This is a genomic window from Comamonas sp. C11, from assembly GCF_024496285.1.
In the GTDB taxonomy this organism is placed as follows: domain Bacteria; phylum Pseudomonadota; class Gammaproteobacteria; order Burkholderiales; family Burkholderiaceae_C; genus Comamonas; species Comamonas testosteroni_F.
Window position 1 is genome coordinate 2855250 of record NZ_CP101743.1, and the last position, 922746, is coordinate 3777995.

The 922746-nt window shown below is 59.4% G+C and carries 810 protein-coding genes, 6 tRNA genes, 25 pseudogenes and 1 riboswitch (2 of these 842 running past the window's edge); of the genes and pseudogenes, 401 read left to right on the top strand and 440 right to left on the bottom strand.

Annotated features, from left to right (window positions below; translation table 11 throughout):
* The 9 genes from NOX35_RS13065 to NOX35_RS13105 all read right to left on the bottom strand — a co-directional run.
* Positions 1–1100, bottom strand: the 5' portion of a protein-coding gene (locus NOX35_RS13065; protein ID WP_256496856.1) for an NAD-dependent succinate-semialdehyde dehydrogenase. 346 nt of this gene lie to the left of the window's left edge; only the first 1100 of its 1446 coding nucleotides appear in the window; its start codon is at positions 1098–1100; its stop codon lies beyond the left edge, outside the window.
* Between the two features lie 53 nt (positions 1101–1153).
* On the bottom strand, positions 1154–2398 hold the full coding sequence (locus NOX35_RS13070; RefSeq protein ID WP_256496857.1) for a CaiB/BaiF CoA-transferase family protein: 1245 nt from the start codon (positions 2396–2398) through the stop codon (positions 1154–1156).
* Positions 2399–2430: 32 nt separating this feature from the next.
* Positions 2431–3039 carry a glutathione S-transferase family protein gene (locus tag NOX35_RS13075; RefSeq protein ID WP_256496858.1) on the bottom strand — a complete coding sequence of 203 codons (609 nt, stop codon included), beginning with the start codon at positions 3037–3039 and terminating at the stop codon, positions 2431–2433.
* Positions 3036–4049 carry a flavin reductase gene (locus NOX35_RS13080; RefSeq protein WP_256496859.1) on the bottom strand — a complete coding sequence of 338 codons (1014 nt, stop codon included), beginning with the start codon at positions 4047–4049 and terminating at the stop codon, positions 3036–3038. The genes NOX35_RS13075 and NOX35_RS13080 overlap by 4 nt, the downstream gene beginning before the upstream one ends.
* A 34-nt stretch (positions 4050–4083) precedes the next feature.
* Positions 4084–5061, bottom strand: coding sequence for a tripartite tricarboxylate transporter substrate binding protein (locus NOX35_RS13085; RefSeq protein ID WP_256496860.1), 978 nt, complete (start codon positions 5059–5061; stop codon positions 4084–4086).
* A 32-nt stretch (positions 5062–5093) separates the two neighbouring features.
* Complete coding sequence (locus NOX35_RS13090; RefSeq protein ID WP_256496861.1) at positions 5094–6158, bottom strand: LLM class flavin-dependent oxidoreductase; 1065 nt, start codon at positions 6156–6158, stop codon at positions 5094–5096.
* Between the two features lie 282 nt (positions 6159–6440).
* Positions 6441–7376: a LysR family transcriptional regulator gene (locus NOX35_RS13095; RefSeq protein WP_256496862.1), complete on the bottom strand. Its 936-nt coding sequence runs from the start codon at positions 7374–7376 to the stop codon at positions 6441–6443.
* A 445-nt stretch (positions 7377–7821) separates the two neighbouring features.
* On the bottom strand, positions 7822–8799 hold the full coding sequence (locus NOX35_RS13100) for a tripartite tricarboxylate transporter substrate binding protein (RefSeq protein ID WP_256496863.1): 978 nt from the start codon (positions 8797–8799) through the stop codon (positions 7822–7824).
* A gap of 41 nt (positions 8800–8840) precedes the next feature.
* On the bottom strand, positions 8841–9917 hold the full coding sequence (locus NOX35_RS13105; RefSeq protein WP_256496864.1) for a TauD/TfdA family dioxygenase: 1077 nt from the start codon (positions 9915–9917) through the stop codon (positions 8841–8843).
* Positions 9918–10020: 103 nt separating this feature from the next.
* Here NOX35_RS13105 and NOX35_RS13110 point away from each other — a divergent pair, with 103 nt between their 5' ends.
* Entirely contained in the window at positions 10021–10953 is a 933-nt protein-coding gene (locus tag NOX35_RS13110; protein ID WP_256496865.1) for a LysR family transcriptional regulator, read from the top strand.
* 721 nt (positions 10954–11674) lie between these two features.
* A pseudogene (locus NOX35_RS13115) lies at positions 11675–13078 on the top strand (MATE family efflux transporter).
* A gap of 489 nt (positions 13079–13567) precedes the next feature.
* Here NOX35_RS13115 and NOX35_RS13120 read toward each other — a convergent pair.
* From NOX35_RS13120 to NOX35_RS13150, 7 genes are all read right to left on the bottom strand, one after another.
* Positions 13568–13777 (bottom strand): hypothetical protein, encoded by a 210-nt coding sequence (locus NOX35_RS13120; protein WP_256496866.1) that lies wholly within the window; start codon positions 13775–13777, stop codon positions 13568–13570.
* A 23-nt stretch (positions 13778–13800) separates the two neighbouring features.
* Entirely contained in the window at positions 13801–16914 is a 3114-nt protein-coding gene (locus NOX35_RS13125; RefSeq protein WP_256496867.1) for an error-prone DNA polymerase, read from the bottom strand.
* A 15-nt stretch (positions 16915–16929) separates the two neighbouring features.
* The gene (locus tag NOX35_RS13130) at positions 16930–18240 is read right to left on the bottom strand and encodes a DNA polymerase Y family protein (protein WP_256496868.1); all 1311 of its coding nucleotides are present in this window, start codon (positions 18238–18240) and stop codon (positions 16930–16932) included.
* Positions 18185–18985, bottom strand: coding sequence for a translesion DNA synthesis-associated protein ImuA (gene imuA, locus NOX35_RS13135; RefSeq protein WP_256496869.1), 801 nt, complete (start codon positions 18983–18985; stop codon positions 18185–18187). The genes NOX35_RS13130 and imuA overlap by 56 nt, the downstream gene beginning before the upstream one ends.
* A gap of 179 nt (positions 18986–19164) precedes the next feature.
* Complete coding sequence (locus NOX35_RS13140; RefSeq protein WP_034356767.1) at positions 19165–19374, bottom strand: hypothetical protein; 210 nt, start codon at positions 19372–19374, stop codon at positions 19165–19167.
* Positions 19375–19462: 88 nt separating this feature from the next.
* Positions 19463–19849, bottom strand: a complete 387-nt coding sequence (locus NOX35_RS13145; protein WP_019042333.1) for a type II toxin-antitoxin system VapC family toxin — start codon at positions 19847–19849, stop codon at positions 19463–19465.
* Positions 19849–20064, bottom strand: a complete 216-nt coding sequence (locus NOX35_RS13150; protein ID WP_034356765.1) for a DUF2191 domain-containing protein — start codon at positions 20062–20064, stop codon at positions 19849–19851. The genes NOX35_RS13145 and NOX35_RS13150 overlap by 1 nt, the downstream gene beginning before the upstream one ends.
* An 84-nt stretch (positions 20065–20148) precedes the next feature.
* Between NOX35_RS13150 and NOX35_RS13155 the strand changes: the two are divergent.
* Both NOX35_RS13155 and NOX35_RS28795 read left to right on the top strand, forming a co-directional pair.
* Positions 20149–20966, top strand: a pseudogene (locus tag NOX35_RS13155) (SprT-like domain-containing protein).
* A gap of 147 nt (positions 20967–21113) precedes the next feature.
* Positions 21114–21714, top strand: a pseudogene (locus NOX35_RS28795) (IS5 family transposase); the annotation flags it as partial.
* A 68-nt stretch (positions 21715–21782) separates the two neighbouring features.
* On the opposite strand, the gene NOX35_RS13165 reads toward NOX35_RS28795, so the two are convergent.
* Entirely contained in the window at positions 21783–23456 is a 1674-nt protein-coding gene (locus tag NOX35_RS13165) for a phosphoethanolamine transferase (protein ID WP_230629841.1), read from the bottom strand.
* A gap of 251 nt (positions 23457–23707) precedes the next feature.
* Here NOX35_RS13165 and NOX35_RS13170 point away from each other — a divergent pair, with 251 nt between their 5' ends.
* On the top strand, positions 23708–24097 hold the full coding sequence (locus NOX35_RS13170) for a CzcE family metal-binding protein (RefSeq protein ID WP_080571250.1): 390 nt from the start codon (positions 23708–23710) through the stop codon (positions 24095–24097).
* Positions 24098–24176: 79 nt separating this feature from the next.
* On the opposite strand, the gene cadR (NOX35_RS13175) is transcribed toward NOX35_RS13170, so the two are convergent.
* On the bottom strand, positions 24177–24623 hold the full coding sequence (gene cadR / locus NOX35_RS13175) for a Cd(II)/Pb(II)-responsive transcriptional regulator (RefSeq protein ID WP_019042328.1): 447 nt from the start codon (positions 24621–24623) through the stop codon (positions 24177–24179).
* A gap of 76 nt (positions 24624–24699) precedes the next feature.
* On the opposite strand from cadR (NOX35_RS13175), the gene NOX35_RS13180 reads away from it, so the two are divergent.
* The 5 genes from NOX35_RS13180 (at position 24700) to NOX35_RS13195 (ending at position 29071) form a co-directional block, all read left to right on the top strand.
* Positions 24700–26931 carry a cation-translocating P-type ATPase gene (locus NOX35_RS13180; RefSeq protein ID WP_029158351.1) on the top strand — a complete coding sequence of 744 codons (2232 nt, stop codon included), beginning with the start codon at positions 24700–24702 and terminating at the stop codon, positions 26929–26931.
* Between the two features lie 49 nt (positions 26932–26980).
* Complete coding sequence (locus NOX35_RS28800) at positions 26981–27253, top strand: zinc ribbon domain-containing protein (protein ID WP_080571249.1); 273 nt, start codon at positions 26981–26983, stop codon at positions 27251–27253.
* A 181-nt stretch (positions 27254–27434) separates the two neighbouring features.
* Positions 27435–27818, top strand: a complete 384-nt coding sequence (flgB, locus tag NOX35_RS13185) for a flagellar basal body rod protein FlgB (protein WP_019042325.1) — start codon at positions 27435–27437, stop codon at positions 27816–27818.
* Between the two features lie 148 nt (positions 27819–27966).
* Entirely contained in the window at positions 27967–28701 is a 735-nt protein-coding gene (locus tag NOX35_RS13190) for a phosphatase PAP2 family protein (protein WP_034356759.1), read from the top strand.
* The gene (locus tag NOX35_RS13195) at positions 28670–29071 is read left to right on the top strand and encodes a diacylglycerol kinase (RefSeq protein WP_019042324.1); all 402 of its coding nucleotides are present in this window, start codon (positions 28670–28672) and stop codon (positions 29069–29071) included. Before NOX35_RS13190 ends, NOX35_RS13195 begins: the two co-directional genes overlap by 32 nt.
* A 1355-nt stretch (positions 29072–30426) precedes the next feature.
* Here the strand turns inward: NOX35_RS13195 and NOX35_RS13205 are convergent.
* Positions 30427–31821, bottom strand: a complete 1395-nt coding sequence (locus tag NOX35_RS13205; protein WP_019042322.1) for a heavy metal sensor histidine kinase — start codon at positions 31819–31821, stop codon at positions 30427–30429.
* Positions 31818–32510 carry a heavy metal response regulator transcription factor gene (locus tag NOX35_RS13210; protein WP_019042321.1) on the bottom strand — a complete coding sequence of 231 codons (693 nt, stop codon included), beginning with the start codon at positions 32508–32510 and terminating at the stop codon, positions 31818–31820. The genes NOX35_RS13205 and NOX35_RS13210 overlap by 4 nt, the downstream gene beginning before the upstream one ends.
* Positions 32511–32685: 175 nt before the next feature.
* Between NOX35_RS13210 and NOX35_RS13215 the strand changes: the two genes are divergently transcribed.
* The 5 genes from NOX35_RS13215 to NOX35_RS13235 all read left to right on the top strand — a co-directional run bounded on the left by NOX35_RS13215 (position 32686) and on the right by NOX35_RS13235 (position 40900).
* On the top strand, positions 32686–33963 hold the full coding sequence (locus NOX35_RS13215) for a TolC family protein (RefSeq protein WP_034356756.1): 1278 nt from the start codon (positions 32686–32688) through the stop codon (positions 33961–33963).
* 22 nt (positions 33964–33985) lie between these two features.
* On the top strand, positions 33986–35335 hold the full coding sequence (locus NOX35_RS13220) for an efflux RND transporter periplasmic adaptor subunit (RefSeq protein ID WP_029158349.1): 1350 nt from the start codon (positions 33986–33988) through the stop codon (positions 35333–35335).
* 13 nt (positions 35336–35348) lie between these two features.
* Positions 35349–38522, top strand: a complete 3174-nt coding sequence (locus NOX35_RS13225; RefSeq protein ID WP_019042317.1) for an efflux RND transporter permease subunit — start codon at positions 35349–35351, stop codon at positions 38520–38522.
* 200 nt (positions 38523–38722) lie between these two features.
* Positions 38723–39067, top strand: a complete 345-nt coding sequence (locus NOX35_RS13230; RefSeq protein ID WP_019042316.1) for a DUF4148 domain-containing protein — start codon at positions 38723–38725, stop codon at positions 39065–39067.
* A gap of 252 nt (positions 39068–39319) precedes the next feature.
* The gene (locus NOX35_RS13235) at positions 39320–40900 is read left to right on the top strand and encodes a phosphoethanolamine transferase (RefSeq protein WP_242607054.1); all 1581 of its coding nucleotides are present in this window, start codon (positions 39320–39322) and stop codon (positions 40898–40900) included.
* A 623-nt stretch (positions 40901–41523) separates the two neighbouring features.
* Here NOX35_RS13235 and NOX35_RS13240 read toward each other — a convergent pair.
* Complete coding sequence (locus NOX35_RS13240; RefSeq protein ID WP_231879659.1) at positions 41524–42492, bottom strand: tyrosine-type recombinase/integrase; 969 nt, start codon at positions 42490–42492, stop codon at positions 41524–41526.
* Positions 42493–42707: 215 nt separating this feature from the next.
* Between NOX35_RS13240 and NOX35_RS13245 the strand changes: the two genes are divergently transcribed.
* On the top strand, positions 42708–43469 hold the full coding sequence (locus NOX35_RS13245) for a DsbC family protein (RefSeq protein WP_019042139.1): 762 nt from the start codon (positions 42708–42710) through the stop codon (positions 43467–43469).
* A complete protein-coding gene (locus NOX35_RS13250; RefSeq protein WP_256493542.1) occupies positions 43466–44032 on the top strand; it encodes a hypothetical protein in 567 nt (188 codons plus the stop codon). The genes NOX35_RS13245 and NOX35_RS13250 overlap by 4 nt, the downstream gene beginning before the upstream one ends.
* Positions 44033–44054: 22 nt before the next feature.
* Here NOX35_RS13250 and istB (NOX35_RS13255) read toward each other — a convergent pair whose 3' ends face one another.
* The 4 genes from istB (NOX35_RS13255) to NOX35_RS13270 form a co-directional block, all read right to left on the bottom strand.
* Entirely contained in the window at positions 44055–44840 is a 786-nt protein-coding gene (gene istB, locus NOX35_RS13255) for an IS21-like element helper ATPase IstB (protein WP_256493544.1), read from the bottom strand.
* Positions 44830–46356, bottom strand: coding sequence for an IS21 family transposase (istA, locus tag NOX35_RS13260; RefSeq protein ID WP_256493546.1), 1527 nt, complete (start codon positions 46354–46356; stop codon positions 44830–44832). The genes istB (NOX35_RS13255) and istA (NOX35_RS13260) overlap by 11 nt, the downstream gene beginning before the upstream one ends.
* A gap of 77 nt (positions 46357–46433) precedes the next feature.
* The gene (locus NOX35_RS13265; RefSeq protein WP_256493547.1) at positions 46434–47072 is read right to left on the bottom strand and encodes a DUF3275 family protein; all 639 of its coding nucleotides are present in this window, start codon (positions 47070–47072) and stop codon (positions 46434–46436) included.
* Positions 47073–47455: 383 nt separating this feature from the next.
* Positions 47456–48187, bottom strand: a complete 732-nt coding sequence (locus tag NOX35_RS13270; RefSeq protein WP_080731525.1) for a DUF3577 domain-containing protein — start codon at positions 48185–48187, stop codon at positions 47456–47458.
* Between the two features lie 369 nt (positions 48188–48556).
* Between NOX35_RS13270 and NOX35_RS13275 the strand changes: the two genes are divergently transcribed.
* The 3 genes from NOX35_RS13275 (at position 48557) to NOX35_RS13285 (ending at position 59373) form a co-directional block, all read left to right on the top strand.
* Positions 48557–49183: a LysE family translocator gene (locus NOX35_RS13275; protein ID WP_182282963.1), complete on the top strand. Its 627-nt coding sequence runs from the start codon at positions 48557–48559 to the stop codon at positions 49181–49183.
* Positions 49184–49554: 371 nt separating this feature from the next.
* Complete coding sequence (locus NOX35_RS13280; protein WP_080731526.1) at positions 49555–57846, top strand: autotransporter-associated beta strand repeat-containing protein; 8292 nt, start codon at positions 49555–49557, stop codon at positions 57844–57846.
* 363 nt (positions 57847–58209) lie between these two features.
* Complete coding sequence (locus NOX35_RS13285) at positions 58210–59373, top strand: HEPN/Toprim-associated domain-containing protein (protein WP_371878546.1); 1164 nt, start codon at positions 58210–58212, stop codon at positions 59371–59373.
* A 536-nt stretch (positions 59374–59909) separates the two neighbouring features.
* Here NOX35_RS13285 and NOX35_RS13290 read toward each other — a convergent pair.
* The 5 genes from NOX35_RS13290 to NOX35_RS13310 form a co-directional block, all read right to left on the bottom strand.
* Positions 59910–60344, bottom strand: a complete 435-nt coding sequence (locus NOX35_RS13290; RefSeq protein ID WP_019042258.1) for a hypothetical protein — start codon at positions 60342–60344, stop codon at positions 59910–59912.
* 107 nt (positions 60345–60451) lie between these two features.
* Entirely contained in the window at positions 60452–61438 is a 987-nt protein-coding gene (locus tag NOX35_RS13295) for a hypothetical protein (protein WP_019042257.1), read from the bottom strand.
* Positions 61439–61549: 111 nt separating this feature from the next.
* Complete coding sequence (locus NOX35_RS13300; protein WP_029158329.1) at positions 61550–61795, bottom strand: hypothetical protein; 246 nt, start codon at positions 61793–61795, stop codon at positions 61550–61552.
* 64 nt (positions 61796–61859) lie between these two features.
* The gene (locus NOX35_RS13305; RefSeq protein ID WP_029158328.1) at positions 61860–62603 is read right to left on the bottom strand and encodes a hypothetical protein; all 744 of its coding nucleotides are present in this window, start codon (positions 62601–62603) and stop codon (positions 61860–61862) included.
* A 77-nt stretch (positions 62604–62680) separates the two neighbouring features.
* A complete protein-coding gene (locus NOX35_RS13310) occupies positions 62681–63118 on the bottom strand; it encodes a hypothetical protein (protein ID WP_003054965.1) in 438 nt (145 codons plus the stop codon).
* A 252-nt stretch (positions 63119–63370) separates the two neighbouring features.
* Between NOX35_RS13310 and NOX35_RS13315 the strand changes: the two genes are divergently transcribed.
* The gene (locus NOX35_RS13315; protein WP_003065080.1) at positions 63371–63667 is read left to right on the top strand and encodes an H-NS family nucleoid-associated regulatory protein; all 297 of its coding nucleotides are present in this window, start codon (positions 63371–63373) and stop codon (positions 63665–63667) included.
* Between the two features lie 105 nt (positions 63668–63772).
* On the opposite strand, the gene NOX35_RS13320 is transcribed toward NOX35_RS13315, so the two are convergent.
* The 14 genes from NOX35_RS13320 to NOX35_RS13385 form a co-directional block, all read right to left on the bottom strand.
* On the bottom strand, positions 63773–64999 hold the full coding sequence (locus NOX35_RS13320) for an IS256 family transposase (protein ID WP_256493548.1): 1227 nt from the start codon (positions 64997–64999) through the stop codon (positions 63773–63775).
* Between the two features lie 71 nt (positions 65000–65070).
* Positions 65071–66921 carry a DEAD/DEAH box helicase gene (locus NOX35_RS13325; protein ID WP_019042253.1) on the bottom strand — a complete coding sequence of 617 codons (1851 nt, stop codon included), beginning with the start codon at positions 66919–66921 and terminating at the stop codon, positions 65071–65073.
* Between the two features lie 149 nt (positions 66922–67070).
* Complete coding sequence (locus tag NOX35_RS13330; protein ID WP_003065071.1) at positions 67071–67355, bottom strand: hypothetical protein; 285 nt, start codon at positions 67353–67355, stop codon at positions 67071–67073.
* Between the two features lie 54 nt (positions 67356–67409).
* Positions 67410–67736 (bottom strand): hypothetical protein, encoded by a 327-nt coding sequence (locus NOX35_RS13335; RefSeq protein WP_003054957.1) that lies wholly within the window; start codon positions 67734–67736, stop codon positions 67410–67412.
* Between the two features lie 27 nt (positions 67737–67763).
* Positions 67764–68210 (bottom strand): single-stranded DNA-binding protein, encoded by a 447-nt coding sequence (locus tag NOX35_RS13340; protein ID WP_003054955.1) that lies wholly within the window; start codon positions 68208–68210, stop codon positions 67764–67766.
* Between the two features lie 66 nt (positions 68211–68276).
* Positions 68277–68897: a hypothetical protein gene (locus NOX35_RS13345; RefSeq protein ID WP_230630078.1), complete on the bottom strand. Its 621-nt coding sequence runs from the start codon at positions 68895–68897 to the stop codon at positions 68277–68279.
* Positions 68842–69966, bottom strand: coding sequence for a PFL_4669 family integrating conjugative element protein (locus NOX35_RS13350; RefSeq protein WP_043005126.1), 1125 nt, complete (start codon positions 69964–69966; stop codon positions 68842–68844). The genes NOX35_RS13345 and NOX35_RS13350 overlap by 56 nt, the downstream gene beginning before the upstream one ends.
* A gap of 28 nt (positions 69967–69994) precedes the next feature.
* Positions 69995–70447 (bottom strand): hypothetical protein, encoded by a 453-nt coding sequence (locus tag NOX35_RS13355; RefSeq protein ID WP_003054949.1) that lies wholly within the window; start codon positions 70445–70447, stop codon positions 69995–69997.
* Between the two features lie 161 nt (positions 70448–70608).
* Complete coding sequence (locus tag NOX35_RS13360; RefSeq protein ID WP_003054947.1) at positions 70609–72366, bottom strand: hypothetical protein; 1758 nt, start codon at positions 72364–72366, stop codon at positions 70609–70611.
* Positions 72367–72378: 12 nt separating this feature from the next.
* Entirely contained in the window at positions 72379–72825 is a 447-nt protein-coding gene (locus tag NOX35_RS13365) for a hypothetical protein (protein WP_043005125.1), read from the bottom strand.
* A 49-nt stretch (positions 72826–72874) separates the two neighbouring features.
* On the bottom strand, positions 72875–73498 hold the full coding sequence (locus tag NOX35_RS13370; RefSeq protein ID WP_003054944.1) for an STY4526/YPO1902 family pathogenicity island replication protein: 624 nt from the start codon (positions 73496–73498) through the stop codon (positions 72875–72877).
* 16 nt (positions 73499–73514) lie between these two features.
* Positions 73515–75203, bottom strand: coding sequence for a hypothetical protein (locus NOX35_RS13375; RefSeq protein ID WP_230630075.1), 1689 nt, complete (start codon positions 75201–75203; stop codon positions 73515–73517).
* Positions 75204–75218: 15 nt separating this feature from the next.
* Complete coding sequence (locus NOX35_RS13380) at positions 75219–76112, bottom strand: ParA family protein (RefSeq protein ID WP_003054942.1); 894 nt, start codon at positions 76110–76112, stop codon at positions 75219–75221.
* A 210-nt stretch (positions 76113–76322) separates the two neighbouring features.
* Positions 76323–76445 (bottom strand): hypothetical protein, encoded by a 123-nt coding sequence (locus tag NOX35_RS13385; RefSeq protein WP_256493549.1) that lies wholly within the window; start codon positions 76443–76445, stop codon positions 76323–76325.
* Between the two features lie 29 nt (positions 76446–76474).
* Here NOX35_RS13385 and NOX35_RS28805 point away from each other — a divergent pair, with 29 nt between their 5' ends.
* Entirely contained in the window at positions 76475–76978 is a 504-nt protein-coding gene (locus NOX35_RS28805; protein WP_371878547.1) for a DUF3653 domain-containing protein, read from the top strand.
* A gap of 30 nt (positions 76979–77008) precedes the next feature.
* Here NOX35_RS28805 and NOX35_RS13390 read toward each other — a convergent pair.
* A pseudogene (locus NOX35_RS13390) lies at positions 77009–77382 on the bottom strand (IS5/IS1182 family transposase); the annotation flags it as partial.
* A 235-nt stretch (positions 77383–77617) separates the two neighbouring features.
* On the bottom strand, positions 77618–78601 hold the full coding sequence (locus tag NOX35_RS13395; protein WP_182282815.1) for a DNA-binding protein: 984 nt from the start codon (positions 78599–78601) through the stop codon (positions 77618–77620).
* A 391-nt stretch (positions 78602–78992) separates the two neighbouring features.
* Between NOX35_RS13395 and NOX35_RS13400 the strand changes: the two genes are divergently transcribed.
* Positions 78993–80099, top strand: a complete 1107-nt coding sequence (locus tag NOX35_RS13400; RefSeq protein WP_256493552.1) for a site-specific integrase — start codon at positions 78993–78995, stop codon at positions 80097–80099.
* Here the strand turns inward: NOX35_RS13400 and NOX35_RS13405 are convergent.
* Complete coding sequence (locus NOX35_RS13405) at positions 80069–80989, bottom strand: alpha/beta hydrolase (RefSeq protein ID WP_182282817.1); 921 nt, start codon at positions 80987–80989, stop codon at positions 80069–80071. The genes NOX35_RS13400 and NOX35_RS13405 overlap by 31 nt on opposite strands.
* 352 nt (positions 80990–81341) lie before the next feature.
* Between NOX35_RS13405 and NOX35_RS13410 the strand changes: the two genes are divergently transcribed.
* Positions 81342–82277 carry an OmpP1/FadL family transporter gene (locus NOX35_RS13410; RefSeq protein ID WP_256493554.1) on the top strand — a complete coding sequence of 312 codons (936 nt, stop codon included), beginning with the start codon at positions 81342–81344 and terminating at the stop codon, positions 82275–82277.
* A gap of 53 nt (positions 82278–82330) precedes the next feature.
* Here the strand turns inward: NOX35_RS13410 and NOX35_RS13415 are convergent, their stop codons facing one another.
* The 6 genes from NOX35_RS13415 to scpA all read right to left on the bottom strand — a co-directional run bounded on the left by NOX35_RS13415 (position 82331) and on the right by scpA (position 90731).
* The gene (locus NOX35_RS13415) at positions 82331–82795 is read right to left on the bottom strand and encodes a VOC family protein (protein ID WP_182282818.1); all 465 of its coding nucleotides are present in this window, start codon (positions 82793–82795) and stop codon (positions 82331–82333) included.
* 69 nt (positions 82796–82864) lie between these two features.
* Positions 82865–83677: a YdcF family protein gene (locus NOX35_RS13420; RefSeq protein WP_182282819.1), complete on the bottom strand. Its 813-nt coding sequence runs from the start codon at positions 83675–83677 to the stop codon at positions 82865–82867.
* Positions 83678–83822: 145 nt separating this feature from the next.
* Entirely contained in the window at positions 83823–85871 is a 2049-nt protein-coding gene (locus NOX35_RS13425) for an acetyl/propionyl/methylcrotonyl-CoA carboxylase subunit alpha (RefSeq protein WP_182282820.1), read from the bottom strand.
* Positions 85872–85898: 27 nt separating this feature from the next.
* Entirely contained in the window at positions 85899–87434 is a 1536-nt protein-coding gene (locus tag NOX35_RS13430) for an acyl-CoA carboxylase subunit beta (RefSeq protein WP_003065036.1), read from the bottom strand.
* Between the two features lie 80 nt (positions 87435–87514).
* On the bottom strand, positions 87515–88504 hold the full coding sequence (gene meaB / locus NOX35_RS13435; protein ID WP_232537922.1) for a methylmalonyl Co-A mutase-associated GTPase MeaB: 990 nt from the start codon (positions 88502–88504) through the stop codon (positions 87515–87517).
* 52 nt (positions 88505–88556) lie between these two features.
* Entirely contained in the window at positions 88557–90731 is a 2175-nt protein-coding gene (scpA, locus tag NOX35_RS13440) for a methylmalonyl-CoA mutase (protein WP_256493562.1), read from the bottom strand.
* Between the two features lie 122 nt (positions 90732–90853).
* Between scpA and NOX35_RS13445 the strand changes: the two genes are divergently transcribed.
* The 5 genes from NOX35_RS13445 (at position 90854) to NOX35_RS13465 (ending at position 97605) form a co-directional block, all read left to right on the top strand.
* On the top strand, positions 90854–91489 hold the full coding sequence (locus tag NOX35_RS13445; protein ID WP_182282823.1) for a GntR family transcriptional regulator: 636 nt from the start codon (positions 90854–90856) through the stop codon (positions 91487–91489).
* Between the two features lie 120 nt (positions 91490–91609).
* Positions 91610–93154 (top strand): MHYT domain-containing protein, encoded by a 1545-nt coding sequence (locus NOX35_RS13450; protein WP_182282824.1) that lies wholly within the window; start codon positions 91610–91612, stop codon positions 93152–93154.
* A gap of 76 nt (positions 93155–93230) precedes the next feature.
* Positions 93231–95180, top strand: coding sequence for a long-chain fatty acid--CoA ligase (locus NOX35_RS13455; RefSeq protein ID WP_256493563.1), 1950 nt, complete (start codon positions 93231–93233; stop codon positions 95178–95180).
* Positions 95181–95505: 325 nt separating this feature from the next.
* Entirely contained in the window at positions 95506–95736 is a 231-nt protein-coding gene (locus NOX35_RS13460) for a hypothetical protein (protein WP_182282826.1), read from the top strand.
* A gap of 246 nt (positions 95737–95982) precedes the next feature.
* The gene (locus NOX35_RS13465) at positions 95983–97605 is read left to right on the top strand and encodes a sensor domain-containing diguanylate cyclase (RefSeq protein WP_256493564.1); all 1623 of its coding nucleotides are present in this window, start codon (positions 95983–95985) and stop codon (positions 97603–97605) included.
* 143 nt (positions 97606–97748) lie between these two features.
* Here the strand turns inward: NOX35_RS13465 and NOX35_RS13470 are convergent, their stop codons facing one another.
* On the bottom strand, positions 97749–98192 hold the full coding sequence (locus NOX35_RS13470; protein WP_256493565.1) for a hypothetical protein: 444 nt from the start codon (positions 98190–98192) through the stop codon (positions 97749–97751).
* A gap of 392 nt (positions 98193–98584) precedes the next feature.
* On the opposite strand from NOX35_RS13470, the gene dusA reads away from it, so the two are divergent.
* From dusA to rsxB, 3 genes are all read left to right on the top strand, one after another.
* Positions 98585–99619, top strand: a complete 1035-nt coding sequence (dusA, locus tag NOX35_RS13475) for a tRNA dihydrouridine(20/20a) synthase DusA (protein ID WP_256493566.1) — start codon at positions 98585–98587, stop codon at positions 99617–99619.
* A gap of 170 nt (positions 99620–99789) precedes the next feature.
* Positions 99790–101223 (top strand): polyhydroxyalkanoate depolymerase, encoded by a 1434-nt coding sequence (locus NOX35_RS13480; RefSeq protein WP_256493567.1) that lies wholly within the window; start codon positions 99790–99792, stop codon positions 101221–101223.
* 29 nt (positions 101224–101252) lie between these two features.
* Positions 101253–101915 (top strand): electron transport complex subunit RsxB, encoded by a 663-nt coding sequence (gene rsxB, locus NOX35_RS13485; RefSeq protein ID WP_256493568.1) that lies wholly within the window; start codon positions 101253–101255, stop codon positions 101913–101915.
* 89 nt (positions 101916–102004) lie between these two features.
* On the opposite strand, the gene NOX35_RS13490 is transcribed toward rsxB, so the two are convergent.
* Positions 102005–103498, bottom strand: coding sequence for a methyl-accepting chemotaxis protein (locus tag NOX35_RS13490; RefSeq protein WP_256493569.1), 1494 nt, complete (start codon positions 103496–103498; stop codon positions 102005–102007).
* Between the two features lie 189 nt (positions 103499–103687).
* On the opposite strand from NOX35_RS13490, the gene dapC reads away from it, so the two are divergent.
* The 5 genes from dapC to prmB all read left to right on the top strand — a co-directional run bounded on the left by dapC (position 103688) and on the right by prmB (position 109370).
* Complete coding sequence (gene dapC, locus NOX35_RS13495; RefSeq protein ID WP_256493570.1) at positions 103688–104893, top strand: succinyldiaminopimelate transaminase; 1206 nt, start codon at positions 103688–103690, stop codon at positions 104891–104893.
* 81 nt (positions 104894–104974) lie between these two features.
* Positions 104975–105808: a 2,3,4,5-tetrahydropyridine-2,6-dicarboxylate N-succinyltransferase gene (dapD, locus tag NOX35_RS13500; RefSeq protein WP_256493572.1), complete on the top strand. Its 834-nt coding sequence runs from the start codon at positions 104975–104977 to the stop codon at positions 105806–105808.
* Between the two features lie 199 nt (positions 105809–106007).
* Positions 106008–107177 carry a PilT/PilU family type 4a pilus ATPase gene (locus NOX35_RS13505; protein ID WP_256493574.1) on the top strand — a complete coding sequence of 390 codons (1170 nt, stop codon included), beginning with the start codon at positions 106008–106010 and terminating at the stop codon, positions 107175–107177.
* A 49-nt stretch (positions 107178–107226) separates the two neighbouring features.
* Positions 107227–108426, top strand: coding sequence for a succinyl-diaminopimelate desuccinylase (gene dapE / locus NOX35_RS13510; protein WP_256493576.1), 1200 nt, complete (start codon positions 107227–107229; stop codon positions 108424–108426).
* Positions 108423–109370, top strand: a complete 948-nt coding sequence (gene prmB, locus NOX35_RS13515) for a 50S ribosomal protein L3 N(5)-glutamine methyltransferase (RefSeq protein ID WP_256493578.1) — start codon at positions 108423–108425, stop codon at positions 109368–109370. Before dapE ends, prmB begins: the two co-directional genes overlap by 4 nt.
* Positions 109371–109448: 78 nt before the next feature.
* Here prmB and NOX35_RS13520 read toward each other — a convergent pair whose 3' ends face one another.
* Genes NOX35_RS13520 through NOX35_RS13530 form a run of 3 tightly spaced genes read right to left on the bottom strand, consistent with a single transcriptional unit; the run spans position 109449 to position 112287 of the window.
* Positions 109449–110312 (bottom strand): SAM-dependent methyltransferase, encoded by an 864-nt coding sequence (locus tag NOX35_RS13520; protein WP_256493579.1) that lies wholly within the window; start codon positions 110310–110312, stop codon positions 109449–109451.
* A gap of 59 nt (positions 110313–110371) precedes the next feature.
* Complete coding sequence (locus tag NOX35_RS13525) at positions 110372–111370, bottom strand: MerR family transcriptional regulator (RefSeq protein WP_256493580.1); 999 nt, start codon at positions 111368–111370, stop codon at positions 110372–110374.
* Between the two features lie 56 nt (positions 111371–111426).
* Entirely contained in the window at positions 111427–112287 is an 861-nt protein-coding gene (locus NOX35_RS13530; RefSeq protein ID WP_182287203.1) for a ferritin-like domain-containing protein, read from the bottom strand.
* Between the two features lie 185 nt (positions 112288–112472).
* Between NOX35_RS13530 and NOX35_RS13535 the strand changes: the two are divergent.
* The 5 genes and pseudogenes from NOX35_RS13535 to NOX35_RS13555 form a co-directional block, all read left to right on the top strand.
* Positions 112473–112733: pseudogene (locus NOX35_RS13535) on the top strand (LysR family transcriptional regulator); the annotation flags it as partial.
* Between the two features lie 22 nt (positions 112734–112755).
* Positions 112756–113142, top strand: a pseudogene (locus tag NOX35_RS13540) (AMP-binding protein); the annotation flags it as partial.
* Positions 113124–113618 (top strand): annotated as a pseudogene (locus tag NOX35_RS13545) (hypothetical protein); the annotation flags it as partial. The pseudogenes NOX35_RS13540 and NOX35_RS13545, both read left to right, overlap by 19 nt.
* A gap of 99 nt (positions 113619–113717) precedes the next feature.
* On the top strand, positions 113718–115766 hold the full coding sequence (locus NOX35_RS13550; RefSeq protein WP_182282838.1) for an ABC-F family ATP-binding cassette domain-containing protein: 2049 nt from the start codon (positions 113718–113720) through the stop codon (positions 115764–115766).
* A 179-nt stretch (positions 115767–115945) separates the two neighbouring features.
* Positions 115946–116068 (top strand): hypothetical protein, encoded by a 123-nt coding sequence (locus NOX35_RS13555; protein ID WP_256493583.1) that lies wholly within the window; start codon positions 115946–115948, stop codon positions 116066–116068.
* 432 nt (positions 116069–116500) lie between these two features.
* On the opposite strand, the gene phbB is transcribed toward NOX35_RS13555, so the two are convergent.
* The 3 genes from phbB to NOX35_RS13570 all read right to left on the bottom strand — a co-directional run bounded on the left by phbB (position 116501) and on the right by NOX35_RS13570 (position 120718).
* On the bottom strand, positions 116501–117238 hold the full coding sequence (phbB, locus tag NOX35_RS13560) for an acetoacetyl-CoA reductase (RefSeq protein WP_003064980.1): 738 nt from the start codon (positions 117236–117238) through the stop codon (positions 116501–116503).
* A gap of 260 nt (positions 117239–117498) precedes the next feature.
* Positions 117499–118680 (bottom strand): acetyl-CoA C-acetyltransferase, encoded by a 1182-nt coding sequence (locus NOX35_RS13565; protein WP_003064978.1) that lies wholly within the window; start codon positions 118678–118680, stop codon positions 117499–117501.
* 145 nt (positions 118681–118825) lie between these two features.
* On the bottom strand, positions 118826–120718 hold the full coding sequence (locus NOX35_RS13570; RefSeq protein WP_256493587.1) for an alpha/beta hydrolase: 1893 nt from the start codon (positions 120716–120718) through the stop codon (positions 118826–118828).
* A gap of 204 nt (positions 120719–120922) precedes the next feature.
* Here NOX35_RS13570 and NOX35_RS13575 point away from each other — a divergent pair, with 204 nt between their 5' ends.
* Entirely contained in the window at positions 120923–121237 is a 315-nt protein-coding gene (locus NOX35_RS13575) for a hypothetical protein (RefSeq protein WP_256493588.1), read from the top strand.
* Here NOX35_RS13575 and NOX35_RS13580 read toward each other — a convergent pair.
* Positions 121154–122071, bottom strand: a complete 918-nt coding sequence (locus NOX35_RS13580) for a polyphenol oxidase family protein (protein WP_256493589.1) — start codon at positions 122069–122071, stop codon at positions 121154–121156. The genes NOX35_RS13575 and NOX35_RS13580 overlap by 84 nt on opposite strands.
* 10 nt (positions 122072–122081) lie before the next feature.
* Positions 122082–122747 (bottom strand): maleylacetoacetate isomerase, encoded by a 666-nt coding sequence (gene maiA / locus NOX35_RS13585; protein WP_182287204.1) that lies wholly within the window; start codon positions 122745–122747, stop codon positions 122082–122084.
* A 162-nt stretch (positions 122748–122909) separates the two neighbouring features.
* Here maiA (NOX35_RS13585) and NOX35_RS13590 point away from each other — a divergent pair, with 162 nt between their 5' ends.
* From NOX35_RS13590 to NOX35_RS13600, 3 genes are all read left to right on the top strand, one after another.
* Positions 122910–123605, top strand: a complete 696-nt coding sequence (locus tag NOX35_RS13590; RefSeq protein ID WP_256493590.1) for a fumarylacetoacetate hydrolase family protein — start codon at positions 122910–122912, stop codon at positions 123603–123605.
* Positions 123606–123743: 138 nt separating this feature from the next.
* Positions 123744–124304 (top strand): NUDIX hydrolase, encoded by a 561-nt coding sequence (locus NOX35_RS13595; RefSeq protein WP_182282843.1) that lies wholly within the window; start codon positions 123744–123746, stop codon positions 124302–124304.
* Between the two features lie 297 nt (positions 124305–124601).
* Positions 124602–127076: a bifunctional diguanylate cyclase/phosphodiesterase gene (locus NOX35_RS13600; RefSeq protein ID WP_256493591.1), complete on the top strand. Its 2475-nt coding sequence runs from the start codon at positions 124602–124604 to the stop codon at positions 127074–127076.
* 76 nt (positions 127077–127152) lie between these two features.
* Here NOX35_RS13600 and NOX35_RS13605 read toward each other — a convergent pair whose 3' ends face one another.
* The 6 genes from NOX35_RS13605 to NOX35_RS13630 form a co-directional block, all read right to left on the bottom strand.
* On the bottom strand, positions 127153–129666 hold the full coding sequence (locus NOX35_RS13605; protein WP_182282845.1) for a YgiQ family radical SAM protein: 2514 nt from the start codon (positions 129664–129666) through the stop codon (positions 127153–127155).
* A gap of 236 nt (positions 129667–129902) precedes the next feature.
* Positions 129903–130442, bottom strand: coding sequence for a PepSY domain-containing protein (locus tag NOX35_RS13610; RefSeq protein ID WP_182282846.1), 540 nt, complete (start codon positions 130440–130442; stop codon positions 129903–129905).
* A gap of 215 nt (positions 130443–130657) precedes the next feature.
* On the bottom strand, positions 130658–130846 hold the full coding sequence (locus tag NOX35_RS13615; protein ID WP_182282847.1) for a DUF2783 domain-containing protein: 189 nt from the start codon (positions 130844–130846) through the stop codon (positions 130658–130660).
* 12 nt (positions 130847–130858) lie between these two features.
* The gene (locus tag NOX35_RS13620; protein WP_256493592.1) at positions 130859–132556 is read right to left on the bottom strand and encodes an FAD-dependent monooxygenase; all 1698 of its coding nucleotides are present in this window, start codon (positions 132554–132556) and stop codon (positions 130859–130861) included.
* A gap of 188 nt (positions 132557–132744) precedes the next feature.
* Positions 132745–133629 carry a helix-turn-helix transcriptional regulator gene (locus NOX35_RS13625; protein ID WP_182282849.1) on the bottom strand — a complete coding sequence of 295 codons (885 nt, stop codon included), beginning with the start codon at positions 133627–133629 and terminating at the stop codon, positions 132745–132747.
* A gap of 103 nt (positions 133630–133732) precedes the next feature.
* A complete protein-coding gene (locus NOX35_RS13630; RefSeq protein WP_182282850.1) occupies positions 133733–133900 on the bottom strand; it encodes a hypothetical protein in 168 nt (55 codons plus the stop codon).
* 176 nt (positions 133901–134076) lie between these two features.
* Here NOX35_RS13630 and NOX35_RS13635 point away from each other — a divergent pair, with 176 nt between their 5' ends.
* Positions 134077–134673 (top strand): YigZ family protein, encoded by a 597-nt coding sequence (locus NOX35_RS13635; RefSeq protein WP_256493594.1) that lies wholly within the window; start codon positions 134077–134079, stop codon positions 134671–134673.
* A gap of 46 nt (positions 134674–134719) precedes the next feature.
* On the opposite strand, the gene NOX35_RS13640 is transcribed toward NOX35_RS13635, so the two are convergent.
* From NOX35_RS13640 to NOX35_RS13650, 3 genes are all read right to left on the bottom strand, one after another.
* Complete coding sequence (locus NOX35_RS13640) at positions 134720–134869, bottom strand: hypothetical protein (RefSeq protein ID WP_256493595.1); 150 nt, start codon at positions 134867–134869, stop codon at positions 134720–134722.
* 81 nt (positions 134870–134950) lie between these two features.
* On the bottom strand, positions 134951–135439 hold the full coding sequence (locus tag NOX35_RS13645; protein WP_256493596.1) for a DUF6882 domain-containing protein: 489 nt from the start codon (positions 135437–135439) through the stop codon (positions 134951–134953).
* Positions 135440–135528: 89 nt separating this feature from the next.
* On the bottom strand, positions 135529–136428 hold the full coding sequence (locus NOX35_RS13650) for a LysR substrate-binding domain-containing protein (protein WP_182282853.1): 900 nt from the start codon (positions 136426–136428) through the stop codon (positions 135529–135531).
* Positions 136429–136603: 175 nt separating this feature from the next.
* Here NOX35_RS13650 and NOX35_RS13655 point away from each other — a divergent pair, with 175 nt between their 5' ends.
* From NOX35_RS13655 to NOX35_RS13675, 5 genes are all read left to right on the top strand, one after another.
* Positions 136604–137287, top strand: a complete 684-nt coding sequence (locus NOX35_RS13655; RefSeq protein WP_256493598.1) for a LysE family translocator — start codon at positions 136604–136606, stop codon at positions 137285–137287.
* A 132-nt stretch (positions 137288–137419) separates the two neighbouring features.
* Entirely contained in the window at positions 137420–138001 is a 582-nt protein-coding gene (locus NOX35_RS13660; protein WP_182282855.1) for a peroxidase-related enzyme, read from the top strand.
* Between the two features lie 116 nt (positions 138002–138117).
* Positions 138118–138681 carry a YceI family protein gene (locus NOX35_RS13665; protein WP_256493599.1) on the top strand — a complete coding sequence of 188 codons (564 nt, stop codon included), beginning with the start codon at positions 138118–138120 and terminating at the stop codon, positions 138679–138681.
* On the top strand, positions 138678–139400 hold the full coding sequence (locus NOX35_RS13670; RefSeq protein ID WP_256493600.1) for a YceI family protein: 723 nt from the start codon (positions 138678–138680) through the stop codon (positions 139398–139400). The genes NOX35_RS13665 and NOX35_RS13670 overlap by 4 nt, the downstream gene beginning before the upstream one ends.
* A complete protein-coding gene (locus NOX35_RS13675) occupies positions 139397–139984 on the top strand; it encodes an SRPBCC family protein (RefSeq protein ID WP_256493601.1) in 588 nt (195 codons plus the stop codon). Before NOX35_RS13670 ends, NOX35_RS13675 begins: the two co-directional genes overlap by 4 nt.
* Positions 139985–140087: 103 nt before the next feature.
* On the opposite strand, the gene NOX35_RS13680 is transcribed toward NOX35_RS13675, so the two are convergent.
* Positions 140088–140624, bottom strand: a complete 537-nt coding sequence (locus tag NOX35_RS13680; RefSeq protein ID WP_182282859.1) for a YcxB family protein — start codon at positions 140622–140624, stop codon at positions 140088–140090.
* Positions 140625–140993: 369 nt separating this feature from the next.
* The gene (locus NOX35_RS13685) at positions 140994–142472 is read right to left on the bottom strand and encodes an RtcB family protein (RefSeq protein ID WP_371878484.1); all 1479 of its coding nucleotides are present in this window, start codon (positions 142470–142472) and stop codon (positions 140994–140996) included.
* 75 nt (positions 142473–142547) lie between these two features.
* On the opposite strand from NOX35_RS13685, the gene NOX35_RS13690 reads away from it, so the two are divergent.
* Positions 142548–143120 carry a hypothetical protein gene (locus NOX35_RS13690; protein ID WP_256493604.1) on the top strand — a complete coding sequence of 191 codons (573 nt, stop codon included), beginning with the start codon at positions 142548–142550 and terminating at the stop codon, positions 143118–143120.
* Between the two features lie 63 nt (positions 143121–143183).
* On the opposite strand, the gene NOX35_RS13695 is transcribed toward NOX35_RS13690, so the two are convergent.
* From NOX35_RS13695 to NOX35_RS13725, 7 genes are all read right to left on the bottom strand, one after another.
* Positions 143184–143573 (bottom strand): thiol-disulfide oxidoreductase DCC family protein, encoded by a 390-nt coding sequence (locus NOX35_RS13695; protein WP_182282862.1) that lies wholly within the window; start codon positions 143571–143573, stop codon positions 143184–143186.
* On the bottom strand, positions 143570–144115 hold the full coding sequence (locus tag NOX35_RS13700) for a DUF4166 domain-containing protein (protein WP_256493606.1): 546 nt from the start codon (positions 144113–144115) through the stop codon (positions 143570–143572). The genes NOX35_RS13695 and NOX35_RS13700 overlap by 4 nt, the downstream gene beginning before the upstream one ends.
* The gene (locus NOX35_RS13705) at positions 144115–145227 is read right to left on the bottom strand and encodes a saccharopine dehydrogenase family protein (RefSeq protein ID WP_256493607.1); all 1113 of its coding nucleotides are present in this window, start codon (positions 145225–145227) and stop codon (positions 144115–144117) included. The genes NOX35_RS13700 and NOX35_RS13705 overlap by 1 nt, the downstream gene beginning before the upstream one ends.
* Before the next feature lie 94 nt (positions 145228–145321).
* Complete coding sequence (locus tag NOX35_RS13710; RefSeq protein ID WP_256493608.1) at positions 145322–146644, bottom strand: sigma-54 dependent transcriptional regulator; 1323 nt, start codon at positions 146642–146644, stop codon at positions 145322–145324.
* A 13-nt stretch (positions 146645–146657) separates the two neighbouring features.
* Positions 146658–148520 (bottom strand): ATP-binding protein, encoded by a 1863-nt coding sequence (locus NOX35_RS13715; protein ID WP_232537927.1) that lies wholly within the window; start codon positions 148518–148520, stop codon positions 146658–146660.
* A 62-nt stretch (positions 148521–148582) separates the two neighbouring features.
* Positions 148583–149878: a dicarboxylate/amino acid:cation symporter gene (locus NOX35_RS13720; protein WP_256493610.1), complete on the bottom strand. Its 1296-nt coding sequence runs from the start codon at positions 149876–149878 to the stop codon at positions 148583–148585.
* A gap of 309 nt (positions 149879–150187) precedes the next feature.
* Positions 150188–150610, bottom strand: a complete 423-nt coding sequence (locus NOX35_RS13725) for a thioesterase family protein (protein WP_182282868.1) — start codon at positions 150608–150610, stop codon at positions 150188–150190.
* 257 nt (positions 150611–150867) lie between these two features.
* On the opposite strand from NOX35_RS13725, the gene NOX35_RS13730 reads away from it, so the two are divergent.
* From NOX35_RS13730 to NOX35_RS13745, 4 genes are all read left to right on the top strand, one after another.
* On the top strand, positions 150868–152571 hold the full coding sequence (locus NOX35_RS13730; RefSeq protein WP_182282869.1) for an electron transfer flavoprotein-ubiquinone oxidoreductase: 1704 nt from the start codon (positions 150868–150870) through the stop codon (positions 152569–152571).
* A gap of 541 nt (positions 152572–153112) precedes the next feature.
* Positions 153113–154081, top strand: coding sequence for an ABC transporter substrate-binding protein (locus NOX35_RS13735; protein WP_039050780.1), 969 nt, complete (start codon positions 153113–153115; stop codon positions 154079–154081).
* Positions 154082–154197: 116 nt separating this feature from the next.
* Complete coding sequence (locus NOX35_RS13740) at positions 154198–155079, top strand: ABC transporter permease (protein WP_003074956.1); 882 nt, start codon at positions 154198–154200, stop codon at positions 155077–155079.
* Positions 155080–155213: 134 nt separating this feature from the next.
* The gene (locus tag NOX35_RS13745) at positions 155214–156008 is read left to right on the top strand and encodes an ABC transporter ATP-binding protein (RefSeq protein WP_003064901.1); all 795 of its coding nucleotides are present in this window, start codon (positions 155214–155216) and stop codon (positions 156006–156008) included.
* A 148-nt stretch (positions 156009–156156) separates the two neighbouring features.
* On the opposite strand, the gene NOX35_RS13750 is transcribed toward NOX35_RS13745, so the two are convergent.
* The 4 genes from NOX35_RS13750 to NOX35_RS13765 all read right to left on the bottom strand — a co-directional run bounded on the left by NOX35_RS13750 (position 156157) and on the right by NOX35_RS13765 (position 158182).
* A complete protein-coding gene (locus NOX35_RS13750; protein WP_256493615.1) occupies positions 156157–157095 on the bottom strand; it encodes a tyrosine-protein phosphatase in 939 nt (312 codons plus the stop codon).
* 232 nt (positions 157096–157327) lie between these two features.
* Positions 157328–157609 (bottom strand): hypothetical protein, encoded by a 282-nt coding sequence (locus tag NOX35_RS13755; protein WP_256493616.1) that lies wholly within the window; start codon positions 157607–157609, stop codon positions 157328–157330.
* The gene (locus NOX35_RS13760; protein WP_256493617.1) at positions 157576–157851 is read right to left on the bottom strand and encodes a sigma 54-interacting transcriptional regulator; all 276 of its coding nucleotides are present in this window, start codon (positions 157849–157851) and stop codon (positions 157576–157578) included. Before NOX35_RS13760 ends, NOX35_RS13755 begins: the two co-directional genes overlap by 34 nt.
* Entirely contained in the window at positions 157838–158182 is a 345-nt protein-coding gene (locus tag NOX35_RS13765) for a sigma 54-interacting transcriptional regulator (RefSeq protein WP_256493619.1), read from the bottom strand. The genes NOX35_RS13760 and NOX35_RS13765 overlap by 14 nt, the downstream gene beginning before the upstream one ends.
* A 14-nt stretch (positions 158183–158196) precedes the next feature.
* Here NOX35_RS13765 and NOX35_RS13770 point away from each other — a divergent pair.
* The 7 genes and pseudogenes from NOX35_RS13770 to NOX35_RS13800 form a co-directional block, all read left to right on the top strand.
* Positions 158197–158340 (top strand): annotated as a pseudogene (locus NOX35_RS13770) (ABC transporter ATP-binding protein); the annotation flags it as partial.
* Positions 158341–158877: 537 nt separating this feature from the next.
* A complete protein-coding gene (locus NOX35_RS13775; protein WP_256493621.1) occupies positions 158878–160353 on the top strand; it encodes an amino acid permease in 1476 nt (491 codons plus the stop codon).
* 185 nt (positions 160354–160538) lie between these two features.
* Complete coding sequence (locus NOX35_RS13780) at positions 160539–161915, top strand: DUF1329 domain-containing protein (RefSeq protein ID WP_182282883.1); 1377 nt, start codon at positions 160539–160541, stop codon at positions 161913–161915.
* A gap of 480 nt (positions 161916–162395) precedes the next feature.
* A complete protein-coding gene (locus NOX35_RS13785; RefSeq protein ID WP_256496925.1) occupies positions 162396–164111 on the top strand; it encodes a SulP family inorganic anion transporter in 1716 nt (571 codons plus the stop codon).
* A 40-nt stretch (positions 164112–164151) separates the two neighbouring features.
* Positions 164152–164946, top strand: a complete 795-nt coding sequence (locus NOX35_RS13790) for a GGDEF domain-containing protein (protein WP_003074940.1) — start codon at positions 164152–164154, stop codon at positions 164944–164946.
* A gap of 4 nt (positions 164947–164950) precedes the next feature.
* Complete coding sequence (locus NOX35_RS13795) at positions 164951–165802, top strand: MinD/ParA family protein (RefSeq protein WP_042438298.1); 852 nt, start codon at positions 164951–164953, stop codon at positions 165800–165802.
* Between the two features lie 53 nt (positions 165803–165855).
* Complete coding sequence (locus NOX35_RS13800; protein WP_256493626.1) at positions 165856–166629, top strand: sulfurtransferase; 774 nt, start codon at positions 165856–165858, stop codon at positions 166627–166629.
* A 134-nt stretch (positions 166630–166763) separates the two neighbouring features.
* Here the strand turns inward: NOX35_RS13800 and NOX35_RS13805 are convergent, their stop codons facing one another.
* From NOX35_RS13805 to NOX35_RS13815, 3 genes are all read right to left on the bottom strand, one after another.
* Entirely contained in the window at positions 166764–167318 is a 555-nt protein-coding gene (locus tag NOX35_RS13805; RefSeq protein WP_256493628.1) for a flavodoxin family protein, read from the bottom strand.
* Positions 167319–167497: 179 nt separating this feature from the next.
* Positions 167498–167905 (bottom strand): DoxX family protein, encoded by a 408-nt coding sequence (locus tag NOX35_RS13810; protein ID WP_182282886.1) that lies wholly within the window; start codon positions 167903–167905, stop codon positions 167498–167500.
* Between the two features lie 69 nt (positions 167906–167974).
* The gene (locus NOX35_RS13815; protein WP_182282887.1) at positions 167975–168676 is read right to left on the bottom strand and encodes a pirin family protein; all 702 of its coding nucleotides are present in this window, start codon (positions 168674–168676) and stop codon (positions 167975–167977) included.
* A gap of 121 nt (positions 168677–168797) precedes the next feature.
* On the opposite strand from NOX35_RS13815, the gene NOX35_RS13820 reads away from it, so the two are divergent.
* The 4 genes from NOX35_RS13820 to trmB all read left to right on the top strand — a co-directional run bounded on the left by NOX35_RS13820 (position 168798) and on the right by trmB (position 172849).
* On the top strand, positions 168798–169736 hold the full coding sequence (locus NOX35_RS13820) for a LysR family transcriptional regulator (RefSeq protein WP_182282888.1): 939 nt from the start codon (positions 168798–168800) through the stop codon (positions 169734–169736).
* A 133-nt stretch (positions 169737–169869) separates the two neighbouring features.
* Positions 169870–170985: an NAD(P)/FAD-dependent oxidoreductase gene (locus tag NOX35_RS13825; RefSeq protein ID WP_256493629.1), complete on the top strand. Its 1116-nt coding sequence runs from the start codon at positions 169870–169872 to the stop codon at positions 170983–170985.
* Between the two features lie 41 nt (positions 170986–171026).
* A complete protein-coding gene (gluQRS, locus tag NOX35_RS13830) occupies positions 171027–172085 on the top strand; it encodes a tRNA glutamyl-Q(34) synthetase GluQRS (protein ID WP_256493630.1) in 1059 nt (352 codons plus the stop codon).
* Between the two features lie 29 nt (positions 172086–172114).
* Positions 172115–172849 carry a tRNA (guanosine(46)-N7)-methyltransferase TrmB gene (gene trmB, locus NOX35_RS13835; RefSeq protein WP_003074922.1) on the top strand — a complete coding sequence of 245 codons (735 nt, stop codon included), beginning with the start codon at positions 172115–172117 and terminating at the stop codon, positions 172847–172849.
* Positions 172850–173091: 242 nt separating this feature from the next.
* Here trmB and alaS read toward each other — a convergent pair whose 3' ends face one another.
* Positions 173092–175716, bottom strand: a complete 2625-nt coding sequence (gene alaS / locus NOX35_RS13840; protein ID WP_256493631.1) for an alanine--tRNA ligase — start codon at positions 175714–175716, stop codon at positions 173092–173094.
* Between the two features lie 238 nt (positions 175717–175954).
* On the bottom strand, positions 175955–177649 hold the full coding sequence (gene ltrA / locus NOX35_RS13845; protein ID WP_256493632.1) for a group II intron reverse transcriptase/maturase: 1695 nt from the start codon (positions 177647–177649) through the stop codon (positions 175955–175957).
* Between the two features lie 1141 nt (positions 177650–178790).
* On the opposite strand from ltrA, the gene NOX35_RS13850 reads away from it, so the two are divergent.
* Entirely contained in the window at positions 178791–179084 is a 294-nt protein-coding gene (locus NOX35_RS13850; protein WP_182282892.1) for a hypothetical protein, read from the top strand.
* A 52-nt stretch (positions 179085–179136) separates the two neighbouring features.
* Here the strand turns inward: NOX35_RS13850 and NOX35_RS13855 are convergent, their stop codons facing one another.
* Entirely contained in the window at positions 179137–179535 is a 399-nt protein-coding gene (locus NOX35_RS13855; RefSeq protein WP_256493633.1) for a DUF4259 domain-containing protein, read from the bottom strand.
* 103 nt (positions 179536–179638) lie between these two features.
* Positions 179639–180112: an SsrA-binding protein SmpB gene (smpB, locus tag NOX35_RS13860; protein ID WP_003054725.1), complete on the bottom strand. Its 474-nt coding sequence runs from the start codon at positions 180110–180112 to the stop codon at positions 179639–179641.
* Between the two features lie 159 nt (positions 180113–180271).
* Here smpB and NOX35_RS13865 point away from each other — a divergent pair, with 159 nt between their 5' ends.
* Positions 180272–180724: a type II toxin-antitoxin system RatA family toxin gene (locus NOX35_RS13865; protein ID WP_256493634.1), complete on the top strand. Its 453-nt coding sequence runs from the start codon at positions 180272–180274 to the stop codon at positions 180722–180724.
* On the top strand, positions 180717–181082 hold the full coding sequence (locus NOX35_RS13870; RefSeq protein ID WP_256493635.1) for an RnfH family protein: 366 nt from the start codon (positions 180717–180719) through the stop codon (positions 181080–181082). Before NOX35_RS13865 ends, NOX35_RS13870 begins: the two co-directional genes overlap by 8 nt.
* Positions 181083–181159: 77 nt before the next feature.
* Here the strand turns inward: NOX35_RS13870 and NOX35_RS13875 are convergent, their stop codons facing one another.
* The gene (locus NOX35_RS13875; RefSeq protein WP_256493636.1) at positions 181160–181663 is read right to left on the bottom strand and encodes a DUF4124 domain-containing protein; all 504 of its coding nucleotides are present in this window, start codon (positions 181661–181663) and stop codon (positions 181160–181162) included.
* Positions 181664–181760: 97 nt separating this feature from the next.
* Between NOX35_RS13875 and guaB the strand changes: the two genes are divergently transcribed.
* From guaB to istB (NOX35_RS13945), 14 genes are all read left to right on the top strand, one after another.
* A complete protein-coding gene (gene guaB / locus NOX35_RS13880) occupies positions 181761–183236 on the top strand; it encodes an IMP dehydrogenase (protein ID WP_003074909.1) in 1476 nt (491 codons plus the stop codon).
* Positions 183237–183334: 98 nt separating this feature from the next.
* A complete protein-coding gene (locus tag NOX35_RS13885) occupies positions 183335–183607 on the top strand; it encodes a type II toxin-antitoxin system Phd/YefM family antitoxin (RefSeq protein ID WP_182282897.1) in 273 nt (90 codons plus the stop codon).
* Positions 183604–184044, top strand: coding sequence for a type II toxin-antitoxin system VapC family toxin (locus tag NOX35_RS13890; protein WP_182282898.1), 441 nt, complete (start codon positions 183604–183606; stop codon positions 184042–184044). The genes NOX35_RS13885 and NOX35_RS13890 overlap by 4 nt, the downstream gene beginning before the upstream one ends.
* A 32-nt stretch (positions 184045–184076) precedes the next feature.
* On the top strand, positions 184077–185693 hold the full coding sequence (gene guaA, locus NOX35_RS13895) for a glutamine-hydrolyzing GMP synthase (RefSeq protein ID WP_182282899.1): 1617 nt from the start codon (positions 184077–184079) through the stop codon (positions 185691–185693).
* A 211-nt stretch (positions 185694–185904) separates the two neighbouring features.
* Positions 185905–187236 (top strand): site-specific integrase, encoded by a 1332-nt coding sequence (locus tag NOX35_RS13900; RefSeq protein ID WP_256493637.1) that lies wholly within the window; start codon positions 185905–185907, stop codon positions 187234–187236.
* Between the two features lie 7 nt (positions 187237–187243).
* A complete protein-coding gene (locus NOX35_RS13905) occupies positions 187244–188416 on the top strand; it encodes a transcriptional regulator domain-containing protein (RefSeq protein WP_256493638.1) in 1173 nt (390 codons plus the stop codon).
* Positions 188417–188677: 261 nt separating this feature from the next.
* Positions 188678–189810 (top strand): IS3 family transposase gene (locus NOX35_RS13910; RefSeq protein ID WP_122975108.1). Its coding sequence is split into 2 segments (ribosomal slippage): positions 188678–188933 and positions 188933–189810, totalling 1134 coding nucleotides; the frame shifts between segments, so codons are not numbered across the junction.
* 149 nt (positions 189811–189959) lie between these two features.
* Positions 189960–190202: an AlpA family transcriptional regulator gene (locus tag NOX35_RS13915; RefSeq protein ID WP_256493639.1), complete on the top strand. Its 243-nt coding sequence runs from the start codon at positions 189960–189962 to the stop codon at positions 190200–190202.
* Positions 190199–191227, top strand: a complete 1029-nt coding sequence (locus NOX35_RS13920; RefSeq protein WP_256493641.1) for a hypothetical protein — start codon at positions 190199–190201, stop codon at positions 191225–191227. The genes NOX35_RS13915 and NOX35_RS13920 overlap by 4 nt, the downstream gene beginning before the upstream one ends.
* Before the next feature lie 460 nt (positions 191228–191687).
* Positions 191688–192725 carry a hypothetical protein gene (locus NOX35_RS13925; RefSeq protein WP_256493642.1) on the top strand — a complete coding sequence of 346 codons (1038 nt, stop codon included), beginning with the start codon at positions 191688–191690 and terminating at the stop codon, positions 192723–192725.
* Between the two features lie 675 nt (positions 192726–193400).
* On the top strand, positions 193401–193994 hold the full coding sequence (locus NOX35_RS13930; RefSeq protein ID WP_256493643.1) for a phospholipase D family protein: 594 nt from the start codon (positions 193401–193403) through the stop codon (positions 193992–193994).
* Between the two features lie 336 nt (positions 193995–194330).
* Positions 194331–194474 (top strand): hypothetical protein, encoded by a 144-nt coding sequence (locus NOX35_RS13935; RefSeq protein WP_256493644.1) that lies wholly within the window; start codon positions 194331–194333, stop codon positions 194472–194474.
* A gap of 211 nt (positions 194475–194685) precedes the next feature.
* A complete protein-coding gene (gene istA / locus NOX35_RS13940; RefSeq protein ID WP_256493546.1) occupies positions 194686–196212 on the top strand; it encodes an IS21 family transposase in 1527 nt (508 codons plus the stop codon).
* Positions 196202–196987 (top strand): IS21-like element helper ATPase IstB, encoded by a 786-nt coding sequence (gene istB / locus NOX35_RS13945; protein ID WP_256493544.1) that lies wholly within the window; start codon positions 196202–196204, stop codon positions 196985–196987. Before istA (NOX35_RS13940) ends, istB (NOX35_RS13945) begins: the two co-directional genes overlap by 11 nt.
* Positions 196988–197076: 89 nt before the next feature.
* Here istB (NOX35_RS13945) and NOX35_RS13950 read toward each other — a convergent pair whose 3' ends face one another.
* Positions 197077–198615: an IS3 family transposase gene (locus NOX35_RS13950; RefSeq protein ID WP_256493646.1), complete on the bottom strand. Its 1539-nt coding sequence runs from the start codon at positions 198613–198615 to the stop codon at positions 197077–197079.
* A gap of 82 nt (positions 198616–198697) precedes the next feature.
* Between NOX35_RS13950 and NOX35_RS13955 the strand changes: the two genes are divergently transcribed.
* Complete coding sequence (locus NOX35_RS13955) at positions 198698–200530, top strand: SNF2-related protein (RefSeq protein ID WP_256493648.1); 1833 nt, start codon at positions 198698–198700, stop codon at positions 200528–200530.
* A 483-nt stretch (positions 200531–201013) separates the two neighbouring features.
* Positions 201014–201380 (top strand): annotated as a pseudogene (locus tag NOX35_RS28810) (transposase); the annotation flags it as partial.
* 556 nt (positions 201381–201936) lie between these two features.
* Here NOX35_RS28810 and NOX35_RS13965 read toward each other — a convergent pair.
* Complete coding sequence (locus NOX35_RS13965; protein WP_003064031.1) at positions 201937–202155, bottom strand: hypothetical protein; 219 nt, start codon at positions 202153–202155, stop codon at positions 201937–201939.
* Positions 202156–202439: 284 nt separating this feature from the next.
* On the opposite strand from NOX35_RS13965, the gene NOX35_RS13970 reads away from it, so the two are divergent.
* Together NOX35_RS13970 and NOX35_RS13975 are read left to right on the top strand one after the other, a co-directional pair.
* Entirely contained in the window at positions 202440–202622 is a 183-nt protein-coding gene (locus tag NOX35_RS13970; protein WP_182282952.1) for a hypothetical protein, read from the top strand.
* A 202-nt stretch (positions 202623–202824) separates the two neighbouring features.
* On the top strand, positions 202825–203577 hold the full coding sequence (locus NOX35_RS13975; RefSeq protein ID WP_182282953.1) for an SDR family oxidoreductase: 753 nt from the start codon (positions 202825–202827) through the stop codon (positions 203575–203577).
* Positions 203578–203736: 159 nt separating this feature from the next.
* Here the strand turns inward: NOX35_RS13975 and NOX35_RS13980 are convergent, their stop codons facing one another.
* The 3 genes from NOX35_RS13980 to NOX35_RS13990 all read right to left on the bottom strand — a co-directional run bounded on the left by NOX35_RS13980 (position 203737) and on the right by NOX35_RS13990 (position 205796).
* Positions 203737–203916 carry a hypothetical protein gene (locus tag NOX35_RS13980; protein WP_256493651.1) on the bottom strand — a complete coding sequence of 60 codons (180 nt, stop codon included), beginning with the start codon at positions 203914–203916 and terminating at the stop codon, positions 203737–203739.
* 472 nt (positions 203917–204388) lie between these two features.
* Positions 204389–204703: a hypothetical protein gene (locus NOX35_RS13985; RefSeq protein ID WP_182282955.1), complete on the bottom strand. Its 315-nt coding sequence runs from the start codon at positions 204701–204703 to the stop codon at positions 204389–204391.
* Between the two features lie 229 nt (positions 204704–204932).
* Entirely contained in the window at positions 204933–205796 is an 864-nt protein-coding gene (locus NOX35_RS13990; protein ID WP_256493652.1) for a DMT family transporter, read from the bottom strand.
* Positions 205797–206120: 324 nt separating this feature from the next.
* On the opposite strand from NOX35_RS13990, the gene NOX35_RS13995 reads away from it, so the two are divergent.
* The 3 genes from NOX35_RS13995 to NOX35_RS14005 all read left to right on the top strand — a co-directional run bounded on the left by NOX35_RS13995 (position 206121) and on the right by NOX35_RS14005 (position 207486).
* Positions 206121–206372, top strand: coding sequence for a hypothetical protein (locus NOX35_RS13995; RefSeq protein ID WP_256493653.1), 252 nt, complete (start codon positions 206121–206123; stop codon positions 206370–206372).
* A 472-nt stretch (positions 206373–206844) separates the two neighbouring features.
* Positions 206845–206970, top strand: a complete 126-nt coding sequence (locus NOX35_RS14000; protein WP_256493655.1) for a hypothetical protein — start codon at positions 206845–206847, stop codon at positions 206968–206970.
* A 90-nt stretch (positions 206971–207060) separates the two neighbouring features.
* Positions 207061–207486 carry an NUDIX domain-containing protein gene (locus NOX35_RS14005; protein ID WP_182282958.1) on the top strand — a complete coding sequence of 142 codons (426 nt, stop codon included), beginning with the start codon at positions 207061–207063 and terminating at the stop codon, positions 207484–207486.
* Positions 207487–207676: 190 nt separating this feature from the next.
* Here NOX35_RS14005 and NOX35_RS14010 read toward each other — a convergent pair whose 3' ends face one another.
* The 3 genes from NOX35_RS14010 to NOX35_RS14020 all read right to left on the bottom strand — a co-directional run bounded on the left by NOX35_RS14010 (position 207677) and on the right by NOX35_RS14020 (position 211842).
* The gene (locus NOX35_RS14010; protein WP_256493657.1) at positions 207677–209194 is read right to left on the bottom strand and encodes a PepSY domain-containing protein; all 1518 of its coding nucleotides are present in this window, start codon (positions 209192–209194) and stop codon (positions 207677–207679) included.
* Between the two features lie 11 nt (positions 209195–209205).
* Entirely contained in the window at positions 209206–211392 is a 2187-nt protein-coding gene (locus NOX35_RS14015; protein ID WP_256493658.1) for a TonB-dependent siderophore receptor, read from the bottom strand.
* Positions 211393–211482: 90 nt separating this feature from the next.
* Positions 211483–211842, bottom strand: a complete 360-nt coding sequence (locus NOX35_RS14020) for a DUF2946 family protein (protein ID WP_182282960.1) — start codon at positions 211840–211842, stop codon at positions 211483–211485.
* A 133-nt stretch (positions 211843–211975) separates the two neighbouring features.
* Between NOX35_RS14020 and NOX35_RS14025 the strand changes: the two genes are divergently transcribed.
* The 8 genes from NOX35_RS14025 to NOX35_RS14060 all read left to right on the top strand — a co-directional run bounded on the left by NOX35_RS14025 (position 211976) and on the right by NOX35_RS14060 (position 221475).
* Positions 211976–212254, top strand: coding sequence for a hypothetical protein (locus NOX35_RS14025; protein ID WP_182282961.1), 279 nt, complete (start codon positions 211976–211978; stop codon positions 212252–212254).
* A complete protein-coding gene (locus NOX35_RS14030; RefSeq protein WP_256493659.1) occupies positions 212251–212862 on the top strand; it encodes a nucleotidyltransferase domain-containing protein in 612 nt (203 codons plus the stop codon). The genes NOX35_RS14025 and NOX35_RS14030 overlap by 4 nt, the downstream gene beginning before the upstream one ends.
* A 38-nt stretch (positions 212863–212900) precedes the next feature.
* Positions 212901–214121 carry an ISL3 family transposase gene (locus tag NOX35_RS14035; protein ID WP_256493660.1) on the top strand — a complete coding sequence of 407 codons (1221 nt, stop codon included), beginning with the start codon at positions 212901–212903 and terminating at the stop codon, positions 214119–214121.
* A complete protein-coding gene (locus NOX35_RS14040) occupies positions 214118–214384 on the top strand; it encodes a hypothetical protein (protein ID WP_256493661.1) in 267 nt (88 codons plus the stop codon). The genes NOX35_RS14035 and NOX35_RS14040 overlap by 4 nt, the downstream gene beginning before the upstream one ends.
* 344 nt (positions 214385–214728) lie before the next feature.
* Positions 214729–219696 carry a hypothetical protein gene (locus tag NOX35_RS14045; RefSeq protein ID WP_256493662.1) on the top strand — a complete coding sequence of 1656 codons (4968 nt, stop codon included), beginning with the start codon at positions 214729–214731 and terminating at the stop codon, positions 219694–219696.
* 370 nt (positions 219697–220066) lie between these two features.
* Positions 220067–220330, top strand: a complete 264-nt coding sequence (locus NOX35_RS14050) for a GNAT family N-acetyltransferase (protein ID WP_232537942.1) — start codon at positions 220067–220069, stop codon at positions 220328–220330.
* 232 nt (positions 220331–220562) lie between these two features.
* Positions 220563–221153 (top strand): polysaccharide deacetylase family protein, encoded by a 591-nt coding sequence (locus NOX35_RS14055; protein ID WP_232537943.1) that lies wholly within the window; start codon positions 220563–220565, stop codon positions 221151–221153.
* A 61-nt stretch (positions 221154–221214) separates the two neighbouring features.
* A complete protein-coding gene (locus tag NOX35_RS14060; protein ID WP_256493663.1) occupies positions 221215–221475 on the top strand; it encodes a hypothetical protein in 261 nt (86 codons plus the stop codon).
* 78 nt (positions 221476–221553) lie between these two features.
* On the opposite strand, the gene NOX35_RS14065 is transcribed toward NOX35_RS14060, so the two are convergent.
* Complete coding sequence (locus NOX35_RS14065; RefSeq protein ID WP_256493664.1) at positions 221554–223098, bottom strand: PAS domain-containing methyl-accepting chemotaxis protein; 1545 nt, start codon at positions 223096–223098, stop codon at positions 221554–221556.
* A gap of 263 nt (positions 223099–223361) precedes the next feature.
* Between NOX35_RS14065 and NOX35_RS14070 the strand changes: the two genes are divergently transcribed.
* The gene (locus NOX35_RS14070) at positions 223362–224159 is read left to right on the top strand and encodes an MHYT domain-containing protein (RefSeq protein ID WP_256493665.1); all 798 of its coding nucleotides are present in this window, start codon (positions 223362–223364) and stop codon (positions 224157–224159) included.
* Between the two features lie 225 nt (positions 224160–224384).
* A complete protein-coding gene (locus NOX35_RS14075) occupies positions 224385–224783 on the top strand; it encodes a BLUF domain-containing protein (protein WP_182282966.1) in 399 nt (132 codons plus the stop codon).
* A 110-nt stretch (positions 224784–224893) separates the two neighbouring features.
* Here the strand turns inward: NOX35_RS14075 and NOX35_RS14080 are convergent, their stop codons facing one another.
* The 3 genes from NOX35_RS14080 to NOX35_RS14090 all read right to left on the bottom strand — a co-directional run bounded on the left by NOX35_RS14080 (position 224894) and on the right by NOX35_RS14090 (position 227808).
* Positions 224894–225295, bottom strand: coding sequence for a DUF2750 domain-containing protein (locus NOX35_RS14080; RefSeq protein WP_256493666.1), 402 nt, complete (start codon positions 225293–225295; stop codon positions 224894–224896).
* Between the two features lie 365 nt (positions 225296–225660).
* Positions 225661–226083 (bottom strand): Imm10 family immunity protein, encoded by a 423-nt coding sequence (locus tag NOX35_RS14085; RefSeq protein ID WP_256493667.1) that lies wholly within the window; start codon positions 226081–226083, stop codon positions 225661–225663.
* An 831-nt stretch (positions 226084–226914) separates the two neighbouring features.
* A complete protein-coding gene (locus tag NOX35_RS14090) occupies positions 226915–227808 on the bottom strand; it encodes a LysR family transcriptional regulator (protein ID WP_256493668.1) in 894 nt (297 codons plus the stop codon).
* A 90-nt stretch (positions 227809–227898) separates the two neighbouring features.
* Between NOX35_RS14090 and NOX35_RS14095 the strand changes: the two genes are divergently transcribed.
* Complete coding sequence (locus tag NOX35_RS14095; protein ID WP_256493669.1) at positions 227899–229191, top strand: Zn-dependent hydrolase; 1293 nt, start codon at positions 227899–227901, stop codon at positions 229189–229191.
* Positions 229192–229356: 165 nt separating this feature from the next.
* Here NOX35_RS14095 and NOX35_RS14100 read toward each other — a convergent pair whose 3' ends face one another.
* Positions 229357–229887 carry an O-acetyl-ADP-ribose deacetylase gene (locus tag NOX35_RS14100; RefSeq protein WP_182282970.1) on the bottom strand — a complete coding sequence of 177 codons (531 nt, stop codon included), beginning with the start codon at positions 229885–229887 and terminating at the stop codon, positions 229357–229359.
* Positions 229888–230925: 1038 nt separating this feature from the next.
* On the opposite strand from NOX35_RS14100, the gene NOX35_RS14105 reads away from it, so the two are divergent.
* The 3 genes from NOX35_RS14105 (at position 230926) to NOX35_RS14115 (ending at position 234618) form a co-directional block, all read left to right on the top strand.
* Positions 230926–232191, top strand: coding sequence for an alpha/beta fold hydrolase (locus NOX35_RS14105; protein ID WP_256493670.1), 1266 nt, complete (start codon positions 230926–230928; stop codon positions 232189–232191).
* Between the two features lie 158 nt (positions 232192–232349).
* The gene (locus NOX35_RS14110; protein ID WP_182282972.1) at positions 232350–233444 is read left to right on the top strand and encodes a porin; all 1095 of its coding nucleotides are present in this window, start codon (positions 232350–232352) and stop codon (positions 233442–233444) included.
* A 394-nt stretch (positions 233445–233838) separates the two neighbouring features.
* On the top strand, positions 233839–234618 hold the full coding sequence (locus tag NOX35_RS14115; protein WP_182282973.1) for an alpha/beta fold hydrolase: 780 nt from the start codon (positions 233839–233841) through the stop codon (positions 234616–234618).
* Between the two features lie 125 nt (positions 234619–234743).
* Here the strand turns inward: NOX35_RS14115 and NOX35_RS14120 are convergent, their stop codons facing one another.
* Positions 234744–235319: a DinB family protein gene (locus NOX35_RS14120; RefSeq protein ID WP_256493671.1), complete on the bottom strand. Its 576-nt coding sequence runs from the start codon at positions 235317–235319 to the stop codon at positions 234744–234746.
* A 216-nt stretch (positions 235320–235535) separates the two neighbouring features.
* Positions 235536–235940 carry a VOC family protein gene (locus NOX35_RS14125; protein ID WP_256493672.1) on the bottom strand — a complete coding sequence of 135 codons (405 nt, stop codon included), beginning with the start codon at positions 235938–235940 and terminating at the stop codon, positions 235536–235538.
* A 138-nt stretch (positions 235941–236078) separates the two neighbouring features.
* On the opposite strand from NOX35_RS14125, the gene NOX35_RS14130 reads away from it, so the two are divergent.
* Complete coding sequence (locus NOX35_RS14130) at positions 236079–237425, top strand: PLP-dependent aminotransferase family protein (RefSeq protein ID WP_182282975.1); 1347 nt, start codon at positions 236079–236081, stop codon at positions 237423–237425.
* A 143-nt stretch (positions 237426–237568) separates the two neighbouring features.
* Here NOX35_RS14130 and NOX35_RS14135 read toward each other — a convergent pair whose 3' ends face one another.
* Together NOX35_RS14135 and NOX35_RS14140 are read right to left on the bottom strand one after the other, a co-directional pair.
* On the bottom strand, positions 237569–238741 hold the full coding sequence (locus NOX35_RS14135) for an MFS transporter (protein WP_182282976.1): 1173 nt from the start codon (positions 238739–238741) through the stop codon (positions 237569–237571).
* Positions 238738–239931, bottom strand: coding sequence for a serine hydrolase (locus NOX35_RS14140; protein WP_256493673.1), 1194 nt, complete (start codon positions 239929–239931; stop codon positions 238738–238740). Before NOX35_RS14140 ends, NOX35_RS14135 begins: the two co-directional genes overlap by 4 nt.
* Positions 239932–240047: 116 nt before the next feature.
* On the opposite strand from NOX35_RS14140, the gene NOX35_RS14145 reads away from it, so the two are divergent.
* Positions 240048–240938 carry a LysR family transcriptional regulator gene (locus tag NOX35_RS14145; RefSeq protein WP_182282978.1) on the top strand — a complete coding sequence of 297 codons (891 nt, stop codon included), beginning with the start codon at positions 240048–240050 and terminating at the stop codon, positions 240936–240938.
* A gap of 99 nt (positions 240939–241037) precedes the next feature.
* Here NOX35_RS14145 and NOX35_RS14150 read toward each other — a convergent pair whose 3' ends face one another.
* Entirely contained in the window at positions 241038–241940 is a 903-nt protein-coding gene (locus tag NOX35_RS14150) for a LysR family transcriptional regulator (RefSeq protein ID WP_198424697.1), read from the bottom strand.
* A 97-nt stretch (positions 241941–242037) separates the two neighbouring features.
* On the opposite strand from NOX35_RS14150, the gene NOX35_RS14155 reads away from it, so the two are divergent.
* Positions 242038–243141 (top strand): NAD-dependent epimerase/dehydratase family protein, encoded by a 1104-nt coding sequence (locus tag NOX35_RS14155; RefSeq protein WP_256493674.1) that lies wholly within the window; start codon positions 242038–242040, stop codon positions 243139–243141.
* 702 nt (positions 243142–243843) lie between these two features.
* Positions 243844–244239: a YkvA family protein gene (locus tag NOX35_RS14160; protein ID WP_256496926.1), complete on the top strand. Its 396-nt coding sequence runs from the start codon at positions 243844–243846 to the stop codon at positions 244237–244239.
* Positions 244240–244870: 631 nt separating this feature from the next.
* Here NOX35_RS14160 and speG read toward each other — a convergent pair.
* On the bottom strand, positions 244871–245386 hold the full coding sequence (gene speG, locus NOX35_RS14165; RefSeq protein ID WP_256493675.1) for a spermidine N1-acetyltransferase: 516 nt from the start codon (positions 245384–245386) through the stop codon (positions 244871–244873).
* A gap of 108 nt (positions 245387–245494) precedes the next feature.
* Here speG and NOX35_RS14170 point away from each other — a divergent pair, with 108 nt between their 5' ends.
* The gene (locus tag NOX35_RS14170) at positions 245495–246367 is read left to right on the top strand and encodes a LysR family transcriptional regulator (protein ID WP_182282981.1); all 873 of its coding nucleotides are present in this window, start codon (positions 245495–245497) and stop codon (positions 246365–246367) included.
* Positions 246368–246510: 143 nt separating this feature from the next.
* Here the strand turns inward: NOX35_RS14170 and NOX35_RS14175 are convergent, their stop codons facing one another.
* Positions 246511–247017 (bottom strand): GNAT family N-acetyltransferase, encoded by a 507-nt coding sequence (locus NOX35_RS14175; protein ID WP_256493676.1) that lies wholly within the window; start codon positions 247015–247017, stop codon positions 246511–246513.
* Positions 247018–247043: 26 nt separating this feature from the next.
* Here NOX35_RS14175 and NOX35_RS14180 point away from each other — a divergent pair, with 26 nt between their 5' ends.
* The 5 genes and pseudogenes from NOX35_RS14180 to NOX35_RS14200 all read left to right on the top strand — a co-directional run bounded on the left by NOX35_RS14180 (position 247044) and on the right by NOX35_RS14200 (position 251623).
* Positions 247044–247664: a LysR substrate-binding domain-containing protein gene (locus NOX35_RS14180; RefSeq protein ID WP_256493677.1), complete on the top strand. Its 621-nt coding sequence runs from the start codon at positions 247044–247046 to the stop codon at positions 247662–247664.
* A gap of 351 nt (positions 247665–248015) precedes the next feature.
* The gene (locus NOX35_RS14185) at positions 248016–248456 is read left to right on the top strand and encodes a hypothetical protein (protein ID WP_182282983.1); all 441 of its coding nucleotides are present in this window, start codon (positions 248016–248018) and stop codon (positions 248454–248456) included.
* Positions 248457–248885: 429 nt separating this feature from the next.
* Positions 248886–249158: pseudogene (locus NOX35_RS14190) on the top strand (LysR substrate-binding domain-containing protein); the annotation flags it as partial.
* 867 nt (positions 249159–250025) lie between these two features.
* Positions 250026–250697, top strand: a complete 672-nt coding sequence (locus NOX35_RS14195; protein WP_371878548.1) for a response regulator — start codon at positions 250026–250028, stop codon at positions 250695–250697.
* Positions 250698–250741: 44 nt separating this feature from the next.
* On the top strand, positions 250742–251623 hold the full coding sequence (locus tag NOX35_RS14200; RefSeq protein WP_256493679.1) for a sensor histidine kinase: 882 nt from the start codon (positions 250742–250744) through the stop codon (positions 251621–251623).
* A 210-nt stretch (positions 251624–251833) separates the two neighbouring features.
* Here the strand turns inward: NOX35_RS14200 and NOX35_RS14205 are convergent, their stop codons facing one another.
* Positions 251834–252481: a response regulator transcription factor gene (locus tag NOX35_RS14205; protein WP_256493680.1), complete on the bottom strand. Its 648-nt coding sequence runs from the start codon at positions 252479–252481 to the stop codon at positions 251834–251836.
* A gap of 429 nt (positions 252482–252910) precedes the next feature.
* Between NOX35_RS14205 and NOX35_RS14210 the strand changes: the two genes are divergently transcribed.
* The 6 genes from NOX35_RS14210 (at position 252911) to NOX35_RS14235 (ending at position 259356) form a co-directional block, all read left to right on the top strand.
* On the top strand, positions 252911–253480 hold the full coding sequence (locus NOX35_RS14210) for a fimbrial protein (RefSeq protein WP_256493682.1): 570 nt from the start codon (positions 252911–252913) through the stop codon (positions 253478–253480).
* A 63-nt stretch (positions 253481–253543) separates the two neighbouring features.
* A complete protein-coding gene (locus NOX35_RS14215; protein WP_256493684.1) occupies positions 253544–254302 on the top strand; it encodes a molecular chaperone in 759 nt (252 codons plus the stop codon).
* Positions 254303–254562: 260 nt separating this feature from the next.
* Entirely contained in the window at positions 254563–256626 is a 2064-nt protein-coding gene (locus tag NOX35_RS14220) for a fimbria/pilus outer membrane usher protein (RefSeq protein ID WP_256493685.1), read from the top strand.
* Positions 256627–256711: 85 nt separating this feature from the next.
* Entirely contained in the window at positions 256712–258238 is a 1527-nt protein-coding gene (gene istA, locus NOX35_RS14225) for an IS21 family transposase (protein WP_256493546.1), read from the top strand.
* Positions 258228–259013 carry an IS21-like element helper ATPase IstB gene (istB, locus tag NOX35_RS14230; protein WP_256493544.1) on the top strand — a complete coding sequence of 262 codons (786 nt, stop codon included), beginning with the start codon at positions 258228–258230 and terminating at the stop codon, positions 259011–259013. Before istA (NOX35_RS14225) ends, istB (NOX35_RS14230) begins: the two co-directional genes overlap by 11 nt.
* Positions 259014–259068: 55 nt before the next feature.
* Positions 259069–259356 carry a hypothetical protein gene (locus tag NOX35_RS14235; RefSeq protein WP_256493686.1) on the top strand — a complete coding sequence of 96 codons (288 nt, stop codon included), beginning with the start codon at positions 259069–259071 and terminating at the stop codon, positions 259354–259356.
* A gap of 556 nt (positions 259357–259912) precedes the next feature.
* Here NOX35_RS14235 and NOX35_RS14245 read toward each other — a convergent pair.
* Both NOX35_RS14245 and NOX35_RS28815 read right to left on the bottom strand, forming a co-directional pair.
* Positions 259913–260369, bottom strand: a pseudogene (locus NOX35_RS14245) (recombinase family protein).
* Positions 260370–260568: 199 nt separating this feature from the next.
* Entirely contained in the window at positions 260569–261105 is a 537-nt protein-coding gene (locus NOX35_RS28815) for a winged helix-turn-helix transcriptional regulator (RefSeq protein ID WP_371878485.1), read from the bottom strand.
* A gap of 48 nt (positions 261106–261153) precedes the next feature.
* Here NOX35_RS28815 and NOX35_RS14250 point away from each other — a divergent pair, with 48 nt between their 5' ends.
* On the top strand, positions 261154–261531 hold the full coding sequence (locus tag NOX35_RS14250; protein ID WP_256493687.1) for a VOC family protein: 378 nt from the start codon (positions 261154–261156) through the stop codon (positions 261529–261531).
* Positions 261532–262397: 866 nt separating this feature from the next.
* Here NOX35_RS14250 and NOX35_RS14255 read toward each other — a convergent pair.
* The 7 genes from NOX35_RS14255 to NOX35_RS14285 all read right to left on the bottom strand — a co-directional run bounded on the left by NOX35_RS14255 (position 262398) and on the right by NOX35_RS14285 (position 272013).
* Entirely contained in the window at positions 262398–264503 is a 2106-nt protein-coding gene (locus tag NOX35_RS14255; RefSeq protein WP_256493688.1) for a 3-hydroxyacyl-CoA dehydrogenase NAD-binding domain-containing protein, read from the bottom strand.
* 34 nt (positions 264504–264537) lie between these two features.
* Entirely contained in the window at positions 264538–265725 is a 1188-nt protein-coding gene (locus tag NOX35_RS14260; RefSeq protein WP_256493690.1) for an acetyl-CoA C-acyltransferase, read from the bottom strand.
* Positions 265726–265770: 45 nt separating this feature from the next.
* Positions 265771–267567, bottom strand: coding sequence for an acyl-CoA dehydrogenase (locus NOX35_RS14265; protein ID WP_256493692.1), 1797 nt, complete (start codon positions 267565–267567; stop codon positions 265771–265773).
* Between the two features lie 173 nt (positions 267568–267740).
* The gene (locus tag NOX35_RS14270) at positions 267741–268418 is read right to left on the bottom strand and encodes an enoyl-CoA hydratase/isomerase family protein (RefSeq protein WP_256493694.1); all 678 of its coding nucleotides are present in this window, start codon (positions 268416–268418) and stop codon (positions 267741–267743) included.
* Between the two features lie 53 nt (positions 268419–268471).
* The gene (locus tag NOX35_RS14275) at positions 268472–269449 is read right to left on the bottom strand and encodes a tripartite tricarboxylate transporter substrate binding protein (protein WP_256493697.1); all 978 of its coding nucleotides are present in this window, start codon (positions 269447–269449) and stop codon (positions 268472–268474) included.
* Between the two features lie 54 nt (positions 269450–269503).
* Complete coding sequence (locus NOX35_RS14280; protein WP_256493698.1) at positions 269504–271105, bottom strand: class I adenylate-forming enzyme family protein; 1602 nt, start codon at positions 271103–271105, stop codon at positions 269504–269506.
* A 77-nt stretch (positions 271106–271182) separates the two neighbouring features.
* Positions 271183–272013 carry a FadR/GntR family transcriptional regulator gene (locus NOX35_RS14285; RefSeq protein ID WP_256493700.1) on the bottom strand — a complete coding sequence of 277 codons (831 nt, stop codon included), beginning with the start codon at positions 272011–272013 and terminating at the stop codon, positions 271183–271185.
* A 257-nt stretch (positions 272014–272270) separates the two neighbouring features.
* Between NOX35_RS14285 and NOX35_RS14290 the strand changes: the two genes are divergently transcribed.
* Positions 272271–272945: a phosphoribosyltransferase gene (locus NOX35_RS14290; RefSeq protein ID WP_256493701.1), complete on the top strand. Its 675-nt coding sequence runs from the start codon at positions 272271–272273 to the stop codon at positions 272943–272945.
* A 123-nt stretch (positions 272946–273068) separates the two neighbouring features.
* On the opposite strand, the gene NOX35_RS14295 is transcribed toward NOX35_RS14290, so the two are convergent.
* The 15 genes from NOX35_RS14295 to NOX35_RS14365 form a co-directional block, all read right to left on the bottom strand.
* Positions 273069–273590: an ATP-binding protein gene (locus tag NOX35_RS14295; RefSeq protein WP_256493702.1), complete on the bottom strand. Its 522-nt coding sequence runs from the start codon at positions 273588–273590 to the stop codon at positions 273069–273071.
* Between the two features lie 438 nt (positions 273591–274028).
* Positions 274029–275093: an NAD(P)-binding domain-containing protein gene (locus tag NOX35_RS14300; RefSeq protein ID WP_197565159.1), complete on the bottom strand. Its 1065-nt coding sequence runs from the start codon at positions 275091–275093 to the stop codon at positions 274029–274031.
* Positions 275094–275126: 33 nt separating this feature from the next.
* The gene (locus tag NOX35_RS14305) at positions 275127–275477 is read right to left on the bottom strand and encodes a helix-turn-helix transcriptional regulator (RefSeq protein WP_034359702.1); all 351 of its coding nucleotides are present in this window, start codon (positions 275475–275477) and stop codon (positions 275127–275129) included.
* 86 nt (positions 275478–275563) lie between these two features.
* Positions 275564–276613 (bottom strand): ArsO family NAD(P)H-dependent flavin-containing monooxygenase, encoded by a 1050-nt coding sequence (locus NOX35_RS14310; protein WP_019042281.1) that lies wholly within the window; start codon positions 276611–276613, stop codon positions 275564–275566.
* Positions 276614–276632: 19 nt separating this feature from the next.
* On the bottom strand, positions 276633–277817 hold the full coding sequence (locus NOX35_RS14315) for an MFS transporter (protein WP_019042280.1): 1185 nt from the start codon (positions 277815–277817) through the stop codon (positions 276633–276635).
* 9 nt (positions 277818–277826) lie between these two features.
* Positions 277827–278543, bottom strand: coding sequence for an arsenical resistance protein ArsH (gene arsH, locus NOX35_RS14320; RefSeq protein WP_019042279.1), 717 nt, complete (start codon positions 278541–278543; stop codon positions 277827–277829).
* Positions 278530–278961 carry an arsenate reductase (glutaredoxin) gene (gene arsC / locus NOX35_RS14325; RefSeq protein ID WP_019042278.1) on the bottom strand — a complete coding sequence of 144 codons (432 nt, stop codon included), beginning with the start codon at positions 278959–278961 and terminating at the stop codon, positions 278530–278532. The genes arsH and arsC overlap by 14 nt, the downstream gene beginning before the upstream one ends.
* A gap of 25 nt (positions 278962–278986) precedes the next feature.
* Positions 278987–280276 (bottom strand): arsenic transporter, encoded by a 1290-nt coding sequence (locus NOX35_RS14330; RefSeq protein WP_019042277.1) that lies wholly within the window; start codon positions 280274–280276, stop codon positions 278987–278989.
* 121 nt (positions 280277–280397) lie between these two features.
* Positions 280398–280904: an arsenate reductase ArsC gene (locus NOX35_RS14335; RefSeq protein ID WP_019042276.1), complete on the bottom strand. Its 507-nt coding sequence runs from the start codon at positions 280902–280904 to the stop codon at positions 280398–280400.
* 46 nt (positions 280905–280950) lie between these two features.
* The gene (locus NOX35_RS14340; RefSeq protein WP_029158336.1) at positions 280951–281274 is read right to left on the bottom strand and encodes a helix-turn-helix transcriptional regulator; all 324 of its coding nucleotides are present in this window, start codon (positions 281272–281274) and stop codon (positions 280951–280953) included.
* Positions 281275–281397: 123 nt separating this feature from the next.
* Complete coding sequence (locus tag NOX35_RS14345) at positions 281398–283863, bottom strand: heavy metal translocating P-type ATPase (protein ID WP_019042274.1); 2466 nt, start codon at positions 283861–283863, stop codon at positions 281398–281400.
* A 351-nt stretch (positions 283864–284214) separates the two neighbouring features.
* Complete coding sequence (copD, locus tag NOX35_RS14350; protein ID WP_019042273.1) at positions 284215–285141, bottom strand: copper homeostasis membrane protein CopD; 927 nt, start codon at positions 285139–285141, stop codon at positions 284215–284217.
* A gap of 4 nt (positions 285142–285145) precedes the next feature.
* Entirely contained in the window at positions 285146–285532 is a 387-nt protein-coding gene (gene copC / locus NOX35_RS14355) for a copper homeostasis periplasmic binding protein CopC (protein WP_019042272.1), read from the bottom strand.
* A 111-nt stretch (positions 285533–285643) separates the two neighbouring features.
* The gene (locus NOX35_RS14360) at positions 285644–286615 is read right to left on the bottom strand and encodes a copper resistance protein B (RefSeq protein WP_003055078.1); all 972 of its coding nucleotides are present in this window, start codon (positions 286613–286615) and stop codon (positions 285644–285646) included.
* Between the two features lie 25 nt (positions 286616–286640).
* The gene (locus tag NOX35_RS14365) at positions 286641–288548 is read right to left on the bottom strand and encodes a copper resistance system multicopper oxidase (protein ID WP_019042270.1); all 1908 of its coding nucleotides are present in this window, start codon (positions 288546–288548) and stop codon (positions 286641–286643) included.
* 366 nt (positions 288549–288914) lie between these two features.
* Between NOX35_RS14365 and NOX35_RS14370 the strand changes: the two genes are divergently transcribed.
* Together NOX35_RS14370 and NOX35_RS14375 are read left to right on the top strand one after the other, a co-directional pair.
* A complete protein-coding gene (locus NOX35_RS14370; protein ID WP_019042269.1) occupies positions 288915–289598 on the top strand; it encodes a heavy metal response regulator transcription factor in 684 nt (227 codons plus the stop codon).
* Positions 289599–291002, top strand: a complete 1404-nt coding sequence (locus tag NOX35_RS14375) for a heavy metal sensor histidine kinase (protein WP_019042268.1) — start codon at positions 289599–289601, stop codon at positions 291000–291002.
* 40 nt (positions 291003–291042) lie between these two features.
* Here the strand turns inward: NOX35_RS14375 and NOX35_RS14380 are convergent, their stop codons facing one another.
* Positions 291043–291327: a heavy-metal-associated domain-containing protein gene (locus tag NOX35_RS14380; protein ID WP_003055071.1), complete on the bottom strand. Its 285-nt coding sequence runs from the start codon at positions 291325–291327 to the stop codon at positions 291043–291045.
* Positions 291328–291624: 297 nt separating this feature from the next.
* Between NOX35_RS14380 and NOX35_RS14385 the strand changes: the two genes are divergently transcribed.
* From NOX35_RS14385 to NOX35_RS14405, 5 genes are all read left to right on the top strand, one after another.
* Positions 291625–291969, top strand: a complete 345-nt coding sequence (locus tag NOX35_RS14385) for a DUF4148 domain-containing protein (RefSeq protein ID WP_019042267.1) — start codon at positions 291625–291627, stop codon at positions 291967–291969.
* Between the two features lie 863 nt (positions 291970–292832).
* Positions 292833–294122: a TolC family protein gene (locus NOX35_RS14390; protein WP_256493705.1), complete on the top strand. Its 1290-nt coding sequence runs from the start codon at positions 292833–292835 to the stop codon at positions 294120–294122.
* A complete protein-coding gene (locus NOX35_RS14395; RefSeq protein WP_043003149.1) occupies positions 294119–295639 on the top strand; it encodes an efflux RND transporter periplasmic adaptor subunit in 1521 nt (506 codons plus the stop codon). Before NOX35_RS14390 ends, NOX35_RS14395 begins: the two co-directional genes overlap by 4 nt.
* Positions 295636–298782 carry an efflux RND transporter permease subunit gene (locus NOX35_RS14400; RefSeq protein ID WP_043003150.1) on the top strand — a complete coding sequence of 1049 codons (3147 nt, stop codon included), beginning with the start codon at positions 295636–295638 and terminating at the stop codon, positions 298780–298782. Before NOX35_RS14395 ends, NOX35_RS14400 begins: the two co-directional genes overlap by 4 nt.
* Before the next feature lie 50 nt (positions 298783–298832).
* Positions 298833–299171, top strand: a complete 339-nt coding sequence (locus NOX35_RS14405; protein ID WP_019042264.1) for a copper-binding protein — start codon at positions 298833–298835, stop codon at positions 299169–299171.
* Positions 299172–299267: 96 nt separating this feature from the next.
* Here NOX35_RS14405 and NOX35_RS14410 read toward each other — a convergent pair whose 3' ends face one another.
* Together NOX35_RS14410 and NOX35_RS14415 are read right to left on the bottom strand one after the other, a co-directional pair.
* A complete protein-coding gene (locus tag NOX35_RS14410; RefSeq protein WP_080571243.1) occupies positions 299268–301229 on the bottom strand; it encodes a cytochrome c/FTR1 family iron permease in 1962 nt (653 codons plus the stop codon).
* Between the two features lie 64 nt (positions 301230–301293).
* Positions 301294–303984 carry a heavy metal translocating P-type ATPase gene (locus NOX35_RS14415; RefSeq protein WP_326998620.1) on the bottom strand — a complete coding sequence of 897 codons (2691 nt, stop codon included), beginning with the start codon at positions 303982–303984 and terminating at the stop codon, positions 301294–301296.
* Positions 303985–304298: 314 nt separating this feature from the next.
* On the opposite strand from NOX35_RS14415, the gene cadR (NOX35_RS14420) reads away from it, so the two are divergent.
* Entirely contained in the window at positions 304299–304709 is a 411-nt protein-coding gene (gene cadR / locus NOX35_RS14420) for a Cd(II)/Pb(II)-responsive transcriptional regulator (protein WP_019042261.1), read from the top strand.
* A 469-nt stretch (positions 304710–305178) separates the two neighbouring features.
* On the top strand, positions 305179–306153 hold the full coding sequence (locus NOX35_RS14425) for a magnesium and cobalt transport protein CorA (protein WP_256496928.1): 975 nt from the start codon (positions 305179–305181) through the stop codon (positions 306151–306153).
* 455 nt (positions 306154–306608) lie between these two features.
* On the opposite strand, the gene NOX35_RS14430 is transcribed toward NOX35_RS14425, so the two are convergent.
* Positions 306609–307655, bottom strand: coding sequence for a LysR family transcriptional regulator (locus NOX35_RS14430; RefSeq protein ID WP_256493710.1), 1047 nt, complete (start codon positions 307653–307655; stop codon positions 306609–306611).
* 14 nt (positions 307656–307669) lie between these two features.
* Between NOX35_RS14430 and NOX35_RS14435 the strand changes: the two genes are divergently transcribed.
* The 4 genes from NOX35_RS14435 to NOX35_RS14450 all read left to right on the top strand — a co-directional run bounded on the left by NOX35_RS14435 (position 307670) and on the right by NOX35_RS14450 (position 312575).
* The gene (locus NOX35_RS14435) at positions 307670–308677 is read left to right on the top strand and encodes a tripartite tricarboxylate transporter substrate binding protein (RefSeq protein WP_256493712.1); all 1008 of its coding nucleotides are present in this window, start codon (positions 307670–307672) and stop codon (positions 308675–308677) included.
* 7 nt (positions 308678–308684) lie between these two features.
* Positions 308685–309797, top strand: coding sequence for a CoA transferase (locus NOX35_RS14440; RefSeq protein WP_256493713.1), 1113 nt, complete (start codon positions 308685–308687; stop codon positions 309795–309797).
* 73 nt (positions 309798–309870) lie between these two features.
* Complete coding sequence (locus NOX35_RS14445) at positions 309871–311208, top strand: PhoPQ-activated protein PqaA family protein (protein ID WP_256493714.1); 1338 nt, start codon at positions 309871–309873, stop codon at positions 311206–311208.
* A 293-nt stretch (positions 311209–311501) separates the two neighbouring features.
* Positions 311502–312575 carry a porin gene (locus NOX35_RS14450; RefSeq protein ID WP_256493715.1) on the top strand — a complete coding sequence of 358 codons (1074 nt, stop codon included), beginning with the start codon at positions 311502–311504 and terminating at the stop codon, positions 312573–312575.
* A 492-nt stretch (positions 312576–313067) separates the two neighbouring features.
* Here the strand turns inward: NOX35_RS14450 and NOX35_RS14455 are convergent, their stop codons facing one another.
* Complete coding sequence (locus NOX35_RS14455; protein ID WP_256493716.1) at positions 313068–315920, bottom strand: ATP-binding protein; 2853 nt, start codon at positions 315918–315920, stop codon at positions 313068–313070.
* A gap of 737 nt (positions 315921–316657) precedes the next feature.
* On the opposite strand from NOX35_RS14455, the gene NOX35_RS14460 reads away from it, so the two are divergent.
* The 13 genes and pseudogenes from NOX35_RS14460 to NOX35_RS14520 form a co-directional block, all read left to right on the top strand.
* Entirely contained in the window at positions 316658–319489 is a 2832-nt protein-coding gene (locus NOX35_RS14460; protein ID WP_256493717.1) for an ATP-binding protein, read from the top strand.
* Positions 319490–319491: 2 nt separating this feature from the next.
* Positions 319492–320709 carry an EAL domain-containing protein gene (locus NOX35_RS14465; RefSeq protein ID WP_256493719.1) on the top strand — a complete coding sequence of 406 codons (1218 nt, stop codon included), beginning with the start codon at positions 319492–319494 and terminating at the stop codon, positions 320707–320709.
* Positions 320710–320764: 55 nt separating this feature from the next.
* A complete protein-coding gene (locus NOX35_RS14470; RefSeq protein WP_256493720.1) occupies positions 320765–324004 on the top strand; it encodes a hybrid sensor histidine kinase/response regulator in 3240 nt (1079 codons plus the stop codon).
* A gap of 422 nt (positions 324005–324426) precedes the next feature.
* Positions 324427–325374, top strand: coding sequence for a helix-turn-helix domain-containing GNAT family N-acetyltransferase (locus NOX35_RS14475; RefSeq protein WP_256493721.1), 948 nt, complete (start codon positions 324427–324429; stop codon positions 325372–325374).
* 397 nt (positions 325375–325771) lie between these two features.
* Positions 325772–326137 carry a hypothetical protein gene (locus NOX35_RS28820; RefSeq protein ID WP_371878486.1) on the top strand — a complete coding sequence of 122 codons (366 nt, stop codon included), beginning with the start codon at positions 325772–325774 and terminating at the stop codon, positions 326135–326137.
* Between the two features lie 734 nt (positions 326138–326871).
* Positions 326872–327651: a Phenylacetic acid catabolic protein gene (locus NOX35_RS14485; protein ID WP_256493722.1), complete on the top strand. Its 780-nt coding sequence runs from the start codon at positions 326872–326874 to the stop codon at positions 327649–327651.
* 4 nt (positions 327652–327655) lie between these two features.
* Positions 327656–328792: a radical SAM protein gene (locus NOX35_RS14490; RefSeq protein ID WP_256493723.1), complete on the top strand. Its 1137-nt coding sequence runs from the start codon at positions 327656–327658 to the stop codon at positions 328790–328792.
* Complete coding sequence (locus NOX35_RS14495; RefSeq protein WP_256493724.1) at positions 328792–329376, top strand: PaaI family thioesterase; 585 nt, start codon at positions 328792–328794, stop codon at positions 329374–329376. Before NOX35_RS14490 ends, NOX35_RS14495 begins: the two co-directional genes overlap by 1 nt.
* A complete protein-coding gene (locus NOX35_RS14500) occupies positions 329354–330565 on the top strand; it encodes a PLP-dependent aminotransferase family protein (protein ID WP_256493725.1) in 1212 nt (403 codons plus the stop codon). Before NOX35_RS14495 ends, NOX35_RS14500 begins: the two co-directional genes overlap by 23 nt.
* On the top strand, positions 330555–331178 hold the full coding sequence (locus NOX35_RS14505) for a LysE family translocator (RefSeq protein WP_256493726.1): 624 nt from the start codon (positions 330555–330557) through the stop codon (positions 331176–331178). The genes NOX35_RS14500 and NOX35_RS14505 overlap by 11 nt, the downstream gene beginning before the upstream one ends.
* The gene (locus NOX35_RS14510) at positions 331175–332341 is read left to right on the top strand and encodes a hypothetical protein (RefSeq protein WP_256493727.1); all 1167 of its coding nucleotides are present in this window, start codon (positions 331175–331177) and stop codon (positions 332339–332341) included. The genes NOX35_RS14505 and NOX35_RS14510 overlap by 4 nt, the downstream gene beginning before the upstream one ends.
* A gap of 272 nt (positions 332342–332613) precedes the next feature.
* Positions 332614–333516: an AraC family transcriptional regulator gene (locus NOX35_RS14515; RefSeq protein WP_256493728.1), complete on the top strand. Its 903-nt coding sequence runs from the start codon at positions 332614–332616 to the stop codon at positions 333514–333516.
* Between the two features lie 20 nt (positions 333517–333536).
* Positions 333537–334211 (top strand): annotated as a pseudogene (locus tag NOX35_RS14520) (IS3 family transposase); the annotation flags it as partial.
* Positions 334212–334218: 7 nt separating this feature from the next.
* On the opposite strand, the gene NOX35_RS14525 reads toward NOX35_RS14520, so the two are convergent.
* Together NOX35_RS14525 and NOX35_RS14535 are read right to left on the bottom strand one after the other, a co-directional pair.
* A complete protein-coding gene (locus NOX35_RS14525; protein WP_232537945.1) occupies positions 334219–335625 on the bottom strand; it encodes an IS30 family transposase in 1407 nt (468 codons plus the stop codon).
* A 211-nt stretch (positions 335626–335836) separates the two neighbouring features.
* The gene (locus NOX35_RS14535; RefSeq protein ID WP_256493729.1) at positions 335837–336775 is read right to left on the bottom strand and encodes a DMT family transporter; all 939 of its coding nucleotides are present in this window, start codon (positions 336773–336775) and stop codon (positions 335837–335839) included.
* A gap of 51 nt (positions 336776–336826) precedes the next feature.
* Here NOX35_RS14535 and NOX35_RS14540 point away from each other — a divergent pair, with 51 nt between their 5' ends.
* Entirely contained in the window at positions 336827–337711 is an 885-nt protein-coding gene (locus NOX35_RS14540; protein WP_256493730.1) for a LysR family transcriptional regulator, read from the top strand.
* A gap of 168 nt (positions 337712–337879) precedes the next feature.
* Here NOX35_RS14540 and NOX35_RS14545 read toward each other — a convergent pair whose 3' ends face one another.
* A complete protein-coding gene (locus tag NOX35_RS14545) occupies positions 337880–338113 on the bottom strand; it encodes a hypothetical protein (RefSeq protein ID WP_182282987.1) in 234 nt (77 codons plus the stop codon).
* Between the two features lie 168 nt (positions 338114–338281).
* Between NOX35_RS14545 and NOX35_RS14550 the strand changes: the two genes are divergently transcribed.
* From NOX35_RS14550 to NOX35_RS14565, 4 genes are all read left to right on the top strand, one after another.
* Positions 338282–339673: a PLP-dependent aminotransferase family protein gene (locus NOX35_RS14550; protein ID WP_256493731.1), complete on the top strand. Its 1392-nt coding sequence runs from the start codon at positions 338282–338284 to the stop codon at positions 339671–339673.
* A gap of 240 nt (positions 339674–339913) precedes the next feature.
* The gene (locus NOX35_RS14555; protein WP_256496929.1) at positions 339914–341572 is read left to right on the top strand and encodes a diguanylate cyclase; all 1659 of its coding nucleotides are present in this window, start codon (positions 339914–339916) and stop codon (positions 341570–341572) included.
* A gap of 119 nt (positions 341573–341691) precedes the next feature.
* On the top strand, positions 341692–342540 hold the full coding sequence (gene hchA, locus NOX35_RS14560; protein WP_182282989.1) for a glyoxalase III HchA: 849 nt from the start codon (positions 341692–341694) through the stop codon (positions 342538–342540).
* Position 342541: 1 nt separating this feature from the next.
* A complete protein-coding gene (locus tag NOX35_RS14565; protein WP_256493732.1) occupies positions 342542–343261 on the top strand; it encodes a PA1136 family autoinducer-binding transcriptional regulator in 720 nt (239 codons plus the stop codon).
* 116 nt (positions 343262–343377) lie between these two features.
* Here the strand turns inward: NOX35_RS14565 and blaOXA are convergent, their stop codons facing one another.
* From blaOXA to NOX35_RS14580, 3 genes are all read right to left on the bottom strand, one after another.
* Positions 343378–344178: a class D beta-lactamase gene (blaOXA, locus tag NOX35_RS14570; RefSeq protein ID WP_256493733.1), complete on the bottom strand. Its 801-nt coding sequence runs from the start codon at positions 344176–344178 to the stop codon at positions 343378–343380.
* A gap of 200 nt (positions 344179–344378) precedes the next feature.
* On the bottom strand, positions 344379–344795 hold the full coding sequence (locus tag NOX35_RS14575) for a VOC family protein (protein WP_182282991.1): 417 nt from the start codon (positions 344793–344795) through the stop codon (positions 344379–344381).
* A 268-nt stretch (positions 344796–345063) separates the two neighbouring features.
* On the bottom strand, positions 345064–345585 hold the full coding sequence (locus NOX35_RS14580) for a DMT family transporter (RefSeq protein ID WP_256493734.1): 522 nt from the start codon (positions 345583–345585) through the stop codon (positions 345064–345066).
* A 98-nt stretch (positions 345586–345683) separates the two neighbouring features.
* Between NOX35_RS14580 and NOX35_RS14585 the strand changes: the two genes are divergently transcribed.
* From NOX35_RS14585 to NOX35_RS14605, 5 genes and pseudogenes are all read left to right on the top strand, one after another.
* Positions 345684–346607, top strand: a complete 924-nt coding sequence (locus NOX35_RS14585) for a LysR family transcriptional regulator (RefSeq protein WP_256493735.1) — start codon at positions 345684–345686, stop codon at positions 346605–346607.
* A gap of 128 nt (positions 346608–346735) precedes the next feature.
* Positions 346736–347077 carry a hypothetical protein gene (locus NOX35_RS14590; protein WP_182282993.1) on the top strand — a complete coding sequence of 114 codons (342 nt, stop codon included), beginning with the start codon at positions 346736–346738 and terminating at the stop codon, positions 347075–347077.
* A 148-nt stretch (positions 347078–347225) separates the two neighbouring features.
* Entirely contained in the window at positions 347226–347558 is a 333-nt protein-coding gene (locus NOX35_RS14595; RefSeq protein WP_182282994.1) for a hypothetical protein, read from the top strand.
* A gap of 119 nt (positions 347559–347677) precedes the next feature.
* Positions 347678–348719: pseudogene (locus NOX35_RS14600) on the top strand (IS481 family transposase).
* Between the two features lie 654 nt (positions 348720–349373).
* Entirely contained in the window at positions 349374–350966 is a 1593-nt protein-coding gene (locus NOX35_RS14605) for a glycosyltransferase family 39 protein (RefSeq protein ID WP_256493737.1), read from the top strand.
* A 76-nt stretch (positions 350967–351042) separates the two neighbouring features.
* On the opposite strand, the gene NOX35_RS14610 is transcribed toward NOX35_RS14605, so the two are convergent.
* Complete coding sequence (locus NOX35_RS14610; RefSeq protein WP_256493738.1) at positions 351043–351519, bottom strand: GNAT family N-acetyltransferase; 477 nt, start codon at positions 351517–351519, stop codon at positions 351043–351045.
* A gap of 972 nt (positions 351520–352491) precedes the next feature.
* Here NOX35_RS14610 and NOX35_RS14615 point away from each other — a divergent pair.
* The 9 genes and pseudogenes from NOX35_RS14615 (at position 352492) to NOX35_RS14655 (ending at position 358325) form a co-directional block, all read left to right on the top strand.
* On the top strand, positions 352492–353172 hold the full coding sequence (locus tag NOX35_RS14615; RefSeq protein ID WP_256493739.1) for a hypothetical protein: 681 nt from the start codon (positions 352492–352494) through the stop codon (positions 353170–353172).
* A gap of 230 nt (positions 353173–353402) precedes the next feature.
* On the top strand, positions 353403–353897 hold the full coding sequence (locus NOX35_RS14620; protein WP_256493740.1) for a MarR family winged helix-turn-helix transcriptional regulator: 495 nt from the start codon (positions 353403–353405) through the stop codon (positions 353895–353897).
* Entirely contained in the window at positions 353894–354667 is a 774-nt protein-coding gene (locus NOX35_RS14625; protein ID WP_256493741.1) for a DNA alkylation repair protein, read from the top strand. The genes NOX35_RS14620 and NOX35_RS14625 overlap by 4 nt, the downstream gene beginning before the upstream one ends.
* Before the next feature lie 10 nt (positions 354668–354677).
* Positions 354678–355016, top strand: a complete 339-nt coding sequence (locus tag NOX35_RS14630) for a DUF6616 family protein (protein WP_182283000.1) — start codon at positions 354678–354680, stop codon at positions 355014–355016.
* A 274-nt stretch (positions 355017–355290) separates the two neighbouring features.
* Positions 355291–355710, top strand: a complete 420-nt coding sequence (locus NOX35_RS14635; RefSeq protein ID WP_371878487.1) for a LexA family protein — start codon at positions 355291–355293, stop codon at positions 355708–355710.
* A 327-nt stretch (positions 355711–356037) separates the two neighbouring features.
* Positions 356038–356448: a hypothetical protein gene (locus NOX35_RS14640; protein WP_256493743.1), complete on the top strand. Its 411-nt coding sequence runs from the start codon at positions 356038–356040 to the stop codon at positions 356446–356448.
* Positions 356449–356540: 92 nt separating this feature from the next.
* Entirely contained in the window at positions 356541–357650 is a 1110-nt protein-coding gene (locus tag NOX35_RS14645) for a type I restriction endonuclease (protein WP_256493745.1), read from the top strand.
* A 14-nt stretch (positions 357651–357664) separates the two neighbouring features.
* A pseudogene (locus NOX35_RS14650) lies at positions 357665–357823 on the top strand (Rha family transcriptional regulator); the annotation flags it as partial.
* Positions 357824–357962: 139 nt separating this feature from the next.
* Positions 357963–358325 carry a hypothetical protein gene (locus tag NOX35_RS14655; protein WP_232538289.1) on the top strand — a complete coding sequence of 121 codons (363 nt, stop codon included), beginning with the start codon at positions 357963–357965 and terminating at the stop codon, positions 358323–358325.
* Between the two features lie 58 nt (positions 358326–358383).
* Here NOX35_RS14655 and NOX35_RS14660 read toward each other — a convergent pair whose 3' ends face one another.
* Both NOX35_RS14660 and NOX35_RS14665 read right to left on the bottom strand, forming a co-directional pair.
* Positions 358384–358818 (bottom strand): hypothetical protein, encoded by a 435-nt coding sequence (locus NOX35_RS14660; RefSeq protein WP_182283004.1) that lies wholly within the window; start codon positions 358816–358818, stop codon positions 358384–358386.
* A 134-nt stretch (positions 358819–358952) separates the two neighbouring features.
* Positions 358953–359510 carry a DUF1003 domain-containing protein gene (locus NOX35_RS14665; protein WP_182283005.1) on the bottom strand — a complete coding sequence of 186 codons (558 nt, stop codon included), beginning with the start codon at positions 359508–359510 and terminating at the stop codon, positions 358953–358955.
* A 228-nt stretch (positions 359511–359738) separates the two neighbouring features.
* Between NOX35_RS14665 and NOX35_RS14670 the strand changes: the two genes are divergently transcribed.
* Positions 359739–360191: a universal stress protein gene (locus NOX35_RS14670; protein WP_182283006.1), complete on the top strand. Its 453-nt coding sequence runs from the start codon at positions 359739–359741 to the stop codon at positions 360189–360191.
* Positions 360192–360361: 170 nt separating this feature from the next.
* Positions 360362–360817 (top strand): universal stress protein, encoded by a 456-nt coding sequence (locus tag NOX35_RS14675; protein ID WP_256493748.1) that lies wholly within the window; start codon positions 360362–360364, stop codon positions 360815–360817.
* A 6-nt stretch (positions 360818–360823) separates the two neighbouring features.
* Here NOX35_RS14675 and NOX35_RS14680 read toward each other — a convergent pair whose 3' ends face one another.
* Entirely contained in the window at positions 360824–360973 is a 150-nt protein-coding gene (locus NOX35_RS14680; protein ID WP_182283008.1) for a hypothetical protein, read from the bottom strand.
* 82 nt (positions 360974–361055) lie between these two features.
* Here NOX35_RS14680 and NOX35_RS14685 point away from each other — a divergent pair, with 82 nt between their 5' ends.
* Positions 361056–361190 (top strand): hypothetical protein, encoded by a 135-nt coding sequence (locus NOX35_RS14685; protein WP_256493750.1) that lies wholly within the window; start codon positions 361056–361058, stop codon positions 361188–361190.
* A 400-nt stretch (positions 361191–361590) separates the two neighbouring features.
* On the opposite strand, the gene NOX35_RS14695 is transcribed toward NOX35_RS14685, so the two are convergent.
* From NOX35_RS14695 to NOX35_RS14710, 4 genes are all read right to left on the bottom strand, one after another.
* Complete coding sequence (locus NOX35_RS14695) at positions 361591–362199, bottom strand: DUF4337 domain-containing protein (protein ID WP_256493752.1); 609 nt, start codon at positions 362197–362199, stop codon at positions 361591–361593.
* Positions 362200–362551: 352 nt separating this feature from the next.
* Positions 362552–362803 (bottom strand): RNA-binding protein, encoded by a 252-nt coding sequence (locus tag NOX35_RS14700; RefSeq protein ID WP_256493753.1) that lies wholly within the window; start codon positions 362801–362803, stop codon positions 362552–362554.
* A 60-nt stretch (positions 362804–362863) separates the two neighbouring features.
* On the bottom strand, positions 362864–363136 hold the full coding sequence (infA, locus tag NOX35_RS14705) for a translation initiation factor IF-1 (protein WP_003077320.1): 273 nt from the start codon (positions 363134–363136) through the stop codon (positions 362864–362866).
* A gap of 31 nt (positions 363137–363167) precedes the next feature.
* A complete protein-coding gene (locus NOX35_RS14710) occupies positions 363168–363386 on the bottom strand; it encodes a hypothetical protein (protein WP_003077316.1) in 219 nt (72 codons plus the stop codon).
* 403 nt (positions 363387–363789) lie between these two features.
* Between NOX35_RS14710 and NOX35_RS14715 the strand changes: the two genes are divergently transcribed.
* Positions 363790–363972: a hypothetical protein gene (locus tag NOX35_RS14715; RefSeq protein ID WP_256493756.1), complete on the top strand. Its 183-nt coding sequence runs from the start codon at positions 363790–363792 to the stop codon at positions 363970–363972.
* A gap of 53 nt (positions 363973–364025) precedes the next feature.
* On the opposite strand, the gene NOX35_RS14720 is transcribed toward NOX35_RS14715, so the two are convergent.
* Entirely contained in the window at positions 364026–365246 is a 1221-nt protein-coding gene (locus tag NOX35_RS14720) for an ISL3 family transposase (RefSeq protein WP_256493660.1), read from the bottom strand.
* Positions 365247–365357: 111 nt separating this feature from the next.
* On the opposite strand from NOX35_RS14720, the gene NOX35_RS14725 reads away from it, so the two are divergent.
* The 6 genes from NOX35_RS14725 (at position 365358) to NOX35_RS14750 (ending at position 367755) form a co-directional block, all read left to right on the top strand.
* Positions 365358–365723 (top strand): hypothetical protein, encoded by a 366-nt coding sequence (locus NOX35_RS14725; protein WP_256493757.1) that lies wholly within the window; start codon positions 365358–365360, stop codon positions 365721–365723.
* Positions 365724–365793: 70 nt separating this feature from the next.
* On the top strand, positions 365794–366021 hold the full coding sequence (locus NOX35_RS14730; protein WP_182283014.1) for an excisionase: 228 nt from the start codon (positions 365794–365796) through the stop codon (positions 366019–366021).
* Positions 366000–366332, top strand: coding sequence for an Arm DNA-binding domain-containing protein (locus NOX35_RS14735; protein ID WP_256493758.1), 333 nt, complete (start codon positions 366000–366002; stop codon positions 366330–366332). The genes NOX35_RS14730 and NOX35_RS14735 overlap by 22 nt, the downstream gene beginning before the upstream one ends.
* Before the next feature lie 147 nt (positions 366333–366479).
* A complete protein-coding gene (locus NOX35_RS14740) occupies positions 366480–366641 on the top strand; it encodes a hypothetical protein (protein ID WP_232537949.1) in 162 nt (53 codons plus the stop codon).
* A gap of 38 nt (positions 366642–366679) precedes the next feature.
* Entirely contained in the window at positions 366680–367174 is a 495-nt protein-coding gene (locus tag NOX35_RS14745) for a tyrosine-type recombinase/integrase (protein ID WP_256493759.1), read from the top strand.
* Between the two features lie 284 nt (positions 367175–367458).
* Positions 367459–367755: a nucleotidyltransferase family protein gene (locus NOX35_RS14750; RefSeq protein WP_256493760.1), complete on the top strand. Its 297-nt coding sequence runs from the start codon at positions 367459–367461 to the stop codon at positions 367753–367755.
* Here the strand turns inward: NOX35_RS14750 and NOX35_RS14755 are convergent.
* Positions 367752–368012 (bottom strand): hypothetical protein, encoded by a 261-nt coding sequence (locus NOX35_RS14755; protein WP_152668627.1) that lies wholly within the window; start codon positions 368010–368012, stop codon positions 367752–367754. The genes NOX35_RS14750 and NOX35_RS14755 overlap by 4 nt on opposite strands.
* 284 nt (positions 368013–368296) lie before the next feature.
* The gene (locus NOX35_RS14760; RefSeq protein WP_256493761.1) at positions 368297–371230 is read right to left on the bottom strand and encodes a DEAD/DEAH box helicase; all 2934 of its coding nucleotides are present in this window, start codon (positions 371228–371230) and stop codon (positions 368297–368299) included.
* Positions 371231–371698: 468 nt separating this feature from the next.
* Between NOX35_RS14760 and NOX35_RS14765 the strand changes: the two genes are divergently transcribed.
* The 3 genes from NOX35_RS14765 (at position 371699) to NOX35_RS14775 (ending at position 374563) form a co-directional block, all read left to right on the top strand.
* Complete coding sequence (locus NOX35_RS14765) at positions 371699–372121, top strand: helix-turn-helix transcriptional regulator (RefSeq protein WP_059441539.1); 423 nt, start codon at positions 371699–371701, stop codon at positions 372119–372121.
* A gap of 104 nt (positions 372122–372225) precedes the next feature.
* Positions 372226–373305 (top strand): hypothetical protein, encoded by a 1080-nt coding sequence (locus tag NOX35_RS14770; RefSeq protein ID WP_059441540.1) that lies wholly within the window; start codon positions 372226–372228, stop codon positions 373303–373305.
* A 679-nt stretch (positions 373306–373984) separates the two neighbouring features.
* Positions 373985–374563 (top strand): DNA-binding protein, encoded by a 579-nt coding sequence (locus tag NOX35_RS14775; protein WP_256493762.1) that lies wholly within the window; start codon positions 373985–373987, stop codon positions 374561–374563.
* Between the two features lie 104 nt (positions 374564–374667).
* On the opposite strand, the gene NOX35_RS14780 is transcribed toward NOX35_RS14775, so the two are convergent.
* From NOX35_RS14780 to NOX35_RS14815, 8 genes are all read right to left on the bottom strand, one after another.
* Positions 374668–375636: an Abi family protein gene (locus NOX35_RS14780; protein ID WP_256493763.1), complete on the bottom strand. Its 969-nt coding sequence runs from the start codon at positions 375634–375636 to the stop codon at positions 374668–374670.
* A 55-nt stretch (positions 375637–375691) separates the two neighbouring features.
* Positions 375692–377767, bottom strand: a complete 2076-nt coding sequence (locus NOX35_RS14785) for a DUF262 domain-containing protein (protein ID WP_256493764.1) — start codon at positions 377765–377767, stop codon at positions 375692–375694.
* Positions 377751–379277, bottom strand: coding sequence for a DUF262 domain-containing protein (locus NOX35_RS14790; RefSeq protein WP_256493765.1), 1527 nt, complete (start codon positions 379275–379277; stop codon positions 377751–377753). The genes NOX35_RS14785 and NOX35_RS14790 overlap by 17 nt, the downstream gene beginning before the upstream one ends.
* A gap of 113 nt (positions 379278–379390) precedes the next feature.
* Positions 379391–380377 carry an HNH endonuclease gene (locus tag NOX35_RS14795; protein WP_256493766.1) on the bottom strand — a complete coding sequence of 329 codons (987 nt, stop codon included), beginning with the start codon at positions 380375–380377 and terminating at the stop codon, positions 379391–379393.
* Positions 380319–382031 carry a restriction endonuclease subunit S gene (locus tag NOX35_RS14800; RefSeq protein ID WP_256493767.1) on the bottom strand — a complete coding sequence of 571 codons (1713 nt, stop codon included), beginning with the start codon at positions 382029–382031 and terminating at the stop codon, positions 380319–380321. Before NOX35_RS14800 ends, NOX35_RS14795 begins: the two co-directional genes overlap by 59 nt.
* Positions 382032–382073: 42 nt before the next feature.
* Positions 382074–383564: a class I SAM-dependent DNA methyltransferase gene (locus NOX35_RS14805; protein WP_256493768.1), complete on the bottom strand. Its 1491-nt coding sequence runs from the start codon at positions 383562–383564 to the stop codon at positions 382074–382076.
* Between the two features lie 80 nt (positions 383565–383644).
* Entirely contained in the window at positions 383645–386221 is a 2577-nt protein-coding gene (gene hsdR, locus NOX35_RS14810; RefSeq protein ID WP_256493769.1) for an EcoAI/FtnUII family type I restriction enzme subunit R, read from the bottom strand.
* Positions 386222–386248: 27 nt separating this feature from the next.
* Entirely contained in the window at positions 386249–386971 is a 723-nt protein-coding gene (locus NOX35_RS14815; protein WP_256493770.1) for a recombinase family protein, read from the bottom strand.
* A gap of 215 nt (positions 386972–387186) precedes the next feature.
* Between NOX35_RS14815 and NOX35_RS14820 the strand changes: the two genes are divergently transcribed.
* The gene (locus tag NOX35_RS14820; RefSeq protein ID WP_059441813.1) at positions 387187–387681 is read left to right on the top strand and encodes a hypothetical protein; all 495 of its coding nucleotides are present in this window, start codon (positions 387187–387189) and stop codon (positions 387679–387681) included.
* 24 nt (positions 387682–387705) lie between these two features.
* Here the strand turns inward: NOX35_RS14820 and NOX35_RS14825 are convergent, their stop codons facing one another.
* From NOX35_RS14825 to NOX35_RS14835, 3 genes are all read right to left on the bottom strand, one after another.
* The gene (locus tag NOX35_RS14825) at positions 387706–389625 is read right to left on the bottom strand and encodes a site-specific integrase (RefSeq protein WP_256493771.1); all 1920 of its coding nucleotides are present in this window, start codon (positions 389623–389625) and stop codon (positions 387706–387708) included.
* 87 nt (positions 389626–389712) lie between these two features.
* Positions 389713–389786: transfer RNA gene (locus tag NOX35_RS14830), tRNA-Gly, on the bottom strand.
* A 256-nt stretch (positions 389787–390042) separates the two neighbouring features.
* Positions 390043–390285, bottom strand: coding sequence for a hypothetical protein (locus NOX35_RS14835; RefSeq protein WP_182283025.1), 243 nt, complete (start codon positions 390283–390285; stop codon positions 390043–390045).
* 11 nt (positions 390286–390296) lie between these two features.
* Between NOX35_RS14835 and NOX35_RS14840 the strand changes: the two genes are divergently transcribed.
* Entirely contained in the window at positions 390297–391475 is a 1179-nt protein-coding gene (locus NOX35_RS14840) for a heme A synthase (protein ID WP_256493773.1), read from the top strand.
* 24 nt (positions 391476–391499) lie between these two features.
* On the top strand, positions 391500–392405 hold the full coding sequence (gene cyoE / locus NOX35_RS14845) for a heme o synthase (RefSeq protein ID WP_256493775.1): 906 nt from the start codon (positions 391500–391502) through the stop codon (positions 392403–392405).
* A 287-nt stretch (positions 392406–392692) separates the two neighbouring features.
* On the opposite strand, the gene NOX35_RS14850 is transcribed toward cyoE, so the two are convergent.
* The 4 genes from NOX35_RS14850 to NOX35_RS14865 all read right to left on the bottom strand — a co-directional run bounded on the left by NOX35_RS14850 (position 392693) and on the right by NOX35_RS14865 (position 397087).
* Positions 392693–393670 (bottom strand): c-type cytochrome, encoded by a 978-nt coding sequence (locus NOX35_RS14850; protein ID WP_182283028.1) that lies wholly within the window; start codon positions 393668–393670, stop codon positions 392693–392695.
* Positions 393671–393687: 17 nt separating this feature from the next.
* A complete protein-coding gene (locus tag NOX35_RS14855; RefSeq protein WP_256493778.1) occupies positions 393688–394407 on the bottom strand; it encodes a c-type cytochrome in 720 nt (239 codons plus the stop codon).
* 182 nt (positions 394408–394589) lie between these two features.
* Positions 394590–396413 carry an ATP-binding protein gene (locus tag NOX35_RS14860; protein WP_182283030.1) on the bottom strand — a complete coding sequence of 608 codons (1824 nt, stop codon included), beginning with the start codon at positions 396411–396413 and terminating at the stop codon, positions 394590–394592.
* Positions 396413–397087, bottom strand: coding sequence for a response regulator (locus tag NOX35_RS14865; protein ID WP_182283031.1), 675 nt, complete (start codon positions 397085–397087; stop codon positions 396413–396415). Before NOX35_RS14865 ends, NOX35_RS14860 begins: the two co-directional genes overlap by 1 nt.
* A 238-nt stretch (positions 397088–397325) precedes the next feature.
* On the opposite strand from NOX35_RS14865, the gene NOX35_RS14870 reads away from it, so the two are divergent.
* From NOX35_RS14870 to NOX35_RS14880, 3 genes are all read left to right on the top strand, one after another.
* Complete coding sequence (locus tag NOX35_RS14870; RefSeq protein ID WP_256493779.1) at positions 397326–398693, top strand: prolipoprotein diacylglyceryl transferase family protein; 1368 nt, start codon at positions 397326–397328, stop codon at positions 398691–398693.
* Positions 398694–398716: 23 nt separating this feature from the next.
* Entirely contained in the window at positions 398717–399595 is an 879-nt protein-coding gene (gene dsbG, locus NOX35_RS14875; protein ID WP_256493781.1) for a thiol:disulfide interchange protein DsbG, read from the top strand.
* Between the two features lie 76 nt (positions 399596–399671).
* Positions 399672–400022, top strand: a complete 351-nt coding sequence (locus NOX35_RS14880; RefSeq protein WP_182283034.1) for a hypothetical protein — start codon at positions 399672–399674, stop codon at positions 400020–400022.
* A 49-nt stretch (positions 400023–400071) separates the two neighbouring features.
* On the opposite strand, the gene NOX35_RS14885 is transcribed toward NOX35_RS14880, so the two are convergent.
* The 6 genes from NOX35_RS14885 to NOX35_RS14910 all read right to left on the bottom strand — a co-directional run bounded on the left by NOX35_RS14885 (position 400072) and on the right by NOX35_RS14910 (position 412159).
* The gene (locus NOX35_RS14885) at positions 400072–401118 is read right to left on the bottom strand and encodes a patatin-like phospholipase family protein (RefSeq protein WP_182283035.1); all 1047 of its coding nucleotides are present in this window, start codon (positions 401116–401118) and stop codon (positions 400072–400074) included.
* Between the two features lie 30 nt (positions 401119–401148).
* A complete protein-coding gene (gene ligA / locus NOX35_RS14890; RefSeq protein ID WP_256493783.1) occupies positions 401149–403275 on the bottom strand; it encodes an NAD-dependent DNA ligase LigA in 2127 nt (708 codons plus the stop codon).
* 64 nt (positions 403276–403339) lie between these two features.
* Entirely contained in the window at positions 403340–404689 is a 1350-nt protein-coding gene (locus NOX35_RS14895; protein ID WP_087865065.1) for a cell division protein FtsZ, read from the bottom strand.
* A gap of 37 nt (positions 404690–404726) precedes the next feature.
* Positions 404727–408254 (bottom strand): chromosome segregation protein SMC, encoded by a 3528-nt coding sequence (gene smc, locus NOX35_RS14900; RefSeq protein WP_256493785.1) that lies wholly within the window; start codon positions 408252–408254, stop codon positions 404727–404729.
* 252 nt (positions 408255–408506) lie between these two features.
* Positions 408507–408836 (bottom strand): YnfA family protein, encoded by a 330-nt coding sequence (locus NOX35_RS14905; RefSeq protein ID WP_087864405.1) that lies wholly within the window; start codon positions 408834–408836, stop codon positions 408507–408509.
* A gap of 50 nt (positions 408837–408886) precedes the next feature.
* Positions 408887–412159 (bottom strand): EAL domain-containing protein, encoded by a 3273-nt coding sequence (locus tag NOX35_RS14910; RefSeq protein WP_256493786.1) that lies wholly within the window; start codon positions 412157–412159, stop codon positions 408887–408889.
* Positions 412160–412582: 423 nt separating this feature from the next.
* Between NOX35_RS14910 and NOX35_RS14915 the strand changes: the two genes are divergently transcribed.
* Positions 412583–413083 (top strand): flavodoxin family protein, encoded by a 501-nt coding sequence (locus NOX35_RS14915; RefSeq protein WP_087864409.1) that lies wholly within the window; start codon positions 412583–412585, stop codon positions 413081–413083.
* A 171-nt stretch (positions 413084–413254) separates the two neighbouring features.
* Positions 413255–413893 carry a TetR/AcrR family transcriptional regulator gene (locus NOX35_RS14920; RefSeq protein WP_179626275.1) on the top strand — a complete coding sequence of 213 codons (639 nt, stop codon included), beginning with the start codon at positions 413255–413257 and terminating at the stop codon, positions 413891–413893.
* A 129-nt stretch (positions 413894–414022) separates the two neighbouring features.
* Here NOX35_RS14920 and NOX35_RS14925 read toward each other — a convergent pair whose 3' ends face one another.
* The 5 genes from NOX35_RS14925 to NOX35_RS14945 form a co-directional block, all read right to left on the bottom strand.
* Positions 414023–415462, bottom strand: a complete 1440-nt coding sequence (locus NOX35_RS14925) for an efflux transporter outer membrane subunit (protein WP_256493787.1) — start codon at positions 415460–415462, stop codon at positions 414023–414025.
* Positions 415459–418626: an efflux RND transporter permease subunit gene (locus tag NOX35_RS14930; RefSeq protein ID WP_256493788.1), complete on the bottom strand. Its 3168-nt coding sequence runs from the start codon at positions 418624–418626 to the stop codon at positions 415459–415461. The genes NOX35_RS14925 and NOX35_RS14930 overlap by 4 nt, the downstream gene beginning before the upstream one ends.
* 18 nt (positions 418627–418644) lie before the next feature.
* Positions 418645–419943, bottom strand: coding sequence for an efflux RND transporter periplasmic adaptor subunit (locus NOX35_RS14935; RefSeq protein WP_256493789.1), 1299 nt, complete (start codon positions 419941–419943; stop codon positions 418645–418647).
* Between the two features lie 288 nt (positions 419944–420231).
* Positions 420232–421665: an MFS transporter gene (locus tag NOX35_RS14940; RefSeq protein ID WP_182283041.1), complete on the bottom strand. Its 1434-nt coding sequence runs from the start codon at positions 421663–421665 to the stop codon at positions 420232–420234.
* Positions 421658–422857, bottom strand: a complete 1200-nt coding sequence (locus NOX35_RS14945; RefSeq protein ID WP_256493790.1) for a multidrug effflux MFS transporter — start codon at positions 422855–422857, stop codon at positions 421658–421660. The genes NOX35_RS14940 and NOX35_RS14945 overlap by 8 nt, the downstream gene beginning before the upstream one ends.
* Positions 422858–423123: 266 nt before the next feature.
* On the opposite strand from NOX35_RS14945, the gene NOX35_RS14950 reads away from it, so the two are divergent.
* Positions 423124–423684 (top strand): DUF1566 domain-containing protein, encoded by a 561-nt coding sequence (locus tag NOX35_RS14950; RefSeq protein WP_371878549.1) that lies wholly within the window; start codon positions 423124–423126, stop codon positions 423682–423684.
* A gap of 46 nt (positions 423685–423730) precedes the next feature.
* On the opposite strand, the gene NOX35_RS14955 is transcribed toward NOX35_RS14950, so the two are convergent.
* The 5 genes from NOX35_RS14955 to NOX35_RS14975 all read right to left on the bottom strand — a co-directional run bounded on the left by NOX35_RS14955 (position 423731) and on the right by NOX35_RS14975 (position 428257).
* Positions 423731–424636, bottom strand: a complete 906-nt coding sequence (locus NOX35_RS14955) for an SDR family oxidoreductase (protein WP_034380838.1) — start codon at positions 424634–424636, stop codon at positions 423731–423733.
* A gap of 205 nt (positions 424637–424841) precedes the next feature.
* A complete protein-coding gene (locus NOX35_RS14960) occupies positions 424842–425858 on the bottom strand; it encodes an NADP-dependent oxidoreductase (protein WP_182283043.1) in 1017 nt (338 codons plus the stop codon).
* A 132-nt stretch (positions 425859–425990) separates the two neighbouring features.
* Entirely contained in the window at positions 425991–426413 is a 423-nt protein-coding gene (locus NOX35_RS14965; protein ID WP_256493792.1) for a PaaI family thioesterase, read from the bottom strand.
* 126 nt (positions 426414–426539) lie between these two features.
* Positions 426540–427331 carry an SDR family oxidoreductase gene (locus NOX35_RS14970; protein WP_003062433.1) on the bottom strand — a complete coding sequence of 264 codons (792 nt, stop codon included), beginning with the start codon at positions 427329–427331 and terminating at the stop codon, positions 426540–426542.
* Positions 427332–427540: 209 nt separating this feature from the next.
* Positions 427541–428257, bottom strand: a complete 717-nt coding sequence (locus tag NOX35_RS14975; protein WP_182283045.1) for a methylated-DNA--[protein]-cysteine S-methyltransferase — start codon at positions 428255–428257, stop codon at positions 427541–427543.
* Between the two features lie 116 nt (positions 428258–428373).
* Here NOX35_RS14975 and NOX35_RS14980 point away from each other — a divergent pair, with 116 nt between their 5' ends.
* The 5 genes from NOX35_RS14980 to NOX35_RS15000 all read left to right on the top strand — a co-directional run bounded on the left by NOX35_RS14980 (position 428374) and on the right by NOX35_RS15000 (position 432710).
* Positions 428374–428679, top strand: coding sequence for a hypothetical protein (locus tag NOX35_RS14980; RefSeq protein ID WP_012838710.1), 306 nt, complete (start codon positions 428374–428376; stop codon positions 428677–428679).
* A gap of 131 nt (positions 428680–428810) precedes the next feature.
* Positions 428811–429767 (top strand): class I SAM-dependent methyltransferase, encoded by a 957-nt coding sequence (locus tag NOX35_RS14985; RefSeq protein WP_256493796.1) that lies wholly within the window; start codon positions 428811–428813, stop codon positions 429765–429767.
* Positions 429764–430765: an alpha/beta hydrolase fold domain-containing protein gene (locus NOX35_RS14990; protein ID WP_182283047.1), complete on the top strand. Its 1002-nt coding sequence runs from the start codon at positions 429764–429766 to the stop codon at positions 430763–430765. Before NOX35_RS14985 ends, NOX35_RS14990 begins: the two co-directional genes overlap by 4 nt.
* 175 nt (positions 430766–430940) lie before the next feature.
* Complete coding sequence (locus NOX35_RS14995) at positions 430941–431381, top strand: nucleoside deaminase (protein ID WP_256496930.1); 441 nt, start codon at positions 430941–430943, stop codon at positions 431379–431381.
* A gap of 96 nt (positions 431382–431477) precedes the next feature.
* Entirely contained in the window at positions 431478–432710 is a 1233-nt protein-coding gene (locus NOX35_RS15000; protein WP_256493799.1) for a cyanate transporter, read from the top strand.
* A 64-nt stretch (positions 432711–432774) separates the two neighbouring features.
* Here NOX35_RS15000 and NOX35_RS15005 read toward each other — a convergent pair whose 3' ends face one another.
* Both NOX35_RS15005 and NOX35_RS15010 read right to left on the bottom strand, forming a co-directional pair.
* A complete protein-coding gene (locus NOX35_RS15005; protein WP_256493801.1) occupies positions 432775–433920 on the bottom strand; it encodes an AAA family ATPase in 1146 nt (381 codons plus the stop codon).
* A gap of 72 nt (positions 433921–433992) precedes the next feature.
* Positions 433993–434829 carry an RNA ligase family protein gene (locus NOX35_RS15010; protein ID WP_256493803.1) on the bottom strand — a complete coding sequence of 279 codons (837 nt, stop codon included), beginning with the start codon at positions 434827–434829 and terminating at the stop codon, positions 433993–433995.
* 570 nt (positions 434830–435399) lie between these two features.
* Between NOX35_RS15010 and NOX35_RS15015 the strand changes: the two genes are divergently transcribed.
* The 4 genes from NOX35_RS15015 (at position 435400) to phnE (ending at position 440946) form a co-directional block, all read left to right on the top strand.
* A complete protein-coding gene (locus NOX35_RS15015; RefSeq protein WP_256493806.1) occupies positions 435400–437358 on the top strand; it encodes a choice-of-anchor I family protein in 1959 nt (652 codons plus the stop codon).
* Positions 437359–437583: 225 nt separating this feature from the next.
* Entirely contained in the window at positions 437584–438462 is an 879-nt protein-coding gene (locus NOX35_RS15020; protein WP_182283052.1) for a putative selenate ABC transporter substrate-binding protein, read from the top strand.
* Positions 438463–438538: 76 nt separating this feature from the next.
* On the top strand, positions 438539–439381 hold the full coding sequence (locus tag NOX35_RS15025) for a phosphonate ABC transporter ATP-binding protein (RefSeq protein ID WP_256493807.1): 843 nt from the start codon (positions 438539–438541) through the stop codon (positions 439379–439381).
* Positions 439372–440946: a phosphonate ABC transporter, permease protein PhnE gene (gene phnE, locus NOX35_RS15030; protein WP_256493808.1), complete on the top strand. Its 1575-nt coding sequence runs from the start codon at positions 439372–439374 to the stop codon at positions 440944–440946. Before NOX35_RS15025 ends, phnE begins: the two co-directional genes overlap by 10 nt.
* A 63-nt stretch (positions 440947–441009) precedes the next feature.
* Here the strand turns inward: phnE and NOX35_RS15035 are convergent, their stop codons facing one another.
* The 6 genes from NOX35_RS15035 to NOX35_RS15060 all read right to left on the bottom strand — a co-directional run bounded on the left by NOX35_RS15035 (position 441010) and on the right by NOX35_RS15060 (position 448328).
* Positions 441010–441465: an Lrp/AsnC family transcriptional regulator gene (locus tag NOX35_RS15035; RefSeq protein WP_256493809.1), complete on the bottom strand. Its 456-nt coding sequence runs from the start codon at positions 441463–441465 to the stop codon at positions 441010–441012.
* Positions 441466–441836: 371 nt separating this feature from the next.
* A complete protein-coding gene (locus NOX35_RS15040) occupies positions 441837–443216 on the bottom strand; it encodes a cytochrome c (protein ID WP_256493810.1) in 1380 nt (459 codons plus the stop codon).
* Between the two features lie 12 nt (positions 443217–443228).
* Positions 443229–444998 carry a GMC family oxidoreductase gene (locus tag NOX35_RS15045; RefSeq protein WP_182283057.1) on the bottom strand — a complete coding sequence of 590 codons (1770 nt, stop codon included), beginning with the start codon at positions 444996–444998 and terminating at the stop codon, positions 443229–443231.
* Between the two features lie 3 nt (positions 444999–445001).
* Positions 445002–445700, bottom strand: coding sequence for a gluconate 2-dehydrogenase subunit 3 family protein (locus NOX35_RS15050; RefSeq protein ID WP_182283058.1), 699 nt, complete (start codon positions 445698–445700; stop codon positions 445002–445004).
* Between the two features lie 448 nt (positions 445701–446148).
* Positions 446149–447615: a HAMP domain-containing sensor histidine kinase gene (locus NOX35_RS15055; RefSeq protein ID WP_182283059.1), complete on the bottom strand. Its 1467-nt coding sequence runs from the start codon at positions 447613–447615 to the stop codon at positions 446149–446151.
* Positions 447612–448328, bottom strand: a complete 717-nt coding sequence (locus tag NOX35_RS15060; protein WP_256493811.1) for a response regulator transcription factor — start codon at positions 448326–448328, stop codon at positions 447612–447614. Before NOX35_RS15060 ends, NOX35_RS15055 begins: the two co-directional genes overlap by 4 nt.
* Before the next feature lie 177 nt (positions 448329–448505).
* Here NOX35_RS15060 and msrB (NOX35_RS15065) point away from each other — a divergent pair, with 177 nt between their 5' ends.
* From msrB (NOX35_RS15065) to NOX35_RS15085, 5 genes are all read left to right on the top strand, one after another.
* A complete protein-coding gene (gene msrB / locus NOX35_RS15065; RefSeq protein ID WP_182283061.1) occupies positions 448506–448997 on the top strand; it encodes a peptide-methionine (R)-S-oxide reductase MsrB in 492 nt (163 codons plus the stop codon).
* Between the two features lie 13 nt (positions 448998–449010).
* Positions 449011–450843: a cytochrome c biogenesis protein DipZ gene (locus NOX35_RS15070; RefSeq protein WP_256493812.1), complete on the top strand. Its 1833-nt coding sequence runs from the start codon at positions 449011–449013 to the stop codon at positions 450841–450843.
* 4 nt (positions 450844–450847) lie between these two features.
* Positions 450848–451588 carry a peptide-methionine (S)-S-oxide reductase MsrA gene (gene msrA, locus NOX35_RS15075; protein WP_182283063.1) on the top strand — a complete coding sequence of 247 codons (741 nt, stop codon included), beginning with the start codon at positions 450848–450850 and terminating at the stop codon, positions 451586–451588.
* Positions 451589–451845: 257 nt separating this feature from the next.
* Positions 451846–452340, top strand: coding sequence for a nuclear transport factor 2 family protein (locus NOX35_RS15080; protein WP_256493813.1), 495 nt, complete (start codon positions 451846–451848; stop codon positions 452338–452340).
* Complete coding sequence (locus NOX35_RS15085; protein WP_256493814.1) at positions 452318–452659, top strand: glutathione S-transferase; 342 nt, start codon at positions 452318–452320, stop codon at positions 452657–452659. The genes NOX35_RS15080 and NOX35_RS15085 overlap by 23 nt, the downstream gene beginning before the upstream one ends.
* Positions 452660–452741: 82 nt before the next feature.
* Here NOX35_RS15085 and NOX35_RS15090 read toward each other — a convergent pair whose 3' ends face one another.
* Positions 452742–453380 carry a TetR/AcrR family transcriptional regulator gene (locus NOX35_RS15090; protein WP_256493815.1) on the bottom strand — a complete coding sequence of 213 codons (639 nt, stop codon included), beginning with the start codon at positions 453378–453380 and terminating at the stop codon, positions 452742–452744.
* 140 nt (positions 453381–453520) lie between these two features.
* On the opposite strand from NOX35_RS15090, the gene NOX35_RS15095 reads away from it, so the two are divergent.
* From NOX35_RS15095 to NOX35_RS15125, 7 genes are read left to right on the top strand one after another with little or no spacing between them, the layout of a single operon-like run.
* Positions 453521–454858, top strand: a complete 1338-nt coding sequence (locus tag NOX35_RS15095; RefSeq protein ID WP_256493816.1) for an NAD(P)/FAD-dependent oxidoreductase — start codon at positions 453521–453523, stop codon at positions 454856–454858.
* A complete protein-coding gene (locus NOX35_RS15100; RefSeq protein WP_256493817.1) occupies positions 454855–455607 on the top strand; it encodes a DUF1365 domain-containing protein in 753 nt (250 codons plus the stop codon). The genes NOX35_RS15095 and NOX35_RS15100 overlap by 4 nt, the downstream gene beginning before the upstream one ends.
* A complete protein-coding gene (locus NOX35_RS15105) occupies positions 455604–456872 on the top strand; it encodes a cyclopropane-fatty-acyl-phospholipid synthase family protein (protein WP_256493818.1) in 1269 nt (422 codons plus the stop codon). Before NOX35_RS15100 ends, NOX35_RS15105 begins: the two co-directional genes overlap by 4 nt.
* Entirely contained in the window at positions 456869–457459 is a 591-nt protein-coding gene (locus NOX35_RS15110) for a chalcone isomerase family protein (protein ID WP_256493819.1), read from the top strand. The genes NOX35_RS15105 and NOX35_RS15110 overlap by 4 nt, the downstream gene beginning before the upstream one ends.
* Positions 457460–457477: 18 nt before the next feature.
* Positions 457478–458767 (top strand): MFS transporter, encoded by a 1290-nt coding sequence (locus NOX35_RS15115; RefSeq protein WP_182283071.1) that lies wholly within the window; start codon positions 457478–457480, stop codon positions 458765–458767.
* Positions 458764–459324, top strand: coding sequence for a DUF3833 domain-containing protein (locus NOX35_RS15120; RefSeq protein ID WP_256493820.1), 561 nt, complete (start codon positions 458764–458766; stop codon positions 459322–459324). Before NOX35_RS15115 ends, NOX35_RS15120 begins: the two co-directional genes overlap by 4 nt.
* Before the next feature lie 5 nt (positions 459325–459329).
* On the top strand, positions 459330–460121 hold the full coding sequence (locus NOX35_RS15125) for an SDR family oxidoreductase (RefSeq protein WP_256493821.1): 792 nt from the start codon (positions 459330–459332) through the stop codon (positions 460119–460121).
* Positions 460122–461253: 1132 nt separating this feature from the next.
* On the opposite strand, the gene NOX35_RS15130 is transcribed toward NOX35_RS15125, so the two are convergent.
* Both NOX35_RS15130 and NOX35_RS15135 read right to left on the bottom strand, forming a co-directional pair.
* A complete protein-coding gene (locus NOX35_RS15130; protein ID WP_182283430.1) occupies positions 461254–461664 on the bottom strand; it encodes a VOC family protein in 411 nt (136 codons plus the stop codon).
* A gap of 379 nt (positions 461665–462043) precedes the next feature.
* Positions 462044–463093, bottom strand: coding sequence for a DMT family transporter (locus NOX35_RS15135; protein WP_256493822.1), 1050 nt, complete (start codon positions 463091–463093; stop codon positions 462044–462046).
* Positions 463094–463475: 382 nt separating this feature from the next.
* On the opposite strand from NOX35_RS15135, the gene NOX35_RS15140 reads away from it, so the two are divergent.
* From NOX35_RS15140 to NOX35_RS15165, 6 genes and pseudogenes are all read left to right on the top strand, one after another.
* Positions 463476–463790 carry a hypothetical protein gene (locus tag NOX35_RS15140; protein WP_256493823.1) on the top strand — a complete coding sequence of 105 codons (315 nt, stop codon included), beginning with the start codon at positions 463476–463478 and terminating at the stop codon, positions 463788–463790.
* Between the two features lie 68 nt (positions 463791–463858).
* Positions 463859–464047 (top strand): annotated as a pseudogene (locus NOX35_RS15145) (IS5/IS1182 family transposase); the annotation flags it as partial.
* 155 nt (positions 464048–464202) lie between these two features.
* Positions 464203–464469: pseudogene (locus tag NOX35_RS15150) on the top strand (universal stress protein); the annotation flags it as partial.
* A gap of 120 nt (positions 464470–464589) precedes the next feature.
* A pseudogene (locus NOX35_RS15155) lies at positions 464590–465631 on the top strand (IS481 family transposase).
* A 66-nt stretch (positions 465632–465697) separates the two neighbouring features.
* Positions 465698–465880 (top strand): annotated as a pseudogene (locus NOX35_RS15160) (universal stress protein); the annotation flags it as partial.
* 478 nt (positions 465881–466358) lie between these two features.
* Complete coding sequence (locus NOX35_RS15165) at positions 466359–467693, top strand: chloride channel protein (protein WP_256493825.1); 1335 nt, start codon at positions 466359–466361, stop codon at positions 467691–467693.
* A gap of 670 nt (positions 467694–468363) precedes the next feature.
* Here NOX35_RS15165 and NOX35_RS15170 read toward each other — a convergent pair.
* From NOX35_RS15170 to NOX35_RS15185, 4 genes are read right to left on the bottom strand one after another with little or no spacing between them, the layout of a single operon-like run.
* Positions 468364–469071: a cytochrome c gene (locus NOX35_RS15170; RefSeq protein WP_256493826.1), complete on the bottom strand. Its 708-nt coding sequence runs from the start codon at positions 469069–469071 to the stop codon at positions 468364–468366.
* 34 nt (positions 469072–469105) lie between these two features.
* Positions 469106–469702 (bottom strand): bifunctional 2-polyprenyl-6-hydroxyphenol methylase/3-demethylubiquinol 3-O-methyltransferase UbiG, encoded by a 597-nt coding sequence (locus NOX35_RS15175; RefSeq protein ID WP_256493827.1) that lies wholly within the window; start codon positions 469700–469702, stop codon positions 469106–469108.
* Between the two features lie 8 nt (positions 469703–469710).
* Positions 469711–470169 (bottom strand): OsmC family protein, encoded by a 459-nt coding sequence (locus tag NOX35_RS15180; protein WP_256493829.1) that lies wholly within the window; start codon positions 470167–470169, stop codon positions 469711–469713.
* A gap of 40 nt (positions 470170–470209) precedes the next feature.
* Positions 470210–471088: an MBL fold metallo-hydrolase gene (locus NOX35_RS15185; protein ID WP_256493830.1), complete on the bottom strand. Its 879-nt coding sequence runs from the start codon at positions 471086–471088 to the stop codon at positions 470210–470212.
* 110 nt (positions 471089–471198) lie between these two features.
* Between NOX35_RS15185 and NOX35_RS15190 the strand changes: the two genes are divergently transcribed.
* The 8 genes and pseudogenes from NOX35_RS15190 to NOX35_RS15225 all read left to right on the top strand — a co-directional run bounded on the left by NOX35_RS15190 (position 471199) and on the right by NOX35_RS15225 (position 477019).
* The gene (locus tag NOX35_RS15190; RefSeq protein WP_256493831.1) at positions 471199–471540 is read left to right on the top strand and encodes a helix-turn-helix transcriptional regulator; all 342 of its coding nucleotides are present in this window, start codon (positions 471199–471201) and stop codon (positions 471538–471540) included.
* Positions 471530–471961 (top strand): YeeE/YedE family protein, encoded by a 432-nt coding sequence (locus tag NOX35_RS15195; RefSeq protein ID WP_256493833.1) that lies wholly within the window; start codon positions 471530–471532, stop codon positions 471959–471961. Before NOX35_RS15190 ends, NOX35_RS15195 begins: the two co-directional genes overlap by 11 nt.
* A gap of 30 nt (positions 471962–471991) precedes the next feature.
* On the top strand, positions 471992–472435 hold the full coding sequence (locus NOX35_RS15200) for a YeeE/YedE family protein (RefSeq protein ID WP_256493834.1): 444 nt from the start codon (positions 471992–471994) through the stop codon (positions 472433–472435).
* 15 nt (positions 472436–472450) lie between these two features.
* Positions 472451–473089, top strand: a complete 639-nt coding sequence (locus tag NOX35_RS15205; protein WP_256493835.1) for a DUF599 domain-containing protein — start codon at positions 472451–472453, stop codon at positions 473087–473089.
* 26 nt (positions 473090–473115) lie between these two features.
* Positions 473116–473412: pseudogene (locus NOX35_RS15210) on the top strand (transposase); the annotation flags it as partial.
* Between the two features lie 74 nt (positions 473413–473486).
* Entirely contained in the window at positions 473487–474050 is a 564-nt protein-coding gene (locus NOX35_RS15215; protein ID WP_256493837.1) for an aspartate carbamoyltransferase, read from the top strand.
* A gap of 102 nt (positions 474051–474152) precedes the next feature.
* Positions 474153–475928, top strand: a complete 1776-nt coding sequence (gene arsA / locus NOX35_RS15220) for an arsenical pump-driving ATPase (RefSeq protein WP_256493838.1) — start codon at positions 474153–474155, stop codon at positions 475926–475928.
* A gap of 743 nt (positions 475929–476671) precedes the next feature.
* A complete protein-coding gene (locus NOX35_RS15225) occupies positions 476672–477019 on the top strand; it encodes an HAD domain-containing protein (protein ID WP_256493840.1) in 348 nt (115 codons plus the stop codon).
* Positions 477020–477073: 54 nt separating this feature from the next.
* Here NOX35_RS15225 and NOX35_RS15230 read toward each other — a convergent pair.
* Both NOX35_RS15230 and NOX35_RS15235 read right to left on the bottom strand, forming a co-directional pair.
* Positions 477074–478115, bottom strand: a pseudogene (locus NOX35_RS15230) (IS481 family transposase).
* 188 nt (positions 478116–478303) lie between these two features.
* Positions 478304–479221, bottom strand: a complete 918-nt coding sequence (locus NOX35_RS15235; protein ID WP_256493842.1) for an MBL fold metallo-hydrolase — start codon at positions 479219–479221, stop codon at positions 478304–478306.
* 92 nt (positions 479222–479313) lie between these two features.
* Here NOX35_RS15235 and NOX35_RS15240 point away from each other — a divergent pair, with 92 nt between their 5' ends.
* Positions 479314–479844 (top strand): heavy metal-responsive transcriptional regulator, encoded by a 531-nt coding sequence (locus NOX35_RS15240; protein WP_238707812.1) that lies wholly within the window; start codon positions 479314–479316, stop codon positions 479842–479844.
* On the opposite strand, the pseudogene NOX35_RS15245 reads toward NOX35_RS15240, so the two are convergent.
* A pseudogene (locus NOX35_RS15245) lies at positions 479789–480283 on the bottom strand (IS5 family transposase); the annotation flags it as partial. The gene NOX35_RS15240 and the pseudogene NOX35_RS15245 overlap by 56 nt on opposite strands.
* Before the next feature lie 152 nt (positions 480284–480435).
* Between NOX35_RS15245 and NOX35_RS15250 the strand changes: the two are divergent.
* Positions 480436–480642: pseudogene (locus NOX35_RS15250) on the top strand (hypothetical protein); the annotation flags it as partial.
* Positions 480643–480903: 261 nt separating this feature from the next.
* On the opposite strand, the gene NOX35_RS15255 reads toward NOX35_RS15250, so the two are convergent.
* The 12 genes from NOX35_RS15255 to uvrB form a co-directional block, all read right to left on the bottom strand.
* Complete coding sequence (locus tag NOX35_RS15255; RefSeq protein ID WP_256493844.1) at positions 480904–481251, bottom strand: AlpA family transcriptional regulator; 348 nt, start codon at positions 481249–481251, stop codon at positions 480904–480906.
* Between the two features lie 194 nt (positions 481252–481445).
* On the bottom strand, positions 481446–482879 hold the full coding sequence (locus NOX35_RS15260; RefSeq protein WP_256493845.1) for a site-specific integrase: 1434 nt from the start codon (positions 482877–482879) through the stop codon (positions 481446–481448).
* A gap of 161 nt (positions 482880–483040) precedes the next feature.
* Positions 483041–483115, bottom strand: a tRNA-Val gene (locus tag NOX35_RS15265).
* Between the two features lie 16 nt (positions 483116–483131).
* Positions 483132–483863, bottom strand: a complete 732-nt coding sequence (gene dnaQ, locus NOX35_RS15270; RefSeq protein WP_182283074.1) for a DNA polymerase III subunit epsilon — start codon at positions 483861–483863, stop codon at positions 483132–483134.
* A 159-nt stretch (positions 483864–484022) separates the two neighbouring features.
* Positions 484023–484361 carry an ISC system 2Fe-2S type ferredoxin gene (fdx, locus tag NOX35_RS15275; RefSeq protein WP_003054218.1) on the bottom strand — a complete coding sequence of 113 codons (339 nt, stop codon included), beginning with the start codon at positions 484359–484361 and terminating at the stop codon, positions 484023–484025.
* A 15-nt stretch (positions 484362–484376) separates the two neighbouring features.
* Positions 484377–486236, bottom strand: coding sequence for a Fe-S protein assembly chaperone HscA (gene hscA / locus NOX35_RS15280; RefSeq protein WP_182283075.1), 1860 nt, complete (start codon positions 486234–486236; stop codon positions 484377–484379).
* Between the two features lie 94 nt (positions 486237–486330).
* On the bottom strand, positions 486331–486849 hold the full coding sequence (gene hscB / locus NOX35_RS15285) for a Fe-S protein assembly co-chaperone HscB (RefSeq protein WP_182283076.1): 519 nt from the start codon (positions 486847–486849) through the stop codon (positions 486331–486333).
* Between the two features lie 147 nt (positions 486850–486996).
* The gene (iscA, locus tag NOX35_RS15290) at positions 486997–487320 is read right to left on the bottom strand and encodes an iron-sulfur cluster assembly protein IscA (protein WP_003054214.1); all 324 of its coding nucleotides are present in this window, start codon (positions 487318–487320) and stop codon (positions 486997–486999) included.
* 4 nt (positions 487321–487324) lie between these two features.
* Entirely contained in the window at positions 487325–487720 is a 396-nt protein-coding gene (iscU, locus tag NOX35_RS15295; protein WP_003054213.1) for a Fe-S cluster assembly scaffold IscU, read from the bottom strand.
* A gap of 34 nt (positions 487721–487754) precedes the next feature.
* Entirely contained in the window at positions 487755–488975 is a 1221-nt protein-coding gene (locus tag NOX35_RS15300) for an IscS subfamily cysteine desulfurase (protein WP_256493851.1), read from the bottom strand.
* Between the two features lie 173 nt (positions 488976–489148).
* Positions 489149–489685, bottom strand: a complete 537-nt coding sequence (gene iscR / locus NOX35_RS15305) for a Fe-S cluster assembly transcriptional regulator IscR (RefSeq protein WP_003054211.1) — start codon at positions 489683–489685, stop codon at positions 489149–489151.
* Positions 489686–489913: 228 nt separating this feature from the next.
* Positions 489914–491980, bottom strand: coding sequence for an excinuclease ABC subunit UvrB (gene uvrB / locus NOX35_RS15310; RefSeq protein ID WP_269780046.1), 2067 nt, complete (start codon positions 491978–491980; stop codon positions 489914–489916).
* Between the two features lie 175 nt (positions 491981–492155).
* Between uvrB and NOX35_RS15315 the strand changes: the two genes are divergently transcribed.
* A complete protein-coding gene (locus NOX35_RS15315) occupies positions 492156–493352 on the top strand; it encodes an amino acid aminotransferase (protein ID WP_003067573.1) in 1197 nt (398 codons plus the stop codon).
* A 189-nt stretch (positions 493353–493541) separates the two neighbouring features.
* Here the strand turns inward: NOX35_RS15315 and ygiD are convergent, their stop codons facing one another.
* On the bottom strand, positions 493542–494468 hold the full coding sequence (gene ygiD, locus NOX35_RS15320) for a 4,5-DOPA dioxygenase extradiol (RefSeq protein ID WP_182287220.1): 927 nt from the start codon (positions 494466–494468) through the stop codon (positions 493542–493544).
* A gap of 275 nt (positions 494469–494743) precedes the next feature.
* Between ygiD and NOX35_RS15325 the strand changes: the two genes are divergently transcribed.
* On the top strand, positions 494744–495637 hold the full coding sequence (locus tag NOX35_RS15325) for a CaiB/BaiF CoA-transferase family protein (RefSeq protein WP_256493852.1): 894 nt from the start codon (positions 494744–494746) through the stop codon (positions 495635–495637).
* Between the two features lie 59 nt (positions 495638–495696).
* Here NOX35_RS15325 and NOX35_RS15330 read toward each other — a convergent pair whose 3' ends face one another.
* From NOX35_RS15330 to NOX35_RS15345, 4 genes are all read right to left on the bottom strand, one after another.
* Complete coding sequence (locus tag NOX35_RS15330) at positions 495697–496719, bottom strand: aldo/keto reductase (RefSeq protein ID WP_256493853.1); 1023 nt, start codon at positions 496717–496719, stop codon at positions 495697–495699.
* Between the two features lie 259 nt (positions 496720–496978).
* The gene (locus tag NOX35_RS15335; protein ID WP_256493855.1) at positions 496979–497935 is read right to left on the bottom strand and encodes a 3-hydroxyacyl-CoA dehydrogenase; all 957 of its coding nucleotides are present in this window, start codon (positions 497933–497935) and stop codon (positions 496979–496981) included.
* Between the two features lie 10 nt (positions 497936–497945).
* Entirely contained in the window at positions 497946–498893 is a 948-nt protein-coding gene (locus NOX35_RS15340) for an alpha/beta hydrolase (RefSeq protein ID WP_256493857.1), read from the bottom strand.
* 53 nt (positions 498894–498946) lie between these two features.
* Positions 498947–500407: an NAD(P)/FAD-dependent oxidoreductase gene (locus NOX35_RS15345; protein ID WP_256493858.1), complete on the bottom strand. Its 1461-nt coding sequence runs from the start codon at positions 500405–500407 to the stop codon at positions 498947–498949.
* Positions 500408–500637: 230 nt separating this feature from the next.
* Between NOX35_RS15345 and NOX35_RS15350 the strand changes: the two genes are divergently transcribed.
* Positions 500638–501645, top strand: coding sequence for an AraC family transcriptional regulator (locus NOX35_RS15350; RefSeq protein WP_256493860.1), 1008 nt, complete (start codon positions 500638–500640; stop codon positions 501643–501645).
* 152 nt (positions 501646–501797) lie between these two features.
* Here the strand turns inward: NOX35_RS15350 and NOX35_RS15355 are convergent, their stop codons facing one another.
* From NOX35_RS15355 to NOX35_RS15505, 31 genes are all read right to left on the bottom strand, one after another.
* On the bottom strand, positions 501798–502757 hold the full coding sequence (locus NOX35_RS15355; protein ID WP_182283084.1) for a Gfo/Idh/MocA family oxidoreductase: 960 nt from the start codon (positions 502755–502757) through the stop codon (positions 501798–501800).
* Between the two features lie 89 nt (positions 502758–502846).
* Positions 502847–503716 carry a class III extradiol dioxygenase subunit beta gene (locus NOX35_RS15360; RefSeq protein ID WP_012838736.1) on the bottom strand — a complete coding sequence of 290 codons (870 nt, stop codon included), beginning with the start codon at positions 503714–503716 and terminating at the stop codon, positions 502847–502849.
* Between the two features lie 3 nt (positions 503717–503719).
* Positions 503720–504169, bottom strand: a complete 450-nt coding sequence (gene ligA / locus NOX35_RS15365; RefSeq protein ID WP_046460217.1) for a protocatechuate 4,5-dioxygenase subunit alpha — start codon at positions 504167–504169, stop codon at positions 503720–503722.
* Between the two features lie 82 nt (positions 504170–504251).
* The gene (locus NOX35_RS15370) at positions 504252–505169 is read right to left on the bottom strand and encodes an amidohydrolase family protein (protein ID WP_182283085.1); all 918 of its coding nucleotides are present in this window, start codon (positions 505167–505169) and stop codon (positions 504252–504254) included.
* A 178-nt stretch (positions 505170–505347) separates the two neighbouring features.
* Positions 505348–506031 carry a 4-carboxy-4-hydroxy-2-oxoadipate aldolase/oxaloacetate decarboxylase gene (gene ligK / locus NOX35_RS15375; RefSeq protein ID WP_003075867.1) on the bottom strand — a complete coding sequence of 228 codons (684 nt, stop codon included), beginning with the start codon at positions 506029–506031 and terminating at the stop codon, positions 505348–505350.
* Between the two features lie 132 nt (positions 506032–506163).
* Complete coding sequence (locus NOX35_RS15380) at positions 506164–507192, bottom strand: amidohydrolase family protein (protein WP_003067554.1); 1029 nt, start codon at positions 507190–507192, stop codon at positions 506164–506166.
* Between the two features lie 39 nt (positions 507193–507231).
* Entirely contained in the window at positions 507232–508629 is a 1398-nt protein-coding gene (locus tag NOX35_RS15385) for an MFS transporter (protein WP_256493863.1), read from the bottom strand.
* A 161-nt stretch (positions 508630–508790) separates the two neighbouring features.
* The gene (locus tag NOX35_RS15390; RefSeq protein WP_256493865.1) at positions 508791–509483 is read right to left on the bottom strand and encodes a substrate-binding domain-containing protein; all 693 of its coding nucleotides are present in this window, start codon (positions 509481–509483) and stop codon (positions 508791–508793) included.
* A 388-nt stretch (positions 509484–509871) separates the two neighbouring features.
* Complete coding sequence (locus NOX35_RS15395) at positions 509872–510375, bottom strand: hypothetical protein (RefSeq protein ID WP_256493866.1); 504 nt, start codon at positions 510373–510375, stop codon at positions 509872–509874.
* Between the two features lie 173 nt (positions 510376–510548).
* Complete coding sequence (locus NOX35_RS15400; protein ID WP_034379442.1) at positions 510549–510896, bottom strand: hypothetical protein; 348 nt, start codon at positions 510894–510896, stop codon at positions 510549–510551.
* A complete protein-coding gene (locus NOX35_RS15405; RefSeq protein WP_256493867.1) occupies positions 510893–512278 on the bottom strand; it encodes a cytochrome P450 in 1386 nt (461 codons plus the stop codon). Before NOX35_RS15405 ends, NOX35_RS15400 begins: the two co-directional genes overlap by 4 nt.
* A complete protein-coding gene (locus NOX35_RS15410; RefSeq protein ID WP_256493868.1) occupies positions 512275–513585 on the bottom strand; it encodes a hypothetical protein in 1311 nt (436 codons plus the stop codon). Before NOX35_RS15410 ends, NOX35_RS15405 begins: the two co-directional genes overlap by 4 nt.
* 37 nt (positions 513586–513622) lie before the next feature.
* The gene (locus NOX35_RS15415; RefSeq protein WP_256493869.1) at positions 513623–515059 is read right to left on the bottom strand and encodes a capsule biosynthesis protein; all 1437 of its coding nucleotides are present in this window, start codon (positions 515057–515059) and stop codon (positions 513623–513625) included.
* 158 nt (positions 515060–515217) lie between these two features.
* Positions 515218–517311, bottom strand: a complete 2094-nt coding sequence (locus NOX35_RS15420; protein WP_256493871.1) for a capsular polysaccharide biosynthesis protein — start codon at positions 517309–517311, stop codon at positions 515218–515220.
* 21 nt (positions 517312–517332) lie between these two features.
* Positions 517333–518331 (bottom strand): glycosyltransferase, encoded by a 999-nt coding sequence (locus NOX35_RS15425; RefSeq protein WP_256493872.1) that lies wholly within the window; start codon positions 518329–518331, stop codon positions 517333–517335.
* Positions 518332–518367: 36 nt separating this feature from the next.
* Positions 518368–519909: a glucose-6-phosphate isomerase gene (gene pgi / locus NOX35_RS15430; RefSeq protein ID WP_256493873.1), complete on the bottom strand. Its 1542-nt coding sequence runs from the start codon at positions 519907–519909 to the stop codon at positions 518368–518370.
* A gap of 261 nt (positions 519910–520170) precedes the next feature.
* The gene (galU, locus tag NOX35_RS15435) at positions 520171–521037 is read right to left on the bottom strand and encodes a UTP--glucose-1-phosphate uridylyltransferase GalU (RefSeq protein WP_256493875.1); all 867 of its coding nucleotides are present in this window, start codon (positions 521035–521037) and stop codon (positions 520171–520173) included.
* 27 nt (positions 521038–521064) lie between these two features.
* On the bottom strand, positions 521065–522009 hold the full coding sequence (locus NOX35_RS15440; protein WP_256493877.1) for a hypothetical protein: 945 nt from the start codon (positions 522007–522009) through the stop codon (positions 521065–521067).
* 289 nt (positions 522010–522298) lie between these two features.
* Complete coding sequence (locus NOX35_RS15445) at positions 522299–523867, bottom strand: heparinase II/III family protein (protein ID WP_256493878.1); 1569 nt, start codon at positions 523865–523867, stop codon at positions 522299–522301.
* Between the two features lie 11 nt (positions 523868–523878).
* The gene (locus tag NOX35_RS15450) at positions 523879–525849 is read right to left on the bottom strand and encodes a glycosyltransferase (RefSeq protein ID WP_256493879.1); all 1971 of its coding nucleotides are present in this window, start codon (positions 525847–525849) and stop codon (positions 523879–523881) included.
* Positions 525850–525857: 8 nt separating this feature from the next.
* Positions 525858–527561: a glycosyltransferase gene (locus NOX35_RS15455; protein WP_256493880.1), complete on the bottom strand. Its 1704-nt coding sequence runs from the start codon at positions 527559–527561 to the stop codon at positions 525858–525860.
* A 91-nt stretch (positions 527562–527652) separates the two neighbouring features.
* Complete coding sequence (wecC, locus tag NOX35_RS15460; protein ID WP_256493881.1) at positions 527653–528918, bottom strand: UDP-N-acetyl-D-mannosamine dehydrogenase; 1266 nt, start codon at positions 528916–528918, stop codon at positions 527653–527655.
* A gap of 44 nt (positions 528919–528962) precedes the next feature.
* Positions 528963–530081, bottom strand: a complete 1119-nt coding sequence (gene wecB / locus NOX35_RS15465; protein ID WP_256493882.1) for a non-hydrolyzing UDP-N-acetylglucosamine 2-epimerase — start codon at positions 530079–530081, stop codon at positions 528963–528965.
* A gap of 29 nt (positions 530082–530110) precedes the next feature.
* Positions 530111–532444 (bottom strand): class I SAM-dependent methyltransferase, encoded by a 2334-nt coding sequence (locus NOX35_RS15470; protein ID WP_256493883.1) that lies wholly within the window; start codon positions 532442–532444, stop codon positions 530111–530113.
* A gap of 67 nt (positions 532445–532511) precedes the next feature.
* Entirely contained in the window at positions 532512–533267 is a 756-nt protein-coding gene (locus NOX35_RS15475) for a hypothetical protein (protein WP_256493884.1), read from the bottom strand.
* Positions 533268–533283: 16 nt separating this feature from the next.
* Positions 533284–534249 carry an IS481 family transposase gene (locus tag NOX35_RS15480; protein ID WP_256493885.1) on the bottom strand — a complete coding sequence of 322 codons (966 nt, stop codon included), beginning with the start codon at positions 534247–534249 and terminating at the stop codon, positions 533284–533286.
* The gene (locus tag NOX35_RS15485; protein WP_256493886.1) at positions 534243–535505 is read right to left on the bottom strand and encodes a hypothetical protein; all 1263 of its coding nucleotides are present in this window, start codon (positions 535503–535505) and stop codon (positions 534243–534245) included. Before NOX35_RS15485 ends, NOX35_RS15480 begins: the two co-directional genes overlap by 7 nt.
* 23 nt (positions 535506–535528) lie before the next feature.
* Positions 535529–537304: an SLBB domain-containing protein gene (locus NOX35_RS15490; RefSeq protein WP_256493887.1), complete on the bottom strand. Its 1776-nt coding sequence runs from the start codon at positions 537302–537304 to the stop codon at positions 535529–535531.
* 26 nt (positions 537305–537330) lie between these two features.
* A complete protein-coding gene (locus tag NOX35_RS15495; protein WP_256493888.1) occupies positions 537331–538461 on the bottom strand; it encodes a chain-length determining protein in 1131 nt (376 codons plus the stop codon).
* Positions 538458–539129: an ABC transporter ATP-binding protein gene (locus tag NOX35_RS15500; protein WP_256493889.1), complete on the bottom strand. Its 672-nt coding sequence runs from the start codon at positions 539127–539129 to the stop codon at positions 538458–538460. Before NOX35_RS15500 ends, NOX35_RS15495 begins: the two co-directional genes overlap by 4 nt.
* Entirely contained in the window at positions 539126–539965 is an 840-nt protein-coding gene (locus NOX35_RS15505; RefSeq protein WP_256493890.1) for an ABC transporter permease, read from the bottom strand. Before NOX35_RS15505 ends, NOX35_RS15500 begins: the two co-directional genes overlap by 4 nt.
* Before the next feature lie 524 nt (positions 539966–540489).
* Here NOX35_RS15505 and selD point away from each other — a divergent pair.
* Positions 540490–541560: a selenide, water dikinase SelD gene (gene selD, locus NOX35_RS15510; protein ID WP_256493891.1), complete on the top strand. Its 1071-nt coding sequence runs from the start codon at positions 540490–540492 to the stop codon at positions 541558–541560.
* A 116-nt stretch (positions 541561–541676) separates the two neighbouring features.
* Here the strand turns inward: selD and NOX35_RS15515 are convergent, their stop codons facing one another.
* From NOX35_RS15515 to NOX35_RS15535, 5 genes are all read right to left on the bottom strand, one after another.
* A complete protein-coding gene (locus NOX35_RS15515) occupies positions 541677–542144 on the bottom strand; it encodes an Lrp/AsnC family transcriptional regulator (RefSeq protein WP_003067511.1) in 468 nt (155 codons plus the stop codon).
* A 774-nt stretch (positions 542145–542918) separates the two neighbouring features.
* Positions 542919–542995: transfer RNA gene (locus NOX35_RS15520), tRNA-Gln, on the bottom strand.
* A 123-nt stretch (positions 542996–543118) separates the two neighbouring features.
* On the bottom strand, positions 543119–543439 hold the full coding sequence (locus tag NOX35_RS15525; protein ID WP_003067510.1) for a heavy metal-binding domain-containing protein: 321 nt from the start codon (positions 543437–543439) through the stop codon (positions 543119–543121).
* A gap of 308 nt (positions 543440–543747) precedes the next feature.
* Positions 543748–544650: a LysR family transcriptional regulator gene (locus NOX35_RS15530; RefSeq protein WP_003067507.1), complete on the bottom strand. Its 903-nt coding sequence runs from the start codon at positions 544648–544650 to the stop codon at positions 543748–543750.
* A 23-nt stretch (positions 544651–544673) separates the two neighbouring features.
* Positions 544674–545222, bottom strand: a complete 549-nt coding sequence (locus NOX35_RS15535) for a MarR family winged helix-turn-helix transcriptional regulator (protein ID WP_034409945.1) — start codon at positions 545220–545222, stop codon at positions 544674–544676.
* Positions 545223–545495: 273 nt separating this feature from the next.
* Between NOX35_RS15535 and NOX35_RS15540 the strand changes: the two genes are divergently transcribed.
* The 15 genes from NOX35_RS15540 to NOX35_RS15610 all read left to right on the top strand — a co-directional run bounded on the left by NOX35_RS15540 (position 545496) and on the right by NOX35_RS15610 (position 559509).
* On the top strand, positions 545496–546623 hold the full coding sequence (locus tag NOX35_RS15540; protein WP_256493892.1) for a cupin domain-containing protein: 1128 nt from the start codon (positions 545496–545498) through the stop codon (positions 546621–546623).
* A 142-nt stretch (positions 546624–546765) separates the two neighbouring features.
* The gene (locus tag NOX35_RS15545; protein ID WP_256493893.1) at positions 546766–547485 is read left to right on the top strand and encodes a fumarylacetoacetate hydrolase family protein; all 720 of its coding nucleotides are present in this window, start codon (positions 546766–546768) and stop codon (positions 547483–547485) included.
* A 12-nt stretch (positions 547486–547497) separates the two neighbouring features.
* A complete protein-coding gene (gene maiA, locus NOX35_RS15550; protein ID WP_256493895.1) occupies positions 547498–548142 on the top strand; it encodes a maleylacetoacetate isomerase in 645 nt (214 codons plus the stop codon).
* 163 nt (positions 548143–548305) lie between these two features.
* The gene (locus NOX35_RS15555; RefSeq protein ID WP_256493896.1) at positions 548306–549253 is read left to right on the top strand and encodes a tripartite tricarboxylate transporter substrate binding protein; all 948 of its coding nucleotides are present in this window, start codon (positions 548306–548308) and stop codon (positions 549251–549253) included.
* Between the two features lie 392 nt (positions 549254–549645).
* Positions 549646–550314, top strand: a complete 669-nt coding sequence (locus NOX35_RS15560; protein WP_256493897.1) for a hypothetical protein — start codon at positions 549646–549648, stop codon at positions 550312–550314.
* A gap of 212 nt (positions 550315–550526) precedes the next feature.
* Complete coding sequence (locus tag NOX35_RS15565) at positions 550527–552050, top strand: CoA-acylating methylmalonate-semialdehyde dehydrogenase (protein ID WP_256493898.1); 1524 nt, start codon at positions 550527–550529, stop codon at positions 552048–552050.
* A gap of 82 nt (positions 552051–552132) precedes the next feature.
* Positions 552133–552606: a lysozyme inhibitor LprI family protein gene (locus NOX35_RS15570; protein WP_256493899.1), complete on the top strand. Its 474-nt coding sequence runs from the start codon at positions 552133–552135 to the stop codon at positions 552604–552606.
* Complete coding sequence (locus NOX35_RS15575) at positions 552603–553094, top strand: lysozyme inhibitor LprI family protein (protein WP_256493900.1); 492 nt, start codon at positions 552603–552605, stop codon at positions 553092–553094. Before NOX35_RS15570 ends, NOX35_RS15575 begins: the two co-directional genes overlap by 4 nt.
* Positions 553095–553148: 54 nt before the next feature.
* Positions 553149–554315 (top strand): acyl-CoA dehydrogenase family protein, encoded by a 1167-nt coding sequence (locus NOX35_RS15580; RefSeq protein ID WP_256493901.1) that lies wholly within the window; start codon positions 553149–553151, stop codon positions 554313–554315.
* A gap of 31 nt (positions 554316–554346) precedes the next feature.
* Complete coding sequence (locus NOX35_RS15585) at positions 554347–554850, top strand: TfoX/Sxy family protein (protein WP_256493902.1); 504 nt, start codon at positions 554347–554349, stop codon at positions 554848–554850.
* Positions 554851–554868: 18 nt separating this feature from the next.
* On the top strand, positions 554869–555288 hold the full coding sequence (locus NOX35_RS15590; protein ID WP_012838776.1) for a DUF488 domain-containing protein: 420 nt from the start codon (positions 554869–554871) through the stop codon (positions 555286–555288).
* Positions 555289–555359: 71 nt separating this feature from the next.
* Positions 555360–556256, top strand: a complete 897-nt coding sequence (gene mmsB / locus NOX35_RS15595; RefSeq protein WP_256493903.1) for a 3-hydroxyisobutyrate dehydrogenase — start codon at positions 555360–555362, stop codon at positions 556254–556256.
* A gap of 4 nt (positions 556257–556260) precedes the next feature.
* On the top strand, positions 556261–556593 hold the full coding sequence (locus NOX35_RS15600) for a cupin (protein WP_256493904.1): 333 nt from the start codon (positions 556261–556263) through the stop codon (positions 556591–556593).
* A gap of 272 nt (positions 556594–556865) precedes the next feature.
* Positions 556866–557954 (top strand): saccharopine dehydrogenase family protein, encoded by a 1089-nt coding sequence (locus tag NOX35_RS15605; protein WP_256493906.1) that lies wholly within the window; start codon positions 556866–556868, stop codon positions 557952–557954.
* Positions 557955–557988: 34 nt separating this feature from the next.
* Complete coding sequence (locus NOX35_RS15610; protein WP_256493907.1) at positions 557989–559509, top strand: aldehyde dehydrogenase family protein; 1521 nt, start codon at positions 557989–557991, stop codon at positions 559507–559509.
* A gap of 87 nt (positions 559510–559596) precedes the next feature.
* On the opposite strand, the gene NOX35_RS15615 is transcribed toward NOX35_RS15610, so the two are convergent.
* The 5 genes from NOX35_RS15615 to NOX35_RS15635 all read right to left on the bottom strand — a co-directional run bounded on the left by NOX35_RS15615 (position 559597) and on the right by NOX35_RS15635 (position 565295).
* The gene (locus NOX35_RS15615) at positions 559597–560514 is read right to left on the bottom strand and encodes a LysR family transcriptional regulator (protein WP_256493908.1); all 918 of its coding nucleotides are present in this window, start codon (positions 560512–560514) and stop codon (positions 559597–559599) included.
* A gap of 859 nt (positions 560515–561373) precedes the next feature.
* Positions 561374–562537 carry an acyl-CoA dehydrogenase family protein gene (locus NOX35_RS15620; protein ID WP_256493909.1) on the bottom strand — a complete coding sequence of 388 codons (1164 nt, stop codon included), beginning with the start codon at positions 562535–562537 and terminating at the stop codon, positions 561374–561376.
* A gap of 82 nt (positions 562538–562619) precedes the next feature.
* Complete coding sequence (locus NOX35_RS15625) at positions 562620–563012, bottom strand: cupin domain-containing protein (RefSeq protein ID WP_034358217.1); 393 nt, start codon at positions 563010–563012, stop codon at positions 562620–562622.
* Positions 562997–564307 carry a CaiB/BaiF CoA-transferase family protein gene (locus NOX35_RS15630; protein ID WP_256493910.1) on the bottom strand — a complete coding sequence of 437 codons (1311 nt, stop codon included), beginning with the start codon at positions 564305–564307 and terminating at the stop codon, positions 562997–562999. The genes NOX35_RS15625 and NOX35_RS15630 overlap by 16 nt, the downstream gene beginning before the upstream one ends.
* A 1-nt stretch (position 564308) precedes the next feature.
* Positions 564309–565295, bottom strand: a complete 987-nt coding sequence (locus tag NOX35_RS15635) for a tripartite tricarboxylate transporter substrate binding protein (protein ID WP_256493911.1) — start codon at positions 565293–565295, stop codon at positions 564309–564311.
* A gap of 429 nt (positions 565296–565724) precedes the next feature.
* Here NOX35_RS15635 and NOX35_RS15640 point away from each other — a divergent pair, with 429 nt between their 5' ends.
* On the top strand, positions 565725–566171 hold the full coding sequence (locus NOX35_RS15640; RefSeq protein ID WP_256493912.1) for a hypothetical protein: 447 nt from the start codon (positions 565725–565727) through the stop codon (positions 566169–566171).
* Positions 566172–566340: 169 nt separating this feature from the next.
* A complete protein-coding gene (locus tag NOX35_RS15645) occupies positions 566341–566676 on the top strand; it encodes a cupin domain-containing protein (protein ID WP_003075803.1) in 336 nt (111 codons plus the stop codon).
* Positions 566677–566683: 7 nt separating this feature from the next.
* Here the strand turns inward: NOX35_RS15645 and NOX35_RS15650 are convergent, their stop codons facing one another.
* Positions 566684–567475 (bottom strand): hypothetical protein, encoded by a 792-nt coding sequence (locus tag NOX35_RS15650; protein WP_256493913.1) that lies wholly within the window; start codon positions 567473–567475, stop codon positions 566684–566686.
* Positions 567476–567576: 101 nt separating this feature from the next.
* Positions 567577–569064: a PLP-dependent aminotransferase family protein gene (locus tag NOX35_RS15655; RefSeq protein ID WP_256493914.1), complete on the bottom strand. Its 1488-nt coding sequence runs from the start codon at positions 569062–569064 to the stop codon at positions 567577–567579.
* 134 nt (positions 569065–569198) lie between these two features.
* On the opposite strand from NOX35_RS15655, the gene NOX35_RS15660 reads away from it, so the two are divergent.
* The gene (locus NOX35_RS15660; protein ID WP_256493915.1) at positions 569199–569816 is read left to right on the top strand and encodes a LysE family translocator; all 618 of its coding nucleotides are present in this window, start codon (positions 569199–569201) and stop codon (positions 569814–569816) included.
* 9 nt (positions 569817–569825) lie between these two features.
* Positions 569826–570335 carry a GNAT family N-acetyltransferase gene (locus tag NOX35_RS15665; RefSeq protein WP_182283122.1) on the top strand — a complete coding sequence of 170 codons (510 nt, stop codon included), beginning with the start codon at positions 569826–569828 and terminating at the stop codon, positions 570333–570335.
* A gap of 52 nt (positions 570336–570387) precedes the next feature.
* Here NOX35_RS15665 and mnmH read toward each other — a convergent pair whose 3' ends face one another.
* The 3 genes from mnmH to NOX35_RS15680 form a co-directional block, all read right to left on the bottom strand.
* Positions 570388–571443, bottom strand: coding sequence for a tRNA 2-selenouridine(34) synthase MnmH (gene mnmH, locus NOX35_RS15670; protein ID WP_182283123.1), 1056 nt, complete (start codon positions 571441–571443; stop codon positions 570388–570390).
* A gap of 382 nt (positions 571444–571825) precedes the next feature.
* Positions 571826–573181, bottom strand: a complete 1356-nt coding sequence (locus NOX35_RS15675; protein WP_182283124.1) for a sodium:alanine symporter family protein — start codon at positions 573179–573181, stop codon at positions 571826–571828.
* A gap of 253 nt (positions 573182–573434) precedes the next feature.
* Positions 573435–573977 (bottom strand): TIGR02281 family clan AA aspartic protease, encoded by a 543-nt coding sequence (locus NOX35_RS15680; RefSeq protein WP_256493916.1) that lies wholly within the window; start codon positions 573975–573977, stop codon positions 573435–573437.
* A 144-nt stretch (positions 573978–574121) separates the two neighbouring features.
* Here NOX35_RS15680 and NOX35_RS15685 point away from each other — a divergent pair, with 144 nt between their 5' ends.
* Positions 574122–574892: a DsbA family protein gene (locus NOX35_RS15685; RefSeq protein ID WP_256493917.1), complete on the top strand. Its 771-nt coding sequence runs from the start codon at positions 574122–574124 to the stop codon at positions 574890–574892.
* A 154-nt stretch (positions 574893–575046) separates the two neighbouring features.
* Here NOX35_RS15685 and NOX35_RS15690 read toward each other — a convergent pair whose 3' ends face one another.
* The gene (locus NOX35_RS15690) at positions 575047–577434 is read right to left on the bottom strand and encodes a membrane-bound PQQ-dependent dehydrogenase, glucose/quinate/shikimate family (protein WP_256493918.1); all 2388 of its coding nucleotides are present in this window, start codon (positions 577432–577434) and stop codon (positions 575047–575049) included.
* Between the two features lie 204 nt (positions 577435–577638).
* Entirely contained in the window at positions 577639–578901 is a 1263-nt protein-coding gene (icd, locus tag NOX35_RS15695) for an NADP-dependent isocitrate dehydrogenase (RefSeq protein WP_182283128.1), read from the bottom strand.
* 229 nt (positions 578902–579130) lie between these two features.
* Between icd and NOX35_RS15700 the strand changes: the two genes are divergently transcribed.
* The 7 genes from NOX35_RS15700 to NOX35_RS15730 all read left to right on the top strand — a co-directional run bounded on the left by NOX35_RS15700 (position 579131) and on the right by NOX35_RS15730 (position 585672).
* Entirely contained in the window at positions 579131–579400 is a 270-nt protein-coding gene (locus NOX35_RS15700) for a hypothetical protein (protein ID WP_256493919.1), read from the top strand.
* Between the two features lie 185 nt (positions 579401–579585).
* Positions 579586–580119: a DUF192 domain-containing protein gene (locus NOX35_RS15705; RefSeq protein WP_182283129.1), complete on the top strand. Its 534-nt coding sequence runs from the start codon at positions 579586–579588 to the stop codon at positions 580117–580119.
* Positions 580120–580128: 9 nt separating this feature from the next.
* Positions 580129–580500, top strand: coding sequence for a hypothetical protein (locus NOX35_RS15710; RefSeq protein ID WP_182283130.1), 372 nt, complete (start codon positions 580129–580131; stop codon positions 580498–580500).
* Between the two features lie 118 nt (positions 580501–580618).
* Positions 580619–582826, top strand: coding sequence for a TonB-dependent siderophore receptor (locus NOX35_RS15715; RefSeq protein ID WP_256496931.1), 2208 nt, complete (start codon positions 580619–580621; stop codon positions 582824–582826).
* A 13-nt stretch (positions 582827–582839) separates the two neighbouring features.
* Positions 582840–584372 carry a PepSY domain-containing protein gene (locus NOX35_RS15720; protein WP_256493920.1) on the top strand — a complete coding sequence of 511 codons (1533 nt, stop codon included), beginning with the start codon at positions 582840–582842 and terminating at the stop codon, positions 584370–584372.
* A 23-nt stretch (positions 584373–584395) separates the two neighbouring features.
* Entirely contained in the window at positions 584396–584887 is a 492-nt protein-coding gene (locus NOX35_RS15725) for a MarR family winged helix-turn-helix transcriptional regulator (protein WP_256493921.1), read from the top strand.
* Positions 584884–585672, top strand: coding sequence for a DNA alkylation repair protein (locus tag NOX35_RS15730; RefSeq protein WP_256493923.1), 789 nt, complete (start codon positions 584884–584886; stop codon positions 585670–585672). The genes NOX35_RS15725 and NOX35_RS15730 overlap by 4 nt, the downstream gene beginning before the upstream one ends.
* Here the strand turns inward: NOX35_RS15730 and fur are convergent.
* The 6 genes from fur to NOX35_RS15760 are packed head-to-tail and all read right to left on the bottom strand — an operon-like array spanning position 585656 to position 589450.
* Positions 585656–586114 (bottom strand): ferric iron uptake transcriptional regulator, encoded by a 459-nt coding sequence (gene fur, locus NOX35_RS15735; protein WP_256493924.1) that lies wholly within the window; start codon positions 586112–586114, stop codon positions 585656–585658. The genes NOX35_RS15730 and fur overlap by 17 nt on opposite strands.
* A gap of 17 nt (positions 586115–586131) precedes the next feature.
* On the bottom strand, positions 586132–586692 hold the full coding sequence (locus tag NOX35_RS15740; RefSeq protein ID WP_182283135.1) for a carbonate dehydratase: 561 nt from the start codon (positions 586690–586692) through the stop codon (positions 586132–586134).
* Positions 586689–586838, bottom strand: a complete 150-nt coding sequence (gene ykgO / locus NOX35_RS15745; protein WP_182283136.1) for a type B 50S ribosomal protein L36 — start codon at positions 586836–586838, stop codon at positions 586689–586691. Before ykgO ends, NOX35_RS15740 begins: the two co-directional genes overlap by 4 nt.
* 30 nt (positions 586839–586868) lie before the next feature.
* Positions 586869–587774 carry a GTP cyclohydrolase FolE2 gene (gene folE2 / locus NOX35_RS15750; RefSeq protein ID WP_256493925.1) on the bottom strand — a complete coding sequence of 302 codons (906 nt, stop codon included), beginning with the start codon at positions 587772–587774 and terminating at the stop codon, positions 586869–586871.
* Positions 587775–587790: 16 nt separating this feature from the next.
* Positions 587791–589011, bottom strand: a complete 1221-nt coding sequence (gene zigA, locus NOX35_RS15755; protein WP_256493926.1) for a zinc metallochaperone GTPase ZigA — start codon at positions 589009–589011, stop codon at positions 587791–587793.
* A 46-nt stretch (positions 589012–589057) separates the two neighbouring features.
* Complete coding sequence (locus NOX35_RS15760; protein ID WP_182283139.1) at positions 589058–589450, bottom strand: Fur family transcriptional regulator; 393 nt, start codon at positions 589448–589450, stop codon at positions 589058–589060.
* Between the two features lie 195 nt (positions 589451–589645).
* Between NOX35_RS15760 and NOX35_RS15765 the strand changes: the two genes are divergently transcribed.
* Both NOX35_RS15765 and NOX35_RS15770 read left to right on the top strand, forming a co-directional pair.
* On the top strand, positions 589646–590110 hold the full coding sequence (locus NOX35_RS15765) for a MarR family winged helix-turn-helix transcriptional regulator (protein ID WP_256493928.1): 465 nt from the start codon (positions 589646–589648) through the stop codon (positions 590108–590110).
* The gene (locus tag NOX35_RS15770) at positions 590100–590552 is read left to right on the top strand and encodes a hypothetical protein (RefSeq protein ID WP_232537960.1); all 453 of its coding nucleotides are present in this window, start codon (positions 590100–590102) and stop codon (positions 590550–590552) included. The genes NOX35_RS15765 and NOX35_RS15770 overlap by 11 nt, the downstream gene beginning before the upstream one ends.
* Positions 590553–590560: 8 nt before the next feature.
* Here NOX35_RS15770 and NOX35_RS15775 read toward each other — a convergent pair.
* The 3 genes and pseudogenes from NOX35_RS15775 to NOX35_RS15785 all read right to left on the bottom strand — a co-directional run.
* A pseudogene (locus tag NOX35_RS15775) lies at positions 590561–590674 on the bottom strand (LysR family transcriptional regulator); the annotation flags it as partial.
* 160 nt (positions 590675–590834) lie between these two features.
* Positions 590835–593069: an NADP-dependent isocitrate dehydrogenase gene (locus NOX35_RS15780; RefSeq protein WP_182283141.1), complete on the bottom strand. Its 2235-nt coding sequence runs from the start codon at positions 593067–593069 to the stop codon at positions 590835–590837.
* 526 nt (positions 593070–593595) lie between these two features.
* Positions 593596–593883, bottom strand: a complete 288-nt coding sequence (locus NOX35_RS15785) for a hypothetical protein (protein ID WP_256493929.1) — start codon at positions 593881–593883, stop codon at positions 593596–593598.
* Between the two features lie 1227 nt (positions 593884–595110).
* Here NOX35_RS15785 and NOX35_RS15790 point away from each other — a divergent pair.
* The gene (locus NOX35_RS15790) at positions 595111–595290 is read left to right on the top strand and encodes a hypothetical protein (protein ID WP_256493931.1); all 180 of its coding nucleotides are present in this window, start codon (positions 595111–595113) and stop codon (positions 595288–595290) included.
* A gap of 483 nt (positions 595291–595773) precedes the next feature.
* Positions 595774–595941, top strand: coding sequence for a hypothetical protein (locus NOX35_RS15795; protein WP_256493932.1), 168 nt, complete (start codon positions 595774–595776; stop codon positions 595939–595941).
* Between the two features lie 180 nt (positions 595942–596121).
* Here the strand turns inward: NOX35_RS15795 and NOX35_RS15800 are convergent, their stop codons facing one another.
* Positions 596122–596604 carry a GNAT family N-acetyltransferase gene (locus NOX35_RS15800; protein WP_182283187.1) on the bottom strand — a complete coding sequence of 161 codons (483 nt, stop codon included), beginning with the start codon at positions 596602–596604 and terminating at the stop codon, positions 596122–596124.
* Positions 596605–596977: 373 nt separating this feature from the next.
* Here NOX35_RS15800 and NOX35_RS15805 point away from each other — a divergent pair, with 373 nt between their 5' ends.
* Positions 596978–597271, top strand: coding sequence for an H-NS family nucleoid-associated regulatory protein (locus NOX35_RS15805; protein WP_256493933.1), 294 nt, complete (start codon positions 596978–596980; stop codon positions 597269–597271).
* Between the two features lie 51 nt (positions 597272–597322).
* Here NOX35_RS15805 and NOX35_RS15810 read toward each other — a convergent pair.
* Positions 597323–597927, bottom strand: a pseudogene (locus NOX35_RS15810) (DNA adenine methylase); the annotation flags it as partial.
* Between NOX35_RS15810 and NOX35_RS15815 the strand changes: the two are divergent.
* From NOX35_RS15815 to NOX35_RS15825, 3 genes and pseudogenes are all read left to right on the top strand, one after another.
* Positions 597927–598566 (top strand): annotated as a pseudogene (locus NOX35_RS15815) (IS5 family transposase); the annotation flags it as partial. The pseudogenes NOX35_RS15810 and NOX35_RS15815 sit on opposite strands and share 1 nt — an antisense overlap.
* Before the next feature lie 947 nt (positions 598567–599513).
* The gene (locus NOX35_RS15820; protein ID WP_256493934.1) at positions 599514–602873 is read left to right on the top strand and encodes an EAL domain-containing protein; all 3360 of its coding nucleotides are present in this window, start codon (positions 599514–599516) and stop codon (positions 602871–602873) included.
* A 615-nt stretch (positions 602874–603488) separates the two neighbouring features.
* The gene (locus NOX35_RS15825) at positions 603489–604058 is read left to right on the top strand and encodes an SMI1/KNR4 family protein (protein ID WP_256493935.1); all 570 of its coding nucleotides are present in this window, start codon (positions 603489–603491) and stop codon (positions 604056–604058) included.
* Positions 604059–604299: 241 nt separating this feature from the next.
* Here NOX35_RS15825 and NOX35_RS28825 read toward each other — a convergent pair whose 3' ends face one another.
* From NOX35_RS28825 to xseA, 3 genes are all read right to left on the bottom strand, one after another.
* A complete protein-coding gene (locus tag NOX35_RS28825; RefSeq protein WP_371878488.1) occupies positions 604300–604527 on the bottom strand; it encodes a hypothetical protein in 228 nt (75 codons plus the stop codon).
* 387 nt (positions 604528–604914) lie between these two features.
* Complete coding sequence (locus NOX35_RS15835) at positions 604915–605502, bottom strand: superoxide dismutase (RefSeq protein ID WP_003054032.1); 588 nt, start codon at positions 605500–605502, stop codon at positions 604915–604917.
* Positions 605503–605818: 316 nt separating this feature from the next.
* A complete protein-coding gene (xseA, locus tag NOX35_RS15840; protein ID WP_256493938.1) occupies positions 605819–607165 on the bottom strand; it encodes an exodeoxyribonuclease VII large subunit in 1347 nt (448 codons plus the stop codon).
* 441 nt (positions 607166–607606) lie between these two features.
* Between xseA and NOX35_RS15845 the strand changes: the two genes are divergently transcribed.
* Positions 607607–608239: a MotA/TolQ/ExbB proton channel family protein gene (locus NOX35_RS15845; protein WP_087082458.1), complete on the top strand. Its 633-nt coding sequence runs from the start codon at positions 607607–607609 to the stop codon at positions 608237–608239.
* A gap of 19 nt (positions 608240–608258) precedes the next feature.
* Positions 608259–608690 (top strand): biopolymer transporter ExbD, encoded by a 432-nt coding sequence (locus NOX35_RS15850; RefSeq protein ID WP_087082456.1) that lies wholly within the window; start codon positions 608259–608261, stop codon positions 608688–608690.
* Positions 608691–608761: 71 nt separating this feature from the next.
* Here the strand turns inward: NOX35_RS15850 and NOX35_RS15855 are convergent, their stop codons facing one another.
* Positions 608762–609682 (bottom strand): Dyp-type peroxidase, encoded by a 921-nt coding sequence (locus NOX35_RS15855; protein ID WP_256493940.1) that lies wholly within the window; start codon positions 609680–609682, stop codon positions 608762–608764.
* Positions 609683–609856: 174 nt separating this feature from the next.
* Between NOX35_RS15855 and NOX35_RS15860 the strand changes: the two genes are divergently transcribed.
* Positions 609857–609933 (top strand) — tRNA-Val (locus NOX35_RS15860).
* A gap of 145 nt (positions 609934–610078) precedes the next feature.
* Here NOX35_RS15860 and NOX35_RS15865 read toward each other — a convergent pair.
* Positions 610079–610528: an SRPBCC family protein gene (locus NOX35_RS15865; RefSeq protein ID WP_256493941.1), complete on the bottom strand. Its 450-nt coding sequence runs from the start codon at positions 610526–610528 to the stop codon at positions 610079–610081.
* Positions 610529–610714: 186 nt separating this feature from the next.
* Between NOX35_RS15865 and NOX35_RS15870 the strand changes: the two genes are divergently transcribed.
* Together NOX35_RS15870 and NOX35_RS15875 are read left to right on the top strand one after the other, a co-directional pair.
* The gene (locus NOX35_RS15870; RefSeq protein ID WP_256493942.1) at positions 610715–611131 is read left to right on the top strand and encodes a hypothetical protein; all 417 of its coding nucleotides are present in this window, start codon (positions 610715–610717) and stop codon (positions 611129–611131) included.
* Positions 611132–611313: 182 nt separating this feature from the next.
* A complete protein-coding gene (locus tag NOX35_RS15875) occupies positions 611314–612177 on the top strand; it encodes a CHAD domain-containing protein (RefSeq protein ID WP_256493943.1) in 864 nt (287 codons plus the stop codon).
* 21 nt (positions 612178–612198) lie between these two features.
* On the opposite strand, the gene dkgB is transcribed toward NOX35_RS15875, so the two are convergent.
* Positions 612199–613005 carry a 2,5-didehydrogluconate reductase DkgB gene (gene dkgB / locus NOX35_RS15880; protein WP_256493944.1) on the bottom strand — a complete coding sequence of 269 codons (807 nt, stop codon included), beginning with the start codon at positions 613003–613005 and terminating at the stop codon, positions 612199–612201.
* Between the two features lie 406 nt (positions 613006–613411).
* On the opposite strand from dkgB, the gene NOX35_RS15885 reads away from it, so the two are divergent.
* The 6 genes from NOX35_RS15885 (at position 613412) to adk (ending at position 618169) form a co-directional block, all read left to right on the top strand.
* The gene (locus tag NOX35_RS15885; protein ID WP_256493945.1) at positions 613412–614314 is read left to right on the top strand and encodes a LysR family transcriptional regulator; all 903 of its coding nucleotides are present in this window, start codon (positions 613412–613414) and stop codon (positions 614312–614314) included.
* Positions 614274–614999, top strand: coding sequence for a GntP family permease (locus NOX35_RS15890; RefSeq protein WP_371878489.1), 726 nt, complete (start codon positions 614274–614276; stop codon positions 614997–614999). The genes NOX35_RS15885 and NOX35_RS15890 overlap by 41 nt, the downstream gene beginning before the upstream one ends.
* 11 nt (positions 615000–615010) lie before the next feature.
* Positions 615011–616054: a tetraacyldisaccharide 4'-kinase gene (gene lpxK / locus NOX35_RS15895; RefSeq protein ID WP_256493946.1), complete on the top strand. Its 1044-nt coding sequence runs from the start codon at positions 615011–615013 to the stop codon at positions 616052–616054.
* Positions 616055–616150: 96 nt separating this feature from the next.
* Positions 616151–616342, top strand: a complete 192-nt coding sequence (locus NOX35_RS15900; protein WP_003054006.1) for a Trm112 family protein — start codon at positions 616151–616153, stop codon at positions 616340–616342.
* Positions 616343–616345: 3 nt separating this feature from the next.
* On the top strand, positions 616346–617122 hold the full coding sequence (kdsB, locus tag NOX35_RS15905; protein ID WP_256493950.1) for a 3-deoxy-manno-octulosonate cytidylyltransferase: 777 nt from the start codon (positions 616346–616348) through the stop codon (positions 617120–617122).
* 390 nt (positions 617123–617512) lie between these two features.
* Positions 617513–618169 carry an adenylate kinase gene (gene adk, locus NOX35_RS15910; RefSeq protein ID WP_003062884.1) on the top strand — a complete coding sequence of 219 codons (657 nt, stop codon included), beginning with the start codon at positions 617513–617515 and terminating at the stop codon, positions 618167–618169.
* Between the two features lie 276 nt (positions 618170–618445).
* On the opposite strand, the gene NOX35_RS15915 is transcribed toward adk, so the two are convergent.
* Positions 618446–619429, bottom strand: a complete 984-nt coding sequence (locus NOX35_RS15915) for an asparaginase (protein ID WP_256493953.1) — start codon at positions 619427–619429, stop codon at positions 618446–618448.
* Positions 619430–619511: 82 nt separating this feature from the next.
* Here NOX35_RS15915 and lexA point away from each other — a divergent pair, with 82 nt between their 5' ends.
* From lexA to NOX35_RS15935, 4 genes are all read left to right on the top strand, one after another.
* Positions 619512–620183 carry a transcriptional repressor LexA gene (gene lexA / locus NOX35_RS15920; protein ID WP_003053998.1) on the top strand — a complete coding sequence of 224 codons (672 nt, stop codon included), beginning with the start codon at positions 619512–619514 and terminating at the stop codon, positions 620181–620183.
* Between the two features lie 169 nt (positions 620184–620352).
* Complete coding sequence (locus tag NOX35_RS15925; RefSeq protein ID WP_256493956.1) at positions 620353–620775, top strand: hypothetical protein; 423 nt, start codon at positions 620353–620355, stop codon at positions 620773–620775.
* Positions 620776–621194: 419 nt separating this feature from the next.
* Positions 621195–621440, top strand: coding sequence for a hypothetical protein (locus NOX35_RS15930; RefSeq protein ID WP_182283202.1), 246 nt, complete (start codon positions 621195–621197; stop codon positions 621438–621440).
* A gap of 145 nt (positions 621441–621585) precedes the next feature.
* Entirely contained in the window at positions 621586–622047 is a 462-nt protein-coding gene (locus tag NOX35_RS15935) for a universal stress protein (protein ID WP_045839521.1), read from the top strand.
* 306 nt (positions 622048–622353) lie between these two features.
* Here NOX35_RS15935 and NOX35_RS15940 read toward each other — a convergent pair whose 3' ends face one another.
* Entirely contained in the window at positions 622354–622737 is a 384-nt protein-coding gene (locus tag NOX35_RS15940; RefSeq protein WP_182283203.1) for a hypothetical protein, read from the bottom strand.
* A 713-nt stretch (positions 622738–623450) separates the two neighbouring features.
* Here NOX35_RS15940 and NOX35_RS15945 point away from each other — a divergent pair.
* The 12 genes from NOX35_RS15945 to NOX35_RS16000 all read left to right on the top strand — a co-directional run bounded on the left by NOX35_RS15945 (position 623451) and on the right by NOX35_RS16000 (position 631965).
* On the top strand, positions 623451–623759 hold the full coding sequence (locus tag NOX35_RS15945; RefSeq protein WP_003053988.1) for a hypothetical protein: 309 nt from the start codon (positions 623451–623453) through the stop codon (positions 623757–623759).
* Positions 623760–623854: 95 nt separating this feature from the next.
* Positions 623855–624259, top strand: a complete 405-nt coding sequence (locus tag NOX35_RS15950) for a DNA breaking-rejoining protein (protein WP_182283205.1) — start codon at positions 623855–623857, stop codon at positions 624257–624259.
* Positions 624260–624343: 84 nt separating this feature from the next.
* Positions 624344–624985, top strand: coding sequence for an FABP family protein (locus tag NOX35_RS15955; protein WP_182283206.1), 642 nt, complete (start codon positions 624344–624346; stop codon positions 624983–624985).
* Positions 624986–625569: 584 nt separating this feature from the next.
* Positions 625570–626022, top strand: a complete 453-nt coding sequence (locus NOX35_RS15960; RefSeq protein ID WP_182283207.1) for a universal stress protein — start codon at positions 625570–625572, stop codon at positions 626020–626022.
* Positions 626023–626211: 189 nt separating this feature from the next.
* Positions 626212–627690 carry an amidohydrolase family protein gene (locus tag NOX35_RS15965; RefSeq protein ID WP_182283208.1) on the top strand — a complete coding sequence of 493 codons (1479 nt, stop codon included), beginning with the start codon at positions 626212–626214 and terminating at the stop codon, positions 627688–627690.
* A gap of 9 nt (positions 627691–627699) precedes the next feature.
* A complete protein-coding gene (locus NOX35_RS15970; RefSeq protein ID WP_182283209.1) occupies positions 627700–628461 on the top strand; it encodes a hypothetical protein in 762 nt (253 codons plus the stop codon).
* Between the two features lie 298 nt (positions 628462–628759).
* Entirely contained in the window at positions 628760–629620 is an 861-nt protein-coding gene (locus tag NOX35_RS15975; RefSeq protein ID WP_182283210.1) for a hypothetical protein, read from the top strand.
* Between the two features lie 150 nt (positions 629621–629770).
* Complete coding sequence (locus tag NOX35_RS15980; RefSeq protein WP_256493957.1) at positions 629771–630334, top strand: hypothetical protein; 564 nt, start codon at positions 629771–629773, stop codon at positions 630332–630334.
* A gap of 68 nt (positions 630335–630402) precedes the next feature.
* Positions 630403–630750 (top strand): PRC-barrel domain-containing protein, encoded by a 348-nt coding sequence (locus NOX35_RS15985; protein ID WP_182283211.1) that lies wholly within the window; start codon positions 630403–630405, stop codon positions 630748–630750.
* A gap of 522 nt (positions 630751–631272) precedes the next feature.
* Positions 631273–631521, top strand: coding sequence for a hypothetical protein (locus tag NOX35_RS15990; RefSeq protein ID WP_182287332.1), 249 nt, complete (start codon positions 631273–631275; stop codon positions 631519–631521).
* 1 nt (position 631522) lies between these two features.
* A complete protein-coding gene (locus NOX35_RS15995; RefSeq protein ID WP_182287333.1) occupies positions 631523–631702 on the top strand; it encodes a hypothetical protein in 180 nt (59 codons plus the stop codon).
* 68 nt (positions 631703–631770) lie between these two features.
* Positions 631771–631965: a hypothetical protein gene (locus tag NOX35_RS16000; protein WP_003053971.1), complete on the top strand. Its 195-nt coding sequence runs from the start codon at positions 631771–631773 to the stop codon at positions 631963–631965.
* A gap of 331 nt (positions 631966–632296) precedes the next feature.
* Here the strand turns inward: NOX35_RS16000 and NOX35_RS16005 are convergent, their stop codons facing one another.
* Positions 632297–632881, bottom strand: coding sequence for a cupin domain-containing protein (locus NOX35_RS16005; RefSeq protein WP_256493958.1), 585 nt, complete (start codon positions 632879–632881; stop codon positions 632297–632299).
* A gap of 254 nt (positions 632882–633135) precedes the next feature.
* The gene (locus NOX35_RS16010) at positions 633136–633381 is read right to left on the bottom strand and encodes a DUF333 domain-containing protein (protein ID WP_256493959.1); all 246 of its coding nucleotides are present in this window, start codon (positions 633379–633381) and stop codon (positions 633136–633138) included.
* 321 nt (positions 633382–633702) lie between these two features.
* Between NOX35_RS16010 and NOX35_RS16015 the strand changes: the two genes are divergently transcribed.
* Together NOX35_RS16015 and NOX35_RS16020 are read left to right on the top strand one after the other, a co-directional pair.
* Positions 633703–634920, top strand: coding sequence for a GGDEF domain-containing protein (locus NOX35_RS16015; RefSeq protein WP_256493960.1), 1218 nt, complete (start codon positions 633703–633705; stop codon positions 634918–634920).
* 150 nt (positions 634921–635070) lie between these two features.
* Complete coding sequence (locus tag NOX35_RS16020) at positions 635071–635850, top strand: YoaK family protein (protein WP_182283214.1); 780 nt, start codon at positions 635071–635073, stop codon at positions 635848–635850.
* Positions 635851–635921: 71 nt separating this feature from the next.
* Here the strand turns inward: NOX35_RS16020 and NOX35_RS16025 are convergent, their stop codons facing one another.
* Together NOX35_RS16025 and NOX35_RS16030 are read right to left on the bottom strand one after the other, a co-directional pair.
* A complete protein-coding gene (locus NOX35_RS16025) occupies positions 635922–637031 on the bottom strand; it encodes a GGDEF domain-containing protein (RefSeq protein WP_256493961.1) in 1110 nt (369 codons plus the stop codon).
* Between the two features lie 158 nt (positions 637032–637189).
* Positions 637190–638605 carry a diguanylate cyclase gene (locus NOX35_RS16030; RefSeq protein WP_256493963.1) on the bottom strand — a complete coding sequence of 472 codons (1416 nt, stop codon included), beginning with the start codon at positions 638603–638605 and terminating at the stop codon, positions 637190–637192.
* A 691-nt stretch (positions 638606–639296) separates the two neighbouring features.
* On the opposite strand from NOX35_RS16030, the gene NOX35_RS16035 reads away from it, so the two are divergent.
* Entirely contained in the window at positions 639297–640316 is a 1020-nt protein-coding gene (locus NOX35_RS16035) for a D-2-hydroxyacid dehydrogenase family protein (protein ID WP_182283217.1), read from the top strand.
* 29 nt (positions 640317–640345) lie between these two features.
* On the opposite strand, the gene NOX35_RS16040 is transcribed toward NOX35_RS16035, so the two are convergent.
* The 3 genes from NOX35_RS16040 to NOX35_RS16050 are packed head-to-tail and all read right to left on the bottom strand — an operon-like array spanning position 640346 to position 643199.
* On the bottom strand, positions 640346–641152 hold the full coding sequence (locus NOX35_RS16040) for a hypothetical protein (RefSeq protein WP_182283218.1): 807 nt from the start codon (positions 641150–641152) through the stop codon (positions 640346–640348).
* A gap of 3 nt (positions 641153–641155) precedes the next feature.
* Positions 641156–641587, bottom strand: a complete 432-nt coding sequence (locus tag NOX35_RS16045; protein WP_182283219.1) for a DNA polymerase III subunit chi — start codon at positions 641585–641587, stop codon at positions 641156–641158.
* 52 nt (positions 641588–641639) lie between these two features.
* Positions 641640–643199: a leucyl aminopeptidase gene (locus NOX35_RS16050; protein WP_182283220.1), complete on the bottom strand. Its 1560-nt coding sequence runs from the start codon at positions 643197–643199 to the stop codon at positions 641640–641642.
* Positions 643200–643222: 23 nt separating this feature from the next.
* Between NOX35_RS16050 and lptF the strand changes: the two genes are divergently transcribed.
* The 5 genes from lptF to NOX35_RS16075 are packed head-to-tail and all read left to right on the top strand — an operon-like array spanning position 643223 to position 648072.
* Positions 643223–644332 carry an LPS export ABC transporter permease LptF gene (lptF, locus tag NOX35_RS16055; RefSeq protein WP_256493964.1) on the top strand — a complete coding sequence of 370 codons (1110 nt, stop codon included), beginning with the start codon at positions 643223–643225 and terminating at the stop codon, positions 644330–644332.
* Positions 644329–645432, top strand: a complete 1104-nt coding sequence (lptG, locus tag NOX35_RS16060) for an LPS export ABC transporter permease LptG (protein ID WP_256493965.1) — start codon at positions 644329–644331, stop codon at positions 645430–645432. Before lptF ends, lptG begins: the two co-directional genes overlap by 4 nt.
* A 3-nt stretch (positions 645433–645435) precedes the next feature.
* Positions 645436–645864 (top strand): sirohydrochlorin chelatase, encoded by a 429-nt coding sequence (locus tag NOX35_RS16065; protein WP_182283223.1) that lies wholly within the window; start codon positions 645436–645438, stop codon positions 645862–645864.
* A 58-nt stretch (positions 645865–645922) separates the two neighbouring features.
* Positions 645923–646864, top strand: coding sequence for a CysB family HTH-type transcriptional regulator (locus tag NOX35_RS16070; RefSeq protein ID WP_003075706.1), 942 nt, complete (start codon positions 645923–645925; stop codon positions 646862–646864).
* A 41-nt stretch (positions 646865–646905) separates the two neighbouring features.
* A complete protein-coding gene (locus NOX35_RS16075) occupies positions 646906–648072 on the top strand; it encodes a pyridoxal phosphate-dependent aminotransferase (RefSeq protein ID WP_256493970.1) in 1167 nt (388 codons plus the stop codon).
* Positions 648073–648188: 116 nt separating this feature from the next.
* On the opposite strand, the gene NOX35_RS16080 is transcribed toward NOX35_RS16075, so the two are convergent.
* From NOX35_RS16080 to NOX35_RS16130, 11 genes are all read right to left on the bottom strand, one after another.
* On the bottom strand, positions 648189–649298 hold the full coding sequence (locus NOX35_RS16080; protein ID WP_256493971.1) for a YeeE/YedE family protein: 1110 nt from the start codon (positions 649296–649298) through the stop codon (positions 648189–648191).
* Between the two features lie 96 nt (positions 649299–649394).
* Positions 649395–651128 (bottom strand): thiosulfohydrolase SoxB, encoded by a 1734-nt coding sequence (gene soxB, locus NOX35_RS16085; protein ID WP_256493972.1) that lies wholly within the window; start codon positions 651126–651128, stop codon positions 649395–649397.
* A 182-nt stretch (positions 651129–651310) separates the two neighbouring features.
* Positions 651311–651964 (bottom strand): sulfur oxidation c-type cytochrome SoxX, encoded by a 654-nt coding sequence (soxX, locus tag NOX35_RS16090; protein ID WP_182283227.1) that lies wholly within the window; start codon positions 651962–651964, stop codon positions 651311–651313.
* Positions 651965–651973: 9 nt separating this feature from the next.
* A complete protein-coding gene (gene soxA, locus NOX35_RS16095; RefSeq protein WP_256493973.1) occupies positions 651974–652783 on the bottom strand; it encodes a sulfur oxidation c-type cytochrome SoxA in 810 nt (269 codons plus the stop codon).
* 78 nt (positions 652784–652861) lie between these two features.
* Positions 652862–653173 carry a thiosulfate oxidation carrier complex protein SoxZ gene (gene soxZ, locus NOX35_RS16100; RefSeq protein ID WP_003053938.1) on the bottom strand — a complete coding sequence of 104 codons (312 nt, stop codon included), beginning with the start codon at positions 653171–653173 and terminating at the stop codon, positions 652862–652864.
* Positions 653174–653205: 32 nt separating this feature from the next.
* Positions 653206–653661 (bottom strand): thiosulfate oxidation carrier protein SoxY, encoded by a 456-nt coding sequence (gene soxY / locus NOX35_RS16105; protein WP_182283229.1) that lies wholly within the window; start codon positions 653659–653661, stop codon positions 653206–653208.
* Positions 653662–653697: 36 nt separating this feature from the next.
* Positions 653698–654768, bottom strand: coding sequence for a c-type cytochrome (locus NOX35_RS16110; protein WP_256493974.1), 1071 nt, complete (start codon positions 654766–654768; stop codon positions 653698–653700).
* Positions 654752–656104 (bottom strand): sulfite dehydrogenase, encoded by a 1353-nt coding sequence (gene soxC / locus NOX35_RS16115; RefSeq protein WP_182283231.1) that lies wholly within the window; start codon positions 656102–656104, stop codon positions 654752–654754. Before soxC ends, NOX35_RS16110 begins: the two co-directional genes overlap by 17 nt.
* A gap of 55 nt (positions 656105–656159) precedes the next feature.
* Positions 656160–656480 carry a c-type cytochrome gene (locus NOX35_RS16120; protein ID WP_182283232.1) on the bottom strand — a complete coding sequence of 107 codons (321 nt, stop codon included), beginning with the start codon at positions 656478–656480 and terminating at the stop codon, positions 656160–656162.
* A gap of 125 nt (positions 656481–656605) precedes the next feature.
* On the bottom strand, positions 656606–657097 hold the full coding sequence (locus tag NOX35_RS16125) for a hypothetical protein (protein ID WP_182283233.1): 492 nt from the start codon (positions 657095–657097) through the stop codon (positions 656606–656608).
* Positions 657097–658101: an MBL fold metallo-hydrolase gene (locus NOX35_RS16130; protein ID WP_182283234.1), complete on the bottom strand. Its 1005-nt coding sequence runs from the start codon at positions 658099–658101 to the stop codon at positions 657097–657099. The genes NOX35_RS16125 and NOX35_RS16130 overlap by 1 nt, the downstream gene beginning before the upstream one ends.
* A gap of 171 nt (positions 658102–658272) precedes the next feature.
* On the opposite strand from NOX35_RS16130, the gene NOX35_RS16135 reads away from it, so the two are divergent.
* Positions 658273–658686, top strand: coding sequence for a DsrE family protein (locus NOX35_RS16135; protein WP_256493975.1), 414 nt, complete (start codon positions 658273–658275; stop codon positions 658684–658686).
* Positions 658687–658747: 61 nt separating this feature from the next.
* Here NOX35_RS16135 and NOX35_RS16140 read toward each other — a convergent pair whose 3' ends face one another.
* Together NOX35_RS16140 and NOX35_RS16145 are read right to left on the bottom strand one after the other, a co-directional pair.
* Positions 658748–659056 (bottom strand): metalloregulator ArsR/SmtB family transcription factor, encoded by a 309-nt coding sequence (locus NOX35_RS16140; protein ID WP_003053925.1) that lies wholly within the window; start codon positions 659054–659056, stop codon positions 658748–658750.
* Between the two features lie 233 nt (positions 659057–659289).
* A complete protein-coding gene (locus NOX35_RS16145; protein WP_182283236.1) occupies positions 659290–659883 on the bottom strand; it encodes an NUDIX domain-containing protein in 594 nt (197 codons plus the stop codon).
* Between the two features lie 96 nt (positions 659884–659979).
* Here NOX35_RS16145 and NOX35_RS16150 point away from each other — a divergent pair, with 96 nt between their 5' ends.
* Positions 659980–660918, top strand: coding sequence for an MBL fold metallo-hydrolase (locus NOX35_RS16150; RefSeq protein WP_256493976.1), 939 nt, complete (start codon positions 659980–659982; stop codon positions 660916–660918).
* A 143-nt stretch (positions 660919–661061) separates the two neighbouring features.
* On the opposite strand, the gene NOX35_RS16155 is transcribed toward NOX35_RS16150, so the two are convergent.
* The gene (locus NOX35_RS16155; RefSeq protein ID WP_256493977.1) at positions 661062–662132 is read right to left on the bottom strand and encodes a 3-keto-5-aminohexanoate cleavage protein; all 1071 of its coding nucleotides are present in this window, start codon (positions 662130–662132) and stop codon (positions 661062–661064) included.
* 583 nt (positions 662133–662715) lie between these two features.
* Here NOX35_RS16155 and NOX35_RS16160 point away from each other — a divergent pair.
* Positions 662716–663768 carry a tripartite tricarboxylate transporter substrate binding protein gene (locus NOX35_RS16160; RefSeq protein WP_232537970.1) on the top strand — a complete coding sequence of 351 codons (1053 nt, stop codon included), beginning with the start codon at positions 662716–662718 and terminating at the stop codon, positions 663766–663768.
* Between the two features lie 78 nt (positions 663769–663846).
* Here the strand turns inward: NOX35_RS16160 and NOX35_RS16165 are convergent, their stop codons facing one another.
* On the bottom strand, positions 663847–664869 hold the full coding sequence (locus tag NOX35_RS16165; protein ID WP_256493979.1) for an AraC family transcriptional regulator: 1023 nt from the start codon (positions 664867–664869) through the stop codon (positions 663847–663849).
* 110 nt (positions 664870–664979) lie between these two features.
* Here NOX35_RS16165 and NOX35_RS16170 point away from each other — a divergent pair, with 110 nt between their 5' ends.
* The 4 genes from NOX35_RS16170 to NOX35_RS16185 all read left to right on the top strand — a co-directional run bounded on the left by NOX35_RS16170 (position 664980) and on the right by NOX35_RS16185 (position 668995).
* Positions 664980–665891: a TauD/TfdA family dioxygenase gene (locus NOX35_RS16170; RefSeq protein ID WP_182283239.1), complete on the top strand. Its 912-nt coding sequence runs from the start codon at positions 664980–664982 to the stop codon at positions 665889–665891.
* Positions 665892–665906: 15 nt separating this feature from the next.
* Complete coding sequence (locus NOX35_RS16175; protein ID WP_256493983.1) at positions 665907–666509, top strand: alpha/beta hydrolase; 603 nt, start codon at positions 665907–665909, stop codon at positions 666507–666509.
* 99 nt (positions 666510–666608) lie between these two features.
* A complete protein-coding gene (locus tag NOX35_RS16180) occupies positions 666609–667646 on the top strand; it encodes a tripartite tricarboxylate transporter substrate binding protein (RefSeq protein WP_256493986.1) in 1038 nt (345 codons plus the stop codon).
* 236 nt (positions 667647–667882) lie between these two features.
* Positions 667883–668995, top strand: a complete 1113-nt coding sequence (locus tag NOX35_RS16185; protein WP_256493987.1) for a porin — start codon at positions 667883–667885, stop codon at positions 668993–668995.
* A 123-nt stretch (positions 668996–669118) separates the two neighbouring features.
* Here NOX35_RS16185 and NOX35_RS16190 read toward each other — a convergent pair whose 3' ends face one another.
* From NOX35_RS16190 to NOX35_RS16200, 3 genes are all read right to left on the bottom strand, one after another.
* The gene (locus NOX35_RS16190; protein WP_256493989.1) at positions 669119–669472 is read right to left on the bottom strand and encodes a Rieske (2Fe-2S) protein; all 354 of its coding nucleotides are present in this window, start codon (positions 669470–669472) and stop codon (positions 669119–669121) included.
* Positions 669441–670097 (bottom strand): DsbA family protein, encoded by a 657-nt coding sequence (locus NOX35_RS16195; protein ID WP_182283243.1) that lies wholly within the window; start codon positions 670095–670097, stop codon positions 669441–669443. Before NOX35_RS16195 ends, NOX35_RS16190 begins: the two co-directional genes overlap by 32 nt.
* Positions 670098–670188: 91 nt before the next feature.
* Positions 670189–671169 (bottom strand): quinone oxidoreductase, encoded by a 981-nt coding sequence (locus NOX35_RS16200; RefSeq protein ID WP_182283244.1) that lies wholly within the window; start codon positions 671167–671169, stop codon positions 670189–670191.
* 484 nt (positions 671170–671653) lie between these two features.
* On the opposite strand from NOX35_RS16200, the gene NOX35_RS16205 reads away from it, so the two are divergent.
* Positions 671654–673444: an acyl-CoA dehydrogenase gene (locus NOX35_RS16205; RefSeq protein WP_256493991.1), complete on the top strand. Its 1791-nt coding sequence runs from the start codon at positions 671654–671656 to the stop codon at positions 673442–673444.
* Positions 673445–673650: 206 nt separating this feature from the next.
* On the opposite strand, the gene NOX35_RS16210 is transcribed toward NOX35_RS16205, so the two are convergent.
* From NOX35_RS16210 to NOX35_RS16255, 10 genes are all read right to left on the bottom strand, one after another.
* The gene (locus NOX35_RS16210; RefSeq protein WP_256493993.1) at positions 673651–675348 is read right to left on the bottom strand and encodes a restriction endonuclease subunit S; all 1698 of its coding nucleotides are present in this window, start codon (positions 675346–675348) and stop codon (positions 673651–673653) included.
* Between the two features lie 42 nt (positions 675349–675390).
* Positions 675391–676881 (bottom strand): class I SAM-dependent DNA methyltransferase, encoded by a 1491-nt coding sequence (locus tag NOX35_RS16215; protein WP_256493994.1) that lies wholly within the window; start codon positions 676879–676881, stop codon positions 675391–675393.
* Positions 676882–676961: 80 nt separating this feature from the next.
* A complete protein-coding gene (gene hsdR, locus NOX35_RS16220) occupies positions 676962–679559 on the bottom strand; it encodes an EcoAI/FtnUII family type I restriction enzme subunit R (RefSeq protein WP_256493995.1) in 2598 nt (865 codons plus the stop codon).
* Positions 679560–679810: 251 nt separating this feature from the next.
* Positions 679811–681298, bottom strand: coding sequence for a ribonuclease G (gene rng, locus NOX35_RS16225; protein ID WP_182283249.1), 1488 nt, complete (start codon positions 681296–681298; stop codon positions 679811–679813).
* Between the two features lie 140 nt (positions 681299–681438).
* Positions 681439–682053: a nucleoside triphosphate pyrophosphatase gene (locus tag NOX35_RS16230; RefSeq protein ID WP_182283250.1), complete on the bottom strand. Its 615-nt coding sequence runs from the start codon at positions 682051–682053 to the stop codon at positions 681439–681441.
* Between the two features lie 110 nt (positions 682054–682163).
* Positions 682164–682631 carry a 23S rRNA (pseudouridine(1915)-N(3))-methyltransferase RlmH gene (rlmH, locus tag NOX35_RS16235; RefSeq protein ID WP_003075623.1) on the bottom strand — a complete coding sequence of 156 codons (468 nt, stop codon included), beginning with the start codon at positions 682629–682631 and terminating at the stop codon, positions 682164–682166.
* A complete protein-coding gene (gene rsfS, locus NOX35_RS16240; RefSeq protein WP_256493997.1) occupies positions 682632–683309 on the bottom strand; it encodes a ribosome silencing factor in 678 nt (225 codons plus the stop codon).
* Positions 683310–683538: 229 nt separating this feature from the next.
* Positions 683539–684492 carry an oxygen-dependent coproporphyrinogen oxidase gene (gene hemF, locus NOX35_RS16245; protein ID WP_256493999.1) on the bottom strand — a complete coding sequence of 318 codons (954 nt, stop codon included), beginning with the start codon at positions 684490–684492 and terminating at the stop codon, positions 683539–683541.
* On the bottom strand, positions 684492–685784 hold the full coding sequence (gene purD, locus NOX35_RS16250; RefSeq protein WP_256494000.1) for a phosphoribosylamine--glycine ligase: 1293 nt from the start codon (positions 685782–685784) through the stop codon (positions 684492–684494). The genes hemF and purD overlap by 1 nt, the downstream gene beginning before the upstream one ends.
* On the bottom strand, positions 685781–686500 hold the full coding sequence (locus NOX35_RS16255) for a YebC/PmpR family DNA-binding transcriptional regulator (RefSeq protein WP_256494001.1): 720 nt from the start codon (positions 686498–686500) through the stop codon (positions 685781–685783). The genes purD and NOX35_RS16255 overlap by 4 nt, the downstream gene beginning before the upstream one ends.
* 80 nt (positions 686501–686580) lie before the next feature.
* Between NOX35_RS16255 and NOX35_RS16260 the strand changes: the two genes are divergently transcribed.
* The 5 genes from NOX35_RS16260 to upp all read left to right on the top strand — a co-directional run bounded on the left by NOX35_RS16260 (position 686581) and on the right by upp (position 692838).
* Positions 686581–688116 (top strand): helicase HerA-like C-terminal domain-containing protein, encoded by a 1536-nt coding sequence (locus NOX35_RS16260; RefSeq protein ID WP_256494002.1) that lies wholly within the window; start codon positions 686581–686583, stop codon positions 688114–688116.
* A gap of 259 nt (positions 688117–688375) precedes the next feature.
* The gene (locus NOX35_RS16265; protein WP_256494003.1) at positions 688376–689950 is read left to right on the top strand and encodes a methyl-accepting chemotaxis protein; all 1575 of its coding nucleotides are present in this window, start codon (positions 688376–688378) and stop codon (positions 689948–689950) included.
* Between the two features lie 89 nt (positions 689951–690039).
* The gene (locus NOX35_RS16270) at positions 690040–690936 is read left to right on the top strand and encodes an enoyl-CoA hydratase-related protein (RefSeq protein WP_182283256.1); all 897 of its coding nucleotides are present in this window, start codon (positions 690040–690042) and stop codon (positions 690934–690936) included.
* A 182-nt stretch (positions 690937–691118) separates the two neighbouring features.
* The gene (locus NOX35_RS16275) at positions 691119–692093 is read left to right on the top strand and encodes a threo-3-hydroxy-L-aspartate ammonia-lyase (protein WP_182283257.1); all 975 of its coding nucleotides are present in this window, start codon (positions 691119–691121) and stop codon (positions 692091–692093) included.
* 112 nt (positions 692094–692205) lie between these two features.
* Complete coding sequence (gene upp / locus NOX35_RS16280; protein WP_003062768.1) at positions 692206–692838, top strand: uracil phosphoribosyltransferase; 633 nt, start codon at positions 692206–692208, stop codon at positions 692836–692838.
* 136 nt (positions 692839–692974) lie between these two features.
* On the opposite strand, the gene NOX35_RS16285 is transcribed toward upp, so the two are convergent.
* Positions 692975–694078 (bottom strand): DUF6817 domain-containing protein, encoded by a 1104-nt coding sequence (locus NOX35_RS16285; protein ID WP_256494009.1) that lies wholly within the window; start codon positions 694076–694078, stop codon positions 692975–692977.
* 4 nt (positions 694079–694082) lie between these two features.
* The gene (locus NOX35_RS16290; protein WP_003075612.1) at positions 694083–694883 is read right to left on the bottom strand and encodes a MetQ/NlpA family ABC transporter substrate-binding protein; all 801 of its coding nucleotides are present in this window, start codon (positions 694881–694883) and stop codon (positions 694083–694085) included.
* Positions 694884–695175: 292 nt separating this feature from the next.
* Between NOX35_RS16290 and NOX35_RS16295 the strand changes: the two genes are divergently transcribed.
* Positions 695176–695862, top strand: a complete 687-nt coding sequence (locus tag NOX35_RS16295; RefSeq protein WP_256494010.1) for a type 1 glutamine amidotransferase domain-containing protein — start codon at positions 695176–695178, stop codon at positions 695860–695862.
* Here the strand turns inward: NOX35_RS16295 and NOX35_RS16300 are convergent.
* Positions 695847–696302, bottom strand: a complete 456-nt coding sequence (locus NOX35_RS16300) for a MerR family transcriptional regulator (protein ID WP_256494011.1) — start codon at positions 696300–696302, stop codon at positions 695847–695849. The two genes, NOX35_RS16295 and NOX35_RS16300, sit on opposite strands and share 16 nt — an antisense overlap.
* 266 nt (positions 696303–696568) lie before the next feature.
* Here NOX35_RS16300 and NOX35_RS16305 point away from each other — a divergent pair, with 266 nt between their 5' ends.
* Together NOX35_RS16305 and NOX35_RS16310 are read left to right on the top strand one after the other, a co-directional pair.
* Complete coding sequence (locus NOX35_RS16305) at positions 696569–696958, top strand: hypothetical protein (RefSeq protein WP_256494012.1); 390 nt, start codon at positions 696569–696571, stop codon at positions 696956–696958.
* Positions 696891–697991, top strand: coding sequence for a catalase family peroxidase (locus NOX35_RS16310; protein ID WP_256494013.1), 1101 nt, complete (start codon positions 696891–696893; stop codon positions 697989–697991). Before NOX35_RS16305 ends, NOX35_RS16310 begins: the two co-directional genes overlap by 68 nt.
* A gap of 423 nt (positions 697992–698414) precedes the next feature.
* Here the strand turns inward: NOX35_RS16310 and NOX35_RS16315 are convergent, their stop codons facing one another.
* From NOX35_RS16315 to NOX35_RS16335, 5 genes are all read right to left on the bottom strand, one after another.
* Complete coding sequence (locus NOX35_RS16315) at positions 698415–699299, bottom strand: amino acid ABC transporter substrate-binding protein (protein WP_371878550.1); 885 nt, start codon at positions 699297–699299, stop codon at positions 698415–698417.
* Positions 699300–699802: 503 nt separating this feature from the next.
* On the bottom strand, positions 699803–700258 hold the full coding sequence (locus NOX35_RS16320; protein ID WP_256494014.1) for an HIT family protein: 456 nt from the start codon (positions 700256–700258) through the stop codon (positions 699803–699805).
* Positions 700259–700711: 453 nt separating this feature from the next.
* On the bottom strand, positions 700712–701023 hold the full coding sequence (locus NOX35_RS16325) for a ThiF family adenylyltransferase (protein ID WP_256494015.1): 312 nt from the start codon (positions 701021–701023) through the stop codon (positions 700712–700714).
* A 27-nt stretch (positions 701024–701050) separates the two neighbouring features.
* Positions 701051–701206, bottom strand: coding sequence for a hypothetical protein (locus tag NOX35_RS16330; protein ID WP_256494017.1), 156 nt, complete (start codon positions 701204–701206; stop codon positions 701051–701053).
* A gap of 79 nt (positions 701207–701285) precedes the next feature.
* Positions 701286–701582, bottom strand: coding sequence for a hypothetical protein (locus NOX35_RS16335; protein ID WP_256494019.1), 297 nt, complete (start codon positions 701580–701582; stop codon positions 701286–701288).
* 304 nt (positions 701583–701886) lie between these two features.
* Here NOX35_RS16335 and NOX35_RS16340 point away from each other — a divergent pair, with 304 nt between their 5' ends.
* A complete protein-coding gene (locus tag NOX35_RS16340; RefSeq protein ID WP_256494021.1) occupies positions 701887–702870 on the top strand; it encodes an NAD-dependent epimerase/dehydratase family protein in 984 nt (327 codons plus the stop codon).
* A gap of 18 nt (positions 702871–702888) precedes the next feature.
* On the opposite strand, the gene NOX35_RS16345 is transcribed toward NOX35_RS16340, so the two are convergent.
* A complete protein-coding gene (locus NOX35_RS16345; protein WP_182283264.1) occupies positions 702889–704763 on the bottom strand; it encodes a hypothetical protein in 1875 nt (624 codons plus the stop codon).
* Positions 704764–704889: 126 nt separating this feature from the next.
* Entirely contained in the window at positions 704890–705594 is a 705-nt protein-coding gene (locus NOX35_RS16350) for a YebC/PmpR family DNA-binding transcriptional regulator (RefSeq protein WP_003062751.1), read from the bottom strand.
* Between the two features lie 188 nt (positions 705595–705782).
* Between NOX35_RS16350 and NOX35_RS16355 the strand changes: the two genes are divergently transcribed.
* The gene (locus NOX35_RS16355) at positions 705783–706925 is read left to right on the top strand and encodes a PQQ-dependent sugar dehydrogenase (protein ID WP_256494024.1); all 1143 of its coding nucleotides are present in this window, start codon (positions 705783–705785) and stop codon (positions 706923–706925) included.
* 7 nt (positions 706926–706932) lie between these two features.
* Here NOX35_RS16355 and NOX35_RS16360 read toward each other — a convergent pair whose 3' ends face one another.
* On the bottom strand, positions 706933–707358 hold the full coding sequence (locus NOX35_RS16360) for a virulence factor MviN (RefSeq protein WP_256494025.1): 426 nt from the start codon (positions 707356–707358) through the stop codon (positions 706933–706935).
* Positions 707359–707492: 134 nt separating this feature from the next.
* Between NOX35_RS16360 and NOX35_RS16365 the strand changes: the two genes are divergently transcribed.
* On the top strand, positions 707493–708722 hold the full coding sequence (locus NOX35_RS16365; RefSeq protein WP_182283267.1) for a nucleoside recognition domain-containing protein: 1230 nt from the start codon (positions 707493–707495) through the stop codon (positions 708720–708722).
* A gap of 62 nt (positions 708723–708784) precedes the next feature.
* Positions 708785–709402 carry an N-methyl-D-aspartate receptor NMDAR2C subunit gene (locus tag NOX35_RS16370; RefSeq protein WP_182283268.1) on the top strand — a complete coding sequence of 206 codons (618 nt, stop codon included), beginning with the start codon at positions 708785–708787 and terminating at the stop codon, positions 709400–709402.
* A gap of 6 nt (positions 709403–709408) precedes the next feature.
* Here NOX35_RS16370 and NOX35_RS16375 read toward each other — a convergent pair whose 3' ends face one another.
* Positions 709409–710062: a flavin reductase family protein gene (locus NOX35_RS16375; protein WP_182283269.1), complete on the bottom strand. Its 654-nt coding sequence runs from the start codon at positions 710060–710062 to the stop codon at positions 709409–709411.
* Positions 710063–710383: 321 nt separating this feature from the next.
* Here NOX35_RS16375 and NOX35_RS16380 point away from each other — a divergent pair, with 321 nt between their 5' ends.
* Positions 710384–711406: an ABC transporter substrate-binding protein gene (locus tag NOX35_RS16380; protein ID WP_182283270.1), complete on the top strand. Its 1023-nt coding sequence runs from the start codon at positions 710384–710386 to the stop codon at positions 711404–711406.
* Between the two features lie 438 nt (positions 711407–711844).
* Here NOX35_RS16380 and metC read toward each other — a convergent pair whose 3' ends face one another.
* The 4 genes from metC to NOX35_RS16400 form a co-directional block, all read right to left on the bottom strand.
* Positions 711845–713077, bottom strand: coding sequence for a cystathionine beta-lyase (gene metC / locus NOX35_RS16385; protein WP_256494026.1), 1233 nt, complete (start codon positions 713075–713077; stop codon positions 711845–711847).
* A gap of 21 nt (positions 713078–713098) precedes the next feature.
* Entirely contained in the window at positions 713099–714085 is a 987-nt protein-coding gene (locus tag NOX35_RS16390; RefSeq protein WP_371878490.1) for a Bug family tripartite tricarboxylate transporter substrate binding protein, read from the bottom strand.
* A 35-nt stretch (positions 714086–714120) separates the two neighbouring features.
* Positions 714121–715710, bottom strand: coding sequence for a rhodanese-like domain-containing protein (locus tag NOX35_RS16395; protein ID WP_256494027.1), 1590 nt, complete (start codon positions 715708–715710; stop codon positions 714121–714123).
* Positions 715711–715808: 98 nt separating this feature from the next.
* Positions 715809–716399: a cysteine dioxygenase family protein gene (locus NOX35_RS16400; protein WP_182283273.1), complete on the bottom strand. Its 591-nt coding sequence runs from the start codon at positions 716397–716399 to the stop codon at positions 715809–715811.
* A 95-nt stretch (positions 716400–716494) separates the two neighbouring features.
* Here NOX35_RS16400 and NOX35_RS16405 point away from each other — a divergent pair, with 95 nt between their 5' ends.
* Positions 716495–717355, top strand: coding sequence for a LysR substrate-binding domain-containing protein (locus NOX35_RS16405; protein WP_182283274.1), 861 nt, complete (start codon positions 716495–716497; stop codon positions 717353–717355).
* 324 nt (positions 717356–717679) lie between these two features.
* Here NOX35_RS16405 and sbcB read toward each other — a convergent pair whose 3' ends face one another.
* Together sbcB and rtcR are read right to left on the bottom strand one after the other, a co-directional pair.
* Positions 717680–719119 carry an exodeoxyribonuclease I gene (gene sbcB / locus NOX35_RS16410; protein WP_256494028.1) on the bottom strand — a complete coding sequence of 480 codons (1440 nt, stop codon included), beginning with the start codon at positions 719117–719119 and terminating at the stop codon, positions 717680–717682.
* Positions 719120–719221: 102 nt separating this feature from the next.
* The gene (gene rtcR, locus NOX35_RS16415) at positions 719222–720832 is read right to left on the bottom strand and encodes an RNA repair transcriptional activator RtcR (protein ID WP_256494029.1); all 1611 of its coding nucleotides are present in this window, start codon (positions 720830–720832) and stop codon (positions 719222–719224) included.
* 202 nt (positions 720833–721034) lie between these two features.
* Here rtcR and NOX35_RS16420 point away from each other — a divergent pair, with 202 nt between their 5' ends.
* The 4 genes from NOX35_RS16420 to rtcA all read left to right on the top strand — a co-directional run bounded on the left by NOX35_RS16420 (position 721035) and on the right by rtcA (position 726637).
* Entirely contained in the window at positions 721035–722612 is a 1578-nt protein-coding gene (locus tag NOX35_RS16420; protein WP_256494030.1) for an RNA-binding protein, read from the top strand.
* An 823-nt stretch (positions 722613–723435) separates the two neighbouring features.
* Positions 723436–724662: an RtcB family protein gene (locus NOX35_RS16425; RefSeq protein ID WP_256494031.1), complete on the top strand. Its 1227-nt coding sequence runs from the start codon at positions 723436–723438 to the stop codon at positions 724660–724662.
* Between the two features lie 53 nt (positions 724663–724715).
* The gene (locus NOX35_RS16430) at positions 724716–725564 is read left to right on the top strand and encodes a nucleotidyltransferase domain-containing protein (RefSeq protein ID WP_256494032.1); all 849 of its coding nucleotides are present in this window, start codon (positions 724716–724718) and stop codon (positions 725562–725564) included.
* 35 nt (positions 725565–725599) lie between these two features.
* Positions 725600–726637: an RNA 3'-terminal phosphate cyclase gene (gene rtcA / locus NOX35_RS16435; protein WP_256494033.1), complete on the top strand. Its 1038-nt coding sequence runs from the start codon at positions 725600–725602 to the stop codon at positions 726635–726637.
* A gap of 17 nt (positions 726638–726654) precedes the next feature.
* Here rtcA and NOX35_RS16440 read toward each other — a convergent pair whose 3' ends face one another.
* A complete protein-coding gene (locus NOX35_RS16440) occupies positions 726655–727500 on the bottom strand; it encodes an NAD-dependent protein deacetylase (protein WP_256494034.1) in 846 nt (281 codons plus the stop codon).
* Positions 727500–728939, bottom strand: coding sequence for a cardiolipin synthase (gene cls / locus NOX35_RS16445; RefSeq protein WP_371878551.1), 1440 nt, complete (start codon positions 728937–728939; stop codon positions 727500–727502). Before cls ends, NOX35_RS16440 begins: the two co-directional genes overlap by 1 nt.
* Positions 728940–729106: 167 nt before the next feature.
* Here cls and NOX35_RS16450 point away from each other — a divergent pair, with 167 nt between their 5' ends.
* Complete coding sequence (locus NOX35_RS16450) at positions 729107–729403, top strand: helix-turn-helix transcriptional regulator (protein ID WP_256494035.1); 297 nt, start codon at positions 729107–729109, stop codon at positions 729401–729403.
* 84 nt (positions 729404–729487) lie between these two features.
* Entirely contained in the window at positions 729488–730075 is a 588-nt protein-coding gene (locus tag NOX35_RS16455) for a GAF domain-containing protein (RefSeq protein ID WP_256494036.1), read from the top strand.
* A gap of 28 nt (positions 730076–730103) precedes the next feature.
* On the opposite strand, the gene NOX35_RS16460 is transcribed toward NOX35_RS16455, so the two are convergent.
* Together NOX35_RS16460 and NOX35_RS16465 are read right to left on the bottom strand one after the other, a co-directional pair.
* Positions 730104–730952: a fumarylacetoacetate hydrolase family protein gene (locus NOX35_RS16460; protein WP_182283284.1), complete on the bottom strand. Its 849-nt coding sequence runs from the start codon at positions 730950–730952 to the stop codon at positions 730104–730106.
* A gap of 49 nt (positions 730953–731001) precedes the next feature.
* Positions 731002–731733 (bottom strand): aspartate/glutamate racemase family protein, encoded by a 732-nt coding sequence (locus tag NOX35_RS16465; RefSeq protein WP_182283285.1) that lies wholly within the window; start codon positions 731731–731733, stop codon positions 731002–731004.
* Positions 731734–731997: 264 nt separating this feature from the next.
* On the opposite strand from NOX35_RS16465, the gene NOX35_RS16470 reads away from it, so the two are divergent.
* From NOX35_RS16470 to NOX35_RS16500, 7 genes are all read left to right on the top strand, one after another.
* Positions 731998–733305 carry an MFS transporter gene (locus tag NOX35_RS16470; RefSeq protein WP_182283286.1) on the top strand — a complete coding sequence of 436 codons (1308 nt, stop codon included), beginning with the start codon at positions 731998–732000 and terminating at the stop codon, positions 733303–733305.
* Between the two features lie 31 nt (positions 733306–733336).
* Positions 733337–734563, top strand: a complete 1227-nt coding sequence (locus tag NOX35_RS16475) for a serine hydrolase domain-containing protein (RefSeq protein WP_371878491.1) — start codon at positions 733337–733339, stop codon at positions 734561–734563.
* Between the two features lie 7 nt (positions 734564–734570).
* Positions 734571–736004, top strand: coding sequence for a dihydropyrimidinase (gene hydA / locus NOX35_RS16480; RefSeq protein ID WP_256494040.1), 1434 nt, complete (start codon positions 734571–734573; stop codon positions 736002–736004).
* A 15-nt stretch (positions 736005–736019) separates the two neighbouring features.
* Positions 736020–736766 carry an aspartate/glutamate racemase family protein gene (locus NOX35_RS16485; protein ID WP_256494041.1) on the top strand — a complete coding sequence of 249 codons (747 nt, stop codon included), beginning with the start codon at positions 736020–736022 and terminating at the stop codon, positions 736764–736766.
* Positions 736767–736908: 142 nt separating this feature from the next.
* Positions 736909–737556 (top strand): GntR family transcriptional regulator, encoded by a 648-nt coding sequence (locus NOX35_RS16490; RefSeq protein WP_034358464.1) that lies wholly within the window; start codon positions 736909–736911, stop codon positions 737554–737556.
* Between the two features lie 151 nt (positions 737557–737707).
* Entirely contained in the window at positions 737708–738295 is a 588-nt protein-coding gene (locus NOX35_RS16495) for a chromate transporter (protein ID WP_182283290.1), read from the top strand.
* Entirely contained in the window at positions 738292–738891 is a 600-nt protein-coding gene (locus NOX35_RS16500) for a chromate transporter (RefSeq protein ID WP_256494043.1), read from the top strand. The genes NOX35_RS16495 and NOX35_RS16500 overlap by 4 nt, the downstream gene beginning before the upstream one ends.
* Before the next feature lie 92 nt (positions 738892–738983).
* Here the strand turns inward: NOX35_RS16500 and NOX35_RS16505 are convergent, their stop codons facing one another.
* On the bottom strand, positions 738984–739757 hold the full coding sequence (locus tag NOX35_RS16505; protein WP_182283292.1) for an NAD-dependent deacylase: 774 nt from the start codon (positions 739755–739757) through the stop codon (positions 738984–738986).
* Between the two features lie 91 nt (positions 739758–739848).
* On the opposite strand from NOX35_RS16505, the gene NOX35_RS16510 reads away from it, so the two are divergent.
* Positions 739849–741789, top strand: coding sequence for a hybrid sensor histidine kinase/response regulator (locus tag NOX35_RS16510; RefSeq protein WP_256494044.1), 1941 nt, complete (start codon positions 739849–739851; stop codon positions 741787–741789).
* A gap of 79 nt (positions 741790–741868) precedes the next feature.
* Here NOX35_RS16510 and rlmB read toward each other — a convergent pair whose 3' ends face one another.
* Positions 741869–742639 carry a 23S rRNA (guanosine(2251)-2'-O)-methyltransferase RlmB gene (gene rlmB / locus NOX35_RS16515; protein WP_182283294.1) on the bottom strand — a complete coding sequence of 257 codons (771 nt, stop codon included), beginning with the start codon at positions 742637–742639 and terminating at the stop codon, positions 741869–741871.
* Between the two features lie 304 nt (positions 742640–742943).
* Here rlmB and sstT point away from each other — a divergent pair, with 304 nt between their 5' ends.
* Complete coding sequence (gene sstT / locus NOX35_RS16520) at positions 742944–744176, top strand: serine/threonine transporter SstT (protein WP_182283295.1); 1233 nt, start codon at positions 742944–742946, stop codon at positions 744174–744176.
* A 100-nt stretch (positions 744177–744276) separates the two neighbouring features.
* Here sstT and NOX35_RS16525 read toward each other — a convergent pair whose 3' ends face one another.
* Positions 744277–744957: an ABC transporter ATP-binding protein gene (locus tag NOX35_RS16525; protein ID WP_182283296.1), complete on the bottom strand. Its 681-nt coding sequence runs from the start codon at positions 744955–744957 to the stop codon at positions 744277–744279.
* Here NOX35_RS16525 and NOX35_RS16530 point away from each other — a divergent pair.
* Entirely contained in the window at positions 744956–745687 is a 732-nt protein-coding gene (locus NOX35_RS16530; RefSeq protein WP_256494045.1) for an arylesterase, read from the top strand. The genes NOX35_RS16525 and NOX35_RS16530 overlap by 2 nt on opposite strands.
* Before the next feature lie 17 nt (positions 745688–745704).
* Here NOX35_RS16530 and NOX35_RS16535 read toward each other — a convergent pair whose 3' ends face one another.
* The 5 genes from NOX35_RS16535 to NOX35_RS16555 form a co-directional block, all read right to left on the bottom strand.
* On the bottom strand, positions 745705–745923 hold the full coding sequence (locus tag NOX35_RS16535; protein WP_182283298.1) for a hypothetical protein: 219 nt from the start codon (positions 745921–745923) through the stop codon (positions 745705–745707).
* 20 nt (positions 745924–745943) lie between these two features.
* Entirely contained in the window at positions 745944–746741 is a 798-nt protein-coding gene (locus NOX35_RS16540; RefSeq protein WP_182283299.1) for a DUF2189 domain-containing protein, read from the bottom strand.
* Positions 746742–746963: 222 nt separating this feature from the next.
* The gene (locus NOX35_RS16545; protein WP_256494046.1) at positions 746964–748187 is read right to left on the bottom strand and encodes a PLP-dependent transferase; all 1224 of its coding nucleotides are present in this window, start codon (positions 748185–748187) and stop codon (positions 746964–746966) included.
* 84 nt (positions 748188–748271) lie between these two features.
* On the bottom strand, positions 748272–748781 hold the full coding sequence (locus tag NOX35_RS16550; RefSeq protein WP_003069479.1) for a BON domain-containing protein: 510 nt from the start codon (positions 748779–748781) through the stop codon (positions 748272–748274).
* A gap of 176 nt (positions 748782–748957) precedes the next feature.
* Positions 748958–750223 carry an MFS transporter gene (locus tag NOX35_RS16555; RefSeq protein ID WP_256494047.1) on the bottom strand — a complete coding sequence of 422 codons (1266 nt, stop codon included), beginning with the start codon at positions 750221–750223 and terminating at the stop codon, positions 748958–748960.
* A 275-nt stretch (positions 750224–750498) separates the two neighbouring features.
* Between NOX35_RS16555 and NOX35_RS16560 the strand changes: the two genes are divergently transcribed.
* Positions 750499–751530, top strand: a complete 1032-nt coding sequence (locus NOX35_RS16560) for a patatin-like phospholipase family protein (protein ID WP_182283302.1) — start codon at positions 750499–750501, stop codon at positions 751528–751530.
* A gap of 60 nt (positions 751531–751590) precedes the next feature.
* Here NOX35_RS16560 and NOX35_RS16565 read toward each other — a convergent pair whose 3' ends face one another.
* The 9 genes from NOX35_RS16565 to NOX35_RS16605 all read right to left on the bottom strand — a co-directional run bounded on the left by NOX35_RS16565 (position 751591) and on the right by NOX35_RS16605 (position 762996).
* Positions 751591–753450: an acyl-CoA dehydrogenase gene (locus tag NOX35_RS16565; RefSeq protein ID WP_256494048.1), complete on the bottom strand. Its 1860-nt coding sequence runs from the start codon at positions 753448–753450 to the stop codon at positions 751591–751593.
* 72 nt (positions 753451–753522) lie between these two features.
* Positions 753523–753996, bottom strand: a complete 474-nt coding sequence (locus tag NOX35_RS16570) for a PaaI family thioesterase (protein ID WP_182283304.1) — start codon at positions 753994–753996, stop codon at positions 753523–753525.
* Between the two features lies 1 nt (position 753997).
* Positions 753998–755173, bottom strand: coding sequence for an acetyl-CoA C-acyltransferase (locus NOX35_RS16575; RefSeq protein ID WP_256494049.1), 1176 nt, complete (start codon positions 755171–755173; stop codon positions 753998–754000).
* Positions 755174–755330: 157 nt separating this feature from the next.
* Entirely contained in the window at positions 755331–757430 is a 2100-nt protein-coding gene (locus tag NOX35_RS16580; protein ID WP_256494050.1) for a 3-hydroxyacyl-CoA dehydrogenase NAD-binding domain-containing protein, read from the bottom strand.
* Positions 757431–757671: 241 nt separating this feature from the next.
* Positions 757672–758367, bottom strand: coding sequence for an ABC transporter ATP-binding protein (locus NOX35_RS16585; protein WP_003069489.1), 696 nt, complete (start codon positions 758365–758367; stop codon positions 757672–757674).
* A 160-nt stretch (positions 758368–758527) separates the two neighbouring features.
* Positions 758528–759346, bottom strand: coding sequence for an ABC transporter ATP-binding protein (locus NOX35_RS16590; RefSeq protein WP_256494051.1), 819 nt, complete (start codon positions 759344–759346; stop codon positions 758528–758530).
* A 3-nt stretch (positions 759347–759349) separates the two neighbouring features.
* Positions 759350–760690, bottom strand: a complete 1341-nt coding sequence (locus tag NOX35_RS16595) for a branched-chain amino acid ABC transporter permease (RefSeq protein ID WP_256494052.1) — start codon at positions 760688–760690, stop codon at positions 759350–759352.
* A gap of 3 nt (positions 760691–760693) precedes the next feature.
* Positions 760694–761647: a branched-chain amino acid ABC transporter permease gene (locus NOX35_RS16600; RefSeq protein ID WP_182283310.1), complete on the bottom strand. Its 954-nt coding sequence runs from the start codon at positions 761645–761647 to the stop codon at positions 760694–760696.
* Positions 761648–761760: 113 nt separating this feature from the next.
* Entirely contained in the window at positions 761761–762996 is a 1236-nt protein-coding gene (locus NOX35_RS16605) for a branched-chain amino acid ABC transporter substrate-binding protein (RefSeq protein ID WP_182283311.1), read from the bottom strand.
* A gap of 269 nt (positions 762997–763265) precedes the next feature.
* Between NOX35_RS16605 and NOX35_RS16610 the strand changes: the two genes are divergently transcribed.
* On the top strand, positions 763266–764486 hold the full coding sequence (locus NOX35_RS16610) for an ISL3 family transposase (RefSeq protein ID WP_256494054.1): 1221 nt from the start codon (positions 763266–763268) through the stop codon (positions 764484–764486).
* Between the two features lie 55 nt (positions 764487–764541).
* Here NOX35_RS16610 and NOX35_RS16615 read toward each other — a convergent pair whose 3' ends face one another.
* The 4 genes from NOX35_RS16615 to NOX35_RS16630 all read right to left on the bottom strand — a co-directional run bounded on the left by NOX35_RS16615 (position 764542) and on the right by NOX35_RS16630 (position 768965).
* Positions 764542–765777, bottom strand: coding sequence for a branched-chain amino acid ABC transporter substrate-binding protein (locus NOX35_RS16615; protein WP_256494056.1), 1236 nt, complete (start codon positions 765775–765777; stop codon positions 764542–764544).
* Positions 765778–765964: 187 nt separating this feature from the next.
* Complete coding sequence (locus NOX35_RS16620) at positions 765965–766987, bottom strand: DUF4123 domain-containing protein (RefSeq protein WP_256494058.1); 1023 nt, start codon at positions 766985–766987, stop codon at positions 765965–765967.
* Complete coding sequence (locus NOX35_RS16625; protein WP_256494059.1) at positions 766984–767232, bottom strand: hypothetical protein; 249 nt, start codon at positions 767230–767232, stop codon at positions 766984–766986. Before NOX35_RS16625 ends, NOX35_RS16620 begins: the two co-directional genes overlap by 4 nt.
* Positions 767233–767321: 89 nt before the next feature.
* Positions 767322–768965 (bottom strand): 3-(methylthio)propionyl-CoA ligase, encoded by a 1644-nt coding sequence (locus NOX35_RS16630; RefSeq protein WP_256494060.1) that lies wholly within the window; start codon positions 768963–768965, stop codon positions 767322–767324.
* A gap of 204 nt (positions 768966–769169) precedes the next feature.
* Between NOX35_RS16630 and NOX35_RS16635 the strand changes: the two genes are divergently transcribed.
* The 5 genes from NOX35_RS16635 (at position 769170) to NOX35_RS16655 (ending at position 773044) form a co-directional block, all read left to right on the top strand.
* The gene (locus NOX35_RS16635) at positions 769170–770705 is read left to right on the top strand and encodes a YdiU family protein (RefSeq protein WP_371878492.1); all 1536 of its coding nucleotides are present in this window, start codon (positions 769170–769172) and stop codon (positions 770703–770705) included.
* Positions 770702–771118, top strand: coding sequence for a peptide-methionine (R)-S-oxide reductase MsrB (msrB, locus tag NOX35_RS16640; RefSeq protein WP_182283315.1), 417 nt, complete (start codon positions 770702–770704; stop codon positions 771116–771118). Before NOX35_RS16635 ends, msrB (NOX35_RS16640) begins: the two co-directional genes overlap by 4 nt.
* 214 nt (positions 771119–771332) lie before the next feature.
* Positions 771333–771902, top strand: a complete 570-nt coding sequence (locus NOX35_RS16645) for a septation protein A (protein WP_182283316.1) — start codon at positions 771333–771335, stop codon at positions 771900–771902.
* On the top strand, positions 771899–772165 hold the full coding sequence (locus NOX35_RS16650; protein ID WP_182283317.1) for a BolA family transcriptional regulator: 267 nt from the start codon (positions 771899–771901) through the stop codon (positions 772163–772165). Before NOX35_RS16645 ends, NOX35_RS16650 begins: the two co-directional genes overlap by 4 nt.
* A 93-nt stretch (positions 772166–772258) precedes the next feature.
* Positions 772259–773044, top strand: a complete 786-nt coding sequence (locus tag NOX35_RS16655; protein ID WP_182283318.1) for a peptidylprolyl isomerase — start codon at positions 772259–772261, stop codon at positions 773042–773044.
* A gap of 75 nt (positions 773045–773119) precedes the next feature.
* On the opposite strand, the gene NOX35_RS16660 is transcribed toward NOX35_RS16655, so the two are convergent.
* Genes NOX35_RS16660 through NOX35_RS16670 form a run of 3 tightly spaced genes read right to left on the bottom strand, consistent with a single transcriptional unit; the run spans position 773120 to position 775506 of the window.
* On the bottom strand, positions 773120–773986 hold the full coding sequence (locus tag NOX35_RS16660; protein ID WP_256494062.1) for a hypothetical protein: 867 nt from the start codon (positions 773984–773986) through the stop codon (positions 773120–773122).
* Entirely contained in the window at positions 773983–774570 is a 588-nt protein-coding gene (locus NOX35_RS16665) for a sigma-70 family RNA polymerase sigma factor (RefSeq protein WP_182283320.1), read from the bottom strand. Before NOX35_RS16665 ends, NOX35_RS16660 begins: the two co-directional genes overlap by 4 nt.
* Before the next feature lie 39 nt (positions 774571–774609).
* Positions 774610–775506 (bottom strand): hypothetical protein, encoded by an 897-nt coding sequence (locus tag NOX35_RS16670; RefSeq protein ID WP_182283321.1) that lies wholly within the window; start codon positions 775504–775506, stop codon positions 774610–774612.
* A gap of 416 nt (positions 775507–775922) precedes the next feature.
* Between NOX35_RS16670 and NOX35_RS16675 the strand changes: the two genes are divergently transcribed.
* The gene (locus NOX35_RS16675; RefSeq protein WP_256494063.1) at positions 775923–777215 is read left to right on the top strand and encodes a cytosine permease; all 1293 of its coding nucleotides are present in this window, start codon (positions 775923–775925) and stop codon (positions 777213–777215) included.
* Positions 777216–777281: 66 nt separating this feature from the next.
* Here the strand turns inward: NOX35_RS16675 and NOX35_RS16680 are convergent, their stop codons facing one another.
* On the bottom strand, positions 777282–778046 hold the full coding sequence (locus NOX35_RS16680) for an ankyrin repeat domain-containing protein (protein ID WP_256494064.1): 765 nt from the start codon (positions 778044–778046) through the stop codon (positions 777282–777284).
* 122 nt (positions 778047–778168) lie between these two features.
* On the opposite strand from NOX35_RS16680, the gene NOX35_RS16685 reads away from it, so the two are divergent.
* Positions 778169–778642, top strand: coding sequence for an SH3 domain-containing protein (locus NOX35_RS16685; protein WP_256494066.1), 474 nt, complete (start codon positions 778169–778171; stop codon positions 778640–778642).
* A gap of 67 nt (positions 778643–778709) precedes the next feature.
* Here NOX35_RS16685 and thiD read toward each other — a convergent pair whose 3' ends face one another.
* Positions 778710–779582, bottom strand: a complete 873-nt coding sequence (thiD, locus tag NOX35_RS16690; RefSeq protein WP_182283324.1) for a bifunctional hydroxymethylpyrimidine kinase/phosphomethylpyrimidine kinase — start codon at positions 779580–779582, stop codon at positions 778710–778712.
* Positions 779583–779647: 65 nt separating this feature from the next.
* Positions 779648–779809: riboswitch (TPP riboswitch) on the top strand.
* Positions 779810–779872: 63 nt separating this feature from the next.
* On the opposite strand from thiD, the gene NOX35_RS16695 reads away from it, so the two are divergent.
* The 7 genes from NOX35_RS16695 to NOX35_RS16725 all read left to right on the top strand — a co-directional run bounded on the left by NOX35_RS16695 (position 779873) and on the right by NOX35_RS16725 (position 786920).
* Positions 779873–780967, top strand: coding sequence for an FAD-dependent oxidoreductase (locus NOX35_RS16695; RefSeq protein ID WP_256494067.1), 1095 nt, complete (start codon positions 779873–779875; stop codon positions 780965–780967).
* A gap of 106 nt (positions 780968–781073) precedes the next feature.
* Positions 781074–781271, top strand: coding sequence for a sulfur carrier protein ThiS (gene thiS / locus NOX35_RS16700; RefSeq protein ID WP_182283326.1), 198 nt, complete (start codon positions 781074–781076; stop codon positions 781269–781271).
* A gap of 159 nt (positions 781272–781430) precedes the next feature.
* Positions 781431–782234, top strand: coding sequence for a thiazole synthase (locus NOX35_RS16705; protein ID WP_053281721.1), 804 nt, complete (start codon positions 781431–781433; stop codon positions 782232–782234).
* A 10-nt stretch (positions 782235–782244) separates the two neighbouring features.
* Positions 782245–783186, top strand: a complete 942-nt coding sequence (thiE, locus tag NOX35_RS16710) for a thiamine phosphate synthase (RefSeq protein ID WP_256494068.1) — start codon at positions 782245–782247, stop codon at positions 783184–783186.
* A 338-nt stretch (positions 783187–783524) separates the two neighbouring features.
* On the top strand, positions 783525–784244 hold the full coding sequence (locus NOX35_RS16715) for a Crp/Fnr family transcriptional regulator (RefSeq protein ID WP_182283328.1): 720 nt from the start codon (positions 783525–783527) through the stop codon (positions 784242–784244).
* Positions 784245–784512: 268 nt separating this feature from the next.
* Entirely contained in the window at positions 784513–785598 is a 1086-nt protein-coding gene (locus NOX35_RS16720) for a phosphotransferase (protein ID WP_256494069.1), read from the top strand.
* Positions 785599–785645: 47 nt separating this feature from the next.
* Entirely contained in the window at positions 785646–786920 is a 1275-nt protein-coding gene (locus NOX35_RS16725) for an acyl-CoA dehydrogenase family protein (RefSeq protein ID WP_182283330.1), read from the top strand.
* A gap of 255 nt (positions 786921–787175) precedes the next feature.
* Here NOX35_RS16725 and NOX35_RS16730 read toward each other — a convergent pair whose 3' ends face one another.
* A complete protein-coding gene (locus NOX35_RS16730; RefSeq protein WP_182283331.1) occupies positions 787176–788954 on the bottom strand; it encodes a methyl-accepting chemotaxis protein in 1779 nt (592 codons plus the stop codon).
* Positions 788955–789250: 296 nt separating this feature from the next.
* Here NOX35_RS16730 and prfB point away from each other — a divergent pair.
* The 7 genes from prfB to infA (NOX35_RS16765) all read left to right on the top strand — a co-directional run bounded on the left by prfB (position 789251) and on the right by infA (NOX35_RS16765) (position 796067).
* Positions 789251–790355, top strand: a protein-coding gene (prfB, locus tag NOX35_RS16735; protein ID WP_182283332.1) for a peptide chain release factor 2 whose coding sequence is annotated in 2 segments (ribosomal slippage) — positions 789251–789331 and positions 789333–790355 — 1104 coding nt in all. Because the reading frame shifts where the segments join, the coding sequence is not laid out codon by codon here.
* Between the two features lie 18 nt (positions 790356–790373).
* Positions 790374–793076, top strand: a complete 2703-nt coding sequence (gene pepN / locus NOX35_RS16740) for an aminopeptidase N (RefSeq protein WP_256494070.1) — start codon at positions 790374–790376, stop codon at positions 793074–793076.
* 11 nt (positions 793077–793087) lie between these two features.
* The gene (locus tag NOX35_RS16745) at positions 793088–794068 is read left to right on the top strand and encodes a hypothetical protein (RefSeq protein ID WP_256494071.1); all 981 of its coding nucleotides are present in this window, start codon (positions 793088–793090) and stop codon (positions 794066–794068) included.
* Between the two features lie 65 nt (positions 794069–794133).
* Positions 794134–795156 (top strand): class 1 fructose-bisphosphatase, encoded by a 1023-nt coding sequence (locus NOX35_RS16750; protein ID WP_003061245.1) that lies wholly within the window; start codon positions 794134–794136, stop codon positions 795154–795156.
* A 13-nt stretch (positions 795157–795169) separates the two neighbouring features.
* Positions 795170–795245, top strand: a tRNA-Thr gene (locus NOX35_RS16755).
* 316 nt (positions 795246–795561) lie between these two features.
* Positions 795562–795780, top strand: a complete 219-nt coding sequence (locus tag NOX35_RS16760) for a hypothetical protein (protein ID WP_003053604.1) — start codon at positions 795562–795564, stop codon at positions 795778–795780.
* 23 nt (positions 795781–795803) lie between these two features.
* Positions 795804–796067 carry a translation initiation factor IF-1 gene (infA, locus tag NOX35_RS16765; protein WP_003061434.1) on the top strand — a complete coding sequence of 88 codons (264 nt, stop codon included), beginning with the start codon at positions 795804–795806 and terminating at the stop codon, positions 796065–796067.
* Positions 796068–796764: 697 nt separating this feature from the next.
* Here infA (NOX35_RS16765) and NOX35_RS16770 read toward each other — a convergent pair.
* On the bottom strand, positions 796765–798333 hold the full coding sequence (locus NOX35_RS16770) for a sensor domain-containing diguanylate cyclase (RefSeq protein WP_256494074.1): 1569 nt from the start codon (positions 798331–798333) through the stop codon (positions 796765–796767).
* Between the two features lie 677 nt (positions 798334–799010).
* Between NOX35_RS16770 and NOX35_RS16775 the strand changes: the two genes are divergently transcribed.
* A complete protein-coding gene (locus NOX35_RS16775) occupies positions 799011–799322 on the top strand; it encodes a hypothetical protein (protein ID WP_182283363.1) in 312 nt (103 codons plus the stop codon).
* Positions 799323–799326: 4 nt separating this feature from the next.
* On the opposite strand, the gene NOX35_RS16780 is transcribed toward NOX35_RS16775, so the two are convergent.
* Positions 799327–800259, bottom strand: a complete 933-nt coding sequence (locus tag NOX35_RS16780; protein WP_256494077.1) for a LysR family transcriptional regulator — start codon at positions 800257–800259, stop codon at positions 799327–799329.
* Positions 800260–800378: 119 nt separating this feature from the next.
* Here NOX35_RS16780 and NOX35_RS16785 point away from each other — a divergent pair, with 119 nt between their 5' ends.
* Positions 800379–801368: a bile acid:sodium symporter family protein gene (locus NOX35_RS16785; RefSeq protein WP_256494078.1), complete on the top strand. Its 990-nt coding sequence runs from the start codon at positions 800379–800381 to the stop codon at positions 801366–801368.
* A gap of 68 nt (positions 801369–801436) precedes the next feature.
* Here the strand turns inward: NOX35_RS16785 and NOX35_RS16790 are convergent, their stop codons facing one another.
* From NOX35_RS16790 to aceA, 18 genes are all read right to left on the bottom strand, one after another.
* The gene (locus tag NOX35_RS16790; protein WP_256494079.1) at positions 801437–803422 is read right to left on the bottom strand and encodes a LapD/MoxY N-terminal periplasmic domain-containing protein; all 1986 of its coding nucleotides are present in this window, start codon (positions 803420–803422) and stop codon (positions 801437–801439) included.
* Positions 803423–803487: 65 nt separating this feature from the next.
* Positions 803488–804171 (bottom strand): transglutaminase-like cysteine peptidase, encoded by a 684-nt coding sequence (locus NOX35_RS16795; RefSeq protein ID WP_182287239.1) that lies wholly within the window; start codon positions 804169–804171, stop codon positions 803488–803490.
* 277 nt (positions 804172–804448) lie between these two features.
* Entirely contained in the window at positions 804449–823360 is an 18912-nt protein-coding gene (locus tag NOX35_RS16800; RefSeq protein ID WP_256494080.1) for a VCBS domain-containing protein, read from the bottom strand.
* 266 nt (positions 823361–823626) lie between these two features.
* The gene (locus NOX35_RS16805) at positions 823627–824265 is read right to left on the bottom strand and encodes a response regulator transcription factor (RefSeq protein WP_046461485.1); all 639 of its coding nucleotides are present in this window, start codon (positions 824263–824265) and stop codon (positions 823627–823629) included.
* A gap of 33 nt (positions 824266–824298) precedes the next feature.
* The gene (locus tag NOX35_RS16810; RefSeq protein WP_256494082.1) at positions 824299–825711 is read right to left on the bottom strand and encodes an HlyD family type I secretion periplasmic adaptor subunit; all 1413 of its coding nucleotides are present in this window, start codon (positions 825709–825711) and stop codon (positions 824299–824301) included.
* Positions 825708–827846 (bottom strand): type I secretion system permease/ATPase, encoded by a 2139-nt coding sequence (locus tag NOX35_RS16815; RefSeq protein WP_256496934.1) that lies wholly within the window; start codon positions 827844–827846, stop codon positions 825708–825710. The genes NOX35_RS16810 and NOX35_RS16815 overlap by 4 nt, the downstream gene beginning before the upstream one ends.
* A 182-nt stretch (positions 827847–828028) precedes the next feature.
* Positions 828029–828274: a hypothetical protein gene (locus NOX35_RS16820; RefSeq protein WP_182283369.1), complete on the bottom strand. Its 246-nt coding sequence runs from the start codon at positions 828272–828274 to the stop codon at positions 828029–828031.
* 38 nt (positions 828275–828312) lie between these two features.
* On the bottom strand, positions 828313–829824 hold the full coding sequence (locus tag NOX35_RS16825) for a TolC family outer membrane protein (RefSeq protein ID WP_182283370.1): 1512 nt from the start codon (positions 829822–829824) through the stop codon (positions 828313–828315).
* An 807-nt stretch (positions 829825–830631) separates the two neighbouring features.
* Positions 830632–830708, bottom strand: a tRNA-Pro gene (locus NOX35_RS16830).
* 30 nt (positions 830709–830738) lie between these two features.
* Positions 830739–831188 carry a MerR family transcriptional regulator gene (locus NOX35_RS16835; RefSeq protein ID WP_182283371.1) on the bottom strand — a complete coding sequence of 150 codons (450 nt, stop codon included), beginning with the start codon at positions 831186–831188 and terminating at the stop codon, positions 830739–830741.
* A gap of 247 nt (positions 831189–831435) precedes the next feature.
* The gene (locus NOX35_RS16840; RefSeq protein ID WP_003069978.1) at positions 831436–831762 is read right to left on the bottom strand and encodes an integration host factor subunit alpha; all 327 of its coding nucleotides are present in this window, start codon (positions 831760–831762) and stop codon (positions 831436–831438) included.
* Positions 831763–831790: 28 nt separating this feature from the next.
* A complete protein-coding gene (pheT, locus tag NOX35_RS16845) occupies positions 831791–834262 on the bottom strand; it encodes a phenylalanine--tRNA ligase subunit beta (protein ID WP_256494083.1) in 2472 nt (823 codons plus the stop codon).
* A gap of 165 nt (positions 834263–834427) precedes the next feature.
* Positions 834428–835480 (bottom strand): phenylalanine--tRNA ligase subunit alpha, encoded by a 1053-nt coding sequence (pheS, locus tag NOX35_RS16850; protein ID WP_003069975.1) that lies wholly within the window; start codon positions 835478–835480, stop codon positions 834428–834430.
* Between the two features lie 200 nt (positions 835481–835680).
* Positions 835681–836040 carry a 50S ribosomal protein L20 gene (rplT, locus tag NOX35_RS16855; RefSeq protein ID WP_003053572.1) on the bottom strand — a complete coding sequence of 120 codons (360 nt, stop codon included), beginning with the start codon at positions 836038–836040 and terminating at the stop codon, positions 835681–835683.
* Between the two features lie 26 nt (positions 836041–836066).
* A complete protein-coding gene (gene rpmI, locus NOX35_RS16860; RefSeq protein ID WP_003053571.1) occupies positions 836067–836270 on the bottom strand; it encodes a 50S ribosomal protein L35 in 204 nt (67 codons plus the stop codon).
* Positions 836271–836463: 193 nt separating this feature from the next.
* Positions 836464–837096, bottom strand: a complete 633-nt coding sequence (gene infC / locus NOX35_RS16865) for a translation initiation factor IF-3 (RefSeq protein ID WP_182283373.1) — start codon at positions 837094–837096, stop codon at positions 836464–836466.
* An 82-nt stretch (positions 837097–837178) separates the two neighbouring features.
* Positions 837179–839098 carry a threonine--tRNA ligase gene (gene thrS / locus NOX35_RS16870; protein ID WP_256494089.1) on the bottom strand — a complete coding sequence of 640 codons (1920 nt, stop codon included), beginning with the start codon at positions 839096–839098 and terminating at the stop codon, positions 837179–837181.
* A gap of 321 nt (positions 839099–839419) precedes the next feature.
* Positions 839420–840751 carry an isocitrate lyase gene (gene aceA, locus NOX35_RS16875; RefSeq protein WP_003053566.1) on the bottom strand — a complete coding sequence of 444 codons (1332 nt, stop codon included), beginning with the start codon at positions 840749–840751 and terminating at the stop codon, positions 839420–839422.
* A 505-nt stretch (positions 840752–841256) separates the two neighbouring features.
* On the opposite strand from aceA, the gene NOX35_RS16880 reads away from it, so the two are divergent.
* Complete coding sequence (locus NOX35_RS16880) at positions 841257–842168, top strand: DMT family transporter (RefSeq protein WP_182283375.1); 912 nt, start codon at positions 841257–841259, stop codon at positions 842166–842168.
* Positions 842169–842184: 16 nt separating this feature from the next.
* On the opposite strand, the gene rraA is transcribed toward NOX35_RS16880, so the two are convergent.
* On the bottom strand, positions 842185–842700 hold the full coding sequence (gene rraA / locus NOX35_RS16885) for a ribonuclease E activity regulator RraA (protein ID WP_182283376.1): 516 nt from the start codon (positions 842698–842700) through the stop codon (positions 842185–842187).
* A 278-nt stretch (positions 842701–842978) separates the two neighbouring features.
* Between rraA and NOX35_RS16890 the strand changes: the two genes are divergently transcribed.
* Complete coding sequence (locus NOX35_RS16890) at positions 842979–843287, top strand: SWIB/MDM2 domain-containing protein (RefSeq protein WP_003053560.1); 309 nt, start codon at positions 842979–842981, stop codon at positions 843285–843287.
* Between the two features lie 587 nt (positions 843288–843874).
* On the opposite strand, the gene NOX35_RS16895 is transcribed toward NOX35_RS16890, so the two are convergent.
* Entirely contained in the window at positions 843875–844135 is a 261-nt protein-coding gene (locus tag NOX35_RS16895; protein ID WP_182283377.1) for a helix-turn-helix domain-containing protein, read from the bottom strand.
* 105 nt (positions 844136–844240) lie between these two features.
* Here NOX35_RS16895 and NOX35_RS16900 point away from each other — a divergent pair, with 105 nt between their 5' ends.
* Positions 844241–844624 carry a helix-turn-helix domain-containing protein gene (locus tag NOX35_RS16900; protein WP_182287241.1) on the top strand — a complete coding sequence of 128 codons (384 nt, stop codon included), beginning with the start codon at positions 844241–844243 and terminating at the stop codon, positions 844622–844624.
* Between the two features lie 103 nt (positions 844625–844727).
* Here NOX35_RS16900 and NOX35_RS16905 read toward each other — a convergent pair whose 3' ends face one another.
* The 5 genes from NOX35_RS16905 to NOX35_RS16925 form a co-directional block, all read right to left on the bottom strand.
* Entirely contained in the window at positions 844728–846131 is a 1404-nt protein-coding gene (locus NOX35_RS16905; protein WP_256494092.1) for a sulfite reductase subunit alpha, read from the bottom strand.
* Positions 846128–847246, bottom strand: coding sequence for an FAD:protein FMN transferase (locus NOX35_RS16910; protein ID WP_256494093.1), 1119 nt, complete (start codon positions 847244–847246; stop codon positions 846128–846130). The genes NOX35_RS16905 and NOX35_RS16910 overlap by 4 nt, the downstream gene beginning before the upstream one ends.
* A gap of 86 nt (positions 847247–847332) precedes the next feature.
* Positions 847333–848133: a DUF4198 domain-containing protein gene (locus NOX35_RS16915; RefSeq protein ID WP_182283379.1), complete on the bottom strand. Its 801-nt coding sequence runs from the start codon at positions 848131–848133 to the stop codon at positions 847333–847335.
* A gap of 207 nt (positions 848134–848340) precedes the next feature.
* Positions 848341–848862 (bottom strand): DUF2271 domain-containing protein, encoded by a 522-nt coding sequence (locus tag NOX35_RS16920; RefSeq protein ID WP_256494094.1) that lies wholly within the window; start codon positions 848860–848862, stop codon positions 848341–848343.
* Positions 848863–848889: 27 nt separating this feature from the next.
* Positions 848890–849540, bottom strand: coding sequence for a PepSY-associated TM helix domain-containing protein (locus NOX35_RS16925; RefSeq protein ID WP_182283381.1), 651 nt, complete (start codon positions 849538–849540; stop codon positions 848890–848892).
* A 374-nt stretch (positions 849541–849914) separates the two neighbouring features.
* Here NOX35_RS16925 and NOX35_RS16930 point away from each other — a divergent pair, with 374 nt between their 5' ends.
* The 8 genes from NOX35_RS16930 (at position 849915) to hemP (ending at position 857346) form a co-directional block, all read left to right on the top strand.
* Positions 849915–852191 (top strand): TonB-dependent siderophore receptor, encoded by a 2277-nt coding sequence (locus tag NOX35_RS16930; RefSeq protein WP_182283382.1) that lies wholly within the window; start codon positions 849915–849917, stop codon positions 852189–852191.
* A gap of 312 nt (positions 852192–852503) precedes the next feature.
* The gene (locus NOX35_RS16935; RefSeq protein WP_182283383.1) at positions 852504–853184 is read left to right on the top strand and encodes a Fe2+-dependent dioxygenase; all 681 of its coding nucleotides are present in this window, start codon (positions 852504–852506) and stop codon (positions 853182–853184) included.
* A gap of 145 nt (positions 853185–853329) precedes the next feature.
* Complete coding sequence (locus tag NOX35_RS16940) at positions 853330–854457, top strand: alpha-hydroxy acid oxidase (RefSeq protein WP_182287243.1); 1128 nt, start codon at positions 853330–853332, stop codon at positions 854455–854457.
* 95 nt (positions 854458–854552) lie between these two features.
* Positions 854553–854846 (top strand): bacterioferritin-associated ferredoxin, encoded by a 294-nt coding sequence (locus tag NOX35_RS16945; RefSeq protein ID WP_034358951.1) that lies wholly within the window; start codon positions 854553–854555, stop codon positions 854844–854846.
* A 144-nt stretch (positions 854847–854990) separates the two neighbouring features.
* Positions 854991–855719 (top strand): energy transducer TonB, encoded by a 729-nt coding sequence (locus NOX35_RS16950; protein ID WP_182283384.1) that lies wholly within the window; start codon positions 854991–854993, stop codon positions 855717–855719.
* Between the two features lie 23 nt (positions 855720–855742).
* Positions 855743–856465: a MotA/TolQ/ExbB proton channel family protein gene (locus NOX35_RS16955; protein ID WP_003069935.1), complete on the top strand. Its 723-nt coding sequence runs from the start codon at positions 855743–855745 to the stop codon at positions 856463–856465.
* A gap of 3 nt (positions 856466–856468) precedes the next feature.
* Positions 856469–856885: a biopolymer transporter ExbD gene (locus NOX35_RS16960; RefSeq protein ID WP_182283385.1), complete on the top strand. Its 417-nt coding sequence runs from the start codon at positions 856469–856471 to the stop codon at positions 856883–856885.
* A 251-nt stretch (positions 856886–857136) separates the two neighbouring features.
* Positions 857137–857346, top strand: coding sequence for a hemin uptake protein HemP (hemP, locus tag NOX35_RS16965; RefSeq protein ID WP_182283386.1), 210 nt, complete (start codon positions 857137–857139; stop codon positions 857344–857346).
* A gap of 201 nt (positions 857347–857547) precedes the next feature.
* Here hemP and NOX35_RS16970 read toward each other — a convergent pair whose 3' ends face one another.
* Positions 857548–857955: a heme-binding protein gene (locus NOX35_RS16970; RefSeq protein ID WP_003053536.1), complete on the bottom strand. Its 408-nt coding sequence runs from the start codon at positions 857953–857955 to the stop codon at positions 857548–857550.
* 192 nt (positions 857956–858147) lie between these two features.
* On the opposite strand from NOX35_RS16970, the gene NOX35_RS16975 reads away from it, so the two are divergent.
* From NOX35_RS16975 to NOX35_RS17005, 7 genes are all read left to right on the top strand, one after another.
* Positions 858148–858840, top strand: coding sequence for a Bax inhibitor-1/YccA family protein (locus NOX35_RS16975; protein ID WP_182283387.1), 693 nt, complete (start codon positions 858148–858150; stop codon positions 858838–858840).
* Positions 858841–858984: 144 nt separating this feature from the next.
* Positions 858985–859338, top strand: a complete 354-nt coding sequence (locus NOX35_RS16980) for a hypothetical protein (RefSeq protein WP_043004078.1) — start codon at positions 858985–858987, stop codon at positions 859336–859338.
* Between the two features lie 215 nt (positions 859339–859553).
* On the top strand, positions 859554–860795 hold the full coding sequence (locus NOX35_RS16985) for an MFS transporter (RefSeq protein ID WP_256494098.1): 1242 nt from the start codon (positions 859554–859556) through the stop codon (positions 860793–860795).
* A 453-nt stretch (positions 860796–861248) separates the two neighbouring features.
* Positions 861249–861749: a DUF2325 domain-containing protein gene (locus tag NOX35_RS16990; RefSeq protein ID WP_182283389.1), complete on the top strand. Its 501-nt coding sequence runs from the start codon at positions 861249–861251 to the stop codon at positions 861747–861749.
* Positions 861746–862249 (top strand): hypothetical protein, encoded by a 504-nt coding sequence (locus NOX35_RS16995; protein WP_182283390.1) that lies wholly within the window; start codon positions 861746–861748, stop codon positions 862247–862249. Before NOX35_RS16990 ends, NOX35_RS16995 begins: the two co-directional genes overlap by 4 nt.
* A 32-nt stretch (positions 862250–862281) precedes the next feature.
* Positions 862282–862917 carry a superoxide dismutase gene (locus NOX35_RS17000; RefSeq protein ID WP_256494099.1) on the top strand — a complete coding sequence of 212 codons (636 nt, stop codon included), beginning with the start codon at positions 862282–862284 and terminating at the stop codon, positions 862915–862917.
* A 3-nt stretch (positions 862918–862920) separates the two neighbouring features.
* A complete protein-coding gene (locus NOX35_RS17005; protein WP_182283392.1) occupies positions 862921–863838 on the top strand; it encodes a ZIP family metal transporter in 918 nt (305 codons plus the stop codon).
* A 46-nt stretch (positions 863839–863884) separates the two neighbouring features.
* On the opposite strand, the gene rlmD is transcribed toward NOX35_RS17005, so the two are convergent.
* Both rlmD and NOX35_RS17015 read right to left on the bottom strand, forming a co-directional pair.
* Positions 863885–865384, bottom strand: a complete 1500-nt coding sequence (rlmD, locus tag NOX35_RS17010) for a 23S rRNA (uracil(1939)-C(5))-methyltransferase RlmD (RefSeq protein WP_256494100.1) — start codon at positions 865382–865384, stop codon at positions 863885–863887.
* A gap of 152 nt (positions 865385–865536) precedes the next feature.
* Positions 865537–865848: a hypothetical protein gene (locus tag NOX35_RS17015; RefSeq protein ID WP_182283393.1), complete on the bottom strand. Its 312-nt coding sequence runs from the start codon at positions 865846–865848 to the stop codon at positions 865537–865539.
* Between the two features lie 230 nt (positions 865849–866078).
* Between NOX35_RS17015 and NOX35_RS17020 the strand changes: the two genes are divergently transcribed.
* From NOX35_RS17020 to NOX35_RS17035, 4 genes are read left to right on the top strand one after another with little or no spacing between them, the layout of a single operon-like run.
* Complete coding sequence (locus tag NOX35_RS17020; RefSeq protein ID WP_182283394.1) at positions 866079–866630, top strand: GbsR/MarR family transcriptional regulator; 552 nt, start codon at positions 866079–866081, stop codon at positions 866628–866630.
* A gap of 47 nt (positions 866631–866677) precedes the next feature.
* Positions 866678–867562 carry an NAD-dependent epimerase/dehydratase family protein gene (locus NOX35_RS17025; protein ID WP_182283395.1) on the top strand — a complete coding sequence of 295 codons (885 nt, stop codon included), beginning with the start codon at positions 866678–866680 and terminating at the stop codon, positions 867560–867562.
* On the top strand, positions 867555–867992 hold the full coding sequence (locus NOX35_RS17030; RefSeq protein ID WP_256494104.1) for a DoxX-like family protein: 438 nt from the start codon (positions 867555–867557) through the stop codon (positions 867990–867992). Before NOX35_RS17025 ends, NOX35_RS17030 begins: the two co-directional genes overlap by 8 nt.
* Entirely contained in the window at positions 867989–868465 is a 477-nt protein-coding gene (locus NOX35_RS17035; protein ID WP_256494105.1) for a DUF2269 domain-containing protein, read from the top strand. The genes NOX35_RS17030 and NOX35_RS17035 overlap by 4 nt, the downstream gene beginning before the upstream one ends.
* Before the next feature lie 111 nt (positions 868466–868576).
* On the opposite strand, the gene NOX35_RS17040 is transcribed toward NOX35_RS17035, so the two are convergent.
* Together NOX35_RS17040 and NOX35_RS17045 are read right to left on the bottom strand one after the other, a co-directional pair.
* Positions 868577–870121, bottom strand: a complete 1545-nt coding sequence (locus NOX35_RS17040; protein WP_182282964.1) for a PAS domain-containing methyl-accepting chemotaxis protein — start codon at positions 870119–870121, stop codon at positions 868577–868579.
* A 196-nt stretch (positions 870122–870317) separates the two neighbouring features.
* Positions 870318–870794, bottom strand: coding sequence for an Lrp/AsnC ligand binding domain-containing protein (locus tag NOX35_RS17045; protein WP_034356242.1), 477 nt, complete (start codon positions 870792–870794; stop codon positions 870318–870320).
* A gap of 115 nt (positions 870795–870909) precedes the next feature.
* Between NOX35_RS17045 and putA the strand changes: the two genes are divergently transcribed.
* Positions 870910–874758, top strand: a complete 3849-nt coding sequence (gene putA / locus NOX35_RS17050) for a trifunctional transcriptional regulator/proline dehydrogenase/L-glutamate gamma-semialdehyde dehydrogenase (protein WP_256494109.1) — start codon at positions 870910–870912, stop codon at positions 874756–874758.
* A gap of 347 nt (positions 874759–875105) precedes the next feature.
* On the opposite strand, the gene NOX35_RS17055 is transcribed toward putA, so the two are convergent.
* The 9 genes from NOX35_RS17055 to NOX35_RS17095 form a co-directional block, all read right to left on the bottom strand.
* Positions 875106–875321, bottom strand: a complete 216-nt coding sequence (locus NOX35_RS17055) for a molybdopterin-binding protein (RefSeq protein WP_003053517.1) — start codon at positions 875319–875321, stop codon at positions 875106–875108.
* 321 nt (positions 875322–875642) lie between these two features.
* Positions 875643–876575 (bottom strand): CysB family HTH-type transcriptional regulator, encoded by a 933-nt coding sequence (locus NOX35_RS17060; protein ID WP_182283399.1) that lies wholly within the window; start codon positions 876573–876575, stop codon positions 875643–875645.
* A gap of 69 nt (positions 876576–876644) precedes the next feature.
* Complete coding sequence (locus NOX35_RS17065) at positions 876645–877643, bottom strand: ATP-binding cassette domain-containing protein (protein WP_256494113.1); 999 nt, start codon at positions 877641–877643, stop codon at positions 876645–876647.
* Positions 877644–877758: 115 nt separating this feature from the next.
* A complete protein-coding gene (gene ssuC, locus NOX35_RS17070; RefSeq protein WP_182283401.1) occupies positions 877759–878604 on the bottom strand; it encodes an aliphatic sulfonate ABC transporter permease SsuC in 846 nt (281 codons plus the stop codon).
* Between the two features lie 10 nt (positions 878605–878614).
* A complete protein-coding gene (ssuD, locus tag NOX35_RS17075) occupies positions 878615–879823 on the bottom strand; it encodes an FMNH2-dependent alkanesulfonate monooxygenase (RefSeq protein WP_256494114.1) in 1209 nt (402 codons plus the stop codon).
* A 23-nt stretch (positions 879824–879846) separates the two neighbouring features.
* Positions 879847–880929: a sulfonate ABC transporter substrate-binding protein gene (locus NOX35_RS17080; protein ID WP_182283403.1), complete on the bottom strand. Its 1083-nt coding sequence runs from the start codon at positions 880927–880929 to the stop codon at positions 879847–879849.
* A gap of 20 nt (positions 880930–880949) precedes the next feature.
* Complete coding sequence (locus NOX35_RS17085; RefSeq protein WP_256494115.1) at positions 880950–881972, bottom strand: sulfonate ABC transporter substrate-binding protein; 1023 nt, start codon at positions 881970–881972, stop codon at positions 880950–880952.
* Between the two features lie 226 nt (positions 881973–882198).
* Entirely contained in the window at positions 882199–882795 is a 597-nt protein-coding gene (gene ssuE / locus NOX35_RS17090; protein ID WP_256494116.1) for an NADPH-dependent FMN reductase, read from the bottom strand.
* A gap of 68 nt (positions 882796–882863) precedes the next feature.
* Entirely contained in the window at positions 882864–883895 is a 1032-nt protein-coding gene (locus NOX35_RS17095; protein ID WP_182283406.1) for a sulfate ABC transporter substrate-binding protein, read from the bottom strand.
* Positions 883896–884038: 143 nt separating this feature from the next.
* On the opposite strand from NOX35_RS17095, the gene NOX35_RS17100 reads away from it, so the two are divergent.
* A complete protein-coding gene (locus NOX35_RS17100; protein ID WP_003053502.1) occupies positions 884039–884314 on the top strand; it encodes an oxidative damage protection protein in 276 nt (91 codons plus the stop codon).
* Between the two features lie 335 nt (positions 884315–884649).
* Positions 884650–885813: a GGDEF domain-containing protein gene (locus tag NOX35_RS17105; RefSeq protein ID WP_256494117.1), complete on the top strand. Its 1164-nt coding sequence runs from the start codon at positions 884650–884652 to the stop codon at positions 885811–885813.
* Positions 885814–886199: 386 nt separating this feature from the next.
* Here NOX35_RS17105 and NOX35_RS17110 read toward each other — a convergent pair whose 3' ends face one another.
* A complete protein-coding gene (locus tag NOX35_RS17110) occupies positions 886200–886589 on the bottom strand; it encodes a MerR family transcriptional regulator (RefSeq protein WP_003081449.1) in 390 nt (129 codons plus the stop codon).
* Between the two features lie 73 nt (positions 886590–886662).
* On the opposite strand from NOX35_RS17110, the gene NOX35_RS17115 reads away from it, so the two are divergent.
* The gene (locus NOX35_RS17115; protein ID WP_256494118.1) at positions 886663–887742 is read left to right on the top strand and encodes an SDR family oxidoreductase; all 1080 of its coding nucleotides are present in this window, start codon (positions 886663–886665) and stop codon (positions 887740–887742) included.
* A gap of 8 nt (positions 887743–887750) precedes the next feature.
* The gene (locus tag NOX35_RS17120) at positions 887751–887981 is read left to right on the top strand and encodes a hypothetical protein (RefSeq protein ID WP_182283409.1); all 231 of its coding nucleotides are present in this window, start codon (positions 887751–887753) and stop codon (positions 887979–887981) included.
* Positions 887982–888129: 148 nt separating this feature from the next.
* Here NOX35_RS17120 and NOX35_RS17125 read toward each other — a convergent pair whose 3' ends face one another.
* The 9 genes from NOX35_RS17125 to NOX35_RS17165 form a co-directional block, all read right to left on the bottom strand.
* The gene (locus NOX35_RS17125) at positions 888130–889155 is read right to left on the bottom strand and encodes a fimbrial protein (protein WP_182283410.1); all 1026 of its coding nucleotides are present in this window, start codon (positions 889153–889155) and stop codon (positions 888130–888132) included.
* Positions 889156–889482: 327 nt separating this feature from the next.
* A complete protein-coding gene (locus NOX35_RS17130) occupies positions 889483–890532 on the bottom strand; it encodes a DMT family transporter (protein ID WP_256494121.1) in 1050 nt (349 codons plus the stop codon).
* Between the two features lie 25 nt (positions 890533–890557).
* Positions 890558–890929, bottom strand: a complete 372-nt coding sequence (locus NOX35_RS17135) for a hypothetical protein (RefSeq protein ID WP_256494123.1) — start codon at positions 890927–890929, stop codon at positions 890558–890560.
* A 59-nt stretch (positions 890930–890988) separates the two neighbouring features.
* Complete coding sequence (locus tag NOX35_RS17140; protein ID WP_182283413.1) at positions 890989–894132, bottom strand: efflux RND transporter permease subunit; 3144 nt, start codon at positions 894130–894132, stop codon at positions 890989–890991.
* 15 nt (positions 894133–894147) lie between these two features.
* Complete coding sequence (locus NOX35_RS17145) at positions 894148–895266, bottom strand: efflux RND transporter periplasmic adaptor subunit (protein ID WP_256494124.1); 1119 nt, start codon at positions 895264–895266, stop codon at positions 894148–894150.
* Positions 895263–895649 carry a hypothetical protein gene (locus NOX35_RS17150; RefSeq protein ID WP_232537985.1) on the bottom strand — a complete coding sequence of 129 codons (387 nt, stop codon included), beginning with the start codon at positions 895647–895649 and terminating at the stop codon, positions 895263–895265. The genes NOX35_RS17145 and NOX35_RS17150 overlap by 4 nt, the downstream gene beginning before the upstream one ends.
* 221 nt (positions 895650–895870) lie before the next feature.
* The gene (locus NOX35_RS17155; RefSeq protein ID WP_232537986.1) at positions 895871–897130 is read right to left on the bottom strand and encodes a TolC family protein; all 1260 of its coding nucleotides are present in this window, start codon (positions 897128–897130) and stop codon (positions 895871–895873) included.
* A gap of 113 nt (positions 897131–897243) precedes the next feature.
* On the bottom strand, positions 897244–897597 hold the full coding sequence (locus tag NOX35_RS17160; RefSeq protein WP_182283415.1) for a hypothetical protein: 354 nt from the start codon (positions 897595–897597) through the stop codon (positions 897244–897246).
* Between the two features lie 339 nt (positions 897598–897936).
* The gene (locus NOX35_RS17165) at positions 897937–898419 is read right to left on the bottom strand and encodes a GreA/GreB family elongation factor (protein ID WP_256494126.1); all 483 of its coding nucleotides are present in this window, start codon (positions 898417–898419) and stop codon (positions 897937–897939) included.
* A gap of 286 nt (positions 898420–898705) precedes the next feature.
* On the opposite strand from NOX35_RS17165, the gene NOX35_RS17170 reads away from it, so the two are divergent.
* Complete coding sequence (locus tag NOX35_RS17170) at positions 898706–899680, top strand: tripartite tricarboxylate transporter substrate binding protein (RefSeq protein WP_182283417.1); 975 nt, start codon at positions 898706–898708, stop codon at positions 899678–899680.
* Here the strand turns inward: NOX35_RS17170 and NOX35_RS17175 are convergent.
* Entirely contained in the window at positions 899673–899909 is a 237-nt protein-coding gene (locus tag NOX35_RS17175; protein ID WP_371878552.1) for a TonB-dependent receptor plug domain-containing protein, read from the bottom strand. The two genes, NOX35_RS17170 and NOX35_RS17175, sit on opposite strands and share 8 nt — an antisense overlap.
* 204 nt (positions 899910–900113) lie before the next feature.
* Positions 900114–901514 carry a PLP-dependent aminotransferase family protein gene (locus tag NOX35_RS17180; protein ID WP_256494128.1) on the bottom strand — a complete coding sequence of 467 codons (1401 nt, stop codon included), beginning with the start codon at positions 901512–901514 and terminating at the stop codon, positions 900114–900116.
* Between the two features lie 171 nt (positions 901515–901685).
* Here NOX35_RS17180 and NOX35_RS17185 point away from each other — a divergent pair, with 171 nt between their 5' ends.
* The 4 genes from NOX35_RS17185 to NOX35_RS17200 all read left to right on the top strand — a co-directional run bounded on the left by NOX35_RS17185 (position 901686) and on the right by NOX35_RS17200 (position 905808).
* A complete protein-coding gene (locus NOX35_RS17185; RefSeq protein ID WP_256494129.1) occupies positions 901686–902975 on the top strand; it encodes a hydroxymethylglutaryl-CoA reductase, degradative in 1290 nt (429 codons plus the stop codon).
* Positions 902976–903056: 81 nt separating this feature from the next.
* Positions 903057–903500 carry a hypothetical protein gene (locus NOX35_RS17190; protein WP_256494130.1) on the top strand — a complete coding sequence of 148 codons (444 nt, stop codon included), beginning with the start codon at positions 903057–903059 and terminating at the stop codon, positions 903498–903500.
* Between the two features lie 17 nt (positions 903501–903517).
* Positions 903518–904900, top strand: coding sequence for a tripartite tricarboxylate transporter permease (locus tag NOX35_RS17195; RefSeq protein ID WP_256494131.1), 1383 nt, complete (start codon positions 903518–903520; stop codon positions 904898–904900).
* A gap of 14 nt (positions 904901–904914) precedes the next feature.
* On the top strand, positions 904915–905808 hold the full coding sequence (locus tag NOX35_RS17200; protein ID WP_256494132.1) for a hydroxymethylglutaryl-CoA lyase: 894 nt from the start codon (positions 904915–904917) through the stop codon (positions 905806–905808).
* Between the two features lie 299 nt (positions 905809–906107).
* On the opposite strand, the gene NOX35_RS17205 is transcribed toward NOX35_RS17200, so the two are convergent.
* The 5 genes from NOX35_RS17205 to NOX35_RS17225 all read right to left on the bottom strand — a co-directional run bounded on the left by NOX35_RS17205 (position 906108) and on the right by NOX35_RS17225 (position 912682).
* Positions 906108–906563, bottom strand: coding sequence for a DUF4198 domain-containing protein (locus tag NOX35_RS17205; protein WP_256494134.1), 456 nt, complete (start codon positions 906561–906563; stop codon positions 906108–906110).
* A 425-nt stretch (positions 906564–906988) separates the two neighbouring features.
* Positions 906989–909403, bottom strand: coding sequence for a TonB-dependent receptor (locus NOX35_RS17210; protein ID WP_256494135.1), 2415 nt, complete (start codon positions 909401–909403; stop codon positions 906989–906991).
* Between the two features lie 128 nt (positions 909404–909531).
* The gene (locus NOX35_RS17215) at positions 909532–910692 is read right to left on the bottom strand and encodes a FecR family protein (RefSeq protein ID WP_256494137.1); all 1161 of its coding nucleotides are present in this window, start codon (positions 910690–910692) and stop codon (positions 909532–909534) included.
* 80 nt (positions 910693–910772) lie between these two features.
* Positions 910773–911270: an RNA polymerase sigma factor gene (locus tag NOX35_RS17220; protein WP_034362310.1), complete on the bottom strand. Its 498-nt coding sequence runs from the start codon at positions 911268–911270 to the stop codon at positions 910773–910775.
* Positions 911271–911911: 641 nt separating this feature from the next.
* Positions 911912–912682: a helix-turn-helix domain-containing protein gene (locus NOX35_RS17225; RefSeq protein WP_182283426.1), complete on the bottom strand. Its 771-nt coding sequence runs from the start codon at positions 912680–912682 to the stop codon at positions 911912–911914.
* 20 nt (positions 912683–912702) lie between these two features.
* On the opposite strand from NOX35_RS17225, the gene NOX35_RS17230 reads away from it, so the two are divergent.
* Positions 912703–913611: a sulfite exporter TauE/SafE family protein gene (locus tag NOX35_RS17230; protein ID WP_182283427.1), complete on the top strand. Its 909-nt coding sequence runs from the start codon at positions 912703–912705 to the stop codon at positions 913609–913611.
* A gap of 237 nt (positions 913612–913848) precedes the next feature.
* Here the strand turns inward: NOX35_RS17230 and fabF are convergent, their stop codons facing one another.
* Positions 913849–915120 carry a beta-ketoacyl-ACP synthase II gene (fabF, locus tag NOX35_RS17235; protein ID WP_182283428.1) on the bottom strand — a complete coding sequence of 424 codons (1272 nt, stop codon included), beginning with the start codon at positions 915118–915120 and terminating at the stop codon, positions 913849–913851.
* Between the two features lie 97 nt (positions 915121–915217).
* Between fabF and NOX35_RS17240 the strand changes: the two genes are divergently transcribed.
* Positions 915218–915799, top strand: coding sequence for a TetR/AcrR family transcriptional regulator (locus tag NOX35_RS17240; protein ID WP_256494140.1), 582 nt, complete (start codon positions 915218–915220; stop codon positions 915797–915799).
* A gap of 222 nt (positions 915800–916021) precedes the next feature.
* Here NOX35_RS17240 and NOX35_RS17245 read toward each other — a convergent pair whose 3' ends face one another.
* From NOX35_RS17245 to NOX35_RS17255, 3 genes are all read right to left on the bottom strand, one after another.
* Positions 916022–917602, bottom strand: coding sequence for an esterase-like activity of phytase family protein (locus NOX35_RS17245; RefSeq protein ID WP_256494142.1), 1581 nt, complete (start codon positions 917600–917602; stop codon positions 916022–916024).
* A gap of 105 nt (positions 917603–917707) precedes the next feature.
* Positions 917708–918850: a porin gene (locus NOX35_RS17250; RefSeq protein WP_342760594.1), complete on the bottom strand. Its 1143-nt coding sequence runs from the start codon at positions 918848–918850 to the stop codon at positions 917708–917710.
* A gap of 397 nt (positions 918851–919247) precedes the next feature.
* Complete coding sequence (locus NOX35_RS17255) at positions 919248–920474, bottom strand: FAD-dependent monooxygenase (RefSeq protein ID WP_256494144.1); 1227 nt, start codon at positions 920472–920474, stop codon at positions 919248–919250.
* 139 nt (positions 920475–920613) lie between these two features.
* Here NOX35_RS17255 and NOX35_RS17260 point away from each other — a divergent pair, with 139 nt between their 5' ends.
* Entirely contained in the window at positions 920614–921555 is a 942-nt protein-coding gene (locus tag NOX35_RS17260) for a LysR family transcriptional regulator (protein ID WP_256494145.1), read from the top strand.
* A gap of 146 nt (positions 921556–921701) precedes the next feature.
* On the opposite strand, the gene NOX35_RS17265 is transcribed toward NOX35_RS17260, so the two are convergent.
* The gene (locus NOX35_RS17265) at positions 921702–922064 is read right to left on the bottom strand and encodes a hypothetical protein (RefSeq protein WP_256494146.1); all 363 of its coding nucleotides are present in this window, start codon (positions 922062–922064) and stop codon (positions 921702–921704) included.
* Positions 922065–922418: 354 nt separating this feature from the next.
* On the opposite strand from NOX35_RS17265, the gene NOX35_RS17270 reads away from it, so the two are divergent.
* Positions 922419–922746 carry the 5' end (the start) of an IS256 family transposase gene (locus tag NOX35_RS17270; protein ID WP_256493548.1) on the top strand. The gene runs 899 nt beyond the window's last position, so 328 of the gene's 1227 nt are visible here — the first part of the coding sequence; its start codon is at positions 922419–922421; its stop codon lies off the right edge, out of view.

Genomic DNA, 922746 nt, shown 5'->3' on the forward strand with positions numbered 1-922746 from the left:
GCGAAAAAGCAGCCGTCAGTGCCCAGGCGCACGCCGCCAGTGGCAATTTTTGCGCCCGACATCTGCGCATTCGCCAGCAACTTGTCCATTGCCGCCAGCCGACGCCCATTCGCCAGTGGGCCCATGGTCGTGCTTTCGTCCAAGCCGTCGCCCAGCTTGAGACTCTCGGCGTGCTTGACCATCTGTGCCACGAACGCGTCCTTCAAGCTGTTGTGCACCAGAAAACGGGTTGGCGCAATGCAGATCTGTCCTGCATTGCGGAACTTGGCAGCGCCCGAAGCTTTCACAGCCAGGGCCACATCGGCGTCTTCTGCAATGATGACGGGCGCGTGGCCACCAAGCTCCATAGTCGCGCGCTTCATGTGCATGCCGGCCAGGGCCGCTAGCTGCTTTCCCACAGGTGTGGAACCGGTGAACGTCACCTTACGGATGACGGGGTGGGCAATCAGGTAGGACGAGATTTCGGCGGGGTTTCCGAACACCAGGCCCAGCACACCAGCGGGCACACCAGCATCAATGAAAGTCTGCAGCAAGGCGGCAGGCGAGGCCGGAGTTTCCTCCGGCGCCTTGACCAGAAATGAGCAGCCACAGGCCAGGGCCGCGCTGAGCTTGCGAACCACTTGGTTAATGGGGAAGTTCCATGGCGTGAAGGCCGCCACGGGTCCCAGTGGCTCCTTGATCACCTGCTGTTGGTTGTCCAGATTACGTGACGGCACGATGCGGCCATAGGTGCGGCGCCCTTCATCGGCGAACCACTCGATGATGTCAGCTGCGGCCAGTACTTCACTGCGCGCTTCGAACAAGGGCTTGCCCTGCTCTTGTGTTAGCAAAGCAGCCACCTGATCGACGCGCTCGCGCAGCAGGCCCGCAGCCCGGCGCATGATGTGCGCGCGCTCATGGGCTGGAACCAGGCGCCAGGTTTGAAAGCCTTGCTGCGCGGCCACTAGCGCGCGGTCCAGGTCGGGAATGCCCGCGTGTGCCACGCGGCCAATCGTCCGGCCGGTCGCTGGGTTGATCACGTCCAGGGTCTTACCGCTGGCCGCGTCTACCCATTCGTTGTTGATTAGCAGGCGGGTGTCGGTGTAGTGGTGGGATGGCATGGGAGTCATTCGGTATCAGAAATGCGGAAAATGGTGCGCCGTCGTGCCGCGCGTCAGATGGCCTGTGCGCTGCGCAGATTGATAATCTGCGCCGTAGTCAGGCCCAGCTCGGCGAGCACTTCCTCGGTGTGCTGGCCCAGCGCTGGAGGCGCATAGCGCAGCACGGGCGGCGTTGCCGACAGGCGCAGCGGGCTCGCCACACCCACGATGCGCTCCACGCCATCGCCTGCATTTCTCGGTAAGGACACAACCAGACCCCGGGCTTGGGCCTGGGCGTCATCAAAGGCCTGAGCAATGTTGTTAATCGGACCACAGGGCACAGCCTTGTCCTCAAGCAGCGTGATCCACTCAGCCGTGGTGCGCGTTTGGGTGATGGCTTCCATCAGCACGACCAGGGTGTCGCGGTGTTGCACGCGCAGCGTGTTGGTGGCAAAGCGCGCATCACGTGCCAGCTCGATCTGGCCGGTCGCCTCGCAAAAACGCTGAAACTGCCCGTTGTTTCCAATGGCCAGCATCATCGCGCCATCCTGGGTGCGAAAGTCCTGGTATGGAGAGAGGCTCGGGTTGATATTTCCCTGACGCTGCGGCGCCACTCCGGTGTTTAGGAAAGCGCTGGCCTGGTTGGCCAGGATGGACATACCCACATCCAGCAGCGCCATGTCAATGTGCTGGCCGAAACCAGTACGGTCGCGTACCTGCAGCGCCGCCAGGATGGCCGTGCTAGCGTAGACGCCCGTGAACAGGTCGGTAAGCGCCACGCCCACACGCAGCGGACCACCTCCTGCCACCTCATCTGGCCGGCCAGTGATGCTCATCATGCCGCTGCTTGCCTGGACCAGCAGATCGTAGCCAGCGCGTGAAGCGTAAGGCCCAGTGTGACCAAAGCCGGTCACACTGCAGTAGACCAAGCGGGGGTTGGCGGCGCGCAGGCTTTCATGATCCAGGCCATATTGCTGAAGCCCTCCTGTCTTGAAATTCTCTACTACCACGTCGCTTTGTAGCGCCATCTGCCGCAGTAACGTCTGGCCTTCAGCCGTCGCCATGTCGATGGTGACCGAGCGCTTGTTGCGATTGCAGGAAGTGAAGTAGGTAGCTTGGTCCGTGTCCCGACCGTCTGCGTCTTTCAGAAATGGAGGGCCCCAGGCGCGCGTGTCATCACCCACGCCAGGGCGTTCGATCTTGATCACATCGGCGCCCAGATCGGCCAGGATTTGCGTGCACCACGGTCCAGCGAGCACACGCGTCAGGTCCAGCACCTTTAGTCCAGCTAGCGCAGCTTCTTGCAATGGAGTGTTCATGTCAGGTCTTGAGAAATTCGTAGAACTGGTCATCACAGCGACCAGGCCATGCGCAGCGACGGACGCTGGCAAGCATCGGCATACCAGCGGGCCACGGCCGGGAAGCGCTCTCGCCAGCCAAAATCGGTAAAACGCAGGTCCAGGTACCAGAGCGCGCAGGCGATAGCTATCTGACCGATGTCAAACACCTCACCATCCAGCAACTGCGGCTGGGCGTCGAGAAAGGCCAGGGAGGTCTCGACCTTGTCAAGCTGGCCGGCTCGCCAGGCATCCCAACGTAAGGCCTTGGGGCGTGCTGCCTCCTCGTAGCGTGCCAGTACAGCGCCATCCAACATGCCGTCGCCCAGCGACTGCAGTGTGAGCGCAGCCCAGCGTGCACCGCCGCAGGCAGGGATCAACGAGCCGCCCACCATGTCGTTGAGGTATTCGCAAATCACTCGACTGTCGTAAAGCACCTGCCCATCGTCAATGAGCAAGGTGGGGACCTTGCCCAGTGGATTAAGCGCAATCACGCTCTGGTCCCGCTGTACCGGGTGTACGTTTGCGGGCAGTAACGTAATCTCTGTGCCTAGGCCCAATTCCTGCGCGGCGATCAGGCATTTGCGCACGAAAGGTGAGAATGGAGAGAAGTAGATCTTCATGATTGAATCGTCCCAGGTGCACCCCAGACATTGTTTTCTCGCCAGAATTTGTCTTTACCCAGGAAATCTGGCAGGCCACTGCGTGTGTTGCGTATCACTCGGCCCAGCAGGACTTTCAGCAACCGGGCTTCGTTTGCATCCAACCCCTGCATAGCATCTTCCTCGGCTGCCTTGCTCATTGCCATGTTTTCCAACGCCGACTGGCGCCCTGCGGCCGTGAAGTACACCTGCGTCCCCTCCACACCCGCCTGCAATGTGATCAACCCTTGCGCGACTAGGTCCTGGAAGTGTTCATTGGCCGCTCTGTGGCCGGTGAGCTCCAGCAGCCGTTCCAGCTCTGCCCTGCCTCGCCCGTCGCCCATGCTTAAAATTGACAGGATGCTGCGGTGAATTTCACTGAGGCCGCGGCGCTGGATATCGACGCGCAGCGGCGCCATCAGTTGGAAATAGGCCCGGCGCAGTTGGAAGCCCAAAAAGTCGTCACCAAAATCCCAGCCAGAGTCGATCACCTCGTTGTCGGCTTTCTTCAGCAGCAGCCCGTATTTCCCACTATGGAAAACCAGCGGTGCGCGATCGAAGCTTTCAAACGACACCACTTCTCCGACAAAAATGACGTGGTCTCCGCCTTCATAGCGATAGGTCGTGCGGCATTCGAAGCGCGCCGAACACCCACCGAGCAGCGGCACATTTTCCACACCGCGTTCGACTTCGATTCCGGCAAATCGGTCGCTCTCGCTTTTGGCAAATTGATTGGACACTTTCTCCTGCTCCAGAGAAAGAATATGCACAGCGAAATGATCGGAGTGCGTGAAGGCGTCGAGATTCGAGGACTTCTTGTCCAGGCTCCACAGCACCATGGGCGGATCCAGCGACACCGAATTAAAACTATTGGCCGTGAGCCCAACGTCCTCGCCGTCTGCGCCCCGTGTCGTGACCACGGTCACGCCGGTAGCAAATGCACCCAGGGCTTTGCGGAATTTTTTGCCGTCAATGGAAGATGTGTTGACCATAAAGATACTCAAAGCGAAGAGGAGGCGCCGCAGTTCATTGCAGCGGGGGCGAGCCGGCGTCTTTGTAAGCTTTGGCCCAGTGCACTAGCTCTGTCTCGACCGTCTTGGCATGACGCTGTGGCGAACCGCCATCGATGAAATAGCCCAGATCCGCGAGGCGCTCGATGACCTGCGGCTTGGCCAGTGCTTGATTCAAGGCCGCGTTGACTGTTTTCACTGCCACGTCCGGCACCCCTTTGGGAAAGGCCAAGCCAATCCAGGTCGTAGCATCCACCTGTCCCATGCCTGATTCCTTCATGGTGGCGACGTCCGGCAATTGGGGGATACGCCTTTCGCCGGTCACCGCGATAGCTTTGGCCCGGCCATTCTTGATTTCAGGAATCGCCGCACCCGCGATCATGAACGTCAGGTGCGTGCGCCCGGGAATCAGGTCCAGCAGCAGCGGAGGGCTGCCGTTGTAGTTAATTGTTTGCACGTCAGCCTGGATGGCTTTCTTGTACAACTCCGCAGCAAGAAAGGCCGTTGGCGTGCCGGAGCCGATGGTATAGCTGGCCGGCTTGGCCTTGAGCACCTGGTTCAGCTCCTTGAGGTTGTTCGCCGGAAGACTGGGTGTTGCCAGAAGAACACCAGGTGTCGATGCAATCAGTCCGGCATGAGTGAAATCATGTACGGGGTCGTAGCCCAACTTGGCGTCGATGGCCGGATAGATCGCCATCGTCGATGTGCTACTGACCACCATGGTGTAGCCATCCGGCTTTTCCTTCTTGGCGGCCAGAATGCCGATTTTCCCCCCGGCCCCTGGACGGTTTAGGACGATGATGGTCTGTCCCAAGGATTTGCTCATTTCCTGCGCTACTAGCCGTGTCAACACATCGGTACCACCGCCGGCCGGGTAAGGAAGTATGATTTTTATTGGCTGATTGGGGTACGTTTCGGCCATTGCCCCCTTGAGAAAAGACAGCCCCATTAATGACAATAGGCAGCAATATTTAGTGATAGCGCGACGCGACATAGTTATCTCCGTATTTATTTTTAAAACCTAGCTCACTTCATCAAAAGCGGCATAACGTGCTTGCCGAAAATTTCCGCCTCCTGGTCGTGTGGGTAGCCTGAAAGGCAAAAACCACTGCAACCAGCGTCCACGAATTCATACAACTGCTCAGCCACCTGCTTGTAATTACCCACGACAGCCACACCAGCTCCGGCGCGAACATCGTTGATGCCCGTCCATAAATGCGGCGTCATTTTCCCGTTCTCCACACTGGCTAGTGCTATCTGACGACTGTTAGCCACGGAGTTGATTCCCTGATCGCGCTGCTGCTTCAGTGCCTTCTGGCTTTCAGCTCCCTCCACCAACTGGTGTGCGAAATCCCAAGCCTCTTGCTCGCTTTCACGGCAAATCACCTGCAGACGCATGGAATATTCCAGCTCATTTTCTCGACCGTATTTAGCCGCGACTTCTTTAATTTTTTTGATATTCTCTGCAATAGCCGATGGGTAATCTCCCCAGAACAAATGCACGGAAGAATGCTTGGCGGAAATTTCAGTGGCCTGATCAGAGCCACCGCCTAGGAAGAAATTCGGATGGCCATTTTTCATTTCCGGAATAATGACTGGCTCGTTGACATTGTAGAACTCGCCTTCGAACTTCACGTCCTTCTCGGTCAGCAGCTTCTTCAGAAGAACCACTTCCTCTTCCATTTTTCGATAACGCGCTTCCTTGGAAGCCAATTGACCTTCCGCCAACGCTTCGTTTTCGCTCAGGCCGGCGATCAGATTCAAATACAAGCGATCACCGGTAAACTGACAGAATGAGGAAATCATTTTCGCTTGCATCACGGGATGAACGAATCCGGGCTTCATGGCTACCAGTGGCTTTATTTTCTTGAGATTAGCTGAAATAAATGAAGCTGTTGTCCATGCTTCCCAGCAACCTGGACCGACTGGAATTAAAATGTACTCAAAACCCGCATTTTCCGCATTGGATGCCACTTTCATGAAGTGATCCATTGTGCGAGGAATCGCTTTAGATGGATTGCCAAAAGCGGTCAAATCACCATTCGTTGGGCAGAACCAGCCCATTTTCAGCTTCTTCATTTCATATTGCATTTGGCATCCTTACTTTGGATATATTCTCTTCAATCGGTTAATCCATTGATTAACTGAAAGTAAATGAGAGCATATCTGCGCACTTGCCAAATGAAAAATGATCTTATTTAATTTTCAACATTAATCCCATTCATACCCCGCTTTCCATGCCCGCCCTGGGCTGCGGTCAACCGGCCATGCAGGCAACGTCTTGGCGTGCCTCGGCCCGGGGTGAACGCCCCCATGCGCTCGCCCTGCGTATGTCGAAGCACAGTTGTCGAGCGGCGGCACCCACACTGAACACTAACGCTGCGGGCTCAGCAGCCGCCCCTTGGGAATCTCGCGCACTTTTTGCAACAACCACATCACGCCCGGATCCGACTGGAAGCGCGCATGCGTGGTAGCAATCAGCGGCGAGGCGGGGATCTCGACAGGCAGATCGTAGACCGCCAGGCCCAGCAGGTCGCCAAATTGGTCTGCCAGCAAATGGGGCAGATGGCAGATATAGCCACATTGCGCAGCAACCATAGCCATGGCCATGTAGTTCTGCACCACTGTTGCGATAGGCCTTTTCAAACCATTTTTCGCAAGTGCAATGTCCACCACCGAGCCGCGATGGTCCAGCGGATGAATCACCACATGCGGAATGGAAAGATAAGCCTCCAGCGTCATGGCCCTTCCAGGAAGAGAGACTTCCTTGGAAAGCATGGCCACCATCGACAGCTGGTTGACCTCCTCATTCACAATCGCTGCGCCATGGATATCCCGCGTGCTGAGCATCAGTTGCAACTCGCCTTTCTCCAGCATGTCGCAAGCAGTGCGCGTATCAGGCATAGCGCGGAATTTCAAACGAATGCCTGGAGCTTCCTGCGCGATTTGCTTGACCAGCAAAGGGGTCATGGACAGCTCAACAATTTCACCCAGGGCAATATGGAATTCTCGCTTCACCGTCGCCGGGTCAAAGCTGCTTTCCAGGGAAATCGTGTTGCCAATCTCGTCCAATGCTTTTTTGATGGGCTCTACCAGTCGCTGCGCGCGCAGCGTGGGTTGCAAGCCTGAACGGCTGTGCAGAAAAAGCTCGTCGTCCAGGGCAGCGCGCAAACGTTTGAGCGCATGGCTCACGGCCGACTGGGTCAATGACAGTCTTTCACTGGTTCGGGTAACACTGCGCGTTTCCCACAGCTCCAGGAAAACAACAAGGAGATTCAAGTCAAATCGGCTTACATTGAATTTTGACATTTTTATATATTGAAGGCTTTATGCTGCGCGTATTGAAGGTCTGCATTAATACCTACAGCTCGCAGCAAGTAGCAAGCAAGGTCAACCTCAGCATTGAAGATTCGCTGACCACTACCCGAGCGGATCTTTCGCGCAAGCCCCCCGGGAGCTGCTTGGAAGCAAGACGTTGCCTTTGGCAGCGCCTGTAATGTGACCGAAGGTAGAGGAAAATTAGCATAGACCGCCCCAACATGCATCGCTGCGGGGCATGCAGTGTGATGCAACTGCCGCTAAAGGGTTGGGTAAGTGGGCGCCCGTCCGCACCGGCAGAAGGAAGCATGAGCTAGCCCTGTAGCCAAACCCGGTGGGCGGCCCCAGGCTGTCCCCAGATCAGACCTGAATGCGCTGTAGCAGGCCCTTACGTCTCCGCGGCGAGACAGAGCCTGTCCACCACATCCATCGGCAATCACATATCGAGCTTGATGTTCCCCGCCACGATAATGCTGCGCCACTTCTCGGAATCGGCCGCAATGAGCTTGGAAAATGCCGAAGGCCCCTGCGCCACGTTGTCAGAACCGAACGTAGCGATCAGTTTCTGGAGATTGGTAGAACGAGCGATTTTCAAAGTCTCCATGGTCAAACGCTCGGTCACGTCCACAGGAATACCTGCAGGCGCCAGAAGCCCGTACCAGCCTCGGGCTTCGAAACCCGGCGCACCGCTTTCTGCGACGGTTGGAACGCCAGGCAGCAGGTCTACACGCTTGAGGCTCGTGACGGCCAAGGCCACTAAAGAGCCCGATGCGATATGCGGCATCACAAGCGCCAGATTTTCAAAGGCGTAGAGAACCTCCGACGCCAGCACGGCCAACACGGCCGGTGCGCCGCCCTTGTAGCCCACATGCGTTGAAGTTAGTTTCGTTTTCTGCAGGAAGAGTTCGGCGGCTAGGTGTTGGGGCGTCCCAGCGCCCGCAGAGCCGTAGAAGTTTTTGGTGCTTGCATCCTTTAAGCGGGCCGTGAGATCGCTCAAGCTTGCGAGACCCGATTTTTTGGAAACAACTAGGACCAGTGGGGTCGCCGCTAGGAGACTGATTGGCGTAAAGTCTTTGAGTGGATCAAAATTGACGTTCTTGTACAAAGAGGCATTGATGGCCAGAGGCCCACTTGCCCCCATCAGCAGCATGTGAGCATCCCCTGTGGCCTTGGCCACAAAGGCAGTGCCGATATTGCCGCCCGCACCGGCCTTGTTATCTACCACGACAGGCTGCCCCACGGACTTGGCCAGATCGATGGCAACCGCACGGGCCAGGATATCGACAATACCCCCCGGAGGATAGGGATTCACCAGCCTGAGTGCTTGTTGGGGCCAGGTCGACGCTGCAGCATGGCCTGAAGCCCAGGTTGCACCGAGCGCCGGAGCAGCCATAAGAAATTTACGTCGATCCATCGATTTCTTTCAGAAACACGAGAGTGCTCTACACATCCGCTTCAGTTCACATTTAGAGTAAAGGTCAACTTGGTCTTCTGGGTGATGATGCCACCGCGATCGCCAGGAGCCGTCGATCCGTACCGCGCCGCGAAGCATTCGGGGAGTTCGCGCGCATCTTTTGGCGCCAGCCAAAGGCGCATGAGATGGCGCTTGCGTTCGGGCTCTGGCCAATCCTCGAAGTCCGTGCGCGAATGCAGGATCTGATGATTGTGCAGAAACTGCATGTCGCCAGGCTTGAATTCCATCTGCAGGTTTAACTGCGGATCATTGGTCAGCGCATCCAGCAGGTCCAGCGCCTCCAACTCCTTCTCTGTGAGGCGGCGCGCAAGGGGAAAGTTCTTCTGCGCGCTACGGATGTACTGCCCCACATAGATGGTGGTGAGTTGCCCGGCATGCCAGTTGAAGACAGGGATGTCAAACCACGGCAGCGTTCCCTCCGGGACCTCGCCGCGACGATCCGTTGGAAATGCATGGAACAGCTGCTCGACTAGATCCGGCCGAGTACGCATCATCTTGTTGTAGATAGAGACCGAGCTCACGATGCGGCTCTCGCCGCCGGTGCGAGATGTTTTGAGGCAAATAAGGCCAACAATGTCGCAGGAATCGGTGTGGTACTCCAGCGCGCGGTTAGTCTGGTAGAAGCGCACGGTGGGCTTTCTGATATCTACCCCGGTGTCCTTCACATGCCCAAGCAAATGGCCTGCTGCATTCTGTGACCTGAAGCTTCCAAGATATGCGCCTATGCCGAGGTAGGCAATCGCCGTTTCCTCGGTACTGTAGCGATCGACATCAAATCCACGCAGCATCACGAAGCCTCGGCCATTGATCACATCATTCAAGATTCTCTTGAGGCGCGGCGCCAACAAAGGCAGAACAAAAGTGTTCGTTGAGATGTCGCACAGCGGAGCACCGGAAGACTTGAATCGATGAATTGCCTGCTCGATCTCATCGAGTTCAGCCGATGTCAGAACCTCGATCCAGTCGCCTCGCTCGGCCATTTCCGAGCCCATCCATGCAGCTTGGCCATCAATGTGTTCAGGTGCCACAACAGAGCTGCGCTCAATCACTTCGGTCATTGTGTTCCTTCCGGTGGAGTTTGAATGATGCTGGCCAGTCTAGATATCTCCGTACAATCAATCCAACGAATAATTTCTATATATTTATCGATCTGAGCGATTAATGAACATCACCATCAAACAACTGCGAGCATTTGCAGCGGTCGCTAGAGAAGGGAGCTTCACTAGGGCTGCGGCCAAGCTACATGTGACGCAATCCACGCTAACTGCATCGATCAAGATTCTCGAGTCAGAGATCGGATGCCGTCTTTTCGATCGGTCAACGCGTGAGGTGGCACTCACGGCACAAGGAGAGAAGTTCCTGCCCACTACAGATCGCCTTTTGCGCGAACTCTCAGAGGCACTGGAAGACCTTCAGGACACCGCCAAAGGACAACGCGGTTTTGTGGTAGTTGCTGCGGCTGCCTCTTTCATTAACTATGTCTTGTCTCCAGCCGTTGTTCAGTTGGCCAAGATCCACCCTAATATCCGGGTGCGTCTGTGCGATGAGACCACGGCAGGCTCCTGCAGGCGCGTTTTGTCGAGTGAAGCAGACTTTGCAGTGACCACACTTTTTCAGGATGTTGAAGGGCTGGATGCCACCCTTGTACTCACGGACGCCTACGGGGCAGTCTTCAGCACGAATCACCCATTGAATGAATCAACTGGCCCCATCAAATGGAGCGCGCTGAATCCGCATACAGTGGTCAAACTTGATCGCTCAAACGGAATACAAGCGTTGATTGACATGAATCCGAAACTGATGCGAAAAAGCCAGGAACTGGTGTACGAAGTGGGCTCAATGTCTTCCCTGTTTCCATTACTTGTACGCGATCTAGGCTATGCGACGTTGCCAGCCATGGCCGCACAGCCCCTGATCAACGCCGGTCTGAATTTCCGTCCGCTTCAGCAACCCGTGCTAAGGCGCAACCTGTATTTCGTCAAAAAACACGGCAGGGACTTGTCTCCCGCAGCGCAAGCACTGCGACAGTCTATGAATGACGCTTTGCGACAGCTGGAGCACAATGAACATATCCGGCTTGTCCATGCCAAATAGGCCGCTCATTCATTCCGACTAACCGCACTGTCGGGCTATGAGAGCAAAGACGGTAGCGAGGGGCGCTAGCTCTCGAACAGGCTACCGATGTTCAAAGGAACGTAAGCAATTTCAGGCCGCTGCTCCAAACTGCTCTTGATTTCCACCGGGATAGTCTGGCGCGCATTTCGGCATAGGCCGGGCTGCTCATGCACCATGATCCTGATTCCACAGAGGCTGCGTACTACATTCGGTTCAAATCACCGAAACATGCCCACCTGTAGACGTCAATCTGTCCTTAAGCCCGAAGACTACGGCGCGTTGCTAATTTGGCGTCTAACGGCCCCAAAGAGCTGGCGCAAGCCATCGGCACATCCGCCCCAATACTGCTATTGAATTCATAGGTTCAAACGGGAGATCGACCCAATGCCAATTCGTCGCCCGTCCGTGTGGTGTTGCGTGCTCTAAAGCGTGAGAAAAATTGCCCACAAGTTGTCGAGCATATCGACATGTTTTTTGTGCATACACACTATCAAAACATTTCATTTTGTTTATGGAGGCGCCAGCGATTCAATTGAGTCTTGGAATACGCAAATTCACTCAACTTGGGCTAATACATGACAAACACGCCACCACTCTTCATGGACTGGCTCTCACTTCCCCTTGGTAGCGCCTTCGGCGTGCAGCCCCCAGCCTGCGAGGCTAGGCCGATGGGTGTGAGCACGTTAGCGGAGATTGCCCGATGACTGCCATTGATCCGCGCACGCGCCGCCTTCTTGAGGCACCCATCGTGCCGACGGTCCTGCGTCTGGCGGCACCCAACGTGTTGGTGATGATCACCCAGGCCTCCATTGGTCTCATCGAAACCTATTTCGTCGGCAAGCTCGGCAACGACGCGCTGACCGCAATGGCGTTGGTGTTTCCGATTGTGATGCTTATGCAGATGAGTTCCTCAGGAGCGATAGGAGGCGGCATAGCATCGTCGATTGCGCGGGCAATCGGCGCATAGCGCCGGTGCGATGCTGATGCGCTGGTGCTCCACGCGATGGTGGTTGCGCTCGGCTTCGGCCTTGCGTTCACCTCGGCGATGCTGTTGGGCGGGCCGTGGTTGTATACACAGATGGGCGGCACCGGCGCGTCGCTAGACGCCGCGCTCGTCTACTCGAACATTGTATTTTCCGGTGCTGTGTTAGTGTGGCTCTTTAACGCGCTGGCGGCCGTGATTCGCGGCACTGGCAACATGGCCGTTCAGGCGAAAGTAACGGTTGTGGGCGCACTGGTACTCATTCCGCTGTCGCCCTTGCTCATCTTCGGCTGGGGGCCTATTCCCGGCATGGGCATTGCCGGTGGCGCGGTGGCGCTGCTCCTTTACTACCTCGGTGGAACGCTCGCGCTCTGGATGTACCTGCGTTCGTCGGGCAGCCTCCTCAAGCCGAAGTTCGCGGACACAAGACTTCGCTGGCCACTATTCCACGATATTTTGCGCGTGGGTCTCGTGGGCGTGATTGCAACTGTGGCCACGAACCTGTCGATCGGCATCGCGACTGCGCTGTCGGGGAATTTCGGCCCAGGCGCAATTGCGGGTTACGGCACTGCCGTTCGCCTCGAATACCTGCTGGTGCCACTGTCATTTGGTTTTGGCGCACCGCTGCTGGCCATGGTGGGCACTTGTATTGCTGCCGGCGATAGAGAGCGAGCGCTTAGGGCTGCGTGGGTTGGCTCCGTGATGACCTTTGCGATCACCGAAGCGATCGGACTAACCGCGGCGATCTTCCCACTTTCATGGCTGATGTTGTTCGGCAGCGAGCCGGCGATGCTGGAGGCAGGCACCGAATACCTGCGCACCGTCGGACCGCTCTACGGCTTCTTCGGCCTCGGACAAGTGCTGCATTTCGCATCCCAAGGCGCAGGACGCCTGCGGTGGCCCGTGACCGGCAACCTTGTACGCCTGGCTGTGGCCAGCCTCGGAGGATGGCTTGCCTTACGCTGGGGCGGCGACCTGGTACACGTGTTCGTTGTGCAAGGTGCTGCGCTCGTGGTGTACGGCCTCTTCATCGCAGGTACGATCGCCGGCGGCGCATGGTTCGGCCGCGTGGGCTGGCCGAGTAGCACGGCCGCGTTGATGCGTCGCATCGGCCCAATTTGACCACCCCAAGGAAAACCAGAAGGACCTGAAGAAGCTAAAAGGCTGGCAAGACCATATAAAGGTCTTGGACTTCTACCGCGCGCCGGCGCGAGAGGTGGCTGAAAACAACTAAATCACGCCAGGTTCCGTCAAGGTTCAACTCCTGAGAACGTGTTCAGGGCTTTCGGAGCAAGAGCTCTAATAAAGCCCGATTTCTGCGGCGACGGTGCCACTTGGCACCGCGCCCAACTGGTGGTTGACGCCCCCCGCTGTCGCGCTCGATTGCCCGGTGTCGGATACGGAGAAATCATACGAGCTGCTATCCGGCGAACGTCCGGTGACGATCGTAGCGGCCATTCCGCTCTTCAACTGCGAATGTCTCGGATCAGCTTATAGCTGTCGTCCGGAGGTACACAGCGGCTGACCGCTACTGGCCGAACTCAGTCGGTCACGACCAGCAGCCTAGTCAGCAGCAATCGGCACAGGTGGTCAGTTCAACCAGAATTGCGTCTAGGCCGCCACCAGCTCCACAGGCCCAATACCGAGGTAGACCTGCTTGCCAGCTAGATCGGTGACGCTCCAACGGTCATCTGCTACTTGGGTAATTTTGTAGTTTTCCGGTGTAAAGGGCAGATCCATATTTTCTAAGTAACCCAACCAGGTCCCGTAGCGAAGTACAGCTGATGGCGCGATTTCGCTTGCATTTGCTTTGAATTTCATAGGTCGCCAATCATGCCCGATCCTCATTTAAATTCTCGGCTCTCGGTCGAAAGCCGGCCCAAGAGGTGGGATAGATCAGCCAGTCGCTCAGCGATCAGGTTGCACACTTGACCTTGGCGCTGCCAACGCCCTTCGACTGCCAGAAGGCGTGACCCTAGCAGCACCTGGCGCTGCTCATCCCGCACGTCGCGCCAGACAATGACCTGTGTGCTGCCCTCCTCGTCTTCCAGCGAGACAAAAACTGTCCCGTTGGCTGTGCCTGGTTGCTGCCGCAGTGTCACGATGCCGGCAGTCCGCACCCGCTCGCCGCTGACGACAGTGCGCAGCTGCCTGGAAGTCTTGAGCTTGTATCTATTCAGCCGCGGCCGCAGAAGGCGCATGGGGTGACTGCGCAGCGTCAGGCCTGTCGATGCGAAGTCCCATAGCACCTCCTCTCCTTCGGGCGCTGCCGGCAGTTCCAGGAAAGCTTCGTCAACGGTGGCCACCTCCAGTAGCTCGGGTGCGGCGTGCATGGCTGCGGCATCCCACACCTGTTGACGGCGGTGCCCAGATAGCGTGGCCAGGGCACCTGCAGCGGCTAGAACCTTCATCTCGTGCTGCTGTAGACGCACACGCATGGCAAGTTGCTCAGCGGAGTCGAACGGTGCTCGATGACGCTCCTCTACAATGCGCTGCGCACTGCTGCTGCGCAGGCTGGAGATAAGGCGCAGGCCCAGCCGTACAGCTGGTTTGGTGTCGATGTCTTCGAGCGTACAGTCCACCTCGCTGTGCATCACGTCGACGGGCCGTACTTCGACGCCGTGGCGGCGCGCGTCCTGGACCAGTTGGCTGACGGAATAGAACCCCAGCGGCTGACTGTTGAGCATCGCCGCAAGGAAGGCGGCAGGCTCATGGCGCTTGATCCAGCAGCTGGCATAGACCAGCAGAGCAAAGCTGGCCGCGTGGCTTTCAGGGAAGCCATACTCGCTAAAACCTTTGATCTGCTCAAAAATCTGCTCGGCAAACTCTCGCTCATAGCCCCGTGAGGTCATGCCCTGAACTATTTTGTCGTAATACCTCTCTAGCCCGCCCTTGCGCTTCCAGGCCGCCATGGCTCGGCGCAGGCCATCGGCCTCGCCCGCAGTGAAGCCGGCCGCGAGCATGGCCACCTGCATGACCTGTTCCTGGAACACGGGCACGCCGAGCGTTCGGCCCAAAGCCTCTTTCAGCGCCTCGCTCGGGTAGCTCACGGGATCGATGCCCTGACGCCGGCGCAAGTATGGGTGCACCATGCCGCCCTGAATAGGACCAGGCCGCACGATGGCCACCTCGATCACCAAGTCGTAGAAGCGCCTGGGCTTTAAGCGTGGCAGCATCGTCATCTGCGCACGGCTCTCGATCTGGAACACACCGACCGTGTCGGCCCTGCAAATCATGTCGTAGGTGGCCTTGTCTTCTGCAGGAATGTCCTGCATCGAAAAATTGAACCCACGGCGCCGACTGATGAACTCCAATGCTCGGCGGATGGCCGACAGCATACCCAGGGCCAACACATCAACCTTGAGCAGGCCTGCTGCATCCAAATCATCCTTGTCCCATTCGATCACTGTGCGATCCGGCATCGAGGCGTTTTCTACCGGCACCATCCTGCACAGCAGATCTCGCGTGAGCACGAAGCCGCCCGTGTGCTGGGAAAGATGCCGTGGGAAGCCGATCAGCTGCTCCGTCAACGTGATGAGCTGCTGCACGGCCAGCGAGCTCGTGTCCATGCCGAGCTCATCGAAACGCTCCTGACGAATGCTGCGGCCGTCAAACCACTGTTGCCCCTTGGCAATGGCGTCGACCACTTCGAGCTCGAAGCCCAAGGCCTTGCCCACATCGCGGATGGCGGATCGAGGCCGATAGGAAATGACGGCAGCCGTCAATGCAGCGCGGTCGCGGCCGTACTTCTGGTACAGGTACTGAATGACCTCTTCCCGGCGCTGGTGCTCAAAGTCGATATCGATATCGGGTGGCTCATTGCGCTCCCGGCTGATAAAACGCTCGAAGAGCACAGACATGCGCGCGGGATCTACCTCCGTAACGCCCAGGCAGTAGCAGACCACGCTGTTGGCTGCAGAGCCCCGGCCTTGACAGAGGATGTTGCGCGACCGGGCAAAGGCCACGATGTCATAGACCGTGAGGAAGTACGGTTCATACTTCAACTCGCAGATCAACTCCAGCTCGTGCTCGATCTGGTGCTGTACCTTCTCTGGGATACCGCCTGGCCAGCGCCGCCCTGCCCCTTCGTAGGTCGCCTGGCGCAAATAGCTGGCTGCCGAGTGCCCTGCAGGGACGACTTCATCAGGATATTGGTAGCGCAGCTCGTCCAGACTGAATTTGCAGCGTTCAGCGACCCTCAGCGTTTGAGCCAGCAGCTCGGCGGGGAATGTCTGAGCCAGCCGCAACCGGCTGCGCAAGTGCCGCTCCGCGCTGCGCTGGAGCGCATAGCCGCATTCAGTGAGCGGCTTGCCGACGCGTGTGGCCGTCAGCACGTCCTGCAGGGGCTTGCGCGAGCGCACATGCATGTGCACGTCGCCCACGGCCACGAGCGGCAATGCGGTTAGATCGGACAGCTCCCGCATGCGATGGAGCCACAGCTCATCATCCAGCCGGCGCACCAGATCCACGCCGATCCAGCAGCGGCCCGTGAAATGTGTCAAAGCCCAGCCGCCCATGGCTGCTAGCTGTGGGTCGGTCGCGCAGCGCTCTGGACACAGCAGCACCAGGTTGTCTCGAAGCTCCTTCCCGTCGATCTCATCGAGATCGAGCCGATAGGTCCCTTTTTCGGAAGAGCGGCGTAGCTTGGTGATGAACTGGCACAGGTTGCCGTAGCCGTTGAGATTCTGGGCCAGGACCACCAGGGTGAATCGTGCCTCGCTGCTATCACGCGGCTGGATGCTGAACTGTGCGCCCAGCAGCAGCTTTAAGCCCGCTTGTTTGGCTGCAACGTGTGCGCGCACCACGCCCGCCATCGAACACTCGTCTGTAATGGCCAGGGCGCTGTAGCCGAGCTCCTGAGCACGCTCTACGAGCTCCTCCGGTCGGCTGGCCCCACGCAGGAAGGTGAAATTGGAGATGCACCGCAGCTCCGTATAGGCAGGCAGGACGTTTTCCATGACGGCCGCTCTTTCTCAGGCGTAGTGCCCGTGCAGGAACCAGGCGGTTTGGTCGCCGGCGAGGCGTGCCTGGAAGATCCAGAGCAGACCTGCATGATCGCTGCGGGCAACCCAGTAGTCCCGCTGCACGTTCAGTGGGATTTCTTCGCCATTTCCCTCTTCATGGCCACGATGCCACCAGCCGCCCTCCACTCGATCAGGACCAAGCAGCAGCTGCAGGGTCCCTTGATAGATCGGGCGATTGGCGCGCTCTATCAGGCGTATGGGCTTGTCCAGCACCCAGCTGGGAAGCGGCAGCTCGTGCACAAGGTCGGACTTGGAAGCTCGGCGAGCTTCGGTCGAGCCCCACTCCTGCGTCCATTCGAGACGGTGATCGGCCGTCAGCTGTGGCCGACGCACCGCGCCATCACCCAGCCGTGCCTGGATTCGCTCTAGGGCCAACTTGGTGGATTGAGCTCTATTTGCAACCTCCGGGATCAGCGAGCGGCTTTCCTCAACAATGGGCTGCACCTCGGTAGCCAGGATCTCCAGCTCACCAGCTGGTGCGAGCAGCTCGACCTTGGCCAGATGCTCGCCGAGCAGCCGAGCGAAGTGCTCGACGTTCTGTGTTGGCTCCGCTGTACGGATGGTCAGTTCACCTCCGGTACCGGCATCGCGAGCACGCATGTCGTCATGACACCACCGCAATGTGAACGCAGTAGCTCCCAGCTGACGAGCTTTGAGCCAGCCCGCCATCTGCAGAAGCAGCCGCCGCGCTCCGAAAAGCATGGCAGGTGCCAGATCCACGCGACACATGAGCTCCAGTCGCGCTCGAAAGGTCTCAGGCACTGTCGCCCAGGCGTAAGCCTCTGGCCGCAGGCCATATGCGCGGTCCATTGCTTCAAGAAGCTCTTTGTCGAAGCGACGCACGATGCCGCCGCGCGGCAGCGCACGCACTTGGCCAAGGGTTCTGCAACCAACCCTCGCCAAGGTCGGCTGATGCTTGGCCACTGCGGTAATTCGCTCCAGCAACAACCTGTCAAGCAGGCGCACCAACGGCTCGTGGAAGCCATCGCTCGCACCTTGTCGTGCCAACGCAAGCGCTGCCAGGCCTGTCGGTGCCCATGCAACGCTGGCTCCGAGTTCTTGCGCCCCAGTTTCCACCAGCGAGTGCAACGCCGCTGTGCCGCCGAATAGCCGCATGCTTGCTTCGACCTCCAGCAGTACCCCCTCTTCGACCATGGCCACGCGCGGCGTGAACTGCAAAGCCCAGACCGCCAACGACTGCAGATCAATGGGCGATGCGGAGCTTGGAAGCGATATGGGTATGAGAGCTGCCCAATGCATGGTGCACCTCCTGTGGAGTGCTTGGCGCTGGAATGCCAAGGTTGCGCATACGAGGCGGAATGATGGAATTCAGATTGCCTGGAACAGCATTCAGGTGCATTACTTCGACGGCAGCACCACCCCGGCGTTTGCGGATCTGCACGTCAATGTCCCAGCCCTGGCCGAGAGATACAGAGAGCCGCAGCGGTGCCGGCGAGGCGTCTCGTAGGGCTGACTCGGGGCGAATCAAGAACACTGGTGCATCGCATGCATGCGCGTGAACCTGCAGGCGACGGATCTGGTCCTGCCTTGCTTGAGGAAGCCAGGCAATCACAGCACCGTCTGGCTCAGATTTAATGAGTTGCTCTGCGGCCCACAGCCGTTCAGCCGGCCCCTTGGCATCAATCCAGACAAGTTGCTCTGGGGCAAGGCCAAGCTGAGCAAGGCCCATTGCGAGTGGAGTCTTCGGAGGAGCAACCAGATAGACCCGACTACCCTTGTCCGCCAGCAGCTCAGGCAAGGCCGGCCCGAGCAACCGCCATTCACACAGTGCGGCCTGGGGCAACAGCAACTCGCTCAAGCCATGAGTCGGCCAGCCTCCACCGGGCAACGCGGCATTGAGCTCCGTAAAGCCAGTAGGGAAAGCTCTGCCGGTCGACCTTGCTACCTCTGTGCCGCGCCAAACCGCCTGCGCAAGATGCGACGGCAGATGCCAGCGGTCATAGTCACCGGGATCGTGTGTGATGGAGTGGGTTGCGGCATTCATGGCTTTTACCTGTATGGGCATACAGTATAAAAGCCTTGATGCAGATTTGCACCTGGATGTTGGCGTCGCTTAACCAGTGCTGCGGATTGAGGAGCAGCACTGCAGGTCTAGGTGCTGCCCGTGCGAGTTCAGGAGGCAGTGCATGGTGGCCTCTGCTTATCCGATGGGCAGGCAGGGCTTTACCTGCCGCTGATCAACTTATGGATGAGATCGCGCCTGTCTCCAATAGCCAGTGTATTAATCTGATCTTTGTTGGCTTGGTAGTGGGCAACAGCACGAGTAATTTCACCTTCGCTGACATCGCGGTGCAGTCGGTCCAGTCCACACCCAACAACGCAACCTATTTCGGTGTCGTAGCGTTCTATAAGCAAATCACGGTATTTAGTCATAAGGCAAACTCTCATCATCGAAGCGCTGCCGAAGCTTCGTGCTGCAGCGATTTACGCTGGCTTCATGGGCTGGCAGCGCCAAGGGCGATCAATGCAAAGGCGGTAGATAGGCCACGTTCAACTGTGTGGCCATGTCGGCGAGGCGTCGATCTGCAGTCCAAAGTAAGGCGCCAGGAGTGATAAGCGTAGAGGCAAGCAGCGATAGATCTACTAAGCCGCAGCCCTTGCCGAAAAGCTTGTTCTGCTCCAGAAATTCCAAAGTCTCTGGAATTGATGCCTCCTGGCTCGGCCGCAGCATCGCCAGAGCCGCCAGCGTGTCGGCACGCGGTGCTGGCGGCGTACCACAGGCCAGCTCTGCATGCACCATGGAATGCATCAGCACGCTGTCTTGCATAAGCAATTCCTGCAGGTGAGTGTCTGCCTCACGAAAATGTCTCACCCACACTGATGTATCGACTAGGACGGACACGGGCATTAGCGTGAGTCCTCAGCATCCGCCTCACTGCCACGGCGCGGCACATCGGGCATATTTGGCGCGGCACCGCCGAGCGCAGCCAAACGCTTACCTGCCTCGACACGTGTGAAGGTTTCCAGTGCGAGTCGTACCAGTTCCGGCACAGCAATACCGGGTGCCGCGACGGCGCGTGCGCGGTTTACGACATCGTCATCGATCGTGAAAGTCGATCTCATCGCTACTCCTTAAGCATCAGAACTGATGCAGTTTCGCATCAAACTGGATGTTTGTAAATCGCATTTGTACTGCACAATACAAATATGCAACCTAAGTCTACCGAGCTCGACCTTGCGCATACACGCCGCCTGGCGCCAACCCAGGAAACCTACAACGAGCTGCAGATGGCTTACGACCATTTCAATGCACGCCTGTTTGAGGGGCAACTGCCTAGCTGCTTGATTACGCTACAGCGGGAAAAACGTACTTTCGGATATTTCTCGGCAGCCCGCTTTGCCTCGGCCGACGGCTCCACGACCGACGAGATTGCACTGAATCCGACCTACTTTGCAGTGGTGCCAATCATTGAGACGCTCCAGACCCAGGTCCATGAAATGACGCACTTGTGGCAGCACCATTTTGGCAAACCAGGCCGAGGCCGGTATCACAACGAGGAATGGGCGCGAAAGATGGAGAGCATTGGACTCATGCCCTCCTCTACCGGGCAACCTGGTGGCGCGCGAACGGGTGATTGCATGGCGGACTATGCCATCGAGGGTGGCCGCTTCCTAGCTGCATGCCAGGAGCTGCTGACCGCAAATTTCACGCTCAGTTGGTACGACCGATTTCCCTCTGCCGATCATGTGATCGCTGGCCAAACCAGTATGGCCAACCACATTCAAGGCATCGAAGGACCAAGCCCCCCATGGCCAGCATCCCTGCCCTCGCCGAGGCAGTTAAGCCCACGGGCTTAGCTGTTGCCGCCACTGCAGGGGAAGACGGAGTTCTTACTACGCCCGCCAACAGATCCAATCGGGTGAAATATAGCTGCAGCGGATGCAAGAATCCGATCTCGGTATGGGGACGGCCAGGGCTAAAGCTGATCTGTGGCGCGTGCAGGGGCAACTTCACAGCTGTTTAGAGCAAAGCTGCGAGCGCTGGCCTTAATTGACCATCATTACGATACGCGATGACCGACCTGCTTGTTTTGACGACCGTCAGGAAACGACCAGAAGCGGAAATCCGAGTAAAAAATTAGGTCGCCAACTAGCCGTCGTTCAAATCTGACCTGAATTTGCTGCTCGACTCCACTGGCATCAAGTTCCTGGGCGAAGGAGAATGGAAATGTAAAAAGCATGGGGCGGAACGTCGACGTCAATGGCGCAAGGGGTACATCGGCATTGATTCCCAAAGTGCGAGCCGTCTGCGTGACCTTCAACAACGCAGCGATGCGGTGGCGGTGCCGCACTTGTTGGCACAACTGCCGGCAGATGAGTCATTGCTGACCATTACCGGTGATGGCGCCTATGACACACAGCCTGTCTATGCCGCCGTGATGGAGCGCAATGCCATGCCCATCATCCCTCCGAGAAAAATGCCTGAATGCCCGAATGCGCTATGAACGCAAGTTATGAAAGAGTTGGAGTGGCTATCACCACAGCAGCCTGTTGTAGACCAAGATGCATTGCATTAAACACCTGGGCGAGCGGGTCATGTCTAGAACTTTCGAGCACCAGGTCAACGAACTGCACATTCGAGCCTCCATTCTCAATCAGTTCACTGAACTGGTCTGTCCGCAAAAAGTGGCGGTGGCATCGTCACGTCTTGGGTCAGGGGAAGTTTGGCCCGGAACTGATTTATGCAACAGTGCCGTTTATATCCAGAAGTAAATTATCTAGCTTTGGCGGCTGGCTTGATCGGTTCTAGGCATTTCCTCAAGCCAGTCTTCTTTCATGTATTAATTGCCTGTTATTGTGTCATTTATAGGTAAGCGTGGACTAATCCAGCTATAGCTCGAGTTGATAATACTTCGGGATGGATCGTAACTATTCCAACGTAATGCCATTAGATCCGACATGGTCCAAGCGAGCCAGTCAGCTCTAAATGGTCTATCGGAAATATTTTTAGAAGCCACATCAGTTCCTGTTGATGTCCATATTATTGTGGGTATTTTATAACCGGATGCAGTACTGGGGCTGTGACCAACTTTATTTGTTTGATGACCAACCTCCTGCCCGTGATCAGATACGTAAATAACGGACTTGTAGTCCTCTGCGCTGGATGGGGAACTTTTTATTTTTTCAAAGACAGATGCAACTACAGTGTCTTGATAAAGAATAGCCGAGTCGTAGTCGTTTCTAAATTGCTGAACCCACATTGAGCGCTCAGCGACCGACATTACTTTTGATACTTCATCATCGGGAAATTGAGGCTGCTTTTCTGGGTACCGGAGACGATAATGAGGATGAGCCCCCAGCATATGTAGAACAATCAACTTTTGGGGATGTGGATCTTTAAGAGCTTCTTCATATGAAGGCAATAAAATCTCATCAAGTGAATTGCTAGATCTTCCTGGTTTATTATTTTCCATGGAAGTCACGTCGGCCATAGCTGCGTGCTTCTGCGTAATTGCAATATCGTCATGATTGCTTATCCACCAAGTCTTATATCCTGCTTCTTTCGCGAGAGCAATAATATTTAACTTCTTATCTGTTTCACCGGTTGTGAAGTTCATCATGCTATCGATGGCCGGAATAGTAGTTGCTTCCGTGGACCATGAATTACGAATAACGAGAAATCTATCGCCTATATCTTTCTGAAGCTTTTCAAGCATCGGTGTCGTATTCCTTTCATAGCCATAAATTCCCATGTTATCTCGATTTATGCTCTCGGAAATAACAAGAACCACGGTGGATTTATCTTTCCTAGCAATTGAAGGAATCTCATTTTTCGCCAACCTTTGTGCTAAGGCGCGCTCTTTTCCATATGACGTCCAGCTTTCTTTCGTAACCTTTACGGATTCAGCCAAATTAGACCAAAAGATAAGAGGATTTATTTTTCTCCATGGTTTACTTATGTAAGAAACGGCCGATATTAAGATGATGATGGATAAAGCGATCAACTCAATTTTAGAGACCTTTGTTTTATTTCTGGCCCCTTTTAAAGACAACCAAAGAGCAATTGCCGCTGAAATTATTAAAATAATACTGGATCCACTGAAATCACGGATGTGTGTGGATATATAGCCTCCAATTTCCGATGTATTTGTGTTAGCAAGTGCACTTACCACCATCGTGCTATCCGGCGCAGCAGCGTACATTGAGATGAGATGCGCTCGAACTGCTGAGTCCAATAAAAACACAAGAACAAAGCTCCATACAAGCAATGCTCTAATTAAGTTCAACCTTGAGTTATTAATTGGAATTAGTAATAGCAATAGTGTCGGTATAAGTAGAATACTTATCTGTAATATTTTTCTACCTTCATATCCTAGAGATGCAAAAACAATTTGCATCGCAAGCAGAGAAACAATAGTTAACCATAGCTTATGGCGATTGGTAGATTTTTGTAAAAACAAAGCTATTCTTGATCGGTGAAGTTTAAGATTATCTTCGGATGCTGGTGCGCTCATAGAAATCCTATTAACCCTAATAGAAATATCGAGATTCGATTTGGAATAGGGGCACAGAACTCTATGTGTGCAATACCGACAGAAATCTGACATCCAGATTACATTTTAGTAATCAGGTTAATTCACGCTGTAGATTACAAAAATATCATGTTGCAGACTATATTGCGTAAAGTGCCTGTCTATATATTTGATGTGTCTGGGTAGAAAGGCGCTCAGACACTCTTCAAGTAATTGATAAAGGACTCTTCATCATGAAAACTAATCTCGCAATTCTGGCTTCGATCCTGCTGTCCTCAGCCACCGTCGGGATGACAGCATCGGCAAATGAAAGCAGTTTCGTTGGTCAGTCTGGAAGCACGACTGCAAAGACCAACTCGACTACACGCGGTGCAGACAAAACATTTGGACGAGCAGGTGCTGCGTCTCAGGTCACACGCGTTGTTGACACAACACGAAGCACTCAATATCTCAATCTTGTGTGTGGAGAGACGGTTGCGTTCACCAATGGCGGGGAACAGTTCATCTGGAAATTTGATGTGATGGGTCACAGGCCCATCGAGTTGTCGAAGATCGCACCCGCAGCGTTTGCAGGCAGCACGCTAAAGATCTACGTTGCAAACAATGAGCTCGAACGCCATTGATTGCTGCTCTTGTCTACCACAATAGAAAGCCATGAGAGCCTGCCGCATCCACTCGGTCAATTGGTCGGCGCATGGCTCCCTAGTGCGCGCCGTCGATATGGCGCTGGGGGCGAGTAGACGCGCTGCTTGTCGTGGAGCTTGTCTCCAGTCTTGCAAGAACGCCGCATTCAGAAAGCGCCTTTGGAGCGCTGCAGCTTGCACGAATGGTCTGAAGTTCAGTGACGAGAGCATTCAGTTCTTGAATGCGATGAGTGACATGTTCTATGTGTGTGTCCAAGAGTGCATTGACTTCTGCACAGTCCTTCGCAGATGACTCGCGTAGCAAGAGCAAAGCACGTACTTCATCAAGTGTCATATCCAGTGACCGGCAGCGTCGAATGAAGGCAAGTTGGCCTATGTGCTCCGCCGAGTACATCCGGTAGTTGTTTTCAGCTCTAGCAGCCGAAGGCAACAACTTCTCGCGTTCATAAAAGCGAATGGTCTCAACCGCCGTACCAGTGACCTCAGCCAGTTCACCAATCTTCATGGACCACCTCGAAATGAGTTGACTCTATACCAACTACAGGGTTTTAAATTGCCACATTGTCAACAGGAGATCGAGTATGAAGCACCCAAACATTGATGACAACACGCTTAGTACCGCCACAACGGATTGCTGCAGCTCACACACTACCCCGAGCCCGGTGGCAGCTCCGTTGGATAGAGGGCTAACTTACCGCATTCCGACAATGGACTGCGCTGGCGAGGAAGCTGAGATACGTCGTGCACTTGAACCAATTGCAGGTATCCGGGGACTCCGATTCCAGCTCTCGCAGAGGACTCTCAAAATTGACGCGGACACTGATGCCCTTGCTGCCGCATTGTTGGCGATCACTGAAGCGGGCTTTGAGCCAAAGCTGATCTCATCAAACACGGCGGACTCAAGCCATGCAGCTGGAGATGGCCACGACCATGAGCTTGTGCGTGGCACAACTCCAAAGTTGGTCGCGGCGCTTGCTCTTGCTATCGCTGCTGAAGGTGTCGGCTACTTCGCGCCAGAAACCATGGCTTGGAAAGTCGCCGGCTTTGCGGTCGCCGCGATTGCGATTTGGCTTGCGGGCTTTGACGTCTATAAAAAAGGGTTTGGAGCACTTCGTCGTGGCAAGCTGAACATCAATGCATTGATGACTGTTGCTGTGACTGGTGCGTTCGTCATCGGTCAATGGCCTGAAGCGGCGATGGTGATGGCGTTGTATGCCATCGCCGAGGCAATCGAGGCGAGAGCAGTCGATCGGGCCCGCAATGCCATTCAGGGGTTGCTTGCGATGGCTCCGGACCAAGCATCGGTTCTCCAAAGTGACGGTAGTTGGCTAACCGTCGCAGTTGCACAAATCGCAGTGGGCTCGACGCTGCGAGTCAAGCCAGGTGAGCGCGTTCCTATGGATGGAGTCGTTCAGACAGGGCAAACGAGCATCAACCAGGCCCCCGTAACTGGTGAAAGTATCCCCGTTGACAAGGCGGCGGGTGACCCAGTGTTTGCAGGCACCATCAACGAGTCTGGAACCTTTGAGTTTGAAGTTACTGCATTGGCCTCCAACTCGACGTTGGCGAGGATTATTCATGCCGTTGAGCAAGCACAAGCGACTCGAGCGCCTACTCAGGGGTTCGTTGATCGATTTGCTGCAATTTACACACCTGCAATTTTCGTTATCGCCGTAGTCGTAGCATTGGTAGGCCCCTGGCTACTCGGCTGGACGTGGATGCAGGCCGTCTATAAGGCACTGGTTCTGCTAGTTATTGCTTGCCCCTGCGCACTCGTAATCTCCACACCAGTGACGATTGTGAGCGGCTTAGCGGCGGCAGCCCGCCGTGGTATTTTGATCAAAGGCGGTATCTATCTGGAAGAGGCGCGCAAGCTTAAGGCAATCGCGCTGGACAAGACCGGAACAATTACTGAGGGCAAGCCGCGCCTTGTGGACTGGTCGTTGGTTGATGCCGCGAGCAGCCTTGATACCGCGGAGTCGGTGGCAGCAGCTCTCGCTGGCCACTCAGATCATCCTGTGTCGCGCGCCATCGCAGCGGGCCTGAAGCCTAACAGCGCAGACATTCAGAACTTCACGGCACTTGCTGGACGAGGTGTGCAGGCCGAACTGAGTGGAACAGTCTATGTACTAGGGAATCATCGCTTGATTGAAGAACGTGGCCAATGCTCCTCAGAGCTTGAAGCCACGCTCAAGCGGCATGAAGAATCCGGCCGTACTGTCACATTGCTTGCCGACCCGGAACGAGTCATCGCACTGTTTGCAGTTGCCGACACGATTAAGGGCTCCTCTCGTGAAGCTATATCTGAATTGAAAGCGCTTGGTATCACCCCAGTCATGCTGACTGGAGACAACCAAGCCACCGCCTCTTCAGTAGCCAGTGAGGCTGGTATCGAGCAAGCACGAGGAAACTTGTTGCCGGAGGACAAGCTAGCTGCCATCAAAACCCTCCAGAGCCAGTATGGACTCACCGCAATGACGGGCGACGGTATCAATGATGCCCCAGCGCTGGCCCAAGCAGACGTCGGGGTTGCCATGGGTGCCGCCGGTACAGATACCGCGATGGAAGCAGCCGACGTCGTCGTGATGAATGATGACTTGCGAAGGATTGCTGAGACAGTGAAGCTGTCTCGATCCACCCATGCGATCCTTTGGCAAAACATCACTCTTGCTCTTGGCATCAAGGCGGTATTTCTAGTCTTGGCAGTGTTCGGGAATGCATCCATGTGGATGGCTGTATTCGCTGATATGGGGGCAAGTCTCCTAGTTGTCGTCAATGGGCTAAGGCTGCTTGGAAAAGTGTCCAAGTCCTGAATTCGACAGAGGTTTTTCGTGTGCACCAACTTGAATTGTGAGGATAGTTATGAGCTTTTTTGAACGCCTACTCGGAGGCCATCACCGATCTGGTGGCGATCAGCATGGGAATGGTCATCATCAAAAACGGACACCCGCCTCCTACAACGATCCAAGAGTGTCCGGTGGGATCATTTGTCCTAACTGCCGAACTCAAAGCTCTCCCCAAGCACGGTTCTGTCAACAGTGCGGAAGCGGCCTAGCCCCCCAGGCCTGCAATGCATGCGGCGTCCAGATGGCGCTTGGATCGCGTTTTTGCGCAAACTGCGGAAAGTCTGCTTAGAACTTTGGAGAACAGCTGATCGGTGGGTTGATCTCTGTTCTCCTGAAGGTTCAGATTACAGAAAGGTGTCAAAAATGTAATCTTCAGACCATGTAAATGGCTGAATAGTGTCAAAAATGTAATCTTGCGGGGAAGGCAATTTAGCTACCATTGAGGCTTCGAAATTTACTAGAAAAATCCTATGGATTCTCTTAGATTCGAGGATGCCGCTCTATATCTTAGAGTTAAGAGGATGGAAGTATTAGCAAGCAATATTGCGAATGCTGACACTCCTGGATATCAGGCGAAAGATATAGACTTCAAGGCTGCGCTTGAAGAGACGCAAAGGCAAATGCTGACAGTGCAGTCTACGAATAAGTCTCACCTCGGTAACATAGCTCCAACATCAATTGATCCTCAGATTGCATTTCGCCCTGTTTCTCAGAATGCCATGGATAGAAATACGGTTGATCTCGATCAAGAGAGAGCTTCATTTACAGCTAATGCCATCCGTACGCAATTCGCTATGAGTCAAGCTGTCGATGAATATGTAGAGATGGGGCAAATGCTATCGAAATTAGTATAATTTTATTAAGTTGGTCATTCACAGAGCGCATTTACTTGCGCTCTTTTTTTAATTCAAGTAGTAGTGAAAATAAAATTCGCGACAAGATTATTTTCAAAAATTTCATTGTTGGAAATAATGAATATGTTCAAAAGCGATAAGATGGAAGATGTCAAATAATATAAATAAAAAATTCTTTGTAAATCATTTGCTGATTCCGATTACTTTCCTGGCGCTAACTTTTTATTATTTCATGTATCTAGGAGGAGATAGTCTCGTTGCCGCGAAGATATACGCACTCCAGGGTTATGAATGGTCATTGAATGATCATTGGGTTACAAACAAATTGCTTCATAAGGGTGGAAAGCATCTGAGCACCCTAGCAATCGTTGTGATCATTGCACTATATATATTTGTACTTGCCTCCAAATCTGAGCAGCGAAAAAAATGGCGGTCTCCGCTGCTTTACCTGATTTTATCTTGTTTGGTCAGTGTAATTTTGGTGAGCCTTCTTAAGGCATTAACAAATATGGATTGTCCATGGAATTTAAATCAATTTGGTGGCGATCGCCCTTTTATTGGTCTTTTCGAGCACAGGCCTCAAGAAATGGGGAGCGGAAAATGCTTTCCGGCTGGTCATGCGAGCGCTGGCTATGCCTGGGTTAGTTTATATTTCTTCTTTAAGATGATCATCCCTAAGTATCGATGGTTAGGATTGCTGTGCGGCATTATGGTTGGGTTGACATTTGGTATCTCTCAACAATTGAGAGGAGCCCATTTCATTTCTCATGACATTGCCACGATTTTCATTTGTTGGTTGATTGCCACACTTTTGTTTATATTCTTTAGCATCAAGAAATATACTGTTAAAAATGGAAAACAACTCGAAAGCCAACATCTTTAATAATATTCAAAAGAATAGAAAAGGATTTTCTAGAGTCTGGCATGCATCAAAGTACTCATGGTCGGGTATAAAGGATGCGTGGTTAGAGCCTGCATTCCGCCTTGAGGTGATATTGTTTATGATTTCGCTTCCATTGGCTCAATTGATTGGGCGATCCATGATGGAGAAATTGCTTCTGATCTCTTGTATTTGGTTTTTGATGATCGTTGAAGTAATTAATTCTGCGATAGAGTCTGCAATAGATAGAGTAGGATTCCAATATCACGAGCTTTCCAGGAAAGCCAAAGACTTGGGGAGTGCTTCTGTATTAATGACAATTATTTTTTGCCTGGTAGTTTGGGGTTCTTTGATTTATAAAAATACTATTTAATTTTCGCCGTAGGTGCTGGAACGCTTCACCGTGATGCGCATCATGCATCGCATAAAACGAGTCTTCACGCTTACAGCGGAGGGAGCGAGCTCCAGCTCTTGGTCTGCATCCTGCATGTTAGCTCTAGCCTCGCGAAGATTTCTCGGACTACTGCGCGCGACGACGCCTGGATTTTTTAGCCTACGAACCTTGTTGTGCGGAGTGGAAAGACTGATGAAGGTGAATCCTGCATCGACAGTAGAGCGTTAACTCGATCCTAAGTCACTGCAACTACAACTCCTGACCAGCCTGTGGGGCACAGGCTCTCCCGCAAGTCCCTCTCCCTCCCAAGCTCGCCAGACCAGGATCTCTCTGTCGTAGCAGTCCTTTGCGAAGGAGGCTGTGACTGCCCCCCGAATCGCACTTGATCTCAAAGCCGTCAGAGCACCTGCGCATGTTGCTCATCGGCACACTGACGTGACCAGCGTGAATGCGGCTCGAATGCCGCCGCTTGGGCTCTTTGGCCAACACCAGTCGATGCTGCGCCATGGCCCAGTGGATGCGCGCTTTTGGTTCGGCGCCTGTTGCCCTTGCGATCGCCTCTCTCGATCGAGCAGCGCACCGCCGCGGCGATAGCCTCGGCAATGTGGCGCCGCAGGTCGGCCAGCAAGAGCTCATCCGGGGTTGGAGTTCGGCTTCTGCGGCTGTCCTGCCAGTGGCCAGAGCGGTGATGCCGCACATGCAGAATCGAGCGCGACACGCCCTGCACCGAGCAGACCGACGTCATTGGTCGTTCACAGGCAACAAGGGCGAGCGCGCAATCCACTTTTTTCTGCGGCGAGCTCCACGGCTTCCTTGAGGATCTCGTTCTCCTAGGTCCCCCTACACACGTTGCAGCTTGGCGATGTCGGCGCGAGCTGCCGGTAGCTTCGAAGCCGCCACAACCACTTCGCCGGCACTCACGGCCACCAGCGAGCCTTCGCGATCCAGCCGCCGCCAACTGAATAGAAAGCTCGCCGACGCGCCCTCCTAGCGGGGCAGAAGCGAGGCGCTCATGCTCGGCTCATACGTTTTGCGAACAAAGGCAGCCTTCTCGGCAGCGGACCAACGCTGGTCCCGGGGAATCTCCTCAATCGTCTCTGTATGCCTAGTCATACGCACAGTCCTATGCCTACTCGAAGATAAGCGATGGACTCATTCCGGAGATTCAGGAGGCTATCGAAACCTATTTATACCTTCAGCCACCGAGAGCCCCTTCTCCGTGACTTGCATGACCGCCTCCCTCTTAAATTCCGGCGTAAACCGCTGTGCACTCATGGAATGCCTCCTATGCTCAAAAGGGCTGACCAGGTATGTCTACCTGCCTAGGGGCACTCTCATGAAGGAGATTTAAAGGTATCGGGCGATGCAATAGGTGATTCAGGTAAGGAAATCCCAATTTTGGTGATCCCGCTTGAAGAGATTGCAAAAGTGGTACCGCCGTGCATCCGTGCGATAGCTGCAACGATGGCCAATCCCAAGCCGTGATTGAGATTTGCATGTGCGCGGGACGCATCAGCACGATAGAACCGATCAAACAGGCGTGGCAGATGGATGGGATCGATCTCCGCTCCTCGGTTGATCACCGCAATGCTAACGTTGTCACGTTTGCCATCTGGTGTCTCCACTACGCTTTGGGAGATCTCGATAGTGATCGTTGATCCGGGTTCTGCATAGCGTGAAGCGTTGCCTAAAAGATTGGATAGTGCACGGCGAACCAAACGCGCATCCACAGCAACACTTGCATCTCCATCGATTAGAACTTGAAGGTGCGCTTCTTGAAGTACTGCCTCATGGAACTCGGCCACTTCTGAGGCAAGCTCTGCAAGACTCACTTTGGCGGATCGCCGCGCTTCAGTACCGCGGTCTGCGTGTGACAGAAACAGCATGTCTGCCACGATTCCAGCCATGCGCTGTAGATCCTCTAGGTTGGAGGCCAAGATGTCCTGTAGTTCAACAGCACTACGCGGTTTACGAAGCGCCAACTCGCAACTACTGATCAAGGTGGTCAACGGTGTGTTTAGTTCGTGTGCCACGTCAGCATTGAACGCCTCCATTTGTTGATAGGCGATGGCCAGTCGGTCAAGCAATGCATTGAACTGTGCGATCAATGGTCTTAATTCTTGAGGTTGATGGCTATCATCTAAACGGCGATGCAAGTCTTGCGCAGAAAGGCTTCGCGTTTGATCCACCAGTAGGCGTAAAGGCTTGAGTCCTATGCGAACAAGCCATGTGCTCGCAAATGAGACCAGCAATGCACCCGCCACGGCGGCAATGCCCAGGGTCCAGGCCAGACGATTAAGCAGTCGGTCATCTGGTCTACGGTCTAGCAACAGGACCGCTTGCATTGGCTGCAGGCCGTCGTTAACTGTCGGAACTTCCACTGAAAATTTGCGAACTGCAACCCGGTCGTCATCTTCAGGTTGGCGCAAAAGTTCAAATGCGCTTTTACCGGAGGTTGGCACCAGGCGTAAAGACAGTTCGTCATGCCCCGTGACGAAGTCGTTAAGCATGTGGTTCAAGGCCTCTGGGGAGTGAACCCCTCGGCTCTCGCTTAACAGGTGCTCGATTGCTGTTTTCTTGTGATCTAAGGTGTCTTGCTGACGTTCCGACAGCGTGACGGAGATCACAAAATAGACAGCAATGCATACAAAACCGAGGCCGACAATGGTTTGCAGTGCTAAGGCGCGGGCTAAACGTCGAGCTAAATGTGGTGCAGCGGTCTTGCTCATGTTGTGCGAGATTCGAGCACATAGCCCATGCCACGGACGGTGTGGAGGAGATGATGCTCAAAAGGCTGATCAAGCTTTAGTCGCAGCCGCCGGACAGCGACCTCTACCACGTTGGTTTCACTGTCGAAATTCATATCCCAAACCTGAGATGCCAACTCTGTTCTTGATAGAACCTCCCCTTGACGGCGCAATAGAAGGCTTAGCAAATTGAACTCTTTGGCCGTAAGCTCGATTCTTTGGCCCGCCCGTGTAGCCCTACGACGAATCAGGTCTAACTCTAGGTCAGACAAGCGCAGAGTTGTCGCTTCCGGGGCGGCTTGGGCCACACTGGGGCCACTGCGCCGCAATAGCACATGCAGGCGTGCGACCAGTTCAGAAAACGCAAATGGCTTCACGAGATAGTCATCGGCGCCACACTGCAGTCCCTTGACACGATCCTCCACTTGGCCACGAGCAGTCAACATCAGTACAGGTGTTTGCTTCGTTTGCCTCAGCGCAGCTAGCACGGCTAGGCCATCGATGCCCGGAAGCATGCCGTCAAGCACGATCAGGTCGTAGTCCATTTCACTGGCCAGGTGCAGACCGTCAATACCGTTATGGGCTACATCCACAGTGAAGCCCTCCTCCGCCAGACCCTTGTTTAGGTAATCGGCGAGCTTGATCTCATCTTCTACAACCAGGATTTTCATGCTGACTATTCTGAGATAGGTGCACGCATTTTGAAAATGACAAATTTGTCATCCGGCTGTCAGGATGGTGAGGGGAGCACTTTATTAGAGTGGCAGCGCCCACCCGCTTTCTATTCCTCACTTGGGCAAAGTAACGCCCGGCAGACTTTCGATTGCACGGGTAGGAGTTTTAACAATGATTTCTTCGTCGTCTCATCGCGCTGGCCGAGCAGCTTGTGCGTTGCGTCATGCGTTGTTGTTCACCAGTTTGGCTTTAACTGGCGTGGCAGGCATAGCGCAGGACAATCCTGCCAATAAGGCGTCTCTGGCACCGCTGACTCTTGACACGGCAGTCGCACGCGCTATCGACCAACACCCCCGTTTACGAGCTGCCCAGCGCGGTCTTGAGGCCAGCGATGGAGCTGTTCTGCAAAGTAAGGCGAGGCCTAACCCAGCGCTATCGTATTCACAAGAAGATACCAGCAGGGATAAGCGCACCTCTACAGTGCAATGGACCCAAATGCTGGAAATCGGCGGCAAGCGCGATGCTCGCATGCGTGCTGCAGCACGTGGCCGAGATGTGGCTGAAGCGGAACTGGATGCCGCCAAAGCTAACCTTGTCGCAGATGTCCGACTCGCATTCTTCGGGTTGTTAGTGGCACAGCAGCGTGAGGTCCTCGCAGGACAGACTCTTGACATCGCACGAAGCGCGCGTGAGGCCGCATCAAAGCGTGTAGCAGCGGGCAAGGCAGCGCCCCTAGAGGCCAACCGGGCCAGCGTAGCTGAGTCCAGTGCTGAACTGGAGCAAGCTCAAGCTCAGGCCGCAAAACGAGTGGCTCGTCAACAATTACAGGCCCTTATCGGAGAAGGAGGCCCTGTATTTGGTGATGCGCAAGGCAAACTTGACGCGTTACCTCCTGTTCCGGAAATTGGGTCTCTTCAAAGCCGCTTGGAACAGTCGCCTTCCATTCAGCAAGCTCGCTTCACTGTTGAACAGAGCCGGGCGACCGCAGATCTGGAGCGCGCAAAGCGAATTCCTGACCCAACGGTGAGTCTAGGTATGAAGCGCGCTCAAGAGACCGGCAATCAACTCGTAGTCGGCGTCTCCATTCCCTTGCCTGTGCTCGATACCAATCGAGGAAATCAGTTGCAAGCCCTCCGCCTGGCTGACCAAGCTGAAGAGCGCTTGCTAGCTACCCGGTTGGAACTTCAGTCTCAACTTTATGCGGCGCGAGAGACGCTAGAGGCAAGTCGTAAACAAGCTATCCAACTGTCTGAACGCGTGCTGCCGACTGCACAAGTCGCCTATGAGGCGGCAAGCAAAGGCTTTGCGCTAGGGAAATTCGGCTATCTGGACGTACTTGACGCGCAACGCTCTTTGTTTGATGTACGTAGTCAATACCTGGACCAGTTAATGGCCACACATCGTGCTTCGGCCGATATCGAACGCTTGTTGGGCACAACAGACGAGTAAGTTTTTTGCACAGATCATCAACATGAACGATACAAAATCATCTCCATTTGGGACTCGGCGCACTCAGATTGCAATTGCTGCAATCCTAGTAGTTGGCGCTCTTTCTGCTGCACTAATTCTTCGCAGTGGTCCGGACAGCAGCAGTGCTAAAGGTGCCGGAGGTCAGGGGCACTCAGAAGCCGCTAGCCACGCAGACACAGAACATCACGGCGAGAAGCAAAGCGGTGATCACAAAGATGAAAAAGGGCACGCAGATGGTGAGCACCATGATGAAAAAGAGCAAAACGACGGAGCCAAGTCTGCAGAGAAGAAAAGCGCCGAAGGTGCTCATGATGACGATGAAGGTCTTATCCAAATGGATTCGCAGCGTATGCAGGCTGCAGGCATTCGAACCGCAGAGGTCGGCTCTGCAACTGTTCGCTCAGTACTGCAACTTCCGGGGGAAATACGCTTCAACGAAGACAAAACGGCTCACGTTGTCCCTCGAGTCCCTGGCGTCGTCGACTCGGTACCCGCCAATCTCGGCCAGGTTGTAAAGAAGGGGCAGTTGCTGGCTGTGTTGAGCAGTGCGGCTGTTTCTGAGCAACGAAGTGAACTTCAAGCCGCTAGCCAACGCTTAGCACTGGCGCGTACAAGCTATGCCAGAGAGCAAAAGCTGTGGGAGGAGAAGGTATCGGCTGAACAGGATTACTTGCAGGCTCGGCAGACACTGCGCGAGGCAGAAATTGCCGTTTCAAATGCTCAACAAAAATTGGCGGCTAACGGCGCCGGAGGCGGAGGCGGTGCACTAAACCGATTTGAACTAAGGGCTCCTTTTGACGGAGTGATCGTCGAGAAGCATCTCGCCGTCGGTGAAGCTGTTCAGGACACTACCCAAGTTTTCACAATCTCAGACTTGCGTTCCGTTTGGGCTGAAATGAGGGTTGCAGCATCTGACTTGCCCGCCGTGAAGGTTGGGGAAAAAGCAACTGTCAAGGCGACAGCATTCTCGTCGTCTGCGACTGGGGTGGTTGCTTACGTGGGTGCTCTGATTGGTCAGGAAACACGTACTGCTCCTGCTCGAATCACTCTAGAGAATCCTGAAGGCGCGTGGCGCCCAGGTCTATTCGTCAATGTGGAGTTGACTGCCTCTTCGCAACAAGTGCCAGTAGCGGTAGCTTCCAGTGCTATCCAGCGTCTGGACGGCCAAAACAGTGTTGTGTTTGTGCCCGTCAAGGGGGGCTTCCGAGCTCAGCCCGTGCGCGTTGGTCGCTCGGACCCCCAGACAACAGAAATTCTTGAAGGGCTGAAGTCCGGCCAGTCCTATGTGACTGAAGGCAGCTTCATGCTTAAGGCCGAACTGGGCAAGGCTACAGCCGAGCACGCACACTAAGCAAGGGCTGCAAATGTTCGAACGAATTATCCGATTTGCCATTGAGCAGCGCTGGCTGGTCATGGTTGCCGTTCTGGCCCTAGCGGCTATTGGCGTATACAACTATCAACGCCTCGCTATTGATGCTGTACCTGACATTACCAATGTTCAGGTACAGATCAATACGCAGGCCAGCGGCTACTCGCCGCTTGAGACCGAGCAGCGAGTCACTTACCCAATTGAAACGGTGATGGCCGGCTTGCCCAATCTGGAACAGACTCGCTCGCTGTCGCGCTACGGCCTGTCGCAAGTGACAGTAGTGTTTAAAGATGGCACTGACATCTACTTTGCTCGCCAGTTAGTCAACGAACGTATCCAACAGGCCCGTGATAATCTTCCCGCTGGTGTCACTCCCACGCTGGGACCTATCTCTACAGGTTTGGGTGAGATCTATCTTTGGACCGTTGAGGCCGAGGATGGTGCAAAGAAGGCAGATGGAACGCCTTACACACCTATGGATCTGCGCGAGATACAGGACTGGGTGATCAAACCGCAACTGCGTAATGTGCCAGGTGTCACTGAAATCAACTCTATTGGCGGCTTCGCGAAAGAGTATCTGGTTTCGCCTCGCCCAGAACAGCTGGCGTCCTATGGTTTCACTCTTGCTGACCTGGTTGCTGCGTTGGAACGCAACAATACCAATGTGGGAGCTGGATACATTGAGCGTCAAGGTGAACAGTATTTGATCCGTGCCCCAGGTCAAGTCTCTGGCATTGCTGACATTCGAGAAGTGATCGTGGGTTCGGCTCAAGGCCAGCCCATACGTATTCGTGATTTGGCAGAGGTTGGCTTGGGTCGTGAGCTTCGCACTGGAGCTGCCACGGATAACGGCCGAGAGGTCGTGCTTGGCACGGTCTTCATGCTGATCGGGGAGAACAGCCGTGTGGTCTCGCAGGCTGTGGCTGCACGCATGGAGCAGATTAACCGCAGTCTTCCTGAAGGCGTGAAAGCGATCACGGTCTACGATCGCACAAACCTCGTCGATAAAGCTATCGCAACGGTCAAGAAGAATTTGGTGGAAGGTGCGGCTTTAGTTGTTGTCATCCTCTTCCTTTTCCTAGGCAACCTCCGCGCGGCCCTGATTACAGCGCTGATCATTCCATTGTCCATGCTGTTCACCTTTACTGGCATGGTGCAATACAAAGTCAGTGCCAACTTGATGAGTCTGGGCGCTCTTGACTTCGGCATCATCATTGATGGCGCGGTGGTCATTGTGGAGAACTGCGTGCGTCGTCTTGCCCACGCGCAAGAAGCACGCGGACGCTCTTTGACGCGCAGTGAACGCTTCCACGAAGTATTTGCTGCAGCCAAGGAAGCGCGTCGGCCATTGTTGTTTGGACAATTGATCATCATGGTGGTCTATTTGCCAATCTTTGCGCTCACAGGTGTAGAGGGCAAGATGTTCCATCCCATGGCGCTGACTGTGGTGATCGCGCTTGCTGGCGCAATGCTGCTGTCCATTACCTTCATTCCTGCGGCGATTGCTCTTTTCATGGGCAACAAGGTTGCGGAGAAGGAAAATCGCCTCATGGTTTGGGCGCGTCGCGTTTATGCACCAGCCCTTCATCGCGTCATGAGAGCTCCTGCAGTTGTTCTGACTGCCGCTGGTGTGGCGGTGGTGTTAAGCCTGCTGCTGGCAACGCGTCTTGGTAGTGAATTTGCACCAAACCTCAACGAGGGCGACTTCGCCATTCAGGCTCTGCGGATTCCAGGAACCAGCCTGACCCAGTCCCTTGAGATGCAAATGCAGATCGAGAAAACCTTGAAGAAAGAGTTTCCTGAGATCGACAGGGTATTTGCTCGTACAGGTACCGCGGAGATTGCCTCTGACCCGATGCCACCGAACATCTCGGACGGCTACATCATGCTTAAGCCGCAGTCCGAATGGCCGGATCCGGCACGTACACGAGACGATTTGTTGGCAGCAATTCAGGCAGCCGCAGATCGAGTTCCAGGCAACAATTTCGAGTTCTCTCAACCTATTCAACTGCGCTTCAATGAGTTGATATCGGGTGTGCGTAGTGATGTCGCTGTAAAGATTTTTGGCGACGACATGACTGTGCTGGAGAAGAACGCACAAGCCGTCGCAGGCATGTTGCAGCAAATTTCTGGAGCCTCTGAAGTCAAGGTCGAACAGACCACAGGCTTGCCAATGCTCACCGTGAAAATCGACCGTGAGAAGGCCTCGCGCTATGGTTTGAACATGGGTGACGTGCAAGACACCATCAGTACGGCACTGGGCGGTCGTGAAGCCGGCACAGTTTTTGAAGGAGACAAGCGGTTCGACATTCAGGTTCGTTTGCCGGACGAAGTGCGCAATGACATGGAAGCGATAGGACGCCTACCTATCGCGCTTCCACGCGGTACGGATGGCCGACTTGGTTTTGTTCCGCTTTCGGCCGTGGCTAGTTTTGATATCGCACCAGGCCCTAACCAGGTGAGCCGAGAGGATGGTAAGCGCCGCATCGTGGTGAGTGCCAACGTGCGCGGACGTGATATTGGATCTTTCGTCACAGAAGCACAACAACGCCTCGAATCGCTGCAACTGCCTGCCGGCTACTGGACCCGATGGGGCGGAACCTTCGAGAACCTCGAGTCGGCTAGAAAACGCTTGACGATTGTTGTGCCGGCAGCATTGCTGATGGTCTTTGTCTTGCTGTTTGCAATGTTCGGCAATGTTCGTGATGGTCTCATCGTGTTCACGGGCATTCCGTTTGCGCTGACAGGTGGCATCTTGGCGCTCTGGATGCGCGGTATTCCTTTATCCATTTCGGCTGCGATCGGGTTTATCGCACTGTCAGGCGTGGCTGTGCTCAATGGCTTGGTGATGATTGCCTACATCCGATCGCTGCGCGAAGAAGGCAAACGCCTGTATGAAGCAGTCACTGAAGGCGCTTTGACCCGACTGCGGCCTGTTCTGATGACCGCGTTGGTTGCATCGCTAGGCTTTGTTCCGATGGCCATCGCCACGGGCACAGGCGCAGAAGTTCAGCGCCCCTTGGCCACAGTGGTGATCGGCGGGATCTTGTCGTCGACTTTGCTGACCCTTCTCGTGTTGCCATTGCTCTATAGCTTGATACACCGCAAGGATCTCTCCGAGACGGAGGATGAGCAGGTGTTAGCTTCTACTGAGGAAAAGCCAGCCTGATACAAGTAGTTCTACTCGCCTCGTAAAAGCCATGGCCTCTAAGGCCATGGCTTTTTTCTTGTAACAATACTTAATATGACAACATTGTCACATTCCTGTTGGCAATCTGTCGGTGGGTATTTTCTACACTTGACCCATCTTCTCTGAATAGACCACTTTCTTAGATGGAGAAGAAAATCAATTCACTTAAGGAGTATTAAATGGCTCACCGTAAAATTTTTGCATCTCTCACCGCCGCAGCCGCAATGGCAACCGTTCTGGCAATGCCTGGCGTCGCAGTCGCAGATACGTACTGGCACCCCACAAATAACGAGGCCGGTGTAAAAGCATACCCTGGACACTTCAAGAGCTCTCAAACCCGTGACCAAGTCCGTGCAGAAGCAGCGAATGCAGTGCGCGATGGTGGGGATACTCGGATGCGCGCAGGAAATTACCCTGCGGTTAAGAGCACAGGCCCCGAGAAGACTCGTCAACAAGTTATTGATGAGCTGACAAAAGAAACCCCTTCGCAGCGAGATGCTCGTAACCAAGCTATGGCTGGGTAATCAGTAATATTTTCTTGGCGTGGATTCGTGGTGACACGATCCACGCTTTTTTTTTGCTCAAAAAATGACAAAAATGTAATCTAAATGTCATCGTTTAGATCAGATTTTATCTCTACTATTGTGGGTTTTTGTAAATTCAAAAATAGTTTCATTGAGAAGCTGAATAGTTCTTGATTAAATTCTTTCCGTAAAATGAAGACTTTCAATAAAATAAGTGAATTCCTGCTATCTAGTGGCATGCAATCAACACGCATGATCATTGGAGTTAGTATATGGATTGCTATTTTTTCTAATTATTATCTTTGGCTGAAAATATCTAAATTAGGTGAAGAATCGGATATAAGTCTAATAATATCCTTTGTTTTTATATTAATTGGTTTGAATATTCTTTCGATTTCTGTTTTGGGATGGGGGAGGCTTTTAAGGCCAATTGCCAGCATCTTTGTCGTAAGTGCGGCTTCAGTTGCCTATTTCATGCAAGCATACGGGATTGTTATTGATTCCAATATGATAACTAATGTGCTGCAAACAGACTTCAAAGAAGCCTCTGATTTGATTAATTTGCAGATGATTTTTGTGATTTTGCTGCTGTCGCTACCTCCATTGTGGTTTATATGGCGCAGAAATTTCTCAAAATCTACTTTTGGCAAACTGATATTGCAGCGTTTGATGCTTGCTCTCCTGGGGATTTCAATAGCAGTGGTAAGCCTAATCGTTTCTTTTCAGGCGTTCTCCTCAACCATGAGGAACCATAAGGAGATTCGCTATTTGATTAACCCATACAATGGACTATATGCGGTCTTCAAGAAAATTGACGATTCCCAGAAGAGGAAATCAAAAGATTTGGTAAAAATAGGAGAAGGAGCATACATTGAAGGGGCTGTAGACCCTATAGTATTTCTTGTAGTCGGAGAAACCGCTCGTTCAGATCATTTGGGGTTGAATGGCTATTCAAGAGATACCACACCTTTGCTATCAAGTCGAAAAGACATCTTGTCATTTAAAAATGCCTGGGCTTGTGGAACGAGCACCGCAGAGTCACTGCCGTGCATGTTTTCACACTTATCGAGGGAGAAGTTCTTTGATCGACGAGAAAATTACGAAAATTTATTAGATGTTCTAAAAAAGGCAGGTCTGGATGTGCTTTGGGTTGACAATCAATCAGGGTGCAAGGGGGTATGTGCGAGAATACCTGCTGAAAATCAAGAGATAATCAAAGGTGACATCAATTGCAGAGATGATGGTTGCTTTGATGCAGCAGTGTTGAACAATCTCCAAAAGAAAATTGAAAACTTACCAAAGCTTGGTAAAGCTAAAGGAACCGTTGTTTTAGTTCACCAAATGGGCAGCCATGGCCCAGCCTATTACAAGCGTTCTTCACCAGATAGAAAAACCTACTTCCCAGAATGTGAATCTTCAGCTCTGCAAACCTGCAGTCGAGAACAAGTAGTCAATGCATATGACAACAGCATAAGAGAAACTGATTATTTCATTTCGAAAGCAATTGATTGGATTAAGGAGACCTATCCAGATAGGCCAACTGCAATGATGTATGTCTCAGATCATGGCGAGTCTTTGGGAGAAAATAACATATACCTCCATGGTCTTCCTTATAGTTTGGCGCCCGATGCTCAGAAACGCATTCCTTGGATCGTTTGGTTCTCTGAATCATTTAAGCGCGAAAAATTCGAAGATAAGGGATGTGCTGCTCTATTAGACGTTGATGCCAGGATAAGCCATGATAATTATTTCCATTCAGTTCTGGGATTAATGAGCGTAAAGTCTGAAATTTATAATCCTGGTCTTGATATTTTTGAAGAATGCAGGCGATGACGGATTGTTGAATAAATAATTTCTGATTATCTATGTGGCTAGTGCCTAAATTGTTGACACGAATGCCAGCGGCTTAACCACTGCTGACTACCGCAGGTGGAGGTACTAATGCCCAACGCAGTGCATACCAGCGTACCCCTCCGCCCTGAAATAAGGAGCCGATAGTGAGCGTCTCGCCCGACTGAAGCGGTGCCTTCATGCGAGCCAGGCGTTCTTGCGTGGTTAGCTCTGCATGGAGGGCTAGGATCACGATGCATACCTGCTGCGCAGTCAGCCCAGCAAACAGCTGAAGCATCCCGGTCACTTTGATATCGAAGACTGGGATCTCTTGGTCAGACGTGTTCTTGTGTGAGAAAACACGCACTCCCTTTGCGCAAAGATCTAGCTCATGGATTTCCTCGGAAATGGACGAGGAACCGTGTCGTTACTGCGCGCAAACAACACCGGACAAGGAGACATAGCTCCCTGTCCGGGTTGGATTAGGAGTCTTTGCACCGATCTAATGGAGCAATGCAGAATGGCACTAGGCCGGCTGATGCGCAGACAAAGCGGCAGTTACTCTCAAAAGCTCAATCGCGTAGAAAATGCAGCAATGCTACCGATTCAGCCTCAACGGTACAAGATTACCAACGCACATAGCGCTCGAAATTCGCGCTGCGTGGATGATGCTGATCCGCCATGGCCCGGATATCCTCATGCAAGATAGAGACATAGTGCGCAGTCGTCTCTTGATGCTCATGGCCCAGCAGTAGCTGGATAGTGTGCAGAGACGCCTTTCCCTGGTACAGATGCGACGCAAAGGCGTGTCGCAATGCGTGGGGTGTCAACCGAAGGCCGCATTCGCGACCGTACCGGCTGACCATTCTGCGCAACTGGTAGTAGCGATAGTCTGGATAGCGTCCGCTACTAACGAACAGTTTGGATGTGGATCTTTTGCCATGGCCTCCGGCTGCAAGGATCACTTGTCGTGCCGTTTTGTACTGCGCAATCCAATACCTGGCATGTTCTCCAACGACAACCAAGCGCTCTTTGCTCCCCTTCCCCCATATCTGCAAGGGCTTGCCGCTGGCGGGGACCTGATCGAGCGTAATGTTCAGCAGCTCTCCTGCACGTAGCCCGGATCCATAAAGGAGCTCCAAAGCTGCACGATCTCGCATGCCTTTGGCCGTTTTCGTGTCCGGTAGCTCCATCAGCTTAGCGATCGCGTTACTGGATGGTGGGCGACGCGGGCGACGCAAGCCCCCGCGAAGTGGTAGCAGTGCGCGGTGAACGCCAAGGTCCACGATGCCGGACTCTTTCGCCCAGCGGTACAACCGCTGCAGCATCCATTGTTTGAGGCGTAGTGCCGAAACAGATCTGGTGTCTTTCCAGCTAAGTAGGAATACCTGCAGGTCGTCGACCGAAGCATGTTCCCACGAGCGACCGGTCGCTTCCAACAGCCATGCGTTGAAAGCTCGCAACTGGATCTGGAGGACCTGAAGAGTGCTTTCTGCAAGGCCCTCTTGAAAAAATAGATCGGTTAGAAAATCTCCAAAACGGAAATCCCAGCCGGCGGGAACATCCATCGTGCCGGCAACTAGCAAATTATTCATTCATCTACCCGTGTGAATGCCCGCACGAAGAAGCCGCCTCATCGGCGCCTTCTTTGGCTGGCGAGACACACACCTCGACAGTTCAAATATAGATCAATTCGGAATTGATATGTCAAGCGGAAACCGTGATGTATGTAACGCACGGTTTCCGCTGGAGGCAACGCCGACCGCTCCCTAAAGTGCGGTCCATGCAAAAGCAATCACATATCAAAGCAATGCCTCGCATAGTGATAGGCAGGCTTGCCGCAGCCGCGGCTTTGTTCGTTGGCCTGACGGCTGGAGCAATAGCTGCAGACGTATCAGAGAAGGTTGCGGCGCAGATCAAGGCCGGCGTCAACGCAAACACGAACGGAGCGGTGCGTGTAGAGCAAATCAATACAACTCCGCTCACCAACATTTATGAGGTGATTTCCGAAGGGGAGATATTCTATGTGAATGAAACGGGTCGTTACAGTTTTGTGGGCGGCTCGTTGATGGATTTGAAGAGCAAAACAGACCTGACCGCCTTGCAACAAGACAAGAGGATGGTCATTCCATTCAACAAGCTTCCCCTGCAGCACGCGATTAAGGAAGTGCACGGAGATGGAAGCCGTGTGATGGCGCTCTTCGAAGACCCGTTCTGCCCCATCTGCCGAGTCTTCACAAAGTTCGTCGACCAGATCGACAACGTGACGATCTATCGCTTCATCTTCCCTATCACTGATCGGCGAAGCCAATCTCTTGCACGGATGGCCTGGTGCTCACGCGACCGTGCCGGCGTGTGGAAAGCCATCATGGACGGCGCACGGCCGCAATTGCCCGAGTCGTGCAACACCGATGGTTTGGTCGAGATCCTCAAGCTCGGTGAGCGCTATGGCATGAACAACACGCCCACCGTGGTGCTGGCAAGCGGCAAGCGCTTGGTTGGCGCCACACCGCCCGAGCAATTCATGGAGGAGTTGGAGCGTGGCGGTCGTTTGAAGGCGGACCAACGATGATCGCGCCCGCCTCCGTTCGCCCCCTCATTTCTGCCCTATTCCCTGCGCTTGCCATTGCCATGGCGACAAGCTCTCACGCGCAGTCCTGGGAGACCATGCGAGAAGTCGTCTTCGACAGCTCGGTGTTTTCGTCCACGGGTACAGCGGTGGACCGGGAGATCCTCAAGACAGTTTGGGCAACAGAGCTTTCCGCTCCACGACTGGGCAGCGCAGGAAAGCGCATGCCTGCGTTCGCGCTGCTGGGTGACACCGCAACCGCTGAGGGCAAAGTCATCTTCAGCATGTTCGCCGCTGCGGGCAACACACTTTGCCTGGATGCACCAAATGGCGCGGCAGCCATGGACATCTACAGCGTCTGCACCATGCGTGTCATCGCTTGGCCGCCTCGGCCTGGACTGCGCGCCATTGAACTCCCCGGCTACTGCATGTTGTACGCCAATACCGACCGATCACAGAACCGTGTCGAGTACCGCATAGAGCAGACCCAGCCAGCCCTGACTGTTAATTTCCACGCAAAACTGACCCGCCATTTCCATCTCAAACTGACCCACTCCTTGACTTGAGCCGTAAGGCTCAAGATGTGGATTAGGTTTTGTTTCTCTCCTTCTTCATGGGCGGTTGTTGGACTGCACTGCTGTGCTTGAAGCGGTAGCTATCGTTGCCTGTTTCCAGAATATGGCAGTGGTGGGTCAGGCGGTCCAGCAGGGCCGTGGTCATCTTGGCATCACCAAACACGCTGGCCCATTCGCTGAAGCTCAGGTTGGTGGTGATGACTACGCTGGTGCGTTCGTAAAGCGTCGAGAGTAGATGAAACAGTAGCGCACCACCAGATGAGCTGAAGGGCAGATAGCCCAGCTCATCGAGTATCACCAGATCCGTATGCACCAGCCTGTGGGCGAGCTGTCCGGCTTTGCCTTGCACTTTCTCTTGCTCCAGGGCATTAACTAACTCAACAGTAGAGAAGAAGCGCACCCTTTGACGGTGGTGCTCAATGGCCTGAATACCCAGTGCTGTAGCAATGTGCGTCTTGCCCGTGCCAGGTCCACCGACAAGCACCACGTTGTTAGCCTTCTCGATGAACTCACAGCGATGAAGGCTGCGTACCAAGGCTTCATTGACTTCACTGTGTGCGAAGTCAAAGCCTGCCAGATCTCTGTAGACCGGGAACCTGGCGACCTTGAGTTGATAGGCAATGGAGCGCACTTCTCGCTCAGCACTCTCGGCCTTGAGCAGTTGCGACAGTATGGGGTGTGCTGCTTCAAATGCTGGTGAGCCTTGCTCTGCAAGTTCTGTCACGGCATGGGCCATGCCAAACATCTTGAGTTGGCGCAGCATGATGATGATCGCAGCAATGGCGGGGTCATGACGCATGGCGCACCTGTCGGAGTTGGTCATAGCGCACGACGTTGGCTTGTGGCTCAACGATCAAGGCCAAGGCTTGGGGTGAATGGATGGGGTCAGGCTCCGGTGTTCCATCAATGAGGCGGTGCAAGATATTGATGATGTGGGTCTTGCGGGGTGCGCCATCCTCCAGTGCCAACTCGACAGCGGCCAGGACGGCTTGCTCATCGTGCTGCAACACCAAGGCAAGAACTTCCACCATCTCGCGATCGCCGCCAGGTTGCTTCAGGAGCAAAGCTTGCAGTCGTTTGAATGCGTCTGGCAACTCGACAAACGGCGCACCGTTGCGCAATGCGCCAGGCTTGCGCTGCAATACGGCCAGGTAATGGCGCCAGTCATAAACCGTACGCCCAGAGCCTTGGTGATTGCGCTCAATGATGCGCGGGTGTTCGCAGACGAACTGACCTTCGGCCACGACAACCAGGCGGTCGGCATAAACCTGCAAGCTCACGGGCCTGTTGGCATAAGAGGCCGGCACGCTGTAGCGATTGCGCTCGAAGTGAACTAGGCAGGTGGGAGAGACTCGTTTGGCATGCTCGACAAAGCCGTCAAACGGCCGAGGCATGGGCATCAAAGTTGAGCGTTCTTGCTCCCACACATCAGCAAGTGAGCCAGGCAATTGGCCATGCGCAATCTCTTGCCATAACTGCTGACACCGTTGCTCTAGCCAATCGTTGAGGGCACTGAGTGTCGGAAACGCTGGTACAGATTGCCAGATACGATGGCGAGCGTCCCGAACATTCTTCTCGACCTGTCCCTTCTCCCATCCCGAGGCCGGATTGCAAAACTGTGCCTCGAACAGGAAATGGCTGGCCATAGCACTGAAGCGGGCGTTGACCTCTCTGAGCTTGCCACGGCCGACACGATCGACGGCTGTGCGCATGTTGTCGTAGATCCCCCGCCTAGGGACGCCTCCAAACACCGCAAAGGCACGGTTGTGGGCATCGAACAGCATCTCATGGGTTTGCAGGGGATAGGCCCGCAGATAGAAGGCTCGGCTGTGGCTGAGCTTGAAGTGAGCCACTTGCAGCTTGGTGCGTACACCCGCGATGACAGCCCAATCCTCGCTCCAATCAAACTGGAAGGCTTCTCCAGCGCCGAAGACCAGGGGCACAAAAACGCCTCGCCCTGATGTTTGCTCAGCCACATGACACTGAGCCTTCCACACTCTGGCAAAGGCAGCGACTCGGTTGTAGGAGCCGGTATAGCCCAACCCCTGCAAGTCCACAAACATCTGCTTGATCGTGCGCCGCTGCTTGCGAGAGCGGTTGACTTCTGTACGCAGCCAGCCTGACAGCTTGCTGGCGTAGGGGTCGAGCTTGGTGGCAATGGTGCGCTGTGCAAGTTGAGGTTGCACAACGTCGGAGCGCAAATACTTGCGGATGGTATTGCGAGAAAGCCCAGTTCTGCGGGCGATCTCTCGGATGGACAGGTGCTCACGCAGAGCCCAGCGCCGGATGACACTCAAAGTGGCCACGTCAATCACTCCTGGTCTCCTGCTGCACAAGAAAGCAGCAGGCTAGGGTTAATGCGTGGGTCAGATTGAGATGGAAAAACCGGGGGCTAGTGGGTCACTTCTGGGTGGAAATCAACAGTCTGCTCTCGCAACATCGAGCGATCGACAGTGGGATCGAGCTTCACTGGTTGAAGACCGCGGATCTGATCCCAGTATTCTCGGAGCACTTCAGGAAGATCGGGCGTATCGACCTGACCTACATCTTCGACTGAGGACGCTTGTGCAATTGCTTGGGTTGGTTGCCCAGGGTTACGCTTTATTCTCTCAATGCGCTCTCGCATCTGTTCGCCCAACCGCGTGGACCCCTCGGTCTTCGACTCGGTACTCGGCGCGGGCAGCGGAGCGGACCACACAGGCGTTTGAGACGTCAGGGATGGCGATTCAAGCAGTGGGTCGGGCTCGGCCAATTCGGTCTCGACAGGAGCGTCAGAGGCGCTATCGAGCTGCATGTCATGCAGCGTTGCTCTCATCTCAGTGACGGCTTTTCCAAACGCAATGTACTGATGCAGGAAGATTCGGCTGATCCACACAGTACCGTGATACTCGCCTTCTTCAAACTGATCCAGGAGTGAATCCTTGACCTTGAGTTCGCAGCACTCGTGGAATAGCTCCCCGACGCAGAAATCGCCGTAGCGGCCCCCTCGAATTTGTTTGACACGCAACGTCACGTTTTCGAGCTTTATCAAGCTTTTGCTCCATCAGATTGCGGAGCACCAGTCCAACGCGGGGCCAGGCCCGCGTGGGTGAAAGAAAAACACTCCACACGCATATGCCTGTGGAGTGCTGTTTGGAATTGCCAAAGGACTTCCGATCCTTTGGGAATGAGACAGAACACACCGGTTCGAGGTGTGCGTCAACGAGTGAAGTGTGTACGGTCTATAAGTGCCTCGGCCCGTAGGGCGCGCAAGTTTCAGAGGCTCACCTGCTTCGCTAGTTGCCTAGCATCCGGTTTGAGTGATACCGGCAAACACTTGGAAAGGCTGAGAGCATAGCGCAATTCCAGGGTATTCGGGCCACAAATCACGCCCTGAATTGCTTTCGCAATTCAGGGGTGGGTGGCTACTGCTGATTACGCGTAATCATGTTCGCGTCGATCAGCATATCCGCCTTGCCTTTGATGGCCAGGCGTAATGCCGTACCCGCCTGAGCGAGCTGGCTGGCGCGCAGGCGCCGAAGGTGTACGGCCCTGCGGAACAGGAGCACGATACTGAGGTTGCTGACGTGGAGCTTGAGCCGGTGCACGTTCCTGCGCTGCAGGTCCATGCGCTTGCTCATTTTGGCCACCCTGTTCAGAGTTGCCAGCACGTTCATCGTGAAACGCCTCATCGCCATGCGGTTGACTGCCCGACTGAGCAGCATCCGCATTCGACTCGGCACGTTGATACACGAGCTGACCGTCGACCTTAACGGAGTTAACCAGAATAAGACGGCCCTTGATGAGACCGGCCAGTTCCTTCTGCCCGGTGGGGCGTCCGCCTTGATCTCGCGCATCTCGCTCGTAAGAGTGAGCGTAGAGGTCAGCAATACGGAAAGAGATCAGCACCTTGCGGCGCTCATCAACTTCCTTTTGCAGACTATCGATCAGGTCAATGGCCTCGGCAGAGGACACGCGCAGATCGAAGTATGTGTAGTCGGGAGAATCCGTTGCCCCACGCAGCGCACTGATGGCGCAAGCGAGAAACGGTTCAGCCTTACGACCACGACCAGCGGGCGTTACCCAACGAACACGGTGCAAATACCCAATGCCGTTAGCGTGCAGGTTGAAAAACTCACGTTGAGCAGGTGCTTGTTGTTGCTGCATGATGACTCCAAATTTCCAATGTTTGGACGGAGCACAGCCACACCTGACCGCAAGGTCTGGATGGGGCGATGATCCCCATCCGGGTTGCGAGGTAATGCTTTGACCGATCCTTGGGGGATCGGTTGACGACTCTCAAAAGCTCAGTCGTCTATGTGTGCCCAAGGGCGTTCACGTGCAGGAGAATAAACGGTAGATTTCTGCCCGTCAAACAGTGTTGACAGTTGGCGCGGCGAGTTTGCGGGCGCTGGCCTTAATTGACCATCATTCCGAGACGTGATGACCGGCCTGCTTGTACTGACCACCGGCAGCAATCGACCCATAGCGGGCACTAGGCAGCTATGCTCACGGCATATTCACACCCTAAAAGCTATGCCTGACTTCTCTACCCTCGCTGGATTTGTTGCCGTTGTACTTGGCCTGTTCTTGATACCAGGCCCAGCAGTTCTTCTTGTCTTTAGCCGCACCGTTGAAGGTGGTCGCAACGTGGGGATTGCAAGCGGTCTAGGCATTGCGACGGGAGATTTCATTCATACGCTGTTGGCAGCAGTCGGTCTGTCCGCACTGTTGATGACTTCCGCACTGGCGTTTAGCGTTGTGAAGTACGTTGGCGCTGCGTACCTCATCTATTTAGGGGTACGTGCCATCATGGCAAAGCCCTATGACCCAACACTGCCTAAAGTTGCGCCTATTGGAGCATGGCGGGCTTTCTTTGAGGCAATACCTGCTGAAGTATTGAACCCCAAGACTGCACTCTTTTTCTTGGCCTTTCTGCCCCAGTTCGTTCGGCCAGAAGCAGGTTCTGGCTTCACTCAACTCATTGTTCTTGGCCTCATCTTCGTGACCCTGAGCGCTATTTACACAACACTGATAGCACTCACAGTGAAGCCCATGGGTAAGGCTCTAAAGAGCTTGAGCAGATTTACCCGCTGGCAAGGCAAAGCGATTGGTGCAATTTATCTCGCCCTCGGTCTGAAGGTTGCGCTGCAAGAGCGTTAACGAGCGGCTGCTTCTGGCCGATTGCTGCCCGACATGAACGGCCGCTAACGGGTACTTCAGGTTTGTTTCGCTGCCCCATCAAGTCTGCTTTTCGGCGACAGATCGCTCCCAGGCTCGGATGAGGCCAAGTCATCGAGCCCCGTATTGACGTGGTTGCAATCATCTTCCACATCTAGGAAGGCTTCAGCGACTTGTGGGCTCTGGCAATGAAGGCCCTTCAATGGCAATAAGAATCTTGAATTCAATGATTGTCAAAGCAACTAAAAATCGTTACCTTTCGTGTCTTCTGTGAGTGATTGCGATCTTTTTCATGGATATGGATCACTCCTATGTAAGTGCATTTACGCAAGCATTTGGGAGGTATCTTCGTCATGAATCGGATTTACAGAAGCATCTGGAACGCAGCGTTAGGTACCTGGATTGCTGCTCCAGAAACCTCTCGTGCCGCAGGTAAGCGCGGAACCACCGTGGTCGTTGGCGCGGTAATCGGTGTAGTGCTTGCACTCAGCGCAACTCATGCTGATGCAGCCTGCACTGCGGCAGGCTTCAACGTCAGCTGTTCGGGCGCTGCCAATCCTCTGGCTCCCAGCTATTTCAATGCGGCCAGTAACCTCAGCGTCACGGTCAATCCTGGCGGTAGCCTGGGAGTGTTGCTCGGTGTCGGCGGCAATGCCATGACACTGAGTGGAAGCAATGGCACGCTGACCAACAACGGCCGCATCGACCCAACCCTGCTCGGCACCGGCTTGGGCGTGCTGTCCTCGGGCGTGGTGATGGGCAATGCCTCGGCCAGCACCCAGACGGTCACCAACAACGGCACCATGGCCGGTACCACCGGCCTGTCGATCGGCCTGACCGGCATGGCGCTGGCGGTGCAGAACGGTGCGGGCGGCACCACCAACATCATCAATACCGGCACCATGTCGACCAGCGGCATCATCGGTGCCACCCTGCTCGGCCCGGATGCTGGTGTGATCGCTGCCTATGGCGGCGGGCAGGTTAACGTCAGCAATTCCGGCACTATCACCGGGCGGGTGGCGCTTGGCAGCTCGGCCGGCGGCAACACCTTCACCAACTCCGGCACGGTGAACGGCAGCGTCTCGATGGGCGCCAACAGCACCAACCAGTTCATCGCCACCACCGATTCCTCGGTGAACAGTTCGGGCGGGACCGGCCTGGCGGTCAATCTCGGCATCGGCTCGGTCACCATCAGTTTCGCGGCCACCGGCACCGTCGACGGCGGCGCGGGCGGCAACAACAGGCTGATCCTGCAGCAGGGCACCTCCGCCACCGGCACCATCAACAACGGCAACTACGTCAATTTCAACCACCTCGACTTACAGAGCGGCACCTGGACGCTGTCGGGCGCATCGGGCGCGGTCGACGCGACACTGGGCAACGGTGCCACCGCGGTGGTCAACAATGCCGCCTCGCTCGGCACCGGCGCCATCAGCGCCAACGGCGGCGCGATCCAGTCGACCACGCCGGGCCTCACGCTGTCCAACAACATAGCCACCAGCGGCGCCGGGCTGGGCGTGTCGGGGAGTTCAAGCCTCAACCTGTCGGGCACCGTCTCGGGCACCGGGCCGGTCACCCAGTCGGGCAGCGGCACGCTGACCCTGTCGGGCAACAACACCTACACGGGCGGCACCAATCTCAACGCCGGCATGATCGTGATCGGCAACAACCAGGCGCTCGGCACCGGCACCCTGACGGCCGGCGGCAACGCCACGCTCGACAGCAGCCAGGCCGTCACCGTCGCCAACCAAGTGGCCGTCAACGCCGGCGCCTCGCTGGCGTTGGGCGGTAGCAACGCCATGACGGTCGGTGGCGTAATCTCAGGCGCGGGCGGCTTGCTCAAAAACGGCGCGGCCACCACCACGCTGACGGGCGCCAATACCTACACGGGCGGCACCACCATCAACAGCAGCACGCTGGCCCTGGGCGCGGGCGGCTCGCTAGCGGCCACCGGCGCGGTCAACCTGGCTGGTGCGGGCGCGGGCTTCGACATCAGCGCCTCGGGCGCCAACCAGACCATCGGTGCGCTAGCCGGCGCGTCAGGCACCACTATCTCGCTCGGCGCGAACACGCTGACCATGGGCGATGGCACCAACCAGAGCTTCGGCGGCTCCATTGGCGGCACCGGCGGCATCGTCAAGCAGGGCTCGGGCACCGAGGCGCTGACAGGTACCCACACCTACACAGGCGGCACCACCATCAACGGCGGCACCCTCGCCCTGGGCGCGGGCGGCTCGCTGGCTGCGAGCGGCAGCGTCAATCTCGGCACCGCCGGCGCGGGTTTCGACATCAGCGCAGCGGGCGCCAACCAGACCATCGGCGCGCTGTCGGGCGTGGCCGGTACCACCGTCTCGCTGGGCGGCAACACGCTGAGCTTCGGCGACGCGACCAACCAGACCTTTGGCGGCGCGATCGGCGGCACGGGCGGCATCGTCAAGCAGGGCTCGGGCACCGAGACGCTGACGGGCGCCAACACCTACACGGGCGGCACCACCATCAACGCGGGGACCATCGCGATCGGCGCGGGCGGCAGCCTGTCGAACCAGGGCACGGTGAACCTGGCGAACGCGGGCACCTCGCTCGACCTGAGCGGGGCGACCACGCCGCAGGCGATCGGCGGCCTGGCGGGGGCCGCAGGCTCCAGCGTGAGTCTGGGTGCCAACGGGCTGACATTCGGCGATGCGGGAAATCACACCTTCGGCGGCACGATCGGCGGAACTGGTGGCGTCACCAAGACGGGCACCGGCACGGAAACGCTGACGGACACGCAGACCTATACGGGCGGCACCACCATCAACGGCGGCACCTTGGCGCTTGGCGCTGGCGGCTCGCTGTCGGCCGGCGGCGCGGTACACCTGGGTGGCACGGGTGCGAGCTTCGACATCAGCGGCGCGGGCGCGGCACAGACCATCGGCGCCTTGTCCGGCGTGGCGGGCACCACGGTGGCGCTGGGCGGCAACGGCCTGACTTTCGGCGACGGCAGCAACCAGACCTTTGGCGGAGCAATCACCGGAACGGCCGGCATTGTCAAGCAAGGCTCGGGCACCGAGACGCTGACGGGCACCAGCACCTTTACCGGCGGCACCACCATTAATGCGGGTACGCTGGCGATCGGTGCCGGCGGATCGCTGGCGGTCGGCGGCGCGGTCAACCTGGCCAACGCAGGCACGAGCTTTGACATCAGTGGCGCGACCTCACCTCAGGTGGTTGGTGCATTGTTGGGCGTCGGCGGTTCGAACATCAATCTCGGCTCCAATACGTTGAGCTTCGGCGACGCAACCAACCAGACCTTTGGCGGCGCGATCGGCGGCACGGGCGGCATCGTCAAGCAGGGCTCGGGCACCGAGACGCTGACGGGCACCAACACCTACACGGGTGGCACTACCGTCAACGCCGGGACTATCGCGATCGGCGCGGGCGGCAGCCTGTCGAACCAGGGCACGGTGAACCTGGCGAACGCGGGCACCTCGCTCGACCTGAGCGGGGCGACGACGTCGCAGGCGATCGGAGGCCTGGCGGGGGCCGCAGGCTCCAGCGTGAGTCTGGGCGCCAACGGGCTTACATTTGGCGATGCGGGCAATCACACCTTCGGCGGCACGATCGGCGGAACTGGTGGCGTCACCAAGACCGGTACCGGCACGGAAACGTTGACAGGTACGCAGACCTACACGGGCGGTACCACCATCAACGGCGGCACCCTGGCGCTTGGCGCGGGCGGCTCGCTGGCGGCGGGCGGCAGCGTCAATCTCGGCACTGCGGGAGCGAGCTTCGACATCACCGGCGCAGGCGCGGCACAGACCATCGGCGCGCTATCGGGCGTGGCGGGCACCACGGTAGCGTTGGGCGGCAACGGCTTGACCTTTGGCGACGGCAGCAACCAGACCTTTGGCGGCTCGATCACCGGCACGGCCGGCATTGTCAAGCAAGGCAGCGGTACGCAGACCTTGACCGGCACAAGCACTTTCTCGGGCGGAACCGCCCTCTATGCCGGTGGTCTGATGATTGGAAACAACGCGGCGCTGGGCAGCGGCACTGTCACCGTCAACGGTGCAGCGACGCTGGATTCCGTGAGTGCGGCGACACTGGCCAACAATGTCGCGTTGAATGCGGACCTCACTGTTCTCGGCAGCAATGCACTGACCCTAAACGGCGATATTACTGGCACGGGCTCTCTGACCAAGGACGGAAGCGCGACGCTGACCTTGAATGGGACCAACGCTTACAGTGGCGGTACCTTCATCCGCGCAGGCACTTTGGCGCTCGGTGCAGGAGCAAGTCTTTACGCCAATGGCGTAGTCAATCTTGCAACCGGAGCCACCTTCGATCTATCGGCCGGCAATGGCACGCAGACATTTGGCACCCTCATTGGCAATGGCACCGTCAACCTGGGCGGGAACTCGCTGACTGTTGGAGGCCCAATTAACAGTGTATTTAGTGGCTCCATCGGCGGCACTGGAGGCCTGATCAAACAGGGAACCGGTACCGAGACTTTGACCGGTGCCAATACCTACACCGGCGGTACTAGCATCAATGCAGGCATCTTGGCGATTGGCGCAGGTGGCAGCCTGGCTTCTACCGGAGCCGTTAACCTGGCGGCTGCGGGAACGGGCTTCGACATAGCCGCAGCCGGCAATCAGACCGTGGGCTCTTTGGCAGGCGTTGCAGGTTCGAACCTGTTTCTGGGCGGTAACTCGCTCACACTCGGAGGAGTAGGCAACACGAATTTCGGAGGCTCCATCGACGGAACCGGAGGGCTGATCAAGAGCGGTCTTGGAGTGCAAACGCTGGCAGGAGCCAACACTTTCAGCGGCGGGACGACACTCAATGCGGGCGGCCTGGTCGTGGGAAGCAATAGCGCTCTTGGCACCGGTCTGCTGAGTGTTGCTGGCAGCAGTACTTTGGATAGCACTTTTCCTGTGCACCTGAGCAACGCCATTGACCTGGGGTCTGGTGTCAATCTCCAGTTGCTCGGCAGCAATGATCTGACGTTGAGCGGAGACATCTCCGGAGCAGGTGGATTGACCAAGGGCGGCGCAGCCACGGTGACTTTGGCGGGTTCCAGCAGCTATACCGGCGACACCACGATCAACAGCGGCGCAATCTTGGTGGGAGCTGGGGGCACACTCTCGGATCGCAGCACGGTCAATCTGGCTGGAGCCGGATCGCTCAACATCGGTGCCAGCGGCAATCAAAACATCGGAGGATTGGCTGGAGTGGCCGGCAGCACTCTGCTTCTCGGTGGCTCCAACCTGACGACTGGTGGCAACAACGCCAGCACCACGTTCTCGGGAACCATCAGTGGAACAGGTGGTCTGCTGCAAACAGGCTCTGGAACCCTGACACTGACGGGCAATAACCTCTATTCCGGCAGCACCACAATCAATGCCGGCGGCACGATACAACTCGGCAATGGCGGCTCAAGCGGAGCGGTGAACGGCAGCATCGTCAATAACGGCTCGCTGATTTTCAACCGCAGCGATGCGGTAACTGTTGCGGGCTCTATTAGTGGCAACGGCAACATCACACAGGCTGGCCAGGGCACCACGATACTGACTGGCGACAACACTTACCAAGGCAGTACCACGGTGGGTGCAGGCACCTTGCAGGTAGGCAATGGCGGCACTGGCGGTAGTCTGGGAAGCGGCGCGATCAACAACAACGGCACATTGGTCTTCAATCGCAGCAATGACCTCACGTTGAACAACTCCATCAACGGCTCAGGAGGCTTGACTCAGGCTGGCGGCGGCACGTTGACACTGAGCGGCAGCTCCAGCTACGGAGGTTCTACACAAGTCAACGCAGGAACCCTCAACTTCACAAATAGCAGCCATTCACTGGGCGGTGACTTGAACGTAGCGGGTAACGCCTCGCTAGGCGTCACGACAGGAGCCGCGGTCGCCGTATCAGGCACTGTTCGACTGGCCAACACATCCACCCTGTCGCTGGACTCAACGAGCTTGGCCCCGGGCTTGACAGCGTCCAGCCTGCAGATTGGCAGCGGTGTTGGCTTGAACCTCTCGGGCATCACCTCCTCCAGCCAACTCGACCGCGTGCTGATTTCGACCACAAACGGCATCAGCGGCGACTTTGCTCTCACCAGTGTGGGGGGCTTCACTGGCGAGGTCGACTACCTCACACTGAACACGCGCAAATCAGTGGACGGGAAACAGTATCTGGCCAGTTATAGCCAGAGCTGGACCGCCAACAATAATTTGGCACACGGCACCTTCACCCTGAGCAATTTGCAAGACCAGTTTGAGGTCGGCGTGGCTCTCGAAAACCAGGCATCCAACAGTGCTTTGGGATGGGATGGAACTTCGTTGACTAAAAACGGCGCCGGCAGCCTGACCTTGTCTGCCGCCAACAGCTATACAGGCACCACCCGCATCAATGGCGGCACCCTGCAAGTGGGCAACGGCGGCAGCGTCGGCAATCTCGGCTTGGGCGCGGTGACCAACAACGGATCTCTGGCCTTCAATCGCAACGACGCCTTAACTGTCTCCAACGATATCAGCGGCAGTGGTTCTCTTCAGCAAAACGGCTCCGGAACGACAACGCTAACAGGTACCAATACCTACTCGGGCGGCACCACAGTCACCGCAGGCACTTTGCGAGCGGGCTCCGCTGGCGCTTTGGTTCAGAACGCCAGTTATTCCATCAGCCAGGGGGCAACTCTGGACCTGAACGGTCATACATTGACCAGCTCTCAAATCGTTAGCAACGGCAATATCCAGCTGGGCTCTGCCAACCTGGTCATCAATAGTGCTTCCGGCCAGGTTGACAGCCTTGGCGGCAAGGTCTCCGGGACGGGACACGTGGTCAAGCAAGGCGCAGGCGTACTAGCCCTGAACAGTGCCAGTGACTTCAGCGGCGGCGTCGATCTCAAGCAGGGTACGCTGAACTTGGGCAATGAAAAGGGCCTTGGAAGTGGCACGCTGTCCATGGACGACGGCACCAAGATTAACTTGACCGCCAACGGCATGACCATTGCCAACAACCTGTACATGACTGGTGACAATGATCCCGTCGTAGACACCGGTGCCAACAACGCGACCTGGGCAGGTGCGATTACCGGTGCAGGCTTCCTGACCAAGCAGGGCACCGGTGTGCTGACGCTGACCAACACCGCCAACACCTACACCGGTGCCACCGACGTGGCTCAAGGCACCTTGCAGGCCGGAGCGGCCAATACCTTCAGCAGCACCTCGGCCCACACCGTGGCCAGCGGCGCCGTGCTGGACCTAGCCGGCTTCAACCAGACCCTGGCCAGCCTGAACAACAGCGGTACCGTCAAGCTCAGTAGCAACTCTGGAGCAGTACCAGGAGCCGTGCTCAAGGTCACCGGCCCCTATGTGGGCAACAACGGTAATCTGGGCCTGTCTACCGTGCTGGCTGCTGACGGCAGTGCCACCGACAAGCTGCTGTTGTCCGGTGCCACCGCCGTGGCCAGCGGCAACACCACGGTGCATATCACCAATGCTGGCGGTCTGGGTGCCCAGACGACAGGCAACGGCATCGAGGTCATCGGTACCGAGAACGGTGCCAGCCTGCAGCCAGGCTCTTTCACTCTGGTAGGCGGCCATGTGGATGCCGGTGCCTACGAGTACCGCCTGACACAGACCGCCCAAGGTGCGGCGCTGCAATCGACGAATACGACACCAACGACACCGACCACGGCCTACCGTGCCGAAGTGCCGCTGCTGTCGGCCCTGCCGGCACAGCTGCGCCAGGCCGACATGGCCATGCTGGGCGATCTGCGCAAGCGCATGGGAGATGAAGGCACGCAAGCGACCACCAGCTCCGACTCTGGTGCCAGCCGCCGTGTCTGGGGCCGCATTCTGCGCACCGATCCCAAGATCCGCCAGCAAGGCACGGTCAGCCCGGAAAGCAGCGGTCACCTGACCGGATTCCAGGCGGGTCTGGACCTGTATGCCGACCAGAGCATCAAGGCCGGCATCTATGTAGGCCAGCTCGAAGGCGACATGAGCGTCAAGGGCTTTGCCAGCGGCGAGGATCGCAAATACGTGGGCTTCAACAACCTGCGCACCCGCTACCTGGGTGTCTACGGCAGCTGGCAAGATGCCTCAGGCCTGTATGCCGATGCCGTGCTCCAGGGCGCGGACTACCGCAGCGATCTGCGCACGGCTGGCGATACGGCCCAGGCCCGCACTAAGGGCAGTGGCTGGCTGGCTTCTGTGGAAATGGGCAAACCCTTTGCAGTGAGCTCCAACTGGCAGATCGAGCCTCAGGCGCAGATCATCTACCGCAAGCTCAGCATTGATGACACGGCGCTGAGCCTGGCCACGGTCAAAAACAAGGCCGACGACGACTGGACCGTGCGCCTGGGCGCGCGCATCAAGGGCAACTTTGCAACCGGTGCCGGTGTGCTGCAGCCTTACGGTCGCATCAATGTCTACAGGGCCAGCAACACCACCGATATCGCCAGCTTTGTGGCGCCTGGCGGAACCACCGACATCAAGGCTAGGGGCGGCTACACTGCAACCGAGATGGCCGCCGGTGCCAGCCTGCAGATCAACCCGCGCACCAGCGTCTATGGTGAGTTGGGCAAGCTGTGGGCCAATGGCGGTGACAGCCGGGTCAAGAGCGGGGTACAGGCCTCCATTGGCGTGAAGGTGCAGTGGTAACCTCGAGGGAATAGCCAATAAGGCATGAGCCTAAGCTAACATCACAAAGGCTCGCAGTCATAGCAACTGCGGGCCTTTTCGTTTTTCGAAAGATGCTCTCTTCGGATGTGAGGCCCTGACATGCTTGTGGCCGAAAGCTGAGACAGCAAACGACCCATTTCGATCGTCCGGAACGCCTCGCTCAACGACTGCTGCGGAGCGACAATGGTCAATACAATTGTGGCGCTGACACCGCTGTCTGCATATCGCACGAAGCTTTCACTTGAGCCGCGACCCGGACTTGGGCGCTCACTTACGCTGGCAGTGAAACTGTCCCGTACCAAGACCCTCTACTAGGAGTTAACCGTGTCAACTTGGGCATCAGTGGATCTGGGCTGCATGACAGTCACAGAAATGCAGAATCACATCAACCAGTGGTACTTCAAAAGAAAAGAACGGACGGTCGAAAAGTCCGAAGATGAAGACTACCCCGTGAGATACCTCTACAAGGCACCAGTAGAAGTCATCGCACGCCGCCTAGCTCTGGACGGCTACGACAAGGATTCGCTGCGCACGGACTTCACCAAGGAGCTGGCACGAAAAGCTCAGTTATGCAGATACATGATTGCAGAGGATTTGGACACTGACGGCGCGAATGCTGCACTTTTGCCCGCTCTGGAGAACAGCACCCTTGAGGACTGGCTTGCCCGCCTCAAGAAGATCGCTACCGAAAACCTCAAGGCGAACATTTATGGAGAGAAGCGCACTAACTACAGCGATCAGCTTCTGAATTACATGCTGAGTGGCGCCGATGGATTTATCTTTTCAGACGAGCTTGGGATGGGCGGGTTTGGCTTTCCATGCTCAACAGAAAATATGTATGCAGTGGCGCTGATAGAAGTGATGCCGAATGAAAAATTCTTTGTCCTTGATGCAACCTATATGGTCGACTCAGGATGGACAGAGGATTTTGACGACTTGATCGAATACCACTCTGACAATACGCATTTCTTCAAGGACTTCACAGACTCGCTCGATTCAACCAAGGACTTGGCAAATCTGGCACCAGATAACCCAGCTCTCATGCGCTTGCTCTATGCCAACGTCATTACAGTGATGGAAGCCTACCTGAGTGACACCCTCAAGAAGCAAGTCATGAAGCGCAGCGCAGTGTTAAGGCGATTTGTCCAAAGCCACGATGCATTCAAAAACAGCAAAAGAGAGCCAATAAGCGAAATCTTCAATACATACGACAAAATATTGAAGCTGGCGAATGATGCTATTGACGAGATCAGCTTTCACAACGTTGTGACCGCGAAGACTCTCTATGAGAATGTACTGTCAGTCAATTTTCCAAAGGATGTTGCCTGGCTGATTAAAGCCACCACCAATCGACATGACATCGTTCACCGCAACGGCAGAACCTTAAAGAATGAGGTCCTGAATATTGTCAGTGCAGACATCGACGAACTCGTCACAAAGGTGGTAGCTTTAGTCAAGGAGATTGACGCACAGGTGAAGGATGGGTTGCTGGACAATATTGATTGACTATGGAATATTTAATGTTTTCCTGTCCAGGTCATTCATTAAGCGTGTACAACGACGTACCAGAGTAAGCTTCGCGTGTGTTGCCTTGGCTGGACTTTTGTTCCTGAGGCGCGCGAAGCCGACGTCTACGGCAATAAGATAAAGATGATCGGTTGCTCTTCTGGGTGAATTTAATATGTCAAAAGGCACGGACGTGCCCAATCGAGCTGAGCATTGCCCGCCCACGCTCGAGCAATCGACCCCAAGAACGAAGCAGCCGACCGTTACAAGTTGACGAGGAAGCCGTCATTCGGTGGAGCACTGCGACTGTCCGCTACTGGCCGAACTCAGTCGGTCACGACCAGCAGACTGGCCAGCAGCAACCGGCACAGGCGGTCAGTTCGACCGGAATACGCAGCATATCAAGGTAACGTACCTTCTGCGCATCTTTCCGTGATCGACGGACGGCCAAGGAAACTAGGACAGCAGGCCCGGCACCACCAATGAAAAAAGCCCAGTCACAAGAACTTGTGAGCTGGGCTTTTTGGGTGTGGCAATTACATGCCAGGACTCAGAGAGTCGTTAGTGACTTGCTTAAGCAATTGCTCGTGACGCAGGGTCACAAAGTCTGGGCATGTCAATGTAGCGATGTTGGCTTCAGCCTCGACGCCATCCCAACTATCGTTACACCAGGCACTGATGTCGAAGTCCGACGCAAGATCTGGGGAGTAGATGACATTGGTTTCGTTGTAGAAGAAAACGACCTCTGGTTTTCCGTTGAACTCCGCTTTCAGGATCACATAGGGGCTATGTTTCTCCTGAATGCCGGTCATCAAAGGCGCATCAGCGAGTAATGATGACGCGGCTGCTATCCACCCCTTAAAGGTGCGGAGATCGTGGCCAGCGATGGCAATGGCGACCTGTTCAGCAGTCAGTGCGTAGCTCTGACGATCCGCAGTTGTGCAAAGCGGCTGATTGTTAGTTGCGGTCATTTCCAACTCTCTAAACTGGAAAGGCGCGGCCCGACTGGGCGACAACGCCCGTCCGGGTTAAAAAATCGCTGGCCCTTGGCCAGCGCGAGGTTCAAATAGCTTGCGCTTTAGATGGCGATAACGGACGCAAAGCACACCTTCAGATACCCATCGGAATCCTGGTATCCAGGCCAGTCTTTACTGCAACTGCTCATATCACCTGGACGATAGTTGCAGTGGCCGCAAGATGCGCATAAGTCATCGTCAGCGATGCTTTTGACGCCAAATGACTGGACCTTGAGCAATGCACCGCTCGCCAAGGCATATGCCTCGTGAATAGGGATGCAGTTCTCGCCCTCCTCTGCTGTCACTTCACACGGCCCGAACACCTTTGCCCCGGAAAAGCCAGCCCAACTATCTCCAGCCCAAAAGCCCGTTTTATCTTGTACGAATTCGTGATCCGAGAAGACAACGAACAACTTGGATTCGAGCTGCAGAATTGGCGGCACAAAGCCCAGAATGCGGTTCAGAACCGATCCTATGCCTTCGCCAGGATGCTTTTGGAAAGCGCCCTTCAAGAGCCGCGCATGCATCGTGTCAAGACGCTTGAGCACATCCTGTTCATCGAGTACCGGCCATTCACCTTCTTGTGGCAAGACATCACAGAGCAGAGATGGCACATAGGCTTGATAGTCCTTGGATTGCAGCAAAGCATATGTGCCAAGATCTTCCTCGCTGTCAGTGAACCAAGCCCACACAGGGTTATCGGTTGGCAGCACGGACGGCATCTGTTGGCGAAAGCCCAGCTGTAGCAGTCGTCTGTCAGATTCCGTTTGCGTGTAAGGCTCGTGCTCGATGAAATCATTACTCCCATCGAACATTGCTTCGATAGCCAGGCGATCCATCATTTGGCGAGGGACTACTAAGCCATGCTCTGCAGTCACGGTGAGCAACCAGCCAGAGTCCTTCGACCCGAGCTCCACCAGTGAGGTGTAGTAAATGTCGCCTTCGGAATGAATATTGGCAAAGAATGAGCCTGTTGGGCGGTCGTAGCCGCATTCCAGAACCATTTCAATACCGTTCACGTTCGTTTGATTAATTAAGTGCTTGGACATGGGATTCCTTTCGTTGAAAGCAGAAAGGGGACCGTCCCCCCCAGGGGCATGACGGCGCCCCAAGGGTAAAAAGAGAGTTAGAAGAAGATTACCCAGTGAATACGGGACAAGTTACAGAACCCTGTCTTTCGCTGTGAGCGCTTTCTGGAGCATCGTGCGAAGATGATCCTGTTCCAGTACAACACGAGCCTTATATTTCTCTTTAGCAGATGGTTCCAAGGCATCGTTTGAAGCTAATGTCCAAATTAATGCAATCACCATTACCTGGTCCATCAACAATTCAATGCTCGGGTTTTTCTCTGTATGCACCATGGATTTGTAATTCCTTGGACGTTCAAAGGTGTTTTCGAGGCTCATATTCATCTCCAGTAGATAAGGAAGATGGACACTTGCCCCAGGGCATCTAGTGCCCATCAGGGATTTATAGGTTGACACCCAACTTGCTCATTGCCGCAGACGCCGAAGCCTGCACATTTGCTTTTCGGTATGCCAGGTACGCATCAATGTCTTTGGTACCCACGTACACGGACTTTTGATTGCTCATCAACTCAGAATGGACCCTGCGACAAGCGGAGGCGTAAACAAATGAATAGGCTACTGCCCGCATCCGTTCCTTCACGCTTTGTTTCTCATGAAAGGTCAGATATAGCGACAGGATAAATTCATTGGCTGGTACGTTGAGATACCGCTTATTCAAATGAAACCAATCACCAACGCAACTGCGCGTTTTGAAGTTGTCAGCCTCAAGCAATAACTCAAGCTCTAGCTGAAACTCCACTTCATCGCCATGCCAGCGTGCTTGCGCAAACGCATCGCATTCTTCATTCTGATCGGCAAGAACCGTCTTATCGTAGAACTCCTTATAGCTCTTAGCCCAATTTTCTAGCGGAACCAGCGACTCGGCGAGATCGCGCATCATTGTTGAGGCATCCTTCAATTGCTTCAATTGAGTTGGATTGAGGTTCTCGAAATTACTTTGAGCTTTCACCAATGAGGTGGCGGTTCGCTTCGCATGGGCAATCTGATGTTTGATCTTCGCAACGCCTCGGAGCTGAATTTCAAAGTACCAACGTTCAATGAGCTCCATATCCAATGACGCGCCACGCCTTGAAGCCTTCAATGGATGCAATTCGAGATAGCGTTCAAGGACTGATTTCTTATTCATATGGCCTCCAAATATTCGAACAAAGAAAAACCCACTACCCGACGAATTTCGGGTAATGGGTTGGTTAGAGCCTCTGCTTAGTTATCTGTGCCAGTTGCCTTGCGAGACAACGGGAGCATGATGACATTGGCAGAAGGAGCCGGTGGCTTAGGCGATTTATGGGACTTTTGCAGCTTGTACTCATTGAGAGCCACACGGGTCCAACGAGCAAAGCAAACGCTAAGCGACCAAAGGGCACGAAGCAACTCCAAACACTTTCGCTTGATTCGCGCAGTAGCCTGACCCACGTCATGAGCCTTTGCATATCGAATCTGCGAGCGCTTGACCGTCTCTTCCGCCATCAGATAGGCACCTAGGAACTGAAGTTTCAGATCCGGGTACATATCCAACGTGTTGAGAAATATGCGTGCTACGACAGGGTCGTTGACGCGAGAGATCATCTTCACCAGCAGCTGGCGATCCACGTCAAAAGGCGAGGATGCCGGCTTCTTGGCAGAACGTTGAGATTGATGCATGTGTTGCTCCTAGATGTTGGGCAACACGGTCCCCGACGGGATTGTGTTATCCCGTGGGGTTGAAGAATGTCCTCGCCAGCGTGAGCTGATGCGCATCTCTCAAGGACTCAGATGCTACAAAGCTCCGAAGAGCCAATGTGCGTCGATTTTAGCGCCGAAACTGAGTGCAACGCAATCCTTGCTTCCAGCAAAGCAACCATCATCTCTTAAAATGCCTCATAATATGTTCTGTCATTTTAATGGAGCATATTGATGTCTAACTCTGCGGTGTCGTACAAGGATCTGCTGGCCCAACGCGCAACACTCGAAGCCCAGATTGAAGCAGCACGTAAAAGCGAAATCGGCACAGCCGTGCAACAGATTAAGGGTTTGATCGCGACATATGGATTGACCCAAGACGATATATTCCCCCAAGCGAAAGCAAAAGCAACTCGCGGCTCTGTTGACCCCAAGTATCGTGACCCTGAGACTGGTCAAACTTGGACAGGCCGTGGCAAGCCTCCTGTCTGGATCAAAGATAAGGATCGCTCGCAATTCGAAATCAAATGATTGCAGCAGGTTTGATATTAGATGGCCACTAAGTGGCCATTTTTTATGAGCACTTAAAATAGATCAGGCGGGCGTGTCCGAATTTTTGTGTAAACGGTTCGGACTTCAATTGACGGAGATGCGGTCTCCGAACTCAATGGTAAAGCGGGTCAGCGCAGCCTTCCAATCCCGGATGGGCATGGTCCACTTCTGGCTGATGTTGCGCAGGGCCAGGTAGAACAGCTTGGTCAGCGCCTCGTCGCTGGGGAACGAGCCCCGGTTCTTGGTCAGCTTCCTCAGGCCCATGTTCACCGACTCGATGGCATTGGTTGTGTAGATGACCTTGCGGATTTCCGGCGGGTAGTCAAAGAACGGGGTCAAGCGGCTCCAGTTCCTGCGCCAGGACTGGCCGATGGGCAGGTACTCGGTATCCCAGCGCTGCTCGAATTCACCGAGCATCAGCTCGGCCTCCTCGGCGGTGGCGGCCGTGTAGATACGGCGCAGGTCGGCAGCTACTTCTTTGCGGCGCTTCCATGAGACGTAGTTCAGGCTGTGGCGCACCATGTGAACGATGCACAGCTGCACCACCGCCTTGGGGAAGACGGCCTCGATGGCTTCCGGAAAACCTTTGAGCCCATCGACGCAGGCAATGAAGATGTCATGCACGCCCCGGTTGCGCAATTCGGTCACCACCTGCAGCCAGAACTTGGCACCCTCGGTCTGCGCCAGCCACAGGCCCAGCACCTCCTTCTCGCCCGTCATGGTGATGCCGATGGCCAGGTACACCGCCTTGACCCGCACAGCGCCCTCGCGCACCTTCACATGGATGCAGTCCAGATAGACGATAGGGTAGATTGCATCGAGCGGGCGGGCTTGCCAGGTCTTGACCTCATCGGCCACGGCGTCGGTCACCGAGGAAATCAGGCTGGGCGAGACCTCGGTGCCGTACATCTCCTCTAGGTGGCTCTGGATCTCGCGCACCGTCATGCCGCGGGCGTACAGGGAGATGATCTTGTCGTCGAAGCCGGCCCAGCGGGTCTGGTGCTTGGGGATCAGTTGGGGTTCGAAGGTGCCCTTGCGGTCGCGCGGCACCTCGATGGGCAGTTCGCCGAACTCGCACTTGAGCGTCTTCCTGCTCTTGCCGTTGCGAGTGTTGCCGCCGGTGTTGACCACCGGTTCGTGTCGGTCGTGGCCGAGGTGCTCGGTCAGTTCGGCGTCCAGCGCCTTTTCTACCAGCAGCTTGGTCAGCTGCTTGAGCAGGCCGTTCTCGCCGATCAGGTCTTCAGGTTTCTTGTAATCAGCCAGCAGTTTCGCCAGCAGTTCTTCAGGGACTTCGTGTTTCTTGGTTGTCATTGTGCTTACGGACATGCAGACTTGCGCCTGCGGTGGATTGTCCGTTTACACAAAATTCTGCACACCCTCGATCAGGCATATTCAAGTGCCCGCACTTCCTCGCGAGCTTCATCTGGCACAGTTTCTACAGCCGCTCGTTGTTGGACAGGCAATGCTTTCTTGGCTGCCTCCACCACTTCTATTTCTGTGGTGTGCTTGTTCTCCTGCAGCTGCAGCACGCCCTCATCGATAGTGCCCTGGATGATGGGCACCAGGACCAGCACATCGCGGATCTGACCCAAGCGGTAGGCCCGGTCCTCTGCCTGGCGCATCAAGGCTGGCGTCCACGGCATGGAGGCAAATGCCACGATGTTGGCAGCCGTCAGCGTGATGCCCACGCCCGCAGCCATGGTGGTGCCAATGAATACCTTGATGCTTGCGTCCCTCTGGAACGCATCTACCGCAGCCTGCCGACGCTTCAAGCTATCCGAGCCGACCAGCGAGACACAGCCTACGCCAAGGCTGGCCAGGGCCTGTTTAAGGGCCTCCACGGTGCTCATGTACTCGCAGAAGATGATGAGCTTGCCGTCCTCTCCCATTGCCTGCACGGTTTCGACCAGGTACGGAACCTTCAGACCTTCAAGGCATTTACGCAGGCGAACGATCTTGGGCATGGCCTGCAGGGTCATGTCGCCATAGATCTCCTTGTAGACATCGAGCCCCTCTGGCGACAGAGGCACAAACTGCCTCGCCTTGTCACCCAGATCCTTGAGCACGTCCTTGCTGCGACGGATCATCCAGCCCTGGATCGCTGCAGCCAGTGCTGCTCGCTTCTCAGGGCTACCCGCGTAGCTCTTGCGGAACTCAGCCAGCGTGAGACTACCGAGGCGATGGCCCGTGATGCGCAGCAGTGTATGCATCTCAATCTCGCGATTGAGCAACGGCGTGCCGGTGACGACAAAGCATCGCTCTATCCGTGCTGCCAGCAGGAACACATTGCGCGTGCGGCCGCTCTTGTATTCCTTCAGGTAGTGGGCTTCATCCACGGCCATCACCGCGAACTCCAGCTCACTCTCGCGCACTAGGCCGCCCATGCGTTCGTAGTTGCCGATCACCCAGTCACAGCCAGCCAGCGTCGAAATCCGGTCCTCACCGATCATCCCGACGCGAGCGTCTGGGTAGACCATCTTGATCTCTCGCTCCCAGTTCAAACGTAGGGATGCAGGGCATACGATCAGGACCCGGCCGCTGCCAGCAGCCATCCGGGATGCCACGACCGTCTGGCGGCTTTTGCCCAGGCCCATGTCATCGCCCATGCAGGCGCCCGATTGGCGCAGCATATGTGCGACGCCTTCGGCCTGGTAGTCGCGCAGCACGCCACAGGCGACCAGGCTGGCCAGGGCCACCCGGTCATACGGCATGTCATCGACGTGGCCATGCTCAGTCGATAGGAAACCGGTGCCCTCTTCTTCACCAGGCCCGCCGCCCCCGCCCAGCGGTGGCGATGCAGCGGGCACGCTGATAGGCGAGCCTTCGTTGCCACTTGTGGTCAACTCTTCGATGACCACCGGCTGCTCATGGACGAATACGAACTCCGACGACACGCCGGCAATGCTGGCCAGCCGCTCCATGATGAGCTCAGGATCGGCTCTGACTTGCCACGCTGACGCATGCTTGTGGAAGTAGCCGCCCAACGAGCGCATCGCCTTCACGCATAGCGGGTCGTAGGTAAAGCTAACCGCCCATGAACCGCGTGCTAGGTCTCCCTTCACCAGCGGGAAGATCTGAACATCGAGCAACTGCGAGAAGTAGTCAGGATCAGGAGCTGCGACAGCGGCGCGCAGTTGCACATCGAGCTGCTCCATATCCACGAAGTGCCCAGCAAACGCATGCTTAATCACATCGTCGGCATAACTGGAGTCGGTAGTTTGAAGCAGCCACATGCGCCGAGCTCCACTCCACCAAGCATCGTAGTTTGCAAGTGGACGGCTCACACCTGGAACTGCCAGGAGCTGCAGGCCGAGCCTGCGTCCATCCGAGACGGCTTTGATAAGGAGATCCGGCGGGCGGATCGTGACGGGCCTAGGCAACATCAAAGCCCCTCGCGAACAACTCTTGTTGCTGGTGACTCATAACCCCAACCTTCGGCCATCCATAGCGCCCATGTGAGCGTTGAATCAGAAACCTGCAGCCCCGATATAAGCGGATCAAAATCGCTGGAACACTTCAAGATAAAAGTGTCGTAGGACTTCCCGATCAGAGCGATATTTTTATTGAACACATCCTGGCAAGTATTGGCCCATGCCACAGGATCGAAATTCGTATCGACTGGATCGGGAACAACGAGCCCCAAAAATTGATATTTTTCTTGCACCATATTCTCCTGTGGACTCAATTGGCGACTGAGCATGCGCCACAGGAAAACCGATATTTATTCTGTCATCTGGTAGCTGAAGTTATGACGGACAAGCCATAACCGCACCACCGCATCAACGCGACTATCAAAGTCGCCAATCAACATAGAGTCCGACTGCGACGATTCATCGTATGTGACCGTGAGACGCGTGTGCCAGGTACCATCAAACTGGAGCTTGCAATATCCCACGCATACATCCTTGCCATTGGAATCTCGCACGACTAAGAATGCGGGTGCATTTTCTTCATTCACCTTTTGCGATGGCGCAACCACCATGGTGAATCGACCATCGACAAGCAATGTGATGTCGTCCGAGGCCTGTTGATCGGGATGTAAAGTCAAGATGTGCTCCTTGGTTAAAAACGGTCTTTAAGCAGGCTGGCCTGCGTGGTAGGGTTCCTGCACTTCGCCTGAGGAGCCATCCGACTGCTCCGTGGACGAGCGGCGTGAAGCCTCGAACTCAATGGTCTTCACACGCGACAGCAGAAGTGCGACATCCTGGGCCTCGATCTTGAACACCATCACTTGACCGCCAGTAGCCTCATCGCGCGCCATGTACTCAAGCTCTTCCCCCATCACTAGCACTCTGGCTCCCTTGCGCAGGAGCCGCGCGGCATCGCGAGCCTTCGCTCCGTAGATTTCCACCTCGCGCCAAAAACCGCCAACCTCTTCGATTCCGCCCTCCTCGGTGCGGCCGTATCGGCTGAACCGAACACGCATACTGGCGACATCAAACTCGCCGTTAGGCCCACCCTTGAGCGTCCTGAGACTAGGAGAACTACCCAGGTTTCCCTTGCCGATAAACAATTGCGACATATCCAATTTCCTTGCAGTGCTGATTGAATGCCCGAGCTGCTGCACCAGGTCAGCCCAGGCACGGACTTAGAGGGTCGAAATCGGGGAGCGTGGATAAAGAAAGACAGGAGCCTTGTCCACGCTCACGCGAATACGCTTGATATCGCCACGCGTCTGCTGGTGCTCCTCATTCAAGGCCACAGCGCGTTGGGACGCTGCCATGCACCATTGACGGAGTTCACTGGGCAGGCCTGACGCAAGCTCCTCCACCTCTTCAAAGCTCAAATGGCGGTTAGAGCCCATGCGTTGGCGCCAGCGCAGAAAGACATAGCCCGTTGTGCTTTTCTGGTGCACGACCAGATAGAAGCTCAGTCCTGGAACAGATTTCGACTTCTCGGACAAATCGCGCATCTGTTTCAGGATTGCGTCGATGCCGTCAAGTTTCTGGCGCAATCTGGACAGGGTGCCCCTACCCGTAAGGGCCTTTACGTCAGCTCGATCTTGACAGTCCTGATCCGCCAGGGCTTGACGACCCCACAGCACGTTGTTGACGACTCGGCCACGACCGGTGTGCTGCGAAGCCCCTTTTATTTCCAGATCCCTTTTCACACCAATCCCTTTCAATATCAGTTCCAAACGACTGCGCGCGGTCTTAATCAGCGGTGGCTGTAGCTTCTGGGCCAGTAGAAGCGGATGCATCGGAGCCATGCTCTTGCGCCTGCTGCAATTGGTCGCCAACTTGCTGCAGCAACGCACGTTCGGCTTCGCTGATGTTGATGAGCCGGCGCGAATGCGAAGGCTTCACTTCGGCCTTGTAAATCTGGGCTGGCACTGCACCAAACGTGCTCACCACAAACTGAATGCGCTTCGCAGCTTCCGGGTCTGCACTGAACCAGTCAGAACGGCTCAGCTCACGAATCTCTGGACGGCCAAGCCATTTGTCGAATCGGGCAGTGCCGTAGAACACGCCAAGGATGGCGCGGCTCATTGCGCTCAGCACAGCACGCGCCTGCTCATCACTCAGCAAGTTCTTGCGCTGCAGCGTTTTCTGGATACGAACAAAGTAGTCGTAGTCCACGATCAACATGGAGATCGCATAGCCGTAAGGGCTGCGGAATCCGAGGTTCAGGGTCATAGGGCGAGCGGACTGAACGATGCTCAGGCTCAGGCCGCGCTTGCGCTGGCTCTCCAGCAGCTCCTCGGCTTTAGCGATTTGGGTGCGCAACGACTCTTGAACTTGCGAGATGCCGTACTCATGGCGTACCAGTGCCCAATCTGCATATGGGTTGTCACGGCTCGTCAGTACCCAAAGGTTCCGCAGAGAGGAAGCAACGCGCTTGCCGCCAATGATCGCGTTCAAGCGCTTTTCAGGCTCCCCAGATCGCCCCTGAAAAAGTCGGTGGGCCTCGATGGTGTGAATCGTCATCTGGTCCACGCCTTCGTTCGTCAGCGGCCCGAGATCATCAATGCCTTGTGCTTCGGAGTTCGTCACCACCGCGTCCGCACCACGACGATCCCGTCGCTCCGCTTGCATCTTCTGGAATTGCTCTTTGCGATCTTCCAGCTCTACATAGCGATCAAACAAAGGATCGTCTTCAGACGCGCCAGCCTGGATGAATGCCGCCAAAGCAGCTTCTTCACCAGCAATTGAGTAGCCGTCACGAAATGGCGAATTCGGGTCGGTGACGAATTTAATGCCTGGTGCACCTGCACCCAATACACCGGCCAGCATTACTGGCTGAAAGCCGGGGTCTGTTTTGATTCGATCAGTAGCCAAGGTCTTCTCCTTAAATTAAATACTTCGTCTATCCAGCGTCCGGGACTTCTCCCGACTTCCCGCCCTCGTCGGCACTGGCGTTCTCTATTGCCACTTGCGCAGCTTCTTTAGCGATGTCTTCATTCCAACCGTCGATAAATGGAAAGTGCTTCTTACTAACTGATGGCAGCCGCTCGGCAATGGGCTGTCTTAGCAAATCGAGTACCGCATCGCGATTCACGGTCACCAGCGTTTTCGTGTTCTTCTGCACGCGGACATTAATAAATCCGGTCTCTTGCAACCGCTGGAGAGTTCGTTTTACGGTGGGTAATGGAATGGTTCGGCACAGTTCGACTTCAGTGATCGACCCAGACGTAATGGCGATCTCTCCAATATCCCCCCGCTCTTTGAGTAAGACCCAAAGAACCGCAGCATCCGTGTAGCTTCTGAATTGCTGAACGAGCTGAATAAATAGATCGTTCCCTGATTTCTGATAGCTCATATTGCTTCTCTTGAAAATTGCTGTGGCTCATTTCGAGCTACATGGCACTAAGTGCCGCGTGGTTCATTTCGAGCCACATGGCACTAAGTGCCGTGTGGTTCATTTCGAGCTACTTGGCACTGAGTGCCATATGGCCCATCTCGGGTTATTCGGAAGTCAGCTCATTTCTTCGCCATTCCGACCTTCGCTGCCCGCTCATTGCGAAGAGCAAGCAACTTGGCACGCGCCGCTTCTTTGCCCAAAGGCCCATTGCCTTCGACCGCCACTCGCACTGGATTGGCGACGGCGTTGGCCGATCCTTCGTGAAAAGCTTTCAGCGATGCTTCTTTCTGGGCCTGTTGAGCATCGGCCTGTTTGGCTAACTCAATGCGCTCTGCAGCGATGACGGGGGCATACGCCCAGATGCATTCGCCGTCTCTATATTTCTTCACCACACTGTTTAGCCAGGCCACTGGCGACTTCACTTTATGAAATCGCCGGTTCGCACCTTCCATCTCGTCCAACGCTTGCTGTTGTTGCTCAAGGGGAAACTTGGCCAGCACCTTGGATAGGGACGCGTGCAGTGACTTCTCAATCCAGGTGGGGAAGATGAGGCCAGAGGCAAGTCCGGCGTTCAGCTTGTCCGAACTCGAAGACTTACCACCCTCACCTGCCTGAACGTCAGCCGTGCTGCTGGTGTTCACCGGCGAAGTAGTAGTGGATTGAATAGAAGTCCTTTGAATATTGATTGCGGGAAACGGCAGATCAAGCCTGCAGGTTTCGTCCAAAGAGTCAGGCTCTTGTTTGCAGGAAACGGCAAACGATTCCTTCGCTCCACCCTCGCTACCCTTATCGCTAAAGCTCTTCGCTAACTCCTTGCTGGCATTGGAGATTTGCTCCGACTTGGCGGGCTGCTCACTGATCGAAGAAGTAGCTCCAGCTTGTCGGATTTCGACAGGTTTGTGAGGCACCAGATCGTCGTTCAAAAAAGACAGCAAGAGATCGCGCGGGCGGGGAGCAGGAGGGGTCGCGGACAGTCCAAGCGTCGCTTGCGAGAACGCGAATGAAAGGCCGGACAGGTCCAGCGTCTGGTTCGTGGCTGGAGCGCTATTTGACGGTGCAGCCTTCGTTGACGCCGCAGGAGTAGCCTTGTCCGCGTCAGCCTTGCGAGGCAAAGGCTTGATGCTTTGCCCACGCAGGCACAGCAGAATGGCGTCGAAGTTAATGCGGACCAACGCTCCGCCGATGCCGACCTCGTTAATGAATCCAGCCTTCTTCAGCCGCTCCCGAGCATTGCGCTGGACCTTCGGACCGAGCACAAGCGCTGTTGAGATTTCATCCTGGCTGACCGGGATAGCGCCATCGGTGAGCTGGCCTAGCTTCAGACACTCCCGGTGCCGCTGCAGCAGATAGGCCAAGTACAGCCCGCCTGCGATGCTTCCAGCCACATCAGCCAGGGGCTTGTAGTAGACCTTGCAGCCCTTGAACCAGCTACTTGCCAAGTCCCACGTAAGTTTCTGCCCCTTGCCGCGCATGGCCAGTGCCTTGGCGAGTGCAGGTACGTTCAGGCGGTAGTTCAGCACCGCAGGACGCCCAACGAGCATCTCTTCGAGAACGCCCTCGCCCATCAGCAGCTCGCGCACACTGGCTTGCTCGGTGCGGGTCAGCCCAATGGCCGACTTCCACTGCTGCAAGGACATAAAGAACCAGCCACCGCGCTCGGGATGGTTGCGGAGACTGTGGCGCGTCCAGTAGAGCGCCATGCCCACGAAGATGGCGGCTTTGTGGCCGAATTTTTCAGCCAGCACCGGATGAAATGGAACGAAACCTCGATCGTCCAGGTGCAGAAAAATTTGCTCGGCACCCTGGTGGATCGGCGCATCCTCCGGCAGTTCATAACGAACTGTTGGAATAGCTGCGAGTGAAAGAGAGCCGCGCACTGACAAGCTCCATCAGTGCGCAGCTGCGGCTACGGAGGTTGTCGCTGCACTTCGCATTGCGCTGGCCAAGGGCATGGCTTGTTGCTGCAAAAGCTCAAGCAAGCGTCGCTTCGAGATCCGATAGGTAATGATGCGGCCCTGACCAGCATGCTCATGCAGGATGCCCAAGTCCACGAGTGTCTTGCGGCAGGTTTGCTGCTGTGCCCTCGTTATGCCGGTGTCCTTCGTGCAGCATGACGATGACATAAGGATTTCGAAAAAGTCCTCCGACTCACTGCGACGTTCCCGCTCCATCGCATAGGTAAGCCAGAGTGCGCTCAAGACGTTACCGGTGAGATCCACGAAAGCGCGGTTGATGGTGATGGGCTCTTGGCCGATGAGTTCCAGAAACAGTGCGGACTTCAGAAATTCACTATCACTATTCGACAGCTGGGCGGGTAAGTTCTTGGTGTTCTTCATGTTCAAGCTTTATCGATAATGGTTGTAAATAGAACGTCCTACGGCTGATTTATTTGCCCACCGGGAAGGCATTTCTCCTGGGAAGAGCCAGGCTATCCTCGTCTTCAAACTCTTTGAGCGTTGAATAAAGCGAGTCGATGGTGTACTCCGCAAAACGAGAATGGAGCTCGAAAATCCAATCACGTAGAGATTTCCCAGGCGCCGATTGGCTGGTAATTTCGGCCCAAGCTTGATGAATCTGATCCCGAACATCAAACTTCTTGGGTAATTTGGCCCTACCGCCGGTGACGCTTCCACCAACCAATTCACGCATCCTACGAATATCGTCTGCGGAGCGCTTAAAAAGCCGGGTAATCAGTGCACGCGATGCGCCATTACGCACAAAATATTCGCAAAGTGCATCGTCTTGCCGTTGTCGGTCCAGGCCTTCCAGTTGCTGCCGGAGTTCGCCAGGAGAAAATACGAGTTTAACCCTCGTTAACTTAGTAGAAATATCCAGAATATCGCGAGTCTTGCGATGCCGAAGTTGGTCAATCAGTTCGGCATCGCAACCCATCTGCAATAACTGATCTATTCCAACCTCGGTTTCGATAGCACGAATTACCTCCGTCAGCAGCAGAAAATTTAACTGCGGATTCGTGTGAATATCGACGGGAACAATATGATCTGTCATTGCTTAACTAACGTGTTTATTCCGTAAATAACGGTTTATAGGCTTCGCGGCTATCCTCTTGCACGGCGATATTAAATTCAGCGAGTGTTTGCATCAGTGCAGACAAGCATCTAGCAACCGCCGCATTGCCGAAGAGATACCCATAATGGTCAGAAGTGACATAAAGCTGCCCATTCTTCCCGCACAGAATTGCTCTATCTGTGCACTCCTGACGGAACGTATCAACGCCAGCCTGAATAGCCTTTACCCAGCGGCTTTCTGGGTCGCATTTCGAGAGTAGGTTTGCGTTGCACTGCCCGGTTTGCGTTGCAAGAAATGGCCAGAGATACACACGCAGAGTTTCGAGTTCTTCGGAGAGCTTTTGATCGCCCAAATACGACATACGTTCTGGAATATCCACCAAGAACCCGTATGGCAATGCCGGCATTGGCTTCACGAAGTCCGACAACGGTACGACAGCATTCAGATCCACAAGATTCTGCGATAGCCGTGCGGAAAACGCTGCCAGCTTGTCTGCTGGGCCAGCACCCGCCCCTTGCCGATCGGCCTTTGTGGTGGCTCTTTTACTGCTAGGCGATGCAGCCGCCGACACGCCGCCAAGCATTCCCGACAGTGGCGCCTGCTTGGCTTGCTGTTGCACCTTCTTGTTCTCGCTCTCTATCGAGCGCATGTCCTCAACAGAAAGCTTCGGGTCCTGGAGATAGGACTGGACGACTGACTCGATATGGTCGGCGGCAATACCAAAGTGCTTCGAGGATACAGACTGGATCTGGGTGAGCAGCGATTGAACATCCAACTTGACCTCTGTCCGGCTTGCAGGATCGGCCTCGGAGTTCGCTTGCTCCATGGCCTCAAGATCGGTCGCGTGCATCAAGAAGATTTCCTCGATGGAGTTTTTGACCTCATCACGCTTATCAAACTTAGATGCCATTTCGTGAAGTGCTGAAACGGTAGGACGAATATTTATATTCACGTCAGACGTTTGAAGCCAATTACCAATCAACGCGAGATTTTCGACAGCGAAGATGAAGTTTTGAACCATCCTCACGCCATAGCTCAATCCAACCTCTTTAAGTGCTTTATTAAGTTCGGTGGCGGAGAATGATTTAGCAGTCTCCTTCTCAATTTCACGCTTGTAATTCATTACGCCCTGAGCTCGCTCCCAGAACGAAATATCACTTCGATTGTCGTTTTCGCTCAAGTGCGCGGCAATGACAGCAGCCTCGCCAGGCCACTTTCGAGTAACGACATGGATGCGCCGCAGTTTCTCGACGCCTTCATTCACCAGCTCTTTTGCGATCTCCACACGAGTATTTCCGCCACCATATGGAAAATACTTCTCCGTGGGGTTTCGACGCGTAACCGAGAACATGTTGGTGATGCCATCGACCTTCATACTCGCTTTGATTTCCGCCCGCTGGGAATTAGCTTTCTTGCGAGGATTCAGCGAATATTCATCAATATCAAAAACATCCAAGACGATGATGGAGCCATCAATCTCATCCATCGGATCAAAACTGGTAGTTGATCTTTCAGAGTCTCGATGAAGAGCTGCTTTAGCCGCCTCAAGACGTGCTTGATTTGGAGTGAGCTTTGGTTTATCTGGTGCAGTCATAGCTGACGTCCCTTGCTTATTTCCAGGGGACGTAGTTAGGTTTAGCGAGGCTGCCCGTTCGCGAGCAGTCATGGTTTCAGGTGTACGCATGCTTTCCTCCTAAAATTAATTGGAGGGTGCGTTCAGATCGAGATATTGGGGGTGGTTAGATGCGTACATCTCCGACACGCTGGGCACAATTTCCCAAAGAAGGGAATGAAGCGTGTTGGACGCTTTCACTGGATCAACCCAATGCACTGGAACTCCGGCACTGGCCGCTTTTTTCCAAGCCGTTGCATCGGGAACATCGGTATCCAGCATCGTGATTTTTCCGCTCAGCTCAATAAAGCTTTCGCGAATCATTGCGGACATTTCCTTGCTATCGCTAGTCTTCTGGCTTTTATTGAGAAATGCCTTCATCTGAGGCATCTTCAAGCCCATGCTAGACACGCTATCGTGGCGTTCAATGAGTGCCTTCACATTTGCGATGAACTCGCGAGCAGAGATCATGTCTGGCGTTGCAGGCACAAGAAGCAGATCAGCAGCAACCACTGCAGCATCTTGCAGATGACCCACAGCACCTTGGGTATCAATAATCACCACGTCATATGCGCTAGCGATTGCAGGGTGCTTCAAGGGATTCTTGAAGCTGAACTGCATGCTCACTGGATTGCGATTGGCCATCCAGACCTGCAAAGACGAGTCCTTGGCGTCAGAGCGAACGATATGCAGGCAACCGCCCTCGCTCTTAGGTGCCTTCTCAAGCTTGCCTTGATAGGAAGTCGGTGGCAGTTGGCAATGCGAGATGCAGTCCGGGGTCAGTGCACCAGACTGCACCAACTGCGTGAGCCCAAAAGGTGCCGCATAGCGCAGCTGGTAATAGCGTGAGAGCGACGGCTGAATATCGCCGTCGATCAGCAGCGTCCTAAAGCCGATGTCGTGCAGCAGGCCGCCCAGATTCGCAGCTGTAGTTGTCTTGCCGACTCCGCCCTTAGAAGCCAGCACAGTGATGATGAACATTGAAAGTCCTCGTTGAATGGTTGTTGATCCATTCAACGGGAGCTGAAGTTCGCTCGCGCATTGGTAGGCCATTGCGACCAGAACTCGGGTCGCAATGGCCCTAAGAAGCCACCCTTGATCGATGGTTATTTCGTAACCTTTTGTTGAATATCAGGCAAAAAGCCTTGACTTTCAGCTTAAAAAAGTGTCAGAAAATATACATCGTATCTACTAAAGAAGAAGTTCGGACTGCGGCGTCACGACCGTGATACCCGCCTCCAGCTTGCTCAGAACTTCCGTGCCATGTATCGAAGCCTGGGCATGGATTTGCATGGCTGCGCGCAGTTTCTTCATGTGTCGGCCAGGACTGTACATAACTGGGAATCCGGCAAGCACGACATCCCGTATGCAACGTACAGGCTGATGCGCCTGCTCAACTTCATGGGGCTTCCAGGCAAGGCTGGTGCTTCGCTGGCGGCAAGCTCATTTCGCCTGAAGGTCGTTCGTTCGAAGGCAAGGACAGTAGCTGGTGGGGGCTGTTGCTCTTGAGGGCACGCGTGAACGCCCGTCGTGGCGAGACGCTAGTTGATGGTGAGCACTTGGCCTGGATTCGTCCAACGGCCTTAACATTGGGGGGGGGCATGAGCGCCACCATCGCCTGTCTGGTCGCCCGCCTATGGAAGGGGCCAGAGTTGCCAGCGCCCGCCAGGCCTGCGCTGACTATCATGGTCGCGATTCCCTCGGTGGCTCTGTTGGCCGTACTACAACAGCCTGATCCATCCGGCTGGCTTACTACCACGGCCTTTGGCCTTAAGCACTGCTGCCTTAGCATGCATGGGCCTGCAGCACATTTTAGCGGAAAGTCCTTCGTATTCAAATCCGTCTGAGGTTGAGTTACCCCCTGACCCCAGACGCAGCTATGCCACGGCCACTGTCTGCGGACGCCCTAGTTCAGTGAACCGATTGAGGATGGCTGCGCGGATGTGCAGTTCATTGACTGGCCGTTCAAAGGTTCTGGACATCACCCGCTCGCCCAGTCGTTTGATGCAGTTCATTTGGTCTCTACCAAGCTTTTCCGGTGGTAATGGCTCCACACTTTCCACATCCTTCGACCCAAACGCCGGCATGCGGCGACAGCCGCATTGAGCACAGCTTCGTTGCGTGGGACTTGCTTGAGCAGATCGGCGATGACTGCAGCATCACTTACTTCATTGCTGGTCACGCAAATTGCCCTCGTCAGGGGGGCACGAGCCTTTAGGGAGGAGTTGTACTGCTTCCAGTTGGTAGTGCGATAACGTTTCTTGGGTGTGTGCTGGCTCATGCACCGAGCCTACAGAGAGCAGGCTCTGTGTTTATGCAACAACGCCGGCGGCATCAAGACTCGCACCACAAACGCCGATTTGAAGAGCCCTGGCCCCGATATCCTGCTGGCAGGCGCGGATGCGGGCTATGTCGTGGACTACGGAAGTACAAGCGTCAGCAGAGTCATGCACAGTGGCCCACACAGCCCAGGCGCCGGCTACCGGTTAGCGCAAGGTTCGCCGGTTTATGGAGCGCCGGGTTGCCGCCAGATTGCTTCGACGCGCCAGGGGTTGGGTCACATTTGGATCCCCTGCATTGGCTGCAGCCGCCAGTCTTTGCTGTGCCTCCAGCAGGCTCTTGAGATCGGCTGCACGCTCTTGCGCCAATGCTGCCGTGTTCTGGGCGGTCTGCAACTGGGCATGCAGATTCAGGATCTCCTGCTCGGATTGTTCAAAACGAGTCAGCAGCTCCTGATAGCGAGACTCCGCCTTGCGCTCCTGGTCCTGCAGACTTTTTCGCGCTGCCGTGAGTTCCTGGCGCGCACGATCGACCTCGTTGAGCATATGGCGCTCGTTGCCCGCGTACTGCTCGGCCATGCGCTGGCGCTCGGCGGCGGCCGACTGAATTTCCTCGCTGTGCTTTTGCTGCTGCAACTCACGCTGGCGTACGGCATTGCTCAGCTCATCACGTAGTTCTTCCAGGCGCTGATCGCGTTCCTGTAGCGTCTGCTGCATTTCGTCAAGGCGCCGGGCCAAGTCTTGGGCGTGATTTTGAGCGGCCTGCAGGGCTTGATTGAGCGCATCTTTTTGCGCTTCCATGGTGGCTTGGCGCTGCGCGAGTTGCTCCTGTTGAGCCACAAAGGCCTGCTCTGCAGCTTTCAAAGCCTGTTCGCGAAGATCCAAAGCCTTGCTGGCTGCGGCTTTCGCCTCTTCCTGCGCCGTATTCCAAAGCTCTTCCGCAAGACGCTGTACAGGGTCCGGCACCGATTGCAACACAGACGGGTCCTGTTCTCCCGCCACGCCCAGACGACGGCCCAGTGTTGCAAACCAGGTCTCCAGCATGGGGCTGACCGTATTGGGGGAGCCGCGCCCTATCTGCTGACGCACCCGCTCTATGGTCGGGCGTAGCCCTTGTGCAATCAAAGCATCCGCTGCAGCCCAGACATCGGACTCCTGAACACCTCTGGGCGTAGTTTTGCTTGTATTCATATCTATTCTTCAAATAACTAACGATAAGTGATTGTTATCGTGATCTATATTTTCTATACGTAATACACAATACATCTAATGTATTAAATATTACGTATTAAATTTTCATACAGATGACAACATACATTACCGTGTTTTCAGCATCTGAATTTGTGGATAGAGGGCGTTTTCCATAGAGCGAGAGAAATTTCTTTGATTTGCCTACATGCTCGGCGCCGTGTCGCTGGTGCAACTGCTTGCGTCGCTCATGCGCCTCAGCTTCGGCATGTCATGCCAGGTCTTGTTAGTCGCTCCTGGAACTTGCCGCTTGGAGCCGCTCGGCTTCTGCAGACTTCCTGACTGAGGCCAATCGACAGCGGCTGGCAGATGAAGTCAGGGCGAAAATAGCGCCATGGATTCAAGCAAGCCCTCGCCCTTCCCTACTCCCGTGACTTTTGATGCCGGCTGCCTGCAGATACAGGATGTGCCGGAGTCCGCTCTTGCCCCCAAGGCGCATGAAGCCATCAAGGAGCTCATGCATGAAGGCGAATCCAGCAATACGCGCAGCAGCTATCAGAGCGCCATGCGTTACTGGGCAGCCTGGCATTTGCTGCGCCTTGGCCGGCCCATTCAACTGCCGCTGCAGGTTTCCACGGTGCTGCAATTCATCATCGACCATGCCCAGAGGCAGACCGGTGCGGGCTTGATCCATGAAATGCCGCCTGAAATCGATGAAGCCCTGGTTGCAGCCGGCTACAAGGGCAAAAAAGGGGCACCTTCACACAGCACGCTGGTGCATCGCATGGCAGTGATGTCCAAGGCACATCAGGTGCATGCCATGCCCAATCCCTGTCAGGACGGGGCAGTTAAGGAGCTGATGTCGCGCACGCGCAAGGCTTATGCAAGGCGCGGCGAGTTGCCGCAGAAAAAAGAGGCGCTGACGCGCGATGTGCTAGAGGAGTTGCTGGCAAGCTGCGACGACAGTTTGCGTGGCCTGCGCGACCGGGCGCTGCTGCTGTTTGCCTGGGCCAGTGGCGGTCGTCGCCGCTCCGAAGTGGCTGGCGCCGATATGCGTTTCCTGCGCACCATGGCTAATGGGGAATTCATCTACACCCTCAGCCATAGCAAGACCAACCAGAGCGGCACCGATGCCCCCGAGAATCACAAGCCCGTTACCGGCCGTGCAGCCATTGCCTTGAGAGCATGGCTGGACGCAGCCGGGATCATCGAAGGTCCTATCTTCAGGCGCATCCGCAAAGGAGGCCATGTGGCAGAGCCACTGACTCCCGCTGCTGTACGCAACATCGTCAAAGAACGCTGTGCACTGGCCGGTGTGGAAGGAGACTTTTCGGCACACTCCCTGCGCTCGGGATTTGTGACCGAGGCCGGCAGACGCAATCTGCCGCTGGCTGACACCATGGCATTGACCGGACACCATAGCGTGAACACAGTACTCGGTTACTTCCGTGCCGACTCGGCACTCAACAATCAGGCCGCGCGCATGCTGGACGAGGACTGATCAAGCCTCATCAGCTGCAGCGCAGTCCGATGAATGGCGGATTGCGGGTCGGCCAGTTGCAGCGGCAAATCAAAGTGGTTGGTGGCCGGCGCCTCCACCCATTGCCCCGGCAGACAACGCGCCTGCCACGCAGCCAGGTATTCTCGCGACTGGCGCTTGAATTCATGGCTTTCAAACTCGCCACAACTCACGCGAAGCTGGCACTGAGCATGCGTACTCGCATCGGGAAGTAGAAAGCGCGGGCTGTTGCGTATGGCTGCAGCATCATCCAGCTGCATCCAGCCGTTGATATGGGTTGCCAGCAGCGGCTGCAGGTCGAACAGACCGCTCAAGGTCAATACCGATCGAGGCACGGCCTGCGCTGGCAGGTCATAGTCCTGCAGCCACCCCTTGGCCAGCAACATGGCTGCCAGGTGTCCTCCGGCCGAGCTTCCGCAGACACAGATATTGCGGGCATCACCGCCGTAGATGGCGATATTGCGCACCACCCAGGCATAGGCCTGGCGCATCTGATCGACGATATGCTCCAGTGTGACGGAAGGGGCCAGATCGTAGTCAGGCACTACGACGATAGCGCCCTCCCGCGTCAGCGCGGGGGCCATGAATGCCGAATCATCCTTGCTCAAGGCCTTCCAGTAGCCGCCGTGGATGAAGATGAAAACAGGCGCAGCTTGTACTTTCGCAGCCTGAGTTGGGGGCAGATAGATATCCAGAACATCCGCAGCCCTGGGGCTGTAGCGCTGATTGCGAACTGCGCCAGGCAATGCAAACGCAGCCTGGCTTTCCTGCGTGTAGCACGCCAGATACGCAAGCGGATCCTGCACGCTGGCGCGGGCGTTGTATTGGCGGTCGTAGTAAGCAGTCGTGAGGACGGTCGAGATGGAAGTCATTTTTCTGCGCGGCTTTGGGCTTCGGACGGCGATCACTCGCAGCGCACAGCATAAGCCACGCAAGTAGCTATCTGGAGCCTCGTAAGCGCCCGTTCTGCGAGTCTGCATCCTCCAATTAGACCTATGCGCCTGTCACTTAGACACATTAAATTACATTCATGCAACTGGAATCAGAGCGTTGGAGCAGGTGTTGAGAAAAGCAAAAATGGGGACTGGCTGCGCAGCCATGATGTGGGGCCTCTGCGCCCAGGCCGGCGGCCTTGATAGAACGGGCCAGGACCTTGGACCTTTGTTTGAAAACGGTCGCTATCTTTCTGTCGAAACTTATAGGGTCCAGCCTCGAATCGGGGGCATGGATGCCCTGGGAAAGTCCACCGGTCAGGTCGCTGATGATTACACCCAATGGGGCTTTGCATACAAGCAGGATGTGAATCCACGCATCTCGATGCTGCTCATGCTGAGCAAGCCTTTTGGCCTTGACATTGCTTACAGCCCTCTGCAATCGCCTCTTTTTGGCGGCACTCAGGCCCGCGTGAGCAGCCATGAGCTCATGGGGTCCATACGCTACCGCTTGGATGAGCACTGGGCTGTCCATGGTGGGCTACGCCTGCAGCGCACCGAAGGACATGTCGCTCTGGGGGGAATGGTGTTTGGAGCGCTCGATGGATACCGGGTGGATTTCAGACCCAGTACCGAGCCTGGCTACTTGTTGGGCATGAGCTATGAGCGCCAGGATATGGCCCTGCGCGTTGCTGCGACCTATCACTCAGCCATCAAGCACAAGATCGCTACCCGTGAAAACCGACGGCCTGGCGAAACAAGGACGGCATCGACTGCCCCGCAAAGTTTCAACCTGGATATCCAGACAGGCATCGCGCCAGGCACCCTGCTCTTTGGGCAGATTCGCTGGACCGACTGGTCGCAATTCAGGCTGTATCCGCAGACCCTGGCGGCGGAACTCCCGGGCCACAGCCTGGCAGATATGGAGGACACCACCACCTACACGCTGGCGCTTGGGCAGAAGCTGGCGGAGAACTGGTCCGGCTTTGTCGCCGTAGCTTATGACAAGCGCAGCGACAAGGCCGCGCTGTCGCCATTGCGCCCCACCAATGGCCGTCTTGGCTACACGGTGGGGGTGAGCTATCTGCAAGGCCGGTTCAAGCTCACGCCCTGGCTGAGCTACCAGCGTCTGGGCTCGATAGATATCTCCAGCGGCGGCACGACACTGGCGAATTTTGATGCCGAGTCCGCCACAGCGTTCGGGATCAGGCTCGGCTATCAGTTCTGAGAACAATCGCAGCAATCACGCTGCTGCAATCTGGCAGCAGGCGCCCGGAACACTCAACCCAGCGCCGCAATCACGTCGGCCGGAGCCTGCACCAGTTCGATCAGCACGCCTTCGCCAGCAATCGGAAACTCGTCATTGCTCTTGGGGTGCAGGAAAGTGATGTCATAGCCTGCCGCTCCCTTGCGGATACCGCCAGGAGCAAATCGCACGCCATTGGCGGTCAGCCATTCCACAGCCTTGGGCAGGTCGTCGATCCACAGGCCGATGTGGTTCAGCGGTGTGGCGTGCACAGCGGGCTTTTTCTCGATGTCCATGGGCTGCATGATGTCCACTTCCACCTTCATCGCGCCCCGCCCCATGGCCAGTATGTCCTCGTCCACGTTTTCGCGCTCGCTCTGGAAGCTGCCGGTCTGCTCCAGACCCAGCATGTCCACCCACAGCTTTTTCATGCGCTGCTTGTCGGTGCCACCGATGGCGACTTGCTGAATGCCCAGAACCCTGAAAGGACGATTGCTCATGAATGACTCCTTGATTGATAGCTTAAAGCGTAATATTGGTAAGCGCTAGAGCCGATTTTTATTGAAATATCAGACCTCACCCAGCAACCAGCTGCTGACCATGGCAAAGTATTCCCGCAGCCAGGCATTGAAACGCGTGGCCAAAGGGGTCGGAGCCGCCACGGGATAGACCTGGGGCAGATCCTGGCGCTTTGCAATGTCCATGGCACGCATCAGGTGAAAGTCGCTGCTGACCATGGCCATGGGTGCATCCGCGGCCACGCCGCGATCGGCCAGCAAGGGCCGGCTGAGTTTGAGGTTCAGCTCGGTACTGGTGCTGAGCTTTTCCAGCACCAGCCGCTGCGCAGCAATACCGTGACGCTGCTGCAGATAGCGTGCCATGACCTCGGCCTCCGACTCTTTTTCACCCCAATCCACGCCGCCGCAAACGGCAACCAGAGCCTGGGGCTGCAACTTGGCCAGTTCTGCTGCCGTATCCAGTCGCGCAGCCAGAACCGGCCTGGGCTGACCATCGAGCGTGCCACTACCCAGCACCACGATGGATTGCACGGGCGGCACTTGCTGCGGCTCCAGACCCAGGCCGGACAGACGGCTCCAGAACCAGAAAAGGCTGATCAGCCACAGCACCAGGCCGGCCCAAGCCAGCGACCAGAGCCTTGCATGCAAGGGCCTGGCTGCCCGCCAGTGCTGTATGGCCCGCCATTTCCAGCTCAGCCACAAGGCCGCAGCGCCCAAGCCGGCGGGCAGCACCACCCCCACATTGAAGTGCCCCATGCCCATCAGTACCAGAGCATCGACAAGCAGCAGCGTCCCCCACAGAGCCAGCAGCGCACGCGCCAATCTGGCAGGGCGGGAAGTCGTTGTATCTGCTTTCAATGTCATAGCTACTAGCTGAGTCTGGATAAAGGATAGAGCCGATCTTATTGAAAATCAGAAAGCCCGCAGAGCCAAAGCCGTGCGGGCTTTTGCTTCGGGGCCTTGTGCTCAGACCATATCGGCTCTGAACAGAGGCCCCGAAAAGCTCTCATCACTCGAATTCCAGAATGATGTCGTCCACCGCCAGCGAGTCGCCCTTGGCGGCGCTGATCTTGCTGACCACACCATCCTGCGCTGCGAACAGGATGTTCTCCATCTTCATGGCTTCGATGACGGCCAGCTTCTCCCCGGCCTGCACCTTCTGGCCGGGCTGCACTGCCACATCGACCAACAGGCCAGGCATGGGCGAGAGCAGGAACTTGGACAGGTCGGGCGGGGCCTTGTAAGGCATGAGCTTGTGCATCTCGGCGCCCTTTGGCGAGAGCACCAGCACATCGGCTTGCGTGCCGTTGTGGATGACACGCAGAGCCAGCGGGTTCTTGCCATTGCCGCGCTCGATCTGGCAGGTGAACTCCTTGCCGTTGCACACGCCGCGCACCACCAGATCGCGAATATCGGCATTGCTGCGGAATTCGTAGGTCTTGTCGTCGATCACGACCTTGCAGACGCGAGCCTGGGCATCGAAGTCGGTCACCTCGCCGGTCACATACTGGTTCTTGCCTTCAGTCCCCAAAACCACGGCGGTGTACTTCTCGCCCACCTGCACCTGGTGGCCCTGCATTTGGCCGGTGATGGTCGATGCACGCGCGCGGTATCGGCGATTGCGGAACAGCGCCAGAGCCACCAGGAAGTCGGGATCATCGTGGGGCACGTCCTCGGCATGGAAGCCGTCGGCATAGTGCTGGGCGATAAAGCCGGTGTTGAACTTGCCCGAGACAAAGTCCGGGTGTGCCAGCAAGGCCGCCTGGAATGGAATGTTGGAGCTGATACCGCGGATGGCAAAGCCGTTGAGCGCTTCGCGGGCCTTGGCGATGGCGTCGTTGCGATCCTTGCCGTGCACGATGAGCTTGGCAATCATCGAGTCGTAGTACATGGGGATCTCGCCGCCGTCGTAGACGCCGGTATCCACACGCACGCCGTTCAGATGCTGGGTATCGGACTGCCACATGGTCTGCTCGGGCGGCGCAAAGCGCACCAGGCGGCCGGTCGAAGGCAGGAAATTGCGGAACGGGTCTTCGGCGTTGATACGGCACTCAATGGCCCAGCCGTCGCGCTTCACATCCGCTTGGGTGAAAGCCAGCTTTTCACCAGCGGCCACACGAATCATCTGCTCGACCAGATCGAGGCCGGTGATGCATTCGGTCACAGGGTGCTCCACCTGCAGACGGGTATTCATCTCCAGGAAGTAGAAGTCCTGGTCTTTGCCGACCACGAACTCCACGGTGCCGGCGCTCTGATACCTGACGGCCTTGGCCAGGGCCACGGCCTGCTCGCCCATGGCCTTGCGGGTGGCATCGCTGATGAAGGGCGAAGGCGCTTCCTCGATCACCTTCTGGTGACGGCGCTGTATCGAGCACTCACGCTCGTTCAGGTAAACCACATTGCCGTGGCTGTCGCCCAGAATCTGGATTTCGATATGGCGGGGCTCCTGCACGAACTTCTCGATGAAGATGCGGTCGTCGCCAAAGCTGTTGCGCGCTTCGTTCTGGCACGAGGCAAAGCCTTCAAAGGCTTCCTTGTCGTTGAAGGCTACGCGCAAACCCTTGCCGCCACCACCGGCCGAGGCCTTGATCATCACCGGGTAGCCAATGCCCTTGGCGATTTCCACGGCCTGCTCGGGGCCCGCGATGGCGTCGTTGTAGCCGGGAATGGTATTGACCTGGGCTTCGCCGGCCAGCTTCTTGGAAGCGATCTTGTCGCCCATGGCCGCAATGGAATGCGACTTGGGGCCGATGAAGGCAATGCCCTCTTCTTCGCAGCGCCTTGCAAAGCCCTCGTTTTCCGACAGGAAGCCATAGCCGGGGTGCACGGCCTGTGCACCGGTCTGCTTGCAGGCTTCAATGATTTTTTCGCCCAGCAGATAGGACTCTCGGCTGGGAGCAGGACCGAGGCGCACGGCCTCGTCGGCCAGCTTGACGTGGCGTGCGTCCTTGTCGGCGTCGGAATAGACCGCCACGGTCTGGATGCCCATCTTGCGCGCGGTGGCGATGACTCGGCAGGCGATCTCGCCACGGTTTGCGATCAGAATCTTGGTAAACATGGATATATCTCCTGGTTTTTCTTGTTCTTACAGGGGGATGTTCCCGTGCTTGCGCCAGGGGTTGTCCAGCTGCTTGTTCTTGAGCATCTCCAGCGAGCGGCAGATGCGCTTGCGCGTTTCGTGCGGCTGGATCACATCGTCGATAAAGCCACGGGCGCCGGCCACAAAGGGGTTGGCAAAGCGTTCCTTGTACTCCGCTTCGCGCGCAGCCAGCTTGACGGGATCGTTCTTGTCCTCACGGAAGATGATCTCCACCGCGCCCTTGGCGCCCATCACGGCAATTTCGGCATGGGGCCAGGCCAGGTTCACGTCACCGCGCAAATGCTTGGAAGCCATCACGTCGTAGGCGCCGCCATAGGCCTTGCGCGTGATGACGGTGATCTTCGGCACCGTGGCTTCGGCATACGCATACAGCAGCTTGGCGCCGTGCTTGATGATGCCGCCGTATTCCTGGGAAGTGCCAGGCATGAAACCGGGCACGTCCACGAAGGTGACCACGGGGATGTTGAAGGCATCGCAAAAGCGCACGAAGCGCGCCGCCTTGATGGAGGACTTGATGTCCAGGCAGCCGGCCAGCACCAGAGGCTGATTGGCCACGACGCCCACGGTCTGACCAGCCATGCGGGCAAAACCGATGATGATGTTCTTGGCGTACTCTGGCTGCAGCTCGAAGAAATCGCCATCGTCCACGGTCTTGAGAATCAGCTCCTTCATGTCGTAGGGCTTGTTGGCGTTTTCAGGCACCAGCGTATCCAGCGACATATCGGCGCGGCCCACGGGATCGGTGGTCTCGCGCACGGGAGCCTTTTCCTTGTTGTTCAAGGGCAGGTAGTTATAGAGGCGACGCAGCATCATCAGTGCTTCCACGTCGTTGTCGAAAGCCATGTCGGCCACGCCGCTCTTGGTGGTGTGGGTGATGGCCCCGCCCAGCTCTTCGGCCGTGACTTCCTCGTGCGTCACCGTCTTCACGACTTCGGGCCCGGTCACGAACATATAGGAGCTGTCCTTGACCATGAAGATGAAGTCGGTCATGGCCGGCGAGTACACGGCACCGCCGGCACTGGGGCCCATGATCATGGAGATCTGGGGCACCACGCCCGAGGCCAACACATTCTTCTGGAACACATCAGCGTAGCCGCCCAAAGAGGCAACGCCCTCCTGGATACGCGCGCCGCCCGAATCGTTGAGGCCGATGACGGGAGCGCCGACCTTCATGGCCTGGTCCATCACCTTACAGATCTTCTCGGCATGGGTTTCGGACAGCGCACCGCCGAACACCGTGAAGTCCTGGCTGAACACAAAGACCAGACGGCCGTTGATCATGCCGTAGCCGGTGACCACGCCGTCTCCGGGGATCTTGGTGTTTTCCATGCCGAAGTCCGTGCAGCGGTGCTCCACGAACATGTCCCATTCTTCAAAAGTGCCGTCGTCCAGCAGCAGCTCGATACGCTCGCGCGCCGTCAGTTTGCCTTTCTTGTGCTGCGCATCGATGCGCTTTTGTCCCCCACCCAACCGAGCGAGTTCTCGCTTGGCTTCCAGCTGCTTCAGGATATCGTCTTGCATGCTTGTCCTCTAACGTGATTTGGGTTGCTTGTCTCGCAATGGTGATGCTGCGATGCTATGGTAATAAGAGCTTCTAGTGCCTACTGCATTTGGGCTAGAAGCAGATTTCTTGCTGCAGTACTGGCGGCGATGCGACCCGAGGCCACATCGTCCTGAAGGACGGGGAGCATGGCCTTGACCTGCGGATGCTGGCGAAACGCCTGCTTGAGGCCGAAGTCGATGCGCTCCCACATCCAGGCCAGGGCCTGCTTCTCGCGGCGCAGGGCCAGGCGGCCATTGGCGGTCTGCAGCTCCCTGAAGCTGCTGACGGCAGCCCAGAAGCCGTCGACCCCTTGGCCCAGCAAGGCACTGATCTGGAGCACACGCGGCTGCCACAGCGCTCCGGTGTTGGCGTGATCGGGGTTGCCGTGCATGCCCAGCAGGCGCAGGCTCGACGTGATCTGGGCCTGGGCGCGCGTGGCGGCATGGGGGTCGATGTCGGCCTTGTTGATGACCACCAGGTCGGCCAGCTCCATCACGCCCTTTTTGATAGCCTGCAGATCGTCGCCCGCGTTGGGCAGCTGTAGCACGCAGAACATGTCCGTCATGCCGTGCACGGCGATCTCGCTCTGGCCGACGCCCACGGTTTCGACGATGACCACGTCATAACCGGCGGCTTCGCAGACCAGCATGGCCTCGCGCGTCTTTTCGGCCACGCCGCCCAGCGTGCCGCTGCTGGGGCTGGGGCGGATATAGGCCTCCAGCCGCATGGACAGCTGCTCCATGCGGGTCTTGTCGCCGAGGATGGAGCCGCCCGAGACGGTACTGGACGGATCGATCGCCAGCACGGCCACACGCAGCCCCTTCTCTATCAGGTACAGGCCCAGGGCCTCGATGAAGGTGGATTTGCCGACGCCCGGCACGCCGCTGATGCCAAGGCGAAACGCCTTGCCCGTATGCGGCAGCAGAGCGGTGAGCAGGCCGTCAGCCTGTTCACGGTGGTCGGCCCGGGAGGATTCAAGCAAGGTAATGGCCTTGGCCATGGCCCGGCGCTGCACGGCAGGGTTGCCATGCAAAATACCGTTTTGCATTTGCTCAGGTGTCACTTCGCGATCGCCTTTGCTATCGATGCTTGCCGGCCGATCAGAGACCGTTGGCCTTCTTGATCTGCTCCAGCACATCCTTGGCGCTGGCAGGAATGGGAGTGCCGGGGCCATATACGCCCTTGACGCCTGCGTTGTAGAGGAAATCATAGTCCTGAGCGGGGATCACGCCGCCCACGAAGACGATGATGTCGTCCGCGCCCTGCTTCTTGAGCTCTTCAATGATGGCCGGCACCAGGGTCTTGTGACCGGCTGCCAGAGTGGAGACACCCACAGCGTGCACATCGTTCTCGATGGCCTGGCGAGCGCATTCTTCGGGGGTCTGGAACAGCGGCCCCATGTCCACGTCGAAACCCAGGTCCGCAAAGGCGGTGGCTACCACCTTGGCTCCACGATCATGGCCGTCCTGACCCAGCTTGGCGATCATCACGCGGGGGCGGCGCCCCATGACCTGCGAAGCGGAGTTGATTTCTTCCTTGAGCTTGTCCCAGCCTTCGGCCGAGTCATAAGCGGCAGCATACACACCGGTCACCTTCTGGGTATCGGCGCGGTGGCGGCCAAACGCCTTTTCCATCGCATCGGAAACCTCACCTACCGTGGCACGCAGGCGCACGGCCTTGATGGACAGATCCAGCAAATTGCCCTCGCCTGATTCTGCAGCAGCAGTGATGGCCGCAAGCGCAGCCTCCACCTGCGCTGCATCGCGCTTCGCCTTGATATTCTTGAGTCGCGCAATCTGGCTGTCACGCACCTTGACATTGTCCACTTCCAGAATGTCGACCGGGTCTTCCTTGGCCAGCTTGTACTTGTTGACGCCGACGATGACTTCCTTGCCCGAATCGATACGCGCCTGCTTCTCGGCGGCGGCGGCTTCGATCTTGAGCTTGGCCCAGCCGCTGTCCACGGCCGCAGTCATGCCACCCATGGCATCGACTTCCTCGATGATGGCCCAGGCCTTGTCGGCCATTTCCTGGGTCAGCTTTTCCATCATGTAAGAGCCAGCCCAGGGGTCGATCACATTGGTGATATGGGTCTCTTCCTGAATGATCAGCTGTGTGTTGCGGGCAATGCGGGCAGAGAACTCCGTGGGCAGGGCAATGGCCTCGTCCAGCGCATTGGTGTGCAGGGACTGGGTGCCGCCGAACACGGCCGCCATGGCTTCGATGGTGGTGCGAACCACGTTGTTGTAGGGGTCCTGCTCGGTCAGCGACCAGCCCGACGTCTGACTGTGCGTGCGCAGCATCAGGCTCTTGGGGTTCTTGGCGTCAAAGCCCTTCATGATGCGGCACCACAGCAGGCGCGCGGCACGCATCTTGGCCACTTCCAGGTAGAAATTCATGCCCACGGCCCAGAAGAAGGACAGACGGCCCGCGAAAGCATCCACGTCCATGCCCTTGGCAATGGCTGTCTTCACATATTCCTTGCCGTCGGCCAGCGTGAAAGCCATCTCCAGCGCCTGGTTGGCGCCGGCTTCCTGCATGTGGTAGCCCGAGATCGAGATCGAGTTGAACTTTGGCATGTTCTGGCTCGTGTACTCGATGATGTCGCCAATGATCTTCATCGACGGCTTGGGCGGATAGATATAGGTGTTGCGCACCATGAACTCTTTCAGAATGTCGTTCTGAATCGTTCCGGCGAGCTGGTCCTGCGACACGCCCTGCTCTTCGGCGGCTACCACATAGCCAGCCAACACGGGCAGCACGGCGCCGTTCATGGTCATGGAAACAGACACCTTGTCCAGGGGGATCTCGTTGAAGAGGATCTTCATGTCCTCGACGGAGTCAATCGCCACACCGGCCTTGCCCACATCCCCCGTCACACGCGGATGGTCGGAGTCGTAGCCACGGTGCGTAGCCAGGTCAAAAGCAACGGAAACGCCTTGACCGCCGGCAGCCAGCGCCTTGCGATAGAAGGCGTTGGACTCTTCGGCGGTGGAGAAACCTGCGTACTGGCGAATGGTCCAGGGCCGGCCTGCATACATGGTGGCCTGGGGGCCGCGGATATAAGGGGCGAATCCCGGCAGCGTGTTGGTGAATGGCAGATCTTCCGTGTCTTCGGCCGTGTACAGCGGCTTGACGGTGATGCCGTCCGGCGTGACCCAGTTCAGGTTGTTGATGTCGCCACCGGGGGCCGCCTTGTTGGCGGCCTTGTTCCAGGCTTGCAGATCAGCGGGTGCAAATTCTTGTGGGTCCTGTGCCGGATTCTCTTGGCTCATGTTGTCTCTCGTATGCGGTGCGCGCAGTGAAGTTTGGAATTGCGGTGAACTACCTAGATGCGCCTAGTGTACATGATTCATAATTATGAATTCAAAATACTTGCAGCATATAATCTCGCGTAATGACAAGCAAAACACTTACTCCTCTTGCGCTATATGAGCAGGTCGCCGAGCAGTTGCGTCAACGCATCTTCCGGCGAGAGCTTGAGCCCGGAGCCTGGATCGACGAACTCAAGATTGCCGAGGAATACGGCATCAGCCGCACCCCCCTGCGCGAGGCGCTGAAGGTATTGGCCGCCGAAGGTCTGGTGACCATGAAGCTGCGTCGAGGCGCTTACGTGACCGAGGTATCGCCCAAGGACATCTCCGACGTCTATCGATTGCTGAGTCTGCTGGAGGCAGATGCTGCGGCCGAGGTTGCCGGCAAGGCCACGGATGAACAATTGCAGCGTCTGCAGCAGACCCACGAGGAGTTAAAGCAGAACACAGCCGACGCCGAGCGTTTTTTTGCGCTCAACGAGAGCTTTCACATGCAGATTCTCGATATTGCCGATAACCGCTGGCGTAACCAGCTGGTAGCCGATTTGCGCAAGGTCATGAAGCTGAACCGTCACAAATCGCTGTTCAAGCAAGGCCGTATTGAAGACTCCCTGGCAGAGCACGAAGCCATCATGCAGGCACTGCTGAAGCGCGATCCGAAAATTGCCATGAGCGCAGTGCAGCAGCATTTCTCAAATGGACTCGACGCTGCGATCTAAAAGATCCACGTTCGATCCGTTCTAGTATTTATCCTAGATATTTGAAATATTGGATTACCCACTTCATGCGATGCTTGCCAGGTAACTGAATGTGCTTTCAGTGTTACAGGATCATGATTCATGCTGGCGCAATTTTTCTGGAGCCCGTCTGCCGACGCTCACGTGCTCAAGGGTGAATATGACCCCTTCCTTGTGACCTTATCGCTGGCAGTTTGCTGGATTGCCTCTGGCCAAGCTTTGCGCCATGCTGCTTTCGCCAGACTGGCCACATCAAGGCAGTTGCGCAACTGGTCCATTGTGAGCGGGTCGCTGGCACTGGGCATAGGAATCTGGGCCATGCATTTCATCGGCATGCTCGCTTATTCGATGCATGCTGCAGTTCAGTATGATTTGCCAGTCACCGTCTTCTCCATCATTCCAGGTATCGCAGCATCAGCAGTGGCCCTTGCCTTGCTGGCTCACAATGAACTCAATCTCAGGCAATTGGCATTAGGTGGCTTGACGGTTGGTATCGGCATTGCTGCCATGCATTACAGCGGCATGGCAGCAATGCGCATGCCTGCCACGCACCAGTATTCACCACTCTGGTTTGCCATTTCTCTTATTGTTGGCGTAGCACTGGCCACCTTGGCGCTCTGGATTCGTTTCGGGCTGGCACGCTTCAACCTCAAACAAGACCACTGGCGCAAAACACTGGCGGCCATCATCATGGGCGCCGCGATCTCGGGCATGCATTACACAGCCATGCTGGCGCTGCGAGTCACGGCCGAACATGAAACACATGACGCGGCATCATCGAACGATCGTTTGATTCTGGCGCTGACCATTGCCGTGATAACTCTGCTATTTGGCGGATTGATTGCACAGGCCAATGCCTTGATTCAGTACCGCAGTCGCTGGCTGAAAGTGGATATGAATGAAGCCCGACTGCAAGCTTTGGTGAATATGGCAGCAGATGGAATTATCTGCATCGATAATCGGGGATGTGTAACTGATTACAACCCGGCAGCTGAGGTCATATTCGGCTGGAGCCCAGATGAAGTACTGGGCCAGAACGTGAAAATGCTCATGCCCGCTGCACTGTTCAACCAGCATGATCACTATCTGGAACAGCATGAAGCCGGCCAGCGAAACAACGCGCCACCTCTGGAGAACAAGATTTCAGAGGTGCTGGGTCAGCACAAGGACGGTACGCTGATTCCCATGCGCCTGGCGTTGAGCCAAGCCGAGGCACGGGGTCAGCGCATGTATGTAGGCCTTCTGACCGATCTCTCAGACCGTAAGCGAACCGAGCGGCAACTGCATATAGCTGCCACGGTATTCAATCATTCCTTCGAAGGCATGGTGGTTCTTGATGCGAACCGGAAAATTGTAGACATCAACCCGGCCTTTGCACGTATCAGCGGCTTGAACCGCCAAGCGGCGAAGAACAAGGAGTTTTCCAGTCTTTTCATCCATGGCGATGACAACACGTCTGTCCAGTGGCCGCAGATCTGGACGGAAATCGGTAAAAAAGGACACTGGCAAGGCATGCGCGTCATGCACCATGACAGGAACCGCCATCAGATTTCCCTGACGGCTGTGCGCGACGAGCAGCAGCGCTTGCACCATTACATCGCCGTCTGCTATCAAAGCATCGATATCCCGCTCGGAGCCACAATCTGAGTCCTATACCGGTCTGAATGTCTCTAGCGCTATCATTCACGTAGCGGGAAATTGCCCGCTTCCTGAAGGCAAGCGCATGAACCAAGCAAGTGAAACCGATGTACTGGGCCTCCAAGCAGAGAAACAGTATTTGACTATCGAGCAAGTGCAAACCTTGCCAGAGCTCCTGGCCATGCGCGTTCGCTGCACGCCATCGGCCGAGGCTTACCGGGAGTTCGATGAGAGCACAAATGCCTGGAAAAGCCTGAGCTGGGTAGAAACAGCGGAACGCGTCGCTCTGTGGAGCCACGCCTTATGCGCCTCGAATCTTCCTGTCGGTGCAAGGATTGCAATCTTGCTGCCCAATGGCTTTGATGCAATGACCATCGACCAGGCCTGTCTGCGCTGTGGTTACGTGCCAGTTCCTCTGCATGCCATCGACAATGCCGGAAGCATTGCATACATTTTGGCCGACTCGGGGGCTTCCTTGCTGGTCGTGGCCGACGCCAAGGCCTGGCAGAAAATTTGTGCAACAGGTCAGAACCTGCCCGAACTCCAGGCCGTGATTCACGCACAGCAAGGCCGACCGAACGACTCGTCGAACGCTTGCATCGTGCCTATCGAACAAGCAGAGCAGGACTCAGTCAAGGCCTTGCAGCGTAAGCCGGTCATTGTGTTGTCCGCCTGGCTTCAGGCCGGTCAGCGGCATACCTCTGCCCTCCCCCTGCCACCAAAGAAAACGGAGTTGGCAGGCATTGTCTATACCTCCGGAACGACGGGAAAGCCCAAGGGCGTCATGCTCACTCACGAGAACGTAGTCAGTGATTTACACGCGGTGATGCAGCGTGTGAAGGCCTTCCCTGAGGACGTCTTTCTCTCGTTTCTGCCGCTCTCACACACTTTCGAGCGAACTGCGGGCTACTACCTGGCCGTTGCTACCGGTTCCTGCGTCGCCTACGCACGCTCTGTTGCACAACTCGCACAGGATATGAAGCAGGTCAAGCCGACCGTACTGATCTCGGTGCCTCGCATCTATGAACGTGTTTATGCCAAGGTTCAAGAGTCGCTTGCTTCCAGCCCTCTCAAGCACAAGCTGTTTGACGCTGCAGTCAGCAAAGGCTGGAAGAGCTTCTGCGCTCATCAAGGCATGCCCTTGGAGGAGCAACTGGAAGTCAAGGCCAACTGGGCTTGCGCCTTGCCCGGCTGGCTTCTGCGCAAACTTGTCGCCCAACCCCTACTTGCACAGTTTGGAGGCCGGCTTCGCGTGGCTGTGAGTGGCGGAGCACCACTGTCTCCAGCAATTGCGCGCACTTTTCTGGGCCTGGGCCTGCCCATGGTGCAAGGCTATGGCATGACCGAAACCGCTCCAGTTGTCAGCGCCAACGGACTCGACGATAACTGGCCCGATACCGTTGGTCGTGTACTGCCGGGCATTGAGGTCCGAATTGGCGAGGATCAGGAGTTGCAGGTGTCTGGCCCGGTAGTGATGCGCGGTTATTGGAATCGTCCGGAAGACACCGCCAAAGCCTTTACTGCCGATGGCTGGCTGAGAACTGGTGACCAGGCTTCAATCGAAAATGGCCGTATCCGAATCAAAGGTCGCATCAAGGAAATCATTGTGACATCGACGGGAGAGAAAGTGCCCCCCAATGATGTGGAACAGGCCATCCTCGTCGATCCCCTGTTTGAGCAAGTGTTCGTGATTGGCGAGGATCGTCCATTCATTGCCTGCATTGCGGTTGTTAGTCAAATGGAATGGGAAATGCTCGCCACGAGTGTTGGGCTGAACCCGAATGATGGATCCAGTCTGCACCATGCAGCAGCAGAGAGAGAAGTGCTTACCCGAATCGAAAAGCAGACACGCAACTTCGCTCGTTATGCAGTGCCCAGAGCCATCCACCTGGTCAGGGATAGCTGGAACATTGACAACGGCCTGATGACCCCTACTCTCAAGCTCAAGCGAAAAAACCTGATGGCTCACTACGAAGACGCTATCGAGCAGATGTATGTCAAGCCTATTGACAGCTGGAAGACGAAGGCTCAGTAATTGACTGACACAGGGTTTAAGGGGCCCTGTGAAATAACATGTAAGTTACATAAAAAGCTTTCAATTCGGTGGGCGAATTTGATCTAGCCACTCGTCTTTCCCTTCTTACTCCCCTGTACAGCCTTCTCGGCACTAGCCCCTGCCTAAAAATCCACCTCCACCACAGATCAGTACCTAACTGTCATCAAGCAAAAGACGGACGGCCGCGCATTCCTGATCAAGCTGCCGGCAGACCCCCACGCCCAGTCCACCGAATGACGGAGCGCTGGGTCATCAGCGCCGACTACACGGAACTGCAGGTCGTTGAAGCACAGGAGGCACTGGCATGATCCCCGCCTATTCCGACCAGATCGTGCAAGAGCTGGTCGGCAAGGGCCTGCTGTCCGCAGACCTGCCCGCTTACGATGAGCTGCAGCACGGCGGCTTTGTAGGCTGGACGCATGTGACCGTCTGCGTGCAGAAGCATCAGGCGTTGCCCGTGCCTGCTTACCGCCTGGGATGCAACAAGAGCCAGTGGTTTATGGATACAAGCAAGCTGGCTACGTACATCGATTAAAAGAAGGCTCAGGCCGAGCAGGAGTGGAGAGCTGTGAGGTGCTGACTTGGGGGTCTCGCATTCTTGAGCAGCTACAGACAGCTGCGAGTAGATCCATGCAATCAAGCACACGGCTGCGAAGCCGTATAGCAACTTGCCAACGTTGCCCGCCACCGACAGGAAACGGACCTGTCAACAGTGACTGCACTTTTTACACAGGTACTAACCCTAGCAACCTCTCACACAGCAGTAAAATAAACAAATAAATTGACCGATGCCGATAGTTTTTGTCAACGCTTGTTTTCTGGGTGCTCTGTGAAATTCAGCATACGCAAGATTTTTTGCAAAATGGATCTTAGGCGTTTGATCCTATTTCTCACGGTTACCAGCGCATTTATCTCCTTAGTTAATACATTTTACGCAGCCTATACTGTTCAACGCCAACAACTCATAGATGAAAATTTGAATGGAAATTTCGTCTATGCAACTAAACTGGCAAAGAGCACTGATGACTTCCTTAGAGCAGCTCAACAACAGCTAGCGGCAAGCTCAGTCTATTTATCAAAAAACTTCAATAACATCGAAGTACTAAAATCAGAGTCAGAAAGGCTCAAAACTCAGACTGAAAGCTTCAATTCCATCCTTATAGTTGATGCTCGCTCTAGTGTTTTAGCTTCTTCACCTGAAACTTTGAAACTCACGGGAAGAACTCTTACAACACCAGGCATTGTAGAGTCGATAAAAACGCAGAAGCCGCTGATTAGTGACTCATATATTTCCACCATTGGAAATTTGCTGGTATTCATCTCTCACCCTATTCACGACCCATCCGGCAACTATTTAGGCATGGTTGGGGGAACGATCTACCTCAACCAACAGAGCATCCTCAACCATCTGCTTGGCACACACTACTACAAAGATGGCTCATACTTGTATGTTGTCGATCAGAACAAAAAGCTTGTCTATCATCCTGATCAAAATCGAGTAGGAACACTCGTGAGCGGCAATGAAGTCATCGGGAAAATTCAAAATTCCGAATCTGGCAGCCAGATCGTTAAGAATACTCGTGGGGTTGAGATGATTTCAGGCTACGCAATTATTCCCACTACGAACTGGGGAGTAGTTGCACAGAGACCTCTGTCGGCAACCCTTGCTCCATTGGACTCGCTGATGAAGCAAGTAATTCTTAAGACGCTACCTATAGCGGTAATTTCTGTATTTCTGATCTGTTGGTGCGCAAACAGAATTGCCAAGCCGCTGCAATTGCTGTCTGAAGGTGCAAAAAACATTGGCGATCCAGAAACAGAAAAGAAAATACAGAAAATAAAATCGTGGTATGTAGAGTCCTATGAGTTGAAAAAGGCCATGTTAGTTGGCATTTCCTTGCTGAATAGAAATATTCAAAAACTTCAGGATGATATTAAAACTGATCCTTTGACCAAGCTTGGCAATCGTCGAAGCCTGGAAGCTGCATTGAAAACGCTCGAAGCGTCCAGCCAGATTTTCTCAGTGGTATCTATCGACATCGACCATTTCAAGAAGGTCAACGACACCTTTGGACATGATGCAGGTGACCTCGTCTTGCGTGACCTGGCCAAGCAAATGAAATCTGTCTCACGCGCAGATGACTTGCCTTGTCGCGTTGGTGGTGAGGAATTTTTGATTGTCTTGCCTCGAACCAGTGAAACGACCGCAGTTCAAGTCGCAGAGCGCTTGCGCAAGCAAGTGGAAGCAGCAGTGTTTGAAGGCGTTGGCCACGTCACCATTTCCCTGGGGGTGGCAAGCTGGCCGAACAGCTCTTCCGACATCCCAACGGTTATCAAATACGCCGACGAGATGCTCTACAAAGCCAAGCGTGACGGCAGAAACCGTGTGGCTGTCTATCGCTAATCAGCGATTGAAGAAATGCTGCCGACTTAATGGGAGTACTGGTCTTCCTAGATCACCATTCCCTATGAGGTGATGACCAAGCGGGCTTTAGCGTATGCGCTGCTCCAGGGGGTATTCTGAATTTCGATGGAAGCCAATCAATCTCAAGTAATTATCATTGAGTAACCATGTGCTTCACACCTGCTGAATTCCTTGCTTTCGCCAAGGTCGTGGAGCGTGGTCAGCAACGCAAACTCGAAGATCTGCAGCATGGGAATCGAGGGGCGAGTCTCCTGCCTGGCAAAGTACTCCCGCAATGCGGCCTCTTCCTCAGCCTTCAGGCGGCGTATGCGCCGGCGTGGCTTGGAGATGATCTTGAGCCGCAGCAGCTCCTGCTTGGCCGCATCCAGCCCCTGCACCAGTTTGTTCATGCCGTAGCGCGTCACTGCGCCAAGGCAGGCTTGCCTCAGCCAGACGATGTCATTGAGCACCGTGGCCGGACCTGCATCCTCTTCGGTGCGCCGCCACCTGGCGTACTCGATGAAGTCAATGGCACGCAGATGCCGGGCATCCCGGTGCGCCAGCTTGGCCTTCTGCAAGCAGGTCATGTCGGCCGTCTTGGACCGCCCCCATGCCACGATGCCTTTTGCATCGCTGACATAATCCTGCAGTATCTGCTTGAGGGTGACGAAACCTTGAACAGGCCGGCCAGTTGCTTGGGCCTCCTCGATTTCTGCTTCACGTCTTCGCAGCCATTTCTGGGCAAGAGCGCGCCGGGTGAACGTCTTGGACTCGAAAAGAGTCAGTTCTCCGCCTTCCTTCAGACGGATCTAAGCCTGGAACGATCCGACACCCTTGGCACTCTTTCGTTGGGTGATGGTTCCCATCAGTGCTCCATGAAATTCGTGGTGCACCAATGCAGCATTCAGCGTTAAAAACCCCGGCAAAACGGGGTAAAACAGGGTCAATTTTCAGTGCACTACAAGGCACTTTTCATAGTATGAGCACCGAACAAATCGTTAAAAAACAACTAGATAACAGCATGTGGCGTATGTCGGTGGCCCCTATGATGGACTGGACGGACAAGCATTGCCGCTACTTCCACCGCCTGCTCAGTCAGCACACCCTGCTCTATACCGAAATGGTGACAACCGGAGCTCTGGTGCATGGCGACGTGGGCCGCCATCTGCGGCTTGAAGCCGAAGAACATCCTGTGGCATTGCAATTGGGTGGCTCGGAGCCGGCCGATCTGGCGCATAGCGCACGCCTGGGTGAGCAATGGGGCTATGACGAGATCAACCTCAACTGCGGCTGCCCTAGCGAGCGTGTGCAGCGCGGCGCTTTCGGTGCCTGTCTGATGCACGAGGCTGCACTGGTGGCCGATTGCGTCAGGGCCATGTCAGATGCAGTGTCCGTGCCGGTCACCGTCAAGCATCGAATCGGCATCGACAAAATTGAAAGCTACGACTTTGTGCGTGACTTCGTCGGAATCGTTGCCGACGCAGGTTGCCAGGTGTTTGTGGTTCACGCTCGCAACGCCTGGCTCAAAGGCCTCTCTCCCAAGGAAAACCGTGAAATCCCACCGCTGCGCTACGAAGTCGTGGCACAGCTCAAGCGTGACTTTCCGGGCCTGACAATCGCCGTCAACGGCGGCATCAAGACCGACGAAGTAGTGCGGCAGCAGCTGCAGCAGGTCGATGGAGTCATGGTGGGCCGCGAGGCCTATCACAACCCCTGGTGGATGTCGTCGTGGGACGCCCTTTACTATCAGGACGAGAGCAGGGAACGCACACGAGAGGATATTGAAGAACAGATGGTGCTGTATATGGAGCGCGAAGCGCTCGAGCATGGCACGCACTGGTATTCGATTGCCCGGCATATGCTGGGGCTTCGCAATGGCCTCGCCGGTGCACGCCGCTGGCGCCAGGTCTGGAGCGATCACCGCCTCAAGACCCTGCCGCCGCATGAGGTCATGAAACTGGCCCGCACCAAGCCGAACGAGATTCAGCGGGAACCCGCAGAGCAAATGCTTTGAGCACTCATGAAAGAGCTGACTTCGGTCAGCTTTTTTACTTTCAAACTCAGTGAGGTCCGGCCTGCGTTGCGCAATCCCAGCAGATCCGTCATTTGAAGGGAATTCACTACTTTGCATGTCAAACTCTGCTGTTATATTGCACTGCAACATAACCCGCAAAAGTGCGTACCATGCTCTATCAGATCTACGAAATGCAACGCGCAATGGTCGAGCCATTTGCAGACTTTGCCCAGGCCGCCTCCAAGTTCTACAACAACCCTCATTCGGTCTTCAGCCAGGTGCCCATGGCCCAGCGCATGGCTGCGGGCTTCAACCTCATGTATCGCCTGGGCAAGGACTACGAAAAGCCCGAGTTCGATCTGCATAACGTCGAAGTCAACGGCGTGGATGTCACCATTCGCGAGCGCGTGGAGGTCGACAAGCCGTTTTGTGAGCTGCGCCGCTTCAAGCGCTTCTCCGATGATCCAGAAACACTGGATCTCATGCTCAGCCAGCCCGTGGTGTTGATCGTCGCCCCGCTCTCGGGCCACTATGCCACCTTGCTGCGCGACACCGTGCAAAGCATGCTCGGAGGTCATAAGGTCTATATCACAGACTGGAAGAATGCCCGCACCGTGCCGCTGTCCGAGGGCGAGTTCCATCTGGACGACTATGTGAACTATGTGCAGGAATTCATTCGCTATCTGCAAGGGCGCTATGGTCAGTGTCATGTGGTCAGCGTCTGCCAGCCGACGGTGCCGGTGCTGGCAGCGGTCTCTCTGATGGCCAGCCGTGGCGAAGTCACACCGCTGTCCATGACCATGATGGGCGGTCCCATCGATGCGCGCCGCTCGCCGACGGCCGTGAACAACCTGGCCGAAACCCGCAGCTACGAGTGGTTCGAGAACAACGTCATTTACGAAGTACCGAACAATTACCCCGGTGCCGGCCGTCGCGTCTACCCCGGCTTTCTGCAGTACTCGGGCTTTGTGGCCATGAATCCCGACCGCCACGCCAACAGCCATTACGACTATTTCAAGGACCTGATCAAGGGTGATGAAGCCAGCGCCGAGCATCACCGCAAGTTCTATGACGAGTACAACGCCGTGCTGGACATGGACGCAGACTACTACCTGGAAACCATCGCCACAGTGTTTCAGGAGTACAAGCTGGTCAAGGGCACCTGGGAAGTCAGGAACGAGCAAGGCAAGACCGAACTGGTGCGTCCGCAGGACATCAAGAACACCGCCTTGCTGACGGTGGAAGGCGAGTTGGACGATATTTCGGGCGCCGGCCAAACCCGCGCCGCCCATGATCTATGCACTGGCATCGCTGCCGAGGCGCGCCACCATATCGAAGTGCAAGGCGCAGGGCATTACGGCATCTTCAGTGGCAGCCGCTGGCGCAAGACCGTCTACCCGCAAGTACGCGACTTCATCCTGGCACATCAGCCCCCAAGTGCCACCGCCGCCAGCGCCGCAGGCCATCTGAGCAGCGTCAGCGACGACGGCGCAGAGCTGGAAAGCAGCGAGGCTCATGCAGACAAGTCTGCCAAGGCGGTAAAAACAGGTCAAAATAGCGCCCCTGCCCAGAAAGGACGCGAGGCCCATCGCGCCAGGGCGTAAAGGCTCGCCTGACCAGAATGAAATCATCAATGTCCGCAGCCTCTTCGCTTCAAGCATTGGCTGCGAACATTGATGCAGCCCTGCCCCAGACACAGTGCACTCGCTGCGGCTACCCCGACTGCGCGTCCTATGCCGAGGCCATTGCCAGCGGAGAAGCCGCCATCAATCAATGCCCGCCAGGCGGCCAGGAAGGCGTTCGCCGTCTGGCTACCATCACTGGCAGGCTGGAGTTGCCGCTCAACGCCGAAAACGGCCTGGAAGCACCTCGCACCCTGGCCGTGATAGACGAGGCCTGGTGCATAGGCTGCACACTGTGCATCAAGGCCTGCCCTACCGATGCGATTCTGGGCGCCAACAAGCGCATGCATACCGTGATTGCCGAACATTGCACGGGCTGCGAGCTGTGCATTCCTGCCTGCCCCGTTGATTGCATAGAGCTGGTCAACGCCAGCGCTGAAGCCACAGGCTGGTCCGCCTGGAGTACTGCGCAGGCCGACCATGCCCGCAGCCGCTATGGCGCGCATTTGCTGCGTACGGGTCGCAAGGCCAACGCGCCGGTACGCACCACGGCACAAACCCCAGCTGAAGAAGCTGGCGCTCAAGCCGACACACCGTCAGCGCCCGCCACAGACAAAAAGGCCACGCTTGCCGCCATTCTGGCCAAGGCCAAAGCCAAGCGCGCAGGAGCCTGATACCCAATCAGCCTCTGGTGCTTGAGAAAAGCGCATTCGCTCCCGATGCAGCAAAAAATCAGTGGCGACAAGTGCCCATCAGGACCCCATTAGGCACTGATCAGGCTCTTGTAGACACCGCAGCCCCAGTACAGGCCTGCATGCTTGCAGACATAGGACATCTTGGTCTGCACCTGCTGGTTGCTGGGGTTGATGTAATCGTATTCCACCCAGCCCGGACGAAGCTCGGCCTGGGCCATGATGTCGGCCATCAGGCTATTGCCATCAATGCCGGGCACATCCTGAACGCGCAGCCCCACTTTGGCCGGATTACCGCCGAAGGCCCGGTACTCGCCCTCAGAAGACAAGGCAAACACATACATGTCGCGGTCGTGGAATGGCTGCGAAGGATCGGTGACGGTCTGCAGCAGGCTGGCAACACTGGGCGAGCTTCTGGCTTGTCTCATGGTCGCATTCACCAGAGCCACCGCCTCCTCGGCCGTGCCCTGCTGCAACCTGAAGCGCGACACCGCATCCGACAGATGCCGGGCGCGCAGCTGTAACTCCTGCGCCTGCTGAAGCGCCTGACCTACCATCTGCGCGTTGTGCTGGGTGATTTCATCGATCTGACGCACGGCATTGCTGATTTCCTGAAGACCCGAGCTCTGGCTGCTGGCCGTGTCCGCAAGCGTCCCCATATGGGCGACCACATCGTGAATGGCCCGCGTCACCCCCTGGATCTCCTCGCCTGCACTACGTAGCTGCTGCGTGCTTTGAGTGACCTGCTGCACGGTCTCGCCGATCAGCAGCCGAATCTCCTTGGCTGCTTCGGCGCTGCGCTGGGCCAGCGTCCGCACCTCACTGGCCACCACGGCAAAGCCACGCCCCTGTTCACCGGCCCTGGCAGCCTCCACCGCTGCATTCAAGGCAAGAATATTGGTCTGGAATGCGATGCCGTCAATCACGCCAATGATTTCCCGCATACGCCCGGCATTGCGCTCGATCAGCTCCACCGACTGCACCGCATGCTGCATGGCTTGGGCGCCCTGATCGGCAGCGGCACAAACGCCATCAGCGCGGGAATGTGCTGCCTTGCTCACTTGCGCATTGTGCTCAACCGCTGCGGTGAGTTGCTCGACACTGACCACCGTCTGCGCCAGATTGCTCGCCTGCATCTCGGTTCGTTCAGACAAGGCCTGATGGTCCCTGACCATGCTTTGTCCGGCCTGGGCCACCAGGGCAGCGTTGCTGCGAACATCGGCCACCATGGCCGACAGCGCATGCACCATGGACTTGGTGAGGCTTGATGCGGAAAGCCCTTGTTGCGGCTCTCCGGCAACGCCAAGACTCAGGTCTCCATGAGCGACTCTTTCAAGCGCAAGCTGCATGTCCAACCACTGCTGCTGCCAGCTCCTGTGAAGAGCGGCGACCCACAACAGCACTCCCAGGCCCCACAGCAGCAACCAGCCCAGCTGCCATGTTCCGCTCAGGCCCAGCGCAGGCAAAACTGGCCCGGCCAGCAGCCATGGCAGCCCCAACCACGGCAGTCCGGAATTCCTCACTCGTACGCGGTTTTTTTTGTCGGGCAAGATGCGCTTTTGCATTGCCTGTCTCCATTCGTTTTTTGTTGTTGACTTCGTTTGCTGACCTCGCAGCTCGCTCACGGTAGCCACTTGCTCTGTCGCCCAGCTTACGTAACAAATTGCAATTCCTGGAGCCTGCAAACCCGCAAACTCAAAACTATGAGCGCTGTTTTCTCATGCGAAAATGGCATCAGCCCATAATGTGCAACTATGAACCCCCTGCTCTCTCGCTTACAGCCTTATCCGTTTGAACGTCTTCGCCAACTGTTTGCCTCGGCTCGGCCACCTGAGGGCCTGCGCCCTATAAGTCTGGGCATCGGAGAGCCACGCCATGCCACGCCAGCGTTCATTGAAAAAGCATTGAGCAGCGAACTGCAGGGCTTGTCCGTTTACCCTGCCACCGCCGGTCTGCCGGCCTTACGCCAGGCCTGTGCGCAATGGGCCAAGCAGCGCTATGGCATCGAGTTGGATGCCGCGACTCAGGTTCTGCCTGTCAATGGCTCGCGTGAAGCACTGTTTGCTTTCACCCAGGTCGTGGTGGACAACACCAAGGCCGGTGCGCGTGTCATCTGCCCCAACCCCTTCTATCAAATCTACGAAGGTGCGACGCTGCTGGCCGGAGCCACCCCCTATTACGCCGCCAGCGATGCCGCGCGCAACTTTGCCGTGAACTGGGATGCCGTGCCCGAAGAGGTATGGCAGCACACACAGCTGATTTTTGTGTGCTCGCCCGGCAATCCCACGGGCGCCGTGATGCCGCTCGGCGAATGGGAGAAGCTGTTCGCCTTGTCCGACAAGCATGGCTTCGTGATTGCCAGCGACGAGTGCTACAGCGAGATCTACTTTCAGGAAGAAGCCCCACTGGGCGGCCTGGAAGCCGCCCAAAAGCTGGGCCGCCATGATTTCAAGAATCTGGTGATGTTCACCAGCCTGTCCAAGCGCAGCAATGTGCCCGGACTGCGCAGCGGCTTTGTAGCGGGTGATGCGACTCTGCTCAAGTCCTTCTTGCTCTATCGTACCTATCACGGCGGCGCCATGAGCCCTGTGGTGCAGACGGCATCGATTGCCGCCTGGGGCGACGAAGCCCATGTGCAGGAAAACCGCCGCCTTTATCGCGAGAAGTTTGCGCAGGTCACCCCCGTGCTGTCCAGAGTCATGGATGTGAAGCTGCCCGATGCCAGCTTCTATCTCTGGGCCGGCATTCCACCGGAGTTGGGCATGGATGATGCACAATTCGCAAAAGAGCTGTATATTCATACAGGCGTGACGGTCTTGCCGGGCAGCTACCTTGCGCGTGAGGCTCAGGGGTTCAACCCCGGCGCCAACCGCATTCGCATGGCTCTGGTGGCCGAAACGGCGGAATGCCTTGAAGCCGCGCAGCGTATTGCACAATTCATCGAATCCCGTACCCGCTGATCCGCATCCAAGGCCTGCCATGTGCGGGCCTTTCATGACCCAACGATTCACCTCAACTTTCGATCTTTGACCGAAAACATCATGACGCAACAACTGCAATCCATCATCGACAACGCCTGGGACAACCGTGCCAATATCTCGCCTTCCGCCGCCCCCAAGGAAGTGGTGGATGCCGTGGAGCACGTGATTGCCGAGCTCAACAACGGCAAGCTGCGCGTAGCCACCCGCGAAGGCGTGGGCCAGTGGACCGTGCACCAGTGGATCAAGAAAGCGGTGCTGCTGTCCTTCCGCCTCAAGGACAATGCCCTGATCAACGGCGGTGCCCTGAACTTCTTCGACAAGGTTCCCACCAAGTTCGAAGGCATGAGCGAGGCTGAAATCGCCGCCACGGGCGTGCGCGTGGTGCCTCCGGCCGTTGCCCGTCGCGGCTCCTTCATCGCCAAGGGCGCCATCCTGATGCCTTCCTATGTGAACATCGGCGCCTATGTGGACGAAGGCACCATGGTCGACACCTGGGCCACCGTGGGCTCCTGCGCCCAAGTGGGCAAGAACGTGCACCTGTCCGGCGGCGTGGGCCTGGGCGGCGTGCTTGAGCCCCTGCAAGCCAACCCCACCATCATCGAAGACAACTGCTTCATCGGCGCTCGCTCCGAAGTGGTCGAAGGCGTGATCGTGGAAGAGAATTCCGTTCTGGGCATGGGCGTTTACATCGGCCAGTCCACCCCTCTTTTCAACCGTGAAACCGGCGAAATCACCTATGGCCGCGTGCCCAGCGGCTCGGTGGTGGTCAGCGGCAATATTCCCAAGCAGACCAAGGATGGCAAGGACTACTCCATGTATGCCGCCATCATCGTCAAGCGCGTGGATGCACAGACCCGCTCCAAGACCAGCATCAACGACCTGCTGCGCGACTGATGGGCTCCTGGCCATGCTTGCTCTGCCTTGATGCAGGCACCGCCGTGGCCGCCCCTGCTCACAAGCCTGCCCGCTCCCGAGCGTGCAGGCTTTTTTTCATGCCGGAGATCAGCTTTGCGCATCAAGCGCGACCTGCACCGAGTTGACACACGCTAACATGCGTGCATAGAGAGGCTGAGCGAAAAAGGATGAAGAAAAAATGAGCACCATGGAAAAAATTCTGCGTCTGATGTCCGAAAAAAAGGCCTCGGACGTCTATCTCTCGGCCCGTGCGCCAGCGCTGATCAAGATCAACGGCATCTGCATCCCCATCAACAATCAGGAGCTGCCGATCGAAGCTCCGCTGGCCTTGCTCTCCGAAGTCGTCAAGCCGGAAGCCATAGAAGAGCTCAAGCAGACGGGCGAGCTGAACATTGCCATTCCCATGAGCGGCATAGGACGTTTTCGTATCAGCGCCATGCGCCAGCGCGGCTCTTACGCAGTTGTCGTGCGCTTCATCTCGCAGCAGGTGCCCTCGCGCGACAGCCTGAACCTGCCGTCCATTGTCAGTGAGCTGGTCATGGAAAAGCGCGGCCTGGTGCTGATCGTTGGCGCCACGGGCTCGGGCAAGAGCACGACACTGGCGACGATGATCGACGAGCGCAACGAAACGCTCACCGGCCATATCCTCACGGTGGAAGACCCCATCGAATACCAGTTTCGCAACAAAAAATCCATCGTCAACCAGCGTGAGGTCGGCACCGATACCAGTACCCTAGCAATCGCACTCAAGAATGCGCTGCGCCAGGCACCCGATGTGATTCTGATCGGCGAAATCCGCGACCGCGAGACCATGTCGGCCGCACTGGCCTATGCCCAGTCCGGCCATCTATGCCTGGCGACCCTGCATGCCAACAACAGCTATCACACGCTCAATCGCATCCTGTCCTTCTTCCCCGAGGAGGTTCGCCCCAGCATGTTGGGCGAGCTGGCCGCCTCGCTCAAGGCCGTGATCTCTCAGCGCCTGGTCCGTACCGTCAACGGCACGCGCGTGCCGGCCGTGGAAGTCATGCTCAACACCAAGCTCATCAGCGACATGATCGTCAAGGGTGACTTCGGTGGCGTGAAGGAAGCCATGGAAAAATCCATGGCCGAAGGCTCGCAGACCTTCGAGGACGCACTGGCAGCCCTGGTGCGCAGTGGCACAATTGAGCGCAGTGAAGCGCTGGCCTATGCCGACTCGCCCACCAATCTGATGTGGCGCATGGATAATGACGTCAGCCACGCGGCCACTGCTGCCAACGCCCCGGCCGTCACCGATGTGATTCTGTCCGGCGATGACGATATGCCGTCCTTCACGGAAATCACCCTGGATGTCAGAACCGCCTGAAGCCGCCAGCCAAGGCGGCCTAGGCATTGTTTTAGTTTGAAGCCCCTCCATGTCCCGGACACTGCAACTGACCGAGCAGCTCATCAGCCTGCCCTCCGTCACCCCCGAAGATGCTGGCTGCCTTGAGCTGCTCGCCGATGCCCTGACACCCATGGGATTTACCTGCGAGCGCCTGAATAGTGGCCCCGCGGACTTCCGCGTACAAAACCTGTGGGCAAAACACTCTCCAGCTCAGAATCAACCTACACAAGACGCCATCGGTTCAGATAGGCCTGTGCTGGTCTTTGCCGGCCATACCGATGTGGTGCCGCCCGGCCCGCTCAAGGAATGGACCAGTCCGCCTTTCGTGCCCATGCACCGCGACGGCAAGCTCTACGGACGTGGTGCCAGCGATATGAAGACCTCGATCGCCGCCTTTGTCGTGGCGCTGGAAGAGTTTCTGCAGGCCACGCCCGAACCCGCCTTCGACATCGCCCTGCTGCTGACCAGCGACGAGGAAGGCCCCTCGATTGACGGCACCAAGGTCGTGGTCGAAGAGCTGCGCCAACGCGGCGAGCGCCTGGACTGGTGCATTGTTGGCGAGCCTACCTCGGTCAAACAGACCGGCGACATGATCAAGAACGGCCGCCGCGGCACCATGAGCGGCAAGCTCACCGTCAACGGCGTGCAAGGCCATATCGCCTACCCGCAGCTGGCACGCAACCCCATTCACGAGGCCTTGCCCGCACTCGCCGAACTCGCGGCCACTGTCTGGGACCGCGGCAATGCGTTCTTCCCGCCCACCAGCTGGCAGATCAGCAATATCCATGGCGGTACGGGCGCCAGCAACGTCATTCCCGGCCATGTGGTGATCGACTTCAATTTCCGTTTCTGCACCGAGTCCAGTTCCGACTCCCTGCAAAAGCGCGTGCATGAAATCCTGGACCGTCATGGCGTCGAATACTCGCTGGTCTGGACCGTGGGCGGACAGCCCTTTCTGACCACGCCGGGTACCCTGGTACAGGCCGTGCAGGCCGCCATCAAGGATGAGACCGGACTGGATACCGAGCTGTCCACCACCGGCGGCACCAGCGATGGCCGCTTCATCGCCCAGATATGCCCCCAGGTCATCGAGATGGGCCCGCCCAACGCCAGCATCCACAAGATCGACGAACACATCGCCGTGGCCGATATCGAGCCGCTGAAAAACATCTACCGCAAGACTCTGGAACAACTCCAGCGCCAGCAGACCGCAGCCCAGACCGCATGAGCAATACCAGCACACCCCCGATCTCGGGCAACACCGTTGCCGAACTGATTGCCAGCGGCGCTCAGGCTCTCAAAGCTGCCGGCGTGGCTTTTGGCCACGGCACGGCCACGGCCGAAGACGAAGCGGCCTGGCTGGTGCTCTGGAAGCTGGGCCTGCCCCTGGACAGTGAGCTCACTCCAGGTGCTCCGGAATCCGTAGAGAATCAGCCTGTATCCCTTGATATACAAGCGCAGACAGCTACTCTTTTTGAAGAACGTATCCGCAGCCGCAAGCCCGCCGCCTATCTGACGAACGAGGCCTGGCTGGTCGGTGTGCCCTTCTACATCGACGAACGCTCCATCGTGCCGCGCAGCTTCATCGCCGAACTGCTGGCCGATGGCAGCATTGATGGCTGGCTGTCCGACAAGACCGTACAGGTGCTCGACCTATGCACCGGCAATGGCTCTCTGGCCTGCCTGGCCGCCATGGCCTATCCCGAAGTCCGGGTGACCGGTGCCGATATCTCGACCGATGCCCTGGCCGTCGCCCGTATCAATGTAGACAAGCACGGGCTGCAGGATCGCGTGACGCTGCTGGAAAGCAACGGCATGAGCCAGGTGCCCGGCCCCTGGGATCTGGTACTGTGCAACCCGCCCTATGTGAACTCGGACAGCATGGGCAAGCTGCCTGCCGAGTACCAGGCCGAGCCCGAGCTGGCCCTGGCCGGCGGCGCCGACGGCATGGACTTCATCCGCCAGCTGCTTCAGGACTTGCCTGCGCGCCTGAACAAGGACGCCGTGGTGGTGCTGGAAATCGGCAATGAAAAGCCGTACTTCGAGGCAGCCTTCCCCGATCTGCCCGTGTTCTGGCTCGACACCAGCTCGGGGGATGAGCAGGTGCTGCTGATTACCGAGGAGGCGCTGCGCCACTGGCCCGAGGGCAATACCGCAGCCCTGCAACTGTAAGTTCTTTGTCCCGCATGCAAGGCACAGGCTGCTCAAAGCCCTGTGCCTTTTTGTTTATGCAGGTCTTTGAACAAGCGCTCAATCCCTCTTGACTGCACTCAGATAGCGAAAGCCGCCGCCCGCAATCTGCAGACCATCGCGCCTCCCCGCAAAGAAGCGGGCATTGAGCTGCGCTGGCCCCAGATCTTCTTCCACCTCGAAGCCCGCCGCGCCCAGCAGCCCCGCCATGCGCTGCGGCGTGCTGGATGCATGCCAGGGTTCGCCACCTGCGGCCATCATCTGCGCCGTAAACTGCATCATCAGCTGTTCCATGGGGCTGAGCTGCTGCTCATCCACTCTGTAGTCCAGCATGATGGTCGACCCTGTTGCCAGACGGCTCAGTGCAGATATTTCACGCTCGACGGCCTCATCGCTCAAATACACCAGCAGGCCCAGTATCGACAGACTGACTGATGAATCGAGATCCATGCCGGCAGCCGTCAAGCCCTGCACCGTCCCCGTTTCACGCAGATCAATGCCAAACTGACGCAGGCTTGAGGGCAACTCCCAGCCATTGCGCTCATACAGCCGGGTCTTCCAGGTCAGCATTGCCGGCTGATCCAGCTCAAAGATGCGTACAGCAGGCAACTGAGCCGCCATGCGCAAGGCCCAGGTATCCAGGCCTGCACCCACGATGGCGTACTGAATGCATCCCGCAGCCACGGCCTCCAGCAGACAGTCTTCGGCCCATCGGGCCCGGGCCACGATGCCGGCACGCAGCGACCGTGAAGCCACATCGTTATGCACCAGAGGCTGACGCAGCAGCTTTGCGGCCTCCGCGCTGCCGAGGGAGGCTACGGCAAAACGGTCAGCGAAAACCGGCTCGTCCTCCAAAATCTGATGAACGGCGCGTGCCATGGCAACACGCAGGGCCGAAGGGCTGGGACAATCAATCGCAGTCATCGCAAAACTCCTTGCTTTTCAACAAAGAGCACAGCTTCAGGCCTGACGTAGCGTGAGGGTCAAGCCTCGATGCTGTTCAGATAGTCCCTCAGCTTCGGCGATACAAAATGTCCGAGTGCCAGCACAGGCTCGGTAGCATAGGCCTGGGCCAGTTTGGCCGCCAGCAATGGATTGTTTCCGGCCGTCCGCAGTGACAGCTCCCGATAACGCACGCACAGTTGCCGTGCGACGGCAGTCTGGGATGCAACGCCCCGTGCCAGCAGCTTTTCGCCACTGGCGGCGAATACCTCCCAATCCGGCCCGGTAGAGCCGTCAAGCCCCTGCAGTTCCGCAGTCGTCAGATGACGCTGCAAGGCCGCCATCCTGAGGCCGATTGCCTGCTCCAGATAATTCAGCAGTTCAGGCTCAAGCCCTGCATGTCGAGCCGTCTGAGGCTCGTGTTCATGCATGCGGGCCCAGTTCTGGATCAGGCCCAAGCGTCCGCGAAAAACCGTCATCGCCACATTCATCCAGCGCTGTGCCAGCAGTTGCACCTGGGCGGTACCGACCCCCAGCCCCTCGGCACGGCACCTTAGCAGGGCATCGGCCACAGGCTGCCAGCGTGGCCTGGCCCTGCGCCAGCGTCCCAGCATCTGTCGTATGCCAGCAGCAGGCAGATACAGCTGATGAGCGTCCAGCAGCCGAATGCCAGCCAGCAAATCATCGAACGAGCCCTGCTGGCCAGAGACCGCATCCTCCAGAAACTGCAGCTTGTCCTTCAGCGCCCTGGCCTGGGTCAACATGCGCTGAGCCTCCTCTACCTGACGTTGCAACAAGTCCTTAGGCTCAATGCCCTGCCCCGCCAGCGCGGCAGCGATGGCCTCCAGACTCAAACCCAGCGATTTGAGCGATTGCACGGCATGCAGGCGCGCAATGTCTTGCGCACCATAGAGTCGATAGCCTGCTTCACTGCGCGCGTCTGGACGCAGCAGTCCAATGCTGTCGTAGTGATGCAAGGTGCGTACGCTCACGCCTGCACGCCTTGCCACTTCTCCGGTCGTGAGATAGGTTCCTGCCATGGAAGTCGAATGCCCGGACAACTGGAGCTGGCCGGGCTTGTTTGCAGCTACAAGACTCAGTACGACATCATGCGTGTCGCCAGCTTGGAGATGGGTGTGCGCACCATGCCCTCCACGCGTGCTGGCAGCAGCATGGGCTTGAGCAGCATGCGCACGGCCAGGTCGGCAGGCAGGCGACGACTGACCAGCTCGTAAATGCGCTGGGCCATGTCTTCAAAACGAGTGCTGCTATCGGCGAAATAAGGGCCCTTGTGCGCCCAGACATGCCGCAGCGCGATATCCGAATCGCTCTCTCGCAACTCCTTGAGGCGGCCGTACAGGGCCTTGGCAATGCGCATGCGGCCCACGGGCGACTGCTGCTGCAGCTCCTTGAAGTACTTGAGGAAATGCTTGAAGTGGTTGACCTCGTCGTTGCGGATATTGCCCAGCAACTCGCTCAGAACCGGCTCGTCGCTGAGTTCGCGCAAGGTGTGGTAGTAGGCTGTAGTGCCGGTCTCCACCACGCAGCGCGCCACCATTTCCAGGCGCGGGTCGGGGTAGAGCTCTTCCATGGTGCATAGCTGCGAATATTCGGCGAAAAAACTGTCATACGCTTTTTGCCAGGGAAACTCCGGCCACACGGCTTCCACATAGGCCCGCAGCGCGCGCCCGTGCTGCAGTTCTTCGGACTCCCATTGATCTTTGAGCCAGATCGCGATCTCGGGCCAGGCCGCGTAATGCTCGGCCAGGTTGGCCGCGTAAGTATCCGAGCCGGTCTCGATGAACGAGGCGCTCATCAGCAAAAAGAACAGGTCTTGATTGTTCTTTATGGCGCTGCGATCAATGGCAGAGAAGTCAATGTCTTCAATGCGCCAGTGGGCAGAGCCGTTTCTGCTCGGAGTGGTTGAAGGTGAAGAGAGGGACACGTTTTGCTGCATCAGTTGTAGGACCGACATACTGAATCTGTCGGACTTCAGACTTAGAGATATGCCATCTTGTCGACATCTGGCCCTTACGCCATGTCAGATTACACCGACATTACAGGAGACTAACAATTCTTCAAATAGCCTTCTACAGGCTTTCTTACCGGCTATCAAGCTGATTTTTCGAGTGGCAACCATGGATCTGCGTGCTGGAGGCCGGTTCGATCTCGCGGGCGGCCCATTCGCTCTATGTGGCCCAGCCGGCACTGACGGCGCAGATCAAGAAGCTGGAGTCAGAGCTCGGCGTCCAGTTGCTGGAGCGCAGCCATGCAGGAGTCACGGCCACGCCCGCAGGTACCCAGCTGTATGAGGATGCGCGCCGCCTGCTCTCCGATGCTGACGCCATGTGCGAACGCCTGCAGCGCCTACCCATGGGGCCGGAAGGATCGGTCAGTGCGGCGCAGCTTCATCAAGGATTTGCCCATGACCACTGCTTTACCCACGGCCCCTACGCCGGGCGCCCCTATGCCGGGCGCCCCTATATCCCATGTCGGTGCACTCGTTGCGCGCTGCTGCCGTATGTACGCCGGCCACCTTGCGGTAACCAGCGCCAGCAAGTACCTCAGCTATGCCGCGCTGGAGCAGCGCAGCAACCGCCTTGCCAATGCCTTGCTGGCTCAGGGTCTGCATCGTGGCGACCGCGTGGGCATCTACCTTCCCAACTGCGCCGAAATCGTCGAAATCGAGCTGGCCTGCTACAAGGCCGGCCTGGTCAAGGCGCCGTTCAACGCCCGCCTTTCATCCCGTGAGGTGATCGAGATAGCCGACAACAGCGATGCAGCCCTCATCGTCACCACGGCGGAACATGCCTAGAGCTTTCGCGCACAAAGCGTTCGCGCGAGCTGGGCTTCTACGGCATGAGGCTGCCCAGTGCCATGGGCGGCGAAGAGCTCTCGGTGCTGGACCAGGCGCTGATCAAGGAAGCCATCTATGCCAGCGGTTCGCCGTTCGCGCCGCATGTGCTGGGCGAGCTCAGCGGCCCGCCGCGTATCGGCTCTCTGGTGCGCAAGGCCACGCCTGTTCAGATGGAGCAGTCCATCGCGCCCATGGCGTGCGCCGAACGGGAGATCAGCGCCTTCTTCGTGGATCTGGCCGTACCCGGCGTGGAAGTGGTCAGCAGCTACAAGACCATGGCCGGGCAGTCGCACACCGGCGATATTCATCTGAACGCGGTGCGCGTGCCCGTGGCGCAGCTGATTGGCGAGCTAGGCCGCGGCCTGGCGTTCGAGCTTGAGCTGAAATTCACCGAAACCATGATGAAGCGCATAGGCCTCCAAGCGGTGTGAGGACTCCGACCGAGCCGCCGTGACCAGTGCGCCACTGCCGCCTGATCAATCCCGCAAGCTCATGGGTCTGCGGGCATTCGCGGATAATCGGCCCCAGTCATGATCAGTCTCAAGAACATCACGCTGCGCCGCGGCACCAAAGTCCTGCTCGACCAAGTCAGCACCACCATCAACCCGGGAGAGTCCGTCGGCCTTGTCGGCCGCAACGGTGCCGGCAAGTCCAGCCTGTTTGCCCTGCTCAATGGCAGCATCAGCGAAGACGGCGGTGATTTTTTCATCCCTCCTCAGTGGCGCATGGCACAGGTGGCCCAGCACATGCCGGAAACCGACGAATCTGCCACCCGGTTCGTACTGGATGGCGACACGCGCCTGGCCGAGCTGAACGCCCAGCTGGCTGCCGCCGAAGCCTCCGGCGACGGCATGGAGATCGCTCAGGCCTATGTGGATCTGGCCGATGCCGGTGCACATGATGCCGAATCGCGCGCGCAAGCCCTGATTCTGGGCCTGGGCTTCAAGGTGTCCGAGCTGGATCACCCCGTCAACAGCTTCTCGGGCGGCTGGCGCATGCGTCTGCAACTGGCTCGTGCACTGATGGCTCCCAGCGATCTGCTGCTGCTGGACGAACCCACCAACCACTTGGACCTGGATGCCCTGGTCTGGCTGGAGGCCTGGCTCAAGCGCTATAGCGGCACGATGATCGTCATCAGCCATGACCGCGAATTTCTGGACGCCATCACCAACGTCACACTGCAGATTCAGGGCGGGCAGATCAACCGCTACGGCGGCAACTACTCGCGCTTTGAAGAGCTGCGCGCCCAGCAGCTGGAATTGCAAGCAGCCAGCTTTGCCAAGCAGCAGGAAAAAATGGCTCACCTGCAGAAGTTCATCGACCGCTTCAAAGCCAAGGCCAGCAAGGCCAAGCAGGCACAAAGCCGGGTCAAGCAGCTGGAGCGCATGGAAAAGATCGGACCGGTGCTGGCCGAAGCCGAGTTCACCTTTGAATTCAAGGAACCCGCCAATCTGCCCAACCCGATGCTGGCGATTACCGATGCCAGCTTCGGCTATGAAGACGAAGACGGCAAGCAGACCACCATCTTGCGGGGCGTCAACCGTTCCGTGCTGGCAGGCCAGCGCATCGGCATTCTGGGAGCCAACGGCCAGGGTAAATCGACCCTGGTCAAGACCATTGCGCGCGAAATGAAGGCACTGGCCGGTACCGTGACCGAAGGCAAGGGCCTCAATATCGGCTACTTTGCCCAGCAGGAGCTGGACGTGCTGCGCCCCGGCGAAAACCCGCTGGAGCATATGATCCGTCTGGCCAAGGAACTCGGCGCTGCCGCACCTGCCGCCAGCCGCGAACAGGACTTGCGCAACTGGCTCGGCACTTTCAACTTCAGCGGCGACATGGTCAAACAGTCTGTAGGCAGCATGAGCGGCGGCGAAAAAGCCCGCCTGGTGCTGGCCATGATCGTCTGGCAACGCCCCAATCTGCTGCTGCTGGACGAGCCTACCAACCACCTGGACCTGGCCACCCGCGAAGCGCTGGCCATGGCGCTCAACGACTTTGACGGTACCGTGATGCTGGTCTCCCACGACCGCCACCTGCTGCGCGCCGTGTGTGAAGACTTCTGGATGGTGGGCCGCGGCGTTGTCGGCCCGTTCGATGGCGACCTGGACGATTACCAGCGCTATCTGCTGGAAGAGTCCAAGCGCCTGCGTGAAGAAGCACGCAATGCCGAACAGCAGGCCGCTAGCACGCCAAGGGTGCAAACTCTGGAAGAAATCAAGCCAAATCTGCCTGAAGCCTTTGCGCAAAAAGCGCCGGATGCTCCTAAAGCGGAAGCATTCAGCGACAGCGTGGCCGACCCCAAGGAGGCCCGCCGCCTCGCAGCAGCGGCTCGTCAGCAACTGGCCGAGAAGACCAAGCCCTTCAAGAAGGAGCTGGAGCAGATCGACAAGACGCTGCCCAAGCTCAATGCCCAGCGCAGCGCGCTGGAAGAAAAGCTGGCCACGCCCGGTCTGTCCGGTGGCGATATCGTGGAAGCCGGCAAGCAGTTGAGTACCGTCAACGCTGAAATCGATCAATTGGAGGAGCGCTGGCTGGAGCTTTCGGAGCAGATCGAAGCCCTGTCCATCGAAACCTGCTGAGACCGTAAAGCAAGCCCTGCCATCGCCCCGCCTTGGCAGGGCGCTATTCATTTTGAACAGGTGCAGCAGTTGCTGACAACATCAGCAAACGTGAGTTGCATTTTCTTGCGCTGTTGATTCAGCTTCTTGTCAACCTGCAGTTCAGGCCAGGCGTTGAACACGCAAAGGAGTGAACTGCGATGACCACCACTGTTACCGACACCGCCAAAGCCCAGCCCGCACAAGCCGCAGCAGCTATGTCTCTGATGGCTTGGCCCTGGGACGAACGCGATCGCAAGCGTGTCCCCGCATTTGCAGCCTGACTGTCACTGGATAAAAGAACAGGTAAAAAATTTCCAAAAAGCTGTCAACGAGCTGAATCCGTCAGACGTTAAACAGACATACAGGAGAGATTCCCATGCAAACCACGAACATCATGTCCATCTGGCCCGAAGACGAACGCGATCGCAAGCGCTAAGCGCTCGCCGCGCAGCACTGTGCAGACCAAAGCACAGTGCGTTGCAGCCAGGTGCCCGGGCAGTCGGCACTGATAGGCCAAAGAACCCACAAGCCTCACTGCCCCGCGCTCAATCAGCCGCTTGCGAAGCGGCACAAAAACTCAAGACCCGCATGAATGATCTCTGCGGGTCTTGTCATTTGAGGGCCTGCCGTTTCTTGCCCATAGGCTCGCAGAGTGAAGCGCCACAGGCATGAAAAAAGGAGCCGAAGCTCCTTTTGCCGAAGCCTGAAAAGGCTTAATGCATGTGCAGGCCGCCGTTGACGGCAAAGTCCGCACCTGTGGAATAGCTGCCCTCTTCCGAAGCCAGCCAGGAGATGATGGAGGCAATCTCCGCAGGCTCACCCAGACGCTTGACGGGCACGCCCGCCACGATCTTCTCGAGCACATCGGGGCGAATGGCCTTGACCATATCGGTGCCGATGTAGCCAGGGCTGACTGTATTCACGGTCACACCCTTGGCGGCCAGCTCTTGCGCCAACGCCATGGTGAAGCCATGCATGCCTGCCTTGGCAGCCGAGTAGTTGGTCTGACCGGCCTGGCCCTTGGCGCCGTTGACCGAGCTGATGTTGATGATTCGGCCCCAGCCCTTTTCCACCATGTCTGCCACCACCTGCTTGGTGACGTTGAACATGGAGTTGAGGTTGGTTTCGATGACCGACTTCCAGTCGTCCGGCGTCATCTTGACGAACATGCGGTCGCGGGTGATACCCGCGTTGTTCACCAGCACATCGATGTTGCCGTGCTCTGCCTTGGTCTGGTTGAAGGCTTCGACGGTGGATTCCCAATCCCCCACATTGCCAACCGAGGCATAAAACGTGTAACCCAATTGCGCCTGCTCGTCCAGCCACTTGCGGTAGTCGCGCGATGGTCCGCAACCCGCGATCACCTTGAAGCCATCCTTATGCAAACGCTGGCAGATTGCGGTACCAATACCGCCCATGCCCCCCGTGACGTACGCTACTTTCTGACCCATTCATCTCTCCTGTCAATCAATGGTTATTTCACGATCACACTATCAACGATAAGAATTCTTAGAAATTGCTTATCGTTTTGAACGCCACACACCTTGCACGCTGGCCATGCCAGTATGCAATCGAGTAGGTCCCAATGAACCCGCTTTCGCCGTGGTTTACCTCGTGATCTTCCCTAGGGTCGACGGGAGGCTGGCATCAGCGGGCTTCCCAGACTGCACCGATCTTCAGGAGCACCGGAGCAGTCTGCAATCCTGAAGCCTCAGCAGGCTTCCACAGCCATAGCAACACCCATGCCACCGCCGATGCACAAGCCGGCCAGGCCCTTCTTGGCACCGCTGCGCTGCATTTCATGCAGCAGCGTCACCAGAATGCGGCAGCCCGATGCACCAATGGGGTGACCGATGGCAATGGCACCGCCGTTGACGTTGACCTTGGCAGTGTCAATGCCCAGATCCTGATTCACCGCGCAGGCCTGTGCGGCAAAGGCTTCGTTGAGTTCGAACAGGTCCACATCGGCCGCCTTCCAGCCGGCGCGATCCAGCGCCTTGCGCGTGGCATAGACAGGACCCAGACCCATGACCTCGGGGGCCAGGCCGCTGGTGGCATAAGACACGATCTTGGCCAGAGGCTTGAGGCCCAGAGCCTTGGCCTTGGCCGCCGTCATCACCACCACGGCCGCTGCGCCGTCGTTCAGACCCGAGGCATTGCCAGCCGTCACCGAGCCTGCCTTGTCGAAAGCGGGCTTGAGGGTGGCCAGCACATCGGCATTGGTCTTGCGGTTGACGTATTCGTCGCTGTCGAACACGATGGGGTCACCCTTGCGCTGGGGAATGCTCACTGGAACGATTTCGTCCTTGAACTTGCCCGCATCCTGCGCGGCCGCAGCCTTTTGCTGGCTGGCCAGCGCCAGCGCATCCTGCTGCGCGCGGCTGACGTTCTTTTCCTTGGCCACGTTCTCGGCAGTGATGCCCATGTGGTACTGGTTGTAGACATCCCACAGACCGTCCACGATCATGGTGTCCACCATCTTCCAGTCACCCATGCGCTGACCGTCGCGCGAATTGGGCACGGCATGGGGCGACAGGCTCATGTTTTCCTGGCCCCCGGCGACCACGATTTCACTGTCGCCGGTTGCCACGGCCTGAGCCGCCAGCATCACGGCCTTCAGGCCGGAGCCGCAGACGGCATTGATCGTCAGCGCAGGTGTCTCCTTGGCAATGCCGGCTGCCATCATGGCCTGACGCGCAGGATTCTGTCCGGCCGCCGCCGTCAGCACCTGACCCATGATGACTTCACCGACCTGATCCTTGCCCACCTTGGCACGGGCCAGAGCCTCGGAAATCACGGTCGCACCCAGCTGGGTTGCAGGAATCTTGGCCAGAGAGCCGCCGAACTTGCCGACCGCCGTACGTACGGCGGAAACGATAACGATGTCTTCCATTGCTGACGAACCTTTCTAGGTTTCTTACAAGTGATGCATGCGTGCGGGTCGCATCCTGTTCATCGTGCCACCCGCCGCTTCCTATCACGGTGCAAGCCTTGCTTGCTGCACCGCAATATGGAACTGATTGTGCCTCAGGCCTCGCTCAGGCTTTTGACAGAACGTAGCGACCCGGTGCATCTTCGATGGCCTCATAGGCACGTGCACGGCCATAGCTCTTGGGAGCCGCAAGCTGCTTGCCTGCATGGCTGCCCAGCCAGGCACTCCAGTCCGTCCACCAACTGCCCGGATACTCCGTGGCCTCGGCCAGCCAATCGTTGAACGCACCCGGAAATTCGCCATCCTCACGCAGCCAATGGCTACGCTTGTTCTTTGCCGGCGGGTTGATGACGCCGGCGATATGGCCGGAGGCACCCATCACGAAACGACGCTCACCGCCCAGTACCTGCGACGAGGCATAGGCCGCCGCGACAGGAACGATGTGGTCCTCACGCGAGCCGTAGATATAGACCGGCATCTTGAGCTGGCTCATGTCGATCTTCTCGCCGCACACGGTCAGCACGCCGGGCTTGATCAGATTGTTCTCGAGGTAGAGATTGCGCAGATACCAGGCGTAGAACGGGCCGGGCAGATTGGTGGAGTCGCTGTTCCAGTAAAGCAGATCGAATGGCGGCGGCGTCTCGCCCATGAGGTAGTTGCCCACCACATAGTTCCAGACCAGATCGTTCGGGCGCAGAAAGCTGAAGGTGGATGCCATGTCCTGGCCCTTCATCAGCCCGCCTTTGCCCATTTGCATCTCGCGCAGACGCACCATGTTTTCATCGATGAAGATGTCCAGAATGCCTGTGTCGCGGAAGTCGATCAATGTGGTCAGCAGCGTCATGCTGGCGACGGGAAAAACATGGGCCTCCACCTTGGCCGCAGCAGTTTTGCTGCCTGTCTTTGCAGCCGCAGCGCGGCTGCGGGGCTTGGCAGCTTGCGCCTGTCCATGCTCGCGGGCATGGCGTGCTGCCAGCACTGCCATGGCAGTGGATAGCATGGTGCCGCCCACGCAGAAACCCAGCACATTGATCTGCGGCGCCTCGCAGATATCCTGAACCGTGCTCACTGCCTTGAGTACGCCATCTTCGATGTAGTCATCCCAGCTCTTGTGAGCCTGGCTTTCGTCGGGATTGCGCCAACTGACCACAAAGGTGCGATGCCCCTGGCTGACGGCATAGCGAATGACGGAGTTGTCCGGCTGCAAGTCCAGAATGTAGAACTTGTTGATGCACGGCGGCACCATCAGAAAAGGCTTCTCGAATACCTTGGCAGTCAGCGGCTTGTATTCGATGAGCTGGAACAGTTCGTTCTCGAAAACCACCGCGCCCTCGGTGGTCGCCACGTTCTTTCCAACGGTGAACAGGCTTTCGTCGGTCATGGAGACATGACCCTGGCGCATGTCGGCCAGCAGATTGGCAATGCCCTGAGCCAGGCTCTCGCCCTTGGTTTCAACAACCTTGCTGAGCGCATCGGCGTTCAGCGCCAGAAAATTGCTGGGCGCCATGGCTGCCACCCATTGCTCGACCGCAAAGCGCACGCGATTGCGTGTTTTCTCATCGCCCTGCACCGCTTCGGCCATGCCGGTCAGCATGCGACTGCCCAGCAGGTAGTTGGCTGCGGCCATCGATGCAACGGGATTGGCGCTCCACTCGGGCTTGGCAAAGCGCTTGTCCCTGGACAGCAGGGCCTGAATCTGCTTGCCATCTGCCAACGACTGCACTGACTGCAGGTATTCCTGCTGCAACCCCTGCAGTTTGGCAGCATCGAACTGAACCGCTTGAGCCGGACCCGTTGCCATCTGGGGCATGGCCGATTGCATGGCGTCCATGATTCCGGCCCAAGGGTTGGGTGCTGCTCCCAGACCCGGCATGGCGCTGAGCCCCATGGGTGCACCGGACTGCATCTGCTGAAGCGTCTGGAGGCTCTTGCTCCACTGCTCCTGCCAGAATTGTTGAATGGATTGGCCAGCCTGGCCCCAGCTCGGGTCAAAATTCATGCTTACATCCTAGTCAAGGCAAGCGACCGGCGATCTCAGGGTCTAGGGACGCTTGCGGAATCTGCAATACGGCTCACACGGCGGCATTGTCACCTATGCGCCAGGCAGTTCCGACAAGAAGCAGCTTCATTTCGCCGTTATGAAGCTGTTTTGACACAAAACAACCCGGAGCCAGCATGCTTTCTGGCCCATTACAGAAACACCATGTACCTTATCGCCATCGCCTGGATGTACGTTGTCGTGATGATGACGATCGCCGAGGCTGCCAGCCCCGGCGGCACCCTGCTGGGTGCATTTTTCACCTTTGTGCTCTACGGTCTGCTGCCGCTTTCCATCGTGCTCTACATACTGGGCACGCCGGCCAGAAAGCGCCGCCTCAAAGCCCGACAGGAACAGGAAGCACTAGCTGCAGGACACGCGCCCCCCAGCCCCGGCTCAGGCGTCGCGCCAGATGCTGGCAGCCAGCCGCCCGCTGCCGCCCAGACGGGCGGCGTCACGCCGGTGCGAGAAGAAACGTGACGCATTGCTGACTGTGCACCAGGGGAGGCTGCCATCGTTACCGAAGACTGCAGCAATGCCCAATGCAGCAAGCCGCTGGCGTGCCAGTTGCGCCAGATCGGCCAGATATTTGGTGCTGCTGCCCGGTACAGGCACAAAGTGCCGTGCCGCATCTGCGTCATGCGCCATGAAGATATCGCGCACCTCGGCCCCCACTTCGAAGGACTCTGAGCCTATGCACGGGCCCAGCCAGGCCTGGGTGCGAGCGGCAATGCGGGACGGCTCCGTGTCGGTCGCTGAAAGCGATTGCTGCGCCTGAACTTTCCGGGAAAAGGACTCGAAGAGCATCTCCAGCACACCGCCGGGCAACGGCCCCTCGGACTGCTGCCTGCCGGGCGGCATGCCGGCCAGACCGCGCCAGCCAGCATGGGCCGCCCCCACGACCAGCCCCGAATCATGGGCCAGCAACACGGGCAGACAGTCCGCCACCATGATGGTGCAGACCACGCCTGCATCGCCGGTCACGCAGGCGTCGAAGGCTGCACCATTGGACTCCATCACATTGCCTGCATCCAGCGTCAGCACGTCCACGCCATGCACCTGCTGCAGGAACGCCGTGCAGGCACCGGGGGTGCGGGCCTGCAGCAACGCGTTGAACAGCTCGCGGTTGCGGCGCACGTGAGCGGGGTTGTCGCTCACGTGGTCGCCCAGGTTCATGCTGCCCCAGGGTGCCTGACTGACGCCGCCCTCGCGCGAGGTGCAGATGGCATGCACGCCGGGCAGAGCCGGCCAGTCGGGGACCAGCCAGGAGTCGGGCCACAGCTCCGGTGGACCCGGCCGACAGGTCTCGCTCATGGCGCCCTCTTCACTCTGCATCCGGACAGGCCGAGGGATGGGCCTGCTGGAAAGCCGGCAAGGCGTTGCAGCGCTCGACCACGCCCATCAGGCGCGGCAGCGCATCGAGATTCACATTGAAGCGCTGGGCGTTGTAGATCTGCGGCACGAGGCAGCATTCGGCCAGCGTGGGGGTGTCGCCCCAGCAAAACGTCGAAGGCGACAGACCTGAGGCCTTGCGTTCGGCATCCAGCAGCGCCAGCTGACGCTCGAAGGCTTCGAGGCCCGAACGCACCCAGTGCGCGTACCAGCCATTCTTGGCTTCGTCGCTGACCCCCATTTGGTGCACCAGGTACTTGAGCACGCGCAGATTGTTGAGCGGATGGATCTCGCAAGCCACCATCTGTGCCAACGCACGCACATGGGCACGGCCCAGAGCATCTCTGGGCAGCAATGGTGTTTGAGCATGGGTCTCATCGAGATATTCGATGATGGCCATGGACTGTGTGAGCCAGTGCCCCTCATCCGTCACCACTGCGGGCACCAGAGCGTCGCCCACATGGGAGGCATAGGCCGCAGCCTTTTGCTCGCCGCGCACCAAATGCACAGGCACGGAGTCATAGGAAAGCCCCTTTAGTTGCAGCGCAATGCGCACACGGTAAGAGGCGGAAGAACGGAAATAGGTATGCAGCTTCATGATGCGAGCAGCATAGCGCGAGCCGCGCGTGCTGGCATTTTCCCTAGGTCCGGAATACGTAAAAGCCGTCGTGCGGCGTGCCGTCGGCGCTGCCGCATCGTGGCACACTGCCTGCCACATCAACCATTGCTGATTTCAGCGCCTGTTCCTGCCGAGGACCTCATGAGTTACGTGTTCAATCCCCCTGCCGTTGCCAGCCTGCCTGTTGTGGGCCGCGGCGAGCGCTTTCCCATTCACCGCATCTACTGCGTGGGCCGCAACTATGAGGATCACGCCAAGGAAATGGGCTTTACCGGCCGCGAACCGCCGTTCTTCTTCATGAAGCCTGCGGACGCGACCGTGGCAGTGGAAGCCGGCAGCACCACCACTGTGGCCTATCCCACGCTGACCCAGAATCTGCATCATGAGATCGAGCTGGTCGTTGCCATCGGCAAGGTCGGCAAGAACATCAAGGCAGCCGATGCACAGCAGTACATCTACGGCTATGCCGTGGGTCTGGACATGACACGTCGCGACCTGCAAAACGACATGAAGAAGCAAGGCCGCCCCTGGTGTATCGGCAAGGCTTTCGAGCAATCTGCCCCCATAGGGCCCATCACGCCGGCCGATCAGGCGGCAGACATCGTCAACGCCGAGATTTCACTGCAGGTCAATGGCGACTATCGCCAGCGCAGCCACATCCACAAGTTGATCTGGAATATCGCCGAAACCATTGAACATCTCTCCAGCGCCTGGGAGCTTCAGCCCGGCGATCTGATCATGACCGGCACCCCCGAGGGAGTGGCCGCCGTGGTCAAGGGCGATGTGCTGGAGGGCGCAGTCAGCGGACTTGAATCCATCAAGATCCAGCTCGCCTGAAAATCCTTGGCGTACAGGCAGTTAGCGCCGGCCAGGTACTCGGGGAGTCATGCCGCAATCAAGGTGTGACTCCCTTTTTCATAGCTGTTTGCACATGTTGTACCTGCGCTAGCGGCCTGATTTGCTTATAGTTGCGGAATGATTTTTCGCAGCCCCATCAAGTTCTGCCGCAATTGCGGCACCGCAGTCACCTACCGCGTTCCTGACGATGGGGATACTCGCGAACGTGCCGTTTGCCCAGCCTGCCACACCATTCACTATGAAAACCCGCTCAATGTGGTCGGCACCCTGCCCGTAACGGACGACGGCCGCGTGCTGCTGTGCAAGCGCAATATCGAGCCGCGCCGCGGCAAATGGACGCTGCCTGCAGGCTTTATGGAACTGGCCGAAACCACCAGCCGCGGGGCCCAGCGCGAAACCGACGAGGAAGCCGGAGCCGACATTGAACTGGGCAGGCTGTTCAGTCTCATCAACGTGCCCCAGGTTGGGCAGGTCCATCTCTTCTATCTGGCCCGCCTCAGAAGCACGCAGTTCTACCCCGGCCCCGAGACCATGGAGGCCCAGTTGTTTGCCGAGGCAGACATTCCCTGGGAAGAAATCGCGTTTCGCACCGTCAAGGTCACCCTGGAGCGCTTCTTTGCCGACCGCAGGGCCGGCTTGCTGGAGCAGCCGCAGGTGCACTGCGTAGACCTGCACTGAATCTGCCAGACTGGTTACCCACTTTCTCACAGAAAACACCGCTCTGTCTTGGGAGGACAGAGGAAGTTGTCCGACGCCAGACTCACTTCTACAGGCCAAAAATTACCAATAAATACAAATTGCGTGTGATCTGACATACCTCCTACGCAATGCCGTGAAAGGTCAGGCCATGAGAGCGGGCATCGCGACGGTGTTCTGATTGTCAGCAGGCACATTGCCTCCTGGCTGTTTCATACCAGTCTGCCTTGTCGATGCCCGGACTCATGCATTTACAGTCAATTTACTGGATGAGGCGTCATGAAGGCATCTTTGAGCCCCGCACTGAAGTCTCAACAATTGCTGCAGCGCGTCTGGGCTTTTGCGCTCCTGGCACTGGTCCTGATGCTCAGCGCCAGTTGCAGCCTCTATCTGCTCTCCGCCGTGCGAGCTTTTGTCAACGGAGAAAGTCTGTGGTCCAAGGCCCAGAAAGATGCGATTTACTCGCTTTCCCGCTACGCGGATGAAGGCAACCCGATCGATTTCGCCCACTATCAGCGGGCCTTGCAGGTGCCGCGTGGCGATGCCGAAGCACGTGTTGCCCTCTACGACAAGCCTCTGCGCCTGGACCTGGCCCGCAAAGGTATAGAGCAAGGCCAGAACCACCCCGACGATGTCAGCTCCCTCATCTGGCTGCTGCGCACATTCCGCTACTTCAGCTGGGTGCAGGAGCCCGTGGCGTACTGGAAGATGGGTGACGAATATCTGAATCAGCTCGATACATTGGCCCAGGAAATCCGACAAGGATACGAAGTCGGCAACATCAGCCGCGAAAACATTGCCACCTGGAAGCGCGAAATCGACCTGATCAACCAGGGCGTGACGGCATTAACCAAGGCATTCAGCGACTCCCTGGGAAAAAGCTCACGCAACATTGTCTGGCTGCTGCTCGCACTCAACGGTGCACTGGCTATCGGGCTGGTCGGTCTATGGATCTGGAATACCTGGCGCCTGATCCAGCTGCGAGAGCAGGTTCAAGACGGCCTCAACAGCGAAAAAGAGCGCGCGGAGACCACGCTGGCGGCGCTCAGCGATGCGGTCATCACCACCAATGCCAAGGGCATGGTCAACTATGTCAACCCCGCCGCCATAGGTCTGCTGGGTCTGCAAAAGCAAAGCTATCTGGACAAGCCCATCAAGCAGGTGCTGCAGTTCTACACCATGGACTCCTCCATCACCAGCGACGGCATGCTCGCTCAGCTTGTCAATGACGCCAAGGAGACCACCGTCGTGCGCGACGAACAGACGCACTGGGTTCGCCGCACCGACCACAGCATCGTGCCGGTCAAGGTACTGGGCTCCGCCATGCAGCGCGATGGCCAGGCATCGGGGGCCGTCTTCGTGCTGCGCGATGTGTCGCGCGAGCAGCAGTACATGGACCAGATCTCCTGGAATGCACGCCATGACACGCTGACGGGGCTGGAAAATCGCGGGGAATTCGAGCGAAGGCTGCAAAAGATGCTGACCCAGGGTCTGCACCAGGTCAAGCCCTACGCCCTGCTCTACATCGACCTGGACCAGTTCAAGCTCATCAACGAAACCAGTGGCCATGCCGCCGGTGATGAAGTGCTGTGTGAAGTCTCTCGGATGTTGCAGGCCAATCTGCGCGAAACCGATTGTCTGGCGCGCATGGGTGGTGACGAGTTTGCCGTGCTGCTGGAGAACTGCCCTCCTTCCAACGTCGCGAGCATTGCCGAGAAGCTGCGTCTGGCAGCCCAGCAACTGCAGACTACCTGGGGAGAGAAGATATTGCGCACCGGTTTTTCCATCGGTGCCGTGCATGTTCCGGGCGATGCGGTCAATGCCTCCGATCTGCTGCGCATGGTCGATATGGCCTGCTATCAGGCCAAGGAGCGCGGGCGCAACAAGGTCTTCTTCTACAAGGCCGAGGATGGAATCTACAGCCGCTATGTCAGCGAGATGGAATGGGCCACGCGCATTCGTACCGCAATGGACGAAGACCGCTTCTGCCTGTATGCCCAGAGCATTGCACCGCTGCAGGCCCGCAAGAACAGCCGGCACAGCGGCATGCACTTCGAAGTCCTGCTGCGTCTGCGGGACGAAAGCGGCCAGATCCTGGCCCCCGGACATTTCATACCCGCCGCCGAGCGCTACGGCCTGATGCCATCGCTTGACCGCTGGGTGATCACCAGGGCCCTGCAGACACTGGCGCAGCGACCCGGACACGCCAAGCTGGTGGAAACCTGCGCCATCAATCTCTCCGGTCCCAGCCTGGACGACGATGGCCTGCTGGAATTTGTGAAGGAGCAGTTGCAGCAGCACGGAATTGCGCCGCAAAAGCTATGTTTCGAAATCACCGAAACCAGCGCCATTGGCAACCTCAGCAATGCCACACGGCTGATTCAGTCGCTGCGCGCCCTGGGTTGCCGTTTTGCCCTGGACGACTTCGGCGTCGGCATGTCGTCACTGACCTATCTGAAGCAGTTGCCCGTCGACTACCTCAAGATCGACGGCGGCTTTGTGCGCGACATGCTCAAGGACAAGGGAGACCACGCCATGGTGGAGATGATCAATCGCATCGGCCAGACCCTGGGCAAAAAGACCATCGCCGAGTTCGTCGAGAGCCGCGAGATCGCTGAGGAACTCATGACCATGGGCGTGGATTACGTGCAGGGCTACGCCATCGCCCGCCCCAAGCCCATGACGACCGAGTACTTTGCCTCCACCCAGGAAAACCAGCTGCCGCAGTGGTGCGGGGCACTGGCAATCAGCTGAAAGCGGCGCACGCCAGCAACAAAAAACGACGCCTGAGGCGTCGTTTCCTTTTGAGGCTGCACTCAGGCTGCTGCCATCAGCGCGGCTTGCGCGAAGCCTGGCCCGCAGACTTGGCCGGTCTGGCTCCAGGCCTGACCTTGCCCGTCACACCGGCACGCGGCGGCAGACCCGTGTGCTGGGTCAGCATCTTGCCGGGCTGGGGCTGGCTGCTGCGAAAGCGCACATCGCCCTTGGGCTCCAGACTCGCCTCTTCGCTGCGGCGTCGCACGGCCACGGCCTTGCCGTCCTTGTTGGTGGTGTAGCCGATGCCGCCACCACTCTTGGACGAGGTACTGTTCTTCTTGCGGGCACTCTGATAGCTGCCGTCGACCAGAGGCTGGAAGGTCGGAATCAGATGCTGCTTGCCGTTGCCGATCAGATCGGCACGCCCCATGGTCTTGAGCGCCTCGCGCAGCAGTGGCCAGTTGTTCGGGTCGTGATAGCGCAGGAAAGCCTTGTGCAGACGACGGCGCTTTTCACCGCGCACGATGTCCACGCGCTCCTCGCCCTCGTCGCGCATCTGACGGCGCACCTTGGTCAGCGTGTTGCGACCGCTGTGGTACATGGCGGTAGCCGTGGCCATGGGGCTCGGGTAGAAGGTCTGCACCTGGTCGGCACGGAAGCCGTTCTTCTTGAGCCAGATGGCCAGATTCATCATGTCTTCATCACTGGTGCCAGGGTGGGCGGCAATGAAGTAGGGAATCAGGAACTGCTTCTTGCCGGCTTCCTCGCTGAACTTCTCGAACAGCTGCTTGAACTTGTCATAGCTGCCGATGCCCGGCTTCATCATCTTGGTCAGCGGGCCTTGCTCGGTATGCTCCGGGGCGATCTTGAGATAGCCGCCCACATGGTGCTGGACCAGCTCCTTGACATACTCGGGCGACTTGACGGCCAGGTCGTAGCGCAGGCCGGAGCCGATCAGAATCTTCTTGATGCCTGGCAGCTTGCGCGCGCGGCGGTAGATCTTGATCAGCGGCCCATGGTCGGTGTGCAGGTTCTGGCAGATGCCGGGGAAGACACAGCTGGGCTTGCGGCAGGCCGCTTCGATCTGCGGACTCTTGCAGCCCAGGCGGTACATATTGGCCGTGGGTCCGCCCAGGTCGGAGATGGTGCCGGTAAAGCCCTTGACCTTGTCGCGGATCTCTTCGAGCTCCTGGATGATGGAATCTTCGGAACGACTCTGGATGATGCGGCCTTCGTGCTCGGTGATGGAGCAGAAGGTGCAGCCGCCGAAACAGCCGCGCATGATGTTCACCGAGGTGCGAATCATCTCCCAGGCAGGAATCTTGGTGGCGCCCTCATGGCTGCCGCTTTCGTCGGCATAGGCAGGGTGCGGGCTGCGCGCGTACGGCAGGCCGAAGACCCAGTCCATCTCGGCCGTTGTGAGAGGAATGGGCGGCGGATTCATCCACACATCGCGGGCTGTGGTCCCCTCGCCGTGAGCCTGCACCAGAGCACGGGCATTGCCGGGGTTGGTTTCCAGGTGCAGCACGCGATTGGCGTGGGCATAGAGAATCGGATCGCTCTTGACTTCTTCGTAGCTGGGCAGGCGCAGCACGGTGCGCTCGCGCGCAGGCAACCTGGACTTGCTGCGCAGCGAGAGGTTGGGCACGAACTGGATAGGCTGGGCCGCAATCGGCTGCACCGATGCCATGGATTTGGCATCATTTGCACCGCCGCCACAGGCCGCCGCTGTGCTGTCGGCGCCTGATTTCGCAGCATCTTCCTTGGAGCAGCTCTGGCCCTGGGCCTCGGCCTGCTCGCTGGTCGTCATATAGGGGTTGATGTGGGGCTCGACCTCGCCGGGCTCGTCCACCGTGGTGGAATCGACCTCGAACCAGCCCTCCTCCGAAGCACGGCGAAAGAACGAAGTGCCGCGCACATCGGTGATCTTCTCCACCGGCTCGCGCGCCGCGATGCGGTGGGCCACTTCGACCAGGGCACGTTCGGCATTGCCGTAGAGCAGGATGTCGCACTTGCTGTCCACCACGATGGAGCGACGCACCTTGTCGCTCCAGTAGTCGTAGTGGGCAATGCGACGCAGCGAGCCTTCGATGCCGCCCAGCACGATCGGCACATCCTTGTAGGCCTCGCGGCAGCGCTGGCAGTAGACGATGGCCGCACGATCGGGGCGCTTGCCGGCCACATCGCCGGGGGTATAGGCATCGTCGCTGCGGATCTTGCGATCAGCCGTGTAACGGTTGATCATCGAGTCCATGTTGCCGGCCGTCACGCCCCAGAACAGATTGGGCTTGCCCAGGGCCTTGAAGGCCTCGGCACTGGTCCAGTCGGGCTGGGCGATGATGCCCACGCGAAAGCCTTGTGCTTCCAGTACCCGGCCGATGACTGCCATGCCGAAGCTGGGGTGATCCACATAGGCGTCGCCCGTGACCAGAATGATGTCGCAGCTGTCCCAGCCGAGCTGATCCATCTCCGCACGGCTCATGGGCAGAAACGGCGCCGGGCCGAAGCGCTTGGCCCAGTACGGCTTGTAGCTGGTCAGCGGCTTGGCATCGCGGTGGAAAAAGGAAACATCAACCGGGGCGTTCATGTGGATGGGCTTTATATGGCCTCATGGCCTATTCGGAGAAACAACCCGTCAGTGTACTTTTCCGCCCTCAGCCTTGCACGAGCAAGGTCTTGCAGAAACAGGGTTGAACTCTGAACTTCATAGCGTCCAGCGCTTGCCTTCATTGAAACTTGATGCATAAAGCACCGTAGATCATTGACATGCAAGCGCTAGATACTCACTTCTTCATAGCACCAGAATCCAGACAACGCGCCGACTCAGTCCTTTTCCTGCCTCGTCACAGCGCCGGTGGCAGGATCAAGCCTGAGCTTCATGACCGTCTGATCGGCGCGCAGCATCTTGACCTTGTAGCTGGTCTTGCCCCAGTCCGAATCCAGCTGTGCCTCCAGCGGCTTGCCGGGCAAGGCGGCAATAGCGGCATCGACGGCCTGCACCAGCGTGATCCGGGCGTCGGCCAGACGCTTGGCATGCTTTCCCTCGGCCCGGCCCTTGTTCTCTTCCACCGCTGCATCGCCCGTGCTGGCATTAACGCGCAGCTTGATCTCCTCATTCACGGGGGAGATCAGGGTGACGGAGTAATAAGGCGCAGCGCCTTTCTTGCCCTCTTCCAGCTCGACATCGATCGCTTTTCCGGGAGCAACGGCCTGGGCTTTTTCGACGGCCTGACTCAAGCCGATCTGCACGGCACCTGTCAAGGCCAGCCATTCGGCAGCCGACTTGGCCAGTGCCGGAGCCGCACTCAATCCACTCAGGCTCAGGGCTGCAGATAGCAGCAAGGTGCTGGGATGCAATCTCATGGGCCAATCCTCCTACAGTGGCAATGGCTCCAGTCTGCCTCGATTCGGTGGCGCGGCCTTGTCGGATATCAAGCCATATCGACTTATGGAAAAGCCATCTCAAACTATTGGCAGGCATAGATTATCCGCTATGAAATCCGGAAATCGGCACGCAGAAAACCCGCCAGAACCAGGTCCGGGCGGGCCGGGGTGACGGCCACGGACAGGCCTGCTGATTACAGATCTTGCCGGGCCGCCGCAATCATTTCGCCGAACTGGCGGGCATCGCCGAGCTGGTTGGCGGCCAGCAGCGCCAGCTTGACCAGCAGCAGCTCGGACTTTTCAGCGCCCACGGCGTCAATGGCGCCAGCCAGCTGGTCGTACACGGTCTCCAGACCGGCGATATCAAGAGGGGTTTGCGTCATTTGAATCTCTCCTCAGGCAGGCAAGGCTGCTTTGAATGCGGCTTGCAGACGATTGGCGTCCAGTGCCATCCATCGCGCACAGACATGCTGATCGGGGCGCAGCAGATAGGCAGCGCCATCGGCCATCACGCCATAGCGGGCGCGGCAGCGGCCTTCGCTGTCATCAAGTACCAGATCGGCACCTTCGATAGCGCTTGCAGCGTGGCCGCTGACGGCGATCAGGCGCACAGCAATGCTGCGAGCTCTGACCCCGGCCACGACCGCCTGCAGTTCGGCGGCAATCGCCTTGCCGCTCGTGAAATACAGCAGATCGAAGCCGCCCCCCAGATGGTCGAGCAGATAGCTGTCCGGCGCAAAGCGCACGTTCAGAGGCGGCGCGCCATGGGCAGGGCCGGCCTTGAACAGCAGATTGTCGTCGCCCATGCTGTTGAGCGGCGAGTTGCCGTACTCATGCGGGCGCGAGGTGCGCCAGTGGTAGAGCGGGCCGACAAAGGGCTGGCTCAGCGACAGGGACAGCACGGCATCGCGCAGCAGCCTGAAGCCTCTGCTGGGCGGTGCCATGAAACGCGTGCTCTTGCCGGCCTCCTCCACGATCTCGCGGGCCGCACCCACGCGCTCGCTGCTGTAGCTTTGCAGCAGCGCGGCGCTGGCCGCCCCCTTGGCGACGAGCGCCAGACGCCAGCCCAGGCCCTGGGCATCCTGAAAACCGGTGTTGGCACCGCGCACGCCGAAGATGGGCAGCATATGGGCGGCGTCGCCCGCAAAGATCACGCGGCCATGCACATAGTCGGGCAGGGTCAGCGCGCGGGCCGAGTAGACGGAGCTCCAGTCCATCTCCCAGGGCGTGCCGCCAAAGCCGATCATCTCCAACTGCGCATCGATGCGCGCCTTCAGCGATTCGGGCCTGAGCGCATCCTCGGGATCTTCGCCAGCAGGCAGCTGGTAGTCCACGCGCCAGATGCCATGCGGCTCGCGGTGCATGAGGATGGTGTTGCCCGGGTTCCATGAGGGATCGAAGAATGCGAGGCGCTCGGTGGGCAAAGGCAGGTCGATGCGGATGTCCGCAATTACGAAGCGGCCTTCGTAGGAAGCGCCTTCCATCAATAGATTCATGGCCGTGCGAATCCCCGAACGCGCGCCGTCGCAGGCCACCAGCCAGTCCGCCCGCAGCTCGTAGCTGCCTTCAGGGGTGTCCACCTCCACCAAAACCTGCTCGCCCTTTTGCTCGACCTTGTTCACGCGATTGCCCCAGCGCAGCTCGATCAGCGGGTTGGCCTGCACTGCATCGACCAGGTATTCCTCCAGGTACTGCTGCTGCAGATTGATCATGGGAAAGAAGCGGTCGTCGTCGGCACGCGCGTTTTCCATGCGAAACACACGCTGGCCGCGGTAGATGCTGTTGCCGTAGCACCAGGGCAGTCCGGTCTCCGTCACACGCTGGGCCACGCCCACCTGCTGCAGGATTTCCATGGAGCGGCGCGTGAACACGATGGCCCGGCTGCCTTCGGACACCTGCAGCTCGGACTCGAGCACCACACAGCGCTGGCCGTGGCGGGCAATCTCCAGCGCCGTGGTCAGGCCCACGGGGCCGGTGCCGACGATGACGACGGGGTGGTTTTGCTCGCCCGGATTCCGGGAGGCAAGCCAGGGCTGGTGCACCTGGTACTGGTAGTAGATGGAGCTGCGTGGCTCGGCAAATGGCTGGTGCATGTTCTTGTCTCCTGGGGGCGCTGTCGTGATCAAACCGTTGCGCTTTCGTCCCCTTTGCGGTCTGGCTTGCAATGCAGTGTAGAAAAGCAGCTCGTGGCCGATGTCACCAGATGGAGACAATACCGACCAGCAACCGATATTCAAGTCGAATCAGCCTCCAGGCTTTACAGGGAAACCGCAACCAGCTATCAAAGTTGACCATCGACGGCTTCAGCAGGCTCCATCAGCAGCGCAAACAGCTCGCGCTGCCCCTGCACGCCCAGCTTGGCGCAGACGCGTTTGACATAGGTACGTGCGCTGCTGACGGTAATGCCCAGGCGCTGCGCCAGCGCATCGGCATCCAGGCCCTGGGCCAGTGCGCGCACCACATCGAGATCGCGCGGCGTCAGTTGCTCGAAGCGCCGCGCCAGACGCGCCAGCACCAGCCCGACCAGGTCGTCCTGCAGCGTCTGCCCCGCGTAATGCAGACGCATGGCCTGCATGACCAGGGGCGCAAAGGACTCGATCCGGGCAATGGCTGCGGCGTCGAAGCAGCCATGCTCCTCGCCTCGATACAGGTTCACGGAAAGCCAGCGCGCGTTTTCCTGCAGCATCAGCAGCGACAGCCGCTCGGCAATGCGCGGCAGCTCATAGCAGACATGGCGGTACTCGGGGTGCTGCACATCGTGCGGCCCCTGGCGATGAAGCCAGACGCGCGGCCTGGCATGCGGGTCCCTGGCAAGGCGCGCCAGCTCGGCCCGCATCACGCGCTGTGAACCATCGAGCGGATAGAAGCGCTCGCTGTAATCCTGGGAGATCATGGGCAGCGCCCCCGTGCGCGCCCGGTCGCCCATGCCAACCACACGAGGCCTGGCCATGCCCTGGAAGGAGAAGATCGTGCATTGGGCCAGCGGCACATGGCGCCCCAGCAGTTGCAGGATCTGCTCGGCCACGGCGTCGCTGCTGCTGCGCCCCACTCTTTCCATCATGGCCGTCACATCGGCCAGGGCCACGGGTAGCTGCGCGGCCTGGGCGGCAGCCGGCAGCAGCATCCAGTGCGAGGAATCGGGAAACGGCGCAGAGCAAGCAGTCATGGGCTGCAATTTTCGCCGCTGCAGCGCGGCCGCGGACAGGAAAAACCGGCTCTCCCTTTCAGGAGCAACCGGTCTGGCTTTAGACAGAAAATGCAGCCAGGGCCTACCATTCGCCCACATTGCGTATGCGCTGCAGCAACTCCCATTCATCTTCGGGCGCCGCAGCCTGCAAACCCTGGGGCTCTGCCAGCTCCTGCGCCAGCGGAGGCGGCGTGAAGTGTTCGCGGCCAAAAGTATGTTCGCTCAGGGACTGTGGATGCGGATTGTTCATGACGGCCTCCTTTGCCCAAAGCTTAAGGCTCGAGGCTCCCCGAAATTGTAGGAATTGGCTTAAGCATACTGTCGAGCAATCCCCACAAGCCACGTCGTCATGTCATGGATATGTCACAACTGCTGTCCTCGGCCCAGGCTGCCCTGCCCTGACTTTGCGGTTATGCTGCCGCAGCTATGCCTCAGACTCTTCGTGCTCCCGTCTCCAGTGAACTGATCATCAAGAAAAGCCGCTTCATTGGCTGCGTGCAGCCTATGACGGACAGGGCCAGCGCTCAGGCCGTGGTGGACGCACTCTGGCGCAAGCACCCGGGGGCCGCCCATGTCTGCTGGGCCTTGCTGGCCGGCGGTCAATCGGCGGCCGTGGATGACGGCGAGCCCAGCGGCACGGCCGGTCGCCCCATGCTGGACGTGCTGCGCCACCAGGATCTGGAAGGCGTTCTGGCCACCGTGGTGCGCTATTTTGGTGGCGTCAAGCTCGGTGCAGGCGGACTGGTGCGCGCCTATACCGATGCCGTGGCTCAAGCCTTGCTGCAGGCTGAAAAAGTCGCCATCCAGCGCATGCAGACCCTGCAATGCACCGCCCCCTATCCGCTGGAGGGCCTGGTGCGGCGCATGGCCGATGCGGCGGGTGCCGAGCTGCTGGAGGTCGAACACGGCAGTCTGGTGAGCTTCAAGCTGCAGATGCCTGAGCCCGACGCCGCCGAATTTGTCAGCGCGCTCAATGAAAACGGTCAGGGCCGCATTGGCTGGCTCAAGCCGGACGAGCTGTAGATCGCAAAGAAAAACCCGCCTTTGGCGGGTTTCCGAGCTGGCAATTTCAGCAATTGCCTTTCTTGGCCTGGCCCGGCGGGCAGCCGTGCGGGTGAAGCTTTTTGTAGCCATCGTCGTAATATCCGCCGCGGCTGTCATAGACAGCGCAGCCGCTCAGCACAAACATGGCTGCTGCCAAGGCAAACATCGTTTTCATGGGGTGACCTTTTCAGATTTTTGAGGGTGCCAGTCTATAGGCGGCCCCGCCCGCATTCTGTCAACAATCCTGTAGCGGCTTTCAATTGGCCGGCTGCTGCTCGACCGCCACCTGCAGGTGCAGCAAGGTGAAGTACAGGGTTACATCGCCCTGCTGGTCGATGAAGGTACCTACGGCACGCTGCAGGCGGGCGGCAATGCACAGGCACTCCATGGCCTCAGGGCGGCCGCCGGGAATCCGGGCCGTGGTCAGCAATGCCAGCTGGTTCTGTCGGCCGAACTCATGCACGACTTCCAGCGCTTCGCCATGCTGCCTGGGAATGGCATCGTTGGCCCAGCTCCAGACGAAGCTGCCGTCCTGCTCGTTGCTGGTTCCCACCAGGCAGACCGTGGCAATCACCTCATGCAGCGGAGCTTCCAGCGCCAGCAGGGCGCGGTCGAGATCCCAGCGGTACCTGGGGCTGCCCTGCAAGCCAAATTCCTTGGGCCACTGTGCATTGCGGGCCTGCACCATTTCAACGGCCTCACGGCTCCAGGCGGCCCAGTCGGTGGTTTGTGCGTCGTTGCTCATTGCGTATCCATTGCCTTTCAACAGACCGCATTGTCAGGCAAGAAGCGGGCATGCCCAGGCCCGGAACCCTATGCCCCGTCGGTCTGCGCTCAACTCTTCATCTGCTGCGCTATCCAGTCGGCCAGACGCTGCTGCACCGAGCCCGCTCCCCAACTCTGTACGGCCAGCAGGCAGTATTGCGAGCCATCGGGCACAAAGCCCAGTGGAGCCACCAGCCGACCGGCGGCGATATCGTCCTCCACCAGCAGTTGCGGGCCCATGGCTACACCCAGGCCCGCTGCTGCTGCCTGCAAGCTCAGGTAGAAATGCTCAAGCACCAGATCACCGCCTGCTTGCGCCTGCCGGATCTGGGTGGGAGACCGATTTGGCCGGGTTTTCCACCAATCCTCCCAGGCCTTGGGACGCGTCTTGCTGTGCAACAGCGTTGCGTCGCCATGAAGCGCCAGACCGCCATCGGGCTGCAACGCAAAGAACTGCGCCAGGCTGTCAGGACGGCAGACCGGCCCCATGCGCTCTGCACATAGGGGCTGCATTTGGACATTGCGACCCCAGTCAAAGTCGTTGCGCCGAATGGCCAGATCGATGCCGCGCCCCCATTCCACGGCACCGCCGCCCGCTACCAGATGCACGGTGTGCTGCGGGTAGCGCGCCTGGAAGTCGCCCCAGCGCGGAATCAGCCAGCGCATCAGCAGCGTGGGCTCGCAGGACAGCAGCAGCGGCCTGCCTGCCACCTGCTGCCGCACCGCCTCGGCCGCACGTGCCATCTGGCCCAGGCCGGCATGTACCCCTTCGAACAAAAGCCTCCCCGCAGCATTGAGAAAGACACGGCGATTGCGGCGCTCAAACAACTGCGCCCCCAACTCTTCCTCCACCGAGCGCACCGCGCGGCTGATGGCTCCATGGGTCAGGTGCAGCTCATCGGCAGCGCGGCTGAAGCTCTCCAGCCGCGCTGCCGCTTCAAAACAGCGCAAAGCGACCAGCGAAGGCATCCGTGGTGGACTGCCAGCAGAAATATGTGAGTTTGAATCACTATTTTCTTGAGAAATCATCGTTATTCAAAAAACTCTGACCGCCCTAGAGTTCAAAGCTGTAGAGCACAGCTTGCCATTCTCGCGCAACAGAACCATCTCACAAACAGATATTTGAACTCAACCAACATACAGTATGAACGCCTGGCCCACCGTGATTCTCGTTACCTCTCTCGCCGTCATCAGCCCTGGCGCCGACTTCGCCATGGTCACCCGCACCAGCCTGATGGAATCGCGCCGTGCGGGTCTCTGGGTGGCGCTTGGCATTGGCTGTGGCGTTCTGATCCATGTGGCCTACACCCTGCTGGGACTGGGCATGGTCCTGCAACGCCTGCCCTGGCTTTTCAATCTGCTCAAATATGCGGGAGCAGCCTATCTGGTATGGCTCGGAATTTGTCTCTGGCGCGGCGCCAGCCGTGCAAATGGCGATCGGCCAGAGTCCCGATCCAGTGCCGAACCAGGCCAGCGCAATGCACGAAAAGGCCATGCGCCAGGCCGCTCGCTTTTTATCCTGGGCTTTCTGACCAATGCACTCAACCCCAAGACAGCGCTCTTCATCCTCAGCCTGTTCATGCAAATCGTCGGCCCTGCCGTGCCCATGCCCACCCAGTTGGCCTACGGCCTTTTCATCGCCATGGCCCACGTGCTGTGGTTTGCGCTGGTAGCCTGTTTTTTCTCGGCCCCGGTGCTCCAGCCCAAAGTACAAGCCATACGCCCCTGGGTAGATCGCAGTCTGGGCTGCGTGCTGCTTGTCCTGGGCCTGCTGCTGATCGCCACCGGCACACCGGCCACGTCGAATCTGATGGATGCCAGCATCTGACAGGAAAAGCCTGACAGGCCCAATGCAGCAATAGCAGCATCTGCAACGCAAACGACAGCTTTGGAGCGCCCACCCGTGCCATGCTTGTCATGGTTGGTACATATCAGCAAAACTCCAAAGGAGACAAGCACCATGAAAAGCCGCTACCCCTTTCCCGATCTGAACAGCCTGCCTGAAGACATCAGGCAACGCATCACCGAGGTACAGCAAAAGTCGGGCTTTATTCCCAATGTTTTTCTGGCCTTTGCTCGCCGGCCGGCCGAGTGGCGCGCCTTCTTTGCCTACCACGATGCGCTGATGCTCAAGGAGGACGGCAGTCTCAGCAAGGGCGAGCGCGAAATGATCGTCACCGCCACCAGCGCTGCCAATCAGTGCCTGTATTGCGTGGTGGCTCATGGCGCCATCTTGCGCATCTATGAGAAAAAGCCGCTGATTGCCGACCAGGTAGCGGTCAATTACCGCAAGGCCGACATCAGCCCGCGCGAGCGGGCCATGTTGGACTTTGCCATGAAGGTCTGTCTGCACAGCGCCGAAATCGACGATGCCGACTACGAAGCCTTGTACCCTCACGGTTTTGACGACGAGGATATCTGGGACATTGCGGCCATTACCGCCTTCTTCGGACTATCCAACCGGATGGCCAGCTTCGCGGGCATGCAGCCCAATCCCGAGTTCTATCTGATGGGCCGGGTGCCGCGCGAGAAAAAAGCCTGAAGCAACAAGCCGTAACTCGCTGCCTGCAATCGATGCAACTTGCATCGCAATGACGCATCATCCCTCGCAGAGCAGCGGCCAACCCGGCAAAACGCTGTTTGCCGGAGGTCATCCAGATGCGAAAACCCGTTTGCTGCCTCGCCGCCCTTCTCACCACGCTGTGCTCCACTGCAGCTCATGCCACCTCGTGGGAGCTCAAGCCCGGTGGCGACAACAGACTGGAATTCACCGCCACTTTTGAGCAAACGCCGCTCACCGGCATGTTCAAAGACTTCCGGGTTCGCTTTGATTTCGACCCTCTAAAGCCAGGCAGCAACAGGCTGAATGTCAGTATTCGCATCAGCAGCGCCGACATGGCCAATCCAGACATCAACCAGGCCATTGCCGGCAAGGACTGGTTTGACTTTGTGCGTTATCCCGAGGCAGTCTTTGATGCCAAGGAGATTCTCGACGCCCCCGGTGCAGCCGGTTACCTGGCACGCGGCACCCTGCTGCTGAAAGGCCGCAGGCAGCCGCTTGTGCTGCCATTCAGCTGGAAGCCCGAGGAGCGCCGCATGGAAGGCGAATTTGTCACCCATCGCTCGATATTTGATATCGGTACAGGAGAGTGGAAGAGCAGCAATGCCGTGGGAGACTCCGTGACCGTCAAATTTCGCGTTCAGCTGCGCGAGTTGCCATGACATTGCGCAGACAGCTGATTGCAGTCCTGTTGACTCTGATCACGGGCTGCTCGCAGCCGGGCATCGAGCCAGAGCAGCCTCCCGGCCCGACGGCAAGGCCTGCGGACTTTCCTGCGGCCTTCTATGCCGATGCTGCTGCACGGGGCCAGTCGGTGCTTCAAATCGATTCCTCGCATTCCCTGATCTCAATCACCGTTCGACGCGCTGGCGCTCTGGCCAGACTGGGGCACGACCATGTGATTGCCAGCCATGAGCTGCAAGGCTATGTGGCCCCTCAGCTTGGCCGCGCCGATCTCTATGTGGCGCTGGACAGGCTATCGGTTGACGAACCCGCCCTGCGCGCCAAGGCCGCTCTGGACACCCAGCCCAGCGCTGCCGATATTGAAGCAACCCGTGCCAATATGCTCAACAAGCTGCTGCAAACCTCGGTCCATCCGTTTGCACTGGTCCGGGCACATGCGCCTCCCGAAGCAGACGGCGATGTATTGCTGGCCCTGGAACTCACTCTTCACGGTGTCACACGCAGCCTGAGCGTACCGGCCCGGATCAGGAGGACGCCAGGCGAATTCCATATCAGCGGCTCGCTGAGCATCAATCAATCGAGCTTTGGCATCACGCCTTTGTCTATCCTGGGCGGTGCAATCCAGGTCCGCGACAGGCTCGAGTTGAACTTCGAAGTGCGCGCCGCTCCACCGCTGAAGCAGGAATCCCGGTCATGAAAACAGGACTTGTTGCTGCCTGCGGCGCAGCTCTGACCCTGCTCTGCGGCGGTTTGCAGGTTTCGGCACAAGAGCTGCGCATAGAGACTGCCGAGCACAATGAGGCATTGACGGTGAGCGCCTTGGCCGTCATGCAAGTCAGGCTCGCTACGGCCTGGAGCGTGATTTCCGACTACGACCATCTGGCCGACTTTGTACCGGATATGCAAAGTTCGCGTGTGCTGCAGCGCGACGGCAACCAGGTGCTGCTGGAGCAAAAAGGCAGTCTGGGGTTTCTGTTTTTTCGCCAGGCAATCGAGGTCAGACTGGCTGTGACCGAATGGCCACAGCAGCGCATCGCCGCACATGCAATAGGCGGCAATCTCAAGCAGATGGACGGCAGCTATACCCTGGAAACCCAAGCCGACGGCCGGGTACGCTTGGCTTACAGCGCTCGCCTGGTCCCGGCTTTCGCCATCCCGCCGCTGGTTGGGAAGCCAGTGCTGCGCCAGTTGCTGAAACGCCAGTTCAGGGCACTGGTGGATGAAATCCAGCGACGCGAGGCCTTGACGCTTCAAGAGCAGAAACAGACACCCGGAAATTAGCGGCAGGCCACTACAAGGGCAAGATGGTATTGGACGCATGCAAGCCTGGCCCTTCGCCTCGGGTTGCCGTCATGACTGCGCCAGCATCTGCAAGAACAAAGACTTAAATCGCAGAGGCCCTGAGATGGCGCGTGAACTGCTCGAACTCTGCAGCCATGGGGGCAATGGCTGCCCTGGGCAGTATCAGAGCCTGCATAGCGTCGATGAACAGATAGTAGTTCACCTCATCTTCGGCAAGCGCCAGCACTCCTGACCACGGCAGCATCATGTCACCTCGAACCGAGGCTACCCTGATGGCGTCCGACGAGAGCGTGACCGTTTGCGGCGACAGAAACGCTCCATCCGGCAGGAGCATGAGCTTGCGCATAGATGCCTGCGACAGGTATGGCATCGTCACGACGGCGATCAAAGCGACGAGCAGAAGGCAGGCAACCACTCCCAGTGGGCGGGAGATCTCGGGAAACTCACGCATCAGTCGCGCGTAGGCTGCACCGGCCAGGCCAATGGAAAGCCACACCACAATCCGCAGGAGGAACGGCCAGGAAAGCATCCCTGCCTTCTGATGCCAGCGCCGCGAAACCACTTTCTGCAGGCGAACGAAGTCGGCGGGAGCGAGGGTAAAGCTGGCGGTCATGTTCATGGCTTGCTCAAGTGGCCACAGGTATGTGAGACCTGCAGCAGCGAGTATTGATCGAAAAGTGACTGTTGCATCTCACACGGTCGCTGGCTCCGACTCATGAATGAATACATTACCGGCACCATAAGCCAGCGCACCGGGCATTACAGGGTGCGACCAGATCTGTGCATGCGATGCATGCCCGCACCATGCAGCCCGCAAGATGTGATATTGCAGCAAATCGAGACAGCCGTGGCTATGGTGTGGCGGGTTCGATGCATTGATCTGATTGTCTCCCACCTATCAATTTCACCCATCTTCCTCGAACTCCCGAATAGTCAAACAGCCTTGCCACCAACACCTGGACGTCAGGCGCTGGCAGCGACTTCAACCTCAAGCCTTGAAAGTCAGCCAAGGCTTCAACCGCACACTCGCACGGATCAGCCCCGCCTCTTCCTGCGCCTGCAACACCGGCCCTACGGGTTTGTAGGCGCTGGGCGCTTCTTCGATCAGTCGCTCTTCACGCAAGGTGATGCATTGCCATACGGATTCGACCAGCGGCTGCTTCATGCGCCGCGTTTCCTGTCTGCGCACCTGGCGGCCCGCGCCGTGGCTGCAGGACCGCAGCCAGTCTTCATGGCCCAGACCTTTGACGAGGAAGGAGTAGTCGCCCATCGAGCCCGGAATCAGCGCCCACTGGCCGTCATGCGCGGGAGTGGAGCCCTTGCGGTGTACGTTGAACTCGCCCTCGGTCATCACCACGTTGTGGGGCACATCCACAATCAGGCGCGATGCATCGGGCGCGGCAATGCCCGCCAGCTCTTTGCGCACCAGCTCCGCCAGCGCCATGCGGTTGAACCACGCATAGCGCGCAGCCACACCCATCGCTTGCAGATAGTCCTGCGCCAGCGCGCCGCTCAGTCCATACAGACCATGCTGGGGGTGTTTGATGCCTTGCGGCCATTGCTGCCTGGCCAGTTCCATCCAGCGACGACCGACATAAAAACCGACATCGCGCGAGCCGGTGTGGATCATCACCGTGACATCGCCCTTCTTGAGTCCCGCGGCGTAGGCGGCATGACGATCGTAGACTTCCTCAACCACGCAGAACTCCAGAAAGTGGTTGCCGCTTCCCAGGTCCGCGGCAGACGGCGGGCGCAGCAGCTCGCGCGCCTGCAACAGGGCTTCAGGCGCGTAGCGACTCTGGCCCGCAAAGCCTTGCAGACCCACGCACTCGGCCAGTTCGGCTTGCAGGCGATCGCGGTTCACGCCTTGCCATAGACCCACGCCAGGCAACTGTTCAATAAAGGCCTGGGGCCCCTCATCAAACAGCGCCTTGAAGCCTGCGCTGCGCACGGGCACATCGCGCCCGTTCTGCAAGATGACGCGGGTCAGTCGCTGCACGATGGTGCTTTTGTGCAGCTCGGCCTGCGCCTGCGTCAGGCCCGTGCTCAGCAGGCGTATGCCGCAGTTGATATCCGTGCCGATGGCCGCAGGAATCACGAAATCTGGCGACGTGGCCACCACCGCCCCCACGGGCGCAATGCTGCCGGGGTGAAAGTCCGGAGTGGCACAGGCTTTGCAGACCACTCCATGGCCTTGCGGGTCCGCAACCGAAGCGAAGTCCAGCAGTTGACTAACGGCTTTGTGCTCCAGCGGCAGGCTGTCGGGCAGCAAAATGGTGGCTGCTGCCTGCTCGTTATGGATTTGATAGATATTGTCTCGGTAGGAGACCTGGATGCCCTGACGTGACAGAGCTTTTTGCAGTCGGGAAAGCTTCCCGGAAGAATGCGGCATGATGCTGATAAAAACAGGTACGCAACAGCGCATCTCCGAATCTGGGAGATGCAACGCACCTTCGAGCAGCAGCATCAAGAAGGACTGATAGACTGCAGATTCTAACGAGTAACTGCCGGGCCGCCTAACCGGCGTTGCTAATATGCTGCAATGCGCAATGCAATTCGGTCCTTTCAGATTCCCGCACCACTGCAGACTTTGTATGACACAGCTGCAGCCATGGGCCCGCTGTTCGGCCTGTCGCCCGAAGCCGTTTTTGGGGACTGTGGCCTGCGACTGGAGATCCCCCCTGTACCCAGTTACATCGATTGGTGCACGCCGCGCAATGTGATGACGTTTGCGACAACGGGCTGCGACAGCGTTCATTACAGCTATCTGGTCGATGAGCGCCTACCCGATAGCGTCTGCCCCATCGTCATGACACTGCCCTGCGTGAACGAATTGAGCTGGGTGATTGCCGAGAACTTTCAGGAGTTCTTTGACTACGGCTACTACGCGGGCTGGCTCGAACTGGAACAGCTGTACTACGAAGATGAAAAAGGCGAAGCCTGCTTTCACGAGGCAAGTCAGTCGTTGAAAAAGCTCGGCATGCAGCAACTGCCGCTGCTGCACAAAGCGCTGAATATGCAGGCTGTGCTGCCGACGCTGAAACGCTTTTGCGACCTGCAGAAAAAATACCAAGCCCTGTTGAATATTCCACCCATGCCGCCAGAGCATGCCTGATTGCGGATCCATCAATGGCATCGCCCCCATGTCCGCTGAGCGATGCAGCTCTTCATTCGGAATTCAGTCCAGAAAGCGGGCAGCCACAGCAGGGTCCGGCATCATGCACTGCTCGCTTTTGCCGAACCAGTGATAGCGGTTTCTGGCGATCATTCGGTAGAGCGCATCGCGCAATGCAGAGGGTATCAACCTGATCACCGCTGTCAGTCGCCAGGGCCAGCCCAGGGCGTGCAGCACGCGCAGGATGGCATCCGTGTGCTGCCAGGAGCGCTGGCCGTCCACCAGCAGCAAGGTCTGCAGACCCTCTATGCGCAAGCCTGCATCGGCCAACAGCCTGCCGCCGACCTCGCCCTGTATGGCAGCGAACTGAAAAATGCCCTGCTTGTCGTGCTTGAGCAAGAACTGCACCCAGCCATTGCACAACAGACATTGCCCATCAAAGACCACAATCATGTTTTTTCCTCGGGCAGCAACAGATAGCCACGATAACTGGCCACCACGCCAATCAGGGGGACGGCCGCTTCGACATGAAATTGCATGTGCTTCCCGGCTCCGGCTTCTTCGGCCACGATGCGCGGCGCCAGCCAGCCCGGGCATGGGAAACCCAGAAAATACAGACGCTGCAGTCGCATGAGGAGCCGTCCATCTACCGCCTGCAAGGCAAAGCACAATCGCGCCAGGCCAAGGCGCTCGATCAGGTGGCCATTGTGCAACTGCATGGTTGAGCGCATGAGCTGCAAGGGGAAGATGCGAATCCAGGTTTCCGCCTCGGGACTGGCCTGCAGTTCGAAATGAATCGTCCCCTCGCTGGCGGCGCGTGGCGTGCCCAGAGCCAGCGCCAGCAGCTTGGCTGCCAGAGTCCGGGGGGCGCCGGTCTGCACCCTGCCCTGGAGCTGATGCTCACCCTGAAGGACGTGAAAGCGCTGCAGGGCGGCATCGAGCTTGCAGAACTCATCGCCCATGGCCTGCTGAAACAAAGAAGCGCTCTGCATCATCAATCCAGTCTCCGCATCTGAATATCCAGCCCCTGCGCTTCGTCCACAAAGTCCTGCAGCGTCAGCAGCCCCATGCAAGGCCTGGCGCCTGGCTCCAGCGGCGCACCCAAAGCCAGCTTGCGTACCAGCGCACTGGCAGCCAGCGTGGGAACATAGGGCCCGTCGCCCGAGCCTGCCATAAGCACCCAGCAGCGCTGGCAGGCTTGCCCCGTTGCATCCAGGCCACTGACCGTGACATGCATGGCCCCTGCATCGCTGCCCCAGCTCTTGAACCAGTCCGCCATGCGCTTGAGCCTGCGCGCATGTGCAGACCAGTCCCGCACCAGCCCTCTGTGAGCCAGCCAGGCCATGGCATTCATCCCACGCTGCAAGAACGACAGCTCAAGCCCGGCACCGAATCTGATGGAAGGACTTCCTTCATAGCGAAGCGGTAACAGCGCGAGATCCGGTATATCGCAGGCCGACAGCAGCCGCCGCCCAACAGGAGCCGGATAGTCATACCCATAGCTGCGTAGCCAGCCAATCAAGGCTTGCTGCCCGGAACCAGGCAGCGGTTTGCCACAATAGCTGAGGATGGCAGCGACTGTAGACAGACCTCTATCCGTACGATTGCCCGGGCTGATGCCTATGTCGAGATCGCTGACGCGAGCCATGCCCGAAGCCAGCGCATCCACAACCGCCGAGGACAGCGCAGGTACCGAGCTGGCACCACTGAGCAGCAGCACGCCCGCAGCTCTGGCCTGCGGATCGAGCACATCGATGCCGCAGACAAAGTCACGCCCATCGGCCAGGTCCACATAGTGGACGCCGGCGTCGGCGCAGGCTCGGGCCACGCGGTAGTCCTGCCCCTGAAACGGGCCCGAGGTGTGAATGAGCGCATCCACCTCCAGCGCCTTGAGCCTCTCCTCCAGGCCCCGCGCCATCACGTCCAGCACTGCGTGGCTCAGGCTTGAGCAAGCATTCGGGGCCAGACTTTCAACCAGCGCCTGCGCCGCAGAGACCGAGCGCCCTGCCACCACGATGTGCAAACCGGTTTGCCTGGCCAGCCTGGCAACCAGCCGGCTGCCGAAGAAGCCGTAAGCACCGATGACCATGACCTTGTATTCACGCATGCCTCAGTGTAGCGGGATGCGGGTTTCGCTCCGGAGCGCAAGCCCGGCAACGGCGAGCCGGCTCTGCCGCGCTCATGGCTCGGCCACAGCCTGGTCAAAGCCCGTACTTGCGAATCTTGTCGTGCAGCGTTGTCTTGGGAGTGTGAAGCGCCTGGGCCGTGCGCGTCAGGCTGCCTTCGTTGTTGCGCAAGGCCTCCGAAATCAGGGAACGCTCTATGGACTCCATGGTTGCCGCCAACGAAGCCGCTGCCTCGGACGTCATACCGGACGGGGACAGGCCGGCATCCAGCCCCAGCGTGATGCGCTCGGCCGTGTTGCGCAGCTCGCGCACATTGCCTGGCCAGTCGTGGGCAAGCAGTGCCTGCAGACGCTGCGGCGTCAGCTCTGCCACAGGGCGCTGGTGGCGGGCAGCGGCCTGCAACGCGAAATGCTCGAACAGCAGCGCAACATCCTCGCGGCGCTCGCGCAGCGGGGGCAGGTTCACGGTTACCACATTGAGACGGTAATAAAGATCGGAGCGAAACAGGCCCTGACGGCTGAGTTCCAGCAAATCGACCTTGGTTGCAGCAATCACACGGCAGTCGACGGGAATGAGCGTGTTCGAGCCCAGGCGCTCCAGCACTCTTTCCTGCAGCACGCGCAGCAGCTTGGCCTGCATGGCCAGGGGCATGCTTTCGATCTCGTCGAGAAACAAGGTGCCGCCGCTGGCATGTTCGATCTTGCCGATGCGCTTTTTGCCCGCGCCGGTAAAGGCCCCGGCCTCGCTGCCGAACATTTCGCTATCAAACAGCGTCTCCGGCAGGCCGCCGCAGTTGATCGCGACAAAATTGCCTCTCTTGCGCCGGCTGGATTCATGCAGGCTGCGCGCGACTCTTTCCTTGCCGGTGCCCGTTTCCCCCCAGATCAGCACATCGGCCTCGCTGGCCGCAAGGCTTTGCAATGTGCTGCGCAGCTGCTGCATGGGAAGCGAGCGCCCCAGCAACTGGTGCTGCAACACATCCCGACTTTGTAGCTGCTGACGCAGGCTGCGCACCTCCAGCACCAGGCGACGGCGCTCCAGCGCACGGCGCACGGCGTCCACAAGGCGCTCGGGCGCAAACGGTTTCTCCAGAAAATCGGCAGCGCCATCCTTCATGGCTTGCACGGCCATGGAGATATCGCCATGACCTGTGATGAGAATCACGGGCAGCTCGGCATCCAGCACGCGGACGGCGGCCAGCAGCCCAAGGCCGCTCATCTGCGGCAAGCGGATGTCGCTGACCACGATGCCGGCAAAATCCGGGGACAGGTGCTTTTGCGCCTGCTCGGCACTGCTCACGCAGACGCAGTCCAGACCCTCGAGACGCATGGTCTGCTCGCAGGCCATGGCGACATCGGCATCGTCTTCAACGATCAGGACTTTGAGGGAAGGGTTCATGGGCTGCAGGCAATCAGGACAGCGGCCGAGTATCCACCAAGGGCAGGCTCAGCGTGAAGATGGCCCCGCCTTCCGGATGGTTGCCCCCCGTCAGGCTGCCGCCTGCGGCCTGGGCGATCTCGGCCGACAAAGGCAGGCCCAGACCCAAGCCCAGTCCCTCTGGCTTGGTCGTGAAAAAAGGCTCGAACAGTCTCGCTTGCGCCTGATCGCTGAGTCCGGGGCCATGGTCGCGCACCGTGATCTGCGCCCAGGCACCGGAACGCTTGCAGGCAATTTCCACGCACCGCGTATTGCCGCCCTGCACGGCGTCCAGCGCATTGCTCAACAGATTGATCAACACCTGCTGTACGCGATTGGCATCGCACCAGGCGCTCAGCGCGAGATCCGAGGGCTGTCGCACGATCATGGCGCCGCTTTGGGCAATGCGCGGCTCCATGAGGGACAGAGCGCCATCGACCACCTTGGCCAGTTCAACCGGCTCGGGCTGGCCTGCGGACTTGCGGGCAAAGTTGCGCAACTGCCCGGTAATACGTCCCATGCGCTCGGTCAGCTCCGCCATGCGCTGCAGATTGCTTTGCACCATCTCGCTCTGACCGCGTTCCAGAAAGCGCTGACTGTTACCGGCCAGCGCCCGCAAGGCCGCCAGGGGCTGATTAAGCTCATGGGCCACTTCCGTAGAGAGCTGACCGATGACGGCCAGTTTGCCTGCCTGTACCAACTCGTCCTGCGCAGCGCGCAGCGTGGTCTCGGCCTGCACGCGCTCCATCACCTCCTGCTGCAACGCCACATTGGCACTCTGCAGATCGGCTGTGCGCTGCTGCACCTTGTTTTCCAGCACCTCGTTGGCCTGTTTCAGAGCTTGCTGGGCCGCCAGTTGCTCACGCACATGTCTGCGCCGCTGGTACAGCAAAGCTCCCAGCAAAAGCATCAATGCAATCAACGCCCCCGTCACCCAGGCGCGACTGGCCGCCAACTGCAGTGCAACGCTCAGGGGGGAGAGCACGGTAATCTGCCAGGGCGTGCCGGCCATAGGTCTGGACTGGGCCAGAAAGCGGCCTGCGCTCTGGTCTGCCGCAGCGTCCTTGACATCGGGAATGCTCACCTGCCTGACGCCCGTGACACTGCTCATGCCGCGCCAGCCCAGAGGCCGCAGGTTCAGGCGGTTGTATTTCTGCGAAGCTTCCAGCTCGGCACGCCTTGCCTCATCCAGCGGCAGCAAGGTGGCAAAGCGCCAGGCGGGCATGTTGCTGAGAATGACCACGGTATTTTCATCGCTGACCAGCACCGGAGACTCTGCGCTGGCCCAGGATTGTTCGAGCTGCGCCAGCCCGACCTTGACCACCACCACGCCATGCATCTCGCCCTGCCCCAAGGTAGTGGTCAGGTAATAGCCGGGCTCGCCGCGCGTGGTGCCCACGCCGAAGTAGCGCCCGCGCCCTTCTCGCAATGCCTGCTGGACATAGGGCCTGAAACCGAGGTTCTCGCCCACAAAACTGTCGGCGCGGCGCCAATTGCTGGCAGCCAGCACGTGACCGTCGTGATCGAGCATGTAGACGCTGAGGGTGCCCGCACGACGGCTCAGCTCCTCCAGATAGAGATTGGCGCGAGACTGCAGTCTTTCGTCGAGGGGCGATTGCAGCAGCGACAGGATCTCGGGCTGCAGGGCCACGACATCGGGCAGAAAGGCAAATTTGTCGATCTCGCGCCGCAGGCTGGCAGCATAGAGATCAAGGCGGTTGTTGCCGGCAGCCACCACGGTCTCGAGACCGATCTTGACAAAGCCCTGATAGCCCAGCCAGCCGCCCAGGCTGCTTGCAGCCAGCCAGAGCAGGATCAGCAAAACAGCACGCAGGCGCGGAGGCAGGAAAGCTAACATGGTGCGAACCATGGTAGCAGCGCCCGGCACCGCAGGGGACAGGAATCCGGGCAATGGGACGATCAGGCTCGGGCGCGAATGGGCTCGGGCACCAGGTGTGGCTCGACCGCCAGATCTGCGCAGGACTCCTGCTCTTCGCTGCCTTCCCATTTGGCAACCACGGCCGTGGCAATGGCATTGCCCAGCACATTGGTCAATGTACGGCCCATGTCCAGGAAATGGTCGATGCCCAGAATCAGCAGGATGCCCGCTTCCGGCAAACCGAACATGGGCAGCACGGCGGCAACCACCACCAGCGAGGCTCGAGGCACGCCGGCAATGCCCTTGCTGGAGATCATCAGCACCAGCAGCATGGTCAGCTGCGCGGTCAGTGTCATCTCGATGCCATAGGCCTGAGAGATGAAGATGGCCAGGAAGGTGGTGTAGATCATGGAGCCATCGAGGTTGAACGAGTAACCCAGAGGCAGCACAAAGCCGGTGATACGCGGCTTGATGCCGAATTTTTCCAGCTGCTCCATGAGCTTGGGCAGCGTGGATTCGCTGCTGGCCGTGAAAAAGCCCACCAGCACCGGGCCGCGAATCAGCGAGAGCAGACGGAAGACATCCTTGCCCAGCACGAGATAGCCGGCACCGATGAGCAGCACCCACAGTGCGGCCAGCGCAATATAGAAGCCCAGCAGGAATTTGCCAAACACCAGCAGCATGCCCAGTCCGTGGGTGGCAATGGTGCCTGCGACAGAGCCGAACACTCCAACGGGCGCAAAGCGCATCACGTACTCGGTCACGCGCAGCATGACATGCGAGGTCTCTTCCATCAGATCGACCAGCATGTGCTTTTTCTGGTGGTTCAGGTAGCCCAGAGCAATACCGAAGAACAGCGCAAACACAAGGATCTGCAACACCTCATTGGTGGCCATGGCCTCGAAGATGTTCTTGGGGAAGACATGGGTGATGAAATCCTTGAAATTCAGCGCACCGGTCTTCAGACCCAGGCTCTCGGCATTCGTGGGAAGCTCCACCGTCAGGCCATGGCCGGGCTGCAGCACATTGGCAAAAACCAGACCCAGAAACAGCGAGCAGAACGATGCCGCGATAAACCAGCCCAGCGCACGACCACCCACTCGGCCCACAGAGCCGGCATCGCCCATATTGGCCAGCCCTGCCACCAGCGTGGCAAACACCAAGGGCGCGATGATCATCTTGATCATGCGCAGAAATACGTCGGTGAGAATGCCGAAATAGCCGGCAATGTCTTTGGCTGTCTCCGGTGTCGCGGCGTTGGCGTGGACTAGATAGCCCACAACCACACCCAGAACCATGGCCAGCAGAACCATGATGGTCAGGCGGTTGGATTTCATTTCTTGGAATCTTGGTATGCGTTGTTTGAGCCACTACCTGAATCCAGGCCATGCAGGCACCGGGTTCTGGCAGCGACAACAAACCGAGACGGACCGCAGACGGAACCGAGGTTTCGTCAGCCAGGTCCAGTCCCAGTCTCACTTGGTCAGCCGCAATGAAGCGGCGTGCCGTCCTTTAAGCACATACCGTGCCAGCCAAGAAATCACGTCCAAGTCTTTGATTTGCTTATATTCAAAATACTTTTTTGCATAACCGTAATCGGATTTCCGGACGGTATCCGAATTGATGTACGGAATTCCGAACTGGACTCATGCCGTTACTGCCGAACGTATCCAGTCCGGAAGCGCAGCGGCTTTCTGCCGGGGGAGATCCACCCAGATCACCGTGCCTCCGCCAGCGGCGCAGATAACTCCCGGCTGTGCAACACGCTCCATGGTGGCCCAGGTCTCAAAGGTAGTGCGTGCGGGATCGCTGACAAACATCTTGAGCAGCACCTCGTCGGGATACGCAAGCTGCTGATAGAAGTTGCAAAAGGCGTTGACGATGACCGGCCCCTGCCCTGCGGGGTCCGGATTCAGGCCCATGCCACGCATCCAGTCGATACGGGCAGTTTCCAGATAGCGAAAGTACTGGGCGTTGTTGACATGCCCCATGGCGTCCATATCGCCCCAGCGTACGGGAAAGCGCGTTTCATAGACCTGCTTCTTCAGCTCGGGCAGTTCGATTTTCATTCCGGTATGTCTCCTGATTGAACGAGATTTGCAACGGCATCATCGCCTTGTTCTAGTTGCTTTGAGGGATGGCACCCCCTGGGACGATCACTAGCCTATGGACTTTGTCGCAACACCGATTGATGCGCTGTCGCCAAATCTGCACGGTCGTGCCGGGCTGTCAGCATAGAATCGCCCGCATCGCGGTTTTTGCAGACGCACCTGCCAAGGCCGCGCACGCCAGTTTTCCCAATCCAATATCAAGCGAGACTTTCCCGATGACAAACGAAGAGATCCTGGCCCAGTACGGCCCGCGAGAGGCCATGGAATATGACGTGGTGGTGGTGGGCGGTGGCCCCGGTGGCCTGGCCACTGCCATTCGCCTCAAGCAGCTGGCGGCCGAAAAAGGTCAGGATGTCTCCGTAGTCGTGCTGGAAAAAGGCTCCGAGCCCGGCGCACACACGCTGTCTGGCGCCATCATGGATCCTCGCGCGCTGACCGAGCTGATACCCGACTGGAAGGCAAAGGGTGCTCCCCTGAACCAGCCGGTGACCGAAGACGCCATGGTCTTCCTCGGCGAGAAGAGCTCCTTGCGCACCCCCAACTGGCTGCTGCCCAAGTGCTTCCATAACGAAGGCAACTACATCGTTCGCCTGGGCTTTGTCACCAAGTGGCTGGCAGAGCAGGCCGAAGCCCTGGGCGTGGAAATCTTCCCCGGCTTCACTGCAGCCGAAGTGCTCTACAACGAAGACGGCTCCGTCAAGGGCGTGGCCACCGGCAATATGGGCATCAGCAAGGAAGGCGAGCCCACGGGCGACTTCCAGTTGGGCATGGAACTGCACGGCAAATACACCATCTTTGCCGAAGGTGCGCGCGGCCACCTCGGCAAGCAGATCATCTCCAAGTACTCCCTGGACGCCAACCGCGACCCTCAGACTTACGGTCTGGGCATCAAGGAGCTCTGGGAAATCGACCCCAAGCGCCACAAGCCCGGCATGGTGCTGCACACCGCAGGCTGGCCCATGAAGAGCGACACCTACGGCGGTGCCTTCCTCTATCACCTGGAAGACAATCTGGTCACACTGGGCTTCATCACCGGCCTGGATTACTCCAACCCCTATCTGTCTCCATTTGAGGAGATGCAGCGCTGGAAGACCCACCCCAATATCCGATACTACCTGGAAGGCGACGAAGCCAATGGCATCAAGCCCGGCAAGCGTATCTCCTACGGTGCCCGCGCCATCACGGCCGGCGGCATCTCCAGCCTGCCCCGCTTTGTCTTCCCCGGCGGCGCACTGGTCGGCTGCGAGGCTGGCTTCCTCAACGTCAGCCGCATCAAGGGCAGCCATGCCGCGATCAAGACCGGCATGCTGGCCGCAGAAGCCGCTTACGCCGCCATCGCCGCAGGTCGCCAGAGTGACGAACTGACCGCCTACACCTATGCGTTCGAGAACAGCTGGCTGTATGAGGAACTGTGGAAGGCACGCAACTTCAAGGCCTGGTTCAAGAAGGGCCTGACCACCGCCTCGATCATGAACGGCCTGGAGCAGTTTGTGCTGCGCGGCAACATCCCCTGGACGCTGCATCGCAACAAACCCGACCATGCCTATCTGAAGCCTGCAGCCGATTGCACGCCCATCGAGTATCCCAGGCCCGATGGCAAGCTGACATTTGACCGCCTCTCCAGCGTCTTCATCAGCAGCACCAATCATGCAGAGAACCAACCAGCTCACCTGACGCTCAAGGATGCCAGCGTTCCCGTCGACGTGAACCTGACCAAGTTCGCCGGCCCCGAGCAGCGCTACTGCCCCGCAGGCGTCTACGAATTCGTGGAGGACGAAGCCAATGCCGGCAAGCAGCGCCTGCAGATCAATGCACAGAATTGCGTGCACTGCAAGACCTGCGACATCAAGGACCCGACACAGAACATCGTCTGGGTGACACCCGAAGGCGGCGGCGGGCCGAACTACTCAGGTATGTAATCCGCCCTCGATTGCATTCGGCGGCAGCAGTTGCTCCGGATGCTGCGCCACATAGCCTGCGCCAGCCATTGCTGCGCAGGCTTTTTTATGGGCTGAATGTTTTTAGCAACGCAGGCAGCCAAATGCCCACAAATTTGCAGCATCACGGAAAAAACGCATGCCACCGCAATCGCCGCGAATCACTCAATGAAGATCGCTTGCCAGTTCGGAAAGAGCAATGCTCAAAAAACAGGCAATTGCATCAATATGCCTGCCCATATCGCATCAGGCGCAGGAAAAATGCGATACAAAACCGAAATCAGGCCACGCTCAACGCAATATTGCGCGCCATTACCCTACATCCACACACACCAACTTCAGTCAAATAGCGCTTTGCGCAGCTTTCATGCCATTTTTTCGCGATCATCGTATAGGGATAAACAAGGTTATCTCAATCACGAAGACAGCTGGATCGGTGCAGTAGACTTTGCCGCGAGGCGACGCGCATCACGCACTGCCGTCTTAATTCACCTGCAACACACAACAAACGCTGGAGATACACATGAAGCAGCTGTCCTTGGCCCGCATGGGCGCACTGGCCCTGGCAATTTCCGCCATGTCGGGTGCCTATGCCGCCGATACCAAGTCCGTGGCCGTGACCGCCATTGTTGAACACCCCGCCCTGGATGCGGTGCGCGACGGCGTCAAGGATGCCCTGAAGGCAGCCGGCTACGAAGAAGGCAAGTCCCTGAAGTGGCAATACCAGAGCGCACAGGGCAATACCGGTACGGCTGCCCAGATCGCGCGCAAGTTCGTGGGTGACAAGCCCGATGCCATCGTCGCCATTGCCACCCCTTCCGCGCAGGCCGTGATCGCGTCGACCAAGACCGTGCCCGTCGTGTTCTCTGCCGTGACTGACCCCGTTGCTGCCAAGCTGGTCGCCAGCTGGGAACCCTCCAAGAACAATGTGACCGGCGTTTCCGACCTGCTGGCCCTGGACAAGCAGATGGATCTGGTCAAGCAGGTCGTGCCCAATGCCAAGCGCATCGGCATGGTCTACAACCCCGGTGAAGCCAACTCCGCCGTGGTCGTGAAGGAACTGCAGGCCCTGCTGCCCAAGATGGGCTGGACTCTGGTGACGGCTGCGGCGCCCCGTTCAGTGGACGTCTCCAGCGCCGCACGCTCGCTGGTAGGCAAGGTGGACGTGATCTACACCAACACCGACAACAACGTGGTGTCGGCCTACGAATCGCTGGTCAAGGTGGGCCAGGACGCCAAGATTCCTCTGGTGGCGTCTGACACCGACTCCGTCAAGCGCGGCGCCGTGGCCGCCTACGGCATCAACTACCGCGATCTGGGCGAACAGACAGGCCGCATGGTGGTGCGCATTCTCAAGGGCGAAAAGCCCGGTGACATCAAGCCCGAAGTCTCTACCAAGATGGAGCTGTTCGTGAATCCCGGTGCGGCTGAAAAGCAAGGTGTGAAGCTGTCCGACGCGCTGATCAAGTCCGCCGCTACCGTGGTCAAGTAATCCACTCCCTGTCGCCAGCACTGTCGCTCTCAGGCGGTGCCAGCGCAGCGGCAGGTGCCGTGGCAACATGGCCCTGCCGATTTTTTTAGACGTTTGCCGCGCCTGTCGCTCTCTCTATGTCCCTATTTTCCATTCTCGGTGCCATTGAAATTGGCCTGATCTTCAGCCTGGTGGCGCTGGGCGTCTTCATCTCCTTTCGCTTGCTGCGTTTTCCCGATCTGACGGTCGACGGCAGCTTCCCCCTCGGTGGTGCGGTCTGCGCCATTCTGATTTCCACGGGCACCAATCCCTGGCTGGCCACGCTGGCCGGCACGGCAGCCGGAGCCGTGGCCGGCTTCATCACAGGCTGGCTCAACGTCAAGCTCAAGATCATGGACCTGCTGGCCTCCATCCTGATGATGATCGGCCTGTACTCGGTCAATCTGCGCATCATGGGCGGCCCCAATGTGCCGCTGATCAACGAGCCAACACTGTTCACCATGCTGCAGCCGGCGAACATTGAAGACTATGTGATGCGTCCGCTGATCATGCTGGGCTTTGTCATCGTGGCCAAGCTGGCTCTGGACTGGTTCTTTGCCACCGAACGCGGTCTGGCTATCCGCTCCACGGGCTCCAATGCCCGCATGGCCCGCGCTCAGGGCGTCAATACCGGCGCCATGATTTTGCTGGGCATGGCAATTTCCAACGGCCTGGTCGGTCTGGCCGGAGCGCTGTTCGTGCAGACGCAGGGCGGCTCCGACATCTCCATGGGCATCGGCACCATCGTCATCGGCCTGGCGGCCGTGATCGTGGGCGAGACCATCCTGCCCTCGCGCAAGATCATCTGGGCCACGCTGGCCGTGGTGCTCGGCGCCGTGGTCTACCGCTTCTTCATCGCAGCGGCCCTCAATATCGATGCCATCGGCCTGAAGGCACAGGACTTGAATCTGGTGACGGCAGTGCTGGTGACCATCGCACTGGTGATTCCGCAAATCAAGAAGAAGCTGAAGAGAAAGTAACCCCCTGAGCGGCTTTGCCGCGTCCCCCAAGGGGGACGATGGCCTTTGCTGCGGGGCGGCCCTTGCTGGCCCTCTCGCCAAGGAACTGCAGCACTAACAAATGCTGCGCCCTCAGTGACTGATCGGAATACATCATGCTGAACGCACAAAACCTCGAACTCACCTTCAATCCCGGCACGCCGATCGAAACCCGCGCCCTGCGCGGCCTGTCGCTGTCCATCCCCGACGGGCAGTTTGTGACCGTCATCGGCTCCAACGGCGCAGGCAAGTCCACATTTCTGAACTGCGTCTCGGGCGACCAGAGCGTGGACAAGGGCAAGATCGAAATTGCCGGCATCGACATGACGCGGATGCCGGTATGGTCCCGCTCCAAGCAGGTGGCCCGGGTGTTTCAGGACCCCATGGCCGGCACCTGTGAAGACCTCTCCATCGAAGAGAACATGGCTCTGGCACACGAGCGCGGCAACCTCCGCGGCCTGTCCAAGGCAGTCAAGGCCAGCAATCGCGAGCTGTACCGCGACCGCCTGGCCACACTGGGCCTGGGTCTGGAAAATCGCCTGACCGACCGTATCGGCCTGCTCTCGGGCGGACAGCGCCAGGCCGTGAGCCTGCTGATGGCGGCGCTGCAGCCCTCGCGCATTCTGCTGCTGGACGAACACACGGCCGCTCTTGACCCGCGCACCGCAGACTTTGTGCTGCAGCTGACGGCACGTATCGTGCAGGAAGCCAATCTCACCACCATGATGGTCACGCACAGCATGCGCCAGGCGCTGGATGTGGGCACGCGTACCGTCATGCTTCACCAGGGCAATGTGGTGCTGGACGTCAGCGGCGAAGAGCGCTCCAAAATGGATGTGCCCGACCTGCTGCACATGTTCGAGAAGGTACGTGGCGAGAAGCTGGCCGACGATGCACTGCTGCTGAGCTGAAACCCGGCCCCATCCCTGCAAAAAGTCCGCCCTTGGCGGACTTTTTTTGATAGCTGTCAGCGCTTGATAGCTCTATATATCAGATATATTCATATCTGAAATCCATATATATCAATCGCTTGAAGCTCCTTTAAATATAGCATTCACCTCAACCCAGCAGCTTGGTGCGTAGCTGCGCGAGCTCGTCCGTGCCCAGACCCAACCCTTCGCTCAGGTAGCGACCCATCGAGCCGAAGCCGCGCTCCGCCTCGTCGAACTCCGCCTCCAGGTAGCTGCGCTGCACGCCTAGCAGGGGCCAGTAGAGATCGGCTGCATCCTTGCCGTTGTGCGCCAGCATCTGCTGATAGGTGGCTTTCATCCAGGCCTCGGTGTAAGTATTGGTGAGCAGGTAGTCCTTCAAGATGGTGTCGCGCGGTACGCCGGCAATGGTGTGCAGCAGTGCCGCCACCCAACCCGTACGGTCCTTGCCGGCGGTGCAGTGAAACAGTTGCGCATCGGCGGTAGACGCCATGGTCTTGAGCAGTTGCCCCATGCGAGCGCGCATGCCGGCGTCGCGCACCATCACACGGCCCATCTCCTCCATCGCGGCCTCGGCCTCCTTGGGCGTATGAAAGGGCGAGAACACCGGGTCGGCCGTGCCGAAGATGTTCATATACACATAGCGGATCCCCGGCGGCAGCCGGTCCGCGTCCTTGGCCGCCTCGTTCGTGGTGCGCAAATCGTAGGCCGTACCAATGCCCAGGTTGCCCAGCGTCACTGCATCGGCCGCGTTGGGCAATACCGCATTGGAGCGGTAGAACACGCAGCGCTTCAATGGCTGCCCTGCAGCGTTGCGGTAGACCGATGCGTCGTCCGCCCCGGCCAGGTCTCGGAAGTTGAGCATGGACGACAACCTTGGCGTGGCCGCTTTCGGCTCCATGCCATCACCGCCGCCGCAGGCGGCCAACAGTCCGCCAGCACCCGCAGAGACCAGTCCCAGCAGCCCCAGGTGCAAGACCAGGCGCCTGTCCAGGCTGCGATCGATCTCCGCGAATGAAACCACTCCTGTCACCCCCTTCATGCCTGCTCCTTTATGAGTAAAGGTCATGTATCCACCCTCCGTGAATCATTGACAGGCGCAGGCTATCAGCGATGGTTGACTTTACTTACCGGCGCTAAACCTTAGTCCGATTTGTCTAAGTACAAGCCTGGGAGCCAGAGCAGGCACCGATGGAAGAGCTTGCACAATCCCCCGGACGGTCGGGGCTCACGACCTCCCATTTGCGGCATGTGCCGGTACACCGAGGCCCGGCTCAGCCCCAGGCTGCGCGCGGCCTCGGTCACACATTGCAGTGATGCGTCTTCAGCGCCTGTCGCAAAGCCGGGCGCTCGTCTTGCACCTGCGCCACCATGACTTCTTGCCTGCCGTCCAGCGACAGCGTGCGCTCTGGCGGCAGCACAGGCGGCTGGCCGGCGTCGACTTGGGCCGGCAGATGTTCGGGAGCAATGGCCCCGTCGCCGCTCAGCACCATGGCTGTGCGCAGCACGTTCTTGAGCGCACGGATATTGCCCTGCCAGTCGTGGCGCATCAGCACCCGGCACGCGGCTTCGGTGATGGCCACGGCACGGCCCTAGAGCAGCAGACCGCTCCCCTCAACAGGCACTCGATCAGTGCGCACTTGTCTGCGCGGTCGCGCAGCGCCGGCAGCTCCAGCGTCACGCTGTGGAGACGGTAGTACAGATCGAGCCGGAACTCTACCTGGGCCACCATCTCCCGCAGGTCGCGTTGCGTGGCGCAGATCAGTTGCACATCGACGGAGATGGGCTGCTCCGAGCCCAGCGGGGTGACTTCACGCTCGGCCAACACGCGCGGCAGCCGCGTCTGCAAGGTCTGCATGCATGCCGTAGATCTCGCCGAGGAACAAGTCTCCGCCATGGGTCTGAGCGATCTTGCCGCCCGCGCCCTTGGCACAGGCGCCGGTGAAGGCGCCTTCGCGATAGCCGAAGAGCTCGCTCTCGATCAGAGTCTCGGGAATCGCCGCGCAGTTCACCGCCACGACGGGCTGGGCCCGACGTACGCAGGCCTCGTGGGTGGCCTTGGCAAAGGCCTCCTTGCCCGACCCCGATTCGCCGTGCAGCAGAATGGCCGAGCCCTTGTCAGGCACACGCAGCGCCTGCCGGGCATTGGTCTGCATCTGTGGGTCCGGCCCGGCCCGTGATGCGTCACCAGGGCCAGGTGGTGCTGGACTTCAGCGGCGAAGAGCATGCGAACATGGACATGCCCACCCTGCTGCATATGTTCGAGAAGGTACGTGGCGAGAAGCTCGCAGACGACGCCTTGCTGCTCAGCTGATTCAAGGCAGACGGCCTGACCTCACGCCGTTCACTATCAAAAAAGAAGCTGCCTGTCCTTGATAACTATTGGCTGGCGGCTCTTTTCATCTCAAGACAGAAACTATCGACATCCAACATTGACATTTCGACATTTATTTTTGACGAAATGAAAAATAAAACAATCAAATCGACAAAGCCCAACCGAATGCAGACTGAGGATGAAGCCACTCCCGCCGACGATTTGACGAAGATATAAGGATATTTTTCAGAATTTCCGATCCAGTCATTAATTCTGAAATATCAAACACTTAGATATCGATTCAACCCATGGCACCCCTAATCTGCAGCTCACACTGTACGGCTCCTGCGCAAATCGCTCACAATCTGCACCCTATCGGAAGCCACTGAGCACGATGCATGTCATCGCCGTTCACGCCGACCGCGTTGATATCCGGGGACTCCCGACATCAGGGCGCAACAAAAGGGCATGAGGCCAAGGCTTTCACCAGCAGGACCACCAAGGCTTCATGATCCGCAAAAAAAACCAATATCTCTCATGAGCGATAGCCAAGCAAAAACTGACAACGGTGGCTTGCACCGTTCCCTCAAGGCCCGACATATGTCGATGATCGCCATCGGCGGCTCCATCGGCACCGGTCTTTTTGTCGCCTCTGGCGCAACCATCTCGCAAGCAGGCCCCGGCGGCGCATTGCTGGCCTACATGATCGTGGGCCTGATGGTTTATTTCCTGATGACCAGTCTGGGCGAGATGGCCGCGCACATGCCCGTCTCCGGCTCTTTTGCCACCTATGGCGCCAAGTACGTGGATGAAGGCTTTGGCTTCGCCCTGGGCTGGAACTACTGGTACAACTGGGCCGTGACCATTGCCGTGGACCTGGTTGCGGCGCAACTGGTGATGGCCTACTGGTTCCCCGGCACCAACGGCGTGCTGTGGAGTGCATTGTTTCTGGCCCTGATGTTCGGCCTGAACGCACTGTCTGCCAAGGGCTTTGGCGAATCCGAATTCTGGTTTGCCGCCATCAAGGTCACCACAGTGCTGGTCTTCATCGCCATCGGCGTGCTGATGATCTTCGGTATTTTGCAAGGCGGCGCACCTGACGGAATCTGGGGCAATATTGCGAACCTGAGCACGGGCGATGCACCGTTTGCAGGCGGCTTTGCGGCCTTGATCGGCGTGGCCATGGTGGTGGGCTTTTCCTTCCAGGGCACGGAGCTGATCGGTATCGCCGCCGGCGAATCCGAAGATCCTGCCAAGAACGTGCCCAAGGCCGTGCGCAAGGTGTTCTGGCGCATTTTGCTGTTCTACGTCTTCGCCATTCTCATCATCGGCCTGCTGATTCCCTATACCGACCCCAAGCTGCTGCGCAACGATCTGGGCGATATCGCCGTCAGCCCCTTCACGCTGGTGTTCGAGCGTGCCGGCCTGCTGGGCGCTGCCGCCGTGATGAATGCCGTGGTGCTGACCTCGGTGCTGTCGGCCGGCAACTCCGGCATGTATGCCTCCACCCGCATGCTGTATGCGCTGGCCAAGCAAGGCATGGCGCCCAAGCTGTTTGCCCAGGTCAATACGCGTGGCGTGCCCGTGCTGGCATTGATCGCCACCACCGTGATCGCCGCCCTGTGCTTTCTGACCAATATTTTCAGCCCTGAAGTCGTCTATATCTGGCTGCTGAATCTGTCCGGCATGTGCGGCTTTGTCGCCTGGCTGGGCATCGCCATCAGCCACTACCGTTTCCGCAAGGGCTGCGAAGTGCAGAACTACGATATGAACCAGCTGCCCTACAAGGCAGCAGCCTTCCCCTTCGGCCCCATCTTCGCCTTTGTGCTGTGCCTGATCATCACCCTGGGCCAGAACTACGAGAATCTGATCAAGGACCAGATTGACTGGGTCGGCGCCATCGCCACCTATATCGGCCTGCCTCTCTTCCTGATCATCTGGTTTGGCTACAAATGGGTCAAGGGCTCCAAGATCGTCAAATACTCGGAGATGGATCTGAACGGCTCGCGTTAATACCTAGTCATTTTTGATCCCACCCAAGGCAGCTCCGGCAACGGCGCTGCCTTTTTTGCGTCCTGGGCTTGCCTCGGATGCTGTCGATTAGTCCCAACAGACGATTCATGTCATGACAAATATCTGAAGAATAAATGCTCACAGGCCATGGCCTGCACCGTTTTTTCACCAGGAAAACAAGAGCAATGCAACAAAAGACGATGAGCACAGCGCTGATGCTGTGCATAGGTTTGCTGAGCGCAGGAGCCGCCTGTGCCAAGGTTCCCGCCGCAGAAGCCGACAAGCTGGGCAAGGAGCTGACCTGCACCGGCGCCATCAAGGCCGGCAATGCCGACGGCAGCATCCCGCCATTCACGGGCAAGATCCTGGGCGTTCCGCCCGGCGTGAAGTTCACCAGGTCCGTGGGACAGTTCCAGCCCGATATCTACGCCAATGAAAAGCCGCTGTTCGAGATCACGGCCGCCAACATGGCGCAATATGGCGACAAGCTCAGCGCCGGCCAGAAGGCGCTGCTCAGCAAGTTCCCCGCCACCATGCGCATTCCCGTCTATCCGGGCCACCGCGACTTCCGTTATGACGACGATATCTGCGCCGTCATCAAGCGCAATGCGCTGGAAGCCGAGGTAGTCAACGACGGCAATGGCGTCAAGGGCTTCATGGGCGCTCTGCCCTTCCCCATTCCCAAGACCGGCCTGGAACTGCTCTGGAACAACCTCATGCCCAGCCGCGCCAGCACCGAAGAGGTGGAGCGCGACATGGCTCTGGTGGGCGCAAGCGGCGATATTGCCTGGGGCCGCACCAGCTATATCCAGCTCAGTCGTTATGACTCCAAGGAAAATCTGGGCAAGCCCAACGAAGGCAAATACGCCTATGTGACCAATTTCTCCATCCTGCCCGAGCGCGAAAAAGGTGGTGTGATTCTGTCCATCGAGCCCATGAACTTTGGCACGGACAAGCGCCTGGCCTGGAATTACGATCCCGGCACTCGCCGCGTGCGACAACTGCCCGAGTTCGGCTATGACCAGCCCTCCCCCGGCACCAGCGGCAAGGCGACCATCGACTCAGAACGCCTGTTCAACGGCGGCTCCGAGCGCTACGAGTGGACCATGCACGGCAAGCGCGAGATGTTCATTCCTGCGAACACCTTCCGCATCAACCAGCAGATGAAATACGCCGATCTGCTCAAGCCAGGTCACCCCAACCCTGCCTACACCCGCTATGAGCTGCGCCGTGTCTGGGTGCTGGAGGGCAAGCTCAAGCCCGGCTTCCGTCACCTGTACTCCAAGCGCGTGATGTTCATCGACGAAGACACCGGCCACGCCGTCTCGGGCGACTTCTACGACGCACGCGGCCAGTTGTGGCAGCACGGTGAAATCAACTACTACTATGCCTACGACATCAAGAAATGGCATGCGGGCACTTCGTTCTACTATGACCTGAATGCCGGCTCCTATGTGAGCATGAATCTGGTCCAGGAGCGCCCCAAGGCACCGATTCTGGGCAAGGACGACCTCAAACCCAGCCAGTACACTCCCGAGGCGATTCGCAACCTGGGCAACTGACAAACAGCAGGTGGCTCAGCTACCGCGCGCACCACACCACAAGGTGTACAGAGAGGCCATGAGCCTCTCTTTTTTATGGCCGCTCCCGCCCCGAAACGGGAGCGCTGCCCAGCATATGCGCGGGCAGCGTGCTAGGATGAAACAAGGCATCAACATTGAAAATGCATAGCAGTTGGCGCCGTTTTCTCTGTCTTCGAGTCGATTTCAACGTGGGCATCATTCACAAGCAGCCAGCGACCCACCCGGTCGCATGGCAGGGCGCGGATCTGGCGGGCACCCCCTCCCGTACTCATCGGCCATCCGCCGACCCCTTGCCGCCATCGATGCCATGCCGGCCCGGTTTGGGCAACGCGCCTCGAGTCACTTTGGAACAAGGCGTCCCCTCGGCCAATATCGTAGCCTCGTCCTGTTTTTAATCCCTGCACAACAAAGCCCGACTAAGCTTGCAGAGGATTTAGTTCTGCCGCAATCATGACTTCCATGCAATCCCTGGCCCGATGGCTGCCCTTTCTCAATTGGCCCAAACCGACTTTCGGCCTGCTGCGCGGCGAGTTCTGGGCCGGCCTGACCGTGGGCCTGATGCTGCTGCCCCAGGGCGTGGCTTACGCCGCGCTGGCGGGCATGCCGCTGATTACCGGCATCTATGCCTCCATCATTCCGGCCGCAGTGGCCATTCTCTTCAGCCCCTCACCCCGGCTGGGCGTGGGGCCTACGGCGCTGAGCGCCTTGCTGATCGGCGCCTCTCTGACCGGCATGGCCGAACCGGGCTCGGCCCAGTGGGTGGTGCTCGCTGCGTGGATGGCCATTCTGTCGGGCCTGGTTCAATGGAGTCTGGGCGTGGTACGCGCGGGCTGGCTGCTCAACCTGGTCACCTCCCCCGTACTGGCAGGCTTCACCCAGGCAGCAGCCCTGCTGATTCTGGCCTCGCAGCTGCCCACTCTTCTGGGCATGCGCGCTGACTGGTCCACCGTCTGGCACTCGCCGTCCATCTATCTGTTCAGCATCCAATCCATCGCCTACGGCCTGGTCAGCATGGCTCTTTTGATGCTGGCCAAGAAATGGCGTCCTGCTTTTCCCTCGGCCATTTTCATCATCGGCCTGAGCGGCTTCATCAGCTGGATCACGGGTTTTGCCGATGCGGGCGGAGCCGTGATTGGCCACCTGCCAGCGGGACTGCCCAGCTTCCAGTGGCCCGGCATGCTGGACTGGGAGCAGTTCGGCGCCCTGATCATGCCAGTGCTGGTCATCTCCCTGGTCAGCTTTCTGGAAACCGCGTCCAGTGCCCAGGTCGAGCATCAGCAGGCCGGCACGCGCTGGAACGAGAATCAGGATCTGATTGCCCAGGGACTGTCCAAGATCAGCGCCGGCCTGTTCGGCAGCTTTGCCACCAGCGCTTCATTCTCGCGCTCTGCCGTCAACCTGCTCGCAGGTGCCAGGACCGGCTACGCCAACGTCTTTTCCATTTTGCTGGTGGTTGTGGTCGTGCTCTGGTTCATACCCTGGCTCTACCATGTGCCTCAGGCAACGCTGGCTGCCATCGTGATCACCGCCGTGCTCAACCTGGTCAAGCCCAGCGCCATTCTCAAGCTTTTCAGGATTTCCAAGGTCGAAGCCAGCATCAGCGTCGCCACGCTGGTGCTGACCATCGTCACCGCCCCGCGCATGTACTGGGGTGTGTTCGCGGGCATCATGCTCAGCCAGGCTTACTACCTCTATCACCACCTGCACCCGCGCATCATCGAGGTCGGCGAGCATCCCGACGGCAGCCTGCGCAGCCGCCAGCTTTGGCAATTGCCCCCCCTGGCACCTGAAGTCGTGGCTCTGCGCATGGATGCAGACCTGGACTTTGCCACGGCCACGGCACTTGAGCGCTACGCGGCCGATGCCCTGCAGCAAGCGCCCCAGGCCAAAGACCTGGCGCTGCTGATGCAGTCCATCAACAGCATAGACATCACCGGAGTCGAAACCTTTGCCCGACTGGAACGCCTGGTCGCATTGCGCGGCGGTCTGCTGCACGTGGTGGGGTTGAAGCTGCCGGCCGAGCAAAGGCTGGAGCGCGCCGGCCTGCTGCATAAGGAAGGCAGCCCCATCAGGCTCTACCGCACGGATGCCGACTTTCTGCGAACGCTTGGCAATTTCCCCACAGAACTCACTCAGATCAACGCTGACGAAAAGCCTACATCCACAAAAAGATAGGGGGCGCTGCTACACTGACGGTCATCATTGATAGTTTGTCGTGACCTCATCCGCCCCTCACCAATCCGTGTTTTTGCGCGATCTGCGCCTTGCCACCGCACACAATCTGGTGACTCGCGCGGGCGGTAGTGATAACCGTCTGCCCACTGACACTCCCACCCATTACCTGCAAGCACTGATTGATGGCTTGTGCGCACTGTCTTTGCGCGACCCCCTCACGGGGCTGGCCAACCGACGCCATTTCCGCTCCGTGATCGAGCGCGAGATCGACCGCGTGGCCCGCTCCGGAGAAACCGCACTGCTGCTGATGCTGGACATCGACCATTTCAAGCAGATCAACGACGAGCACGGTCATATTGCTGGCGATATGGTGTTGCAGTCCGTGGCACAGACCCTGTCCGAAATCATTCGCCCCATGGACACCCTGGCGCGCTTCGGTGGCGAGGAATTCGCCATAGTGCTGCCGGTCTGTCCTGCGCATCAAGGCCGTGCGGTCGCCGAACGCCTGCGCCAGGCCATCGAAAGCAACTCCATCGCCGTGTCCTCCGGCCAGTCGCTGAAGGTCACGGTGAGTATTGGCGGGGTCTACGCCCAGCAATGGATTCGCAGCACGGCGCAACTGTGGACCGAGCGTGCCGATCGCCAGCTCTATCTGGCCAAATCGGCGGGACGCAACTGCGTCTGCGTGGAGGATCCGCCCGACAGTACGGTGAGTGCCGAGGAAAAAAGCCTGCTTTTCAGCCCTTTGCCTGCCGCTTCGTTAGAGGAAAATGTCTCTGACAATACAGCACCAGACGTAAACACCGACGCCGCAAGCCAGGTCATAACGCCTTGAGACGATGGACACCTTGGCCCCTCACCCTACTTTGCCCGCTCATATATCCATGGAAGATGCCCTGCGGGCGCCTGGCCGCAACAAGCAGGCCCACATCATTGCCGTCACCAGCGGCAAAGGCGGTGTCGGCAAGACTTTCGTCTCTGCCAATCTGGCTGCGGCTCTGACGCGTCATGGCTTCAACGTGCTGGTATTGGACGCGGACCTGGGCCTGGCCAATCTGGATGTAGTGCTCAACCTCTACCCCAAGGTCACGCTGCACGATGTGTTCACAGGTCGATCCACGCTGGAAGATGCCATCCTGACCACGCCGGGCGGCTATTCGGTGCTGCTGGCAGGCTCGGGCATGATCGAGTACTCGCGCCTCACCCCCGAGATTCGCTCCCAGTTCATGCGCACGGTGGAGTTGCTGCGCCCGCGCTACGACATCATCCTGCTCGACACCGGTGCCGGCATCTCGGATGTAGTGCTGTTCTCCGTCTCTCTGGCAACCGAGGTGCTGGTCGTGGCCACGCCCGAGCCCACCTCGTTGACCGATGCCTACGCCGCCATCAAGGTGCTGGCGCTGCAGCAAAAGCGCCAGCAGATCCGTCTGGTCATCAACCAGGCGCAACGCCCCGGCGATGGCCGCGCCATCACGGGCCAGCTGCAGCAGGTGCTCAACCGCTTCGTGACCACCGAGTCCGGCCAGCCGCTGCAGCTGACCCACTGGGGCGATATTCCGGTCGACTCCGCCGTGCGCGAGGCCGTGATGCGCCGCCAGCTGCTGCTGCAGGCCATGCCCGGAGCACCCGCATCCCTCGCAGTGGCACAGCTGTCCAATAAAATCAAGGCAGAGCTGACGGCCCCGGTCTGAGCTGCATCACCGTCGATGCAGCAGCCGCGCGGCCGCCCCCCCCGGATATCGACGTGGCCGACATACTCAACATCTCCTGCTACAAATTCACGCCCCTGCCCGACGCCGACCAGCTGCGCCAGACGCTGCTGGAGCGTGCGCATGACCTGAGCCTCAAGGGCACGGTGCTGCTGGCCGAAGAAGGCATCAACTTTTTCCTGGCCGGCCCTGCCGAAGCCGTACGCGACTTTGTGGAGCAGCTGAAGCAAGACCCGCGTTTTGCCGACCTGGCTCCCAAGGAAAGCTGGTCCGAGACCGTGCCCTTTCGCAAAATGCTGGTCAAGGTCAAGAACGAGATCATCCGCATGGATCATCCCGCCATACGACCCGCCCATGGCCGTGCGCCATCGGTCAGCCCGGCCACGCTGCGCCGCTGGCTGGAGCAAGGCCATGACGACGAGGGCCGCGAGGTGGTGACGCTGGACACGCGCAACGACTACGAAGTGGACGAAGGCGCGTTTGCCGGAACGATTGACTGGCGCCTGAGCAAGTTCACCGAATTCCCTGCGGCACTGCGCCAGCACAAGGACGAATTCGCCGGCAAGACCGTGGTCAGCTACTGCACTGGCGGCATCCGCTGCGAAAAGGCCGCGATCCTCATGCAGGACGAAGGCATCGAAAACATCTACCAGCTCGAAGGCGGCATCCTCAAGTACTTCGAGGAAACCGACGGCAAGTTCTACGACGGCGGCTGCTTCGTCTTTGACGGCCGTGACTCGCTGGGCACCGATCTGTCGCGCACCGAGCTGGTTCACCCCCGCCCCATCAAAAAGCATTTGATGGAATAGGCCGGCATTCTTCACCCACTATCAAAAACAAAGCGGCTGGCGCTTGCTCATTGCCGATCTCAGAAGACTTGATCTCTGAGATCGTTTGATGATCAACGCCAGCCGCTTTTGATTTGATAGCAGCTCGACGGTGCTTACTTTGCCCAGCGTGCTGCTGCCTTGGCCACGCGCTCGCCAAACTGGCGTGCGGTTTCCAGATCGCCTGCGGCCATCTCGCCGGCCGAAGAGTCAGAGGGGGACTGCGCCATGGCACCGCAGAAACTGCCCATCCAGTTCACATCGTTGCGCTGGGCGGCCTTGGTGTTCGAAGGCAGCAGGCCCAGCCCCACCCACACGCCGCCATGCTGCATGGCCAGGTGGTAGAAATAATCGAGCGTGACCTGCTTGTCGCCCTGCACGCTCGCGCTGTTGGTGAAGCCGGCAAACAGCTTGTCCTTCCAGGCCTGGGCAAACCAGGCCTTGGACGAGGCATCGGCAAATTTCTTGAATTGCCAGCTCGGAGCGGCCATATAGGTGGGCGCGCCGAAGACGATGGCATCGGCCGCAGCCAGTTGCTCCCAGCCACCTTCGGGCAAATTGCCATCGGCGTCGATGGCCAGCAGTTGCGCGCCCGCGCCCTGGGCCACGGATTGCGCCATGCGCTGGGTATGGCCGTAGCCGGAGTGGTAGACCACAACGATATTGCTCATGATTTCTTCTTTCCTGCTTTTCCTGCTTGTATCGGCGCAGCCATCCGCCGCGCCATCGTGAATCTGTGCCAAATAAAGGCCCGCCGGATTGACACCCGGCGGGCCTTGTCTTGCGAGAGCGCGCTAGCTTATCAAAGCCATGACCGCTTGCGCACTTTCAGCCTGCGCGGCCTCATGCTTCAGCCTTTGCGGCCGTCCATGCTCCAGGCGCCTGCCCCATGGGCGGCGTAGCCAAGCAGGCCCCCGACCACGGCGATGTTCTTCCAGAACAGCAGCTGCTGCATCATGGCGGCTTCTGCAGGCACGCCCCAGAAGTTATGGAAGAAGAAGCTGGCGATCAGCGTGAAAAATCCCAGGATCAAGGCCGCGCAGCGCGTGTGCCAGCCAAGCAGGATGGCCAGACCGCCCACGATCTCGATCACCAGGCCCACCGCCACCGCGACCTGGGGCATGGGCATGCCCACCGACGCGGCATAACCCACGGTGCCCGCAAAGCCGCTGATTTTCTGAATGCCCGCAGGCAGGAACAGCAGGGCAATCAGCACACGGCCCGCCAGGTCCAGAGGATTTCGCAATTGATTCAACATCTCAACTCCAGTCATTGCGACCCAGGGCCGCGTTGGTTCATATCAGTACAAGCCTTGAAATCGTCAGACTCAAGGTTCCAGGTCAAACACCAGAACTTCCGCAGCCCGGCCATTGGCAAGGCGCAGGCGCTCCTCATTTTCAATAAGTGCGGCGTCGCCGCTTGTCAGCTTTTGTCCATTCACGTCCAGCTCGCCACGCACCAGGTGCACATAGGTCTTGCGACCGGCCGGCAGGGCCACATCGGCAGCCTCTGCGCCGTCGAACAGACCGGCATACAAGCGTGCATCCGCGTTCATGGGAACCGAGCCCTCGGCACCATCGGGTGAAGCCACCAGACACAGACGCCCGCGCTTTTGCACCTCGCTGAATGTCTTCTGGGCATAGCCTGGCTCGATACCTGTCCGAGCGGGCAGCAGCCAGATCTGCAGAAAGTGCGTGGTCTGCTCCTTGGCATAGTTCTGCTCGCTGTGCACCACCCCCGAGCCAGCGCTCATGCGCTGTACCTCTCCAGGCAGGATGGGGGTTTCATTGCCCATGCTGTCCTTGTGCGAGAGCGCACCTTCGAGCACATAGCTGATGATTTCCATGTCGCGGTGGCCGTGCGAGCCAAAGCCCGTGCCGGGTGCAATCCGGTCTTCGTTGATCACGCGCAGATTGCCGAAACCCATATGGCGAGGATCGTAGTAACCGGCAAACGAAAAGCTGTGATAGGACTTGAGCCAGCCGTGGTCGGCGTAGCCGCGTTCCTGGGATTTGCGCAGAGTCATCATGGTGTGCTTCCTTTCGTTCAAGTGACTGTCTCTATGGGCTCTACTGTAGAAGTCGCCTGTCAGGCCGTGGCTGAACGGCGTTGATGGCATCATTCAAACTGTTTGAATCATCAATCTCACCATGCCCAGCTCCCGCGATGTGCTCACCCCCGACAGCCTGGCCATGCTGCAGGCCATTGCCGAAACCGGCAGCTTTGCCGCCGCTGCGCGCTCCCTGGGCCTGGTGCCCAGCGCGCTGACCTACCGCGTGCGCCAGATCGAAGACGCGCTCGATGTGCTGCTGTTTGACCGCAGCTCGCGCCATGCCCAGGCCACGGAGGCCGGCCAGGCCTTGCTGCGCGAAGGCGCCCGCCTGCTGCAGGAGATCGACGCCGTGGCGCACCGCGTCAAGCGCGTGGCCACGGGCTGGGAGCCGCAGCTGACCATCGTCATCGACGGGGCCGTGGCCCGCACGCCCATCTTCGAGCTGGTCGAAGCCTTTTATGCGCTGAACCCGCCCACCACGCTCAAGCTGCGCGACGGCATTCTCAACGGCACGCTGGAAGTACTGACCAGCGGCCATGCCGATCTGGCCATTGGCGTGGCGGTCAACACCAGCAATGTCTCCGAACTGCAGAAGCGCGAAATCGGGGAGATTGATTTCGTCTTCGCCGTCGCGCCGCACCACCCGCTGGCCGGACTCGATGAGCCGCTGTCTGACGAGTTGCTGCTGCAGCACCGCATGGTGGCCGTGGCCGACTCGGGCGTGCGCAGCAACTCCAGCTTTGGCCTGGTCAACGGCCAGGACGTGCTCACCGTGGACAGCATGCAGGCCAAGCTGGAGGCTCAGATACGCGGCATTGGCGCCGGCTTTCTGCCACGCGGCATGGTTCAGGCCTATCTGGATGCCGGCCTGCTGGTCACAAGACAGGTGCAGCGCGCCAGTCGCAATCTGCGCCTGCACTATGCATGGCCCGGCCCCGCCCACCGCACTCCCGGACGCGCCCTTCAGTGGTGGCTGACGCAACTCGAAAGCCCCGCCACACGCAAGGCGCTTATGGAAAACCATCACCGTCAATAAGCTGCTGCGCGTCGCAGCCATCACGCGGGAGGTGTAGAGTGAGTTGCGCTGCAACAATTCAGCACAAGCAGCACTTGCTATCCTTTGGATAGCTGCTACGCTAGAACTCAAACGGTGTCGAAAAGGCTTTTTCATGAATGCTTCCCGCACTCGCGCGTCCGCAACTGCCTCCGCTTCTTCCCCCTCCCTGCATACCGGTGCCAAGCGCATTGCCGTCATCGGCGCGGGCATTGCCGGTCTGGCCTGTGCCCGCACGCTGATGCAGGCCGGGCACGACGTCCATGTCTACGAGCGCCTGACCCAGGCCGGCGGACGTATGCGCTCGGTCAGCGGCCCCTACGGCAGCTTTGACATCGGCGCACAGTTCTTCACCGTGCGCGACCCGCGCTTTCAGCAAGTGCTGGACATCACGCCCGGCAATCTGCGCGCCTGGAGCCTGAACAGCGTTCAGACCCGCAACGCCCAGGGCCGCAGAGTCGACAAGCACACGCCGGTGCGCGAGACCCACTGGGTCGGCATGCCCGATATGCAATCGCTGCCACTGGCCTGGGCAGCGCCGCTATGGGATGCCGGGCGCCTGCACCTGGGACAGTCCCTGCGCGCCATGAGCCACCACATTGCCAGCGGCAGCCACCACAGCCGCCATCAGTGGTCCCTGATGCTGGATACCGAAGACCACGGCCCGCAGATTGCAGCCGACTTCGATGCCGTGGTGCTGGCCGTGCCGGCGCCCGTGGCCGCGCAACTGCTGCAGACAGCGCCGCAGGGTGCTGCCCTGGCCAGGACCCTGGCCCCCGTGGAAATGGCCCCCTGCTGGGCCATGACGCTGTCCTACCCCATGGCCGCACAGGCCGGGCTGACCACGCTGGGCCCGCAGTGGAATGCCGCACGCAGCACGCATGAGCGCGTTGCCTGGGTGGCCCGCGAGTCCTCCAAACCCGGCCGCGCCCAGACCGAGCGCTGGACGATTCATGCCAATCCGCTGTGGTCCAACGAGCACCGCCATGACGACGCCACGCGTGTGCTTGCCAAGCTGCAAAAGGCCTTTGGCGAAATCACCGGCATCCGCGTTGCGCCGCGCCATGCCAGCGTCTACCTCTGGCAGCATGCCCAGACGCTGGCGCCCCTGGGCAGACCGTTCAGCCACGACCCCTCGGCAGGCCTGGGCCTGTGCGGGGACTGGTGCATAGGCATGCGGGTGGAAGACGCTTTTGTCTCGGGTCTGGAAATGGGGCTGGCCCTGGCCTGAGCCAACTGCGCGCAGTCAAGGGGCGTAAGATGGCGTCCCTCATGACTGCGGCCCTCTCCCGTCCCTCCTCCAGCGCTCCCAGCACGGGGCCATATATCGGGCGCTTTGCGCCCTCTCCTACCGGACCGCTGCATGCCGGCTCTCTGGTCGCGGCGCTGGCCAGCTGGCTGGATGCACGCGCCCACGGCGGACGCTGGCTGATTCGCATCGAAGACATCGATCCGCCACGCTGCCAGCCTGGTGCCGACCAGGAAATCCTGCGCCAGCTGGCCGCCTGTGGCCTGCACTCCGATGCCCCCGTGGTCTGGCAGTCGCAGCGTCATGCACTCTATGAAAAAGCGCTGCAACAGCTGCAGGCGCAAAAAATGGCCTACCCCTGCGGCTGCACGCGCAAAGACATCGAAGCCGCCTGGCAGGCACAGGGACTGACTCACGAGCGACATGTGGAACGGCCCTACCCCGGAACCTGCCGTCATGGCCTGCAAGGCAAGCCCGCCCGGGCCTGGCGCTTTGCACTGGAGCAGCAGGTGCATGAATTACAAGAGAACCAGTTCAAAACAACCATTCCAAAAGCGCAAACAGCTACACAAAGCATAGCACCCAGACAACACTGCCTGGAAAGCAGACGCCCCGTGCTGCACTGGCAGGACCGGCGTCTGGGCGCGCAGCAGCAGAACCTGATCAACAGCGTGGGCGACTTTGTGCTGCGCCGCGCGGACGGGCTCTGGGCCTACCAGCTGGCCGTGGTCGTTGACGACGCCGAGCAAGGCATCACTGATGTGGTGCGCGGTGAAGACCTGGCAGACAACACTCCGCGCCAGCTGCTGCTGCAGCGCGCCCTGGGCCTGACCCAGCCGCGCTATCTGCACACACCGCTGGTCTGCATGGACAACGGAGAAAAGCTCTCCAAACAGCATGGCGCACCCGCCGTGGATGTCAGCCAGCCGCTGACCGTGCTGTCTGCCGCGGCACAGCGGCTCGGCCTGCCACAAGCGCCCGCAGACGCATCCTGCAGCAGCGAAAGCCCCGCAAGCGCCTTGCCTTTGGCGCTGGACTTCTGGGTCCGGTGCTGGCGCCAAACCTACAATATCGCCCCGTGACTTCTTCTAATCCAACACCTACCACCGATATGGCCGAAAACGTGCCAGCCGCTGACGCATCCGCAGCATCCCAAGGCCAGGCACCCGAAGGCGTGGCCTATCCCAAGACCATCAAAAGCTATGTGCGCCGCGCAGGCCGCACCACTACGGGCCAGGCCAAGGCTTTTGAAGAACTGGGTCCGCGCTTCCTGCTGCAATACCAGAAGGCTCCTCTGGACGCCGCAGCCGCCTATGGCCGCGACGGCAAGCTGATTCTGGAAATCGGCTTCGGCATGGGTGAAGCCACCGCCCATATCGCCCGCGTGCGCCCCGACGATAATTTCCTGTGCTGCGAAGTGCACGAACCCGGCGTGGGCGCGCTGCTCAAGCGCATTGGCGAGCAGGAGATCGAGAACATCCGCATCCTGCAACACGATGCCGTGGAAGTCATCGACAACATGCTGCCCGAAGCCTCGATCGACGGCGTGCACATCTTCTTCCCCGATCCCTGGCACAAGAAAAAGCACAACAAGCGTCGCCTGATCCAGAGCCCGCTGATCGCCAAGCTGGCCGCTCGCATCAAGCCCGGTGGCTACATCCACTGCGCCACCGACTGGGAGCCCTACGCGGTGCAGATCCTGGAAGTGCTGAACGCAGAACCCATGCTGCAGAACACGGCCGAGAACTACGCCGAAAAGCCCGACTACCGGCCGCTAACCAAATTCGAAAACCGCGGCATCCGCCTCGGTCATGGCGTCTGGGACCTGGTGTTCAGGAAGAAGTAGCCCCCTGAGGCACTTTGCGCCTTCCCCTAGCCGGGCGCCCCCTTTTCTCTACGCGCTTCGCGCTAAGGAAAGGGGGGCGACACCCTCGGTGCGGGGCGGCCCTTCCTCGGTGTCTCCGACTTGGGTTATGCCAGTTTCCAAGGGTTCGCTCCAACAATAAAAAACGCTCCTCATTGAGGAGCGTTTTGTTTTGGGACAAGGCAGCCTTGGCCGCCCCTGTCTTGCGCTTACAGGCGCTCGGCTCAGAGGCGCTCGGCCGCCCAGGCCTGCACGCTGGCCAGCGCTGCGGGCACGGCTGCGGCATCGGTGCCGCCGGCCATGGCCATATCGGGCTTGCCACCGCCCTTGCCGCCCACTTGCTGGGCCACAAAGTTCACCAGTTCGCCGGCCTTGACCTTGGCGGTTTCAGCCTTGGTCACGCCGGCAGCCAGTTGCACCTTGTCGCCATCCACGGCGGCCAGCACGATCACGGCCGCGCCCAGCTTGTCCTTGAGCTTGTCCATGGTGTCGCGCAAGGTCTTGGCATCGGCGCCTTCGAGCTTGGCGGCCAGCACCTTGACGCCCTTGACGTCGGCAGCCTGCGTGACCAGCTCGTCGCCCTGGCTGGAAGCCAGCTTGCCCTTGAGCGCAGCGATTTCCTTTTCCAGTGCCTTGATCTGATCCAGTGCACCGCCGATGCGGTTGGTCAGCTCGGCTGCAGGAGCCTTGAAAGCGGCCGCAGCCTGGTCCACGGTGGACTCCAGCGACTGCAGATAGGCCAGCGCGTTCTCGCCCGTAATGCCTTCGATACGACGCACGCCAGCGGCCACGCCGGATTCGCCCACCACCTTGAACAGGCCGATGTCGCCGGTACGGCTGACATGGGTGCCACCGCAGAGCTCGCGGCTGGAGCCGATGTCCAGCACGCGCACGGTTTCGCCGTACTTCTCGCCGAACAGCATCATCGCGCCGGTCTTCTGGGCCGACTCGATATCCATCACGCGTGCATCGGTGGCGGTGTTGGCCAGTACCTCGGCATTGACGCGGGCTTCGATCTCGCGGATCTGCTCGGCAGTCACCGGGGCGTTGTGCGCAAAGTCGAAGCGGGTACGCTCGGCATTGACCAGCGAGCCCTTTTGCTGCACATGGGCGCCCAGCACTTCGCGCAAGGCCTTGTGCATGATGTGTGTGACCGAGTGGTTGCGCATGGTTGCAGCGCGCACGGCGGTGTCCACCTGTGCTTCAACGGCATCGCCCACCTTCAGGCTGCCGGTTTCCAGCACGCCGTGGTGACCGAATACATCGGCCTTGATCTTGAGCGTGTCTTCCACGGCAAAGCGGTTGCCACCCGCAACAATCACGCCCCGATCGCCGACCTGGCCACCGGATTCTGCATAAAAAGGAGTGGCATCCAGAACAACCACGACGTTTTGACCTACTTTCAGCTCGGAAACAGATACACCGTCAGCGTAAAGCGCTACGATTTTTGCAGATTCCGCCAGCTTGTCGTAGCCCACGAAGGTGTTGCCCTGTCCGGTGTACTCCAGCGCGCGATCCATCTTGAACTTGCCGGCTGCGCGGGCAGTTTCCTTCTGGTGCTGCATGGCGGCGTTGAAGCCGGCCTCGTCCACCGTCACGCCACGCTCGCGCGCCACGTCGTTGGACAGGTCCAGCGGGAAGCCGTAGGTGTCATGCAACTTGAAGGCCACATCGCCGGGCAGCACCTTGACGTCGCCGGCCAGTGCGCTGTCCAGGATTTCCATGCCGTTGGCCAGGGTCTCGAAGAAACGCTCTTCCTCGGCCTTGAGCACGCTGGTGATATGCGCTTCCTGCTCCTTGAGCTTGGGATAGGCATCGCCCATCTGTACGACCAGGTCGGCCACCAGCTTGTGGAAGAAGGGAGTCTTCTGGCCCAGCTTGTAACCGTGACGGATGGCGCGGCGGATGATGCGGCGCTGCACATAGCCACGACCTTCGTTGGAAGGAATCACGCCGTCGGACACCAGGAAGGAGGTCGCGCGGATATGGTCGGCAATCACCTTCAGCGAAGGAGTGCTCAGATCTTCGGTATGGGTTTCGCGGCCGGCTGCCTTGATCAATGCCTGGAACAGGTCGATCTCGTAGTTGCTGTGCACATGCTGCAGGATGGCAGCCAGGCGCTCCAGGCCCATGCCGGTGTCCACGCAAGGTGCAGGCAGCTTGACCACGGAGCCGTCTTCCTTCATGTCGAACTGCATGAACACGTGGTTCCAGATCTCGATGAAACGGTCGCCGTCTTCTTCCGGGCTGCCGGGAGGGCCGCCGGCAATGTGCTCGCCGTGGTCGTAGAAGATTTCCGAGCAGGGGCCGCAGGGGCCTGTGTCGGCCATCATCCAGAAGTTGTCGCTCTTGTACTTGCCGCCCTTGTTGTCGCCGATGCGGATGATGCGCTCGGCAGGCAGGCCGATGACGTTCTTCCAGATGTCATAGGCTTCGTCGTCTTCGTGATAGACCGTGGCCAGCAGCTTCTCGGCGGGCAGGCCGAAAACCTTGGTCAGCAGCTCCCAGCCCCACTCGATGGACTCCTTCTTGAAGTAGTCGCCGAAGGACCAGTTGCCCAGCATTTCGAAGAACGTGTGGTGGCGCGCGGTGTAGCCCACGTTTTCCAGGTCGTTGTGCTTGCCGCCGGCGCGCAGGCAGGCCTGCACCGAAGTTGCGCGATTGTAGGGACGCTTGTCCGTGCCCAGGAACACATCCTTGAACTGCACCATGCCGGAGTTGGTGAACATCAGCGTCGGATCGTTGCCGGGAACCAGCGAACTGGACGCGACAACCGTGTGGCCCTTGGAAGCGTAGAAATCCAGGAACGTCTTGCGGATGTCCGCAACGGAAAAAGTGGGTGTACTCATGGTGTTTGGTATGAAGACGCCTGCATGACGCCTGCGATCAGTACGGCCCGGCGCTGCTTTTTCAGGAGCTGCGCAGACAGGCAAAGGCGGGTAGGAACAGTTCATTGCTGAACCATTCCCCCCTAAGAACCGGACTTGCGACTTTCACCGCATCCGGCTCAAGCACAACAAGATTCAGTCCCGTCTAAAGCACCCCATTCTACTTCGGAGAGGCTTTTTCGAGATGAACCCGAAGCCTTTAAGAGGCCGGTTTCGCTACCTGCAAACCCAAGGCATGCAGTCGTCTATGACAGACCGGATGCAGCAGCACCCGATTGGAGAGGTTGTCCGACCCGCCCATCACCTTGTAAACAATGTGGTGGTCGTGCCAGCGTTCCCCTTCCTCCAGCGGCTCCGCACAAAGTGCGCAACGCCCGTTTTGGCTGATGTACAGCATCGAAGTTTCGTACTGGTACGCCATGTTTTTCAACATGCGTTTCGTTCTCAACTCCTCTCCGTACACCTCCCATACCGGGTCAAAGGGGTTGTATTCCCCCTTGATCTTTTCGTGCCTCACGATCTCTGTATCTGCAAGCTTCAACAGTTTGGTCGTAAGCGGGCCGTCCGCCGTTTTCACGGTTGCAGCAAACTCATCCCTGTCCTTGATGCGCTGCCAGTAACGGCTTTTGCACCAGGGGTGGGACTTATTCGGATGTCGCCGTCTCGTCCAGCGCACCAGGCGCCAGTAGATCAGGCTGTCCATCCGACTGAAGGTTTCCTTCGCCACCACCGGTTGGTGATACCTCGCCCAGCCTCGAAGGATTGGGTTCAGTTTGGCAATGAGATCCTCCTGCTTCGTCGATAGGTGTGTTTTCACGATTTCACTGACCTTGCGATAGAACGCTTGCGCGTTCTTCTTGCTCGGTTTGATCAAGAGCTTCCCTTTGTATTTGCGGAAGTTCCATCCCAGGAAATCGAAACCCTCGTCTATGTGAACGACCTTGGTCTTCTCCGGCGACAGTTGCAGACCTCGTTGTGCGAGGAAGGCTTCTATCCACGGCTTGATTTGTGTTTCCAGCACCTCTCGCGAGATGCCAGTCACCACAAAATCGTCGGCGTACCGGATCACATGGACTTTGAGTCCCTTGGCTTTTGTCTTCCCGTATTTCGCAACCAAGTGCGCTTTCAGGTCGGTTTCCAGCCCGTTCAAACACATATTCGCCAAAGTTGGCGAGATGATGCCGCCTTGCGGCGTCCCTTCTACAGTCGGCGATAGGTGCCCCCTATGGACTACCCCGGCTTTCAGCCATTTCAGCAAGATTGCCTTGTTCATAGGAACGTGGCGCACCAGCCATTCGTGGTTGATATGGTCAAAGCAACCTCGGATATCCGCTTCTAACACCCAGGAAGACGCCGTCTTCTGGGAAGTCGTGACGAATATCTGGCCCATGGCGTCTGCCGTCGAACGATTTCTCCTGAAGCCGTAGCTATTCGGATCGCTCGTGGTTTCCGCCACCGGTTCCAGTCCAAGCAGGTGTAGCGCCTGCATGGCCCGATCCAACATGGTTGGAATGCCCAGAGGACGCTCCTTCCCGTTGGCTTTGGGGATGTAGACCCGCCGCAATGGCTTGGGTTTGTATCCCCGCTGCTGCTTCAACCTTCCAATCGCCGCCCGTTTCACGGCAGGAGAATCCCAAAGCTGGCGATCGACTCCCGCCGTTCGCTTACCTTGGTTTTCAGTTACACGTCTTACCGCCAGAGCCCTGGCGGAAAACGAGTGGTTTAAAGACCGTTGCAGAGCTTTCACCCTGCGCCAGTCCTTGTCCAGCGTTGCCTTCGCTATGCGTTGCTGCGTCGTTCTCACAAACTGCTCGACACGATGCCAATCGATGGCATGCCAGTCTTGCGGTTCGCGTGAGGACGCAGATTCGCCGTCGCCGGTGAGTTTTCTCATGCTTTCCTCCTACCGAGTTGAACCCTCAGAGGACGCACGTCTCCCCGAAGGGATACGCACAATCCCTTCGGGCTAGGTTTAAACAAATGCAGTCGCGAGCGACGGTTGCACCAAGTGGAAGTGGGCACGCTTTCGCGTCAGGGCACGAGCCCCTATGCCACCCATTACAGGCAGCCATTCGCTTTTTCCACCATCCCATACCCCCTCATCCAACAGGTTGCCTTACGGCTTCCCTGCCGACACGCTTGCGCGTGCTGGCGGATAGTGGGGCTTACCACGTTCCCTGACTTGCCGACACGGGCGATTCGCATCGCTGCATGTCTATCCGGTTAGGACTCATCTTTCCTGGAGCTGATGTTGACGACGTGTGTCTAGGCTGAACAAACACATCCTTCAGCGTACCTTTTGGTTATGGCCTATCAGCAGATTTGGCCATTCAATGTTTACCCAGGTTCAAGCGATGATTCACTTTACGTTGCCCATGCGGAACTAGCCTGGCCCCTTCACCGCTTTTCTGCTGGCAGTGTCCACCTCTACCCTCGCGGGTAAGAGATGCCGCTTGCGCAGGGGTACTTTGTCGGGTGAGCTTCGCACAAGCCCATTGCTGGTCTTGCACGTCACCGTAGGCTACTTGTGGTCGCACACAAGGTCATGGCACTCCATTGCTAGAGAGCATGACAAGGCAGGTCAGAGTTGCACTCTGTACTTCTTCCATCAGTCAAAGCGTATGCACGTAAAAAGTCCTCCAATGAAGGATTTCTGTTTCTTAGAAATGTCCGCTTGTGGCGGTCAGTGTGATACGGCCGGGGCGCACATTGCACGCGAGCACGGCTACGCCGGACTATTGCAGGAATAGCCAAGCTGATGAGGCTGCCGAAGTTCGGAGCCAGAGACTGGACTGTCCCCTGTGGGGTACAGCCTGATGGGAAGAATGTGCCTCGCACCAGACCCTTGGGAGGTCGGTTGTACGGTTTTCAGAGGCTCAACCGTCTAACAGAGCGACAAACGTGTCGCACTCAGCCGAACATTATAGGTTTGCGGCTACATACCCACGCGGCCTTGTGCCGATAACAGCGATCATGAATTTTCATGCGTTGCATTAATGTCTTCATCATCGGCTTGCGGATAATCGGCAACCACTATGAGCGACACACCCCAAACCGAGACCTCCAAGCCCGCAGCCCCTGCCAAAAACCGCCTGGTGGTCTGGCTCATCGCCCTGCCCGTGATCATCTTTGGCGCGCTCATGCTCATCGGCCAGTTCATGGACGATCCGCTAAGCAAGCAGCGCTGGACGGAAGCAGAAACCATCAAGATCTGCTGGAAACAGACGGCCAAGCCCGAGGCCGAACGCAAGACCCAGGAGTTCAAAACCACTCAGGACTGCGAACGCCTGGAGTTCGATTTCAAGACCCGCTACGGCGAAAACCCGTAAGACAGCTGCCGCGGCGCAAGCCGGAAGCCTGCGCCGTGCATGACTGCCGCACTTATTCTTCGCCCCAGTCTTCGTCAGCGCCTTCTTCCTCTGCTGCTGCAGCCAGCGCGATCATGCGATCGAAGGTCTCGATGATCGCGATGCGACGGTCCTGCTTGTAGCCCTCCTCGGGCTCCAGCTCGTCGATGCTCTGGTCCCAGGCCTGCAGATAAGTGGCTTTCCAATGCTCCAGCGTCTGCAGATCCGGCCACAGCGGATGCATGCCGCCCTCGGCCATGGCGCACAGCAGCTCGATGCGGCAGGGAACCAGATCCGACTCCGGCTCGCCCGCCTGCAAGGCCTCGGGCGAGTCCAGGGCCTCGGCAATTTCATCGATGAGCTGGCCCGTGATATCGGCCAGCCAGTCCAATGCGGTGTCGTTATCGAAATTGCCGTGCGACCAAGTGCCCATGACCAAACTCCTTGCTGCGATATGTCAGTAAAGCAAGGCCCAACATAGCGGGCCTTGATGTCAGAACTGTGTCAGTGCGGAAGATAGATCCAGGCGCGGCAGGTCAACGGTTGCGGTTTTTCATGGCGCGCTCCACCTCGCGCTTGCCTTCGCGGTCCTTGATCACATCGCGCTTGTCATGCTCGGCCTTGCCCTTGGCCAGGGCAATCTCGCATTTCACGTAACCGTTCTTCCAGTGCAGATTGATGGGCACCAGGGTATAGCCCTTTTGCTCGACCTTGCCGACAAGGCGCTTGATCTCATCCTTTTTCAGGAGCAGCTTCTTGATGCGTGCCGAGTCGGGATTGACGTGGGTAGAAGCGGTCTTGAGCGGGTTGATCTGGCAGCCCAGCAGGAACAGCTCGCCGTCCTTGATCAGCACATAGCCATCGGTGAGCTGCACCTTGCCGCTGCGCAGGGCCTTGACCTCCCAGCCGTGCAGCACCATGCCGGCTTCGTGGCGCTCCTCGAAGAAATAGTTGAAAGCTGCTTTTTTATTGTCGGCAATGCGCGACGAAGTTTCTGGTTTCTTGGCCATGGAATATTAGTTGCAGGCGGACCGGAGATGAAAGCTCTCCCTACAATACCGGATTGCCGTCTCGCCTCTGAGCGATGATTTTAGTTTCGCATCGCGCCTCTGGGTGTATTGGCCTAGGCCAATTCCCTGCTCTTGCGCCCTGCTGATTGCTCTTTGTTCATGAAAAACGTCAACAAGTCCGTCCTCATCTGGTACAGCCCCGAAGAAATGTTTGCTCTCGTGACGGACGTGGCCCACTATGCCGACTTTCTGCCCTGGTGCGATCATGCCAAGATTCTGGAGCAGGACGACACAGGCATGACAGCCGAGGTAGGTATTGCGTTCAGCGGACTGCGCAAGTCTTTCGTGACGCGCAACACGAACAGTAGCATGGATGACGGCGGCAAGCAGGTCAGCATGCGTCTGGTCAAGGGACCTTTCTCGCGTCTTGAAGGCCACTGGCGCTTTCATCCTGTAGGCGACGGCACGCAACGCGCCTGCAAGGTCGAGCTGCAGCTGGATTACGGCTTCGAGAACGCAGCCGTAGCCGCCATCATCGGCCCGGTCTTTGACCGCATCGCAGGCTCCATGGTCGACGCCTTCATCAAGCGAGCCGAACAAATCTATGGCTGATGCTCTGCCCGAGGTGATCGACATCACGGTCTGCATCTCGCCCTGCTCCGGCACCGTGCAGGAAGCCTTGTTGCAGCTTGCCGCGGGCAGCACTGTCCAGCAAGCTCTGGATGCAGTGACCGCCTCAGCAGCCTTGCCTGACCTGCAACTGCCCGAACCCTTGGCCGCCGACATGCTCGGTATCTGGGGCAAAGTCGCGAATCCTGGCCAGGTTCTCAAACATGGCGATCGCCTGGAAGTCTATCGCCCGTTGACAGTAGACCCCAAGGTTGCCCGACGCGAACGCTTTGCCCGCCAGGGCGCGCGCGGCGCCGGACTTTTCAAACGCCAGAGAGACGGAGCCAAGGCGGGCTATTAGCCAGCAGCCAGCAGGACTCAAAAAAAAGCGCCTTCTGACGGCGCTTTTTATCGAGATTTCGGCGAAGATCCCGGCGACTATTGCGCCGGCTCTGCCATGGGCCCGCAATCGGAAGCAATCACGGCATCGGCACGCTTGATCTCGGCATCGCGCGCGGCCTCATCCATGAAGCCACGCTCACCCTTGGCATTCACATGGGAGAGCAAGCGGCCCGATGCCAGGGTTGCCTTGGCCTGCCTGGCACGGTTGCAGTTGTCCTGGCGCTGCTTTTCCTTCTGCAGTTTTTCGGCCTGGGTCTTGGCTGCTTCCTGCTCCTGCATCTTGCGCTTTTGCTCTTCCAGCCCTTTGTCCACGCCGGCTTCCGCAACGGGCTTGGCCGCGCCGACCTCCGGTATTGCAGAAGGTGCTACAGGCCTGGCACCGCCAGGGCTGCGCAAAATATTCTTGACAGGGATATCGGCCGGCGGAGCCCTGTCGCTGAACACCTTGCGCCCCTGACCATCTATCCATTGCCACTGGGCAATTGCGGGGACCGTGCAGCAGGCAATGGCTGCAAACAAAGCGAACTTGATGGCGTGCATGGAGTCAATAAGTCTTGGACTGGCGTTGGGGATTCTGGGTCACGAGCCCACATTGTGCGGCAAGTCACAGGTACAATCTTTCTTTTGGAGCCATCACATGCGCCTTCTCGGAAAAGCACTGACCTTTGACGACGTCCTGCTCGTTCCCGCCTACTCCGAAGTCCTGCCCAAGGACGTTTCCCTCGCCACCCAATTCACTCGCAATATCCGCCTGAACCTGCCCCTGGTGTCTGCCGCCATGGACACAGTGACAGAAGCGCGTCTGGCCATCGCCATTGCGCAAGAAGGCGGTATCGGCGTGATCCACAAGAACATGACAGCCGAGCAGCAAGCCGCTGAAGTGTCCAAGGTCAAGCGCCACGAATCCGGTGTGGTGCACGACCCTGTGGTCATCACCCCCGAACACACCGTGCTGCAAGTGCTGCAGCTGTCGGAAGAACGCGGCATTTCGGGCTTCCCCGTGTGCGACGGCGGCAAGGTGGTCGGCATCGTGACCAGCCGCGATCTGCGCTTCGAGACCCGCTACGACGTCAAGGTCAGCCAGATCATGACGCCCCGCGAAAAGCTGATCACCGTCAATGAAAAAGACGGCACCAGCCCTGCAGAAGCCAAGGCTTTGCTGAACAAGCACAAGCTCGAACGAATCCTGGTGGTCAACGACGCCTTTGAGCTCAAGGGCCTGATCACTGTCAAGGACATCACCAAGCAAACCACCTTCCCCAATGCCGCACGTGACGCATCGGGCCGCCTTCGCGTGGCTGCCGCTGTCGGCGTGGGCGCTGGCACCGAAGAGCGCGTGGAGCTGCTGGTCAAAGCCGGCGTGGACGCGATCGTGGTGGACACGGCTCACGGCCACTCCAAGGGCGTGATCGACCGCGTGCGCTGGGTCAAGCAGAACTACCCCCAGGTGGACGTCATCGGCGGCAATATTGCCACCGGCGCTGCCGCCCTGGCTCTGGTGGAAGCCGGTGCCGATGCGGTCAAGGTCGGTATCGGCCCCGGCTCCATCTGCACCACCCGTATCGTGGCTGGTGTGGGCGTGCCCCAGATCATGGCCATCTCCAATGTGGCCGACGCCCTGAAGGGCACCGGCGTGCCCCTGATCGGTGACGGCGGCATCCGCTTCTCCGGCGACATCTCCAAGGCTCTGGCCGCAGGTGCCTCCACCATCATGATGGGCGGCATGTTTGCCGGCACCGAAGAAGCTCCTGGCGAAGTGATTCTGTACCAGGGCCGCTCGTACAAGAGCTACCGTGGCATGGGCTCCATCGGTGCCATGCAGCAAGGCTCGGCCGACCGCTACTTCCAGGAATCGTCCACCGGCAACCCCAATGCCGACAAGCTGGTTCCCGAAGGCATCGAAGGCCGCGTCCCCTACAAGGGCTCCATGGTCTCCATCGTCTACCAGATGGCCGGCGGCGTGCGCGCCTCCATGGGCTACTGCGGTTGCGCCACGATCTCCGAGATGAACCAGAAGGCCGAGTTTGTGGAAATCACCGCAGCCGGCATCCGTGAATCTCACGTGCATGACGTGCAGATCACCAAGGAAGCGCCCAACTACCGCGCTGACTGAGCAAGCACCTTGAAATCTGACCAGATTGAAAAATCTGGTCAGAATGCTAAAATCTGGCCTGAACTGCTGGTTCTAGCCAGATTTTTTTGTTTTCCGCCATGCAATCTATCGGTATCTACGAAGCCAAAAGCCGCTTTTCCGCCCTGGTCGAAATGGTCGAGCAAGGCGAGGAAGTGCGCATCACGCGCCACGGCAAGGAAGTCGTGCGCATGCTGCCCATGCGCCGCAAGCCAGTGATCACCGATGAGCAGATTGCACGCGAGCTGGAGCAGATCTCGGCTCTGCAGCAGACGGTGAAAGCGCCAGCAACTGCAACGAACGCCGCTGACAGCATCACCGGCCTGCGCCACACAGGACGGAACCAGGCATGAGCGCCACCGCTTTTGTGCTCGATGCATCCGTCACCGCCGCCTGGTTGCTGCCTGACGACGCCAGCGAGCACACCAGACGCCTCTACACCCGTATCCGCCGCGATGAAGTGGACCCGCAAGCCCCCAACCTCTGGCAGTGGGAATGCGGCAACCTGATTGCATCAGGCGTGAATAATGGCCGTATCCCGCAGACATCGGTCGAAGGTCTGTGGGGCGTACTGGAAGCCATTCGCCATCGCGTGGAGCTGCACGACCTGGCTCCTGCACAGCACAAGGCCGTGCTGGATGTGGCGCTGGATACCGGCCTGCCCACCTACGATGCCGCATACCTGTGGCTGGCGCAGTCGCTGCGCCTGCCACTGGCCACATTCGATACAGCCCAGATCGCGGCCGCCCGCAAAAGCGGCGTCACCGTCTGGGCTCCCGAAGATTTCTAATCCCTTTTGCCACCCTCTTGCCCTTGATCACCATGCAACACGACAAGATTCTTATTCTGGACTTCGGCTCCCAGGTCACGCAGCTGATTGCTCGCCGCGTGCGCGAAGCCAATGTCTACTGCGAAGTCCACCCCTGCGATGTGAGCAGCGACTGGGTGCGCGAGTTTGCCGCCGACGGCAAGCTCAAGGGCATCATCCTGTCGGGCAGCCATGCCTCCGTCTACGAAGTGGACGACCGCGCTCCCGACGCCGTGTTCGAGCTGAACCTGCCCGTGCTGGGTATTTGCTACGGCATGCAGACCATGGCCACCCAGCTGGGCGGCAAGGTCGAAGGCTCCAACACCCGCGAATTCGGTTACGCCGAAGTGCGCGCCCATGGCCACACCAAGCTGCTGGAAGGCATCGAAGACTTCGCCACAGCCGAAGGCCACGGCATGCTCAAGGTCTGGATGAGCCACGGCGACAAGGTCACCGAGCTGCCTCCGGGCTTCAAGGTCATGGCCTCCACGCCGTCCTGCCCCATTGCCGGCATGGCCGACGAAGCGCGTCGCTACTACGCCGTGCAGTTCCACCCCGAAGTCACGCACACCGTGCAGGGCCAGGCGCTGCTCAACCGCTTTGTGCTCGACATCTGCGGCACGCAGGCAGACTGGATCATGGGCGACTACATCGAAGAAGCCGTGGCCAGGATCCGCGAACAGGTGGGCGATGAAGAAGTGATCCTGGGCCTGTCCGGCGGCGTGGATTCGTCCGTAGCTGCTGCCCTGATCCACCGCGCCATCGGCGACCAGCTGACCTGCGTGTTCGTCGATCACGGTCTGTTGCGCCTGAACGAAGGCGATATGGTCATGGACATGTTCGAAGGCAAGCTTCACGCCAAGGTCGTGCGCGTCGATGCCTCCGCTCTGTTCCTGGGCGAGCTGGCCGGCGTGTCCGAGCCCGAGCAAAAGCGCAAGATCATCGGCCGCCTGTTCGTGGACGTATTCAAGGCCGAGGCCGAAAAGCTCAAGGCCGCCAACGCTGGCTCCAAGGGCGCCACCTTCCTGGCCCAGGGCACCATCTATCCTGACGTGATCGAGTCCGGCGGCGCCAAGAGCAAGAAGGCCGTCACGATCAAGAGCCACCACAACGTCGGCGGCCTGCCCGAGCAGCTGGGCCTGAAGCTGCTGGAGCCCCTGCGCGACCTGTTCAAGGACGAAGTGCGCGAACTGGGCGTGGCCCTGGGCCTGCCCCGCGGCATGGTCTACCGCCACCCCTTCCCCGGCCCCGGCCTGGGCGTGCGCATTCTGGGCGAAGTGAAGAAGGAATATGCCGACCTGCTGCGCCGCGCAGATGCCATCTTCATCGAAGAGCTGAACAACTGGATCGACGAAAAGACCGGCAAGAGCTGGTACGACCTGACCAGCCAGGCCTTTACCGTGTTCCTGCCCGTCAAGAGCGTGGGCGTGATGGGTGACGGCCGCACCTACGACTACGTCGTGGCCCTGCGCGCCGTGGTCACCAGCGACTTCATGACTGCCGACTGGGCCGAGCTGCCCTACGGCCTGCTCAAGAAGGTCTCCGGCCGCATCATCAACGAAGTGCGCGGCATCAACCGCGTCACCTATGACGTGAGCACCAAGCCACCAGCAACCATCGAGTGGGAATAATTTACAGTGATTCCGAGACGTCCAGCAGCGTCTTGGATTCCGCATACCTCTTTGAAATTCAACGAGTTAAGTGTTTTTCGCAATCCTATACGGTGCAACGAGAACCACATTTTTTTACGGCAAATTTGACGGTAAATCCGTGATTTCCTGAGGCGCTGCTTTTCTTTACCGACACGTGTTGTGACGGTAAAGTTTTTAAAGAAAGGCAGCTATGCTCACAGACACGGAACTGCGCAAACTGCGCCCTAAAGACAAGGCATTCAAAATTGCCGACCGAGACGGCATGTACGTCTCGGTCTCCCCTGCTGGAACCAAGTCGTTCCGATACGACTACCGTCTCAATGGCAGACGTGAAACGCTGACCATTGGCCGCTATGACGAGTCTCTCGGATCAAAGTCCTCCCGTGAGTCAAGCGAGCTTGAGTTCGGTCTATCCGTTTCCCTGGCAGAAGCACGGGCGCTACTTGCAATAGCTAGACGCAGCGTCGAAGCGGGTGAATCACCATCCAGAAGCAAGGTTGAAAAGCGACAAGAAGCAGCAGACGCGCTGACTTTCTCAAGCTGGGCTGAGCGCTATTTCGCTGACAAAGCGGACCCCAACAACAGTGCACGCTTGGCCGACTCGACCATCGCCATGCGGCGCTCTGTCTACAAGCGCTATCTGGAGGGCCCTTTTGGCAAGCTGAAGCTTGACGAAATCAAGCCAGCGCAGTTGATGAAGCACTGCGAAAGCATTCGTGAAAAAGGTGCTTCTGCACCAGCTGTTCAAGTGCGCGAGATAGTCTTGCTGGTTTACCGCTTTGCGGCGGCAAAAGATAAGTCATTTTCGGCGCCAAACCCCGCGGAAGCCATTCGCCCCAGCGATATAGCGACATTCAAAGCGCGAGACCGAGCACTTAGTCCAAACGAAATACGAAAATTTCTTGACGCTTTAGATACAACAGCCACTGCCGCAACACTCCGCCTAGCCTTACGCTTCGTCATGTTGACAATGGTTCGCAAGGGCGAATTCATAAATTCCACATGGGATGAGGTTGATTTTGATAATGCGACCTGGACAATTCCCAAAGAGCGCATGAAGACCGGAAAAGCGCATGTGGTTTATTTAAGCAATCAAGCACAAGATATTCTTATTACATTCAAAACTTGCTTTTCCACATCTAGCCACCTTCATCCAGGTCGTTATGACATGAACACAACAATAAGCAATGCGACTCTTAATCGTGTTATCGAAGTGGCAGTTAAATCAATAAATGCTAGTGGTGATAATTTTGAGAATTTTACCGTCCATGATCTTCGACGCACTGCCTCGTCATTGCTGAATGAGGCGGGCTTCAACCGCGACTGGATCGAAAAGTGCCTCGCCCATGAAGAGGGCAGCATCCGGGGTGTCTACAACAAAGCTGAGTACGGTGAACAACGTCGAGTCATGCTCCAAGCCTGGGCCGACATGATCGACGCTTGGAGTCGCGGCGAAAATGTACGTGAAATCGTTCGCGCTGCGAAAGTGGCTGCGGCGGATGTTGATATGAATATTGGCTGATATTTTTATGACAACAAAGAAAGTTACTCCTGCTGACGAAAAAACAAACCGTCAATGGGCTTGGCAGTTTTTGCGACGCAATCGTGATTATCGGGAAGCTTACGCGTTTTTGCATTCACTTAGTGAAGACCAGCGAAATGTTTTTGAAAAGCTAACCCAAGGTCAACTGGAGTCGTATGCTGAAAATTGGTCGCAACTTGGCTCGCTGCCAGTAAAGCTCTTCGATCGCACCTATTTTTGGAACACGAAAGACAAAAATAGTACTTTGGATGAATATATTAAAGATTTGAGCAAACCGTTGTCAAAATCAAAGAAGCATACCTCGATGTTTTTAAATGAAATCGACAACCTAATTTTGCGAATTTCTCCTGAGTATCGTGCGGACCAATATGGATTGATTCAATGGGTCGATCCCAGCATTGAAGAAATGACCGCAGATGCGGCAGATGCGATTTGGTTCTATTCAGTCCCCCTAGAGGCTTCGCTTGTAAGGGCGCCTTGGCTTGATGAAAAAGGAATTAGCTTTGAAAAGTCTGAGTGGCAAGGTGTAGGTTCGGAAATTCTGAAGGGTAACCAAAAAGAGATAGAGGTTGATTCATTCAGTGCGACTGAAAAAACCAATCGACCAGTTCAGGCTGAAACGCTTCCATTAAAAAAAGGAATTAATGGTGCTATTTTTATTATAGATAACTTCTCCTCGCCCCCGTCTTATCATCAACTTGATGGTCGCCGAATACCGATTGGACGTGATCCTGAACCACTTTCACTGGACGGCGACACATTGGTCCGTGCTACTTTTGATGTTCGCTTGCCTATCGAATATCAGATAGAGGATGTTAAAAATTACTTAGCTGAACATCAGAAAGAGTTGCAGGAAGCAGGATTTTTTGAGCCACTTCCGGAAAGGAAAGGCCGTAAAGGTGTTTTTTCTTCATATATTGCAATACTCGATCTTCACGAGCAAGGGGTATCCGGTTTGGATATTGCGATAAAGCTCAGAAAACTCGAAAGAGAAATTTACACAGACGCTCAAGGAAAAAAGCGCAAGAGCTACGTTGATCCTGTCAGGCCAGACTTGGCAACAGCACAGGAGCATACAAGCGCGATTCGGAAACAACTTGAGCGTGCAAGACGCCTTCGAGATCATGGCTACAGATCACTTGCTCTACAGATGGATTGAGGATGCCGTGCGGATGCTGCGCCGCTCTATCAGACCGGGTGCATCACACGTCAAGAAGAGGCAAGTCGTTCGACACAAAATTTTCCCAGTTGTCGGATAGCGCCCAGCTCTGAGAGCAAGAAAGCAGCGCCATCACGTACATGTGACGCTAACTTAGTTGAGTTAGCGTCACTTTTTTTTATTCGCTCGAATTGACCTGCTCCCCCCAGGCCGTACCAATGTGAAGTAGCAAGGGGTCCGCCATTCAGGAGAATCGCAGACATGAGGAAGAGCAAGTTCACAGAGGAACAGATCATCGGGTTCCTCCAACAGGCCGAGGTCGGCATGGCGGTGGCGGAGATTTGCCGCAAGGGCGGCTTCTCCGACGCCACGTTCTACAAGTGGCGCGCCAAGTTCGGCGGCATGCAGGTGTCAGAGGCCAGACGGCTGCGCGAGCTGGAGGCGGAGAACGCCAAGCTCAAGCACCTGCTGGCCGAGGCGCACCTGGATCTGCATGCGCTCAAGAGCGTGCTCGGGGTAAAAAGGTAGCCCCACAAGCCCGGCGCGAGCTGATCACGCAGCTGGTGCAGGAGCACCAACTGTCCGAGCGTCGCGCGTGCGGGCTTGTGGGGCTAAGCCGAGACAGCTACCGGCACCCACCGGTGCCCAGCGCACAGACCCAGGCCCTGAAGGACAAGATCGTCGAGATCGCGCATGTGCGTCGGCGCTTCGGCTACCGGCGCGTGCACGACCTGCTGCGCAACGACTTCCCTGGCGTCAATCACAAGCGGGTGTACCGGCTCTACAGAGCGGCCAATCTGGCGGTTCGCAAGCGCAAGAAGGCCAAGCGCCCCGTGATGGAGCGCACGCCCCTAAACATCGCCCAACGCATCAACGAGGTGTGGAGCATGGACTTCGTCAGCGACAGCCTGGCCAGTGGCCGGCGCATCAAGTGCCTGACCGTGGCCGATGACTTCAGCCACGAATGCGTGGAGATCGCTGTGGACTACGGCATCAGCGGCCTGTACGTCACCCGGCTGCTGGATCAGGCGGCGCGCTTCAGGGGCTACCCGGCCGCCGTCAGAACCGACAACGGCCCGGAGTTCACCAGCCGGGCCTTCATCGCCTGGACGCAGGAACACCACATCCGGCACATCCTGATCGAGCCAGGTCGGCCCATGCAGAACGGCTACATCGAGAGCTTCAACGGCAAGTTCCGCGACGAGTGCCTCAATGAGCACTGGTTCCAGAGCATGCGCCAGGCACGCACCGAGATTGCCGCATGGCGTCGGGACTACAACGAGGTTCGGCCTCACAGCAGCATTGGCCGCATACCGCCAGCCAGGTATGCCCAGCAACTGCGTCAGCACGCAGGCGACGCAGCTCGTCATGAGATCCCTGCCCAAATCCATTAACCTTCAACCCCAGGACCCCAACCTAATCACTGGTACGGCTGAAGGGGGCAGGTCAGAATCCTAAAGTTCAACCATTGCAATGCAGATGGATTCAAGCAGGGACGCCTCGCTCCATCACTGTTTTCCCTCAACAAACGACGGAGTTCGACATGGAAAAATTGATTAAAGAGGCGCTTGTCGTAAAGCGCGAAGCCCTTCTCCGCAAGCACGAGGTCTTGCGGTTGACGGGGCTTAGCAACAGCACTTTTTATAACCGCATCAAAGAGGGGGTACTCAAACCGGGGGTTCCGATTGGTCCGCGCATGAAAGGCTGGCCCGCAAGCGAAATCGATGCCTACATCCAGTCTTGCATCGCAAAGCGCGACAGCCAACAGGAAGGCGGTGCAGCATGAAGCGCGCCCTGCGTAGCGAGTGCGCCAGCACTGAAAAACTGCCTTCGCTGACTGCCGAAGTTTCTGCGATTTCCCCCGGAGTGACTTTGGTGGTCGGGCCCTTCGGAGCATTGAGACTCTATGTTGAGCATGTGTTGCTCTTGGCGCTGGCCACTGCATCGGCGGAACTTCCTGTTCCCATGCCGAGTTGTGATCTGATCACATCCATTCATAGTGGAACACGTCGCCAACTGGAGATGATCAAGTGCAGTCATGCATGGACAGGTATCGCTGCATATGCCAATAACGCATTCACATTTGAGTATTTGCAAGCATCCACTGCGCTGAATCTAACAAGCCTGGAAATGGTTTCGTGGTTTGCTCGCAAGCGCAAAAGTGCATTGGAGAAGGCCTGTTTTGTGCTCGTGCTGCAGGATGGTGTGTTGCCTCATGATGAAGGCCTGCTGCAGCCGCGCCGCTTGGGGGAGGCAAACCATACCTATTTCATTGTGATTTGCCCTGGCATGACTCTCCATGCCAAGTACCAAGCCATTGCTAACGAGTTGCTCGTTGTGAGTCCGGGTGAGCCTGACCCAGGGTATGAAGAAGCTTTCACCATTGCCTGCCCTGAACTCTTCAGCTCTTTTCAGCCTTCGCTCGGTAAGGTGGTCTGCAATACTCGTCTTAGCGATGCTGGTCTTGAAACTGAAATCACCCCCTATGTTTCTGATGACCTCAAGACCCGTTTGATGGCGATTCTGAAATTGAATGGATGGAGCATGCAAAGGATTGGTGACTTGTTTGAGGTGGATAAGTCCAACGTCAGCCGCAAGCTCCGCAATGTAGTTACTACCATTCCCGATGGTTGGGACGATGACATGTTTGTGCAGTGGCTGAATTCCTGTGGAATTGATCCCGCAAAACGGCATGGCGGCAAAGATGCTCGTGACCGTGAGACCTTGAAACCTTCTCAAACCGTTGCGCAGGATGATCGCAGCGAGCGCAACGCACGCAACAAGAGCAACGTCAAGAAGAAGCAGCGCTAGCCTTTTCGTGTTGGGGCTCCGCGTGAAATTGGGGCTTCAACCCATTCAGACTGGCCATGCTTCTGGTAGCTCTAATAAGTATGCAATCAATGGCTGTAGCTATGTAGATATGCACCAGTACTGGTCTATAGCAGTACCACTACCGACATAGAGCTACACACCACCACCGTCACAGCAGCTCAGCAAAACGGCGCTTGCGCCATCCACGCTAGGCAAGCTGTGGCCGGTCTCTAACTCCGCTCAGTGCTCACCTGCACTCAGAGCGAATCAAAACTGTAAATAACTTAAGCATCGACAGCATGGTGCTCTGTGCCTCGGCTCGCCCGTAAACCACGACGGCGGGCACGCCTGCGACATAGCGCTCGAACTGGCGGAGATCAGGCCACTGCTCCATGCACCAGATGCAACCGATGTGCGCGACAGCCATCGAGTTCGTCCACCAAGTTCAAAAAGCAATGGTATGAAATTACGTCCTAAACCCCTGATGCCTGTTGTAGATCGTTTGGCATGGAAGCTGAAGTGGAGTTGCCGCAATGAGCGCAACCATCCCGACTACCAAAGCGTGCTCAGCATCGTAAAAAACGAAATTGCAACTGGAAATTGCAAGTGGGCCTATCTCAACGGCCCCAAGTACTGCATCAACTTCCACATCCTGCTCAACGGAGAAAGCAATGCTCTTGTTCAGCTCGTGGCCGTTGACCCTGTTCGCCAAAAATGCGGCCTGCGCATTGATTGCAATCCCGCAAAATTGCAGCCCGGAGATGTTGCGACGATCCACAACGTCATGCGCCGCATCATCGGTCATCGCGAGTACAACCGCTTGATGCGCGAGCCACTGCTCCAAGTCTTTCACGTTGCGGTCGACATTCTGTACCTAGCCCTGAGCAAAGTTCTGGTGCAGTACAAAAACGGCCAACTTATGACCGTGTTCGGCAAGCGCGTGAGCATCAAGGAGGGTATCGTTGAAGGCTACAACTTTGGCAGCACCGAGAGTAATTACTCAACTGCGGCTTACGACAAATGCCAGGAGCGTGTGCATGCGGCGGTGTTGGAGATCGCAAAGAAGGGCAACGCAGGCACAAATGCTGACCCACTGACCGCCAACAAGATCAGTCAACTCAAGAAAGCCGCCAACGGTTGTGACACCACACGTGTTGAAGTGCGCGGCAAGAAGATGCTCAGCCTGCCCTTGTGGAAATTGCCGCAGCAAACAAATTACTTTGAGCGCTTTCGCTTTGCCGATTTATCTGCCGCCGGCACAGAGTTGCCACCGCTCATCGAGAAAGCGTTCCTAGCCATATGCCGCCAGGATGGCGTTAAAGCCGCTCTGGCTACGTTTAAGCGCACAGACTATGCCCGCAGCGTCCCTAAATACTGGCGTAGTCGTCAAGCCACGTGGTGGCAACCGGAGCGACTGTGGGAGCAGGCTTGTGCTGCGTTGCGTGAGTCCAGAATCTTTCCGGATTCTGCGTTTGAGCCACCCCACAAGCGCATCTAGAACTTCCGCGTTGCGCAACAGGATGGTTGCGGCTCGGAATTCAATGGCCGGATGGCATGAGCTGTCTGGCCTTTTTTTATGGCCACGCGAGCGCGTTTTTAATGTGCATGGCTGGCGCACTCTTGCCAAGAGTAGAAAACCGCGCCACGACTGTTCTGGCAGCTTCTGGCGCCATTGATCTATGCAACGAGGGCTGGTATGAGCGTCGGTCCGTCCTATCGGTCCATGGTTGCCATCTTGCCTGCCATTAGTGACTGTTGACCGAAACCAAAAGAACTATTTGTTTTTTACAACCGTGCCGAAGGCGCAAATACAGATGTGGTTGACCTGAACATCTGCGCTCGCTATGGCTTGTGACCGGCTGCGTTAGGTTGTCTGCTGACGCTGATTTTTTGCCGGCCCAGCGACCGCCGCCGGCAGCAGCGCCCATTGGACCGTTTCCAGGCTGAGTGACTGCTGCCTCTACAGGAGCCGACTGGCTTGTGTGGCTCGGCAAGGCTTGGAATCAGCCAGTCCGTAACCGGCTAGCGTGCGACGCGCGTCAGTCGGGCGCACATTCGGACACGTGAGAAAATCGATGACGCATTCAGACCGCAGAAATCTGGGAGAGATGTCATTCCGATCGCAATCGCACTACGCAAACACTTCTCAGGCAGCTACTACCGTGACACTTTTGTGCGTACATTGAAGTCATGGAATATCGACAGCGCATACATCGCCTCGGGCTTCTTTACTGATTTCACGGTGCGCCTAGAAGTTTTGGCGCCTGATTTCGGTATCAACGAGGACATGGAGGATAAGCAAGTTTTCCTGCTGGGTGGCTACGAGGACGACCCGTCGCAACTCCGTGCATTGAGAGACGCTCTCGTCGCGCGCGGCGTCGAGGCTCACGCGAGGAAGCTTCCCACACCCCAGAAAGGCGAGGTTCCGTTGCGATGGCATGCCAAGGTTGCGGTATTTCTTAGCGATGGGAAGCCTGTTCTTGCCATCGTAGGAAGCAGCAATTTTACGGGGCCAACCATGTACGGTGGAAGTGAACATAACTTAATTGCTTCTCCTGAGCGTGTTCAGGTCGAAGCAGACAGCTTCTATTGGCTGAACAGCCATTTGGATGCCGCCCAAGCGGTACACGACGCCTTTCACTACTGGGGGGGAGGAAGCCACGCTCCGCACATCGCTTTCAACGACGAGAAGTTCGACCACGAGATTGAGAAGCTTCTCGATTCAATCTACTCGAACCTACTGTCTTTTCCATGGCAGCCTCTTTAGCTTGAGGCGGCCGGGTTCATGCCCGTCGATCGAACGCATAGCACATGCGGCGCCGATGGGCACTGACACCGGCGCGGCGCGAGAAGTTTTGGGAAAGTTCTTTGGCTGCTGTGCCTCGTAGAGCCGCCATTCGGGCCAGCGCCTGCCGCTCCTACCAACGACAGCTTGGGGCCAGGTAGCGTGAATACGACCGGCGGCGGCCACCGACTGCACCCGCTGCGGAGCCGTCATCACCAATCGAAAGGCGGCTCCTGGGTGGTTGCCGTCGTTCACCTCAGAAATTCCAATGACTGCTGTTGCCCAGAGCAGTCATTGCACTAAGACTTTAGAGAAGTCTTGTCTCTCAACCCAATCCAACAGCAGAACGTCGAGCGCTGCTGCGTGGTCGCCGTGGATGCCCTCGACCAGAAGCTGCCCTACCTTGGTGGCACCTTTCTCACTCGAGCTGACCGGCCCGTATCGGCCACCATCTTCTTTTAGCCGCGTTCGCCACCTCGGACTGGCGTCTACAGCGCAAGCTGACGGTTGTTGGCGGCCAGGACGTTCTCCTGCAGGTACTTGATGACGCCCGCAGCCAGGGGGCTGTTGATTTCCACCCAGAAGTGACCCACTAGCCCCCGGTTTTTCCATCTCAATCTGACCCACGCATTAACCCTAGCCTGCTGCTTTCTTGTGCAGCAGGAGACCAGGAGTGATTGACGTGGCCACTTTGAGTGTCATCCGGCGCTGGGCTCTGCGTGAGCACCTGTCCATCCGAGAGATCGCCCGCAGAACTGGGCTTTCTCGCAATACCATCCGCAAGTATTTGCGCTCCGACGTTGTGCAACCTCAACTTGCACAGCGCACCATTGCCACCAAGCTCGACCCCTACGCCAGCAAGCTGTCAGGCTGGCTGCGTACAGAAGTCAACCGCTCTCGCAAGCAGCGGCGCACGATCAAGCAGATGTTTGTGGACTTGCAGGGGTTGGGCTATACCGGCTCCTACAACCGAGTCGCTGCCTTTGCCAGAGTGTGGAAGGCTCAGTGTCATGTGGCTGAGCAAACATCAGGGCGAGGCGTTTTTGTGCCCCTGGTCTTCGGCGCTGGAGAAGCCTTCCAGTTTGATTGGAGCGAGGATTGGGCTGTCATCGCGGGTGTACGCACCAAGCTGCAAGTGGCTCACTTCAAGCTCAGCCACAGCCGAGCCTTCTATCTGCGGGCCTATCCCCTGCAAACCCATGAGATGCTGTTCGATGCCCACAACCGTGCCTTTGCGGTGTTTGGAGGCGTCCCTAGGCGGGGGATCTACGACAACATGCGCACAGCCGTCGATCGTGTCGGCCGTGGCAAGCTCAGAGAGGTCAACGCCCGCTTCAGTGCTATGGCCAGCCATTTCCTGTTCGAGGCACAGTTTTGCAATCCGGCCTCGGGATGGGAGAAGGGACAGGTCGAGAAGAATGTTCGGGACGCTCGCCATCGTATCTGGCAATCTGTACCAGCGTTTCCGACACTCAGTGCCCTCAACGATTGGCTAGAGCAACGGTGTCAGCAGTTATGGCAAGAGATTGCGCATGGCCAATTGCCTGGCTCACTTGCTGATGTGTGGGAGCAAGAACGCTCAACTTTGATGCCCATGCCTCGGCCGTTTGACGGCTTTGTCGAGCATGCCAAACGAGTCTCTCCCACCTGCCTAGTTCACTTCGAGCGCAATCGCTACAGCGTGCCGGCCTCTTATGCCAACAGGCCCGTGAGCTTGCAGGTTTATGCCGACCGCCTGGTTGTCGTGGCCGAAGGTCAGTTCGTCTGCGAACACCCGCGCATCATTGAGCGCAATCACCAAGGCTCTGGGCGTACGGTTTATGACTGGCGCCATTACCTGGCCGTATTGCAGCGCAAGCCTGGCGCATTGCGCAACGGTGCGCCGTTTGTCGAGTTGCCAGACGCATTCAAACGACTGCAAGCTTTGCTCCTGAAGCAACCTGGCGGCGATCGCGAGATGGTGGAAGTTCTTGCCTTGGTGTTGCAGCACGATGAGCAAGCCGTCCTGGCCGCTGTCGAGTTGGCACTGGAGGATGGCGCACCCCGCAAGACCCACATCATCAATATCTTGCACCGCCTCATTGATGGAACACCGGAGCCTGACCCCATCCATTCACCCCAAGCCTTGGCCTTGATCGTTGAGCCACAAGCCAACGTCGTGCGCTATGACCAACTCCGACAGGTGCGCCATGCGTCATGACCCCGCCATTGCTGCGATCATCATCATGCTGCGCCAACTCAAGATGTTTGGCATGGCCCATGCCGTGACAGAACTTGCAGAGCAAGGCTCACCAGCATTTGAAGCAGCACACCCCATACTGTCGCAACTGCTCAAGGCCGAGAGTGCTGAGCGAGAAGTGCGCTCCATTGCCTATCAACTCAAGGTCGCCAGGTTCCCGGTCTACAGAGATCTGGCAGGCTTTGACTTCGCACACAGTGAAGTCAATGAAGCCTTGGTACGCAGCCTTCATCGCTGTGAGTTCATCGAGAAGGCTAACAACGTGGTGCTTGTCGGTGGACCTGGCACGGGCAAGACGCACATTGCTACAGCACTGGGTATTCAGGCCATTGAGCACCACCGTCAAAGGGTGCGCTTCTTCTCTACTGTTGAGTTAGTTAATGCCCTGGAGCAAGAGAAAGTGCAAGGCAAAGCCGGACAGCTCGCCCACAGGCTGGTGCATACGGATCTGGTGATACTCGATGAGCTGGGCTATCTGCCCTTCAGCTCATCTGGTGGTGCGCTACTGTTTCATCTACTCTCGACGCTTTACGAACGCACCAGCGTAGTCATCACCACCAACCTGAGCTTCAGCGAATGGGCCAGCGTGTTTGGTGATGCCAAGATGACCACGGCCCTGCTGGACCGCCTGACCCACCACTGCCATATTCTGGAAACAGGCAACGATAGCTACCGCTTCAAGCACAGCAGTGCAGTCCAACAACCGCCCATGAAGAAGGAGAGAAACAAAACCTAATCCACATCTTGAGCCTTACGGCTCAAGTCAAGGAGTGGGTCAGTTTGAGATGGAAATGGCGGAGGTGCGGATAAAAACTTGGACTGGTTTTATGCGGCTAGGCCAAGTTTGTTCCGGTATTCCACAGGACTTAGACGTCCCAGAGATACCTTGATGCGTTTTTCGTTGTACCAACGAATGTAAGTATCGACAGCTTCAATGAACTGCTCAATCGTTGTTGATTGCCAGTTGCTAGGATAGAACAGCTCCATCTTTAGCCTTCCAAAGAAGCCTTCGCACGCAGCGTTGTCTGGTGAGCACCCTTTACGAGACATCGAGCGAACCAACTTTGCATCATGGACCCTCGAGAGCCAGCCAGGCCATCGGTAGTGAGCTCCACGATCAGAATGAATCACAGGACGGCTCTCGCTGCCTTGAACAGCATCAATGGCCGCATCCAGCATTGTGTTGACGAGGTTTGCGTTGGGATGAGTCCCAATCGACCAGCTCACCACCAGCCCGTCAAAGCAATCAATGACTGGCGACAGGTAAACCTTGCCAGCAGGAATCTGGAATTCAGTAATGTCGGTGAGCCACTTCTCATTGGGAGCAGCAGCATGGAAGTCTCGATTGATGAGGTTTTGCGGGGCAGCGCCTATCTCTCCAAGGTATGAGTTATATCTGCGGCGTTTGGGCTTGGCCACGATCAAGCCCTCCTGCTTCATCAGCCGGCGAACCACCTTCTCTGAGATGCCCGTGCACTCCTTGAGCAGGGATGCCTGCACCCTGCGATATCCATAGCAACGGTAGTTGTTGTCGAAGATCTCTGTGATGCTTCGGCGTAAATCAACGTATTTGTCAGCCAGCTTCAGCCGAGCACGATGGTAAAAATACGAGCTTCTAGCAAGGCCAACAAGAGAAAGCAGTTCTGGCAATTCATACTGCCCGTGCAACGCTTCAACCAGCACAGCCTTATCTTTGTTTGCCAGCCTATGCAGATCAATGTCAGCTCCATTTTTTAAGATTTCATGGGCCTGCTTGAGAAGCTCACGTTCTATCTTCAGCCGCCGAACATCCTGGCGCAATGATTCAACTTGGCGCCTGAGTGCTGCTTCATCCAACACTGGCGATCGCTTTGGACTGTGTTTCATTGAGGCTGGGGCACAAGGGCCAAGCAACTGATTTTTCCAGTTGTACAAGGTTCCCCGGCATACCCCTAACTTGTCCGCAATCTCCTGTGCACTTGATTGGCGGGCACACAGTTGCACCACGCCCTCACACATCAAAGCATCAGGCTTTGTAGTCGGCCAAGACCTGCCTACTCTCGATTTGCAGGTGTCAGGGCAGTCTTGCCGAACCCACGCAGTCAACGTTCCTCGACCCGGGTAACCCAAAACCCTCATCGTGGCGGCAATACAGCGATCGTGGGCGAGGTAATGAGCAACCGCCACCTGTCTTTGCTGTAGCGAATATTTCGGTGCTCTTGGTGCTTGGCTTACTGGCAAATCCTGATGCTTCAGGTAGTGCTGATACCAGCCTTTCAATGCGTTCTTGGTTGGGTATCCCAACTGGCGAATGGTGGCTCTGACACGCAAGCCAAGCTTAATGTAAAGCTCAACTGCACGAATCCTGTCTGCGTATGAGTACATGAACTACCTCCTGGTAGTCCAAGTTTTTGTCCGCATCCCCACCGGGTCAGTTTTGCGTGGAAATTAACATTCTATTGAGCCCATGCTCGTGGTCGCGCCTGTGTCTCTGCTGGAGAACTGGGCAGAGGAAGCTCGCAAGTTCTTCCGGGAAGGCTCACTTCCGCTGCTGACCGCCTACGGTGATGCACTGGCGCCTTTGCGGGTGCCGCGCGCCCAGGTAGAGCAGCGCCTGCAGACCGACGACGGGCTCGTGAAGTTTCTGCGACCAAACTGGGTTGGTGACGCCAAGGTGGTGCTGACCACCTACGAAACCCTGCGCGACCTGGAGTTTTCGTTCGCTGCGCAGAAGTGGTCACTGATGGTCTGCGATGAAGCTCAGCGCATCAAAAACCCTGCGGCGATGGTGACCCGAGCCGCGAAGAAGCAGAACGTGGCCTTCAAGATTGCCTGTACGGGTACTCCCGTGGAAAACACGCTTGCCGACATGTGGTGCCTGTTCGACTTCGTTCAGCCCGGCCTACTCGGTGCTCTCAACGACTTCGGGCAACGCTACCGCAAGCCAATTGAGGCCAAGACGGATGAAGAGAAGGCCCGCGTTGAGGAACTACGGACTCGCATTGCTCCGCAGATTCTGCGGCGGATGAAAGCGGACGTGGCAACTGAACTGCCCAAGAAGATTGTTGTCGAGGACTGCCGCAAGCTGTCGCTATCCAGCACGCAGCGCAACCTGTACGCCAAAGCCATCGACAGTTTCAAGAAACGTGGCGACCCAGACCACCCCACGCCGTTCAAAAATCATCTGGGGTTGCTGCACTACCTGCGCCTTGTTTGTACCGACCCGCGGCCGCACGGCTTGAATGTCTTCAAGCCAGAGCCGACCAAGCAGTATCGAGAAAAGGCTCCCAAGCTGGATTGGCTGTTGGCGCAGCTACGCCAAGTACAGAAGAAGCAAGAAAAGGCTATCGTATTCTGTGAGTTCCGGGAGATTCAGAGACTCCTGCAGCACTACATTGAGGCTGAGTTCGGTCTCAAACCAGACATCATCAATGGCGACACAAGCGCCTCGGCCAGTCATACCGCCAGCCGACAAAAACGCATCAAGGCCTTCCAAGAGGCTCCCGGATTCGGTGTCCTCGTCCTTTCTCCAGTGGCAGTTGGCTTCGGAGTGAACATCCAGGCAGCGAATCACGTGGTCCACTACACCCGAACCTGGAACCCTGCCAAAGAGGACCAAGCCACCGACCGGGCATACCGCATCGGACAAAAGAAGGACGTTTATGTCTACTACCCTGTAGTCTGGGCTGAAGACTTCACAACTTTCGATGTGAAACTGGACCGGCTACTCACCTACAAACGCGGTCTGGCCGAAGACATGCTCAATGGTTCCGGCGACGTGAGCCCTGGCGACTTCATTATTACGGACGTCGTGCCACCAGCTGATGGATTTGATATTGATGAGCGCATCACCCTAGACATGGCTCTGCGCATGAGCTGGCAGCACTTCGAGTGTCTCGTTGCCGTGCTATGGACTAAGCAAGGATACGACTGTTACCGCACTCCCAGCGCAGCGGACAACGGAGTGGACGTCGTGGCATTGGCGTCGTCAAAAGGACAGCTGTTGCAGGCTAAAACCAGTGGAAATCAAGGCACAGCGCTGAGCTGGGATGCCGTAAAGGAAGTTGTCGCCGGGGAGGCCTTCTACCAACGGCGGCATCCAATGGTGGACTTTGACAAGGTTTGCATCACCAATCAGTTCTTTAACCGACACGCCCATGAAAATGCCGAGTTGAACTCCGTAGAGTTGCTGGACCAAACGCATCTGGCTGAACTCCTTGCCCGTCACTCAGTGACGATGCTGGAGATAGAACGGATGCTGTATTCAGACTGGCAAGATTCCTCTACTTCTGTTGGTTAACGTGGACCGTTCCGGAGTTTTCATAGATTCATGGATTTAAGTCAGGTGTGAAATTTCAGACTTAATTTGGCAGCTGTAACGACCAAAACAGGAACTACCGCCAGACCCTATACCACTATGCACAAGCGGTGCTAACCAATCGAAGCCATAGTTATGATCAGAAACTAGGTGTTTTTATTCAAGGGCTAAGGCAGGCACAGCAAGTCCGAAAGGCCGAGCCTCATAGATAAAAGCTGATGACGGTACTTTTGACGGTAAGACCATTTCTCATAGTTGTCCTTGTTAGTCCAGTACAACGTAATAAAGCTCAAAGATGCCCAACGTATTGCTTCAATTGACAATTGAGTGGGAATAAAGCGCTGTCGTGAACTGACTGACACGCAAGCTTTAGACTTTTTTCTCATGTAAGCCCGTGTTTTCACGGGCTTTTTTCATTTCCATGCAACTCTATCTGGAACGACACTGGCAATGGTCACCACTGTGGGCAACTTCAAGCAATTCAAGAACGGTGCACAGTTTGCTGCCTGGCTTGGTTTGAGGCCCAGACAGAATTCCAGCGCAGGCAAATCCAATCTAGGTGCCATCACCAAACGAGGCGATAGCTACCTGCGCACTTTGCTGGTGCAAGGGGCCAAGGCCGCTGTGCCGACCGGCAAACACAACCTACAACCTCGACCCTATCTCCCAATGGGCGATGGCCTTGATGCAGCGCAGTGGCTGGCAAAAAACCGCCGTGGCTTTAGCCAACAAAAATGCACGCATCCTTTGGGCGCTCATGACACAGGAGCGTACCTACGAAGCAGCCCATATCACCGAACGCCCCAGGCCACCCGTCTTTGCCGTTGCCTGAGACAGGCACTTCAACATGCAAGACGTGAAATCAAAGATGCAATGAACAGGTCAGACCAGCAGCAGCCAAGCTCGGTTGTTGCATTGTGAGTCGCAAGACGTCACGAGATTTGAATGGAGCCCTGCTGCGCGGTTTGTTTCTAGGGGTGCACACCTCGTGCCTAACCCCGTCCGTAGATGTGCAGCCTGTTCCTCGTTTCAAGCACCTGAGTCGTCCTGGCAGCCAGGTCAGTCACAAGTTACTGAGCAGCGCTTGCGTTGATGGGAAGTCCCTGTAATGCAACAACGCCATTCGCGGGCTTAAGCAGCTACACATTGGGCTGCTCTATCGGATCGCCCGGCAGTTCTGCAGGCGGCTGATCATTTGGCGGATCAATCGGATCCGGCTTGGGCTCCGGTTCTTTGAGCGGGTTCTTCTGAAGAGTCATGGCGGCAATCTCCTTGCAATGATGAAGTAGGTGCCGAAAAGATTGGCGAAGGAGTCACAGACACAATGGGTAGCAGCGCCATAGATATCTGACATCTCTGACGAGCTGTGGGCAGCATTCGGATGAGACTCAGGATATCTCGAAAATGTCGCCATCCGACAATGCCGCGCTCTCATGGTAGATGTCGTAGAGGTACTGAGGCAGCTCCTCATGAGTGATCTCGGGGGGAACGACCAGATCCACCGGGCCAAGCTTTCCATCGAGTCCAACCGCAAAGCAGCGCCATCCCGAGTTGCTGCGCTCTATGGCCAGGATGTCGCCAAACACATTGAATCGGTACTTTTCCATAGCTGCTCCACTGTTGAGCCTTGCATGCTAGCCGCATCTGCTCGCCAGTCTCGGACAGCCTGTGGCACCTGAATTGCAGAACCTGTGCATCAAGAGCCATCAGCCCGAAGCCTTGTCAGCGTCGATGGAAAGGAAGCATCGCGTTTTTCTTGGCAGTCGCATCCATCCTGCTTATGCACCAAAGCTGACGTTTTACTTATTGGATAGGGCTTCAAGGTTATTAAAAAGAGTACTGTGGCTCTTGGCGATCGATCTTGATTCGTCATCCAGGACTGGAGGTCTATATGCCAGATAGCCGTATTCCCCCGCCAATCCAGAAGTTCTGGGAAACCACCAAGGAGATGTTCTCCATGGACAAGGATTTCCCTGCGCCGCCCCAACTAGACCCGCAAGAGCCCACAGACATGGAAAAAAAGCAGGAGGAAGAGAGACTGCTGCGCATGCGCCACAACTACCGACACTGGTAGCCCTGTCTCCTGAATCCAGCCTTGCGATTGGTTTTCAACCACCTCTAAAGGTGGTTTTTTGTTGCCTTGAGATACAAAAGCATGAGCACTTGGACCGGATCATGCCTAGGCCGCAGAGGAAATGCAGCGATAAGATGAATCGAGAACCGTGAAGCTGGAGACGAAACTCACAGCAGTATCAAGTGGAACACCAAGGAGCCCCATGAAAAACAAAGTCGTGCTCATCACCGGAGGCAGCCGAGGCATTGGTGCAGCCACCGCCCTGCAAGCAGCAGCGGCAGGCTGGGATGTACTGCTCAGCTTCAATACAGACCAGACGGCAGCCGATGCGGTTGTCTCGCAAATCACGGAAATGGGCAGGCACGCCATGGCCATTCAGGCGGATATGGGCTGCGAAGAGCAGATTCGCCGTCTCTTTGCCGTGGCAGATGTACAGTTCGGGCGCCTGGACGCCCTGGTCAACAACGCAGGTATTGTGGACACGGCACAGACGCTGGCCGAGTTCAGTTTGCAGCGCCTTGAGCGAATGTTTCGAATCAACACCATAGGCGCTTTTCTTTGCGCTCGCGAAGCGGTGCATCGTATGAGCACTGCCAATGGCGGCCATGGTGGAGCCATCGTGAATGTGTCCAGCATTGCAGCAAGACTTGGCGCGCCACGCCAGTACGTCGACTACGCGGCATCCAAGGGTGCTGTGGATGTGATGACTCTGGGGCTGGCCAAGGAAGTGGCGGCGGAAGGCATCCGTGTCAACGCTGTCCGTCCCGGTCTCATTGAAACGGATATTCATGCCAGCGGGGGACAGCCGGACAGGGTTCAGCGCCTGGCCGCCGGCATTCCCATGAAGCGCGGAGGAACGGCTCTGGAGGTTGCCAATGCAATTGTATGGCTCATCTCGGACGAGTCGCCGTACACCACAGGTAGCCTGATCGAAATTTCGGGCGGCAACCTCTAACCGGGCAGCCGCCCAACCACGGCCTGCCCCCTGGTAGTCACACCAGGTGACACGGCGTTTTGCGTCAGCCCGGACGTGTTGGCTCGCTGTCCCATGAACTGGCAAATCGCGGCCTTATCTGTTTCTCAGCCTTCGCTCGACCGCGCCAGTCGAGGCCTGTCAATCAGCGATGGCCATGACCATGACCGCCACCTGGGCGATGGCCTCCATGCTGTGGACGGTGATTTCCATGCCCTCCGTGGCCTGGATGAGGCCTGTGGTGCGGTGGACGGTGCGCGTGATGATGGTGGTAGTACCCAGGCCTATATGCAGGCCGCCCATAGTAGTACGAGCCGCCATAAGGCTGATAGATGTAGGTATCGCTATACCCGTAGCTGTATCCAGGGCCTGCCGCGTAGCAGCCCGACAAAAGCAAGACGAGCGCACAGACTCCAAACAGTTTCTTCATGTGCGAAGTTTAGACGGACCGAAATCGCGCAGGTTTTCAATGTGTAAGCCCGGCTTTGTGCACACAATTGCCGGCATCTCAAGGAGCTTTCTTTTGCCATGCTCCACGACGTCCGCCCGCTGGCGAAGGCGCGCCGGTTGCATCCGGGAAATGCCTGCAAATGGCCGAATGGCCGCTTGACGGCAAGCCGGCCTGCTTTTGCAGGCTTCCGCCTGGTCGCCGCAGCTGTTGGGAATGGCGGCTATGCCCTGCACTCGCCCCAGCAAAGGCACTGCGCAATAGGTTCACCCGCCCAGGAGTGCATACCCTGTTGCCGAACTACCGTACTGCAACACTGCGTAATGTTTGACCCGTGACGCTGCACTAATAGCCCCAGCTTTGGCCCCCTGGGTAAGTGCGCCCGCCACTCAATCCGGAACCCGGCCACGGCCACAGGCTGCCTTGATTCTCATGGCCCTCGTTTCCGCGGTCACGAAAGTGATCCCGGTCCCAGTCGTTTTCAAAGTCGATTGAGCGATCCCGCTGTTGAATATCGTTGTTTCGAAGATCCTGATCCGCATTCTTCTCGACCTGATGGGAACCTGGATCCACTCCTTGCCCATTGACCGGCCTCTGCATCACGCATCCGGTCAATATCAAGGTCAAGGCAAACGCGGTCAGTGCAACTAGCTCTTTCATGGCGGCCCTTTCTACAAGTGGCACTGACAGCCTATTCCTGCCCACGGATACCCGTGTAAAGCGATGTTCTTCGGCACGACAGGAAGCTCGCGCATTGAAGCCTCTGCATCGAACAGCTCCTGCATCGCCCAGCCCCTGCATTCAGACTCGTGACATTCGCAGCAGTGCAAAGATGCAGGAAGCACTGTTCTCCCAGCTCCTGGAGGGCTCTCGGAAAAAGATCGCGCGACTACTCTTTTGCCACGGCAGGCTTGCCGCCAGACCGGGTGACCACAACCAATGAGATACCGCCAAGTATGGCTGCGCCAGCCAGGGTCAGCCGCATGGTCCAGGGCTCTCCCAGCAGGGAAACGGCACCGATGGCGGCCAGCAAGGGAACGCTCAGCTGTATGGATGCAGCAGCACCCGCCTTCAGCTGGGGTAGCGCCGCATACCATGCGACGTAGCCCAATCCGGAAGTCAGCATTCCGGAGCACAGCGCATACATCAATCCTGCCGTGCTCAATGAGGCTTGCCCCTGCACCAACACGAGCATCAGCAGCGAAAGCGGTACCGTCCGTAAGAAATTTCCTGCCGTCACGCCAACCGGATCGGTTGCGCCCTTGCCGAGCAAGGAATACAGCCCCCAGGCAACCCCTGCCAGGAGCATGAGCAAAGCCGCCCCCAGGGGCGGTGCCGAGAGTCCGGGTCGCAGCAACACCACCAGGCCGCCGAAAGCCAGCACCAATCCGCCCCATTGTCGGGGTGCGAGTGTCTCGCCGCGACAAAGGCCCACGCCCACCATCGTCGCCTGCACCGCGCCAAAAAGCAGCAAGGCACCGACGCCGGCCGACAGACTCCCATAGGCGAAGGAAAACAATGCGGCATAAGCGAACAACAAGCCCGCCGACATCCAGTTGCCAACGCCAGTAGAGGGAGCGCGTTTCAGGCTCACGACCAGCGCCAGCATTGCCGCCCCCGAAGCCAGGCGCACTGCCGTAAAGCTCGCGGCATCAATGGAGTGGGATTGGAGCGCAAGGCGGCACAACAGCGAGTTGCCGGCAAAGGCCAGCATCGCCAGACCAGTCAACACAGTGGTGTGAAACAAGGGCATCACAACCTCGTAGATAGACCAACCCCGGTATTTTTCCATGTCATCCACCCGTAACCAAGCAACTGCTGTCTTGATGGAGATAGCACCCGCCTTGCTGCAGGCGCCAGCCCTGCGCCGGGGGATCTGAGATTCAGCCCGGCGGACTGCAGGTGCCAGTGAAGACGCATCGGCAGCACTGTCGATGACAGCCGGAAATTCGCCACAGTCCTTTGATGACTCTGCCCGACTTCGAATCACCAGGCACTCGGCTGGGTGCAGCAGGCGACAGCTGCAGTCACCATAATTCCCCAAACTTGACATGCATCATGAAAGAGGAAGGGTTGGATGGAGTTCCTAGGTAATCAAAGCGCCCAGCCGAGGACGATGAAATGCCAGATCCTGGCGCAGGAAGCACTTCCCATTGCCCTGATCGAAACGCTGGATGACAACAAAAAAAGCAATCTGCCACACAACCTCAGCCAGCGCGCCGAAGAGATCAAGGCGGAGGTCTTGAACTTGATGGCGACAGATGAGCTCTACGAGCGCCTGCTGGAGCACCTTGACAGATATTCAAAGACCGTCAATTTGCGCCGCTGACTTGTTGCACAACAGAGACCTTCCCGCCATGACGCGGGCTTTTTCTTTGGCGGCTTGCATGATGCGGACCTGCACTTTTCCCTGTGGGTCTGAAGAAAGCCCTTCAGGGCAAGCATCATTGCCAGGCAGATACTGCCACTGGCAGTCCTGTTTGCGCTGAAGCGCCTTGCACTGTCGCTGAATGACTGAAATAGACCATGCTCTGGCTCTGCTGCGGTCAAGAATTCTCCCTCGAAGGAATGCCCCAGCATGGAAGTCAACACATCACATATTCCCAGATATTCAACTGCCGATCTGGGCAGCGCATTCAGCTTCTGACAACCAATGGATGGTCTCACCGCATCCCGGACCGCCAATTTCTTGAGCGCCTTGTCTCAGCATCTCAACGAGTGGTCGTGGCCGTCTCCCAAGAGCAATGGTCAGTTTTTGCGCGCGCAATCACTGGACTGTCCAATGGCTATCTATCGATGGCATGGAGTCATTGATTCATGCCGCTGTCATTCCCCCCGGGACGCCACACCCGATCCAGAAGACCGAGCAGGCCATCGTGGAGATGCTGATGGGCTATCTCTGTGGCGGCTCGCGGCGCATCACATGAAGGTTGGGCTTTAGGGAGAACCTGCAGCGGCTGGCTTCGGTGCGTGGGTATTCGCGAGAGCAGCCAAGGCCCTGGCATGAAAATAGTTCCATGAAATCGGAAACTCCATTGCGCCCGAACAAGGCCTGTCCAGTGGTCATTCGGGACCGAGACACCATCGAAATATTGGCATTTGAGCACCCGCTGGCAGGTCTGCAACTTGTCAAAGGCACGATTGAACCGGGCGAAAGCTCCAGAGAGGCGGCATTGCGCGAATTGCGCGAAGAAAGTGGACTTGAAGCATCTGAAGTCTTGCTGAATCTGGGAGTATGGGCATCTGGCTATGAGGACCAGATCTGGGCATTCCATCTGTGTGCTGTGGAAAGTTCACCCGAATCCTGGACATATCGGACCGGCGATGATGGCGGTCATGACTTCAAGTTCTTCTGGCATCCGCTTGCACAGCCGCCAGATGAGCGATGGCACCAGGTGTTTCACGGTGCGCTGGAATACATCGCAAGCAAGTTATCCGCTTGACGTAGTTGACTGCTCTGATGTGGACTTTTCCCGCAGTCGGCCTCATTGCAGACTGCGGGACAAGACATCGGATGGAAGCCGGATGAGGCAATTGCCTGCCTGGCTTGCGTCCGAAGCTCCGCTAGGCAAGATCGCTCGGTTCTTGAGGCAGGCCGTAAAGCAACGCTCTCCGACCGCACCATCCCCAAGATCAAAATCGGCGCCTGTGCCCGATGAACAGCTTCAGTCTCCTGTAGCCCAGCACGATGCCGGTCAGTGCCAGAGCCAGCGTACCAATGCTCAGCAAAACGAGGATGGCATCACGTGGCCAAGCGTGGCGCAGCATCCACGGCAGGTCCCAACTGTGCAGGAAATTGAACAGCCACCGCCCTGTACGCTGCCGTTGGTCCAGGCTCAGCACAACATCACCGGAGTCCGGGCTGATGTAAACGATAGTGTTTCCCGGATCTCCAAACTGCACCCGAAGCACAGGCAGGCCACGCGCCGCAGCTGAATACATAGAGGCTTCGCCCCGACGGTAATAGTAGGCGTCGTACTCGTTCAGCAACGTGGTCGAGTGAATGGCAAAAGGAAACAGCTTCTTCGCCGCCTGCTCCAGTCTCGAGCGGTCAAGTTCCCTCTCTACCTGCGGCGCAGCAAGGTTTGCGGACAGGACGCGGGTCTGCCCCACTCCATTGAAGGCCAGCAGGTAGGGCTGCCCATCCAGTACTTTCCATTCGACCTCGCGCGTGTCAAACCCCTCGGCACTGAGCAATGTCAGCGCTTCGTGCGTGGTGAGCCTGAAGGGATTGCTTCCTGGACTTGCATGCTGGTAGGCATGCAGATCGGGACGAGGTCCTTGCGGGCTGAAGATCCCCAGCGGATTCATGGACATCAGGCCGCTGAAGATCCAGCAGATCATCATCGCTCCAAATACGAGGCCGGTGATGTGATGCCAGCGCATCTGGAACTCCCGATACGGCGTCTTGGCTCCGGATTTGTAGCGACCGTTGAAGCGCCATCGCCAGATGCCCACCAAGGCACCGGCAATGGCGGAGACGGTTCCCAATGCCGAGAGCCCGATGACCATCCAGCTCCACACAGGGTCCTTGGAGCCTTCACGCACGATATACACCCAGTGAAGCCAGGCTCCCACATAGTTCCAGTAGCGTTGATGGCGCGGTACATCCATGACCACCTCGGCAGTGGTCGACGAGATGTACAGCAGGCTTGATGCGGAATCATCCATCAGGGCCTTGATGAGAGGCCGATGGGGATCGAGCGAGGCGGAATGCGTCCAGCGATCGTCTTGCGTACGACCTTGCAGCACTCCATTTGCCCCGGGCAGGAAGGCCTTGGCGCTGCGCAAGGCTGCTGCGTCGTCGGGCGGCGGCGCAACAACGCCCGTGCCGGCATCCACCACACGCAGCGTGCCGTCTGCCTCCATGAGCCGGTAACCAGGGCGGCCCGCAATAGTGGTGAGGATGATCTGCTGCACCTTGTCAGCAGACTGGCTTTGCTTCAGAGCTGCCTCAACAGGCAGGTAGCTCTGCTCAGAGCTCAGGGAAGGCAATGCCTGCAGGCGCTCGGTAGGCAGCAGTTTGGGGTAGCCGACAAAGAGCATCACCACCCCGCTGAAGAGCCATAGCGCCATCAACACACATGCAGCCACCCCGGTCCATCGATGCACCAGAAACACAAGCCGTTTGGCATGAGCGGAAGTCCACATCGGCGGCCCGCTCAGAAACGATGGTTCAGTGTCAGCTCAACACGTCGCCCTTCCCCGACGAGCCACTGCGTGTTGGTGTAGTAGGAGGTCGTGAAGTAGTGCTTGTCGAAAATGTTGAATCCGCGCAGCGTGAACGTGGTGGCCTTGGTAGCCTTCCATTGCAGCGCCAGGTCTGCCGTGGTGTAGGCAGGCAGCTTCAAAGTGTTCGCATTGTCTGAATAGCGCTTTCCCACATGACGAAGGCCGCCGGACAGCGTCCAATCAGGCACGACTTTCCAGCTCACCCAGACATTGGCAACACGCTCCGGCACGTCGGTGGGAATATTGCCATTGCGTGAAACAGCGATGCCGCCCACGGACTCGCTGAAATCGTCATAGCGAGCCTTGAGCAGCGCAAAGTTGGCATCAATCTGCACGGCCTTGCTGACTTGCATCGATAGTGTGCTCTCGATGCCCTTGGAGGAGCGTTCGCCAACCTGTATGCGCAGAGCGGGGTTTGCAGGGTCTCGCGTCAACAAGTTGTTTTTGGTGATGGAGTACGCTGCAAGCGTCCAGTCACCCTTGCCTTCCCAGAAGGATTGCTTGATACCGACCTCAAACTGTTTGCCGCTCGATACGTCGAAGGCAGAATTAGCCGCCGACAACATCAGCAGCCCGCTCACTGGATCTGCGGCCTTGGATGCCTGCGCATACAGCGACAGCTGAGGACTTAGCTTGTAGACCGAACCAAGTCGCCAACCGGTGTTGGAGTAGCTGCGTTTGAACGCCTGATTGCCCGCCACCAGGTCCTGGCGCGATAGGTTCGCATGGTCGAAGCGGGTGCCCGCCACGACAGACCAGCGATCCGTCAGTTCAAGCCGGTCTTCAGCAAACAGCGCATATTGCTCGGCCTTGTTTTGATAGCGGGGAATGAAGGGTACGGAGCTGCTGTAGTAGCCCGGGACGGGGTTGTAGGGATCGACCGGACCGGAGCTGCCGGTATAAGTGTTGTTGGTGTGCTGAAACGATGCGCGGTTCACGTCGAAGCCCACGGAGAGCTGGTTTGAACGTCCGAGCAAGCTGCCGTTGAAGGTCACATCCGTGGTGTTGCCTGTCTGCGTCTGGTCGTGATTGATCTCGGTGTTGTCCGAGCGGTCGATCAATCCCGTAGCAGCGTTGTACCGGTACGCTTCAGCATTGCGCCAATAGCGGTCGCTGCCAATGTGGTAGAGCTTGCTTCGTACGACGATATTGCTGCCGGGTGCCCACTGAGCGGCCAGCTCGGTCCAGCGATCCTTGAACTGGATGCGGCTGTCGGCAACGTTGTAGTTGCGCTCTCGGATCGCAGGGTCTTGTACTCCGTTGATCAGCGGTGTACCGAAGTAGCGCATGGGCTTTTGCCGGCCCTGTGCGTGTGACAGTTGCAGATTGAGGTCAGGTGTCACATCCCAGCGCAGAGCTCCGGAAATCGTGCGATTGCTGGAATCGCCACGATCCACCCACCCGTCCGATTGGTCGCCACTGACATCCAGGCGATAGGACCATTGCTCATTGATCGCGCCTCCGCTGCCAAAGGCCAATGCACGTTTGCCTTTTGTTCCCACCGTAGCCTGGACTTCATTCTGAACAGGACCGCGCGTGGGCTTTTTGGGAATCACGTTGACCACGCCACCAATCGCGCCGTCACCGTAGATCACGGATGCGGGTCCGCGCAGTACTTCGATGCGGTCGATCGACCAGGTGTCGAAGGGAAAACTCACACCGACTCCCCCGTATTGGCGCGTACCGTCGTATAGACGCATGACCGAGGTGGAGTCCGTGAAACCTCGTGCCGAGAGCGCGCTGCCACTGTTGCCCGGATGTCCCAGACTGGTGATGCCGGTAGATCGCGTGATTGCGTCAACCAGAGAAGTGTCGCCGCGAGCTTCCAGTTGCTCGCGCGTGGTCACCTCGACACTGGCCGGAGTGTCGCGTGCACTGAGGTCAAGTCGGCTGCCGGTGCCCACTGAACGCTCCAAAGGAGTGTCCCCCGATGAACGTACGGTAACCGTGTCCAGGGTGACGTCGGTTTGTGCCCAACTGGCAGAGCTCGCTACTACAAGAGGAACAGCCAATAGCAGATGGACCACAGCCAGGACCACGCTGTTGCGTTGAAAGAAGGCGAGCGAAAGAGAACTCGCGTTGCCATTGGGCATCGCGCCATAAAAGGGATGGGTCATGAACTACCTGCGTGCAAGTGAAATCGGCCGGGCAGGACTGAGCCCGACGGCGATAGGCTGTATCCGCCATTGATTGGCGGCACAGTGGACTTACACGAGCGTTGGCGGCCCTCGCGGAGGCAGGGGTGCCCCCACCAGCGCGGCAATGCGTGCTGAAACTACTGGCCGTAGCGCCAAGCCGAGTGGCTGAGGCTGCTCAAGATGCGGTGATGAATAGCTCGGCGGTGTCGTGATGGTCAGACACAAGGGGCAGTCCAGCGAATGATGCAGCCCTGGCGCGGCCTGGCCGTCCTCATCAAGCATGATCACCTGCATGCTGCCACTTGAGGTACAGACCACTTCGATGGCTTTTGGATGCACTATGGGCGAAGCCATTGCAATACTCAACGTCAGCATGAACCACGCCAGAATCAGGCGGGTCAGTGACAGGGAGCTACGCAGCGCTTGCATGATTGGCATTATGAGGCCTCCGACGAAGGCCGAGAGTTGTCGATTTCTCGTTACTTCGCGCTATCGAGGAGATGCAGCCGTGTGCCGCCGCGTCCCCGAGTCCTCGCAACAGAAAAATTGCAGTTTTTGAGCGATGGTGACCGTTGCAAAACCACTGTTCTTCCAGGCAGTCGGCCGTGTCCGAATCCGGAAGGCGGACATTCATGGGCTGAGCTTTGCAGGGCGAGCACGCAGACGTGTCCGTGACATGCGAACGGGCGAGCCGCACTACTCTGAAAAGATGTCGAAATCAGCGCACCTTCTCGGTGCCGGTTACTTCGCGGAAGAAATCATCGATCGCATCGACCATTTTCGACAGCTGCAAGCAGCCCTCAGTGGTTGGCTGCTGCCGGCCGGGGCGGCATTCGAATGAACCACTGCGCTATCCTTGACCTGATGAAAAGCTGTCTTGACGCCGCTCCCACCTTCATCAAGGTTCTCCCAGTCAGACCTCTACAATCCGAGTTCGTCAACCTGATTGACGAGGCGCGTGACAGTCTGGTGCAGGAACTCGGGGCAATCCTAGACAGTCTGTATCTGTACGGCAGCGTGCCCAGAGCGATGGCCAAACCTGGAAAGTCGGACTTGGATTTGACGTTGGTGCTTTCGAGACCGCTTTCCACACCAGAGGCTGAATCTCTTGAGCGTGTCCGTTCCAACCTGGAGGCTGGCCATCCTGAAGTCACCAAGATCGATTTGGATCTGGGTGTACTTGAAGATGTGCTTAGCCCGGCCAATTTGTATAGCTGGGGCTACTGGCTCAAGCATGAGTGCCGCTGTATTTATGGTTCAGATCTGGCACTTCGGTTTCAGGCATTTCAGCCCTCACCTGCAGTTGCGAAAGCAGTCAATGGGGACTATGTCCAGGTTCTCCGCAACTACGTGACGCACATCTCTCAAGCACATGACGAAGACGCAACGAGACGGCTGAAAAAAGGTTCATCGAGGAATTCCGTGGAGATGAGCCCGTTCGTTTTGTAATCTGACGGCTGCGAAGCTGACATCGGAGAACAAATCAAATGCTGGACTCGAAGTTATTGCAGGCTCTTGGCGGCTGGGAGGGCTACGAGGTTGAACGTGTGCAGTGGCCCCAGGGCGATAGCCGCACCGTGTCGATCTATCTGAAGCCGCAGGCCAGCATCATGCATTGCGAACGCTGCGGTGGGCAGTGCAGCCAAGTCCATGAGACCACGACACGGCGCGTGCGCGATCTGGCACTGTTCGAGTACAAGGTGGCGCTGCATGTGCCGCGTCGGCGTCTGTGGTGCGATAGCTGTGGTGGCCCGCGCCTGGAGAAACTCAGCTGGCTCGGTCGCTACCAGCGCGTCACAGACCGTCTGGCACAGGCGTGCAGCCAGTTGCTTCGCAGCAGCAGCATCAAGGCAGTCGCGGCCTTCTTCGATCTTGGGTGGCACACGGTCAAGTCCATCGACAAGGCCTTATTGCTGGCCACTACCGCGCAGCCGCAATGGGAGCGGATCGAGTACTTGGCAATGGACGAGTTTGCGTTGCACAAGGGCCATCGCTACGCCACAGTCGTCGTCGACCCCATCAGCCGGCAGGTGCTGTGGGTGGGGCAAGGGCGCTCACGCGAGACGGCCCGCCAGTTCTTCGAGCAGTTGCCCGTTGGCGTTGCCCAGCGCATTCGCGCGGTTGCTATCGACATGACTACTGCCTACGAGCTGGAGATCCAGGCCAACTGCCCCAACGCCGAGATCGTCTATGACCTGTTCCATGTCGTGGCCAAGTATGGCCGGGAGGTTATCGACCGAGTGCGTGTCGATCAGGCCAACTTGCTGCGCCAACAGCCCTTGGCGCGCAAGGTGCTCAAGTCCAGCCGCTGGTTGCTACTGCGCAATCGCAACAAGCTGCAGGCTCAACAAGCAGTGCAGCTCAAGGAGCTGCTGGCGGCCAATGAGCCATTAATGGCGGTATACGTCTTGCGCGATGAGCTAAAACAGCTGTGGTTTTACCGTCGTCCGGCTTGGGCGCATCGCGCCTGGCAGCACTGGTGTGAGCAAGCGCGCCAAAGCGGTATTACAGCACTGAGCACCTTCGCTCAGCGCTTGCAAAGCTACCTGCACGGGATCATCGCCCGATGCCGGCATCCGTTGAACACAAGTGTTGTCGAGGGCATCAACAACACCATCAAGGTCATCAAGCGCCGGGCCTATGGCTACCGCGATCAGGACTATTTCTTTCTGAAGATTCGCGCAGCCTTCCCCGGTAATGCGCGATGAACCTGAAAAAAGAGGCTGCAAAAAAGCTGGTTCGCGCAACCAACGTCCTGCGCCTTGAGGCAGACCGTCTATGGCCTGAATCTCTGGAGGAATACACCACGTTTTTTTCGGTCCGATTTCCCGAAATGGCTGAACAAATGGAGTTCTTTCTTGAGCATGCCAAAACGCCCTCGGCAACGAACAACGTTTTCAATCAGAGGCTGGTGTTCTTTGTCGATTGGATGCAAGGGCTCCAGTGTTCATCCGCGTCTGCTCAGTACTAAACAGCAACGGCAGCAACCGGCCAGAAGCTGTCGTCCGGAACGTGGCCGCGAACGGCAGGTCTAGGCTGGTAGCCGTCATTCACACGTCCGCCCGTGAACGACCGCATCACACTACAGCGGACGCTGGACGCCTTTAGCAACATGTCACGACTTTCATAGTCACTCGTCGACAGCGGTACTAAGAGCGCGCATCTTCATGAGCGCGTCCAGCGAGAGGCTAATGCGCACCACGCGCTATAGCTGAAAGAACCATCTGAACGCGCGTCGAAGCGCCCTCAACTTGCATCCGTTTCCAATCTACGAGAACATGGACGATTACCGTGCATGCGAGAAATGGGGGGCAAATGAGCGTGGCAAGCGTGATCTCAACGGGGGGAGCTGGAGGCGACTTCGAACGGCGGGTTGGCGCCTATTTTCTGGGCCTGCTGCTCACGAAGTCGTTCATGCCTATCTTCTCCGACGCTGCCCCGCAACGCGTGCACTTCCAAGCTCGTCGACTCGGCTGGTGCATCGACGACCTGGTGGTGGAGGCACAGTCGGAAGCAGGCAAAACCCACAAGGTGGCCGCGCAGATCAAAAGAACCTTCACGCTCAGCCTCAAAGACGAGGAGTGCAGGGAGACGCTGGCGGCCGCCTGGATGGACTTCAACAACGCGGCGCTATTTCAGCAAGGCCGTGACGCGATCGTATTGGTCACCTTCCTGGGCACTAATCGGATTCAGCACGACGTGCGCTGGCTGATCGGTCAAGCAAGAGCAGCGGGAGACGCAGCCGACTTCTTGGCGCGCCGCCAAGGCCAGGGAACTTTGAACAAACAAGCCAAGGCCGACTACGACACGATCAAAGCAATCCTTGATCATGCGAACGGCTTACCGGTGGCCGATGAGAGCGTCTGGCGGTTCTTGCAAGCCTTCCACGTTCTCAGCTTCGATTTTCAAGATGCAGCAGCGAAGGACGTAGCCGCGATCTTGACGCTCCTCGCCTCGCTGCGGGCTGCTGGCGCGGAAGCAGACGCCGCGTCGAGCAGTTGGAGCGAACTGATCGACTATGCTGGATTGGCTGCGGCTGAGGGCCGCAGCGTCGACTTCGCTTCGCTGCCGGAACGCGCCAAGGCCAGGCACAGGCAAGTCCCGTCCTCCAAGCATGGCGAGTTGTCAAGACTTCGACAGCACTCAGCGACGACGTTACGGCGGCTCGCGGCGGCCGGCCCGCAGGGGATCATGTTCGACCGATCCGAGCTGCGTGCTCAGCTGGAGGCAGCGGTAGCGCAGCAGCAGGTGGTGCTCGTGGTCGGTCCCGCCGGCAGCGGCAAGTCCGTGTTGGGAATGAACTACCTGTCGGTCACGGCTAGCGCTGAGACGAACTTCGCCTTCTCCGCAGAGGAGTTCAAAGCCGCGCACATCGATCAGGTCTTGACCAATGCGAGCCTCAATCTCACGTGGAAAGAGTTGGAGGGCTTGCTGCCGCTCCACCGCAAGACGTTCTTTATTGACGGCCTTGAGCGATTGCTTGAGGCGAGCGAACGAGCAGCGTTCAAGGACTTGTTGCTAGGCGTCAAGGACGACAGCTCGATTTCGCTCGTGATCACGTGCCGCGACTACTATGCGGAGGTCGTCGAGCGCAGCTTGCTGGCGACGAGCAATGTCACCTTCGCGAAAATCGTAGTCGGCGGCCTTTCCGACGCGGAGCTTTCGCAGGCCGAAGCCGCGGCTCCGACTTTGCAACCCTTGCTCGCGAATCAGAGTCTGAGGCCGCTCCTCAGAAATCCATTTCTTCTGACGCGCGCGTCCCAACTTCGCCTCGCGCAGGGCGAATCCATTCCACAGACTGAGCGCGCGTTGCGGCGCAAGATGTGGAGCGAGCTTGTTCGTGACGACGCCTATGTCGCGGACGGCATGCCGTCCAAGCGCGAAAAGGTCTTCTTTGACGTCTGCATTGCGAGGGCGCGGGCGCTTCGCCCATACGTTGAAGTCGCTGACGTCGACGGCGCCCTGCAACGGCTTGGAAACGCCAATCTCGTGGCGAACGATGAGTTTCATCGGGTCGCGGCCGCTCACGACGTTTTCGAGGACTGGGGGCTCGTCGAGTGGTTCATGCGCCGATTTGAAGCGCACTCCGGCAGCTCGACGGCTATGGCAGGGGAAGTTGGGGGCCATCCCGCGCTGCGGCGCGCCTATCGCAAGTGGCTAACAGAGCAACTCGACGTCGATAGGACGTTAGTGGACCAGTTCATCTCCGAGGTGAGCTCCGAGAAGTCGCTCTCGCCCCACTTCGTCGATGACACCTGGCTCGCTGTCTTTCAATCGAGCGCAGCGGGCTCGTTCATGACAGCCTTCGCCGGCAAGCTGCTTGCTGATGAAGGCGCGTTGCTTCAACGAGTGCTGCACCTAATACGCGTCGGCTGCAAGACCGTTTCGCCCAAAGCGCAGGGGGTTGATGCTTGGCTTCGATGGCACGTTCCGACGGGAAGCGCTTGGCCGATACTGCTCGCGTTCATGGACGAGAACTGGGAGGCGTTGCCCAGGCGAATGGATTCCCTGCTCGTCGCCTTCATAGAGGATTGGTCCGCAAACATTTCTGGCAGCGAACAGCTACCCGAAGGCGCCGTCAGCGTCGGCTCTCTAATCGAAAAGTTGCTTGCGCTCCCAACGGACGCGCCCGGACGAGTGATCCCCAGAGAGCGACTCGTCGAAATCCTGATGAAGGCGCCCCGCGCGAACGAGTCGCTCTTCAAGAGAATTGCTAGCAGGGCATCCACGCCCGGATCGATCCGTCACGACGAAGATGCCAGGCACTTCGCCAAGCTCACTTTCGAGCCCTTCAAGGCCATCGCCTTTGCCAGCGCATTCCCGCGCGAGCTCCAGGCGGTCTGCCTAGGTCGGTGGTTCGCCAGTGATAAAGACGATCGGTGGAATTCCTCGCGTGAATTGGAGGCGGTGTTTGGGCTGACGCACAGTTACGAGCACCGCTTCTTCCCTCCGTCCTCGATGCAAGGACCCATGTTGTTCTTGTTGCGCGCCCATCCTTCCGAGGGCGTGCGGTTCATCGTCAATTTAATCAATCAATGCTGCTCCATCTACAAGGCTAACTCACAGCGGTGGCGCCTGATCGAGCCACCGCACGAAACTGAGCTAACGCTATCCGACGGCAGGGCGCGGTCCATCCTGGAAAATCAACGGCTGTGGCAGACGTATCGAGGAACCCACGTCATGCCCGCCGTGATGGAGTGCGCCCTGATGGCTCTGGAAGCATGGCTTCTCGACATTGCGAAGGGCTCGGCAACGCCCGAGGTTTTCCAAAGTTTTCTGAACTACATCTTGGGTAACTCGAACAACGCCGCGTCGTTGGGGGTTGTGGCCAGCGCCTGCCTCGCGCACCCGGGTCTAGCCGGCGATTGCTGCGTAAGTATCCTCGGATCCGCCGAGTTAATCCGAATGGACGTGGCGCGCATGATGACGGACAGGACTGCGCTCGCTCCCGGTGGCTTCGACGTCTTCTCTCAAATGTTCCAGCGCGAGCGGCTCGACTCGAAGGCGCTTCCGCATCGAAAACACCATCTCGAAGAACTTGCCATTCAGCTCCAGCTTGGCCCGCAGCGAGCGTCGGTGGAAGCGTTGCTGGACCGCTATCTCGCTGCGTTGCCACCCGAGCAGGAGCGGACCACAGAACAATCGCAGTGGATGTTGGCGCTGCGGCGAATGGATCTCAGAACATACGATCGCAGGGATGTCGGCGACCAGGTCGAATTCACCATGGGTGAGCTTCCGTCAGATGTCCAAGTCCTGGTGCAGGATTCGCAGGCCGGCCAAGTCGAGTTCATGAAGCGCATCGAGCTTCAAAACTGGGCTCACCAACACAAGGACGATGGAGTCGCTGCTGGCGATGAGTCGTGGCGTGACAAATTGGCGTTGGCGAAAGAGGTGGAGGGCCAAGTCGCAGTTCGTGGCACCCGCGACATCCTCGAAGGAGGAGGCCGGATGGTGGCGGCGGTGATTGCGCGAGATCGCTGGGCTGTCCTCGACCCTGTGGATCGGCAGTGGTGTCTTGAAACCATTGTGGGTTGCCTTGGGGAGATCCCCTCAGAAGACATCTTCGGAGGCAGCATCCCCGTCGACGGGAAGATGGAGTGCGCGGCAGCGATCGGCGCTCTTGCGCCGCAGGTGAGTCAAGCCGACGCCGAGCGGCTGCTCGAAGTTTCTTTGACTCACTGGAATCGGCATGTGCAGCAAGCCGCCGTCCAGAGCTTGGCGCATCAACGTCTATGGGATGCACCGTCTCTGTTGAACTTCGCTTTACACGTGCTGGTTGCCGCTGCGTTTACGACCTGTGAACAGGACGCCGAACTGGAAGAACTTCCATGGAATCAACATCCGTCCGCGTCCGAGTTGTTACACCAGCGTCAGGCCCGACTTGTTGCCATTGACAGGTCGATGTGGGGCAGCGCGCCGCCGCTGCTTGATCCGCACTTGCTGCGGCACGACCATACGCTTGCCCTCTACCTGTTGCCTGTCTTCCGCTCCCACATCCGGAGTCCGCTCGCCCTTCAACTCTTTGAATGGATCGGCGATCAGTTCGAGCGGTGGTGGGATCGGATGCATGAAGACCGCGACCAAAACTTCGAGCTACACATCGCCGCGCAGGAGGCCTTCGCGGACTTCTTGATCAAGTCGGAGGCGTCCGTCGGGGCCCATCTGCTGCAACGCGTCCTGCCCCAAGTCGCCAGCGAGCCCGACGAATTCGCCAAGTTGCTCGACGACTTGATACGGGCGGCGGATGCCCGTGGGGACGGAACGAACTTTTGGGCACTCTGGGCACTGATTGCCGCAGAAGCGCAAAAGGCTAAGTGGTTTGCAGAACTTCGCGATGACCGGTCGTGGGGTGGTTCGCTGATCCGGTCGTTGTTGCTCACCAAGGGGTGGAAGGCGGGCGTTCGGGAGTGGAGGTTGCTTGGGGCGGCGAGCCAACGCGTCGACGCCCTCTTCGTGGCTTTGCCTGTCAACAGCCTAGCCTTGGAGGCTTACGGTGATTACCTGCTCTCAATTGGAACGCCGTCTTTGCCAGACGCGGTAAAGCTCATTCAGTCGCACATGGGCGACAGGCTCGAAGCTGCACTCAGAACATCGAGTTCAGCAAGGACTGCGATGGACCAACTCGTGTCTCGTCTGATGTTCGAGGACTTGCCAGGATTACAGTCGATGAGGCTACGCGCGCCGACACTCGCGCTGCTGGATGCTCTCGTTCAAGTGGGTTCATCGAACGCGTTTCTGCTTCGAGAAGACTTTCTGACGCCTTCCGGCGGCGTCGGGCGATGAACCTGACTAGGAGTAGTAGGCGCGTTGTTGCCCTGTGTCCATACCGCGCTCCGACGTGAATCGACTAGCATTTGCTAGATGGCTTCAGACTTCACGCGGTTGGTTCATCGCTTTCACTGAGCGACTGCTGCAGGGCGAAAAGCAGCCGTTCAGTTGCCGTGTCAATGGGCAGCAATCGCTGCTAAGCAGTCACTGTTCGGCGCAGCTTGAATGGCTGCAATGGGTCGAACAGAGACAGTAGCTCTCGGCCACAAACAGTCCACGTGCTTCCAGCAGAATATGCTCTCGCCTTTGGAATGCCAGAAATTGGAGACAGCAGAGAGAGCCGCCCTACCGCCCTAGCACTATGAATCAGATATCTATCCGACCAATGAGCATTGGGGACTACGACAGCGTCACCGCAATGATGAAGAAAACAGACGGGGTTACTTTTCGGGATGCAGATTCACGGGAAGCGACTCAGCGCTACCTGTTGCGCAACCCTGGTTTGAGCTTTGTTGCGTTAGAAGGCGAGCATATCGTCGGATGCATCATGTCAGGCCACGATGGTCGTCGCGGCTACTTGCAGCGCCTCGTAGCCCTGCCTACACACCGAAAACGCGGCATTGCTTCAGGGCTGCCTGGATGGACTTGAAAGACTCGGCATTCATAAGAGTCACATTGATGTTCTCCAAGAGAACCATGCTGCCCACGCTTATTGGGAAGGCAGAGGATGGAAGCTGAGGGCGGACATTCGCCGGTATTCTTTCGTGCGCTCTGGCAGTGATAACGCTTAGAGGCAAGCAGCAGACATCCTCGAACGTCTGCAATGGCTCTATTCACAGCCAACGACTTGCAGGTACTGAACGCGTGTTTCACAAGCTCTCATGCCAACCATTCTTCGCGCTATTGCATCGCTGGCCGTTCTGCTTTTTTCATCCCTGGGCTTTGCCCAGACGTTGAGTTTGACCTTTGATGATGGACTGAACCCCGACAAGCAGATCCAGGCGCAGGTTTGGAATCAGCAGATCATTACCAGCCTCAAAGACTCTGGCATCACAGCGATGGTATTCCCCTCGCTCATTCGCATGGGCGGTGATCGAGGAATGGGGCTCGTCATGGATTGGGCCAAGGCAGGTCATGCGGTAGGCAACCATACGGCGACACACCGCAGTCTTGCATCCACAGAGATGACATTGAACGAGTTCATTGCGGATGTGAAAAAGGCCGATGCAGCTCTGCGTCACATTCCGACTTGGGTGCCGATGCTTCGTTTTCCTTACCTGAAAGAAGGTGATACGCTGGAAAAGCGTGACGGTATCCGGTCCTGGATGAAATCAAATGGATATAGACCGGCTCCAGTCTCCATTGATGCCAGCGATTGGTACTACAACAAGATCTATTCCTCGCTGCTACGAGCTGGTTCACACGACAAGGCTGTCCGGGTAAAGTTGGCCTACATTGAACCACTTGCTTGACCGGGCTACTTACTATGAAGGCCTGGCCAGGCAGGTACTTGGTCGAAGCCCTGCGCATGTGATGCTGCTGCACACCAATGAGATCAATGCGGCAACCATGCCTGATATCGTTTCGGCCTTTCGCAAGCAAGGCTGGACGTTCGTACCAGCAACAACCGCCTTCAAAGATCCTGTCTACTCTTCGCAGCCTGACATATTGCCTGCTGGCGAAAGCGTCGTATGGGCAAGCGCGAAAGCGCGCGGCATTTCTGGCCTGCGCTATCCCGCCGAGGACTCGGTCTATGAAGAACCCAAGCTCCGCCTGGAGTCACTAGTACCTTAGCAGTCCTCTTAGGGGCGTTCAGAGACGGCCGCCCGCCGGCCAGAAGCAGTTGTCAGGATTGTTCGCTGGTGCGGCCGCTCACCGGAACACGCCAATCGCTTCCACGAGATTTTTCACCTGCCATTGCAGGCTGCTCGACGCCTGCGTCCCCTGAGTCACCAGTTGCGCGTTCTGCTGCGTCAGATAGTCCATGTCCGCCACCGACTTCCCGACCTGGCTGATCTCCTCGCTTTGTTCGCGCGTGGCCTTGCTGATCTCGGCAATGAAGTCCGCCACGCTGCGCGCCTGAGAAACGATATCCCCGATATTGCTCCCCGCATCGCTGACCACCAGAGAGCCCGCCTCGACGGTGGCCGTGCTGGCCTGAATCAGCGCCTTGATCTCCTTGGCGGCATCGGCGCTGCGCTGCGCCAGGGCCCGCACCTCACCGGCAACCACGGCAAACCCCCTGCCATGCTCGCCTGCGCGGGCGGCCTCCACGGCCGCATTCAGCGCCAGCAAGTTGGTTTGAAAGGCAATGCTGTCAATCACGCCGACGATGTCGGCAATGCGGCGGGAGTTGGCCGTAATCGACTCCATGGTGGAGACGATCTGATCCATGGACTGGCCCCCGCGCAAGGCCGCCGCGCTGGCTTCGCTGGCCAGCACACCGGCTTTTTGGGCTGTATCGGCGCTGGACTGAACCCGGGCCGTGATCTGCTCCATGGAGGCCGAGGTCTGGGCCACATTCACCGCCAACTGCTCCGTCTGCCCGTGCAGATAGCTGTTGCCCTGCTCGATCTCGTTACAGGCCTGCTGAACATTGAGCGCCTGCTGATTCACATCGTCCACCAGCCAGCGGAACATGAGACCGATCTGGTTGACCGTGCGCAGCGTGGTGCCGATTTCATCCGTGCGCTGCAGGTATTGCGTCTGCCGGTTGTTGCCGGTGGCCACGTTCAGCGACTGACGCTTGAGCAGCTCCAGCGGCGTGGCGAACTGGCTCTCGAGCAATAGCGTCATCACCATCAGGGCCACCGTCATGAAGGCCGCCATCGACAGGAACTGCATCTGGCTTTGAGCCAGCAGCCAGGCCCCAAGCACCAGAGCGCCCCACAAGGCCAGCGAGTTCAGGCGAATGCGCCGGCGCACCCCCATGTGCCGCCAGATCGACAGCAGCTTCCCCAGCCCCTTCTGGGAGACTATGCCTTTGTGCAGCTCGGGAGCTGAACCGCCCTTGTCGTGCATGGACTCATACAGCTTTTGCGCCGCCTCGACCTCTTTGCGCTCGGGCTGGGTGCGCACCGACATATAGCCCTTGGCCTTGTCATTGCGGATGATGGGAATGGCATTGGCCCGAACCCAGTAGTGGTCCCCGTTCTTGCGCCGGTTCTTGACCAGTGCGCTCCAGGGCTCGCCGCTTTTGAGCGTGGCCCACATGTCGGCAAAAGCGGCCGGGGGCATGTCCGGGTGGCGCACCAGATTGTGCGTCTGCCCGATGATCTCTTGCGGCTCGAAGCCGCTGACCTCCATGAACGCCTGATTGGCATATTTGATGTAGCTCTCCGTGTCCGTGGTGGACATCAGAGTTGCATGCTCATCAAAGCTGTACTCCCGCTGGGTTACCGGTGCGTTCACTCTCATATGTGCCTTCTGTGGTCAATGGCCTGACAAAACGAGATACCGCCCAGATTGAGTGAAGCCGGCACGCCTTGGGCACCCGTGCGATCGCTCCTTGAGCGCTTGCTTGTATCAAGTGCTTACATATTCCTTGACTGGTCTCAATTTTTGAATATAGATCAGATCTGATGTATCTACCTAGCATCTAATCAGATCTGATTCATCAAATCACCTTGATGGCTCTGAATTAATTTGATACAAGTCAATTTACAAATTCTGGATTCTTCTTGTTCGGCAACCAGGAGAGGCTCATGGATGCAATGGTCAGCACCAGCTACAGCATGGAATTGGTTGTACTGTCGTACGCGATTTCAATGATTGGCGCCTTCATTGCGCTGATCTCCGCCAGGCGACTTGAGCCGGAGATTGATGACCGTCAGAGCTATCTGATGAGCCTTGGCAGCACAGGGATTGCCCTGGGCGGCATTGGCGTATGGTCGATGCATTTCATTGCCATGCTTGCGCTGCGCATGGACCTTGGGACCGGCTACTCGGTATGGGAGACAGGCGTGTCGCTCATTGCCGCGGTGGCAATCTCGGCTCTGGCTTTTCATATCGTGGCTCGCAACCCGCGCAGCATTGGTCGTTTGTTGCTGGCCGGATCCATGCTCGGGCTGGGCGCCGTTGTCATGCACTACCTAGGCATGTATGGCATGCGTTTTGGAGGCCACCTGGAGTGGGACTATGAGCGAATCGCCATGTCGGTGCTTATTGCTCTGGTGGCTGCAACTGCGGCGCTGTGGCTGGCATTTCATACCGCACAGACAAGCATGCGCCTGCTTGCAGCAGCGATCATGGCCCTTGCCGTTTGTGCCATGCACTACACGGGCATGAGTGCGGCCGAGTTCATTTGCACCACGGAAAATCGCCTTGCAATTCCTTCGGGAAGGTATGTGCTCAGCGCGCTTGGACTGCCGATGGTGGTGGCTGTACTGGCCCTGGGCATGTCGATGGTTCTGCTGATGGACCTGGCGCTGGTATCTTTCCAAAAGAGCAGCACAAGAGCAGGCATCCCTCGCAAATGAATTGCGGCAGCAGACTCGTGCCCCTTTTTATGGAGCTTACTTCGCATTGCGCCACCATCAATCTCGACCTGTCTCGTTGGTGCATGTCGCTCGGTGACGAGCAAGCGGACCATTGATCATCACTCCAACTCTGTCTGCAAGGAATAGGTTCTGGGTATCTGGCTTGAGACGATCTCGATACCGGCACCAACCGCATCTATGCAACGCTGAAAGCAAGAGGAAACCTTGAAACACCTGCTCGGATGTTTTCTTTATCACAGTGAAATCGCCAGCGACGCCAGTACGAGCTGTGTCGCAGATATCACCAGAGTCTCACGCCGCTTCAATGAGGCTCATGGGATCACAGGAATCCTGATTTTTGACGGTCAGCGCTTCGTCCAATACATGGAGGGTCCTCAGCAGCAGGTGGTTGCACTGGCCCAAAAGATATCCCTGGACAATCGCCATACCAATTTCACCCCGCAGCACGAGGCAAGAGGCATAACGAGTCGCCTTTTCTCCGGTTGGACCATGGCTTACCTCTCGGTGGAAGATGCCGAGCCGTTGGCCCAAATGTGGGTTGTCGACGGAGATGCCGCAATGAGCTGCCTACAGCAGCTATTGCCAATGCTGGATGCTGCATAGCAGCTCCATTCAATTTCCTTGCTGCTGAAGCACTCTGATTTGCGCCGGTTCGAAGAGCGTGCCGAAACTGCCGCCTACAGGCCGGAAGCGGAATTTCAAACTGCTTTCATTCACTCCAGGCAAGACAGTTCTTCTTCGATACCCCTTTGCAGCTGACGCGGCGAAACGACTACCCCCTGCATTGTTGGCGTAGGGAATACGGCCGCAAGCATGCCGTCCTTTTCCATACCGGGAAGCCAACGACTCAGGAAATGGTGAACATCGATGCTTGCAGGGGAATTGCCAGCCCATTCGCCAACTGCACAAGCAATCGCGTAATCGGGATGTGGCCAAAAGGGGGCCACAGGATTTCCGTTGCGGTCCGAGGCTGTCACCCATCCACCCTCATTTCTCAGTCCCCACACCAATTGCCAGTCCGATACTCGGCCGATGAAATGCCGATAACGCTGATGACTGGCAAGTGCCGATACCGCCTGGAACTGTTGTCGGTTAAGTGGATATGACTTTTCCATGTGAGAACTGGAGCTGTATGAATGAGGCATTCTGTCACCAGGTTGGAGCCGAAGGGCCGGTCGCTCCAGCAATGATGAATTGGCGATAGCGCCGATGCACATGCCCGCTGTGGATCGAACAGTGGCAGCCGCAACCATGAACAGCCGGAAGCGGGCTGCCAGCAGATTTTCTTCTTGACCGCGTTGAGTCCTGATCCGCCTCCCCGTCTCAGCTACCCACCACAACCGCCCTGCTCGGCCACACGCTCATGCTGGCCAAAAGCCAGCCGGACCGGTATGGGCACCATGACCATCAAGGCTGCGCCGCATCAGCCCTGCCCTTGATGACGTATCCAGAGCGAAGGGCCCGGACTCGTTCGCCACGCCTATGCAGCCCCGATAGACTGGCCATCCGTTATCTCGAAGCAGCTCTCCCCGGCAAAGATATTCGTCAGGGCGGCTTTCAGTTCCTCGTACTCGCCGGCTGAAAGATCAAAGGCGATGGACATTTGCTTCGGCTCATCCATGTCCTCCTCCGCCTCGCGCTTGAACGTGACCTCCGCACCGGTACGCTTCAGCACAAACCGCTCAATGCCGCCATAGCGAGGTCTCTGCTGCCCGCACCACTCGACATGATAGGTATCCATGCCCAGTTCTTCATCCTGCTCGTCTTCATCCTCTTCGAAGGAGCGTTGGAGCATCAGGTAATGCTTGGTGTCGTGCTTCTTGTCGGCGAAGCCGACAAGGTGGCAGAAGTCCTCCGGGTCTTTTGTGGCGATGCAGGCTGCGTGAAAGGAGAGAGTGTTCATTTGGGTGTTCTTGAGGGTTCAGGGCTGCAACAGGCTTGGAGCTGGAATCCTATGCCGGGAAGGCCCTGATCACGAGCGCCGTGGATCGGCCGGCAGCAGTCTCCCGGCGTTTGCAGAATATGTGCTACAACGGCTTCATTGCTGCTTGACTTATTCGGTTGATGAGCCTCGACGCACCGACTCGACTACCGGCTGCTCCAAGATGGATGTTGGTTACTGGCGGAGCAGCCGTGATGTTCTGTGGACAGATTATCTGGGGCCTTCTTGCGACCTGGTCCATAGGGCCGGTGCCACCAGGCTCAAACCCGATGGCCCAATACCCTGCAGGTATTCAGTTCATGGTCGGGGCAGTGATGATGCCATTCATCGAGACGCTTGCAGGGCAAGGCAATCACTGCCAATTCAGGTCATCCGTCGTCTGCTGACATCCTCATGGTGGATTGCCGGACTGGTCTCCGTGATCGTATTCACTGCGATGCATGGCTGCACAGACCGTTTTGCGGTCACCATCTTGCTCGGAGCCATGGTGCTTTCTGCCGTTTTCGCCATAGAGGCGAAAAGGAATGGGAGACCTGTCCTTTGCACATACCTCACTCATGTGGCTGCAAACTCCAAGGTATTCAGCCTTCAGTTCCTCTGACGTAGGTCAGCTCAGGGCCATGTGCCGCAGCTGCTTTCGGCCGGAAACGGCTGCCCACGCAGAAGACCTGGCAGCAGAAGAGCCAGCGGGCATCAATCGATGGCCCCGATGCAACAGGCAGTGAGTTACTGCCTCGCCGATGGCAGACATCGGTACCGGCGTAGAAAGAATAGATTAGATACAAACCATCTTCACAACTCCGGTTGCTGCATCCAGGCTGCACAATGCGCCTGAATACTCTGGCAGACCATCGACAGGGAACGGCTCAATGGCTTGTCCTTGCGCAGCACCATTGCCAGTGTTCGCTGCAATCCTGGTGTGAGCGGGCGTGAGACCAGATCATCGCGCGCGCCTCGCCCCTGCATGGCCATGCGTGGAATTACGGCATAACCCAGGCCTATGGCGGCCATCTCCTTGAGCGCTTCGACGCTGTCGAGCTCCATCTGAGGGTGCGGCAGTTCACCGGCACGGCGCAGCCAGGCATCGACCACCCCGCGCGTGCTGGCTGATTTCTGCAAGGCAAGCAGAGGCAGGGATCTCAGCTCGGGCGCAGCAACCGCATCACCCGGCATCAGCATCTCCGGGCGGGCTACGGCCACCAACTCGTCGTGCAGAATGGGAGTGGCCAGCAAGGCGCGGCGGTTTACTGGCAAGGTGACCAGGGCCATATCCAGACTGTTGTCTTCCACGCGCTTTACACACTCCTCGGTATTGCCAGTGACCACCACGATGTCGATGCCCGGATGGCTGGCCCGTATCTGCCGCAGCACGGCAGGCAGAAGATAGAGACACACGGTCAGGCCCGTACCTATACGCACCTGCCCATTCACCTCGCGCGCATGGGCACTCAGCGCATGAGCCAGGCCTTCCAACGCCACGCTCACGGCGGGCAGTTGCTCCAGCAAGGCCTTCCCGGCAGCCGTCGGCACAGCACACCTCCCCACACGCTCTATGAGGCGTGTGCCGAGATGGCGTTCCAGTTGACGCACTTGCAGGCTGACCGCCGGCTGGGACAGTTGCAGCAGCTCCGCTGCCTGAGAAAAACTGCCCTCCTGAATGACCAGGCAAAAGCTCCTCAACAGCATCAAACCAGGGGCATTAGCCAAAGTTTCACTAATACCTTGCATAAACATCAAAAGATTCCTTATTGGTAAATCTCGGGCAAAGATTACTCCATGCAGCACGCTTCTACTTGCTCCCCCCTTCTTTCCCCGGCTCTGCCGCCGATCGACAGCGACCGCCTGTGGCGCCGCCTCGAAGACCTCGCCAAATTCACCCGAGCCGATATGCCCTGGACCCGCCGCGCCTTCAGCGCGGAATACCAGGCCGCACGCGCCTGGCTGCGCGAAGCTTTCGAAGCCGCGGGCCTGCAGGTGCGCCTGGATGCCGCAGGCAACCTCATTGGCCGCCGTCCCGGCCTGCGCGATGATCTGAAGCCCCTGGCCACGGGCTCGCACACCGACACGGTGAATGCCGGAGGACGCTTCGACGGCATTCTGGGTGTGCTGGCAGGCCTGGAAGTGGCCCGTGCCCTGCAGGACGCGAACATCACGCTGAAGCACCCCTTCGAGGTCATAGATTTCCTCTGCGAAGAGCCCAGTGACTACGGCATCTCCTGTGTGGGCAGCCGCGCCATGGCCGGTCAGCTCAGTGCCGACATGCTGGCCGCCCGCGACGGCCAGGGCGACACCCTGGGCCAGGCCCTGGAGCGCCTGGGCGCCCGCCCCGAAGCTCTGTCCGAGGCCGACCGCCGGCAGGACGGCTTTGCGGCCTTTGTGGAGCTGCACATAGAACAAGGGCCTGTGCTTGAGCGCGAAGGCCTGGACATAGGCGCCGTGACCGACATCGTTGGCATACGCCGCGCTCAGTTGTTCTTCGAAGGTCGACCCGATCATGCCGGCACCACTCCCATGAATGAACGTAGCGATGCTCTCGTGGCTGCAGCAATAATGATCCGCCAGGCCCAGCGCCTGGCGCTGCAATGGAGCCGCAGCACACCTCACTACGTGGTTGCCACGGTAGGTCGTATGAACGTCTACCCCAACGCCAGCAACACCGTTCCTGGCCAGGTGGACCTGACGCTGGAGGTACGAAGCAACCATGCCCCGATGCTGCAGGAGTTCTGGGAAATTCTGGCGCGGCGCTGCGGCCCGGCTATCGGGCGATTGGGCGTGAAGTGGCGCGTGGAGCCTCGCACCCATGTCGACCCCGTTGCCTGCGCGCCGCTGATTGCTGCTGCCGTGGAGCAATCCGCCCAGCGCCTGGGCCTGGGCTGTCGACGCATGCCGAGCGGGGCCGGCCACGATGCCATGTACCTGGCCCAGACCGGACACTCGGGGATGATCTTCATCCCGTGTCTTGATGGGCGCAGCCATAGCGCGGTGGAATGGGCTTCACCGGACCAGGTTCTGGCCGGCACCCAGGTGCTTGCCGCTACGCTGCTGAACCTGGATGAGCAAATGGACTAGCTGCAATCACGAATGCGAGTGGACCAGGCTCGTCCTGGTCCCTGCCTGTCATTCGTAGATGGGGCCTTGGATGGCTTCCGGGTTCGCGACGCAGCAATGATCGGCTTTTCAGGCTCACACTGCCGGCCAGGAGGGGGCATGAAAACTGGGCCCAAGGCTCAGGTGCTACTCAGGTCCGGATGGCGGCAGTCGATTCAAAATCAATTCATACTGAAGCAAGTCAGCAGGTGAAAAGCAACAGAAGACAACCTCTTCAATTGGCGAATGTTCCGACAGACTGTCCTGGACGGTCCTGACAGCCACTTGCGCAGCCAGTTCGATCGGGTACCCGTATATACCGGTGCTGATACTTGGGAAAGCAATCGAGGCAACCGCCTTCTCCTCCGCCAACTCTATGCATCGGCGATAACAGCCGGCGAGCAGCTCTGCTTCACCACTTTCCCCTCCTCTCCACACGGGTCCGACGGTGTGAATGATGTAGTGGGCTGATAGGCGATAAGCCTTGGTCACCTTTGCATCGCCAGTCTTGCAGCCTCCGAGCAGCCGGCATTCATGCACAAGGTCTGGACCTGCCGCACGATGGATTGCACCGTCGACGCCACCTCCGCCAAGAAGAGACGAATTTGCTGCATTGACAATGGCTCCCACATGAAGCGTTGTGATGTCAGAGCAGATGGCATGAAGGCGTGTGGGCATATCTGTACAGAGAAAGAACGGGCAGGCAGCCGATACTGCAATGGCAGACCTGTTTTGTAAACGCGTTGCCTGCGTAAGTGCCGATGAGCGATGCCGTTGTGCGCAACCCCATTCCCGAAGTGCCTTGAATCAGGAAGATCGCAATTTTGAGCGATCTTGACCGCTGCATGACTTCTGTTCTTGCGAGCATTCGATTGTCTGCACTGGGTCGATCTGCGACTTTCGCAGTCCGGCCAGAAGCAGACTCTTCTGTAATCGATCGCCAGTTCTGGTGAAAGCCCATCCGAACTAGCCACTGCCTGGCGCCTGAACGACAGCAAACCCCACAACACCAGTCCTTGGGCTCCATGTGTCCCGAGCGGCTGCCTGGCTGAACGTTCGACAGCGCGGCTCGCGCCGGCATCCTCATTTCGACCTGTGGCAGCCGTTGGACCTCGAATATCACTTGCACTGGATGCACTGCGAAGCAACGTCTTGGCGGCTGAAGCCAGCGAGAACGCTGCATTGAGAGTCATGCACCGAACGAAGCATGGGCGAATGGTGCTGGCTGCACGTAGCTACTCCATTTCGTCATCTAGCTAGCGTTTTACCGCAAGGGAAAGCACCAAGCAAAAGTAGCGCTTTTTTCCTTGAATTACTTATGAAAAATAAACAAAATTCATCCGGAATTGATTATGAAAAATATTCAAATAAGTATTGATAGGAAGCAAGCTTTGGTAACTCCCCGAACATAAAAAGACCGCGCCGCAGCGACTCAATCGAGCACCGGCCCGAACGCTGCAATAACTCCAGCCGGAGCTCTTCTCCCGAAGTTTTCCAAACAAACGCTTGAGCTGTGCCCATGGCACGGCAAGGAGGTGCTGCGCCCAAAAAAAGTCTACGACTCAACGGATATCCACGAATCCGCGCACTACGGCAACAGCAGCTCCAACCTGCTGTTGAACCACACGTTTCAAACACAACAACAGGAGACAGCGTGTTCATGTATCGCCGCAATTTCATTCAAACATTCCCTCGTAAAGCAAATCCGCTTCACGGATGAGCCCAAAACAACAAAGAACGGAACATTTCAGTATGGCTAAGAACAGCAATTGGATTTCGGTTGGGATTCTGGCGTCGGCAATTGCAGCATCCGCTGCAGTATTGGTAGGGTGCGGGGGCAATGACGGCAACGCCCACGCTGGCGTTTTGCCAGCAGTCTCTGAAGGCCCGCCTGGTAGTGCGTTCTGGGATGTCTACCGGCAGCCCGATGCTCAGGCAAAGGTTGGCTCGATTTACTGGGCTCAAGAGCGCTCGGATGCTCCAGCAGGCTCAAGAGCGTGGAACATCGTTTACGTATCGGAGATCGTGAATGGCGTAAAAAAATATGTGTCAGGTGAGATCTACGTGCCTACTGCCGCGACACAAGGGCCTCGCGACGTGGTTCTGTGGAATCACGAAACGACGGGCGTAGCAGATATATGTGCTCCGTCGCGGCGCAACCTGGTTGTGGACGGCGTGAGCCGGGTTCCCGGCATCAAGGATTTGCTTGCCAAAGGCTATGTTGTGGCCATGAGCGACTATCCAGGGCAGGGGTTGCCGGGCCCTGCCTGGTATATGTCCGGTCAGCCCAATGCGCGTGCATCACTCGATGTACTCCGAGCCGTGCAGAACTTCCCTGAAGCCAAGGCCTCTCAGCGCTACGTCATGTATGGCTGGTCTCAGGGGGGCCAAACGACCATGTGGACGGACGCCATTGCCTCAACCTATGCGCCTGAATTCACGGGATTGGGGGCTGCGTTGATCGCTCCGGCAGTGCGCATCCGGGAATTGACGCTCAACTCCATGACGCGGACAGAGCTCGCCGGCTATGTCATCTCCACCTTGCCGGGTATCAAGGCCGCACACCCGGAGCTCAAATATGGTGATTTTCTGTCCACTGAAGGTCTGGAACAGTTCCCGGCAATGGCCGATGGTTGCTTCGATATCTGGGAAACGGCATCCACTGTGACCAATCCCTATCAGGCTCAGGCACTGACACCAGGCAGTTCCTGGTGGAATGCGATGACCAGCGTCGACAACTTCACTCCTCGAGGCAAGACTCCGTTCGTCATCTACCAAGGCACGGATGATGTCCCGGTTCCAGCTCGCCTGACGGCGAAGGAGCGCCAGGCTCTGTGCAATGCGGGATCCAAGGTTGACTACAAAGAGTTCGCTGGTCTGGACCATGAAACCGTGGTTCCTGAAGCTGCAAAGCAGTTCCCTTCTTGGGCTCAAGAGCGCTTTGTCGGACAAGCCGCAGCCAGCAACTGCCCTGCTTCCTGAGAACAGGATTCTTGAAACGAGCGGTAGGTCGCGGACGGCCAGTTCGCGCCCTGCTGCCCACCTGCATTTGATGCAGCAGCTGAAAAGGAGGACGGCAACAAAGAAATCAAAGCATGGAGACTTCCTGTAATTCAAAGATTCATATAACGGAGACAAAGTTGTTTAGAAAAATAGCAAGCACATTTGCGCTGATGAGCCTGGGAGGGCTCGCACACGCACAATCATCTGTCCAGATCTACGGGATCGTGGATACGGCCGTCGAAACCATGAACAACGTGGGCGCAACCAAGTCCAGCCTCACACGCATGCCCAATCTGACGGGCAGCGTTCCATCACGCCTGGGCTTTCGCGGCCGCGAGGAGCTGGGAGGCGGATTGAGCGCATCCTTCACGCTGGAGATGGGTATCGGCCCCGACAGCGGAGCTCTCAACCAGGGCGGTCGCGGTTTCGGCCGCCAGTCCTTCGTCAGCCTCAACGGCCCCTGGGGATCGCTGGGGCTGGGCCGTCAATACACCATGCTGTTCTGGTCCGTACTCGACGCTGACGTGATCGGCCCGAGCCTGCACAGCATGGCCAGTCTGGACAACTACTTTCCCAATGCACGTGCCGACAATGCGATCTCCTACAAAGGCACGTTCTCGGGCCTGACGATCGGCGCGACCTATAGCTTTGGCCGCGATGCCGTCAATGCGGGCCCCAGTCCCGGCGGCACCAACTGCGCGGGAGAAAGCAGCACCGACTCCAAGACCTGCCGCGAGTGGTCGGCCATGCTCAAGTACGACACAGCGGCATGGGGGGCGGCGCTGGCACATGACGAGCTGCGCGGCGGCCCCGGTGCTTTCGCGGGGCTGACCAGCAGCGACAAAGTCGACAAGCGCACCATGCTCAACGGCTATGTGAAGCTTGGCGGCGCCAAGATTGGTGGTGGCTATATGCGTCGCAAGAATGACGGATATATCGCATCGCCGCGCAACGACCTGTGGTTTGTGGGCGTGGCCTACCCCATTGGGCAATGGACCGTGGACGCCCAGTACAACCAGCTCAAGTACAAGGACAACGCGGACAAGGGTCAGTTGCTGGTACTGCGCGGCACCTACAACCTGTCCAAGCGCACTGCGGCCTATGCCTCGCTGGGCTATATGAAGAACAGCGGCAATGCGGCCTTTGGAGCAAGCAGCGCTCAAGCTGGTGGAACGCCAATGCCTGGCGTCAATCAGACTGGCTTTGGCATGGGCCTGCGCCATATGTTCTGAGGTTGGAGCACAAATAGAGCGGGTGCGGGTAGCCTGGTGGCCCCCACTCGCTTGGTGCATGGAGCCGAATTCCGGATGAGTCTCTTGTGTCGATGCTCGTCCCAGCTTCCAGCCAGGACGCGACCATTCGTGCGCTGAGTCGTGCGTATTTCAGTCAGTAGAGCGGGTGCGAGACAATATCTCCGAATGACTCTCAGGCATGGCGGATTCAATCGGTCAATGCAACACATGCGCTGAACATCTCAGCGGCTGCGCACGACCTGCAAGGCATATCCGCCCTCCCCACAAGCCGAAACTGCCCTATTCCAGCCGCCATGGAACAAGTTCCTTTGACCTTTAAATTAGACTATTCAAAGTGCTGTAATGGACCGGGTTGCAACTACCGCCCCCGGCCATGAACAGCCTTTCAGCAGGATTCTCTGATTTGCAGTCGCCCTCTCTTGCCGAGGTAGGGCCCGTGGTCCTTGTTCTCCTTCCTGGAATGGATGGCACGGGTGAGCTTTTCGCACCGTTCGTTGCCGCATTGGGAAAGACGACGCCCATCGTCGTGGTGAGCTATCCAACTTCCGGCGCGCCGCAGACCTATACCGATCTGGCGGAACTTGCCACATCAGCCTTGCCGCGCAATGGCCGTTTGGTATTGTTGGGAGAGTCTTTCTCGGGACCTATTGCCATTTCGCTGGCAGCGGCATACCCGGGGCGCGTTGTGGGCGTTGTTCTGTGCTGCTCGTTCGTTCGCAATCCAAGGCCGGGTCTTCGCTGGCTCAGCGGCCTGGCGACCATGCCCGTTCCGCTTCCCCCTGCTCCAATACTGAACCTGATGCTTCTGGGCCGGTTTGCGACGCCGAGCCTGCGGGTTATGCTGCGCTCCGCCCTGGCCAAGGTTCAAACAGCGGTTCTACGTTCAAGGCTGAGAGCGGTGGTATCCGTAGATGTGCGAGCACATGCCAAAGCAATTGACGCTCCGGTTCTCTACTTGAAAGGGATACGTGACCGCCTGGTGCCGCAGTCTTCCGTGTCTGATGCAGAGCAGTGTCTTCGAAAGATAAGAGTTCAGGCGTTTGATGCTCCACACTGCCTACTGCAAGCCATTCCGCAAGAGGCCGCTGCGGTGGTGGCTGACTTCGTTCGGAACCTTGCAACACCACGAGAGAATTCGGGAGTACATGAATAGTGATTCGAGAGCATGGGCGCTGTGCCAGACCCCATGTCGCGCTGGCCTGCGCTGGCGCGGTCCGATGCACTCCCCCTACGATCGACACCTTACGATTTCAGAGCACCGCGTCGAAATTGAATGCATCACCGAGTGCTGCGATAGTGATCTCGGATGAATACGGGCAGATCGTTTGATGGCGGCGTAAAAGGTATCTGATACATCATGTCGCCAACAAAACCTCGGTGATAAGTGCTGTGATTCACGATATGCAGCACGATTTGCTCACGCGTCATGATGCCTTGTCCGCCTCCTACAAACTCGAAATGGACGACTTTCACAAGATCTTCGTCCGACCAGGTATCGACAAGCCCGGTGTACCAGGAATCCATTTCCTGAACCGCCTGCCATAGATCGTCAACCGCAGGCGTATGGTCTGTATTGCGTGCGGTGTAGCGGTGCTTCCTGCCTTGCAGGTGGTGCCTGAAGATATCGTCCACCACATAGACGTGGTTCAACGTATGCACCATGTTCCCGAACCGCGTCGGTCTTTGCCGAAGAGCCTCGCCTTCCGGTAGCTCCATCACGTTCTTGAACGTCAGGCCATTTGCCCAGGCCTTGTAGCGCACCAGCATTCTCAATGTGTCTACTGCCGATGCGGGCAGCGTGGCGCGCTCGTTGAATGGGGATGGGTTGTGTGGGTGCGGAAGGGTTGCGGACATAATCGAGAGTTCCTTGGAGGTCCTCAAAAACTGTGGAGACATGGAGGCACTCTGTGACCGGGTCTTCGACGATGGCGCCCAGATGGTCGTAGAAGAAGGCTCGTGCCTGCGTCGGCAGCATCACCTCTTCGGCATGAGGCCCAATCACGCCGATAGACGAGTGCGATTTGGCTGTCGGCCATGTCGGCGCCTCCAGATATACGCACATCTCTTGCTTCAGGGCAGGAGGTCGGCTCGATGCACGATATGGATTTTGTTGCCATCGGGATCGCGCAGATAGGCGCCGTAGTAGCCTTCTCCATAGTGAGGACGTGGTCCGGGAGCCCCTGCATCCCGGCCACCGTGCACCAGTCCATCGGCGTAGGCGGAGTCCACTGCTGCTGCTGACGGAGCCAGAAATGCCGCCATGTTGCCATTGCCGACGGTCGCTGGTTCTCCGTTGTACGGGCTGTAGACATAGAAGCGAGGCAGACTCGCATGTGCGCTTACCCAGCAAAGCGCCGCCGGCCCACCATCTGGCACCACGATCCGGCGCATCAGACCAAGCGGTACAAGCACCGCGTCGTAAAAGCGGCCTGACCGTTCAAGGTCACACGTTCCAACAGTCACGTGGCTAAACATCTCGTTCTCCTTGCTTTCCGTCATCGCCGCAGGGCACTTTTCACCAGGAGGCAGTCATGCAGAGTCATTTGCGAGAACGTTACACTATTAAATAATCAAATAGTGTCACGAGACACTCTTTTTGTTGAGACTGCAAACATGCTCCTCCAATCCCCTTGGCAGCCTCGCCTTGCAAACCTTGAAGCCAATGCGGCCGAACGACTCGCACTTGCACTGGCCGACGACATCGTCGAGGGCCGGCTGGCGGGAGGTGACCGTCTGCCTGCACATCGAGATCTTGCAGAGAAGCTGCAAATCGGTCTTGGCTCGGTGACGAAGGCCTATGCCGCTCTGGAGCGCAGAGGTCTGACGCGCAGTGTCAAAGGGCGGGGAACATTCGTCGCGATTCAGCAGGCGCATGGTGATCGCCTGATTGACCTGTCGTCCAATGCGCCGCCGGCCGCGCTCAACGCACGCATCCTGGCACGGGCATTGACAGGCATCGCTCGCAAAATCGACGCGGACCATTTCAATTTCTATGCACCTCCTGGCGGACATCTGGAACATCGTCGTGTCCTCGCCCGCTGGCTGATGACACTTGGCTTGGTCGCCGATCCGTCGCTTCTGCTTTTGACGAGCGGCGCGCGCCAGGCGCTGTCATTGGCTTTTGATCTGGCTTGCAGCCCGCAAGGATTGCTTGTGACCGAGCGGATCACCTATCCCGGCGCTATTGCCCTGGCCCGGCGCAAAGGCTATCGGATGCAAGGTGTCGAGATCGATGCCGAAGGGATGGTGCCGCAAGCGCTTGCGGACGCACTTGGCAGTGTCACGCCAACCGATGGCAAGGCGGTCTACCTCACCCCGACGCTGCACAACCCGACAACTGCCACGATGAGCCTGGAGCGAAGGCAGGCCATCGTGGATGTATGCCGGAAAACGGGAGCATGGATCATCGAAGACGGGGTCTATTCCGCCGCTCTCCCTGATCTACCCCAGTTGTCGGCACTGGCGCCCGATATCTCATTGCATGTGAACGGGCTCTCCAAGTCGCTTGGGCCGGGGCTGCAGATCGGCATGTTGCTGGTCCCAAAAGAACTGGGCGGCGCTGCGCAAGAACTGGTGCAGGATGTGCCGATGGCACCATCAGCATTTTCCTGTGCGGTAGTCGATGAATGGCTGGCCACCGGCGTGATCGCCTCGATCCAGAGGGATCTGCGCCATGAGTCCCGGCGGCGTGCAAGGCTTGCCGCTTCGCTTCTCGGGACTGGCGAGCCTGTCTGGCATCCCCATGCCTACAACGTCTGGCTGCCGATGAAGCGCGAGGCCGCCAATAGTCTTGTCGCTGCAGCCGCAGAAATCGGTTTGAAGCTGACCCTGCCGGAATCCATGATGGTGGACCCGCAGGATGGGAGGAGCGGTCTTCGGATTTGCCTGGGCGCTCCCGGCTTCGAAGACCTGGGCGACGCGCTGAAGCTGCTGGCAGAGCTGCTCAAGCCGCAAGCTTGAGTGCGGTGCCGACGCAGGACTGCCGAAGAAGACAAGTGAGAGATGCCCGGCAATCCATCCACCCTGCCGCTGCAGGTACGGCTGAAGCAGGAGTTCTTCGAACTGCGCAAGGAATGGAGCAGATACCGAAGAACTCCCCCGCCTTATCTTTGTACAACTGGAAAGCCGTGGCTCCTGGCTGCCCACACAACGGCCAGCGTTGCAGCTAGCAGCATCAGGAGTACCGGAGGGAATGCGGCGACGCCGAGATAATCCAGCAAGGCACCGCCAATCAGCCCTCCACTTGCAATCGCGATGTTCCAGGCTGTGACCAGCATGGACTGCGCAACGTCGGCCGCGTTGCCCGCCGCCTTGGCGATGGCTGTTTGAAGCAGTGTCGCCACACCGCCAAAAGCCAGGCCCCAGACGGCCACTGCCGCATACACCACGGCAGGCGCATCGCCCATCAGGCCGAGTGCCAGCGCCGACAGGCCGAACAAAAGCGTACTGCCCAGCGTCAGGGCGCGCAGATGGCGATCGATCAGCACGCCGATGACCCAGATACCCAGCAGCGAAGTGATGCCGAACATGAGCAGGACCAGGTCTGTTCGTTTCGCCATGTCTGCCGCCGCGAGAAATGGCGCGATATAGGTATACAGGATGTTGTGTGCCAGAACGAAGGCCAGCACCACGAACAGCACCGGACGTACACCCGGGAAAGTGAACACATGCCCCAGAGACAGGCGTTTGCTCGCCGCCTGGCCCGCGAAATCTGGCAGCTTGACCTGTACCCATGCCATGAGCGCCAGTGCCAGTCCGCTCATGATGCCGAAGCACATCCGCCAGCCCAGCAAATTGCCTAGAAAGGTACCCGCCGGCACCCCAAGTGACAACGCCAATGGTGTACCCACCATCGCGATGGCGATGGCTCGGCCCTGCTGGTGCTCGGGCACCATGCGCGCGGCATAGCCCGCCAGCATCGCCCAAAGCAGACCGGCAGACACGCCCGCCAGAAAGCGCGCGATCATCGTCAGGACATAGTTGCTGGACAGGGCCGTGACAGTGTTGGTGATGGCAAAGCCTGCAATGGCCGCCAGCAGCAGTGGACGGCGGCGCACGCCCTGGGTGGCAGCGGTCAACGGGATGGCGGCTGCCAGCGAGCCCATGGCATAGATCGTGACCGTTTGTCCTGTCCAGGCTTCGGACACCATCAAGCCCTTCGCCATCTGAGGTAGCAGCCCTGCCGGCAGCGCTTCGGTCAGGATGGTGATGAACGCGGCCATTGCCAGCGCCAGCAATGATGCAATGGGCATGCGGTCTTGATGTGCGGCGGTCATTGCACGACCTCCAGCGCACCATAGACTGCGTCGCGCAGCTCGGTGACGAAGCGACCGGACATGCCCTCGTACAGCGTATTGGTGAAGGCGACCACGCTGAGGCCGCGCGCCCTATCCGCAAACCAGGCATGGCCGTAGGCGCCACCCCAGCGCCATGTACCTACCGATTCTGGCGACGCGGCGCGCAGCGGGTCCCGCAGGACTGAAAAGCCGAGGCCAAAACCAAAGCCCGGTGCATCCGGCAGCTCCAGTCCACCAGTCTGGTCCCGCCCCATCTCGTTGATCAGCTCATCAGGAAGCAATGCTCCCCTACCCTGCCGCAAGGCCTCCAGCAGTTGCAGAAAGTCTCCGGCCGTGCCTGCCATTCCAGCTCCGCCAGAAGGGAAAGCCAGGGCATCGAAGATACGATCCGGGCTGTATCTGATGCCGACTGCGCCCTCGAATGGCGAAACCACTTCTCCTTCGGCCAGCGGATGTGGCTGGGGCGTATCGCTTACGTAAGCAGTGGCCACGCGCTGCGGATCGCGCACCAGGAAACCCGTATCGCTCATGCCCAAGGGACCTGTTACCCATTGGTTGACTGCTTCGTCCAGTGACGCACCGTGGATGTGTTCAATCAATGCCCCCAACACATCGGTTGCCAGCGAATAGCCCCAGGAGGTACCCGGCGCATACAGCAGCGGCACGCTGGCGATACGACGCAGGTTCTCAGCCAGATTGAAGTTGACTCTGTCCATGCCGTCCGAGGCACCAGCCCGGGCATAGGGGCCATCGGCATCGGCCTCGATAAAGCGATAGCCCAGCCCTGCTGTGTGGCTAAGCAACTGCCTGGCAGTGATGCGTGCTGGGCTGCCATCAATCAACCGGGGCTGGAACCCTGGGAGCCAGCGGCCGATGCCCTCATCGAGATCGAGGCGGCCTTGCGCAACCAGCGCAAGCGCAGTGGCCGAAACGATGGGCTTGCTCACCGATGCCAGCCGGAAGATGGTCGTCAGCTCCATCGGGCGCGCGCTCTCGCGGTCGGCATGGCCGGCGGCCTGCTGGTGGATCAGTTCGCCGTTGTGTGCCACCAGCACGACGGCACCGACCAGCCGCCGCTCATCCAGAGCCTGCTGAATGACTGCATGGATGTGGGTGGACAGATGTAGGGGCGGAATGCCCGGGCGTAAAGGAAAGACGGGATAAGTCACGGAAGTGCCCTTGATTCAATGGATCACACCGTGACGATAGAAAGTCTGAGATTAAAGAAAAAGTAGGCTACAGTTCCTTTTAATGCGGACAAAGATGTCTTCAATCATGGTACGTTATGGACAGCTTGAATGGTTTCGCCGTGTTTGTGCAGGTTGCCGAAACGCGAAGTTTTGTTGCCGCCGGGCGACTGTTGGGCGTGTCGGCCTCAGCCATAGGCAAGAGCGTGGCGCGACTGGAAGATCGGCTGGGCGTACGCCTGTTTCACCGCAGCACGCGCAGTGTCACGTTGACAGCCGAGGGCATGCTGTTCCTGGAGCGCAGCCGACGTATCCTGGCCGAGATCGAAGCGGCAGAGCTCGAACTGGCGCAGGCCAGCAGTGCACCACGCGGGCGCTTGAGAGTGAGTTTGCCGCTGGTTAGCTCGCTGGTGCTGCCGGTGCTCGGCGAGTTCATGCGCGAGTACCCGGAGATCGAGCTGGATCTGGACTTCACCGACCAGATAGTTGACGTGATCGAGGAAGGCTTCGACGCCGTGGTGCGCACGGGCGAGCCGAGCGACTCTCGCCTCACGGCGCGCAGGCTGGGGGCTTTCCGTTCGCTGCTGGTGGCTTCACCAGATTATCTGGCACGGCGAGGGACACCTCGGGAGCCTGCTGATCTGATGCAACACCATTGTCTGCACTACCGCTTCCCGCATAGCGGCAAGCTGGAGCCATGGACTCTGCGAACCATGTCCGGCGAAACCGAGTTGCAGCTGCCCACCTCGATGATCTGCAACAACATCGAGACGCGCGTGTGCTTTGCCTTGCAGGGACTGGGGATAGCCTATCTGCCGGAATTTTCCATTCGCGAACAACTGGCTGATGGCCGGTTGCTACCGCTCCTTACCGACCATATGGAGCGCAGAGGCGTTTTTTATGTGCTGTGGCCGGCAAGCAAGCACCCGTCGCCTAAGGTACGGGCTCTGGTTGATTTCTTGTGCGCACGCGTGTTCCCTGCTGCCTGATCTGCTCAGGATTCACGTCGTTTCCGGGGGCTGATAGCAGAGTCAGGTTCTTCTGTCATTGGCAAACAACCGCATCAGGCCCAGCGCAGTGTCGACCGGCTAGGAAGTCATGTAGTCTTGCAGCCCCTTCAACAGCGCATCAAATGTCACCTTGCAGCTCGGATTGTTGCGCAGATCTTCGTGCATGGTGAGCCAGGTCTCCAGGCTCAATGGAATGCTTCCAGGCAATATGTTCACCAGATTCCGGTCGCGCGCCGCTAGATTCACCTGGCACACGCCAATACCGCAGCCAGCTCGTATCAGCGCCATCTGTGCCATGTCGTTGTCGGTGCGCACCGCGAAGTTTTCGCGGCTCCAGATCGGGAACGCCTTGCGTGCGGCACGCACGAACGGCGTCTCTTCATCAAAGCCAATCAGCGCATGCTGCGCCAGATCGGCCAGCGAGGCGGGCGTCCCGTGCTTGTCCAGATAAAGCCTGTGCGCATGCAGACCAAGTGACATCACCCCAACGCGCCGGGCAATCAGCTGCTCCTGCCTGGGTTGAGTCATGCGCACGGCGATGTCGGCCTCGCGCTGCAACAGGTCCTGTACGCGGCTGGTCAGCACCAATTCCACCGTCAGGTCCGGGTGTGTGTCCTGCAGTTGCGCAAGGATAGGTGGCAATACCTCTTGCCCTATCACCTCGCTGGCCGTCACGCGCACTGTGCCCTGGATGCCCGAGCCTTGGCTTTCGGCCACACGTTTTAGCGCAGCGGCAGCGCTGTGCATGGTCTTAGCAAACGGCTTCAGCGCAAGCGCCGCCTCCGTGGGTAGAAGGCCCATTTGCGAACGTGTAAACAGCGTCACACCCAGCGCTTTTTCCAGCGCGTCCACATGCCGCCCCACGGTGGGCTGGGCAATTCCCATGGCGCGCGCCGCGCCGGACAATGAGCCCTCTTCCAGCACGCCCAAATAGGAGCGGTACAGCTCCCAGCCTATCTCGGTGGTGTTGTCGTTAGCCATACAAAAATGTATGGCGGCTACCATATGTTGGTCAATTGCTTAATAGCCATTCCAGCCTGAAACTTCCTCTCATCGCAACAAATTCAGGGGTAATGAGATGGCAAGCAACACTGCCTTGGTTCTAGGCGCCACCGGCGGTATCGGTGGCGAAGTGGCACGGCAACTACGCTACGCAGGCTGGACAGTGCGCGCATTGCGCCGCGGTGGTGAGCAGCAAATTGAGCAGCGCGACGGTATGCTCTGGATGCGCGGCGACGCGATGAACCGCGACGATGTGCTGGCCGCCGCCGAGGGCTGCTCCGTCATTGTGCATGCCGTCAACCCGCCCGGCTACCGTCGCTGGGGTGAGCTGGTGCTGCCCATGCTGGACAACTCCATCGTCGCCGCGCAGGCTAACGGCGCCACCATCGTGCTGCCTGGCACAGTCTACAACTATGGACCCAGCGCCCTTCCCACGTTACATGAAGATTCGCTGCAGCAGCCCGTCACCCGCAAGGGTGCCATCCGTGTGGAGATGGAGCGGCGCCTGCAGCAGGCCAGCAGCCGGGGCTGCCGAGTGATCGTCGTGCGCGCGGGGGACTTCTTCGGACCCAAGCCGGGCAATAGCTGGTTCTCACAGGGCATGCTAAAGCCCGGCCAACCGGTCAAGTCCATCAGCATGCCCAACGCACCCGGGGTGGGCCACCAATGGTCTTACCTTCCCGACGTAGCCAGAGCCATGGTGGAGCTGGTGCAGCAGCGCGACACACTGGCTCCCTTTGCCACCTTCCACATGGCAGGCCACTGGGACGCCGACGGCACCCAGTTGGCCGCGGCGATCTGCCGTGTGGTCGTCAGGCGCGGTGGAGTCCAGCCCAAAGTGAGAGCCTTTCCCTGGTGGCTTACCGCACTTGCAGCGCCCTTTGTACCGACCTTGCGTGAGCTGCGTGAGATGCGCTATTTGTGGAGCACGCGGGTGGAGATGAGCAACGCCAAGCTGGTCTCGACGCTCGGACATGAGCCGCATACGCCGCTGGATGAGGCGGTGGAGGCCGCCTTGGAAGGTATGGGGTGCTTGCCGGCGACACCTGCACGCGAGTTAAGCACCGTCAAAAAAGCTTTCACCACAGCAGTGGTTGCGCTGGCCGTTGGCCTCTGTCTCTACACGAGCGATGTGCGTGCGGAACACCTGTTTGCGAATTTGCCAAGTATCGGTCGGTGATCTGACCTGGCAGCGATGGCGAACGACAGCTGTAGCGCATGCAGCCGAATTCAAGCATTGGTTCGATAGCATCAGTACGTTCCGAACTTGATCTGTCGTTCATCGCTGCAGCCTGGATCTGCCGTTCGCGGCCAGGCAGAGATCCAATGCCGACGTCTGGCGTCGCCATCAATCTTCGTCGTCATCCTCACGCCAGCCTCGATGATGGTGTCTGTGCCACCTGTTCCAGCGTCGGCCGTCCTCCTGCCAGCGCCATCCCGGAACAGCTTCTGGCGGCGGCGCGACTATCACGGGCCGAGCGGCGTAGACTGGCCGCGGAATGTATTGAACAGCCGGTGGTCCATATTGAACGGGCGGTGCCGCGTAATAGTACGAAGGCGAAGGCGCAGCAACGTAGGGAGCTGGAGCACCGTAGCCTATACCCAGGTAGACCTCTGCATGACCAAGTGCCGCAGCCATGGCAAGTGCAGCAAACAGCGAGAGTGACGTGTAGTTCATCAAGTGACTTTCAAGGCAATGGCGCTCGCCATGCTTGGTCTCTTTAACGAGGCGGATTTAGGAGCATTGACCAGGCATTTGTAACTTGATACGCATAGATGCTTCGTATTTTTCCGACTGCCGAAAATTTCATCGGCAGCTATAGGAACATGCGTGACCGTCATCGATAAGGAGCGAAAATTCCAACCTGTTCTCGGAATTTTTATGAATCTCAATGGCAACCTGAAGGTTTGGGCAAAGCGGATCAAGCGCGATGGCGTGACACTCTGGTTCGCCGGAAGACACCCCGACACGCCTTGGCATGCGAAAGCGCTGGGGCTTCTTGTCGTGGCTTATGCGCTCAGCCCGATTGATCTGATTCCTGATTTCATCCCGGTTCTTGGATATGTGGACGACGTCCTCTTGCTTCCGGCGCTGATTTGGCTGACTGTCAAGCTGCTACCCGAATCGGTTCTGGCTGAATGCCGTGGTCAAGCCGATGCGTGGATGGCCGAAAAAGGGGCGAAGCCAAGCAGTCGCGCGGGGGCGATCATGATCATCGCGTTGTGGGCCGCCATGGGGATCGCTGCAGGGCTCTGGCTGAATCCTCAGTCGCTCTGAGACGGTTGCCTACCGGGCGTTTGCGGACACACGGACATCGCGCAAAATACTGCCACGACGGTCTTCTTCGGAACCCCATTTCCCAGCTCAATACGCTGCTCACGCAACTACCCCTGTGTTTTGCCCAAACTGCTCAGCAGAACTCAGATTTCAAGAACATTCTGAATGCTGGAATTGCCAGGCGAGCTTTGCGAACGGTAGTGTTTGGAAGCCAATAGCATCCCCTATCGGAGAGTTCAGACCATTTCGGAAGCTTATTTCCAAAGTGGCTCCCGAAGCGCCCGCCGTTGACTCCACCGGAGAAAAAATCGCGAATGGCATCGGCCTGACCATATTGGGGATTTTCTTTGGGTGCTACAGGCCTTGTGATTCTGGTGATCATTCTGATCGTCAGCTTAAATCCATGCCTTATATGCAGGTAGGTCAGGCACTCTATTGTCCGTACCTTGTGTCTGGCCGGTCATGCCGATCTACAGACACCTCGCAGCAGGGTATCGCCGGTCACCTTCAATGACGACGGCTATTACCAAGAACACTCGAGTCGCTGTACGTCGAACACAACTCGGCGCCCTGTAGTGACCAAAGAAAAGCCCCGGACGAGCGCCAGCAGGAGTCAGTTACTCGCCTGAATCTAGGCCTTATTCAGGTAGATCTTCTGCAGCATGTACATACGCAACACGCTCCGATATTGGCCGTTGGCAAAAAATTCATCGACCAATTCGCCTTCCGGCTGAAAGCCAAGCTTCGTATAGACATGGATAGCCTTGGCATTCTCCTTGTCCACATGCAAAAAGATCTTGTGCAGATTTAGAACCTTGAAGCCATAGTCAAGCGTCAGACGAGTAGCACGAGTGGCAATCCCCTTGCCCTGCTGATCAGGAGCAACAATGATCTGAAACTCCGCTCGGCGATGTACCAGATCGATTTCCACCAACTCAACCAACCCCCCGCGAGCCCCTTCATGTTCGACTACAAAGCGACGTTCAGTTTGGTCGTGAACGTGTGAGTCGTAGAGGCTGGTCAGTTCATCAAAGGTCGCATAAGGCTCTTCAAACCAATACCGCATGATGCTGGCGTTGTTATCCAGGTGGTGCACAAAGCGCAAATCGTCGCGCTCCAATGGTCTTAGCTGAAGGGATGTCGCCATGGGTTCTTTCATTCAAATGTTTGGGAGGCCGCTTGAAGCGACCACGCTGCCAATGATCAATCAATTTCTTACTTGCGAAAAGTTCAGATCAATCATTAAAATTGATCAATGGAGTGGACACTCGAACGTTTGAGCCAATTCGTCGCCGTGGCGGATTGTGGCTCCATGACTCAAGCCGCTCGGCGCCAGGGCCGTACTCAATCTTCAGTGAGCATGGCCATGGGACTGCTGGAAGCGGATCTCGGGCTGGAGTTGTTTCAACGTATAGGCCGATCGGTGCGACTCACGCAGGCTGGCGAAGTCATCTTGCTGGAGGCACGGGCCCTGCTCAATCAGGCCCAGGCGCTAGACCTGCGCGCGCGCAAGCTGTCACATGGCCAAACTGCCAAGCTTTGCGTGGCTATTGACGAGGCTCTGCCCTATCCACCGATTGCGAGGCTGCTGCAGGAATTGGCGCAACAGTTCCCAGCTCTGGAGTTGACCTTGCTCAATGGCACGGCGGCCGAAGCCGCACACCAGGTGCAATCTGGTCGTGCGGAGCTTGCCTTTCAGTTTGACCGAGGTCCAGCAGGCGCTCAGTTTGCTCAACACTATGTGGCCGGAGTGCCGCAGATGGTGTTCGTATCGCGTGACCATGAGTTGGCCAAGTGCAATGGAGTCAAGCGCGAGGACCTTGCCGCTTATCGGCAGTTGGTGATGCACATCGAGGGTGTTGAAGACCTCGTGATCAGTCCGAGTATCTGGCGCTCGGAGAGCTTCTACGTGCTTGCTGACATGCTGGCCGACGGCATAGGCTGGGGAATTCTGCCGCGCAATATCGCGCAAGCGCCCGATATAGAGCCCCGCATCGTGACACTGGACTGCCCGGAATTGCAGCTTCCTCCGCTAGCCGTGCGTATGCTCAGTTTGCAAGGTAAAGCGCTGGGCGATACGGCCTTATGGATCGAGCAACGGCTTGCAACGCTGCTGCGTTCGAATTGACCAAGATTGAGCCTTGGAGAATTTCGAAGCTGTAGTTTCCAGTTCATCGTGAGAAACTGCATCAGATCGATCAGCGACAGTCCTGGATCGCCAGAAGAAACAGTCGTGGACCGCGATCCCTGAGCCTTCGAAGTTCATGCAGTTCACAGGGCCATGACCATTTCGTGCCAGGCCATGCCACCGTGGTCTGACTCCGAAGGACGCTGGTATTGGAATCCCAGGCGAGAGTACAGCACCACATGTCGCTCCTTGCACATCAGGTGGATGCTTCTCTTGCCCTCGGCGCGCATCTGCTCGACAAAGGTATGCATCATGGTGGTGGCGCAGCCCCGGCCTTGGAAGGCCGGATCGATCACCACGGACATGATGACCACGTTAGGTGCGGCAGCGTCATGCCCGACCAGCTCCTTGAACTCTTCATCAGACATGCGCACCTCGTAGGCGCAGCCGCAGTTGATGAAGCCAATGATCTGTCCATCGTGTTCCGTGATCAGGAAGCCATGCGGATATTCACGAATACGTTTGGTGATCTTGGCAAGCGTGGCTGCTTCATCACCTTCGTAGGCACCGGCTTCGATGACATAGCAGCGATCGGCGTCTTCTGGTCGGGCATGGCGGAACGTGAGATCTGGTGTCATGGCGGAGGTCATTTCAAGGCTCATAAATCCTCAATTTCATGATCGCTGCAACCGACTTCACCACCTTTGCTTTGATGCCTGCGTTGATCTCCAGGATCGAGCAGGAGGCTCCTCATGTGCGCCTGCGCGTGGTTCATTCGCGTCATCGGGACGCCTACAGCGACCTGGTGCAAGAAGGAGCCCATTTCGTCATGGGCTTTTCAGACGAATTCAGCCCCGTACAAGAAGGCGTGGAAGTCTTGCAGGGACATACCGATGCCTATGTCGTCGTTGCACGCAGAGATCATCCTCGCATCGGCAAGAGGCTCTCCATGGCGCAATATCTGGCGGAACACCATGTGGTCGTGAAACCCTGGCAGGAGGAGAAAGGCGTCATAGACGCAGCTTTGAGCAAGGGCGGGTGGACTCGCGAGATTGCGATAGAGCTGCCCAGTGTCATGGCCGCGCCCTTTATCGTGGCAAATTCGGATTTGCTCATCACCCTGCCCCGCCTGGCGGCACAGCAGTTGGAGGCATCGGCAGCGACTGCGATCTTCAAAGCACCTTTTGAAGTGCCGTCATACACCCTGAATGTGTATTTTCAGCACCGGCATCTGAGCAGTCCATGGCATCGCTGGATGCGCGTTCGTCTCGAGAGCGTATTGCGCCCAAAAGGGTGACTAAGGCGTGTGAGCGATTGACCTTTTGGGTCGAAGCTGCTTTAGATCTCTGGCGGCTCTCGGCCAGGAGCAGCCGTTCGAGAAGGCTGCTTGGCCGACTGCTTCAAGCTGACAGCTGATGCAGGGGCTTCAACACCGAATGTCGGCGGCGATCAACAGCTCAACTTGATGAACTCTGGCTGCAATCTCCAAGAATCGGCATTCAAGGATGTCCGCAGCCATTGTCGGAGACCGCCACGACCCGGCCCCTTGACGACGATTCACCGTGCCTTCAGGCAAAATCCAGATGATCGGGGCAAGCCTGGCGTCAGGTCTGCCGGGAAGCCCACCTTGAAGAATGGAGCAACATCAATGGCACTGACGAAGAAGGGCGAGTTCTGGTACGGGACGACGTCCGGCGACACCCAAGCCGAGCTGCGCAGCTACAGCGTTGCGAATCGCCATGAGGCCGTCCGGTTTGCCTCGTCCAAATGCAATTGCGGGTGCCGGACTTTTGCGCTGCAGACCGACGAAGAAGCCGGCGTGGCAATCCGTACCTGCACCGACTGCGGGCAGAAACACCTGATGGGCGACAGCGCGGACCACGTTGAAGAGGCAGCCCCCGAGGCGCACGAATGCGTGTGCGAGAACGAGGTGTTCGAGTTGATGTCCGGCGTCTCCGTGTACGAAGGCACACATGACGTACGCTGGTATTACATCGCTTGCCACTGCGTGGAATGCAATCTGGTCGGAGTCTTCGCAGACTGGAAGTGTGAAGCAGGTGATGCGGCGGCCTTCCTCGCCAAGGTATGAGCGCGCGCGCCCTTCACAGATCCTGCTCACAGGCTCGAGTGGCCGAAGAGTGTCATGAGGTGGTTGGTGTATTGCAGCGACCGATTGAATCCACCCTGCATAGCGGTCCTCGACTGCCAAATCTTGAAGTGCCGCACTAGGTCGCCCTGAGACGCTCACCCACCAGCAAGAAGCAGTCGCCGGACTGGAGTCCAGCCGGAAATAGTGAGCGATTTGCAGCAGTCACAGCCAGGCCAGAAGCGGTAGTAGTGCGTGGCTTGCTGCGTGGTTCGCGTAGATTGAAACTCGTCGTTTCCCTCACCTATGGTCAGCATGGCTGACTGTCATTGAGAGCTGCCAACAAACCTTGATACGTCGTTGCATCGCCTTGTCGTACTTCTGCCGTGCCCTCGGCTTCGCGCCTCGTCTCAAGTGCAAGCCTGCGGTTTGGCCCACGGGGTGGCCGACGACTCGCGTGCACAGCGCGGCAGCGCATTTGAAGACGACTTCCTTCTCATCCGCGCGGCGGAAGCTGGACAGGGCCTGGCGCTGGTGCCGCAGGCATATGCCCAGGAAGAAATCGCGACTGGCCGGCTCATTCAGGTACTGGATAAACCCTGGCCGGCACGATTCGCCTACTACGCCGTGACCCGCCCTGGAGCGGCTGACCGCCCCGAAGTGCGCGCCTTCCTGGACTGGATTCGCGCAGAAGCAGCCCAGTAAGGCCGCAAGCAGAGACCCTGCTGCCCTGCAGGCTGCTCGAACTGAATCAACCGCCGCGCGAAGCCGCAGACATTACAGCAATACGACAAGACGAAGCAACGTCCTATCAAGCATAGTGTTTACGGCCCCAAGACAATATCGGCAGATGCAATAAACGCCGGGCGGTCAGCGATTATTTATGCCATTTTTTAATGGCAGTTTCCCAAGACACTGAAGGTGTTTCATCCATAGATCCGGTATGCAACGGCAATGACCCGAGACGGCCCCTCAAACCTTGAATATCGTCCACTCACTCAAAACCAGATTCTTTCCAGCATTGATTCCTCGAAATGGAAATATCTGAAAATTATCTTCCTTTTTTACTTCTAATCGCTAAACAAAAAATTGGCGTATCAGATCTCAATTGAAATATTTCACCTCACCAAATAACACTCACATGACTTCCTAAGAAACATCGCCCAATGAATAAACTCAATTAATGATTCAAATACGCCATCAACAGCCAATCAAACAATGCCAATAGCACAAAATCCACGATGATTTATTTCAGTTTCATATGAATTGAAAAATTAAATTTACAGAGTAATGTCAATTAGTTATGTTAACAATCCGACCTGGCAATCACAACCCCAAGCGTCTACCCATTCCCAGGGATTCATTCTGTAAATTCAGTAAAAATTGACATTATTTGACATTTTCTATGGATTTCCCAATGAGCACTAATTAATTTCCTAGAGTATCCAAGCCCCCTGGTCTTTTCGTCGGGAGCCATCTATGCCAGCCGTCCAGACTTCATCTTGCCCGCCCTTGTTCACCCATCACAATGACGCCTCCCCATCGCTTAGCCATTCGATGTGGCCCGGGCACATGGTGGGCCAGCGAGAGCAACCCGTTCGCGTCTTTCTGGTTGACGACGACAGCCATATCCGCAGAGTGATTGCCCAGGATCTGATGGGCGACTCAAGAACCCTGCTGGTTGGACATGCCTGCAGCTTGCGTGAGGCGCGCAAGAGCATTCAGCAGCACGACTTCGACGTTCTGATGATTGATCTCAACCTGGGCGACGGCGAAGGTCTGGATTTGCTTGAACTTGTCCAGGGAACACACCCGCATGTGCAAAGCATTATCGTCTCAGTAACTGAAAGAGATGAAAAGGTCTTTCAGGCTTTCGAGAAAGGTGCTGTAGGCTATTTGCTGAAAAACTCCTGGTTTGGCGACTACGCACAAGCTGTATTGCAAGTTGCCAATGGCGGCGCATCCATTACTCCATCTCTTGCAAAGAAAATCCTGTCGCTGGTTAGCAGATCACAAACTTATGTCGTTCCGGCGTCAAGCCTCACCAAGGAAGAGAAACTTTCTGAGCGAGAAATAGAAATACTGAAACTCATTGCCTGCGGCTACAGCTCTCCTGAAATATCCACGCAGCTCCAAATAAGCACGATGACAGTATCAACGCATGTAAAGAACATGTACCGGAAACTGCAGGCCAAGACAAGAGCTCATGCTGTGAAAGCCGCCTCTTTGCGTGGACTGATATAAATTTGAAAGCATTTTCTATATCTATCGCCCGAGATGGCAAGCGTATGGAATCACTGAGAAACATCGGTTGGAGGGCAACAACCATTTTCCTTCAGACCATTACCATACTGAGCTGGTGTTTTCTCACACCACTGCGAGATCAGAATTGGTTTGTTGTCTTCAGTATTTTTCTGGCTTTGAGCGGATTGCTTATCTCGCTTCGCTACATTCCTCGAATCTATCGTCTCATCAAGGCCAGGCTGCGCGTCAGTGCCCAGCCTTCAAAAGAAGTCCAGGAAGAGCGCAAGCGCATCGCGTCAGACCTGCACGACACCCTGGGCAGCCAGTTGGTAGAGGCCTTGAACCTGATGAACTCACAGTCCTCGGTTGAAGATGGCCCTGCCAGAAAAGTCCTGGAGCAGTCGCTGCTGGACCTGCGCCTGATCGTCGACTCCATGGATGCGCAATCCGACAACCTGGCCATGCGCCTGGCGCGATTGCGCTACCGGCTGGAGCCCGCGCTTCAAAGAAAAGGCCTTGTACTGCACTGGCAGTTGACCGACCCTGAACTCGGGGTCGGCCAGCAGACGACGCTGCAGCTTCCCAGAGACCGCGTTGCGCATGAAATCCTGGCCGTCGTTCAGGCCGGCATAAGCAATGCCATCGAGCACGCCCATGCAACCGAGATGTGGCTGACACTGGAGCCCTATCAACAAGGCGATCTGCTGAGCTTCGGCTGGGACTGGTATCTGAGCATAGAAGACAACGGCATGGGCTTCGATCTCCGAGCCGTTCTCAACAACCCCAGCAAGTCAGGGCAAGGCGTCATCAACATGTTTCATCGCATGCGACACATCGGCGGCGATCTTCACATCCAACCCCGCCATGGCGGAGGCACACAGGTATTGATGCGATGGCGGTCTGAACCGACCAGCCTTTGCAAGTGAAGCCTGAAGTGAACGGGCAGCGCAGGAAGCCATCATCGAAAAGCTCTCCGCACACCCTGAGAAAAGAACTCATGAAGACCTTATGAACGCCTGCTGAAGGCATTTTGTCGTCGACAGAGCCGGGGCTGGTGCTGGAACAGCGCTCTGAGTTATGCCGACCCCACACCCATTTCATTCTCGGCCGGAGGCACCAGGGCAAGCAATCTCATCTCATTGATGAAACACGCCGCTGTTCAGACAAAACGCCATCAGCTCCTGATTGGACTTCGCCTCGAGCTTGCGCATCGCGGTCATCTTCTGCGAGCTGACCGTCTTGATGCTGCGGTTAAGACGTTCGGCAATCTCGGCAAGGCTGCCTCCCCGCACGTAGTAGCGCAGGACCTCGAACTCGCGCGGAGTCAGCGACTTGAAGCGCTCCTGCAGCATCTGATGCTGAAGCGAAACGTTGGTCTCCAGGAAGGATGGCGGGGTGTAGGTGTTTCCCAGCGACACCAGTCGTATGGCCTTGAAGACCTCGGAGGGGTCGTCCTGCTTGAAGACCACGCCCTTGACGCCGGCCTTGTAGAGCGCCTTCACAAGCATCGGGTTCGACAGCATCGTCAGCACGATGACCTTCAGGCCCTCGAACTGGCGCAGCAGATAGCCGATGAACTTGATGCCGTCGCCGTACTGCGGATCAGGCATGTGATAGTCGACGATGACAATGTCGGGAAGAGACTTCGTCAGCTCCGCCACAAGCTCCGTCGACGAACTGGCAGTGGCGGTCAGCGTGAGATGGACATCTTGCTTGATCAGGTCGCCAAGCCCCATCAGCACCAGCGGGTGATCATCTGCCAGGACTATTCGTAGTTTCGTCATGCTTCTCTCAATTCGGCCTCGATTTTGCCTGCCAAAATCCCGGCTTATCGAGATATCTCTCAAGACTGCATTAACTTTCAGGAGTGCGCTGCACGACCTCTTGAAGCTAATCAAGACTGATTAGAAAAGAGTTTCCCGAAACGCAATAGTTAAAAATCTACAACTGCCGGGTTGCGGGCGGCGGCCAGAAAATTCTTGACAAATATTGCACCCGGCATCCCCCGCGAACTCCGAATTCCAGGCTCGCGCAAGGCGACTTTGAGAATTTTCTGAGACTTTCCAGCCCCCCACTTTCATATCCTTGCCAGGCACCTCAACAAAAGGTGCGCAAGCAAGTCGCAATGCATTTGCATTCGATTTGAGGGAGTTTCCGCACCTGCACTCCAACGCCCGGAAACACTTTCTCAATCTTCAATCAAAGAGTCAATTATGAAAAAACTCATTACGAGCCTGGCCGTCCTGTCTGCACTCGGTGCTGCGACCATTGCTCAAGCCGCCCTGACCGACGGAGCCAAAGGCCTTATCAAGTTCACCGGCGTGATCAATGCAGATGCGTGCCTGCTGACCAGCCCCAGCGGTACGATTGCCGGCAAGACCCTGACCGTGAACATGAACGAGGTCCCCGCCTCCTCACTGGGTACCGAAGCCTCGCCTACCGTGTCCGGCACCAACCTGCCCGTTCAGGCGAAGGAACTGGATCTGGATGTGCAGTGCGCCACCGGCACCAAGGTGTCGATGAAGATCACCCCGTATGCTGTCTCTGGCAAGGGTATCGCCGTGGAAGGCGGTGCAGAGAACGTCCAGATCATGCTGACGCGCGACGGCACTGCGCTGGACTTCACCGCCGGCTTCGCGGATGTGGCTGCCGGCCCAGCGGTCGACGGCAAGTTCCGTATCCCCCTGAAGGCCTACTACACCCGTGCTGCAGGCAAGGCCGTAACCGATGTCAAGGTGGGTCCCGCCAACGCAACGGTCAACTACATCCTGAGGTACGAGTAAATATCGGAATGCCGCGGCAAGCCTGTGAGCCGGCCGCGCCGCGGCTCAAGAAAAGAGATTGCAATGACATCTTTCGCCCAATTCCAACGCATCTTCGTCGGCAGCTTTGCGGCAGTGAGCATGCTCTACGGAACTTGCGCACAAGCATCAATATCACTGAGCGCCACCCGGGTCATTGTGCAAGAGGGCAAGCAAGAGGCCTCCATCACGGTACGCAATAGCGGCACCCCGGCTCTTGTCCAGGCATGGCTGGATTCGAATACGCCCGATGCTGCCGACAACCTTCCTTTTGCCGTCACGCCGCCGCTTGCCAAGCTTGCTGCGCCCGGTCAGCAGCTCATGCGCGTGCTCTATGCCGGAGGCAACACCGGCCTTCCTCGCGACCGTGAATCGGTCATGTGGTTGAACGTGCAGGAAATCCCGCAGGCAACGACCGGAAAGAACCAGCTCCAGATCGCGCTTCGGCAGCGGATCAAGGTTTTTTTCCGCCCGACCGGGATCGTTGGCGCCGTCGCTGATGCGCCAGGCTCTTTGCGCTGGACCCTTGTCCAGGACGCAGGAGGAAAGCAGGCGCTCAAGATCACCAACCCCAGCATGTACCACGTGTCGTTCGCCTACCTGGGTATTGCTGGCGGCAAGGAACTGCCTTCGCCCGCCATGATCGCGCCGGGCGAAACGAGCTTGCATCGCGTCGACGGCGTTGTGCCCAACGCCAGGATCACCGTCAAGATCATCAATGACTTCGGTGGCATTGACGCCTTTGACGTTCAACCGTCTGAAGAGTCCGCAAAACCTTCTTCAGCAGTCAAGACAGACCAGTAGCGGCGGGGCGCGCGCCCTCTTCTGCGCCCTGTCTTCCACATCCCCGGGTTCGGACAAGCATTCCGCTGCACATCAGCGGATGGGGCTCTCTTGCGCCCTGTTTTTGAGGCCGCCCGCCAATTTGCTCGCCCACTATGCCGAACAACCACAAACTCCGTCGCGACGACCTCTCTCCTCATCCTGTTCTTCGCCGCTGGCTGGCTGGCGTGCTGTGCGCCTCTCAGGCAGTTGGCGCAACAGCGTGGGCAGAACAGGAAGCCGTGCACCAGGCACCAGGCGGGACTGCGGCGCCCCTCAAGAAGCCGCAAGCGATACAGGTTGCAGCGCTGGACGCCCCGATCGTCGTCGGCTACAACACGGCCTTCCTCTACGGAATGACGTCCACCACCGACATCAGGACACTGCTGGCTGGCTCGGGCGTTCCACCAGGCTTTCAACGCGTCGACTTCTACATCAACCAGATGCTTGCCGGCCGCCTGGATGTCGAGTTCTCGCGCAACCCCAAAAGCGACGAAATCGAACCGTGCATTACCGTGGCCATGCTGGAACAAGGCGGTGTTGATCTGGGCAAGCTCCCCAGCCCGCTGGAGCCAGGCGCCAGCTGTCTGCGCCTGCAGGAAGTCATACCGGACGGAAGCGCTGCATACGATATGACAAGCCTGCGCCTGAACGTGAGCGTGCCGCAGATCTACATGACCTCGCTGCGTCGTGGCTATATCGACCCCTCCCTGTGGGAGACCGGCGCCGACGTCGCCTTTCTCAACTACAGCCTCAATGCACGCCGCAGCGAGCTGCAGCACGGCGACTCCCGGAACGATCTCAGCGCCAGCGTCCGCTCCGGGGTCAACCTGGGTGATTGGCGCTTGCGCAATGATTCGTACCTGACTTCCGGAAGCCGCCAACCGACGGAATTCAGGAGCCAGAACACCTATCTGCAGCGCGGTTTCAGCACCATCAAAAGCCAGATGGTCGTGGGAGAGACATACACCTATTCGCCGTTGTTCGACAGCGTGCGCTTTCTCGGCATGCAACTGGCCTCCGATGAGGCCATGCGACCTGACGAGGAGCGAGACTACGCACCGGTGATCCGCGGCACGGCGGAAAGCAACGCGACCGTGGAGGTCCGCCAGAAAGGCTATCTGATCTACACAACGACCGTTGCCCCCGGCCCGTTTGCAATCACTGACTTGCAGCCCTCGGGCACCAATGGCGACCTGGAGATCGCCGTCATCGAGGCCAACGGAGCCCGACGCATATTTCGGCAGGCATTCGCCAGCCCTCCGTTGATGGTACGCAAAGGCCGGATCAAGTACGACATTGCTGCCGGCCAGGTGCGCCTGGATCGCCGCCAGCAGGAGCGGCCTGGTTTTGTCAGCGGATCGATGATCTACGGCCTGACGGCCAACACTACCCTGGCTGCCGGTCTGCAGGCCTCGCCCGGTTATTTTTCATACTCGCTGGGCGCGGGCCTGAACACGCCACTTGGCGCGGTCTCCCTGGATGCCATCCACTCGCGCAGCAACGCCGGCGGCTTGTCGGCAAGCGGGGACCGTCTCAACCTTCGCTATGCAAGATTTGTCGAAACGACCGGGTCCCATGTCTCCTTCAATGTGCAGCATGGCTTGCGCGAAGGGTTTCGCACGCTCTCCGATCACGTCGAGCGAAACGGCGCGCTGGCCGGATCGAGGCCCGGCCCGCACTGGAGCCTGGGGCAAGGCAGTCGCCAACGCCTGGACGGCTACCTCTCTCAACCTGTCGGCAGCGGCTATATCTACTTGAACGGGTCCTATGGCAAGAACTGGAATGGAACCGCTTCCCGCAGCGTGTCGCTGGCGTACAGCAACTCGATCGGCAAGCTGAACTACAACATCTCGTTCACGCAATCACGAAACCTGAACTGGTCATGGGTCAACGATCACGCCCCTCGCCATGACAACACCTTCATGCTCACGCTCAGCATGCCCCTGGGCGGCCCGGGAAACTCCACGCACGCGTTCTCTACACTGAGTCGACAACGTGCCGGTACAAGTGCACAGGCTGGCATCTCCGGCACACTGCCCTTCGAGCGCAATGTCAGCTACACCGTGGCCGGCAACAGGGATGCTGACGGCCAGCGTGACGCCTCGATCGGCGTGGGCACCGCGACCTCATTCGGCCGCCTCAATGCCAGCTACACCCATGGCGACCGATACCGCGCGAGCAACTTCTTGGCATCGGGGTCCGTCGTGGTCCATGCGGGCGGCGTCAACCTCGGGCAGGGCTTGGGCGAAACCTTCATGCTCGCCAAGATCGAGCCCCCGGTGTTGATTTCCACCCAGAAGTGACCCACTAGCCCCCGGTTTTTCCATCTCAATCTGACCCACGCATTAACCCTAGCCTGCTGCTTTCTTGTGCAGCAGGAGACCAGGAGTGATTGACGTGGCCACTTTGAGTGTCATCCGGCGCTGGGCTCTGCGTGAGCACCTGTCCATCCGAGAGATCGCCCGCAGAACTGGGCTTTCTCGCAATACCATCCGCAAGTATTTGCGCTCCGACGTTGTGCAACCTCAACTTGCACAGCGCACCATTGCCACCAAGCTCGACCCCTACGCCAGCAAGCTGTCAGGCTGGCTGCGTACAGAAGTCAACCGCTCTCGCAAGCAGCGGCGCACGATCAAGCAGATGTTTGTGGACTTGCAGGGGTTGGGCTATACCGGCTCCTACAACCGAGTCGCTGCCTTTGCCAGAGTGTGGAAGGCTCAGTGTCATGTGGCTGAGCAAACATCAGGGCGAGGCGTTTTTGTGCCCCTGGTCTTCGGCGCTGGAGAAGCCTTCCAGTTTGATTGGAGCGAGGATTGGGCTGTCATCGCGGGTGTACGCACCAAGCTGCAAGTGGCTCACTTCAAGCTCAGCCACAGCCGAGCCTTCTATCTGCGGGCCTATCCCCTGCAAACCCATGAGATGCTGTTCGATGCCCACAACCGTGCCTTTGCGGTGTTTGGAGGCGTCCCTAGGCGGGGGATCTACGACAACATGCGCACAGCCGTCGATCGTGTCGGCCGTGGCAAGCTCAGAGAGGTCAACGCCCGCTTCAGTGCTATGGCCAGCCATTTCCTGTTCGAGGCACAGTTTTGCAATCCGGCCTCGGGATGGGAGAAGGGACAGGTCGAGAAGAATGTTCGGGACGCTCGCCATCGTATCTGGCAATCTGTACCAGCGTTTCCGACACTCAGTGCCCTCAACGATTGGCTAGAGCAACGGTGTCAGCAGTTATGGCAAGAGATTGCGCATGGCCAATTGCCTGGCTCACTTGCTGATGTGTGGGAGCAAGAACGCTCAACTTTGATGCCCATGCCTCGGCCGTTTGACGGCTTTGTCGAGCATGCCAAACGAGTCTCTCCCACCTGCCTAGTTCACTTCGAGCGCAATCGCTACAGCGTGCCGGCCTCTTATGCCAACAGGCCCGTGAGCTTGCAGGTTTATGCCGACCGCCTGGTTGTCGTGGCCGAAGGTCAGTTCGTCTGCGAACACCCGCGCATCATTGAGCGCAATCACCAAGGCTCTGGGCGTACGGTTTATGACTGGCGCCATTACCTGGCCGTATTGCAGCGCAAGCCTGGCGCATTGCGCAACGGTGCGCCGTTTGTCGAGTTGCCAGACGCATTCAAACGACTGCAAGCTTTGCTCCTGAAGCAACCTGGCGGCGATCGCGAGATGGTGGAAGTTCTTGCCTTGGTGTTGCAGCACGATGAGCAAGCCGTCCTGGCCGCTGTCGAGTTGGCACTGGAGGATGGCGCACCCCGCAAGACCCACATCATCAATATCTTGCACCGCCTCATTGATGGAACACCGGAGCCTGACCCCATCCATTCACCCCAAGCCTTGGCCTTGATCGTTGAGCCACAAGCCAACGTCGTGCGCTATGACCAACTCCGACAGGTGCGCCATGCGTCATGACCCCGCCATTGCTGCGATCATCATCATGCTGCGCCAACTCAAGATGTTTGGCATGGCCCATGCCGTGACAGAACTTGCAGAGCAAGGCTCACCAGCATTTGAAGCAGCACACCCCATACTGTCGCAACTGCTCAAGGCCGAGAGTGCTGAGCGAGAAGTGCGCTCCATTGCCTATCAACTCAAGGTCGCCAGGTTCCCGGTCTACAGAGATCTGGCAGGCTTTGACTTCGCACACAGTGAAGTCAATGAAGCCTTGGTACGCAGCCTTCATCGCTGTGAGTTCATCGAGAAGGCTAACAACGTGGTGCTTGTCGGTGGACCTGGCACGGGCAAGACGCACATTGCTACAGCACTGGGTATTCAGGCCATTGAGCACCACCGTCAAAGGGTGCGCTTCTTCTCTACTGTTGAGTTAGTTAATGCCCTGGAGCAAGAGAAAGTGCAAGGCAAAGCCGGACAGCTCGCCCACAGGCTGGTGCATACGGATCTGGTGATACTCGATGAGCTGGGCTATCTGCCCTTCAGCTCATCTGGTGGTGCGCTACTGTTTCATCTACTCTCGACGCTTTACGAACGCACCAGCGTAGTCATCACCACCAACCTGAGCTTCAGCGAATGGGCCAGCGTGTTTGGTGATGCCAAGATGACCACGGCCCTGCTGGACCGCCTGACCCACCACTGCCATATTCTGGAAACAGGCAACGATAGCTACCGCTTCAAGCACAGCAGTGCAGTCCAACAACCGCCCATGAAGAAGGAGAGAAACAAAACCTAATCCACATCTTGAGCCTTACGGCTCAAGTCAAGGAGTGGGTCAGTTTGAGATGGAAATGGCGGGTCAGTTTTGCGTGGAAATTAACACCGACCCGCGCGGCCGTGCCCTGACCTTGCTGCCTGCAGACCGCGAACACGGCGAGCTGTACGTACGCTGGGATAAGGCCACATGTCGTGTTGCTTATACGCTGCCGCCAAAGGTCGAAGGCGAGAACTACCAGCGCCACGCGCTTACCTGCTCGACACCCATTCCGCCCTCCCCCGCGCACAAGGACCCCGGCTCCATTGCAGCAAGCGATGTACGGGTGCTCCAAGGCGGGGGCTCCAAGGCTGGCGCCTCATAACAGACGCCTCATGAGCCCAAAGGGCGGGAAGTGGTTCCCGCCCTTTTTTTGTCACTGCCATTAGCCAGATAGAGCGCTGAGCCCTCCACGTACAAACGACTGAAGCTGGCGCCAACCAGAACGCTATCCTCGGCCAGCAAGCCCCATATGTCGGAGAACGGAATGGATTGAATCGGACGCTCCAAAGCGCTCCAACAGCTTCGCGCCATAAACGCCGGCCTAATAGAGGCCTGAGAGAGGCTCCAAACCACCTCTGCTACCGCGCATGCGCAGAGGATCGCAGCGCATCGTGGCACTGCGTATCCAGCAGGCCAAGATGGCGGGAAGTCCTTCGTATTCAAATCCGTCTGAGGTTGAGTTACCCCTGACCCCAGACTCAGCTATGCCACGGCCGCCCTAGTTTGGGTCGTCTCAGAAAACGGAAGAAATCGTCCGCTAAGCGTGCGATGAGGCTGGCATCCCGCGATAGAGCGTTGGAAGGGACACGCCGAGGTTCTTGGTTACGTCCTTTGGCGGCACGCCGCTGGCCAGCAGCTTTGTGATTTTCAGAAGACGATCACACCAAATATAACGAGTCGGCTGCACTGCTGGATTGCAAGGCAGCGTAAAGGGCAGTCTTGCTGACCTTGAGCCGTGCAGCGCCCCCCGGCTTTGGCGCGTTCGCGGGTCGGGTCGCGATCGAACGGGCCCAGCGCACCGAATACGTGAAAGATGAGCCGTCCACCCGATGTGGCTGTGTCGATGCTTTCGGTCAGCGACCGGAAGCCGACGCCACGCGATTCCAGCCCGCTGATGACCTCAATCAGATAAGGCAGAGAGCGTCCCTGCCCATCCAGTCGCCACACGATCAAGGCATCGCCATCGCGCACATACGCCAAGCGGCAATCTGCCTTTACCCCCGGGAAACAATGTCCTCAAACACCCGTTCGCAACCAGCCTTGCGCAGCACATCGGTCTGCAGGGCCGTGCCTTGTTCAGCCTTCGATACGCCGCGCATACCCGATCAGTGCCATTGCTCGCCATTTGTTCGTTATTCCGTCCGGCTATCTTGATGTCCGGCAATCTGTTAGGCAAGTATGTTTGCGAACAAGACCCGGCATGGCCACCTAATGATCGTTTGACGGACAACGAACGCGCTTTCTCAGTTTGTCAGCACCTGCGGTCGCATAGCGTTTTCATGAGTGGGCATCCTTCTGACGGGGACTAATTAATCTAGACGGCCCTGGCCAGCAGAATGCCACTGCTCGTAAGGTAGTAAAGACTGGACGGAGGTTGAAGGCTGAGAACTTCGCGTTCAACCAGGCCGTTGACCGCAAGCGCTTGTAGTCCTTGCGAGATCGCCCGTGGTGTAGCGATCACTAACGCTTTAGCAAGTGCGTTGAATCGAACATGGCCTGGCCCAATGATGCTGACTAGAGGCAGACCCCAGCGTGTGAGAGCACCTGGCGAAAGCCCGAGTTGATTCTGCGCGGCCAGGAGACCTACAGCACGTCCTGCGAGACGCGCGCCTTCGGCTGTCAGCACGTACTCGGGACGCAGAGGGTGGCCATGCCCGGGGTTGCGCATCAACCACCCGGCGGCGATTGCACCGTCTAGCGCTCGGACCAGGCTATCGCGTGGCAATCCCAGCCTATGTCGCAGTTCGACGAAACGGGCACCACGCCGAGAGGCAAGATCGGCAAGTAACGGTACTGCCCAACGGCTTCGACCCAGGGTTATGAGATCGTCTAGCGATAGTGTTGACTGCATTGTATATTAACTATACATTGTGGACCATCTAGTCTACTGGAGAAATCAATGACCCTTGCCTACGTTCCCGAACTTACAGCATCAATCGGCGTAACCGACATGAATGCGTCACTTGCCTGGTACCGCAATGTTCTCGGCTTCAGCCTGTTGAATCGGGTCGACGAGATTGGCTGGTCCGAACTATCAACTGGCGTTCCTGGCGTTACCCTCGGCCTATCCCAGAATGAGACAGTAGCCGCCGGTGGCGGTGCCACCAATGTTTGGGGGGTCAAGGACATTGATGAGGCCAAGGCACATCTTGATGCACATGGGGTCAAGCAGGACGGAGATATCCAACACGTTCCAGGGATGGTCAAGCTCATCACGTTCTACGACCCGGATGGCAACGCGATGATGTTCGCTCAAACGCTCACTGCCGAAGACTGAAGCACTTGAATCGAGTTGCTTTCGTGCGGCTTAACGTAGAGTTCAGCGGAGCGTCGGTTGACCGACATGTTGAAACCGCACGCCTCGCCGCTCGACCCTATCCGCCGCAGAGCGGCGTTGTTGCATGACAGGGACTTCCCATCAACGCAAGCGCGGATGGGTAACTTGTGACTGACCTGCCTGCCAAAGACGATCCAGGTGCTTGAAACGAGGAACAGACTGCACATCTACAGACGGGGTTAGGCACGAGGTGTGCGCCCCCAGAAACAAACCGCGCAGCAGGGCTCCATTCAAATCTCGTGATGTCTTGCGACTCACAATGCAACAACCGAGCTTGCCTGCTGCTGGTCTGACCTGTTCATTGCATCTTTGATTTCACGCCTGGCATGTTGAAGTGCCTGTCTCAGGCAACGGCAGAGACAGGTGGCCTGGGGCGTTCGGCGATATGGGCTGCTTCGTAGGTACGCTTCTGTGTCATGAGCGCCCAAAGGGTGTGTGCATTTTTGCTGGCTAAAGCCACGGCAGTTTTTTGCCAGCCACTGCGCTGCCTCAAGGCCATCGCCCATTGGGAGTCAGCACAGCGGCCTTGGCTCCTTGCACCAGCAAAGTGCGCAGGTAGCCATCATGCAGTGAGTGGTCCCAAGCCCTTGATGGCGGCAGCTCGCTGCACCTGCACATCCTCTTTACAGTGAGCGGCAATACGCTGCTCACACCAGTGAAGATGTTCATCGAGCTCTGGCCAATGCATGAGTGCAACTCGCAGTGCGTGTCAGCAGCGCGGTGGATTTTGGATTTGAGCAGTGCACGGAATATAAGGAGATGTTCGAGAAAAGCGCACAACTCCGATGCGAGCGGCATGGAACAACTCAACGCTTCCAGGTCGCCAATGATTTCCCACCGTCGACCAGTTCCGTCAGCAAGCGAGCCGGCTTCCAATAGTCATAGTGATCGTCGCGCACCACCGCAAAGTGCGCCAGACGCTCGGCAATCACCGGCAAGCCCACAGTGTCGGCCCACCACATGGGCCCCCCCCTGAAATCCGGGAAGCCATATCCCGAAACCCACACAACATCTATATCTCCAGGACGATAGGAGATGCCTTCTTCCAGGATCTTCAGACCTTCGTTGATGAGCGGGTATAACAGGCGCTCGACGATCTCGTCCTTGCCGATATTGCTTCGCCGGGCTATTCCGTGCTGGGTCGCCAACTCGGCGGCAATGGTCGCTAGCTCTGGGTCGGACACTGGAGTACGGCCTTCGTAGCGGTAGTAGCCTGCGCCGGTCTTCTGACCATGACGCCCCATTGCAAACAACTTCTGAACCAATACACGATAGCTGGGATCCGGTGGCAGGCCGCCGGCCTTGCCGTACTCGATGACAGTCTTGGCGCCCACATCCACGCCCGCCATGTCCAGCATACGGCACGGCCCCATGGCCATGCCCAGAGACTCGACCGCTGCATCCACCTGCGCCGGTTCGGCTCCCTCCATGATCAGAAGCTCGGCCTCGCGCATGTAGACCTCAGCCATGCGGTTGCCAATGAAGCCGTAGCACACGCCCGAGACGACCGGAACCTTGCCAATGGCAGTGGCCAGCTTCATTACCGTAGCCAACACGTCGGATACGGTAGCGGTGCCCCGCACCACTTCCAGCAAGCGCATCACGTTGGCCGGGCTGAAGAAGTGCATACCCACCACATCGGCCGGTCGGCCAGTGGCACGGGCCAGCACGTCCACGTCCAGAGTGGAGGTGTTAGTAGCGATGATGGCGCCGGGCTTGGCTGCCGCACCCAGCTTGGCGCAGACCTCCTTCTTGAGCGCCATGTTCTCGAACACGGCCTCGATGACCAGATCACAGTCAGCCAATGCGGCATAGTCCAGCGCCCCTTGCAACAGCCCCATGCGCTGGGTGAGTTGCTCCTGCGTGAGTCGGCCCTTGGCGGCGCTGGCCTCATAGTTCTTGCGCACCAAGCTTAGGCCGCGCTGCAACGCTTCGTCCGAAACCTCCACCATGACCGTCGGGATTCCCGCATTGGCGAAATTCATGGCGATGCCACCACCCATCGTCCCCGCACCTACGATGCCCACCTTTCGGATCGGACGCAGAACCGTGCCGCGCGAGATACCGGGGATCTTCGCTGCCTCGCGCTCGGCAAAGAACAGATGACGCAGCGACCGGGACGATTCAGACGGCAACAGCGCCTCGAACTCGGCAGCCTCGACGGTCTCACCCTCGGCGAATGACAGCTCCTGGGCCGCACGCACGCAGCGCACGGCGGCTGCTAACTGGGGCCAGCCCGGCTTCCTCGCGGCCGCTGCTTCGGCCTTGGCCAAGACCTCGGCAGAGGCAGGTGTCACCGACAACTCACTCGTGCGCCGCACCGGCTCGCCTGCCACCAGCAGCGCCTGCGCCGCCGCTAGGCCATTGGCGCGCGGTTCGCCTTCAGCCAGCGCATCGAGCAATCCCGCCTCGCGGGCCTTCGCGGCGCCGATCATGCGTCCACTAGTGACCATGTCCAGGGCGAGTTCGCCTCCGACCAACCGTGGCAGACGCTGCGTTCCCAAGGATCCGGGGATGATGCCGATCTTGACTTCCGGCAAACCGCAGCGCGTGGTGGGATGTGCGACACGATGATGGCAGGCCATCGCCAACTCCAGCCCGCCGCCCAGCACAGTCCCGTGCAGCGAGGCGACAACCGGACGGCTCTGCCCCTCCAGGCGCGCCAGCACAGTATTGAAGGGCTCCGCCGAGAATCCCGCAGGGTCTTCAAACGAGGAAATATCCGCACCGGCCACCCAGGTGCGGCCCTCGCAGAAAAGAACCAGCGCGTCGAGGTCGCTGGCAGCGTCGAACTGGTCGAGCGCATCGGCCATCCCGGCGATAAACGTCCCGGAAATCGCATTCACCGGCGGGTTGTCAATCAAGATCAGGCCAATGCGGCCTTCGCGGCTCAAGGTAATGGGTGATGTCATAAAAAAACTTGGAAAGTTGAAATCAAAAGCAAGGTCACTGAACGACTTCGAACAATCCAGCTGCACCCATGCCGCCGCCCACGCACATGGTGACCACGACATACTTGACGCCGCGCCGCTGCCCCTCGATCAAGGCGTGGCCCACCAGGCGCGCGCCGGTCATGCCGTAAGGGTGGCCCACCGAGATGCCTCCGCCGTTGACGTTGTAGCGCTCGGGGTCGATGCTCAGCTTGTCGCGGCAATACAGTGCCTGGCAGGCGAAAGCCTCGTTCAACTCCCACAGGCCGATGTCGTCCACCGTCAAGCCATGCTGCTTGAGCAGCTTGGGCACGGCCAGCACCGGGCCAATGCCCATCTCTTCGGGTGCCAGACCGGCCACTGCCATGCCCCGGTAGATGCCCAGGGGCTTGAGGCCCCGCTGCGCCGCCAGCGTGTCGCTCATCAGCACGCAGGCGGACGCGCCGTCGGAGAGCTGGCTGGCATTTCCCGCCGTCACGCTACCGCCCTCGATCACGGGCTTGAGCGCTGATAAGCTTTCCAGCGTGGTCTCGGGGCGATTGCCCTCGTCTTTGGCGAGTCTTACCTCGCGATAGCTGACGGCCTGGGTTTCCTTGTCCACCACGGCCATCTGCGAAACCAACGGCACGATCTCGGCGTCGAAGCGGCCCGCCTGCTGCGCAGCAGCGGTGCGCTGCTGCGATTGCAGCGCATACAAGTCCTGTGCCTCGCGACTGACACCATATTTGTTGGCCACGGACTCGGCGGTGAGCAGCATGGGCATATAGGCGTTCGGCACCTTGGCCTTGACTGCAGGGTCGGCCTCGGACGAAGCCCAGTCGAAGTATTGCTTTTGCACGGCGGAGATGTTTTCCTGGCCGCCCGCGACGACGATATTCATGCCATCCACGATGATTTGCTTGGCAGCCGTAGCAATGGCCATCAGCCCGGAAGCACATTGGCGATCCAGCGTCTGGCCGCTAACCCCAACGCCCAGTCCTGCAGCGAACACGCCGTTGCGTGCCAGGTTCATGCCCGCGGTGCCGCCGGCCAACACCGTGCCGATCACCACGTCTTCGATCTCATCGGCAGCGATACCGCTGCGAGCGACGGCGTGTTCGATGGCGTGGCCCAGCAGCGTAGGCGACTTGGTGGCGTTAAAAGCGCCCTTGTAAGCGCGGCCAATGGGCGTGCGCGCGGTGGAAACGATAACGGCTTGTGTCATTGGTTTTACAGTCAGAGTAAGAAAGAAAGGAGTGCGACGAGCAGCTCAGACGAACCAAGCGTCGTGCATATCGAACGCGCAACGGTCAACGCGTGCCAGCAGGGTCCACTGTGCTTCGGTCTGGGGCAGTTCCCACTGGAAGAAGTAACGCATCGCCTGCAGCTTGCCGTGGTAATGGTTGGCTGCCTCCGTACCCGCACCAGTCAGCGCCTGCGTGGCCACCAGACCTTGGCGCAACCAGATCCAGGCCAGCGTCACGCGGCCGAATGCGTCCAGGTACACGGTGGCATTGGCCAGAGCCAGGTCGGGTTCGCTACGCTGCAATGCCGTCAGCGCAATGCTGACCTCCTGCAAGTGATCGAGTGCCGTACCAAGGGCCGCCGCCTCCTGGCGCAAACCAGCATCTGCGGCTCGCTGTACGTCGCGCCGCACCGTATCCATGAACTGGCGCAACCCAGCCCCTTGCTCCATCACGACCTTGCGGCTCAGCAGGTCGATGCCGTGAATGGCCTCGGCCCCTTCGTGGATCATGTTCAGGCGCTGGTCGCGATAGAGCTGCTCCAAGGGGTAGTCGCGTGTGTAGCCTGCGCCGCCCAGTACCTGGATGGCCATATCGTTGGCCGCAGCGCCATAACGTGCCGACCAGGACTTGACCACGGGCGTGAGCACGTCCAGCAACTGCCGTGCATCTTCACGCGCTGCCACATCTGGGTGCGTATGTTGGTCTTCAAACAGGCTGCATGCGTACAAGCACAGGGCCAAACTGCCTTCGGCATAGGCTTTCTGCGCCAGCAGCAACCGCCTCACATCCGCGTGCTCCACCAACTTCACCTGCGGCGACAGCGGATCCTTGCACGAGGGAAGGCGGCCCTGAGGGCGCTCCCGCGCATAGTTAAGCGACTCGCTAAAGCCGCGCCAGGCAATGCTGGCGGACATCACTCCGACGCCGATACGCGCCTCGTTCATCATCTGAAACATGTGCGCCAGACCCTGGTGCTCGCGTCCGACCAGCCAGCCCACGGCCCCGCCCTGCTCGCCAAAGGACAGCACCGTGGAGGTTGTGTTGCGCCAGCCCATCTTGTGCAACAGCCCGGCGAGGGCCACGTCGTTGCGCTCGCCAAGAGCATCGCCCTCGCCGGGCAACCACTTGGGCACCAGAAATAATGAGATGCCCTTGACGCCTGCTGGCGCCCCCTGAATACGGGCCAGCACCATATGCACGATGTTCTCGGTCATGTCCTGGTCGCCGCCGGAAATGAACATCTTTTGACCGGACAACCGATAGCTGCCATCAGGTTGCGCAACTGCGCTCGTCCGAATGTCCCCCAACGCCGAGCCTTGGGACGGCTCCGTCAGCGCCATCGTTCCAGCGAAACGCCCGTCGCCCATAGGAGCGAGATACCGGGCCTTCAACGCATCGCTGCCAAAGCTGCGCAACAGGTTGGATGCCCCGATAGTGAGCATCGCGTAAGAGGCTGTCCCGGCATTGGCAGCATAGAAAGCGCTCATCGCTGCGCGAAGCACCACCTCGGGCAATTGCAGACCACCTTCGTCCTCGTTCCAGTGAGCACTCAGAAAGCCGGTCTCGGCCACTGCCTTCCACGCAACATGCGTTGGCGCGATAAGCTTAGCCTGCCCTTCCACGAACTTGGGCTCGTTCTCGTCTGCCTCATGCAAGTGAGGAGCCATCAAGTCTTCGGCTAGTTGCCGGGCCGTCTCCAACGTGGCGTCGAACACTTCTCGTGAATGACTCACGTAGCGCTCGCGTTGCAACAGAGAATCGGTGTCCAAGAATTCGTATAGCAGAAACGCGAGTTCACGCTCGCTGATTGTGTTTGCCATGTCAGCGTTCCCTTGAGAAAACAGAAAAATACCGAACGCCTACTCTGTTCTTTGAGCAGCACTGCTGATGAATTCGCAAGGACTCGTCGAAGCTACGTTCAGCTCGACCAATCCGGTTGACTTTGACGAGGCCACACATCCGGCCCACACAGGCAGTCGTGCGCATCGACAAGTCAACACCCCAGAAATTGCGGCTCTCGCCTCTCGAAAAACGCCGCAATGCCTCGACGCATATCCTCAGTGCGGGTGCAAACGCCAAAAGCGTCGGCCTCCGCTACCAGTTGCGCGGACAAGGTTCGCTCAAAACTGGAACGCATCAGCCGGCGCATATGCCCCATAGCCAGCGTCGGCCCCTTGCCAAGCCGCTGGGCCAATTGGAGAACGGCTTCCTCCATCTCACCCTTCGGTAGCACCCGGTTGATGAGTCCCAGGCGCAGCGCATCTTGCAAAGAAAGGTCATCGCACAGCAGAGCAATTTCCAAAGCCGCGCGAAGCCCCACCAAACGCGGCAGCGCCCACGACGCCCCGGCATCGGAACAAGTACCCAGCTTCATGTAAGCGAGATTCAAGCCTGTGCCCTCGGCAACCAGCACGAAATCCGCCAGCATCATCAAGCTCATCCCGGCGCCAGTCCCCGCCCCATGCACCTGGGCGATAACAGGCGCGTTTAGATGAGCCAACGACTCGGCAGCCGCGTTCAACGGCACCAGCATCGCAGCGGCTCCCCCCTCGGGATCCGCTCGCAGGCTATGCAAGTCGCCACCTGCCATGAACGCCCGGCCCGCCCCGCGCAACACCACGGCGCGTACCGATTCATCCTGCGCGATCAATAGCGGAGGGGACGAAGTCATGAGAAGCTCACAGGTATCAGGAAGAAGAAGCCATCAAGGCGAGACAGCACAACTCAGTTCTCGATCTTGATGTTGCGGCTCTTGATGATCCGAGACCAGAATGCCGTGTCCTCCTTGATCATCTCGCCCATCAGTTGGGGAGAGCCGCTGATGATGTGCATATCCGGCACAGCGGCAGAAATTCGCGTCTTGAATTCCGGCGACGCCAGCACTTCACGAATGGTCGTGGAAAGCTTGTCCACAATCGGCTTTGGTGTTCCGGCAGGTGCCACCATCCCATTCCAATAGGTAATGACAAAGTCATAGCCCAGCTCCTTAAACGTTGGCACATCGGGCAGTTCCGGGATGCGCTTGTCCGAAGAGATGGCCAAAACCTTGACCTTGCCAGCTTTGTAGTGGTCGAGCACGCTGGCGACGATGCCGGACATAGCGGGCAATTGCCCCGCCACGAGATCCAAGACTGCAGGCGCCTCTCCGCGATAAACGATAGGCTGGACCGCGAACCCCGCTCGCTCACCTACGGTTTCCGCCATGAGGTGTGTTGTTCCACCCGTGCTTGATACGCCAATGGCAGCTGGTTGCCCACTGCGCTTAACACCTTCAATCCACTCTTTTAGCGAAATTGCTTTGGAGTTGCCTGGCACCGCGATGACATGGTGCCCCTTGGAAACCGGTGCAAGGAACTGAAAATCTCCCGGCTTGTAAGGCAAGTTTTTATATAGCAGCGGGTTGAGCGACATAGCTGCCGACAATGCCCAGCCCAACGTGTAGCCATCCGATGGTGCGGAAGCCACCGCCGCATTGCCAATGACAAAATTCCCACCGGGCTTGTTTTCCACGACAACGGCGACCTTCAGCCGCTTTTGCAGCTCATCTGCCATCGCCCTCGCCTGTACATCGGTGGCTCCACCTGCGGCAATCGGCACGATGATCTTGATGGGCTTGGACGGGTAAGTCTCCTGGGCGTAGGCACCAAAGGCCAGAATTGACAGGCCCAATGCTGCGACTTGCTTGATTACCGAGAATTTCATGTTGTCTCCTATTGCTAAAAATGCATGAAACTAGCGTGGGAACAGGATGCGACGCTACGCAATCAGACGCTCACGCAGCGTCCGCTTGATGAGCTTGCCGTTGGCATTCCGCGGCAGCGGCTCATCGCTCCATGTATAGCTCTCGGGCACCTTGTAGTCCGAGAGCGTCTCTGCGCAATGACGGCGCAGTGCCTCGTCATCCCGAGACACGCCGGGGGCGTGTACAAAGGCATGAACCCGTTCTCCGAGAACGGGACACGGCTTTCCGACCACGGCGGCCTCCACCATCCCCGGATACGACATGAGCCGGCTCTCCACCTCTGCCGAATAAATCTTGAAGCCCCCTCGGCTGAGCATGTCCTTCATGCGATCATTGACATGCACGAAACCGTCGGTGTCGATGAAGCCGATATCTCCAGAGTGCCAGTAGCCATCCGTGAACGAGGCCGCAGTCCCCTCGGGGTTGTCCCAGTAACCGGGAACCACCATCGGGCCTCCAATCCACAACTCACCCGTCTCGCCCTGCGGTAAGTCCTGGCCGTTATCATCCACAACCCGTACATGCGCGCAGGGCAACGGAACCCCAACGCTGTCCGCGTGTGCTACATCTGATGCAATGGGAGAAACAGAGGTGGGTGATGTCGTCTCGGTTGCCCCATAGGCATTGACCAAGCCGAGTCGGGGAAGGCGATGTGCCAATTCTTCGATCGTGCCAACAGCCATCGGCGCGCCGCCATAGCCCCCGAGACGCCACTGATCGAGCTTGCTTCGATCCAACTCGGGCGACAACAGAAGGAGGCTATACATGGCAGGAACCATGATGGTGTAGGTGATGGCCTCCCGCGCCATGAATGTCAGGAAGTCCGCTGCTTTGAAAGGCGGCGCGATGACACAGGCGCCGCCGACGTGGATGGCCGTCAGCACCATAGCGACCAGCCCCGTGACGTGCGTGGCAGGAACCGCCAGGGCGATGCGATCCACACTGGACAGTTGCATGACCAATTCGAAGTGGCGCACCGAGTGGGCGATGTTCACATGCGTGAGCATCGCCCCCTTGGGATGGCCGGTGGTGCCAGACGTGTAGAGAATGATCGCCACGTCTTCCGCCGCCACGATGGCCGGCGCACAATCGTCCTGCCCCTGCGCCGTCAGCTCGCCCAGCGACACGGCCCCCGCAAAATCGCCATGGACGACGCGCAGCGTCAGCCCAGGAAGATCCTGCTCCAACGGCAGGCGGTCGGCGAATTCCGCATCGAAGACGACGCCCTTAGCCCCGCTCTGCCCGAGCATGTAGGTCACACCTGCGCGCTGCTCACGCGTGCTGATCGGAACCGCGATGGCCCCCAGCTGCTGTAAAGCGAACAGCGTCAGCACGAATACGGGGTTGTTGCCGACCAGCAAGGCTACCCGGTCGCCCTTGACGATTCCATGCGCAGCCAGCCCCGAGGCGATGGAACGAACCTGATCATCAGCCTGCACATAGCTCAGGCGCTCGTCGCCATACACCAAGGCCTCGCGGTGAGGAAAGCGCTTGACGGCGTTCTGCCACATGGCTTGCAGGCTACCGGGACGCTCAACGAAACACCGTACACGGCGACTACCGAAAAGTACTTCATCCCGCACGGCAGGGACATGCTTGTCCATCCAGTGATCCATCATTGTCTCCATACTTTCAACCTTGTTTCGACCCGCCCTTCTATGGAGGCAGCCTCGCCAATCTCAAAGGGATCAAATCACGGCCTCAGAAACAACCGAATGGGAGCTTTCATGTCCAAATCTGCCATCTGGAAGCCGCGATGGAAGTCGACCATGTGCTTTTGGGTCCAATCGACAGCAAGCTGTGCGTCGGCATTCGCCAAGCCCTCGACGATGCGTCGGTGGGCGGCCAAAGCACGCGACTTCGATTGCGGAATGCGTGCATAGATGCGACGCAGCGTGGGCTTGTAGAGCAAGCTGATCGGTTCGCGGGCCAGCATCAGCGGGCGGTTGTGGCTTGCTGCTCCAACCAGCGCGTGAAACTCCACGTCGAGATCGACAAGTTCCGCCAGCTCGCTGTCCGGCTGCTCGCCAGGCAGCGTAAGTGCGGCAGTGGCGTTGATGTTGGCCTGCAAGCGGGCAAGGTCTTCCGCATTCGCGTTTGCTGCGGCAAGGCGCGCCGCAAGAGGTTCCAGCGTGACTGCGGTCTCCCACAGCTCCTCGAAAGTCGTTTGCTGGAGCATGAGCATGCGAGTAGCCCTGGGCGCCAGATCAAAGAGCCCCGGCAGACAGACAAAGAGCCTCCGCCCCTCTCTGCGCTCCAGCATGCCTTCCTGCTCGATTTGCCGGATCGCTTCGCGCACCGTCGAGCGGTTCACACCAAAACTCTCAGACAGCTCTTGCTCAGTAGGCAATGGGTCACCCGGTTTGAGACGCCCGCTAACGATTAGCCGTTCCAGTTCCTCCGATACCACTTTGTACGCAGGCACAGGACGGAGCCGTCGAAAGACATTGGAGGACGAAGCTACTACACCCTGTGTTTCAGGCTCGTCACCCTTGTCCAGAGTGGATACATCTCCAATCATCATATTTCGTCCCATTTTCAAAATTTCATATTTTCAGTTTGTCGGACATTAGAACCAATTACCACAGGGTTTACCCGTTTACTCCATCCAAGCATTTCCAACAAGGCTCGGTGTGCAGGCTGCGCAGCCAAAGCCCCGAGCCTCTAGGCAGCAGTCGCGGCTTGATGAAGCTAGTCATAGGCGGGGATTACCTAACGCAGCCGCCCGAGGCGCACAAATCAGGCGCATAGTAAGGCTGTGGGTGCTGAGGAGCCGAAGACATGAAATCGGATGCTTCGTTTCGTGACCGGGCGGAAGCGGGTCAGGCCCTGGCCGCAGTATTGACGGCGTGGCGTGAGCAAGCCGATGTGCTCGTGCTGGCCTTGCCACGGGGCGGTGTACCGGTCGCCTATGAAATTGCCAGCGCACTGGCCATGCGACTGGATTTGATGCTGGTGCGCAAACTAGGCACGCCTGACCATAAGGAGATGGCGATGGGTGCCATTGCCAGCGGCGGCGTGCAGGTGTTGAACGATGATCTCATCCATGGCCTGAACATCCCCCCTGCGGCCATCGACGCAGTCGTGCAAGAGGAAGTACTGGAGCTGCAGCGCCGTGACCTCGCCTATCGGGGCAAACGCCCTGTGCCAGCCATGGCCGGGCAACGGGTGCTACTAGTCGATGACGGACTGGCGACCGGCGCCACCATGCGCGCAGCGATTGCAGCGGTACGCCAGCAGGCCCCAGCGCACATCATAGTCGCCGTACCTGTTGCGCCCGCGCAGACGCTGACGATGCTTCACCCTCTGGTTGATCAAATGGTCTGTCTGTTCACTCCCGCGCCCTTCCTTTCCGTTGGTCAGTGGTGCCGCAATTTCTCCCAGACCACGGATCAGGAGGTAAAGACCTTGCTGAGCAAGGCCTGGCGCAGGGAATTGCGTGATGCTGCGCAATAGCGCAGCGCGCAGTCGCTGGGTGTGGTGGGTGACTGGCCATAGTTCTGCCCGGGGCCTGAAAGGCCGTTTCCAGCCAGTTTCCAAGGGAGAAAGCGATCCGCTGCGGCCATTCACCGAGATACTTTAGTGATGCACTACTAGATTGAAACCTTCTTGAGGCGATGGCTCAACAAAGTGTTTTGTGATCTGCTCAAACTGCTCATCCGTTGCCTGAAATGGATGGTCTCCAGACGAATTCCGAAGACGCAACCGCTGTTTGCATTCTTCGTCCGACACATTGAGGAAATGCAGGTAGTGGGATGCTCCCGCATTTTCAAAAATTCGGCGTCCCCACGCCCTCGCGCTGAGAGTATTGAAAGGGAAGTCCAGCACTACGGAGGTTCCTGACTTGAGAAGGTCAACGACATGCATCTCCATGGCTAATCGCAGGCGGCTCGATAGCCTTACGTAGTCTGTGACGGAGTGAAGTTCGTCAGGATAGAGCTGAGCCAACCAACCATCCTCGCTAATGAGCACGGTCTGCGGACTGGATGCGAGTTGTGTGGCAAGTGTGGATTTGCCCGCAGCAATCTCTCCGCTGATGAGGTGAAGCAAGCCGATCCTGGACTGGATGGCAAAAGCTCGTCCAGCATGAGTGAAGTCCATTCTTCCATCTCCTTTTAACGGTGCCCCGGAGACAGAAAACCCACCTCCAGGGTGGGTTGCATGGCTACACGGTCGCGAGCTATCCCACCTTCAATTTGAAGATGGCAATAATTCGCTTGGTAACATTTCGAGCCATGGGAGTATGCTAGCAGAAGACGCGCGCAATGCTCGGTCTGAAGCAGCGACTCTTCTTGGCCAATGAGCGGCGGCATGCGACCCGCAGCGGTCGTTCATACGTATGAAAAGCGGACGCTCAACTGAGGATTCACATTTTTAGTCGATTGCACATTGCTCATAAGTTGGCGGCGAACCACCGGCCACAGCCATTCACATGTCGTTGGAGAACTTGGCACCTAGACGTACAAGTGATGATCGCTCTTTGAGCATTGCTGGGACGACTCTACATAGGGTCGGTGTTTGGTAGAGCCCGATGGTGCCTTAGATATTGAGATACTTGTGTAGGGAGTCCATGATTTGCTCAGAATCAGGACCAACACCGCGGAGCGTTGCTGAAGCGAAGTTTCGCTGCTTCGGCAAGCCCACGAAGAAGATGCCTGGGTTCGAAGTAGAAACCCCTTGATGTTGCTTGACGCCTTGCTGTGAATCCAGGATGTCCAGTGGCTCAAACGGTTTGAGATTTGGACGAAAACCTGTTGCGAAGATGATGCCGTCAATTTGATCTTCTGCTCCACCTGGCCAGACTACGCCGCTGGACGTTACTCGCTCAAACATAGATGTGTGAGCAAACAGACCAGACTTAAGTGCATTTCGGTAAGTGCCGTCATCGAGCACCGGTGTACTTTGATCATTGAGCCAGCGTGTTCTTTCTAGGCCCGTCCATTTGAGCCAAGAATGAAAGTCGACTCCCAAAATCCGTTGTGGAAAGAACCGAACGCTTTCGCGTGTGGCCAGTGTTACTTTGGCTACTTGCGCAAGTTCGTAGGCGATTTGTAGTGCAGAGTTTGCGGCTCCAACGACTACCACCCTCTGCCCTAGAAAAGGCTTCACATTTCGATAGGACGAACTGTGAATCTTCGTTCCCTCAAAGTTGTGGAGACCGGCAATGTTGGGAATGAAGGGGCGACTAAATGCCCCAGTCGCCACAACAATTGCTCTCGAAGAAAACTCCGTTCCATTTTCCGAGAGAAGTCGAAATCCACCGCTGTCCCGGTACACACGCACGATGCGAATGTTCGGCTGCACAGGCAGTTCGAAATGCTTGCTGTATTGCTCCAAGTACTTCACTACTTCGTCGCGTCGAGGGTACGCTGAGGGTGCCCCAGGAAAAGGCATTCCAGGAAGAGACGAGTACGAAGCAGGGGAAAACAGTGTGAGACTGTCGTAGTAGTGGCGCCAGTTCCCCCCAGGTTTATCCTGCTCGTCCAGTATTGTGAAGTCCAAGCCCCGCTGCTTCACGTGCCAGCCGCAGGCCAGTCCTGCTTGGCCTCCACCAACGACGATTACATCGTGCCTCTTACTCAAACTGTTCATTTGTGCGCACATATACACATTTCATTGAAAAAAAATGGACACGGTCTACAGTGAGGTGGCGGGACAGCAGTGTGCCGCTATGCCTTGAGTATGTTTAAGAATGCCTTCTAGGCGCGCAATGATGGCTGGACCATCCACCTCATAGAACATTTGGCGACCAACTTTGGTGGCTCGCACGATCCGTGCATCCAGCAAGACTTGCAGGTGGCGAGACACAACGGATCGCTCTTGAGGAAGGTCAGCTGCAATCGCGGTCACATCCGCTCTGCCCAATTGCATGACACGCTTGAGCACAGCGACTCGTGCAGGTTCACACAACGCACGAAAAAAGTTGCTGTCTAGCGAGGCAATTGCGGCCTCAATCGCCTGAGTACGAATTGAAACTACGGAGGACATAGTGGCAATCATATGTGTATAGGTTTGCACATGTAAAGGTTGCCCCCACCCGAGTATGTCCCCAGAGAGCATGGACAAACAACCCTCTACGAGAGGTACTGCTCAACTTCCTCGGCGGTGCTACGTGCTGTACGCATGACACCAATGAGCGTGGCCGACGCCGGCCCGGTCCACTCTCCGTAGCCCACCAGCCATAAACCTGAGACGCCACGCACCTGGGTGCCGTCTACCGCGACTCTGGATTCGTTGACAACGCCAAGAGTCTCCAGAGGCTGCAACGCAGGCCTGAAGCCGGTACACCAGATGATCGCGTCGAAGGGCTTGGTACTTCCGTCGCCCCATTGAGCCCCGTCCGCCGTGAGCTTCTCAAATGAGCCGACAGAATGCAGCACGCCGCGCTGGCGTGCTTCAAGGACAGGGGGAACCATCACGATATCGCCAAAGCCACCTGGCAGGTTCTCTGGATCTTTACCCTCCTGCAGGGCCTGCCAGCGCGCAGTGGCCCTCTCGAAGAGTACGCGCCCATCGACCTCGTCCGGTAAAAAGGCTGGAGGCTCCAGCGTGACCCAGGTCGTGGACTGCGCAACAAGCGAGACCTCCGCCAGGATCTGTGCGCCGGAGTTTCCTCCGCCGACCACCATCACCCTCTTGCCTGTGAACGGCTCAGGAGATGCGTACTGAGCTGAGTGCAACTGTTGCCCCTTGAAGGACATCAAACCCTCAACGTTGGGGACAAATGGATTTCGCCATGTTCCCGTGGCAAATACAACGGCACGCGAATGCCAGCTTCTCACTCCGGCATTGACCTGGAAGCCTTGCTCAGTAGGTTCAATGCCTGTGACGCATACCGGCCTCTCGATCTTGAGTTCGTAGCGTGCTTCGTACTTGCGAAGATAGTCAACCACATGGTCACGACTTGGATATTGCTCACCCGAAGCAGACATTGGCCATCCCGCGATGGAACTCCAGGAAGCGGGAGAAAAAAGCCTCAGCGAGTCCCATCCATGCTGCCAGGCCCCGCCTCCGGCTTCCTCGGCATCCAGCAGCAGCACCGACAGATTGGAGCGACGCAGGAAGTACGCCACCGATAGGCCTGCTTGACCAGCTCCGACGATGATCACATCGTGAAATGACATTGTTGACCTCCTTTTGCCTTTATTGCTGTGGACTCACACGCATGGACCACAGAGCCGCAAATGCACTGATCGCCAGCAGAGAAGACAGCCACAGAGCCTGGCTGCCCCAGTTTGCGACAGCCAGTCCGAAAAGAAACGGTGACCCGGCTTGCACGATGCGTGCAGGCACCATGAGCCAGCCTTGACGCTGGCCATATCCTTGAGAGCCAAACACCTTGAGTGGCAGCGTGCCTATGGCAATCGTCAAGATGCCGTTACCCAGACCATGCAGGATGGCAAAAATGCTGGCTGCAGGTGCACCGGCAAGGCCCAGACAGACAGCGGCCAGCGGATGGGCAAGGATGGCCAAGCGAGCAGAAAGCAGTGGGTGTGCCTTCTTGAGAAAGCTGTACTCCAACACCCTACCCGCCACCTGGGCAGGCCCGACCAATGCAGCAGCAGCAATCGAAGCAGCCAAAGTTGCACCGCTGGCCTGAAGAATCTGAGGCAGGTGGGAAGCCATGGCAGTGCTGATGAACCAGGATGCCGCGAAAACGTAGGCCATCAGATAGGCCGTGCGCTTAAGACTGATGCCCACGTTGTTTCCGCCCTGGGACACAGCTCCAAGCGGCTTTTGCTCTTCGATCACTTCCCTCGGGGTGGGCTTGGCACGCGACAACAAGGCATTGAGTGGAAGGCCCAGCAGCAGGTGCAAGGCGGCCCAGAACATGCATACGACGCGCCAGTCGTACAGGCCTTCCAGATAGCTGGAAAGCGGCCAGCCTACGGTGCTGGCAAAGCCAGCAAAAAGCGTGATTCCGGTAATGGCTGGGCGTGCATCCTGACCATACAGGTGCACCACACTGGCAAACGCGGCTTCGTAGAGGCCGCTACCCATTGCCACGCCCATGAACGCCCACGCCACGAAGATATGCAGTGTCTGCGTGGCCTGGCTCAACATCAGCAAGCCACAGGCAAAAACCAGATTGCTGGCGAGAAGCACCGACCTTCCGCCAAAGCGATCAATCAACCGGCCCGCGATGGGTCCTACCGCTGCAGCCACAAGCAAGGCTGCCGAGAACGCGCCGAACACCAGAGAGTACGAGGTGCTTGTCGACTGACTGATTGGCGTGGCCAGCACCGCAAGCAAGTAGTACGACGAGGCCCAGGACAGGGTCTGGGCAATCCCGAGCATGACTGTGACTTGCGTGCGGTTCAGTGCCATCTGTATTGTTTAAATGCTGCGTTGATTGACCCGTTTAGACAGTTCTTCAGCGCTTTCACGGCGCTCGCTGTAGCGATCCACCAGGTAGTCCGAACAGTCTCGCGTCAACAGCGTGAACTTGACCAGCTCTTCCATCACGTCCACCACCCGTTCGTAATACGAAGAGGGCTTCATCCGGCCAGCCTCATCGAACTCCGCGAATGCCTTGGCAACGGACGACTGATTCGGGATGGTGATCATGCGCATCCAGCGACCCAGCACACGCATCTGGTTGACCGCATTGAAGGACTGCGAGCCCCCCGAGACTTGCATCACCGCCAGTGTCTTGCCTTGCGTCGGTCGCACGGCACCAGCGGACAAAGGAATCCAGTCTATCTGCGCCTTGAGGATGCTGGTCATCGCACCATGACGCTCAGGAGACGTCCAGACCATACCCTCGGACCATACAGCCAGCTCACGCAGTTCCTTGACCTTCGGGTGATCGTCAGGGGCACCATCGGGCTGCGGCAGGCCACGCGGATCGAAGATCCTGGTCTCGGCACCCATCTTGCGCAGCAGGCGCGCCGCCTCTTCGGTCAACAGTCGGCTATAGGAGCGGTCACGAACCGAGCCATACAGAAGCAGAATGCGCGGCGCGTGCTCAGCACGCTGTGCGGGCAACAGGCCTTCCAGGCTGGGCTTTTCAAAAACTTGTTCGTCGAGGTTCGGTAGATCAGAGCTTGCCAATTCGATTTCCTTTCGAGTCAATGACGGCTTCCCCGTCTTCTTTGGAGAATGCGGCCTGTTGAGGCTGCGGCAGGATGTCCAGCACGGCCTCCGAGGGACGGCACAGGCGGGTTCCCAGAGGGGTGACCACTATCGGACGATTGATCAGGATGGGGTGCTGGAGCATGAAATCAATCAATTGCTCATCCGTCCATTTGGGCTCGCCCAGGCCCAGCTCGTCATACGGCGTACCTTTTTGGCGCAACACATCGCGCACGGGCATGCCCATGGCTTGGATCAGGCCCACCAGGGTGGCGCGATCAGGGGGTGTCTTGAGGTACTCAATGACCTTGGGCTCTTCCCCGCTGTTGCGGATCAGGGCCAGAACATTGCGGGAGGTACCGCAAGCAGGGTTGTGGTAGATCGTGATGTCGCTCATAGCGCTAGATTCCCGTTGCAAAGGTTCATGACGCCACGCTGAGCCGCAAAGCCAGCGCTGCGAGGGTAATGAGCAGCACGGGCATGGTCAGCACCGCACCGACTTTGAAGTAGTAGCCCCAGCCAATCGTTGTGCCTTTCTTGGCGAGCACATGCAGCCAAAGGAGCGTGGCCAGGCTGCCAATCGGCGTGATCTTGGGACCCAGATCGCAGCCAATCACATTGGCGTACACCATGGCTTCCTTGACTGCCCCTGTGGCCGTGGATGCATCGATGGACAAGGCTCCGATCAGGACCGTGGGCATGTTGTTCATGATGGAAGACAGCACCGCAGACAGCACGCCTGTGCCCAGTGAAGCGGTCCACACGCCACCGGCTGCAAACTGGTTCAGCAACATGGCGATGTAATCCGTAAGGCCCGCGTTGCGCAGCCCATAGACCACCAGATACATCCCCAGCGAGAACACCACGATCTGCCACGGAGCACCATGAAGTACTTTCCTGGTGCTGATGACATGACCACGCGCAGCCACCGCCAGCAAGATCGCAGCCCCCACGGCGGCCACGGCGCTGACAGGGACGCCCAGGGGCTCCAGCGCGAAGAAGCCGACCAGCAGCAAGACCAACACGACCCAGCCAGCCTGGAAGGTGGCCAGATCCTTGATTGCAGCCGATGGCGACTTGAGCTGGGCCACGTCGTAAGTGGCAGGAATATCGCGTCGGAAAAACAGCAGCAATACACCCAAGCTCGCCAGGACCGAGGCAATATTGACGGGAACCATCACCGATGCGTAGTCATTGAAGCCGATCTTGAAAAAATCGGCGGAGACAATATTCACCAGATTGGAGACGATCAGCGGCAAGCTCGCAGTGTCGGCAATAAACCCGGCGGCCATTACGAACGCTAGCGTTGCCGCCGTAGAGAAGCCCAGTGCCACCAGCATGGCCATCACGATGGGCGTGAGAATCAAGGCGGCTCCGTCATTGGCGAACAGGGCCGAAACGGCAGCACCCAGCAGCACGATGAAGGCAAACAGTTTGACTCCGCTGCCGCCACCCCAGCGGGCAAAGTGCAATGCAGCCCACTCGAAGAAACCGGCCTCATCGAGCAGAAGGCTGATGATGATGACGGCGACAAAGGTAGCCGTGGCATTCCAGACGATATGCCAGACCACTGGAATATCAGCTAAGTGCACGACTCCCAGCAACAGTGCGATACCTGCCCCAATAGAGGCGCTCCAGCCAATGCCAAGGCCGCGCGGCTGCCAGATGACCAGCGTCAAGGTGAAAATGAAAATCAGGATGGCCGTCAACATGACGTATAGGTCCTAGAAAAAGCTATAAGTCGGCATCAGTCGCCCACCGCGTGCGGGCGTCAGTGAAGCCTGGTGCTGCAATCCAGACTCTGGATCTGGATCGCAATTGCAGTAACGGGATTTAGTGCGAAGAGAGTTCACGCGCCGTGGACTGGAGTACTGCCTGCTCCAGCTTTTGCGCTGGCAGGTTCACCAATAGCTCCAGGCGACGACGAATCATGTGCATCGTCTGCCGGAAGGCTTCCAGCTTTGCTTCGTCAGAGGCCTCGCCTTCCGAGGGGTCCGGGTAGCCCCAATGCGCTGTGGCGGGATGACCAGGCCAAAACGGACACACTTCACCAGCCGCGTTGTCGCATACGGTGATGATCAGATCCATATGCGGCGCACCAGGCACAGCAAATTCGTCCCAGCTCTTGCTGCGCAAGCCCTCGACCGAGACACCGGCCTTTTGCAGCACCTGCAGCCCAAGCGGATTGGGTTGCTGATTCTCGCGGGGGCTGCTGCCCGCCGAATAGGCTTTAAAACGGCCTTGGCCCATATCGTTGAGCAAGGCCTCAGCCAAGATGCTGCGTGCCGAATTGTGGGTGCACAGGAACAGGACGTTCAGGGGAGCTTTGTTGTCAGACATGGTTTTAGCAGCGGGACTTAGGGATGGGAAAAGGTTGCAGCGACGCTTAGCACTCGCACGACGCAACGGCGTCATCGGTACAAACCGCGCCCTGGCAGCAGTTCTCGGTGAGATATGCCAACAGATCGTTCATCACGGGAAAGGCCGCGCGATAGAGCACGTTTCGGCCCTGCCGCTCCTGGGTGACCAGGTCGGCATGAAACAGCTCTTTCAAATGAAAGGACAGCGCGTTCGGCGCGATGCCGAGCCGCTCAGCTAAGGCACTAGGTGTCAGGCCTTCAGGTCCAGCCACAACAAGGGCGCGAAATACGCGCAATCGGGCCTCATGGGCCAGAGCGGAGAGTGAGCGAATGACTTTTGCTTCTTGCATGAGTTGATAATACATCAATTATTGAATTGATGTATAGAGCTATGAGCAAAGTCGACCCCTCCATAAATGCAGCTTATGGCGAAAGGGGCCGAATCAGTGATTTCGTAGACACTGGCCGCTAATTCAGTTGAGGCGATTCGACTTACTCAACCGCAGCGCGTTGAAGATCACAGATGCTGAACTTAAGCTCATTGCTAACGCTGCGATCATTGGCGAAAGAAGCCACCCAGTGAACGGGTACAGAACTCCCGCAGCAATCGGCACACCAATTCCGTTGTATATAAAGGCAAATAGTAAGTTCTGCCGCATGTTGCGCACTGTGTCAGTTGAGATTTCACGCGACTGGGCAATGCCACGCAAATCACCCTTGACCAGCGTGATCTGACCGCTGTTCATTGCTACGTCGGTCCCTGTTCCCATGGCTACACCTACATCAGCTTTTGCCAAGGCCGGCGCATCGTTGATACCGTCACCAGCCATGGCAATCACATGGCCTTCACTTTGCAATCGCTCCACGAGAGCAAGCTTGTCAGCGGGCTTCACTTCGCCATGTACTTCATCAATACCAAGCTTGGCACCGACAGCCCTAGCTGTAGTCAAGCCATCTCCGGTCGCCATGACAATTCGCAAGCCGCTTGCATGAAGCGTTTGGATGGCATCCAGAGTGCTAGCTTTGATAGGGTCTGTTACCGCCAGAATGCCCGCGAACTTCCCATCAGCCGCTAAATGCATGATGCTTGCGCCCTCTCCTCGCAGGCGTTCTCCGTCCGCTTGCAAGGAAGATACAGAAACGCCTTCTTGAGCCATCAATGTGGTGTTGCCTAATGCCAAGCGCCGCCCCTCAACGGTTCCACGTACACCAATACCGCTGGCGGAATCGAAGTCCACTGGTTTAGCGAGTTGCAAGCCTTGTTCACGTGCAGCTCGGACGATGGCATCCGCAAGCGGATGCTCGCTACCCTGATCCAAGCTAGCGGCAAGCCTCAAAACTTCGTCAGCGGTGAAATCTGCAGTAGGAATCGCTTTATCGAACGCAGGCCGACCTTCTGTAAGGGTGCCCGTTTTATCTACGATGAGCGTATCCACTTCACGCATTTTTTCTATGGCGCCCGCGTCACGGAACAAAACGCCTTGCTCTGCAGCGCGCCCTGTGGCCACCATTACTGACATGGGTGTGGCCAAACCTAGCGCACATGGGCAGGCGATGATGAGTACCGCGACGGCATTGATCAACCCAAACACCCAACTGGGCTCTGGGCCAAAAATTCCCCAGACGAAGAAGGTCACTACAGCAACTAGCACGACAACCAGAACGAACTTTCCAGCCACTACGTCGGCCATTCGCTGCATCGGTGCCTTAGACCGTTGGGCCGATGCAACCATCTGAACTATCTGGGAGAGCATGGTGGCAGTGCCCACCTTTTCTGACCTCATGACCAGAGCTCCACTCGTATTGAGTGTGGCGCCGATCAGTTTGTCGTCAACGCGCTTTGTCACAGGTATTGGCTCGCCCGTGAGCATCGATTCATCAACGGCGCTTTGACCTTCCGTGACAATGCCATCCACGGGTACTTTCTCGCCTGGACGTACGCGCAGCAGGTCTCCGACATGCACGTGGCTGAGGGGAACATCTTCCTCACTGCCATCTGCATTGATACGCCTTGCCGTCTTAGGAGCTAGGCTAAGCAATGATTTGATAGCGGCCGAGGTCTGAGAGCGAGCCTTCAGCTCAATGATCTGCCCCAACATGGTCAAAGAAATGATGACCACCGCTGCCTCGAAATAAACAGCTACACGGCCCATGGATACGAACGAGTCGGGAAACACACCAGGTGCCAGCGTCGCTACGAGGCTGTAGACAAAGGCGGCTCCCGATCCCAAGCTGATCAACGTCCACATGTTCGGACTGCGGTGGATGATTGACTGCCAGCCTCGAACAAAAAAGGGCCAGCCCGTCCATAGCACCACGGGCAGGGAAAGAGTCAACTCGACCCATGTTTGGGTCTGCATAGTGAACCAGCCGAACTTGTGTCCGAACATGGCCAGAGTGGTAACAATCAGGGTGAGTGGTAGCGTCCACCAGAATCGCCGTTGAAAGTCTTGCAACTCGCTGTTGTCCTCTTCTCCAACCGGGATCAGTGGCTCCAGAGTCATTCCGCATTTAGGGCAGTTTCCGGGATGATCTTGCCGGACCTCCGGATGCATCGGGCAGGTATAGATCGCTCCGGCGGGAACCACGCCCGAGTCATCAAACGATTTCTGATCTGAATGACTTGCAGCCACATGAGCATGTTCGTGCGAGCTGAGCAACTGGGCCTCAGGCACTAAATGCATTTGGCATTTAGGACAACGCCCCGGATGATCTTGATGGACTTCAGGATGCATTGGGCATACATAGACTGAGCCCTCTACTGCGTGATCCGCCTGCCCGCTACTCGATATGAATTGCGCAGGGGCATGAGCAAATTTTTGCTGGCAATCGGCACTACAGAAGCGATAGGTCCGTCCCTCGTGAACTATCTGATGAGGCGACTGTAGAGAGACAGTCATGCCGCAAACAGGATCCTTCAAAGGCTCAGCCTCAGTCATGGTGTTTTCCAACTCAACTGACTCTGAAGAAGATCGATGCTGATGATGATGCATGCCGATGGCCCTTCACGATGTTGGATCGATTCTTGGCCCTTACACCATGTGAATGTCAAGCCAGAATCTGCTCGAAAAACAACTCTATCCACCTATTCTGAGATAGCGCAATCAGAGTTCGCTGCTTGTGGCCATCTCAATTTAAGAAATAGTTCTTTGTTGAGATGGCCTTTGTCTGACTACATGACGCGGACGCCATCCAAGCATGAATCGACGGAAGCGTTTTACCCTTCCTATCAGTGTCTACGTCTGCTTAGAGCAGCTCCGCTTCTGCTGTCGGTGGTTGATCTCGGAGGATCAAATTCCTTTTGGGGAAAGAATCCCTAGCCAAGCCACACTCGCCAAAACCAGAACTGCAAGTGTTGTCTCCATGAACAGGCTCTGGCGTAGCTTAGCGACTGCTTGCGCGCGATTCCCTGAGCCCAATGATGCCTCCAGACTTGGACTAAGCCGGAACCGATTTGCAGCTGCCAAAGCAAGCATTCCGAGAACCAGCACTAGCTTGCCTAGCAGCAACTGACCATAGAGTGTCGAAACAAGCGGATCAAGCGAAGGCCCTGCGATCAATACATAGTTGACTACACCACTGGCCGCAAGAACGAAAACGATCAGCGTTCCGACATGGGCAAAGCCGTTTGATGTGCGGCTCAATATGGCGACAGTGTCCTGTGTCGCATTTGCCCTACTTGTGGCTAAGATCAAAAAAGCAAGCAACGCGCCGACCCATGCACCTGCTGCCCAGAGGTGGGAGATGTCTGAAGCAAGGTGGATGTATCCACGCATTCCGTCGTCCATCGCTCCATGACCAGCCCAGGCCAGTGTCGCCAGCGCTACACCGCTAGATACGGACATGGCAACGAAGCGAAACGTTGGATTGAACTTCACTAGGGCAATCAAGATGCAAAGCGCTAGCGCAAGAATACGAATGCACCAAGCAAGGCCCATGTGAGTGCCGGTGATGAGCATCTCGAAGATATGCGTTGACAACTCGGAGTAAGTTTGCGCACCGGACATGGCCTTGGCAAGGACTGTCATGCCAATCACTGACAGTCCAATCCCGATTACTGCACATACACCAACGCAAACGCGATAGCGACGCGCAATTGCCAAGGATCGCTCGTCATGGCCAAGGGCATAGACGCCGAACACGGCGACGCCAAAAGCTGCAGCCATGTCCAGATAAAGCGCGAGGCGCAAAACGATGGTGAACCAATCCTCGGCCATTTGGTTACTTCACCTGAAATGTGACATTGCCATTGATCGGGTGTGTGTCCGAAGACACGGCACGCCAATCCACGCGATAGGCACCGGGTTGAAGTGCTTGCGCAGGAGTAATGACCATGGTTTTGCCATCGCTAGCGCCAGAGACGCTTGCGCTGACCTTCATTGCACCGTGGTTCGGCATCCCGGGCATGCCCGTCATGATCAAGTTCGCAGCCGAGAACTGAGGAACCAGCGTTTCCGAGAACTTCAGCTCAATCGTTGCAGGTGCAGCAACCTGCGACTTATCCGCAGGAGAGGAGGAAACTAACGAAGGATGTGCAAATGCTGCGGAAGCGAACAGTGTTGCGGCAATTGGCGCGATGAACTTAGCGACCAGGGTTGAGCGGTTCATGAGGACTCCTATCTAAGTGTGATGGTGGTTTGAAAATCGATTGCGAATCTGGGTCTATGGAGTTGGCGCGCCCTCAAGAACGCGCCAGCGAGGAAGTGCACATTGGTCTGGCTAGAACCAGAAGCGGACACCGGCCACCCATCGTGTTTGTTGAGCACGGCCGCCGTCTGCACGAACGAGATCTGCGGTTCGCCCGAAACTGCCCGCACGTTCGACGCCGATATATGGAGCGAACTGACGGCTGAACTCGTAGCGCAGTCGCAAGCCCGCAGATGCTTCGGCTAGGCCCTTGCCGATGTGGCGCTCTGGATCATCCTTGCCGTAAAACTGCATTTCAGCTCTAGGCTCAAGGATCAGGCGCTGAGTCAGCAATAGTTCGTAGCTTGCATTTAGGCGAAGCGCAGTTCTGCCGCCACTGCCAACATAGGCTGTGGCCTCCAGCTCGAACCAGTAAGGGGCTAGGCCCTGTACACCAAATGCCAGCCATTGACGGCTAGGTCCCACGCCGTTGTCTAAGCGCAGACCAAGCTGTGTATCCCAATAGGTTGTGGCAGCACGGCTCCATAGCAGTTCGGTGCGAGACTCTTCGAGCTTTCCTTTGGCGACGTCACCTTCTGCCTTCAAGACAGCTTTGTTGTATGAGGTCCCGTACCATGCTTGCAAGTCATAGGCCGTTGAATCATCACCTCTGCGTGAAAAACGGCGTTCCAGGGTCTCACCACGCAGCGAGGCAAAGGTATGCTCGTCCGCAAGCATCAAGCGCGGGACGCCAGGCACCGCGTAATCGCCCGATCCCAAGGTCAACCCATTGGAATACCCATGTGGGTCGCGAGCATCTGGAGGTGCGGATCCCCCTTGCATCTGCATGCTGCCGTGATCCATCGCAGGGCCGCTTGCAGCGCTGCCAGTCATAGCACCATGACCTGCATGTGGATCAGCTGCAGTTGTGGCAGGGCTTGCCGGTGCTTCCATTTGCATATTCGCTTGGCCATGCGATGAATGGTCGCTTTGCGCCTGGGCCGCAATACTCACCAGAGCGAGGAGCGCAGTGGACAATGCACGAATAGGGAGTGCTTTGGACATTTTTGATCTTCCTTGTGAGGTTTGTTCAAGACACTACGACTTCGCGGAACATGCCTGCATCCATGTGGAACATCAGGTGGCAATGCCATGCCCAGCGCCCCAGAGCATCTGCCGTCACCAAGAAGCTGATGCGTTGTGCAGGCTGTACTGGCAAGGTGTGTCGACGGGCGAGGAATCGACCATCAGGGCTCTCCAGTTCACTCCACATCCCATGCAAGTGCATAGGGTGAGTCATCATCGTGTCGTTGTGCAGGATGACTCGCAAACGCTCGCCGTGACGGAAGTGAACAGGCGTTGATTGCCCGAACTCCAATCCATCAAGAGACCAGGAATATCGCTCCATATTCCCCGTCAGGTGCAACTCCACCTCTCGTCCAGGACCGCGCGAGTCCATCGGACCTGAAGGTGTATGCAGATCTGCCAAGGTCAGCACCCGTCTGCCGTTATTGCGCAGACCGATACCGGGATCGTCAAGATTGGTGCGGGCCATATCGACTCGCATATCTGTTCTTGCGCCATATTCAGTGCGAGCATGGCGTGCGGTGGTGCTGGGCACTGCCAAGCTCCCAGCAGGCTTGGCATGCTGACTATGGTCCATCGCCATACCACCGTGATTCATGCCGGCCATCGCACCATGATCCATGCCGGCCATTGCCCCCGACATACCAGCCATCCCGGCCATACCCGTCATCCCAGACATGCCGGTCATCCCAGACATGCCGGTCATCCCAGACATGCCGGTCATGTCCATGTCGGCTCCAGAACTGCCATGGCTCATGGCGCCCATCATGTCGCTCATACCCAGCCATTCGACGGGATCGAGTGCGGGGACTGGAGCCTGCAGGCCTTCGCGCACTGCTAACGTAGCGCGTGCGTAGCCTGTTCGGTCCATCGACTGGGCAAAAATCGTATAGGCGTCATCACGTGGCTCGACAATCACGTCTATGGTTTCGCCAGGGCCGAATCGGAATTCATCGACAGTCACAGGCTCTACGTCGACACCGTCAACATGCACCACCGTGAGCTTCAGGCCCGGTATACGTACGTCATAGAAGGTATTGCCCGCGCCGTTGACCATGCGCAGCCGGACACGCTCGCCCGGACGGAAAAGAGCAGTCCAATTGCCTGCAGGTGTGACGCCATTTGCGAGGTAGGTCAGGGTCGCAGAAGAGAGGTCGGCTAAATCCGTTGGATTCATGCGCATCTCGTTCCACATCTTGCGCTTGTCTAATGCCGCTGACACGCCATCACGCGATGCATCACGGAAGAAATCAAAGACCGTGGGCTGGTTGTAGTTGTAGTAGTCGCCCTGAACCTTGAGCTTTGCGAAAACGCGCATGGGGTCTTCGTCAGTCCAGTCAGAGAAGAGCACGACATGGTCACGATCTGCACGGATAGTCTCAGGTCCTGCGGGATCAATGATGATCGCTCCATACATGCCGGTGAGTTCCTGCATGCCTGAATGTGAGTGATACCAGTAGGAACCGCTTTGCTGAACCTTGAAGCGGTAGGTAAACGTCTCTCCAGGAGGAATGCCCGCAAAGCTGATGCCTGGAACTCCATCCATCTGGTAGGGCAAGATAATGCCGTGCCAATGAATAGAAGTGGCCTCGCGAAGCTTGTTAGTGACGCGAATCGTCACCGTCTCACCCTCTCGCCAGCGCAGGGTTGGAGCAGGAAGCGATCCATTGATCGTGGTCGCCATGCCAGGCTTGCCCGTAAAGTTCACTGCGGACTCGGCGATCACCAAATCGAACTCGTTACCCTTCAGCACCGGAGCGGCCCCGCGGACTGTGGAGCTCTGCTGTGCGAATGCCATGAGCGACTGCGTTGACAGGCCCGCCAGAACGCCTCCTGCGGCCAGCCCCTGAACGAAGCGCCGACGAGAGAACCCTTGAGTGGGAGTGACAAAAAATGGCGAATGACGCGGCATAAGGTGAAATCCTCCAGAGCTTCCAAGAAATTCGTTTTCGGTAACGCTTGCCTGATGCAATGAGCGCTCGATATGTTCAGTATGCTAGGGCGTGCTGAATTTCGGTGGAGTGACTCATTCATTACATTCATGTAATGCTCGCGTCATGTTTGGTGCGACAGAGGGCTTCTATCCAGCCATGCCCTCGTTGCAACCAGAAGGTTCACTCTGCTCACCACGCTTGATGGCTTCCCAGGAGAGAACAACAAGGCCGTGTTGAGCCTTTCTATCGCCAGGATTTCAGGAACATTACATTTTTCTTATCTTCATGTCAGAGGGCATCAAACTCGGCACACTCTTGATCGTCCACTGCAGCGGAGCGAGTACATGAGGATTTTGATTGTCGAAGATGAGCCTAAAACAGGTGAGTACCTGCGCCAAGGACTGACCGAGGCTGGCTACATTGCTGACCTCGTCCCAAATGGCTCAGACGGCTTACATCTGGCTCTGCAAGGTGAATACTCCTTGGTGATCTTGGATGTCATGCTGCCGGGCCTCAATGGTTGGCAGGTGCTCCAGTCTCTGCGTGATCGGGGACTACATATGCCGGTCCTGTTTCTTACTGCACGGGACCATGTCGAGGACCGTGTCAAAGGACTAGAGCTCGGCGCTGATGATTACCTGGTAAAGCCGTTTTCTTTCGCAGAGCTACTCGCCAGAGTTCGCATTATTCTTAGACGTGGACATCCGGCCAATGAAGGTACTACTCTGACTGTTGCAGATCTCGAGCTAGACCTGCTGCGTCGCCGCGTATCTCGCAACGGCAAACGTGTTGACCTCACAGCCAAAGAGTTCGGACTCTTGGAGTTGCTGATGCGCCGACATGGTGAAGTGCTGCCACGTTCATTGATCGCATCGCAGGTATGGGACATGAATTTCGACAGCGACACCAACGTCATTGAGGTGGCCATGCGCCGTCTGCGGGCAAAAATTGACGAAGGCCACTCGATCAAACTGATCCAGACCGTACGAGGAATGGGCTATGTGCTTGAAGTCCCCGAGGAGGAATAGGTGCAGCGTCTCACTCGCAAGGTAAAGCTCTCTTTAACGATTCGCTTGGCCCTCTGCTTCACGGCTGTTGCGGCAGCCGTAGTGCTAGGTTTAGGCGGCCTATTTCTAGTCGTTACAGAAAAGCATTTCGTGGAATTGGACCGAATGACGCTTCAGGACAAGCGCCATTTGATCGAGAAAATTCTCCAGAACACCAAGTCGGTCGATGATGCTCGTTGGCGTTTAAATGAGGCACTGAACTATCACGAGGATCTTCAAGTCCAGGTGAAAGATGCCCAAGGAGAAACCGTATTTCAATCGCCCGCATCCGGCTTTGCAGTGCCGGATCGCAACTCGGCTTCTATCGACAAGGAAGGATCGTTTGGGGTGTGGCGGCATGCAGACGCAGAATTCCACATCTTGAGCTTTGAGACGCTACCGGCCTACGCACCGTCACCATTAAAGGTACTGATCGCAGCAGACACCAAGCATCACATTCAATTCCTCAACGGAATTCGCACAAGCTTTGCCATTTATGTGATCGCAGCAATTTTGCTGTGCTCACTTCTGTCTTGGCTCGCCGCTCGACAAGGGCTGGCACCGCTGCGAGAAATGAAATCACGTGCGGCCGTTGTGACGGGACAGAAGATGAGTGAACGCATGCCGGTCGAGGCTGTACCCGTAGAAATGGCCGATTTGGCGCATGAGCTCAATCGCATGCTGGATCGGTTGCAGGACGATTTTCAGCGACTGACAGATTTCGCGTCTGATCTGGCCCATGAACTACGCACGCCCATCAGCAACCTGTTGACGCAGACTCAGGTTGTGCTGGCATCCAAGCGTGACGCCGCGACATACCGAGACATTCTTGCCTCTAATGCCGAAGAGTTTCAGCGTTTGGCTCGTATGGTGTCAGACATGCTTTTTCTGGCCAAAACTGAACGGGGCGTAAGCCTGCCGCGCAAGGAGCAATTTTCGGCACAGCAAGAATCGTATGCATTGCTGGAGTTCTACGAGGCTGTCGCTGAAGAAAAGCAAATTCATTTGAAGTTAAAAGGCGATGGACTCGTTGATGGTGATCGACTGATGTTCCATCGTGCTGTGAGTAATTTGCTATCTAATGCTTTGCGCTACACGCCGCATGCAGGCATGGTCACCATCGACATTGAGACCGCAGCTTCCTGGACACTTGTCACTGTGGAAAATACAGGGCAGGACATTGATCCCAAAGTCCTGCCCAGGTTATTTGACCGCTTCTACCGAGCTGACCCTTCCAGGGCTCATCCGGACTCAGACGGTAGCGGATTGGGTTTGGCCATCACCCGAGCAATTGCCGAAGCTCATGGAGGCTCCATTACCGCCACTTCAGCCGATGGACGAACTCGCTTCACCTTGAAATTCCCCACTCCGCAGCCGACTTCCTAAGCAGATCAGAAAACAGGCTTTTCTTGAAAGCAAGAAGACACTATCCGCAGCAAGATGTCTTTGCTGAAGTTGAGCCGCAGCATTTCGTCTGCGGCTTCTCAGCATTTGCCTGCTCGGCTTCGGCTAACGCCAATAATTCTGGAGTGTATCCAGCGGTCTGGATGGCCAACATGTAGTCGGCGTCGCTCAGATCGCCAGAGACTTGCACCGTTTTATCTCGCGCATTCACTCCGATCTTTGCTTCATCATCGATCGCCAAAATGGAGCGCTGAATCCGCGCGGCACAGGCACCACATTTCATGTCATTGATGCGAAAAATAGCCATTACGTACTCCTTTAAAGCTTGTGGCTAAAGTTTCATCCTTCACATGATGTGAATGTCAAGTATCTGTCTGCACATGCACTGGAGCACGCTGTGTACGTCAACTACGTTGGTCTTCGCTTTTCGCTTTGGGTTTATTGGTATGCAGATTTGGGGTAAGAGCTGCCGCGAAAAAGCTGACAACAATGTCACCGGACAGACCTGATTTTGTTGGGCTCCGACTCCTAAGATCAACCCATCTTCTCCTCACCTTGATCAAGGTCCAGGAGATGTGTTCATCAACTGTCTTAGGAGCCAACCATGTCTCAAAACCGCATCTCCATTTCCTCCGTACTCGCAAGCGTTGCTGCCGTTGTCACCCTGGCTCTTCCTGGAATGGCCTCTGCAGCCTACGAGCATCCAGCCAACAATGAACAAGGCGTGATCGTGCATCCGGAGCACTTTGTAAGCCAGAAAACCCGAGCTCAAGTCAAGGCCGAGACTGAAGCTGCCATGAAGCAGGGCCGCCTTTCTTACGGTGAAAGCAATTTCCCACGTGGAACTCCCGAGACAGGATCGAGCAAAACCCGCGAGCAAGTGATCAACGAAACGCGTAATGAATCGCCAGCTGCGCGAGATGCTCGCCTCCAATCATTTGCAGGCTGATCTCCATCAAAGACGCATGCATCGCGGATGCAGCTCTTTCCTGCATTTTTGTTCCGATCTACCGCAGAGGCCTCAAGCAACAGAGGCCTCTGCATGTAGAACATAAGCTTGAGCTAACTACAAATTTCCCGGAAGAATTTCGGCCCAGATGATCGCAATCATCACTTAGGGGGGCGACACTGGGTTCAACGATGCGCGGACTCACCGAGGCGGATATCGCTACCGAGCATCACATTGCATGTTTCCTCATCCATTAACTTGAGGATGGGACAGGACACCGCCTTCTTCAGAACTGAGTTGTGCATACGGTGTCGCGCTTCCTTCAGACACAGCTGTAGCGTTTGCTCCTAGGATGCGAGTTAACCACTGGCTTGCCGAAGATCTGTAGCAATTAAAGATCGGTAGCAACGTATGGCCTTCACCGCGTACCCCTGGTAGATTGACTACACTAACTGCTGCCATGCTACGAAGTCGCATTCACCGCCTATCCACCGCAGTCCTTGTGGCGCTTTCGCTGCTGTTCGCACAGTTGGCGTTGGCGGGTTACGTCTGCCCACAGGAGGAAGGCGTTGATGCAATGACGGCCAGGATGGAGGCCGGCATACCATGCGAAGGTATGGACCAACAGCAACCGGTTCTGTGTCATCAGTACACCAATGCCCCGGATGTGACCTTCGAAGCAGTCAAACTGCCCGTGGCGTCATTACCTGCCATCGTGCAGGTGTTGGAACTGCCGCTAGTGCTCGAATTTGATGCTGCACTTGCAGTGTCCTGGCCCATCACCTTGGAGGTTCGACCGCCTCCGGACCCTCTTTTTCTCTCTACTCTCAGACTCAGAGTCTGATCACTCCGTCGACTGACTGGTGCTGGCATGGCTTGTCCATACGCCGGCGATGCCCTCATTCGTCCACGGAGTTTCCATGTCCCCTATTTTTTTGCGAGCGGCCTCCCTGGCTGCCGTCTTTCTGCCGGCCGTTGCTGCTGCAGAATCGATTTCATTCGACCAGGCAATAAGCTTGGCCGTCCAACGCTCCGAAGCAGCCCGCGCAGCCCAGGCGGCGATGCAAGGCTCTGTCCATTCCATCCAGGCTGCGGGTCAGCTGCCAGACCCCATGCTGCGGGCCGGCATCGACAATTTCCCGGTTACCGGCTCAGACCGCTTCAGCGGTACCCGTGAGTCCATGACAATGAAGCGCATCGGTGTCAGCCAGGAGTGGCTCTCCGCCGATAAACGAGCCGCGCGCGAAGGTGCGGCTCGTGCAAGAGCCGACCGCGACGCCGTACAAAAAGACATTGCCGAAGCCGAGGCTCGCCTGCAGGCCAGCATGGCGTATGTCGATGCTTGGTTCGCCACTGAAGCACTCAAGCTAACCACCCAGACCGAACATCACTTGCACGAGGAGCTGAATGCGGCAAAAAGCCGCATAGCAGCTGCCACAGGCAACAGCGCAGAAGCGTTGCAACTCCTATCCGCCAAAGGGATTGCAGAGGATGAAAGTGAAGAGGTTCGCCAACAGCAGTCTGCAGCCATGGTCAGTCTGCAACGCTGGATCGGCGTTCTTCCCGACGCTCTCAACAAGCCACCGACCTTCCCGGTTCCCGAGGAGCGGGACTACGTGGCGAGATATCCAGCCGTCGCAGGCTTAAAAAGCGACGTCGAAATTGCTCGCCAGAGTGCAAACGTCGCAGCCAAGGAGCGCTCTCCCAACTGGACCTGGGAAGTGTCCTACGGCCAGCGCACTGGCTATTCCGATTTGGTTTCAGTCGGCGTCAGCATCCCGCTCCAAATCGCACCAAGCCAGCGCCAAGACCGCGAAACCTCGGCCAAGCTGGCCATGGTCGACAAAGCAGAGGCTGACCTGACGGAGGGAATGCGCGCAGCCATGGCCGATTACCGCACCTTGACTAGCGACGCCGCGCGCCTGCAGCAGCGTATCGAGAGATACCAAGGCTCCGTAGTGACTCCGGCCAGACAGCGCACTTCCGCCGCCCTGGCAGCCTACCGCTCAAATCAATTGGCCCTGACCGCCGTGTTTGAGGCACGACATGCCGAGGTCGAAGCTCAGAGAAAACTCCTCGCACTGCAGCGTGATTTGGTACGTACGCAGGCCCAACTGAACCTCAAACCCATCGCTCATGGAGGTGCCCAATGAAGCGCACAGCACTGGTCACTTCATTGGTTACGGCAGGCGTACTGCTGGCAGCCGGTGGCTTCTTTATTGGCCGCTTGACCTCCGAAGGCGCTGCCCCCCAGGCCGTAGCCGCCTCGGAATCCAAGGCTCCCACAGGCGAGCGCAAGATTCTCTACTGGCATGACCCCATGGTGCCGGGACCACGCTTTGACAAGCCCGGCAAGTCGCCATTCATGGACATGCAATTGGTGCCCGTCTATGCGGACGATGCCAATGACACAGGTGTCAAAGTCAGCTCAACGGTGCAGCAGAACCTCGGCATCCGGACCACGATGGTCAAGCGAGCCAACATCGGTGCGTCGTTCGATGCCGTTGGAACGGTACAGTTCGATGAGCGTCTGAGTGTCGCTGTCCAGAGCCGTGTTACCGGCTATGTCGAGCATTTGGCAGTACGTGCTCCAATGGAGCAAGTGCGGAAAGGTCAGGCGCTGGCCACCATTTTTGCGCCAGAGTGGCTGGGTCCGCAGAACGAGCTGCTCGCACTCAAGCGCGCAGGTGTGCCCCTGGAACTTATTACGGCAGCACGTGAGCGCATGCGCGCCATGTCCATCCCCGCAGAACTGGTCCGCAAGACTGAGGAAACCGGGGTCGCCCAGGCTCGCTACCCCTTGCAGGCTCCGGTAAATGGCGTGGTGACGGAACTCGGTGTTCGGGAAGGAGCCCAGGTGTCACCTGGCCTGACGTTATTCCGCATCTCCGGCCTGGAAAAGGTCTGGGCCGTAGCTGAAGTGCCGGAGGCACAAGCCGTACGCCTGACGCGTGGCCAGAAGGTCAAGGCCGTTCTGCAAGCCGATGCATCCCAAACCTTCGACGGCGAATTGAAGGAGATCCTACCGCAGGTCAACGCCAGCACGCGCACCTTGCAGGCACGATTCGAGGTCGATAACCGCAGCGGCAAACTGATACCGGGGTTGCTGCTGCGCTTGCAGGTTGGCGGGGCTCCAACCTCTCGCCTGGTCGTGCCTGCTGAAGCCGTCATCCGTACCGGCACCCGTGCATTGGTCATCGTCCGCAAGGAGTCTGACAACTTCGAGCCTCGGGAAATCAAACTGGGCGAGGACTTGGGTGATCAATTGGAGGTGCTGCAAGGCTTGCGCGAAGGCGAGGAAGTAATTACCAGCGGCCAATTCCTGGTGGACTCCGAAGCGCGGCTCAAGTCAGCTCTGGGAGCCATGGAAGCCGGCCAACCCCAACCTGTGCCTGCTACGGCCACCGAAGCCTCGGACATCTACCGCGCCGAGGGCAAGGTGGAAAGCATCGATGACGACGGGATCACGATCTCGCATGGTCCCGTACCCAAACTCAAGTGGCCCGCCATGACAATGAGCTTTGGCAAGGCCGACTCGATAACGCTCACGGGTTTGAAGCCAGGAGATCTGGTGCGCTTCGAGTTCCGAAAAGGCGGGCCCCTAGATTGGGAAGTCGTCTCCGTGCAGAAAAGCGGCAGTGACGCAGGAACCACCGGAGGCGCCAAGTGATTGCTACCCTTATCCGTTGGTCCATCGCCAACCGCTTTTTGGTGTTGGTCGTCACAGCGTTCCTTGTGGCGGCAGGCATCTGGTCGGCATCTCGCACTCCAGTCGATGCACTGCCAGACCTGAGCGACGTGCAGGTAATCGTCCGCACCACCTATCCAGGCAAACCACCTCAGGTGGTGGAAGACCTCGTGACCTACCCGCTGACCACGACCATGTTGAGCGTACCTGGGGCTAAAACCGTCCGAGGCTATTCGTTCTTTGGCGACTCCTTCGTCTACATCCTGTTCGACGACAAGACCGATCCGTACTGGGCACGGTCACGGGTGGTGGAGTATCTGAACCAGGTGCAAAGCCGCTTACCAGTAGGTGCGACAGCCGCGCTAGGCCCGGATGCCACAGGTGTGGGCTGGGTCTACGAGTACGCGCTGGTCGACCGCAGCGGCCATAACGATATTGGACAGCTGAGAGCCCTCAACGACTGGTTTCTGAAATTCGAGCTGAAAACCGTTCCGGATGTGGCAGAAGTCGCCAGCATCGGCGGCATGGTCCGCCAATACCAGGTGGTGCTCGACCCGGACCGGATGCGAGTGCTCGGCATTACGCAGTCCATGGTCGTGCAGGCTCTGCAGAAGGCCAATCAGTCGTCGGGCGGTTCGGTAGTGGAAATGGCCGAGACCGAGTACATGGTGCGCTCGCGCGGATTCCTTCAATCACTGGAGGACTTCCGTACCATCCCGCTCACCCTCAGCGGAGCGACACCTGTGCTGCTGAAAGACGTGGCCACCGTCCAGATTGGCCCAGAAATGCGCCGAGGCATCGCCGAACTGGATGGCGAGGGTGAAGTCACGGGCGGTGTGGTGGTCATGCGCTCCGGAAAGAATGCCCGTGCCACCATCGAAGCCGTCAAAGCCAAGCTGGAGAAGCTAAAGCCCAGTCTGCCCAAAGGCGTTGAGGTGGTGGAAACCTATGACCGCTCCCAGCTCATTGATCGTGCGGTCGACAACCTGCGTGTCAAGCTCCTGGAGGAGTTCGCCGTCGTCGCCGTAGTCTGTGCCATCTTCCTATTCCACCTGCGCTCCGCGCTGGTGGCCGTTGTAACGCTGCCTATTGGGGTGCTAGCGGCTTTCGGCGTGATGCACTGGCAAGGCGTGAGCGCGAACATTCTCTCGCTGGGCGGTGTGGCCATTGCTCTAGGGGCCATGGTCGACGCCTCTGTGGTCTTGGTCGAAGCTGCGCACAAGCATCTGGAGCACTTTGAAGAACGACATGGACGCCCGCCGTCCGTGGCCGAGCGCTGGGAACTGATCGCTCAATCGGCCGTGGAGGTTGGCCCAGCGCTGTTCTTTTCGTTGCTGGTCATCACCCTGTCATTCCTGCCCGTGTTCACACTGGAGGCCCAAGAAGGACGGCTGTTCTCGCCGCTAGCCTTCACCAAGACCTACGCGATGGCTGCTGCTGCCGGCCTCTCGATAACGCTGGTTCCGGTGCTGATGGGATACCTCATTCGCGGGCGCATACCTAAGGAAACTGCGAACCCGATCAATCGCGGCCTGATTGCGCTCTACCGACCGGCTCTCGAGCTAGTCTTGCGCTTCCCTATAGCAACGCTGCTGGCAGCGGCATTGGCCCTGGCTATCACCGCAATTCCGGTCATGCGGCTGGGCGGTGAGTTCATGCCGCCGCTGGACGAAGGCGATCTGCTGTACATGCCCTCGGCGTTGCCTGGTATTTCGGTCTCAAAGGCCGCAGAGTTGTTGCAACAGACAGACCGGCTTATCAAAACAGTGCCCGAGGTTAAGCGTGTGTTCGGCAAGGCGGGACGGGCCGATACCGCCACCGATCCAGCGCCATTGGAAATGTTCGAGACCACCATCCAGTTCAAATCGCGCGAGCAATGGCGCCCTGGCATGACGCCAGAGAAACTGGTCGAGGAACTCGACCGGGTGGTCAAGGTGCCGGGCCTGTCTAACGTATGGGTGCCGCCCATCCGCAACCGCATCGACATGCTGGCCACCGGCATCAAGAGCCCCGTGGGTATTAAGGTCGCCGGACCAGACCTCGCCACCATCGACAAGCTCGCGGCACAGATTGAATCCGCCGTGCGCGGAGTGCCTGGTGTTTCTTCCGCATTGGCCGAACGCTTGACTGGGGGCCGGTACATTGACGTGGATGTAGACCGACAAGCCGCTGCACGGTTCGGACTTTCTGTGGCCGACGTGCAGGCGGTCATAGCCACCGCCATCGGTGGTGAGAATGTCGGAGAAGTCATTCAAGGTCGAGAGCGCTTTCCGGTGAACGTCCGCTACCCGCGCGAAATCCGCGATTCGCTGGAACGCCTGCGCAAGCTGCCTTTCGTGACTGACAAAGGCGCCACCGTGCTCCTGCAGGACGTCGCCAAGATCGTCATCGCAGAAGGCCCGCCCATGATCCGTAGCGAAAACGCACGACTCTCGGGCTGGGTGTATGTGGATGTGCGTGGCCGGGACTTGCGCTCCGTCGTCCATGACATGCAAGCCGTTGTCGCCAAGCAGGTGGCAATGCCTGCCGGCTATGCCTTGTCGTGGTCTGGCCAATTCGAGTATTTGGAGCGGGCTACGGAACGCCTGAAAATCGTCGTACCACTCACTTTGGCCGTCATCTTCATGCTGCTCTACGTGCTGTTTCGCAGCGCAGGCGATGCCGCATTGGTCATGGCAGCAGTTCCATTCTCGCTGGTCGGTGGGTTCTGGTTCATCTGGGCGCTCGGTCACGCAGTGTCAGTGGCCTCGGCCGTGGGGTTCATTGCCCTGGCCGGCGTTGCCGCCGAGTTTGGCGTCGTGATGCTGGTCTACCTGCAGAACGCCTGGAAACAGCATCTGGCCGCAGGCGAGCCGGACAATGAGGCAACGTTGCTGGCCGCCATTCGCGAGGGAGCCGTCATGCGCGTGCGGCCGAAGGCCATGACCGTAGCGGTAGTGATGGCGGGTCTGCTTCCCATTCTGGTTGGACACGGCACCGGCTCGGAAGTTATGACCCGCATCGCCGCTCCGATGGTCGGCGGCATGGTCACAGCCCCGCTCCTGAGCATGCTGGTCATCCCAGCTGCCTGGTACTTGATCCATCGCAAGCGTCCAACTGCAGAGCGCCCCCCCCTCAAACCTTGAAGCATCTGCAATCAAGGCTTCATAACCATTACACCTTGGAAGATAGAACCATGAAAACAGCCCACATCCTTACCGCAGCCGTCGCGTTAGCAGCGTTCACAACAACTCATGCGCAGGACATGAAAATGCCGATGCAGCCTGCAGCCCGAGCCACTTCGGCCAGCATGCCCCTCGTTGATGGCGAGGTTCGCAAAATCGACGCTCAAAAGAACCTCATCGTATTGCGTCACGGAGATATTCCGAACCTGGCCATGCCTGCCATGACCATGGGATTTGAGGTAGCCGACAAAAAGATGCTCGACGGCCTGAAGGTCGGCGACAAGGTTAAATTCCAGGCCGAGGCTATCAAGGGCAAGGCGATGGTCACGGAACTGAAACCGAACCATTGATAGAAAAAGGGACTGCCATGTAAATCGCAGTCCCTTTGTTGTAAAGCCTCGTTTAAACCGCAAACCCTGATAGCTATGCATCAGGTCTGCTATCCGTCATTGCGCTATATTTTCCGGCTTCCGTTGAGCATTTCGGAAAAAGAAGGCCAGCACGAACAGAAGAACCAGGCCCTGCGCGACAAGCCCGATCACTGAAGGGAAAATGCCTAACACTTCCAAACGAGGTGCTGGCAAAGCACTGGGAGCAATCCATCCTGCTTCCTGCAACGCGGCAATTCCCTTCCCGGTTAACACCACCGCCAAAACTGCGACCAGCCAAGAACTTACAGAGAAGAATTTACCAATTGGCAGCTTGGCGCTGTATCGCAGCAGCAGAACCGTTATCAGCGCAAGACACAGCACGCCCACCCCAAGGCCTGCAAGGATTGCTCCATCATTTCCTTGGCCCCACATTGCGGCGAAGAACAAGATGGTCTCGAATACTTCACGGTACACGGCGACGAATGCCAGACCAAACATAAAGAAGGCCGAACGGCGATTCAGTGCAGCAGACATGCGCTCTCGCAGATACGCCTGCCACTGACCAGCGACGCTCTTTTGGTGCATCCAGATACCCACACTCAAAAGCACTGCCGCTGCAAACAGGCTGGAAAGCCCTTCGGTGACCTCACGATTGGCACCGCTGATCGAAACTGCATACGTCGCAATAGCCCAGGTGACGCCACCTGCAGCCAATGCTCCGAGCCAGCCAGCGTGTACATAAGGCAGAACATCAGGACGCTTTGCCTGGCGCAGGAAGGCGATCATTGCGACAACGACTAAAAGCGCTTCGAGGCCCTCACGAAGTAGGATAGTCAAGCTGCCGAAGAATGCCGCGGTCGCGTCAGTGCTAGATTCAGTGAGAACCTGATCCGCCGCATTAAATAGATCCTGAATACCGATAGCTGCCGTTTCAATCTCTTGAGCCGAAGCCTTCGACGCAATCAACGAGCGATACTGACCCATAGCCACTTCAATGCGGGTCTTCAGTGTTCCGTCTCTTGTTGCCAGAGCTTGTTCGAAGGGCTCGACTCCATCTAAATAGGAAGACAAAGCAAACTCGGCTGCCTCCTTTGGTTTGCCGTCCTTGATGGCTGCAACACTCTGATTCAGTCGTTCACGGGCAAGCGTCAGGCTCTTTACACGCGGAGCAGAAAGCGAATCCGGATGAGCCTGAAGAAAAGCTACAGTGGCCTTGGCCTGGTCCTCTCCCAGAGAGTCCGCCAACTCTGCCTCAGTTAGACGAACAAAATGATCCATGCCTGCGACCTCAGTCCGGATCTTCTCTGACTCCTTCCAAAGTAGCTGCCCTTGTTGGCGTTGGTGATCATCATGAGCGAAAGTTCCTAGGAACATCGCCACAGACCAACGGTCCTCCTCTGAAAGCTGTGCAAATGCGGGCATTGCTGTACCTGCGATTCCCTGACTCACCGCCTGGTAGAGCGCGAAAACACTGCGCTGACGGGCACGGTCATGGTCCGTGAACGCAATGGGTTTGGGGTCAAGCTGCTTGGCTAAAACTCCGTCCCCATTTCCTGATGCACCATGACAAGCAGCACAGTTGGCCGCATACACAGAAGCACCCAATTGGAGATTCGGAACTGAGGTCGGGGCCAGTGGGACTGGATATACGGCAATCACGTGATTGGCTAGGCCCTTTGCCAAGCTCCCCACAGTAGCAGGATCTGACTTGGTCGCAATTGCAGCCTGTAGAGCTTCGCTCTCTTTCAGTAGCGTCTGGCGCTCCGGCTTTTCCTCCAGAGAACTGATCTTGTTGCGAGCTGTCTGTGCAAACTCCTGCATTTCGTCATACTCAGATGGTGCGATCACCTTTCCATCTTGCACAGCACCGCCATAGTCCACCGCGAGATAGTCAAGTATCTGCCACACACGACGCACGTCAGCTTCAGAAGCACTGGCAACTGCAGCCCAACTCACTGCGAGAAGCAATAGGCAAGTTGCAAGAACCTTTCGTGCAACGTGAGAGGTGGCTGGGTATGCCACGTAAGTACGACTCATTTTTGTTCCTGAGCGAAAAGCAGGCCCGTCTTGCGGGCCGAAAAATTGCGTTGAGCAACGCTAGTTAAACGCGGGAGGCTTTAAGAAGGCGAAGGCCATTGAAAACCACCAACAAGCTAGCCCCCATATCTGCAAAGACAGCCATCCACATCGAGGCGTTGCCAAAGACTGCAGAAGCAAAGAATACGGCTTTGATACCAAGGGCAATGGTGATGTTTTGCCAAAGGATTGCATGGGTTCGTTTGGAAAGACGAATGGTTTCAGCCACCTTGCGCAGATCGTCGTTCATGATCAGAACATCGGCAGCTTCCTTAGCCGTATCTGTACCAGCGGCCCCCATGGAAAATCCAATCGAGGCAGCCGCGAGCGAAGGACTGTCGTTCACGCCATCGCCAACCATACCGACGACGTGACCTTCAGCCATCTGCGCGACCCAGGACTGTTTGTCCTGCGGCAACAGATTGGCACGCACTTCATTGATACCAACCTCTCGTCCGATCGCTGCTGCTGTGGCTTCGTTATCGCCGGTCAGCATGACCGTCTGTACACCCAAGGCCTTCAATTCAGCAATGGCTTGCCGACTGGATTCCTTGGTGGTATCAGCGACCGCAAATACTGCGAGTACTTCACTGTCATTGGCAAACAACGACAGTGTGCGACCTTGCAACTCTTGTTCTCGCAGGGCCGCTTCAAGTTCAGATGAACACTGACCGCGTTCGTGAATCCAGCGATGATTGCCCAGCACGTAATTCACGCCACCAATGCTCCCGTGAACTCCTTTGCCCAGTTCCGCAGCGAAGTTCTGAACCTCTATCGCATCATTTGCCAAACCGTTAACAACGGCCTTAGACACGGGATGGTCAGAGCGCTCCGCTAGGCTCTTAGCCCAGCTCAGAACATCGGCTTCGCTGCTGACAGTGGATAGCACTTTGCTAAACACAAGCTTGGGACGCCCCTCGGTAAGAGTTCCCGTCTTATCCAGTCCGAGCATAGACAGCTGACGAGCCTGTTCCAAGTACGCTCCTCCCTTGATGAGGATGCCTCGACGAGCAGCTGCGGCGAGTCCACTGACAACAGTTACTGGGGTGGAAATGACCAAGGCGCATGGGCAGGCGATTACCAGAAGGACCAGTGCCTTGTAGATTGCTGTCATCCACTCCCACCCCAAAAACAAGGGCGTTCCAAGAGCGACCGCTAGAGCCATTACGAAGACTGCTGGCGTGTAGACGGCTGCAAACTTATCCACGAACCGTTGTGTTGGGGCGCGTTGGCTCTGTGCCTCTTCTACCGCATGAATGATCCGCGCCAACACAGTGTCGCTTGCCGGTCTAGTGATACGAAATTCCAGCGAGCCACTTTGGTTGATAGTGCCAGCATAGACATCGTCGCCTGGACTTTTATCCACGGGAACGCTTTCCCCTGTGACAGGAGATTGATCTACCGCACTGTTGCCTGCAATGACACGTCCATCCAAAGCAAACCGTTCACCTGGTTTCACGCGCGCCAATGATCCAACTGGCACCAGTTTCGCGTCCAAGGCGCTCCAAGAGCCATCCGGCTGCTGAATCTCCGCCTGTGACGGCGACAATGCCAGCAAGCCGGCGATGGCGTTGCGCGCTCGATCTACTGACCGAGCCTCAATCAGTTCGGCCAACGAATACAGCGCCATGACCATCGCGGCCTCAGGCCATTGTCCGATGAGAAATGCGCCAATCACTGCGACGCTCATCAGCGCATTGATATTTAACTGCCACCGCAATAGCGCACCAAGCCCTTTCTTGAAAACAGAAAGTCCAGATAGTGCAATGGCCATCGCCGCGACGCCCATACCAAGCCCCTTCCACGGCAGGCTGTCGGGCGCAAAAAAGTGGACGCCTTCTGCGAGTATTGCAACTACCAATGCTGCGATCAGGCGATTCAATTCAGTGCGTTGAGCTTGAGCCGTTTGCTCTGCCGACAAGGGAGCACTAAGCACTTCAGACTTGAATCCAGCGTTCAACAGCTCCTGGATGATCGAGTCTTTGGCCGACTCAGGGGCGTCTACGGACAACATGCGTGCGGGTAGATTGAACTGCAGTCTCCGCACTCCCGAAATGCCTTCGAGTGCGCGACGGATCTGCCCTTCTTCTGTAGGGCAGTCCATCGCGGGTACTCTCAGAAGTAATCCGCCCTCGATTGCATCAACCTTTGCGGTTGAGACTGGGAGCGTAAGGGGTGTTTCACATGCCGAGCCTCCGCAGCTTGTGCCCTCACACGAGCTATTGGATACGCGTGCAACTAAGTCAGCTTGCAACTGAGAATTCGACGTTTCTGGCTCAGCTTCAAACCCTAGTCGATTGATCGCTTCGATCACCGAAGGCCAGGATGTCTGGGTGGCATCTACGAACAGCTTGCGCTGTGCCAAATCGAAACGCATTCCCGACACGCCGACAACCTGCTCCACTGCGGCTCGAATAGGTCGCTCCTCGTTAGGGCAGTCCATTGATGGAATGTGCAGTCGCAATTCCTTCGGACTCACATCAGCATTCGGCTGCGCAGCAATGGGAGACGTCACTTCACATGCAGCGCTACTGCAAGGGGAATCTCCACAGTGTGTGCTTCCAGTTGAGATATCCGTTTTGCAGGCATCTTGTTTGGACAGCGGGGCTAAGGGCTCGACCTGAAAGCCCAACCCTCTGATCGCCTCAATTACCACCGGCCAAGAAGCGCTAGAGGCATCCACAGACAGGGTGCGCTGAGCCAAATCAAAGCGCATCCCAGTGACACCAGCGATTCGCTCTACGGCGTTCCGAATTGGGCGTTCTTCGTTTGGGCAATCCATGGAAGGGATGCGCAAGCTCAGAAATGGCACTGCCTTTGCCTCTGGAACACTGGACTGCTCGATTGACTGGTCGTCGATACAACTTAATGAGCAACCGCCCGAGCAGGTAGCAGGCTCGTGTGAAGCGGTTGTCGAAGGTGTTAGGCATGTAGGAGTGGTACTCATGACATCATTAGAAAACCTGTACCTACTACAGAGTCAAGCCCAAAAACCTTAAAATTTCCAAGCATTCACTTTGCGAGCACTCGATGAAAATTGGCGAGCTTTCCGTCTCCTCGTCCACGCCGGTAGAAACAATTCGCTTTTATGAGCGAGAAGGATTGTTGCCTGCACCTGCTCGGACCCAAGGGAACTTTCGGATCTACGAATCTTCGCATCTGGAGCGACTTCAAATGATTCGCCATTGCCGCAGCCTAGACATGTCTCTCGCCGAGGTGCGTGTACTACTTCGGTTTCGAGACGACCCCGGTGCTGCTTGTGGTGATGTCAACGCCTTGCTGGATGCGCATATCAGCCAAGTCTATGAGCGAATTAAGGAGTTGCATCTTCTACAAAAGCAACTCCAAGATCTACGCAAACGCTGTGGTGAGGAGCGAACTGCTCAACATTGCGGAATCCTTGCCGGCCTAAATGAGCACCTTCAGATTCATCCCGTATGACTGTGATAGCAAAGGCTTGACGGACGTGGAGATCGGAGACGCTTGCGCCATACAGCTACACACAAGATTGCAACACTCCTACCGCCTAAGCGGTAGTTAGTGTGTTGCATCTACGACTGCTAATGGGCGGCTCTTTGGCAGATCATCGAATGACTGGTCATGGCCGAGAGCAGCATTTCGTCGTTGCCTACGACAGCAGTCCTTCAAGCAATTGCTGCCCAGCTGAATCCACAGCCAATAGTGGCCTGCGAGACGCCTACGCCAAGCGTAGGTTCAACTAGCTCCGGCGATCCGATCCAGCTCTCGGCAAACAGCCAGCCTTGCTGTCACAACAGCACTGGTGGAAGAAAGGGCGTTGAACAACACTTGTCCATCTCTCACAAGCCCAGGCATTGTCTGTCTATCGTTGGCCTCTGCCGTGTTGCGGCATGGCACCATTGAGCCTTTCGATTGTGGAAAGAGGATCTCGATGCTGATCAATTGCGTGGCCTACGAAAAGGGATCCAAGCTGGCAGATATCGCTGTCGCCGATATCAGCGAGTACATCGCAAGGCCTGACTGCTTTGTCTGGGTAGCCTTGTCCGATGCGACGTCGGCTGAGCTGGACGAAATGCGTGCAGAGTTCAATCTGCACGAACTCGCCGTGGAGGATGCCAGCCACGGACACCAAAGGCCCAAGATCGAGGAATACGGCCAGTCCCTCTTCGCAGTCATGCATCTTCTGGAGCCTGATACCGCTCAACCCGGCCAATTCAACCTGGGCGAGGTGGATGTATTTATCGGCTCCAACTACGTTCTGTCGGTCCGCAATCGCAGCAAACAAGGTTTTCTGGGAGTGCGGGATCGCTGCGAGAAAGAGCCCGAACTACTTAAACACGGCTCAGGTTTTGTCTTGTACGCGCTGATGGACGCAGTCGTTGACCGCTACTTCCCCATCATTGAAGCCCTGGAAGCCGAGCTGGAAGCGGTCGAGCTACAGATTTTCACCCAGCGGGCTGCACGCGAGAGCATCAAGCAGCTGTATGGGCTGAAACAACGTGTCATGATCCTCAAGCACGCGGTTGCTCCATTGCTGGAGGCCGTGAGCAAGCTCCACGGCGGACGTGTGCCCCAGGTCTGCGCGGGATCGCAGGACTACTTCCGCGATGTAGCTGACCACCTGGTTCGCATCAACGGCCTCATCGAAGGAATGCGAGACACCATAGCGACCGCCATGCAAGTCAACCTCGCGCTGGTCACAATCGATGAAAGCGAAGTCACCAAACGACTGGCAGCTTGGGCAAGCATCTTTGCAATCTGTACTGCCTTTGTGGGCATCTGGGGAATGAATTTCGAGCATATGCCTGAGTTGAAGTGGCAGTATGGCTACCCTGTTGCACTGCTGCTGATTGTCTGCGTGTGCAGCTATGTCTATTACCGCTTTCGCCGGGCCGGCTGGCTATGACACCAGCTTAGGTCGGTACTGAGCACATCCTTGTGGATGCAGTCATCCGCAAGAAACCATGACCGAGCCGCAGCTGCGCTAAGCACTCCGCCCTGGCATTTCCAACAATTCTCGTCGCACAAGCCGCGCAGCTAAATCCCGTTGTCCCCGTTCTACCGTCGCGGCTTGATGGAGTTGACCGTGGGCAGGAATTGGCTTGGAGCAGCCTTTGTGGATATTTCCGGTGCTGACTGTTTCAGGCTGGTTGCAGCCAATCCGCCTCGAAATCTCAATAACGGCTACCGGTGCTGCACCTGCCGTTTAGCTAGGGCATCAGCGTTACATCAAGGCGCGGATCAATCCTGATACGCACCCATCGTTAAGCTTTTGTCCCTCCAAAGATGCGATATCGATCGTAAGGTGCGGTTCTGGCGAACGCCGTAGCAGCGCCGCTAACGCCCCAAGTTGTACGTCCTTCACATGGGCATACGCCACTGCTCAGCAAGTGCTTTGGCAACAAGGGCTACGGCGGGAGATTGAAGCGCATCTTTGTGAGCGATGAAGACCATTCGGCCGCTGGCAAAGGGCGTGCGCAGGCGAATCTTGTGCACCATCGACATGTCTGCGTAATGTTGCACAGCGCTCTCGGGCGCCACCGTCAGGAAGCGGCTCTGAGCCACCATCGACAAGTTGCTGTGAAATGAGATTGACTCGATATAGGGCGTGGGCGGCAGTTGACCTTGATCGAGAAATGGCTGCTCAAACACGGCCCTGGTATGGGTACCGCGTGGCGGCAGTATCCAGGCATGTTCGCGCAAAACCGACAGTGTCAGTCCTCGGCGCCTAGCCAGCGGGTGGTCTGGGGCACACGCAATCGCCAGGTACTCGTCTCTGAGCGGAACAATTTCCATCTGCTCCTGCATGGAAGCTTTTGGGGTAGCTTCGAGCCGCCCGATCATGCAGTCGAGCTCACCGCGCGCAAGCAGCTCGAACAAGCCGTTGACGGTGTTTTCATACACACACAGGCGTGGCAATTGGCTTTGCTGCTGGAGCACGGCAAACAGCTTAGGTAGCACATGGACGCCTACCAGGGGCAGCACGCCCATGCGCACAAGGGGAATTTCTGGCTCCGTCGCCAGTGCCTCGCAGGCCGCATCCAAGGCCCCCAATGACATGCGCAAGCGCTCCAGCGCCCGCTCGCCGGCCGTCGTCAGTTGGCCGCCGCGGGTCGTGCGCTCGACCAGCGTACACGCGAATGCTTGTTCCAGCTCCTGCAGCATCTTCGTGACGGCCGGCTGGCTGATGCGCAGAGCATCTGCTGATGCGGTCAGCGATCCGGTCCGAGCGATCAGATCCAGCAGCCGCAAGTGCCGGATGCGTAACCGGTCTATCCGGTTGGCGTGTGCGGAAGGTCGGGTTGGAAACTGTTGGAGTGAAGCATTAGCCATAACTGATTTTGATGAATCTATAAGAAATGAATAATTGTTTCTTATGGCGGATTGGCGAGAATCAGGCAAAACCATAAAGGAGACTTGGAATGCTTGTAGCCCCCCTCCGTGCACGCAGTCAGATGCTGCACACTCTGCTGGGACTGTCGATTGCCGCAGTGTCTGGGGCATATACCTTCACTGCATGGGCAGCAGAAGACTATCCCTCGCGCCCCATCCGGTTGGTGGTTCCTTACGCGGCTGGCGGTGGGCCCGACATCCAGGCACGCAAGTTGGGGGAGGTGCTGGGCAAGGAACTGGGTCAGCCGGTCGTGATTGAAAACAAGGTTGGAGCCGGCGGTATTCTGGCGGCCGAGTATGTGAGTCAGCAGCGCTCCGACGGCTATACCCTGCTGTTGGGCTCCTCCACCCATATCGCGCAAAAGCTGCTGCAGCCCAGCGCCAAGTTCGACCCAGCGGCCTTCACGCACATCAGCCGCCTTGGCATCAGCCCGGTGGTCCTTGTGGTGCGTTCAGACTCGCCTTACCGTACGGTGAATGATCTGGTCGCTGCGGCGCGGCGCGCGCCTGGTGCGTTGAACTACGCAACGGGTGGTATTGGCTCTGCAGCGCATATTGCGAGCGCGGCATTTCTCTCGGCCGTCGGCGTGGATGCGCTCCATATTCCCTATAAAGGCTCTGTGGATATCGTGCCTGCGCTGATTAAGGGCGACACGCATTTCGCGTTCCCCGTGGCAGGCACCGCAGTGCCGCAGATCAACAACGGCAAGGTGCGTGCTCTGGCGGTCACTTCCGCCGCCCGCAATCCCATGCTGCCCCAGGTTCCGACCTTGAACGAGGCACTGGGCCGCACGGATCTGGTGCTGGACTCCTGGAGCGGTATCTGGGCCCCTGCGCAATTGCCCAGGCCCCTGGTCATGCGCGTGCACGCAGCCATGCTCAAGTCGCTGGCAGAACCCGGACTGCGCCGATTCCTTGCTGATTCGGGAGCATTGATCGACCCTTCTCCAACGCCCGAGGACTTCTCACGCCTGATCACCGAGGAAACCGCAAAGACGCGGCGGGTGATCGAAAAAAACCGCATCACACTCAACTAACCCCACCATGTCCCTGACCCCCTCCTCTTCGTTCACTCCGCTCTCAGGCATTCGAGTTCTGGACTTTTCACATGTCATCGCGGGGCCGTTCGCCAGCTTCTTGCTGGCACAACTGGGCGCAAAAGTCACCAAGGTGGAAAACGCCCATGGCGGTGACGTCATGCGCCGCACAGGTCGCGGCCGAGAAGCCTTTGTGTCGCTCAATGCAGGTAAGACCTCATTGTCACTGGGCCTGGCAAACAGCGACGGCCAGAAGCAGGCGCTGGAGCTGGCTGCTCAGTGCGACGTCTTCATCGACAACCTGCGCCCTGGCGTGCTGGAGCGCTACGGCTTGGGCTTTGAGGCCGTGCGCGCGCGCAACCCGCGAGTAGTGTATTGCAGCATCTCTGGGTTTGGCCGCGGCGCACCAGAATGGACGGGGCGGCCTGCCTACGACCATGTGGTTCAGGCCGCCACCGGCATGGCGTGGATGGCCGGAAGCGAGGGAGACCCGCCCATCAAGACCGGATTTCCAGTCATCGACTCTGCCACGGGGCTGCTCGCGGCCTTCGCCATCCTGGCCGGCGTGCGCGAAAGCGAACGCACTGGGCACGGCATGCTGCTCGATGTCTCCATGGCCTGCGCGGGCATGCAGCTTATGTACCCGATGTCCTGTAACGCCATGACGCATGGCGCGATCCCCTCCCGACAAGGCAATCAAGGGTATTCCGGCAGCCCTTCGGCCGATTTCTTTCGCACCCGGGATGGTTGGCTGGCCATCGGGGCGAACACGCCTCGACAACTGCAGGCACTGCTGCAAGTGCTGGACTTGGAGCAACTTGCAAGCGACCCGAGCTTGTTCAGTGCCCCGCTGGATGGGCGCGAAGCGTCTTCCTTTGTCCAGTCGCTCGACCCCGTAGCGCTCAAGGCCGCCTTGGCAGTTGCCCTGGAGGGAAGTGACGCAGCACAGCTGGAGGCCCGCCTGAGCGCGCGTGGAGTGCCAGCCGCACGCTTGCGCGACATTGCCGAATTCGCTTCGGAAGCCATGGCCAATGGCGCCATGGCAGCGGTGGAGTTGCACGACGATGGTGTTTCGGTCAAGTCGCCAGGCCTGGGCTTTCGCGTTTACCACCCGTCTTGATACGAATTCAAAGAATTAATGCAAGGAGACAACGATGAGGAAGTTGCGCATTTTCATATTTTTCTATTCCTTGATGCTGCTGTGCGTGGGAGTAGCCAGGGCCGGTGACGCCGGACCGGCGAAGTATTTCGATATGCGGGAAATTCTCGACGAGAGCACGCTGAACACAGAGATCGCCAAGGATCGCGTGGTGCCAAGCTCGGCGCGTCCAGGCAAAAAAGTGCGCGTCATTGAGCTGAACTTCACCAGCCAGAACTGGAAGGGCATGGTCTGGAAGCATCCTGCGCGCATCTATGTGCCCGATGGCTATAAGGGTGGCGGCAATGCGGGAATCATCGGTACTGCGCGCTCGTTCTTCGAGGATCCCGCCAGCGTTCAACTCACGATTCCAGGCACGCAGTTGCGCACGGAAGAGCAATACGCAGAGGCAACCGCCATTGATCTGGGCTTGCCCATCATGATTTTCAGCAATCCCGCCGAAAACTACATGGGCATGGACGAATCTGACCTGACTGGCTACTCGCTCAAAAAAGTCTTCGAAACCGGCGATTTCAGCTGGTACGGCTACATTGCCATCACCAAGGGCTACCTACGGGCGATCACGCTGATGCATTCGTTGCACGGTGTGCAGACGGAACGTGCTGTGATCATGGGCTGCTCCAAGCGCGGCATGGCCGTTAGTCTGGCAACAGGCGTTGATCCTGATCGGGTCGCTGGCATCATGAGCACTTGCTACACCGGAGGCAACTTTCTCTACGGCATTGCAAGGCAATTTGCCGAGTTCGGTCCTGACGTGCGCGGCCCTGACCAAGAAAGAACCGGTCCCGGATTCCAGCCTGCCGAGAAGCTGCTGGGCATGCTCAACAACCCTGTGGGTTTGCAGTTGATAGCGCAGTTCGACCCCTACATGTGGCGTAACAAGATCAAGGCCCGTTACCTCGTGGGGATGGGCACGAATGACGAGTTCTTTGCACTGGGCGCGCCCAACAGCATGCTCAAGGAGATGTCGGGAGACAGGGCCTTTCTGGCCATCGACAACCAACGGCATTCATGGGTATCGCAAAAGTATTTGGCTGCGTGGCGGATGTGGCTGGCCCACACCTTCTTACAACGCAAGATTGCCAAGATCGACGCGAAGGGAGTGATCGATGCGGATCGACTGGTTGTTTCTGCGCAGGTGGGGCTGGAAGCGCAGCCCATGGCTGTCCGTCTGTTCTATGCGTACAAGAAGACGACTGAGGACTGGCGCGCGGCCCAATGGCAATCCACCGCCATGACCCCCAGGAAGGACGGCTACTCGGCGCATCTGCAGCGCAAGAAAGGCCAAAGCCTCGGCTACTACGTTGAAGTGGAAGATACCGGCCCAGGGGGCACGGGATATATCAGCTCGCTTATGGAGAGCGTCGACTAAGAGCGGGAGAGCCTTGGCGATCCGTGATGGAGTGCCTACCACGTAGCCCACCACTACCCGTGGGTTAGGTTTTCGCGCCTATTTCCTTGTGCCTGCCCTCCCCCACGCTCCGTCAAATGCACGTAGGCACTTGGCGACTGGTTCTTTAAAACAGCTGTATTGCACGGACGCCAGCGGGTGTCCAGTGCCAAGCTGCGCCTGTGGCACGCATCTTCTTACGACAGTACGGTGCTGCACCGACCGCGAGATTCAGTGATCCACGCGGTACGGCATAAAAAAGGAGACAACAAACAATGAACAAGACTTTGGTTTTGGCCACGGTGGCCTCGGTGTTGCCCTATACAGCTATGGCCCAGAGTAGCGTGACCTTATATGGCAACGTTGATCAGTTTGTCGGCTTTGCCAAGGCTGGCACTGTGTCGTGGACACGTGTAGAGGACGGCGGAAGCCTGGGCTCGCGCGTGGGCTTGCGCGGTCAGGAAGACCTGGGAGGAGGACTCAAAGTCATCTACAACTTTCAGGCCGGTATGTTTGCAGATACTGGGGCAGGCAAGCAGGCAGGTGCTTTGGCCTTTAACCTGGCCTCCTTTGTCGGCCTATCCGGGAACTGGGGTGTTGTCACTGCAGGCCGTCAACTCACACCTTTGATCGCGGCAGTAACGCGTGTAGATCCTTATGCACTGGCCGACGTGTTCTCGCCCCTGAACCTGGCGGCATTCACCGATGCGCAGCCTGGCATGGTGCCGATTGTTGGGCGGGCCAACAACATGCTGCGCTATCGCACGGCAGGCACGGAAGGCTTTCATGCCGATGTGGCCTACGCTCCCGGCGAAGCCAGTGCGGGAGACCACAGCGTGAGCCGGCGCAGCGGGGATCTCTGGGGCGCCAGCTTTGCCTGGCGCGGCAAGGCAGTTTCCATCGGTTATGGTTTCCAGCGCCAATGGGCAGGCTCCGGCGCAGCGCCCGTTGCGGCGCCAGATCGGTCGACTTTCCATTCTCTGATGGGCACCTACCGCGCAGCAGCTCCTTTGATGCTCACGGGAACCTACTCCATTAGCTCCGCGAGCACGGTCGGCTCGCCGATGGCTCGGATCAAGAGCCTAAGCGCTACCTATGAGGTCGCGCCACGGACCATCTTCCAAGTGGAATGGGTGCGCCGCAGCGTGGACGGCAGCAGCCGCGGGCAATCTGTCTGGACACTGGGAGCTGATCATTTTTTGAGCAAGCGCACCTCAATCTACGCTCGCCTTATGCGGCAACACAATTTTGGTGGCGCTCTAGGCGGCCTTGGCGGCATTCCGCTGACAGCCGCCAGCGGCAGCAACCAGGGACGCTTGATGGGCGCTGGCATACGTCACAATTTCTGAGGCCGCCTCAAGGATGGAACGATTACGTGGCTGATCTTCTCTGGTCTCCTCCATTTCCAGAAATCGGCCCACTTACGGGAAACGTATTGCTGCCAGTGGTCTTGGTCACAGGCTGTGCATCCGATGACAATAAGAGCCGCCTCCTGGGGCGGCCTACAGATATTCGCCGTTGCGTAAACCAATTGAGGAGCATGGCAGATATCCCACACGAGGCAAACCAGTTTGTGCCAATGTCCGCAGTGTGACCAAGACCGTGAATTCACTGACCCACATCGACCGTCTGGCCCCGCAGCACAGCAGCACAGCAGCACAGCAGACTTTGCTTGACGAAACTCAAACGACAGCAACGGGCCAAAACCGCCTATACAAATGATGGACAGGCGGCCGCCAGAGTTACACATGCATGGAACGTGCAATCCCCGTGACTGCACTCCTCGCGATCAAGAACACTTGAAATCGCTCAAGCTCTGACGAGAACTGTCGACTCGCGAATCACTCTCGCCATGTCCTCTTCACGGATGGGCTTGCAGAGCACCTCGTCAGCGCCGCTGCCATATAGCGCTGCCGTTCCACGTCTTCGATGTTGGCGGTCAGTGCCACTATCCGACAGCGATTTCGAGCCTCGCTGGTTTCACGCGCCCGCACCCTGGAGATCAGTTCGGCGCCATTCATATGAGGCATCTGGCCGTCCGTGACGATCAGATCGAAATCCGTCTCGATGCACAGCTCCCATGCCTGAACGCCGTCCTCGGCAACCTCGGGCACTACACCTTGATCGGACATCATGCCTTTGACGATCTCGCGATTCAGCGCGTGGTCCTCCACAAGCAGCGCGCGCAGCAGTGACGCGCCATGGGCTGGCACCCTGGCTGCCGGCCGGGGCGCGGTGCGCGGCTTCGGCTGCGGCAAGGTCTGCGCCTCGACAATGGGCAGCGTAAGTTTCACGGTGAAGCGGGAACCTCGTCCGAGTTCACTGCGGATCGATACGGCACCGCCCATATGGTTCACCAAACGGCGGGTGATATGCAGCCCAAGGCCGCTGCCAAAGGCCTGCCCCTGCTGAGCCGAGGCCACCTGTTCATAGGGCTCGAAGAGCCGAGCCTGATCCGCTGGCTCGATACCGATTCCGGTATCTTCGACCTCCAGGCAAAGGTGCAGCATTCCGCCCTCTGCGCTTCCAGTCGCCGTCAGAGCAATACCCCCTTGAGCGGTGAATTTGACGGCGTTGCTGAGAAGGTTGAACAGCACTTGTTTGAGGTGCAGCGGATCGACCATCACCCAAGCATCGACCTCAGGGGCGACCGACATATCCAGGGTGAGTTGTTTACGATAGGCCATGCCACGGACCAAGACAGCCATATCCTCGATCAAGGGCCTGAGCGCCACCGGCTTGGGGCTAGAGTGGATCAAGCCCGACTCGATCCGGTTGAGGTCCAGCACATTGTTGAGCAGCAGCAGCATGGTCTGCGCCGCGTCCTGAGCCGCCGGCAGGCTGCCATCCTCGGTGGCAGCTCCCTGACTTCGTTGCCGGGCCATGTCCAGCAGGCCGATGATCGCCGCAAGAGGAGTGCGGATTTCATGGGTCATGGTGGCGAGGAACTGGGTCTTGGCTTGATTGGCGGCTTCGGCACGCTGCTCCGCGCGCCTTGTCCTGCGGACCTGACGGGTCAGGTATATCCCCCAGATCAGCGAGATCGCGGCCGCCAGACCCAGTGCGCCCGCCACCCGCAAATATGCCTGCCGATGCTCGGTCAAGAACCCCCAGCCATCGGCCGGATGCCCTGGCTCCCAGTTGCGCACCAACTCAGCAACATCCTCATGCGTGATTGAAAGTCGGGCCTTCTCCAGGATCGCAACCAGCTCGGACTCCTGCGCCTGTACAGCCATGCTGACGCGGCGCGTGTAGTCGTCCAGAATGCCTATCTGCGCCAGCCGATTCCCAAAATACCTGGCGTTGATGAAGCGCATCGCGTAGTCGCTGCCGACAACGGCATCGCTGCGCCCTTCCACAACGCTCTGCATGGCCTGTGTCATGTCGGGGAACGCGCGGATCTTCACGCCTGGGTGGTCGCGACGGATGACATTATCGAGAAAGTAACCCTCGACGACGGCCACTCTCTTCCCATCCAGGTCTGCCAGATGGTGAATGCGCTGCCCGTCGTCCGTGATTCCCTGGGCCGCTCCTGCCGGGGCCATGACGATGACCGAGGTCCTCAGATAGGGGGTGAGCATTTCAAGCCCCTGCGGCGCTTCATCCGAGGGCGCAAAAACCGGGGTCAGCAGCGCCCGCCGCTGGCCCAGGATGGCATTGAGCTCCGAGTAGTTGCGAGCGCGAATGTAGTCGAACTTGAGCCCGGTGCGGCGACTGATGAGCTCCAGATAATCCGGGCCTATGCCCTGGGCTTGCCCATCGCTGGAGAACTGCCCCAACGCCCCCAGCGAGCCGTTCAAGACCACTGGAACACTCGGATGCTCGACCAGCCAGCGATTCTCGGATGCAGTCAATGGAATGCGGTCCTCGCCCAGGCGCAGTGGGCGCCCGCCGCTCCAGGAGTACAGAATGTCGTCGCCATACTCCGCCGCAACCTTCGGAACAGCCCGATCGAGGTAGTCGAGCAGCGCGCCGTCGTCCATCCGGACCAGGAAGCCAAATCCATCGCTGTCAACGGGAACAAAGCCCTGGATCTTGAGATTCACCAGATAGTTGACGCTGATGAGGTAGTGGGCTGACGAGGCATCGGCCAGAACGGCATCGACCTCGCCCAGACTCAGTGCCTCCAGCGCGCGTTTGGGCGACACAAAGTTCAGAAGACGGCTGTTGGGATACACCTCTGCAGTCTGTGCAGCCGGCAGATATCCCGGGTTGACCGCCATTTTGGTTCCCTGGGTCTTAGCGTCAAAGGGAGCATCGATCCTGGAGACCAGCACAGGCGGGTCCGTAAGATAGGGGTGGGTAAGTTGCAGGCCTGCCAGCCTGGCTTCGCTGGGCGTGCCGCCGCCAAGCATGTCGATCTCGCCGCGCTGCAGGGCCTGCAAGGCGGCCTCGCGACTGCGGAACGGCTGCACGCGCACAGGAGATGCAAACAGCAGGCCCACATAGTCGGCCGTGATGCCGCGAAACCAGCCGGCATCAAAAATATCCAGGGGCGGATAGTCCGGCAGCGATACACCCAGCGTGAGCTGGCCGCGCTGATCCAGCGTTTGACGCTGCTCGTCGCTCAGCCAATTGCGGGAGGCAGAAGTAATACGCGGTTCAAAATTGAAGACGCTCAACTCTGCCCGGCCTGGGGCCATGACTGCCAGTGGCAGGATCAGGAGAACCAGCGTATACCGAATAAAGCGCATCGTCTTGCTATGTTTGTTTATCTCGTCATTCAACTGACTGATTACCTTGGCACTGCATGCGCGCCAGCCGAAAGCGGTCTTCGACTCGACGAGACAAGGACTGCCGAGGTTTCATGGTCAACCGCCCTGCTCTGCAGCCATCACTTCGCCTGATCCTATCAAGCAGGCTGTCGAGAAGTGCCGGGCGACATTTTCCGAATATTGGCCTGAGGGATGGATTCAGGCATCACTACCGGGTCGATTTCTGCCTGGAGATTCCCTGAGGACGTGAGAGGCGCTCAAGAAAATTGGGGCATGGAGATGAGTTGAATTCATTGCTGCGCCTGATGGCCCAACTAGCAAGCCGGCAATGTCCGCCATTCAGTCGCCAAGTGCCACGCACTAAGTACCAATTACACGCCCGGGCAACTACGCCGGCCTGAAAACAAAGGCTCTGCGCCACAAAGCAGGAATTGGACAGCAGCATCTTTCCTGGCCCGCGGCCACTCACGCAGCAAGCAAGCGCTGCTCACCGCACTACTCCCAATCACTACGGGACTATGGGCAGGGGTTGTACCCCCGCGCTGCCAGGAGAGTCCGAAATCGCTCCTCTCATTGATAGGACTGGGGTATTGGACCGAGGTATTGGACCGCGTGGGCAATCTGCAGCCTGACTCTCTCCTGCCCTGTTTTTCAGAGAGCACATTTTAAGAATTTTCCTAGACCTGTGCAGGAGCCCGACTTCTATCATTCCTTGCATGACTTTGACCAACCCTCCTTCAGAGAGGTTGAACACCACCGCGCTCGGCTTGCCGATGCTGCTGCTTCATCTGTTGGCTGTAGCGCTGCTGGCCTGCATCCTGTTTGGCACCGCGCTTTATCTGTATTGGGCATTCAGCGGGGAGGTTTCCAACCACCGACGACGCATGAATGCAGCCGCCTACAACGCGCAGCTTTATTTTGACCAGCGCGAAGCCTTGCTCAAGTCGATCGCCGGATCGTCGGTGCGCAATACCAACCGCATGTCGCCCGAGCGAACCCCGCAAACATTTGGCGAAACGCGCCAGATCAGTGTCACGCCGTTGCTGACAGACAAGAACAGCTATGACTGGGCCCTGATTCTGACCCCGCACGACAGGGCCGACGTCAAGCAGGCCAGCGCCCACATCATCTATTTGTCGCTAGAGCATTCCATGGCAAAGCGTCTGGGCACGGATACTACGGCAAGGCCATCTCCCGTATCGCCTGGCACCACGGCGTGGCTTACGGAAGCCCTGGCCGAGCGCACACCCGCAATGGAGCCAGGCAACCGTACGCCCATCGTCTGGCTGCACCCGCCAACAGATGAAATGGACAGGATCTTTCTGTTCACCCCGCTGGACGCAACCCATCCTGAACAAACCTGGATCGGGTTGGAGGTCGATGGTGTTGCCTCGGTCATCGCTTCCGAATGCGCAAGCGGTGGCGGTAGCTACGCACTCTACGACAGCAACAGCCGCATGACCCTGCACGGTGGCCCGCTGCCCATGATGGGCGATACGGTTGCGACGAAGCTGACCCAGGACTCTTTCGGAGTCCAGGGCGGCACGTGGTTTCCCGAGAATCTCGTGCTGGTCAAATCGGTGGGCGAAGCGCAGTGGAAACTCGTCTACTACGTCCCTATGCGAGAGGTCCTGGCCCGCAGTGCCCACTCCTTCTGGATGGCAGGAGGCGTAGCAGTCTTGCTTGCCGCCAGCGTCCTGCTGGCCGTGCGCCACATCAAGAGAACGCTGGTAGCGCCGGCTTTGCGCCAGTACGCGGCTCTTGTCGACAGCCTGGCCCTGAACAACAAAATCATCGAAGTTGCCCCTGTCGGCCTGAGCCTAGTACGCCGCGCAGATGGAAGGCTGCTTGTGTCCAACGACGCTGCCAGGCGCCTGCTCGACGAGCACGACAGCTGGCGCGAGGATATCCGCCAGGCCACGACCCGGGCAGGCAGCCGCGAGTGCGAGCTTCGCGACGGGCGCAGCGTGATTCTGACCTTCGCCTCCATGCGTTATCAGTCCGAGGACGTGGTCATTTGCGGCATCAGCGACATTACCGTGCAAAAGGAGGTCGAGCGATCGCTGCGAAGCGCGAAGCTGGCCGCCGACCAGGTGAATGAAGCGAAAACAATGTTCTTCGCCACGCTCAGCCATGAGATCCGTACACCGTTGTACGGCATCGTCGGCACGATGGAACTGCTGGCGCTGACAGGCTTGAACGTACAGCAGCAGCAATACCTGAACACAATCCAGCAGTCCTCTGCGACGCTGCTGCGCACCATCAACGACACCCTAGACCTGTCGCGCATAGAAGCCGGCCGGCAAGAGCTGTATATCGCCGAGGCCTCGCCTGCGGAGCTGCTGGAGCGCGTCGTCGCGAACTTTGCGGCGCGCGCGCACGGCAAGGGTCTGCTGATCTACGGGCTTTGCGGCATTGAAGTCCCCTCCTCGGTTCGTGCCGACTCCGCCCGCATACTTCAGGTTCTGAACAATCTGGTCGGCAATGCGGTGAAGTTCACCGAAGCTGGCCGGGTTGCCGTGCGCGTGAGCGCAGAGAATCTTCAGCCCGAGCGCGTTCGCCTCAAGTTTCAGGTTGCGGATACGGGCGTCGGCATTCGGGCCGAAGCCCAGGCTCAGCTCTTCGAGCCCTACTTCCGTGCCAACGCCAGCGCCAAGGAAGACATTTCCGGATCGGGGCTGGGTCTGGCCATCTGCCGGCGCCTTTCAGACCTGATGGGCGGAAGCCTGTCCGTCGTCAGCGAAAAAGGTCTGGGCACCAGCATTACGTTTGCCGTCACGCTGGATGTTGCAGCGGCAGCCCCTGCACCGCCGGTGGTACTACGCAAGCGCGCGGTGTATGTCGACGGTGCAGCTCCGGAAGTGGTTGCGAACATGTGCGAGTGGCTGAACTCATGGGGCGCTGTCGCGCTGCCGTACCGGAGCAATCTGAGACTTCCAGCCTCGAAAGACGCCGTCTTCGTCCAGACCTGGCCGCCGGCACCGCCTGATCTGCCGTGGAAACACAAGAGGGTACGCGTCGTGGCGCCAGGGTCCGGCCAGGAGTCCTTGGCCTCGACAAGCTCCAAGCTGAGCATCACCTGCACCATGAATCCGGTCAGCATCGGGCGCGCCGTCCGGATGGCACAGGATGGTATCGAGCGCCCTCTTAGCGCGAAGGTCCACGCCAAGCGGATATCGCTGGGATTGCGTGTGATGGTGGTGGAAGACAACATCATCAGCCAGATCATCCTGCGAGAGCAGCTGGAGCATCTGGGGTGCAAGGTAGTCACTATCGTCAATGGACAAGAGGCGCTGCGCCGCTGGAGCGATCAGGAGTTTGACGTCGTCATTACCGACCTGAATATGCCTCTGATGGGCGGCTACGAACTGGTCCGCGCCTTGCGAAAGCTGGACTACCAGGGCGCCATCCTGGGCCTGACGGCAAGCACCGCGCCCGACGTCGCGCGCCAGGGTGTCGAGGCCGGTATGAACCAGGTGCTCCTCAAACCCTTGCCACTTCTCACTCTGGCGCAAACCTTGCACACCCTCGTAGAGGATTTGACCTGACCATGCTTTCCAAATACAAAGTTCTTGTCCTGGATGATCACGCCTTTCAATGTATCCGCCTGAAAGACATGCTGGAGGAAGCAGGCTTCGCTCACGTCGACGCGGAGCAAAGCGCCAGCGTTGCCCTGAAGCGCATAAAGGAACATGGCTACAACGTCGTCGTCATGGACGTCAACATGCCTCTGATGGATGGTGCCCAGTTCATCGATCAGCTTGCGCGCCAGGACCTGAATCCCGTTCTGGCCGTTGTCACGGCATGCTCGCGCCGCATGGCCAACAGTATCAGCCTGATGGCAAAGGAGCGCGGCTTCGCTGTCATCGGCTCCTTCGTCAAGCCTGTCATGCGCGAGCAGATCGACGAGATGGTCAGGAACCTGTTGCGTCGCCCCGCTGCAGAGTGCTCCAACGCGGCCACATGCGACGACCGAATCCTGGACAAGGAGAGCATGGAGATTGCGCTTCGCGACGGCAGCATCCGGGCCTGGTTCCAGCCGAAGAAGTCGCTGCTGTCCGGAAGCATCGTGGGGGCAGAAGCCCTGGTTCGCTGGCAACACCGCGATTTCGGCTTGATGATGCCGGCCTCATTCCTGAGAACTCTGCATGACTATGGACTGGACCACGCGTTGCTGATGCGCATGGTGAAAGATGGAGTCGATGCTTACAGGACATGGAGGCGCCAGGGCTATAGGGTGCCGATATCGATCAACCTGCCGACATTGTTACTGGATCAACAGCAGTTGCCGGACGAGCTCCACGCTATAGTCACCAATTGCGGCGTGCCAACAGAGGATGTCACTTTCGAGCTGCTCGAAGACAACATGGGCATGGATGCCGGCCAGTTCTACATGGGTGCTAGCCGCCTGCGATTGCGAGGTTTTGGCCTGTCTCAGGATGATTTCGGCAAAGGGTACAGCTCCATGTACAACCTGATCTCCATCCCGTTCACCGAATTGAAGATTGACCGGGCCTTTGTCTATGGCGCAGCCAGCGACGAAGTGCTGGCTGCGGCACTTGCTTCATCGGTTCAGCTGGGCAAACAGTTGGGCCTGCTGGTGACTGCCGAGGGTGTCGAAACCATGGAGGATCTGCAATTCGCGCGACAGCTTGGCTGTGACTGCGCCCAGGGATACCTGATCTCAGCTGCCATCGACCCGTCCGCATTCGGCGAACTGCTGATTGACGAGCCCAAGCTGCATTTCCCTGACTCTGCGCCATATTGAAACCAGAGCGCGCGTCAAGCGTGCACCACCTATGACAAGACAGAAGCATCAAAAAATGGTGATGCGCGCCTCCAGCCGCGTGAGACCTCTGCTTTTCGGCGTTTTCCCGGCTGCTCTTGTGCTGGCTGGAGCCGTGTATTGGCTCGGCCAGCATATCTTGCAGAATGAGAAGGAGCAGCTTCAAGCGGACTTTTCATTCCTGATGGGCAACATCAACGCCCAGGAGCAGATGTTGCGCACGCTGCGCGTGCAAAGCCAGCGGACCGAGCGGGCCAGTTTGGCTTCACGCACTTCGGTCAGCTCGGCTGTGGGCATCGAGTCGCCCTCCTGGCGATTCTTCGATGGGCAACGCGCAGCGGCGTCCATGCCGTTCACCCTGCTCTGCCAGCGGGCCGAATTCTGCCCCGTAACGAACGGCGTCCACTCTGGGGCAGGCTCGTATCTTTCAGACTTCTATTCCACGTATTGGGCAAATCTGGCGTTTCCAGCCGCACCCGTCTTCCTCGTATCGCCCGCCAGGCAGTTCAGTCTGAGCGTGCCGGCAGTTGCCGCAGACTCAAGCCTTACGCCCCTGACGCGCCGAGTGTTCCTGAGTGTGGTTCAGGCGATCCAGCAGCACGCATCCAGCGATAATCCGCAAGGAGTCAGGGTAGATTCACTGATCGAATGGCGACGGGATGCCGATCTCCCGGGCGCGATGATTGGAGTTCTTCCGGTATCCCTACCGTTGGACGCAGACGATGTGCAGTCCGGCACATCAAGCAATGCCTATGCGGCGACGCTGTTCGCGCGAGACCGAATCAGCGCGTCGGAGCGCTCCTCTTTCCAGCCTGCCTACGATGATTTCTGGTTGATTCGGCGCGACAGCGGCGTGCTGATAGGCGAAGGACGGCTTCCGGCTTCCGACGATATCGGCTTCAAGGCTTCGTCCGAAGGCTTGATTCTTCGGCTTGCCGACAAAAGTGGCGACTGGACTGCGGTCTACTTGCTCGGCTACAGCAGCTTCATCAAGAACCATGCTTGGCTGCCGGTGGGCGTCTTGACCACTTTGCTGCTCGTTCTGGCAGGCGGATTGGGGTTTAGGCGATGGTATCGGCAGCATGTCACCGATCCTGCGCAGGCCGCAGCCCAGGGCGAGCAGGAAATGGATGCATTCAATCTCACCCTGCTTGGCACTATCCCGGTTGCGCTCTGCGTCCTGTACCGCTCGACCGGCAAGGTCGCCTTCAGCAACGAGCTCGCGGCGCAGTGGCTGGGCATAGTGGCCGATGCTGAATTGCACAACGCCCCGGGAGCCAATGGCCTGCTGCGGCAGATCATGGGCACCACGAAGCCCGGGAGCATAGAAAGCATTCAGGGCCTGGACGGCCGCCCCTTGCATGTGAGATTCGTGCCGAGCCGCTACAAGAGCCAGGACGTGGTGCTCTGCGCATTCGCGGACATCAGCGCACGAGCGGAGATGGAGCGCACCCAGGAACAGGCCAAGGTGCAGGCACAAAAGTCCGTAGAGGCGAAATCGACCTTCCTGGCGTCAATGAGCCATGAGATCCGCACGCCCTTGTACGGGTTGCTGGGCACGCTGGAGATTCTTGCCATGACGCCACTCAGCGATGAACAACGCCGGCATATCGATCACATTCAGAATTCATCGGGCATTCTGCAACAGCTGATCAGTGACATCCTGGACGTCACCAAGATCGAGTCGGGGCAGCTTGCACTTGAGGCCGCAGCTTTCGATCCCGGCGAGCTGGTGCAAAGTGCGGTCGCATCCTGCGCGCCGGCCGGCGAGCAAAAAGGCCTGGTCATCTATGGCTGCGTGGACACCTCCGTGCCGGCCTGCGTCTACGGGGATGCAGGGCGCATACGCCAGATTCTCACCAGCCTGCTTAGCAACGCCATCAAGTTCACGAACGCCGGACATGTCATCACCCGGCTGCGCGCCGAATCCTTTCAGGACGATAAGGTGCGGCTGAGCCTGCAGGTGGCGGACAGCGGACCGGGTATCGGTTCCGAAGAACGAAAACGACTGTTCGAGCCGTTCTATCAGATCAACGGCGACTCGCATACGGTTGGCGGCATGGGCATCGGCCTTGCCCTTTCCGCCAAATTGGCCAAGCTCATGGGCAGTGAGCTCCATGTCACCAGCGAACCAGGCTTGGGCAGCAGTTTTTCTGTGGATCTCGTTCTTGAGAAGGGGAGCCCGCCTGTGAGCTCTGCTCCCCAGCTGCGAGATATCACGACCTATGTACGCAGCCCGCGCAAGGAGCTCAGCGAGAACCTGTGCCAGTGGCTGACACGTTGGGGGGCTCAGGCAAGCGCCCTCTCCCCGCATGCCTATCCCGAGAGCGAGTCGCCTGGAGTGCTCGTGGACGTCATGCTTGATGATCAAGCCGATCTTGAGGAATGGGCGGGCCCGAGGGTCGTGGCCAGGCGATACGAAGACTTTGGCCAGCTCCCGCCACAGGCAAACCGATACTCTTTGCGCAGCGTCGGATTTGCCATTCAATATCTGGTGAGCGGGGAGCTGGAAATTTCACCGGAGCCCGCTCATCCGCCCTATCATCAACTGAATCTGCATATTCTTGTTGCCGAGGACAATCCGATCAATCAGATCACGCTGCGCGACCAGCTTGAACAGCTTGGCTGCCAGGTAACCATCGCCCCCGACGGAGCAGACGCCCTCGCGCTATGGAGCATCAGCAACTTCGATCTCCTGCTTACCGACCTGAACATGCCGCGCATGAATGGCTATGAGCTGGCAAGCACCCTGCGCGAGCGTGGCGTGTCCACGCCCATCATTGGAGTGACGGCGAATGCAATGAAGGAAGAAGAGACTCGATGCAGGGCTGCCGGCATGAACAGCTGGCTAGTGAAGCCTATCGATCTGCGATCGCTGTGGCTGCACTTGCGCGCGCATGCGAAAGCCAGCGCTGACGCAGCGCCGCAAGGCGGCTCGGACGAGCCCGCCGGCAATCCCAGGCACGACACTTCGGCGAACGCCGCCGCGATCCCCAGAAAGTACCGCGAGGTCTTCATCCAGACCATGAGCCAGGATCTGAACACGCTCGAGGATTCCGCCAATGGAGACAATGCCCCGGCCATGCTCGCCGTGTTGCACAGGATCCGAGGAGGTCTCTCTGCTGTTGCGCTCAAGGATCTCCTTGCACAAGCCGAATCCCTGGAAAATCAGATCCGGTCCAACGGACAAACTCCTGCGTCACGGGAAATGCTGACCCTGCTTGTCAAGGATATGCACGAAACCCTGGACATCGTCAGAAGCGGCATTTCCGCCTAGAAGGAACGCGGCGCCCCGCAGGTCAGCGCCAACAGTCGATGCGCCAGAAACGACTGCGCCCTGCGCTGAGCCACACCGCCCCAACCCCGAACGTGACTACGCCGCCGCTTGCCGTTGTGCGCGGCCCGGCTCCATGAATCGATGGACAACAGCGGCCTGGATGTGCAGCTCAGGCATAGGTGACATCACCCTCTCGACGAGCTGTTGATACCCATTACCGCTTTTTCCGAGCTTGCATCCGATGCGCCCGCGCCTGCGCAGATGCGGGTCTGTCTTGACCGGCCTTCCGCGATGGAATGGCTGGCATGCTGGATCCGGCCAAGGGCAGCCATCTCCCCGTATCAGGCTTCATTACAGATCAGTTGCTCACTACAACCATATAGTTGTATATTGCAACCAATACTGATTGCTTGACACCACAGATGACCAACGCCATGTCTGAAATTGACTCGATCCGAGCCGACTCCCGCGCCCTGGTAAGAGAGCTCGGATTCATGCAGCCGACACTGGCCGCAACAGATTACTCGGCATCGGCTGTGCATGCATTGCTTGAAATCGACGCCCATGAAGGCATGACCTCGGTTCAGCTCGTGCAGCTTTTGGGGCTGGAGAAGTCAAGCGTCAGCCGAATGCTTGCGAAGCTGGTTGCAGCAGGAGAGATCAAGGAAGTGGCTGCTATCGATGATGGCCGTTTCAAGCTATTGCAGCTGACTGCCCAGGGGCGCAGAACGGTCAGGCAGATCCATTCCTATGGCCAGATGCAGGTGCAAAGTGCGTTTCAACACCTCAATCGCTCCCAGCAACAAGCGGTTGCGCAGGGCTTGTCTGCATATGCAGGAGCGCTTAAAGCTCATCGCTTGAATATGGCAGAAAAGCAGCAAAGCCCAATCACCGTCAGCGCAGGATATCGCCCCGGACTGGTTGGGCGCATTGCCGAAATGCATGCGGCGTTCTACTCGAAGCACTCCAATTTCGGGCAGTTTTTCGAGAGCCAGGTCGCAGCTGGAGCGGCAGAGTTCGCCGGACGACTGAACGAGCCATTCAATAGGGTATGGACCGCCCTGCTCAATGACCGAATTGTTGGTTCGCTTGCGATTGACGGGCAGGACCTGGGTGACAACAGGGCCCATCTGCGATGGTTCATCTTGGACGATGGCTGTCGCGGTAGCGGTGTCGGCCGGCAGTTAATGACAGAGGCGATGACATTCTGCGATATACGTGGGTTCCGTGAAGTCCATCTGTGGACATTCAAGGGATTGGACGCAGCCTGCAAGCTGTATGAGTCTTTTGGCTTCAAGCTGCAGCAAGAGGAGCAAGGAGCACAGTGGGGAAGCACGGTTACCGAGCAGCAATTCGTTCGCGTGTCTTGAAAATCCATTGCCCGTTTCAAGAACTGCTTCTGGCCGGCTGCGGCTGTCGCCGGTCAACCCACACAGGACATTCGCTGATCGGTGCGAAAGCGGCCAAGCAGGCGCAAAGGAATTTCAGAGAGGGGACAGGCCAGTGGAGTACCTCTGACATCACCTCTCAGTCGAGATCGCCAGCTTCTCACAAAAGAGGTTCCAAGTACGACCAGAGCATCTCCATCACACTGTTATCGAACGGCCAAGTAGAGCCGATAGCATCATTTACCGCTTGGAGTAGGCATCTCTTGGATGCACGCATGATGGCAGCGGCACGGGTTGCACCCTATCGCATGCAGGGCAAGAGCAGTAAAACGATGCCAATGATGCAGCTGCCATTTGCGAGGCAGCCAGCCGTCCTCAGATGCGCTTTGTTCCCGTGAAGACTCCTGAGCAGCAGGGCATACTGTGTGTGCATCGGCTGCGTGAAGGGTTCAAAGAGGAGCGCACAGCATGCATTAACCGCATTCGAGGCTTGCTCGCCGGGTTTGGCATCGTCCTGCCGCAAAGCCCCAGAGTCTTGCGCCCCCATTTGCACGATATCTTGGAAGATGCGGGCAATGACATCGCAGGCACAGCCCGCATTGCGCTGCAGCGTGCACTTATGCATTGGCAAGAGCTCGATGAACATCTTCACTGGTGTGAGCAGCGTATTGCCGCTCACTGTAAAGAGGATGCGCAGGTGCAGCGAGCTGCCGCCATCAAGGGCTTGGGACCACTCACTGCATGATGGCTACCTGCGCACTTTGCTGGTGCAAGGAGCCAAGGCCGCTGTGCTGACTCCCAATGGGCGATGGCCTTGAGGCAGCGCAGTGGCTGGCAAAAAGCCGCCGTGGCTTTAGCCAGCAAAAATGCACACACCCTTTGGGCGCTCATGACACAGAAGCGTACCTACGAAGCAGCCCCTCTCGCCGAACGCCCCAGGCCACCCGTCTTTGCCGTTGCCTGAGACAGGCACTTCAACATCCCAGACGTGAACTCAAAGATGCAATGAACAGGTCAGACCAGCAGCAGGCAAGCTCGGTTGTTGCATTGTGAGTCGCAAGACATCACGAAATCTGAATGGAGCCCTGCTGCGCGGTTTGTTTCTGGGGGCGCACACCTCGTGCCTAACCCCGTCTGTAGATGTGCAGTCTGTTCCTCGTTTCAAGCACCTTGATCGTCTTTGGCAGACAGGTCCGTCAAAGTTAATGATCAGCGCTTGCATTGATGGGAAGTCCCTGTAATGCAACAGCGCCAATCGAACCAACACGCTTTTATGGGCGACAGATTTTGATGCAGTCGGACCTGACAGATTTGACCTGCATATATTCTCATTAATGAAACACAGCTAGACGCTATGACGAGCGCAGGTTGATTGCATCAATTAATAGCAAAAAAGCACTAGCAAATTCTATTTGCACTCATAACCCGCAAATCGCATCTCTAGACTCTCCTCAACATTCACGAAAATGGAGAAGCATCTTGAAATTGGAAAATCATGTAAGCGAACTACCTATCGAGATACTCGCTAAATCCGGTTCAGTGAGGTCGCCGGAAGAGTTTCACAAAATGCCTCTTGAGTATCGTGAACTAGCGATTCATCTGATGAAGGTGCATACGGAAGGTGAGTTGACAGGGGCGGACGACTACACCCAGGTCTTCTATAACCTCGCGCCTAACGCCTATGAAAAGCTGATTTGCTGTGAACGAGCACGAGAGGAGATCGAGCACTACCAACTCAGCGCCCAAGTGCTGTCCGACCTTGGTATAGATACCAGTTATATGCTGAAGGAAAGCTTCCTTGAGCGTCCGCTTTATTCGAACGAACTCGTCCGGGGCATCAAGACCTGGATGGAGCGAGGCATATTCTCGTTTCTTGGGGAAGCGGTCGTTCTGGACCATCTCCAAGAATTCGCGGAGTCGAGTTACTTACCGTTTGCTGAGATCTTCACCAAGCAGATCATTAGTGACGAGCACACCCATATCGCACACGGCTACAGAATCATCCGCGATGCGTGCCAAACAGAAGATGGACGAATACAGGCACAGGAAGCGCTCAATCGCCTCTGGCCGCACCTGATCAAGCTTTTTGGTAGCGCCGACTCACCGCGCACCAGGCTCTATATCAAATGGGGCCTCCGCCAGACCAGCAATGAAGAACTGCGAATCCGGTTCGTGAAAAAAACCGTGCCGCGCCTGCTAGTGATGGGTCTGAATGTACCTGACGCGGCATGTGAAGAAGCATTGCTAACGCAGGAGTAAGCAGATGCAAACCCAGACAAATCCACGTCACGCCGTAGCAGCGCGCATCGAGGCGCTGGTTGCCGGTGATCAACATCTGGCAGAACGCCTCGACAACCTGCGCAAATTCGCGTCGCGCGTGCGCGCATCCGAGTACCACCTGACCAATGCCTGCAACATCCGCTGCAAGGGCTGTTGGTTTTACGAGTACGGGCACGACAAGACTGCCGTTGAAGCCAAGTCGCTAGACCAATGGAAGGCGTTCATCGAGTCGCAGCGGCGCAAGAAAGTGTCAGCCGCCCTGCTGATCGGCGGCGAGCCGGCATTGTTTCCTGATCGCGTTGCCGCGTTCGTCGAAGGCATGCGGTATGTCTCGATTTCAACGAACGGCTTGCGTGCTCTGCCGCGTGAAGCACCTTTCGAGAACGTCACGGTATTCATCTCGGTCTTTGGTGGCGGGCCACTCGATGACGAACTGCGTGCGATCAAGCCGAACGGGCGGTCATTCGCTGGCCTCTTCGATAAAGCGCTTGAGAACTACAAGGGCGATCCGCGGGCATGCTTTGTCTATGCCGTGACGGAGCGCGGCCTTGCGCACATCGAGCCGACAGTGCGTCGCATCTGCGAAAACGGCAACACGGTATCGTTCAACTTCTACAGCGAATACAACACTGGGCACCCGCTTCGCATTCAGAACCAGCGGCTATTGCTTTCCGAAATGCTGCGGGCGCGCGAAGCCTTCCCTGACGTTGTGCTCAACCATCCAGCACATATCGAAGCCATGGTGACTGGAAAGAGTTGGTTCGGCACGTTTGGTAGAGACACCTGCCCGAGCATCAGCGTCAACCACCCAGAAAATCAGGATCGCATGCAGGCCGGCGAGCCCGTGCTGCCGATGTTCAACACGTGGAAGGCCGATCTGAAGACGCTCGAACGTTGTTGCACCTCCGGCCATTGCGAGGGCTGCCGCGACAGCCAAGCCGTCTACAGCTGGTTTCTCGTCAGCATGGCCAAGTCGCTCGAATCGCGGGAGTCTCTGGAGACCTGGATCGAAGTGGCAGAGAGCTACTGGCGCCAGTTTATTTGGTCGCCTTACCGCCGCAGCCGAACAACTCCGACGGCCACCGAGACGCCAACGCCGATGCTGACGGAGGTCGATTGATGGCGCTGCCGCCCCCCTCTGCATGGGACAGCCACACTATTCGAATCCCACTCGACGCTGCGCAGCGGTCGCTCTGGCAGGCGCGCCTCAATTCACTGGCGGTCCTGACGCAGATGGGCGCAGAGTTGGACATTTCAGACGATTCGACGGTGCGGATCCGCTTGGTGCGGTCGCTGCCTGCGCATGCCGGTGGGCTTGGCGGTGACGCGATCAATGGCGCGACGCTGGCGGCGATGGTCGATTGCGCCGTGGCTAGCACGGGCGTGCTGCTATTCCGCGGCCGTACCTGCGGCACGCTGCAGCTGTCCATCGAATACATGAAGCCGGTGCGCACGCGGCTGCCCGAGCTGGAGTGCCGCGTCCTGCGTCGTACGAACAAGCTGGCCTTCGTCGAGGTGCGTCTTTTCGGTCCGCGCAGGGCGATCCAGCTCAAGGCAAGCGGCATTGTCTCCGTGGCCAATGCGTCGATGGGCGACAACGAAAGCTGGAACTCTCGCTTCGCGGCTGAGGCTGCGCCACACGCGCCCACAGCGCTTTCTCAACTCAATCCCATCTCATCCCATGACGCAGCCCAACCCACCTGAATTCGCCTCCCGCATGCAGCGGGTGCAGAGCTCCGCAGTACGCGACCTCCTCAAGTACAGCAAGATGCCAGGCATGATCTCGCTAGCCGGCGGCATCCCGGCCGCGGATCTATTCGACTTGAAGGGACTTGGCGCCGTCATCGCCGACCTACACGCAGACTCCGACCCAAGCATCTTCCAATACAGTGAGACGGAAGGGGACGCAGCGCTGCGAGCATCAATCGCGAACATGCTGGCCGAGCGCGGCATCGACGCTAAGCCGAACAACATCTTGGTGACTTCGGGATCACAGCAGGGACTAGATCTCACCGCTCGAATCCTGCTGTCCCCCGGCGACACGATTATCCTCGAAAGACCATCGTACCTGGCCGCATTGCAGGCTTTTGGCCTGGCCGAGGCGCAGATCGTCACCGCACCGTCGGATGCCGATGGCATGGATGTCAGTTGGGTCGATGACTACCTTTCGCGTCACCATGTGAAGGCAATTTACGTCGTACCTAACTTCGGCAATCCGAGCGGTGCGACCCTATCCCTGGAGCGACGCCAACGCCTTGTAGAACTGGCAGGTCGAACCGGTACCGTGATCATCGAGGACGATCCATATGGGCAGCTGCGATTTCAGGGGGAGCCGGTGGAAAGCCTGTACTCGCTGGCTGCCGGGCGCGGTCTGAGCGATCAAGTCGTCTATCTGTCCTCATTCTCGAAGATTCTGACGCCAGGACTGCGCATCGGCTGGATGGTGATGTCATACGCTGCACTCAGGCAAGCCACGCTTGCGAAACAGGCGATCGATCTGCACAGCTGCTCGCTGTCGCAGCGCATCGTCACAGCCTATCTCGCGAGTGGTCGCCTCGGCCAGCGCCTGCAGGTATTGCGCGAGGGCTATCGCCAACGCAGGGACGCTCTCATGGGTGCGCTGCGAGACCATCTGGGCGATGCGATCGACTTCGCCGAGCCAGCAGGTGGCATGTTCCTTTGGGCGCGCTTTGGCCAGGCGGTCGACTCGGCCCGCGTGCTTGAACGCGGCGTCGTGGAAGGTGTTGTCTTCGTGCCTGGTGCAGCGTTCTATGCAGATCATCCCGAGCACAGCACGCTGCGGCTCTCCTATTCAATGATCACGCCGGCTGCTGCAAAAGAGGCTGCCGAACGGCTCGCTCGCGCCCTTAAGGCGTCAGTGCATGAGCGTTGACTTGTTCCTTGCGTTCTGCGTCTACGCGCTGGCGATGTCCATATCACCGGGCCCTGCCAATTTCCTGGTACTGGCCTCGGGCGCGCGCCATGGTGCTCTGTGCTCTCTGCCGCTGATCATCGGCATCGCCACCGGGCTGGGTGCGATGGTGCTCGTGTCCGGGCTTGGGCTGTTCGAATTGTTGGGCTCAAACCTGATCTTTCTGCTCCTAATGAAGATCATCGGCTTGGCCTACATTGCCTGGCTGGCCTGGAAGATCATGACGTCGCCCATCGACGGTGCCCCAAGTCCAGACGGAAAAGCCCAGATGGTGGTGAGCTTTCGCGCCGGGCTCGCCCTGCCGCTATTCAATCCCAAAGCCTGGATCATGGCCTTTGGTGCCGTGACGTCCTACACATCGCCGGATGCTGATGGCCGACAGATCGCGCTGGTTGCAATGACCTTTCTCGTCATCAACGCGCCTTGCATGTTGGTGTGGGCGGCCTTCGGAGACTTCATGTCGCGCCTCCTGACCAACCCCAGGCGAGACCTCGCATTCAAGTTGACGATGGGCGGCCTGCTGCTGCTGTCGATCGTCCCGATCGCAAGAAGCCTTCTTCAGGAAACGCTATGAAATCGACTACGCTGTTGTCCTCCCTTAACGCGATCCGGGCCAAGACAATTGGCCTGTTCGATCGGCCTGATACCATCGGGCCCACCGAATGCCGTGAATTGATAGATTGCCTGGACGCCGTCCCAGGCCTGAGGGAGTTCGAATGCGCCAATCGCCTCCTAGACGACCTGCGTCGATCGGTGGGCGGCGAACCATTCTCGCTCCGCGAGACTCGCGAGTATTTCAATGCTCCGGCAAGTGACACGCTAGTCTCTATCTTCAGCGCACCCTACGCCAAGCCACTGGGGCTGGAATATCTGAAGTTCGATCTCTTACCTGCCGATCCGGCACTTTCGAGATACGCGACCAACGTGATGCCCATCGTTTTGCAGGAGGCGACGGACGGGCTGCTGCCTGCGCACACGGTTGCCCTGTTCCCGGAGAACCATATCGGCATGCTCCAGCAACCCGGCGACAAGATTTACTATCTCATCAACAAATTTGCCGCGCGCCATTACAAGCTGACGCAGCGCATCATCGAACACTTGACGACGGCGGATTCGTTCCGCGAGATCCGCGGCGCGAGCTACGAAGAGATCGAAAAGGCGACCGTCTACTGGGTCTGGTTGCATGAGTACAACCATCAGCGTGTCGGTGACTTGCCGATACCGGCATTCTTGAAGCTGAAATCGAGCCGCGCACTGGCCGGGCTGGAGGAGTTGCGCGTCGACATCGGCAGTGCGTTGATCCTTCTGGATGACGCAGCTTCGTTTGATGGCAAATCGGGGTTTCTTTTCGAATTCATCCTCGCCGAGCGCCTGCTGCGGTATGGCGTTGATGGCGTGACCTTCGATGCGAGCGGCCGCTCGAGCCCTTCATACGACGCTCTGTCGAGCTACATGTTCTTCAACCTGTTGAGCAAGTATCGGGCGCTGGAGCTAGTCAACGGTCGAATCCGCCTCCTAGGGAACTTCATCTGTGCGCTGCGAGCCATACTGGCCGAGATTCGCGTGGTCGAAGCGCGCATCCACGATGCGCCACTTGAGCAAGTCCGTGAAGAGATGCTGGACTTCGTTTTCCGATCGCTGAAAGCCGCCGACACTGTCAACCACTACCGGCACGCGCATTATGATGACATGCGGGCGCGCTTGCTGCTGCTGGACGTAGAGGTTGAAATGCCATAGCCCGTTGCGGATCTTACGGCGGGCGATCTATCGAGTCTATTTAAACGCAGCCGCTGGACCGACGACAGGTATAAAAAATACGACCACAAATCAAAACTATAGAACAGAGGTTCTTTAAGCGGTTAATGTTGTAAGTCAGTATTTAACCGGAAAGGTTCTATCTAAATAGATATGGACACCGCCCCGATGCAAGTAGAGACAGCTCTTTTCCTGACAATGCAGTCACAAACATATATCCGGCTGATAGAGTGATGACTACACATTCAGGCAGTATGCGCAAGATCGACTTCACAAATCCAACGCACTACGAATCACTGTTCATGGTCGACGCAGTGCGCAAGAGCACGCCATTCGATTGGAAGGACGTGTATTTCGAGCGGCGCGAGGAGTCTGCTGCCTTTGAGACAAGCGAGCATCGCATCGACGGGCACTACCTGATGGTCAAACTGAGCCCGTGGTCGATCGCTGAACGCTGTATCGACGGCAAGTGGCATTCGGAAACGCAGCGCCGCGGCAGCATGGCGTACGTACCCGACGATTGCACACACCTCGTGCGTTACCGGCAGCCGCTAGGCACGCTATGCCTGCTGACGCTATCGCGTCAGTTGGTCGATTCTGTAGCCGAGGAATTGAACCAGCCCGTCTTCCGCGGACGCCCTCGAGCAGCTCAGGACATCGACCTTCACTTGCTCAATTCTGCTGAATGTCTCGACCAGGAATTACGTGATGGCAATCCCAATGGCTTGCTGTTCGCGCAGAACTTCGGCCACATGATCGCGGCTCACCTCGTGATGGGCTTCGGCACCGCTGCCGTGCGTCAGCGCTCGCAACTCAAGACACTGCCCGAGAAGAAGAGGAAATGGCTTGACGAGTTCATCGATGCCAACCTCTCCGATACGATCACGATAGACGCACTCGCCCGGCAAGTCGGCCTCAGCCCATATCATTTCAGCAGGCTGTTTAAAAACTCGACCGGCATGGCACCGTACAAATACGTATTGCATCGGCGAATGGCCTTCGCGCAAGCCTGCCTGCGCGACGACCATAGTTCTATCGCGGACATTTCTTTGGCCTGCGGATTCAATGACGCAACACAATTTACCAAACAGTTCCGCAAGATCTGCGGCCAGACGCCATCGCAATACCGGCACATTGAATCGACCAGCTTTTCCTAGATAGCTTCTAGCCTCACGGAATTGCGTCTTTCGAACTCTACCAGCTTAGGCAGTTGGGTCAGGCAGGTAAAAAAAGCGGCGACGTACTTCGCTCGTCAGTCCGACTGAAATACGCCTTTATCGCCAGGCATCAGGAGGTCTACAGCGTCTTGCAGATGTGCCGCATGCTGCGGCTGTACCCCAGCGGCTACTACGCCTGGAAGGCCAAGCCAGAAAGCAAGCGCGCGGTGGATGACCGCAGGTTGCTGGGTCTGCTCAAGCAGGCTTGGCTGGAGAGCGGTGGTATCTATGGCTATCGCAAGCTGACCCTGGATATGCGTGACTTGGGTGAGAGATGCAGCAGGCATCGCGCGGTCAAGCTGTTGCGCCATGAAGGATTGAAGGCTCAAAGAGGCTACGGCAGGCGGCCCCGCCCACGAGGTGGTGCTGTGGCCGTGGTTGTCCCGAACCTGCTGGAGCAACAGTTCAAAGTCAGTGAGCCCAATGTCGCCTGGGTCACCGACATCACGTATATCGCTACCCACGAAGGCTGGCTGTACCTGGCGGCGGTGATTGACCTGTACTCCCGGCAAGTCATTGGTGGGAGCACTGGCAGCCGCATTGACACCCAATTGGCTCTTGACGCCTTACACATGGCCGTCTGGCGCAGAAGACCCTGCGATACCGTCGTTGTGCATTCCGATCAGGGCTGTCAGCCCGCATTCAACGAGTCGTCGCAACACTGCGTCTGTTTGTCGAGCGTAGCAACTCATTGAAGGCCTCTGCGGGCGTCTGCCATCCGAGCGTCTTGCGCGGTCTTGTGTTCAAGGCCAGCGCCACTGCCTGCAGATCGGTTGCTCGATGCGCGCTGAGGTCCGTGCCCTTTGGGAAGTATTGGCGTAGCAGCCCGTTGGTGTTCTCGTTGGTGCCTCTTTGCCAAGGACTCTGCGGGTCGCAGAAGTAGACCTGCAGGCCAGTGTGCATCGAGAGTTGCACATGCTGGGCCATCTCCGCACCCTGGTCCCAAGTCAGAGACTTCTTCAACTGCTTCGGCAGCGAACTCATGGCTTTGGTGATCGCCTCTCGCACCGCCTCGGCACCGTGACCAGCCAATGCGGGGCCGTGCTTGTCTCGTGGCTGCTGACGATGGCCAGGCATAGACGGCAGGTGCAGCAGCATCGTGAAGCGCGTCGTCCTCTCAACCAGCGTGCCAATCGCCGAGCTATCCAGGCCAAGGATGAGGTCACCTTCCCAGTGGCCTGGTACTGCGCGATCTTCAACGCTGGCCGGTCGCTCGCTGATCATGATCTCTGGCGTGACGAACGACTTCCCGCGGCCTCTGACACGCTCTCTGGGCACGCGCAGAGCACGGCCCGTGCGCAGGCACGCCGTTAATTCACGCTGCAGCGCTCCACGGCCCTGCACGTACAACGCTTGATAGATTGCCTCGTGGCTGATGCGCATCGAAGTGTCCTTGGGGAAGTCGATTGGTAGCCTATTGGAGATCTGTTGAGGGCTCCACGCGCGCGACCATCTGCGCGCTTGCCGGCGCCCCTGCCGCCGACCGTTCCAAGGCACCTGCGGCCCGGCAATCGTTCGCCCGCCAGGCGTCGCGATGTTCCCGGCAAGCCGATCTTGAACGTACTTGCGTAGCGCGTGGTTGCTCACCAGCTTGACCTCCTTGGGCCTTCTCGCTGCACGGTCCGCATGCCATTGCGCTGTATGCGAACGGTACTCCAGATTGCCGCCACGCGTCGCCGCATTGCGCTGCAGCTCGCGTGAGATCGTCGAGGCAGCACGCCCGAGTTGACGGGCGATCTCCCGGACACCGTCGCCGCGGGCACGCGCCAGCGCGATCTCCTCACGCTCGGCAAACGACAAGTAGCGGCCTGTGGGCTGCGCAGCGGACGGTGCAAGATGGGAAGGCGGCATACCGCCAGATTGTCGGAACCACCGGGCTCCAACAGCCATGGACACCCCTGCAACAGCGGCCGCGTCCTCACTGCTGAGCCCACGTGCGATTGCCTGCCAAAACGGCCATCGCGCTGCACGATGCAGAACCGGTGGTCGTCCGGGGGAGCGCAACTTTGCGCGCAGCGACGCGCTCGCCTTCCTTATCTTCACATTCATTCAACACCTCCGAATAGGACGTGTTGCAACGATGGGTTGAACTCACCAAGTAAACCATGTTCGGTACTGGAGTGAGGACCACTCCAAGGGAAACAAGGCCGAAAGCAAGCCAATTCTCAAAGCCAGGCATGATGGTTTCTCACGTGTTATTGCCTTTGAATACATCAGTCGAGATCTGCTTCTGGCCGAAAGCAGCAGCGCTTGACCCGAATCAGGCAGCCGCCGAGTGAGCGGCTCTCTCCAGTCGTATGCGCGCGATATTCATCAACAACATGCCAAAGATGGCCATGGTGCCGCCGCCCAGCAGCGAGCTGGTAATGGGCTCTCCGAGCCAGAAGCTGGACAGCAGCATGCCAAACAGCGGCACCAGGGACATATACGCGGCTGCGGCGCCAGCACCCAGCTCCTGGACGCCCTTCAAGTACCAGGCGTAAGCCAATGCCGTAGCGCCCAGGGCCAGGGCCACAACGCTGTACCAGGCGACGGCAGGGGCTTTTGCCAGGGCAGTCCAGGCGGACGGGCCCTCCAGAGCAATGCTGGCCATAAGAAGCAGTGCAGTGCCAATGAGCGTGGTCACCGTCGTCGTCGTCAGCGCATCCACGCGGGTTAGAACGATGCGTCCTATCAGGGTATAGGCAACCCAACATGCGGCGCAACCAAGCAGCAGCCACTCTCTCATCCCGGACGAGGAAGACACCAGGTCCCCCAAAGCGCCGTCACTCAGCGCATACAGGGCGCCCGTCACGGCCAGCCCCAAGCCCAGGCACATGATGGCGTGCACGCGTTCACGAAACAGCAGCGCTGCGAACAGCATGGTCAGAACCGGGTTGAGTGCCACCACCATGGCCGCCTTGCCCGCAGGCACGGTCTTGAGTGCCAGCAAGAAGAACACGGAGTAGCCCAGAACACCTACGGCAGAAGCGCAGGCCAGGCCCGCCCATTGGCGAGGCCCCAGGACACGCAATGCACCCATGCGCTCGCTGCGGTACAACCAAAGCATCAGCAGGAGCCCAGCCAGGAAGAAGCGCAGGCTGGCCGCAGCCAGTGGAGGCATGACTTGCGCGACGATGCGTCCCCAGGGCCAGGAAGCACCCCACAGGGCAGCCATGCCAATCAATCCCAAATGAGTGGAAGTTCGCAATGTATTCATGAGACGTTACTATCTGATAATCAGCATTCATCGTCGAATGAGTAAAAGCTCATGACATTCACGCAACTCGAAGTCTTTGCTGCGCTCGCCCGGGTCGGCAGCTTCTCGCGCGCAGCGGGTGTGCTGGGTATTTCCCAGAGCGGCGTCAGCCATGCCATCAAACAGTTGGAGACAGAGCTCGGCGTCACGCTTTTCAAGCGCGAAGGGGCTGCAGCAATACTGACCGAAGTGGGCGCCAGGCTACTGAGCCGCGCCAATGACATCCTTCAGCAAAAAGAGGCATTGCAGCAGGAAGCCGATGCGGAGCATGGCATTGCCCGGGGCACCTTGCGCATTGCATCTTTTGGTGCCACCTCGTCGCTGCGTCTGCTGCCGAGGCTCCTGGCACGCTCTCAGCAGAGGCACCCCCTGGTCGAGGTGCACATCGAGGAAGCCATAGATAGCACAGTCGTTCAGTGGTTGCTAGAACGGCGCGTGGAACTGGGCTTTGTCGTCTTGCCCGACGAACGCTTCGATACCCTGACCCTGGCCGAAGACGAGCTGGTGGCGGTGCTGCCTGCTGCGCACCCTCTTGCGTCCCAATCGGCCATTGCTGCCATGAGCTTTCATGGACAGCCCTTTATCCGTACCAGCGCAGGCTCAGGCCCCCATATCGATGCTTTTTTGGCCAGCCAGGGCGCTTCACCCAGAACTCTGTTCAAGTTTGAGCAGCTCACCTCGATGATGGGCTTTGTCGCGCAAGGCGAGGCAGTCACCATTGCCGCACGTCTGGCTCTGCCCGAGCCCCCGGCAGGTGTTGTCTACCGCCCGTTAAAGCCCCGTTGTCGCCGGAAAATCGCGTTGGCCGCGCTGAGCTTTGACAAGCTCTCGCCCGCTGCATTGGCTTTTGTCGAGCTGGCCCGGAAAAGCAGGACCAGCCTGACGGTTGAGTACTGAGCGACCTCGTCATCCGAAGCAAGTGGTCTCCCGAATGCCTGGGGCCAAAGGTAGTCTGCAAAGGCCACGCAAGGCAGATTGCCGTCTTCGATAAGGCAACAAGTTATGGCCGAGCGATGATTGCAAGGTTCATTGCATTGCTGGATATCGGCCGACCAGCCTTTGCCGTCATGGCAGGCTCAAGTCCATACCGAGCATCCTGGCAAGGCCGAAGGTAAACAGCAACACACACAGCAGCGCCAGCATGAAGGCGGCAGCCACCTTGCTGCCCGTGCGCAGCAGCGCGCGCCTGTCCATTCCCTTCTTTCCTTGGTCGTAATGCCACTTGATGGCGAAGAACATGCACGCGCCGAAGATGAGAACCTTGAACGTAACAAAGATTACAGGGACCCAATCGATCATTTTGAGAATTTCCAGCTATGACTTGACACTGTCTACCGTGAGGAACACCGCTTCCTGAAGGAGAGAGGCGAAAACGTCAGCGATTGCCATACAAGAATGGGATCGCTACACGCTCTGAGGCATATTACTTAAAAGCAATTTCCATACATTGAGACAAAATGTCTGCGTATGAAAACCATACAAGATGACAGTTTGCCAGTTTGGCTGCCGCGATTGGCCGTGCATGGCGGGCCGCGCTTCTTGCAGATTGCGGATGCCTTGCAGGCGGCAATGGCAGATGGATCCCTGAAGCCGGGTGATCGTCTGCCTCCGCAGCGTCAGCTGGCAGCACAGCTGAACCTCGACCTGACGACGGTCACGCGCGCATACGACGAAGCCAGACGCCGCCATCTGCTTGAGGGCCGCGGCGCGCGAGGTACTTATGTCGCGGCACCGAAAGTTGAACTGACCTCGGTCCTCGACCTGAGCATGAACACGCCCCCCCCGCCCGCTGGCGTGGACTTCGACGATCTGCTGAAGCAAGGCCTTTCTCAGGTGATGATGGGGGCAGACACCGCATTGCTGATGACTTACCACCTGGGCGGAGGAAGCGACTCCGACCGTAAGGCAGGAGCCAGATGGCTGGAGCCGATGTTTGGATCCCTGGATTCAGCGCAGGTTGTTGTCTGCCCGGGCGCGCAAGCGGCAATTGCCGCATTGATCCTGGCGCTGACGAAGCCTGGCGATGTGATATTGGCAGAGCCAGCAAGTTATCCGGGCCTGCGTACTGCAGCAACCCAGTTTGGCCGGTGCATCGTGGCGGTGGAAGCGGACCAGCACGGGATGGTGCCCGAGATGCTGGAGCAGGCCTGCCATCGGCACCAGCCTGGGCTGGTCTACCTCAACCCCACATTGCAGAACCCGACCGCCATCACCATTCCGGAGCGTCGGCGCAAGGAGTTGGCCGGCATCGCGAAGCGCTGCAATGTACGCATCGTTGAAGATGACCCCTACTGGCTGCTTGCCGATGCACCGCCACCACCTATTGCCACGTTTGCCCCGGAACAGGTGTGCTACATCTCGACCCTGTCGAAATGCCTGACCCCCGGTTTGCGTGTCGCCTTCGTGCTCATGCGTGACCAGTTTGAACGCGAACGTTTCCTGGTCGCGCTCAGGTCATTTGCGCTGATGGTCGCTCCTCTGACGGCCGCACTGGCCACACAGTGGATCCTCGACGGTTCGGCTGCTGCGTTGATGGAAGGCGTACGCAAGGAGGCGCGTCTGCGCCACTGGATGGCCAGGGATATTCTTGCGGGGAGGTACAGCGGCACTGGAGACGGCCTGCATGTATGGCTCGAGTTGCCAGGGTATTGGAGCTCCTCACAGCTTGCGCGCGCAGCCGACAGCGAGGGCATCGCAGTCACTCCGGCTGAGGCATTCGCCACCGGCAACAACTCCGTCAATGCCATTCGCATCTCGTTGGGCAGCATCAAGGACCGCGGACGCTTGCAGACGGGCCTTCAAAGGCTGTCTCATCTGCTTGCACGAAGGCCCGAACCGTTCAGCGCTGCGGTGGTATAGATGCCCGGGAAAGACGGTGCACCATTCAGGAGCCCCCTCAATGCGGTCGCATCCAGGCCGGTTCAGCCATTGACTGCTCCAGCTTTTTTCCGCAGAGGACTCATACGGCCGCGACACCTGCTTCACCGATGACCTTTCCTGACTTTTCACTCCAGACGCACTTGTTACCATGCGTTCAAAACAGCTTGGAGGGAGTACGTGGACAAGGCACTACCGCTGCATGCTCAGCACAAACAGTCCATGCTCCCCACCGTGCGCATGGCCACACTAGTCATGGCCGCTGCGTGGCTGACCTTGGTGGCTGGTCTGGGGTGGTGGATGTCAAAGCGAGTCGTGGGTGCAGAGCTGGATCGCCTGGCTGCCAGCGCCGAATACGAAGCCGAGACGACCGCACGCATCATGGATCGGCTGTTCACGGAAATGTTGAGTGTGGCCAATATGGTGGCGCGCCAGGGCTCGGTGATCCAGTTGGCCACCCGGTATCGCGACGATCCGCCAAGTCTGGCCAGGCTCACGCGCCAGCAGCGCGCGGCACAATTCACGCAGGATCCGTTGGTGCGCAAAGTCGGCAACTTCATGCATGAACTCTCCAGCGATCTTCGCTATGCCCGCATCTACATGAACAATATGTCGGACGACACAGTGACTGCCAGCAACTGGGACGAGCCTGACAGCATCGTGGGCATGATCTACTCCGGCCGTCCCTATCTGATTGATGCATTGCGTGACGGCAATGGCCATTCGTTCGGTATCGCCCGGCTGAACAAGACACCGTCCTATTTTGTAGCCAGCCGCATTGAGAACGAAGACGACATGCCTCTGGGCTCCGTCACGGTGAAGTTCGATGCCCCGGAAATAGCGCTCTACCTGACTGGACACCACATTGCACTGATCGTGGATCGCCAGGAAAGAGTGACTACCGCTTCGTCCGCTCCATTCATGCTCCGCAATGCGGCAGGGCTTCTTTCGCCGGGTACTGCGCAGTCTTCCAGCACGCCCTCTTCGCCAGACAATGGAGAAGATCCAGGAATAGCTCTGGATGTGCAGGCCATGGCCAGCTCTGGTCATGCTGATCAGTGGCTCATCGATGGAAAACCCTATCTGCTGCGGCGTGAGCCGCTATCCAAAACACAGTACCAGCTGATCACGATGGCAGCCCTGGATCACCTGCCTGCCATGCGTCGACAGCACTATTGGATCGCAGGGCTGGTTGCGGCGATCGGCCTGCTTTTCATCCTGCTCTGCAGCCACGTGATCGGACAAGTGGTGGTGCGGCGGCAGGACGAGCGGCATGCGGCGAACCATGATGCACTGACCAATCTGCCGAACCGGCGCAATGTGATGGCTCAACTGGATCGGCTATTCGCTTTGGCAGGCCGCACGCAGCAATGGGTCCTGGTGGCCTTCATCGATCTGGATGGGTTCAAGGCGATCAACGATACCTACGGACATGTGGTCGGTGACCAATTCCTTGTCGAAGTCGGCCGGCGCATGTCTGCGGGTCTGCGCAAGAGCGACATGCTGGGGCGGCTAGGTGGTGATGAATTCGTCGTCATCGGACTGATTGCTCCGCCTGACCCCATGGATCAGGACAAGGCTCTTGAAGCCATGCGCAGTCGATTGGCACCGCTGCTGATCGGAACCTATAGATTTGCCGAGTGCAGCTTCGACTATCCAGGAGCGAGCTTTGGCATTGTGAGTGCCGATCCATCCGCCAGCTCTTCGCAGGCTGTGCTCAAGGAGGCTGATCGGTGCATGTATGCGGACAAACAGGCTAGGCGCGCATCGCAAATGCAGTCGGCCCAAAGTGATTCAGCAAGTGATTCAACCGTTGAGACACGCGAATTGCCGGAGCGACGCCAGGCTTCTGCTCCCGACTTTGGCACTGTGCAAGCCTGAAACAGGCCGGGGGCAAAATTCCGGCTTCGCCCGACTCTCATTGACGGAAATCCCTCATTGCCACATGTTTCTTGCCGCCGCATTGTTGTGCACTCCGCAAACTACCCCAGAGGTGCCCCATGGCTGAATCATCGACTTCCGACAAGCAACCGCAACCCGATCCGGCCGAACTCAATGCGTTCTTTCCCTCCTCCTACTCGCTCAGCCAGTTCACGTCGCCCAAGTCCGACCTGAGCGGGGCCGACTACGCGAAAACCTACCAAGGCAGCAAGAAGATCCTGATGATCGGCGCAGACGAGCGCTACCTGCTGACCGATAACGGCAGCTTCTTCTCAACCGGCAACCACCCGGTCGAGACACTGCTGCCCATGTACCACCTTGACAGGGCGGGCTTCGCGTTCGATGTGGCAACGGTGTCGGGAAATCCCGTCAAGTTCGAGTTCTGGGCAATGCCTTCCGAAGACGAGACGGTCAAGGGCTTCTTCAACAAGTACCACTCGCAATTCAAGGAGCCGCTGCGCCTGTCGACGGTGCTTGAGCAAGGGCTGGAGCAGTATGCCGCCATCTTCGTACCCGGTGGGCATGGCGCGCTGATCGGCATCCCCGACAGCCGTGACGTAGGTGCGGTGCTGGAATGGGCTGCGGCCAACAACCGATTCGTCATCTCCCTGTGCCATGGACCTGCGGCCTTCCTCGCGGTTGGTGACAGCGACATCTACCGAGGCTACAAGATCTGCGCCTTCCCCGATGCACTTGATGCGCAGACCCCGGCCATCGGCTACATGCCGGGTCACCTGACCTGGAAGTTCGGCGAAAGGCTCAAGGCCCTGGGCTTCCAGATCGTCAACGACGGCATCTCGGGTGCCGTGCACCGGGACCGCCAGCTGATCACCGGAGACAGCCCTCTGGCTGGCAATGCGCTTGGCAAGCTCGCGGCCGAAACCTTGCTCAAGGAAGTCACGGCCTGAGATGAGCACCGCAATAGTGCAGGCGGCATTCAACGGAGCCCTCGCCATCGAGGGCGCCCGCAGCCTCGCCGCAATCCAGGATACGGTGCGTGCGGTCGGCGCGCCGCTGGGGTACGACCGTTTTGTGCTGTTCTCGGCTTCCAGCGCTCGGGACGATGCGGTGGAGCGCATCTACTGGATCGAAGGCGACTGGTTCGGCACGGGCGCGCCTGTCGATGCTGAAAACTACGTGCGGCACTGCCCGGTGACGCACCATATCCTGGAAACGAACCAGCCCTTTTTCTGGAGCAAGACGAACGGCGCTCAGGGCGAGCGTTACAGCGTCGTCCGCGCGCCGCAGGGCCCGGGTATCCACGGTCTGCAAGTGCCTGTATTCGGCCTCCTGGGGCTGGAAGGCGCGATGAGCCTGGGCGGCGAGCGCATCGATGCCTCGCCACAGGCCCGGCTGGCGCTGGAGCTGATCGCCCAAACCGCATTCCGCACGGCGCGCAGGCTGCTGGAACTGCCCGCGCAAGAGGAGCTCGGCCCCCTATCCGATCGCGAACGTGAGGTGCTCGTATGGACGGCCGCCGGCCGGCGGCAGACGGAGATTGCCGCAACCCTCGGTCTATCCGAACGCACTGTGGAAAACCACCTGCGCCGCATCCGCAAGCGCCTGGGCGTTGCCACGACGGCGCAGGCCATTCGCGTGGCGATCCGCAACGGAGAGATTGTCGCCTGACTATCCATGTCGGCTCACATCTCAAGCGTCCCCATGGAACATGCAAACGGGGGCAGAAACCGGCCGCAAGAGCTCTTCAAGACATGGCTCTGTCGGCTTCTGCTCCCGGTTCAGATCTATGCTGAAGTGGGTAGCGCTTTAATGGAGCGCAGAACATTGCGTGTGATGCTTTGCCGTTTGGCAAGGTCGGCAAGTCTGTTGGGAGTGTCTATGTTCAAGGCGAAGAAGACGGGGCCGCTGGGCCACTCTACCCAGCCCACCCACCAGCCGATTTTTCCGGTCCAGCCCGTTTTTGCACGCAGTATCCAGTCAGGCCCTGCTTCATTGACCATCACGTCCTTCACAAGCCGCTGGTGCTCGACCTGGAAAGGCAATTGATTGCGGTAAAGCCGTTGCAAGAAAGCAATCTGCTCGAAGGATGAGATGGCGAGGTCGCCCTCAACCCAGAATGGCTTGTCGCCAGTGGCGACCGCATTGCCATACCCAATCTTTCGCATATAGGCGGTCTCGCCTGCATCACCGAGTTCCTTGGCGAAGCGCTCATACACCCAGACGGTGGAGTTCCTCATCGCGGAGCGCAGATTCTGGTCCACGTTCCAGGCCTCCACAGGTCGTTTCACACCATCCCATTGAATGAGCTGAAACTCGTCGCGCAGCAACCCTGCATCAAGCGCAAACAGGCTGTGCGGAATCTTGAAGGTAGAGGCTGGCGAGTAACGCCGGCCGGAACGCGACACGTTGTAGACGCGAGTAATTTCAGAGCTATCGCGTGCATCGAGAACAACGATGCTGCCTTGCGCATCGGCTTCTGTGAAGAACCGAGACCACTCGGTCATTTCTTGAGGCTGGGGGCCTGCCGCCGTCACTTGAGCAAACCCTGCGGCCAGGGCGGATAAGAGCAGACTACGTCGATTCATGCGGCTAGTTTAAAGGTCAAACGAACCCGTCCTGAGGTGGCAGGGACAGTGACGATGCCACCTGGTGGCTATGGGAAGCGCCTCTTGCGGGCCGGACAACGACAGCCACAATCGCTTCAATCCACAACCAGAGGCTGTCTTTCGAGCAACCCAATCGGGCATAGCGAGCACTCAGGGAGTTCGGACTGCCGCCTGAGTTGTCAATCGGCGCTCGCAGGCCCTTTAAGTTCAAGCTGATTGCCGTCCGGGTCTTTGCAGTAAATGGACGGGCCCATGCCATCAGCGCCAAAGCGTCGCACCGCCCCATCCGCCTCGAGACCATGGCTCGCCAAATGGGTGAGTATGGCTTGCTCATCAAAAGGCTCGATACGCAGGCAAAAATGATCGACGTTTCTGCGCTCGCTTGAGGCCGCAGCTCCGCCCGCACGGCCTAACGGGCCCTCAACATCCACCAGATCAATCATGGATGCACCAGCTCGCAGGTGAACCATACCCAAATCCTCGCGACGCTTCACCAAGGTACAGCCCAGGACCGCTTGGTAGAAGCGGATGCTGCGCTCCAGGTCGGTGACGCGCAACACGATGTGATCAATGTGCTGAATACTGAATTTGCTCATGGCGATCTCCTGCTCCAGGCATGCACACTCCTAATCGTAGGCACCTGGTGTGATGAAACCCCAGACGTTCGGCGAGCGTCAGGGACATTTTTTTGATAGGAAGGCATGTGTTTGCTTGATCTTGTCAGGCAGCTATGGCACGGGGCCGTCAATGTCCAACCAAGGGCTCGCATTGAGCATTTCGGCGTGAGGCGCTGATTTCCATTTCCTTTCGAGCAGTGCTTAGCGCACTGGCGCCGCGCCAGTGGGTCAATCACTATTTTTGTGCTCAAGCCAAGCCCACGCTGGAGGCGACGGGGATCGCTGTGACGGCAGGTCTGGCTGCTCCTGCTCCCTGGATCAAAAACACCCCGCCAAGAATCAGGAGAACGCCCAGCACACGCATGACGTTGATGGGCTTGGGCTCCAGCCCCATGACACCGAAGTGATCGATCAATACAGCCACGACCATCTGTCCTGCGACCACGGCAACCAGGAATCCGCCGGCACCCAGTTTGGGTATCAGGGCTGCAGCACTGGCGACGTAAACAGCCCCCAGGACACCGCCGATCCAGAACCACCAGGGACCGTGAAACGCATTGCTGAAGTTCGGCATGGGGGCTTTGACCAGAATCAGCATGGGCACCATCACGGCCAGGCTGATCACCAGCGATGTGGTGGCCCCCCAGAAAGGGTGACCAAGAGCACGGCCTACGTTGGCATTTGCAGCGGCCTGAAAAGGCAGGATGGCCCCTGCCAGCAAGGCCATGCCCAGTGAGGCGACCGTCATCAATGCCATCTTGCTGTTCATATCTGCTACTCCTTCAAACCTTTACAAGCAATGTTTGAATGGTCTCGCATACGGATTAATTATGGAAATCGTTTATATGCACGTGTACTATTCTTCGCATGGATGATTTGCGCCGTATCGACCTCAATCTGCTGCTGGCACTTCACGCGTTGCTGACTGAGAAGCACGTGACCAGGGCTGCCATGCGCCTGCACAAGAGCCAACCGGCAGTGAGTCATTCGCTAGCTCAGTTGCGCGAGCATTTCAATGACCCATTGCTGGTGCGCAAGCAGGGAAAGCTGGAGCTGACGGCCCGAGGCAATGCGCTGCTGCAACCGCTCTCGGAGGCTTTGGGCAGCCTCAATACTCTGCTGGGAACGCCTCAGTTCGATCCACTGCAGGCACAGCGACGATTCAGGCTGTCACTGTCCGACTATGCGGCTCGTCTGGTACTTCCGGACCTGATGCGATATGTCCGCAAACATGCGCCCGGCTTTGACTTCGCCATCAGTCAGGCCAGCCGGGATGCCATGCTGGTACAGCTAGCCGATGGTGAATTGGATCTGGCTCTGGGGATCTTTCCCGATCTTGCACAAGACATCCAGGTCGAAACACTGTTCGAAGAGGATTTCATCTGTCTCGCAGACAAGGCCGTCAGTCCGGAAAAAGGAGGACTGTCGCTAGAGGAATGGCTGACGAGCCCTCATGTCATGCTGGCATTGAGGCCGGATGCGAACGACGAGATCGAGCGCGCACTCGCAGCCAAGGGACTTAAAAGGAGGATTGCGGTGGCCTTGCCACACTGGAGCGCTGCGGTTGAATTGCTGCCAGGTACCGATCTGGTTCTGACGATTGCCCGTCGTGCTGTAGGCCCGTTGCGCTCATTCAAGAATCTGCGGCAGTTTGCGCCTCCACGCCAATTGCAATTACCGAAAATGGCATATCAACAGGCTTGGCATGCGCGAAAGCACAATGATCCCGCGTTGGCCTGGCTCAGGCTTGCTGTGATGAACAGCTGCAAACCGAATGCTGGCGAGCAGTGAGTTGCCATAAGTCGCGACTTTTGCGGTCATTTTTCTTCAGTCTCCTGGACGCTGCCGATGACTGCAACGGGTGGCGGATTCAATCGGACAATAGCGGTCCTTTGCTCATTGCAACCTGGTATGTGACGATGAACGCCAAACAATTTGTTGAAAACTGGGTCAAGCTCAAATCAGAACTTCTTTTGTCTTTCATGAATGCTCATGAGGAGTCGGAGGTCGCAGCGAGGATCGAAGCTCTAGAGCTCACGCCCAAGCAGCACGAGCAACTTCGAGCGATTCTGGATTCGGTGCTGAGAGACACCATGTATACCTTGCTGCTGGGACTTGATGGCGCCGCGAGCATTGGAGGTGAGCAACAAACGTATACGCTTCATGATGAGAGCGGCAACCTCATCTCTGATTGCGGTGAACTGGAAGCAGCTGCATGGGAAGCCTTTCACGGGCAGGAACAGGCACCTGAGGGCGATTGACAAACCATGCCCAGAAGGTGGTCTGGGTCATTTGCAGTCCTGAATTCATTAGTGAAGTAGGCGTAACTACGCGCTCTTGGTGCTTGCATCTCTTCAATGTGCTCGACTATGCTGGTTACATTGAGTCACACAGCGCCAGGAGGGAACTTTGCCAAGCATTGAAGTTTTTGAAAAGCTCACTGGTCGCAAATTTTCGGATGCAGAGCTCTTGCATACAAAGGTGCTCTCTTTCCCCGAAGAGGGAAAAAAGAGAGTTGTCTATGGACTGCTGGCCGAGGCTATGGACATTGACTACTCTCAAAAGTCACTTTCTGAGCTTGGCGAGCAAATAAGGCTCGCCCTGTCCAATATTGAGCGCCTTGCACCCAAAGCCTTTGTTGGTCAGAAAATTCGTGTGTACGAGGGCAGCAACCACCTGGACATCATCAATGATGGGGTTGGGAGCATGGGCTGGTTGATTGTGGAAGACCACCTGACTTGATTTGTAGAAGTTCAGACTTGATCTGACAGTGTGCCTTGCCAACAGGTGAGGTTTCCCGTTTTGATAAGGGTACGAATCTTTATCAATCCGGGCGCGCAAGCGCCCAACGGAGAAACCTCATGAATAGTTTCAACCAAACCATCATCCGGCACAAGGTCGGCCTGCTCAACCTGGCCAGCGAGCTGGGCAACATCTCCAAGGCGTGCAAAGTCATGGGCGTCTCCCGTGACACTTTCTACCGCTATCAGCATGCCCACGAAGAAGGCGGCGTCGAGGCCCAGATCCAGACTTCAAGGCGCAAGCCCAATCTCAAGAACCGGGTTGATGACGCCATCGAAGCGACCGTTATTACCTATGCCCTGGAGCAGCCAGCGCATGGACAGTTGCGTGCCAGCAATGAATTACGCCAGCGGGGCATCTTTGCGTCGCCATCCGGTGTACGCATCCATCTGGATGCGCCATCAACTGGCCAGCTTCAAACAGCGTCTGTCAAACCTGGAGGCCGAGGTCGCCAAGACTGGCGCTGTGCTCACCGAAGCCCAGGTGACAGCCTTGGAGAAAAAGCGTGAAGATGAGCTGGCCTGCGGAGAAATCGAAACCGCCCATCCCGGTTATCTGGGTAGCCAGGACACCTTCTATGTGGGCTCGATCAAGGGAGTCGGGCGCATCTACCAGCAGACCTTTGTGGACACCTATTCCAAATGGGCCGCTGCCAAGCTCTACACCACAAAAACGCCGATCACAGGTGCTGATCTGCTCAATGACCGGGTGCTGCCGTTCCTGGCCGAGCAAGGCATGGGGCTGTTGCGAATCTTGACCGACAGGGGCACGGAGTATTGCGGCAAGGCCGAAACGCATGACTACCAACTGTACCTAGCCGTCAATGACATTGAACACACCAAGACCAAGGTGCGTCACCCGCAGACTAATGGCATCTGCGAGCGATTCCACAAGACCATCCTGCAGGAGTTCTACCAGGTGACGTTCAGGCGCAAGATCTACCGGTCCATCGACGAGCTGCAAACGGATCTGGACGACTGGATCAATTACTACAACAGCCAGCGCACGCATCAGGGCAAGATGTGCTGCGGCAGGACGCCGATGCAAACGCTGATGGATGCAAAGGAGGTGTGGGACGACAAGGTAAAAGAGCTGAATTAATCTGACAGCCGTACCGTCCGAAACGGGAGCAACTGTCAGATCAGATCGGAACTTCTACACTTGATTGGTCCTCAACGACCCGGAATTCAGAAGCGCAGCAATCCCTTGTCCGGCTTCTGATGCCTGTTGGCTGTCTGCGCAAACGTCTCCGCGCTATCCTCTGCACCGCTCTGGAGGTCGTTGCTTGCGAAAGAAGTTTTTAACTTAGCGCATCCAATTGATCTGAACTGGCTGAATCAGAAAGGCTCCTAAAGGAGCCTCTTTGCCTAGACAGAAGAACTGTTTAATCCACAGCAACCATTCCCGACGACGCTTTGATGACGGCATATGCGTTGTCGCCCTCCTTGGGCACACGATTTTTTGTATCGCTGAGGCTCACTGATTGACGACCAAAAAATATGTGGAGGCTCGCTGTATCAGATTGACATATCAAGTAAGCACCTTAAGCGCGTGCGCCTTAAGAAATTGATAAGTTGCGAAGCCTAGATTCCAGCCAGCAATAACAGCGGTGAGCTGCCAAGTCCAAGCCCATCACGACCTGTTTAGCCAAAGGAGTCGGTGATGCTGCTAGTAAAGATGCAAAGGTTTGAGGTTGCAGCCAGAAGCAAATGCGCTGCAACCTTTGTTATTTCGCTCTGCGGTCTGATCTAGCCCGTGCAAACCGTCATCCCTCTGGGCGTGAAGGCCTTCAGCCGCAAGATCGACGACACAATCCTTTGCGGTTTAGCAATGGCGCTGTGGCTCTTGGCCCTTGCGTGGATTCGTCCATTGAGCAACCCGGATGAGGGACGCTATGCCGTTATTGCCTTAGATATGCTGCGCACCGGCAATTGGGTGACGCCTCATCTCAACGGGCTTCCCTTCTTTCACAAGCCGCCTCTGTACTACTGGCTTGCAGCCACAGGCTATGAGGTGTTCGGCGTGCACGCATGGGTGGCGCGCCTGCCGTCCATGCTGGGAGCATGGCTGGCGTCGATGAGTCTACTGGCTCTGGCCAGACGCTATGCGAGTACATCGACCACCGTAACCACGGTGATCATCTTCCTCACAATGCCATTTACCTTTCTGGCTGCCCAGTATGCCAATATGGACATGCTACTGGCCGGCTGTATGTGTGCCTGCGCCACATGTGCATTCATTGCCACGATAGAGTTGCAATTTGGCAAATCCTGGCATAGCTGGATCATGGCGGCGGGTGTATTTGCCGGTCTTGGCTTCCTAGCCAAAGGACTCACTGGCCTAGTCTTGCCCGGCTTGGTGTGGTGTATGTGGATTGTCTGGGAGCGTCGCTGGAACCAATTGGTACTGCCCCTGTACCCTCCAGCATGGCTCGCCATACTTGCGATTGCGGGGCCATGGGTATGGTTTGCGCAAAAGCAGCATCCGCAGTTTTTTCATTATTTCTTTGTCACACAGCATTTCCAGCGCTATACCGAAACGGGCTTCAACAACCCGCAATCATGGTGGTTCTATCTGGCAGTGATCACACTGGCATGTCTTCCTTGGACTCTGACTGGAATCTATATGCTGTTCAGGCGGTGGCGGACTCTGCAAGAGTTCATGCCCAAGTCTGACTCACACCCTGCACAAATGAGCCTCGATCGATATATGGTGGTTTGGCTATTGGCTGTGATGGCATTCTTTTCGATTCCCAGCAGCAAGATCGTGGGCTATGTGCTGCCGGCACTCCCACCTCTGGCCTACCTGATCGCTCGCATGTGGCAAACAGCTTTCGCTGGCGGCGAGCTGCATTTACCGCAGCTGACGTCTAAGCTCGCTATCAACATGGGAGTTTCAGCAGCTCTTTGCGCGGCGCTTGCCATCGGCTTCGGCATCAAAGGTGTTCCTCAAAAAGCTCGTTGGGACCGCCTGGCTGCGTTACCGGTGCAACCTGACGATCGAATCATGATGCTCGGACAACTTTACTACGGCGTGCGTTTCTACATGCACACGGACCAGGTCGCTTGGATCGTCGATGACTGGCAAGCAGCCCAAGCATCAAAGTCAGACAACTGGAGGAAAGAACTGCTGGATGCCGCAGATTTCTCTCCAAATAGCGCTAGTCATTTACTCCTGGGAAAGCAAGATGCAAACCATGCTTTGTGCACAACCAAGCACAGGGTATGGGTTGTCGGAGAACCCGAGACAGCAAATCAGATGACTCCATCACTATCCAGCTCTAAACCGATGCTTGAACTGGGCTCTCGCGCTGTTTGGCTCTGGACACCTGACAAGGCAAAGTGTTGATGGCCTGATTCTGGCACTATTGCGACAGCCGCCCCCCCCAAGCTGCCACCTCATCGCACCTGCATGGCGTGTCGGGCTACAACTCATGGCTGTAAACGATAAATCCGCTATGTCTGGCCAACTTGTCGTAGAGCGCGCGGCCGGCTTCATTGGTTGCTTGCGTTTGCCAGTAGACGCGGCTCGCACCAGCCAGCGTGGCTTGCTCGTAGACGTTGTTGATGAGGGCCTTGCCAATTCCGAGCTTGCGCCGTGTGGGGGCGGTGAAAAGATCCTGCAGGTAGCAGACCGGGGCAAGCCTGGTCGTGCTGCGGTGAAACAGGTAATGAGCCAGGCCAACTACCTCTCCTTCATGTTCCGCCACCACCGCAAACACTGGCTCGATGGGATTGAAGAAACGTTCCCAGGTTGTCTCGGTAATTTCTCGGGGCAGTCCGGAAGCTCCGGCCCGTCCGTAGAAAGCGTTGTAGCCGTCCCAGAGCGAGAGCCACTGATCAAAGTCTTTGGGTCGAATGGCTCTTGCCACGACACCAGCTACCACATTATTTTCGGGCATAGGACAGACTTTCTTGGCATGTGCCAGATTGATATTCGATCGTCTTTGCCGGCAGAGCCGGCTCTGCTTGACTCACCGCGGCCGTTCAAGGCCGCCCCCTTTGCCGGCCTCTTAGCAAAAAGTAACCTGCCAAGGCCAAGCTGAAGCCTAATAGCAAGTAGATTGCTCCCGCCGCGGCGGCCCCAAACTCCGGGGTAAAAAGCTCTGCAAGCAAGAGCAAGATCCCGCATATTGCCTTGCAGCTGGTTCCTTCGACATGGATCGCACCGCGAATTAAAATGGCGCTTCCATTCACAATCCCGAACACACCAAGAACCAAGATAAACCCACCAAAGACCATAGCCTCACGACGCATGTCTGACCTTCGAAAATTCTGGTGGAAAAATAATTGCTGCTGAGTGTAGCTGGTAGCCCTAAAGGACAGCTATTGGCCGAATGCAACGGCAGCGCACAAACCCAAAGAGAAATTGATTAACGAAGGAAAATGGCACTTTTTCAGACCTCTGCCAAATTTATTAAGAATCGAGCCAATAATCAGGCTCCCTCCGTAACAACCGAGACCTTGGATGTCACCATTCTGGCTCTTTGCGCTCGCCGTGTTTTTTGGCTACTTGGCCTACGACGCATTTCAGTTTCACCATTCGGCGAATCATCGGGTTTGGGCTGTTCCCCCAGCGTCAGGCAGAGCTGTGAACGCCGCCCCCTTGTCGGTACGAGAGCAAGGGACTTCTCGCTCTCACAAGTACACAGGGGCCGAAGGCATTCCGGGCTTGCACTGGGTCTTCTTGGTGATGGCTTTGGCATGTGCTGCTGCGGGTGCTTATCTCTGGATATTTGATTGAAGCAGTGCTAGTCCACTGCCTCATCTGCAGACAGCCCGCTGCGCCTGGCCCAACTCGCTGCCCCATCCATATTGCCGCTGACACAGCCTTGCGTTAGCCTGCGTGCTCCACTATTGCTCAGGAGCCTGCCATGTCCCCTCGTTTGGTTCTTTCTGCCAGCACCGCCCTCGCGGCGGCCGCACTGATCGTGGGTTGCGGCGCCATGGGGGCGTCGGGCGGCAACCCCATGAGCTTCTTCATTACCAGCACCAACCCAGGCAAGGGCGGCGACCTGGGCGGGCTGGCCGGGGCCGACCGCTACTGCCAGTCGCTGGCCGCCAGCGTGGGCGCAGGCAACAAGACCTGGCGCGCTTACCTGAGCAATGCGGCACTGAACGGACAACCGGCCGTCAATGCGCGCGACCGCATCGGCAACGGACCGTGGCGCAACGCCAAGGGCGTGGTCATTGCCACCAGCGTGGCCGACCTGCACAGCGCCAATGCCAAGGTCGGCAAGGACACCTCACTGACCGAAAAGGGCGAAGTCGTCTCGGGCTTTGGAGATGAGGTCAACCGCCACGACATCCTGACCGGCTCGCGCCCTGACGGCACCCTGGCCTTGCCCGAGCCCGGCAAGGACACCACCTGCGGCAACTGGACCAAGAGCGACGGCGGCTCTGCCATCGTGGGCCACCACGACCACCAAGGCACCAACCCCGACCCTGTGGCCAATGCCTCGTGGAACTCGTCGCACGGCACGCGCGGCTGCAGCGTTGAGCAGCTCCAGCAAAGCGGCAGCGCCGGGCTGATGTACTGCTTTGCCACCAACTGATCGGGATGAAAGTGCGGGCCTCGGCCCGCGCCGGTTGATGACAGGCAAGCGCCGCCCCGGAACGACCCTGATGGTTCAATACCCTACTCTGCCTGGTCATTGAATCAGCGCTCAGCCAGGCCAAAGTCTGCAATCGACAAGCCGGCATCTGTTGAAGTGATGCTTGGCCCACTATTCATGCAGTGATCTCGCTCATATAATTAGCCACCATATTATATTTTGGCTAACTAATGAAGCTTGAACAGAAGTACCAGGCGCTAATTGAAGAAGCGCAAAAACGCAAACTTACCGATGTGGATGGCATCCAGCTGTGTTTTCAAGTGCTGTCTATGGCTGCAAACATCGACCGCGACTGCGCTGCTTTGCTGGCCCCTCATGGTTTGTCTGAGGGGCGCTTTGTGCTGTTGTTCCTTCTCGATGTGGCGCCTGACGGACTCGCACCCAACGCGCTGTCCGAACGGGCTGGCGTGACCCGCGCCACGGTGACCGGCCTCTTAGACGGACTGGAGCGCGAGGGTCTGATTGAACGTCACGCCAACGCCGAAGACCGCCGCGCACTTTGCATTCGACTGTCCTCAAAAGGAAAACAACTTGCCAGTACCGTTATCAATCAGCATGGCCGGTGGATTGCAGGCCTGTTTGGCAACCTGTCTGTAGATGAGCGAAAGCAGCTGGCAGCGTTGCTGGAGAAAGTACGAGGCCCTGAATCGGACGTTGAATCATGAGGGATCAAGTCCGCAAGGGTGCGACGCGCACCGTTGACATTCCTCAGGACGTTCTGCATGCGCTATCGCGCGGGGAGTTGCAATGCGCGACGCTGGCTGAGTGCCTGGCAGTCGACCAAGCCGTACTGGCACGAACACTCTTTCCGGCACTTACGGCTCGCGCACTGAACACGATCGATGAAGCCTGCCAGCTGGGTGTGCTCAAACGCATGGCCCGTATCGGCGCAGTCTTGCTGGAGGACTTGGGTACTGGGGGCATCGCACAATGCCGAACGCACCACGCAGATATGGCACGAGGCTGGGCGTGTTTCATGATCGGTGCGCAGCCTAATGTAGATCTCGGTGTACGGCTGGCCACAATGCGCCCGCTGGCAGATGATGCCCATTTTGGTGTGCGTGAATGGGCTTGGATGGCGATGCGGCCGCACCTGGTGCAAGACCTAGCGACGGCTATCGCTCAGCTGATGCCATGGACACAAGATCCTTCTGACCGTATCCGACGATTCGCGTGCGAGGTTTTGCGTCCCCGCGGGGTGTGGAGCACACATATCTCACAGCTCAAATGCTCGCCCGAGCAAGCGCTGCCTTTGCTCTCAGCTCTGAAGAGCGACCCTTCGGTCTACGTGCAGGACTCGGTCGCCAATTGGCTCAATGATGCCGCCAAGGACCAGCCAGCCTGGGTACGTGACATCTGTGCCCAATGGCTTCAAAGCTCCCAAGCCGCCGCCACACATCGTATATGTCAACGCGCACTGCGCAATCTCAAGTGAAAGTGGAACCATGTCTCATTACCTCGTAGAGCTCTACACCCCCAATTCGGCTTGGCTCGCACTGCCTGCCGACCAAAGGCAACACTTTCTTGGCGGCATCGGACTCGCATTGAATCAACTCTCCAGCCTCGGTGTCGAAGTTCTCTCTCTGGCAGAAACGGACTCCAACATTGACCAGGGAACCGCGCATACATTCCTTGGTATTTGGCGCTTTCCTGACCAGGCCGCTCGTGACGCCCTGCTGGCGGGCATCAAGGCCAGCGGCTGGTACGATTACTTTGACCATGTGAATGCGGCCAGCACTCAAGGGGCTGCGGATATTCACTTGGCTGCTCTAGCCGCCGCGTAGCGCAGTCATTCCGATAATGCCGTTATGCTCTGCAATTCATGCGGCTAGTCATTTTCTAGTGCCTGCTAATGTAATGCCCACTTAATGGCCGCCCGCCACAGTCGCCACTGCGGGCCGGCCAGCCTTCGGCATAGCAGATGCAACTCAACATGGATCCCCGACTCCGCACAGAGCCGGACGCAAGATCGAGTACAAAGCATGCGACATCAACGTGGATTCATGACACCTGATCCTCATCAACCGCTACACTGTACATATGAACAGTCATCGTCTCATGAGTGGTATGCCCGTCCAACTGATCGCGTCCCCGGTTACTTTGCCGCTGGCTGATTGCAGCGCGCGCGCAGGCTCGCCCGCCAATGACTTCGCTGGCAAGCGGCTGGATATTACAGACCTGCTGGTCACGCACTCCAAGGCCACATTTGTGCTGCGTGTGGCCGGTCCGTCCATGCAGGAACACGGCATCGATGACGGTGATATCGTCGTGGTGGACAGGGAGTTGCGCGCTCGTGATGGGAGCATCGTCGTGGCGGTTGTCGAGCGCGAACTCGTCATCAGAGTGCTGGAGGGCGATGGCGACACCTGCAAGCTCAAGGCAGGCGCCCCCACCTACCCCGACACCGTGCCGCAGGAAGGACAGGCTCTGGAAATATGGGGTGTGGTCACCAGTTGCATCAAGCGCTTTGCAAGATAGACACATGCGCACGCCAGCCCAACGCAGGCTGTCGTTGAAATTTGATTAGCCCTCCCCCAAAAAGCACCTGCTAACGCACAAAGGCAATGTAGTTCTTTACACTGCCTTTTTCTTTGCTTTATTACAGTTAGCCAACATCGCACCGCGGGCCGGGGTTAATATCTCGGTAACTAATTTTTACAGATAATGCTCCGCATGCATTTTCTGCTTGCATTGACTGCCGCAGCATTTATGCTGTCAGCCACCGCTACCTCTCCGGCCATAGCGCAGCCCATTTATCGCTGCGGTAATGCCTATTCTCAAGAGGCATGCAAAGGCAGCAAAGTGGTGGAAGACAAAACCACCACCCTGCACAGCGGCCACTCCAGCAGCACCGTTTATCTGTGCAAAGGCCATGGCGGCGGGCTGTTCTGGAGCAGCCATTCATGCGGCCAGCACAACGCCTTTCTGGAACGCACGGAAACCGTACCCTCCGGCCTGCCCTGGGATCAGAAAGTGGCCCATGCCGAATCCCAATGGCGCAAAACCCAGCGCAATACCGCAGCCCCTGCAGTTGTCTATCAAAACCGCCCTGCCCAGCCTGCCGAGCCCGGCAAAAAACAAGTCTGCGATGCGCTGGAAGAACGCGTCAAAGCATTGGACAGCATGGGGCGAGCTGGCAGCCAGTATTACGATCTGGATTGGGTGCGGAGGGAGCGCAAGGTTGCTCGGGATGAGCAGTATCGGCTGAAATGTTGAGACTCGAAATATGCAAGCGCCAAAAGCAATTGGGAAAATCCCATGTAAGCACTTATATATGATGCCCTCACAAACAACTTGAAGGAGGAAATGTGGAGTTCTACGAAAGCCTTAACAACCTTGCCGCAAAAATCCGACAGCAGGGCCAAAACATCTCAACAGAGGAAGCGACAAAAACGGCATTCGTCATGCCTTTTATTCAATCCGTATTGGGGTATGACGTTTTCAATCCTTCCGAAGTTGTTCCAGAATTCATCTGCGATGTAGGTACCAAGAAAGGTGAAAAGATCGACTATGCCATTTTCAAAGATGGTCAAGTCCAAATGCTGATCGAATGCAAAAAGCTCGGTGAGCCACTGAATGTCAACCATGCAAGCCAGCTTTTCCGCTACTTTCACGTAACGACCGCAAGAATCTCTATCCTCACGAATGGACGGGTCTACAAGTTTTTCACAGACCTGGACGCCCCCAACAAAATGGATGAAAAGCCATTTTTGGAGCTTGATCTACTGGATATCGATGAGCACGCGGCACCAGAGCTTCGCAATCTCACGCGCTCCGCATTTGACGTTGACTCCATCATCAGTGCAGCGGGCGAACTGAAATATATCGGTCAGCTCAAACGTGAATTGGCCAATCAGTTCAGCGACCCATGCGAAGAATTTCTTCGATTTTTTACTGCCCGTGTCTATGACGGAGCAATCACTGCGCGTGTGCGTGAACAGTTCCAGCCACTGCTACTTAAAGCAGTCACCCAGTTCACCGGCGATTTGGTCAATGATCGATTGAAGTCAGCTATTACTGGAGTTGCACCACAGACTCTGGTGGCTCAGCCACTTGCTACAGATGATGCTGTGAAGTCGGAGAAATCGACCGACAAGCCACCAGCATCACAAGATGAGGAAGCCGCTCGCATCGCAACGACCCCTGAGGAGATGGAAGGGTTCTTCATTGTGAAATCGATTGTGCGAACAAGCGTCGAGCCAGAACGAATTGGTCACAGGGACACACAGAGCTATTTCGGCATTTTGCTGGATGACAACAACCGCAAGCCCGTTTGTCGCCTCCACTTCAATCGCAGCCAAAAATACCTTGGAATTTTGGATGCGGAAAAAAAGGAAGTGCGCCACCCTCTTAGCAAACTGGACGATATCTACAACTTTTCCACGGAGCTTATAGCTGCGACAAAGCTTGTGGCGTAACGATAGCCACGCTGATGTGGTTCGCGCCATCAAAAGACTCGACGCCCCCTGCCGAATTCACTGAACGCAATTTTGCGTTGAGCGATTTCACTGACTCAACAGGACGCACGCTTCCGGCTCACCGAATCACTCGCGACGGTTTTACGCTGCTGGCCATGGGCTTTACCGGCAAGGAAGCACTGCGCAGGAAGGTCGCCTATATCGACGCCTTTAACCGCATGGAAGCCGCGCTGCACCCGCCTGCAGACTCGCAGCGTAGGGAACTGGCCTTTTTCTCTGGCCGCAGAGGCCGCGGCGCAGGTACACCGCACGGTGTTCAATGCCGTGATGCAGGGCGATGCAGACGAGTGGCAGCACAGCCGCTACTTGCTGAACCTGAACTACGACAGCCAGGGCCGCCCCACCCAGCCCTATGCCAAGCCGATTGCGACGGACCAGATGGTGGTGTCCTTCAGCAGCCTGCCGCAGCGCATTGCCGACGGCGAGATCATCGGCGCGACCGATGCCCAGCTGGCCACGCCGGCAACGGCCTGCACGCAGCGCCTGACCCTGCGCGCCCAGCACCGCGAAAAGCAGGTGGCGCTGCCGGTGTACCCCGACCAGCGCCGGCGCTGTCAGCCAAGCAGCCCCCAGCGCCCGATGAAGGCCTGCTTGCTGCGCATGACGTTCCGATAGTCTGCTCTGAAGCCCGAAGCGCTGTGCCATACAAAAAGCCCCTGGCTGGGGCTTTTGTTCAGGCCTCAGGCGAGGAAGGCCAGAACATCTCTCGCACTTCGGGAGAGTAGTACGGCAATGCGAGTACCGCGCCAAACAGCGCAAAGCCCAAGGCCGATGTCGCGTTCCCCAGGCCGGACAGCACAATCGGCGGGCTGAAGCATGTGACGACCCACGTCGCGGCAGAAGACCACAGGGCAAACCGAGGTGCCCATGCTCTGAACCGCAGCAGCCCATAAAACCCGTAAAAGGAAATGAGGCCGAGCACCACGAGCACCGAAAGCGCCAGCAAGAAGATCCAGTCCGTGGGGCCGACTTCCGACTGCATCAGCAGGCTCTGGGAAAGATCGGTCAGCTCATGAGGCACCAGATCGAAGCCATATTCCGCCAGCATTCCGAATAATGGGATGCCCAGCGAAGCAATCACCAATGCGCGATACGTCGATTTGCCCATACCCACTCCAAGTTGCGATTGGCGAATCGTACTACCGCCCTCCCGCTTTTAGCGACCTGCACCGCGAATGCGCAAGCCCCGTGTTGCACTGGCTAGGCGCAGGCAGCGCCACAGACTACCCAAAACCTGCGCAGTTAAACGGACCGCTGCCCGTCCGCCAGCCGGCGCAGCAGCTGCAGCTGCTCGCTCTGGATGGTGATAAGTTCGCTCCACTGCGTTTTCTGCAGCTCGTCGATTTTTTCGTGCAGCAGCATGATTTCCAGCTCGGCCTTGAGGTTGACTTCGTAGTCGTGCTCTCCGCGAATGCGGTCCTTGTCTGCCTGCCGGTTCTGCGACATGAGAATGATGGGCGCCTGTATGGCCGCCAGCATGGACAGAAACAGGTTCAGCAGAATATAGGGGTACGGGTCGAAGGTGGAGCCGCGCGCCCACAGCAGCAAAGAGTTGAGGCCCACCCAGACCAGCATGGTTGCGCAAAACAGCGCCACAAAGGCCCAGGAGCCGCCAAAGGTGGCGACGGCATCGGCTGCGCGCTGGCCGAAGGTGGGCGGCGTTTGATCCAGCTCCTGATCCACATTGCGCGAAATGTGCTTGCGCCGGGCAATGTGCTGGGCGACCTTGAGCGCTCTGGCGTCCAAGGTATCTGCGGAGGCGCCAAACAGCCTCTTCGCAACGGTATCCGTATTGAGCATGGGACTTCCTTGTCATTCGAAGGATGAAGACATCGTCAGCATGCTACCCAAGCCTGGCGCCTGCCTTGCGCCCTGTCGCGCCGCCGCCACCGTCATGCGGCAACAAGCACAAGCGGGGGAATGCTTGAATATTGACGCCAGGTGTTGCAATGGCTGCCCCGGAGTGTGAGTATGGGTAGGCAATCGTTCGGATTGCGTTGCTACCGCTGATGCCCAAGGAGGCTGAAAATGTTCAAGCACATTCTGATTCCGACAGACGGCTCGAAACTCTCCGAAGCTGCACTGCGTGCAGGCTTGCAGCTGGCCAAGGAGCAAGGCTCCGACGTGACGGTGCTTTATGTGATGCCGGACTATTCGGCCCTGATGTATAGCGGCGAGGGGATGGTGGCCTACAACCCCAGCGAGATGCGCCGGGACGCCGAGCTAACGGCCGACACCGTGCTAAAGACGGTGCAGGACATTGCCGAGGCCGAGGGAGTGGACTGCAAGTTGGAGCGGACGATGAACTTTTCGGTGCACCAGGCCATCATCCAACAGGCCAAGGACAGCCACTGCGACCTGATCTGCATGGCATCGCACGGTCGCAAGGGCCTTGCCGGCATTTTGCTGGGCAGCGAAACCCAGCGCGTGCTGGTGAACAGCGGCATTCCGGTGCTGGTGCACAGGCCTGCGGCCAATTAGGTCAGAGCCGATTTCCACTGGATTTCAGGCCTTTGCTTGCCCATCAAAAAAACCGCCTGAATACCTACTTCTGGGTGTTGCATTAGCCATCCCGGAGTGTGAGTATGGGTTTGGCAATCGTTCGGATTGCGTGGCAACCCCGCAGGCGCTGGCGCGCAAGGAGGCTGAAAATGTTCAAGCACATTCTGATTCCTACGGACGGCTCGAAACTCTCCGAAGCCGCGCTGCGTGCGGGCATGGAGTTTGCCAAGGAGCAAGACTCCCAGGTGACGGTGCTGTACGTGATGCCAGACTATGCCGCCTTGATGTACAGCGGCGAGGCGATGATGACCTACAACACCAGCGACCTGAACAAGGACGCCGAGAGAACGGCCGACAAGGTGTTGCAAGAGGTGCAGGACATTGCCAGGGCCGAGGGGGTGTATTGCAGGACGGCACGAGCCATGAACGCCTCGGTGCACAAGGCCATCATCCATCAAGCCGAGGAAAGCCACTGCGACCTGATCTGCATGGCATCGCACGGCCGCAAGGGCCTTGCCGGCATTCTGCTGGGCAGCGAAACCCAGCGCGTGCTGGTGAACAGCCACATTCCGGTGCTGGTGCACAGGCCTGTGGTCAAAGAGTAAAACTGCTTACCACCAGCGGATAGCCAGCACCAGGGCGGCCAGCCCGGCGGCCGCAACGCCACATGCTGCAATGACATAGGCGATGGCGATGCGGCGGGCATGGCGTTCTGCTGCGGCGGCATTCAATGGCGCGGTGACGGTTATTTTGGAAGACATCATCAGCCCTGATGAGCATCAACCGCGTGCGTGCCGGCACCACCAACCACCTGAACCTGCAGCTTTTCGAGGAGCAGTCGCCATGCGCATCTTTGTTCTGGAATGTGGCTGCGCTTCCACCCATCACATTGCCCGCAGCGCCGCCGAAGCGTTTGACCACGGCTTTGCCGAGCTGGGCCACCTGGGCTTGGGAGTCTCCTGCCGATGCATCCGATAGACACCGTGCTGCAGGAGCTGCTGCACCGCGAGCGCCAGCGCAGCCGCCTGCTTCACGCTATGGAAAGCAAAGCAGCTACCGCCAGCCCAGCAACGCTATCGGCAGCAAACTACTATCAAATGTAGCTAGAGCAAGCGCAACGTGCTCATAAATTGAGAAGCCACTACCCCAACAAAAGCCCGCAAGGTTCAAGACCCGGGGGGCTTTTTTGATCACCAAGGGGTTCTGATGACCGATACCTCTGACCGCGATGAACTGGTGCGGCAGCCCGCGTGCCGCTTTGTGTGGCCGGCGAAAATCGTCGGGAGTGTAAGAACTGCGAGCGGCTGCTCAGCAGCAGCCCGCTGTTTGCCCATCTCTCGTTCCTGGCGATTCTGCTCAGAAGATCGCAAAAACGCTCTCAGATATGCAGCATCGCCAGCCCGCCCACGCCCAGGCCGAGCGCGGCCACGCCAAGCATCCCGTATTCGAGCCATTTCTTCTTGGTCAGCAGTGCAATGGCTGCAAGGGCAATGGCAACCTGCAGCGCCGTGGTGGCCTGGGCCCAGCGGTGATGCAGGTGCATCTGCATCTCGGACTGCTCGTCCCACTGCCGGGCCTCCGCTTCCAGACGCTCGGCATCGCGCTTGATGTCGTCCTTTTCCTTCTCGTAGCGCTCCACCTTGGCCTGGTAGGCAGCCCGCTTGTCCTCCGTGGCCACCAGATCGCGCGCGAACTCGGCCATCGACTGCTTGGTGCTCTTGGCCTGGTAGAAGGCCCACTGGTTGGCCGCCTCGGTCTTCTTGATGGCTGCGTCGTTCTTGTACAGCCCGGCACTGGCCTGGGTGGCACCGCCCATGTACGAGAAGATGGCGCCCACCGTGGCGATGACGGCGGTGCACATGGCGATCTGGTTGGTCAGGCTGCCGCCGCCGATGCCGTGATGGGCGGTTTCGCCATGTTCGCCCTGGGCGGCATGTTCGAGTTCGTGATCGTGCGGGCCGTGGACGTGAAAGCCGTTGGAAGACATAGGAGCCAAATTCTTGATAGCAAAGGGTGGCGCATTATGGGGCCGGCATGAGCGCCACCAGGGCTTCAGAGCCCACTGGTACGCCGAAGGCGCTGCCTTGCTGGACAGGCTTCGCGACCGGCATCAGCAAGTGGCCATGGGCAATTAGCGACCAGCAGAGCTGGCCAAGCTGACGGGGATCACTTGAGTCCCCACTCCCCTTCCCTCTCACACAAAAGCCCGCCAGGTTTGCACCTGGCGGGCTTTTGTGTGCCTGTGACGCTTTACTCAAAAAACGGCCAGCAGCAAGTATCGCCCCCCAAAGAAAAAGCCCACGCTTTTGGCGTGGGCCCTTCTTACAGATCGAAGAAGATTATTTGCGTGGACGGGCCAGGGCCACTCCCACAGCACGACCGCCCAGCGGTTGGTCGTTCAGCTCCTGGATGGCTTTCTGCGCTTGCTCGGGAGTGCTCATTTCCACAAAGCCGAAGCCGCGCGAACGGCCGGTTTCACGATCCATGATGACGTCGGCGGCAACGACATCGCCGCAGCTGCCGAAATGGGCGCGCAGGGCATCGCTGTCAACCGTGTAGCTGAGATTGGTCACATAGAGATTGGATTGCATGGTGTTCTTTCAAAGTGGGCTCATGCATTTCAGCGATGAGCGAATAGGAGGTTGAGAGGGTCAGCGACGACGCTTGAAGGCAGGGTTGCCACCAGGAGCGCCGCCAGTGCGTGGAGCAAGATGGCGAAAGGTCACTCGTCCCTTGTTCAAGTCGTAGGGCGACATTTCAACGGTCACTTTGTCGCCAGCCAGAACGCGAATACGGTGCTTGCGCATCTTTCCGCCGCTGTATGCGATGAGCTGATGGCCGTTCTCCAGAGTCACGCGAAATCGCGCATCCGGCAGCACTTCATCAACTCGTCCTGACATCTCGATTAGTTCTTCTTTTGCCAAAGTAGCTCCTGTGAGTGAAGGATTCAGCCGCTCAATTCAGACTGTGGTTCAGCACCATGTTGCGCCCCTCGGTCAGGGCATAGTTAGAGGCGAGCGACTCGTTAGAAAACTGAGGGACAAATCGAATGACGCGGTCATAAGCGCCGCGGCGAATGGAAACGGCAGCCAGGAATTGGCCGCTGGTGCTCGGCTGTGTCAGAGGTGTGACCACGTAGCGGCCAATCTGCTCTGTAATGTTTTTGTGCAGCATGAAAACGGACGGCCGCACACACGATTGCGCAGACCATCAAGTGAGATAGGGAAGGCCCGCTGTGAATTCAGGGGGCAACGCAGATCCATAAGAATGTTCAGGATCTGGGGGGTTCGCCTAGAGGGGAGTGACCACCGCGTGCTTTGCTAGAAGAGCGGCTACCTGCGGCCAAGGGGCGGCAATGGTGTCAGACAGGCACTGTTGGGGCGAACGGCCTAAACAGCGAGTGGAACCAGTATAGGTGAACTGAAAGACCTTTGGTTGACAACATGCAACACCGGCAAAGGGGTGGTGCTTGAGCCAGATCTCCCCCTGCTCTTTCGAACAAGAAATCTATAGACCTGCCCGCGGTAACCCTGTACCGTGGGATCAACTGTTCTGCAATCTACTGAGAGTCTTAGCCATGAGTACAACTAAAAAGCCCGCCGTCCACCATATCGTGGAGGCCAAGCGATGGGAGCTCAGCCGGGAGAAAGAGCGCATCACCTACCCGACCGACCATGCCGGCCCCGTCCGGATGGACTGGCGCAAGCGCGAGAACTACTCTGCCACCGATCTCGACTATCGAGGCCGAAACAAGACCTAGAGATCCTTCCACCCCATTGCCATTGCCCGCCTTCGTGCGGGCTTTTTTATGGTTCATCGCGCATTACCGGGGAAGGCTGCGCGAATCTTCAGAAAGAAATAGTCCTGATCGCGGTAGCCATAGGCCCGGCGCTTGATGACCTTGATGGTGTTGTTGATGCCCTCGACAACACTTGTGTTCAACGGATGCCGGCATCGGGCGATGATCCCGTGCAGGTAGCTTTGCAAGCGCTGAGCGAAGGTGCTCAGTGCTGTAATACCGCTTTGGCGCGCTTGCTCACACCAGTGCTGCCAGGCGCGATGCGCCCAAGCCGGACGACGGTAAAACCACAGCTGTTTTAGCTCATCGCGCAAGACGTATACCGCCATTAATGGCTCATTGGCCGCCAGCAGCTCCTTGAGCTGCACTGCTTGTTGAGCCTGCAGCTTGTTGCGATTGCGCAGTAGCAACCAGCGGCTGGACTTGAGCACCTTGCGCGCCAAGGGCTGTTGGCGCAGCAAGTTGGCCTGATCGACACGCACTCGGTCGATAACCTCCCGGCCATACTTGGCCACGACATGGAACAGGTCATAGACGATCTCGGCGTTGGGGCAGTTGGCCTGGATCTCCAGCTCGTAGGCAGTAGTCATGTCGATAGCAACCGCGCGAATGCGCTGGGCAACGCCAACGGGCAACTGCTCGAAGAACTGGCGGGCCGTCTCGCGTGAGCGCCCTTGCCCCACCCACAGCACCTGCCGGCTGATGGGGTCGACGACGACTGTGGCGTAGCGATGGCCCTTGTGCAACGCAAACTCGTCCATTGCCAAGTACTCGATCCGCTCCCATTGCGGCTGCGCGGTAGTGGCCAGCAATAAGGCCTTGTCGATGGACTTGACCGTGTGCCACCCAAGATCGAAGAAGGCCGCGACTGCCTTGATGCTGCTGCTGCGAAGCAACTGGCTGCACGCCTGTGCCAGACGGTCTGTGACGCGCTGGTAGCGACCGAGCCAGCTGAGTTTCTCCAGGCGCGGGCCACCACAGCTATCGCACCACAGACGCCGACGCGGCACATGCAGCGCCACCTTGTACTCGAACAGTGCCAGATCGCGCACGCGCCGTGTCGTGGTCTCATGGACTTGGCTGCACTGCCCACCGCAGCGTTCGCAATGCATGATGCTGGCCTGCGGCTTCAGATAGATCGACACGGTGCGGCTATCGCCCTGGGGCCACTGCACACGTTCAACCTCGTAGCCCTCCCAGCCGCCAAGAGCCTGCAATAACTTCGAGTCCAGCATTTGATTTGTTCTCCGATGTCAGCTTCGCAGCCGTCAGATTACAAAACGAACGGGCTCATCTCCACGGAATTCCTCGATGAACCTTTTTTATTGCCAAAACAGGAGGCATGCATGCGCCATACCGGAACGCTTTTTCTCAGCCGCCCCCCGCCGCCACAGGCCAGCACGGCGCTGTGCGGCGCTTTTCAGCTGCAGTTGCAGCTGCTGGACCGCCTGGGCCCGCACCACACCGAGCCGTGGCGCGCCACCTGGACGGGCGTAGCAGCGCAGCGCTTTTGGCAAACACACCATGCCGCCCTGCTGCCCGGCACCGCCCTGGTGGTGGAGCTGGAGCGCGCCCACATCCACACGCTGGCCTGCCGCCCGCCACGTAGTGAGGTGCATACCCGCGTCGTCCACTGCGCACTGGTACCGGCGCGCAGCCAGGAGCCTGCCAGTGCTTCAACGCGGCATGCGCACCCGCAGCACGCAATGTGACCCACGCAATCGATCGATCAACCCCGAGCCCTGCCACTGAGCAGGGTTCTTCTTTTTCAGGAGGTATGACATGGACTCTTTTCTCAGCAGCACCCAGCCGCCACCGGTCTTTCTGGCACCGGATCGCTTTGCCACGATCAAGATTTTTGCGGCCATCTCGGGCTTCACCGAGAAAGCCATTCGCCGAAAGATCGAGAGCGGTGTCTGGATCGAGCGGCGCGAGTACTTCAGGTCGCCCGATTCGCACATTTCTATCGACCGTGAAGGGGTCCGGAAATGGGTAATGCGCGGGATGTAGAGATTCGCGAGAGCGGCATTCGGCTCTCGTTTTCCTTCCGGGGAGAGCGCATCCGCCGCACTCTTCTGGCAGAGGGCAAGACCATTGCACCAGCACCCGCCAACGCCAGCCAAGGCCCGCCAACGCCCGCCAACATCAAACACGCCATCAGGCTGCTTGCCGAAATCAAGCTCAAGATCCGTGGAAGCAACTTTGTGATGCGCGAGTACTTTCCGGAAGGCGGCACGGTGGCTGCCGGCAAGACCGTTGCCCAGCCGCTGGATCACTGGCTGTCCGTGAAGGTGGCAGAGCATTCGACGCTGGCGGGCTAACTGAGTGCGGTCAAGTTCTGGAAGCCGTTCATTGGCGAAAAGCAGGTCTCCGCCCTGAAGCATCCGGACATTCTTCGCGCCATCAAGACACGACCGGGTCTGAGCGGCAAGACCGTCAACAACTATGTGTCGGCCCTCAGGTCTGCGATGGACCTGGCCGTGCTCGACAAGCTGCTGACCGAGGACCCGGTCGCGGCGGTCACCAGCGCCAAGTGGCAACGGGAGCCGCCCGACCCGTTCGACCATGAGGAAGTCGAAAGAATCATTGACTGTGCGCGCGACACTTTGCGCCCACGATTGCCAATCTGATCGCATTTCGATTCTTCTCAGGCCTGCGCACCAGCGAGATGGTGGCCCTGCGCTGGCACAGCATCGACTGGAGCAAAAAACAGGTGCTGATCCATGAGGCGGTCGTCAAGGGTCTGCGCAAGCAGACCAAGACCAACAAGGCCCGCATCGTCAGCCTGAACAGCCGGGCCCTGGATGCGCTGGAAAGGCAGAAGGAGCAGGCCCCGAGGGCGCAACTCGGCAGCCTGGCGGGTGACGTCATGAGCCAGGCCGCGCCCAAGGATTCTCAGACGGTCTTGGTCGACCAGACACATGGCGAGCCCTGGGCAGACGACAAGCGGTTTCGCAACCCCTTCTGGGTGCCAATGCTCAGGGCGCTGGGCATTCGTTACCGCCCGCCCAACAACATGCGCCACACCTATGCGACGATGCTGCTCATGGCAGGAGCCACGCCGGCCTATGCAGCCAAGCAGACGGGGCATTCTGTGGAGATGTTTTTGAACGTCTATTCCAAGTGGCTGGACGACGGCCAGGGGGATACCGAGCAGGCGTAGCTGGAGTCCTTCATCGGACCCCCCCCTGGAACTCCCCCCGAAAAAAAAACAAAGATCGTGACAAGTCTTTGTTTTAGAAGGTTAAATCTGGAGCGGGCGATGGGAATCGAACCCACTTTTTCGCATGTCTCGTAAGCTGTTGAATTTAAAGTAATTTATCACAAATCACGTCAACCCACCCCATATTTCATCGAAGTACCCCCACGTAGTGCTCTTTGTGGGGCTATGCTAGGTTCACCGAACTAGGCCTTCTCATACAGGTAGCAGCGCAAGTAAAAACTGATATGACCTTGATCAATATTCAACAATTGAAAGAGATAGGGCCAGAGATCAGGGCAATGGCTTTAACATACGGCTGCATAAATCCACGCATATTTGGATCTGTTGCTAGTGGTTCAAATATGGCGTCCAGCGACATTGATATAGTTATAGATGCGCTACCAGGCACATCACTACTTGCAATTATTCGCCTAGAAGCAGCACTTCAAGAAAGATTTCAGCTCCCCTTCCAAGTATTAACCGCCAAGAGCTTGCCTATCGCTTGGAGAAATAAGGCATTAGCGACAGCCGTATCAATTTAGTCAAATTTCATCGGCTTAGCAGGCGTTCTATTTCGCATCGATTCAATAAATTCAATGTCCTTCTCTTCAACTTGGTAAAAACGCCCAATCGCAGCAAGTTTGTCGCCAAAGCCCATTTTCTTAGGTGTTGAAAGAGCTGCCTCAATAATATTGAGAGCTTCATTCTCAATACTGTGCCTGTTGATCTGCGCACGGCGCTGCAACTCTGCTTTTGCTGAGTCACTTAATTTTTTAAATAATTGAAAATTTGATTTCACGAATTATCCTTTTTAATCAGCGAGAAATTTCTCCGGCATTTATTAATGGTACGACCACCACAACTCTTGGAAAGAGAAGTGGGTGCATTCTGTTCACGCTTCATAGCTTTCGCTTAGCTGCTTTGCAGTCGTTGCTCTAACTCATGGCCACATCACGTCCGACAGGTTATTGCCTAGCCGAACTAGGCACAAGGGCATGGATAGTTCGTTAGGGATCGGAGCTTTGACTCGTTGCGGGTTATGCCGGCCTTTACACTGATGACAGTAACAAGCAGCCTGCAAGTTTAGGGGCTAGTAATTACTTTCACATCTGCAGCCGACACACTTTTTATATAGGTGTAACTAGTTCCGAGTACAGCAAGCTGATCTGCAGAAATTTTTGCTGCTGAAATAGCAGGCTGAACAATCACAAACTTGAAGATCATTTCGTGGTCATGACATTTATTTCGCAGAAGCTCCAAGTCCTTCGGATCGCCTTTCAGAATTCGTTGAAAACCCTTGGGCAATGATTGTTGGTATCGGAACATCAGGCGATCAAAGAATTTCTCATGGGTGTGCAACCATTTCACTGAACGTGATGCCTGCCCGCAGACCTCGTATACGTCCTCCACGCGTGCTCCCGGTTGAGCGACTCCCTCTTTCTTAGGACAATACTTGCAGTGGTAAAGGTCGACGTGAATAGCATCTCTGCTTTCCCTTATAGCAACCAGATCCGCAATCTCACCGGCGCCATCATCATTAAAAATGAAGGAGTAGTCACTCTGGATTTTACTAAATGTGAACCCCTGCACAGTTTCAAGATTTCGAGCGGCCGTCATGGATTCGCTATGAATAGGAGTTTTGCCCCAGTTCCATTGCTCAATCAGCTCTGTAGGCAGCTTCAAATCTAGGCTATTTGGACTATATGAACGATAATTACCTTCCACAAATGATCCATCCACCGCCATCATTACCAGCGGTTCTGCATCAAGATACTGCTCAAGCGATTTTTCTTCTGCGAGGATTATTTTTACTCCGGGACAGCTCACCTTGTAACTATCGTTTAGCAGTCGAATGGTTATGTCTGGGAGGTGCCGGTCTCCATCTGGAACTGCTGCAGTGACGGGTACACTCAGCGTCTGGTCATCGGTTAGCTTCGGCTTGCCCAATACTATGTCGAGCAAATTGAAAGCCTCTGCGTTGTACGATAACGAAATTTTTTGCTCATTCTCGATCGCGATGGATTCTGGCCAATCAGCATAGAAAAGCCCATTTGGCCATCTGCCTTCAATTTTTTCTGATCGCATCACATCCTTGAGTACATCGGAAGATAGAATCGAGGAGTTGTTTATTTTCAGAGAGACGCGTTTACACCATTCAATCCAGTAAATGATGCTCTCTGAATTCATCTCCCAAATCTTGCCTTTGTGAGAACAGCCTACGGTAGTGCTCTTTCCATTCTCAAAGCCCGTTGCAAAAATATTCGACTTCCTGGCCGTACCATTCTGTATTTCATTTATGACGGCATTAATATCGCGACCGACATGCATAGTGAATCTCAGATCCTTACGCGCCCTTGATAATCCAACATTTTGCAGCTTCAGAAGTTTTATGTCATGTAACGTGCGAAATGTCGGCTCGCCATTGATTCGCCTAGCGTCATTTGTGATTAAATTTAAGAACCTCGATAATTGCGCTTCATCACCCGAGGAATGGATAAAAAGCGTTTTATCCGGTTTATGGTAATACGCAAGATAAAGAATCCAGTTTGTATCTGTGATCGCAGAGGTCTGAGCCCATCCAACCGGTGTGTCACGCCGCGTAACCATGATGACAGTATCCTGCTCATCGTTGATGGAAAGAAACTGCAGTTGCTCTCTCTTTTGAGAAAAGTATTGGGCCTTCTTGGGTCGCCATTTATCTCGTTCCACATGGAAGGCCACCGCGCTGATTTTTGGATTTGGATTCAGCCCTAGTATTTCATCGGAATCGGGGTCATTCAAGAATTGTTCGGTGAATGCTTCCTTTTTTATTTCGCGATCAATCTTTTCGTTGCTAACGTCGCGAATAACAGCACTCCAGTCCGCGCTCTCCTTATAGAGAGCGGCCATTTGGTAATCCATTTTCTGATTTGCGATGTTCGAGACAAACTTGGCATCTCCAAGGGCTTGATCAACCCGGGTAAGTCGCCCAATGAACTGGAGGGTAACGGCTGGACTCCTATGTTGATCGTGAATTGCCGCAATCTTCAATTCAGGAAGGTCGAAGCCTTCCCCCAGCATGTCTACACAGACAATAATTTTGTGTTTTTTCTCCACAATATCACTCATCAGTTTGGCTCGACCTAGAACCTTGCTGTGGATGAGAATAGGTGTGAGATCCTCGTGCTCTTTGTACAGTTCAAATAGTGCTTCAGCTCGTTTTTGGGACCGTGCACGCACCATCAATAAGTGGTTGAAGCCTTGCTTGCGATCGCTTCGCAGTAACTCCACAGCCTTGTCAGCAACTACTTGATCAGCCAACTCAAGGTTGTATTCGCGTACAGGGTGGAACTCGATCGCTTTAAAGTACCCATCGTTTTGAGCCTCCTTCAAAGGATAGTTGTAGATGATTGTGCCTTCTAGCGCCTGGTTATCTTCTCGAAACGGCGTAGCAGTGAACTGCAAACGGGGCTTGTTTTTAAACGCAGATTTAACTCTGTCCCACGTCATAGCAGCTACGTGGTGCGCTTCGTCGATGATCAAGTGACTACAAAGGTCGGCTAGGGCCTGAAGCGCATCTGAGGTGAAGCGCTGCAGAGCCTGTGGTGTAGCGACAACAACATTCGCCTCAGCAACCTGTTGGACCTCTTCGATAGTCATTCCTTTACGGACGGCCATCACCACAGGGTTGAGCACATTTTCAGAAATAGCGCCGATCTCACGGAGCTTTTCAAGATTGCATTTATTAATAAGCTGCGAGCGCAACGCGTCAGATGGAACAAGCACCAGCGTCCTGGCCAACCTTCCGGCGATGAGTAGGCTTAATATAGTATCTGTCTTGCCTGTACCCGTTGGCATTACAATCGTGGCAGTGGTGGAAGGAGACATCACGAGATGACCCAGCGAGGCGTACAGCGCAGCTAGTTGGGGCTTGCGTAGCCCGGGCCTACGGTTTTCCCGATCTGCCAAGTTAAAGCTGAAGAAATGTTGCTGCCAGCTTTTATAGACGTCTGAGTATTTACCAACCTCTTCAACCATTGCGTCAACCCCATAAGAAAGATACAACCCGCTTTTAGTGACAGATAGTATCAGTCACCTGAGGCTCGAAATCACCTCTTATTGAAGCACTGCGGGTAAACGAAAAATCAAGTTGGAACTATTCTCATTTTTACTCAGCTTTATTGAATGGGAGCACTAACTATTGACTTGTAGCACTCATAAATAAATCTGCACACAGCACGACTTTTGTTATCAGACGTGCATTCACGACGGAATGAAGCCTTTTACGAATGTCCGCAAAGAACATCAGAGGTCATTGGCAATTCAGAGTTGCACGGCAGCAAGCAGCCTTACTCAGTCATTCGAAAGGCTCCTTGGAATACCGCCGCCCCCGTACGCCACAGGATTACGACCGTAGACAATTCGTCGTAAAAATTCCGTTTGTTAATTCAGTGCCAGCCAACGAAGCTGGCCCTTAGCGCCTAAGTTATCACTTATGCTCGCAGCATGCCCGAGCAATTCCATACCCTCTTCTCAACAGCGATCACTGACAAAGGTCTGACCAACTTGGAGGTGGCACAGCTCCTAGGGTTCGGGAACGCCAACGTCATATCCATGATTAAAACGGGCAGGATGCAGTTGCCTGAAAACAAGCTCCTAGCAACAAGTCAGCACTTGGGCATCCCACCAATGGAGTTGCTGGATGCCTGGTGCCATTCACGAGGTTGCACAGACATTCTCAATCTCATTAAGCAGGACAGTGACACCCGTCAGTTGACCGTAGCCGAGAGGAACTGGCTGGCCATCTATCGCTCAGCTTTCGCAGGACGAGAGATAGACATCACGCAAGATGCATCAACTTCCGCACCGGAACTCGGCCAAGCGCTACTTCTACTTGTCGCTGGTATCGGCAAGCTGCATCAAAAATAGAGCACCGAATAGTAAGTTACAGCTTATTTTTATCGAAATTAATGTAAGCTATTACTTACCAAGTACAGCTTTCGGTCAGGCCGTTTGAGCCTTGGCCGACCATCATGAGTGTCGACTTACTGAAAAATTGCACGCTATGCGCCAGCATTGACTGGCTCGATGTCCTGATCACCTTTGCGCGCCCAACCCAATTCCGATATGTCCAGGAGGCATTCGAAACCCATACCTATCTTGGCAAGCTCTATATAAAAGGCGTTAGCGAGAACCCCAACTCCTGCCGCACGTTTCGCGTGCGTGTGCACGACCCTGACCCCGTAAGACTCATCGCTGCAACGCATCGAGTCTCCGAGAAGTTCGACAAGATTTGCGGTTGCGTATTGCACGCAATTGAGATTGCTGTTGACGCACTTCCCGGTGAACACACGCCCTTGGACCGCTTTGAACTGGCACAGTTGGCTTTCGCCTTATTGCGCGGCCTCTCCGATCGCCATAGTGACGCAACCGACATCATCACCTTCCGGGATTGGTTCGAACCCGTTGAAAACAAGGAACAGGCTGTCGAGCAGCTTGCTGGCGGGTGCTCTATCAACACGGGACGCAAAGGGGACTCAGTCAGAAACCGTTGTTACGTCAAATCCATAGATCACGTTAACGGCAACGAATTTGTGCACCTGACCCCTCGCGCTCGCCTGGAAGTCACTCTCCGAGGTAGTTCTGTCCTTCCTGTCAAAACGCTGGAAGAGCTTTTGACGTTCAAGTTCGAAACACTGGTCCCGCATTTCCGCCAAGTGAAACTGGCGGAACTCCCAGCCCACGCAACCGTAACGCAGGTAGCAGATTACAGAGAGATGCAGCGGGGCGCACAACCTCTGGGCAGTATGGTAGGTCACCGCGCCGACAAGAAACGAGCAAGCAAGTTTTGCACGGTCCGTGACCAAGAGGTCAATGGCCGAATCACGGCAGCGCTGAGAACACTAACAAGGCGTGTCGCAAATTCTGTCAAAAAACCGATGCACACCCATGCCGATGTGAAACCTGTGAGCAAGCGGTCTTACACCCCTTCAGAGGGAACTTCTGTAATTACTACAAAACACACGACAGAAATTACACTCGAGACCCCCAAGTCTCCTAACTACGTTACCAACCCGCCCTCCTCCTCCAACCCTGCGTGGGGTGCGTGGTAGCGCCATTAAGGTGCTGCCACACATCCCACCACACTCGGTCATGACACCACAGACATGGCTGCACCAAGCAGGTATGTCTGTGGTGTCACATACCGAAGGGACGACGTACTCCCCTGCATGCGGTGATACCGCATGCAGGGGAGTACAGACACAGTGAGGTAACACCGTATGCCATGAACCTCCCTCAATGCTTACGCATCTCGGGACATTCAGGCACACGGAGAGAAGAGAACATCAAAGAAGATCACTGTGCATGGGGAGGTTGTGATTCGAGGTTCACACCTCTCATCACAAGTCCTCCACAAGGCCATTGCTCAGTGCTCCGCACTTCGCTCTCACGGCCAGCTAACACCTCGATCACCAACATGACTTGAAGAGAAAACAGGTACTGTCAGAACGATGTGCGAGTACCACCGGTAGATACGAAATCGCTAACAACGTGCTCCGTGGGCTCCCCGCATACCTTGCCCCCCTTATGCCACGCCAGCTTGACATGAGGCCCATCGTGCCGTTTTTTGCCTCTGCCTCCGCTCCTGGGTTGCATGCTCCGCCGACCTCAAACGCAACGAAAGCGCAAGTAAACGACAAGTCAAATATGAAGATTTTTTTTCGTGCAATGGCTTGATGTGAATATAAAAGACCGCCGCAGGATTCCACTCCTGCCCCTACCAAACAAATCATGAATTACAAGACACACGAGATCGTCGCAGTCATCGAAGAAATGGTCTCAACCACTGGCCAAGAGCCCTCCTACCAGACCATCCGCGACAAGCTTGGTTCCGGCAGTTTTGCAACCATCAAGAAAGCCCTTGATGCGTACCGTCAGAAGCACGCTCCGGTGAGCAAGCTGTCAACGGCGACAAACCTACCAGACAAGCTGCTCAATCGCGTCGGCAAAATGGCCAATGACATCTGGCTAGATGCCCTTGCACAAGCTCAAGCTGGGTGGGCTCAAGAACGCGAGGCACTGACCCAGCAGTTGCAGGCCCTTCAACGAAAATATGACGCCCTTTGCAACGAAAACGACATACGCGACGTAATTGCCGATCATGTCTTCCACGACGACCCGGCCGCACCTGAAGCTAAAGCATACGCACAGTTGGAAGCAAAAGTCCTAATAAAGACGGAGCTAACCAGGAAGGCTGCCATCAAAATCAAACAGCTCATGGCAGAGGTTACACAGCTGTCATCAGAACTGGACCAGACGAAAGCCGCACTTGCCGACGCCACCCGCGCTCCGGAAGCCACGCCAGTTTAGGCATGGCTTAACTTTGTTAAGAGATTGCTATAGAATCCCAGCAACACGGCCCCCTTCAGTGAAGTGCTTGCACCAACTGCTTGGGGGTTTTTCTTTGCCTGCGCTTAACGCAACATCGCCTGCCACTGCGGCACCACACCCATGCCTTGCAGGGTCAGGCCCACATGGCGCAGGTCAGGGAACTCCTTCAGCAACTCATGCAGGCGGCGGCTCCAGGACGATCTGGGGTTGATATGCTGCATCAGGTGGTGGCAGATGCACAGTAGCAAGAACGGTCGTGCAATCAGCTGCGGTTGCCCCTGGAAAGCGTCCAGAACGGCCACAGTGCCGCTTCTAGGCAGTCGGGGCTGATCCACAACGTTCCGGTTCCATAAACGGCTGTGATGCGCGCATACGTTGCGCAGGTAATTTAGGCTCCGTAACCAGCTGGCAAACACCTGACCACTACCTACCGGGAGGCCGTAGCCCTGTGCGATCTGATCCTGTTCGGCCGATGCCAAGCCCGAGAACAGCACCGACATACAGCCGAAATCCCACACTTCGCACGCCACCCAAATGGCCAGCGGCAGCCCGTATTTAGTCCGGTAGTGATCAATGAACTTCTCGCGCGAGCGACGAATCAGCTCGTCATGCTTGGACAGCCAGTCCTCGTGCTGCGTCCGCCCGGATCGTTTGGGAACCTGCGCGAAGTTGGGGTGGAACAGCGTCGCGTCCTGATAGGAAAAAGCGCCCTTCTGCCCCAGCCTGTGAGACAAGTCCACGCGCAACGCGATCTCAATGCGCTCCAATGCATCCAGCGCCAGCATGCGCAGTCGCTTGTCAAAAACATACAGGTCAGCAACATCCCGCAGGCAAGTGCCTTGCTTGAACTGATCAAGCACCAGACGCTCACCACGACGGCCACCCTGCACCGGCTGCCATTTGCGCATGTCATACCAGTAGCCCGACAAGCGGTAGTACCCTATGCGCTCCAGGTACTCGGCGGCCTTCTCCGGGTCTCCGATATCCATGCCGCGCGCCTGCAACTGGGCAAGTTGATCCGCAACACTAAGCCAAGGCTTCTGATAGCTCACCAAAAGCCTCCCTGCAACAACGAGAGCAACGTCCGGCCTACGCTCGGGAAACGGGTCATTGCACCCACTCCACTGCCTCAACCGGCGCTGGAGCGCCGTTAATCAAGCCGTCAGCCGCAAAGGCAGCCTGCAACAGTCCAAGCATTTCCCGCTGATGCCTAAGCATGGCTCCGTCTGAAGCCCACGCCTTATCAGCCACAAAGGCTGAATGCATCGCCAAGGTCTTCAGGCTCTGGCTCTGCCTTTCGCTCACCAGTTGCTTGAACTTATCCTCTGGTCCTGAGTTGCCAAGGCGGGAGTTCATCGTATGACTGACCAGGCACAGATTACCTAGAGCATGCAGGTGGTCGTCACCCCACGCATTGCCCGTAAACAACTCCGTCTGCGGGTGCAGGTGTTCCACTGAGCGGCGAGTGCTGGTGAAAGCAAAATCGCGCCATTCCTGCGCTCCTGGCTTGTCCTCAAGCTTGGCCTGCAGCCAGAGCAAATAGTCCAGAAAATTGAAGTCCACCAACCTGGCCCGCCCATACATCAACTTGTTTGGCAGCGCCTTGACCAGTTCACTATCCGGTAGATGGGGTTTAAAAAACTGTGTTGAACGGCGCACTAGCGCCTCATAGGTCACAGGCTCAGCCCCGCCAGCCCCCTCCTCCAGCACAAAGGCCTTGGACAGTCCTTCCAGTGCCAGCAAAAACGCTTCAGCATCAACGGCTTTCGCCGCGTCCTGCCGGTACAGCCAGCGAAGCACTCCTTGCAACCAGTGCTTTCGCGTGGGCAGCATGTACGACACATGCAACGCAGCCTGCAGCATTCGCAAGCGCTCCGCATAGTCCTGGCCGGCATCGTCGAAGGCATTGACCCACTGCAGTACTGCCTTGTCGTTCCTGAACCGGCAGCGCTGCAGTTGCCAGTGCTCCTCGTCACCCTGGCTGTCAACACCGCTCTTGATCACATGCTGGTCCAGCAAAAACCGGCAGCGCAACAGACTGAAGCCGAACTCCTGAATCTGCCCCGCATCCCCACGCAGCAATGGCTCAAACGCCGTCAGCAAGTGCTTGTCGTCCAGCGGTGTGTTTGCAAATTCCTCGCCCGGCATCATGGCCAGCACTTGCAGCAAGAAGTTGGGGAAATTGATCACCGGGCCGAACTGGGCCTTGCTCTCCTCTTCTTCCTCACCGTCCAGTGACTTGCTGGAGACCTTCTGCCCGCCTGCAACACTGCGGGGCCCTTCAGCGATCAGTTGCAACAACGACTTGGGCGCGGCTGTCGCCTCGGCGATACCGTCAAAGCATGCCAGCAAGGCTTGGGCATTTTTCACAAGCAGCAATCTGCCGTCAGCAGCAAACAAGCGCTTGCGCAAGTCCGGCACGAACCCGGACTGCACTGACCTGTCCATCACAGCGCAGGCATCCCACACCGTATGCAGCACTTTCATTGCCGCGTGCTCACCATGCTGCTGCAGAGCTCCCAGCAAGCGAGCCTTCAGTACCTCGTGCTTGGCCAACTGCTCGCCACGGTTGTTCATCACCTCGAAGTAATGATTCAGGTCCGTGCGTTGGGGCAGATCCACCCGCAGAAGTTGAACGCGCTCCAGCAAGAATTGAGCAAACACCTTTCGATCCGACTCTGGCAGCTCCCGCAGCAGGCCTTCAATAATGGCTCGCCCCTCCCAGATGCTGCTGGCACCGCTTGCATCATCACCATCTAGTTTGCCTTTGGCCTGTGCTGCCGCCTGCAAAGGTTGCGCAAATACCGCCTTCAGCGCCTGGCTTGATGCCTCTCGGCACTCGAACTGCAAAGGCATACGCACCATGGCGCCTTCGAGTTCGGGGTGCATGGCACGCAGCACCGACACCAGCAGGCTCAACGTCGTCAGCCGCTGCTGGCCGTCCACCACCTCCCAGTGCTGATGCTGCTCTGTTCGCCGCGCATACACCACCAAGGTGCCGATGTAGTAGTCATGCACCAGATTCTGCGCATTGCGCTGGGCATAGTCGTTCACGTCGGCAATCAACTGACCGATCTCTCTCGCTCCCCAGGCGTAGTTGCGCTGATACACAGGGATGGAATACAGCCCATCCGCCAGCACCTGCTGCACGGTCAGAAGTTGGGGCTCATGCTTGTTGTTCATGCTCTTCCTTCAGTGCATCCTGCCGCCAGTAACCCAGCTTCTCCATCCAGCCCTGCAACACCTCCAAACCTTGTGATGGTGGTCTGCCGTGCTCGTAAAAGGCAGAAGGTAAGGCGATATTCAAAAAATCCTGCGGCGTGATCGCGTCGCGCAGCACGGCAAACGGGTTGATCCCACTCTCACTCGGGAAATTGTCCATGCTGCCCACCATCACCCTGCGATTGAGCAGACGTGCATATGCCCAAGCAAAAGACAGCTCAACCGCCTGAGACAGCCCCTGCTCGCCAAACTTGTCCACGTAGTACATCAGCAGCGCGTCAAACACGGCGCGCACATGCGAGTCGCCCTTACGGTCGCGCCCTGCATAGCGCCCCAGTGTCAGCAAGATGCCACGTGCATCTTCGGCCAGCCCGTGCTCAAACTTTTGGGTCCAGGGCGGCAGCTTCCCCGCTTCCTGCTTGTGATGAAAGCCCATGCACCAGTAGTGCTGCACCCAATCAAAAAAGCGCAACCCGTTGACCACTGGTGCGTCCAGTTGGCAGGGCCAGACCCGCCCACGCGTACCTGTGTGGCTCTCCAGCAAATGCACAGCATCGTCCAGCATGCGCCATGCACGGCTCATGGGCACAGCCGCACTGCTCTCCAGACTGATGCCTTTGAACACGCCCACATGCCGCTTGCCAAAGAACTCTGCATCACGGCCGCGGCTGCGCTGGCGCGTTTGAAACAGGAAACGAGCAAACAGCCGCTCCAGATCAGATTGCGAGCATTGCTCCCATGCCTGCACGGCCTGCCCCTGCAACGCCAGCTCAGCCGGGCGCAACGCCCGCAAATGGAAAGCCTTGAGCAAGTCATGCACGCACAACGGCTTGCCACGCCCGTTTTGCGCGTCAAAGAACTGGAACGCCTCCGTCAGGCTGTACAGCTCCACGCGCACCACCTCACAGCGCTCCAGCAAGAACGAGGCTTGCAGTTGCCCCCACTGCGCCTGTCGAATATGGCGGGCAACCGCCTGGTAGTTGGCCTGCACCAGTTGGTGCGACAAGGGGCTGGGAAACTGGGGCTCAAACAGCTCCAGCGCCATTAACTCCTTCTGCCAGGGCTCGCGCTGCTCCTCTGGCACCAGCTTGGCCTCTGCACGCAAGGCATGCACTACCAGCAGCAAGGTCACCGTGCGCTGCTGCCCATCCACGATGTTGTGCTGTGCTCGCTGCGGTTGCGCCTCTGCACCCCCACCACGCTCGTCTGACTGCTCCACATGGACCACCACCGTGCCCATGCGATAGCTGCTGGCCCCTTGATCCTGCGCCGTCGCCTGAGCCTGCTGCTCAATATCACGCAGCAGTTGCTGTACCTGCGCTAAGCCCCATTTGTAGGGGCGCTGGTAATGCGGAATATTCAGCGCCAAGTCACCCAGCCAGTCACGCAGCGTGCAGACTGTGGCACGGGCCTGTGACGATCTCTCATCAAGCAACGGCTGCATCGCCGCCATGCCTGCTCCCTCGCTCATGCTTCCCATCGTGGATCTTTCTTCTGAATTGGGAATGCGCAGGTGCTCCTCCACCTCTGCGCGCACATGCAGCCGCCTTTCAGCTGCAACTGCTCCGCGTGAATCTAGCCGACTCAGACGGCCAGAAACACATGCTGTCGGTGATACTCCATGAACCCTTGGTGCTGAGGCTGCAGCGGCTTGCGCAAGCGCATGCCCGCCCCAATCCCCAGCAGAGCGGCATCCGCCGTAGCCAGTTGGGATGACACAAGCACCTGCCCAACCGCATCCAACGTGATCAGCCCGCGGTCAAACGCTGCATCCCACTGTGGCGCCAGCAGCAAGCCATTGAACGGGTTGGTTTGCTCCTCTGGGGTACTTGCTGCCCACGGTTTGATATGTGATGCGCGCAACAAGCCCGTATTGGCTACGCCTGTGATGGCACATGCCCCACCCCAGTACTGCACCAAGGTCTCACGAAAGCTGTCATGGCCAACGCGGCGGGTGGTCTGGGTCTGCACATCTTGACCAGGAGCAAGCGCAGCGTCTTGTGCAAGTGCTGCAGACGCATCACTACCTGATCGGGAATCAGATACTGGCAACGACGCAGGCTGCACGCCTTCCAGAAAATCCAGACAGCGCGCCAGCGCGACTTCGCTGTCAAAGGTCAGCCCCAGCCCATAGGGAATCGGCGTTGCCCCTGTGTGCATATGCTTGGGGAACAACCCCATATTGGAAGAGTGAAAGTAGCCGCTCCCCACATTCACGCCAGCCCCTTGCACGGCTTCGACGCCAGATTGCGGGTGCGCCACCAGCACCGTAGTGCCATTTTTGCTTTGCAGGTTCAGATACAGCGGGTAGAAGCTGCCACTCTGGTAGGCCACCTTTTTCTTGGTTCGATTCTTCTCGCCATAGCCGCGTGCGACCAGCACGGGCTCTACCACTTCAACAGACAACGACATTAGATTTCTTGGCTTACAGACAACAGCGTAAGCCAGCTCCGGCTTGCGCACAAAATATTCACGACTGGCAATCACCCCACTGAGGAGCAGTTGACAGCTTTCAGACTGCCGCCTGTTCCACCCAAGCCTGCGCCAACTGAGTTTGGGCGCAACGAGCATGGCTCAACTTGTCGCGCAGTTGCTGGCAAAGGGCGCGCAAGTTGGTCACGCGGGCGACGATGCGGGATTGCTCGGCGAGAGGTGGAAGTGGAACCACATTTGCTCTGAGTTGACCAAGAGAAACAAAAGACTGAACCCCGCCAGCCGCGCGTGCCCTCATTCCCTCAGATTCGGTTTGCAACACCATTAATAAATATTCGGGACAAGAAAGTGATGCAGAGTAATACTTAAACAAAGCTACATTTTTCACACTGAACTCGATATCAGTATTAACAATCACAGGATTCCCAATACTTCCAATCATTGCAAAAAGAATATCATTACGCTCCACCCGTGAACGCTCAGATATTTTTTGATGATCTTCTTTTGATATTAGTTTCACATCTGAAAGATCAAGCCTTCCTCCATAAATATTTTTGCTAGTTACTAATGGAAACCCGACTGACTGATATTTTGGTGTGTCATGCGTTCCATCGCGTACATCAAATGCACTCTGCAATCTCACCCACTCCCACCCCTCTGGTAATTCAAACGATTTTTCCTCATCAGTAATCGTAGGCAGGGGTTTATCACGCTTAATTTTCCCTTCAGCAATTAAGCGATCTTTCTCAGTCCGGATTTTCTTCAGTAGCTCACTCGCAGGCTCATCATTCGCATCCTGCTCCACCAGCAAGCCACGCACTGCCAGTTGAAGGATGGTTTGCTCCAGCGCGTCCACGGCTTCGGGGCGGTCGATGAGCAGGTCAAAGTGCTGCGCCAGCCGCTGCCAGTGGTGCGCCAACTCGGCTACCTTGGTGGTTTGGGTCAGGCTGTCCAGCATGGCTTGCAGCAGTTGCTGGTGCTGGGTGTGTTCCAGCTGGCCTTTTTCCTCCACCGCATCGCACAGGCGCATCAGTTCTTCAACGCGGGCGACGATGCGGGATTGTTCTTGTTCGGGAGGTAGAGGAACTACACCTTGAAAGAAATTCGCGTCATTAATTGCGGGATAAGCAATACCAATAGCTTTACCACTCACATATTCAGTAAATATTTGACTCCTCATATAGTGAAGCAAATATTTAGATGCAACCCCTGAAAATGGATGCATTACTGCAAATGCGGTGCTTGCGATGGGTTCTGGTGAAAAATTATTTTCAATAATTGCAATGTTTTTAAGATACGGGCGTACCGTTGAATAAATAACAGTTCCAACTTTTACATTTTTTCTAGCACGCGAAGGTGCTTCTGATGCATCTAAAATTTTCACATCAGAATTAATAACCCCCTTTAGGTTATTTACAGATGCAACATCAATATATGTAAAAGACTTCGAAGGTTCACCTTGACCTAATCCATAAGTAATCTCTGGAATACGAACCCACTCCCACCCCGCCGGCAATTCAAACGACTTTTCATCTTCCGTAATCGCCGCCAGCGGCTTGTCTTTCTTAATCTTCCCTTCGGCAATCAGCCGCTCTTTTTCCGCCCGAATCTTTTTCAGCAGTTCACTGGCCGGTTCATCGTTCGCATCTTGCGCCACCAGTTTGCCTTGCACGGCCAGCGTCAAAATCAGCTCGCGCAGGCGGGCCACGCCGCCGGGGGCTTGGGCGGTGGTGGCGAACAACTGATCAAAATTGGGTAGCAGCTTGCGCTGGTCATTGCTTGTGTTGAGCATGGTTTGACCCTGAAATCCTTATCTATCAAGCGCTAGCCGCTATTACTTGCTCAATGCAGCAGCATCTGCACCGCCCGCCAGCGACTGGGCCAGCATGGCTTGCAACTGGCTGCGCAGAGCTTGTGCGTCGGCTTGCAGCTGGGTGTATTGCGCCAGCAGTTCATCCGGGTCGTGGCTGACTTGCTCGCCCACATGGGGATTTTTCTGGTCCAGATTCCAGTTAGCGGCGCGCAGGGTGTCGATACTCACCTTCCATGCCTGCTCAGTGCCTTCGCGGCTGGCGTAGCCGTCTGCGGCGCTGCCCCACCAGGCTTTTTCGGCATCAAACTCTTTGATCTGGATGGGCTTGGTTTTGTTGTAGTTTTTCACGCCCACGGGGTATGGGTGCTCGTAGTACCAGACATCTTGCGTGGGCTGGCCTTTGGTGAAAAACAGGATGTTGGTCTTGATGCCGGTGTAGGGGTTGAACACGCCATTGGGCAGGCGCACGATGGTGTGCAGATTGCACTCGGTCAGCAACTTTTCCTTGATACGGCTTTTGCTGCCTTCGCCAAACAGAAAGCCATCGGGCAACACCACGGCGGCGCGGCCACCATCCTTGAGCAGCTTCATGATGAGGATCATGAACAGGTCTGCCGTCTCACGGCTACGCAGATCGGCGGGGAAGCCGTCTTCAATGCCCGGCTCCTCCGTGCCGCCAAAAGGCGGGTTGGTGAGAATGATGTCCACCTGATCAGCCTTGCCATAGTCGCGCAACGGGCGGCTCAAGGTGTTGTCGTTTTTGATCTGGCTGGGCACTTCAATGCCGTGCAGCATGAGGTTGGTCACGCACAGGCTGTGGGGCAGCGGCTTTTTCTCTACGCCGCGCACAGCGGTTTGCAGCAGGGCTTGTTGCTCGGGCGTTTGGGCTTGCTGGCGCAAGTGTTCAATGGCGCAGACCAGAAAGCCGCCGGTGCCGGTAGCGGGGTCCATCACCGTTTCGCCCAGCTGTGGATTGACGATATCGGTCATGAACTGGGTGACGGCGCGGGGCGTGTAGAACTCGCCCGCATTGCCCGCAGCCTGCAGGTCTTTGAGCAGCTTTTCATACAGGTCGTTGAATTGGTGACGCTCAGCCTGGCGGTTGAAGTCGATCACTGCCAGTTTGTTGATGACCTGACGCAGCAGGTGGCCGCTTTTCATGAAGTTGTAGGTGTCGTCAAACACGCTGCGCAGCACATAAGCGCGGGGGTTTTGCTCAATGCTGCCTTGCAGATTGCCCAAGGTGGGCAGCAGTTCGTTATCGACAAAGCTGAGCAAGGCGTCGCCCGTCATACCTTCTTCATCGGCAGCCCAGTCGCGCCAGCGCATGCCGCCAGGGATGGGGCTGTGATAGTCGTCCTGTGTGAATTCCAGCTCTTCTTCCAGCGCGTCAAACACTTTCAAGAACAGCAGCCAGGTAAGCTGGGACAGGCGCTGAGCATCACCATCGACGCCGCTGTCCTGGCGCATGATGTCTTGGATGGATTTGATGGTGGATGACAGGTTGGACATGCTGCTGACTCTGAAAATCTGAATAAAAAATGCTGCCAGCGCTTATGTAGCAAGCGCTGGCAGCTATGTATTTTGAAGGATCAAGCTTGGGCTGGCTGATAGATGGCCTGGCCGAGCAAAGCGATGGCGTTCTGGTAGTTGAGCTTGGAGCCGCCAAAGCTCTTGATCAACTCAACAGGCGAGCCCATCTGATTGAGAGGCTGAACCTTGAGCACATCCGTATTTTCGATGGCTTTAATGCCCTCATCGGCATATTTGTCGATCAAAGCGTCCAGCACCTTGCGCGCCGTCTCGCCATATTTGGCATAGACGCCCTCGTCCTGCAGCTTTTTCTTGGCACGCTTGGCGCGCTCACTGCGGGTGAGCATGGGCTGGTCGTAGGCCACATGCAGCAGCACATCAAAGGGGTCGGCGTCAGCCAAGCTGCTGCCGTTACCCTTCTCCAGCGCCATTTCTTCAACCAAAACGTCGAGCAGCACGCCATGGTTCTGCAGCTCTTCAATCAGCGCCTGCTTGCGATCTGCATCACTCCAAGCCTGCAAGAAGGCGTCCAGCGAGTCGTACTTCTTGGCCAGGTTGATACGGGTGAAGTCACGCAGGCTTTCAGTCACGAGCTTGCCATTGGCATCCATGTATTGAATACGCTCACGGGCAATGCTCACGGTGACGCGCCCACCGATCTGGTACTTGCGCGGCTGGCCAGTGCTGCCCGTTGAGCCAGCACCGCCATTCACACCGGCTGGGTCTTTGGTATTGCCACCTGCAGGTGTTCCATCGGGCTGGGTGCCATCTGGCACGCCAGTGCCCTCGTCTATTCCCGAACCTTCGCCTTCGGCTGGGTCAGGCTGCTCTGGAGGCACCACATCATCTTCACCCGTGGGTTTGTAGATCTGTACGGGCTCGCCATCAAAGTCCTTGTCGGCGAACAGCTCTGTGGCGCGCTTGAAGTCGAGGATGGTGAAGAACTGCTTGCCGCGCTCTTCATTCAAACGCGTGCCGCGGCCAATGATCTGCTTGAACAGCGTCATGGACTTGATGTTCTGGTCCAGCACGACAAGCTTGCAGGTCTGCGCATCGACTCCGGTGCTCATGAGCTTGCTGGTCACGGCAATCACCGGGTCCCGGCTGTCCGGGTCGATGAAGTTGTCCAGCTCCCGCTTGCCAACCTCGTTGTCACCTGTGATCTGCATCACATACTTGTGACGTGTCGTGCAAAGGTCCTTATTCGCCTCAGCCAGCGCAGCCGTCATGCGCTGGGCGTGATCCACGTCTTCGCAGAACACAATGGTCTTGGCGTCACGGTCTGTACCCTTGAGGTATTGGGTGATCTTGTCGGCAACGACCTTGTCTCGCAAACCCAGCACCAGGTTGCGGTTCATGTCGGCCGCTGTGTAGACGCGGTCTTCAATGAGGTTGCCCGCATCGTCCAGCATGCCCTTGGGCGGGCGCCAGCCAAAGGTATCGCGGTCCAGATCGACGCGCACGACCTTGTACGGTGCAAGGAAGCCGTCCTCGATGCCTTGCTTGAGCGTATAGGTGTATGCGGGCTCACCGAAGTAATGCATATTGGATGCATCCTCGGTCTCTTTAGGCGTTGCCGTCAGTCCAACCTGCGTCGCGCTGCTGAAGTAGTTCAGGATTTCGCGCCAAGCTGAATCCTCATTGGCACTACCGCGGTGGCACTCGTCAATGATGATGAGGTCAAAGAAATCGGGGCTGAACTGGCGAAAGACATCGTCTGCGCCGCTCTTGCCCGTGACTGCCTGATACAGACCCAGGTAAACCTCATAGGATTTGATGACCTTCTTGCCGCCCGTCAGCTTCTTGCCCTTGGTGAGAGCTAGTTCCAGCTCCTCCACCGTGGTGGTGCCGTCAGCGTCAACACGCTCAATGCCCTTGGCATTCGGGCTGAGCTTGGCCATCGCACCCTTGAAGGGCTTGAAGTCACCGACCATGGTCTGGTCCACCAGGATATTGCGGTCGGCCAGAAACAGGATGCGCTTCTTGGCACCGCTTTTGAGCAGGCGCCAGATGATCTGGAAGGCTGTGTAGGTTTTGCCGGTACCTGTGGCCATCACCAGCAGCACGCGGTTCTGCCCAGCGGCAATGGCCTCCAGAGTCTTGTTGATGGCATGCACTTGGTAATAGCGCGGAACTCGATTGCTATCGCCTTGGTGGTAGGCAAAGGCATTGACAGCGGTTTGCGCTGGGGTCCAGCCCTTCCACTGCTGGTAGAGCTCCCACAGGTGCTCGGGCGACGGGAACTCATCTAGCTCAAGATTGGTAAGCAGTTGCCCATTGAAAAGCTGCGTCGCGTCCCGGAACACAAAGCCATCACCATTGCTGGAAAAAGCAAATGGCACATCCATTCGGTGTGCGTATTCAGTGGCCTGCTGCATGCCAGCGAACACCGTGTGATTGTTGTCCTTGGCCTCGATGATGGCTAGAGGCTGTCCAAACTGATAGCACAGCAAGTAGTCAGCCCGAAGTGCCGACTGCTTATTACGTTGTGCCTTCTGTCCTCTGACAACTATGCGGCCTGGAGCGATGGTGTATTCACGATAGATCTGATCGACCTCGCTCCATCCAGCTTTCACCACAGCTGGGCTGATGAATTTCGCACAAATATCGGCTTCGCTGAGCTGCTTCTTGTCCATGCCATCCCCGTATCTCTAATAGGATGATTATGGCTGCAATGTAATGCTGTCCTTACATTCAACACTTGGACCTGAATTAGCGAGCCTTCCCAGCAAAATCTGCAGTTGTCGCAGTGACCACACCCCACCTCTTGGCGCAGATAATCCCAGCCCATTTAGCTCTGCCACCATTTTTCGCTGGCTCATGCCCTGTGCTTGGAAACCGGTAATCACGCTCCTGAATCTGGCAGCAAACGCAGCGGCTGCGTCTTGGCGTGAGCTGTTCAAGGACGACAGATTCGCACCACCAGCACCGCCAAGCACCGCACCTCTTGCCTTTGCAGCTGCCAACGCTGCCTTGGTGCGCTGACTGATACGCCGTCCTTCAAACTCCGCAAAGTTGGCCATGCTGACCAGCACCATGCGCCCTTCCGGTGTTGCCGGGTTCACATCCGGCAGGTCGGCAAAACAGATCGTGACCTTGCTGGTGTCTATTACTTCAAGGAAGAAGCGCACATCACGAGCAAGCCGATCAAGCTTACCGATCACCAAATCGCAGTCATGTTGACGACAATGCGCCAGAGCCCGCTCAAGCTCAACGCGCTGCTTCATTCCCTTGCGCCCAGACTCGACCTCCTGGAATTCATCAACGTAGAGACCACCCCTCGCGCTCACAAAAGTCTGCACGGCAGTTCGCTGAGCCTCCAGCCCCAAACCGCTCTGCCCCTGCCTCTGCGTACTCACGCGCAAATATCCAACATATTTTTTCATCATCAAATCCTGCCTGACTAAATACACGAACGAGCGTTTAGTTGTTAGTCAGACCACAGAAATCAATAGGAAATATTTCTACCTGGGCAGAGCTTCAAACTTTCAGAATACAGTTTGAACTTACTTTCCAATATTAATGAAGAACTAACTGATAAAGTTCCTATCCAATATGACGTAAAGCACGTTTATGATTCACTCATTCAACGGAGTGAAAAATGAAAAGTCACGAATACATCAATATTGGTTTTATGAAGAGCGGCCTAAAAGTCAAAGAGGCTGCCGAGTTGCTTGAATTCAATAGATCCAATCAATTTTCTGCAGTGCGCTCTGGAGTTGAAAAGTTGCCCAAGAGCAAAATCTTCCTAGTTTGCGATCTTTTTGACCTCGACCCAATGACTTTAGTCGAGCTAATGATCAAAGATTCAATTGATGGCGAGTTCAGAGCCATTCTCGAACATGTGCAAAATTACATGAAGCAGCCTATGTTGACCGCATACGAGTTACTACTCATTAATTTCATTAGACAGCGCTCTGACACATGCAATATCAATTTTATTGATAACAAAAACAGTCCTGACTGGAAACAATCGGAGATTCTAAAGAAGTCTATCGAGAATCTATGCGATGCTGCAAAGCTACAGCGGGACCAAGCACTTACTGAGATGAGAAGTATTAAAATGCGAGGCCCCGTCTCCTACAAGAAAAGATAAAAAAGCGGCCGATACGGCCGCTTTTCATTTTTTGTCGATCTTTCTTCTCAATGCATCCTTTAATGCCATCATTCCTTCAGCTACATTGAACTCACAAATCACAGGAATCTCAAACCGCATCAAATCAATATATGGTTTCAGGTCATTAACAGACGCAGCTTTTTCATATCGAACTTCCGAAATCAAATCACTACGCTCATGCCCCATTAAGTCGGCCTTCATAGATGAAACAATGCCAGTTTTTGACAAGGCGGCCGCGAAATTATGTCTCAGAGAGTGAAATGTATATTTTCCATCACGAGGTATATTCAATTTCCCAAGCATCACTCTGTCATTAAACCATTTTCCAGCATCCTTGCTGTACCCCTTCACCGCATGAAATTTAAGCTCAGGGAAAAGCCTCTCATAGCCCGCACTCATCAACGCATCACAGTAATCCTTCAACCCTAGGCGAAGCAGCTCGGGGTGAACTGGAATCAAGCGCTTAGCGTTACTGGTTTTCAAATCCTTGTCATCAACCTTGTTACCATCATCATCCTCATTCGTCACATGAAAGCACCACACCCCATTGATATCGACAATATCGCTCAGAGCAAGTTGACATATCTCATTCAAGCGAGCACCAGAGAATAGGCCAATCACTGGCAACCAATAATAATGAGGGGAATAGCTATGATAACGGCCTGCTGCAGTTCTATGCCCCTTACCATCACGAAACCATTCGAGCCCAAAAACCTGAAGCAGCATTTCATCAGTCAGTGCACAGCGTTCATCTTGAGCTCGTTTGCGCTTGACGACAATTTCCTCTGACAATCCGGCCGCAGGATTCTTTTCTAAGAGACCTTCATTGAGTGCCCATTTAAATATTGAACACGCACCATCCAATATTTTCTTCTGCTCATTAGATGTTATACATTTTAACTTCTTGGCTTTTGCTATATCCATCAACTCTTTAATCGATGCTTCACGTAGATCAAGCTTCTTAGGCAGCAAATCCCGACGGTATGGGATATGCTCCAATTGAGACTTAAACAACCGCAGGTCATTTCTTGAAATACCTTTAGACGGAACATCACCAATTAACTCCAGCAAGATATCGGCTTGCTTTCTACGCCTATCTTGCTGATCAAACTTCCAGGAAGAGCTAGCCACCTTCACGGAGAAATATTGCTCTATTAATTTCGACAACCGAATAGACTCGTCTACAACTACAGTTTCGACCTTCGGTCCTTCATCTCTTTTCTTGACACCAATGACCGCTTCAATTTTTCTGACTTTTTCAAGTAACTCAAACCGAAAGTGCTGAGCATCCGTTCGCCTAACCCATGCATCACGCAGGCGAAACTTCACATCGTCACCGCTTACGACAAAGTATCGACTATTAGTTGCAATCTGAAAAACCCTAGCACCATGCGATTCAGCATTGGAATATACAAGTTCCCGCACGTCGTCTTCAAAATAGAATTTTATAAATCCTGTCGGCCTAGTTATTCCGAATCTGGTGGTCAACATCTGAGGAACTATGGCAACCTCAACCTCCTCCCCATAGTACCCTAGCCCTATATCCTGTTCAAGGTCATCTATGATCCAGCCTTCAAGCCTTTCTGAGTGAATATAAAAAGGGTAGTTTCTATCGCACATCATCCGGGATATTTCCGTGATATCGGAACCCAGAAGACTTGCTAATTCGGGCAGTTTGATATAGCCCGTAGATAAAAGCTCCGGTAGAGCTTCTTTAATTTTTTCCGAATCCATGAATGAGAGCTGATGCAAGGTTCTGTGCCATCTCGCTCTAATGTCCGCAGCAATGATCTTGGAGACTACGGGCTTTCGACTTCCGGTAGAAAAGTGAAGCTCGGTCTTGCCGACGATCGATTGGAGACGCTTGGGCACGTACATCCGAACCGCATAGATGCCGCTTGGACGGCGATAGATCTGATCCATCTCGTAGAACACTCTCGTAGTAGTGCTTACGAAACTGGCACATTCAAACCGAAGGAGTCATTATAAATCAATGACTTAGGCTCGGTTTGGAGCGGGCGATGGGAATCGAACCCACGTTATTTGCTTGGGAAGCAAGAGTCCTACCATTGAACGACGCCCGCGTCTGCGACGAAGCCACGACTGCAGCTGTCTTTGACAGGCTCACAGTTCCAGGCTGTGAGCTTGAGCTATCGTACATCAAGGCTGTACAGCCTCCGTTCAAAATCGGAGCATTTTGGCAATTTTTTGCCTCGGAGTTTTCCCGAAAGCCGGGTTTTGAGGGCAAGCCTTTCTTCCTCTTTGTTAGGGACACTCAGGTCACGACTGCCTAGCCTCAAATCACATGGGTAAAATTGTGCGGGATCAAAGAGCCTGCATTCAACTGCTGCTCCAAGCGTCGAGCAGAGTCCCGGCCCTGGAGCGCTCAAGGCTCGATACGAGCAAGCAGGTTTTTCTCTCGTTTTGCGCTTGACCAAGATCTTCAATAATTTCTGTAAATACTGGCCAAGTACTGACCGTCCCAGCCAAACCATGCCACTTTGCCTTTGCGATTTTGCCCTGACCGTTGACCGCGCCGACCTGTCTGAATTGCAGGCGGCCAAGCAATGGAAGATGGCCCATGGAGCATTGGCATGACAGAGCAACAGCTATACGACCTGGCTCCTGCACTGGAGCTGATGGCTTTTGGTCTGGCGCTGGCCCTGGGACCTTTATGCTGGGTCTGGTGGCGCAATCGCGGCACAGGTTCCGGCAGGCGCCTTCAGGCGCTATGCGTGCTGACATTGTTCCTGACCTTCGACCTGGTTCTATTCGGCGCCTTCACACGTCTGACAGACTCGGGCCTGGGCTGCCCTGACTGGCCTGGCTGCTATGGCACGGCCAGCCCTATCGCAGCGCATGCCCAGATCTCCGAAGCGCAAGCTGCCATGCCGACCGGCCCGGTCACCCATGGCAAGGCCTGGGTGGAAATGATTCACCGCTATCTGGCGACCACGGTCGGCGTGCTCATCATTGCAATGACAGTCATGAGCTGGAAGCAGGCACGTGCAGCCAGGCTAACGGGCCAACACGCCTGTTTCAGAGGCGCTGCCAACCCCTGCTGGCCGACTCTGGCTCTGGTATGGGTCTGCATACAAGGCGCTTTCGGAGCGCTGACAGTCACCATGAAATTGTTTCCAGCCATCGTCACGCTGCACCTGCTGGGCGGTACCGGCTTGCTGGCATTGCTGGCCATTCCTGCAGCGGGCCTGAGCCAGCAGCAAGCTGGCCGCTCTCCGGCCCTGATCGCCAGACGCTTGCGCATCATGCTGTGGCTTTGCCTGGCGCTGCTCATCGTCCAGGTCAGCCTGGGCGGCTGGGTCAGCACCAATTACGCCGTGCTGGCCTGCACGACCTTCCCTGGCTGTCAGGGTAGCTGGTGGCCTGCCATGAATTTTGCCGAAGCGCTGCAGATCTGGCGCCCTCTGGGCATGCTCAAGGACGGCAGCCACATCAGCTTCGAAGCGCTGACCGCCATTCACTACACCCACCGTCTAGCGGCCTATGTGGTGGTTCTGGCACTGGCTGGTCTGTGGTGGGCATTGCGCCATGCTCCTGCACTGGCCAAGCAGCGCCGGCTGCTGGGATTTTTTGCGGTGCTGCAAGTTCTGACGGGTCTGTCCAACGTGGTCTTGGACTGGCCCCTGGTTGCGGCCGTGCTTCACACCGGTGGAGCCGCGGCCCTGGTAACGATTGTGGTCTGGAGTCTGGCCGTGACGCGCGCAAATGCCGTCGCCGCCCCCGGGCCCGAAATGGCGCGCCGCCCAGCCTGAGGCATAGCGTAAAAGAGTGATTGCATGAGTCAAAGTGAAGCCTTGTTGAATAACACCTCGCGAATCAGCCAGTTCTATGCACTGACCAAGCCGCGCGTGGTGCAGCTCATCGTGTTCTGCGCCCTGATCGGCATGGTGCTGGCCGTTCCCGGCTGGCCCACGGCCAATCAGTGGATGCATATGGGCGTTGCCTGCGTCGGCATCTGGCTGGTAGCGGCTGCAGCAGCGGCCTTCAACTGCCTGGTGGAGCGTCATATCGACGCCAAGATGAAGCGCACATCCTGGCGCCCCACGGCGCGCGGCGAACTCTCCAGTCAGCAGGCTCTGGCCTTCTCGGCCATTCTCTGCATGATTGGCGCCACGATCTTGCTGGTCTGGACCAATGCGCTGACGATGTGGCTGACACTCGCCACCTTTGTCGGCTATGCGGTGATCTACACCGTGGTTCTCAAGCCCGCCACGCCACAGAACATCGTCATCGGCGGAGCCTCTGGCGCCATGCCGCCCGTGCTGGGCTGGGCCGCCATGACAGGCAATGTCGGCCCCGAGGCGCTGATTCTGTTCCTCATCATCTTCCTCTGGACTCCGCCCCACTTCTGGGCCTTAGCCCTGTACCGCGTGGAGGACTACCGCCAATCCGGCCTGCCCATGCTGCCCGTGACCCATGGCAGCGAATACACGCGCCTGCAGATTCTGCTCTACACCGTTGTGCTGTTTGCGGCCGGTCTGCTGCCCTTCATGTACGGCATGAGCAGCTGGCTGTATCTGTTCGCAGCTGTCGTTCTGGGTGCAGGCTTCATCGCCTATGCCGTGGCCCTGTACCGCAATTACTCGGACGAGCTGTCGCGCCGCACCTTCCGTTTTTCACTGCTTCACCTGAGCCTGCTGTTTCTCGCCCTGCTCGTGGATCACTACCTGTTCATGGCCTGATCTTTCAAGCCCTGCCATTGCAAAAGCCCGGCTCGCCGGGCTTTTCTACGTCCGTCGGGAAGTGATCTTCCCGCGCTTTCCGAGTCTAGGTTTGAGTGCGGATTCAATGGGCCTTGTGCAGCCCTGCCAAACCCTGAGCTCCGAGTCCAGGGCGCAACGTACTGCCGACGGCTCAACGGCGGCTTGGCCGGACACCCACTCTGATCACCCCGATCACCAAAAAAGGCCAACCCCTATTACAGGGCTGGCCTTGAGCCTGCATCCGGCAGACCTAATCAAGCGCCCATTTACAGACCCTTGAGCAGCTTGCCGTTCACTTCCTTGCCGTACATGGAGTATTTGCCATGGTGCTTTTCAGCCGTGGCCTGCAGATTGCCGTTGAAGCGCGGATCCTGGCCACGCTCCTGGCTGTTGATGAAGGTTGCCACATCCCAGGCTTCCTGATCGCTCAGCGTTGCATTGCCGTAGGGCATGTTGTTCTTGATGAAGTTGGCCGCCTTGTCGATGTCATGCATGCCGGCACCCCAGTTATAGGAGTCCTTGCCCCACAGCGGCGGGAACACGGCCACATCGCCGACAAACTGGCCCTTGCCGTCTGCAGCGTGGCATAGCGCGCACTTGGCTTCATAAACCTTGGCACCGGCTTCATAGGTGGGAGTCTCTTCGGGCTTGCCCGCCTTCTTGAAACCTGCACCGGGCAGCTTCTCGCCCGTGGGGGCCTTCTGTGCCATCCAGTAGGCATAGGACTCCAGCGCCACCAAAATGTCATGACCGTCGTCCGGTGCCTTGCCGTTCATGGAGTACATGAAGCAGCCGCGCACGCGCTCGGCAAAAGTGTCCACATGGTCGGTCTTCTTGCGATAGGCCGGGTACATGGGGTAGGCCCCCCACATGGGGGCTGCGCCCTTCAAACGACCAGCGTCGAGGTGGCAATTGGTGCAGCTCAGCGGATTGCCCGAGAAGCCTACGGCATTGACCGGCGTGCGTGTGAAGATCGCTTCGCCACGGCGCACCCAATCGCCCATGGGGCCTTCCGGGTAGTCGCTGACGCCGGGAGGTGTGAATTCGCCGGGCTTGACAGCCACAGTCACGGCCTTGGCGTCTGCGGCAGGCGCAGCCACCTTGGCCGGTTCTGCGGCCTTCTTGGGGCTGCTGATGCTCATGCCATACCAGAGCGCGCCGCCCAGACCTGCGAACAGGCAGGCCACCACGGCGTATTCAGCGAGATTGGAGCTTTTGGAAGCAGTTTGTTGTTTGTCCGACATTGTCAACTCCCGAACTCTTAAGGCTTGGCGATTGCTGCTGCAGCAGCGGGGTTGTGCAGGCGCTGGTAGTACGCTGCAACGGCCTTGACGTCATCGGCCGTGAGCTTCTTGGCCACAGCCCCCATCAGACCCAGTGGGCCGGCCTCGCGCTGCCCCTTGTTCCAGGCATCGATCTGACTTTGCATATAGTCGGCTGTCAGATGGCCGATGGCTGGAAAGTCCTTGCCCACGCCTACTCCGCCTGGGCCATGGCACTGCGCACAGGCAGGAATGCCGTCGGCCCAGCGGCCGCGCTCGACCAGCCAGGCACCGCCATCGTCGCTCTTGCCGGGCAAGGCACCGCGCACGCTCTTGATAGGCAGTTGCAGGCTGGCGTAATAGACGGCCACATCGGCGCGCTCCTGCTCGCTCAAGGCCTTGGCCATGGGAGCCATGACAGCGGACTGACGGGCACCAGCCGCCAGCTGGCTCAACTGACGCTCCAGGTAACCGGCGTGCTGGCCCGCCAGTGCGGGGAAGCCAGGCTGGCCCTCGCCCTTGGCACCATGGCAGGTGACGCAGGCAGCCGCACCGCCGGCCGAGCCGGACTGAGCGATCTTTGCACCGGCAGCGGCATTGCCGTTCAATGCAGCCTTGGCGGCAGCAGGTTCTTGTGCCCAGGCGCTGGTCGCCATCAGCATGGAAATGCCGACAGCCACCCACGACCGGGGCAGAGTCTTTGTGTTCAAGCGATTCATCTTGGGAATGGAGGTTTAAGCGGCTCAGATCTGCCGCACATCAGGCGTGTGCTGAACGCCGACGTCTGACCTGGAATGTCACGAGCCAAAGCAGCCCAATGACAGCAAGCACATTGCCCGAAGATACTTATAGAAGATTAAGAGCCAATTAATGCTGCAAACAATCGGCTCCCCAGAGGCGACTAATCAGGCTGCGCAGCACAGGACTTCACCGGCAGGCATAAGCGCACCACCAGCCCTGTCGCCGCTTCTGGCGCCAGGCCGTTGTGCACCTGCTCGAATGCGTGGCCCTTATGCTGCTGCCACCGGGCCAAGGGCAGCAGCTCCAGCTCACCGTCGCTGCACTGTGCAATGCGCTGCACAATCGCCAGCCCCAGACCGCTGCCATGGGCCTGATGCTGTTTGCGCCAGAAGCGCTGGGTCGCAACGGCACAGTCCTCGCTGCTCAGCCCGGGCCCATGGTCAATCACCGTGAACTCCACATAACCGGCAGGATTGACAGGCATCGCCTGCGGCTTGTCGCCGCCGACCTGCGCCAGCTGCGGAATGTGGCGCAGGCCGAGCTGCACCGCAGAGTCGCCCGGCTCGCCACTTGCCTGCTGCCCATAGCGCAAGGCGTTTTCCATCAGATTGCGCAATGCCGACACCAGCAGGGGCTGAGGCACTGCTACACGCAAGTCCTGCAGCCTGGCGTCATTCAGGGCTTGCTGAGGCAACCAGCGCAGGCGCAGCGAGCCTGACGGAATGGCCGTGGCGGCCAATCCCCAGGCTTTTTCCAGAGCCTCCCAGGCACAGGCGGGCTCGCTACCGCAGGCCATGGCACGAGAACCTCCTGCATCTTCGTTCACCGGCTGACAATCCAGCCTGGCCAAGAGCAGCAATTGTTCCAGCGTGTGCTGCAAATGCTCCACGCCCTCCCCCGCCTGCTCCAGCGCCTGCCGGGTCATCTGCCACTGCGCGGTTTCCGAAATCGGCCTGGGCGCGGCATTGTCTTTGCCGGCGCCGGGCTGATCCCTCAAAGCCACCATCTGATACCCCGCATTGGCCACCGCCATCTGCGCTACCTGCACATGGGTTTTGACGGCAGTCAGCGGAGTGCGCAGCTCATGGGCGGCATCGTCGCTCCAGCGACGTTCGCGCTCAATGGCTCTGTGCACGCGCTGCAGCAGGTGATTGATGGTCTGCACCAGTGGCGCCAGCTCCTTGACCTGCCGGCCTTGCGCCACGGGCGAATCATCTCCGGGCGGACGCTCGCTCAACTCCTGGCGCAGCGACTCAAGGGGGTGCAGGCCGCGTGTCACCCCCCACCACATCAACACCATGCTGGCCAGCAGCGCCAGCACAAAGGGCAGGATGATGGTGTAGGCGAAACCATGGATCAGTCCCTCGCGCACATCGATGCGGTCGGCCGTGGCAATGCGTACGCCATGCTCCTCAAGCACATAGGTACGCCAGGGCTTGCCGCCCTTGGTGATGCTCGAGAAGCCCAGCGGCAGCGGCCCCTGGAAGCTGGGCGCACCCGCAGTGCGAGCCAGCACCTGAGAATCGGCAGGCTCGGTAGCCCGCTCGGAAGCCGCATCTGCGGAATCAACGGCGCGACCGGTCTTTGCGGTTTTGGTGCGCGGTGCATCCAGCGGAGATGCCGGAATCAGTGCCGGGCGAGCCGCCTTGTCGCTCGCCTCGTCCGACACAGCATTTGCATCCGGATCCACACCATCATGTGTAGGTGCGGTATGCACTTCGCTGCGAATCATGCTGACCTCGCAAGCCACTCCATCACGTGCCACCACATTGAGCATGGGACCCCAGTCCTCGGGACTGGTGTTGTGCGGCTTGAACTGGTGGACAATGCCGGCCACCATGCGGGCCGATGCAATCAGTCGGTCGTCGAGCACGGAACGCAGCTCATGCCTCATGCCGGCAAACATCCAGGCGGCCACACCGCCCCACAGAGTGCACAGCGCCAGACACAGCCAGACCAGCAAACGGACCCGCAGGCTGCGCATCAGCAACTGCCTCCCTGCACCCGCCCTAATCTGAAACCCACACCACGCACGGTCTCCACCATGTCCGAGCCCAGTTTGCGACGCAGATGGTGCACATGTACATTGACCGCGTTGCTTTCCACATCAAGGCTGTAGCCGTAGAGGCTGTCGCGCAGTTGCTCCAGGCTCAGCACTCGCCCCGGCGACTGCAGCAGCGCGCGCAGCAACGCCCATTCACGACGCGACAGGTCCACGATGCTGCCCTCCCGTATGGCCTGGCCGGCGGCCAGATCCACTTTGACATCACCCAACGCAATCCAGTCCACGGTACGCCCCGCCGCCCGTCGCAGCAGCGCGTGCAGTCGCGCCGCCAGCTCGTGCAGATCGAAGGGCTTGACCAGATAGTCGTCAGCACCGGTCTGCAGGCCTTCGATGCGCTGGTCCACTGCATCACGTGCGGTCAGCACCAGCACCGGCAGCTCCAGCCCCTGACTGCGCCACCGTGCCAGCAGATGCAGACCGTCCTCATCGGGCAGACCCAGATCCAGCACACACACATCGAAGTGGGAGGATTTGAGCGCCGCATCAGCCTGGCTGGCGCAACCCACCACGTCCACGCCAAAGCCCTGTAGCTGCAGGCCCGCCTTCACCCCGCTGGCGACCAAAGCGTTATCTTCCACTAACAGCACATGCATTTTTTCACTGCGCAACCGCCACCCGCACCATCACATCCAGAGATGTGAGTACCCGTTACGCACCTTGTTTATCCGAATCGGCCGAGCATCGCAGATTTATCTTTTCGCAGCGTTAACCCCTGCTTAATCCCCTGCATCCAAGATGCGGGGCTGCCTCATCCAAGACACTCAGCCACCACCATTCATGTCTCTTCGCTCTGCCGCAGCCCTAGTTTTGCTTTCAGTCCTGCTGACGGGGATGACTGCCTGGGCACAGCCGCTGAACCTGCCCAGCCTGAGTGCCGCCAAGCCCGCTGCGCAACCCGAAGTCCTGACTGCCGAACAGGCTTTCGAGCTGGTCCACGCCGAGCAAAGCGCCATCAAGACAGAGGCTGATGGCCGCCGCCTGCTGGAGCTGCGCTGGAACATTGCTCCAGGCCACTATCTCTACCGCGACCAATTGCGCCTGCTCGATGCTCAAGGTCAGCCAATACCACTGCAGATTCCTGAAGGTCGGACCCTGAGCGATGCCTTTTTTGGCCATGTACAGGTCTTTCACCGGGAGTTGCGCATTCAGGCTGCACTGCCTGAACAGTCGACGCGATGGCCGCTGGAGCTGCAATGGCAGGGCTGTGCCGAGATAGGCATCTGCTACCCGGTACAGCAGCAGAGCATCAGCGCCGCTCAAGCAGGCATGGACAGGAATGCGGATGCCCGGGCTCCAGCCCTGAGCGAAGGCAATACCGAAGCAGCTCAACCCGGCTTTTTGCAGGCACTGGCCTTGCCCGCCAGTGTGCGGATAGGCCCTCTCGCTCTGCCAACAATGGCTCTTGCCGCATTTCTGGCATTGCTTGCCAGCCAGTGGTGGGCGCGACTCAGGCAGCGGCAAAGCAATCAGCCTGTAGAGACTCTGCTGCTTCACGCCACGCTTGCTGGACTGGTGGCGGCGCGCGCGGCATACGTCGTGCAATGGTGGCCCGAGTACTGGGCGCCCGTGAGCGCATCTCCCGCAAGCGTGTTGCAGATTCTGGATATTCGCGACGGTGGCTGGAACCTCTGGGCCGGACTGCTGGTAGCGGCTGTCTGGGCAGCCTGGAGCTGCCGCAGCAATGCACTCCTGACACGTGGCGTGTTGCAGTCCCTGGGCGTGGGTGCCTTCATCCTGATGGCAGCTTACACACTGCGAAATTGGGTTGAGCCTCCAGAGTCTTCACTCCCCTCCTTGACGCTGGTCAGCGCTGCCGCTCAGCCCACGGATCTGCGCAGCTACGGTGGTCAACCGCTGGTCATCAACCTCTGGGCCAGTTGGTGCCCGCCCTGCAAGCGCGAGATGCCGGTACTGGCCCAAGCGCAAAAAGACCATCCAGGCGTGCGTTTCATCTGGATCAACCAGGGTGAAGACGCCGCCGCAGTGCTGCGCTATTTGCAGTCCATGCCTCTCCCCCCAGCCCAGGTGCTCCTGGACCCTGAGCAGCTCGCCGGTCAGCACTGGCAGCAACGCGCCCTGCCATCCACCTATTTCTATGACGCGAACGGACGCCTGCGGTCCACTCGCACGGGGGAGCTCTCCCGCGCCAGTCTGAGCGAGCAGTTGCGCATCATTGCGCCTCCAACACAGGCCCCATGACTCAAGATGGACAAAGGTTTATCGTGCCACGTTTACAGCTCCTGTCACGCCAATTGGCGGCGCTGACGCTCCCCATCTTCGCTGCAGCCGCAGCCACCGTGGTGGCCGTGGCCTATACCCGCGACGTGATTGCCGCCAGCAGCGCTGCAGCAAGCAGTGCGGCAAGCAGCGACCTGCCTTCTGCACAGTTTCTCGCCGAGCAAGGCCTGCAGATCGTGGGCCCCATGCAAAGCTCCGGCGGCCTCAAGGCCTGGGCCGCCTACCGCGACCAGCAGCCCATCCCCATCTATCGCATGCCTGACGGCAAGCACTGGGTGATTGGCACCGTCATTGATGCCCAGGGCAAGGATGTCAACGCCAAAGCCTTGCACAATGCCGTGCAAAAGCCCATGGGTCAGGGGTTCTGGGCCGATCTGGAGCGTACACACTGGATTGGCGACGGCAGGCCCGATGCCGCCCGCATCGCCTATGTGTTCACCGACCCCAACTGCCCCTATTGCAACCAGCTCTGGCGCGATGCCAGGCCACTGGTGCAAGCCGGCCAGTTGCAGTTGCGCCATATTCTGGTGGGCATGCTGCGCCCCAGCAGCGAAGGCAAGGCCGCCGCCATTCTGGCCTCCAAGGCACCCGAGCAAGCTCTTGCCAGCCACGCCATGGCCTATGCCGACGCTCATGGCAAGAATCCCGATGCCCTGGGTATCGCACCACTGCAGCGCATCCCCCTGTCGGCCCGCGATGCACTGGCCAGCAACGCCGCGCTGATGAGCAGTGCAGGCCTAGGTGCCACACCCGCGACGATCTGGAAGAATGCCCAGGGACTGGTGCAGATCCGCACCGGCATGCCACCCAGGCTGCTGGACGAGTTGATGGACAATGCTCCCGCCAAGTCGCCCGCACGTTAGGATTCAGGCCGCCGTATAGCCCTTACACAGAATCTGCAAGCAGCTACCATTGCAATAGCAAATCTGCCCCAACACCATGAGCCGACCTGACTGGAACACCCTGCTGCCCGCCCTGCGCCCCGGCACACGCATCGTACTGCACGCCCCCAGCACGCAAGCGCTGCTGCGCGCACGCGGCAACTTCAAGAACCTGAAAACTGCCAACCCCGAGTTGGAGGTCTGGATTGTCGTCAACGCCCAGGCCGTGCAAGCCGTGCTGGACCAGCCCGACGATATGGGCCCGGCTCTGGCAAATGTGCTGCTGTGCCCCAACACACTCAGGAACGCCGGCATCAGCGCACCGGACAATATTCAGGTGCTGCCCATGGGCGCCGTCGAAGCCATCGCCCGCATGCAGCAGGATGGCTGGACCTATATCCGCAGCTGAGCAGACAGCGTTTTCGACACTCCAGAGCTGCGCGCACCCCAACCCCTGGCTAAAGGCCCCAGTCCTTGAGCGCAGGCAACGCCAGCTGGGTTGCGGCATAGCCCTCATCGATGGACTCGCGCCCACGGTAGAAATCCATCAGCCCGACATGCGAGAGACGCGGAGCAATCAGCACCTCGGCCGGGTCACCTGCCATGCGGCTGCGGGTGATGCGCATCTGCATGATGTTGACACTGGCCATGACCACATTGACCAACGAGGGCACAGGCACAGAAGCATCGTCCTCGGCATCTCCCTCCCCCTTGCGGCCCCTGCGCATGACGGATGAGGACAATGTCTTCACGCTCGTCATGCTGCGCTTCCATGCGCCCGTCCAGCCGAGCGGTGAGCCATTCGCCGCCAGAGCTTCGGGAATCTGGCCCAGCGGTACCGGAGGCTCCTCCTCTTCCAGATGCAACTGCGAGACCCTGAGCTCGCGGGCATGCAGGTTGAGCTCGCTTTCGCTCATGTCCACGGGCTTTATATGCCTGCGCATGATGTCGGCATTCAGATCGACGGCGATGACGATGTCAGCACCCATGGCGCGCGCCAAAGACACCGGCACCGGGTTGACCAGACCGCCATCGACCAGCAGCCGCCCCTCCCGCATCACGGGAGTAAACAGGCCGGGCAAGGCGATGGACGCGCGCACGGCCTCGGCAATCGAGCCCTTGCGCAGCCAGACCTCGGCTCCTGTCTGCAGATCGGTGGCAACGCAGCCGAACGGCGTTCCCAGTTGCTCCACAGTTTCCTGGACGAAATTCTCGCGCCAGAACTCGATGATCTTCTCGCCCTTGAGCAATCCGCCGCCCAGATTGAAGTCCATGAAGCCGAAGACCTTGCGCTTGCCCAGGCCCAGTACCCAGCTCTCGAAGGCATCCATTTCGCCGGCCGCGTAGGTTGCACCGACCAATGAGCCAATGGAGGTGCCGCAGATGATGTCGGGGCTGACACCGGCCTCGCGCAGCGCGCGCAGCACGCCAAAATGCGCCCAGCCTCTTGCAGAGCCGCTGCCCAGGGCCAGCCCCACCACGGGTTTGCGTCGCAATTTGTTCATGTGGCCTTCCTTGCTGCTTCTACAGTCGACTCAACCGGGCTGCTCGCCCCTCAGCAGTGCCAGCATGCCAGCTTCATCCAGCACGGGCACGCCCAACTCCTCGGCCTTGGCCAACTTGCTGCCCGCCTCCGCCCCTGCGACCACATAGCTGGTCTTTTTGCTGACCGAACCCGAAACCTTGGCACCCGCCGCCTCCAGCATATCCTTGGCGGTATCGCGGCCCAGCGTAGGCAAGGTGCCGGTCAGCACCACGGTCAGGCCAGCCAGAATCTGAGGCGCCTTCTCGGCCGGCTCACCTTCCTCCCAGTGCACACCGCAGGCGCGCAACTGCTCCACCACCTCGCGGTTATGGGGTTGAGCAAAAAAGGTGTGAATGCTGTCGGCCACCACTGGCCCGACATCCTTGACCTGCAGCAACTCTTCCACGCTGGCGTCCATGATGGCGTCAAGCTTGCCGAAATGCTTGACCAGATCCCTGGCCGTGGATTCGCCTACATTGCGAATGCCCAGGCCAAACAAAAAGCGCTGCAGCGTGGTGCTTTTGGATTTCTCCAGGGCAGCCAGCACGTTCTGGGCCGATTTCTCGGCCATGCGATCCAGCGCTGCCAGCGAGCTCAGGCCCAGTCTGTAAAGGTCAGGCAACACGCGCACCACCTGGGCATCCACGAGCTGATCGACCAGCTTGTCGCCCAGACCTTCGATGTCCATGGCTCGGCGGTGAGCAAAGTGCAAGATTGCTTCCTTGCGCTGCGCGCCACAGAACAGGCCGCCCGTGCAGCGGTGATTGGCCTCGCCTTTTTCACGCACCACCGCGCTGCCGCAGATGGGGCAGGTCTTGGGCATACGGAAGTTGGGCACATAAACAGGCCGCTCGCCCGGCACCCGGCCCACCACCTCGGGGATCACGTCGCCCGCGCGGCGCACTATGACCTGGTCGCCCACGCGCACGCCCTTCTTGCGGATGTCGAACAGATTGGACAGCGTGGCATTGGTCACCACCACACCACCCACCTGCACAGGAGCCAGGCGCGCCACAGGCGTCAGCTTGCCCGTGCGCCCCACCTGCACGTCGATGGCTTCCATCAGCGTGGACATCTCCTGCGCCGGATACTTGTGCGCCACGGCCCAGCGAGGCTCGCGCGACTTGAAGCCCAGCTGACGCTGCAGGGCCAGGCTGTTGACCTTGTAGACCACGCCGTCGATTTCATAGGGCAGATTGGCACGCTCGGCACCGATGCGCTCGTGAAACGCGACCAGTTCAGAAGCGCCCAGCGCAATACTGACTTGCGGTGCAACCGGAAAGCCCCAGGATTTCAGCGTCTGCAGCATGGCGTAATGCGTGCGGAAGTCCGGCCCGCCCTGCTCCGGCGGTGTGATCTCGCCCAGACCGTAGGCAAAGAACGACAGCGGACGCTGGGCCGCGATATTCGAATCAAGCTGACGGACCGATCCGGCTGCCGCATTGCGCGGGTTGGCAAAGGTCTTGGCGCCGGCGGCCAGCTGGCGCGCGTTGAGCTTGTCAAGATCGGCCTTGGCCATATGCACCTCGCCACGCACCTCCACCACGGGCGGCACATCGCGGCCTGCGGACAGGGACAGTGGAATCTGGCGAATGGTACGGATGTTGTGCGTGACGTCTTCCCCCACCTCGCCATCGCCGCGCGTGGTGGCCTGCACCAGACGGCCGTTTTCATAGCGCAGATTCATGGCCAGGCCATCGAACTTGGGCTCGGCCACATATTCAATGGCAGCAGCGGACTCATCCAGCCCCAGCTCCTTGCGCACACGCTGGTCGAAGGCAATGGCACCCGTGGCCTCGTTATCGGTCTCTGTCTGGATGCTCAGCATGGGAACGGCATGGCGAACCGGAGTCAAACCGTCCAGCACCGCACCGATCACGCGCTGCGTGGGCGAATCCGGAGTGATGAGAGCCGGGTAAGCCCCCTCCAGTGCTTCGAGTTGCTGATAGACGCGGTCATATTCCCCGTCTGGCACCGTGGGCGCATCAAGCACATAGTACTCATGTGCCCATTGATGGAGTTGGGCGCGCAATGCCGCGACCTTGCTCGTCACGCTTTCAGGCACCCCTGCATTGATAGCTGCCGACGGCTTCTGGCTCTGTGGTTCAGCGGAAAAAAGGTCTAAATTCTCGGTCATGCTCTGCCCGCTGGAAATTCAAGGTCCGGGATAAAAAAGGCCAACATCGTTGGCCCTGTTTGTTTTAGCTGAAAAGCCTTCTGGCGAGAAGTGAGCCGGCCGACAGCTCTGCGCTGTCGAGCTTGTCATAGAGCAACTCCAGGTCATGCTGAATCGGGTCCAGCGCCGAGACCGGCAGCAGATAGCCGTTCTGGTCGCAGAGCACGCCGTCCATGGTCTGGCACAGTTGCTCCGCCACCTGGCGCAGGCGTGCAAACGGCTGCTGGCCGCGCGGCACCTGGGCCACATCCAGGCTGAGCAGGAACTCGCGCACGACGGACTGATCCAGATCGTCGCCCATGGCAGCCTGGGGATCGTAGTTCAGCACCAGCACGGGCGGCAGGCCCTGGATGGGCGAGGCAAGCACCATACGGCCCGGCATGGGCGTGATGACAAAGCCCAGGCGCTGGGCATTTTGCTGCACATAACCAGCACTCCAGGATGCCTGACGCGCACGCAGCATAAAGCTCAGCTGCGCATCGTGCTCGCTGGCGAACTGATCGAGCTCGCGTGCACGCGAGACCTCGTTGAGCATATTGGGCACGTCTGCCATGGCGCCCAGCGCATCGGCAAAGCGCTGCACCTTGGTGACGAATTCCGAAAACTCGATCTCGTTGAGTGCGCCGGTGCGGTTGGCCAGTTGGACACCTGCCTGAAAGCCCAGATAGCGCTGGCCGGTCTGCAACGGCTCCCACTGCTTGCTGTCCTGGTTCATGCCCTCGATGGCAAAGGGCTTGTTGCCGGCACGGCGGGTGCTGGGCTGGGCCTGCAAGGCCACTTCACCAGGAACAATCTGGGCCACGGTAATCGGAGCAATCGCATCGATCAGCGCATCCAGATGGCCGCGACGCTCCACTGACGGGGCGGGAGGAATCGAAGTGGCCAGAGGAGCGTCCGTCAGCACAGGCTCCACAGCCTGCGCGGCCTGCTCAGTCACTGCAGCAATGGCTGCATCCGTGCCCTGAGCGTTCACCTCTTGCACAGCATGCGCAGCCTCATTCGCCTCGGCTTTGTGCTGGGCGGCAGCCAGGGCTTCCTGACGCTGCACTTCCTCATGGGCTTCGCGCGCCACCAGGCGGGCCAGCTCGGCATCGGCTTCGGCAAAGCGACCTGCGGATTCGGGCATCTGCAGGGGCTCGGTACCGGGAATGGCCTTGCCGAAATCACCCAGCACGGGCTCATGCTGGTATTTGGTCAGGTCCGCACCATGACCGACGGTGTTCATTCCGGGCTCGAGGCGCTGAGGATCTGTGCTGTCTTCCTCAGGCTCGGCCCGCTTGGGCGCATTGCGACGCGCAGTCCAGGAGTTGTAGGCAACGATCAGCGCCAACAGCACCACACCCAGGACGGCCAGACTGATTTGCAAGTTACTCATGTGAGAAAACGGTTCTTCAATAGGGGGATGACCGGGCTCAGGATAGCTCAGCCATGGAGAGGGCGGACTCCATGTCCACCGCAACAATTCGTGAAACGCCCTGTTCCTGCATGGTCACACCAATCAGCTGTTCAGCCATCTCCATGGCGATCTTGTTGTGACTGATGAACAGGAACTGGGTTCCCTTGCTCATGCTGTAAACCAGCTTGGCATAACGTTCGGTATTGGCGTCGTCCAGCGGCGCATCCACCTCGTCCAGCAGACAGAATGGCGCTGGGTTGAGCTGGAAGATGGCAAACACCAGCGCAATCGCAGTCAGCGCCTTCTCGCCGCCCGAGAGCAGGTGAATGGTCTGGTTCTTCTTGCCGGGCGGCTGGGCAATCACCTGCACCCCGGCATCGAGAATTTCGTCGCCGGTGATCACCAGCTTGGCTTGACCGCCGCCGAACAGTTCGGGAAACATGCGGCCAAAATGGCGATTGACGATGTCGAAGGTGCCGGTCAGCAAATCCCGCGTCTCGGCATCGATCTTGCGAATGGCCTCTTCCAAGGTGTTCATGGCCTTGGTCAGATCATCCATCTGCGCATCGAGGAAGGTCTTGCGCTCACGCGCCAGGGTCAACTCATCCAGCGCGGCCAGATTCACGGCCCCCAGGGCCTGGATTTCGCGGTGCAGGCGGTCGATTTCGCCTTGCAGGCCGTGCATGCGCACATTGCCTTCGGCAATCGACTGGGCCACAGCAGCCAGATCGGCCTCGGCTTCGGTCAGCAGATTGCTGTACTGCTCCAGACCCAGGCGCGCGGCCTGCTCCTTGAGCTGGAATTCTGTGATGCGCTGACGCAGCGGGTCCAGTGCCTTTTCCAGGCTCTGACGGCGCTCGTCGCTGGCACGCAGCTTGTTGGTCAGATCCTCATATTCGCTGCGGCGCTCGGCGACGTCTTTTTCGCGCTGCATCTTCAGATCCAGAGCATCCTGCAGACCGCCCTGCGCCGCGGCATCAGACAGTCTTGCCAGTTCGTCCTGAGCGCGCTGCTGCTCCTCGGCCAGGGACTTGGCCTGCTGGCTGGCGGTTTCGATGGTACGTGACAGCTCGGCACGGCGAGCATGCAGCGTGCGCTGCGAGAAGGTCGCTTCCTGGGCCTGACGCTCCAGGCTGCGCAACTGCTCGCGCGATTCGTTCAGGCGGCGCTCGGCCTCCAGCACGCGATCTCCCAGCTGGGCATGGCGCTCCTGGCTGTCGGCCAGCTGCATGTCCAGCTCTTCAAAGCGTGCCTCTGCGGCGACCTTGCGCTCTTCGATATCGGAGAGCTGGGTTTCGACTTCGGACAGATCCGCCGAAATTTGCGCGTTGCGTGCCCGCGCCTGCTCGGCCAGTTGAGACAGGCGCAAGGTCTCGACCTGCAGCTCATGGGCACGACTTTGCGACTCGCTCGCTTCGCGACGTGCGGACACCAGACGCTGCGAAGCATCGGCATAAGCGCTTTCGGCGCGCACCAGAGCCGAACGCGATTCATCGGCGATCAGCGCCTGGGCGCGGACCTCCTTTTCCAGGTGCTCGATTTCCTGCGCCCGCGCCAGCAGCCCCGATTGTTCGGAGTCCTGCGCATAAAAGGTCACGCTGTGGGCGGTCACCGCATGGCCGGTGGGCACATAAATGGTCTCGCCAGCCTGCAGATCGGCGCGCTTGGCCAGGGCCTCGTCGAGCGTGGGCGCGGTATAGCAGCCCGTCAGCCAGTCCACCAGCACGGCGCGCAGGCCGGCGTCACTGATCTTGAGCAGATCGCTGAGACGCGCAAAGCGCGAAGCTGACGGGGCGCCGGCTGCCTGAGCCTGGCTGAAGAAGGCCAGCCGGGCCGGCGGAGCATCCTGCCCCCCCGAGCCCAGAAAACCGCGCACCATGTCGAGGCGACCGACTTCCAGCGCACCCAGGCGTTCGCGCAGTGCGGCCTCCAGCGCATTTTCCCAGCCCGACTCGATGGCTATGCGGCTCCACAGGCCTTGCATGCCGTCCAACCCATGCTTGGCCAGCCAGGGCTGAAGCTTGCCATCGGTCTTGACCTTTTCCTGCAAGGCCTTGAGCGCATCCAGCCGTGCCGACAGGTCGGCGTGACGACTGTTTTCGGCATTCACGGCCTGCTGGCGTGCGCGCCGGTCCTCGTCGAGCTGCGGCACGCTGTCCTGCAGCTCGTTGAGGACGGCATCGGCCATCTCGGCCAGCTCCTGCGCCTCGGCCAGTTGCGCCTGCAGATTGTTCAGACGCGCTTCGTCCGGCGTTTCCAGTGCATTGCGGTCGGCCCGTAAGCGCTCATAACGGGTTTCAAACTGGCGACGCTGCTCATCGAGACTGCGCTGCTCGGCGGCCAGCACCTGAATCTGCTGCTGCACCTGCACCACCGAGTTGCGCTGTTCGGCATCGGCTTTCTGCGCCTTGTGCAGAGAGTCTTCCAGATCGGGCAGGCGGGTGCTTTGCTCCTCGAGCTGGGCTGCCAGCATCTCGGCCTGCTCTTCGGCATCCATGCCCGCACCTTCGATGTTCTCGATCTCGCCCTGGGCCTCTTCGCTGCGGCTGCTCCACAGCAGCAGTTGCTCGGCCAGTTGCTGCAGACGCAGCTGCACGCGCTGGCGGCCTTCGACCACATAGCGGATTTCGGCCTCCAGCTTGCCGACCTCGGCCGTGGCTTCGTAGAGCTTGCTCTGCGCCTGGTTGACCTGATCGCTGGCGTCGTAGTGCGACTGGCGCAGGGTCTCGAGTCCGCTCTCGTTGTTGCGGATATCGGCCATGCGCTCTTCGAGCTCGTTGACGACCTTGAGGCCTTCGATGCGCACGCGGTCCTGCTCGGCCTCGGCCTCGGCCCGCTTCATGAACCACAGCTGGTGCTGCTTGAGCGTGACCTGGGCGTTCAGGCCGTTGTACTTGGCCGCAACTTCGGCCTGCTTTTCCAGCTTGTCCAGATTGGCATTGAGCTCGCGCAGAATGTCTTCCACACGGGTGAGGTTCTCGGTCGTGGCCGAGAGGCGGTTTTCCGTCTCACGACGACGCTCCTTGTACTTGGAAACCCCGGCCGCTTCTTCGAGGAACAGGCGCAGCTCTTCAGGGCGCGACTCGATGATGCGGCTGATCGTGCCCTGGCCGATGATGGCGTAAGCACGCGGTCCCAGACCCGTGCCCAGAAACACGTCCTGAACGTCGCGACGACGCACGGGCTGGTTGTTGATGAAGTAGCTGCTATTGCCCTCTCGCGTGAGCACGCGCTTGACGGCGATCTCGCCAAACTGCCCCCACTGGCCGCCCGCACGGTGGTCGCTGTTGTCGAAGGTCAGCTCCACGCTGGCGCGACTGGAAGGCTTTCGATGCGTGGTGCCGTTGAAGATCACGTCCTGCATGGACTCGCCGCGCAGCTCGCTGGCCTTGCTTTCCCCCAGCACCCAGCGCACTGCATCCATGATGTTGGACTTGCCGCAACCGTTGGGCCCCACCACGCCGACCATCTGCCCCGGCAGAATGAAGTTGGTGGGCTCGGCAAAGGATTTGAAGCCGGAGAGCTTGATGGAATTCAGGCGCACGGTGTCGGTGTCGGTCTAGAGGCTGGCCAGCAAAGGCTTGTGATTGGGAAAGAAAAACGGCAAAAGCGGTTGCACAAACGCAAAACTTGAAAAAGCCCTGTTCTTGCTCGCAACCGTCAACAGACGGGAATCATAACGCGGCCTGCCCCCTCGTCAGCCAAGATTGCTGCATACACGCAAACCATAGCTGCCTGCGCTGGATCGGCAAGGGATTGGGGGGGATTCCGACCAGATAAGAGAGCAGCGAACGCCTCAGGCGCGCGGCTGAAAAGCGATCAGACCCGCCCCCAGCAGACAGACGGCCACCCCACCCATATCCCAGGCGCTTGGTTTGATGCCATCCACCAGCCACAGCCACAGAAGCGCCACGCTGATGTAGATGCCGCCGTAGGCCGCATAGATACGACCAGAGGCCGAGGGATGCAAAGTCAGCAGCCAGACAAACAAGGCCAGGCTGACCGCAGCGGGCAGCAGCAGCCAGGCACTGCCGCCCTGCTTGAGCCAGAGCCAGGGCAGGTAGCAGCCCACGATCTCAGCCACGGCGGTCAAGGCAAACAGCAGCAAGGTCTTGATTTCAGGCAATTCGAACTCTCACACAGCGAAAAGCAGGCATTGTAGAGACCGCAACTGCCTCAGCGCATGGACACCGGGCTGAGAGCCGGCGTCGGAGATCCCGGCACATTGCCATTGGTGACCAGGCTCTCGAACTCGCTGACGGGCACGGGAGGACTCATCAGATAGCCCTGCCACGCATAGCAGCGTATGCCTTCGAGAAAACGGCACTGCGCCTGCGTCTCCACACCTTCGGCGATCACATGCAGACCCAGACTCTTGGCCAGAGCCACAATGGTGCGGGCAATGGCCGCGTCATTGGGATCGGTCAGAACGTCACGCACAAAGCTGCGGTCGATCTTGAGCTGGTCCAGCGGCAGCCGTTTCAGATAGGACAGCGAGGAATAGCCGGTGCCAAAGTCGTCCAGCGAAAATCCTAAGCCGTAGGACTTCAGACGCATCATCTTGGCGATGGTGTCATCCACATCGGAGACCAGCATGCCTTCGGTCAGTTCCAGCTTGAGCCGACGCGCATCGGCCCCATGCTCGGCCAGCGCCTTGAGCACCTGCTCGACAAAGCCGCTCTGGTGGAACTGCTTGGGACTGACGTTGACCGAGAGTACCAGTTGCGCATAACGTGGATGCTTGGCCCATTTTGCCAGTTGCTGGCAGGCGGCCTGCAGCACCCAGTCGCCCAGGGGCAGGATGATGCCGGTTTCCTCGGCCAGCGGAATGAAATGCGCAGGAGGGACAAAGCCTTTTTCGGGATGCTTCCAACGCAGCAGACCTTCGGCACCAATCACCTTGCCCATTTCCACCTGGGGTTGATAGAACAGCTCGAACTCACCGGCCTGCAGACCGGCACGCATGTCCTGCTCAAGCGTACGGCGCTCCTGCAGCGCCGATTGCAGCTGGGGATCAAAGAAGCAACTGACATTGCGCCCCTGGCTCTTGGCCTGGTACATGGCCATTTCAGCACGACGCTGCACTTCTTCACCCGTCAGTTCTGGCTCGCCAAACAGGCTCAGGCCCATGCTGACGGTGATTGAGCGCGAAATGCCACCGATCTCTATGGGCTCACGCAAGCGGCTCAGCCACTGGTCGGCCTGCTGCTCCAGCCTGGCGGCAGCCGCCACTGAATCGCTGCCAAGGTCCTCGATCAGCAGCACAAAATCATCGCCGCCCTGACGGGCAATCGTTGCCCCTGAAGGAAGCAGACTACGGATGCGCTGACTCATCGACTGCAGCAGCAAATCGCCCTGATCCAGGCCATAGGTCTCGTTGAAGGCCTTGAAGTTGTCGATATCCAGCAGCACCACACCACCAAAATGGGCCTTGCGCTGGGCCACGGCCAGAGCCTGTTGCAGCCGATCAGCCAGCAGGCGCCGGTTGGGCAGACCAGTCAGGGCGTCGTAGAAGGCCAGACGACGGACCTCCTGCTCGGCTGCCATGCGCTGGCTCTGATCCTGCAGCACCATCAAGCACCCCTCGGCCTGCAACACGGCACTGACGGCGACAGGACGGCGCAGACCGTCTATCCCCCTGAGCATCAATGTCTGCGCAGACACCGTGCAAGCCGACGCCTCGGTGGCGAGCTCGTCCCACTGAGCCTCCGCACCATCGACACGCTCGGATTGGCGCAGCTGCAACGTCCCGCGGGCCTGAGCCTTGGCGACTTCCCAGCGCTGGATGATGCGCTCGCGCTCAGCGGCATCGGGGAACATGCGCTCCCACCACTGATGGGTGGATACGCTGGGCTTGCCCCCATGACCGGCCAGACGCAGAAACTCTTCGTTCCAGTAGACCAGGCGTCCATCCAGATCCTCCATGACCAGACCCACCGGAAGTCTTTGCATGAGATTGCGCAACTGCTGATGACCCAACCGCTCCATCTGTTCGAGGCGCTTGCGCCCGCTGATGTCCTGCACCAGCACCTGCAGGCGCCGGGATTCATGACGTCCGGTCAGAAACGCATTGAGCTCAACCCAGACCGGCGCGCCCCCCTTGGAACGCAGACAGAACTCGCCCGCATTGTGCTGGAACTGCTGCAGGTCCAGTCCTTCAAGCAGTTGCGCGCAGTGCACCTGGTCTTCGGGCATGACCAGCTCCAGAACGCTGCGTCTGTGAATCTCCCGGGCCTCGTAGCCCAGCAACCGACAGAAATGCTGGTTGACCTTGAGTATGCTGCGCGTGGCGATATCAAGCTCGACCACGCCCATAGCAGCCTGTTCGCACATGGCATGAAAGCGCGCATCGCTCTCCTGGCGGGCCTGAGCACTGAACTTGAGGCGCCGACTCCAGCTCCAGCGGCTTTGCCACCAGCCCGAGACCCAGGCGGCCAACACCAGCCCCGCCAGCAGGCCCAGACCCAGCACCAGCCAGGGCAGATACCTCTCCTCAAGCCTTCTCTGAGTGCTGAGCGCGGGCTTGAACTGCAGCGACCAGATACGGTCATACACCTGTATCTGCCGCTCCAGAGGCTTGATCAAGGCGAATTCAGGATGGGTTTCCGCCTCCGCCCACAGCGAGCCGGTGAACAAAACCTCCGAACCGCCGGCAAGCATCGACAGCGGCGTGGTCAGTCTCTTGTGGTCCCCACCGGCCTTTGGCGATGGATCGGCTGGGCTGAGATCCACCAGTTTGAATGCTACCTGAGGGTAGAGGTTGGCCGGAACCAGTCCCCTCGCAAATTCGCCCAGACGGATCCCTGCATTGAGCGTTCCGAGCGGCTTTCCGGAAGATCTCCCGATAGCGGTGGTGCCCCCCTCCTCTTCTGCAGCCCACAACGGAGCCCGCAACACCACGCCCCTGGGGCTATCGGGCAGTTGCAGAAAGCGGAATGGAGCCGACACCGACATCTGGCGAGAGTTCCATGCCTGCATCAGGGAATGAAATGCAGCCACCGGCTGACGCGCGTTGCTTCCCGCCAGTGCCTCGTTACCTATCAGCGGCCAGACGTAGGAAACCTCGAAGGCCTGTGAATCCCGTGCAAGATCGGTGTGCAGCTCCGCAGTCACTGCGCGGGTCAGACTCAGGGCCTGAAGCCCCACCAGACTATCCTCACTGAGCAGAGCATGGGCATGCTGGGCAAACACCTGCTGGCCAGCATCCGCGTTGCTCGCCATTTGCTCGGCGAGCTTGACGAGCAGACGGTCATAACTACCCAGGCGTTGCTCCAGGGCTCGCGCCGCCATATCGGCACTGAGCTGCAAACGCTGTTGCATGCGCGACTCCTGGCGCTGGTGGAGCATCCAGCCCCCCAAACCGCCGCAGGAAATGCCAAAACCCAATGCCAGCAGTGCCAACCAGGGTTTGCGCACTTTCATCACTGGCTGAGTTGCGAATTGCGACATGCAAAAAACACAAGATTCCTGAGTTGCGAGGTGGCTCCAGTCGTCAATGGCGCCTTGCAGCAAAGGCTGCAGCACCATGAGCCAACATGAGGAGCGACATAGTTTGTAGGAATAAACCTACATCCAAGGAACATTCACACCAAGTGATTACCCTGAAAGACTTGGCATGATTGCATCTGGATTTAGATCAAATCATAGGCATAAGCTTGTATATCCATCACAAAGCGCTGCAAAATCAAGAGCAACTCCAGGTTTCAAAATTGACAAATGTCAATATTTGCCGGAGCTTAGTCCCATTCAGGCCGCATCACAAACCACGACAACCCGTATCTTTTTAGCAACAACCAAACAGAACCACAGCGCTCTGCCCGGTTATTTCCACGCGCAAGCGCCTGCGGTTTGTCCAGCGGCAACAAGGCAACCATGTCACAACGCACGACTCTGCTGATCGTCTACCACTCGCTGACTGGCGGCACCTTCCAGATGGTTGAAGCAGCCAGCACCGGCGCCCGGCAGGAGAAATCCGTCGAGGTCCGCGTACTGCATGCCTCCCAGGCCGGCCCACAAGACCTGTTGCAAGCTCAGGGCTATCTGTTTGCCACGCCCGAGAATCTGGCCGCCATCAGCGGTCTGATGAAGGACTTCTTCGATCGAAGCTATTACGGTGTGCTTGACCGGATACAGGGCCGCCCCTATGCCAGTCTGGTCTGCGCCGGCAGCGACGGCCATAGTGCGGCAAGGCAGATGGAACGCATTGCCACCGGCTGGCGCCTGAAGGCCGTGGCAGAGCCGCTCATCATCTGCACCCATGCTCAGACGCCGGAGGCCATACTCGCCCCCAAACAGATCCCGGCTGCCGATTTGCAGCGCTGCGAAGAATTGGGGCAGTCGCTGGCCACAGGGCTAGCCTTGGGCATTTTCTAGAGCCAGCAAGGGTTTACCTGCATCATCCCGGGCAGGACAGGCTCTGTACAAAGGCAAGAATGAGGCCTTCGAATCGAGCCTTATAAATGTGCCATCATTGGGAACGCATGCTTTTTGTTAATGCGCGCTCCCATGCAGGCATAGTCTGCGACTCCACCAGCTCTTGCGTCCATGATTGAACCAGACACCGCACGCCCCAAGCGCACGCCACGCGGCCCCAGTCCGCAAAAGACCCAGGCAACACGCCGCTCCATCGTGGCGGCTGCGTTTGCAGAATTTCTGGAACACGGCTATGCGCGTGGCACCACGGCTTCGGTTGCACAGCGCGCAGGGCTGTCCAAGGTCACGCTGTTTCGCTATTTCGATAGCAAGGAAGCCTTGTTCGAGGCAGTGATCCAGACACATATTGCCTCGGCCGCAGTGGCCTTGCAGTCGAGCCCCATGGACGAGCATGAATCCGTGGGCGAGTATCTGCTGCGCACGGTAGGTGCCGCAGCAGAGGTCATCGACAGCAGCGGCCGCTCTGCCACGGCCAGGCTGGTCGTCGCCGAAGGCCTGGAGTTTCCGCTGCTGGCGCAGATGTATCGCCGCTACGTGCATGATGCCTTGCTCGAGCATTTCACCCGGCTCGCGCAGCTGGCCGCCAAACGTGGCGAACTCAAGGCACCCGAGCTGGTGCAGCACCCGGAATTGCTGCTCGCACCGCTGTGGCTGGCGATGATGAACAACACCGTCATCCATCCCGAAGTGCCCATGAATGCCGGAACCCTGTTCCGACTCCAGGTGGCTCTGCTGTTCAAGATGCCTTGACCTTGGATGTTGGCGCGCCGGAATCTCAATGGAATCCGGCTCAATCGCTTACTGGTAAAGCGCCAGTAGCTATCAAAAAAAGCCACAGTCTTTCAGGCTGCGGCTTTGTTCATTGAGCGAGATCGCCCATCAACCCTGCTGTGTGGCCTCTTCTCCACCCAGAGCCTTCCACAAGGTCACGCGGTTGAGCTGCTCAGACAGGCGCAGGGCTATCAGGGTCTGCTGTGCGCTATAGAGGCTGCGCTGCGCATCCAGTACCGTCAGATAGTTGTCCACGCCGGCCTTGAAGCGAGCATTCGACAAGTCGAAGGCTTTCTGGGTATTGGCCACCATGCTGATCTGTGCGGCCAGCCGCTCATCCCACTGGGCGCGGTCAGCCAGAACATCCGCCACCTCCTTGAAAGCCGTCTGCACGGACTTCTCGTACTGACTCAGCGCAATGCGCTGATTGCTTTCGACCACCTGTACATTGGCGCGGTTGCGGCCGCCATCAAAAATCGGCAGCTTGACCAGAGGGATGAAACTCCAGGTGCTGTTGTTGTTGCCGAACAGACGGTCCAGCTCGTTGCTGCCGGTGCCGACACTGCCGGTGAGCGTGATGCTGGGAAACAGCGCCGCTCTGGCTGCACCGATATTGGCATTCATGGCCTGCAGATTGCGCTCCGCAGCCTGCACATCCGGACGCTTGAGCAGTACCGACGAGGGCAGAGGTACGGGCACGACCTTGAGAGCCGCCGTGTCTGCCGCACCCGCCAGGGTCTGGGCGTTGGGCAGCAGCTGTGCAGGCACCGGACCACCTGCCAGCAGTTGCAGGGCATTGCGATCCCTGTCGACCTGGGAGGTGTAGCTGGCCACATCACCGCGTGCCGTATCGACCGTGGTCTGGTTCTGGGCCAGCACCAAACCGGAGGTCGAGCCCAGCTCATGCATGCGCCGTGTCAGCTCAAAAGCCTTGATACGGCTGTCCAGCGTGTCCCTGGCCAGTTGCAGGCGCGCCTGGTCGGCCGCCAGCGTCAGCCAGGCATTGGCAACATCGGCCACCAGACCGATCTGCACATTGCGCCGGTTGTCCTGGCTTTGCAGAAACTGCTGCAGCGAGGCTTCGCTCAGATTGCGGATGCGTCCCCACAGATCCAGCTCGTAGCTGGCGAAACCCAGCTGGGCCGTGTATTGCTCGGTGACGCTGGAGCGCCCTGCCGTCGTCAGATCCCCTGCGGTGCGCGTGCGATTGCTCTGCGCCTGGGCCGTGATGCCCGGCAGCAGATCGGCTCTTGTGATGCCGTACTGGGCCCGGGCCTTCTCGATGTTCTCCAGCGCGACGCGCAGATCGCGATTGTTGCTCAGTGCCAGCGCCACCACCTCGCGCAGCTGCGGCGACTGCAACCATTGCAGCGCCTGGGCCTGTTGCAGCGCAGCCTCGCTGGCCTGGGCCGGCACGGCGTTGCCGGACACGGTCTCGGGTACGGGCAGATCAGGCGCTTTATAGGCCGGAGCCAGGTTGCAGCCTGCCAGCAAGGCCGTCACTGCGGCTGCGGCCAAGGTCGAAAGTTTCATGCTCGGGCGCCTCATGCTGCGCTCTCCTTGTTGACGTCAGCCGTCTCATCGCTGCGCGAGCGGCTCTTGAACCAGCTGCGCACCAGCAGGAAGAACACCGGCACGAGGAAGATACCCAGTACCGTCGATGCCACCATGCCGCCCAATACGGCCGTGCCGATGGCATTGCGACCACCAGCGCCAGCGCCGGTGCCGATGGCCAGCGGAATCACGCCGAAACCGAAGGCCAGAGAAGTCATCAGGATGGGACGCAGACGCAGACGCACGGCTTCCACCGTCGCGTCGAACAGCTTCTTGCCCTGCTCCTGCAGCTGCACCGCAAACTCCACGATCAGGATCGCGTTCTTTGCCGCGAGACCCACGGTGGTGAGCAGGCCGACCTGGAAATACACGTCGTTGGTCAAGCCACGGGTATAGGTCGCCAGCAGCGCCCCCACCACGCCCAGCGGCACGGCCAGCATCACCGACAGCGGCACCGTCCAGCTTTCATACAGCGCAGCCAGGCACAGGAAGACGAACAGAATCGAGATGGCATACAGCATGGGCGCCTGCGCACCGGACTGGCGCTCCTGCAGCGAAGCTCCCGTCCATTCGTAGGCAATGCCGTTGGGCAGCTTCTTCAGGATGTCTTCCACCGTCTCCATGGCCGTACCCGAGCTGATGCCCGCTGCGGCACGGCCTTCAAACTCATAGGCCGGACTGCCGTTATAGCGCAGCAGCTGGGGAGAACCATAGGCCCAGTAGGTTTTGGAGAACGAACCAAACGGCACCATCTCGCCCTTGTTGTTGCGTACCGTCCATTTGGCGATATCGCCAGGCAGCATGCGGTACTGGGCATCGCCCATGATGTAGACACGCTTGACGCGACCGTTGTTCAAGAAGTCGTTCACATAGGTGCCGCCCATGGCGCTGGAGAGCACGCTGTTGATGTCGCTATACGCCAGCCCCAGAGCAGCAGCCTTGCGGTCATCCACATCCACGCGCAGCTCGCTGGCGTCTTCCAGATTGGTCGTGCGCACGGCCGTCAGCAGATTGTTGGCGCGCATTTCGCTCAGAACCTGATCACGCGCGGCGAGCAGTGCTTCATGGCCCACACCATTGATGTCCTTGATCATGAAGTTGTAGCCGGAACTCGAACCCAGGCCGCGCACCGCCGGTGGCAACACCACTTGCACGCGCGCATCGCGGATGCTGGCCAGATCCTTGGTCGCCTTGTTCGCAATGGCCGCAGCCGATTGCGAAGGCAGCGGACGCATGCTCCAGGGTTTCAGACGGATAAAGCCGCGCGCCGAACTCTGGTCGCCGTTGAGGCCCGAAACCTGGTTGAAGCTGATCACATCCGGCTGCTTGGCCAGATACTCGCGCACCTGGTCCAGGACCTCCTGCAGACGGGCGTCAGAAGCGCCAGACGGCAGATTGACGTTGACATAGACAAAGCCCTGGTCCTCATCGGGCAGAAAGGAGGTGGGCAGCTTGGCCATCAGCAACCAGACTGCGGCCAGAACCGCCAGGAAGATCAGCATCATGCGCTTGGCCCGGCCCAGGCTGAAAGCCACTGTGCTCTGGTAACGATTGGCCGAAGCATCGAAATTGCGGTTGAACCAGCGAAAGAATCGGTCGTTGATGCCCAGCACCCCGGAGCGTATGGGGCGCTCATGGCCGTCGCCATGGCTGCGATCCGGAGCCTTGAGAAGCGTTGCGCACAGCGCCGGTGTCAGCGTCAGGGCCACGAACACGGACAGCGCCATGGCCGCCACAATGGTGATGGAGAACTGGCGGTAGATCACACCGGTCGAGCCGCCGAAGAAAGCCATGGGCACGAACACCGCCGACAGCGTGACCCCGATGCCGACCAGCGCGGGCGTGATTTCCTTCATGGACTGGCGCGTCGCCTCCTTGGGAGACTTGCCCGTCTCGTGCATCACCCGCTCCACGTTCTCGACCACCACGATGGCATCGTCCACCAGCAGGCCGATGGCCAGCACCATGGCGAACATCGTCAGGGTGTTGATGGAGAAGCCCGCGACGGACAGCACGCCGAAGGTGCCCAGCAGCACCACCGGCACGGCAATGGCGGGGATCAGCGTGGCACGGAAGTTCTGCAGGAACACGAACATCACGATCACCACCAGCACCATGGCCTCGCCCAGCGCATGCACCACCTCGCTGATCGATGCCCGTACAAAGGGCGTGGAGTCCGAGCTCACGAAGTAGTCGATCTGGTTGGGAAAGAAGGGCTTGAGCTCGGCCAGCTTGGCGGCCACTGCATCCGACACCGCCATGGCGTTGGCACCATCGGCCAGGATGATGCCCATGCCCGCACCTGGCATGCCGTTGAGCTTGGCCTGAATGGAAAGATTGTCGGCCCCCAGTTCCACCCGAGCCACGTCCTTGATGGTGACGACAGAGCCGTCATTCGAAGACTTGAGCACGATGCTCTCGAACTGCTCCACCGTCTTGAGCTTGGTACGCGCCGTAATGGTTGCGTTCAGCTGCTGGTTCTGCACCGCCGGCAGAGCTCCCAGCTGGCCTGCAGAGACCTGGGCATTCTGCGCGTTGAGCGCGCTGCTCAGATCGGAGGGAATCAGCCCGTATTTCTCCATCTTGGCCGGGTCCATCCAGATGCGCATCGCATAGGGCGTACCGAAGACGTTGATGTCACCGACACCCTCGATACGCCCGATGATGTCCACCAGATTGCTGTTGATGTAATCGCCGATGTCCACGGCGGTCACGTCCTCATCGGGTGAATAGAAGCTGTAGGTAACCAGAAAGTCCTGGCCGCCCTTGTTGATGAAGACACCACGCGTCTTCACAGCGTCCGGCAGGCGGTTGACCGCGCCCTGAATCTTGTTTTGCACCTGCACCTGCGCCACGTCGACATTGGTTCCCGGGGCAAATGTCAGCGTGATACGCGCCTGACCCGACGCATTGCTGGTCGAGCTCATATAGAGCATGTTGTCGATGCCCTTGATCTGCTGCTCGATGATCTGCGTCACCGAGTTTTCTACCGTCTCGGCCGAAGCACCCGTGTACTGTGCGCCGATGGTCACTCGGGGCGGAGCGATTTCGGGGTACTGCTCCAGCGGCAGCAGCTTGATTGACAAAGCCCCGGCCAGCATGATGATGATGGCGATGACCCACGCAAAGATGGGCCGGTTGATGAAGAACTGAGCCATGTGTGTCGCCTGCCTTGCTTACTTCTTGGCAGGTGCATCGGCAGCGGCCTGCACGGGCGGCTCGCCCCGCAGGCTCTTGCGCTCGGCCTTGGCCTTCAGATCCACCTCCGCGGCCTGGACCTTGTCGCCTGGCTTGATGCGCTGAAAGCCATCCACCATCACACGCTCGCCGGCTTTCAGGCCCGTCTTGAGCAACCAGAAAGCGCCCACGGCGCGGTCCAGTTCCACGTCTCGCTTTTCAACCACATCGCCGTCCTTGACGACCATGACATTGGCACGCCCGGTCAGATCGCGGGTGACCGACTGCTGCGGGACCAGCAATGCATCCGGTGCCAGAGCCGTTGGCAGCAGGGCCTTCACATACATGCCGGGCATGAGCATGCCGTCGGGATTGGGCACCTCGGCACGCAGGGTCAGCGTGCCGGTCGTGTCGTTGACGATCACGCCCGCAAAGGCCAGCTTGCCCTGATGCGGGTAGTCGCTGCCGTCGTCGAGCTGGATGCGCACGGGAATCTTGTTGCCTTCCACCTTCTGGTAGCGGCCGGAATCCAGATCGCGCTTGAGCTGCATCAGATCGGTGCTGGACTGGGTGAAGTCCACATACATGGGGTCCAGCCGCACGATGGTGGTGAGCGCCGTGGCCTGATTGGCCGTGACCAGCGCACCGGGCGTGACGGCAGACAGCGCGATGCGACCGCCGATCGGTGCTTCGATCCGGCTGTACTTGAGATTGATGCGTGCGGTTTCCAGATTGGCCTTGGCCACGGCCACATCCGATGCGGACTGGGCCGCCGCCGCCTGGCTTTCGTCAAACGCCTGCTTGCTGATCGCGTCGATCTTGACCAGCTCGGCATTGCGCCGTGCCGTTGCAGCCAGCGTGCGCTGGCTGGCTTCGGCCTTGGCCACGGCTGCCGCAGCGCTGGTCTCGGCAGCCTTCAACGATGCGGCGTCGATCTGATAGAGCTGCTGACCTTGTTTGACCAGAGCACCTTCGGTGAACAAGCGCTGCTGAATGATGCCCGAGACCTGGGGACGCACTTCGGCCGTCATGAAGGCACGGGTGCGCCCCGGCAGGCTGGCATCCAACTGCTGACTTTGCGACTGCAAGGTAACCACGCCGACTTTGGGCTCGGACCTGGGCGGGCCTTTTTGCTCTGCCTCAGGCTTGGAGCAGCCCGCCAGCGCAGCGGCAATCAGCATGGCTCCCAAAGCCAGTGTCCAGCGCTGCTGGCGATGACCTTGCTGGCTTGCACTGGGCAGGCAAGAAAAATGCGCCTCTCGGCGCGGGCTCAGCGAAGCGGGCTGATCAATCTTCATACGTGGAGCGGTCTGAACTAAAGAACTTGTCAACATTGTGCGCCGACAATATTAATAAAATGTAAAGCGGCCAAGGGCGCAATGACATGCTGGCAATCACCCGCCTGCCATTCTCCTGTCATGCTGGCATGCGGCGTCGCAGCACCCGCTGGCTTGAGACACCACTGTAGAAAACCTTGGCAGCAAGGCTCCTCGTCATAACGGACTAGAGCCAGCACCCGCAAAACGCCGAAACCGGCAACTGGCTGCGCTCTCAATATCAGGACAAAAGCCGCTTCTGCTGCCAAATCAATGCTGCGGCTTGCCCGGGCGTATGCGCAAGATGCTGAAAACTCCGGCCAGCGCCGCAAAACCGCCGGCCACAGCCAGCGCCAGCAGTTCAGCATTGCCGCCATGCCCGCCCGAGATGGCAAAGATGGTGGCCAGCACCACGGCACCCAGTGTCTGACCTGTCATGCGGGCAGAACTCAGCATGCCACCCGCTGCACCACTGCGCGACATGGGGGCCGAAGTGACGATGGTGTGATTGTTGGGCGACTGGTAGAGCGCGAAGCCGCTGCCCGCCAGCAGCATGCGCCAGACCATGTCCCAGTGCGCCACATCGACCGGCATGGCCGCCAGCAGCCACAGTCCACAGGCAAACATGGCCATGCCGATACCGCCCAGCAGCCCGTCGGGATACTTGCCGATCAGGCGCCCGGCCACCGGCGCCGTCAGCATGGTGGCCGCCGGCCAGGCCGTGATCAGCATGCCTGCCTCCATGGGTGACAGACCGCGCGCCTCCAGCAGCAGGAACGGCAGGGCCAGATACGACAGCATCTGCGCGCAGAAGGCAGAGACCGAGCCGCACATCGACAGCCGGAACACGGGAATGCGCATCAGATCGACGGGGAACAGCGGAGCTGTCTTGTGCCACTGGCGGCGCAGATAGACGTAGCCGACCACCAGCCCGCCGCCCAGCAGCCACCAGCCCGAAGGCATCAGCGGGCTGCCCGCAGCGCCCTGATCCTGCCCCATGCGCACGCCCAGTTGCTCACCGCCCAGAAAAAGCAGGGTGAACATCAGAATATTGAGCAATACGTCAAGCGCCGCTATCGGCTCGCCATCCTTGCGCACCACGGGGTTGGCCGGCAGCGCCTTGCGCCCCATCCACAAGGTGATCAGGCCCAGCGGCACATTGATGGCAAACAGCCAGGGCCAGTTGGCAACCGACAGGATGGCAGCGGCCACCGAAGGCCCGGCCATGGACGAGGTCGCCACCACCAGCGAGTTGATGGCCATGCCGCGTCCCAGCATCGCGCGCGGATAGGTCAGGCGCACCAGCGCCGCATTGACGCTCATGATGCCCGCTGCACCCATGCCTTGAAACACGCGCGCTGCAATCAGCGTGCTCAGCGAGCTGGCCAGCGTGGCCGCCACCGAGGCAATGACAAACACCGTCATGCCCAGCAGATAGATGCGCCGATAACCCAGGCGCTCGCCCAGGGCTGCCAGCGGCAGCAGCAGCACCAGGCCGGCAAGCTGATAGGCGTTGACCACCCATAGCGTCAGGGACGAGCTGGCCTGCAGCTCGCGCGCAATGGCGGGCAAGGCCAGATTGACGATGCTGCTGTCCAGCACCGACAGCGTCAGCCCCAGAATGATGACCAGCATGGCGCGGCCACGCGCACCGTCAGGCAGGCCGTCGTAGGCAGGGGAAGCTTGGGCAGTGCTCTCAGTCATGGGCGACTCGGTGCACACGGCCCAGCGTGATCCAGGTCAGCGCCACGCCCACAAGGGCCCCTGTCGCCATGCCCACCACCATGGGCAGAGGCTTGCCGTTGGAAAAATGCCCCACGATCTGCATGGCCGCCGCGCCGCTCAGCATCTGCAGCGTTCCCAGCAAGGCAGAGGCCGTGCCCGCAATCTCGCCATGCTCTTCCAGGGCCAGCACCGAGGTCGTGGGAATCACCAGACCCATGAAGGCGCTGGCAATGAAATACAGCACGATCAGCATCGCCAGCTTCTCACCGCCCAGCAGGTAATAGAGCAGCAATGCGGCCATGGTCAGGCCCGAAGCAGAAGCCGCAGCCTTGACCACATTGACCAGGCCAAAGCGCTGGCCCAGCCGCCCCGTCAGCTGCGCCGCGCCTATAAAGGCGATGGAGTTCAGCGCGAACGCCATGCTGTACTGGGTGGACGAGAGGCCGTAGTAGTTGATGAGCACAAAGGGCGAGCCCGCCAAGTAGACGAAAAAGCCCGCCATGGCGCAGCCGCCGATGAACACCAGGCCCAGATAATGCCAGTCACGCAACAGGACCAGATAGGCCTTGAGTGCGCCGACCAGGCTGCTGTCCAGCCGCGCCTCGGCGCTGCGGGTTTCCTCCACGCCTCGCCAGGTGGCGATCAGGCCCAGCACGGCTGCGGCGGCCACGACCCAGAACACGGCACGCCAGCCGGCCAGGGCAATCACGCCACTGCCGGCCAGCGGCGCCAGGATCGGCGAGACGCTGAACACCAGCATCAGCAGCGACATCATTCGCGCGGCGGCGTGGCCGGTATGCAGGTCGCGCACCACGGCACGCGGCACAGCCATGCAGGCCGCAGCGCCCAGGCCCTGCACAAAGCGAAACGCCACCAGGATCTCGATATTGGGTGCCAGCGCGCACCCCACGCTGGCGGCGGCAAAGACCGTCAGACCAAAATACAGCGGGGGCTTGCGGCCCAGCATGTCGGAGACCGGACCATAGAGCAGTTGGCCCACGCCGATGGAGAGAAAAAATGCGGTCAGGCTGGCTTGCACGGCGCCGACCTGGGCACCCAGGCTGGCGCCGATCTGCGGCAAGGCCGGCAGATACATATCGATGGCGAAAGGCCCGATGGCCGACAACAGGCCCAGGATCAGAACCAGACGCAGGGAAACAGAAGCTTGCATAGGGGTGTGATTGTCGTGGTAACTTGATTTATGTGCTGAGCAGTTGCCGGTTTCCTGCATGACGTTGCAGGCTCACGCCAGTCCGCCGGGCAGCGCCTGTGTCTAAGCCCTCAATTACGAGGCTTTAGACCCGGTCATCCAGGTCATGACCGCATGGGCAACAAGCACAATGGACTCAACTACCCCTTCCTACTCTCGCCGTGATTGCTGCAAGCTCCTCCCCACGCCTGCCCTCTCCCCTGCTGACCTCGCTCGCCGTGCTGTGCCTGGCTGCTCAGCCGGCCAGCGCGCAGCCCGTCGTCTCTGCCGCCCCGGCCTTTCAGCTCTCACCGGATGCAAGCATGGTGATAGACACACGTGCCAGGCTGGCCTGGCCGCGCTGCGCCGAGGGCATGGGCTGGAATGGCAAGACCTGCAGTGGCCAAGCCCAGGTCTTCAGCCACAAGCAGGCCATGAGCCATGCTGCAGAACGCAGCAAGGCCGAAAACCTGCGCTGGCGGCTGCCGCGCGTCAATGAGCTCAAGCGCCTGCTGGACCGCAGCAGCAAGCCCCAGGGCCTGAACCCGGAACTCTTTCCCAATGCGCCGCGCGACTGGCACTGGACGGGCACGGCGGCCGTGAATACCCAGCGCCTGAACACCTACAACTACGCCCAGGTGGACAAATCCAGCAGCATCTCCGGCCTCTCGGCCCAGCAGGCCTGGGCGGTCAACACCGAGACACTGCAGGCCGTGCCCGATATGGGCAAGGGCAATGCCTTGCTGCTGCGCCTGGTGCGCCCTGCCACCGAGGCCGAGCTCGGTACCCAGGCTCCGGCCACACCATGAAAAAAGCCTTGCCGCTTTGGCAAGGCTTTTTTCAACTCCCGCACGCTCAGCCTGCGCGCAGCGCCGCCTTGAGGCTCTCGCCCAGTTCGGGCTTGTGCGCAAACGGATCCGTGGGGTTGCGGCCCTGCACCACATCTTCCAGGCGCACCTGCACCGAACCCAGGGCCTGCGGATGACTGTAGATATAGAACTGGCCCGACGCAATGGCATCGAACACCTTCTGCGCCACCTCGGTCGCCGTGACCTTGCCCGAGCCCACGGCCTTGTCGGTCATGGCCTGGCCTATCTTCTGGCTGGCCGTCAAAGGCTGCGCCTCCAGGCCCTGAGGACGATTGCGCTCACTGTGACCTATGCCCGTGGGCACGAAGAAGGGGCAGAGCAGACTGGCACTGACCTGGTCCGAGACCAGGGCCAGGTCCTGGTACAGCGTCTCGGTCAGCGACACCACCGCGTGCTTGCTGACGTTGTATATGCCCATGTTCGGCGGCGCCAGCAGACCCGCCATGCTGGCAGTGTTGACGATATGACCTTCATAGGCGGGATCGGCCTTGGCGGCCTCCAGCATCATGGGCGTGAACAAGCGCACGCCATGGATCACGCCCCAGACGTTGACGCCCAGCACCCATTGCCAGTCGGCAACCGTGTTTTCCCAGACCAGGCCGCCCGCGCCGACGCCCGCGTTGTTGAAGACAAAGTGCGGCGCACCAAAGGTTTCCTTGACTTCGGCAGCAAGTCGCTCCATCTGGGCCGCATCCGACACATCGACCCTGCGCGCCAGCACCTTGGCACCGGCAGCCTTGAGCTCGGCCTCGGCCTTGTCCAGCGCCTCCTGCTGCACATCGACCAGCACCAGATTCATGCCTCTGGCGGCTCCGATGCGCGCGCACTCCAGCCCGAAGCCCGAGCCAGCGCCCGTCAAAACCGCCGTCTTTCCCGCGAAATTCGTGATCATTCTTGTCTCCGTATTTATTTGGACGCAGCTCAAATGCGCTTCCACACTCGAAACCGGCACGGCACAACCAGGGGACAGCAAGCAAGGGCCTATGCCGGCCGCGCCGCCCCGCAGTGAGGCTGTCGCCCCACTCCGTTGCGCGCAGAGAAAGGGGGCGCCCGGCATGGGGAAGGCGCGGGGCCGCCCAGGCAAAGCGCCTCAGGGGTTAGAGCAGCTTCACCAGCTGCTTGCCAAAGTTCTTGCCCTTGAGCAGGCCCAGAAACGCGCCGGGCGCCGAGGCCAGACCTTGGGAAATCGTCTCGCGCGGCTTGAGCTTGCCGGCAGCCACCAGGCCGCCCAGCTCGGTCAGGGCCTCACCCCAGACTTCCATGTGCTCGCTGACGATAAAGCCTTCGAGCTTGATGCGGTTGACCAGCAGCAGCGCCGGGTTGGCCAGCGGCAGGGGCTGGCCGTCATAGCCGGCAATCATTCCGCACAGGGCCACACGCGCAAAGGCATTGGTGCGCAGCAACACGGCATCGAAGATATAGCCGCCCACGTTCTCGAAATAGCCATCGATGCCGTTCGGGCAGGCATCCTTCAAGGCCTTGGCCATGGTCTTGACATCGGGGTGCTCGCGGTAATCGATGCAGGCATCAAAGCCCAGCTCATGCACGGCGTAGCGGCATTTCTCGCCGCCCCCCGCAATGCCCACCACGCGGCAGCCGCGCGCCTTGGCCAGCGCCACAAAGGCGCTGCCCACGGCACCGGTCGCGGCGCTGACGACCATGGTTTCACCGGCCTTGGGATTGATGATCTTGACCAGGCCATACCAGGCCGTCACGCCCGGCATGCCCACGGCACCCAGATAGTAGGACAGCGGCACATGGGTGGTGTCGACCTTGCGCAGCGCGCCGGGCACGCTGGGATCGAGCAGCGAGTACTCCTGCCAGCCACCCATGCCGACCACCTTGTCGCCGGCCTTGAACTTGGGGTGGCGGCTTTCGACAATCTCGCCTACCGTGCCACCCTGCATGACCTCGCCCAGCGGCTGGGGCTGGGCATAGCTCTTGGAGTCATTCATGCGGCCGCGCATGTAAGGGTCCAGGCTCAGATAGTGGTGGCGCACCAGCACCTGGCCCTCGCCCACCGTGGGCAGCGGCGACTGCACCAGCTTGAAATTGCTCTCCACCGCCTCGCCCTGGGGGCGGTTGTCCAGAAGGATTTGCTGATTGACCGTCATACCTGTCTCCTATTTGAACTTCAATTTGATAGCTATCATCGCCTTATCACCAAGGATCTGAAAGCATTTTTCATCTCAAACACAGATTGAAAAAGCGCGACCTGCTCATCAAAAAGTAGCAGCCTATCTATCTCAATCTGTGGCCAAAGCCTGCAACTCGCCGTCCGCCTTGTGCTTGCGCTTCATGTACTTGAAGGTGCCCGTGGCATGTACGCAGAGTCGGCCCTGTGCATCGTAGATGCGGCCTTCGGTAAAAGCCATGGTGCCGGTGCGATGCAGCAGCACGCCCTTGCCCACCAGCGGGCCATTGGCCGCCTGCATGAACGAGGTTTTCATCTCGATGGTGACCACGCCCAGATCGAAATCCACGCTGCGCGCAGCCACGGCCATGGTCACATCCATCAGTGTCATCGAGGCTCCGCCATGGGTGATGCCGAAGGAATTCAGATGTTCGGGACGCGGTGTGAAGTGCAGCTCGGACTCACCGTTCTCCATCTTGTGGAGTGTGAAGCCCAGCTCATGCACAAAGGGAATCTCAGGACCAAATGACAACACCGCGAAACCTTTCAGAAGAGTGATGCGCCGCAGACCGCAGCAGCAAAACCGTGAATGTAAGCGCGGCGGACAGCCTCAGAATGCTGCGCCCCACAAAAAACATGACTCACCCTTCATCCGCCACCATCAACCACCGACCAGAGCGCTCACACCGCCATCCACCGCCATCCACTGGCCCGTGATGTGCTTGCCGGCGTCGCTGGCATAGAGCAGCGTCAGCCCCTTGAGATCCTCATCGTCACCCAGGCGGCGCAGCGGGGCATGGGAGCGCATTTCGTCCTCGCCCAGCGTCTCGATCAGCACGGCCGCCATCTTGGTCTTGAAAAAGCCCGGGCAGATGGCGTTGACGGTGATGCCGTGCTCGCCCCACTCGCCGGCCAGCGCGCGCGTGAAATTGATGACGGCGCCCTTGGAGGTGTTGTAGGCAATGGTCTTCATGCCCGTGGGATTGCCGCCCAGGCCGGCGATCGAGGCCAGATTGATGATGCGGCCGCTCTTGCGCTCCAGCATGGACAGGCGGGCGATCTGCTGGCTCAGCAGAAAATAGCCGCGTACATTCAGGTTCATCACCTTGTCCCAGGCCGCTGTCGGGTGGTCCTCGGCAGGAGCACCCCAGCTGGCTCCGGCATTGTTGATCAGAATGTCCACATGGCCGAGACGCTGCACGGCCTCCTTGGCCAGGCGTGTGATATCGGCCTCGTCCGAGCAGTCGGCGGCAATCCAGTCGGCCTCTATGCCAGCGGCCTTGAGTTCGGCTGCGGCCTCTTCCAGATCCTTGGCCTTGCGCGAGCTCAGCAGAATCTTCGCGCCGGCCTCGCCCAGCGCATGCGCCATCTGCAGACCCAGGCCACGCGAGCCGCCGGTCACCAGGGCCGTCTTGCCCGAGAGATCGAAAAGTTGCTGCACCGTACGTGTCATTCTCATGTCTCCTGTTTGTTTTCAAGGTTCAAACCGGGTGCGCAGTGCCTTGCAAGGCCTGCCCGTCAAAAGCTGCATGAATTGTGCGGGCGCCTCCAGCCCGTTGTTGTCACCTGCGTGTCGGCGCTGTCCCGCAGGTGGCAGAGCCCACGCTGGCGCGGCTTGCAGGGTCTGCCGGCAGCCGCCAGGCGAAGCTCATCCGGGCGCCTTCAATCGGCAAACAGCGACTGCGTGCCGCCCCAGGCCCCGCCTTCGATCTCCAGCATGCGCAGCTTGGTCAAAGCGCCCTGACCGCCCGAGAAGCCGCCCGGTGCCCGCCCTGCCGCCAGCACCCGATGGCAGGGAACAATCGGCGCAAATGGATTCGCACCCAGAGCCTGGCCCACGGCGCGCGCAGCACCGGCCTCACCCAGCGCTGCCGCGACTTCGCCATAAGTGCTGGTCCGCCCTGGCGCCAGGGCGCGCGTGAAGGCATAGACCCGGCAATGAAATGCAGGCACGGCGAACTCGTCGAGTGCAATCTCCTGCAAGTCAGGCAGAACACCAACTGCGCCTTGCACCCTCTGCTGCCGCATATCTCCCAGCACGCCGGCAGCCACGGCCTCTGCGCTGGGCTGCGCCCAGCCCGGCTCGATCTGCGCATTCACTCCGGCCAGCAAACACTGAACCCCGGCCATGGCCTGCACGGCAAAGCCTGGAACAGCGGAGATGGAGGCCACGGCGCCATATGCCGCAAGCCCGCGCTGCGGCTGCAGCGCATGGCGTTTGGACAGGCCCAGCAGCATGCGCTCCCTGGTCTCGCCCCAGCTGGCCTCGGGCAATTGCACGGCGCAGACGGCAGCGGCATTCCAGGCCAGTCCACAGGCACCGATGCGCGTGACAAACAGGGCATGACCGGGAAATGGCAACGAAGCAGCGTGATTCATGGCCACAGTCTACAAAACGCAGCCAGAGGGGGGGCTTAAAAAATTCTCAAGAACTGGATACAAAAACAGTTAATTACTGTATATTTAAACAGTCAAAACACTGTGGATATACGGACATGCAAGAAGCCCATTTCACCGTCTCTCTTTGCGACTACCCCGAGCTGCCCGAGGACAAGCGCCAGCAGGCCGAGGCACGCTATGCGCGTGTACTGGCCCGCCAGCTCGGCGGAGAGGAACAGGTCGGACAAGCCCTGTCGCTGGTGCAAGGCCTGGAGGACACCCCGCCCGAGGAAATCACCGATGACGCCAAGCTCACCTTCCAGCGCTGGATGAAAGCCGCCCGCGCCGCTGCCGAAGCCGGCCTGCAAGGCATTGGCGGCACCGAAAGCTGTTTTTTCGATGTGCGGCGCATCTACCACTGAGTGAACGGACGCGGGCGGCGCGAGTCCGGAGGCCGCCAAGCATTGCAAGGGACATGTGCCGCCCTGACCACCGGAGCTCGCTGCAATGCCTACACTGGCGACTTGTTTGACCGTGTGACTGCTCTCTATCCATGCAAGCCCTGCTAGCCGCCATTGCCCAGATGCCCTTCCCCACCGATGCCCAGCGCATCTTTCATGGCCGCGGCGGGCGGTATCCGGGCTGCGAGCAGATCTCGCTGGATGCTTTTGCGCCCGTCATCGTGCTGACCAGCTTTGCCCCCATGGAGGAGGCCCAGCTGAGCCAGATCGGTCAGGCACTGGAGCAGCGCTGGCAGCAGATCGCCCCGGCCGGACAGCCTCTGACCTGGGCCTTCCAGACCCGCGAAAGCGGCGGCAAGGTCGAAACCCGCGTCATGGCCGGCGAGCTGCCCGAGCCGCATGTGGTGACCGAGAACGGCGCCCGCTATCTGATCCATATCACGCGCGGGCAGAACCACGGCCTGTTCCTCGACATGGCTGCCGGCCGAGACTGGGTGCGCCGGCAGGTGCTGGCCCATGAGCGGCCCGCGCGCATGAAAGTGCTCAATCTGTTTGCCTATACCTGTGCGTTCTCGGTCGTGGCCAAGCTGGCCGGCGCGGGCCAGGTTCTCAATATGGACATGAGCAAGGGCGCACTGGCCACCGGCCAGCACAACCATCAGCTCAACGGCGTCAAGGCTGGCGCCAGCTTTGCCGCCCACGATATTTTCAGCAGCTGGGGCAAGATCAACCGCAGCGGACCTTACGACCTGATCGTCGTGGACCCGCCCAGCTACCAGAAAGGCAGCTTCATCGCCACCAAGGACTATGCACGCCTGATGCGCCGCCTGCCCGATTTGCTGGTGCCTGGCGGCCAGGTCCTGCTGTGCCTGAACGCACCTGAGCTGGGCACGGCCTTCCTGCGCGAGCAGATGGCGGAAATCGCTCCCGAGCTGCAGTTTGTCGAGCGCCTGGCCAACCCGGCCGTTTTTGCCGATGTGGATGAAGAACGCAGCCTCAAGGTCATGGTCTACCGCGCGCCGGCGCTGACAGCGACCCAGCAACCATGAACGGCGGTACAGACAATCTCCACGGCTTGCCTCTGCAGCCCGTGGACCCGGCTCTGGCACGCACCTTACAGCGCTTTGCCCGGCTCGACGCGGACACGCCGACCCCGCAACTCGACTATGTGCAACGCCGGCGTCTGCTCAGCGAGCTGCAGGCCGGGCTGATTCGCTCCGCCCTGCCCGGCATTTCCAGGACCGAGCATTTTGTGGCCGCCGAGGGCCGCGAGATCTGCGTGCGCAGCTATCGCAAGCAAGGTACGGGCAGCGGCCGGACGCTGGTCTGGCTGCATGGCGGCGGCTGGATGGTAGGCGATCTCAACACCCATGACGACCTGTGCGAGCATCTGGCCCAGTTCACCGGCCATACCGTGCTGTCTGTGCATTACCGCCGCACGCCGGAGAGCCGATTTCCCGCACCGCTGGACGACGTGATGGCCGTGCTTCAGTGGCTGAGCGATATGCGCGGGCTGCTGCCTTTTGCGGCTGAGCAGGTCCTGCTTGGCGGCGATAGCGCTGGCGCCCATCTGGCACTGGCAGCAGCGGTGCGCCAGATTCAGCAACCTACCGATGCGGCCCGCATTGCAGGCCTGCTGCTGCTCTACCCGCCGCTTGAGCCTGATCAGGACAATGACAGCATGCGCAGCTTTGACGCAGGCTTCGGGCTCACACCGGCGGCCATGCAGCGCTACTGGCAGGAACTCGGCCGGCCCGAGGGCCTGGCCGCGCAATGGCTGACGCCGGGCTGCTGCAGCGCAGCCATCGCCGCTTTGCCGCCCACGCTGCTGATGACGGCCAGCCACGATATTCTGCGCGACGAGGCCGAAGCCTTTGCCCACGCAGCCCAGGCCCTGGGCGCACCGCTGCAGCTTTTGCGCGCGCCGGCCATGGTTCACGGCTTTGCGCGCTTGCTGGCTGCCAGCCCGGCGGCACGCCAGCAAGTCGAGCTCGCCTGCTCGGCCTGGGTGGAACTAATAGGGCGCCAGCGTCCTCAGAGCAAATAAGCTTTGCTCTGAGGGCGGGTAGCGGCATGGCCGTGCAGGTGTACGCTGCACGGCGCCGGGCCCCGCCCCGCCCCTTTCAAACACAATACCTCGACGCTGATGCATCAAGCATCCGGCGCTCGCCGCCATATCTTTCTTAGTCATGAGCCCAACTTCCGCCACCCCACAACAACTGATGCGCCTGGCCGTGGATCTGGCCCATGCCAACCGCCTCAAGGGCGGGCGCCCGTTCGGCGCCGTGCTCGCCCAGGGAAATGAAGTCGTTGCCACCGGCGTCAACGAAATTATTGCCAGCCACGACCCCAGCACCCATGCCGAAATGCAGGCCATACGCGCGGGCACGCAGCAGCGCGCCAATCCCAGCCTTGCGGGCCTGTCCATCTATGCCAGCGGCCACCCCTGTCCCATGTGCCTGGCAGCCCTGGTCATGAATGGCGCCGAGCAGGTGTTCTTCGCCTTCGACAACCAAGACGCCGCGCCCTATGGTCTGTCCAGCGAGAGCAGCTACCAGCGTCTGCGCCTGTCGCTGACGCCGCAGCCGCTGCCCATCACCCGCATCGACATCGGCATCCGCGCGGCCCAGCTCTATGGGGATGAGGCCTGGCCAGACGCCTGATCCTCGTTGCCGCCAAAACCATAACAACAAACCGGGCTGCCCAGGGCGAGCGGCGCGCGCACCGGCGCGCCGCAGCGCAGCCAGCCCCCGAGCTTCATGACATCGACATCCTCCCGAACACACCGCGTGCCGCCATTGCTGTGGCTGGCCGTGGTGATACTCGTCACCATCAATCTGCGCCCCTTTCTGACGGCTCCGGGTCCCTTGGCACCGACCATACAGCAGGCCACGGGCATGGATTTGCGCAGCTTTTCCTGGCTCACGCTGCTGCCCATGGCGCTGATGGGCATTGGTGGCTGGCTCGCTCCCACGGCATTGCGACGCTGGGGGGCGCGCGCCGCCATCTGCACCTCGCTGCTGCTGATCGCGCTGGGCTGCGCCCTGCGCCTGACGCCTGCAGGAGCTGCGACCGGCAGTCTTCTGATCGTCACGGCCGGCCTCTGCGGCGCGGGCGTGGCGCTGGCACAAAGCATTCTGCCGGGGCTGATCAAGCGCCAGTCTCCCCACAACGTGGCGCCCATGATGGGTCTGTATTCGGCGGCGCTCATGGGCGGCGGTGCCCTCAGCGCCCAGCTCTCGCCAGTGGCCATGCAGCTGGGTCTGAGCTGGCAGGCTTCGCTGGCCATCTGGACCATTCCGGTGCTGCTGGCATTGCCGCTGGCCTGGCATGCGCTGACCCTGATGCGCGAGCCCGTTGCCCCTGCACCCTCCGCGCCCCCGATACAAGCCGACAGCGACACTGGCTGGCTGCTGCACCGCGGCCGCACCTGGCTGCTGCTGATCAGTTTTGGCCTGATGAACGGCGGCTATGGCTCCACCGTCGCCTGGCTTGCTCCGTTCTATCAAACCCATGGCTGGACGGCCACGCAAAGCGGCTCGCTGCTGGCCATTCTGTCGATTGCACAGGCCGCATCGGCGCTGGCCATGCCCGCCCTGGCGCGCAGCAGTCTGGACCGTCGCTCCTGGGTTGTGCTGGCCTTGCTGCTGCAGATCATCGGCTTTGCCGGCCTCGGACTCTGGCCCGATGCCATTCCCACGCTCAATGCCATCGTGCTGGGGCTGGGTCTTGGCGGTTGTTTTTCGCTCTTCATGCTGGTGGCGCTGGACCATCTTCCCTCGCCCACACAGGCCGGCGCCCTGAACTCGCTGATGCAGGGAGGCGGCTTCATCCTCGCCGCACTGGCCCCTCTGGTCATGGCGCAATTGCACCAGATCAGCGGTAGCTGGACGGCCGGCTGGCTCTATCAGGCCGGTGTGGCGGCGCTGGTCTGCCTGCTGGTGACACGCTTCAATCCCAAGGGCTACCCACAAGCCATGCAGCGGCCTTGAACGCGCCATCTCACCCCTCAAAAAAGGCCTGGAAATATCCAGGCCTTTTTTGTTTTGGCTTGAACTACTCGTTGGCCAGCAGTTGCAGCCCATGCGCTTCGGTCGGCAATGGCACCTCCCATCTGTGCAACATGCCCAGCAATGCGGCATTACCGAGTGTGGTGTCGCGCTTGCTGTTGCGCGCCAGCAAGGTGGACCGGGTGGCCTCCAGATGCACCAGCTCCACCTGTGCACCATAGGCCAGGCACAGGTCCAGCGTCTTGCCGCGCATCTGCCTGGACAGATGCGTGGCGTTCCAGACAAAGGCAGCCTTGGCGCGCAGCAGGCTCTTGGCCTTGTCCACGGCTCGGTGGGCAGCAGCGCCCTCGTTCTCGCCATGGCGCAGGCCCAGCTCAGTGCGCGCATCGTCGAACGACACCACAGGCAAGCCCGGATGATGCTGGGCAACCCAGTGGTTCTTGCCTGATGCAGGCAGACCGCACATGACGATGACGCGCGAGCCCGGCTCTTCATGCAAGGCGTAGTCCGGGTGCAGCTCGGCACCGCGGAAATAGCGTACTGCCGTCTCGGCCGAAGCAAAGCTGCGCGGCTTGCGCAAACAGCCCTCTTCCAGCGCCAGCTCCCTGAACAGCTCGATATTCACCAGCACATTGCCCACATCGGGGCAGATGCGGCCGCGAATATCGGCCCGGGCCAGCAGCACCAGCAAATGCAGATCGACCTGCCAGGACAGCTCACGAACCACGAACTCGGGCGAGACGCCTCGGCGCGAATCGGCAAAGGCGAAGAAAGGCACCTGATGCACCGCAATCAGGCGGCAGACCGCCTCCCGCCGAGCCACAGGCGCGCCCGCCTCCCAGAGCATGAGCCGCACATCCAGCGCGCCCCTGCGTGAATGGCCGGGCTGCGAGATGCGGCCGTCGTCGGCTATCTGCGTGGTCGAGCACTTGGCCACATCGTGCAGCAGCGCAGCCAGAAAGACGGTCTCGCGCTCCTCGTTGGTGAGCCGTGCATAGTCGCTGTCCTGCAGCAACTCGGTCACCACCATCTGCGTATGCGTCCAGACATCGCCTTCGGCATGGTAGTGCGGGTCCTGCGGCGTGGTCTTGGCAAGCTCCAGTTGCGGGAAGGCGTCCAGGCAGGCCGCCCAGTCCACCGAGTCGTGAGCGGAATGCGGCACCAGGGCCGCAATCTGTTTCCAGCTCCACATAAGTTCTCCTTTCACCGTAGCTTCATCACGCAGCTACGGTTTTGATAGCTATCAATGCTTTCTGGTAAAGCCCTACCAGCTTTTCGGGATCACATTGGCAAAGATATCGACGCCTGCACGCAGACCATTGGCAACGATGGGCCGCTCGCTGTGGTGCGAGCCCGACTCCAGGATCACCTGCACGAAGTCGGAGCGCACGAACTTGTAGCGCTCCACGGTCTGGCCGTTCTCCTCGACCTTGATATACAGACCTTCGGCAAGTTCGGATCTGTCGGTCTGGCGCCAGGCCAACGGCAAATCCAACTTCTGCCTTTGCACCTGATCCTCGAACACCGCCTTCCAGCGCGCACTGCGCCCCAGGGACGGTGTCAGCAATGCCAGCAAATCCTGCAAGCGCCTCGGTGCGATACCGGCGTAGAGCACGGGCACGGACACCACAGGCACTCCGGACAGCAGCGCATGGCGCTGCGGCGTATCCAGAAACTGCTGCGCCACGCGGTCCCAGACGTCGAACTCGCAAAACCAATGCGGCAACGCGTCGTAGTACAGAGAATGCTTGGCATACAGCCATTCGCCATACATCACATAGCGTTCGTCCAGCAAGGCCATCAGTGCCCCTTCATGGGCTCTGGCCCATTGCTTGTAGGCATTGAACTGACGCTCGCGCCCGCCCATCTGATCGGCTTGCAGATAGTGGCCGCGCGACTGCAGCAGCAAGCTGCCGTCGGCGCCAAAGCTCAGCGCCGCATTGGCGCCATCCAGCTTTTCCTCGACCACGATATGGCGGCCGGCCAGGGCTTCATAGGACACGGCGTCGGCCTGATCACCGACCTGCAGTCGCGAGCCACGCAGATGCGGCGTGCGAGGATATTTGAGAATCTCCAGATTGAATAAATGGGAAGTAGTCATGTTGTGCTTTCCAAAAAGGGAATAAGCCACGCACCAAAAGGCATGGCAGACAAACCAAGGACAACGAAAGCGGCACTCGCCGCCACCATCGGGCGAAGACAAAGACACCTGGCCGCCATGCAAAGAACAGGCCGGGATTCAGGGAGTGGAAGAGCGCAGGACCAAGGCGTGAGCCAGGTCAGAAACGCCAGGCAAGGGCTTGCTCACCGCGAAGGCGCAAGTGCCCCCTCAGGGCGACATGCAACGGGAAAGTAGGAGGCAGCCCGAGTCAGGCACCTCCGGGGGTTATATATCCACACCGCAGCGCACACGTGAGAGATCAGCGTGTGACGAAGTCGTTTAGCGCAAACGAATGCGGCAGGACATGGTGCACCTCGAAAATGAGAGCGAATAACGCAAGTGGGGTATGGCTGGCGAGTGTATTGGCTTGTGACAGCAGCTGCCAAGCGATTTGCAGTCTCTGTGGTGCAAAGACCACGAATCTGTTTCACAGGGATGAAACAGAGGCTGGTTACAAATCGTAGTTTTCTTCCTGCACCTGCCAAACTCTCAATGACATCTGCACAGACCTTGCGCCAACCTCTTCTGATTTCCCTGATTGCAGCCGCTGCCCTAACCGCCTGCGGTGGTGACGACAACAACACGAACAGCACCACCCCAACACCTGCTCCGGTTCCTGAAGGCCCGGCACCGGCTCCCGAGCCCGAGAAGACGCCTGTCTCGCTCCTGCTCGAAAAAATCGGCAGCTATCAGTCGGGCATTTTTTTGCAGAGCGCCGCCGAAATTACGGCTTTCGATCCCGTCACCAAGCGCGGCTTTGTGGTCAACGCCCAGAAAGGTGCGCTGGATGTGCTGGACATGAGCAACCCCGCCGCACCGCGCATGCTCGCCAGTCTGGATGCCACCAAGCTCTCGCTGGGTGCAGGGGCCTCCATCAACAGCGTGGCCGTGCATGGCGGCCTGGTGGCCGCAGCCGTGCAGGCATCGGTCAAGACGGACAAGGGCATGGTTGTCATCTATGACGCCGACAAGCTCGGCGTGATCGCAGAAGTGCCCGTGGGCGCCCTGCCCGATATGTTGACCTTCACCCCCGACGGCAAGACCATTCTGGTCGCCAACGAGGGCGAGCCCAGCGATGACTACCAGATCGACCCCGAAGGCTCGATCAGCGTGATCGACGTGAGCACGCCCGCCAAGCCTGTGGCTCGCACTGCCGACTTCAAGGCCTTCAACAGCCAGAAGGCCCAGTTGCTGGCCAAGGGCGTGCGCATCTTCGGCCCGACCGCAGACGGCCAGGGAACGGCCGCCGTGGCCAACGACCTGGAGCCCGAATACATCGCCGTGGCCCCCGATGGCAAGACGGCCTGGGTGACACTGCAGGAAAACAATGCGCTGGCCATCGTGGACATTGCCAGCGCCACCGTGAACGAGGTGGTGGCTCTGGGCTACAAGGATCATGGCGCTGTTGGCAACGAGCTGGACTTCGCCGACAGTGACGGCAAGAGCCCGGTCATCGACATCACCCGGGCCCCCAACGTCTACGGCATGTTCCAGCCGGACTCCATCGCCGCCTACAAGGCCGCAGACGGTGCAACCTATCTGGTCACGGCCAACGAAGGCGATGCACGTGCCTGGGGTGAAGGCAACAAAAGCTATTTCGGCACCGCCGCCGACAAAACAAGCGGCACCCCGGCTGCGGCAGGCGATGTGACCAAGGGCTTTGTGGAAGAGTGGCGCATCAAGCATCTGGTGCACAAGGACGGCTTTCTGCGCCGTGCGGGCGACGACCTGCCCGCTCATCTGGCCAGGCTGGCCAGCGGCGCCTATCTGAGTGGCGCCAACTTTGCCTGGTGCGGCGCAGTCGGCACAGACCCCAAGACCTGCCGCGACGACGACAAACTGGGCCGCCTCAAGGTCACCTGGACCATGGGCTACCAGACCGACAGCAGCGGCAACCCCGTCAAGGATGGCAAGGGATATCTGACCTATGACAGGCTATACGCCTATGGAGGTCGCTCCATCTCCATCTGGGATGCCAAGGGCAAGCAGGTCTGGGACTCTGGCGCTGCCATCGAAAAATTCATCGCCAGCCCCGAATGCAAGCTGGGCGCCAAACGTGACATTGCCTGCGCCGCCTACTTCAACACCGGTCATGACGAAACGGCCAGGCTCGATGCGCGCAGCAGCGCCAAGGGTCCCGAGCCCGAAGGCCTGACCGTGGGCCAGATCGGCACCAAGACCTTTGTCTTTGTGGGCCTGGAACGCATGGGCGGCATTCTGGTGTTCGACATCACCGACCCCAAGGCACCCAAGCAGATCGACTATCTGAACACTCGCGAGAACTGGAGCGCCGGCTTTGACAGCAAGTCCGCGCTGGCAGGCACCGCACTCAGCGATGTGGGCGATCTGGGCCCCGAAGGCCTGCACTTCATTTCCGCAGCCAAGTCACCCAACGGCAAGCCCCTGCTGATGGTGGGCAACGAGGTCAGCGGAACCACAGCCATCTACCAGCTCAATCTGCAGTATTGAACCCTCCAGACAAGCAGTCGCTTTCATGCCAGGCCCCGTTCCCACGGGGCTTTTTGCTATTCAAATCAAGCAAAGACTGCGCCGAGGGTTTCTCAATTACGTAACAATAAGCGCCAGCGGTCGGTGTACCGCCTATGGGTCCCCATTCGTCGCAAGCCAGACGCTTGCGACCTACTAAACCGCCGTGTATCCGGACGGCGGTGGCTTTTTTGAACGGAGCACTTAATGACGCACTCTTTCGCTCGCCGCCAGGCGCTGCGCGGCTTGGCCGTGGCAGCTCTCGCCTCCTCCCTGCTGTCCGTAGCGCATGCAGACACCCCCGCGGTGCTGCGCGTCTCGGCCATTCCCGACGAGGCACCGACCGAGCTGCAGCGCAAGTTCAAGCCCCTGGGCGAATACCTCTCGCAAGCCACCGGCATGAAGGTGGTGTTCACCCCCGTCTCCGACTACGCGGCCGTGGTCGAGTCTCTGGCCACCCGCAAGCTGGATCTGGCCTGGCTGGGCGGCTTCACCTATGTGCAGGCCAAGATTCGCACCAACGGCACGGCCATCCCCATCGTGCAGCGGGCCGAGGATGCGGTCTTCACCAGCAAGTTCATCACGGCCGACCCCGCCATCAAGACGCTGGCCGACCTCAAGGGCAAGACCTTTGCCTTTGGCGCCCCCTCCTCCACTTCGGGCAGCCTGATGCCGCGCTTCTTTCTGCAGCAGGACGGCCTGAACCCCGAAAAAGACTTCAAGACCGTGGCCTACTCGGGCGCGCATGACGCCACCGTGGCCTTTGTAGCCGCAGGCAAGGCCGAGGCCGGCGTGCTCAACACTTCGGTGTGGGACAAGCTGGTCGAATCCAAGAAGGTGGACACCAGCAAGGTACGCGTGTTCGCCACGACGCCCACCTACTTTGACTACAACTGGACAGTGCGCGGCGACCTGGACCCGGCCATCGTCAAGAAGCTGACCGCTGCCTTCCTGGCACTGGACCCCAGCAAGCCAGAGCACAAGGCCATCATGGACCTGCAGCGCGCCTCCAAGTTCATCGCCACCGGCTCCAAGAACTACGACGGCATCGAAGCTGCCGCCAAGTCCGCCGGTTTGTTGAAGTAAGAAATTCAGCTCTTTTTTGACTGCCAACGCTTATATATCAGGCGTTGGCAGCTATTGTTTTCAGAGTATTCGTCTCATGAGCTTCATGCTGGACGATGTGGGCCTGACCCACAGCAACGGCTTTACCGCCCTGTCCCATATTTCCTTGTACGCCACCCAGGGCGAGAGCATTGCGCTCATCGGCCCCTCCGGTGCCGGCAAGACTTCGCTGCTCAGCACCATAGGCACAGCCTACCTGCCCACGGCAGGTCGCATGCAGGTGCTGGGCCAGACCGTGTCTGCGCAATCCGCAGCCCGCGAACTCAAGGCCCTGCGCAGCCGCATCGGCACCGTGCACCAGGCCGCCCCCATTCCACTGCGTCAACGTGTGGTCACGGCCGTGCTGGCCGGCAAGCTCGGCCAGTGGCCGATGTGGAAGGCGCTGGCATCGCTGGCCTACCCGCAGGACATTGCGGGCGCCCGCCAAGCCCTGGCCCGCGTACAGCTTGACGACAAGCTGTTTGCACGCTGCGATCAGCTCTCTGGCGGCCAGTTGCAGCGCGTGGGCATTGCCCGCGTGCTCTACCAGCAGGCCGGCCTGATTCTGGCCGACGAGCCTGTATCCGCTCTAGACCCTGCGCTCTCGCAGGCCACGGTGCAATTGCTGGTTCAGGAAGCTGCCGCGCGCAAGGCCACCCTGGTGGCCAGCCTGCATGCCGTCGATCTGGCTCTGGCCAACTTTGGCCGCATCGTCGGCGTGCGCGATGGCCGGCTGGCCTTTGACCTGCCAGCCGCGCAAGTCGGCGACACCCAGTTGCAAGCGCTCTATGCCCATGCCGATGGCAGAGCGGCCGACCTGCCCATGCTGCACAACCGCCTGGCTCAGAGCGACCTCGTCAGCGCCGCGCCCACTCCCATCCAGGTGAACGCATGCCGGTAGACATGCCCGATCCAGCCCGGCCATCACGCCATGACCCCTCCGCTCGCAGCCGCCTGAGCGCTCTGATCCTGACGCTGGCCGTGCTCTGGCCCATGCTGCAGACCTCGGGCTTTTCGCTCAGGCCGTTTTTCGATGTAGACAATCTCAAAGTCATCGGCGGCTTTCTCGCGCAGTTTCTGCCGCCCGAAACCAATGCAGAGTTCCTGACCTACCTGGGTCAGGCCACGCTGGAGACCCTGGCCATCGCCACGGCCGGTATGGCGCTGGCCTTCGTGATTGCCGTACCCATGGCCTATCTGTCCACGGGCGCGGCGCGCGAGAGGGTCACGCTCAACCCCATCGCCCGCAGCGTGCTCACCATCCTGCGCGGCATTCCCGAGCTGGTCTGGGCTCTGGTGTTTGTGCGCGTCTTCGGTCTGGGCCCCGCAGCCGGTGTGCTGGCCCTGGGCCTGACCTATGGCGGCATGCTGGCCAAGGTCTATGCTGAAATTCTCGAATCCACAGCCCCCGCTCCGGCCCGCGCCCTGCGTGCCAGCGGCGCCGGCCGTATCCAGGCCCTGCTCTACGGCCTGCTGCCGCAGGCGGCCACGGAGCTGACGTCCTACACCGTCTACCGCTGGGAATGCGCGATCCGTGCCTCGGTGGTCATGGGCTTTGTCGGGGCGGGAGGCCTGGGCCAGCTCATGGATCAGGCCATGAAGATGCTCAACGGCGGCGAAGCCGCCAGCATTTTGCTGGCCTTCATGCTGCTGGTGGCAGCGGCCGATCTGCTTTCCTGGTGGCTGCGTCGCACGCTCGACGCTGCGCCTGCGGCGCGCCCCCTGCCCTTCGGCTGGCGAACCGGCACATTTGTGCTGGCTGCCTGTGCGGCCCTGTGGGCCAGCCTGCGGCTTCTGGATATTGATTTCTCGGCGCTGTTCACGGCAGATGCCGCCGCCAGCATGGGCGACTTTGTACGCGGTTTTTTCCCGCCCGATCTAAGCCAGCCCTGGCTGCTCAAGGTGCTGCAAGGCATCTGGGAGACTCTGGCCATCTCCATCGTCGGCACCTTGCTGGCCGCGATCGCTGGCCTGCTGCTGGCCCTGCCGCGCTGGCGTGCGCCATGGAATGTGCTGCTCAATGTGCTGCGCTCGGTGCCCGAACTGGTCTGGGCCACGATCACTGCGCTGGCCGTGGGCCTTGGCCCGTTTGCCGGTGCGCTGGCCCTGTCCCTGCATACCACCGGCGTGCTGGGCCGCCTGTTTGCCGAGGCCTTGCAGAATACTCCGGCAGCTCCCGCGAATGCGCTCAAGCTCAGCGGCAGCAATAGCCTGCTGGCATTTTGCTATGGCACCCTGCCTGGCGCTGCGCCGCAACTGCTGGCGTACACGCTGTACCGCTGGGAGATGAATATCCGCATGGCGGCGATTCTGGGCTTTGTAGGAGCAGGCGGGCTGGGCCAGCTGCTGTACTTCGAGCTTTCGCTGTTCCACTATGCCCAGGCCAGCACCGTGATCATCGCCATGCTCTTGCTGAGCATCGCCGTGGACTGGAGCAGCGCTGCCTTGCGCCGCGCCATGCGTTGAGACGGCTGCGCGGCGCCCCTGCTCCGCGCCGCGACTGATCGCACCGCGAAGAGCAGTGCCGCTTCACACGCCCAGAGGCAGGTCGGCTTTTTTCAGCGTACGCAGCACAAAGCTGGACTGGCTGTGGCGTATGCCCTTGATCTTGTAGAGCTTCTCGCGCAGCAGGCGCTCGTAATCGCGCGTGTCCTTGACAACGATACGCAGCAGATAGTCGTACTCGCCCGAAACCAGATGCGCTTCCACCACTTCGGGAATGGTGGCCAGCACCTCGCCGAACTTTTCCAGCGTGTTGTCCGAGTGGCTGTCCAGCGTGACCATGACCAGAACCGAATCGGCCAGTCCCAGCGCCTGCGGGTTCAGACGCACGGTATAGCCCTCGATCACGCCGGCCTCCTCCATCTTCTTGATGCGAGCCCAGCATGGTGACGCACTCAGACCCACGGCTGCGCCAATGTCTTGCAGACTGGCACGCGCGTTAGCCTGCATTGCAGCAAGAATCTTTTTATCCAGAGTATCCATATCCTTGAATTTACCGCCAAAAGACCAATAACGAAAAAATTTTCTGTAGCAACAGCATATTTGCAGAATTTGAAGCAACATTTTCTGCACTGCAAAATGCACACTTGAGTCCATGGAAGCACGTTTACCGACGCAGCAAAACCATTCAACATACCGCGCCGTTTACCGTCAGCATCCGGTTGGTTGATCCGCAACACGCATACGCAACAGGCCGCATCACTTAAGCACAGTGGTGCGGCCTGTTGATTTTTGGACGTCTCAATCGCCTCGGCAAACGGCAGCTGCATGAAAAAACCCGGCCGGATTTACGTCGGGCCGGGTTTTCGGGAGCCGGCCCGGCGCACAAGGCACCTGGCGGATGTTCATGCTGTTTACAGGGATCGCTGCGGAGCAGCATCGGCCTGTACGTGCTTGCGCACCTTGCTGACCAGGCTTTCGCTCACATCCGAAGCCTGGTTGCCCCAGCCCTTGCGCAGGAAGCTGGCCAGTGCAGCCACCTCACCGTCGGTCAGGCGGTCGGCATAGCCCTGCATCACCAGATGCATGGGACGACGCTCTGTAGCGGGCGAGGAAGCGCCCTTGAGAATCACCGACACCAGCGGGCTGGCATCCTTGCCCACTACCATGGCATTGCCTTGCAGCTCGGGGAAGATCTCGGGAGCACCCTTGCCGCTGACAAAGTGGCAGGCTGCGCAGTTGTCGAGATACAGGCGAGCACCCAAAGGCATGTCGGGCGCTGCGGACTTCAGCAGTTCCGCCGTGGCTTCTCCAGCTTTATCAGCCCTGGCAACCGCAGTGCTGCGCGGACCCGGTGTCGCCACTTTTTCAGGGGCCGCATCTGCGGCCTGGCCGTCCATGGTCTTGAGGAACTTGGCCATGGCGTTCAAATCGGCATCGGTCATGTACTGCATGGAGTGCTCGACCACCAGCGCCATTTCTCCGTTGGCCACCGCATGGGCGTTGCGGCCGGTTGCCAGATAGGCGGCTACCTGCTCGGTCGTCCATTGCTGAACACGCGAATCCTTGCCGCGCAGTGCAGGAGCAGACCAGTCGTCCACCATGCCGCCGGCAAGGAAGCCGGAGTCGAGCAGGCGTGTGCCGTTCTGCGCCATGAAGGCAGTGCGGGGGCTGTGACAGGCGGCACAGTGACCTGCACCCTCGACCAGGTACTGACCGCGAATCTGCTGATCGTCACCGGCCATGGGCTTGAAGCCTGCGTCACCCGACAGCGCAAGCCAGTTCCAGGCACGGATGCCGAAGCGCATATTGAACGGGAAGCTCAGGCTGGTGGCCTGTACCTCGTTCCTGACGGGCTTCACCTCGGTCTGGAGGTAGTCGAACAGCGCGCGAATATCGCTTTCCTTCATGAAGCGATAGTTCTCGTAGGGCATGGCCGGGTACAGCTGCTGGCCATGACCACCGATGCCGTCCACCATTGCGGCACGGAACTGCTCCAGAGTCCAGCTGCCGATACCGGTTTCCTTGTCCGGCGTGATGTTGGAGGACCAGATGGTGCCCATGGGGCTTTCAATGCCGCGACCGCCGGCCATGGGCTCACCCCCCTTGGCGGTATGACAGGCCATGCAGTCACTGGCACGCATGACATATTCGCCGCGGCCGGCTTCTGCCTTCCAGTCGGCAGCCAGCGCTTCATTCGCGGGCGTGGGCTTGAAAGGGACGTAGATCAGCGCCTGCGCCGCCACAACGCCCAGAACGATCAGCGCAATCAGAATGCTGAGGATTTTCTTCATGTCTTGCTCTCCTCAGACCAGCGGACGTGGGTTTTTCAGATACATGGTGCGGATCGCATGCAGCGTCCAGTACGCCAGGCCGCCGACCATGCCGGTGGGGTTGTACTGGGTGTTCTGCACGAAGTTGCCGGCACCGAAGACGAACACGTTGTGCTTGTCCCAGGCCTGGCAATAGCGATTCACCACGCCTTCCGTGGGCTTGTCGGACATGATGTGACCACCGGTGTTGTGCGTGGTCTGGTAGGGACGCACGTCGAACTTCGCACCGATATTCTTGAAACCTGACTGCAGCAGATCCGGCTTCAAGGCGTTGCCCACCTCCTCGGCCTTGATCTTCTGGTACTGGGTCATCCGGATGTCGTTGTCCTGCCAGTTGAAGGTCATGCGCATCAAGGGACGACCATGCGGATCCTTGTAGGTGGGGTCCAGATCAAGATGGTTGTTGCGGTAGGACATGTGCGAGCCGTGCGTGCCGATCGACATGGAATGGCCATACCACTCGCCAATGCCCTTCTTCCAGCCTGCGCCCCAGCCCGGCGTGCCCTTGGGCAACGGCATGGAACGGATGGGCTGACCATTCATGGTGCCCACGCGCCAGTAGGCGCCGCCAATGAAGCCCAGCTTGCCGAAGTCGTTCTGGTTGATGCCGTAGTCGTCGATACACATGCCGTTGGAGCCGTGACCGATGAAGGGATTGAAGTTCTCCTCCTTGAAGAACAGGGTCACGCCACCATTCATCTGGTAGGCGTAGTTCTTGCCTGTCACCCCGGTGTCGGTCTTGGGATCGTAAGGCTTGCCGATGCCTGAGACCAGCAGCAGGTGGACGTTGTTGAGCTGAAAGGACGACAGAATCACCAGGTCAGCGGGCTGGAACACTTCTTCGTTCGTGTTGGAGTCAAAGTAGGTCACGCCGGTTGATGTCTTGCCGTCTTCCGAGCTTTCCACTCGCAGAACCTCGCAGTGCGTGCGATAGGAGAAATTCTTCTTGCGCTTGAGCGCATCCAGCACCGCCGTCTGGGGCGAGGACTTGGAGTACTGGTAGCAACCAAAACGCTCGCAGAAGCCGCAGAAGTTGCAGGGAGCCATCTGCATGCCATAGGGGTTCACGTAGGACGTGGACGCAATGCCGGCAGGAGCCGGGAAGGGATGCAGGCCCATGCTCCTGGCACAGGCTTCGAACTTGCTGGCGTCATAGGTCGATGGAAGAGCAGGCATGGGGTACTCTTTCGAGCGCCAGCCTTCAAACGGGTTGCCGCCAGCCTGAATCTGGCCCTTGATATTGCCGGCCTTGCCCGATACACCTGCCACTTCGTCAAACCGGGTAAAGAAGGGCTCCAGCTCGTCGTAGCTGACGGGGTAATCCATCAGGTTCATGCCTTCCGGAATGATGGACTCGCCCCATTTTTCCCTCACATAGCTGCGCAGCTTGATTTCCTCGGGCTGAGGGCGCCACAGCAAACCATTCCAGTGCGTGCCGGCACCGCCCACGCCATTCGCAGGCAGGAAGGAACCCATCGAACGGTAAGGCAGAGCGATCTCGCTGTCGTCGCGACGCACCGTCACGGTCGCCTGACGCGGGTGCTGCATGTTCTTCAGGCGCACGCCATAGGTCAGCTCGTCGATCTGGTTGGGGTACTTGAACTCAGGCACCGTGTTCTGGTCGCCGCCGCGCTCCAGTGCCACGATCTCCAGGCCCTCTGCCGCCAGCTCCATGCCGGCGATGGAGCCCGTCCAGCCCAGGCCAACGATGACTACGTCTTTTTTCTTTTCAATGCGTGCCATGACTCAGGCCCTTTCACCCTTGATGGAAACCGGTCCCAATGGGTACTTCTTGTTGTGTTGGTCCACCCACTCCATATAGCTCGCTCGAGCGCCTGGGAAGCCGATGTATTTCCAGGACTGCATGCCGTGATTGCCGCCATGCACGGGGTCGGCGAAATAGCCCTCCTTGGTATTGGCCAACAAGGTGGCAAAGAAAAGACTCAGTTCAGGGTCTAGCTTGATCTCGCCCTTTTGCAGCGCGGTCAGAGCTTCGTCCTGCTGCTCTGTGGCAAGGCTTTTGAACTCCTTGCCAAAGCGCTCCGTGCAAGCCGCATTGAAGGCGGGAATGGCCTTGCGATAGAGCTGCGCAGGGTTCAGAGGCGATTGCCAGCCCCGGTCGGGTGTGGCGACCGGGTCGTGCGGGCCTTCCATGTACCAGATCTCGGCATTGCCGTAGTAGCCCTTGAGCTGGCGATCGATGAACACCGGCACATGAGCTTCGATCGCTCCAGGTCCATCCCCTTCTGAAGGGATCAGGCGAGCTGTTGCCGCCAGAACAAAGGCCCACTCGTCCGCATTGAAGTACTCGGGCCTGTATGCATCCAGTTTGAGCGCAGGCTCCTTGGAGTTGGCATGCATTGCCACGGCCGTTCCAGCCAGTGCGACGCCAGCACCGGAGGCGAACAGAAAGGATCTGCGGCTTGGTGGGGAAAAGTTGGACATTGTGCGATTCCTACATCGTGTGAACCTCGGCCATGCGCAGCCAGTTGCGCAATGAACGAGTGTTCAGGTTCTTTGAATCAGCGGTGGGTTTCGGGTCAGTTTGGAAGAAGCACACACCCAAAGAAAATGCCCGCAAAGCGGGCACTCGTACGCAGAGCCAGAGCCTTCTTCAAGCCGGCCCATACCGCCTTAACAATTTGATAATAGTTGTGCTGGCAAGTATCTGTACCTGGCAAGCAGCTTGCCCACCAGCAGGTCGTAGTTTTTCATTGGAGTGCGCAACTGGGGTTTTCACTTAGATATAAGACATAAGACTGCCTGCCACTCTGGGCCCAAGACGATGCGAGGCAGTGCTGCCAGACTCAGGGCAGTGGAGGTGCCGAGGCTCGCCCCCAACTACTTGCCCATACGGCGAACAGATGGAAGGTGACGGTGCGCTTTGTCGACACTAAGCTGGAGCCCGTGGCAATGAAAACCGGAACGTGGTGCCCTGTCCGTCACCCTCGACAAGATGGATGGAGACTCCGTGCAGCTCCAGCATCTGGTGCACGATTCTCAAGCCCAGGCCTCCGTCGCGGCGGGCACCACCTACGGTAAAGGGACGCCTGAACAGGCCTTCACGCAACTCTGGCGGGATGCCTGGGCCGGAGTCACTGATAGTCACCTCCAGCTCTTGGCCTACGGCTCTTATGGCTATCCTTATCGCCCCGCCTTCGGGGGTATAGCGCAGGGCGTTATCCAGCAGATTGCTCAGGACGCGCTCTATCATTCCCAGATCTGCACGAACTGCCGGAAGTTGAGGGGCAAGGTCCGCCTGCAAGGAGATATGGCGCGACTCTGCCGCAAGCTCGAACTTCTGGAAAACGTCCTGCACCAGATCAACCAGAGAGAATGATTCAAGCTCCGGCTGCACAAAGCCGTATTCCAGCCTGGCCAGCTCGAACAGGCTTTGGGACAGGGCCCCCACCCTTCGACTCTGGTCAAGCGCAATGCCAAGGTAGCGCCTGCGCTCTGCAGGCTCCAGGCTAGCATCCTTCAGAAGCAAGGTCTCCAGATACCCATGCAAGGACGACAGCGGTGTGCGCAGATCGTGGGAAATATTCGCGATCAATTCCCGGCGCTCCTGATCCTGCCGCGTGAGAGCCTCCCATTGCTCGCTGATGCGCAGCACCATCTGCCGATAGGCAGTGTCCAGCACTGCAATCTCGTCACGGCTGTGATCGGCCACATCCGGGGAGCGTTCAGGCATCTCGGGAGGAACGCCATGCATGTCAAACTGCCGAACCGACTCGGTCAGACGCCGCAAGGGACGCGTGATCAAGGTGAAGGCGACAAGGCCCGCAGCGAGACAGAGCAGTCCGACCATGCCAATCGACAGCAGTGCCGTCTTCAACACCGCATCTGCCGAGCCTCTGGCTGCAAGAAGATCATGGGCCTCACCAAGCAGCACCACATAGATGAAGCCGACTTGCCGCCCGTTTACGCTCAAAGGGGCCGCACTGAAGACCTTGCGGCCATCGCGGCTGCGCGGATCATCCCCCAAAATGGGCAGCATCTGTCCATCGATGAATCGATGAACCGGCTCAAGATCGACCCGGTCGCGACGCAAACGCCCCTCGGGTGCTGCATGACCGGCAATGCGGCCGTCGGGCTCCAGCAGGTAGACCTCCACACTCGGGTTCACCATCATCAGCTGGTTGAAGAGATTTCGTACCGCGTCAGGCATCAAGCCATTCGCATCGGTCAGCTGTGCATCGCGAGCAATACTCTCGGCGACGTCTCGGGACAAGGCTTGCACCACCTCCAGCTCATGCATGCGGTTGGAGCGAAGCTGCAGCCAGGCCGAGGTACCGCTGCAGACCAGGAGCAACAGGGCAAACACGATCGCCAACCGCTGGGTCAGAGTCAGGTTCATTCGCCCTCTCCAGTTTCAGCGAACTTGTAGCCACGCCCCCAGACCGTGAGGATCCGCGTCGGCTGTGCTGGATTGACCTCCACCTTGGCACGAAGCCGGTTGATATGGGTGTTGACGGTGTGCTCGTAACCCTCGTGCTGATAGCCCCAGACCGCATTGAGCAGGTCCATGCGCGAAAACACCTTGCCGGACTGGCGAGCAAAGAAATACAGAAGATCGAACTCACGGGGCGTGAGATCGAGACGGCGTCCGTTAAGACATGCATCTCTTGCCACCGGATCCATGACCAGCCCATTGACCAACAGGCTGCCCGACTCCAGGCGCGCACTCTGAGCCAGGGCATCGACCCGGCGCAGCAGAGCCTTCACCCGCGCCACGAGTTCCAGAACGGAAAACGGCTTGGCCAGATAGTCGTCCGCGCCGATCTCCAGCCCCAGAATGCGATGTACCTCACTGGAGCGGGCGCTGATGATGATGATCGGCGTGTAGCGTGTCATGGCACGCGCACGCCTGCATATCTCCAAGCCGTCCACGCCAGGCAACATCAGATCCAGCACCAGCGCATCCCAGCCACCGCGCTCCAGATGCGCGAGGCCGTCATCGCCACGGGCGCAATGCACCACCTCCAGCCCTTCGTCCCGAAGGTGGAGCGAAAGCAGATCGGCGATGTGGGCGTCGTCCTCGACCAGCAGAATGCGACGGGCGATAGTCATGAGTAATAAGGTCTCCGGCAGGGACGGTTGATGCAGCACTGTGGAGCACAGCCACGTGATTTCACATTGTGCTCAAACTGCTCGCATGGAGTTATCACGTTTTTTTTAACTTTGCGTGAGGACTTCGGGATCGCCACTCCATAAGCTCGATGTCATCGAACCCAGAAAGCCGATGCCATGACCACCCGACGCCATATGCTGCTGGGCGCAGCAGCCTCCGCCGCCGCGCTTGCCACCGGAATCTTCCAGCGCCATGCGACTGCAGCGACAGAGACCTTCGAAATCAGCTACACCGATGCCCAGTGGCGTGCCCGGCTCAGTCCTCAGCAATATGCGGTGCTGCGCCAGGAGGCGACGGAGCCGCCCGGCAGCAGCCCGCTCAACAAGGAGCATCGTCCTGGAACATTTTCCTGCGCCGGCTGTTCCTTGCCCTTGTTTGCCTCCTCCACCAAGTTCGACAGTGGCACCGGCTGGCCCAGTTTCTGGAAGCCGCTGGACAACGCCGTCGCCACCCGAAAGGACCGAAGCTACGGCATGGTGCGTGTCGAAGCGCACTGCCGGCGCTGTGGCGGTCACCTTGGCCATGTATTCGAAGACGGACCAGCTCCTACTGGTCTGCGCTACTGCATGAATGGCCTTGCCTTGGCTTTCACGCCCAAACCCGCCTGAGGAGAAGCAAGCCATGCTGCTGATCGTCCTTGCCTATCTGGGTGGTGTGCTGACCATCGTCAGCCCCTGCATCCTGCCCGTGCTGCCTTTTGTGTTCTCTCGCGCGAACCAGCCCTTTGTGCGCAACGGCCTGCCATTGCTGGCTGGCATGGCATTGACCTTTGCGATCGTTGCCTCTCTCGCCGCCATAGGCGGCGGCTGGGTGGTGGCTGCCAATCAGTATGGCCGCTGGCTGGCACTGGCTCTGGTGGCGGTTTTCGGGCTGACACTGCTGCTGCCGCATCTGTCGGAACGGTTGACCCGCCCATTGGTGGCTGTCGGCGCACGCCTGTCGGAGTCGGCACAGATCGGCGGCGCACCGCAAATAGGATCCTCTGTCATGCTGGGAATCGCGACGGGGCTTCTATGGGCTCCATGCGCCGGACCCATCCTGGGACTGATACTGACCGGTGCGGCCCTGCAGGGCGCCAACACCACCTCGACCCTGCTGCTGCTGGCCTACGCAGCCGGGGCCGCGACTTCCATGGCCGCAGCTCTGCTGCTCGGCGGTCGGGTATTTGCCGCGCTCAAGCGCTCGCTGGGTGCCGGTGAATGGGTGCGGCGCGGTCTCGGGGCAGCCATGCTCGCGGGCGTGGCTGCCATCGCCCTGGGGGTCGATACCGGCGTACTGGCCCGACTGTCAACCGCCTCCACCGGTGGCCTGGAGCAGAAACTGGTCGAGCGCCTGAACCAGCCTCATGGCGAAGACCCCAGGACCATGCGTGGCAATCCGGGCACGATGATGCAGGGACCATCCCTGGCACCTGCTGAAGGGGCTGCCATGATGTCTGCAGGAGTTGCAATGCGCATGAGCGGACCATCGAGTGCAGCTCCTGCGCTGCCCGATGAAGGCATCGCACCGTCCCTGGGCGGAGCGACCCAATGGCTCAACTCCAAGCCTCTGAGCGGGCAAGACCTGCGTGGCAAGGTGGTGCTGGTGGATTTCTGGACCTACTCCTGCATCAACTGCCTGCGCACCCTTCCCTATGTGAAGGCATGGGCCGAAAAATACCGCGACCAGGGCCTGATTGTGATTGGCGTGCACGCACCCGAGTTCGCTTTTGAGCGCGACATCGGCAACGTGAGCAAGGCCATGAAAGACCTGGGCATCAACTATCCGGTGGCCGTTGACAACCAGTATGCAATCTGGCGCGCATTCAAGAACCAGTATTGGCCTGCTCACTACTTCATCGATGCCACGGGACGCATCCGCCACCACCACTTTGGCGAAGGCGGCTACGCGGAATCGGAACGGGTGATACAGCAGCTTCTCCAAGAAGCGGGCAGCTCCCAGTCGGCCATGGGCCTGACGGAGGTAGATGCCGGGGGCGTGCAACTGGCCGCCAACATGGATGAGGTCGCATCTCCCGAGACCTATCTGGGTTATGAGCGTGCCGAGAACTTTCTCTCCACACCCAAAGCCGTTCCCGACAGGGCGGCAACCTATCTGGAACCGGAACGGCCCAGGCTGAACACCTGGGGCCTTGCCGGGCAATGGATGGTTGGAGCGGAAAGCGCCTTGCTGACCGGACCATCGGGCCGCATCGTCTACCGGTTCAAGGCGCGGGACCTGCACCTGGTGCTGAGCCCGGGCCCTGACGGAAAGCCCGTGCGCTTCAAAGTCTGCATTGACGGCAAACCACCCGGCACCGCCCACGGTGTGGACGCGTCCGCTGACGGCAGCGGCACTGTCACCGGCCAGCGGCTTTACCAGTTGGTGCGCCAGTCCGGAGTCATTACCGAACACACCTTCAGCATCGAGTTCCTGGACAGCGGCGTTTCCGCCTATGCCTTCACTTTCGGATAGCCATATGAACACACGCATCATCTCACTGGCCGCGTCGAATCGGCGTAGCCTGCTCCAGACACTGGCCGGCAGCATCGTTTTGCTGGGCGGCGGACTGTTCTGGCAACCGACGGCCTTCTCGGCCGAAGAAGCGGTTCGCCTTCCTGCCCCTTCCCTGGACTCCCCGGCTACCGGACCGTCCTCGCAACGCGCGATCTTTGCTGGCGGTTGCTTCTGGGGAGTACAGGGCGTGTTCCAGCACGTAAAGGGCGTGCAGCGCGCGGTCTCCGGCTATAGCGGAGGTGCTGCATCCACCGCCTCCTACGAGCTGGTCAGCCGCGGCAACACCGGCCATGCAGAATCGGTCGAGGTCACCTTCGATCCGACCCAGGTGAGCTATGGAACTCTGTTGCAGATATTTTTCTCTGTCGTCCACGATCCCACCCAGCTCAACCGACAGGGTCCGGACACGGGAACGCAGTATCGCTCGGCAATTTTCGCAACCAGCCCGGCCCAGCTCAAGACAGCGCAGGCCTATATCGCTCAGCTTGACGCAACACACCTGTATCCCAAGCCCATAGTCACCCGCCTCGAGGACAAGGCCAGCTTCTATCCGGCCGAGCTCTACCACCAGGATTTCATGACCGAAAACCCGCGTCACCCCTATATCGTCTTCAATGATTTGCCCAAGGTAAACAACCTCAAGCGCTTCTTCCCAGACCGCTACCGGAGCGAGCCGGTGCTGACCAAGAAAGCGCACCCGTAGCAGTCTGGCGAAATATGCTGCAAGCGTGCACCGCACGGAGACCGCTTGCAGCGTACCCACCGAAAATCAGGGCGATCAGCGCCAGCGCCCAGCGTGAAGACCCTGTCTCCCCGAGAACGGGAAGCCTGACAGGGCATCAGCGCTATGCGCCAGGCTGCGGAGGGTTCACGCCAGGCAGCCATGGATCACCGGAAGCGCAAGACAGCCGTGGCACAGCCGCCACGGGGATGCGCAGCAGTTTGCCTACAATTTGATGCATGCAGCAAAGCCCCTCCTCCTCAACCGATGTTGCTGCTGCAGTTGAGCGGCTTGTCCAGTTGTACGAACAACTGACCCCTGGCCACCTGCTGCAACTCGACAGCTATTACGCAAGTGATGCGCACTTCAAGGACCCCTTCAATGAAGTGCGTGGTGTGACAGCCATCGCCGGCATATTCGCCCATATGTTCGACACGCTGCAAGAGCCGCGCTTTGTCGTCACCCAGCGCCTGGTACAGGGCCGGCAGGCTTTCCTGGCCTGGGAATTTCACTTTCGCTTTCGACGCAGGCGGTCCGGCTCCGAGCAATGCATTCGTGGCGCCACCTTGTTGAATTTCAATGCACAAGGTCTGGTCTGCCAGCATCGCGATTACTGGGATGCGGCCGAAGAACTCTATGAAAAGCTGCCACTGCTTGGATCCTTGATGCGCTGGCTGCGCAAAGCAGGTTCTGCGTCCAGGAAGACGCCCCATGCTCACCGTTCATCACCTTGAAACTCCGCGCTCGCAGCGCATGCTCTGGCTGCTTGAGGAGCTCGATGCTCCTTACGAACTGCGTCGCTGCCAGCGCGATCCCCGGACCCACCTCGCGCCACCGGAGCTCAAGCGCGTGCATCCGCCGGGCAAATCGCCGGTGATCACCGATGTGGAGACAGCGCTGGCCTTCATGGATGAGCATCTGGCAAAGCATCGATGGTCTGCAGGCGAGCATCTGAGCATGGCCGACCTCCAGATGAGCTCTGCCGTTGAGCATGAGCGTGCGGCATACCAGCGAGCCTTGAGCAAGAGCGGGCCGGTCATCATGCAATCCTGAGCCGGAAACAGACTTCTCCAGACAGCGCTGATTGCCCGTTTCGAGTGCGCCAGGACTTGGCGTATTTGTTCACGCCGCCCCGTCAACCCGCCGCAGCCAGCCCGTCAAACGTGGTACTCGTCACCCAGTCGATGATCTGCGCATGCGTGTACTGCCCCGACTCCTTGAGCAGGGCAACGACAGGGTCGCAAGCCCGTGCAAACAGCGTATACAGCACCAGCTCGGGGGGCAGCGCGGCCTGCAGCTGGCCGCTGGTCTGGGCTTCGGTAATCCAGATGCTGAGCCGGTTGCTAAGGGCAATCAGCCGGTCCATATAGGCATCGTTGGATTGCAAAGAAGCACTTAGATTCGAGTTCTGTGCCGGCAGCGAAGGCATTTCACCCTCCAGCTGCGTCTGCATGGCCCAGCGCGTCACGGCCTTGAGCTGATCCAGCGGGCGCATGGGAGCACCTGTCTCGGCCGCCTGGCTTGCTTCGTCGCGCAAGCCGTCCACGAAGGCCAGGGCACGATCCAGCACGCCGACCATGGCGGCTCCCGCCAGTTCCTCCTTGGAGGTGAACAGCTTGTAGAGGCTGGCCTTGGCCATGCCGGCTTCGGCAGCGACCTCGTCCACCGTCATGGCGTCATAACCCTTGGTGGCCAGCAGCCGGTTGACGGCCACCACGATGGCCTGCTCACGCACGCGCTGTATCTGCTGTTTGATGGAGGAGCGGCTTGTCATGGGCTTATTTTAGACCTGATAGGCCACACCTCATACTAGATAGTGCAAAGTGGAAATGTTTGGTTTATAGTTTGAACTCATCAGTTCATGATTTGACCTTGCTGGTGCAAACGGACTGATAAACCAGGAAAGGCATTCGCATGCATCGCATTGCAGTCATAGGGTCTGGGATTGCGGGTCTGGCCGCTGCCCGGCGTCTGACAGGCGCGCCTGGCCAGCATCGCGTGACATTGCTGGAAGCGGGCCACCATTTCGGCGGGCATGCCAACACCGTCGATATGACGCTGAATGGCGTGAGCCAGGGTGTGGACACGGGCTTTCTCGTCTTCAATCACCGTACCTATCCGCTTTTGACGCAGCTGTTCGAAGAGCTGCAGGTGCCTACGGCGGCCGCCGAGATGTCGTTTTCCGTGCAGGTGCCGCAGGCCGATGGCAGGCCGGGCCTGGAGTGGAGCGGCAGCTCGCTGAACGGCGTATTCGCGCAGCGCCGCAACCTGCTGCGTCCCCGTTTTCTGAAGATGCTGGCGGAGATCCTGCGCTTCAACCGGCTGGCCACACGCATTGCGCAGGAAGGCGATGAAGCGCGGCTGCGCAGCTCCATCGAAGTCTTTCTGGATGAACACGGCTTCGGTGCCGCCTTCCGCCAGGACTATCTGCTGCCCATGATGAGCTGCATCTGGTCCTGCCCTATTGACCAGATGCTGCGTTTTCCCGTGGCCACGCTGATCCGCTTCTGCCACAACCATGGCCTGATCCAGGTCTCCGACCGGCCCCAGTGGTACACCGTGCGGGGCGGCTCGCGCCAGTATGTGCGGCGCATGCTGGCCGCGCTGCAGCACGATGGCCGCCACGAGGCCCGTCTGAACGCGCCCGTGCTGGGCCTGCGCCGCGTGGAACATGGCGTGTTGCTGCAGATGGCGCATGGCACGGAGCACTTCGATGCCGTGGTGCTGGCCTGCCACAGCGACCAGGCCCTGCACCTGCTGGGCCTCGATGCCACGCTGCAGGAGCGCAGCGTGCTGGGAGCCATCCGCTACCAGCCCAATCAGGCCGTGCTGCACACCGATGCCAGCGTGCTGCCCAGCCGCCAGGCGGCCTGGTCCGCCTGGAACTACGAGCGCGCGGCCGATGCGGGTCGCAACCGGATAGGCGTCTGCCTGCACTATCTGATCAACCGGCTGCAGCCTCTGCCGTGGCAGCAGCCAGTGATGGTCTCCTTGAATCCGGTGCGCCCCATCGACGACAGCCAGGTCCACGCGCGCATCGAGTACAGCCACCCTGTGTTCGATCTGGCCGCCATCGAGGCCCAGGGCCAGGTCGCAGCTCTGCAAGGCCAGCGCCGGACCTGGTTCTGCGGTGCCTGGTGTGGCTACGGCTTTCACGAAGATGGTCTGCGGTCGGGGCTCGACGCGGCCGATGGCCTGCTGGACGTCTTGCCCAGGCTGCCCGTCAGCCCTGCCATCAGGGGGGCAGCATGAACGCTCGGCCCCTCATCGGCTTCGGCCATGTCTGGCATCGACGTCTGCGCCCCGTCGAACATGCCTTCCGATATTCGGGCTACTTCCTCGTGCTGCCAATGCGCAGCTTGCGCATGCAGCCCGATAACGTGCTGCGGCGCAACCGGCTCGGCTGGATCAGCTTTCACGACAGCGACCACGGCGAGGGCGGAGCCGATGCCCTGGACTGGTTCGAGCAACTGCTGCACAGCGAAGGCATTGACGATGCCGATGGTGAAGTCTGGCTGCACACCTTCCCGCGCGTGCTGGGCTACGTTTTCAAGCCCGTAAGTTTCTGGTATGCGCACCGCAGCGATGGCTCGCTGGCCGCCGTGCTGGCGGAAGTCAACAACACCTTTGGCGAGCGCCATGCCTATCTGCTGGCAGGCCCCGACCTGGCCTGGGGCCGCGAGCAGATGGCACGCAAGCAGTTCCATGTCTCGCCGTTCTGCGAAGTGCGTGGCGAGTACCGCTTCCGCTTCGAGCGCTGCGAGAAACGCACCCTGGCGCGCGTGGATCTGCATGACGAAGACGGCCCTCTGCTACAGACCAGCGTAGGCGGCACGCTGCATCCGTTGGATGCGACCACCGTGCGCCGCGCCTTCTTCGGCACTCCCTTGATGACGCTGGGCGTCATCGCCCGCATCCACTGGCAGGCGCTGCTCCTCTGGGCCAAGCGCCTGCCCTTCCATGGCAAACCCACCAAGCCCGAGCGCTTCGTCACACGATGAACACCACCGCCGCCCCCTTGCTGAGCCCCGCCGCCGCAGCACCGCGCCGCACGCCTGCGCGGGCACGCCGTGTACTCCATCTGCTCGAACGCCTGCCACACGGGCGGCTGGACCTGGAGCAGCCCGATGGCCGGTTGCTGCACCTGCCCCGGCCTGCACCCGGCCCTGCCGACGCGCACTTCGTGCTGCATGACTGGCAGGCGCTGGAGCGCACCCTGAAATCGGGTGACATCGGTCTGGCCGAAGGCTACATCGCCGGCGAATGGGACAGTCCCGACCTGGCTGCGCTGCTGCGCCTGTGCATGACCAACCGCGACCATGTGCAAAGCCTGGTCTACGGCAGTTGGTGGGGCCGGCTGGGCTATCGCCTGCGCCACCTGCTGCAGCGCAATACGCGGGCCGGCAGTGCCAGGAACATCCATGCTCACTACGACCTTGGCAATGATTTCTACCGCCTTTGGCTGGACCCGGGCATGAACTACAGCGCGGCCTGGTTCGAGGGCCGCACGGGCAAGGCCTTGCACCACGCCAACCTGCAGGACGCCCAGCAGGCCAAGCTCAGGCGCACGCTGAACGAGGTGAGTCTGCAGCCCGGCCAGCGCCTGCTGGAAATCGGCTGCGGCTGGGGTGGCCTGGCAGAGACTGCGGCCCGCGAATGCGGTGCCCGGGTCACGGGCGTGACGCTGTCGCGCGAGCAACTGATCTGGGGACAGCAGCGCATGCTGCATGCAGGGCTGGCCGATGCCGTGGAGCTGCGCTACCAGGACTACCGCGACCTGCCGGCCCTGCATGCGGGCCAGCCCTTCGACGCCATCGTCTCCATCGAGATGTTCGAGGCCGTGGGCCGCGAATACTGGCGCGGCTACTTCCAGATGCTGCGGGACTGCCTCAAACCCGGCGGCCTGGCCTGCATACAGACCATCACGCTGCGCGAAGACCTGTTCGAGCGCTATCTGCGCTCCACCGACTTCATACAGCAGTACATCTTCCCGGGCGGGCTGCTGCCCAGCATTTCCGCCTTCGAGCAGGAAGCTCGGCGTGCCGGCCTGGTGGTGGAGCGCCGCATGGCCTTCGGCCGCGACTATGCGGAAACGCTGCGGCGCTGGCGTCAGTCCTTCGAGCAACAGCTCGACGCCGTGCGCGCCCAGGACTTCGACGAACGCTTTGTGCGCATCTGGCGCTTCTACCTCGCCTACTGCGAGGCGGCCTTCGACGCCGGCAACACCGATGTCGTGCAGTTCACGCTGCGCAAGCCCCTCCCATGACGGCCCCACCCCTGCGTCCACACCGCCGCCAGGCCCTGGCCTGGGGCGCGGCCCTTGCCCTTGCACCTTCATTGACCACCATGTCCAACGCACTCCACGCCAAGACCCCTGCTGCAGACCTTCCGACCGAGCTGCGCAGTGCCCTGCCGGCCGCGCGTCTGATGGGCACCGGCGTGCTGCGCTTCTTTGGTCTGCGCGTCTACGAGGCACGGCTGTGGGCCGCGCCCGGCTCGCTGCCAGATGACTACGCCCTCCACCCGTTTGCGCTGGAGCTGGTCTATGACCGCAAGCTCGAAGGCGCGGCCATTGCCGAGCGCTCCATCGCCGAAATGCGCAGGGTGGGCAGCTTCACCGACGAGCAAGCCCGCCGATGGTTGGCCCTGATGAAGCAGGCCTTCCCCGATGTGGTGGCCCAGGACCGGCTGCTGGGGCTGAACGACGGCCAGGGCGAGGTGCGCTTCTTCCACAACGGTCGCCAGACCGCACAGCTGCGCGATGCTGACTACGCTCGCCTGTTCTTCGGCATCTGGCTGGCGCCGCAGACCTCGGCACCAGCCATGCGCAGCTCGCTGCTGGGCCTGGGCTGAGCGCCAACGGACCCCGCCATGGCCACACACCCTGCCGCTGTCTCCACGCTGCCCTGGCGCACGGGGCTGGCCTATGGCTCTCTGGCTGCGCCGCTGGCGTTCGTGTCCCTGCCGCTGTATGTGAACCTGCCCTACCACTACGCCAGTGTGGCCGGTGCGCCGCTGGCGGGGCTGGGTGCCGTGCTGCTGGCCACGCGCGGCTTGGACGCCCTGGTGGACCCCGCCATCGGCCGCCAGGCCGACAGGCTGCTGCGCCTGGGTACGCGCCCGGCCTGGTGCGCTGCAGCGCTGGCCAGCCTGCTGATGGCGCTGGGCTTCTGGGCGCTGTGGCATCCGCCGCGCGGTGGCCAGGCCGCCATGCTGGGCTGGCTGGCCTGCAGCCTGCTGGTGTGCACGCTGGCCTACAGCTTCGTCACCATTCTCCACCAGGCCTGGGGCACGCGCTGGGGCGGTCAACCCGCCTGGCGTGCCCGCGTCACGGCGTGGCGCGAGGGCTCCACGCTGGCTGGCGTGCTGCTGGCCAGCGTGCTGCCGGCATGGATGGGTTTTGACGCCACCAGCGCCATGCTGACGCTGGGCCTGGCGCTGGGGCTGCTGGGGCTGTACCGGCTCAAGGCGCCCGTGACGTCAGTGACGCAGGTGCAGCAGGCCGCGGCTGACGCCTCTCAGATCTCACCGTGGGCGGATGCCGGATTTCGCCGGCTGCTGGCCGTGTTCATGCTCAACGGCGTGGCCGCTGCCATTCCCGCCACCTTGCTGCCCTTCTTCGTGGCCGACAGATTGCAGACGCCCGAACTGCAGCCCTTGCTGCTGCTGTGCTTTTTTGGCGCGGCGGCCCTGGGCCTGCCGCTGTGGGTGAAGGCCGTCTCGCACTGGGGCCTGGCGCCCAGTTGGCGCGCAGGCATGCTGGCCAGCGTGCTGGCCTTCGGCTTCACACCCTGGCTGGGCACGGGCGACGGCCTGGCCTTTGCCGTGATCTGCCTGGCCAGCGGTCTGGCCCTGGGCGCGGACCTGGCCCTGCCGGGCGCACTGCTCACGGGCGTGATCCACGAGTCCGGCCAGGGCGGCCGGGGCGAGGGCCGCTACCTGGGCTGGTGGACCTGCGCCACCAAGCTAAACCTGGCCCTGGCCGCAGGCCTGACCTTGCCCCTGCTCTCTGCCGCGGGCTACCGCAGCGGCGACAGCGATGAGGCCGGCCTGCAGGCGCTGGCCTGGGCCTATGGCGGCCTGCCCTGCCTGCTCAAGCTGGCGGCGGCGCTGCTGCTCTGGCGCGCCGAGCGACGCCATTCTTCCTGGAGGCACACATGAGCAACATCATCCGATCCACCTCGTTTTCGCCGCTGTGGCATGCCTGCCTGGGCGCAGCATTGGCGCTGAGCCTTGCAGGCTGCGCCGGGCCTTCCGTGCAGGACTATGCCAAGGAGCAGCCGCAACTGGACCTGCGCCAGTACTTCAACGGGCCGCTGACGGCACACGGCATGTTCACGGACCGCTCAGGCAAGGTGGCCAAGCGCTTCACCGTGCGCATGACAGGGAGCTGGAAGGGCGACGAGGGCACGCTGGACGAGCACTTTGTCTACAGCGACGGCAGCACGCAGCAACGCGTCTGGCATATCCGCCATCTGGGCGACGGGCGCTACAGCGGCCGCGCCGACGACGTGGTGGGTGAAGCCCAGGGCCAGAGCGCCGGCAATGCCATCCGCTGGAGCTATGTGCTGGCCCTGCCCGTGAATGGAAGAGTCTGGAATGTCAGCATGGATGACTGGATGTACCTGATCGACGGACGCACCCTGCTCAACCGCACCGCCATGAGCAAGCTGGGCCTGCATCTGGGCGATGTGACACTTGCCATCGTCAAGGAGTGAAGATCATGTCGCTGCTCTGTGCACGGCTGAACCCGCCACTGCGCGACTGGCAGGGTCGCTCGGCCTGGATTCTGGGAGCCTCCTCGGGCATAGGTCGCGCCACGGCCGACGCGCTGCACAGGCGGGGAGCCAGGGTGATCGTTTCCGCGCGCCAGGGCGACGCCCTGCGGGATTTCGAGCGCAGCCACGACGGCTGCCTGGCCCTGCCGCTGGACGTGACCGATGCCGCTGCCCTGGCTGCAGCAGCCCGGACGGTGCAGATTCATTGCGGCAAGGCTCCCGACCTGATTCTCTATTGCGCAGGCCGCTACAAGCCCCAGCGCGCCACGGAGTTCGACCTGTCCGAGATGCAGCATCACCTGGCCGTGAACTATGGCGGCGCCCTGCATTTGCTCCATGCCGTGCTTCCGATGCTGCTTGCGGCAGGGCAAGGCCATCTGGCACTGGTCGGCTCGGTGGCGGGCTATCGCGGGCTGCCCATGTCCCTGGCCTACGGCCCTACCAAGGCGGCACTCAACAACCTGGCCGAAAACCTCTATCTGGACCTGCATGACCGGGGCCTGGGTGTATCCATCATCAACCCCGGCTTTGTCGATACGCCGCTGACGGCGCAGAACCACTTCAGCATGCCGGCCCTGATCGATGCGGACGAGGCGGCCCGTCAAATATTGCAGGGCTGGGCGCAGGGGCGTTTCGAGATGAATTTCCCACGCCGCTTCACGCGCTGGATGCGCCTGCTGCGCTGCCTGCCCGATGCCTGGTATTTCTCGGCAGTGCGACGCATCACCGGCAGCTGACTGCCTGGCCCTGCGCATGCAGCTGACGCTGCGCAGATGCCCTGCCGCAGTGCCACGCTCTTGAGCACACCGGGCGACCTGCCGTAGCGTCGAGCAAGCGACGGCTCACGAGTTACCCTAGCACCGCAGGCCTGAAGCCGCCCGGCATGCATCAACAGGATGAATGCGGCCCGCAGCCCAAAACAAAAAGCCCTCTTGAATGAGTGATTCAAGAGGGCTTGCTATCTGGTGGGTGATACATGGATCGAACATGTGACCCCTGCCGTGTGAAGCCAGGGGGCACATATTTTTACTCAATCCTGCTTCTTCCCGATACGCCCTCAGAACTCCTGATTAACTTTTAAAATCAATCACTTGGAAATTTATCAGCACAAAATGCAACGATATGCATCTCTGTCGATCCCGCAATTTTAGCGATCTTCCCGGACTTCACTGTCGCGAAACTGTCGCGAAATTTTTCCTGATTTGCTCAAGGAATTTACGCCTTGGGTACTTCGTTTTGAGGGTCAGTTGATAAAGCCCATGGATCGTTTTACGGGGTCTGATCCCGCCTGTGTGGTTCTGTGCCAATGCTGAAGATTTAGCGGGGTGCTGTGGTCTATGGTTGCCAATGCCAGGACTGTTTGAATTTTGTTTTGCTGCTGCCTTGGCTCAAAGGAGATCATGGCATGTAAGACCTCATCTGGCACTTCGGGCCTCACGGGAAAGCTATGTGTCTTGATTGCGTATTCTGGTTGGGCTGACCACCTGTAGCGGTTGCGGCTGACCAGTCTGCTGATCATGAAGGCTGATCTGAGCCATTCACGGTTCGGTGCTTGAGCGGCAGCAATGGTCAACACCAGCCGTTGAAGGCTGCCTATCCTGAACGGCCGCTTCACCTTCGGGACCGGCCGCTCGATTGCGCGGTTTGCCACGCACTGGCTCGAAGGACCGCAATTGGCCGATAGCGTGAGCACACGGATATGCCAGGAAGTGGACACCCCGGCATGCGATCCCCGCCGGAGAGGTCAGGCTGTCAGCGGAGTCCACAGACTGGCGCTACCGGCCTGAGCAGGCGGCCTGCATCATGCATTGCTGCGCAGGCAAGCCAGAAAACGTCCATAAGCAAGCATTGCCAATGGTCGAGGTGGCGTCAGCCTTGAGGCATCTGGCTCATGTCCATGAACATGATTTCCCAAATGTGGCCGTCTACGTCCTCGAAGCTGCGGCCATACATGAAGCCGTGGTCTTGCAAAGGGTTCACGTCCGCCTTGCCTCCATGAGCGGAAACGGCCTCAATCATGCTGTCGACGGCCGCGCGGTCGTCGGCGCTCAGGCACAACATAACTTCGCTGGCAGCATGGGCGTCGACGATAGGCTTTTGGGTGAACGTGGCCCACTTCGGATGGGTGAGCAGCATCACGTAGATGCTGTCGGAGACGACCATGCAGGCGGCTGTGTTGTCGCTGAACTGCGGGTTGTTGACGGCGCCGATTGCTTCATAGAAGGACTTGGCCTTCGGCAGGTCAGCGACGGGCAGGTTGACGAAGATCTTCTTGGACATTGGAGACTTTCAAGGTCTGTGTTGAGAGGGAATCCTCAGGCGTTGGCGAGCGACGTCAACAGTTCGTCTAGGAGCAGCATGCTGGATGTGAGGCCGTCTTCCTGCCCAGGTAACCACAGCTTCCCTGTTTCGGCGCGAGTGGTTATTGATACATCGTATCCAGCTGCACCAGCGTCAGCCAACCGCGTTAGCTGTCGTTCAGGTCGCAGAGTCGCCAGTGTTCCAAGGCAGCTATCGCCCCGTTGCTGTCGTTCGTGTCGGCCAGCAATCGACCCAAAGCGGAAGTTGGTGCATTACAAGTAGATGACTGCTTTGAGCCGGATTGCGCTCCTCCCCGCGAATCATCCTCCAAGCGCATTCAAGAGAACCAGTGCAATAGTCAATGTTTGTGGTCGTGCTGATGATGAATGTCCGGGAAATGCTCATGGGTGTGAGTCATGGTCTCATGAGTGTGCAAATGCGTGTGCTTACCGGTTGCCGGCAGCCCAAGCGCATGGACATGCTGATGATGCTCATCATGTTCGTGCTCATGACTATGTTCTAGCGACTCATGGGTATGCTCGTGCTGATGGGTTTCAGTAAGGTGTAGCCAAACCCCGATACCCATCAGAACGCCTGCAACGAGCAATCGAGGCGATGCAGGTTCTCCCAAGAGAACAATGGCCAGCACAGCTCCAAAAAACGGCGCGATGGAGAAATACGCGCCTGTACGAGCTGTACCCAGATAGCGCAAGGCGATCACGAACAAGACCAGACTCGTGCCATAGCTCAGGAAGCCAATCACAGAACCCAGGGCCACGATTCCTGGTGACGGCCAGGCAGCACCTGTCGCGAGAGCCAGCAGCAAATTGGTGGCACCGGCAGCCAGGCCCTTCATCATTGCAATGAATGAGGCATCGGCAGTCGACACCTTACGGATCAGATTGTTATCAATGCCCCAGGACAGACAAGCACCGAGCACTGCAAGCGTGGGCCAAAGACTCGCGGAGCCCGTTTGGCTCGGCCAGCTGAGCACGACCGCACCAGCGACGATCGCCACCGTACCCAAGGCGATACGGCGATCAAAGTTTTCTTTGAACACAAACCAGGCTAAAACAGCAGTCAGCACACCCTCTGCATTGAGCAGCAAAGAGGCATCGGTTGCCGCCATCGCAGACAAGCCTGTCATCAAAAGCAGCGGACCCATCATGCCGCCTGCTATGACGGCTCCGGCCAACCACCCTATCTCATTTCGCTTCAGGGATACGGTAGGAGCTTTCGTAATCAGTCTATAGATCAGCAGACCTATGCCAGAGCCGAGGTAGAGAATGCCCGCCATCAACCAGGGACTGGCATGCTCCAGCAATATCTTGACTGCCGGGGTACCTGCGCCAAATAAAACTGCTGCGCTGAGTGCGGCGACAACTCCACGGTTTGTCAGAACATTCATAACTACCTCGTCGTACCTTTGTAGCAAGACCCATAAGTTGAGATTTATCACTCAAATATATCGATGACTTACAGTTCTTCTGGAAGCATCGAGTGAGACGATGGAACCATAAACTGAGATTCTTTCGCGTATAGGGCACTTGCCAGACCTAAGACTTTTAAATGGACGATATGTCTCCCATGAGTAGCATGAGGCTTTGTTGCACTACAGAGACGTTGTCGGTTTGCGCTGACGACTATTGACGAAGTTAGGCTTGAATTCGACTCACTATCAGTATTTAAGCTTAGGCCCTGTTATGCACTGCCGCTGAACGGGTTGCAGCGACTGCCGCCGGATAAAGCAAAACCCAAAACCTTAAGGAGTCACTATGCTGAGAAGGACCTTGATTACTAGCGTTATAACCGCTGCTTTATCGGTGTCTGTGGGTGCGGCATTTGCAGCTGACCAACAGGAGCCAATTTACGGCAGCCAATTAATGACAGAACAAGAACGCAATGAATATCGCATCAAGATGCGTGCTGCAGCAACCGTTCAAGAAAAAGAGCAAATCCGCAAGGAGCATCACGAGCGAATGAAGGAGCGTGCCAAAGCGCAGGGCATAAAGCTAGCCGATGAACCACCAGTGAGAGGCGGAGGTATGGGGCCTGGAGGTATGGGGCCTGGAGGTGGAGGTATGGGGCCTGGACGAGCACGCTGAAGCGTTGGTTGCACAAATACCCAGTCCGTCACGATGCGGCATGGGTTGGCATGCGATGAGAACTTTGTCTATGGAAGAAGTGGGTCAGCTACCACCGGTGCACTCTGGCGGAGACCAAGATTCATTGTTTCAGACAACTGGGCGTACGCGTGATGTCACGCACCTTTGAGCGACAAGTGAATTAGTTGCACATCCGGGCAGCTTTATTGAATCGATTTACTGAACTGGGCAGTCCTCAGACTGCGGCCGTGTCATAGCCAAGGCTGGGGTTTGGGGTTGCTCGCCTCAAACTGGAGTTGTGCAACAACGCCCATGCGCATCCAGCGACCCTAGGCCTCCTTTCATTGCTCTGGAACGGGTCTTGGCATACAGTGGACTGAGTACCTGAACCAAGGGCACAAGGACGCTGGATATGTTCAAACATCTGCTTATTCCGACGGATGGCTCAGAACTCTCTGAGGCGGCAATCTACGCAGGTATCCAGTTGGCCAAGGAGCAAGGTGCACAGGTAACTGGTCTGTATGTGATACCGGACTACTCCGTGATTTATGCAACTGAAGGCACGCTGAGCATGAACGTCTATGGGGAACTTGAGCGAAGCGCCCAGATAGCAGCAAACTCCGCATTGCAGTTCATTAAGCAACTTGCCCAAAAGGAGGGCGTACCTTGCAATACCATCATGTGTAGAAGTTCAGACTTGATCTGACAGTGTGCCTTGCCAACAGGTGAGGTTTCCCGTTTTGATAAGGGTACGAATCTTTATCAATCCGGGCGCGCAAGCGCCCAACGGAGAAACCTCATGAATAGTTTCAACCAAACCATCATCCGGCACAAGGTCGGCCTGCTCAACCTGGCCAGCGAGCTGGGCAACATCTCCAAGGCGTGCAAAGTCATGGGCGTCTCCCGTGACACTTTCTACCGCTATCAGCATGCCCACGAAGAAGGCGGCGTCGAGGCCCAGATCCAGACTTCAAGGCGCAAGCCCAATCTCAAGAACCGGGTTGATGACGCCATCGAAGCGACCGTTATTACCTATGCCCTGGAGCAGCCAGCGCATGGACAGTTGCGTGCCAGCAATGAATTACGCCAGCGGGGCATCTTTGCGTCGCCATCCGGTGTACGCATCCATCTGGATGCGCCATCAACTGGCCAGCTTCAAACAGCGTCTGTCAAACCTGGAGGCCGAGGTCGCCAAGACTGGCGCTGTGCTCACCGAAGCCCAGGTGACAGCCTTGGAGAAAAAGCGTGAAGATGAGCTGGCCTGCGGAGAAATCGAAACCGCCCATCCCGGTTATCTGGGTAGCCAGGACACCTTCTATGTGGGCTCGATCAAGGGAGTCGGGCGCATCTACCAGCAGACCTTTGTGGACACCTATTCCAAATGGGCCGCTGCCAAGCTCTACACCACAAAAACGCCGATCACAGGTGCTGATCTGCTCAATGACCGGGTGCTGCCGTTCCTGGCCGAGCAAGGCATGGGGCTGTTGCGAATCTTGACCGACAGGGGCACGGAGTATTGCGGCAAGGCCGAAACGCATGACTACCAACTGTACCTAGCCGTCAATGACATTGAACACACCAAGACCAAGGTGCGTCACCCGCAGACTAATGGCATCTGCGAGCGATTCCACAAGACCATCCTGCAGGAGTTCTACCAGGTGACGTTCAGGCGCAAGATCTACCGGTCCATCGACGAGCTGCAAACGGATCTGGACGACTGGATCAATTACTACAACAGCCAGCGCACGCATCAGGGCAAGATGTGCTGCGGCAGGACGCCGATGCAAACGCTGATGGATGCAAAGGAGGTGTGGGACGACAAGGTAAAAGAGCTGAATTAATCTGACAGCCGTACCGTCCGAAACGGGAGCAACTGTCAGATCAGATCGGAACTTCTACACATCATGGTGACCGACATCTCCACCTATGAAGCAATCATCAAGCAGGCCCAGAGCAACAACTGCGACCTGATCTGCATGGCCTCTCATGGGCGTAAGGGCATCAGCAGCTTGCTGCTGGGCAGTGAAACCCAGAAGGTGCTGAGCCACAGTCACATCCCCGTGCTAGTGCACCGCCTAGCTTTAACGTAGGATGTCCTGAGGTCAGGGTTTGGCAGCTGTCGGCCTTTGTTGTGCTCGCGATGACATTAACAATGTTGCAGGCTACATCCATTTCGAGATAGCGTTGAATGCTCTGTCGCGGGCTCATTGGAATGCAATGCTTTTCTGACACTATTCGTTAAAGTAATGCACCATCCTACAAACGGGATACTGCCAAAGGCTCTTGCATTTTGGTGTTTTGTCCCGATACATCCGGCCAGACAGGTACAAGCGATAGCGGACTGATTCTTAGCGCTGAATAGAAACTCGTCTGCATCTTTGAGCGCCTCCGCTAACTGATTGGGGAGCGAAGTGGCGGCAAAATCTGCTGGCACTTATCTCTACCATGATCCATTTGCTTCTCTTTCGATTGAGCATCTGAACACCATAAGACAACGGGTTTGACACATGTCTAGTCTGTCTTATTGCACCATGCGTCGTGAACTGAAAATTCACTGATGGAAACAGCATGATGGATCCTCATTGGCGTAAGGCACTGCGCATATTGCATGCTGGGTTCGCAATGCTTGAACCGCCATGGCATGACCTGTTTGTGGCTGCGGTTGTAGGCACAGCTTCCGCACTTGCCGTGAGCGGTTTCAAGCTTGCGCTGTTCACGCTTGAGACACTCCTTGTTGGTGCGCACGGAGGCCATCTTGTGGAAGCAGCCCGCTCGTTACCTCCTGTGCCACGTGCAATAGCTCCGGCCACTGGAGCACTGGCGGCTGGCCTGTTGTTATGGTTAGCTGAACGTGGCCACCCACCTGCACCGATCTCAAAGACCAAAAGTGGTGACTACATTGAAGCGGTGGCTATTGGAAACGGGCACCTTGACATGCGGCGAGGCTTTCTCAAAGTAGCAGCGTCGATGTTGGTTGTCAGCACTGGTGGTGCTGTAGGCCGAGAAGGTGCAATGGTATTGTTAGCCGCTATGCTCGCATCGATACTTGGACGCCTGTTAGGTCATGCATCTGACCTGCGACTGGTCGTGAGCTGTGGAGCCGCAGCAGGACTTGCTGCCGCTTACCACGCACCTTTAGCCAGTGCGGTATTTGTAGCTGAAATCCTGCTGGGCTCCTTGGCACTTGCGCAACTTGGCCCAGTCGTAGTGGCTGCGGCAGTGGCTTTCGGCGTATCGATAGTCTTGGGCGAGAGTGCTGTGCTACTTCCCGTGCCATTGATTGCAATGCCCAACACCGCACAAGTAATGCTGATACTGGCTCTCAGCCTGCTCGGAGGCATGTTCGGTGCAGGCTTGACCTGCTGGCTGCGTGCCGCACGCAGTGTGTTTGAGCGCTCAAACCTTACTCAGCCACTGGCATTTGCAATAGGCGGCCTAGTGGTTGGGATCTTGTCACTTTGGCGTCCTGAGGTCTGGGGCAATGGCTACAGTAGTATTCAGCAGCAACTCACAGCTCCGGGCGAGGCTACAGTTATTACACTTGTGTTGCTACTCAAACTCATAGCGATTGGAGCATCCGCTGGATCTGGAGCGCCTGGCGGTGTATTTACTCCGACGCTCTTTACGGGGGCCGCAGTTGGCGCCCTTGCTGCGGCCACACTGGCAGGACTGGGTCTGAGCTCGACACCGGAGCCTGTATATGCCGTGGTCGGTATGGCTGTCTTGCTGGCAGCCACTACGCATGCTCCCGTCATGTCGGCCTTAATGATTTTCGAAATGACGGGGCAATACACGCTGCTCCCCTTGCTGCTGCCTGCCTGCGTGCTGGCGACAGTGGTTTCACGCCAGCTTGTGCCTGTATCGATATACGGGTTAAAAGGGCCAGGGGATATGGGCTCCTAACAACCCACAAGGATAGTTCAACTAAACGGTTAACAGACCGAAGGTCTGCAAGCGCTAAAGGTGAACAGTGGCTTGAGAACAGCCTGTGCTGCACCTAAGACTGCCTTGTAGTCCAAATTGCTCACGAAGCCATTGTCCGCAACGGTCGCTTGCAACAACTCCAATGTCTGCAGTCAACCTCAGCAGACACGGATACAGAAAAATTGCACGGCAGTAACCAGCCGAGAGGGTCTAGTGGTTATCCGCTTCTGGCCGGCAGCACCAGTTTGTGGACCTCGCTGACAGCAGACTTCTCCGGCTAGGCTCGCGTATCGGGGTGCCAATCAGCTTCAGGCTGGTTACAGTCTTTCAAGACTGAAATGTCAATGACTGCAGTTTCCCAAGGCAATCATTGCACTGAGATTTCCTTGTTGTTCAGCTCTACACCTCGAAGTTATCATTAGATGTTGATTCCATCCAGGGGTGCAGTTTTTCGTGCAAATCAGCATCCCTGGTTCTGGTGGCAAGAATGCTCTTGTTAATTACCTAGGCGAATGGCTCAATCTTGGCTCTGGGTAGATCCTCTTGTAATGCCCAAGCCTGTGCATAGCGGCTGGTACGCGTTCAGTGCCTTAAGTAGGCAGTTGCCTCCCTTTGACTAGCAAGCATGAATAGTGTCTGGATTCCATCTTCAGCCGAACTGGATGAAGATTTTGGAGTAAGGAGCCTTGAGCTTGCCGATGGCTGCTTTCACTTTATCCTTGTCCTGAGACAGTATTGCCGCCTTCAATTCGTCTACTGAATGCCGCAAAGCTGCAAGCAGCGATTGAAAATCTTGCTTGGCTGAGAATACCTCTGGCGCCTGGATTTCTAGCTGTCCAGCAAGGTAATCCAGGGCACCTGTTTGCAGGGTCAGCTCCTGTAGTCCATTCGCGGTATCCAATTGCTTAGGACCGAGAATCAGCAACTTTTCCATTTGTGCATGGTAGGCATTCATGTAGTCACTAAACACGACGACGCCATTACGGCGGCGCAGCTCCGCCATGACATCGCGTACATCTTCCAGCGTCTCATGTGCCTGAGCAAGTTCGTTGCGGCTAATTTCGTTAGCAGCTTTTTCATAGATCTTGCTGACCTTGGCGAGCGATACGGAAAACTTCGCATCCCGATCATAGGGGGCAGGAGCCTGCGCCCCGTAAAGCTGGACGATACGACTCCACGTCGCACGTGCCTGTTCGATGGCTTGTTGTGCTTCCGCTTGCGAGTTGCTGTTGGTCTTAAACAGAGCCACTCGGTACGGTGAATAAGCGTTTTGCATGGCATCAGTGACCGCATCTGCGGCAAAGGCCGGTAGTACGCAAAGTGCAGCAGCAAGAATCGCGGATGTTTTCTTCAGCATGGGGAGCTCCCTTGAATCACATGATTACCGTGGCCTATGGACGGGTGGCGACATAGCGGGTGACTGCAGCAAGCCCCTGGTGACCAGGGCCTTCATGCAAGGTTGTTTCACATTCCTGGGCCAGTTGCACGTCTAGCATGCCCTGGAAATCGCTGTGCAGCATGTCTAGCGTGTAGAGCATGTCGGCTTGCTTGGGGCCGCCGCTGGTGCGGCCCAGCTGCAGGGGGTGAAAGGCTTCTAGGATCAGAACCCCACCTGTGCGCAGGGCCTGCGCTAGGCGGCGGTGGGCATAGGGACGCAGGCTCGGGGGTAGGTGCACGTAGGTAAGCACCACGGCATCAAACAAACTTTCGGCACGCCAGTCCTCCAAGTCGGCCAGCACAGTGTGCACCATCACCCCCCCTTCCACAGCTAAAGCTTTGGCCTTTTGCAGGCCGACGCTTGAGACATCCAGCGCAGTGACTTGGTGGCCTTGCTGGGCCAACCAAACGCTGTTGCGTCCCTCGCCATCACCGGGCACCAGCACCTTGGAAGATGGCGCGATGCGGTGAGCTTCACTTTGCAGAAAGGCATTCGGCGCGGTGCCGTACTTGTAGCCTTCCACAGAAAACTGCTGGTCCCAGAAGTTCATAGCTTGACTCATTCAGCAGAGCCGTGCAGCACGCTGCCATCAACGTCCAGCACACTGACTTGGATGGGGAAGCCCTGCCCTACGCTTTGGGTGACGGTGCAATAAGCCTCGAAGCTCTGCAGCGCGCGGTCCAGGTGTTCCAGCTGTCCACTTGGTACGCCCAGCTGCAGCGTTGCCTTCATGCCCAAAACGCGCGTGCGGTTTTCAGCATTACGCCCTACATCGGCAGTGACTGTGCAGCGCAGGGGGTCTGGGTTTTGCTTGAACTTGCGCAGCGCAAACAGCAGCGAGTCGCTTAGGCAGTTACCCACTGCTGCACACAACAACTGCACAGGAGACGGGCCAGCGGAAACACCAAGTGGAGGGGGTTCATCCCCCAGCAGACTTGGCACAGGGGAACCGAAGTCGATCTCGAACTGGTAGTCACGCTGCTGGTTCAATGTCACAGTGATGGGGCCGTTGCTCATAGGAACTCCTTGAAATGGATGGATTGACTGAAAACCAATCTCACAGCGCGTTCAATGGGATTTTGAGGTAGCTGACGCCATTGGCTTCAGGTGGTGGCAACTCTCCGGCACGGATGTTGACTTGCACAGAAGGCAGGATCAGCACCGGCATTGCAAGTGTGGCATCACGTTGGGTGCGCATCGCCACGAATTCCTCCTCACTCACGCCGTCGTGAACATGGATGTTGCCTCTGCGCTGTTCTGCCACCGTGGTCTGCCAGGCGGGCTCACGGCCGACGGGCGGGTAGTCATGGCACATGAACAGGCGCGTGGCGGGCGGCAAGGCCAGTAGTCGGCGAATGGACTGGTACAGCGTGTGCGCATTGCCGCCGGGGAAGTCGCAGCGCGCGGTGCCCACATCGGGCATGAACAGCGTGTCGCCCACGAACACGGCGTCGCCGATCTGGTAGGCCATACAGGCTGGTGTGTGTCCCGGCACAGCCAAGGCGCGCGCCTGCAGGCTGCCAATGCTGAACGCCTCGCCATCGTTGAACAGGTGGTCGAACTGCCGGCCGTCGGCATGAAAACCCGCCTCCAGGTGGAAGATGCCGTTGAACACCTTTTGCACTTGGGTGATTTCCGCGCCAATGGCGATCTGCCCACCCAGCACTTCGCGCAGGTAGTGCGCAGCCGTGAGGTGATCCGCATGAGCATGGGTTTCCAGGATCCACTGCACGGTAAGTTTCTGCGCGCGCACGAAGTCGACCACCTTGGCAGCCGAGGCGGTGTGGGTACGGCCAGCTTTGGGGTCGTAGTCGAGAACCGGATCCACGATGGCGCAGTGCCCGCCAGGGTGGTCGAAGACCACATAGGTGACTGTCCAAGTGGCGGGGTCGAAAAAGGCCTGCACCTTCGGTTGCAATGGATCTTGCTGTTGCATTGGGATGTCTCCTTATCTCAATGATTGATATTTAAATATATTATTTACTTATATTCTATCTAAAGATAAACTGTAAGCCAAGACACCACCCAGTAATCAATAGCGCCCTTATGCATGCTGAAGCCACGACCACCCTAGATTTTGAGAGTCTGCGCCGTTCAGCCGACCGCGCGTGTCGGCTGATGAAGGCGCTGTCGAACCCCGACCGGCTGTTGCTGCTATGCCAGCTGACCGAGGCAGAAAAGCGCGTGGGCGAGCTGGAGGAACTGGTCGGTGTCACCCAACCAACGCTGTCGCAGCAACTAGGTGTGCTACGGGACGAACGGCTGGTGACCACCCGCCGCGACGGCAAGCACATCCACTATCGGATAGCCGGCACCCAGGCGCTGGCGGTCGTACAGACCCTTTTTGAACAATTTTGTGTACCCAAGGAGGCTTCCCATGCAGATTGACTGGAACCATTTCACGCCCTGGACAGCTCTAGGGGGCGGGATCTTGCTGGGCCTGGCAGCCGCCGCCTTCATATTGCTGCACGGCCGCATCCTGGGTATCAGCGGCATCGTGGGCGGATTGGTCCGCCCTCGTAGCAAGGACGTTGCGTGGCGCATTGCCTTTGTGCTGGGCATGCTGGCAGCACCCCTGCTATACCGGCTGACGGTAGGCGTGCGTGAGGTAAGCATAGACGCCAGTTGGGGCATGGTGATAGTGGCCGGTCTGCTGGTGGGCCTAGGCACGCGCTATGGCTCGGGCTGTACCAGCGGTCACGGTGTGTGCGGGCTATCGCGCCTGTCGCCGCGCTCGCTTACAGCCACGCTAGCCTTCATGGGCGCGGGCTTTGTCACTGTGTATGCCATTCGCCATGTGCTGGCGTAATCGCTGTCTCATATTCAAGGAGCCAACCACATGCGCAACCGCATATCTGAATTCGCCATCGGCCTAGTCTTTGGCCTTGGCCTCATTATTTCGGGCATGACTGACCCGGGCAAGGTGCTGGGCTTTCTGGACCTGGCTGGCTTGTGGGATCCCTCCCTGGCACTGGTGATGGGCGGCGCTGTGCTGGTGGGTCTGTTCGCCTTCACCCTGGCCCGCAAGCGCAGCACCAGCGTGCTGGGTGGTCCCATGCAACTACCTACCGCACGCCAGATTGATCGGCGTTTGGTACTGGGCAGCCTGGCGTTTGGCGTGGGCTGGGGTATCGCGGGCTTTTGCCCTGGGCCGGCCATTGTGTCGCTTGGCGCGGGTGAGCCCAAGGCTGTTGTGTTCGTGCTGGCCATGCTGGCGGGCATGGGCGCCTTCGAATGGCTGGAGATGCGCAAGACGGCGCGCAGCGCACCCCACGTGGCCTGAGCGAAGGAGAACGCCATGAATATCAGCCCCTGGCTTACCACCATCGTCACCCTAGGCATTGTTGTGGCATACGAGGGCCGGCTGGCCATGGCGCAGCGGCGCACCCCTCAGCGATTGGCACGCTCGGTCCATGCATCGCTGCGCGAAGACTGGTTTGCCGCCATTTCGGCACAGCCGGGGTCCGAGATCCTGGCGGTGCAGACGCTACGCAACTCGCTGATGTCGGCCACCATGGCGGCCTCCACCGCGGTATTGGGCCTCATGGGCGCGCTATCTCTCACCGCGCCCACGCTGCACGCCAATCTGGGCGAGGCCGTCTGGCCGCATTTCACGCCCAGACTGGCCATGGAACTGGTGCTGTTGTGCCTATTGTTCGCCTCGCTCGTGTCCTCTGTGATGGCCGTGCGCTACTACAACCACGCCAGCTTCATCGGCGGCATGCCCGTGGGGAGCGCCCAGCGCCGGCAATGGGCAGCCACCGGCACCGCATACGTGCGCAAGGCCGGCCTGCTCTACAGCTGGGGGCTTCGGCAGCTGATACTGCTGGTACCCGTGGTTGCCTTTGTGCTGCACCCACTGGCCGGCGTAGCGGGGGCCCTAGTCGTGGTGGTAGCACTCATTCAGTTTGATCGATACAGAATAGAAAACAAGTAGCTCGATCCGGCGGAGGCTTCTGGCATGGGGCTACGCCAGTCATCCCTCCACGAAAGAATGCTCGAATCCGTAAGGGCAACGTCTTTGAGCATCGCAACGCAGCGATCGCCGCATGCAAACGGTTGGGATGAAGGATCTGGAAGCACTGGAGTGGCTACCACCGGCGAAATTTGGTGGAAACCAAGATGCATTGCATCAAACGGCTGGGCGAGCGTGTGATGTCGAGAACCTTTGAGCGCCAAGTCAACGAGCTGCATATCCGAGCAGCCATACTGAATCGATTTACAGAACTGGGTCGTCCGCAGACGGCAGCCGTGGCATAGCCACGGCTAGGGTTTGGGGTGCCTCGCACCAAAATGGATTTGTGCAACAACGCCACTTCAATATGAAAAACACCATGAACAAACGCCTTGGACTGACTTTTGTCATCACCTTGATTGCTGCAATGGCACAGGCCCAGACCACGACCCCGATGATGATGGACCACTCCAAAATGGACCATGCGGCACACATGAAAATGATGGCAGATGCTCAACGGCAAGCTGAGGTGTCGGCGCGCGGCAAAGATGTCATGCCCTTCAGCCTACCTGCCACGACCCACATCTTCACCAAGAATGCAGAAGGCGGCGTGCAGCGTGTGGTCGCCAAGATGCCCTCCGACAAAGCCCAGGAGAAACTGGTTCGCAAGCACTTGCAAGAGATTCGTGCGCAGTTTCTCCAAGGCGACTTCTCCGGCCCCAGCCACATTCATGGTCAAGAAATGCCGGGATTGGCTGAGTTGAAGGCCGCCAAACCCGGTCAAATCGCCATCGCCTACAAAGATGTCAAAGGAGGGGCTGAGTTGACCTACAAGTCTGTAGACGCCAACCTGGTCGCTGCTTTGCACAAATGGTTTGATGCCCAACTCTCAGACCACGGCAAAGATGCCATGGAGGGCCATGAACGCATGTTGAAGCAGTAGTCCCTGGACAAGGGTGGTCATTTACTCGGTCATCGTCAGGTTCAGGCGAAGTCTGGGGCGTATAAGACGGGAATTACCTCGCTCAACCAACTGAAATGAGTCATGAAGCCGGAAACACTGAGTCTATTGAATCATCCTACAAGGCACATCTTCTTCACGGGCAAAGGAGGTGTTGGCAAAACATCTCTGTCCGCTGCCGTTGCTTTGCAATTGGTGGATGCCGGCAAGAAGGTCTTGCTAGTCAGTACGGATTCGGCCTCCAACCTGGATGAGATGCTTGGTGCACCACTGAGCAACCAGCCTACACCTGTGTCCGGTGCGCCTGGCCTGTCCGTATTGAATATTGACCCGGATGTCGCTGCCGAGGCTTACCGGCAACGAGTCATTCAGCAGATGAGCCAGGAATCCTCTGATGCTGAGATTTCAACAGTGAAGGAACAGCTATCTGGGGCATGCACGACAGAGATTGCATCTTTTGACGAATTTTCTGTGCTGCTGTCTGAGGAGAACCAGGACTACGACCACGTCATTTTTGATACGGCTCCGACGGGACACACCCTGCGCCTGCTGAGCCTGCCAAAGGCCTGGACAGGATTCCTGGCTGGAAATGACCGCGGAGTCTCCTGTCTGGGGCCGCACTCGGGCCTGAAGATGCAGGAACTTCGGTTCAAAGCGGCCCTCGATGCCTTGTCCAATCCAGCCCTCACGACGGTTGTTCTGGTCACCCGCCCAGAAAAGGGGGCGATAGTGGAGGCGTCACGAACATCCGAGGAGCTCAAAGCTTTGGGCTTGAGTAACCAGTGGCTCATCGTCAACGGTTTGTTCAGAGCGACCGACAAACAAGATGCCGTCGCCAGTGCGATGGAATCGCTGGGTCAGCAAGCCATCGATGAAATGCCTCAGAACCTGCGTGCGCTGCATCAGGACCAAGTCCCGCTGCGAGCTTTTGACACGGTTGGCTTACCGGCCTTACGGGCACTTCTTCATTCCGGTACGTCAACTGTTTCAGGCATGACTGCCGAGCACTTTCCCACGATGAAGCAAGGCATGGGCCTGGATGCGCTGGCGGACGAGCTGGCTCATGCCGACAAAGGACTCATCATGGTGATGGGAAAAGGCGGGGTTGGAAAAACGACCATCGCGGCTGCCCTGGCCTTGGGTCTGGTCCAGCGCGGAAAGTCCGTGCATTTGAGCACGACTGACCCGGCCTCACACTTGGCAGCTACCCTGGACGGTGCCGTTGACGGTCTGCGTGTGGACCGCATCGACCCCACCATTGAAACCCAGCGCTATGTCGAAAAAATCATGGCGTCCAAGGGCGCGGGATTGAACGAACAAGAGCGCGCCTTGTTGCTGGAAGACTTGCGCTCACCTTGTACGGAGGAAGTCGCTGTATTTCATGCGTTTTCGCACGTGGTGAGTGAAGCGCGCAATTCCTTCGTTGTTCTGGATACTGCACCGACCGGACATTCCATGTTGCTCATGGATGCCACGGGGGCTTATCACCGTCAAATGATGCGGGAGTTTGTAGGAAAAACCTCCGCTCGGGTTGTCACGCCATTGATGAGGCTGCAAGACCCCGAGTACACCAAAATCATTCTCGTCACACTCCCCGAAACGACGCCTGTGTCGCAGGCTGAGGCATTACAAGAGGATTTGCGCAGAGCCAAGGTTGAGCCTTTCGCCTGGGTAATTAACAAGAGCATTCTGGCAACCGGAACCAGGGACCCGCTGCTAACTGCCCGCCTATCCGGAGAAGCAAAACAAATTGCACGTGTTTCCGAACGGCTGGCCAAGAAAGTATTTGCATTGCAATGGCTTGCAAAACCGCCGGTCGGCATTGATGAGTTGTCCAGGCTGGTGACGCAGTCTGAGTGACTCCAGGTAGTCGGAGAACTGGACAATTGGGCAGCCGCTTTCAGGTCTGAAGCAGTCGCTTGCAGGGAGCCGTTGCAGGACTGCTCCTGGCCGAACTCAGTCAGTCACGAACAGCAGCCTGGTCAGTCGCAGCCGGCACAGGTGGTCAACTCAGCCGGAATCCGCAGACATCTGCTGGTAATGATTGCATGGCAGCAATGAGTCGTCGCCACCAGTTCGCAGCTGACGAAATACCGTAAGCAGTCCGAGAAGCTCATTGTGAGATGGGGGTCAAGAGAGCCAGCCCAGTATCCAGCGCTCGGCGGAAAAGTTCTTCGCGCCCCTGTGAACACCTGCCTATGTGAAAGAGAAACGATGGACTGCATCCGGGGACTCAGGGGGCGATCTCGAGAAGATGAGAGCCCCTGTTTTACCCATCAAGAACGTACGCAATCCTCCGGGATCACCTCTGAGTAATTAGAGCCGACTTACTGGACTTAGGCCGAAAGTTTCACAGCATTTGATTTCACGGCATATGATTACCATTTAGACCCATGCAGAGGTTCCTTAGCCGCCAATTCGGGCATTACCGAGTGGACTGATACGGCTGAACAGATTTGGCTAGCGTATGAACGGACTCAAATGACTTCAGCAGCCTGAACATTGCGAGCAAAAAGAGCGGTGCAATCCTGCAGCGTAAGAAGCCACACATGCATGGCCTCCAAGAGCCTGACGAACGCGGCTGAAATATCGATTGAACGGCATTGAAAGCGATTCTTTATCTTGACTATGACGGCGTCCTGCACCCGGAGCCCGTCTACCGTTCCCCTCGAGGCGGAATGCACTTTAGTGTTGACCAAGCTGGACATAGCTTGTTCGAAAACTCAGGCATCCTAGTTGAAGCACTCGCGCCGTACCCTGAAGTCGCCATCGTCCTGTCTACTTCTTGGGTACGTGTATTAAGCTATTCCCAGGCGAAGGCCTACCTTCCCGACGCTCTGCGCTCACGAGTGATTGGTGCAACCTTTCACAACGCCATGAACAAGTTTGAGTTCGATGTCATGACCCGAGGCGCACAAGTGTTGGCCGACGCCACACGCCGTGAAGTGTAGAAGTTCCGATCTGATCTGACAGTTGCTCCCGTTTCGGACGGTACGGCTGTCAGATTAATTCAGCTCTTTTACCTTGTCGTCCCACACCTCCTTTGCATCCATCAGCGTTTGCATCGGCGTCCTGCCGCAGCACATCTTGCCCTGATGCGTGCGCTGGCTGTTGTAGTAATTGATCCAGTCGTCCAGATCCGTTTGCAGCTCGTCGATGGACCGGTAGATCTTGCGCCTGAACGTCACCTGGTAGAACTCCTGCAGGATGGTCTTGTGGAATCGCTCGCAGATGCCATTAGTCTGCGGGTGACGCACCTTGGTCTTGGTGTGTTCAATGTCATTGACGGCTAGGTACAGTTGGTAGTCATGCGTTTCGGCCTTGCCGCAATACTCCGTGCCCCTGTCGGTCAAGATTCGCAACAGCCCCATGCCTTGCTCGGCCAGGAACGGCAGCACCCGGTCATTGAGCAGATCAGCACCTGTGATCGGCGTTTTTGTGGTGTAGAGCTTGGCAGCGGCCCATTTGGAATAGGTGTCCACAAAGGTCTGCTGGTAGATGCGCCCGACTCCCTTGATCGAGCCCACATAGAAGGTGTCCTGGCTACCCAGATAACCGGGATGGGCGGTTTCGATTTCTCCGCAGGCCAGCTCATCTTCACGCTTTTTCTCCAAGGCTGTCACCTGGGCTTCGGTGAGCACAGCGCCAGTCTTGGCGACCTCGGCCTCCAGGTTTGACAGACGCTGTTTGAAGCTGGCCAGTTGATGGCGCATCCAGATGGATGCGTACACCGGATGGCGACGCAAAGATGCCCCGCTGGCGTAATTCATTGCTGGCACGCAACTGTCCATGCGCTGGCTGCTCCAGGGCATAGGTAATAACGGTCGCTTCGATGGCGTCATCAACCCGGTTCTTGAGATTGGGCTTGCGCCTTGAAGTCTGGATCTGGGCCTCGACGCCGCCTTCTTCGTGGGCATGCTGATAGCGGTAGAAAGTGTCACGGGAGACGCCCATGACTTTGCACGCCTTGGAGATGTTGCCCAGCTCGCTGGCCAGGTTGAGCAGGCCGACCTTGTGCCGGATGATGGTTTGGTTGAAACTATTCATGAGGTTTCTCCGTTGGGCGCTTGCGCGCCCGGATTGATAAAGATTCGTACCCTTATCAAAACGGGAAACCTCACCTGTTGGCAAGGCACACTGTCAGATCAAGTCTGAACTTCTACACTTTAGACTGCATCCGCACCATCTCACTGTGGGACTGAACATCTAAGCCATCCAGTACAAAAAGGATCAGCTCATCGCACCCACGCCGGGAAGTAGCCCAATGAGTCTTGCACCGTGCTGTCGTGTGCCGGAACCACGACCAAGTCGGGTTCAGATTGCATCAGCGCACGCACCTTTTCAATACTGCTCTGCGTTTGCTGCGGGTTGCTGTCCACCAGTTTGCCCGCGACCCAGAACTTGGGCTTACCTTGCTGCAACGCCGCCACTGTCCAGGCCACATCTCCAATGAAGAAATACTGCTTGCCTGAATCTACCGTGACAAAGAGTCCCACAGACCCGGGGGTGTGGCTAGGCATCGGCACCAGTACCACCTTGCCATCCTTGAAGACATCGAGACTTTCAGGATAGCCCTTGAACGGTATCGGCTGAAACACCAAAGGCTCCCATTGAATGGTTGCCGCACTGGTTTGCGACTGCCATGTTCCTCCGGGGCCCGTACTGGGGGAGCGCACCAGCTCAAGCTCCGCAGCGGCAACGCCAACCCGCGCCTCGGGGAAGTCTTGTGCACCGCCCGCGTGGTCCCAGTGGCTGTGGCTCAGGATCACCCGTTGCAAAGGAGGGATACCCGCATTGTCCAGTTGCGTTCGCGCTGTGACAACCGGCTTGTCGTACTTGAAGAACAGCCGCCACCAGATCGGCATGCCTTGCTGGTATTGACTGTCGATCTGGCTGCCCATGCCGGTGTCAAACAGCAGGTAGTCGTTGTGGTGTTTGACAAGAAAAGCCGAGAAATTGGAGTTCACCTGCTTGGTGATGCTGCCGCCCGGCACCAGCAGCGCCTGTGGAACCGCGACCTGCGACGTCTTGACGATCGCAAAGCCCACATCGGGAGCCGCGTCAGGCTTCGGGTCCGTTGTTTGGGCAAGCGACGCGTGGGTCACCAAAGCCGACAGAAGGAGTGTGCAGAGGTATGTACAGTGGCGAAACATTTTCGTGTCCTGAGCGAAAAGGAGCCAAGCGTAAAGTTTGGTCTATGCTCCAATGTCAAGGCTTTGTCGTCATGCCTTCCGCACACACCACCATGAATGTCAGCCAAGTCGCCAAGGCGGCCGGTGTTTCCACCGACACCGTTCGCTACTACGAGAAACAAGGGCTCATCAGTGCGCCGCCACGCCAGCCCAACGGCTATCGTTCTTACGGCGAACCCCACGTTGGTCTGGTGCGGTTTGTACGGGGCGCGCAAGCGCTGGGATTCTCATTGGCAGAAATAAAAGTCATCTTGCCGCAGATGGCGCAGGGCGCGTTTGGTCGCGGAGAGATCGAGCAGCAACTCGAAGCAAAGATGGCGCAGATCGACGCACACATGGCGCAGCTCAGGACGTTGAAAAAGGAGCTCCAAGCAACCTTTGATGCGCTGCGATGCGCACCCTCGAAGCCAGTGTCCACCGCGCAAGCGACGGCCCCCGACAGCGGCAGCGGTGCGGGCGCGGCAGTGGTGCGACGCGCATTTGCCAAGTCAAGCGAGCAACGTGATGCGCTCCGAAAGTCAGCCCAGATAGGGCATCAACCAACTCGTCGAACACCACCGAGTCGTGACGATTGTCCCCGGTGACGCAGAACATCATCGGGATGCCTGGCCATCCGTGACGGGATGGCGTTAGCTGCCAAGCTTGCCCCTGTCCGTCGGGTTGGGGCCCGTTTCCTGCCCCCCGGGGGCTTGGCACCGAGGAGCCATCTATGCTGGCTCGGCTCCAATCAATCTGGTCATGCTCGCGCAGACGCACCAGCATGGCTTGGTGCAAACGCTGCCAGACGCCATTGGCATTCCAGTCACGCAGGCGCCGCCAGCAGGTCATACCGCTGCCGTAACCCAAGGACTGAGGCAAATCTTCCCATGGGATGCCTGTTTGCAGCACAAACAGAAGGCCATTGAGCGCTGCTTCATCGCTCACGGTGAGCTTGCGTGCGCCACCTTTGACGTAAGGCGTGAAGGCTGGGATTAGGGGCTGCAGTTGTCGCCACAGTTCTGTGCTAACGGGTTGTCTTGCCATGAGGGCCAGAAGCATAAATGCTTCTGGCTGATCTCAAAGGGAGGTGGCGTTAGTGGCTCTTAGAACCCTGAACCCGGATAGACCGACCACAGCCCGGAAAAACCCACTTTATCTCGCCGTCCACTCTTTCTTTATCTCACTCTCATTCATGCTGGAGCGACTACCACTGACGGTCGCTGGTGGAAACGAAGATGAACTGCTTTATACGATTGGGCGAGAAAGTGATTGCCAGGGCGTTTGAGCGGCAGGCGACCGAGCTCAATATCCGTGCATCCAACCTCAATCGATTCAGATCCTCGCTCATGTGGCGCAGAGCCTGCACAAAAAGCCCACAATCAACAATGCTTGCCGCTGGGTAGTTTATGCTGACCTAAAAAGATGCAAGCGTTGGCAAGGGTCAAGATAGGATGGCTGGACGCTTACAATATTCGTACATCTATCCTCAATCGATTTACCGAGTTGGGCACATCCCAGACGGTGTGCAGTGGCATAACTGGGGCTGGGGCAGGTTCGGTCTCAGATGGTGGTGCGAAACAAAGCCTATGCGAACATTACTTGGTGGCAGGTGTTGCACTTCAGATTTGAATCCGTCGTTTGCGGATTTTTCAGGGTGAAATAATTCAGACACATCGATGCCGATGAATCGATTTAGCTTGATATTCCTCTCTGGCCAGCCAGTTCAGAATATCGGAACGAGGGAATAACGGCTTTTTATTTCCGCCGAAGTAGATCGGAGCTGGATAGCGTTCGTGATACATGGCCCTGCGGTTGGCCAGTGTTTTCGGGGTGACTCCGATCAAGAGCGCAAGGGCATCTTGGTCCATATAGGCCACCGCAGGCAGCTCTTTCTCCAGCCGCTGGCAAATGTTGTCGAGCAACGCGTCGCCAACCAGAATGGTGGCATTGGCTGCAGGAGTTTCAGATTGAATAATTTGGCGATTGCCGTACCACGCGTTTTCCAGATTCATTTTTTCTACAAAAAATTTCTCTGAAGTTATTTTTCACAAAAAATGGCAAAAATTTTCTGGAGCTGGATTTTAGTGTGAATTTTCTCAAAAAATTCTCTAATTCACGTCACTCAAGCACATAAAGGAGCATTCCTTCTCCTTTATGTGTTGTTTCGAGAAACGGTTGAATGATATGCAGCAGTTTCCCTGTGAACTTATTTGCGAGATTCGTGAAACCGCTTCACCTGATGTGCTGCACGAATATTCGTATATCTGCGGCGGGATCGATCGTCTTCATGGCCTGTAATGGCACCAATCTCGGACTCCCGGAGATCGGTTCGCTCATAAAGTCGGCTGGTGGCTTCGTGCCGTAGGTCATGCATGCGTAGGTCTTGAATTTGGACCTTTTCCTTGGCTCTCCTGTAAGCCGTTTTGACAGCTTCATAGTTGCTGTTGAAGATGAGCTCGCTGGCTTTGGGCTGAGTTTTCAGAATGCGCTCAGCACGCAAGCTCAGCGGCACGACTCGCTCTGTTTGGGTTTTGGTGATTGCGGCAGGCAAGAGCAGATAGGCGCCATCCTTGGTGTGATGCAGATGCTGCCACTGCAGGGCCAGCATTTCTCCACGGCGCAGGCCGGTTTCAATGGCGAAGCTGACAATGGCCCAGAGCCGCAAGCCTTTGCGCTCCCGAGCCTTGATCTTGGGCTTGGCTTTGCTGAGATTGCGTGAGCGCAAGCTGGCAGCGGTGACTTCTTTACGCAAGGGGCGGAACCATTCGGGGTAGCGGCAGGCACGCAGCAGGTTGATCTGCTCACCGCCTGCGGCCTGGAGCAGCGCTGAAATCTCTGGATCAAGGACGTATTCCACGTCCTTCACTTTGCGACGACTGCGCTGCACATTGCCGGCCTGGACTTGTTCCAGGATTTCTGGCGCTCTGTCTTCGAGGCGCCGGTTGCGCTCGTCGCCATATTGAGCCTCGGGGCGGGTGCAGTGTTTGCCTGAGGCTGGGTTGAACGGCAAATGGATGTTCCATTCCCGCATGGCAATGCTGATGATCCTGGAGATCAGCTCCATTTCCTTTTTGACGGTAGCGCCTTTGATGGGTGACCAGGTTCGCAGGGCAAGGCTAAGCTTTCTGGTGTCTACAGGTTCGACGAACCCACCTTCGAGACGTTGATCACGGTAGGCCGCTACATCGCTGGGCTGCAGCATGTGCATGGGAATCTGCGTAATGGGGTGGCGGCAGATTTTGTGGATGCGCACCAGATCTGGATGGTCTGCCTTTTTACCTTTGAGGACCTTGCTTGCGTACTTGCGCATCAGGTCGGCCAAGGTGTTGCGCTCGGCTTCGCGGTAGTCGACGAATTTGCGCTGGTGCATCTCGGCTTCACGAGACACCGACCAAGCTTCGGCTTCGGACTTGGTTTGAAAAGTCTCTATCAATTCCGGAAAGCCTTTTTTGCGTACACGCGCCTGCCAGGCCATGGTCTCGGTTTTTGCCAATTTGGCAACCGCAATGCCATCGGCCTCAAGCTGTTCGGCGAAGTCAAGAGCTGCGCTTTTGCTCAGAAAAGTCTTCTTGATCTTGAGCGTGCTGTCCTTGGCTGAGACTTGCCATGAGGAATAGCTACGTTTGGTGATACTGGCCATCTCGTACTCCTTGTGCCGGCGGCACGTTGCGGAGTTCAGTGGCGCAAAATTGGCACCGGGTCACAAAATGAGGTGCCAAACATGCTCCAACGGGATGAATCGGGAGAGTCACCAAAAACAAAAAACCTCTTAAAATCAACGTTTTAAGAGGTTTTCGTATTTGGTGGGTGATACATGGATCGAACATGTGACCCCTGCCGTGTGAAGGCAGTGCTCTACCGCTGAGCTAATCACCCGATGAGCGTCATTGTATCAGGGATTGGCGCTCACATTTTCAAAGCTGCGCCAAGCGGTCTTGCCGCCGCTGGATTTATCCATCTGCTTGAGCACATCGTCGTGGGCCGCCTGCTCCTGCTCGTTGGCACGCAGCACCGGCAGCTTGAAGCTGCTCAGGTCCACAGAGGCAACGATCATCGTCCCGGCCGCCGGGGCATCTGCAGGCTCCTCTGTCATGAGCAAGGCATCTTGCCCGCGCGTCAAATTGATGTAGACATCCGCCAGCAGCTCCGCATCGAGCAAGGCACCGTGCAGCGTACGGTTGGAGTTGTCGACACCCAGACGATCACACAACGAGTCCAGCGAGTTGCGCTTGCCCGGGTACATCTCCTTGGCCATGACCAGGGTGTCAATGACGCCCCCCACGCACTGCTTGAGCGGCGGACGCCTGGCCAGCTTGAGCTCGTTGTTCAGAAAGCCCAGGTCGAACGGTGCATTGTGGATGATGAGTTCTGCGCCTTGCAGATACTCCCAGATCTCGTCGATCTTCTCCTCGAAGCGCGGCTTGTCCTTGAGGAACTCCGTGGTGATGCCGTGCACGCGCAAGGCATCGGGGTGGCTGTCGCGACCCGCATTGAAGTACAGATGCAGATTGTTGCCGGTGAGCTTGCGGTTGACCAGCTCCACGCAGCCCAGCTCGATCAGACGATCGCCATCGATGGCCGACAGGCCGGTGGTTTCCGTATCCAGAACAATTTGGCGCGACATTCAATTTCTCCCAATTACCTGCGGCGCTCACATCGCCCAACAATTTCTAAAACAAGCGCGCACCAAGGCCAGGACACCTAGGTAGCGCCGCCGCGCTCCGAGGGTGTCGTCCCCCTCCGCGTAGAGAGAGGGGAAGGCGCAAAGCGCCTCAGGGGGTGCTTAATGATTCTCTTTGGCGTGATTGATGGAGTACTTGGGGATCTCCACCGTCACATTCTCGCGCGCCAGAATGGCTTGGCAGGACAGGCGCGACTGAGGCTGCAGGCCCCAGGCCTTGTCGAGCAGGTCCTCTTCCTCTTCCTCCGCCTCGTTCAGGGAGTTGAAGCCCTCCTTGACGATGACATGGCAGGTCGTGCAGGCGCAGCTCATATCACAGGCATGCTCGATATTGATGCCGTTGTCCAGCATGGCTTCACAGATCGAAGTGCCGACGGGAGCTTCGATCTCTGTACCGTTGGGGCAGTACTCGGCGTGAGGAAGAATTTTGATGATGGGCATTGTTCTGTTTATGAATTAAATGGTGTTGACACTCTTGCCAGCCAGCGCCTGCTGGATGCTGCGATTCATGCGTTCGGCCGCAAACGACTCGGTTCCCTTGGCCAGGGCCTGCGTCGCGCCTTCCACAACGGCCGGATCATCGCTGGCGACGGCCGCGCGTAGCGCTGTCATCAGGCCCTCGATGCTGTCGCGCTGCTCGGCGCTGAGCACATCGCCATCCACATCCAGCGCGCTCTGCGTGGCCAGCAGCATGCGATCGGCATCCACGCGGGCCTCGACCAGGGCGCGGGCTTTCATGTCTTCCTGGGCCGTGGCAAAACCGTCCTGCAGCATCTGGGCGATCTGGTCGTCGGAGATGCCGTAGGAAGGCTTGACATTGATATGCGCTTCGACGCCGCTGGTCTGCTCCTTGGCGCTGACGGACAACAGGCCGTCGGCATCGACCGTGAAGGTCACGCGGATGCGCGCCGCACCGGCAGCCATGGGCGGAATGCCGCGCAGCTCGAAACGCGCCAGACTGCGGCAGTCCGCCACCAGATCACGCTCGCCTTGCACCACATGAATGGCCAGAGCGGTCTGACCGTCCTTGTACGTCGTGAAATCCTGCGCACGAGCCGTGGGAATGGTCTCGTTGCGCGTGATGATGCGCTCGGACAGGCCACCCATGGTTTCCACACCCAGCGACAGCGGGATCACATCCAGCAGCAGCAGGTCGCCGGCGGTATTGTTGCCGGCCAGTTGATTGGCCTGAATGGCAGCGCCCAAGGCCACCACTTCGTCGGGGTTGAGATTGGTCAGCGGCTCGCTGCCAAAAAAGTCGGCCACGGCCTGGCGAATCTGGGGCATGCGGGTGGAGCCGCCGACCATGACCACGCCCTGCACCTCATCGCGGCCCAGGCCTGCATCCTTGAGCGCGCGGCGCACGGCCGCAAGGCTCTTACTGGTTAAGTGAGCAGTCAGCGCAATGAACTCCTCACGCTTGACATCAAAAGACACCGAACCCGAGGAAACATCAGCGGTAAACGCTACAACTTCTGATTCAGTCAGGGCCTGCTTGCAATGGCGCGCAGCAATGCGCCAGGCGGTCTTGTCTGCTGCCGACTCCAGCTGCGTGCCGGTCTTCTCCGCCACCCAGGCTGCCAGCGCGTCATCGTAGTCATCGCCGCCCAATGCCGAGTCACCACCTGTGGCGATCACTTCGAACACGCCTTGCGAAAGACGCAGCACCGAGATATCGAAGGTGCCGCCACCCAGATCGTAGACGGCATAGACGCCCTCTGCCGCGTTGTCCAGGCCGTAGGCAATGGCTGCCGCAGTGGGCTCGTTGATCAGGCGCAGCAGATTGATGCCGGCCAGCTTGGCCGCATCCTTGGTGGCCTGGCGCTGAGCATCGTCAAAGTACGCAGGCACGGTGATGACTGCACCATAGAGATCGTCGTCAAACGTGTCTTCGGCACGGAAACGCAAAGTTGCCAGAATTTCGGCACTGATTTCCACGGCCGTCTTGGCGCCGTCCACGGTTTCGACGGAGATGACGCTGCTGTCATCGGTCTTGAAGCGATAAGGCAGCTTCTCGGGCGATTCGATATCGGCCAGGCTTCGCCCCATGAAGCGCTTGGCAGAGCTGATAGTGTTGGCAGCATCCTGCGACTGTGCGGCCTTGGCATCAAAACCGATCTGTCGGCGGCCCATTTCCATGTAACGCACCACCGATGGCAGCAGCACACGCCCCTGATCGTCGGGCAGGCATTCGGCCACGCCGTTGCGCACTGCAGCGACCAGAGAGTGCGTGGTGCCCAGGTCGATACCTACTGCAATGCGTCGCTGGTGGGGATCGGGGGATTGGCCGGGCTCGGAAATCTGCAAAAGCGCCATGAAATTCTTCTTTTGAAACATCAGAGGCCAGCGTGGCTGGCCCGCTCAAGGTGGATACGCTGCGTGCCTAGGGCACGGCGCGTTGCTCTGGCTCTTATTGTCCCAGTTGATCGCGACGGCGATCCACATCTTGCGCAAATCGCGCAACAAACATGAGGGCTCTCACCTGCTGCACGGCAGCGGCGGCATCGCCAGCCTCGTCCAGCAACCGGCCACATTCGCCAAGCATCTGCTTTTTGGCAGCGAGCATCTCGGCCTCCAGAGCATCGAGCTCCTGCTCGCTGGCAGCGTCTTCCAGCGCTTCGCGCCACTCCATCTGCTGCATCAGAAATGCCGCAGGCATGGCCGTGTTGTCTTCGGCCCGCACCGGTGCTCCCGCCAGCTCGCACAGATAGGCGGCGCGCTTGAGCGGATCCTTGAGGCGCTGATAGGCCTCATTGATACGCACCGACCATTGCATGGCTACGCGCTGTGCAGCTGCGCCCTGGGCGGCAAAGCGGTCGGGGTGCGCTTCGCGCTGCAGCTCTTTCCAGCGTGCGTCGATCTGGCTGCGCTCCTGCGCAAACTTGCGCGGCAGGCCAAACAATTCAAAGTCGTCAGATTGCAGATTCATGGCATTAAAAAACCGCCTGCAGCAAAGCTGAGGCGGTTCCGTTCTTACGCTTGGGCGCTTCACACGCCAGGGACACCGAGCAAGAGCCGCCTCGCAGCGAAGGTGTCGTCCCCTTGGGAGGAAGGCGCGAAGCGACTCAGGGGGAAATCAAATCCTGAAGCTCTCGCCACAACCGCAGCGATCACGCTCGTTGGGATTGTGGAACTTGAAGCCCTCGTTCAGGCCTTCGCGCACAAAATCCAGTTCCGTGCCATCGATATAGGCCAGGCTCTTGGGGTCGATCAGCACCTTGATGCCATGGTCTTCAAACACCACGTCATCGGGCTGGACTTCGTCCACATACTCCAGCTTGTAGGCCAAGCCGGAACAGCCCGTGGTCTTCACGCCGAGGCGCACGCCAATCCCCTTGCCGCGACGCGAAAGGTAGCGGTTCACATGACGGGCAGCCGCCTCGGTCATTGAGATGGCCATGGCCTTAGGCTTCCGTCGCCGTGCGCTTTGCGCGGTAGTCGTTCACGGCTGCCTTGATGGCATCTTCAGCCAGGATGGAGCAGTGAACCTTGACCGGTGGCAGCGCCAGCTCTTCGGCGATCTGGCTGTTCTTCAGGGCTGCAGCCTCATCCAGCGTCTTGCCCTTGACCCATTCGGTCACCAACGAAGACGAGGCGATGGCAGAGCCGCAGCCATAGGTCTTGAAGCGTGCATCTTCGATCACGCCGGTGGCAGGATTGACCTTGATCTGCAGCTTCATCACGTCGCCGCAAGCGGGCGCACCCACCATACCCGTGCCCACGGAGTCATCGCTCTTGTCGAACGAGCCCACGTTGCGGGGGTTTTCATAGTGGTCAACAACTTTTTCGGAGTAAGCCATGGTGTCTACCTCTTGAACTCTTTGTAATCTATGCTTAGTGTGCAGCCCATTGAATAGTGCTGAGGTCGATGCCGTCTTTGTACATCTCCCACAGAGGGCTCAGCTCGCGCAGCTTCAGCACGTTTTCGCGGATCGACTTGATCGCGTAGTCAATTTCTTCTTCCGTCGTGAAGCGACCAAAGGTCATGCGCAAAGAGCTGTGTGCCAGCTCATCGCTGCGGCCCAGGGCACGCAGCACATAGCTGGGCTCCAGGCTGGCGGATGTGCAGGCGGAACCCGAGGACACGGCCAGCCCCTTGATGCCCATGATCAACGATTCGCCTTCGACGAAGTTGAAGCTCATGTTCAGGTAATGGGGAACACCGTTGTCCATATCGCCGTTCACGAACACCTGTTCCAGATCCTTCAGACCATCGAGCAGACGCTGGCGCAGCGCACGTGCGTGCTCCATATCCTTGGCCATCTCCTCCTTGGCAATGCGGAAGGCTTCGCCCATGCCCACGATCTGGTGGGTTGCCAGCGTGCCGGAACGCATGCCGCGTTCATGACCGCCGCCGTGCATCTGAGCTTCCAGGCGCACGCGTGGCTTGCGGCGCACGTACAGAGCGCCGATACCCTTGGGGCCGTAGGTCTTGTGCGAAGCCAGGCTCATCAGGTCGATGGGCATGGTCTGCATGTTCAGCTCCATCTTGCCCGAAGCCTGAGCCGCATCGACGTGGAAGATGATGCCCTTCTCACGGCACAGAGCGCCAATGGTGTTCAGGTCCTGAACCACACCGATCTCGTTGTTCACGGCCATCACGCTGGCGAGGATGGTGTCGGGGCGAATCGCGGCCTTGAACACTTCGATGTCCAGCAGACCGTTTTCCTGCACGTCCAGATAGCTGACTTCAAAGCCCTGGCGCTCCAGTTCACGCATGGTGTCCAGCACAGCCTTGTGCTCGGTCTTCACGGTGATCAGGTGCTTGCCCCTGCCTTGATAGAAATGCGCTGCGCCCTTGATGGCCAGGTTGTCCGACTCGGTCGCACCGCTGGTCCAGACGATTTCACGCGGATCGGCGCCAATCAGATCAGCCACCTGCTTGCGGGCCTTCTCGACGGCCTCTTCGGCTTCCCAGCCCCAGGCATGGCTGCGCGATGCGGCATTGCCAAAATGTTCACGCAGCCAGGGAATCATGGCGTCCGCCACGCGGGGATCCACCGGAGTGGTTGCACCGTAGTCGAGATAAATGGGAAAGTGCGGGGTCATGTCCATGACTGGCTCGTCTTGTTTTTGGCTGACAAATCGTGAGGAATCGATGCACCTTGTGGTGCCATCAGGGCGAAGAAACATGCCGCACAGCCATGCATGCATCCAGGCCCTGACTATCGGAGTCGGGCTTCATGCCGATCTGGTTGCCGCCCGAGCACTGCTCGAGCGGCCCCGGATCAGGATTTTGCGAAGGCGTTACCCAGGGCGAACACCGAGTTCGGTGCGTTCACACGGATGGGCTTGACCACGGGTGCTGTGGAGATGGCGCGGCGCACCACGGGCTTGTCCTCGATCTGGATGCCCTTGGCCAGTTGCTCGTCCACCAGCTTTTGCAGAGTGACGGAGTCCAGGAATTCCACCATGCGCTGATTCAGAGCTGCCCACAGCTCATGGGTCATGCAGCGGCCGGCTTCGCCCAGACAGTTTTCCTTGCCACCGCACTGGGTCGCATCAATGGGTTCATCCACCGAGACGATGATGTCGGCCACGGTGATGTCTGTCGCCTTGCGGGCCAGGGTGTAGCCGCCGCCGGGGCCACGGGTGGATTCCACCAGTTCGTGACGACGCAGTTTGCCAAACAACTGTTCCAGATAGGACAGCGAAATCTGCTGACGCTGGCTGATGGCAGCCAGGGTCACAGGGCCATTGTTCTGGCGCAGTGCCAGGTCGATCATCGCGGTGACCGCAAAGCGGCCTTTGGTCGTAAGACGCATACGAGCTCCTTCAGTCAGGATTGTTCGTTACAGAAACGCACGCCCGGTCACAGTACCTAGACGAGCACAGTCTCCGCCCTTACTCCGTCCTGTGATTAGGTTCAGAGCCCTTCTGTGAGGGAAGTTTGTTGTTGAGTGTTTGACGTGAGTATATCACATTCCCCATCAATTTTGTCGGGTAACAGCGTGCACTCACGTAATAACCCTGAGAGTTGCGAAGAAATATTCTTACGGTGCTGCCCCGAACAATTGCTGCTTGAGAAGCGAAAGCTGGTCTCGCACGCGCGCTGCCTGCTCGAATTCCAGGTTCCTGGCGTGCTCGAGCATTTGCTTCTCCAGACGCTTGATCTCCTTGGCAATGTCTTTCTCCGACATATCCTCGACACGTGCCTGCTGTAGTGCCTGCTCCTGCAGGCGTTCGGCCTCTTTGCCGCTCTTTTCGCTGTAGACACCATCAATCAGGTCTTTCACCCTCTTGACAATCTGCTTGGGCACGATTCCGTTGGCTTCATTGAAAGCCATCTGTTTTTCGCGGCGTCTTTCGGTTTCGCCGATGGCTTTCTTCATGGACTCGGTTATGCGATCCGCGTACAGAATCGCCTTGCCGTTGACGTTGCGCGCTGCGCGACCGATGGTCTGGATCAGGCTGCGCTCGGCACGCAGAAAACCTTCCTTGTCGGCGTCCAGGATCGCCACCAGCGAGACCTCGGGAATATCCAGGCCTTCGCGCAGCAAATTGATACCGACCAGCACATCGAAGGCCCCCAGACGCAGGTCGCGGATGATTTCCACTCGCTCCACCGTATCCACGTCGGAGTGCAGATAGCGCACCTTCACGCCGTTGTCGGTCAGGTATTCGGTCAGCTGCTCGGCCATGCGCTTGGTCAGCGTGGTGATGAGCACGCGTTCCTCCAGCTCCACGCGCTGGCGGATTTCCTGCAGCACATCGTCGACCTGGTGAATCGCCGGCCGCACTTCGATCTCGGGGTCGACCAGGCCGGTGGGGCGCACCACCTGCTCCACCACCTGCCCCGCGTGGGTCTTCTCGTACTCGGCGGGCGTGGCCGAGACAAACACCACCTGGCGCATGCGCTGCTCGAACTCCTCGAACTTGAGCGGGCGGTTGTCCAGCGCCGACGGCAGGCGAAAACCATATTCCACCAGCGTGGTCTTGCGCGCCCGGTCGCCGTTGTACATGGCGTTGAGCTGGCCGATCATCTGATGGCTCTCGTCGAGGAACATGATGGCGTCGCGCGGCAGATAGTCGGTCAGCGTGCTGGGCGGATCGCCGGGCTTGGAGGCCGAAAGATGGCGGGTGTAGTTCTCGATACCCTTGCAGTGCCCGACTTCGCTGAGCATTTCCAGATCGAAGCGCGTGCGCTGCTCCAGGCGCTGCGCCTCCACCAGCTTGCCCATGCCCACCAGCTGCTTGAGGCGCTCGGCCAGCTCTTCCTTGATGGTCTCCACGGCCGCCAGCACCTTGTCGCGCGGCGTCACGTAGTGGCTGCTGGGATAGATGGTGAAGCGCGGAATGCTCTGGCGCACCCGGCCGGTGAGCGGATCGAACAGCTGCAGGCTCTCGACCTCGTCGTCGAACAGCTCGATGCGCACGGCCAGCTCCGAATGCTCGGCCGGGAACACGTCGATGGTGTCGCCGCGCACGCGGAAGGTGCCGCGCGAGAAATCCTGGTCGTTGCGCTGGTACTGCATGCGGATCAGCTGCGCGATCGCATCACGCTGGTTGAGCGTGTCGCCCGCGCGCAGCGTCATGATCATGCGGTGGTAGCTCTCGGGCTCGCCGATGCCGTAGATGGCCGAGACGGTGGCCACGATCACCACATCGCGCCGCTCCATGATGCTCTTGGTGCAGGACAGGCGCATCTGCTCGATGTGCTCGTTGATGGCGCTGTCCTTTTCGATGAACAGGTCGCGCTGGGGCACATAGGCTTCAGGCTGGTAGTAGTCGTAGTAGCTGACGAAGTACTCGACCGCGTTTTTCGGGAAAAACTCCCTGAACTCCGAGTACAGCTGTGCCGCCAGTGTCTTGTTGGGCGCAAACACGATGGCGGGCTTGCCCAGGCGCGCGATCACGTTGGCCATGGTGAAGGTCTTGCCCGAGCCCGTCACGCCCAGCAGCGTCTGGAAGGACTCGCCGTCATTGACGCCTTCGACCAGTTTTTCGATGGCCGCAGGCTGATCCCCCGCCGGTGGATAGGGCTGGAACAGCTCGAACGGCGAGTCCGGGTATTGCACGAAACGGCCTTGCGGCTCGGCATTCATATTTTGTTCTTGCATGATCTCATGTCCATGACGCATAGGGTAAGCGCGGAGTAGAATGGCAGCCCAACCCTCAAGCCTAACCTAGGCTGATGCGTTTTTTCGAGCACCGGGCAATGCCCTGCCCGTCTGACGCGCTCGGAGCAGTAGCTGGGGGTGACCTGACTTATTTCCATCCCTCAAGGATTTTTTCATGTCTCTGTTTACCGCCGTCGAAATGGCCCCCCGCGACCCCATCCTGGGTCTGAACGAGCAATTCAACGCTGACTCCAACCCCAACAAAGTGAACCTGGGCGTGGGCGTGTACTTCGACGACAACGGCAAGCTGCCCCTGCTGGAGTGCGTGCAGGCCGCCGAGAAGGCCATGATGGAAAAGCCCACCGCCCGTGGCTATCTGCCCATCGACGGTATCGCCGCCTATGACAACGGCGTCAAGGCCCTGGTGTTCGGTGCCGAATCGGACGTGGTCAAGTCCGGCCGCGTGGCCACCGTGCAGGCCATCGGCGGCACCGGCGGTCTGAAGATCGGCGCCGACTTCCTCAAGAAGCTCAACCCCAACGCCAAGGTCCTGATCTCCAACCCCAGCTGGGAGAACCACAAGGCCATCTTCACCAACGCTGGTTTTGAAGTCGGCACCTACGCTTACTACGATGCAGCGACCCGCTCCATCGACTTCGCCGGCATGCTGGCCGACCTGAACGCTGCCGCTGCCGGCACCGTGGTCGTGCTGCACGCCTGCTGCCACAACCCCACCGGCTACGACATCACTGCCGCTCAGTGGGATGAAGTGATTGCCGTCGTCAAGGCCAAGGGCCTGGTCGCCTTCCTGGACATGGCCTACCAGGGCTTCGGCCACGGTATCGCCGAAGACGGCGCCGTGATCGGCAAGTTCGTGGCTGCCGGCCTGAACATCTTCGTGTCGACTTCGTTCTCCAAGAGCTTCAGCCTGTATGGCGAGCGCGTGGGGGCCCTGTCCGTGGTGGCCTCCGACAAGGAAGAGGCCGCTCGCGTGCTGTCGCAGCTGAAGATCGTCATCCGCACCAACTACTCCAACCCTCCCACCCATGGCGGCGCCGTGGTGGCAGCGGTGCTGAACAACCCCGAGCTGCACGCTCTGTGGGAAAAGGAACTGGGCGAGATGCGTGTGCGCATCAAGGCCATGCGCCAGAAGCTGGTCGACGGCCTGAAGGCTGCCGGCGTGACCCAGGACATGTCCTTCATCACCACCCAGATCGGCATGTTCTCGTACTCCGGCCTGTCCAAGGACCAGATGGTGCGCCTGCGCTCCGAGTTCGGCGTGTACGGCACCGACACCGGCCGCATGTGCGTGGCCGCGCTGAACAGCAAGAACATCGACTATGTCTGCAAGGCCATCGCCGCCGTGATCTAAGCTCACGATTCGGGGCTTCGGCCCTGAAGACCAAAGAGCAACGGATTAAAAGTCCGTTGCTCTTTTTTTATGGCCGCTTCAGGTCTACCTATTAATTGATAGCTTCCAGCGCCCTGCCCATATTGTTTTCAGATAGAAAAGCATCTAAAAACCTTTTGAATCAAGCGCAGCAAGCTACCAAAATCTTGATCAGGCGCTCAACCCCCAGATGGCCGAGCGCATGGAGAGCGCCGCATACTGGTAGGCCGTGTTGAACACGCGCGGCGCTTCGCCCTCCTGCACGGCCCCTGCCGCATACAGCAGGGGCAGATAGTGGTCGTGCGTGGGATGGGCCAGACGGGCCTGCGGCCCCCAGTCCAGAAAGGTGCTCAGATCGGCCAGATTGCCGCTGTCCAGGCGCTGCTGCACTTCGGTGTCGAACTGTATCGTCCAGTCATAGGCCTGGTTGTCGCTGGCACCGCGCTGCATGGCGCGCAGGTTGTGCACGATATTGCCGCTGCCCACGATCAGCACGCCGCGCTCGCGCAGCGCACGCAGCTGGCGGCCCATCTCGAAATGCTTTTCGGGCGCCAGCCCATAGGGCATGCTCAGCTGCATGACGGGAATGCTGGCCTCGGGGAACATGGGCAGCAGCACCGACCAGGTTCCGTGGTCAAAACCCCATTTCTGGTCCACCAGCAGGGCTGATCCGTCCAGCGGCGACTGCAGCTCGGCCGCCAGCTGCCTGGCTACCTCGGGCGCGCCGGGGGCGGGATATTGCTGATCGAACAGCTCTTGCGGGAAGCCGCCGAAGTCATGAATCGTGCGCGGCTGGGCCATGCCAGTCAGCGCCCAGTCGGACTCGGTCAGCCAATGGGCCGAGATGCAGAGAATCAGTTGCGGCGCAATGCCCTTGGCTGTCAGCTCCTGGCCCAGCGCCTTCCAGCTCTGGCGCCAGTGCGTGTCCTCGATCACATTCATGGGACTGCCGTGGCCGAGGAACATCACCGGCATGCGCGGCGAAGGCTTGAGCTGCTGCAGCAGCTGCTCGGGCAACAGGGAAGAAGAAGTGGAGTTCATGGAAAAAGCCTTCCAGCCCCCGCCGGCTGCCAGCACGGAGGCTGCGCCCAGGGACAAAAGCGTACGTCTACGCATCTCGGTCAATCGAACACGCCCCTAGGGGCATTTTTTTACAGATAGCGCAAGCTTGCCACAGTGCAACAGCGCCTGAAAGCATCGCCACCGCAACAGACTGTCCTGAAAGTGCCAGTGCCGGGGGCCGGCTTGCACTACAACAGCAGTTGAACAAGCACGACTCACCTCAAACAGGCTCAGGCAAGGGCTTCGCCTCAAGGAAACCATCCTGATGCCACCCTGGCTTGCACAAGCCCAGACAAGGAATACTCCCACTCATGCCCAGCACCACCATTCAGCCCCTGCAAGGAATTCGCATACTCAGCCTGGCTCTGAACCTGCCCGGCCCTGCCGCCCTGTGGCGCTGTGCCGGCATGGGAGCCGATTGCAGCAAGCTCGAGCCTCTGGCCCCCGGCGCAGGCCGCAGCGCCGACCCCATGGGCCTCTACTGCCCCGATGCCTACGCGCAGATGCATGACAAGGTGCAAACCCTGCAGGCCGATCTCAAGACTGCCGAAGGCCAGGCCAGCCTGCATGCGCAACTGGCGCAAACCGATGTGCTGCTGACCTCGTTCCGTCCCTCGGCCCTGAGCAAGCTGGGCCTGGGCTGGGAAACCCTGCAGCAGCGCTACCCCCGACTGTCGCTGGTGCGCGTGGTTGGCAGCGCCGGCGAACTGGCAGATGTCCCTGGCCACGACCTCACCTATCAGGCCGAAGCGGGCCTCGTTCACAGCACCGCCCTGCCCCCCAGCCTGTTTGCCGATATGGCGGGGGCGCTGATGGCCAGCGAGGCCGTACTCCAGGCCGTACTCGTCAGCAGCCGCAGCGGGCACGGCATCCTGCGCGAAGTCGGACTGGCCCAGGCCGCGCAATGGCTGGCCCTGCCCTGGCACTGGGGCCTGACCCAGCCCACGGGCGATGTCGGCGGCGCCCATGCGGGCTACCGCATATATCCCTGCGCCGACGGCATCGTGGCCGTGGCCGCGCTGGAGCCTCACTTTGCCCAGCGTCTGTGCGAAGCGGCAGACCTGCCCTTCGGCCATCCCACCGATATGCGCAAGCCCGAAATCCATCAAGGCGTGGCCCGGTTTCTGGCAGCCCGCAGCTGCGCGCAACTGATGCAGCTGGCGCAGGACAGGGATATTCCACTGCACGCCCTGTCCCAAACCTGAAGCAAACCAGAACCTGTTTACGCTCCCCCTCCGCGCCAGGGCCTTCGCGGGATGGGATGCTAGCCTGGGCGCTTTTCAAACGCGTATTTCTCGGTATCCACCTCGCCCTGGCCTTGCAATGCATAGCGGTCGCCGGCAATGGCTTCGGGCTTGAAGATGTCATCGAGCTCGGCCAGCAGCTCGGCGCCGAGATGGACGCGGCCACCGCGAATGTCTTCGTGCAGATGCTCCACGCTGGTGGTGCCGGGCAAGGCAATCACATGCTCGCCCTGGTGCAGCACCCAGGCGATGGCCAGCTCGGCCAGCGTGCAGCCGGCTTTTTCCGCCACAGCCTGCATGGGCGCCAGCAGGCGCAGGTTCTGTGCATAGGCCTCGCCGGCAAAGCGCGGCATGGTGGCGCGGATATCGCCCTTGACCAGGTTGTCCACCTGCTGCAGCTTGCCGCTGAAGAAGGCGCGGCCCATGGGGCTGAAGGCTACATAGGCAATGCCCAGCTCCTTGCAGGCGGCGAGCGCGCCCAGCTCTGCATTGCGCGACCACAGCGAATATTCGCTTTGCAGCGCCGCAATCGGGTGCTCCTTGTGCGCGCGGCGCAGTGCATCGGCCCCCACTTCCGACAGGCCCAGGGCGCGAACCTTGCCCTCTTCCTTCAGACGCGCCATCTCGCCCACCGACTCCTCGATGGGCACATTCTTGTCCCAGCGATGCAGATAGTAGAGATCGATCACATCGGTGCCCAGGCGCTTGAGACTGTCTTCGCAGTTCTGGCGCAGGGTTTTGGGGCGACCGTCGATGACGCGGCGCATCACGCCGTCTTCGCCGCGCACGCCGGCCATGCCGCATTTGCTCGCCAGGGTGATGTGGTTGCGGTGGGGCTTGAGCACGGGGCCGATCAGCGACTCACTGGCGCCAAAGCCATAGAGGGCAGCGGTGTCGAACAAGGTCACGCCCGCATCCAGTGCCGCGTGCAGCACGGCGTGCGACTGCTCGGTAGAGACGGGGTTTCCGTAGGCATGGCAGAAATTCATGCAGCCCAGCGCGACATTGGCGACGCTGAATGGGCCGATTTTGCGGTTTTCCATTAACTTTCCTTAAGCATCCAAAGGCCTTCAACCGAACCAAGCGAGGGCGCAGGCCGCTATACAAGCTGGAGCAATATTATTCCAGCAGCTGCCTTCCGGTTCGTCGATGGCCGATGCCAAGCCAAAATAATGTCCGCATCGAAATCCGTGCTCGTCTGGTGCGTGCCCGGCACTGCCTCACTGCACTGCACTGCCAGGCGCAGGCACAGGCACAGAGGCAGGGCCGCATGCGCCGTCGCCGCATATGTGCACCAAAGGCTCAGGCTCTGGAGATACAGCGGTCAACGATGTCAGATAGCTGCGACAGCGCCGGCACATCCAGAAAGCCCGCCGCCGCATAGGCTGGATTCGGGTAGTCGTAATAGCCCTTGCCCGCCAGCATGCCGGTACGGCCCTTGTCCATCAACTGGGTCTTGACATATTCGGCATTGGCCAGCTGCTGCGCATCGCCCTGCAACTGCCCCCAGTAAATGGATACGTCATAGCAGGTCTTCATGCCCACGATGTCCATCATGCCGAACGGGCCCATGCGGGCACCGCGGTTGGCGATCAGGAAGGTGCGGTCCACATCCTCGGGTGTGGCGATTCCATTGGTCACCAGCGTCTGGGCGGCCTTGAGCAGTGCGGGGAACCAGGTGTTGATGACATAGCCGTTGTGCTCCGTGGCGATGGGAATCGGCACCATGCCGGTCTCGATGCCGAACCGGGTGACGGTCTCCAGCGTGGCCCGGGCCGTCGCTGCATGCGGCATGATTTCCACGACATTGGCCGACCAGATGTAGTTGGCGTAGTGCAGCGCGCAGAACTTCTCGGGCCGGCCCGTGGCAGCCGCGAAGTCGCTGGGCAAAAAGGTGGACGAGTTGGTGGCAACCACAGTGTGGGCTGGCAGCAGCGGCGCCATCTGCTGATAGACGCCGGTCTTGACATCCGGGATCTCCGGAACGGCCTCGATGACCAGATCGGCCTTGGCCACGGCCCGGGCCATGTCCGTGGTAAAGCTCAGACGCTGGCGCGTGGCCTCGATGTCGGCCTCGCCCGCACCGAGTTCTGCCAGATAGATGGCTGCGTACTGCGCCTGTGCGGCGCGGCAGCGCGCCAGCGCATCTTCCGAGATGTCGTAGACAACCACGGTTTTGCCCTTGAACGCGCTGTGCCAGGCAATCTGGCCACCCAGCACGCCCGAGCCCAGGACGGTCAAATGATTCACATGGGTCATATTGGTTTCCTCAACGGGTTTGCGATTTCAGCAGCCCGGCAAAGCGCTCGATGCTGCGCGTGATGACGGCCTGCGCGCCCGGCGACCAACGGCCCATGTCGAAGAAGCCATGGATCATGCCCGCCCCTTCAATCAGCTCGGCCTGGCCACCTGCGGCGCGCAGCGCATGGGCATAGGCCGCTCCCTGATCACGCAGCGGATCGAACTCGGCATTCACGATCACGGCGGGCGGCAGGTTGGCCAGACTCTTGGCCTGCAGCGGTGCCAGGCGCGGATCCAGCGCATTGTGGGAGGTGCCGGCGTAATGGTTGTAGAACCAGGCCATGGTCTCGGCTTCCAGGAAATAGCCCTTGGCGTTCTGCTCGGCGCTGGCGTACTCGGCGGCGGCGTGGTCTACCGCGGGGTAGATGAGGAATTGCGCAGCCAGGGGAATGCCCCCATCGCGCAGCTGCTGCGTCACCACGGCGCAGAAGTTGCCGCCAGCGCTGTCGCCCGCCACGGCCACGATGGCACTGCCCCCCAGCTCATGCGCATTGGCAACCACCCATCTGGCGGCAGCCACGGCGTCCTCTATGCCTGCGGGGAAGGGATGCTCGGGGGCAAGCCGGTAGTCCACCGACACCACCACGGCCTGCGCGCCGCGGCAGATCTCTCGGCACATATTGTCATGCGTGTCCAGGTTGCCGATGACATAGCCTCCGCCGTGGAAATACGCCACGGTGGGAAAAGGTCCAGTGCCTTCGGGCCGATAGATGCGTGCGGCCACAGGGCCTGCGCCGCCGGGCACGGTGATGTCCTGAACGCTGGCCACGGGCACGATCTGCTCGGGTGTGAGCGAGCCACGGGTCAGCGCCAGATAGCCGGCGCGGCCCTCTTCGGGCGTGCCGTCTGCGGTGGCCTTCCTGTTGGCAGCGGCCAGTTGCTGCAGGACGCCGGCCAGATGTGGATCGAGAGCCATGGTTGAAGTCTCCTGTCGTTATAAAGAGTGAGAGAACGGATACGGGGCCGGACCTAGCGATAGGCCAAGGCATCGTCCTGCAGCGATGCGGCGGTCAGAACCACGCGTTCTTCGGCGTACTCCATGTCGTGCCTCCAGGGCTGGCGGTCGCCCTGGCCGAACATGGCATCTTGCGCACGCAGCACATAGCCGGCGTTGAAGTTGTCGGCCTCTATCCACGACAGGCGTTGCATGCCGGCATCGGCTGCGGCCACGATGGGCCGTACCTCGGCATGGCCGTGCTCGCGCATATGGGCAAGCAGGCGGCACACCCAGTCGCACACCAGGTCGCAGCGCAGCGTCCAGCTGGAGCGGAAGTAGCCCTGGGTGTAGGCCATATTGGGCATGCCCTCGATCATCACGCCCCGGTAGGAGATGCGCTCGCGAAAATCCACCGGCGCGCCATCCACGCTGAACGCTATGCCGCCGAACAGCTTGAGATTGAAGCCCGTGGCAGTAACGATGATGTCGGCGTCCAGATGTCCGCCGCCGGTCAGCTGTATGCCGCCGGCATCGAAGCTCTCTATGGTGTCCGTCACCACCGAGGCCTTGCCCTCGCGCATGGCCTGGAAGAAGTCGCCGTCGGGCACCACGGCAATGCGCTGCTGCCAGGGGCGGTAGCTGGGATTGAAGTGCTTGTCGATGTCAAAGCCCTCGGGCAAGTGCGAGCGGATCTCTCCAAGCAGGAAGGCGCGCATCGCCTCGGGGTGCTGCCTGGAGGTTTGCACGATCTCGTCGGTGCGCGCGATGAAGGCGCGGCGCATGATCTCGTGGTACCAGTCCTCGGGCAGGTTCAAAGGCTTGAGCAGCGGCACCAGCGGATGCTCGGACGCGGGCAGGAAAAAGGTGGGCGAGCGCTGCAGCATGGTCACATGGCCCGCATCCGGCGCCAGGCTCGGGATCAGCGTGGCCGCCGTGGCACCCGAGCCTATGACCACGATGCGCTTGCCCGTGTAATCCAGACCCTGCGGCCAGTGCTGCGGGTGAATGACTTGGCCCTTGAAGTCCTTGAGCGTCGGCCACTGCGGCGTATAGCCCTGGCCGTGGTCGTAATAGCCGGCGCAGACCCAGAGGAAGCCGGTGGTGAAGGTCTGCACCTCGTCCGAGCCGCCGTGGGTGACTTCCAGCGTCCAGCGCCTGTCTTCGGACGACCAGCAGGCCGATTGCACCTTGTGGCCGTAGCGGATCAGCGGGGCCAGATCGTTCTCCTCAATGGTCTCGGCCAGGTAGTGGCGAATCTCGTCCGCCGTGGCGATGGCATTGCCCGTCCAGGGCTTGAAGCCATAGCCATAGGTGAACAGGTCGCTGTCCGAGCGCGCCCCCGGGTAGCGGTGCGTCCACCAGGTGCCGCCGAAGCTGTCCATGGCTTCGAGGATGGCGAGGCTGCGATCCGCGAACTGCTCACGCAGATGACGGGCCGCACCAATGCCGGAAATACCGGCGCCGATGATGAGAAAGTCGAAATGCTGTGCCATACCGGGTGTCTCCTGCTTGTCTGCTAGGGCGTGAGCCGACAGGAATGAGCAGGGATCACAGCCTTGAGGTGAAGCTCCAGCCTGGGCCCGACTTGCGTCAATCGTGTCTGTCACGCAGACATGCTAGGTCTAGCCCTCTGGCAAAACTTGTGTTTGCGCGACAGGATTTTGATGTTGAACGACATGCAGTACATACCCCGATGCCTGCCAAGCCCGCTGATTCCGCCGTCATGACCAGTGTCCGCGCCGCCTCGCTCGCGGGCTTTGAAGACCTGGTGCGCGCACAGGGCGGCGACCCCGCCGCCATCCTGCGCGCCTGCGGCCTGGTGCCGGAAGATCTGGCCGACCCCGAGCGCTACCTGCCCAGCCACGCCGTGGCCCTGGTCATAGAGGAAGCCGCCTGTGTGCTGGGCGTGCACGATTTCGGGCTGCGTCTGTGCGCCCGGCAAGGTGTCGAAACCCTGGGCCTGCTAGGACTGGCCATACAGTCCGCGCCCACTGTGCGCGAGGGCATGATGCAGGGCGGAAAGTACGTCCACTTCCACAACCCCACCCTGAGCTACAGAACCTTCATGGCGCCTGACGAGGGGCTTGAATGCGTGGAAGTGCTGTCACGCCTGCCCTCCCAGGCCCTCATGCCCCAGGGAACGGAAATCTGCGTGGCCTATATGTGCCGCCTGATCCATGTGCTGTCCGAAGGCGCGCTGCGCCCTGCGGCCATCCATCTGCGCCATGCCCCCGTGGGCAGCAGCGCGCAATACAGGCGGCACCTGGGCCAGTTGCCGCGCTTTGGCTCCAGCTTTGATGGCATTGCCATCGACCCGCTGGCCTGGCGTCAGCCCATGCCTCGCCACAACCGGCTGCTGCAGCAGTTTGTCGAACGCTTCCTGCTGGGAGCCGCGCCAGGCAGGAATACCAGCATGACGGACCAGGTGCGCAGCGCGCTGGCCAATCTGGTTCGCATGGGCATGGCCGACCTGCCCTCGGCGGCACGCGCCCTGAGCCAGCACCCGCGCACCCTGCAGCGACGCCTGCAGGCAGAAGGCGCGGCCTTCGAGGATCTGCGCGATAGCGCGCGCAAGACCTGGGTGGCGCAATTGCTGGCGCAGCCCGACCTGAGTCTGGGCCATATCGCGCAATTGCTGGGGTATTCAGACCAGGCCGTGCTCACCCGAGCGTGCCAGCGCTGGTTTGGCCAATCCCCCCGTCAGCTGCGCCATCGTTCCTGGGCGGGATAGCCTCGGTATAGGGCCTGGATTCGGCCACACAAGAATGCGACTACGATCTCCTCGTGCAGCGACAGAGACTTTGCGCGATGAAACAAGCCCCCGCAGCCACAGGCTGCGGGGGCTTTCGTGCGGAGATGCGCCAGGCAATCAGTCCGCGCTGATCAATCCGCGTTCAGTTGCTGCTCCAGGTCGTGCAAGACCTTGTAGCAGTTGAACACCTGCTGCACGCTGGAGTTGGGTTCGCGGCCTTCACGGATGGCGGCGAAGAATTCGCGGTCCTGCAGCTCGATGCCGTTCATGGAGACATCGACCTGGGACACGTCGATCTTCTCGTCCTTGCCGGTATACAGGTCGTCGTAGCGGGCCAGATAGGTGCCGGTGTCGCCGATGTAGCGGAAGAAGGTGCCCAGAGGGCCGTCGTTGTTGAACGACAGGCTCAGCGTGCAGATCGCGCCGTTGGCGGCCTTGAGCTGGATGCTCATGTCCATGGCGATGCCCAGATCCTTGTGGATGGGGCCTTGCACGGCGTTGGCCTTGACGATGGGGCTGCCGGCCTGGTAGGCGAACAGGTCCACGGTATGGGCTGCATGGTGCCACAGCAGGTGATCGGTCCAGCTGCGGGCCTGACCCAGTGCATTCATATTGGTGCGGCGGAAGAAGTAGGTTTGCACATCCATCTGCTGGATGTTGAACTCGCCGGCTGCTATCTTCTTGTGCACCCACTGGTGGCTGGGGTTGAAGCGGCGGGTGTGACCCACCATGGCCACCAGACCGGTCTGCTTTTGCAGCTCGGCCACTTCCTGCGCGTCCTTCAGGGCATCGGCCAGAGGGATCTCGACCTGCACATGCTTGCCGGCCTTCATGCAGGCAATGGCCTGCTCGGCGTGCATCTGCGTGGGCGTGCACAGGATCACGGCATCGACCTCGGGCAGTGCCAGGCTTTCGGCCAGATCGGTTGCCACATGCTGGATGCCGTATTTGTCGGCCACTTCCTTGGTCTGGTCAAAGCGGCGACCGACCAGGGAGACGACTTCCACGCCGTCGATGTTCTTGATGCCGTCAAGGTGCTTGATGCCGAAGGCACCAGCGCCAGCCAGCGCTACTTTGATGGTCTTGCTCATGATTTGGGTCTCCGTAGAGCCGCCTCAAGGAGGCGAAGCCCCCCACTGGGGGGCGGTGGATACGCGAAGCAGCGAACGTGGTGAAACGTTCACTGATTCTCGAGGATCAGATGGCCCACAGCGGTGTTCGATGCGGGCACATGGTAGAAGCGGTGCGCCACCTTGGGCAGCGGTGCGGGGCCGTCCACATCGGACATGGCGCCGCGCGCGATCAGCCACATCACCAGCTCGATGCCTTCCGAGCCGGCTTCGCGCACATAGTCGATATGCGGCATCTGGGCCAGTCCGTGCGGGTTCTCGATCAGCAGGTCCAGGAACTGGTTGTCCCATTCCTTGTTGATCAGGCCCGCGCGCGCCCCCTGCAGCTGGTGGCTCATGCCGCCCGTGCCCCAGATATGCACGTTGATGTCCTGGTCGTAGCTCTCCACGGCCTTGCGGATGGCGCGGCCCAGGTTGAAGCAGCGCTGGCCGGTGGGCACGGGGTACTGCACCACGTTCACGGCGAAGGGGATCACCGGGCAGGGCCAGGAGCCGGTCTTGGGGTCCTGCTCGCCACACATCAGCGACAGCGGCACCGTGAGGCCGTGGTCCACGTCCATCTTGTTGACGATGGTCAGGTCGAAGTCCTGCTGAATCACGGACTGGGCAATGTGGCTGGCCAGATCGGGATGGCCGACCACCTTGGGCACGGGACGCGGGCCCCAGCCTTCGTCGGCGGGCTGGAACTCGGCAGCCGTGCCGATGGCGAAAGTGGGAATGCAGTCCAGGCTGAAGGCCGTGGCATGGTCGTTGTAGACCAGGAAGATCACATCGGGCTTGTTGTCCTTCATCCACTGGCGGGAGAAGTCATAGCCCTTGAACAGGGGCGCCCAGTAGGCCTCCTGGGTCTTGCCCATGTCCATGGCAGCGCCGATGGCAGGCACATGCGAAGTAAAAACGGATGCGGTGATGCGTGCCATGTCTTAGTTGCCTTCCTTGTTCTGGTTGCCTGCGCTGCCCTGGGGTTGATGGTGTGCCTGAGCATCACCGTCCTCGCCCACGTAGCGATTGCCTTCGGCAGAGCGACCGCCGCCCATCATCATGGCGCGGTACTCTTCTTCGGTCATGCCGGTCATGGAGCCGGCCATCTGCTGGAAGCTCTTGCCGTCGGTGGCGCCGATCTTGGCCAGGAAGTAGATATTGCCGCCGGTGCGCATGCACCAGTTCAGATCGCGCGCCAGCACGGCCTGCTTCTGCTCCTCGGTCATCGCCCACTCGTCGAGATAGGCACGCTCGTCGGCGCGAAAGCGCTCGCGGTTCTCGGCCTTCATCAGGCTCATGCAGAACTGGTTGAGCCAGTAGCCCTTGCGGGACTGCTCGGCATCGAAAATGATGGTGCCGGGCACGTCCAGATACGGTTTTTCCAAAGCCATAAATTCTCCTCGTTTACGGATGGCGCAGCCCATGCGACAAGGCTGCGACCTGTTTCCGGGTGTATGTGTCGCCGGAACTCCGTCAGACCTCTTCGGGCCAGTACAGACGCATGGGGTTGTCCACCAGCAGCTTTTGCTGCAGCTGCGCGGTGGGCGCGATATGAGGAATGAAGTCCACCAGCAGGCCGTCGTCGGGCATGTGGTCCTTCAGGTTGGGGTGCGGCCAGTCGGTGCCCCAGAGCACGCGATCTGGGAACTCCTCGACCACGCGGCGCGCGAACGGCACCACATCCTGGTAGGCGTTCTGCTCACCATGAAGGGCCTTGGGGCCGGTGACGGACAGGCGCTCGGGGCAGGACACCTTGCTCCACACGTTCTGGTGCTCGCGCATGAACTTCAGGAACAGGGCGAACTCTTCGCTGTCCACGCCCTTGGTGACGTCGGGACGGCCCATGTGGTCGACCACCACGGTGGTGGGCAGCGCGGTGAAGAAGTCCCACAGCTCGGGCAGATCCACGGCTTCGAAATAGATCACCACATGCCAGCCCAGCTTGGCGATGCGGCCGGCGATCTCCATCAGCTCGTCCTTGGGCGTGAAGTCCACCAGGCGCTTGACGAAGTTGAAGCGCACGCCGCGCACGCCGGCGTCATGCAGCTCCTGCAGTTCGGCATCGCTGATGGAGCGCTTGACGGTGGCTACGCCACGGGCCTTGCCGCCCGAGGACTTGCAGGCATCGACCATGGCGCGGTTGTCCGCACCGTGGCAGGTGGCCTGCACCACCACATTGCGTGCAAAACCCAGGTGGTCGCGCAGCGCATACAGCTGGGCCTTGCTGGCATCGCAGGGGGTGTACTTGCGCTCGGGGGCGAAGGGGAACTCGTTGCCAGGGCCGAACACATGGCAGTGTGCATCCACAGCGCCGGCAGGCAGCTTGAACTGGGGCTTGCTGGGGTTGGCGTACCAATCCATCCAGCCGGGAGTCTTTTCAAATTCGCTCATTTGTCTTTTCCTCGATGGTCTGTGAGTGGGCCATAGCCGCCAATACTGGCGCCGCACAACTCAGAGATGCCAAGCAAGAGCCGCCTCGCAGCGAGGGCATCGTCCCCCTCCGCATTGCCAAGCAAAGCGAGAGAGGGGGAAGGCGCGGGGCCGCCTAGGCGAAGCGACTCAGGGGGTGTTAGTCAATATATTTCAGACCGGCCTTTTCCAGGGGCTCGCGCATCTTGTACATATCCAGGCCCAGGACGCCCGAAGCCAGCTTGGCGCGCTTTTCGCCTTCGAAGCTTTCACGCTTCTGGGCGGCGGCCAGCACTTCCACGGCACGCGCGGCGGGCACGCAGACCACGCCGTCGTCGTCGGCCACGATCACGTCACCGGGCGTGACCAGCATGCCGGCGCAGACGATGGGGATGTTGACCGAGCCCAGGGTGGCCTTGATCGTGCCCTTGGAAGAGATGGCCTTGCTCCAGACCGGGAAGTCCATCTCCTGCAGCGTCTTCACATCGCGCACGCCGGCATCGATGATCAGCGCGCGTGCGCCGCGCGCCTGAAAGCTCGTGGCCAGCAGGTCGCCGAAGTAGCCGTCGGAGCACTCGGCGGTAACGGCAGCAACCACGATATCGCCGGGCTGAATCTGCTCGGCCGCCACATGCATCATCCAGTTGTCGCCGGGCTGCAGCAGCACCGTGACGGCGGTGCCAGAGACCTGCTTGCCGGCGTAGATGGGGCGCATATAGGGCTTGAGCAGACCGACGCGGCCCATGGCCTCGTGCACGGTGGCGGAGCCCAGGGCGGCCAGGCCGTCAGCAGCAGCGCGGTCGGCGCGCTGGATATTGCGGTAGACAACTCCCAGTTCGTACATGGAAATACCTCTTTGCTAAGACGTTATTGAATCAAAAAAGTGAGCTGGCACCGCTGGTCATTCATCAGATCTGAATAGTTTTCTTGCTGAAAACATTTCATACCTTGCGATAGCAGCTCTTTTTTTGAGAAGTTACAGACCCTTGGCCTTCAGCGCCTTGTCCAGGCGCGTGAACACGCGGCGGGCATTGCCTTCGTAGACGGCGTGCTTTTCATCGGCGGTCAGGTTCTGCGTGGCTTCGATGTAGCGCTTGGTGTCGTCGTAGTAGTGACCGGTCTGCGGATCGATGCCGCGCACGGCGCCGATCATTTCGCTGGCGAACAGAATGTTCTTGGTGGGGATCACTTCCGTCAGCAGATTGATGCCGGGCTGGTGGTAGACGCAGGTGTCGAAGTAGATGTTGTTCAGCAGATGCTCTTCCAGCAACGGCTTCTTCATCTCCTGCGCCAGACCGCGGAAACGGCCCCAGTGGTAAGGCACGGCGCCGCCGCCATGGGGAATCAGGAACTTCAGGGTCGGGAAGTCCTTGAACAGATCCGAAGTCAGGCACTGCATGAAGGCCGTGGTGTCGGCATTCAGATAGTGGCTGCCCGTGGTGTGGAAGCAGCTGTTGCAGCTGGTGGAGACGTGGATCATCGCGGGGATGTCGTACTCCACCATCTTTTCGTAGATGGGGTACCAGCTCTTGTCGGACAGCGGGGGCGAAGTCCAGTGGCCGCCCGAGGGGTCGGGGTTCAGGTTGATGCCGACGTTGCCGTATTGCTCGACACACTTGACCAGCTCGGGAATGCAGGTTGCCGGGTCCACGCCGGGCGACTGGGGCAGCATGGCGGCGGGAATGAAGTGGTCGGGGAACAGCTCGCTGACGCGGAAGCACAGCTCGTTGCAGATGGCGGCCCAGGTGCTGGAGGTCTGGAAGTCACCGATGTGGTGCGCCATGAACGAGGCACGGGGGCTGAAGATGGTCAGATCGGAACCACGCTCCTTCATCAGGCGCAGCTGATTGGTTTCGATGGTCTCGCGGATTTCATCGTCGCTGATCTTCAGATCGGCCACCGACGGGGTCTTGCTCGGGTCCTTGAGGCCGGCGATCTGCAGATCGCGCCATGCGCCCAGGGCCGCAGGCGCCGTGGTGTAGTGACCGTGTACGTCAATGATCATCTTCAAGCTCCGTTAAAAATAATTCGTCAATCAAAAAGTTCAGTGCGCGCCGCCCAGGCCCAGCATGGAGGTGCGCGGTGCGCCGCCGGCATAGCGGTTCTTGACCAGCAGCGCCAGCGCAGCGATGACACCGGGAATGGCCACTACCATGAAGACCTGCGGCAGCTCCAGGTGACGGCGCGACAGCTCGGCCACCAGGAAAGAGCCGGCAATGCCGCCAAAGCGGCCGATGCCCAGCATCCAGGACACACCGCTGGCGCGGCATTCCGTGGGGTAGTACTCGGCAGCCAGCGCCTGCATGGACGACTGTGCCGCATTCATCAGCAAACCGGCAATGAAGACCGAAGCCACCAGCATGCCCACGCCTCCGCCGAGCACCTGGCCGATGAAAGCCACGCCCAGGCTGGTCAGGAAGTAGCCCGTCGCAATGATCAGATTGGCATTCCAGCGGTCCATCAGCAGACCGACAAAGATCGCGCCCACGCCGCCGAGCTGGAACAGCGCGGCAATCACGGCCGCCTGGCTGGCGGGCACGCCCGCCTCCTTGAACAGCACAGGCATCCAGTTGACCAGGCCATAGACGATCACCAGGCCCATGAAATACGTCACCCACAGGGCCAGCGTGCCGACCAGATATTTCTGCGAGAACACCAGACGCAGGCCCTGGGGACCCTGCTGTGCCTGGGCAGCCGCCTCGCCGCCGTCGTTCAGCACAAAACGCGCTGCATTGCGGGTGCCGGCAGCGATGCGCCCCATCACCTTGCGCACACGGTCGGCCGAGTAGTTCTTGAGCACCATGAAGCGCACCGACTCGGGCAGCATCACGATCATCAGCACGGCCAGGATCAGGGGCACCACACCGCCCACGATCAGCAGGCTGCGCCAGCCGAAATGCGGAATCATCCAGGCCGCGATAAAGCCGCCGAAGGCCGAGCCGATGGGGAAGCCGCAGAACATGCAGTTGGTGATGAAGGAACGCTTGCTGTCAGGGCAGTATTCGTTCATCAGCGTGATGGCGTTGGGCATGGCGGCGCCAAGACCCAGGCCGGTGATGAAGCGCCAGATGGTCAGAGCCTGCAGATCGTGCACCAGACCGGAGGCAATCGATGCACCACCCATCACCACCGCGGCGATGATCAGCACGGTCTTGCGGCCCACGCGGTCCGCCAGCGGACCCGCGCCCAGCGCGCCGAACGCCAGGCCGAACAGTGCTGCGCTCAGCACCGGGCCCAGATGGGACTTGTCGATGCCCCATTCGCCAAGCAGCGAAGGTGCGATGAAGCCGATGGCGGCGGTATCAAAACCGTCGAGCAGAACAATCAAAAAACAGAGGAAGAAAATCCCCCACTGAAAGCCCGAGAACGGGCTCTCGTTGAGCACGGTCTGCACGTTGACGACCATCGGGTCGGTGTTCTGTTTGCTAGTTTGCGAAGTCATATTTGGTATCTCAGTTGCCTCTCTTTGTCGCCTCTATCTCCTGTCTCGCGGCTGGCGCCAAAGCCTCAAAGGCATCTGGTACGTCCGTCACGAAAGGGCTATGACTGCCCTTTTGCTGGATGGGGTTTCAGTGCCAGGCCCCCGCCTGGACACGAATCAATTCAAACGGGCTCCATGCCCTGGCGGCGCTTGGCCGCTTCGGCTTCAGGCGAAGCCATGAAGGCCAACAGTCGCTGCACGACATCCGCATGGGCCGAACCCGCTACCAGACCGGCCGAAAACACCGTATCGATGGCAATCGCGGCAGGCAGGCCGCCCACGATGCGGATGCCTTCGACATGGATCAGCTCGCTCAGTTGCTGAAAGCCCAGGGCCACTTCGCCCGAAGCGATCATGGAGCCCACGGGAACGCCGGGCCTGGCCTGCACGATGCGGGGCTTGATCTCGTCGGCAATGCCCCAGCGCTCGAACAGCTTTTGCAGCGCCACGCCGCTGGGGCCGGTGGAATAGCCGACGCTGGGCGCTGCCAGCACGGCAGCGCGCACGGCCTCTTCAGAACTGATATCGGGCTGCGCTGCAGCAGCAGGCACTGCCACGGCAGTACTGGAGAGCACCAGGTTCACCTTGCTGCCCTCAACCACTCGGCCGGCGGCCTGCAGCTTGTCGATGGCGTTGGAGGCCAGAAAGACCACATCAAAGGCCTCTTCACCGGACTGCACACGCTGCGCGGCATCCACACCACCCACGGATTCGATCTGCACCGGCTCGCCGCCCTGGGCCTGCCAGGCTGCAACCAGATCCGCCAGGACCTGGCGGGTTGCCATGGAAGAAATGCCTTTGAGTGCTGCGCTCATGCCGAAAGACTCCTGAAGTGGATGCCATGGCTGCCCCGCAATCCCGAAAGCCGAGTCCCGGCCATCGAGGCCTTTCGAGCCACTCCCGTCACGCTGCGGGCAGACTGCACCGGCAGGACGGGCGCTCGACAGGGCTTGCATCAGGGCAACCATCTAGTCAAAACGAATGAGACTATTGTCGGTAGCCCTGCGCCCTCCCACTAGGCAAGCCCTCCGCTAGCAGCTATGCCACAAAGGCATAGCAAAGTGCTTGCTCATAACACGTACAAATACCTACAAACAAAGCATGAAGCCTATAAAGAGAAAAGGCTGATTGCTACATTTTAAATAGCAATCAGCCTTTGTTGCTGCGCATAAGCAACAGTGAATTTAGTGGTTAACCCCTAATTCAGTCGTCATGGCGTCCATGCCCACGCCCGTGACCATGACCACGCCCCCGGTCATCGCGATCATGCCTGTCCCAGTCACGTCGATCGCGGCGATCGTCTCTGTCCCAATGCCCATGATCCCGGCGGTCATCATGCCAGTCGCGTCGCTCGTGGTGGTGGCGCGGCGGAGGTCCTGCACGCCAATGGGGGGGCGGATTGCGCAGGAAATAGACCGGCTGGCCGCAGGCGTGGTAGCGGCCACAGTAGCGGCGCCAGTTGCGCGAATGGCCGGGCGGCACCCACATATAGATGGGCTGCACCTGCGGCACTACCGGGCCGCCCCACATCGGCTGGGCATACAGCAGCGGCGGCGGTGCATTACCGATATTGACCTGACCGTAAACCCCGGGCGCCAGCTGCCCTGAGATGGAGCCGCTGATATAGGCCTGCGCCTGGGCGGCACCCGCTGCGCAAACCAGCGCCAAGACTGCCAGGCTGCGGATGAGTGAAGTGCGATTGGACATATGTCTCCATGCTCGATATAGATCACCGTGGGCCGGCGAGATCGCGCTTCAACCCGGAAACGCTTCAGTCCTTAACGCGCCAGGGCCGATTCCCGCTGACCCGGATCAATCATGAAGCGTAATGAGGCGTAATGAGCTTATCGGCCTTAATGACTGAACGAGCTGGCAGCCCTTCAACGGATCGTCTGGCCCTGCAGACCTTTTTTCAGAATCAGGTCCACCACGGGCTGCTCGCGCTTGTTGGCACGCATGCAGTGATCCTTCTGGAAGCGATCGGTGATCCGGATGACCCAACGCGCCCAGCGCTTGTTCTCGCGTTCGCGCCAGGCATGCGATGACACGCTTTCCCAGGCATAGCCATTGAGCACTGCCGCATTGACAAAATGATCCAGCGCACGCACCCCGGCCCTGCCCCGCTCCGTCTTGCCGAACAGACCGACCCAGCAAAGAATCAGCCAGCCCACAACCGCCAGCGGGACGACTGCGCACATCAGCGCAAAACCTGCCAGGCGCTCCTTCATGCAGCCTCTCTCTTGCGCAACTTGATGCGTACTCCATTTTCGGAGCGAATTGTCAATCGCCCCACGGGCTGCGGCACATGGTCTGCCGCCGGCAGGATTTCATAGCGCTGCAGCAGGCAGGCCAGAATCAGGACCGCTTCCTGCAGCGCAAATGCAGCGCCCAGACAGACGCGCGGGCCCATGCTGAATGGCATGTAGGCGTGTTTGATGGCTTCCTTGTCCTCCTCACGGTCAAAGCGATCCGGGTCGAAGGCATCGGGGTTCTTCCACCATTTTCGGTGGCGCTGCAGCAGCCAGGGCGCCACCACCACCGTGCTGCGCTCCTTCAGCTGCTTGCCCCTGATAGGGCAGGACTGGACGTTCTCCCGGGCGAAGAAACCCACAGGGGGAAACAGACGCAAGGTCTCCCTAAAGATATTCCAGACCTGAGAGAAGCTTTTCATGTCCGCCTGCTGCGGCAGACGATCGCCAACCACTTCCACCACTTGCTCGTAGGCACGCTGCTGTATGTCGGGTGACTGGGACAGCAGATAACTGGCCCAGGTCAGTGCGCTGGCCGAAGTTTCATGCCCCGCCAGAAACAGCATGGCGACCTGATTGACCAGCTCTTCCTCGTTGAAAGGCTCGCCCGTATTCGGATCCTTGGCCTGCATGAAGGCGGCAAGAATATCCTCCTGCTCCTCGGCCTCGCCCCTCAGGTGCGCCTCATAGCGCGGCTTGATCATGGCGTGCAGCAGGCCGCGAATCTCCGTCGCGGCCTGGTTGCTCTGCCAGCGATACCAGGGCATGGTCAGCCAGCGAACGCCGAACAGAGCCGGCAGCATGAGCTTGGGGGCCAGTGCCTGGTAGCGGGCAAAGGCTTCGAAGATGCGATGCGCATCGGGCCCCTGCAAGGGCGTGGAAAAAATCGTGCGGAAAATGATGTCGGCCGTGACATGGGTCATCTCGATCTCGATGTCGTACGGCTGCGCCTCCTCCACGGTATCCAGGCGCTCCAGCATGGATTGCGCGGCTCCCAGCATGCGCGGGAAAGCGACGTTCACGCGCGCCTGGGCGAACGCGGGGTTCATCATGGTGCGCTGACGCTGCCACTGCTCGCCATTGGTCGTGAAGATGCTGTCTCCCAGCAAAGGCTCCAGCGATTCATGCAGCAGATGGCTCTTGGGGAAATGCTGCGCCTCGCCCTGCATGACTCTCTTGACCTCTTTGATGTCATTGAGCATGTAGAGATCCACGCCGGGCAGATGAACCTCACCCATCTGCATGCTGTAGCTGCGCTCGAACAGGGCGTCCATCCAGGAGCGCCGTGCATGCCAGAACATGCGCAGCTTCGACGTCTGCTCGGGGTGGGGCTTGGGATAAACGGGGCAGAAACGACTCATCGCACCAATTTCCTCTCTATGTAGTCATGCATCGGACCGGCGCTGGTGAGCAACTCGAAATAATCATAGGCACCGGCAACTTCGCCGGCCATCAGATACTGAAAATGCATGCGCATCTTGTTCCTGCGCAACCAACGGTAGGTTGTCGGCAAAAACAGCTTGTGAAAACGCGGGGAGCATATCGCTTGCGGATTGAATCCCCACTGCGGTCGGCGCTTGCTGGAATCAGCAACGGAGTTGACGGCCGAGGCCCCCTCCTTGCGCCCATCCTCGCGCAACGACAGCCCCACCACATCGCACATGCCGAAACACACGCTATCGCTGGGTGAAGAAATATCGGCCCAGTACACCGCTTCGTCCATGGCGACCTCACGCAAGGTTTGCCGCAACGCGCCAGCGCCGGGAAACAGCGCAAACAACGGAATGCAGTTGCCCAGGGTGACCAAGCTCAGCAGCGGCTTGCGAGAAGCGTGCGAGGATAGCGGATCTTCAGCCAGCTTACGGCGGAGCGCCTGAGTCAACTTCAGAGCCTGCACACTGCCGACACTGAAGCCGACCACGACCACCTCGCGCCAACGCTGCTGCTGCATGGCCTGAGCCACCTCGGCGGCCATCGCCTCGATACGAGCATCCAGCACGGGGAATTCTTTACCGGAACTGGCATGGGCAAAGTTCAAAATCCTCAAAAGCCAGCTGATATGCAGATAGCCATCCAGCACCAAGCCGCCCCAGCCGACGACAGCGACCGCCGCCAGCATCAGCGCGGCAGCAGCCACTGGCGGCAAGCCATCCCAAGCACTGACAAGCATAGAGCCCATGCCCAATCCGGCGAGCAGCACCAGCAGCACATAAAACAGCGGGTACATCAGCGCCCACAAAGTAAAGCGCGCCTGCTCTCGCACAGGTTTCAGCCACTGCCTCAAATTCCAGACAGCAATATAGGTTCCCAGGGCCTGGCGAAAGACTTCAGCTCGGCTCTGCGGCCAATGAAGACGAACCTGATCATGCCAGTCAAAGAAAACAAAATCGGCAGATGCAGTATTTTCGGAGCCCGCCTGAGAAACCCGCCATCGAGAATGCTGTGATTTTTCTTGGGCGGCCTCGCCCTCATTCCACTTCTCTCTGCTGCCAATCGCGTATTTTCTATCCTCGGAAACAGACGGCTGCTTTTGCGACTCGGCGCGCATCAACTGGTGATAATGCCTTGCCCCACGAGGATCAAATCCCCCCATGAAGATCACCAGGCGCTCGCAATCCCCTGTCTTCCCGGAAGACTCGAATGAGATATTCTTTTCTCTGCTGGTCATTGCACTCCGGGAAACGGCCCCCTCTCCATACCATGGCTTATTCGACAGAGGCCACCCCCTGCAGCATGGAAGGCATGGCATTTTCCTGATTTTCCTGCCTGGAAACAGGAACGGTTTCCACCGCATCTTCCGGCCAAAGCAAGGGATCCACCGAAGGACCGCCTCCCCACAGACGTTGCGCCATCTGACCATCCAGCGCGGCCCCGCAACGCCATGAGACAGCCGAGAGCCGACGATAGAAACTGCCATTGATCTGCGTGCACTCTATCAAGGCCCTTCGAAAGCGCGAAAGCATTTCCTGGTCAGGAATGGCCTGATGGGCCCGAAACCAGAAATCCCGCATCTTTCCCTGAAAGGTCAAGCCTTCCAGGTCATACAAGGCATTGCCGCAGACCTTGACGGGAGCACCATGACCCAAAGCCGAAAGACCGGTCGTGCTATTGACCAGCACAACCCCCTTGGCATTCTTGAGCAACGATGGCAGATGCTGGTCATGGATATATAAGACCTTGCCCTGCAAGCCATGGCGCCGCGCCAGCAGACGGATGATATTGGCGTAGTTCCGGTGGCCGCGGTCCATGGGGTGGTGCTTGAACACCACCACGTCATCCGCAATCGACTTTCCACCTTCGGGCACGCCGCTCATGCGCTCCAGCGCCTGTGCCCTGGAAAATGAATGCAAAACGTGATTGATGAAATCCGTCACGAAATCATAGTTCGAGTGGACCACGATCTGGGCGTCGTTATAGACCTGCAGCGGAGCCAGGAAGAATTTCTTGCGCAAATCGCCGAGCAACCGCTCTTCGATTTCCTTTTCCGTGCGGCGATACCAGAATTTACGCAGATAACTCAGCCACCACCAAGGCGCATCCCGCACGGTCATGCTTCTGTGATGCAGGGAGTTATTCCAGAACCACTGCCCCAGCCAGGCAGCAAAGAAATACAGCATGCCCCACATGGCCGAATGCCAGAATGAGTTGCCGACCTTCTTCCATGACTCCGTCACCGGCCCATTCGGATGAGAGCGCTGTGGCGCAGTCTCTTGATGCGCCCTCTGCTTAAGCCATATGGCCAGTCTCTTTTCAAAATGAGAATGCCCGTTGACGCCCATGGGCTCAAAGGTGATGTGGTCGGGCCGCAAATAGCCTTCCTCAAACACGCCGAAGGCGCAACCCAGACGCTCCGTCATGGAGCGCACGCACGCATGCACAGGCCGGCAATCGCCGAACAGCAGCACCGCGTCAATCCGGTGCCTGATGATGAAGGCCTCCAGAACCTCGGGCCACTGTGCCAGTTCCCCCCGGAACGAATGGGCCTTGCGGGGATAGAACAGCCAATCCCCTGCATTGAAGTTGAACTTGAAAACAGTCGCCCCCACCGAGCGCAAGTCCTTGGCCAGGTTCCAGAAAAAAGGCCCTACCGGGCCTTGTAGCAACAAAACACGTTTAGACGCAAATCCACTCTTGTTCTTCATGCGTTAGGAACTGCGGGCTGTCAGGCCGCTGGGTATCTTTATGGAGGCGTCATGAAACATGACCGCCCTATTTTAGGGGTTTCACCGAGTGAAACCTGTGCACATCACTGCACGTTGGCAACAAATCGATGAAAAATAATTGCAAAAAAAGGTAAGTATCACCAATCCGACAAAACCGACTGAAGCAATACCTTGGATTTACGCCATTGCCGCCTCAACCAGCCGGACTTCAGGCGATGTAAATCGCCCGATTGCTCCAGGGCAGTACGTTGTTCGAGCAAGCGTCTGAGCACCGCTTCGCAGCTTGTGTAGCCTCTGAGCACCGGATCCCAGTACAAGGGGTAATGCAGCAGTGCCCCGGCAACCAGCTCATCCAGAGACAGCGAGCGGCTGCGGCGCGGCACCGGCAGACAGTCCTGCGTGAGGCCCCAACCAGCGTAAAACGGCCGCCCGTGCACCACCACCTGCTTGTTGCGCAGCAAGGCATCAAAGCCGGTCAACGAAGTCATGGTCACCACCACATCACAAGCTTCGATACAGCTGACCACCGACGCACTCTGTTCAATGTGATCGGCATGCTGCAAAGCCTGGGCCGGCTCGACATGGCCCTTGCGATTGCCGCTGCTCACATCAGGGTGCGGCTTGAAGACGATGAATGCATGAGGAAATGCGGCGCGCGCCGCCCGGATCAGGCCCAGATTCGTGCAAACGCCATCAGCATCGCAGCCAAAGCGAATGGAGGCATCGTCCTCCACCTGACCCGGCACCAGCACCACCTGCCGACCGGCCTGCGGACGTTCCTCGCCAAACCAGTCCACCGGGCAATTGGGCTCCAGATTGTACTTGGTGATGCCATGCTCGACGATAAAGGCCCGCACATTGCGCGCACGCTGCAGGTCCTGGGCCGTGAACTCCCGGGTATTGAGCAAATCCTCCAGCTCCGAAGGCTGACCCGGGTCGAAATAAATGCCCTTGGCATCCAGCACAAAGGACTGCGGCGGAATCAGGTCGGAGCCCAGGCCTACGGAGCGGACAAAGCCATCCTCCATGCGAAGCAGGCGCACGCCCGATTCATCAGCCAACTGCTGCACACCCGCTGGCGGCACCCTGCCCCAGCAGACCAGGCAATCATCACCAGCAGGCCGCAAAGCCCTGGCCGCAGCAGCATTCTTGACAAACAACACCTTGCCGGGATGCAGCGACAACATGGCCTTCACGTTCGCGGCCTTCCAGCGCCGAAAGCCCACCACAATCATGCGCCCGCCAAAGCGCTGGGCCACCTGGCGCTGACGCTCCAGCCAGTCCAACACATCCAGTACATTGCCGCGCTGCCGAGTCTCTGGATTCAGATAGCGGCTGTAATGCATATAGCCGGCTGCAAACAACTCGTCCACCGAGCGCCTGCGGCCGGCCCGGCGAACCATGGCCGGATGCTGCGGCTGGCGATCATCCGTCACACCCCAGCCCGCATACCAGGGCACGCCAAAGCAGACCACCGGCTTGTGGGCCAACAAGGCCTCGAAGCCCATGGTCGAGCTGACCACATAGACCTTGTCCATCTGCGCAATCAGGCTCATCGGGTTGACCGCATCACGCAACACCACCGTGCGGGCATCGGGCTGCACGCCCGTCAGATAGCCCCCCTTGCGACCCGAAGTCACCTCGGGGTGGGTCTTGACATAGACCGTGGCCTGCGGGTTCTCTGCCAGCGCAGCAGCCAGCATGGCGTCGAAGGTCGCGGCATCCGCCCCTCCCTTGGCCACACTCATATCACCCGCCGTCTGGTCCACCACCAGCACTCGCGGAACATCGTCGCTGCGCAGCATGCCGTCAGTCAGATCAACAGCATGGTTGTACTTGCTCAGCCCTACGGATAGCAGCTTCTTACGAGCCTGCTGCATCCGCACAGCATCCGGTGCCAACACATCAGCATCGCTGCTTAGCAAACGCTCCAACGCACTGGGCCGCGTGCAGTCGTAGTAAATGCCTTCGTCATCGACCACCAACGACAGCGGCGGGAAATGCTCGCCGGTACCGAACGAGCGTAGAAAGCCATCTTCCAATCGCAGCGCTGGAACTCTCAACAACTGACCCAGACGCTGCGCCATCCGACCACTGCGTTTGTCGCCCCAACCCACAACATTGGCAGGGCCCAGCAATCCGTGCGGCAAATATCGCACCGGCAAATCCAGAAGCCGCTCCTGAAGACGCAGCCGATGCATCCACCAGCAGGCACAAATCCATGCTTTCATGCAATCTTTCTTGGCAGCCGCCTAGAGTCCGATGGTTTCCACGACCTCCTGCAGCCGCTTGGCCCAGGTGTGCTCCCGCAAAACATAGTCCGCACCGGCACGCGCACGCTCACGTTCATGTTTGCCTCCACCGCGAAAGATGCGCTCAAGCACGTCATCGCACTCTTCGCGAGAGTGCACCACCTCGCAATATTCGGAAAAGTAACGATCCACAGACAAGGCAGGATTGGTCACCACAATACTGCCGCAGGCCAATGCCTCCACCAGTCGGCGTGAATACATGCTAGGCGAATCTGTCACTGTATTTACATTGAATTGGACCAGATACTTTCTATAAATATCTGCGGTCTTTTCATTGGAAACACTATCCTTCACCTCGATCCATGGCCAATCAGGATAACGGTAATTTTTTGATTTTCTATCTGAATTACGGTCATATACCGTCAAACCATAAGGTTGAGCGGCTGAAAACATCATGTCTTGCCAGTTTCGGCGTTGATCATGAACATGGTGACTGTAACTCCCTACAAAGCATGCACCAGTATGCACTTCACTCTCACCATTCTGGAGATAGTGATTCTTGGGTTGCACCGGGAACGTCAGAGCACTGATTCTCGCATTGGCACCCAGAATCTCCCGGTAACGTGATATGCAATTTTCATCAACCGTAAACACAGTGTCGAACAAGGTCGCACTCGCAATGAAACGATCGAAATGCACGCCATCTTCCTTGTTCCAGAAAACACAAGGAATTCCCATATCACGGGCACAGGCAATCACCTTATCCAAATCCTTATTGGATCGCTTTGGATAGTCGGGATATGCCGCAATCTTGTACTTCCAGGCATTACGGTGCCCATGCCAGGCAGATTCCACAAAAACAAAATCTGGCTTCCAAAATTTCAATATCCACCAATAATTGATTGAAGTAATTCTTAAAATACCAGCTTCTGCCCTCAGTGCTGAGTATGTCAATTCGTCAGATATTAATGCTATCTTGAGATTATTGAACTTTGACATTTTTATAAAAATAAATACTCAATAATATGGACTGATTCAGTCGCAACCCGAAACTGCATGCAGCAACAATCCAGCAGTAGAGGCATCTAATCCTGTCACATCGCGAGAATCCATACGCACACGCAAGTCCTTGGCCAGTGTCTTGCCCAGCTCCACTCCCCACTGGTCAAAGCTGTTGATGCCCCACACCGTGCCTGCCACAAACACCCGGTGCTCATGCAGGGCCAGCAAGGCTCCAAGCGACTCGGGAGTCAATGCATCCAGCAACATGAAGGTACTAGGGCGATTGCCCGGAAAATCCTGATGCCCGGGCAACTGCCCCGACCCGGCCTTGCTTCCCTGCATCAGCGCCTGAGCCTGGGCCAGAGCATTGGCCAGCAAGGCCTCCTGGTGCTCCGGTAGGCCATGGGCCGCCGTGCGCGCGGCAATGAATTCCACCGGAATACGCTGGGTTCCCTGGTGCAGCCACTGAAAGAACGCATGCTGGCCATTGCTGCCGGGCTCACCCCAAACCATGCCGGTCGTTGGATAGCCCACAGGCGTGCCATCGGCACGCACCTGCTTGCCATTGCTCTCCATCTCGAGCTGCTGCAGATAAGCCGGCAGTCGGCGCAAACCATGGTGATACGGTGCAACGCAGCGCCCCGGCATGCGCAGAAAACTGCCGTACCACACATCCAGCAAACCCAGCCATACCGGCGCATTGCGCTCCAGCGGTGCCTGGGCAAAATGCGCATCCATCTCCGCTGCACCGGCCAGCAAACGCTCGAAAACATCCGGCCCAACGGCCAGAGACACCGGTAATCCCACGGCAGACCAGATGGAAAAGCGCCCGCCAATCCCCTCCGGGATATGCAGCGTCTGCGTAAAGCCGCTCTGTCGGGCAATATCTTCGCGCGAAGACACGGCCACAAAATGATCCGGCCAATGCAGGTCGCCAGCCGCACATACCCAGGCCTTGGCCGATGCCATATTGCGCTGTGTCTCGGCCGTGGACCAGGACTTGGAAGCCACGATGAACAATGTCCGCTCGGGCTCCAGCCCTTGAAGCGCCTGCTGCAGATCATGGCCGTCCATATTGGACACCACATGCACACGCGGCCCGCCTTGACACCAGGGTTGCAGTGCCTGCAGCAACAGTTCAGGCCCCAGGCCCGAGCCACCAATGCCGATATGCACCACATCCGTAAAACGAGCCTGTTCGCGCAACTGCTGCGCCAACATCAGCATGGCGCGCAGGCCCACATGGCATTCGTCCTCTGGTACGGAGCAACTCTGCGGCGCCAAAGGAGCGCGCAAACGCACATGCAAAGCCGGACGCTGCTCTGTTTCGTTCACCACGGCCCCGGCATACAAGGCATCTCGTCGAGCAGCCAACCCGGCTTCCGCAGCCAATTGCAACAAGGCTTCCAGCACAGCTTCATCCCACAAGGACTTGGAGCAATCCAGCAAAACATGAGGTGCCTGCAGGCTCAAACCCTCAAACCGGCCAGGGCTGCCCAGTGCCTGTTGCAGATTCAGCGTTTGCTCGCAAACGGCAGCCCTGGATCTCAGCGCCTGCCAAATGGGTGTATCCACACTCAAAACTTCATCCTTGTCAAATCACATTTTGCAATGTCTTGCCTGCATTAGCTCTTGAAAAAGTAGCTTTCTGCGCACGTCCCAAAATGGTTTCAAACGATTTGCCATATGAAACCCATCAATTACCAACGCCAGTAGCTATGCTTTCAGAGCAAGCGACACAATCCCGAACCCGAACGAGATGCAGCCGAAGCCGTAGACAGCCATACGGCGACCGCCTTACCTCGGACTGCGTCGTAAGGGTTGTACGGGCGCTTGCTAGCTGCGCAGCGACTGAAGCAGCGCCTCGAACTGCTCCCCCACCTCAGGGTGCTTACGCGCCATGGCCAAGGTAGCTTCCAGATAGCCAATCTTGGAGCCGCAGTCATAGCGCTTGCCCTGATAGCGATAGGCCAGCACCTGCTCTTCCTTCATCAGCGCTGCAATTCCGTCGGTGAGCTGGATCTCCCCTCCAGCCCCCTTACCCACGCGTGCCAGATGATGGAAGATACGCGGCGTAAGCACATAGCGGCCCACCACCGCCAGGGTGGAAGGTGCTTCCTCCGGCTTTGGCTTTTCCACAATCGCATGCACGGCCTCCAGGTCTTCCTTGAGTGGCTTGCTGTCCACAATGCCGTAGCTGCGCGTATCTTCAAGCGGCACTTGCTGCACGCCCAGCACCGAGCACTTGTAGTAGTCGTACACGTCCACCATCTGGCGCATCACCGCCGGCTCGCCATCCAGCAAATCATCAGCCAGCAATACGGCAAACGGCTCATTGCCCACTACAGGCTGTGCACACAGCACGGCATGACCGAGACCCAAGGCTTCAGCCTGGCGAATGAAGACGCACTTCATGTCGGAAGGCATCAGACCGCGCACATAGTCAAGCATCTCGGTCTTGCCGCGACGCTCGAGCTCATTTTCCAGCTCGTAAGCCTTGTCGAAATGGTCTTCGATGCTGCGCTTGCTGCGGCCAGTCACAAACACCATTTCCTTGATGCCTGCAGCTAGGGCCTCTTCCACCGCATACTGAATCAGCGGCTTATCAACCACCGGCAGCATCTCCTTAGGACTGGCCTTGGTAGCAGGTAGAAAACGGGTTCCCATGCCCGCAACTGGAAAAATAGCTTTTCTAACTTTCATGAAAATATATAAATTAATGAAACTCTATTAATAACTCTCAATAGTTTTATAGATTTTCTTAATGTAATGCCTCAAACACTTTCCATGGGTAACGTCTGGATCATCACATTCTTCATACTCTATAACTCCATTAAACTTTGATAATTTTTTATGAAATAAATTATGCTCATCAGCCAAGGTTGAAAACAATGATATTTTTGATTTCTCCAGAGCAGAGCAGAATATATTATTTATCGTATCAAGGTCATTAGATGATATTAATTCATCCAAATGCCTGAGAGAATTCTTTCTATTAATTTCTACAGGAGCTGCTGCAAAAACATGCTCGACATTATTTATCCCTGCCGCATAAACTAAAGCAGCGGAAGCACCTTGAGAGCCGCCAACAAGAAAAACCCTTTTATATGATAATTCATCAATTAATTTATTAATAAATAATGCAATTTTAGGGAAAATAAAAATCCCGTTATCATCAAAAGATGTGCACGTACCCCAATATCCTAAGGCATTGGACATTATAAGTACATCTTTTTTTGTTTTGAAATTAAACTGAGGAATAAATTCCTGATGCAGAATAACCTTTTCAACCAATCTAGAATAGTCAAAATAAATCACCAAATCATTAGATCCATGTTTGGTATGTCTATACTTCAGAGCGCACTTCTCGGAAATAACCAACTCCGAATCAGGATTAGCCCCAATGATCCTAAAAATATGGCCTTTATCATTCTTGCAAAATATCTCTATAGAAACAAGATTATCAATATCAAAATCTTTATCTATTTCACTGTAGTAATTATGATCAGTTACCTGCCTATCTTTATAATAAAAATACACTGCATACTTATAGTCATTTTTTTCCCGTAGCAATACCTTCCCAAGGGAAATAGTATCCACACAGTGCTGCGCAGTAATGAGGTCATCACGCGCTGTATTCTTTGATGGGAAATAGATCTTAAATTTCAGAGACATCTTCTAAATCCAATTTCACAAATCAGAGAATCGGAATCTGCATCAACAACTATCAGGGTCAGATTATTTTTATAATCATAAATGTCAAAATTTACTATCGGGCTCTTACTTACTACTTTTTTTTCCTCACCATCTTCAATCCATAGAAGTTTATAACGCCAATGAGCGATCTTCGGATCAACAAGAACAATTCTCTTATCAGTCCACTCCTGAACCTCAATCTTCAATATTTTATTCAACAAGTTAGAAGAGAGTGAAATAAAGAAACTATAACAATAATGGAATTGCATCATAGTTTTGAAAAATTAATTAGACATCTAACCCCTGCAGAATAGCCCTGCCCCTTGATAACCAACATTTTTGTTGGCTTTATATTCATAAATGACTCAGAGTAATAAGAATTTTCCTGGGAAAATATATGATTTTTATCGCCTAAATTTTTAATAGAAATCTCTTTACCTCCATTTCTCAAAATCAGAGAATCACCATTATCCTCCACCGAAACATCAGGATGCAAAAGAAGCTGAAATCTCCATTTCTGAAGTATTTCAGAAGAAAAATCATCCTCGATTAAAATAGAGAAATCGGTATAAGAGACATTTCTTGTAACTACGGCCTCCTTAGATAAATTATGGGATGCCCTTACGTTAAAACCACCATTGTCACAGTCCATTTTCAGAAAACGTGACATTCCTGCTGGAGATTCAAAATTAGCGAACCGTACATCCCCTATGGATTCCAAATAAAATAAACTATGCGCTCTAGCGGAAATAAACCAGCGCCTCATCTTATCTTTTATATCATAGTTATAAAGACCTGCATCAACAATAAAATCGGCCCCACCAGCCCATAGCGTCACACTAAGATCGTCAATATGTTTATGGGAAAAACTACGACCTCCAGCCCTGAGGGTAAGCTGAAAATCTCTTGATTTTGCAACAAAGAAGCCCGCATCAGGATAATAACCGACACCAAAATCTGATTGGTATTCTTCATTGTATGGGAAAAATGTACCAATCTTTTTCTCTGAATCGCCGATAACTGGAATAGTCTTATCTGGGCGCATCAACAAATTTCCAGCCTGCAACGCCTTTTTTAGAATTCTCACCCATTTATCTGAATTAATAGGCAAATCATTGTTTTTTAAGAACTGGTGAATAGCAGAAAAAAGAGAGTAATTTACAAAATGATAACTTGGACTATTCTCAGTACAACATCCATTTGAGTCAAAGGTCAAATCGAACATCATATCCAATCTATCTTGAGCAGTCTTTATATATCTTTCCGCAAGAACTTGATCATCTTTTTTTATAAAAAGACCGAACTGCGCCAAAGCTAGGTCCATCATTACCCCATGGTTATTTTTGACATAATTTTCATTAATAGATAACCAATTAGCATGACGTTCTGCAAGATGAAGCAACTCCACTTGAGATATTAATTCATCATCTTCTAGAACTACTAATGAATCCACAAGAAATGCTGTTAATACAAATAACCTATTAGCAACGGCATGCTCATCTTTCCAAGCATCTATAAATACACCGCTATCACTATCGAAATAATGAAAATAACTTTTCAGTATTTCTACGGAAAGTCTCACATAATCAATATTATTATTCTCGCGCCCAATTTTCAATAACGCATGTGACGTCACCAAAGAATTAATCCACAGTCTCTTCGAATTAGCAGCCTCACCAAGTTCTACATGCCACGCATTTTCTTTATCAATCTTCACATAACCTATATTAGGCATGTATATATCACCTGCACATGCACGAAAACAGACATTTTCAATATCCATTTTTGGCCAAGGCCAGTGAGCAATTTTTAGGGTGCTATCTTTCAGAATTTTCATAGCAATACGAATTAAATTAACTCGTTATATAGGCCCACTATAGACTTTTTAAATATTTCTAGTGGATAGAATGATTCAACCAACCGTCTTCCCTTCAGCGTCGAAGATTTAAAAATATCCGAATTCGCCGAGCATTTCACGATGAAATCAACCGCATCTTTAATTTCATTTGCTAAATACTCATCATTCCATAGATACTCAGCCCCAGGCCAACGACGCACAACAGATAATCCATGAGCAGCAAACGAATCTGCGACAGCCAAATGGAAGCTCTCAAACCCTGGAAAATCAAACTCTGAATCGCTCATCGAGAGGACATAGCCAACGCGACGGTCAGCCAAAGCCTGTTTAATATCTACATGGCCATTAAAATTAACAGCCTCAGTCAATCCATTGTTTTTAATAAATTGCTCACACTCTCGGAAATAATCCATCTCTTTGGTATCACGGGCAATCCAGGGCAATTCCTCAGGTCTTCGACCAAAGACCTCTAGACGAAAACGCTTATCCGTAGAATGCAGCGCATGCAAAATTTCTAATGCTCTTCGAAGGCCTTTTCGCGATGGCAATATCCCAATCATCCCCAAGGTATAGAGTCGATCTGGATGCCATTCCGTCTTATATTCATCAAAGCGCACATAATTCGGAATCATTCTTGCTTTGTGACGAGGTATATTTGGATATCTCTCCAGTAAGCGCTCAAAAAACAGGGGAGACACAGCAATAACGGCATCTACATTTGCCATATTCATGTACTCTCCATGACTGCGACTCAACTCCATTCGATGCATGCGCACGACTAATCGCTGGTATGGCTTCTTGTTCGTCGCATACCATTCCGCATTCTTCAATAACCATTCACACCAAATATACTCTGCCCACTCCAACATAGCCCGACTATGCTTTTCATCATGAATTTCATGCCCTTTCCACTCATCAAAACGAATATCAAAAAACTCTTCGAGTTCAGGCACCGCATCTCTAATGAACTTCAAATCATGCCCAGCAATCAATAGGCGAGGTCTACAGTGCCGTCGAAAAGCTTCAGAATCGTTATTCTTAGCAGCGTGCAGAATATCTGAATGTCTTTTCCTCCATTTCACATTAGAGATGGTTTCCCATTCTTTGCAAACAAAAGCATGAAAAACCTCGAGGCATGAGGTATCGATGTCTCCTTTATTACGGAATATGAGAGACTCTAAGGCGACACGTAACCCTACAGCCAGCCTTCCTTCGAGATAGTTAATACCAAGAGGCTTCAGCAGGGATTGAACAGCAGTCCAAACCTGTACGTGGTCTAATAGCTCACGTTTTCCATAGCGCTGCGTACTTGCCGGCGTTAGAGATGGGATTTTGTAATAAATATAGGTCGGCTCAGGCAGGTACTCAATATGCACAGCATTAACCAGGACCTCCGCGAGAAATACCGAATCCTCTCCCATGCGTAGATGCTCAGGCCAACGTATCCCATGCAACTGCAATAAACTACGTTTGACAAAGCTTGTGGGAACTGTGCTGGTACGAGTTATGATCAGTTCACGCCGTTCATTCACCGTATTTGAGCCATTCCACGCAGGTATCTGGTTCATACGTTTGCGCTCACGGCCGTTATCAGCAAGCAATTCGGATCGAATAATGCAGGCATTGGTACGCTGAGCCAATTCAAGTAACTGAGTTAACGCATCTGGTAGCAACTCATCGTCACAATCGAGGAAATAGAGATAATCCCCTTTAGCAGCATCAATACCGAAATTACGCGGGCGTGAAGGTGAACCACTATTATTCTCCAAACGCAACGCTCTCCAATTAGGCTCTGCCGAGCATGCTTTCTGCGTTAATTCATGCGTTCCATCGCTTGAACAGTCATCCACAAACAAAACCTCGTAGTCTTCTCTAGCCATATTAATGGCACGCAAAGAAGCAAAGCATCGACCAATTTTGTCTGTCGCGTTAAAACTAGGAATGATGACGGAAATTTTCATAAAAAAACTCAAACAAAATATGCATCGCGGTATTGCTGCGCTGACTGCTCCAACCACAGCCCAAAGCGATCACGCAAGTCAAGCCAAGGAGCATCAGTCTGCGCACGACCAATACGGTAGCGCTGTGCAGCATCAGTCGCCGGAGTAATCGGATAATCGGCCGCATATTGCAAGTGCAAAATAGCCTTGGAAAGCCAATTAGCCGGTGGCGGATTTTGCGGATGAAAAGCGAGGAAATGGCTGGTTTCAATCGGCTGATAGCGATCCAATATGGCATAGCGTTCCATATGACTGCTGGAAGTAACGCTGACACCATATCGATTGAATTCGCGATATAGCGCCGCTACTTCTAGATCAGGCATTTGAGGAGCAGCTACCAACAACAAGCGCGACCCAGATTGAAGCTGACCATACTGCTGGAACCAGGCAATGGCTTGCAATGCCTCTTCTTTCTTGTTCACCAAGCATGTGGCTGTAATAGTGAATTCACGCACAGCATGTGATAAGCCAATACTTTTAAGAATTTGTAACCAGCGGTGACGATAAGTGTGCTCGCCTAAGACTTTATGTAATGCACGATCACGTAGCGAATCAATATCTGCATTACTTAACGAGCGCAATCGATCAGGATCTTTATCGGGATAAACGATCAAATCGCCAAACATCTCATCTGTGCCACGTGCGTAGTTTGAGATAACCAATGTATTACTGGACATCAGCTCAAATACACGACGTGCAAACATGGTAGAGGATGCGGTAACGGTATTGAAATTCAAACCAAAGCGACTGGATTTATATACGGCAGGCATGCGCTCATGCGGCTGCGATGGGTGCAAGAACGGTTGATAACGCGTAGGCCAGATGTGCAGAGGATCAGCGTCACCATGAAAGCGATCATAGATTTCTAGCTCATAACCGTCGGCCCTGATTCCATCAAGAATACTCTCCATATCCTTGCTGCGCTGAATATGATTTGCATACCAGCTTCCGGCAAATACCACTCTCGAGGAACGCTCTTCTCCTACCATAGGATTGAAAAGACGCGGGTTAGTGGCAAAAGGCAGTGCAAAAGCATTGGCCACACCATATTCTTGCTTATACCCCTCTACACATTCCAGCGCAGTGGTAAACACATAATCAAACTCTTTTGCTGTTTTCACAAAATCATGAATACGATCCGTAAAATGCGTAGGATCCTCCTTGTTCCAAAATATAGTCGGTATACCTTTTTTTCTACAAAATGAAAGTATTTCTAGCAGGACAGTTCTGTTTTCTTTGGGAAAATTCTTACTAGCATAAATTTTCCCTTTCCATGGGCGCAGTTTCGGATCTGGGCCAGCCCAAGCTGATTCACAAAAAAATAATTCTGGTTGAAACTGCTCGAACTTCTCCCTCCAGTTTACAGGCTCGATTGGAATTGCAATAAATTCATCCGAGAAACTGTTCGTAGTAAATTCATCCGCAATCAATGCAACACGCAGGCGATCCGCAAACTTCAATCGCTTTTCAGGATCAAAATACTCAGTCGATCGAATCTCTTTCACGGCTGAAGCAGCTTTCTTTTCGTGAAATTTTCTCTTGCAAATTTCGATATTGGCCAAAAATAAATCTTGGCCAAAAATTTCATTCGCTTCGCGATATAGCTGAAGTGCTTGTGAAAAATCTGCACTGCGAAATGCATTATGCGCCCTACTCACTAAAGACTCACTCACTATTTTCACCTTTAGAATTCGATAACTTTATGAATTTTTTCCAGAAAATTAAATTTCTGTTAATTAAATCGCCAGCATAATTATTGAAAATTTAAATTTTACAGATTCCTACTGCATCCACTACGCTACCGTGTTTTCGAATAGCCTCTAGCTCTTTAATGAAGGTGCCATGCTTTACCAGTACGCAGATCACATCTGCAGTGCCCAATGCATCAGCAAGTTCTGCGTGCTTCAGGTTATGCAATGCAAGCTTTCGAGGTATTTCATGAATGTTTGGCTCTACCGCTAGAACCTGACATCCCAAGGCCGCAACTGCTTGGGTAATAGCTACAGCAGGACTCTCACGCAGATCATCAATATCTGGTTTAAAGGCCAGCCCCAAACATGCAACTTTTATATCTGCCATGGTATAGCCAGGCTTATGGGCGAGGACATCCGCAATTGCCACTTTCACCTTGTCCAACACCCATTCCGGCTTACTATCATTGACCTCGCGGGCAGTGCGAATAATACGAGCTTGTTCTGGGTTACTGGCAACGATAAACCATGGGTCCACGGCAATGCAGTGCCCACCAACGCCTGCACCTGGCTGCAGAATATTGACGCGAGGGTGGCGATTGGCCAGTGCAATCAGCTCCCAAACATTGATATGCTGCTGATCACAAATCATTGACAGCTCGTTCGCAAATGCAATATTCACATCCCGAAAACTATTTTCAGTAAGCTTGCACATCTCGGCCGTGCGAGCATTGGTAACAATGCATTCACCCTGGACAAAGGTTTTATACAAAGTAACAGCCATATCACTGGCTTTGCGGCTCATGCCGCCAATAACACGATCGTTAGTTACCAGCTCACGTACCACTTGCCCAGGCAGTACTCGCTCGGGACAATAAGCCACTTGCACGTCCGCATCTTCGCCCGCATGCTGGGGGAACGAGAGATCAGGACGTACCTCTGCAAGCCATTCAGCCATTTTCTCCGTCGCACCAACCGGCGAAGTGGACTCCAGAACAACCAGATTACCCTTTCGCAAAACGGGAGCAATCGCTTTAGATGCGGCCTTAATATAGCTCAAGTCCGGTTGAAGATTTTCCTTAAAAGGTGTTGGTACCGCAATTAAAAATGCATCTGCCTGCTCCGGGGAAGTCGTTGCGCGCAAAAATCCTTCTGTAACAGCAGCATGAACCAGAATGTCCAATTCTGGCTCGATAATGTGAATTTTCCCTTTATTAATGGTATCCACGGCATGCTGGCTGACATCCACACCAATCACTTTTTTCTTGCGCGATGCAAATAAAGTGGCGGTAGGCAGACCGATATAACCCAAGCCAATCATGGAGATGGTTTCAAACATACTGACAGTTTCCAAATACAAAAAATGGTGAAAAAGAAAACGACTTAAATCGCAGCTTGTAGCATCTTGGAAATGCGTGATGCCGCTTGACCGTCGCCATAAGGATTGTGGGCGCGAGCCATAGCTTGGTAAGCAATAGAGCTATCCAGCAGTTCAGTCGCGTTCTTAACGATAGCTTCAGTATTGGTGCCAACCAACTTGACTGTGCCAGCATCCACTGCTTCAGGGCGCTCTGTGGTGTCACGCATGACCAATACAGGTTTACCCAAAGATGGGGCCTCTTCCTGCACACCGCCTGAATCGGTAATCAACAAAGTGCAGCGATCCATGAGATACACGAAGGGCAGATAGTCTTGCGGCTCTATCAATACCACATTGGGCACGTTGCCCAGAATGCGGCGCACTGGCTCCTGAACTTGGGGATTTAAGTGGACTGGGTACACGATCTGCACATCGCTGCGCTGTGCCAGTTGTGCCAGAGCATGGCAGATGTTCTCGAAGCCTTGACCAAAGTTTTCACGACGATGGCCAGTCACAAGAATCAGGCGCTTGCTAGGGTCGATAAAGCCAAATTGCTCGGAAAAGCGCTGCTGCAAGGCCGTGTCGGTACGCACACGCTGCACGACATCAAGCAAGGCATCAATCACGGTATTGCCCGTGACATGAATGGTATGAGGCGCGACACCTTCTGCTAGTAGATTAGCTTGCGCCTTCAGTGTGGGGGCAAAGTGGATGTCTGCGATGGCGCCGGTCAGGCAACGGTTCATCTCTTCGGGCCAGGGCGCATATTTGTTGTGGGTGCGCAGGCCGGCCTCAACATGGCCCACTTTGATCTTGGCGTAGTACGCCGACAAGCTGGCCGCCATAGTGGTGGTGGTATCGCCATGCACCAGGATAATGTCAGGTTGCCACTGCTTGTACACATCACGCATGCCCAACAGGACATTGCTGGTGATATCCGACAGGTCTTGCCCAGGTTTCATCAAGTTGAGGTCAAAGTCGGGACGAATATCAAAAATCTCCAGCACTTGATCCAGCATCTGGCGATGCTGGGCTGTCACGCAGACCTTGGAGTCCAATGCAGGGTTGGTGGCCAGAGCTTTGACTACTGGAGCCATCTTAATGGCCTCTGGACGTGTACCAAAAACTGTCAAAATTTTCATGATTACAGATACCAATATCTTCTGTTGACTCAATTGGGAAGAACTTGCAGTAAGCAAGCATCTTTCTCCAATTTTCGAATAAAACTTGAATGATTTATGTTCACTTCATTCATTTCTGCCTGCCATAATTTAACAATTTCCTTCTCATCAAGACGAATATAGTCATCCATCAAAAAATCAATATTCATTCCTGAGAAATTCTGCAAAACTAGTGGTGCAGCTGGGTAACGGGCATGCACCCCTGTTGATGCTGGCGGCCCATCTACTATAACCAGTACATTTATTTTGTTTTTATAGTATCTTTGTGCCAGCCCAGCCAATACTTCCTGACAATCATAGTAAGAATATTCCTTACCATTTGAAGCCATCCACTTTCTCAAAGGCGATAGGTGTAGCTCAACATTATTCTCCAAGCCGGACTGACGCAAAATATTTAGGGTTTGATTATAATATTGTTCCAGATGATCAAATGATACAAAGACTGTTGGAGATTGGCTCTTGCATCTTGACTCCATCTTGGCCAAGGTTTTGGCAACTACCAGAGTTGATATCCCTGATCCGAACTCAATGATCAAATCATAATTTTTTTGCTCAATTAGACCAACTACATATAAGGAAAAATCCGGACTCACAGGCCAGCTATGACGCTCAGTATTAACTGCTGGCAAATCTCCCGTTTGCCAATAATTTTCTAGACCCGTGAACGAATTTATTTGACGAGTAGCATTATTCACTTCGTCTTTCAAGCTATTACTTAAAATCTCAAGTGAGCGCGCAAGCTCGTCATTTTGATGTTTGATCATTGCTTGCAAATCAGCTTTTAGAACTACTTGAGCTTGCAGTTGCTCAATTTGCACTTGAAGCTTCTGCGCCAGCTTGGCCTGCTCGTCGCGTGCCTTGGTAACCTGCTCCAGTTGCTGAGCTCGCTCCTGCAACTGCTTGTCTCCAGCGGCTTTGGCCTGCGACAGTTGCTCAACCTGAGCCTGACGCTCCTGCGCCAGCTTGGCTTGCTCGTCACGCGCCTTGGTAACCTGCTCCAGTTGCTGAGCTCGCTCCTGCAATTGCTTGTCAGTTGCAGCCTTGGCCTGAGTCAGTTGCTCGGTCTGCGCCAGACGCTCCTGCGCCAGCTTGGCTTGCTCGTCACGCGCCTTGGTAACCTGCTCCAGTTGCTGAGCTCGCTCCTGCAATTGCTTGTCAGTTGCAGCCTTGGCCTGAGTCAGTTGCTCGGTCTGCGCCAGACGCTCCTGCGCCAGCTTGGCTTGCTCGTCACGCGCCTTGGTAACCTGCTCCAGTTGCTGAGCTCGCTCCTGCAACTGCTTTTCAGTTGCAGCCTTGGCCTGAGTCAGTTGCTCGGTCTGCGCCAGACGCTCCTGCGCCAGCTTGGCTTGCTCGTCACGCGCCTTGGTAACCTGCTCCAGTTGCTGAGCTCGCTCCTGCAACTGCTTGTCGGCAGCGGCTTTGCCCTGCGTCAGTTGCACGACCTGAGCCTGAAGCTCCTGCGCCAGTTTGGCCTGTTCGTCACACCCCTTGCGGAGCTGCTCCAGCTGCAGAACTCGCTCTTGCGATTGCGTCTCCACAATCAGTTTGGCCTGGGTCAGGTGCTCAATCTGCGTCTGGAACTCCTGCAACAACCTCGCCTGCTCTTCACCATTGAGACGCAGTTTTTGGCACTCGCGGTGATGTACATGCAAGGCCGCCCTAGCATCTCGCACAAACAATGCATACCCAATGCCCGGATGGCGAGTGGCTTCGACTGCAATCTGCACCATGCCTTTTTGTTGAAGAAACTCTGCAACCTCTTCAAGACTCGTGCCGTCTGGCATTGCGTGCATTTCGCCCAACAAGACTCGTGCAACGACCACATCCACCAGATCCAGCTTGCTGGAGGCTCGCAACAGAGCCCCTGCAGGCAGGCAGTCAATGAGCAGCCAATGTCCTTCACCCATCGGCTGCTCGGCGTCTTCGCTCAGGTCGCCAAGCAAGGCGTCCAAGGTAATGGCATTCAGCTCTTTGACCTCTTCCGTTCGCAGATTGGGCCAAAGACTCAAAAGCGATCGAGGCTCCAGCAGACCGCTTTCCTGCTGACTGTTGGCCACGAAAAAGGAGGCCGTGCCCTGTTGAGCCGCAACTACGGTATTGCGAATTTCGCAATGTTGAGCACGTTCGCCCAACAAGTCCAATGTGCGCTGCAATGTCGAATATTGCAGAGGCTCAGCCTCTATAAACGTCACTCGGGACTCGCTGGCTTGATGTGCGAGCCACTGCGCCCATATGCCTTTGCCGTTGCCTGCCCCCACCAGGGCAATATTCCTGGGGCGCATCAGTACGTTCAAATGCTCCAGCCAGGGGATGATGGTATTCATTGGGCTACTCATAAAAATTCTGCTATTTCAGCCACGATCAGCGGCAGCAATTAGTGCGTTCAATGCGTCAGAGCGACCGGCGCTCTTTTCTGAATGCCTTCACTTCCGCGTACAGGCTCCAAGGCAGCGAAATCCGACCGCCCAGTGTTCTGGTGTTGGTCAACAGGCGTGACCCCAATCGGTAAGAAAGATGCTGCTTGATCAACTCGGCCTCATGCGCATCCTGGTACTGGGCAATGGGTGGCAATTGCTGATCTTTGCCCGCAGCTTGATCCTGCTTGAAGCGCTTGGCCTCGGCACTCAATGCAAAAGGCATGTTCAACCAACCGCTGATGCTGCGCGATTGCCTGATCATGGTGGATCCCAGGCGATAAGAGAGCTGCTTTTTCACACGGTCCGCAGCGCCGTAGTAGGCCTGAGGCTTCGGTGGCTGCGTTGCTTTGAGCTTGCTGTTTTCCAGATAGTGACGCTCCAGCTCTCTCTGCACTTTGTGCAATTGGGTCAGCAGCAGCTCGTTTTCTTTTTCCAAGTCGGCATTAGAAGCCATCGCGCCCTGGGTCTGCAGCTGCTTTTTCAGCTGTTCTTCGCTTCGCTGAAGCTGCAAGGCCTTGTCTTGCGCGGCCTTCAGCTCGGCCCTGACCTTGGGCATTTCGGCTTGGGTCTTTTCTGCCTGCTGAGCCTGGGCCTTGCTATCTGCCAATTGCTGCTGCACTTTCAGCAGTTGTTGCTCCAGCGTCTGTTTTTCTTGCCCAATGGCTTGCAAAGCGGCGGCTTTTTCCTGCGCAGCTTTCAGATCGGTCTTGACTTTGTGCAGTTCTGCCAAAGCCTTTTCTTGCTGCCTAGCTGTCGGGTCCCGGATGATTGCGCACGTTCTTGACGAATAAATCAGGAGCTTTCATCTTCCAAACCTTGAGGGCTTGCACCGGAGCTTGATGCCCCAGAGCCTTTTGCGGCAAATGGTGGTTGTACAGCCATACAAACCGGTGCAGTGTCTTGCCCAGGTCCTCGGCACTATTGAAGTGGTGCGAGCGTAGCACCTGGCTGAGCCGCCCATTGAAACGTTCGACCATGCCGTTGGTCTGTGGTGTCTTGGGTTTGGTCAGTCGATGTTCAATGCCCAGGCTTTGGCACAACTGGTCAAACTCGTGCTCTCCCGTCGGCTGACGGCTGCGACTGCCAAACAGCCGGTCGGTGAACTCTTTACCGTTGTCTGTGAGGATAGTGCGAATCTGGAAGGGTGCAGCCTTGCGTACTGCGGCCAGAAAGGCTTTGGCGGATGCTGCCGTCTTGTACTGCTTGATGGCAATAAATACCCAGCGGGTGGCCCTGTCGATGGCTACGAACACATAACGACGCTTGTCCTCATCGTGCATCTGGGGCAGGTACTTCACGTCCACATGCACGTAGCCGGGCTCATAAGCCTTGAATGGCTTGTGCTCTGCATCAGGCTTGGCTGGCACGGGCAATCTGGAGTGACCTCGCCTGCGCAGCAGTCGGTCCAGCGCCGAGCGGCTCATGGCAGGCTCAATAAACTCCCGCACTACCGCCAGCAAATCATCGAGCGGCAGCAGCAGTTGGGTGCGCAGATAGACCACCAATTCTTCCTGTGCCGCATTGAGCGTGGTCTGCAATCGGTGTGGCGTATGACTGGCATCGTGCACCGTAGTGCGATGACGCCACTTGCGCACCGTGTCCAGGCCAATGCCGTATTGCTGGGCCAACTCCCGGTCAGTGCTACTGGCTTGCTGCAATGCACGTCGTGTAGCAGGCGTGGTCGTTGCGTTCTTGTGTAGAGCAATCAACATAGCGGCTCCTTGGAAGACGATTGCCATGTTGCCACAACAGCCTGCAGCACTTGTCTGCTATGGAGCAACGGGCGCTTGGTTGTAAGCAGCCAATCATCCGGGACCCGACACCTAGCTTGCAGATAACGGCTTTCCAGCTCTTCCTGCACTTTGTGCAATTGCTTGAGCAGCAATTGGTTTTCCTGTCCAGTGGACTGCAGTTCAGTGGCCTTGGCGGCCAGCAGACGCTCTTGCTCCTGAGCGCGCTGCAGCGCTTTAGCACCCGTCTGATTCAATTGCTCAATCTGCCTCTCTCGCTGCTGCACTTGCAGAGATTGCTCATCCAGCTCCTTAGCCAGCAGCAGCATGCGCTGCGCGTGAGCCTGCATGGCGACCTGCTGCGCCACAAAAGTCGACCAGGCCTGATGTCTGCGATGGGCCTGCGCACTCGATGCGAGCAACTCTCTGCCTGCCTGCGCCTGGCTGCGCTGCGGCAGCGACGCCGCAGCCTGCAATTGCTCATAAAGCTCAGTCGCTTGCGGATATTCTTCCAGCAGTTGCTGCGCCAGCCATTGCGCCAGTGCATTGCCGTCCATGGCTTGCTTTTGCTCGCCTCCCGTGTCGGGACCGAGCAGTATTTCGCCATGGCTCAAGTCCTGGTCATGGCACTTGATCTCTGACTGCAGTTCTTCGCTGGGCAAGCGAAGCTGGGCATTGACATGCAAGCTGACCTGCTGCAGATAACTATGCGCCGATGTCTGCACCTGCGCAGCATGAACAAGCAAACTGCGCTCAGGGTGTCGCAAATGGAAATTCAGCAAAGCCGAGTTATAGGCAACCCAGCCGTTGATTCTGGCCTCCTGCTCTTGCGGGCTCGCGTCGGCGTGCTCCAGGGCCTGACGCGTGAATACGCTTTGCGGCTCATCAAACACCAGTACGAACACAGTCTGGGGATCTTGTGACTTCCAGTAATCCAGCAGATAGACCGCCTGTGCATCAGCCCAGCCCCACAAAGGCTGTTCCATATTGGCCAGCATCAAGTCCAGGGCCAGACCCTGCCAGACCGGAGCCACTTCGATCTGCGCAAGCTGATCGGCAACACCCACATGCTGCACAGGAACAGCACCATGCACTTTGACCAACGTTTCGCTGATCTGTGCCGCCATGAATCCTTCACGCCTGGATGGCTTGGCCTCGGCCATGCCACAGTCCAGAAGCAATTCCTCCACATCCTCAAAGCTCGATTGAGGATGCCCCACCACAATAATTTTGTTCATAGCTATTCAACAAATCAGAAAAATCAAAGACCGAACACGACCTTCGCGCCAATCGCGATCTGGTACATGATCTGGGTGATGTCCTTCCAGAACTGGCGTTTTTTCTCATCCACCTTGGGCAACACCAGCACCTGATCGCCAGCCTTGAGTCGGGTGTTTTCAAAAAGCTTGCCGGTATCGACCTGCTCGAACGCGCCATCTCTGTGCGCCACAACCACACGAGCAGCGTCCGCTGTCTGAGTAAAGCCACCGGCCCGATCGATATAGTCCTTGAGGCTCAAAGAGCCGTCGAATGCCACAGCATTGGGAAAGAGGACTTCCCCGCTGACCAACACCAGACCGTCCTTGCGCGGTATGCGAATGACGTCACCGTTTTCCAGCAGCATGTTGTCGCGCTGCGCCGCCTGCGCAATCTGCACCTGGCCAGTGGGCTCCACCTTCTTGGCCCGCTCCACCCATTGCAGAGTCAGATCGGCCTCTTCCTTACGCAGTCGAGCCTCTTCACTGCTGCCGCTGCGGGCCGTAAGCAATGCCGTTTCCAGGCTGCGCAAGCTGGTAGCCAGCATCTCCTTCTGGCGATCCTTCACGCTCTGGCGAAAAAGCTGGATGCTCTCGGGTTCAGCATCAGGCAGGGTCTGAATGCTCTGCATCAGAGACCCCAAACGGGTGCCATAAGGCAGCACATATTCCTGCGAATTCATATGCTCGCCTTCGACCCGAACGGTGATAGTGCCGGGCTTCTTGTCAGCGGTAAATTCCAGCTCATCGCCGTTTTGCAGTACTAGTGCATTGGCTTCCTGCAGCGGGTAGTACTCCGTGTTTTTGACTGTGCCGGTATTGCGAGCAATACGCACATGGGTTGCCTGGGCTTGAGGCTTGGCCAGTTGCATCAACTCAGCCACTGTTTCGGAGCCACGGGAAAACTCAAAGCGCTTGGCATTGTTCACAAGACCCGATACGCGCACCCGGTTGGCAATGGGGGGGACAAAAATCACATCTCCATCATTAAGCTGCAGCAGCGGCAGCTGGCCTTTGAGCAGAAAGTCATAAAGATTGAAGGTGGCACGCACGGAGCTGCCGCGCTTGACCTGCACGGTCAGAAAGCTGCCGCGCTCCGGGTCTATACCGCCCGCCTGGTCCAGGTAGTTGAGCAGGCTGTCCATGCTGGTGCCGTTGTACAAGCCCGGACGCATGACATTGCCGCCCACAAAGATGCGCACCGGCTGGGCTGCAGCCAGGCTGGCATAGCTGTAAACATTGGCGCGGAATACACGGCGTACTGCTGCCTCTACCTGTTGCTGCAGATTCTTGTTGGCAATGCCCAGCACCTTGATCGGCCCGACCTGAGGCAGGAAGATATTGCCTTGCGGGTCGACCGCAGCCACGCTGTCAAAGGTAAAGCCACCCCACAACCGCAAATGGATACGGTCACCCACCGTCACCAGATAATCGGGGTTGAACTGGGTTGCACCGGCACGCGCAAAGTTGCCTGTAAACAGGTTGGCGCCAAAAACATCGCTACTGAGATTGGCCGTGTAATCGGCCGTCTGGGGTGCTTGTGGCAACACCGGTGCTTGCATTGGGACAGCAGCGCCAGAACGGCTTGCCGAAGCATCACTGGAAGTCCCGCCAGAAGGTAACAAGCCCAGCGCCTGATTGATCTGGAAAGGATCAACACTGGACGCCGATGTGTCCTGACGTGAACCAGCTTGAGAGATCTGTGCCTGGGCCGGTACCAAACCAGTCAGCAGCACCGCGACTGCCGAACTGATACAGGTATGCGCGATAAAACGTTGCATGATGAAACTCGAAAAATTCAAAACAATCAGTCGCGGTGGTCGCGCACGATGGATGCCAGCAATTGCACCAGCCCGGCCAGCAACAAGGCCCCCAGAATAAAGGTGGCGATGTTGTAGAGACGGCTGGGGCGCAGAGGATATTCAGGCATCGACGGGCTTTGCAGCACCAGCACTTTTTTCAAAGTACGCGTTGCTTCTACCCGGCCCTTTTCCAGTGCCACTAACGCGCTCTTATAGGCATCCTGTTGAAACTGAGCCTCCAGTTCCAGGCGCTGGTACTCTTCTACCGTCTTGTTCAGCGATTGTCCCTTGGCACTGGTCAAACGGGCTTTTTCCGTTTTGATCTGCTTCTCCACAGCCTGAATCTGCAGATCAACTTCCACAACCGCGGGAGCTGTAGGTGCCAGGTAGCCCAGCAGGGCGGTCTTGCGGGCACTGAGTTCGGTCAGTTGCTCTTCGAGCTTATTGACCACGCCGGCCAGATTCTCGGCCGCGGACTGGGGCGAAATCAGACCCTTGGCATTCTGGAAGGAAAGCACGCGCTGACGTGCGTTCAAAGCATGTTCACCGCGCTCCTTGACCTGCTTTTCGAGAAAATTCACCTGCTCCTGCGCTAGCTGGTGGCCCAGCGAATTCATATAACGCTCACCCTCATGCACCAGAGCACTGGTGATCTTGCGAGCCATTTCAGCGTCATAGGCCTGAGCCTGGATGACCAGCACGCCGGCATACTCGTCATATTCCACACTGATACGCGACAAAAAATGCTTGTGAAAGAACTCCAGCGATGCATCATGGAAGAACATGCGAGAAAGAATGTCGTGATCATGGCTGCTGTAGTGCTCACGTAGATTCAAGTCTTTATCCAGTTGCAGCAACATATCGACGGACAGCAATCTGTCACGCAACAACATCTGGTCTGCACGCGAAATTCCATCACCACCGGCCAGCAGCGATCCAAAATCTAAAGCCTGCGAAGCCGCCATGTCGGTGCGTTGAATCAACACATGGGATTCAGAAACATAACGATCAGAAGCTATGAATCCCCAGTAGATACTTGCGAATATAGAAGCACACAATGCAATCGCAAGGGCCTTCATGCGCCAAATTGCTTTGCAATAGCCTTTAAGGCGTTCTTTCTTTGAAAAATCGGTCATGTGGAAATGCTGTCTTTGTAATTTTTCAAGGCATCTTCGATGCTATCGAACCAATGGGCCTGGCCTTCATTCAGCCAGATACCCGCTTGGCAAAACTGGCGCAAAGTATCATCGCTGTGTGACACCATAATTAGCCCAGAGCGATCCGCAATACGCTTAAATGCATCAGATGCCTTTTTCTTGAAAGAGGCATCACCTGCAGAAGTTGCCTCATCCGATATATACACATCAAAATCAAATGCCAATGAAAGCCCGAACTGCAAGCGCGACTTCATCCCCGAGGAATAAGTGCGGACGGGCTCATCAAAGGATGAACCCAGCTCTGCAAACTCTTCGATGTAGGTGACCTTCTCTGCCATGGCCCGCGCCTCGCCAAAGCCATGCAAACGGCAGACAAACTTGGCATTCTGACGCCCAGTCAAAGAGCCCTGCAATCCACCGCCATAGCCCATGGGCCAGGATACTCGGCTACGTCTCTCTACCGTTCCACGTGTTGGTGTATCTACCCCACCAATCAGGTTGAGCAAGGTAGATTTACCTGCACCATTGCGACCAACCAACCCGACACTGACTTTGGAGGGTATGCAAATATTGACCCCTTTGAGAATCCAGCGCCCTGCACCATGAGGCGTCTGATAGCGTTTATGCACATTATTAACAATAATCATTGCGCTCTCAAACTCCGGGCGAACCGGACCTGCAAAGCCAGTCCAAAGAAAATAGAAACCACCGAGAACCAAAAAAGGTATTTAAAATTTGCTTCCGGAGCTGCATGATAGACAGGAAAAAAACTCGCCCTCAATAATTCAAGGCCATGTGCAAAAGGATTGAAAAAAGCCCATTCCCTATACTTAATCGGTATTGCTGATAATGGGAATATTGCGCCTGATACGAAATACAAAGGACGCAACAAAAACATCACCAAATTTCCAGCCTCTGGAACCAGATCACTGAGAACGGACAAAATAAAACCCACTCCGAGCGCACACGACATCAAACCAATAAAGGCAAGCATGGCCTCCATAGCTGAATCCGGAATAACAGAGTGCCCTAAAAGAGCCAAAATACCAAGGAGCACCGTCAGTATCAAAAGACCCAAGAGAGCTTCAAGGCCCACTCGAACAACCACTGTATCAATAGGCCGAACTTGGCGGTAAGCAAACAAAGCCTTGTTGGCATCGATCGCCCCCATTGCACGCTGGAGTACGTTCTGCACTGTGAGGTAGCCAGTCAAGCCCAAGACCAGCCAGACGGCCACATCCGCGCCAGCAACAGAGCTCGCACGCAAAACCGTATACAGAAGTAGCATGAGGCAAACGTGCAACACCGGCTCCAGCACAATGAGCACCCAGGCACCGCGCGTTGCGCTCAGGCGAGCAACGGCTTCACGCAGGAAAAGTGCGTTCCAGACCGCAAAAGTGACGGCAAGTGAACTACGTGGTGTTGAAACACCACCAGAAGACGGGGCTGAGTCCAAAATTAATCCTCGTTCTTTTGGACTCAAGACGCACTGAAATCCAATCGACTGATTGTAAATGAAAACATAAGCAAAACCTTATTACAACCAGTCATCACACCCGTTTCACATTCAATTACATTACAAATAAACTATTAAATATAGTATTTCAATTTATTTTAACTATTTTATTTTCAAATGTTAAAGGTAGTTACCTGAAATTTTTTCAATCTCTGGAGCAAGTTAGCACATCAATATGCTATTCATCTCTCGCACCTATTTCCAAAAATATCAGTCAAGAATAGAAAACCTGGCGTCCAGACATTTGATCTTTAAAAATTCTAGTTATCGAGTATTCAAAAAATAATATTCCACAACGCCAGGTACACAGCGGAGCCATCTTGATGCCTCTCCAAGCACACCCCCCAGAGAATCGACAATAGACTGCAGACCAGCACCCCAGACAGTCAATAATGAGAGCCCACTGTGCATTCAGGATGAACTTCCGGCAGAGCACAAGCATCTCTATCACTACCGCAGCAACATAAGTGCTGCTTGCCGTCTGGATTGACATGAACACCACTCAAGAAACCGCCTCCCCCGCGACCCCGCGCCTGACCTCTCTCTCCCACGGTGGCGGCTGCGGCTGCAAGATTGCGCCCGGCGTGCTGTCGGAGTTGCTGGCCAAAAGCAATCTGCCCAAGCAGTTTTTCCCCGACCTGCTGGTAGGCACAGAAACCGCAGACGACGCGGCCGTCTACAAGATCAATGACGAGCAGGCCATCGTGGCGACGACGGACTTTTTCATGCCCATCGTCGACGACCCCTATGACTTTGGCCGCATAGCCGCCACCAATGCGCTGTCCGATATCTACGCCATGGGCGGCACGCCGCTGATGGCGCTGGCCATTGTGGGCATGCCCATCAATGTGCTGCCGCACGATGTGATTGCCAAGATTCTGGAAGGCGGCGAATCGGTCTGCCGCGATGCAGGCATTCCTCTGGCGGGCGGCCACTCGATTGATTCGGTCGAACCTATCTATGGCCTGGTCGGGATCGGCATCGTCAACCCCAAGCAGATGAAGCGCAATGCCGATGCCAAGGACGGCGATGTGCTGATTCTGGGCAAGCCCCTGGGCGTGGGCATTCTCTCGGCGGCGCTCAAGAAGAATCTGCTCGATGATGCAGGCTACCGTGCCATGGTGGATGCAACCACCAAGCTCAACCGCCCCGGCACCGATCTTGCCAAGCTTGACGGCGTGCACGCGCTGACCGACGTGACCGGTTTTGGCCTGCTGGGCCATGGCCTGGAGCTGGCCCGTGGCGCCCAGCTCAGCGCACGCATTGAAAGCGCCAAGCTGCCCGTGCTGCCCGGTGTTCAGGCACTTGCAGAGCAAGGCATTTTCACAGGCGCATCGGGGCGCAACTGGGCATCCTATGGTGAGCACATCCAGTTGGCATCAACCGTGACAGACGCCCAGAAAGCGCTGCTGACCGACCCTCAGACCTCTGGCGGCCTGCTGGTTTCCTGCACACCGGATGCCGTCGAGCAAGTGCTCAAGGTCTTTGCCGACAGCGGCTTTGGCGATGCTGCGGTGATCGGCCGCATGGAAGCTGGCGCGCCCAAGGTCTTTGTGGACTGAGCGCACCAGGCAGTCGAGAAGGAGCGCAGCCCTGCCCTCCTTCCACCACAGAATGCAAAACGCCCGGCTCAAACCGGGCGTTTTGCTTATCAGCGTCGGATTGTGACTCAGGGCGTCTAAGCCTCTCCCACAACCTCGGCCGTGGTGCGGCGGTCGATCTTGCGGCTCAGCACCACCGAGGTATAGGTCTGCTGTATGCCGTCGATCAGGCCGATACGGTCAAGCAGCGCATCCAGTTTTTCATTGCTCTCGCAGCGCACAAACACCATGTAGTCGTACTGTCCGCTGACGGCCGACACCTCTTCCACCTCGGTGAAGCGGTTGAGCGCCTGCATCACCGAAGTTGCCGTCTTGGGCTGAACACGGATACCGCAATAGGCGCGCACGGCAGACTGCTCCATGCGCGAGCCAAGGCGAACGCCATAGCCGGCGATCACGCCCTCCTGCTCCAGCTTGGCGATGCGAGCGACCACCGTGGTCCGAGCCAGATTCATCTGCCGAGCCAAATGCGCGGTCGAGGCACGCGCGTTGGTCTGCAGCAGGCGCAGCAGCTGGCGGTCCGTTTCATCCAGTCGATATTCCATACCTTGTCTATCCAAATCTTGCCGTGCACTTGCGCAAACGCAGCGTTAAACACAAACCCCGAGAACTCTCTGCCACCACCTGCAGCCATGCATTGCGCCGAGCGACTTCTGTTGCTGTTCGCCCTCAGTCAAACGCGTGGAGCGAACCTCGGCGACACCCAACAGCCAATCATTGTGTCAGCTAACCCAGCCCGGTAGTGAGCTTGTCTTTTCAGATGGCAAATATGTATACATTTGTTTCAATCAGGCAAGATATATCAACATATCTGCACTTGCCTGCACTTCACTTGTGACCATGGCAAGGGCGCACTGCGGTACATCAGAGTGACTCCGGCCGAAGCCCCGCCTCTGTCGTGGTCGAGCGGTCAAGCTCGCTCACAAGGACCCAGGTGCGCTCGTCGAATAACAGCGACACAAAAGAGCGAGGAGTCTAATGGTTGTTTTCCCGCGCTCATTGATGCCACTGACGATACGGCGAAAACACTCGGTAAGTTTGGCTGGTTTGCCGCAAATATCTGCAAAAGGTAAGTGCTTACCCTTATGCATTCTTTGGCCTGGTGCGTCGCTTTCAGCAATGCCTGAGCTCATCAGACTGCAAGCAGCCTCCCATCACCGAAGGCTGCGACCTTGTGCTGCCCAGCAAGGCTGGCTACGCGATAGCGCAACCTGAGTGCCCTCAATCGCGCATGACTGAAAGCTTTTGGCTCGCTTGCTTGCGCCCCAAGCTGATAAACAAAAAACCCTGCTCATTGCAATGAGCAGGGTTTTGAATTTTGGCAGGGGAGGAAGGATTCGAACCTTCGCATGCTGGAATCAAAATCCAGTGCCTTAACCAGCTTGGCGACTCCCCTACGATGGAACGAATTCTACAACGACTTTTCGCTACAAATTTCGAAGTAGTCCAAAAATGTGCAATTGCACATGGAATAGGTTTGCAAGCTTCTTCGCGTCAGGCCAGCCAAGGCCCCTGGCACCTATTCCACGACGACAGCCGTGCCGCTGGCCGAGACCATGAGCATGCCATTGCCCTGGCCCAGCACCTCGAAATCAAGGTCCACGCCGACCACCGCATTGGCTCCCGCCTCGGCAGCGCGTTGCTCGAGTTCCTTGAGAGCAATTTCACGCGCTTTTTGCAACTCGCGTTCGTAGGTTCCAGAACGCCCGCCCACGATATCGCGAATCCCGGCAAAGAAGTCCTTGAACACATTGGCGCCCAGAATGGCCTCGCCCGCCACCACGCCGCAATAACGGGTGATGCGTTTGCCTTCGATGGAGGGAGTGGTTGTGACGATCATGCTTTGCTTTCATAAAAATCAGCGCAAGGAGACTGGCTGCCATACGCTCTGGTCATAGCGCCGCGCGTGGCAGAGGCAGATACAGGCCTGGCCTGGCCGCAGGCGCCGAGTCATCCGGTCGGACCAGTATATGCGTGCAATCTGCGCTGTTATCAAGGCGATGGCGGCGGCATCCATCGGCGCTCAGGGCTACTCATGCCTGACTCCCAACTGGTCTGGCAGCGCAGATCAGCCTCCATGCAGCGCATGGAAGCAGGGTCAAATCAGAAGCCAGGCCGCCTCCATGAAGAGCAAGACGCCATCAAAAATCATGCATCCGGCAATAGCAGCTTCTGCATGCCTTGCACGGCATCGCGCAGAAAGCTCCAGGTCGTGGCTATGCGCGGAATCTGGCGCGACTCCACGGGCATGCTCATCCAGAAGGTGCGAGTGAAACAAGCCTGCTCGGGCAGCACGCGGCTCAGTATCGGGTCCTTGTCGGCCACAAATGCCGGCAGCACGGCCAGACCCGCACCGGCACGCACGGCCTCGTATTGAGCAGTGATGCTGGTGCTGCGCAGCGCAAAACGCTCGGGCCGGTGCAAGGTATCCAGCAATTGCAGCTCGCGCGTGAACAGCAGATCGTCCACATAGTGCACAAAGCTGTGATGGCGCAGATCCTCGGTTCTGGCCACCAAGGGCTTGCGCGCCAGATATTCACGCTGGCCGTATAGATAGAGCCGATAGTCGGTCAGCTTGGTGACCACGACCGAGCCGCGCTTGGGCCGCTCCAGCGAGATGACGATATCGGCCTCGCGGCTGGACAGATGCAGCATGCGCGGCAGCGCCAGCAGGTCAACGCTGAGCAGCGGGTAGCGCAGCGTGAGCCTGGCGAGCTCAGAGGCCAGCATCTGCGTGCCAAAGCCTTCGGTGGCCCCCACCCGTACCAGCCCGGCCAGCCCCTCGGCGGTCGCAGCATGCGCGAGGGGGCCCCGCTCCAGCCCGTCAACCGCGCTTTGCATGGTGTTGGTCACTTCCTGCAACTGCCGCCCGGCCTCGGTCAGCCGCCACTGGCCGCCTTCGCGCGCAAACAGTACGGCACCGAGCTGCTTTTCCAGCGCCTGAATGCGCCGCGACACCGTGGTGTGCTCGACTCCCATGCGCCGCGCAGCCGCCGCCATGCTGCCGCTGCGCGCCAGTTCACCAAAAAAACGCAGATGGTCCCAGTCCAATGTCTTTCCTTGCGATCCGTGGTTCAGTCGTTCACGCTACCCTGCACCTTGCCCGTAAGGCCCTTGACCGCCTTGACGGCAGCACTGCGCTTGCGCTCGGCACTGCGCTGGGCCACCGCACTCGGGGCGCGCGCGAACTCGTCGTTCTCGTGAATCAGCAGCGACAGCATTTCCATGAACTGCGCCCGTTTGTCGTCAGGAAGAGGCTCCAGCATGCGGCGCTGAGCGCGCAGCACCGAAGGCTCGGCGGCCACCAGCAAGCCGCGCCCCTCTTCGGTCAGGCTCAGCAGGCGCACACGCCGATCGGCAGGGCTGGCGTTGCGCGCCATCAGGCCGCGCGCTTCCAGGCGGTCGATCACGCTGCCTATGGTGGAGGTGTCGAAGCCGATATTGCGTGCCAGCGTGCGCTGGTCGATGCCCGGCTGACGCAGCACGGCCGACAGGGCCGCGTATTGCACGGGCGTCACGCCGAATTCCTCGGTCTCTTCCATGAACACGGCTACGGCGATCTGCTGCAGCCTGCGGATGTGATAGCCGGGATAGTTTTCTAGTTCTGCGGGTTGGTATTGCATGTCTTGAGTGGCCGACGCCGGGCCCGCCCTGCCGTGCAGCAGTTGAGGGGCCATGACTGAAAGACCCCGATATTCGCACGACTGCCGCCTCGATTCGAGCCAGGCCTGCTACCGGGTTTAACCCAATCATCGCTGATGCAGATCAACATTATGCTAATCATCAGTGTGCTGTTTATTTGATTTACAGCCTCTCTTTGACCCCATTCCAGGCCGCAAGCCGCCAGATCAGGCAGCAACGCACTGCCAAGCAGATACCAAAGAAAGAAACAAACCATGAGCCTTGCGCAAGCCCAGCCCTCACCGGTCAAGCTCACGGCCCGCGACGCCCCCGGCCAACCCGAGCCCACAGCAGCGCTTGCGCAGTTGTACCGAGGTTTCGAGCAGGAAATGCTGGTGCCGCTGTGGACGGAAATCGGCGGCCTGATGCCTGCCCATCCCAAAAGCCAGGCCGCCGCGCATCTGTGGCGCTGGGAGAATCTGCTCAAGCTGGCGAATGAAGCCGGTCGCATCGTCCCCGTGGGCCGGGGCGGCGAGCGCCGCGCGATTGCGCTGGCCAATCCGGCGCTGGGCGGCCGCCCGTTTGCCACGCCCACGCTGTGGGCTGCCATCCAGTACCTGATGCCTGGCGAAGATGCGCCCGAGCATCGCCACACTCAGCATGCCTTTCGCTTTGTGGTCGAAGGCGAAGGCGTGTGGACCGTGGTCAACGGCGACTCGATCCGCATGTCGCGCGGCGACTTTCTGCCCCAGGGCGGCTGGAACTGGCACGCCCACCACAATGCGGCCAGCCAGCCCATGGCCTGGATAGACGGGCTGGATATTCCGTTTGCCTATTACACAGAGTCCCAGTTCTTCGAGCATGGCCGCCTGCATCTGGACCCGCAGGAGCGAGCCACGCCCGAGTTCTCGCGCTCCGAGCGCCTCTGGGGTCATCCCGGACTGAGCCCTGTGGCTCACCTGCAGGACAGCCCAACCACGCCTTTGCTGGCCTACCGCTGGGTGGATACCGACCGCGCGCTGACCGAGCAACTGGCGCTCGAAGCCGAAGGCCATGCCGCCACCGTCAGCCCCGGCCATGCCGCCGTGCGCTACACCAACCCCAGCAACGGCCGCGATGTGCTGCCCACCATTCGCTGCGAAATGCACCGCGTAGCCTGCGGCGCCAGCACCCGGGCCAAGCGCGAAGTGGGCTCTGCCGTCTTCCAGGTCTTTGACGGCCAGGGCACGGTGACCGTGGGCGAGCGCCAATGGCAGGTACGGCGCGGCGACATGTTTGTCGTGCCCTCCTGGCAGCTGTTCAGCGCGCAATGCGATGCCGACCAGCCGCAGCTGGATCTGTTCCGTTTTGCCGATACGCCGATTTTCGAGGCCGTCCACGCCTACAGGGCGGATACCCCCTGAGCCGCTTCGTGTCTTCCCCCTCAAAGGGGACGACAGCCTTTGCTGCGGGGCGGCGGTGCCGCCCAGGCCCTTGCTGGCTGTCTCACACATGGAACGCGTCTTTTTCAAGCACCTAGTCACCGATACCCATCAGGAATCACACATGACCCAAGCCAACTACAACGACAACTATCTCTGGGCTCCGTCCCCCGTGCAGTCCCTGCCCGTGCGCGGCAGCGAGCAACGCCTGCCCGTCAACCGCCTGTTCTTTGTGGGCCGCAACTACCACGCCCATGCACTGGAGATGGGCCGTCCCGTGGACAAAAGCGTCGAGCGCCCCTTTTATTTCACCAAGGCCCCACAGACGCTGACCGAATCGGGCGCCACCGTGGCCTATCCCCCCGAGACCAGCAACTACCACTTCGAGATGGAGCTGGTCGTGGCCATCGGCAAGCCGGGCTTTCGCATTCCTGCCGACCAAGCCCATGAGCACATATACGGCTATGCCTGCGGCCTGGACATGACACGCCGCGATCTGCAGCTGGTGGCACGCGACAAGGGCCGCCCCTGGGATCTGGGCAAGGATGTGGAGCAGTCCTCCGTCGCCAGCGAAATCGTGCCCATGGCCGGCAAGGTGATCGAATCCGGCCTCATCGAGCTGAGCGTCAACGGTCAGCTCAAGCAGCAGTCCGATGTGAACAAGCTGATCTGGAACATCCGCGAAATCATTGCCGATCTGTCGCTGTTCTATCACCTGCAGGCCGGCGATCTGATCTACACGGGCACGCCCGAGGGCGTGGGTGCGGTGTTGCCCGGCGACCAAATCACCGGCCGCGTGGAAGGCGTGGGCGAGATTGCCCTGAGCGTGGGCCAGCCCGAGTAAGGCGCGCAGACCATGAAGCTCTACAGCTTTTTTCGCAGCGGCACCTCGCACCGCCTGCGCATCGCACTCAAGCTCAAGGGCCTCACGCCCGACTACCTCCCTGTCGATCTGCGTTTGGACGAGCAGGCAGAAGCGCCTTTCAAGCGCATCAACCCGCAAGGCCTGGTACCCGCGCTGGTGCTGGACAGCGGCGAAACGCTGATCCAGTCGCCCGCCATCATCGAATGGCTGGAAGAGCGCTACCCCGAGCCCGCGCTGCTGCCTGCCGACCCTGAGGCCCGCGCCCATGTGCGCGCTATGGCGGCCATCGTGGGCTGTGATGTGCACCCCATCAACAACCGCCGCATCCTGCAGACCCTGCGCCAGCAGTTCGGTGCCGACGAGACCGCCATCAACGCCTGGTGCGCCACCTGGATCACGGCGGGCTTCGACGCCATCGAAGCCTTGCTGGCACAGGACGACACACGCGGCAGCTTCTGCTTCGGCAAGGCCCCCGGCCTGGCCGATGTCTATCTGATTCCGCAGGTCGAGAGCGCACGCCGCTTTGGCGTGGATCTGGCCCGCTGGCCGCTGATCAGCGCCGTGGATGCTGCCTGCAGCGCCCTGCCCGCCTTTTCCCAGGCAGCGCCTCTGGCCCAGCCGGACGCCCCGCAATAGACCCGTCCCCTGCGGCCGCGCCCGGACGCGGCTGCCCAGCAACGCTTTGCAGTCCCTAAAAAACACCCACCGGAGACAAACTGTGAAATACAAGCAAAATCAGAACAAAATCCAATCCACACATACGCTAACAGCTATCAAAACAATAGTTTCCGCCACCGCTATGCTGGCCGCAGCCGGCCAGGCGCTGGCCCAGGGTGATTCCTCCAGCTATCCCAATCGCCCCGTGACCGTGGTCACGGCCTTTGCCGTGGGCAGCGGTCCCGATGCCGTGCTGCGCATCGTTGGCGAAAAGCTGGCCCAGCGCTGGAAACAGGGCGTGACCGTGGACAACCGCCCCGGTGGCGGCGGCTTTGTCGCCATCGAGTACGCACGCCGCGCCAAGCCCGATGGCTATACCCTGCTGCAACTGGACAGCGAACATATCTCGGCCCTGCCCTATCTCTACAAGAACAAGAACTTCAACACGCTGAGCCACTTCGACCCCGTGGCCCCGCTGTTCCTGACTCCTTTCTTTGTAGCCGTCCCCACGAATTCACCGTGGAAGAACATGGGCGACCTGATCAAGTCCGCCAAGGCCGAGCCCGGCAAGATCAGCTACGGCTCCTGGGGTGTGGGCAGCCCCGGCCATCTGGGCGGCGAATGGCTGGACTATCTGACCGGCAGCAAGATGACCCATGTGCCTTACCGCGAGGTCAGCCAGTTGTTCACCTCGGTCGCCAACGGGGACCCGACCTGGAGCTTTGCCAGCCTGCCCTCCAGCCAGGGCATCTACAAAAGCGGCAAGATCCGCTATCTGGCCGTGGCCGCACCCAAGCGCATCGCGCAAATGCCGGACGTGCCGACAGTCGCCGAAGCTGGCGGCCCCGCCGAGCTGGATGTGAACTCCTTTGTCTCCCTGCTCAGCCCCAAGGGCGTGGATGCCGCCGTGCGCGACAAGATCCGCAGCGATGTGGTAGCCGTGCTGCAGGACCCGCAGGTCAAAGAGAAGTTCTCCACCTTCGCCTTCCAGCCCATGAGCTTCACCGTGCCGGAGATGCAGCAATTTGCCAAGAAGAAGTCCGAGCAATACAAGCTGCTGATTGAAAAAGCCCAGATCAGCCTGGATTGAGAGCCGCCTGCGGCCATCCCTAAAACCCGGCTCGGACACAGCCCCACAACCCTCAAAAGCCCCGTCAGCATCGGCTGCACGGGGCTTTTTGCTGGCCGCACCGACACTGGACAGCAGACGCGGCACAGGGCCTGCCGTTCCCGAGCCCGTTGCAGCGCGGCTCCAGCATGCCCGCAAAAATGCTAGCAAGCCGGGGTTACACTTGTTGCGAGGCATTTCTCCGGATTTCCATCCCACGTCTAGAACGCCCGCATGCCATGAGCCCCCGCTGATAAGCATCAGGGCTGTTCGGCAGCTTCCCGCCCAAGCCGCAGCGCCGTCTGTCTGCCAGGGCTTCATGCTGTTTTCATGTGACTCCACGTGATTCAGCCCCTTCAAATCGTTATAAAAATATGAACAATTCCATCAAGACTGCCATCGCTTTTTTGCTGCTTCCCCTGGCGGCAGTTTCGCAGGCGGCCGAGCCGCCTTCGCCCATTGCTGCTGCAGAGCTGTATATCCGCACCCTGGTCAATCACGACGAGCAGGCCATCAGCCAGCTCAATGACTATCTGCGCCCGGACCGCCTGCGCTCGGGCCGCAGTGCGGACTACGCCAACGCCGCCGAACTCAAGCAAGCCGACAAGGACTTCCCGCGTGAAGTCACCGACATGGCCCTGCCCTTGTTCCCCGAGGCACAGCGCAACGCCCTGCGTGCGCCCGTGGAAAGCCTGATGAGCACGGTGCAAAAGGCGCGCCAGCAATCGCAGTGCAAGACCGTCTCGGCCACCAAACCCAAGCTCGACAAGCATGGCGTGCTCAATACCGAGGTGAAGTTCAGCTGCCAGCTGGTCAAGACTCCCGAGACCTGGGCCGAGGGCATTCAACGCATGGTGCGCAACAAGCTCAGCCTGGATCAGGTGCAGGGCGAACTCAAGAAGCTGCAAGCTGCATACTCAGCCCCCGCCAGCCACACCTACGAGGGCGTACTTTCCCTTGGCATGGTGCCCAAGGACAAGGACAAGGCCTGGCGCAACGACTTCGCGAGCGAAGCCTTTGACGAGATGTTCAGCGAGCTCTAAGAGCACCTAAGAATGGCAAAAGGGCCCGAGTGGGCCCTTTTGCATTTTGCCGCCGCAGGTACTGCTGCCATGCCTGCACGACAAGCTCCAAAGCGCTGGCAGACATAGCATCCACTTGTGCACATTTGCACACCCTATGTGCAGTGTTTGCTATTGCTATGGCAAATCCGCACACATACCATGAGGAACGAATTCACCAACGGAGACACCTCATGAACGCACCGACTTCCGCCAAGGTTCTGGCGCCCACGGTCAAGCTGCTCATCAACGGGCAGATGGTCGAATCCAAAACCACCCAATGGCGCGATGTGGTCAACCCCGCGACCCAGGAAGTGCTGGCGCGCGTACCGTTCGCCACGCCCGACGAGGTCAACGCCGCCGTGGCCAATGCCAAGCAGGCGTTCAAGGCCTGGAAGAAGACCCCCATCGGCGCACGCGCCCGCATCTTTCTGAAGCTGCAGCAGCTGATTCGCGAGAACATGAAGGAGCTGGCCGCCCTGCTGACGGCCGAACAGGGCAAGACCCTGCCCGACGCCGAAGGCGATGTCTTCCGCGGCCTGGAAGTCGTGGAACATGCGGCCAATATCGGTACGCTGCAACTGGGCGAGCTGGCCAACAATGTGGCCAACGGCGTCGATACCTATACGCTGAACCAGCCGCTGGGCGTGTGCGCAGGCATCACTCCCTTCAACTTCCCGGCCATGATTCCGCTGTGGATGTTCCCCATGGCCATCGCCACGGGCAATACCTTCATCCTCAAGCCCTCCGAGCAGGACCCCATCGTCACCATGCGCCTGGCCGAGCTGGCACTGGAAGCCGGCGTGCCTCCCGGCGTGCTCAATGTGATCCACGGCGGCGAGGACGTGGTCAACGCCATCTGCGACCACCCCGATATCAAGGCCATCAGCTTTGTGGGCTCGACCAAGGTCGGCACCCATGTCTACAACCGCGCCAGCCTCAACGGCAAGCGCGTGCAATGCATGATGGGCGCCAAGAACCACGCCATCGTCATGCCCGACGCCAACAAGGAACAGTCGCTCAACGCACTGCTGGGCGCGGCCTTCGGTGCGGCCGGCCAGCGTTGCATGGCGGTCTCCGTGGCCGTTCTGGTGGGAGAAGCCCGTAACTGGATTCCCGATCTGGTGGCCAAGTCCAAGACCCTCAAGGTCAGTGGCGGCACCGAGCCCGGCACCGATGTCGGCCCTCTGGTGAGCTGCGCGGCCCTGTCGCGTGTCGAAGGCCTGATCGAGCGCGGTCTGGCCGACGGCGCCACGCTGGAGCTGGACGGCCGCAAACCCGAGGTAGCCGGCTATGCCAAGGGCAATTTTGTCGGCCCCACCATCTTCAGCGGCGTCAAGCCCGGCATGAGCATCTACGAGCAGGAAGTCTTCGGCCCCGTGCTGTGTCTGGTCGCTGCCGAGGACATCGATCAGGCCATCGAGTTCATCAACGCCAACCCCAATGGCAACGGCACGGCCATCTTCACCCAATCGGGTGCGGCCGCGCGCAAGTTCCAGGAAGAGATCGATGTGGGCCAGGTCGGCATCAATGTGCCCATCCCCGTGCCCGTGCCGCTGTTCTCGTTCACGGGCAGCCGTGCCTCCAAGCTGGGCGACCTGGGCCCCTACGGCAAGCAGGTGGTCATGTTCTACACCCAGACCAAGACCGTCACGGCACGCTGGTTCGACGACAGCACCACCAGCCACGGCGTGAACACCACCATCAGCCTCAAGTAAGCCTTCCATGAAACCCGACAGTGCAGCCCTGCCTCTTGCCAGGCCCGGGCTGCGCTGTGCGGCTTTGCCGATGATGGCTGGCATGTACGTTCAAGAATTGTCACGCTCCTCACCCCTGCGCCCTGCCGCAAACATATCTCACAGCCCCGCACGGCGGCTGACCCGTCTGTGCGCCCTGGTTGCCGGCAGCCTGCTGATTGCCCATCTGTCTGTGGCCTCGGCCCAGGAAAACGAACCGGCCCCGCTGCACTGCCCCGCAGATCAGCCACTGTCTCTTGCCTGTCTTGAGCAACAGGCCCAGGTCCTGGAGCGGGGCATGCAGGTGCTCTACCTGTACCTGCAGCGCCAGTTGCCGCAGGCCAGCGCCCAGGCCCTGCAAACCGAACAGGACGACTGGACACAGCGGCGCGACCGGCGCTGCCAGCCCAATGGCTATGTCCATGAAGCCGAAGACATGGCTGCTTGCCGCATCGGCATGGCCCTGAGCCGGGTCAAGGACTTCAAGAACAACTGGTCTCCGCTGGCGAAACAGGCTCAAGGGGAAAAACAGCCATGAACCGGCTCACCCCACACCGATTGCGCCTGCAGACCACCACGGGCTGCGATGATGCGGGCATGACGATCCGCATTCAGAAAATCAGGCAACTGCGGCCTGCGACCATCGACGCCAAATCGCTTGCAGCTCTTCTTATTGCTGCAAGCTTGAGCCAGCACGCCCTGGCCCAGGCCGGAGCCGACTGCGTGGCCGGCGGCACCACGGCCCAGACCAATGCCTGTGCCATCAAGGATTTCCAGCAAGCCGACACCGACCACCAGATTCTCTACGGCGACGTGATGCGTGCGCTATCGGCCCATGAGCGCCCCGCCCTGCGCAAGGAGCAAGGCGAATGGAGCCGCCAGCGCATTACCCAGTGCAAGCAGGCCACAAAGGCCTTTGAAGCGCAGCCCGATTGGCCCAGCCGCTACCACGGCTGTCTGGTGCAGCAGATCACGGCCCGCGATGCGGTGCTCAAACGCTGGCTGCACCAGGGGCCGCCGGACTGAGCTGCAAAGCCGTCAGGGGCCAGAAGACGAATAGAACAAAAAAGGAGACACGAAATGGACTTTGAACTCAGCGAAGATCAACGCGCATTTGCCGATACCGCCCGTGCTTTTGCGCAGGCCGAGCTGGCGCCGCATGCGGCCGAGTGGGACCGCGAACACATCTTCCCGCGCGATGCGATTGCCAAGGCCGGCGAGCTGGGCTTCTGTGGCCTCTATGCTCCGGAGAGCATCGGCGGCCTGGCCCTGCCACGACTCGATGCAACGCTGGTCTTCGAAGAAATGGCGGCCGTCGATCCATCGACCACGGCCTTCATCACCATCCACAACATGGCGACCTGGATGCTGGGAACCTGGGCCACCGACGCCGTGCGCGCCGAATGGGGCGAGCAGCTCACCAGCGGCAGCAAGCTGGCCAGCTACTGCCTGACCGAGCCCGGCGCGGGTTCGGATGCGGCCTCGCTCAAGACCCGGGCCGAACTGGTCGGCAACGAATACATCGTCAACGGCAGCAAGGCCTTCATCAGCGGCGCGGGCAGCACCGATGTGCTGGTGCTGATGGCAAGAACCGGCGATGCCGGCTCCGGGGCTTCGGGCATCTCGGCCTTTGCCGTGCCTGCCGATGCAGCCGGCGTGAGCTATGGCAAAAAGGAAGAGAAGATGGGCTGGAACAGCCAGCCCACGCGCGTCATCAGCTTCGACAATGTGCGCATTCCCGCACACAACCTGCTGGGCCGCGAGGGCGAAGGCTTCAAGATAGCCATGAAGGGCCTGGACGGAGGGCGCATCAATATCGCCACCTGCTCGGTGGGCGCAGCCCAGGGCGCGCTGACCCAGGCCCAGCAGTACATGCAGGAGCGCAAGCAGTTCGGCAAGTCCATTGCGAGCTTTCAGGCCCTGCAGTTCAAGCTGGCCGACATGGCGACCGAGCTGGTCGCAGCGCGGCAGATGGTGCGCCTGGCAGCCTCCAAGCTGGACGCCGGTGCGCGTGATGCATCGACCTACTGCGCCATGGCCAAGCGCTTTGCCACCGATGCCGGCTTCATGGTCTGCAACGAGGCCCTGCAGCTGCATGGCGGCTATGGCTATATCCGCGAATACCCGCTGGAGCGTCTGATGCGCGATGCCCGCGTGCACCAGATTCTGGAAGGCACGAACGAAATCATGCGCGTCATCATTGCCAGGCGCATGCTGGAGGGCGATGCTCCGGAGGTCATTCGCTAAGCTGCTGCCACCACGCAACGCAAGGATTGTCATGCCCGCCAAGCCCATCGCCCCTGAAACCCTGCAGCTCATAGATGCCGTGCGCGATGCGCTGCAGGATTGCACAGCCGTGGAAGAGAAAACCATGTTTGGCTGCCATGTGTTCATGGTCGACGGCAAGATGTGCCTGGGCGTGGAAAACGACGAGTTGCTGGTGCGCCTGCCCCCCGCCAGTCATGCGCAGATCGCGGAGATGCCGGGCGTGCGCCCGCTGTCCTCACACGGGCTGATGGACGGCTACTTTCTCGTCGGCCCCACGGGCTACGCCAGGCGTGAACAGTGGCAGCACTGGATCAGCGAAGCCCTGGCCTTCAATCCGCTGGCAAAGGCCACGCCAAAACGCAAGACCGGCAGCAAGACCGATGGCAAGAAGCCGGGCGATGGAGAAAACCCCGGCGCTCAAGGCTCCAGCAGCGGGCGTAAGCGCACCAGGGCAGCCTCGAAACCGGCTGATGCCGACGCCCCCAGAAAACATCCTATTTTCGACAGCGAATAAGCACAAAGGACTGACCTCATGGCCATACGCATAGTCCAGCTAGGCAGCGAACGCGCCCCCGACGAGGGCCTGCGCATAGGTACGGTGCGCAGACCGCCGCGCGGCGTACCCAAGGCCGAGTTCGCAAGCCGCAACTACTACGACTGCTGGTATCCCGAGCTCTCGCCCGAGGTGGAGCTGATGCAGCAGGCCCTGGAGGCCATCAAGCTGCGCACGGCCGGCCAGGAGGCACAGGCCGACAAGCTCTGGAAGCAGTTTGAAAAGCAGTTTCGCAAGCAACTGGCCGAGCCCGCAGCCGATCGCACCCTGGGCCTGCTTGCAGCCTTGTCGCATAGCTCGGCCTTTTCTCTGGGCTGCTACTGCGACGACGAGGCGCATTGTCATCGCAGCATCTTGCGCAGCCTGCTCGCTGACAAGGGCGCCATTCTCAAGAATTAAGCGAAAACCAATCAATCGCTTATGGATAAAGCGCTAGACGCTATCAATTCAATAACAGCAAGGAGACAGACATGCAAATCGCTTTCATCGGTCTGGGCAATATGGGTGCCCCCATGGCCGTCAATCTGGCCAAGGCCGGCCACAGTGTCAAAGCCTTCGACCTGAGCCAGGAGGCCATCGCCAAGGTCGTGGCCGCCGGAGCACAGGCGGCCTCGAGTGCCCAGGAAGCCGTGCAAGGCGCCGAAACCGTCATCACCATGCTGCCCGCCAGCCAGCATGTAGAGAGCCTGTTCCTGGGCCGCGACGGTGCGGCCGGTCTGCTCGCGCACATCGCCAAGGGCACGCTGGTCATCGACAGCTCCACCATTGCCGCGGCCACCAGCCAGAAGGTAGCCAAGGCGGCCCAGGCAGCGGGCATCGACTTCATCGACGCCCCGGTTTCGGGCGGCACCGGCGGTGCCATTGCCGGCACGCTGACCTTCATGGTGGGCGGCAGCGACGCGCAACTGGCACGCGCCCAGCCATTGCTTGAAAAAATGGGCGCCAATATCTTCCACGCGGGCGGTGTCGGCGCGGGCCAGACGGCCAAGATCTGCAACAACATGCTGCTGGGCATTCTGATGGTGGGCACCAGCGAAGCAATCGCCCTCGGCGTGGCCAACGGCCTGGACCCCAAGGTGCTGTCCGAAATCATGCGTCGCAGCTCGGGCGGCAACTGGGCCCTGGAAAAATACAACCCCTTCCCCGGCGTGCATGAGAACGCGCCGGCCAGCAAGGGCTATGCAGGCGGCTTCGGCACGGACCTGATGCTCAAGGATCTGGGCCTGGCGCAGGATAACGCCACGGCCAACCGCGCCAGCACGCCGCTGGGTGGCATGGCGCGCTCCATCTATGCGGCGCACAGCCTGTCCGGCCACGGCGGCGAAGACTTTTCCAGCATCATCAAGATGCTGCAGAAAAAGGCCTGAGACCATGGCCCTGCCCCACGCCCAACCCGGGGTTCCCGTCGAAGTGCAGCCCTACGGCACTTCGCTGGGAAACCAGAAGACCGCTGCACTGTTCAAGTCCGAAACCCTGGAAGTGATCCGCCTGGTGTTGATGGCAGGCAAGCGCCTGCCTGCGCATCAGGTGCAGGGCGAACTGACGATTCAATGTCTGGAGGGGCGGCTCGCCGTCATCCAGGGCGCAAGCCGCCAGACACTGAGCGCGGGGCAGTTGCTGTTTCTGCCCGCCCAAACCATGCATGAGGTCGAGGCCGAGCTCGACTCCTCGGCCCTGATCACCATCGTGCTGCACAGCCACTAGCCACCAGACCCGGTCGCCGGCCAGCTGACCCCGCTCTGCTGCAGCGGGTATCACAGCGGGCCTCCGGGCTTGAAGCCTGTCAGGCTGTCAGCTCTGACTCCGCAAGCGCTGACAGCTATTCTTTCCGAAGCGGACTGCTCCTGCTGAAGACTCCTTGTCTGCCCACGCAAATCGACTCCTGCTGACGCTTGCCACGGTGGTGCAAATCGCTGCCCTGTGTTTAAGATGGCCCCAGAGGAAGTGATCGCTGCGTTGCTCTCAAGGAGTTCTCCATGATGAAGCTGACTGGACAGAACATTCTCATCCTCGGCGCCGGCAAGATCGGCTCAACGATCGCCGACATGGCTGCCGAGTTGCATGAAGCCACCGTCACGCTGGCCGATATGCAGCCCCCGCCCGGCAGCGACCCGCAGATCCACCCCCTGCAGCTGGATATCGACGACGATGCAGCACTGAGCAGCGCGCTGCAGCAGCACTCGCTGGTCATCAATGCCCTGCCCTTCTTCTGTGCCGAGCGCGTGGCCCGGGCTGCGGCGCGGCAGGGCGTGCATTACTTCGATCTGACCGAGGATGTGGCAGCCATGCGCGCCATACAGGACATTGCGGCGCAGGCGCGCTCGGTGCTGATGCCGCAATGCGGACTGGCACCGGGCCTGATCGGCATGCTGGGTGGGCATCTGGCCCAGCAGTTCGACGAGCTGTTCGATCTGCAGCTGCGCGTGGGTGCGCTCACCCGCCATGCGACAAATGCGCTGCGCTACCACTTCACCTGGAGCGTGGACGGCGTCATCAACGAGTACTGCAAACCCTGCAACACCATCGTCAACGGTCAGCCCATGCTGGTGCCGCCGCTGGAGGGGGTCGAAGCCCTGATTCTGGACGGCGAGAACTTCGAGGCCTTCAACACCTCGGGCGGTCTGGGCACGCTGTGCGAGACGCTGCAGGGCCGCGTGCGCAACCTCAACTACAAGACCATACGCCACCCCGGCCATCGCGATGCCATGCATTTGCTGCTGCACGGCCTGCGCCTGATAGAGCGACGCGATCTGCTGCGCCAGGTGCTCGAAGGCGCGGTGCCCCACAGCCGTGAAGACATGGTGGTGATTGCCGCCATGGCCAGCGGCATGCGCGCGGGCCGGCTGGAGCAGCTGATGCGCGGGGCCCGCATCTTTGGCGCTGCACTGCGCGGCAGACAGCGCACGGCCATAGAGCTGACGACCTCTGCCGGCATGCTGGCCGCCGTGGAGCTATTCGCCACGGGCCAACTGCCGCAGCAAGGCTTTGTGCGCCAGGAACAATGCACGCTGGCCGCACTCTCGGGCACCCGCGTGGCCCCCTACTTCGAAGGCCTGCTAGGCTGAGGCCTGTATCTCGAACCATTCAGGAGGGAATGCCATGACTGCCATCTCCGCTGCCGACTTCCAGACCGTGCTGAGCCGCTGCGGCATAGCGCTGCAGGCCCTTGAAGGCAAGGACATCCGCGTGCACTCGCCCATCGACGGCACGGAACTGGCCAGCCTGACCGCCCTGCCCGGCGCTCAGGTGGCGCAAGTCATAGACCATGCAGTCGAGGCGTTCAGGCAATGGCGCCTGGTTCCTGCTCCGGTACGCGGCGAGCTGGTGCGGCTCTGGGGCGAGGAGCTGCGCAGCGCCAAGGCCGATATCGGCCATGTGATTTCCTGCGAGGTCGGCAAGATAGCTCAGGAAGGCCTGGGCGAGGTGCAGGAAGGCGTGGACATCTGCGAATTTGCGCTGGGCCTGTCGCGCCAGCTGCATGGCAAGACCATTGTTTCCGAGCGTCCCGGCCACCGCATCATGGAGCAATATCACCCGCTAGGGCCGGTGGCCATCATCACGGCCTTCAACTTTCCGAGCGCCGTATTTGCGTGGAACGCGGCGATTGCCCTGGTCTGCGGCAACCCGGTGATCTTCAAGCCTTCCGACAAGGCGCCGTTGTCGGGCCTGGCCACCTTCAAGGCACTGGAGCGGGCCATTGCCCGGTTTGGCGACCGGGCTCCGGCAGGTCTGGCGCAGATCGTGCTAGGCGGCGCAGCCGTGGCCGAGGCCCTGGTGGACAGTCCCCGGATTGCACTGGTATCGGCCACGGGGTCGAGCCGTATGGGCCGCACTGTGGGCCCCAAGGTGGCGGCGCGCTTTGGCAAACGCATTCTGGAGCTGGGCGGAAACAACGCCATGGTGGTCACGCCCGCTGCCGATCTGGATCTGGCCGTGCGTGCCATTGTCTTCAGCGCCGTGGGCACGGCCGGCCAGCGCTGCACCTCGCTGCGCCGCCTGATCGTGCACCGCGATGTCAAGCAGCCGCTGCTGGACAGGCTGCTGCCGGCCTACCGCAGCCTGCGCATCGGCAACCCGCTGCAGCCGGACACCCTGGTCGGCCCGCTGATCAACGAGGCATCGTTCGAGGCGCTGCAGCACTCGCTGAGTCAGGCGCTGAAAGACGGCGGCCATTTGCTCACGGGCGGCCAGCGCCAGCTGGAGCAGCAGTTTCCGCAGGGCTTCTATGTGGCTCCGGCGATCGTGGACATGCCGGCGCAGACCGGCATCGTGCGGCACGAGACCTTTGCCCCCCTGCTCTATGTGCTGGGCTACGACGAGCTGGAGCAGGCCATTGCCCTCAATAACGATGTGCCGCAGGGCCTGTCCTCCTGCATCTTCTCCAACGATCTGCGCGAGGTGGAGCTGTTCTTGAGCGCGGCCGGCTCGGACTGCGGCATGGCCAATGTCAACATCGGGCCCAGCGGTGCCGAGATCGGCGGAGCCTTTGGCGGCGAAAAGGAGACTGGCGGCGACCGCGAGAGCGGCTCCGACGCCTGGAAGCAATACATGCGCCGCACGACCAACACCATCAACTACTCGCGCGAGCTGCCACTGGCGCAAGGCATTCAATTCGGCTGAGCCACAGGCATTGCCATCTTTGACTGACAGGGTCTCATGGAGCAGGTTTTCTCGTCGAGCGGCAACAGACGCACCGAAGTTGCGGACTTAGCGGACTGCGGCTGGGAGTTCTGGCCGTGCGGCGTGCACCAGGTTCTGCACGCTGGCCACAAAGGCCTCGAGCACGGCCGGCATGCCCTGTGGCCGCCAGGCCAGCACGGCCGGCGTGGTCACGCGGCTGCCGCGCAGCGCCGCAAAGCGCACGCCGTTCATGCCCACGGTCTGCATGCAGGCAGGCACCAGAGCCACCCCCTGCCCGGCCGAGACCAGTGCCATGACGGTCAGCCACTGGCGCGCGGCATGGCGGGTATGCGGATGGATGCCGGCTTGCTGCAGACAGGCGATGACGTTGTCGTAATTTGCCGGAGCCACCTCGCGTGCAAACATGACAAAAGTGTCCTGAGCCAGCTCGTGCAGATCGATTTCGCCACGCTCGGCCAGTGCATGGTCGCTGGGCAGGCAGCAGACAAAAGCCTCCTCGCCAATGGACAGCGTGCGTATATCGTCCTGGGGCGTACCGATGTTGAGAAAGCCGCAGTCGATCTGCCCGCTGGCAATGGCCTGCAGCTGGTCGCGCGTGGACATCTCGTGCAGGCATAGCTCGACCAGCGGGCGCTCGACGCGAAAGGCCCGACAGAAACGAGGCACCTGCCGGTAGACCATGGACCCTGTGATGCCGATGTCCAGTCGCCCCTGCAGCCCCTGGGCCACGCCGCGCACCACCTCGGCCGCATGCTGGAGCTGGGCCAGCACCTTGCGCGCCTCATGCAAAAAGGCCTCACCTGCCGGCGTGAGCTTCACGCTCTTGGCGTCGCGCTCCATGAGTACCGTGCCCAGATCCTGCTCCAGCGCCTTGAGCGCCATGCTCAGCGGCGGCTGGGTGATGCACAGGCGCTGGGCAGCCCGGCCGAAGTGCAACTCTTCGGCCAGGACCACAAAGTAACGCAGCAAATGGGTTTTCATCATGATTCGCAAAGTCTGGTCAAGACCATACTCGATGCAGCAAGACACCGGGAATTCGCCTCGGTGGCTCATATGCCTCGCTCACCAACTCCTGCGGTCATGTAGCTGCAACAGAGAATTCAATTCAAATCAGCCTCTAGCCCTTTCACAGCATGCGCAAGCAGCTATCAAAAACAGCTATCAGATTTGTCGCCAGCGACAGAGGCCTTGCCGGCCACGCCGGGATTTCGCCCCGGCGGGCGACTCACTTTCTTGCTTGTGCAAGAAAGTAAGCAAAGAACACAGCCCTACCGTCCGCGTCCCTGCGCTTCGCTACGGGCAAACCTGCGTCACGCCATTCAGACTGCGGTGCCGCCCAACTCGCTGCGCGGCAAGCCGCTTCGCTCAGACAGACGGCGGCAAGCCAGAGCACGATGCAACGCTGTCCTGCGGCAGCGTTGCCCGCATCCCGAACCGCATGCCGCAGGCGCAGACACACGGGTGGGTACGGGCGGCCTGCAAGAATTGGGACGAAGCCGGTTGTTGGTCTCACCCCTTGTGCCCACGCCTGTGACGGCAAGCTCTTGCGGCGTGCAGCTGCACCGCAGAGTGCAGCTGCATCGTCATCAAATCTGCGGCCGTGTGTCTGAGCGAAGCGTGCACAGCACGCGCAGCGAGTTGGACCGCACAGCCGCAAGAGCTTGACGGCGCAGGTTGCCCGCAGGCGCAGCCGGCGGGACGGGGGCAGCGGGGGCCGGCTCTTTGCCTACTTTCTTGCGGAAGAAAGTAGGTCGGCTGGCGGGCCGAGACCCGCCCTCTGACCTTGGCGACGAAAGGTCAAGCGGGTCATTTGCTAACCCTCCCTCCGCTGCCCCTCGGGCTGTCAATACGACTTGGGCAAGCCCAGCACCTTCTCGGCGATAAAGCACATGATGAGCTGCGGGCTCACGGGTGCCAGGCGCGGAATCCAGGACTCGCGCATATAGCGCTCCACATGGAACTCCTTGGCATAGCCCATGCCGCCGTGCGTGAAGATGGCGGTCTCGCAGGCCTTGGCGCAGGCTTCGGCGGCCAGGTACTTGGCGGCATTGGCCTCGGCTCCGCAGGGCAGGCCCTTGTCGTAGAGGAAGGCGGCCTTCTGCACCATCAGATGTGCGGCCTCCAGGCCCATCCAGGCCTGGGCCAGCGGGTGCTGCACGCCCTGGTTCTGGCCTATGGGCCGGTCGAAGACCACGCGTTCGTTCGCATACTGGGTGGCGCGCGCCAGGGCCGCACGGCCCAGGCCCACGGCTTCGGCCGCGATCAGGATGCGCTCGGGGTTGAGGCCGTGCAAGATGTACGAAAAGCCCTTGCCCTCCTCGCCGATGCGGTCCTGCACCGGGATGCGCAGCCCGTCGATGAAGAGCTGGTTGGTATCCACGCATTTGCGGCCCATCTTCTCGATCTCGGTCACGGCGATGCGGCTGCGGTCCAGGTCGGTATAGAACAGCGACAGGCCTTCGGTGCCCTGGCACTCTTCCACGGGCCTGGTGCGCGCCAGCAGCAATATCTTGTTGGCCACCTGGGCCGTGGAGATGAAGACCTTCTGCCCGTGCACCACATAGACATCGCCGTCGCGCACGGCACGGGTCTGCAGCTTGAGGGTGTTGAGTCCGGCATTGGGCTCGGTCACACCGAAGCAGGCCTTGTCCCGGCCAGCGATCAGCGGCGGCAGCCAGCGCTGTCTTTGCTCGTCGGTGCCGAAGACCACGGCCGGGTGCAGGCCGAAGATATTCATGTGCACGGCCGAGGCCCCCGACAGGCCCGCCCCCGTGGCCGAGATGGTGTGCATCATCAGCGCGGCCTCGGTGATGCCAAGACCCGCACCGCCGAACTCCTCGGGCATGGCAATGCCCAGCCAGCCGGCTTCGGCCAGGGCCTGGTGGAAGTCGTGCGGAAAGCCGCCGTCCCTGTCCTTCTTCAGCCAGTAGTCATCGTCGAAAGGCGCGCAGGCCCGCTGCACGGCATCCCGGATCTGTTCCTGCTCGGCGCTCCATAAAAAATCCATGGCAGCTTCTCTCTATCGGTTGAATTTCAATGAAATCCGCCTCAAACGCCCGCCTGACAGGCGCTATCAGCTATTGTTTTTATCAATCAGGTCGACGCACGCGCGCCGGGTTCTCGCCATAGGGCGGGCTGTAGATGACCAGCAGACGCACAGGCTGGTCGCTGGTGACGCGAAACACATGCATGCAGTCCTCGGGGAAGAAGCAGGTGTCGCCCGCCTGCATGGCAAAGCGCTCGGTCTGGCCCTGGCTTTGCACCTCCACCTCGGCCGTGCCGTCCAGCAGATAGCAGGCCTGCTCCATGCCCGGGTGGGCATGCGGCAGCGCACCGCCGCCTTTTTCCAGCGTTCCGAGCACCACTTCCATATGCTGGGCGCCGACATTGGCCTGGCTGACGAGGCGCCGGTTCACCGTGCCGTGGTGGTTGGCGGGGCTGTAGCCCTGTACGTCCTGCTCGCGGATCAGATAGCGGGGCATATGTCTGTCTCTCTTTGGTCGTTGGATGATGAAGCCTGCATGCAGGCACCGCTGGCCTGCAGCGCGGCAATCTGCGCCTCGCCTAGACCCGCTTCGCGCAGCACCTGCAACGTGTGCTGGCCCAGCTGCGGCGCAGCGCTGGCCTCGCGGCCCGGGGGCGTTGCGCTCCACTGCGTGGGATTGGCCGTGGTGCGCAGCCGCCCCTCGCTGGGGTGCTCGATCTCGCGCACGAATCCCGTGGCCGCATGGTGGGGGTCGGCCAGCAGGTCCTCGGGCGAGGCCATGGGCATATTCGGCACGTCGGCCGCATCGAGCAGCGCACGCCACTCGGCCGTGCTGCGCTCGCGCATCAGGCTTGCCACCTCGGCATAGACGACATCGATATTCGCTGCGCGCTGGCCGTGGGTGGCAAACATGGGCTCGCGCATGCGCTCGCCCTGGCCTATGGCGTTGAAGAAGCTGTGCCAGTGCTTGTCGTTGTAGATCAGCACGCAGAGATGGCCGTCGCTGGTGCGGTAGGGCTTGCGATGGCGCGTCAGCAGCCGCGCATAGCCGGCCTCGCCCAGCGGCGGCTCGAAGCTCAGCCCGGCCATGTGATCGCCGAGGATGAACTGCGTCATGGCCTCGAACATGGGCACGACCACCGCCTGGCCCTGGCCGCTCTTCTCACGCGCATACAACGCTGCGGTGACCGCATAGACCGCATGCAGGCCCGTGACCCGGTCGCCCAGCGTCATGGGCGCATAGGACGGCTCGCCCCCGCCATACTGCTGGGCCAGCCAGGGCACGCCGGTCGCCCCCTGGATCAGATCGTCGTAGGCAGGCCTGGCCGCATAGGGGCCGGCCTGATCGAAGCCGCAGCAACTCACATGGATCAGGCGCGGATGGCTTTGCTCCAGCGTCTGCCAGTCCAGGCCGAGTCTGGCCATGGCCTGGGGCCGCACATTGCTGATGAAGACATCGGCATCGGCCAGCAGCTGCAGCAGCGCCTGGCGCGCTGCGGCCTGCTTGAGATCGAGCACCACCGAGCGCTTGCCCTGGTTGGCCTGCAGAAAAATGGGGCCCATGCCGGGGTTGCGCATGGGTCCTACATGGCGCATGTTGTCGCCCTCAGGCGACTCCACCTTGATCACATCGGCGCCCAGGGCGGCCAGAATCTGCGTGGCAAACGGCCCCATGATCACGGAGGTCATGTCCACGATCCTGACGCCGGCCAAGGGACCGGCTGATGTATCCGCTGAGGGGCTCGCTGTGTGGCCCGCAGCCTGACTGCTATTGCTGTGCATGCTCGTCATCTCACTGCGCCTCGATACCGGCCTGCTTGACAAGCTGCCCCCATTTGGCAAGCTGCTCCTTCACATAGAGCGCGAACTCGTCGGGCGTGGCCGTGGGCCAGACTTCGAAGCCGACCTGGGCCAGCTGCTCCTGCACGGCCTTGTCCTTGAGAATGAGCTGCAGCTCGCTGTTGATGCGCTCGGCAATGGCCTTGGGCATGCCGGCCGGGCCGAAGATGCCGTTCCACGAGGTGAGGTCGAAGCCCGGCAGCGTCTTGCCGATGGCGGGCACATTGGGCAGCAGCTGCGATCCCTTGGCCGCCGTCACGCCCAGCGTGCGCACGCGCTCGGTCTTGAGCGTGCCCCAGGCCGAACCCAGGTCGGCCACATACATCTGGATCTGGTTGCCCATCACATCGGTCAGCGCCTGCGGGCTGGACTTGTAGGGCACGCCGGTGATCTGCGTACCCGTGATGTATTTGAAGGTTTCCGAAGCCACCAGCGAGGTGCTGTTGGGCGTGCCGTAGGAGAGCTTGTCCGGATGCGACCTGGCATAGGCAATCAGCTCGGCCACGGTCCTGGCCGGCACAGAGGGATGGACCACCAGCGCGAACGGCAGCTCGCCCACACGAGCCACGGGCGTGAAGTCCTTGACTGGGTCGTACTTGAGCCCCTTGACCAGCCAGGGATTGGCCGAATGCGAGGTGTTGGTGGTCATGAACAGCGTATAGCCGTCCGGCTTGGCCTTGACCACATGCGCGGCCGCAATCTGGGCATTGGCCCCGGCCCGGTTGTCCACCACCACGGGCTGCTTGAGTCGCTCGCCCAGCTTGTTGGCCACCACGCGGGCTACCGCATCGGTGCCGCTGCCCGCGGCAAACGGCACCACCAGCGTGATGGGGGCTGCGGGATAGCTCTCCTGAGCCAGCACCGCCCCGCCAAAGCCCATGCTCATGGTGGCTGCCAGGCCTGCGCTCGCACAGGCTCGCAGTAAGAATCGCTTGTTCATGCTTGTCTCCTTGTTCAGGCTGCGGCACCTGTATCCGGTGCCTGCACTGCATGCTGAAGCGTTCAATCATTCAAGTCCAATTGTTTAAACCGCATGAATGATTCGATTTGAAAATCATTGAAGCCAGCTAGACATTCCCAGCCGCTGCGCACGGCGCCTCGCCTTCCCCTCTGCACGGCGAAATGAGCCGGATTTGTACCTGCGTGACCAGCCCTTATGCCTTTGAGGTGGCGACAGCGGCGACGATCGCGAGAGCGGCTCCGACGCCTGGAAGCAATTCATATGCCGCACGAGCAACGCCATCCACTATTCACGCGAGCCGGCGCTGGCGCAAGGCATTCAGTTTGAACAAATAGCTGAAGCGGATACGGCGTTGAAGTGCCGCTCAATGGCAGACTGTCGCCTTGTTTCTTCTGTATTCCTCTGACCATGGCCGAGCCTCTCAATCACCCCGGCAGCGACATCGAGTTCCATGCCGACCCGTCTGTTTTGCTGGCGCCCTTCGATATCTATGATCGGGAAGAGTCTCTGGGTCAGGAACTCGCGGTCTATGACCCCAATGATCCCCAGCAGTTGCTGCTGCTGTTCGATCACTATTTCTTTCCCTGCTGTGAACAGGCTTCATGGAGCACTGCGCACAAAGTGATGCTGACCCGGTCATTGCAAGCCGCCTTGCAAAGCCTGCAATACGACTTTGCAGCACCACTGGAAGACAGCCACGACGACTGCTTCTACCTGCCCGTCACCTGGCAGATTCAGGCTCCTCGGCAGTTCTTCCTGAACGCTTATTCGATCCTGCTGAAACGCTGGGCTGCAGAATTCGCCACAGCGGGCTTCAACCCCATGTCTGCAGAGAATCTGCGGCATCTGGCATGACAGCTGCCTGTCGTTCCCGGACCTCAGCGATACGCGCCAAACAGCGCTGATGAGCAACGAAACGAGGCGATAAGGCCTGATGCCCTACAGCGCTGTCACAAAACGGTGATTGAACTTGGGCCCCACTCGGGGGAGAATGCCTTATTACCGCTTTCGCTCAGGTGCTGTCATGGACCATATCCACTCCACGCCCACCCACCAAGCTCTGGATGTCGCTCCTTACGGAGCCAGGCTTTCTGCTGCTCACTCGAGCGTGCTCTTCAAGGCGGAAGATCTGGAAGTCATTCGCGTCGTGCTGCGCTCGGGCCAGTCGCTACCGCCGCATCGCGTGCCTGGCAGCGTCAGCCTGCAATGCCTGGAAGGTCGGCTCGAAGTTCTCATCGGCCAGACCGTGCATGAACTGGGCCCCAAGCAACTCATGCATCTGCCAGCCAATATGCCCCATGCCGTGCGTGCCATGGAAGACTCGTCCGCAATTGCCACCATCGTGCTCTGTGAGGTCTGAAGAATTTCTATCGAACAGGCAAAAACTGCATGAACGGGCCGGCAAGCAATCCCTGTGCATAGCCGATGACGGAGCGCCGGTAGCGCTCGGTGGTGTAATCCGCCACCAGATCCAGCCGGCCGATGATCTTTCCCATCTCGCGCTCGAAGCTCAGGTTGCGCTCCTCTTGCGCTATCTGATTCGATAGCAGCAAGGGCTTTCCACCGGGCGTCTTGCGCGAGTTGAGAATCCAGTTGGCAATTTCCAGATTGCGCGCTGCATTGAAGACATGCTGCGGATCCAGCCCGTCGATCAGCGTAAAGCTGGTTCGCCCGCCATGCGCGGTGACCAACATATCGGCTGCAGCATGGATGAAGGCCGCGACCCGGTCTCCGGCAAACTCGGGCTGCAAGGCCAGGGACAGCGCTGCCACATCGCGCTTGTCCTGCAGCTCATGCCAGGACTGGCGCTCCATGACGGCAATACGCACATAGGTCATGGCCGCTTCGCGGCTGGAAGCCGTCTTTTTCCATTCGGCGGGGTTGCGGCGGTAGAGCTTGTCCATGATGAGAAACAGGCTCTCCAGATTCTCCTTCATGGCCAGCGTAGCCATGCGGTTGCTGTCGGACTGCAGCAGCTCGCGCGAGTGAAAGTCCTCTCCCTTCACTTCGCCGTGATTCGTGGGGGCGCTGGAACAAGCGGCCAGAGAGCAAAGCACCAGCGCTGACAGCAGCCACCGCCCCATGCCCGGGCGACCGCGCAGGGGATCGCGCGTGCAGTGGCCTGCGGCGGCATGGGGCAAAGCTCGTGCTGCTGTCATGCTACAAACATAACAGCAGATGCAACATGCTCAATCACGCCAGAGGCGCGCGATTGTTATCAATCGTGAACAAAACCCGAGCCTGCCCACTGGGCAGGATGCTATTTGCGCAGCTGCCTGAGGATCTGTTCCAGCACCTTCCATGGCTCGGTATGGTCGGCCATCGCCACGGGCACGCGCAGCTTGCTGCTGGTTGCCTGCTGCGGCGAAAACAGCAGGCCCGGCGCCAGCAGCAGATTGCTCAGCGCCGCCTGACGCGCCAGCACCTCGGTATCCACGCCGCAGTCGACCCAGGCAAAAGTGCCGGCTACGGGTTCGTACTCCGCATGGCAGCCCAGCGCTTCGAGCTTGCGCAGACAGCGCCCACGCGCCCGGTCCACGCGTTCGCGCAGCCGGTCCACATGCTTGCGAAAGGAGCCGTCGGCCAGGATATGGTGCACGATCTGCTCCGCCGGCAGCGAAGAGGTCAGGCCCGCCAGCAGCTTCATGTCGGTCAGGCGGTGCACATACTCGGGCTTGGCCGCGATATAGCCCACGCGCAGGCCGCCCGACAAGGTCTTGGAGTAGCCGCCCACCAGAATCACGCGCTGCAATCTGTCCATGGCCGCCAGTCGCAGCGGCATGGCGCCCAGGAATTCGGCATAGGTGTCATCCTCGACCAGCAGGAAATCATGGCGCTCGGCAATGCGCAGCACCTCGTGCGCCACGCCGGCAGACAGGCTCAGCCCCGTGGGGTTGTGCACCGCCGTGTTGAGGATGAAGAGCTTGGGCTTGTGGCTCTGCGCCAGGGATGCCAGAGCCGCCACATCGGGCCCGCCGGGCAGGCGCGGTACGCCGACGACATTCACGCCCATGTACTTGAGCCGCCCGAAGATCAGAAACCAGGCCGGGTCCTCGACCAGCACGGTATCGCCGGGCTTGAGAAAGCAGCGCACGACCAGATCCAGGCCATGGGTCACGCCGCCTACAGTCATGAGGTTGGCCTCGGGGTGGGCCGGCACCTCATGGGCCTGCAGATTCGAGGCAATCTGCTGGCGCAGCGGCAGAAAGCCCTGGGGATGGCCATAGCTGAGAAAGCTTTGCTCGGCCCGCGCATTGTTACGGGTGATGGCGCGCATGGCGCCCGTGATCAGGCCCTGGTCCATCCAGCTCGAAGGCAGGCAGCCTGCGCCCCCTGTGCCCGCGCTGTCGTCGCGAAAAATGCCGCGCAGCAGATAAGCGGTGTCGAAGTCCGCCGGCTGCGCCGAGGCGGCAGCCACGGCGGCAGGCTCCATCACGCGGCGCTGGGCCGCCACATAAAAACCACTGCCGCGCCGCGATTGAACCAGACCCTGGGCAGCCAGCTTGTCGTAGGCCTGGACCACGGTGTCGCGGCTGACACCTGCGCTTTCCGCCAACGCCCGCACCGAAGGCAGGCGCACGCCCACGCGCAGGCCATGATTGCGGATCAGCCCACCGAAATGCTCGACCAACTGCTCCACCAGGCCTACCGCGCTGGAGCGCATGGGCTGCCAGCCCAGGGAGGCCGTAGCGGCCACAGGCAAGGCTGCCAGGGCCGTGCCCCCGCCGTCGATATGTGCATCCAGCATGGAGCGCTTTCTCAAAGTGTCAGGTCAATTAGAGCAGGCCAGCTCATGAATTGGCCTGCAAAAGTGTACTGATGGTGTACTGATTCAAGCTTTTAGTATAGAGGCACAACGCTTATGCAGCCCCAAGGTTCACCATGTCATTTCTGCCTGAATCCTCTGCCTTCATCCTGCCTCTGGCCATGTTTGCCTTTGTCAGCTCCGTCACGCCCGGCCCCAACAATGTGATGCTGACGGCCTCGGGGGCCACTTTTGGCTACCGCCGCAGCGTGCCGCATATGCTGGGCATCTGTCTGGGCGTGGTCCTCATGGTGCTGCTGATCGGCGCGGGCCTGGGCAAGCTGTTCGAGGCCGAGCCACGCATCTACACCCTGCTCAAATATGTGGGCGCGGCCTATCTGATCTGGCTGGCATGGAAAATCGCCCGTGCCGGCGGCGTGGACCAGGGCCAGTCGGGCAGCCGCCCATTCAGCTTCTGGCAGGCCGCCGCTTTCCAGTGGGTCAACCCCAAGGCCTGGATCATGGCCGTGGGCGTGGTCGCGACCTACACACCGCGCGAAGGCTTTTTCGTCAATCTGATGCTGTCGGCCCTTGTTCTGGGTCTGGTCAACTATCCCAGCATCAGCGTCTGGACCCTGTTCGGCAGCACCGTGGGGCGCGCACTGCGCACTCCACAGGCACTGCGCATGTTCAACGGCGTGATGGCCGGCCTGCTGCTGCTGTCGCTGGTGCCCATTTTTGCCGAGCATGTCTAAACTCGGCCCATGCAATATGACATACGCCAACTGACTGAGTCCGACCTTTGCAGTTATCGCGACCTGCGCCTGCAGGCCCTGACAGAATGTCCCGCCGCCTTCGGTGCCACGCCCGCGACCGAACAGGCACTCGGCGATGCGCAATTGCTGAGCCGCTTCAGCGGCGCCCAGGGTCAGGCCATGTGGGGAGGCTTTGACGCAGACGGCAGACTCTGCGCCAGCCTGGGCATGTATCGCGATCAGGGAGAGAAGACCACGCACAAAGGCCATCTCTTTGCCATGTATGTAGCTTCAACGGCCCGTGGCCAAGGCCTGGCCCGCCGCCTGCTGGAGACCGCTGCTGAGCACGGCAGAGCGCTGAACTTGCGGCAGCTGATGCTGGGCTGCAATGCCGGCAACGGCAACGCATTGCGCTTGTATGAGCAGGCAGGTTTTCGCGAATATGGGCTGGAGCCCGCGGCCCTGTACGTTGACGGCGAATATTTCGACGAGGTGCTGATGGTGATGAAGCTGGACTAGTCCGCACCGCACCGGCCCTTTTCAGCTGGCAGGTTTGAACAAGCGGCTTGGCTCAGCGCACCTGCATCGCAATGATCTGCTGCGCCAGACCAGTGATGGCCTCGTCCGAGAGCTGGTCTGTCTCCAGAACCTGGCGCCGAGACCATTGCTCGAAGTGATTCGACTGGGAGCGCTCGTAGTGCGGGTCGTAGTGGCGCAGCATCAGCTCTTCAAACAGCGCAGGCAGCTCCCCTTCCCGTGCCCATTGCTGCCAGCGGCCCACAGTCTCCTTGCCCTGCAGCTCCTTGAGCCAGCCCAGCTTGGTGGCCAGCACTTCGGGATCGTCCCCCAGATAGGCATAGTCGCGCAGCAGATAGGAAAGGCGTGCGGCGGTCGTCGCACGCACCTCGATGACCGGAGCCTTGTGCAGATGCTGCACAAGTACCAGCGGCAGGCCGACACGGCCGATCTTGGCGCTCTCGCCTTCCAGATAGACGGGGCGCGAGAGATCGAAGCTTTCCAGCTGCTCGGCAATCAGGGTTTCGAAACGTTTCTGGCTGGGCTGCTCGATGCCGGGCAGGCCGCCCAGCAAGGAGCCCTTGTGGCTGGCAAAGCCCTCCAGGTCCAGTACCTGCTCGCCGCTTTGGGCCAGCGCATGCAGCACGCGGGTCTTGGCCGAGCCGGTGGCACCGCAGAGCACGCGCATCTGCAGCTGCGGCACCAGGCTTTCAAGCTGCGCAATCACATGGCCGCGAAACGCCTTGTAGCCGCCGGCCAGCTGCTGTGCATCCCAGCCGACCAGACGCAGCCAGGTCACCATGGAGCCGCTACGCAGGCCGCCGCGCCAGCAATAGACCAGAGGCTTCCAGTTGGCAGGCTTGTCGGCAAAGGTTTCGCGCAGATGGCGTGCCAGATTCGCCGACACATAGGCAGCACCCAGTCGCTTGGCCTCAAACGGGCTGACCTGCTTGTAGATGGTGCCGATCTCGGCACGCTCGGCATTGCTCAGTACCGGACAGTTGATGGAGCCGGGGATATGGTCCTGCGCAAACTCGGCGGGCGAGCGGGCATCGATCAAGGCATCAAACTGGTGACGTTCGGGAACGCGAACGGGCTGGCGGTGGGACACGGCAGACTATCCATGGCTGCGCCTGACAGCCTGCATGGCTGCCGGGCAATGGCGTGTGGTCGGGCGCAAAGCGGGAATCGCGACAATGCGGCGATTCGACTTGAGGCTCGGCAACATGAAAAACCTGCAGTCTCATCTCAAGATGAAGCCCGGCAGGCCACGAAGCAAGGGCGTGGATCGAGCCTCGATACGCACAACGGCTGCGGCAAGATTTCCCGCAACAGTCATTCCCTGTGTGGAGGCATTTTCGCAGATATGCGGGACTGCTTCAGCCACAGCCCCAAAACAGCACAGGGCGCAGCTGCTTGCACAACTGCGCCCTGCGTGAGGTCAGGTCAAGCTCCAGCGCTTATGCTTCAAGCGCCTGAAGCTTTCAAAATGATCAGGCCTGATTTTCCTGGCGCGCAAAGTATTCGCGAGTGAGCTGCACGATCACAGGTGACAGCAACAGCAGCGAGATCAGATTCGGAATCGCCATCAGCGCATTCAGCGTATCGGCGACCAGCCAGGCAAAGTCCAGCGTGGCCACGGCACCCACAAAGGCGCTGATGGTCCAGAAGATGCGGAAGGGCTTTTCACAGATGGTGCCGACCAGATAGGTCCAGCATTTTTCACCGTAATAGGCCCAGCCCAGAATCGTGGTGAAGGCAAACACCGACAGCGAAACGGCCAGCACGTATTTGCCCACGCCGGGCATGGCGGCCTCGAAGCTCTGGGTGGACAGCACGGCCCCGGTAGCGCCAGAATTCCAGACGCCGCTGACCACGATGGCCAGCCCGGTCATGGTGCAGACGATGATGGTGTCGATGAAAGTACCCATCATGCCTACCAGCCCCGAAAACACAGGGTCTCGCGTGGCACCAGCAGCCTGGGCGATGCCGGCCGTGCCCAGGCCCGCTTCGTTGGAAAAAATGCCGCGCGCCACGCCCATGCGGATGGCCATCAGCACCGTGGAGCCCAGAAAGCCGCCCGTGGCCGCCGTGGGGTTGAAGGCCTGCTCGAAGATCAGTGCAAACGCAGCCGGAATGCGGTCGAAGTACACGCCCAGCACATAGAGCACGCAGATCACATAGGCCACGCACATGGCAGGCACCAGCTTTTCGGCCACCGCACCGATGCGGGTGATGCCTCCCAGCACCACGGCACCGGTAAGCACGGCCAGACCCAGGCCTGTGATCCAGTTCTCCAGACCGAAAGCCGTGTGCATGGCCGATGCAATACCGTTGGACTGCACCATGGAGCCGATGCCGAAACCGGCCAGACCGCCAAAGATGGCAAACAGCGTACCCAGCCATTTCCACTTGCTGCCCAGGCCATTCTTGATGGCGTACATCGGGCCGCCCACCCACTGGCCGTGGTCGTTTTTCTCGCGGTACTTCACCGCCAGCACCACCTCGCCATACTTGGTAGCCATGCCCAGCAACGCCGTCATCCACATCCAGAACAGCGCGCCCGGGCCACCCACGGCAATGGCCGTGGCCACGCCGGCAATATTGCCCGTACCCACGGTGGCGGACAGTGCCGTCATCAGCGCGGCATAGGGAGTGATGTCGCCATCGGCCTTGTCGCCGGGACGGCGACTGCGCCAGATCATGCGAAAGCCGCGCACGATATTGCGCAGCGGCATGAAGCCCAGGCGGATCTGCAGATAAAAACCCGTGCCGAGAATCAGCACGATCATGGGAACGCCCCAGACAATATCGTTGAGGGCCTTGAAGAGTTGGGTTAACCAGTCCATTGAGTGTCGTCTGCCGCAGCCAGCTTTCGCCTGCGGTCCATTGAATGGCAACAGTCCCGGAACATGTCTTTCACCCATGAGCGGCAAGTGCAGCAACCGCAAGAGGCCCGTGTGAGGCCCACGCACAGTGCACTATTCCTGTTTGCCGGTTGGCAAAGCGCCCTACTTTAATCCAGTCTGCAATCGCTTTTGGGCTACTGCGGACTATGACTTGCACAAGTGCGCAAAATCACGGCCAGCATCTTCACGGCACTCACTTGCGCGGGCGCAGCAGCATTTCGTCGCCGCTCATCTGCACATCGAAGTAGCGCAGAAAGTTCTGGCCCAGCAAGGCGTCGTCGCTGTCGTCACCCGTATAGCCCGTGCCCACGCGCACATCGCGCACACGCAGGCTGGCGATACGGACCTCGTCGGCGGTGACGATGCGGCCGTCACGTTCGCCGTTGGCCGTGCGAAAACGTACCTTCTCGCCGCCCTCCAGGCCGGCACGCTCGGCCAGCGCATCGGTCACGCTGACCGAGGTGGCCCCGGTATCGACCATAAAGGTGACGGGCTGATCGTTCACATAGCCCTTGACGCGGAAGTGCCCGTCCATGCCGCGCTCTATGCGCACCGTGCCATCGGCCATGACCTTGGCCTGGGCTGGCTTGAGGAAATACTGCATGGCCAGATACATTGCGCCCATGACCACCAGCCAGAACAGCAGAAACAGCATGGTGCTGCGCCGTGCCACGGATTGCGGGGAAGGTTCGGACTCTGGCGAGGACTGGGGCGGCGGCGTGACATTCAGGCGCATGGACAGGCAAACAAGCTGAGGACAATGCAGCCATTTTGCCAAGACCGGCGCCAAGGTCATACCCGGCCACTACGGCGCCAGCGCAGCTACCGCGCTTACATTGAAGCTTGTTTGCAAATCTACCGGCCTTGCAGGCCTTCCCATATGAACACATCCAAGCTGCCCGCCCTGGTGCTGCACTATATTTTCGATCCTCTGTGTGGCTGGTGCTATGCCGCCGCCCCGCTGGTCAAGGCCGCGCGCGAGGTGCCCGGCATCGAGGTTCAATGGCATGCCGGCGGCATGCTGACCGGAGCCCACACGCGCACCATCACCGCGGACTGGCGTGACAAGGTCATGCCCAGCGACCAGCGCATTGCCGAGATGACGGGCCAGCCTTTTGGCGATGCCTATCTCAACGGCCTGCTCAACGACATTGGCGCGCCGCTGGACTCCGAGCCCCCGACCACGGCCCTGCTGGCCGCCGAAGCGCTGGCCGGCAAGGGCCTGGAGATGCTGGCTGCCGAGCAGAAAGCCCATTATGTGGAGGGCCGCCGCATCAGCGAACCCGCTGTGCTGCGCGAGCTGGCGGCCGGCATCGGTCTGGACAGCGCGGCCTATGACATGGCCTACGCCGAGCAAAGCGGCGCAGCCACGCAAAAGCATATTGCCGAAAGCCGCCAATGGCTTGGCATGGTGCAGGGCCAGGGCTTCCCCACCCTGGCGCTGGAGTTCGACCACCCCGAGCAGGCTGGCCAACGCGCCGTGCAGCGCATCGAGATCGGCGAATGGCTGGGCGATGTCGACGGCTGGAAGCAGCAGCTGGCCGCCTGGGCCGAGCAGATTGCCGAGCTCAATCAGCAGCAGGCCGGCGACACCGACACCAGTGGCGACCCCAGTTGCGGCCCCGACGGCTGCGAGCTGCCACCGCGCTGAGCGGCATGGCCTGCGCGGCAGATACTCTTTTATTCATAGCTTACAGCGCTTGTTATTTAAAGAATTCAGACATTAATCAATTTGAACTCCTTATCCATAAAGCGCAAGAAGCTATGTTTTTAGAATATTTCTGCCACGACCCGGCACTCTGTCGCTACTGCGGCAGGGCATAGGCGATCACATAGTCACCGCGCTTGGGCGACTGGCGTGCGCCGCCGGCGGTGATCACCACATACTGCCTGCCGGTTCTGGGCGAGACATAGCTCATCGGCCCGCCCTGGCTGCCCACCGGCAGGCGTGAGCGCCAGATCTCCTTGCCGTTGGCGCTGTCGAAGGCGCGCAGATAGAAGTCCTGCGTGCCCGCGAAGAACACCAGCCCCGACTTGGTGACCATGGAAGGCCCCAGCGTGGGCATGCCGATGGGAATTGGCAGCCACATGGGAATGCCCAGAGGACCGGTGTCGCGCACCGTGCCCACGGGCACCTGCCATTTGATCTGCCGGGATTTCAGATCCACGGCCGTCATGGTGCCGAAAGGCGGCTTCTGGCAGGGAATGCCCAGCGGCGACAGAAAGCGCTGGCGCATGGCGCCGAACGGCGTGCCCTCCTGGGGCACGGCCCCCATCTCGATGCCGCTGGCACCGGGCTTCATATCGGCGCGCGCAATCATGTAGTTCGCCAGACCCAGGCGCATATCGTTGACGAACATGGTCTGGCTGATCGGGTCTATGGAAACGCTGCCCCAGTTCATGCCACCCAAGGACCCAGGAAACTGCAGCGTCGGCCCCATGCCCGGCGGCGTGAACACACCTTGATGCTGCATGTCCTTGAAGGCAATCCGGCACAGCAACTGGTCGAAGGGCGTGGCCCCCCACATATCGGACTCCTTGAGGGTCTGGTTGCCGATATTGGGCATGCCAGTGGAATGGGGCTGTGTCGGCGCATAGCGCTCGCCGGGTACATGGCCTTGCGGCACGGGCAGCTCCTGCACCTCGGCCAGAGGCTCACCGGTCTCGCGGTTGAGCATGAAGATCATGCCCTGCTTGGTCACCTGCAGCAGCGCGGGGTCCACCCCGCCCTGGGCATTGGTCACATCGACCAGGGCAGGCTGGGAAGGAATGTCGAAGTCCCACAGATCGTGGTGCACGGTCTGGTAGATCCAGCGCGGCTTGCCGGTCCTGATATCCATGGCCACGATGGCGGAGCTGTTCTTCTCCATCTCCGCAGTGCGCTGCGCCGCATAGAAGTCCGGCGTGGCATTGCCCGTGCCCAGATACGCCAGCCCCAGTCTGGCGTCATAGGACATGCCGCCCCAGACATTGGGCGAATTGCGCGTATAGGTCTGCCCCTGCGGCGGCTGTCCGGTGATGTCTGCATTGCCCGGGTCCCAGGCCCAGACCAGCTTGCCGCTGTGCACATCAAAGGCGCGCACCACGCCCGAGGGCTCGTCGGTCGAGAAATTGTCGGCCACGCGACCGCCCACGATCACCAGGTTCTCGGCCACCAGCGGCGCCGAAGTCTGCTGATACCAGCCCTGCTTGACCTCGCCCATGCCCTGGGTCAAATCCAGCACACCGTCCTTGCCGAAGTCGGTGCATGGCTTGCCCGAATCGGGATCGAGCGCGATCAGGCGCGCATCGATGGTGGGCAGAAACAGACGACGCCTGCAGCCTGGTGCAACATCTGCGGGCTTGCCGAGTGCGCCAGAGGCCTTGATTGCGGCCTCGTTTCCATCGAAGTAACCCAGACCTCTGCAGCGCTGCCAATTGGGCGACCTGGCCTCGGGGTCGAATTTCCACTTCTCCTCGCCCGTATCCACATCCAGTGCCAGCACCTTGCCGTAGGCCGTGCAGACATACAGGCGGTCCCCGATCTGCTGCGGCGTGTTCTGGTCTTCGGCGCCCGAGCCCATGCTCTGGGGCACATCGCCGGTGCGCGCCGTCCAGGCCACGGCCAGCTTGTCGACATTGTCACGGCTGATCTGCTCGACGGCCGCAAAGCGCTGTCCTGCGGGGCCCTGTCCCCAGTCCGTCCAGTCCGAGGCCCTGATCTCCATGGAGCCGACCGAAGGCACCTCGGTGACCTCGGGAGCAATCACCCCCTTGGGCGAAAAGGCACTGACGGCCGTCGCGACGATGCCCAGGCCCAGCACCACCACAGACACCCCGGCTCCAAGGCGTCCGTAGTCGTTCATGACCAGCTTGCCCGCCTCAAGCTGCCCATAGCCCAGAGCCACCAGCAGACCCAGCACGGCAAACACCATCAGGCGCGAAACCAGCGGCCAGAACTCCCAGCCCGCATCCCACCAGGCCCATAGCAGTGTCAGTACAAAGGCCAGCGCATAGACATGAGCACCGGCCCTGCGCCGCGCCAGCAGCAGTGTGGCCGATGCCAGCAGCGCCAGCCCCATCAGCACGAAGTACCAGCTGCCTCCCTTGCCCAGCAGAATGCCGCCGCCTATGGCCATGTACAGACCCATCAGCAGCATCAGCAACGCCACTGCAAGCCAGTACCAGCGCCCGTCATTGGATGAAGGAGCCATAGCCTCACCTGAAATTAATTGCCATTTGTGTATTGCACGCTTTAAAGCCGATACACATCGACATACTTTCGAGGCTTTGCACGCCAGCCCCAGGACTACAAGCGCCAGGTAAGAGGCGTAAAAAAAACCGCACCGTGGAGACGGCGCGGCGGCTGAAGTGACGGTACCGGCAGATCTCGCAGGCTGCCGGGCAGGCAGCGCAGCTCAGTCCATCATCGAAATCACCACATCCCCGAAGCCCGAGCAGGACACCTGGGTCGCTCCGTCCATCAGACGGGCGAAGTCATAGGTCACATGCTTGCTCTGGATGGCTTTTTCCAGCGACTCGACGATCAGATCCGCAGCCTCGCGCCAGCCCATGTGGCGCAGCATCATCTCGGCGCACAGAATCATGGAGCCGGGGTTCACATAATCCTTGCCGGCATAGCGCGGCGCCGTGCCGTGGGTGGCTTCGAAGCAGGCAATGCTCTCCGACAGATTGGCGCCGGGAGCAATGCCGATGCCGCCCACCTGCGCGGCCAGTGCATCCGAGATGTAGTCGCCGTTGAGGTTGAGCGTGGCCACCACCGAATATTCGGCCGGACGCATCAGAATCTGCTGTAGGAATGCGTCGGTGATCGAGTCCTTGATGATGATGTCCTTGCCCGTCTTCGGGTGCTTGATGCGGCACCAGGGGCCGCCGTCGATCAGCTCGGCAGCGAACTCGCGCTGCGCCAGCGCATAGCCCCAGTCACGGAAGGCGCCTTCCGTGTACTTCATGATGTTGCCCTTGTGAACCAGGGTCACGCTGGGCTTGTTGTTGTCGATGGCGTACTGGATGGCCTTGCGCACCAGGCGCTCAGTACCCTCGCGCGAGACGGGCTTGATGCCGATGCCAGAAGTTTCGGGAAAGCGGATCTTGTTGGCTCCCATCTCCTTGGCCAGGAAGTCGATAAGCTTTTTCGCCTTCTCGCTGCCGGCCGCGTATTCGATGCCTGCATAGATGTCCTCCGAGTTCTCGCGGAAGATCACCATATTTGTCTTCTCGGGCTCCTTGAGCGGCGAAGGCACGCCCTTGAAGTACTGCACGGGGCGCAGGCAGACATAAAGATCCAGTTCCTGGCGCAGTGCCACGTTCAGCGAGCGGATGCCGCCGCCCACGGGCGTGGTCAGCGGGCCCTTGATGGACACGGCATAGTCGCGCACTGCGGCCACGGTTTCCTCGGGCAGCCAGACATCGGGGCCGTAGATGCGCGTGGCCTTCTCACCCGCATACACCTCCATCCAGGCAATCTTGCGCTGCCCGCCATATACCTTGGCAACGGCAGCGTCTGCCACCTTGCGCATCACCGGCGTCACATCAACACCGACACCATCGCCCTCAATGAACGGAATGATGGGCTGATCGGGAACGTTCAGCGTCTTGTCCGCATTGACGGTGATTTTCTCGCCCTGCGACGGTACCTGGATGTGCTGGGAAGCGCTCATGCTCTGAAATCTCCTAGTCCTTGATGGTGTGCGGCGGCGCACCTTGCTGGTGCATTTTGCATATGACCGAATTCTGACACCACTACACCGCACAAATTCTAAGAAACCACCGGTAAATGCCTGTCAACGCCGGCACAGCAAGGCCGTTGAAAGACTGTGAGGCGCAGATGGCCTGCGCTGAACAAACCCTGAAACCAGGCATTGCCGCATCTTGAGGAAATTGGCACACATGAAAAAACTACTCGCTGTTCTGATTGCCGGTACGTTCGCCGCTGGCGCATTCGCTCAAGCCGCTGCGCCTGCGAAACCTGCCACCCCTGCTGCCCCAGCCGCAGCCACCGCACCTGCGGCCATGCCGGCCGCAGCAACACCTGCCGCCCCCGCTGCGGCGCCCGCTGCAGCACCAGCCCCCGCAGCCAAGCATGCCAAGTCCATGCACAAGCCTGCCAAGTCCCACGCCAAGCACAGCACCAAGAAAGCTGGCAAGCCTGCTGCCTGACGAGCACTGAAGGCGGCACCGGCGCGGGCCCCTGAGGTGTTGCACCCGCTGCCGGCAAGCGCAAAAAGCCCGCAGAATTCGGATTCCTGTGGGCTTTGTGGTTTGTGGCATGCGGGTTTCAGGCGACATTCAGCCCCAATGCCTTAGGCTGTCGGCTTTCGACTCTTTTTTGGCATGCAAGGCTTATGAAGAACTTCTCCAGCCAGACCTCTGACTCACGCCAATGCGGCTGGCGTGCGCGCACCATGTTGCTGGCCGCAGCGGCCCTGTTCGGACTGCTGGGCACCGCTCCGGCAATGGCCGGCGATCAAGGTCAGCCCCAGACGAACCTGCGCCGCATCGACCTGACGGCCGGCATGTACCGCATCGACACCCAACTGGCCGTCACGCCGCAGCAGCGCGAGATCGGTCTCATGTTCCGCAAGGAGATGCCGCAGCAGGAAGGCATGCTCTTTGTCTTCGAGGTACCCGGCGTGCAGTGCTTCTGGATGCGCAACACCATCCTGCCGCTGACCGCGGCCTTTGTGGCCGATGACGGCACCATCGTCAACCTGGCCGATATGAAACCCATGAGCGAAGACTCCCACTGCTCGGCCAAGCCCGTGCGCTATGTGCTGGAGATGAACCAGGGCTGGTTCGCCAAGCGCGGCATCAAGGCCGGCACCAAACTGGGCGGCAGCCTGTTCACGGCCGCGCTCCGGCCTGCAGCCAAGCCATAATCGCCTTCCATGCACGCATTGCGCTCATCGTTGTCGCTCACCCGGCTGATCCTGGCCTGGTTTGCACTGACGCTGGGCGTCGCCGTGGCATCACCCCTGGTCCACCCCCAGGGCTTCGAGCTGGTCTGCACGGCCAGCGGCGACATCAAGCTCGTGGCACTGGGCGACAGCGCCGCGCCGGGCATGGGCCACCATCAGCTCGATTGCCCCATGTGCCTGACTGCTGGCGCACCGCCGCCAGCCCTGCCGCAGATGGATGTTCCCCGCCATCAGCCGCTGGCCCACGCGCTGCTGCCCCTGGTGGCAGCGCATATCGCATCCGTCACGCGCGCTCCCCTGCCGGCGCGCGGCCCGCCTTCGCCGACTCCCCTGTCCTCTTGAATCGCCGCCGGGCCTGCTGACGCGCGCCCGGCCCTCCTGCGCCCACGGGCGCGGGACCGCGCCGCATGCGCGGCGCAAGACCCGGAGTCAGTTCGTGAATTCTTTCCCCTTCCCCGCGATGGCGGCGCCGCTGCGCCTGCCCACCACCATTTTTCGTCCCCATCCCCTGGCCACGGCGCTGTGCTGTGCGCTGGGCGCCGCATGGGCGCCAGCCGCGCACGCGCAGGCCCTGGCCGAGGCGGCACTGCCCGCCGTCGAAGTCTCCGACCAGGCCACGGCCGACGCCAACGGCCTGCTGCCCCTCGACAAGACCGTGGGCACCGCCAGCCGCCTGGGCCTGACGGCGCGCGAGACGCCGGCTTCGGTGCACATCGTGGACCGTGCCGCCATCGAGGCGCGCGGCGCCCAGGATACGCAGGAGATCCTGCGCTCCATCCCGGGCGTGACGGCCTACAGCCCGCCCGGCAACATCGGCATCAGCTACCGGGGCTTCGGCACGGGGTCGGTCAGCCAGCTGTTCAACGGCATCAATCTCCAGTACTCGATCGCGGCGCGGCCCGTGGACAGCTGGATCTACGACCGCGTCGAGGCCATCGGCGGCGCCTCCAGCTTCCTCTATGGCGCGGGCGGCGTGGGCGGCACGCTGAACTACATCACCAAGCTGGCCCAGCGCGACCATTTCACCGAAGGCCAGCTGCGCCTGGGCAGCCACGGGCTCAAGGAGGCCTCGGTGGGGTTGAACCGGCGCCTGGGCGATGCCACCGACACCCAGGGCAGCACCCACTACCTGCGCCTGGACCTCAACCACCGCGATGCAGGCAGCTGGGTGGGCGGCACGCAGTCGCGCTCCACGCAGCTGGCGGCCTCGCTGCTGTCCGACCTCGGTGGCGGCCTGACCCATACCCTGGCCTACGAGGCGCAGCACGAGCGCGTGGACCGCCCCTACTGGGGCACGCCGCTGCTCAATCCGCTGCGCGGCCAGGCGCGCGTGGATGAAGGCACCGTGGGCCAGAACTACAACAGCGCCGACGGTCTCTATGCCCAGCGCGTGCAGTGGCTGCGCTCCATCACCGAATGGCGCGCCAGCGACCGGCTCAAGCTCAGCAACACCTTCTATGCCTACGACGCACTGCGCGACTACCGCAATGTGGAGACCTACCGCTTCACGCCCGACAACAGCGCCGTCATCCGCTCGGCCGCGCTGCTGCAGCGCCATGACCAGCGCATGGTGGGCGACCGCATCGAGGGCAGCTACCTGGGCGAGCTGGCCGGCCGGCGCAGCGAGTGGGCCTTCGGCCTGGACGTGAGCGTGAACCGCCAGACACGGTTTCCGAACAGCCTGTCGGGCACGGTGAGCATGGTCAACCCCTACGATTTCGCCACCGAGAACTTCCACGACATCCCCGGCATGGCGCCAGGCTTCCGACCCGACCGCGACAACAAGGTCACCACCACCGCGCTCTACCTGGAAAACCGCACGGCCCTCACGCCCGCCCTGCACCTGCTGACCGCCCTGCGCCATGAACGCATCGATGTGGACCTGACCAACCGGCGTGATGTGACGCCCGCCCTGCCCGCCAGCTACAGCCGCGGCTACAGCCCCACCACGGGGCGGGTCGGACTGGTCTGGGATGCCTCCCCCGAGGCCAATCTCTATGCGCAGTTCGCCACGGCCGCCGATCCCCCGTCGGGCATGCTCATGGGCGCCTCGTTCTCGGACGCGATCAACAACACGGAATTGACCACGGGCCGCCAGTTCGAGGCCGGCAGCAAGCTGTCGTTCTGGCAAGGCAAGGGAACGGCGGCGCTGGCGGTCTATCACATCACGCGCCGCAACCTGTCCACCCAGGACCCGCAGGACGCCACGCGCACGGTACTGGTGGGCCAGCAGTCATCGCGCGGGGTGGAGCTGTCCATGGGCCTGGCTCCCACGCCGCGCTGGTCCATCCAGGGCAGCTGGAGCCATGTGGATGCGCGCTACGACAACTACCAGCAAGGCGGGGTGTCACTGGCCGGCAAGCGGCCCACGAACACGCCATCCAGCGTGTTCAATCTCTGGACCAGCTACCGCATCACGCCGGCGCTGGAGGTCAACGCCGGGCTGCGCCGGGTCGGCGGCATCTATGCCGATGCGGCCAACACCCTGTCCTGGCCCGCCTACACCCTGCTGGACCTGGGATTGAGCTACCGGATCGATCCGCGCATGACCGTGGTCGCACGCCTGCGCAACGCCACGGATCGCACCTACGCCGCCAGCCTGACCAGCACCATGGCCTACCTGGGCGCGCCGCGCACGGCCGACATCGCCTTGCGCATCGCCTTCTGAACGGAGCCTCGCCATGCGCCTTCACCTCAAACGCTGGCTGTTCCTGCTGCACCGCTGGCTGGGCATTGCCATATGCCTGTTCTTCGCGCTGTGGTTCGTCTCGGGCATGGTGATGATGTACGTGGGCTACCCCAAGCTCACCGAGGCCGAGCGGCTGCGCCACTTGCCGCCGCTGGACGGCACGGCCGCCCTGCTCTCGCCGGCCCAGGCGCTGCGCTCGGCAGGCATCGAGGGTCCGCTCAAGGACTTGCGGCTGCATGCGGGCAGCGCCGGCCGCCCCAGCTATCTGGCCACGCCCGAGGGCCGGCGCCAGCCCGTGGCCATCGACGCGCTCAGTGGCCAGGTACTGCGCGGTACAAGCCAGGCACAGGCCCTGGCCAGCGCCGCTGCCTTTGCGGGATCCGGCCAGGGGCTTCGCTACCTGGGGTCGGTGCAGGAGGATGCCTTCAGCCACTCCCGCGCCCTGGACATGCACCGCCCCCTGCACCGCGTGCAGCTGGACGATGCCGAAGGCACGCTGCTCTACATCTCGGGCACGACGGCCGAGGTGGTGCGCGACGCCACGCGCGGCGAGCGCGGCTGGAACTACCTGGGCGCCTGGCTGCACTGGCTGTACATGTTCCGCGGCAATGCCTTCGATCCCTACTGGGCGGACCTCGTGAACGTGCTGTCGCTGATCGGCATCGCCGTGGCGGTCACGGGAACCGTGGTCGGCGTGATCCGCTGGCGCTTCAGGCGTCCCTACCGCAGCGGCCGGCGCACGCCCTACCCGGGCCGTGCCATGCGCTGGCACCATGTCGCCGGCCTGCTGTTCGCACTGACCACGCTGGCATGGATCTTCAGCGGACTCATGTCCATGAACCCCTGGCGCCTGTTCGACACCGGCACGCCGCCGCTGCGCATGGCCGCATGGCAGGAAGGCTCGCTGGGCGTCTCGCAGGGCGATGCCACGGCGCAGGCGCTGCTGGATGCCGCGGGCGGCCAGGTCCGCGAGCTGCGCTGGATCCGCGCGGCAGGGCGCTCCGAGGTGCTGGCCCGGACTTCGACCGGTGCGCCCCAGGTGCTGGACAGCGCCAGTGCGACCTCCGTGGCCCATCAGCGCGACGTGTTGCTGGCCCGTGCCGCCCGCCTGATCGATGCACCCGTGCTGCGCAGCGAATGGCTGACCGCGCACGACCTGTACTGGTACGAGCGCGCCGAGCACACCATGATGGGCGGCCATGACAAGCCCCTGCCCTTGCTGCGCGTGGTTTTCGGCGATGCGGCGGCCAGCTGGGTGCACATCGATCCGCAGACGGGCCAGGTCCTGGGCCGGATGGACCGCAGCCAGCGCGTCAAGCGCTGGCTGTTCGCAATGCTGCACAGTTGGGACTGGCTGCCGCTGCTGCAGCGCCGCCCGCTGTGGGATGTGCTGCTGCTGGCCTTCAGCCTCGGCGGCCTGATGCTGAGCGCCACGGGCGTGCTGATCGGCCTGCGCCGGTTGCGCCGGAAGCGCGGCCATCATGCCCGGCCACACACATCCACCGAGGCGATTGCACATGGTTAGCCGCCATACTATATGCTTGCCGCATGCAACTCGAACAGAAATACCAGGCCTTGCTGGCCGAAGCCGAGCGTCGCCAGCTGGCCGATGCGGACAGCATCCGGCTGTGCTTCCAGACCCTGTCGCTGGCCGCGCGCACCGACCGTGACTGCGCGGCGCTGCTGGCGCCCCACGGCCTGTCCGAAGGGCGCTTCGTGCTCATGTTCCTGCTGGAAGCCGCTGGCGAGGGCCTGGCCCCCAATCACCTGGCCGAGCAGGCCGGCATCACGCGCGCCACGGTGACCGGATTGCTCGATGGTCTGGAGCGCGAGGCACTGGCCGAACGCCTGCCCGACCCCACCGACCGGCGTGCGCTGCGCGTGCAGCTCACCGCCAAGGGCCGCCAGCTGGCGCGCAGGCTGTTTGCCCAGCACAGTGCCTGGATCGCCGGCCTGTTCGCCAACCTCTCGCCGGCTGAACGCAGCCAGCTGGCCAAGCTGCTGACCAAGGCCGCGGCAGGCATGAAGGCTCCGGCATGACGGCATCGATCCCCCGCCGCAAGGGTGCCAGCCGCAGCGCCGACATCACGCCCGAACTGCTGCGTGCCCTGTCGCTGGGCGAGATAGAAACCGCCACGCTGACCGAAAGCCTGGCCGTGGACCAGGCCCTGCTGCTGCAGGCTGTCTTTCCCGAGGACTGGGCACGGCTGGAGGACACGGCGCAGGCCCTGGGCCAGCTGGGCGTCCTCAAGCGCATGGAGTGCGTGGGCGCCCTGCTGTGGCAGACGCTGGGCCAGGCGGGCTGGGAGCGCTGCCTCACGCACCGCTCGGACACGGCGCGAGGCTGGGCCTGCTTCATGGCCGACGCCCAGCCCGACCTGACGCTGCGCCAGCGATTGGATCTGGTGCGCCCGCTGGCCGACGACGCGCATTTCGGCGTGCGTGAATGGGCATGGATGGGGGTGCGCCCGCACCTGGCCGGCGATCTGCCGCAGGCGGTGGATGCGCTGTCGCGCTGGACGGATCACTCCTCCGAGCGCCTGCGCCGCTTCGCCAGCGAGGCGCTGCGCCCGCGCGGTGTCTGGTGCAGCCATATCGCGGCGCTCAAGCAGCAGCCGGAAATCGCCCTGCCCCTGCTGGAGCCGCTGCGCTCCGATGCGTCCGGCTACGTGCAGGACTCGGTGGCCAACTGGCTCAACGATGCGGCCAAGAGCCGGCCGGACTGGGTGCGGGCGCTGTGCGCCCGGTGGCTGCGGGAATCGCCCCTGCCCGCCACGCGCCGCATCTGCGCGCGCGCGCAGCGCAGCCTCAAGAACCCGGCGTGATCGCCAGGGAGCCCGACGCCGCCAGGTGCTCGCAATCGGGCTTGAGGCAACGCCCATACAAGGTATGGGAGTGCTCGACGATGGCAAATCCATGCGTGCGCGCCAGCAGCCGCTGGCGCTGTTCGATGGTGTCGTCGTGGAACTCCTGCACCCGGCCGCAGCGCGTGCAAATCAGATGGTCATGGTGCCCGCCGTCGTCGAGCTCGTAGACCGCCTTGCCCGCCGCGAAACGCTGGTGACGCAGCAGCCCGGCCTGCTCCAGCTGCGCCAGCACGCGGTAGACCGTGGCCAGGCTGGTGCCCCGGCCCTGGTCGTGCAGTTGTCGGTAGACTTCCTCCGCCGCCAGATGCCGGGCGGATCCGTGGCGGAAGACATCGAGTATCCACAGACGGGCCAGCGTGGCCTTCAACCCCAGATGCTTGAGATCGGTGGAATCGGACATGCGGTTCTCCTGACCGGTCAGAACTCGTTGTGGATGGCCTTGTAGCCATGCACCAGCGCATTGTTGGTGCGTACCACATCCTCGGAGAACTCGCTGGCGTCGGCCGGAACCTGCGCCAGCGTGGCCAGGTCGGTTTCCGGGCCGAGGCGCGCGGTGGACGGTACATAAAAGCCCGCAGGCAGGTGACAGCCATCGACCACGGCGTTGTAGCGCACCACGCAGCCGTCATCGACCACGCAGTTGAACAGCACGCTGTTGAAGCCGATGAACACGCCACTGCCCACGCTACAGGGGCCGTGGACGATAGCGCGGTGGGCAATCGAGGTGTTGCGCCCGACAGTGACGCGCGCGCCGGACTTGGAGTGGATCACCACCCCGTCCTGGATGTTGGAGTGCGCGCCGATCACGATGGGGTCGATGTGGCCGTCCGCATCCATCTCGTCGGCGCGGATCACCGCATACGGACCGATGAAGACGTTTTCCTCCACCACCACCAGGCCGCAGAGGATGGCCGTGGGATCGACGAAGGCGCTCGGGTGGATCCGCGGCAGGTCGCCGCGCGGGTTCTTGCGGATCATCCCTTGCGCTTGTTCTTGGCACCGCCCTGGCGCGCCTTGAAACGCGGGTTGCTCTTGCAGATCACATAGGTACGGCCACGGCGGCGCACGACCTGGCAGTCGCGGTGGCGCAGCTTGGCTTCCTTGAGGGACGAGAGGACTTGCATGGGAAAAGCTCCTGAAGTGGAAGGAAAGGGTCAGAAATCGGTGGGCTCGGCCCAGGCCACGGCATCGTGCGGGTGCAGGCTTTCCAGATGGCGCACATGCACGCGAGGCTGGGCATGGGTGCCCGCCAGGGCCGCCTGGATACGGCGCGCCGCGTCCTCGACGAACATCAGGTTGCGGCCATTGAGCGCGGCAAAGGCCTGCTCGTCGGCCCGCTTGACCGCCGTCTGCACGGGCGTGCCCAGCGCCTGTTCCACGCGGCCGATCAGTGCCAGGATGCCCAGGTCGGGCGCATCGGCGGCCAGGTCCACGCTGACGCGCGCCTCGCTGCGCTGGCTGTGCGCCGTGGCCAGCGTCCCGTGCTTGCGCAGCCAGCCGGCGACGCTCGAAGGCTCGACCCGGGTCTGCCCCTCGAAAGCCTGGAGAAAGCCCTGCTCCAGCAGTTGCCGCGACAGCGCCGCCGAGCAGGGGCAGGTCGAGCAATAGCCCACGCTGACCTGCAGCCGCAGCTGGAACACGCCCTGAGCCAGCATGGCGTCCAGCCGCACGGGGTAGGCCTTCCAGCCTGACAGGTCCCGGGTCACGAGCGCGGGGCGCTGGGTCAGCAGGTCCATGGCCAGGCGCAACCGCGCGCTGCGGCTGGCGCAGTCGCGGTGGCTGTCGATCATGGCCTGCAACGCGTGGCGCAGGCCGAAGGGCGTCAAGGCCGCTTCTTCCGCCAGGCTGTCCAGCTGGCGATAGAGCCGGGACATGTGTATGCCCTTGACATGCGGGGCCGGAAGATCGACCTGCACGTCGGCACGGGCATGCAGTTCACGCCAGTAGCCAGGCTCGGCCACGGTCACGGGCAGGTCTATGCCCTGCATGCCCACCCATTGCAGCGGGCTCAGGCTGGGGGGCGGGTCGGTCAGGGAAACGTCGGGAAGAGGTGCGAGCATGCGGATTCCTGCGGGTTCAATTCCATCCTGGGAAAGGGTTGTGCCACTGTGTCCAGGCCTGCGGGCCCCGGGCCATCTCGCCATCGGTCAGCAGGCAGGCATCCAGGCGCCCGCGCAGCACGGCCTCGTCCATGTCCATGCCGATCAGCACCAGCTCCTGGCGCGCATCGCCGACACCGTCCACCCATTTTTCGAGGATGCATTCCACCGTCTCGCTATCGCGCGGCCAGCGTTCGGCCTCCACGGCCGCCCACCAGTGACCAGCCGGGCCATGGCGGGCCACGGCACCGGCCTGGGACCAGGAACCGGCCAGCGCCGGATGGCTGGCCAGCCAGAAGAATCCCTTGGAGCGCACCACGCCCGGCCATTCGCTTTCGACCAGATCGAAGAAGCGCTGCGGATGGAAAGGCCGGCGCGCACGGTAGACGAAGCTGCGGATGCCGTATTCCTCGCTCTCCGGCCGGTGCGTGCCACGCAGCTCCTGCAACCAGCCCGGCGCCCGGGATGCTGCCTCGAAGTCGAACAGGCCCGTGTCCAGTACCCTGTCCAGCGGCAACCGGCCAAAGCTGGCGATCTCCATGCGGGCACGCGGATTGAGGCCGCGCAGAATGGCCATCAGCCGCGCGCAATCGTCCTCGCTGACCAGGTCTATCTTGTTGAGCACGATCACATCGCAGAACTCCACCTGCTCGATCAGCAGGTCGACCACGGTGCGGGCATCCTCCTCGCCCAGGGACTCGCCGCGCGAGCGCAGGCTGTCCCTCGAGCCGTAGTCATGCAGGAAGTTGAAGGCATCGACCACGGTGACCATGGTGTCCAGTCGCGCCACGTCGCCCAGGCTGCGGCCGTCCTCACCCGCGAAGGTGAAGGTCTCGGCCACGGGCAAGGGCTCGGAAATGCCGGTGGACTCGATCACCAGCTGGTCGAAACGGCCCTCGCGCGCCAGCCGGTCCACCTCCAGCAGCAGGTCCTCGCGCAGCGTGCAGCAGATGCAGCCGTTGCTCATCTCCACCAGCCGTTCCTCGGTGCGCGACAGGCCCGCGCCGCCATCACGCACCAGGGCCGCGTCGATGTTGACCTCGGACATGTCGTTGACGATGACCGCCACGCGCCGGCCCTCGCGGTTGTGCAGGATGTGGTTGAGCAAGGTCGTCTTGCCCGCGCCCAGAAAGCCGGACAGCACGGTCACGGGCAGCCGGGCATGCGGCGGCGGCACCTGCGCTTCGGTATGCATCATGGAATCTCGAAAAAGCGAATCTAGAAAAGCACAATCTCAGCGGCGCTCAGGCGCGGGCTGGCGCGCATGCCGTGCATTTGCCATGCAGCTCGATGTTGGAATGCCCCAGGGCAAAGCGGTTGTTCCGCGCCCAGTGGTCCAGGCAGTGCCCCAGCTGTTCATCGATGAACTCGTCCACATGGCCGCATCCGTCACAGATGGCGAAAGCCGTCATGCCGTGGTCGCAACCCGGGGGATGCGCACAGCACACATAGGCGTTCATCGACTCCAGCCGATGGACCAGCCCCCGCTCGGCCAGCTTGTCCAGGGCGCGGTAGACCTGGGTGGGGGCGCTCAGGCCCTGGCTCCGAAGCTGGTCGAGCAGCGCATAGGCGGAGAGTGGGGCCGCGGCTTGCTGGAGGGTGTCGAGCACCCGTTGCTGGTGGGCGGTCAATGGCATGGTGATTTCCTCTTGAGCGGGTGGCGAGCGTGGCAAACCTTTTTGCACGCAGCGCGCCACGCATTTGTTAAGTTATAACATAACAAATACCCAATGCGCACCGACTGCGCCCCATGACCGGCATCGATGCGCCCAAGCAATTGACAACAAGTCACCAATATTGGAAACTTGTTGTCAATATAAGGAACCACTTCGATGCCACAAACCAAAGTCGATCGGCTGACCTCCACCACGCTGGCCGTATTCCGCCTCAACGGCCTGCTGATCCATTGGGGAGATCGCTTCAGCGAATCCCAGGGGCTCACCAGCGCGCGCTGGCAGATGCTGGGGGCACTGGCGCTCTCGGACCAGGCGCTAAGCGCCCCGCAGATCGGAGACAGGATGGGCGTGACCCGGCAGGCCGCACAGCGGCAATTGAACCTGCTCCTCGACGAAGGCATGGTCGAGGCGCTGGCCAATCCCCAGCACAAACGGTCGCCGCTGTATGCCCTGACACCGCAGGGATGCAAGGCATACGATGCACTGGACCAGCGGTGGCAGGTGCATGTGAAGCAACTGTCCCGCCATTTCGAGGAGGCCGATCTGGTCACGACGCTGAATGTCCTGCAGTCGCTTGCGGCTGCCCACGCCACCCCGCAGGAGCCGTCCGATGCCACGTAAGACCCTGCAGCGGCTGCATGGAACCGCGGCCATGGCAGCCTTGCTGCTGATCGCTGTTTTCTGGTCCATGTCCCTCGTCTCCTGGCTTTGGCTGGGACCCGATGGCACGCGGGCCGTCAAGCAGTCCATCGCCTACGCGCTGCCAGTCCTGGTGCTGGCCATGGCCGTGACCGCCGGCACCGGTGCCCGGCTCGCAGGGGCGGCCCACCCTCCTCTCATCCTGCGCAAGAAGCGCCGCATGCCCTTCGTGGCAGCCAATGCCCTGCTGGTTCTCATCCCTGCGGCGCTATGGCTGCACTGGCGGGCGCAAAGCGGCACATTCGGCACAGGCTTCCATGCCGTACAGGCTGCGGAGTTGCTGGCCGGCCTGTGCAATCTGGCGCTGCTCGGCCTCAACGCGAGGGATGGACTGCGGCTCGGCCGACGCCACCCTGCGACCTGAGGCCGGGTTCAAACCGAAAGCGCAATTCGCTCACGCAACCACTGGTGTGCCGGATCGCGACGACAGCGCCCATGCCAGAGCATCAGCATCTCGAAGCCTGGCACCCGGATCGGAGACTCGACCAACGTGAATCCTGGCTCGCCCCAATGCGGCGGGCCACCGCGGATGAGTCAACCCCGGGCGCCCTGCATGCCTGCGGCTCCCGCATGAAAAAGGCCGGCCACCCTCTCGGGCGGCCGGCCTTGCGGCATGCCAGCCGGGGCCTGGCCCCGGCGCAGTCTCTTACACCAGCGCGTCGATCGCGGCGTTGAAGGTGGCGCTGGGGCGCATCACGGCGTCCAGCTTGGCCACGTCGGGCATGTAGTAGCCGCCGATATCGGCAGCCTTGCCTTGCACTTCCTTCATCTCGGCCACGATCTTGGCTTCGTTCTCAGCCAGGCTCTTGGCCAGAGGTGCGAACTTGGCCGCCAGTGCTGCATCTTCGGTCTGAGCAGCCAGAGCCTGGGCCCAGTACAGAGCGATGTAGAACTGCGAACCACGGTTGTCCAGCTCGCCGGTGCGGCGCGAAGGCGACTTGTCTTCGTCCAGCAGCTTGCCGGTGGCTTCGTCCAGAGTCTTGGCCAGCAGCTTGGCGCGGGCATTGTTTTCCTTGATGCCCAGGTCTTCAAACGAGACGGCCAGAGCCAGGAATTCACCCAGCGAGTCCCAGCGCAGGTGGTTTTCTTCCACCAGTTGCTGCACATGCTTGGGAGCGGAGCCGCCAGCACCGGTTTCGTACATACCGCCACCAGCCATCAGAGGCACGATGGACAGCATCTTGGCCGATGTGCCCAGTTCCAGAATCGGGAACAGGTCGGTCAGGTAGTCACGCAGAATGTTGCCGGTCACCGAAATAGTGTCCAGACCGCGGGCCACGCGCTCCAGCGTGTAGCGCATCGCGCGCACTTGCGAGAGGATGTGGATTTCCAGGCCGTTGGTGTCGTATTCCTTCAAGTAGGTCTGCACCTTCTTGATCAGCTCGGCTTCGTGGGGGCGATAGGGGTCCAGCCAGAACACGGCAGGCATGCCGGAGTTGCGGGCACGGGTCACAGCCAGCTTCACCCAGTCACGGATAGGAGCATCCTTGACCTGGCACATGCGCCAGATGTCGCCAGCTTCCACGTTCTGGCTCAGCAGCACTTCGCCGGTGGCGATGTCCACGATGTTGGCCACGCCGTCTTCGACGATCTCAAACGTCTTGTCGTGCGAGCCGTACTCTTCGGCCTTTTGCGCCATCAGACCCACGTTGGGCACGGTGCCCATGGTCTTGGGGTCGAAGTTACCGTGCCACTTGCAGAAGTTGATCACTTCCTGATAGATACGGGCAAAGGTGGACTCAGGCATCACGGCCTTGCAGTCGTAAGGCTTGCCGTCAGCGGCCCACATCTTGCCGCCCACGCGGATCATGGCAGGCATGGAAGCATCCACGATCACGTCGTTGGGCGAATGGAAGTTGGTGATGCCCTTGGCGGAATCGACCATGGCCAGACGCGGACGGTGCTCCTGGCACTTGTGCAGGTCACGGATGATTTCTTCGCGCTGCGAAGCAGGCAGGGTCTCAATCTTCTCGTACAGATTGGCCATGCCGTTGTTCACGTTCACGCCCAGCTGATCAAACAGCTTGCCGTGCTTTTCGAAGGCTTCCTTGTAGAAAATCTTCACGCAATGGCCGAACACGATGGGGTGGGATACCTTCATCATGGTTGCCTTCACGTGCAGCGAGAACAGGATGCCCGACTCGCGGCAGTCTTCGATTTCCTTTTCATAGAAGGCGCACAGGGCCTTCTTGCTCATGAACATGGAATCGATCACTTCTGCAGCCTGCAGCTTGACCTTGTCCTTCAGAACGATGCTGTTGCCGGACTTTGTCTCCAGCACCATCTTCACTTCGCGGGCCTTGTCAAGCGTCATGGACTTTTCGCCGTGGTAGAAGTCGCCCTCTTCCATGTGCGACACATGGGTTTGCGACCACTGCTTCCACTCACCCATGGAATGGGGATGCTTCTTGGCGTAGTTCTTGACCGCGGCAGGCGCGCGGCGATCCGAGTTGCCTTCACGCAGCACGGGGTTCACGGCAGAGCCGATGCACTTGTTGTAGCGTGCCTTGATGTCCTTTTCGGCATCGGTCGTGGCGGTTTCAGGATAATCGGGGATGGCGTAGCCCTTGCCCTGCAATTCCTTGATCGCTTCTTGCAGCTGGCCCACAGATGCGGAGATATTGGGCAGCTTGATGATATTGGCTTGAGGTGTGAGCGTCAGCTTGCCCAGTTCAGCCAGGTTGTTCGGAGCGCGTTGGGCTTCGGTCAAAAAGTCGGGGAACTCGCCCAAGATACGGCCTGCCAGCGAGATATCGCTGGTCTCCACATTGATGCCGGCCGGTGCTGCAAAAGCACGGATCACCGGCAGGAATGCACTGGTAGCCAGGCGGGGAGCCTCGTCAGTCAAGGTATAGATGATGGTGGGTTGCTGCGTACTCATCTCTTGTCTCAGGTTGTGAAAAAAGGGGGAAAGGTGCCTTGGGCCTGCATCCCGGGCTTGCGCAATGGGGCCTGACACAGCGGGACGACACTTTCTTGATGCAATGCGTTCCCACAATACAAAATTCTACGCGCAACCGGGCCGATTTTTTCAAGTCTTGTACAAGACTCAAGGATTTAGCTCAACTTTCAAAAGGTGTTTTCATTGGGAAACAGGCTTTTCTTCCCGGTTTTCTGCCATGTAAAAAAGTCGCACTGCCGCATTCATCTAGCAGCCATCACAGCCATGCAAGTTGCGAGTTAGAGTTGCGTTGCGCGGCCTTTGGCACAAATTTGCGCGATCTTTGGCACAAAGTAGCACAGGCTTTGGCACCAAGGCTGACAACTTGGCAAGCGTTCAGCGGCCCGTATGTGTTGTTTTGTCGCCAACGGCCAGATCCAACTCTGGCGATGGATGTATCGGCCAGTAGCCTTTTCAGGCTACAGGAGCGGCAGGAAGCGCCCCAAAGAAGACTCTGGGCAGAACATCACGCGCTTCGTCGGAGCGAAACTTGTCCGCCGATGCTCTCAAGGGCGTTACACATCCCATACGCATAACAGTCATCGGCAAGGTACACCTCAAAGATTTCCCGGGCTGCAATCTTCTTCACCACGTTCTTCGCTTCTGCGTGGGACATGGGAGTGCTCAGTTGTAGCGATCGCATGAACAGTTTTTCCACGTAGCCTCCCATGCCGGGAAACCATGCAGCGGTTTCATCCCACCCAAGGACTGCCAACGTGCATGAATTTGAATGTACTTTTTTGGAAGTAGTCATTTGGAAGCCTGGTTGCAACTGATCCGCGAATGTCGCTGAGCGACCCAGAGCTGACCTTTATTGAAACAGCGAAAACAGAGCGTAGATTGCCGTCAGAAACCAAGTGACTCTCTTCGCTGCGGCCGCGCTCTCGGACGTAATTGGGACCAGTTCCACATGCATCCACATTGCGACGTTAATGAGCACCGTGAGCACAACCACGGCCGCTAGCCCGACAGCCATTGGGATGTTCAGCAGAGCAGCAACAATAGAGAGCCCAGCGACTGAGAGAAGCGTTCCCACCCAGATGCCATTTGATGTGCTGGATAGGGCGGCACCGCACTGCTCACATTTTGCTGGCCACCCTCGGGTTGACCATCGCTTTGCCATTTCCGAAATGCCCCTTGCTTGGCAAGTGGGACAAAGCGTTTTCATCATGTTGAACGTCCGTTTCTGGCCGACCTGCAACTGTCGCAACACGACCCAAAGCACCCCAATGAGTCCAAAATCAAGTGCCGCTTAAATGCTGGAAGAAGTTGAGTCCTAGGCAGAGGAATATCCCTCACCCGATCAAACAAGCAATTCGATTCAGGAGCATTTGTTTGGCGCAGGTTGCTCCTGCACAGGTTCAATCAAGCAACGGCCAAAAACCCTTGAGCGCTTAACCAAGATCAACTGCTGCTGCGTTATGTCTGACCTTCCTTGCATCTCACAAAAGTCTACCTCCCCACCGGAGCAAGGTAGTCCGTAGTGAACCTTCAGTGTGCCACTCAACATTGGTTCCTGAAAATTGGAAGACGCGTATATCTGCTCTGGCGGTAATAAAAAATCAGCTCCTAGGAGCAATGCAACGATGAGCAACAGTGTCCGTGCCGAGTTTCTAAGTGCCTTGCGGGTACTTGCCATGGTCTCACGGATTGGCTTTCCAGAAGATATCTGCAAGTAAACAAGAGCTATGCAGAGAAGCACGCCCGCAAGGGTAAGCATGGACTCAAGGGCATCCACAACTAGCAATGAAGATTTGTTCAATGTTGTGCTTCCGGCATATCTCCGCATTTGAGTAGCACATGAGCTTGAAGTCAAATATTGCGAAGTCCGCTCTTGGCCGAAAGCGACAGTAGCAAATGACCTTAAGTCGACCGACTCAGAATTTGGACTTGCTGAACTCGTTCAGAGGCCTCTGAAGCCCACGACTCCCTTTGTCCAGACGACTTTCCCGTCAGCGTCTACCTGCCAGAAAACAAGGGCATGAGTGCTGTACGCGAGAGAGCTTTTGTGCTTTTGGCTGAAGGAGGCATGGCGGATAAGCGGTTCAGTATCACAGGAGCCATGAAAGCTAAAGCCTTGCGCCAAAAGAAATTTGGTCAGAGCGTCTTCGGTCGACCCTGGAGGAAACGCTTCGAGCAGGCGTTGATTGAGTTCTGGTGAAATGGCTAGTTTTCGAATACTCGAAGCTTCTTCTGTCTTAGGTGCAGGGCAAGCGGAAGAGTAACCCTCGCCTGCACTCACCCCATGAAGAATGGCGGGAAGCTCCTCGTTTGCATCGGAACAGGCAGACACAATAAATGCACCTGCCAAGAGTAAAAGAGACCGAAGGCTCCTGGATAACGTCACGGTTAGGAAGCTAGAAGTCAATTTGCACGCATTCATTAGATTGCATAGCCGTTTGTCGTTGAATTCTCGGCGCCCCTAATACTGTGGACTAGAAAATATTTCCACAACACCGGGTGGAAGGGGCCCACTAACCCAACTCCGAAAGACAACTCATGGCCGATCTAAGGCTGTCGCAGACCGTCCCATAGGCAACAGGCAATATTATGAAAGTAACGATAAAATTTTGATCCAAAATTAATTTTTTCACTAAATTTATACGACCTCTTTTATTTTATAAAGGAAGAGATAGCAAATACAATGACAATTAAATACAGATTCGCAAAAGATATAACAAGAGCAACAGATCCTTTTGTTTTATTCTTTAAGCATCGTCTCAATCCAACAATAAAAGGCTCCGAAGAATCTAAATGTTTACTCATAGAGAAAAATATTGGAACAGAAATAATTGAAGAAAAAATAAAATAACAAATTAAATAGAACTCTGTGTCATCTGACATGTCGGTAGCTCTCCTCTAAACACTCCCTGCGACTGGCATAAACACTATGACATATCGGGCTAGGTATGTCTGCTTCTGGCCGTCAGCAGCCCGTCACAAGGGCTGCAATCGACAAACGGCGGCTCACCCCAAGCCATTACCAACTTTCCTAGCTCTCGGAATTACCGGGGGCGTAGAGGCGAAAGCGTAGAAAGCGAACGCCATCGACATCAAACTCGCCATCCTCCTTAAATCCTAGCCTAAAAATCCCTCTAATTCTCTTTCTCGAAGGAGGCAGCAGAATGGTGATGGAAGTCAAGCCGATGCTTGTGAAAGCGAGATTGATAATTTCCTGATAGATGGTTTTGCCACTTCCCCAATATTTTGGATGCAGCACCAAGGCCAAGTCTGCGTCACCTGCTTCATGCTGCAGCCCTCCCCAGCCGGCAAATTCCTGATCTACAAAAAATGCCCATGGACCGTACCCATATTTGGCCCATTGAGCGTCTTTGTTTTCAACCCAATCCTTAGCTTTAACCTCATCGAAATCGGCCCTGCCTAACGGCATTTGGCGTAGCACTTCGGGATTGTTGTTGAGTGCAATGATTTCGGCCAAACCGACTTCGGTAAGACGCTTGAATTCCAGAGTCATGTCTTGACTTTATCTGGATTTGAGTGAATGGTGAAGTACATACATCAGAGGCTATAGCTCAGCCCGCTGACGTCCTCCAGTTGCTCCCTTCAAGCGCACCAACAACCTCTTTCGGAAAAACGTCCTCGGACTTCGTCCTTTTGGAAAGACCTCGCTCATGCGAGCTGACAAGCTTTAGTGCCAGCTTGACTGTACGGCTTCCCCAACTTTTTTCATCGGCTCGATGCTTTTCTGAATTAATACGCATCAAGTTGAGCCACAATGGATGCGTTCACTTTCAATTGAAGTTGAACTAAATGCATAAGCGATGTATCTCATGTATGAGTGCACCAATTTAGTGCTTGCACAAATATTTACAGAGGATATAGTTTTAATGAGCACAAATTCCTACAAAGAATTATTGGCACAACGCGAAGCTCTTGAGCAGCAGATTGCAGCCGCCCGAAAGGCTGAAGTCGCAGGCGCGGTGCAAGAAATCAGAAGCTTGATCGATGCTTTCGGTCTGACGCAGGATGATGTCTTCCCTCCCGCCAAGCAAAAACAAAAGCGCGAGACTGGCTCCGTTGCCCCTAAATACCGCGACCCAGCCACAGGCCAGACTTGGACTGGCCGAGGAAAGCCTCCGGCCTGGATCAAAGATCAAGATCGTTCTAAGTTCGAAATCTAAAAGTGGCCCTCGAGGCCACTTTTTTTATTTCTTGGATTCGCTGCCGCTTCCTCAGAACAGCCCCGCAGGCTCCTCGCTCCTAGTCCAGCTGTAAATCAGCAGCTCGCCACGCTCAACCCGGTTCGCGCCGCCGCCGACCGTGTAGTCCAGTTTCAAAGCCTCCATCTCAAAGTTTTTGAAGCACTCTCGGATGGCAGGATGGTCGTTGATGCTGATGACGGCCTTGCCTTTGATCTCCTTGAGCTTTCTTGCCATCAGCTCGTACTGTGCCCATTCAAACGGCACACCATAGACCTCGGTCTCCCAATAGGGAGGATCAAGGTAGAAAAGCGTGTACGTCCTGTCGTATCTGTCAATGCATTGCGCCCAATCGAGCTGCTCGATGTAGGTTCCACCCGCCATTCGTAGATGGGCAGCCGACAGGTTCTCCTCGATCCGCAGCAGATTGATAGCCGGAGCCGTAGTGGCCGTACCAAAGGTCTGGTCTGCTACTTTCCCGCCAAAGCTCTGCTGCTGTAGGTAAAAGAACCGGGCGGCGCGGTGAATGTCTGTCAAGGTTTCGGGCCTGGTCTCTTGCAGCCATTTAAGACCTGCCTGCTGGTCAAGGCCCACTTGAACTGCCTCACAAACTCTTCCAGATGGTGGGTCAATACACGTCTACCGTCGCCAGAGCAGCTTGCAAGTCCATGTTCCGTACCGATCCAGTCAGAAGGGGCTGCATTTGCTCGTGGACTCCACAGGCATCAAGTTTTTGGGCGAAGGCGAATGGAAATGCAAAAACGCACGGCCCTGCGCGCCGTCGTCAGTGGCGCAACCTGCACATCGGCATTGATGCACAGACACTGCAAATGCGTGCAATTTGCGTGACCAGCAACGAGGTAGTCGATGCGACCGTTGTAGCGGATCTTCTGGTCTAAATTCCTCACCACAAGGGCATCCGGAGTCTTACTGGCGATGCTGCGCATGACACTCAGACTGCCCACGAAGCAGCCATTCAAAGAGGTGCCATTCCCGTCATCCCTCCGAGAAAGAATGCCCGGGTTCGCAAAGGCGATGCCTTTGTGTACCGCAATACGGCTGTCGCCGCATGCCGGCGTTTGGGTCGAAGGATATGGAAAGTGTGGAGCGATTAGCACCGACGAAGCTTGGTGGAGACGAAAATGAACTGCATCAAACGACTGGGCGAACGGGTGATGTCCAAAACCTTTGAACGGCAAGTCAATGGACTGCATATCCGCTCAGCCATCCTCAATCGGTTCACTGAACTAGGGCGTCCGCGGACGGTGGCCGTGTCTGGGGTCAGGGGCCAAGGCTGCAGTGCTGACCGGCAAACACAACCTCGACCCTATCTCCCAATGGGTGATGGCCTTGAGGCAGCGCAGTGGCTGGCAAGAAACCTCCGTGGCTTTTTAGCCAGCAAAAATGGACGCATCCTGTGGGCGCTCACGACACAGGAGCGTACCTACGAAGCAGCCCATATCGCCGAACGCCCCAGGCCACCCGTCTTTGCCGTTGCCTGAGACAGGCACTTCAACATGCCAGACGTGAAATCAAAGATGCAATGAACAGGTCTGACCAGCAGCAGGCAAGCTCGGTTGTTGCATTGTGAGTCGCAAGACGTCACGAGATTTGACTGGAGCCCTGCTGCGCGGTTTGTTTCTTGGAGCGCACACATAGTGCCTAACCCCATCTGTAGATGTGCAGTCTGTTCCTCGTTTCAATCACCTGGATCGTCCTGGCAGACAGGTCCGCCAAAGGTTAATGATCAGCACTTGCATTGACGGGAAGTCCCTGTAGTGCAACAACGCCCTCAAGAATTGAAAAGAAAAGCGAGCTCTTGTTGAGATCTTCACCGTAGAAATTTGCAGCCACTTGAATCCAGCCTCTGTGTAATGCGTCTTGATCGCATCAAAAGCACTGAGAAAGAACGCTATTTATCTGCTGACTACTGAATATCACATTGCTCTGCCGAACTAGCAGACGAACGTTTCAAGACCAACCGACACACAGAATTTCGCAAATTTCGACTCCTCCGCAATGTGAACCAATGACAACAAATGAAACAAATCGCATACTGTTTGTATATTTGAGCTTGTATCTCTCAGTTTGCATGTTGATGGACCCTGCACACTCCTCCTATCTGGAGTGTCTGTATCCCTTGCATGGATGGTGATTTCAGCCTAGGCCCGCGGCAAGTGAAAATGGCTTGTGCCGGCCTGCATCTAGCGTAGGAGCGCGTTCTATGGTGCGGAGGTCTAGTTTCGAGTCTAAGGTTGTCACAGCATTTGGAACAGCCGCACTGGTAGTGATCGCGATGGCACTATCGACGTGGGAAGTTGCAAATGATGCAGCCAAAGCCGCCCAAATGGTGACACATGCACACCAGTTGCTCAACAATATTGATCGCGTCAGAGGCTATTCTCTCCAATCTGAACTAACCACTCAAAATTTCCGCCTGACAGGTAATGCAGAGCATATTGCCGAGCGAAATGCAGCGATGGCTGAACGAGAGCTTTCGCTGGAAAAAATACGCCAACTAACGATCGATAATCCAGATCAACAACGTCGCTGGACAGAGCTGCGTAAAGTCATTGACCAGCGCATGGAAGCTGCACGCCAAATTGAAAAATTGCGCAATACCCAAGGTCAGAAGGCTGCAAATGCATTTGCTGCCACAACTACGCTTGCATCCACGCGCTTGCGCACCTATGAGTTGCTCAGCGAGATGGATACCGAGGCACGCCTGCGACTAGCTCTGGAGGAGGCCGAGCACGCGCAAGCGCGTCATAAGCTGGTGATGGCGGGAACATTGGTCGCTGTGGCACTTATCTTGCTGTTGGGCTCCTCCTATCTTCTGATAAGACGTCAATTGCGCGAAACAGAAGCCAGTCAGCGTGCTCTGGCTGACAATGAAGAAAGCCTTGTGACCACCTTGCACTCGATCGGCGATGCAGTACTCGCAACAGACACTGAAGGGCGGATCACCCGCATGAATTCAGTGGCCGAACAGCTCACAGGCTGGAGTATTAATGAAGCTCAAGGCCGTTCTATCGAGGAAGTATTCAATATCGTTCATGAGCAGACGCGCGAGCCTGCTCACATTCCTGTAGCAACGGTGCTAGCCACCGGGGAAGTGCAAGTACTGGCCGATTACACCTCAATCATTGCCAGAGATGGTACCGAACGTCCAATCTCTGATAGTGCCGCCCCCATCCGCGATTCCAAAGGCCAACTACGAGGTGCTGTGCTAGTCTTTAGGGACGTTACTCTGGAGCGAAAGGCACAACGGATCATCCGTGAGCAAAATGCGTCACTTGAAGCTGACGTGCACCAACGCACTTTGCAATGGCATGAGATTCAAAGCCATTTGCACAACGTCATCAGCGCCGTTCCGGCGCTGATTGCCTACGTTAATGCGCAACAGCACTACGAGTACGTCAACACTCAGTACCGGGAGTGCTTTGCACCTGACCGCGAAGACATCACGGGTGAATCGGTAAGAAAAATCCTCGGAGAGGAACGCTATGCTGTCGCCAATGATTTGATCGGCAAGGTCCTCGCAGGAGAGCCGCAAACATATGATTGGCAGCCCTTTCCAGGAGTTTGGCAGACTATTCAGCATGTTCCCAAACACCAAGCCGATGGAACGGTTGCTGGCTATTACGTATTGGGCACAGATATTACTGAGCGCAAGCACTATGAAGAACGTATCCAGACGCTCAATGGTGAACTTGAACAACGAGTGCATGAGTTAGAGCACATTGGCCGCGGACTGCGAACCTTGAGCGCCGGTAATCGCACCATGCTACGTGCCAGCGAGGAACAGAGTCTGCTTGAGAACATGTGCCGAGCCATCGTGGCTGCAGGAGGCTATGGCATGGCTGCCGTCTGGTATTCGGGTGACGAGCCAGATCAACCACTACGTCCGATGGCCGAGTGCAATTATCCAGGCGGTATCGAAGCACTTCGCAGTCTAGGACTCATGGCAGCCGATACGGAGCTAGGCCAAAGTCTGACATCCAGCGCAATTCGCAGCGGCAAGGTTCAATTTGTCCGAGACATGCGCGTAGATTCCAACCATGTTCGATGGAGAGACATGCTTGGTGAACTAAAATCAGGTTTATCTTGCCCTTTATTGGTTGAGGGCGAAGTCATTGGTGCACTATCCATTTATGACACCGAAACAGACGCGTTCGGCGAAGATGAAATCGCATTGCTGACTGAGTCAGCGGACGATCTAGCCTTTGGTATTTCCATTCTGCGTACACGCTCTGAACAACTACGTGTACAAGCAGAGATGAATCATATGCTGCGCCATGACCCCTTGACTGGACTACCCAATTCGATTGAATTCAGGGAAGTTCTGACTGCGAAAATTGAGGGCAGTTCTTCGCATCCAGAACCAATCGCGGCTTTGCAATTCAATATTGAGCGCCTCCGAGAAATCAACGAGGTGCTGGGTTTCTCTAATGGGGACCAGATTCTTAGAGACTTCGGAGAGCGCCTAAGGCAAAGCATTCCTGATTCTGCGCATATTGCGCGTTTACGTGGAGACGAATTCGCAGTATTGGCGCCCACTCTGGATAGAGGTTCTGCCGTAGCCTTGGCCGAAGAATTGGAAAAAACCATCTCCCGCCCTTTCCCGATCGCAGATATTGAATTGGATGTCAGCGCAAGAGCTGGCATAGCTTTGTTTCCCGAACACGGCACAACTGCCGATGAACTATTGCGTCAAATGGGAAAGGCCACCTATCAAGCCAAGGCCCGCGGATTGAGCCAGTGCGTATTTGATCCGTCGCATCAGAAAAATCAAGCGGGACGCTTGACCATGGCAGGGGAACTTCGGCGAGCCATTGCAGGCAACCAGCTGCGACTATTTTTACAGCCAAAGGTTGATTTTTCCTCCGGGCAAATCTGTGGAGCAGAGGCCTTGGTACGCTGGATGCATCCGCTTAAAGGACTAATTCCTCCCGGATTGTTTATCGACTTGGCTGAGCAAACAGGTTTGATCAAGCCTTTGACGGAATGGGTCATTGTCGCAGCCCTTGATCTGCTGCAGGGCTGGCAGGCAAAAGGTTGTGCTGTTCCTATTGCAATCAATCTCTCCGCGCGAAACTTCAAAGATGAACAGCTTTTCGCCAAGTATCGCCAATGGCATTCAGAGCGCTCTGTGTCAACCGGACTATTGGAAATCGAGATTACGGAAAGTACCGTAATGGAGCATGCTGAATATGCTCTACGAGCACTGAGTGAGATGAGCGATGCTGGGATTCCTCTTTATGTGGATGATTTTGGAACAGGGTACTCCTCATTGAGCTATCTACAAAAACTACCAGTAGATTACATCAAGATCGACAAATCATTCGTTTCTGCAATGCATCGCGACCGGGATTCCGCCACGATTGTGCGCTCCACCATTGATCTCATACATGATCTCGGACGCAAGACAGTTGCCGAAGGTGTGGAGACCAAAGAGCACTGGGACCTGCTCAAGGATCTAGGCTGTGATATTGCACAAGGGTACTACATCGCTAAACCTATGCCTTCCAGCGATTTCCAGCAATGGGCCAAAGATTTCAAAAAAATGTCAATTACAGGATAGCTCATTTCTTCGGGATAACCAATTACATCGAAATCACGCATCTAGCAACAGAAAAAAAATAGACTCAAAAATAGCATAGATACGCCTGAAACTTCATGCCGAAAAATTCTATGGAGACAGCGGACAACTAATTCCTATCGCGATTCAAATAATTCGACGGCTGCAAGCCTTATTCCGTTACCCTTGCACTTCGCACCTTCAGAGCTGAATATATTCTCACATCCGACCTCATACGAGATTGGAAACACTTGAATTCATAAGCGCCAGGCATCTATTTGATTTAAATGACATTCAAAGATCGGACGCAGACCTTATACTGCCCTGCCTCAGATTGAATTCCAAGCACACAAGAATCGTTTCAAATGCGCACCACGCAAAAAGCAAGTATGCCAGTGGCACTATGCTGATCGCTATCGTCTATGGATTCAACTGGTGAATGCAACACAATGCATGCCTCTGGCGGAGGGAGTGCTGGCATGAAGCAAAGACCGCGGATTTACTACACTGAAAATCCAAAGAGCCGCACTTTGTACCCAAGCAGTCATTTCCCAACACCCGCTGCCAGTCCGACCTCGCTGTCCAATTCACTTACCTCGGACTACTACGCCTGCCACCATGACACCTGATCAATATCTTGCGCATTTGCATGCTGTGTATGCTGCATTCCAGCTACGCTTTCACCCCTTGCCTCCGGCCAGCGAACAGGATCTGGCCGCTTTGGCCGCCGCGCTGGGGCCTCTGGATACCGATCTTGCCGCATTCTGGCGCCTGACTGCAGGCAGCAGCACCGACAGCACCCAGCCCCTGTTTCAGCGGCCAGGCTATGTGGATGCACTGGACCTTCTCACGCCAACACAGGCCATGGCCCAGGCACTCCGCATGGAAAAGCGGGCCCAGCGCATGTGGAATCTGGCCGGCCCCGCGTCCCAGGACCCACGCCTGAGCGGGCGCTGGTGGCACGCCGGCTGGCAGCCGTTTGCCAGCTTCTATGGCGACATCGTGCTAATGGCCGATCATCATCCCGGCCCTGAAGGACAACGCGGCCAGATCATTGCCTATGTGCACGACCCCGACCAGATCTACTGGATTGCCCCCAGCTTCTCAGCCTATCTTCAAGCGTCCGCCGACTCGATTGACGATGACAGGGAAGAGTTTTTGAATGGGCCACTGGACGAGCAGGAATAAGCGGAGCTCTGAGCTACTCCCCGGCCTGAAGGCAATAACTGGACAGCGTGGCCGAGTCCATGAAGGCCTCTTCAATGTAAACGCGGCGGGCCAGCTCCTGCTCGGCCTCCCCATATCACCATCAGCGGCAGCAGATGCTCCTCCAGCGGATGGGCCATACGCGCGCCGCGGACCCGATCCCAATCGGCCAACCAATCGAATCGTCAAACAGCTTGGAAGGCGCCGCCCCACGGGGCCGAAGCTAGGCATATTGTGATAAATGGACGTGGTCGTAGCCTCGCTGGTCGTCAGCCCGCACGCCCTCTCCAGCTTGCGCCAGCAACTGCTGCACCCTGCCTGCCAGCTCAGACGAGCCAGGCGCACGGTAATGCAGGCTATAGGTGTGCGGCAGAAAGCCTCTGTAGTCATACATGCCAGGATGGGCAGCACTCTGCCCGGTGAAAACCGGCACCTCCCAGTGGGCGGACATCGCAATACGGCCCTGGGCCTGCGCACCAGTTGGCGCGGAATATTGCGTAAACCCTCTGCCATCAGCGCATGCCAGCCGTGCATCTCGGGCACCCGGGGCCAGGGGCCGGCGCCATGACAGAGAAAGTACACGGGCATGCGAGCACCTGCCTCTACTAGCCCGGAAACCGCCTGGGTGCTCAGGCTTTCACACTCCTCCATGCCAGTCTCTCCCAAGCATCAATAGGCCCTCAAAAAACATAGATGCATGCGCTTTCCCTATCAAAACTGGAGACCTAAAAATTTTCATTCTTGACAGACAGGCATAAAAAAACCTCCTTGCGGAGGTTTTTTGCCAACGATCAGGTCCGAGCCCTACAGCCGCAGACCCGATGCCGTGTTGCCGTGATCAGGCAGCGAAGTTGGCTTCGGCGAACTTCCAGTTCACCAGCTTTTCCAGGAAGGTTTCGACAAACTTGGGACGCAGGTTGCGGTAGTCGATGTAGTAGGCGTGCTCCCACACGTCCACGGTCAGCAGCGCCTTGTCAGCGGTGGTCAGAGGGGTGCCGGCAGCACCCATGTTGACGATGTCCACGGAACCGTCGGCCTTCTTCACCAGCCAGGTCCAGCCCGAACCGAAATTGCCGGCAGCGGAAGCAACAAAAGCCTTCTTGAACTCGGCGTAGGAGCCCCACTTCTTGTTGATGGCATCAGCCAGAGCGCCTGTAGGCTCTGCACCGCCATTGGGGGTCATGCAGTTCCAGAAGAAGGTGTGGTTCCAGATCTGGGCAGCGTTGTTGTAGATACCACCGGAAGACTTCTTGACGACTTCTTCCAGATCCATGTTTTCGAATTCGGTGCCCTTTTGCAGGTTGTTCAGGTTCACCACATAGGCGTTATGGTGCTTGCCATGGTGGAATTCCAGGGTTTCCTGGCTGTAACCGAACGGAGCCAGTGCATCGATAGCGTATGGCAGGGGGGGCAGAGTGCGTTCCATGATGGTTTTCCTCGTGGTTGAAATGTTTGGGAGCCGTCCAGTGCCAAGGCGCCTGAGCGGTGACCGCTGTGCCGACGGGCACATTGCTGTACTACAGACGTCAAGTATTGCACTAACCGAACCATTGTAGAAAGAACTGAGTGGCTACGCGCCACTCACCAGGACTATTGCTCACGCTGCCAAAAGCATGCGCTCACGGCTTACAGCGCATGAATACTGGCCCCTTTTGCATTGCCTGCGCGGATTGCAAAAGAGTTCTGATGAAGAACCCGGTTAGCGTGCGGGTGTTTTGCGGCCAGCTTGTGGCTGGCGAGCATCAAAGCAGACGCGGCTGAGTGACCACCACATCCACCGCCCCGTCCGACAACTGAGCCTTCAGCGCCGCTCCCGGCACGGCCTGCCTGACCTGGGTCACAGCCCTTCCCTGCTCATCCGTCAGCAAGGCATAGCCGCGCTGCAGAACCAGGCGCGGGTCCAGCAGCTGCAAGCGCAGGTCGATACGATCAAGCGTTTGCTTTTGCTGCTCCAGATTGCGCTGGAAGATATTAGAAAAACTGACCTGTAGCGCTTGCTGGCTCTGCGCAAGCCGCTGTAGTTTTAATAGCATGGCATGACGCAGACGCTGCACCTGCCGGCTGAGTTGCAGCTGGTTGCGCGCCAGCTGCTCGCTGGGCCGACCCAGGCGCTGGGCCGCGATATCCAGGCGTTGGGCCTGGCGATCCAGCGCACGCTGCACGGCATTGTCCAGACGGTCCTGCATCAGACCCAGAGTCCCCAGCCAGACCTCGCGCGGCTGGGCTACCAGCTCGGCTGCCGCCGTGGGCGTAGGCGCGCGCAGGTCGGCGCAGAAATCGGCAATGGTGAAGTCGGTTTCGTGACCCACGCCGCTGATTAGCGGCACCGGGCTTTGCACAATGGTGCGCGCCAGTTGCTCGTCGTTGAAGGCCCACAGGTCTTCCAGCGAGCCGCCACCGCGCACCAGCAAGATGGTGTCAATCACCGGCTGCCGCGCGGAATCAACACGCAAGTCGCCGCTGGCCTCTTGCCCCTCTTGCGCCAGGCGATACAGTTTTAATAGCGCCTGCACAAGCGACTGCGGTGCCTGGGGCCCCTGTACCAGGGCCGGAACAATTACCACCGGAATATGCGGCACGCGGCGGCGCAACGCCGTCACCACATCGTGCAAGGCTGCCGCCCCCAGGGAAGTGACCAGGCCAATACCGCGCGGCAAAGGCGGCAGCGGCCTCTTGCGCGCAGGGTCGAACAGTCCTTCGGACTCCAACTGGGCCTTGAGGCGCAGAAACTGCTCGAACAAGGCCCCCTGCCCGGCTCGCTGCATGCTCTCCACCACCAGTTGCAGATCGCCACGCTGCTCGTAGACGCCTAGGCGCCCTCTGACTTCGACCAGCTCGCCATCACGCGGCAAGAAACCCACCTGCTCGGCCGCACGACGAAACATGGCGCAGCGAATCTGCCCGCTCGCGTCCTTGAGGTTGAAATAGCAATGCCCGCTGGCAGCACGCGAAAAGCCGCTGAGCTCGCCGCGCACCGCCACCGGATTGAAGCGCGCCTGCAAGGCATCGCCAATGGCGTGGCATAGCGCGCCAACTTCCCACACATGCGGCGTGGCTGCTGGGTTTGGACGTTCAAACAGTGAATTCATGCGGTGTCAGCGAGGTCTTACGCGGGCCGGATTCTCCACAGATGTCGGCGTCCAGCCCTGTCGGCGACAAAGCCAGAAAAATCCTAAACAGCACATGAAGAACATCACCCATCTTATTGATTTAAAACAACTTATAAGGCTTCACACAGGTGTCAAACTCGTAACAAGCCTTTAGAGCGAAGCAGATGACTGCCCGGCATAGCAACTAGATCACAAAGTTATCCACAGATTTCTGTGCTATACGCGAAAGCATTCGCAAAGAATCGCAAGCTCTTTGTGATTGCTCTGTCGCTCCAAGCTCCGTGCACTTCAAGCGCTGCCGCACGATCTTGCTGCGCTGACTCAAGTCGGCTGCATGAGGCCTGTAAAAACGGGTCGCAACGGCACGGCAGTGGGTCATAATCGTCGGCTGCAATTTCTGTACGACGAGGGAGAGCAACGTTGCTGTCGATCATACAAGCCGCAGGATGGCCTATCTGGCCTTTGATTGCCTGCTCGATTTTGGCCCTGGCCCTGATTTTTGAGCGCTTTGCCTCGCTGAAAGCCAGCAAGGTCGCGCCGACCAATCTGCTCAATGAAGCGATTTCGGTCTCCACCAAGCACTTGCCCAGCGCTGAAACCACCCAGCAACTGGCCCAAAGCTCGGTATTGGGTGAGGTTCTTGCCACTGGTCTGCGTACCCGCCAGGCACATCCCGAAAGCAGCGAGGAAGAGCTGCGCTCGGCCATGGAAGGCGCGGGCCGCGCCGCCGCCCACAAGCTGGAAAAGTATTTGAGCGCCCTGGCCACCATTGCCTCGGCCGCTCCGTTGCTGGGCCTGTTGGGCACGGTGATCGGCATGATCGAGATTTTCGGCTCCCAGCCCGGAGCCAGCTCCGGCGCCGGCAACCCCGCCCAGCTCGCCCATGGCATCTCGATTGCGCTCTACAACACGGCATTCGGCCTGATGGTGGCCATTCCTTCGCTGATCTTCTGGCGCTATTTCCGCGCCCGTGTGGACGGCTATCTGCTGGGCATGGAACTGGCGTCCGAGCAGTTCGTGCGCCACCTCGGTCGCCTCAAGCCGGCCAAGTAAGAAGCGGAACACATCCACCATGAACTTCCGTCCTCGTCACCGCGATGAGCCAGAGATCAATCTGATCGCCTTCATCGATGTGCTGCTGGTGGTGCTGATCTTTTTGATGCTCTCCACCACTTACAGCAAGTTCACCGAACTGCAGCTGACCCTGCCCGTGGCCGACACCGAGCAGCAACGCGACCGCCCCAAGGAAATCATCGTCGGCGTCTCCGCTGACGGCCGCTACTCCGTCAACAAGCAGGGCGTGGATGACCGCAGCGTCTCCTCTGTTGCTGCCGCCCTGTCCGGCGCGGCAACAGCGGGCAGTGACAGCGTGGTCATCATCAGCGCCGATGCCAACTCCCCGCACCAGTCAGTGGTGACCGTCATGGAAGCGGCCCGCCACGCAGGACTGTCGCAAATCACGTTTGCCACCCAGACCTCGGCCAGCGCAGGCAAGGCCAACTAGGAACTCGCTGTCCCTCTTTTGGTGATGACACCACATGAAAAACGGGCCATCTGGCCCGTTTTTCTTTGTCCTCAGGCCTGGAGACCCAGCACCGTCAGATCCAGCTTGCCGCTGGAAACCGGCGGGCACCAGAAATAGCAGCCCGTCAGCGGCCTGGAAAAGCGGAACAGTCCATCGCTGATGCCGTCATCCATGCCCAGCATGCGGCGCATCTGAGCCTCGAAAGCGTCGAAGCTGCAACCAAAGGCGGAGAACATCAAGCCGCTGCGATCACGGCCTTGCGGGCTGACGCTCCACCAGGGCATGGAGCGTCGCACCACAAAGGCTTCCGGCTCAAAGCTCTCCTGCGCCGTGCGCTTGACATGGGCCGACTCAGGGGCATCATCCAGCTCCTCGTTGTCGCTGCGGCGACGCCCCACGGCATGGTCCTGCTCCGTGGTGCTCATGCTGCCAAAGGCCGAGTAGTCATGCTCCCACTGTTGCAAGGCCCAGTAGCTGCAGCCGTCCATGCCTGCCCCCTGCTCTGCAGCAATGCCGGCTGCCACGGCCTCATCGTCCTCGGGGTTCTCGGTGCCGTCTTCATAACCGGTCAGATCACGGCCATGACCGTTGCCCGAGCGCTGGTGCACAAAGGCATCCACGATGTGATCAAGCTTGAAAACCGGTGCCAGCAAGTTGGTCAGCTTGGCCGTCAGGGCGATCAGCTCACCACGTTGATCGCCGCGCAGCCACAGGCACAGCGCATAAGGTGTGCTGGGTGCTTCGAACTGCGGTCCCTTTAGGTGCGGGAACTCGCGCATCAGCGGCAGTTTCTTGTCCAGTTGCTGCAGCACCTGCAGTCCCAGACCCGCCACTACCTGCTGACCATCAACACTGGTCTGCAATTTCTTCAGACTGTTCTGCAAATCTGCACCTGCACCGGCCAGGGTGAAAAAAACATAGCGCCCCTGTTCAGGAAGAGACGCCAGAATGCCTGCTTGTGCTTTTGTCATGGGGTTGCCGATTCAATTGATGGAAAACACATCAAAGTTTAGTAGCGAATCAGCAGCTCCCAGCCAAGCCTTGACTGGGTTGCAGAATGAGAAAAATAGGGCTCGAACGCAAAAAAGTCGCGACTTTGCCCAAACCACCATTTTTCCGCTGCTAGAATTCATCCCATCGACGACAGGCGCGTAGCTCAGCTGGTTAGAGCACCACCTTGACATGGTGGGGGTCGTTGGTTCGAGTCCAATCGCGCCTACCAAACATCGCAAGCAAAACCAGAGCTTGCAAGCAAGACAGCCCGCTGCAAAGCGGGCTTTTTTGTTTTGCACCTCTCTTGGATCGCCGACGCATGGATCACGCCATGCATTGACCTCGGGCCGTCAATGTCGCGCTCTGCGTCGTTTTCACGCTCCGTCAGGGATGGTCGGCTCCACCAGGAGGGCAAGCAGCTGCAGCGACTCCTGCCAACCCAGATAGCAGGCCTGCTCGGGAATCATGTCGGGAACACCCTCCTGCACCACATGCAGCTCGGTGCCACAAAACACGGCTTTCAAGGTCACGGTGGTGATCATTTCACCCGGCAGATTCGGGTCCTCGAAGCGATCGGTATGGCGTATGCGCCGGCCCGGCACCAACTCCAGAAACTCGCCGCCAAAGCTGTTTTGACTGTTGGCGGAAAAATTGATGAAGCTCATGCGGTAGCGGCCTCCCACGCGTGCGTCAAATTCATGCACCTGCGCCGCGAAACCATGAGGCGGCAACCACTTGACCATGGCTTCTGGGGTCGTGAAGGCCCGATAGACGCGTTCGGGCGGAGCTTTGATCACACGGTGCAGTCGAATGGTCTGTGGCATGCGAGACTCCTGAGGTAGAGGCCGCAAGCTTAGCTCTCATCACAATGACTGGCTACCAGCTTCTCGAGGATGCGCACATCAACTGCTGCGTCGAAACAAGCACCACTACAGCAAACTCCATTGACCAGTCCTCGACATTCACAGAACCCGATGAAGGATTCGCCGACTTTAGGCAGATGGCTGTCCATGGCGCGCGATGACGAGATCGTCATCGACGCCGCCGACATCAACCACGAGGCATCGTCCAATCTGTGGTGCTTTTCTCCGTGCGATGACGAGTCCCAGGGGCTCAGTGCTGCAGCTCTTGTCGATTTCATCAACCAGGTCATGACAGCCAGGCGAGAGAAGTTGAGCGGAAATTCATCCATGCTTTTCTATTGCTGGCATGACGCACAGACGAGGCAGCTACGCTTCAGTCTTGTCTCCAGCACACATGGCCGGCTACCTTTCGGCTGTGCCATAGACCCCTCTACAGAGCTAGCCGCCATCGCAGAACATATCGTCAGGAAGGACTGGCTCAATGCCGACTGGGGCAAGACTGGGCCGCACGGCCTTGGGGCAGAAACAGCCATGAGCCTGCCCGTGTTCGTTGCCAATCTGTAGCAGCCAAGCCCGGCCTTCAGACTCATCACAGCCCAAGCCAGTCACCCACCTGAACGCTCCCGCCGCAATTCAGAAGCTGCCCACGGACATAGGGCAGGGAACATGGCACACTGTGACAAACACCAGCGAGAGCAATGCGGACTGGAGCATCGCGTTGCCAGTCGCAAGCTTGTCTCAGCCTCATGAAAACCGCCCCGGGAGTTCGTATGTGCAAAGGCAAACCAGACGCCTCAGTGGCGTTTTCAGCTATCGCATCCCCGCTTGTCGACTCGGCAGTCGAACAGGCCCGGCGCATAGCCCGAGAGCCCGCTGCCGAGGGGATTCATCAATTGCGCGTTGCGCTGCGCAACCTGCTGACGCTATGGTGGCTCTACCGACCCCTGATGGGCGCCGAGGAGTATGCACGGCAGCGCGGCTGCCTGAAATCGATAGCCTGCGCAGCAGGCATGGTCCGCGACTACGACATCCTGATCGAGCTGCTGAGGCGTAACGACAAATGCAGCGCGGCCGGCATTGCTGCCATATCGGCCGCCCGCGAATCCGCTATGCAGGCTGGCCGGGAAATACTTTCACCCCCTCACATACAGGCTCGCTTGCAGGAAGCTCTGGCGCAAGCTTCGGCAAGCTTGGGCCCTGGGTCCGGCCAGCCGCGGCGGCGAGCTCATGCAAAAGTCAGGGTTGCACAATCAGCAAGACAGCTGCGTCGACGCATCAAGCGGGCGATCCCCGCCGGCAAGCCAGACCTTGAAGCCTTTCACGATGTCCGAAAAGCCGGCAAGAAAACACGTTATCTGCTGGAGCTGTTCGGGCCCCTGCTGCCCGCAGACCATCGCCGCCTGCTCAAGCGGCTCCAGAAAATCCAGCAGCCGCTTGGCGAACTGAATGACTTTGCTGTCAGCGAAAGCCTAGTCAGGCAGAACCCGCGCCTCATCCCTTCTCCGGATCAGGCGAAAGAAATAAGACGCTGGCTCAGAAAAAAACGCAAGCACCGCCTGAGCGCCCTCTCCTGCTTGCTGCGCAAGGATCGGACACTCAAGCAGGCTTGAGCGCTCATGACGGCGCTGTTGTCATTCCCAGACAGGAGCCAGTCCCTCAGGGCTGACTTCGCGCCCGTTGCGCTCCAGCGCCGCGATCAGCGCCATGTCTTCGGCATCCAGCCTGAGGTCGCGCGCGAGCAGGTTGCTGGCCAGGTTCTCGCGCTTGGTGGACGACGGAATCACCGCATAACCCAGCTGCAGCGCCCAGGCCAGCGCCACCTGCGCCACCGTGGCCTGATGCTTGGCCGCTATCTGCGCCAGCACCGGGTCCTTGAGCACCTTGCCGTAGGCCAGGGTCATGTAGGAAGTGACCTGAATGCCCTGCTCCTTGAGGAAAGCCGTCAGCTTGCGGCCTTGCAGATAGGGGCTCAGCTCGATCTGGTTGGTGGCAATCTCGCCCCGGCCTACGGCCGCGATGGCCTGGCGTGTCAGCTCGATATTGAAGTTGGAAATGCCGATCTGGCGAGTCAAGCCCCGGGCCTTGGCCTCGGCCAGCGCTTCCATGTATTCGGACAGCTCCACGCCGTTGCCGGGTGCGGGCCAGTGGATCAGGGTCAGATCCACATAGTCGGTGCGCAGCCTCTTGAGGCTGTCCTGCAGGCTGGGGATCAGCCTGGCACGGCTGTAGTTGTCGGTCCAGATCTTGGTGGTCACAAACAGATCGCTGCGCGCCACACCGCTGTCGGCGATGGCCTGGCCGACTTCGGCTTCGTTACCGTAGATCTGGGCCGTATCGACAGCGCGGTAACCCACATCGAGTGCGTTGCGCACGGAATCGATTACGACCTGGCCGTTGAGGCGGAAAGTGCCGACGCCGAAGGAAGGAATATGGCTCATGAAATCACTCCTGGATGAGATTGAGGGCTGCAGCCCGTCCGGAGCTTGCATGTCTGCTGTCCGCACCGACTTTCCCGATGCCTGAAGTTTGCCGCGTTCATATTCGCGGATTAAGCCTTGTATTTCACAAATACTCTTGAAACCAAATCAAATATAAAACCAGAATCTTGCACCGGCAGCCGCCAATTTTCCTGATCTGCGACCACCGCACACGCCATGCCCCCTGCAGAACGCTGATCTGCGCGCCACCGGCAATCACTGGCATTAGCTCCACAGGGATGCATCCGGCAATACGCCGGTGACCAGGGCGGACCTCGCCACCGACGAGCTCCCAGGGCAGTGCACTCGGGTAATATTTACAGATAAAGCTTGGTATTCCCTCAATTTTCTTGATCTACATTCAACAATGAAGACCACGCTCGACGAATTGCAGGCCTTTGTGGCCGTCGTGGACACAGGGTCCATCACGGCCGCTTCGGAGCTGCTGGGCCTGACGATTTCCGCCACCAGCCGTACCCTGGGGCGTCTGGAAGAAAAGCTGCAGACCACGCTGCTGCGCCGCACCACCAGACGCCTGGAGCTGACCGAGGAAGGCGCCACCTTCTTGCAGCACGCCCGCTCCATTCTTGCATCGGTCGACGAAGCGGAGGAGATGATGGCGGCGCGGCGCATGCGGCCGGCGGGAAGATTGCGTGTCGATGCTGCCACCCCCTTCATGCTGCATGTGCTGGTGCCGCTGATTGCAGGATTTCGTACGCGCTACCCCGAGGTGGAGCTGGAGCTGAATTCCAACGAAGGCATCATCGACCTGCTCGAAAGACGCACCGACGTGGCATTTCGCATCGGCGTGCTCAAGGACTCCACACTGCACGCCCGCCCAGTGGGCATCAGCCGCATACGCGTGCTGGCCAGCCCGGCCTATCTCAGGCGCCACGGCATGCCTGCCAGTCCGGCACAGCTCAGCCAACACAGCCTGCTGGGCTTTACCCAGCCCGAATCGCTCAACGACTGGCCGCTGCGCGACGCCGACGGCAACGCCGTGCATATCCGCCCGGACATTGCCTCCTCCAGCGGCGAGACACTGCGGCAAATGGCGCTGGCCGGCCTGGGCATAGCCTGTCTGTCGGACTTCATGACCCGAGCAGACCGCGAGCAAGGAAATCTGGTGCAACTGTTTGGCAAGCAGACACTGGACATCTGCCAGCCCATCAATGCGGTCTACTATCGAAACACCGCATTGGCGGCGCGCATCACCTGCTTTGTGGACCATGTGTTGGAAACGCTGGGCAGCCGCCCCTTCGGGACCTGAGCGACGCAAGCCGGCGAATCAGGTCAGCCTGGGCGGCTTTGTCATCGCCTACTTTCCGCTGTTCTTGCTGGGCGCGGTCTTCGGCATGCTGACGGAGGCGTCGGGGGCAGCTCACATCATTGCCCAGGGCATTGCGGCAGCACTGGGCGAGCAGCGCGCCATACTCGCCGTGGTGCTGGCCTGCGCCGTTCTCACCTATGGTGGCGTTTCCTTGTCTGTCGTGGCCTTTGCGGTGTATCCCATTGCCCAGGCGCTTTTTAGGCGTGCCGACATCCCGCGCCGTCTCATGCCGGCCACGATTGCGCTGGGAGACTTTACCTTCACCATGACGGCGCTGCCCGGCACGCCGGCCATCCAGAACGCGCTTCCCATGCCCTATTTCGGCACCACGCCGTTTGCCGCACCGGGACTGTGCCTGATCGCCGCAGCCGTGATGCTGATGCCCGGCCTGTGTTGGTTGCACTGGCGCAGCGCGCAGGCGCACTCCAGAGGCGAAGGCTTTACCGCCGAGGGTGAAGCACAGCAGCTGGCAGACGAACTTGCTCCTGCGGCAGAGGCCCCCAGCCATCTGGAGCTGGGCAGCCTGCTTGGCAGCTTCTGGCCTCAGGCTCCCGGAATCAGGACCCAGGTATTTGCGCATCACGCAGGCCCGTTGGCTGCGGGAACTCCGGCCGCACCCGTATGATCCCAACCCCTATGCCTCAAAACACCGTCCAAGCATCCTCCTCGCAACATGGCTTGCGCGCCCTCTGGCGCCGGCGTGGAGCGGGTGCCTGGCTGCTGTGGCCGCTATCGCTGCTCTATGGAGTGCTGCAGGCCTGGAATGCCAGGCGCATGCTCGGCCGCCAGCAAAGCGCCGGCCTGCCTGTCATCGTTGTCGGCAATGTGATTGCGGGCGGTGCGGGCAAGACCCCTGTGACCCAGGCCGTGGTGGCCCACCTCAAGGCCAGGGGCTGGCAGCCGGCTATCATCTCGCGCGGCTATGGCCGCAGCATAGAGAGCGGGCAGGATTGCCGCGAGGCCCTGCCGGACAGCCCCGCCAGCGAGGTCGGCGACGAGCCTGCCCTGCTGGCACGCAGCACCGGCGTGCCGGTCTTTGTCGCCTCCAGGCGTCTGGAGGCGGCGCAAGCGCTGCGCCAGCGCTACCCGCAGGTCGACGTGATCGTGAGCGACGACGGCCTGCAACATCTGGCCATGGCACGCGATGTGGAGCTGTGCGTCTTCAATGATGAAGGAGTTGGCAACGGCTTTCTGCTGCCCGCAGGCCCGTTGCGCGAGCCCTGGCCTCGCCCGGTCACGGCCACACTGCATGCAGGCCAGCCGCCCCGGCCACTGGGCTCTTCACCGGCGTTCGCGCTGCAGCGCAGCCTGGCCGAGACCGCCCACAACGGTCATGGCCAGAGCATCCTGCTGCACAGCCTGGCCGCGCAGAGCCCGGAGGCCGTGGCCGCCGTGGCACGCCCCGAGTCCTTTTTTGCCATGCTGACCGCCCAGGGCATCACTCCGGCAGCAACCCAGGCCCTGCCCGATCACTATGATTTCGAGAACTTCTCGCGCACGCTGGAAAACGACAAACCCTTGATTTGCACCGAAAAAGATGCCGTCAAACTCTGGCGCAGCCATCCTGAAGCCTGGGCCGTGCCCCTGCAGTTGCAGCTGCCGCAGGCCTTCTGGGAGCTGCTGGATGCGCAACTGGCCAAGGCCAACGCCAATATTCGCCGCGATGGCAAGCCAGCCTGACTATCATTGAGCCTACGGATCAACAGCGTTTGATCACCTCTTTTTGCAGCGCCAGCCCCCTGCTGGCGCCCTCATCCCGTTTTGCAGGAATACTCCATGGACGCCAAACTTCTCGAACTGCTGGTCTGCCCCGTCACCAAGGGCCCGCTGCGCTTTGACCGCGAGCATCAGGAGCTGATCAGCCACAGCGCGCGTCTGGCCTATCCCGTGCGCGACGGCATCCCGGTGCTGCTGGAAAACGAAGCCCGCACCCTGTCCGACGACGAGCTGGAAGAAGAAAAGCAATAAGCCATGAGCTATACGGTACTGATCCCCGCCCGCCTGTCCTCGACCCGTCTGCCCGGCAAGCCCCTGGCGGATATTGCCGGCCTGCCGATGGTGGCGCGTGTGGCCCAGCGCGCGGCTCTGGCCGGCGCAGCCCGCTGCGTGGTGGCGGCCGACGACGAGAGCATTGTGGCGGCCTGCGCCCAGCATGGCGTCCAGGCCATCCTGACGCGCAAGGATCATCCAAGCGGCAGCGACCGTCTGGCCGAAGCCTGTGCTCAACTGGGCCTGTCCGGCGACGATGTGGTCGTCAATGTGCAGGGCGACGAGCCGCTGATCGACCCCAAGCTGATCGAGGCTGTGGCACAGCTGCTGCTGGCCCGCCCCGAAGCCAGCATGGGCACGGCGGCCCATCCTATTGATAGCTTGACGGATTACCGCAACCCGAACGTGGTGAAGGTGGTCTGTGACGCCAAGGGTCTGGCCAGCTATTTCAGCCGCGCACCCATCCCCTGTTCACGCGACCACGGCGATGAAGCCTGGTGGCAGACGGCGGCCCCCAAGGCCGGTCACCCAGGTTTCACACCGCTGCGCCATATTGGCATCTACAGCTACAAGGCCGGTTTTCTGCGCGAGTTCCCGCAACTCGCGCCCGCCCCCACCGAAGCCATGGAGCAGCTGGAGCAGTTGCGCGCCCTCTGGCACGGCCACCGCATTGCCGTGCATATCACGCCCGATGCACCGGGTGCCGGCGTCGACACGCCCGAAGACCTGGAGCGCGTGCGCGCCGTTTTCGCTGGTTGAAAAAAAGACCTGCGCACTTTGGCGACACCGGTGCGCAGGCTGTCTTCATCCAGGACTGCTCACGCATCAAGCCGGCAGTTGCGCAGTCCGCGCGCGCAGTCCCAAAGGGCCCTGGGCCAGTCCAGGAAAGCGCTGATCGCTATACTTTCCGCATAGTCCGAATAGCATATGTAACGGCTTCGGCACCTGGATTACAACTACAGCAATCGCGTTTGCAGCGGATACATGCCTTCAATTGGCCGCACTTGTGACAGCCTTGACTGAATTGTGTAAGCCTGTGTTGGTCTTGTGCGTGCTATCCTTGCCCGCGAAAAAATACGGCCTGGGAACTACGGACGACCACCCGTCTGCCTGGGCCAGCAAGAATTTCTACTCTCCTCAAGGATTTCCATGAAACTGATTTTGTTGGGTGCACCCGGCGCCGGCAAAGGCACTCAGGCGGCCTTTATTTGCCAAAAGTACGGTATCCCTCAAATCTCCACGGGCGACATGCTGCGCGCGGCCGTCAAGGCTGGCACCCCTCTGGGTCTGCAAGCCAAGGCCGTGATGGACGCCGGCCAGCTGGTCAGCGACGATCTGATCATCAACCTGGTCAAGGAACGCATTGCTCAGCCGGACTGCGCCAAGGGTTTCCTGTTTGACGGCTTCCCCCGCACCATTCCCCAGGCCGATGCCATGAAGGCTGCCGGCGTGAAGCTGGACTATGTGCTGGAAATCGATGTGCCCTTCGACGCCATCATTGAACGCATGAGCGGCCGCCGCAGCCACCCCGCCTCGGGCCGCACCTACCACGTCAAGTTCAACCCTCCCAAGGTGGAAGGCAAGGACGACGTGACCGGTGAAGACCTGGTGCAGCGCGAAGACGACAAGGAAGAAACCGTCAAGAAGCGCCTGGACGTCTACAGCAGCCAGACACGTCCTCTGGTGGACTACTACAGCAACTGGGCCAAGGCCGATGCAGCAGCGGCCCCCAAGTACCGTGCCATCAGCGGCACAGGCAGCGTTGAAGAAATCACCGAGCGCGCTCTGGCCGCTCTGGCTTCCTGATCGCCCAGATCACTCGCGCGTGGAGCCTTGCCGCCTTTTCGCGGCCAGGCATCTCTGGGCAAAAAAGGCCGGTGTCCTCACCGGCCTTTTTTGTTCTTGAAGCTCGTGCTCCCGCCCTTCCGGCCGACATCAGTCCGGTGCGAAAAAGCTGCACCGAGGATGGCATTGGAGCCATCAATATTCATAGCTGCCTGCGCCTACACTCATTGGATTTCAGACCCAAACAGCATAAATACTCTGTATCAATGAAGGCCAGCAGCTCTCATAATAAGAGCATCAACCCAATGCGTGAGGCCAGCCCATCAACTCCAGCATCAGGCTGATTCTGACCTTGGTCGCCGGCAGGCTGCTCACAAGGCTATCTCGCGCTCCCTCGGCCTGCACCACCTGCCCCTCCTCGCACCGGGTCGTGATGCGCAAAGCCATGCCCTGCGCCTGCGCCCAGTCCAGGGCTGGCCCCAGCGCCTCATGGATAGTGCCATTGCCCGTGCCGACCACCACCACGGCACGCACGCCTGCCGAATTCCAGGCCTGCATCACCGCCAGCGCCACGGCGCTGCTGCAGCCCGCATGGCTATGAAGCAGCTCCACCAGGGGCCAGTGATCTGCGGGCGGTAAAGCGATTGCAATGGAGCTGGCCGCAACGACCCGGGGCAGGCCGCCCGTTGCCCAGCGCAGCCGCCCCTCCTCCACCCAGCCCTGCGGGCCGGCGCCACTGCCATCAAAGGCATCCACACGGTAGGGATGCACCTTGCGCACCTGGCGTGCACTGAACACCCGACCCGCCACCACGGCAAGCACACCGCGGCCAGCAGCCTGCGTGTCGGCCGCACAGGCCACGGCATCGCGCAGATTGCCAGGGCCGTCGGCCGAAATCGCTGTCGCCGGGCGCATGGCGCAGGTCAGCACCACGGGCTTTGCCGGGTGCAGAACACATTGCAGAAACCAGGCGGTTTCCTCCAGGGTGTCGGTGCCGTGGGTGATGACAATACCGCTCACATCATCACGCGCGAGCAGCTCGGCACATCGCAGCGCGAGTGCATGCCAGGTCGCGTGATCCATATCCTTGCTGTCCAGCTGCGCCAGCTGCTCCGCCTGCAGCGACGCCGCAGCAACGCCTTCCAGGTCCGGCACGGCCTGCAGCAGCTGAGCCACGCCCAGCTGGGCCGCACGGTAGCCCACACTGGTGCCAGCCTGCTCGGCAACTCCGGCAATCGTGCCACCGGTGCCCAGGATGACGATATTTTTGTCACGTTCCACTTGCAGTCCTCTTCAAACTGATTAAAAATACAGGTACTGGATGAACACACAGTATTCATCATCGATCGATCAAGGAATGCCCATGGACCACCCCAAGCTCACTCCCCGCCAGCAGCAGATTCTGGACCTCATCCAGTCCACCATCGCTCGCACGGGTGCGCCCCCTACCCGGGCCGAGATTGCCAGCACCTTTGGCTTTAAGTCGGCCAATGCTGCAGAAGAGCATTTGCAGGCACTGGCACGCAAGGGCGTCATAGATCTGGTCAGCGGCACATCGCGCGGCATCCGCCTGCGCGCCGATACCGTGCGCACCATCAATGCGGCACGCGGCGCCAGCTTTGCGCTGCCGCTCACGGCCCTGGCCCCGCTGGTGCTTCCCCTGGTCGGCCGCGTCGCTGCCGGCTCGCCTATTCTGGCCCAGGAACATATCGATCAGAGCTATTCGGTCGAGCCCAGCCTGTTTGCCGCCAAGCCCGATTACCTGCTCAAGGTCCGCGGCATGTCCATGCGTGACGCGGGCATCATGGACGGCGACCTGCTCGCGGTACAGGCTACGCATGAAGCGCGCAACGGCCAGATTGTGGTGGCCCGCCTCGGTGACGACGTGACCGTCAAGCGCTTCAAGCGCACGCCTCAGGGCATCGAGCTGCTACCCGAGAACCCAGACTACAAGATCATTCACGTCGATCCTGAAGAGCCGTTCGCCATCGAAGGCCTGGCCGTAGGCCTTATCCGCAACAGCATGTTCATGTAACGGGCAGACGGCGTCCCTCCGTCTATGCAGCGGAGGCACCGAGCCTCCTTCCCTCTCAAGCCCAGGTGGTAGGCGCGAAGCCGTTGAGCTTCGCCCTGGGCGGAGCTTTGCCGAAAGAACGCAAACCTGCCCTTATCCATGCCGCGAGGTCATCAAAAGGAGTTGCCAAATGGGATTCGCCACATCACTGCAGGCTTTGACACGCCTGACCATGAAAAGCCTGCCTGCCACGCTGTCGCCCAATCCGAACTTCAGCTCCGATGACGCAAGCGAAGCCGCTGCAGAGCCCGTATCCTTCACTGCCAATCGTCCAATGGCGAAGCAGATCGGCATCCCTGTCATGCGCGCCAACCGCGGCCGCAGTCGCCTCGGCAGCAATACACTTCGCCCGCAGGCCTTTGCTGCGACCCCAGAGCTTCAATCGCCAATAATCGACCAGTCGACACAAGCTGCTTCTCCACGACTTCTCAAAATCGTGCAGCGAGAACCGCGCAGGCAACCCGAATGTCTGCTGATCTGCGGACGCATGGCCGATGTCTGCGCCGCGCTGGAGCGTATGGCACTCCATGAGCAAACGGCCCCGCAAGTCTGAAAGCACAATGAGGTTTGCCTGCCTGCACTTATGCAGCCCCGAACCCGACCCGAAATAGGCCTGCAGGCAATGCAACAGGGCTTCCATATGCATCCAACAAGAAGCCATCGCAACGCTCTTGGCCCATCGGCCGGCAGATATGGCGCCAGACAACGCTGCCAACAGTGCATAGGCGAAAAACTCGATGTCGCCAAAACAGGCCCTCAGTATTGGCGCCGAACGATCTGGATCGCCATGTAAATTATTTGCTGATGCTCTGCCTGCCCCTGCCCGCCGGAGCGCATTTTGCACAAGCCTCGCAGCCTTCTAAACTCCTTGTCAGGCACGAATATCCGTCAGAACAGATACCCGGATCAGGGTATTGCGGCACCTCTTCGACAGTGGAAACATTCATATACACATGTCAACGAGGGCGTCTTATGAGTGCCTACCGCAAGCTCTTGCAGCACATACAGGCCAAAGACGCCAATGGAGACCTGCGCCTGATTCTGGTCTATCAGAGTTTTGATGAGATCGACATGCCGCATGGCGTCTCCATACGCCCGTCTGCCATTTACTTTGAAACTGCCGATCACCAGGAGGTCAACTGGCTCAATCCACAGCAGTTCGAGATAGAGGCCACTGGCGAAATCCTCAATCGCGTTCCTCCTTCGCCCGAGGAATGAGACGATTCGACGAGACCGCCCCTCGTTACAGAGTCTTACATCCTGTCTGCAACTCTGCTGCATTCAAAAAATTAGGCATTGCGCGGCTCCAGGTATTGGAATAAATTGATTTCCAGGCACATCTTCCGGCATCAGGAGGTTGAACATGTTCAAGCACCTGCTCATTCCCACCGATGGCACCAAACTGTCAGAGGCTGCCGTGCGTGCTGGCGTTCTGCTTGCGCGTGAACAAGGCGCCAAGGTGACCGGCCTGTATGTCATGCCCGATTACCGCGCCATCATCTACGGCGCAGACGCACTGCTGACTTACAACAGCGCAGAGTTCGAGCGCAGTGCCAACAGCGATGCAGATGCGGCTTTGCAGTTCGTTGACCAGATTGCCAGACCTGAAGGCGTACCCTGCAACTTTGTGCGAGTCACCCACGCCTCTGTTTACCAAGCCATTGTTCAGCAGGCGCAGGAATTGCAATGCGACCTGATTTGCATGGCTTCACACGGTCGCAAAGGTATCGGCGGAATTTTGCTGGGCAGCGAAACCCAGCGCGTTCTGACCCACAGCCATGTCCCGGTGCTGGTACACCGGCCTGCCTCAACCGGCAAACATTAAGGAGCCAGAAATATCGAATGGCAGTCCTGCCTGTCGCACGCTCGCCTCGATACAAGGCGGGCACAAGCGACTTGCAAGTCATGGCTGCAAAATGCAGGCCCGCAAGTCAGAAGTTGCTGGCCGCACCCGATGGGGCAACCTGTCAACCGTTCAAACGCGTCAGCAACAGTGCAAGAGCGATAAACGGCGATTGAGGCCAAAGTAACGCCTCTGCCAACTATTCAAATGCATTGACTGTGTGAGCTGCAGAACCGGATCGAGAGGACCCCGAAACTTGCCCGCCTTGCGCGGGCATTTTTTTGGCTGCTAGGCACATCGCTCCGATACTTCTCCCAATCGCTCACGATGCCCAGGCAAGGTGAACAGAATCTGGAGATTCTGCGAGTCCATTTGCTGCACCACGATGGAGCCGTCTTCGTGCAGATAGATCCGCACAGTGTGTTCATCATCCAGATCCCAGTGCGCAACGCTCGTATTCACCCCCCGCCAGCCATGCTCCTCGCACAGCCGACGCCGGCGCAAGGCCTTCAAAAATTCCTGCGAAGCACCAAGCTCTGCATTGGTTTGCACCCAGCTGTCGATCACCAGCTCATAAGCCATCTGCTGCGTATGGCAAGGCTTGGCCAGCTTCATATGCCTGATCCAGGCATCTAGACGGGAGGCAAAAGTGTATTGCAGGTGGTGGGACATGGGCTTTTTTTGAATTCAGTAGTGCATCGGGCCAGATCGCCGCTTGCACATCAAAATCAGAATTTTCCTACGCCCAATTTACCGAAAAGTGCAGCAGAAACAAAATCTACATCACCAAAAGGTTCAGGGTTTAACACTGCTTGATGACTGACCTGAGAGACAACTGGCAACGCGAGACTGGCCAGAGCCACGGTGAACCCTGAGCCTGCACGATGACATATCTCAGGATTGGATAAGCTGGCTCCTGGACGCTTGCCAACTGCTCAGCCACCGCATTGCCAAGTATTTCGGGAGTACCTACCGGTGACTTGCTTGTTGGAATTCAGGCAAGGCGTTTCAGCCCTGCTTTCGATGACTCAGGCCTAGAGCATCGCCATCCGGAAATTCAATGCGCCTCTCTAAAAATTGTCATCATCAGGCAATTTTTACCCTCAAGCCCATACCGGCTCAGGATAGATTTCATTAAAAAAATCTATCTTTTCACTCAGTTACTTAGCACGGCCACTTCATCAAGAAAAGATGACAGCGGCACCGGCAAAGCACCTCCTCGGCGCTTCAAAGAAGCTCACACATCAGATCTGGTCTATCCATTGGCGCGATCTGTAAGTGCCTACATACTTCCTTACATCCTCTTGATACAACATCAGTCAAATGCAATGAAATGTCAGCTCGCAGGTCCTGCGGCAAGTCGTTGAGCAACAGGGAGTTTCGTCATGAGAAAAGTTAATCCTGCCGCCAAGAACGCGAACCGCGCTTTTGTCCGTCTGCACACGTATGTGACCAAGCAATTCGACTGGGATCTCTTCACCAAGGACTACCGGGTAGTCCTGCACACAGACGAGGATGGAGGCGTCACGCTCTACATCGTCAAGGTCTTCGACAAGGATGGACAGCCTGCCGCACTGGGACCAAAGATCCCTAACCAGATTACGTTCTCTTACCGCCAAGCTCCCATCATGTCGGTATGGACAGAGTTCTTCAACGACGGCAAATTCAGTTGGCGCAATGTCTCCTGCCGCTAGGGCGCGGCGGTGGTGGATGGAGGCCCGGCTGTCGGCATAGACACCCGTCGCTGCGCCAGGAGCGCCATCCTGCCCAACACATTCAGGAGAGTTGCATGACCCGCTTCCAACCGATGCTTGCAACTGCTGCCCTGCTCAGTCTCATGACGCTACATCTCAGCAGCAGCTCCATGGCACAGGCCGCCTTTACAACCCCGGGCGGATACACCAACTCCTACAGCGGCCAGATCACGGGCAACGGTATCGTGCAATACGGGCTCGAAACTCGGCCCTTCCAGCGCATGACCGTCACGCTCAACACCAACAACCCATCCAGCCAGATGAACGTCTTCAAGGACGGCTCTGCCCAGCCTCTATGCCAAGGCTCGGCCAACAACAACATCTGCACCTTCCGCATCGAGCGTGGTGCCAGCTACCGTGTGCTGATCTTCCTCACGCGTGAAGCAGCCCTGCGCGGCGAAAGCGCACGCTTCACGCTCACCACCGAAGAAAGCACCTGACGGCCTGACGGCCGTCAAGAGCACCTCAGTCCGTAGCTTGTAAACTGGTTTCAACAGATTCAAAGTGAAAGCCCGTGACACGATATGGAAAACTTTCCCAAAGACATCTACACCGAGCCCACGCCCGATGTGAATACCCTGGCCAACCTCGGTCCCCTCACCGGCATGGCCGGCATCTGGACCGGCAAGCGCGGCCTGGACATCAACCCCAAGGCTGACGGCCCCGAGAAGCAGGCCTTTATCGAGCATATGGAATGCCAGCCCATCGATGCGCAAACCAACGGGCCGCAGCTCTTCTATGGCCTGCGCTACCACACGCGCATCGTCAAGCCCGACGACGTGGAAACCTTTCACGACCAGGTCGGTTACTGGCTGTGGGAGCCTGCCACCGGCAACATCATCCAGACCCTGACCATCCCGCGCGGGCAGACCGCCATGGCCACGGGCAAGACCACGGCCGACGCTACCAGCTTCACCCTCAGGGCCGAGCGCGGCTCCACCGTCAACGGCATCTCCAGCAACCCCTTTCTGGAGCACGCATTCAGAACCGACGCCTATACCATCACCGTCACCAAGCACTCGGACGGCACATGGTCGTATGAGCAAGAAACCACGCTGACCATCCCCGGCCGCAGCGAGCCCTTTGCCCATACCGACCGCAACACCTTGCACAAGATTGGCGAGCCCACTCCCAACCCCACGGCAAGGGCTGCAGTTGAAATCTGATTAGCGCCATCCAAGGACTCCATGCCCCGGCCGAATTCGCTGGCTCCACAGGTTGCACGCTCCTTGACTACCGCATGGCCCGCAATGGCCTTACGCTGCTGGTCATGGCCCTTATGTGCAAGTAGGCGCTTGCCTTCAAACTGGCCTGTATGGATGCCCTCAATCTGGTCGCGAAGGCTGCGGCGCACTGCGTTCAAGACCTTGATACAGGGCAATGCCCACAGATGAGCGCATAGCAGCCATTTGCCGAACCTGAATTGCGGTCGCCCACCCTGCGCCATGTACAGCCGATCGTGACCGAGCTCAGGCAGGCCTCCTTCGACAGCCTGCCGACCGGCAACAGCCGCAGGGAATGCTGCGCATGACCTTCGGTTAGTCTGCTTTTGATAGCTTCTAACGCTTTATGGATAAGGGCTTTAGGCGGCTTTTATCTGCTACTTCATGAATTTGATTTCCATCAAGAAACCGTCTGAATACTCATTTCAAGGTGTTGCATTAGCAGCCCTGGAGTGTGAGTATGAGTTCAGTGATCGATCGAATTGATTTGGCAACAAGACGCGCACCTATGCGCAAGGAGGCTGGATATGTTCAAGCACATTTTGATTCCTACGGACGGCTCTAAGCTCTCTGAGGCCGCGCTGCGCGCGGGCATACAACTGGCCAAGGAACAAGGCGCACAGGTGACGGCGCTGTATGTGATGCCGGATTACGCAGCCATGATTTACGGAGCCGAGGCGCTGATCGCCTACAACTCTGCAGAGTTCGACAAGAGCGCCCAGAAGGAAGCAGATCAGGTGTTGCAAGCTGCCCTGGACATTGCCAAGACCGAGGGCGTGGCCTGCCAGACGGTGCGGGTAACGAATATCTCCATCAATCAGGCCATCATCAAGCAGGCGCAGGAGGGTAACTGCGATCTGATCTGCATGGCATCACACGGCCGCAAGGGCATTGCCGGCATTTTGCTGGGCAGCGAGACCCAGCGCGTACTGGTCAACAGCAGCATTCCGGTTCTGGTGCATCGCCCGGTTCAAGCCTGATTGACTGCAGCGCAGCCACTTCCCGGCCGCTCTCATAATACAAACAGCGCCCCATCGCCCTCGTGCGGCGGGGCGCTTTTTCATGGCCGATCGTCGTGTAGCATCGGTGCATCAAATTGTGAGCCTTTGGTTCCATTTGTCACGCCGGCAGCGGCGTCTCTTGTTCATTTTGAAAAAAGGGAAAAGCAGATGAGTCACGCAATCGCAACCGATGCCGGCCTGACGTGGCAGACCGGCCCGATTCGCCCCAGAGCCTGCACCTGCGGCAGCGTGGTGTGCCAGTTGCTGCATGAGCGGGTGATGAGCGATATGTCGCGCCGCATGTTTGTCGGTGGTGTGGCAGCGACGATGGCTCCGTTTGTGGGCCTGCATGCGGCCGAGCCCGGTGCCGGCGGCACGCCCCAGCAGGCCGACCGCCCCGTGTTGCTGACCAATCTGCGCCTGTTTGACGGTACGGGCAAGTCGGTGCGCCAAGGCGTGCAGGTGCTGATCCAGGGCAAGCTGATTGCCGCCCTGCCCTCTGCCGGCGAGAAGGTAGAAGGTGCGCAAGTGATCGACTGCCAGGGCAAGCTGGTGATGCCGGGCATGATCGATACGCACTGGCACACCATGCTGGCGGCCGTGCCGCAAATGACGGCCATGACGGCAGATCTGGGCTATCTGTACATCTCCGCCGCACAAGAGGCGCAGCGCACGCTGATGCGCGGCTTCACTGCGGTTCGCGACGCGGGCGGCCCCGCCTTTGCGCTCAAGCGCGCGATCGACGAGGGCATGATCCCGGGCCCGCGCATCTATCCGAGCGGGGCGATGATTTCTCAGACCTCGGGCCATGGCGACTTCCGCCTTCGCAGCGATATTCCACGTGCAGCGAACGAGCCGCTGAGCATGGTGGAGCAAACCGGCGTGTCCATGATTGCGGACGGCGAGGCCGAGGTGCTGCGCCGCGTGCGCGAGCAGTTGATGCTGGGGGCATCGCAAATCAAGATGCTGGCAGGCGGCGGCGTGGCATCGCTGTACGACCCGCTGGACAGCACCCAGTTCACCGAGAAGGAGCTGCGCGCCGGCGTGGAAGCCGCCGCAGACTGGAACACCTATGTGATGTCGCATGTTTACACGCCCAAAGGCATCAAGCGGGCCATCAAGGCGGGCGTGAAGAGCATCGAACACGGCCAGTTGGCCGACGAGGAAAGCGTGCGCATGATGCGCGACGAGGGCGTGTGGTGGAGCCTGCAGCCGTTTCTGCAGGACGAGGACGCCAACCCCTACACCGATGCGGTGCGCCGCGAGAGCCAGTCGCGCGTGGCCCAGGGCACGGTGCGCGCCTATGAGATGGCGCAGAAGTACGGCATCAAGACGGGCTGGGGCACGGACATTCTGTTCAGCCCCAGGGGCACTGTCACACAAGGCAAGCAACTGGCCAAGCTGACGCGCTTTTACGACCCGATGACGCTGCTGAAGCAGGCCACAGGCACCAACGGCGAACTGCTGGCCCTGTCGGGCGAGCGCAACCCCTACCCCCAGCCTCTGGGCCGCATCGCCCCTGGCGCATTTGCCGATCTTCTGGTGGCCGATGGCGACCCGACGGTGAATCTGGACTTCCTGAGCCACCCGGAACAGAACCTGCGCCTGATCATGAAGGACGGCAAGGTACACAAGAACACGCTGTAAGGAAGACAAATGACCCAGCACATCAACACCACTCCGGGCATGGCAGCGGCGGCGCTGGCCGTGGGACTGCTGGCAGGCACGCAGGCCTGGGCGCAGGACAAGGCGGCGGCCGATGCATGGCGCTATCAGCTCACGCCCTATGTATGGATGACGGGGCTGGACGGCAGCGTCCGCCCGTTCAGAGGCGCGCCCACGGTCGACGTGAACAAGTCGTTTTCGGACATTCTGGAGAATCTGGACGCAGCAGCCTTTGTGAACGGCACGGCGCGCAAGGGAAGCTATGTGCTGCAGGGCGACTTCAGCCATGCAGCTACATCGGACCAGGCCGCCCTGCCCCTGGGTCTGAGTGCCAATGCCAAGATTCGTCAGACCTCGCTGACTATGACCGGCGGGCACAACTGGATGCTGAGCCCCCAGTCGAGCTTCGACCTGATGGCGGGTCTGCGCCTGTGGCAGATCAGGGCCGAAGTGAATGTGCCAGGGGTGGCGTCCGCGCAGTCCAACACCTCGTTCATCGACCCCGTGGTCGCCGCACGCTGGCGCTACGACATTGCGCCGCGCTGGTCCGGCTTGCTGTATGCCGATATGGGCGGGCTGGATGTGGGTTCGAAGTTCACCTGGCAGGTTCATGCCTCGGTGAACTACCAGGTCAAGGAAAACATTTTTGTGTCCATAGGCTACCGCCACCTGAGCGTGGACTACCGTGACAATGGCAAGCGACTGGACTTCAGCCAGAGCGGCCCGATCGTCGGAGCGACGCTCAGGTTCTGATCACCACCGGCGGCTGCATTGCCACATACAGCAATCGCTGCGGGCGAACTGCGCTGCGTCAGGCCCTCAATAGCGCTGGATTAACCGGTGCGCGATCTCACTCAGTTTCAGCGCATGGAGTCTCCTCAACGACATGAGGAGACTTAGCCTGAAAAAGCGCTCGCAACACCACCGCAGCGTAACTCCGGGGCGTGGGCACTCATTGCTGCAGTCCGCCTTTAGCCGCCCGCGCCGGGCGACAATGTCAAAGCCGCACCAACTGAGCAAAACAGGAAATCCGACAGGCCACGAGGCGTCAATGAATCGCACCGAATTTCTGCAACAGCCCGAAGTCATCGGCTTTACCGACTGGCTTGCAGCCACACTCCCCCAGCGACAGATTCAGTTGAACATTCGCTCTTCCAGCTACGTACCCAAGGGTTTGGCAGCCACCACCCGTTTTGCCGATCTGGTACCTCGCCACTACCGCTGGCGAGCGACCGGCCTGGCAACGGGCGACTGGGCCGAATCCTGCATCAAGACAAGCGCTCTTTCTGCCAAGCTGCGCGCTGCCGTGCAGGCCAACGATGCGGCAGCCACCCTGGCCGCCTGTAGCGATGTGCTGGACTGGGGCGGCGAACGCAACCCCAAAGAAGGCGCGCGGCCCTTTCTTGTGGGCCTTGGCACGAACATCTGCCACTACATTGCCCAGACCCATCAGGAGATGGCGCTTGGCTCGGCCAGCCTGTGCACCGGCTTTCCGACAGTGCAGCTCATGAACTCCATGCTCACCAAGGTGCACGCCTTTTATTCGGCCGAAGGCTTGCCCATCTATGACTCGCGGGTCAGTGCTGCAGCGGCTGCACTGGTGGAGTTTTGGCGCCGCAGCAGCGGCACGCGTCACCTGCCCGATACGCTGAGCTTCCCGCTGGCCGGCGGCAGCCAGAAGCCCCAGCATAAACTGGCTTGCCTCTTTGACCAGCCACCGTCGCCGGGCACCCTGCTCTACACCAGCCAAAGCACGCCCCAGCGCTGGGCTGGCGCCAAGGTACGGCTGGCCTGGGTAATGGCCGAAACCCTGCGCAAGACCCCTAGCCTGTTTTCAGGCCAGCCCGATCGCATGCGCGCCATGGAAGCTTCACTCTTCATGGTGGGTTACGACCTGAACTGCCTGGCCTGAACAGAAAAACCCCTGCCAAGCAGTAGCTGCGGGGGCTTTTTTCTCCGCACCCAGGAATCCGCGGTAAACAGGCCTCCAGCGCTTATCCATCAAGCGCCGGAAGCTATCAAAACGGCTAGTTCTGGGAAAAGCCAATGGGGCCTGTCGAATATGAACAAGGGCAAAACAGCAAGGCTGGCAGGAATCACGGCAGCGCCCTCCGCCAAAGCACAAGACCAGCCGGTGGACCCGATCCAGGGTACTGCGATTGACACGACTTGCATCAGGGCGGCAGAAACCGCAACCCTGAATGGGCCCGTAACCCACCGCATCCCGCTGCGTGTCCTGATGAATACTGTGAGGAATATCGAGAGTTCCGCCTCAAACGTAAACCAAATGCTACGTAATGGCCATGAACTCACAAAATTCAGCGTTGCGCCACCTTCTCCTACAGAAGGGTTTTCCATGACTCGGCGACCATGCACCCACAGCAAGCCAACCCGGTTTGCTGGTCACCAACCTGAAGGAGTGAAGGAAATGACGCAACAAGCGAACCAGCAGCACAGCCCCAGCCAGCAGGACAAGCAGCAACAGCAGCAGCAAAACCCCGGGCAACGCCAACCAGGCCAGAGCACCAGTCAGCCCGGCCAGCAGCAACAGCAAACCCCAGGACAGCAGAAGAACCCTGCTCAGCAACAGCAGCCAGGGCAGCAGCACAAAACTCCCCAGCAGTGAAAGGGAGCGCCTCAGCGCTGGCCCACCTAACCAGCGTTGTTCTGTACCACGCAAAGAAAGGAGCAGGAATGCAATTAGCCTCACCTGTCATCTCATCCGATCGTGTCAACGGCACCAACGTCTACAACCCCAACGGCGACAAGCTGGGAGCTATCGACTCTCTGATGATCGACAAGCTCACCGGCAAGATTCGATATGCAGTGATGCAGTTTGGCGGTTTCCTGGGCATAGGCTCAGATCTCTACCCACTGCCGTGGGATAGCCTCAAATACGAACCCAGCCAAGGCGGGTACGTGGTCTCCGTTACCAAGGAGCGGCTTGAAGACGCCCCTCACTACAAGGGAGGCACATTGCCCGAATACACCGACGACTATGGCCGCCGTGTTTATGACCACTACGGTGTGCCCTTTGTCTAAACTCGGCACGCAGCCACACATGCGCTAGTGCCCATACTCAAGAAGAACCGCAGGCCGGTCAATGCCGGCCGCCAACCAGTCAAAGTTCAGCCCACCTCGCGGTCGGCTTTTTTTTCGCGGAGATTTTCAAATGTAGCCTCCTGGCCCCGCGGGCCTCAAGCGCGACCTCTCCCCGCAGGGTCAAGCGGGGCCATCCGGTGTGATTGTTCCTGGTACAAGGTATTGCCCAAAATCGAGGCTGGAAATACGCTTTGCCAATACCGTAGTGCACAAGCTGTGAGCTGCACTCTGAGCGGTCACACCAGATGGTGACGTTACCCATCGCTTTCTGCCGAGCCTGAGGTTCTCTATCCTCCCTCCGCTTCCCCAGGCACGCCGCAAGGCATCGGCCTTTACGCATAAGCCCACCCGCCAACGCCGGTGGGCTTTTTCTTTGCAGGCAGACACTCGGTGCGGCCACGCAACACATGGGGTCGACGTCTGTTGACGCGCTGTACAGGGCAAAATTAAACTACTGTACAAATGAACAGCACTGATGAAAATAACAGTAAAATTCAAAGCAACAGCTTGCTGCGCCAGAGCGCGAAGCGCATTCCCTCCATACCTTTGTTGATTTCGCCTGCTCTCAAGAGCGCTGGACTTTTTTATCCGCCCCCGCCCATCCAGCGGGCCTGCTTCTCGCCAAAAGGAGACTCCATGCTGTACAGCACCGTTCCTCAACCCGTTGATGAAGACCTCGTGCAGCGCCTGCGCGAGAAGGGAGGCCTGTGAAATGGCCACACATCCCCACCGCCCTGCTCGCGCTGCTCCTGACAGTCCTGCTTTTGATCGCCCCGGCCTTGGAGCAAAGCTACTGACCGCCGCGCAATGGGGCCTCGGCCTTCTGGGGATCATTGGCCTCATCGGCGTGGCCGTCGTCATTGCCACCACCCCGGAAGCCTGGCCGCTGTGAACGGTCAACCTCATCGATTTTGATAGCCACAGGCGTTTTCCTGACAAGCGCCAGACCGGAGAAATATCATGGAAAAGATCATCGAATCCCTGATCCTCGTCGCCGCCATCTTCATGGGCGTACTGTGGCTTGCCACCCCCAACGCCCAGGCTGACGAACCCACCACTCTCACCAAATCCGTGCGCGACGAGTTCGCTTGCCCGGGTATGCATGCCGAATGGCTGGACGCCCACACCGTCCAGTGCCTGCGTGAAAAGCCCTGATCGACTGCCCCGCTGCCCCCGCGAACAGCCCGTGCCCCATCGACACCGTACGGCAACAGCTACATCACCGCGACAGCCAACACGGGCGACTGCTGCCTGCTATGGAAAGCAAAGCTGCTAGTTCAATCCAGACAATGCCATCAGTAGCAGCACACTTTCAAATGCAGATAGGGCAAGCGCAACGCGATCACCAATTCAGAAGTTCGGAAGCGCCCGCCAAGCAGACAAAAGCCCGCAAGACTCAAGACCTAGCAGGCTTTTTGCCAAGTGGTTGGCATGTACTACCGCTACCTCAATCTGCTATGGCAGGCCGCAAGCACTTGAGCGAGCCTTACTCGGAAGGTTTTGCGTAGACCTCTGCACTCAGCACCTCAAGGCCGACAAAGGGTTCTGTCCCTTCGACCCAGGCATCGTGACCGGGTGGGATGGCGTAGGACTTCCCTGCGCTGAGCATTTTCTGAGAGCCGTCCTGCATTTGAACAGTGAGCTTTCCCGAGACGACGGGCCCCACATGCGAGAGTTGCCAGTATTCGGTCTTCACCACGGGCTTGATGCATTCGGACCAGCGCCATCCGGGCTCAAAGTTGAAGCGTCCAATCGTGTAGACCTGGAGCTTTGCGAGCTCCACGTGAGCTTTGCTAGGTGTGCGAAGTTCATCGGGCTCGCTGTGTGACCTGACTTCTAGCTTCTCAACGCTGACTGGAGTGGCCATGACCTTCTCCTTCATAAGAGCTGCACCTCGAGCCCCCAAGGAATTCTTCAGGTATAGCTGGTGAGCCGAAGGACAGGTGAAAAAATTCATCACTACGTCATTCGCATGGCATTGCCAGAAGTACTTATCAGTTACCAATTGCTGCATGCGGCACGGCACGGCACTGCCCGCGCCGCCCAATCCACGGCTGGCAGCAAAAAGCATGCTTTGACATACAGGGGGCCTACGCGGCCCATCTAAAGCGCTACAAGTTCGCACAAGTTTCAACGCCCTACCCATTGCTAAAGCTGGCTGAACTGTCCAGACCCCGCCCACCCAGCCTGCGCCATATGGGCTTTTTTGTTTGCTGTTCGCGGAGGCACGATGGGACGCACCGACCCCTTGGCCTCAGCGAGGCACATGCCCGAGTCATCCGCCGCGCACCAAGAGCCTACTAGCACTTGAGCCCGCCGGCTCGGCTACTGTGCAGGGTGGTCGCGGCGGAACAGCTCCCACTCGTCGATTTCCGTGCCGTTGGGCAGCACGCAGATGCCGCGCTCTCCGGCAGCGGTCTTCTCGATGCGGGACTTGCCGTCCAGCTTGGCGCAGTACACCGATGCGGGGTTGGCCATGCCGATCACAGGCGCAGCGGACTGAGGCTGGGCGCAACCGCTGATGGCAAGTGCAGAAAGTACTGCGCTGGTGGTTCCAAGTGCTTTTTTCATGGACTCAATGTAGCAAATGCTGCCTTTTTTCATTGAGCTGCAAGAAATCCTGACTCACATCAATCCCTCGTTTCCTTCATACATATGGGCTAAGGGTTGGCACCGACGATGCTGGCGGCACTCTGTCAGCAAATGTCACTTTTAGTTATTTCACCTCCAAAAGAGGAAAAGTGAACTGTCGGAAATCGCAGGAAGTTGTTAATTTCTAATCCGGAAGATGAGCGGCTGACACATTACAGGCCGCCTTGGCATTTAGATTTGACTAGAGATATGGCCAGTCTGGCCTGTCTGTTGGTGATCACTAGCAGAAGGGCTGTGTGTATGCATACGAGCTACGACCACATCTTTGTGTTGATGCCATCTCTGTCCCTGCTCTTCCTGGCCGGCCTGCTGGGAGTGTGCTGGGCAACCCAGCCCAAGCAACGCTTTCTACTCTGGCTGTGCGCCTCTTTCCTGCTAACCGCAATGTCCATCAGCATTCGCAGCGTGCTGAAGTTTGAAGTCCTCAATCACTATGTGGTTCTCGTCAACGCACTGTTTCTGGCGGGAGCCTGGTGTTTTTCCAAGAGCTTTTCAGAGCGTCGAAGCGTACCCACATATCCGCTTGCAGCCCTTGTCTTGTGTGCCGCGACGCTGGCCTCGCTCTACTATTTCGCCAATGTGGTACAGAATCAGGCGGGTCGGCTGCACACATTCGGTATAGGCGTAGCTCTGATGCTCTTGCTGCCTGTGCCGGCAGTTCTCAAACGAGGCCTCACCAACGACTGGCTGGATAGGATTTTGCTGTGGTCCTATATATCTTATGCCGTCTTTACCATGCTGCGCCCGACGCTGATCGCAACTTTCGCGCATAACGGTCTCGGCGATGCCATGGATGCCAGCTCAACCTATTGGCTGACAACGTTGGTGAGTATTTTACTTTTTGCATTGCTCTTCACGGTTTTAGTCTGCGCAGTCACCATCAGGGACATAGTCCGTCAACTGCGCACTGAACGCGACCTGGATGCCCTGACCCAGATACTGAATCGCCGCGCATTCAGTGAAGCCGCACAGCATCGCCTGGCCGACCAGCGCCTGTATCCCATGGCGCTCCTGGCCAGCGATATTGATCATTTCAAACGCATCAACGACAACTGGGGGCATGACAAAGGTGACGAGGTCCTGCAGTTTGTCGCCAGAGCGATGCAGCACAATGTGCGCAGCAATGATCTGGTTGCACGCTTTGGCGGTGAAGAGTTTATGGTTCTACTGACAAAGATCGATTTGCAAGGCGCCGAGCAAGTCGCCAAGCGTATTGGCCTGGAGTTGAGAAATGACCAGGAGCTACTGCCGAAAGGGCCGGCCCTGACGCTGAGCTTTGGCATCACGTCAATCAGCAATGCCGACCAGCTTGAAGGTGCACTGAGGCAAGCCGACCAGTTGCTGTACAGCGCCAAAAATGCTGGCCGAGACCGCGTTCATGTGGAGGGCCGCACTTACCCAGACATCAGCTTTGAACACACCTTACCGGCAGACCACCCCATGGCCTTGCTGATGTAAGCCGGTGAATTCGCTGACCAATGCCATCGCGCACTAGGCAGCTCACGTATCCAAGTTGGCCCACAATGATTCCTGCATGGTCGCTGGCAAACCAATTTGTCAGCATTGATGCACCCCGTCATGGGTGCACTTTTGTCAGTGGAATCCTTGATGCGCAGACTTCGCCATCTCACCAACCGGCATCGTACGCCGTCCACCAATATCGCACTGGGTCTGCTGCTGGCCTTTAACGCGGGCGCGGTCAACGCTGGCGGCTTTCTTGTGCTGCGGATGTATACCTCGCACATGACGGGCTTTGCCTCTCAACTGGCTGACGGCCTGGTGCTTGAGAACGCCAAGCTGCTGCTGAATGCGCTTGGTGCCATCATCGCCTTTACAACGGGCGCGGCCGTTTGCGCGTTGCTGGTGAACTGGGGGCGCAAACGCCATCTGTACAGCGTCTATGCCCTGCCGCTGATGCTGGAGGCCGTCATGCTGATTGCCTTCGGCCTGATGGGCACAGTCACCTTGACATGGAACACGCCCTTCGCAGTGCCGCTGACCGTGCTGCTGCTGTCCTTCATGATGGGTTTGCAGAATGCCGTGGGTTCCAAGACATCCGGCGGCAGCACTCGCACCACGCACATGACCGGCAATTTCACGGATCTTGGCATGGAGCTGGGCAAGATGTTCTTCTGGAGGCGCCACGCCCAGGCCGGCCTTCCATTGCCGTCCCAGATCAGACACGACTGGCGCCGCATGAAGGTTTCGGCAGGTCTGATCGTGATGTTCGTGCTGGGCGGCGTCACCGGCGCACTGGGCTTCAAGCACATAGGCTTTATCTGCGTGGTGCCGCTGGCGGCACTTTTGCTGGCGCTGTCCGTGCCGCCATTTCTGCGCGATGCCGCGCAGGCGGCCGAGCGACCGTCACTCTTCGGCAAGAAGAGCTGAGTGGATCCGGCATCTCACGCCGCTGCCGCAACGCCCTCTGCTCGATGCACGACGACCTGATCGCGCCCGAGCTACTTGGCCTTGTAGAGTTGCTGGTCAGCCCGCATTACGGCTTCGCGCAGATCGCTGCCGAATGGACAGGCCACGATACCCATGCTCAAGGTCACGCGCTGACCATCGGGCAATGGCGCAATGATCTCGACCGCTCCGGCACGAATACGCTGTGCCACACGTTGTGCAGTCTCGATGTCTGTTCGGGTCAACAGCAGCACAAATTCTTCGCCTCCAAAGCGAGCCACTAGGTCGGCACCGCGGACACTTACCTGCATGACTTCCGCGACGGCCTTGAGTACTCCGTCGCCATACTCGTGTCCCCAGCTGTCGTTGACCCGCTTGAAGTGATCCAGATCCGCCACCACGATGGAAAACGGTTGCGCTTTTCGATCCCGGGTCAGCGGGTCTGCAAACTCCCAGAAGCCGCGACGATTCAACACGCCAGTCAGCATGTCGTGATTGCGCTCGTCTCTGAGTGTTGCCATTGCATCCCTCATCGAAACGATGAGCATGAGGCCCGAGAACACCAGGCTGAACAATAGCGAGCCCAGCATGGTGACCAACCAGTATATGGAGCTGAGCATGTCCTGGAGCTCAGTGAATCCAAGAAACAGCACCATGATGGGCCTGAGCACCGTATAGATCGCAAAGGCCCCGTAGGACCGGTAAAGCAGCTTATCCAGACCGTCGCGTCTGACTTTTTTGAGCGCGATGGCAGGAAACGGAATGAAGTGAATGATGCCAAGCCCTGTGTTCAGCCACAGCACGCGCGCAGCAATGTTGTCCTGCACGATGCTGTACTCATAAAGAGCAGCAACCACGATGAACGATACCAGGGCCGAGATCTTGGGATATGAGGAGACGGAAAACTTTTGAGCGACGCCCCAGGTACAGAGCCAGGCACCAAGCAGATAAATGAGCCCGGTGTAAACAGCCCACCGAACCAGTTGTCCGTGAGGTGTCAAGCATTGCCAAGCCAAGGCAAGCCCCGTAAGTGTCAACCCACAAGCCGTCGAGAGCAGAAACACTGAGCGGCGCTGTGCAAGCCAGCAAAAAGCCATGAGTGCGCCCAGTGCCGTTATGCATACCGGCGCGACCAACAAGTAGAGCTGCAAATTGCTAGGCATGAGTCAGCCGATCAGTAAAGCTCATTCGCGCGGCTACACATTGGTGGCTATCCATGCTCTGAGGTTAGGAGGAGCAGCCCGTTTGATCAGTGGACTGTTGAATTCGGGGCGATGTTAGCAAGTGTCCAAAAGCCGAGAAATCAACTTCCCGACAAATATCAGTTACCGGCTCCGGTGCGCGGGACGGGCCAGGCGTCACGAGAGCCATCCCTGCTGCGCTCGAGTTCGTCGCCCCGGCCCGGATAGCGAGCCCTCCGGACCTGATTGCGGCCAGAACTCTTGGCTCGATACAAGGCCATGTCGGTGCGGCGCAGCAGTTGCGCAGAGGTTTCACCAGCCTGCCAGCCGCCCACGCCGAACGACATGGTGATGGTTCCTGCCGCCGCGTAGCTGTGCGATGCGATGCTGCGGCGCAGCCGCTCGGCCAGCTCCAGGGCCGCCTGCAGGCCGACGCCCGGTACGATGATCAGGAATTCCTCGCCACCCCAACGCGCAACATGCTCCGAGGACCGTACGGTGCTCCTGAGGACTTTTGCGATCTGCTGCAGAACCTGGTCGCCAGCCTCATGGCCGAACTGATCGTTGACCTGCTTGAACAGATCGACGTCGCACATGATTAGTGCATAGGGAACGCCTTGACGCTCAGCAATTCGCTGGCAATTTTCCAGTTCATAACTTCCGGCACTGCGGTTGGGCAAGCCGGTCAGATCATCCCGGTAGGCCCGTACCAGCAGTTCCTGTTCACGCTGAACCAGGTCGCTGATGTCTTTGGAAATGCTCACATAGTGCGTTATCCGGTGCCTGGCATCGCGCAGCGCCGAAATACTCTGGGCGGCATGGTAGAGCTCGCCATCCTTGCGCCGGTTGACAAAAGTCCGGCTGAAGTTTTCTCCGCGCGCCAAGGCATCGCGCAACTCGGCATAAAACTGTGCCGTATGTGAGCCGGAGTGCAGCATGGCCGGCGTGCGACCCATTACTTCGGCTGCGCAATAACCCGTCTGATGTTCAAAAGCATGATTGACAAACACGAGATAGCCATTGCGATCGGTAATGAATACCGGCGCATTGGCCGAGTTCAATGCCTGGATCATCAAATCCCGCTGCCTTTCGCCTTCCACCTGCCGCGTCACATCCTGCTGCACGGATACAAAATGCGTGATCTTCCCGTCTACATCCCGCACGGCAGAGATATTCCAGGACACGTGGTATGGCGTTCCATCCTTGCGGTAATTGACTGCACTGCCTTGAAAAAAACGTCCCTCGGCCAGGCATTGGCGCAATTGCTCAATCACCTGCGGATCCGTCTCGGGGCCTTGCAATATACGCGGAGACCGGCCCAGCAGCTCCTCTGTGGAGTAACCGGTCATGCTGGTAAATGCCTTGTTGCAATAGCTGATGAACGGGCCACCGCCAGCCATTTCGGCATCGGTTATCACCACGGCATTAAATGCCTGGGCCACAGCCACCCCAAGCAGTTGCGATTGGGTATCCAGGCGAGAATCAGAAAGTGACGAAAGATAACTATTCTTCTCCATCGCCACATTTTCACCTTGATCGGGAACGCAGCGATACACTAATTTCTGACCGGCCCTGACACGCCCGCGCAGTCACCGATATCTGTGCCGGTATTGAGCAGACGGCCGGCAGAGATTTAGATGGTTGGACATATATGCAATATATGGCCAGCGTTTTGCCTCCATGACCCGGTTTGCGACCGGGTTGCATTTGGCAGCGCACCGGAAATGGCTGCACGACCAGCCGACCGGACGCGCCTCCGGCTCAAGCAGAAGAGATTGCCAAGCCAGGTCACATCGGCCGGGCTCGAAAGGTCGGGCCTGGAACAGCCATGCCGCAGATGCCACGAGTGCCCGGCAGCCTGGCATTTGCGGATCGTGCTGCCCCGATGCGCTGACGCACCGGTTGTCTGCGTACCGGCGCGAGCATACCAGCTCGGGCGTACCGGTAAACCCCAGTTTTGCCGGTCACAGCCACTGCAAGCCACAGGCCGTCTCCGGCCTGGATCACAATGACATTGCAACCCTGAGCTTTTTGCTGCATCGCCATCAAGCGCCTGCAAATACCATGCGTCAGCCTGGCTTTCAAAACCGGTGCCCAACCTGAGCTAAGCTCTGGTATGTGTAGGGTGTGCACGCAGGGAATCTGGTGGCGTCGATTTGGCGTAAGTTTTCACGAGAGCAATCCTAAGCCTTTGATCGCATTGAATTTCATTCAATAAACTCAGCCACTTACTTAAGGATGCCAGTGGTGAACATCGTTATCCTGGACGATTACCAAGACGCGGTTCGCAAGCTCGATTGCGCCAAGCTGCTAGATGCCTTCAACGCCAAGGTCTACACCAACACCATCAAGGGTGTGGGACAGCTATCAGTCCGGCTGCGCGATGCGGATGTCATCGTCCTGATTCGCGAGCGCACCCAGATCTCGCGCCAACTGCTCGATAAATTGCCCCGGCTCAAGCTGATTGCCCAGACGGGCAAGGCTGGCGCCCATATCGATGTGCAGGCCTGCAGCGAGCGTGGCGTGGCGATTGCGGAAGGCGTGGGCTCTCCCATTGCTCCGGCAGAGCTGACCTGGTCGCTGATCATGTCGGCCATGCGCCGCCTGCCGCAGTACATCTCCAATCTCAAACATGGTGCATGGCAACAGTCCGGTCTCAAGGCTGCCTCCATGCCGCCCAACTTCGGACTGGGCAGCGTGCTGCGCGGACGCATGCTGGGTATCTGGGGCTACGGCCGCATCGGGCAACTGGTGGCGGGTTATGGCAAGGCCTTCGGCATGCAGGTCTGTGTCTGGGGCAGCGAAGCCTCGCGCCGCAAGGCCGAGGCCGATGGTTACCTGAGCGCCCCGTCCAAGGAAGCTTTTTTTGAGCAATGCGATGTGCTGTCGCTACATCTGCGCCTGCACGATGCGACGCGCGGTATTGTGACGGCGCAGGACCTGGCACGGATGAAGCCGACCGCCCTGTTCGTCAACACCTCGCGCGCCGAGTTGGTGGAGCCCGAAGCCCTGCTCTGCGCCCTGAACCGCGGCCGCCCCGGCCTGGCCGCCATCGATGTCTTCGAAAGCGAGCCGATACTGCAAGGCCATGCCCTGCTGAGGCTGGAGAACTGCATATGCACACCCCATATCGGCTATGTGGAACAGGACAGCTATGAGCTGTATTTCCGCGCGGCGTTCGAGAACGTGGTGAACTTTGCCAACGGCCAGCCCAGCAATATTCTGAACCCCGAGGTTTTCAACGGTCCGCTGCGCCTGAACCGCTAGGCCGGGATGCAGCGGCCAGCGGCTATCGGCTATTTCCGGGTCTGCTGAGCAAGCTCGGCCTCCACGGCCTCGTAGACCGATTGACGTACCACGGTCTCCACCTCTTCACGCAGGCGCAGCACCATGGATCGGGTCTGCGCTTCCACGACCTGCGCTATCGCTTCCCTGAGCTTCTGCTCCAGCACCAGATCCACCCGCTGCATGAGTCTGTGGACCAGATACTCTTCGGTCACCACGGCACCGTGCGCATCCGGTGTCTGCTGCAGGCCGGCTGCCCCAAAGACCGGGGCGGGTTCAACGACCTGCTCCACATCCTGTGCCTGGACGAGTGGCTCGGCAGCTTCCTCATCGAGTGCCTCAGACCCGGATTGAAGTCCTTCATCCCGGGGTTGGCCAGCGTCCGTAACGGATGGCTGCTCCGCCTGGTCTGCAAGCGGCAATGCCTCCACGAGTTCGGCAGCTACCAACTCAGTCTCAGGCTCCACCTGCCCGGCCGATATGGCTTCTACCACCTCCCCAGCCATGCTCTGCGCAAATGACTGCTGCGGCGGCAAGGAGTCCGGCAAAGGGGGCAACTGATGCGGAATACCTGCAGGCCGGCTGCGGCCGTAGAGACCATCCGCCAGCCATGAGGTGTGAAATGACGGCCTCGCCAGAGGGACAACGCTGTCTCCCAGCGTCCGCGGGCCTAGCACCTGCTGCGCAGCTACCTGAGACTGCTGCGGCGGCGCCGACTGAGCGCTGTCCGCAGTGTCTTCGAGCGCGGCAGCTTCGGGCTGAACCACCTCGGTCAGGGTAGGGACGAAGCGTGGCGGAACTTTGGATGAAGAGTTCATGACCTAGCCCTTGAGATTCAGGTCGTGCCGGACGATGGAAAAACCACGCGCTGCATAGTCGCGCCAGCGGGCACGCGCATCCTGGCGATCCATCTCATCGCCGGAAGACACGATTTCCACCACGCGCGCGAAGCGCTCAAACCCCGACGGCACCTGCGGCGTGAGATTGACCAGCACATCGTAATGAGGCAAGTCCTGCAGGTGTTCGGTCAGGATGACGGGAGAAGCAGCAAGCATCTGCGCGCCATCAGACTCAGAAGCATGCGCAAGAAAATCCGTGGCCGACACGCTCCACAAACGGGGCGAAAGCCGGCTCAGCGCAGCTCCATCGCCCAGAACCACGATGCGCGCACCATGACGCAGGGCCTTGCGCACGAATCGGCACACATAGCCCAGCTTGTCTGGTGCATTGAAATGAAAGGCAATTTCTGTCACAGCTCTTGGCGGCAGAGACGCCCTGAAATCAGGCCGCCCCTGCCGGCTTTTCTTAAGCCGAAGCCTTGGCGGTCACACGCGTGCGGCGCGAAGCTGCAGGCTTGGCAGCACTCTTGCGAGCAGCCGGGGTCTTGGCAGCCGCCGCTGCTGCAACGGCAACCCGGCCTTCCTGGCCCAGCAGATATTGCAGCAGCAGGCCTACGGGGCGACCCGTAGCTCCCTTGGCAGCACCGCTCTTCCAGGCCGTACCGGCGATATCCAGGTGCGCCCAGGGAATATCGCCCACGAACTTCTGCAGGAACTTGGCGGCCGTCACCGCACCTGCGGCGCGCCCGGCCACGTTGCCCATGTCCGCAAAACTGCTCTTGAGGCCATCGGCGTACTCCTCGTCCAGAGGCATGCGCCAGCAAGGGTCGAGCGCCGTATCGCCGGCGGTCTGCAACGCGGCTGCCAGCTCGTCGCTGGTCGAGAACAGGCCGCTGCGCAAACCGCCCAGGGCGATCACGCAGGCACCGGTCAGCGTGGCCATATCGACCAGCGCGGAAGGCTTGAAGCGCGCCGCGTAATGCAGCACATCGCACAGCACCAGGCGGCCTTCTGCGTCCGTGTTGAGGATCTCGATGGTCTGGCCGCTCATGCTGGTCACCACATCGCCGGGCTTGACGGCTGCGCCGTCGGGCATGTTTTCGCATGCAGGGATCAGGCCCACGACATTGATGGCCGGCTGCAGCCTGGCCAGCGCCTGGAACACGCCCAGTACGCTGGCAGCACCGCCCATGTCGAACTTCATCTCGTCCATCTCTGCCGCAGGCTTGAGAGAAATGCCACCGGTGTCAAAAGTAATGCCCTTGCCTACCAGCACAATGGGGGCCACGTTCTTGGCCGCACCGTTGTAGTGCAGTTCGATGAAGCGCAGGGGCTCACGCGAGCCCTGGGCCACCGCCATGAAGGCGCCCATGCCCAGCTTGGCCACTTCGGCAGGGCCGTGGATCTTGCAGCTCATGCGTGCAGCCTTGGCAATGCTCTTGGCCGCATTGGCCAGCAAGGTGGGCGTTGCATGGTTGGCCGGGCGGTTGGCCCATTCGCGGGCCGTGTTCACGCCTTCCTGCTGCGCCACGGCGGTATTGAAAGCAGCGGTAACCACAGCGGCCTTGGACGATACGCCCAGCACAACCTTGGTCAGCGCAATAGGCTTGGCCTGGGATTTGGTGTGGGTATAGAGGTAGGTCGCATCGGCAACCGCCTGCACGGCAGCCGCTACAGCCTGGGCATCGGCATCAAAGGCAAAGCTCACAACGGCCTTGGCAATGCCCTCGGTCTTGAGCACCGCACCGCAGCCGGCCAAGGCATTGCGCACGTCCTTGGGAGTACCAGCTCCCACGCCCAACAGCACCACACGACGTGCGGCAATGGCGGGCACTTGGTACAAAGGCAATTGCTTGCCGCAAGACAGGGCAAAATCACCCTGCTTCACCGCATGAGCCACCATGGCTCCGATGGCGTCGCTGCCGAATGTGCCCGATGCTGTCTGTTCAGAAACCAGCACCAACAGCAAATCACATTTTTCGCGCGCTGCAGCGGCAGCGGTCAGAGCCTTCAGTTCAAAGTTCATAATCGGTGTTTTCCTTTTAGCCAATGTTATTCGATTCATCCATACGCAAAGAGCTGGCCCGCAGCTTTGGTGCGACGGCCGTGGTTCTGATCACTGTGGTGATGACCATGATGCTGATCCGCACCCTGGGCCAGGCTTACAAGGGCAGTGTCAGCCCTTCCGACGTGATGCTGGTCATGGGTTTCACCGTGCTCGGACAACTCCCGACCATTCTGGGCCTGAGTCTGTTTGTTGCCATTGTGGGATCTCTTTCCCGCATGTACCGCGACAGCGAGATGGTCATCTGGTTTGCCGCCGGCCAGGGTCTGGCCAGTTTACTCAAGCCTCTGCTGCGCTTTGCCTGGCCGGTGATCCTCATCACGGCCGTCCTGGCCCTGGGCGTGCTGCCCTGGTCCTATCAGCAAATCGAGCAGATCAAGACCCAGTTCCAGCAGCGCAGCGACCTGGACCGCATCGCTCCCGGCGAGTTCCAGGAATCGGCGGGCGGCACACGCGTGTTCTTCGTCGACAAGGATTCCCCTTCGGACATGGCTGCCAGCAACGTCTTCGTGGTCTCGCGCGATCCCGGCAAGGAATCCGTGACTTCGGCCAAGGGTGCGCATCTGGCCGTCATCAAGGGCCAGCGCATGGTGATTCTCGAGGACGGCCAGCGCATGGAGACACGCAGTGACGACGGCTCGGTACGTATCACCGAATTCAAGGAATACGGCGTGCAGGTCGACAACGACAACCCCGTCACCATCGAAGAAATGGCTGCACGCAGCATGCCCACCAAGGACTTGATCGGCAAGGACGAACCGATTGCCCGCTCCGTGCTGGCATGGCGCCTAGGCCTGCCCTTTGCCGCGCTGAATTTTGTCATCCTGGGCCTGGCCATCTCCAGCGTGAACCCGCGTGCGGGCAATAGCAGCAGCCTGATGATCGCCCTTTTCGCCTTTATCGTTTACTACAACCTCATGACCCTGGGCGAGAGCTGGGTCAGCGCCAACAAGATAGGCATGTGGGGCCTGCTGGGCGTGCTGCACGGCAGCATCCTCACGGTCAGCGTGCTGGTGCTGCTGGCGCGCCATTTCCGCTGGTCGCCGCGCGATCTGCTGCAGCGCCCGGGCACCCGCAAGGAGGCCGCACGATGAAAGTCCTGCGCAACCTGATCTATCGCGAAGTCATACAGGCCGTCCTGTATGTCTCGCTGGCCTTTCTGGCGCTGTTCTTCTTCTTTGACCTGGTCGATGAAATGCGCTGGGTGGGCAGCGGCAGTGCCGGCTACACCGCCACGCGCGCGCTGCTGTTTGTGGCCCTGTCCATTCCGGGCCACCTCTACGAGCTGATGCCGATTGCCGTGCTGATCGGCGCCATCTTCGTGATGGCCAAGTTCGCCCAGAGCTCGGAATTCACCATCATGCGCACCAGCGGCATGGGCCCCTGGCTGGCATTGCGCACGCTGCTGATTCTGGGCATGAGCTTTGTGCTGCTCACCGTGCTGGTGGGTGACTATATTGCCCCTGCTGCCGACAACTTCAGCCAGAAACTGCGCGTGGTCAGCAAGGGCCAGATCTCCCGGGGCGCCACCGGTGCCTGGCTCAAGGAGAAACAGGGTGATCACTCCGTCGCCATCAACGTCGGCGCCGTCAAGAGTCCTGGCGATTTCGTCAATGTGCGCATCTTCGAGTTCGACAGCAAGGGCCGCATCGCCGCGCAGATCAATGCTCAATCAGCCCAGGTCGATGAAGACAATGAACAGTGGACGTTGAATGGTGTGCAAGGCAGCAAGGTCGCTCAAGAAGGCGATGTCACCAAGCTCAGCCCAATCAGCGAAGCCAGCATGAACTGGCCCACCAAGGTCACTGCGGCCATGGTCTCGGGCGCGCTGCTCAAGCCCGATCGCATGACCACGATTGCACTTTTCCAGTTCGTACGTCACCTGCAGGACAACGGCCAGGCGGCGCAGAAGTACGAAATCGAGTTCTGGCGCAAGGTCTTCTACCCGTTGAGCTGCCTGGTGATGGTGGTTCTCGCCCTGCCTTTTGCCTATCTGCATTTCCGCTCGGGCGGTATCACGGCCTATGTGTTTGGCGGGGTGATGGCCGGCATCAGCTTCTTCCTGCTCAACAACGTGTTCGGCTATATCGGCACCCTGCAGTCCTGGTGGCCCTGGCTGGCCGCCGCAGCGCCGGGCATGCTCTACACCGCGCTATCGCTCTCGGCCTTTGGCTGGCTGGTACTGAGGCGCTAGGCCATGGTTGATGCTGCCAACCACTCTCCAGGCCGGGCCGGTCTGATCTTGCTGGCCCATGGCTCCAGAGACCCGCTCTGGCGCCAGCCCATAGAGGCCGTGCACCAACTGCTACAGGCAATGCAGCCCGGCCTGCCCTGCATCTGTGCCTATCTGGATGCCTGCGCCCCGGATCTGCCTGCCGCCACGCAGACCCTGATTGCCCAGGGCGTCAAACATCTGATCGTGCTGCCGCTGTTCCTCGGTACCGGCAAACATGCGCGCGAAGACATTCCGCGCCTGCTGGACGAATTGCGCCGCCAGCATCCTGGCTGCCGGTTCGATCTGCAGACTGCGGCGGGTGAGAATCCGCGCGTCACGGCCCTGTTGGCGCAGCTGGCGATAGAGGCCGCCTGCGGCACCGAAACGCTCAAACATACAGATTTCAAATAAAAAATAGCTTCTTTAGATATTTGAAGCATAATGATGCGAGTTCTTAGTCCATGCCGTCATGAACCTGCATCAATTCCGCTTCGTCCAGGAAGCCGCCCGCCGCAACCTCAATCTCACCGAGGCAGCCAAGGCCCTGCACACCTCCCAGCCCGGAGTCTCCAAAGCCATCATCGAGCTTGAGGAAGAACTGGGCATCGATATCTTTGCGCGCCACGGCAAGCGCCTCAAGCGCATCACCGAGCCAGGGCAGGAAGTCCTCAAGAGCATAGAGCTGATCATGCGCGAAGTGGGCAATCTCAAGCGCATCGGCGAGCAATACAGTGCCCAGGACAGCGGCACGCTGAGCATCGCCACCACCCACACCCAGGCCCGCTATGTGCTGCCGCCCGCCGTGGCACGCCTGCGCGAGCTCTACCCCAAGGTCACCATCAGCCTGCACCAGGCCACGCCCGCCGAAGTCGCGCGCATGGTGATCGACGAAGTGGCCGAGATCGGCATGGCCACCGAATCGCTGGCCGACTACCCCGATCTGGTGACCCTGCCCTGCTACGAATGGCAGCATGTGCTGGTCATCCCCACGGGCCACCCGCTGGCTCAGAAAGAGCGCATCACGCTGGAGGACATCGCCCAGGAGGCCCTGATCACCTACCACCCGTCCTTTACCGGACGCGGCAAGATCGACCATGCCTTCGAGATGCGCCGCCTGCATCCGCATATCGTGCTGGAGGCCATCGATGCCGACGTGATCAAGACCTATGTGCGTCTGGGCCTGGGCATCGGCATCGTGGCCGAGATGGCCATGCGCGACGACACCGTCAACGACCTGGTGGTGCGCCCCGTCGGCCATCTGTTCGGCACCAGCGTGGCCCGTGTTGCCATCAAGCGCGGCGCATACTTGCGCAACTTCGTCTACCGGTTTGCCGAGTTGCTCAGCGATCGTCTCTCGCGAGACCTCATCATGCGCGCCATGAACGGCAGCGTGGACGACTTCGGGCTCTGATCCGGCCCTGCCTAAAGGGCCGGCGCCTGTGCGCCCGGCCCATGCATTGCAAGACTATCGTGACTCCCAACTTCCCCAGCAAGCTGCCCAATGTGGGCACCACCATTTTCACCGTCATGTCGGCGCTGGCCGCCGAGCACCAGGCCGTCAATCTGGGCCAGGGCTTCCCCGACTTCGGCTGCGACCCCAGGCTGCTCGACGCTGTCAACGATGCCATGCGCGCCGGTCACAACCAGTACCCGCCCATGGCGGGCTGGCCCGCGCTGCGCGAGGCAGTGGCTGCCAAGATCGAAGCGCTGCACGGCCGCCGCTATGACGCGGGCAGCGAAATCACCATTACCGCCGGCGCCACCCAGGCCATTCTCACCGCCATCCTGGCCACCGTGCATGCAGGCGACGAAGTCATCGTGCTCGACCCCTGCTACGACAGCTATGTGCCCAATATCGAGATGGCCGGCGGCGTGGCCGTGCGGGTGCCGCTGACGCCCGGCAGCTTCCGCCCCGACTTTGCCTCGATCGCGGCCGCCATCACGCCGCGCACGCGCCTGCTGATCATCAACAGCCCGCACAATCCCAGCGCCACCATCTGGACCGATGCGGAAATGCGCCAGCTCGAGGCCCTGCTGGCACCCACCAATGTGCTGCTGATCAGCGACGAGGTCTACGAGCACATGGTCTTCGACGGCGCCCAGCATCTGAGCAGCGCCCGCTACCCGGGCCTGGCCGAGCGCGCCTTCATCGTCTCCAGCTTTGGCAAGACCTACCATGTCACGGGCTGGAAGGTCGGCACCGTGGCCGCGCCCGCTGCCCTCAGCGCCGAATTCCGCAAGGTGCACCAGTTCAATGTGTTCACCGTGAACACGCCCATGCAGGCGGGCCTTGCGCAGTACATGCAGGACCCTGCGCCCTATCTGGAGCTGTCGGCCTTCTACCAGGCCAAGCGCGATCTGTTCCTCGGCGGCCTGCAGGGCTCGCGCCTGAAGCTGCTGCCCACGGCCGGCACCTATTTCCTGTGTGCCGACATCTCCTCGGTCTCGGATCTCAACGAGGCCGAGTTCTGCCAGTGGCTGGTCCGGGAAATCGGCGTGGCCGCGATTCCGCTGTCGGCCTTCTACGGCGACGGTTTCGATCAGCGCGTGGTGCGTTTTTGCTTTGCCAAAAAGGACGAAACCCTGATCGAGGCTGCCGCGCGCCTGCGCCGGCTCTGAAACGCTGTGGCCCTTAAAAAAGGAGCGCCTACCGCGCTCCTTTTCTCGTTTTCAACATGTTTTCATACTGAATCTGTTTATCAGCAAGCGCAAGAAGCTATCAAATTTACTTTGCTTCATGCCGTCTCTGCCAGATGGCGCAGCATCAGCACCGCCCCCAGCACAATGCCGGCCAGCGCCACAAAGCTGCCCAGGCTGAGCATGGAAATCGCACTGATGCCCTGGCCCACGGTGCAGCCCATGGCCGTCACCCCGCCCACGCCCATCATCAGTCCTCCCAGCAGATGACGGGCCAGATCGCCGCGATCGGCAAAGCCCTGCCACTGGAAGTCCCGGCGCCACTGCGCATGGACAAAGCTGCCCAGGACCACGCCTGCCACCGAGGCAATGCCCCAGGTCAGCACCTTGTTGCGGTCGCTGAAGAACATCAGCCAGTCCAGCGTGTGCGCCACCGGCGTGACAAAGCTGAAGGCCTCGATGCGCCCGCTATAGGTCGCGGCATAGACCTGCTCCAGCGTCTCGGGGTGTTCGGCCACCAGCGCCAGATGGCCGCCTAGCCACCAGGCCGCCGTCACGCACAGGCCAACCAGCAGCCCGCCCAGCAGCACGACCCGGCTGCGCTCGGCGCCGGGCCGGGGATCGAAGGCCAGCAGCAACAGCAAGGCCCCCAGACCCAGGCCCAGCACGCCGCGCAGCAGCGTCAAGGGCCAGGCCATATGGCCGGCCAGCCATTCGGGCAGCAGGGCCGGTGCCGCGAATTCCAGATGCACGCTGTCCAGCCAGCGCACCCGAGCCACGGCGGTAATGCCCTTGAGCGTGGCAAAGGCGGCCACGCCCATGACCAGCAGCACCACCAGCGCCTTGAGGCTGCCGCTGCCCAGCCGGGTCAGATTCCTGGCCCCGCAACCCGATGCCAGCACCATGCCGCCGCCAAACAGCAACCCTCCGGCCAGGGCCGACAGCCACAGCAAGCGGCGGCCGGCATACAGGGCATCGCCCACCTGCAACTGGCCGTACAGCGCCAGCGCCGTGAAGCCCAGCATGCTCACGGCGATGGCCATGCACCACTGGCGCGCCCGCCCCCAGTCCTGCAGATAGACCACATCGCTGATGGCGCCCACGGTGCAAAAGCGGGTCTCGCGCATCACAAAGCCCAGCACGGCGGCCAGCAACAAAATGGCCACCAGAACGGTGGCCGTCAGGGAATCAAACTCGGCAAGACTCATGCGGGCATTGGACGGCGCGGTCCGACTTCAAGGCAATGGCATATACCCCAGCCCGCGCGCTAACACTGTCTTAATCGGCTTTCTAATAGGCTCCCCTCAGGCCTTGGCCAGCCCCTGATTGCCGCCGACATTGATCAGTCTGGGCTCGTCAAGCCGGCGCGGCCCCAGCGTCTTGCGGTCCTTGAGCCAGGGCTCGACCAGCTCCCAGATAGGCTTGTTGCCGGCAGTCCTGGCTTCTTCGGCCACCGGCGCCCAGCCGGCCACCTTGTATTTCTTGTCCGCCTCCAGCAACTGCCCGTTCAGGCGCATGTCGCTGATGCGCCGGCCCGCGCCGGCCACCGGGTCGCACTGGTATTGCAGGCCGCCCACGCGCACCATGTCGCCGCCCTGCTGGTAGTAGGGATCGGGATTGAAGAGATTGTCGGCCACGTCCTCGAGCACGGTCTTGATCGTGGCGCCCGTCATCTCGGTCACCGTGGCGTAGGAATAGGTGGTGGCCGTCATGTCCATCAGCCATTCGCGCGTAATGTCCTGCCCGGCCAGCAGCGACGTCCCCCAGCGAAAGCCCGGCGAGAAGGCAATCGGCGCATTCTGCATCTCCATCATCGCATCCAGCAGCAACTGATCGCCCGTGCCGTTGAAGTTGCCACGGCGGTACAGCGTGCCATCGGTACGTGCCAGCACTTCGCCCAGCCGGCTTTCATAGGGCGCGCGCACCCGGGTGATCAGCGCCTGCATCTGGGCATCGGCAGGCAGGATGCTGGCGAACACCGGCAGCAGCCGGTACTGGAAGCCGCGCACCTGGCCATCCCGGACATCGAAGTCGAGCACCCCGAGAAACTTGCCGTTCGAGCCCGCGTTGGTGACGATGGTCTTGCCGCCTGCGTTCTGCACCAGCGTGGGCACGGGCATGCCGTCATGCGTGTGGCCGCCCAGGATGGCGTCCATGCCGCGAACGCGGCTGGCCATCTTGAGGTCCACATCCATGCCGTTGTGCGAGAGCACGACCACCACCTTGGCGCCCTTGGCGCGAACCTCGTCCACCATCTTCTGCAGATTGTCGTCCTGGATGCCGAAGCTCCAGTCCGCCACCATATAGCGCGGGTTGGCGATCGGCGTATACGGAAAGGCCTGGCCGATGATGGCCACGGGCACGCCGTTGATCTCGCGGATCACATAGGGCTTGAACACCGGATCGCCGAAATCGGCCGTCTTGACGTTTTGCGCCACAAAGTCGAGCTTCGTGCCGAAATCCTTGTCGAGGATCTCCTGCACGCGCTGCATGCCGTAGGTGAATTCCCAGTGGCCCGTCATCACGTCCACGCCCAGCAGCTTGCAGGCATCCACCATGTCCTGGGCATTGGTCCATAGCGAAGTGGCCGAGCCCTGCCAGGTATCGCCGCCGTCCAGCAGCAATGCCCCGGGACGCGAGGCGCGCATGCGCTTGACCAGCGTGGACAGATGGGCAAACCCGCCCACCTTGCCGTAGCGCCTGGCCGCCGCCTCGAAGTCCAGATAGCTGAAGGCATGAGCCGACGCCGTGCCTGGCTTGATGCCCACCGAACGCAGCAGATGCTCGCCCACCAGATGCGGGCGCTGGTTCTTCATCGCAGCGATACCGAGATTGACACTGGGCTCGCGGAAGTGAATCGGGTTGAGCTGAGCATGGCAGTCCGTCATATGCAACAGGGACACATTGCCGAACGGCGCCACCTCATACAAGGCCTTGTCGGCCAGCGACTGATCGGCGTAGGCATAGCGCTGCAAGCCCATGCCCGAGACACTGGCGGCAGCCAGCACTTGCAGAAATTCACGTTTAGAAAGACTCATGGTGATATCCGTTGGTACTTGTGCCGACCAGGGGCAGGCACGGGCATTTCCGTCGACAGCACGCTCCGCGCTATCCGAACTGGCACAAGCCATGTCCGCAATGCTGCATCGCCCGGTCTCGTCCCCTTGCCGGACGGCTCGGCACGGCGAGGCGGGCAAGCAGCGGCGCCGCCTCAAGAAAGCTACTTGTTGACGGGAGAGGCCGGATCGACCAGCAGCGCGACAAGATCCCGCGTCTGCGCTTCGGTGAGGATGCCGGAGTGACCAAAGCGGGGCATGCCCGAGCAGGCGTTGTAGGCCTTGGCGTTCCAGATCTTGCCCCAGGTGTACTCGACGATGGCTCTGGATTCGGGGCTGGCCGGATCCTTGATGCCGCGAATCTTGCCGTAGTTGTAGAGACTGGGGCCCAGCGTGCCAAAGGAGATTTCTTCCTTGCTGATCTGGTGGCAGTTGTAGCAGTTGCCGCCATTGGCACTGCCAGCCTTGTCGCTCCAGGTCATGCCTCTACCGTTCTGGGCGATTTTTTCTCCCTCCTTCCAGTCGCCGAGCAGCTTGCCATCCCGAGGCCATTTGACGGTCTTGAGGTTGGCAGCTTCGATGGCTTGCGCACGCGCAGGCACCAGCGGCTTGCCGGATGCATCGGCAGCGCTGCAGGCTGCATTCGATTCGTCCTGCTGCAGGCGATCGACCTTGGCGATGCCCTGATCGCGGAAAGAGGCCTGCACCATCTTGGCCGTCAAGGCATCGATGTCCGCCGCCCCGTCGACGGAGGCACAGCCCAGCACCAGCAACGATGCGGCCACGGCCAGGTACGGCATGTGTTTTTGCTTGCGCATAGGGCCTCCTTATCGCTTGATGGCCGGTGCGGTCGACATCCCGCCCTTGCCGTTGACGCCCATGAACACGCCCAGCGCCACAGTCACGTCGCTGGCGTAGCCGGGATAGGGAAAGCGCTGCTGACGGAAGCAGTCGTTGAGGCGGCGCTGCATGCTCCAAAGCTCGCCCGATGAGACCCGATAGGCGGGCCAGGCGCCAAAGCCTTCCGCTGCGCCGGGGTTCCTGGTCAGATTGGGCAGATCCTGCATGCGGATGCGCTTGCCATCCCCACCATGGCAGGAGGCACAGGCAAAGTCATGCGGGCCACCGCGCATGTAGAACATGCGCTTGCCCGCCTCGTACATCTGCCTTTCCTGCACATGGCCCTGGGGCAGATTGAACTTCATGCCTTTGGACTGCGATGAAATCCAGGCCACCAGCCCTTCCATGTTCTTTTGCTCGTCCTTGCCGAACGCTGTTGCCGCAATCTTTTGCACATCCAGCCCCTGCAGCCTGTCCATGCAGGTCAGCAGGCGCGACTCCAGATCCTGCACCTTGCCCGTGTCGGCAAAATAGCGCGGCAGCTCTACAAATGCGCCCTTGACCACGCCCGGCCCCTTGCCCAGATCGCACTGCTCCATGGACGCCTTGCGGGGGCCCCGCTTTTGCTTCCACAACTCCTCGCCCTTCATCTCGAACAGCTCGGCGGGGTTGCCGTCCTGCAGCATCTCGCGGTACTCGGCAATGCCGTCGGCCGTGGACTTTTGCGCCAGCACCGGCGCGGCCATGCACAAGGCCAGCACGGCGGCAGCCGCCTGGCCCGGGGAGGAATGTCTCATGGGGCACCTCTCTGTTTTTTGATTGATTCTGGACTGGGGTGAAGGCTGGCCGGCGGCCAGCCACTGTCTGCGCCGTGCTCAGCTCACGGTCGCTTCATCCGTACGGGTCTCGCCCTTGTTGTCCTTCCAGCTCACCGAGATCTTGTCTCCCGCCTTGGCACCCTTGACCACGAACTGCAGAAACGGGTTCTTGGAAACCGCCGGCCCCCATTCGGCCTGCAGCACCTGCTTGCCGTTGTGCGCGGCCGTCACCTCCTGGATAAACCAGGCGGGCACGGTCTTGCCTTCCGCATCCTTGCGCTGGCCGGTCTCCATCTCATGGGACATCAGCACGCGCACGGTGGTCTTGTCACCCGCAGCCTGGGCACGAATACGCATTGGATCAGCCATGTTCTTCTCCTGATTCAGATGATTGCTTGCCATCAGCCGCCGCAGCCACCGAGGGTGACCTTGACTTCCTTCTTGGCATAGAAAGCCTTGCCGTCATTGGTGATGGCCACGGCATAGACATCGGAGGACTGGCCCAGCTTGGCGCGGGTCAGGAAATTGGCTTCCAGCGCCTCGTTGACGGTGAAGGCCGCCACCAGCGTGTTGGGGTTCTTTTCCACCAGCACCAGCATCTGCTTCACATTGGGCAGGCTGGTCGCTGCGCCCAGGGGCACGACGGCACCATTTTCGGCAATGTCGGGCGCCGTCAGCGTCACGTCCTTGCTCTCGACAGGTGCAGCGGCTCCCATGGCCTTGAGCACATCGGCCACGGTCTTGGCGTCGAAAGCGGCCTTGTTATAGGCCGCCTGCGCAGCCTGCGGCAGCAGGCCTGCGGCCATCAGCATGCCGAGCACGGCCGCGCTGTTCTTGAGGGCGTCTCTACGTTTCATCGTTGTCTCCTTTTCATTCACATCACACAAGCGGGCTCAGGGCTTGGCCCCGGCAGCCAGCCACTGGGCAATCACCCTGGCATCAGCATCGCTGAGATTGGGCTGGGGCGGCATGGGTGTTGATCCCCAGACGCCCGAGCCTCCTGACTTGACCTTGCCGGCCAGATAGTCCGGCTGGCCGCCGTGCTTGCCGGCGATGTCGCTGAAGGCAGGGCCGACGAGTTTCTGCGTCATGCCATGGCAGGCCATGCAGGCGTTCTTTTCCAGCAAGGCCGTCGGTGCCGCACTGCCCGATTTCCCGGCGGCCGCTGGCTGCGCGGCCTTGCTGGCACCGCCATCGGTGGCGATGCCGCGCTGGGCACCGACCAGCCGGTTCTGCTGGGCCAGATTGCCGTGGTTGTTGCTGGCATGCTCGGGCAAGGCCGAGCGCAGCGTGGGTGCGGGGCCGCAGTTGCTCATGCAGGCAGTGGCCAGCACATCGGGCCTGGCGTCTTTGCCGAACTCGTTGCCGGGCCACAGCGCATGCCGGGTCGTCATGCCATTGCGGTTGGGCAGCTTCTGCTGTACTTCGGCGATATTCCTGTCGCTGAGCGTGAAGTTCTCGGGCACCACGCCGCCGAGGTTGAGCAGATAGGCCGTGACGGCATACACCTCTTCGGTGGACAGCGACTTGGGCGCATTCCAGGGCATGGCACGATTGATGTAATCCCACAGCGTGGAGACCGTGGCCACCTTCATCAAGGTCGTGCGGCCCGGAAAGGCCGGATCCTTGAGCCGCGCCACATGTCCTGTCCTGATGTCCTCGGCCGTGGTGCCGCCGATCAGCGGACTGAACACCTCGTTGGATTCGCCGAACACCCCGTGGCAGGACGCGCACTTCGCCTCCCACACGTCCATGCCTTTTTGCACGGACCCCGAGCCCGGAGGCAGCCCCTTGAAATCCGGGCGCACGTCGATATCCCAGGCCAGAACCTCCTTGCCCGTGGCATTGCGACCCACGCCGGGATAGCGGTCTTCGGCAGACTTGCCCTGCGCCGCAGCGGGCCCGGCAGCCACGCCCATGGCCAGCAGCGCCAGCAGTGCCAGCGGTTTACGCAAGCTGAACATTCGCGACCTCCCCGTTGGCACGTACCGCCCAGGACTGGATGGAATTGTTGTGATAGATGGAGCGTGTGCCGCGCGCAGCACGCAGCTGCTGGTAGCTGGGCTGCACATAGCCCGTCTCATCCATGGCGCGGCTCTGGATGATGCATTCCTCGCCATTCCAGACCCAGTCCAGATGAAAGCGCGTCAGGCACTTGTCCATCACCGGCCCTTCGAGCCGGGCCGTGCGCCAGTTGCGGCCGCCGTCCACGCTCACATCCACGCGCCTGACCTTGCCGCGCCCCGACCAGGCCAGGCCCGTGATGTTGTAGAAGCCCTTGTCCAGCAGCATCTGCCCGCCGGACGGCGTGGTGACCACGCTCTTGCATTCCTGAATGCTCGAGTACTGGCGGTGCTGTCCGTCCGGCATCAGATCGACATAGTGGATCGCCTCGTCCTTGGCTGCATAAGGCATGTCGCCCACTTCGATGCGGCGCAGGTATTTCACCCAGCTCACGCCCTGCACGCCCGGCACCACCAGGCGCAGCGGATAGCCCTGCTCGGGCCTCAGCATCTCGCCGTTCTGGCCATAGGCGACCAGCACCTCGCCGGAAGTGATCAACTCCACGGGAATGGTGCGCGTCATCGACGAGCCGTCCGCCCCCTCGGCCAGGATGAAACGGCCTTTTTTCAGATCGGCCCCGGCCATCTCCAGCAAGGTGATCAGGGGCACACCCGTGAACTCGCTGCACGACAGCATGCCGTGCGTGTACTGCACCGTGGGCACGGCCACATTGCCCCACTCCATGCCGGTGTTGGCGCCGCATTCGATGAAGTGAAAGCGCGACACCGAAGGCAGACGCATGATCTCGTCCATGGTGAAGACCTTGGGATTCTTCACCAGACCGTTGATCATCAGCCTGTGCTTGGAAGGGTCGATATCCCACCAGCCCTGATGGTGGCGCTCGAAATGCAGACCGCTGGGCGTGACGATGCCAAACAGCGACTGCAGCGGCGCAAACGATACCGAGGCCTGCTTGGTCTGGGTCAGACCAGGGCTCTGGCGGCGCTGCACATTGGCCTCGTATCTGGAAGGCTTGCCGTAGCCGTCAGTGACCACCGGCTGGCCCAGGCCCTTGCTGTGCGCGGGCAGCTCCAGAATATTGGGGTCTCCCTCAGCACTCACGGCCTGCCTACCCTGCGCATGGACGGCTGAAGCGCCGGCCGCTGCGGCTGCGAAAGCCCCGCGAATGAAGTCACGCCGACCTGCCCTGGCTTCGGCAAACACCGTACCTACATCGTCCGCTCGCACAAAATTCTCGGGTGCCTTGCGCACCTTGCCCGTCAACTGGCTTTGCATAAGCTCTCTCTTTGATCGTTGATGGCGCTTACCGGGAAAGCACGACACGCCTGTTTCATTTGGAACCCTTGAGAATCCAGGCTGCCAGCGTCTGGGTGTCGGCCTCGCTGAGTGCTGGCTGAGCGGGCATGGGCACCGGCCCCCACTTACCGGAGCCACCGGCCTTGATGCTTTTGACCAGATAGGACTGGGCATCGGCCTGGGCCGCATATTTCCTGGCCACATCCTGGAACGCCGGGCCCACCAGTTTCTTGTCCGCCGCATGGCAGGCCATGCAGGCGTTCTTCTGTGCCAGCGCCTGATCTGCCTGCGCCATTGCAGGAACAGCCAGCCCCAGCAACACCGTCAAGCCACCCAGCCAGGATGCAGTCTTCATCGCTTCGCCTCCTTATATTTATATATAAGCATGTTGTTATTTAAAGTATCCAACAGCTCGTCAGATTTGAGATCCCGCGCTAACCCTTGTTATTCCAAATAGGAACAGCGATACCCATCCCCGGCTCAGCGCCCCTGCACCGCAGCCCGGGCAATCTTCATGCGCCCATCCAGATAAGCGCCATAGAAATCGGGGATGGAGCTGCCAATCAGGCGATCAGCCACTTCCCGCCGCCCTGCCCCATAAAAAAGCACGGTGGGAGCAACCTCGATCTCCAGTTGCCTGACCATGCCGCCATGCGTGGTCGCCACGCCATTCCAGTCCCGCAAAGGCTCGGGCGACAGAAAATGAATCTGGGTCACCACAGCCCCCGACTGCTGCAACGGCAGCAGGTAATGCTCGCGCACCAGCTTGCAGAACGGGCAGCCGTGCAGGCTTGCCATCACCACCAGCGGCTGCTTGCCAGCCTGCGCCAAGGCCAGGTCGTGCTGCAGGCTCTGGCTGGTGGGCAGCAGGCGCTCCGAGGCATCGAGCGCCGCCCACGCCGGGGCCGCGCCCGCCAGCAGCAACTGCAAGCACAGTCTTCTACGGGCACGAAAGGAGCTGGCTGTTTCCATCACGGCTTTTCCTGCTCCATCAGCAAGAAGGTGTTGTAGGCATTCATGCGATTGGCTTCCTTGAATAGCGGGTAGACCGAGAACCTGGACCAGTCCGTCGCCTGATAGGCCTCGTCGAACGGGTCGAGGTTGGCTGCAGCCTTGCCCATGGCCTCGCGCAGATAGTGCAGATAGTCTCGCGTCAGCTGCATGTCCTGGCGCGGCTGCTCGGAGGCCGGACCGTGGCCCGGCACCATGACCTTTACGGGCAGCTTGAGCAGCTCATCAAGTGCGGCAATCCAGTGGCGACTGTCGGCCTGGCCCACATAGGGAATGCGGTTGCGAAACACCACATCGCCAATGAACAGCACACCGCTTTGCGGCAGGAAGATGGCCGTATCCTCCGGCGTATGCGATGGCCCCATATGCTGCAGCACAAAGTCCACGCCCCCCACCTTCAGCGTGGAACTGTCGCCCGACACCCATTGACTCGCCGGCACCAGGCGCGTGCTCCGGTCGACCCAGGGTGCCAGATCCTTGCGCGAAGCCTCAAGCCGCAGATGCGCGGTTTCCGAGTTGATGTATTCACGCGCCTGAACATGGGCCACGATCTTTGCGCCCAGCGCCTCGAACACCTGCAGGCCATAGATGTGGTCGGCGTGATAGTGGGTCAGCAGCACATGGCTGATGGGCTTGGGCGTCAGCGTACGGATTTTCTGCACCAGCTCCTCGGCCAGTGCGGGCGAACCCAGCGCATCGATCACGACCACGCTGTCATGGGTGATGACAAAGCCTGCATTGGAGATGAAGTTGCGATTGGCCGGACTGCCCAGCGCCGATACACCCTGCACAAAAAACACATTGGCCGCCACCTGTTGCAACTCCATCATGTGCTTGCTGACCGCTTGCGGCATGAGCGGCCGGGGGGCTGCATCATGCGCTGCCGCTGTACCTGGCGCTGCGATGGCCGCTGCGATTGCCATTCCTGCAAAGCTCCTCAGCGCCGCCCCTGCCCAGCTTGTCATGGCTTTGTCTCCCTTGCATGGGCAGCGCGTCATGCATGAATGCCGCCACTAATGTCGCCACTAGCGCTTGCCCTATTTTTGAATGTTTGCGTCATCGTTAATATAAGCAAGTGGCAATATTTAACCAGCAGCATCTTCCCTGATGCCTACAGACACCACAGGAGACCTTCGATGAAGCGCCAACTTGTTGCCCTGAGCTTTGCCCTGTTTACGGCGATTGCCGCCGCTCAGGATGTGAAAGTGGTCTATCACGTCAACACCGGAGTGGAGACCGCGGCCGCCATACTCGCCAATATCACCAACGAACTCAATGCCTCGCCCACGGACAAGATCGTGGTGGTCACCCATGGGCCCGGCATAGACTTTCTGCTGAACAATGCCAAGGACAGCAGGGGCCGCGAGTTCAGCGGCCAGGTCAGCGCACTGGCGGGGCGCGGCGTGGAGTTCAAGGTCTGCAACAACACGCTGCAGACACGCAAGCTCGAAGTCTCCAGCCTGCTGATGGAAGCCTCGGTCGTCCCCTCCGGGGTGGCCGAAGTGGCGCGCCTGCAGGCCAGGGAGGGCTTTGTCTACCTCAAGCCCTGAGGCGCATACGGCCATGAAAAAAGGCGCCTGGTGCGCCTTTTCTTTTTTAGGGGTCAAGCCATCAGTTCTGTTCGATGGCAATCTGCACGCAGATGGTGCGGCACATATGGACGACCTTCTCGTTGGCGATGAAGTAGTAGATGCTGACCCCTTCGCGCCTGCGCCCCAGAATGCCGGACTGGTACAGCGTGTTCAGATGCTGCGACATATTGGGCTGGGTCGTGTCTATGGAAGCCAGCAGCTCGGAGACGTTTTTCTCTCCGTTGCACAACGCGCTGATGATCTTCAGCCGCATGGGCGCGGCCATGGCCTTGAACAACTCGGCCGCACTCTCGAAAACGCTGTCATCCTCAAGCTCTGACGATTCCATGAAACACTCCTGGGCACCTTGGCGGCCTGCAAGCGTCCCGTCTGGATTGCGTGCCGTGGTGCATGACGCCAGTTTATAGGAAGGTCATGCTGTGTCTGTCATCACCCGACGACAAACACAGGCCGGTATCAGGCAATCCCGAAAAAGAAGCAGCTAGCGCCTGACCGGCATGAATTTCAGGCACTTTCATAGCTGAAACCCATTTTTGACGTACGCAAGCAGCTATCAAAAAGTCAAGCCGGCTTCCACTCCAGAGACCAGGCACCGCTTTGCACATTCTGCAGCCACAGACAGCAGCTCAAGGTCTTGGCATCGGTGACCTGGCCGCTACGCACGCCGTCCAGCAGCTCGGCAGCCGTCATGCTGCAGACATCGAGAAACTCGTCGGCATCGAGCTGGCGCTCGCCTGCAGTCAGGCCGCGCGCGAAGAAGATGTGAATGATCTCGTCGGAGTAGCCGATCGCCAGGTGCATGGGCCCGGCATAGGCCCATTCGCGCGCGCTGTAGCCGGTCTCCTCCAGCAGCTCGCGCTGGGCGCAGAGCAGCGGCTGCTCGCCCGCATCGAGCTTGCCTGCGGGAAACTCCGTCATGACCCGGCCCACGGGGTAGCGGAACTGCCGCTCCAGCAGCACGCGGCCATCGTCGAGCAGGCCTATCACCACCACGGCGCCGGGGTGCACCACATACTCACGCGTGGCCTGCCCGCCATGGGGCAGGCGCACGGTATCGAGCCTCACCTGCAGAAAACTGCCCTGATGCACCAGCTCGCTTTTGATGGGGTGCTCGATCAGATGGGCTTCCTGAGCCTGTTTGTCCTGTTGGGTCATCTCCGACTCGTCTTTCAAAGCGCTGTGGTGACAGCGCAAATACATCCAAGGTCTTAATCTTCGCAGAAGCCGGCTTCACTTTCCTGCTCTCAGACCATGATGCATCCCATCGACACAGCCCAGACAGACATACAGCGCCACCAGTTTGGCCGCGTGACGGTGTTTCGCGGCGCCAAGGGCGGCAAGTATCCGGACGGCAACCAGATCATGATTCGCGGCAGCGATACGCTGGCAGCGCTGGATACGCCTATCGTTGCCAACCATATCGGGGCCGAGTTCGATGCCGCCGAGCTGGTGGTGATGGGCCATGTGCATGAGGACCATATGGCCGGCCTGCACCGCCTGCCAGACGCACAGGTCTTTGCTCACGTCGGCGATCTGGCGGCCTTGCAAAGCTGGGAGGGTCTGGTTGCCACCTTCGGCTGGGCCGATTCTGCGCAGGCCAGCATCATGCGCAGCAAGCTGGAGAGCGATTTCTTCTACGCCCCCAGACCCGATGCCTGCGGCTACGAAGATGGAGCCGTCTGGGAGCTGGGCCAGTCGCAGATTCACGCTATTCATATGCCTGGCCATACCGCCGGCCATACCGTGCTGCTGATCGAGCCCGAGGGTGTTGCCTTTATCGGCGATATCGACCTGACGGGCTTCGGGCCCTATTATGGCGACGCCTGCTCCTGTCTGGCGGACTTTCGCCGCAGCCTGGCACGGCTGCCGGAGATCGATGCCCAGGTCTGGGTGACTTCTCACCACAAGGGCATTTACACCGAGCGTGAGACGTTTCTGCGAGACCTCAAGCGCTTTGCTGCGGTCATTGACGAGCGCGGTGCACGCATTCTCGAATGGCTGGCGCAGCGGCCCATGACGCTCTCGCAGATGGTGGAGCAGCGCCTGCTCTATCCGCAAGGCTTCGATGCGCCCTGGGTACAGGGGGCGGAGACGCGCAGCATTTCCCAGCATCTGGACGAGCTGCTGGCGGCAGGAGAAATCCTGCAAGAGCGCAACGCGCAGGGCGACGACCTTTATCTGCGGGCTTGAATCCAGAAGAATAAAAAAGCCGACTTCTCAAGGAAGTCGGCGGGGCCAGGAGCCTGGCCACGCATCCACCAGGCAAGCGTGACAAACGCACAGCGGCTACCCCTTGGCTGATGAGCCGGTCCCAGTCACCAGGGCTTTGAGACTCAGGTCACAGCGTCCATGGGCTTGCGCAGAAAGCCCTGGTTGGCGCCCTTGCGGTTGGGCGCGAAGCCGTTCCTGGCCAGGGTTTCGTCGGCGGTTTCGTAGAACACGCCGATCTGCTTGATCTCGCGTGCCTGCCGGGCGGTGGCAATCGGGCGACCAAACTCGCCCGCAATGCGCACCAGCTGCCTGATCTGCTCCACGGTGCTCATCTTGCCCGTGCGGGTCTGGTTCCACAGCACGTCTTCGATACCGCAGCGCACATGCAGACCCAGGGCCATGCCGATCATGTTGATGGGCAGCACGTTCAGCACCGAGCTCTCCACGGTCACGATGGCGTTGTCGGGCACGGCGCGCAGCATATTGGCCAGGTTGTAGATATTGGCCTGGTCCATGCCGCCGCTGATGGCGACCCAGTTCATGACCAGCGGGCCCTTGTAGACGCCGCGGCGAATCATGCGCTCTATGGTCTCGAAACTGTTGATGTTGTAGACCTGGAAGGCGCTCTGGATGCCCTTTTCGGACAGGCGGCGGATATGTTCTTCGACAAAGCTGGGGTTCGAAGGAACAATCATGTCCTTGTAGGTCTTGTACAGATGCGGGAAGCCGCGCGAGACACCGCGGAAGTCATCTTCGCCGGCATGCTCGGTCACGTTCATCTGCGTGGTGTTGACGGTCACCGTCACCTGATCGGGCACGGGTGTCAGCTCGGCCAGCATATGGCGGGTATCGTCGGAGAGCCACTTGGCTTCGCCATCCGGGCCTTCAGGCGCAAAGCTGATGGAGCCGCCCACCTGGATGATCATCTCGGGCACACGCTCACGCACACCGGCAATCAGCTCGTTGAACTTGGACAGACGCTTGCTGCCCTTGCCGTCGTCTTCACGCACATGCAGGTGCAGCACGGTAGCGCCTGCCTCATAGCAGTCCACGGCCTTCTGGATCTGCTCTTCCATGGTGATGGGGATGTCCTCGGGAAAGTCCGAGGGAATCCAGCCCGGCGCGTAGGGAGCCGCAGTGATGATCAGCGGCTGCTGGTTTTCGGGATACAGGTGACCGTCGAGAAAGTTCATGGTTGTTGTCTCCGGTTTGAGTGCGAAAAATCAGTGTCTGGACAAACTGCATCAGCCGATTTCAGGCCATTGCCGATGCGTGATGCCAGTATCAAATGCCGTGTGAGATGCCACTTTGCATTTCAAGACACGCGCTTTCTCAAACGCGACAACACCGGCAAACCATGCCTGAAGGTGATTGGGGCAGGCAACAGAGAGACGACAGCGGTTCATGCACTGCAAAAGCCCAGACAAGTGCTGCGCAGCATCGGCAACCTGCTATCTCCCCCTCCTCGCAGCTCCGATTGCAAGGCGCCCATACCGCGCCTCAAGCACGCTCGAAGCCATGCAGGCTGCAGCCCAGCATCGGGTAAGTGCGGAGTACTGCAGTCATCAAATGCGAAGTCGCAGGCATGAAACGCCAAGTCACCGAACTTGCGGGCCTCCATCATGAATTGGTGCATTCCTACACCCCAAGCACAAGAGCGCAGGGACATGCCGGCAGCTTCAGCGGATCAACTATTTGTTGGGTCTGCCCCCCTGCGAGACAGAGATCGGCGTCATGCCGAATGTCTGCCCCCATGAAAAACGACAGGAGACCTCAATGACAAGCGCTGTGAATCTCGCAGACCCCGCCACACCATCACGCAAGCACCCCATGCGCAGCGTGGTTCAAAACCTGCGTTCCTGCGCCACCGTTCTATGCGCCGGCATGATGGCCATCACGGCGGCACAGGCCCAGACCCCAACACCTGTCTGGCCTACCAAGCCCATTCGCCTCATCGTTCCAGCGCCTCCAGGTGGCATCACCGATGGTGTGGCGCGCCTGGTGGCCGATCATCTGCAGACCAATCTGGGCCAGCCCGTGGTCGTCGACAACAAACCCGGCGGATCGGCCGTGATTGCCGAGCGCGCCGTGATGAACGCACCTGCCGACTGGCACACGCTGATGATTGCGCCCTCCAGCATCTGGACCGACTTTCCACTCACCGTGAAGACGCCGTTTGACGTGCGCAAGACATTCACCTATGTCTCGGATGTAGCCTCCATGGTGCATATGCTGGTGGCCAACAACAGCTTCCCCCCCAACAGGATTCAGGAGGTGCTGGACTATGCAAAAAAGAGCTCCGGCACTATCAATGTCGCCAACCTGAGCCCCGGCACCCGTTCCGACATGCTGGGTGAGCTGCTGAGCGAGAAAAGCGGCGGCAAGATCACCGCCGTACCCTACAAAGGCTCGGCCCCTGCCATCGTCGACCTGATCGGCAATCAGGTACAGCTGACCTTTGAAGTGGTGACCAATGCAGCCCCGCTGGTCAAGGCCGGCAAGGTCAAGGCCCTGGGCGTAGTCTCGCCCAACCGCTCGCGCCTGCTACCCGATGTACCCAGCTTTGCCGAGCAGAACATGCCCGACTTCGTGCTGCCCGATGCCAGTGTGGGACTGTTCGTGCTCAGCAGCACGCCCCCGGCCCTGATCCAGAAGGTGCGCCAAGAAATGGACAAGGTGACTCAATCCGCCAGGTTTCAGGCGCAGCTCAAAACCCAGGGCTTTGACGCACCCCAGCCCAGCACGATGACGGAGCTGCAACAGAAAATGCTGAACACGGTGGAGCAGAACCGCAAAATTCTGAGCAAGCTCAGAATCGCCGGCACCTGAAGGACGCTGGCGTAGCCGCCCTCTCCCTGGGGGCGGTACTTTGGTAGTGTGTTTGGCGGGCCCCTGCGGCCCGCTTTTTTATGCGCCGCCTGTGCCTTCCGTCTGCCCCTTGGCACGGCTGTCCTTGGCACTGCAGCCAAACTGGCTCAGATACCAGCGTGAAAAACTGCTGGGAGCGGTAAAGCCCAGCAGCTCTGCCACTTCGGTCAGAGAGCGGTTGGTCTCGAACACATAGCGCACGGCCAGCTCCTTGCGGATATCGTTCATCAGCGAGGAAAAGCTCTGGCCCTTTTCCATCAGCCGGCGCTGAATGGTGCGTGGCACCACACCCAGGTGCTCGCTGACTTTCTCAATGCTGCAGCGACCACTGGGCAACAGCAGCAAGATGGTGCGGCGCACATCGTCCAGCACTGCTTCCTCGCTCATGGGAGCCACGGACTCCAGCAGCTTCTGGGCGTAGCGCACCATGGCGGGGTCGGCAAACTCGTTGCGCGTATCGAGATCGGCCTTGGCGCAAACAATGCAGTTGAACTCTTGATTGAACTCCACGCGCGGGCCGAACATCAGGTGATGCATGCTCAGGTCCTTGGGCGCCGCGTGCTCGAAACACACCATGCGAGGCTGCCAGTCGCGACCTATCAGCTGCCGAATGGCGCGCACCATCACGCCCAGCGCCAGCTCCACGCGCTGACGCGTAGGCTCATGGGCACGGCCGGCCAGCAACAGCTCACGGATCAGCACCGTGTCGGCCTGCTCGTCCAGCTCCAGCGTCATGGCGCCGTTGAGCAGGGCCAGATGACGCACCAGCAGATTCAACGAATCGCGCAGCGTGGCCTGATCGCGAATCAGCAGGCCCACCGGCCCCATATTCGACAGCAGGCGCGAGCGCGCCATGCACAGACCGAAGCTTTCATTGCCCGACTGCGTGGCCGAGGCCTGCAGCAAACGCCCCACCTTGTCCACCGGAATCATCAGATCCGGCTCGTCGAGCACACCAGGGCTCAGGCCGGCATCGAGCAGCATGCGCGCGCCATTCAGCCCCGAAGCCTGGGCGACTTCGGCGTAATTGGTCAGGCAGGCTGCGCGAACGAGAGAGGCCATGGGGTTTCACTAACTTGGCACTAATTGCAAAGCACCAGTCATGTAATGACAAGCGCCGATCGAGGGGAGTTTTCACACTGGCGACATTGATTCTATAAGGAGACTTCCCCATGAAAAACGAGGTTGGCGCAGCACCCGCCCTTATCCGCTCCAGCTCTTTGACCCGCTCGCTGGAAGTCAATCCTCTGACCTGCTCCATCGGTGCGGAGCTGTCCAATGTTCACCTGGGAGCAGCCGCCGAGGACGAAGGCCTGATGGCCGAAATCCGCCAGGCACTGCTCAAGCACCGCGTGATCTTTTTCCGCGACCAGGACATCACACGCGCCGAGCATGTGGCGTTTGCGCGCAGATTTGGCGAGCTGGAAGACCACCCGGTGGTGGGAAGCCACCCCGAGTACCCTGGCCTGGTGCAGATCTACAAGACTCCCGACAATCCTCTGGACCGCAACGAGAACTCCTGGCACACCGATGCCACCTGGCGCGAGCAGCCCCCCATGGGTTGCGTGCTGCGCTGCGTTGAATGCCCGCCCGTGGGCGGCGACACCATGTGGGTGAACATGGTGATGGCCTATGAGAACCTGCCAGCCGACATCAAGGTCAAGATCGAGCATCTGCGTGCCCGCCACAGCATCGAAGCGAGCTTTGGTGCCGTCATGCCTATCGAAAAACGCCTGGCACTCAAGGCCCAATACCCCGACGCCGAGCACCCCGTGGTCCGCATCCACCCCGAAACCGGCGAGAAGATTCTGTTCGTCAACAGCAGCTTCACCACCCATTTCACCAACTACAACACACCTGCCAATGTGCGCTTCGGCCTGGACAAATCGCCCGGCTCCTCGCAACTGCTCAATTACCTGACCAGCCAGGCCATGATTCCCGAGTACCAGGTGCGCTTCAAATGGAGCAAAAACAGCGTGGCCTTCTGGGACAACCGCTCCACCCAGCACTACGCCGTGATGGACTACCAGCCCTGCCACCGCAAGATGGAACGCACCGCCATCATCGGCGGCCCCACGGACTGAGCCAGGAGACAGAAGATGACCTTGAAGCACACGATTCTCATCATCCCCGGCCTGCGCGACCATGTGGAAGAGCACTGGCAGACGCTGCTGGCCAAGGAGCTGACTGCGCAGTCCGTCCCCTGCGTCACCGTGCCACCGCTGGAGCAGGACAAGCTCAGTTGCCAGGCCCGCCTGGACGCGATCGACCGCGCCCTGGACGGTATCGACGGCCTCGTCATCATCGTGGCACACAGCGCCGGATGCATGATGGTCGCGCACTGGGCGCTGCGCCGGGCCCGCCCCATTCTCGGAGCCTTGCTTACAGCCCCAGCCGATGTGGAAACCCAGATGCCTGCCGGCTACCCCACCAAGGATGTGCTGGCAGCGCACGGCTGGACGCCCATCCCGCGTCAGCGCCTGCCATTTCCCACACTGCTGGCAGCCAGCAGCAATGACCCGCTGACCCAGTTGGAGCGCGCGCGTGGCTTTGCGCGCGACTGGGGCAGCGAGCTGGTGGAGCTGGGCCCCCAGGGCCACCTGAACCCGGCCTCGGGCCACGGCCCCTGGCTGCAGGCAAAACAGCTGCTCGAGGATTTGCAGGCTCGGATCGAAGCCCGACAGCCCGAGCCAACGGCCTGAGCCGCCTGAAGACCATCACGATGAATGCGCAGCCACCCACAAGATATAAAAGGTGCGCGCAGATGGGGAGCCAGATCTCCCCATTGAAGGAGACAAGCAATGAAGGCAACGACACCCGCCTCACGCAATTCAGTGGACACCGCAGGTTCTCGCGCACTGCGCCGGAAACTAGGCCTGGCCGTCATGGCCGCAGCCGCCAGCCTGGCCTTGCCCGCACAGGCCGAGCAGAACGTGGACTGGCCGACCAAGCCCATACGCCTGATCGTCACCGGGCCTGCCGGCGGCACGGCCGACACCCTGGCCCGTCTGCTGGCAGAGGGCATGCAGCAAGAGCTCAAACAGCCCGTGATCGTGGAATCCAAGGCCGGTGCCTCGGGGGCCATCGGCATCCAGGACCTCAAGTCGCATGGAAAGAGCGGCTATACCTTCCTCGTGATCCAGGACGGAGCGCTGAGCGAGGCGCCCCTGGCCCAGAAAGTCAGTTTCGACCCGTTCAAGGACCTGACGCCGCTGGCCCAGCTCACACGCACCGGACTGGTCATGGTCGCCAACAAGGATCTGCCGTTCCAGACCCTGCCCGAATTCGTCAGCTACGCCAGACAGCAACGCGACGGCGTGGACTTTGCATCCTACGCCACGGGCCTGAAGGGTCACACCTCGGGCATGCTGCTGGGGCAGTTGGCCAAGATCAATATGCGCCATGTGGGCTACAAGGGTTCGCCCCCTGCGCTGGTCGACCTCATGGGGGGTCATATCCCGGTGATGTTCGATGGCGTCACTACTTCGCTGCCCCTGATTCGCAGCGGCAAGATCAAGGCACTGGCCGCCGTCTACCCGACCCGCCTGCAAGCCCTGCCCGACGTGCCGACGTTCACGGAGCTGGGCTATCCCCAGCTGTCCAAACCCGGCTGGTTCGCCCTGTGGTCCCACCCTCAAACCCCGGCCGTCATCCAGCAGAAGCTGCGGGATGTGGCGCTGGCACATTTCCGCAAGGAGTCCGTGCTCAGACAGCTCGCCACGGTGGGCATGGAGCCCGGCCAGCCCCTTACCACGGCAGAAATGACGGCCGACCTCAAAGAGGCCAGCCGCAAGCAGGCAGCCCTGCTCAAGTCCATAGGCTACAAGCCCGAAAACTGAGGCCCGGGCCCTTGAGCAGTTGCTCTCAAGCGGCTCCATTACTTATCTGATTCAAGACCTCTGTCCGGTGCCCCCTTGGCACCGTGGGCAGTTGCACCCGGCTCAAGTCCTTTTGCGGGATTAGCGCTGGAGGCTTGCCTGCGCCCTCAACCCATCCCCAGGCCCAGCCTTTCCATGCTGTGTTTTTCGTCGGTTTGCCATCAGGCATCTTTTTTCAACGGTTCAAGGAGACATGAATGACTACAAAAAAAATGGCTTTCAATGCGCTGAGCGCTATCGCATGCACGCTGGCGCCGCTGGCGGCCTCGGCACAATCGTCCGTGCAGGTCTATGGCGTGGTGGATATGGCCGTATCCAATTACCGCGGCGCAGGTGCGGGCTCGCGCCAGATGCTGACCTCCAGCGGCAATCAGGCCAGTCGCCTGGGCTTCAAGGGTCGCGAAGACCTCGGCAGCGGCCTGGCAGCCGGCTTTGATCTGGAAGCAGGACTCAACACCGACAACGGAACCGGCCAGGCCTCCAACACCAACAACCAGCCTTCGGGAGCAGGCAGCAGCAACGGCCTGAGCTTCAACCGCAAGGCCCTGGTCTATCTGCAGAGCAAGCAATGGGGCGAAGTGCGCCTGGGCCGCGACTATGTGCCCGCCTTCTGGAACATGTTCAACTACGACCCTTTCCGCCTGGGCGTGGGCATGAGCCTGCATGTGCTGCACGGCACCACGGTGACGGGCTTTCGGGCATCGAACAGCATTGGCTACCTCTCGCCCGGCTGCTCCAGCTCCAGCTGCAAGGGCCTGTTCTATCAGTTGATGACGGCATTCGGCGAAAACGATGCCGGCCCCAACCGTCAGGACGGCCGCGTCTATGGTGCACGCCTGGGCTATGGAGGCGATAACTGGGATGCCGCCGTCGCCATCACGACCACCAAGAACCGTGCCGCAGACGATTACAGGCAGATCAATGCCGCCGCCTCCTACCTCTGGGAAGGCCACCGCCTCATGGTTCTGGCTGCCGATCACCGCACCGGCAACCGCCTCGCAGGCCTGGACAATGCCGACCATGTACGCTACTGGCAGCTGGGTGCCATCTGGAAGGTCGGCAACGGCAACATTCCCATGAGCTTCATGCGCCTGACCCGCAATGACAACAGCGGCAGCAGCTCCAACAAGTACGCCGTGGGCTATGTGCACAACCTCTCCAAGCGCACCGCACTCTACGGCACCTATGCCTATGTAGACAACCGCGGCAGCATCAACCTGCCGGTAGCCACGGGCGCACTGCAAGGCCCGATTCCAGTCGCAGGCGGCAATGCTTCGGGCTTTGACATCGGCATTCGCCACACGTTCTGAGCCCCATCCATGGCAACCGGCGCCTGCCGGTTGCTGCCAGAGGACATCAATCCTGAAACCATGGAAAAAGGCCCGCAGAGAAAATCCGCAGGCCTTTTTCATCGCACATCAGCGCTCGATGGCTTATCGGCAGTTGCCAGGCGGCTTGAGCCAGAGCAGTCCCTGTCTGACAAGAACTTCGTAGAGAGGGATCGTCATCTGCGGCGATGCCGTGCACTTGCCGCTGCGGATATCGAACTTGAGTCCATGCGCGGGGCAGCTCAGCACATGCGCATCGCAATTGCCGCCGGCCATGGAGGCACCCGCATGCGGGCAGCTGTTCTCCAAGGCATAGAACTCGCCTTCGACATTCAGCAGCAAGATGCTCTGGCCACCAGGCGTGAAGACCAGCTTTCGCCCGCCCGGCGGCAAATCCCGCACGGCGCCGGCGGCCAGCAATGCGGAATCAGGCGAAGATGCTGTCGGCAACACGGGCATGCTCCATGGCGCGCAGCAGCTCTGCGGGCGCCACAGCGCCCGTCACCTGCAGGCGCTGGTTGAACACCATATGCGGTACGCCGCCGGTATGGCCGGCCTCGCTTTGGTAGCGCAGCGCATCAAAACGGGAAGGATTCCAGTCCAGTGCTGCCGAGTGCGCCAGCTGCTGCAGCACCATGACCGAGCCTATATCGCGGCCCTGCACAAAGTAGGCGGCAAAGATGGACTCCACAAAGCGGATCATGGATTCGCCGTCGAGCAGAGTCTGGGCGTAGTTGACCAACGCACAGACCAGGCGCGTGCTGGGGAAGGTCTCAATCAGCGCATGATTGATCTGCAGGCCCGCCGCGTGGGCCGCCGAGCGCACCTGGGCACGGCGAACCTCCACGGCCCTGGGACCGCCCAGTCTCGCTTCGTAGAAGGCCTGGTAAGGCACTCCATGCTCCGGGATCTGGGGCAGCAGAGCATCTGCATGCCAATGGATGGTCAGCGGCTGATCAGGGTATCTGGTCAGCAACATTTCGCGGGCGGCCAGCAGATTGCGCAGACCGATCCAGCACCAGGGGCAGATCAGGTCCAGCGAAAAGTCGACCTGCAATGTCGTTGCAGCAGAGCTTTGAGTCATGGCATTTATTTCTTTGGGCAATCACCGGGGTTGATGCAAAAAGGGCTGAATGGCTCAGCCCTTCTCATATCGCCCTGCTGCCTTCGGTATCTCAGAGCGTGAAGATGGCCGATCCCACAATCTTGCGGGCTTCCAGGTCGCGGTGAGCCTGCACGGCGTCTTCCAGCACATAGCGCTTGCTGATGTCCACCTTGATGCGGCCTTCGGCCACATGGGCGAACAGCTCGTTGGCCAGTTCTGCACGCTCCAGAGGGTCGGCGATGTAATGCGCCGATGCAGGACGCGTCAGGAAGAGCGAGCCTTTGCCGGCCAGAATCTGCGGGTTGAATGGCGCAATGGAGCCCGAGGCCGTACCCAGACAGACCATCAGCCCGCGCACCTTCAGGCTGTTGAGCGAACCCTCGAAAGTGTCCTTGCCCACGCTGTCGAAGACGGCATTCACACCCACACCGTCCGTCAGTTCACGCACGCGCTTGGCCACGTCTTCATGGCTGTAGTTGATGGTGTGAACGCAGCCGTTGGCCTTGGCCACTTCGGCCTTGGCATCGCTGGAGACTGTGCCGATCACGTTCAGGCCTTCCAGCCTTGCCCACTGCGACACCAGCAGGCCCACACCACCGGCCGCAGCATGCAGCAAAATGGTGTCGCCCTTCTTGAAGTCCCAGATGCGACGCATAAGGTAAGCCGCCGTCAGCCCACGCATGGTGATCGCTGCTGCAGTTTCAAAGCTGATGTTGTCAGGCAGACGGATCAGGGGGGCAGCAGAAATCAGGCGCTCCGTGGCGTAAGCGCCGATGGTGTTCAGTGCGCCGGTATAGGTCACGCGGTCGCCGACCTTGAAATCCGTCACGCCGTCGCCCACGGCCGTGATCGTGCCGCAAGCCTCGCTGCCCACACCCGCGGGCAAAGGAGCGGGATACAGGCCTGAGCGGAAATAGGTATCGGCAAAGTTCAAGGCCACAGCGCCTTGCTTGAGACGGACCTGGCCCGGACCGGGTTGGCCGACTTCAATTTCTTCCTGTCGCAACACCTCGGGGCCGCCAACTTCGTGATAGCGGATTACTTTAGCCATACAAACTCCCAGTCAGATACCAATCGAAAGGTGATACGGCACACTGCCTCACCTCGAACAGAAGCAATACGAATCAATGACTTAAGCCATATCCCCGGTATTCCTCCATTCAGACTGGGTTGAATTTATGGGAATTCGTCTCCAGGACATTTCCCGGGAACGCCGCTCTCTTGTCTTTACGCGACACCACGGGTAAATACCAGGCATAAAAAGTTAACTTCAAAGTTTCTCTTTGATTGAAAGCTTGCCGCAAGCGTTGGCCACCATATTGCGCGTCTGCGACTGCGACAAGCCCGTCTCAGCCTCTAGAATCATTCCGTTTACGTAAACGTCAAACCAATGCGAGGGCCTGGCATTCTTGTCAGGCACCGGACATGAAGTCGAGGGAAGCCCCTGCCGTCGGTGGCAGGCAACATCCCCAACAATCCAAGGCACAACCCAGGTCTGGCAGCCAGCCGGGCCAGTATTCAAGGAAACAGAGACGATGACCTATAAAGCGCCCATCAAAGACATGCTGTTCGACATGGAGCACCTGGCCCAGATCGAGCAGGTCGCCCAGATTCCCGGCTTTGAAGATGCAGGGCTGGAAACCGCGCAGGCCGTTCTCGAAGAATGCGCCAAGCTTTGCGAAGGCGTGGTCGCCCCCCTGAATGTTCCCGGCGACCTCAACCCCTCTTCCTTCAAGGATGGTGTGGTCACGACGACTCCCGGCTTCGCCGATGCCTTCAGGCAGTACGCCGAAGGCGGCTGGCAGGGTCTGCAGCATCCTGCCGACTTTGGCGGCCAGGGCCTGCCCAAGACCATTGGCGCGGCCTGCATCGAGATGCTCAACAGCGCCAACCTGAGCTTTGCGCTGTGCCCGCTGCTGACCGACGGCGCCATCGAGGCGCTGCTGACTGCGGGCAGCGACGCGCTCAAGGCCACCTACCTGGAAAAGCTGGTCACCGGCGAGTGGACCGGCACCATGAACCTGACCGAGCCCCAGGCCGGCTCCGACCTGGCCCTGGTGCGCACCAGGGCCGAGCCCCAGGGCGACGGTTCTTACAAGGTCTTCGGCACCAAGATCTTCATCACCTATGGCGAGCACGATATGGCGGACAACATCGTCCACCTGGTGCTGGCCCGCGTGGCCGGCGCCCCCGAAGGCGTCAAGGGGATCAGCCTGTTTGTCGTGCCCAAGTTCCTCGTGAACCAGGACGGCTCCCTGGGCAAGCGCAACGATGTGCACTGCGTCAGCATCGAGCACAAGATGGGCATCAAGGCCTCGCCCACGGCCGTGCTGCAATTTGGCGACAACGGGGGAGCCATCGGCTACCTCGTGGGCGAAGAGAACCGCGGTCTCGAATACATGTTCATCATGATGAACGCCGCCCGCTATGCCGTGGGCCTGCAGGGCCTGGCCGTGGCCGAGCGGGCCTACCAGCACGCCGTGGCCTACGCCAAGGAGCGCGTGCAAAGCCGCCCCGTCGACGGCTCGGTCAAGGCCAGCGCCACCATCATCCACCACCCCGATGTGCGCCGCATGCTGATGACCATGCGTGCCAGCAACGAGGGCTGCCGCGCCATGGCCACCACGGCTGCTGCTGCCTACGATGCCGCCCACCACCACCCGGATGCCGAAGTGCGCCAGGCCAACCAGAGCTTCTATGAATTCATGGTGCCCCTGGTCAAGGGCTACAGCACCGAGATGAGCCTGGAGGTCACCAGCCTGGGCGTGCAGGTGCATGGCGGCATGGGCTTCATCGAGGAGACCGGCGCCGCCCAGTACTACCGCGACGCCAAGATCCTGACCATCTATGAAGGCACGACCGCCATCCAGGCCAATGACCTGGTCGGCCGCAAGACCGCACGTGATGGCGGCCAGACCGCCAAGGCCATTGCCGCCCAGATCGAGAAGACCGAGGCAGCCCTCATCGCCAGCGGAACCGATACGGCCAAGGCCGTTGCCAGGAATCTGGCCCAGGCCCGCCAGGCCTTTGTGCAGGTGGTGGACTTCATCGTGGCCAAGGCCAAGGCCGACCCCAATGCGGCCTATGCCGGCAGCGTCCCCTATCTGATGCTCACCGGCAATCTGGTCGCCGGCTGGCAGCTGGGCCGCTCGGTGCTGGCCGCGCAGGACCTGCTGACCAAGGGCCAGGACACGGCCTTCATGCAGGCCAAGCTGGCCACGGCACAGTTCTACGCCGAACATATCCTGACCCGCGTGCCCGGCCAGGCCGATGCCGTGATCAACGGCGCCGCCAGCGTGATGGCATTGCCCATGGATCTGTTCTGATCCTGCACCTGAAGGCGGGGCGGCAACGCCCTGCCTCATCATGAAATGCATGGAAATAGCGGCTGGCGCCTATGGATAAAGCGCTGGCCGCTATTTTTTTGAATCTCTACAACGCACCTGCCAGGACTTGTGCAAACAAGAATGCAGCAACGGCCTGCCCCCTGCGGCAGTCATCATGCCTGAACCCGTTTTTGCGTAGATCGTAATTACGTTACTGCCTGCTCTACCCAGGCCTGCGCCAACTGGGTTTGGGTGCTGCGCGCTTGGGTCAGCTTGTCGCGCAACTGCTGGCACAGGGTGCGCAATTCGGTGACACGGGCGACGATGCGGGATTGTTCGGCGAGAGGGGGGAGCCCGAAAGCCAAATCAGACACTTGCTTGGTAGAAATATGTGGAATACCATTACTTCTACCAGGATCAATCGTACCTACAAATAAATCCGATTGAAGCCAAAGAGACAAATACTCTGAGTGAACAACTCCAATATATGAAGATAGTCTAGCCACACGCTGCAAAAGCAAGCACGGCAAATCTGATTTACGTATCACAGCATATTTAAGGCCAGTGGAAATAATTGGACGATCTAGTGAAAGAACCAAGTCACCTTCTTTCAAAGAAAATGCTTCGTAGTTCTTTGCATTTCCCTCATCAAGCATAGCTGGCTGCGACCAATCAACTTTGCCATGGCTGATATTTAAGTTACGTAAAAGGCGTACACCCTCTGGCTTAAACCACTCACTCTTAAATGCATATCCATTCAGCATTTCAATCACACAACCAACCCGAGTCCAATCCCACCCACTAGGCAATTCAAACGGCTTTTCCTCATCACCAATCACAGGCAGTGGCTTATCTTTCTTGATTTTCCCCTCTGCAATTAACCGATCCTTTTCCGCCCGATTTTTTTTCAGCAACTCACTCGCAGGTTCATCGCTCGCATCCTGCTCCACCAGCAGGCCGCGCACTGCGAGTTGGAGGATGGTTTGCTCCAGCTCGTCCACGGCTTCAGGGCGGTCGATGAGCAGGTCAAAGTGCTGCGCCAGCCGCTGCCAGTGGCGCGCCAGTTCTTGCGCGCTTTGGGTTTGGGTCAGGCTGTCCAGCAAGGCTTGCAGCAGTTGCTGATGCTGGGTGTGTTCCAGCCGGCCTTTTTCCTCCAGCGCATCGCACAGATGCATCAGCTCTTCGACGCGGGCGACGATGCGGGATTGTTCGGCGAGGGGTGGAAGCGGAACTACTATGCTATTTAGCTTTGCCTGATTCATTTTTGGCTGAGCTGTACCAGTTACATAAGGCTCTAAAGAAATAGCATTTATGTATAGGCAGAAATAATTTAAAAGTTCAGATTGCGTGGCATCAAGCACATGTGCATGATTATTAACCCAATATTTCCCATGTGCTAAAAATGCAATTGGTGTAGAACGACTTATTAAATTGGCACCATCTTCTCCAATTAAGAGAAGGGTTTTGTCAAATAAAAAATTATCAATTTTATCTATTACACCAGAAGCGCCATAGTAGTCATATATTTTTCCTCTTTTTTCTCTATCGCTAGATGAAACGGGAATACGTTCTCCATCTCTATTAATTGAAATATCGCCGAAGCGCGCCCACTCCCACCCCACTGGCAATTCAAACGGCTTTTCTTCTTCCCTAATTTCCGCCAGTGGCTTGTCCTTTTTAATCTTGCCTTCGGCAATCAAGCGGTCTTTTTCCACCCGAATCTTTTTGAGCAGTTCACTGGCCGGTTCATCGCTCGCATCTTGCGCCACCAGCCTGCCTTGCACGGCCAGCGTCAAGATCAGCTCGCGCAGGCGGGCCACGCCGCCGGGGGCCTGGGCAGTGGTGGCAAAGAGTTGATCAAAGTTTGGTAGCAGCTTGCGCTGGTCATTACTGGTATTCAGCATGGATTGACCTTGAAATCCTTATCTATCAAGCGCTAGCAGCTATTAATTCTTAGATCCGACAGTTGCCACACTACCGCCCAAAGACTGGGCCAGCATGGCTCGCAACTGGTTGCGCAGTGCCTGCGCATCGGCCTGCAACTGGGTGTATTGCGCCAGCAGTTCGTCCGGGTCATGGCTGACTTGCTCGCCCACATGGGGGTTTTTCTGGTCCAGGTTCCAGTTGGCGGCGCGCAGGGTGTCGATGCTCACCTTCCATGCCTGCTCATTGCCTTCGCGGCTGGCGTAGCCGTCTTCAGCGCTGCCCCACCAGGCTTTCTCGGCATCAAACTCCTTGATGTTGATGGGCTTGGTTTTGTTGTAGTTCTTCACGCCCACGGGGTATGGGTGCTCGTAGTACCAGACGTCTTGCGTGGACTGGCCCTTGGTGAAGAACAGGATATTGGTCTTGATGCCGGTGTAGGGGTTGAACACGCCATTGGGCAGGCGCACGATGGTGTGCAGATTGCACTCGGTGAGCAGCTTTTCCTTGATACGGCTTTTGCTGCCTTCGCCAAACAAAAAGCCATCGGGCAGCACCACGGCGGCGCGGCCACCGTCCTTGAGCAGCTTCATGATGAGAATCATGAACAGGTCGGCCGTTTCGCGGCTGCGCAGGTCGGCAGGAAAGCCGTCTTCAATGCCGGGCTCTTCCGTTCCGCCAAAGGGCGGGTTGGTGAGGATGACGTCCACCTGGTCGGCCCGGCCGTAGTCGCGCAGCGGGCGGCTCAAGGTGTTGTCATTCCTGATCTGGCTGGGCACTTCAATGCCGTGCAGCATGAGGTTGGTCACACACAGGCTGTGGGGCAGCGGCTTTTTCTCCACGCCGCGCACGGCGGTTTGCAGCAGGGCCTGCTGCTCGGGTGTCTGGGCTTGCTGGCGCAAATGCTCGATGGCGCAGACCAGAAAGCCGCCGGTGCCGGTGGCGGGGTCCATGACGGTTTCGCCCAGCTGGGGGTTGACGATATCGGTCATGAACTGGGTGACGGCGCGGGGCGTGTAGAACTCGCCCGCATTGCCTGCGGCCTGCAGGTCTTTGAGCAGCTTTTCGTACAGGTCGTTGAACTGGTGGCGCTCGGCCTGGCGGTTGAAGTCGATGACGGCCAGCTTGTTGATGACCTGGCGCAGCAGGTGGCCGCTTTTCATGTAGTTGTAGGTGTCATCGAACACGCTGCGCAGCACATAGGCGCGCGGGTTTTGTTCGATGCTGCCGGGCAGATTGGCGAGCGTGGGGATGAGCTGGTTGTCCACAAAGTCCAGCAAGGCTTCGCCCGTCATGCCTTCTTCGTCAGCCGCCCAGTTGCGCCAGCGCAGTGCTTCGGGGATAGGGCTTTGGTAGTTGTCTCGGGTCAACTCCAGCTCTTCTTCCAGGGCATCAAACACCTTCAAGAACAGCAGCCAGGTCAATTGGGACAGCCGCTGGGCATCTCCATCCACCCCGCTGTCCTGGCGCATGGTGTCTTGGATGGATTTGATGATGGATGACAGATTGGACATGCTGCGAACTCTGGATATCTGAATAAAAAATGCTGCCCACGCCTTTCAGAAAAGCGTGGGCAGCTATACATTTTGCAGGCTTATGGATGGCCTGGCTGATAGATGGCTTGGCCCAGATGGGCGATGGCAGTCTGGTAATTGAGCTTGGAGCCGCCAAAGCTCTTGATCAACTCCACTGGCGAGCCCATCTGGCTCAAGGGCTGGACCTTGAGCACATCGGTATTTTCAATGGCAGCAATGCCCTCGTCTGCGTACTTGTCGATCAAGGCGTCCAGCACCTTGCGGGCTGTTTCACCGTACCTGGCGTAGATGCCATCGTCGTGCAGCTTCTTCCTGGCCCGCTTGGCCCGTTCACTGCGGGTGAGTATGGGCTGGTCATAGGCAACGTGCAGCAGCACGTCGAACGGGTCAGCCCCTTGCAGGCTGCTGCCGTCGCCCTTTTCCAGTGCCAACTCTTCGGCCAGCACATCGAGCAGCACGCCATGGTGCTGCAACTCCTCGATCAAGGCCTGCTTGCGGTCGGCGCTGCTCCAGGCCTGCATGAAGGCGTCCAGCGATTCGTATTTTTTGGCCAGGTTGATGCGGGTGAAGTCGCGCAGGCTTTCTGTGACCAGCTTGCCGTTGGCATCCAGGTATTGCACGCGCTCGCGGGCAATGGCCACGGTGACGCGGCTGCCTATCTGGTATTTGCGGGGCTTGTCCGCGCCGCCTGCCGCGCCAGCGCTACCACCAGCCCCATCGCCATAGATGCCTGCCGGGTCCTTGGTGTTGCCGGCCGGCACGGAGCTGCCGTCACCCTGGCCATCGCCATCCGCGTCTGGCAACCAGCTGTCGCCGTCGATCACGGTGCTTTCATCATCCGTGGGCGGTGGTGGTGGCACCACATCGTCATCACCCGTAGGCTGGTAGATCTGCACGGGCTCACCGTCAAAGTCCTTGTCGGCAAACAGCTCCGTGGCACGCTTGAAATCCAAAATCGTGAAGAACTGCTTGCCATGCTCTTCGTTCAACCGCGTGCCACGCCCAATGATTTGCTTGAACAGCGTCATGGACTTGATGTTCTGATCCAGAACCACGAGCTTGCAGGTCTGGGCATCCACACCAGTGCTCATCAGCTTGCTGGTGACGGCAATCACAGGGTCTGGGCTGTCAGGGTCGATGAAGTTGTCCAGCTCGCGCTTGCCTACCTCGTTGTCGCCAGTGATCTGCATCACGTATTTGTGGCGGGTCGCGCAGATGTCTTTGTTGGCCTGCGCCAGCGCGGCCGTCATGCGCTGGGCGTGGTCCACGTCTTCGCAGAAGACAATGGTTTTGGCGTTGCGGTCTGTGCCCTTGAGGTATTCGGTAATTTTGCCCGCCACCACGCGGTCGCGCAGGCCCAGCACCAGGTTGCGGTTCATGTCGGCCGCGTTGTAGATACGGTCTTCAATGGGGTGTCCGTTGTCGTCCAGCATGCCCTTGGGGGGCCGCCAGCCGAAGGTGTCACGATCCAGATCGACGCGCACGACTTTGTACGGGGCCAGGAAGCCGTCTTCAATGCCTTCCTTGAGGGCGTAGGTGTAGACGGGCTCGCCAAAGTAGTGGATGTTGGAGGCATCTTCGGTTTCTTTAGGCGTAGCCGTCAGCCCCACCTGGGTAGCACTGCTGAAGTAGTCCAGAATCTCGCGCCATGCCGAATCTTCATTGGCGCTGCCACGGTGGCATTCGTCAATGATGATGAGGTCAAAAAAGTCGGGGCTGAACTGTTTGTACACATCATCCGCACCGCTCTTGCCGGTAACGGCCTGGTACAGGCCCAGATACACCTCATAGGCTTTGTTGACTTGCTTGCCACCTGTGCTTTTCTTGCCTTTGGTGACTGCCAGCTCCAGCTCATCCACTGTGGTGACTCCATTGGCATCCACACGCTCAATGCCCTTGGCGTTGGGACTGAGCTTGGCCATGCCGCCCTTGAAGGGCTTGAAGTCGCCCACCATGGTCTGGTCCACCAGGATGTTTCGGTCGGCGAGGAACAACACCCGCTTTTTTGCCCCGCTTTTGAGCAGGCGCCAGATGATCTGGAAGGCGGTATAAGTTTTGCCGGTGCCAGTGGCCATGACAAGCAATACACGGTCTTGCCCTGCAGCTACCGCCTCTAGTGTGCGGTTGATGGCGTGCAACTGGTAATAGCGCGGTACACGGCCGTTGTCGCCTTGGTGGTAGGCGAAGCCATTTACACGGGTCTGTTCAGCTGACCAGCCTTTCCATTGCTGAAATAGCGCCCAAAGCCGCGCAGGCGATGGGAATTCGTCCATTCGGAGGTCGGTCAACAACTGCCCGTTGAAAAGCAAGCTGGCATCCCTGAATACAAAACCGTCGCCGTTGCTGGCAAAGGCAAAAGGCACTCCCATGCGCTCGGCATATTCAGCGGCTTGTTGCATGCCCGCGCCGACGGTATGGCAGTTATCTTTGGCCTCAATAACAGCCAAAGGCTGACCATACTGATGACATAGCAAGTAATCTGCACGCAAAACTGACTGCAGATTACGCTGGGCCTTCTGCCCTCTGACCACAATACGCCCTGGAGCAATGGTGTACTCACGGTAGATCTGATCCAACTCGCTCCAACCAGCATTCAACACAGCCGGGCTGATGAATTTCGCACAAATGTCGGCTTCGCTAAGCTGCTTCTTGTCCATGCCATCCTCATTGCTTTTCAACGGGATTATGACGCGGATGCACAGGCCTTCAGTCAGGCTTCGTGGTCATTTCGATTCGCAGGAATTTTCCATTTAATCCGTGACAATCGCCTAACTTCCCACACTACTGCTATTTGGTAATGGCAAATGCAAGTAAATCAGTTTGGAGAAGTTGGGCAACAAATTCCCTTGAGCATTGTCTGAATTTGGAAAATGATTTCCAAATCAAATGACACCGAATGCATGCTCACTTAAAGCAGAACAATGTCATATTGCTCCTGCGCCATCGCAGTCTCGGCCTGCAGGGAGATCGGCTTGCCGATGAAGTCGGAAAGGCTGGCCAGATGCTGGCTTTCCTCGTCGAGGAACATCTCCACCACCTTGGGGGATGCCACGACGCGGAACTCATGCGGATTGAACTGGCGCGCTTCGCGCAGGATTTCACGCAGGACCTCGTAGCAGATGCTGCGCGCGGTCTTGACGTTGCCCTTGCCGGAGCAGGCCGCACAGGGCTCGCACAGCATATGGGCCAGCGACTCGCGCGTACGCTTGCGCGTCATCTCCACCAGGCCCAGCTGCGAGAAGCCGCCAGCCATGGTCTTGACGCGGTCGCGCGCCAGCTGGCGGCGGAATTCGGAGAGCACCTCGCCCTGATGCTCCTCGCGCACCATGTCGATAAAGTCCACGATGACGATGCCGCCCAGATTGCGCAGCCGCAACTGCCGCGCAATGGCGTGCGCTGCTTCCAGGTTGGTCTTGAAGATGGTGTCGTCAAAATTGCGCGCACCGACATAGCCGCCCGTGTTCACATCGATGGTGGTCAGGGCCTCGGTCTGATCGACGATCAGATAGCCACCCGACTTCAGATCCACACGCCTCCCCAGTGCACGCGCGATTTCCTCGTCGATGTTGTAGAGGTCGAAAATCGGCCGCTCGCCCTTGTACAGCGCCAGCTTGGGTACTGCCGCCGGCATGTATTCCTGGCCAAAGCTCTTGAGCAGCGCAAACTGCTCGCGCGAATCGATGCGAATGCTCTGGGTGTTCTCGCCGACCAGGTCCCGCAGCACTCGCTGCAGCAGGTTCAGGTCCTGATGCAGCACCGACATGACGGGCAGCTTCTGCGCCGCATCCTTGATGCGCGCCCAGGTCTTGCGCAGATAACGGATGTCATCGGCCAGCTCGGCATCGCTGGATTCCTCGCCATTGGTGCGCAGAATGAAGCCGCCGCCCCCGCCACCGTCCTTGGTGCCGACCAGCTCCTGCAGACGGGCCCGCAAGGCGTCGCGCTCGTTCTGGGGAATTTTCTGGGAGATGCCGATATGGTCGTCCTGCGGCAGAAACACCAGCAGACGCCCCGCAATGCTGATCTGTGTCGACAGGCGCGCACCCTTGGTACCTATGGGGTCCTTGATGACCTGCACCATGATGGACTGCCCCTCGAACACCTGCTTTTCGATGGGTGTCATCGGCTGGTCCTTGCGCGCGAACATCGGGGCTTCGCCGTTTTCCTGACGCTGCCAGACATCGGCCACATGCAAAAAGGCCGCACGCTCCAGGCCGATATCGATGAAGGCGGACTGCATGCCGGGCAGCACGCGCGAGACCTTGCCCAGATAGATGTTGCCGACGAGCCCCCGCTCCAGCGGGCGCTCCATGTGCAGCTCCTGCACGGCACCATTCTCGACAATCGCCACCCGCGTTTCCTGCGGCGACCAGTTGATCAGAATATCTTGCTGCATTGACTGTCGTTCTTTCTTTATATGTCCTGGCTTTTGCTGCGCCCAGTGTGCGACGCACGCATGGCTGGCGCAAGACAGCTGCCATGCAGAACTTCCCTCGGGGGAAGCCTCAAGAACAGAGTGTCGATTGCGCCAAAGGTTCAGAGCGGCCAGCCCAGCTGGCGCAAAAGCTCGGCAGTTTCGTAAACGGGCAGGCCCATGATGGACGAATAGCTACCACGGATCTCTGCAATATGTGCGGCCGCCCTGCCCTGTATGCCATAGGCACCGGCCTTGCCCATGGGCTCGCCCGTGAGCACATAGGCATCGATCTGGGCCTCGGTCATGGGCGCAAAGCGCACGGTCGATACCGACAGGGCCTGCAGACGCATGGCACCGCTTTGCAGCGCCACGGCCGTCAGCACCTCATGTTCGGCCCCGGAGAGCAGACGCAGGATGCGTCGCGCATCTTCGGCATCGGCGGGCTTTCCGAGAATCTGCTTGCCCAGTGCCACGGTGGTGTCGGAGCACAGAATGGGCGCTGCCGGCAGACCGCGCCGCGCATGGCGAGCCACGGCTGCATCGAGCTTGCCGGCCGTCACGCGCTGCACATAGTCATGGGGGTCTTCCCCGGCCAGCTCGGCCTCTATGGCCTCGGCATCCTCGGCGATATCACCGGCTGCATTGGGCAGCAGCAATTCATGCGCCACGCCCAGCTGCTCGAGCAGCTGACGACGGCGGGGACTTTGGGATGCAAGATAGAGAAATGGCGCCATGATTTTGATTAAAAATGGCCTCTAGCGCCCATATATAAAGCGCAAAAGGCTATCAAAATCATAGTATCACGCACTGCGCGAAATTGCACGCAGAGTCCGGTCACAAGCGCTTATTCGCGGTGGTAGGGGTGACCGGCATTGACCGACCAGGCGCGGTAGAGCTGCTCGATCAGCAACACGCGCACCATGGCATGCGGCAGGGTCAGGTCGGAGAGACGGATGCGCTCGTGTGCCGAGGCCTTGAACTCAGGGTCCAGCCCGTCGGGGCCGCCGATGACCAGAGCCACATCATCGCTCTCGAGCTGCCAGCCCTTGAGACGCTGGGCCAGCGCCTTGGTGGTCAGATTGGTGCCTCGCTCGTCGAGCACCACGATGCGGGTGCCTCTGGGGATGGCGGCTTCGATACGCTTGCGCTCTGCCGCATACAGGGTCTCCAGCGTCTTGGAGCCGCGCGGCTCGGTCTTGACAGCCTTGAGTTCGACCTTGAGTTCGGGCGGAAAGCGCTTGGCGTAATCGTCGTAGGCCGTCTGCGCCCAGTCGGGCACATGCAGGCCTACAGCCACGATGGTCAGCTTCATTTAGGCCTTGGCGCGGGGAGCACGCTTGGCTGCGGGTTTGGCCGCAACCGGCTTGGCAGTACGGGGCGTGCTGGGCTTGACGACCACGGTCTTGACCGTCTTGGCGGCGGCGGACTTGGCAGCAGGCTTCTTGGCTGCAGGCTTGGCACTGGCAGCCGTCTTGGTGGCGGGCTTCTTGGCCGCAGCCTTCTTGGCGGCAGGCTTTTTCGCGACCACGGTGTTTTCCGCAGCAGCCTTTTCCACCGCCAGCTTGGCAGCCAGCTTCTTGGCGGCCACTTCGGCGGGCTTGGGCTTGGCGGCACCGATCTTCATGCGCACCGGTGTCTCGCCCCAGATTTCTTCCAGGCGGTAGTACTGGCGGATGGCCGGCTGCATGATGTGGCAGACCACCGAGCCGCAGTCCACGATGATCCATTCGCCGTTTTGCTCACCTTCCTGACGGGGCACGGGAAACCCTGCTTCCTTGACGGCTTCGCGCACGCTGGAGGCAAGTGCCTTGGTCTGGCGGTTGGAAGTACCCGAGGCCACGATCACGCGCTCGAACAGCGGGGACAGTGCTTCGGTGTTGAACACCTGGATGTCGTGGGCCTTGACGTCTTCGAGGCCGTCAACAATGGCTCGCTGGAGTTTGGTGACGTCGCGCTTGGCTGCGGAATCCGATTTGGTGGAGGTGGTCATCAGGCGATGGAATCAGTAAATGATGGGATCAATATAGCGTGTGCTGCGCCACACCCGTATCAGGGTTGGGTTAGTGTCTGCGTACAGGCCCCTAAGACCTGCGCTCTTCACGCCTTGAAAAAGGTTGACGCGCCAGTCGATAGCGCGCATCCAGCTATGGAAATTATAGTTTTCTAAAAATTTCCCTGCTGACAGGGCTTTATGCGCTGCCGGCAAGGAAACAGACTGATTACAGCCAGTCGCGGCGAATCAGGAATTTATCCAGCAAATCGCGCTCGGGAGTGCCGGGGGCATCCTCGCGCTGATAGCTCCAGTCCGCATGAGGAGGCATGGACAGCAGGATGGACTCCGTGCGGCCGCCAGACTGCAGGCCGAAATGCGTGCCGCGGTCCCAGACCAGGTTGAATTCCACATAGCGGCCACGGCGGTAGCGCTGGAAATCCACCTGCTGCGGTGTGTACTCCGCATTCCGGCGGCGCTCCACGATGGGCAGATAGGCCTTCAGAAAGGCATCGCCAACCGAGCGCAGCATGGCAAAGCTCTGCTGCTGACCCAGTTCGCTGAAATCATCGAAGAAGATGCCGCCAATGCCGCGCTGCTCGTTGCGATGCTTGAGAAAGAAGTACTCGTCGCACCATTGCTTGAAACGCGGGTAGAGCTGCTCGCCAAATGGCGCCAGCGCATCGTGGCAGACCTGATGGAAATGCACGGCATCTTCTTCAAAGCCGTAGACCGGCGTCAAATCCATGCCACCACCAAACCAGCAGGTCTTGGACTGCCCCTCATGCCCGGCCGAGATCATGCGCACATTCATGTGCACCGTGGGCACCAGGGGATTGCGCGGGTGAAATACCAGCGACACGCCCATGGCCTCAAACGGCGCACCCGCCAGCTCGGGCCGGTGCTGTGTGGCCGAAGGCGGCAGTTGCGGCCCGCGCACATGCGAGAAACCGCAGCCTGCGCGCTCGAACACGCGCCCGCCCTCCATGATCCTGGTGACGCCGTTGCCTTGCAGCTTTTCGCCCGGATCCTTGTGCCAGGCGTCTGCCAGAAAACGCGCACCACCCTCGCCTTCGATCGCTTCCAGCGCCTCGGTGATGCGGGTCTGCAGACCCACCAGGTACTCACGCACCTCGGCCGCAGGCAGCTGATCAGCCACAGAAGATGAGGATGTCTGGTTCATCAGTCGGCCTTCTTGACGGCACGGAAGCCAATGTCGCGGCGATACTGGGCCCCATCGAAATGGATGCCACGTGCCACGTCGTACACCTTCTGCTGCGCCTGCTTGACGCTGTCGGCCAGCACGGTCACGCACAGCACGCGACCACCGCTGGTCACTGGCTGGCCGTCATCGCCCAGCTGGGTACCGGCATGGAAGACCATGGCATCGTCGGCTGCGGCGGGCAGACCGGTGATGGCATCGCCTTTGCGCGGGTTTTCAGGATAGCCGGCAGCAGCCATGACCACGCCCAATGCGGTACGGCGGTCCCACTGCAACTCCAGCTGATCCAGCTTGCCTTCGCAGGCTGCCAGCATCACGTCCACCAGATCGCTCTTGAGACGCATCATGATGGGCTGGGTTTCCGGATCGCCCATGCGGCAGTTGAATTCCAGCGTCTTGAGATGGCCGACCTTGTCGATCATCAGACCTGCGTACAGGAAGCCGGTATAGGGCACGCCGTCTTTTTCCATGCCGCGGATGGTGGGCAGGATGATCTCGCGCATGGCGCGGGCATGCACATCGGCCGTCACCACGGGCGCAGGCGAATAAGCGCCCATGCCGCCGGTATTGGGGCCCTGGTCGCCATCCTTGAGGCGCTTGTGATCCTGGCTGGTCGCCAGCGCCAGCACGTTCTTGCCGTCGCACAGCACGATGAAGCTGGCTTCCTCGCCTTCGAGGAACTCCTCGATCACGACGCGTGCACCGCCTTCGTTGTGCTGAACACCGTACTTGTTGTCCACCAGCATGAAGTCCACGGCATCATGGGCTTCCTGCAGCGACATGGCCACCACCACTCCCTTGCCGGCAGCCAGGCCGTCGGCCTTGATGACGATGGGAGCGCCCAGACGATCCACATAGGCGTGGGCCGCGACCGCGTCGGTGAAGGTTTCATATTGCGCCGTGGGGATGCTGTGGCGCGCCATGAAGTCCTTGGAAAAGGCCTTGGAAGACTCCAGCTGGGCTGCAGTCTTGGTAGGGCCGAAGACCTTGAGTCCGTGAGCACGGAACTCATCGACCACACCGGCCGCCAGCGGAGCCTCGGGCCCCACCACGGTCACGGCAATTTTTTCGGCCTGGGCCCATTCGCGCAGAGCCTTCACATCGGTGATGTTGAGGTTCTCCAGCTTGCCGCCAGCCAGGGCAGTGCCACCGTTACCGGGAGCCACATAGACCTTGGTCGCCTTGGGCGATTCGGCCAACTTCCACGCCAGAGCGTGCTCACGGCCACCGCCGCCAATCACAAGAATTTTCATAGTTCTGCGTTGTGGTAGACGTCCTGAACGTCATCCAAGTCTTCAATCATGTCCAGCAGCTTCTGCATACGAGCTGCATCATCGCCTTCGAGAGCGATTGTATTTTCGGGGCGCATGGTCACCTCGGCCATGTCGGCGGTAAAGCCGGCGGCCTGAAGTGCGTCACGCACGGCCTCAAAGTCGCCGGGGGCAGTCAGCACCTCGATGCCACCTTCGTCATCGGTGATCACATCATCGGCACCGGCCTCCAACGCGATCTCCATGACTTTTTCTTCGTCCGTGCCGGGGGCGAACATGATCTGACCCACATGCTTGAACTGGAAGGCCACCGAGCCTTCGGTGCCCATATTGCCACCGTACTTGCTGAATGCATGGCGAACATCGGCCACCGTACGTACGCGATTGTCCGTCATTGTGTCCACAATGATGGCGGCGCCGCCGATGCCATAGCCTTCGTAACGGATTTCCTCGTAGGTCATGCCGTCGAGGTTGCCCGTGGCCTTATCGATATTGCGCTTGATATTGTCGGCCGGCATATTGGCGGCCTTGGCCTTGTCCACCGCCAGGCGCAGACGCGGGTTGGCACTCAGATCGCCACCGCCTTGGCGAGCGGCAACCATGATTTCACGAATGATGCGCGTCCAGATGCGGCCACGTTTTTCATCCTGGCGACCCTTGCGGTGCTGGATGTTGGCCCATTTGCTGTGTCCTGCCACAGGGAATCCTTTGATATTTGATTTAACCTAGCGGGAGCGATTTTACTTTTGACTGCATGCCCCCCCAGAGGAAACCCGAAATGGCTTCACCCCTTTTGATTGCCCAGCACTCTGCCACAGAATGTGCCCTGCTGCCCGGACTGGCCAATCGGCATGGCCTGATCACAGGTGCCACCGGCACCGGCAAGACTGTCACACTGCAGAAACTGGCCGAAAGTTTCTCGCAGATCGGCGTGCCGGTTTTCATGGCCGACGTCAAAGGAGACCTGAGCGGCATCAGCCAGGCCGGCAAGATCGAAGGCAAGCTGGCGGCCTCGCTCAAGGATCGCGGCCTGGCTCTGCCCCAACCCCTGGCCTGCCCAGCCACGCTATGGGATGTGTTCGGCGAGCAGGGCCACCCGGTGCGCGCCACCATCTCGGACATGGGCCCGCTGCTCATCGGCCGCATGCTGAATCTGAACGAGACCCAGATGGGCGTGCTCAATCTGGTGTTCAAGATTGCGGACGACAACGGCATGCTGCTGCTGGATCTCAAGGATCTGCGTGCCATGCTGAACTTTGTGGGCGACAACGCCAAGCAGTTCACCACCCAGTACGGCAACATCAGCTCGGCCAGCGTGGGAGCCATACAGCGCGGCCTGCTGACCATTGAAGGCCAAGGCGGCGACAAGTTCTTTGGCGAGCCCATGCTCGACATCAACGATCTGATGCAGACCGATGCCAACGGCATGGGCGTGATCAACGTGCTGGCAGCCGACAAGCTGATGAATGCGCCGCGCCTGTACTCGACCTTTTTGCTCTGGCTTCTGTCCGAGCTGTTCGAGCAACTGCCGGAAATCGGCGACCCCGAGAAGCCCAAGCTGGTGTTTTTCTTTGACGAGGCCCACCTGCTGTTCAACGATGCGCCCAAGGTGCTGATCGAGCGCATCGAGCTGGTCGTGCGCCTGGTGCGCTCCAAGGGCGTGGGCGTGTACTTCGTCACCCAGAACCCACTGGACGTTCCCGACAGCGTGCTCGGCCAGCTGGGCAACCGCGTGCAGCACGCCCTGCGCGCCTTCACCCCGCGCGACCAGAAAGCCGTGGCCTCGGCCGCCTCCACCATGCGCCCCAACCCGGGCCTGGACATTGCCGCCGCCATCACCGAGCTGGCCGTGGGGGAGGCCCTGATCAGCTTCCTCGACGAAAAAGGCCGCCCCAGCGTGACCGAGCGTGTGTTCGTGATTCCGCCCGGCAGCCAGCTCGGCCCCATCACGGCCGAACAGCGCAGGGCGCTGATCGCCGGTTCCCTGGTCGCCGGCGTCTATGAGAAAGCCGTGGACCGTGAATCGGCCTTCGAGATATTGCGCGACCGCACTGCGAGCGCCACGCCCGCCAAGCCCGGCGATGCCCCTGCCGCTGCCACAGCGGCCGGAACGCCCCCGCCAGGCAGCGCCACGGACTCCATGATGGACGGACTCAAGGAGCTGCTGTTCGGCCGCACCGGCCCGCGCGGCGGCCAGCACGACGGTCTGGTGCAGACCATGGCCAAGTCCACGGTACGCACCGTGGGCAACAGCCTGGGCAAGGAGATTCTGCGTGGCGTGCTGGGCGGCATTCTGGGCAACAAGAAGCGCTGATTCCAGCCCACTCTCTCGCTCCAAGGGCCTGCTTCCGCAGGCCTTTTTTGTGGCCGCCGCACAGAAAGCGCTCAAGGCGGCACGCATTATGTCGATACATAATAAATCCGGCTCCTGGTGCCTGCCGCCAGTCTCTTGGACATGTGCTGTTGCCTGCAGGCACAGCCGCCTCTTTCCTCTACGCTAACCACGCTGCCCGGTCTTGCCGCAGACCACCAGTTCGCTCCGGTCGGGCAGTGCTTTTGCAAATTTTCAGCCAATGCAATTCAATCAATGGCGTGTATCCACCAAGCTGTGGTGCACTTTGGGCGGGCTTCTGACCATGATGCTGGCCGTCTCGCTATGGAACCAACACTCATCCACCCAGGCCCTGCAGGCCGGCATGCAGACCCTGACCGACTATGACAATCGCATCAATCTCGCCCTTCAGTGGAAAGGTGCCACCGAGACCACGGGCGAGCGCGTGCTCACCAGCAATATGACCTCCGACGAAGCGCTGACCCAGCGCATGGACGAGCGCGTCAGCGAAGGCGTGGCCGTCAATGGGGCGCTGCAGGCACAGGTCATCAAACTGGCTCAAAGCGATGCCGACAAGGCTGCCCTGCAAAAGATCGCAGCCGTGCGCGCCGAAGTTCTGGCGCTGAACAAGCAGGCGCGGGAGATCAAGCTGAGCGGCGATATCGAAGCCATGCGCGACTTCATCCGCCTGCAGTATCTGGGCGCCATCGGCCGTTATGTCGATTCGCTGCAGGACTTTGTGAAGCTGCAGGAGCAGCAGCGCGACGCTGCCAGCCTTCAGCTGCAGCAAGACCAGCAAAAAGCGATCTGGCTGTCCTGGGTGGTGCAGGCCCTGGTGCTGACCGCCGCCCTGGGCCTGGCGCTGGCCCTCACCCGCTCCATCACCCAGCCTCTGAATGAAGCCGTGGAGCTGACCCAGGCCATTGCACAGGGCGATCTCACGGTAACTGCCGGCAACGACCGCCATGACGAGTTCGGCCGCCTGCTGAGCTCCGTCTCGACCATGGCGGCCCAGCTGCGCAGCCTGGTGGCCGATGTACGCACCAGCGTGCACTCCATCAGCACCGCCTCGGCCGAAATCGCTACCGGCAACCACGACCTGTCTGCACGCACCGAGCAGACCGCCGCCAATCTAGAGGAAACCGCGGCCAGCATGGAGCAGCTGACCGCCACCGTCGCCCAGGCCTCGGACACCGCCCGCCAGGCCAACCACCTGGCAGGCAATGCCGCACAGGTGGCTCAGCGCGGCGGCCATGTGGTGCAGTCCGTGGTCAGCAGCATGGGGCGCATCAGCGACAGCGCACACCGCATCTCCGACATCATCGGCGTGATCGACTCCATCGCCTTCCAGACCAATATCCTGGCCCTGAATGCGGCTGTCGAAGCCGCCCGTGCCGGCGAGCAAGGCCGAGGCTTTGCCGTGGTCGCCGGCGAGGTGCGCGCCCTGGCCCACCGCAGTGCCGAGGCCGCCAAGGAGATCAAGGCGCTCATCACCACGTCCGTGGATGCCGCCCAGGAAGGCGCAGACCAGGTCTCCCAGGCGGGCCGCGTGATGGAAGAAATCGTCAGCAGCGTCGGCAAGGTCTCGGACATGATTGGCGAGATCAGCGCTTCGGCCATGGAGCAGCATGACGGTATCAGCCAGGTCAACCAGGCCGTGACAAACCTGGATCAGATGACGCAGCAGAATGCGGCCCTGGTCGAGGAATCCACGGCTGCCGCTGTCTCTCTGAGCGACCAGGCCCAGCGGCTCACCGGCATGGTGGCCGTGTTCAAGGTCCAGGCCGCGGATAGGGCGCCGGCGCTGACGGCCTGAACCAGCAGGGGCTTGCCGGCCACCCTGGTTTGCCCGGGTCAGTCACGCTTGTGACTGGCCCGCTCGGCGCCGCAAGACACCATGCCGGCATGCCTCATACCTCTGACGACACCTTGCTGACCGCCGGTCTGAGCAGCTTTCGCCTGGACCTGGCCGACCATATCGCCCATCTGGTGCTCAACCGCCCCGATGCCTTCAACACCCTGAATCCCAGGTTCTGGCAGGAGCTGGACCTGGTGCTGGATACGCTGCAGCGCAGCGGCCAGTCGCGCGCGCTGGTCATCAGCAGCACGGGCAAGCATTTTTGCGCCGGCATGGCACTAGAGACCTTTGCCGACCCCGCCTTTGCGCCCAATGACCGTACACCCGAGGGCCGCGCCGCCATCATCGACACCCTGGCCCAGTTGCAGTCCACCTTCAACAAGATCGAAGCCCTGCGCATGCCCGTGATCTGCGCCATTCAGGGCGCCTGTGTGGGTGGAGGGCTGGATCTGGTGGCCACTGCCTGCATACGCTATGCCAGCGCCGAGTCCTTTTTCTGCGTCCAGGAGATCAATATCGGCATGACGGCCGACCTGGGCAGCCTGCAGCGCCTGCCCAAGCTGATGCCGCTGGGCATCGTCAAGGAGCTGGCCTACACCGGCCGCCGCATGACTGCCCAGGAGGCCGCCAGCCACGGCTTGGTCAATGCCGTCTACGACACGCCCGAAGCCGCCGTCACCGCAGCCCTCGCCTGCGCGCGCGAGATTGCGGCCAAGCCGCCCGTGGCCATCTGGGGCAGCAAGCAGGTGATCAACTACGCGCGCGACCACAGCGTGAGCGACTCGCTGCAGCAAATGGGCTGGGTGCAGAGCGGCATCTGGAGCAACCGCCATGTTATGGAGGCCGTGAGTGCCATGCAGGCCAAGCGCGCCGGCGATTTCCCCCCGCTGGAGCCACTGCAGGCGTTTGCACCCGCGCTGCCAAAATCAGGCAACCGCTCCTGATTAGATAGCAATAATCCATCTACAGAAAAGGTCCTCATACCTTTTGCGCTGACATTCCTCAGTCTTCTCGATGGCTCGCTGGAGGCCATCGAGGTGATGGTGAGCAGCAACGCAGCAATTCGGGTTGAAGTGGACCAGGCCCCGTTATCATGGGTTCAGTCACCACCTCAGCCTGTCCTGCCATGAGCACAAACACCGCCCCCCTGCCCACTTATGACGATGTCGTGGCTGCTGCCCAGCGCCTGCAGGGCGTAGCCCATCGCACGCCGGTGCTGACCAGCCGCACCATGGACGAACAGCTGGGCGCGCGCCTGTTCTTCAAATGCGAGAACCTGCAGCGCATAGGCGCTTTCAAGTTTCGCGGCGCCTACAACGCTCTGGCGCAGTTCACGCCCGAGCAGCGCAAGGGCGGCGCCCTGGCCTTTTCCTCCGGCAACCATGCCCAGGCCATTGCCCAGGCAGCCCAGTTGCTGGACATGCCGGCCCTGATCGTCATGCCCGAGGATGCGCCGGCTTCCAAGATGGCAGCCACGCGCGGCTATGGCGCCCAGGTCGTCACCTACAACCGCTTCACCGAAGACCGCGAAGCCATCGCCCACAAGCTGGCGACCGAGCGTGGCATGACGCTGATCCCGCCTTACAACCACCGCGACGTGATCGCCGGTCAGGGCACGGCGGTCAAGGAATTGCTGGAGGAAGTGCCGGATCTGGACTATCTGTTTGTCTGCCTGGGCGGCGGCGGTCTGCTCTCCGGCAGTCTGCTGGCCGCCAACGCCCTGGCTCCGCAATGCAAGGTGATCGGCGTCGAGCCCGAAGCGGGCAACGATGTGCAGCAGTCGCTGCGCGCCGGCCATATCGTCAAGATCGATACGCCGCGCACCATTGCCGACGGTGCCCAGACCCAGGCGCCGGGCGATCTGACCTTTGCCATCATCCAGCAGCGAGTGAACGAAGTTCTTACCGTCAACGACGAGCAATTGGTCCAGGCCATGCGCTTTTATGCCGAGCGCATGAAAATCGTGGTCGAGCCCACGGGATCGCTGTCTCTGGCAGCCGCCATCCACGGCGGTTTGCCGCTCAAGGGCAAGCGCGTGGGCATTGTGATCAGCGGCGGCAATGTGGATTTAGAGCGTTTTGCCAGCCTGCTGTCCGCGTGACAGCGAAAATAGCGTCCGTTGCGGCCCGGCCCGCATCCGCCTGATCCCATTTTTTGCAAGCACGAGTCCGCCACAAGCGGGCCTGCCTGCCTTCACCACAAAGACCAAGAACATGAGCACTCTGCATTTGATCGACCACCCTCTGGTCCAGCACAAACTGACACTGATGCGCCGCAAGGAAGCATCGACCAACAGCTTTCGCCGCATGCTGGGCGAGCTGTCCACGCTGATGGCCTATGAGTTGACACGCGACTTCCCACTGCAGGATGTCGAGATCGAAACCCCCATGGAAAAGACCATGGGCAAGGTCATCGACGGCAAGAAGCTGGCGCTGGTTTCCATTCTGCGTGCCGGCAACGGCTTCCTGGACGGCATGCTCAACGTGGTGCCCGGCGCGCGCATCGGTCACATCGGCCTGTTCCGCGACCCCGAGACCCTCAAGCCTGTCGAGTACTACTACAAGATGCCCGAAAACATGGGCGAGCGCGACGTGATCGTGGTCGACCCCATGCTGGCCACCGGCAACTCGGCCGTGGCGGCCGTGCAGCAGCTCAAGGACAAGAGCGCGCCCAAGTCCATCAAGTTCATGTGCCTGCTGGCCGCCCCCGAAGGCGTGAAGACCATGCAGGCCGCCCACCCCGATGTGGACATCTATACCGCCGCCGTGGACCGCGAGCTGGACAGCCATGGCTACATCCTGCCCGGCCTGGGTGATGCGGGCGACCGTATCTTCGGCACCAAGTAAGCACGGCTGCTTGCCAACTGAAAGCCCCAGGCGCAAGAACGTGTTTACGATCTAAGGCCTTGGGGCTTTTTTCATGCTCAAAACAGCCTGCAGAGCTTATCCATCAAGCGCTGGCAGCTATCAATTTCAGATCAAGTCAGATCTGTTTCAGCGCCACATTGTTGAGCTTGTCCAGCCGCCCAGGCCAATTGCCCTGCCGGGCCGACTGCAGCAAGATACGCGTCCAGGCAATCCAGGCATCCCACTGCACGCGCTTGTCCCAGGCATTGCCCCAGGTGCAAAAGCACTGCAACGCACTCTCGGCGGCCCGAGCGGCCTCGGCGCAGCGGCCCGCGCTCAGGTATAGCTGGGCCAGCACCATCCGCGGCTCGCCCACCCAGGGATTGAGCGCGGCAGCCTGCTCCAGCGTGGCGGTGGCTGCATCCAGATCGACCAGCGGCTGATCGAGCTGAATCACCGACCAGTACAGCGCTACGGCCGCAGCCTCGTTGCCAGCGCTCAGCAGCTGGCTGCAGTTCGCAAAAACGGGCGGCAGCGGCAGCTGGGTCTTGAGCGCAGGATGCTGCAGCGCCTGGCCCAGGCCGCTGATCTGGCTGAGCATGCGGCTGCTCGGGCGCATGGGGCCGGGCCACAACGACGCCGCCCAGTGCACGGCCTGCTGACGACTGTGGTCCACGGACGGGAAGCGCGAGTAGATGTCTTCCTGCCAGCTGAACCACTGCTCCATGCTGTCGGCCATGCTGACAATCGCGAACACAGCCACTTCATAGGCGATGAGTCTGATGGTCTCGCGCGGCTCGGGGCCGTTGCGCTCCAGCTGCATGCTGCCGTCCGCCGCGATATCGCCAGCCAGCAGTTTTTGCACGAACTGGGTGCGGCTCATGGTGCAGAACAGATAGACCAGATGCTCGGCCTGCTCACCGACCAGGCGCTTGAGCTGCTCGCGCTCGTTTCCGGCATCGAACTTGACCAGATCGACAAAGGCATTGCCGTAGACACTGTGCAGCAGACCCAGCTGCCGCACCTCCCTGGGTTGTTGCCACAGCGCCAGAGAGCGCGCCACGCCTGCCAGATGGTGGCGAAAAGTGCCGGCCTTGTGCCAATCCTGGCCCACACCGCGCTCCAGCACCACAGGCAGCAGCGGCGCCAGATCGGCATCACGGCTCAGCCATTCCTCGTCCAGCAAGGTCTTGGCGCGCTCGAACAGCGCCTCATCCAGTTGATTCCAGGGCTGATTCATGCGTTCACCATGCGGTTGTGTAAGCACCCTTGAAGGTCTTTTCCACAAAGGCCTTGACCTCGGGTGACTGGTAGGCCTTCACAAACGCCTGCAGGCCTTTGCTGTTTTCATGGCCGGCACGCGTGACGATGAGAACGGTCACATAAGGCGTGTTCACATCTTCCAGCGCCAGCGAATCGCCCTGAGGGGACAGACCGGCTGCCACGGCATAGCTGCTGTTGACAGCCGCGGCGTCCAGATCATCAAGGGCTCGGGCCAGCTGGGCAGCCTCGAGCTCGACAAACCTGAGCTTTCGGGGATTGGCCGTGATGTCCAGCACCGAGGCACGCGCACCGGCATCGGCCTTGAGCGTGATCAATCCCTGCTTGGCCAGCACCATCAGAGCACGCGAGCCGTTGGTGGGATCGTTGGGAATGCCCACGCGCGCGCCGCTCTTGAGATCGGCCAGCTTTCTGACCTTTCTGGAATACACGCCCATTTGCTGGTTCACAGCCTTGGCCACGGGCACCAGCTTGTAGCCACGGTCCTTGTTCTGGGCATCGAGGAAGGGCTGGTGCTGGTAGATGTTGGCGTCGAGATCGCCGGTGGACAGCGCCGCATTGGGCTGGATGAAGTCGCCAAATTCCACCAGTCTGACCTTCAGGCCCTGCCTGGCTGCAACCTGCTTGGCCACTTCGGCAATCTGGGCGTGGGGGCCAGCCGTCACGCCGACGGTCACGGCCAGATCCTGGGCCTGGGCCAGCAATGCAGCAGGTACCAGGGCGGCAACTGCCAGGGCTTTTACGAGAGAACGCTTGTGCACCATGGGCACCTTTCAAGACAAATCCGGGAAACGCTGGTCCGCCAAGCATGTGCACGCTCAGGGACAGCAGCTTGAAACTTAACGCATAAAGCAAACCTCAGCCGCCAGGCCGGGGCCCGCCCCCATCACAAAGCGGGATGGCTGGCAGCGCGGCTCGGGAAATATCAATAAAACCAGCTCAATCCCTTAACCATCAAGCGATGAAAGCTATCAAAACAGGAATATTTAAAGCACATCGCATGCTTGACATTGAACTGCGCTTCAAGCTTAAGTTGGGAGCAACAGGAGACACCCCATGCCTCGTCGCATTCTTCACGTAGTCAGCAACGTCGCCCATTACGATGACCCTGCCGAACCCACCGGCCTGTGGCTATCGGAGCTCAGCCATGCCTGGGAAGTCTTTGCCCAGCGAGGTTATGCGCAGCACCTGGTCAGCCCGCTGGGTGGTCGCTCGCCGCTGGAACCGCGCTCGCTGAAATGGCCAAACATGGATGCCACGGCCAGGGCATGGCTGGCGGATGCAGCGCGCATGGCCCTGCTCTCCAACACGGACGCCCCTGATGCCGTGGACGCGCAAGACTTCGATGCCATTTATTTCACGGGCGGCCATGCCGTGATGTGGGACTTTCCATCCTCGCAGGGACTGCAGCGCATCACGCGCGACATCCATGAGCGCGGCGGCGTCGTTGCCTCGGTCTGCCACGGCTATTGCGGTCTGCTCGAAACCCGCCTGTCCGACGGCTCGCTGCTGGTCGCCCGACGCAGACTGACAGGCTTTTCGTGGCTGGAGGAAAGGCTGGCCGGCGTGGCCGGCAAAGTGCCGTACAACGCCGAAGCGCTGATGCGCCAGCGCGGTGCCCAATATGAGAAGGCCCGGCTGCCCTTTGTGCCCAAGGTCGTGATGGACGGCAGGCTGGTGACGGGGCAGAACCCGCAGTCGGCCCGTGCCACTGCCCAGCAGGTGGCTCAGTTGCTGGGCTGAGCGGGTCGACCCGCCGCCTCCCCGTCCCCCTCCCGCCCCAACAAGCGCATTTGCGACAGCACACGCCGTGCATTGCCGGCGCAGTCCATGTCTTCGGGTCTGGCCTCGATCTGGGCAATCAGCTCGCCCAGTTCGGCGCGATTTTGCGTCAGCTGTACCAGCATCAGATCGATGCTCTGCAGCTTGCGATGCAGCGTGGCCAACAATTCGTCATGCTGCCACTGCTCCAGATCCTCGGGCAGCAACTGGCGCAGCTCCTGCAGGCTGAAGCCGGCCCGCTGCGCCGTGGCAATCAGCCTGAGCGCCAGCACTGCCTGTTCGGGATAGCTGCGATAGCCATTGGCCTGACGCCGGGCAGCGCTCAGCAGGCCGATGCGTTCGTAAAAACGAATGCGCGATGCGGCAAGACCTGTGCGCTGGGCGAGTTCTCCGATCTTCATGTCCACCATTCTCGCGCAATCCGCGCTTGACCTTGAACCTGGCTTCAAGCTCACGCCTGCACCATTCCCGGTCGTTGATGCCGGCAAAGCCTATGCTTCAAGGAGTTGAAGCGCCGAGCCATATCGGGCACCAATGGTCAGATCGCCTCGCGCGGAGTACGACGATTTCTTCCTGGGCAGTCTCGGAGGATGAACGGCCAGAGATTCCAATGGAATAAACAGCGTCCTTGAACTGTTTACAGCAGGTCAACCTCAAGGAGATCTCCATGACCCGTCTCGCTTTCTTCGCCACCCTCACCTCGGTGTTCCTGGCGGCCTGCGCCGTGGCAACTGCCGCCCAGGCACAGGCGCCCGCTTCTGCCATGAATGGCGTGCTCGTGGGCCCCAACCAGATGACACTTTATGTCTTCGACAAAGACGCCGCCGGATCCGGCAAGAGCGTATGCAACGGTGGCTGCGCCACGAACTGGCCACCTCTGACGGTGGCCCCGGGTGCGACGGCTACCGGTGACTGGAGCCTGGTTGTCCGCGACAACGGTAACCAGCAATGGGCCTACAAGGGCCGTCCTCTCTATTACTGGGCCAAGGATGCCAAGCCCGGAGACAGAACGGGGGATGGATTGCTCAACAACAGCTGGCACATCGCCAAGCCCTGAGAACTCAAGCCTGGATCATCAAGAGGAAGAAACAATGAAGCTCCGAAAAATGAAGCTCGCGCTGAGCTGTGTCATGGTGGTGCCGCCGTTTTTTGCCCTGGCAGCCGAGCAGGAAGTGACGGCGCCGCGGGTGGTCCAGGCCCTGGAAGCGACCTTTGGCATTCATCAGGGAGAGCGCCGCAATCACATCAAGGGGACCTGCGCAGTGGGCGAGTTCACCGCTACCGCCGAGGCCGCCAGATACTCGCGCTCTACACTGTTTTCCGGCCAAGCCGTTCCGGTGATTGCGCGCTTCTCGCTGGCAGGAGGAAACCCCAAGGTGCCAGATGTTGCCCAAAGCGCGCGTGGAATGGCCCTGCAATTCAAGCTCCCAAAGGGACAGTTGCACCAGATGTCCATGTTGAACACACCCATGTTCGGCGCCGCCCACCCCGGAACATTTCTGGACTTGACCGAAGCTCAGCGCCCCGATCCAGCCACCGGCAAACCGTACCCGGAAAAGCTCAAAGCATTCAGGGCCTCCCATCCTGACAGTCTGGCTCAGGCTCAATACCTGGCCAGCCACAACCCTCCCGACAGCTACACCCGCAGCGCATTCTTTGGCATTCACACCTTCAAGTTCATCAATGCGCAGGACAAGGTGACTCTGGTGCACTGGCGCTTCGTACCGCAGGAAGGGGAGAAGCCGCTAAGCAACGAGGCGCTGAAGACAGCCGGGTCGGACTTTCTGGAAACCGTATTGATCAGCAGCACATCGAAAAAACCGGCTCGCTGGGACATGCTGGTGACAGTCGGACAGCCAGGTGATGCGCAGGACGACCCCACGCAGTCATGGCCCGCACAGCGACCTGAGTTCAAGGCTGGCACCTTGACGATCACGAGCGCTTCGACTCAGAAAGGAGGCTTGTGCGAGCCGATCAACTTTGATCCGATGGTGATGGCCGACGGCATTGCGCCCACCAATGATCCGGTGCTCCGCTTTCGCTCCCAGGCCTATGCAGTGTCATTTGGCAAGCGCTTGAGTGGTCAATGAACTCCGAGGATCAAGCTCGTACATTTCTCCTTGGGCTCAAGCATAGCCAGGTCCAAGCTAGGGCAAACCAGGGAGGCAAGCTTGTGGCCGATCTTCGAATGTCGTTGATCGGCCATCAGCGGTCGTCTGGCGCGAGGAAACAAAGGGCAGGTCCACGAAGGGCAGGTCCAGACTGCACTGAGACGGTCGCCTACCGTCCAGCTTCGCGTCGCAGGCTTTTTCAGGCAGATCTGCGACGCTAGCAGACGGTGTCAGGACAGCAACGATTACCCCAAAGCAGATAAGCGGCACTGGTGAGTGCCATCAACAGCTTTACTCCGCAGTCGATTGATCGACTGCACCCCCTTCAGCAAGCCTGGCTTGAACGACCGCCACGCGCGGGGCAACAGCCTTAGAGCCCCGTCACGGACGCTTGACAGCCAATCACTGCGCTGGCTTGTCGCTGTGCAGCTTTAGGTTTGTCTTGAGTTGTGCAGCCATGGGCATCGACAGGTTTACACCCTTGGGCGGAATCGGCGATTCAAACCACTTGACATAGAGCTTTGCAAACTCGCCCGAGTCCATCAATCGGGTTATGGCCCCATCAACCAGCTTCTTGAACTCTGGATCGTCCTTGCGCATCATGCAGCCATAGGGCTCGACCTGGAGTGTCTCACCGACCACTTCAAGCATATTGGAATTCTTGGAGTTGGCTTTCAAGCCAAACAACAGAATATCGTCCAGCGCCAAGGCTGACGCCTGGTCTGTCTCAAGCAGTTGCAATCCTTCCTCATAATCCTTTCCCAGGACGAACTGGAGGTCGAGATTCTTCTCGAGACCATAGGCCCGCAATACTTTTTCGTTTGTACTGCCGCCTGTGCTGGCTACCGTCTTATGCATCAGATCAGCGTAATTCTGAATGCCAGACGCCTTCTTGACGAGCAGGCGGGTACCGGCATAGAAGTAACTGACAGAAAAAGCCACATCTTTGCCCCGTGAAGAGGTGTTCGTCGTCGAACCACACTCCAGATCGTAGGCCCCGCTCATCAATAGCGGTATCCGGTTTTGGGCCGTCACTGGCATATATATGACGTCCAAATTCGGCCTGTCCAACTTCTTGCGCAAGTTGTCGACGATGGCGTCCGTCAGGTCTACGGCAAATCCGACTGCCTTGGAGGGAGCGATGAGATAGCTAAAGGGCACCGATGATTCGCGGTAGGACACGGTGATCCTGTTGCTCTGCGCAACTTTTTCCAGAGTCTGAGCAGTGGTTGGAGTGACCGCAGTAACCATAGCAATGACTGCTAGGAACCCTGTGGCATGTTTCATAGCGAGCATGGCGCGTACTCCTTTTGCGACCTGAGTCGCATGCGTTGCGTAAACCAACAAGCGAGGATTGAGCGCATTCACTGCAAGGCATGAGGCTCGCGCGGATGTATCAACACCTGCGCAGTTGATTTTAGGCACGCCAACTCAAGCGTCATTGACGGACATCAAACTAATGACGGGTCAGATTGAAGGCCTCCGAATCACACATGAGACCCCAAAAAAGCCGATATAGAAGGTTGAACTGCATAGCAGCCGCGGGCTGCAATGGGCCGTCAGCGACAGTCCCAGATCGGCCAAGAGCAGCGAAGAGCAGCGAAGAGCAGCGAAGAGCAGCGAAGAGCAGCGAAGAGCAGCGAAGAGCAGCGAAGAGCAGCCACTGAACCTAAATCATTAGGAGGGAGTGACGCACCACCGCTCTTCATCAGAACCAACGAAACGATACGATCCCAACGAAAACTCAGGTAAAAAATCAAGATGCTCCCTTGGTCGATTGGCGCCAGATTTCAAATCCCCTTGATTTTTTTTGCCATCAATTGCAACTCCAAATCACTTGCCCGAGGCCCATCATGGGAAGAAATATACCCCTCATATTTTGAGAAAACTTTATTATTATTTGATTTTATTCGAGCCCAGCTTGTGGGTGTTTGATGCATAGGGAATAACTTTATATGCGCATGATCGACTCCGTATCCTTCCGCAATAATTCCAGTTCGCGCTACATCATCCACGCCTAAGTCAATCATTTTGCATACTTTTCTTGCTGCTAAAAATAAATCGGCAAAGCGCACATCATCTAAGTCAACTACATAGCTTGGCAGGTGCTCTTTTGTGACTACCACGGAAAAACCTGGCGTATTTGGGAAGATTGATAAAAATGCCATATGATTCTCATCTTCCCACAATATATGAGCGGGGGATTTTCCATTTATAATTTGACAAAAAATACAATCATTAACCATTTTTAAAAACCTTTCCTCCAGAGTGTCTTGGAAAACTCATCGAATTCCAATATTCTTCCATATGGTCAGATTCGGCCAATATTCCGCAAATGTGACCAATTATTAATGAACTGACAACACCTGCTATTTCCGTGTTGACTGGTCCAAAACTGGGCCCAACAAACCATGGATTTCTTTTCCATATTGAGGTTGGTGTGTCACCATTGAATTTCCCTAATCGTGTATAGTAAACGTCACTATGAATATACCCAGTATTTATTACCAGTGAATCAAAGTAATCACGGATATATTTTGTTATGCCCAATGGCTCATCAGCGCTAACTACAACAGCATCGTAGTCTTTTCCAAAATTGTGAAGTGTTTCTGGCGTAATTTTAGAAAGTGTTTTTTTAATATTTATGCCGAAGTATCGACTTTCGATAACCTCTTCTAATGTATCGCACTTAAACCGACCTATATCGTTTCTCGTCCAAAAAATTGGCGATTGAGATTTGTGCTTTCTATCTTGTCGTGATCAACAAGATGAATATCATTTATTCCAGCGCCACATAGATTAATAGCAACAAGAGAACCAATACCGCCGCAGCCAACTATGAGCACTTTTGATTCTCTGATATTTTTATAATAATCAACCAACTTGGTGCAGCTTCCACTACATGCTAAAAAGTAGGAGGCAGTTCGGCTAGTAACTGGATCTTTTAACAGGAGTTGACTTTTCACAATTTCTTCTGGTGTTCCGAAACAAATTGCACCTGCATCAATCATACTTTGATAAAAAATCTCCTGACTTTCTTATTTATTCTGAACGACTCCATTCCTACCAACAATGCCAATTTCATTGGCTACATCACTGAAAATAGCGGATGGCAAAATAAGACCTACAGGCACTTGGTCGATCAATACCACTCCATTTTTAATGTTAACGTCATTATTTTCGCTGAAATTCATGAGCCATGCTTCTTGATTATTCATAATAATTATTAAAAAACGAAGTAGGAGGCGCTCAACGCCTCCCAAATAATTTAAATTAGTTACACCCGTAATACCATCGCGCCACTGGGTCATTGATCATGTGTGAGTCAGGTGAATTCATCAGCACATCACAGCCAGCAGACCAACTAACCAATATTTTTGCAGCGGTATCCTTAGAGTTCGCCACGGATTGATCAATTTCCATATTTTGATCTGCTGCAATGGTTTTATCCCTCGCAACAGGGCGATTGATCAATTCTCCACTCTTGGATTGAACATACGTTGGTATTGCTTGAGCCTGAGCCGCCAAAAGAATGCTTGCTACAACTGAACATTTTGCTAATTTATGCATGTGATTTATCCCTTTTAAATACGAATGATTTTCATTCGTGTATGTAAATTTAGTAAGCTACCCGATGCATGAAAACTAGGGAAAATACCTATAAATTTAATTGATATTTTGATTCCAGCGGCGGCGTTAGCGGATCTAAGCCCAGCATTTACGCCACCGCTGCAAGCCTGTCTGCTTTCCGGGCTTAGCGGGCGGGCCCATCATTCCTGTGCAATCCGCGCTTGACCTTGAACCACGCTTCAAGCTTAGGCTTGCCTCGTTCCCGGTCACCAAGGCTGGTGAAGCTATTCATCTAGGAGCTGGAATGCAGACCATATTGGGCGCCAACGGGCAGATCGCCACCGAGCTGGCGCGCGAACTCAAGCGCAACTACAGCGATGGGCTCAAGCTGGTGAGCCGCAGGCCGCGCAAGATACATGACACGGACCTGCTCGAAGTCGCCGACCTGCTCGATGCCGAGCAGACTGCCAGAGCCGTTCAAGGCAGCAATGTGGTCTATTTCACCGCAGGCCTGCCTCCGGATACCCAGCTTTGGGAGCAGCAGTTTCCGAGCATGCTGCGCAACGCCCTGGCGGCCAGCCGCACTGCGGGGGCCCCGTTTGTCTATTTCGACAACACCTATATGTACCCGCAGAACGCGCAGCTGCAGACCGAGCAGACGGCATTCGCCCCTGTGGGGCGCAAAGGCCGGGTGCGCGCCGCCATGGCCGAGATGGTGCTGTCCGAGATGGAGCACGGCGAGATTCCCGTGCTGATTGCCCGCGCCCCCGAGTTCTACGGCCCTGCACAGACGCAGAGCATTACCAACACCTTGGTGATTGACAGGCTCAAGGCCGGCAAGACACCGCTGGCCCCGGTGCGGGACGACCGTCTGCGCACCCTGATCTGGACGCCCGATGCCAGCCGGGCTCTGGCCCTGCTGGGCAACACGCCCGATGCTTATGGCCAGACCTGGCATCTGCCATGCGACGATGAGCGCCCCAGCTACAAGCTGCTGATCGACTGGGCCAGCCAGAGCTTTGGTCGCTCTTTCCGGTCTTCCCGCCATCACAGGCTGCCCCGCTGGGCACTGAGCGCAGCCGGCCTGATCTCCAAGCCCGTGGCCGAGCTGCAAGAGCTGCTGCCCCGCTATGCCCACGACAATCTGTTTGACTCCAGCAAATTCAAGCAGGCATTTCCGGGGTTTGCCGTTACCAGCTACCAGCAGGGGCTGGCGCTGATTGCCGATGAATTTCATAGAAATCAGCAGCAATCCCTTACCCAGACTGCGAAAGATGCTATCAAATAAGCATCGATAGTTAAAAAGCTACCAGCTCAGCGCCTGGGCCAGTTGCTCGGCCCGGGTTTGCTCGCGCGGGCTTCCCACCGAGGCGCGCAGGATGGCACGGCTTGCACCCTGGTCAACGATCCAGAAGACGACGTGCTTGACGGAAGCTGCGCCCGGCCGGCTCTCCTGCGGGCTCACTTCAAACGTCCATTGGCGGCCTTCAGGCCGGCGATCCCTGGACCGCGTTGGTGCAGCAAAGCTGCGCTTTTTCAAGCTCCCCGCCTTCAGGCGGAACTGCTTTTCCAGCGCTGCACGCAGCAGCTTTTCCTGCGCTTCGTCGGATTCGGGGATCTTCAGCTCCGTGGTCAGGCCCAGTTGCTGTCCGGTCATCAGATCGCGGTACATCATGCGCTGCGAATCCTTAGGCTCCTGCAGATGAAAGCCTGCCGCACGCATGGGCAGCACCATGCCGGTGCGGCGATTTTCCAGGTCGGCCACCTTCGGGTCCTGGGCCTGCACCCAGATGTTCTGCAGCCCACCGGCATTGCGCAGGTACTGGCGCATCAGTCGCACTGCGTCGGCGTCGCGGCCCTGCTGCGCCGCCAGCTCGGCCCCATATTGCTGGGCCTGGTCCACCAGCTCGGACTCCAGCCTGAACAGGCTGACATAGGGCCAGGCCTGCAGAGCCTGATCCAGATAGCGGCCAGCCTCGGCTTGCTGACCGGCCTTGAAGGCCGAGATGCCTGCCACCGTATTCAGGCGCGCCAGCTCGGCGGGAAACTGAGCATCGGCCAAGGCCGTGCGGGCCAGTTGACCGGCCCTGGGCCAGTCGTCATCGACCCGCCAGGCATGACTCACCTCGCGCTCCTGGCGCGGTAGCTCTGGCGGCAGCTCGGGCGCTTTGGGCCATTGCATGGCCTGCCACAGCTGGGGCAGTTGCTGCAGCGCGCTATCACGCTCGCTGTCCATTTGCTCGGCGTGCAGGCTCAGTTTCCAGTTGCCGCGCACCAGCCCCCAGTCCAGATGCAGGATGTCGGGCCTCCCCTCTTCTCTTTTCTCGCGGCTGGCCTGCTGGCTTTGCACAGCGTCGCCGAACGGCAGGGCCGGTAGCCTCAGCCCAGGCTCTGGCGTCTGCTCGCTGGCAAAAATGCTGCGCTCCTGCTGCAGCGACTTCTGCCTGGCTGCAGCGTCCATGTCTTTCAGACCATCGTCATAGCCGAGCCTCATGCGGACCCGCAGACGCCTGCCATCGGGTTTCAGATAGACGTACTCCAGGCTCGCGACATCCTTGCGATCCCTGGTCGGCTCCAGCTGGACCAGTACCCAGCGCCCCTGCACCAGCGGCACGCTGAGCTGTGCGGCCTGGTAGTGCAACTGCTGCTCTGACGTATTCCAATGCCACAGCGGCGCAAAAGCCTTGGACTCCTGCCGGAGCTCCTGCAGATAGCGAGCCAGTGCGCCCTGATCACCGGCCATCATGGCGGCGGTCAGACCGCGCTGTATCAGCGCCTGCATCTGCCCACTGACCGGGTCGTAGCCGTCGGCTGCGGCCAGAGCCATCATCTGGTCAGTCTGCAACACGGCCTGCGCGTACTGCCCTTGCTGATAGAGCAAGCCGTAGAGCAAACCCGAAGCATCGAGCTGCTCGTATGGATTGCCGCGTGGCAGTGTCATGTCCAGCAGCTTGCGCGCCTGGGCGGTGGCATCGTCCCAGCGCCTGGCCTGTGCCGCCTCGACCACGGCACGGCGCAGCCTGAAAAAAGGCGAATCCTGTTCTGCAGGCGAATCCGCCTGCCCACTCCCCCCCGCCTGCCTTGCTGGCTCAGCCGCCTGCGGCGCGGGGCCCGACAGCAGCATGACCACCGCAATGGCAGTCAGTGAAACAGGCGCGGGGATGCGAGGCAAAAAATACATGAAGGCAATCCACAAGGCAGTTCAGCAGCCTTGCAGTATAGAAAACCGCTGTCTGCCTGCAGGCCAGGGAAAAGTCAAAAAAAAAGAGCGGCCCAGGGCCGCTCTCTTTGCCAGACGGCAATGACTTCAGTCCACCAGACCGGCGTAGACATGTTGCACGTCGTCGTCGTTTTCCAGACCGGCCAGGAATTCCTGCACTTCTTCCTGCTGCTCGGCAGACAGGCTGCTCATGCTGATGGGGTTCTTGGCCTTGTAGCCCAGCTTGACCGACAGCACCTTGATGCCTTGCGCGGGCAAAGCCTTGCTCACGGCATCCAGATCGGCAATATCGGTAATGAACAGCGTCGTGCCTTCTTCTTCACCGGGCTCGAAGTCCTGGGCGCCAGCTTCGATGGCGGCCATTTCGACGTCGGCGCCGTTTTCAGGCTCGCCTTCGATCATGCCCACATGGTCAAAATCCCAGGCCACGGCGCTCATCTGGCCCTTGCGGAAGCAGACGCGCATATTCGGAGCCGTGCGATTGGGATTGTCGGTCAGGCACTCCACCATCACGGGCACGCGATGGGGGGCATAGCCCTCAAACAGCACGCTGGAGTAGTTCACGGCGTCGGCGCCAACGCCAGCGCCCTTCTTGATGGCGCGATCCAGCGTGTCCTTGGGCATGGAAGCCTTGCGGGCCGCTTCCACCGCCATGCGCAGACGCGAATTGGCTGCAGGATCACCGCCGCCCAGACGGGCAGCAACCATGATTTCCTTGACCAGCTTGCCAAACAGCTTACCCTTGGCATCGGCGACCAGCGCCTTGCCTTTTGCTTTCCATTGCGCGCCCATGGCTGCGTTCCTTGTTGAATATGGTCCAAGCCTGCGTTGTGCACACACAGGCCGCTCGCCAAACTGTGGCGAGCAAAAGCCGGATTTATACACCTGCGCGCAATCTTTTGTCGGCAAACGGCATCAAGCCCGGGTCATAAACACAGGCAAACAGCGTGCTGCCGCCCGGTCATCGAAGAGGAGAAAACATGCATCGCATTGCCGTTCAAGCCCTGAGCTGCTGCGCACTGGCCCTGCTCGGCTCGCACGCCCTGGCGGCAGCCGAGCTGGGCACGCAAACCTTGGCAACGGGGCTCGAGCACCCCTGGGCACTGGCCTTTTTGCCGGACGGACGCTATCTGGTAACGGAACGCCCTGGCCGCATGCGCATTGTTGAGGCAGGGGGCAGGCTCAACGCCCCTCTCAAAGGCCTTCCTGCCATCGCCGTCGCCGGGCAAGGCGGCCTGCTGGACGTGGTGCTTGACAGCGACTTTGCCAGCAACCGCCAGCTCTATTTCTGCTTCTCGGAGCCGGGGCAGGGACCAGACCGGGGCAAGAACAGCACGGCCATGGCCAAAGCCCGACTTTCAGCCGACTCCGGCACCCTGGAAAACGTGCAGATTCTGTTCAGCCAGCGCCCCAAGATCGATTCGGCCCTGCACTTCGGCTGCCGCATCGTGGAACGCAAGGTGAACGGCAAACCCGACGGCTCGCTGTTTCTGACGCTCGGAGAGCGCTACAAGGCCATGCAGGAGGCGCAGAATCTGCAGACCCATCTGGGCAAGATCGTGCGCATCAACAAGGATGGCAGCGTGCCTCGCGACAACCCCTTTGCGGGCAGGCCCGATGCGCTGGCCGAGATCTGGAGCTATGGCCACCGTAACAGCCAGGGCGCCGCACTGGGGCCAGATGACGAGCTCTGGATGACAGAGCATGGCCCGCAAGGCGGCGATGAACTCAACCGCATCGAGCCGGGCAAGAACTACGGCTGGCCCGTCATCACCTATGGCGAGAACTATGGAGGCGGCAAGATCGGTGCCGGCATCACCGAAAAGGCGGGCATGGAGCAACCCCGTCATTACTGGGTACCGTCCATTGCCACCTCGGGGCTCGCCTATTTGAGCAGCGAGCGCTATGGCATGGCCTGGAAAGGCTCGTTCATCACGGGTGCACTCAAGGCCATGCAGTTGCAGCGCCTGCAGATTGCCGATGGCAAGGTCACCGCCACCGAAGTGCTGCTGCCGCGCCTGGGCCAGCGCGTACGCGATGTACGCCAGGGACCGGACGGCCTGCTGTACCTGCTCACCGATTCATCCAACGGACAACTGCTGCGTGTGCAGGCAACGCCTTGAGTTCGGATCAGCGCAGCACGTCGCGGCTCTTGAGCCAGTAGAGATAGCCCACAATGCAGAACCAGAAGATGGCCTCTCCCAGCCACAGGCCCAGCGACAGCATATCGACCTGGCTGCCGAGCCTGCTGACATACCAGAACATGCCAGCCTGGCTGACCACGCCGAGCACCACGTAAAGAACGCACAGCAGCAGAGCCGCGCGATTGCGCGTCCACAGCAACCACACCAGCGTGAAGCACATGGCCGAGTTCAGCGCCAGCATGGCCTGCAGCACCAGCGCCCACTGGATCCCGGCGGCAGTGCGCCAGCCGTCTGAAAAATCGGCCTCCAACAACATCCATCCGCTCATCAGGCCAAGAAAACCGAACAGACACATCAACAGGGCCAGCCCCTTGCCATAGGGCTGCGCCCAGAGAACTTGCTTTGCTGTCATCCGTCCACTGTCCCTGTCTGATTCAAAACATCTGAGGGCCCGCCATACTCGCCCGGGCAACCAAGGAGCCACAGTGTGCCATTGCAGCTCCGGTTTCGCGCCACAATCGGCAGCAGTACAAAACAGGCGCTCTTATGCTCAATGCCTTGTGGCTCGGTTTTTTCTTGGTGGCGGCCGTGGCGGCGCTCGCGCAATGGCTGCTCGGCGGCCAGGCCCAGGTGTTCTCGGCCATGGTGCAGGCCCTGTTTGCCATGGCCAGGCTGTCGGTCGAAGTGATGGTGCTGCTGTTTGGCACGCTCACGCTGTGGCTGGGCTTTCTGCGCATCGCAGAAAAGGCGGGCGTGGTCGAATGGCTGGCAAAAATGCTGGGCCCGCTGTTTGCCAAGCTCATGCCCGAGGTACCGCGCGGTCACCCCGCACTGGGCCTGATCACGCTGAACTTTGCCGCCAACGGCCTGGGGCTGGACAACGCGGCCACGCCCATGGGCCTCAAGGCCATGCGCGCGCTGCAGGAGTTGAACCCGAAGCCCGACACCGCGACCAATGCGCAGATTCTGTTTCTCGTGCTCAATGCCTCGTCGCTGACGCTGCTGCCGGTCACCATTTTCATGTACCGCATGCAGCAGGGCGCGGCCGATCCGACGCTGGTCTTCCTGCCGATTCTGCTGGCCACTTCCGCTTCCACACTGGTGGGCCTGTTCAGTGTCGCACTCGTGCAGCGGCTGCCCCTGTTCAGTCCCGTAGTGCTGGCCTATCTGCTGCCCGTGGGGCTGGCGCTGGCAGCCTTCATGGCCTTTCTGGCCACGCTCAGCGCAGCGGCACTGGCCCAACTATCCTCGCTCATGGGTAACCTCACGCTATTTGCGCTGATCGTGCTGTTCGTAGGCCTGGGCGCGCTGCGCAAGGTAGCCGTGTACGACAGCTTTATCGAGGGGGCCAAGGAGGGCTTTGATGTAGCCAGGAACCTTCTGCCCTATCTGGTCGCCATGCTTTGCGCCGTGGGCGTGTTTCGCGCCTCGGGGGCACTGGAATATGCGCTGTCGGCCATCCGCTGGACAGTGGACGTCCTGGGCATGGATGCCCGCTTCGTCGATGCCCTGCCCACAGCGCTGGTCAAGCCCTTTTCCGGCAGCGCGGCGCGTGCCATGCTGATCGAGACCATGCAAAGCCAGGGCGTGGACAGTTTTGCGGCTCTGGCTGCAGCCACGATTCAGGGCAGCACCGAAACCACGTTCTACGTGCTGGCCGTGTACTTTGGAGCCGTGGGCATTCAGCGCGCACGCCATGCCGTTCCCTGCGCGCTGGTGGCCGAGCTGGCAGGCGTAGTCGCTGCCATCGTGGTTTGCTATCAATTTTTTGGATAAATCTCAGAACTGGCGGTCGTTGCAAGCCGTTTTGTATCAAATCATTCAGAGAGAGCAAAGCCATGGACACTGCAACTTCCCTGTTCCAAGCCTCCTGGCAGCGCACATGGCAGGCCCTGGGCCTGACGCCCCCCGCAGATCTGCTGCAACGCCTGCTCGCAGCCTGGGCCGAACCCCAGCGCCACTATCACACCCGGCAGCATCTGGCCGAATGCCTGGGCCAACTCGACTGCGTCTGGGCACAGGCGCAGCGGCCCGGCGAAGTGGCTGTGGCACTCTGGTTTCACGATGCCGTCTACGACATCAAGGCCAGCGACAACGAGCTGCGCAGCGCCGACTGGGCGGCACAGGCACTGCAGGGCAGTGGCGCGTCCGAAGCCTGCTGGCGCCGGGTGCATGAGCTGATCATGGCCACCTGCCATACCGTCACACCCACGCAGGCCGATGCCAGGTTGCTGGTCGATATCGATCTGGCAATTCTGGGCGCCGACCCCGTACGCTTTGCCGAATACGACCGCCAGGTCGCCGCCGAATATGCCTGGGTGCCGCGTCTGCTCTATGGCTTCAAACGCAAGCAGGTGCTGCGCGGCTTTCTGGACCAGGCCTTCATCTATGCCACGCCGCACTTTCGGCAACGGCTGGAGGCCAAGGCCCGCAGCAATCTGCAGCGGGTCACCTGAGCAGGCCTACATCTCGTCAATGACCGTGCTGGCCGTGGCGCTCAACGCGGGTGCCCGGCCCTCATCGGCTTCGACGGCAAAGCGGTCGCGGCAGTTGACGTAGAAGCTCGCCCCGAAACGTCCCACGGGGAAGAACTCCTGAAGACGCACCCGCCATTTCTCGGTGTCCACCAGCCCTTCGCGCACGGCCAGCCATTGGACGCGGCCGATGAAGACATAACGGCTCTCGGTCTCCAGCGTCTCGTGCAACACGCATTCAAAGGCCACCGGCGCCTGGGCAATGCGCGGCGGCTGCACGCTCTGGGACGGGGTCGCTATTAAGCCTGTGTGCTGCAACTCGCTGTGCTCGGGCGGCAGGCTGTCGCCGCAGCGGTGCATGGCGGCGGACATCGCCTCGTCGGTGATGTGCACCACGAACTCGCCCGTGCGCAGGATATTGGTGGCCGTGTCCTTCTGCGCCATATCCTGGCGCTTGTTGATGCTGAGCATGACCACCGGCGGGTCCTCGCCCATCATGTTGAACATGCTAAAAGGCGCCGCGTTCACCGTGCCATCGACTCCCAGCGTAGTCACGAGTGCGATCGGGCGCGGCACGATCAGGCTGGCCATCAGCTTGTAGCGGGCATAGGTGTCCAGTTGCGCAAAATCAATTTCGGTCATTGCAGTCTCTCCCGGCCTTTGCGGCCGCTCTCGCCCTGGCGGCGGATCTGGTATGGATTCGATAGCAGGCTGCGCAATCAGCAGCAGCCCTGAAACTGCAAAGGACCGCAATATTCATGCCGGGCGCCTGCCAGCTGACCCGCGCTTGATCTGCGCACGGCCACGCACCATCGCAGGCGCCCCATGCACCAGAGCCGGACATGCAGGTCCGGCACGCACCGTCGCAGTGCCCTCTCCAGCGGTTCACGCTTTGTATACACATTGGCATCGATCTTGCGCACAGGCAGCAGTCCCTTCGCCATCGATAAACCAAGGAGTCATATGCGCAAACGAACCTTTCTTCAGGCCGCCACGGCTGCTGCAGCTCTGAGCTGGGGCGCTGCCCAGGCGGCAGACACGCCGCTCAAGTTCCAGCTGGACTGGCGCTTCGAAGGACCTGCAGCCCTGTTTGTCCACCCCGAGCAAAAAGGCTATTTCAAACAGGCCGGTCTGGATGTGAATGTGGAGGCCGCCAGCGGCGCAGGCGCCATCCAGCGCGTGGCCTCAGGCACCCATGATCTGGGCTTTGCCGACCTCGCCGCGCTGATGGAATTTCACGCCAACAACCCCGACGCGCCCATCAAGCCCGTGGCCGTCATGGTGATCTACAACACCACGCCGGCCTCAGTGATGGCGCTCAAGAAGTCGGGCATCACCAAGGCTGCCGACCTGACGGGCAAGAAAATGGGAGCCCCCATCTTTGACGCCGGCCGCCGCACCTTCCCTATCTTCGCCCAGGCCAATGGCGTGGGCGAGGTGCAATGGAGCACCATGGAGCCGCAACTGCGCGAAACCATGCTGGCGCGTGGCGATCTGGATGCCGTCACCGGCTACACCTTCACCAGCCTGCTCAATCTGGAGGCCCGCGGCATCAAGCGCGAGGATGTGGTGGTGCTGCCCTACGCCACGCACGGTGTTCAGCTCTATGGCAATGTAATCATCGCCAGCCCCAGGCTGATTGCGGAAAAGCCGGAAGCCGTACGCGCCTTCCTCAAGGCCTTTGCGCGGGGCGCCAGGGAAGGGATTGCCAATCCCGAAGCTGCCATTGCGTCCATGAAAGCCAAGGATGGACTGGTCAACGTGCCGCAGGAGGTCAAACGCCTGAAGCTGACGATCGAAACCGCCATCGACAGCAAGGGCGCGCGCGAAGAAGGCTTTGGCCAGTTGCGCACCGAGCGTCTGGCCAGGATGGCCGAGCAGGTCGCCAAGGCCTATGCCACCAAGAACCCGGTGCCGGCCAACGCCGTATGGAACGGCAGCTTCCTGCCCACCGCAGCAGAGCTGGACATCCTGCCCAAACGCTGATCCAACCGGAACCGGCTGGCACCGCCACAGTGAGCCAGCGTCATCGCGCCTAGCCACACATAAGGCAGACCGGACGTCATAGCGGCTGCGACTGACCTATAGCCCCCCATTAATAAAAACCAGCTGATTCATTGCATCAGCTGGTTTTTATTAATGGGGTCGGCGGCAAGACTAGCTGCCTAGTGCATCAAGAAGTTCAAGACCATGCGATTTTGCAGCGATGCGATCCCACATCTATCGACTGGTTCTGGAAGTCGCTTCAGGCGGTCTGTCTGAGGCTCTGCATCTAAATGACCGCGCCTAGCTAGAAAGAGGCGCTCCTTGCGGCATCTTGGCAAACACAGAAAAACTGCTATTCGGTGACAGCGCTATCCCACCGTTCGCCCTGCTCTTCATGCAGCATGCAGACCCCTTGAGTCGCCCAGACACCTTCGAGGCTCAAACAAACGCTTGAGTATTCCTGATCAAGTCATTGATTCCTGAACTCTCAAACGCTTGTGCTAGATCCGCGATCAAATCCTGCGGGTCTTCCAAACCGATGTGCAGTCTCACGACCGAGCCACGCTGACTCCAGTCAGTGACGCTGCGAGCCTGCGTCATTTGTGCTGCAACTACCAGGCTTTCATAGCCTCCCCATGACGCACCCAGCCCAAACAGTTGCAGATTGTCGATGAAACTATCCACGCCTTCAGCGGTGATGCATGGCTTCAGCTCAAAGGAAATCAGACCATTTGTACCTGCGCAATCCCTTCGCCATAGATCATGTCCCTCATGACCAGGAAGTGCAGGACAAAAGACTGTCTGCACAAGTGGGTGCTGCTCAAGCCAGCGCGTCACGGCCAGGGCATGCTCCCCATGCATGCGTAGCCGCGCGGATAAGGTGCGCAAGCCTCGCAGCACCAGCCACGCATCGTCGGGACTGACCGTCATGCCAAAAGCATCGCAGCGCTCAGCCAGTGGCTCCCAGACAGCTTGTGTAGTGGCGACCGTACCCATCATGACATCCGAATGCCCTGACAGATATTTGGTGGCAGCCATAATGGAGATGTCGGCCCCCAGCGTCAGAGGCCGGTACTGCACGCCTGAGCCCCAGGTATTGTCGACTGCGACCAGCGCCCCCTGCGCGTGGGCCATGGCAGCCAGTGCCGGCAGATCGCACATTTCATAGACGAACGAACCCGGACATTCGGCATACAGCATGCGGGTATTGGGGCGCATTTTGGCGGCTGCATCGCTGCCGTCTGCCGCAAAGAAGCTGTATTCAATACCGTAGGGTTGCAGAAACTGCTGCGTCAGATGCCGCACCGGCTGATAAGCACTGTCGGTGACGAGCACGTGGTCGCCCGGCTTCAGATAGCTGAGCAAAGCCATGCTTACGGCTGCCAGCCCGGTGGGCAAGAGCCGCGTGCGATAGGCGCCCTCCAGCTCGCTGACCGCATCTTCCAAAGCAAAGCTGGTCGGCGTGCCGCGCGCGCCGTAACTGAAAATGCGCTCCTGACCACGCCGAGCACGCATCTCTCGTTGCTGGGCAGTGCTTTCAAACACTACAGTGCTGGCTCGCACAATGGCTGGATTGACAGCACTGCCACCCACATAAGCGGGAGACATTCCCATGTGAGTCAGGCGCGTTCCCAAACCAGGAGTCGACGCTTGCTGATCTTTGCTCGTCATGATGATGTCCTGAAATCCGGATCAGTCCAACTTTGCACCGGACAGTTTGACCACATGGCTCCAGCGCTTGGTGTCGCTATTGAGCTGGGCAGCAAAGGCCTCGGGGGTGCTCGCCACCACTTCACTGCCGCCATCGGTGACCAGCTTGCTGACTTCGGGCTTGCGCAGCGTCTTGACAATGGCCTCGTTCAGATAGGCAACACGCTCGGGCGGAGTCCCGGCCGGGGCAAAAAAGCCGTACCAGTCTTCAAACGTGGAGTTTTTATAACCCAGCTCCTCCAACGTGGGCACCTTGCCGAAAACACCAACCCGACGTGGACTGGTGACGGCCAGTGCGCGCACCTGACCGCCTTGAATCATGCCGGCAACCGATGAGGTCGAGGTGATCAACACATCCACCTGATGACCCAGCAAATCATTGATGGCCGGGCCGGCGCCCTTGTAAGGCACATGGGTCATGGTCACGCCGCTTTCCTTGGCCAGCACCACACCGACCAAATGCGACAAGGTACCGTTGCCGGGCGTGGCATAAGTGACCTTGCCGGGCTCAGCCTTGGACTGGGCCGCCAGATCGGCAAAACTTTTGAGTTTCGATCCAGCTGCGACCACGATGGCAAGCGGTGCCGCATTGACCTGTGTGACAGGAATGAAGTTTTTGAGTGGATCAAAGCCTGGTGCGCTGTACAGAGAGGGGTTGACCGCCATCAGCGAGACCTGCCCCGTCAACAAGGTGTATCCGTCGGCCCTGGCCTCGGTCACCGCCTTGGCGCCAATGTTGCCGCCCGCCCCGCCCTTGTTTTCTACGACGGCCGGCTGCCCAGTGAACTCTGGCAAGCGTGTAGTAACCCAGCGCGTGGTTGCATCGTTGCCGCCCCCCGGAGGGAAAGGCGAGACAAAGCGAATGGGCTGGCTGGGAAAGCCATTGCGCTGCGGCAAGGTTTGCGCATGCCCCTGCGCAGCAAGCACAACGCCCATGAAAACGGTAGCCAGAGAACGGATAGCAAGCATGGTTTCTCCCGGAAAGTGCGAAACGAATTGCGCGGTCAGGCGGCGCAGGAGTGGGGGGATTCAGAGCTAGGCAGCTGAAATGCTGCGAGCTCTTGTGCATCGAGTTGCTGCACCAGCCCGGTTTCCCAAGCCAGGTACTGACGAGCGGCCTCCTTGTTGCCGTCGTGGCGGTCATGCACGAAGAACAGGTAATCAATGCAATCGTGATTCGCTGGGGTATCGGCACTGGCCACCACCGGCAAGCCAGCTTGCTGCCACGCAGCCATGCCCTCTTGCAGCAGGCTTACCGACTCCGGCAACTCCAGCGATGCCCATTGCGCCAAAGCCGGCTCATCAGACACCAGCACGATGCTGCGTTTCTCATCACGCAAGTTCTGGGCCAGTCGCGATCGAATCGACCAGACTGCCCCAGGAATATGGGCAGCCCGGTATTTCATGCTGGCCCGCAGGTCGACCAACAGCACCTCATCGCGTTCAATACGGGCTTGCAGCTCGGCAACCGTCATCCGGTGCAGTTGCGGCCTGACAGTTTCTGAAGAGCTGGCTAACTCCAGGCCGCTGTGCACGCCATCGATGAGCACGCAGGCGTCCTGTCCCATCTGGCGCAGCCAGCTGGCGATCACGGCAGCGCGCACGCCGTCGCTATCAAAAAGCACCAGCCGTGCACCGCGCACGCCGATGAATTGGTCGCCTGCCTGCACCAGTTGACCACCCGGTGTGTGCTGGGCGCCAGGCAGGCTGCCGGCGGCGAATTCCTCAGGTGTACGCACATCGCATAGAAACAGGCTGCGTTCGTTGTCCGCAGCCCATTGGCTGACCGTCTGGGCAGTGACCCAAGGCACGTCAAAGCGCTGTGCCAGCTGCTGCGCCTGAGATTGCAATGCGCCGCTGCCCGAGTCGTCGGCATAACGGCTTCTGCCGCCATGCTCCAGTGATAGGTCGTTCAGAAACCAGCCTTGCGTACCGTTCTCCAGAGCGTATACGGGGTTGGAGATTCCCAGGTTGATCAGCGTCTGCGCACCCAGGATGGAGCGCGTGCGCCCGGCACAGTTGATGACAACAGGTGTGCTGTCATCAGGAACCAGCGAGCGGATGCGATAGGCCAGCTCGCCATTGGGGCAGCATATGGCGCCAGGTATGTTCATCTTGTGGAACTCGGACACCGGCCGACCATCCAGCACCACCAGCGGTTCGCCCGAAGCCTGCTTGGCCGCCAGCTGCTGGGCCGTGATGCGTGGCGTGCCATAAGCATGCTCCACCAGCTCTCCAAAGGTTTTGGAAGGCAGGTTCACTCCTGCAAACAGCACATAGCCTGCAGCTTTCCATGCCTTGGTACCGCCTTCCAACACATGGACATCGGTATAGCCCAAAGCCTGCAGGCGCTGCGCCGCCCGCAAAGCCACGTTTTCCGTGTCGGCCTCGCCGCTGTCATACACCACCACACGCACCGGCTTGCGCGGCACCAGTCGCGGCACATCGATTTCAAGGCGGCTATAGGGCAGCGGGGTGCCGTAGAACAAATGCGACTCGCCATACTGGCCATGCTCGCGCACATCCAGCACGGCGATTTCCTGGCCATCATGTAGCCAGGACTTGAGTTGGGAAGCGGTGACAAATTGAGTCATAACACGTGATTTGGCAAATTTCAGGCAAAGCTGCGCCCGCGCACATCAAAGTGCACTACAAAGCAAAAAGGAATCAGGCTTGGCTGATCAGCAGCGCATCAGCGCCTTGTCTGCACGCCAATCGACATGGTTTGGCATGTCCCGGCCTGCAGGTCGTAGCCGGTTCGGCCATTCAGTGTCTCCAGTGCGCGGCCATACATGTGCAGATGACGGATCACCTGCTCACCTTGGATTTCCACAGAGTGGATGTCTTCCGCCATCAACGCAATCCCCGTTCCGGGCTGGACGATGACCAGGTCGACCTCCCTGAGCGTGCCCTTGCCTGGCACCGAGCCATCGTCGGTTCGCTCGTAAACCCGGTTGTGCTCCGTGCCTTGCACAGCCGCAATGCAGGCCCAGGTCGTGTGGTTGTGCGGCACGATGCGCTTGCCTGGGCGCATGACGTTCAGATACAGCGCATAGCTCTGATCCGCATCCTCGGCAATCATGTAACGCGCCTGATGCTCATCGCCCTCAGGTGGCGGAAAGTCCTCGGCTCCCCAAAGCTGGCTTTGCTCGGCCAGACCTATTAGCTGAGCCAGAACTTTTTCCAGGCTCTGGCGCGTTTCAGGGCCACTACCAATTGCGCACTTCATTGCCGAAATTGCTGTCTGTACAGCGCTATTACGTTGTTCTGTCATCGTGGTCAAAGCAAGCTCCTTGGTTGAATGACAACCAATGTAGCGAGCGACTTTAATGCGAACAATCCCAATAGTTCAACCATATACTTAAGAAAAACTTATATATGGACACACTGGATCTAGACCAACTACGCACGCTGGCGACCATTGCCCGCCAGCAGAGCTTTGCCGCTGCAGCCGTGCAACTGGGCTGCACTCAATCGGCCATCACCCAGCAGATGCAACGGCTGGAAGACAAAGTGGGCCACACGCTGTTTGAAAAACAAGGCCGGCAAAAGCGCTTGACCGAGCATGGCCAGCGCCTGCTCGGTTATGCCCAGCGCATGTTGGCGATTCACGATGAAGCGCTCAGCAGCCTTCGAAATCAGCATCTGGAAGGATTGGTGCGCATAGGCGCACCGCATGATGTTGCCGACACTCTGCTGCCACCGGTGCTGAAAGAGATCGCACTGAAATTTCCCGGCATGCTGATCGACATCCATATGGAACGCAGCCCGTTTCTGATGGAGTCGCTCAAGCAGGGTGAGCTGGACATGGTCATCTCCAACCGCGATGACACCACATTCGAAAGCTTTGCACTGCGCTCCAGCCCCACGGTCTGGCTGTGTGGTGCGAACTATGTGCATGACCCAAGCAAGCCTCTGCCCCTGGTGCTCGCGAGCGGGCCCAGCATTTTTCGCCGCCTGGCCTGCGATGCGCTAGACGCAGCGGACATTAGCTGGACACCGCGCCATACTTGTACCAGCCTGGTGGGCATACGTGCAGCCCTGCGCGCCGACCTGGGGATCACTGCGCGCGGCGTTGAGCAGTTGGACCCCGGTCTGCGTGTACTGAGCAATGGCGACGGTTTGCCTCCCCTTCCCGATCTGGTCTACAAACTCTATATACGCAGTCATGTTGTCAACCCGATCACACGCCAGGTGTTCGAAAACCTCAGGGCTCGTATGTGGTTGCCTGGTACGTGAGCCCCATCTCTGGTGCATTGAGGCGTCACTTGGGCAGTTTGAATGATGCGCAAGCCAGCGTGCGCAACATGACTGGTAGATCCGAACAAGCGACCACAAGTGACCAGCTTCCTGATCGCCTGCAACGATGGATTGGCCGCTCACTAGAGCTTCAGCCGGTAAAAATCAATGCAGAGACGAGCACCCAAGCGAGACCTCCCTACCCCTAGCTGTAAGGGCCTGCGAGCGCATCATCACCAAGCTAGAGCCAAAGATAAAAGGCTGCTGACGGTATTCAGTGGAAGCAGCCTTTCTGGATGGCGATGAGCAGCAGGAATGGGTCGATCAGGCCTCGGGCACCATGGCGTCGGCATAGTCATAGAGCTCGCCCAGAATCTCCTCGGCGCGCTCGTCGGCGGTTTCGGACAGGCTGTCGATCATGGCAAACATCTGCTCGGCCGTACGTGCCCCGCCCTGGCCTTCGATCAGGCAGGCTGCGCGGTGCTCCTCCCAGCGCTGCTGCTCCCGGGCATCGAGCGTCTGCGGGAAGTTGCGCGCACGATAGCGCCAGACCAGCTCAGTCAGGCGTGCGTCGTCAAAGCCGGTCTTGTCCAGCGCCAGCTCCTGGGGCGAGAGGCGCTTGATGCGCTCCAGACGGCGGCGGTCCTCGTTGCCTACAAAGTCGCCATACAGATCCTGGTCGGCGTCCAGCGGCTCACCCGCCTCGCGCGTGAAGACGGCCTTCCATTGGGCGCTCATGTCGGGCAGGTCGCGGGCCATCGCCGCATGCTGCATCGCCAGTTCCATGTCCACGCCCCATTTTTCGGCCATGGCCGGGCTCAGGGTCTTGAGGCTTCCCACCACCATGGGCGACTTGTTGACGTGGATGCTCTTGATGGGCAGACGAGTCATGCCCTCGGGCAGTTCGGCCTGACGCGTGAACAGCCGCAGGCGCAGGTCCTCGATGCTGATGCCCGAAAGCTCGGTCGGGTCAGCCGCCAGATCCCAGCAGATGACTTCGTTCTTGTTGGTCGGGTGGGTGGCCAGCGGCCACATCACGGCCAGGCAGCCGCGCGCAGGGCTGATCATGCCGGTCACATGCAGGAAGGGGCGCGCGTGCTCCTGCGTGGCGGGCAGGCCCATCTCACGCAGAGCGCCGTCCTTTTTATGCAGGCCAAAGGCAAAGTCAAACAGGCGCGGCTGCTTTTCGCGGATCAGCCGCGCCAGGGCAATCGTGGCGCGCACATCACTCATCGCATCGTGGGCCTGCTCGTGCAGCAGGCCATTGGCGCGGGCCAGGTCCTCGAGTTTGAAGCTGGGCGTGCCGTCTTCCTTGTTCGGCCACTGAATGCCGTCGGGGCGCAACGCATAGACCATGCGCACCACATCCAGCAAATCCCAGCGGCCGCAGCCGTTCTGCCACTCGCGCGCATAAGGGTCGGTGAGATTGCGCCAGAACATGAAACGCGTAATCTCGTCGTCGAATCGAATGGTGTTGTAGCCCACGCCCACGGTACCGGCCTGGGCCAGCTCGGCCTCGATCAGCGCTGCAAACTCGTGCTCGGCAACGCCTTCCTGCAGTGCACGCTGGGGCGTGATGCCCGTGATCAGGCAGGATTGCGGATCGGGCAGATAGTCATTGGCCGGCTGGCAGTACCACATCACGGGCTCGCCGATTTCGTTGAGCTGGTCATCCGTGCGTATGCCCGCAAACTGCGCGGGACGGTCATAGCGCGGCTGGGCGCCAAAGGTTTCGTAGTCGTGCCAGAAGAAGGTATGAGCCATGGGCCTGAAGTATGCCTGCGAACCGGCACAGCTTGCGGCTCAGCCTCATCAGCTTAAAGCCTTTTTGGCCCTTATCCCTTATTAATAAAGCGCAAGCAGCTATCAAAATGATTGTTTGAGCTGCTCCCAATTCAAACCAAATTTGTGCAGAAATTTGCGCAGCCGGTCTGCATCGTTGACCACGGCTTTTTGCTGGCGCGACTGGTCAAACAGTTTGCGACCTGCATCGGACAGCGTGGTCGATGCGCGGCAGACAGTGATGACGGACTGCAGTTGCAAGCGGTCAAACAGATCGATCTGGGCGATGGCATCTTCGGACAGATAGTCGCCCAGATCCAGCTCGGCCTTGGGCAGGACATGGCTATGCGCATGCTGCCACAGCCAGTCCAGGCGCTTGATCTCGGCCTCCACCTGCCTGGTCGTGATGCGACCGCTGTCGGCCAGCGTGGCCAGCCGCGTGATGCTGGCCGCAAGGTCGCGGAAGTTGCCGCTCCAGGGAGCCTGGGCAGACTTGGCAAACTGCAGATACAGCGCCCTGGCCTCGGCGTTGAAGCGCACGGAGCTGCCGGTCTCGGCCACGGCCCGCAGCAGCAGGTGGTCGATATTGGGCTCCAGATCCTCGGGGCGCTGTGCCAGGCCCGGCAAGGTATAGGACCAGAGATTGATACGCGCAAACAGGTCTTCGCGAAAGCGCCCCTCGGCCACATCGACGCGCAGGTCACGGTGAGTGCCAGCTATGAGCTGAAAGTCGCTGCTGACCTCCTTGTCGCTGCCCATGGGGAAAAAGCGCTTTTCCTCCACGGCCTTGAGCAGCATGGCCTGCTCGTCCAGACCGAGCTCGCCGATCTCGTCGAGAAACAGCACGCCTTCATGCGCGGTGCGCAGCAGGCCGGCACGGTCTGCCGCCGCCCCGGTGAACGCTCCCTTTCTGTGGCCAAACAAGGTGGAGGCCGCGCCGTCGCCACGCAAGGTTGCGCAGTTGACCTCGACAAAATCGCCAGCCACCTGGTGGCGCGATTTCTTGAGCTCGAAGATGCGCCGCGCCAGATGCGACTTGCCCGCACCTGTGGGCCCGGTGAAAAGAATCGGTGCACGCGAGCGAATCGCCACGCGCTCTATCTCTTCAATCAACTGGTTGAACTGCGGGTTGCGCGTGGCAATGCCGTTCTTGAGGAAGTCCAGCGCCTCGGTCTGGGCCTGATGGAAGCGCTGTGCCAGAGCTTCGTAGCGCGTGAGGTCCAGATCGATCAGGATCATGCTGCCCGGCGAGCCCGCCTGCTGCTTGCGCGGTGGCGAGGTCTGCAGCAGCACTCCCGGTATCTGGCGCGACTCCACCATCAGGAACATGCAAATCTGCGCCACATGGGTGCCCGTGGTGATGTGTACCCAGTAATTCTCGCGCTCGGTATCAAAGCGGTAATTACGCGCCCAGTCGTAAAGCGCGGCATACATCTCGCCAAAGTCCCAGGGGTCCTGAACATCGGAGTCCACCAGATTGACCCGGGTTTCGGGCGAGACATTGGCAATGTCCTGCACCAGGGTCTGCGCCAGCTTGTCGTAGCGGCTGGAGTACAGCAGCTCCAGCCGGTCTATCACCTGGTCTTCATGCTGCATCAGCGACACCGTAGGCCGCCACTTGCTCCAGCGCCCTGCCCCTTGCCCCGAATCGAGCTGAGTGCCCATGAAACCAATCACCACGTTCTTTTTTGACATATCTTTCTAGATAAATATCTATCTTTAATTCTAATAATCTTTCAACTCTTCTTCCAACGCATCTGCCACCCAAAGTAATTGAAATGAAATTTATCCAATTAATTCAATGACTTGAAAATTAACCACTCCACCTTCGAGAAGTTGGCACACCGCTTGCAATAACCAAAGCATCTGCAAGTTGAATGCAAACAGGAGAAGAAGAATGGTCAACACGCAATTGTTTCAAACCAGCCGCGGTGCACTGACTGCAGCCGCCAACACGGTCAATCGGGAAGGCGCCGCAGCCTATGCCTTGAGCCCCCGCCACCAGTTGGCCCAGATGGCCGTGACCGGCTGCCTGAGCCAGACTTTCTATGCAGGCGACCAGGATCAGCTGGAGCAGCTGGGCAATCTGGTACTGGAAGTGGACACGCGCTTTGCAGCCCAGACGGCCGTCTATGCCCGCCAACGCGGCTATATGAAGGACATGCCAGCCACCCTGGCTGCCGCGCTGGCTGTCTGGGATACCGCGCTGCTGAGCCAGGTGTTTGGCCGCGTGATCGACAACGGCAAGATGCTGCGCAACTTTGTGCAGATCATGCGCAGCGGCGCCATGGGTCGCAAGTCCCTGGGCTCGGCACCCAAGAAGCTGGTGCAGAACTGGCTGCTCAATGCGAGCGAGAAGCAGCTGCTCAGCGCTGCCGTGGGCCAGCAGCCTTCGCTGGCCGATGTGGTGAAGATGGTGCACCCCAAGCCTCAGGAGGCCTGGCGTTCCGCATGGTTTGCCTGGTTGATCGGCAAACCGTTTGATGAAGCGCAGCTGCCGCCCATCACCCAGGCTTTCGAGCGCTTCAAGCGCGATGTGGCCCAGGGCCTGTTGAGTGCCGAGCTGCCTGATGTGCCGTTTCAGATGCTGACCGCACTCGAGCTGAACGCCCAGCAATGGGCGCAGATCGCCCACAGCGGCTCATGGCAGATGGTGCGCCAGAACCTGAACACCTTTGCACGCCATGGCGTGTTCGAGATCAAGGGGATGACGGCACTGATCGCCCGCAAGCTGGGAGATGCCGACGCCGTGGCCAGGGCCCGTGCCATGCCCTATCAGCTGCTGTCGGCCTACCAGGCTGCCGGTGAGAAGGTACCGGCCCAGGTGCGCGATGCGCTGCAGGACGCCATGGAGCATGCCATTGCCAATGTGCCCTGCTTTGCAGGAGCGGTAGTGGTCTGCCCCGATGTATCGGGCTCCATGCACAGCCCTGTGACGGGTTATCGCGCCGGAGCCACCACGGCGGTGCGCTGCATCGATGTGGCCGGCCTGATGGCCGCCGCCGTGCTGCGCAAGAACAGGACGGCACGCGTGCTGCCCTTCGAGCAGAAGGTGGTGAAGCTGGAACTCAACGGCCGCGACTCGGTGATGACCAATGCGAGCAAGCTGGCAAAGATCGGCGGCGGCGGCACCAACTGCAGTGCACCACTGAAGCAGCTGGCCGATGAAAAGGCACGGGTGGATGTGGTGATCATGGTCTCGGACAACGAGTCATGGGTCGATGGTGTGCGCCGCGGTGCCACCGAAACCATGCAGCAGTGGGAGCGCATCAAGCAGCGCAGCCCCAATGCCCGGCTGGTCTGCATAGACATCCAGCCCTATGGCACGACGCAGGCCATGGAGCGCGACGACATTCTGAATGTCGGCGGCTTCAGCGATGCGGTATTCGATGTGGTGGCAAGTTTTGCCGAAGGCAGGCTTGGCGCGGAACACTGGGTGGGCGAGATCGAGAAGATCGCTCTCGAGTCCCAGTGAGAGTTGAAAGCACGGCCCAGCAAACCGAAGGTTTGCATTTGAGACGAGGCGCCTAGCCGCAGGCAGTACAAAAGTACGACAAGGCTGAGCAACGACGTATCAAGGTCCGTGTTAGCAACTCGGAGTTGAAGTGATCATCTGTTGTTGGCGAATGCTGGTGGGACTACATATCCAAACTGTCCCGTCTCACCAACCCCTTGTCGCCCGCCGCAGATGTCCTGAATGAAGTGGAACGGTTTGAATGACTGGCTGCGAATGCCGGTGGAACTACATGGGTGCCCGGATTGCAGGTTCGATTCCTGCCCGCCTCGTCGGATCGAAAGATCAACGAGCGGTAGCCAAAGGTACAGCACGGGTTATGTTTCACCCAACCCTTGTCGCAGCAAGACATTCATCACCATGGTTTGAGTTTGGCGCGAATGCCAGCAGGACTACATCGGTTGCCACGGGTTCGATTCCCAAGCCGGGAAACCGGTCACGGCTATGTCTTGCTTCTCTGGTCGCGCCGCCTTTTTTGAACACGACTTGCGCAAGCGTGAGTCCAAATGAATTATCGGTTTGGCTGCCTTGTAGCGAATGCCGGTGGAACTACAGACTTTTAATCTCGTGGTCGCGGGTTCGAATCCCGCCAGCAGTTGCAAAGCTGTTGTAGCTCAGCCTGGTAGAGCACGATGTTTCACCACCCCTTGTCGCTGCAGGGCAGTCATCCATGACAGGAACAACAAGGAAACGACTTACGCAAAACAGGTTCAGGCAAGACGACTGCCTCAGTCGGCAGTCCGCTGTTGCCTTCCAGTTTGTGCAAGTCCGAAAGGAAATCAAGATGTCCGAACAGAATTACCAACTGCTGGAAGTCGCTGGCGGCGTGCCCGTCAAGATGTGGACCAAGGGCGTGCCCGTGGAATCCGAGGCCCAGCAGCAACTGGCCAACGCCGCGCGCCTGCCCATTGTCTTCAAACATATCGCCGCCATGCCCGATGTGCACCTGGGCATTGGTGCCACCATCGGCTCGGTGATTCCCACCGTCAAGGCCATCATCCCTGCGGCCGTCGGCGTGGACATCGGCTGCGGCATGATGGCCGCCAGGACCACGCTGCGGGCCGAAGACCTGCCCGACAGCCTGGCCACGCTGCGCTCGGCCATTGAAAAGGCCGTGCCCCATGGATCGGCGCCCAAAAGCCGTGGCCGTGACCCTGGCGCCTGGGAGAACCCTCCCGATCTGGTGGACCAGAAATGGGCCACGCTGGTGGACGAATTCGACGCACTATGCGAGCTGCACCCTCGCCTGGAAAAGACCAATAACCGCAAGCATCTGGGAACCCTGGGTAGCGGCAATCACTTTGTGGAAGTGTGCCTGGACGAAGTCGGCTTTGTCTGGTTCATGCTGCACTCGGGCTCGCGCGGCGTGGGCAATGCCATCGGCAACCATTTCATCGAGCTGGCCAAGAAGGATGCCGAGCTGCACCAGCGCAATCTGCCCGACCGGGACCTGGCCTACCTTGAAGAAGGAGCCCGCTACTTTGGCGACTATGTGCGCGCCGTGTCCTGGGCCCAGAAGTTCGCCATGAGCAACCGCGAAGTGATGATGGCCAACCTGATCGCCACCGTGCGCCAGGTGATTACCAGGCCTTTCGAGTCCCATGTGGAGGCCGTGAACTGCCACCACAACTATGTGCAGAAGGAACATCACTTTGGCGAGGATGTGTTCGTCACCCGCAAGGGCGCCGTGAGCGCCAAGCGCGGCGAAATGGGCATCATCCCCGGCAGCATGGGCGCGCGCAGCTATATCGTGCGCGGCCTGGGCAACCCCGAGAGCTTTGAAAGCTGCAGCCACGGCGCGGGCCGCGTAATGAGCCGCACCAAGGCCAAAAAGCTGTACTCGGTGGCTGACCAGATCAAAGCCACCGAAGGCGTGGAATGCCGCAAGGACGAGGGCGTGATCGACGAGATCCCCATGGCCTACAAGGACATCGACGCCGTCATGGCCGCCCAGAAGGACCTGGTGGAAGTGGTCCATACCCTCAAGCAGGTGATCTGCGTCAAGGGTTAGCAAATGCAGCGGGAGCATGGGTTCTCGCTGCCTGTAGAAGAACGAGCACCATCATGCAAACCGTTGAACAAGAATTCAAACCCCAAGAGAGCGTGCTGAGCGCACACCCGATATCCGATGCCATGCGCAGCGCCGTGCAAGCCCAGCTCAAGGCACTCGAACGCGAACACGATGTAAAGGTGCTGTTTGCCTGCGAATCAGGCAGCCGTGGCTGGGGCTTTGCTTCGCCCGACAGCGACTATGACGTGCGCTTTGTCTATGTGCCACGCCTGCCCTGGTATTTGCGCACCCGCGCGGGCCGCGATGTGATCGAGCTTCCTGTGAGCGCCGAGCTGGACGTGAGCGGCTGGGAACTGCGCAAGACGCTACAGCTGATGCAGGCTTCCAATCCGGTGCTGCTGGAGTGGCTGCGCTCGCCCGTGGTCTATTGCAGCGAGACCGCCTGGGTCAAGCGCCTGCACGAGCTGGCGCTGCAGAGCTTTTCGCCAGTGCGCGGCTACCACCACTATCTGTCCATGGCGCGCAAGACCATGAAGAGCCACTTGCGCCCGAAAAGCGAGGTCGTGAAGTACAAAAAATACTTTTACGCGCTGCGCCCGTTGCTAGCCGCACGCTGGATACGCGAGATCGGCGGCGTGCCGCCCATGCGCTTTGCCGAGCTGGCGACGGCGCTGCTGCATGATGCCGAACTGCTGAGCGAACTCAATGCCTTGCTGACGGTCAAGATGCGCGCCGGTGAAGCGGCCACCAGCGCCCCCTGGCCTCGCATACAGGAGTTTCTGCAGACCGAGCTGGCCCTGGCCGAACAATATGCGCCGCAGGCCAAGCCATTGCGCGCCGAAACGGTGCAAGCAGCCGATGCGTTATTGCTGGAGGCCGTTGCGCGCTTCAACACCCAATAATCGAGAAAAAAATCAAGAACAAGAGGAATAGGACAATGATAGAAATCGACGGCTCCCAGGGCGAAGGCGGCGGCCAGATACTGCGCAGCGCCTTGGCCCTGTCCATGTGCACGGGCCAGGCTTTTGCCCTGACCCGGATCCGCGCGGGCCGCTCCAAGCCGGGGCTGATGCGCCAGCACCTGACCTGCGTTCACGCAGCCATCGAAATCAGCAGCGCCCGGGCGGAAGGTGCAGAGCTGAATTCGCAGGCTCTGCAGTTCACGCCCGGCACCGTGCACTGCGGCAGCTATGCGTTCAATGTGGGATCGGCCGGCAGTTGCACCCTGGTGCTGCAGACCGTGTGGCCCGCGCTGATGCTGGCCGCTGGCGAAAGCCGGATCCAGCTCAGGGGCGGCACGCACAACCCCATGGCTCCGCCCTTCCACTTCCTTGAGCGCAGCTATGCGCCGCTGCTGCGCCGCCTTGGCGCACCTGTGCAACTGACACTTCAACGTCACGGCTTCTACCCCGCCGGAGGCGGCGAGTTCGAGGCCGTGATCGGCGGCGCCAGAGAGGTGCTGACCCCGTTTGACCTCAACGAGCGCGGCAGCGCACTCGAGGCGTATGCGGACTGCCTTGCTCCAGCCCTGCCTTCGTCGATTGCCCGGCGCGAACTCAACAAGCTGGCTGCCCTCATGGACTGGCAACCCGGACAGCTGCGCCAAGCCGGCGTGCGCCAGAACGAGGGGCCTGGCAATGCGCTGCTGGGCACGCTGGTGCACGAGCAGGTGACCGAGGTCTTCACCGAATTCGGCGAAAAAGGCGTAACCGCCGAAACCGTGGCCACCCTGCTGGCGCAGGAAATGCGCCGCTACCAAAGCAGCGACGGCGCACTGGGCCCACACCTGGCTGACCAGTGGGTGCTGCCGCTGGCGCTGGCCGTGCATTTGCGCGGGCAGCCCGCCAGCTACAGCTGTACGGAGCTGACGCCCCACGCACTGAGCAACTTCGCGGCGATTCAGCGCTTTCTGCCTGTGCGAATCACGACGAAGGCCGGGGCAAGTTCCCATCTGGTGCAGATCGCCCCGGGCTGATCCCCTTGCGCGAGCAGCTAGAGGCTCAGGCTCGTCAAGACCTGCCCCACATCGGCTTCGAGCTTGAAGTCCAGCAATGCATCGGCTCGCGTCACCCCCTGGTTGATGGCCACGATGGACTTGCCCTGCTCATGCGCTGCCAGCGCAAAGCGGTAACCCGAATACACCATCAATGAAGAGCCGGCGATCAGCACGGCGTCGGCCCTGGCCACGGCAGCCATGCAGGTCTGCACGCGTTCACGCGGCACCGTCTCGCCAAAGAACACCACGTCGGGCTTGATCAGGCCGGTACCGCAATGTGGACAGGCCGGCACGACAAAGCGGCTGAAGTCCTGGTCTTCCAGGTCGGCATCACCATCGGGCGCTGGTGCGGCATACAGTTCAGCCCAGGCCGGGTTCAGCGCCAGCAGGCGCTGCTGCAGATCGGCGCGGGCAGAGCGCTTGCCGCAGTCCATGCAGCGCACGGTGTCGATGCGACCATGCAGGTCCACGGTGTTCAGGCTTCCGGCCGCATCATGCAGGCCATCGACATTCTGGGTAATCAGCAGCTCCAGCCAGCCTTGCTGCTCCAGCCGCGCCAGTGCCTGATGGGCGGAACCGGGCCGCGCCTGGCCCATCACGCGCCAACCCAGCATGGAACGCGCCCAGTAGCGCTGACGCACCAGCACATCGCCAATGAAGGCCTGATAGGTCACGGGCTGCGGACGCTTCCACTGCCCGTTGCGATCACGATAGTCGGGGATACCGACTTCGGTACTGCAGCCGGCGCCGCCAATGACAACCACACGCGGGTGCGCATGCAGCCAGTCTTGCAGGCGCCACAGCGCCAGAGCGTCCACACAATGGTTCACGGTTTCACCCATTACAGCAGCGGCGATGTCAATCGGGCGACGGAACCGAACAGCCGTCGCCGCAGACCTTTTTCGCTGCGATATTGCACCATTCGAGCTTGGCCCAGGTCGGCCTCGAACTGGGCAGCGATGGCCTGATTCAGCTCTGGCCCATAGCCGATCACGCAGACCTCGTAGTTGAGGAAAAAACTGCGATAGTCAAAATTGGCCGTACCAATCATGGCCATATTGTCGTCGACCACCAAGGTCTTGGAGTGCAGCATGCTGGCTGCATATTCATAGATGTGTACGCCACAGCGAATCAGCTCGTCAAAATAGGAGCGCGCAGCGGCCGTCACCAGTAGCGAATCAGACTTCTTCGGCACCAGAATGCGGACCTCCACACCGCGCAGCGCGGCATTGGTGAGAGCCGTCAGCGCGCCTTCGGTCGGCACAAAGTAAGGCGTGGTCAGCAAGATGCGTTGCTGGGCCGCGTTGATGGCCGCCAGATAAGCTCGGTAGATGGCGTCCAACTGGTCGTCAGGCCCCGAGGTCACAACCTGCATGGGGATGGGGCCGTCCTCGCAATCGGGCAACAGATCATCGAGATCGTCGGGCAGGCGGTGCGGATCCTCGTTGCGGGTGTAGGCCCAGTCCTCAAGAAAAACTGTCTGCAGCCAGTTGACGACGGAGCCTTCGACCCGGATATGCACGTCGTGATAGGCATCGTCACAAATGCGCTCGTTCTCTTCATCGGTGACGTTCACGCCGCCCGTAAAACCCACTTTTCCATCGCAGACCAGAATCTTGCGGTGGGTACGGAAGTTGACCACGGGTCGCAGCCGCCGCCCAATCTTGGCGTCGTGAAAGCGCAGCACCTCGGCCCCGGCCTGCTGCAGCGGCTCCAGGAATTTTCGCCCCAGCTTCTTGGAGCCCAGAGCATCCACCAGCAAGCGCACCTGCACGCCTGCGCGTGCTTTCTCGATCAGCAAATCACGCAAGGCCGTACCGGTCTGATCGGGCTCATAGATGTAGTACTCCAGATGCACATGGTGGCGTGCTGCATTCACGGCCTCGGCAATCGCATCAAAGGTCGCGGCGCCCCCTGCCAGCAACTGCATGGAAGTGGCCGTGCTTACCGGGAAGTCGCTGGTCATGCCAACCAGCCGCGCCACCTGACGCAGGCGCTCCTGCTGGGCGGGAATGCGTTCCCTGAGCTTTTGCATGCTGTTGCGCACACGCGAACGCTTGCGCGAGCGCAGCCGCTTGATACGCTGGCGCTTCATGCGTTGTGGACCGAAGTAGTAATAGACCAGCAGACCCACCACGGGCAGCGCTGCCATGGACAAGAGCCAGCTCAGCGTGGCAATCGGCTGGCTGCGCTGCAGCAGAATCCAGATGCCCACCACGATGACATACAGCGACCAGCCCACGGACAGCCATAGCTTGACGCTCTCGTGGCTCAGCTGCATTGCTATCCAGTCCAATTGCGCACTCCTGTTGTTCGATGAACCATCACCACCATGCCCTCGCAGTATGGCAGCGGCATGGCAGACTGCGGCGGTCCACCTGACCGGGGAAACACTCTCCAGCAGGCGCCATGCTTTTGCACCGCGCTACAAAGAGTATATTGATACGCATGACTTCCGAACTCATCACCACTCTGGCCCAGGCCCGCAAGGCCGCCCGCATCACCCAGGCCGATCTGGCCGAACGTGCCGGCCTGTCGCGCATGGCCGTACAGCGCACTGAAACCGGCGATGTCGATCCGCGCTTTTCCACTCTGCAGGAAATGGCCCGTGTGCTGAATATGGAACTGATCGCCGTGCCCGCCGAGCTGCATGCCCAGGTGCTGGCACTGATTCGGCCCCAGACCGACCAGACGGCTGCAGCCGACGACATCGCCAGACCGGTGACCGGCCAGGATTCACCTTGAAGCCTTACGTATTGTTAACTTGAGAACCCTGTTTGCTCGGCCACAATGGTCCGAGTTTTTGCGCGACATTCAGAGGTTTGAGAGATGGCGATTCACAACTGGGACTACGCACCGGAGGCACTGGAGGTACAGGTCAGCGAATTGTTGCTGGCCACGGCAGATCGAAGCGACGAACTGGTCGATGAAAACGTGCGCCTGGTCCTGCAGGAGCTGCGCCAGCACCTCAATATGGAGGTGATTTTTGTCTCCGAGATCCGCAACGGCCAACGCATGTTCCAGCATGTCGATACTGCCCCCGGCAAGGAATGGATTGCTACCGGCGGCGGCGGTCCCCTGGAAGAGTCGTTTTGTCAGTGCGTGCTCGACGGTATTCTGCCTGGCCTGGTCCAGGATGCGACCAGCCACCCTGCCTTTGCCAAGCTGCCTGCAACTCCTTTTCGCGTGGGCGCCCATCTGAGCACGCCCATCGTGCTGGCCAGCGGCAAGGTCTACGGCACGCTCTGCTGCTTCAGCCAGGCGGCCGATGAAAGCCTGACGGCCAAGGACCTGCAAAAACTCGAATGCGTGGCCAGGATCACAGCCAGGCGAATCGATATCAAGCAGGCCCAGCAGCTCCAGCCGGCCGAAGAAAAGCGCACGCCTTCCGGCCCGGCTTCTCCCGGAAAGCTCTGAAAACCAGCTCTCCGGGAAAAAAGCTGCGTCAGTTCACTGCCACGCAGACCTGGCGTTGCTCGCCCAGTCCGTCAGCCCCCAGCCGCACCACGTCGCCGGGCTTGAGAAAGACGGGCTGCGGCTTTTGTCCCAGGCCCACGCCCGCAGGCGTTCCGGTAAGAATCACATCGCCGGCCTCCAGCGTCATGAACTGGCTGATATACGAAATGAGCGTGGGCAGGCTGAAAATGAAGTTGGCCGTATTGCCGCTCTGCATGCGCTTGCCGTTGACTTCCAGCCACAGGCCCACACGATGCGGATCGGCAATTTCGTCGGCCGTCACCAGCCAGGGGCCCAGCGGCGCAAACGTGTCATGGCTCTTGCCCTTGGTCCAGGTGCCGCCACGCTCCAATTGCCAGCCGCGCTCGGACACATCGTTGGCCAACAGATAGCCGGCCACATGGGACAGAGCCTGCTCCTCGGTCACGCGCCGCGCGCGGCTGCCGATGACAACGCCCAGCTCAACCTCCCAGTCGACCTTGTCCGCGCCCTGCGGAATCTGCACCGCATCGCCCGGACCGCAGATCGCCGTCACGGCCTTCATGAACAGCACGGGTTCGGCCGGCGCTGGCAGTCCGGCCTCGGCCGCGTGGTCAGCATAGTTGAGGCCCGCACAGACCAGCTTGCCCACCTGTGCCACGGGGCAGCCCAGGCGTGGCGCTCCGTCAACCTTGGGCAAACGACTCCGGTCCGTATACCGTATGCGCTCGAGCGCATCGGGACCTAGCTGGCCCGGGCCCCAATCGGACACCAGGGCCGATGCATCACGCAGCACGCCGTCGGCGTCCAGCACGCCCGGGCGCTCCGCACCCACGCTGCCATAGCGAAGCAGTTTCACGATGGTTGTCTCCTTATGAATCGGTCAGTGTCGCCCTCTAAGGTCTTCATCATGCAACATCGAACAGGCGGCCCCAGCCTTTGACGGCGGAAGGATCACGCCCGGCCGCGCGCAGCATGCCCCAGACCGTGGTACTCACGGTATCGAGCAGCGGCACGCCCCAACGGCGCTCCACCTCTTCGGCCAGGTGCGCAGCGCGCAAATTGGTGCAGTAAGTCACGACGGTGTCAGGTTTGCCTTCTTCGATCACGTTGCCGATGAGTTGCAGCAGTTGCTCGGGCTCCACCAGCGCAAAGCTGTGGTTGACCGAGATGTCCAGATGGCGCTCTGCCGTGGTCTCGACGCCTGCGGCGCGGTAGTTGTTGACGATGCATTGCTGCACGTCCGCCGTGTACGGGCTGACGATGGCCAGCTTCTTCACGGAGAGCTTTTCCATCAGCTCATTGAGTGCCAGGATGGCCGTCGTGGCCTTGATGCCGGTGCGCTCGGCAATACGCTCGCACAGCCGCATATCGGTCTCAAAGCCCCGCCATCCTGCGGCCGTGCCGCTCCAGCCGATCACGTCCACCTTGGCATCGGCCAGCAGCTCGGCTGCGGCCAGGATCTTGCTGTCGTCAAACTGGTTCAGTGCCCCCTCGGCCAGCGAAATCTCAGTCACCGTGAAGCGCGAAAAATGGGCCGAGCAATTGCCGGCACTGGCAGCCAGTGCGCTGGTCAGAGGCTCCAGCGCGGTGTTGGAAGAAGGCGTGAGCACGCCCAGGCATGTCGTAGTTGCAGTCATCTTGCTTGTCTCCTTTGTATGGCCAGCCGGCATTGTTCACCTCGCCAAAACAAACGTCAACAATATTGTTGACAATAAATCAAAGTCAAATCACTCAAAGTTATCTGACAAGAAAATCTTTACTTCGTCACCGCCGTTCGCCTCACAGCATATTTCAGAGAATAATTCTCAAATAGGTGTTTACGATATTGTTGACACAATTGTCGACATTTAGATTTCGACCTCACATCGAACAACCAATCAACCGATGGAGCGAGACCCGAGATGCAAAACCCAACCACACTTGCCACGCCGCAGGCGGCGGCAGCGCCGACCAAGGTGCGCTGGAAGATCTTCCTGATGATGCTTTTCCTGATCGCAGTCAATTACATTGACCGCGCATCGCTGTCCGTGGCCATGCCCATGATCGCCAAGGAGTTCGATCTCAGCCCTGCCGTTCAGGGCCTGCTGATGAGCTCCTTCTTCTGGACCTATGCCTTCATGCAGATTCCCGGAGGCATGCTGGCCGACCGTTTCGGCCCACGCGTGGTCATCGTCTGCTCCACCCTGGGTTGGGGCTTCTTCCAGGCCATCGCCGCAGCTTGCACCGGCTGGGTGTCGCTGCTGATCACCCGTCTGGGTCTGGGCGCCTCCGAGGCCCCCATCTACCCCGCAGGCGGCAAGCTCAACGGCATCTGGATGACCCAGAACGAACGCGGCCGCGGCGCCACGCTGCTGGACGGTGGCGCACCGCTGGGCGCCGCCCTGGGCGCGCTGATCATCGCCGGCCTGCTGACCCACTTCGACTCCTGGCGCGTGTCCTTCGTCGTCGCGGGCGTTGGCACCATGATCGCGGGTGTCTTTGCCTGGTGGTATATCCGCAACCATCCCCGTGAGCACGCCGGCGTCAATGAAGCCGAAGCTGCCTTCATCGAGGAAGCACATGCCGCCGACCTCGCCGCCGAGCCCGCCCATGCCAGCGGCAAGGTAATGGACTTCTTCAAGTACCGCTCGGTATGGGGCATGTTCTTCGGCTGGATGTGCTTCAACGCGCTGTTCTACGGCCTGCTGACCTGGATGCCCACCTACCTGTCCAAGGTGCATGGCATGGACATCAAGCAGATGGGCGGCGCCGTGTTCATCATGTTCTTCTCCGGCTTCGTCGGTGAGATGGTCGGCGGCTGGATTGCCGACAAGTGGAAGGCTGCGGGCGCTTCGCAAGCCAAGGTGCTGCGCACGCTGTTCGGTATCGCCTCGATCATCGCCACCATCGCCATCTACAACGTGGCCCGCTTCAAGGACCCCGTGACCATCGTGATCCTGCTGTCGGTAACGCTGTTCTTCCTGCGCTGGTGTGGTCTGTTCTGGTGCGTTCCCTCCATTCTGGGCACCCGCAAGCGCGTCGGCTTCCTGGGTGGCGTCATGAACCTGGGCGGCAACTTCGCCGGCATCGGCGTACCCATTCTGGTGGGCGTGATCGTGCAGGCCACCGGCTCCTACGACATGGCCATGATGCTCTTCGCTGCTGCGGGCGCAGGCCTCTTCGTCTGCTCGTCGATCGTGATCGACTACAGCAAGAAGATCCCGGTCTAAGTACCGCCCCCCGCCTCGCCTGGACACTTTGATGGAGAACCCCATGCCCTTGCCCACACGCCAAGCCTTGGCCCTGACCTGCGCCACGGCCATCGCCTCAACCCTGAGCGCATATGCCGCCACGCCAGCCAGCCGCAACTCCGTCGCCGTCCAGGCGAGTCACGATTTCCCTGCTGCCGCCCCCGAGTCCGTAGGCGTGGATTCGCGTCCTCTGGTGCAGTTATCCGAGATGATCCGCAAGGAAAACCTCGACGTGCGCAGCTTTCTCGTCGTCAAGGACGGCAAGCTGATCTATGAGCGCTACAGCCAGGGCCTGACGCGCAACCACAACTACGAGCAGTACTCCATCACCAAGAACGTGACGGCCCTGGCCGCCGGCGTTCTGGTGGACGAGGGCCGCAGCAAGCTCGACGAGAAAGTGGCGCCCATCCTGGCCAAGGCCCGCCCCGACCTCCAGGACGCCTTCTCCGACAAGCAATCCATCGAACTGCGGCATGTGCTGTCCATGTCCACGGGCCTGGTCTATAACTTCAAGCCCACCGACGACCCCATCTACTACGGCGCCCCCGACCGTCTCAAGCTGGCGGCCGAAACTACGCCCAAGGTAGCGCCCGGCACGACCTTCGACTACACCGACGTCAACCCCATCCTGGCCAGCGCCACGCTGGGGGCCAACGCCGGTATGCCACTGCAGGACTTTGCAAAGGAGAGACTCTTCAAGCCCATGGGCATGAGCCATTACGCCTGGGAGCGGGCTGACGACAAAGGCCTGGTCTCCTCCGGCTGGGGGCTACGCCTGCGCGCAGTGGACATGGCCAAGCTGGGCCAGTTGGTGCTGACCGGCGGCCGCTGGGACGGCAAGCAGATCGTCTCCCAGGCCTGGGTCCGTACCATGACCGCGCCCGCCTCGGCGCCATGGTATGGCTATTACTGGTGGATCAACGACATCGTCGCCACCGAGCCCGAAACCCACGCCATGGGCCTCAAGGGCCAGTTCATTGTGGTTTTGCCCGAGCGCAATGCCGTGGTGGTCATGACCAGCATGCTGCCCATCGAAGGCGGCCTGCGCGAATCCCGGAACGTGCTGGCCATCCGCCGCATGGTCAATGACTACGTGCTGCCCGCGCTGAGCAACCAGGCCCATGCCAAACCCACGCCCGCCCGCCACAAGGCGTTGGCGCGCGAACTCGAACTCGCATCACAACACCAGGGCAAGTCCGGAGCACCGGCAGACCCTACCGACACCCCGAAACTCTGATATCAGCATGAAATCCAGCGAATTTGATCTCGTAGTGCGCAATGCGCGCGTTGCCACCGCCAGCGACATCTTTGAATCCGATATAGGCATCCGCGACGGCAAGATTGTCCAGCTGGGCGCCAACCTGCCCGCCGGCGCCCGCGAATATGACGCTGCCGGCCGCGTGGTCACGCCCGGCGGCATCGACGCCCACTGCCACCTGGACCAACCCATGGAGCCGCCGGTGCGCATGGCCGACGACTTCGACAGCGGCACGCGCGCCGCGGCCTGCGGCGGCACCACCACCGTGATTCCGTTCGCGGCCCAGGCCAAGGGCCAGTCGCTGCGCGCGGCCGTGGAGGACTACCACCGTCGCGCCGACGGCAAGGCCCACGTGGACTACGGTTTCCACATGATTGTCAGCGACCCCACGCCCGAAGTACTGGAAAACGAACTGCCCGCGCTGATCCGCGAAGGCTATACCTCCTTCAAGATCTACATGACCTATGACGATCTGAAGCTCAACGACGGCCAGATCCTCGACGTGCTGGACGTGGCGCGCAAGTACGACGCCACCACCATGATCCATGCAGAGAACGCCGACTGCATCCAGTGGCTGACCAAGCGCCTGGAAGCCAGCGGCCGCACCGCCCCTCGCTATCACGCAGTCTCGCGCCCCATGCTGGTGGAGCGCGAAGCCACCCACCGCGCCATCGCGCTCTCGGAGCTTGCCGATGTGCCCATCCTCATCGTCCATGTCTCGGGCCGCGAGGCCGTCGAGCAGATCCGCTGGGCACGTTCCCACGGCATGAACATCATGGCCGAAACCTGCCCGCAATACCTGTTCCTGAGCGCAGAAGACCTGGGCCTCGACGACAGCTACCATGGCGCCAAGTGCGTATGCAGCCCGCCGCCGCGCGACAAGGCGAACCAGGAGGTCATCTGGAACGGTCTGAACGACGGGCTCTTCACGGTATTCTCGTCCGATCATGCGCCATTCAACTATGACGCCCCGGAAGGCAAAAAACCGGGTGGCAACGAGGTCTCCTTCAGCCATATTCCGAATGGCATCCCGGGCATCGAGACCCGTCTGTCCCTGCTCTACACCCATGGCGTGCTGGCGGGACGCATGACGCTGAACCGCTTCGTGGAACTGACCTCCACCAACCCCGCCAAGGTCTATGGACTGCATCCGCGCAAGGGCAGCATCGCCATCGGAGCCGATGCCGACCTGGTCGTCTGGCAGGAAGGCGAGCGCACCATCAGCAACCGCGACCTGCATCACAACGTGGACCACACCCCTTACGAAGGCCAGTTGCTCAAGGCCTGGCCCTGCCTGACCCTGTCGGGCGGCCAGGTCGTCTGGGATGGCGAGAAGTTCCAGGCCCGAACCGGCCAGGGACAATTTCTGCGACGTGGCGCCCCCACATTGCTGCCCAAGCGACATGCCCCTCGCTTCTGAACCGGAGCACACACCATGAAACTGCTCATCATCAATCCCAATATCTCCGAGAGCGTCACTTCCTTGATAGAGAAAGAGGCCGGGCTGGCCGCCGCGCCAGGCACGGAAATCACCATGCTGACCGCCCCCATGGGCGTGGCCTATATTGAGACGCGCTTCGAGGCCATGATTGCCGCCTATGCCGTGGCCGAGCTGGCCGCAACCCATGCCGCACGGCATGACGCCGTCATCGTTGCTGCATTTGGCGACCCCGGTCTCGAAGGCCTGCGAGAGGCCCTGGACATTCCCGTGCTGGGCATGACCGAGTCCGCGCTCATGAGCGCATGCATGCTGGGCAAACGCTTCTCGATCATTGCCATCTCCAGGCGCATTACCGCCTGGTACCGAGATATGGTCGAGCGCAACGGACTCATAGACCGACTGGCCAGCATTCGCTGCCTGGACGAGCCGCTGCGAGACATCGGAAGTGTGCAGGACGACCATGCAGCACGCCTGCAGGCCTTGTGCGAAGCAGCGGTCAGCGAGGATGGCGCCGACGTGCTGATCATTGCCGGCGCCCCGCTGGCGGGCCTCGCACGCTCCATCAAGCACAGTTTGCCGGTGCCGGCCGTCGATGGCGTCTCCAGCGCCGTCAACCATGCACAGAGCCTGGTCTCGCTGGCTCCCGCTCCGGCACGCGCCGGCAGCTTTGCCAAACCACCACGCAAGGACTTCAAGAACCTCCCCCCGGGGCTCACCCAGCTCTTGAATCAGCTGCCCTGAACACTCTGCGGGATAACCTCAATCGGGGCGTTCGAAGCCGACATGCCGTGTGACACTAGAATTCACCGGCATGTCGACAAAATACACTACAAAAGTGAACAATCGAAGCAACACATCTCGATCTGAAATTACCGTGGATGAAATGGCGGCTCGCATTGCCACAGCCATCCATGAGCACCGCCTGCTGCCGGGGACCAAGCTCGGCGAAGACAGGCTGGCCAATATCTTCAACACCAGCCGGGCTCGCGTGCGCGAGGTCCTTGCCCGCATGGCCCGCGACCAGATGGTGGAGCTGTTCCCGCAGCGTGGAGCCTTTGTCGCCAAACCCAGCATCGAGCAGGCGCTGGACGTCTTTGAAGCACGCCGACTGATAGAGCCAGGCATTGTGCGTCGCCTCGTTCTGAACATGGACAACAGCAAGATCCGTCGCCTGCAGACCCATCTGAAGCAGGAGCGCGAAGCACGTGCCAACTCCGACAAGCGAGCCACGGTGCGCCTGTCCGGCGAGTTTCATGTGCTGCTGGCGGAGCTGGCCGGCAACTCCGCGCTGCTGCGCAGCATGCGTGAACTGTCCACACTGACCTGCCTGACGATCTCGCTGTATGAATCGGCGGTCAATACCTGCTGCCTGGTGGATGAGCACGAAGCCGTGGTCGATGCCATCGTCGCGGGCAATGGCGAGCTGGCAGAGCAATTGATGCTCAGCCACCTGGACCACATACAGGGCAGCCTGCGCCTGGAGGCCGATGCCGACGACGCTGATCTGGAGCAGATCCTGGGCGACCTCTGACCTGCGCCAGGCGTCGCGCTCCGGCAACGGGAGCCATCAAAGTGATCGATACACCCTTCTCTACTGAAGATGGCTCGAGCCAATCCGGAGACAGATGCCCGGATTAGCATCCACAGCTGACTCCGATCACTCTCTCCTTGAGACCCGCCCGATGAGCTCGCCCGCCCCTCCGTCCTTGCCGCTAGCCGAGCGGCCCCGTCCCCGCCATCTGCGTGAACTGTTCTGGTCACTGACTTTTCTGGCCTTGCAGGGTTTCGGCGGCGTGCTGGCCGTGGTGCAGCGCGAACTGGTCGAAAAACGCCAATGGCTGAGCAATGAGGAGTTCATGGAGGATTGGGCCGTGGCGCAGATCATGCCCGGGCCCAATGTGGTGAATCTTTCCATCATGCTGGGCGAGCGCTACTTCGGCTGGCGCGGCGCCATCGTGGGGCTGTGCGGCATGCTGACATTCCCGATGCTGGTGGTCATCAGCCTCACTTTGGTCTACACCCAGTTCGCGGCCAACCCGGCCGTTGCCGGCGCCCTGCGCGGCATGGGCGCCGTGGCGGCAGGACTGGTGGCGGGCATGGGCCTGAAGCTGTCCGGCACGCTGCGCAAGCACCCTCTGGGCAAGTGGTATTGCGCAGGGCTGGCCATCGCCGCCTTTGTGCTGGTGGCCGTGCTGCGCCTGCCGCTGTTCTGGGCCTTGTTGCTGGTGGGCGCAACAGGCTGCTTGCTGACCTACCGGAGGCTCACATGAGCCCGCTGGCGATCGGGCTGCAGACCGTGGACTGGCTGCATCTTTTTGCCTACTTCCTGACGCTGTCGCTGATGGCCGTGGGTGGAGCCATCACCGCCGCGCCCGATATGCACCGCTATCTGGTTGACGGCAACCACTGGCTGTCGGAAACCCAGTTCACCAGCTCCATCGCCATCGCCCAGGCTGCCCCCGGCCCCAATGTGCTGTTCATCGCCCTGCTGGGCTGGAACGTGGGACTGAATGCGGGCGGCGGCGCCGGCCCTGCGGCTTGGGGACTAGGTGCACTCGGAGTTGCCGTATGCATGGTGGGCATTTTGCTGCCCAGCTCGCTGCTGACCTGGCAGGCTTCGCGCTGGGGCCAGCGCAACCGGGACAAACGCGGCGTGCGCGCCTTCAAGCAAGGCATGGCTCCGCTGGTGATCGGGCTGCTGCTGGCCACAGGCTGGCTGCTGGGCAGCGCCAGCGGCAACCCTGGCAAGGACTGGAAGCTATGGCTGCTGAGCCTTGCGTGCACCCTGCTGGTATGGCGCACCCGCATTCATCTGCTGTGGCTGCTGGCTGGCGGTGCGGCGCTGGGTGCGCTGGGCTGGGTGTAAAAGCAGTACCGCCAAGCCTCGGGTTCGGCAGATCAGGCGTCAACTGCCAAGGCAGTCTCTTTCCTGATGCTGCTGCTGGCTCCTATGCCTGCCTACTCGGAACTTTCCAGCAGCAAGGGAAGCACTTTTGCCGATGGCATGGCGATCATCTGGTCCGCCACCGAGTCCAGCTCGCTTGCATGCGGGTTGATGATGACCACTCGCGCCCGGTTGCGCCCTGCGATCTTGGCCAGACCTGCTGCCGGGTAGACTGCGCCCGACGTGCCGATCACCAGCATCAGCTGACATTGCGCTGCCGCCTGCTCTGCCCTGGCCCAGGTCTGGCTGGGCAGAGACTCGCCAAACCACACGACGGCAGGCCGCAGCAAATTGCCGCAGGCGGCGCAATGAGGCGGCTCCCCCGGGACGGCCTGCTCCAGGTCGCAGGACGCACAACGGCGATTCAGCCAGCGATTCCCGTTCAGCTCTCCATGCAGGCTCAGCACATCTTCACTGCCCGCCTGCTGGTGCAGGCCATCCACATTCTGCGTGATGAGTGTCATTCGACCGGGATGCTGCCTTGCCCAACGCGCCAGCGCCAGATGCCCCTCATTGGGCTTCACCTTGGCAACCAGCGCACGTCGGTGCTCGTACCAGCGCCAGACATGAGCCGGATCGCGGCGGTACCCCGCCTCGCTGGCCATTTCCTCAGGCTTGAACTGGGACCAATACCCGTTTGCATCCTCCCTGAAAGTGGGCACTCCCGACTCGGCGCTGACACCTGCCCCGGTAAGCACGGCCAGCCGCTGGGCCTCGCCCAGCCAGCGACGCACGCAGGCAATCGCACTGAAGGACGCCGAAGAATTGTCAATAAGTGCTTGAACCAAGGCTATAACCTCAAAAATCGAGTTGCAACGTGGAATACTTGAATTCCTATGCGGAGCTTCTTTTTTGCCTGATATTGCACCACACCAGCATATGAATGAATCGGGCCAATTGTTCGCACTTCAGCAAGCCATGACGCCAGCAGCATTGGCATGGGGTCTTGTTGATGTCCAAACATTGGAACTGCGCTTTGCCAATCCTGCATTGCGGCGCCTTCTGCAGCCCAGTCACCAGGCGCCCGGCATTCCCGAGCGCGAGATTCTGGAAACAGCCAGGCTGGCTATCAGGCAGTGCATGGAGACTGGCCTGGAAGCGACTGCAAACTTGCCCGATCACCCCGGGCTCTGGCATTTTTCGCCAATTCAAGCCAATGGCACGGCAGAAGCGGTGCAATGCTATGTATTGCCGACCGAAACCTCGTTTCGTGAACCCGATGACGAACTCGGGCTGGGGCATGTCAACCGCTTTGAGGACTTTCTGGACCACCTGCCCTATCAGGTCTGGATTGCAACACCCCATGGAGAGGTGACCTGGCTCAACCGGGCCCTGCATGAATACGCCTACCGCGAAGTACGCCCCCTGAGCCTGCGCGAAGGCATATGGATTGATATCGTGCACCCCGACGATCTGGCGACCGTCAACACCGGGCTGTCGCGCGCCCTGATCACCGAAAAGCCGACGGGATACCGGCTGCGTATCAAGCGCCATGACGGACAGTTCCACTGGTTTTTTTCATCGCTGTCTCCCGTCAAGAATGCGCAGGGAAAGATTCTCTACTGGGTCGGCGCCAACCTGGGCATAGACAGCGTCCGGCAATCCGAGAATCAGTTGCGCGACCAGATCACCACGCTGAGCCACCAGCTGAGACTCAAGCAGCAGGCACTGGATCAGGCCGAAACCTACCTCGCCCAAGCCCAGAAAATGGGCATGGTGAACCAGTTGTCTGCCGGTGTCGCGCATGACATGAAGAACCTGCTTTTCATCACCGGCCTGCATGCCGGCATGCTGGAAAAGCAGCTGGGTGAGCCCGAGCAGCTCGAACATGTGGATGTGATACTCAATACCATCCAGAAAGCAGGCAGCCTGGCATCACATCTGACGGGGTTCAGCAGTCGCAAATCCATGCAGTTGGCTGCCGCCGACCCCCGTGCACTGGTGCAAGACCTGGAGCCGCTGCTGAGCAAGGCCGTCGGCCAGAACGCTGAACTGCAGCTGCATATGGCCAGCAGCATCTGGCCCATCAGCGTGGACAAGCTGTATTTCGAGAACTCGCTGATCAATCTCTGCATCAATGCGCGTGATGCTACCGAAGAGCAGGGCCAGATCACGCTGACAGCGGAGAACGTGCTGCTCAAGCGTGCCGGCCATACGGGCGACTACGTAATGATCAGCGTGGCCGACAACGGCACGGGCATGAGCGAAGAGATCAAGGCCCGCATCTTCGACATGTTCTTCACCACCAAGCCCGAAGGCAAGGGCGCGGGCCTGGGCCTGCCCATGGTCAAGAACTTCATGGACCATGTCCGGGGCCTGATCGAAGTGGAAAGCACCCCAGGCCTGGGAACCACCGTGAGCCTGTACTTTCCGCGCGCACAACCGGTCGTACCGCAGAGCCCGCAAGCCTCGGCACCTGCGGGCCGGCAGGAAGCGATTTTGCTCATCGAGCCCGATCTGGCCACGCGCAATGCCATGGCCCAGGTGCTCTACGGACTTGGTTATCAGGTCGTGACCGCATATTTACCCGAAGTCGCGCTGCGCTATATCAACAGCGGCATGAAGGTGGATCTCATCATTGCCGCCGATGAGTTTTCCGGTGCCTTGAGCATCGCAAAAATGCAGGAAAAGCTGGCCCGGGAGCATGTTCTCATTCCGCTCATCCTCATGACCAGCAGCGAAGAGGCCGAAGTGCCACATGCTCAGGAATGCCGCTACGTGGTGCTGAGCAAGCCCATGGAGATTGGCGAGCTGGCACGCACCGTACAGCGCATGCTGCATCCGGACTGCGCGACGCCAGCCGATCTGCCGGCCGTCTGAGAACGGTTCGGCCGGACCTTCAAAAAAGGCGTGGCTGCTTTCGCAGCCACGCCTTGCTTCAGATACCGGTAAAGCCGGCTCAGGCCTTGATCGCCACGGCCGTTGCCAGGCGCTGGCGCAACGCCTCATACAGACATACCCCGCTGGCAACCGACACGTTCAGGCTTTCCACCGCGCCCTGCATGGGGATGCTGACCAGCGCATCGCAGGTCTTGCGGGTCAGCTGACGCATGCCATCGCCCTCGGCCCCCAGCACCAGCGCTGTCGGGCCGGTCAGATCCATCTGGTAGAGATGCTTGTCGGCATCGCCGCTGGTACCGATGATCCAGATACCGCGCTCCTTGAGTTCCTTGAGCGTGCGTGCCAGATTGGTGACCATGAAGTAAGGCACGGTCTCGGCCGCGCCGCTGGCCACCTTGGCCACGGTGGCATTGATGCCGGCCGCATGATCCTTGGGAGCAATCACGGCATGCACGCCGGCACCGTCGGCTACACGCAGGCAGGCCCCCAGGTTGTGCGGATCGGTCACACCGTCGAGCACCAGCAGCAGCGGGGCTTTCACACCCTCCTCCTCCAGGTCGTCGAGCAGCTCGTCGAGCGTGCGCGTGTCCTTGACCTCTTCCACGCGCGCAGCCACGCCCTGATGGCCGTGAGAGCCGGCGAGCTTGGCAATGCGCAGGGCATCGGCCTCGATCAGACGCACACCGGCTTCCTTGGCACGCTCCAGAAACTGGCGCATGCGCGCATCGCGGCGCGAAGCCTCGAAATAGACTTCGATGATGGATTGGGGGGCGGTCTTCAGACGCACGCCTACGGCGTGAAAGCCGAAAAGAACTTTGGGGGACGACATGGGGCCACATTATCCCGGCGTTTACGGCAGACCTGAGACTCGCAGGGCCATGTCTGGGCTGACAGCTGAGGTTTTCCATTGCCGCTACACTGCGCCCCCAACGGGCAAGGCACCGGATCATCAAGCAGCACCAGCATGGCTTTTTCCGAGTGCGAGTCTTTACATGAGGCTCCACTGCCACCCAGAACGACTGGCAACAGGCTTGAGCCTGCTGCCCCTGCATTCACGCATATAGCCTCTTCATGTCCGGCATGAGGAGGCTTGCGTGTTTGCATCCCCTCCAATCCCATAACGAATACCCAGCATGCTCAACGCCTTGCTCGATTGGTTCAACCGCAGCAGCCTGGTGCTGCAGATTCTGATTGCCCTGATTCTGGGCGGCCTGGTGGCCTGGCTATGGCCGGCCGCCGCCCAGTCGGTTTCCCTGTTGGGCAGCTTGTTCATTGCCGCGCTCAAGGCTGTCGCTCCGGTTCTGGTGCTGCTGCTGGTCATGGCGGCCGTCAGCAGCCACCGCCCCGGCCAGGAGACGCAAATCAAGCCCGTGCTCTTGCTGTACGTCATCGGTACGCTGGCGGCGGCCTGCGTGGCCGTTGCAGCCAGCGCGCTCTTTCCCTCGGTGATTCACTTTCGTGAAGCGCCCAAAGTCCAGAGCGTGCCCGGCGAGATCAGCCAGGTGCTGAGCACCGTCGTCCAGAGCCTGTTCGACAACCCCGTCAATGCATTGCTGAACGCCAACTACATCGGCATTCTGGCCTGGGCTATTGCGCTGGGCTTGGCACTACGCCACGCCACGCCCAACACCCGCACCATGGTGGAGGACTTTGGCCATGCCATCACCCGCGTGATTCAAGGCGTGATCCGCCTGGCCCCCTTCGGCATCTTCGGCCTGGTGGTCGCAACCTTCTCCTCAGGCGGGTTGGAAGCACTCAAGGACTATGCCCATCTGCTGGCCGTGCTGGTCGGCTGCATGGTGTTTGTGGCATTGGTGATCAACCCAGTCATTGTCTGGACTCAGACTCGCCGCAACCCCTATCCGCTGGTGCTGACCTGCCTGCGCGAAAGCGCAGTGACCGCCTTCTTCACGCGCAGCTCGGGAGCCAACATTCCCGTCAATCTGGCCTTGGCCCAGAAGCTCAGGCTCGACGAGAACACCTACAGCATCTCCATCCCGCTGGGCGCCACCATCAATATGGCCGGCGCTGCCGTCACCATCAGCGTGCTGACACTGGCCGCTGCCCATACGCTCAATATCTCGGTGGACATTCCCACGGCCATACTGCTGTGCGTGGTCTCTGCGGTCTGTGCCTGCGGTGCCTCGGGTGTACCCGGTGGCTCGCTGCTGCTGATTCCGCTGGCCTGCAGCCTGTTCAACATCCCCAACGATGTGGCCATGCAGGTAGTGGGTGTCGGCTATGTGATCGGCGTGATTCAGGACTCGACCGAGACAGCCCTCAATTCCTCGACCGACGTGCTGTTTACCGCAGCCGCCTGCCGCGCCGCAGAGCGCAGGGCCGGACTGGAAGTCGCGCGCATCTGAGGCTTGAATTCAGAGACTACCGATTTGATAGCTTCAAGTGCCTGTTTGATAAGTGCCAGACGCCAAAAAGGCCTGTGATCACACAGGCCTTTTTGTTTTTTCAGACAGAGCGTCCGGCTTCTATGGTGATGCTGCGATCACATTGCGTCGCAATCTCGCGGTCATGCGTCACCAGAATCAGGGTCGTGCCGCGCTCGCGGTTGAGCGCAAACATCAGCTCCATGATGGTCTGGCCCGTGGCGAAGTCCAGGCTGCCGGTGGGCTCATCGGCCAGCAGCACGGCCGGCTCCACCACAAAAGCACGCGCCAGGGCCACGCGCTGCTGTTCGCCACCCGACATCAGCCTGGGATAGTGATTGAGACGCTGACCCAGGCCCACACGCTCCAGCATCTGCGAAGCCCGTGCTCTCGCATCGCGCTGCCCCGCCAGCTCCAGCGGCAGCATGACATTTTCCAAAGCCGTGAGATTGCCCAGCAACTGAAAGCTCTGGAAGACAAAGCCCATCTTCTGTGCCCGCACCGCCGCCCTGTCGTCCTCGCTGAGTGCAAACAGATCCTGGCCCAGCAGGCGGACCGTGCCGTGACTGGGGGTATCGAGGCCGGCCAGAATCGACAGCAAAGTGCTTTTACCCGAACCGGAGGCCCCCACAATGGCAACGGTTTCACCGGCCGTGAAACTCAGATTGATATCCCGCAAAATATCCAGCACGCCTGTGGAATCGCTCACCGATTTGGACAGTTGCTCAACGGCAATCAAAGGAATGGCAAGAGTTGTGGACATGAATCAATTGGATAGCAAAAACGTCAAGAGTCGCAGCCAGCACTTTGCGCTGCAGCGCCGTCACTGTATCGCTGTTGCCCTGACGCTAGCCATTTCAGGGGCTTGCGGTGCGGCAGTGGCCTCATCGCCTGCCAGGAACAAGGAGCCGGCCAAGGCCGCTCCCGGTGCGAAATCCGGCCCGGTGCTGGTGCTTGGCGATTCGCTCAGTGCCGAGTACGGGCTGACGCGCGGCAAGGGCTGGGTACAGTTGCTGCAGCAGCGCATGAATGACGAAAAAAATCCGCGCAAGGTGGTCAATGCCAGTATCAGCGGCGAGACTACGGCCGGCGGCAGAGCGCGCCTGGCGTCACTGCTCAGGCAGCATGAGCCGGGCATCGTGATTCTGGAGCTGGGCGGCAACGACGCATTGCGCGGCCTGGCGCTGCAGAGCACACAGCAAAATCTGGAAGTCATGATCAAGGCCGCCAGGGAGGCCGGGGCCCAGGTGCTGCTGGTTGGCATGCAGGTACCGCCCAACTATGGAGCAATCTATACCGAGCAATTTGCCGAGATGTTCAGGAGCATTGCCGACGCGCAAAGTCTGCCGCTGGTGCCGTTTCTGCTGTCGGGCATCGGCGATGCGGCGGATGCCGAGCGATGGTTTCAGAGCGACCGAATACACCCCAATGCCCAGGCTCAGCCACAGATGCTGGCCAATGTCTGGCCCAAGCTGAAGCCCCTGCTGAAATAAGCGACGGCCGCGCGGCCTCAGTCGCTGCCGCCTCCTCCATCACCGCCTGCGTCACTGCCGTCCGAGCTGCAAGCGCTCCCGCTGCTGTCCGAGCCGCAGAAATAGCTGTCGTTGAAGACGTCGCGGCCATCTTCGCGGCTGCTCGCCGAAGTCCAGGCCAGCTGCGAATCGGTGCTGTGGCCCGAAGCGCCTGGCTGGGGCGCAAAGACTTTTTTCAGCCAGTTCCAGAACTCCATGGCATCCCCCTCATTGCGCCTCAAGCAGGATCCTCCTTGCTTTCGGCGCGGACGCTGGCTTTATAGGCATGCCAGCTGGCGCAACCCAGCAGCGGTCCGATGACGATCAGACCTGCACTGTAGAAGAGCAGCGAGACCATAATCAACACGGTGATGATCAGCCCCCACAACAGCATCACGCCCGTATTGGCACCCACCACGCGCATGCTGGTGATGCAGGCCGTCAAGGCATCGGTATCCAGATCAAGAATGGTTGGCAGTGAAACCACCATGCTGGCAAACACCAAGGCAGCAAATATCCCGCCCACTGCGGTGTAACTCAGCAGGAATTCCCAGTTCTCTGGTCGCAGCAGGGTCTGCAGCAAGGTCGCCGTACTGGGCATGCCGGTATCAAACGAGATGGCGAACACCACCATGGCGGCGCGCCCCCAGAGCATCTCCAGCACCATCAGCACCATGACCAGCATGCCCATGCTGGCCAGATGCTTGTCCCAGCAAGTCAGAGATTCCGACATCAGCACGGCCTTGCCCTGCTCCAGTTGTTTGCTGATGTAGTACAGACCCATGGCCATGAAGGGTCCGACCAGCAGACAGCCGCTGGCCATGGACATCAGATATTCGGGGCTGGAGCGAAACACCCAGGCCATCAGGCGCGCCATGCCCCAGAAACACAGGCCGTAGAACAGCGCAATCATCGGTGCGCGACGCACATCGCCCAGACCGAGCAGCAGCCATTGCCAGGGCTCGCTCCAGCGCAGTTGCAGAATCTGCAGATTGCCGGACTCGGCCTTGACCTCGGAAACAGGGGAAGCTTGCATGCGAGACCCTCCTTGTCGCCCGTGCCGCACCTGGTTGGCAGCAACTGACAGGCACAAGGTACCCGCTCAACCTCGAATCTGCATTGCGGAAAGCCCGCATGCCAGCCTCCGCGCTTCACTATCAAAACAATAGCTCACAGCACTTATCTTTTATTGATTTCAGTCAATAATGACGCTGAAATCACTTCTCAACAAGCGCTGCCAGCTCCTATTTAAATAGCTTCAACCAAAGGCCTTGAGCAGAGCCTGGGCCAGATCGGCCTGCAGATCGGTCGCATCTTCGAGGCCGATGGCAAAGCGCACCACGGTCCCCGCCTTGATATGGGGTGTGGCACGGCTGCGCATCTGCGGCAGCTCATAGGGCACGACCAGGCTCACAGGCCCGCCCCAGCTGTAGCCCAGCTTGAACAGGTGCAGGCTGTCGCAGAAGCGATCCACGGCCTCCTGGTCGAAGCGCTCGTCAATGACCACGCTGAACAGACCTGCCGCCACGCCATCCTGGCCCTGCCCTTGTGCGCACAGCTGCTTCCAGCAAGCGTAGCCCGGGGCTCCAGGCATGGCGGGGTGCAGCACCTGCGCCACGGCACTTTGGGTGGCCAGCCACTGCGCCAGCTGGCGGGCCGACTTGTCCTGGGCGTGATAGCGCAGACCGATGCTGGGCAGGCTGCGCAACACGGCTTCAGCGTCATTGCCGCTCACGCCCAGGCCCAGGCGCATGTGCGCGAGCTTGATGCGCATATGCAGGGGCTGGTTGCGCGTGATGATGCTGCCCATCAGCACATCGCCGCCGCCGCTGGGGTATTTGGTCAGGGCATGGACCGTGACATCGATGCCCAGGCTGCCATCGCCCAGCAGGTCGAAGGGACGGAAAGCCAGGCCCGCGCCCCAGGTGTTGTCCAGCACCATGGTCACGCCCCTGGCCCGGCACAGGCGCACCTGCTCGACGAGATCGGGAAACTCCATGGTTACCGAGCCAGGAGCCTCCAGCCAGACCAGCTTGGTGGCTGGCGTGATCTTGGCCGCCAGATCTTCGACACTCATGGGGTCGTAGTACCGATGGCGAATGCCGAAATGGGCCAGCTCGCCCTCGGTCAGCGTCTTGTTGGGACCGTATACGTTATCGGGCAGCAGCACCTCGTCGCCCGTCCTGAGCAGCGCCAGCGACACCGTGGCAATCGCGGCCAGGCCGCTGGGTATCAGCAGGCATTGCAGACCACCCTCCAGCGATGCCAGACGTTCTTCCAGGGCATAGGTCGTGGGCGTGCCATGCAGGCCGTAGGTGTAGCTGCTCTTGTCCAGCCAGCGGCGCTCGCGCATGGCCTGCACATTCTCGAAGTACACGGTCGAGGCCTTGTGCACGGCAAGCTGCGGGCCTTCGAAGTCCGTGGGTGGCTTGTAGGGATGATGGATCAGGTGGGTGGAAAGCTTGTGGTCGGCTTGGGTCATGCCCTGATCTTAGTGCCATGCAGCCACAAAAAAGCCAGAGGGCTTGCGCGCTCTGGCTTCATGCGGGTTGGCGGCCTAGGAGTATCAGCCGGCCTTCACGGTCAGATTGTTGTTGACCGAGGTCACGCCCTTGGCAGCCTTGGCGATCTCGCCGGCCTGGGTCTTGACGGCTTCGCTGGGCACGGTGCCGGTCAGGGTCACTGCGCCGCCCTTGGTGTCCACATTGATCTGCAGGGCGCTGATTTCCGGGGCCTTGATCAAATCGGTCTTGACGGCAGCGGTGATGCCAGCGTCATCGAGGGCAGCCCCCGCCTTGGCTGCGCCTTCTTCCATCTTGTTGCCAGCCTTTTCCATGGCGGCACCGGTAGCTTCACCAGCCTTGGCCAATGCATCGGCAGCTGCATCGCCGGCCTTGGCCGTACCTTCTTCAATCTTGCTGCCAGCATTTTCCGCAGCCTTCTCGGTCTGGGAAATGGCGGAATCGAGCTTCTGGCCAGCGGTCTTGTTGTCGTCGGACTTGCCGCAGGCAGCCAAGCCAAAGGCCAAGGCGGTAATGGCCAGAACTTGAGCGGAACGCTTGAACATAGTGGTCATATCGATTTCTCCCTTAATGCTTGCAAAAACATGACGGTCAACTGTAACGAACCACCATTTTGGCTCGGATACGAACTTTTCCAGCATCTCTGTAGGACAAATTTGTCCGAATTTGTGACATTTGATTAATAAATGTTTTCTTCTGTGATTTACAGAAACTCTATGCAAGCCATGCGCTAGTCCGCAACCCCTTGCATGCGCGGATGGCGCGCAAATGCCAACCCCAGCAGGGTAGCCAACAGCATGACGAAGCAGGCAAACAGACTCACGGCCAGCTTGATGCTCCAGTGATCGGCAATCCAGCCCACTGCCATCATGGGCAGCATGGAGCCGAGCAGACCGATGGTCTGATAGCTGGACAACATGCCTGCCCGGTTGTCGGGCCTGGCAAGACGGCCCACCATGGTCATGCCGGCCAGCATGCACATGCCATGCCCCAGTGCCGTCAAACACACGCCCAAGATGAACAGCAGCGCCGAGCGCATCTGCAGATTCAGCAGCAGCATGCCGTTGCTGAGCGCCAGCAGCGCCATGCCGGCAAAACCGCAGCGGTGCAGCGGCAAGCTGGCAGCCACCAGCTGAATGCCCGCAGAGACGAGCAAAATCACCGCAATGGCCGTACCGCTGACCGCAGGGCCGCTCCAGGGAATCATCTGCTGCAGAAACAGCGGCACCATGGAGGCATACAGCCCGAATACGCCGAACGCCACGAACGGGTAGCCGCAGGTCAGTGCAAAAGCCAGGGAATCCTCGCGCACAGGCCAGATCAGCCGCGGCAGGCAGTCCCGCCAGTGCAGGCGGCCCGATGCCTGCCCCGGTTGGCCCGCGTCCTGCTGCACCGATTCCGGCAGCTTGAGCGTGACAACGCCCGCCACACCGATGCAGCCCAGCACCAGCGGCACCAGATAGGCCGTCGTCAAGGGCTGAGGCAGCCACTGCCCCGCCACGCCACCGATCAAGGGCCCCAGACCAAAGCCCAGCACATTGAGAAAGCTGGCCATCATGGCCACCCGCTGAGGCTGCAGATGGGTGCTTCCGCTGGCCGCCAGCAGTGTCAGGCCCGTGGTGGCGCTGATGGTGATGAGGCTTGATGACACCCCCACCATGAAACGCCCGACGATCAGACTGGGCAGATTCCAGGCCAGCATGGAGATCAGGGTGCCTGCCAGCGTCAGACACAGGAAACACAGCATCACGCGCTGAAAGCCGATGCGGTCGGGCAGGCGCCCCAGAAACAGCAGGGCGCACAGGCCACCGCACATATAGAGCACATAGATCAGCGAGATATCGCTGGGCCGCAACTGCCAGGCTTGCTGATAGAGCGCATAAAGCGGACTGATCAGCGCCGCCCCCAGCACTCCCACCACCAGGCCGAAGCCCACCCACCAGACCGAGACCTGTGCCGTTGTGGCACCGGCCTGCCATGTATTGCTTTGCGACATTTGCTGCCTCTTGATCGTGCCAGGCCTGCGACAGGGACAGAGCGGACAGGCGTTCGTCCTGCCGCGCCGTCAGAGCGTGCCGGCCACTTGCTTGCAATGAGAACATTGTCTGCAAAGCCGCATCGGCACACATAGGCCAAACAAAGGATACATGTCTCAAACTATTTGCCATCAAGCACAGGAAGCTATGCTTTTTGACGATCAAAACCAGTACATCAACGCATCAAACACCCGTCGCTATACTTTGCGCCCTAATGACAGCAGGATTTCCCGGCATGCGCCTGAATGCTTTTTTGCGCCCCTTGGTCTGTTTGAGTCTGCTTGGCCTTGCCGCCTGCGGCAGCAACCCCTCCAGCCCCGCAGCGACACCCGAGCCGCCTACCGCAACCACATCAGCCCCCCCGATCAAGATCGGCCTGGCGCTGGGCGGTGGTGCGGCCAAGGGCTTTGCCCATATCGGCGTCATCAAGATGCTCGAGGCCAATGGCCTCACGCCCTCGTTCGTGGCCGGCACCAGTGCGGGCAGCGTGGTGGGTGCGCTCTATGCAAGCGGCATGAACGCCTTTGAGCTGCAGGAAAAAGCCGTGGCCCTGGATGAGGCCAAGATCCGCGACCTGCAGCTTTCTGCGGGCGGCCTGGTGCTGGGCCAGAAGCTTGAGGACTATGTGAATGAACAAGTCCACCGCAAACCGCTGGAGCAGATGGCCAAGCCCTTTGTCGCCATCTCCACGCGCCTGGAAGACGGTGAACGCACGGTGTTCGCACGTGGCAATGTGGGCCAGGCCGTGCGCGCCTCCAGCAGCGTGCCGGGCGTGTTCCAGCCCGTCACCATCGGCAAGTACCACTATGTGGACGGCGGCATTGTCAGCCCCGTGCCGGTGGATGCCGTGCGCAATCTGGGGGCCGACATCGTGATTGCCGTGGACATTTCCAACAAGGCCAGCGGCAAGACCCCGGCGAATATGCTCGGAGCACTCAATCAGTCGATTGCCATCATGGGCCAGAAGCTGGGCCAGGCCGAGCTGGCACGTGCCGACATCATCATTCGTCCCAAGGTGCTGGACATCGGCCCGGCCGACTTCGCGCAGCGCAGCCATGCGATTGTGGAAGGTGAGAAGGCCGCTACCGCACTGATGCCGCAGATTCGCGAACGCATCGCCCAGCTGCGCGCCGAACGCGCCAAGGCCACTCAGGTAGCGCAGCAAAAGGCCGCTGAAGCCAGCTATCAGGACTGCCTGAAGCAGCGTTCCAGCCTTCAAAAGCTGTCCGGCATGGTGGGCATGAGCGGCAACTGCGAAAAGCCCTGAGCTGAACCTGCCCCATGAAAAAGGCCCGCGTCAGCGGGCCTTTTTGCAGCGCGGCGAGGCTCAGAACGCCTCTTCCTCCATCGCTGCGCAGGTCATGTCGCGCGCCTTGACCACCTGTAGCCAGGCGCCGATGCGCGGCAACTCGTAATGGAAGAAGTAGCGCTGCGCCGCCATGCTGCCGCGATGAGCTGCAATGGCAAGATCCTTGTCCATGGCCAGTACGGCCAGCGCGACATCCAGCCAGATCCAGGCCAGTACCAGATGGCCGAAGGCCTGCATATAGGGCACGGCATTGGCCAGTGCATCCTGCGGATTGCCCGTGGCCCAGGCCGCCTTGGTGGTTGATCCAACATCGGCCAACGCACGCGCCAGCTGGTTGGCATAGGTGCCCAGCTTCTCATGCTGCATGGCTCGCTGGATGGTGGCATTGATGCGTGCAGCCAGCAGCTGCAGGCCCTTGCCGCCATCCATGACGACCTTGCGGCCCAGCAGATCCATGGCCTGGATGCCGTGCGTGCCCTCGTGGATCATGTTCAGGCGGTTATCACGCCAGTACTGTTCGACCGCGAAGTCACGCGTGTAGCCATAGCCGCCATGGATCTGGATGGCCAGCGAATTGGCTTCCAGGCAGAACTCGCTGGGCCAGCTCTTGGCCACCGGCGTCAGCACCTCCAGCAGCAGCCGGGCTTCTGCCGCCTCCTGGCTCTGGCCGGTGTACTGCTCGTCCACCAGTCTTGCGCACAGCAGATTCAGGGCCAGCGCGCCTTCGCAATAGGCCTTCTGCGCCAACAGCATGCGCTTGACGTCGGCATGCTCGATGATGCGCGACTGCGGCCGGCTCGCATCCTTGCCGCCCTCGCCTATGGGCCGACCCTGGGGGCGGCTCTGTGCATATTCCAGACTGGCGTGGTAGCCCGCCATGCCCAGCATGGAGGCCGCCATGCCGATGGAGATGCGCGCCTCGTTCATCATGTGGAACATGCATTTCAGGCCCTCGCCGGGCTTGCCGACCAGATAGCCGATCGCACCCGCACCGCAGCCGTCCAGCCCCCCGCCATGCTGTCCGCGCACGGGGTATCTGCCTTCGCCGAAATTGAGCAGGGTATTGGTCGTGCCGCGCCAGCCCAGCTTGTGGTTGAGCCCCGCCAGGGCCACGTCGTTGCGCTCGCCAGTCAGCCGGCCCTCGGAATCGACCAGCCTCTTGGGCACGATGAACAGCGAGATGCCCTTCACGCCGGCAATGGTCTTGCCGTCGGCGCCGGGAATCTTGGCCAGCACCAGGTGCACGATGTTCTCGGTCATCTCGTGGTCGCCCGAGCTGATCCACATCTTGTTGCCCTTGAGGCGATAGCGCGGCCCCAGCACATCGCTCTCGTACTCGACGCCATCGGGCTCGGCGCGTGTGGCGATATCCGACAGCGACGAGCCCGCCTGAGGCTCGGACAAGGCCATGGTGCCGGCCCAGCGACCGTTGAACTCATTGGCCGCAAAGACCTTTTTCTGCCGCTCGGTGCCATGGGCCATGATGGCATTGGCATTGCCCGAGGTCAGCATGTTCGAGCCAATGCTGATCGAGGCCGCTGCGAAAAAGCAGTTGGCCGCCGCCTCCACGGCATAGGGCAGTTGCATGCCGCCCATCTCGTAGTCCTGGGCCGCGCTGAGCATGCCCGATTCGGCATAGGCCTCGCGGGCTTCATAGGTGCATTGGGGCAGGATGACCTTCTCGCCATCGAATTGCGGCTCCTGCAAGTCCACCGTGCGGTTGAAGGGCGCGTATTTCTCGCGCGCAATGCGCTCGCAGGTATCCATCACCGCATCAAAGGTATCACGCGAATGATCGGCAAAGCGTGCGCGACTGGTCAGGCCTTCAGCCTGCAGCCAGTCGTAGAGCAGAAAGTCAATGGTGGAACGCAGGCGCATAGATTACCTATCAAAACAGGCTGCAAGCGCTCTATGCACCAGAGCGAGCAGCTATCAAAAGAAGAGCATCAACTAGGCGGGCGCGCCCTCGGGCCGCTCGGGCAGCACCGCGATCGTGCCCTGCGCCACGGCGCACAGCCTTTCCTGCCCGTCGGCCAGCACCACGAGCACCTCGCAGCGGCACACCGCCTGCGAGCGGCCGGCGTGCACGGCCTCGGCGCGTGCAAGCAGGCGCTCGCCCACGGCCGGGCGCAGGTAGTTGATCTTGAATTCGGACGTCACCACGGGCCGGCCCAGCGCGCTGCCGCCGGCATAGGTGAGCGCGTTGTCGGCCAGGTAGCTCAGCACACCACCGTGCGCGAAGCCGTGCTGCTGCTGCAGTTCGCGCCGCATCGGCAGCGCGAGCGTGCAGCGCCCGGGCTCGAAGGCTTCCAGCGCGGCGCCCAGCAGGATGCTGAACGGCTGGGCCGCCAGCACCTGCCGGCCCATGGCCAGGAAGGCTTCGGGCGACACTGCGGCGGGCGCCGCGCCGGTAGCGCCAGCCATGTCAGAGCACCTCGAACACGCCTGCCGCACCCATGCCGCCGCCAATGCACATGGTCACGCAGACACGCTTGGCGCCGCGGCGTTTGCCCTCGATCAGTGCATGGCCCGTCAGGCGCTGGCCCGAGACACCATAGGGGTGGCCCACGGCAATCGCGCCGCCGTTGACGTTGAGCCTGTCGGCCGGAATGCCCAGTTTGTCGCGGCAGTAGATGACCTGCACGGCAAAGGCTTCGTTGAGCTCCCACAGGTCAATGTCATTGATCGACAGACCCAGCTTCTTGAGCACCTTGGGGATGGCGTAGATGGGGCCGATGCCCATCTCGTCGGGCTCGCAGCCGGCCACGGCAAAGCCCAGGAAACGGCCCAGGGGCTTGAGGCCCTTGCGCGATGCGTATTCCTCGCTGACCACGGCGCAGGCGCCGGCTCCGTCGGAGAACTGGCTCGCGTTGCCGGCGGTAATCACCCCGCCGGGCAGCGCGCTGCGCAGACCGCTGATGCCTTCCTTGGTCGTGCCCTCGCGAATGCCTTCGTCCTTGCTCACGGTCACCTCCTTGGTGACCATGCCGCGCACCTTGTCCACCACGCCCATGACGGTCTTCATGGGGGCAATTTCCGCTTCGAACAGGCCGGCAGCCTGTGCCGCAGCGGCTTTCTGCTGGCTGGAGGCGCCGTACTCATCCTGGGCATCGCGGCTGATGCTGTAGCGCTTGGCCACCTGTTCGGCAGTCTGCAGCATGCTCCAGTAGATCTCGGGCTTCATGGCAGTCAGCTCGGGATCGAAAGCCATGTGCTGATTCAGGTGAGGCTGCACGCAGGAGATGCTCTCCAGGCCGCCAGCCACCAGCACATCGTTCTCGCCCGCGATGATGCGCTGGGCAGCCAGCGCAATCGCCTGCAGGCCCGAGGAGCAGAAGCGGTTGATGGTCAGACCCGATGTCGTGACCGGCAGGCCTGCACGCATGGCGATCAGACGGGCGACGTTGCCACCGGTCGTGCCTTCGGGCAGCGACATGCCCATGATCACGTCCTCGACCTCGGCACCCTCGATGCCTGCGCGCTCCACCGCCGCCTTGACGGCGTGGGCGCCCAGGGTGGGGCCATAAGTCATGTTGAAAGCGCCCTTCCAGCTCTTGGCCAACGGAGTGCGCGCGGTAGAAACAATCACTGCGGATGTCATGTTCTGTCCTTTGATTCTGGGTATTTCCTGGCAAATCGCCGTTCACACAGCCCAGCAAATCGAAGATTTGCGTTGGAGACGAGGCGCGAAGCCGCAGGCAGTACGAGCAGTACGCCAAGGCCTCGCAACGACGTTTCAAGGTCTGTGTGCGCGGCGCCTAGCTGAACTGCTTGCCTTCGGCGGCCAACTTGGCCAGCAGCGGAGCAGGCTGCCAGAACTTGGCATCGTCGTTGGGGTTCCGGGCAAAGCGGCCCATGGCCTGAACCACGTTGAACAGGCCGACTTCGCCCGCATAGTGCATGGGGCCGCCGCGCCACAGCGGAAAGCCGTAGCCGGTCAGATACACCATGTCGATATCGCCGGACTTGCTGGCAATTCCGTCCTCCAGGATGTGCGCGCCTTCGTTGACCAGCGCATAGACCAGGCGCTGCACGATTTCCTCGTCGGAGATCTTGCGCGGCGTGATACCCAGGCTCTTGCGGTGCTCGTCGATCATCTTGGCCACCACCTCCGAAGGGATGGCATCCCGCTTGCCAGGCACATAGTCATACCAACCCGCACCGGTCTTCTGACCGAAGCGGCCCAGTTCGCACAGACGATCCGCACTGGCGCTGTACTTCATATCGGGTTTTTCGACATAACGGCGCTTGCGAATCGCCCAACCGATGTCGTTGCCCGCCAGATCGCCCATGCGGAACGGGCCCATGGCAAAGCCGAACTTCTCGATGGCCTTGTCCACCTGCTGTGGCGATGCACCTTCGTCCAGCAGGAAGCCGGCCTGGCGCGAGTACTGCTCGATCATGCGGTTGCCAATGAAGCCGTCGCAGACGCCGGAGACCACGGCGGTCTTCTTGATCTTCTTGCCGACCTTCATCACCGTGGCCAGCACATCCTTGGCCGTGGCCTTGCCGCGCACCACTTCCAGCAGCTTCATCACATTGGCGGGACTGAAGAAATGCATGCCCACCACGTCCTGCGGACGCTTGGTAAAGGCGGCAATCCTGTCCACATCGAGTGTGGAGGTGTTGGATGCCAGAATCGCACCGGGCTTGGCCACTTCATCGAGCTGCTTGAAGACCTGCTCCTTCACGCCCAGCTCCTCGAACACAGCCTCGATGATGAGGTCGGCATTCTTCAGATCGCCATAGTTGAGCGTGGTGGACAGCAGGCTCATGCGCTGCTCGTACTTCTGCTCGGAGAGCTTGCCCTTTTTGACCTGGGCTTCGTAATTCTTGCGGATGGTCGCCACACCGCGATCCAGGGCTTCCTGCTTGGTCTCCAGAATCGTGACGGGAATGCCCGCATTCAGGAAGTTCATGGAGATGCCGCCGCCCATGGTGCCGGCACCGATCACACCCACGGTGCGGATCTCGCGCACCGGTGTATCGCCGGGCACGTCAGGGATCTTGGAAGCCGCACGTTCGGCCATGAACAGATGACGCAGCGAACGCGACTCGGGCGTCATCATCAGCTGCATGAAGGCTTCGCGCTCGGCCACCATGCCGTCGTCGAATTTCTTGGTCGTGGCGTTCTTGACGGCTTCCAGGCAGCGCATGGGCGCTGGGAAGTTCTTGGACATGCCCTGCACCATGGTGGCGGCAAACTCGAAAAAGGCCTCGCCCTGGGGATGCTTGCAGGACAGATCGCGCACACGCGGCAGCGGGCGGACATCGGCGACCTCCAGCGCCAAGGCCTTGGCCTCGGCCAGCAGCGTCTCGGCAGATGCAGACATCTTGTTGAACAGGTTCTGGCCGGGCAGCATGGCCAGCATTTCGCTCATCACGGCCTCGCCGCTGACGATCATGTTGAGAGCGGCTTCCACACCCAGTACGCGCGGCAGGCGCTGGGTGCCGCCGGCGCCCGGCAGCAGGCCCAGCTTGACCTCGGGCAGCGCCACGGCCGTGCCGGGGGCCGCAATGCGGTAATGGCAGCCCAGCGCCAGCTCCAGCCCGCCCCCCATGCAGACGCTGTGAATCGCGGCAATCACGGGCTTGGTCGACAGGTCCAGTTGCTGGATGACCGAGATCAGGTGCGGCTCACGGTAGGCATCATCCTTGCCGAACTCGGTGATATCGGCTCCGCCCGAGAAGGCCTTGCCGGCCCCGGTGATCACAATGGCCTTGACGGCATTATCGGCCAGAGCCTCGCGCAAACCCTCAACCACACCTCGTCTGGTGGCCAGACCCAGGCCGTTGACCGGCGGGTTGTTCAAGGTAATGACGGCGATGGCTCCGTCCACTTTGTATTCAGCAGTCATGCTGTTGTCCCCTGTTCAATAAATAGAAAAGAACGGTCGTGCGTTTTTATTTTCCGAATTTTGCTGAGTTGCGCAACTGATGCTTGTCCTGAGCGAGACAGCTCACACAATGAGCACACCTCATGTCAAAGACATCAAGCAAGGGCCTGGGCGGCCCCACCGCCCCGCAGCAAGGATGTCGTCCCCCTCCCGCAAAGCGAGAGAGGGGGAAGCGGCAAAGCCGCTCAAGGGGTGTGTCAGCTCACACCTCCAGCCACTCCTTGCGAACCTTTTCGTTCGCCCTGAGGGTCTCGGGAGTGCCGTCAAACACGATATGTCCATGGCCCATGACCAGTGCCCGATCAGAGATATTCATGGCAATGGTCAGCTTTTGCTCGATCAGCAGCACAGACACGCCGCGATCCTTGATCTTCTTGAGGTATTCGCCCACCAGCTCCACGATCTTGGGTGCCAGCCCTTCCGTGGGTTCGTCGATGATGATGAGATCCGGGTCGCCCATCAGCGTGCGACAGAGTGTGAGCATCTGCTGCTCGCCGCCCGACATCACGCCGGCCTCGGTGTGCTGACGCTCCTTGAGGCGGGGAAACATGGCATACATGTCGTCAAAACCCCAGCGGCTGCCTTTGCCCTTGCCTTTTTGCCCCAGCATCAGGTTCTGATGTACGGTCAGATTGGGGAATACGTCACGACTCTCCGGCACATAGCCGATACCCAGATGGGCCACCTCATAGGCTTTCTTGCCATGCAGGTTCTTGCCTTTCCAGTCCAGCGCCCCCTCCCAGTGCACCAGTCCCATGATGGCCTTGGCCGTGGTGGAGCGGCCCGAGCCGTTGCGCCCCAGCAGGGCCACGATCTCGCCCGCATGGACCTCGAAGTCCACACCATGCAGCACATGGCTCTTGCCGTAGTAGGCATGCAAATCATTGATCTTCAACATCTGCTGATGTCCTCTCAGATTTTCAATTGGTTCGAAGCCTTGGAACATGCTCGGCCCAGCTCAGTGGCAGCAAGCAGAGCTCGCTCCACAGCGCAGTTGTCGTCTCCTTCCCGCGAAGCGAGAGAGAGGGAAGCGGCGTAGCCGCTCAGGGTGCGCTGCATCAATGCGCTCCTGCCTGCTGATCGGCGACTGAGGAGCCCAGGTAGGCCTCCTGCACCCGAGCATTGGCACGCACAGCTTCGGGAGTGTCATAGGCGATGACCTCGCCATAGACCACCACGGCAATCTTGTCCGCGAGTCCGAAGACCACCCCCATGTCGTGCTCCACGGTCAGCAGCGTCTTGCCTTCAGTGACCTTCTTGATCAGCTGAATGAAATGTGCGGTTTCGCTGTTGCTCATGCCTGCCGTGGGCTCGTCGAGCAGGATCACGCTGGCACCGCCGCCGATGGTGATGCCGATCTCCAGCGCGCGCTGCTCGGCATAGGTCAGGTTCACCGCCAGCGTGTCGCGCTTGCGGTGCAGACCGATCATCTCCATCAGCTCGTTGGCGCGTTCGTTGGCGTCATGCAGATTGGAGAGAAAGCGCCAGAAACTGTAGCGGTAGCCCAGGCTCCAGAGCACGCTGCAGCGCAGGTTTTCAAACACCGAAAGCTTGGGGAAGATATTTGTGATCTGGAAGCTGCGCGACAGCCCCATGCGATTGATTTCGAAAGGCTTTTTGCCGTCAATGCGCTGGCCGTGCAGCAGCACCTCGCCGCTGCTGGGCTCGAAACGGCCGCTGATCAGATTGAACAGCGTGCTCTTGCCTGCACCGTTGGGGCCGATGATGGCGACACGCTCGCCGGCATTGACCGCCAGGTTGGCGCCGCGAATGATTTCGGTCTTGCCGAAGCTCTTGCGCAGATCGCGCAGCTCCAGCGCATGAGAGGACTGCTGCACCGCTTGCGCAGCCGGTTGATGGATGGCGATGCTGGACATGGTTCAGCCCTCCCCTTTCTTGATGCTTTCTTCGATCGCTTCCTGTATGCGACCCCAGCGACGGGCCGTCAGTCGGCGCACGCCCTCCAGCAGGCCCAGGCCCACCACGAACACCACGATCGCCACGGTCCAGGTGGCAGCAGCACCGGTGTCCAGCTCGGCTCCCATAAATGGCACCTTGGGGCCCAGGGCCGCATTGAGCTGCATGTGATAGATCATCTCGATCAGCGACGCGGCACCAATCACTGTCACGATGCCCGCCGCCAGAATGCCCAGATAGGGCATGAGCAGGCGCTTGAAATGGCCGAACTTGGCGACGCGCAGATTCATCATGATCAGGCTGGCCACACCGCCGGGGGCATACATGACCATGAGCAGGAACACCAGGCCCAGATACAGCAGCCAGGCCTTGGTCAGCTCGGACAGCAGCACCGATGCCAGCACCAGCAGCACGGCACCGATGATGGGGCCGAAGAAGAAGGTGGCGCCGCCCAGGAAGGTGAACAGCAGATAGCCGCCCGAGCGCACCACGCTGACACTGTCCATGGCCGTGATGATCTCGAAATTGATGGCCGTCAGCCCGCCGCCGATGCCCGCAAAAAAGCCTGCAATGATGAAGGCGAAGTAGCGCACGCGCTGGGTGTTGTAGCCCACGAATTCCACGCGCTCCGGGTTGTCGCGCACGGCGTTCAGCATGCGTCCCAGCGGCGTGCCGGTGAAGGCAAACATGGCAGCCGTGCAGACAAAGCAATACACGGCAATCAGGTAGTACACCTGCAGGCCCGAGCCGAAATCCAGCCCGAAGAACTTGCTGTAGACCCGGTCCGTGGTGATGCCGCCCTCGCCGCCGAAGAACTCTGGAAACATCAGCGCCATGGACGCCACCAGCTCTCCCAGTCCCAAGGTGATCATGGCAAAGGTGGTGCCGGATTTCTTGGTCGTCACATAGCCGAAGAGCGCGGCGAAGAACATGCCCGCCAGGCCGCCCACAACGGGAATCAGCACCAGCGGAATGGCCATCTCGCCTGCAGCGGCCTTGTTCATGGCATGGATGGCCAGGAACGAGCCCAGGCCGGTATAGACCGCATGCCCGAAGCTCAGCATGCCGCCCTGCCCCAGCAGGATGTTGTAGGACAGGCAGATGATGATCAGATAGCCGATCTGGCTGAGCATGGTCAGAGCCAGCGAGCTGGTGAAGATCAGCGGTGCCACGATGAGCGCCAGCGCAAACAGGCCCCAGATCAGAATTCGCCCTATGTTCAAGGGCTTGAAGCGGTAATGTCCCTGGGTCCGAGCCTTGTCGGCAGCAGAAGAATTCATGGATGTTTTTGCAATCGAAGACATGGCTCAATCCCCTCTGGTACCCAGCAAGCCCCTGGGGCGGAAAATCAGAATCAGCACCAGGAACAGGTAAGGCAGAATCGGCGCAACCTGCGACAGTGTCAGCCGCAACACGGGCCAGCCGAAGGTGGACTCATTGACCTGATGACCCATGGAGGCGAACAGGCCGGCCAGAGACCAGTCCAGTGCCACGGCAAAGGTCTGCACCACGCCGATCAGCAGCGAGGCAACGAAAGCCCCGGCCAGCGAACCCATGCCGCCGACCACCACCACGACGAAAATGATGGAGCCGACGGAGGCCGCCATAGCGGGCTCGGTCACATAGGTGTTGCCGCCGATCACTCCGGCCAGCCCGGCCAGCGCGCAGCCGCCGCCGAACACCAGCATGAACACGCGCGGCACGTTGTGGCCCAGCGCCTCCACCATTTCGGGGTTCTTGAGCGCGGCCTGAATCACCAGACCGATGCGTGTGCGCGTCAGCAGCAACCAGACAGCCACCAGCATCAGCAGCGCCACCAGCATCACAAAGGAGCGCGACTTGGGGAACTGTGTGCCATACAAGGTGAAAAGCGGCCCCTGCAGCGCCGATGGCAGCGCATAAGGCACGGTGCCACGCCCCCAGACCAGTTGCACCACCTCAAGAATCAGATAGGACAGGCCAAAAGTCACCAGCAACTCGGGCACATGGCCATATTTGTGCACGCGGCGCAGGCTGTGGCGCTCGAACAGCGCCCCCAGCACGCCCACCAGCAAGGGGCAGAGAAAGAGCGCGGGCCAGAACCCGATGACGCCGCTGAGCGTGTATGCGAAGTACGCACCCAGCATGTAGAAACTGGTGTGAGCGAAATTAAGCACGCCCATCATGCTGAAGATCAGCGTCAGGCCCGAGCTGAGCATGAAGAGCAGCAGCCCGTAGCTCACGCCGTTGAGCATGGATATGGTGAAAAATTCAGGCGTCATCGACTTGCCTTGTTCTCATGAGCAAAAAGACCGCTGCGGCACTGCACCTGTTATGCGCTCTTGTGGGTGCGGATGCTGCAGCACGAGGGAAAGTGAGAATATGCGGGTCCGGCTCAGGACGGACGCTTCATCTGGCAACTGGTGGGCGTGCTGGCCACATAGGGCTCGTAGTACTTCACGGGGGCGAAGGTGTAGCCGGTGTTTTCCGCGTCATAGGGGAACTTGCCGCCCGCCTTCTGCCACTTCGAGATATACAGGCCCTGCTGCAGCTGGTGGTCGCTCTTGCGCATTTCGACATCGCCATTGAAGCTCCTGAGCTTCATGCCCTCGAGAGCCGCCGCCACCTTGACCGGGTCGGTGGAGCCCGTCTTGACAAAGGCCGCATCCAGCAAGGCGAAGACATGGTAGATCGAGCTTTGCGTCAGGTCGTCGTTGAACTTCTTCTTGAAGCTGTCCATGCTGGCCTGAATCGGCGCGCCCATGTTGTAGTGCCCGTAGGTCACGGTATAGACCTTGCCATCGGAGGCAGCACCCATGGCCGTGGGAGCGCCGGCGCCAAACGCGTAATAGGTATAGAACTTGACGTTGTTCAGGCCCGCGTCGTTGGCCGCCTTGAGCAGCAGTGACAGATCTGCGCCCCAGTTGCCGGTGATCACCGTATCAGCACCCGACTGCTTGATCTTGGCCACATAGGGCGCGAAGTCGCGTACCTGGGCCAGCGGAGAAAAGTCATCGCCCACGATCTGCACATCGGGACGCTTTCTCTTGAGCAAGTCCTTGGCGAACTTGGACACCTGCTGACCATGCCCGTAGTTCTGGTTGATCAGATAGACCTTCTTGACCTCGGCATCGTCCTTCATGAAGGTGGTCAGCGCCTCCATCTTCATGGAGGTATCGGCATCGAGTCGGAAATGCCAGTAGCTGCACTTGCTGTTGGTCAGGTCGGGATCCACGGCCGCGTAGTTGAGATAGAGCAGCTCCTTGCCCTTGTTGCGCGCATTGTGCTTTTCCAGTGCATCCATGATGGCCAGCGCCGGGCCCGAGCCATTGCCCTGCGTCACATAGCGCACACCCTGATCCATGGCCGAGCGCAGCGCAGCCGTGGTCTCCTGCGGGCTGAGCTTGTTGTCCAGCGCCACGACCTCGAACTTCACGCCCGAGGCGTTTTTCTTGTTGAACTCTTCCGCCAGCAACTGAAAAGTCTTGAGCTGATTCGTTCCCACGGCAGCCATCAGACCCGACAGGGGATCAATCCAGGCGACCTTGACGATTTCACCCTTCTGAGCCCAGGCACCACCTGCACTTACTGCCATAGCCGAGAGGGCCACCGCGCGCATAACCCATTTCATACTTGTCTCCTTTCATTGTTTTTGCTAGCGACTGCCGCCAATCTACCGGCCGGTAGACTTTTTCCCGCTGGGGAAAGCCTTAGTAACTATCACGCATGCGACTTCCAAGGCAGATTCGCGGCAATTGGCGACACTTGCGCGACAGCTGCTCGCACTTGCAGACGAATGAAACCCGGCAATAAAAAAGGTTCATCGAGGAATTCCGTGGAGATGAGCCCGTTCGTTTTGTAATCTGACGGCAGCGAAGCTGACATCGGAGAACAAATCAAATGCTGGACTCGAAGTTATTGCAGGCTCTTGGCGGCTGGGAGGGCTACGAGGTTGAACGTGTGCAGTGGCCCCAGGGCGATAGCCGCACCGTGTCGATCTATCTGAAGCCGCAGGCCAGCGTCATGCATTGCGAACGCTGCGGTGCGCAGTGCAGCCAAGTCCATGAGACCACGACACGGCGCGTGCGCGATCTGGCATTGTTCGAGTACAAGGTGGTGCTGCATGTGCCGCGTCGGCGTCTGTGGTGCGATAGCTGTGGTGGCCCGTGCCTGGAGAAACTCAGCTGGCTCGGTCGCTACCAGCGCGTCACAGACCGTCTGGCACAGGCGTGCAGCCAGTTGCTTCGCAGCAGCAGCATCAAGGCAGTCGCGGCCTTCTTCGATCTTGGGTGGCACACGGTCAAGTCCATCGACAAGGCCTTATTGCTGGCCACTACCGCGCAGCCGCAATGGGATCAGATCGAGTATCTGGCGATGGACGAGTTTGCGTTGCACAAGGGCCATCGCTACGCCACAGTCGTCGTCGACCCCATCAGCCGGCAGGTGCTGTGGGTGGGGCAAGGGCGCTCACGCGAGACGGCCCGCCAGTTCTTCGAGCAGTTGCCCGTTGGCGTTGCCCAGCGCATTCGCGCGGTTGCTATCGACATGACTACTGCCTACGAGCTGGAGATCCAGGCCAACTGCCCCAACGCCGAGATCGTCTATGACCTGTTCCATGTCGTGGCCAAGTATGGCCGGGAGGTTATCGACCGAGTGCGTGTCGATCAGGCCAACTTGCTGCGCCAACAGCCCTTGGCGCGCAAGGTGCTCAAGTCCAGCCGCTGGTTGCTACTGCGCAATCGCAACAAGCTGCAGGCTCAACAAGCAGTGCAGCTCAAGGAACTGCTGGCGGCCAATGAGCCATTAATGGCGGTATACGTCTTGCGCGATGAGCTAAAACAGCTGTGGTTTTACCGTCGTCCGGCTTGGGCGCATCGCGCCTGGCAGCACTGGTGTGAGCAAGCGCGCCAAAGCGGTATTACAGCACTGAGCACCTTTGCTCAGCGCTTGCAAAGCTACCTGCACGGGATCATCGCCCGATGCCGGCATCCCTTGAACACAAGTGTTGTCGAGGGCATCAACAACACCATCAAGGTCATCAAGCGCCGGGCCTATGGCTACCGCGATCAGGACTATTTCTTTCTGAAGATTCGCGCAGCCTTCCCCGGTAATGCGCGATGAACCATAAAAAAGGGACGCCACCAGGACGCCCCGAATATCGACCCCGCCTCCCCGCTCAGGAGGGGCGTTTCATCTGGCAGCTGGTGGGAGTGCTGGCCACATAGGGCTCGAAGTACTTCACAGGTGCAAAGGTATAGCCCGTGTTCTCGGAGTCCATGGGGTATTTGCCGCCGGCCTTCTCCCAGCGCGCGATGTACAGGCCCTGCTGCAACTGGTGATCGCTCTTGCGCATCTCGACCTCGCCGTTGTAGTTCTGGAACTTCATGCCCTCCATGGTCGCGGCGACCTTGACCGGGTCGGTGGTCTTGGCTTTGGCAAAAGCCTGGTCGAGCATGTTCAGCCCCGTGTACACGGTGCCGGTGTACATGTCCTCGTTGACCTTGGCCTTGAAGCCCTTGACGATCTTGTCCATGGAACCAGGCATGTTCAGGTGACCATAGCCCACCATATAGACCTTGCCTGCCGCCGCTGCGCCCATGGCCGTGGGCGCGCCCGTGGCAATGGCGTAATAGGTGTAGAACTTGACGTTGTTCAGGCCCGCATCGTTGGCAGCCTTGATCAGCAGCGCCAGGTCCGAACCCCAGTTGCCCGTGATCACCGTGTCGGCGCCCGACTGCTTGATCTTGGCCACATAGGGCGCAAAATCACGTACCTGAGCCAATGGCGAGAAGTCATCACCCACGATCTCCACATCGGGGCGCTTGCGCTTGAGCATCTCCTTGGCGTACTTGGACACCTGCTGGCCATGCGAGTAGTTCTGGTTGATCAGATAGACCTTCTTGATCTCAGGCACGTCCTTCATATAGGTGGTCAAGGCCTCCATCTTCATGGAGGTATCGGCATCGAGGCGGAAATGCCAGTAACTGCACTTGCTGTTGGTCAGATCAGGGTCCACGGCCGCATAGTTGAGGAACACGACCTCCTTGCCCTTGTTGCGCGCATTGTGCTTTTCCAGCGCATCCATGATGGCCAGCGCCGGGCCCGAGCCATTACCCTGGAACACATAGCGCACGCCCTGGTCCATGGCCGAACGCAGCGCGGCCGTGGTCTCCTGCGGACTGAGCTTGTTGTCGATGCCGATGATCTCGAACTTCACCCCCGAAGCATTGCTCTTGTTGAGTTCCTCGGCCACGTACTGCAGGCTTTTGAGCTGATTGGATCCCAGCGCTGCCATCAGGCCCGAGAGCGGGTCAATCCAGGCGACCTTGACGGTCTCACCCTTCTGCGCCATTGCACTCCCCGCGCACGCCAGGATCACCGATGCTGTCAAAGCCTTGATTGCAAACTTCATAGAGCGTCTCCGTTGGTGGTTATGAGCGACGCCCAGCCTAAAGGGCAAGCCAGCGCCTGCGGCCTGGGGGTTGCCCTAGCGCATATCACATTGGTGACTACAGGGTTTACCTCAGGCCACAACTTCAGAAACCATAGCAGGCTTCTCTCACCCATAAAGGTCTAGAGGCACTTTAGACTTCAGCAGTCTAGGGTGGTAGCTGGCTTTCCGTCAGCGGCAGGCCGCTGGAGCTGCTCAGCACCTGAGGCTCGGGCAACTCCCGGCCATCCAGAAGCGGGCCTATCTCGCGCATCAGCTGGTCGAAGCTCAGCCTGCCGGCCTTGACCCCGGCCAAAAGCTCCTTCACGCCGGGCAGCTGATCAAAGCGCGCGCCCGCCATCAACGCCAGGCACAGATAGTTGAGCAGGTCACGTGTACCCGATAGCCCCTGGCGGCGCGCAAACACCAGTTGCTGACGCGTAAACCAATGCATTGCCAGCGGCGGCAATCTGTCGCGCAGATGGGTCTGATTCAGATTGAGATAGTAGATCAGCAGATCGGGCACATTACCCTTTACCAGCGCATCGACCTGAGCGGTGCCGAGTTGCAGCGGCAGGGGCGCCGCAGGCCCGGCAAAATCAGCCACCGCATATTCATGCAAACGGCCCGATCGGCTCCAGCACCACCAGCGTGCGACCGGCCCCAGCAAGGCCCGGCACTGCGCGGGCTGCAGCACGGGATCGATGCCGGATTGCGTGTCCGGATCACTCTGCCCCAGCAAGGCCGCCAGCACGACCGGATCCCAGAAGGCCAGATAACTGCTGTGGCCTCCAGGCAGTCTTGGATCCATGGCCAGGCGCAGATGGGCCAGCAGCACCGGCATCTCGCACTCGCTGGCCAGCAAGCTGGCACAAGGGCTGGCCTGCACCACATCGAGCACGGCATCGAGAAAGTTCTGCTGCCGCATTTTCAAGGCCTGGGCACTGCTGCCCAGGTGCACCAACCAGGGGCTGAGCTTGCCCTCCTTGCTCGCGCGCGTGAAAGCAAACAAGGCCTCGGCACCGCTTTGCGGCACCTGCGCCAACAAGTCACGGTTCTGTGCCGCATCCAGCAACAGATACAGCTGCATGGGCTTGCCTGCTGGCTTGCCGGTCGAATTGAGCTGCGACCAGCACAGAGGCCAGCTCTTGCGTGCAGGTCTTGCTTGCGGCCAGAGCGGCCCGGCGCTCATGGCAACTCCTTGTTCACAAAGGCCGAGCGCTGCTGCGCCCGGCGTGCCAGACACTCCAGACACACATTGCGCGGTGCAGCCGGGGCGACAGTCTCTGGCCCGCAGGCTGCTGCAGGCAGACTCCAAGCACCCAGCCCGCCTAGCAAGGCGGCTGCGAGAAGCTGGCGTCGCAGCAAGTCGTGGGCGCGACCTCCATCCGGTACCGAGGGTGGCGAGCAATCGCAAAAACCGGGAGCTGAAGGCATGGATGTCAAGCAATGGAGCCAGAAGAGGCACAGGCAAAAAAGCCATCATCTCACGATGATGGCTTGGCTCCGGCCGGGCCGGGGGGCGTTCAGACAGCCGAAGGCAGCTTGTAGTCCTTGAGTTCCTCGCGCAGACGGGTCTTGAGCATCTTGCCCGTGGCACCGATCGGTATGGCCTCCACAAACACCACATCATCGGGAATTTGCCACTTGGCCGTCTTGCCCTCGTAGAACTCCAACAGCTCCTCACGCGTGATTTCTGCGCCTGGCTTCTTGACCACGGCCACGATGGGGCGCTCATCCCACTTGGGATGCGGCATGCCTATGCAGGCAGCCATGGCCACGGCCGGGTTGGCCATGGCGATGTTTTCAATATCGATGGAGCTGATCCATTCGCCGCCGGATTTGATCACATCCTTGCTGCGGTCGGTGATCTGCATATAGCCGTCGGGATCTATCGTCGCCACATCCCCTGTCGGGAACCAGCCGTGGCCGTCGGCCCCTCGCACCAGGGGGCTGCCGCTGCCTTTGTAGTAGCTGTCGATGATCCAGGGGCCGCGCACCAGCAGGTCGCCATAGCTTTTGCCATCCCAGGGCTGCTCGTCGCCGGCATCATTGACGATCTTCATCTCCACACCATAGATCGCACGCCCCTGCTTCTGCCGGATCTTCATTTGCTCTTCCTTGGGCAGTTCCAGATGCTTGTTCTTGAGCGTGCACAGCGTGCCCAGCGGACTCATCTCCGTCATGCCCCATGCGTGCAGCACCTCCACGCCGTAGTCATCCTGGAAGGCCGTGATCATGGCTGGCGGGCAGGCGGAGCCGCCGATCACCGTGCGGTTGAGCTTGGAAAAACGCAGGCCGCCTGGCTTCATATAGCCGAGCAGCATCTGCCAGACGGTGGGCACGCCGGCGGCAAAGGTCACGCCCTCGGCCTCGATCAGCTCGTAGACCGACTTGCCGTCGAGCGCCGGGCCCGGGAAGACCATCTTGCAGCCCGTGAGCGCCGCCGAATAGGGAAGGCCCCAGGCATTGACGTGAAACATGGGAACCACGGGCAGCACCGAATCACGGGCCGACAGGCACATCACATCGGGCAGCGCTGCGGCATAGGCGTGCAGCGTGCTGGAGCGGTGGCTGTAGAGCACGGCCTTGGGGTTGCCCGTGGTGCCGCTGGTGTAGCACATGCTGGATGCAGTGTTCTCATCAAACTGCGGCCAGCGGTATTGATCGGACTGACCCGCAATCCAGCTCTCGTAGCTGACGAGACCTGGGATGCCGCTGTCTGCCGGCAGCCGGTCTGCATCGCAGAGCACCACCCATTGCTGCACCTGCGGGCACTTGGCATGCACGGCCTGAATGATGGGCAAAAAAGTCAGGTCAAAGCACAGCACCTTGTCTTCGGCGTGGTTGACAATCCAGGCAATCTGCTCGGGGTGCAGGCGCGGGTTGATGGTGTGCAGCACCCGGCCCGAGCCGCTGACGCCGAAATACATCTCCATATGGCGATAGCCGTTCCAGGCCAGGCTGGCCACGCGCTCGCCCTGGGCCAGCCCCAGGGAGTCGAGCTTGTTGGCCAGTTGGCGCGAGCGGGCCGCCAGATCCTTGTAGGTGTAGCGGTGGATATCCCCCTCCACACGGCGGGAGACTATCTCTCCATCGGCATGGTTGCGTGCGGCGAACTCGATCAGGGAAGAAATCAACAGCGGCTGGCTTTGCATCAGACCCAACATTGGCAGTCTCCTGGATATCGTTGTGAAGATCGGGAAGCATCCTAGCGCGGGCTTCCAGGCCGTCATCTGAGGACTGTCACCAATGCGTAACCTTGGCGACCTTTGTCGGCATCCTCCCTCTGAACGATGTGTGCGCACTCAGGGAAAAACCTAGGCCACTCTCCAACGGGAACCGACTCAACAACCCTGCAAGCCCTGTCCCTGATGCCGCTCAAGCACAATGCCTGGATGAGCGAATCCCCTGCCCCGCAATGGCGCAAGCCCGGCCGATTTGAAGCCCTGGGCCCGGCTTTTTTCACCTATCTGCAACCCACGCCCGTACCCGAGCCGCACTGGATTGCTACCAGCACCAACACGGCCCGCTGGATGGGTCTGAACCCCGAATGGCTGCGCAGCGCCGAAGCACTGCAAATCCTCAGCGGCAATGCCGTCTTCGGCCAAGGCAGCGGCGGCAGCAAGCCGCTGGCCACTGTCTATAGCGGTCACCAGTTCGGCGTCTGGGCCGGCCAACTCGGCGACGGCCGTGCCATCCTGCTGGGCGAGACGGAGCAGGGCTTTGAAGTCCAGCTCAAGGGCGCAGGCCGCACCCCCTATTCACGCATGGGTGACGGCCGGGCCGTGCTGCGCTCGTCGATTCGCGAATTTCTCTGCAGCGAAGCCATGACAGCCCTGGGCATTCCCACCACGCGCGCGCTGGCGCTGACGGGCTCGCCCCTGTCCGTGGCGCGCGAGACCATGGAAACCGCCGCCGTCGTGACCCGTGTGGCCGAGAGTTTCATCCGCTTCGGCCATTTCGAGCATTTCGCCGCACGCGACATGCAGGCCGAACTCAAAGCCCTGGCCGATCTGGTCATAGATCAGCACTACCCCCAGTGCCGCGCGGCCACTGCACTGAACGGCAATCCCTATGCCAACTTTCTGCAGGCAGTGAGCGAGCGCACGGCCCGGCTGCTGGCCCAGTGGCAAAGCGTGGGCTTCTGTCATGGTGTGATGAATACCGACAATATGAGCATTCTGGGCTTGACCATCGACTACGGCCCCTTCCAGTTTCTCGACGCCTTCGACCCCGGCCATATCTGCAATCACAGCGACAGCCAGGGCCGCTATGCCTTTAACCGCCAGCCCCAGGTGGCCTACTGGAATCTCTATTGCCTGGGCCAGGCCCTGCTGCCGCTGATCGGCGACGAAGAGCTGACGATCGCCGCGCTGGAGTCGTACAAGACCGTCTTTCCTGCAGCCTATGCACGCCAGATGCTGGCCAAGCTGGGCCTGCCCGAGAACGAAGCCGGCACGCCCGCCACCGAAGGCCGCTTTGCCCTGCTGGTCAACCCGCTGCTGCAGATCCTGGCCGACAGCAAGGTGGACTACACCATCTTCTTTACCCGCCTGACCGATGCCGTTGCACAGGGGCAGCAAACGGAAATCGACTTTGAGCCACTGCGTGACATCATTCTGGATCGCGCCAGCTTTGATGCCTGGTCACTCGGCTATTCAGCTCAACTGGCACAAGTGGATCAAGCGCAAGCCGTCGATTTGATGCAAAAATCCAATCCGCGCTTTGTGCTGCGCAACCATCTGGGCGAAACCGTGATTCGTACCGCCCAGTCAGGCGACTTTGCGCCTGTGCAGCAAATGCTGGCCGTGCTGCAAGCGCCCTATGAATCGCACCCGGACCACGCTGACTGGGCCGGCTTCCCGCCCGACTGGGCTTCCTCGATTGAGATCAGCTGTTCATCATGAGCTTCCCTGTCCAGAAATCCGACCAAGAATGGCAAGCCCTGTTGCAGGACAAGGGCGCCGAAGCCGCGGCCTTCCAGGTCACGCGCCACGCTGCCACCGAGCGGCCTTTCACCGGCAAATACGAGCAGTTCTGGGCCGATGGCAGCTATCACTGCATCTGCTGCGGCAACAAGCTGTTCGACTCCCATACCAAGTTTGACGCCGGCTGCGGCTGGCCCAGCTTTGACCAGGCCCTGCCCGGCGCCATCACCAATATCGTGGACCGCAGCCACGGCATGGTACGCACCGAGACTGTGTGCAGCAACTGCGGAGCCCATCTGGGCCATGTCTTTCCCGACGGTCCCACCGACACCGGCCTGCGCTACTGCATGAACTCGGCCTCGCTGGATTTCCAGAACGAGTCTCAGAAATAAGAGCTGGCAACGCTTGGGCAGCAAGGGCCACGCTTCCAAGCGGGCTTGCTGCGCTGGCGTTGCGCATCAGCTTTGATAGCTGATTCCGTCCGGCGCACAAGGCTTTGCCCACGGAATGACCTGGGCTTTGGTGCATGATGCGGCTTTACTCACAGCGCCGGGAACCTTGTCGGTGCTGCGCAGTCTGAATTCCAGAACGACTACCATTTCGCGCATGAAGCTGCTGATTGATTTCTTCCCCATCATCCTGTTTTTCGTGGCCTTCAAGGTCTGGGGCATTTACACCGCCACAGCCGTGGCCATTGCCGCCACCGTGGCGCAGATCGCCTATCTGCGCTTGAAGACCGGCAAGATCGAGCCCATGCAATGGATGAGCCTGGGCGTCATCGTACTGTTTGGCGGCGCCACTTTGCTGGCCCATGACGACAACTTCATCAAATGGAAACCCACGGTGCTGTACTGGCTCATGGGCGGCGCGCTGCTGATCGGCCAGTTGGTGTTCAAAAAGAACCTGCTGCGCTCCGTCATGGGCGCGCAACTGCAACTGCCCGACGCCATCTGGCTCAAGCTCAACTGGGCCTGGACTGCTTTCTTCGCCGCCATGGGCGGGCTCAACATCTGGGTGGCCTACAACTTCGACACCGATGCCTGGGTCAACTTCAAGCTGTTTGGCGGCATGGGACTGATGGTGGTGTTCGTGATTGCACAAGCCATCTACATGAGCCGCTACCTGCCCCAGGACGGCGTGCCCAACACGGCCGAAACCAAGGACAAGCAGCCATGAGCATGACCATCAGCGCCCAGGCAATGGACGCAGCCCTGCGCCAGCGTCTGGCCCCGACCCGACTCGAAGTCATCGACGAGAGCTATCAGCATGCCGGTCATGCCGGTGCCAACGACAGCGGTGTGGGCACGCATTTTCGCGTGCGCATCGCTGGCCCGGCCTTTGATGGAAAAACCCGCGTGGCACGCCACCGCCTTGTGTATGATGCACTGCAAGACTTCATTGACCAGGGTGTTCATGCCATCGCCATTGAAGTACTTTGAGAACGCACTGTTCTAGCCACAGGCTCCTTGACGGGAGCCTGTTGCGTATGGACTGAACTTCACTCACTTTTCTCAATCACAACTCGAATGAGCATGAAACAAAAGCAACTGGCCCGCATCGTGGCCGCCGCTGTTCTGGGCGCTGCCGCCCTGTCCGCCTCGGCCCAGAATGTGGCCATCGTCAATGGCAAGGCCGTTCCCATGGCCCGTGTCAATGCCCTGAAGACCCAGATCGAAGCCAGCGGCCAGCCCGTTGTGCCCGAGATGGAAAAGATGATCAAGGATGAAGTCATTGCGCGTGAAATCTTCATGCAGGAAGCCAACCGCCGCGGTCTGGCCGGCTCCGAAGCCTACAAGCAGCAGATGGAAATGGCACGCCAGACCGTGCTGATCCGCGCGCTGTTTGACGACTTCCGCAAGAAGAACCCCGTGACCGATGCCGAAGCCAAGGCCGAATACGACAAGTTCGTCGCAGCCAATGGCGGCAAGGAATACAAGGCCAGCCACATCCTGGTGGAATCCGAAGACCGCGCCAAGGCCATCATTGCCGAAGTGAAGGCCGGCAAGAAGTTTGAAGACATCGCCAAGAAGGAATCCAAGGATCCTGGATCGGGAGCCCGTGGCGGCGATCTGGATTGGGCCAACCCCAACAACTACGTACCCGAGTTCACCGAAGCCCTGGTCAAGCTCAAGAAGGGCGAGATGACCGACGCGCCCGTCAAGAGCCAGTTCGGCTGGCACATCATCCGAATGGATGACGAGCGTCAGGCCGAAATGCCCAAGTTCGAAGATGTCAAACCACAGATCATGCAGCAGCTGCAGCAGCAAAAAGAGCAGCAGTTCCAGGATCAGCTGCGCAAAAGCGCAAAAATCCAGTAACATGATCTAACGTCAGTACCCAAAAGTACTGGCCAGACCATCACCCAAGCCCGCGTCAAGCGGGCTTTTTTTGTCTCACGGTGCTGGATCCGCTATATATTTAGAAGCATTCTTCTCAGAATTGGCATCATCCATCTGCGTTTCCCCCTGCTTTCGCGGGCGGCAATGCAGGGGCTTACCTGCGATGCCAGATGCTTTGCCTGCCTCCTCTTTTGCAGCTTGCGTGTTGCGATGCACCTCAGCCTTCAAGGGACATAGCGGCAATTGCGCGCCTGGCCTGGAGCTCTGCGCCATGGCCTCCGCCGGGGCAGCAGGTTGTGTGGCCTCATCGCTGCGGGATGGCTCTTTGGCAGCCGGCTTTGCGGAGCGCGCCAGGCTTGCAGAGGCTGCCGCACCAGGGGCCGGATCAGCCTCTGGCCGCGACACAGGGGCTGATGCAGCTATAGATGCTTCCATATCCATGGCATCTGGTGCTTTCTCTGCCATAGTTCGAGTCTTTTTTTCCGTGGATTTCTGCGCCAGCGCCGCCTCGGTCGGTGCCAATTCCGCCACGGCGGCACGATCTGCATCTGCTGCAGCCGGAACCGGCTGCGATTCAGCTGGCAGGGCCACGGCTTCGGCCCTGGAATCTCGCTCGCCCTCCTTGCCCTTGTCCGGCCCACTCCACCAGGCGGCATGCTGCAGCATCAGCCAGCCCACCAATCCGACGGCCGCCATTCCGCCCAGCGCATGACGCAGCCAGAAGCGGTCATTGGCGGCAGGCTTGCCCATCGGCTCCGAGGGCTGCTGCCCCACACCTGCCGCACGCTGGCGCGCGCGCTCCAGAACAGCGGCACTGCTTTGCACACTGGGGCCACGGTCCTCTGACACGGCCTCGTGGTAGAGCTCGCGCAGCGCATCGGGCTTGTGGTCGCCAGACGGGGTTTCGGGGTGCATATTCATGCCAGTTCCTCCAGCGCGGCGCGCAGTTTGGCGCGCGCATAGCGCAAGCGGCTTTTGGCCGTTTCCTCGGCAACGCCGGTGGTCTGGGCAATTTCAGCCACCGTCAGATCAGCCTCGACCTGCAGCAGAAAACACTCGCGCTGCTCGGCCGGGAGCCGGGCCAGCGCAGCCAGAATGGCCTGAGCCATGAGCTGGCGATCGAGCTGCTGCTCGGGCTCGAAGCCCGAGGCTGCAAACAGGCTTTCGGCCAGCCGCATGGACTCTTGCGTGTCTGCCGACAGGCTGGTGCCCGGCCGCTGCCTGCGCCAATGGTCGACGAGTCGGTGATGCGCCATGGTGAACAGCCAGGTCGTGAACTTGCTGCGCACCTCATAGCGGCAGGCGCTGTCCACCACAGCAAACCAGAGGTCTTGCGCCAGATCGTCGGCCAGCGCCGCATCGCCCGTATTGCGGTAGAAATAGCGCCACATACGCAGGCTGTGCCGGGCATAAAGCGTCTCGAAAGCCGTGGCCTGCCCTGCAGCATAGCTGCGCATCAGGGCTTCATCGGCGGGTTGGGCTTGGGCAAGCGGCGGTGCAAGCATGCCCGCGATTATGCAAATTCCGGCGACAGCGCAACCAACTCAGTTGCGGGGTGGATCCGGCACAAAGCCATTGTCCCCGGGAAAGGGGTTGGGCGCGCGCGGCTGGGACGGCCGTGGACGAGGCTCGCGGATCACGCCTCTGGCAACCAGATTGGCATAGCTGTCGTAGCGGATACGCACCATCTGACGGGGCTGGTCGGTGTCGGCCTCGAATTCCACCTGGGTGACTTGGGAGCGCTCCACCGTGCCATGGCCCGTGCCCAGTGAAGGGGCCGGCAAGGCCGAAGGTGCACGACGCTCGGCGCTGCGGCTCTTGCTGGCGGCCTGCGGCATGGCACTATCGGCCGCGGCAGACTCGGCAGCCGATGCAGCGCTCGCGGCGTCCGACTCGTAAACTGGCCCTTGATATCTGGCCGGCTCGGGCAGCTTTTCACGGTACAGAGCCACGCCAATCACGCCGACATCCTGCGGCCTGCCGGTTCTGGCGGCATAGGACATATCGCTTTGCGAGAAGTAGAACGCAGCCACGTTGTCATTGCTCTTGCGCCAGCCCCGCACGTCATAGCTGTCGCCTGCATCCAGCACATAGCCACCCTCGGCGCGGGAGCTCGCCGCCCGGCCGTTGATGGCATTGACCCCGTCGACGCTGATGACGCCCATGATGCGTCGGCTCTCGAGGTTGCGGATGCGCACCGCATAGTTGGCACCGGGGCGACCCACCACCCACAGCTCTCCCTCGTGACTGTACTGGGGCAGTACCCGCCCCGTGGCACGTTCGACGATGCTGATCTGGGCCAGCTTGTGGTTGCCACGCGTCCAGGCCGAAGCCGGCGCAGCGGCGACCATCGCGGCAGCACAGAGCAGCGAAGCGCGCAGTAGGCGGCCGCGCGACAGCAAGAAAACTGGAACCCGGGGTTCGATACGGACAGACAGCATGGACAAGGCCTCCTCAAGATACAGCCACAGCGGCGTGAAACAAACTTGTCGGAGGCTGAAACGCAGCAGCAGGCCCAACGGGGTCAAGACAGGCGCTCTGATTTGCAAGCATTTGCAACACCATTGGCAACACCGCTTCGCGCCGCAGTCCTGCTCCGGCCCGGCATGTCTGGCACAATCGCGATCGCTGCAGCCCAAGGCAGGCAGCAATGCTGGGGGTGTCCTGACCATGACCGGTCAGGGCTGAGAGAGTCCCTTTGAACCTGATTGCGCAAGCGGTCTCTTGACGGCCGCTTGCCCGAGATCATCCTCGCGCAGGGAAGCTGTCCAAGGTGTCAGACCGCGACTCGCCATGTCTTCGATGGCCTGCCGTGCAAACCATGCGGCCCCTGCTTCGTTTTTCTGGCGGAGCATTCATGAATTCATCTTCTTCCACATCGGCCAATCGGGCCCTGGCCCCGGTGACGGCGCAGGAGCGCGTCTTTGCCTGGCGCGACCATGCCTCGCTGTGGTTCAGTCTGGGCGTGGGCCTGCTGGTCATGCAGATGGGCGCCTATCTGCTGCCCGCGCTCAGCCCGCTGCATGCGCTGGTTGCTATCGGCATCGGCTCCCTGATCGGCGCCGGCCTGCTGGGCTGGGTGGGCAAGCTGGGCTGCGACAGCGGCCTGTCCAGCGCCGGACTGATGCACTGCGTCTACGGCCGCCACTTCGCACGGCTGCCTATCGTGCTCAACATCATCCAGTTGCTGGGCTGGGGCAGTTTCGAGCTGGTGGTGATGCGTGACGCCACCGTGGCGCTGGGCAAACAAGGCGGCACCATGGGCGCTGCCTACTGGCCCTGGCTGGCCACGCTGCTCTGGGGCGGCGTGATCCTGCTGCTGATGAGCGGCTCCATGACCACCCTGGTGCGCCGCATCATCTCGCGCGTGGCCTTGCCGCTGGTGATTGCCTCGCTGCTGTGGCTGAGCTGGCAATTCCTGAAAATGGCTGGCACCACCGGCCTCGGGACCTTGCTGGCCCGCGAGGGTGCCGGCGGCATGAGCATGCTCGGCGCCGTCGATCTGGTGATCGCCATGCCCATCAGCTGGCTGCCGCTGGTGGCCGACTATGCGCGCCACGGCAAGAGCGGCAAGTCCGCGCTGACGGGTGCCTGGACCGGCTTTGCCCTGGCCAATATCTGGTGCTACTCCCTGGGCGTGCTGGTGGCCCTGACCCTGCCCAGCGAAGACCTGGTCACGGCCCTGCTGCTGGCCCAGGGCGGACTGATCGCCCTGTCGCTGATTCTGATCGACGAGGTGGACAACGCCTATGGCGATGCCTACTCGGGTGCCATGTCGGCCCACAGCCTGCTACCGGGCTGGAGTATTCGCCGCTGGGGCCTGCTGATCGCATCCCTGTGCACGGCGCTGGCCATGGTGCTGCCCATGCACAGCCTGGAGCCGTTTCTGCTGTTGCTCAGCTCCTGCTTTGTGCCGCTGTTCGGCGTGATGCTCGGTCGCCTGGCCTTTGGCACCGATGCCGTGGAGCTGATGCAAAAAGCGCCCGCCGTGCGCTGGGATGCTGTGGCCATCTGGGTGCTGGGCATTGCCTTCTATCACCTGCTGCCCTATGTCAGCGCGGCCCTGGGCTCGGCCCTGCCCACGCTGGCGCTGACCTTTGTGGTGGCCGTCGCCACACGCCAGCTGCAGCCGCGCTCCGTTGCCGCCTGAGAAAAAATCAAACTCAATAGCGACAAACGCCTTTTAACAGGGCGATTCAGCCATTTTTCTGTTTTTTTACCTGGCGCCCGCCGCCTGCAGCAGCTGCACCACGGCCTGCTGCCCGCGCTGGCGTGCATGGGCCAGGGCCGTCACCCCATCCTTGTCGGGCAGGTTCAGATCGGCCTTGGCATCGATCAAGGCCTGGATGATGGCCTGATGGCGCGGCCCGCCATCGCCGAGCACCACGGCTTCCATCAGACAGGTCCAGCCCAGCCGGTTGACATGATTCACATTCACGCCGGCGGCGATCAGTGCCTGGGCTGTTTCCAGATGGCCGCGCTCGCAGGCTGGAATCAGGGCCGTGCCCCCATAACGGTTGGTGCTCTTGAGATCGGCGCCATAGGAAATCGTCATGCGCACAATCTCCAGCCGGCCCTGCGCGCCGGCCAGCAAATAAGCGCTGTCCTGCATCTGGTTCTCGATATTGGGGCTGGCACCATGCATCAGCAGCGATCGTGCTACCTCGATATGGTTGGCCGCCGTGGCCAGCAGCAAGGGGGTATTGCCCCGGGCATCCTGCACGTCGACAGGCGCGTTGTCAGCCAGCAGATTGCGCACCGTCACGGCATCGCCCTGCGCGGCAGCGGCCAGCAATTGCTGGCCCAGCATCTGCAGGTCCCCGGCTTTTGCCGCCGCAGCGGCAGGTGTTGCAGCCGAAGCATTCGCCGACGCCCTACTCTGGCAGGCGGTCAGCAGCGTCGCTGCTGCCAGAGCCGTCAATGCAAGCGTCAATCGGGTAGTCAACGAGGCGCTCCCATGGGCGCGGACTGGCTGGTTCATGGCATTCCTTTATGGCTGTCGGGTGTTCAGCCCCTGTCAGCTTTCTACAGGAACTATAGCTAGCCACGCAAGTCCGATGAGGGTTACAGCCTGTTTTCAATCGATAAAGGAGAATCTGCCCCGTGCCTTGTAACCGCTGGATCCGCACCGCCGCCACTTCAAGCCTGATCGCGCTGGGCGCGCTCACCGCCGGCCTGCTGCCGGCCCTCACACAAGCCCAGGAATTTGTCAGCATCAAGGGCAAGACCGTGAATGTGCGCGAGCAGCCCAACACCCGCTCCGCGACCCTCTGGGAACTGAGCAAGGGCTACCCGCTGCAAGTCACCCAGCGCAAGGGCCAGTGGCTGCGCGTCAAGGACTATGAGTCCACGCTGGGCTGGGTCCACGCCCCGCTGACCAGCAAGAGCCCGCATATGGTGGTGACGGCGCGCACGGCCAATCTGCGCTCCGGCCCTGGCCAGAAGCACAACCGGGTAGGCAAGCTGGAGCAGCATGAGGTGCTGCAGACGCTGAAAAAGCAAGGCAGCTGGGCCCAGGTCCAGCGCAGCAACGGCCAGAGCGGCTGGGTGGCCAAGAATCTGGTCTGGGGCTGGTAATCCCCGAGCCCGGGCCCACCAAAGCCAAAGGCCTGCAGCAGCAGGCCTTTTTTGCGGGCGTCGGCAATCAGCCTTCGACGATCAGCTGTGCACGCGGCGCATAGCCATGATTGAGGGGGCCGTGGCCCTGGCCCGTATAGACCTCGGCTCCCGCCTCGATGGCGCCCAGAATATAGCGGCGCGCCTCGGTCACTGCGGCCTCCAGCTCCAGCCCCTGGGCCAGGAAAGATGCAATCGCCGACGACAGCGTGCAACCCGTGCCATGGCCGTTATGGGTGACGATGCGCTGCGACTGCAGGCGCAGATAGTCGCCTGCCTGCCGGCCTTGCCGGCCCAGCACATCCATGACCAGATCGCCGCTCAGATGCCCACCCTTGAGCAACACCGCCGGCGCCCCCATGGCCAGCAGATCGGCCACGGCCGCATCCAGCGCTCCAATGCCGTCGATGTTGCGACCCAGCAGCAAAGCTGCTTCATCCAGATTAGGGGTAATCACCGTCGCCAGAGGGAACAGCTCCTGGACCAGTGCCTGAGCCGTCTCGGGAACGATCAGGCGATCGCCGCTGGTGGCCACCATCACGGGGTCCAGCACCACGTTCCTGATCCCGTGGCGACGAATCGCATCCGCCACCACACTCACCACATCGGGGGTTGCCAGCATGCCGATCTTGACGGCATCGACGCCTATGTCCTGCACAACGGCATCGATCTGGCCGCGCACGGTATCCAGCGGAATGCCGTGAATGCCCGTCACGCCCAGCGTGTTCTGCACGGTGATGGCCGTGATTGCCGTCATGCCGTAGCAGCCCAGAGCCGCGCAGGTCTTGAGGTCGGCCTGGATGCCGGCGCCACCGCCGCTGTCCGAGCCGGCGATGGAGAGCACGCGTGCATAGCGCTTTTTTGCGGCGCCGGGGATGGAGGATGAAGCAATCACAGTCATGGCAAAAATTATCGCCCATGCGCATGGTCAATGCGCGCAGTTTGCGGTTGTGCTGTAATGTCCAACGGACGAAACAGGGGTGTCCCGCAGGCAAGCAGCCTGCGTGGACTGAGAAACACCCTGGGGCCGCGACAGCCACCGGCTGCGCACCAGAGCACCATCCGTGCCCTGTGCCCCCTGCACCCGATCCAGGTCATGCTGGCGTGGGGAGTTTCACAAGCCGCAAGGCATGCCGCGTTTTGTCCTGCACATGGCCCTGTTCCTGTGTCCGGATGGAAAACGATTTGCACATGTCATTGCTACAAGCTTCTTCAAAGATCGCAATTCTCGGCGGCGGCCTCATGGGCCGTCTGCTGTCGCTGGCCCTGGCCCAGCGCGGTCATGCCATCGACCTCTATGACGCCCACGGCCCGCTAGGCGATGGCGCAGCCGCGCGCGTGGCGGCCGCCATGCTGGCTCCGCTGGCCGAGTCGGCCATTACCGAGCCCGGCGTGGTGCGCATGGGCCAGCATGGGCTCAAGCGCTGGCCCGAGCTGATAGCCCAGCTTGAGCAGCACGTGTTCCTGCAGCAAAACGGCACGCTGATTCTCTGGCACCGTCAGGACCAGGGCGACGCGGCGCGCTTTTTCGGCCTGCTGGAGAAAAACCGGCGCATCAACCCCAGCCTGCCGGCCATGCAGGAGAAGACCGGCGCGGCACTGCAGGACTGCGAGCCCGCGCTGCAGGGACGCTTCAACCAGGCCGTCTATCTGCCCGGCGAAGGCCAGCTGGACAACCGCCAGCTGCTGACGGCGCTGGTCGACAAGCTCACCGCGCTGGGTGTGAAGCTGCACTGGGACAGCCCACGCGAAATCAGCGACTTCCGCCCCGGCGAGGCTGGCCAGCCGGACTTCGTGTTCGACTGCCGGGGCCTGGGGGCCCGCACCCAGTGGAAGCAGCTGCGCGGCATTCGCGGCGAGGTGGTGCGCATCCATGCGCCCGAAGTCACGCTGCAGCGGCCCACACGCCTGATCCATCCACGCTACCCCATCTATATCGCGCCCAAGGAAGATCATCTGTTCGTGATTGGCGCGACCGAAATCGAGTCCGACGATATGTCGCCAGCCAGCGTGCGCTCCACGCTGGAGCTGCTGAGCGCGGCCTATACCGTTCACTCCGGCTTTGCCGAAGGCCGCATAGTGGAGATCGCCACCCAGTGCCGCCCCACCCTGCCCGATAATCTGCCCGCCGTGCGTCTGCTGACTCCACGTGTCATGGAAGTCAACGGCCTCTACCGTCACGGCTTCATGATCTCGCCCGCCATGCTGGACGTGGTGCTGGAGCTGCTGGACCACAATGACTCGCCACTGGCGCGCGAGTTCGATGTCGCCGTGCATCGTGGCTGAACTGCGAGCCCGAACTTTGGCGCACAGCACTTGCACCCCTGGCGCACGCAAGCGCCGCCGTGCAGAGGTTTAACTTAGCACCCGCTTTATTTTCCGTTTCCATGCCATGAAGATCACTCTCAACCAGCAAGCCACCGAGCTGCCAGCCCATGCCACCGTGGCCGATGCGCTGGCGCAGATGCAGGCCAGGCCCCCGTTTGCCGTGGCGGTCAACACGGTGTTCGTGCCCAAGACGCAGTACGCCGACCATGCGCTCAATGAGGGCGACAGGATGGAAGTCATCTCTCCGGTGACAGGCGGCTAGACATGAATCCCCCTGAGTCACTTCGCGCCTTCCCCCAGGGGACGACACCCTCGCGGCGAGGCGGCTCTTGCTCGGTGTCACTGACTTGGCACATGCCTTTTTGAGGCTCACTGGGCTTCACGCGCATTGCGGTACAAAGACAAGAGATATAGATAAATCATGAATACCAAAACTACCGACGACGCGCTGGTTCTCTACGGCCAGCGTTTTGAAAGCCGCTTGCTGCTGGGCACCTCGCGCTACCCCTCGCCGGCGATTCTCGAAGCCGCTGTAGAACGCTCCAGGCCCGCCATGGTCACGGCCTCGCTGCGCCGCCAGGGCAGCAATGCCGCCGAGACAGGTGCCAGCTTCTGGGAGCTGCTGCGCAAGCTCAACGTGCCCGTGCTGCCCAACACGGCAGGCTGCATGACCATCCAGGAGGCCGTGACCACGGCCCAGATGGCGCGTGAAGTCTTCGACACGCCCTGGATCAAGCTGGAGCTGATCGGTGACGACTACACGCTGCAGCCCGACACGCTCAATCTGGTGGAAGCCGCCTCCATCCTCATCAAGGACGGCTTCCAGGTCCTGCCCTATACCACCTACGACCTGGTGCTGTGCCAAAAGCTCGTCGATGTGGGCTGTCAGGCCGTCATGCCCTGGGCTGCGCCCATAGGCACCGGCCGCGGCCCCGTCAATCCCTATGCCATGCAGATGCTGCGCGAGCGCCTGAAGGTGCCGCTGATCGTCGATGCCGGCCTGGGCCGCCCCTCCCACGCCTGCACCGTGATGGAATGGGGCTATGACGCCGTGCTGCTGAACACCGCCGTGGCCCTGTCCGAAGACCCCGTGGCCATGGCCGGCGCATTCTCCGATGCCGTCAATGCCGGTCACGCCGCCTGGCGCGCAGGCGCCATGGCAGAGCAAAATGCCGCCCAGCCCAGCACCCCCGTGCTGGGCACCCCTTTCTGGCATCAGGAATAAAGGCCGGACCATGGACTCCGCAGAAATCAAGGCCCTGGCGCAAGCCATCATCCACCAGCACAGTGCCAACTTTGGTGCCCAGCTCCACCATGATGCCAACTCGGTCGAGCTGACTCCCCAGCCCGTTCCACCCGCGCTGCGTGGCGAGCCCGCCTATCTGGCCGCACTGCAGGCCTGCAGCCTGCTGGGCTTTATTGCCGTGGATGCGGAGACACTGGCCCAGGCTTGGCAGTGCCAGAGCGAGCGCAACAATCATTTCGATGCCACCCACTGGCCCGACGACCCACGCGACTTCGGCCTCGGCAAGGCCGACCCGGCCCAGGCCTTTGCCCATTGCCCGCGCGAGCTGGGCCTCTATGGCGTGCTGCCCACGGCCGAATGGGTGGGCCGCATGGCCCGCGCGGGCGTGCCCACGGTGCAGCTGCGCTTCAAGTCCGACGACAAGGCTGCCATTGCCCGTGAAGTCAAAGCGGCTGTTGAAGCCGTCAAGGGCACACATGCACGTCTATTCATCAACGACCACTGGCAGGCCGCGCTGGACGCAGGCGCCTACGGCATTCATGTGGGCCAGGAAGATCTGGACGTGATCGGCCAGCGCGATCTGGAGACCATCCGCAGCTCGGGCACGCGCTTGGGCGTGTCCACCCATGGCTATGCCGAAATGGTGCGCGCCCATGCGGTCCAGCCCAGCTATATCGCCCTGGGAGCGGTGTTCCCCACCACGCTCAAGAAGATGGCGACGGCCCCGCAAGGTCTGGCGCGTCTGGCGGCCTATGTGCGCCTGATGCAGCAGTACCCGCTGGTGGCGATTGGCGGTATTTCCGAAGACCTGTTCCCCGCCGTGCGCGCCACGGGCGTGGGCTCGGTCGCCGTGGTGCGCGCCCTGGTCAACGCCCCCGATCCGGAAGCCGCTGCCCAGCATCTGCTGCAACGCATGCAGGCTGCAGCCTGAGCGTATCGAAGCGCATCGACTTCCCATTCAATAGCCGCCGGCGCTTGATGCACAAGCGCCGGCGGCTATTTTCATTGAGAGATTCAAAACTCCAGCCTAGCCTGGTCTGCCGGGCACAGAAAACACCGGAAATGAGCAGAAAAAATGCCCGCAGCCAGCGGGCTTTTTTCTGGAGCGCTGCTGCGCAGGCCGCATGGCTGCTGGGTTTTCTTGATTGACGCAAGCCCTATTCGCCGTAAAAGCGGACACACAGGTGACAACCCTGAGTCCCACAGCTTCAGCATGGCCGGTCCCACACGCGACAATGGGGCGGTTACCAGTCACGCATAAGACAGAACATGGACGAGCCAATTCTTAGTATGGAAGAACGTGAGGCGATCAACTCTGGTCGCTGGTTTTCATCCCTTTCGCCCTCTTTGCGGCACGACATTCTTCGATGCGCTTACGTCAAACGATACAAAGATGGCATGCTCATCTGCGCTCGCGGCGAACCGCCCGAGGAGTGGATTGCCTGTGCACGTGGCGCGGTGCGAGTCAGCTCCACCTCCATCACGGGCAAGCAGATCACGCTGACCTATGTGGAGCCGGGCATCTGGTTCGGGGATGTGGCGATTCTGGATGGCGACAAGCGCACGCACGACGCCTATGCACATGGCGAGACCACGCTGCTGTGCGTATCCAAGGCGGACTTCAGGCGCATTCTGGCAGAGCATGTGGAGTTTTCCGAAGCGATCCTGCGCCTCAATGCGCGCCGAGTACGCCAGCTCTACGGCCTGGTGGAAGACCTCAACACCTTGCCGCTGCGAGCGCGCCTGGCCAAGCAGCTGCTGCACCTGACACGCAGCTATGGCGTGATGAGTCTGTCGGACAGCAACGAGATCCGCATCGGCCTGCATCTGGCGCAGGAAGAGCTGGCGCAATTGCTGGGCGCCTCACGCCAGCGCGTGAACCAGGAACTCAAGTCCATGGAGCGCGAGGAGGTCATTCGCATCGAGCCGGGTGGCCTCATCGTGCGCGACCGGGTGACGCTGCTGCGTATTGCAGACACGGATCACTGATTCACCCCCTGAGCGGCTTTGCCGGGGGCGGCCCCGCCGCTTCCCCCTCTCTCGCTTCGCTGCGCTTGCGGGAAGGGGACGATGCCATCGCCGCGAGGCGGCTCTTGCTCGGCATCTCTGGCTGGAATCACGCCAGTTTTCACCTTCGTTTCTCTCTTGCCGCATTCTGCGGCAGCACTCCCCTTTCACGCGTTTGCTCGCTGCACTTTTGTGCGGCGTGGCGGGCTGCGCCTTGCCCATCACAAATCGAACAAAGGACTGAGACAACATGAGCACTTATGAGCATTTCGTCGGCACCCGCGCGGTATCCGACCAGCATGCGTTTGATATCGATGCCATAACCGACTGGATGAGCCGGCATGTCCAGGACTTTGAAGGTCCGCTGCAGGTGGAGATGTTCAAGGGCGGCCAGTCCAACCCCACCTACAAGCTGATCACGCCCGGCCGTAGCTATGTGATGCGCGCCAAGCCCGGTCCCGTGGCCAAGCTGCTGCCTTCGGCCCATGCGATCGAGCGCGAATACCGCGTCATGAAGGGCCTGGCCGGCACCGATGTGCCCGTGCCGCACATGTATGCGCTGTGCGAGGATGAATCCGTCATCGGCCGCGCCTTCTACATCATGGAGTTCATGGAAGGCCGCGTGCTTTGGGACCAGTCCCTGCCCGGCATGACGCCTGCGCAACGCGCCGAGATCTACGACGAGATGAACCGCGTGATCGCGGCCCTGCACAGCGTGAAGTTTGCCGAACGTGGCCTGGCTGACTACGGCAAGAGCGGCAATTACTTCGAGCGCCAGATCGGCCGCTGGAGCAAGCAGTATGTGGCCTCCGTCACCCAGCCGATCCCCGAGATGGACAAGCTGATGGAGTGGCTTCCCGCTCATATGCCGGCCAGCGCACGCGACGAGGGACGAGTCTCCATCGTGCATGGCGACTACCGTCTGGACAACCTGATGTTCCACCCCACCGAGCCACGCGTGATTGCCGTGCTGGACTGGGAGCTGTCCACGCTGGGCCACCCGCTGGCCGACTTCAGCTACCACTGCATGAGCTGGCATATCCCGGCCGAGCTGGGCCGCGGCATTGCGGGGCTGGACATCGCGGGCCTGGGCATCCCTGCCGAGCACGATTACATGCAGCGCTACTGCCAGCGCACCGGCATTGCCGATGTGGCCACACTGCAGCGCGACTGGAACTTCTACCTGGCCTACAACATGTTCCGCATCGCCGCCATCCTGCAAGGCATTGCCAAGCGCGTCGAGGCCGGCACGGCCTCCAGCGCCCAGGCCAAGGCCTCGGGCGACACCGCCCGCCCCATGGCCGAACTGGCCTGGTCCTTTGCTCAGCGCGCCTGATTTTCCACCACCACGCAACCGACCGTCCCACAACAAAAGGAGCACTCATGGACTTCGACTACTCGCCCAAAACCAAGGACCTGCAGCAGCGCCTGCTCAAGTTCATGGACGACCACATCTACCCGGCAGAAAAGGAATATGCCGACGAGATGCAGGCCAACACGGCCGCCGGCAAGCGCTGGACGCCGCTGCAAACCATCGAAAAGCTCAAGCCCAAGGCCCAGGCCGCGGGTCTGTGGAATCTGTTTCTGCCGGTGGACAGCGCCGAAGCCTCGGGCTACCACGGCGCGGGCCTGACCAATCAGGAATACGCACCGCTGGCCGAGATCATGGGCCGCGTGCCATGGGCTTCCGAAGTCTTCAACTGCTCCGCGCCGGATACCGGCAATATGGAGACCATTGCCCGCTACGGCAGTGCCGAGCTCAAGGAGCGCTGGCTCAAGCCCCTGCTGGAAGGCAAGATCCGCTCGGCCTTCGCCATGACCGAGCCCGAAGTCGCCTCCTCCGACGCCACCAATATCTGCACCCGTATCGAGCGCCAGGGCGACGAATACGTGATCAACGGCCACAAGTGGTGGATCTCGGGTGCCGGCGATCCTCGCTGCCAGGTCTTCATCACCATGGGCAAGACCGACCCCGAAGCGGCCAAGCATTCGCAGCAGAGCATGATCATCATCCCGGCCGATGCCAAGGGCATCCGCATCGCGCGTCCGCTGAACGTGATGGGCTATGACGATGCGCCCCACGGCCATATGGAGATGTATTTCGAGAACGTGCGCGTTCCCGTCGGCAATATCTTGCTGGGCGAAGGGCGCGGCTTCGAGATCGCCCAGGGTCGCCTCGGCCCGGGCCGCATTCACCACTGCATGCGCCTGATCGGCCTGGCCGAGCGCGCGCTGGAGCTGATGTGCAAGCGCGCCAGCAGCCGCGTGGCTTTCGGCAAGAGTGTGGCCCAGCAGACCGTGACGCAGGAGCGCATTGCCGAAGCGCGCTGCAAGATCGACATGGCGCGCCTGCTCACGCTCAAGGCTGCCTGGCTGATGGATGTGGCCGGCAACAAGGTGGCCAGGACCGAGATCGCCATGATCAAGGTCGTGGCCCCCAGCATGGCCTGCCAGGTCATCGACTGGGCCATGCAGGTGCATGGCGGCGGCGGCATGTGCGATGACTTCCCGCTGGCCTATGCCTATGCCGCAGCACGCACGCTGCGCTTTGCCGACGGCCCCGACGAGGTGCACCGCAACGCGATCGCCAAGTGGGAGCTGGGCAAATACGGCAGCTACGGCAAGAACGCCGAAGTGCCGATCACACGCGGCAGCTGATGCAGGCAAGCGGGAGCGCATCGCGTCGCTCCTGCCCCCGTCAACAAAAAACACCCCGTCAGCCACGGCTGCGGGGTGTTCTTGTTTCGAAGACGGGCTTGTCACTCACTATCAATAAGAAAGCTTATACCGCTATACACCAATATATTTCAGATAAAAAATACCTTGAAATTCAATATAGTCAAGCGGCAATAGCTTCTTTATCAATAGCAACCTAACTGACGGCACCGGGCCCGGCACCGCGCGCTTACCGGCTTAGAAGCTCTCCCATTCACCATCGTCTGCCGTCGCGGCCTTTTGCGGCCGGGGCGCTGCTGCGTTTTTCGCGGGGCTGAGGACCGGCGGCTTGCTCGCCGCCGACATCGCGGGGCGCCTGAGCGCAGCCGACGAGGCCTTGAGCGGGGCCGGAGCCTTGATCGCAGCCCTGGCAGGCGCGGGCTTGAAAGTCGCAGGAGCCAGGGCCGGCGCGGCTTGCTGACCGGACTGGGCACCGAGCTTGAAGAAGCTCACCGTCTCGGCCAGCGCGGCGGCCTGACCGCGCAGCGCATCGGTCGCGGCCGCCGCCTCTTCCACCAGGGCGGCGTTCTGCTGGGTCATCTGATCCATCTGCGTCACTGCCTGCGTGACCTGCTCGATGCCCGAGGTCTGCTGATGGCTGGCCACCGAGATCTCGCCCATGATGTCGGTGACGCGGCGCACGCTCATCACGATCTCGTCCATGGTCTTGCCGGCCTCGCCGACCTGGGTGCTGCCTTCCTGCACCTTGCTCACGGAGTCGTCGATCAGCTGCTTGATCTGCTTGGCCGCCTCGGCCGAGCGCTGGGCCAGGGTGCGCACTTCGGACGCCACCACGGCAAAGCCGCGGCCCTGGTCACCCGCACGGGCGGCTTCCACGGCTGCGTTCAGCGCCAGAATATTGGTCTGGAAGGCGATGGAGTCGATCACCCCGATGATGTCCACGATCTTGCGCGAAGACTCGTTGATGGCCGACATGGTCTGCACCACCTGGGCCACGGTGGCACCACCGCGTACGGCCACCTGGGACGCTGCAGACGCCATCTGATTGGCCTGCTGGGCATTGCCGGCGTTCTGCTGCACGGTGGCGGTCAACTCCTCCATGGAGGCTGCCGTCTGCTCCAGCGAGCTGGCCTGCTCTTCGGTGCGCGAGGACAGATCCTGGTTGCCGCTGGCAATCTGGCTGCTTGCCGAGGCAATCGAGTCCGTGCCCTGGCGCACCTGACCCACGATGCGCTGCAGGCTGGTGTTCATGTCCATGAGCGCCTTGAGCAGCTGACCCACCTCATCCTGGCTTTGCACGGTGATGCTGGCGCTCAGATCGCCCGCAGCCACGGACTGGGCCAGTTGAACGGCCGACTGCAAAGGACGCGAGATGGAGCGTGCGATCAGCACCGCCAGCAGTACACCGATCAGGATGGATCCCAGCAGCAGCGCCATCACCCACCAGCGTGCAGCGGCATACAGGTCATCGCCGGCCTGATTGGTTTCCTCGGTCGCCTGATGGTTGATCTCGCTGAGAGCATCCAGACGTGTATTGATGCCGCGGCTGATCTTGAGCGACTCGCCGCGCAAGATTTCGCTGGCCTCATCGTTGAGCAGCTGATGCGACAGATCTACCACCTTGGCCGTCTGCACGGCATAGGCCTTGAGCTCCTCGCCGATTTCGGCCAACAGGGCGCGCTCCTTGTCGGTTCTCACGTACTTGACATACGACTGCTGGTTCCGGACCAGCTCATCCCAGAGCTTGGGCATGCTCTTGTCATAGACCGCCATTTCCTCGGACGACTGCGCCATCACATGCTGCATGGTCTGCGAGCGATAGCGCTGAAGCTGATAACGCATGTCCTGCAGGTTGCGTGCCGCCGGCAGCCACTGGCGCGCCAGATCGGTGGCCGTGGCATTGACACGCTCCATCTGGACCAGGCCGTACAGACCCGATACCGCACTGATCAGCAGGATCAGCACAAAAGACACCAGCAGCTTGTTGGCCAGCTTGAGGTTGCGAAAGAAGTTCATGGGGGAATTGGGCGCCTGGGCGACCTGCAAGGTCTGGCGCCTGCGAGATGGGGAATAGGGAAAACTGCCTGAAAAGCGCGTACACACTGCGCGCGCCTGCGAATTCTATTCAGTATTTGTTACTTCGAGTAACGGCATCCATGAATAAAACCGATGGTGGCATCAGGGGCATAGCTGGGCTCAAAAAGACACCCCGATGAAGCACTCAAAAACCCTGTCGAAGGCCATTGCATCCTTACAGCCGTCCGGCATGAGAAAATCAGCCCTTATTTATCAGCAAGAACAACGGATTCACCATGGAAGCAGAACGCGTCAACTCTATCGGCAACACCCTCCAAGATCTGGCCGAGCGCACGGCAGATCTCCGGAGGTATCTTTGACTACGATGCCAAGTACGAACGCCTGCGCACGGTAAACGCCTCGCTGGAAGACCCTGCCGTCTGGAACGACCCCAAGAAGGCACAGGACCTGGGCAAGGAAAAGAAGTCGCTCGACTCCGTCGTGCTGACCCTGGAGAAGCTCACCACCGAACTGGCCGACAATTCCGAGCTGTTCGAGATGAGCAAGGAAGAAGGCGATGATGCCGGCCTTGAAACCATTGAAGCCGAAACCGCCAAGCTCAAGCCGCTGATCGAGGAGCTCGAGTTCCGCCGAATGTTCGGCGGCGAAGCCGATCCGCTCAACTGCTTCATCGACATCCAGGCTGGCGCCGGCGGCACCGAAGCCTGCGACTGGGCCAGCATGCTGCTGCGCCAGTACCTGAAGTACGCCGAACGCAAGGGCTTCAAGGCCACCGTCGAAGAAGAGACTCCGGGCGACGTAGCCGGCATCAAGAGCGCCACCATCAAGGTCGAAGGCGAGTATGCCTACGGCCTGCTGCGCACCGAAACCGGCGTGCACCGCCTGGTGCGCAAGTCGCCCTTCGACAGCTCGGGCGGCCGTCACACCAGCTTTTCATCGCTGTTCGTCTACCCCGAGATCGATGACTCCATCGAGATCAACATCAATCCGTCGGATGTGCGCACCGACACCTACCGCGCCTCGGGCGCCGGCGGTCAGCACATCAACAAGACCGATTCGGCCGTGCGCCTGACCCACATCCCCACGGGCATCGTGGTGCAGTGCCAGGACGGTCGCTCTCAGCATAGCAACCGTGACGTGGCATGGCAGCGCCTGCGCTCCAGGCTGTACGACTTCGAGATGCGCAAGCGCATGGAAGAGCAGCAAAAGCTCGAGGACACCAAGACCGATGTGGGCTGGGGTCACCAAATCCGCTCCTATGTGCTGGACAACAGCCGCATCAAGGACTTGCGCACCAACGTTGAAGTCTCGGCCACCCAGAAGGTGCTGGACGGCGACCTGGATGTGTTTATCGAAGCCTCGCTCAAGCAAGGCCTCTGATCCTAGAAAGGAATCGATATGCTGCAACTGCGTGACGGGCAAGCCCCGGCCACCGCCATTTACCGTGCCGACTACGAGGCCCCGGCCTGGTGGATCGACACGGTGGACCTGACTTTTGACCTGGACCCGGCCAAGACGCGCGTGCTGAGCAAGATGCGCGTGCGCCGCAACCCCGAGGTGCCGGCACAGGCGCTGCGCCTGGACGGCGACGAGCTGAATCTGGCGCGGGTGATGGTCAACGGCGGTGGTACCTCCTTCAAGATGGATGGCGACCAGCTGGTGCTGGAGAACCTGCCCGAGGGCAACGAGCCCGTGGAGCTGGAGATCTTCACCACCTGCGCCCCCATCAAGAACACCAAGCTCATGGGCTTGTATGTGAGCGAGGACACGTTCTTCACGCAGTGCGAGGCAGAAGGTTTCCGCCGCATCACCTACTTCCTGGACCGCCCCGACGTGATGGCCATGTACACCGTCACGCTGCGCGCCAGCAAGGCCCAGTACCCGGTGCTGCTGTCCAACGGCAATCTGGTGGAGTCCGGTGACCTGGAGGATGGCCGCCACTTTGCCAAGTGGGTCGATCCGCATAAAAAACCCAGCTATCTGTTTGCGCTGGTGGCCGGCAATCTGGTCGCGCGCGAGCAGAAGATCAAGAGCCGTGCCGGCCGGGATCACCTGCTGCAGGTCTTTGTGCGCCCCGGCGATCTGGAAAAGACCGAGCACGCCATGAACTCCCTCATGCACTCCGTTGCATGGGACGAGGCCCGCTTTGGCCTGAGCCTGGATCTGGACCGCTTCATGATCGTCGCCACCAGCGACTTCAACATGGGCGCCATGGAGAACAAGGGCCTGAACATCTTCAACACCAAGTATGTTCTGGCCAGTCAGGCCACGGCCACCGACACCGATTACGCCAATATCGGATCCGTCGTCGGTCATGAATACTTCCATAACTGGACGGGTGACCGCGTCACCTGCCGCGACTGGTTCCAGCTCAGCCTCAAGGAAGGCCTGACGGTGTTCCGCGATCAGGAGTTCAGCATGGACATGGCGGGCACGGCTTCGGCCCGTGCCGTCAAGCGCATCGACGATGTACGCGTACTGCGTACCGTGCAGTTTCCCGAGGATGCCGGCCCCATGGCCCACCCCGTGCGCCCCGACAGCTATATCGAGATCAACAACTTCTACACGGTCACAATCTACGAAAAAGGCGCGGAAGTCGTGCGCATGCAGCACAACCTGGTTGGCCGCGAAGGCTTTGCCAAGGGCATGAAGCTGTACTTCGATCGTCATGACGGTCAGGCCGTGACCTGCGATGACTTCTCGCAAGCCATTGCAGATGCCAACCCGGGCTCTGCCCTGGCTCAGCATCTGCAGCAATTCCGCCGCTGGTACAGCCAGGCCGGCACGCCTGTGCTCAAGGCTGTTGACCAATACGATGCCGCAGCCCAGACATATACGCTGACGCTGTCGCAAAGCTGCGCGCCCACCGTGGGTCAGGCCGAGAAACTGCCGTTCGTCATTCCCGTGCAAATGGGTTTGCTCACCGCCAGCGGCCAGCCCATCGCCCTGCAACTGCAAGGCGAAGACGCGGCCCAGGCAGTCACCAGCCGCATGCTGGTGTTGACCGAAGCCGAGCAGAGCTTTGTCTTCAGCAATGTGAGCGAAGCCCCCGTGCCCTCGCTGCTGCGCACCTTCAGCGCCCCCGTGGTGCTGGAGCATGAATTCAGCGATACCGATCTGCTGACCCTGCTGGCTCATGACAGCGACCCGTTCAACCAATGGGAAGCCAGCCAGCGTCTGGGCCTGCGTTATGCCCTGAAGGCCGTCGCTGCCAGCGGTGAGGCCAGCGCCGAAATCCTGCCTGCAGCCTTTATCGACGCCATGCGCCGCGTGCTGCGTGACGACAAGCTGGACGCAGCGTTCAAGGACCTGGTGCTCACGCTGCCGTCGGAGAGCTATATCGCCGAGCAGCTGGCCGAGGTCGATCCGCAGCGCGTTCATGCGGTGCGCGAAGCCATGATCTTGCAGCTGGCGACCGCTCTGCAGCCCGAGTGGGAAGCCGCCTGGGAGGCCAACCGCGACACCGGCGCCTACCGCCCCGACCATGTCAGCGCCGGCCGCCGTGCACTGGCAGGCCGCGCTCTATCCATGCTTTGCCTGCATGCCGCCCGAACTGGTGACACGGTCTGGCCCGGCAAGGCCTACCAGCGCTGCAAGGACGCAGGCAACATGACGGACCGCATGGCCGCCCTCTCCGCCCTGGTCTACAGTGCCAGCCCGCTGGCCGAACAGGCGCTGCAGCGCTTCCACGCGCTGTTCAAGCAAGATGCACTGGTGCTGGACAAATGGTTTGCCCTGCAGGGTGCTGCCAGCGACCGCGGTGGCGATGTGCTTCCCGCCGTCAAGGCGCTGATGAAGCATGCCGACTTCCAGATCAAGAACCCCAACCGCGCACGCAGCCTGATCTTCAGTTACTGCAACAATGCCGGCGCCTTCCACCGCGCCGACGCGGCTGGCTATGTGTTCTGGGCCGATCGCGTGATCGAGATCGACGGCTTCAACCCTCAGGTGGCCTCCCGTCTGGCCCGGGTGATGGATCGCTGGAAAAAGCTGGCCGAGCCTTACCGCTCTGCGGCCCGCGAAGCCATCGCCCGTGTGGCTGCCAAGCCCGATCTGTCCAACGACGTGCGCGAGGTCATCACCCGTGCCCTGGCGGACTGATGGGTCTGAACATGCTGGCTCGACACGCGGCTCGGGGCGTGAAGGCCCTTGCCGTCGCCGCGGCGAGCATGTCGCTGAGCACTCAGGCTGCAAAGCCTGATGCGGGATTCGAAGCTCGTTTTGCGCCCCTCTATGCCACTGTCTTCAGCGAAGGCGGCAGCTTCAGCGGGCGAGCCATGAGTGCCGATCTGCAGGCGCTGGAGCCGCTGTTGAAAAAGCCGGGATTTGCTGCACGCGATATCTTCCGGCTCTACTACACACAGGCCAGCGTCTACGCCCGCCGCGGCATGCCCAAAGAGGCAGCCGAAGCAGCGCAGACGGCACTGACGGCTTTGTCCGGCACTCAGGACCCGGAGCTGTCATACGCTCATTTTTTCCTGCGCTACTCAAGCATCCGCTGGCTGGCAGATGCCGGGCGACATGAAGCGGCGCTCAAGTGGGTCAAAGCCTTTCAGGCTGAATATCCGCTGCCGCAGATTGCCGTGCTACCTGCCGAAATGCGCTGGGACGAGAGCGTGAGGCCTGCACGGGCTCTGGATTTTCCGAGCCAGATGCAGATTCTCGGCGTCTATGAGGACGAAGGCTATCTGCTGCATGAGCTGGGGCGATTTCGCGAGGCAAGGCATGCCAACGAGCGACTGCTACCTGTAGCGCGTGAGCGCCTCAAAGCCATGAGCAAGCTGCAGCAGATACGCGGCGTGCTCACCAATATTGCGCAGAATTGCTATGAGCTGGGCGATCTGAAGCAATCTGCAGCCTATCTTCAGGAGCGTCTGCAGATTGCGCAGGCGGCGCAAGACCATGCCACCGTCTACGACAGCTATTTCCAGCTCATGGTCCTTGCCCATGAGCAAAAGCATGACCCGCAGGCCCGCCAATGGCTGGCCCGCTATGAACAATACGCGCTGAACCAGAAAGACAGCCAGCAGCAAACCCGCGTCAAGGAGCTGCTGGCGGAACTGGAGCAGCGCTCTGCGGGGCGTCATCCATGAAGGCAGATGCCCTGCCCTGTTTTCTACCCATTTCAGATTTGCATCGAATATCAAGGAGTTGAAGCATGAAGAAAAACATCAGCCTGACCCGCTATCTGGTCGAGCAACAACGTGTTGACGGGCTCATCCCCGGCCAGTTGCGCCTGCTGCTTGAAGTGGTGGCCCGCGCCTGCAAGCGCATCAGCTTTGCCGTGAACAAAGGTGAGCTTGGCGACGTCATGGGTACGGCCGGCAGTGAAAACGTGCAGGGCGAAGTGCAGAAAAAGCTGGACATCATCGCCAACGAGACCCTGATTGAAGCCAATGAATGGGGCGGTCACCTGGCCGCGATGGCATCGGAGGAAATGGAAGGCATCTATGTGGTGCCCAACCGCTACCCTCAAGGCGAATACCTGCTGATGTTCGACCCCCTGGACGGCTCGTCCAATATCGACATCAACATGTCCATCGGCACCATCTTCAGCGTGCTCAAGAAGCCTGAAGGCCACCCTGGCGTGCACGACAGCGACTTCATGCAGCCCGGCACCCAGCAGGTGGCTGCCGGCTACTGCATCTACGGCCCCCAGACCACCCTGGTGCTGACCGTGGGCGACGGTGTCTCCATGTTCACGCTGGACCGCGAGCAAGGTTCGTTCGTGCTCATCGAAGAAAACGTCAAGATCCCCGAAGACACCAAGGAATTTGCCATCAACATGTCCAATATGCGCCACTGGGATGCCCCTGTGAAGCGCTACGTGGACGAATGCCTGGCGGGTGCAGACGGCCCGCGCGGCAAGAATTTCAACATGCGCTGGGTTGCTGCCATGGTGGCCGACGTCCACCGCATACTGTGCCGCGGCGGCATCTTCATGTACCCCTGGGACAAGCGCGAGCCGCAAAAGGCCGGCAAGCTGCGCCTGATGTACGAAGCCAATCCCATGAGCTGGCTTGTCGAGCAGGCCGGTGGCATGGCCACCAACGGCCGTCAGCGCATCCTGGACATCCAGCCAACGCAATTGCACGAGCGCGTGAGCGTCGTCCTCGGCTCCAAGAACGAAGTGGAACGCGTGACCAGCTACCATCTCGAGGCCGATGAAAAAGCGCTATAATCTATAGCTTATCGCCGGTGTAGCTCAGTCGGTAGAGCAGCTCATTCGTAATGAGAAGGTCGGGTGTTCGATTCATCTCTCCGGCACCAGAATAGAAGCCCCAGGTTCGCAAGAGCCTGGGGCTTTTTATTTTGCTGCGCCTCGGTTTCATCACGATTTGCGCATAAAAGAACAATGCTTTATAATCTTTGGATTGCTGCGTGGCACTTGCCCTACGCAGTATTTCTCAGGCAGTTCTCACGTTGCCCACGCTTGGCTCCATACAGTCATAGCACTCCATGGCAAGAAGCTTAAGCCACCCGCAAGCGGCTGGCTTATTTGATCCCAGCTCGTCAGAGCTGGACTCCTTCATTTTTCATTGGTCGGCATGCCCTGCCCTGGGTTTGTGCCGCCCGTTGACTCGATATGCACACAGAACAAATCACAGAGCGTGTCGGCAACTACATTGTGACTGCCCTCACCCAAATGACTCACTCCGGCAAGGTTGCTGCAGCGGTTTCCATCCGACGCGGAACCTATGACCGGATTTTCAGGTTTATCCGCCAGTTCGACACCCCGGATATGGCCAGCAAATATGCCCTCGCCGAGGGGCGCAGCATGGTGCTGGACAACCAGTTGAACTGACCTCTTTGTAGAAAGGAAATATTTTGGCCAAAGAAGAATTGATTGAAATGCAAGGCAGAGTGGACGAGGTTTTGCCGGACGCCCGTTTTCGTGTGACGCTGGACAACGGCCACCAGCTGATTGCCTACTCCGGCGGCAAGATGCGCAAGCACCGTATTCGTGTGCTGGCAGGCGACAAGGTAACGCTGGAGATGTCTCCCTATGATCTGAACAAGGGTCGCCTGACCTTCCGTCATATCGAGCGTTCCAACAACAGCAACCCTGCGCCGCAGCAGCGCCGCCACTAAGCCTCGGTGGTTGATATGGTGCGCTACGGCCACCAGTTCTGACATGCTTGCATCAGCTGCAGGATCACGGGGCCGCGCAAGCACCCGGCCTGCAGCTCAATTGCAAGCTCTGCCTGCTCCAGATGCAGATCGCAGCGGCCAGTTCTGGCTCTTCGATGCTCGCACTGCCTTCAGCGCGTGTCGATATGGATCGCTGAGGCACTCTCACGCCATTTGCTTGAGATTCCCACAGCCTACACATCCAGCCTGACCAGCCTGGAATCAGGCATGCACAAAGTCTGCCACCAGTCATCGGTGGCGTTGCCATTGCCGGCCTCGCCCCAGCGCCGACCCCTCGCAGCAAGTGTTGAACTTCCTTGTAGATCTGCGACCGTCCAGCGCGTAGCGCTGGCGTCGATGCAGGTCATAACCCTCCGAGTCAGCATCAACAAGCATCTACATGAAGCCCTGTCGTGAATCATGCGATAGGCCAACCTGCCTGCCTTCGCGGGCACCAGTGCTCAGGCCAGATATTCGCAGGAATACGCTAGCCGGCTCCGGTGCTTTTGCTGTGTCCTGCGCCGACCTCCTGACCATGGCTCGACAAATACCTCCAGGCAGCGTTCCCCTTTGGCAAGACTAGGGATTTGAAATGACGGCTCGCGCCCTCAGTTTGTCTGAATGTCGTCTAAGGATCCGAGAGACCAGCTCCGACAGTTCAGCACTCGGCACGATTGCGCCCAGCCGCCTTGGCCCGATACAGAGCTTGATCGGCCGCTTCAACCAGATCCAGCGGACTCGTCAGTCCATGCCTGCCCTGCATGCTTGCCGCTCCTATGCTCACAGTGACATGGCCGAATTGGCTGGACTCATGGGCAATATCGAGTCCCCGTATGCACTTCAGCAACTCCTCGGCAACGCGCATGGCCCCCTCAAGCGCGGTATTGGGAAGAATGATGGCAAGTTCCTCCCCGCCGTAACGTGCTGCCAGATCCCCTGAACGCTTGGCCGACAGCTCCAGCTGCCGCGACACCGCTTTCAGGCATTCGTCACCGGCGACATGACCATAGCGGTCATTGAAGCCCTTGAAATGATCCAGATCGATGAGCAAAAGCGAGAGCACCGTCCCGTCACGCGCGGCACGCCGGACCTCCAGTTGCAGTACCTCATCGAAGCGTCGCCGGTTCGCCAGCCCTGTCAATGAATCCTGAGTGGCCAGCCGCTCCAGTTCGAGGTTGGCATCCAGTAACTTCTCACGCACTGCCATCAAGGATGTCTCGGCCTGCGCACGCTGTCGGATGAGCAGGATCAGGCGCCAGCCTATCAGTGTGACAACTGCCAGCAGTCCTAGCACCACACCTGTCGTCAGCAGCGCCTGGCTTCGCCAGGCTTGCAGTGCCTCATACCGCCCCCGGGCAACCACCGTGAAAACTGGATAACGATCATTGCTCCTGAAGGCATATAGCCTTTCCGTTCCATCTATGCCGGACTCAAACGACGCCGTGCCGGATTTCAGGTTTGAGTAATAGCGCAGAAAGTTAGGGGAACGAGAGAAGTCACGCCCCAGATCCTGTTCACGAAATGGATAACGCACCAGCAACTGTCCGCTGGTCGTTGCGAATCCAATAGACCCTTGCTCGCCGACATCGATCTTGCCGAACAAGTGCAGAAAGTTCTCTATCCCCAGCACGACAACAATGACCCCGGCAAAGTCACCCTCTTGGTTCTCAAATCGCCGGCTGATGGTAAGCACCCATTCCCCCGTAGAACGGCTACGTATGGGTGCACCGATGAAGACCTCGTGCGACGGGTTATCGCGGTGGTATGAAAAAAAGCGACGGTCAGCGCTGCTGGTTCCCTCGAGAAATCCTCCTCTCGACGACATGAGCCATTTACCGCTCGCATCGAGGACGAGCAATTCATTGAGCTGGGAAAGCAGATGTTCCTGGCGACCGACCAGTTGCTGCATGCGCACAAGATGCCCAGGCGTGGTGCCCTCCACCTCCAGGCGCTCAAGCATGCCGAGCAGCAGCATGGAGCTCTGGGTGAAGACCCCCTCGGCATAGGTGTTCAGCGTCTGTGCAAGATTGCGATTGTTGGTATCAATCTCGCTCAGAGTGCGTTGATGCGCCGACCAGATTTGCCAGCTGGTGGCTACCAGTACAGAGACCCAGATTACCAACAACAGACTGGTCGCCAGCTGTGCATCGCGCTTGGCAGCCAGAACTTTGCACCCGCCATCACGACTGGTGACGCTGGCCTCCCTCTTCTTCTTTCGACACCACACCTCGACACTCCTCTCAACGTCAACCTGGCAAGAACAGCACTTTTGCATTGCCTGCAGCTTCCCTGCTTAGATTGGACAGGGTCGGACGGATTTTCCACCATCTCGTGAAACGACATGGGACAGAGCAGCAGACGAGGCCGAACATGAAGCAACGGTTCGGTCGCTGCCACCGAGGCCGCAGCGATCATTCCTGCCCAAAGAAACTCCGACACAGCCCCAGGCCTGCAACCCAGCATGTTCAAGGTTTCTTCAGGCGCAAACGTGCCTCGAGCGGAAGCCGGCGATCCGATCCAACCCTGAGCGGCCTAGCGAGGTGCAGCTAACCGCGGTATCGGTTTGCGATGTCAATGCCCGATCCCAGAAGCCATGGCGTTCAAGTAGCTGCGTCTACCAGGGTCCAGGTCAAAACAGACATCCATTGAAAAGCTATCTTTTGAATAGCTTGTTTCGCCTGAATTTACTTAATTTCAGATAGAAATCATCTCGAAGCGAATGTATTTCAAGCGCAAGCAGCTCTCTTTCTTATAAGAACCAGCACCTCACGCACGTCCGGCGCACAACCACATCACAAGTCTCGCTCATGAATTGATACAGTCTCTTCGGTGCATTGCGCTTATGCTCGCAGCGTTTTGAAACCGATGCAGCCATGGCTCGGACCATGGACTGCCCCACCCACAATGAAGAAAATCCTTGCTCTTGTTTCCATCTGCCTGCCTGTGGTGCTGATTGCCACGCCACTGAGCAGCCAGGCACATGACCGCCATCACCACCACAAGCGCGAGCACAAGGAAGAGTACTGGGACGGCCACTGCAAAGTGGAGCGCAAGTGGAAGAGCAATGGCGAGTACAAGGAAAAGCGCAAGTGCAGAAACCGTCCAGATGCCTACTATGCGCCACAACCGGTTTATGCAGCCCCGCCCCAGCCGGTATATGTCGCGCCGCAGCCCCAAGGGCTGGTGATTGATTCACGCATCGTGCTCAGGCCCTGAGCCGCTATTCGCCCAGCAGGCCGACTGCCTCCGCTGCAATCAGGTCCCAGACCAGGTGCGCGACGGGCGATAGCTCGCGCTGCTGGCGCTTGACCAGCATGATGCTGCGCTGCACCTTGGGCACCAGGGGACGGCTGACCAAAGCGGCACTGCCAGCTGCCGCAGTCGTAGCAGTCTGAGCTGCCCAGGCCGAGGGAACGGCGAGACGCGGCACCACGCTCAAACCCAGACCTTGCTGCACCATGCTGTAGATGGTGGCCGTATGCCCCACCTCCTGCACCACCGATGCAGTCGCGCCATGCGCCTGCAGTGCGGCATCGATCAGGCGTCGGCTGCCTGATGCATGATCGAGCAGCACCAACGATTCACCAGCCAACTGTGCCCAGTGCACCTCTTTCTCACGCGCCAGGCCATGCGAGGAAAGGCAGATCAGACAAAAAGGCTCGGTCAGGATGGTCTGTGCATTCAGGTCCTGTTTCTCGGATGGGTCGATCACCACCCCAAAATCCACCTCCCCACTGCGCACGCTGAGCAGCACATCGCTTTGAATACGATCGAGCAACTGGATATTGACGCCCGGTGACAGTTGTCTGCCACGCGCAATGCATTGCGGCAACAGGTTGGCGGAAAGCGTGGGACTGCTGGCCACCTTCACGCGGCCCTTGCGCTGAGTCGCCAGGCCTTGCACTTCGAGCAGGCAGGCATCGAGATCCTCAAGCACGCGCGAGAGATTGCCCAGCAGCAGACGGCCGGCCTCGGTCAGTTCCATCTCACGCGTGGTTCGATGCAGCAGCAGCAAGCCCAAGGCCTGCTCCAGATCCGTCACATTGCGGCTGACGGCAGGCTGGGTCAATGCCAGGGCATCGGCAGCACGACTGAAACTGCTGCTTTGGGCTACTGCCACAAAGGCACGCAGTTGACGCAGACTTATATTCATATCAAAAAATTATAGGTCTATCGAATAAATCCATTTCTCTTTTAAATGGATTGCGTGTCCAATACGCAGCCATCGCGCACCGGCCCGGTGCTTTGCATGGATGGCTTCAGTTCAAGAATATGTCTCGCCCCCGCTTTGTCCCCGATAACTTCACGCTGGCACTGATTGCCACCGTCGTCCTCGCCAGCTTTCTGCCCGCCTCGGGCCAAGTCGCCAAATATGTGGAACTGACCACCACCGGCATCGTCAGCCTGCTGTTTTTTCTGCACGGCGCCAAGCTATCGCGCCAGGCCATCCTGGCTGGCATAGGTCACTGGCGCCTGCATATCTGGATCTTCATCGCCACCTTTGTGCTGTTCCCCGTTCTGGGACTGGCACTGCGCCCGGTGCTTTCGCCCATGGTCACCACCGAGATGTATATCGGTGTGCTGTTTCTTTGCACCCTGCCCGCCACGGTGCAATCGGCGATTGCCTTCACCTCCATGGCGCGCGGCAATGTGCCCGCCGCCGTGTGCAGCGCGTCCGCCTCTACCCTGCTGGGCATTCTGGTCACGCCGATCCTGGTGAGCCTGATCCTGCACAAGAATGCGGAAGGCGGCGACGCCTTGCATGCCATTGGCAAGATTGCCATGACGCTGCTTCTGCCCTTTGTCATCGGTCATCTGATGCGCCCTGTGATTGGCGGCTTTTTGCAGCGTCGTGCCTCCATCATCAAGCTGGTGGACCAGGGCTCCATCCTGTTTGTGGTCTATGCCGCCTTCAGCGCTGCCGTCATCAGCGGCCTGTGGAAGCAGACACCCCTGCCCTCACTGCTGGGTCTGATCGTTTTGTGCTGCATTCTGCTGGCCGTCGTGCTCTTCATCACCACCTGGGGCGCACGCCGCCTGGGCTTCAGCAAGGAGGACGAGATCACTCTCGTGTTCTGCGGCTCCAAGAAAAGCATGGTCAGCGGTATTCCCATGGCCAATGTGCTCTTTCCCGCCGCCTCCGTGGGTGCAATCGTGCTGCCGCTGATGCTGTTCCACCAGATCCAGCTCATGGTCTGCGCCGTGCTGGCGCAGCGCTATGCCAGGCGTGTGCAGATCGCCGATCAGAGCGAAGCTCATTAAGAGCACAAGACCCATAGAAAAGGGGCGCTTCATGCGCCCCTTGTTCTTTTCATTGAAGATCAGTCATTTCAAGTAAGCAGCGTCAACGCGTTTTGCTGACGCAGCAGCTTCGCAGCCTCCGTATTGACGACATCGGTCACCACCACTTGAATTCCAAGCCCTGTCGCAGTCTCGACGATGGCCTGCAGCAGATGCAAGGCACCAGGGCTTTGCGCAGCCTGCTCAGAGAATTCACCACCCAGCTTCACATAGCGCAGCGGCAAGGTATGGAGCTTGGTCAAGCCCATGGGCTGCTGATCCAGGCGACGCAGCCCCACGCCCACACCTGCCAGTGCCATGGCCTGGCAAAATTCGGTGACTTCATCGGGATACGCCGCAAGTCCATGCGCATCCAGCTCCAGACAGAGTAGCGGCAAGCGGCGCGCCCATCCCGGAGCGTTCAGCTCTTCACGCAGTCGCCCCAGGAAGTCCGGCTGGGCCAGCGAGGGCAAGGAGATTCGAATGACCAGCTCGCAATCGTTCTGCTCAAGCCATGCAGCCCCGAGGGCCACCGCTCGTAAATCGAATTCTGCCGACAAGCCCAGGCGCACGGCGACTGGCAGGAACAGCGACCCCATCAAGGTCTCACCTGAAGCAGTGCATAGCGAGAGCGAAGCTTCGCCGCGCACCTGCATCCCCTCCCGGCCCCTGAATTGCAGGGGCTGAACGGACAGGGAAAGCGTATCCCGTGCCTCCAATGCACCAATCAGCATCTGACGCCACAAGGTTTCCCCGGCCAGATCAGAGACCACCTCATCATCCCCATAGGTCACATATTCCACCTCTGCCTGGCCCGAACTCTCGGCTCGCATCAGACCGTAGTCCAGTCGCGCAAGCACACCTGTTACCGAACTCGATGCCGAGTAATCGGTCAGGGCAAAGCTCCAGCGGCACCATTGGCCGCTGCTCAGGGTCACACGCATGGACAGCAGCACCTGTCGGATCTGCTGCACCAGCGACATGGCCTGGGGCCCGGCCAGGGCCGGCATGAGAACCACAAAGTCCGAGCCATTGAGGCGTGCCAGCTGAGCCTTGCACTCGGCATGACTCTTCAACACCTGATTGACCTGTTCACCCATCGCAGCCAGCCATGCATCGGCACTGGCCCGGGACATCTGCGAATTCAGGGCCAGCAGATCACGCTGCCTGAACAGCATCACATGACCATGTGCCGCAACGCCATCAGTTCGGCTCAGCGCGCGACGCAACTCATTGACAAAGTACTTGCGATTCGGCAGCTGAGTAACTGGATCACGATTGACCTCCAGCTCCAGTGATTCGATACGCTCCATCTGCTCCTGCGCCGTAGCCTGCACCCGCTCTCGAGTGTCTGCAATGGCGCTGAGTACGGGCACCAGCTCGGCAACTGCGGCCCTGGCGGGCTTCGCCGGTACCTCACTTCCTGCCTGACGTCCAATCGCCTGAACCTGTGCCGAGATTTCCTGCTGCAAGACCTTGCGAAACCATCTGAACAGCAAGACCACAAAGAAAGCCCAGGCCAGCCCGGCCAGCACCACCACACCCGTCAAGCGCACGCTGCTGCCCCACAGTGCCTGGCTCGCATAGCTGTTGTCCACAACCAGCGTCAATTGCCCAACCTGCTTCCAGCCATCGCTGATCACACGCTCTGCCTTTGGCGAACGCAGCGGCAGCACCTCCACAAACCACGGCGGAGCAGCGCCGTCCTTGAGCTTGGCAGCAGAGGCAGAACCATCGGCAATGCCGTTGTCGCGTCTGCGCTCGAACAAGGTCTCGCCCTGCGGGGACGCCAGGCGGATCAGCTTGAACTGCCCGCCATCGAACAAGGCCATCATCAGCAACTCCTGCGTGACCGGATCCTGGTTGGCCGGCTGCGACAGCGACAAGGCCAGCGATGATGCTGCATTCTCGCTCTCGGACTGCAACTGCCCATCCAGATACTGGCGCGCAGCACCAATGCTGAAAGCCAGGGTGCCGATCAAGATTGCCACAATGGCCACCGTCACGCTGATCAAAAGTTGCTTTAACAACGACATCTTGCTGCCTTATCTGTGTCGACCATTCAACATGGCTGCGCTGCCCGCACCGCCAAACATGACATTCATGGCAAAAAACCTTCCTGCTTCATGCGCGCCAGCAGATCGCGCCAGCGCGTAATCCTGTCCACCGAAGCAGGCTGTGCGCCCGCGACATATACACCCTGCGCATTGAAGCTGAATACAGGAGTCAAGTCCTTGCGCTGGCTTGCCGGCATGATGTTGTCCAGCAGACTGTCCAGCACCAGCGGCTCGGCCGCAGGTGTCTCGTAGTAGCCCAGCACCATATGCGCAATGCTCTGCGTACTACCCACGCCCCCCAGGCGGGCACGCACATAGATCAGGCGCAGTTTCTCTACCGCGACGCCCAGGCGCAGCAGCGAGAAATACTTGCCAATCACATAATCCTCGCAGTCTCCAGCCCCCCTGCCCAGGGTTTCAAGGGGCGTGGCCCAGTAGTCCGACTGTGACCAGAGAACGCTGTCCTCCGACTGCAACACTGCACGATTCCAGAACGTGTTGACGGCCGGCAGCTGCTGCTGCAGCGACCTGTCTTTCTGGGCTTGCAGCATCGCCAGCCACTGACCCAGTCTCTGGACACCTGCGGCGCCATAGCGGGACTGCATGCTGCTCTGCAGCCGCTCGCTGTCGAAATCCAGCGCGACGGCTTCAAACCCCTTCTGCAGCGCCCAGGCTCCGAGAATCGCCGAGCCATACAAAAGCATGCCTCTGCGCGACAGACGCTGCATTTTTTCCACGGGCTGTGGAAACAGGAGGCTAGGCGAAGTACTCAAGCGAGTTGCAAAAAGGGCAAGCGCGCAAGACATAAATAGCTTGAGACGCCTGTAAATACTGTGATGACCGCTATGAATCTTGAAAGGTTGACGGGAACACAGTCAAGGTCCAATGCTCACAAATGTAACCAATCAAGCAAGCTCTTGAAACAACCTGCCGATCACAGCCGAGCGAAGAGGTAGAAGACTTGATATTTCAAGACTTCTACCTGACCTCGCCGGGGGCTGCTTATCAGCTGTGGTCGATCTTGAGCTTGCCTTGATCGATCAGCTCCTTGATCAAGGCGTTCTGATCCGCCGTGGTGGTCAACGAGTGCCCAGCGGTGAGATCCACTCCCTTGAACGTGATCAGTTGATCGTAGTTGGAGCCTGTAGCACCCAAATTTCCATCGGTGGAGACCTTGAGCACGGTATCTGCACCACTCTTGGAGAAGTTCAGGAACTTGGACAGATCCGTGCTGCTCTCCTCTCCTTGCAGCAGATCATGCAGGTCCAGCACATCATTGCCGTTGGTATCGGAGCCGCCCTTGCCAAAGTCGTTGATCACATCCTTGGCAGGAGCCGCAGCGGTTCCCTGATCGCCCTTGAGCCAGACAAAGATATCGTCGCCCGCTCCGCCGATCAGGATATCGTCGCCCTTGCCACCAATCAACGTGTCGTTGCCGGAGCCCCCATCCAATGTATCGTTGCCAGCGCCACCGTAAAGGATGTCATTGCCATCGTCACCGAACAGAGTGTCGTTGCCGCCCTGGCCGTAGATGATGTCGTTGCCGTTGCCGCCATGCAATTCGTCATTGCCGCCACGCGTATCGCCCTGCACGTCGAACATCTCATGGTTATCCAAGATGAACTTGTGCAGATCGGCGTCAGTGGGCTGCACGCCGTTCTTCAGGAGCAGGAACTGCTTGAGACCATCCAGGCCGGAGCCGTCTGCCAGATCGGCAGGCTTGTCAGGGTTGCCGTTGACGCCCCAAGGCAACTGATCCGTATTAATCGTGTCGCCGAACAGGATGTCTGTACCGTCGCCACCAAAGATCTTGTCGTTGCCGACTGGCGCCAACTCATTGGTCGAGCTGCCGCCGATAAGCGCGGATTCCAGTTCCGAGGGGTCTTGCACGACTTGGGACGCACCCGTGCGACCAGACGTGTAGGTCCGAATGTCATCGATATCAACACGGAATTGCCCGTTATTGCCGGATCCAGAGCTGTTGTCGTTGACCAAGAACGAAAAACGGTACTCGCCGGGGCCGTAGATCTGGCTAGTGGTGTCAGCCTGAGTACCCTTTTCGATGACCTGCCACTGGCCATCAATCTTTTGCATCAGTCGCCATTCAAAGGTGTCGCCCGCGCTCTGGTTCGCCAGCGAGGCCTTGAACGAGAACGATGCGCTTGACCCGCTAGCCACGACCATCCGATGTGCTTCCTGCATGGTCACGGTGACAGGTTGACCATCCACGCTGGTGTCCGTAATGCGCATCTTGTTGCTGCTATTCGTCACGGAACCCGTGCCGGTCTTAAGCCAAGCTGTAGCATCGTTCGCGCCAGTGTTGTTGTTGAAGTTGTAGAGCACAGATCCGCCGGACGAGAAGGTCGAGCCCGTGTTGTCGTACTTGTCCAACGTGGTCACGGATACGCCGTCGCCGATGCCGATGCCATGCACGTCGCTGATGCCGGCCAGCTTGGAGAACTCCGTGTCCCGGTTGTACCAGTAATCAGTGCTAGGCTCGCCGTCTGTCAGGAAGAATGTCAGATTCTTGTATGCATTGCCGTTGCTGTCCACCGTGGGCTGGCCGTCAAACCAGCCCTTGGCTTCATGGAACGCCTCGCCATATGGCGTGCCCCCTCCGGCCCGAAGGCCCAAGAGAATATCGACCATTTCGTCGACATTGTCGGGCGTCAAGCCCGAGATCGACTTTTGCAGCTGAGAGCTACTGCCCGCGAACGTGATCAGTGAGACGTTAACGGTGCCGTCATGGGTCGCCAGTTGGTTTTCCAGCAGCGACTTAAGGGCCTTCTTCGCAGTCTCCAGACGCGTTTCCTGACTGGAGCCAGTGCCCCAGTAATAGTCCATCGAACCAGAGAGATCCAGCACCAGTGCGATGTTATAGCTGGCGCCCGGCGTCACGTTCTTCAGCATACCGCCCTGGTCTCCCAACAACACGTCGTCGCCGGATCCACCCTTCACGGTTTCGTCACCGTTATTGCCAGTGGTGAACTGGTCAACATGCAGCGTAAACGTCTGACCGCTGGAGGTGTCCTGGCCGCCGTTGGCAGTACCGCCGGTGTCCTTGACCTGGAACTGGAAGGACGCGCCCGCGTTCTCGCCAACGTTCGAAGCGTTCGGTGTATACACCAGCTTGCCGCCGACCAGATCCGCCGCGCTGATCTCCTGGCCTTGTGTCACAGCCTGACCATTGAGGTACAACGTGCCTCCGGAAGGCAGGGAATCGATGATCACCGACTTCATCGAATGGCCTTCCACTGGATCCGAGAAGGCGAAGTCCTTCGTGCCGAACACGTAGTCCTTGCCCTCGGTCACGTGACCGAAGCCATCCTTGGACACAGGAGCGTCGTTCACCGCAAGGACATCGATGTCCAGCGAGGAAGACACCTGGCCCGTGCCGTCCGTCACGGTGTAGGTGATTTGCGGCACCACACCGTTCCAGTTGGCGTTCGGCGTAAAGACATAGCTTCCATCGGCGTTGATGAAGATCGAGCCGACACCCACGATGTTGGCCGTGGCGCCAGCGGCATACTTCGTGCCATTGATGGTGAATTCGGCGACGCTCAGTGCATCGTTGTCCCTGTCGCTGGCGCCGGTCAGTACGTTACCAGACACCGTGTGGTCTTCCAGGCCGTGGTTGGTCTGTGCCTGGATCACCGGCAGGTCATTGGTGCCGTTGATGGTGATGGTGATAGTGCTGGTGGCGGTGCCGTCAGCCGAGGCAACCGTGTAGGTTTCAACGATCGACTGGCCAGCCTTCAGGAACTGCACCGCGGCGTTGTCGACCTTGTAGGTGTAGGTGCCGTCGGGGTTGATGTCGATGGTGCCCAATTGGCCGCCAGTATGCGTGGAGCCGGTGAACTTGAGGCTGCCCGCATTGAAGGTCGACTCGCCGGTGTCGGTGTCGTTGATGGTGACGGCGCCGTTCACACTGAGCTTGCCGCCGGAGACACCCACGTCTTCGGTGACCGACTTGGCATCGTTCATCACCGTCGGCACGTCATTGGTGCCGTTGATGGTGATGGTGATAGTGCTGGTGGCGGTGCCGTCAGCCGAGGCAACCGTGTAGGTTTCAACGATCGACTGGCCGGCCTTCAGGAACTGCACCGCGGCATTGTCGACCTTGTAGATGTAGGTGCCATCGGGGTTGATCGTGATGTCGCCCAGCTGGCCACCGGCATGCGTGCTGCCGGTGAACTTGAGGCTGCCGGTATTGAAGGTGGACTCGCCGCTGTCAGCATCGCTGATGGTGACGGCGCCGTTCACGCTGAGCTTGCCGCCAGAGACACCCACGTCTTCGGTGACCGACTTCGCATCATTGGTCACCACGGGGATGTCGTTGGTGCCCTTGATCGTAATGGTCAGCACCGCCACGCTGGAGTCGCCATCAGCATCGGTAACGGTATACCGGATGGTTTCGGTCAGGAGCTGGTCCGCCTTCAAGGCTTGGACAGCGGACAGGCTGTTGTTGAGCTGATACGACCAGGTACCGTCGCCGTTGTCTACCAGCGTGCCGTACTTAGCATCGCCGGTGGTGATGACAACCGTGATGGCATCGGCGCCCTTGATGTCGTTGGCCACGACGTCGCCGCTCAGGGTATGGGCTGCGGCGTCTTCGGTGACGGTGCCGCCGTCATCGTCCTTGGCCACGGGGGCGGTGTCGATGATCTGGATGACCAGGTCGTTGCTGCTGGACTTGCCGGCCACGTCGGTGACGGTGACGGTGAAGAGGTCCTTGACGCTGTCGTCGCCGCCCTGGTGGTCGTCGGCGCCGCCGGTTTCCTGGTAGGTGTAGGTGATCTTGCCGGTGGCGGCGTCGTAGCCGCTGACGGTCAGGATGCCCTTGTCGGTGGTGATGACGACCGGGTTGGCAGCGCTGGCACCGGTGACGTCCTTGCCAGCGACGGTGACGCCGGCGATGCCGGCTTCGGCGCTGACGGTCACGGAGCCGGCGACGGTGTCGCCCGTGCCTTCGACCACGCTGTTGTGGGCGCTGGTGACCGAGCCGTCGGCGTCTTCGGGCGTGATGACCGGAGGACCATCGGTCTGGCCCTGGATGCTGAAGCTGAGGTTGGCGCTGGAGTGGTCGCCGTCGGCGTCGGCCACGGTGTAGTTCAGCGTGAAGTTCAGCTTGTCGCCGGCGTTCAGTGCCTGGACGGCCGGCTTGGAGTTGTCGAGCTTGAACTCCCAGCTGCCGTTGGCGTTGAGCGTGAGGGTGCCGTACTGCTCGATGGCCGCCTTCTGGACGTCGGTGACGTTCCAGGTGACGCCGGTGATGGCATCGGCGCCCTTGGTGTCGTTGGCCACGACGTCGCCGCTCAGGGTATGGGCTGCGGCGTCTTCGGTGACGGTGCCGCCGTCATCGTCCTTGGCCACGGGGGCGGTGTCGATGATCTGGATGACCAGGTCGTTGCTGCTGGACTTGCCGGCCACGTCGGTGACGGTGACGGTGAAGAGGTCCTTGACGCTGTCGTCGCCGCCCTGGTGGTCGTCGGCGCCGCCGGTTTCCTGGTAGGTGTAGGTGATCTTGCCGGTGGCGGCGTCGTAGCCGCTGACGGTCAGGATGCCCTTGTCGGTGGTGATGACGACCGGGTTGGCAGCGCTGGCACCGGTGACGTCCTTGCCAGCGACGGTGACGCCGGCGATGCCGGCTTCGGCGCTGACGGTCACGGAGCCGGCGACGGTGTCGCCCGTGCCTTCGACCACGCTGTTGTGGGCGCTGGTGACCGAGCCGTCGGCGTCTTCGGGCGTGATGACCGGAGGACCATCGGTCTGGCCCTGGATGCTGAAGCTGAGGTTGGCGCTGGAGTGGTCGCCGTCGGCGTCGGCCACGGTGTAGTTCAGCGTGAAGTTCAGCTTGTCGCCGGCGTTCAGTGCCTGGACGGCCGGCTTGGAGTTGTCGAGCTTGAACTCCCAGCTGCCGTTGGCGTTGAGCGTGAGGGTGCCGTACTGCTCGATGGCCGCCTTCTGGACGTCGGTGACGTTCCAGGTGACGCCGGTGATGGCATCGGCGCCCTTGGTGTCGTTGGCCACGACGTCGCCGCTCAGGGTATGGGCTGCGGCGTCTTCGGTGACGGTGCCGCCGTCATCGTCCTTGGCCACGGGGGCGGTGTCGATGATCTGGATGACCAGGTCGTTGCTGCTGGACTTGCCGGCCACGTCGGTGACGGTGACGGTGAAGAGGTCCTTGACGCTGTCGTCGCCGCCCTGGTGGTCGTCGGCGCCGCCGGTTTCCTGGTAGGTGTAGGTGATCTTGCCGGTGGCGGCGTCGTAGCCGCTGACGGTCAGGATGCCCTTGTCGGTGGTGATGACGACCGGGTTGGCAGCGCTGGCACCGGTGACGTCCTTGCCAGCGACGGTGACGCCGGCGATGCCGGCTTCGGCGCTGACGGTCACGGAGCCGGCGACGGTGTCGCCCGTGCCTTCGACCACGCTGTTGTGGGCGCTGGTGACCGAGCCGTCGGCGTCTTCGGGCGTGATGACCGGAGGACCATCGGTCTGGCCCTGGATGCTGAAGCTGAGGTTGGCGCTGGAGTGGTCGCCGTCGGCGTCGGCCACGGTGTAGTTCAGCGTGAAGTTCAGCTTGTCGCCGGCGTTCAGTGCCTGGACGGCCGGCTTGGAGTTGTCGAGCTTGAACTCCCAGCTGCCGTTGGCGTTGAGCGTGAGGGTGCCGTACTGCTCGATGGCCGCCTTCTGGACGTCGGTGACGTTCCAGGTGACGCCGGTGATGGCATCGGCGCCCTTGGTGTCGTTGGCCACGACGTCGCCGCTCAGGGTATGGGCTGCGGCGTCTTCGGTGACGGTGCCGCCGTCATCGTCCTTGGCCACGGGGGCGGTGTCGATGATCTGGATGACCAGGTCGTTGCTGCTGGACTTGCCGGCCACGTCGGTGACGGTGACGGTGAAGAGGTCCTTGACGCTGTCGTCGCCGCCCTGGTGGTCGTCGGCGCCGCCGGTTTCCTGGTAGGTGTAGGTGATCTTGCCGGTGGCGGCGTCGTAGCCGCTGACGGTCAGGATGCCCTTGTCGGTGGTGATGACGACCGGGTTGGCAGCGCTGGCACCGGTGACGTCCTTGCCAGCGACGGTGACGCCGGCGATGCCGGCTTCGGCGCTGACGGTCACGGAGCCGGCGACGGTGTCGCCCGTGCCTTCGACCACGCTGTTGTGGGCGCTGGTGACCGAGCCGTCGGCGTCTTCGGGCGTGATGACCGGAGGACCATCGGTCTGGCCCTGGATGCTGAAGCTGAGGTTGGCGCTGGAGTGGTCGCCGTCGGCGTCGGCCACGGTGTAGTTCAGCGTGAAGTTCAGCTTGTCGCCGGCGTTCAGTGCCTGGACGGCCGGCTTGGAGTTGTCGAGCTTGAACTCCCAGCTGCCGTTGGCGTTGAGCGTGAGGGTGCCGTACTGCTCGATGGCCGCCTTCTGGACGTCGGTGACGTTCCAGGTGACGCCGGTGATGGCATCGGCGCCCTTGGTGTCGTTGGCCACGACGTCGCCGCTCAGGGTATGGGCTGCGGCGTCTTCGGTGACGGTGCCGCCGTCATCGTCCTTGGCCACGGGGGCGGTGTCGATGATCTGGATGACCAGGTCGTTGCTGCTGGACTTGCCGGCCACGTCGGTGACGGTGACGGTGAAGAGGTCCTTGACGCTGTCGTCGCCGCCCTGGTGGTCGTCGGCGCCGCCGGTTTCCTGGTAGGTGTAGGTGATCTTGCCGGTGGCGGCGTCGTAGCCGCTGACGGTCAGGATGCCCTTGTCGGTGGTGATGACGACCGGGTTGGCAGCGCTGGCACCGGTGACGTCCTTGCCAGCGACGGTGACGCCGGCGATGCCGGCTTCGGCGCTGACGGTCACGGAGCCGGCGACGGTGTCGCCCGTGCCTTCGACCACGCTGTTGTGGGCGCTGGTGACCGAGCCGTCGGCGTCTTCGGGCGTGATGACCGGAGGACCATCGGTCTGGCCCTGGATGCTGAAGCTGAGGTTGGCGCTGGAGTGGTCGCCGTCGGCGTCGGCCACGGTGTAGTTCAGCGTGAAGTTCAGCTTGTCGCCGGCGTTCAGTGCCTGGACGGCCGGCTTGGAGTTGTCGAGCTTGAACTCCCAGCTGCCGTTGGCGTTGAGCGTGAGGGTGCCGTACTGCTCGATGGCCGCCTTCTGGACGTCGGTGACGTTCCAGGTGACGCCGGTGATGGCATCGGCGCCCTTGGTGTCGTTGGCCACGACGTCGCCGCTCAGGGTATGGGCTGCGGCGTCTTCGGTGACGGTGCCGCCGTCATCGTCCTTGGCCACGGGGGCGGTGTCGATGATCTGGATGACCAGGTCGTTGCTGCTGGACTTGCCGGCCACGTCGGTGACGGTGACGGTGAAGAGGTCCTTGACGCTGTCGTCGCCGCCCTGGTGGTCGTCGGCGCCGCCGGTTTCCTGGTAGGTGTAGGTGATCTTGCCGGTGGCGGCGTCGTAGCCGCTGACGGTCAGGATGCCCTTGTCGGTGGTGATGACGACCGGGTTGGCAGCGCTGGCACCGGTGACGTCCTTGCCAGCGACGGTGACGCCGGCGATGCCGGCTTCGGCGCTGACGGTCACGGAGCCGGCGACGGTGTCGCCCGTGCCTTCGACCACGCTGTTGTGGGCGCTGGTGACCGAGCCGTCGGCGTCTTCGGGCGTGATGACCGGAGGACCATCGGTCTGGCCCTGGATGCTGAAGCTGAGGTTGGCGCTGGAGTGGTCGCCGTCGGCGTCGGCCACGGTGTAGTTCAGCGTGAAGTTCAGCTTGTCGCCGGCGTTCAGTGCCTGGACGGCCGGCTTGGAGTTGTCGAGCTTGAACTCCCAGCTGCCGTTGGCGTTGAGCGTGAGGGTGCCGTACTGCTCGATGGCCGCCTTCTGGACGTCGGTGACGTTCCAGGTGACGCCGGTGATGGCATCGGCGCCCTTGGTGTCGTTGGCCACGACGTCGCCGCTCAGGGTATGGGCTGCGGCGTCTTCGGTGACGGTGCCGCCGTCATCGTCCTTGGCCACGGGGGCGGTGTCGATGATCTGGATGACCAGGTCGTTGCTGCTGGACTTGCCGGCCACGTCGGTGACGGTGACGGTGAAGAGGTCCTTGACGCTGTCGTCGCCGCCCTGGTGGTCGTCGGCGCCGCCGGTTTCCTGGTAGGTGTAGGTGATCTTGCCGGTGGCGGCGTCGTAGCCGCTGACGGTCAGGATGCCCTTGTCGGTGGTGATGACGACCGGGTTGGCAGCGCTGGCACCGGTGACGTCCTTGCCAGCGACGGTGACGCCGGCGATGCCGGCTTCGGCGCTGACGGTCACGGAGCCGGCGACGGTGTCGCCCGTGCCTTCGACCACGCTGTTGTGGGCGCTGGTGACCGAGCCGTCGGCGTCTTCAGGCGTGATGACCGGAGGACCATCGGTCTGGCCCTGGATGCTGAAGCTGAGGTTGGCGCTGGAGTGGTCGCCGTCGGCGTCGGCCACGGTGTAGTTCAGCGTGAAGTTCAGCTTGTCGCCGGCGTTCAGTGCCTGGACGGCCGGCTTGGAGTTGTCGAGCTTGAACTCCCAGCTGCCGTTGGCGTTGAGCGTGAGGGTGCCGTACTGCTCGATGGCCGCCTTCTGGACGTCGGTGACGTTCCAGGTGACGCCGGTGATGGCATCGGCGCCCTTGGTGTCGTTGGCCACGACGTCGCCGCTCAGGGTATGGGCTGCGGCGTCTTCGGTGACGGTGCCGCCGTCATCGTCCTTGGCCACGGGGGCGGTGTCGATGATCTGGATGACCAGGTCGTTGCTGCTGGACTTGCCGGCCACGTCGGTGACGGTGACGGTGAAGAGGTCCTTGACGCTGTCGTCGCCGCCCTGGTGGTCGTCGGCGCCGCCGGTTTCCTGGTAGGTGTAGGTGATCTTGCCGCTGGCGGCGTCGTAGCCGCTGACGGTCAGGATGCCCTTGTCGGTGGTGATGACGACCGGGTTGGCGGCGCTGGCACCGGTGACGTCCTTGCCAGCGACGGTGACGCCGGCGATGCCGGCTTCGGCGCTGACGGTCACGGAGCCGGCGACGGTGTCGCCCGTGCCTTCGACCACGCTGTTGTGGGCGCTGGTGACCGAGCCGTCGGCGTCTTCGGGCGTGATGACCGGAGGACCATCGGTCTGGCCCTGGATGCTGAAGCTGAGGTTGGCGCTGGAGTGGTCGCCGTCGGCGTCGGCCACGGTGTAGTTCAGCGTGAAGTTCAGCTTGTCGCCGGCGTTCAGTGCCTGGACGGCCGGCTTGGAGTTGTCGAGCTTGAACTCCCAGCTGCCGTTGGCGTTGAGCGTGAGGGTGCCGTACTGCTCGATGGCCGCCTTCTGGACGTCGGTGACGTTCCAGGTGACGCCGGTGATGGCATCGGCGCCCTTGGTGTCGTTGGCCACGACGTCGCCGCTCAGGGTATGGGCTGCGGCGTCTTCGGTGACGGTGCCGCCGTCATCGTCCTTGGCCACGGGGGCGGTGTCGATGATCTGGATGACCAGGTCGTTGCTGCTGGACTTGCCGGCCACGTCGGTGACGGTGACGGTGAAGAGGTCCTTGACGCTGTCGTCGCCGCCCTGGTGGTCGTCGGCGCCGCCGGTTTCCTGGTAGGTGTAGGTGATCTTGCCGGTGGCGGCGTCGTAGCCGCTGACGGTCAGGATGCCCTTGTCGGTGGTGATGACGACCGGGTTGGCAGCGCTGGCACCGGTGACGTCCTTGCCAGCGACGGTGACGCCGGCGATGCCGGCTTCGGCGCTGACGGTCACGGAGCCGGCGACGGTGTCGCCCGTGCCTTCGACCACGCTGTTGTGGGCGCTGGTGACCGAGCCGTCGGCGTCTTCGGGCGTGATGACCGGAGGACCATCGGTCTGGCCCTGGATGCTGAAGCTGAGGTTGGCGCTGGAGTGGTCGCCGTCGGCGTCGGCCACGGTGTAGTTCAGCGTGAAGTTCAGCTTGTCGCCGGCGTTCAGTGCCTGGACGGCCGGCTTGGAGTTGTCGAGCTTGAACTCCCAGCTGCCGTTGGCGTTGAGCGTGAGGGTGCCGTACTGCTCGATGGCCGCCTTCTGGACGTCGGTGACGTTCCAGGTGACGCCGGTGATGGCATCGGCGCCCTTGGTGTCGTTGGCCACGACGTCGCCGCTCAGGGTATGGGCTGCGGCGTCTTCGGTGACGGTGCCGCCGTCATCGTCCTTGGCCACGGGGGCGGTGTCGATGATCTGGATGACCAGGTCGTTGCTGCTGGACTTGCCGGCCACGTCGGTGACGGTGACGGTGAAGAGGTCCTTGACGCTGTCGTCGCCGCCCTGGTGGTCGTCGGCGCCGCCGGTTTCCTGGTAGGTGTAGGTGATCTTGCCGGTGGCGGCGTCGTAGCCGCTGACGGTCAGGATGCCCTTGTCGGTGGTGATGACGACCGGGTTGGCAGCGCTGGCACCGGTGACGTCCTTGCCAGCGACGGTGACGCCGGCGATGCCGGCTTCGGCGCTGACGGTCACGGAGCCGGCGACGGTGTCGCCCGTGCCTTCGACCACGCTGTTGTGGGCGCTGGTGACCGAGCCGTCGGCGTCTTCGGGCGTGATGACCGGAGGACCATCGGTCTGGCCCTGGATGCTGAAGCTGAGGTTGGCGCTGGAGTGGTCGCCGTCGGCGTCGGCCACGGTGTAGTTCAGCGTGAAGTTCAGCTTGTCGCCGGCGTTCAGTGCCTGGACGGCCGGCTTGGAGTTGTCGAGCTTGAACTCCCAGCTGCCGTTGGCGTTGAGCGTGAGGGTGCCGTACTGCTCGATGGCCGCCTTCTGGACGTCGGTGACGTTCCAGGTGACGCCGGTGATGGCATCGGCGCCCTTGGTGTCGTTGGCCACGACGTCGCCGCTCAGGGTATGGGCTGCGGCGTCTTCGGTGACGGTGCCGCCGTCATCGTCCTTGGCCACGGGGGCGGTGTCGATGATCTGGATGACCAGGTCGTTGCTGCTGGACTTGCCGGCCACGTCGGTGACGGTGACGGTGAAGAGGTCCTTGACGCTGTCGTCGCCGCCCTGGTGGTCGTCGGCGCCGCCGGTTTCCTGGTAGGTGTAGGTGATCTTGCCGGTGGCGGCGTCGTAGCCGCTGACGGTCAGGATGCCCTTGTCGGTGGTGATGACGACCGGGTTGGCAGCGCTGGCACCGGTGACGTCCTTGCCAGCGACGGTGACGCCGGCGATGCCGGCTTCGGCGCTGACGGTCACGGAGCCGGCGACGGTGTCGCCCGTGCCTTCGACCACGCTGTTGTGGGCGCTGGTGACCGAGCCGTCGGCGTCTTCGGGCGTGATGACCGGAGGACCATCGGTCTGGCCCTGGATGCTGAAGCTGAGGTTGGCGCTGGAGTGGTCGCCGTCGGCGTCGGCCACGGTGTAGTTCAGCGTGAAGTTCAGCTTGTCGCCGGCGTTCAGTGCCTGGACGGCCGGCTTGGAGTTGTCGAGCTTGAACTCCCAGCTGCCGTTGGCGTTGAGCGTGAGGGTGCCGTACTGCTCGATGGCCGCCTTCTGGACGTCGGTGACGTTCCAGGTGACGCCGGTGATGGCATCGGCGCCCTTGGTGTCGTTGGCCACGACGTCGCCGCTCAGGGTATGGGCTGCGGCGTCTTCGGTGACGGTGCCGCCGTCATCGTCCTTGGCCACGGGGGCGGTGTCGATGATCTGGATGACCAGGTCGTTGCTGCTGGACTTGCCGGCCACGTCGGTGACGGTGACGGTGAAGAGGTCCTTGACGCTGTCGTCGCCGCCCTGGTGGTCGTCGGCGCCGCCGGTTTCCTGGTAGGTGTAGGTGATCTTGCCGGTGGCGGCGTCGTAGCCGCTGACGGTCAGGATGCCCTTGTCGGTGGTGATGACGACCGGGTTGGCAGCGCTGGCACCGGTGACGTCCTTGCCAGCGACGGTGACGCCGGCGATGCCGGCTTCGGCGCTGACGGTCACGGAGCCGGCGACGGTGTCGCCCGTGCCTTCGACCACGCTGTTGTGGGCGCTGGTGACCGAGCCGTCGGCGTCTTCGGGCGTGATGACCGGAGGACCATCGGTCTGGCCCTGGATGCTGAAGCTGAGGTTGGCGCTGGAGTGGTCGCCGTCGGCGTCGGCCACGGTGTAGTTCAGCGTGAAGTTCAGCTTGTCGCCGGCGTTCAGTGCCTGGACGGCCGGCTTGGAGTTGTCGAGCTTGAACTCCCAGCTGCCGTTGGCGTTGAGCGTGAGGGTGCCGTACTGCTCGATGGCCGCCTTCTGGACGTCGGTGACGTTCCAGGTGACGCCGGTGATGGCATCGGCGCCCTTGGTGTCGTTGGCCACGACGTCGCCGCTCAGGGTATGGGCTGCGGCGTCTTCGGTGACGGTGCCGCCGTCATCGTCCTTGGCCACGGGGGCGGTGTCGATGATCTGGATGACCAGGTCGTTGCTGCTGGACTTGCCGGCCACGTCGGTGACGGTGACGGTGAAGAGGTCCTTGACGCTGTCGTCGCCGCCCTGGTGGTCGTCGGCGCCGCCGGTTTCCTGGTAGGTGTAGGTGATCTTGCCGGTGGCGGCGTCGTAGCCGCTGACGGTCAGGATGCCCTTGTCGGTGGTGATGACGACCGGGTTGGCAGCGCTGGCACCGGTGACGTCCTTGCCAGCGACGGTGACGCCGGCGATGCCGGCTTCGGCGCTGACGGTCACGGAGCCGGCGACGGTGTCGCCCGTGCCTTCGACCACGCTGTTGTGGGCGCTGGTGACCGAGCCGTCGGCGTCTTCGGGCGTGATGACCGGAGGACCATCGGTCTGGCCCTGGATGCTGAAGCTGAGGTTGGCGCTGGAGTGGTCGCCGTCGGCGTCGGCCACGGTGTAGTTCAGCGTGAAGTTCAGCTTGTCGCCGGCGTTCAGTGCCTGGACGGCCGGCTTGGAGTTGTCGAGCTTGAACTCCCAGCTGCCGTTGGCGTTGAGCGTGAGGGTGCCGTACTGCTCGATGGCCGCCTTCTGGACGTCGGTGACGTTCCAGGTGACGCCGGTGATGGCATCGGCGCCCTTGGTGTCGTTGGCCACGACGTCGCCGCTCAGGGTATGGGCTGCGGCGTCTTCGGTGACGGTGCCGCCGTCATCGTCCTTGGCCACGGGGGCGGTGTCGATGATCTGGATGACCAGGTCGTTGCTGCTGGACTTGCCGGCCACGTCGGTGACGGTGACGGTGAAGAGGTCCTTGACGCTGTCGTCGCCGCCCTGGTGGTCGTCGGCGCCGCCGGTTTCCTGGTAGGTGTAGGTGATCTTGCCGGTGGCGGCGTCGTAGCCGCTGACGGTCAGGATGCCCTTGTCGGTGGTGATGACGACCGGGTTGGCAGCGCTGGCACCGGTGACGTCCTTGCCAGCGACGGTGACGCCGGCGATGCCGGCTTCGGCGCTGACGGTCACGGAGCCGGCGACGGTGTCGCCCGTGCCTTCGACCACGCTGTTGTGGGCGCTGGTGACCGAGCCGTCGGCGTCTTCGGGCGTGATGACCGGAGGACCATCGGTCTGGCCCTGGATGCTGAAGCTGAGGTTGGCGCTGGAGTGGTCGCCGTCGGCGTCGGCCACGGTGTAGTTCAGCGTGAAGTTCAGCTTGTCGCCGGCGTTCAGTGCCTGGACGGCCGGCTTGGAGTTGTCGAGCTTGAACTCCCAGCTGCCGTTGGCGTTGAGCGTGAGGGTGCCGTACTGCTCGATGGCCGCCTTCTGGACGTCGGTGACGTTCCAGGTGACGCCGGTGATGGCATCGGCGCCCTTGGTGTCGTTGGCCACGACGTCGCCGCTCAGGGTATGGGCTGCGGCGTCTTCGGTGACGGTGCCGCCGTCATCGTCCTTGGCCACGGGGGCGGTGTCGATGATCTGGATGACCAGGTCGTTGCTGCTGGACTTGCCGGCCACGTCGGTGACGGTGACGGTGAAGAGGTCCTTGACGCTGTCGTCGCCGCCCTGGTGGTCGTCGGCGCCGCCGGTTTCCTGGTAGGTGTAGGTGATCTTGCCGGTGGCGGCGTCGTAGCCGCTGACGGTCAGGATGCCCTTGTCGGTGGTGATGACGACCGGGTTGGCAGCGCTGGCACCGGTGACGTCCTTGCCAGCGACGGTGACGCCGGCGATGCCGGCTTCGGCGCTGACGGTCACGGAGCCGGCGACGGTGTCGCCCGTGCCTTCGACCACGCTGTTGTGGGCGCTGGTGACCGAGCCGTCGGCGTCTTCGGGCGTGATGACCGGAGGACCATCGGTCTGGCCCTGGATGCTGAAGCTGAGGTTGGCGCTGGAGTGGTCGCCGTCGGCGTCGGCCACGGTGTAGTTCAGCGTGAAGTTCAGCTTGTCGCCGGCGTTCAGTGCCTGGACGGCCGGCTTGGAGTTGTCGAGCTTGAACTCCCAGCTGCCGTTGGCGTTGAGCGTGAGGGTGCCGTACTGCTCGATGGCCGCCTTCTGGACGTCGGTGACGTTCCAGGTGACGCCGGTGATGGCATCGGCGCCCTTGGTGTCGTTGGCCACGACGTCGCCGCTCAGGGTATGGGCTGCGGCGTCTTCGGTGACGGTGCCGCCGTCATCGTCCTTGGCCACGGGGGCGGTGTCGATGATCTGGATGACCAGGTCGTTGCTGCTGGACTTGCCGGCCACGTCGGTGACGGTGACGGTGAAGAGGTCCTTGACGCTGTCGTCGCCGCCCTGGTGGTCGTCGGCGCCGCCGGTTTCCTGGTAGGTGTAGGTGATCTTGCCGGTGGCGGCGTCGTAGCCGCTGACGGTCAGGATGCCCTTGTCGGTGGTGATGACGACCGGGTTGGCAGCGCTGGCACCGGTGACGTCCTTGCCAGCGACGGTGACGCCGGCGATGCCGGCTTCGGCGCTGACGGTCACGGAGCCGGCGACGGTGTCGCCCGTGCCTTCGACCACGCTGTTGTGGGCGCTGGTGACCGAGCCGTCGGCGTCTTCGGGCGTGATGACCGGAGGACCATCGGTCTGGCCCTGGATGCTGAAGCTGAGGTTGGCGCTGGAGTGGTCGCCGTCGGCGTCGGCCACGGTGTAGTTCAGCGTGAAGTTCAGCTTGTCGCCGGCGTTCAGTGCCTGGACGGCCGGCTTGGAGTTGTCGAGCTTGAACTCCCAGCTGCCGTTGGCGTTGAGCGTGAGGGTGCCGTACTGCTCGATGGCCGCCTTCTGGACGTCGGTGACGTTCCAGGTGACGCCGGTGATGGCATCGGCGCCCTTGGTGTCGTTGGCCACGACGTCGCCGCTCAGGGTATGGGCTGCGGCGTCTTCGGTGACGGTGCCGCCGTCATCGTCCTTGGCCACGGGGGCGGTGTCGATGATCTGGATGACCAGGTCGTTGCTGCTGGACTTGCCGGCCACGTCGGTGACGGTGACGGTGAAGAGGTCCTTGACGCTGTCGTCGCCGCCCTGGTGGTCGTCGGCGCCGCCGGTTTCCTGGTAGGTGTAGGTGATCTTGCCGGTGGCGGCGTCGTAGCCGCTGACGGTCAGGATGCCCTTGTCGGTGGTGATGACGACCGGGTTGGCAGCGCTGGCACCGGTGACGTCCTTGCCAGCGACGGTGACGCCGGCGATGCCGGCTTCGGCGCTGACGGTCACGGAGCCGGCGACGGTGTCGCCCGTGCCTTCGACCACGCTGTTGTGGGCGCTGGTGACCGAGCCGTCGGCGTCTTCGGGCGTGATGACCGGAGGACCATCGGTCTGGCCCTGGATGCTGAAGCTGAGGTTGGCGCTGGAGTGGTCGCCGTCGGCGTCGGCCACGGTGTAGTTCAGCGTGAAGTTCAGCTTGTCGCCGGCGTTCAGTGCCTGGACGGCCGGCTTGGAGTTGTCGAGCTTGAACTCCCAGCTGCCGTTGGCGTTGAGCGTGAGGGTGCCGTACTGCTCGATGGCCGCCTTCTGGACGTCGGTGACGTTCCAGGTGACGCCGGTGATGGCATCGGCGCCCTTGGTGTCGTTGGCCACGACGTCGCCGCTCAGGGTATGGGCTGCGGCGTCTTCGGTGACGGTGCCGCCGTCATCGTCCTTGGCCACGGGGGCGGTGTCGATGATCTGGATGACCAGGTCGTTGCTGCTGGACTTGCCGGCCACGTCGGTGACGGTGACGGTGAAGAGGTCCTTGACGCTGTCGTCGCCGCCCTGGTGGTCGTCGGCGCCGCCGGTTTCCTGGTAGGTGTAGGTGATCTTGCCGGTGGCGGCGTCGTAGCCGCTGACGGTCAGGATGCCCTTGTCGGTGGTGATGACGACCGGGTTGGCAGCGCTGGCACCGGTGACGTCCTTGCCAGCGACGGTGACGCCGGCGATGCCGGCTTCGGCGCTGACGGTCACGGAGCCGGCGACGGTGTCGCCCGTGCCTTCGACCACGCTGTTGTGGGCGCTGGTGACCGAGCCGTCGGCGTCTTCGGGCGTGATGACCGGAGGACCATCGGTCTGGCCCTGGATGCTGAAGCTGAGGTTGGCGCTGGAGTGGTCGCCGTCGGCGTCGGCCACGGTGTAGTTCAGCGTGAAGTTCAGCTTGTCGCCGGCGTTCAGTGCCTGGACGGCCGGCTTGGAGTTGTCGAGCTTGAACTCCCAGCTGCCGTTGGCGTTGAGCGTGAGGGTGCCGTACTGCTCGATGGCCGCCTTCTGGACGTCGGTGACGTTCCAGGTGACGCCGGTGATGGCATCGGCGCCCTTGGTGTCGTTGGCCACGACGTCGCCGCTCAGGGTATGGGCTGCGGCGTCTTCGGTGACGGTGCCGCCGTCATCGTCCTTGGCCACGGGGGCGGTGTCGATGATCTGGATGACCAGGTCGTTGCTGCTGGACTTGCCGGCCACGTCGGTGACGGTGACGGTGAAGAGGTCCTTGACGCTGTCGTCGCCGCCCTGGTGGTCGTCGGCGCCGCCGGTTTCCTGGTAGGTGTAGGTGATCTTGCCGGTGGCGGCGTCGTAGCCGCTGACGGTCAGGATGCCCTTGTCGGTGGTGATGACGACCGGGTTGGCGGCGCTGGCACCGGTGACGTCCTTGCCAGCGACGGTGACGCCGGCGATGCCGGCTTCGGCGCTGACGGTCACGGAGCCGGTGACGGTGTCGCCCGTGCCTTCGACCACGCTGTTGTGGGCGCTGGTGACCGAGCCGTCGCTGTCCTCGGGCGTGATGACCGGGGGCGCATCGGTCTGGCCGTTGATGGTGACGGTCAACGTGGCAGTACTGGTACCGCCTTCACTGTCCGTGACGGTATAGGTGATCGAGCTGGTTGCCGTCTGACCGGTAGCTAGGTACTGGAAGGCATTGCCGGGGTTGAACGAGTACGAACCGTCGGCATTCAGGATGAACGTACCACCGTTGGAGCCAGCCGTCGGCGTGCCCACGCTGGCGGTGGCACCATTGACCTGCGAGACAGTCAGGATGTCGCCATCCGGGTCGACGTCATTGACCAGGACGCCGTTCTGAGCATCGACGTTGAGCGTGGTGTCCTCGTCCGTGGTACCAGTATCGTCGGCTGCAGAGGGGGCCGGGTTGCTAACATCCCAGTTGAAATTCTGGGAGGTCGTAGCGCCGGACGGGTCGGTCGCAGTCACAGTGACCGTGTAGACACCGTTGTTACCGCCCTGCGAAGCGGAATGATCGATGCTGCCAGTGATTAGGCCGGTGTTCGGATCGATGCTCAGGCCGGGCGGCAAGCCGGTCGCAGTATAGGTAAGCTTATCGCTGGTGTCAGGGTCCGAGAAATGGCCGGATACGTCATAGCTAACACCGGTTTGAGCATCGATGCCCGAAGTGTTGGAGATGGAAGTGGAAACCGGACCATCGTTGGTACCAGTGACGGTGACGGTGATGGTCTGAGTCGCTGTACCGCCGTGACCGTCGTCGACGGTGACGGTGATGGTATCGGTGACCTTCTGACCTTCCGCCAGGGCCTGGACCTTGGGATCCTCGTTGTTCAGCACATAGGTCCACTCGCCGTTCTGGCCAACCGAGAAGCTGCCGTACTGGCCCTTACCCTCGTTGCTGACGCTCCAGCTGTGGGTATCGGTGATGTCGACATCGGCCACGTCGAGCTTGCCGGTAACCACCGACACGCCGTCTTCGGCCAAAGCCCCATCGGCCTTGCCGGTGAGGACGGGATTATCATTGGTGCCAACGATGGTGACAGTCAATGTCGCGGAAGAACTGGAGCCGTCTTTATCGACCAGGGTATACGTAAAAGTTTCGACCAGGGTCTCACCCACACCCAATGCCTGCACAACATTCAAGCTGCTATCAAGCTGATAGCTATAGCTGCCATCGGAGTTGAGGGTAATCTTGCCGTACTGCCCTTGATCTGCGCCGACCAGAACAACTCGATGCTCTGTCAGGGTCCCTTCACCCAATCTGTCGTTGGCGAGCACATTGCCTTGCAAGGCAGATACGGCATCTTCGAAGATCGCACCCGAATCAGCACTGGCCTGGGGAATGCTTGTGGCAGGCTGAATCGGCGTAACTTGATCTGTGTTGTCCGCCAAAGCGCTCACCCCACTAAAAAGTGGAAGTACGGTAGTCGCTGGTACAGAACGTCCATACTCCAGCGCCAGCGGCGACACTGCCTCGATGATGCTGGAAAGGCGCACAAAAGTGCTGCCACCCTCGCTGCCGCCAGACAATGTGGCCGCCGTGGGATCCAGCTCATCGAACGGATCCTGGCCGGCGTTGATGGCCGCAATGATCTGGTCAATCTGCGCATTCGCGGGGCTCGCCACAGTCGCCTCTTCCACTGTGGGCGGCTGGATCAGGTCCGCAGTGAGATGCACATCCTGGTTCTCGCCCACCATCAGCGGTGGCTGACCATCCGCCTGCAACTGCACGGTGCTCCCGGAAGCCGTCACTATCTCGGCGTCAGCGGGGATGCGCATGCCTTCACGGAGCACCGTCAGATTGCCATCAGAACCACGCATCCAAGCCTGGCCAGTGAGTTTGGTAACGAGAACGGTTTGAGCTGCCATGAGGGTCTGCCTATCCAGTCAGATTAAAAAGTGAAGGTGCACAAAGAGGCACCTCTCCAATATTTCAGCTGACATGGTAGGACCCAAGGCCCCACTGCACTATTGGCGCCAAAGCCAATCGGGATCTGTTTTATTCGATCTCTGCTGTTGCAGATCAAAAAAGCCTGAAGCCTGCAATATGCAGGCTTCAGGCTTTTCAGCAGCAGACACTCCGGGGGCAAACACCGGAGGTGGCTATGCATTCATCAGCAGCCCAAAAATCAGGTTCAAGCCAGCTGCTTGCGCCCGATACCGTGAACCTTCAATGTCAGCATCAATCGATCCTGCACCTGCAGTTTCTCAAAAACAGCAGACAGATGGGCGCGCACGGTACGCTCGCTGATGGACATGCGCTCGGCAATTTCCGCATTGCTGTCACCCAACGATGCATAGCGGGCAACCTCCTGCTCGCGTGCAGACAATGGTTCGGCCCAGTCCGACTCATGCTCAGGCAGACGGGCGTCCACATCACGCAACAAGCGCTGCAACAGAGAACGTCCGAGCCAGATGTTGCCGCCAGCCATGCTTTGCAGCATACGCGACAGCACCTCCGGGCTCGATTGCGCATGGGCATAGCCACATGCTCCGCGGGACAGCAAGTTTCGGCCCTCCTCATCGCTAGGACGGTTGCTGAGAACCAGAACCTGAAGATCCTTCAGCAGCTCAATCCAGCGGGCCGCAGTCGACTCGGGCAAGGATGGCAGGGCTGCATCCAGCACTACCACGGTACGGCCTTGCTGCTTCCAACGTTGCAAATCGGCCAGGCTCTGGCCGCGCGCAGGCATCCACTGAGGGCCTGCGATCTGCTGCCATTCCTGCCACAGCGTGGCATCCTGAGTCAGCATCAATACAGGCAAGGCATTCATAGAGTTCCTTTGTAATTGTTGGCGATCCATGAACTAACGTTCGATCAATGCATTGGACTTGGCACGCAGAATCGGCTTGAGCAGATACTGCATCAAGGTGCGCTTGCCCGTGAGGATATGCACCTCGGCCTGCATACCGGGAATGATGGGGCGCGAGTCATCGCCCACGTGAGCCTTCTCCGTGCGCACCTTCACGACATAAAAGGAGTTCCCCTTTTCGTCGGTAACGGTGTTGGCTCCGATCTGCTCCAGTTTCCCCTGCAAGCCTCCATAGATGGCAAAGTCATAGGCAGTGAACTTCACTTCGGCCTGCTGACCAAAATGCAGGAAGCCGATATCGCGCGGATTGACCTGCACTTCCATCAGCAAGGTGTCATCCAGCGGCACGATGTCCAGGATGTCCTTGCCCGGCTGCACGACACCGCCGACGGTATTCGCCATCAAGGTGTTGACCGTGCCGCGCACGGGCGAGCGCACTTCGGCCAGCTTGACGCGATCCTCCAGCGCCACCTTGCCTTGCTCCAGGGTCCCCAGTTTGGCCTGGGTTTCCGAGAGCTCGGAGCGAGACTGATTGCGCATATTCAGCTCCGACTCCTGAATCTTGCGCTCCGCCTCCTGAATCGCAGCCTGAATGCGCCCAATCTGCGCACCGGCCGCCTTGGCCTCGCCGCAGAAACGAGCCACATCACGTTGCAGTCGCAGCAAATCCACTTCGGACACTGCTCCACTCTTGAGCAAGGGGCGAGTCACCGAAAGCTCTTCGGAAGTCAAACTGCAGCTGGACGAAGCCTGGTCGCGGTTGGCCTGGGTTTCACGCAGCTCCTGCTGACGTTGGCGCAACTGGTCACGCGCAATATTGACGTTGGTGTTGAGCTCCTGGGAACGGCTCTCCCACATGCGCCGCTCCATCTCCACCAGCTGAGGTGCCAGAGCCTGCACATCTTCCGGAGCCTTGAAAGGCTCGCCCGATGCAAGGGCCTGAAGACGCGCGGCTTTCGCCTTCAACGCCAGAAGTTCGGCCTTGTTCTCGCCCAGGGACGAGCTGTAGCGCGTTGGATCGATGCGCAAGATGACCTGGCCCTGCTCCACATGCTCGCCGGGGTGCACCAGAATTTCCTTGACGATGCCGCCATCCAGGCTCTGCACCACCTGAACCTGACGAGAAGGAACCACCTTGCCCTGGCCTCGCACCACTTCATCAATGCGCCCCAGGCAAGCCCAGAGCAGCAGAACCACCACGGTGACCAGAGATACCCATATCAACAGACGCGAACCACGCGCCTGCTGCTGCCCTGCAGCCCACTGCGCATCTGCCTTGAGGTCATCCGGCTGATGCGTTCCGACAACCTCGCTGCCGTCAAGCAGCCACCGCTCCAGTCGCGTCCAGCGCGCCTTGAGCGCATCCTTGAAGTGCGACGGCTTTTTTTCTGGTTTGGACTCGCTCATGCTCGCCCTCCTACTCCACCAATCCGCCCCTGCTTCAGGGCCTCTATCACCTGATCCTTGGCTCCATCGGCAACAATTTTGCCGCCATCAATCACGATCAGCCGGTCAACCAAGGTCAACAGGGCCGTGCGATGCGTGACCAGCAAAATGGTCTTGCCCTGGGAAGCCTCTTCCAGGCGACGCTTGAGTTGTGCTTCGCTCTGGTTGTCCAGATTGCTGCTGGGCTCGTCCAGCAGCAATATGGCCGGGTCGTTGATCAGGGCACGAGCGACAGCGATGGATTGACGCTGGCCGCCAGAAAGTGACTCGCCCCGCTCGCCAACCAACATGTCGTAGCCCTTGGGATTGCGCGCCGCGAAATCATCCACACCCGCGATGCGGGCCGCATGCAGCATGTCTGTCTCATCCGCAAATGGAGCCCCCACCAGCAAGTTGTGCTTCAAGCTGCCATAGAACAGCATCGGGTCCTGAGGCACATGCCCGATGGCCCGACGCAGATCCACCGGGTCTATCTGGCGGGCATCCATGCCATCGATGAGAACCGAGCCTTCACTGGGCTGATACAGGCCCAGGACCAGTTTTTCAAGCGTGGTTTTGCCTGAACCGATACGCCCAATGATGCCAACCCGTTCTCCGGGTCGAAGCGAGAAGCTCACCCCCGAAAGACTGGCCTGCTCGCTTCCCGGATAGCTGAAGCTGACATTGCGAAACTCGATGGCGCCACGCAGATCCGGGCGTGAGACGAACTCGCGCTCAGCTTCGTGCTCGACCGGCATCTTCATATAGTTGTCAATGGAATTGAGCGAGGTGCGCGCATTGTGAAACTGCATCATCAGCCCCGCCACCTGACCAAAGGGGGCCAGACAACGCCCTGCAATCATGGAGGCGGCAATGATGCCGCCCATGGAGAGCGCCGAATCCTGCACCTGGTACACGCCGATGACGACCACCGCTATGGTGACCAGTTGCTGCAAGGTCTGAACGAAGTTCACCGTACCGGACGAGATGAACTTGATCTTGCCCCCCATATAGGCGATGTACTGAGTGGAGCTCTCCCACAGACGCTGCACTCCGCTTTGGGCATTGAGCGTCTTGACCGCCTCCAGGTTCGTCAGCGACTCCACGAGCAGCGCGTTGCGCTGAGACGAAGCCTGAAAGGTCTTGAGCGTCAGACTCTCCATGCGCGCCTGAGCCCAGAAGGAAACCAGCAAGATCGCTGCGATCGCCACCACAGGCGGGATCAGCATCCAGGGCGAAACCCAGGCAATCGCCACCAGAAACAGAAGCACGAAAGGCAGATCCACCAGGGTCGTAAGACTTGCAGACGCAATGAAGTCACGGACCGATTCAAACGAGCGCAGATTGGCCGCAAACGAACCAACGGATGCGGGTCGGCTCTCCATGCGCAAGTCCAGAACGCGCTCCATGATCTGCGCGGACAACTGCACATCCACGCGCTTGCTCGCGGCATCCACGACATAGGCACGCGTCGTCGTCAGCACAAAGTTGAAGATCAGCACCAAAGAAATGCCGATAGCCAACACCCACAATGTTTCCACCGCGTTGTTGGGTACCACCCGGTCATACACGTTCATGCTGAACAAGGGCATTGCCAGCGCGAAGACATTGATGAGTACGGCTGCCAGCAAGGCATCGCGGTACAGGCGCCGATTCTCCAGGATCACAGCCCAGAACCAGTGACTGCTGCGAGGCTCCAAGCCTTGCTGCACGGAGCGCGGCTCGAAGCGAAACTGCGGACGCACAAAGCACATCAGCCCCGAGTAGTCCTGCAGCAAAGCCTGGGCCTCTACCTCGACCGGACTCTCCGACTCCGGATATTGCAACAGGAAGCGACCGCTCTCCAGCGCTCTGAGCAACAGACAGGCACGATCTCCATGGAGAATCAAAATTGCCGGCAGCAAGCCCTGAGGAACATCGTCAAGACTGCGCTGCACGATACGCGTGCTGAACTGCGCGCGAGCCGCAGCCCGAGCCAGCAATGAAGGCGTCAGGCGCTGATCCACCAACGGCAGACCATTGCTCAGAGCCTGCGCTGTGTAGGGCTTGCCATGCAGGTTGGTGAGCTGCACCAGGCAATCCAGCAAGGGATCCGCGTGAGTCTCATGGGCCGGCATGCGCCAGCCCTCCGCCGGTTTACGCGCCGAGCTTCGCGCCCCCAGAAAGGCCGGGCCGGCCTGCTCCGCCGCCGCTGCGGCTTCCGGCAAAGAACCTTGCCCGGCCTTCTGAGTCGCATCCGTACCGTTGCTCGATGCCAATGAAGGCTCAAAGTCTGGTCTGCTCATCTTCAACAATCAACCTATAAAAGCTCTTCGTCGTCATCAATCAAGTCCAGCGAATTACGCATACGCTGGCGCGCCCGCTTGCGCTGGTTCAGCTTCTCCAGCGCCTGCGGCGGAAGATCCGTCAAGCGCAGAGTCCCATTGGCAAGCAAGGCGTCAATCAAGTCCTCGAGAACGCGGATGAAATCCGCATCCAGTGCCGACAACTCCTGCCGGGAGGACTGCTCCGAAGGTGGTGAATCGCTTTTATCCATCTTGTTCATCAACTCCCACTAAAAGGTGCGCCAGGCGCCACCGGCTATCACTGGCGGCCAGCCGCACCAGATACCGGCGCTTGTGCTGGAGCTCCCAGGTCAACCGCCGCGCTGGCGGGCACAGGCGTCAGATTGCTGGTGTCCGGCACCGAGGATTTGCAGCTACGCAGCAGATCATCCGGCAAGTTCAGCGCCTGCTGCTCATCCGGACGGCTGTCGTCATGCGGCTGCGCAAGCCCCAGCACAGGCAGAATTTGGCTGGACAAAGTCAGCCACTGGTACTCGGCCTTTTTCAGGTCATATTGAGCGTTGACCAGAGCGCGCTGGGCATCGAACAACTCGTTTTCCGTATTGAGCAGATCCAGCAGCGAACGCTGACCGATCTTGAATTGCTGCTGATACGCCACTCGGACTTTGGCCGTGGAAAGAACATGCTCACGCAGGAACGGCGTTTGCTGACGCAGGCGGGCCATGTTGTTCCAGGTAATCGACAGCTCCTGCTGGAGGTTGCGGCAGGTGTAATCGCGCACGTCCTGTGCGGCATAGCCCTGGGCAATCGTCTGACGCAGGCGTGCCTCGTCCGCACCACCGCGATACAGGTTGTAAGTCAGCATCAGCTGCACTCGCGAGCTCTGCACATCCCAGTAGGCTGGCGAGTTCTGATCACGATCACGCCCCGTGGACGCCAGCAGCTCGAGCTTGGGCATATGCGCCCCCTTGGCAGCCTTCTGACCGGCCTCTGCCGCTTGGACCAGAGCCTGCTTCGACAATAGCAGCGGACTCGCGCGCAGCGACTCGCCGAAATCCTTGGCCACCCCGGAAGCTGGCAGCTTGGCACTCACATCGGGCACCGGGTCCAGCGTGGCCGCAGGATACTCCCCCACCACGCGGCGGTAGCGCTGCAGCACATCGTTGAGGTTGTTGCTCTCGGTCATCAGATTGGTCTGCGCCAGCGACAGACGACCACTTGCCTGCTCCAGGTCAACACCGCGGCCCACGCCAGACTGCTGGCGTTCACGCAACTGCCCCAGCGTCACCTGGTGCGTGCCGAAATTCTCACGGGCCAGCTTTTCCATTTCGCGATAACGCTGCACGTCCAGGTAGGCGGCGACAACATCATTGGCCAGATTTTCAGTGGTGGCGCGCAGATCGTAGAACTTGGCCAGCTTCTCAAAGCCCAACTGACGGATATTGCTGCTAGTGGTGAAACCATCAAAGATCAACTGACGCAGCTGCAGGTTCCAGCCCGGACGATTCCAATTCTGCGATGGAGCATCCTGAATATGGCTGCGCCACTCGCGACCGACCCAACCTTGCGCGGTGACTTGTGGACGCCAACCTCCCCGGGCCACGTTCTGACCTTCAGCGGACGAAGTGAAATCCTGAAAGCGCGCCTGCACTTCCGGATGAGTCATCAGTGCCTGCTCGACAACCTTTTGCAGTGCAACACCCTGCTCGTTGGCTTGTTGCGCATTCATGGTCGTCTGAGCCATACCCCCCATGGCCCACGAGGCCACACCCAGAGTGGCTACCACTTGTGCAATCTGACTGAATTTCATTGTTATCCCTCTTGTTTGACTCCGACAGGGCAATGCGACGCCTGGCCCGCCAACAAATTGGCGAGAGCAATCGGTGCGACTTCTACAAATCGTTCCCGCGGAAGCTGGTTGTTAATGTGGATCGGCTCGCTGCTACCCGACAAGGCATCGCATACGGCCTCAGAACTCGCAAAATGGAATTCTGTAACTCTCGTGCTCACAGCCTTTGGCGTCATGCCAACACCGCACAGGAGACTGACGGTCAGGTCAAGCTTGTTGCCTGATCGAAAAAACTCACTATTTTTGCTTGACGAGCCACCACATGGCAGTGGTGAAGGGATGACATCGCCAACCCCTTGGCCAAACAAATCGCGCGGACAGGCTGTGGAGCGTCTACAGGCTAGACACAGCGCATTTGGAGATGTTCCTTTCCACGATAGCAAGGCGGAGCCTCCGGTTTCCGGCCGGTGTTCTTGACGCATAACCCTGCATGCGAAGCCGTGCGTTGATGGCAGATCTCCTGGCAACACCATCAAACAAATGGATTCGGTTGCAAATCTAGCACAAGACATGCAATGATTTGTTTCAAAAAACCACTCAACCAGCCGAACTTCGAATTTTTTACCGGGAATTGGCAATTCTTTTCATTTCTTCTTTATATCAAAGAAATTAAGAATCAATACCGCTTCTGGCACTGCAACCATAGCAGCGTACGCGTTCCAAAGTGAAGTCAGACTACGTCCAAAGCCTTAATCGAACAATTGACAATGGATTGAGCCGCAATAGAAAAAGGGCTCCTGACTGAATAGTCAGAAGCCCTTGTCTAATTGGTCGGAATGGCGGGATTCGAACTCGCGACCCCTTGCACCCCATGCAAGTGCGCTACCAGGCTGCGCTACATTCCGAAGACTTGAATTATACACAGAAATTCGACTTCAAAGAGAAAGCAGCGCCCTGATCTGCAAAAGCTCTTCTTTGACCTCCTCCATGCCCATTGCACCTGCAGGCTCCGAGCGGCCCTGCTCCAGCATTGCAGTCAGCAGATGGCTTTGCGCCAGCTCTTCACCCCGCAGGGGTAGGGCCGGATGCACAAGCACCGGCTGCGGCTCGACTGCCCTGCCGTGACCCGTCACCAGTTCACGCAGACGGTTTCGTGCGCCGCTGATGGTGAAGCCCTGCTCGTAAAGCAGCTCGCGAATGCGACGCACCATCAACACCTCATGATGCTGGTAGTAGCGACGGTTGCCACGACGCTTCATGGGCTTGAGCTGCACAAACTCCTGCTCCCAATAACGCAGCACATGAGGCTTGACGTCGCAAAGATCCGCGACTTCACCGATGGTGAAATAGCGCTTGGCGGGAATTGCTGGCAAAGAAGAAGCCATGGCTGGTTGCAAGCGGTCAGTGAAGGAATGGGTGAAAGATATGCAATCACGATTTGCGCAAATCCGGATCAGCCACGGTGTTTTGTCGATAGAAATAGAAATGCCCGCTATGCATTCCTGTTTGCGCAAGTCCTAGCAATATAGCGCGAAGAGCTGACAGGACCTTGCACCGCGCGCGACGCAAGACTGTCAGCTCTTCAGTGACCGATGCTCCGCTTGACAGTGCATCAGCCGTGTGCCAATCGCCTTAAGACCCCGAACTCTCGCCCTGGATCAGCTCCTTGAGCTTGCTGCTGGCATGGAAGGTCACCACGCGGCGCGCAGCGATGGGAATCAGCTCGCCGGTGCGCGGGTTGCGACCGGGCCGAGGCGCCTTGGTACGGATCTGGAAGTTGCCGAAGCCCGAAAGCTTGACATCTTCGCCGTCCACCAGCTTTTGCGAGATCAGGTCGAAAAATGCATCCACCATGTCCTTGGCTTCGCGCTTGTTCAGACCGATTTCGTCAAACAGCAGATCGGCCAGCTGCGCCTTGGTCAGCGCGGGGCTGTCGATGCTCTCTACGGCAAGCTCCATGGGTCGATCTCCTTGTGGATTGAACATATCAGCGCAGACGAGCCGCAACGCGTTCAACCAGAGCCGCAATTGTGCCCTGCATGGCGGCCTCGATTTCCGCATCGGTCAGCGACGCGGTGTCACTGCCCAACGTCAGACGCACGGCCAGGCTCTTTTCGTCCTGAGCCAGGCTGCCCGGCGCCGCCTCCTCGCCCGCCTTGAGCTTCTTGGGTCGGAATACGTCGAACAACACGGCCGAGCGCAGAATGCCGCCCTGCACACCTTGCTGTACGGCCTCCATCACCTGGGCGTGGGTCACGGCTTCCTTGACCACCACAGCAATGTCGCGCTCCACTGCCTGGTGCTTGGCCACGGGCTTGAACACAGGGACCTGGCGGGCCAGCACGGCATCGAGCTCCAGCTCGAACATCACGGGAGCCTGGGCCAGATCCCATTCCTGGCGCCATTGGGGGTGCAGCTCACCGACAAAGCCGATGGCCTTGCCGTCCAGCAGCACGCGCGCGCAGCGGCCGGGGTGCATGGCGGGGTGCTCGGCAGGCTCGAACACGGGCTTGGCCGGAGCCAGCAGTGCTTCCACATCACCCTTGACGTCGTAGAAGTCGACCTTGGCTTCTGCCCTGCCCCACTGCAGCTGGTCGGCAGCGCCGTAGGCGAGACCCGCCACGCGCATGGGCTGATAAAAGCCCTTGACGGTGGTGTCGGAGTCGACCACGGACTCGTCCTTGAAGAACACGCGACCCAGCTCGAACACGCGCACGCGCTGAGCCTTGCGGTCCACGTTGAACTTGAGCACCTGCAGCAGCGAACCCAGCAGGGACGAACGCATCACGCTCAGATGGCTGGCGATGGGGTTGAGCAGCTTGATGGCGTTGTTGTTGCCGGCCAGCTCCTGCTCCCACTTTTCTTCTACAAAGCTGAAGTTGATGGTTTCCTGGTAGCCCAGGCCCGCCAGCTCGTGGCGCACGGCATAGGGGCTGCGCTCGTTCTCGGCGCGCAGCTTGGGCGAGATCGGGGCCAGCGGCTTGGTGGTCGGCAGGTTTTCGTAGCCGATCATGCGGGCCACTTCCTCGATCAGATCTTCTTCCAGATTGATGTCGAAGCGGAAGGTAGGAGCAGTCACCGAAATCACGCCTTCCGAAGCCACGGAGGCGGGCAGACCCAGGCCGTTCAGGGCGTCCAGGCATTGCTGCTGCGTCACGGCCATGCCAATGACCTTGGCCGCACGCGCCACGCGCAGTTGCACGGCCTTGGAGGCGGGCATATTGGGCTGGTGGTCGTCCATGGCACCGACCTGCGTCTCGGGCGTGCCGCAGATTTCCAGCACCAGCGCAGTGATGCGCTCGATGTGCTCGGTGGTGAACTCGGGGTCCACGCCGCGCTCGAAGCGGTGACCGGCATCGGTCGAGAAGTTGAAGTGGCGCGAACGGCCGGCCACGGCCTTGGGGAACCAGAACGCAGCTTCGATGTAGATGTTCCTGGTGTCGTCGGACACGGCCGTGGCGTCGCCGCCCATGATGCCGGCCAGCGATTCGACCTGCTTGTCATCGGCAATCACGCCGACCTTCAGGAAATCGTCGATCTTGATGGTGTTGCCATTGAGCAGCTTGAGCGTTTCGCCCTCCTTGCCCCAGCGCACATTCAGGCCGCCGCTGATCTTGTCCAGATCGAAGATATGACTGGGACGGCCCAGCTCGAACATCACATAGTTGGAGATGTCCACCAGCGGGCTGACCGAGCGCTGGCCGCAGCGCGCCAGACGGTCCACCATCCACTGGGGCGTCTTCACTTGCGTGTTGACATTGCGCACGATGCGGCCAGAGAAGCGGCCGCACAGGTCGGGGGCTTCAATCTTGACGGGCAGCTTGTCTTGCGAAGCCACAGCGGCAGCGGGGAAGGACAAGGCTTTGAGCGGCGTGCCGGTCAAGGCCGACAACTCGCGAGCCACGCCATAGACGCTCAGGCAGTGCGCCAGATTGGGCGTCAACTTCAGCGTGAACAGCGTGTCGTCCAGGTTCAGGTACTCGCGCACGTTCTGGCCCAGAGGCGCATCGGCGGGGAACTCCAGCAGGCCGCTGGCGTCTTCGTCGATGCCCAGCTCCTTGGCCGAGCACAGCATGCCAAAGCTCTGCACGCCGCGCAGCTTGCCGATCTTGATCTTGAAGGGCTTGCCATCGGCACCGGGTGGCAGCTCGGCGCCCACGGTGGCGCAGGGAATGCGGATGCCCACGCGCGCATTGGGCGCGCCGCAGACGATGTTCAGCAGCTCGGGCTGGCCGTCCACATCGACCTGGCCAATATCTACCTTACATACGCGCAGGCGGTCGGCGTCGGGGTGCTGCACGGCTTCCTTGATTTCACCGACCACGATGCCGGTGAAGGGAGGCGCCACAGGATCCAGCTCTTCCACTTCCAGACCGGCCATGGTCAGGGTATCGGCCAGTTGCTGGGTGGTCAGATTGGGGTTGCAGTATTCGCGCAACCAGGATTCAGGAAATTGCATAGTCAGACTCTTTGGCGTTCATGCCAGTCGCACCGCAGGCGGTCTGCAACTGGCTGGGCATGCGTATTTCAAAAAGATGAGCTATTAGCGCTCGGTTCACAAGGATTTCAGCATCAAAACCATCTGAAATCGTTTCAGAGTATGCGCTAGCAGCTCACTTTTCAATTACTGAAACTGCGACAGGAAACGGATGTCGCCGTCGAAGAACAGGCGCAGGTCGTTCACGCCATAACGCAGCATGGTCAGGCGGTCGGGGCCCATGCCAAAGGCAAAGCCGATGTATTTTTCGGGATCCAGCCCCATGTTGCGCACCACATTGGGGTGCACCTGGCCGGAGCCCGCCACTTCCAGCCACTTGCCGGCCAGCGGGCCGCTCTGGAACTGGATGTCGATTTCGGCCGAAGGCTCGGTGAACGGGAAGAAGCTGGGGCGAAAGCGCAGCACCAGATCATCCTGCTCGAAGAAGGTCTTGCAGAAGTCGGTGAACACCACCTTCAGGTCCTTGAAGCTCACGTTCTCGCCGATCCACAGGCCTTCGCACTGGTGGAACATGGGCGAGTGGGTGGCATCCGAGTCCACACGGTAAGTGCGGCCGGGGGCAATCACGCGGATTTCGGGCATGGTCTGGCCGGCGTCGAGCGCGTTGCGATAATTCTTCACATGCTGCACGGCATGGCGCACCTGCATGGGGCTGGTGTGCGTACGCAGCAGATTGGGCGCGTGCTGGGTGCCGCCTTCGACATAGAAGGTGTCGTGCATGGAGCGCGCAGGATGGTCTTCGGGCGTGTTCAGCGCCGTGAAGTTGAACCAGTCGGATTCGATCTCGGGGCCCTGGGCCACGTCAAAGCCCATGGAGCCGAAAATGCCCTCGATACGCTCCATGGTGATGGAGACAGGGTGCAGCCCTCCTGCGCCACGACGGCGACCAGGCAGAGTCACATCCAGCACCTCGGCCTTCAGATGGGCTTGCAGCTCGGCATCGGCCAGGGCCTTGCGGCGGGCGGTCAGAGCCGCTTCGATCGCCTGCTTGGCCACGTTGATCGCAGCGCCGCGCGACTTTTTCTCTTCGACGGAAAGCTGCGCCATGCCCTTCATGAGCTCGGTCATCTTGCCCGACTTGCCCAGAAACTGCGCCTTGGCATTTTCCAGATCAGCGGGGGTGTGGGCTTGCGCAAACAGTTGCTGTGCGCTTTCGACCAGAGAATCCAACTCGTTCATATCGACTCTTTATCGACTTGTAAAAATAAACAAGGGCTAGTGCCTTTTCAAGCCCTAGCCCTTGCTGTTTGTGCATCAGCAGCTACTGAACAAGACACGACTTCTGCAATCAGGTTCAAGCAAGATGCTCGCCCATCGGCAAATGCCTTTGAGGATTCTTGTCTGCAAAAGTCCTACAAGAGTAACTACCGATCGTGACCTCAGGCAGCCAGCTTGGCCTTGACTTGGTCGACGATAGCTGCAAAAGCAGCCTTGTCGTGCACGGCGATATCGGCCAGCATCTTGCGGTCGATTTCGATGGCAGCCTTCTTCAGGCCGTTGGCGAATTGGCTGTAAGTCAGACCCAGTTCACGTGCAGCAGCGTTGATACGAGCGATCCACAGCTGACGGAACACGCGCTTCTTGGTACGACGGTCACGGTAGGCGTATTGACCAGCCTTCATGACCGCTTGCTTGGCAACGCGGAAGACGTTACCACGGCGACCGCGGAAACCCTTGGCCAGATTCAGAACTTTTTTGTGACGGGCGCGAGCCGTTACACCACGTTTGACGCGAGGCATGTGTTTTCTCCTAGTTCGTCAGTGAATTACAGGCCTGCGGAAGGCAACATCTTTGCGATGGAGCCCATATCGCCGGAATGCACGTTGACAATGCCACGCAGGTGACGCTTGTTCTTCGTGGTCTTCTTGGTCAAGATGTGACGCTTGAAGGCTTGACCGCGCTTGACGGTACCACCGGGACGAACGCGAAAACGCTTCTTCGCGCTGCTCTTGGTCTTCATTTTGGGCATATGAATGCTCCTATTGAATTTGTGCTCGCAAGGCGGTGTGCAACCCGCACACACTTCGCTGGCCTCCGAGGCACTTGTTTGTCAGTCCGGCCAGGCCGGGCTGACGTCTTGCAGGCAAGCCTGCAAATTCTTTATCTGCCGCACAAAACAAAAGTGGGCCAAGCCCACTTTTGCCGACAAGGCAAAACCGCAATTATGCCTTATCTGCAGCCTCAGGTGCAGCTACGGCACCATCAGCCTGTGGTTTTGTACCACCGGCAGGCTTCTTGCCGCCTGCACGAGCCGGCGCAACCATCATGATCATCTGACGGCCTTCCAGCTTGGGGAACTGCTCCACCTGGATGGAATCGGCCAGGTCGTCGCGCAGACGGTTGAGCAGATTCAGACCCAGCTGCTGGTGCGTGATTTCACGGCCGCGGAAACGCAGCGTGATCTTGCACTTGTCGCCCTCCGCCAGGAAACGGCGGATATTGCGCAGCTTGATGTTGTAGTCACCATCATCCGTACCAGGGCGGAACTTCACTTCCTTGATTTCGATGACGGTCTGCTTGGCCTTGGCTTCAGCAGCCTTCTTCTGTTCCTGGTACTTGAACTTGCCGTAATCCATCAGACGGCAGACCGGAGGAGATGCGTTGGCCGCAATTTCCACCAGGTCGACATCCAACTCGCCGGCCATGCGCAGCGCTTCTTGCAGCGGCACGATGCCCAGAGGCTCGTTGTCGGGACCAGACAGACGCACTTCAGGCGCCATGATTTCTCGGTTCAGTCGATGCTTGCGCTCTTCACGGTGGCGCCGATCGCGAAATTCAGTAGCTATGGTTTTCACCCTTGGATTGAAATGGCTACAACAGCGTAGCCGGCTAGCGTGCCTTGCACGCTGACCGGCCCGCCACAAAAATTAATCTGCTTCAGGACTTGGCCGCGATGTCCTTGGCGAGCAATTCAATGAATGCATCGACCGACATCACTCCGAGGTCTTTGTTACCCCGGGCGCGCACTGCAACCGCACCAGCAGCCTTCTCCTTGTCGCCTGCGACAAGGATGTAGGGCAGCTTCTGCATGGAATGCTCGCGTATTTTATACGTAATCTTTTCATTGCGCAGATCTGTCACCACTCTAAGGCTTTGATTCGGCAATGCTTTTTGCAGCTTCTGCGCAACTTCCTGCGCATAGTCGGCCTGAGCGTCCGTGATATTGAGCACGGCAGCCTGCACGGGAGCCAGCCAGGCAGGCAGCGCGCCCGAGTGATGCTCGACCAAAATGCCGATGAAACGCTCGAGCGAACCCAGAATCGCGCGGTGCAGCATGATGGGTCGATGGCGCTCGCCGTCCTCGCCCACGAATTCCGCATCGAGACGCTCGGGCATGTTCGGGTCCACCTGGATGGTGCCGCACTGCCATTCGCGACCCAGCGCATCCTTCAGGGTGTACTCGATCTTCGGGCCGTAGAACGCACCCTCGCCCGGCAGATACTCGAACTCGCAACCCGATGCGCGCAGACCTTCAGCCAGCGCGTTCTCGGCCTTGTCCCAGGCTTCATCGGTGCCGATGCGCTTCTCGGGACGGGTAGACAGGCGATACAGGATGTTGGTGAAGCCAAAGTCGGCATACACCTTCTGCAGCAGCGAGGTGAAAGCCGTCACCTCGGCCTGGATCTGGTCTTCGGTACAGAAGATGTGACCATCGTCCTGCGTGAAGGCACGCACGCGCATGATGCCGTGCAGCGAGCCCGTGGGCTCGTTGCGGTGGCAGTTGCCGAATTCGCCGAAGCGCAGCGGCAGATCGCGATAGCTCTTGATGCCTTGCTTGAAGATGATGATGTGGCCCGGACAGTTCATGGGCTTGAGGGCATATTCACGCTTTTCCGAATCGGTGGTGAACATGTTTTCGCGGTACTTGTCCCAGTGGCCGGTCTTCTCCCACAGACCCTTGTCCAGAATCTGCGGAGCCTTGACTTCCTGGTAGCCGTTGTCCTGATAGACGCGGCGCATGTACTGCTCGACCTGCTGCCAGACCGACCAGCCCTTGGGATGCCAGAACACGGTACCGGGCGAGTGTTCGTCGATGTGGAACAGATCGAGTTCGCGCCCGAGCTTGCGGTGGTCGCGCTTCTCGGCCTCTTCCAACCTGAACAGATAGTCCTTGAGCTCGTCTTTGGTCGCCCAGGCGGTACCGTAGATGCGCTGCAGCATCTCGTTGCGATGGTCGCCGCGCCAGTAGGCACCTGCCACCTTCATCAGCTTGAAGTGCTTGAGCTTGCCGGTGCTGGGCACGTGAGGACCACGGCACAGATCTTCAAAAGCGCCTTCTCGGTACAGGCTCACATCCTCGTTGCTGGGGATGCTGGCAATGATCTCGGCCTTGTAGGCTTCGCCGATGCCCTTGAAGTACTGCACGGCCTCGTCGCGCGGCAGCACGCGGCGCACCACCTGCTCGTCCTTGTTCGCCAGCTCGGTCATCTTCTTTTCGATGGCGGCCAGATCTTCGGGAGTGAAGGGACGCTTGTACGAGAAGTCGTAGTAGAAGCCGTTTTCGATAACGGGACCGATGGTGACCTGCGCATCGGGAAACAGCTCCTTGACAGCATAGGCCAGCAAGTGAGCGGTGGAGTGGCGGATCACCTCCAGACCGTCGGCATCCTTGGCGGTGATGATGGACAGCGGCGAATCCTGTTCGATCACAAAGCTGGTGTCCACGACCTTGCCGTTGATCTTGCCGGCCAATGCGGCCTTGGCCAGGCCGGAGCCGATCGAAGCAGCGACTTCAGCGACCGAAACCGGGCCCGGATATTCGCGCTTGGAGCCATCGGGGAGCGTGATATTGATCATGAAATTCCTTGTCAAACCAAATTTGTGTGGGGGAGGGCCAGCGCCAGAGCTTTGGAGTTGCCTGAAAGCAAAAAGCGCGGAACCAGTCCGCGCTTTGATGAGGGTGTCGAAAAATCTCGGGCAGGCGCGAACCGCCAGCTGCCATCAGCAGCTGAAGTACATCTCCGATGTAGTTCGCGGTGTCATAACCGTTGATGCCTTTCTCGCCCTTGTGAATTGAAGTCGCGACATTTTAACCCGGCAAACAAAAAAGCGCCCGAGACTTTCGCCCCGGGCGCATAACCCCTTTTTTACCTAGACAGAATCACGATTCATCGTGGCTCAATGGAACTGCTCTTCCTCGGTGGAACCGGTCAGCGCCTTGACGCTGGAAGAGCCGCCCTGGATCACGGTGGTCACGTCGTCGAAGTAACCTGCGCCCACTTCCTGCTGGTGCGAGACAAAGGTGTAGCCCTTGTCACGTGCCGCGAATTCGGGCTCCTGGATCATTTCCACGTAGTGCTTCATGCCTTCGCCGCGAGCGTACTCGTGGGCGAACTTGAAGGTGTTGTACCAGTTGCTGTGAATGCCGGCCAGCGTGATGAACTGGAACTTGTAACCCAGTGCGGACAGGTCTTCCTGGAAGGATGCGATCTGGCTGTCGTTGAGGTTCTTCTTCCAGTTGAACGAAGGCGAGCAGTTGTAGCTCAGCAGCTTGCCGGGGCAGGCTGCGTGCACGGCCTGGGCGAATTCGCGGGCAAAGCCGATATCGGGCACACCGGTTTCGCACCACACCAGATCCGCATAGGGAGCGTAGGCCACGCCACGGCTGATGGATTGCTCCAGACCGTTCTTGACGCGGTAGAAGCCTTCCTGGGTACGCTCGCCAGTCAGGAACGGGATATCGTTCTCGTCATGGTTGCTGGTGATCAGATTGGCCGCTTCGGCATCGGTACGGGCCAGCACAATGGTGGGCACGCCCATCACGTCGGCTGCAAAACGGGCGGCAATCAGCTTCTCGACCGCTTCGCGGGTGGGCACCAGCACCTTGCCGCCCATGTGGCCGCACTTCTTGACGGCAGCCAGCTGGTCTTCGAAGTGCACGCCGGCAGCACCTGCCTGAATCATGTTCTTCATCAGCTCGAACGCGTTGAGCACGCCGCCGAAGCCGGCTTCCGCATCGGCCACGATGGGCAGGAAGTAGTCGATGAACTCCTTGTCGCCAGGGTTGATGCCCTTGCCCCACTGGATTTCATCGGCGCGCTTGAAGGTGTTGTTGATGCGGCGCACCATGGTGGGCACGGAGTCATAGGCGTACAGCGACTGGTCGGGGTACATGGTCTCGGAAGTGTTGCCGTCGGCAGCTACTTGCCAGCCCGACAGGTACACGGCTTCCAGACCGGCCTTGGCCTGCTGCATGGCCTGGCCTGCAGAGATGGCGCCGAAGGCGTTCACATAGCCCTTCTTCGAGCTGCCGTTGATCTTGTCCCACAGCACTTCGGCACCGCGCTGGGCCAGCGTGTACTCTGGCTGCAGGCTGCCACGCAGACGCACCACATCGGCAGCGCTGTAGCCGCGCTTGACGCTCTTCCAGCGTGGGTTCTGTGCCCAGTCTTTTTCGAGGGCTGCGATTTGCTGTTCACGGCTCAGTTGCTGAGTCAGGGATTGGGGCATGGTGCACTCCTTAGCGGTTAAAACAAGATGAATTGGTGTTCGTCCTTGGGATCTACTTTATGTCTGCAACGTTCTTCCACAGAGTCTTATGTCTTATAAAAGACTGAAATTTATATTCAATAAAATCAATGGCTTATTTTTATTTTTCACAATAAGAAAACGAATTTCTCATATTGAGAAATTTTGCGGCAGCGCAACATTTGCATTTTTCATAATAAGAAATCGGCATCTTGCTTCATGAAAAATTTGCGCAAGCACGGTCACCGGAGTCGGCATCCTTCAAACGCAGTACGAAAAAAGTCCCGACGCCTGCCTTGATCTGCTCATTTACCCGGCACGAGACAGGCCAAGACACTTGAACAAAAACAGGTGACACAACAAAGACACAGCGCCCAAGGCGGCGAGAACCAAAAAACAACAGTTCCCTCCTCTGGGTCAAATGCATGCAACAGCCCTGCCACACTGCTTTGCATCACCTTCTCCTGTCATTGAAATCCATTTCGCCATGCACACGCCCAGCCGCCCCATCGCCTATCTCTGCCTGGCGCTCAGCATGTCTCTGGTAGGAAGCTATGTGGCCTTGTCCAAGCCTCTGGCTGCCATCTTTCCGGTCATGCTGCTGGCTTGGCTGCGCTTTGGCATCGGAGCCGTGGCCATGCTGGGCTGGCTCAGGCCACCAGCGCACGAGACAACTCTGACCAGACAGACCAAGTGGCTGCTGTTTTTTGAGTCCTTCTTCGGCAATTTCCTTTTCACGCTCTGCATGATCAGCGGCGTGGCCTTGACCAGTGCGGTCACGGCGGGCGTGACCATGGCCGCCATTCCTGCCGCAGTCGCCATCATGAGCTGGCTTTTCCTGCGCGAAGCCGTTGGCGCGCGTACATGGACAGCCATTGTTTTCGCAGTGGCCGGCATAGGGCTGAATGCCTTGAGCAAGACCGAAAGCAGCAGCCTTGCCCCGCACCCTCAGCAAGGCCTGGGTCAGTTGCTGCTGATTGCCGCCGTGCTGTGCGAGGCCGCATATGCCGTGATCGGCAAAAAGCTCACCGCCAGCGTAAGCCCCAAGCGCATTACGGCGCTGATCAATCTCTGGGGGTTCGTGCTTTCCACGCCCGCCGGGCTGTATCTGGCCTGGCAGTTTGATTTTTCCCGGGTTTCGGTGCCTGCATGGGGTCTGCTGCTGTTCTACGCCCTGGCCGCCTGTGTCTGGACGGTGTGGCTGTGGATGACAGGGCTGCGCGCCGTGCCCGCATCGCGAGCCGGAATTTTTACCGTCCTGCTGCCCATCAGCGCCGCTGTGGTGGGTATGCTGGCCCTGGGCGAGCGCATCGGCAGCATGCAATTGCTGGCCTTCGGCATTGCCCTGACCAGCGTTGTGATTGCAACCTGGCCCGGTTCATTGCAGATCAGGCGCTAGGCGCCATCGATTTCAATCAGGAAAGCAGGTTGCGGCGGCTCAGCACAACGCCGTCGGCGTCGGCATACAGCCAGTCGCCCGGGCGAATCCACAGGCCTGCGATCTGCACATAGACATCGCGCAGTCCCTGGCCTTGCTTGACGGTAGGCATGGGGTTGAGCGCCAGCGCATACAGACCCACGGGCGTGGATTTCAGCTCGGCCACGTCACGCACGCAGCCATAGACAAGCACCCCGGCCCAGCCGTTCTGGGCCGCTGATGTCGCCACATTACCCCCCACCAGAGCCCGGCGCAGCGAACCGCCGCCATCGACCACCAGCACACGACCACCCCCCGGCTCGGCCAGCGCCGCTCGCACCAGGCTGTTGTCATCCAGACACTGCACGGTGCTGACCTCCCCCGTAAAGCTGACATGCCCGCCATAGCTGTGGAACACGGGCGGCAGCACACGGAAATCGCTGCTGTCGTCGCTGATGTGCGCATCGCACAAATCGCAGGTGCTGAAGCCAAGAGAAGCCGAGGAATCGCTCATGAAAATCTCCACAGAACCAAGTTTCCCGCATCTTGCCCTGAGCACCCGACATAGCACAAGCACCAGCGGACACACACAGGGAGCAACTTTTTCACAACACTCTCGAGGAAAAACCCGTGAAAACGGACACTAAAGGGCCTGAGAGCAACAAATCGAGGCAAAAAAACAGCCCACTAGCTTGGAAGAGCGATTTTTTGCCATTAGCATCAGACTCAGCCAGTGGATTGCAGCTGTATTTCGCTGGTGATAAGTCCACTACCCAATTAGGAATAAGCAATATGGCAACTGCAAAGAAGGCACCCGCTGCAGCACCGGCAGCAGCTCCCGCCGCTAAGAAGCGCACCCCCAACGCTGCCTTCATGAAACCTCTGACCCCCAGCGCCGCTCTGGCTGCCGTGGTTGGCAAGGACCCCCTGCCCCGCACTGAAATCATCAGCAAGCTGTGGGTCTACATCAAGGCCAACAACCTGCAAGACGCAGCCAACAAGCGCATGATCAACGCTGACGCCAAGCTCAAGGAAGTCTTCGGCAAGCCCCAAGTCTCCATGTTCGAGATGGCCGGCCTGATCGGCAAGCACGTCAAGTAAGCACTGCGCTTGCGCTGACCACAAAAAAGCTGGCCCGAGCCAGCTTTTTGTATTTCTGAGGCAAGTGTCGCGTGCAGGCCGGCGCGACTGGGGCTGCTGCACCGCAGCAATGCATGCGTGCATGCCTCGGTCTCGACACCGACGGAATCACGGCCGCGAACGCTGGTCAGGACGGAAGCAGCCAGCAGGTCTTTCCGACAACCGCGCGGCCCACCGATTGGCGCAGCCCTCACGAAGCTCACCCCGGGCTATCTCCGGCATCGTGCCCCGCCATGCTTCCACCCTGAACCACACAGGCCTGCAAGACTGCAGCTGCCGAGCACCCAGTACATGGGCTCCAAAGACATGGAGACGCGTGCGCGGGTTCGGATTTCGGTGCGGCGAACGCCTCCCCGGCAGCCCCGGTCATGGGAGGTGCCCAAGCGAGCGCTGTCCCTCAGTAACCGTCCAACGCCGTCACGACGCCGGCAATACCCATGAGACATCCGCTGAGGAGACCGGCCAAGAAAATCAGTGCTGCAATTCCAAAGCTCATTGAATTCCTCCCCTGCCGCGCAGGGCGGTGTGATTGCGGCACGCCGTGCGACTCATGGTGCCCCCCTTGCGATACGCGCGTCCGCGCCTTCTGGGCGTGTGCAGCGCAGTGCATGGCGCTCGTTGACAGGCGGCCAGAGCATGTCGACGGGCATGCCTGTGATTTCTGCAATGCGCTGTCGAATGCGGGCCGATACCGCACGACCGCTGATGACTTGCGACACGCTGCTGTTGGCCACGCGCATTTCGGACGCCAATGCCGTGGGGGAAATGCCTTTCATGCGCAGCGCCGCTTTGATTTGCTCGGGATGCATCTGGTAGCCTTTCGCCTAATTATTTAGGTGAAAGCACGTCGTCGTGCTTTTGGAGAATTATGGGAAAGATTTCTTTCCCATGCAATAGATCTTGGACAAGTTTTTATGACCCTAGGGGAACGGCTGCGCGAAGAAAGAAACCGGCTGGGCATGAGCCAGCCGGCCTTCGCTGCACTTGCTGGCACTACGAAGCAAACTCTTTTTTCCTGGGAATCCGGCAAGACAGCGCCGGATGGCTTTCAGATGACCGCGCTAAGCGCACACGGAGTGGACCTGTTGTATGTGCTGGCAGGACACCGCACACCGGCGGTTCACCCTGCAGAGGCTCTGTCAGAGGATGAACTCCGCCTCCTCCACCGGTATCGCAGGTGCAACGCGGATGGAAGACAGCACCTCATACGATCCGCAGAACTGCTGTCTGCGGCCCATGCCATCTCCGCCGAAGACCGCAAGCAGCCCCCACATCTATCGGGTGAAGACGCCCTCTGATCCGTCCTGCCCGATGTCCCAGCGGTGCGGCACCGGAAGGATTCGGTGCAGGTCTGCTCCAGGACGGTGACAGCGCCTGCTGCCATCCCCCGCCTGGACGTGCTCAGTAAACATCTCGCCGGTAGCGGCCCGAGCCCAACAGCTCGGCCACCTTGGCCTCGCCCAGAATGGCCTGCAGCGTCAGATGTACGCCCTGCCCCATGCCGTTCAGGCTGCCGCAAACATAGATGGCCGCGCCACGCTCCACCCATTGCCGCACCTCCTCTGCGTGGCTGCGCAGCAGATCCTGTACATAGCGAGAGTCCTTGCCGTTGCGCGACCAGGCCTGATCCAGACGCGCCAGCCTCCCCTGCTCCGCCCAGGCCGCCAACTGGTCGCCGAAGATGGCGTCATGCCGAGGGCTGCGCTCCCCGAACAACAGCCATTGATCATTGCAGTCTTGCTGGACACGCGCCCTGATATGGCTGAGCAGACCCGCCAGTCCTGAGCCATTGCCTATCAGAATCAGCGGTCGCCCGGCGTTGTCACCGAGCCGGAAGCCTCGGTGCTCGCGCAAGGTCAGCGGCAGTACATCCCCCTCGGCCATGCCGCAGCACAGCCAGTGCGACGCAAGGCCCGGTGAACCATCGGCACGCGTGCTCTCGCGCACCAGCAGCTGCAGGCTGCTGTCGGCCGTGATCGAGGCGATCGAATAGTCGCGCGCACGCTCAGGGTCGGCAGGCACGCACAGAGACACCAGATCGCCCGACTCCCACCGCGGCAGCTCGCCGGAGTGCGGCGTCCACTCCAGCAGGTACAGCGCCCCGCCCTGACTGCCGGGATTGAGCAAACGCCGCCGACTGAGCACAAAAGGTATGCTGGCCGGCGTCTGCAACCAGTCCGAATCCAGCTCCTGGGCTGGCGCAGACTCGCCCAGCAAGCCCTGCCGCATCTGAGCGACCTGGGTCTGCCAACTCTGCAAGCTCGAGGCATCCATATTGTCCACGCAGACCAGATCGCTGCGCGCGCCGCTGGTCTGCAACCACTCGTGCACTTTCACACCAAACGCACAGAACTCCTGGTATTCACGATCACCCAGCGCGAGCACCAGGCTTTGGTGCCGGGTCAGCGCAGGCGGCGTGGCCATGAGCTGCTGGACAAAGCCCAGCGAATGGTCGGGTGCATCGCCCTCGCCCGTGGTGGACAGCAGCCACAGGCTGTGTGCATATTGCTGCAGCAGCTCGGCCGTCAGTTTCTCGACGGGCAGCAGCCGCACCTGCAGACCGCCATCGACCAGCATCTTGACCGTGGCCCGGGCCAGAGCCTCTGCCTGCCCCGTCTGGCTGGCATAGGCGACCAGGACGGCAGGCGCAGCAGCATCTCCCTGCGAGACATTGCTCTCGGCCTCATCGGCCAGGCGCTGCTTTCGTACCTTGGTGCCAATACCCCAGCACATGCCTGCATAGGCCGTGACCAAACCCATAGCCCCATAGATGCGCTCCGGCGTCAAAATCCATTCCACTGTCATGCCTCAAATTGGTTGATCCAGGCCGGTGTCTTGAGCACCTGTCTGCGGGCCTCATTGCCATCGGATGCGAGATGCGATGTGAGCACGGCTGCAATCTCATGTTCACGGGCAAAGTCCATGCCTTGCTGCGGACCCAGCACCGTGAGCACGGTGGCCAGCGCATCTGCGTGCATGCATTCCTCATGGAACACGGTCACGCTGGCCAGATCATGTGTCACCGGCCAGCCGGTGCGCGGATCCAGCGTATGCGAGTAGCGCCTGCCAGCCTGCGTGAACTGATGCCAGAAATCGCCCGAGGTGGCAAAGGCGCCCTCCCTGCAGGCCACGACCAGCGACTCGGCATCGGCAGAACCGCCCGTGCCCAGCTGCACCCGCCAGGGCCGCCCATCAGGGCGCTGCCCCCAGCTGCGCAGCTCACCGCCGATTTCGAACAGCCCCGCAGCCCAGCTATCCGCCTGCAGCTTTTGCACAGCCCAGTCCACGGCAAAGCCCTTGGCAATGCCACACAAATCCAGCTCCAGACCACCGCTCTGCTGCAACTGCCGGGTTTGCGCATTCCAGCGCAGATGACCATGGCTGCTGCTCTTCAGCAAGCGCTCGATCTCCTCGCTGGGCGGTGCCTGCCCCGAATGCGGCTGCAGCGGGTTCTGACGCGGCCCGAACCCCCATAGCGAGACCAGCGCTCCCATGCTGGGGTCCACCGCCGCACCTGAAAGCCTTGCCCAATGCAAGGCCGCTTCAAGTACCTGAGCAAACTCCGTAGGCAGAACATATATTTCACCGGGCCTTGAACGATTGAACCGGGTGATCAGCGAATCCGCCTCCCAGTTGCTCATCTGGGCAATGACATCCTCAAACACCTGCTCCAGCAGGGCCTGCACCGGCTCCGTGGGCAGGTAATCGGGATTGACCAGACGCAGCGACCAGTGCGTGCCCATGGTCTGGCCGGACAGGCGGTGAATGCGCCCGTCCTGCTGGTGCTGCAGGCTTGCAGGTCTCCAGCGCTGCACGCCAAAGTCCGGCGCCGGCGTCCGGGGACGAGCCTGACTCTGTGCCGCCGACGAGGGCAGTTGCCAGAGACTGGCGTCAAAGCGTACGCGGGGGGGGGTGGGCATGGGCATCCAGACAACGGCGAAAACAGCAGCGAAAACAACGACGCGCCCGGATCGGGCGCGCGTATTCATCCATCAAGCGCCAACGCTTAAGGCAGGACTTCCAGAGTCGCGATATAGCCCAGGCGGCGTTCTGTTGCCTTGGCAATGCTGGTCTTCTTGTCCGTGGCATCGGCATTCAGCCAGAACAGACCTGCACGGGGGAACTTGATCTTGACCTGACCCTTGGCATCGGTCTTGAGCTTCATGGCGTCCACACCGTCGCGATAGCGGATGCCATCAGCCACCAGTTCCAGTTCCAGATCGGCGGCGGGCTTGCCGTCAAGATGGAATTCGAAGGTCGCCTCTTCGCTGGCCACCAGGTCATTGGGGTGGGTCACGGGCTTGAGCTCCAGGCCCTTGCCGGTCAGCGCCAGCGCCGAAGGCTTGCCCAGAGACACAAAGGTTTCCATGCGGCGCAGATTCTCGGTCACGCGCACTTCCTTGGCATCGGCAGGAATCTGCTTGAGCACTTCTTCCACCGAGCCGCGCAGGCGCTTGGGCTGGCCGTTGGCATCCTTGTAGCCGCCCATCACGCCGGTCATCAGCATGGTGACGCGGTAGGTGCCGGTCTTTTCTGGCTTGAAATCGAACATGCTGCGCAACTCGCCCTTGGCGACATTCTTCATTTCCACGGCTGCGCCATCGGGCGCGGTCACCTTGACGGCTTCCAGACCCAGCGGGCGGTGGTTGAAGAAGAACACATCGTTGGACACGGCGGCATCCACCGTCACCCAGTCGGACTTGGACAGCACGGTGCTGGAGGGCTTGAACCACAGATCATGCGCCTGGGCGCCCAGTACGGTCAGAGCCAGAGCGGCTGCAGCGAGAGCACGTGTTTTGAACTTCATATCGGGTCCTTGAGAACAAAAAGGGTGACAAATCAAAAGAGAGAGGTGTGACGGCCAAGCAACACCCTAAAACTGGCGCTACGCAGGCAAGAGACACCAAGGAAGGGCCGCCCCGCACCGAGCGTGTCGTCCCCCTCCCGCGAAGCGAGAGAGGGGGAAGCGGCGGGGCCGCCTAGGCAAAGCCGCTCAGGAGGGTGAGAATCAAGATCAAGGCTTCAATTCCAGCTTGATCGCGCCCAGCTCGGTGCTGCCATTGGCGCTCAGGCTGGTGGCCTGCTTGACGGGCCAATCGAAGGGAATGGACACCAGCTCGCGGCCGCCGACTTCACGGGCGGCCTCCACCATCAGCTTGTACTGGCCGGGAGCCAGCTGGGGCAGAGGGTTCTTGCCTTCGGCAAAAGACAGAGCATGGGTGCCCACGGGCTTGGTCGGCTGGGTCACGCCGTCGATGGGAAAGCTCAGCTCGCGACCGGTACGACGCCACCACTGGCGCATGTCCTTGAGCCACTTGGTGCCCTCGGCATTCTTCATCTTTGCGTCGTACCAGACGGACAGATTGGCTGCCACGCCGCCATCGGCCTTTTCCAGCCACACAGCAACATAGGGCTTGTGGTATTCGGCCACCTGCAACTGGGGCACGGTCACCGCCACATTCATGCCGCCGGCGATTGCCGGCAGGCCCACCACGGCGCTCAATGCCACCGAAGTTTTGAAAATCCGCTTCGCCATTTTTCTTCCTTCACAAAATTCTTGGGCTCAATGCACGAGCAGCAACACCAGCAAGGCGGGCAACACCAGACCCAGGCCCACCATGGGCCAGGTCATGGGGCGGCGCTGCGCATGCATCTTCAGGATCAGCAGACCCGTGATGCAAAACACCAGGCAGCCAATCGCAAAGACGTCTATGAACAGGCTCCAGGCTCCGCCCGTATTGCGCCCCTTGTGCAAGTCGTTGAGGTAGGAGATCCAGCCCCGGTCGGTCTTCTCGTACTCGACCAAGCCCTCCTTCAGATCCACACGCAGCCAGGCATCGCCTCCCGGGCGCGGCATGGGCACATAGGCCTCGTCTTCGCTCCACTCCACGGCAAAACCCTCGGCACTGACCTTGATCTGCTGAGCCAGCCAGCCATCCACCTCGGCAGGCAAGCCGACGGCATTCTTGTCCGCCGCTTCCACGCCCTGCCTCTGGGCTTGCTGCAGTTTTTCGAGCAAATCCCGAGGCAGTTGCGCATCACGCGATTCGACCCTGGGCTTGGACTCGATCTGCCCGGCGTGATTCAAGGTGAATCCCGTCACGGCAAACAGCAGCATGCCGATCAGGCAGATGGCGGAGCTGATCCAGTGCCACTCATGTAATTTTTTGAGCCAGTACGCCCGCTGCGGGGCGTTGGAGGAAGCCGCGGTCATTCAGAACTTTCTGGGATTGCGTTGCCGCCGGGCCGGGCCGAGCCGACCTTTGGGACATAGCGCCACAAGGCCAGGCCTTGCTTGCACAGCAAGGCGGCATTCTAGTTGTGCAAATTCTAAATGCATCTCACTTTTATTTACTTTACTTGACGTAAACAAAGCGCCCACCAAGGCCAGGGCGTTTACGCCACCTTGAAAACTCGTGGCTGCATAGATCGGCAGGACCAGCACCACCTATCCAGGCAGCCTGTCTGTTGCCGTACTGCAACAAAACGTAGATTGCCGGCACTCATTATTGAATGGTATCGAGAATTATTATCAATATCACCTAGAATCCGCACGCTTTTTCAAAAAACCGACTCTTCATCAAAAGCATGTCCAACAACCATCTGACCCCGACCGACTCCAACGGCTTGCGCTGCGAGCTCAAGCAAATCGTGATTGCCGCAGGCCTGTGCCTGATTGGCGCCAGCGCGATGGCTCAGCAGGAAACCACCTTGTCCACCGTGAATGTGGAAGCCACCGCCGACGCCAGCTTCAAGACCGAAGCCAGCCCTCAAGGCAAGTTCACCGCCCCTTTGCTGGACACGCCCAAGACCGTTCAGGTCATCAATGAAGAGATCATCAAGCAGACGGGGGCAACCAGCCTGCAGGATGCCCTGCGCTCCACCCCCGGCATCACCTTCGGCAACGGCGAAGGCGGCAACCCCACCGGCGACCAGCCTTTCATCCGCGGCATGGACGCCCAGTCCAGCACCTTTGTGGACGGCATGCGTGACATCGCCTCCGGCACCCGCGAGCTGTTCAACGTCGAAGCCGTGGAAGTCATCAAGGGCGCGGACTCGGCCTATGCCGGTCGTGGCGGCGCTGGTGGCTCCATCAACATCACCACCAAAAAGGCCAAGAACGAGAACTTCATCTCCGGCGATGTGGGCCTGGGCACCGACAACTATCTGCGCGGCACGCTGGACATCAACCGCAAGATCAACGAGACCACCGGCATTCGCCTGAACGCCATGGGCCACAGTGCCGACGTTCCTGGCCGCAACGGTCCTGACAACAAGCGCTGGGGCATTGCCCCCACCGTGACCTTCGGCATGGGCACAGCCACCGAAGTGACCCTGTCCTGGCAGCATCTGCAGACCGACAACACCCCCGACGGCGGCGTGCCTTATCTGTATAGCAACGGTGTCAACGCAGCCGGTTCAACCAACGCAACGCAACTGCCCGGTGGCTCCAAGATTCGCCCCACTTACGGCAACAGCCGCGACAACTGGTATGGTCTGAACAACCGTGACTATGAGAAGGAAAAGAGCGATCTGTTCACGGCCTCGGTCACCCACAAGTTCACCGACACCAACAAGATCCGCAACAGCCTGCGCTACAGCAAGACCAAGCAGGACTATGTCTGGACACAGCCCGACGACTCCAAGGGCAATGCCCTCAATGGCTATGTCTGGCGCCGTGGCAACTATCGTGTCTATGACACCACCACGCTGCAGAACGTGACCGAATTTACCGGCAAGGAACAGACCGGCTCCATCGGCCACAGCTATGCCTTCGGCCTGGAACTGTCCAAGGAAAAGGCCGACGGCAGCTCCGGCGCAATCCAGAGCGGCACCGGCGTGTGCACCTCGGTGTCCGACCCCTGGTGCACCACTTTGAGCAACCCCGGCGGCGCCAATGCCCCCTGGAACTTTGCCTGGTCACTGCCTGCGCAATCCACCGTCAACAAAATCGACACCATTGCTGTCTACGGCTTTGATACTCTGAAGCTCAACGAGCAATGGCTGGTGAATGCCGGTCTGCGCGTGGACCACTACAAGCTCAACGCTTCCGGCCCCGCCGGCGGCCGTGGCGCCAGCGCCTACCCGGCGTATGACCTGAGCCGCAGCGATACGATGTTCAACTACCAGCTGGGTGTGGTCTACAAGCCCGCATCCAATGGCAGCATCTACGCCAATATCGGCACCTCTTCGCGCCCCGGTGGCTCGACTCTGGGCAACGGCAGCGAGGACCTGACCACGACCACAGATGCGCTGATCAGCCTGAAGCCGGAAAAGACCAAGTCCATCGAGCTGGGCACCAAATGGGACCTGCTGGACAAGAAGCTGAACCTGACTGCCGCAGTCTTCCGCAATGAAGTGACCAATGTGCGCATCAGCGATGCAACCGGCACGTACATGGGCGGCAACAAGGAAGTCAATGGCATCGAACTGGGCTTTACCGGCCAGATCCTGTCCAATCTGAGCGTGTTCGGCGGCTATACCTATATGGATAGCGAATTCAAGAACATGGGCAAGGACGATGTTCGCAATGGCCTGCCCTTCTACAACACGCCCAAGCACAGCTTCAGCCTGTGGACCAGCTACAAGCCCATGGCCAAGCTGACCTTGGGTCTGGGCATCTATGCTCAGAGCGACGTTGCTGCCAGCTACATTCAAGGCAAGGGGGGCATCGTGACCAAGGGCGCTTCCGGCTATGCCCGTTACGACGCGATGATGGCCTATCAGATCGACAAGAACCTGAGCTTCCAGCTGAACGTCTACAACCTGGGCAACAAGGTGTACTACACCGGCGTGCGCTCGCCCCACTACGCCAATATGGGCGCCGGCCGCTCTGCCGTGGCTTCGCTCAAGTTCACGTACTAATTCATGTACTGACAGGAGCAATGACAGTCCTGCCTGCGCTTGATCTGGCGCAGCCTGGCTGCAAACCATGCCCCGAAGCCCCGCAGGTTCCTGATGCCAGCGGGGCTTTTTACATGCACACTTGGCGGGTCAAGCGCATTGCCGCTGGCTCGCAAAGCCTGATCTTCGCCATCAAAACCATAGCTGGTAGCGCTTTTCCATAAATGTTTTCAAGCTAATAAGTCATTGAAAGCTATAGGTATCAAACGCTACCAGCTATGGTTAATGATGTAACCCAGATCATCAACAGATAGATATCGCCTCACTTCCGCCATGTTGCTACGCATCCCCTGCCTGCTCACTCCCGATGAAGTACGCCACTGCCGTCAGGCGCTGGAAGCCGCCAGCTGGCAGGACGGCAAGGCCACGGCCGGTCATGTGGCCGCGCAGGTCAAGCGCAATCTGCAGCTGCCGCTGGACAGCAAGACCGGCCAGCAGATAGGCGATCTGATCCTGGACCGGCTGGGCCGCAACCCGCTGTTCATGTCGGCAGCCCTGCCGCTCAAGGTCCTGCCACCGCGCTTCAATCGCTATGAGGGCGGAGGTACCTATGGCAACCATATCGACAACGCCTTCTTCACCATTCCGGGCACGGCCATCAAGGTCAGAACCGATGTCTCCACCACGGTGTTCTTCAGCGATGCCGACGAATACGAAGGCGGCGAGCTGATCGTGGAAGACACATTCGGCCAGCAAAGCGTGAAGCTCGCGGCCGGCGATGCCATCGTCTACCCCGGCACCAGCCTGCACCGAGTCAACCCCGTGACGCGCGGCACGCGCTATGCCTCGTTCTTCTGGACGCACAGCCTGGTCAAGTCGGCGGAGCAGCGCCGTCTGCTGTTTGATCTGGACCAGAGCATTCAGCAACTCACGCAAGAGCAGCCCGAGCACCCGCGCATCGCCGCCCTCTCGGGTACCTATCACAATCTCTTGCGCATGTGGTCTGAAAGCTAGCCCCTCCTGAGCGGCTTTGCCGCCTCCCCTCAAGGGGGTCTGCAGCCTTTGCCGGGGCTGCCTTCGCTGGCAGCCCCACTGAGCCATGCCTCTGCTTTGCTGCCTCGTCCCCATCCAACCGGCTTGATTTATGACTGTTGAACCTTTGAATGCCGCAGGCCAGCCCGTCAAACCGCCACTGACGCAGATTTCCGCGCAGATAGGCTCCCTGGCGGACTACGCCCGGCTGGCCCGCGAGCATATGGAGGCTCAGGCCTGGGCCCACCTGGAAAGCGGTGCGGACCAGGGTCTGACCCTAGGCCACAACCGCCAGGCCTTCGACCGCATCCGTCTCTGCCCTGAGCCGCTGGCCGATCTGTCCGCCGCGCATACGCGGCAAAGCCTTCTGGGTCAGAGTCTGGACTGGCCGTTGCTGCTGGCACCGGTTGCCTATCAGCGGCTGGCGCATCCCGAAGGCGAACTCGCCACGGCGCGAGCGGCCATGGCCATGCGCACCGGCATGGTGGTCAGCACCCTATCCAGCTGCACGCTGGAGGAAATCGCCCAGGCCGCGCAAGCTGCAGCGCAGGAGCTGGGGCGCAGCGGCCCACTGTGGTTCCAGCTCTACCAGCAGTCAACGCGCGAGCATACGCTGCAGCTGATTCGCCGCGCCGAAGATGCCGCTTATCAGGCCCTGGTCTGGACGGTGGACGCCCATATCAAGCGCTCCAGCTACCCGCTGCCGCCAGGCGTGGAGGCCGTCAATCTGCGTGGCATGCCCCAGCAACGGCAGAGCGGCGATCTGATGAGCGAGCACATTCTGTTCGGCAGCGAGCTGGCCCGAGGCGTGCCCACCTGGGACGACCTGGTCTGGCTGCGTCAGCAAACCCGGCTGCCCCTGATCGTCAAAGGCCTGCTCTCGGCCCGCGCCGCCGCGCAAGCCGTGGAGCTGGGGGCCGATGCCATTGTGGTCTCCAACCATGGCGGGCGAGTGCTGGACACCGCCGTTTCCGCCCTCGAAGTGCTGCCTGCCATTCGCGCGGCCACGCCTGCCCATATTCCGCTGCTGATGGACGGCGGCGTTCGCCAGGGCACCGATGTACTCAAGGCCATCGCCCTGGGTGCCAGTGCCGTGCTGCTGGGCCGGCCGCAAATGCATGCCCTGGCGGCTGCCGGCATGCTGGGGGTTGCACATATGCTGTATCTATTGCGCGCCGAGCTGGAGCTGGCCATGGCCCAGACCGGCTGCGCCAGCCTCGATCAGATCGCCCCCCGGCTTTTAACCACTTGCTGATTGTGCGTAATTTGGTGGCATGCATTGCAAATGCGATGGATTCTCATTTATACTCCACCTATTACATCAATAGCCAGCAACAACTGCCTGTAGCCATGATCGTCTGTGTATGCCGCCGGGTTTCTGACCGAGAAATAGCACGCCACGCGCATGCGGGGATGAGCTTTGACGAAATCCAGTTTGAATTGGGTGTTGCCACACAATGCGGGCGCTGCGAAGGCTGCGCACGCGATGTCGTCGCCCAGTGCAGTGCAAGCCATCCGATCGCGGCCATCCACAACGAAGCGCAATCCTGCGCGTCGGTGCAGACGGTTCAGCTTGCCACCAACATTCTGGAAAGCAAAGCATGGCCCACCTCTCCGTCCTCTCAGCCGTCTTTGGCAGTCTGATTCTCGTGATGGTATGCACCTGGTGGATCCTGCGTGAATGATGCGATCCTGTCGGCGTGCCCTGCTTCCTGCGCCTGCTATTGCCGGTTGACCAGCGCTTCTCCTTTCTGATCCCAGCCTGCGCTGGTTGCTCTTCTCGTTCTTATGTCCCAGTCTGATCGATTTGCACCTGCCAGCGGCCCGAGCCGCAATATGGCAGTTGCTGGTGCTGTGGTTGTCGTGCACGCTGCCGCCCTGTGGGCCATGCAGCATGGCCTGGCACAGCAAAAGCCGCCAGAGATAGTGATTCCCGCCAGCGTGATCGCCCAGTTTGTGGCACCGCCGGCTGCCGAACCTGCCCCGCCGGCCCCTCCCCCTCCTCCCAAGCCTCCGGCGCCAGCACCCAAGCCCGAGCCCAAACCGCAGCCCAAGCCCGAGGTCAAGAAGGCTCCGCTGCCCAAGGCCATCAAGGACCCGACACCGGCACCGGCTGCACCTCAGGGGGCATTGGAGGACAGCGACAGCAAACCGGACAAGACACCGCCAGCGCCACCCGCGCCCCCGGCACCTCCGGCTCCGCCTGCGCCTCCCGCACCACCGGCCCCGCCCAAGATCGAGCAGCCATCGAGCAATGCTGCCTATCTGAACAACCCCGCTCCCGCTTATCCTTCAGTCAGCAAGCGCATGGGGGAACAAGGCAAGGTGCTGCTGCGCGTCTATATCAACGAACAGGGCCAGCCCGAGAAAATCGAAATCAAGCAGTCCAGCGGCTTTGACCGCCTGGATGACGCCGCCGTCAACACCGTGCGCCAGTGGAAGTTTGTCCCCGGCAAGCGCAACGGCGTGGCCGAACCCATGTGGCACATCGTGCCCATCAACTTTGTTCTCAAATAAATCTGCAGTTCTCAGGAGTACCCATGGAATCCCAATTCGGCATTGCCCACGTCTGGACACAGGGCGACTTCGTGACCAAAGGCGTGGCCATCATCTTGCTGGTCATGTCGGTGGCCTCTTGGCTGGTCATCATTCTCAAGGCGCTGGATATCGTGAAATTCAAGAAGTTCGCCACCCAGGCGCAGGACTTCTGGCACAGCCCCGATCTGGCCACTGGCCTGGAAAAGCTGGGTGACGACAAGCAGAACCCTTTCCGCTTCATGGTGCTCGAAGGCCGCGAAGCCTCCGCCCACCACCGCAAGACCAGCGTCCACCTGCATGACACGCTGGACATCAGCGACTGGGTGACCCGCTGCCTGCGCAACGGCATCAACGAATTCACGGCCCGCCTGCAATCCGGCCTGGCCATTCTGGCCTCCGTGGGCTCGACCGCTCCCTTCATCGGCCTGTTCGGCACCGTCTGGGGCATCTACCACGCCCTGGTGGCCATCGGCATGTCCGGCCAGTCATCCATCGACAAGGTTGCCGGCCCCATCGGCGAAGCGCTGATCATGACCGCCCTGGGTCTGGCCGTCGCCATCCCCGCCGTGCTGGGCTACAACGCTCTGGTGCGTGGCAACAAGGGTATCCTGAATGCGCTGAACAGCTTCGCCCACGACGTGCACGCCTACTTCGTGACCGGTGCCCGCGTTTCCGTGGACGGCCAGGTCTCTGGCAATGTGCTGCCCCTGAAGAAAGGCGCCTAAGCCATGTCATTCGGAACCATGGACGATGGGGACAGCGATGATGTGATGAACGAGATCAATATGACGCCTTTGGTGGACGTCATGCTGGTTCTGCTCATCATCTTCATCATCACCGTGCCCGTGATGAAACACTCGGTCAACGTGGACCTGCCCCGCGCCACCAACCAGCCCGAGGACACCAAGCCCGCCACCGTGCAGCTGGGCATCACGGCCGACGGTAAATATTCCTGGAACGGCCAGGAAATCAGCGACGAGCAGCTGGAGACCAATCTTCAGACCGAGGCCGCCAAGGAACCCCAGCCCGACCTGCATATCCGCGGCGACAAGGAAGTGCGCTACGAGCGCGTGGCCCAGGCCATGGCCGCCGCCCAGCGCGCTGGCGTCAAGAAAATCGGCTTTGTGACCGATCCCTCCAAATAAGCCCATGCTTGCAAAAAACGGCCCTCACAAGGGCCGTTTTTTATTGTGGAACCAGCATCGAACCCGCATTCAAGCAGCTCGGCATAGGCACAGACTGCTGATAGACCGCAGCCAAAAATCCTCAGATGCGGCTGGCCAGATTCCATATGAAAAATAAATGGCAGTTTTTTGCGAATGAGACTAAGTATCACTTGCTTTTCAATTGAGAATTGTTATCATTACACCAGTTTTTGATCTTAAGGAATCACGGCATGTCTGCACCGCTTGTTGCGACCTCACAGCCCAACAACCGTAGCACCTCCTCCATGGCTGCTGCAAACCCTTCAGCCGCTGCCGGCTCCAGCCTGGGCCTGGACAGCGCCCTGCTGCTCAACGGCCAGAAGGCAGTCACCATCCTGCACAACGGCACGCCCTATCGCCTGCAGGCCACCAAGCTGGGCAAGCTCATCCTGACCAAATAGACCGTTTCATCGTGGGGCGACACCGCAAGTGTCGATTCGCCAGCCAACGTCGTTGTAGAGCACCTGCCCTCTCTTGTGCTCACACTTCACATAGCCACGCGTTTTTTCCTCATTCGCAACCCGCCAAAACAAAACCCCTGCGCGCATCAAGCGGCAGGGGTTCTGTTTTGGTCTCTGCCACCGCAGTGGCAGAGTCAGCAATTACAGGCCCAGGGCTGCGATGCCGGCCTTGGCAACCTGTGCGTCTTCATTGGCCTTCACACCGGAGACGCCCACGGCACCCAGCACCTGGCCATCCTTGACGATGGCCACGCCACCTTCGAGCAGGCCGTCCACAAACGGAGCGCTCAGGAAAGCGGTGCGGCCGTTGTTGATCATGTCTTCAAAAGCCTTGGTGTCCTTGCGGCCCACGGCTGCAGAACGTGCCTTGGCAGGGGCGATATGGGAAGAGATGGGAGCAGCACCATCCATGCGCTGCAACAGCAGCAGATGGCCGCCGTCGTCCACAATGGAGATCGTCACGGGCCAGTTGTTCTTCAGTGCTTCAGCTTCGGCAGCCGCAGCGATGGCTTTCACATCGGCCAGTTCGAGTTCGTGCTTGGTCTTCATAAGATAAAAAGCTCCGTTGGATTGTCAATGCAGCAAGCATATTCTGTACTTTGCAGGCAAAAGTAGATGCGATGTGAAAAACATTCCATCCTAAAACTGCCGCATTGCAACGGGGTATTGCAAAGGCTTCTCAAGACCCCCACCTAGAATGACAATGTTTCAACACACGATTCCTGAAGGAGGAATGGCTACATGAACGAACAAGTCACCACACTGGGCTCTGCGGGCTACGGTGTCTCGCAGCAAGAGCGCAACCGTGTCTTGCGCAATACCTACTGGCTGCTGGCACTCAGCCTGATCCCCACCGTGCTGGGCGCTTGGCTGGGCGTAGCCACTGGCATGACTCGCGCGCTGACGGGCGGCGTGGGCCTGATCGTGTTCATGGCCGGCGCCTTCGGTTTCATGTTCGCGATCGAAAAGACCAAGCACAGCGCCGCTGGCGTGCCCGTGCTGCTGGCCTTCACCTTCTTCATGGGCCTGATGCTATCGCGCCTGATCGGCATGATTCTGGGCTTCTCCAACGGCACTCAGCTGATCATGACGGCCTTTGCCGGTACCGCTGGCGTGTTCTTCGTGATGGCCATGCTGGCCACCGTGATCAAGCGCGACCTGTCGGGCATGGGCAAGTTCCTGTTCGTGGGCGCCCTGGTGCTGATGGTAGGCGCCATCATCAATGTCTTCGTGGGCTCCACGGCAGGCATGATGGCCATCTCCATGCTGGCCATCGGCATCTTCTCCGCCTACATGCTGTATGACCTCAAGCAGATCATCGACGGCGGCGAGACCAACTACATCAGCGCCACCCTGGCCCTGTATCTGGATCTGTTCAACGTGTTCCAGAGCCTGCTGGCCCTGCTGGGCATCATGGGCGGCGATCGCGACTAAGCCTCGCGGCTGCCCAGTCTAGAAGGAGTGCCTTGCGCACTCCTTTTTGTTTGCAGTAATCTGATGTCGGGCGCGGCCATCGCCGCAATGGAAATTTCAGCCATGGCCTAAATTCCCGGCTGCCGCTGCCGATAAGCAAACAAGATGAAGTCAAACCACCTTCCCCGCGCACTTGCCATTGCCCTGCTGCCTCTGGTACTGGCAGGCTGCAAGATCGAAGACATTCCGGGCCTGGGCCCTGATCCACGCACCGTGGCGCGCGAATCCGAAGCCAAGGCCATTGGCGGCGCCTGTAGGCACGCCATGCGCGGACTGGAAGACTGCTACGTTCTCAACCCCAAGGCACCCAAGGCGCTGGTGTTTGCGGGCTGGAAGGACATGGATGAATACATGCGCTCCAACAAGATCGAAGGCGTGCCCTCCGTGCTGGGACAGAGTGCCGCCGAGAAACGCGGCGCTGCGGAGCCCGACAACGGCAGCAGCCGCAATCGCAGCTGAGACATCCATGGCCGCCCCCGGCCATCGTCCGTACAAGCCGCAGCAACCGCTGCGGCTTTTTTCATTTCACCATGACCCTGGCAGGCCGTCGCCGAGCGGCATCAACCTGCTCCGCAAACCTCAGGGCTGGCTCAGGGGCGGCCAATACTTCAAATGCAATTGATTATCATTTAATATGCTCTAAATCCTGCCTGACGGCGCTACCAAGGAATCTCATGAGCACCACTCCAGACCCCGACACTGCTCCCTGTCCTGCGCGGACTGCAGCGGCCTTCAGCATGAAACCGCTGATGTTCGAGACCTTGGTGTGCACACTGGCAATGATGTCCTTCGTGGCGCTGATCGGCCCGATCAGCCGGGTGCTCGGGCTGTCGCCCTGGCAGGCGGGACTGGCCGTGACGGTGGGCGGCATTGCCTGGGTGCTGCTCGCGCGCCGCTGGGGCGCGGCAAGTGACAGGCTCGGGCGCCGCAAGATCATGCTGCTGGGGCTTGGCGGCTTCGTGCTGTGCTATGCGGCGATGTGTGTCTTCATCGTGCTGGCACTGCGCCAACCGCCGCCGGTCTGGGTGGCTTTTGCGGGGCTGGTGGTACTGCGGGGCAGCGCCGTCGGCTTTTACGCGGCCGTGCCGGCCACGGGGGCTGCGCTGGTCGCGGACCATGTGTCTGCTGACAAGCGCGCAGCCGCCATGGCAGGACCGGGAGCCGCGAGCGGAATGGGCATGGTGGCCGGGCCGGGTATTGCCGGAATGCTCGCCAACCACAGCCTGGAGTTGCCGCTGTTCATCACGGCCATGCTGCCTCTTGCCGCGCTTGCCGTGATGTGGCGCTGGCTGCCACGTACCGAACATCATGCCGCGCCGGATGCCACGCCGCTGAGAATAGGCGACAAGCGCTTGCGCCGCCCTCTCGCCGCGGCCTTCGCAGCGATGTTCAGCGTGACGGTGGCGCAGGTGATCGTGGGCTTCTTCGCGCTCGACCGCCTGCACCTGGACGCCACGGCAGCGGCGCGCGCCGCCGGCATTGCCTTGGCGGTGGTCGGAGTGGCCCTGATCCTGGCCCAGTTGCTGGTGCGCAGCCTGAACTGGCCACCGCAGCGGCTGATCAGCATCGGCGTCGTGGTGTCGGCTGCAGGCTTCGCTTCAGTGCCTTTCGCCACCACGCAGGCGGCCTTGTGGGCTGCGTACTTCGTCGCTGCCGCAGGCATGGGATGGGTGTTCCCGGCCGTGACTGCCCTGGCCGCCAACTCGGTGAATGCGAACGAGCAAGGCGCCACCGCTGGCACGGTGGGCGCAGCACACGGAATGGGAATGGTCCTCGGGCCGCTGGTGGGCACATTGGTCTACGACATCGACCCGGGTGCACCATATGCGCTGATCGCCCTGCTGCTGCTATCGGTGCTGGCCATGTTGTGGCCCACGCGGCCGACGACGCCACAGGCAATAGTGGCCCAGCACTGAAGAGCGGTTGACGGCCGGGCGCTTTCGAGCACCGCCCATCTGCGCCGAGCTGCTGCGCACTGCACCCAGGTCCAATCCTTGCTGTGCCTGGGCTCGACGGTTCGCAGCCCCATGCAGCTGACGCACACCAAGGTCGCATTTGAGGGCCGCAAGAATCATGTCCAAGCCATTGGCGCACGGGCATTTCCTCCGCAGCCTCTTCCACCAAGGGTCTGACGGCAGCCATTTCCCACAATTCCCAGCCAGTCTCATGATGCTGATCTGGATGTCATATTTTCCTTGTGGATATTGAATACAAACCATTCTCATTTATATTTATGAATTATTGATTCCATTCTTAGCTGCACATACGCGCATCCCAGCGACGAGTTCTGTTGTGCTCTCAACCATGGGGACAAGACTGCCGTGCCAGATGATGACTTCAACCAAATACGCCTTGAGCATGAGGCCCTCATGCTGACCTATATGGAAGTGCAGACCCGCTGCACGGCACAGATGCAATCGCTGGCACGCGAAGTGGAGGCGCTCAAGCGGCAGCTTGTGCACCTCAGGGCCAAGGTCATTGTCCGCGACAGCGCTCTTGCCTGGGAACGTGAACAGCGCAACGCCCTGGCCCAGGCGATGGCACTGAATCTGCTGCAGCAAGAACCTCAACCTGCAGCTGAACAGGCAACGTCCGGCGTCGACTGGCCTCTGGTCGAGGATGCCGACAGCCAGGCCCTGTCCGAGCAACAACTCCTGGAAGCCAGTCTGCACGCCGCCGACCTGGTGATTTGCCAGACAGGTTGCATCAGCGACGGAGCCTACTGGCGCGTAAAAGATCACTGCAAGCGCACCGGCAAGACCTGCCTGCTTGTGGATCAGCCGACAGCCTTGCGGGTGGTACGCATTCACCCATCGGGAGAGGATGGAAAAGTCGTTGCTGCCCAAGCCTGCATCGAGGGTGCGTCATGAGCCACGGCACAGGAAACACCTGGGCTGCAGATTTGCTGTCTGCCTGGAAGCTGCACACTTGCACGGCGCTGACGGCAACGCGGGAGCTTCGACATCTCTCAGCACTTGAACACTACCGGCATGCACAACAGCTTGGCTTGCAGTTGCTGGTCGCAGAGCCCGGCGATATTGCCGACGATGACCGCATCGCCGCTTTTGTCGTTGCCCACCTGAATCTGGCAGATGCCCTCGCCGAAGCAGATCGGCCGGGAGCAGCATATGAATGCCTGCATGAGGCGCAACAAGCCCTGATGCCATTTCTGCAGCAGGACTCCACCAGGCAGTCCCTGAGCCTGGCGATATACCGTCATCTGCCCCAGCTCCTGGCCGCACGGGCCGAGCACGGTACAGCAGCCGCAGGCGTCTGCGCCTCGACATCCGCCCCTCTTCTCACCCACCCCGCCAGCGACAGGCAGTCCCGCCTTGCCAGCTTCGAGTCCGTGCATTCATCGCTGCACTGACTCCCTCTCCCTCACTGCCAAGGCTTTTACTCATGAGCTATACCCTGCCTCCACTGGCCTACGACTACGCAGCGCTGGAGCCGCATATCGATGCGCAAACCATGGAGATTCACTACTCCAGGCACCACCAGACCTACGTCAACAACCTCAACGCGGCACTCGAAGGCAGCAAGTATGCGCAATGGCCGCTGGACGATCTGCTCGTCAAGATCGAATCGCTGCCTCAGCCGCTTCGCCAGGCCGTGCGCAACAATGGCGGTGGCCATGCCAATCACAGCTTGTTCTGGCAAGTCATGTCTCCCAAAGGGGGTGGCCTGCCACAGGGCGCTCTTGCGGCAGCCATTGACAGGGACCTGAGAGGCTTCGAGAACTTCAAGACCGAGTTCACCAAGGCCGCCATCAGCCGCTTCGGCAGCGGATGGGCCTGGCTCGGTGTGGACCGCAGCGGCAAGCTGCATGTGGAGAGCAGCGCCAATCAGGACAACCCTCTGATGCTTGGCATTGGCAGCGGCAACACGCCGATTCTGGGCCTGGACGTCTGGGAGCATGCCTATTACCTGAAATACCAGAACCGACGTCCCGAATACATCGCTGCTTTCTACAACGTCGTGGACTGGAATGAAGTGGCGCGCCGCTTCGCTGCCGCCACCCAGCCTAGCAGGAGCTGAACCATGGGCCAGGACGGACTGCAGAGCACATCTTCAAGCCAACCGCCCCTGCCGCTCAGAACCCGGCTCGGGCTGCTGATCTCCGCTGCAGGCGCTCTGGTGCTTGCATCCATGGCCTGGAAGCAGCTGCAGATGAATCCAGCAGCACTGAATGCGCTGCTGGGCGGCAGCGTGGCGGCGCTGGCAACGGCGCTGGGCGCTCTGCCTGTGCTGCTGACCCAAAATCCATCCGAGCGGACTCAGGACACTCTATTCGGCTTTGGCGCAGGCGTGATGCTGGCTGCCTGCGCCTTTTCATTGATTCTGCCCGGGCTGGAAGCCGCCAGGGCAGTCACCCCGAGCGGGAGCAGCGAATGGCTGGGTGGTGCCCTGATCGGCGTCGCCATCTTGCTCGGCGGTGCCACCCTGCTGGCCATGGACCGCCTGCTGCCGCACGAGCATTTCATCAAAGGCCGCGAAGGCAGCCATGCGCGCCAGCTGCGACGCACCTGGCTGTTTGTGATTGCCATCACCCTTCACAACCTGCCCGAAGGTCTGGCCATCGGCGTGGGCTATGCTGCCAACGAGGGGCTGCGCGCCAGCTCGCTCACGCTGGGCATTGCCATACAGGATGTACCCGAGGGTTTCGTGGTCGCAGCCTCTTTGCTGGCTGCTGGCTATACCCGAGGCTTTGCGGTAGTGCTGGGCGCACTGACAGGGCTGATCGAGCCTCTGGGCGCCGTGATCGGCGCCATCGTGGTCAGCAGCTCCACCATGCTGTTGCCCTGGGGCCTGGGCTTTGCCGCCGGGGCCATGCTGTTTGTCATCAGCCACGAAATCATTCCGGAATCCCACCGCAAGGGCCATGAAGCCTGGGCCACCACAGGACTCATGCTGGGCTTTGTGCTGATGATGATTCTGGATACGTCCCTTGGCGGCTGAACTGCGCCGCGCAGGCGCAGTTCAGGGCGTGCTCGCTTATCCTCGCTTATGCGCGCTCGAAAACGGCCATGGATTCCACATGCGCCGTATGCGGAAACATGTTCACCACACCCGCCGCCACACAGCGATAGCCGGCCTGGTGCACCAGCAAGCCTGCATCACGCGCCAGCGTGGCCGGGTTGCAGCTCACATAGACAATGCGCTTGGGGAACTGCCAGCTTTCCTGACCCTCGGGCAGCGGAGGCAGCAAATCGGGCTGCTCTTCGCTGGCAACGCCGGTCTGCTTGGCGCCGATGCGGATCTGGTGAATATCGGCAAGTGCCTTGGACAGGGCAAACGCACCTTCACGCGGAGGATCGACCAGCCACTTGTCGGAATTGCCGTCGGCAATCAGCATGGCTGGGGTCATCTCGAACAGATTGCGGGCCACGAAGCTGGTGGGAGCCAGCTTGTCGTCTTCGCTGCGCGTGGCATTGTTGCCCGCATAGTTCTCGTGCGAGCGCTTGACCAGTGTTTCAGAGCCTTCAATGCCCAGTACCTCGCGCGCCATGGTGGCAATCGGCAACGTGAAGTTGCCAAGACCGCAGAACCAGTCGATGACGCGCTCGTCCTTTTTCGCATCCAGCAGGCGCAGCGAGCGCGTGACCAGCACGCGGTTGATATGCGGATTGACCTGGGTGAAGTCGGTCGGCTTGAACGGCATGGTGATGCCGAAGTCCGGCAAACCGTAGGACAGCTGTGTACCGCCTTCTTCCATCAGATGCACGGTATCCGGGCCCTTGGGCTGCAGCCACCACTGAACGTTCTGCTCGGCAGCAAAGTCGCGCAGGCGCTGCTTGTCGGCATCCGACAGAGGCTCCAGATGACGCAGCACCAGGGCAGTGACATGGTCGCCGCAAGCCACTTCGATCTGAGGACAGGTTTCGCGCGCATCCATGCTGGCGATCAGTGCGCGCATGGGCATGAGCATGGCATCCACATGGGGCGGCAAAATCTTGCAGACCTCCATGTCCGCGATGTAGCGGCTCTTGCGCTCGTGGAAGCCCACCAGCACCTTGCCCTTCTTGGCCACATAGCGCACCGACAGGCGCGAGCGGAAGCGATAGCCCCAGGCCGGGCCCTCGATGGGGCGCAGCAGCGTCTCGGGCTTGACCTTGGCCAGATGCCAGAGGTTGTCTTCCAATACACGCTGCTTGATGGCGACCTGGGCCGCCACATGCAGATGCTGCATCTTGCAGCCACCACAGGCGCCGGCGTGCAGCCCGAAATTAGGGCAGCCGGGCGTCACGCGCTGCGAGGATTCGCGGTGGATTTCAGTCAGCGTGGCCGCTTCCCAGTTGTTCTTCTTGCGATGGGTGCTGGCACTGACGATTTCACCGGTCAGGGCGCCGTCGATGAAGACCACCTTGCCATCGGGCTTGCGGGCTACACCCTGGGCATCCATGTCCATGGACAGCACTTCCAGCCAGCCCTCGGGCAGCGCCGGGGCATCAGACGGGACTTCGGGCAGGTTTTCGGGAATTTTGTTGTCGCGGGATTCACTCATGGTGCCCGATTGTCTCAGGCCACCCCATACCCGAGAGCCGACCACGGCAAAAAACTGCATGGGAGCCCATGGCACGCGCCCAGCCAATCGGCCTTCTGCAAGGCAAAATCAAGCCTCAATGTGCCGCCAACGCTTGGCTCACAGCTATGCAATCAGAAGCGTTGTTCTTCACGCAGGCGGCGCTCGCGGCTATTGCGCGCCGCAGCAATCTGGGCGCGCTCGGCGAGCAGGTTGACCTCGGTGGCACAGTTGTACTCGTCGAGCGAGAAAAACATGCGGGCTCCGGGGGCGAGTTGCGACACCGTCTGATGCAGGGGCAGAGACAGGTCGACCGGCGCCACATTGGAGCGATAGATCAGTTCGTTATTGGGTGCATAGACAAAATAGCAGGCAGCCGATGCGACCTGGGACCAAGCACAGGCTGACAGAACCAAGGCGGCACGCAAGACGGATGCAGCGGTCATGAACTCTCCCTTCCCTGACGGGGCTCCATGCCCCTGTAATGCGGCTATTTTACGAGTAGCGACGCCGCGACCAGGTTGATGTGAAATTTCTCTATCTCAAGAAAATTTCTTACCGCTCCGGCTCCCATGCCCAAAGCCTGCACAAACACCTTGCCGATCCCATTCAGGCGCTCGCACAATTTTAAATTTCTGTATTGACAGAAATTTCAAGCAAGACCACACTTCGTTTCATGCAACTGAGTCCTATCGCTGAACGCTTTGTGCACCACTGGGGAGATATGGGCAACGCCTGGGGCGTGAATCGCACGGTGGCGCAAATTCATGCACTGCTGTTCTTTCATGGCCGCCCCCTCAATGCTGACGAGATCTGCGAAACCCTGGGTGCGGCACGCTCCAACGTCAGCAACAGCCTCAAGGAGCTACTGAACTGGAACCTGATTCGCAGCAGCCGCAAGAGCGGTGACCGGCGCGAGTATTTCGAGACCTCGGCCGATGTCTGGGAGTTGCTGCGCACCATTGTGCGAGAGCGCAAGCAGCGCGAGTTCGACCCCACCAGCGCGCTGCTGCGCGAGCTGATCGCCCAGCCCGAATTCGAGCAGGAAACGCCCGATGCCCAGGACCGTGTGCACGAGACGCTGCGCCTCATGGATTCGCTGGGCATCTGGACCGACGAAATGCTGCGCCTGTCTCCAGCCACTCTGGACAAGATCCTGCGCCTTGGCGCCAGCGTCCAGCGCTTTGTCCGAGGCAAGGATGGCTACCGAGAGAGCGGCAGCGATTGAAGCCAAACTGAATTCTGTCAAGGCAGAAAAATGCAAAGGAGTAGCGTATGCGAGTTCTGATCTGCGGCGGCACAGGCTTTCTGGGCCGACATATCGTGAATGCGCTGGCCCTGCTGGACCACGACCCCGTGGTGCGCAGCCGACACAGCCAGCCGCCTCTGGACTTCAGCGCCTGCACCACAGCCGAGGCATGGCTTGAGCATCTGCAGGGCATTGATGCCGTCATCAACGCCGTCGGTGCTCTGCGAGACAAGCCCGACCAGGATCTGCAGACCCTGCACTCTCTGGCTCCCATCGCGCTGTTCGATGCCTGTGCCCAGGCCGGCGTGCGCCGCGTGGTGCAGGTCTCGGCCCTGGGCGCGGCTCAGGGCGGCACCCAGTACGCAAGCACCAAGCGCGCGGCCGACGAGCATCTGCTGGCGCTGGGCAGACAAGGCGGACTCCGTCCCGTTGTCGTGCGGCCCAGCATCATCTTTGGTGCGGGTGGAGCCAGCAGCCAGCTGTTCCTGAATCTGGCCAGACTGCCCGTGTTGCTGCTGCCCGAACTCATGCGCAGCAGCCAGATACAGCCCGTGGCCGTGCGCGACCTCGCCGAAGTGCTCGCGCATATGGCGACATCGGACACCTCCGAAGGTATCGTCGAGATCGGCGGCCCCCAGCCGCTTTCGACAGAGGCCTTCATCGCCAGCCTGCGCAGCCAGATGGGCTACGGCCCGGCATCGGTGCATGCCCTGCCCGACTGGATGAGCAAGGGCAGTGCCAGAGTCGGCGACCAGTTCCCCTCCCTGCCCTGGTGCAGTGAAACCATGGCCTTGCTGGAAAACGACAACGTTACCGATCCCCGGACCCTGGCCTCGCTGCTGGGGCGCGCTCCCGTGGCTCCGGATGCCATGCTGGCCACCTTGCCCAAGGAAGGCCGCCGCCATGCCTGAGGTGCAAAACAGCAGCAGAACCAACCCGCAGCAGCAAGCTGCCAGACTCATGCACGCCAGTCTGGTCGTCGTCTGGCTGGGCACGGCCCTGGTCAGCGCGCTGGACTATCTCGGGCTCTCGGGCCTCAACCACGAAGGTGCCCGCTTGCTGGACCAGGGCGGCATTGGCGATACACGCTGGCAGGCACTGCTCATCTGGTCCGGCCTGCTGGCCGATTTGGCTCTGGGCCTGGCCTTGCTGCTGCGCCCCGGGCGGGCCAGCTATCTGACAGCCCTGTTGCTTATGGTGGCCATGACCGTGATCGGCACGGCTCTTCAACCCGCGCTGTGGCTGCATCCGCTCGGGCCGCTGCTCAAGAACCTGCCCATCGCCGCCATGCTGTGGTTCTTGCTGCAAACAGGCCACTCGCACAACAGGCTTGAATCATGAATATCTATCTGCTGCTCAAGACACTGCACATCCTCTCCAGCGTGCTACTGGTCGGCACCGGCCTCGGCTCGGCCTTCTACATGTTCTTTGCCAACCGCAGCGGCTCGGTCGCGGCCCAGGCAGTGGTCAGCCGCCTGGTGGTGCGGGCCGACTGGTGGTTCACTACTCCCTGCATCTTCATTCAGCCGGTCACAGGCATTGCCATGGCCTATCTCGCAGGCTGGCCGCTCACCACTCCCTGGCTCGCGCTTTCGCTGGGCCTGTATGCGCTGGCCGGCATCTGCTGGCTGCCTGTGGTCTGGCTGCAGATCCGCATGGCGGCGATGGCGACCCAGGCGCATAGCCAGAGCCAGGCCCTGCCGCCGCTTTTCCAGCAGTATCAGTTGCGCTGGGAGGCCCTGGGCTACCCCGCCTTTGTAGCCATGGCCGGTACCTATTATTTGATGGTGAACAAGCCACAGCTCTGGGGCTGAGACGCTTGTCGCGGGCAGATCGCGTGCCTCCCGCTCAAAAGCGGGAGCACCCGGCTGCCGATGGCCACCATGGCCCGGCCCCGGCTGCATGGCGGCGCTTCGCTGCGCGGGCTAGCGGAACACGCCAATCGCTTCCACGAGATTTTTCACCTGCCATTGCAGGCTGCTCGACGCCTGCGTCCCCTGGGTCACCAGTTGCGCGTTCTGCTGCGTCAGATAGTCCATGTCCGCCACCGACTTCCCGACCTGGCTGATCTCCTCGCTTTGTTCGCGCGTGGCCTTGCTGATCTCGGCAATGAAGTCCGCCACGCTGCGGGCCTGAGAGACGATATCCCCGATATTGCTCCCCGCATCGCTGACCACCAGAGAGCCCGCCTCGACAGTGGCCGTGCTGGCCTGAATCAGCGCCTTGATCTCCTTGGCGGCATCGGCGCTGCGCTGCGCCAGGGCCCGCACCTCACCGGCAACCACGGCAAACCCCCTGCCATGCTCGCCTGCGCGGGCGGCCTCCACGGCCGCATTCAGCGCCAGCAAGTTGGTTTGAAAGGCAATGCTGTCAATCACGCCGACGATGTCGGCAATGCGGCGGGAGTTGGCCGTAATCGACTCCATGGTGGAGACGATCTGATCCATGGACTGGCCCCCACGCAAGGCCGCCGCGCTGGCCTCGCTGGCCAGCACACCGGCTTTTTGGGCTGTATCGGCACTGGACTGAACCCGGGCCGTGATCTGCTCCATGGAGGCCGAGGTCTGGGCCACATTCACCGCCAACTGCTCCGTCTGCCCGTGCAGATAGCTGTTGCCCTGCTCGATCTCGTTACAGGCCTGCTGAACATTGAGCGCCTGCTGATTCACATCGTCCACCAGCCAGCGGAACATGAGACCGATCTGGTTGACCGTGCGCAGCGTGGTGCCGATTTCATCCGTGCGCTGCAGGTATTGCGTCTGCCGGTTGTTGCCGGTGGCCACGTTCAGCGACTGACGCTTGAGCAGCTCCAGCGGCGTGGCGAACTGGCTCTCGAGCAATAGCGTCATCACCATCAGGGCCACCGTCATGAAGGCCGCCATCGACAGGAACTGCATCTGGCTTTGAGCCAGCAGCCAGGCCCCAAGCACCAGAGCGCCCCACAAGGCCAGCGAGTTCAGGCGAATGCGCCGGCGCACCCCCATGTGCCGCCAGATCGACAGCAGCTTCCCCAGCCCCTTCTGGGAGACTATGCCTTTGTGCAGCTCGGGAGCTGAACCGCCCTTGTCGTGCATGGACTCATACAGCTTTTGCGCCGCCTCGACCTCTTTGCGCTCGGGCTGGGTGCGCACCGACATATAGCCCTTGGCCTTGTCATTGCGGATGATGGGAATGGCATTGGCCCGAACCCAGTAGTGGTCCCCGTTCTTGCGCCGGTTCTTGACCAGTGCGCTCCAGGGCTCGCCGCTTTTGAGCGTGGCCCACATGTCGGCAAAAGCGGCCGGGGGCATGTCCGGGTGGCGCACCAGATTGTGCGTCTGCCCGAGGATCTCTTGCGGCTCGAAGCCGCTGACCTCCATGAACGCCTGATTGGCATATTTGATGTAGCTCTCCGTGTCCGTGGTGGACATCAGAGTTGCATGCTCATCAAAGCTGTACTCCCGCTGTGTCACTGGTGCATTGACTCTCATAGATGCCGCTTTTTGGTCATTAATCGAGAAAAACTGCACAGCTTGTGCCGCAGCCTGCACTGCGGCAACCACCTCTGTGTGTATCAATTATTTACATGTTTTTGGCGGCCCATCCATTCCTGAAAAAGCAGTTGTTGCTAGCCTGCGTCAACGCAGATACAGAGTCCTGAGTCCCTCATTCAAACGCGCTTTTCTCCTACAGAGGCAGCCGCGCATCGTCCTTGATCTCCTCCATCACCGCATAGGTTCTGGTCTCGCGCACGCCCGGAAGCTGCCACAGCACCCGGCCCGCGAAGTCACGGTAAGCCGCCATATCGGCCATACGGGTCTTGAGCAGATAGTCAAACCCCCCTGCCACCATATGGCACTCCATGATGGCCGGGTAAGCCAGCACGGCGGCCTTGAATTCGTCAAACACATGGGGCGTGGTTCGGTCCAGCAGCACCTCGACAAACACCGTCATGCCCACGCCCAGCTTCTGCGGGTTCAGCCGCGCTTCGTAGCCCAGGATGTAACCATCGCGCGTAAGCCGGGCCACACGGGCCTGTACGGCTGTGGGCGACAGCGCCACCTGCTCTGCCAGGCGCAGATTGGAGATGCGCCCATCGGTTTGCAGAATTGCCAGTATTTTTCGATCAATCCTGTCGATATCCACTTCTGAAGCATCGATCATTGGTGAATTCCTCTTTTTAATTCACTCAATATAGTGATTCATTTTTCGACAAACCAGCAATGATTTTCCCTATGTAGACAGCTGCGCCCGAGCCGCATGCAATGCAGCTGTGAACATGGTGAAGGCCGCGCACCCGCTCGCGTCCAGGCTCTACGACACCTGCACAGACATGCCGACTTTCACTGCGCTGCCAGATTCCAGCCGCCCTGCCGATGAACTGCGTCAAGCCATCAGTTGCGCCACCCGCATGGCCGAGTCCGATGCCGTGGCCCGGCTGCTGCCTGCAGCCACGCTGCCGCCCGCCGAGGCAGCCCAGGTCGCAGACCATGCGCAAAAGCTGGTCGAGCAGCTGCGCGCCCAACCCGCCAGCGCTGGGCGCCAGGGGCTGGTGCAAGGTCTGCTGCAGGAGTTTTCGCTGTCCTCGCAGGAAGGCGTGGCGCTGATGTGCCTGGCCGAAGCCTTGCTGCGCATCCCCGATGCAGCCACCCGTGATGCGCTGATCCGCGACAAGCTGCGCGGCGGCGACTGGCAGGCTCATCTGGGAAAGAGCCCCTCGCTCTTTGTCAATGCTGCCGCCTGGGGACTGGTGGTCACCGGAAAGCTGGTCGATACGCATAGCGAGTCAGGCCTGCTCGCGGCGCTCAAACGCATCACAGCCAGGGGCGGCGAGCCGCTGGTGCGCAAGGGCGTGGACATGGCCATGCGCTTGATGGGCGAACAGTTTGTGATGGGCGAGACCATTTCCCAGGCTCTGGAGCGCGCTCGCGAACTGCAGACCAGAGGCTTTCGCTATTCCTACGACATGCTTGGCGAGGCCGCCCTCACCGCCGAGGACGCGCAGCGCTACATGCAGTCCTATGTGAATGCGATTCATGCGATCGGCAAGGCCGCTGACGGCAAGGGCGTCTATGAACGGCCGGGCATTTCCATCAAGCTCAGCGCCCTGCACCCACGCTACAGCCGCGCGCAATGGCAGCGCGTGATGGGCGAGCTACTGCCGCGCGTGCTGCAACTGTGCGAGCTGGCACGCAGCTACGACATAGGACTCAATATCGATGCCGAAGAAGCCGACCGCCTGGAGCTGTCGCTGGACCTGCTGGAACAGTTGGCCCACGCACCTGGCCTGGCGGGCTGGAACGGCCTGGGCTTTGTGATTCAGGCCTATCAGAAACGTTGTCCCTATGTGATCGACTATCTGATCGACCTGGCCCGTCGCAGCGAGCGACGTCTGATGGTGCGCCTGGTCAAAGGCGCCTACTGGGACAGCGAAATCAAGCGCGCCCAGATCGACGGTCTGAGCGACTACCCGGTCTACACCCGCAAGCACCACACCGATGTGGCCTATATCGCCTGCGCTCGCAAGCTGCTGGCCGCACCCAGCGCCATCTACCCGCAATTCGCCACCCATAACGCCCAGACCGTGGCCAGTATCGAATCATTGGCCGGTGCCCAGCCCTACAGCGCCGGACGTTACGAGTTTCAATGCCTGCACGGCATGGGCGAGCAGCTCTATCTGCATGTGGTCGAGGCCGAGGACAAGGCCGCACGCCGCCCCTGCCGCATCTATGCTCCCGTGGGCACGCACGAGACACTGCTGGCCTATCTGGTGCGCCGCCTGCTGGAAAACGGCGCCAACAGCTCATTCGTGCACCGCATCGCCAATCCCGACTGGCCCATCTCTGATTTGATAGCAGCCCCTGCAGACCAAACTTGGGCCGAGGGCCAACCGGATCCCCAAACCCGAACCGGGGTGGAGACACTTCTTGCGGCCGATGACATAGGCCTGCCCCACCCCCGTATAGTGCTGCCGCGCGATCTGCTGGGCGAACAGCGCCGCAACTCCTCTGGTCTGGACCTGAGCGATGACGGTGTATTAAGCGCTCTGTCTCAAGCGCTTGCGCAAAGCCGGCCCGCACCACTTCGCCAGGGTATCCATGCCGTGCATGCCGCCGACACCATCGGCACAGCCATAACCAACCCGGCCAGCCATCAGGAGCTGCTGGGCTATGTCAGCGATTCCGGGCCCGCGCAGATTCAGCAGGCACTGCAGACGGCCGCACAGGCCCAGCCCGCCTGGCAAGCCAGCCCGGCCGAGCTGCGTGCCAGTCTGCTGCAGACCGCAGCCGAGCTCTTTGAAACGCAGATGCAGCCGCTGATGATCCTGCTGATGCGTGAAGCCGGCAAGACTGCGGCCAATGCCGTGTCCGAGGTGCGCGAGGCCGTGGACTTTCTGCGCTATTACGCGGCTCAGATTCGGCGGCAGGCCGATGCAGATCTGCTCGCCCCCGGCATAGGCCCAGTGGTCTGCATCAGCCCCTGGAATTTTCCACTGGCCATATTCACCGGCCAGGTCGCTGCCGCCTTGGGCGCCGGCAATGTGGTGCTTGCCAAGCCCGCCGAGCAGACCCCGCTGATCGCCCTTGAAGCCGTGCGCCTGCTGCATCAGGCCGGCATTGCGCCAGACGTTCTGCAGTTGCTGCCCGGCCGGGGCGAGACCGTGGGCGCCGCGCTGGTGGCCGATGCGCGCGTGGCTGGCGTGCTGTTCACCGGCTCCACCGAGGTGGCGCGACTGCTGGCTCTGCAGACCGCCGCCAGGCTGCGCCCCGACGGCCAGCCTGTAGTGCTGGTGGCCGAAACCGGCGGTCAGAACGCCATGCTGGTGGACTCATCCGCCCTGGTCGAGCAAGCCGTGCAGGACATTGCTGCATCCGCCTTTGACAGCGCGGGCCAGCGCTGCTCGGCCTTGCGCCTGCTGTGCGTGCAAAACGACTGCGCCGACCGGCTGCTGGCCATGCTGCGCGGTGCCATGCAAGAGTTGCATTGCGGCAACCCGGCCGAACTGGCCACCGATGTGGGGCCCGTGATCGATGCCGATGCCAAGACGGGTATCGAGCGGCATATCGCCAGACTCAGGGCTCTGGGTCTGCGCATCCATCAGTCGCCGCTGAGCCCGGAAACTGCTGCACAAGGGCATTTTGTGGCGCCCACGCTGATCGAGCTGCCCGATCTGCATCAGCTCAAGCGCGAAGTCTTCGGCCCCGTACTCCATGTACTGCGCTATCAAAGGCGCGAGTTGCCGCAGTTGCTGGAGCGCATCAACGCCCTGGGCTACGGCCTGACCATGGGATTGCACACGCGCATCGACGAAACCGTGCAGCAGGTCGCCCAGGCGGCACATGTCGGCAACCTGTATGTGAATCGCAATATGGTAGGCGCCGTGGTCGGTGTTCAGCCCTTTGGCGGCGAGGGGCTGTCGGGCACCGGTCCCAAGGCTGGCGGCCCGCTGTATCTGCCGCGCCTGCAGCAGATACCCGGCTCGCCCCTGAGTTTGCTCAGTCTGCTGCTGCATCAATCCGGAGAGGCACAGGCCAGTGTCACGCCCGTCACGGCAGCAGCGGCGACCGCCTTGCGACAGCTGGGCCACTGGGCCAGGCAGCATGGTGAGGCCATCGTCAGCCACGATTGCGAGCGACTGCAATCGGCCCTGCCCGATCTGCATGCCGCGCGCCTGCTGCCCGGCCCCACAGGCGAGCGCAATCTCTACCAGCTGCTTGGCAAGCCGCGCACACTGTGCCTGGCGCAGGAGAGAACCATGCTCCTGCAGCAACTGGCTGCCGCACTGGCCAGCGGCTCGCAAGCACTGTGGCTACCCGGCCCGCTAGGCACCGCAGTTCACGGCAAGCTGCCGGAGCCACTGCGCCGCCATGTGCTGCTGTTGCCTGCCGAGCTCAGTGTCGAGGAAATTGCAGAGACCGAGCCCATGGATTCAGCACTGCTGGAATGCGATGCCCCCCAATTTCTACGCTGGGCGCAGGCCCTGGCAAGACGCCCTGGCCCGTTGATACTGCCCACACGCTGTGTGGCAGGCCAGCCCGTTCGGCTGGAGCGGCTCTGGCATGAGAGAGCTCTGTCGCACAACACGGCGGCAGCGGGCGGCAATGCGGCATTGATGACGCTGGAATAGGCCCCCCCGAAGCGCTTTGCGCCTTCCCCCTCTCAGCTTCGCGGAGGGGGACGACAGCCTCGCTGCGGGGCGGCGGGGCCACCAAGGCCCTTGCTTGCTGTCCACTGCTCATAGGCCATGCCCGTTCGGCGCTGTGCGCCCGATACTCACCACGCTCCCTCGGAACCGTTGACACCACCCAGCCAACTGCAGGTCTACTATTGAGGCCAGGCGTGAAGCCGCAGACAGTACAAAGTACGGCAAGGCGAAGCAACGATATATCAAGAGTGGTATTAACGGGTCCAAAAAGAAAGACCCGGCGCAAGCAGTACCTGCGCTGGGTGCTGTTTCGATATGAATTCTGAGATTTACAGCTTGGCGATGGACACCTCGGTGGACTTGACCAGGGCCACCACTTCCGAGCCCACTGCCAAGCCCAGATCATTGACCGAGCGCGTGGTGATCACCGAAGTGACGATGCCCCAGGGCGTCTCGACATCCACCTCCGAAACCACGTCACCACGGATGATTTCCTTGACCTTGCCCTTGAACTGGTTGCGCACATTGATGGCTTGAATAGACATGTAGATTCTCCTGAGAAAGCGTGAAGGTTTTGAAAACAGCACTTGCTGCACTGCATGAAAACAATTCTGAAACCTTGTCCAAAAAACTCAAAAGAATAAAAACTCAAATTTTTATATCAAAAACATCTTAGAAATCAGAACCCAAGCCGGCAAGGCATCGGACAGCGGCGCCATCACGCCTTTGGCGAGGCGCAGCCTCGGTGGGCTAGCACGCGAGGTGACCATGAGCGCAATTCGGGCCAGAGCCATCCGCTTTCAACAGGCTTCAGGCACTGTTCCAGCGCGAGCTTGAGGCCCTTTCCGGCAAGCTGAAGCCGGACTTCAGCCTTCGGCAGACTGCAGTGCCGCACGCACCACCTCAGGCTTCAGTGTGGGCACAAAGCTTTCGATGAAGGCATAGGCATAGCCACGCAGCCAGGCATCGCGGCGCAGGGCCAGCCGTGTGAGATTGACCTCGAACAGATGGCGCGCATCGATGGCGCGCAGATGGCGGTCACGCTCGGCATCGAAAGCGATGGAGGCGATGATGCCCACGCCCATGCCCAGTTCCGCATAGGTCTTGATCACGTCGGCATCCATGGCGGTGAGCACCACATCGGGCACCAGCCCGGTCGCCGCAAACGCCTTGTCGATATGGGCACGCCCGGTGTAGCCCTGTTCGTAGGTGATGATGGGGTGGCGCGCCAGCGCCTGCAGCGTCAAGGCTCCTTCTGTATCGAGCAGTTCATGGCCGGGCGGAACGACCACGCTGTGCGACCAGCGGTAGCAAGGCAGGGTCACCAGGTTCTCATAGCTTCCCAGCGCCTCGGTGGCCACGCCGATATCGGCCTCTCCCGAGAGCAGCATCTCGGCCACCTGGCGTGGCGAGCCCTGATGCAGATGCAGCGAAACCTGGGGGTAGAGCCTGCGGAAATCACGCACCACCTGCGGCAAGGCATAGCGTGCCTGGGAATGCGTGGCAGCAATCGACAGGCCGCCGCGCTCGCTGGCGTGGAAGTCATCGCCCGCGCGACGCAGATTGTCGGCTTCCAGCAGCATGCGCTCGACAATAGGCAGCAAGGCCGAGCCTGGCGGCGTCAACCCCGTCAGACGCTTGCCGGCGCGCACAAAGATATCGATGCCCAATTCCTCCTCGAGCTCGCGAATCTGCCGGCTCACGCCGGGCTGCGAAGTGTGGAGCATGGCCGCCACTTCGGTCAGATTGAAGCCACACCTTGCCGTTTCGCGGACCGAACGCAGTTGCTGAAAATTCATATCTTGATGGCAGGCGGCACAGCTTGCGGCTGCGCCAGCCGCCTGTTTCTCTTTGTTTTCGTTGGATGCTCAAATCGCCCAGCGCAGACCCGTAGCCGGCACACCAGGCCAGCTCGGCAATCCGCTTGCCTGTTCTGACTCGGGCTTTTGCAGCACACGATCCAGAATGCGCGTCTCCAGCGCAGCAAAGCGGGCATCGCCATGCACACGCGGGCGCGGCAAATCAATGCGCTCATCGAGCGCAATGCGCCCATCCTCGATCAGCACCACGCGGTCGGCCAGGGCCACGGCCTCCTGTACATCGTGAGTGACCAGCAAGGCCGTGAAGCCATGGCTGCGCCACAGACCTTCGATGAGGCGGTGCATCTCGATGCGCGTCAGCGCATCGAGAGCGCCCAGCGGCTCATCGAGCAGCAGCAGCCGTGGCTGGTGAACCAGGGCACGGGCCAGGGCCACGCGCTGGCGCTGACCGCCCGACAGCCTTGCCGGCCATTCGTTTTCGCGGTCAGCCAGGCCCACCTGCGCCAGCACCTTGCGGCCGCGCTCGCGTGCCGAATCGGGCAACCCCAGAATCACGTTATCCAGCACCCGCTTCCAGGGCAGCAGACGCGCATCCTGAAACATGATGCGCGTATCCCTGTTCTGCCGGCGCTGCTCGCGCGCATCGCCCGCATCGATCAGCAATTGCCCCGCACTGGCCTCTTCCAGCCCGGCCACAAGGCGCAGCAAGGTGGACTTGCCGCAGCCGCTGCGCCCAACGATGGCGATGAACTCGCCGGGCTGTACATCGAGCTGCACCTGTTTGAGCACTTCACGCTCGCCATAGCGCTTGGTCAGCTGCAGCGTCTGCAGATGCACACCCTGGGCCGCTTTCTGCTGCACATCCGGCTGCTTGCTGTTGCCCTGCTGCTCTTCTTCCTCATCCTTGGTCCGCTGCCACAGCTTTCCACTCGCCTGCAAGGCCTCGGCCTCGTCCCAGGAAGCCTCCCAGGCCACCAGCGGCTGACGCGCATTCAGCGCACCTGCACCCACCAGCGACTGCGTCAAACGACTCCACAAACTGCTCATCACCAACTCCCGTCTTTGTCTGTTCAAAACTGGCGCAGCACATGCGCGTGACAGCGAGCAAGCGCCGCCGTGCAGCGAGGCTGTCGTCCCCCTCCGGGGGAAGCCGCGCAGCGGCTCAGGGGGCTCCATAGCTCGGATGCCAGCGCAGCCACCAGCGCTCGAGCGAACGGGCAAACACATCGGCCAGCTTGCCCAGGATTGCGTAGAGCAAGATGCCCACCAGCACCACGTCGGTCTGCAGGAACTCACGTGCATTCATGGTCAGGTAGCCGATACCTGCCTGGGCCGAGATGGTCTCGGCCACGATCAGAATCACCCACATCAGGCCCAGCGAAAAACGCAAGCCCACGAGGATGGAAGACAGCGCTCCCGGCAAGACGATGTCGCGATACAGCTGCCAGCGCGTGAGACCGTAGCTGCGGCCCATCTCGATCAGACCCGGATCCACGTTGCGAATGCCGTGAAAGGTGTTCAGATAGATGGGAAAGAACACCGAGACGCTGATCAGAAACAGCTTGGCCGATTCGTCGATGCCGAACCACAGAATGACCAGCGGAATCAGCGCCAGCGCGGGGATGTTGCGCACCATCTGGATCGTGGAATCGAGCAGCGTCTCGGCCCAGCGCAGCGAGCCTGTGAGCAAACCCAGCAGCAAGCCCAGGCTGCCGCCAATGGCCAGCCCCGCCAGCGCACGCCCGGCACTGACCTTGACATGGGTCCATAACTCGCCCGACTCTGCCAGAGCCCAGGCTGCCCGCAACACATCCAGCGGCGCGGGCAGTACCCGTGTGGACAGCCAGCCATAGGCCGATGCGGCCTGCCAGGCAGCGATCAGCGCGACCGGCAACAGCCAGGGCAGCAGCCGCAAGGCGAACTGACGCACCAGCAACTCCAGGCGCGGCACCGGCGGGCTTGCAGGCTGGGCCGCAGATGGCAACGTCAGCGTTTGAACATCACTCATACACACTCCTTCAGCTTTGCGACACTCGGACCTGCTCGCGCTCCGAAGCGGCGGCTCCCGAAGCGGCGGCTCGCGGCGAGTACAGATTGGCCACGGTTTCTCCAAACGGGCCACCCGGATTGCCGCCGCCCAGCTTTTCCTGCACGTTGACCGGCAACAGCGGGAAGACCAGCTCGGCAAAGCGATAGGCTTCCTCAAGATGCGGGTAGCCCGAGAGCACAAAGGTGTCTATGCCCAGATCTGCATATTCCTTGATGCGGTCGGCCACAGCCTGGGCGCTGCCCACCAGGGCCGTACCCGCACCGCCACGCACCAGACCCACGCCGGCCCATAGATTGGGGCTGATCTCCAGGTCCTTGCGGCTGCGCTTGGTGCCGCCCGCATGCAACTGGGCCATGCGGCGCTGGCCTTCGGAATCCATGCGCGCAAATGCGGCCTGGGCCTGTACCACGGTTTCGTCCTTGAGGCGGCTGATCAATCGCTCGGCGTCGGCCCAGGCCTCCTCATCGGTTTCACGCACAATCACATGCAGGCGAATGCCGAACTTGACCTGGCGGCCACGGCGCTCGGCCTTCTCGCGCACATCGGCAATCTTTTTGGCGACTTCGGCCGGAGGCTCGCCCCAGGTCAGATAGGCATCGACCTGCTCTGCCGCCAGCTCGTGGGCGGCGGGCGAAGAGCCGCCGAAATAGACGGGCGGATAGGGTTTTTGCAGCGGCGGGAACAGCAGCTTGGCCCCCTTGACCTGCAGATGCCGACCTTCGAAATCCAGCGACTTTCCCTCATGGCTGCGTGCCAGAATCTCGCGCCATATCTCGATGAACTCGGCCGATTGCTCATAGCGCGTCGCATGATCGAGAAACACACCGTCGCCCTCCAGCTCGGCCTGATCGCCGCCCGTGACCAGATTGATCAGCAGCCGCCCGCCGGAAAGCCGGTCGAAGCTGGCTGCCATGCGCGCAGCCAGGCTGGGCTGATGCAGACCGGGGCGCACAGCCACCAGGAACTTGAGGCGCCTGGTGACGGGCAACAGGCTGGACGCCACTACCCAGGGATCTTCGCAGGACCGGCCTGTGGGAATCAGCACACCTTCGTAGCCGAGGCTGTCGGCCGCAACGGCCACCTGCTTGACATAGTCATGGCTCAGCTGGCGTGCGCCTTCGCTGCTGCCCAGGTAGCGGGCATCACCATGGGTGGGAATAAACCAGAACACTTGCATGACGAAATCTCCTTGAACCTGACTTAGAACCTGGATGCCACGGCGGGCGTGATGGATGAAGCGGCGGGGCTCCCCTGGCCATGGCCGGCGTATTCCGCCGGGGTGGGCTGCCAGACGATGTCGGCCACCTTCACCTGGCGTGGAATCACGCCCAGACGAAAAAAGGTATCGGCCACGCGCTGCTGCTCGACCACGATGGCGGGGTTGAGCAGCGTGGTCGGCGAGCTGGGCCTGCGGCCGATAAAGCGGCTGACCACATTCGCATCCAGCCCGCTGAAAGCGGCCAGCAATTGCACGGCCTCCTTGCGTGAGGTCTGCACCAGCTGATCGGCGCGCGTGAGCTCGTCGAACAAGGCCTTGATGAGCTGGGGATGACGCTCGACCAGGCCGCGCGAGGCCAGATAGAAAGAGTTGTTGCCAGACAGCCCCTCACCGCTGGTCAGCACGCGCGGCCGGATGCTCAGCTCGGTGGCCGCATAGAACGGGTCCCAGATGGCCCAGGCATCGACGCTTCCGCGCTCGAACGCTGCGCGTGCATCGGCCGGAGCGAGATACACAGGCTGAATGTCGGCCCAGGCAATACCCGCCTTGTCCAGCGCACGCACCAGCAAGTAATGGGCGCTTGAGCCTTTCTGCAGCGCCACGCGCCTGCCTTTGAGCTCGGCCAGGGTTTTCAGCGGCGAATCGGCGAGCACCAGAATGGCCGAGCTTTCAGGCTTGGGCGGCTCGGCCCCCACGTAGCGCAGATCCTTGCCCGCAGCCTGGGCAAACACGGGCGGCGAATCGCCGGTCAGGCCAAAGTCCAGGCTTCCGGCCGACAGCGCCTCCAGCAACTGCGGCCCGGCTGGAAACTCCAGCCAGCTGATCCTGGTGCCTGGAAAGCGCTTTTCCAGAACGCCATGCTGCTTGAGCACGACCAGATTGACGGCCGACTTCTGATAGCCGATGCGCAACTGGGCCGGAGCTGCAATAGCCGGCACAGGCTGGGCCAGTGCATCGTTGGCGTAGTACGCGGCCAGGGTCCAGCTGAAAGCCGTGGTGCCCAGCAGTTGCAGAGCCTGGCGACGGCCGCGATGGAAACGGGGTGAAGAGGATGCTGAACTCATGGCAATGACCTTTTCATGAATCAGCGGCTGGCCAGCAAGTCCACGGGCGCGGAATGCAGCAAATTGAGCTTCTTGGGGATCAGCTTGAGATCGAAGAAGGTGTCGGCAATCCTTTGCTGCTCACCCAGGATTTCGGCATTCACGGCCTTGGTGCCGAACTCGGCGCGGCTCAGGTACAGCTCGGTTACGGCGGTATCCAGGCCCAGGATCTGCGACAGCTCTGCCGCTGCTGCGCTCTTGTTCTTGCCGGCCCAGGCATCGATGGCGGCAATTTCCTCGATCGCGATGCGCAGCACATCGGCATTGCGGCTCGCATAGTCACGCGAGGTAAAGTAGTAGGCACGGTTGTTGACCACGCCCTTGGCATCGGCCAGCAGACGTGCATCCAGAGCCTTCTGGGCCGAGGCCAGGAACGGGTCCCAGATCACCCAGGCATCGACCGAGCCTTTCTCGAACGCGGCACGCGCATCGGGAGGCGCCAGAAAGACCGACTGCACATCGCCGTACTTGAGGCCATGCTTTTCCAGCAGCTTGACCAGGAAGTAATGAACGTTGGAGCCCTTGTTGTAGGCAATGCGCTTGCCCTTGAGGTCGGCCACGCTGCGGATCGCCGAGCCCTTGGGCACGATCACCGCCTCCAGACCGGGGCGCGCCACCGTGGCCCCCGCATAGACCAGGGGCGCCCCGGCGGCCTGGGCAAAGATGGGGGGAGCCTCGCCCACATCGCCAAAGTCAATCGAGCCGACATTGAGCGCTTCCAGTTGCACAGGGCCGGCATTGAATTCAACCCAGCGCACGGCCACGCCCAGCGGGGTCAGGCGCTTTTCCAGCGTGCCTCGATTCTTGAGAATCGACAGCCAGCCTTTTTGATGGCCCACGCGCAGCACGCGCTGCCCGCCTGCCGTGCCATTGCCCTGCTGCGCATGCAGTCCGCCCGAGGCCAGGGCCAGCGCCGAGGCTGCCGTACCCGCCAGCCACTGACGGCGTGTGCTGTTCAGCAATTGCGACGAAATGACGTCAGAAGTGTTGTTGCGATCGGTCATGAGAAATCAATCCTTGGAGCTTGCAGTCCACACACTTCAGGCGCACCTTCGGCCTGATTTCAGGCGCAACTCGGCCTTCGCAGTGCGGGGACTGCTATCAAAAAAATGGTAAATGCGTCAACGCTGCGAGAAAGGACGGCCAGCAAGGGCCTAGGCGGCCCCGCCGCCCCGCAGCAAAGGTCGTCGTCCCCTGGGGGAAGCGGCAAAGCCGCTCAGGGGGACCTACTTAAACGCTACATCGCACGTCGGAGAACGCGATGCTTTCAAAGTCATTGGCTGCGGCCCATTGGGCACTGCGGCGCAGATCGGTGGCCAGCAACTGGGCTGCATCCTCGACGCGATCGGCGATCTCGGGGGCCAGGCCATAGCCGCCTTCAGGCAGCAGGGGCACCCCCTGGTCGGTGGCATAAATGCCGGGCAATATGTGGCGCGCGCCAAGCGACTGCAGCACGGGGCGCAGCGCATAGTCCAGCGCCAGCATATGGTGAGGGCTGCCGCCAGTGGCCAGAGGCAGTGCCAGCTTGCCCTTGAGCGCCGTCTGCGGCAGCACATCGAGAAACACCTTGAGCAGGCCGCTGTAGGCCGCCTTGTAAACGGGTGTGGCCACCACCACCGCGTCGGCCCGGGCCACTCTATCGGTCACGGCACGAATCTCGGGGTGATCGAAGCGGGCATGCAACAGCGCTGCAGGGTCCAGCTGGTTGAGCTGCAGCACGGACTCTGTGCTCAGGCCCTGTGCCTGCAGGCGGGCAGCCACGGCATTGAGCAGGGCACTGGAGCGCGAGGGCTGCGAGGGGCTACCGGCAATCAGCAAAATCGACATGGCTTGGCTCTATCTTTTAGTTATTGCAAAGACAGGAGCACTCATGGTGCCCCCGTCTTGCGTTTCACTTATTTCTTGGTATAGATCTGATCAAAGCTGCCGCCGTCGGCAAAGTGAGCCTTGTCTGCCGCTGCCCAGCCGCCAAAGGCCTTGTCGATGGTGAACAGCTCCAGCTTGGGGAACTGGCCGGCAAACTCGGCTGCCACCTTGGCATCGGTCGGGCGGTAGAAGTTCTTGCCGGCAATGCGCTGGGCCTCCTCGGAGTACAGATACTTCAGATAGGCCTCGGCCACGGCACGCGTACCCTTTTTATCGACCACCTTGTCGACCACGGCCACCGAAGGCTCGGCCAGGATGGACAGCGAAGGCGCGACGATCTGGAACTTCTCGGGGCCGAACTCCTTGAGTGCCAGATAGGCTTCGTTCTCCCAGGCCAGCAGCACATCACCCAGGCCGCGCTGCACAAAGGTCACGGTGGAGCCGCGCGCGCCGGTGTCCAGCACGGGCACGTTCTTGTAGAGCTTGGTGATGAAATCCTTGGCCTGTGCATCGCCGCCGTACTTTCGCTTGGCAAACTCCCAGGCTGCCAGATAGTTCCAGCGTGCACCACCCGAGGTCTTGGGGTTGGGCGTGATCACCTGAATGCCGGGCTTGACCAGATCGTCCCAGTCCTTGATGCCCTTGGGATTGCCCTTCTTGACCAGGAACACGATGGTGGAGCTATACGGCGCGCTGTTGTGCGGCAGTCGCTTTTGCCAGTCGGCCTTGACACTGCCGTTCTTGACCAGGGCATCGATATCGCCTGCCAGGGCCAGTGTGGCCACGTCGGCCTCAATGCCGTCGATAATGGAGCGAGCCTGCTTGCCCGAGCCGCCATGCGACTGCTTGATGGTCACATCCTGGTTCTGCGCAGCCTTCCAGTACTTGGCAAACGCCTGGTTGTAGTTCACATACAGCTCGCGTGTGGGGTCGTAGGAAACGTTGAGCAGTTGAACGCCGGTTTGTGCAAAAGCGGGCAATGTGGGCAGAGCCGAGAGGGTCAAGCCAGCAATCAGACCGGCAGCCAGAGGAAACTTGATAAAGTTGCGACGATTTTTCATTGGACTGTGTTCTTGGAGTGAATGGTTAACGGGCTTCTGCCCCGTTGCTGTGCATTCTTGAGCCGCATTCTTAAAACTCAAACTACTAAGATTTCAGTTTGTTATTACCCAAACATCTGAAATCAACCAAGAGGACCCTACACATGGCACGTACCGTTCACTGCATCAAGCTTGGTCAAGACGCTGAAGGCCTGGACTTCCCTCCTGCCCCTGGCGAGCTGGGCAAGCGTATCTATGAAAGCGTGAGCAAGCAGGCCTGGGCCGACTGGCTCAAGCACCAGACCATGCTGATCAATGAAAACCGTCTGAACCTGGCCGACGCCCGCGCCCGCCAGTATCTGGCTCGCCAGATGGAAAACCATTTCTTTGGCGGCGGTGCCGATGCCGCAGCCGGCTATGTGCCTCCCAGCGCCGAGTAAGCTCTTCTGACTCGGACACCAAGCCCCGTGGCCCCCTGCCCCGGGGCTTTTTCATGTGTGAATGCGCTGCCGTGGCGACGAGGCCACGCGGCTGGTCCGCATGCGGCCGCCCTCTCCTTATGCCAGGCTCCATCCGTTACGTCCTCCCGACGATCCAGCTCACAAGAGATGCCTGAAAATCAGCATCCTGCGACAATTCGCCTCGTTTGCGGCCCGCTCCATTTCAATGCCATGGCCCCGACCGTCGCCACCGAGCAGCTGATCGGCTCCCGCGCATTGCTCCTGGCCGGGCGGCTCTCGCGCGAACCCCACCCGCGCTGACACATCCATCGTCCATGGCTCTCGACCCCTTCACCCTGCTCGTACTCTCCGCGGCCATGGCCGCCGCCTCGGCGCTGTACCTGGCTGCAGAATGGAGCATCGTTCGCGAACGCTCCCTGCTGCTCTGGAGCGCGGGGTTCACGATCATCGCCGTGGGCAGCGTGCTGGCCCTGCTGCGTTCCAGCGGCTATGTACTGTTCGGCATCTGGTTTCCCAACGGCTTGCTGATCGTCGCCCACTGGCTGTTCCTGGCTGGCGTTGCCGGATTCACGCGCACCCGGCTGCCGCGCACCTGGTGGCTGCTGGCCGTCGTCTGGCTGGCGATGCTGTTTCTGCCCGACGGGCCATGGTGGTCCAAGACCATGCTGGGCATCCAGTCGCTGCTGATTGCCGTCATCACCCTGCGCGCCGGCCTGCTGCTGCGCCCACATGGCCGAGCGCTGAGTGTGGGTGCGGCGCAGCTGCGTTTCGTCCTGCTGGCACACGGCCTGTTCTACCTCGGCAAGGCCGGCTCGGCCGTGGCGCCGGACGCTTTCGTCAACCTGGCCAGTTTCCGAGGCGTGGTGATACTGGTCTCGCTGGTGGAAGGCGTGATGGCGATCATGCTGCTCGCGATGTCCATGACCGGCACCGAGCGCCATCGCCGTGAAGAGCGTATGGCGCAGATCGCCGCCCGCGACCCGCTGACCGCCCTGGACAACCGCCGAGCACTCTATCTGCGCGCACCTGAGCTGCTGCGGCAGGCCTCGCCAGCCAGCCCCGGTGCCCTGCTGCTGATCGACATTGACCACTTCAAGCAGGTCAACGACCTGCATGGTCACGATGCCGGCGACCGCCTGCTGGTGACACTGAGCGACCTCATTCGCGGCTTGCTGCCCCACGGCGCGCTGGCAGCGCGACTGGGCGGAGACGAGTTCGTGATTCTGCTGCCCAGTGTCTCCGGTGCCGCCGCGCAGGTGCTGGGGCAAAACCTGCGCGAGTCGTTCGCACAGCAGGCGCGCGCCATGTTCGCAACACCGGAGCCAGTGTCCCTGAGCATCGGTGCGACCTTGTTCGACCAGCCCGAGACCGAGCTGTCACATTGGCTCAAGCGGGCCGACGAAGCCCTATACGCGTCGAAGCGCAAGGGACGGGACCGGATGGAACTCGCCCCGCTTCCGCCAGGGCGGTCGCAATGATGCTCCCCTAGCCTCGACAGGAGCCAGTGTGGCAGCCCGGATGTACTTCACCTTCGGCGACGCGCCCTGGCCCCATTGTCGTTACCTTGATGCTCCCGAAACGGATGCTCCTAGAGAGAAATCATGGACAGGTATTGAGTTTTAGACATTGGCTCGGTTGAAGATTTGATGGCTGCGTCGGGCCGGACTGCGACAGTCGCAGATCGCCCCATCGCAGACCTTCGCGTGCAGTCGTCCCAGGTCTGCTTTGCAGAAGTTGCCGACAGAGTGGACGCTCAGGCCCGCACTGGACCAGACTGGGTCTGGCCGCTACGTTTCAGAAAATGCTTGAGCCGGAGCTTGAAACCGGAAGCCGGCGGCAGCTTCCGTATCTGGATGCCGACAGCTCAGCTCGAAGCCTTGGCCAGTTGCTGAAGCTCAAGCTGCCTGGCAGCGCTGGCTTCGAGGTTTGCACGCTCTTCATCCAGATAGCGATAAATGCTTTTGAGGTCGGCGATTTTCTGTCTGATCTCCGCCATCTTCTTTTCAATGAGCTTGGCACCGTCAGCACAATCGATCGTCTTGTTCCGCTGCGCATCCAGAATCTGCCCTATTTCCCCCAGGGAAAAACCCATGCTTTGCGCACGCTGGATGAAGTTCAGATCCTGCAGGGTTTGCGCAGTGTAGACGCGATAGTTGTTGGTTCGTCGCGTCGGCGAGATCAGGCCGATTTGCTCGTAGTAACGCAAAGTATGGCGGCTGGCGCCGCTGCGGGTCTCAAGTTCGCCGATTCTCATGAAAATACCGCTTGACTATAGAGTTGGGTCGACACTCTACATTTGATTTCTCACCTTACCAAGGAGCAAGAGAATGAGCGTGGAGTGCTTTGTCACGGGAGGGACCGGCTTCATCGGTCAACATTTGCTGGCGAACCTGAGTGCCAAGGGTCACACCGTCCGGGTGTTGATGCGTCGCCCAGAGCGACTGGCTGCACTGCGTGAGCAAGTCGACAATCTGGGAGGGATTGCAACCCGGATATTTGCCGTTGCTGGCGACCTTGAGCGGGACGACCTCGGGCTGAGTCCTGCCGACCAAACAGTGCTAAAGCAGGCCAGAGTCGTATTCCACCTGGGTGCCCACTTCGCTTGGGGGCTTTCATTGGAGCATTCTCGTGCGGTCAATGTCGAAGGAGCAAAGCGCGTGGCGCTGCTGGCGGCTGGGCAAAAGAGCCGCTTGGTGATGATCGGCGGCTACATGCTGAAGAATCATGAACATCTGCTGCGCATCGGAATTGACCCTCGTCAACCGGAACTGACGAATTGGCCTGCCGTCTACCGGCACGTCGGTGCTTACGAGGCGAGCAAGCTGGAGGCGCACTTTGCGACCCTGCGGGTCATGTCCGCCAAGGGCGGGGAAGTTACCGTAGTTCACCCCGCGACGGTCTGTGGCCACAGCCGTACCGGGCATATCCTTGACAGTCAGCCGCTGGTGGCACTGATACGCAATCTTGCGCAGGGAAATCTGGCTGCAGTGCCCGGAACCGCCGAGCATTGGCTCCCACTGGTCACCGTGGATTACCTGGTCGAGTTGGTGGCGGCTTGTGCTTTCGATCCGGCCATGGTGGGCAAGGAACTGCTGGCGCTTGATGACCAAAGTCCCAACTTGCGAGAGCTCCTGGAACAGGTCGCACAACCCATGGGCTTGAAGCCTCCCAGGCATCACATTCCCCTGCGATTGCTGAAGTTGCTGCTGAGTATTCCTCCCGTCGCACGGTTCTTGAATACAGACGCCGAAGCCTTGGACTTTATCCAGACCACTCGCTTTGATACGGCGGCAGTCGAGCAATTTGCCAACAGGCATGGAATAGCCAAGCCGGATATACGCCAGTCTTTGCAGCACACTGCAATGTTCGTCAACTCATATTACGTAGCCAAGGACAGGGCTGTCTGAATTATTCCTTGGGGCAGCAGCCCAAAAAGAAACGACTGTCTTTCGAGCCCGGGGACACTTTTTTGGGGATCTATCGCAGCCTGTATCCATACAAGTGGATGCCGGATGCTTTAGCGCTTGAGACTTTTGCATCGATGGTCAAGAAAGCGTATGGCATCAGTCTTGCCAATGTCTGGAATGACAAGCTGACACTCGAAAAACTGTTCTCTCCTACCCAGAATAAGACAGGCTTTGAGTGAAGCCACATGACTGCTCGGGGTCGTCACCACTAGCGAGCCTGCGTCCCGATCCCTGGTCTCGCCAATCAGAGCAAGGTGGCTTTCCTGCAGGGGCAGCACCTCGTCTCAGCCGCAAACCTTCGGTTTGCTGGCTCGTGCCAGCCACAGTTTATTTATAGCTAATGACAAAGGTAGCATCTGCATTCGCGCTGCCGGGCGTCGGCCTCTGCACGAGCGACGTCCAGGTATAACGGGCCTTCAGTTTGATATCCACCGGCCCATTACCAAATTCGCCGACCTTCCATTGATGGACCTCCTCCGATTCGGGCCCGAATCTCACGAGTTGGTCATTTTCTCGTTGAATTTCGATACCTACATTTTTGGCCACCGAATCTCCGGAAAGGGACAGCGTCGTTGATCGATTCGCCGGATTCTGCGCATCCGAAAATACAATAAACATTCTTGTGGTTGCACCTGTACCGCCCCCGCTACATGTAAGGTTCAGAGTGAAATCCTTCCATGGCCCTTTGCCGTTATCCATCAGGTCGGAGACACTGATCCCATCGAGAGGTACCGTAACCAGTGAGGTATTGAGCTTGCATGTCGGCACTTTAGGCTCAACCGCGATGCCGCGTCCTTCTATGTAGAATCTTCTAAAGGTATATTGCAGGTCGACATATCTGCCCTCACCGATCAGTCCGCCAATATACCCCCCTGACGTGATGGGCCCCGTCTTCACCAATTCCACAGTAAGTTCCTGAGTGTCCGTCAGATAATACCTCGTACGGTTGTCATACCATGTCTGGGGCCACCATTGTAAACTGGGCATTAGCTTCATTCGGATCCCCACGCCAGCAATGGAAGTCGTGAAGGTGTCATACGAACCCGGCTGGCCGATCCCGCTGTAGCGCGTGGCGCCGAATGGTGTCTTGCACTCGATGAACCCGCTCTCGCCGGTGAGCCGGATTTTCTTCGTATTAATGACTGATCCCACGGGGACCGACGGATCAAAATCCCCCGTGTCCCAGGACTGAATCTGCCAGTCAAGCACCGAAAGCAGCCGACCATCGTTCATCGTGATAATGCAGATACCTTCAGCCTTTGCCACCATTGGTGCAGCCACAAGAAACGAAGTGCACAAGAATTGCAAAATGACTGGCATCAGTCTGCGTTTTCGAAATCGTTGGTTAGCCATTGAGATTCCACAAATACCTTTTCTGAGCATGGTATTTGTGGTTCAGATGACGATTTCTAGGATTTTTCTCAAAAGCTTGGCGTGAGCCGGCTCTCACCGGGTTTTGTACTTCCCTCACTCAGGCTTGCAACAGTGACCGGTCTGGGGGGCGCAGCAGTCATCCCACCTGACGGACGGCGGCTCTACCTTCAATGGGCCATCGAATGTCAGCTGCTCGCAGATTCGAACTGACGTCGGTGCATTTCAAGTAGATGACTGCTTTGAGCCGGATTGCGCTCCTCCCCGCGAATCATCCTCCAAGCGCATTCAAGAGAACCAGTGCAATAGTCAATGTTTGTGGTCGTGCTGATGATGAATGTCCGGGAAATGCTCATGGGTGTGAGTCATGGTCTCATGAGTGTGCAAATGCGTGTGCTTACCGGTTGCCGGCAGCCCAAGCGCATGGACATGCTGATGATGCTCATCATGTTCGTGCTCATGACTATGTTCTAGCGACTCATGGGTATGCTCGTGCTGATGGGTTTCAGTAAGGTGTAGCCAAACCCCGATACCCATCAGAACGCCTGCAACGAGCAATCGAGGCGATGCAGGTTCTCCCAAGAGAACAATGGCCAGCACAGCTCCAAAAAACGGCGCGATGGAGAAATACGCGCCTGTACGAGCTGTACCCAGATAGCGCAAGGCGATCACGAACAAGACCAGACTCGTGCCATAGCTCAGGAAGCCAATCACAGAACCCAGGGCCACGATTCCTGGTGACGGCCAGGCAGCACCTGTCGCGAGAGCCAGCAGCAAATTGGTGGCACCGGCAGCCAGGCCCTTCATCATTGCAATGAATGAGGCATCGGCAGTCGACACCTTACGGATCAGATTGTTATCAATGCCCCAGGACAGACAAGCACCGAGCACTGCAAGCGTGGGCCAAAGACTCGCGGAGCCCGTTTGGCTCGGCCAGCTGAGCACGACCGCACCAGCGACGATCGCCACCGTACCCAAGGCGATACGGCGATCAAAGTTTTCTTTGAACACAAACCAGGCTAAAACAGCAGTCAGCACACCCTCTGCATTGAGCAGCAAAGAGGCATCGGTTGCCGCCATCGCAGACAAGCCTGTCATCAAAAGCAGCGGACCCATCATGCCGCCTGCTATGACGGCTCCGGCCAACCACCCTATCTCATTTCGCTTCAGGGATACGGTAGGAGCTTTCGTAATCAGTCTATAGATCAGCAGACCTATGCCAGAGCCGAGGTAGAGAATGCCCGCCATCAACCAGGGACTGGCATGCTCCAGCAATATCTTGACTGCCGGGGTACCTGCGCCAAATAAAACTGCTGCGCTGAGTGCGGCGACAACTCCACGGTTTGCCAGAACATTCATAGCTACCTCGTCTTACCTTTGGGTATTACTTCACCGAGAAGCGTACGGTGACAGTTTGGCCTTCAACACCGGTGATGGTCGCAACAACTTTGCTGCCCTTCGCAACCTTGACGCCCGTTGTTTCGAGCTTGTTTCCACCAGCAGGCTTGATGTCAGCTTCAGACTTTTCTGCGCCATTGAGCACAGTCAGTTTGCCGCCCATCTTGCTCACGTCAGCAGGATCATCATGATCAATAACGTAGATGGCAGCACCATTGGACTGTTGAACCAGTTCAAAGGACAGATCGCTGGCCGACTGGACAATGCCACCGTGCTGAGGCTTGGCAGTGCCATGCGCCATGGCATTCATGCTGATCAGAGAAAGGCCCAGTACAGCTGCAGACAGCAGTTTTTTCATAACTATTCCTAGCTAAAGCGAGGCGCATCAAGGGCTGCGCCTCAAAGCCCGTCATTGCCTTAAAACGCTTCTTGCTGCTCAGGTGTGCCCTCGGCATCTGGATTTGATGCCAGAAGCCTTTCGGTGGCCTTTTTGCCAAACGCCAGGTACATCAAGGGGGTCAACAGGGTGTCGAGGAGAGTGGAGCTCACCAAGCCACCGAAGATGACCACCGCGACTGGGTGCAGGATTTCCTTGCCTGCGGCATCTGCCGACAGCAGCAAAGGCGTCAGGGCAAACGCAGCGACCAGCGCGGTCATCAGCACAGGCGTCAAGCGCTCCAGCGAGCCTCGGACAACCATGGGCTGGCCGAACTGCTCCCCTTCAAACTTGCAGAGGTTGATGTAGTGGCTCACCTTGAGGATGCCGTTGCGAACCGCAATACCCGTCAAGGTAATAAAGCCGACCATGGACGCAACGGAAAGCGTGATCCCTGAAAGCCACATGGCAATCACGCTGCCTACCAGTGCCAATGGGATATTGGCCATGATGATCAAGGCCAGCGTGGTTGAGCGGTAGCGCGTGTACAGCACCAGGAACACCAATGCCAGAGACATCAGTGAGAGCCAGACAATCTTCTGCGTCGCCTGCTCCTGAGCCTGGAACTGACCTTCCAGAGAGATGGAGTTGCCGGTCGGCAGCTGGGTGCGATCGATCGCCGCACGAATGTCACGCACGATACGACTCATGTCCGAGCCATCCGTGTTGGCATAGACCACGATGCGACGGCGGCCGTTTTCCCGGCCGATCTGGTTGGGTCCATCCGTCTCGGAAACCGTCGCGATAGCCGAGACGGGAATGCGGCCGGCCGGTGTGTCGATCAGGGTTCGAGCCAGGTCTTGCGGGCTGCGACCTTCATCAGGCAAACGCAGCACCAGCTCGTAGCGACGCGGGCCATCCACGATCTGTGCACCATGAGCACCATCCGTCAGCGCTTGCAGCACACGAATAGCCTCTCCAGGAGCCAAGCCCATCTGAGCTGCCTTCTGATGGTCAAGACGCACAGTAATCTGAGGAATCAGCACTTGCTTCTCGACGGTCAGGTCAACCAGGCCAGGGATGCTTGAAAGACTTTGGCGCATCTGTTCGGCCAAACCACGCAGGGTGTCGGTATCGTCACCGGAAATCTTCAAGGCGATCTGAGCGCGGACACCAGACAGCAAATGATCCAGTCGGTGAGAAATCGGCTGGCCTACAGCAACTTGTGCAGGCAGCACGGACAGCTTTGCGCGAATATCAGCCATTACGGCTTCACGATCACGCTCGCTGCGCTTCAGATCCACGTCGATCTCTGCAGAGTGAACCCCTTCGGCATGCTCGTCCAGCTCGGCTCGACCTGTTCTGCGCCCGACTTGGGTGACCTCGGGCACCTCCATGATCAAGGTCTCAGCCAAGGAGCCCATGCGATTGGCTTCTGCCAATGACGTCCCCGGATTGAACACCATGCCCAGAACCAGCGAGCCTTCATTGAAGGCTGGCAGGAACGCCCTTGGGAAGAAAGGAACGCTGGCTAGTGCAATCACTACTGCGGCCAAGGCCGCAGCCATCAGCGCCTTGCTTCTTGGGAAAGACCAGGCCAGCAGCTTTTCATCCCAATGCTTGAGGCGCTTGACGATGGGACTGTCTCCATGATCGATGCGCCTCATCCTTGGCAGCAGGTAGGAACACAGCACCGGCGTCACTGTCATCGATACCAGCATGGATGCCAGGATGGAGATGATGTAGGCGATCCCCAGCGGCGAGAACAAGCGGCCTTCGACTCCTGGCAGGGCAAACAGCGGCACGAACACCAGCACCACGATGGCCGTGGCATAGACGATGCCGGAGCGAACCTCCACGCTGGCTTTGCGGACAACCTCAAGCGTCGGCATCGGGTGCTCCAGCTCCCGGTTTTGCTTGAGTCTGCGCAGAATGTTTTCCACGTCCACCACCGCATCGTCAACCAGCTCTCCGATGGCAATGGCAAGTCCACCCAAGGTCATCACATTGATGGATTGGCCCAACCAGTGGAATACCAGCGCCGTGGCCGCCAGCGACAGAGGGATCGCGACCAGTGAGATCAACGTGGTTCTGGCTGAAAGCAGGAAGGCAAACAGCACGATGGCGACCATGATGGCCCCGTCACGCAGTGCTTCTGTCACATTGCCAATGGAGGCTTCAATGAAGTCTGCCTGCCGGAACAAGGCTCTGGGTTCGCTGATTCCTTCGGGGCGACCTTTACTCAGTTCACGAAGCGCTTGCTCGATGTCACGAGTCACGCGAACGGTATCGGCTTCAGGTTGCTTCTGAACGCTGACGATGACCGCAGGAGAGCCGTTGTAACCACCGTCACCGCGCTTCATGGCCGCAGCGAAGCGGACATTGGCAACTTGCTCCAGGCGGATCGGACGGCCATCGCGCCAGGCCACTGCAGCGGACTGCAGGTCCTCGACCTTGTTGGTACGCCCAATGTGGCGGATCAGATACTCCTTGCTATTGAGGTCGATGAAACCACCGCCTGCGTTGCCAGCAAACCCCTTGAGAGCCGTTTCCAGCTGAGAAAGGGTGACGCCGAACTGAGCCATCCGGGCGGTGTCAGGCTCCACACGCAATTGACGTACTTCACCCCCGATGGGAATGACTTGCGAAACCCCTTGGACAGCCAGCAAGCGGGGGCGCAGCACAAAGTCTGCATACTCCCGAGCCTGCATGGGGGTTGCGGCCGATGCGCCTTTTTCGCTCACATTCAAGGGCAAGGCCAGCAGCATGACCTCACCCATGATGGAGGACACAGGTCCCATCACAGGCACCACATCAGCGGGAAGTCGTTCTCGCACAAGGGCAAGCCGCTCCGCCACCAACTGGCGATTACGGTAGATGTCAGTGCCCCAGTCAAACTCGGCATAGAGAATCGACAAGCCGACCCCAGACATGGAGCGCACGCGAGTCACCCCCGGCATGCCATTCAATGCGGTTTCAATGGGGAAAGTCACCAACTGCTCGACTTCTTCAGGAGCCATGCCCCCGGCTTCAGTCAGAACGGTAATCAGAGGTTTGTTGAGGTCCGGGAAGACGTCAACAGGCGTTTTGACTGCCGTGATGATCCCGTAGATCATCAATATCGCAGCGAACGCCAGCACAAACAGCCGGTTATGCAGGCTGCTGCGAACAATCCAGTTGAACATGTGTCACCTCACAGTTCAGCGGATTTGTGCGATCAGCGCCGCACCTTGAACCACGACCCGGTTTTCATCGCCAAGTCCCTTGGTGACGACGATCCGGTTCGCGTCCAGCGCTTGGTACTGCACGGGTTGCGGGATATAGCGCTCTGCACCTGACTTGATCCAGATGACTGGCTCATTGGCTGGATTGCGGGTGACTGCCTGTGCAGGCAGAACAAAGCCTTTGACACTTTGCTTGGAGTTGGCAATGACGGTGACGGGCTGGCCGATAGCAATCGGCATTTGCTGAGTACCATCGGCTGCGACCGCCTTGAAGGTCAATGGCAGCACGCCGTCACGCAAGCGACGACCGGCACCAATGAGCTCCAAACGGACACCTGGCGTCGCTTTGATCGTTGCTGTGCTGATGTTGGCTGCTAGAGCAGGATCTGCGGTTGTGGCCTCCACCATGATCTTGGATGGATCCGTAATCTCAAACAGGACATCCTTGGATTCGACAACCTGGCCAAGCACCACGTTGGCGCTGGCGATGACACCCGAGACGGGCGCCACCACGCTTTCCTTGGCCGCCAGGCCGCCACCGATTGCGCTTTCACGCGCCTTCAGGCTTGAAAGTTCTGTCTGAGCCGCCTCGATCTCTTTGCGTGGAACAGTGCCTTCAAGCCCCTTGAGTCGCTCCACACGCTTTTGCGCGATTTCTCGGGCGCCTCTGAGTTCGGCCAACTGGGAACGCTGCCCAGATAAGGCAAGGGGGTCTGCGTGATGGGCCACAACCGCCAGGACTTCTCCTTTGCGCACGCTCTTGCCCGCGAACGGCAGGCCTTGGGCTGCGGCCTCAATCTTTCCGCCCACAACCGTCTGAACCAGGCCACTGGCATTGGGGTCTGCAATGACTTTGGCTGGCAGTTCGGTGGTTGCGCTTGCTTCGGACATCGAGGCAATTTCCGTGCGAATTGCCAATCGACGCTGGGACAGCATGGGCACATTGACGCTGCCATCAGGCAGGCGACTCAAGCCTGCTGCCGATGGAGTGGCCGAGGCCGTATCCAGATGCTCTCCGTTGGGGCCATGAGCGCCGAGAGAAGCCTGAGCCATGGTGGCGGCCAAGACCGCAGACATGATGACGATGCGCTTCATTGGGCGCCTCCCTTTACTAGCTTGCTGTTAGAGCCACGGCCCAAGAGCCATCCCAATCCACCGACTGCCGCCAACGCTGCAATTGCCAGAGCGCCAAGCAGCAAAGCGTTTTCCTCTCCATGAGCATGGGCGGCCTCAGTAGCAGCCGTTGTTGCTCCGACCACCAAGGTTCCATCCAGCAAGTCAGACTCTTTGCCATCCAGGATCGTGATCACCAGTGCGTGTGAACCTTTCTTGCCCAGTTCTGCCAAGAACTTCTCGTCAGCCACGGCATAGTCGCCCTGGTCCGAGTGATAAGGCGCAAGGGCTTTCAGCTGACCCAGCTCGACTTCCACCTTGGCCTGGTCAACAGGTTCATTGGTCGCGAAGCGGTTGATAAACATGGAGAACTCGCCACCTTGGAGACGGCCAACCAGCTCATAGCTCTCGGACTTGGCCTCGAGTCGTGGTGAAGAGGAAGTAGCTCCCGCAGTAGGGGCGGCGTCCAAATGCTCTCCATTGGGGCCGTGTGCACCAGGGGATGCGAAAGCGAACCCCGAAGAAAGAGCGAAGCTGCCCAGTAAGAGCAAGCGTTTAGCAACGCGAGGAATTGAAAGCGGGGAATTCATGGCAGTTGTCCGTAGGCTTGTTGAAGGCGTGCTCGTGCGAGGCCAAATGCAGCCTCCTGGCGAGCAGCGCTGTAGTCGGCTTGAGCAGCCGCACTGGCTGCGCGCAGGAGTTCCGGGAGAGATGTTTCGCCTGCGTTGAAAGAGGCGCGAATCAACCCGGCTCTCTCGTTGAGCAAAGTGGCTTTTTCGCGCTCTGTCTGCAGCTGCGTCTGGCTTGCTTGTGCTGCCGCCTTGGCGCTCTCCATGCGAGCAGACAACTGAGTGCGAAGCACCTGCTCCTTGCTTTGAGCCACTTCCAGCTCGGTCAAGGCGGCAGCCTGCAATGGCGCATTTCTATCGTCAGTGCCAAATGGGATACGAACAGCAAGCCCCAGGCTGTAGGCGGAACCCTGGCCATGGCCCGGCATGTCCTGCCTGAGCTTGGTGATCAGCTCTGGAGCACTGCGATTCGATTTGGCAACCAAGCCCACACGCTTGCGTGCCAGGTCTACCTGTTGTTGCGCACGCAACAACTCGGGGTGCTCAGCCAACTGGCGAGGAGACGGGCTTTCAACACTTGCCAACGTAGCGTCAGGCGTCTGAGCCAGGCCCGTCAGCGCTGTCCACTGACGCTTTGCTGCTTCAAGCTGGGTTTCAGCCTGCGACTGAGCTGCTTGTGCGCTTAAAAGCTCCCCTTTGGCTGCCAAGGCATCTGCTCTTGCCAGATCACCGGCTTTGACACGCTTATCCACGTCGGATGCGATGGCCGCAAAAGTGCTGGTCTGTTGCTTTGACAGCGATTGGTTGGCCTGCAGCTCCGCAATCTGCCAATGAAGCTCACGGACGACTTCAGCAATACGCAGCTTCCCCTCGGCCTCAGATAGCAAAGAGAGAGATGACAGCGAGTCCGCGGCCTGCTGTTTGGCACTTTTCTGCCCAGGAAGCCAGAGAGGGACGGCCAACGCGACTTCCGTCTCGCGGACACCGTTGTTGCTTTGCAGACGATCGTTTCGGTGGCTCAACTCCACTGAGGGAGGTGCCGCCCAAAGAGCACTTGATGCTGTCTTTTCTGCAATGGCCTGCCGAGAAATGCCTGCTGCCTCCGCAGAGGCAACGGCGCGATTCCAGGCCGCCTCAACGGCAGATGCCAGGGTTGTTTTTTGAATGTTGCTGCTCAAACTGGACGCAGCAACGCCTTCCGCCGGCTGTGCATAAGAAGTGCACGCCGACGTCAGCCCTGCAAGGATGCAGAGCCTCCATTTGAATTTGGGGTTCACAAAGCCTCTAGATGCTCTGAGTGCGATGAAACGCCGTCGCTATGTACTGCGACAGACATGGCATGCACGAACGAAGGGATGGCTTCAGGCGAATGAAGCCGACCTAAAGAGAGCTAGGCTGTATGTCTGGGAGGCCGTCGAAGGCCTTCCAAGATGGGATATGGGAGTATGGAATCGAGGGTTGGGCTGGGCGAAGAGCTACCCCAGTCCGGTGCAGGAACATTCAAGGCAAACACCTCGAGCGCTGCGGATGGCATTCCATCGGCCATCATGTGCAGTTTGGAGTCAGAGGAGTCATCAAGCTCCACGACACCATCATCATGGTGGTGGTGACCTTCCTCTTGCAGATGCATCGCCGCGTGCTCGAGTTCTTCATGAGACGCGAAGACAGGCATCTGACCAGCCACAGCAAGGGCTTGCCAGAAGATGCTCAGCATCACGAAGAACATGGCCAGACGACGGGTCATAGTGTGGAAATTATATGCGGCAGAGTTGCCCCACGACCTTTGTGGCTGCTGAGAAATTGTTGGTGGCGATGGCCGAATCGGCGTCGCTCATCGTGGCTGAGTTTGAGTAACGCCTCCTTTGAGGCGGGAAGCTGTCACTCGATAAAAAGCCATGAAAGTCAGCTTCTGGCCGAACGCTTCATTCACTTGTGACCCCAAAATCAGGCACAGGAAGATCTGGCGCTCACATCAAATGTCTGCTCCAGGAATTCATGACGCCGCAGCCTTCCGGCCATGAGCCAGCCTGAAGGGCTTGAAACAGATGATTTCCGATCAATCCAGCGTGAACTTGCTCGCGGCTTATTGAACCCACAGCACCTCGAACTGCGGTCGGACCGGAGCGGCCTGTACCGACACCTCATCACCCTCGCACTTACCCAGCATAGCCCTGCCCAAGGGGGCTTTGCTGCTGATGACCTGGATGAGCTCAGCGCCGTTGAGCAACTTCATGTTCCCCCCATCCGGGCCGAGAAAGATCTGTTGTTGCTTGTCGTCCGAATCCACCAGGCAGATCAGTGCGCCGAGCTGTATACCTTGGCTGGCGTTGTAGGGCTGCGGGCGGAACTTGCGCCAATTGGTCATTGCTTGGCGGATGGCCTCCGCGCGGCGAGCTTGGCCAGCAGCCAGATAGGCAGCTTCGAGACCCAATGTGTCGTATTTGTTTTCGGCGATATTTTCCTCATGAGTCGCCGCTTCATGGGCAACCCTCGCTGCCTGCTCGACTTGCAGAAGGTCCTCGGCCAGCCGTTTCAGCACCAGCTGCTGCAACAACAATTTATCCATAACGAAAAGTAGGCATCTCGAACAAGTTGGAGGCCTTGATTATGAAGGCCCCCTCCCCCTTTCGAGGCTTCCATTGGCTACAGGTCAATGGGTTGCCAGCGCCCGCCCCGCATCCGTGTCTATCACTTGGCCAACAGTTGCCAGACCGAGCTCCCACGGACCGCATTGAACAAATACACTGCTTTTCACTCTGACTCGGGTGATAGCAGCCTCCAAGGCCTTGCTTCAAGCAGAGTCCGGATCTTGACTTCAAACGCTACTCAATAGAACTACCAAGGAGACCTCAATGAACCGTCGACTGATACTCGCCTCAATTGGCGCCGTAGGTGCGCTCACCACCATGGCAACCGCTCGCGCAGAAGCAGCTTTCCCGCAAAAACCCATTACCTTTGTCGTTCCCTATCTGGCTGGAGGAACGACCGATCTTGTGGCACGAGTCGTGGGTGAGCACATGGCACGCACACTGGGTCAGCCGGTGGTGATCGAGAACAAGCCTGGCGCCGGAGGCAATATCGGCATGGATGCCGTGGCCAAGTCCAAGCCCGACGGCTACACGATCGGTTTCGGAGCCATCTCCACCAATGCGCTCAACCCGCACATCTACAAATCGATGGCGTTTGATCCCCGCAAGGACTTCACTGCAGTCTCCATGCTGGGCTATTCCACCATCGTGCTGGAAGTGGGCAAGGGCTTCCCGGCAAACAACGTGCAGGAGCTCATCGCCTATATCAAAGCGAACCCAGGCTTTCAGTACGGTACGGCCGGCGCCGGAACCAGCATGCACCTGGCTGGCGTGATGTTTGCGCAAATGACAGGCCTGGATACTGTCCATGTGCCCTACAAAGGCAGCGTACCGGGTATTACCGACATGCTTGGCGGCCACCTGCCCGCCATGTTTGATAACCTGCCCGCGTCCCTGCCGCACATTCAGGCAGGCAAGCTCAAAGCACTGGCCGTGGCTGGTAGCGAGCGCAGTCCATCGTTACCCAATGTGCCGACAATCGCGGAGAGCGGCCTCAAAGGCTACGCAGTCGATCCATGGTTCGGCGTATATGGCCCAGCCAAGCTGGATCCAGCGATCACAGCCAGACTCAATACTGCCATCAACCAGGCCCTGAGCGATCCCGCCGTCAAGGACAAACTGGTACAGGCCGGATTCACCCCCAAGGGGTCTGCGGCACAAGCCTTCGAAGCACTGACACAGTCCGAATACAAACGACTGGGCGATGCGGCACGCAAGGCCCAGATGCAGGTCAACTGACGACAAGGCCTCCAGACGCCTGGCAATAGAGAACCGAAGCCGGGCCTCTCAGCACCTCGACACGCTCCAAAGCAAAAGATATTTCCGCAAAGTAGCCGAAATAACTATCCAGACGAATGCGCAGACCATCCGGGTAGGTTTTGCCTTCCGCGAGGAAACCGCGCATGAACAAGTTGTTGGCACTGGTCTGGGCAGCGCCCCATACGCGCGAGCCAATATAGCCAGGCAGCCGACTCCGAGGACGAAGCGCCGCTCAAGACAGACGACGCTCCCAAACAGGTATTGGCGATGGAGGCCGCTCAGGTAGCGGTCCGTGATCGGCAACCACAAGCCCCGTAGCGTCAATGAGTCCAGGGAAGGCAGTTCTCGACCGAAGCCACCTCTCTCTTTTTGGACCTCAACGAGTGAGTTCCGCAAAGCGGTGCAGAAGCGACTAGCGCAGCTCCTGCATTGCTCGATAGGCCACCTCAAAGCGGGGGTCCAGCATGGCACCTACATTGCAGCGCGACCAAGGCGATGTCTGGCTCGGATCGAGGTTGAAAACATGGCCCGGAGCCATGGTGACTTTGTGGGCGAGCAAACGCTCGGCTAGACGCACGGCATCGGGATTGCCGGGGAACGTGGCCCAGAGGTATAGCGACTGAGGGTTACGCGCAAACACCTCGCACTCGTGCATCTCCAACCAATCCAGCGCCTGCTCCGTTGCCTTGCCCAAACGTTGGCGCAAGCGCACGAGATGCCGCTCGTAATGGCCTTCGCGGAGCATCACATCGACCATGCGCTCGCAGTATTCGGACCCGCTCACATGGATCAGTGATCGCAAATCTGCCAGGTCGCTGGCTAGAGCATCGCTGCAGGCGATGAATCCCACGCGAAGGGCTGCAGAAAATGACTTGGAAAAACTGCCTATATAAATCGTGCGTTCCAGCTGATCCAGCGTGGACAAACGCACTGACGAAGTCGGTTTGAAATCGGCCAATGGGTCGTTCTCTACCAGCAAGAGGTTGTGCCGTTCTGCCAGCTGCAGGACGCGGTAAGCCTTGGCAGCGCTGATGTCCGAGCCAGTGGGGTTGTGCGCCAGAGACTGGGTAAAGAACAAGCGCGGGCGCTCGGTCAACAGCAACTGCTCCAAAGCCTGGACATCGGGCCCATCGGCTTGCCTGGGGACTCCCAACACGCGTGCTCCTGCCAGCTTGAGCTTGCCGAACAGCAGGTAGTAGCCAGGATCGTCCACTAGCACCGTCGCGCCGGGAGGAACGAAGTAGCGAATCACCAGATCCATGGCTTCATTCGCACCTTGGGTCAGGACCAGTTGCTGAGGTGTGACACCCAGGCTGAACACACCCAGCTTGCGCACCAGGCTATCGCGCAGCGGCGCATAGCCAAAGCGGCTGCCATAGCGAAACAGGGACCCCAGTCCGGTTCGCACCACTTTCTGGTGATAGCGATCCATGCGCATATCGGCCAGCCACTCTATAGGCGGAAATCCATCGCCAACCGCGACAGCATCTGGCTGGGTCTTGAGTTGCTCGCGCATCAACCAGACCACATCCATCGCACGATTGAGCTGCCCTGCGTCTTCATCCTGAACCGCATGGCGGGCCTGGGGTTGAACATAAAAGCCGGCACCGCGCCGTGACTCCACCAAGCCGCGCGAGACCAAAAGGTCAAAGGCTGCCACCACGGTGTTTTTGGCGTAACTGTGCAAATGCGCCAGCTCACGCAAGGACGGCAGCTTGTCCCCTGCACGATACACGCCATCGGTTATTTGCTGCCCTATCAAATCAGCTAAACGCTCTGCAATAGGGGCCTGACGCTTGCTACCACCCGCCATTCAAGTCTCCTAGATCGTGAGTTGCCAGTATGTATGCAGATGGGTCCAATGCTGCATTGTGGTAGTACTGTTCTTGCAAACTGTACCTGTATTAAAAGGTACAGTTTGAATAAATTCTCGGCCAACCGTCCCCTTGTATTGATATCCAGATTTGGATCTGTAGGAGTTTTCATGGCCGTCGATTCGCGTCTTCCCAATTTCCGAGCTCTCACCCCCGCACAGCGCTGGGAGCATGTCGCCACCGCGTGCAATCTCAGCGCCGAAGAACGCAATCTACTGACCCAAGCGGGCGCCCTGCCCGCCACCTTGGCTGACGGCATGATCGAAAATGTGGTGGGCACGTTCGAGCTACCCATGGGCGTCGCAGGCAACTTCCGCATCAACGGCCGCGATGTGCTGATTCCGCTCGCAGTGGAAGAGCCCTCCATCATTGCTGCTGCTTCCTATATGGCCAAGCTGGCCCGTGAAGACGGAGGCTTTGAAACGTCGAGTACCTTGCCGCTGATGCGTGCGCAGGTGCAAATCGTCGGCATCAGCGACCCCTATGGTGCAAGACTGGCCTTGTTCAAGGCTCGCGATGAGATCCTCGCGCAAGCCAATAGTCGAGACAAGGTGCTGATCAGCCTGGGCGGCGGCTGCAAGGACATCGAAATCCATGTCTTCCCTGATTCTCCACGCGGCCCTATGGTCGTGATGCACTTGATCGTGGACGTGCGCGATGCCATGGGTGCCAACACCGTGAACACCATGGCTGAATCGGTCTCGCCATTGGTGGAAAAGATTACCGGTGGCTCGGTGCGCCTGCGCATTCTCTCGAACCTGGCAGATCTGCGCCTGGCCCGTGCTCGTGTACGCCTGACACCACAAACCTTGGCCACCAAAGAGCGCAGCGGCGAAGCAATTATTGAAGGCGTGCTCGACGCCTACACTTTCGCAGCCATTGACCCCTACCGCGCCGCTACCCACAACAAGGGCATCATGAATGGCATCGACCCCGTCATCGTCGCTACAGGCAACGATTGGCGCGCGGTGGAAGCCGGTGCCCATGCCTATGCCAGCCGCAACGGCCAATACACCTCGCTGACGCACTGGGAAAAAGACAATGCCGGTGCTTTGGTGGGAACCATCGAACTGCCCATGCCCGTGGGCTTGGTGGGTGGGGCCACCAAGACCCATCCGCTGGCGCGCCTGGCACTCAAGATCATGGAGGTGAAGTCCGCCCAGGAACTGGGCGAGATTGCCGCCGCCGTGGGTCTGGCCCAGAACCTGGGTGCTTTGCGCGCGCTGGCCACCGAAGGCATTCAGCGTGGCCATATGGCACTTCACGCTCGCAATATTGCGCTGGTCGCAGGTGCCGTTGGTGAAGAAGTAGAGATCGTCGCCAAGCGCCTGGCTGCCGAGCATGACGTGCGCACCGATCGCGCACTGGAAGTGCTGCAAGAAATTCGCGCCCAGCACTAAGCATCCTCAGCCTCGCCAGGCACATCCGGGCGAGGCTTTTTTACCCGAAACGGGAACAACAACAAGCAAGGAGACAAGGCTATGAGTTCCGACAAGCAAGCCTCGCACTGGCAACTCGCTGAGGTCTGGGGCGATACCGTCGACCTCAAGCACCTGAGCTGGTCCATCCTGATTGGCATCGGCATCAGCGTGCTCGGATTTTTTGCAGCCAGCCGCTGGCTGAGCTCGGTGGTCGAGTCCAAACAACTGGCTCATGCCTACGCCATGCTCGCAGGCCTGGCCGGCTGTGTTCTGGCTGGCGTTATTTGCGCCCGCATCTTCCCTCCCAAACGTGTGGTGACCGAAGAAGACATCTCCAGCAACCCTGAATGGCGCGCCGAGGTGCTGCGTGAACTGGAGCAGCAGCCCGGTGGTCTGGGTTCGGTGTCTGACCTGCCCCAAGTCGTGATTCAGGAGCTCAAGGAACTCAAGCTCTACGAGCTTTTCGTCACGCCCAATGCAACCCAAAGCCGTGATGGCCAATAACCCAAGGAGTACACGGCATGGATCCTCAACTCATTGAACAAATCGGCATCGCCGCGGGCATGGGCCTGATCGGCGCCATCGTCTTTGCTGCAATCGGACTGGTTTCCGGCACCGACGAAACCACGACACTGGCACCACTCACCCTGCTTGTCGTGTTGCTCGGCGTTCCGCCGGCAGGCGTCTTTACCTTCTTTCTGGCTGGTGCCGTTGCCAAGCACATGACCCATGCCGTTCCGACAGCGCTGCTGGGCATTCCCGGAGATACACTCGCCACGCCTTTGCTGCAGGATGCAGACTTGCTGCGCAAACTTGGCGTGCCGCATATTGCCTTGCGCAAAATGGTCTCGGGAGCCATCGTCGCGGCCTTTGTCGCCGTGCCGCTGGCGGTGCTGTTTGCCGTGATGCTGGCGCCGTTCGGCTCAACCACTACCAAGACTGCACCCTGGATTTTTCTGGCCGCAGCCGTGCTGATTGCTTATTTCTCCAAAGGCCGCTGGGGTGCAATTGCTTTGCTCGTGCCCTTTGTGATGGTGATTCTGGCTCTTCAGGCACTGACGGCCAAGTACGACACCAAGCTCAGCATCAGCTACTTCCTGGGAATCGCCATTGGACCTCTGGTCGCCGATCTCTTTACCGTCATGGCGCCCGCAGGCCGCAAGAGCATGTTGCGCGACAAGGTTCGCCAGTTCAACCTGGCTCCTGATGTCAAGGGTTGGTCGGGATATTTCCCCAACCCTCTCAAGGTTCTGGATCGAACCCAGACCCGTTGGACGTTGACGACTGCCGCCATTTCCAGCGCAACTTTTGTATTCAGCCCTGTGGCCATGACCGTGGTGCTGGGCGAGTTGGTGGGCTCTCGCATCAAACACGCCTATCACCGCCTGACCACGGTGCTCAGCGCTCGGAACGGCGTGACGGAAGCCACCTACATTGCTGAAGCGCTGATCCCGCTGATCGCCTTCGGTTTGCCCCTGAGTCCTGTGGCTGCCGGCCCTGCCGCACCGTTGTTCAATGCACCTCCACGCTTCACGGTGGATGCGGCTACGGGCCAGACCCACAATCTGCACAACCTGCTGAGCCACTGGGAGTTTCTGGGCTACGGCTTGTTGTCTGTGTTGCTTGCCGCAGTGGTGTCCTATCCGTTTGCGATGAACTACGCGCGCCGTGCTGCAATGTTTGTCTCGCGCAAAGTCAGCCACGAAGCCATCATTGCCACCTTTGTCGGCCTGATCATCGTGATCAGCGTCTGGGAAGGCGGCCTGCTGGGTCTGCTGGTAATCTTGACCATGGGCCTCATGGGTGGCTTGCTCTCCCGTACCTTCGGCTTCAATACCGGCGTGCAGTTCATGGGCTATTACACAGCCGTGCTCAGCGTTCCTGCTCTGCTCAAGCTGTTCTGAAAGCGAGGACAGCAATGTCGAATGCATCAGAGCGCCAGGTCAAGATCGTGGAAGTCGGGCCACGCGACGGCCTGCAAAACGAAAAGCTGCCTGTACCATTGAATGCCAAGATCGAGCTGATCAACCAGCTCAGCAGCGCAGGCCTGCGCTTTATCGAGGCAGCGTCGTTTGTGTCGCCCAGATGGGTGCCGCAAATGGCCGGCAGCGCCGAAGTGATGGCCTTGATCGAACGTAGCCCTGGAGTTCGCTACAGCGCATTGACGCCCAATCTGCAAGGACTGGAAGCTGCTCTGACTGCTCGCTGTGACGAGGTGGCGGTCTTTGGTGCGGCTTCGGAAACCTTCTCGCAACGCAATATCAATTGCAGCATTGCGCAGAGTCTGGATCGCTTCAGACCTGTGGTGCAGAAGGCGCTGGAGGCAGGAGTCCCCGTGCGTGGCTATGTGTCCTGCGTGTTGGGCTGTCCCTATGAGGGCGATGTTGCTGCAGAGGCAGTCTTGCAGGTTGCGCAAGAGCTTCTGGCCATGGGGTGCCATGAGATTTCTCTGGGCGATACGATTGGCCGCGGTTCGCCCAAGTCCACACGCAAGCTGCTGGAAGTCTGCCTCAGGGACCTTCCCGGCGCGCGCCTGGCAGGCCATTTTCACGATACCTATGGTATGGCGGAAGCCAATGTCTGCACTTCGCTGGAGATGGGACTGCGCATTTTCGACAGCTCTGTGGCGGGCCTGGGCGGCTGCCCCTATGCCCAGGGAGCCTCAGGCAATCTGGCCACCGAAAAGCTGGTCCATGCCTTGCATGCCATGGGCTATGAAACCGGTGTAGATATGTCCAGGGTTCAAGCCGCAGGTCGCTATATCCGGCAAGTGTTGAGCGATTTGCATGGCCAGCAAGTGGTGCGGCACTGAAACCTGCGCTCTACATAAACACCAGCGCAAAAAGGCCTTGAGATCTCAAGTCTCTCGGCCTTTTCCTTGAAGGCGTCAACGCCCGCTGTCAGAACAAGTCCCGACTTCTACACGCAAGTCTGCAATGCAATGCAGCAGCCGTTGGTGTCTCTGATATGAACTGTCTCAACCCACCACGCACTCACCAGAGAGAAGGCCTTCAAGGACTGCTCCTGGCTGTCTTTCACCTCAATTATCGCGATGACTGGCTCATACTCGTCAACAGAGTCGATTGCGGTGCGCTTCCAGCGCCAGACAGCTCACCTCCCCTCTTGCTGAGGGACAGTAAAACTGAGCGTCGCGGTATAGCGTACATCGTTATATTTTTTACCGCCCACAGTAACCACTGCATCATTGACACGAGCCGATACCTCAAGCACATACAGGCCAGGGAAAGACGGCGTGAAGCTAACCGTACCGTCCTTTGACGGGGTCAGTGAACGGCGCCACCCTTCCCCCGTTTCGATATTCACTTGACTCGCAGCAACAGCTCGTCCCTTGAATATCAATCGAAAGGTGTTTCCGTCAGGGTGGGTCGGAACCAGCTCCAAGTCGTTTCTAGCCTGAATGTCCTGGCGACCGTAGCGAGCTTGATAGTAGGTAAGAACTCCATCATTGAACCCGGTTGCGGAGAAGCGCAGATCGCTGAAGGGCTTGGGAGCAGCAATATGGTTGACCGCAGTCTGAATTGGCAATGATTTGCCATCAGCTTGCATTGCCTTGGGCTCCAGCAATCCAGGCAACTTGTCTAAAGGTCTGTGCAACTCTCCTACGTAGGCTCGGACCTCCATCCCATCGGGCTGTACCCAGAGATACTCCGCTTGCGCCTGTGAGCACCACAGGCCACTGACTAGCAGGCACAAAGCCATTCGATGAAATACAGGAAACAATTGCACTCGGCGATCCTCATCTTCAAGGTTGTATCCAATGCGCTCGGAGTCTTGGCGCCTTTTGGATTTCTTCCTGTTCGACGCAGGGCCTGCAGTCCAGGCCCTGCGTCGAACAGCACATAACAAAGGCTGGGCAAGCTTGTTGCCTGTCAGCGCGGGGTTTCTATCCGCCTTACCCATAATCAGTGGAGGTCCACCATTGCGAGTCCCAAGGCAGCGAAGTACCAACATTCAACTTTGAATATAGGCATTCAGAAGTCATAACGCATTCCGACATTGACGCTGCGCGGAGCACCCCAGGTGTAGAACAAGCCTGCCGCGGTAAAGTTGGTGAGCCCGGCCATGTACTTCTTGTCCAGTGCATTGTTCACGTTCAGGCTGAACGACAGGTGCCTATCGACCTGATAGCGCGCCATCAGATCTAGCACCGCATAACCCCCCTGCGACAAAGTGGCAGCGCTATTGCTCATCGAGGTCTTGCCCTGCCAGCGTGTGGCCGCACCCACAGTAAGTCCCCGCAACGAGCCTTGAACAAAGCGATAGGTCGTGCCTAGCTTGAACTGGTACTTCGGATATTGACTGGCGCTGGTGAGCGAGCTGCTGTGCTGCACCAGACTGCCCTGCGCTTGCCATCCGCGCGCGAGTTCGCCCGCCAACTCCAGTTCCCAGCCACGCCGCGTTGCAGACGAGACCGCACGGTAGGCCGTGTTGCCCGCAGGAGTGAGATCACCACTTTCCTCTGCGGTGTTTTCCGTCTTCATCCAGAAGTGAGCGATGCTGGCATTCAAGCGCTTGTCGAAAAACTCGGCCTTGGCGCCGACCTCATAAGTGTTGCCCTTCTCCGGTGCCAGCGTTGCACCCCGCGCATCCTGAGCCGTCTGCGGCTGGAAAATGTTGGCATAGCTTGCGTACAACGACACGTTCGGCTGCACCTCGTAGACCAACCCGGCATATGGGGTGATCACGCCGTTTTCCTTCATGTCATAGTTCCACCAGTAGGGTGTGATGTCACGCTCTTCAAACCGTGTAACGCGCAACCCCGTGATCAACTGCAGAGGATCAGCCACCCGGAAGCGCCCTGCAGCATAGGCATAACGCTGCTTCTGACTGAATTTGTTGTTGCCGTAGTTCAAGACACTGAAATCGGGCTGAGGCAGCACCGCCCCACCCTGTGCCATGTTGATACCGAGATTGCCGAGCGGCACCAGATTCAATGCATTCAGCGGCAGTTGCACATTGCTGTGAAAGCGCGATACGCCTGCGCCGGCCAGAATTTCATGCGAGCGGCCCAACAGCTCGAATGACCCCTTCACATCCAGATTGATGCTCCAGTTATCGGTTTCCATGTTGCGCCACCGGCCGAAGCTTGCGCGGTCCTGGTCGTAGAAGTAGCCAGCCTTCATATCGTCCATGGATACGTTCTGATGTGAAAACTTGAGCGTGGCTGTCCAGTCATCCACCAGACGTTGCTCAAGACTGCCGAAGAGATTGAGACCTTTCTGGGAATATCCGCCCCAGGGGGCACCGGTGTTGAAAGAGCGCGGCATCCACGCCACCTCACCACCTGTCCGCGTGTAGCGCTGGATCGGCTGCGTAGTGCCGATGCCTTGTGCATCGCGTTCGCGATAAGTCATACCTAGGTTGAGGACCGTGCCGGGAGTGATGTCCGCTTCGAGTGCCCCGAACAGCATCTTGCTGCTGCTCTTTTCATGATCGCGGAATCCCCCTGCGTCCATCGCAGAAGCGACCAGACGCCCCCGTACCGTACCCGCCTCGTTCAGTGGACCGCTCACATCGGCCTGTGTTCGATACGTGTCCCAGCTTCCCACATTGGCACGCACACTGGCCTGAAATTCACGGGTCGGGCGTTTACGGATCATGTTCACCGTGGCGCCATAGTCGCCCTTGCCGACAACCAGACCGGATGAACCCTTGAGGACCTCGATCCGGTCGATCTCGGCCATATCGTCGAGTGAAAACATGGTGCTGGTAAGGTAGTACCAGCCACTGCTCAGCTGCGCCATGCCATCGGTCTGCAGGTTTACCTTTGCCCCACGCGCTTGAAAGTCAGTGGCATTGTTCTGCCTGTAGACGGCAATGCCGGGTGTCTGTTCCATCACATCGGTCAGCGTCTCCAGCTTGAAGTCATCCATGCGCTGACGCGTCATGACGGTCACGGATTGAGGTGTCTCGCGTAGCGAGAGATTCAGACCCGTTGCCGTCCGGCTGGGACCCGTCTGGGTGTAGCTGCCCGTGCCCTCGGTAACGCCGTCCCTCTCAAGCTGTGCAGTCACCGTGACTGTGGCCAGCGATGCGGAATCATCGTTTGACACGACGGCCTTGATGATCAGGCCACCCCCTTGAGTCACGGCGACCAAACCGCTTCCAGCCAGCATCTGCTCCACAGCCTGCTTCAGCGTGAGTGCTCCATGGACGGGGCGCGCTGTCTTGCCGGCAAACAACGCGGGAGCAAACCCGATCGAGGTGCCAGAGGCTGCTGCCAGCTCATTGAGTGCGCTCCCCAATGGCTGGGAGGTGATCGAGAAACTGATGCTTTTTGCACTATCAGCAGCGGGTTGCGCCTGCGCAATCATCGGGGAGAGGACTGCCAGGGCTGCGGCCAAAGCAAGAGGAGCGGGCTGGAAATGAGGCTGCGTGAAGCGCATGGAGAGGGATTCCGAACGTCGAGTAATGAATGAAAATGAAACTCACTACTCTTTAAGACGCATCAGATCACCAGAAATACACCCCTAGTCCGAAAAAATTCGAAATGGCCGCATTGAGCATGAAGTGCTCAATGCGCACTGACGATTTCAGTCTTCCCCGATGACATGCTGACCAGCTTCACAGGCAGGATCTGGGTCAGCATGCGCGCAAACTCCCCAGGTCTATCAATCGGGTAGCTGCCGCCGATGGTCAGAGCGGCAACCGCCGGGTCGCGGATCTCCAGGCCCGTAGGGCCATAGCGTTCCAGCTCCAGCAATGCATCAGCCAGTGAGGTGTTATCAAAACGCACCAAGCCCTTGCGCCATAGGGCGACACTGCCGGGAAAAACGCTGGCTACCTGGCCTAGCATCCCACCGGATGACACCCTCAGGCCTTGTCCTGCCAGCAAATCGACAGGCAGATCAGCCTTCGCGCTGGCGGTGCTGTAGGAGTTGGCGACCCGTACATGGCCCTTCTCCACCGAAACATTGACAGCCCCGGCATCGGCCCCCTGGTTGCGATAGCGAACGGAAAATCGTGTCCCGAGTACCGTGACACGCGCAGGCCCTGCGAGAACATGAAATGGTTTCTTGGGATCGGCGGCAACAGAGAACATGATTTGTCCATCCGCAATCCGCACTTCTCGGCGGTCGCGGTACATGGTGACCTGAGCCTGGGTGTCAGTGTCCATGGCGAGCTCGGTGCCATCTGGCAAGATGACGAGCCTTTGCTGCCCCTTCTGCGCAACATAGCTGCTCTCGAATGTCGGCTGCAGCATCCATTGATGCCATCCAATCCCTGCCGCAAAGACCGCAGCACAACAGGCAGCGACCAAGGCAGAGCGCGGCTGCATCCAGTTCAACAGAGCGCCTGCGCGCGCCCGTCCCTCCATCGCCTTCGGCTTCACGGGCTCCCCGCAAGACTGCGCAGAAGATCCACCACTGGCAATGGCTTCGCGCTTGAACGAGGAACGCGCTTTTGCAACCATGTCGGCAGGAGCAGAACGCAGCAGTGCCATGTCTTGCGTCAGAGGACGAAATGCCGCGTCATGTGCAGCATCCTCAGCCAACCACTGACGCAGGGCTTCATGCTCGCTCTCGCTCAAACCTTGCTCCCAGCGCGAGTGCCATTCGACGGCCGCCACATCCACCGGATTCTGTCGACTGAAAAAATCCGCAAGCTCGCGCGCTTCCGCAGCCTCGTCAAAGGAGGCTGGCACATTGCGCTGGGATGCAAAAGAGTGACTCATCTTAGGGATACGGATGCGCGGGGCGGGGCAAAAATTCACCCTCGGCGAAACAGCTACGCAAAACGCACGCGAATTTGCGATCACTCGACATTATCAAGTTCCATTCTGCGCGCAGCACAAGCAAGTTTTCCGCGGCTGATGTACTGATTCACCATGCTCAGCGACACCCCCATCCGCTCTGCAATTTCCTTGTTGGGCAACTCATCGAAGATGTACATGCAGAAGGCATCACGACACCGAGGCGGCAGCCCCTCGATAGTGTCAAGATACGCTTGAATGCTCTGAGACGATGCATAGGCATGCTCGGGCTGCAGATGCAGAGGACTCGCAGGCTGATCCAGCTCCTCCAATGAATCGATACTTTGATGCTGGCGCACCTCAGCCCGTCTATCCATATCGATTTTGGCGCGCAAGGCCACCTGCCTCAGCAATGCACCCGGCTCAAGAATGACCTGCCCCTTCTGCTGCATGGAAAGCACACGGGCATAGCTTTCCTGCGCCAAGTCAGCCGCAGTATCGCGGTCTCTCACTTTGCGCATGCAGAAATTCAACAGGTCTCTGTAGTAGCGGGTCAGCACGATCCAAAAAGCCAGTAGCCATGAGTGAGGTCGAACGTGCGCGGCGATAAGACAGCCCTGGAGCCCAGGCGCAAAGAGTTGCGATCAACTACACGGCAAAAATTATAAGTTGCTAATGCGACTTATTCTCAATAAACGTATCCGATGTGATGCGAGCTGCAGGTACTGATCGGTCGTGACCCCTGTTCGGCTCAATGTCGACTGGCATACCTGATGAGCACCGACAGCAAACGCCTCAAGCCGCCGTTCGGAAACCTGCGGTGGCGGCTGCTAGTGGCCGATCACTGCCAACCGACAGAGACTTGGAGCCAGGCTGGTGTCGCTTCAACTGCTTCCCAAGGTGCCAATGTCAGCAGCCGCTCTGCCCCTTTATTTACCCAGCCTGCCACTGGTCGCTACACAACTTTCAGCCTCTGCGCACCACACGTTGGTATTGCGTGGACGATCAAAGAAAAGACCGTTGCATGCCTCGATCCAAACAGAGCACATCCACGCTGGAGGCGTGTACAGAGCGCAGCGGCTTGATGGCTGTGCCTCCAAAGAAGAGCAAAGTACGAAGTTGGACTGATCTGAAAAACCGGCTCCTGAAGGCAGACGTTCACTAGTCGGTAGTGAATGAACTACGTGGCCATCAACGCAGATTACCGCTCTGTCGCCATGAAGTTTGACGGCTTACTCCCGAGCCTCTTGCGAAACATCGTGGAGAAGGCACCCGGACTGTCATAGCCCAGTTGAAGCGCCACTGATGTCACCGAATCACCGGTCCCCAGTTTGGACATTGCAAAAAGAAGACACACCTGGCTTCTCCACTCTGAAAACGATATTCCGGTTTGCGAGCGAAAGAACCGGCTGAAGGTGCGTTCACTCTGGTGCAGCTGCTGCGCCCAGGCCAGTGGCGACAAGCGCACGTCGGGCTGGTGAAGGAAAGCAATGCATAGCGTCGCCAGCCGTTCATCTCGCGGTAGCGGCGCAAAGAACGGCAGTGCTTCAGCGCGGCCGACCTCCAACAGCAAAAGCGACATCAGCACGCCATCGCGACCGCACTCGTCATACAGCGCCGGCAAGTCGATGGCTTCGACAAGCAGTTGCCGTAGCAGCGGGGACACGGCCAGCACCTCGCAATGCGATTGGCTCCGTGGTACCTCGTCAGGCTCAATGTACAGGCTTCGAGTGTTGACTCCCACCATCTTCACCTTGTGCGGCTTGCCTGCTGGAATCCACACGCCACAGTGGGGAGGGATCACCCAGGCGCCATCGTCAGTACCGACCTCCATCAATCCGGTCGCACCATAGAGGAACTGTGCTCGGCGGTGGCTGTGAGTATCCAGAACGGTGCCAGGCGCGTAGTCGGTGCCAATGGCCACAACGGCGCGAGGCGTGGCATCGAGGGAGTTCAGTGATTGATTGCGCACAGCGAGACTGCAAGAAGCGAATGGCCGAAATGCAAATATTGTTGACCAAACATCGAAAGCGCGCCACTCCAGTGCCATCTACTGTGACGACTCCTGCATCAATGGAGTTTTCCGTGTCCTTGTATTTGTTGTTGGCGGTCTGTGGATGTGTGACGGGCGTCACTACCGTTCTCTTTGGTTTTGGTGGCGGATTCGTGGTGGTTCCACTGCTGTACCGCTTGTTGTCTACATCGAATGCCCCAGACAGCGCAGTGGGGCAGTCGGCCATGCAGATTGCCGTTGCAACATCCACCTGCGTGATGGTCTTTGGTGCGCTTCTGGCAACTTGGCGTCACCAACGCGCAGGAACAGTGGATTGGACGAATGTCAGGCCTTTGCTGGGACCGATTGGCGCGGGGGCCGCACTTGGCGCACTTGCGGCAACCGTTGTCCAAAGCGAATGGCTGCGTTGGGTCTTTGCGGCCTATATGGTGCTGACCATTCTGGACTGCTGGTTGAGACCTGGGTTTCTTGCTCAGCCCGCAGCAAAGCAGCACCGCCCTGGGCCGCTGGCGAATGCACTGTCCGGCCTGGTGATCGGGTGGGTTGCTGCATTGCTGGGGGTCGGCGGCAGCGTGATGACCGTTCCCCTGATGCGCCGCCGTGGAATCGAAATGACACGAGCTACCGCCATGGCGAATCCGCTATCACTGCCGGTCGCACTGGCAGGAACAGGGACTTACATCGTCCTGTCCACTCAATCTCCGTTACCTCTTGGCGAGTGGCACCTCGGCTATATCGACATACGAGCTGCTGCTGTGCTCGTGGCCGCTTCCTGGATTGGTATCCGTGCAGCATCGCTTTGGATCGGGCGCATTCCAGATCGAGTTCACGCGAAGGTCTATTTGGGACTGTTGATCGCAGTTCTTTTGGCTATGGTGACAACATGACCGTGATCTACTCTGCCTTCATCCCGAACGTCGGCTTGTGAACGAAAGCTCTATTTCGCCAGAGCCTCTGAAGCAGTCTTAAGACGACTTGCTACGTGCATCGAACGTCTGCTGACGCAGGCTTCTATAGAACCCGCACTACCGGCCATTGGCATTCGTTCGGGTGAGAAGCCTGCAGAATCTACCAAGAGCCGCATGTGCGATATGGCCTGATGAGGCCTCTGATAAAGGTATGGCTCAGGCGATAAATCGCTTCAGGATCAACGACGCATTTACACCGCCGAAACCAAATCCGTTGAGCATGGCGTGCTCTATTGCATGAGCACGCGCACTCCCGGCGATCAGGTCCAGGCCGTCCGCCAAAGGGTCTGGCTGCTCCAGGTTGAGCACGGGTGGCGCGATCTGGTCGCGCAGGGCCAATACTGTGAAGATCGCAGCAGCTCCGCCTGCAGCTCCCAGCATGTGACCCACGGCTGATTTGGTAGCCGTGATGGAGGGGCCGGAGCCTGCTCCAAACACTTGACGAATGGCTGCCAGCTCTCCCCGGTCACCCACGGGAGTGGAGGTTGCGTGAGCATTCAGGTGTTGAACATCACGAGCGTGCAACTGTGCCTGTCGCAACGCGGCGCGCATCGATCGCGCTGCGCCTGATCCATCCTCGGGACCTGAGGTGACATGGTATGCATCGGCAGAGGTGCCATAGCCCACGACCTCGGCCAGTGGCCTGGCGCCGCGCGCCAATGCATGATCCAGTGCCTCCAGCACCAGCAGGCCAGCACCTTCGGCCATGACAAAACCGTCCCGTGCCTGATCGAAAGGTCGGGAAGCCTTCGCGGGATCGCCGCCGCAGAAAGTGGTCACTGCTTTTGCCGCAGCAAAGCTGCCGAGCGCAACTCGGTCAATCGTGGCTTCGCTGCCACCGCAGAGCGCCATGTCCGCTTCGTCATTGCGAATCAGACGCGCCGCATCGCCAATGGCCTGTATGCTGGCAGCACAAGCCGTCACCGGAGCACCCAGCGGGCCCTTGAGCTGGTGCCTGATCGACACCTGTCCCGAAGCCAGATTGGCCAGGAAGGCAGGTACGGTGAAAGGCGACAAGCGCTGCGGCCCTTTGCCATCCGTGGTTCGCACCGCTTCAACAATGGTGCTGAAACCGCCCACGCCGGAGCCGATGACCGTTGCCGCGCGCTCCTGTTGCTCGACGCCTGGATGAGCCCATTGCGCGTGTGCCAGAGCCTGGTCTGCCGCCCCCAATGCAAACGCGATGAAGCGATCCATGCGGCGTAGCTCCTTGGCCGAGATCACGGCTTCGGGGCTCCACCCGGCTTGCGGATCTTCCTCCAGGCCAGGCACCCGTCCGGCGATGGAGACGCCTGTGCCTTCACCCACTGCGGCGCTCAAGGCGCGTACCCCGGACTGGCCGGCCAGCAGGCGTTGCCAGGCCAGCTCTACATTGCACCCTAGAGGAGAGACCAAGCCCAAACCGGTGATGACTACCCGACGACCCATGCTGCACCTTCCGCTATTGAACCCAGGATCTGAGCCCAATTTTATTGATGATGATCGCAATCATAAATGAGTTTTGATGATGAGTATCATCTAACGTATGAAAGTGAGCAAAGCACAGGCCGCCGAGAACCGCGAAGGAATCGTGGATGCCGCTGCGCGCCTTTATCGAGAAAAGGGCCTGGATGGCGTGGGCGTGGCAGAGATCACACGCGATGCGGGCTTGACACATGGCGGGCTGTACCGGCACTTCGAGTCCAAGGATGCTCTCGCACGCGAGGCCTGCCTGCGTGCATTTGAGTGGACCATCACGCCGCTAGACGGATTGGAGTCCTCGGAGGTGGATGGCGCGCCTGCAACCAGACTCCGCGCGCTGGTGCATGGCTATCTTTCTGCGACGCATCGCGATCACCCCGGAGAAGGCTGCCCCGCTGCGGCATTGGCAGCAGATGCAGCAAGAGCGGGGCCTGAGATGTCTGAGGTTTTTGCCCAGGGAGTGGAACGCAATATCCAGCGCTTTATGAGCGTGCTCCAAGGCGATGATGCAGCCAAACGTACCCAGACTATCGTGACCCTCAGCAGCATGGTTGGTGCCTTGGTTCTCGCGCGTGCCACGGCAGCAGGCAACCCTGCGCTTTCTGAAGAAATATTGGCAACCTTGCGGGAGCAGTTAGCCCCGTAGCCGCCCGAATTAGGCATGCGCTCGCACATCTGATGCGCATCTCAATTTTAAGCGTGGCGGCTGTCACGGTCTGGCCCGGGTCGCACTGGATATCCAGACCGTTGGAGCACCAGCGCAGGTCGCTGTGCACCGCGTCAACACTGCCTCCCTGCGAGCGGGCTGACTGGCGCCAGTACGGCGTCCAGGGCTACAGCAGACAGCGGCTTGTGCAACCGCTGTCATTCAGAGAGCGCCGTATTCGCTCAACTTCTTGCTGAACCTGAAGGTCCGCAGTCGCTGCGCACTATCGTTGAGGTCATTGGTGGTGAAGCGCGGGCTCGCCGCGCCCTTGGCGCACTTGCCATCGTTCACGATCTTGCCGTCGGCATCCACCATGCATTTGGTGACGTCCGAGCCTTCGATCTCCTTGCCGCTTGCGTCCAGCACGGCCAGCGAGACACCGAAGTCGGTGTCGTTGGTCAGCGCCAACGTGTAGTCATCGACCAGTGCCAAACCCTCGGCCTTCTCGGCCACCCAGCCGGTGGCGTTCAAGTTGAAGAGCCGGGTCTTCTTGAGCGCCACTACCTTGGAATAGTCCGAGCCATTGACCGGCTTTCCGGTCAGGCTGCTCTTTTCCAGGTCGGAGCCCAGTTCGGTGATGTCGGTAGCGTTGGCAGGAAACTCGATCAGCACCAGATCGTTAAAGACTTTGTTGTCTTTGCCCATGCCTTGCTCAATGGCAATGAATTTCCCATTGCCCAGCGAGACCACATCACCCAGCTTGGCGTTGCCAGTCTTGCCCTGGCTGTACCAGCTACCGTCCACGGGCAATGCAAACAAGCGGGCTTTCTCGATAGTCGGGTCAAACTCCACCCAGCGCACAAAGCGGGCGTAGTCGCGCACGTTTTCCGATTTACCGGTCGCATCGGGAACGGCAGCAGTGGTGTAGGCGGCCTTGCCGTCGTTCAGCGGACTTTGCAGGAAACCGTGCAGCTTGCCACTGGCCACATCGATGCTTAGCCCTTCCATGCCACGGTTGGCGCGGCGTTTGGCAAGGATGGCAGGCAGATCGGCCGCCCCAGTGCCGGGCTTGTATTTCTTCAGGATGATGCCGGTAGCCGGGTCGATCTTCAAGATGAAGGGGCCGTATTCGTCGGAAACCCACAGCACATTGCGTGCTGCATCCACCACCACGGATTCGGTGTCCAGGCCGAATTCACTGTAGCCCTTGGCTGTGCCGGGATAGGTGAAGGAGTCGTCCAGAACTTGCTCGCCCGTGTTGCCTGTGATGCCCCGTGGCTGCACACGACCATTGGCGTTCTGCGCGGCGCCGAACTTGACCGGCAAGGTCGAGACGAGCCTGGCACCCTCCTTGCCGAGAGTGATCACGCCGATGGACGGCGTGAAGTCGGGCGAAGGAAACACCGTCGAACTGGCGAAGCCCGTGGAGTTGGAGCCGTCGGTGATCTGCGTGACAGGACCAGTGGTGGCGTTCGGGCCGCGATCGGTGATGGCGTAGAACTCCAGCGTGCCGTCGGCGCGCCTGCCCTTCAAGGCCAGGCCCGAGCCATAGGCCGGCAGAAAACCCTTGGGAAAATCGGCCTTGGTGCCGGGATGGTGGCCTTCGTAGGGGAAATAGAACTTGTCGTCGAACTGCACGTCCTGACGCGTGACGACGGCGCTGATGCTGCCGACGCCAGTGGTCTGCATGGCCGCCTCGGGGCTGGCGACCTGGAGCGGGCGGGTGTCGGCGCAGGCGCCCAGCAAGGCAACTACGGCAGCGGTCGCAGCCATCAGGCAGGAGGAAGAAGTAAGGTGGCGCATGGCAGGTATGGCTTGAGAGGAAGATGGAAGTCCCCAGAAAATCCCGGCGAGGCGATGGCCTGCTCGACCTTGGAGACTTCCTTGCGGGAAAAAGCGTCGTGCCGCTCAGAACGAGTGGCTGATGCCGATATCCACACCAGTCGACCCGGTGTTGGCGACACCTGCAGGGCCGCCGATCAAGCCAATGCTGGCGCCATTCTTGTTGTTGACACGCGCAATCCCGGCGTACATCGAAGTGCGCTTGGAGAAGTCGTAGACATATCCGATTGAATACTTGTCGGTCTTGCCACCGCTGCGCGTGAGGGCCGTGGCATTACCGCTGAACTTGGCGCTGGCGTACTTGACGCGGAAGCTGCCGGACCCCACGGGAATGGAAGCGCCCATGTAGAAGCCGTCCACCTTCCCGGAGGTTGCGCCGCTGACGGGTTTCCACTTCAGGCTGTTGTATCCGCCATTGAGCACAAAACTACCGAAGTTGTATGAAGCGCCCAGCGCCAAGTCTTCCAGGTCGCTGGTTGCGGCGATGGCGCCGGGCGAAGTCACGGCTGCAGTGCCGTCAATCTTGCCGTAGCCGATACCCACGTTCAGCGGGCCAGAGCGATAGCCCAGGTTACCGCCTATGTATCTGCGGGCCTTGCTTGCGCCAGAGTTGGAGGCGTTTTCATCACCAAAGGAAACCGAGAACTGGCCGTAGACACCGCCCAGGTTGCGCGGCAGGAAGTAGCCCACGGAGTTGCTGATGCGCGTGCGATCCACCGTGCCGCTTTGGCTGGCGGCGTTATACGCAGTCTGGCGGATCGTCTGGAACAGGTTGGCCTGCACGCCGGTGGTGGTGTCGGGGCCCCCGAACGCGGTGAAGATGTTGTAGCTGGGGGTGTAGTCGCGACCCAGGCGGATTTCACCCCAGGAATTGTTGATCAGTCCGATAGTGGAACGGCGCTCGAAACCCAGAGAGCCGCTGTTGCCGCCACTACCCGTGTCAGGGCTGAGGCCACCTTCGAGCCAGAACTGAGCCTGATTGCCGCCGCCGAGGTCTTCCGTGCCGCGAAAGCCGATCAGGCTGGTCTTGCCTTGGCTGGAGTTCAGAGCATTGAGCCTGTTGCTGCCGGACTTGGCACTGGTGATGCCGACGTCCACTACGCCAAAAATGGTGATAGAAGACTGTGCCAGGGCCAGGCTGGAAGAAGAGGCTAGGAATGAGCCAACCACGACTGCCAGAGTACGCGAGCACGTTTTATGATTTTTCATTGGCGAGATACGAACGGAACTTATCAGAGGGAATGGCGGTGGCTCTCTTGCATCCGCTGCCGAAACTCTAAGCAACACATAAGTACTTTTCGTGACGTTTGTACTGTGTGACATGAAAGTAACAGCAGCGGTGCATGCGCAGAGTTAGCTACCAACAGCCCCTGGCCGGACTGCGACAGTTGCAGATCAACCCATTGCGGTCGTTCGAGTGTCAACGACCATGCCTGCTATGCGGCGCTTACCGGCTGGTGCACACATGCGCGCTAGCCGGATGCATAGAAAAAGGCGCCTGAATAAAAACCGACGAGGCACATCCAGCGTCTAGAAAAGCTCAGCCGGCCGCGCGACTCTCGTCACTGGCGACATGGCTTTCCATCCGCGTGGAATCCAGTGCACATCATTCAATGCGGTACAGGCTGCCGATGCCTCCCTCCTGCGCCGGCGTGCCGTCGGGGCAGCCAGGCATTGGCAGGCCCTGTCCCCATCCGGCTGCCAAGACCTGCACGTCATGCATAGGATCGGACGCCTTGGCTCGCTCATTGCGGATGCGGCAGGTTTCAGGATCAGTGGCGAACAGCCCGCGTGCGAACACCCGACCCTGTTCCGCCAGCCTAGCGGTTTTCGAGGCACGGATATTTGCAAACGCCTGAAAGACGTCGTCCAGTCCGTCGCTTGCACCATCCAGGCACCGGGCCAAATGCCACGCATCTTCCAGTGCCTGGCAGGCACCCTGCCCAGACGTCGGCAACGGCGCGTGTGCGGCATCCCCAACCAGCAGCACATTCGCCCTGCTCCATGTATGCAGCGGCTCCAGGTCATGCACCGCAATCAGCCGGATAGCATCTGCGGGCGTGGCACGGATGAGATGCGCGACCGGTTCGGGCCATCCTGCGAACAGATCTTCGACCTCCTTGCGCATATCTGCGGCCGGTATGGCTTCAGCCAGGGGCCGAGCCTGCGCCGCGGCCCAATACACCAGTTGGGGCCGAATCGCCACACAACCAAAGCGCTCGCCCGCCCCCCAGAAATCCTGAATCGCAATATCGCCCACCAGCGCATGCTGCCCCTGCGCCACGCCGATCCAGTTCACGAAGCCCTGATAGGCAGGTGTGTTGTCACCCGCGACGAACTTGCGCGCCACTGACCCCATGCGACCGTCGGCGCCAATGAGCAGATCCGGGCGGATGCTCGCACCGTTCTCGAAATGGGCCACGGCCCTGCCATTGGCATCCAGCTCAATGGCCACCGCCCGGTGTCCGAACTCCACCGGTATCCCTGCCCGGGCTGCGTGATCCAGCAGCACCTCCTGCAAGTGCCTGCGCAGCAGCGTATAGGTCGGGTATCCCATCGTCCGGTCCAGCAAGGCGATATCGAGGCCTCCCAATGCATTGCCCATGGCATCCTGGCGGCGCATTGTCAGCGGCCGACCGCCAATGGCTTCGATGTCTTGCAGCAGCCCCAGTTCTTCCAGCACAAAGCTCGCATTGGGCCAAAGCGTCACGCCGGCCCCCATGGTTGCCGGCTCCGTTCGGCGCTCATAGACCCGAGGGTTGTAACCCTGCTTGCGCAAAGCCAGCGCCACGCTCAAGCCCGCAATGCCACCGCCAAGTATTCCAATTTCCACGCTGAATCTCTCCTGTCCATACGACGCCTGATGCATGGCCTACTGCGTTGCATCAAGCAAAAGGGCATCTTAGATTCCGCCACCAAAGAGAACTAGCATGCAAAATTGGGACATTTTCATACCTCAAACGGGATAATCAATGCGCGATGCACTCGATCTGAATAGCGTACGCGTCTATACGGCGGTTGTTGATGAGCAAAGCTTTGCTGGCGCATCGCGTCTTTTGGCGATGCCCTCGTCCAACGTCAGCCGCCATGTCGCGTCACTGGAGCGCAGACTCGGTACGCGGCTGCTGGAGCGAAGCACCCGCCACCTGCGCATGACGGAAGCCGGTCGATTGCTCTACGAGCGCGCCAAGCCCCTGCTCGACACTCTGCTCTCCACGCAGGAGGAGCTTGGCGCGGTGCAGCGCGAACTGCGTGGATCTCTGAGGATCTGCATGCCTGGCGAGGCACCAAGGCTGCTGGCCCCCATCCTCGCAGAATTCTGCAGCCTCCATCCGGGGATCGAGCTCGAATGCGATACCCGGATGACCGGACTGGAAGTGCTTCGAGAAGACATGGACCTTTCCATCGTCTTCCACCGGGGCCTTCAGGAGGACAGTGCTTTCATCACCCGCGAACTCGCCACACTGCCCAGCATCGTGGTTGCCGCGCCCTCCCTGCTGGCTAGAACCGGTATGCCACGCCATGTGCGTGAGCTGAAATCCCTGCCCTGCATCACCACCCTCAGCGCGCTGAAGGGCCAGCCCTGGCAGTTTCAGGACTCCGCAGGGCAAATCGTCAAGGTGCCGGTCCGCAGCCGCTACCGCGTCAACAGCGGAGAGCTGGCCGTGGCAGGTGCACGGCAAGGCATCGGCTTCGCGATTGTGGCAGCCTATCCCTGCCAGGAAGACCTGGCAACGGGTCGATTGCAGGAAGTGCCACTGGACCTCTGCCCTGCCCCCCTGCAGTTGCTTGGGGCATACAGCCATCGACATTCCGTGACTGCGCGTGTCCGGGCACTGCTGGAATTGATACAGCTACGGTTGGCCGGATCGGGAAGCCCTGCCACGGACCCCAGACCACATGGGAAGGTCTAGGACCAAAGTGGCGCACCGGACTCAAAGTCGAGCCTTTCGGAGCGCAAGCAGTCGTTTGGTATGGCTTTTTCAATATCAGCCTCTAACCAGGCTGTGCCAATCGCAGATCAACCCATAGCGGTCAGTCCCGTATCGTGACGCGGGGGTCAGGTTGTACTTTCGGAAGGCCGATGAGGTGGCTGGCTGAAAAATCGCCAGGTGATGAGGATTGCAGCCAATACGCCGACTGGATACGACAAACACATTCCGAAATAAAGCGATATGGCAAGGCCAACATCCCATGCGGCGGTTTGCAAAACAGTAAAACTCCGAAAAATGTAAGCCGCGATAAGCGCCCAGAGAAAAGTAAGTAACCACGGCAGGCACAGCACTGCAAACCACACTATGAAGCTGGCAAGAAGAGGTGCGATTCTTTGCTGATTTACTTCATGTTGGAGCGTTCGATACAGAGAGAAAGTAATGCCCGCGAAAAGCAGGATAGTGACAAGAGCGATGACCAAAGCGTTCATGTGCGACCTCACTTGAACTAAACACGGCATGACAGAGCACGACTAGTCCGCCAAGTGTCTTCACATGCTTTGCCTCTGACTTGAACGATTTCTTTTGTAGCGGTACGCGATACCTGAAGGCTTGAACGGAGTGATCTTGAGCATGGCACCGACAGGACACGGCCAGCTTCCGAAAATCAACGCAGCATTTACCTGCTCAGATGCCGACAAGTGCTCCTGATCGGCAATCTCTTCATGACCGGACTATGGAAGTCCCTGTAGATGCATTGCAATCAGTCATTTTCTGAGGGTGTGCAGAATTTTGTGTAAACGGACAATCCACCGCAGGCGCAAGTCTGCATGTCCGTAAGCACAATGACAACCAAGAAACACGAAGTCCCTGAAGAACTGCTGGCGAAACTGCTGGCTGATTACAAGAAACCTGAAGACCTGATCGGCGAGAACGGCCTGCTCAAGCAGCTGACCAAGCTGCTGGTAGAAAAGGCGCTGGACGCCGAACTGACCGAGCACCTCGGCCACGACCGACACGAACCGGTGGTCAACACCGGCGGCAACACTCGCAACGGCAAGAGCAGGAAGACGCTCAAGTGCGAGTTCGGCGAACTGCCCATCGAGGTGCCGCGCGACCGCAAGGGCACCTTCGAACCCCAACTGATCCCCAAGCACCAGACCCGCTGGGCCG

Coding starts and splice junctions, on each gene's coding strand:
- NOX35_RS13070 (WP_256496857.1), bottom strand. CDS start 2,398: ATGAACACTCCATTGCAAGAAGCTGCGCTAGCTGGACTAAAGGTGCTG.
- NOX35_RS13075 (WP_256496858.1), bottom strand. CDS start 3,039: ATGAAGATCTACTTCTCTCCATTCTCACCTTTCGTGCGCAAATGCCTG.
- NOX35_RS13080 (WP_256496859.1), bottom strand. CDS start 4,049: ATGGTCAACACATCTTCCATTGACGGCAAAAAATTCCGCAAAGCCCTG.
- NOX35_RS13085 (WP_256496860.1), bottom strand. CDS start 5,061: ATGTCGCGTCGCGCTATCACTAAATATTGCTGCCTATTGTCATTAATG.
- NOX35_RS13090 (WP_256496861.1), bottom strand. CDS start 6,158: ATGCAATATGAAATGAAGAAGCTGAAAATGGGCTGGTTCTGCCCAACG.
- NOX35_RS13095 (WP_256496862.1), bottom strand. CDS start 7,376: ATGTCAAAATTCAATGTAAGCCGATTTGACTTGAATCTCCTTGTTGTT.
- NOX35_RS13100 (WP_256496863.1), bottom strand. CDS start 8,799: ATGGATCGACGTAAATTTCTTATGGCTGCTCCGGCGCTCGGTGCAACC.
- NOX35_RS13105 (WP_256496864.1), bottom strand. CDS start 9,917: ATGACCGAAGTGATTGAGCGCAGCTCTGTTGTGGCACCTGAACACATT.
- NOX35_RS13110 (WP_256496865.1), top strand. CDS start 10,021: ATGAACATCACCATCAAACAACTGCGAGCATTTGCAGCGGTCGCTAGA.
- NOX35_RS13120 (WP_256496866.1), bottom strand. CDS start 13,777: ATGAAATTCAAAGCAAATGCAAGCGAAATCGCGCCATCAGCTGTACTT.
- NOX35_RS13125 (WP_256496867.1), bottom strand. CDS start 16,914: ATGGAAAACGTCCTGCCTGCCTATACGGAGCTGCGGTGCATCTCCAAT.
- NOX35_RS13130 (WP_256496868.1), bottom strand. CDS start 18,240: ATGCATTGGGCAGCTCTCATACCCATATCGCTTCCAAGCTCCGCATCG.
- imuA (WP_256496869.1), bottom strand. CDS start 18,985: ATGAATGCCGCAACCCACTCCATCACACACGATCCCGGTGACTATGAC.
- NOX35_RS13140 (WP_034356767.1), bottom strand. CDS start 19,374: ATGACTAAATACCGTGATTTGCTTATAGAACGCTACGACACCGAAATA.
- NOX35_RS13145 (WP_019042333.1), bottom strand. CDS start 19,849: ATGCCCGTGTCCGTCCTAGTCGATACATCAGTGTGGGTGAGACATTTT.
- NOX35_RS13150 (WP_034356765.1), bottom strand. CDS start 20,064: ATGAGATCGACTTTCACGATCGATGACGATGTCGTAAACCGCGCACGC.
- NOX35_RS13165 (WP_230629841.1), bottom strand. CDS start 23,456: ATGAGCGCACCAGCATCCGAAGATAATCTTAAACTTCACCGATCAAGA.
- NOX35_RS13170 (WP_080571250.1), top strand. CDS start 23,708: ATGAAAACTAATCTCGCAATTCTGGCTTCGATCCTGCTGTCCTCAGCC.
- cadR (WP_019042328.1), bottom strand. CDS start 24,623: ATGAAGATTGGTGAACTGGCTGAGGTCACTGGTACGGCGGTTGAGACC.
- NOX35_RS13180 (WP_029158351.1), top strand. CDS start 24,700: ATGAAGCACCCAAACATTGATGACAACACGCTTAGTACCGCCACAACG.
- NOX35_RS28800 (WP_080571249.1), top strand. CDS start 26,981: ATGAGCTTTTTTGAACGCCTACTCGGAGGCCATCACCGATCTGGTGGC.
- flgB (WP_019042325.1), top strand. CDS start 27,435: ATGGATTCTCTTAGATTCGAGGATGCCGCTCTATATCTTAGAGTTAAG.
- NOX35_RS13190 (WP_034356759.1), top strand. CDS start 27,967: ATGTCAAATAATATAAATAAAAAATTCTTTGTAAATCATTTGCTGATT.
- NOX35_RS13195 (WP_019042324.1), top strand. CDS start 28,670: ATGGAAAACAACTCGAAAGCCAACATCTTTAATAATATTCAAAAGAAT.
- NOX35_RS13205 (WP_019042322.1), bottom strand. CDS start 31,821: ATGAGCAAGACCGCTGCACCACATTTAGCTCGACGTTTAGCCCGCGCC.
- NOX35_RS13210 (WP_019042321.1), bottom strand. CDS start 32,510: ATGAAAATCCTGGTTGTAGAAGATGAGATCAAGCTCGCCGATTACCTA.
- NOX35_RS13215 (WP_034356756.1), top strand. CDS start 32,686: ATGATTTCTTCGTCGTCTCATCGCGCTGGCCGAGCAGCTTGTGCGTTG.
- NOX35_RS13220 (WP_029158349.1), top strand. CDS start 33,986: ATGAACGATACAAAATCATCTCCATTTGGGACTCGGCGCACTCAGATT.
- NOX35_RS13225 (WP_019042317.1), top strand. CDS start 35,349: ATGTTCGAACGAATTATCCGATTTGCCATTGAGCAGCGCTGGCTGGTC.
- NOX35_RS13230 (WP_019042316.1), top strand. CDS start 38,723: ATGGCTCACCGTAAAATTTTTGCATCTCTCACCGCCGCAGCCGCAATG.
- NOX35_RS13235 (WP_242607054.1), top strand. CDS start 39,320: ATGATCATTGGAGTTAGTATATGGATTGCTATTTTTTCTAATTATTAT.
- NOX35_RS13240 (WP_231879659.1), bottom strand. CDS start 42,492: ATGAATAATTTGCTAGTTGCCGGCACGATGGATGTTCCCGCCGGCTGG.
- NOX35_RS13245 (WP_019042139.1), top strand. CDS start 42,708: ATGCCTCGCATAGTGATAGGCAGGCTTGCCGCAGCCGCGGCTTTGTTC.
- NOX35_RS13250 (WP_256493542.1), top strand. CDS start 43,466: ATGATCGCGCCCGCCTCCGTTCGCCCCCTCATTTCTGCCCTATTCCCT.
- istB (WP_256493544.1), bottom strand. CDS start 44,840: ATGCGTCATGACCCCGCCATTGCTGCGATCATCATCATGCTGCGCCAA.
- NOX35_RS13270 (WP_080731525.1), bottom strand. CDS start 48,187: ATGCAGCAACAACAAGCACCTGCTCAACGTGAGTTTTTCAACCTGCAC.
- NOX35_RS13275 (WP_182282963.1), top strand. CDS start 48,557: ATGCCTGACTTCTCTACCCTCGCTGGATTTGTTGCCGTTGTACTTGGC.
- NOX35_RS13280 (WP_080731526.1), top strand. CDS start 49,555: ATGAATCGGATTTACAGAAGCATCTGGAACGCAGCGTTAGGTACCTGG.
- NOX35_RS13290 (WP_019042258.1), bottom strand. CDS start 60,344: ATGACCGCAACTAACAATCAGCCGCTTTGCACAACTGCGGATCGTCAG.
- NOX35_RS13295 (WP_019042257.1), bottom strand. CDS start 61,438: ATGTCCAAGCACTTAATTAATCAAACGAACGTGAACGGTATTGAAATG.
- NOX35_RS13300 (WP_029158329.1), bottom strand. CDS start 61,795: ATGAGCCTCGAAAACACCTTTGAACGTCCAAGGAATTACAAATCCATG.
- NOX35_RS13305 (WP_029158328.1), bottom strand. CDS start 62,603: ATGAATAAGAAATCAGTCCTTGAACGCTATCTCGAATTGCATCCATTG.
- NOX35_RS13310 (WP_003054965.1), bottom strand. CDS start 63,118: ATGCATCAATCTCAACGTTCTGCCAAGAAGCCGGCATCCTCGCCTTTT.
- NOX35_RS13315 (WP_003065080.1), top strand. CDS start 63,371: ATGTCTAACTCTGCGGTGTCGTACAAGGATCTGCTGGCCCAACGCGCA.
- NOX35_RS13320 (WP_256493548.1), bottom strand. CDS start 64,999: ATGACAACCAAGAAACACGAAGTCCCTGAAGAACTGCTGGCGAAACTG.
- NOX35_RS13325 (WP_019042253.1), bottom strand. CDS start 66,921: ATGTGGCTGCTTCAAACTACCGACTCCAGTTATGCCGACGATGTGATT.
- NOX35_RS13330 (WP_003065071.1), bottom strand. CDS start 67,355: ATGGTGCAAGAAAAATATCAATTTTTGGGGCTCGTTGTTCCCGATCCA.
- NOX35_RS13340 (WP_003054955.1), bottom strand. CDS start 68,210: ATGTCGCAATTGTTTATCGGCAAGGGAAACCTGGGTAGTTCTCCTAGT.
- NOX35_RS13345 (WP_230630078.1), bottom strand. CDS start 68,897: ATGGCTCCGATGCATCCGCTTCTACTGGCCCAGAAGCTACAGCCACCG.
- NOX35_RS13355 (WP_003054949.1), bottom strand. CDS start 70,447: ATGAGCTATCAGAAATCAGGGAACGATCTATTTATTCAGCTCGTTCAG.
- NOX35_RS13365 (WP_043005125.1), bottom strand. CDS start 72,825: ATGAAGAACACCAAGAACTTACCCGCCCAGCTGTCGAATAGTGATAGT.
- NOX35_RS13370 (WP_003054944.1), bottom strand. CDS start 73,498: ATGACAGATCATATTGTTCCCGTCGATATTCACACGAATCCGCAGTTA.
- NOX35_RS13375 (WP_230630075.1), bottom strand. CDS start 75,203: ATGCGTACACCTGAAACCATGACTGCTCGCGAACGGGCAGCCTCGCTA.
- NOX35_RS13380 (WP_003054942.1), bottom strand. CDS start 76,112: ATGTTCATCATCACTGTGCTGGCTTCTAAGGGCGGAGTCGGCAAGACA.
- NOX35_RS13385 (WP_256493549.1), bottom strand. CDS start 76,445: ATGAAGAAACTGCGCGCAGCCATGCAAATCCATGCCCAGGCTTCGATA.
- NOX35_RS13395 (WP_182282815.1), bottom strand. CDS start 78,601: ATGAATACAAGCAAAACTACGCCCAGAGGTGTTCAGGAGTCCGATGTC.
- NOX35_RS13400 (WP_256493552.1), top strand. CDS start 78,993: ATGGATTCAAGCAAGCCCTCGCCCTTCCCTACTCCCGTGACTTTTGAT.
- NOX35_RS13405 (WP_182282817.1), bottom strand. CDS start 80,989: ATGACTTCCATCTCGACCGTCCTCACGACTGCTTACTACGACCGCCAA.
- NOX35_RS13410 (WP_256493554.1), top strand. CDS start 81,342: ATGGATGCCCTGGGAAAGTCCACCGGTCAGGTCGCTGATGATTACACC.
- NOX35_RS13415 (WP_182282818.1), bottom strand. CDS start 82,795: ATGAGCAATCGTCCTTTCAGGGTTCTGGGCATTCAGCAAGTCGCCATC.
- NOX35_RS13420 (WP_182282819.1), bottom strand. CDS start 83,677: ATGACATTGAAAGCAGATACAACGACTTCCCGCCCTGCCAGATTGGCG.
- NOX35_RS13425 (WP_182282820.1), bottom strand. CDS start 85,871: ATGTTTACCAAGATTCTGATCGCAAACCGTGGCGAGATCGCCTGCCGA.
- NOX35_RS13430 (WP_003065036.1), bottom strand. CDS start 87,434: ATGCAAGACGATATCCTGAAGCAGCTGGAAGCCAAGCGAGAACTCGCT.
- meaB (WP_232537922.1), bottom strand. CDS start 88,504: ATGCAAAACGGTATTTTGCATGGCAACCCTGCCGTGCAGCGCCGGGCC.
- scpA (WP_256493562.1), bottom strand. CDS start 90,731: ATGAGCCAAGAGAATCCGGCACAGGACCCACAAGAATTTGCACCCGCT.
- NOX35_RS13445 (WP_182282823.1), top strand. CDS start 90,854: ATGACAAGCAAAACACTTACTCCTCTTGCGCTATATGAGCAGGTCGCC.
- NOX35_RS13450 (WP_182282824.1), top strand. CDS start 91,610: ATGCTGGCGCAATTTTTCTGGAGCCCGTCTGCCGACGCTCACGTGCTC.
- NOX35_RS13455 (WP_256493563.1), top strand. CDS start 93,231: ATGAACCAAGCAAGTGAAACCGATGTACTGGGCCTCCAAGCAGAGAAA.
- NOX35_RS13460 (WP_182282826.1), top strand. CDS start 95,506: ATGATCCCCGCCTATTCCGACCAGATCGTGCAAGAGCTGGTCGGCAAG.
- NOX35_RS13470 (WP_256493565.1), bottom strand. CDS start 98,192: ATGACCTGCTTGCAGAAGGCCAAGCTGGCGCACCGGGATGCCCGGCAT.
- dusA (WP_256493566.1), top strand. CDS start 98,585: ATGAGCACCGAACAAATCGTTAAAAAACAACTAGATAACAGCATGTGG.
- NOX35_RS13480 (WP_256493567.1), top strand. CDS start 99,790: ATGCTCTATCAGATCTACGAAATGCAACGCGCAATGGTCGAGCCATTT.
- rsxB (WP_256493568.1), top strand. CDS start 101,253: ATGTCCGCAGCCTCTTCGCTTCAAGCATTGGCTGCGAACATTGATGCA.
- NOX35_RS13490 (WP_256493569.1), bottom strand. CDS start 103,498: ATGCAAAAGCGCATCTTGCCCGACAAAAAAAACCGCGTACGAGTGAGG.
- dapC (WP_256493570.1), top strand. CDS start 103,688: ATGAACCCCCTGCTCTCTCGCTTACAGCCTTATCCGTTTGAACGTCTT.
- dapD (WP_256493572.1), top strand. CDS start 104,975: ATGACGCAACAACTGCAATCCATCATCGACAACGCCTGGGACAACCGT.
- NOX35_RS13505 (WP_256493574.1), top strand. CDS start 106,008: ATGAGCACCATGGAAAAAATTCTGCGTCTGATGTCCGAAAAAAAGGCC.
- dapE (WP_256493576.1), top strand. CDS start 107,227: ATGTCCCGGACACTGCAACTGACCGAGCAGCTCATCAGCCTGCCCTCC.
- prmB (WP_256493578.1), top strand. CDS start 108,423: ATGAGCAATACCAGCACACCCCCGATCTCGGGCAACACCGTTGCCGAA.
- NOX35_RS13520 (WP_256493579.1), bottom strand. CDS start 110,312: ATGACTGCGATTGATTGTCCCAGCCCTTCGGCCCTGCGTGTTGCCATG.
- NOX35_RS13525 (WP_256493580.1), bottom strand. CDS start 111,370: ATGGCAGGAACCTATCTCACGACCGGAGAAGTGGCAAGGCGTGCAGGC.
- NOX35_RS13530 (WP_182287203.1), bottom strand. CDS start 112,287: ATGCAGCAAAACGTGTCCCTCTCTTCACCTTCAACCACTCCGAGCAGA.
- NOX35_RS13550 (WP_182282838.1), top strand. CDS start 113,718: ATGATCAGTCTCAAGAACATCACGCTGCGCCGCGGCACCAAAGTCCTG.
- NOX35_RS13555 (WP_256493583.1), top strand. CDS start 115,946: ATGACCACCACTGTTACCGACACCGCCAAAGCCCAGCCCGCACAAGCC.
- phbB (WP_003064980.1), bottom strand. CDS start 117,238: ATGGGTCAGAAAGTAGCGTACGTCACGGGGGGCATGGGCGGTATTGGT.
- NOX35_RS13565 (WP_003064978.1), bottom strand. CDS start 118,680: ATGGAAGACATCGTTATCGTTTCCGCCGTACGTACGGCGGTCGGCAAG.
- NOX35_RS13570 (WP_256493587.1), bottom strand. CDS start 120,718: ATGAATTTTGACCCGAGCTGGGGCCAGGCTGGCCAATCCATTCAACAA.
- NOX35_RS13575 (WP_256493588.1), top strand. CDS start 120,923: ATGTACCTTATCGCCATCGCCTGGATGTACGTTGTCGTGATGATGACG.
- NOX35_RS13580 (WP_256493589.1), bottom strand. CDS start 122,071: ATGAGCGAGACCTGTCGGCCGGGTCCACCGGAGCTGTGGCCCGACTCC.
- maiA (WP_182287204.1), bottom strand. CDS start 122,747: ATGAAGCTGCATACCTATTTCCGTTCTTCCGCCTCTTACCGTGTGCGC.
- NOX35_RS13590 (WP_256493590.1), top strand. CDS start 122,910: ATGAGTTACGTGTTCAATCCCCCTGCCGTTGCCAGCCTGCCTGTTGTG.
- NOX35_RS13595 (WP_182282843.1), top strand. CDS start 123,744: ATGATTTTTCGCAGCCCCATCAAGTTCTGCCGCAATTGCGGCACCGCA.
- NOX35_RS13600 (WP_256493591.1), top strand. CDS start 124,602: ATGAAGGCATCTTTGAGCCCCGCACTGAAGTCTCAACAATTGCTGCAG.
- NOX35_RS13605 (WP_182282845.1), bottom strand. CDS start 129,666: ATGAACGCCCCGGTTGATGTTTCCTTTTTCCACCGCGATGCCAAGCCG.
- NOX35_RS13610 (WP_182282846.1), bottom strand. CDS start 130,442: ATGAGATTGCATCCCAGCACCTTGCTGCTATCTGCAGCCCTGAGCCTG.
- NOX35_RS13615 (WP_182282847.1), bottom strand. CDS start 130,846: ATGACGCAAACCCCTCTTGATATCGCCGGTCTGGAGACCGTGTACGAC.
- NOX35_RS13620 (WP_256493592.1), bottom strand. CDS start 132,556: ATGCACCAGCCATTTGCCGAGCCACGCAGCTCCATCTACTACCAGTAC.
- NOX35_RS13625 (WP_182282849.1), bottom strand. CDS start 133,629: ATGACTGCTTGCTCTGCGCCGTTTCCCGATTCCTCGCACTGGATGCTG.
- NOX35_RS13630 (WP_182282850.1), bottom strand. CDS start 133,900: ATGAACAATCCGCATCCACAGTCCCTGAGCGAACATACTTTTGGCCGC.
- NOX35_RS13635 (WP_256493594.1), top strand. CDS start 134,077: ATGCCTCAGACTCTTCGTGCTCCCGTCTCCAGTGAACTGATCATCAAG.
- NOX35_RS13640 (WP_256493595.1), bottom strand. CDS start 134,869: ATGAAAACGATGTTTGCCTTGGCAGCAGCCATGTTTGTGCTGAGCGGC.
- NOX35_RS13645 (WP_256493596.1), bottom strand. CDS start 135,439: ATGAGCAACGACGCACAAACCACCGACTGGGCCGCCTGGAGCCGTGAG.
- NOX35_RS13650 (WP_182282853.1), bottom strand. CDS start 136,428: ATGCCTTCGCTGGTCGCTTTGCGCTGTTTTGAAGCGGCAGCGCGGCTG.
- NOX35_RS13655 (WP_256493598.1), top strand. CDS start 136,604: ATGAACGCCTGGCCCACCGTGATTCTCGTTACCTCTCTCGCCGTCATC.
- NOX35_RS13660 (WP_182282855.1), top strand. CDS start 137,420: ATGAAAAGCCGCTACCCCTTTCCCGATCTGAACAGCCTGCCTGAAGAC.
- NOX35_RS13665 (WP_256493599.1), top strand. CDS start 138,118: ATGCGAAAACCCGTTTGCTGCCTCGCCGCCCTTCTCACCACGCTGTGC.
- NOX35_RS13670 (WP_256493600.1), top strand. CDS start 138,678: ATGACATTGCGCAGACAGCTGATTGCAGTCCTGTTGACTCTGATCACG.
- NOX35_RS13675 (WP_256493601.1), top strand. CDS start 139,397: ATGAAAACAGGACTTGTTGCTGCCTGCGGCGCAGCTCTGACCCTGCTC.
- NOX35_RS13680 (WP_182282859.1), bottom strand. CDS start 140,624: ATGAACATGACCGCCAGCTTTACCCTCGCTCCCGCCGACTTCGTTCGC.
- NOX35_RS13685 (WP_371878484.1), bottom strand. CDS start 142,472: ATGCTGCTGCTCGAAGGTGCGTTGCATCTCCCAGATTCGGAGATGCGC.
- NOX35_RS13690 (WP_256493604.1), top strand. CDS start 142,548: ATGCGCAATGCAATTCGGTCCTTTCAGATTCCCGCACCACTGCAGACT.
- NOX35_RS13695 (WP_182282862.1), bottom strand. CDS start 143,573: ATGATTGTGGTCTTTGATGGGCAATGTCTGTTGTGCAATGGCTGGGTG.
- NOX35_RS13700 (WP_256493606.1), bottom strand. CDS start 144,115: ATGATGCAGAGCGCTTCTTTGTTTCAGCAGGCCATGGGCGATGAGTTC.
- NOX35_RS13705 (WP_256493607.1), bottom strand. CDS start 145,227: ATGCGTGAATACAAGGTCATGGTCATCGGTGCTTACGGCTTCTTCGGC.
- NOX35_RS13710 (WP_256493608.1), bottom strand. CDS start 146,644: ATGAACCCTTCCCTCAAAGTCCTGATCGTTGAAGACGATGCCGATGTC.
- NOX35_RS13715 (WP_232537927.1), bottom strand. CDS start 148,520: ATGTTAGCTTTCCTGCCTCCGCGCCTGCGTGCTGTTTTGCTGATCCTG.
- NOX35_RS13720 (WP_256493610.1), bottom strand. CDS start 149,878: ATGAAATCCAACCGCCTGACCATCATGGTTCTGCTGGCCATGGTTCTG.
- NOX35_RS13725 (WP_182282868.1), bottom strand. CDS start 150,610: ATGAAAATCGAACTGCCCGAGCTGAAGAAGCAGGTCTATGAAACGCGC.
- NOX35_RS13730 (WP_182282869.1), top strand. CDS start 150,868: ATGACAAACGAAGAGATCCTGGCCCAGTACGGCCCGCGAGAGGCCATG.
- NOX35_RS13735 (WP_039050780.1), top strand. CDS start 153,113: ATGAAGCAGCTGTCCTTGGCCCGCATGGGCGCACTGGCCCTGGCAATT.
- NOX35_RS13740 (WP_003074956.1), top strand. CDS start 154,198: ATGTCCCTATTTTCCATTCTCGGTGCCATTGAAATTGGCCTGATCTTC.
- NOX35_RS13745 (WP_003064901.1), top strand. CDS start 155,214: ATGCTGAACGCACAAAACCTCGAACTCACCTTCAATCCCGGCACGCCG.
- NOX35_RS13750 (WP_256493615.1), bottom strand. CDS start 157,095: ATGACCTTTACTCATAAAGGAGCAGGCATGAAGGGGGTGACAGGAGTG.
- NOX35_RS13765 (WP_256493619.1), bottom strand. CDS start 158,182: ATGCAGACCAATGCCCGGCAGGCGCTGCGTGTGCCTGACAAGGGCTCG.
- NOX35_RS13775 (WP_256493621.1), top strand. CDS start 158,878: ATGAGCGATAGCCAAGCAAAAACTGACAACGGTGGCTTGCACCGTTCC.
- NOX35_RS13780 (WP_182282883.1), top strand. CDS start 160,539: ATGCAACAAAAGACGATGAGCACAGCGCTGATGCTGTGCATAGGTTTG.
- NOX35_RS13785 (WP_256496925.1), top strand. CDS start 162,396: ATGCAATCCCTGGCCCGATGGCTGCCCTTTCTCAATTGGCCCAAACCG.
- NOX35_RS13795 (WP_042438298.1), top strand. CDS start 164,951: ATGGACACCTTGGCCCCTCACCCTACTTTGCCCGCTCATATATCCATG.
- NOX35_RS13805 (WP_256493628.1), bottom strand. CDS start 167,318: ATGAGCAATATCGTTGTGGTCTACCACTCCGGCTACGGCCATACCCAG.
- NOX35_RS13810 (WP_182282886.1), bottom strand. CDS start 167,905: ATGTTGAATCAATTGCGAAATCCTCTGGACCTGGCGGGCCGTGTGCTG.
- NOX35_RS13815 (WP_182282887.1), bottom strand. CDS start 168,676: ATGATGACTCTGCGCAAATCCCAGGAACGCGGCTACGCCGACCACGGC.
- NOX35_RS13820 (WP_182282888.1), top strand. CDS start 168,798: ATGCCCAGCTCCCGCGATGTGCTCACCCCCGACAGCCTGGCCATGCTG.
- NOX35_RS13825 (WP_256493629.1), top strand. CDS start 169,870: ATGAATGCTTCCCGCACTCGCGCGTCCGCAACTGCCTCCGCTTCTTCC.
- gluQRS (WP_256493630.1), top strand. CDS start 171,027: ATGACTGCGGCCCTCTCCCGTCCCTCCTCCAGCGCTCCCAGCACGGGG.
- trmB (WP_003074922.1), top strand. CDS start 172,115: ATGGCCGAAAACGTGCCAGCCGCTGACGCATCCGCAGCATCCCAAGGC.
- alaS (WP_256493631.1), bottom strand. CDS start 175,716: ATGAGTACACCCACTTTTTCCGTTGCGGACATCCGCAAGACGTTCCTG.
- ltrA (WP_256493632.1), bottom strand. CDS start 177,649: ATGAGAAAACTCACCGGCGACGGCGAATCTGCGTCCTCACGCGAACCG.
- NOX35_RS13850 (WP_182282892.1), top strand. CDS start 178,791: ATGAGCGACACACCCCAAACCGAGACCTCCAAGCCCGCAGCCCCTGCC.
- NOX35_RS13855 (WP_256493633.1), bottom strand. CDS start 179,535: ATGGGCACTTGGTCGCACGGCAATTTCGATAACGACACCGCATTGGAC.
- smpB (WP_003054725.1), bottom strand. CDS start 180,112: ATGGCCAAGAAACCAGAAACTTCGTCGCGCATTGCCGACAATAAAAAA.
- NOX35_RS13865 (WP_256493634.1), top strand. CDS start 180,272: ATGAAAAACGTCAACAAGTCCGTCCTCATCTGGTACAGCCCCGAAGAA.
- NOX35_RS13870 (WP_256493635.1), top strand. CDS start 180,717: ATGGCTGATGCTCTGCCCGAGGTGATCGACATCACGGTCTGCATCTCG.
- NOX35_RS13875 (WP_256493636.1), bottom strand. CDS start 181,663: ATGCACGCCATCAAGTTCGCTTTGTTTGCAGCCATTGCCTGCTGCACG.
- guaB (WP_003074909.1), top strand. CDS start 181,761: ATGCGCCTTCTCGGAAAAGCACTGACCTTTGACGACGTCCTGCTCGTT.
- NOX35_RS13885 (WP_182282897.1), top strand. CDS start 183,335: ATGCAATCTATCGGTATCTACGAAGCCAAAAGCCGCTTTTCCGCCCTG.
- NOX35_RS13890 (WP_182282898.1), top strand. CDS start 183,604: ATGAGCGCCACCGCTTTTGTGCTCGATGCATCCGTCACCGCCGCCTGG.
- guaA (WP_182282899.1), top strand. CDS start 184,077: ATGCAACACGACAAGATTCTTATTCTGGACTTCGGCTCCCAGGTCACG.
- NOX35_RS13900 (WP_256493637.1), top strand. CDS start 185,905: ATGCTCACAGACACGGAACTGCGCAAACTGCGCCCTAAAGACAAGGCA.
- NOX35_RS13905 (WP_256493638.1), top strand. CDS start 187,244: ATGACAACAAAGAAAGTTACTCCTGCTGACGAAAAAACAAACCGTCAA.
- NOX35_RS13915 (WP_256493639.1), top strand. CDS start 189,960: ATGGAAAAATTGATTAAAGAGGCGCTTGTCGTAAAGCGCGAAGCCCTT.
- NOX35_RS13920 (WP_256493641.1), top strand. CDS start 190,199: ATGAAGCGCGCCCTGCGTAGCGAGTGCGCCAGCACTGAAAAACTGCCT.
- NOX35_RS13925 (WP_256493642.1), top strand. CDS start 191,688: ATGAAATTACGTCCTAAACCCCTGATGCCTGTTGTAGATCGTTTGGCA.
- istB (WP_256493544.1), top strand. CDS start 196,202: ATGCGTCATGACCCCGCCATTGCTGCGATCATCATCATGCTGCGCCAA.
- NOX35_RS13950 (WP_256493646.1), bottom strand. CDS start 198,615: ATGTACTCATACGCAGACAGGATTCGTGCAGTTGAGCTTTACATTAAG.
- NOX35_RS13955 (WP_256493648.1), top strand. CDS start 198,698: ATGCTCGTGGTCGCGCCTGTGTCTCTGCTGGAGAACTGGGCAGAGGAA.
- NOX35_RS13965 (WP_003064031.1), bottom strand. CDS start 202,155: ATGGAAAAGTACCGATTCAATGTGTTTGGCGACATCCTGGCCATAGAG.
- NOX35_RS13970 (WP_182282952.1), top strand. CDS start 202,440: ATGCCAGATAGCCGTATTCCCCCGCCAATCCAGAAGTTCTGGGAAACC.
- NOX35_RS13975 (WP_182282953.1), top strand. CDS start 202,825: ATGAAAAACAAAGTCGTGCTCATCACCGGAGGCAGCCGAGGCATTGGT.
- NOX35_RS13980 (WP_256493651.1), bottom strand. CDS start 203,916: ATGGCGGCTCGTACTACTATGGGCGGCCTGCATATAGGCCTGGGTACT.
- NOX35_RS13985 (WP_182282955.1), bottom strand. CDS start 204,703: ATGAAAGAGCTAGTTGCACTGACCGCGTTTGCCTTGACCTTGATATTG.
- NOX35_RS13990 (WP_256493652.1), bottom strand. CDS start 205,796: ATGCCCTTGTTTCACACCACTGTGTTGACTGGTCTGGCGATGCTGGCC.
- NOX35_RS13995 (WP_256493653.1), top strand. CDS start 206,121: ATGGAGTTCCTAGGTAATCAAAGCGCCCAGCCGAGGACGATGAAATGC.
- NOX35_RS14000 (WP_256493655.1), top strand. CDS start 206,845: ATGGAGTCATTGATTCATGCCGCTGTCATTCCCCCCGGGACGCCACAC.
- NOX35_RS14005 (WP_182282958.1), top strand. CDS start 207,061: ATGAAATCGGAAACTCCATTGCGCCCGAACAAGGCCTGTCCAGTGGTC.
- NOX35_RS14010 (WP_256493657.1), bottom strand. CDS start 209,194: ATGTGGACTTCCGCTCATGCCAAACGGCTTGTGTTTCTGGTGCATCGA.
- NOX35_RS14015 (WP_256493658.1), bottom strand. CDS start 211,392: ATGACCCATCCCTTTTATGGCGCGATGCCCAATGGCAACGCGAGTTCT.
- NOX35_RS14020 (WP_182282960.1), bottom strand. CDS start 211,842: ATGCAAGCGCTGCGTAGCTCCCTGTCACTGACCCGCCTGATTCTGGCG.
- NOX35_RS14025 (WP_182282961.1), top strand. CDS start 211,976: ATGGTGACCGTTGCAAAACCACTGTTCTTCCAGGCAGTCGGCCGTGTC.
- NOX35_RS14030 (WP_256493659.1), top strand. CDS start 212,251: ATGAACCACTGCGCTATCCTTGACCTGATGAAAAGCTGTCTTGACGCC.
- NOX35_RS14035 (WP_256493660.1), top strand. CDS start 212,901: ATGCTGGACTCGAAGTTATTGCAGGCTCTTGGCGGCTGGGAGGGCTAC.
- NOX35_RS14040 (WP_256493661.1), top strand. CDS start 214,118: ATGAACCTGAAAAAAGAGGCTGCAAAAAAGCTGGTTCGCGCAACCAAC.
- NOX35_RS14045 (WP_256493662.1), top strand. CDS start 214,729: ATGAGCGTGGCAAGCGTGATCTCAACGGGGGGAGCTGGAGGCGACTTC.
- NOX35_RS14050 (WP_232537942.1), top strand. CDS start 220,067: ATGAGCATTGGGGACTACGACAGCGTCACCGCAATGATGAAGAAAACA.
- NOX35_RS14055 (WP_232537943.1), top strand. CDS start 220,563: ATGCCAACCATTCTTCGCGCTATTGCATCGCTGGCCGTTCTGCTTTTT.
- NOX35_RS14060 (WP_256493663.1), top strand. CDS start 221,215: ATGCTGCTGCACACCAATGAGATCAATGCGGCAACCATGCCTGATATC.
- NOX35_RS14065 (WP_256493664.1), bottom strand. CDS start 223,098: ATGAGAGTGAACGCACCGGTAACCCAGCGGGAGTACAGCTTTGATGAG.
- NOX35_RS14080 (WP_256493666.1), bottom strand. CDS start 225,295: ATGGAAAAGTCATATCCACTTAACCGACAACAGTTCCAGGCGGTATCG.
- NOX35_RS14085 (WP_256493667.1), bottom strand. CDS start 226,083: ATGAACACTCTCTCCTTTCACGCAGCCTGCATCGCCACAAAAGACCCG.
- NOX35_RS14090 (WP_256493668.1), bottom strand. CDS start 227,808: ATGCTGTTGAGGAGCTTTTGCCTGGTCATTCAGGAGGGCAGTTTTTCT.
- NOX35_RS14095 (WP_256493669.1), top strand. CDS start 227,899: ATGCAGCACGCTTCTACTTGCTCCCCCCTTCTTTCCCCGGCTCTGCCG.
- NOX35_RS14100 (WP_182282970.1), bottom strand. CDS start 229,887: ATGCCCACACGCCTTCATGCCATCTGCTCTGACATCACAACGCTTCAT.
- NOX35_RS14105 (WP_256493670.1), top strand. CDS start 230,926: ATGAGCCCAAAACAACAAAGAACGGAACATTTCAGTATGGCTAAGAAC.
- NOX35_RS14115 (WP_182282973.1), top strand. CDS start 233,839: ATGAACAGCCTTTCAGCAGGATTCTCTGATTTGCAGTCGCCCTCTCTT.
- NOX35_RS14120 (WP_256493671.1), bottom strand. CDS start 235,319: ATGTCCGCAACCCTTCCGCACCCACACAACCCATCCCCATTCAACGAG.
- NOX35_RS14125 (WP_256493672.1), bottom strand. CDS start 235,940: ATGTTTAGCCACGTGACTGTTGGAACGTGTGACCTTGAACGGTCAGGC.
- NOX35_RS14130 (WP_182282975.1), top strand. CDS start 236,079: ATGCTCCTCCAATCCCCTTGGCAGCCTCGCCTTGCAAACCTTGAAGCC.
- NOX35_RS14135 (WP_182282976.1), bottom strand. CDS start 238,741: ATGACCGCCGCACATCAAGACCGCATGCCCATTGCATCATTGCTGGCG.
- NOX35_RS14145 (WP_182282978.1), top strand. CDS start 240,048: ATGGACAGCTTGAATGGTTTCGCCGTGTTTGTGCAGGTTGCCGAAACG.
- NOX35_RS14150 (WP_198424697.1), bottom strand. CDS start 241,940: ATGGCTAACGACAACACCACCGAGATAGGCTGGGAGCTGTACCGCTCC.
- NOX35_RS14155 (WP_256493674.1), top strand. CDS start 242,038: ATGGCAAGCAACACTGCCTTGGTTCTAGGCGCCACCGGCGGTATCGGT.
- NOX35_RS14160 (WP_256496926.1), top strand. CDS start 243,844: ATGAATCTCAATGGCAACCTGAAGGTTTGGGCAAAGCGGATCAAGCGC.
- speG (WP_256493675.1), bottom strand. CDS start 245,386: ATGGCGACATCCCTTCAGCTAAGACCATTGGAGCGCGACGATTTGCGC.
- NOX35_RS14170 (WP_182282981.1), top strand. CDS start 245,495: ATGGAGTGGACACTCGAACGTTTGAGCCAATTCGTCGCCGTGGCGGAT.
- NOX35_RS14175 (WP_256493676.1), bottom strand. CDS start 247,017: ATGACCTCCGCCATGACACCAGATCTCACGTTCCGCCATGCCCGACCA.
- NOX35_RS14180 (WP_256493677.1), top strand. CDS start 247,044: ATGATCGCTGCAACCGACTTCACCACCTTTGCTTTGATGCCTGCGTTG.
- NOX35_RS14185 (WP_182282983.1), top strand. CDS start 248,016: ATGGCACTGACGAAGAAGGGCGAGTTCTGGTACGGGACGACGTCCGGC.
- NOX35_RS14195 (WP_371878548.1), top strand. CDS start 250,026: ATGGTGGGCCAGCGAGAGCAACCCGTTCGCGTCTTTCTGGTTGACGAC.
- NOX35_RS14200 (WP_256493679.1), top strand. CDS start 250,742: ATGGAATCACTGAGAAACATCGGTTGGAGGGCAACAACCATTTTCCTT.
- NOX35_RS14205 (WP_256493680.1), bottom strand. CDS start 252,481: ATGACGAAACTACGAATAGTCCTGGCAGATGATCACCCGCTGGTGCTG.
- NOX35_RS14210 (WP_256493682.1), top strand. CDS start 252,911: ATGAAAAAACTCATTACGAGCCTGGCCGTCCTGTCTGCACTCGGTGCT.
- NOX35_RS14215 (WP_256493684.1), top strand. CDS start 253,544: ATGACATCTTTCGCCCAATTCCAACGCATCTTCGTCGGCAGCTTTGCG.
- istB (WP_256493544.1), top strand. CDS start 258,228: ATGCGTCATGACCCCGCCATTGCTGCGATCATCATCATGCTGCGCCAA.
- NOX35_RS14235 (WP_256493686.1), top strand. CDS start 259,069: ATGGCGGGTCAGTTTTGCGTGGAAATTAACACCGACCCGCGCGGCCGT.
- NOX35_RS28815 (WP_371878485.1), bottom strand. CDS start 261,105: ATGCAGTCAACACTATCGCTAGACGATCTCATAACCCTGGGTCGAAGC.
- NOX35_RS14250 (WP_256493687.1), top strand. CDS start 261,154: ATGACCCTTGCCTACGTTCCCGAACTTACAGCATCAATCGGCGTAACC.
- NOX35_RS14255 (WP_256493688.1), bottom strand. CDS start 264,503: ATGACATCACCCATTACCTTGAGCCGCGAAGGCCGCATTGGCCTGATC.
- NOX35_RS14260 (WP_256493690.1), bottom strand. CDS start 265,725: ATGACACAAGCCGTTATCGTTTCCACCGCGCGCACGCCCATTGGCCGC.
- NOX35_RS14265 (WP_256493692.1), bottom strand. CDS start 267,567: ATGGCAAACACAATCAGCGAGCGTGAACTCGCGTTTCTGCTATACGAA.
- NOX35_RS14270 (WP_256493694.1), bottom strand. CDS start 268,418: ATGACTTCGTCCCCTCCGCTATTGATCGCGCAGGATGAATCGGTACGC.
- NOX35_RS14275 (WP_256493697.1), bottom strand. CDS start 269,449: ATGAAATTCTCGGTAATCAAGCAAGTCGCAGCATTGGGCCTGTCAATT.
- NOX35_RS14280 (WP_256493698.1), bottom strand. CDS start 271,105: ATGGATCACTGGATGGACAAGCATGTCCCTGCCGTGCGGGATGAAGTA.
- NOX35_RS14285 (WP_256493700.1), bottom strand. CDS start 272,013: ATGATGATTGGAGATGTATCCACTCTGGACAAGGGTGACGAGCCTGAA.
- NOX35_RS14290 (WP_256493701.1), top strand. CDS start 272,271: ATGAAATCGGATGCTTCGTTTCGTGACCGGGCGGAAGCGGGTCAGGCC.
- NOX35_RS14295 (WP_256493702.1), bottom strand. CDS start 273,590: ATGGACTTCACTCATGCTGGACGAGCTTTTGCCATCCAGTCCAGGATC.
- NOX35_RS14300 (WP_197565159.1), bottom strand. CDS start 275,093: ATGTGCGCACAAATGAACAGTTTGAGTAAGAGGCACGATGTAATCGTC.
- NOX35_RS14305 (WP_034359702.1), bottom strand. CDS start 275,477: ATGTCCTCCGTAGTTTCAATTCGTACTCAGGCGATTGAGGCCGCAATT.
- NOX35_RS14310 (WP_019042281.1), bottom strand. CDS start 276,613: ATGTCATTTCACGATGTGATCATCGTCGGAGCTGGTCAAGCAGGCCTA.
- NOX35_RS14315 (WP_019042280.1), bottom strand. CDS start 277,817: ATGGCACTGAACCGCACGCAAGTCACAGTCATGCTCGGGATTGCCCAG.
- arsC (WP_019042278.1), bottom strand. CDS start 278,961: ATGAGCGACATCACGATCTACCACAACCCTGCTTGCGGTACCTCCCGC.
- NOX35_RS14330 (WP_019042277.1), bottom strand. CDS start 280,276: ATGTTGACGGCCATCCTGATTTTCATTTTCACCTTGACGCTGGTCATC.
- NOX35_RS14335 (WP_019042276.1), bottom strand. CDS start 280,904: ATGTCTGACAACAAAGCTCCCCTGAACGTCCTGTTCCTGTGCACCCAC.
- NOX35_RS14340 (WP_029158336.1), bottom strand. CDS start 281,274: ATGCAAGAAGCAAAAGTCATTCGCTCACTCTCCGCTCTGGCCCATGAG.
- NOX35_RS14345 (WP_019042274.1), bottom strand. CDS start 283,863: ATGACTGAGGCTGAGCCTTTGAAGGATCCTGTTTGCGGCATGACTGTC.
- copD (WP_019042273.1), bottom strand. CDS start 285,141: ATGGCCGAGGATTGGTTCACCATCGTTTTGCGCCTCGCGCTTTATCTG.
- copC (WP_019042272.1), bottom strand. CDS start 285,532: ATGAACCGCTCAACCCTGGTCGCTAAGTTCATCGCGCCAATTGCCGCA.
- NOX35_RS14360 (WP_003055078.1), bottom strand. CDS start 286,615: ATGTCCAAAGCACTCCCTATTCGTGCATTGTCCACTGCGCTCCTCGCT.
- NOX35_RS14365 (WP_019042270.1), bottom strand. CDS start 288,548: ATGCCGCGTCATTCGCCATTTTTTGTCACTCCCACTCAAGGGTTCTCT.
- NOX35_RS14370 (WP_019042269.1), top strand. CDS start 288,915: ATGAGGATTTTGATTGTCGAAGATGAGCCTAAAACAGGTGAGTACCTG.
- NOX35_RS14380 (WP_003055071.1), bottom strand. CDS start 291,327: ATGGCTATTTTTCGCATCAATGACATGAAATGTGGTGCCTGTGCCGCG.
- NOX35_RS14385 (WP_019042267.1), top strand. CDS start 291,625: ATGTCTCAAAACCGCATCTCCATTTCCTCCGTACTCGCAAGCGTTGCT.
- NOX35_RS14395 (WP_043003149.1), top strand. CDS start 294,119: ATGAAGCGCACAGCACTGGTCACTTCATTGGTTACGGCAGGCGTACTG.
- NOX35_RS14405 (WP_019042264.1), top strand. CDS start 298,833: ATGAAAACAGCCCACATCCTTACCGCAGCCGTCGCGTTAGCAGCGTTC.
- NOX35_RS14410 (WP_080571243.1), bottom strand. CDS start 301,229: ATGAGTCGTACTTACGTGGCATACCCAGCCACCTCTCACGTTGCACGA.
- NOX35_RS14415 (WP_326998620.1), bottom strand. CDS start 303,984: ATGCGCTTTGATTTGGCTCAGCGCACCCTGTCTGTGGATGCCTCTAGC.
- cadR (WP_019042261.1), top strand. CDS start 304,299: ATGAAAATTGGCGAGCTTTCCGTCTCCTCGTCCACGCCGGTAGAAACA.
- NOX35_RS14425 (WP_256496928.1), top strand. CDS start 305,179: ATGCTGATCAATTGCGTGGCCTACGAAAAGGGATCCAAGCTGGCAGAT.
- NOX35_RS14430 (WP_256493710.1), bottom strand. CDS start 307,655: ATGGTTTTGCCTGATTCTCGCCAATCCGCCATAAGAAACAATTATTCA.
- NOX35_RS14435 (WP_256493712.1), top strand. CDS start 307,670: ATGCTTGTAGCCCCCCTCCGTGCACGCAGTCAGATGCTGCACACTCTG.
- NOX35_RS14440 (WP_256493713.1), top strand. CDS start 308,685: ATGTCCCTGACCCCCTCCTCTTCGTTCACTCCGCTCTCAGGCATTCGA.
- NOX35_RS14445 (WP_256493714.1), top strand. CDS start 309,871: ATGCTGCTGTGCGTGGGAGTAGCCAGGGCCGGTGACGCCGGACCGGCG.
- NOX35_RS14450 (WP_256493715.1), top strand. CDS start 311,502: ATGAACAAGACTTTGGTTTTGGCCACGGTGGCCTCGGTGTTGCCCTAT.
- NOX35_RS14455 (WP_256493716.1), bottom strand. CDS start 315,920: ATGCGCTTTATTCGGTATACGCTGGTTCTCCTGATCCTGCCACTGGCA.
- NOX35_RS14460 (WP_256493717.1), top strand. CDS start 316,658: ATGACTTTGACCAACCCTCCTTCAGAGAGGTTGAACACCACCGCGCTC.
- NOX35_RS14465 (WP_256493719.1), top strand. CDS start 319,492: ATGCTTTCCAAATACAAAGTTCTTGTCCTGGATGATCACGCCTTTCAA.
- NOX35_RS14470 (WP_256493720.1), top strand. CDS start 320,765: ATGGTGATGCGCGCCTCCAGCCGCGTGAGACCTCTGCTTTTCGGCGTT.
- NOX35_RS14475 (WP_256493721.1), top strand. CDS start 324,427: ATGACCAACGCCATGTCTGAAATTGACTCGATCCGAGCCGACTCCCGC.
- NOX35_RS28820 (WP_371878486.1), top strand. CDS start 325,772: ATGCGCTTTGTTCCCGTGAAGACTCCTGAGCAGCAGGGCATACTGTGT.
- NOX35_RS14490 (WP_256493723.1), top strand. CDS start 327,656: ATGCAAACCCAGACAAATCCACGTCACGCCGTAGCAGCGCGCATCGAG.
- NOX35_RS14495 (WP_256493724.1), top strand. CDS start 328,792: ATGGCGCTGCCGCCCCCCTCTGCATGGGACAGCCACACTATTCGAATC.
- NOX35_RS14500 (WP_256493725.1), top strand. CDS start 329,354: ATGACGCAGCCCAACCCACCTGAATTCGCCTCCCGCATGCAGCGGGTG.
- NOX35_RS14505 (WP_256493726.1), top strand. CDS start 330,555: ATGAGCGTTGACTTGTTCCTTGCGTTCTGCGTCTACGCGCTGGCGATG.
- NOX35_RS14510 (WP_256493727.1), top strand. CDS start 331,175: ATGAAATCGACTACGCTGTTGTCCTCCCTTAACGCGATCCGGGCCAAG.
- NOX35_RS14515 (WP_256493728.1), top strand. CDS start 332,614: ATGCGCAAGATCGACTTCACAAATCCAACGCACTACGAATCACTGTTC.
- NOX35_RS14525 (WP_232537945.1), bottom strand. CDS start 335,625: ATGAATGTGAAGATAAGGAAGGCGAGCGCGTCGCTGCGCGCAAAGTTG.
- NOX35_RS14535 (WP_256493729.1), bottom strand. CDS start 336,775: ATGAATACATTGCGAACTTCCACTCATTTGGGATTGATTGGCATGGCT.
- NOX35_RS14540 (WP_256493730.1), top strand. CDS start 336,827: ATGACATTCACGCAACTCGAAGTCTTTGCTGCGCTCGCCCGGGTCGGC.
- NOX35_RS14545 (WP_182282987.1), bottom strand. CDS start 338,113: ATGATCGATTGGGTCCCTGTAATCTTTGTTACGTTCAAGGTTCTCATC.
- NOX35_RS14550 (WP_256493731.1), top strand. CDS start 338,282: ATGAAAACCATACAAGATGACAGTTTGCCAGTTTGGCTGCCGCGATTG.
- NOX35_RS14555 (WP_256496929.1), top strand. CDS start 339,914: ATGCTCCCCACCGTGCGCATGGCCACACTAGTCATGGCCGCTGCGTGG.
- hchA (WP_182282989.1), top strand. CDS start 341,692: ATGGCTGAATCATCGACTTCCGACAAGCAACCGCAACCCGATCCGGCC.
- NOX35_RS14565 (WP_256493732.1), top strand. CDS start 342,542: ATGAGCACCGCAATAGTGCAGGCGGCATTCAACGGAGCCCTCGCCATC.
- blaOXA (WP_256493733.1), bottom strand. CDS start 344,178: ATGAATCGACGTAGTCTGCTCTTATCCGCCCTGGCCGCAGGGTTTGCT.
- NOX35_RS14575 (WP_182282991.1), bottom strand. CDS start 344,795: ATGAGCAAATTCAGTATTCAGCACATTGATCACATCGTGTTGCGCGTC.
- NOX35_RS14580 (WP_256493734.1), bottom strand. CDS start 345,585: ATGAACAGCAAGATGGCATTGATGACGGTCGCCTCACTGGGCATGGCC.
- NOX35_RS14585 (WP_256493735.1), top strand. CDS start 345,684: ATGGATGATTTGCGCCGTATCGACCTCAATCTGCTGCTGGCACTTCAC.
- NOX35_RS14590 (WP_182282993.1), top strand. CDS start 346,736: ATGAACGCCAAACAATTTGTTGAAAACTGGGTCAAGCTCAAATCAGAA.
- NOX35_RS14610 (WP_256493738.1), bottom strand. CDS start 351,519: ATGCCCGAAAATAATGTGGTAGCTGGTGTCGTGGCAAGAGCCATTCGA.
- NOX35_RS14615 (WP_256493739.1), top strand. CDS start 352,492: ATGTCCCCTCGTTTGGTTCTTTCTGCCAGCACCGCCCTCGCGGCGGCC.
- NOX35_RS14620 (WP_256493740.1), top strand. CDS start 353,403: ATGAAGCTTGAACAGAAGTACCAGGCGCTAATTGAAGAAGCGCAAAAA.
- NOX35_RS14625 (WP_256493741.1), top strand. CDS start 353,894: ATGAGGGATCAAGTCCGCAAGGGTGCGACGCGCACCGTTGACATTCCT.
- NOX35_RS14630 (WP_182283000.1), top strand. CDS start 354,678: ATGTCTCATTACCTCGTAGAGCTCTACACCCCCAATTCGGCTTGGCTC.
- NOX35_RS14635 (WP_371878487.1), top strand. CDS start 355,291: ATGAGTGGTATGCCCGTCCAACTGATCGCGTCCCCGGTTACTTTGCCG.
- NOX35_RS14660 (WP_182283004.1), bottom strand. CDS start 358,818: ATGGGCAAATCGACGTATCGCGCATTGGTGATTGCTTCGCTGGGCATC.
- NOX35_RS14665 (WP_182283005.1), bottom strand. CDS start 359,510: ATGCTCAATACGGATACCGTTGCGAAGAGGCTGTTTGGCGCCTCCGCA.
- NOX35_RS14670 (WP_182283006.1), top strand. CDS start 359,739: ATGTTCAAGCACATTCTGATTCCGACAGACGGCTCGAAACTCTCCGAA.
- NOX35_RS14675 (WP_256493748.1), top strand. CDS start 360,362: ATGTTCAAGCACATTCTGATTCCTACGGACGGCTCGAAACTCTCCGAA.
- NOX35_RS14680 (WP_182283008.1), bottom strand. CDS start 360,973: ATGTCTTCCAAAATAACCGTCACCGCGCCATTGAATGCCGCCGCAGCA.
- NOX35_RS14685 (WP_256493750.1), top strand. CDS start 361,056: ATGCGCATCTTTGTTCTGGAATGTGGCTGCGCTTCCACCCATCACATT.
- NOX35_RS14695 (WP_256493752.1), bottom strand. CDS start 362,199: ATGTCTTCCAACGGCTTTCACGTCCACGGCCCGCACGATCACGAACTC.
- NOX35_RS14700 (WP_256493753.1), bottom strand. CDS start 362,803: ATGCAATCCAATCTCTATGTGACCAATCTCAGCTACACGGTTGACAGC.
- NOX35_RS14710 (WP_003077316.1), bottom strand. CDS start 363,386: ATGCTGCACAAAAACATTACAGAGCAGATTGGCCGCTACGTGGTCACA.
- NOX35_RS14715 (WP_256493756.1), top strand. CDS start 363,790: ATGAGTACAACTAAAAAGCCCGCCGTCCACCATATCGTGGAGGCCAAG.
- NOX35_RS14720 (WP_256493660.1), bottom strand. CDS start 365,246: ATGCTGGACTCGAAGTTATTGCAGGCTCTTGGCGGCTGGGAGGGCTAC.
- NOX35_RS14725 (WP_256493757.1), top strand. CDS start 365,358: ATGCGCCATACCGGAACGCTTTTTCTCAGCCGCCCCCCGCCGCCACAG.
- NOX35_RS14730 (WP_182283014.1), top strand. CDS start 365,794: ATGGACTCTTTTCTCAGCAGCACCCAGCCGCCACCGGTCTTTCTGGCA.
- NOX35_RS14735 (WP_256493758.1), top strand. CDS start 366,000: ATGGGTAATGCGCGGGATGTAGAGATTCGCGAGAGCGGCATTCGGCTC.
- NOX35_RS14740 (WP_232537949.1), top strand. CDS start 366,480: ATGGACCTGGCCGTGCTCGACAAGCTGCTGACCGAGGACCCGGTCGCG.
- NOX35_RS14745 (WP_256493759.1), top strand. CDS start 366,680: ATGGTGGCCCTGCGCTGGCACAGCATCGACTGGAGCAAAAAACAGGTG.
- NOX35_RS14750 (WP_256493760.1), top strand. CDS start 367,459: ATGACCTTGATCAATATTCAACAATTGAAAGAGATAGGGCCAGAGATC.
- NOX35_RS14760 (WP_256493761.1), bottom strand. CDS start 371,230: ATGGTTGAAGAGGTTGGTAAATACTCAGACGTCTATAAAAGCTGGCAG.
- NOX35_RS14765 (WP_059441539.1), top strand. CDS start 371,699: ATGCCCGAGCAATTCCATACCCTCTTCTCAACAGCGATCACTGACAAA.
- NOX35_RS14770 (WP_059441540.1), top strand. CDS start 372,226: ATGAGTGTCGACTTACTGAAAAATTGCACGCTATGCGCCAGCATTGAC.
- NOX35_RS14775 (WP_256493762.1), top strand. CDS start 373,985: ATGAATTACAAGACACACGAGATCGTCGCAGTCATCGAAGAAATGGTC.
- NOX35_RS14785 (WP_256493764.1), bottom strand. CDS start 377,767: ATGAACAACAAGCATGAGCCCCAACTTCTGACCGTGCAGCAGGTGCTG.
- NOX35_RS14790 (WP_256493765.1), bottom strand. CDS start 379,277: ATGAGCGAGGGAGCAGGCATGGCGGCGATGCAGCCGTTGCTTGATGAG.
- NOX35_RS14795 (WP_256493766.1), bottom strand. CDS start 380,377: ATGCTCGTTGCGCCCAAACTCAGTTGGCGCAGGCTTGGGTGGAACAGG.
- NOX35_RS14800 (WP_256493767.1), bottom strand. CDS start 382,031: ATGCTCAACACAAGCAATGACCAGCGCAAGCTGCTACCCAATTTTGAT.
- NOX35_RS14805 (WP_256493768.1), bottom strand. CDS start 383,564: ATGTCCAACCTGTCATCCACCATCAAATCCATCCAAGACATCATGCGC.
- hsdR (WP_256493769.1), bottom strand. CDS start 386,221: ATGGACAAGAAGCAGCTCAGCGAAGCCGATATTTGTGCGAAATTCATC.
- NOX35_RS14815 (WP_256493770.1), bottom strand. CDS start 386,971: ATGAAAAAATATGTTGGATATTTGCGCGTGAGTACGCAGAGGCAGGGG.
- NOX35_RS14820 (WP_059441813.1), top strand. CDS start 387,187: ATGAAAAGTCACGAATACATCAATATTGGTTTTATGAAGAGCGGCCTA.
- NOX35_RS14825 (WP_256493771.1), bottom strand. CDS start 389,625: ATGGATCAGATCTATCGCCGTCCAAGCGGCATCTATGCGGTTCGGATG.
- NOX35_RS14835 (WP_182283025.1), bottom strand. CDS start 390,285: ATGGGCCATCTTCCATTGCTTGGCCGCCTGCAATTCAGACAGGTCGGC.
- NOX35_RS14840 (WP_256493773.1), top strand. CDS start 390,297: ATGACAGAGCAACAGCTATACGACCTGGCTCCTGCACTGGAGCTGATG.
- cyoE (WP_256493775.1), top strand. CDS start 391,500: ATGAGTCAAAGTGAAGCCTTGTTGAATAACACCTCGCGAATCAGCCAG.
- NOX35_RS14850 (WP_182283028.1), bottom strand. CDS start 393,670: ATGTCGGACAAACAACAAACTGCTTCCAAAAGCTCCAATCTCGCTGAA.
- NOX35_RS14855 (WP_256493778.1), bottom strand. CDS start 394,407: ATGAATCGCTTGAACACAAAGACTCTGCCCCGGTCGTGGGTGGCTGTC.
- NOX35_RS14860 (WP_182283030.1), bottom strand. CDS start 396,413: ATGCGCAGCCTGCGGGTCCGTTTGCTGGTCTGGCTGTGTCTGGCGCTG.
- NOX35_RS14865 (WP_182283031.1), bottom strand. CDS start 397,087: ATGCATGTGCTGTTAGTGGAAGATAACGCTTTGGTCGCCAGCGGGGTG.
- NOX35_RS14870 (WP_256493779.1), top strand. CDS start 397,326: ATGACTGCCTGGGCACAGCCGCTGAACCTGCCCAGCCTGAGTGCCGCC.
- NOX35_RS14880 (WP_182283034.1), top strand. CDS start 399,672: ATGAGCCGACCTGACTGGAACACCCTGCTGCCCGCCCTGCGCCCCGGC.
- NOX35_RS14885 (WP_182283035.1), bottom strand. CDS start 401,118: ATGAACAAATTGCGACGCAAACCCGTGGTGGGGCTGGCCCTGGGCAGC.
- ligA (WP_256493783.1), bottom strand. CDS start 403,275: ATGACCGAGAATTTAGACCTTTTTTCCGCTGAACCACAGAGCCAGAAG.
- NOX35_RS14895 (WP_087865065.1), bottom strand. CDS start 404,689: ATGAGTAACTTGCAAATCAGTCTGGCCGTCCTGGGTGTGGTGCTGTTG.
- NOX35_RS14910 (WP_256493786.1), bottom strand. CDS start 412,159: ATGTCGCAATTCGCAACTCAGCCAGTGATGAAAGTGCGCAAACCCTGG.
- NOX35_RS14915 (WP_087864409.1), top strand. CDS start 412,583: ATGTCACAACGCACGACTCTGCTGATCGTCTACCACTCGCTGACTGGC.
- NOX35_RS14920 (WP_179626275.1), top strand. CDS start 413,255: ATGATTGAACCAGACACCGCACGCCCCAAGCGCACGCCACGCGGCCCC.
- NOX35_RS14925 (WP_256493787.1), bottom strand. CDS start 415,462: ATGAGGCGCCCGAGCATGAAACTTTCGACCTTGGCCGCAGCCGCAGTG.
- NOX35_RS14930 (WP_256493788.1), bottom strand. CDS start 418,626: ATGGCTCAGTTCTTCATCAACCGGCCCATCTTTGCGTGGGTCATCGCC.
- NOX35_RS14935 (WP_256493789.1), bottom strand. CDS start 419,943: ATGAAGATTGATCAGCCCGCTTCGCTGAGCCCGCGCCGAGAGGCGCAT.
- NOX35_RS14940 (WP_182283041.1), bottom strand. CDS start 421,665: ATGACTGAGAGCACTGCCCAAGCTTCCCCTGCCTACGACGGCCTGCCT.
- NOX35_RS14945 (WP_256493790.1), bottom strand. CDS start 422,857: ATGCAAGCTTCTGTTTCCCTGCGTCTGGTTCTGATCCTGGGCCTGTTG.
- NOX35_RS14955 (WP_034380838.1), bottom strand. CDS start 424,636: ATGATCACGAATTTCGCGGGAAAGACGGCGGTTTTGACGGGCGCTGGC.
- NOX35_RS14960 (WP_182283043.1), bottom strand. CDS start 425,858: ATGACGGTCAATCAGCAAATCCTTCTGGACAACCGCCCCCAGGGCGAG.
- NOX35_RS14970 (WP_003062433.1), bottom strand. CDS start 427,331: ATGACACGTACGGTGCAGCAACTTTTCGATCTCTCGGGCAAGACGGCC.
- NOX35_RS14975 (WP_182283045.1), bottom strand. CDS start 428,257: ATGAATCACGCTGCTTCGTTGCCATTTCCCGGTCATGCCCTGTTTGTC.
- NOX35_RS14980 (WP_012838710.1), top strand. CDS start 428,374: ATGCAAGAAGCCCATTTCACCGTCTCTCTTTGCGACTACCCCGAGCTG.
- NOX35_RS14985 (WP_256493796.1), top strand. CDS start 428,811: ATGCAAGCCCTGCTAGCCGCCATTGCCCAGATGCCCTTCCCCACCGAT.
- NOX35_RS14990 (WP_182283047.1), top strand. CDS start 429,764: ATGAACGGCGGTACAGACAATCTCCACGGCTTGCCTCTGCAGCCCGTG.
- NOX35_RS14995 (WP_256496930.1), top strand. CDS start 430,941: ATGCGCCTGGCCGTGGATCTGGCCCATGCCAACCGCCTCAAGGGCGGG.
- NOX35_RS15000 (WP_256493799.1), top strand. CDS start 431,478: ATGACATCGACATCCTCCCGAACACACCGCGTGCCGCCATTGCTGTGG.
- NOX35_RS15005 (WP_256493801.1), bottom strand. CDS start 433,920: ATGTGGAGCTGGAAACAGATTGCGGCCCTGGTGCCGCATTCCGCTCAC.
- NOX35_RS15010 (WP_256493803.1), bottom strand. CDS start 434,829: ATGACTACTTCCCATTTATTCAATCTGGAGATTCTCAAATATCCTCGC.
- NOX35_RS15020 (WP_182283052.1), top strand. CDS start 437,584: ATGACGCACTCTTTCGCTCGCCGCCAGGCGCTGCGCGGCTTGGCCGTG.
- NOX35_RS15025 (WP_256493807.1), top strand. CDS start 438,539: ATGAGCTTCATGCTGGACGATGTGGGCCTGACCCACAGCAACGGCTTT.
- phnE (WP_256493808.1), top strand. CDS start 439,372: ATGCCGGTAGACATGCCCGATCCAGCCCGGCCATCACGCCATGACCCC.
- NOX35_RS15035 (WP_256493809.1), bottom strand. CDS start 441,465: ATGGATACTCTGGATAAAAAGATTCTTGCTGCAATGCAGGCTAACGCG.
- NOX35_RS15040 (WP_256493810.1), bottom strand. CDS start 443,216: ATGAAGAAAATCCTCAGCATTCTGATTGCGCTGATCGTTCTGGGCGTT.
- NOX35_RS15045 (WP_182283057.1), bottom strand. CDS start 444,998: ATGGCACGCATTGAAAAGAAAAAAGACGTAGTCATCGTTGGCCTGGGC.
- NOX35_RS15050 (WP_182283058.1), bottom strand. CDS start 445,700: ATGTCCAACTTTTCCCCACCAAGCCGCAGATCCTTTCTGTTCGCCTCC.
- NOX35_RS15055 (WP_182283059.1), bottom strand. CDS start 447,615: ATGAACCTGACTCTGACCCAGCGGTTGGCGATCGTGTTTGCCCTGTTG.
- NOX35_RS15060 (WP_256493811.1), bottom strand. CDS start 448,328: ATGACTATCGCCCGTCGCATTCTGCTGGTCGAGGACGACGCCCACATC.
- msrB (WP_182283061.1), top strand. CDS start 448,506: ATGACCACCCGACGCCATATGCTGCTGGGCGCAGCAGCCTCCGCCGCC.
- NOX35_RS15070 (WP_256493812.1), top strand. CDS start 449,011: ATGCTGCTGATCGTCCTTGCCTATCTGGGTGGTGTGCTGACCATCGTC.
- msrA (WP_182283063.1), top strand. CDS start 450,848: ATGAACACACGCATCATCTCACTGGCCGCGTCGAATCGGCGTAGCCTG.
- NOX35_RS15080 (WP_256493813.1), top strand. CDS start 451,846: ATGCAGCAAAGCCCCTCCTCCTCAACCGATGTTGCTGCTGCAGTTGAG.
- NOX35_RS15085 (WP_256493814.1), top strand. CDS start 452,318: ATGCTCACCGTTCATCACCTTGAAACTCCGCGCTCGCAGCGCATGCTC.
- NOX35_RS15090 (WP_256493815.1), bottom strand. CDS start 453,380: ATGACAAGCCGCTCCTCCATCAAACAGCAGATACAGCGCGTGCGTGAG.
- NOX35_RS15095 (WP_256493816.1), top strand. CDS start 453,521: ATGCATCGCATTGCAGTCATAGGGTCTGGGATTGCGGGTCTGGCCGCT.
- NOX35_RS15100 (WP_256493817.1), top strand. CDS start 454,855: ATGAACGCTCGGCCCCTCATCGGCTTCGGCCATGTCTGGCATCGACGT.
- NOX35_RS15105 (WP_256493818.1), top strand. CDS start 455,604: ATGAACACCACCGCCGCCCCCTTGCTGAGCCCCGCCGCCGCAGCACCG.
- NOX35_RS15110 (WP_256493819.1), top strand. CDS start 456,869: ATGACGGCCCCACCCCTGCGTCCACACCGCCGCCAGGCCCTGGCCTGG.
- NOX35_RS15115 (WP_182283071.1), top strand. CDS start 457,478: ATGGCCACACACCCTGCCGCTGTCTCCACGCTGCCCTGGCGCACGGGG.
- NOX35_RS15120 (WP_256493820.1), top strand. CDS start 458,764: ATGAGCAACATCATCCGATCCACCTCGTTTTCGCCGCTGTGGCATGCC.
- NOX35_RS15125 (WP_256493821.1), top strand. CDS start 459,330: ATGTCGCTGCTCTGTGCACGGCTGAACCCGCCACTGCGCGACTGGCAG.
- NOX35_RS15130 (WP_182283430.1), bottom strand. CDS start 461,664: ATGTCCAAGAAGATCTTCGTCAACCTGCCCGTCGCTGACCTGCCGAAG.
- NOX35_RS15135 (WP_256493822.1), bottom strand. CDS start 463,093: ATGAATGTTCTGACAAACCGTGGAGTTGTCGCCGCACTCAGCGCAGCA.
- NOX35_RS15165 (WP_256493825.1), top strand. CDS start 466,359: ATGATGGATCCTCATTGGCGTAAGGCACTGCGCATATTGCATGCTGGG.
- NOX35_RS15170 (WP_256493826.1), bottom strand. CDS start 469,071: ATGCTGAAGAAAACATCCGCGATTCTTGCTGCTGCACTTTGCGTACTA.
- NOX35_RS15175 (WP_256493827.1), bottom strand. CDS start 469,702: ATGAACTTCTGGGACCAGCAGTTTTCTGTGGAAGGCTACAAGTACGGC.
- NOX35_RS15180 (WP_256493829.1), bottom strand. CDS start 470,169: ATGAGCAACGGCCCCATCACTGTGACATTGAACCAGCAGCGTGACTAC.
- NOX35_RS15185 (WP_256493830.1), bottom strand. CDS start 471,088: ATGCAACAGCAAGATCCATTGCAACCGAAGGTGCAGGCCTTTTTCGAC.
- NOX35_RS15190 (WP_256493831.1), top strand. CDS start 471,199: ATGCATGCTGAAGCCACGACCACCCTAGATTTTGAGAGTCTGCGCCGT.
- NOX35_RS15195 (WP_256493833.1), top strand. CDS start 471,530: ATGCAGATTGACTGGAACCATTTCACGCCCTGGACAGCTCTAGGGGGC.
- NOX35_RS15200 (WP_256493834.1), top strand. CDS start 471,992: ATGCGCAACCGCATATCTGAATTCGCCATCGGCCTAGTCTTTGGCCTT.
- NOX35_RS15205 (WP_256493835.1), top strand. CDS start 472,451: ATGAATATCAGCCCCTGGCTTACCACCATCGTCACCCTAGGCATTGTT.
- NOX35_RS15215 (WP_256493837.1), top strand. CDS start 473,487: ATGAACAAACGCCTTGGACTGACTTTTGTCATCACCTTGATTGCTGCA.
- arsA (WP_256493838.1), top strand. CDS start 474,153: ATGAAGCCGGAAACACTGAGTCTATTGAATCATCCTACAAGGCACATC.
- NOX35_RS15235 (WP_256493842.1), bottom strand. CDS start 479,221: ATGTTTCGCCACTGTACATACCTCTGCACACTCCTTCTGTCGGCTTTG.
- NOX35_RS15240 (WP_238707812.1), top strand. CDS start 479,314: ATGAATGTCAGCCAAGTCGCCAAGGCGGCCGGTGTTTCCACCGACACC.
- NOX35_RS15255 (WP_256493844.1), bottom strand. CDS start 481,251: ATGAATCTGGAAAACGCGTGGTACGGCAATCGCCAAATTATTCAATCT.
- NOX35_RS15260 (WP_256493845.1), bottom strand. CDS start 482,879: ATGGCCAGTATCACCAAACGTAGCTATTCCTCATGGCAAGTCTCAGCC.
- dnaQ (WP_182283074.1), bottom strand. CDS start 483,863: ATGTCGCGCCAAATTGTTCTGGATACGGAAACCACCGGCCTGTCGGCC.
- fdx (WP_003054218.1), bottom strand. CDS start 484,361: ATGCCCATCATCAAAATTCTTCCTCACGCCGAGTACTGCCCCAACGGT.
- hscA (WP_182283075.1), bottom strand. CDS start 486,236: ATGGCGCTTTTGCAGATTTCCGAGCCCGGCCAATCCCCCGATCCCCAC.
- hscB (WP_182283076.1), bottom strand. CDS start 486,849: ATGAATCTGCAATCTGACGACTTTGAATTGTTTGGCCTGCCGCGCAAG.
- iscA (WP_003054214.1), bottom strand. CDS start 487,320: ATGGCCATCTCAATGACCGAGGCGGCTGCCCGTCATGTGAACCGCTAC.
- iscU (WP_003054213.1), bottom strand. CDS start 487,720: ATGGCTTACTCCGAAAAAGTTGTTGACCACTATGAAAACCCCCGCAAC.
- NOX35_RS15300 (WP_256493851.1), bottom strand. CDS start 488,975: ATGGACATGACCCCGCACTTTCCCATTTATCTCGACTACGGTGCAACC.
- iscR (WP_003054211.1), bottom strand. CDS start 489,685: ATGCGTCTTACGACCAAAGGCCGCTTTGCGGTCACCGCGATGATCGAC.
- uvrB (WP_269780046.1), bottom strand. CDS start 491,980: ATGCAAGAACAAAATATGAATGCCGAGCCGCAAGGCCGTTTCGTGCAA.
- NOX35_RS15315 (WP_003067573.1), top strand. CDS start 492,156: ATGTCTCTGTTTACCGCCGTCGAAATGGCCCCCCGCGACCCCATCCTG.
- NOX35_RS15325 (WP_256493852.1), top strand. CDS start 494,744: ATGCCCAGCACCACCATTCAGCCCCTGCAAGGAATTCGCATACTCAGC.
- NOX35_RS15330 (WP_256493853.1), bottom strand. CDS start 496,719: ATGGAAAACCGCAAAATCGGCCCATTCAGCGTCGCCAATGTCGCGCTG.
- NOX35_RS15335 (WP_256493855.1), bottom strand. CDS start 497,935: ATGACCCATGTGAATCATTTGACCGTCCTGGGCTCGGGCGTGCTGGGT.
- NOX35_RS15340 (WP_256493857.1), bottom strand. CDS start 498,893: ATGGCTCTCGATCCACATCTGGCCGGCGTCCTGCAGCAACTGGCCGCT.
- NOX35_RS15345 (WP_256493858.1), bottom strand. CDS start 500,407: ATGGCACAGCATTTCGACTTTCTCATCATCGGCGCCGGTATTTCCGGC.
- NOX35_RS15350 (WP_256493860.1), top strand. CDS start 500,638: ATGACCAGTGTCCGCGCCGCCTCGCTCGCGGGCTTTGAAGACCTGGTG.
- NOX35_RS15355 (WP_182283084.1), bottom strand. CDS start 502,757: ATGAGCAAGACCATCAAAGTAGCGCTGGCTGGCGCTGGTGCCTTCGGC.
- NOX35_RS15360 (WP_012838736.1), bottom strand. CDS start 503,716: ATGGCACGCATCACCGCATCCGTTTTTACTTCGCATGTGCCTGCCATC.
- ligA (WP_046460217.1), bottom strand. CDS start 504,169: ATGGCTTTGGAAAAACCGTATCTGGACGTGCCCGGCACCATCATTTTC.
- NOX35_RS15370 (WP_182283085.1), bottom strand. CDS start 505,169: ATGAGCGAATTTGAAAAGACTCCCGGCTGGATGGATTGGTACGCCAAC.
- ligK (WP_003075867.1), bottom strand. CDS start 506,031: ATGTACGAACTGGGAGTTGTCTACCGCAATATCCAGCGCGCCGACCGC.
- NOX35_RS15380 (WP_003067554.1), bottom strand. CDS start 507,192: ATGATCATTGACGTACACGGTCACTACACCACGGCGCCTGCGGCCCTG.
- NOX35_RS15385 (WP_256493863.1), bottom strand. CDS start 508,629: ATGACTTCGCAAACTAGCAAACAGAACACCGACCCGATGGTCGTCAAC.
- NOX35_RS15390 (WP_256493865.1), bottom strand. CDS start 509,483: ATGAGCGCAGCACTCAAAGGCATTTCTTCCATGGCAACCCGCCAGGTC.
- NOX35_RS15395 (WP_256493866.1), bottom strand. CDS start 510,375: ATGTCCAATCGCACTTCACTCATCCGCAGCCTGGCAGTCTTGGCGCTG.
- NOX35_RS15400 (WP_034379442.1), bottom strand. CDS start 510,896: ATGAAGGAGCGCCTGGCAGGTTTTGCGCTGATGTGCGCAGTCGTCCCG.
- NOX35_RS15405 (WP_256493867.1), bottom strand. CDS start 512,278: ATGAGTCGTTTCTGCCCCGTTTATCCCAAGCCCCACCCCGAGCAGACG.
- NOX35_RS15410 (WP_256493868.1), bottom strand. CDS start 513,585: ATGACCAGCAGAGAAAAGAATATCTCATTCGAGTCTTCCGGGAAGACA.
- NOX35_RS15415 (WP_256493869.1), bottom strand. CDS start 515,059: ATGAAGAACAAGAGTGGATTTGCGTCTAAACGTGTTTTGTTGCTACAA.
- NOX35_RS15420 (WP_256493871.1), bottom strand. CDS start 517,311: ATGAAAGCATGGATTTGTGCCTGCTGGTGGATGCATCGGCTGCGTCTT.
- NOX35_RS15425 (WP_256493872.1), bottom strand. CDS start 518,331: ATGTCAAAGTTCAATAATCTCAAGATAGCATTAATATCTGACGAATTG.
- galU (WP_256493875.1), bottom strand. CDS start 521,037: ATGAAAGTTAGAAAAGCTATTTTTCCAGTTGCGGGCATGGGAACCCGT.
- NOX35_RS15440 (WP_256493877.1), bottom strand. CDS start 522,009: ATGTCTCTGAAATTTAAGATCTATTTCCCATCAAAGAATACAGCGCGT.
- NOX35_RS15445 (WP_256493878.1), bottom strand. CDS start 523,867: ATGAAAATTCTGAAAGATAGCACCCTAAAAATTGCTCACTGGCCTTGG.
- NOX35_RS15450 (WP_256493879.1), bottom strand. CDS start 525,849: ATGAAAATTTCCGTCATCATTCCTAGTTTTAACGCGACAGACAAAATT.
- wecC (WP_256493881.1), bottom strand. CDS start 528,918: ATGTTTGAAACCATCTCCATGATTGGCTTGGGTTATATCGGTCTGCCT.
- wecB (WP_256493882.1), bottom strand. CDS start 530,081: ATGAAAATTTTGACAGTTTTTGGTACACGTCCAGAGGCCATTAAGATG.
- NOX35_RS15470 (WP_256493883.1), bottom strand. CDS start 532,444: ATGAATACCATCATCCCCTGGCTGGAGCATTTGAACGTACTGATGCGC.
- NOX35_RS15480 (WP_256493885.1), bottom strand. CDS start 534,249: ATGTTGATTGCTCTACACAAGAACGCAACGACCACGCCTGCTACACGA.
- NOX35_RS15485 (WP_256493886.1), bottom strand. CDS start 535,505: ATGAACAAAATTATTGTGGTGGGGCATCCTCAATCGAGCTTTGAGGAT.
- NOX35_RS15490 (WP_256493887.1), bottom strand. CDS start 537,304: ATGCAACGTTTTATCGCGCATACCTGTATCAGTTCGGCAGTCGCGGTG.
- NOX35_RS15495 (WP_256493888.1), bottom strand. CDS start 538,461: ATGACCGATTTTTCAAAGAAAGAACGCCTTAAAGGCTATTGCAAAGCA.
- NOX35_RS15500 (WP_256493889.1), bottom strand. CDS start 539,129: ATGATTATTGTTAATAATGTGCATAAACGCTATCAGACGCCTCATGGT.
- selD (WP_256493891.1), top strand. CDS start 540,490: ATGAACACCACTCAAGAAACCGCCTCCCCCGCGACCCCGCGCCTGACC.
- NOX35_RS15515 (WP_003067511.1), bottom strand. CDS start 542,144: ATGGAATATCGACTGGATGAAACGGACCGCCAGCTGCTGCGCCTGCTG.
- NOX35_RS15525 (WP_003067510.1), bottom strand. CDS start 543,439: ATGATCGTCACAACCACTCCCTCCATCGAAGGCAAACGCATCACCCGT.
- NOX35_RS15535 (WP_034409945.1), bottom strand. CDS start 545,222: ATGCAATACCAACCCGCAGAACTAGAAAACTATCCCGGCTATCACATC.
- NOX35_RS15540 (WP_256493892.1), top strand. CDS start 545,496: ATGAGCCTTGCGCAAGCCCAGCCCTCACCGGTCAAGCTCACGGCCCGC.
- NOX35_RS15545 (WP_256493893.1), top strand. CDS start 546,766: ATGACCCAAGCCAACTACAACGACAACTATCTCTGGGCTCCGTCCCCC.
- maiA (WP_256493895.1), top strand. CDS start 547,498: ATGAAGCTCTACAGCTTTTTTCGCAGCGGCACCTCGCACCGCCTGCGC.
- NOX35_RS15555 (WP_256493896.1), top strand. CDS start 548,306: ATGCTGGCCGCAGCCGGCCAGGCGCTGGCCCAGGGTGATTCCTCCAGC.
- NOX35_RS15560 (WP_256493897.1), top strand. CDS start 549,646: ATGAACAATTCCATCAAGACTGCCATCGCTTTTTTGCTGCTTCCCCTG.
- NOX35_RS15565 (WP_256493898.1), top strand. CDS start 550,527: ATGAACGCACCGACTTCCGCCAAGGTTCTGGCGCCCACGGTCAAGCTG.
- NOX35_RS15570 (WP_256493899.1), top strand. CDS start 552,133: ATGTACGTTCAAGAATTGTCACGCTCCTCACCCCTGCGCCCTGCCGCA.
- NOX35_RS15575 (WP_256493900.1), top strand. CDS start 552,603: ATGAACCGGCTCACCCCACACCGATTGCGCCTGCAGACCACCACGGGC.
- NOX35_RS15580 (WP_256493901.1), top strand. CDS start 553,149: ATGGACTTTGAACTCAGCGAAGATCAACGCGCATTTGCCGATACCGCC.
- NOX35_RS15585 (WP_256493902.1), top strand. CDS start 554,347: ATGCCCGCCAAGCCCATCGCCCCTGAAACCCTGCAGCTCATAGATGCC.
- NOX35_RS15590 (WP_012838776.1), top strand. CDS start 554,869: ATGGCCATACGCATAGTCCAGCTAGGCAGCGAACGCGCCCCCGACGAG.
- mmsB (WP_256493903.1), top strand. CDS start 555,360: ATGCAAATCGCTTTCATCGGTCTGGGCAATATGGGTGCCCCCATGGCC.
- NOX35_RS15600 (WP_256493904.1), top strand. CDS start 556,261: ATGGCCCTGCCCCACGCCCAACCCGGGGTTCCCGTCGAAGTGCAGCCC.
- NOX35_RS15605 (WP_256493906.1), top strand. CDS start 556,866: ATGATGAAGCTGACTGGACAGAACATTCTCATCCTCGGCGCCGGCAAG.
- NOX35_RS15610 (WP_256493907.1), top strand. CDS start 557,989: ATGACTGCCATCTCCGCTGCCGACTTCCAGACCGTGCTGAGCCGCTGC.
- NOX35_RS15615 (WP_256493908.1), bottom strand. CDS start 560,514: ATGATGAAAACCCATTTGCTGCGTTACTTTGTGGTCCTGGCCGAAGAG.
- NOX35_RS15620 (WP_256493909.1), bottom strand. CDS start 562,537: ATGGATTTTTTATGGAGCGCCGAGCAGGAACAGATCCGGGATGCCGTG.
- NOX35_RS15625 (WP_034358217.1), bottom strand. CDS start 563,012: ATGCCCCGCTATCTGATCCGCGAGCAGGACGTACAGGGCTACAGCCCC.
- NOX35_RS15630 (WP_256493910.1), bottom strand. CDS start 564,307: ATGACGAGCATGCACAGCAATAGCAGTCAGGCTGCGGGCCACACAGCG.
- NOX35_RS15635 (WP_256493911.1), bottom strand. CDS start 565,295: ATGAACAAGCGATTCTTACTGCGAGCCTGTGCGAGCGCAGGCCTGGCA.
- NOX35_RS15640 (WP_256493912.1), top strand. CDS start 565,725: ATGGCCGAGCCTCTCAATCACCCCGGCAGCGACATCGAGTTCCATGCC.
- NOX35_RS15645 (WP_003075803.1), top strand. CDS start 566,341: ATGGACCATATCCACTCCACGCCCACCCACCAAGCTCTGGATGTCGCT.
- NOX35_RS15650 (WP_256493913.1), bottom strand. CDS start 567,475: ATGACAGCAGCACGAGCTTTGCCCCATGCCGCCGCAGGCCACTGCACG.
- NOX35_RS15655 (WP_256493914.1), bottom strand. CDS start 569,064: ATGCTGGATGCACATATCGACGGCGGGGGCACGGCCCTGGCAGCCTTG.
- NOX35_RS15660 (WP_256493915.1), top strand. CDS start 569,199: ATGTCATTTCTGCCTGAATCCTCTGCCTTCATCCTGCCTCTGGCCATG.
- NOX35_RS15665 (WP_182283122.1), top strand. CDS start 569,826: ATGCAATATGACATACGCCAACTGACTGAGTCCGACCTTTGCAGTTAT.
- NOX35_RS15675 (WP_182283124.1), bottom strand. CDS start 573,181: ATGGACTGGTTAACCCAACTCTTCAAGGCCCTCAACGATATTGTCTGG.
- NOX35_RS15680 (WP_256493916.1), bottom strand. CDS start 573,977: ATGCGCCTGAATGTCACGCCGCCGCCCCAGTCCTCGCCAGAGTCCGAA.
- NOX35_RS15685 (WP_256493917.1), top strand. CDS start 574,122: ATGAACACATCCAAGCTGCCCGCCCTGGTGCTGCACTATATTTTCGAT.
- NOX35_RS15690 (WP_256493918.1), bottom strand. CDS start 577,434: ATGGCTCCTTCATCCAATGACGGGCGCTGGTACTGGCTTGCAGTGGCG.
- icd (WP_182283128.1), bottom strand. CDS start 578,901: ATGAGCGCTTCCCAGCACATCCAGGTACCGTCGCAGGGCGAGAAAATC.
- NOX35_RS15700 (WP_256493919.1), top strand. CDS start 579,131: ATGAAAAAACTACTCGCTGTTCTGATTGCCGGTACGTTCGCCGCTGGC.
- NOX35_RS15705 (WP_182283129.1), top strand. CDS start 579,586: ATGAAGAACTTCTCCAGCCAGACCTCTGACTCACGCCAATGCGGCTGG.
- NOX35_RS15710 (WP_182283130.1), top strand. CDS start 580,129: ATGCACGCATTGCGCTCATCGTTGTCGCTCACCCGGCTGATCCTGGCC.
- NOX35_RS15715 (WP_256496931.1), top strand. CDS start 580,619: ATGGCGGCGCCGCTGCGCCTGCCCACCACCATTTTTCGTCCCCATCCC.
- NOX35_RS15720 (WP_256493920.1), top strand. CDS start 582,840: ATGCGCCTTCACCTCAAACGCTGGCTGTTCCTGCTGCACCGCTGGCTG.
- NOX35_RS15725 (WP_256493921.1), top strand. CDS start 584,396: ATGCAACTCGAACAGAAATACCAGGCCTTGCTGGCCGAAGCCGAGCGT.
- NOX35_RS15730 (WP_256493923.1), top strand. CDS start 584,884: ATGACGGCATCGATCCCCCGCCGCAAGGGTGCCAGCCGCAGCGCCGAC.
- fur (WP_256493924.1), bottom strand. CDS start 586,114: ATGTCCGATTCCACCGATCTCAAGCATCTGGGGTTGAAGGCCACGCTG.
- NOX35_RS15740 (WP_182283135.1), bottom strand. CDS start 586,692: ATGATCCGCAAGAACCCGCGCGGCGACCTGCCGCGGATCCACCCGAGC.
- ykgO (WP_182283136.1), bottom strand. CDS start 586,838: ATGCAAGTCCTCTCGTCCCTCAAGGAAGCCAAGCTGCGCCACCGCGAC.
- folE2 (WP_256493925.1), bottom strand. CDS start 587,774: ATGCTCGCACCTCTTCCCGACGTTTCCCTGACCGACCCGCCCCCCAGC.
- zigA (WP_256493926.1), bottom strand. CDS start 589,011: ATGATGCATACCGAAGCGCAGGTGCCGCCGCCGCATGCCCGGCTGCCC.
- NOX35_RS15760 (WP_182283139.1), bottom strand. CDS start 589,450: ATGCCATTGACCGCCCACCAGCAACGGGTGCTCGACACCCTCCAGCAA.
- NOX35_RS15765 (WP_256493928.1), top strand. CDS start 589,646: ATGCCACAAACCAAAGTCGATCGGCTGACCTCCACCACGCTGGCCGTA.
- NOX35_RS15770 (WP_232537960.1), top strand. CDS start 590,100: ATGCCACGTAAGACCCTGCAGCGGCTGCATGGAACCGCGGCCATGGCA.
- NOX35_RS15780 (WP_182283141.1), bottom strand. CDS start 593,069: ATGAGTACGCAGCAACCCACCATCATCTATACCTTGACTGACGAGGCT.
- NOX35_RS15785 (WP_256493929.1), bottom strand. CDS start 593,883: ATGACTACTTCCAAAAAAGTACATTCAAATTCATGCACGTTGGCAGTC.
- NOX35_RS15790 (WP_256493931.1), top strand. CDS start 595,111: ATGAGTGCTGTACGCGAGAGAGCTTTTGTGCTTTTGGCTGAAGGAGGC.
- NOX35_RS15795 (WP_256493932.1), top strand. CDS start 595,774: ATGACAATTAAATACAGATTCGCAAAAGATATAACAAGAGCAACAGAT.
- NOX35_RS15800 (WP_182283187.1), bottom strand. CDS start 596,604: ATGACTCTGGAATTCAAGCGTCTTACCGAAGTCGGTTTGGCCGAAATC.
- NOX35_RS15805 (WP_256493933.1), top strand. CDS start 596,978: ATGAGCACAAATTCCTACAAAGAATTATTGGCACAACGCGAAGCTCTT.
- NOX35_RS15820 (WP_256493934.1), top strand. CDS start 599,514: ATGGTGCGGAGGTCTAGTTTCGAGTCTAAGGTTGTCACAGCATTTGGA.
- NOX35_RS15825 (WP_256493935.1), top strand. CDS start 603,489: ATGACACCTGATCAATATCTTGCGCATTTGCATGCTGTGTATGCTGCA.
- NOX35_RS28825 (WP_371878488.1), bottom strand. CDS start 604,527: ATGTCCGCCCACTGGGAGGTGCCGGTTTTCACCGGGCAGAGTGCTGCC.
- NOX35_RS15835 (WP_003054032.1), bottom strand. CDS start 605,502: ATGGAACGCACTCTGCCCCCCCTGCCATACGCTATCGATGCACTGGCT.
- xseA (WP_256493938.1), bottom strand. CDS start 607,165: ATGAATTCACTGTTTGAACGTCCAAACCCAGCAGCCACGCCGCATGTG.
- NOX35_RS15850 (WP_087082456.1), top strand. CDS start 608,259: ATGAACTTCCGTCCTCGTCACCGCGATGAGCCAGAGATCAATCTGATC.
- NOX35_RS15855 (WP_256493940.1), bottom strand. CDS start 609,682: ATGACAAAAGCACAAGCAGGCATTCTGGCGTCTCTTCCTGAACAGGGG.
- NOX35_RS15865 (WP_256493941.1), bottom strand. CDS start 610,528: ATGCCACAGACCATTCGACTGCACCGTGTGATCAAAGCTCCGCCCGAA.
- NOX35_RS15870 (WP_256493942.1), top strand. CDS start 610,715: ATGGCGCGCGATGACGAGATCGTCATCGACGCCGCCGACATCAACCAC.
- NOX35_RS15875 (WP_256493943.1), top strand. CDS start 611,314: ATGAAAACCGCCCCGGGAGTTCGTATGTGCAAAGGCAAACCAGACGCC.
- dkgB (WP_256493944.1), bottom strand. CDS start 613,005: ATGAGCCATATTCCTTCCTTCGGCGTCGGCACTTTCCGCCTCAACGGC.
- NOX35_RS15885 (WP_256493945.1), top strand. CDS start 613,412: ATGAAGACCACGCTCGACGAATTGCAGGCCTTTGTGGCCGTCGTGGAC.
- NOX35_RS15890 (WP_371878489.1), top strand. CDS start 614,274: ATGTGTTGGAAACGCTGGGCAGCCGCCCCTTCGGGACCTGAGCGACGC.
- lpxK (WP_256493946.1), top strand. CDS start 615,011: ATGCCTCAAAACACCGTCCAAGCATCCTCCTCGCAACATGGCTTGCGC.
- NOX35_RS15900 (WP_003054006.1), top strand. CDS start 616,151: ATGGACGCCAAACTTCTCGAACTGCTGGTCTGCCCCGTCACCAAGGGC.
- kdsB (WP_256493950.1), top strand. CDS start 616,346: ATGAGCTATACGGTACTGATCCCCGCCCGCCTGTCCTCGACCCGTCTG.
- adk (WP_003062884.1), top strand. CDS start 617,513: ATGAAACTGATTTTGTTGGGTGCACCCGGCGCCGGCAAAGGCACTCAG.
- lexA (WP_003053998.1), top strand. CDS start 619,512: ATGGACCACCCCAAGCTCACTCCCCGCCAGCAGCAGATTCTGGACCTC.
- NOX35_RS15925 (WP_256493956.1), top strand. CDS start 620,353: ATGGGATTCGCCACATCACTGCAGGCTTTGACACGCCTGACCATGAAA.
- NOX35_RS15930 (WP_182283202.1), top strand. CDS start 621,195: ATGAGTGCCTACCGCAAGCTCTTGCAGCACATACAGGCCAAAGACGCC.
- NOX35_RS15935 (WP_045839521.1), top strand. CDS start 621,586: ATGTTCAAGCACCTGCTCATTCCCACCGATGGCACCAAACTGTCAGAG.
- NOX35_RS15940 (WP_182283203.1), bottom strand. CDS start 622,737: ATGTCCCACCACCTGCAATACACTTTTGCCTCCCGTCTAGATGCCTGG.
- NOX35_RS15945 (WP_003053988.1), top strand. CDS start 623,451: ATGAGAAAAGTTAATCCTGCCGCCAAGAACGCGAACCGCGCTTTTGTC.
- NOX35_RS15950 (WP_182283205.1), top strand. CDS start 623,855: ATGACCCGCTTCCAACCGATGCTTGCAACTGCTGCCCTGCTCAGTCTC.
- NOX35_RS15955 (WP_182283206.1), top strand. CDS start 624,344: ATGGAAAACTTTCCCAAAGACATCTACACCGAGCCCACGCCCGATGTG.
- NOX35_RS15960 (WP_182283207.1), top strand. CDS start 625,570: ATGTTCAAGCACATTTTGATTCCTACGGACGGCTCTAAGCTCTCTGAG.
- NOX35_RS15965 (WP_182283208.1), top strand. CDS start 626,212: ATGAGTCACGCAATCGCAACCGATGCCGGCCTGACGTGGCAGACCGGC.
- NOX35_RS15970 (WP_182283209.1), top strand. CDS start 627,700: ATGACCCAGCACATCAACACCACTCCGGGCATGGCAGCGGCGGCGCTG.
- NOX35_RS15975 (WP_182283210.1), top strand. CDS start 628,760: ATGAATCGCACCGAATTTCTGCAACAGCCCGAAGTCATCGGCTTTACC.
- NOX35_RS15980 (WP_256493957.1), top strand. CDS start 629,771: ATGAACAAGGGCAAAACAGCAAGGCTGGCAGGAATCACGGCAGCGCCC.
- NOX35_RS15985 (WP_182283211.1), top strand. CDS start 630,403: ATGCAATTAGCCTCACCTGTCATCTCATCCGATCGTGTCAACGGCACC.
- NOX35_RS15990 (WP_182287332.1), top strand. CDS start 631,273: ATGAACAGCACTGATGAAAATAACAGTAAAATTCAAAGCAACAGCTTG.
- NOX35_RS15995 (WP_182287333.1), top strand. CDS start 631,523: ATGGCCACACATCCCCACCGCCCTGCTCGCGCTGCTCCTGACAGTCCT.
- NOX35_RS16000 (WP_003053971.1), top strand. CDS start 631,771: ATGGAAAAGATCATCGAATCCCTGATCCTCGTCGCCGCCATCTTCATG.
- NOX35_RS16005 (WP_256493958.1), bottom strand. CDS start 632,881: ATGCTTTTTGCTGCCAGCCGTGGATTGGGCGGCGCGGGCAGTGCCGTG.
- NOX35_RS16010 (WP_256493959.1), bottom strand. CDS start 633,381: ATGAAAAAAGCACTTGGAACCACCAGCGCAGTACTTTCTGCACTTGCC.
- NOX35_RS16015 (WP_256493960.1), top strand. CDS start 633,703: ATGCATACGAGCTACGACCACATCTTTGTGTTGATGCCATCTCTGTCC.
- NOX35_RS16020 (WP_182283214.1), top strand. CDS start 635,071: ATGCGCAGACTTCGCCATCTCACCAACCGGCATCGTACGCCGTCCACC.
- NOX35_RS16025 (WP_256493961.1), bottom strand. CDS start 637,031: ATGCCTAGCAATTTGCAGCTCTACTTGTTGGTCGCGCCGGTATGCATA.
- NOX35_RS16040 (WP_182283218.1), bottom strand. CDS start 641,152: ATGAACTCTTCATCCAAAGTTCCGCCACGCTTCGTCCCTACCCTGACC.
- NOX35_RS16050 (WP_182283220.1), bottom strand. CDS start 643,199: ATGAACTTTGAACTGAAGGCTCTGACCGCTGCCGCTGCAGCGCGCGAA.
- lptF (WP_256493964.1), top strand. CDS start 643,223: ATGTTATTCGATTCATCCATACGCAAAGAGCTGGCCCGCAGCTTTGGT.
- lptG (WP_256493965.1), top strand. CDS start 644,329: ATGAAAGTCCTGCGCAACCTGATCTATCGCGAAGTCATACAGGCCGTC.
- NOX35_RS16065 (WP_182283223.1), top strand. CDS start 645,436: ATGGTTGATGCTGCCAACCACTCTCCAGGCCGGGCCGGTCTGATCTTG.
- NOX35_RS16070 (WP_003075706.1), top strand. CDS start 645,923: ATGAACCTGCATCAATTCCGCTTCGTCCAGGAAGCCGCCCGCCGCAAC.
- NOX35_RS16075 (WP_256493970.1), top strand. CDS start 646,906: ATGCATTGCAAGACTATCGTGACTCCCAACTTCCCCAGCAAGCTGCCC.
- NOX35_RS16080 (WP_256493971.1), bottom strand. CDS start 649,298: ATGAGTCTTGCCGAGTTTGATTCCCTGACGGCCACCGTTCTGGTGGCC.
- soxB (WP_256493972.1), bottom strand. CDS start 651,128: ATGAGTCTTTCTAAACGTGAATTTCTGCAAGTGCTGGCTGCCGCCAGT.
- soxX (WP_182283227.1), bottom strand. CDS start 651,964: ATGCGCAAGCAAAAACACATGCCGTACCTGGCCGTGGCCGCATCGTTG.
- soxA (WP_256493973.1), bottom strand. CDS start 652,783: ATGAGACATTCCTCCCCGGGCCAGGCGGCTGCCGCCGTGCTGGCCTTG.
- soxZ (WP_003053938.1), bottom strand. CDS start 653,173: ATGGCTGATCCAATGCGTATTCGTGCCCAGGCTGCGGGTGACAAGACC.
- soxY (WP_182283229.1), bottom strand. CDS start 653,661: ATGAAACGTAGAGACGCCCTCAAGAACAGCGCGGCCGTGCTCGGCATG.
- NOX35_RS16110 (WP_256493974.1), bottom strand. CDS start 654,768: ATGTTCAGCTTGCGTAAACCGCTGGCACTGCTGGCGCTGCTGGCCATG.
- soxC (WP_182283231.1), bottom strand. CDS start 656,104: ATGCAAAGCCAGTTGACGGGCAAGGTGCGCAAGGCACCCGAGAATTTT.
- NOX35_RS16120 (WP_182283232.1), bottom strand. CDS start 656,480: ATGAAGACTGCATCCTGGCTGGGTGGCTTGACGGTGTTGCTGGGGCTG.
- NOX35_RS16125 (WP_182283233.1), bottom strand. CDS start 657,097: ATGGAAACAGCCAGCTCCTTTCGTGCCCGTAGAAGACTGTGCTTGCAG.
- NOX35_RS16130 (WP_182283234.1), bottom strand. CDS start 658,101: ATGACAAGCTGGGCAGGGGCGGCGCTGAGGAGCTTTGCAGGAATGGCA.
- NOX35_RS16135 (WP_256493975.1), top strand. CDS start 658,273: ATGAAGCGCCAACTTGTTGCCCTGAGCTTTGCCCTGTTTACGGCGATT.
- NOX35_RS16140 (WP_003053925.1), bottom strand. CDS start 659,056: ATGGAATCGTCAGAGCTTGAGGATGACAGCGTTTTCGAGAGTGCGGCC.
- NOX35_RS16145 (WP_182283236.1), bottom strand. CDS start 659,883: ATGACCCAACAGGACAAACAGGCTCAGGAAGCCCATCTGATCGAGCAC.
- NOX35_RS16150 (WP_256493976.1), top strand. CDS start 659,980: ATGATGCATCCCATCGACACAGCCCAGACAGACATACAGCGCCACCAG.
- NOX35_RS16155 (WP_256493977.1), bottom strand. CDS start 662,132: ATGAACTTTCTCGACGGTCACCTGTATCCCGAAAACCAGCAGCCGCTG.
- NOX35_RS16160 (WP_232537970.1), top strand. CDS start 662,716: ATGACAAGCGCTGTGAATCTCGCAGACCCCGCCACACCATCACGCAAG.
- NOX35_RS16165 (WP_256493979.1), bottom strand. CDS start 664,869: ATGGCCTCTCTCGTTCGCGCAGCCTGCCTGACCAATTACGCCGAAGTC.
- NOX35_RS16170 (WP_182283239.1), top strand. CDS start 664,980: ATGAAAAACGAGGTTGGCGCAGCACCCGCCCTTATCCGCTCCAGCTCT.
- NOX35_RS16175 (WP_256493983.1), top strand. CDS start 665,907: ATGACCTTGAAGCACACGATTCTCATCATCCCCGGCCTGCGCGACCAT.
- NOX35_RS16180 (WP_256493986.1), top strand. CDS start 666,609: ATGAAGGCAACGACACCCGCCTCACGCAATTCAGTGGACACCGCAGGT.
- NOX35_RS16185 (WP_256493987.1), top strand. CDS start 667,883: ATGACTACAAAAAAAATGGCTTTCAATGCGCTGAGCGCTATCGCATGC.
- NOX35_RS16190 (WP_256493989.1), bottom strand. CDS start 669,472: ATGCCCGTGTTGCCGACAGCATCTTCGCCTGATTCCGCATTGCTGGCC.
- NOX35_RS16195 (WP_182283243.1), bottom strand. CDS start 670,097: ATGACTCAAAGCTCTGCTGCAACGACATTGCAGGTCGACTTTTCGCTG.
- NOX35_RS16200 (WP_182283244.1), bottom strand. CDS start 671,169: ATGGCTAAAGTAATCCGCTATCACGAAGTTGGCGGCCCCGAGGTGTTG.
- NOX35_RS16205 (WP_256493991.1), top strand. CDS start 671,654: ATGACCTATAAAGCGCCCATCAAAGACATGCTGTTCGACATGGAGCAC.
- NOX35_RS16210 (WP_256493993.1), bottom strand. CDS start 675,348: ATGCTGAATACCAGTAATGACCAGCGCAAGCTGCTACCAAACTTTGAT.
- NOX35_RS16215 (WP_256493994.1), bottom strand. CDS start 676,881: ATGTCCAATCTGTCATCCATCATCAAATCCATCCAAGACACCATGCGC.
- hsdR (WP_256493995.1), bottom strand. CDS start 679,559: ATGGACAAGAAGCAGCTTAGCGAAGCCGACATTTGTGCGAAATTCATC.
- rng (WP_182283249.1), bottom strand. CDS start 681,298: ATGCAGCAAGATATTCTGATCAACTGGTCGCCGCAGGAAACGCGGGTG.
- NOX35_RS16230 (WP_182283250.1), bottom strand. CDS start 682,053: ATGGCGCCATTTCTCTATCTTGCATCCCAAAGTCCCCGCCGTCGTCAG.
- rlmH (WP_003075623.1), bottom strand. CDS start 682,631: ATGAAGCTGACCATCGTGGCTGTAGGCCTGCATGTGCCCGACTGGGCG.
- rsfS (WP_256493997.1), bottom strand. CDS start 683,309: ATGACCACCTCCACCAAATCGGATTCCGCAGCCAAGCGCGACGTCACC.
- hemF (WP_256493999.1), bottom strand. CDS start 684,492: ATGAACCAGACATCCTCATCTTCTGTGGCTGATCAGCTGCCTGCGGCC.
- purD (WP_256494000.1), bottom strand. CDS start 685,784: ATGAAAATTCTTGTGATTGGCGGCGGTGGCCGTGAGCACGCTCTGGCG.
- NOX35_RS16260 (WP_256494002.1), top strand. CDS start 686,581: ATGGCTTCACCCCTTTTGATTGCCCAGCACTCTGCCACAGAATGTGCC.
- NOX35_RS16265 (WP_256494003.1), top strand. CDS start 688,376: ATGCAATTCAATCAATGGCGTGTATCCACCAAGCTGTGGTGCACTTTG.
- NOX35_RS16270 (WP_182283256.1), top strand. CDS start 690,040: ATGCCTCATACCTCTGACGACACCTTGCTGACCGCCGGTCTGAGCAGC.
- NOX35_RS16275 (WP_182283257.1), top strand. CDS start 691,119: ATGAGCACAAACACCGCCCCCCTGCCCACTTATGACGATGTCGTGGCT.
- upp (WP_003062768.1), top strand. CDS start 692,206: ATGAGCACTCTGCATTTGATCGACCACCCTCTGGTCCAGCACAAACTG.
- NOX35_RS16285 (WP_256494009.1), bottom strand. CDS start 694,078: ATGAATCAGCCCTGGAATCAACTGGATGAGGCGCTGTTCGAGCGCGCC.
- NOX35_RS16290 (WP_003075612.1), bottom strand. CDS start 694,883: ATGGTGCACAAGCGTTCTCTCGTAAAAGCCCTGGCAGTTGCCGCCCTG.
- NOX35_RS16295 (WP_256494010.1), top strand. CDS start 695,176: ATGCCTCGTCGCATTCTTCACGTAGTCAGCAACGTCGCCCATTACGAT.
- NOX35_RS16300 (WP_256494011.1), bottom strand. CDS start 696,302: ATGAAGATCGGAGAACTCGCCCAGCGCACAGGTCTTGCCGCATCGCGC.
- NOX35_RS16305 (WP_256494012.1), top strand. CDS start 696,569: ATGACCCGTCTCGCTTTCTTCGCCACCCTCACCTCGGTGTTCCTGGCG.
- NOX35_RS16310 (WP_256494013.1), top strand. CDS start 696,891: ATGCCAAGCCCGGAGACAGAACGGGGGATGGATTGCTCAACAACAGCT.
- NOX35_RS16315 (WP_371878550.1), bottom strand. CDS start 699,299: ATGAAACATGCCACAGGGTTCCTAGCAGTCATTGCTATGGTTACTGCG.
- NOX35_RS16320 (WP_256494014.1), bottom strand. CDS start 700,258: ATGGTTAATGATTGTATTTTTTGTCAAATTATAAATGGAAAATCCCCC.
- NOX35_RS16325 (WP_256494015.1), bottom strand. CDS start 701,023: ATGATTGATGCAGGTGCAATTTGTTTCGGAACACCAGAAGAAATTGTG.
- NOX35_RS16330 (WP_256494017.1), bottom strand. CDS start 701,206: ATGAATTTCAGCGAAAATAATGACGTTAACATTAAAAATGGAGTGGTA.
- NOX35_RS16335 (WP_256494019.1), bottom strand. CDS start 701,582: ATGCATAAATTAGCAAAATGTTCAGTTGTAGCAAGCATTCTTTTGGCG.
- NOX35_RS16340 (WP_256494021.1), top strand. CDS start 701,887: ATGCAGACCATATTGGGCGCCAACGGGCAGATCGCCACCGAGCTGGCG.
- NOX35_RS16345 (WP_182283264.1), bottom strand. CDS start 704,763: ATGTATTTTTTGCCTCGCATCCCCGCGCCTGTTTCACTGACTGCCATT.
- NOX35_RS16350 (WP_003062751.1), bottom strand. CDS start 705,594: ATGGGCGCGCAATGGAAAGCAAAAGGCAAGGCGCTGGTCGCCGATGCC.
- NOX35_RS16355 (WP_256494024.1), top strand. CDS start 705,783: ATGCATCGCATTGCCGTTCAAGCCCTGAGCTGCTGCGCACTGGCCCTG.
- NOX35_RS16360 (WP_256494025.1), bottom strand. CDS start 707,358: ATGACAGCAAAGCAAGTTCTCTGGGCGCAGCCCTATGGCAAGGGGCTG.
- NOX35_RS16365 (WP_182283267.1), top strand. CDS start 707,493: ATGCTCAATGCCTTGTGGCTCGGTTTTTTCTTGGTGGCGGCCGTGGCG.
- NOX35_RS16370 (WP_182283268.1), top strand. CDS start 708,785: ATGGACACTGCAACTTCCCTGTTCCAAGCCTCCTGGCAGCGCACATGG.
- NOX35_RS16375 (WP_182283269.1), bottom strand. CDS start 710,062: ATGACCGAAATTGATTTTGCGCAACTGGACACCTATGCCCGCTACAAG.
- NOX35_RS16380 (WP_182283270.1), top strand. CDS start 710,384: ATGCGCAAACGAACCTTTCTTCAGGCCGCCACGGCTGCTGCAGCTCTG.
- metC (WP_256494026.1), bottom strand. CDS start 713,077: ATGACGAGCAAAGATCAGCAAGCGTCGACTCCTGGTTTGGGAACGCGC.
- NOX35_RS16390 (WP_371878490.1), bottom strand. CDS start 714,085: ATGCTTGCTATCCGTTCTCTGGCTACCGTTTTCATGGGCGTTGTGCTT.
- NOX35_RS16395 (WP_256494027.1), bottom strand. CDS start 715,710: ATGACTCAATTTGTCACCGCTTCCCAACTCAAGTCCTGGCTACATGAT.
- NOX35_RS16405 (WP_182283274.1), top strand. CDS start 716,495: ATGGACACACTGGATCTAGACCAACTACGCACGCTGGCGACCATTGCC.
- sbcB (WP_256494028.1), bottom strand. CDS start 719,119: ATGGCTCATACCTTCTTCTGGCACGACTACGAAACCTTTGGCGCCCAG.
- rtcR (WP_256494029.1), bottom strand. CDS start 720,832: ATGTCAAAAAAGAACGTGGTGATTGGTTTCATGGGCACTCAGCTCGAT.
- NOX35_RS16420 (WP_256494030.1), top strand. CDS start 721,035: ATGGTCAACACGCAATTGTTTCAAACCAGCCGCGGTGCACTGACTGCA.
- NOX35_RS16425 (WP_256494031.1), top strand. CDS start 723,436: ATGTCCGAACAGAATTACCAACTGCTGGAAGTCGCTGGCGGCGTGCCC.
- NOX35_RS16430 (WP_256494032.1), top strand. CDS start 724,716: ATGCAAACCGTTGAACAAGAATTCAAACCCCAAGAGAGCGTGCTGAGC.
- rtcA (WP_256494033.1), top strand. CDS start 725,600: ATGATAGAAATCGACGGCTCCCAGGGCGAAGGCGGCGGCCAGATACTG.
- NOX35_RS16440 (WP_256494034.1), bottom strand. CDS start 727,500: ATGGGTGAAACCGTGAACCATTGTGTGGACGCTCTGGCGCTGTGGCGC.
- cls (WP_371878551.1), bottom strand. CDS start 728,939: ATGCAGCTGAGCCACGAGAGCGTCAAGCTATGGCTGTCCGTGGGCTGG.
- NOX35_RS16450 (WP_256494035.1), top strand. CDS start 729,107: ATGACTTCCGAACTCATCACCACTCTGGCCCAGGCCCGCAAGGCCGCC.
- NOX35_RS16455 (WP_256494036.1), top strand. CDS start 729,488: ATGGCGATTCACAACTGGGACTACGCACCGGAGGCACTGGAGGTACAG.
- NOX35_RS16465 (WP_182283285.1), bottom strand. CDS start 731,733: ATGACTGCAACTACGACATGCCTGGGCGTGCTCACGCCTTCTTCCAAC.
- NOX35_RS16470 (WP_182283286.1), top strand. CDS start 731,998: ATGCAAAACCCAACCACACTTGCCACGCCGCAGGCGGCGGCAGCGCCG.
- NOX35_RS16475 (WP_371878491.1), top strand. CDS start 733,337: ATGGAGAACCCCATGCCCTTGCCCACACGCCAAGCCTTGGCCCTGACC.
- hydA (WP_256494040.1), top strand. CDS start 734,571: ATGAAATCCAGCGAATTTGATCTCGTAGTGCGCAATGCGCGCGTTGCC.
- NOX35_RS16485 (WP_256494041.1), top strand. CDS start 736,020: ATGAAACTGCTCATCATCAATCCCAATATCTCCGAGAGCGTCACTTCC.
- NOX35_RS16490 (WP_034358464.1), top strand. CDS start 736,909: ATGGCGGCTCGCATTGCCACAGCCATCCATGAGCACCGCCTGCTGCCG.
- NOX35_RS16495 (WP_182283290.1), top strand. CDS start 737,708: ATGAGCTCGCCCGCCCCTCCGTCCTTGCCGCTAGCCGAGCGGCCCCGT.
- NOX35_RS16500 (WP_256494043.1), top strand. CDS start 738,292: ATGAGCCCGCTGGCGATCGGGCTGCAGACCGTGGACTGGCTGCATCTT.
- NOX35_RS16510 (WP_256494044.1), top strand. CDS start 739,849: ATGAATGAATCGGGCCAATTGTTCGCACTTCAGCAAGCCATGACGCCA.
- rlmB (WP_182283294.1), bottom strand. CDS start 742,639: ATGTCGTCCCCCAAAGTTCTTTTCGGCTTTCACGCCGTAGGCGTGCGT.
- sstT (WP_182283295.1), top strand. CDS start 742,944: ATGCTCAACGCCTTGCTCGATTGGTTCAACCGCAGCAGCCTGGTGCTG.
- NOX35_RS16530 (WP_256494045.1), top strand. CDS start 744,956: ATGAATCAATTGGATAGCAAAAACGTCAAGAGTCGCAGCCAGCACTTT.
- NOX35_RS16525 (WP_182283296.1), bottom strand. CDS start 744,957: ATGTCCACAACTCTTGCCATTCCTTTGATTGCCGTTGAGCAACTGTCC.
- NOX35_RS16535 (WP_182283298.1), bottom strand. CDS start 745,923: ATGGAGTTCTGGAACTGGCTGAAAAAAGTCTTTGCGCCCCAGCCAGGC.
- NOX35_RS16540 (WP_182283299.1), bottom strand. CDS start 746,741: ATGCAAGCTTCCCCTGTTTCCGAGGTCAAGGCCGAGTCCGGCAATCTG.
- NOX35_RS16545 (WP_256494046.1), bottom strand. CDS start 748,187: ATGACCCAAGCCGACCACAAGCTTTCCACCCACCTGATCCATCATCCC.
- NOX35_RS16550 (WP_003069479.1), bottom strand. CDS start 748,781: ATGACCACTATGTTCAAGCGTTCCGCTCAAGTTCTGGCCATTACCGCC.
- NOX35_RS16555 (WP_256494047.1), bottom strand. CDS start 750,223: ATGTCGCAAAGCAATACATGGCAGGCCGGTGCCACAACGGCACAGGTC.
- NOX35_RS16560 (WP_182283302.1), top strand. CDS start 750,499: ATGCGCCTGAATGCTTTTTTGCGCCCCTTGGTCTGTTTGAGTCTGCTT.
- NOX35_RS16565 (WP_256494048.1), bottom strand. CDS start 753,450: ATGCGCCTGCGTTCCACCATTGACTTTCTGCTCTACGACTGGCTGCAG.
- NOX35_RS16570 (WP_182283304.1), bottom strand. CDS start 753,996: ATGGCTGGCGCTACCGGCGCGGCGCCCGCCGCAGTGTCGCCCGAAGCC.
- NOX35_RS16575 (WP_256494049.1), bottom strand. CDS start 755,173: ATGACATCCGCAGTGATTGTTTCTACCGCGCGCACTCCGTTGGCCAAG.
- NOX35_RS16580 (WP_256494050.1), bottom strand. CDS start 757,430: ATGACTGCTGAATACAAAGTGGACGGAGCCATCGCCGTCATTACCTTG.
- NOX35_RS16585 (WP_003069489.1), bottom strand. CDS start 758,367: ATGTTGAAGATCAATGATTTGCATGCCTACTACGGCAAGAGCCATGTG.
- NOX35_RS16590 (WP_256494051.1), bottom strand. CDS start 759,346: ATGTCCAGCATCGCCATCCATCAACCGGCTGCGCAAGCGGTGCAGCAG.
- NOX35_RS16595 (WP_256494052.1), bottom strand. CDS start 760,690: ATGTCTTCGATTGCAAAAACATCCATGAATTCTTCTGCTGCCGACAAG.
- NOX35_RS16600 (WP_182283310.1), bottom strand. CDS start 761,647: ATGACGCCTGAATTTTTCACCATATCCATGCTCAACGGCGTGAGCTAC.
- NOX35_RS16605 (WP_182283311.1), bottom strand. CDS start 762,996: ATGAAATGGGTTATGCGCGCGGTGGCCCTCTCGGCTATGGCAGTAAGT.
- NOX35_RS16610 (WP_256494054.1), top strand. CDS start 763,266: ATGCTGGACTCGAAGTTATTGCAGGCTCTTGGCGGCTGGGAGGGCTAC.
- NOX35_RS16615 (WP_256494056.1), bottom strand. CDS start 765,777: ATGAAGTTTGCAATCAAGGCTTTGACAGCATCGGTGATCCTGGCGTGC.
- NOX35_RS16620 (WP_256494058.1), bottom strand. CDS start 766,987: ATGAGCGCCGGGCCGCTCTGGCCGCAAGCAAGACCTGCACGCAAGAGC.
- NOX35_RS16625 (WP_256494059.1), bottom strand. CDS start 767,232: ATGCCTTCAGCTCCCGGTTTTTGCGATTGCTCGCCACCCTCGGTACCG.
- NOX35_RS16630 (WP_256494060.1), bottom strand. CDS start 768,965: ATGTTGGGTCTGATGCAAAGCCAGCCGCTGTTGATTTCTTCCCTGATC.
- NOX35_RS16635 (WP_371878492.1), top strand. CDS start 769,170: ATGCCGCTCAAGCACAATGCCTGGATGAGCGAATCCCCTGCCCCGCAA.
- msrB (WP_182283315.1), top strand. CDS start 770,702: ATGAGCTTCCCTGTCCAGAAATCCGACCAAGAATGGCAAGCCCTGTTG.
- NOX35_RS16645 (WP_182283316.1), top strand. CDS start 771,333: ATGAAGCTGCTGATTGATTTCTTCCCCATCATCCTGTTTTTCGTGGCC.
- NOX35_RS16650 (WP_182283317.1), top strand. CDS start 771,899: ATGAGCATGACCATCAGCGCCCAGGCAATGGACGCAGCCCTGCGCCAG.
- NOX35_RS16655 (WP_182283318.1), top strand. CDS start 772,259: ATGAAACAAAAGCAACTGGCCCGCATCGTGGCCGCCGCTGTTCTGGGC.
- NOX35_RS16660 (WP_256494062.1), bottom strand. CDS start 773,986: ATGAATATGCACCCCGAAACCCCGTCTGGCGACCACAAGCCCGATGCG.
- NOX35_RS16665 (WP_182283320.1), bottom strand. CDS start 774,570: ATGCTTGCACCGCCGCTTGCCCAAGCCCAACCCGCCGATGAAGCCCTG.
- NOX35_RS16670 (WP_182283321.1), bottom strand. CDS start 775,506: ATGCTGTCTGTCCGTATCGAACCCCGGGTTCCAGTTTTCTTGCTGTCG.
- NOX35_RS16675 (WP_256494063.1), top strand. CDS start 775,923: ATGAATTCATCTTCTTCCACATCGGCCAATCGGGCCCTGGCCCCGGTG.
- NOX35_RS16680 (WP_256494064.1), bottom strand. CDS start 778,046: ATGAACCAGCCAGTCCGCGCCCATGGGAGCGCCTCGTTGACTACCCGA.
- thiD (WP_182283324.1), bottom strand. CDS start 779,582: ATGACTGTGATTGCTTCATCCTCCATCCCCGGCGCCGCAAAAAAGCGC.
- NOX35_RS16695 (WP_256494067.1), top strand. CDS start 779,873: ATGTCATTGCTACAAGCTTCTTCAAAGATCGCAATTCTCGGCGGCGGC.
- thiS (WP_182283326.1), top strand. CDS start 781,074: ATGAAGATCACTCTCAACCAGCAAGCCACCGAGCTGCCAGCCCATGCC.
- NOX35_RS16705 (WP_053281721.1), top strand. CDS start 781,431: ATGAATACCAAAACTACCGACGACGCGCTGGTTCTCTACGGCCAGCGT.
- thiE (WP_256494068.1), top strand. CDS start 782,245: ATGGACTCCGCAGAAATCAAGGCCCTGGCGCAAGCCATCATCCACCAG.
- NOX35_RS16715 (WP_182283328.1), top strand. CDS start 783,525: ATGGACGAGCCAATTCTTAGTATGGAAGAACGTGAGGCGATCAACTCT.
- NOX35_RS16720 (WP_256494069.1), top strand. CDS start 784,513: ATGAGCACTTATGAGCATTTCGTCGGCACCCGCGCGGTATCCGACCAG.
- NOX35_RS16725 (WP_182283330.1), top strand. CDS start 785,646: ATGGACTTCGACTACTCGCCCAAAACCAAGGACCTGCAGCAGCGCCTG.
- NOX35_RS16730 (WP_182283331.1), bottom strand. CDS start 788,954: ATGAACTTCTTTCGCAACCTCAAGCTGGCCAACAAGCTGCTGGTGTCT.
- pepN (WP_256494070.1), top strand. CDS start 790,374: ATGCTGCAACTGCGTGACGGGCAAGCCCCGGCCACCGCCATTTACCGT.
- NOX35_RS16745 (WP_256494071.1), top strand. CDS start 793,088: ATGCTGGCTCGACACGCGGCTCGGGGCGTGAAGGCCCTTGCCGTCGCC.
- NOX35_RS16750 (WP_003061245.1), top strand. CDS start 794,134: ATGAAGAAAAACATCAGCCTGACCCGCTATCTGGTCGAGCAACAACGT.
- NOX35_RS16760 (WP_003053604.1), top strand. CDS start 795,562: ATGCACACAGAACAAATCACAGAGCGTGTCGGCAACTACATTGTGACT.
- NOX35_RS16775 (WP_182283363.1), top strand. CDS start 799,011: ATGAAGAAAATCCTTGCTCTTGTTTCCATCTGCCTGCCTGTGGTGCTG.
- NOX35_RS16780 (WP_256494077.1), bottom strand. CDS start 800,259: ATGAATATAAGTCTGCGTCAACTGCGTGCCTTTGTGGCAGTAGCCCAA.
- NOX35_RS16785 (WP_256494078.1), top strand. CDS start 800,379: ATGTCTCGCCCCCGCTTTGTCCCCGATAACTTCACGCTGGCACTGATT.
- NOX35_RS16790 (WP_256494079.1), bottom strand. CDS start 803,422: ATGTCGTTGTTAAAGCAACTTTTGATCAGCGTGACGGTGGCCATTGTG.
- NOX35_RS16795 (WP_182287239.1), bottom strand. CDS start 804,171: ATGCAGCGTCTGTCGCGCAGAGGCATGCTTTTGTATGGCTCGGCGATT.
- NOX35_RS16800 (WP_256494080.1), bottom strand. CDS start 823,360: ATGGCAGCTCAAACCGTTCTCGTTACCAAACTCACTGGCCAGGCTTGG.
- NOX35_RS16805 (WP_046461485.1), bottom strand. CDS start 824,265: ATGAATGCCTTGCCTGTATTGATGCTGACTCAGGATGCCACGCTGTGG.
- NOX35_RS16810 (WP_256494082.1), bottom strand. CDS start 825,711: ATGAGCGAGTCCAAACCAGAAAAAAAGCCGTCGCACTTCAAGGATGCG.
- NOX35_RS16815 (WP_256496934.1), bottom strand. CDS start 827,846: ATGCCGGCCCATGAGACTCACGCGGATCCCTTGCTGGATTGCCTGGTG.
- NOX35_RS16820 (WP_182283369.1), bottom strand. CDS start 828,274: ATGAACAAGATGGATAAAAGCGATTCACCACCTTCGGAGCAGTCCTCC.
- NOX35_RS16825 (WP_182283370.1), bottom strand. CDS start 829,824: ATGAAATTCAGTCAGATTGCACAAGTGGTAGCCACTCTGGGTGTGGCC.
- NOX35_RS16835 (WP_182283371.1), bottom strand. CDS start 831,188: ATGGCTTCTTCTTTGCCAGCAATTCCCGCCAAGCGCTATTTCACCATC.
- NOX35_RS16840 (WP_003069978.1), bottom strand. CDS start 831,762: ATGGAGCTTGCCGTAGAGAGCATCGACAGCCCCGCGCTGACCAAGGCG.
- pheT (WP_256494083.1), bottom strand. CDS start 834,262: ATGCAATTTCCTGAATCCTGGTTGCGCGAATACTGCAACCCCAATCTG.
- pheS (WP_003069975.1), bottom strand. CDS start 835,480: ATGAACGAGTTGGATTCTCTGGTCGAAAGCGCACAGCAACTGTTTGCG.
- rplT (WP_003053572.1), bottom strand. CDS start 836,040: ATGCCTCGCGTCAAACGTGGTGTAACGGCTCGCGCCCGTCACAAAAAA.
- rpmI (WP_003053571.1), bottom strand. CDS start 836,270: ATGCCCAAAATGAAGACCAAGAGCAGCGCGAAGAAGCGTTTTCGCGTT.
- thrS (WP_256494089.1), bottom strand. CDS start 839,098: ATGATCAATATCACGCTCCCCGATGGCTCCAAGCGCGAATATCCGGGC.
- aceA (WP_003053566.1), bottom strand. CDS start 840,751: ATGCCCCAATCCCTGACTCAGCAACTGAGCCGTGAACAGCAAATCGCA.
- NOX35_RS16880 (WP_182283375.1), top strand. CDS start 841,257: ATGCACACGCCCAGCCGCCCCATCGCCTATCTCTGCCTGGCGCTCAGC.
- rraA (WP_182283376.1), bottom strand. CDS start 842,700: ATGAGCGATTCCTCGGCTTCTCTTGGCTTCAGCACCTGCGATTTGTGC.
- NOX35_RS16890 (WP_003053560.1), top strand. CDS start 842,979: ATGGCAACTGCAAAGAAGGCACCCGCTGCAGCACCGGCAGCAGCTCCC.
- NOX35_RS16895 (WP_182283377.1), bottom strand. CDS start 844,135: ATGCATCCCGAGCAAATCAAAGCGGCGCTGCGCATGAAAGGCATTTCC.
- NOX35_RS16900 (WP_182287241.1), top strand. CDS start 844,241: ATGACCCTAGGGGAACGGCTGCGCGAAGAAAGAAACCGGCTGGGCATG.
- NOX35_RS16905 (WP_256494092.1), bottom strand. CDS start 846,131: ATGACAGTGGAATGGATTTTGACGCCGGAGCGCATCTATGGGGCTATG.
- NOX35_RS16910 (WP_256494093.1), bottom strand. CDS start 847,246: ATGCCCACCCCCCCCCGCGTACGCTTTGACGCCAGTCTCTGGCAACTG.
- NOX35_RS16915 (WP_182283379.1), bottom strand. CDS start 848,133: ATGAAGTTCAAAACACGTGCTCTCGCTGCAGCCGCTCTGGCTCTGACC.
- NOX35_RS16920 (WP_256494094.1), bottom strand. CDS start 848,862: ATGGCGAAGCGGATTTTCAAAACTTCGGTGGCATTGAGCGCCGTGGTG.
- NOX35_RS16925 (WP_182283381.1), bottom strand. CDS start 849,540: ATGACCGCGGCTTCCTCCAACGCCCCGCAGCGGGCGTACTGGCTCAAA.
- NOX35_RS16930 (WP_182283382.1), top strand. CDS start 849,915: ATGTCCAACAACCATCTGACCCCGACCGACTCCAACGGCTTGCGCTGC.
- NOX35_RS16935 (WP_182283383.1), top strand. CDS start 852,504: ATGTTGCTACGCATCCCCTGCCTGCTCACTCCCGATGAAGTACGCCAC.
- NOX35_RS16945 (WP_034358951.1), top strand. CDS start 854,553: ATGATCGTCTGTGTATGCCGCCGGGTTTCTGACCGAGAAATAGCACGC.
- NOX35_RS16950 (WP_182283384.1), top strand. CDS start 854,991: ATGTCCCAGTCTGATCGATTTGCACCTGCCAGCGGCCCGAGCCGCAAT.
- NOX35_RS16955 (WP_003069935.1), top strand. CDS start 855,743: ATGGAATCCCAATTCGGCATTGCCCACGTCTGGACACAGGGCGACTTC.
- NOX35_RS16960 (WP_182283385.1), top strand. CDS start 856,469: ATGTCATTCGGAACCATGGACGATGGGGACAGCGATGATGTGATGAAC.
- hemP (WP_182283386.1), top strand. CDS start 857,137: ATGTCTGCACCGCTTGTTGCGACCTCACAGCCCAACAACCGTAGCACC.
- NOX35_RS16970 (WP_003053536.1), bottom strand. CDS start 857,955: ATGAAGACCAAGCACGAACTCGAACTGGCCGATGTGAAAGCCATCGCT.
- NOX35_RS16975 (WP_182283387.1), top strand. CDS start 858,148: ATGAACGAACAAGTCACCACACTGGGCTCTGCGGGCTACGGTGTCTCG.
- NOX35_RS16980 (WP_043004078.1), top strand. CDS start 858,985: ATGAAGTCAAACCACCTTCCCCGCGCACTTGCCATTGCCCTGCTGCCT.
- NOX35_RS16985 (WP_256494098.1), top strand. CDS start 859,554: ATGAGCACCACTCCAGACCCCGACACTGCTCCCTGTCCTGCGCGGACT.
- NOX35_RS16990 (WP_182283389.1), top strand. CDS start 861,249: ATGCTGACCTATATGGAAGTGCAGACCCGCTGCACGGCACAGATGCAA.
- NOX35_RS16995 (WP_182283390.1), top strand. CDS start 861,746: ATGAGCCACGGCACAGGAAACACCTGGGCTGCAGATTTGCTGTCTGCC.
- NOX35_RS17000 (WP_256494099.1), top strand. CDS start 862,282: ATGAGCTATACCCTGCCTCCACTGGCCTACGACTACGCAGCGCTGGAG.
- NOX35_RS17005 (WP_182283392.1), top strand. CDS start 862,921: ATGGGCCAGGACGGACTGCAGAGCACATCTTCAAGCCAACCGCCCCTG.
- rlmD (WP_256494100.1), bottom strand. CDS start 865,384: ATGAGTGAATCCCGCGACAACAAAATTCCCGAAAACCTGCCCGAAGTC.
- NOX35_RS17015 (WP_182283393.1), bottom strand. CDS start 865,848: ATGACCGCTGCATCCGTCTTGCGTGCCGCCTTGGTTCTGTCAGCCTGT.
- NOX35_RS17020 (WP_182283394.1), top strand. CDS start 866,079: ATGCAACTGAGTCCTATCGCTGAACGCTTTGTGCACCACTGGGGAGAT.
- NOX35_RS17025 (WP_182283395.1), top strand. CDS start 866,678: ATGCGAGTTCTGATCTGCGGCGGCACAGGCTTTCTGGGCCGACATATC.
- NOX35_RS17030 (WP_256494104.1), top strand. CDS start 867,555: ATGCCTGAGGTGCAAAACAGCAGCAGAACCAACCCGCAGCAGCAAGCT.
- NOX35_RS17035 (WP_256494105.1), top strand. CDS start 867,989: ATGAATATCTATCTGCTGCTCAAGACACTGCACATCCTCTCCAGCGTG.
- NOX35_RS17040 (WP_182282964.1), bottom strand. CDS start 870,121: ATGAGAGTCAATGCACCAGTGACACAGCGGGAGTACAGCTTTGATGAG.
- NOX35_RS17045 (WP_034356242.1), bottom strand. CDS start 870,794: ATGATCGATGCTTCAGAAGTGGATATCGACAGGATTGATCGAAAAATA.
- putA (WP_256494109.1), top strand. CDS start 870,910: ATGGTGAAGGCCGCGCACCCGCTCGCGTCCAGGCTCTACGACACCTGC.
- NOX35_RS17055 (WP_003053517.1), bottom strand. CDS start 875,321: ATGTCTATTCAAGCCATCAATGTGCGCAACCAGTTCAAGGGCAAGGTC.
- NOX35_RS17060 (WP_182283399.1), bottom strand. CDS start 876,575: ATGAATTTTCAGCAACTGCGTTCGGTCCGCGAAACGGCAAGGTGTGGC.
- NOX35_RS17065 (WP_256494113.1), bottom strand. CDS start 877,643: ATGAGCAGTTTGTGGAGTCGTTTGACGCAGTCGCTGGTGGGTGCAGGT.
- ssuC (WP_182283401.1), bottom strand. CDS start 878,604: ATGAGTGATGTTCAAACGCTGACGTTGCCATCTGCGGCCCAGCCTGCA.
- ssuD (WP_256494114.1), bottom strand. CDS start 879,823: ATGCAAGTGTTCTGGTTTATTCCCACCCATGGTGATGCCCGCTACCTG.
- NOX35_RS17080 (WP_182283403.1), bottom strand. CDS start 880,929: ATGAGTTCAGCATCCTCTTCACCCCGTTTCCATCGCGGCCGTCGCCAG.
- NOX35_RS17085 (WP_256494115.1), bottom strand. CDS start 881,972: ATGACCGATCGCAACAACACTTCTGACGTCATTTCGTCGCAATTGCTG.
- ssuE (WP_256494116.1), bottom strand. CDS start 882,795: ATGTCGATTTTGCTGATTGCCGGTAGCCCCTCGCAGCCCTCGCGCTCC.
- NOX35_RS17095 (WP_182283406.1), bottom strand. CDS start 883,895: ATGAAAAATCGTCGCAACTTTATCAAGTTTCCTCTGGCTGCCGGTCTG.
- NOX35_RS17100 (WP_003053502.1), top strand. CDS start 884,039: ATGGCACGTACCGTTCACTGCATCAAGCTTGGTCAAGACGCTGAAGGC.
- NOX35_RS17105 (WP_256494117.1), top strand. CDS start 884,650: ATGGCTCTCGACCCCTTCACCCTGCTCGTACTCTCCGCGGCCATGGCC.
- NOX35_RS17110 (WP_003081449.1), bottom strand. CDS start 886,589: ATGAGAATCGGCGAACTTGAGACCCGCAGCGGCGCCAGCCGCCATACT.
- NOX35_RS17115 (WP_256494118.1), top strand. CDS start 886,663: ATGAGCGTGGAGTGCTTTGTCACGGGAGGGACCGGCTTCATCGGTCAA.
- NOX35_RS17125 (WP_182283410.1), bottom strand. CDS start 889,155: ATGGCTAACCAACGATTTCGAAAACGCAGACTGATGCCAGTCATTTTG.
- NOX35_RS17130 (WP_256494121.1), bottom strand. CDS start 890,532: ATGAATGTTCTGGCAAACCGTGGAGTTGTCGCCGCACTCAGCGCAGCA.
- NOX35_RS17135 (WP_256494123.1), bottom strand. CDS start 890,929: ATGAAAAAACTGCTGTCTGCAGCTGTACTGGGCCTTTCTCTGATCAGC.
- NOX35_RS17140 (WP_182283413.1), bottom strand. CDS start 894,132: ATGTTCAACTGGATTGTTCGCAGCAGCCTGCATAACCGGCTGTTTGTG.
- NOX35_RS17145 (WP_256494124.1), bottom strand. CDS start 895,266: ATGAAGCGCATCGTCATCATGTCTGCGGTCTTGGCCGCCACCATGGCT.
- NOX35_RS17150 (WP_232537985.1), bottom strand. CDS start 895,649: ATGTTTATCAACCGCTTCGCGACCAATGAACCTGTTGACCAGGCCAAG.
- NOX35_RS17160 (WP_182283415.1), bottom strand. CDS start 897,597: ATGACCCGTCGTCTGGCCATGTTCTTCGTGATGCTGAGCATCTTCTGG.
- NOX35_RS17165 (WP_256494126.1), bottom strand. CDS start 898,419: ATGGATAAATTGTTGTTGCAGCAGCTGGTGCTGAAACGGCTGGCCGAG.
- NOX35_RS17170 (WP_182283417.1), top strand. CDS start 898,706: ATGAACCGTCGACTGATACTCGCCTCAATTGGCGCCGTAGGTGCGCTC.
- NOX35_RS17180 (WP_256494128.1), bottom strand. CDS start 901,514: ATGGCGGGTGGTAGCAAGCGTCAGGCCCCTATTGCAGAGCGTTTAGCT.
- NOX35_RS17185 (WP_256494129.1), top strand. CDS start 901,686: ATGGCCGTCGATTCGCGTCTTCCCAATTTCCGAGCTCTCACCCCCGCA.
- NOX35_RS17190 (WP_256494130.1), top strand. CDS start 903,057: ATGAGTTCCGACAAGCAAGCCTCGCACTGGCAACTCGCTGAGGTCTGG.
- NOX35_RS17195 (WP_256494131.1), top strand. CDS start 903,518: ATGGATCCTCAACTCATTGAACAAATCGGCATCGCCGCGGGCATGGGC.
- NOX35_RS17200 (WP_256494132.1), top strand. CDS start 904,915: ATGTCGAATGCATCAGAGCGCCAGGTCAAGATCGTGGAAGTCGGGCCA.
- NOX35_RS17205 (WP_256494134.1), bottom strand. CDS start 906,563: ATGCAAGCTGATGGCAAATCATTGCCAATTCAGACTGCGGTCAACCAT.
- NOX35_RS17210 (WP_256494135.1), bottom strand. CDS start 909,403: ATGCGCTTCACGCAGCCTCATTTCCAGCCCGCTCCTCTTGCTTTGGCC.
- NOX35_RS17215 (WP_256494137.1), bottom strand. CDS start 910,692: ATGAGTCACTCTTTTGCATCCCAGCGCAATGTGCCAGCCTCCTTTGAC.
- NOX35_RS17230 (WP_182283427.1), top strand. CDS start 912,703: ATGGCCGAAATGCAAATATTGTTGACCAAACATCGAAAGCGCGCCACT.
- fabF (WP_182283428.1), bottom strand. CDS start 915,120: ATGGGTCGTCGGGTAGTCATCACCGGTTTGGGCTTGGTCTCTCCTCTA.
- NOX35_RS17240 (WP_256494140.1), top strand. CDS start 915,218: ATGAAAGTGAGCAAAGCACAGGCCGCCGAGAACCGCGAAGGAATCGTG.
- NOX35_RS17245 (WP_256494142.1), bottom strand. CDS start 917,602: ATGCGCCACCTTACTTCTTCCTCCTGCCTGATGGCTGCGACCGCTGCC.
- NOX35_RS17250 (WP_342760594.1), bottom strand. CDS start 918,850: ATGAAAAATCATAAAACGTGCTCGCGTACTCTGGCAGTCGTGGTTGGC.
- NOX35_RS17260 (WP_256494145.1), top strand. CDS start 920,614: ATGCGCGATGCACTCGATCTGAATAGCGTACGCGTCTATACGGCGGTT.
- NOX35_RS17265 (WP_256494146.1), bottom strand. CDS start 922,064: ATGAACGCTTTGGTCATCGCTCTTGTCACTATCCTGCTTTTCGCGGGC.